Genomic DNA, 922,746 nt, shown 5'->3' on the forward strand with positions numbered 1-922,746 from the left:
TGGAGGGCTTGAAGGCCAGTTATGATGAATCGATTATTTTGCGTGGTATCGATATGGTCGTAAAACCCAATTCTGTTGTGGCACTGTTGGGGCGCAATGGAGTCGGTAAGACTTCGCTGCTCCGTAGCATCATGGGACTGATGCCTAAGACGGAAGGTGATATTACGTTTGAGGGACAGTCGATCCGCTCCTTGCGCTCGGATCAGCGCGCACGCATGGGCTTGGGCTATGTGCCGCAGGGGCGGGACATCTTTCCCAATCTCACCGTGCAGGAAAATTTGGAGGTGAGTATCAGTATCTCTGGCAAGGCCGGGCGCGAGCGTTTGGATGAGGTGTATGAATTGTTTCCAGTGGTCAAAGAGATGCTGGGGCGCAAGGGCGGGGTGCTTTCTGGCGGACAGCAACAACAGCTCGCGATTGGACGTGCCATCCTGACGAATCCGAAACTATTGATTCTGGATGAACCGACTGAAGGGATTCAGCCGTCAATTATCGATCAGATTGAGGATGCTATCCACCTGCTCAAGAAACGGGGCAATTTAAGTATTATTTTAGTCGAACAGTACCTCGATTTCGCTAAAGCTGCCAGTGATGAATTTTACATTCTCGATCGTGGCAACGTGGTTCTTTCGGGCGAGTCCGAAGAACTGACAGCTGATGTGATCGGTAAATACCTGACTGTTTAATTTTCTAATTATCTATGCACCTCACACCCCGAGAACAAGAAAAGCTAATGATCGTCGTGGCGGCGGATCTGGCGCGACGCCGGCAAGCGCGTGGTTTAAAGCTTAATTATCCAGAATCGATCGCAGTCATTACTTACGAGATACTCGAAGGGATACGCGATGGTAAGACGGTCGCAGATCTGATGAGTTACGGCACGACAATTCTTACGCGTGCGGATGTGATGGAAGGCGTGCCTGAAATGATCCATGAAGTTCAGGTCGAAGGCACTTTTCCTGATGGCACTAAACTAGTCACTGTTCACAATCCGATCCGATGATTCCTGGCGAATATAAATACTCCGACCCTGAGGCCTTACTGACTGGTAATGTGGGCCTGAAAACCCTCGCTCTCGAAGTGTCCAATGTGGGGGATCGCCCCGTGCAGATTGGGAGTCATTTTCATTTTTATGAGGTCAATGAATCGCTCGAGTTTGATCGCGAGGCGGCCAAGGGCTTCCGTTTAAACATCGCCGCTGGCACCGCGGTGCGTTTTGAGCCGGGCGATATCCGCGAAGTCGAGTTGGTTGCCCTCGCCGGAGAACGTATTGTTTATGGATTGAATAACAAGGTCGATGCACCGCTCGACGCTTAGCTTTCGCCCTCAATGATCCGTCCTCATTTATTAGTCATCAGTCATTCATTCTTATGAGTCTTGAATTTACCCGCCGCCAATATGCCGAAATGTTTGGTCCTACCGTAGGGGACCAAGTCCGTCTTGCAGATACGGAACTGTTCATCGAAGTTGAAAAGGATTTGATCGCCGAAGCCGGTGGCTATGGCAATGAAGTTAAGTTCGGTGGCGGCAAAGTTATCCGTGACGGCATGGGACAATCGCCGCTGGCCACGGGGGCTGATTGCCTCGACTTAGTGCTGACAAACGCCACCATTGTGGACCCAATCTTGGGAGTGATCAAAGCCGATATCGGCGTCAAAGCAGGTCGCATCGCAGGCATCGGGCATGCGGGCAATCCCCTCATTCAGACTGGTGTGAGCGAGGGCATGGTGATTGGTGCCAGCACTGAGGTGATCGCCGCAGAAGGGCATATCGTGACTGCAGGTGGATTTGATTCACACATTCATTTTATCTGTCCGCAGCAAATCAATGAAGCCTTGACCAGTGGTGTCACCACGATGATCGGCGGTGGCACGGGGCCCGCCACAGGCACCAACGCCACGACTTGCACACCCGGCGCTTGGAATATTCATAAAATGCTAGAGTCCGCCGAAGCCTTTCCGATGAATCTTGGCTTTATGGGGAAGGGCAACGCCTCTAACCACGAAGCCTTACGCGAGCAAGTGCAGGCTGGCGCGATGGGGCTGAAGCTGCACGAAGATTGGGGCACCACTCCGAGCTCGATTGATCATTGTTTGAGCGTTGCCGATGAACTTGATGTGCAAGTGGCGATCCATACCGATACACTCAACGAGTCCGGCTTCGTCGAAACCACCATCGGCGCATTTAAGGATCGTGTCATCCATACCTTCCACTCGGAGGGTGCGGGCGGTGGGCATGCACCGGATATTTTAAAAGTATGTGGCCTGCCTAATGTTTTGCCCTCGTCCACTAATCCGACTCGTCCCTATACCGTCAACACCATCGACGAGCACCTCGACATGCTGATGGTCTGCCACCACCTCGACTCAAAGATTCCCGAGGATGTGGCCTTTGCTGAGTCACGGATTCGCCCGCAGACCATTGCCGCCGAGGATATTTTGCACGATCGCGGCGCCATTTCCATTATGTCCAGTGACAGTCAGGCGATGGGGCGTGTCGGCGAAGTGATCATTCGCACCTGGCAGACCGCGGATAAGATGAAGAAGCAGTTTGGCAAACTAGAGTCCGAGACCCACCCTGCCGCGGACAATTTCCGCGCGTTGCGTTACATCGCTAAATACACCATCAATCCCGCCATCGCTTGTGGTTGTGCGGCCGATGTTGGTAGCTTGGAGGTGGGCAAACTGGCAGACATCGTTCTGTTTAAGCCCGCTTTTTTTGGCGTGAAGCCAGAGCTAGTGCTTAAGGGCGGTTTGATCGCGACAGCAAATATGGGGGACCCCAATGCATCGATTCCCACGCCCCAGCCCATGTATTACCGGCCACAGTTTGCCGCCTTTGGCAAAGCAGTCTCGAGCACTTCCATCACCTTCTTGAGCCAATCGGCGATCGACGCTGGGGTGCCTGATCAGCTCGACTTGAAGAAGCTCGTTCGCCCCGTCGCCAATACGCGTCAGATCTCAAAGCACGACATGGTGCTCAACGATTACTTGCCCGATATCGAAATCGATCCAGAGACCTACACCGTGACGGCAGATGGCGAAGTTTTGAGCTGCGAGCCCGCAAATTTGTTGCCTATGGCCCAGCGCTATTTCTTATTCTAGCCATGCATTTAATTACCCAGGCACTCCCTTCGATCCCCGAGGGTCTAGTCAACGTTCCGCTAGTTGTCGATCGTCATAAATTAGCGCGCCGCCGCTGGCGTGGTGCGGCCGCCGATGGTACTGATTTCGGCTTCGATGTGAACGAATCACTTACGCACGGAGACTGTATTTGGACTACGGATACGGTCGCCTATGTGATCGAGCAAAGCGCGGAGGACTGTTTTCTGATCGCGCTTAAAGAAGCCAAAGAGGCCGCGTGGATTGGCTGGATGATTGGTAACCTACATTTTAAGGCTGCTTTCAGCGAAGAGGGCGTGCTGGTGCAAGACGATTTGGCCGTTGAGCAAATGCTAGAGCGCGAGCATATTCACTATCACCGCGTGCAACGAGTGTTTCAACCCAGCAAACAAGGGGGGCACTCACACGATCATGACCATAGTCACGAGCACGGACATAGTCACGGGCACGGGCATAGCCATTGATGACGTCTAATCATCAAGAACAAGAGTGTTGCGATCGCGCTGCGTGGGTGCCGGCACTTTTACAAGTTTCGGATCCGTTGTTTCCGACCGGGGCCTATGCGCACTCAATGGGGCTGGAGCAGTGGGCGGCGACTTGTCAGTTTAAGAGTGGTGATGACTTGGTGCAGTTTTTTCAGGAGCATGCGGGCCCCGCTTTGGCGCGTTTGGAATTGCCTTATTTACGCTACGTGCGCGACGCAATCGTCGCTGAAGATTGGGCGACTGTCTTGGAATTGGATGCAGAAATTGACGCTTGGAAGTGGGCGAGCGAAATTCGTGAAGCCAGCATCTCACAGGGCCGCGGGCGTTTACGACTTTTAAAGAAACTATGGCAGGCATCACCTGAGATCGAAACCTATTCGGCTGCTTTTGCCACTGGGCGCGCTCGCGGGCATCATCTAGTGGTCGCTGCCTTACAATTCGAACTTTTAAACGTGCCTAATGAGGCAGGGTTAATGACCTATGCGTATCAAAGCCTCGCAAATTTTGTGTCCGCTTCGATTAAGTTGCTACGCATCAGTCCCGAGTCGGCACAGTTGGCACTGGCGGCAGGGCTGGAGCAATTGCCTGACTGGGTGGCAGCCTCTAAGCAAGTCGAACGCGAGGCTGCCGGATGGTTTGCCCCAGCCTTTGACATCGCTTCAGCTCGTCATGCCACCGCTTTTTCCAGACTTTTTATTTCTTAATACGATTTAATATGACAGATTCAAATCCCACACGCCCTGTTCGTATCGGTATTGGTGGCCCTGTTGGCTCCGGTAAGACGATGTTACTCCTACGGCTGATCGAAAAACTGCATCAGCGCTACTCGCTGGTCGCGATTACCAACGATATCTATACTAAAGAAGATGAGCAGTTTTTAGTGGCCAACAGTCCCCTGGAAGCCAGCCGTATTTTGGGGGTGGAGACCGGGGGCTGTCCGCACACTGCGATTCGTGATGACACGAGTATGAATGAGGTCGCGATCGAGAATCTCATCCTGCGGCATCCGGACACCCAAGTTGTGCTGATGGAGAGCGGTGGCGATAATTTGTCGGCAACCTTTTCACCCGATTTGGTCGATGCCTTTATCTATGTGATCGATGTGGCGGAGGGCGATAAGATCCCGCGTAAGGGTGGCCCTGCGATTCGTTATTCCGACCTCATGATCATTAACAAAACAGAGCTCGCACCCTATGTGGGTGCCGACCTTGATGTGATGGCGCGCGATTCAAAAATCCAGCGCGACGAGCGTCCCTTTGTTTTCTGCGACCTGAAGAGTTATCAGGGGTTGGATGCCGTCATTGCCTGGCTGGAGCAAGAGTGCTTTTTTGCCATTAAAGCTTAATGTCGACAACAGTTACAGAGAATGCTTCGACCCGCACAGGTGTGTTGGGAGGCGCGCGTTTGCGGTATACCTGGGCGCCCGAGTTGGGAACACGATTGACGGGGCAATGGGTGCGGCCGCCGCTGCATCTGGCTAAGGCCTATCATGCCGATGATTGGGAGATCAGTATTCTGACCAGCCCCACCGCCGGACTGCTGGATAATGATCAGCTCGAAGTCGAAGTGACAGTGGCGGCTGGTGCCAAGGCTGCTTTAATCAGTCCCGCTGCTTGTCGCGTGCATACCATGCATGCGGGGTATGCTACAGTGCGACAGCACTATACTGTAGAGGCGGGAGCCACGCTTGATGTTTGGCCCGCGCCTTTGATATTACAGAAAGGTGCGGCGCTGCGACAGGTGACGCGACTGGACGTGGCTGCAGATGCGACCGTGCTGCTCTGCGAGGTGGTGACTCCTGGACGTGCCGCCTTTGGCGAAGCCTTCGAGTTTACCGAATGGCGTTCACAATTACGGATTTATCGCGAAGGCAGCTTGCTTGCTTACGAGAATTTCAGTTGTCAACCAGACCGGGGCGACTTATCCGATTGGCAGGCAATGTATCCTAGTGGCAGCTACGCTAGTTTTTATTTTTTAAGTCCGGAAGTCTTGGGCGATGTGGTTCAGACTTTGCATGAGTTAGAGACGCCGGATGCGACCATCGGAGCTAGCCCCTTGCGTGTCGGAGGGCTCGGGATTAAAATTCTTGCTGCAGATGGGATTAGTCTGCGCAAAACAGTTTTCTTGGTTCGAAATCTGCTTATCAAACAAACGCAGCAAAAATTTCCTCACGCGTTATTGCGCGCACAGACTTATTTTAACTAAATACCCACTGACTATGCATTTAACTCAAGGCACACTGGATACATCGACGACTTTATTAACGAGCGCTGGGGGCGCGATTGCGTTGGCGGCGGCGTTTTATGGCGCACGCAAGCAGTTGCCGGCAAAGAAAGTGCCGGCTTTGCTGGGGATGAGTGCTTTCGTCTTTTTGGCGCAGATGGTGAATTGCTCGATCGGATTTGGTTTCTCCGGCCATTTGGTGGGGGCGTCTTTACTCGCTATTTTTTTTGGTCCCTCAGTGACAATGTTGTCGATGGCAGCGATCCTGGCCTTGCAGGTCGGTTTCTTGGGTGATGGCTCCTGGAGCACCTTGGGAGCCAATTTTCTAAATATGGGGGTGGTCGCGCCTTGGGTGGCATATGGCTGTTTCCGTTTACTGCAAGGGCGTCGTGCGCCTCAACTCGATGTCGCTCAGGTGGGCACTTTGGCCTTCGCATCTTTTATCTCTATCATGGCTGCGTCGTTGAGTGTCAGTGTGATGCTGGGCGGTTCAATCGCGCATCTGCTTTTTGCTGGGACTGTTTGGGGCCTGCTAGAGTCTGCGATCGCAGTCGCTGTGTTTGCTCTTTGCGTGCGCAGTCAGAGTCGTAACTATGTTGAGACTGGGCGTTTGGCGCTACGCCCCTTGGTCGCGCTTGCTTGTGTCACGCTATGTTTACTTCCTTTTAGTTCACAGCAGCCGGATGGTTTGGAACACGCGCTCGAAGTGGCTCAACTGTCTGATTAGGTTCAGCTAAAGTAAATGGCCTTGTGTGTTCTCATGCTCGGCGCATGAGTTCCCGGCGGCGGAGCTGCAGCCAGAGGTTCCATGCGTGCTTTTTTAGGATTTCGCGGGCGTTATCGATCTCGGCTTTGCGGGCGGTTAGGTTTTCGTTGGCGATGGTGGATAGGTCGTCGAGATTGTAGAGGTAGACATTTTCAATGTCTTCGACGGCGGGATCGATGTCGCGGGGGAGGGCCAGGTCGATGAGGAAGCAAGGGCGCTCGGGGCGGCGTTTCATGCTCTGCGCAATGATGCTGCGATCCAGTATGGTGCCGGGTGCGGCGGTGGAGCAGATGACAATGTCGAAGTGTTCCAGTTGCGCTTTGAAATCTTCAAAATCAATCGCAGAGCCGCCGAGTTCGTGTGCCAGTTTGTGAGCATTCTCGAAGGTGCGGCTGCTGACTGCGATGTCGTCGGCGCCGCGACTCTTGAGCGCTTGCGCGGTCTTTTCGCCCACTTCACCGCTACCGAGTAGCAGTACGCGGCTTTTGGATAGCTGGCCGAAGATACGGCTGGCTAGATCGACAGCGACGTTGCCGATGCTGATTTGGCCGCGGGTAATGCCGGTCTGCGAGCGGGCGGCTTTGGCGGCTTGAAAGCTCTTTTCAAAGAGGCGGTTGAGCACATTGCCCGTGCACTTGGCGTCGCGTGCTTTGGTGTAGGCCTGCTTGAGTTGGCCGAGGATTTCGGTCTCGCCGACCATTTGCGAGTCGAGGCCGGTGGACACCTCGAGCACGTGTTGCAGCGCTTCGAGGTTATTATGGCTGTAGGCGTATTGCTGGAAGAGTTCGATCGGCACGTTTTGCTTTTCGCAAAACAGTTCACGAATTTCATCCACGCGTTCGATTCGGTCGGCCAGCCCGTAGATTTCGAGGCGATTGCAGGTATTGAGCACTAAGCACTCACGAATACCTTCGTGTGCGTGCAGTCGTTGTTGTAGTTCGAGTGCCTGTGGCTGTGTGAGTGCAAAGCGCTCACGCACATCCAGTGGCGTCGCGTGATGCGAGGTGCCCAGCACAAACAGAGATTGCAATACGTCGCTCATGACCAATACGAAATGTGCTTAACGCTCGACGCGGAGGGGCGCTCCAGTCGCTTGAGGTTCGGAATCGCGGGCAGATTGCACCGGCCAGAGTGAGGCGATTGCTAACACGAAGAGTATGATCGTAGCTATCGCGTGGCGTCGTGTGACGAGTTTCTTTTGAATGCGTAGCACGAAAACGGTGAGATAGCCGAGCCAGATTAGGCAAGTCGCGGTGAGTTTAAATACAGGTACCAGTTCGTGGTTATTGACCCAAAATATGGAGCCAAAGATCAGTGAGGCACTGAGGACAATTACACCAGTGATCAGTAGGCGTTTGGCCATGAGATCCAATTGTTGCACGGAGGGCAGGTATTGGTAGAGGCCTTTGAATTGCTTCTTTTTGAGCCCGTGTTGCTGGATCAGAAACATGATAGATACCAGCGATAGGATGGCGAAAACACCGTAGCTAAAGATGGCGAGTGCGGCGTGGAGTTCGATCCAAGGGTTGCCACCGAAGATGCCGGGCGGGTAGGCGCGATCCCATGCGGGCACTGCAAATACGCCGGCCGCGAGCAGAGCGGCTAGGCCGGCGGTGAAAAAGCCGAGTAGGCGCAAGCGGAAGGCGGGACCGATGATGAAAAAGAGCAAGACCAGCGACCAGGCGATGAATTGCGCCACTTCAAAGATGTTGCCCAGTGGGCAGGCCTTGATTTCGGCGCCACGCAGGTTGAGCCCCAGTGTTTGAATTAGAAAGCCGCCCACCAATAAAGCGAACATGACCGCGCGCGGGTAGACGTGCCGCATCAGCAGAGTGACCAGCCCAAAGGTAAACGCGCCGCCGTAGATGGCGGCGGCCACCGCGAAGGCGTTTTTATCGGTCATGGCGATTTCGTTGAGCATGGTTGTAAGTTAATTCTTAAAGGTTTTGCTCAGGTCGATATAGTTTACTTGGAGCCCCGTCTGCTCCGCGAGCTGTGCCTGGCGTTTGTCGCAAGTAACAAAAGTTGTGATTTTGCTAACTATGGCTGTGGCAACGTGGAGGATGTCGAGCGTACGACAAAAATTTTCAGCAGAATAGCAGCGTGAGAGTTCGAAACTCTCATTCTCAATTAGTAAGGGATCGGGGCGCAACCGTAGCAGTCGGCCATTTGCGATATCTTCGTCTATGTAGAGGAGTGCTTGCTCTAGTTCTTCGGCGTGTATTCGCTTGCGGCCATAAAGTACCCGCAGAGAGTTTCTGAGTTCCATTTCCCCAATAAAGCTGAGTGGAAGTATCGCTTGCGATTGAGCGATCGCGACAGTTTCTCGGCTTCCATTTTCTTTGTTGTAGAGCTTTAAGAGGGAACTGGTATCAAAGTAGTGGCTAATATTCACCGCGTCCTTCACTTACAATGTCGGACCCCATGTTATCCATCGGTCTTGGACGGTCTCCGTAAATGCTCTTGAGCCGTGCCATCAAATCTGGCCATGGCTTTGGCTCTTTCGTTTCTTGGGCGGGTGTGATGTAGGCCACGGTGTCTTCACCCATGACCCAGCGCAGTGACTCGCCCGCGACGACGCGTTCACGCACCTCTCGGGTGTGCTTCTGCAGCTCGCGCGTGTTGATTGATTTCATGGTAGACATTGTGTCTGACATCGGATTTGGGTCAACTTTATTTACTCTTTCGCGCTTTAGAGCGAAGCCTATTGAGAATCAGAGCTTAATTAACGCAGGCGTCATAAATGAAGCCTCTACAGTAGGATTATTATTTTTGTGCCACGTAGGCGGGCGGTGTCGCGTGGGCAGTCTCGTAGGCGCCGTTCTGCCAGTCTTTGACCTTACTTGCTAGGAAATCGATAAATGCGGGCAATTCGTTGAGGCAGGGGATCTGCTCGAACGCTTCGCCGCCGGATTCGAGGAAGCTCTCGCGTCCGCGCATGGCGATTTCCTCCAGTGTTTCGAGGCAGTCAGCGGTGAAGGCCGGACACATTACTTTGACCTTTTTATGGCCGTCTTTCGGTAATTGCTCCAATGCCTTGTCAGTGTAAGGGTGCAGCCAAGGCTCGCGGCCGAGGCGGCTTTGGAAGGTGATCATGTACTTGTCCTTCGGGATCTTGGCGGCTGCGACGAACTTTTCGACAGTCATCGCGCACTGGTGGCGGTAGCAAGTGGCATGCGCCGGGTGGCAGGTATTGCAGCAGTCGTGGGTGGTCAGGCAATGACTGTGGGAAGGGTCACCTTTGACGAGATGACGTTGTGGGATGCCGTGGAAGGAAAAGACCAATTTGTCAAAGTCGCCGTCTTTCAGCGAGGGCATGGCGCGCTCCACCATGGCATCGATGTAGCCCGGCTCTTGGTAGAAGGGCGGCAGCAGTGTCGTTTTCAGGTCAGGCTTCATCTCGCGCGCGGCGTCCATTAGTGCCACCACTGCGGTCTCGTAGCTGGACATCGCATAGTGCGGATACATCGGGATGATGAAGAGGTCGTCGACGCCTTGATCCAGTAGCTCTTTTAGAGCATCGGGCGTCGATGGGTTGCCATAGCGCATGCCGAGGCCGACCGGGATGTCGATTTTTTCGGCGAGGGCGGCCTGTTGCTGGCGCGAGGTGACGATCAGTGGCGAGCCTTCGTCCAGCCAGACTTCAGAATAGGCTTCAGCAGATTCCCGCGGGCGTGTTGGTAGGATGAGGCAGTTGACCAGGAACCAGCGAATGGGGTAGGGGGCATCGAGCACGCGCCCATCCATGAGGAATTCGCGCAGATACTTCCGCACATCGCTGACTTCGGTGGAATCGGGCGAGCCGAGATTGAGGAGAATGACGCCTTGTTTGGACATAGGCTAAGAGAAGGTCGCCTAGCGCCATTTTGTCAAACCGAAGTGAAAAATCACTCAAGTCAGGCAACTTGCGCAAGCGTGCGGATGTCTACCATGCGTACTTTTAAGATGGCGACTGCAGATTCTCCATTGGGTTTGCTTGCTCGGATGGCGACACGCGTGTGATCGCCATGTACGGAGTATGCGCCGGGAGTGATGCTGAGCAGACCCTCCGGATTGATGGTGTCTAGGCTGATGATTCCATAAGATTCGGCTTCTGCGGTGTATTGGAGGTTTATGGCTCCAAACAGTGCATCCAAATCGATGATCTGGGGCGCGCCATCGTCTGTGATGGCGACTTCGATTGTTTCCAGTACTGAGTGGATGGTCTCGTTTTGGTAGGTTTTCATAATTTTGGTAGTTCGGGTGAAGTATGTGCCTAATTTACCATGTGGAACCTGAATCGTAGATGAATGGTGGAGCATTTTTCTAAATTTCCTGCCTCCTCATCACTCTATTCCGCCTGTGTTTTTAGGGGAATGGCTGTTTTAGATAAATTTTAACAGGCTCATTCATCTTTTGTTCATAGTGATTCAGGTAGAGTGGCCCCATGTTCATTAAACGCTATTCAATACACTCCAGGTGCCACGGATTTACCCTCGTCGAAGTCGTCGTCGCCTTGTCGATTATGGCGATCGCGTTGAGCTCGTCTGCGCTTTGTCTGCGAATGGGGATGATTCAATACGACAGCGCTCGATCTGCCAGCTATGCCACGCAGATACTACAAGACGAGGCTGAGAGTCTTAGACTTGAGAACTGGACATTCGTAGAGTCGTTGCCGACTCAGGCCAGTTTCGCGCAGTCCTTAAGCCAGGATTCCAAGTTTAGTTTTTATCGACAAGTCGCTCAGGCGGGGCCGGACGATGAAATCGTGAACGTATGGCTCATTGCCAACTGGACAGGTCTGAAGGGCGAAATGCACGAAATCAAGTTGCTCATGAAATACGCAAAGAACGGAACCTACGATTATCTATATGGCATCAACAGCTAAATACACATTTTATAACCAGCCGGGCGGCATTCGAGGCGCGTCTGGTTTTACCTTGGCCGAATTGCTGGTCTCGATCTCGATTACGCTTTTAGTTTCGACTGCAGTTTTAACTTTCTTTGTCTCCTTTGCAAAAGCGAGTCTCGCGATGTCCAGCTATTCGGAATTCGAACAGGATAACCGGAAGCTGCTGCAATATTTCTCACAGGATGTGAGGGATGCCGAGGCCGTTCTCTGGACGAGTGATCAGTGCTTAACTCTGATTAGCAAAGGCGTTCAGACGAGTTACGTCTACGACGCTTTACTGCAAACGGTTGTTCGAACTACACCGGGCGAGCCTTCACAGGAGATGGCGCAGAACTTATCGACGCTTACATTTTGTGCCTATGATAAGGATGGGGAATCAATACGTATCGCATCGAATACGAGCGCAGCTAATTCGGAGACAAAAATGATACAAGTTATCGGACGCTCAAGCAGGACTCTGAGCTCTGGCGCTAACACTAGTGCCGATCTAATCTCAGCGCGCTATATGATGCGTAATAAAGTGATTTTAACTCCTTAAAAACATGCACACATTTAGAATAAATCGACCCCGCCCATTACGTCAGCAAGGGAGCGCGCTTCTGCTTGCGATGATCTTTTCAAGTATTTTGGCGGTCGTCGCGATTCCGACCTATCTGAAGCTCAGCCAAAACACGGTGGCATTGGCCTATCGGGCGCATTATAATGTGGCCGCCGTGAATTTAGCGGAATCAGGGATCGAGTATGCCGTACACACGATCAGCGAGGTCGTTGCAGGGCGTTCTGATTGGGATGACTGGACAGTTGTTGGGAATGATGCTTCTATCGCGCTCGACTCATATACCTATGTCGGGGATATCACGGGAACACTCTCGATTTACATAATCGGGTATCAGTCCGAAGCACCAGAAGTCCTTTCGAAGGCGACGATTGAGTTTCCAAATCAGGCGGATATCGAAAAATACATGTATGCACAAATTTCGAGTTCGAGCAGTCGAGGTTTGTTTGCCTATGGAATGTTGACCAAGAATTCTATCAATGCGGGTGGAGGAGTTGTGTTTGACAGTTGGATTTCCGGGGCAGATCAGGATTCGAGTGCCGCATTTCAATTCTACGATGCCAGCTTGTCGCGCGACTCCGCCTCGATTGCGACGGCTTCGACTGCCGCAGGTGCCATTGATCTGGGCAGCTCAGATGTGTATGGCACCGCTGCGGTCGGCAGTTCGGAGAATTCAGGATTAACGATGGGATGGGGCGGACATGTAGGGCCGAGAGATGCGAGCCTGTGGCACCCCAGCGATTCTGAGCATCTGGAGTTGAAAGACCCCAAAGGCTGGAAAGTCTCGCTTGAAACCGGAGCTTTGAAGACGGGATTTTCCGCAAGCTTTGAAGACATTACAGCGCCTGACCTGGAACTGACAGATTTACGTTACACGTATCAACTGCCCTACACGGATCGTCAGAAGAAAAGCAACGCATCGTCCACCTGGTATGAAAATGTGTATGTCAATCAGGAGACGATTGGGAGCCCGGGGAGAGCACGGTGCTTGAGCTTGATACACTTGTCGTCAAATCGGATGCAGTTTTGCGAATCGAAGGCGACGTGATGATCCATTTTCCTGCCGAGAACCAAACGAGCATCGAAGTCATTGAGAGCGGTAAGATTAAGCTCGCCCCTGATGCGACTCTCACGATCTATGTCGCAGGTGACACAAAAGTGACTGGAGGTGGTATTTTTAATGAAATTGCGCCCCAGCAATTTCAGATCTGGGGCACTGCGACCAACAGTCAGCGAATTGATTTCCTGAATAATGGGCAGTTTAGCGGCGTGATTTATGCGCCCAATGCCTCTGTGAAAATTAAAGGTGATTCTGATCTGTATGGTTCGATCGTGTGTGCGGATATCACCCTGACTGGCAGCGGATCTTTTCGTTATGATGAGTCACTTGCGAATTATGCCGGAGACACAACTAGTTCAGGACCACCTGAAGTTACTTTCGTTGAAGAGTTGTCAGGTGACGAGCGGGCTCCTTATCTTGCGTATTTTAATCTTTAAGTCGCTTCAACTGTAAGTAGTCCGCACATGATTCGCTACCGTCCCCGCTTTACTATACCATTCATAAGTTGGTTTTCGTTTTTGCTATGCACCTCGTCGCTTCATGGCGTTGAAGAGATTCTGCAATTAGAAGAATATACAGTCTCAGCCAGTGACAATTCTCCCATGCTCCGTAGTGAGAGTGGACTGATCGAATGGTATGAGGGCGAGGCATGGGCCGCCTGGAACCCCGATGACGCGGTGAACTTGTTGGAGTATTTCCCCAATATTACGATCAACGAATTGAACCCCGGCTCTGACGAGTCGTTGATCTCTATTCGTGATAATAGTCAGCTGGCAAATGGTAGAACCTGGGTACTACTCGACGGCTTTCCACTCTCCAATCTGGTGAATGCAGGCGCGCAAGGTGCGTCGCGACTAAACGTTGTGGACCCACAAAGTATATCCAGTGTGGAGGTGCTGTATGGCTCCTATTCCGCGGAGTATGGCGGGTATGCGCTCGGGGGCGTGGTGAGCTACGAAACCAAACCTATTGAAGAGCGCTCTGCTAGATTTGCTGTGCGTTACATGCAACAGGACTTTGATCTATATGGTACGTCCGAAAGTTTATTAGGCTATCGTGCTGAAGTATTGCTGCAGGAGCGTATCGACAAATGGGGCATTGCGATCTCCGCCAGCCGATTTGAAAATGAGGGGCAGCCTGATCGCTACCTCCAAACCACTAATATCCGGACCACTCCGCCGCCGCCAACGTCGACGCTTGTTAAGGGTGCCTATGTGGACAGCGACCCTGAGGGGGAGGCGCGTATGACTTACGGCTCCGCAGGTGTCAGCACCACGATTCAAGATAATTTCGGAATCAAGGCCACTTACGACCTGAGTGCGCACACGACTTTACGATTCACCAGTCGCTATTCTTCCAGAGACACCGATCTCGATGCGGTCGAAAATTACCTTCGTGATGCCAGCGGCGATCCGATCTGGGGCGGCAATGTCACTCAGGATGGCAAAACTGTTATGCTCTCTTCGCGAGCTTTTGGCGAACAGAAGCTTGTGCGTGATGAAATTCTAAACGGTATCGGCGTGCGTGGTGAACTTCCTTCCGATTGGAAGTACGATCTGGTCTTGAGTGCCTTTCATACTTTAGATGAGCGTCGTTTGCGCTCCAATCAAAACTCAGCCGACCCTAGCTACGACGGGAGCGGCAGTGTCACGGAGACACCACACAAATACTGGCTGTACGGTAAAGCCAAAGTCATGCGAGACGACTTTCTCGGGCATGCGTCGCTTGCCTTCCTTGCTGGCTACGAATGGAATCAGGCCGGCTTTGAGGATCGTGAATATGCGTCGACTGATTGGAAGCAGGGGGATCATGCCGCCTTGAGTTCGAAGCGGGGCGGTGAGACTGAACTCCACTCCGCTTTTGGTGAATTAAGCTGGCAGATCGGGCCTTCCTTACAGCTCACCGGAGGACTGCGGGTCGACGATTGGTCTGCCTCGGACGGCTTCAGTGAAAGCCCGTCGGCTCGCAATGATTTCGATGGGCGTTCTGTGACTGAGTGGTCCCCGAAACTTAGCCTCCATATTCAGATTGATGATACAAACTCACTTCAGCTCAATGCCGCCCGGGCCTATCGCTTCCCGCTCGTTCTTGAATTATTTCAAACTACTCGTGATGAACTCACGGATGAAATTATCCTGAGCAACCCCGAGCTCGCACCCGAGCGCAGCGACAGCGTCGAGCTCTCTTGGATACGTGAAATAGAGCATGGGAATGTGCGTGGCACGGTGTTTTACAACGAAGTGTCCGATGCCATCTTATCGCAGTTTATCGAAGCCATGCCGCCTCCACCGGGACCACCTCCACCGGGCGGGGCACCACCTCCGCCGAGTAGCCGCTCCTACAATAATATTGATCGTGTCGAAACGATTGGTGTCGAGCTTTCGATTCAACGCCGTCATCTCTTCATTCGAGAGCTGTCAGGTGCTTTTAGTCTCAGTTATATGGATTCTAAGATCCGTGATTATGCGGCAGATCCCACTGTTGTAGGGAATCGTTATCCCGGGGTGCCCGAATGGCGTGCCAGCGGCAATCTGCGATATCGGATTCACCCATCACTGGAAGCCGCTCTGGGGGCTCGTTATCAGAGCCATGTATTTGAACGGATTGATAACGCTGATACGCGCGATACCATCCAAACCATCTCAGAACAACTCGTATTCGACTTGAGTATGCGCTATCGCATTATGGATGGATTGAATCTCAATGCACGAATCGACAATTTGTTGAATGAAGTCTACTTCACCAATCGCCCCGAACGGCAACGTAGCTTCACAGTAGGCTTGGACTATCGGTTCTGAAAACTCAGCTCGCACGTAATTTTATTTCACGCGTGATTCGAACTTTGGACCGCTCCAATTGATTCATCTCATGTTCATGTTGGATTCGCTATGATTCGCTCTATGTTAAAAGATTTCCTACAACTTTGCTCGATTGCGTGTGCCGTGCCGCTGTTGCTGTGGGGCGAATGGCCGCCGTCGCCTGTCGTCGATACGGGGCAAAACCTTTGCTATGACATCGGCGAGCCGATTCGTGCGCCCCGTGAGGGAGCTGCTTACTTTGGGCAGGATGCGCAGTATCAAGGCGTGCAGCCAAGTTATCGGGATAACGGCGATGGCACGGTCACGGATTTGGTGACGGGGCTGATGTGGTCTCAAGCCACGGATCCGAATAAGCTGAGTTTGGATGAAGCGAAGCAAGTCGCGAAAGATATGACGCTCGGTGGGCATGATGACTGGCGCGTGCCCAATGTGAAGGAGCTGTATAGTCTGATCGATTTTCGGGGTGTGACAGGATTGATGATGCGTGGCGGTATGAGTGAAGTGCCTGCGACATCGATCCCCTATATTAATACGGACTATTTTGAATTTCGTTATGGTGATGTCGCGCAGGGTGAGCGGTTTATTGATGCGCAGTGGTTGAGTGCGACAGTCAACGTAAGCCCGATCTTTGGTCGTCAAGCGGGCTTGTTCGGTGTGAATTTTGCAGATGGGCGGATCAAATGCTACCCGCTCAACGATCCACGACGGGGCAGCGCTAAGAAATTTTACGTGCGCTATGTGCGAGGGCGTGCGGATTATACAAAGAATGATTTTGTTGAGAATGACGACGGCACGGTCACGGATCGTGCCACAGGGTTAACATGGATGCAGGCCGATAGTGGGCGAGGCATGAACTGGGAGGATGCTCTGGAATATGCAGATCGCCTGCAAGCGGGTGGACATTCGGACTGGCGGGTTCCCAACGCGAAGGAGTTACTCTCGATCGTGGACTATCGTCGCTCGCCGGATACTACGAATTCCGCGGCGATTGATCCGATCTTTGAAGTCACTGCCATTCGCAATGAAGCCGGGGAGACGGACTATCCGTTTTTCTGGACGTCGACCACTCATCTGGACGGTCCCAACGCGCGGCAAGCCGTGTATGTTTGTTTCGGTCGCGGTATCGGCCAGATGCATGGGCGCACTCTGGATGTGCATGGCGCAGGCGCGCAGCGCAGCGACCCCAAGCTGGGCACGGGCGGACTGGGGCATGGCCCGGGATGCGCAACGCGTCGAAAATTATCTGCGTTGCGTGCGTGGCGGTGCGGTGTTGCGGGCGAATGCCGTGGAGTCGGCCCGCGATGCCTATCCAAACTTAGTGTCTGCAGATGGCCGTCGCTATCGTCCTGAGCCGATGAGCTTCGAAGAGCCTCCGCTGCGACGATCCGGGGAGCCTGGACGCGAGGGGCCGCACCCGCCCGGACCGGGGCACTCTCAAGGCATGCACCCTGCCCCTATGTTTTAACGATTTGTTTGCTATGTTACAGATTGCCAAATTCTTGAGAGAAGACATTAATGTCGATCGTATGCGTGTATTAGTCATAGAAGACGAAGCGGAGTTGTGCGAAACGATCGTAGAGACCCTGCGTGAAGAAGGCTACGCAGTCGATTCAAGTGCGGACGGCGAAGAGGGCCTCTATAAGGCGCTTCACTGGGACTATGATGCGGTCTTACTCGATATTATGTTGCCTAAGTTGGATGGCTGGCAGGTGTTGCAGGTGATCCGTAAGCACAAACAGGTGCCCGTTATGATGCTGACTGCGCGCGATGGTGTCGAAGACCGCATTAAAGGTCTGGACCATGGTGCGGACGACTACCTGCCCAAGCCTTTTGACCTAGCCGAGATGCTGGCACGCACGCGGGCGATCGCTCGCCGTAGTGTGGGGCAGAGTAGCAGCCAGTTGAAGATTGGAGCGATCTCGATCGACACAGCCGCACGTGAGGTGCGGAAAGAGGGGGAGCTGGTCGAGTTGACGGCTCGTGAGTATGCGCTCGTCGAGCTATTCTTTCGCAAAGTTGGTGAGGTGGTGACGCGCCAGTACATTTACGATCACCTCTTCGATGAGAATGAGGATAGTCTGTCAAATATGCTCGATGTGTATATTTACAAACTACGTCAGAAGCTTGGTAAGGACTTTATACGGACCATGCGTGGACACGGTTATATTGTAAAGAACGAGTCCGCTGCATGATTCTGCATTCCATACGCAGCCGTATTCAGGTCTGGCATACGTTATTATTGTCATTACTCATGTTAGGGCTTTTGACGGCATTTTATGTGCACGAAAAAGAGATTTTCGTGCGAGAATTTGACGCGAACTTGATGCAGTCGATCACTTCGCTGATGCCACGCTATGGCACTGGGGGGCCGGGGAGTAGCATACGACGAGGGCCGCCTCCGGGTGAAAATGGGAGGGACTCCTATGGTCCGGGGCCGCATGGTTATGCGCCCTCTGACGATGATCCGGAAGCACTGTGGGCTTGGCGCGATCGTGCCTCTGAGGGCATCATCGCCCAAGGGTGGTATGTGGTGTCGATGAGCCGGGATGGTTCGATCGTTTATAAGACGCCGAATGCGCCCGAGTCGGTGGAGTATCCAGAGCCGACGACGCGCACTCGTATGCTGAATTCTGCGATCCGTGTGGTGGGGACGAATCGAGAGTGTGTTCACTATGGCCCGCGTCGCGATGTGGTGATTTTGGGAGCTTCTGCGAGTCAGATTGATGAGCGTTTAGCTGTATTGCGCTGGCAGTTGGTGGGTGGTGGTGTGATCGTCGTCGTGCTTGGTTTTGTAATTGGTTGGTTTTTAGTCGGGCGCTCTCTAGAGCCCATCAACTCTGTAACCCGGACGGCTGCGGGGATTTCCCAGGGGGATTTGTCGCAGCGTATTGATGCGAGTGATATGGACTCCGAGCTTGGGCAGATGGTGGCTGTGCTGAATGAGACTTTTGCTAAGTTGGAATCTTCTTTTGATCAACAGGTGCGCTTTACGGCCGATGCCTCGCACGAGTTGCGCACGCCGATTTCGGTGATTTTGGCGAAGTGTCAGTTTGCGCTCATGCGCGAACGTAGTCCTGAGAAATACCGGGAAGCATTGAAGACTTGTGAGGCATCGGCGCAGCATGTTCGCCGCTTGGTGGAGTCCTTGCTGGAGTTGGCACGCATGGATTCGGGCGAGTTTAGGGTGATCCGAAGTCCCGGAGATCTTGCAGCTGTGGCTGAAAGCTGTGTGCAATTACTCAGTGCATTGGCGGAGGAGAAACAGATCGAGCTCGATGTGGACTTGCAGCCTGCAAGAGTGGACATGGACTTTGATCGGATGCATCAGGTCGGGATCAATTTGATCAGTAATGCGATCAAGTATGTGAACGCCGGCGGCTATGTGTATGTCAGGACCTATTCCGAACCTGGAGCTGCGGTGTTTGAGGTTCGTGATACAGGCATGGGCATTCGGCGGGAGAAATTGCCGCACCTGTTTGACCGCTTTTATCGCGTCAGCAAAGAACGCTCGGATGAGCAGAATAGCACTGGGCTCGGGCTTGCGATCACGAAGGCCATAGTCGATGCGCATGGTGCGGAAATTGATGTCGTGAGTGAATGGGGGAATGGCTCGACTTTTACCATCCGCTTTCCGCTGTAAGTTTACGACCCGCTTAGAGCGGTTGCCATGGCGCTTTGGGGCTCAGCCTTAATTCAGAAGTCAGAGGCCGAACAGCATCATCAGGCCGGCGAAGGAGAGCCACATCAATGCGATCGAGATGGAGCGGGCCAGCACGGCAATGCGGATAGCGGTGGCCCATTCACGCACATCGGTGAGTTGCCGTATGAGAATGAGTAGTAGCAGGAAGCTGAGGCCGATGCGGATGGGGTTCAATAGGCCGATGTAGAGTAAGTATTCCAGGCCTGCGCCTATGACTGCCACCGCTAAGCTGAGTGAAGCAATTTGGTAAAATAGGCAGGGGAAACCGCTCAGGCTGAAGGCGATCTGTAGCACAATGCAGGTGAGCACGACTTCCAGTATGAAACCAATCAGTACGTCACGCATGTGGTCGCGTGCTTGATTCCCGTGCCGCGTGTGTGATGCGTGCTCGTAGTTCTCGAGAGCTGCGTCGAGACTGTCATTGATTTCGTTGAAGTTATAGAGCTCGTTGAGTTTCTCTGCGTTATTTTCTTCGACTTGAATGCTTTCCGTTATGGTCATGTCGTTGCGAATGACAGGAATGTCGATTTTCAGCTCAGCGGTGCTTTGGGTGTTGAGTAGACTGGCGGCAGGGGCCTTGAGCTCGACTCCGTTTTCGCTAACTAGTTTGCCGGCCTTGAACTCTAGTTTGCGCTGGTCTGCGTATATGAGGATCGATCGATCTGCGATCTCCATACTAGAGATGGGTTTGCCGATTTCTGCTTCGACTGCTTGGACGCTCATGCCTTTGCTTAATGCGTGTGCGCTGAGGCCGAGTGCTAGACAGTTCAGGCAGATTAAAAAGAAATACTTCATGTAGGTAGCTATGGTTATTTGGGGGGGCAGTGATGATTATTAACCGCTATGTGTCGGGACGCACAATGGCAAATTTCAATCAGGTATGATTAGGTCCGTATGGTGTCGCATCCATAAGCTGAGGTGTTGTTCGATACGTTCGCAGACTTTTTTCGCCGTTGGTTCGAGGCGGGCGGGTGCGGGCTGGCTCAGGAGTGTGCGAGCGGACTGCCGTAAGTCGGCGTGGAGGGTGGGCCACCAGGATTCGCGTACGGGGTAGCCCTCGTCTTTGAGTAGTAGGTAGAGGCTTTTCAGTAGCACGACTTCGGGGGCTTTGTCTTGAGCAAATGCGTCTAAGGCGCGCGCGGTTAATACAAATAATCGCTCAGACTCTGGCATGTGGGAGGCGTTCGCGACGAGCAATTGGCTCAGGCGCGATGCATTGCGCAGGCTGTGGTAGCTTTGTCCGATCTGTTCGCGTCGCTGTGTGAGTTGATACTCCTTTACGAAGCGCATGGTGCCCTGTTGCGAGCTTTCCAGTATGATGGCTGCTTGATCGAAGAGATCCGGGGTGGTGGATGTGTGCTTCTTCTTGGAGAGTCGTTTCAGGCACAGAAAGACCCCGCTCTCCGCAGTCAGTAGATGGAGTTTGAGAAAGGATTCGCCGGAGGGCTCCGTTTTGAGCACCAGAGCTTCTTCATGTTCAGCCATGGTCGACCGGGGCTTGGCCCTTCACCTGTCTGGGGTTTTCGATTTGGACGCTCTCGCCCGTTTTGGGGTTGGGGACCAGTGCGCCGCCGGAGATGATCAGTTTCATGCCGTCGGTAATGCTCATGCTCAGATGGATGACATCTTCTTCCGGTAACATTAGTAGGAAGCCGCTGGTCGGGTTGGGGGTGGTGGGCACGAATATATTGACGATGTGTTCCCCGGTGACTTCCTGGGTTTCACCTCGGGCGGAGCTGGTGAGGAAGCCCAGCACATAGCAACGCTTGCGCGGGTATTCGATTAAGACCACCTCTTGGAAGACGGCTTTTTTCTGCTGCCCGAAAGTGTCGACGATCTGCTTGACCGTACGATAGACTGCATTGATGAAGGGCACCTGATCCAGTAGGCGCTCAAGGCCGCTTAGGATGATGCGCCCGATCACGAAACGAGAGCCGTAGCCCAGCAGGGTGATCAATAAAAACACGACTAGGACCGAGATGGCTTCAAGGCCAAACTCGATGATCGGCTTACTGCGCCACTCTGGATCCAGGTACCAAAAGAAGAAATTACTCGCTGGGGTGCCGAGACGTTCGAGGAGGAAGTTAATGACGATAATCGTGACGCCCAGTGGGAGGACGACGATGATGCCAGTAATAAATGCGTTACGAAGTGAGCGAAGCATGGTGGGTCGGTGGTAAATGGAAGCCTAGTTGCTAGGATTTCGAAGTCAGTGGAGGCCGCAACGTTAAATAGCCGGATTCGCAGACGCTCCATCGGACGTTGACTGACTGGCGGCTCCAGTCTTCTGTGCTGGGGCAAACACTTTTCCGGGAGATAATATGATCAATTTACACGATAACTACGACGGCCTCGTTTTCGATATGGATGGCACGCTGGCGGATACGATGCCTACGCACTTCACCGCCTGGTCGCGCTCGATGGCTATGCACGGCATTGTTTTCCCAGAAGAGCGCTTTTATGCCCTCGGCGGGGTGCCTGCCGGGGTGATTGTCGATATGCTGGCCAAGGAGCAGGGCAAGACAGTGGATGCGGATGCGGTCGCAGAGGCCAAAGAAGAGCTTTTTCTGGAGCTGCTGAAAGACGTGCAGCCGATATTGCCGGTTAAAGCGATCGCGGAGTTTCATCGCGAGCACATCCCCATGGCGATTGCCACTGGCAGCCCGAAGTGGGTGGCGGAGAAGATCCTTAAGGCGCTCGGTATTTACGATTGGTTTGGAGCTGTGGTGGGGGCGGATGATGTGGAGTACCCCAAGCCTGCCCCCGATACCTACCTGAGAGCGGCCGAGTTGATCGGGGTCGATCCGAAGCGGTGCCATGCATTTGAAGACACTGAGTTGGGCATGCAAGCCGCTCGTAATGCGGGCATGACCGTGATCAACATCAATACACTCCTCTAGCTCCGAAAACCCAAGCTTTACATAATTGTCACCGAGCTTAGGCTCACACGTTTTTTACAGACCAGCGGTTTGACTGCTTGGCACTCCGAATAATCCATTTTTTATGAAACAACGCACCATACTGAGGGAAGTTTCCATCAAGGGCAAATCTCTGCATACAGGCGAAGAAGTCAACTTGACGCTCAAACCAGCTCCAGAAAATACTGGCGTGGTCTTTCGCCGGATCGACCTCTTCGGCAAACCGGAACTTAAGCCACTCATTGACCTCGTGGACGATCTTGTGCGCAGCACCACCATCGCGGATGGTCACGCCAAAGTGCACACCATCGAGCATGTGCTCAGCGCGTTAAGCGGTTGTGGTGTCGACAATGTCGTCATCGAGATGGATGCCAGCGAGCCCCCCATTTTAGACGGCTCCGCCAAGCATTTTGTTAACTTGATTCAACAAGCCGAGCCTGTGGAGCAAGACGCGGAGCGCGAATACTTCGTTCTCGAAGAGCCCGTCTCCGTCACTCGTGGTAACTCTTCGATTATCGCCCTCCCGCACAACGGTTTTCGCATCACCTGCACATCGGCCGATGATCGCGGCATCCATACCCAGCACCTGAGTCTGGATATTGATCCGGAGACGTATATTGCACAGGTCGCACCTGCTCGCACATTTACCATCTACGAAGACATCGAGGAACTGCTCAAACTCGGTAAGATCAAGGGCGGCAGCCTCGACAGCGCGATCGTTATTAAGGGCGATAAGATCGTCTCCAAAGAACCGCTCCGCTTTAAGGATGAGTTCGTGCGTCATAAGATGCTTGATATTGTCGGAGATATTACACTGGTCGGGATGCCGATTAAGGCGCATATTGTCGGCGTTCGCCCAGGTCACGCGCTGAATGCCGAGCTCTCTAAGGTTTTACGTAAGAAGTTGCTGGAGAAGATTAAAGGCACCAAACAGCGCAAGGAAGAGCGTAAGAAGAAGCTGGTGTCGGTCGATGCTGCCGAGACGGTCATGGACATCCGCCGGGTGCTCGACATTTTGCCGCACCGCTATCCATTCGTGATGATCGACCGCGTGATCGAGATCGTGAGTGAAGACGAGCTGGTGGCGCTCAAGAACGTCACCATCAACGAGCCCTATTTTCAAGGTCACTATCCCGGTCGTCCTGTGATGCCTGGTGTGCTTCAGATCGAGGCCATGGCGCAAGCTGCGGGGGTGTTGTTACTGCGCAAGCTTCCTGTGGAGCAGAACAAGATCGCCTTCTTCATGAGTGTGGATAAGGTCAAGTTTCGTCAGGCAGTCGAGCCGGGTGATTCGGTCGAGATCCGCGTGAAGCTGGTCAAAATCCGTGGTAACAAGATCGCGACCGCGACGGGGCAATGCACTGTCGGCGGCAAGGTTGTTTCCAGCGCCGAACTGATGTTCATGCTGGCGGACGCAACGGATTAATCCCAACCCATATTCCTATGCCTACGGACATTCATCCGACTGCAATTATCGAGCCTGGTGCCGAGCTGGAAGAGGGCGTCGTCGTTGGCGCTTACGCCTATATCGGCGCTCAGGTGAAAATCGCAAAGGGAACGGTCGTGATGCACCATGCCACAGTTGACGGTGCCACCACTATGGGGGAGGATAACGAAGTGCACCCCTACGCTTATGTTGGCGGGAAAACTCACGACTTAAAATATCGGGGCGGTTGCCCCGGTCTGCGTGTGGGCAACGGTAACGTCTTTCGCGAGTTCACCACCGTGCACTGTGCCACGACCGAAAATACCGAGACCATCGTCGGGGATCACAATCTGATACTTGCTTACAGTCATATCGCGCATGAGTGTATCGTGGGCAATCATCTGGTGATGAGTAGCCACGCAGCCCTCGGAGGGCATGTGCAACTCGGGGATCATGTCAATGTGGGCTGGGGCGCCGGACTGCATCAGTTTTGTCGCGTGGGCGATTACGCCATGGTGGGCGCCGCCTCTAAGGTGGTGCAAGATGTGCCGCCTTATATGATTGCTGACGGTAGCCCTGCGATGGTGCGCACGACGAATAAGGTCGGCCTGGAGCGCGCCGGATTCACGCCCGAAGATATCAATCGGGTGCGGCGCGTATTTAAAATGTTCTATAAAGAAGGTCTCAATCGTCGCCAAGCTGCCGAGAAGCTGAGTGCCGAATTGCCAGCCGATTGCGAGATCGTTCAAACCTTTTTAGCCTTCGTGCAGGGCAGTGAGCGCGGATTATCCTAGCAAGAGTAGTTTGTAGCATGTGAAGATGCGAGGCTTGGCGGTTCTATTTCTAGTGTATTCTGTGCTTGGGGGCCAGGTGCAGGCTGCGATGGATCAGACCGCCTATGTTTGGCAGCGGGCGTGGACGCCTGCGGTCGTTTCTGCGATCAGCGAGCATGCGGAGCTCTTGGATGGGCTGACCGTGCTCTGTGCTGAAATTGAGTTCGACCGTTTGGGGCAGCCCACTGTGGTGCAGATACAGCCGGACTGGGAGTCGTTGCGGGCCGCTAAGTTGCCCGTGACTATCGCGATTCGTGCGGCGACTTATGCCGGCTCTTTCGAAGACGGTCAAACGATGACCCGCTGTTTGCTCGACACCGTTCAGCAGGCTGTCCGAGCTGCGCGTGTGGAAGGCTTGGAGCCTACAGCTGTCGAAATTGATTTTGATTGCGCGACCCGCAACCTGGAGGGCTATGCCAACTGGTTGCACCTCATCCGCGCGCGATTGGATGGTCCCGCGCTCTCGATTACGACCTTGCCCACGTGGATGGGGCGTCCTGCTGCGTTTGCGCAGTTAATCGAGGCCACCGACCACTTCGTCTTACAGGTGCATAGTGTGCAACGGGCGGGACACATCGATACCGATGCGTCTTTGTGTGATCCTCAGCTGGCGCAGGGCTGGGTGCGACAAGCCGCAAAGTTTGAAAAGCCCTATCACGTGGCATTGCCGACCTATGCCTATCGTTTGGGCTATGCGGCTTCCGGTGAACTGGTCGAGGTCGCTGGCGAGAACGCTTCGTCAGTGCAAAATCCTGATTGGAACTATCGTGTGCTACGGGCCGATCCCGTTGAGATGGCGGGCTTGGTGCGTTTACTTGAAGGTGAGCGCCCGGATAATTGCCTGGGAGTGATTTGGTATCGCTTAGCGCTCGGTTGCGAAATGTATAACTGGGACCCGCTCACATGGCGTTCCGTGATGCAAGGAGCGGTTGCTCATCCCGGCTGGCAGGCTCATGCCCGTGTGCAATCCGATGGCCTGCTCGAGATCGAGCTGACTCAAGGCTCCGCGGTGGCAATGGAACCGCCCCGTGCTGTGGAATTGTCCTGGGGCGAGGGCTTTGCAGTGGCTTGGGATGGCCAACGTCACTATGCAGTGCAGAGGCTCTCGGAGCATGCGCTACTTTGGCAGTGGCCGGATACGATGTCGCCTCCGCTCTTGGCGCAAGGCACGCGTTGGACGATCGGTTGGGTGCGCATCCAAGATGCTGCTGACTTAAAAATAACAATTTTAAATAAATATGATTAAGCTAAGTTTTGCGATTTCACTTGGTGGCCTGTTTGGCATGACGCTGCTGCCGCTCGCCCATGCCTGTGGCCCTTGGCTGCCGGATTCATATATTCTGCGCAACGACGATGTCTTTTATGCAGCGCCCAAGCTCGGATTTGGTGTGGAGCTGCGCCACCTGCTGTCGGACACCGTGCCTCACGAGGCGCAGCTTGATAGTGAGCCACTCGGGGGCATGTCGTCGCAGGAGGCCTTGGCGAGCTCCCTGCGTGTGGCGGGAGTGGTCGGGGCGGAGGCAGATGTAGTTTTAGCTGCCTATGCAAATTTTCGCAAGCACTTGAATCGAGCCAAGGATCGCGATGGATCTGCCAAGCGCTATGACTATTCAGTGCAGTCGGATGCCGACAGCGAAGAATTCGAACCGATTGCCTTGGAAATGCTGGAAGTGCCGAGCGCTCTGCCAGACGAATTTCGATGCTACCTGCAAGGTGCGCTCGCGTATTATAGAAACGACCTGGCAGCCGCGTTGGATCATTGGCAGGCAGTGCTCGCCTTGCCCGAAGCGGAGCGGCAGCAGCGTTCCGTTATGGCAGCTTATATGATCGGTCGGGCTTGTCCGGATCGTGCCTTGAGCTATTTCCCCATGGTGCGCGAGTTGGTTGATGCGGGCTTCCCCGATCCCGATGGTTTGGCCGCAGCCAGTTATGGCTGGCAGGCGCGCGTGCATATGGATCAGGGGCAATTTCAAGAGGCGATCGATCTGTATCTACAACAATGGGCTGCCGGTTATTGGAATGCCGAGCAAAGTCTAAAACGCGTCGCCCGGGATGTCTGGAACTATGCCGATAATCAAAAGCTTCAGGATTTGATTCAGAACGACGCGAGTCGTGCCGTGCTGACCGCATACTTACTGGTCCAGCGGGACGATGCAGAGACCGCAGAGTTGCGAGCGCGCTTTTTAGAAGCCTTGCCTGATCTTGAGGCGATCAGCCTGCCCGAGGCGGGGCGTTTTGCGCTGATGGAATATCAACTCAATCATCTCAGTGCGGCTCGCTTATGGATCAGTCATGCGGCGCCTAGCGATGCATTGGCGCTTTGGGTGAAGAGCAAATTACTGTTACGCGCGGGGCGAATTGCTGAAGGGCGCACGCTGATGTTGGCATTGACAGAAACCATGCAATCGCAAGGCGAAGTTTGGCGGCGCCTGAATACCTCACGCGCCTGGGGGGAACTCGGCTTACTGATGCTGCGCGAAGAACGTTTTGTCGAGGCGGCCGATTGTTTTTGGAATGCGCGTAGTTGGGAGGATTGTGCTTACGTGCTGGAGCGTTTGCTGTCGATCGATGAATTAATTTCCTGGGTGGACGCGCATCCTGTCGAAATGGATCTCGAGCTCAGTTATCAGGATGGGGCCTCCCAATCGCTACTGGCACGGCGTTTGATGCGAGAGGGCCGCTTTGATCTAGCTTTGCAATACTTCCAACCCGCAGCGAGAGTGCATGCCGAGGCTTACCTGCAAGCCATGCGTTCTGCCAGCGACGCCAGTCAGGAGGTGCTCGCACGTGCGCAGCACTATTGGGAAGCCGCTTATCTGATGCGGGAATATGGAATGCTACTATTTGCGGCCGAGCTCGCGCCCGATTATGCTTGGACCGAGGGGGCTCTGGAGTGGGGCGATATGGCCCATGCGCGTGAGAAAAGATTGTATAGTATGGATTATCAAATTAACGAGCCAACGGGAAGGGAGTTGGATCGGGCCAATCGAACTCAAATATTACCTGATAAACGTTATCACTATCGATATCGAGCCGTGCGTTTGGCCGAGTTGGGCGCCAGCCTGCTGCCTAACAATCATGAACAAGCCGCCCGCATCTATTGCGTGGCAGGCAGTTGGATCAAATACCGCGACCCCTCCGAGGCCGATCGGCTTTTTAAACTCTTGGTGGTGCGTTGCCCCGATACCGAACTCGGGCAAGCCGCTACTGCAATCAACTGGTTTCCGCATGTCGATGTCGAATCGATTCAACCATTCGCAGATGACGACGAGTCGCTGCTTGAGTCGAGCGGGGTGGCGAGTGATCCGTGTGAAGATCAATAAGTTCTGAAACTTCCCGTCTCGCCAATATGGGGGTGATGTAATTTTTTGATAATTAATACTTGCACGATTGTGCATGTGAGCATTTTTAGGAAGGAGTATGTTTAATATAACTTCAAGAAAGGCATTCTCGTGAATACAGAAAAACTGACAATTGCATTAGATGAATTTGTCCACGTTGGGGGCGCGCTGGTGATCGTGATCGCGGTGGTTTCCATATTAACAGGCTTCATGCGTGAATATATTCCGCAGGATAAGCTACAAAAGAAGCTGACGAAGCATGAGAAATGGGGGCCCATTCTCGGAGCATTTTTAGGAATGCTGACTCCATTCTGTAGCGCCTCGGTGGTGCCGGTGACTATGGGGATGGCCAGTATGGGCGTTTCACTCGGGACTGTGTTGAGTTTTTTAATTTCGGCTCCGCTGTGTAATTTCATTGTCATGGCCATGGTCTATGCGGTTTTCGGGTTTAAGATCACTGCCACATATTTCCTCATCACGTTTACGGCTGCTATCTTTGGAGGATGGTTGATCTCGAAAACGCCATGGAAGAATGAAATCAAGCGAGGTGAAGAATTAGAGGGGAAGAAGGCCGCGGCGCCGAGTTGTTGCTCTGAGCCAGAGCCAGAACCTGCGTGCTGTGGAGCTCCTGTGACTAATTTTAGTGCGATTTCCGAGCCTGAGCCTGCATGTTGTGGCCCCGCGCTGTCGAGCTGCTGCGCGACTTCAGAGCCTACGGCAGAGGCCACAAAGCCGCAGCGAGCGCTGCGCTTCGCACTGGTGCTATTTAAGAAAATTATCCCTTACGTGTTACTCGGGGCATTGATCAGTGGTGTGTCGGCGGCCTATCTTTCCGCCGATATTGTGGAGAAGGTACGTGGGGGGCGATAGTTTGCTTTCGATCATCATTTCAGCGGTGATTGGGGTGCCGGTTTATCTACGCATCGAAATGGCAGTTCCACTGCTCAAGGTTCTGATTGTTAAGGGCATGGGGATCGGCCCCGCCATTGCGCTGATCATTGGTGGCACTGGAGCTAGCTTACCCGAGATCGCGCTGGTATCCTCAGTGCTTAAGCCGAAGGCAGTGATTGCATTTGTCAGTATCGTGCTGACCACTGCCATCCTGGGGGGCATTCTCATTCAATCGATTCTCTAGCAGGTGCTGGAGGCTTTGATATGAAATATCAAGAAAAGCCTAGCATGCATTGGGCGCAACGAATCGCTTCCGCTGTGAGCAAGTGGTGTGCGTATCGCTACCTGTCGGAAGTGATTCTTGCGCTGATTCGTGGGGGTAAACTGTCGGAGCAAATGAAGGCTGGGCGTAATATCGCATTGCTTGGTTTCTTCTGTCCTATTTTCTGGTTTGCCTTGTTTTTAGGTGCCGATAAATCCACTCTAGCGATGCACGCGGCACACTCTGGAATCGTCTTTTCGATCGGAGTGGTCATCATGCTAGCGAGTCTAATTAAACAAAGGTAATCAGCGAATGAATGAACAATACATAGACGCCCTCAAAGCCCTCGCCGAGCCGCATCGACTACGTTTGTTCTGGCTGTTGATACATGTGGATCAGTGCATTACTGTGGCTGAGGCCATGGATGTGACGGGGGACACTCAATACAACGCTTCGCGCAATTTAAAGATCTTGTATAAAGCCGGCTTGTTGACTCAGGAGCGATCCGGCAAGTGGGTGTATTACAAGTTGGCGGAACAGGCTGATGCCCACTGGAGTGCCCTCGTCGATTCCGTGCGTGCCCTGCCCGCAGAGGACTTTGCAGACGTCGCTTCTCGTTGTAAAATACGCTTGGCAATGCGAGTAAATGACGAATGCGTGGTCGGTGCAAATAGTGAGGATTGGTTGAAGCAGGTGGAGTGATGTGTTCACTCGGAGCGGATTTTGATTATCTTGTGACTAAAGTTTGCGGATTTGACTGAGCCCCAGGGCGCTCGGTGATTCATTTTAATATTTCTGTAAGGGTTCTATCGCCAGCCCGTTCACTCCATAGACAATCTATGGCTTCGATACGAAATATTATACACCACGGCTTGCAGGATGAGGACAACCGCTTGTTGATGGCGTCCTCTCCGATTTTTTTGATGCATGTGGCTGCATTTGGTGCCCTGTTTACTGGATTTAGCTGGGTGGCATTACTTGCATTATTCATCACTTATGTCGTGCGTGTCTTTGCGTTGACGGCTGGCTTTCATCGTTATTTTTCGCATCGATCCTTTAAGACCAGTCGTGGCTTCCAGTTTGTCATGGCTTGGGTGGGGACCTCTGCCGCTCAATTGGGGCCGATGTGGTGGGCCGCGAATCATCGTCATCATCATCAGCACTCGGATCAGCAGGAGGATATACATTCTCCAGTGGTAAAGGATGCTTTTTGGGCGCACATTGGCTGGGTGCTATGTCGCGCCTATGGTTCCATTCAGTATGATCGGGTCAAGGATCTGAGTAAATATCCGGAATTACGCTTTATCGACCGCTTCCATGTGCTGCCGGTGTTGTCCTTGATCCTTCTACTCTATACAGTTGGGACTGGTCTGAATATTTACTATCCTGCCTTGGGCACTAGTGGCATGCAGCTAGTCATGTGGGGGTTCTTTCTTAGCACGATACTGGTCTATCATGTAACTTTCTGCGTCAACTCAGTAACCCATATAGTAGGATCGAAGCGATTTAATAATGATGATGAGAGTCGCAATAGTTGGTGGGTTGCTTTGCTCACTTTCGGTGAGGGCTGGCATAATAACCATCACCGTTGGCCGCTGTCGGCAAGGCAGGGCATGTATTGGTGGGAGTTTGATTTGAGCTACCTGCTACTACGTGTCTTGGAAAAGCTCGGTTTAGTTTGGGATATAAAAGTGTATCCAAAGAGTATTTACCGAGAGGCGGCGGCAGCAGCCGTTAAAGAGACTGTGCTATGATGGATTTTTGGATCAGTCTATTTGTGGCGGGGCTTGTGGTGGCTACGGTCGCTTATTGTATCGCGCTGCGCATGCAGCTGATGGCCTTGGTGGATCTAGTTTGGAGCGCAGGCTTAGGCATGGCTGCGGTGGCCTATTTATTCTACTCGGGGCCAGCGACTTTGCGCGCCTATGGGGTGACACTCGTCTTGGTGCTATGGTCGTTTCGATTGAGCTATCATCTATTGACCGATCGTGTGCTCAAGGGAGAAGAGGACGCACGTTATCAGCACTTGGCTGTGTATTGGGGCGCGTCGGCTAAGCGTAATTTTCTCGCTCTGTTCTTATTGCAAGTGTGCTTGGTTGCCTTGTTTTTTTGGCCCGTTTCGATTGCGATGGACGCGGGAGGTGGGCGCTGGCTTTGGAGCGACTGGTTGGCGGTGGTGATTGCTATGATCGCCTTTAGTGGAGAGACGCTCGCGGATCGGCAGTTGGCCCGCTTTCGAGCACGCGTAGATTGCCAAGGACAAGTTTGCCGTGAAGGTTTATGGCGCTATTCCCGGCATCCGAACTATTTTTTTGAATGGCTCCATTGGTGGGCTTATGTGGCCTTCGCGCTGACTTCCACCTGGTGGTGGGCTTTGCTTGGCCCGACAGCGATGTATATTTTCTTACGTTACCTCACCGGAATTCCGCATGCCGAACGTTCTTCATTGAAGAGCCGCGGCGAGGCATACCGGTGCTATCAACAAAGCACGAATACTTTCTTCCCATGGCCACCACACATACCTCAATCCTAAGTCAGAATACCGGAACCAAGGCTTCGTTGCGCTTGATGGAACGCGTTTTCCTGCGTTTATTGCAAGGAGTTCGACAGGGGAGCCTATGCATTGAGTTTCCCAGTGGGAGCAAAGTGGTGCTGGGCGATGAATGCTTGCCGATGGCTCATCTGCAGGTCTTGAAGTCTGAATTTTTTAGGCAGGTGCTCTCCGGTGGCAGCGTTGCACTGGGGGAGGCCTATGTGGATGGCTTATGGACTACCAACGATTTGAGTCAGTTATTGAAACTTTTGGCCCGCAATCAGCGACAGGTCGGGCGTCTGGGGCAGGGCTTTTCCTTGCTCGCGCGGCAATTGAATCATTGGTATCACCTCGCACGTAAGAATACCTTGAAGCAAAGCCGTGAGAATATTCAGGCCCACTACGACCTGAGTAATCAATTTTACGCAAGCTTTCTCGATCCCACGATGACCTATTCCAGTGCTTGCTTTGCCCGCCGATCCGATACTTTGGAGCAAGCGCAGCTGAGTAAGATCGATCGTATGCTGGACCTCGCTGCTGTGGGGGCCGGAGATTCGATTTTGGAAATTGGTTCCGGCTGGGGGGCACTGGCGAAACGTGCGGCTGAGCGTGGTTGTCATGTGACCACAATCACCCTCTCCGAGGAGCAGCTCGCGTATGCGCAACAATTGTTCACAGCGTCAGGGGTTTCGGGGCAGATTGATATACAATTGAAGGATTATCGTAATTTAGTTGGTCAGTTTGATGCGGTGATCTCTTGCGAAATGATCGAGGCCGTCGGAAAGCAGTATTTGCCTAGTTATTTTGAGACCATTCGCGACTGCTTGAAGCCAGGGGCAAAGGCAGTGCTCCAGGCGATTACCATCTCGGATGATCGCTACGCGCAATACTGCCGCAGTTGTGATTGGATTCAAAAACACATTTTCCCTGGAGGGCATTTGCCCTCTCCATCGGCGATACGGGAGCATGTCGAACAGGCAGGGGAGCTACAAATTACACAGATGCATGCCTTTGGTTCTGATTATGCGGAAACCCTGCGGCGTTGGGCGGATGCATTCAATCGGCAACAAGAGACAGTCCGCTTTCTTGGTTTTGATGAGGCCTTTTGCCGTAAGTGGAATTATTATTTCAGTTACTGTGAAGCTGGCTTTGATACTGATTTAATCGATGTGCAGCATGTCGTGATTGAGAAAGTCCAGTCCTGAGCAGTGAAGCGAGCTCGACGATGAAGCGGAGCTAGAATCGGCATATCGCCGCTTTGGCTAAACCACTGGCGGTGTTTCTTTTTTCTGATCTTTATTGATCAGGGTGTGTGGCGAATTCGGTGTGGGGCGTGGATAGATTTGAAGCTTCTTTCGGTAGTAGATTTGGGCGGCTTGCCACAGAATGCGTGGCATAGTATTGAGTGCGGTGTCAAATGGGCGGACCAGGGCGTAGCGCCAAATTGTGGCATTGTTGAGTGTTTTCGCTTTGCCCTGTATGCTGGTTTTTATGATGTATTCATCATTCCGATACAAGTCGACGCCAATGGAAATGCTTTCGCGTTCAATTCGAAAGGTGAAGTGATACTCGCCGTGCTGGTTGTTGAACGGGGAGACGTGGAAGTCTTTGGGGCAGGTCGCTGTCCAGCTATATCTTGATTTTTGGTTGAGCTTTGTGAGTGGATATATGTGTCGATCCCCGAAGGTATTATTAACTTCAGCGACGACCGCTAGCAACTGCTGGTCTTGCATGCGTAGGTGGAAGTTGACTGGATTAAAGGCATAGCCAAAGTATCGCGGCGAGCTAATGAGCAGGGTATGTGTTGCATGCTGGCAGGGGATGTATGCATCCAGTTGTTGCTCGATGCTCTGTGAATTGCCGTTTAAATAATCCCTGTCCCGGATGGTGAGTGGCCGAAATTGATTGTGCCCTAGTAGCGTGGCCTGTTGCGACAGCGTGGGTAGTTCGGCCAGGTTGAAGCAAAAGAATGTTGCAGGGTAGCTGAATGCATGGGGCGTGGGGCCTAGCCGTTGGTGGGTGACTGTCCCGCGAAATAACTGTGAGTGCCGCTTCATAGATGGATACCAAATGCCTGAGCCACTTCGACTGCCGAGGTGACCGCATCCTCGTGAAAGCCGTAGCCAAAGTAGCTGCCGCAGAACCATGTGTGGTCGGCTCCATTCATACTCCGAAGTTTGGCTTGGGTGCCCATGCTTTCAAAGGAGTAGAGCGGGTGCATCAGGGTGGTGCTGTTAATAATTTTGTCTTCAGAGATGGGCTGTGAAGGGTTGAGCGTGACGATGTAATGGCGTTCCGTAGGTAAATTTTGTAGCCGGTTCATGTAATAACTTACAGCAACTGGACGCGTTTCTGCGTCGCCCGCTTCGCGCACAAAATTCCATGAGGACCAAAGCTTCGAGTGACTCGGGAGCTGCTTGGTATCGGTGTGCAGCGTCACTGTATTGGGCTGGTAGCGCCAGGGCCCGAGGTTCGCGATTTCGTGAGAACTTGGATCGCCTAGCAGCCTGAGCGCTTCGTCTGCATGAGCTCCGATCACGAGCTCGTCAAAGTCCAGTTCTTGGCCATCTTGCATCTGTAGCGTGACACCTCTGCCATGGCGCATGATTCGCGTCGGTGCTGCATTCAAATGGGGTGGATTCTTGAAGCTTTGTAACATTGCTCGCACATAGCTGCGTGAGCCCCCCTTTACATAGCGCCATTGTGGTCGGTTGCTGAGTCGTAGCAGGCCATGGTTTTCCAAAAAATGTAAGTATGCCTGGGCAGGGAAGGCCCGCATTTCGGAGATCGGTGAAGACCATATGGCGGCGCCCATGGGGTAGAGATAATTCTCTTGGAAGGCCTTGCCGAAGCCGCGTTCGTCGCAATAAGTCCCCAGTGTTTTACCTGCCAGATAGCCAGAGTTGAGATCGCGGTAACCTATCCTTGCGAAGCGATACAGGTCACCGACTAGAGCGAGGTGCTTGATCTTAAATAAATAGCTGAAGGATGGAAAGAGGCTGCTGACGGAATTGCCCGAATAACCATACTTTGACGCGTGGTCGTAGAAGCTAAAAGTCATCGAACTGTCCTCCAGTTCGATATTTAGCTGCTTGAGTAGCTGTGTGAAATTAGGGTAGTTGCGGTGGTTCATCACAATGAAGCCTGTATCGACTGGCGTGCCAGCATCGGGGCCTTGGGGGACTTGTAAGGTGCGGGTGTGACCACCTACATAGTCGTTCTTCTCGAAGAGGTGAACCTCGTGCTTACGTTGTAAGAGCCATGCCGCGGTGAGTCCGGCGACACCGCAACCTACGACGGCGATACGTTTGCGTTCTGTGGGCATGGAAATGTCTTTCATGTTGTCAGGGTTTAGGGAGAGATCGGCAGATGCTCGGTGAACTTACTTAGATTATCTGTAAGTTTTCCGCCGCTGGTGGGATCCATTTATATGAACATCTTGAGGCTCTCCTGTTATAGCGTGCTCATTTGCACGCTATTGCTCTTCTTCACCGCTTGCGAACACACGCCTATGCACACTCAGACAACACCTAATGCCGCCTTTCAACAGGCGCTCATAGCAACAGATCCAGCGCAGTTTAATCTACCCGCGCCAGGCTCGGATGAAGAAGCTGAAATGTTGAAAGGGATACAGAACCTTTTCATGGATTACAGCCATGCTAATTTATCCGCGAAGGTTGAGCAGGTGTATGCCGAGCGCGTCTATTTCCGCGATGCTTTTAGGCAGTTGCATACCGCTGAGGAAATACGCGAATACTTCCTCGAGGGCTTGGAACCTTTGGAAGGTGCGGAGTTTGTGTTTAATAATGTAGCTCGAACAGGCGGAGATTTTTACCTCGATTGGACCATGCGTCTGGATTTTAAAAAGACACCGACGGGCACTTGGGAGGAATCGATGGGGGTCTCACGTATCCGCTTTGATTCGGCAGGACAGGTGATTTTTCATCAAGACTTTTGGGATCCCACAGACATCGTGTATCAACGTATCCCGATTGCGAAGCAGTTGATTGCATATGTGAAAGGAAAACTATAAGCTCACTTTCTTGATCCACAGAGACGCTACTTTCATTGCAGATTGAGATTAACTCCATTTCGTATGATTTGCTTCGGTGCGCCCGGGCCACCAAAAGGTTCCTTTCTCCAAGCGCATGGCCAAGACCCAGAAGCCGGTGCCATCCCAATAAAGCAATTTTACGCGATCACGCCGGCGGTTCGCGAATAAAAATAGACTCCCGTCCATCGGATTCAGGTCAAGTTGGTGCTTGGCGATTGCATAGAGGCCATTGAAGGCCTTGCGCATATCGGTGGGATCCACGCACAAGTAAATCCTCAGCGAACTCGAAAAGTTAAACATCAAATATCTCCTCTTTGATGGATTTAACCAGAGCGACCAAGGATTGCTCACTCGGCGCTGCGATAATCGCGTATTCCAGAGAGCCGGAGCGCAATGTAATGCTGATTGCCGAGCTGGAACTGCTCAGAGACGAGCTGACACGCACTGGAACAAAAGTCGCATTTTCTGGCTGCAAGCTCGTCGGCTTCGATTTGCGCTGTGACTGACTGCGCCAGGCATACAGCGATTTATAATTGTGCGCGTGTTCACGCGCGTATGCACTTGCGGACAATCCGCTTTGCTTCCAGTGCGCGACGTGCTCGCGGCGTTCGGACTCGTTGAAGCGCCGACGGCGGCTCTGAGCTGTGATTGGGCTTGCTTGGTTTTCTATGCCCGAGAGATTAACCTAAAGTTAAGCTCTCGTATAGTGGGTCAATGTTCGGACGATAACGAGAGTAGGTTGCGGTCAAAACGTCCGATACGAGCCAGCAGCAGCGCGTCACGCTCATCGTTTTTGTTGTCGGTCTGGTAGATCGCCCGGACCTTGCGTGGATTGGCGACGACTACCTTGTGGCCGCGCTGGTTAAACAGACGGCTAATCCATGGCGAATGACAACCGGCCTCCATGATGAGAGTGGCGCCTCGGTTGGCTTTGCTGAAACGGATTAGCTCGGGCTGGTTGTTGAGCAGTGTTGTTCGTTCGATAATCTCGCCCTCTGCGTTTAGAGTGCAAGTTTCGTGGCTCTTGTCGCCTAGGTCGATGCCGATGGTGTGGGTGTTTTTTGCTGTATTCATAGTGGCGTAGTTCTATGCGATTGAGCTCCATTTTTTTGAAGCTTACTCGCTACGCCTTCTCATGCCTACTGGTTGTGTCCTAGTCTTTGAGTGTAATCTGACGGATTAGATCGAGCGGATAAACCTCTGCTGCCTTATTTTTGGTCCCTTTGGGAAAAAGGCTGGCTTTGACGTATCCATCGTAAAACTCAACGATAGAGCCTGCTCCAACCTGATTGGTTTTGCTTCCATCCTTGAAGATGATGGCGCCATTTAATGTGCCAGTTGCATTTGGTGCTTCTCTTTTTTCTATCAATGCGTGGACGATGAATCCTGCTAAGATTGAACAGGCTATGATGATATGTCCTAGGTTTAAATTTTTCATTTTTACTTTCACAACGTCAAGAGGTGGCACGGAGTGAGGCACGAACGGAGTTGTCCACTCTCGTCTGGATGCGTGCTGGGTAACCGGCTCATTGATTAAAGGGTGAAATACGATGAATAACGACATAAACATAGTAATCAAGTCCCAAAGCCAGCCTGATGGAGGCGAAGGCTATAGCGCAGGGCAAGCTGTGCACGGTAACGTGTCTGGTGAAGAAGGCCTGTGCGCGAACATGCGGGGCGACTGTGTGCGGCGTAGCTCGAAGAGCGAAGACGTATGCACAAGTTCCGAGGTCTGCCGACAAGACCGGGCCGCTTGCGGAACCGGACCAAGCCCGACAGGTCAAGTCCGTCTCATGGAGTCTATCCTTGAGCGGGAAAACATGAATAGAGCGTATAAACAGGTGAAGTCGAACAAGGGAGCCGCAGGCGTCGACGGGATGACCGTTGGTCAGCTTCGTGGCTACCTCGACCACCATTGGACAAAGATAGAAGCGTCCTTGCTGGCAGGCTCGTATGAGCCGATGCCAGCGAGGCGCAAGGAGATCGAGAAGCCAGACGGCGGCGTGCGTCTGTTGGGCATTCCGACGGTCCTAGACCGTCTGATCCAGCAAGCCATTGCTCAAGTCTTAGAGAGGGTGTGGGATCATACCTTCTCCGAATCAAGCTATCCCGACTTGTCGGGACCCAAATCGCAGCCAGCGCGAAGCAATCGTGCAGTGCCGTCAACATGTGACGGATGGCCTGCGGTTCTGCGTGGACATCGACCTGTCGAAGTTCTTTGACAGGGTCAACCATGACCGCCTGATGAGTCGATTGGCTCTAAAGGTTCAGGATAAGCGGGTGCTCAAGCTGATTCGCAAATACCTCGAATGCGGGGTGATCGTTGATGGATTGGAAGAGGCAACGGAAGAAGGCACGCCGCAAGGCGGGCCACTCTCTCCGCTGCTCTCCAACATTGTCCTAGACGAACTCGATAAAGAGCTAGAGAAACGCGCTCTAAAGTTCGTTCGTTACGCTGACGACTGTGTCGTCTATGTCGGCAGTAAGCGAGCGGGAGAACGCGTAAAGGGAAGTATCACAAAGTTCATTACGAAGCGCTTGCGCCTCAAAGTGAACGAAGCGAAAAGCTCCGTGGGCCGCCCATGGAAAAGCAAATACCTCGGCTTCAGCCTGACTAGCACTCGGGCACAGCCACGGATCAAACTGCATTGGAAAACGCTGGATCGGTTGAAAGCTAAAATCCGCGAACTGACAGGCCGCCAACGCGGACGTAGTCTCCTAAGCATCATCAAAGAACTCAACGAGTATCTACGGGGATGGTGGGGCTACTTCAGCGTAATGGAAACGCCTTACCAACTCGCACAATTAGCAGGGTGGATTCGGCGCAGACTGCGCAGCTACATCTGGAAGCAATGGAAGAATCGGCGCACCCGCGTCGGCAATCTCATGAAGCTAGGGATTTACGAAGAAACCGCAGTCAAAACAGGCTGCGCCCGAAAGGGAGCTTGGCGTATGTTTTGAATCCCGCCAGAGGGCAATGAACGAGAGTGAATCGGGGAGCCAAGTGAAATGGGTCATGATCGCTTTGCCCAATGATTACTTTACCTCACGCGGACTGGTGATCCCATGGATTTGAACCTGCCTTGAATCAGCCGAACCGCCACTTACGGATCCGTATGAGTGGTGGTGTGGGAGGGCTCCTCAGTGATGGGGAGTCCTATCCCGATATACCCTCGGTCAGTCCCAATGCACTCGACCTGTCCTGTCTCCTCAGTGTTCATTTCTTAGATTTCGTTTGATCGGTTCAGGATGGTTAGAAGTGGGATTCATTCAATATCCTTTTCCACTGATTTATTTCACACGGAGTCACGGAGACACGGAGCTCAAACGCTGTTTTTCTTAGAACCTCCGTGCCTTTGTGCCTCCGTGTGAGACTTTCATTTAATCTCTCTGTATATCGTGGAGTGTGATCGACGGCGCGCTAGCGACGTTGATCAACACGTCTGGTTGGCACCAGATCTGGTTTGTGAATTGTGGATGACAGAGGATTCTGTTTCATTGTGTGAGTTTTATCTCAGTTGGATTGGGATTCCTTTCTCTATTCACGACGGCAGAAGGTGTTGTCGATCAAAGTGAAGCTTCCCTTCATTCTCCAGTAGAGTGTAAATCCTGCGACTCCGCCGAGAAAGGAGATAAACTTGGCTTCTGCCGTGAGTGTCTTCCCTTCTTCCTGACTGAGGAATTCTGCTCCTGGAGACGCCCAGATGAACCAGAACAGGTTGAGAATCGTGATTCCAGATGCGACAAAGAGAAAAAGTGGAAACCACCAAAGGCTAAAAAGTGATCTGATGAAATTCATTTTCTCTGCCAACGTAGAGCTCTGGCGACGGCGCGTTAGCGACGTTGCCCAGAAGCGGCTGGTTCTGAATTCATTATTTTTCTTGGATGAAACGGAGATGATTGCCGTCGGGGTCATTCAAATACATCTCCCGGTTTCCCCAGCTTTGGTCACAAGGCTCCAATCCTACTTCAATTTTATTACTTTGAAACTTTGAAAACAGTGCGTCGACATCTGAAACAGCAAATGCAGTCACACTTCCAGTGACACCATCACCTGAAAAAGACGATAAATGTATCCATATTCCTTCTAATTGTAGCCCAACATAGGTGACTCGTTCGGTTCCTTCGCCCTGACAATAATCCCATTCCTTGGTGAACCCCAAACCTTCACAATAATACTGAAGCGAAACTTCAATATTGGTGGAGTGGATTACTGGTATGACTGCTTTTAGGTTTTTCATTTTTTTCAGAACGGTGAGGACTGGCAACCCAGCCTGTGAATTTAGTAGTTTAAGTGGTTGTCGAATAACCGGCGCGTAAATGGGGTTGACCAGCTCCGTCTTCCATGAGAAGGGGTTAATATTTAATGTGAAAATTTCAATTTTGTTACTCTTTGATGATGTATGTTTGAGAGGATGTCGAGACGGATTCCCTATGTCAGACTTCCATACGCACTCTTTTTTGTGAGCTTACCAGGCTCGGTGCTTGTGGGTGTCCTGTCTCGGAGCTGCTAACTGGTTCTCGCTTTCATTGTAATCGCCATGGTTTGGCTTGAAGCTGGCGAGCTATCGCAGTCATCCGGACGGGACATGGGAATGGTCTCAAAATTCATCTTAAGCGGCGATTGCTCGTTGCTGACTGCTCTTGGTTGGGAAGGGTTCGTATTCGGAGTTCGGATCTTTCCAGAGTGCGAGCATCATCACGGCTAATTTGCGGGCCGTCATGACGACGGCTTTCTTCTTAGCTATCTTTGCTCCGCTGTTCGCTTTACGCTCTCCGGCTTCTTTGAGCGCGCTAGGTGGCCCAAAGTGTCCAAGTGTGTATTGGGCGCAGCTAACGAGTAGTCGTCGCATCATGCGGTTGCCGGCCTTGGTGATGCGCATGGGCTTATCGACGTCGCCGGATTGATCACGCCCAGGGACGAGTCCAAGAAACGGGCCGACGTCTCGCGCTGTCGCAAAGCGGTCTGGCGAGCCGATAATTAAGACAAAGGATAGTGCTGTGATTGGACCGACTCCGGGGATCGTCAATAGCTTCTGAGCCACAGGATAGTCCTCGGCGATCATGGTATCGATGTGTTTGTCTTCGGCTTTAATGAGTTCACTCAGATGGCCGATGCTTTCGATGACCGGTGCGACGAGTGCGTAATCCGCGGCTTCAAGATGCTCCGTGGCCTTACGGGCAAAGGCCTCCGTGCTGCAACCGGATGGTAGGAAGATGCCTAGGCTTTTGAGAGAGCCGCGCACATGGTTGACCAGTTTGACGCGTGCGGTCACCAGGGCATCACGTGCTTCAATGATCTTCAGCGCTCTTTGGTGCGCCTCGCTCTTGTGTTCGATGCCGTAGAGTAGGTTGCGGTCAAAACGTCCGATACGAGCCAACAGCAGCGCGTCACGTTCGTCGTTTTTGTTGTCGGTCTGGTAGATCGCCCGGACCTTGCGTGGATTGGCGACGACTACCTTGTGGCCGCGCTGGTTGAACAGACGGCTAATCCATGGTGAATGGCAACCGGCTTCCATGATGAGAGTGGCGCCTCGGTTGGCTTTGCTGAAACGGATTAGCTCGGGCTGGTTGTTGAGCAGTGTTGTTCGTTCGATAATCTCGCCCTCTGCGTTTAGAGTGCAAGTTTCGTGGCTCTTGTCGCCTAGGTCGATGCCGATGGTGTGGGTGTTTTTTGCTGTATTCATAGTGGCGTAGTTCTATGCGATTGAGCTCCATTTTTCGAGCTTACTCGCTACGCCTTCTCATGCCTACTGGTTGGGTCTGGTTCCGTGTGTGGATTTAATATGTCTGGCTGGCTATCTTATATACAGCGGGTATCAACATGAGAAGTCCAACAGAACTGAAAAGAGATCCCCGAATAGAAGGTGAATAGTCAGATTTAATTCCAGATACGCTGCCACCGCCTTCTAGTTTGTTGTAGTAGTGCTTCGCCGGGTGATCGATCCAAGCTCCGCACCCTGTAAAAACTAGACCCAAAAATATGAATACCAGATTTCCTTTTTCTATTCCTTCAATTGGAATTGGCCCGACGGCGACGAGTCCTGAACCGCCAATAAGCACTAGCGCTTGATACCATGTCTGAGGAATTACATTCATTATATTTACCCAACGTCTAGCATGAGCGATGGCGCGTTAGCGACATTGCTCACTGCGACTGGTTCTGTGTTTGTTTTAAGCTGGATCTGACCAGTTTGATTAAGAGTTTTCTTTCGGGGTTCCCATTCCAGTTTCTGACTAAGTTGAAAATGTGGAAAGTACTCGCGAGGCAGGAAATCAATAAAAGTGGGAAAGTCATCGCGATGATCAGAGTCGATTGATTTGCTTCTTCTCTTAGCGAATGCAGGGCATCTTCTATTATGTATCCGAGGAAGATCGCCATTCCAGTGACAAACAGTGTGTGGAAGATCAGGATATACCTCATTTTTGAATAAGCCTTCTCATGCTTCTCGATGCGCTCGAGCGCCTTTAACTCCTGATCGGTTAGATTCATTTTTTTACAGAACGTGGAGGGGTGGAATAGATGAGCGCCAGCGAAATCTATTGCCCACGCCCGTCTTCCATGAGAAGGGGTTAATGTTTAATGTGAAAATTTCAATTTTGTTACTCTTTGATGATGTATGTTTGAGAGGATGTCGAGACGGATTCCCTATGTCAGACTTCCATACGCACTCTTTTTTGTGAGCTTACCAGGCTCGGTGCTTGTGGGTGTCCTGTCTCGGAGCTGCTAACTGGTTCTCGCTTTCATTGTAATCGCCATGGTTTGGCTTGAAGCTGACGGAGCTCCGCAGTCATCCGGACGGGACATGGGAATGGTCTCAAAATTCATCTTAAGCGGCGATTGCTTGTTGCTGGCTGCTCTTACCTGGGAAGGGTTCGTATTCGGAGTTCGGATCTTTCCAGAGTGCGAGCATCATCACGGCTAATTTGCGGGCAGTCATGACGACGGCTTTCTTCTTCGCTATCTTTGCTCCGCTGTTCGCTTTGCGCTCTCCAGCTTCTTTGAGCGCGCTGGGCGGTCCAAAGTGTCCGAGCGTGTATTGAGCACAGCTGACGAGTAGTCGTCGCATCATGCGGTTGCCGGCTTTGGTGATGCGCATGGGTTTATCTACGTCGCCGGATTGATCACGCCCAGGGACGAGTCCAAGAAACGGGCCGACATCTCGCGCTGTCGCAAAGCGGTCTGGCGAGCCGATAATTAAGACAAAGGAGAGAGCTGTGATTGGGCCGACTCCGGGGATCGTCAATAGCTTCTGAGCCACAGGGTAGTCCTCGGCGATCATGGTATCGATGTGTTTGTCTTCGGATTTAATGAGTTCACTCAGATGGCCGATGCTTTCGATGACCGGTGCGACGAGTGCGTAATCCGCGGCTTCAAGATGCTCCGTGGCCTTACGGGCAAAGGCCTCCGTGCTGCAACCGGATGGTAGGAAGATGCCTAGGCTTTTGAGAGAGCCGCGCACATGGTTGACCAGTTTGACGCGTGCGGTCACCAGGGCATCGCGTGCTTCAATGATCTTCAGCGCTCTTTGGTGCGCCTCGCTCTTGTGTTCGATGCCGTAGAGTAGGTTGCGGTCAAAACGTCCAATGCGAGCCAGCAGCAGCGCGTCACGTTCGTCGTTTTTGTTGTCGGTCTGGTAGATCGCCCGGACCTTGCGTGGATTGGCGACGACTACCTTGTGGCCGCGCTGGTTGAACAGACGGCTAATCCATGGTGAATGGCAACCGGCTTCCATGATGAGAGTGGCGCCTCGGTTGGCTTTGCTGAAACGGATTAGCTCGGGCTGGTTGTTGAGCAGTGTTGTTCGTTCGATAATCTCGCCCTCTGCGTTTAGAGTGCAAGTTTCGTGGCTCTTGTCGCCTAGGTCGATGCCGATGGTGTGGGTGTTTTTTGCTGTATTCATAGTGGCGTAGTTCTATGCGATTCAGCTCCATTTTTGAAGCTTACTCGCTACGCCTTCTCATGCCTACTGGTTATATGAAACTCGCGTCGGATGGCGGGGGTGTTGCTTAGTGGAAATAGCGCGTGGTTGCTTGCTTTGTCAGATTTAATTTGGGGCGGATGATCTGTGAGATCTCGGACTGATTAAGCGCATTTTTAGTATTTAGGCTATTCTTTTTTTTGTTTTTACTTCTGTTTTCTGTCTTTTTTGTCTGTTGGCATAGCGCTGCGGCACCTCGGGCGCAGTGGTCGGAGGTGTGGGTGCTGTTTTTTGTGCGATGCTAGCCATAGTTGAGTTTGGTGGGACTGCCGCGTTGTGGTAGGATCGTTTCGATCACGTAGAGCTCTCCGGTTTTACAGTGCCTGCAGTGCGGCACGTAGTCTTTGGCCGGTGCTTCTAAGCGTTGTAGTAGGCTGCTTAAGCAGTGTGCAAACTGAGCTTGCCTGGCAAACCATTCGCGAATCTTTGGGAGTTGCTTTTTGAGCTGCGCGCCTTGTTGCCACCCGTAAGTTCGTATTTTTCTGAAGTGGGCAGGTAGGACGTGCTGCAGGAATCGTCGGATAAACTCGTCTCCGTCGAGTGTCATGGTCTTTTTCTTCGCCTGATCGCGATAATCTTTGTAGCTGAAGGTGACGGTGTCCTTTTGTATGCTGAGGATGCGTTGCTCGCTGATGGCCACTCGGTGGGTGTAGCGTGCTAGATAGTTGAGGACTTGTTCGGGGCCCGCGAAGGGGCGTTTGGCGTAGACTTGCCAGCGCTTGCGTGCGGCGCGTCGCAGCGTGTCGGGGAAGGCGTCGTTTGCTTGCTGGGAGGGAAAGGTGAGTGTGCCCTTTTGGTAGAGTCGTTCGAGTGCCTGCAATAGCTTGCCGCGGAAGACTTGGCTGAGTGCTTTTACAGGGAATAGGAATTTTTTGGCATGCACGTGCTTGCGTGGGAGCACCCAGTTGCCGTCTGGGTCGACTGCGCCGTTGGGAACGATCATGTGGATGTGCGGATGGAATGGCAGGCACTGCCCCCAGGTGTGTAAGACGGACAGGAAGCCTCCTTGCGCTCCGATATACTTGGGGTCGCGAAAGAAAGTCTGCATGGTTTCGGCGCTGATGGTGAAGAGTAAGCCATACAATCGCTTTTTGTTGTAGGCGAAGACCTCGTTGAGTTCTGAGGCGAAGGTGAAAGCGACATGTAAGTAGCTGACTGGCAGTAGTTTATTCTTTTCTTTTTCGAGCCATTTGTGGGCTTGTTCGGCCTGGCAGACGGGGCAGTGGCGGTTGCGGCAGGATCGATATTTTGTTTCGGTTTTTCCGCAGTGCTCGCACTGTTTGACTTCACCACCGAGGGCTGGGGTGCGGCAGTGCAGTATTGCGTTCACGGCTTTCCATTGCTGCTTGGATAGCTTCCTTTTCGCGGCGACCTTACCAATGAAGCGGTAAAATATTTGACGCATAATCATACACTACGGGTAGTGTATTTATGTTCACTTATCAAGCGTCTAAAAAAGCCCACGTTATGGGCGGGCAGGCAGCAATGGCATTCTTTTTATTTTGTTATTCTTTCCTCTGCGAGCGCAGCGAGTTTCATATAACGTCAAGATGAGGCATCCAGCCCATCGGCAAAAGAAAACACGAGCGCGTCCACTGGATTGCCTCAATCGACTGGTTCACTGCTTACCATTTCGGACGCGCAAGAACTAGTCCTAGCAAAGATGCGACTTAAGAACGTATACCTAAAACATGGAATAGAAGAAGTTAATGATATCATCAAGTCTTGCCCTCTTCTTCGTCGAGTTCGTCTTTGAAGTGTTCGATAAACTCTTTCATTTCATCACTTCCTTTAAAGAATTCTGGACTTTCAAATTCAACGATACTTTTCATGGCTTGCATTCCTTCTAGGTAACGAAGTGCCTCGCCTCTTCCCTTCAACAGTTCTATTGAGGTCTTAATTGATTCTATAAATCTTTCAGTTATTTCTTTCATATTCAATTATTCGATTGGTTTGATAGGTTATCATCTATAGTAACTCCGCCACTCTTTCTGGAAAATTCACGCATTAAGTCGTTAGCGTCTGATTCTGAATATTTAGACTTAGGCATTATCCTTACGGCAAAACCATTATTCTCATCTTTATCAAATCCATGAAATCTAAAACAAACAATCCAATGATTAGGAGAAATAGTGCACAGGAGCATTTGAACATTCCCACCGAAGGGAAGTGGTTTTACTTCCTTAAAGGAATCGAGTATTCTAATCGACTCCAAGAAGGATATTGCGCTTACATTATCGGTGATGTTCCACTCCCGATCAGGGAAAGACTCAAGCTCTTGGGGATCAAGTTTCATATTTATTCAGTGAACGTGAAGCTCTGGCATCCCAGCCTTCGAGCTCAAAAGTTTAAGTGGTTATCGAATATTTTTGGGCGTAAATGGGATTGTCCAGCAGCGTCTGGATATGGATTCGAGCGTGCCCAATGAGGCTGCTCTGGGCAAGTGCTTTATCTTTCCTTGGATCGGTTTGTTTTAAACCACAGATTGCGCAGATGGACACAGATTTCCTTGCTTCTGTTCTTTCATGATCTGTGCTAATCCGTGTCATCTGTGGTTCTTCAATTCTTTCCCATATCGTGGAGGCCAGGCACCCAGCCTGAGGATTTCGGATTGATGAGGGTTATCGGATTTCTAGCGCGTAAAATGGGTTGACCTGTGCCGTCTGGATATGGCCGCAGACCGTGGTGGTGGGGGAGTCCTGAATGGTGATCTTCATCGGGGTCTGTGGCTGTCTTGATTTCTTCTTCGGTTCAATTGCCGACTCGGCTTCGTGCTTCGGGGGATTCTATCTTCTCTTACCCCTTAAAGCTAATCTAATCGGCTTCGGTCCGTCGATTCAATTTTCTTTCCCATATCGTCGAGGTGTCTCGATTCAGTGAAGCGCGGAGCGCGTAACTGAATTGAGACTACCGACTGGTTGGGTCTTGTTCATTTTATGTTAACTTGGAATCTATTTTTAGCCCATGTGGAAAAGTTATTTTCTACTTCTCTTACTTCCTCTGGACTCAAGTCGCCCAAAGGAATCTCTACGATTTGCCATAGGTCGGAAGCTTGATTCTCTTCTCTATTAAAGCAGTAGGCGTAGTCTCCACTGTCGTCTCCAAACATCCATAGGTTCGGCATCCACTTTTGGATTTCATACACTTCATTCAATTTTTTCTGTTCTGTTGTTGGGTAAATTCTTAAAGCAACGCTGTCTGGTTGCCCGAGCGCTCCATCTGCTCCATTTGACCTATTCAAAAACTCTCGATATGCTTCAGGTATTCCACCTGTCTGTTGCTTAAGTTCCTTAATTTCTTTTTCAGAGGCACTTGGGAAGAGCTTGGAAAATGAGGATTCGAGATTCATATTTTTTCACCCAACGTGGAGAGTGCTCACGAAGTGAGGCACGAACGGAGTTGACCACTCGTCTGGTTAAAGCTGATTGGAAGTGGTGGTTTGAGTGGTTGAAATGGAATCCTTCATGAGCGCTTGTGGATTAGTTTTTTACCTTCGATTTTTCTATTCCTTGAATTCTTTAATTCCTTCTCTTCTTTTCCTCTTTTTGCCTCAAGAAATGGATCGGTTGGATTTCAATTATTCCGTCTCTTTAACAGTGTTATATCATTCACTCAGTGAATGATAACTCGGGTTGGTGTTTTGTTTGATTGTGAGGTGTTTTTCGATGGAACCGTTTGATTTGTATGACTGAGGCTTTAGTCCTGTCGGGGGATTGCGGTCGACTGGATAGTCAGTAGGTAAGTCAAAATTATGTGTGATATCAAGATTTTGTTTCCGGCGATTCGTGCACTCAGAGGTGGTTTTTGAATCTGAGTGAATGATAACACTTTTTGATAAATCCCACAGTAACTGTTTGTCTTGATGTATAAGTATCTGTTTTATAGTGATTAGTGGGTTTGTTGTCGAATTTATGGATAGGTATCGACTCCGGCGATTCGTGCACTCAGGTTTTGAGGATTTGTAGTACCATTTCCGCTGCAAGGTCAGTGTTTTAGCGGAATAGAGCGTTTTTTGTCCATGGTTTACTTCGTTTGATGAAATGCAGTGATTTATCGGTCGTTTGCTCGATTTCGATAGTTATGTCTTTGAGTGAATGATAACACTTTTTATGAAAAAGGACTTGCGCTACTCGATCGATTTGTAAGTTGCTGTATGTAGGTGAATTGCGTAAGTTGGGATGCTGTAAGTCGATGTCCCGTTTCCGGCGATTCGTGCACTCAATTAGTTTTCGCTTGCTAGTAAGTGAATATTTGAGCACTAATAAATTTGTTATGAAAACCATACATTTTCCCCGTTGGGCTGAGGTATTGGCCGCGTAAAATGGCTTCGCCTCACCACGTAAAGAGCAGAGCTCGCGTGGCAGGCGGCGGTTATTCTTTTAGGGATGATCGGTTATGTTCTATGTTTACGTGCTGCAGTCTCAACTCGATTAGGGGCTTTATATCGGTTATGCTGGTAATTTGCGTCGCCGTCTATTTGAGCATAATACTGGTGAAGCCAGAGCGACTTCTTTTCGAAGACCTTGAAGCTCATTTATTGTGAGGTGTATTTGATCGAGGAGGACGCAATGGGACGAGAACGCTTTTTGAGGAGTGGAGCGGGCAGGCGTCATATTGATAAACAACTGCGTCGCTATCTTGAGCGACACCCTCGAGCTTGAACCGCGTGAGGCGCAGCCTTTTACGCGGGAGACGACGATGGTTTATTTGCATGTGATGGAGGATCAGAAAGACCAGACGCTTAGCCCTTTGGATGTCTTGTAGACTTCGTGACAAGTTAGAGGTGGCCGATTCCGTGCGTGCAGAGCAGGTGCGGAGACTTGCGATCCCGGGGAATGACTCTGATTCCGTGCGTGCAGAGCAGGTGCGGAGACCTGCGATCCCGGGGAATGACTTTGATTCCGTGCGTGCAGAGCAGGTGCGGAGACCTGCGATCCCGGGGAATGACTTTGATTCGAACAAGTTTGAGCGCAAGCGATCCTGTGGGTGTCGGGATGCAATCCATAGGATCCTAAAACGGCCGTAACGCTTACGGTGGCGTGTTCGAGGTAAGAGTGAGCGCTTTTGCTAGGCTGCGTAAGCGACGGTGGCACCGAGCTCTCCCAGTTATTCAATATTGGACGTTGGATGTTGAACGTTCGACGTCCTCCCTGTCTCGACGTTCTCCCTGTCTTGTGGACTAGGCTTTTGATTGGGGGCTGCGAAGTGGGGCTAGCTTTTGATTTGTTTTGTAATACTATCTGCGAGTTGTTCGAGGCGCTTTGGCTTAGAATGGCTTCGGCCATAGCAGATACAAATAGAGTCCGTATATGCTTAGGAAAATGCAGCCTTCCACGCGTGAGATCGATCGTTGGCTGAAGGCGAATGGTAGCAACAGTATACTCAGCCCCAGCATAAACGCTGCGTCTCTGATGTCGACGTTTCCAACTTCGAACTCTGCCTTAGGCCTCTTTTGCTTTCGCGGCTTTGGCGATTAGGGCGAGCCCTTCTTCCAGGCGGGCACGGGGGCAGCCGAAGTTTAGGCGCAAATGTTGTGGGCCGTCGAAGGGAGTGCCGTCGCTGAGGCCGACGCCGTGCTTTTCAAAGTGTCCGACGGGATTCTTGAGGCCTAGTTTGCTGACGTCAAACCATGCTAAATAAGTGGACTCCATGGGGCGGAAGGTGATCTCTGGCAGTTCGTTTTGAATGAATTGGTAGATCAGATTGTAGTTGCCGCGCAAATACGTGAGCAGCTCTTGGCGCCATGGCTCGCCGTGATTGTAGGCGGCGGTGATGCCGGCGTAGCCGAAGCAGTTGACCTCGGTGATGATGCCGCGAATGGTTTTTTGGAATTGAGCGCGTAGCTTGGGATCTTCGATTACGGAATAGGCGCAGGCGAGCCCGGGCAGATTATAAGTCTTGCTGGGGGCCATCAGGGTGACGGTGCGCTGCGCGACGCGTTCGCTGAGGGTGGCGGTTACAGTGTGCTTGGCGTCTTCGTCGAAGACGAGGTCGCAGTGGATCTCGTCGGAAATTAGAATTAGATCGTGGCGTTCACAGAAATCGGCGACCGCGGTGAGCTCTTCTTTGGTCAATGCGCGGCCGACGGGATTGTGCGGACTGCAGAGCACGAAGATCTTGGTGTTTGGCTGAACCGCCGCTTCCATCGCCTCGATGTCGAGCGTCCATTGGTCGTCGGCATTGAGGCAGAGAGGGACTTTGATCAGTTCGCGGTTTGCGTAGTCGGGCGCAGATAGAAAGGGGGGATAGACCGGTGTGGCGGTCATCACGGAGTCGCCGGGCTCGGTGAAGGCGTGGCAGCACAAGTTAATGGCGGGCACCAGACCGGGCAGGAAATTGAGCCAGCCAGCTTTGGCGCTGTAGCCGTGTTGGTTTTGCAGGTAATTGAGCACCGCTTCGACGGGCGCGTCGTAAGGGATGGTGTAGCCGAAGATACCGTGATCCAGGCGTGCTTGCAGGGCAGTCATGATCTCGGGCGCGGTGGTGAAGTCCATGTCGGCGACCCAGAGCGGTAAGATGTCGCGGCCCTTGTATTTGTCCCATTTGAGGCTGCCGTAGCCAGTGCGATCGGGGCAAGTGTCGAAATTGTAGTTTGCTGTGTTCAAGGTAAGTGGATGCGCCGATGCGCTTATGCGTTTTTGACGAGTTGTGTGAAAGCTTTGAATTGTGGGTGATCGGCACTGCCGAGCAGGCTGTAAAAGATGGTTTCGCTGGGCAGCACGTGGGCCTCCATGGCGAGTAGTTGCTCCAAGACCGGGCCGCGGTCTTCGGGGCGGCGTTCACTGATACAGTCGCTGAGCAGGGTGACGCCGATTTCCTCACCGAGGGCTTGGATCGCACTCTGGTAGACGCAGATGGAAGTCTCGATGCCGGCGATGAGTAAGTGGTCGATTTGATTGGCTTCGATCCAGCGGTGGAGTCCTTCAGCTTCGAGGGCGGAGAAGGCGCTTTTGTTGAAGACGGGTGTGTTGACGTCCCAGATACTGCTGAGGGCTTCGGTGGTGGAGCCTAATTTTTCAGGTAATTGCTCGGTGGCGGCGATGGACACGCCCAGGAGCTCCGCTGCCTTGACGGCGAAGGTGGTGCGCTTCAGGAGGCGTTCGCGGTCGGGCATGGCTTTGAGGAATACATCCTGAAAGTCGATGAGTAGTAGGCCTAGGTGATTACTTGGATCGGACATGAGAATTGGGAATTGGAAATTAGGAAATTGGAATTAGATGGGGTCGGGGAGGCGTTTGCTATGGGCGTAGGCTTTGCGGGCGCGGACTTGGGTGAGTGTTTGGTCGCCGATGGTGTAGGCGGTCAGGTGGCCGCCGTAAACGCAGCCGGTATCGATGCCGATGGAGCCGGGGCGCTCTAACACATTGGGGCGGGGCGTGTGGCCATAAACGACAAAGGGAGAGCCTCGCCAGGTGTCGGCCCAGGGGGGCGCATCGGGGGCGTCGGAGCGTTTGGCGGCGTTGCCTTTTTTATCGATCACTTGGATGGTGGTGATGATTTCGAGTGCTTGTTTTTGCCAAGGTATGTCGGGCAGGAAGCCTCCGTGCACGAAGACTGTCTCGATTTTGGCATCGTAGAGCACATTGGGCATTTCTTCGAGGTAGAGCCAATCGTCTTCGGTGAGTTGCTCGAAGGTGGGGCGGTCGTAGTCTTTAAGCAGGCTGGGCTTGTTGTTGCGCCATGCTTCCAGCAGGCGCAGTTCGTGATTGCCGACGATCGCTTCGACATTGTATTGGCGTGCCAGTTCGATGACACGACGGCTGTCGGGGCCACGGTTCACTAAGTCGCCGACCTGAATCACCCGATCTTTGGGGGTAAGCTCGAGGGCTTCGAGGAGTTCTTCGAATTCATCGGCACAGCCGTGCACATCTCCGATCGCGATTGTTCTTTGCATAGTCAGCTACTGAGCGTTTGAGCCCAATGACTGGGCTGCAAGTATATTCGAACGTTTTCGCAGCTGAGTGGCCTTTAAATTCGGAGGTCGGAGGTCGGAGGACAGAGGTCGGAGAGATCAGAGAAAAGCTGCGGTAAACCTTGTGCTGCTACAGATTCTTATTGTTCGGTAGAGATGTGACGGCAGTCAGGTCCGTAGTCGGTTGGTCTCGATTACGGCTCGACCTTGCTTGCGCAAGTTCGCTACTGATTCATATTCTTCGGTAGAGATGTGACGGCAAGGTCGGTAGTCGGTTAGTCTCGATTACGGCTCGACCTTGCATGCGCAAGTTCGCTACTGATTTTATATTCTTCGGTAGAGATGTGACGGCAGTCAGGTCGGTAGTCGGTTGGTCTCGATTACGTCCTGACCTTGCTTGCGCAAGTTCGCTACTGATTCATATTCTTCGGTAGAGATGTGACGGCAGTCAGGTCGGTAGTCGGTTAGTCTCGATTACGGCTCGACCTTGCTTGCGCAAGTTCGCTACTGATTTATATTCTTTGGTAGGGATGTGACGCCAGTCGGAGCAGTTGTGGATAAGCTCGCTTACGGCTCGATAATGGCCTTGGGTGCTGGCATCTGTTCTCTGCCCTCTGATCTCTGTCCTCAGCTTTTTGCTAGTAGGGCGGAGAAGTTTGCGGTGGCTGTTTGGTAGCTGTCTATTGCGGCTTGGGGTTCGATGGTGCTGCCGGCTTCGGGCTGGCAGAATTGGCTTTCCAGCTGGTGTAGGTTGAGGCCGAGTGTGTGGCTGGCGGCACGCAGTGCGGCGCCGAGCGCGACCGAGCTGCTGACGGCGAGGCGTTGTACTTTGGCCTGAAAAATATCGGCGACGACTTGGGCGATGGCATCGTTTTGGGACGCGCCGCCGGTCAGGTAGATGACTTCGGGCTGTAATTGCATCCAGTCGCTGCGGAGCTTCATGTTAATAAATTGTCCTTCCACGCAAGCGCGGATGGCGGCGTCGGCGTCTTGCCAATTTTCAAAGGCTTCGCTGCCTTTAAGAATGGGGGCTGCTAGATCGATGCGGGGGCTGATCTCGGGGCGAAAGAAGGGCAGCATGACTTGGTCGTCGTTGGCGACGGGAGTTTTGTTGAAAGCTGCGGTGAATTGGTCCCAGTCGTAATTGAATTTGTCTTTGACGGCTTCGCGGGCGAGGGAGCCGTTGACGAAGCACTGCAAGGACATGGAGCCGCCGGCGGGGTTGCCGAAAACGTGGCCGCAGCCTTGCGGGTCGGCGACGACGCCGGGCATGGCGGCGAAAAAGGTGTCGGAAGTGCCCAGCGAGAGGACGACTTTTCCGGGGCGGCTGGCGCCCATGCCGACGAGGCTGCTGGGGTTGTCGCCGGTGAAGAGGGTGATCGGGGTGCCTTGGGCGAAACCGTATTTTTCGACGAAATATTCAGAGATTTGGCCAGCGGTGGTGTTGCCGGGAGCGGCGTCGGGCAGGCGTTTGCCTAGCTCGGGCGCGGTGGCGGCGAGCAGTTCGGGGTCCCAGTCCCAAGTGTGGATGTTGAGTAGATTCATGCCAGCGCCGTCGCCGGTGTCGATGGGGGCGTCGGCTCCGCAGAGCACGGAGCAGAGGAAGGAGCTGACTAGGTGGATGTGGGCGGTTTGTGCGTAGCCGGCGGGATCGTTTTTATAGAAACGGCGAATTTGTGGGCCCGTGAAGCGCTCGATGGGGATGGAGCCGGACTTGGCGCAAACGACTTCGTCGCCCCCGAGGGCAGCGGCGATTTCGCGGCATTCTGCGCCGGTTGAGGTGTCCATCCAGATGGGGGCGGTTCTGCGCGCGAGGCAGGGCTGGATCTGGGCGGAGAGGCTTTCGGAGGCATCTAATGTGTCGATGGCATTGAGCCATTGATCGTTGAGATACACGGAGCCGTGTTGCTGACCTGCGCCGGAGATGGCGGCGATTTTCGCGAGCTCGCATTGGTCTTTGAGTTCTTCGAATAGCAGTTCGAGTGCATCGAGCCACATGCGTGGGTCGGCATGCACTTCGCCGGCGGCACCGTCGGGGATGAACCCGGAGGGGGCGTTGTAATGCGGCAGGCGTTGGCCGAAATTGACGGAGGTTTCGGCGACGATGGTTTGTGTCTCCGTATCGATGACGATGGCGGAGCAGCTTTGGGTGGAAGAATCTAGGCCGAGTGAAAGCATGGCGGGGGCCGCTTCGCGGCAGTGGGGGAGTTGGGAGGGCGTAGGGGCGCGACTTGTCACGCCCGCCGGTCCAAAGTAGCCGACACGACGCGGGCGTCACAAGTGAAGCCCCTACGATAGACTAGATGAATTCGTTTAACAGGTTCTCCAGCATTTCCTGGCGACCGCTGGCTAGGGTGGGCTCGCCGTTGCTGAGGGCGTATTTTTCGAGTTCTTCGAAGCCGACTTCACCGGCTTCGATCTTGGCGCCGATGTCTTTGTCGAAGCTGCCGTAGCGGGCGTCGACGAAGTCTTTGAGGCGGCCATCTTCGCGGATGGCGTGCGCGATTTTGAGCCCCCGGGCAAAGGCGTCCATGCCGCCGATGTGGGCGTGCATGAGATCAATTGGCTCGTGAGACTCGCGGCGGCGTTTGGCATCGAAGTTGAGGCCGCCGGTGGTGAATCCGCCCATTTCGAGCACGACCAGCATGACTTGAGTGGTGAGATAGATGTCGGTGGGGAATTGATCGGTGTCCCAGCCAATCAGTTCGTCGCCGCGGTTGGCATCGATGCTGCCGAGCATGCCAGCGTTGTGGCAGACGGTGAGTTCGTGCTCCATGGTGTGACCTGCGAGGGTGGCGTGGTTGGTCTCGATGTTGAGCTTGAAGCGGTCCATGAGGCCGTATTCGCGCAGGAAGTTGAGACAGGCCGCGGCGTCGGAGTCGTATTGGTGGGTGGAGGGCTCGCGTGGCTTGGGCTCGATGTAGAAGGGGCCGTCGAAGCCGATCTTGTCCGCGTGATCGACTGCCATGTGCAGGAAGGCGGCGAGGTGATCGAGCTCACGCTTCATGTTGGTGTTGAGTAAGGTGGCATAGCCTTCGCGGCCGCCCCAGAAAGTGTATCCGAGCCCGTCGAGTTCTTTGGTGCATTCGAGGGCCTTTTTTACCTGTGCGGCGGCGTAGGCGAATACCTTGGCGTCGGGTGAGGTGGCGCCGCCTTGCGAGTAGCGCGGGTGGGAAAATAGGCAAGCGGTGCCCCAGAGAAGTTGCACGCCGGTTTCCTGTTGCTTGGCTTTGAGTTTGGCGACGACGGCGTCGAGTGCGGCGTTGGAAGCCGCCAGATCGCCGAGTTCGGGCGCGATGTCGCGGTCGTGCCAGCAGTAGAAGTCGATGCCGATTTTTTCGAGGAATTCAAAGAATACGTCGACACGTGCGACGGCGTTTTCGACGGAGTTGGAGCCATCGTCCCAAGGCATTTGGGCGGTGCCTGCGCCGAAGGGGTCGGCGAGCTCGTTGCGCATGACGTGCCAGTAAGGTGCAGCGAAGCGGAGGTGCTCCTTCATGGTCTTCCCCGCGATAATTTCGCTCGGGTTATAGTGCTTGAAGGCCAGCGGGTTTTTAGAGCTCGTGCCCTCGAATTGGATTTTGTCGCAGTTGAAATATTGCATGGTGTATGGAGGTGTAGATTAACGTGTTGAGCTACATACAATAACATGCATGACTCAGCTGGCGAAACCGCAAATTGCGATTATATTCTGTTGATTTGCGCCATGGCTTGTTGTTGGATCATTTGATAATGAATCAACAAATTGCGATCGTGATGTCGGAGGTGTTTTTGCGTCGCTTGACGCCGTCGTTGATGCCGTTTGTGCGTCGGCAACAGGACTTTCGCATCGTCAGTATTCATCGGCCGATTGACGAATTGTTGGATTTGTTACGCAGCTTGCAGCCGGATGGCTTGATCACTGAATGGTTGCCGAAGGTGACGGAGGCGCTTTTGAGCTTGGATGTGCCGACGGTCATCGCAGATACCGATTTCATTTATCCCGGTGTGGTCAGTATTGATGTGGATGACCATGCGGTGGGCGCAGCGGCGGCCGAGGCCTTTCAGCAGGCGGGCTATCGTAGTTTCGCTTGTTTGGGGAATGGCACGCCGTATTCGGGGCAGCGAATCGATGGTTTTGTGCAGTCGGTGAACTCGCCTGTTTCGGTGCACACGGAGACCGCGTTTGAGGATGCGCGTTACAGTGAGCACTTTGTCGCTCCGAATGTCGGGCTCCGGCGCTGGTTGGAGTCCTTACCGAAGCCAGTTGGTATTTTTGCGGTGCATGATCCGCTGGGACGCTTTCTGTGTAGCACTTGTCAGCAATTGGATATTTCAGTGCCAGAGCAGGTGGCTGTGATCGGAGCGAATAATGACGATTTAGTTTGTGGTTTGAGTTACCCGATGTTGTCGAGCGTATCGATCCCCTGGGATGCGATCGGTGCCTTGGTCGGGCAGTCGATGCAGGACCTGTTGGCTCCAGGAGCCTCTTGGCGGGCAAGTACAGAGCCGGTTCTGGTGCCGCCAGGCGGCGTGGTATTGCGGCATTCGGCCAACCACCTGCTGGTGGATGATCCACAATTGCGTCGCGCGATGTCCTACCTGTCGGAGCGCATGCAGGACTCGATCAGCGTGGGCCTAATGTGCGATGAGTTGCGACTCGCGCGCCGTAGTTTGGAACGCAAGTTTAAGGAGTTTTACCGCTGCACGCCCTGGGAGATGCTCTGCCGCTTGCGTGTGGCAAAGGCCAAGCAACTCTTGGCTGAAACGAATCACCCAATTGGTCGAATCTCGGAGCTGTGCGGCTTCAACGATGCCGAACGCATGGCGGTGGTGTTCAGGCGCGTGACCGGTGAGGCGCCTTCGAGTTTTCGCAGGAGTCGCCAGTAGCGGTTTGCTTGGGTTGGAGTCCCGCCTTTAGGCGCTCTCGTATCCAGAGGCTTGCTGATTCAGGCCGCCTGAAGGCGGAACTCCCGCCTATTCTGGCACTTTTACATCGTAGATATAACCGACGCCATGCACGGTGCGGAAGGAGTCGAGGGTCAAGTCGTGGCGCTTGTAGAGCTCGCGGATCTTAACAATGTATTGGTCCAGCGAGCGGCTGCGCACGTCGGCGTGGATGCCCCAGACGGAGTGGATTAAATTTTTACGTGTGAGCACCGCATTTGGATGGTCCGCCAGATAGGCGAAGATGCCTAATTCTTTACGGCCGATACTTTCGGTGGCGCCGTCGGGGAAGGTGACTTCCAACCGCTGCGGGTTGACTTCAGCGCCGCAGAATTCGAATGGTTTGTCGGTGATGGAGGCGTTTTGTGTGATGTTGCCGTCGTTGGTGGTTTCGGCGCGGCGCAGCACTGCGTTGATGCGGGCGATTAGCTCCGGAAAGCCGAAGGGCTTAGTGATGTAATCGTCGCCTCCCATTTCGAGCGCTTTCACCTTTTTGACCTCATCGTTCTCGCCGGTCAGGAAGATCACGGGTGTGGTGTTTCCTGAGTTGCGAAGGTCGCTCATTAGATTGAAGCCAGTGTCGTCGGGCAGATGCACGTCGAGCAAAATTAAGTTCGCGAAGTTGTTTTTCAAGAAGCGCTCTACGTGGGAGGCTTCGTGACATATCTGGCTTAACATGCCGGCGACTTCAAGCTGGGTCGCGATCAGCATAGCGAGATCTTTATCGTCTTCAGCGATAATGATGAGGGGCTTAGGTGTCTGGTTCATCGTATTATGATTGTGCCGCTAGATCGGCGAGCACTTCGCTCGCGTGGGCTTCCGGTTTTACTTTGTGATAGGCTTTCGTGATCATTCCGTTGGTGTTGATCAGAAAGGACATGCGATGGATGCCGTCGTAGATACGGCCCATGAATTTTTTTTCTCCATAGACGCCATAGGCGTGCGCCAGTTCAAGCTCTGTGTCGGCGATCAGGGGGAAGGGGAGGCTATACTTTTCTTGAAATTTATTGTGAGAGCGCTCGTCGTCCTGACTGACTCCGACGACTTTGAGCCCGGCCGCGGCAAATTCACTCCATGCGTCGCGAATCGCGCAGGCCTCTTTGGTGCAGCCCGGAGTGTCGTCTTTCGGGTAGAAATAGAGGAGGCAAGGCTGTTTTAAGTCCTCGAGTGTATATGTTTGTTCGTCTTCCATAAAATGGAAGTTAGGTGCCTTATCTCCGGCTTCGAGTGGTGTTGGTTTGCCCATTGTTCGTGTGAAAAGTTCTCTTCAGAATGTAAAAACTACTCACTTATAGGCCTTTTACAATTACTTATTTGTGTTGTCCAAGCGCAAAGACCTGTGCTTTTGCAAAATTTAATCTTGTGCCTGAATCGTCCTGCCTCAGCTTTTGCGGCTATGGAAAATACGCCATTACTCATGCTCGGTCTGCCTAAGGGCAGCCTACAAGACTCAACTATCAAACTTTTTGGTAAAGCGGGTTTCAATATTTCTGTGAGTTCCCGCTCCTACCGTCCGTCGATTGACGACGAAGAGTTGGACGGCCGCTTCGTGCGCGCCCAAGAAGTGAGCCGTTATGTGGAGCATGGTTATTTTGACTGTGGTCTGACTGGTCAAGACTGGGTTCGGGAGAATGACTCCGATGTGGTCGAAGTGTGCAGTCTGGTTTATAGCCGTGCCTCCAATAAGCGCTCGAAGTGGATCATTGCAGTGCCTGCAGCTTCGCCCGTGCAGACGGTCAAGGACCTGGAAGGAAAGCGTATCGCCACCGAGGTGGTGAATATCACGCGTCAATACCTGAAGGACAACGGCGTGAATGCCGAGGTGGAGTTCTCTTGGGGAGCCACCGAAGTCAAAGTGCCTGATCTTGTCGATGCCATTGTGGATTTGACCGAGACTGGAAACTCGATCCGCGCCAATAATCTACGTATTGTCGACACTCTACTTTATACCAATACTGTTTTGATCGCTAACAAGGCTGCTTGGGAGAACCCAGCGAAGCGTAAGAAGATCGAGAGTATTGCCATGCTGCTGCAAGCCGCATTGGAAGCGAATAGCAAGGTCGGTCTGAAGCTTAACATCGAAAAGTCCAAGCTCAACGATGTGCTGGCCGATCTACCTGCACTGCGCAATCCGACTATAAATCGTCTGACCGACGAGGCATGGGTCGCGATTGATACCATTATTGATGAGAAGGTTGTGCGTGAGATCATCCCTGAGCTGAAGAAGCGTGGCGCCGAAGGTATTATTGAGTATCCGCTCAACAAAGTTGTTTTCTAGTTTGCTTGGGGGCGCGAATCATCGCGCCCCTGAGTTTATTTGCTAATTTTTTATTTCGAATGAGTCCGTCCAACACCAGTCCGCGCAAAGTCCGTATTGCCCTCATTCAAGGGCGTGAGCAGGGCAGTGCTGCGGCCGATCTCGAATATACGATTGCGCGTATCCGTGAGGCGGCTGCAGTCGGGGCACAGATTATCTGCACGCAGGAGTTGTTTAATACACCCTACTTCTGCCGCACTCAGGATACGGCACTCTTCGATCTGGCGGAGCCCATTCCCGGAGCGACAACAGAGGCGCTCGAAGCCGTCGCGGCCGAGCTGGGGGTTGTCATTGTCGCGTCGCTCTTTGAGCGTCGCGCGGCGGGCGTGTATCACAATACGGCGGCGGTGATCGATGCCGATGGTCGCTATCTAGGGAAGTACCGCAAGATGCACATCCCGCAAGATCCGGGGTTTGAGGAGAAGTTCTATTTCACGCCGGGCGACCTTGGCTATAAGGTCTGGGATACCAAATTTGGTAGAATCTCGGTATTGATTTGCTGGGATCAATGGTATCCCGAAGCCGCTCGGATGGCAGCGCTTGCCGGGGCGGAAATTATCTTTTATCCGACCGCAATCGGTTGGCTGCCCGAGGAGAAAGCCGAGCTGGGAGTCGCTCAGCATACTGCCTGGGAAATGGTTCAGCGAGGGCATGCGGTGGCGAATGGTTGCTATGTGGCTGCGGTCAACCGCACAGGAATCGAGGGAGATACCGAGTTCTGGGGGCAAAGTTTTGTCGCCGATTTCTATGGGCAAATCGTCGAGCGCGCACCGGTCGAGAACGAGTATATCTTGATGGCCGATTGTGATTTAAAGGCGCTGGAGGATATGCGTCGCATCTGGCCCTTCTTCCGCGACCGCCGCATCGATAGTTATGCCGACGTTACGAAGCGAATGATCGACGAGTAGCGCTTCGCCGAGCCGCGAGCCCGCTGGGTTTTTATCAGCTGTTTTCTGAATCCGGCTCTGCAAAGAAAAGCAGTTCATTATGAAATCCTGATTCTAGCCAAAAGAGTCACCAGTTCATCTGACGCGGCAGGCTCGCTGGTTTCAAACTCCGACAAATATGGCTTCGGGTAGATAACCAGTCACCGTGAGGTTGGGCACGTTGACGACTTGGCTGAGTTTTAAGTCTAATACCGCGGAGCAAACTAAGAAAGCTTGCTCGGCTGACAGGTTGGCGCGCTTCATTATATAATCGATCGCCCGGCGGACTGCGTCCTGTGCATTCTGTTTTAAGTCGGGACCGCTGCAGACGAAGGCGTGGTAGCGCGAGCCGGCGTAGGCGGCTGGCGATAGGTCCGGCGTGGTGTAGATATAGGGTGCGTCGACTGAAACCTCTTGGTCGATACTGATGCGTAGTTTCACATCCATGGGCGCTTCGAGGCCGTTGATGGAGACCTCGCCGTCGCCTTGCGCGGCATGGGCGTCGCCTGCGCAGAGTTGAGCGCCTTCGACTAATACGGGCAGGTAGAGCGTGCTGCCTGCGGTGAGGTGCTTGACGTCCATGTTGCCGCCATAGGGGCCGGGGGGGCGTGTGCGGTAAGAGCCGGACTCGGCACGTTGCACGCCTAGGATGCCACAAAAGGGGTGTAGTGCGAGTTCGATGCCTGGCATGCTGTGGGTCTTGTCGCCTTCAAGTGTCCAGTGGTGTAGGTAAAAGTCGTCAAAGTCGTCGGGTAGGAAGCATTTCTCGGGATTGATGCTCTGCCAGGCCCAGCCTTTGTGAATGTATTCGAGGATTTCGATCTTTAAGGTGTCGCCGGGCCGAGCGCCTTTGATGGCGACGGGGCCGGTGAGTGCATGGATCAGATCGAAGTTAATTTTAACAAAGTCTTCGAGTGACTGCCCGGGATGCACTTGGCCGTCGCTGGAGTCTTCCATCTCAATGAGAATGCTGTCGCCGGATTCGATTTCAATGCGTGGGGCGATGCTGTTGTCCCAGGCATTATAGGTGATTGATTTGTCTAAGGTATGCATAAAAGTGGTTGTTGGGCGGTGTGGGTGACTGGCAGGTGAGAGCGTGCCGGTGCGTTTTCTGGGAACAGGTGGCAGCTCATTGAGTGCCATTTTCTGTAGGTTCTTTGGCAAATCTGCCGGAAATAAAGCCGGCGAGCACCAGCTGGGCGGGGTGGTAGCACATTAATGGAATTAAGACCGCGGCGGCATCGACTGTGCCGGGCGCGGCGGCCAGGATGGATGTGGTCAATGGTAATCCGGTGGCGAGCGACTTTTGGCTGGCGCAGTAAAATGCGGAGATGCGTTGTGCACGTGTCGGTTTGAGCCATGCTGAGCTCCACCAAACGAGTTGGCTGACTAGTAGTAAGACAAACACGGTGCTGCCGATCACTGCGAGAATTGAGCCACCGCTGAGCCCATCCAGAAAGCCGGAGCGGACGCTTTGGGCAAAGGCGCAGTGAACGATGAAAATAATGATCCAGTTACTCCAGGGCTTAGTGATTTTACAGATGCTAGCGGAGAGGACTGGTAGAGCCTTGCGGAATATTTGCCCTAGAATGAGTGGTAGAATAATGAGTGTGAATAACTTTGTGAATAAGGGAATAAGTGAGATGTTGGCCTCGGTCTCGGTGGCTAGATAGGTGACTGCCACAGTTGGAACTAGTAAGACTGAGAGCAGGTTAGAAAAGACTGTGGCAAAGATGGCATTTGCGGTGTTGCCCCCTGATACTGTGGAAAAGACCACCGCGGAGGATACCGTTGTGGGTAAAATCGCGAGTAGCCAAAAGCCTAAGCGTAGCTCCTCAGGTAAGATTAAGGCGAGCGGAAGCAGTAGTAAGCCGACTACGAGTGGGAATAATAGATAGTTCCACGACAGCACGAATGTGTGCAAACGCTTAGGCTTGTAGCCTGTGGTTAATTCACTGGTGGGCAGCGAGAGTCCTTGGAGTAGGAAAATGAGGCTGACCCCGATTTTAGTGGTCAATTCAGCATGCAGGATGCCTCCCTTGGCGCCAGGCTCTGGGAATAAAATGGCTAGCACCACACCGAGTAAGAGCCAGAGTGTGAATGCGTGCTTTTTTAAGTGTTTTTGCATACTTCGAGTAGGGCTAAGGGCACGCTGGGGTCGACATTATTAAATATGAACTGTATGCCGACAGACCGTTCCGAGTCGATCCATACGGGAACAGATAGCGCGGGGAGGCCGGCCAAACTCGCCGGGGTGGTGAGTTGGAGTGTCTGCTCTCGCAGTTTGGGCGTCGCTTGTTGCACTGGGATCGCAGGGCCGGGGCAGATCGGCATGGCAAGGTAGTCGTGCGTTTTGAAGTAATGTTTAAACCAGTCGCGCACACGCTCGAGTGTGTGCTGGGCTGCGTAAATTTCGGTTTCTGTCCAAGCCTGTCCTCTTAGTATACGCTCTTTCACGACCGGATCATAGTAGGAACCGTATTGTTCCAGCCAATCTTTGTGTAAAGTGTAGGCCTCCTGACTTTGCAGCACATTGAATGCACGCTGGCAAGGTTCCAGTAAGGCTCTTAGACTACGGAGGTCTTCGTTGGTGTGCAACTGCGCCTTTTGGCTGAATTGCAGCAGCGCACGCTGCGTTTCAGGCGCGACTAAGTCTTCCGGAAACAGTGCTGCACCGCGCAAGGGCTGCCATCGAGTGGGGGCGGTCTTTAGTTGAAACCAGGCTGCTAAGACTGTGGCCATTTCCGGTGCCGTGCGAGTGAACCAACCCATCGTGTCAAAACTCGACGCCAGTGGTAGGGCTCCTTGCATGAAGTAGTCGGGTGCCCAGCGTATGCCGTAGACGCCGCACCATGCCGAGGGCAGTCGAATGGAGCCGCCAGTGTCCGTGCCGAATGCGAGTGGTAAGCAGCCCGCCGCAACTGCATGGGCCGATCCGCTACTGGAGCCACCACTGAGACAGTGTTGGATGCGAGGATGGGGGCAGTCCCCATAGTGCGCGTTTTCACCAGAGAGGCCATAGGCGAATTCGTTCATCTGTGTTTTGGCCACGCAGCTGGCGCCTAAACTTTGCATGTGTTGCACGATTTGCGCATCACTGCTAGGGCGGTGCTTCAGTAGAGGCGGGAGAATTGATGAGGCATGTGTCGGATGTCCCCGTGTATCGAATAAATCTTTTACAGCATAGGGCAGCCCTGCTAATGGGGCGGTCTTCTCTATGGCAGATTCTATACTTTCTGGTATTGTGGCGCTGAATACTCTTGTATCGGTTATTCGAATACAATCAGATAGGTTGTTGTGAACTGTCTGTCGCCAGGCTGTCGTGTCGACCTCGCAAAGCGATTGCCATTCGTCTAGATTTAAGGCCTTCATTTATGTTAAGATTGCATGCATGTGACGCGGAGCGAATGCAAATTGAATGCCAATCAGTCATACTGGAGCGAAAAGCTCGCGAAGTCGCTTGTTTGCTCAATATGGTATTCTAAATGCTGTTTGTCGCGATCTATGTATGAACCCATATTGATGCGACTATGCAGATAAGCCGAATTATAACTCCCGATGGACCACGCTATGCAATCCTAAAGCCAGAAGGCTATAGAGTCTGTAGCGGCACGCCGCTATCTGGTTTGGTCGAGACTGATCAAGTCGTCACGAATCCTGACTTGTTGGCGCCAGTTGAGCCGACGACTGTATATGCGATCGGCCTCAATTATCGAGCGCATGCGATTGAAATGGATAAGCCGATCCCCGAGCATCCTGTAGTGACTATGAAAAGTCCCACTGCACTGTTGGCACCTGGCGGACAAATTGTTCTGCCGCGCTATTTGCCGAGCGATTCGGTTGATTACGAATGCGAGCTTGCGATTGTGATCGGTAAGACTTGTAAAAACGCCACTCAGGCGAATGCGTTGGAGCATGTGCTCGGCTATACCGCCGCCAATGATGTAAGCGCGCGCGATTGGCAAAAAATCTACAGCGGTGGTCAGTGGTGTAAGGGCAAGACTTTTGATACCTTTTGCCCATTGGGGCCGGTCTTAGTGACGCCAGATGAGATTGGAGATCCGGATGCGCTGCAGATTCGAACCGAGCTCAACGGCGAGGAAGTGCAGTGCTCGAATACCAGCGATATGATTTTTAGCGTTGCCGATTTAATTGTATTCCTGAGTGGCAGCACCACCTTGGCGCCGGGCACTGTGTGATCTTAACGGGCACGCCCACAGGAGTTGGCGTGGCGCGTAAGCCGCAGCGTTTTCTGCAAGCGGGCGATCAAGTTGTTATCGAAGTTGAAGGGATCGGTCGCCTGGAGAATACGGTGATCGAAGAGGTGACTTAAAGTGCCTTCTAAATACGATTATCTAAAGCTTTCCGAGCTGGGGCAGTATCGGAAGGGCACCTATTTTGGCTTCGCGAATGCCTTTGTCTGGATGATTGGGCTGGGGACGCCGATGGTGCTATTGTGTGAGAAATTGGGAGCAAGCACGACACAGGTGGGCTTGATTTACGCGGCCGTGTTTTTGCTTCTTCCGGTCCAGCTCGCTTCCACCGCCTTGCTGCCCATCCTAGGGTTTCGGCGTCAGATTCTTTGGGCTTGGGGCATTCGTGGCTTCTTTTTGGTTGTACCTGTCACGATTGTATATTGGGCGCCAGAGCAGCCGCCGGATTGGGTGCTGACGCTCTTTATCGCATCCATCTTTGGCTTTTGTTTTTTTCGCGCTATCGGCGCGACTGCTATGCTGCCTTGGATGTTTGATATCTTGCCTGAACGGATACGTGGGCGCTATTTCGCAACGGATGCCCTGGTGGTGGGGTTGGCGGGCGTGCTGACTCTGTTACTCAGTAGTTTATTATTTTATTTACTGAGTCCTTACAATGCGTTTCGAGTGCTGTTCACACTGACATTAATTGCAGCCGTCGTTAGCCTGTGCTTCTTACGTAACTTGCCCGACGGGCGTCGCCCCGTGGTGATTCCACTACGGCACTTTTTTAGCCGTGCGCCGAAGCTATGTTTCAGGCCGAGTCACTACCGGCGCTTCTTGCGCTTGCAGGTGGCGTATGGAGTTGCTGGATACGCTTTTACTCCCTTCTCTGTTTATTATTTGAAGACTGCCTTGGACTATAGCCAGAGCTATATTCTGGCGCTTATGGCGCTCCAGTTTGTGGGTATGTTTGGTGCGGCATTGGTGATTAAAGAGTGGATCGACCGCCTGGGCTCGAAACCATTCTTTGTTTTGTCCAACTTGGCGACCATCTCATTTCAAATTTATTGGCTCTTGATTATACTCTTCCCCGGGCGATTGGAGATGGCCTTGCCGCTGGTCTATTTGTTGGTGGGCTTTGCCGTTTCCAGTTTTCAGACGGCCACCAATAAATACCTCTCGCATGTGTGCCGACCAAGTGAGCGCACCTTGTCGGTCACTTTGTTCAGTGCGGTGGTTGGTTTTATTGGAGGTCTGGCTTCGACAGGATGGGGCATGGTGCTAAAGGATTCTGAGAGTGGCTTGATTGATACCCATCGCTTTTTGATCTACTTTGCTTTGGCGATCGCCTTGCAATTGGTACTGTTGAAGGGCTACATGAAAATTAAAAGTGCGCCGAGTTCTGAAGAAGCAATGCCACGGCAAGGTATGCTGGTGCGACCCTTCCGTTATTTAGTCACTTTTATTAATATGGTGGAGCCCCCCGCACGGCCTAGCTCGGGCCCGAGTAATAAGCCCGAGTAAAAAACTGATGTTTCGCAGCCGTTCCCTGTTTCGGCATGAAGTCTGCACGTTGAGTTTTATGATTCGACACCATCACACATCCGCTGCGCGCTTGTTCGCGCTGACTCTGTCGCTGCCGCTTGCATTCGGCGCTTTAACCAGTGCTTCGGCAGCTGAGGCTGAGGCTAAGTTGCTGATTGAGAATGCAACTATTATTCCTGTCGACGGTAGCGGTCGTTATTATGAGATCGGCTATGTGTTGATCGACGCAGAGGGCAAGATCGCTTCGGTGGGGGCGGGGCAGGCGCCAGATTCAATGAGTGCGGAGCAAGCGATAGATGCCACGGGTAAGATTGTGATGCCAGGCTTTTTGTCGGGGCATAGTCATCTGTATCAAAGCCCATTTCGCGGAATTGGTGCGCATCATAATTTGATGGGCTGGATCTATTGCTATCATCGCACTTATGGTCCGCATTATGATGCTTCGGATTTGTATTGGTTTTCTAAGCACGGCGCGATGGATTATCTAGGGCACGGGATCACTACGATCTATGATTGGACCTTGAACGCAGGGGGTAATACTGTTGACGAGTATGTCGACCTTTACCGTGGGAGTCTCGATTCGGGGGCGCGCATCATCTTCGGCTATGGAGTCGACCTAGATAAGAGCGCTGAAGAGAATCACAGTATGCTGGAACGCTACCTGGAGATTATTAAAGAAGAGGGGATCGATGCTTCGCATCCGCGCGTGCCTGCTGTGTGGATGGCGGGCTTAGGGCTTTTGAATGGGCGCGAGAGCACTTTGATGGAGATGTCGCTGGCCAAGGAATTTGATTTGCCGATTCAAGTGCACTACTTGGAAGATCCCGAGCCAAATTATACCAAGATTCAGCAAGGCCTATTTCCCGTTTATGATGAAGCTGGGATGATGGGGGCGAATTTGAATTTTGCACACTTCATTAATGTGACGGATCCGATTCTGGAACGTACGGGCGAGTCCGGTACCACGATGGTCTGGAACCCGCTTTCGAATGGTCGCTTAGCATCCGGGCTTGCAGATATTCCGCATTACGAAGAGATGGGCATTGAAGTCGGTATGGGGATCGATGGGCAAGCGAGTGCCGATATTTCGGACCCTTTTGAAAATATGCGCATGGGACTCTATGCCACACGCATGAAGTATCAGGATGCGACTATTATGATGCCTATCGATGTGCTGCGCTATCATACCATCGGCACCGCGCGTGTGCTGGGGATTGAGGAGCAAGTCGGTAGTCTCGAAGTGGGCAAGTGGGGCGATTTGATTTTGATTGATCCACGTAGTATGGAAACCAGCCCAGTGATTAATCCGATTGAACACGTTGTGCTCGCCTGCAGTGTGGCGAATTTGGAAACCGTATTCGTTGCGGGGGAAGCCGTGGTGGAACGTGGTGAATTTACCCAAGTCGATTACGAGGAAACCAAGAACGAAGTCACGCGCCGCGTGGCCCTGGTGCAGGCGAAGGTCGATGCCGACCATGCGGCACAAGATCCGAGTGTGATGGATCAAGGCCCCATCTTTCGCGGGTTGACCGAATATAAAGATCAGAAGCACTTCACCGAAGATCACGAGCATCCTACTTACGGAAAGCCGAAGGAAGTCGAGTAGGGAGAGGAGTTGAAAGGGTGTTATTGGTCCTGTCTGAGCTCTTGGCCGGCACGTTCGTCGTCGCTTTAGCGTAGGAGGATGTGCACGACGATTGCTCTGGTCATTACAGATCGAGCCAAATACTTACTGAGGCTGTAGGGGCGCGTGATCAATCCTTTAGACGGGTGCTTGACCTACTAACGCAGCGCATTTTTTTCAGGCACGCCTAATTGTCATTCTTCCTGCTAATTGCTGGCATGATTCGATTATCACCTCATTTTTCGATGCTATTGTTGGGCCTGTGCTCCTGCTGGATGCATTCTGAATTATCAGCAGAAGATCTCGCGACGTCTGCACTGACGCCCGTAACCTTCCAGGCAGATTGGTTCTCCAATGCTCAGTTTGCTGGATTTTTCTGGGCCGACGTGGGCGGTATTTATGCCGAGCACGGATTAGACTTTAGCTTCAGTCCATTTGAGTATGGCACTGATTTTATTGAAGATGTGGGCTCCGGCAAGGTGACCTTCGGCACCGCCGAGGCCTATATTTTGATGGATGCAGTGGCCAACGGCGCGGACTTAGTGGCGTTGGGAGCTGTTCTACGTGAGAGCCCTGCGGGCTATATTTATTTAAAGGAAAGTGGCATCGAAGGCGCCGCCGACTTAAAGGGAAAGCGAGTGGGCATTCATGCCTACACGGATGAGCTGTTTAAGTTCTTCGTCGCCGCCGCCGGCCTACCGGAGGGCTCCGTCGAGCCCGTCAAAGTGCAGCATAAAATCGAAACCTTGTTGGATGGATCGGTGGACCTCCATCAAGGCTATGCGATTGATGAAATGCTGCGATTACAATCCATGACGGATCAGCCCGTGGGGACTCTGTTATTTGAAGACTTGGGCATGCCGATGTATTCGATGGTGATCTACAGTAGCCGCAAATATGTGGAGGCCCATCCTGAAGTCGCAAAGGCCTTTGTCGCGGCCTCGGCTGCTGGCTGGGAGCGTGCCATGAGAGCGCCCGAAATTGCTGCTTTGATAGTGAATGGACCCTATGCCAGTGAGGAAGTTGACGCAGCCATGGTGCCCGTCCAGGCTAAGGCATTAAAGCCATTTGTCATGAAAGAGGGCCATCACACCTTATCGATGACCAAGGCTAAGTGGGCGGCGATGCAAAAAAACTACCTAGAGACAGGTATGATTAAGCAGGCGATCGATTTAGATAAGTTCTTGGAATTTTCCTATTCAGATTTGAAGTGAGATTTACATCTCACTTCGGCTGATTTTTACGAAGGCATCCAGCAAGCGGGCACGCACGTCTGTCATGATGTACGTTGCTTGAGGTTGCTGTGCTCGCTTGGAAACTGTCTCATAAATATGCTAGAATATATTTGTGTGGAGGTGGGGACCTCTCGCCGAGAGGTCCGCTCGCGCATTGAGTCCGAAAATCGTCGGGTCGTGGATGGTTCAGCGCTCCTCCTTGTTGAACGGACGCCATGGCAAGGCAACCCCTACCAATAAAGGCTTTGCTTTAGGTTGCGTACGCTTGTCATGCCCGAAGGGGCTGATGACTCGGCTGACTGATCAAGTGCAGACGTCCGCTGAGCGAACACGCCACGATGCTTCGCCTCTACTCGCTCGGTAAAAACTCTGCGGTCATGACATCTTTCGCTGTGATTGTATCTGCTTCGATGACTTCGAGTTCCACCAATTGATCAATCTGCTTCTGGAAACGTTCGGCTGTGATTTCCAGGTAATCGGCAAAGAAGCCTGCGCTCGGATTGCCGCGGTGTAGCTTTTCGGTGATGATTTGATTACGAGACCAGGCTAAGTATTCAGGCGTCACCTTGGGGTTGATCTTTAACATGATCTCGTGCGCCGGTGTCGGATCGCCTTCGACATATTCGATATAGCCTTTCTTGAGCGCGCGTAGTAGGGCCTTGAGCTCTTCTGGGTGCTCGCGCGCAAAGCGTTTGTTGGTGAAGAGCGAGGTGTAGGCATCGAAGCCCGCGTCCCATACATAAAGATACTTGAGATCGACACCTTGCTGTTCGACGTAAAATGGCTCCGCGATGTAGAAGCCCTGTTGAATGAAACTCGGATCTTGAATTAGGCGCTGGAGTTGAAAGTTTTGCGGGATCACTTCGAGCGTGATATTGTATTGCTTTTGCACATACGGAAGGAAGGGCCATTCCGGGCGAGCCATGATGGTTTTCCCGTCGAGTTCCTTCCATTCAGTGATCGGGTTGCTGGCGTGCAGCATCATGGCGCTAGGATCTTGCTGGAAGACGGCTGCGATGTTGATGAGTGGGGCGCCATTGGCAGTCGCCATGACTACGCTGGTGCTGTCAGCTTGGCCGACTTGAGCGATGTTGGCGCCCACTTTGTTGAGTGAATAGGAGCCCGTGCCTCCTTGAACCAGAGTGACGTCAAGGCCTTCCTCTTCAAAGTAGCCGAGTGCCTTGGCCGTGTAGAGTCCGCCATGTTCAGGTTCGGCCACCCAGTCGAGTTGGATGGAGAGCGGGAATAGGCCATCTTGCGCGCTGCTATCTGCTTTTTCTGAGCATCCCAGATATGCAACAAGTGAGGCCGCGCAGAGGCTAAGGGAGGTAATTAATTGTGTTTTATTCATCATTTGGTTGGAGTGAGATTCAATAAAAAAAGGGCGGACGGAATAATCCGTCCGCCCTGGAGAGTTTAGCTAATGCTCCGTTTAGAACATGTATTTGAACGATACTGTGTAAGTGCGTTCGGGTGCCTTAGTGGTTAGTGTATTCGCCCCGAATGTGGGGTCACTGCCGTAGAAGTAATCTTCGTTGGTCAAGTTATCGATGTTCAAAGCAATTTCCCATTTCTCAGTTGTATACTTAGCGCCTAAGCTAGAGATAAGCGCGGCAGGAAGCTCGATGTTGTGGTCAAAGCTAGAGTAGAATTCTTCCTGCCATGTGACACCGCCGTTGACTTGAAAGCCATTGTGAAAGTCGTAGATGCCGAATAGCTTAACAACTTGTTGCGGTGTGCCTGGATAGACTAGGTCGGTATTCGATGCGGGGACTGGGTCGCCACCGACGACGAGTGCGCCGCCGTAGAGTGCCCAATCTTCTTCAGATGCAGGTCCAGTTCTGTAGCCTAAAGGTGCCATACGACGCACTTCTTGCCATGTGTAAGAGCCGATCAATGTTAGGTGGTCAGTCACTAACCATGTGATTTCGGCTTCGACACCTTCACCTTCGAGTGTGTTTGCGGTGTTTTCACGAGAACTGAATGAACTTTGCTCCCATTCATAGTAAGCCAGTGAAGTGAAGAGCGAGCCTTCAAGGAAGCTTGTTTTGATGCCGACCTCCCAAAGGTTATTTTCTTGGAAGTTTTCAGAGCTTGTGATGACGCCTGCTTGGCTCGGCGCGACCGATGTGCCTTCTTGGTAATTTGCATACAGGAAGACATCATCGATGAGTTCGAAATTAAGACCAACGCTCCAGTTGAAGAAGTCTGTGTCGCCACTGCCTTCTTCGTGGCCGTCTTTAGTCGCTGCCCATTGAGATGCGCTGTAGTAGCTAGGTCCGTCGACTACGGATGGCACGCCGACGTCGTAGTCTGCATATTCGTAGCGTGTCGAGCCTAATAGACTTAGACGATCTTCAAAGAACTTGGATTGGCCGCTTAGGAAAGCTGCCAGTTGTGTCATTTCGGATTCACCGTTAGCGCCAATACCCCAACGTCCCCATTGGTTGTATCCGCCGATTGGTGAGTCACCCCCAGACAGCACAATTGTGTTGGACGAGATGGTGTCTTGCGTGATGTCGCGACGGCTGAAGGGTTCGTCCCAGTAATCAGATAGTTGCATCGCCTCGCTGTAGCGAATGCTGGCACCATAGGTGATTGTAGTGTTCGGGATCAACGCGCGGTCAGTTACAGTGGTTTTTAATTCTACAACATCTTGCTCGGATTCAAATGCATAGCCGTATGACGAATTCTTTTCTGTTTCCATGTGTTCGAACAATCCCTTAACTGTGATTGTGCGATCTGGATCAGAGTCGAATACGATATCGCCGAATAGAACTAAGTCATTCGAGTTTGCGTAGTCACCCGGGTCGGAGAGGACTTCATTACCATCGATTTTTTCAGTGAGTACCTCGCCTCCATTTTGGAAGTAAGCTTGCGTGTAGACATACTTATCCTCAGTGGCATCGTATGTCATGAAGCCAATGAGAGCTGGGTCAATTCTGGCAAGGGCTACATCAGCTGTTATTGCGAGTGCTGTAGTTGAGCTGATCTGGCTGCGATCTACAGTGCCATACCAATCGCTGCTAGTTGCACTGAGTGGTTCACCAATGACATATTCACCGTCATCGATGAGCTCTTGAGTTGGGCGATTCCAACCTACGTTCTCATTCGACTTGTAGTCGAAATATTCACCGCCTAAGAATACAGAAACACCATCTTTAGGGCGGAATTTGATCGCACCATAAACGGATGTGTAGTCGTTGAAAACATCGTCGTAATAGCTTTCACCATCTTGTGTGGTGATGGATATGCGGTAGGCGGCAGGGATGTCGCCGGGGAGTAGGAAGGGGGCGCCATAGTCGGCCGAAAGCGTTTTGCGTCCCCAGTTGTCGAGTTCTAATTCAATGGACCCTTTTTCTTCGTCGAAGAAAGGAGACTTCGGAATCAAATTCACGAAACCACCAATCTTTGTGGTTGTGAAGTCAGCCGGTGCGGGCCCCTTGACTACTTCGATCGCTTCAAGTGAGCCGAAAGAAAGTGGCATCTCATTACGATTGTAGGCGCGCAGCATGCCGTTGATGAATGTGCCGCCCTTGACGCCGCGAATTGTGGGCGCACCCGCAAGCCCGTAGTAGTTGACGGTTTGTGTGCCGGCGCCGATCTTTTCTAGATCGTCCAAATCATTGATGCCGAACTGATCCATCAGTTCTGGCGAGATTAGTGTCACGGATCTAGGCACTTCCAGCACGCTGGTGGCGTCGTTGAACAAGCCTGAAATGGCTCGGTCAGTTGGAAGTACTGTATCGTTGAGTGCGGCTGCACTTTCTTCAGCGATAAACATTTCCAGTTCTGGAAGTTCTTCTGTGTCAGTGCTTTCTTGCGCTTGAAGGCCCGGGTAGGCTATCGGTGTTAGAAACAGCATTGACAGCAATGCTCTATTTTGCGTTATCTTCATGTGTGGTATGGTTGTTCTTGTTTAGTTTGTTGGTAGTCGAATCATCGTCACTCTGAGCAACAGCCATGCCACAATTTGATTTTTCTAATTTGATTGAACATAATTGCTTATTCTGGGTCGAATTATGCGATGTTCTGTTGTGAGGATCGGTTCTGCTTTCCTCTAGGCATTGAGCACAGTGTTGTTTTTCTTTTATGAAAAGAAGTGCTGTTTTTATGGCTCACTTTTCTTTGTGGGATAGTAGTCGGACGGTTGCTTCAAGCCCTTATGAATACTGTCTTCTAGTATTGCTCTTTCTTGTTCTTAGGTGCGTTGGATTTTAAGTGGGCGGAAGTCTAACGTTAGGATATTTGCATTGTAGGCAGTTTCGTTTGTCGGTGCGCCTCTACTTCGCGACACACTTTGGAGGGGGGCTCGGCTTCTGATATGAGAGATCCGCCAGGCCGTAATGCGGGTGAAATTTGTTTATGAATCTTTTTGTGCAAATCATCTGGTTAATGAGCAAAGATGGACACAATTAGATCATTTCGCTCAAAAGTTCATATATTAGTGGTTACTGGATTCAGGTGCCCAACTGCCGTAGCTGCCGGGCTGGTAGTTTTGCAATTTGCCTGGATTGAGTAAGCCCTTGGGGTCGGCGTAGTCTTTGACAGCTAGTTTGTCGTCGAGATCATGAATGTGCATGCCTTGGTCGAGGTAGGGAGTGTGGGCACTGCCGGTGGGGACTCCGATGCTTTGCATAAATTCGCGCATTTCGGTGAAGCGCTCGGGGGTGGTGTAACGGAAGATCGTGAGACAGGCGTAGATCGGTTCGTCTTGGGTGTAGTCACGCAAAATCTCCAAGTGCCACCAGAGCTCGTCGGGGAACTTTTCTTTGATCGCGAGCATCTTCTCTTTGTAGTTTGTGGGATCGAAGCGATTGGCCATATAGGAATAGCTTGGGTCAAATTTGAGGGCCCATAGTGTGGTGTGATTGTAAGTGAAATCCGAATACATGGGCGCTTTGCGCGGTTCATGTGGTTCGATCTCGTGCTGCACGGATAAACCGCGCTCAGCGACCAATGCCTTGAAGGCTTCGGATTGGCTTTCTTCAATTTCGAAAAAGATTAGATGTGAGTCGCTGCGGATCCATTTCTTCAGGCCCTTGAAATAACTGGGGATTGGCCATTCGTGGACGCTGATGAGACGCTTGTTCCAGGTTTTATCATCCGCCATCTCGACGGCAAATTCCATTAACGCCCACCAGTCTTCGCTGGTCACCATGATCTGTCGCCAATCAGCTTTGGGCGCGAGACGTAGGGTGATGCGAGTGGAGATGCCGTTGGTACCATAGGTGTGGTGCACCTTGCGTGTTTCTTCCTCTTCCAGGCGAAATTTTCGAGGTGGGTTTTCTACGGTGAGTAAGTCGACTGCTTTGATGGTGCCAGCTTCTTGTAGGCGTCCCCATGTGACAGATCCGATGCCGCCGGATCCGCCGCCGATATAGCCGCTGAGGGTGGAGCGTACCCATGTGGATGGGTAGCTGCGTAGTTCCCAACCTTCTTTGCGCACGGCGTTTTCGAGTGTTTGGATGCGGACGCCTGCCTGTGCTTCGACCCAGCCGTCACCGATTTCAATGATTTCGTTGAGCCCGTTGATGTCGATCAGCACGCCACCTTCAAAGGGGGTGCATTGACCGTAATTGCCAGTGGCTGCGCCGCGAATCGTGACCGGCACTTCCTCGGCGACACAGGTGGCAATTATTTGCTCCAGTGCTTCTTCGCTTGTGACTTTGACCACAGCGTCGGCTCGCTTGCTGGCGAGTGACTCTTTGAGAAAGGGCGAATACCAGGCGTAGTCGCGTGAGAGCTTGAGCGTGGATGCTTCGCTGGTGATGAGTTTGTCTTCGCCGACGATGTTCGCCAGTTTTGATAGGAAGTTTGCGTTGAGTTCCATTGCTGCCGAAGTGCTGTCGGACGGTTTAATTATTCAATGACCATTGCCTGAACGTCGGCAGGTAGGTATTGGGTTGGTGCTAATTCGTGAGCGTCGACGGCTGTTTCGATGACGCCGACTTCAAGTAAGTTATCGATGAGCCCTTGCACGCGTTTGGGTTGAATCAGGCCGGTTTGGTCCTCGGGTTCATTGCCTTCAACCAGATGATTTTCGAGCATCGCGTTGACGCTATAATTGAGGAATTCTTCGGTCATCTTGGGGTGCAGTTGAGTGATGAGGGCATTCGCCTTTTCCCGAGGGCCTGCCATGTAAGATTTCCAGCCCTTGTTGCTGGCAGCGACGAAAGCTTTTACGATGTCTGGATTCTTCGCGGCGTATCCGCGGCTAGTGAAGATCACTCGATAGGGATCATATCCACTGTCTGCGATGAGGAGTGTCTTCGCGTTGGCACCTTCTTTTTTAATGTAATAGGGCTCGTTGGTGATGAAGCACTGTTGCACGAAATTGACGTCTGCTAAGAAACGGCTCATTCCAAAGTCCAGGGGGACCAGGTTGATGCTGATGTCGAAGCGTTTTTCGAGAAAGCGGATCATGGCAGCGCCTGGTGTGGCCATCACAGTGCGTCCATCCAAGTCTTTGAAGCTATTGATACCGCTCTCTTCGTGAACGAGTAAGGCTTGTGGATCGTGTTGCATGAGTGCGGATACGATCACGAGTGGCAGTTGGTTAGAGGCGTGTACAATAATGTCGTCGGCACGGCCAATTCCAAATTCAACACTTTGGCTGACTACTTTTTGTGTGCCCATCGCGTTGGGGCCGCCTTGCTGAATGGTGACGTCCAGGCCGACTTCTTCGTAGTAACCTTCCACTACAGCCTGGTAAAAGCCGCCATGTTCCGCTTGTGCATACCAGTCCGTTTGCAAGGTGATGGGAATTAATCCGTTTTCAGCAGTTTCTTTCTCTGTGCCACAGCCTGTGAATAAAAGACTGGCCGAGAGCAACGTCGCGAGTGGATACAATAGTTTATTTTTCATGATACGAAGTGTTTGAGATTATGTGTTTTCAACTTTGCGCGCGGAGTCGTGCCAGTCCTTGAGTAGATACCAGTGCAGCCAATTGACGCATCCCACGAAGACGAAGCCTAGCATACAGGCAACTAGTGCGGTGGCGAAGAGCTCCGGGATCTTGAGTTGTGAGTTGTAGAGGATGACCATGTAGCCAATGCCTCCGACGCCCCCTTGTGAGCTGCCGGCAAATAAGTCGCCAGAGATCGCTCCAATGGGAGCGAGGGTGCCTGCGATTTTCATACCAGTTAAAAAGTAGGGCATGGCAAAGGGCACACGTAAGTGTAAGATTTCTTGTGCTTTAGTGGCATTGCTCATCTCGAAGAGATCGAGCAAATTGCGATCGGTAGAGACCAGTCCCATGGTGGTGTTGGCCACTACGGGAAAGAAGCCGATCATGAATGTAATGGCTGTAATACTTGGCAGCCCTTGTCCCATCCACAATACAAAGATCGGCGCGAGTACGACCACGGGTGTCATTTGCAGCACCAATACCCAAGGATAGAGTGCTTTTTTGACCCAGACTGCGGAGGCGAGTAGCATCGAGAGCGCATAGCCGACGGAGACCGCAGCCACGAAGCCGATGAGTGCCGAGAGAGCTGTCTGTCTAGTCGACTGCCAGAGTGCTTCACGTTCGCTCCAAAGAGCCGAAGTAATCTGATGCGGGAAGGGAATGATGATGCGCTGTACGTCGTAGCCTACGGAGCGGCCATATAGATAGCTGATTAAATACCAGATCCCTAGGATTATCGCGCCGGATGTAATGGGAAGTAGTGCGGATTGAATCTTTTTTGAAGTCGTGGCCATGATGTTTTTTAGTGTACGGTTCGGATGGCATTAGAGACCTTCGCCACGTAGTTGAGATAGGCAGGGTCTTCGCGTAGTTCTGCGTTTCTTTCTTTGGGCAAATCGATTTCGATCACCTGAGAGATGCGTCCTGGATTTGCGGAAAGTACGACGACTTTATTGGATAGGAATACCGCTTCAGCGGCTGAGTGTGTGACGAAGAATGCGGTCCATTGGTCACGTGCGTGAATGCGCAGTAAGTCTTCGTTTAGATTGTCGCGCGTCATCTCATCGAGAGCGCCAAATGGTTCGTCGAGCAAGAGCACGCGCGGTGCTAAGGTAAGCGCTCGTGCAATTGAGACACGCATCCGCATGCCGCCGGAGAGCTGCCATGGGAATTTGTCCAGGGCATGTGAGAGATTGACCAGCTCCAGCATCTTGCGTGCAGTCTCTACTCGGCGTTCTGTTGATTCGCCCCGAAGTTTGAGTGGCAATTCTGTATTTTGCTGCACGCGTTTCCAGGGCAAGAGGTTGGCTTCCTGGAAAATGAAGGCCATTTCCTCACGGGCATTTTTAGGATTCATTCCATCGACCACGACTTCGCCTTCGCTGAGGGAGTGGAGGCCGGCAATGATTTTGAGCAAGGTAGATTTGCCGCAACCGCTGGGCCCGACCAAACTAATGAACTCGCCTTTGGATGCTTGAAAATTGATGTCTTCCAATACGGTCGTCTCACCAAACCGCTTGTGGGCTTGGGTCAATTGGACCATTGGAATGTTATTACTTTTGGTAGTCATAGAGAGGACGCGTCATTCACAAGGTTGGAAGTTTGAGCCGCGAGGGGCGCACCGTGTCGTGGTAGACTGTTTGTCGGGCGCGCTTAAATTGGCTTTGATTGAGCAGGCCTAAGCGATCTGCTTTGGTGTTGGGATGGCGTGCGATGAGTGGGAAGGCCGAACTGGCGATGTCGAGGCGCAGTTGATCGCCTGTCGGAATGCAGACTGCGGTGGCATCGAACTTCAGCTTTAACTTGTAAACATCATTGTCGCCGATTGCTATAGGATTGGTTGCTGCGGCGGCCATACAGAGGAAGGTGGCGCTGCCATCGGGGCGTAGCCATGAGAGACGTGCGACGAAGTCGGTGGCCTCGGCGGTTGTGCCGACACTGAGCTCCAGTTCGGCGTGTCCGACGATTGTTTGTTCGCGGGTGAAGGGGGCGCTATCGTAAACGAGGATGTTGTTGCCTTGTTGCTGCGCCTTTAAATCCACGGGGCCCCAGACTGGGATGAAGCCACCAGGGGCGGACACTGGCACTTCAGGGTCGTAGGCGAAATGGTCGGAGGGTGAGTCTGAGGCGGCTTCTGCTAGCAGTTGTCCATCGCCAAAGCTACTATTCGCATTGCCACCTGAGCTTAGGTGGTAGTCGATGCTACTGCTATTCGGCGGCCAGTGAGACGCGGTTTGCCAGCAGTTTTTGCCGAGCACAAAATATTGAACCCCTTGGTGCTTGGCGTCGCCGCGGCCAAGTTGTGCGTTGAAGAATTCGACCAGCATGGCGTCTGTGTTGATGCGTAGAGCGTCACCAAAGTCGCGCCCATTCATCCATCGTTCCCACGGGATGTGTTTCCATGGGCCAAAGAGAAAGAAGTCCTTGGAGCTGTCTTTCCTGCATTGGTAGGCGAGTGTGCTGCCTTCAGAGTAGAAGTCGTAGTAACCGGCTAGATGGAAGACGGCGACTTCTGACTCGGCGAGCGCCTGGGTGCAGTCGAGAGTTTGCCAGTAATCGTCGTTTTCTGTGTGAGCCATCCAATCGACGGCATAGCTAGGGATGTCGTCGGCGCTGAGCGGTTCGGCGCTGGCGAGTGGAAACTGCTGCGTGAGCTCTTTAAAGTTGCTGTAAGACTTTTCCAGTGCAGCTGCGCTCTCCGTCGCTCCGCGGCGCCATGCGTCTTCGCGTAGCATTTGGTTGCCCCAGCTGAGTGTCGTGGCCAGGCGCAGGATGCCGTTTCTGTAGAACCAGCCATTGTAGAGATCGGCGGCAGCCATGTGGGGGGCGATGGCCACCAAGGCCTTCGGCTTATCCTTTAGCACCGCCAGCTGCGTGTATGCCTGATAGGAAAAGCCATACATGCATACCCGGCCGTCGGCGCCGTCTAGTTGAGCGGCCCATTCAATCGTCTCGCGGCCATCGGCTGCTTCGTTGCGAAAGGTGTAGAAGTCGCCTTCGGATTCTCCACGGCCGCGGACGTCTTGAATGACGACAATAAACCCGGCTCGTGCAAAGTATTCAGGTTGTGCATACACAACAGTGGATGCAATCTCGCGTCCGTAGGGCTGACGCATTAACAATACTGGTTGCGCCAGCTCACTGGGGACTCGGTAGATGTCGCTGCTAAGTTGAGTGCCATCGGATAGCACCATACTTACATTGCGCTCCACCGAGACGTCGTAGTCTTGTGAATTCATTTTAAATAGATCGGCCAGGGCCTGCGAATGCAGGCCCTGTGCCGTGGTCGTTATGAAGCTGTGTGCTTCAGGGTAGTTTGCTTACTGACATCGTTATCGGCGGTGCTGCGTTCTGAGCTGGTAGGGAGAAGCCAGCACTGCCAGGCGATTGATGTTTAAACTTCTGCAGTCGCGAGTGGGTTATGTTTGTATGAGGCCATCTTGCCTGGGTTCATTAGACCCTTGGGATCGGCGAGATCTTTCAGCGCTTGCTTTTCCGATAGGTCGGGATGTGCGCCGCCTCCTTCCATCGTGTAGGTGTGTGGATTGGCCACAGCCACACCAATGGATTCACAGAAGGCGATGATTTCGTTGAGTCGTTCTTCAGTTGTGTAGCGAATCAATGGAATGCCCCCGATGGAAACGCCCGGCTTTTCTGTTCTGAATTTTGAATTACCGAGTGTCATTTCAATGTGTATCAATACTTCGTCGCCGTATTTATCTTTCAGCTTCTTGAAGTTGCCATTGAAGTCCTCGCCAAACCCGCACTGCAAATAGGTGATGCTCGGGTCGGCTTTAATCGCCCAGAGTGTGGTATGGTTCCATGTGTAGTCGGTGATAAATGGTGGCTTGGGTGGACTGCCAAATGGCTTGGAGAAAACATGTTCAATGCCCGCTGCCTTGGCCGATGCGATAACTTTTTCCGCGCATGCTTCGTCCACCATGAAGAAGGTGGTGTGCTTGTCCGCAGGTATATGCTTTCTGAGTGGTTTGAAGAAATTGGAGATCGGATTTTCGAATACGGATACCAAGCGCTTCGGAATGCTGTCGTCGCAGGCAACTTCGTAGGACCAGTCGAGCAGTTCCTGCCAGTCGTCGTGCACGAAGATTAGCTGCTCCCATGGGAACGCTTGTGCTAGGCGCATTTCAACTTCGACCATGATGCCAGTGGTGCCATAGGTATGGAGCGCTTTAATGGCATCGCGCTCTTCCAGCTTAATAAACTTTGGCTCGGCCTCCATTGTCATGATTGTGACCGATTTTACATTGTCCTTATAGGCGATGCCGCCGTTCCTGATCGAACCGATACCCCCCGAGCCTCCACAGAGGAAGCCACCGATGGTACTGATGATCCAGGTCGATGGCATGCAGGGCATTTCGTAGCCTTTTTCGCGGGCCGCGATCTCGATCTTGCGAATGGTCGCGCCCACTTCTGCATGCACGACGCCATCTACACTGAAGATGGTATTCATGCCCGAGATGTCGATGACCGCGCCGCCGTAGAGTGGAATTAATTGGCCGTAGTTGCCGGAGCCACCGCCGCGTACGACGAGTGGAATGTTGTGCTCATAGAGGTAGGCGACTGCCTCTTTCAGTTGCTCTTTGCTTTTGACCAGCAAGGCCACTTCAGCTCGCTTGTCTTCAAGCATCTCCTTTAATACGGGGGAATACCAGTAGAAGTCCTTTGAGTATTTTTCGGTCTTTTTGCCGGTAATTACTTGGTCTTCACCTAGAATCGCTTGTAGCGCTTCTAGGTTTTCAGTCGTGACTGAGGTACTGGTTATTGGTGTCGAATCAATTGTCATTCTGTGCTCTTAGCATAATCATTGCCATTCGGGTGCACTGCGCTCGATTTTTTTATATTGTGGTTTTGTCGGATGCGAATCGCTCGGATAAAAATGAATTTCTGCGGTGCGCTGGTATGCACTATGCTAAGCGGTGGCATGCTATCTATTCATCTATTTAATCGATTGCGGCGTGTACGTGCATTCGTTTTTCCACTACTGTTGCCGTCGCTGCTTGTGTTGCTGTTGCCTGTCAGTGTGCAGGCCGCTTATGTTGATAAGGCTGATCTGACTGGTGATTTAATTGTGGAATTAGCCAGTGACCCTGCGCAGGATTTTGTCATACAGCGGGATGCGCTCTATGATATGGGGGTGAAGACTGAAGCTGTTTATATCCCATATTTAAAGAAGACTATTCAATGCACGGTCTTGCCGCTCGCAGCTATACTTGATGCGTATCCAGAGTTTGATGCAGCATTTGCGTATTGTTACGATGGATACATGTCTTATTATACATCTGAGTTTATTGCTGAGTATGATCCTTATGTTGTACTGGACTTAGAGGGGAATGAGCGGGGGGATATGCAACTGGAAGGCACTCCCGATATGGGCCCATTTTATATTACTTTTGCGAAACAGTTGACTGCGGGGTCGGAGGAGATTCTCGACCCTGCAAATAAGCGGCCATTCGGTGTGTATAAGCTCAAACTGGGGAGTCAGGAGAGTTTAGTCGGGCCCTTGTTTGAGGCGCCCTTCGACACGATGGATGCGAACGCGCAAGCGGGTCGTGAGATCTGGATGAATAATTGCATGAGCTGCCATTCCTGGGATCCTGTGGGGCCCGGTGGTAACCTTTCTAATCGAATTGTAAAAATTGTTTCGATGCACGCGAAATATAATAAACAATATTTTCACGACTTTGTGAAAGACCCTCAAGTGACGATGCCAGATTCAAAAATGCCGAAGCATCCCCACTATAGCGATGAAACCATTGAGCAAATCCGCCAATTCCTGACCCATGTTCCCAATTAATAAATTTGAATTTTTCGGTGCCGCGCTTGCGTTGAGCACTTCACTTTTTTGTAGTTGCGCCTCTTCTGAAAAAAGCGCCAACAGCCCCGCAGTTGCTTCGGTCTCTGAATTAACACCGGTACGCGTGCAGTTGGACTGGATTTATAATGCACAGTTTGCAGGCCTGTTTCAGGCGGTCGAGCAGGGGTATTATGCCGATGTTGGCTTCGAGGTCAGTATTCTGCCAGGTGTCGGCGCGGACGAGATTAAGCTGGGCGATACGCGTGAGCCAGTCTTTAGCTTCGGTTCGACCGAGAGCAATGTGCTGATCGGCAAAGTCGCCGAAGGGGCGGATGCGGTTGCGATCGGTGCGATGTTTCAAGATAGTCCGATGGGCTGGATGTATTTGAAAGAGGGACCCATCGAATCCTTTGAGGATTTGGTCAACGTGCGCGTGGGCATTCATGCCGATGGTGCGCGAGTCATCGCTCTGCTGCTGGAGCAGCAAGGGGTGGATGCTAGTGGGCTGGAGACTTTTGCCGCTAGCTATGATCCTCAGCAGCTCTTAGATGGTAAGGCCGATGCGTTGCAATGTTACTATATCGATGAGTTTGTGAAACTGGAGCAAATGGTCGGCGATCGTGCGGGGGTTTTTCTGGCGCGTGACTATGGCTACCGTGCGTATTCGCAAGTGATGTACACCTCCGGACTGACGGCTACGGAGCATCCGCAAGTTGTGGCAGATTTTTTAGCCGCGACCAAGCGCGGATGGGAATATGCCTTCGCGCATCAGGAAGCCACGATTGATTTGATTCTTTCGAAGTATAATCCAAAGCTCGAGCGTGACTATCAGATTCGTTCGCTGGCAAAAGTTGAGGAGTTGATGGTGCCTGAGCCAGGAGCCTTATTCCGTCCGATGGACCCCGAAGTCTTGAAGGCAGGCCAAGCGCACTTGTTGAAATATGATTTGATTCCAGAAGCAGTCGATATCGATGCGCTCTTGGTGCAACAATACCTCCCTTAATGATCCCCAATGACTGAAAGTATTTTAAAAAATGCGCGTATTCCGCGCAGTCTCTCACCTTTTCCTCAAGGAGAAAGTGTACTCGTTGATTGTGATATCCGCATACAGGATGGCTTGATCACAGCTGTCGATCCCGCTGGTTCAGGCCATGCCAGTGAAGCAGCCTCGGTGAATGACTTGCAGGGGCGCATTGTGATGCCCGGCTTCTTGGATGCCCACGTGCATATCGATAAGGCCTTTACCTGGGATCGTGCACCTAATGTGCGTGGCGAGTTCTGGGATGCGATTGAATTGCTCAGCAAGGATAAGGAGAATTGGACAGCCGAAGATCTCTATCGGCGCGGGACTTTTGCGCTTCGTTGTGCTGAGGCGCACGGAAGCGTGGCGCTACGCACCCATGTCGATACGGGGCTGGATTGGGGCGAGGTCAGTCATGATGCCATGCAAACCTTACGCCAAGAATGGGCGGGCCGGATCGATTTACAGACAGTCAGTCTGTGTGGGATCGAGTCATACCTGGAACCTGCCGGTCGGCGCATTGCGGAGTGGACGCTGAAGCATCCGAACGCGCTGCTGGGAGGGATGCCGCAAATGAATCCGGACTTGGATAAACAGTTGCGCTACTTTTTCGATCTCGCAGCCGAGATGGGCGTGGGTGTTGATTTACATGTGGATGAAAATGGCAATGCCGAGGCGGAGTGTTTGCGACATATTGCTCAGATTGTTTTGGAGAAAGAATTTCCACACCCTGTCACTTGTGGCCATGTTTGTAGTTTGGCCGTGCAAGATGCGGAGCGTGCGGCATCCACGATTGATCTGGTGCGGGAAGCCGGAGTGCAGATTATTTCGCTGCCACTGTGTAATTTGTATTTGCAAGGGCGCCCTACGGAGACGGGGCACCGCGGTACGCCGCGCTGGCGCGGCGTGACACTTTTACATGAATTGCATGATGCCGGTGTGACGACGGCTTGCGCTAGCGATAATGTGCGGGACGCCTTTTACGCGTGGGGTGATTTTGATATGTTTGAAGTCTTTACGCAAAGTATTCGTATCGCTCATCTTGATACAAAACCCGCTGCAGCTTGTGCGATGGTGACTTCCGGACCAGCTGCGATTATGGGGCTTTCTCAATACGGTAAAATTGCAGTTGGCATGGATGCCCGAATGGTTGCTTTCGCGGCGAAGAGTTTTAATGAGTTACTCTCGCGCCCCAATCAAACACGCGAGTTGATCGGTTATCATTCAGATGCGAGCAGTGTGCCTGCATACGATGAGCTCTGATGCATTTGGTATACTTTTTATCTTTCGCGGCCTGAATGTGAACTTGGCTTTGATTTTGCTAAGAGGTCTGCATGATACTGATTCGACTATCTAAAATCGCGCTCGTACTCTCGGTTGCGTTCTTCCTATTCCTTGTGGTCCTTAATAATATTACTGACTACGGATCCAACTATCTCTTCGTTGAGAACGTGCTCGGCATGACGACTGTCTTTGAGGGGAATCAACTGATGTGGCGTGCGATTGATTCGCCTGCGATTCATACCATCTTTTATTTCTCAATCATTCTCTGGGAAGCATCTGCAATGGGCCTATGTATCTTTGGCGGCTATCAGTTATTCAAGCGCTTGAAGGGGACTAAGGCCGAATTTGAAGGTGCTAAGCAATTCGCGATCGCGGGTTTGGTTTTGAGCATGTTACAGTGGTTTATCGCATTTATTTCAGTGGGTGGTGAGTGGTTTACCATGTGGCAATCTCCGAGCTGGAATGGGCAGGACGCCGCCTTTCGCATGTTTGCCTGTATCGGCATCGTCATGCTGTTTCTTTATCTGCCCGAGTTCGGGGAAGAGTCAGAAAGCTAGGCACGCGCCATGCATTATCAGGATTGTATTGTTTTTCACGGACCCGAAATGGCTCCGATGCGTTGCGCGTCTTTCCGTGCGGAGGGGGATCGAATCGTTGAGATGGACCTCATTGAGCCGGTGCAGCGCATTGAGCATGGAGCGATTGTGATCATTCCCGGCTTGGTGAATGCGCATACGCACATGGGCGACAGCTTTATTCCAGATGGCGCGACTGGCTTGACCTTGGAAGAGGGCTTCTTTCGGCCAGATGGTTTCAAGTATCGCGAGATTGCGAAGTTGGATCGCGCGTCGCATGTAGACTTTATTAGCGATGCGCTTAGCTACATGGCATGCAGTGGCACGGTGGCGCATTTTGATTTCCGAGAGCAGGGAGCCGAGGGCGCGACACGCTTAAGAGAAGCCAGTGATCGCACGGGTGTGCGTTCAGTCATCCTTGGGCAGTTCGATAGTGTACCTTTTGATCTCGCAGCTTTGACTCGCAATACGGCCGATTTCGATGCTACGGCGATGAATGAGCTACGTGCGCTGTTGGAAGTCGCCGATGGTTTCTCCGAGAGTACCATGAACGACCTGACCGATCCCGCGTGGCAAAGCGTGCGCAATTTAACCCATGCCATGGGCAAAGCGCGTGCGGTGCATTGTTTGGAGAATGAGGGCTACCGTGAGCTTTCATTGCAGCGGACGCAGCGTGGGGATTTGATTCAAGCAATCGAGTTGTATCAACCAGATCTGATTGTGCATCTAACAGTCGCCAATGACGACGAAATACAATTGCTGGCAGATTCTGGAATCACTGCGGTGTTGAACCCACGTGCCAATGCGAACCTTGGGCTGCCGCTACCGCCTGTAGCAAAATTAATGGATGCGGGCGTGAACCTATTGTTAGGCACTGATAATGGCCTACTGAACAGTCCCAGCATGTTGGCTGAACTTGATTTTACCTATAAGCTCGCCAAGAGCCAGTATGGTGATGCGCTGCGCCCCGATCCGGCAGAAATTTTAAAAATGGCCACTTCCAATGTCTCTAAAACACGCTGGGGACAAGAACTGCCGGGCGCACTTGAGCTGGGAAGTGTCGCCAATTTTACGGTCTTAGATTTTAATCAAACGCATCTGCGACGAAGTGCACACCTCGTCGCGTCTGTGCTCACCCGTGTCACTCCCGAAGACGTGCTACAAACTGTGCGCGCCGGGAAAGTGATCTACCAACAGAATTAATATGAAACATTATCTTTATGAAGGAAATGACGACTTCGCCTGGCATGCCAGGCGCTGGCCGCAATTTGATGAATACGCATCACCCGAGCAAACGCTTGTGATACTACCCGTTTACTCGATTGCCGACTGGTGCATGGGGCGTCCCATGGATTCGGAGGAAGTTGTGGGCTCAGTCGTCTTAGACCAGGCACTGGAAGCGACGCGTGAGGAATTGACGGCTTTAGTGCTACCACCGATTCGTTTCACGCCGCGCCAGTCGGTCGGCACGCAATTTCACTTAGACATTGAGCTCGCGCATCAGATGATAATCGAGACGATTCGCTCGGCGGCAGTGCCTGGCTTTAAGCGCTTTGTTTTGTTCAACACCAGTCCATTTCTTGAAGAGTGGATTGATGTAGCCGCGCGTGATCTGCGGGTGGTGCATGATTTGCAGATTTTCTGTGTCAATCTCTCTGGTGTCGGTCTCGACTTCCATCCCATCCGTGGTGGCGATCGCAGTGGTCTCGATTCGATTCTGACTGAAGTGCTCGGCGAGGCGTCTGAGCCAGCCGATGCGCAGCTAGCTCAGACGCTGGACGCGATTCCACGATCCGTGGTGAAAACAAATGATCCATTGGTTGCACATCCCGAAGGTGCTTCGGTGCTTTTGGGAGAAGTGGTTGAATCGACTGCGCGCTTGTTGCGCGAGATCGATACGCACGCGCCCTTGCAAGATTATGCTTTGAATAAGGAGGAAACAGAATGAGTTGGCCCAGTTATAGAAACCGTTATTTGCCTGCGATGACACGTGGGGCAATTGATACATTGCCGAATAAGGACAAAGCCTTTGTGGTCTTGCCAACTGGAGCGATTGAGCAACATGGTCCGCAACTACCTGTAGGTGTGGATGCACTGCTCGGGCAGATTTATTTAGACCGAGCGATGCCACTGCTGGCAGAAGATGCCCCCGTCTATGTGGCTCCGCCTATTCAGGCTGCCAAAAGTAATGAGCATACCGGATATCCAGGCACCTTGATACTGCACCGCGAATCGCTACGACAATTGATTGTGTCTGCGGGGCGTCAGCTTTCGGAGTGGGGATTCAAGCGTATGGGAGTTTTGAATACGCACGGTGGCAATATTTCAGTGATTAAAAGTGCACTGCGTGAGTTGAGTTTAGACTATGGCATGGAAGTGCAAGTGCTCTCCTCTCCCTATGAAATTGACATCTGTGCCCGTGAGCGCGCCTACGGTATACATGCCAATGAGGTCGAGTCTTCGCTGATGTATGCGACCACCCCCGATATGGTGGACCCCGCGTCCGCTACCTGCTGTTGGACGGGCACTCTGGACGATCCTAAGATCTTAAAATCTGAATTCGCCCCCGCAACTTATGCGTGGAAGACTTTAGATATTTCACGTTCCGGAGTGGTGGGCGATGCCACCGTGGCCACCCGCGAGAAGGGCGAGCTCTGGATCTCACGCGCCGCCGAGGCCCTCGCCGCGCGACTCACCGAATTAGTCAGTTAAACTGAAGACCTCATTATAAAACCTATGAAACCTACCATCACACGCACTGCAGTCCTGCTCGCTCTAGCGACAGGATCCATCGTTCACGCCTACCAGGTCCGCTCCGATATGATCCTCACTATGGCGGATGGGCAGGCGACGGTGATTGATGGTTATATGGAAGTCGGCGAAGATGGTCGCATCGTCGCGATCGAGGCGGGTGAGCCACCGGCATCTTCCTCCGAGGAGATCGTCGACGCGCGTGGGCGTATTGTGATGCCCGGTTTTGTTTCGGGGCACAATCACTTGTGGCAAAGTGCCTTTCGTGGACTTGGCGCGGATCAAGAACTCTATGGCTGGCTGAAGAGTCTACATTGGACCTTCGGCCGGCATTTTGAGACCGGCGACATGTATGCCTTTACCTTGCATGGAGCTCTCGATCAGATGGTCAATGGCATCACCACTACGCTGAATCATTCGCAAACAATCGCTCCCAGCTACGAGGATTATATGGAGCAATTTGCGGCAGAGATGGATGCCGGACAGCATTTCATCTACAGCTATGTGCTCGATTCCGATGAGCCCGATGTTGAGGCTCGTAAAGCAAAACTGGTCGATTTGATTGCAGAGACCGAGGCTCTGCTCGACGGGCATCCTTGTCTGGGTTTTGGCTTACATGGAGTGGGCATTTATCGCGGCGCCGATAAAATGAGTGAAGAAGTCTCCGTGGCTAAAGAGTTGGGGCTCGATATGCAGGTTCACTACCTGGAAGAGAAGGCGGAATCACTTAAATCCGGACAATCTAACTTCCAGGCGATGAAAGAGGGGGGTGCCGTCTGGGATGGCCTGGTATATGCTCATTTTATACATGTGACGGATGAGATCCTTAATGTGTCGGCTGCGGCAGGTGCGAAGATGATCTGGAATCCACTTTCGAACGGACGTTTGGCTTCAGGCCTGGCGGATGTTCCACGTTATATAGATCAGGGGTTGCAAGTCGGCCTGGGGGTGGATGGCGCCGCCAGCGCCGACATTGCGGATCCCTTTCAGAATATGCGAATGGGCATGTATGCACTCCGTATGCGTGATTCCGATGCCGGAATCATGAGCTGCTATCAGATCTTAGAGATGCACACCTTAAAGACGGCCGAAGTGCTGGAGGTTGAGGATCAAGTGGGCAGTTTGGCACCGGGGAAGTATGCGGACTTTTTAATCATCGATCCCGTTTCTCCGGTCTTTGACCCATACGCCACTTTAGTTTTTGCCAGTGATGCTTCGAATATTGAGAGCGTTTGGGTGCGCGGAGTGAAGCAAGTGGAAGCCGGTGAAGTCTTAAAACATGATCTGCCCGAATTGCGCAGTGAGGTCGCAGAACGCGTGGCACGTATCGCAGCGGCAGCGAAGAATACCAAGCCTGAAGATCACATGTAGGCGTGAGTGCGTCGCGCCTGCCGATAGCTCCAATCCTTAGGATTGAAGATACGTAGCCTCGGTTCTTTGAACCGGGGAGCGTAGGTCGGACGATCTGTCTCGCGCCTGCCGATAGCTCCAATCCCCAGGATTGAAGATACGTGGCCTAGGTTCTTCGAACCGGGGAGCGTTGGTCGGGCGATCTGTCTTGTGCCTGCCGATAGCTCCAATCCCCAGGATTGAAGATACGTGGCCTAGGTTCTTTGAACCGGGGAGCGTTGGTCGGGCGATCTGTCTTGCGCCTGCCGACAGCTCCAATCCTTAGGATTGAAGATACGTGGCCTCGGTTCTTTGAGCCGGGGAGCAAAAAGCGGTAGTAAAACCCAATGTCGCTTTGCCCTCCAATCTGTTGGTGCGGCACAAGGCCGTGTCCTCTTATGCCTGATTCCTTCTTTACGGCTTTTCGTTTTATGCCTTGTCCGGATGCTCGGGCTGGAGTTCTTTAGACCAGATTTCTTCGCCGATTCGATTGAAGTGACGGACGGTCAGCGCTTGCGTCTTACCGTCGATTTCCATTTCTCCGAAAAACTGGAGGCCTTCGGAAGGTGGCGTGAAGGGGGCCATTCCTTCGGGGATGCCGGTGAATTTGACCTCGGGGCCGAAGGTGCCATCGAGCGGGTTGGGGCCGAAGTTACCTGCATGTAGTGGGCCGCTGACAAATTCCCAGAAGGGTTTAAAGTCTTTGAAGCTGGCCTTGGCGGGATTGTAATAGTGTGACGCGCAGTAGTGAACGTCGGCGGTGATGAAGTGCACGTTGGTGATGTCTTCGCGCGCGATGTTTTGGAACAGGTCGGCCAGTTCCAGTTCGCGGCCGAGGGGGGCGCCGTGATCGCCGTTCGCTCCATTTTCGTAGATTTCTTTGCCCCATTCGGCGACGACCAGTCCGATCGGCATGTCACTACAAATAATCTTCCAAGTCGCCTTGGAGGCTTTGAGCTCGGCTTTGAGCCACTTGAGTTGGTCTGCACCTAGAAAAGCAGTTTCCTCGCTCTGTTGAGTCTGATGATTGTAGCTGTTGGGGCCGCGGTAACTGCGTAGGTCGATCACGAATAGATCTAAGAGTGGGCCGCGGCTAATTTTGCGGTAAATGCGGCCGGGATCCGTGTCGTGAGGACGGATGGGATTGCAGTTGAAGAAGGCGGTCTTGGCATTGTGTGCGAGTTGCTTGACATCCTTTAGCGTATAGCGGTCGTCATCGAGTATTTCTTGCGGATACCAGTTGTTGACGACTTCGTGGTCATCCCACTGCTGGATCATCGGCACTTCGGCTTGTAAGGCTCGTAGGTGATCGTCCTGCAAATTGTAGTAGAAGTTTTGTCGAAAGTCGTCGGTGGATTCTGCGACGCGTGTTTTGGCTTCCATCAGTTGATTGCGCCAGATGCTGCCGTCGTCGAGTGTGACTTCGGAGGACATCGGGTTGTCGGCGTAGATCAAGTCGCCCGAGTTGACGAAAAAGTCCGGCTTGCGTGCGCGAATGGAGGCGAAGGTGAGCATACCTCCGTGGGCGGGATCGATGCCGAAGCCTTGTCCTGCAGTGTCGGCCGACCAGCAGAAGCGCACATCGCAGGCTTCAGTGGGCGCTGTCTTAAATTGTCCACTGCAGTGCTCGCTGCGCAGTTTGGGATCTTTCAACGATTGAAAATGAACGCGGTAGAAGTAACGGGTGTTGGGCAACAAACGCCTGACTAGGGTGTGCGCGTTATAATCCGTTTGTTGGAGTGCGTGCCCCCCTTTGAGTGTTTCAACTTTTGAGAAATCGGGCAGGGTGCTGAGCTCGACCCACATCTGAGCACTCTGATTTGTTTTCGACCAGAGCACGGCACTCGTCGTATCGACATCACCACTGGCGGCTCCGTGCTTGAGTTGCGGTCTCAGTTTTTCCGATCCCAGTATCGCGGGCCCTTGACCGAAGGCGGACCAGGGAGAGAGGGCGATGCTTGCGGACACGCCAATCAGGCTGTTTTTTATGAAATGTCGTCGATTCATGGGCCTTTGGTTTTTGCCTTCTTATTGTAGTAGATGACTGCTTGTGGATTGTCTGAGAGTAGTGAGAATATGAATACGATCGGACAGAGCACGGAGCAGGCGATGATGGCGATCGAGAAGGCGTCGGTTAGCTCGTAGCAGAGTCCGAACAAGTAGGGGCCGAGTGCACTGGTGACGATCATGACGCCCGTGACCCAACCATTGATTGCGCCCAGGTTTTTACGGCCGTAGAAGCGTGCCCATGGCACATTGACTAGAACCCCAAAGGAGCCCCAGGCGCAGCCGCTGCCCACAATGAAGCACCAGCGCCAAAAAGTGTCTGACAAGTGGTAAGCCCCGGCCAGTGAGAGCAGCTGAGCGATCACCATAAAGCTCAGCACATGCTTCATCTTTAAGCGTTCTGCATAGCTGCCGACGAGTATGGTGGTACCAATGTGAAAAAACGAGGAGGGGAGGAAGACGCCCACAGCAGCCTCGCGAGTCATGCCCAGCGAGTCACCAAGCCCAATGATATGGAATGAAATACCAGTGCCGATCAAACCATTCAATGCCAAGCCGGCGACAAAATACCAAAATGTGCTGGTGCGCAGTGCTTCCGGAGCGGTAAATTCTTTGACGATCGGCACTCTGATTTTACTGTCTTTGCGCTTGGAAGTCGACTGCTCCACTTCGACGCCACAGGCCTCTGGGCTGTCGCGAAAGAAGACGTAGGCCATCGTTGTCATGCCAAAGATGAAAATGCAGCCCAAAGTGATCCATGTGCGTTGCCAGCCGAGTGAAATAACAAATCCGTTCAGGAGTAAGGGGGCGGTTGAGAAGCTGAGCGAGAGCATGGTGCCATTGATGGCAGCGGCCCAACCACGCTTACCTTCGAACCATCGAAAGACCATGGAGCGGCAAGTCGTCATTGAGAAACTGACACCCATCAAGCGGATGCCGGCAAACGAAATAAATATCAGGATAAAGGCGTAGGGGACCGAGGTCGTCTCCGCGCTCGGAAACATGGAATAAATTTGCCCGATGTAGCCGGTAAAGAGTAGGATGAGTCCCAGGCCGAAATAACTCAGGCAGCCCATGACTCGTGCGCCTAAGCGATCAATAAAGCGGCCAGCAATGGGCGCACATACGCCTGCAGCGATGGTGCCGAGAGTGTAGGCGAGCGCGAAACTGCTACGCTCAAGGTCCAGTGCGCCGATCATATCGTCGACAAACACACTCATGCCCGGTGGGCTGCCTGGCACGGCAGAAATCATGCCGAGGGTGCCGACGACTAAAATGACCCAGCCGTAATAGCCGGGCCATTTTTTTATATCGAAAGGTCGATTGGGTTTGAAAGGGCGAAAATCCATAACAGCGCTACAGCACGTATTCAGCCGTAATACTGGTTACGGCAATAAATGCATCGCACTCATTACGCCCTGTCTAATGTGCTTCTTTGTTTTAGTGTAATTCGACCGTAACTTGAATTTCGACGGTAGCGTTATTAGGTAGTCCTGCTACGGATACGGCAGCACGTGCGTGCTTGCCCGCTTCGCCGAATACGGCTTCGAATAAATCCGAAGCACCATTGATCACCGATGGGCTCTTGCCGTAAGCGGGAATGGCACTGACATAGCCGCCCACATACAAGAACTGTTTGACTGCATCGAGTGTGCCAGTGATGTCGCGAATGGTTGCGAGCACATTCAAGGCGCACAGCTTCGCGGCGGCATAGCCCTCGTCCAAGTCGCGGGTGTCACCGATTTGGCCCTGCCACTTTTCACCGGTGGAACTAAAACTAATGACTCCAGCGAGAATCAGCATGTTACCCATGCGACGGTGTGTTAGGTAGTTGCCACCCGGTGTGGGTGCGGTGGGGAGAGTGATGCCGAGTTCGGCAAGTTTAGCTTCGGCGCTCATGGTTTGCTTAGCTTTGAGAGACGGTGACGGTGACTAGTTCGATCGGTGCAGCCGCATAGGCCGCTTGAAACGCTTCCAAGCTGGAAGTGGCTTTTTTAGGCACACGACGGTAAGGCACTTTGAATACGACGGTCGGCTCGTCCAGTGGATAGGGGCTCAGTACGTAATGGTTATCGCCCTTTGGAATGAACTCGATTTCGGTCTCGCTGCCATCGCGCCGTGGGTGCGCGTGCTGCAGTTTGCTAGGCTTGGAGAATGCGACACCGACGTGGAGCGAGAAGCTGTCGCAAGCCTGTAGGAATTTAAATCCTGCGAGCAGGCACTCGTCTGTGAGGTAGGGGGCGATGTCGTCTTGTAACATCAGCCGCGCCTTGAGTTCCTCTTGTCGATTAATTTGTCCGTCGATGAATGCCTTGTGAAAGGCGCGATCTTCATCGTTCAATGTGGAGAGGTCTGCCTGAACTGTTAGCAGATTGACCGTGTGCATTGAGATCAAGATGGCCGAATACGGGTCACGCAGTGCGGCGACTTCGGTCGCTTGGCCACGCACACCTAGATAGTCGTGCAGATCAATTTCCTCGAATGCATCATAAGTGCCCACCAGCTCTTCGGAGAAGGCGCTGGGGTTCATCTCATGCGTGAGGAGTGGCAATGCATCGCGGTCATTCCAACTGTCGTCGTGACGTGCGGTGGCATCCAATATGTGGGTGAAAGGCTTAGGCGGTGCGAAGAAATCGTTCTTCCAATGCCGGGCAAATTCACCCGCGAGTGCGGCGTGGTCTGGATGGCTGAGCAAAAGCCAGTCGTTTTCCTGTTCAATGCGAATCATTTTATATATGTGCTCTTGGTCAGTTGTCGTTGTGCGCGATTAGATCTGTCCCTTGGATGCGCGGTTGGCGCTTTGCACGCGCTCTAGGAAATCCTCATAGCGAGGTCCTGGCTCGAGTAAGACGACTCGTTGCAGTAGTGTGACGGCAGGTGAGTAGTCGCGTAGTGAGATCAGCATGCGTGCATGTTGAACCAGTGCGTCGACACGTGTCTCTTCGACCTGTGCGGCTTGCTCATAGGAGAAGGCTGCGTCTTCGATGCGATCGAGTTCGCGTTGCAGGTTACCTAAGGTCAATAGCGCCTGACCGTTCATCGGGTCTTCCGCGACCAGTGCTTCTAGGATTGTGGAAGCCTGTTCGGTTTCACCCAGGCCCATGGCTGCTTGTGCTTGGAGTGTGAGGAAGGTGGATTGTTCTTTCGGACTGAGAGAGTCGAGTCGGCTCTTGGTCTTATCCAAATAGGTGGAGGCCTCGTTCCATAGACGGCGGCTTGCGAAGCTATGTGCGGGACGAATTAGACGTGCGGAACTGAGTGATTCTTGATCGGCGGCGAGGAGGTAATTCTCCAGTGCCATATCGGTCATGCCCTCATTGAGGTAGATATCGCCCAGCAGGCCTAAGGAGGCGCCGTCGGCATTGCCCAAGCGTTTCAGGATCTCAAGGTTGGCGCTGGCCTTGGCCATGTCGTCCTCGCTCAGGAAGGCGTTGGCCTGCCATTTCCAATAGTTTTGGTTTTGGCTGTCTTCCAGAATCATTTCTTCCAGCATGCCGGCAGATTCTTTGTAAAGGTTCAGATCCATTAAGCAGCGGAGCTTGCCTTGTTGCCACTGTAAGCTGTCGGGTGCGAAGAGCAGTGCATTATCGTAAGCAGTCAGTGCGCTCTTAGGCTTCTCTAGATTCAAATAAGCGAGTCCCAGCGGGCCGTAGAGTGCGCCATCGGTGCCACCGAGTTCGAGGCCTTTCAGCAGAAAGGGAACCGCTTCTTCATAGCGACCTTCATTGACCATGACCAATGCCAGGTTTTTGTAGGCGCGATAGAAATTAGGAAACTTGCGGATCGCGGTTTGATAGGAGCGAATCGCATTGGACACTTGGTTTTCTTGAGCGTAGAGATTGCCCAGGGTGTAGTCGAGTGCCGCGCTGGACTCGTTGGTGATTGCGGAGCGCAATTGTTGAATCGCCGCGTTGGCGTTGTTTTGCATCAAGGGCACCAATTGCTTGAAAATCTCTTGCTCGTCGGCAGTGATTTTTGGCGTGATCGATGTGTCGAAGCCGTAGCTGCCGAGGAAGCGATTTTGAAATTCAGGATTGGTCCAGAGATTTTCGCTGAGTGGATAGTCTTGAGCGAGTAAGCCGCTGCTAAAAGGAGCAGCCATACTGGCGAGAATGGTAAGTAAGCGTGTGATTTTCATAAGCGCTCGTGGTTGAACAAAATGGATGATAAGAGTGGTTTAATTGATAGAGAATTTCATGGGCAAAACGAACACGGTGCGTGCAGGTTCGCCGTTCTTAGTCGGTGGCGTGTAGCGGAAGTCTTCGGCGGCTTGAATGGCGGGGCGTTCGAAAGCGCTATGTGTCGATGAAATGACGGATTGCACGTTCACGCGTCCGGTTTCGTCCAAGAGCACTTTCAGGCGAACGACGCCTTCGACCCGCTCACGCAGCAGATTCGGCGGATGCTTGGGGCGTCGGCCTTTCAGCATACGTGGCATCTCGTCGAGATCAGAGATCTCAAAGGTCATGATTTCCGAGGCGGTATCCCCGGCGACATCGAAGCCAGCGACTGAGAACGCGTTGGAGAAGTCATCCCCCATGCCAGGGTTCAGTGCCATTTCCAGTTGTGCGAGATCCAAGGGAGGTGGTGGCTCCGATAGGTCTGGTGGGGGGGCTTCTTCGACCGGCGGTTCTTCCGGTGGTGGCTCCTCCGATGGCGGTGGCGGTGGCGGTGGCGGAGCCACGTCGATCGATCGCAGTGTGACTAGTTCGCGGGTTTGATTGCCGATGAACTGAGTAAAAGGAAAGAGGACGAAGATGCCAATCGTCAGGGCCGCCGCCGCGCTGATCACTCCAAGGCTTCGCGATGAAAACTTAGGTTTATCGGGGGCGGTATCTTCTGGTCTATGCTTCACAAATAGTCTGGGCTGGTGGTTAATGCGCCGTTGAGATGTTAACGACTTGCGCACCTCCGAGCTTAGATTCGTCGATCACGCGCACTAGGCGCTCCGTGCTGACAGCCTTATCCGCTTGTAGGATGACTGGCATCTCGGGGTCATCCCGAGTGAGTCGTTGCACGAGACTGCGGACACCATTGACGCCGATGTCGCGGCCCCCGTAAACAACTTCACCCTTGGGAGTGAGTGCAATGAGAATACTCTGTTTGTCTAGGTCCACCGCGGAGGCGGCTTCCGGTTTATTCACATCGATCCCTGTTTCCTCGACGAAGACAGTGGTGACGATGAAGAAAATCAGTAGGATGAACACCATGTCGATGAGCGGTGAGAGATTGATCTCTTCACTCTCTTCGGCTGGGCTGGAAAAGCGTCGTTGTATCATGATTCTTTATGTGTGCGTTCAAATTTTTGAGCTGTGCGTATTTCGAGCTCTGAGAAAAAGCCTTCCAATCGCTGGCAACGTGTTTTGGCGTGGTGCACCAAGATGTAACCAGGAATGGCGATGATGAGGCCGGTTTGCGTGGTGATGAGCGCTTGCGAGATGCCGCCTGCGACGACGTCTAGCGCGCTGCCGCGACTTGAAGACAGGCCGTTGAAGGTCACGATCATACCGATGACCGTGCCCAGTAGCCCGGTGAGGGGCGCGACTGTGACTAGGATCGATAGGTAGTAGATGCGCCGGCGGGCAGGGTTGATATAAGCGTGTCGTAATTCGTGAACGCGTGAGCGAATCGAATCCATTTGCTTGCTGCCCTCTTGCGCGAATCGAATCGCGGCTCCTAGCATGCCGGTGCCGTCTTCTGGTTTGTCGATCCAGTGGCCCCAGGTGTTTTTGTCGTCCTTATCGAAACCGTATTTACGGAAGAAGAACACGAGTTCAAACCCCGCGAGGTAAATGCATAGTGCGAGCACTGCCAGCGGGAACATGAGCCACCCACCTTGTACCCATATCTCTATGATTGTGGTGATTAGTTCGTGGCTATTCATTATTTTTCGCGGGCGATTTTCAGTCCATTAACAAAGGCAATTGCTTGCTTCTCCATTGTGGCGAGGATGCCATTGGCTCTGCGGGAGAGCACAGCATGTAAGATGAGGGCCGGGATGGCGACGATCAGACCGAACTCGGTGGTGATCAGCGCTTCGGAAATACCTGAAGATAAGTTACGCGCATCGCCGGTGCCGAAGATGGTGATCAATTTGAAAGTGTTGATCATGCCGGTCACCGTGCCGAGCAGGCCCAGGAGTGGGGAGACCGCGGCGGTGGTGGCGACGAAGGAGAGTAGGCGTTGCACGCGAGGTTGAGTCTCGACGACCTTCTCGATGCAGAGCTCTTCCACGAGTGCGACAGACTCACCCGAGTGGCGAACACCGATGCGCAGCATGTCGCCGGCAGGACCTGGTAGGTGGGCGGCGGACTCTGTGGCTTCTTCGTGTTTACCTTCTTTGATTAGGCCCACCAGTTTGGCGACGGCACCCTCATCTGGAGTTTTAATGCCGTATAGTTCGAGTGCCTTAAAGGCTGCAATCACGAGCGATACCAGTGCAAAGCCGAGAATAGGAACGATCCAGACGCCACCCTTTTGAATGTGTTCGATCAGAGTTTCTTTGGTTTGCTCGATTGCGCGTGCATTACCCATCGAAGCATCAATCGGGATCAGGCCCGTGCTGCCGGATGTGGCGGAGGCGACTGCCTCGCTAATGTCGTATTCAGGAATCGGCTCGACCGCTGGGCGAAGTGATTCGCCGCGGATGACCAGACCGCCCCCTTTTTCCGAGGAAAAGTAAGCCAGAGGCCCTGCCAGCAGGAAGGTGCCTTGTGTGTAGCTACCGTCGGGAAGGACTGCGCCGCCTTGAAAGGAGCTGCCGCCGGAGATTTCCTTGGCGCGCTCCAGGCCGAGGCCAATGCCGTTGGCGAGTTGTGTGATGGAAGTCTCGCCGTCTTCAGAAGCTTCCGCACTGTTGAGGATCTCCAAGAGTTTCGGTTCGTAGCTTTCCACTTCGCTGACGTGGATGCGTGCTTGTAGGCCCCGCACGTATTCGTCCAGCAAGTTGCTTGCATACTGGATCTCTTCTTCGCGCCCCTTGATTTGGGAGCGCAGTTGGTCGAGTCGTAAATCGGCGTTGTCCTGCACGGCGCGAGCCGCTGCGGCTTCGCCGCGTAAGGTGCGGACTTCAGCTTCTAGGTTACGTCGCTCTTGAGCGAGTGGTATTTTCTCCTCGCGAATTTCTGCACGTAATTCGGCAAGTTCGCTGAGGGCTGCTTCGAGATCTGCATTGGCAGATTGTTTCACACTATCCAGTGACTGCGCGCTGAGTAACTGTAAGGAGAATAGGCTAATTAATAGGAAGTATAGGCTACGTTTCATGGATCAAAGAATCGTTTGGTAGTAGTAGTTTTCGATTGAGCGTACGTAGCGCTTATTGAATCGAGAGTGGAATCGAGACGTATTTTGCGGGTGTCTCGTTTTTATAGACGGCAATCAGCTCTTTAATATCGGCTGCGGCTTCGGGGGCCGCTTCCCAGGTCCAGCCTTCGGGGCCGGGTTTTCCGTAGCCTGCTGAACTGCCTTCGGCATCGCTATAAACGGCATAGGCTAGGCCGAAATAAAGTGTATCGGTTTCTTTAGTGGCTTCGCCCGAGTCGCGTAACTCTTTACGGTAGGTGACGGATGAATTGAACTTATCCACTTGAGACAGAATGCCGACGACCGATTGCAGGCGGCGTCCGATTCCCGCATTGGAGCTGGTATTTTCTTCGGTCGGCAAGCGACGAATGAGGGGCGCGAGCTCCTCTTGTAGCAATGCGGGCAGGCTAGGCACCCACGCGGTCATCTCGCTCTCATAGCCGGTGAGCACTTCACCTAAGGTGGCGGCGTCGGCATCTAAGCTTTCCTTTTTAAGCGAGAGCTCTGTGCGCTCGTTGGCAGCAGCCTCGGCGGCGTCTTTGCGGGAATCTATGGTCTCTGCCAGCATCTCCTTCTCAGCATTGAGTAGCTCAATGGTATCGGCGATCAGGGCCTTTTCAGTGGCCCATTCTTCGCGTTCTTGAGAGATCAGTGCTTTCACTTTGACCCATTCTTGTAGGACGCCGCGCGTCTCACTCGGAACTGAGCCAGAAGCGGATGTAAATGCAAAAAGGCACGCAAGGGAGGCTGTTGCCACTCCAGCGCACCGCGGTAGTCGAATCGTTTGGTGCATACACGGTGTAATGCACATCTGGTGCCAAATAGGAAAAAAAGAGCTAAATAATTTTCCGATTAGATTGGCTGATTCCTGTTTTACTTTCTTCTAATAGCTTTAAGTGCTTGTCGATTCAGTGCTTGCGAACGTCAGTATTCTACGGGCGCTTGGCTGCAGCGCGACTTAGACGGTCGTTGACCGCGACGCCGATCGCTTGATTGAGGGCGCGCTCGATGTGTAATCTTGTGTACTTGGCTTGGTCCAACTTTTGGATCAGCCCAAATAAATTATGCGCAATTTCTGCAAGTTCGCCGTTTTCTGAAAGCCAAAAAGTGTTGGATGTTTCACTCGCTAGCTTCGAATCGCAGGGCTTGACGGTATAGATCACAGCTTCTGTTTCCTTTACTTGTTGGGCTTTTGTGCCGTGTGCAAATAATGTGATCGGAGTCTTCGGGCTATAGTGCTGGGTCAGCATGCCTGGCGCAGCCTGTGCATTGGTGCTGGGGACTGTAGTTTTATTTGTATCCGAGTTTTGAATACAATTTTGAATGCCTAGGGCTTCTGCTGAAAGCGGGCCTGGGCGTAGGATTTTGGGCGCAGCTGGATCGCGCAGATCCACAATGGTGGATTCCACTCCGTGGTCACAGGCGCCACCGTCTAGCACCGCGAGGATACGATTGCCCAGTGTGGCATCTACGTGCTGGGCGAGTGTCGGGCTGACGTATCCGAAGGGGTTGGCGCTGGGGGCGGCGAGTGGGAATTCGAGCCGTTTTAATAGACTGCGGAATACCGGGTGTGCGGGCACACGCACGGCTGCGCTGGGAAGGCCCGCGGTGACGAGGTCGGAGATGCTGTCCTTTTTGGGGAGTATTAGGGTGAGCGCGCCAGGCCAGAACTGGGCAGCTAGTTTGCGAGCTCGATCGTTGAATTCGACATGAGCCTCTGCATCTTCCAAGGAATGAAAGTGTACGATTAGGGGATCTATTAGGGGCCGCCCTTTCACTTCGAAGATCTTTCGCACGCTGACTTCGTTGAGTGCATTGCCTGCGAGTCCGTAGACCGTCTCCGTTGGGACGCCGACGACTGCTTCGTCGCGTAGCAAATCCGCGCATAGGTCAATATTCGCTTCGGTCGGTGGCAGTATTTTGCAGGCGTGGGTCATTTGGCTGGTGTGCGGCGTATCTGCGGTGGTGTTTGATTACTGTAGGCAGCGCTGAGAGGTCCGCAAGCGGACACGACAGGTAGATATAAAAAATCCTTCACCTAATTAAAGGAGAAGGATTGGAAAGTCCTGTTTCAGCTCAAGGGCTTACTGCATAGTCAGCATGTTACGAGCCTGCTTGATGCGGTTCGTAATGCGACGCTGGTGCTTTGCGGAAAGGCCTGTGTCTTTACGAGGAAGGATCTTACCAGTTTCTGTGACGAAACGGGAAAGTAGCTCCACATCGTTGAACGTGTAGTCCATCGGGTTGCGGGAGCGATTAAGTGTCTTGTTGTCAGTGCTCATGAAGCGACGGAAAGTATGGGGTTCACGCTAGTGTGCAAGTACAATTTTGGCAAAAATTTAAGTGTTGCTCGCTTAAAATTCAGTCAAAAGAAGGTCGAACATCGAAGGTCCAAGTTTGAATGTCGAAATAATGGCTTCTTCAGGGGATTTTCATTGCCTCTCGCCTCTACGGGGCAGACGTCCGCTCAATGTTCAATGTTCAATGTTCAATGTTCAATGTTCAATGTTCAATGTTCACGCGTTATGAGCTTTGATCACCTCTAGGAAGGGGGGTAGCACCGTTTTCAGTTTAGCGGGGCCGATGCCGCGGATCTTGATCGCTTCGCGCTCGCTGCTTGGTTTGAGGTTGGCCAGCTCGACCAACACAAAGTTGGGGAATACGGTATAGGCAGGCTTGCCGTTGGCAGCGGCCATCTCGCTGCGCTTCGCAGCCAGCTTTTGATAGAGTGCGTTGTCTAAAATGCCTTCGGGCGCCTGTCCTTTTTTTAGCTTTTTGGCCGTGGTGACTTTGCCGGCGCTCCCAGCGGTGCGCTCGGGCAGTGCCAGGGCCGGTTGAGCGACGCCGCGCATGACTTGCGAGCCGAGTTCGGTGAGCTTTAAGAGGGGGAAGCCTTCTTCGGTCACGACTTGTACCAGTCCCGCTTGCTCGAAACTTTCGAAGAGTGCATCCACAAAAGCGCTGCCTTCGCGCTTGAGTATGCCATAGGTGGAGAGTGCGTCCAGCCCCGCATCGAGGATGGGGGCCGATTGGCTGCCGAGTAGGCATTGAATGATTTTACGCTTCCCGAAGCGCGGGGTCCATTCGTCGGGAGCGCGACGGCTGCTCATGCGAGCAACGCCACTGAGCGCCATCTTCACCAAGGTCCACTCATCGGCCTTAACCTCGCGATTGGCCAGTTGCTTGCGTTGCCGGCAACCGTCGCAGCGACCGCAGGGCTGGCTGTTGCGTTCGCCAAAGTAGTTGAGAATCCACTGCTGGCGGCAGCCGGAGGCGTAAGCGAAGTCAATGACTGCCTTTAAGCGGGCTTCGTCGCGTTGAGCTTTGATGGCCAGAGCTTGTCCGTCCAGTGGTAGGTCGCGACCGCTTTGGCCAAGTTTGAGAATGCGGGTGCCTTTGAGTCGTCGCCCCGGCACCTCGAAACGTTCGATCCATTTATGGCGTGAGAGTGTGGATATGGCGGTGCTGACAGCCATCGGGTTGACCTTGCGGCCTGTATTTAGACGCTCACAGAGGTCATCGACAGGCAGCCGCACTTCGTGGTTTTCGTCACTTTCGGCGCATAGCATGTCAAATACCCGGGCGATCAGTTCTTTGCCAGGGTTGGCACCTTCGATGAAAAAGTCCTGCACCCGCTTGTCCGCGTAGGAGAAGAGCATTTCGCAGACCGAAGGGGCGCCGTCGCGCCCTGCGCGCCCGCCTTCCTGATAGTAAGCTTCCACACTCCCCGGCATTTCATAGTGGCACACGAAGCGGATATCGGCACGGTCGATTCCCATGCCGAAGGCATTGGTGGCGACGACTACGTTCGACTTGCGCTGCATGAAAATTTCCTGCGCTTGCGTGCGCTCCTTGTCGGACAGCCCGCCGTGGTAGCGAATGACGGAGCCTGCCAATGGCTCAATGGCGGCAGCCACTTTATCGACCGACTTACGTGTGGCGCAATAGATGATGCCAGTCTTATGCTGTTTGATCAGGCGCAGTAGAGCCTCCTGCTTATCGGCGTTGGAGCCGATTTTGCGCACCTTAAAACTTAGGTTCTCACGGGCAAAGCCTGCCACGAATTCCGCAGGTTCACGCATTTCCAGCACCTGCATGATGTCGCCCTGCACATCCGGAGTGGCCGTGGCGGTTAGCGCGATGCAGGGTGGGGAGCCCAGCGCTTTGCGCGCTTCACCCAGTCGCATGTAATCGGGCCGGAAATCGTGCCCCCACTGGGAGAGGCAGTGCGCTTCGTCAATGGCGAACAAGCTGATGGCGTCTTTCGGCAGCGCATTGAGGAAACTTTGCGAGCGAAAACGCTCCGGAGCGACGTAGACCAGCTTGAGCGTGCGTTGGCGGATAGCGTCCAATGTGGCCCGCTGCTCTTCCAGCGTCTGCGAGCTGTTGAGCAGCCCCGCAGGCAGGCCGCGTGCTTGCAGCGCGTCCACTTGATCCTTCATCAATGCAATCAGCGGTGAGACCACCAGTGTCACCCCCGGTAGCAGTAGCGCGGGCAATTGAAAGCAGAGGCTTTTACCGCCCCCCGTCGGCATCACCACTAAAGTATCTTTTTTCTCTAGGTACAGCTTCGATAATCGCTTGCTGCGGCTGCCGAAAGGAGGGCATGCCAAAGTATTCTTGCAGAGCGGATTCAGGAGTCATAATCTATGACTGTGCAAATGTTCATGCGATTGCCAAGCCTAACTCGTGCACTTGGTCGAATGATGGACTTGTTGCTTGCTTAGCCCTTTTCTTCCCGATCGCAGTTCAGCTCTTTTTTTGCAGACATGCCCAGATAAAGAGTTAGGAAGTTTGCAGCACTCAGGACGATGCCGATCGCGTATTGCTGGTAGGCGACTGCCATGCCAATGGCGCCGGTGGCCCAGATACTAGCAGCTGTGGCAGTGCCGCTCACTTCACCATTACCTTTTATGATGGCACCGCCGCCAATAAAGCCGATGCCAGTCATTAAGCCATACATGAGTCGTGCTTGTGGATCGCCTTCAGGTAAGACTGCGCGGCCGACTAGTAAGAAGGCGCAGGCAGAGATCGCGACAATTGGAAAGGTGCGAAGTCCGGCACCGTGCGCTTTCATTTCGCGGTTGAGCCCGATCGGTAAAGCCAATACGTAGGCAATTCCCATTAAACTAACATAGCGAAATAGCTCTTCGAGTGTGATTCCCATTTCCATTTTGGGCAGTATGTATACTTTGAGTTCTTTTTCAAATTCCAGCTGATTCCTTTAGGGGGAGTTCATGCCATTTATATAGTTTTAAGGGCACTTAGGCTTCGTTGTAGAGGTGACCGGGGATGTGCGATATTCGGCAATTGTTTTAAGTTGAGAGCGTTGCAAAGCTTTTTAGCACCGACCTAATTTAATAACCACCTAATTTAATAACCAGGCTATAAGAAATGGGTTGACTTGTGGGAAGTGAGTGTGAATGCTGGGGATAGGGTATGAAGATTCGTCGCACAAAGGTTCATGGTCGGGATGCGGTTTATCATTGCATGACGCGGGTGGTGAATGGGGAGCGCTTGTTCCAGGATCGTGAGAAGGAGATGCTGCGTAAGATGATCTGGCAGGTGGCTGATTTTTGCGGGGTGCAGGTGCTGACTTATTGTGTGATGTCGAATCACTTTCACGTGCTTTTGCGTGTGCCGGATCGTCAGCAGGTGGATGATGCTGAGTTGATGCGCCGCTATCAGGTGCTGTACCCGAAACCTACCAAGTATCAGGCGGCTTCGGTCAAGGTGCTGCGCTCTCAGTTGGAGGCTGACTCTGAGGAGGCGCAGCTGTTGCGCGCGAAACTGTTGGCGCGGATGGGCGATGTCTCTGAATATATGAAGGCGGTGAAGCAGCGTTTTTCAGTCTGGTTTAATCGTAATCATAAGCGCTATGGCACTCTGTGGGCGGACCGTTTTAAGTCGGTCTTGGTCGAGGGGCATGGCAATCCGCTGCAAACGATGGCGGCTTATATTGATCTGAATCCGGTGCGTGCGGGGCTGGTGGAGGATCCTAAGGATTATCGTTTCTGCGGCTACGCGGAGGCGGTGGCGTCGCTTGGCTTAATGAGCTCAGGGGGCACAGAAGACTCCAAGTCGAAGGTGGACGCTCGGATGGGATGTCGAGCTGGTTTGTTACATGTTTGGGGTGACCACTTGTCGTCGGGAGCTGGTTTGGCAGAGGCCTTGATGCAGCATCGTCAGTTGATCTTTGGCAAGCGTGCGGCGGATGCTGACCTGTCTGAGGTGGAGCGTGCGGCTGCTTTGAAGGTGCTAAATGAAGAGGGCGGTCAATTGCCGAAGTCGGTGATGCTGCGCTGCCGGGTGCGTTATTTTACCGACGGTGCCATTCTGGGGTCGGCTGAGTTTGTGCGTGGCTTTACGGGTGCGTGGCAAATGGAGCGTGGGCGCAAGCATCCTCCGAAAGTGAATGCGATGCGTGGTGATTGGGGTGGCTTGGCTGTGATTCAGGGGCTGCGAAGGCAGGTGTTTGGTTGAGGCGGATTTGTCTGGTTGCGGGTGGTTTGATTTTCTTTTGCGTTAGGCTGTGAGCGTGATCGAAAGAAGTAATACGGTCAGTAGTCCCAGCCACGCAGCTTTTAGTATTAAGCTGACAGCATGGCGCAGATCTTTGGCTGTCGGCGCTCGACCTTCGCCGCCGAGCCAGGCTTTGTCGGTGGTGCCTTGCGCATACTGCGTGGGGCCGCCAAGCGAAATCCCGAGCGCGCCAGCGACGGCGCTTTCGGCGTGTGCGGAGTTGGGCGATGGATGTTTGAGCCGATCGCGCCAGCCGACGCGCCAAGCGCCGGCGGCGGAGTGTGCACTGAGCTGCGCCGCGAGGGCAATCACGGGAATCGCTAGGCGCGCAGGCAGGAAATTCAAGACGTCGTCCATGCGCGCGGACACGGTGCCAAGCTTTCGGTATTTCTCGTTACGATAGCCGACCATGGCGTCCAAGGTATTCGTTACGCGGTGCCAGGCCACAGCCAAAGTGCCCCAAAGAATGGGATCGCCCCCGAGCGACGTGGCCAGCAACGCTGCCCATAGATAACAGCACAGCGGCGCCAGGCAGGCATCGACGAAGTTCTCGGCCACGCTCTCGATCGCTGCGCGGGCCACCCCGGCTTCATCCAGCACGCTGACATCACGACCGACAATCATGCCGACGGCTTGCTGGGCGCGCCTCAGCTCCCCCGCCCTCAAAGCTTTTGCGATCGGTGCGGCGTGCGCACAAAGATCCTTGAGCCCTAAGCAGGCATAGATCCAGAGGCTCGCGAGCATGCTTTCGAGCCAAAGCGAAGCACTCACCAAGTGCAGCGAAATCCCGACGAAGCACAGCGGTAGCGCGCAGGCACAAAGGTAGAGTATCAGTCCGCCAAGTCGGTCGGCCCGGCCACGGCGCCTCAAGCAACGCTCCAAATAAGCGATCCAGTGCCCAATCAGGCGCACGGGATGCCAAGCCACGCGCGGATCACCGAGGCATTGATCCATGGCAAAGGCGAGTGCGAGAACGCATGCGGCCACCATCATGGCAGTCCTTTCATGACATGTCTGAGCGCAGCAACGAGGCGTTGATTTTCGGCTTCGAGCCCCACACAAACCCGGATGTGCCCTGCAGGCAGGCCGACAAAGTTACGACAACAACGCGGATGGATTCCCTGCTGTAGTAGCCCCTGCAGGAAGGCGTCGTAGTAATCAGGCTGTCGCAAACAGATCAATCGATAGTTCGTCTGCGATGGATAGACAAAGAGACCCGCAATCTGCGTAAGCTCAGCATCCAAGGCAGCACCCGCCACGCTCAGCCAGCGCTGCGTGTGTTGCACATATTCAGTGCAACGGGGCAACAGCGCTGCACAGGATTCGGCCACAGCGTTGACCGCCCAGGGCTCCCGCTTTACCGATAAGCGGGCGATGGTGTCCGCACTGGACACAAGCGCACCTAAGCGGACACCCGCGAGCGCGTAAAATTTAGTTAAGGAATGAAAGACGATGATGTTGTCGCGCAAACGCTCCGACGACAACAGACTGTAATGCCCCGCGTTCTGGATAAATTGTATAAATGCGTGATCCACCAGAAAGTCGACCTGCGGGAAGGCCGCTGCGAGGCGCAGTAAATCCTCAGCACTCGCCACGTTGCCGTCAGGATTATTGGGGCTGCCAATATAAATAGCGTCCAGCGACTCCAATGCTTGCCGCAAGGACACGCTGTTTATAAACGTATCCAAACTCTGCTTACAATCCCGCAGCAAGGGCACACAGTCCACATCGGCAGCAGTGACTGAGCGCATGTAATCATGAAACGAAGGCAGCACCACTCCCACGCGCCGATAGCCGCGGACCCGTTGCACAAAATACATCAATTCCAAGGAGCCATTGCCAGGAAGCACGCAGTCATTTGGCAGTTGAAAACTTTGCTGATAAAATGCCTTCACGCCCAAGCCCTCGACGGAGGGGTATGGGGCCAATTGATCGATCCAGTCCGGCCATGCCTGTCGTATCAGCTCCGGCACGCCGAAGGGATTCAGGTTCACACTCAGATCCAGCACTTCACGCTCGGGCAGACCATAACGCGCGAACAAGGCACGGGGCGCGCCGCCGTGTTGATGTGAGTCGGTCGACGATTTCATGCGAGCTCGAGTAGTGCGATCAACTGATCCATGTTGAGATTAGCTTCGATGTGCTTGCCGAGCCGATCGTATTGACGTTGTTTGTAGGCGTCAAAGTCCTCAGCGGCGCCCAGTTGATTACCAGTCTCCTCAGTAGCGAATGCAAGCTCAGGTCGCAAACTGGAGAGGTAAGCCTGCCGAAAGGCACCAGAGTCGAAGAGGCCGTGTAAATAACTGCCCCAGAGTTTGCCCTCGTCGAGGTAAATACCTTCAGAGCGCTGCGTGGCATCGGCCCCCGAAGTCAGCGCTTGTATTGCAGGATCTGCGACTGACGCGTCAGGCAGCTTGGTGCGCCCCATGTGGATTTCGTAGCCGAAGACAGGCTGCTGATTGCCCGCCCATATTCCGCGACTGCGCTGTAGTACTTTGTCCGCACTGAGCACGGTGGAAACGGGCAAAAGCCCAAGTCCTTCGCTCACGCCGACAGAGCCTTCCACGCCATCAGGATCTTCGATCGTTTGCCCCATCATTTGATAGCCGCCGCAGAGGCCACCAATACGGCCACCGCTAGCCTGATACTCACGGATGCGTGTTTCCCAACCGCTACGTCGCAGCCAATCGAGATCGGCACGCACGTTCTTCGATCCGGGCAGAATCAATTGATCATAGCCTTGCAGCGAGCGCGGCCGACTGAGGAAATGCAGCGTCACTCCCGGCGTGCACTGCAGCGCCGCGAGGTCGGTGTGGTTGGAAATTCGGGGAAACAGTAAGACCGCGATGTTGACCGTGCCTGCCGGCAAGGCCCCGCCCGGATCCACCACAGTTTCGATGGCCATGCCATCTTCAGAGTCGATGGCGATTTCGCGACCAAAGGGCAGCACGCCCAGCACGGGCAAGCCGGTGCGTTGCTCGATCCAGTCCACCCCATCTTCAAATAAAGAACGATCTCCGCGAAAGCGATTGATAATGATGCCCGCCACCCGCTGACGATCCTCGAAGGGGATCACCTCCAAGCTGCCGACCACTTGTGCAAAGACGCCTCCGCGGTCAATATCCGCGATCAGCACCACCGGCGCATCCACAGCGTGCGCGGGTCGGAAGTTGACGATATCGCGGCTACGCAAATTGACCTCCGCGCAGGACCCCGCCCCCTCCATCACCACCACATCGTGTGCATTGCGCAAGCGCTCCAAAGATTCCATGGCTTTCACAAAGAGCCCGTCCGTTTGCTTATAATAGTCCCTTGCGTGTCGCGAACCAATCACGCGCCCCTGTAAGACCACCTGCGACTGACTATCGCCCGAAGGCTTGAGCAGCACCGGGTTCATATCAACTTCAGGCTCCAAGTGACAGGCTTCAGCTTGCACCACTTGTGCGCGTCCCATCTCCAAACCATCCAAGGTCACGTAGGAGTTGTTCGACATATTTTGCGCCTTATAGGGCGCCACCTTATAGCCGCGCTGCTTCAAGGCGCGGCAGATGCCCGCAACAACAAAGCTCTTACCGACATCCGAGCCAGTGCCCAACAAAGAGAGACATTTCGCTTTTTTCATGATCCCAATACAATTGCAAATAACAGAGTCATTTCCGACAGCACACAGCCCGCGCCCAAGACATCGCCACTGACGCCACCAATCTTCCATTTGCCGAGAAAGCCCACCGCCAAGGTCATGGCGATGCCAGCTCCCCAGAGCGGCACAGCAGCGACGCCTGCGGGCAGGCTCAAAAGTAAACCGACACCAAAAGCCTGCCAAAGATGCCGCCGTGTCGCGCCCTTGACCACCGCCGCGCCGGTGCCCTGGGCGCGTGGATACTCAAAGCAGTGTGCCAGCAGCACGATCCCAAAGCGCGAAACAATAAAGGCCACGGGGATCAAGATAATCGTATCCACATCGACCATACGCTCGAGAGCGGTCCACTCGCCCAGCAGTACCAGCACCAGGGCAATCACACCGAAGGCGCCAATGCGGGAGTCTTTCATAATCTCCAGGCGACGCCTGCGCTCGTGCCCGCCCCAAAATCCATCGGCACAATCCGCCACACCATCCAGGTGCAGGCCACGCGTCAAAGCGATCGAGGCCGCTAAGCCAAGCACCGCCAAAAGACCGCCCCAGTCGGGCGCTACCGCATGTGCCAGCAAGCAAACACCACACACCAAATAGCCCAGCACCGCACCCGCCGCCGGATACCAGGGCAGCCCATCAATAAAATGCCGACTCTCCCGCCCTGGAATGGGCAGAATGCTCAGCAGGCGCAAAGCAGTGATCAGGCCGGGTAGCATCGTGCGTTGACCTCCGGGTTCGTGACTTTGGCCGCAGTGAAGCTAGCCATTTCCGTATACATTTTAATGGCGGCATCGATCAGATGCATCGCCAGCACCGAGCCGGTGCCTTCGCCCAAGCGCAGGTCCAACTGCAGGATGGGCTGCAAGCCCAAACCTTTTACAAAATAGGCGTGACCAGGATCGGCGGATTGATGCGCAAGAAACATGTAATCCGCCACCTCAGGGCAAAGACGACAGGCCACCAAGGCCGCCGCGGACGAAATAATGCCGTCCACCACAATCGGCATCTTATGCTCTGCGGCCCCAAGACAAAGCCCCGTCAAGGCAGCAATCTCCAAGCCGCCCACCGCGGCCAAAGCTGTCAAAGGATGATCCAATGCCGCGCGATTCACTTCCAAGGCTTGTTCGATCAAGGCGATCTTGGCCCGTAGGCCATCTGCATTCTTAAAGCCGGCACCGGGCCCGGTGGCCTCGGGCACCGAGCAAGGCAAGAGCGCCGCGAGTAAGGCGGACGACGGCGTGGTATTGCCGATGCCCATTTCCCCCGTGGCCACCATGGTGACGCCCTCCGCCGCGGCGACTTGCGCGCGCTCGATGCCAACACCCACAGCAGCTTCGCACTCGGCCATAGTCATGGCAGGCCCCTTGCCGATATTCTGAGTGCCCCAGGCAACCTTGCGGTCGAGTAAGCCCTCGGCGTCGCTCATATCCGCCGCGATGCCGACGTCGATGCACTCGACTTCGACCCCGACATGACGACTAAAGACATTGATCCCCGCGCCGCCCGCCAGCATGTTACGCACTATCTGCCCCGTTACCACCTGTTCAGAAAAAGTGAAGCCCGCTTCAACCATCCCATGGTCACCGGCGAATACACAAACTCGCTTCTTCCCCACGCTCGGCCAGCCTTGGCCCGAAGCCAGCACGTAACGCTTCGCGATGTTTTCCAATTGCCCCAGGCTACCCTGCGGCTTGGTCAAATTATCAATATGACTCTGAATGCTCGCCTCTTGCGAGCGATCCACAGGTCGAATCCTGGCAATCGTTTCCTCTAGTGTCATCTTATTGTGATCCTTTCAACTTTATCGGCAAACCACTCACAGTTAAATAAGCTTCATCAGCGATGGCAGCCACACGCTGGTTGAGCCGCCCCGCCACATCACGAAAGCGACGACTCATCGCATGCTCCGGCACGATGCCCATGCCGAGCTCATTACTCACCAGCACCACCTGACACGAGACCTCGCCCAAGGCTTGCAAAAAATCTACGATCACAGGGCAATCTTCATCAAAGTCTGACAAGTGATGCATCAGATTCCCCAACCAGACCGTTAAGCAGTCGACCATCACCACAGTCGTGCCAGCCGGCACTCCGCACAAGGCAGCCGCCAAATCAATCGGTGCCTCGATGGTATCAAAGGCATCGCCCCGCTGCGCACGATGCAGGCGCACCCGCTCGCGCATCTCCTCATCAAAGATCTCCGCGGTCGCGATATAGGCCCGCGGTCCGGGCACAGCGGTGCACAGCGATTCCGCATAGCGGCTCTTCCCACTGCGACAGCCCCCGGTCACAAAAACAACTTTCCCAGCTAACGACATGTGGTTGCCTCCGTTTGTATTCCTTCGATCGATGCCCAGGCTTGCTCGAAGCATTGCAAAGAGCGCTCCCAGCGCGCGCGGTTAAATAATTCCAAGGTCAAGACCCGCCAATCCAATCCCTGCGGCGAGGCATAGAGTTCTAAAATACCGGACAACAAATCCGTAGGCAAGCAATCCAGCGTATGATGGTCGCGCCCCTCACACACACCGTGCAAGTGCAAGACCCCGCAGCGCGGCAACCAGTTCGCCAAGTCCTGTAAGACGTCCTGCCCCGCCATCAGCGCATGCCCAACATCATAACAAATCGACACCCCGGCCGCATCCAAAGCAGCCCGTAAACTGTCATGCGGCAGATCCACATTCTCCACACAAATCCGAGTCGGATCCCCACAAGCCGCACCCAAAGCTTGCAGCGAACGCGTCAACGACGCCAAGGCAGCCGACGACATCTCAGCCGGCGTATCCGAATTAGCATGACACACATACGCCACCGGCGCTAAAGGTGCCAGCACCTCGATCACCTTCACGCAGGCACGCACCGCCTCCTCGCGAATGCGCTCATCCGTCGCAGCCAATTTCACATCTGCCGGCAAGTGCACACTAAAGCTCAGCTGACGATCGGTTCGAATCTTGAGCGCCAAATCAATCCAATCCGGCATCGCCGTCAGAGGCTCGAAAAAAAGCAAAGCAATATCATCCACCCGATCGGCCAAAAAACGTATATTGGGCAAATAATCCTCCGGCAGGATGAAGGAAGTAGTGCCTAGCCGGAATGGATACTCAGCATTCATGATTCGATACCACGCCGGGCCGGAGCCCCCACTTCCATATAATGTTTGACCGGGACGACCTCCGACACCAAATCCGCCCGTTTAATCAAAGCCTCCGGCGCATAACGTCCGGTAAAGACCAACTCCGCTTGCCCCTGATTACGCTCGACCAGCGCCAGCACATCGGCCTCGCTGATCAGTTTATATTTCAAAGCAATCATGATCTCGTCCGCGATGATCATCCGATAAGCCCCGGAGTCCATCACCTCGGCCAGCCTGTTGAGTCCATCTTGCGCCGCTTGGCGATCCGCCGGTTCAGGATCACGACGCAGAAAAAAACCACGTCCAAACTGCTCCACCGTCACTTCAGGAAAGCGCTCCTTCATGATGCGCAACTCACCACTAGGATTATTTTTAATGAACTGCCCAAAGAAAACCATCCAGCCCGCAGCCACGGCGCGTAGCACCAGTCCACTGGCAGCAGTCGTCTTGCCCTTACCGTTCCCCGTATAGATTTGCAGGTAGTGCTGCTTACTTGAAGTCGTTGTCATAAATGTATCAATCCCGCTGCGCTGCCAAAATCAGTAAAGCCGTTGAACACCCCCATGAAGTAGCATATTTAATTTCAATTCACAGCAAAATAAGTTCATATAATCATGATTTACGAGAATCATTCTTAATAATCAAGAATGAAAAAGCAAAACGCACTCTAGGTCTAAGCATTTTCTTCAACACAGGAGCCCAATTCTTGAAAGTGCTCGAAAGTATAAATATTACAAACGTATGAACAAGTGTATGCTCAGCCCCACAGATCCTAATGCACCTGTAGTGCACCACAGTAAGCAAGGCTGTGATGGCGTGAGTGACCACGCCCAAAGCAACACCGATCCGTAGATGATAAGCATGGAGTTATTACATTGAATTCGAGCCCCACTCGAAACCAATAAAAGGCGGCCCTAAAACATCCATAAAATCGATAGCCTTTTTTGTATTGAAAATAACTATACATCTATAAAACCTGAAAACTTGAAGTTTTTGTAAAACATTTATTATCAGCCTCAAGCAGAAGTAACAAATCTGTGTCATTTAGGATTTTTTAAAGACTTGGGTTTGCAAACCCAAACCGATGCCCTTAATTGCCGGCCTATGAAAAGAAGAGCATTTATACAAGCAGGCGCAGCACTTGGAATTGGAGCTGTATTCACTCAATCATCACAGGCACAAGCATTAAAAGTTCGAAAAACAAACCCACAAGTAATGGATACCCGGGGTGATGTAGCAGCAAATGCGGGCTTACCAATCAACTCTAAGAATCAGGGCACACATTATCGCCCGAAATACCGGATGGGGCTTGGAGGGCTTGCTGCTGGCAATGGCTTCAACACAATTTCGAACGATGAAGAAATTCTAAAAATGCTACATGCTGCCTGGGACTCAGGCGTGAGGCACTATGACACTTCCCCCTTCTATGGTTTAAGCCTGAGCGAACGACGCTTTGGCGATTTGCTGCGTAACAAAAAACGAGAAGACTATGTATTATCTTCTAAAGTTGGGCGTATTCTCACACCATCCGCAGAGCCATTACCTAAAAAATGGCACTGGGCCAAGCCATCACCATTCCACTATCACTACGATTATTCAGCCGCAGGCACACGCCGCTCAATTGAAGATAGCTTGCATCGCATCGGAGTCTCGTCACTCGACATCGTCTACATTCACGATCTATCACCGCAGAACAGTGATATGGGCGAAAACTGGACACAATACGTTGATGAAGCTCTCAAAGGCGCAATCCCAGAGCTCACAAAAATGCGAGATGAAGGCATCATCAAAGGCTGGGGCTTTGGCATCAATACACCTGATATTCTGTACAATTACTTGGATCAAATGGATCCCGACATTTGCCTACTAGCGCTCCAGTATTCGATTCTAGACCACCAGCAAGCCCTCGATAAAACCTTCCCTCTTCTCGATGAAAGAGACATTTCCGTGGTTGTCGGAGCCCCACTCAATGGCGGGTTCTTAGCGGGACGAAATCGCTTTAATTATTCCAGCTATATTCCTCAGGAAATGCAGGATAAATACACAAAAATCAGTGCCATCGCTCAACAGCATGGCATCGACATCAAAACAGCCGCACTACAATTTGCCGCAGCTCCTTCAACCGTATCAGCCATCATTCCAGGTGCTCGCACCTCGGAACAACTGGATGAGAATGTTGAATCAATGAAAATTAAGATTCCTGCAGAATTCTGGAGCAAGTTAAAATCTGAAAAGCTTATTATGAGTGACGCACCCACACCAAGCTGAGCCAATCGATTCTATCACTGAAGGGCACTGAATCTACGCGACTCCAATGCCCTTCGGTTGCGCAGCTCAACTCTCATCGGTGCCCGATGTGCTTTATCGAAAAAGATCGCACAACTTGCTCCAAAGGATGAGGCGTGAGGTCCTCACTTAACCTATTGGTTTCGATTATGATTAGTCATTAGGGCATTAAGTAAGAATCTATCTTGTCCTCTGAAGAACTGAGGGCAAAAAGAACCCCTTCATGTATTTATTTTGAGTATTACTACTCAAAATGAATGATTGCTACGGTTGGTCTCATACAAACTTTTGGTGGCCTACTATGCTAAACCACCGTATTCTAATCATTATCGCGTTCATTGCATCTAGCTGTCTCGGCTTTGGTGTTTCTGAAGTTTACGTCGATCAGGCTGCTGATTACAGCCCATCTGCCCCGTCATCGGGAAGCAGCGTCACTTGGCTGGCAGCAACAGATAAAGAAGTCTCAAGTTTAACCTATGGCAGCAACGCTTTCAGTTCGCTACAGGAAGCCATCGATGCAGTCGATCCTGGAGGAACCGTTTACATCGCAGCTGGGAATTACAAAGAAGGTGCCACCCTCGTGATCAGTAAGGATCTAAGCTTACAGGGAGACGGAGCCGAAACGACAATCCTATCCGGAAATTCTGATGGCGACTACGGGGTCGACAGCGGCGAATACAGAGTGCTCGATATTATCGGCAGCGACACGACAGTCTACCTCTACGACCTCGCAGTGAGCGACGGTCAAGGAAATGTGACCGGAGGCAGTTCGTCCTCAAACCACATGGGAGGCGGCATTAACAATGCAGGCATTCTAACACTGGAGCGCTGTATCATCTCTAATAATACAGTGACTGTCGGGGGCGGCATTTATAATAGCGGAACCTTAACTATAACTAACTGCACGCTCAGTCAGAATCGCGGTAGCGGCGGCGCACTTGCGATGGCATCAGGGAGTGCGACCATTACATCCAGCATACTCAGTGATAACTTCAGCTATAATAATGGTGGAGCCATCAGTATGGATGCAAATACCAGCGTAACACTTATAGGAAGTGTCCTCAATTCCAACACCGCCTATTCGGGGGCGGCCATTTATTCCTCCAACAATGCCAGCCTATCCTTAGAAGGCTGCACCCTGATAGACAACGAAGCCGAGAGCGATGGTGGAGCCATCAATACACTCACTAATGGCACGCTCTCGATCATCGACACTGAGATCGAGGGGAACACCAGCACCGCCGGCAATGGAGGTGGGATCGCTATCGGAAAATCGACCCACGTGTCATTGACCGGATCCTCAATTTCCAACAACTACGCCAGTGCCCAGGGAGGCGGCATCTTCAATGCAGGAATTCTAATTGTGGAAGACAGCTCGCTCGCCTCAAATTCTGGATACAGTGGAGGCGGTCTCTATAATGAAACGGACGGCACCTACGGAAATTCCGAGGATGGACAAGCTCAGCTAACACGCTGCCAGATCACACAAAATACATCCCGAGCTCAAAACGGAGGTGGTATTTACAACGCATCCGGCGGGTCTACCGACCTAACAGCAATCCGTGACGAAAACAACGTATTACTCCCCGATGATGGGGCAGTGCTCAACTTGATCGACACCCGTATCGAGCAGAACTCATCGGGAAATCATGGCGGTGGTCTCTATAACCAAGGCACTGCAACGATCGAAAACTGTATTTTCAATGCGAACACCTCGAAATCAGACGGCGCTGCGATCTACAACTACTCCGCCGAATATACCCACTATACCACCGCGATTGGCGATATCCTCGTTAGCCCCGGAGAGGTAGTCATGACGAATACGACTCTCTCGGGCAATCAGGCCACTAATAATTATAATAATCACACTAGAGGTGGCGGGCTCTATAATGAACGGAGTGAAGCCGCAATCTACAACTGCACGATCACCAATAATACGGCCACTTTTGGAGGTGGGATCTACAACGCAAAAACGCTACTACTGGCCAATTCGCTCCTACTGGGTAACTCTGTCACGGGCAGCGCAGGTGGCGTGAACTTATGGGAAGACTCTGCCATCACCAGCGCGGGGGGCAATATTGTCAATACGCCAACCGGCTATTCCGTAGCCGACATCATCGCATCACTAGCAGAGAACGGTGGCGCGACTCAAACGCACGCAATCATTCCGGGTGGTCCGGCTCATAATGCAGGCGATAAAAAAGCGATTCCTTCGGGACTCACGACCGATCAACGTGGTGCGAATCGAATCGGCGACGGCGCTGTAGATGTCGGGGCGTATGAATATTATGATACGCAGCCTCAGCTCATTTCCAGTGTCCCAAGTATAAATTCCTACGAACTGGATTCCGGTAGCACGATTACGCTGACTGCGAATATGAGTTTGTTAGCAGGTTCGGGCGACATCATCGTCCGCAGCGTTGAATCCGGCGACGCGATCCCCTCTTCGTTCACAGTGTCTGGCACCTCTGTAATTATTACGCTCGGTTCGATCGATGAAATTTCTGGAATGAGCCAGGTCTATCTCGAAATACAGGGTAATGCGCTCTACTCAAATGACGGCAATTCTGTGCCCGTTGCCGTAAGCGGCGCATTCACTTACTTCACCAAGCCTGACAAAGTCTATATTGATCAGCTTGCCGATTTCGATCCGAGTTACCCCAGTATAGGAGAGAGTGTAACCTGGACTTCCAAAGACGGCAGTTCCGTTAGCGGCTTAATCTATGGCTTCAATGCCTTTCCATACATGGGGGATGCATTGCATCAGGTGAAAACCGGTGGAAAAATCTATCTCGCCAGCGGCGAATTTGCCACCGGAGCGACATTAGAACTCACTCGATCCGTCAGTATCATTGGCGAGGGCGCGGACGAAACGATACTCACCGGAGAAAACAGCTACCGCATATTTCGGGTATCAGGCAGCACAACCACGATAAAAATGGAAAGCCTCAGCCTACAGAACGGCTCCCCGGGAATCTCTGAAAACCATTATGGTGGGGCCATTCTAAACGAAGGCGGAACGCTCATACTCAAATATCTGAGCTTTGAGAACAACCTAGCTGGCTATGGTGGCGCCATCATGAACACCGCTGGAGTTGTCCAAATCTACAGCTCCGCCTTTTCTCAGAACGAAGCAATCTACGGGGGCGGAGGCATTGCCAACATCAGCTTAAGCGAGTATGCCGAACTGAACCTAGTCAATAGCGCCTTCTCTAACAATATCAGCAACGTATCAGAATATTCCTTAGTCAGTGGAGGCGCTGCCATCTTAAATTTTGAGATATCTCCATCCATGCCGGCAACAATGCAGATCTTCAACTGCACTATTTCAGGTAATCACAGTGTGAAAGGAAATTCCGGCGGTGTATTATCCGAATCGAGCGATGCGATCAGTATCCGAAACAGCATCATTGTCGGAAACAGTAGTGCCGTCAGCAGTGATGACAATGTTGCCCTATTCCCTGAAGTAAGCGACGAGAACAATCTCTTCGAAATCCCCAGTGGCTATGCCCTCTCAGACCTCATCAGTTCATTCGGTGACCACGGCGGAAGCGTTCACAGCTTCGCACTCGTTGCCGGCAGTCCAGCCATCGATGCCGGCATAAATACAGCCTTACCTACAGATAGTGGCGACCTCGACGAGGATGGCGACCTGAGCGAAAGATTACCTATCGACCAATTGGGAATGAGACGCATCAGCAATGGCACAGTCGACCTAGGTGCCTATGAACTGCAACTCACCCCTCCGGTCATCACACTGCTGGGAGACTCCAGTATACAAATCGAAGCTGGCATCGAAACCTTCACCGATCCAGGAGCAAGTGCCCACGATGCTGAAGATGGAGATATCTCCAATAATATTGTCGTGGGTGGAGACAGCGTCGATGCCAACACCCCAGGCGAATACGCGATCACCTACAACGTGATAGACAGTTACGGCTTGGCTGCAGCTGAAGTCATTCGCACGGTGACAGTGGTGGATACCACGGCCCCAGTAATTACATTGAATGGCGCAAGCACCATAATTCATCAAATCAACGGCAGCGCTTACACTGAATTAGGGGCGCAAGTATCCGACGCGGGAGATCCTAATGTGACATTAGTCATCGGGGGAAATGCCGTAAATATCAATGCCGCCGGGAGCTATGTCATCACCTATAACGCAGCTGATGCCTCTGGGAATGTCTCCGCAGAAGTGATACGCACCGTTTACGTAATTAATCCAGACGAGTTCGAAATAAGCGTAGAGCAAATGGTGATCATGGAGGATGGCAGTGTGCAGTTAGCAATCGAGGCCATCCCCGGAGCTCAATACGCCATAGAGTACAGTGAGGACTTGGTCAAATGGACACGCATTCCAGATACAATAACCGCCACTGCCCCCCATCTACAGTGGATCGATCGCGGTTTGCCAGAGACCCCCAGCCATCCATCCACAGTAACCAAGCGATTCTACCGCTTCGTATTAATCAGCGAGTAGGCAAATCTTCAACTCTCCTGTAATCGTTAGTCACGAAAGAGATGGCTCGACGCAATCAGCCTTTAAAATCACCTAGATAAAATAACAATGAAAGTCACAAAGTCCCAATCGCGCGCTCTTAAAAAAACAGCCTTAATTATCGCATTCCTAGGGAGCTCAATAAATGCCAGTAATGCTTCGATGTACTTAGCCATCTCTTATGACGGACTAAATACAATTATCCAAGCGAGTGGCTCATGGGATAGCTTTGAACTCAACACTACTGTCGAAGGTTATGAGAACGGGTTTATGAACCCCCAGCTAATAGAGCATTTTGGCGGTGAATTCGACTGGTCTTCCGGCGGCTTGACTTTAAGCGATGGCAACGCTCTGCCCCAATTCGGATTTACTTTCGATACCAATGGCGATGCCTTTGGGTTCAATCAATACAATGTGGCAGCCCCCGTAGGCTATACCGCCGGCGACAACATCAACGCGACCATCATTGTCGAGGGCGATGTTTTTGGGATTACATCAAACCCAAATCAAGGCGGAACTTATTCGAACGAGAGTAACTCGCTCACTTGGGCAACAGTTCCAGAGCCAAGTAGTTTCGCCATGATCACAGGCCTGGCATCCATTGCTGCGATCGTCCGTCGCCGCAGACATCGCGGATAAAGTGCCCTCTTAAACGTATTCATAATGTTGCGACAAAAATGACTTGAAATTTCCGTGAGATGTATACTCTGAAATTATCGTTAATAATTTTGATAATATGAATAATAAAAATTCCTTAATTGCATTAGCGCTCGGGCTTGCCACCTTTACTACTTCAGCTGATGCTATAGTTAATATTCAGATTCAAGAAATTGGGTCAGATGTCGTAATCACTGGTAGCGGAACAATTAATACAACTGAATTGTCCGCAGCAGCGAGCAATGACATTAAAGGATTGAATCTTGCATTTGGTTTTTTTACCATTGGTGCGTCTGATAATTCATATTTAGTGACTGTTACTGGGCCCGGTGGAGGTGTTTTAGGCACTGATGGATACACACCGGCAACATCGGTTTCGGGAGACGCGATGGGGTTCGGAAGTGGTGGATCTTCAATTGTTGTACCTGTTGGCTATGTTTCGGGTGATCCTTTAAGCGGGTCTGGCATCTGGGCCGGAGAATCGCTGGAAAGTCTTGAGCTGAATGTTGGAAGCTATTCTTGGACTTGGGGCAGCGGAGCAAATGCTGATTCGATGCATGTGACGATTGTTCCTGAACCCTCGTCCGCAGCCTTACTAGTGGGATGCGCTGCCCTCGGGTTCGCGAGTCGGCGTAGAAAGCGTCAATCGTAACTTCTATTTGGCCAAAATTTTAAATTAAGAAGGTTGGATGCGCTGCAAGGTGTATCCAACCTTTTTTTATAACAAGTTGAGCGACCGACACGAACTCTGTCGTTAGCTGTAAGGATTTAGATTTTTTTTGTCAGCAGTATTCTGCAGAGACTTGAGCAAATTCATCCGGGACAATCCCGCCATCCGCAAACTCAGGCCTTGACTATAAACTCAATGCTACAAACAACATTCGAACATTCGAATATTGTTTCATTCGTAGATTATTAATACCTGCATGACATCACCCCACTGAGACAGCGCAAAGCCAGACTTCCCTGACAACTTACAGCAAGCATATGGACCCTTACACCAATCCAGACTCTCAAACAGATCGCACCCAGCAGGCAATGATCACTCGCTTAGAAGAGCGCGGTCAGCATGCTTTCTTTCAAAAGATGATCGACGATTATATTGACTCGATCCCAAGCGATCAGCCTCTGCGCGCATTAGACCTCGGCTGCGGCACGGGTGTAGTGGCAAGGCGCTTAGCGAACGCGCTTCACTCGGACTCCGAGATCCATGGGGCCGACATCAGCGATGTTCTACTGGCCAAGGGGCGGCGACAGGATCTTGCGCAAGGCATTCACTGGGACCACATCCAGCCAGGCGCGTTGCCTTACGAAGAGCGCTCTTTCGATGTCATTGTCATGCACACTTTGCTGAGTCATGTGCCGAATCCACTGTCGTTGCTACAAGAAACCGCGCGCGTGCTGGCGCCGACGGGTCAATTGATCGTCTTTGATGCCGACCACGCAGGAACCACCTACGGCCAAGAAAGCTACGAGGCTATGCGTCGCGTGGATCACCTGCTGACTTCGGCAGTCGCCACACATCCGGACCTCTGCCGGCAGATGCCACGTTATTTAAAAGCAGCCGGACTCAGTTTAAATAGCCATCGTTCCGTCATCCTATCGGAGTGCGGACGTGGCGACTACTGGTTGTCGAGCGTGCGAGGATTTGCCGGTATTCTCCCGGCGCTCAATGTCCTCTCCGAAGAAGAGGGCCAGCAATGGGTCGATGCCATGCATGCGTCCCACGACAACGACACCTTCTTCGCCTCTGGAGCCTTCTTCACCTTTTACGCATCCCACTCATAAGCGCCTATTTGCGTTCTTCTGTTAAGCAACAAAACTCACCATGCCGAATTCAAATGATTCCCGCGCCACCTCCGAACTGTTGAAAGCATTCTCGCACCCGACCCGTTTGGCCATTCTACAAGAATTGGTTTCTGGGCCCAAGTGCGTAACCGACATGGAAGATTTGCTACCCGCGCGTCAGGCTAACATTTCTCAACATCTCTCCGTCCTGCGGCATGCCGAGCTCGTCGATTACGCTCAAGAAGGCACACAACGTTGCTACTACTTAAGCCGCCAAGACTTAGTCCTCGACATGCTCGCCCTCCTCCAGCGTAACGACCCCGTACTGACACGAAGTCCCGCAGAGATTCGCGCAGAGAAAGAACGCCTCGCTATTACTTAAACAAAGCCAACACGAGAACCACGATTGTAGGCTCCAATGGAGACGTTCCGTTATTTTTACAAAAGACTCGTCAACGGCCGAGTCAATCACACCACTCAACAACTCTGGCATTGGACGGGCCCGTTGGCCGTCCTTTTTAAGCGTCCATAAGCGGTTAAAACAAACACGTCAGATCAGTCGCTCATGCTCGGCTGCCGGCAGAGCCGGGAACCGCTTAAGCACGCTTACAAAAGACTCGCCAACGGCCGAGTCAATCACACCCACTCAACAACTCTGGCATCGGACGGGCCCGTTGGCCGTCCTTTTTAAGCATCCATAAGCGGTTAAAAAAATGCCTCAGATCAGTGGCTCATGCTCAGTTGCCGGCAAAGCCGGGAACCGCTTAAGCACGCTTACAAAAGACTCGCCAACGGCCGAGTCAATCAACACCACTAAACAACTCTGCATCGGACGGGCCTGTTGGCCGTCCTTTTTTAGCGTCCATAAGCGGTTAAAAGAAACGTCAGATCAGTAGCTCATGCTCGGATAGCCGGCAGAGCCGGGAACCGCTTAAGCACGCTTACAAAAGACTCGCCAACGGCCGAGTCAATCACACCCACTCAACAACTCTGGCATCGGACGGGCCCGTTGGCCGTCCTTTTTAAGCATCCATAAGCGGTTGAAAAGATACGTCAGATCAGTGCTCATGCTCGGATAGCCGGCAAAGCCGGGAACCGCTTAAGCACGCTTACGGAAGACTCGCCAACGGCCGAGTCAATCAACCCCACTCAACAACTCTGTCTTGGACGGGCCTGTTGGCCGTCCTTTTTTAGCGTCCATAAGCGGTTGAAAAAGATACGTCAGATCAGTGCTCATGCTCGGAAAGCCGGCAGAGCCGGGAACCGCTTAATCACGCTTACGGAAGACTCGCCAACGGCCGAGTCGATCACATCCACTTAACACCCCTGTATTGGACGGGCGCATTGGGCGCCCGCCTTAAGCCTCCAGGCACGGTTAAAAATCATCCGACAACAGGAGGGGCTGACATTTTTTGGCGTTGTGAAATAACGTGAATTATGTGAACTTTTCCGCATGACGGAATTAAACACACAATACTTAGGTCATGAAGGTTATTCCCTTATGGGCGCAACCTTCGAAGTTTACAGAGAATTGGGCGGTGGCCTTAGTGAAGAGATCTATCAAGAAAGTCTCGAACGAGAACTTAGCCTGAGAAATATCCCGTTCGAACCCAAAACAGAATTAGCAGTGTTCTACAAAGGACACAAATTGAAGAAAACCTATATCCCAGATCTCCTAGTTTACGGAGAGATTGTGACAGAGCTCAAAGCAACAAAAGCACTCACTCCCGAACACGAGCAACAGCTCCTCAATTACATGCACATCACGCGTAAAGCAGTGGGCTATTTAATCAATTTTCGTCCGAAAGAATCCGTAGAATGGAAACGCTTCGTTCTAAAAGACTATATTCCGAAGTAACAGCCAATCGTCTAAACGGATAGACAACGGCCGAGTCGATCACACTCACTCAACAACTCTGCATCGGACGGGCCCGTTGGCCGTCCCTTTTAAGCGTTCATAAGCGGTTTAAAAAGACACGTCAGATCAGTGCTCATGCTCGGAAAGCCGGCGGAGCCGGGAACCGCTTAAGCACGCTTACAGAAGACTCGCCAACGGCCGAGTCGATCACACTCACTCCACAACTCTGCATCGGACGGGCCTGTTGGCCGTCCTTTTTAAGCGTCCATAAGCGGTTGAAAAAGAAACGTCAGATCAGTAGCTCATGCTCGGATAGCCGGCAGAGCCGGGAACCGCTTAAGCACGCTTACAAAAGACTCGCCAACGGCCGAGTCAATCACACCCACTCAACAACTCTGGCATTGGACGGGCCCGTTGGCCGTCCTTTTTAAGCATCCATAAGCGGTTGAAAAGATACGTCAGATCAGTGCTCATGCTCGGATAGCCGGCAAAGCCGGGAACCGCTTAAGCACGCTTACGGAAGACTCGCCAACGGCCGAGTCAATCAACCCCACTCAACAACTCTGTCTTGGACGGGCCTGTTGGCCGTCCTTTTTTAGCGTCCATAAGCGGTTGAAAAAGATACGTCAGATCAGTGCTCATGCTCGGATAGCCGGCAAAGCCGGGAACCGCTTAAGCACGCTTACAGAAGACTCGCCAACGGCCGAGTCAATCAACACTCACTCAACAACTCTGCATCGGACGGGCCCGTTGGCCGTCCTTTTTAAGCGTCCATAAGCGGTTTAAAAAATGCCTCAGATCAGTTGGCTCATGCTCAGCTGCCGGCAAAGCCGGGAACCGCTTAAGCACGCTTACAGAAGACTCGCCAACGGCCGAGTCAATCACACCCACTCAACAACCCTGCATCGGACGGGCTCGTTGGTCGTCATTTTTTAAGCGTCCATAAGCGGTTTAAAAAATGCCTCAGCTCAGTCGCTCTCTAGTGCGGTGACCCATGCGTCGACAGCGGCGGGGTTGGAGGCGAAATGGGGATGAAAATAGGAGGCGTGGGTATTGCCTTGCTGTATGCCGACTTGCTCTTGTCGGCGCCCGTGGGCGTCGCTAACCTCGAAGAGTGCGGTCTGCCCAGGATCGGGCACAACTTCGGACCAGTGGAATTCATGTCCCCGTAAGTTGGTGCCGGCGGAGCCGAAGATGCCAGCCTGTAAGCTGCGGGCTTTTGTATAACCGAGCCGTTGACGCTTGTCGCGCATCACACAATCCGCTGCCAGCACACCCGCCATCGGCAAGCGATTACCGTCCGGCAGTTCCAAACTGCGACACAAATACATATAGCCGCCGCATTCCGCGAAGATGGGCCGTCCACTCTCAGCGAAGGCGCGCAAGGCGGCATGCATCGCGATATTAGAACTCAGTTCGGCGCTAAATTGCTCCGGAAATCCACCGCCGATATAGAGCCCGTCCAAATCTTCAGGCAGCGCGGCATCGTTGAGCGGGGAAAACTCCACTAGCTCCACCCCACGTGCACGCAGGGCATCGAGGTTGTCTTCGTAATAAAAATAAAATGCCGCATCCCGCGCGAGGCCCATGCGCAGCTTTACTGGCACAGTGGACCGGGCGACTTCAGCTTGTTTTTTCGTATTGAGGTTTCGACTACATTCCAGCAGTTGATCGATATCGACAGCCGACTCCACTGCCGTCGCGAGCGTCTCAATGCGATCTGCGACACCTGCGTCTTCGGTATCCGCGACAAGTCCGAGATGACGCTCCGGCATATGAAAGGCCTCATCCCGCGGCAAGCACCCCAGCAAGGGTGGCAAGCCCGCCGCGGCCAGCGCTTCACGCAAGATCCGCGCGTGCCCCTCGCTACCGACGCGATTCGCGATGATACCGCACACGCGTAAGTCTTTTTCAAAATGCACATAGCCCGCCACCAAAGCAGCGATCGAGCGCGCCATCGCCCGCGCATCCACCACCAAGACAACCGGCATATCTGTCAACAAGGCAATCTCAGCCGTGCTGCCCTTAAGCTCGGTGGAACTGGCGCCATCGAAGAGCCCCATCACACCCTCGCAGACAGCGACATCAGCTCCTGCGCAAGCGTTTTGAAAAGTTGCAGGAATACTCGCAGGAGGCATCATCCAGGAATCCAGATTACGCGAAATTCGACCGGCGGCATGACGGTGGTGCCCGGCATCAATATAGTCGGGACCGCATTTAAAAGGCTGCACCGTCAGCCCCCGTTGGCGCAGCGCCGCCATCAGGCCCAACGTCAGCGTCGTCTTGCCCGATCCGGACTGGGTGCCTGCGATACAAAAACTATGCCGGGGCTGCCCCATGTTTAAAAAGCCTCCTTTTTTTGATAGCCGCGCTGGGTGACCATGTGACCATGAATCATGCGCGTCTGCTCATTGCCAATGATCAGCATAGTAGTCATCCCAATCTCATCGATCGGCAGATCCTTCAACGGCCCCACCCACTTCCATTGTTTCGGGCGTCCAGCATCACGCACCAATGCGACCGGCACCCCATCCCCGCGATGCTTGGCAAAAGTCGCCAGCACCTCATCCAAGAGCTCACGCCGCTTGCGGCTGCGCGGATTATAGAGCGTGCAGACCAGGCCCGCTTCGGCCACCGCGTTCACACGCTTCTTAATCCACTCACGCGGGGTCAACAGATCGGACAAACTAATCGTGGCAAAGTCATTCATCAAAGGAGCCCCCACCGCGGCCGCAGCCGAGCTGGAAGAGGTCACCCCCGCGATCACTTCCACATCTACCTGCGCCTCGCCCAAGGCTTCGACGCGTTCCAGAATCAAGCCCGCCATGCCATAGATCCCAGAGTCACCCGAGCAAATGAGCGCCACCGACTGCCCCTCCGCAGCCATCCGCACCGCAGCATCGCAACGCTCGATCTCCGAACGCATACCAGTGGAATACACCTGACGCCCCTGCGTGAGCCAACGCACTTGACGGCAATAAGTCGTGTAGCCGACCACTTTATCCGCGCCGCGGATCGCTTGCCGCGCCTCTTCGGTCATGCCCGCACGCGTGCCCGGTCCAAGGCCGATGGCATAAATAATTCCCCGCTGCGGCTTGGCATCGGCCGCAGCAGACAAGGAGCCCACAGTGCCGATCGCCACCGTCACCCCATCGTCTTTTTGCTTCGGCGTGAGTAAACGCCCGCGTCCACAGACCCGCACAGCAGCCTCCGCCACGGAGGGCGTCGCGACATTCTTCGAAACAAAGGCAGACGGATTGGGAACCACTTGTTGTTCCAATTCAGCCGCAGCAAAGAAATGCGTCTCCCAAGCATGCGTCTTGGCCACTTCCAGCAGGCCCACTTCGTCCGCCTTCACATCCACCGAGGCCAGTTGCTGAATCCGCGCCGGATCGATTCCGTAACGCAAACAACCACGGCGAATCGCCGCCTCGATTCGCTCTGCCGAGACGCCACGCTTGCAGCCCACCCCGACCACAAGTGGCAGACGCGAGAGTTGCAAACACGTCCGAGGATCGTCGCCAACGGGCGCATCCAAACAAACCAGCAACTCGGCAGCTTCGGCCGTATCCAAATTTTCATAACAACGCACATGTTCGACGTCCGCGTAGCCCGCCGCCTCCTTGGAACTAAAGCCCAACAGTCCAATACTTTTGCCTTCCAATAAGGCAGCGTTCAAAGCGACAATGCCGTCACGGTTCTCGATGCGCCAGCCCTGTTGCGCAGCCAATTCGTCAAAAGCCAGCAAGCCCTGTGTATCGGTGCCAGTCGAGACCACCGCTTGCGCACCCGTGAGCCGAGCGATGTCGCCCACCAAACGATTGGCACCCCCCAAATGTCCTCCGACTAAACTCTGGGCGAACCCCGCCTTCTCATCCATCACCACCACCGCAGGATCCACTTCCTTCGACTGTAAAAGCTCGGCAATCTTACGCACCACAATGCCCGTCGCCATCACGAAGACATGCGCATCGAAGGCAGACCATTGTGCCGCCACCAGCGCTCCCAAATCCTCCGGTGCGAAGCACTGCACATTTGCGAGCAAGTCCACTGCTGCAGGCGCATGCTTTTCGCTCACGAATGCCGTGGCGTCCAACATATCCGCGAGCCCTTGTGCCCGAGCCACGCCCTCACCAGTCAAGCCATAGACAGCCACCCGGCCGCCAAAGCGGACCAAAGGCTCACACTCCGTGAGCACAGGCTCCGGTTTGACAGCCGCAGGCTTGGTCGAGGCCGCACGATAGCCGTGCGAAAAACTACTATCATAGAGTAAAGAATCGTCCCCCTGTCCGCCGAGCGCATCACCGACCAAAATCAAAGCCTGACGCGTAATCCCGGCAGCACGGACCTTTTCCGCAATATCGCCCAAGCGGCCACGCACAAGCTTCTCGTCAGGCCAACTCGCACGATAAACCACTGCGGCCGCAGTCTCTTTCGTATAGGCCCCCGCCTGCAACAGTTCAGCGACCAGACCCGGCATGTCACTCACACTCAAATACAGCGCTAAACTCGTGCCGTGCTTGGCCAGCCCCGCGATGGCTTCACGTTCCGGCACCGGAGTGCGCCCCGCACGACGACTAATCATCACCGTTTGAGTGATGCCCGGCTGAGTCAGTTCCGCATTTAAGGCCGCCGCCGCCGCAAAGGCAGCACTCACGCCGGGGATGGTTGCATAGTGAATGCCAGCCGCATCCAAGCGGCGCATTTGCTCAGCCGTGGCGCCATAGATGGAAGGGTCGCCAGTGTGGAGCCGTAGCACACGCAAGCCCGCGCGCGCAGCTTTGACTAAGATCTCAGTGGTCGCATCCAGATCCAAGCCCGCGCTGTCGTGACGCACACAAGTCGCCTTAGCATGCGATAGAACTTCCGGGCTGACTAAAGAGCCCGCATACACGATCACATCCGCATCCGCAATCGCGGCGTGCGCACGTACAGTAAGCAGATCAGGAGCGCCGGGGCCGGCGCCAGCAAAAGTAACGATACCTGGTTTCATAAGATTATTTTTTTTGAAAGACAAAGAGATGGATCGGCGTATCCGCCGTCATCAGATAACTGTGGGCCAAAGCTCGCGCGCGATTGATCGAGAGCTCCAGCCACTCGACCCGTTGCTCAGGCGCGACGTGATTCAATTGCTCGATCGTATCCGCCAAAACCGCGGTGGCCACGAGGCGACCGCCAACGGGTAAGGCCTCCAGCGCGGATTCAACAATCGCGCCGATCTCACGTCCACCGCCACCAATAAAGACTGCATTCGGCCGGGGCAATTCGGCGCACACATCCAAAGTGCGCCCACGCACCAGCTGCACATTATTCAAGCCTTGTGCAGCGATGTTGTGTGCCACCATATCCGCACGATCCGCATGTTTTTCAACACTGTAAACTTGCAGCCCCTCGATCAGCCCCGCAGCTTCGATGCCGACCGATCCACTGCCCGCCCCAAGATCCCACAGCACGCCCGGGCGCAGGCGCAACTTAGCCAGCGCCACCGCGCGCACTTCCGGGTGCGTGATCATATTCATCGCATGTTCATAGTCATCGTCCGGCAATCCCAACGAGAGCTCCGCATACGAACTCCCCTCCGAGGCAGATGCATCCGCAGAGGGCAACAGGATCAACATCGACAGCCCCCCACATTGCGCCGAGGCAAGTTGACTCAAAGGGCCACGCTGAATGTTTTCATCGACGCTGCCCAGATTTTCCAACAGCACCGCCGCACGCGTAGCCGCAGCCGGATAATGACGCATCAACTCCGCCGCCATCCATGCCGGCGTGCGTTGCGGATCGCCATACACCACCGCACACTGGCTTTGTAGAATTTTCCGCCAGGGCAAGCGCAGCTCACGACCGTGAATACTAAAGAAATCACAGCCCGCCCAATCGATGCCGACCTTGGCACAGGCCGCCTGCATGGCACTGATCCCAGGCAAGACCACCAGACGCTCAGCCGGCACCCGCTGACGAAAGCGCGCCGCGATGCCGAAAAAAGACGCATCCCCCGAGGCCAAGACCCCCACATGCCGAGTCTGCGAGAGTGCGACCAGAGATTCAATCTCCTGAGCCAGCTTCCCGCTCAGCTTCATCTTCTCTGCCCGCGACTCGGAAAACCAATCCAACAAACGCGCGCCACCGTAGAGCAGATCACAGTCCTCCACCGCCTGTCGAGCGGCCGTCGACAGGTCGGCCACACGCGTGCCGCAACTAATAATTGTTAAGGATCCAGTCATCTCTATCACGCCCTCGCGGCGAGCTCCTGTTTAAATGCAGCTAGCACCTGCTGCTCGGCGAAGAGTTCTAACTCATCTATGCTATACACTTCGGCCGCGGCCGCTGCGGGATCCACTGTGCCGCCTAAAGGCGGGACTCCTAACCTGGAATGCGGTGGCTCAGCGGATTCGGATTCCACCGCGCCGCCTAAATCGAGCACGCGGCGCATCAGTCCTACATTATCCGTATCCATTATTCTTATACGCCGACCACTCAGCGCGGTAAAGTCTGGCCACAATTCGTAGCCCGCGCCCGTGCCGGCGTAGACCAGCCCCGTGCGACTCGGCAAGTCCGCCACCATGCCTGGCAGCGTCGCGACCGTGCCCGTAATCACGGTTTGCTGTGGCGTGCCGGCATCGAAGATAATCGAAGCCGGCGTTTCGGCGGTCATGCCGCATTTTTGTAATTGGCAAAGGACTCTTCTAAGATGTGCGTGGCCATAAAGAGCACCACCGGCAGGTCCATCGAACGCGGATCCAACTCGCCGATCGCTCCACCCGCGCAGCGCGGCGTCATCACGGTAAAGCCACGGTGCACGCAGCGTCGCGTCAGCAAAAGTCCTGTCGCGGTAGTGGCAGCCGACAGACTGCTGACAGCCGCCTGCACTTCAAAGGGCAGAGCGTATTCACTCAAGGTATCCGTCTCTTCACAGAGACGACCGAAGATGCCCGGATCGCCGGCCTTCAGTCGTAGCACACGCTTGCCTTCGCGCGCATAATCCAGCAGCATACGATTGATCTCTGGCTGCTTGACCGCGTGCTTGCCGCAGCGCTTGCCGACATTCACGACCTCGGCGTCCGCGGGCAGTTGCTTTAAAATCTCAGGATCAAACAAAGTATCGTGCAAGCAGACCTCCGCACGCCGCATCGCCTCGACCGCCTCCAGCGTGCACATCCCCAGACGCGGCGCAGCGCCCGCCAGCACCACCTTGGAGACAAAGAGTGTGCGTATGCGCTGCAGCATAGAGTTTCCCACCGCAAAACAAACATAGCCCGCATCCGAACGAAACCAATCCAGCCCCGCGGCAGCCTTATCCGCATCCGACAAGCCCTGACAAAGCACCAACGACAAGCGACCATTCAGCAGCTCGGCCAGCAGCGCGGCACTCAGCCCAGCAGCCCGCGCCACGGTCAGTTTGGGCAAATTTCCTATTATCCGTTCGATTCGCATAGTATCTCCCTTTCTCCTGTCGTATCTAAAACATGAATCTGTAAATGCGCGCCCCCCGCCCAGCGGCTCAACTGCTGTACCGCCTCATCACGCAGCAAACCAATCACTCGCAATTGTTGCTCCGGCGCCAAACGACTCAGCAACTCACGCACACTGCGACAGTCATCAGTCGCCGCAGTCAGATCTTCCGCATAGCCCAAACGCTGCAACAACTCAGCCACCTTCTCCGGCGACTGCTCGACCTTCTTTGCATGCGTATTAGGAATCCCCAGTGCATATTTAGCCAATTTACCGACCATGCAGACCACCCGCACCTCACTCATGTGATATTGCGCGCAGCACTCCAAAGACTCGCGTATAAAATCACCAAAGCGCACGATCGCGGCCTCTTCGGCGTCGGGGTAGCGCGTCTTGAGCCAGCGGTGACTGCGGCCGCCGGTCACCAGAGAAACGGAATCACCGCCCAAGCGATAGACCCCGCGCACCATCAACTCAATGGTCGCAATGTAGGCGGCGTGCGAGCAAGGAATCACCAAGCCCGTCGTGCCGAGCACCGAGAGCCCATTCTCAATGCCCAACTTAGGATTCAAAGTGCGGCGCGCAACCTCCGCCCCCCGCTCGATATTCAGTTCAATCAAGACCTCACGCACAGGGCCCAAATCCAAAGCCGCCAGATTCGTCCACAACATCCGGCGCGGCGTGGGATTAATGGCCACTTTGCCGCGCGGCACATCAAGCCCATCGCGAGACACAAGGCCGACCCCACTGCCGCCACGCAAAATAAAGCGCACGGCGCCCAGCGTTTCAACAAAGTCCTCCGCACGCGCCTCAAAGCTCTGGGAGGGATCCACGGCGAAGTTCACTTGAGAAGTGAGCCGCAAGCCATTGGTCGCATCCACATCTTCACCCGCATCCTTAATGCTCCAAGCCTCGGCACTCGCATCCCCATGCAAACGCGCGCCATCCACATTGATTGCACGCACGACACCATCCGCGAATTGTATTTTCAATTTGGATACATACGGCAGCCCCAAATACGCATGACAGGCCGCTACAGCCGTAGCGGTCAAATACGCCCCCGTGCTAAAGCCACCCCGTAGGGGCTTGGCAGGTTGCGGATGTGTCAAGGTATCGCTCATCGACTAGGCACTCTCCATGATCGCGTGCAGAGCCGTGACCGCCAAAGGACTGCCCCCGCGGCGACCGCTTAAGACGATATGCGGCACATCGGTGCGCATCAGCCACTCCTTCGATTCGATCACATTGACGAAGCCCACCGGCATACCGATAATCAACCGAGGACGCAGCTCGCCCGCCTCGATCATACGGCAAATGCCAGCCAGCGCCAGCGGCGCGTTACCAATCAGAACAATACCATCGTCGATAATCGGACGCCCCACATCGATCGCAGCCAAGGCACGGGTGCAATTACGATCCTTCGCCAATTCCGCCACCTCCGGATCGGCCACATAACAGTGAATACTTTCCCGCGCGTAAGCCGGATGAAACTTCTGCAATTTCGGCACCGAGATGCCCGAACGAATCATATTCGAGTCGCTATAAATCGGACGCCCCTCGCGCAGCGCCTCTAAGCCCACTTCGACCGGGTTGCCGTGAAAGCCCACCTCACCCAAAATCGCAAACTCCGTAGTGGTATGAATCATACGACGCACAACGCGCCAATGCGGCAGCGGCAGACCATGATCCCCCGCCTCCGCTTCGATGCGACGAAAGCTCTCCGCCTCCACTTCAGCCCCCGTCCAGTCCCAAGTAATATTTTCAGCAGAAGTATTCATGATGCAAAAGCGATGTAAGTGCCCACCATGCTGACCGCGATCAACATGCGGACACCCTGGGTGATACCAATGATCCAGAAACCCGTCGTATCCGGAAAGATGCTCAAAGCCGAGGGCAGGTTGCGCCGAATCACCTTAATCGGCAGCGCCAGGCAGTAGCCCGCCAGCAAAGTAAAAAACGCCTGCGTCCCAGTCAGCGTGCCCGCGTCCAAGAGTCCCTTCGTGGCCGACACCGCAGCCGAGGTGCGCGAAAGCTGCGCCACGATGATGCCCATACTTTCCACCGGGAAGATCGAGTCCACCGAGCTCGGCAGCGCAGAAGCCATCCATTTAAAGCCACCGCTCACCTCGATCCAGGTGATCGCGGTATAGACCGGAATCGCCACCGAAAGCACACGCAAGGACATGCGCCACCAGCGCGACCACAGCATATTCCAAAACCCAAGCTTCGCTTGCGGGCGTCCCTCCAGCGGCTCCAAACTGGCCGCATCAAAATCCTGCACTTTCACCAAAAAGCGCGAAGCAATCACCGCCACCAGGAACACCAAGACCGCCAGCGCGATCACAAAGATCACATAGGCCAAGCCCACCGTGCCCAAAGCACTCACCATCAAAGGCGCGAAAAACTTCAAATGCATCAGCGTGGTCGGCAGTGTATTGGCCGCCGCGCCCAGCACCAGCTCACGACGATTGATCACGCCCCCACGATGCGCCGCAGCCAGCATACTGTGGGCCGTCTTGGTCGAGCCAAAGGCCGCCACAAAAGCAGCCGCACATTCCGCTGGAAAATTCCCCAGCGCTAGGATCGGCCGCGCCAGGCGCGCCAGCCCTTTGATACAGCCCGTCACCTCCAGCAACACACCGATCAAGACCCCCAGGCTTAAATAAAGCCCCAACTCAAAGACCGAGGGCACGACCTTATTAAAAAACAGTTCAAAGGTCATGATTCTGTCTCCGTGAAATGAATAAAGATAAATAGGTGTCCGGCATCGCCGCCGCTTGAATCGGATCGGTGGCGACCAATTCATCCGGCGATTCCAGGCGTGAAGCGTAGAGAAACGACTGCGCATCCAGCGCACCATTCACCCGCTCAAACAGCGCCGCCTTCTTGCGCGAAGCTTTCAAAAATACAGCCGTATCCGTGCCGCGCAGAACCGCCTCCTGCTGCGCCGCACTCGCTGTGGCCGGGATGATGGACAGCACTTCCTCGTTTTCCAGCAAAGGCTCACCCGTGCGCGCCGCCGCCGCTTGAAAAGAAGTAATCCCCGGCACCACCTGAATCTTGACCTGCGGATCCAGCTGCAACAACTCACGCCGCAGATAACCAAAAGTGCTATAAATCAAAGGGTCGCCCAGCGTGACATAGACCAAGCGCTTGCCCGCACGTATCCAATCCAGCACTTCACGCGCACGCTGTTGCCACATCTCACTGCGCCCCGCCAAGTCCTTGGACATTGGCGTCACAAAATGCACCCGTTCACCCGCACAGCCGCCCAGCTCGTCGATCACCCGCTCCGACACACTCTCTTTCGTGCGCGGTCCCGCGACATCGATAATCACATCCGCCGCTCGCAGCGCCTCCACCGCCTCCAGCGTTAAATAACGCACCGCCCCCGGGCCGATTCCGACCCCCGTGAGCATGCCAGTCGCAGTCATCGTTTCACTCATAGTGCGTCCTCATCTAATTCAGCCAATTCATCCAGAGCGATTTGCAGGTGCGCCAACCACTGATCCACCAAAGCCGGCATTTCACCCATGCCACGTAAAATGACCGAGCATTCGATGCCAGCCGCTTCCAGTTGCGACTTCCAAGAGTCCGGCTCCTCACCCGCCAAATCATTGCGCGCATGATCCCCCGCCACCGACATGAAAGGCATCAAAGCCGCCCGCTGCACGCCCGCCTGCTGGAGCTGCGCCAATAAATCCTCAAAGGTCGGGTGCCCCTCCACCGTGGCCAGAAAGGCCGTGGCATCCCGCTTTTGAAAGACCGAAGCCGCCGCCAGATAAGTCAGATCCGCCGGATGCTCCCCCGAGCCATGCCCCATCAAGACCAAGGCCTCGTCCTCCGCACGCGACTCCGCCGCTTCTGCTAAAATGAGATCTGCGACATCATACACATCCTCCGCAGAAGCCAACAAAGGCCGTCCAATCGTCACCCGCTCAAAGGCCAGATTCGTCGATTGAAAAGCATCCACCGCGCTCACAATTTCCTCGTATTCCACACCCGCAATCACGTGCAAAGACTGCACCGCAATCTCGCGAATGCCCGCATCATGCATCTGAGCCATCGCCGCGATCGGCGCGTCATGCCGCTCACCCCGCTTCAACAACTTCTTACGAATAAAGTCCGAAGTATAGGCCCAATAGATCGGCGTATCCGGCCAACGCTTGCGCGCCATCGCATCGATCCGCTCAAAAGCCACCTGCGCCTCCGGATAAGAACTACCAAAAGTCACCAACAAAATCCCTCGCTGGGGCGGAGGCGTCGTGGCGGGCGAACGAGCCTCCATGGATACAGCCCATAAACTAGATAGAATTGCTAGTAGAATATTTAATTTTAAGATGCACCTAGATAAGCTCATGTAATTTGATTTACGAGAATCATTCTTATTAATCAAGTAAGAAAATGCAAAAGCGTGCACGGACTCGCTCGGTCTCCTGACTACTCTTTCCAGGTGGATACATCTTTCTTGAGTATATGGGGCAAAGCCCTGAACGTGCAGGCTACGAATCGCGAGTGGATCTCTTACTTGCGTCAACATTTGAGAAACGTGAATACTTTCAGCAAACAAACATCGATTTCGGAGGAGTTGGGCAGCCGAGCGCACGGCAGTGTGGGCACTGAATCAGCCTTTATCGAGGCGGAAGCCTCACCGTATTCGCTCCACTGGGGCTTGCTGGCGGCTGTGTTGTCCAGCTTGTTGTGGGTGATTTCGATCCCGCCCTTTGAGTTTGCGGAGGCCGCATACATCGCCTTTGTGCCGCTATTGCTTTGGCTCTACACACAGCCGAGCCGGCGTTTGTTCTACACTGTCGCGCTTGGCACGGGCTGGGTGAGCTGGTTCGCGATTTTGATTTGGTTGCGGCATGTTACCTGGTTTGGGACGATTGCCTTAAGTGGCGTGTTGGCAGTGATCTTTGTTCTATGGCTGTCCGCCGTACGTAGGCTGCTGCCGCGGCTGGTGGGGGCGAATGTCGTGATGCGAATTTTAGGCTTTGCGGGACTCGCGGGTGCGTGGGTGGTCTTAGAGTGGGCCCGCACATGGCTGCTCTGGGGGTTCCCTTGGGCACCTTTGTCCTTGAGTCAATGGGAGCGTCCGGTGGTTTTGCAGATCGCGGCATGGTCCGGGGCCTATGGCGTTTCCTTTTTGCTGGTATTCTTTAATTTGTGTGTGACGCAAACTTTGCGGCATCGGCTGGTGCGGCGTGAGCGGAAAATGTGGACCGGTTGGTTCAGTCCCGACCTCTATGTCGGTATGAGCGGGCTTGGTTTTTGCATATTTGTATTTTTTACAGTGTTGCCGCGACCCGATTCTGCGCAGCCGATGTTTACGGCGGCGGTGGTGCAGCCGTATATTTTGCCCGAGCTCAAGTGGGATACTGATCGCGAGCTTGAGAATCTCGAAATTTTGGAACGGCAGACGCGCTTTGTTGCCAGTTTGGAGAGTGATGTCGTTCTATGGCCGGAAGCGGCGACACCTTGGCCTGTCATGGGGCACCCGGACATGCAGGTCCGGGTGGAGCGTTTGGTGAACGAAATGGAGAAGCCCATCTTAATGGGCAATCTCGCGGAGGATCGTGTGGCGGAGGAATGGCGCAACGGGGCATTTTTGGTGGAGCCGAAAACCGGTTTGTCGGCGCAATTTTATACGAAGCGCGAACTCGTGCCTTTTGGTGAATACGTGCCCAAGCCTTTTGGATTTATTGAGAAAGTCGTGCCGATCGGTGGTTCATTTGTGGCTGGAGATTCGGTGGGGCTGATTGACCTGACAGTGGGGGAGAACACTTATGAAGTGGGCTCTCTGGTTTGCTACGAGGATGCCTTTCCAGGTTTGGCGCGTGCGAGCGCGCGCGCTGGGGCGGACCTGTTTTTTGTCGCGACCAATAATGCGTGGTATGGCGAAGAGGGCGGGGCGGTGCAGCATGCGGCGCATTCCGTGCTGCGTGCGGTGGAGAATCGACGTCCCGTGATGCGCGCAGGTAATGGCGGCTGGAGTGGTTGGATCGACAGTTATGGCACCGTGCGTGAGGTGTTGGTGGATGAGGCGGGCAGCATCTTTTTTCGAGGCGGTGGCAGTTATAGTGTCTTTCAGTTTGAAGAGTGGACTCGGCAGCAAAGTTACTACACCCGTCATGGTGATTGGTTTGTCGGAGTCGCGGCTGGACTGGCTGCGATGGCCTTGTTGCGGAGCTTTTTCTTGCGGTCCAAATCGCAAACTTGATTGAGTTGTGTATCTTGCGGGGAGATGTCTGAACTCACTTCTACCCACAGTGCAATGTCTCCTTCGCTGACGATTCTGATTTCTGGAGCCACTGGCTTGATCGGAAAGCCCTTATGTGCCGCGCTACAGGCGCGTGGGCACCAGATACGCACGCTCTCGCGCAGCAAGCATGGCGATGTGCAATGGGATGTGGACGCGGGGCGGTTGGATGCCGCGGCTCTCAATGGCGTGGATGCGGTGATTCATCTTGCGGGCGAAAGCGTTGTGCAGCGATGGACCGCAGCCGCTAAAGAGCGCATACTACAGAGTCGTGTCCAGAGCACCCGTTTGCTGGTGGATGCCATTCTACAACAGGCACCTGGCCCTGCATTCATTTCGGCTTCGGGTATCAGCTATTATGGTACCGATCTGGAAGCTTGGGCGGATGAGTCCAGTCCCATGGGGGATGGTTTTTTGGCCGAAGTCACGCAGCAGTGGGAAGCTGCTGCGCGGCCTTTGTCGGAGGCTGGGATACGCACCGCCTTCATGCGCACTGGCATCGTGTTGAGTGGGCAGGGTGGGGCACTGGCTAAAATGCTGACGCCTTTTAGGTTAGGGGTAGGTGGGCGCATCGGCAATGGGCAGCAACAGATGAGCTGGATCAGTTTGCCGGATTTGGTCCAGGCTTACATCTTTGCGGTGGAAAATGAATCGGTTTGCGGCGCGATCAATGCGGTCGCTCCGCTGCCAGTATCGAATGCGGAATTTACAGCAACGCTCGGTACGATTTTAGGGCGGCCGACGGTTTTTCCCGTGCCTGCAGCTATCGTTAAAATGATTTTCGGTGAAATGGGCGAAGAAACCGTGCTCAGTAATTTAGCTGTGCGGCCGCAGCGTCTCACCGAACTCGGTTTTGAGTGGCAACATCCAGAGCTCGAGTCAGCACTTTTAGCGGCGATTCATTAAGCCATTTTCTCACATTTACCTGGTCCCATTTTATCACATGCAAACTACAGACGTTTTAATTATCGGAGCTGGAATTTCCGGCCTGCTGTGCGCGACCGAATTACGAAAGGCAGGTAAGACCGTGTGTGTGCTGGACAAAGGCCGCGGTCTTGGTGGGCGTATGGCGACGCGTCGCATGGCAGGTGCGCGGCTGGATCATGGGGCGCAGTTTTTCACCGTGCGTGATGCGCGGCTGCAAGCCTATGTCGATCAATGGCTCAGTGCGGGGGTGATTCGCGAGTGGTATCGGCAGGTGCCTCAGCAGGCCAGTTCCGATGGCCACCCACGGTATTGTGGGGTAAATGGGATGACGGATGTGCCGAAGTATTTGGCTCGGGACCTGGATGTGCATACCTCGCAGCAAGTGATTGAATTGGTGCGCGATCTCGATCGATGGATTGTTCGCAGCAGTCAAGGAAGCACCTATGTGGCGACGCAGCTCGTGATTACCGCGCCGCTGCCGCAGGCCCTGGCGCTGTTAGACACTGCCGGCGTGGACTTTGCCGGTGCTGCAACAGAGCCGCTGCGAGAGGTGCGTTATCAGCGTGGCTTGGCCACACTGGCGATACTTGATGGCCCCAGCGGCATGGCAGGTGCGGGGGCTGTCAAGATCGAGGATGCACCGCTTTGTTGGATAGCGGATAATCAGCTGAAGGGCATTTCACCCGAGGTCGCCGCTGTGACTATCCATGCCGACGCCGATTTTGCAGAGGCATACTGGGATGCCGAGGATGAAGTGCGTGGTGCCTTGATGTTAAAGGCTGCTGCGCCCTATCTGCACGCTACGGTCGTGGATTTTAGCTGCCACCGTTGGGGGTTTACCCAGCCGCTTAACCCATGGAGTGAGCCATACTTCCAGAATGCTGGCTTACAGTTGACGCTCGCCGGCGACGCCTTCGGAGGCGCGCGTGTGGAAGGGGCCGCGCTATCGGGTATCGAGGCGGCGCATGCTATTTTGAATAAATTTGCGTAGAGCAGTAGACGCTTGCTGGAAAGGGAGTCTTGGACGGAATAAGGGGAAACTCGCTTGCGTCGGTGCGAATAATGGCGCATCTAGCTGACTGCATTTCTTAGCTTATGAAAAAGACACTTTTAATTGTTAGTAATTTCTTATTCTTAGTGATCGCGGTTCTCGCGTCATTGCCTGCGTTTGCGGAGAACGCTCAGGTGTTGCTTTATCTGGCGATTGCGGTGGCGCTGCTGGGCTGTGTGCTTGCTTTGACGCTTCAGCAAACAGCGGTTGCGGAGCCAGTGACTGTGCCTGAAGCTGCACCTGCGCCGGTGGCACCGGAAACACCGCGGCCAGACTTGCAAAAAATCCCCGAGCAGAATGCTGAGGTTCAGGTCGCGCAATTGCTGGGGCTTTTACAGGAAAAAGGACGTTTTCTCGATTTTGTGATGGATGATATCAAGAGCTATCCAGACGCGCAAATTGCGGCGGCGGCTCGTTTTGTGCATCAAGGTTGTCAAACAGTGATGAAGCATAATTTCAGCATCGAGCCGGTCGCGACGACTGCGGAGAATCAGCCCATTACTTTGGAGCCTACTTTCGATCGTAACGAATATCGTCTGACTGGCAAGGTCGAGGGGGAGCCGCCTTATCAGGGAGTGCTCAAGCACAAAGGCTGGAAGACGACCTCTGTTCACTTACCTAAGGTCCTCGGAGAACGGGCTAGCGCCAGTGGCACGCATCTTTTAGTGGCTGCCGAAGTTGAGGTCGGCTAGCCGATGGTGTCTAGCGGATGCGTCGCATCCTGCTTACAATGAAATGAAGGTTTATGATGTCTAAGCAATATAGTCTGGGAATTGATTTAGGGACGAGTAACTCGGCCATGACGGTAGCGCGGCTGGAGGATCAGGCATTGCAGGATCTGTCCATTTTACAAGTGGTGGCTCCACATACGGTGGAAGCACGTCCGGGTCTGGCCTCGAATATATATATTGCCGCGCCGGATGAGTTTCCTGAGGGCGCATTTAATTTGCCGGGCAAGGAGTTGTCTCATGCGCATGTGGTGGGGGCCTTTGCGCGTCAGCACGGGGCTCAGGTGCCTGACCGTTTGGTGAGTTCGGCGAAGTCTTGGCTGTGCAGCACCCAAGTCGATCACCATGAGCCCATCCTGCCGTGGCAATCCAGTAGTGTGGAGGCGAAGCTGTCTCCGATTGAGGCTTCGCGCTTGTATTTGGAATCTCTGGTGTATGGTTTTAAGGCCGCGGCGGAAGCGGCACAGAGCGACTGGGATCTGGAGAATACCAATGTAGTGCTCACTGTGCCGGCTTCGTTTGATGAGGTGGCGCGTTCGCTGACTTATGAAGCGGCGGAAGCGGCTGGCCTGGGAGCGGTCACTTTAATGGAGGAGCCACAAGCCGCCTTTTATGCATGGCTGGCGCAGGCGGGCTCGGATTGGCGCAAGCAAGTGGCGCCCGGAGATATTATTTTGGTCTGTGATGTCGGTGGGGGCACTTCAGATTTTAGTCTGATTTGTGTCTCTGAGGTCGAAGGAAATCTCGAGTTAGAGCGTATCAGCGTGGGGGAGCACTTGTTACTGGGAGGCGATAACCTCGATCTCGCGCTGGCGCATGTGCTGCGCTATCAAATGGAGGGTGAGGGGAAGACGATCGATGATTGGCAGTTTCTCGCATTGGTGCACGCCTGTCGCAGTGCGAAAGAAAGCTTGTTTGAGAATTTGGATTTGACGGAAGTCTCGTTATCCGTGCCTTCGCGCGGCTCGTCTCTGTTTGCGGGCAGTGTGGCGACCAGTTTGAGCCGCGACACACTGAATCAAATCGCGTTAGATGGTTTTTTGCCCTTGATTGATGCCAGTGAGATGCCGGCGGCGCGTGCCTCTGCGGGCTTACAGGAGTTTGGCTTGTCCTATGAAAGTGATCCCGTGCTGAGTAAACACCTGGCACGCTTCCTGACTCGTAGTTTACAGAACGTGCAGGCCAATGCTAGCTTGGCTGGTCAATTTAGCGCCGAGGTGCTTGCCGGCAGTTTCTTAAAGCCGACCGCGGTCTTGTTTAATGGTGGCTTCTTCAATGCGGCCCCCGCTCGTGAGCGTGTCTTGGCATTGCTCAATCAGTGGAGTGGTGCGGATGCGCCCGTGCGTGAGTTGGCTGGAGCGCGTTATGACAAGGCAGTGGCGCATGGTGCTGCGTATTACGGCCTGAACCAGCTCAGTGGCAGCGGTGTGCGGGTGAAGGCTGGCGCCTCGCGCAGTTATTATATCGGCTTGGAAACTGCGGGGCTGGCTATTCCCGGTTTTAAACCACCACTCAAAGCATTGTGCGTGGTGCCTCAGGGCATGGAAGAGGGCAGTGAGCAAATTTTAGATTCGAAAGAGTTCGGCTTGGTGACCGGGGAATCTGTGACGTTCCGCTTCTTTAGCTCTGCCATCCGTTCGGGCGATGCCGTCGGCACTATTTTGCCCGATGCGGAGAAGGAACTGGAAGAAACCCTGGAACTGAAAATGGAACTCACGCCGCTGGAAGGGCATGCGACAGGAGAAGTGGTGCCGGTCAAGCTGCACGCGCGGGTGACCGAAATGGGCACCTTGGATTTATGGATGCAGCACACCCGCTCCGACCACCGCTGGAAGTTGGAATTTGCTGTGCGCACGGATTAATTCGGTTTTATGGCTGCTCGTTATTTTATCGGTATCGACCTGGGCACGAGTAATTGTGCGCTGTCTTACATCGACTCCAAAGACCCGACCGCAGGCACGCAGGTTTTTCAGATCCCGCAGTATGCATCATTAAATACGGTTCGCGAGTCGAGCTCGCTGCCTTCGTTTGGCTATTATTTGAGTGAGGCGGAGCAGTCGGCGTTGGCTGGCGATGCGGTCGGTGAATGGGACTCCGGCCGTGTGGTGGGCTTGTTAGCCCGTGAGTTAGCAGGTTCGGATGCGGCTCGAAGTATTAGTTCCGCCAAATCGTGGTTGTGCCATGCGGGCATTGATCGTGAGCGCAAGCTCTTGCCTTGGAAGAGCGAAGTGATCGCAGAGGATGACAAGTGTTCGCCTGTCGAGGCTTCGGCGGCCTATTTGGATTATTTGCGTTTTGCCTGGGATCAAACCATCGGGCGGGAGGATAAACAGTCGTTGTTTGACCGTCAGGACATCGTGATCACGGTGCCCGCTTCGTTTGATACGGTGGCTCAACGCTTGACCTTGGATGCGGCGCAGCAGGCACGCTATCCACAAAGCACACGCTTACTAGAGGAGCCACAGGCAGCTTTCTATGCCTGGTTGGAAACTCATGGTGATGCTCGTGACTGGGGGCAGACACTGGGGGAGTTGAGTGAACGCCCTAAGGTGGTCTGTGTGTGTGATATCGGCGGTGGCACCTCGGACTTCAGTTTGTTTGAATTGTCCCAGGTTGCTGGCGAGGCATTGCCCCATGTGCGTCGTATTGCCGTCAGTAAGCATATTTTACTCGGTGGCGATAATATCGATCTCGCGCTGGCGCATTTGGCAGAAGCGAAATTGTCGGGGCAGACCGCACTCTCGACTACGGGATGGAGTCAGCTGGTCGCGCAATGTCGGGATTTAAAAGAGCGCGTGCTCTCGACCGAAGGCCCTGAAGAGGAGCCTTTCACGATCGCGCTGGCGGGTGCTGGCGGCAGTCTTTTTGAGTCGGTGCAGACGCTTACTTTGAATCGCGGGGAAATTACCCGCACGGTGCTGGATGGTTTTTTCCCTGTTTGTGATGCCGATGCACAACCTGCGAATGACGCGAGTGGTCTGCGGGAGATCGGCTTGCCCTATGCGCAGGATTCCGCGATTACCCACCACTTAGCAGACTTCATTCGCGGACGTAAGGTGGATGCCTTATTGTTTAACGGAGGCACACTGGCGGCGGCCAGTGTGCGCGTGCGTTTGGCCGATCAGTTGGCTGCTTGGCAAGAGGGGCAGCGTCCTGTCATTTTGGAAAACACCTCGTTGGAGCTGGCCGTCGCGCGTGGGGCGGCCTGGTATCGTGCGAGTCTGTCGCGTGAGCATGTGGCCACGATCGAAGGCGGCTCCGGGCATAGCTTTTACCTTGAAGTGAATTACACGCCGAAGCGTGGAAAGAAAAAACGTAAGCAGTCCGCTGAAACACGATTGGTCTGCGTCCTCGCTCAGGGCAGTCCGTTGGAGACGTCGACGCGTATAACTGCGCTGAACTTGTCGCTCAAGGTGAACATGCCGGTGCAATTTCAGGCCTACACTTCTACCTGTCGTGAGGGCGATCAAGGCGGGGATTTGGTGAGGAAAAATGAGCATGATTTCCACAAGCTGCCAGTGATGCAGACCATGGCTCAACTGCCAGTCGGGGCGCCCCTCCCGGAGGACGGGAACGTGGCGATCGAACTGGAGGCGCATCTGAATAGTCTCGGCTTGTTGCGGGTCAATTGTGTCAGCGTGCGACGAATCCTGGAGGAGAATCGGGTTTGGCGACTGGAATTTAATCTGCGACAGGCCGATGAGCGCGCAGCGGGAGACGCTGCGCCCCAGCAGCCGGACACGGGGCTCAGCTCCGAGGATCTGGAGTCTTCAAAAGCGTTGATAGCGGACACCTTCGGACCTGAGCCGCGGATACCGGCGTCCAAGCTGCTGAAGGAGTTAGAGCGCATCAGTCATTTGAATCGACGCGAGTGGAACGTGCCCTTCATACGTGAATTGTGGCAAACACATGCCAGTTTTTTAACACGACGGGATCGATCGCCCGAGCATGAGCTCGCTTGGCTCAACGCGGCAGGCTTTTTTCTGCGTCCCGGCTACGGGCATGCCCTCGACCCGTATTTTATTCGCACCCTGTGGACGATCTATGAGCTCGATTTAGCCCACGCCAACAACAAGGCCAACCGCGAGCAGTATTTCCTGCTGTGGCGACGCGTGGCCGGGGGCCTGGATGCAGCGCAGCAAGAGGCACTCTACGATGCTTGGCTGGATAAGACACTACAAGACAGCAAGCAATCCTATGAGCCTGCGCGCATGCTCGGCGCATTCGAGCACCTGTCGGCTGAGAAGCGCACGCAGCTCGCGCATCATTTTACCGCCAGTATTGTCCGCCGCAGTGAGACTTTTTGCGATCATTCCATCTGGGCGCTCGGGCGTGTGCTCAATCGCGTGCCGCTTTACGGTGGCGAACACGCGATCCTGCCTGCCAGTGAAGTGTGGCTCGCATTCGAGCAGCTGGAGGCGCTGGATTGGAGCCGCGACAACTTGCGCAATCTGCCGCAACTCTTCGTGCAAGCTGCCCGTATCGTGAATAACCGCGATCACGATGTGGCGGAGGACTTGCGTGAGCGCATCATTGCGAAGGCCACATCATCTGGAGCCAGCACGCAGCAGACAGAGCCCCTGCGAACCTTCACGCCGATCGATGCTAAAGACATCCAGCAGCTCTTCGGGGAATCTTTACCAGTTGGTTTGCAGGTTGAGTCCTGAGATTTCGCAAAGATATTGTATTGAAAGCCATCTCCATTTGGGGTGAAAAAATCTCCTTTCCATCGTCCTGAATATCAGCGACGCTATTCCGTTTATGATTACCACAACCGAAGCCCTTGCCGATGTCGTGCGCCGTGCGCGTGAAGCCGGTGCAGTTGGCGTCGATACCGAATTTATTTGGGATCGCACCTATTATCCGACCTTAGGTTTAGTACAAATTGGCTATCCAGATGGCCATTGTGAGCTAATTGATGCGCCCGCGATCGAGGATTGGTCGCCCTTGGCTGAGCTGATGTCGGACCCCGATACGGTAAAAATTCTGCATGATGCGCAACAAGATCTCAATATACTTTACCGCGCCTGCGGTGGCTTGCCGAAGAATATTTTTGATACCCAGCGCAGTTCGGGCTTTGTGGGGCTGTCGGCGACGATCTCTTTGAGTGAATTGCTAAAGACATTGCTCAAAGTACGCTTGGCAAAGACGGAGACTCGTTCGGATTGGGTGGCACGTCCGTTAACCGATGCACAGATTAAGTATGCTGAAGATGATGTGCGCTATTCGGTCGATTTGATGCTGAAAATTATGGGCAAAGCGGAGGCACTCGGCCGCAAGGAGTGGATTCAAGACGAGATGAAAATCTACGAGGATGTGTCTAATTACAGTGAGCGCGACCCCGATTATGAAATGCCCCGCGTGCGCGGCAGTGGTTCGCTCACGCAGCAGCAGCGCAATGTGCTGCGTGCGCTGGGAGCGTGGCGTGAGTTGAAAGCCCGTCGTCGTAATATTCCGCGAGGCTTTGTGCTTTCGGACGATGCATTGGTGTCACTGGTTAAGCGTCCGCCGAATAGCGCGGAAGATATTCGCCAGATGAAAGGTTTGAGCGAGCGCTCTGCTGAGCGAAATCGCGGGCATATCTGGGAAGCCATCGAACGCGGCCGAAATGGCGATTTGCCGGAATTACCCAATCACAAGCACATTGGGCCATCGCCAGACGACGGCTATGAGGCCCGGGTGGATCTCTCCTTGGCTTCGATTAAGGGCATGTGTCTCGCTGACAAAATTGACCCCGCATTGATTGGCAATCGAGCCGAAGTGACAGCCTTCGTTTTGGAGGTCGAAGGTATCGACCCGAGCCGGCATCGTATGCTGCGTGGTTGGCGTGGTGAATTTTGTGGCAATGCTTTGCTGCGCCTGCTGAAAGGCGAGGGCAGCATCTCGATTGATCCCGAATCGAAGCTGCCGCAGCTGAGTTAGAAGTGTGCTTATAGTTCGAAGCCTTCCTTGGCGATGCAGATGACGAATTCGCCTTTTTGGCTGCCTTTGGCTACGCGGTCGCGCACCTCGGCGGCGGGGCCGGTGTGCACGGTTTCGTGCAGCTTAGTCAGTTCGCGACCGACGCTGATGCAGCGTTGCTCCCCGAGGACGTCGACCAGTTCATTGAGAAATTTCCCGATTCGGTGACAGGACTCGTATACGATGATGGTGTATTCGAAATCGCGTTTGCTGTCGAAGAAGCGTTTGCGGGCAGCACTTTTTGGGGGGAGGAAACCCACGTAGAGGAAGCCATCGCTGGGCAGTCCTGATAGCGCGAGCGCTGTGGTGGCTGCAGTGAGGCCCGGAGCAGCAGTGACTGCCAAGCCACGTTTGCGGCACTCGCGCACGAGCCGAAAGCCAGGGTCGCTGATCGCTGGCATGCCCGCGTCGGAGATGAGCGCGATGTGCTCGCCAGATTCGATTCGATCGGCGAGTTCGCCGGCCATGTGCTTCTCGTTTTCTTCGCGATAGGAGGTCAGTGGGCCGTTTTTTTGGATCTCCAGCTTACTGAGTAGTTTGCCCGTGACACGGGTATCTTCGCAGGCGATGGCATCGACAGTTTTGAGTGTCTCGATGGCGCGTGCAGTCATATCGCCCAAGTTGCCGATTGGTGCGGCGACGAGTGTGAGTTGGCCACTGGGGGAGTTTGTTTTTGTATGTGTCAAAATGTGTCGGCTTCTTGAGATTGGGTATTCAATGAATGCTGCGTTGTAAGTTTATAAATAGGAGACGCTATAATATTTACCAGTAATTAACGGAATTTGCTGAGTGTGTGCTTTATTAATAAGTCTTACATCCCTTATTATTATCTTATCGTTACCCTACTGAGCAAAATCCATTGTCTTGGCTATGGGGCCGCAAATATGCAAGAAGACTTTGAACAAGTATATTTAGATTTACAACGTGAGTGTTTGATTGAAGGCGCGCGTATTGTGTCGATGGGAGCTTGGATCTATGATCTGGACACTGGACGGTTGCATTGGTCGGAAGGGGTGTACGATGTGCATGGGCTGCCTCGTGGGCAGGAGCCTCCCGGTTTTGAAGAGTGTTTGTCGTATTATGTGGAGGCGGATCGAGAGAGGTTGCGTGAGGCATTGGATCGGATTAGGCAGGAAGTCGGCAGTTACGATTTCGAGTGTGAGTTGATTACCAAGGCCGGGGTTCACAAATATGTGAGAGTCATTGGTAAGAGTGGTAGCGCACTGTCTGGTTGTAAGAATTGTTTATTTGGAGTGATTCAAGATATCTCCGAGACCCGGCGTATACGAAATGCGCTGCTTGAGGCGAGAGATCAGGCGAATGCCGCGAATCAGGCAAAGTCTAATTTCCTAGCCACGGTGAGCCATGAGCTACGTACGCCATTGAATCCGATCCTGGGCTTTTCAGATCTGTTGTTGGAAGAGGTGGAGGACGAGGAACAGCTGGAGATGGTGCGGGCGATCAATGATGCGGGGCAGAGTTTGATCGAGACCATTAATCGAATTATCGAGTTTGCAGAATTGAACCCCGAAAAGAAAAAATTGCGCGAGGATCGTTTTGTACTGACGGAATTGGTGAATGAGGTGGTTTTTGAGCTGCAGAAAAATCAGCCCTCTTTTACAGTGGAGATTGAGACCGAGCAGCAAGTCGCTCTGCCCGACGGAGGCGTGGTCGTGGGCGATTATAAAAAGATTAAATGTGTGCTCTTACATCTGTTGGAAAATGCGGCCAAGTTTTCGGGGATGAATTCTGCAAAGCTCCGCAGTGTTGTGAAATCGCTGGATGCGGAACACATCATCTGGCACGTGGATGTGGAAGATGAGGGCGTCGGGATTGATGCAAATATGGTGGATCACGTGTTTGATCCTTTTTTATTGGGCAATTCGACGTTTACCCGGGCTCAAGGGGGCGCGGGCATGGGGCTGGCCATCTGCCGAGGTTATGTCGAGTTGATGGATGGGCAAATTTCGGTGAAAAGGACTGCTGGGGCGGGCGCCACATTTAGCTTTTATATTTGCCTCTCCGTGGCGGGGGCTGCAGCTGCAGGCGTGGGCAAAGATGTCGTGGAGGCCCGCACGGAGGTCGATGATGTCGAAGTGTCTAAGGTGCCTAAGGTCATTGAAGAGGTGCCCGCTGAGGACGAAGAAGTGCCGGAGGTTTCGAAGTCACGCGAGCACATCTCGGTGTTGATGGTGGAAGATAATGTTCCGAACCTTTATTATCAGACTCGTATCCTGAAGCGAATGGGCTATGAGCTGACCACTGCAACGGATGGGCGCGAGGCTCTGGATAAATATAAGCCTGATCTCTACGACGTGGTCTTGCTAGACTTACATATGCCGGGTATTGACGGGATTGATGTGTTGAAGTCGATACGTCAGGGGGAGGCGCGTAGCGGGGCGACACGTGTGCCGGTGATCGTGCTGACTGCCGATTTATTGAAGTCGACACAGGCGGTGTGTCGCGAGCATGGTGCGGATGAGTTCGTATCCAAACCTGTGAATGCGGATGATTTACAGCGCAAAATTACAGATGTGCTGACAATGCGTTGATCTTAGATTGAATTTTGATGATCGCTGGGCACTGTGCGTGATATGGACATTGAAACATTTCCCAATCCGAACCCGGAGCGCAACTACACGATTCAGCATATTCAGGAGGAGTTTACTTCTACCTGCCCGATGACGGGGCACCCGGACTATGCCACTGTCGTGTTTAGCTATGCGCCGGATGAGGTCTGCATCGAGCTTAAGGCGATGAAGCTGTATCTGCACAGTTTTCGCAATAAGGGGATCTTCTTTGAGGCGGCCACCAATCAGATTTTCGAAGACTTATTTGCGGTTTGTAAGCCACGCTGGGCGCGCTTGGAGACCATCTGGCGCGGGCGCGGTGGCATACGCTCCAACGTGGTGGTTGAAGATGCGCAAGAGGGCTATGATGGCCCGACGACTTTTCCCTTTTCGGCCTAGTATGTTGTCAACTGGCCTGAGAGCTTAAGCGACTTCGAAGATGGCTTGGATCTCGACGGTGGTGTCTTTGGGTAAACCTGTGACAGCGACAGCGGCGCGAGTGTGACTCCCGCGCTCGGCGAGTATTTCGACCAGTAGGTCGGAGGCGCCGTTGATGACTGCGGGGCTATCGGCGAAGCCGGGCACGCCGTTGACGAAGCCATTGAGCTGCACGATGCGGGAGACTTTATCGAGGTCGCCTAGATGTGCTTTGGCCACTGCCAGTAAGTTGAGGGCGCAGACGCGGGCGGCTTCTTGACCGTAAGCAATGTCGCGGGTTTCGCCTATCTTACCGGTGTGAGTCATCTCACCATTTACCAGGCAGATGGCTCCGGACAGATAGAGCAGATTGCCGACCCGCATGGCGGGCACGTAACTGCCCGCAGGGGCGGGAGCGGAAGGAAGTTCGATGCCGAGTTCGGCGAGGCGTTGGTCTGTTTGGCTCATCGCGCGAACTTTGAACATCGAACGCTAAACGTCGAACTCAGAATTTCAGAAATGAAACTGTAGGCTGCTATTCGACGTTCAATGTTGGAAGTTCAAGGTTCGATGTTTCCGTAGGGTGTTTCGCCCTCGGTGGCAGCGATGGTGACTGCGCCGACGGTGTCGGAAAATACATTCACACTGGTGCGGCACATGTCGAGTATGCGGTCGGTGAGCCAGACGACGCCGATGGCCTCGACCGGTAGACCGACCGCAGGTAGAATCACCGCGATGGCCACCAGACTTGCGGCAGGGATGCCGGCGACGCCGATGCTGGTCGTCAAGGCGAGGAATACCACCAAGAGTTGGTCGCCAATGCTGAGCGCGACCTGTCCGGTGGAGGCGTAAAGCTGTGCGATGAAGAGCACCACGATGCATTCATACAGCGCGGTGCCGTCCATGTTGACTGTGGCTCCCAACGGTAGGGTGAAGGAGCAGGTCTTTTTGGAGACGCCGGCGCGCTCTTCGACGGTTTCTATCGTCAGTGGCAAGGTGGCCGAGGAGCTGGCAGTTGAAAATGCGGTGAGCAGCACGGGGGCCATCTCTTTGTAATGGGTGACGGGGTTGACCTTGGCTACCAACTTGAGAACCAGTCCAAGGTTAATGAAAAAGTGCAGTGTGAGTGCAAGTAGCACCGTGATGAAGAACCATGCGAGAGTGCCAAATAGGTCGCCGAGGTTGGTTTCAAATATGACAGGCACCACCAGTCCGAATACACCGATCGGGGCGAAACGTATGATGAAATCGGTTAATTGCAGCATGACCTCTTGAGCGCTTTCCCAGAATCTTTGCTGGGTCTCGCGCTGCTCGGGCTTTAGCTTGCCGATGAAAGCACCAAACATGATGGAGAAGGTGATCACGCCGAGCAGTTGGCCGTTGTTAGTGGCGGCGTCGATGATGTTGGACGGAAACATGCGCAGGAAGATGTCAAAGAGGTCGCTGGAACTGCGGCCTTCGACTTTGCTCATTAAGCCCTGGCTTACCGAGGTCTCCGCGCCGGAGCCTAGCATGGCCGCGGCGGTGTCGGCATCGACATTACCTGGCTGGATGATGTTGACCACGATGAGTCCAATGATGACAGCCGCGGCGCCGCTAAAGGTGTAGTAGAGAAAGGTTTTAAAGCCCATGCGCCCGACGCCCTTTTCGGCGCCCAGGTGCATGACGCCACTGATAATAGAGGCGACGATCAGCGGTACGATGACCATCTTCAGCGCGTTCATGAAGAGCTTGCCGATGAATTGGCAAAAATTGATGGCTCCTGCACTGAAGCCTTCGCTGGTGTGGGGAAGGATTAGAGCACCGAAGAGCAGGGTGAGCACTAAGGAGAGGAGGATTTGCCAGTGAAGTTTCCAGCGAATGGGATTAGTTGTCATGATCAATGTGAGACTACAGGTGGAAGGTCTGTAGCATTTCATTGAGACGAACTGCTTGGCCAGAACGAATTTTAAGCAACGGACCGTTTAAATGGCCTGTTGCTGTTGTTCGGTGGCATGATTTTTACGGCGGCACTCGTCTAGAACTGCACGTAGGTCATCCACCCGCATGGGTTTGGTGACGTAGGCATCCATGCCGGCATCGAGGCATTTCTGACGGTCGCCTTGCATGGCGTGGGCAGTCATGGCGGAAATGAATGTGTTTGTCTTACTGGGACCGCAGACGCCCTTGCGGATCAGCCGGGTGGCGGTATAGCCATCCATGACGGGCATCTGGCAATCCATAAAGATAATGTCGAAACATTGCTCCTTGAGCTTTTCGATGGCGATGGCGCCGTTTTCGGCGAAATTTACGCAGCACTGTAGGTTTTCCAGAAAGCGTTGAGCGACGTGTCGATTGACGGCATTGTCTTCGACTACCAGAACTTTAAGCGCGGTTTTATCTTCGGAGTCTGCGCAGCTGTGATCGGTTTCCGTTTCCGACCAGGGAGTGTGCTCATTTTGGCTGGGAGCGGATGGCGTTGAAGTGGCTTCCAGCTCGATGCTCTTGGGGAAGGGGATGGTCACATGGAAGACCGAGCCCACGCCTAGAGTGCTTTGGCAATCGACTTCTCCGCCCATTAAGTTGGCGAGCTTGCGAGAAATCGATAGCCCGAGGCCTGTGCCTCCAAAGTCCCGCGAGGTTGAGCCGTCGGCCTGGACGAATGGCTTGAAGAGGTTGGAGAGGTTGGCAGGATCGATGCCGATGCCGGTATCGCGAATGCTGATACGGATGAGTGCCTCTTCTGCGCTTTCGCGAATGATTTCGCTGCTGAGTGAAACGGTGCCCGCTTTGGTGAATTTGACTGCATTGCTGACCAGGTTGTTGACAATTTGGCGGACACGTACGGCGTCGCCACTCAGTTGGTAAGGCAGCTTGCAATCGCTATGGTTGAGCTGGATGTTTTTACTGCGTGCCCGCTCTTGGTAGAGCATAATGCAGGAGTTGAGCAGCTCCTGTAGATCGAAGCGCTCGTGCTCGATTTCCAGTTTGCCTGCTTCGATTTTAGAAAAATCGAGAATGTCGTTTATAATGCGTAGCAGTGCGTTGACGCTCACTTCGGCGGTCGAGACGAGTTCGTTTTGTTCTTCGTCGAGTTTGGTTTCGGCCAGCAGTGAGAGCATGCCGACGATGCCATTCATCGGGGTGCGAATCTCGTGGCTCATATTGGCCAGGAACTCACTTTTTAGGCGAGTGGCTTGCTCGGCTACGTTACTTGCCTCGATGAGCTTGGCATTGGTGTGCTCCAGCTCGTCGGTCAGGTGTTCCAGTTGATCATTCTTCCACTGTAGTCGCTGCTTATGTTCGTCGGTTTCTTTGAGCTGTTTGTGCAGTAGCGAGTTCTGGACGCGAATCAGTGTGTCGGTGGAGATTAAGCCGCGAAGCTTGTTGTGCGAATCTACGATGATGATGTCGTCGTGGAAGTCTTCTCGCTTACGATTGAAGACTTGCTGCAGGGTTTGGTGCACGTCGGTGTCGTCGCGGACGATGATTGGGTTTTCAACGATGAAGTCGACGATCTGGCGTTGCGCATAGACTGCGTGTCCATAGCGGGCGCTGAGGCACTTGTTGATTTTGACTGCAGAGCAGAGTCCGACGACTGTATCGCCACGTTTCACTGCCAGAAAATCGACCCCCTTTTCGGCGGCGAGTCTACTGGTGGTTTCTAGTGTTTCGTGGTCGGGGACGGAGAGTGAATGTGTGATCAGCTCGTCCAGGTTGATGTCTTCATGTGCAGCCATAGTCGGCTGGACGCTAGCGTCCAGTCGCTGGGGCTAAAAGCTGGAAAAGTGTGCTTTTAGTTAAGTTATCGTGACGAACGTAAAAGAGTTATCAATTTTTGTGGAGCTTAGCAAAAATTGAGCAATTCGCACCAGTCCTGGTAAGTGATCTCCTCGGGGCGAATACTGGGAGAGTAGCCTTTGCTGAGTAAATGTTCAAACCAGGCAGTGATGCCTGGAGTGGCTTCTTTTTTGCATAGGCTGCCGAGTTGTTTGCGTCGGAGCGTAAAGATGCGACGGATGCAGGCCCGAATCTCCTTGGGGAAATGGACGGCGTCTTCTTTTAGGTCCAAGCGCAGCAATACGGAATCGACCTTGGGAGCGGGGTGAAAGCACTGGGCGGAGACCAGATGCCGGCTGTGCATCTTATACGCGGCTTGCAGGAAAATGGAAATTGCGCCGAATGTTTTACTCCCATGGGGCGCCACATAGCGGTCGGCGGCTTCTTTCTGCAGCATCAGCACCATGCGCTGTGGCAGCGGTCCGGAAAGGACGGCGTCCATCCATGGGGTGGACACGGCGTAGGGGAGGTTGGCCACGATCTTATAGCCCGATTCCGCGTGCTCGCTTGGGAGTGCTGCAATGGGATAGTCGAGGCAGTCGCCTTCGATCAATTGTAGCTTGGGCTGTTCGGGGAGAACATTTGTGCGCAAATGTGCCGCCAGAGTTGCGTCGCGTTCTACGGCCCAGAGCGAGGCACCGCTAGCGAGGATCGCGCGGGTGAGTGTGCCCAGGCCAGGGCCGATTTCGACGACGGCGCTGCCGGGGCCGATCTCGGCGAGGTCGATGGATTTGCGCACGATATTGCCGTCCACTAAGAAGTTTTGTCCCAGTTTTTTGTTGGGAAGGTGCTCTAGTTGATGCAGGAGCTCACGAGTGGCTGTAGGACTTAGTGGCATGGCGCTTTGCTTGAACGTGGAACATTGAACGTCCAACGCTGAACGTTGAATAGGTGGGAATGCTTCATGATTCGATGTTGGGAGTTCGATGTTCGATGTTCAATTAAGCGTTGTGGAAGGCTTCGATGAGTTCTTCGGGGTTTTCCGATTTCATCAAGGCTTCGCCGACGAGAATAGCATCGGCACCGCAGGCGCTGGCGCGTTCGGCGTCTTCGAGGTCGAAGATGCCGCTTTCGCTGACTTTGATTATCCCGTCGGGAATCTGAGGGATCAATCGCTCGGATGTGGCCAGATCGGTTTTGAAGCGCTTGAGGTCTCGGTTATTGACGCCGATAATCTTGGGGTCGAACTTGAGCGCTTTCTCCAGCTCGCGTTCTTCGTGGATTTCGTAGAGCGCATCGAGTCCGGCGATACCGGCGGCGTCGCGCAGGGCTTTAATCTCGTCGTTTTCCAGGGCGCGGACGATGATCAAGATGCAACGGGCCCCTGCTTCGGCCGCTTCGGCGACTTGCACGGGGTGCACCATGAAGTCTTTGCGCAGGCAAGGCGTCTTGCGATTGTGGCATTCGAGGAACTCGACGACATCCCAGAGATCTTTCAAGGAACCGCCGAAGTAATCGGTATCGGTGAGGATGGAGAGGCAGTCGGCCTCGGCGTTGATATATTCGCGGGCCTGCTCGACCGCATCGAGTGAGGCGGATGCGATCTCACCGGCGGAGGGCGACTTCCGCTTGATCTCGGCGATCACAGAGAGACGATCTTTACGGGCCAGGGCTTTGAGGAAGCTGCCTCCTTGGGTCTGCATGCGACCGAGACGCTCCAGTTCCTGATCGCGGACGGGGCGTATTTGATTTCGCAGGGAGTGCCGCTTGGCGGCCATGATTTCGGATAATTTGTCCATACTTTATGGGGAAAGTGTCTGCGCTCTGCGTGAAGTTCAAGCCGGAGTTTCATGCATTCGGGCTATTCGCTTGAACTTAGCTGTGGGCAGCATGTATTCTTTGGGAAATATGATTCAACCGTGGATGAGAGCTTTTTGCCTTGCAGGGGTATTTGTCATGGTTGGCTTGGGGGTCTTGTATTTTAAAAGTGCTGCGATCTTTGAAGCGATCGTATTGCCACGCTTGGAGGCGCGTGGCGGGCAGCTGGAGCTGGAATCGCTGCGTCTCAGTTTGTCGGGGGCAGAGTTGCAGGTGACGCACTATCAAGAGGCGAATCTGCGTGTGGAGGGCTTGCGCCTTTTTTGTCCATGGAGCCAAGTTTGGTCGTTAGCCGAGGGCTATGTAGGCAGTGTGTATGTAGATGCTGTGCATATTCGATTGAGTGAGGACACTGCAGTCGAGAAAGCCGGGGGTGGTGACTCGGTGGACCAGGTTGGGGATCGATCGAGTCTCGCGGGGAAGGTCGCAGAGTGGGCGACTTTGATCGATGGCTTGCCTGTTTTAGCGCTGGACGTGACAATCGCGGATTGGATGCTTGTCGCCGGTGGACAGTCGTTGCATGGCGACTTGGAGCTTTCGCTACTGCGCGGAATGGGGGAGGCGACGCATATTGCGGCCCACTTAAAGAGTCGTGGGCTTGAGTTGGACTCGCGCCTCAAGGTGCTGGCTGGGGGCGAGGGTCTCTCGCTGGATTTTACACTCAGTGGGCAGGATTGGGATCATTTTCAGGCAGATTATTTGCAAGCGATCTCGTCGCAGTGGACGCAGGCAGGCGGGGAGCTATATGTCAATTCGATGGGAGATGGCCGTGGTTTTTTGGATGCTTCGGGCTATGCGCGTTGGTTGCGTGTGGCACCGGAGCAGTTGAGCTACAGCGTGCTGGCTGATCTGGGGGCGGTTGAAATCTATGCACCTACGGGGGAGTTAATTTTACAGCAAATGGCTGCGGGCCTGGCTCGTGATCGAGCAGGGCGTGTGCGATCTTACGCCAAGGGGGACATCGATTCGGTTCGAGTGGGGTCTTGGATGGAGACGGGCGGCGAGTGGGCGGTTAGGCAAGACCATGCGGCATTGGCGGGGGAATTACGCATCGGTAAGTCTATTTCACTGTCTGTGGCGCATGAGGATTGGGCCCAGTTGCGTCAAGGAAACGGAAGGGGGCGTTTTTATTTGGAGGCGAGTTCGGTGGATGCTGAACTTTTGCGTGCGTTTGACTTGGCTGGAGTTCCTGATGACTTGACCGTAGACTTAGAGCTGCGTGCGGAGGGCGAAGGAGTGTTTGCTGCGTGGCAGCTTGTGAGTGCGCAAATTGAAGTGGATACGCTGGTCAGGGAGGCCGCGTTGACCACTACCGGCGTTTCGCTTGAAAATGCGCGGGCTCAGGTCGATCTGGAAGTCTCGGATGCCAGGCTACAGAGTGGTTTATTGGAGCTGAATATTGAGCTGCTGGATGTGCTTGGTTTTGGCTTTGATCAATTGAATCTAGAGATGCGGACGGATGAGGATGCCTTGTTGGCCTTGCAGCCAGTGCATGTGGGATTTCTGGGTGGCGAATTGTTTATCGATGCGATGGAAATCGATCCATCAGAGCTGGAGGGGCTCAGTTTTCGTATTGGATTGAAAGAGATCGACCTCGCTCAACTCGCTACTGCTGTGCCTCAGTTTAAGGGAGAGGTCTCGGGGAAGTTATCCGGGCACTTGGTGGGTGTATTTAAAGAGGGACAGCCTGTATTGACAGATGGGCGACTCGATGTCGACCCCGAGCAGGGGGCGCGCTTGCGCTATGATGTGACTGGTTTACTCACGCGGGGCATGGCGGAAGGGAGCCCTTCTTATAAGCAGTATCGCATGGCAGAGCGCGCGTTTGAAGATTTAGCGCTCAAGCGTTTCAGCATCGATGTTTTTCCTGATGATAATCCCACTCGACCATTTCGATTGGAGCTCTTTGGCGAGTCTTTGCAGGGGAACACGATGGTGCCTGTGGATTTTAGTCTGAATGTTAACGTCGATGATACTGCCGGAGTCTTAGAGCTGCTGCGTATGATTCAGCGCGGAGAGCTGGAGTTTTGAATTCGACTGCCTGTCTGTGTGACTGAAAAAACGCGCTGCCAGTCGGAAATCTTTCGATTAGGATTATGGCACAAAAAAGCCGTCCCGGTGGGGGGACGGCTTTTGTTATGAAGCTTGCCGGGACCATCAGGCCTCGGCCTTTTCTAAATTACTTACGCTTTTGCGCTCTTGTAGTTCTCCTCGGCAGCGTTCCAATCGACGACATTCCAGAATGCTTCGATGTATTTTGGACGAAGGTTCTGATACTTGAGGTAGTAGGCGTGCTCCCAAACGTCGAGACCGATGACGGGTTTGCCTTCAACTTCAGCCACACCTGTCATGCAAGGGCAGTCTTGGTTGGGAGTGGAAGTCACTGCGAGTGAACCGTCTGCCTTTACGATGAGCCAAGCCCAACCGGAGCCGAAACGTGTGGCACCAGCTTTTGCAAATGCTTCTTTGAAGGCATCGAAGCCGCCGAGTTCTGCGTCGATGGCTGCAGCGAGTTCACCTACTGGAGCGCCGCCACCGTTGGGGCTGAGGATTTTCCAGAAGAAGCTGTGGTTGGCGTGGCCACCACCGTTGTTGCGTACTGCGCCGCGTTTTTCAGCAGGAACTGCTTCGAGGTTGCCGATGATTTCGCAAAGGCTTTTGTCTTCGAGGCCAGTGCCTTCGAGGGCGGCGTTTAAGTTGGTGACGTAAGCGTTGTGGTGCTTGTCGTGGTGGATTTCCATTGTGCGCGCATCAAAGTGCGGCTCAAGCGCATCATTTGCGTAAGGAAGTGCGGGTAGTTCGTGTGCCATGGTTTTTTTATTATAATTTAGGTTTAGTTTCTTAGAGAGAATGTAAGATGATGTGGAGTGTCCGACTCACTGTCAAATGACTGATTGGAAATTTCTACTGATTGGGCAGCGCTTTTTTGTCGTTGGAGCTGGCATTTGTGATTTTGACGACGACCGCGCTCAGCGCCAGCAGCGCGATGAGGTTGGGGATCGCCATCAAGGCGTTGAATGTGTCGGCCATGAGCCATACAAAGTCGAGCTCCATTAGCACGCCAATGGGCACGGCCACTGTCCATAAAATACGAAAAGGCCAGATTGATTTTTCGCCAAATAAGTAATGTACGCAACGCTCTCCATAGACCGACCAACCGATCAATGTCGTAAAGGCGAAGGTGGCTAAGCTAATTGAAACGATGAGTTGGCCGACTCCTGGGAACGCGGTTTCGAAGGCTGCTGAGGTCAGTGGTGCACCGGACTCGCCGCTGGTCCATACCCCCGTGAGTAGAATCGCAAAGCCAGTCATGCTGCAGATGACGATGGTATCTATGAAGGTGCCGAGCATGGCAATCATGCCTTGTTGGCGGGGGCTATTAGTTTGGGCATGTGCGTGGGCGATCGGAGCGCTACCGAGGCCGGCCTCGTTGGAGAAGACCCCACGCGCGACACCGAAACGAATCGCGGCCATCATTGCTGCGCCCGTAAAGCCACCCGCGGCGGCATGTCCGGTGAAGGCACTTTTTAAGATGAGCCCGATCATCTCGGGCACCTGGGCGATATGGATCACGATGATTGCAATGCCGAGTGCCAGATAGCTGAGTGCCATGATCGGCACGAGCTTGCCTGCTACAGCTGCGACGCGTTTCACTCCACCGAGAATCACAAAGCCAACCAGGCACATCAACACTAGGCCTGTCGCTTCGACAGGTATATTCAGTGAAGTGTAGAGTGCATCGGCGACGGAGTGGCTCTGTACGGTGTTGCCGATGCCAAAGCCCGCAATGGCTCCGAAAAAGCTGAAGGCGACTGCCAGCCAGGTCCATTTCTTGCCAAGTCCATTGCGAATATAATACATGGGGCCACCGACGTAACGGCCGGAGTCTGTTTGTTCGCGGTATTCCACCGCCAGGACGGCTTCGGCGTATTTGGTGGCCATGCCCACCAGCGCTGTCAGCCACATCCAAAACATGGCGCCGGGGCCGCCGAGCGCAATGGCAGTGGCAACTCCCGCTATGTTACCTGTGCCCATGGTCGCCGAGAGCGAGGTCATCAATGCGTTGAAAGGTGAGATTTCGCCCGCACTGGAATGGCTCTGGCGCCCTTTCCAGAGTAGTTTGAAGCTGGCTGCCAGTTTGAGCCAGGGCATGCATCGCAGCCGGATGGTTAAATAGATGCCAGTGCCCAGTATTAGAGTGAGCATGAAGGGCCCCCATACGAGGCCGTTGAGTTTGGAGAGAAGGTCATCGATCATAGGCTTGGTAGGTGGCGTGTTTTCGGAGGGTGAGGGTGTTCGTGCTTGCGTGTGGCGGGGCGACCTTGTGAGTCGCTTGGGCTATTTATTCGGAGTCGAGCGTTTTGCGCTCTTTATTTTCGAGGCGCTTCTTGTCGAAGAAGGCCTTTAAAATTTGGTGGTTCAACTCTTCCAATACGCCGCCGGTGGATTCGAATTTGTGATTACTGCGGGGGAGTGCGCCTAGGTCGGTCGCGCCGCCGACGCAACCCATTTTGGGGTCGGGTAAGCCGTAGTAAACCTTGCCGATGCGGGCGATTACCAGAGCTCCGGAGCACATCGGGCAGGGCTCTTTGGTCACGTAGAGTGTGCATTCGTTGAGTCGCCAGTCGCCCAAGGTGTTGGCTGCTTGGGAGATCGCGAGGATTTCTGCGTGTGCTGTTGGGTCGTTGGCGGTGCGCGATTGGTTATGCGCGGCAGCGATGATGCGTCCGTTGTGTTCGATCACTGCACCGATGGGCACTTCATCTTTTTTCCATGCCTCAATCGCCTCATTGTAGGCGTGGGTCATGTAGTAGCTGGCGTCGCGATTGAGTTCGGATGGATAGATCTTTTCGAAGGGACAGGTCATGTGATGGGACTGGAAGGAGGCGTATTGAAATATAGAGGAAGAGAGATTAGGCTTGAGGGAACTGTGGTATGTGAGAGCATTCTTGACTTTTAGTATAAAGGCGATTGTCTCGCCGCTTTCCTAATTATCTATGGCAAAAGCACAAAGCGAAGAATACGTTGAAGTCGAAGGCAAAATTGTAGCGGTCCTCCCGGGCACTATGTTTCGTGTCGAGCTTGCGAATGGGCACCAGGTGCTCGCTCACATCTCGGGTAAACTTCGCAAGCACTTTATTAAGATCACGACTGGTGATACCGTAAAAATGGAGATGAGCCCTTACGATTTGGATAAGGCGCGCATCGTCTATCGTTTACGTAACGCTCATGTGCAGCGCAATGCGCCTAAGCGAAGTTACGGTCCACGTCGTCGATAGCTCTCTTCCTCCCTATATTCTCGAATCATGAATAAGCTATACGCCTCCATTACTGACACCGTGGGCAGCACGCCTTTGGTAAAAATTAACAACACGACTGCCGGCCTGAACGCTGACATTTATGTGAAATGTGAGTTCTTTAATCCTCTTGCGAGTGTTAAAGATCGTATTGGTAAGGCCATGATCGAAGCTGGCGAGCGCGATGGAAAAATCGGCGAGGGCAGCATTATTATTGAGCCGACTTCAGGTAACACTGGTATCGCATTGGCCTTTGTCTGTGCGGCTAAAGGTTATAAGCTCATTCTTACTATGCCGGAGACGATGTCGGTGGAGCGCCGTGTGCTGCTTCGTATGCTGGGGGCTGAGATTGTTTTGACACCTGGGCCTAAGGGCATGCCGGGGGCGATCGCTCGCGCCGAAGAATTGGTCAAGGAATATGGCGAAAAGGCTTACATGCCGCAACAATTTGAAAATCCTGCCAACCCTGAAGCGCACCGTAAGACGACTGCCGAGGAAATTTGGGCCGCGACTGATGGTAATATCGATGCTTTTGTCGCTGGTGTAGGTACCGGGGGCACTATCACTGGTGTGTCGGAGGTGATTAAGTCTCGCAAGGAACTGCTGACTGTCGCCGTTGAGCCTGTCAACAGCGCGGTTATCTCAGGCGAGGGCCCGGGTCCACACAAGATTCAGGGGATCGGAGCTGGCTTTATTCCAAAGAACTGCAACACCGATATCATCGACGATGTGATCAAAGTTTCGAATGAAGACGCATTTGCCACCGCACAGTCGCTGGCAGAAAAAGATGGTCTTCTGGTCGGTATTTCCACCGGGGCAAATGTTTGGGCGGCGATGGAACTCGCCAAGCGCCCTGAGATGGCTGGTAAGCGGATTGTTACCGTTGCATGCAGCTTTGGCGAGCGCTACCTCTCCACTCCATTGGCAGAGAAAGCCCGTGAAGAGATGGCGGCTGCAACTGCAAGCTAAGCTTTTGTTCGCAACTATAGTTTTACTAAGCCCCGATCCCTAGCGGGTTCGGGGCTTTTTGTGTTTACCTTCTCCTCTATCTACGGTCAGCCTATCGTTTCTTTAAATTCACTCAACCCAGCAAATTATATGTCGGTTACTGCAAAAATCCTTTTCCCCTGCGTCTCTTTAGCGGCGTTCGTATTCACTGCCTGTGGTTCTAAGTCAGAATCCACAGAAAAACCGGAAGCAAGTATTCCAGACGCACCGGATGCGGCCATTCAAACGATTGCAACGGAATTGAGCAACGGCAACGGGGCGATTCTTTGGGAGGCGATGCCTGCCAGCTATCAAAATGACGTCAACACGGTGGCGCAACTGGCGGGCACTAAGGTCGATGCAGAGATCTATAATAAAGGCTTTGCTTTGATTGGTCGCTTGGCAGATGTGGCGAATAAGCAAAAGGAGTTTATCTTAAATACCCAGTTAGGTGGTGAGAAGCCTGCTGAGCAGATCGCAAAAATTGAGGCTGCATGGCCTTCGATTATCGGATTTGTGAAGACCCTTACCGATAGTTCGCTGGCAAGTGCGGAAGGGCTGCAGGCGTTTGATGGTCTGGCGTTTTGCGAGACGACGGTTTCGACCTTGGTCGATTTTTCCCAGGACCTTGCTCAGCTGAGTGATGAGCCCAATCCATTGGATTTCGGCGCGGTGAAATTACTCGCGAGCACGGACACCACGGCATCCTTGGAAATGACCTTGCCTGATGGCACTGTGAATACTGAGGAATTTTCTAAAGTAGAGAACCGTTGGGTGCCGACCGAAATGGCCAGCAGCTGGGCCTCTGATATGGCCAATGCTAAGGCGCAGCTAGAGGCGATTTCGCCCGAAGAGATTGCGAAAAATAAACCTCAAATCATGGGAGCAATCACGATGTTTGAGGGCATTTTAGGGCAAATCGATGCGGCGGAAACTCAAGAGCAATTTGACCAAGCCCTGCAAGGCGCAATGATGCCAATTATGGGGCTCATGATGATGCAAGGTGGCATGGGGGGCGGTAGCGCACCTGCAATGCCAGCCGTGCCGACGCCGGCACCTTAATTGATTTTGCTTAAGCTGAATAAAGCGCTCCCGCTTGCGTTTCTTGCGGCTACATTTCTGCAGCCTTGTGTGGCTGTGCTGGATCATCGTGCACAGTCTTGGAAGCCACAGCAGGCTGTCGGCTCGGCTCAGTTGTCGATTGCAGATATTACGACGATCGTTCTTCCGCCTCAGATGTCGGATGAGCTGCGTGCTTCGGTCGACGATTTATTGGAGCAGTTACAAGTCCACAGTGGAGCTGTGCCCAAGCTCGTGTCTGAAGGGCATCCTAAAAATGCGCTCTATTTCGAGCACGTGCAAGACGGTCGAGAGGGTGGGGCCTTTACCATCCAGCGAGAGCGTACTCGTGTGATCATCCGTAGTGCGGACCAATCAGGTTGGCGTAATGCGCTCTATGCGATTATGAACGACCTGTTGGGCGCGCGCTGGTATTGGTCTGGCGACGTGGGCTTTGAGTTGGTTCCACCTTCACAAGCTCACTTTCCAAATCGATCTTGGCGTGAAGCGCCGGCTTTCGTGCAGCGGCGATTTTATCCAGTGAATACCGATTTTGCCCGGAGGAATCGTCTCAACTCCGTGTATTCCTTCAATCATAACTTAGCTAAGGTTTTTAACCGTGAGTTGTTTGAATCGAAGCCGGAAGTGTTCTCACTGGTCAATGGACGGCGCCGGGCGCCTCTTGGTAGTGGAGCCACCGATCCACAGCCGGATTTTACCCAGCCTGGCGCGGTTGAAGTTGCGGCGCAGGCGGCGTTAAATCATTTTGCCGAACATCCTGATAGTACCAGTTTCTCACTTTCGATTAACGACAATGTGCTTTTCGATACCAGCGAGCGAACGCAGGCGGCTGTCAGTCCGCTGCGTTATTTCAGAGGTCGTCCGGATTATACCAATCTAGTTTTTGGTTTTATGAATCAAGTCGCGGAGCGTGTGTTTGAGGTAGGCGGTGCTTGGCAAACGCCTTCGGGGGAGGACCGCTACCTGACAGCGCTCTCGTATTATTGGACCGAGCCTGCTCCTGCGATTCGTATTCATCCGCGTGTCATGCCGGTACTGACTTCAGATCGTGCGCAGTGGCACGATCCGGACTACCGGCAGCAGGATAAGGATTTGATTCGTGCATGGACCCGCTCCGGGGCCGAGCGGGTCGCGACTTGGGACTATTATTTCGGAGCGCCGTACCCGTATCCTCGTCAGTTTAACCAGTGGATTGCGGAGAGCCTGCGATACATGGCGGATGAGGGAGTTGACGTTTTCTTCTCCCAACTTCCGTCATTCTGGGGGCTGGACGGTGCCAAGGCTTGGCTGGGCTCGGAGTTGCTTTGGGATCCAACTCAAGATGCCGACGCTTTGTTGGATGAATATTACGCTTGCTTTTTTGGAGCGGCATCCGGAGCGATGCGTGCTTTTTATGAGACTGCGGAGGATTACCGGAACCAGCACGAGGGCGCTGCCGACTGGATAAAACTGTATAAGGACGAGTCGAGCATCGCGCTCTTCACTCCCGAGGTTTTGCAGCAAATGCGTGCTTACTTGCAGGTGGCTGCGGATAATGTCGCGGCTGAGCCGGACGCATTACGCTATCAACAACGCGTTGAAGTGGTCTCAGAGGCCTTTCGTTTGACGGAGTTATACGCGAGCTTTGATCAATCGAGAAGAGCGCTGGTCACTGCATGTCTGGATGGTGAGCCTTCTGCTGGGATCCAGATCTTATTGGAAATTTTTAAGGCGGCCGATCAGGCATACCGCAGTTATTTTGAGGGCTATGTCGGTAGTTCTTCGTATGCACCCGAACGCCGTAGCATTGCTCTCGGTCAATCCAATCCTGAACGATTGGCAATGGGTTTGCTACAGGAAGCACCCGGAGCGTTTGAAAGTCTGTCAGAGGACCCGACGCTGAAGCACCGTGACTATCGTGCGCGTGATTTTCTGGGTCCTGCTTTGCCACGAGTCGCTGGTTGGTATCTTGATTATCGCGCCAGCGAACACTTCAAGGTGGAGGCGAGTCAGCATTCCAAGCTGGAGTCTGCGGGGCTGCGTCTGTCAGGCGCAGATATTGTTTCAATCTTCCGCACTTTCCCTGTCGTTGAGCAGGATGCGTATGAATTCCGCTTGACGGGTAATTGGAAGACGAGCCTCGATAATCGTGTGAATGTTCACGTGGCTTGGTTGGATCGTGATGGGCGTAGCCTGGAATCTGAAATGCCGCTGCGCTTGCCGATCGAGCATCGGTCGCAACCGACAACGATTCGTCTGCCCTTTGTGGCTCCGGATAATGCCAGTGATGTTCGCCTTCGCATTGTTATCTCGCGTCAATATCCTGGAGATTTTCTCGACTTGAGTGAGCTCGATTTTGGGCGTGTTGCGCCGAAACCTTAATCGGGTTGTCGTGACTGCGGGCAGGCCGTCATATCGCGTAGTCGAGAATTTTGCTGAATTCTACTTGCCGCCTTGTTTGCGAGAAAGCTATCGTGGCTGGTTAAATCTGTCTCGATGTCTTCGCGTTTATCCAGTCGTGTTTATAATAATGCCGCCCTTGAAGTGTGGTTTGATAATGTGGGCCTGGATTGGGAGCAGTCCTTCTCTAGGGAAGCCTTGCGGCGTGGGCGCGAGATCTATCGCAAGGGGCAAATTTCTGGCGTAGAGTTGGCCAACGACGAGGCGATCGTGCATTGCCAGTTTGCACGTAAAGACACGTGTTATGCGGTCATTGAATGGACGCCTCAGGGGCCGAAGGTTCGCAGTTCCATCGATGATAATGCACTGGGAGATGCAGTGGCAGTTGCTGGACTTTATGAAGTCGAAGAGTTGATCGCGGACGAGATTGACCCACTTCCATATGAGCCAAAGTCAGTCGCAGAGGAGGAAGAGCAGGCTGAAGCAGATGCCACGGAAGTCGTCGTGGAGACGGCACCTGCTCGTCGTTTGACGCCTAAGCTCGAAGGCCTCCCCGCCGGACTCAGGCTGACGGCTTACTGGACCAATGCGGACTTTTCCCATGAGCCAGCATTTCGTAGCGATGAAGTGCCGATGCACTCTGCGGAGCGAGAAGCTCTTGTGCGACTCACTGCGAAGGCTCGCGATGCGGGTTTTCAATTCCGGCGAGAGTCCAACGATTATATCCTTTACGATCCCGAGCGGATTGCGCCATTTTTTAGCCATACACGCAAGCGTTGGGAGGATGTTTTCAACTTCATCGATCTTGATTTAGAAGCGCAGCGAATGGCCGAAGGCGTGCGTGATGTCAAAGTGGTTGGGCGCGTGGAGTCTGCTGGCAAAGAACAAATGCGTGTGGATTGGCGCTTGAAGCTTGGTCGGCATTGGTTGGATCCAGAAGATGCAGAGCGGTTGGCCAAAGCAGGGCGAGGCACCCATGTCGTAAGAGGGCTCGGGTTGGTGCGTATCGGTGAGGAGCAGTCGGCTGCACTAGCGGAGTGGCATGTGGCTGCAGCGGCGAATTTCGAAGAGGCGCAGACCTGGCCGCGCTATATGGTTTTTTCCCTCTTTAGCGAACGCGGCGCAGAACTCGACCTTGAGGAAGAACTGTCCGAGTGGCGTAATCATTTACTCGAGCAAGCTTCCGACGACGAGCTAGCATTACCTGAGTTCTTACGCGATTATCAAGCGCAAGGCGTGCGTTGGATGGCGAAGCTGCGCGAACTTGGCTGTCATGGCTTGTTGGCCGATGAAATGGGGCTTGGTAAGACCTTGCAGGTGTTGACGCTATTACACCATTATCCTTACCATAATAAGGATAGTCTGATAGTATGTCCCGCCAGTGTCGTCCCCGTGTGGGAGAGTGAAGCGCGGCGCTGGTATCCCGAAATTCAAACAGAGATTCTTTCCAGCGGAAACGACTTTTCTCAAAAGAGCCTAGGCGCCCCCCGCCTATGGATCGCGAGCTATACGCAGCTGCGCCGACATAAGCATTTGTTAGACGCCGCCGAATTTGGTTATGCCGTGCTGGACGAAGCACAGCAGATTAAAAACCCCGATGCTAAAGTGACCCAAGCCTGCTGTTCGATTTTGGCCGAATGTCGACTCGCACTGACAGGGACGCCGATTGAAAACCGCTTATTAGACCTCTGGACGCTCTTTCGATTTTTGATGCCAGGCTTGCTCGGCTCGCGGCGCCGCTTCGAGGAAGCACTCGATTCCCCAATTACCAAATTTCGCGAGACCTTTGCCAAGCGTTTACGGCAGCAATTGACCCCATTCATCCTACGCCGTCAAAAAGATAAAGTCGGCAAGGATCTACCGCCCAAGGTCGAGATGGACTTGATTTGTCCTATAACAGCGCTGCAGCGCCAAACCTATGAGAATCTACTCGAGCGTGGTCGAGATGAATTGGGCGACGACTTGCAGTCGGCCATGCAGACACAGTCGATGCATTTCTTCTCTCTGCTCACACGCTTGCGCCAAGCCTGCTGCGATCCCGGCCTCATCCCCGAGGTGCATGCAGACATTCAGCAAAGCGGCAAAATACAAATGCTACTGACGCGTCTGGAAGATGCGCTCAGTGGCGACGGCGCACGCAAGGTCGTAATTTTTAGTCAGTTCGTTAGCCTGCTCAAGCGGCTAAAGCCACTACTGAAAGAGACCTTTCCCAAGGTGGCCCTACTCGAATTGAGCGGGCGCACTAAGAACCGGGCAAAACCAGTTGATACCTTTCAGCAGACACAAGGGCCCGCAGTCATCTTAGTCAGTTTACGAGCCGGGGGCACAGGTATCACCCTACATGCGGCAGATTATGTTTTTTTACTAGATCCATGGTGGAATCCCGCTGTCGAGAGCCAAGCAGTCGATCGCGTGCATCGCATCGGCCAAGATCGCCGCGTATTCGTCTACCGGATGATTACACAAGGCACCATCGAAGAGCGCATACAGCACCTCAAAAAGGAAAAACGCGAACTCTTCGAGAGCACCCTAGGCCATCTAGGCAGCGCCAAAGACCTAGCCGAACATTTCGGCGATCTCGAAGACCTCGCAAAGTTACTTCCATCGTAGCTGATTCTTTCTCTGTAGCAATGCGTATAGCTCAACTCCAACTCTCACTCAATATTAATAACCAGGCTATAAGAAATGAGTTGACTTCGTCGAGAATGTTGATGTTGTTGAAAGTATGAAGGTTCGTCGCACAAAGGTTCATGGTCGCGATGCGGTTTATCATTGCATGACGCGGGTGGTGAATGGGGAGCGCTTGTTCCAGGGGCGTGAGAAGGAGATGCTGCGTAAGATGATCTGGCAGGTGGCTGATTTTTGCGGGGTGCAGGTGCTGACTTATTGTGTGATGTCGAATCACTTTCACGTGCTTTTGCGTGTGCCGGATCGTCAGCAGGTGGATGATGCTGAGTTGATGCGCCGCTATCAGGTGCTGTACCCGAAACCTACCAAGTATCAGGCGGCTTCGGTCAAGGTGCTGCGCTCTCAGTTGGAGGCTGACTCTGAGGAGGCGCAGCTGTTGCGCGCGAAACTGTTGGCGCGGATGGGCGATGTCTCTGAATATATGAAGGCGGTGAAGCAGCGTTTTTCAGTCTGGTTTAATCGTAATCATAAGCGCTATGGCACTCTGTGGGCGGACCGTTTTAAGTCGGTCTTGGTCGAGGGGCATGGCAATCCGCTGCAAACGATGGCGGCTTATATTGATCTGAATCCGGTGCGTGCGGGGCTGGTGGAGGATCCTAAGGATTATCGTTTCTGCGGCTACGCGGAGGCGGTGGCGTCGCTTGGCTTAATGAGCTCAGGGGGCACAGAAGACTCCAAGTCGAAGGTGGACGCTCGGATGGGATGTCGAGCTGGTTTGTTACATGTTTGGGGTGACACTTGTCGTCGGGGGCTGGTTTGGCAGAGGCCTTGATGCAGCATCGTCAGTTGATCTTTGGCAAGCGTGCGGCGGATGCTGACCTGTCTGAGGTGGAGCGTGCGGCTGCTTTGAAGGTGCTAAATGAAGAGGGCGGTCAATTGCCGAAGTCGGTGATGCTGCGCTGCCGGGTGCGTTATTTTACCGACGGTGCCATTCTGGGGTCGGCTGAGTTTGTGCGTGGCTTTACGGGTGCGTGGCAAATGGAGCGTGGGCGAAAGCACCCTCCGAAGGTGAATGCGATGCGTGGTGATTGGGGTGGCTTGGCTGTGATTCAGGGGCTGCGTAGGCAGGTGTTTGGTTGAGGCGGATGTCGGCTATGTGCGTGTCAGGCTCAATCTACTGAGCAGGCTCTTGAGCCTTAGAATATGGCTGATCTTATATGAAAGCATTACGGTCACGCCAATTCGTGGATCTTTGAGGTTATCGCTTCAGAGCTTTGGAATAGCGAACTGCAGGCTTTAGACTAAGCCGAAGTGTCGGCAGCCTTCTAATACACCGCTGGTGGCGGTGTGCTCCGCTAAATATAGCCGTTCTTGTAATGAGCGTTCTGCCAGTGCTACATGCACTTTATCGGCGAGCCCTTCGCTGGCATTTGCCACAATGATGGCACGGAACCCACTGACGAGTGCGGCGTAATCATTTCCTGAGTCGCCTGAGTAGATGACTTCGTCGGGGCGAAAGTCGGCGTGGGTGCTCAACCAGAGTAAGGCGTAGGCTTTAGATACGCCCCGCGGCATGACATCAATCAGCCCGCAATTTAGAAATGGATCGAGGCTTCCCATGCAGTCGTAGGGTAGTTGAGCTTGTTTGAGGCGTTGGCTGATGTTATCGACTAAGCGAGTCACCGTGTCCGCTGCAGATTGATAGCTGATCTTAAAGCGTTGTTGATGGTCGGGCGGTTGCAATTCGAGCCCTTCGATTGTGAATAGAGCTTCTTCGACAGCTTGGCGGTCGACGCCACCGGAACTTTGTTCTAGATGTGCTTCGTAAGCGGTGAATACTTTAAAGCTGTCGCCGATGCGTTTATAAATCGCGCTGCCTACATCGCAGACGATCCATTCGGGAGAGGGGAGGTCGTATTGCTGCATGGCCTCGACGACCGATTCGTAATGCCGTCCGGTGGCAAACACCAGCTTTGCGTTCGAGCTGGAAAGTGCCTGACTGAGCGCTCGTAAGTCGCCGGGGTGCTTCGGGCTATCGGGCAAGGGAATGAGTGTCCCATCGAGATCAGTCGCGAGCACGGTGGGTGCGATTTTGGCTTCGGGGTTGAAATGATTCATCAGGTAGGATTAGCTAGCCTGTGTCTGTGAGGGACGCAAGCGAGTTCATTTCGGCATGCGGTCTGCATATTCTATAGATAGGCAGTTTTATTCAGCAAATCATGCAGAATGCCGGTCACTTTGCCGGCGGATGATTGCAGAATGCAAGGTGCTCTTACTCTCAGAAAGAATTCTACCAATACAATATTATGGTTAAAGAAACAGGAATCCGAATCGCATTGATCAGCCTACATGGTTTGATTCGTGGGGAAGAACTTGAATTGGGGCGTGATGAAGACACGGGCGGGCAGACGCGCTATGTGCTCGAATTAGCCCGTGCGTTGTCAGAACGTGAGGATGTGGATCGGGTGGATTTGATTACCCGTCAGATTATAGATGATAAAGTGTCGGATGATTATGCTAAACTGGAGGAGCCTATCGCAGATAAGGCTTATATCGTGCGTATTCCCTTTGGTCCCAAGCGCTATTTAAGTAAGTCGAAGTTGTGGCCTTACATGGAGATGTTTGTGGATCAATGCCTCAACCACTTTCAGCGGACGCGTACGGTGCCGGATGTGATTCATGGGCACTATGCGGATGCGGGCTATGGCGGAGGACAGTTGGCACGCTTGCTGGGAATTCCATTTGTTTTTACAGGGCATTCGTTAGGACGCGTGAAGCGACAGCGTTTAGAAGAATCTGGTCTGAGTGCGGAGAAAATCGAGTCTCGCTACGCGATCTCCACGCGCATTGAGGCCGAGGAGTTTGCATTGGAGACATGTTCACTTATTTGCACCAGCACGCGGCAGGAGGTGAGAGAACAATACGAGCAATATGAAAACTATATTCCCGAGCGTATGGAAGTGATTCCGCCGGGCGTCGATCTGAGTAACTTTCGTGCGCCACGTGAGGATGATGAGCCCTCGCAGTTGGTCCAGGATGTGCGCCGCTTCTTGTATCAGCCGGATAAGCCTATGTTGGTAGCTATGGCCCGGCCTGATGAGCGTAAAAATCTGGAGATGCTTGTAAAGACCTATGGAGAGTCGCCGCAGTTACAGCGTGAGGCGAACTTGGTGCTGATTATGGGGTCCTCGTGATGATTTGCGGCAGATGCCGCCCGGGCAGCGCACCGTGCTGGGCAATGTGCTGACGCTGATCGATGTGTATGATCTTTACGGCAAGGTTGCCTATCCGAAGCAGCATAAGGCCGACGATGTCGCTACACTTTATCGGGAGATCACTAAATCCCGCGGCGTCTTTGTAAATGCGGCGATGACGGAGCCGTTTGGTCTCACACTGCTTGAGGCGGCGGCGAGTGGTGCACCCATTGTGGCGACTAATGATGGCGGTCCAAACGATATTATAGCGAACTGTAAGAACGGCGCATTGGTCGATCCATTCGATTCGAAATCAATTGAGAAGGCTCTGTTACATGCATTGATCGAGCCCAGCCAATGGGATGAATGGTCACGTGCCGGACTGGAGAATGTGAATAAATTCTACTCTTGGCAGCGACATGTGACTCGCTACTTGCGGGATGTCAAAGAAGTGCTCAAAGACGCCGATACGCCCGCACCGATTGCTCGCGGGCGCAAGAGTCGTCGTTTACCGCAAGTCGATCGTTTGATCATTGCTGATATCGATAATACTTTGACCGGTAACGAAGCAGCGATGGAAGACTTTTTCCGCCTGATCAGTGAGGCGGAAGATAATATTGGTTTTGGTATCGCGACAGGCCGCCGCTATGAGGATGTGATTCCGCTGATGGAGTCGCTAAATATACCTAATCCGGAAATCCTCATTACCTCGGTCGGTACTGAGATTTATTATGGCAAAAATTATACATTGGATACGAGTTGGCGTAAGCACATCAACTTTCGTTGGCAGCCTCAACATATTCATGAAGTTTTGGATCAGGTAGATGGTCTCTACCTGCAGGAAGAAAGTGAGCAATCCACTTTTAAGATCAGCTACAAGGTCGACTTCTCGATCGCCCCCAAGCTGCCGCATATTAAACGCATCCTGCGCGAGCATGGCGTTCGTGCAAAGTGTATCGTGTCCCTGGGCATGTTTTTGGATATCATACCCTGTCGCGCTGGAAGTGGGCTAAGTATTCGTCACATGGCGTTTAAGTGGGGCTTCCCGCTGGAGCACATTTTGGTGGCGGGTGATTCTGGTAATGACGAAGGGATGCTCGCTGGCAACACGCTAGGCGTGGTGGTGGGCAACTATAGCCGTGAGCTTGAAAAGCTACGCAAGTATCCGCGCGTTTATTTTGCCGAGCAACATCATGCCGCGGGTATCATCGAGGGGATCGAGTATTACAATTTCTTTGATCAGATCACGATTCCCAACGAAAAATTGACAGTCAGTGAGGATGCCTGATTTGGATTTAGTTTATGAAGCCTCTCGCACGCTCCGGCGTATACGGCCGCAGATTTTGCAAAAAATCGAGGCTGCTGCCGGCGTAGATGGAAACTGTGCCTTGAATGTAGAGACGATTGACGCCCGCCTGGCCGAGCATTGGCCACGGCTCTTCGAGCTCTTATATCGACTCTACGGACAGCATTACGATTTCTATTATTATCTGGAGCGTATATTACTCACCGCAGTGGACTGCTGGCTTAATCGCCCCGAGGACCTGTGCCAACTCGACATCCGCCGTGAGAATGATCCAAACTGGTATCTCTCTGAGCGCATGGTGGGAGGCTCACTCTACGTTGATTTGTTTAGCGGTGATTTAAACAAGCTGCGGGATAAGATTCCGTATCTAAAAGACCTCGGGCTGACCTATGTGCATCTGATGCCATTGTTTAAGGATCGTGAGGGCAACAGCGACGGTGGCTATGCCATTAGCGATTACCGCAGCGTGAATCCCGAGCTCGGCAGCATGGAAGACTTGCGCGCGCTGGCGCACGATTTTCGCGCTGTCGGCATTTCTTTAGTCATTGATTTTGTGTTTAATCACACCTCCGACGATCATGAATGGGCGGTGCGGGCTCAAGAAGGCGATCGCGAATACATGGATTACTATCACGTCTATCCAGATCGCAGTATACCGGATCAATATGAGCGTAGCCTGCGTGAAATCTTTCCTACGATTCGGCGCGGTAATTTTACCTGGCAGGAAGGCATGCAGAGTTGGGTGTGGACCACATTCAACAGCTTTCAATGGGACCTCAAATATGCCAACCCCGAGGTCTTTCGAGCGATGGCGGAAGAAATGCTCTTTCTCGCAAATACTGGTGTAGAGATACTACGACTCGACGCGGTCGCATTCATTTGGAAACAAATGGGAACCAATTGCGAGAATTTGCCTGAGGCGCATCTATTGATTCAAGCGTTCAATGCCGTATGTCGCATTGCTGCGCCGGGGCTTGCTTTTAAGTCGGAGGCCATCGTGCATCCCGATGAAGTGGTGAAATACATCAGCACCGAAGAGTGCCCGATCTCGTATAATCCCACTTTGATGGCATTGCTTTGGGAGGCGATTGCAACTCGTGAAACCAAGTTACTCAAGCAATCGGTTGGCCATCGTCAGCATCTGCTGCCCGGCACGGTATGGATCAACTATTTGCGCGGGCATGACGACATTGGCTGGTCATTTGACAATGGAGATGCATGGGCTGTCGGCATCAACCCCGACGACCATCGCAACTTCTTGAACAGCTTTTACACGGGGGCCTTTAAAGGCTCCTTTGCGGCTGGAGTGCCCTTTCAGCATAATACCGATACGGGAGATATGCGCGTTTCGGGCACGATGGCTTCGCTCGCGGGGCTGGAGCAGGCACTTGTGACCGGAGAGCCTCAATTGATCGAAATGGCGGTGCGACGCATACGGATGCTTTATGGTGTCTTGAGTAGTATCGGCGGCATACCGCTCATCTTTTTAGGCGAAGAGTGGGGGATGCTCAATGATTACGACTACTTGGCAGATAAAGAGAAAAAGGACGATAGTCGTTGGGTGCATCGGCCCAAGATGGACTGGAGTCTCGTCGGTGAGCTCAAAAAAAGAAATCTGTGCGGGCACGTATTTTCCGAGAGATGCAGGAGTTGTTTGAAACCCGCAAGGCATGCCCGGCCTTCACTGGTAGCCAGATGCGCTTATTAGAGCCAGAGAATGCGCATGTGATCAGTTATTTGCGTTGGAGTGAGGGGCACATACTTGTAGTGATTGCCAATTTCTCCGACGCCGCACAGACTGTTAATATGCGTCGCTTGCGCACTGAGGGGCTCGCTCATTTTTTTAAAGATAAACTAAGCCAGCGGACTCTATCCACCCACGACATCCTAGAGCTCGAGCCCTATGAGCTATTATGGTTGGTTGAGGATTGAGTGATGCGATACCGCCCCGTTCATATTTAACAGAGGTCAGAAGCCAGAGGTCAGAAAACAGAAGGCAGTCACCGTGAATCCGTTCGTTATGAAAATCACGGCATGCGCCATTTGGGCGAGACAGGAAGGGGCATCACTGATTGATGTTCATTTCTATCCTCTGACTTCTCTTTCTTAAAAAGGATCAAGTTTAGAAAGCGTCACATGCTGGGATTAGTGCTTGAGCTATACTTACAAAGTCGAAATATCGGCGTGCAACAGTCCCTATAGTTCAATGGATAGAACAACTGTTTCCTAAATAGTCGATCTGGGTTCGAGTCCCAGTGGGGGCACCATGCTTTGCTCAGTGAGCTAGAGCCATCTATCCTTTGCCCTTTGGACTATTTTTTCGGTAAGATGACGCGGCGGCGGGGGATGACGCGGCGGCGGTTGTCGTCGCTGCTGTTATTACTGCGATTACTTATGTTATTGGTGGTTGGTGGCAGTGTGGGGGGCGTTGCGTTTTTGTTGGGCTGAGTGGTGGAGGCGACTACGGGCAGTGGAGCTTCGCTGACGCTCATGAGTGTCAGGCGCTCGGAGCGTCCGTTCATGTTGACCGTGAGTGTGCGGGAGTCGGCGTCGTAGCCACGTACGCTGATGCCGTCTTCGGCTTGGTTCTCTTGGATCCAATAGCCTTTTTGCTCGGTTTTGTTGAAGACGCTAAACTGATATTTGCCGTTGAATTTGACGACACCGCGAAATTCGATTTCGCGGCTAATGGGGCCATTGGTTTGCACCACGGGCTTGGGCGGTTCTGGCTTTTTCTCACCGTAACCGGGGGGCAGGAAGGGGTTGCTGCTTTCGAGCGTTTCTGCGAACGCGCTTTGTGCGCAGGGAACCGTTAGAACGAGTGTGAGAGTGAGTGCTAGGGGCAGGGCCTTGATTGTAGTCGACTGCCTCGGGTGCAGTGCGTCGCTGCGCGTTGCATCTTTGAAGCCCGGTGTGAGGGCTTCTTTCATTCGTTGAGCTAAATCTGTTAACATTTGCTGTATCGTTGATTAGCGGCGGAGTGAACGGGGGGTGGATTTACCTGACTTCTCTTTTACAGGCTCTTCTTTTTCTTCAAATTTACTGCCTTTGAGGTAAATGTCTGATGTGGTGCTCGTCTCGATGTATTGTTTGATGACTTCGGTTTCAGCAGCTCCTTCGATATAATTTTTCGAGACTTTGTCTGCTTTGTCTGGATTCTCTAAAACGGTCGGACGGATGAAAATGATGATTTCAGTGCGATCGTAGTCATCGGAAGAATTGCCAAATATGCTTTTGAACACGGGCAGGCGACCTATTATTGGGTAGTAGCTGTTGCTGTTCGCCCCTTTGTTTTCTTGTAGGCCACCTAAGACGACGATTTGCCCGTCTTTGACGCTGATGGTAGAGGTGGCTTCGCGCACACCGATGACGGGTTGGTCATTCCCATCGATTGTGACGGTGTCGACGACGTTTTCGACGGTTTGTTCGATGACCATTTGGACCGTGCCGTCGGCGCCGATGAGCGGGGTGACGGTGAGTTTTATGCCGATGTCGCGGTATTCGACCGTGCTGCTGGTGGAGGTGCTGTCGCTGTAATTTGTGCTACCAGTGATGATTGGTTGCGATTTACTAACGTTGATGATGCCTTCCTCGTTGTGACTGACTACGATGCGTGGAGCAGAAAGCACACGTGTGTCACTGTCTCCATTGGTGGGGGCGATTGCAGTGGAGAGTGTGAAGTCTGAAGGATTATCGAGGCTGATCGCTCCACCGGAGAAGCTGAGTCCATCAGCCGTGCCCGCAACAATGGAACTGAATGTTTGAGTTGCACCGTCGTAAGTGAAACCGAGGCTGCTCAAGCCACTGGATTGGTTTTCGCTCAGCGTGACTTGGGTAATCACTGCTTCGATCAGCACTTGTGGCAGTGGGATATCGATTTTCTCGATCAGTTCGCGGAGAGTTTTGAGATCTTGTTGGGTGCCGTAGGCGACTATGGAGTTGGTGCGCTCGTCGGCGGAGAGGCCTACGAAGTTGGAAAATTGTAGTGAGCTGTTGGCTTCGCTGCTGTTACTGGTCACGCTGCTGGGAGTGGGCGCCTGTGGGGTGTTATTATCGTTATTATTGTTGTTACCGTTATTGTTGCGACGGGCGTTGTTGCTTTCGTTTTCGCGGGCAACTTTAGCGTCCTCTTCACGGCCTTCTTCTTGCCCGGAAATGATGTCTTCGATGATGGGGACGACTTCTTCGGCTTTGGCTTGGCGGAGTTGGAAGACTTCGCTGCCAGTTAGAGGCGCGGCATCGACGTCAACGCTCTCAATGACGTCCAAGATGATTTCGAGGTTGCCGGGGTGGGTGATGAGGATCAGTTGGTTGGTGCGCTCGTCGGCGGTGACACTGGTATTGCCTTCGAGGTAGCTGTTGAGGGGGCCTTCGATTAGATTTTCCAATCGATCTTGCATCTCGGAGGCTTGCACATAGTCGAGCTTGATGAATTTGATTTGTTCGCGGACGATTTGCGGTTGGTCGGCTTCGTCGAGAATGTTTTCGATGCGCTGCAAGTTGATGAGAGCGTCGGTAATGAGCAGCGCGTTGGATTTGGGAAAGGGCAGGATGCTGGAGTTTTGTGAGACCAGGTTTTGAACGAGGGGGGCGGCGGCCTCTGTGGCGTTGAGGTAGTCGAGCTTGAAGAGTTTGGCGTAAATTTGTTGACTTGGATCCAGTGCGAGGGTGCTGCCGGCCAGCATCTGTGGGACGTGGGTGTTTACGTTGGTGGCGGGCACGGCTTTCATAAAGCGGCCGCCCATGTCGGTGAGCATTATGCCGTTCAGAGTGAGCAAGCTTTCGATGGCGAGCACAGCTTCCCGTTTAGTCAGTGCGCCGCGGGAGTTGAAGGTGAATTTAGAAACCGGCAGATCCTGACGACGAAGGATGATCTTATCTGTCATCTGCTCCAGTAGGGTGAGCACTTGGTCGGCGGTGTCTTCGACTAGTATGAGCTCTCCGATCATGGCGTCGGGCTCTTTGAGTTCGGGCTCGGCTGGAGTGATTTCGCCAGTAAGCTGGGGCGCTGGGGCGATTCTCTCTTGCGCGAAGGTAAGAGTGGTGAGCGCAATGAGGGCGCTGAGGCTGAGAATGGAAAGACGGATCATTACAGGTTAGGGTCTTTTAAATCGAAAGAGTTGATTTCGTAGCGCACATCGAGTTGTTCGGGATTGCGCTGGTTTTTTTGAATGCGGACGTTCTGTATATTGATGTAGGGGGTCTCTTGCTGGAGCAGTTTGTTGAGCTGGATCAGCTGGGTAATGGAAATATTTTTGAGACGTACGCGGAGGTTGTGGTCGTTAAAAATTTCACCTTCACGGGTGCGGACGGAGTCGATATCGGCCTGTCCGGAGAGTCCGATTTGGCGTGTTAGGCTATCGACTCGGCCGGAGAGCTGGGCTGCTGCGTAGGTTTTTGAGGGGTCGACGCGTTCCAGTGCGGTGGCGAGGCCTTGGGCAAAGAAATCGCTGCGGTCGATCCACTCTTGCTGGGTGGTGAGCTCGATGGTGGAGAGTTTGCGTTGTGCATTCCACTCGGACATGCGCCCGAGCCAATTGTTGCTCCAGATGAAGAGGATGACTAGAATGAAGCTGAGCGAGAGAACTTTCTCACGCAGGCTCATTCGCTTATAGAAGCGTCGGGTGGTGCTTTTGAGTGTGCTCATTCCTCGTCCTCGCTTTCTACTTCTGCTACCGAGGTGTCGGCGCTCACGGCGGCAGGGAGGGGGGCGTGCGGTGGGGGCATGGTGGCCGCCGCAGTCTCCACCTTGGTGGGGGGCGGTTCGCTGTGGGTGTAGTCGAGTGTGACGGTGAAGGTGACTTTAGTCTGCCCTGCGCGCTTGAGTGATTTGGGTGGGGCGACTAGCTCGAAGGTGCCGGACTTGCCTAGGGCTGCGGTGTAGGCGTTGAGTTCGTTGATGGTATTGGCTTTGCCTTCGATGGTGATGCGATTGTTGCCTTCGATGATGGTTTCGTCGTATTCGATGCCCGTATTACCGAGGGCGGCACGAATATTATTGGCGGCTCTCAGGATGGCGATGGGGCGAAGCTCGTTTTGGGCGACTTGTTCCAGCTTATTCATTAGGCTTTGAGTGTCCTCAATGCGGCGCACATTCGTGGCTTGGGCATCGATTTTTGCTTCGCGTGTGCCGAGCCAGAGTTGGCCCATGAAGAGCAGAGCTTCCAGTGAAATGAGAAAGATGGCAAACCAGGCGGCGTAGCCTAAGGTGCGGGTGACCCAGGCCGTGGTGCGGCGGGCATTGCGCTCTACAGTTTTATAAGCCGCGGGACGGATGTCAGCTTGCCAGAGGGTGGTTTCGTCGGGCGTGAGTGGGGACCAGTGGCCGTTGATGGGGCTGTCGCCGACGGTTTCGAATTGAAAGGTGGGGGTGCCGTCATCGGAGAGTTCGACCGGGAGGGGGCGAAGTCGAAGGGATGGATCTGCGGAGCCGGGAGACGTGACTGGCGTCGCGTCGCTACGGTGGCTGCGGATTTGCTGGGGAATGGATTCGCCGCTGGGGAGTTTTAGTGTGGTGTCGTATGCATCGCCCAGCAGTACGATTTCGGTATCGCTGTTCACGCGAGCACCGTAGAGGGTGGCAAAGTCGGGGAGCACCCAAGTGTAGTTTTCCAGTTCGGTGTAGCCTGCGCGTTTGAGGCGGTCGTTGAGCGCGGCGTAGACTAGCAGGCTTTGACCGTCGGGGGCGGTTAAAAAGCCCCAGCGCAGTTGTTCCAGTGGAAAGGGCGCGATGGACTCCATGCTGAGCTCGGCAAAGTCGGCCAGTTCATTGGGGGCGAGTGCGGGAGGCACCTCGACCGACTCGACGAAGAAATACTCCGCAGGCAGCAAGAGCACGTCTGCTTGGGGAGGACTCTCGTTTTCGGGGGCTATGTTGGTCGGATTGCTCACGGCTGGTCTATTCGGGCTCAGAATGAATCGCTTTCTTCACCGATGTCTAGTGCCGAATAGCGCGCTGGCGGACTACTTGGGCGACCTTGGGTGTATTCGGAAACTTGTAGGATGGTAAAAGGATAAGCGATGGCGTCTTGTTCGCTGGTGGCTCCGGTTTTGGGGGCGTCTGAGGAGTCGTCGCCGGGGGCGCTGCCACTGGCTTCAGTTTCAGTGCTGAAATTGGGCTCGACGAGCGCGCTTACGGTAAAGGGGACCTGCCCTCGCCAGAGATTGACAGTGATCCGGAGTAGGCTGACTTCGACGCCGCTGTTTTCGCTGTTGGCGGAGCCGGGTGTTTGTTGCAGGTAGGGCAAGTCGTCCAGCCCGTCGAAGAGGTGGTCTTCATCGTAGCCATCTTGCTGTGCGAGTAGTTCGAGCACGGATTGCGGGCTGCTGTTGAGGTTGGCGGCGCCCGTGTGGAGCACTGAGACCATGCTGTCGAGCTGGGCAAAGAGTTCGTTGGGTTGGCCGTCTTCGTCGAAAAATTCGTCTTCCCAGATCTCTATTAAGCGTAATTCTTCGAGACTTTGTAGCGGCGCGTTGGCTGCTCTGTAGGGAGGATCGCGTCGCAGGTAGTCGTCCGATTCTGCGCCATTCAGTCGGCGACTGTCGTTTTCGTCGATCCAGTCGAGCAGCATACTGCTGAGTTCGCGAGCGGTGCCAAAGTCGAAATCGAAGCTTTCTTCCAGCATGTTGTTGAGCATGTCTTCGCTCATGGTATTGATGGGGAGCTTACCACTTTCGTCTTGAATCTGAATATCGACGCTCCAGCCGTTGGGCACGGTGATGCCGGCATAGTGGATCGGATCGGCCCAACCTTGTTCGGGGGCAAAGAGTTTACCCTCGTCGATCAGGCCCACTTCGTAGACCGTGGCGAGGGCGACCTCCAGCATGCTGTAGGTGAAGGAACGAACATCGGATGGCTCGTTAAAAATGGCGCGGTATTCCAGGTCGTCGATGGCTTCATCGATGAAGCGACTGATGATGAATGAGAGTAGCAGTGTGATCGCTAGTACGGCGATGAGCACGCTTCCTTGCTGGCGCTGGGAGGCGAGGACTCGGCTGCGTCGAGAGTGGGGAGTGGGAAGTGGGGAGTGGGGAGTGGGGTGCTGGCTTGCGAGCGCTGGTGTCGGGATTTGTCGCGCACTTGGGCGCTGGACTGGTGCGAGCGCGCTTGCACGCCACGTTTTTCCCTGCCTCTGCTTGCTGTTTACATTCATCTTTAAAAAAGAAATACACTCCTGGAAGGGACGGGTATCGTGAGTGTGCGCACTTTTGTTTCACCCTCATATTCGAAAGTGAGTTTTATAAAGCGGGGGAGGGTGAATTCTTCGCCGTCTTCGCCTTCTTGGGGCTCGGTTTCGGTTTCCCATTTCTCAAAGCTTTCGTCCCAATAGACGTATTCGAGCTTTGTGATGAGATCGCTGAGGGCGGTGCGGCGTAAGTCGTTGAGGTCTTCGGATTCTTCTTGCAGGGGGCTATACCAAAGTAGGCTGAGGCCTTCGTCTTGTTTGAAATGGAGGTAGGCTTCGATACCTACGATGGGTGCGTTATCGGTTTGGATGAGTAGTGGCGGAGTATCTTTGAGATAAAAGTGGAGGAGTGGGTCTTGGTAATCGGCAAAACCCGGTGGTTGGGCCCAGTCGATGGGGTCTTCGGCGACGTTAAGGAGCCCGCCCCCGCTGTTTTCTTCGGATTCGGTGTCTGTTTCGGTGTCAGAGGGATTCGTCGGGGTGCTGGGATCGTTGGGGGCGTCCGAATCGTCGGAATTGTTGGGGGTGTCGGAATCGTTGGAATTGTTGGGGGCGTCGGCATCGTCGGATTCGCTGCTGAGTGTGATTTCCGCGCCTGCTGCGGTGAGGGTGGCTTGCAAGAATTCGGCGACGCCATCGACGTGGTCTTCAAAAAAGTGCCGGTCTTGTCGCTCCATCCAGACGTCGGTCACGGAGACTAGCAAAGTGGCGGCTGCGGCCAGCAATGCGCCTGCAATGGTCACGGCAAGGATGACTTCAAGCAGGGTGAATGCGGAGGTGGCATTTTCACTGGATGTTGGGCTGTGCGTCTTCATCCTGAAAATTAAAAGCCTCCCCGACTGTCTTGGAGTGCTTCGCGTTTGTCCTGCAGTAATTCGGAGCGTTCGTCGCTTTCCGACCAGGTCGGCCGTAGCAGGTAGAGCATTTCGCTGTAGTCGGCAGGCAAACCTTCGGGGGGCTGGCTGAAGCGAATATTGAACTGCACTTGAAAGAGATCGACTACATTTGTGGGAGTGATTTGTGCCTGCCATGAGGCCTCGCCGCAGTTGAGGGTTTCGTATTCGTCGCCGTCTTCGGCATCTTCGAGGTTGGGCTCGAGGAGTAACTGCATGCGCACTGCGCGTATGTCGGCATTGAGCAGATCGTAATTGGCGGCACTTTCGCGGGCGAGTAAAGCGTTGACGAAGGCTGACATGAGCACGGAGCTGGTCATGGCAAAAATCGCAACAGCGATCAGCACTTCGACTAGTGTGAAGGCGGCGCGCCGTTGGTGCGAGTGGTCTCGGCTACCACGAGACCAAGTGGAGCGTGGGCAGTGAGTTGGGCGATTCTCTGGAGCTGGAGTTCCGCCTTTTGGCGGTCGCGCCTCTATGGCGACTCCTGTGCAGCCGCCTAAAGGTGGGACCTCAACTTTTTGGAGGCTTCGTTTTGCGCTCATGGCTTTCACTTCGGGCTCCTCACTAAGCTGGAAAATGGGTCGAAAATGATGCGCTTAGGACTGCCGAAGCCGCTGTCGATTTCAGCGACAAAGGGGCTGGAGCTGCGATCGGGGGCGAAGCGTACTTCTTTGGTTTCCAGCTGGCTGCGCTCGGCTGCGGGGAAATCGGCCATGCCGCGTGCGGGGGGCACTAAATAAAAGCGTATTTCGGCGCTGCCGTCTTTGAAGGGTGCAGCGAGTGGAAAACTCTCTCCCTGGCTCACGATCAAGGCGCCTGTTTCCTTGTCAAAGCTCAGGCTGGCGACTGTGCGTTCGCTCGCTGCCTGAAAGCGGGCTGAGCGGATGGCGGCGCGCAGTGTGTCTTCAGGATTGTTTTGATCGTCGAAGCTCAGGAAAGTCGTGAAATTCGCAATGATCACGCTTGAGGCAAGCGCAATTAAGGCAAAGACCAGAATGATCTCGAGTAAGCTGAAGCCCGCTCGTGAGCGGTGGCTACTGGCTGCTCCAGTTTCCAATGTCATCCCCGCTCTCTACGCCGTCTGCACCGAGTGACCAGATGTCAAAGCTGCGGCTGCCGCTGACGTTACGACTGCCGGGAAAGCGATATTGGTAAGGTTGTCCCCATGGGTCGATTGGTGTCTCTTTGAGGTAGGGGCCTTTCCAGCGTTGTTCTTTGCCCGCGGGCGCCTTGATCAGAGCGCTGAGTCCTTGTTCCGTAGTTGGGAAATTACCCACGTCCAGTCGGTAGCGGGTGAGGGCCAGTTCGGAGTTACTGGTGACGAATAGGCGCGCCGCTTCTTCCTGATTGTCACCAAAGATGCCTGTCAACTGGTTGAGTGCTACGCTGGCGAGCAGCGCAACCAAGGCGATTGCGATTAGGATTTCGAGCAAGCTGAAGCCGCTGTTTCGGTGGGTGGATTTAAGCAGTCTGGATTGTTTCATTTGTTGAAAATTTATACCATAGTTATCAGTGCATCGCCAGATGGGAAGAATAGTTTCAAAGCTTTCTGTGACAGTTCTGTGACTGTTCGCGGAGGTTTTTGTGTCTTTTAAACTTCAAGTAGCAAAGGGAGGGCGAGAGCGGCCCGGTGCTTCGGCTCGTATGCGGGCGACTTCATCGCGGATCTCGGGGCTGAAGAATTGCTCGCCTTTGGAGACGGCGTCGATGGCCTTTTCCAGTTCATCGAGCCCGGATATTTTATTAATAAATCCGTCGGCATTCCCGTTGACTGCAATTTTGACTGTTTGGTAGGAGGTCTTGCCGGAGAAGATGAGAATTTTTATTTTAGGAAACTTCTGTTTGAGCCGGTGTAAGATTTCGAGGCCGTTGACTTCGGGTAGCTGAATGTCGACGATGACCAGGTCGGGGGCCAGCTCGAGGCATTTTTCAAAGCCTTCACCACCGTCGCCAGTCATGCCGAGCAGTTCCAGTTCGGGGTATGCGGTTGTGATAAATGTAGAAAGTAAATCCCGCAAGATTTCCTCGTCTTCGATAATATAAACGGTTTTCATGCGCGTATTAGGTATATAGGGAGTTGCTTTCAACTGTGTTTTGGGCACTAGTACCTGTCGAGGGTTTTTAGTGGATATTTTGGCTTGGATGAGCGTTGGCGGGCTAGCTGCTTTCGTCTCGAAAAGCTTTCTATTGATTGCCTTATGAATAGATATTACCTAATTTTTACATTATGCCGAATGCCCCTATAATTCCTGCGCCACGAGCCCTTGAAACTGTTGACCGCTTGCGAGCGAATGTCGAACGCACGATTCGTGGTAAGACGGAAGCTGTCGACCGCACGATTATCTGTTTGTTGGCGGGAGGGCATTTATTGATTGAGGATTTACCTGGGCTGGGAAAGACGACTTTGGCCTATTGTTTGGCGCGCTCGATTGATTGTTCATTTTCGCGGATTCAGTTTACCAGCGATATGTTGCCCTCAGATATTATCGGAGTTTCGATCTACGATGAGAAGGCGAAGGATTTTCAGTTTAAGCGAGGTCCGATTTTTGCAAATATCGTACTGGCGGATGAGATCAATCGTACCACTCCCAAGACACAATCGAGCTTACTGGAAGTGATGGGGCGGGGCAAATTATCGGTGGATGGGCAGACCTATACGGTGCCGCCGCCCTTCATGGTGATTGCGACTCAGAACCCGGTCGATTATGAAGGCACCTTCCCGCTGCCGGAGAGTCAAATGGATCGCTTTTTAATGCGGATGGAGATGGGGTATCCTGAGTTTGAATACGAACTGGACATCTTGAAGGGGGGGCATTTGCACTATGACCATTTAGAGGCGGCTCCCGTGGTTTCGCGTGCAGATGTGGTGGAACTGCAGGAGTATACGCGGCGTGTCTTCGTGGAGGACACGGTTGCGGAGTATATTGTGCGTTTGGCTGCCGCGACCCGTGAGCAAGCAGAGTTTCGCAGCGGGGTGAGTCCGCGCGGCACGCTCTCGCTCAAGATCGCGGCGCAGGCCAGTGCGCTGGCGCAGGGGCGTGCTTTTGTGATTCCTGAAGATGTGCAGCGCATGTTGCATCCTGTTTTTGCGCATCGGCTGGCCTTGCGTAAGTCGATGTCGGACCCGATGGAAGAGCGGCGTTCGATTGAAGCTTTGTTAACGCAGATCGCGGCGCGCGTGGCGGAGCCCGTATAGCATAGCTGATGGCTGATTCGCAGATAGAGTTGCGTCGCTGGCATGATTGGACGGACCCCGACTTTTTTATGGAGGGGCGTCAGCAAGAGCGCCGTATTCTACCTCTATTCTTACGGCAGATTTTGCCGAGGCCAGTGCAGCGTACGAAGCTGACGTTTACCGGGTGGATGCTGATCATTGTTGCTTTGGGGATTGGTTCGGCCGCGTATAACACGTCCAGTAATATTCTCTTCATGACACTTTCTTTGCTACTGAGTAGTTTGGTGCTCAGCGGTATTTTGGCTCAGGTCAATTTCCGTAAATTACAATGGAGCTTACAAGCACCTGAGCACTTGCAGGTGGGCGAAGTTGGCATGGCTGAGGTCGTTTTGAAGAACGGGAAGCAGATTTTTCCATCGATGAGTGTGGTCTTTCGCGTCAGTAGCACGGTGGCGCCGGCGGGCGAGTCTCTGTATTTGAAGCATTCCATTGCTGCGGGGAATTCGACCTCGCTGGAGTGGACATTTGTGCCGAAACAACGTGGGGCGTTTTTAGTGCAGCTACATGGGGTGGAGTCATATTTTCCATTCGGATTTTTGCGTAAGGGCGTGGGGGATTTGGTCGAAGAAACGATCTGGGTTTGGCCGACACGTGTGGACTACAGTTTTCATCCAGTGGTGGATGGGCGTCGTTATCAAGCGGGGATCTCGCGTCGGCTCGCTGGAGCTGGAAGCGACTTGCTCAAGGTGCGTCCATACGAGGCTGGTGATCCGCCGCGCTTGATTCATTGGAAGGCGACTGCGCGGATGAATCAATTGATGGTGCGACAACTGGCACAGGAAGGGCAGAGTGGTTTTTACCTGCGGATTGACCGGTTGGGGCGTGATTGGAATGAGGCACAGGTGGAGACTTTATGTTCAGTCGCGTGTGCACTGGCTGAGGATCTTTTTCACGCGGGGCGTTTGGAGACGGTGAGTGTGGAGGACGAATCGATTGCGGTGCGTGGCATGCGTGAGGTGCACGCGTTTTTTGATCTGCTGGCACGCTTGCATCTGAAGCCGGGTGCCTCTTCAGTAAATTCCGAGATGGGCACTGTTGGCCGAAATTGGATCACATTCAGACCGTGCGGGGAGAGCGGAGTGACGATACATGTCAATGGCGAACAAGCAGGTGAGGCTTAGCACGGAGGAGCTACATGAGCTGAAGCAATTAATGGGAGCGCTACTGGCGATGCTCTCCTTTTGGTCCTTGTTTTCTCTGGATGTCGAGAGCATGTCTATGTTGCTACTCGGCGGTGCGGTGGCGCTGGTGGCTTTTTGCTGTCCGCGCTGGGTTGCGCGTATTCCTACGTTGGTATGGCGTTGGGCGGGGCCCGTCATGTTGCTGTTGATCGGCACCGATTTTATTCTGAATATCCCCGAGTTTATTCCACCCCTGGTGCGCATGGTGGTATTGCTGATCATTTATCGGATGTTGGCCCCGCGCAATTTGCGAGAAGACAAGCAAGTGATTTTGCTTTGTCTCTTCTGTGTGGTGATCTCCGGGGTGCTGACTGTTTCTCTCTTGTTCGCAGTGCAGATCTTACTGTTTGCACCTTTAGCGATGGCACTGCTGTTCGTGATTTGTTTGCTTGATCGTGGAAAAGAAGCGAAGCCGCATGTAATCGACTGGGAGCAATTTCAATGGTCTTCGTTCATTCGTAGGGTCTGGCGAGTATTGGACCTACGGATTATCCTGTTGTGTGCGGCTATGTTTGCATTGGTCGTCGCGGTTTCCAGTTTGCTCTTTATTTTGACGCCGCGTTTTGACTTCAATCGGGCGATTCCATTTTTGGAGCTAAGTACTCAGGCGCGCTCCGGCTTCAGTGAGGATGTGAGACTGGGGGATGTGAGTGAGATTCAGGAGGATAACAGTGTGGCGCTTCGCATCGACTTACCAGGGATGGAGGCGGTGAGTGCGGCTCCTTATTGGCGTATGTTGGTGTTGGATAAATATAGCGATGGACGCTTCCGTGTGTCGCACAGCCTGCGTGCCAAGCCATTTCGGATATTTGAAGAGCGGCGGGAATTGAGTTCTACAGCCTTGCCCTTATCGCAGCGTCGTGGGGAGCTGTGGACGTTTTACATGGAAGGCGGGATTAGCCGTTACTTGCCATTGCCAGGAGATTATGGCCTGCTGCGTTTTCAAAAGTTGCAGAATATCGAATGGGTCCCCGAGGTAAAGGTGCTGGGCTTGGATTCGGTTGGGCAAAATGTATTTTCCTATCAGGTCGAGGACTTGAAATTTAATTCACGTTTTGCGGCGGGGGAGCGTGAGCGTGCGATCTTGGATTCGCTACCCTTGGAGGTGGAAAGTCCAGTCGAGGGCGAGGAAGAGAGACTGGCCTATCCGTTGACGACCTTGGAGTTAAGCATGTCTGCTCCATCGAAGGATGTGTTGGGCGTAATCAATCAGGAGATTTCAGGTGGAGCCGAGCTGAATGCGGCTGATTATAGCCGTGCTACGACGAGTTATCTCTGGCAGCATTTCGCATATTCACTGATGCCGGATATTGAGTGGTTTATGGGAAACGATCCGATTGTTTCTTGGTTGGAATCCGGTTCTCAAGGGCATTGCGAGCTGTTTGCGGGCGCTTTTATACTTCTGGCGCGTGAGGCAGGTTTTCCCGCACGAATGGTGGTCGGCTATGCCGGGGGCTCTTGGAATACCTTGGAGGATTATTTTGTGGTTCGGAATCGCGATGCGCATGCCTGGGTGGAAATTTATGATGCTGAAGATCAAAGCTGGCTGCGGGTGGACCCCACGCCTGGCCGTGGATCGAGTGACCCTGAGATGATGGTGCAGGGGAGTATGGCCTTTGATTCCGGTTGGTCCGCCTGGGTAGATAGTTTACGCATTCAATGGTATCGACGAGTCGTGAATTTCGAACAAAAGGATCAAGTCGAGTTGGCGGCGACTTTGAAGGATGTGCTGTTAGATTATTATGTGGCCTTCAAGGAGGGCTTGAGTCGCTGGGGCCTGCGACTTAAGTCGTGGTTGTTGCATCCGTTGAAGCTGGGGAGTCTTCGGCCACTCGCGATGCTTATGGTGGGCATCGTAGTGCTTGGGGCCGTATGGCGCGGTCGCTATTGGCTGCTGGGCCTGCTCTATCGCTTCCTGCGGCGACCTAAAGCGCTCGATCCAGTTCGTCGTCAAGCTGGGCGCTATATGATTCGCTTGAAAGCGAAAGGTATCGAGACGGAAGTGATGGCAGAATTGCAAGCGCTCCGCTTTGGCCCCGAGCAGAGTTTGCGAGTTGCCAAACCGGTATTTATCAGGGCCCGTCGAGCTTTAAAAAGGTGAGGCGATTCTAGCTTGAAGCCTGTGATGCCATACGGATCTGGTGGCTTTGGTCGGAATTGATCGTCAAGTATAGGTGCCAGGTATCTTCGGGGAGGGCATCGGGTATACGCTCGGGCCATTCGACTGCAAAGCACCAAGGCGCTTTTAAAAAGTCCTCAATCATGAGGGCGTCCAACTCTGCTCCAGAATTGAGGCGATACGCATCCAGATGGATGAGTTGTCGCTCGCCTTGGTAGATGGTGTAGAGGTTATAGGTCGGGCTTGTGACGGCTTCCTGAATGCCCCAAGCTCGGGCCAGGCCGCGGACAAAGGTTGTTTTGCCCGCACCGAGATCGCCGTGTAGGGCCAAGACCGAATCCGCTGGCAGTAATGCGGCCAGCTGTCCAGCCAGGGCCTCGGTCTCGGCTGCCGTGTGGGAGCAGATTCCGTGGCGCAATTGTTGCAATATATCGATCATGATCCGCTCAGATGTTCAAAACCTCGAATCCATGGCAAGGCTTCTTTGCTACTCGCGTCGAGATAGCGGGCCTCGCCTATACGGGGCTCTAGTTTGCCGATGCGTGTGAGTGGGGTGTTGGGGAAGCGTTGCTTCCAGTCGGCTTCAAAGGCTGCCTGTGTGGTCCCGCATCGGAGGGTGAGCAGCAGTTCGTAATCTTCGCCATCGCAGAATGCGTGTTCTATGGCCGAGTGGCCGGTCTCTTGGGCGCGGCGAAATGCATCAGAGGCGAGGGGGAGCGCGGGCAGGTCCATGTGTGCGGCACAGTCTCCTGGGAGCAGGGCATTGAGATCTTTGGCGATGCCGTCGGTGATATCCATCATGGCACTACAGACGCCGGATTGCGCGAGCCACTGCCCCTCGGCCAAGCGGGGCTCAAAACTGTAGTGTTTATGATAAATACTGCCTCCCAGGCTGCCAGTTACGTAGATGGCATCGCCCTGTTGGGCGCCACGTCGTAAGAGTGCTGTTTGGCCCCGCATGTGTCCCGTCAGACTGAGTGCGGCGGTGAACTGTCCCGAGGGGAGGGTGCTGATGTCGCCGCCTACTATGGGCACTTGGTAGCGCTCGCAGGTCTGACGGATGCCTTGGATAAATTCGCATAACCAGTCGAGACGCAGATTGGGAGCGCAGAGCAGATTGAGAAGAGCTGGGCCGGGGTGCCCGCCCATTGCGGCGATGTCGCTGAGGTTGCGCTTGATCAATTTGGCACCGGCGGATTGTGCACTGACTGTTGTATCAAAGTGTCGCCCAAAACTGACGCTATCGGTTGTCAATAACTGGCGGTCGATATGCGAGGTGTCGATCACTGCGCAATCATCGCCCATGCCGCATGGGCTCGGCGGTGAAACCTCTGAGCCGAGCCATTCTCCGATGGCAGCGATCAGTTTCACTTCGCCCAGAGAGTGGATGGAGGCGTCGGGCAGGTCGGTGAACATAGTGATGCAGCAGGCGAGACGTTTAGCTCAATTGTAGCAGCACGGGGCAGTGGTCGGAGCCGATGACTTGGTCGAGTATGTCAACATGTGCAATACGTTCACTGAGTGCTTGTGATACGCAGAAGTAGTCAATGCGCCACCCGATGTTTCTTTGGCGTGCGCCTGCGCGGTAAGACCACCAACTGTAGCGTTCCGTTGCATCCGGGTTGATTTGGCGGAAAGTGTCGATAAAGCCGGCTTCAATAATGGCATCGAAGCGTGCGCGCTCTTCGTCGGTGAAACCCGCGTTTTTGCGATTGGTTTTCGGGTTGGCGAGATCGATCTCGGTGTGTGCAACATTGAGATCGCCGCAGAAGATGACCGGCTTGCTTTGTTCTAGATTCTTAAGGTAGGCGAGAAAGTCGACATCCCACTCGCTGGTGCGATAGTCGAGCCGGCGTGGGCGCTTATTTTCGTCGTGGTTCTGTGAATTTGGGGTGTAGACTGTGACCAAGTAGTAATCTTGAAATTCAGCTGTGATGACACGTCCTTCGTTGTCATGTTTCTCGATGCCGAGTCCGTATTGCACCGAGAGTGGTTTCGTTTTCGACAGAATCGCAGTGCCGGAGTAGCCCTTTTTTGTGGCGCAGTTCCAATAGACGTAGGGGTAATCGTCGAAGTTGAAACCATCGACCAGGTCGGCGGAAATTTTAGTTTCCTGGAGGCAGAGCACGTCGGGTTGCTCATTCGCTAGAAAATCGAGAAAGCCTTTTTTGAGAACTGCCCGCAGGCCGTTCACATTCCATGAGAGTAATTTATGGGTTGCCATGATGGGCAGCTTCGACGGCTGCTTGCTGTAGGGCAATCCGGAATCGCGGAAAGTTGTGAAGAATCGAGTCACTCGAGGATTTTTATACGAGTGAGTCTATTGTCTATATTTGAGACTGTTAGAGGAAATGTATTTGAGCCTCTGTTACCGTTGTATTAACGCTAATTTGAATAAGTGAAACACTTAGTGGTCCGGCTCCCAGATACGTATATTTTGAGGTTTTTGATTCGTCCTGTTGTGCTAAATCTATGTTAAAGGGCTCCTGTTCAGTGCTTTAGGATTGAGGCCTATTTTTGAAATAGGGAGTATTGCCTATATGAAAGGGATTCGACTACAACGTTCTACGGGATTCACTCTTACTGAGGTGGTCGTATCTATGGGCATTTTCACTATAGTGATTGCTGGAGGGCTTGCGGGTGTGCGCCGTGGCTTCGATATCCTGCACGACTCGCGTAATTACACTCGTGTCTCTCAAATTCTTCAAAGTGAGGTTGAGACATTGCGGACGCTGTCATGGGTGGAATTAATCGAGTTGCCGGCCGATGTTGAGATTTCGGTGGATACCCAGTTTGATACGAAGGCTTACGATATGTATTCCGTGAGTCGTCTGATTGAGGAGGAGCAGGATGATTTGCGTCGAGTCGTGGTGGGGGTGAGTTACCAAAATGCTCAAGGGCGCGAGGTGACGCTGCAATATGTTACATTCTTTGCCAAGGGTGGGGTGAACGACTATTATTATAGAACCATATGAAGGACTTAGGTATGAATTTAGTAGCTCCTTGCCGTCGTGGTTTTACTTTGGTGGAGCTCATTGTGTCCACTGGCGTGTTCGGAATCGTGATGGCGTCGATCGTAAGTACATTTATCGTATTTGCTACTAGCTCCACCGGAGTGGCTGCCTATACACAAATGAGTCGTGAGAGTCGTAAAGCCCTGGAATACTTTTCGCGTGATATTCGTTCGGCTAGTGATGTGACGACAGCTTCGCAGCATCATTTGATTGTGAAAGTGCCTGAAGATTCGTTTTATAACGGTGGTACGGTGCAGTATGCTTTTGATGAGGACATGGGCATCTTTAGTCGCATTGTTCGGGACAAACTTGGTGTGGTTAGCTCGAACGAGATTTTGCTGGATGGCGTCGAGCAATTTACTTTTGGGTTCTTCGATCCTTTGGGGGAGTCGTTAGAGCACTCGAAGGAATCATTGCTGTTATCTGTTAAGAGTGTGCAGATCGATGCGGAAATGATCCGCCTGGTGTCGCAGGCGCAGGCAACGGATTATATTATTTCTGCCCGGGTTATGATGCGAAATCGTCCAGTCACCAAGTGAGAGCTGTACTATGAACTATTCTATTTCTACCAAGAATCGCTCTCGTGAGCGAGGATCCGCTCTGGTCACTGCAATGATATTCAGTTTTGTGGTTATGACTTTGATGGGGAGTTATCTATATTTGACGACTTCAGAGTATCGGGTATCCACAAGGTCATATCTACTGGGGGCCAGTTTTAATTTAGCTGAAGGAGGGGTGGACCGGGCCTTGCATGCGCTGAGTCAAGCCGATCAATCCGGTTGGCTTTCGGGGACAGACGCGGATGGTCGCCCGTATTGGGCTCAGCGTTTCGGTCCATATGATTTGGAAGGGAATATCGAGGGATACATTAATGTTGTGATTCTCAATCCAAATGGATCTACCCCTGAGATCTTCAGTGAGGGCGAAGCGGCGGGGCATGTCGCGGGTGTGGTCTCTAAACAGGTTCGGGTATCGCTAGCCAGTGGCTTTTATCCATTTATTAATGGTTTTAATTCTAAACAAGGGATTGTATTGAAGGGGAATAACGTGACGTTTGATAGTTACGATTCACGCGATGGCAGTTATGGGTGGAGCAACATCAATTCAGAGATAACTGTGGCGACCACTTCAGTTGAAAGTGATGCGATCGATATAGGGAATGCAGACGTCTATGGCTATGTTGCTACGGGGGGCAGTCAGCCGAATGTTGGCCCTAATGGTTCTATAACCACCTATTACAATCCGGGCGAAGTAGACCTTAGCCGCATCACTACTGATTTTTATGCCGAATTCCCAAGCATCAGTGTGCCTGCGCTTAATTCGCCGGTGAGATCGATGCCAAGTTCAGGGACGATTGCAGGTGGTGATTATGAGCTGAGCTCTTGGTCTATGTCGGGGAGGAGAACCCTTAGGATTGCTGGTGATGCACGTATTGTGGTTACGGGAGATATCAGTATCTCAGGCAAGTCAGGCATCGAGGTCGCCGATGGTGCCACTGTTCAAATTTTTGCGCAAGGCGATATCTCAATTTCTGGAAACGGTATTCTAAATGAAAGCGAGGTCCCGGAGCAGTTGTTGATATTCGGTACAAATACCACCGCGGGTGGGCAGGCTATTTCAATCAGTGGAAACGGTTATCTGGCGGCTGCGATTTATGCGCCGAATGCAATCGTTACCTTGAAAGGAGGAGGTAGTTCTGGGCGCGTCTATGGTGCAGTCGCTGGCTATAGTGCGCAGCTTACTGGTAACAGTCATTTTAGCTATGATGAAGCTTTGGAAGATTATAACATCGGTGGTGGTGTTTTGGAAGTCGCTGAATGGACTGAGCTTTCTGGCGTTGGTTTGACGGCTATGCGTTTGAACATGGATGACTATAATCTATGAGGCTGGAACTCTTGACCTAAAGCAGTTTTTGCTGGGTGGCTTTGCGAAAGCTATACTTTATGAGTCATGATGGCGGGCGGGCGCGGGGCTGCTTCGCATTTTGCTCGGATGGATTTGAGTGCTGCGCGCACAGTTACCGATCGTGCCGTGTAGCTGGTCCTAAAGCAGCGGCCGGTGGCGACGGCGCTGACTCTGTAAACATCGTTTATGCTTCGACTTGGAAGCTTGCGGACTTTCAGGCGAACAGAAGCGATGCGAGGGTTTTTATGAATTAAGGGTTCTAGTTGTTCTGCTGCGAATTCGCGTATGGCAGGTGGTTGTGGGCAGGTGTTGTCTTGGATGTGTAGTTGTGTCTTCATGATTTTTGCTTTTTGAGGATGTGAGATATTCTATATATGTGTGTATGTTTTATTGAACGTTATTCAAATTTTTTGGATACGCAGAGCTTCGGGGCTTTGTTGTCGCAAGAGAATAGACTGTGTCTGTTCCTGCAGCCGAAACTGTGTTCCGCTACTTGAGGCACTTCACTTTTTGGCGGTGGTTCGATTGTTGATTGTGCGAAGTGTTCGCCGCAATCGGGTGTCGACCCCGCCTTTAATTAAGGAAGACGAGTGGGTTCGTTCCACGAACCAAATTGATCGATGTGATCTTCGTTTTCATACCAATGAGCATTTGCTTAAAATGTCGGATGAGTCAAGGAGACTCGAAAAATGACTAGTTTATTAATTGTGACGCACTTGACAAAAAATATTCTTATGAGATGCTCTGTGTTTGATGACACACTTAAGACAGCAACTTTATAAAAAGGGAAGAGGAGCACCTGGTATCTTTCCAGGTCTGCCCGGCCTTGTTGCGGTTTGTGTTTAAGGTGAGTTAGACCTAGCGCATACGTCAGGGTCGGGGAGCTTGATAGAATTCGCAGCACACTTGCTTTATCCTCCAATGGATTAAGACTCTGGCTAGGGAATATCTCGTTTGTCGCAATGGATAATACGTCGATTGTGGCGCTTACTTTCAGCTTTTTTTTAATGTCATGAACCAAAGAAAATTCGGGCGCACCGGATTGTCGGTTTCCGAGCTCTGTCTCGGAGCTTTACAACTCGGATGGCTCAATGATGCCGACGCATCCTTTAATTTACTAGATACCTACCGTGAGCTAGGAGGGAATTTTATTCAAACCTCTACTGTCGCGTCTAATCAAAATGTTGTTACTCAATCGGAGCAGACACTGGGAGCATGGCTGAGCCAGCGTCCAGGTGTGCGTCAGCATTGTGTCCTCTCCACTCGCATGGTTTTTTCGGGACAACTCCAGGCTCCGGGGCAATCGTTGGCGAGGTTGGTGCGTGAGCAGTGCGAGGCATCGCTGCGTCGACTCGGTGTCTCGCATCTCGACCTTTTGGTCTGCGAGTGGGATGATTGTTTTGCGCCTAATACGCGTTGTCTTCGCCCGATGGATGAGCTGTTTGTCGGCTTGGAAAATTTGATACGTGCGGGCATCATTCGCTATGTTGGTGCGGCTGGATTTCCTTCGTGGAGATTTGTCGAGGCGCTGGGGCGCTCGGATCGTTTGCGTGGGTGTCGTTTCGACTCTCTGCAGCAAAAATTCTCTATTCTTGAGCAAGGTAATTTGTATACAGATGTAAGTGCAATTGCTCGTGAGTATAAGGTCGGTTTTTTAGCGGAGTCGCCGCTGGCGGGCGGATTTTTAACTGGAAAATACGGTCGCAGCGAGGGGCTACATGTTTCCGAGCGTGCTAAAAAGCTGGCTTTGCGCTATGCGAATCGACGCGGTTTTTCAGTGATTGCGACACTTGAAGCGATCGGGCGCGAGTTGAACGCAACGCCTGCTCAAGTCGCACTCGCATGGGTGTTGCGTCACGAAATTGTGTCGTCGGCAATCATCGGCTGCAACCATTCGGGCCACGTGCATACATCGGTAGCGGCCACGCAGATTGAGCTCAGCAATGAGCATGTGTGGCGCCTAGAATATGCACTGGCGCCTATTTTTAATAGCGAAAGCTAACTGACTTTAAATCGAAACAAAATGAGTACAAAAAATATCTATCTCTCCAAGGACGATCACACTGTCTTGAACCATTTATTGCGCGGTCTGAGCGCGAAGATTGATACCGTCTTTCGTCTGCGTGCGGAATTGTCGCGTGCCATCGTCTTAGATGCCGATGAGGTGCCTGACGAGGCGATTGGCTTGGGCAGTGATGTCGAGATTGAGGATCTCGACTCCGGTGAACGCGAAGCCTATACATTAACTTTGCCTGCGCAATCTGATTTCGAGCAAGGTAGGCTCTCGATTCTCACTCCGATTGGTGCGGGCTTGCTCGGCTACGAGGAGGGCGATGAGATCGAATGGCCGACGCCTGGTGGCTTGCGTCGCATTCGTGTGTTGCGTGTACGGCGAACGTGTGGTGCTTTGCCGACATGCGAAGGGCTTAGATGAGTGCACGGGTTTTTCAGAGTGCTGGGCGGTACGAGGTTCGGTTTGTCGATCAAGCAAACGGTTGTGAGCGCTTACATACGCATGAATATCCAGTGGTCGCAGCGGTGCTGGGGGAGGCATTACGATGCAGATCGATACTAACACACGCGTGCTCTCGGCCGGTGAAGTGCTTTACCTTGCGCCGCACCAACGTCACGCGGTTTGCGGGTTTGAGCCTGATTTTTGCGGTGTGTATACTCTAGCTTTGTTCGATGCTGATGTCGTTGGAGCGAGTCTGAGGCCTGACTTGGAGAGCGTCGCGAGGTTCATTGATTTGTGCGAATTTCTTTTGGGAGAACGCACGGAGGCGATTAAAGCTTTGCGCTTAGGCGAATGGTTGCTTTCAGTTCGCGAGCCTGTGCGACCGACGCTGACGGATCTACCTGCTGCTACTGCGCCTGACATGGTGCAGCGGGTGAAGACTTTACTGGATGCAGCGCTCGGTGAGCGTGTGCCATTTGACGAGATCGCTCGCAGATGTGGCTGTAGTAAGGAGCATTGTAATCGTCAATTTAAAGCTCAGTACGGCGTGACTATTCAGACCTATCAATTAAATCGTAAGGCAGAGCGTGCGCGTGATCTACTCGCGACTGATCGCCCGTTGAGCGATATTGCTTTGGAAGCTGGATTTTATGATCAAAGCCACCTGAGCCGAGTTTTTAAGAGTATCTTTCAACTGACGCCCGAAGCGTATCGCAGGCAACAGTCTGCATGCGATCAGTCTCATACAAGATAGAGCGTGTGGTCTTTGCTATATTGAGCGTATGAAAATTTCAAAAGAACGACATGCACAACAAATTCGAGATCAGTTTACTAAGCAGGCGGTACCTTTCGCTCAATTAAAGGGGCACACTAATTCGATCCAAAGCTTGATTGAGATGAGTGCTTGCGGTGCTGAGGATCGTGTGTTGGACGTGGCTTGTGGGCCGGGAATGGTTGCGTGCGAATTCGCTCAAGTTGCAGCCGAAGTTTACGGGATTGATTTGACCGATCGAATGATTGAGGCCGCGCGCAAGCGACAGGCGTCGCAGGGGCTTAAAAACTTGTATTGGCAGGTGGGGGCCGCTGAGGATCTGCCTTATGCAGATGCTTCATTCTCTGTTGTGGTGTCGCGTTATACTTTTCATCATTTTATGGATCCTGCTGCGGTCTTGAGTGAGATGTGCCGAGTGTGTCGTCCGGGTGGACGCGTTGTGGTGGCGGATCCTGTTTTGCCAAGTTCTAAGCTTGCCGCTTTTAATGCGATGGAGCGCTTGCGGGATCCTTCACATGTGGCGGCATTGTCTTGCGAAGCCTTCGAACGGATGATTCGAAATGCTGGTTTGAAGCAGGTGAAATTCGCTCAATATGTCGTGGAGGTAGATTTGGAGGCGCAATTGGCAGCTTCGTTTCCAAATCCGGGAGATGCGGATCGAATCCGAGCCTTGTTTGAGCGGGACTTACGCGAGGATCGTATGGGCGTTAACGCGCGGCGCGATGGCGAGGCGATACGCTACGCCTATCCGATTGCGATCTATTCGGGAGTCTGTTAGACTTTCTTTGTATGTCGCGCATCCGTGCTTACGCGCAAAAAAAAACGCCACTCCTTTTGGAGTGGCGTTGATGAAGTTTGTCGCCTCGAAACCGAGCCCGAGGGCTTGTTCGCCTTATTTGTATTCAGCTTCGACTTCTGCGACTGTCTTGGAGACGCGGGAGACGATTTGATAAGGGTCGCCTTGTGAGTTTGGACGACGGTCTTCGAGGTAGCCCTTATAAGCGTCGTCTTTGACGAAGCCGTGTGGCACGCGAATCGAAGCACCGCGGTCAGCCACGCCCCAAGAGAACTTGTCGATCGACTGTGTTTCGTGGAGGCCGGTGAGGCGCATGTGATTGTCGGGACCGTAAGCAGCGATGTGCTCGTCCTTATACTCTTCGAATTTGTCCATGAGCTTGAGGAAGTATTCCTTACCGCCAGTCTCACGCATGTATTCGGTGGAGAAGTTACAGTGCATGCCGGAGCCGTTCCAGTCGCCCTTGAAAGGTTTGCAGTGGTACTCGACGTCCACGCCATATTTTTCGCAGAGGCGTTCAAGGATGTAGCGAGCAACCCAAATCTGGTCACAGGCTTTGTGCGCGCCCTTGCCGAAGATCTGGTATTCCCACTGGCCCTTGGCCACTTCAGCGTTGATACCTTCGTGGTTGATGCCTGCGTCGAGGCAAAGGTCGAGGTGCTCTTCGACGATCGCACGGGCGATGTCACCTACTTGGGCAAATCCAGCGCCGCAGTAGTAAGGACCTTGTGGGCCGGGGTAGCCTTCTGAAGGCCAGCCGAGAGGCTTGCCGTCTTGCATGAGGAAGTATTCTTGCTCAAGGCCGACCCAGAGACCTGGATCTTCCGCGATAGTTGCGCGGTGATTCGTTGGGTGTGGTGTGCCATCAGGAAGCATGACTTCACACATTACGAGAAATGCGTTCTTACGAGTGCTGTCGGGATAAAGCCCAACTGGCTTGAGGATGCAGTCAGAGCTGCTACCTTCGGCTTGTTGCGTGGAACTGCCATCAAAGCCCCAGAGTGGGCAGTCTTCAAGGGACCATGTTTCTACGTCGCCTTCTTTGATGCAGGTCTTGCCGCGGAGATTAGGGACTGGTGTATAACCATCCAGCCAGAGGTATTCGAGTTTGATTTTAGCCATAGCTATTTCTGTATTTTGTCAGGTTGTTGATTGACTGTTGAGTTTCAGCGGGTGGCTGAAAGCAGTCACCCGAGGAAATTATATTTTAGCAAACTTCGTGCCAGTATTTATTTTAGTTTATTTTTTTACGTTCTGGAAATAGAACCTTGCTAGATTTCTGTTGAAATCTTGCCATTGCACAAGAGAAACCCTCAATTTATCAAAAAAAATGGAAGAAGCGAAAAATACAGCCAGAGCCGTGGTCCATATTGGGTATGATGGACGTGTGCATAAAACTTTTAAAGGTCCCCAAGCTCGTGAGCGCTATGAGAATGAGGTGCGCGTGTTGGAGTTTTTGGAAAAGCACGGTTGCAGCTTTGTGCCACGAATCGTCGAAAAAAATGATGCGACGCTTTATCTGGTCACCTCTAATTGTGGTTCGCGGGTGGATCATGTGAGCGATAAAAAGAAGGCGCAGATCTTTCATGAATTGGAGCAATACGGCGTGCGACATGACGATGCGGAGGTGCGTAATATCACTTATAGTGCGCAACTTGGGCGTTTTTGTGTGATTGATTTCGAGTTTGCTACGATCTTGGTTCCCGGCTATCCGCCGTCGCCCAAGATGGAGTCGGTTGCGGATCGCAGCCAATGGAATGCAGGCCAGGAGGATTAGCCGAATGAGTGAAGCTGAGCATAAAGAAGCGGATGCGATTCGCTGGTCTGGACTGACTGATGTCGGACGTTTTCGTAAAAACAACGAAGATGCCTTCTTGGCATTGGCATTGAATGGTGAGGGGGTGCGTCGTTTAGGTAAATACGGCGATGCTGGATTACTTGAAAATGATTATATATTTGCCGTTAGCGATGGTATGGGCGGTGCGAATGCGGGCGAATTTGCCAGTAAGATTGCGGTTGATAAAATTACGAATTTATTACCGCAAACTTTTCGAGCGGCTGCAGGGGGGATTGCGGTCGGCTTTCAAGATTTGCTGGGTGAATTGTTTGATCAAATTCACCGTGAATTGACCCACATGGGCTTTTGTTATGAAGAGCTGCGTGGGATGGGCGCGACCTTAAGTCTTTGTTGGGTGCGCCCTGGTTGGGTTTACTTTGCCCATGTGGGGGACAGTCGCATTTATCACCTTCCCGCATCCGGTGGTATTCGGCAGGTCAGCCACGATCACACCCATGTTGGTTGGTTGCAGCGTGAAGGTAAGTTGCGGGAGATCCAGGCGCGTAACCACCCTGGACGCAACGCACTGCAGCAGGTGCTCGGCGGTAAGAATCAGAACCTCAGCCCGCAGTTTGGGGCGGTTGGTTATGAACCGGGGGACGCCTTTTTGATCTGTTCAGATGGACTGGTGGAGGGGCTTTGGGATAGTGGTATGAAGCGCTTGATTCGTAATCCACCCAAAAATGCAGCAGAAGACGTCGCTCAACGTTTGGTCGCTGAGGCTGTGCAAACTGATGGCAGGGATAATACCACTGCACTTGTTTTTGAGATGTCGTAGTGCGCGGAGGCTTACATCCGTTCCAGCGGCTGAATGCCGAGCAGTTCCAGGCCAGTCTTGAGTACGGTGCGGGTGCGTGCGCACAGAATCAGGCGGCGGGCCTTGACGGCAGCATCGTCGACCATGACCTTGTCGGCGTTGTAGAAGGTGCTGTAGGCGCTGGTCAGCTCATACAAATAGGTGCAGAGGAAGTGCGGGCGCAGGTCGTTGATGGTCAATTCCAGCGCGGTGACAAAGCCCATCAGCTTGCGGGCAAGGCCCATTTCGGCTTCGGTTTCCAGTGGGCTGGCACCTTCGATTGTGGCTTCTGGATCGACGCCGACCTTGCGGAAGATGCTGTTGATGCGTGCCACTGCGTAGAGTAGGTAGGGCGCAGTGTTGCCCTCAAAGCTGAGCAGGCGGTCCCAACTAAAGACGTAGTCTTGGGTGCGGTTGCTGGAGAGGTCGGCGTATTTCATCGCGCCCACTCCGACAGATTCCGCAATCGCGCGGCGCTCGTCTTCGGGCAGGTCGGGATTCTTCTCGCTGACTACGTCGTAGGCGCGGCTGCGTGCTTCGTCCAAAAGTTCTTGTAGTTTGATGGACTCGCCGGACTTGGTTTTGAAGGGCTTTTTGTCGGAGCCCAGAATAGTGCCCCAGAATACGTGGCTCATTTCCGGCAGCGGATAGCCCTTGGCCTTGAACCACTTTTCGGTGGTCAGGAAGAGTTGTTGGAAGTGGTCTTGTTGACGTGCGTCGGTTAGGTAGATGATTTCCTCGGCCTTAAATTCTTCCACCCGGTAGAGCACGGTGGCGAGGTCGGTGGAGGCGTAGTTGGAGGCGCCATCGCTTTTGCGGATGTTGAAGGGGTAGGGGCGCTCGTTGTTGCGGGCGAATTTTTTGACCTCATCGTGCCAGACCACCAGGGCACCGTCGCTTTCCTCTGCGAGGCCGATCTCGGTTAATTCGTCGTAGATGCGGTTCACTTTGTCGCGGTAGAAGGATTCTCCGAGAGTGATATCCACTTCCACCCCCATTTGAGCGAACAGCTTGTCAAAAGCGACTTTGGAGATCTCCACAATCTGCTCCCAGATCGCGGTGTTCTCGGCGTCGCCGTTTTGCAGTAGCACCAGCTCATTGCGGGAGACGTCGCGCAGTTCGGGTTGCTCGGTTTCCAGCGCAGAGCCGTCTTTGTAGAGTTGGTCCAGCGTGACCAGCGCGTTGTCGCCCAGATTACTGAGGTCGATGCCGTCACGTTTGATCTTCATGATCAGTGTGCCAAAATTAGTGCCCCAGTCGCCGATGTGGTTGTCGCGAACTAGATCCGCCCCGCAGAAATCCAGCAGGCGGCTGATGGCCTGGCCAATCACCATCGGGCGCAGGTGGCCGATGTGGGCCTGCTTGGCTGTGTTGGCGCTTGGGTAGTCGATGATGACCTTGCGCCCGTTTTTCAGCTCCTTGGCGCCGCTCTGGTAGTCGGCCTTGGTGGAAAAGGCCAGTTGCCAGTCCCAGATGAACTTGGGGCTGAGTTTGAAATTGATAAAGCCAGGGCCCGCCAGTGAGAGTTCGACCAGTTCCGGATCAAATTGACCCGAGGCCTGAGCGGCTTCGATCAGTTTTTGTCCCAGTTCGCGTGGGTTGGCTTTGTTGCGCTTGGCAAAGCCGAGCACCCCATTGGCCTGATAGTCGCCAAACTTCGGGTCGGCAGGGCGCACGCCCGGTTCGAAGTCGGCATTGAAACCTTCGGTTTCAGACGCGACTTGGCGCAGGATTTGATCGATAGCGTGAGATGGATTGAACCAGACAGACATGGCGTCACAGAAAAGCCGCCCGCAAGGCTGGGGCAAGCCTATCCTTGTTGATTGCTTTTAAACTTAGTGGGAATCGGATCGAGCATGCCGCGACACCGGCGATTGCCTGCGTTCTACAATACGTGGCTTAGCTTAGTCGCGCGGCGGCGAGAGCCGTTGTGAGATTGTTAGATTTGCCGCCGAATCGTCACAAAGACTGGATCGACTTTTTGCAGAAACGACACATCGTGCCGTGTTTTTACCGACTATGGACAGCGAACCAATCGATCCTAATATCCATAAAAACTCTGGCTTTACCCGGGTTTTCAAGGCGTTTTCTTATTCTTTGCAGGGCCTGGCTTCCTCGATGAAGCATGAGGCAGCCTTTCGCCAAGAGGTCTTTCTCGCCGTGGTGCTGATTCCAGCCTCTTTTCTGCTGCAGGTGCCGCTAATGCAGCAACTGATCTTAGTCGCCAGCGTGCTTCTGGTTCTGATTGTCGAGTTGCTGAATTCCGCAGTCGAAGCCGTGGTGGACGACATCTCCTTGCGCAATCGTCCACTGGCCAAGCGGGCCAAAGACATGGGCAGCGCGGCCGTTTTGCTCAGTCTGCTGAATTGTTTCATTTGTTGGGCATCAGTCATTGCTTTGAACTGGGATCGGTATTTCAGTTAAGTAATGCTGCATATCGTCCTGTTTAATCCAGAGATCCCACAAAACACCGGAAACATCGGTCGCCTCTGTGCGATCACAGAAAGTCGGCTGCATTTGATCCATCCGCTCGGCTTCACCATTACGGATAAGCACCTGAAGCGTAGTGGGATGGACTATTGGAAGTCGCTGGATGTCCATCATCATGAGAACTGGGAGGCGTTCGAAGCCAGCCCCGAGGCGCCCAAACGCCTTTGGCTTTTGACGACGAAAGCAGACCACGCGTATTGGGATGTGGAATTCGCCGACGGCGATGGGCTGGTTTTCGGCAATGAGGGGCACGGCGCGCCTGATTGGTTGCATGCGAAGATGGCGGGCCAGCGGCTAACGATCCCGCACAAGAATACAGAAATGCGTTCGCTAAACCTCTCGACATCAGTTGGGATCGTGACTTATGAAGCCTTGCGGCAGTTACGTTAGTGGTGAGTGATTGATGAGCTTTTGCAGCGACACTATGAAAGCGCATGAAAAACCTGACGGGAGTCAGTTGATTGAGCGATTGATCGACTTGCTCATGTGGTTTGCTGTCTTGGTCTTCGGTTATGGTTTCGTTTACCTCTTGATGTTGTATGGCTTCCACTTGCCGCCTATCAGTGATTCAAATCTTGGGGGCATGTTTTGGCAGCAAATGTGGGTGTTGGAGCTCTTATGCCAGTGTATGGCTTTTATTATTAGCAATATTCGCATGGGCGGCCGATGGAGCCGGTGGTCCATTGACAGTGTGGTGGCGAGTTCTGTGTCGTTGGAGTTTTCGAGCTATATGCTTACTCTTCTTTTTTGTGGTGGCCTTTGCCGGTGCCCACTACGTGTATGCTGGGCGCTTTCCCAGTAGCGACAGTGCTTTATTTTATGCGCGTTCGCCTTGGCATTTAATGCAGCAAGCGCTGCACTTCTCACCTTGGGGCACGGGCTTTGCTTTGCTTGCCTTACTGCTATTCTGGCTCGCTTTTTGTTGGGGTATGCCCTGCCTCTTGCGTCGGATCCGTTTTCGCGGGCGTGTGTTGTTGGCGGGAGTGGGGCTCTTGTGCGTGCTCTGGGGGCATCTTCAGTATCCGCCCAATGTTGTGTTAGACATTAAGAATTCGGAGGTAGGACGCCTGCGACTTTCTGGTGACGATCTCAGTGCGCGTAGTGCGACCATTGGTGATTATTTAGAAGGCCTGTTACTGGATCAGTCCGGACCCTTTATTTCTTTGACGCTTCCGTGGATGCGAAAATCTGATAATTTTCAGCAGGTAGATTCAGAGCTGGAACTGAATTGGTCTGAGCGATCGGAGCTGACTGCATATGCAAACGCAAGCAGTTGGGTGGATTCTAGCCCTCCAGGGCCCCAAAAGAATGTGATTCTTATCCTAGTGGAGTCACTGCGCTCGGACGTGATCGGGCGACCTGGGGAGTTGAAAGGTATTATGCCGCATGTGGAGGCGCTGATGCAGACGGGGTGGCTCTTTCGGAATCATTATAGCAGTTCCAGTCATTCCAGTTATGCCGATATTACTGCGATTTCGGGCATCTATCCATTTTGGGGAGAACGCATTCATTTATATCCTGCATCGGTTTCGCATCCGCGGCCGCGCATTTATGATTTATTACACATGATCGGATATCGAACGGCCATTTTTTCCTCACAGAATGAGAATTGGGGAGGGATGCTCCGCTACCTGGAGTCCGAGCATATAGATGTGCTCTACCACGCGGATGACCGCTCTTATGGGAGTGCAGCTCTGGGAAGAAAGCTTTCGTTGAATGCCGGCAAGGGCTTCGATGCCGACACGGTGGAGAGCGCGTTACATTGGATGAGTGAAGAGGATGCGCCTTTTTTTGCCTATTTGAACCTACAGGGGAGCCATTACCCGTATTATTTTCCAGACGGTCTGCCACGTCCCTTCGGTGAGGAAATGGATGTCACAGACTTAAATTTTCTAAACCTCCCACCCGAACTAATACCCGCTATGCGTTTACGCTATCAGGACAGTTTGCACTATTTAGATGAACAAATCGGGCGTTTAGTTGCAGGCCTTCAGGCGGCCGGGAAGTGGGATGACACCTTGCTGATTATCACTGGCGATACCGGGCAAGCCTTCGGAGAGCATGGGGTGACCGGGCATGCAAGAGACTTATATGACGAGGTCGTTCGGACGCCATTGATTATTGCAGGAGTCGATCATGTGGTGAAGTCAAATACGGGAGCGTTATCGCAGCATGCTGATATTGCCCCGACTGTGTTGGACTTATTGGACTTGCCCCGCTACGCAGGTTTTCAGGGGACGAGTCTGTTGCAAGAGCCACGTAGCTGGTTGCCCTTAGTTTGCCAATCACCGGCACTGAAGCAACTTGCCCTCGTGACCGAGCATCATAAATTATTGTATAATTGGGAGACGAAGCAGGCTCGTTTTTACAATTTAGAAGGAGAATCTGGCAAAGTCTATGAGACTTTAGCAGATGCCGAATCGGATTGTGCGCAGAGACTTTTAGCTGTTTTACAAGATTGGGCCTATCAGCAAACGAATTATTATCGTAATCCTGCCCGAGTATTACAATTTTTTGCACCTCAATATTCTAATCTGATCACATGTCCGAAACAGCCACAATAGCCCTAAGTCAATCGATTTGGCGTCGATGCTCTCTGGTCTTGTGGGCATTGCTTTTGCTGGTCGCGGTCTTCACGGTGGGGGACTATGGCCTCTCGTGGGACGAGAATTTCCGTTTTAGAGATGCGGATTCGAAATTGAATTATTACCAAGAGTTGCTGGCCGGAGATTCTCCGAAAGCACCGTCCAGTAGCTATCCTGGTTTATTCGATGTGCCCTTGGCGATTGTGCACGAGCTGATGCCTGACTTGGGGACTCGCAGTCAGAAGGGGCATGTTTGGAGTCTCTGTTTTGGGCTGTTGGGGCTCTTTTCTGTTTGGCGCTTAACGGCATGGATCGGCGGCGAACGAGCAGGCTTTTGGGCGCTGCTCTTTTTGGCGACGCTACCGCGTTACTATGGGCACATGTTTTTTAATCCGAAGGACATACCACTGGCGGGCACTTATGCCTTTGGAGTTTGGGCACTGGTGGCGCTCTTTTCACGGCTACCCAAGCCGCAGTGGAAATGGGTTGTATGGGTGGGAGTCGCTGCGGGCCTTTCGATGTCTACCCGCATTGCAGGCTTTTTGATCCTAGTGTATTTCGGTGGTTTTGTGGGGTTGCATTTATTGTCCGAATGTTTTTTGAAGCGCCTAAGCTGGAGCGAATTGCCACGACGTATGTTGTATTGGGGCTTGCGTGGCGCGCTGGCCGGGGCGATCGGTTTCACAATTCTGTATGTATCCTGGCCCGCACTACACAGCAATCCTTTTGGCGCGGCCGGGGCTTCGGTTGAACAGGTGCAAAATTTTAGTTGGGAGGGCTTGGTCTTGATGGATGGTTTCTTTTGGAAGGCCCAGGATTTACCGATATACTACCTGCCTTTTTGGATCGTGGTCACGACTCCAGCTCACCTGCTTATCTTAATTGCAGGCGGTTGGCTGCTGACTCTTTTTACTTTTATACGCGTACTGCGTCAGGGAGGGGAGGAGGCCACATTGTTTTTTCCGCGTTGGATCATCGTGTGCGCCGGCTTATTTCCACTTGTGTATATCATCTGGAAAGATCCGGTGCTATATGATGGAATGCGTCATATTTTATTTATTATGCCACTTCTGGTGGCGCTGGCTGCAGTCACCTTTGAGGATTCATTACGCTGGTGCGAAGGTAAGCAGTTTCGTTTGCTGGTCTCTATATTACAATTTGTGGGGCTGTGCGCGGTCGCTATAGTTGTGTTGCATATGTGGGCCTTGCATCCATACCAGTATGTTTATTTCAACGTGATCTCCGGTGGCTTGCCAGCTGCGTACAATCAGAATGAGACTGATTACTGGGGCCTCTCTCATAAAGAGGCGGGCGAATGGTTGAATCAGTATATCGTCGAGATAGACCCTGATCGTGATCGTGTCTATCGGGTGCATCAACGTTATTCACGTTGGATGCTGCAAGAGGCATTGGACCCTACTCGCTTCGAGATGTGGCAACCGCGCGAGGGAGCTGACTTTTTTGTTTCTGTGACGCGTTTCAATCTCCATGATAGCTATCCTGAAGCGAAGTTGCTGCATGTGGTCGAGCGCGAGGGGGTGCCCTTATGCTTTATTTATTCTTTTCAATCTGACCCATTATCAGCTGAAAAATGACTGCAGGCGTTCGTAGAGTATTGGTGCATACATCGGTTTTTCCACGTTGGAATGGAGACAGGACGCCGCCTTTTGTGTTCAACCAATGTAAATTATTGGCAGAGCAAGGCTGGGACATTACGGTGATAGCGCCGCATAGTGCGGGTGCGAAGTTTCGCGAGGAGATAGAAGGGATGCGAGTGATTCGTTTTCCTTACTTTTGGCCCTTTAAGTTTGAGCAGCTTTGCTATGATGGTGGCATATTAATTCAGTTACAGCGACGTGCAGTGCTTAAATACATGCTGCCTTGTTTCTTTTTATCGCAAACACTTGCATTGCTCTGGTGCTGCCTGCGGTTTAGGCCTGCGATACTGCACTCGCACTCATTGTTACCGCAGGGCCTGAATGCCGTCTGGTTGGGGAAATTTCTGCGGATTCCGCATATTACAACCAGTCATGGTAATGATGTTTTCGGCTTGTCGCCGGATGGTTGGATGGGGCGAATGAAGCGTTTTGTTTTAAGATCGGCGAATGCAATCACAGTCAATAGCTTAGCGACGAAGCAGGCAGTGCTTGAGCTTGGTGGAGCTGAGAGTAAGATACATTTTATTCCAGCGGTGGCGAATGTGGGGCAGGTCGATTCGACTATAGTTCATACCATTCAAGAAAAATATGGTATGGGGCCTAAAGTTCTATTCGTGGGACGTTTTATTGAGGAAAAAGGAGTCTTAGACCTGCTGCAGGCCTTTGCTCAAATGAAAAAGCAGCTTGCTGATGCACAGTGCATATTCGTGGGAGATGGTGTGTTAGCGACCGAGATGAAGACGATTGCGCTGGATTTGAAAGTTGAGCAGGCTGTGCACTTTGTTGGTTGGCGCCCGGGCAAGGAAATCGCTTCCTGGATGGCTGCGGCTGATGTCTTGGTGGTGCCCAGTAAGCCAGTCGGCACCTGGCAGAAGCTCAAGGTTTGGTTGTGGTCGAAGCCATGGCCGTCGGTACACCTGTGATTGCTTCGCGTATCGGTGGAATACCGGATATGGTCATTGATAAGGAGACGGGGTGCCTTATTTCGGCTGGCGATGTCGACGCGCTTGCTGCTGCGATTCTTGATGTATTTGTTAATTCCGAGAATCATGCACGTATGGCAAACAATGCCCGAACCCGAGTGGAGGCGTATTACTCACCCGATGCCGTCGCACGTCAGACGGAGGAATTGTATCAAAGCTATCTTAAGCAGTAAATGAAGACATCGAAGAAAGTGATGACGCTCATGATTCCCACTATGGATGGTGGCGGGTCGGAGCGAGCAGTGTTACTCCTTGCTAATTTCTGGGCAAGTGAGGGCTGTAATGTGCGCTTGATTCTATTTCGTCGAACGGGTGTGTTGTTGGATTCGTTGCATTCAGATGTTTGCGTGCATTCTTTGGATAGTCGCTTGCCGTGGGTTCAAGTTTGGCGTCTGATTCGACTCCTTAGAGAGCAGCGTTCTGATAACTTATTGTGCGTGCTGAATACGGCCAATACGGTGGGGGTGCTTGCGCAGTTTTTTGGGCGGCTACATACACGCATTATTACGACTGTGCAGAATCATATGGGGGCGAAATATGCACATACGCGCTCTTTGCTGAATCCGTTCAGGAAGTTGGTTCTTGGCTGGGTACTGCGACGGGCGGATCAGGTGGTTGTCGTCTCCAATCAGATCCAAGACTACTTGGTGGATGAATTGCATTTAAACCCTGCAAGCATCGAGGTGATTTATAACCCAGTCGATCTGTCACTGACTAAGCAGGCTTTGGAGCGACCTGAGCATCCATACTTTCAGCAATCTGTAGAGCCAGTATTAATTGCTGCGGGACGTTTGACGCGGCAGAAGAATTTTCAGTTGTTAGTTCGAGCCATGTCTAATTTGTCGGAGAATTTACGACTTATAATATTGGGCGAAGGGGAAGATCGTCCAGAATTAGAGGGCTTGATCCAGCAGTTGAATCTCATTGACCGAGTTTCGCTTCCAGGTTTCAAGGATCAGCCCCTTGCATGGTTCAAATGGGCGGACTGCTATGTCATGTCGTCCGACTGGGAGGGCTTTCCCTTTGTGCTGCTGGAAGCTATGTCTGTGGGGCTGCAAATTGTTTCGACAGATTGCCCCTCTGGCCCTGCGGAGCTTCTGGACCATGGGAGCTATGGGCGCTTGGTGCCGTGTGCAGACGCAGCGAAATTGGCTGATGCTATTCTACTCGCCGTTCGCGAACCAATGGATGCCGATCGACTGCGCGGTCGATCGGCTGAATTTAATATTCAAAAGGTTGCTGAGCATTATGCTATGCTTCTAGCTTGATATCGTTTTTGTATCTGGGCAAACAGCATCGGTTCAAGCCTCCTCCCTACCGCGAGGCTTGGCTTGAGCAAAATATGTGGACAATGAAGCAAGTAGCAGAATACGAATCGTATTACTAGAGATTTCCACTTTTGATGAGGCTTTGAGAATTGTCGTTTAGTTCGCTCGCGAACACCTGTGGCGATCTCTTCTTTACGGTAAGGTATTATGGATTCTTCACCGAATAATCGTAGAGAAAGTGTGATGTCGATCCACGCATAAAATGTTGTATAATAGCATCTTGCATCGGTGGGTAAAGCATAGTTCGACTTTGCGGCTTCCTCTTTTAGCAGTAAATGCCGATTGATATGGCTGACTATTCTTGAAGCATATGTTTTTTCATCAGGTGCTAGCATGTGATTGCTGGCAAAGGCATTCATTCCATGCAGACGGTATTGTCCCAGGGCTTTTGCTGCGGATTGAACGGCACCATAGCGAACGGAGCGGATGGATAAATAGAGGTCGGCTGATATGCGGAATTGTTCTGCAGGGATGGGCATTATTTTCTCTAACGTCTCGCGTGCGAAGGCGTTTCCAGAGGTCGGCATCCAGTTGTAGGTGCCCTTGTCAAGTAATGTGGGTAGTAGGTCACCTGTGGGGAGTTGAGCCGCATCGGCTGGTATTTGTCCTAGGGCCTGGCCTATTTTATTAATGACTTGTAGTGGATATTGTAATTTGGCGGTGCCAGATTGCCAATTCTGAGTAATGTGTTCGACGGCGTCTCGCCGTAAGCAGTCATCCGCATCTAAGAATACGATGAGCTCGCCGTGGCTGGCCGCAAAGCCGTGGTTCATGGCGGCAGCTTGGCCTTGATTTTTTTGTGAAATTAAGCGCACCTGAGGTGCGAATTGCTGGATGATCTCGAGCGATTCGTCGCTTGAACCATCATCGACAACGATGATCTCGTATGCTGGGTGGCTCTGGTCGAGCGCACTTTGTATGCACGCAGTTAGATATTTCGCATAGTTATAATTGTTTATTATAATACTTATACTGCGCGCTGTCTCGAATGAACTCATTTAAATATTTGATCGAAGTCAACTTGCTCCAAAGCATCGAGTTGGGAGTGTCTTGAGGCATTGAGTAGCTTGCGCCCTGAGGCTTCAAAGATACTTCGGCATTGGGCAAATGCCTGCCTTTGTTCTTCGAGTTTTGGAACCGTCCATTTTTCTCCTGGCTTGCGGTAATTCTTGTGGAAGTGATTTTGTTCGCCGGCTGCTTTGAGGACTTTACCCGATTCAGATTCCTCGGTGATGGTTTGCGGTTTGACGTCAAAACTGAAATCTATGCCGATCAAATACACTTCAGTGAAGCCCATCAGATAGGCGAGTTGTATTTGATCGATGCAGATCGAGCAGCCGCCGGAGCGAATGCCCATTTGTAATGATTTTGTAAATCCGGGCTTGGGTTGCGCCTGCAGATGTTTGAAATTCCGGAAATAGTGGTAAACAATCGGGTTTTGGTGTGAACCGAGTTCATTCGCGACAATGCAAGAGTGTAGTGTTTGGCAGTTCTTGCCAAAATCAGCGTTTAGAATTTCCTCCTGATTGTTGCGGGCGACGTGGACGTCATTCACAGAGTAATAATCGGGGCGCCAGTTTGTTTCCGGGAAACAGAGATAGATCTTATTGCACGCGAAGGTTGTGAAGTTCCTTAATCGTTCAAGGTCAGCTGTCTGTAAGCTGGGCCCCATTCCGATGATGACGGCTTTTTGGCCTTGGTGATGGTTGTCGAGCAATTTGAGTCGTTGTAAATTTCGGCTTAGAGGTAAGGTGTTGACTGCGACAAGCCCAGATATTTTGCGTAGGTACTGAGTTTTTCTTTGTAGTATTTGGGTGGGCGCGAAATTCATGGGGCGTAGTATATTGTGAGCTGTTAAGTTGTCTAGCTGAGATTCGGCGTTAGTTGTTGGGCTAGGGCGGCATAGTTTTTTGAGCTTGCCGCAGACTTGAGTCATCAAGGATAGTGATGACTGGGATGAGTCGCTTTTCGTGAGTGTGTTGCAGTATCAGTATTCAATGGTCCAATTTTTTATGTGTTTTATTGGCATAATATGTAAATCAATTCGTGTTACCTGCTTAACTCATCGGTATAGGTATGCATCTGTTGTGTAGCTTGCTTTCTCTAGTAAAGAGATGGTGTATGTGTTTATGGCATTCGCCTACTTTTACCACTTGGGGAAATTATGCGGTTCAGTCGTTACGACTGATTGTGGTGACGCCCTTTCTCTTAAATCGTTTTAATGAAACCGAGATTGCTGCGTGGTACCTCTTTGCCTCGTTGAACTTTTTTGGGACGATTCTTGCGCAGCGTTTCGGCTTAACCTTTTCAAGGATGTTTTCGTTCGCGATGGGGGGAGCTCAAGATTTGTCTCCAGTTCTCACCGGGACTTCAGATCTTGGCGATCAACGCCCTAATTGGTCTGTCTTTGAGCGTGCTTATGGTACCCTTGGTTTCTTGAATTTGCTTCTTGGTTGGTTCAATGTACTCGCTGCTTTGGGAATGGCTTGGTATGGACTGAGTAATATCTTGGAGGGGTATGGTGATAAAGGAGTCATCTGGTGTGCCTTTGCTTTGATGCAGGGAACATCATTGCTATCCTTTATGTTCCAGCACTTCCAGATCGCGCTAATTGGCATGAATTATGTGGCTTTAGTTAATCGCTGGGGCGTTTTCTTTGGTTTGGCTTCTTGTGTTTCAGGAGCCTTATGCTTGTCCGTGGGAGGGGGGCTTTTGCTACTTGTTCTAGCGATGCAATGTATTCTGTTATGTGGAGTTTATATGAATTGGCGTTTGCTGCATCTCGTTGAAGCGGGACGTGTCATTCATTTTCGAAGTTTAAAATTTGACCGTGAAGTATTATATTGGGCATGGCAGCCGATTTGGAAGGGGTTTGTCGGACAGTTTGGCTTGATGGGAAGTGTACAGTTAACGGCTCTGATCTATACCAGTATTGGCAGTAAGCTGGAAGTGGCCTCATTTCTTTTTGCACTTCGTATGATGCAGACGATTACTCAAATTGCGCAGGCTCCATTCAGTTCTGTGCAGCCGCTGATGGCTCGTATGGTGTCTACTAGAGACTTGTCCGCTTTCCGCTTACTTGTCCGTCAACGTATCGTTTATGCGCTTTCACTTACGCTTGCAGGTGTGTTGTCTTGTGCAGTTGCACTTCCTGATATACTTGGTTTGATTGATGCTCAGATTGAATTCATACCAATATCCGCATGGTTGATCTTTGGAGGCTTGTCTATTGTTGTCAGGTTAGATGTTTTGCTTTGTGCTGTGAGTGCTACCGGGAATCAAATTGTTTGTTATTGGGAAATGGCAATCTCTGCGATTCTGAGTGCAGTTTTAATGCTGTGCTTTGGAGACATCTTTGGTATCTATGCACCGATACTTTTTTCGACGATACCCCTGATCCTACTTTTAAACTTTCGACCTTACTATAATGCTAGAGGAATTCTCGGATACGGTGCGCATTCGATTGAATGATTTTTTACAATAAGAACTACAAATAAATAGTATGAAAATAGCAGTACAAGTTCCGATCAAAGCACGATCTAGCACGCGAGTTCCTAATAAGAATTTTCGATCTCTCGCTGGGAAGCCATTTGCTTGTTGGTTGCTAGATGAATTGAATGACAATTGCCCGGACGATTGGGATGTCTTTATTGATAGTGAGAATGTCTCAGCTTATGATTTTTTTAAAGATAGATATCCTTCTCGCTTTCAGTTCCATCAACGAAGTGAGTGGTTTGCCAGTGATGCTGCGAATGGAAATCATTTGATCAGTCAATTTATGACTCTGCATCCTGAGTATGATGTGGTCATACAATTATATGTGACAGCAATTACTCTGACCGGTGAGATTATTCGAGAGTCAGTTGAGGCATTTTTGAGTGCCTTAGATCAGTATGACTCGATGTTTTTGGTGACTGAACAAACTGGGTGGTATTGGTTTCAGGGGAAAGCGATGAACTATGATCCTGGGCGTCCAGATGGATTGCCTCGGTCACAGGATGCGGTGGTCCTTGAGGAGACTACTGGTTTGTATGCAATTACCCGTGATGCTGTGATGCGTACGGGTTGTCGTATTGGGCGTCAACCACTCATGTATCGTGTGCCTCATCAATATGCTTTCGATGTGGACACCATGGAAGATTTTCACGAGGCGCAGCGTTTGTTGGAAAGGGACGGTAAGCATGCGATTGATTGATCGAACTCTTCAATTCGTGCACAATTTGCATTATCTGTCTAAGCATTCGCTCGCAGCAGAATCTGGATCAATTTTAAAAGATGCGGTTTCCTGTGCTCTCCGAACTCAATGTTTAGATCCCGATGAATGGTTTGTTGGTGCTAAAAATAGTTGTCGAGGGGAGCGTATCTTCTTGCTCGGTTGTGGGCCTAGTTTGAATAAAGTCGATTTGTCTCTCTTGCAGGGGCATAAGGTTATGGGGGTCAATGGCGCGGCTCTCATTGATGGGCTTGAGCTTGATTATTTTGTTTCCGTATCCAATTTTTTTTGGAAGAGTCATGTCGAAGAGATTCAGTCTTTGAAGTGTCGCCGTTTTATTCCTTATTTTTTACAACAACAGTTGAAATCTGACGCGCCTACGGTTTGGTTGAATACGGTATCGGATAGCGAATACGCTGCGTTAGATGTTGAAAAACCATGGAAGTTTTCTTTTCAGCCGCAAGAGCATGTATTTCTCGGTGGGACGGTCATCTTTGTGTGTTTGCAAATTTTATATTATCTAGGTTTTGAGGAGGTTGTGATACTTGGCCTTGATCATGATTATGGAATTGATCCTAGTTCGATCCCAGTTGAAGGTACATATGTAAAGAGCGATCAGCTCCACGCGCATTTTACTCCTGGTTATTATGACTCGGGGCAACAAGTGCATATTGATATTCAGGGGATGGAGCGAGCCTATGAGTTATCACGTGCAGCATTTTTTGCAGACGGTCGTCGGATATTGAATGCCTCGCCTGGCACGAAACTTAAAACCTTTGAACAGGTAAATTTTAATTCACTCTTTGAGCTTAGCTAAAACTTACATGCTTTACGGGAAATTAGATACCCCATCCACCTATCTACCTTTACTGGGGCATCCGATTTGGGAAGAAGCTTTGAATGCCCTACGGCAATTGGATGCAGGAAGTCCCTTGGGCATTCAAGAGCTTCGAGGGAAAGATATGTTCATCAATGTGCATACCTATGACACCTTGATAGAGTCGGATTGCCGCTTCGAGGGGCATCGGGACATGATTGACGTGCAATATATAATTCAAGGCGGAGAGTATGTAGATTGGATGCTGAAGTCTGAGCTGCTGCCAGACGGATCATATCAGGAAGCAACTGATTTTCAGTATTATAAGACCCCGACGCGTCGTCTCAGCACACGTGTGCATCTTAGTGCTGGTTATTTTGCGATTTTCTTTCCTGAAGATGGGCATCGACCGCAGCTGAGTGATGGTGTGGCGCCTTCTGTCTTCAAGGCTGTTGTAAAAATTAATCGTATGCTTTTAGATTGAAAGCAGGCTGGTTTGCGCGGTTGAATGTGTTTAATGATTGAGACGTTAACATCGATGCGGACTGCATACATTTCATGACTTACTATAAACACTACCTCAGTACGCACGATGCAGCGCTTAAGAATTTAGAAATTACTAATCGTGGTGGTGATTTGATGGAACAGGATGTCGGTTTTGATCGCCTTTGTGAGGTTTCTGCCAAAATTCGTGAGGGTGGTTTCAAGCAGTATTTAGTCGGTAACGGTGCCAGTGCGGCTTTTGCAGAGCATATGGCATTAGATTGGACCAAGAACGGTGGAGTCCCCTCCCATGCCTTTGCCAATTCGGCTCTGCTGACAGCGATGGGAAATGATCTTGGTTATGAGGAGACTTTCTGCGCGCCCTTGAGTTGGTATGCGAGTAGTGGCGATTTGTTGGTTACGATTAGTAGTTCGGGTGATTCGCCCAATATTATAAGAACGATTGAAACCGCGCGTGCTAAAGGTATGGGGGTGGTCACATTCTCCGGGCTTCGGCCTGACAATGCCTCAAGACGCTTGGGCGATATTAATTTATATATTCCCGCTAAGACATACGGTATTGTCGAGTGTGCACATCAGCTGCTGTTACATGTCTGGTTGGACAAATTTATGGGAGTTGCGGAGTGGAATTGTCGTGGTTTTCAGAATATGCGTCAGTGTAAACTATAATTTAAAATGAGTGTTGAGCTATCAAATGAGGTAAGCCGCGAGCTTTTGCTACTGGCAGAGCAGGCCGCTCGGAAAGCAGGCGCTCTCTTGCGTGGTGCGTACGCATCCGATGCGGGAGTTCAATCGACCGTGGGAAAGGATATCAAAACCGAGGCGGATCAGGCGGCGGAACAGTATATTTTGGATCATTTAAGAGCGAGTGGGTATCGCATTTTATCCGAGGAGAGTGGTTTGTCATCTGAGAGCATCCCAGGCGAGTCTCTGCGGCGGCCTCAGCAAATCATGAGTGCATCCGAGCCTATTTGGATTATCGATCCCTTGGATGGTACCTATAATTTTACCAGGGGTTTTCCTGCATGTTGCGTGTCGATTGCCCTATGGGCTGCGAACCAGCCATTGTTGGGAGTCGTGTATGACTTTACTTCCGAAGCGATGTATTCGGGTATTGTGGGACTAGGGGCGACTTGTAATGGAGTGTCGATCTTTGTTTCTGATACGGATGAGTTGCAACATGCCGCTCTCGCCACGGGCTTTCCGAGTGCACGGGATTTTAGTCATTCCTCTCTGGTGAGCTTTGTGCAGCAGGTTCAGGAGTTCAAAAAAATACGAATGATTGGCTCTGCGGCATTATCGCATGCCTATGTCGCATCGGGCATCCTGGACGCTTACTTTGAAGAAGATATTTGGCTATGGGATGTGGCTGCTGGTCTCGCCTTGGTGAAGGCTGCAGGGGGGGGCTTTTCTATCTCAAATATTAAAGATTCGTGGCAGCTGACAGTGATGGCTAGTAATTTGAAAATACCTTTTTCACTTTAATTGATATGAATATAGCAATGATTCCCGCCCGAATGGGCAGTCAACGATTAGCGAAAAAGAATTTGCGTGAACTGGGAGGCATACCTCTCGTGGTGAGAGCGATCCGTAAATGCCAAGCAGCGAGCTGTTTTGATGAAATATGGCTCAATTCTGAACATCTGGATTTTGCCGACATTGCTGAGGCAGAGGGGGTATTTTTTCATCATCGGCCTGCAGAGCTCGCCAATGATCGAGCGACGAGTGAGGAGTTTGTTGCAGAGTTTCTCGAACAGCATCGGTGCGAAGTACTCTTTCAAGTGCACAGTATTGCACCCTTGCTGACGGTGGAGGATGTCAAACGCTTTGTAGCTCAGATGGAGAATTCGCCTGAGTTGGATTGTCTGATGAGTAGTGAGGAGGTACAAATTGAGTGTGCTTATCAGGGGAAGCCTGTGAATTTTACTTTTGATGAAAAAACAAATTCACAGGACTTGGATCCAGTGCAACGGGTGAGTTGGAGCATAACTGCTTGGCGTCGAGACGCATATTTGAAGGCATTTAAAGCGGGGCAGTGTGCGACTTATTCTGGTGGCGTTGGCTTCTTTCCTATTAGTCGCTTGGCGGCTCATGTCATCAAGACGGAGGCCGATTTGGAGTTTGCTGCAGCGGTGCTGCCCTTGGTACCTGATTGCTGAGTTGTAATTAAATTTTGAATGATGAAATATTGGAAAAATACGGCAACCATTGATCGCTTAGTTCCGGAATTATTGCATACCGTGGGGGCGGCTGAAGCAGAGATTGCAGTGATCGGTAGCCAACCGATTGATGTGAGCAAAATGCCTAAGCTTAAAGGAATTTTTAAGTGTGGAGTGGGGACGGATAATGTTCCCTTTGCTGCGGCGGAAGCGCGGGGTATCGAAATTTGTATGCCATCTGAGCATACGAAGCGCTACATCTTTGAAGAGACTGCAAACTTCGCGGTGTATCTTATTTTTCGTATGCTTTTTAGCGATATCGGGGAGGTGGATGCTTGGGTGAAGCAATCGCGTGGCTTTCTTGGCGATAAGAAGGTGTTGATCATTGGCCAGGGTAACATTGGTTCGCATGTGGTCCGCAAATTGGCACCTTCGGTCGAAGTGCTGACTTTTGATGTTTTGTATAATCAAATGAATGAATTGCACGATCTCGTTCGGCAGGCAGATGTGTTGAGCTTACATATCCCTTTATTGCCTGCGACGAAGGGATTCATTGATGCGGAAAAACTATCGTGGATGCAGGATGGCGCAGCATTAGTGAATACCGCTCGTGGTCCCGTGGTTGATGAGGAGGCTCTTTATCAAGAGATCGAAACTGGACGTTTACGTGCGGCGTTTGATGTGTTTTGGGAAGAACCCTATGCGGGGAAATTGAAAGCATTTCATCCGCATAGATTTTTGATGAGCCCACATGTCTCTAGTAATTGTGAGGATTTTCTCTCCGGGCTCGCCGTGGATTTTCGAGCTTTCGTCAATCGATTTGAGGACTAATTATTATGATAAAGTGTGGTATTATCGGGTTCGGAAAAATGGGCCAAATACGTGCGGAAGCGATTGAGCAGACGCAGTTAGGTGAGGTGCTTGCCGTTTATGATACTCGCGACTTGACGGAGTGTGTATATCCGATTGTGGCGAGTGAAGAAGCACTTCTAAAAGATCCAAATATTGATGCGATTTTTATTTGTACTCCGAATTATCGTATCGTTCCTTTAACTAAGGCTGCGCTGCAGGCAGGCAAACATGTCTTTTCGGAGAAACCGCCCGCGTTTACGGCGGCTGAAGTCGAGTCGGTGCGTCGAGTCGAAGTAGACAGTGGATGTAAATTAGTGTATGGTTTTAATCACCGTCACCATGGGAGTATTCAAAAAATGAAGCAGATCGTCGACAGTGGTTCGATGGGTAAATTATTATGGATGCGGGGGCGCTATGGTAAAGAGGTGGATGCAGCCTACTTTGATGGTTGGCGTGCGGATCCAAATCTTGCAGGTGGCGGCATTATGCTAGACCAAGGCATTCATATGCTGGACCTGTTTCTGCATTTCGGCGGAGAGTTTGATGTGATTCATTCGCTCGTTTCGAGCCTCTTTTGGAAGACGGAAGGTTTAGAAGATAATGTATTTTCAATATTAAAGAATTCTAAAACGGGTGTGTGTGCTTCGCTGCATTCGACTATGACGCAATGGCGCTATCTCTTTTCGCTTGAGATTTTTCTTGAGGGAGGCGCCTTGATCTTGAATGGCTTGAAGACTTCTTCTGGAGTTTACGGAAACGAAGATTTAGCGATTAAATATAACACTGAAAACCCTCAAGGGGGACAGTTTGAGCGTGAGGAGCATATTATCTATCACACAGACCTCTCTTGGCGAGAAGAGGTAACGCATTTCTTTGAGGCCATTTCTAAGGATACACCGATATTGTTAGGAAATTCCGACGATGCATTGCGCTTGATGCGAGCGATGGATCGTATTTATGAAAATCGATAACTTCTTTGTTATCTGCTTTGTTTGAGGCAACGATGGATCAACTCGTGTCTTTTTATATTCATTCTGTCTTTTTCGAACTCTGTTAGGTCGAGTTCGTCGAGAATGTCAAAAGGTGACACATCAAATCCGGCCGAAGTTAAGCGTTCTTCAATATCTGTCCCGTAAACTCGAACATGATCGCCTTGGCCGAAGTGTTTATAGCGCTCCGTTTCGCTACGTATATTAGGATCTTCGTAAGTGGTTTCTCCTATGATCGGCACCTGTATGATGGCTTGTCCTCCAGGGCGGAGAATTCTGTATAGTTCGGACATCGCTGCTTTGTCGTCTTCGATATGCTCCAAAACATTACTACAATAGATCAGATCAAATGCATTATCAGGGAACGACATCTTTGTTATATCTTCTACCTTATCAACATTTGGCATGAACAGATCTGTTGTGAGATAACCTTTAATGTTTGCGGCGCGAAATATAGATTCGAGACCCTTTTCGGGGGCAAAGTGTAAAATATCTAATTGAGTCTCCAGGATTCTATATTTCGCTAAGTATAGGCTGAATAGACGTGTTCTTTCTAATGACTTACAGTGGGGGCAGATTCTCGGACTTTTTTCGAGTTTGGAGTGGCCATCACCAATGTCACGAACGAGAGGTTGCCAGCTAAATACATTTTGTGAACAGGTCGGACAATAGTAGCGTGACTTGGGTATGCCAATTAGTTTTTCCGATAGGAATGCACATTGAGATAATGCTCTTAGGACCTTACGTTGGAATTGGACTGTGTTCATGTTATATATTTTAATCTGCTGCCAATTAGATCCTGCGTGTACCAGGGAGTGTTGATTATACTGCTTTGACCACTGTGGCAATGATCCTAGCTTGATCGGCTTCGCTCAAGTAGGGATGAAACGGTAGGCTAATCACTTCTTGGGCGGCTTGCTCGGTGTGCGGGAAGCTCTTTTTAGCGCAGGGGAGATGGCTGAACACTTCCTGCTGGTGCAGTGGCTTGCGGTAATATACAGCGCTGGGGATGTCGGCAGCTTTGAGGGCTTCGCCTAGGCTGTCACGATTCTTTGGGCGAATTGTGTATTGCGCGTAAATGTGCGTGTTGCCGGGGTGAATTTTGGGCACGGTCACATAATCCTTGAGTGCCTCGGAGTAACGGGCGCCGACCTTTTGGCGCAGGGCGATCTCTGCATCGCGGAAGTTGGCGAATTTCGCCTGAATGATGGCGGCTTGTAGGCTGTCGCAGCGGCCGTTGGTGCCGAGGATATAGTGCGACTCGCGCTCTTTGCAGCCGTGGTTGGTGACGGCGCGCAGGTCTTCGGCGAGTTGATCGTCTGCGGTGAAGACGGCTCCGCCGTCGCCATAGCCACCGAGGGGCTTGGCGGGAAAGAAACTGGTGGTCGCCACATGGCCAAAGGTGCCGGCTTTGCGGGCGTTTTGCTCGGCGCCGAAACTTTGTGCGGCGTCTTCGATGATTTTTAAGCCGTGCTTCTCGGCGATGGTTTCGAGGGCGGTGTAGTCGGGCAGTTGGCCAAAGAGGTCGACAGGGATGATGGCCTTGGTCTTGGGCGTGATGACTTTTTCGACTTCTTTGGGGTCGATGTTGTAAGTGTCGGGTTCGATGTCGGCGAAGACTGGCGTGGCGCCGACCAGTGCGATGGTTTCGGCGGTGCTGATCCAGGTGAATGGAGTGGTGATCACCTCGTCGCCCGGGCCGATGCTGAGTGCGCGCAGGGCGACTTCAAGTGCCATTGTGCCGCTAGCCACGGCAATGCAGTGAAGAGGTTTGGAGTCGCCGAGGAACTTACCCAGAGTGGCTTCGAGTTCGTAAACTTCCGGTCCGTTGATATAGCGGCCGTGTTCAAATACTTGAGCGACGGCAGCGTCTATTTGAGCCGCACTGTGTGCGTGGATGGCTTTGATGTCGATGAATTGCATGATGTTCGAAAATGCGTTTAAAGTGTCTCGGTGATTTTGGGAGTTTTTAGGCTTTGAGATTTACTGTTAAAATTAATCAGTTCACCGATCAGGCCAGTAGAATGAGTTGTACACCGAGGATCACGAGTAAGATGCCGAATTGGAGTAGGGGGCGATGCCCAATGCCATGTCCAAAGATGATTTTTTCGACTGTTAAGCTCGCCAGAATGAGGAAGCCGAGTATGCCGCTGAGCATGCCAAATCCGCCAAAGAAGTGCCCTGGGCGCTTTAGATAACGGGTGAGCACGACCACGGTGATTAAGTCAAGGGCTCCTTTGAATAGGCGTTTCCAGCCGTATTTGGAGACGCCATGGGTGCGACGGTGGTGCTCGACGGGGATCTCGGTGGTGGTGAAGCCTTCGGCTGCGAGCAGCACGGGGATGTAACGGTGGAGCTCGCCGTAGAGTTCGATGCTGTGGATGGCTTCGGCGCGGTAGGCCTTGAAACCGCAGTTGAAGTCGTGGATTTTGACGCCGGAAGTGGCACGAGTGGCGGCGTTGAAAAAGCGGGATGGTAGGGTTTTTCCGAGTGGGTCCTGGCGTAGCTGCTTCCAGCCGGAGACGCAGTCGTAGCCTTCTTCGAGTTTTTCGAGGAAATGGGGAATTTCCGCCGGCTCGTCTTGTAGGTCAGCATCCATGGTGATGATGATATCACCTTGAGCTTTGTCTATGCCGACAGAGAGGGCCGCTGCTTTGCCATGGTTACGTCTGAAGCGCAGAGCGATAATTTGTTCAGGATATGCGAGCTTTAGCTGCTCTATTTGCTCCCAAGATTTGTCGGTGCTGCCATCGTCTACAAAGATTACCTCAAAATCGCCCAGCGAGTTGGTTTCCACTGTGCTGGTGATTTGCTCGAACAGTGGCGTCAGGGTAGCCTCCTCGTTGCAGAGGGGGATGACGATGGAAAGTGCAGGCTTGGTGGGCATAGATGTTCTCGCGGTAGCTTGCCCATGCAAAGCCCTGAGGCAAGCAGAGTTTGACCTGATAAATATTGCCCTTTGTGGGGCGAGGGCTTTGTTTGGGCGGATGCAAGTATCCATTGTCATCCCCATATATAACGAGCGTGAGACCTTACACGAGATTGTCGGGCGCGTGCGGGCCGTCGAGGGAATGGCAGTTAAGGAAATCATTTTAGTCGATGATTGTTCGACTGATGGTACGCGTGCCTTGCTGGAGTCTGACTTTCAGGACCCCATTTTTAAAAAGGCCTATCATCCGGTGAATCAAGGCAAGGGCGCGGCTTTGCGCACAGGCTTTACACTGGCATCGGGTGATATTGTGGCGATTCAGGATGCGGATTTGGAGTATGATCCAGAGGAGCTGCCTGGGTTGATTCGGCCGATCTTACGGGATCAGGCCGACGTGGTCTTTGGCTCTCGCTTCATGGGCGGCGGTGCCCATCGGGTGGTCTTTTATTGGCACATGTTGGGGAATAAATTTCTCACCATGCTGAGTAACATGATGACAAACCTGAACCTGACTGACATGGAGTGCTGCTATAAGATCTTTCGCCGCGAGGTGCTAGATCAGATCACAGTCGAGGAGAATCGCTTCGGGGTGGAGCCGGAACTCACCGCTAAAATTTCGAAGCTCAATGTGCGCATTTATGAAGTGGGCATTTCTTACTACGGTCGCACCTACGATGAAGGTAAGAAGATCGGCTGGCGCGACGGTGTGCGTGCGATCTATGCGATTATGAAATACGGCTTGTTCCGATAGGTAGGGACTCTGTAGCCGCAGGACGCATCGAAGGGTAAATGGGAGTGATTCCTTTTTAGAAGCTACTTGCAAAAAATCGAGGCTTGGGCCTAGTTGATAGTTCGTTCAGCGGTAGAATATTATGAACACACTTGCATTTTTAGAGAATATCAATGGTCCGGAAATGATTATGATCTTTCTCGTTGTTTTGCTTCTTTTTGGAGCGGAGCGCTTGCCAGGGCTATTTAAGTCGTTGGGGCAATCGGTGCGCGAGTTTAAGCGGGCGACTCAGGGCATTGAAGAAGACATTCGTACTGCGATGGACGTTGAGTCTACCTCGGTGTCAGCTCGCCCCGCAGAGAAAGCAGTTGCGCAGGCAGCGCCTCAGGCGACTTCAGTTCCGGAGGTGCCGCAGGTACAGTCGGATTCTGCTGCACAAAGCTCCGAATCTGGCGAGATTAAGAAAGCGGCTTCTGAAACGTCACCGGAGTGAGCGTGTTGTCTTTGTTTGGGAGCCGTCTACACGTCTAAATCCATGAAAAGTTGCTCAATGTTTCGGGTGACTTCTTGCTCGTCTTCTCCGTTCGCTTCGATGGTCAGCGTCGTGCCCATGCTCGCGCAGAGCATTAGAATCGACATGATGTTCTTGATGTTGGCCACTTTGTTGCCGGACTTAATTTGAATCGTGGATTTGGCGTCTTTGCCCAGCTGCACCAATTTTGCTGCTGGACGTAGATGTAGGCCTGCTTCCCATTGAACGATCACCTCGGTCTCTTTCATGCATGGTTGGACTATCCCATGGGTGATTTGTTCAAGTAAATTTGATCCGTTTGCCACTGGCGGCTGTGTGGCATGTTGTTGGGGCGTGCGAGGTCTGGCTGCTCATCGAGGGAGAGTCTTTCTTGGCGGATGCGCGACGAAAGGTTGATTTTTGACTCTTATTGGCTCCAATTATTCCGCATGCGTAAATGGATTTATTTCTTTCGTAGCAGTTTGTTTTGCTTGGCGTGTTTGGGCGGGAGCTCTGTGCCGGCCGCGGATTTAGAGTTGCCGCTGGATTCAAGCGGGATCAATCGGGAGGATCCAAGTTATTTAACCAGTTATGCGTCGATTCTCAAACCCGCGAAAGAGGCGGTGGTGGCGGTGCACTCGGCAAGCATTTTGCGTTATATCCGGCAGAGAGGTATGGACCCTCGGATGGAAATGCTGCGTCGCTACTATGGATTGCCGACGCCGGAGCGGCCGGAGCCTGAAGAGATTGAGCGACGCATCAACGAGGGGGTGGGGTCCGGCGTTGTGATTTCTGCAGATGGCTATATTCTAACGAATAATCACGTCATTACTGCGCGTGATGGAGAGCCGGCTGATGAGCTACTGGTCGAGTTAAATGACGGCCGTGAGTTGACCGCGCAGTTAGTGGGACGTGATCCTCGCAGTGATCTTGCGGTGCTCAAAGTCGATGCCGAGGGGCTGCCATTCCTGCCGATTGCGGATAGTGATCAGCTGGAAGTGGGAGATATTGTCTTTGCGATTGGCAATCCCATGGGAGTGGGGCTTACGATCACGCAAGGTATTGTCTCCGCAACCAAGCGAAGCAATTTATCGATTCTTGGAGAGTCGGGCTACGAGAGTTTTATTCAGACCGATGCACCGATCAACCCTGGCAATTCCGGTGGGGCATTGGTCGATGCCTATGGGCGCTTAGTGGGGATTAATACTGCGATTCTTTCGCGGAGTGGCGGGAGCATTGGCCTGGGGTTTGCCATACCTTCTACCTTTGCGCGTTCGATCGCGCTGGCGCTGGTGCGCGATGGGGAGGTGCGCCGTGGTATGCTCGGGGTGAGCCTGAAGGATGTGGATGCAGATTATGCGGAGGCATTTGAAGTGCCCGAGGGGGCGGGGGTATTGATCCAATCGGTGGTTGAGGGCTTGCCGGCTGCCACGGCGGGGCTTTTGCGTGGCGATGTGATTGTAGGCATCAACGGTGTCGAGGTGCGCTCGATCCAGAAGTTGAGGATTCAAGTGGCAGCGAGTCCACCTGGGGAGTCGGTGCGTGTGCGTTTCCGTCGGGAGGGGAAGATGCGTGAGTTGGAAGTGGTGTTGGGGGACCCTGAGAATCCCTACGGTGCAGATGCGCAAGTTGGAGAGTTGCTTGATGGCGTGACTTTTGCATGGCTCGATGATGCGCTACGGCAGAAGTATGGCCTCGATTGGCGGGTTCAAGGGCTTGTGGCGGTGTCTGTTGAGGCGGATTCGGTGTATGCGGAAGCGATTGAGCCGGGGTTGGTTTTCGTCGAGATCAACGGGGTGGCACCCGAGTCGATTGCCCATGCACGCTCTTTGTTGGAGTCGCGTCGTGTCAGCCGAGTGTATGTGTATTATAAAGGGCGTGTGACCTATCTGGCGATTCGTCCTTAGCTGGATTTACATGCCAGAATGACAGGTGAGAAATGTTCTTTTTAACGATTAATTGACTAATTTTTCGTAAAGCGAGATCCCGCGGGGATTCGGGCTTCTGATGTCTTGACCTTATAGGCGATTATAGAGCATCTTTACTGAGAATTTATACTCATGCAGCAGCATCGCGCTTTAATACTTCGTAGTAATCGTTTTTTAGGTTCAGCTCTTGTCGACAAGGGGCTGGTCGCTTCGGGGGACCTAGAGGAGGCCAATGGCAAGTTTATGGAAGCGATTCAGGCGGCTGATTTGAGGCGCGCATCGATCTTGTCCACGTTATTGTTTGATCTTAAGAAATTGGAAGAATCCAAGCTCCTGGATTACTTGGTGGAAGAGTCGAAGCTGGGATTGATCGATTTGAATTATGTCGAGCTACAGTCTTTACGGCCGATGAAGGTCGACTTGCCACTTTGTTGGGCTTCTTCGACAGTTCCATTTGATTATGTTGAAGGTACTTATATGTTGGCTACTTGTTACTATATGAGTGCCCCTGTCGTGAAATATTGGGAGGAAGCACTCGATGGGCGCGTGATCTGGTATGGCACGTCGATGTCATCGCTCAGTCGCGCGCTGGAGCGTATTGAGGACATACATGAAGCTGAAGATGCCGCGGCCGAAGACGAATCATAATTTTCTACTACCCGACCTAATTTTATATGCCATATAGCGTTTTAATTCTAGATGACGACGCAGACTTCAACAGTCTGTTGACTGATATTTTCGAACAAGCCGATTACATCGTGACTTCAATTACGGACCCTATTGAGGCGGTTGAGGTCTTTCGCGAGACGGAATACGATTTGGTGGTGACCGACCATAAGATGCCCGACATGACTGGTGCGGAGTTCATGAAGGTCATTAAAGAGATCAAGCCGGAAGTGCCGGTGATCATGGTGTCTGGCTATTTGGAGAATGATACTATTCGTGAGCTTATCAGTGAAGGTGTTGGAGGCGTGTTCCTGAAGCCGTTGAATATATTTTCGCTGATGGAGCGGACTGCGGAGTTGATTGAGGAGGCGAAAAAGATCGAAAATACGTCGGCTCATGGCGTTGTTGATGAGGATAGCAGTGATGCGGGTGTAAAGTTTGGGTTTTCTTTTCGCTCTTATCCATGTAAGTCAGGCGCGTCGGCTTCATTTGCGGAGCGCCTACATAGCTTGCGAAACTTTAAGTCCACGCTTTCACTGATCGGTGAGCCTGGAATGCACTATCGCAGTATTTGCGAGGACATACGTGGGTTTTACGAGGGGGATGTGGAGCAGTTTATTTACCTCAGTGCGGGATCTTTCGATCAGGAGCAGGCCTTGTCATTGATTGAGGCAGCCCAGCAGGGCGGGGTCGAGCGTGTGACCTGCGTGTTGTTGGAATTGGAAACAATGAATGCGGAGCAGAAGAAGCTCGCGACGACACTTGCTAAGCACGAGGGCGCTTTTGAGGGGCTCGATGTTGTACTTCGGACAATATTCTGTGTGAGTGGGGATCTGGACTCTCTTTTTGATGAGGGGCTGATTGATGAGAATTTATATATTTTGATGGGAACTGCAGAAGTGCGTGTGCCGCCGTTGCGTGAATGCAATGTCGACGTCGGTGTGATGGCGCAGCAATTGGTGGTTGAAGTCGCCCGTGAAAAATCATTAGCGAGTGTTCCTCGGTTCGAACGTTCGGCTCGCGATCTGTTTCGTCAGCATGTATGGGAGCGAAATTTCGAAGAATTACGCGCAACGGTGCGTAAGATTGTGGATCAGAATCCAGGTGATGTGATCACCCACGCGGCTGTCAAATCTGCACTTCGGCTGACTTCCGGGGCATCGCCTCGCACTCTGTTCGAATCGCACCTTTCCAGTCAGCAGGTCGACTATTTACGTGCGGCGGCCATCCTCTTCGGGGGAGATCGCAGTAAGGCAGCTAGCTTTTTCGACACCGATGTGGTATCGATAGACGCGAAGATTAAATAGCTAGGTCGCTGCTTCTTAGGGAATACACAAAGAATATATAGATATATGGCCGGACGAATATTAGTTTTAGACGACGAAGAAAATTACGCAGAAATGCTGCAGGATCTTCTCCGTGAGAATGATTATCGTGTCGATATGGCTACGCGTCCAGAGCGCGCGATCGCTCAGTTGGAAGAGATCCCCTACGATCTGGTGATTTCCGACTATAAGATGCCGGTGATGGACGGGGCTGACTTTTTGAAAAAGGCGCGAGAGCTCTATCCAAATCTACCGTTCATCTTAGTCTCAGGCTTAATGAATACGCCTGAGCTGGTGAAGGTGGCGAATATGAGTGTGACGCTGGTGATGGAAAAGCCGCTGGATACGGAGAGTTTCTTACAGCATGTGGCGCGCTTTTCTGATCCGATGACGGATCTGGAAAAGGAGCAATGCGTGCAGGAGGGAGAATCGGCGGAGGCCGAGGCGGTCGCGCTCAGTTTTCCTGAAGAACCCCGTTTCTTTAGCGCGAGTAGCTTTTTAGCGAATCGATTTTTGCAAAGTGCATGGGGCATCGCAAAGGAGGGCACAGAGTTATATCTGCTGGAGCCGAAAGGGGGCGATGCGGAGCTTGCGGTTAAAGATCTTTCTCGTTGGCGGGGAAATGGTGATATGCCAGTTGATGTGTTTGACTTGCCTACTTCCAATACGCACGCGATTGCTCAATTGCGTGCGGTGCTTGCCGACTTTGAAAAGAGTCGAGTCGTTGGCGTGCGCTTGAAGTCGGTCGATGACGTAACGCAGGCGCGTAAATTAACAGAAGCGGCTCAGCGTGAAGTGGAAGGTTCGGAGTCTTTGCTCATCGTTTATATTGTAACAGTGGATAGTGATGACACGTCTCGGGCAGCATTTGAGGAACTGGCCGGGGAGACGGGGGTGGTTCTGCCCCCAATTTGTCTACGACCGAGTGATGTGGCGGTTTACGCACGTCGAGTGGCTCGTATCGCAGCCGATCGTTCCGGGCGTAGTCGCTCTAGTGAATTTACAGCTGAGGCGGTGTATGCCTTACTCTCTTTTGAGTGGCCGGGTAACTACAAACAGGTGCAGGAGGTTGTGCATTCTGCGGTTAATTCCAGTGCCGATGAATCGATTACGCACAAAGTGCTGTGTGAGGCGCTTGGTGAGTCGATTGAGCTCGTGTCTCCGGATCGTCGGATCGCTACATTAATGAAAGCGGAGCAATGGCGATACCTGCAGGAGCAGATGGAACAAGGTGGGCTGACGGCCGCAGAGCTCGCTAAGAAGCTAGAGCTGGATTCTTCGGTTCAAACTAGAGATGACCTTAAAAAAATGCCACTGCTCCGTGAGGAGCTGAGCCGTATCTGATTTTCTCCAATGATGTTCTTTTCCTTTCCGATAGACTCTTAAATTATGGCTCTTGCTCGTATCCAAACTGCTATCCTGGAGAATCTTCTCCAGATGGGTCATTTGACCGATGCACAATTTAAGAATATCATCGAGACAGATGAGGAAATGTCAGGTGAGGCGGTCGAAGTCTTACTGGCTACCGATTATAAGATTACGCAACACCAGTTGCTATTTGCGAAAAGCCGCGCTTTCGATCTGACTCCGATCAATATTAAGCGCTGCATGGTCACAGAGACCACTTATTCCAAGCTGGATAAGGACTTTTGTAAGGCGAATAAAGTTTTGCCGCTCGGCTTCGCGGGGGATCATATCATTATCGCACTCAGTAATCCCTTTGATCTGCATGTCACTAGTAAGGTGCATGAGATTTCAGGCATGAAGGTCTCTGTCTTGCTGGGCTTGCAGTCAGAAATCGAAAAGATCGTCGATGATAAGGGCGACCAACATCAGGCAGTCGGTTTTGGTGATGTCGTGGAAGCACTGGGTGCTGACTATGAGAGTGAAGAAGATATTGATGAAGACGATTTTTCGGATGAGGATTCCGCACCCATCATCAAATTGGCCAACCGTATCATCGAGGAAGCTTACTTTTCGGGCGCAAGTGACATCCATATTGAGCCATTTGAGAAAGAAACCCGTGTGCGCGTGCGAGTGGATGGTGTTTTGCTCAATCGTCTGACCATACCGACCGCCGCCTCCGGGGCTTTGTTAGCGCGTCTAAAGGTGATGGCGCAACTCGATATTGCGGAGAAGCGGATGCCGCAAGACGGACGTATTATCTTCAAGCAATACAATAAGCGCGGAGTTGATATTGACCTGCGTGTATCGACGGCTCCGCTGAATCACGGTGAGGGGATCGTCATGCGTATCCTAGATAAGCAAAAGAGCACTTTGCCACTGCCTGCACTTGGTTTTTCTGATCGTAATCTCGGGCTTTATCGTGAGTTGATCCAGCGTCCTTATGGTATGATCTTGCACTGTGGACCTACGGGTTCGGGTAAGTCGATGACTCTGTATTCCGCGCTCAATGAGATTAATAACTCCGATATCTGTATTCGCACGGCGGAGGATCCGATCGAATATACTTTGCCGGGGCTGTTACAGATGCAGATGCAGCGTAAGATTGGGCTGACTTTTGCCTCTGCTCTACGCGCCTTCCTGCGGCAAGACCCTGATGTCATTTTGGTGGGGGAAATCCGTGACCGCGAAACCGCTGGTATCGCGGTCGAAGCTGCGCTCACGGGGCACTTGTTGTTCAGCACTTTACACACCAATGACGCGCCGACTACGGTGTCGCGACTGACTGAAATGGGAATCGAGCCATTCATGATCTCGGCCTCTTTGATTTGTGTCTGTGCTCAGCGTCTGATGCGTCGGGTGTGTAAGTCTTGTAAGAAAAATTATATGCCTGAGGGGAATCAAGCAGAGATCATTCAGCGCGCTCTTAGTTGGACTGGAAAGGTGCCGGGGGTGAATGAGGACGGCTGCCCAGCTTGTGGAGGGAATGGATACAAGGGACGTGTCGGTATTCATGAGCTAATGGCAACCAGTGAGGAGTTGATTAAAGCAATTAACGCGGGTGAAGAAGCCGCCGTGATCAAGCGGATCGCCATGCGCACTGGTATGATGACTCTCCACCAAGACAGCATGCTCAAAGTGAAAGAGGGCCTCACCACCATGGAAGAAGCTCTCGGAACGGTGCCGCCTGACATGGAGGAATACGAAATCGACCATAACGTCTAGTTTTCGTCTAGTTTTGCGAGCCAGAGAGCTCCGCGGCTCAGTTGATTGTTCGCGGATTGCCAGCAGGGGGCGATGACTTTGCTTCGGGACTCATTTGTTCGCGATGGCGATATCTTGGTTGCAAGATTGCTCAGGCTCGGCAGCCTGTGAGGCTTCTCTTTTTTGCAGTTATGGAATGGCAATTTAAAACAATCGCGCGCAAGTCGACTCTCAGTGGCGAGGCCTTTAATCCGGGCGATCGGGTCGTCTGTTTGATTTATAAGGACGATCAGGCCGGGGAGTTAGGGCGAGCAGATCTGTTGCCCGATGAAATTGATCATTTCGATTTGCCCGGCGAGGTGCTGGGACGTTGGACGCGTGTAGTTAAGGAGCCCGACGAAGATGGGGTAAATGCGCGCGAGACCATGGCTTCGGCAGAGGATTTTTTCTTCTCACTTTATGAAAATGATCAGCCTGATGCGCAGGAAGAGTCGGACGCGTTGAAACATTTACTCTCGCTTATGCTGGAGCGTAAGCGTGTATTGCGTGCTCTCGGTGATCGCCAGACTTCTGGGGAGCAACGTTATTTGCACGTGAAGAGTAAGCGTCAGTTGCAGGTGCCGATTGTTGATATTTCCAAGGAACTGATGCTCAAAATAGAAGACACCCTTGGTGACCTTATTCTTTAACTGAACACAATATATGCGCCCAATTGCCCTATTACTTTTTCTCATATTCACTAGTCTTGGACTACTATTCGTCGGCTGTAAGAAGGATGCCGCTGAGAATTTATCTGTGCCTCGTTTAATGTTGGAGACGCGAGGGGTCAACTACGGCTCCATTGTCGGGGATACGGCGGTTTTGCCTGTAAGTGGTATGACGATCAGCATCCAAGGGGAGCCAGTGGTCAGTGAGTTTGACATTCGTAATGTTGAATTGGTCAAGGTGGACCGTGGGCTGGCTTTACTTATCCAGGTCGGGGGGCAAGGCGCGCGTGATTTGTATCGGGCGTCCGTCACAAACATGGGGGCACGTATTGTGCTGACGGTGAATGGCAATGCGATCGGAGCCCGGCGTATTGATGGTGCGATTGCAGATGGCAATTTTTATACCTTCGTCGAAGTGGATGATGAGGAAATCGGACCATTGGTCATTGATTTGAAGCGAAGCCTGATTGAGCTTCAGAAGAGCCAGAGTTGGTAGGCCTGTTTCACAATTCACTGCTCTATCCTATGAAGAGACAACAGATCATTCTGCTGCTGGCTTTGCTGGTGCCTTTATTTGTAAGAGCCAATTTGATTTGGCCGACGCCCAATCCTGCCTTTCAAAATGGGGAGTCCATTGAGGCGTATATACAGCCGACTGTTTCCGGTGTGGCTGAGTCGGGGCTTTTTGGCTGTGTGCGCAATAGTGGCAGTCGTTTTCACGAAGGGCTTGATTTATTTCCCGTTAAACGGGATCGCCGCGGTGAACCGCTTGATGCAGTCTATGCGGTGCTACCTGGCAAGGTCGTGCATGCCAGTCGCGTCGCAGGCTACAGCAGCTATGGGCGCTATGTAGTGATCGAGCATGATCAAGAGGTGCCGAGCTATCATACGTTGTATGCACATTTGGCAAGTGTGGCCGATGGTATCATGCCGGGGGCGCGTGTCGAAGCAGGCAGCGTGCTGGGCATCATGGGGCGCTCGGCGACCTATACGATCCCAACTAGTCGGGCACATGTACACTTCGAGATCGGCTTTCGGCTGACGGATGATTTTCAGTCTTGGTATGATCGTCAAAAGTTCGGCAACAAGAACCGGCATGGCAGCTGGAATGGGATGAATTTGGTGAGCATTGATCCGTTGCGATTTTACCAAGCCATTCGACATGGTGAGGCTAAAAACTTGTATGAGCATTTGCAGCGCCTCCCCGCTGTGGCTCGGATCCGTGTGTATAGCGATCGGGTGCCGAGTTTTGTGAGAGATTACCCCGCGTTGGTGACGAAGCCCTTTGCGGGGCAAGCGGTGGTGGCCTGGGATATCGCATTTACTAAATATGGTGTGCCCAAAGAGTGGACGCCACGCTTTGCGAGTGAGCCATTGCAGGGCAGGCCCGGCGACGTGAAAGTGATCGCGTATAACCCGACCTTATTGGAAGAACAGACGTGTCGGCGTGTGTTGAACGTCGGCGGCAGCGCACCGTCGATCGCCTCCGGAACGATCACTACGATTAAGAAGTTGTTCGGTTTCAAATAAGCACTCGGTCGAAATTACGGCTGATGATTCTACCGAGTGCCTAGGTGCCAGAAATTCAATATTGGGCGTTGAACGTTGGATGTTCGACGTTCGCCCCCTCGGGGACCTCGCTCGCGCGAGTTCTCTACGGGTGATGATTCTACCTAGCGATGCCTAGGTGGCAGAAATTCAACATTGGGCGTTGAACGTTGAACGTTGGATGTTCGACGTTCGCCCCCCGGGGACCTCGCTCGCGCGAGTTCTCTACGGGTGATGATTCTACTTAGCGATGCCTAGGTGCCAGAAATTCAATATTGGGCGTTGAACGTTGGATGTTCGACGTTCCCCGGGGACTATTGTGCGGCCTTTTTGACTGCTTTTTTGGCGGCTTTCTTGGCGGCTCGCGGTGCGAATTCGAAACCTATTTTTCCTGTTTCAAAGTCGAGTGTGAGGTGTGCCTTGAATGCGCGCTTGGTGCGTTTGGAGATGAAGCCGTCAAGTAGGGCTGTCTTGCCTTCGGTGAAAAGTTTTTCGACTTCCTCGGGCTGAAGCTCTTTTTGTAGAATGACTTTGCCCAAGCGGAAACCATCGGGTGAGTCCTTGGTCTTGAGTTCGGGTAGGTGGTAGGCCTTGTCAGTCGCGTAGAGCTTTACCTGTTTGCCATCTTTTAAATTCAAGGTCTTGATGACTTGTTCCTCTTTGAGCTCTTCGGCTGTCAGCGCTTCGTCGCCGTCGAAGACAAACTCAGTCTTCCACTTGCCGATCTTGCCTGTCTTGGAGACGGATTGCGCCAGCTTGAGGGCGGCGCTGAACGGTTTGTTGAAGCGAGATACGAAGCCGTCTACCTCAGGTAAGGCTTTGGTGGTGAAGAGTTCGATGGCTTCTGCCTCGCTGAGTTTGCGGCCTGCGATATGCTTGGATACGCGGAAATCGCACTCTTGTTCGCGGCATTCATAGGTGGCGTCGGTCTGTTTCAGACGTGGCGCACCGCAAGCGGGGCAGGGGCACTCTAAGTCGGGGAACACGCGGTTGACCAAGGTCTGCATGTGTGAGCGTGCCTTTTCAACTACATCCGCAGTGAAGCTGTTGATCTCTTGCATGAAGGCGTCGCGCTTGATCTCGCCTTTTTCCATTTTGTTGAGCTTGGCTTCCCAGTCGCCTGTCATGGAAGGAGAGCTGAGGGCCTTAATGTCCATTTCTTCGCACAGCTCGATCAGGCGTAGGCCTTTACCAGTCACGTTGAGGTCGCGTCCATCGCGGGCGATGTATTTTTGGCGTAGCAGGCCTTCAATGGTGGCTGCGCGAGTGGCGGGAGTGCCGAGGCCGCGCTCGGCCATGGCTTCACGCAGTTCGTCGTCGTCGATCAACTTGCCGGCACCTTCCATTGCAGCCAATAGAGTCGACTCGGTGTAACGCGCGGGGGGATTAGTGGTTTTGTCTTCGACTTCGATTGATTCGGTTTGAGCGCTCTCGCCATCGTTTACGGCGACCAGTTCATCCTTGGTGGTGGCGACTCCGGCTACGCGGCCATATACCGCCAGCCAGCCTGGCTTGGTCAATGTCTTACCATTGGTCAGGAAGGTGTCTTTTTCGGTGCCGTGGTTAATGGTTGTGAGGCGTTTGGTGACCTCAAACTCGGCGTGGGGGAAAAATACCGCGATGAAGCGTTTGACCACCATGTCGTAGAGCTTGGACTCTTGTTCGTTGAGTTTGACGACGCGGCCAGTCGGAATGATCGCAAAGTGATCGGAGACCTTGGCATTATTAAAGATGCGCTTATTGAAATTGATGCGTCCTTCTTCGATTGCGTTGGCCGCCCATTCGGCGACTGGGTGCTTGGAGCCGGCCAGCTCGCGCATGGTTTCCTGCACTTTGCTCATGTAGTCCTCCGGCAGATAGCGTGAGTCTGTCCGGGGGTAGGTCAGCATTTTGTGGCGTTCGTAGAGTGCTTGTGCCAGGCCCAGCGTATTCTTCGCGGTGAAGGGAGCTTCGCGTTGCAACGTGGTGAGATCATAGAGTTGCGGCGCGATCTGCTTGGTGGGCTTTTTCTCTTCGGTCACAATGCCTTCTTTGCCCGCGCAACGTTCGCGGATGGTGGTGGCAGTGGCTTTGTCCCAAATGCGTTCAGCGCGGCCGTGTGGCTGTTCCGGGTTCTTTTTCCAGCCCAGATCGATCCACTTGCCCGGGTAGTTGCCCTGAGCGACGGCGAAATCGGCGTGTACTTCCCAGTAGTCTTCGGGGTTGAAGGCTTGGATCTCGCGCTCGCGCTTGGCGAGAATGGCGAGTGTCGGGGTCTGCACGCGGCCTGCCGCGGTGATGTTGAAGCCGCCGTGGCGAGAGCGGAAGCAGGTCAGGGCGCGGGTTGAATTGAGTCCGACCAGCCAGTCCGATTCGGAACGGCATTTGGCGGCATCGGCCAGGTTGGACATTTGCTCGCCCTCGCGTAGCTGCGCCCAGGCTTCCTGGATCGCACTGGTGGTCATGGATTGCATCCACAAGCGCTTGACCGGCTTGTCGATTTTGCCGATGTCCATAATGTATTGGAAGATGAGCTCACCTTCGCGACCGGCGTCACATGCGTTGACGATGACATCGAATTCTTTTTTCTTGGCCAGTCCGAGCACATGTTTCAGGCGGCCGGCGCTTTGCTCGATCGGTTGTAGTTCGAACTTTTCGGGGATGGCGGGCAGCACGTCAAATTTCCAAGGCAGGTTTTTACCATTGGGGCCCGTCGGCATCTTTAGTTCGACGAGGTGCCCCACGGCTGAGGTAATTGCTGCCTGATCGCTTTCGAAATAGGTCGCATCGCGTGATTTTCCCTTTTTGGTAAATTTACCTAGTTCTTTGCTGAGAGCTTTGGAGAGGTCGGTCGCGACGGAAGGTTTCTCGGCGATGATTAAATATTTCATAAACAATAGATACGTTGAAGTCTCTGCAGATCGCAGAGACTTGCTGTTTTTTCGAGAGAAAGCGGTGATTAAATCTGGCGTCAACCTTCTTTCTGGTTTTTGAGATTCGCTTTTTTCTTAACATCCACCTTTTTTGACCTATGCCTTCACTTCGTAGAATCCGTTTTAAGCTCGCTCGGGCGGCGGATGACTTTGCCCAATTTACAGCCGATGTCATCTATGATCGTCGGCACGGGCGTGCGGCTGAGATCATGGGAACCTTTCTCCATGCGCTCTCTTATTTGTTCAGTGGGATCGTGCAATTACGCTGGTATCTCTACGAGCATCGCATCCTGCGTAACAAGCCGCTCGGCTGTATGGTCGTGGTTGTGGGGAATTTGACTGTGGGGGGCACGGGTAAGACGCCGGTGGTCGAGAAATTTGCCCGTACTTTAAATGAGCGGGGCCGCAAAGTCGCCATCTTGAGTCGGGGATATAAGAGTAAAAAGGAGCCATTGCCTAAAAAACTTTGGCGTAAGTTGACTCATGGTGAGGAAGCGCCGCCGAAGATCGTGAGCGACGGTAAGACCGTGTTACTCGATTCTGAGGTGGCAGGCGATGAGCCGTTTATGTTGGCTAAAAATTTGCCCGGGGTGGTGGTGCTCTGTGATAAGAACCGAGTCAAAGCCGGCTCGTTTGCGATCCGTAAATTTGGCTGCGATACCTTGATTCTCGACGATGGCTTTCAATATCTACCGCTCAAGGGGCGGTTGAACTTGCTGTTGGTGGATAAGACCAACCCTTTTGGTAATCAACACCTCTTGCCGCGTGGCATCTTGCGTGAGCCAATCAAGCATCTGTCCCGCGCCAGTTATATTTTTTTGACCAAGTCCGATGGTGTGCGCGATGAGGCCTTGCTAGAGCTGATTCGTGAGCATAATCCGAAAGCAGAAATTATCGAGTGCGCTCATAAGCCTCAATATCTGCAAGCTGTCGGCAGTACTGAAAAGCTGCCGCTGGATGCGCTGGATGGTGCAAAAATCGGGGCCTTTAGTGGGATCGCATCGCCGGAGAGTTTTGAGAGTATGCTCCGTAAGTTCGGGGCCGAGATCCGTTATAATCAACGTTTTCTCGATCACCACCGTTTTACGCGCTACGAGATCGAGCGCCTTTATCGTAAGGCGGGCATGGCGGATCTCGATATGATCGTCACGACTGAGAAAGACGCCGTGCGGCTGTTTGAAGACATCCCAGCGCCCGTGCCTGTGTATTATTTACGCCTCGAAATCGATATCCTCTCGGGAGAGGAGGACTTTGAGGGCGCCACCGAGCGAATTTGCCGTCCGCGCACCCAGCAGCCCTCGATTACCCGTGCCCCTTGGCCAGAATCCTTGAATGAGGCTTGATCTCGCTAGCGGATTTCGACACTTCTTAATGTTTTCCTCATTTACCTAATTATATAGATATGGCTTCCGATTCCGCCACCGCCGAAAGCAAACTTACTGAGAGCACAGTCGAAGACCTTGAGGTCAAAGACGCTCAAATCATTTTTAACTCTGTCTGGGCGAGCCTTGAAGAGGAAAAGGGGGAAGAGAACCTACGCTTCCCCAAGGAGATCTTTTGGCTCAATGGGGCACCCGGCGCAGGTAAGGGCACCAATACAAATTTCATTATGCAGTATCGCGATCTCACTGCGCCTCCGTTGGTGGTGAGTGGACTGCTCAAAAGCCCTGAAGCGCAGAAGATGAAAGATGCCGGCATGTTGGTCGGTGACCGCGAAGTGATCGAGATTATGCTGCGTAAGCTGCTCGATCCGATTTATAAGACTGGCGCCGTAGTCGATGGTTTTCCCCGCACTAAGGTGCAGGTGGAGTGTGTGAAGCTGCTCTATCAGAAACTGATCGACCTGCGTAACAAGTTTAAGGAGACACTGTTTTCGGAGCATTTTAAGAAGCCTCATTTCCATATCGTGGTGCTCTTTATCGATGAAAAAGAGAGCGTGAAGCGCCAGATCAATCGTGGTTTGGAGGCGCAAGCACACAACGAAGAGGTGATTGAGTCTGGTGTCGGTGAGCTGGAAGAACTGCGTCCGACCGATCTCGACCCTAAGGCCGCGCTCAATCGCTATCGTACATTTAAGGAAAAAACCTACGGTGCTCTGAAAGATCTGCGGGAAATTTTCTTCTACCACTTCATTAATGCCCACGGTTCGCTCGAAGTGGTGCGCCAGCGTATCGACGATGAGCTTCGCTACCAGGGCTCGCTGGAACTCGACGAGAATACGTATGACCGCATCTCCAGCCTGCCGGTTGCGATGTCGATCTCCAAACATGCGCGTCAGGATTTAGTCGACCGTCTCGATGCCTATGTGGAGCGACAAGAGGGGCTATTTATGCAGGTTGTCGAGCTCATTCGGCGGGATTTTATGCCGATCATTGAGCGCCACGCGATCTCTGGCTCGGCCGTCGTGAATACCGAAAGCGGGATTTTGCACAATCCGGATGCGCTTGCCATGTTGATCGATATTTTCTCGGAGCGTGGCTATCATGCCACGGTGGATATTCATCGTGAGGAGATCCCGGATTCAATCGATCCCAAGACCTTTAAGATTAAAACCCGAATCAAGCTGATCTATCGCGTGCGTGTGCAGTTTAAGGGCTCTGAAATTCGTCGCGGTCGCTAGCATAGCATAGGATAGCATTGGATGTGCGTTGATCGTCATTCCAAAGTATTGGTAAATGAGTTGAATCGTGCGATTCGGGTTCGACCTTCTTTAAAAATTGCTCAAGCTGCGCGTTATGGATTCCGAACATGTTGTTTATCGCTTTGAACTGAAAGATCGTGAGATCGAGTTTAATGTGGCGACGCGCCCTGGCCAGGTGGACAAAGACGAGGCGCATCCTGAGTGGGCGCGTCTAGGCTATAAACAATGTAAATGCTGCCCGCTGAAGGAGAGCGAGTGTGCCTACTGTCCCGCGGCGACCCGCATCAACGAAGTGATCGAAGCCTTTGCCGACAGTCAGTCGATCGAGCGTGTTAAAGTCACGGTCACGACTGCTGAACGTAGTTACTTTGATGAATGCGATTTACAAGTCGGCATCAACTCACTGTTGGGACTCATGATGGCGACCAGTGGTTGCCCGGTCTTAAAAGAGCTGGGCGCGATGGCTAGTTTTCATATACCCTTTTGCACGACTCGTCAAACTCTGCACCGGACGGTAGGCTCGTATTTAGTGAAGCAATATTTCAAACAGCGGCGTGGCGAAGAGGCGGACTGGGAGTTTAAGGAGCTCAAGGAACTATACAGCGTGCTCGAAGGCTTGAATCAGGATTTCTCTAAGCGTATACAGTCCTCTGCCACCAGCGATGCGCTGACCAATGCGATTATCATGTTCTTGGCCACCTCGGTGGTCGTGGCCAGTTCCTTGGACGATCAACTGGCCCGGCATGAAGCTTATTTGACCAATTCGCCCAACCTGTAGTGATTGGGACTTGTTGGAGACGATGTGCTTCGCAGAGCGGCGTCTTCCTTTATACTAAAAGACACACCGCGCCTCCCACGAGCAGCGCCGTATCCACCAGCACTCGAAAGGTTTCGATGTCGATCCGCTGGCGCCAGTGCTGCAGTAATCCTAGCAGCGCGAAGCTCAAGGCCAGTCCCTGCCATAAATCGACGCCGCTCAAGATGACCAGTCCCGCGCCGATCCAGGCCAGCGGGCTCAACCAGCGCTCCGCCACCAAGGTCGCGATCGAGTGCACCCGCATCTTCGAGTCGACGTGTTTTTCTTTGGCACCGATGATGAGGCAGTTGAGCAGACAGAGAAAGGCAAATGCCTCGAAGAAGCCCGCCGACACAGGCGTGGGGAGAAAAATAGCGACCCCGCCCGCGTAGATTAATGCCACGCAGATCTCCTTTGGAAAGAAGCGGCGCGAGAGCTTTTGATTCAATAAGGTGTAGATCAAGCAAATGGCTAGCAGTAGAGCGCCGTGTTTCAGCTGCATCCTCGTCAGTTGCGTGGCTAATAGCAGGTCGGCGCCGAGTGCGACAAACCATACGCGCCAGAGTTGCGAGGCATAGCGCTTTGAAAAACGATGTCGGATCGAGAGTAGAGCCGGTGCGTCGCGCGACTTTACATCGTAGAGTCGATCCGCCACATAAGTCAGCCAGACGGAGAGCCCCAGCACTGCATGTGCTGCCCAGCCGATATCAAGATCATGCACACGTTCCAAGGCGATGAGCCACAGCGCAGCGATCAGCGCCGCGTCGAGCGCCAGCACATTCGGGCATTGCCAGGTTTTCGGGTATGGATTCATCTTGGTCAGATTCAGAGTCGTAGAAGAAATGGCGAGTCACCGGGGACGGGGCGAGGCTAAGCGCACAAAGAGCTTGATTTTAACCGGTTCTCCGTAGCCTCGGTTCTTTGAACCGGGGGGCTAGGCGAGGCTCAAGTAAGCTTGCGCGATTCAATATTTGCAATGCGCATCATCCCTCGCACACTCAAGCACCATGCCAGCCGCTCCTGCGCACAGTTCCATCGCGACCAAACCGAAACGCTCGAAGATCGGGCCGCTTGCTTTGGCGCTTTTGATTCAGGCGGGCTTGCTCTTTCTTGCGGTATTTGTCGTGGTGCTGGTGCCCGAGTTTAAGTCCGATCCCGAGTTTGTTGCGCGTAAGAAGATCTATCTCCCGCAAAAAGAACTGGAGCACAAAGTCGCGCTGGCCGAATTTCAAAATGCTGCCAGCTCGCCCATGCAGCTAGAGCGCATCAGCACTCAAGCACTGTTGCCCGATGCCATGCCAGCGCTGCCGCAAATGCCAAAGAGTGACTTTAACCCGATCGAGCGCAACCCTGCCGCCCTCCAGTCCGATTCCCTGTTGGGGCAGTCCGGCGTACTGGGTGCCTTGCAGGGGCTCCAAACTGGCAGTTCCTCCGCTTCACTTTTCGGGATCGAAGACTCGGGGCAGCGCATTCTCATTCTCTTCGACAACAGTGCCAGCGTCTGGAATAAAGCGAGTCAGGCAGGCGTCAGCACGATGCGCTTTGTTCAAGAGCTGTCTACGCTGATTGACGGGCTTAATGCGAATACCCAATTCGCTCTGGTGCCCTTTTCCCGCAGTGTAGGGAGCTTTCGCGACTATATGATCGCCGGCGGTGCGCGTAACAAGCGTGCCGCGAAAGCGTGGATCACTGAGAAAGTGCGCACTCAGTCGCTGATGACTCAGCTGCCCCATGCGGCAGATGGTGTGCAGGGCGCTTTTATGGTGGCTTTTCAAATGGAGCCCGACGTGATTTTTCTCGTTTCCGATGCCGACTTCCAGCGTAATATTCCGAAGCAGGGGGATGTTCCATGGGACGAGCTCGAACGCACCTTGCGTGATTTGACCCGTGAGTATGGCATCGAGCCCCGCATCCATTTTATAGGATTTCAAGTCGAGCCTGAAGCGGCCGCTTCAATGGAAAAAATCACTCGTCGTTATAAGGGGAAATTTCAAAAGTTGTGATCCTTACGTGCGTCTTCCAAGTCTGTGGCGAATTGTTTGACGATGCCGGCCCAGCCTAAGTTTTCGGCGGTGATACGCGCCTGAGCCCGGATGCTTGGCCAGTTGGCTTGGTCTGCGAGTGCGCGGTCGGTGGCTTTTAGAAATGCGGGGCTATCATCGAAGGGGGCGAGGAAGCCGTTGCTGCCGTCTTCAATGTAGCGGCCGGGCGCCGCGTAGTCGTAGGCGAGAGTGACGAGCCCGGAGGCCATTGCTTCGGTCACGACATTGCCGAAGGTCTCGGTCACGCTGGGAAAGACAAAGAGGTCGGCGGAGGCGTAGTGGCGGGCGAGGTCTTCGCCTTTTTGCATGCCGGCAAAAATGAAGTCGGGGTGCGCCTTTTCCAGCTTTGCGCGCTCGGGGCCGTCGCCTACGAACACGCAGGCGGCTGCGGGGTGGCGTCGCTTGATTTGCTGAAAGGCTTGGGCGGCGAGGGGAATGTTTTTCTCTGCGGCCAGGCGGCTGACGAAGAGCGCGACGATGCCGTGCTCGTCCACGCCCCAGCGTTGGCGCAGGGCGGCGTCGCGTTTTGTTGGGTTGAAGAGTTCGGTGTCTACGCCGCGACCGAGCAGGCGAGTGCCCTGGATGCCCATGGCTTTGAGCCGTTCGATGACGTCTTGTGAGGGGGCGAAGGTGCGGCGGGTTTTGTTATGTGTTTTCCGTAGGAAGCCTTGCACCATCTTTTCCAGAATGGGCAGTTTGTAGTGCTTCATGTATTCGTGGAAATTGGTGTGAAAGCCGGAGACGATTGGGATGCCTAGGTCAGCGGCGGCTTTGATGGAGGATTGCCCCAGCGGCCCTTCGGTGCCCGCGTAGATGATGTCGGGCTTTTCCCGGGCCCAGAGTTCGCGCAGCTTGCGACGGCAGGGCAGGCCAAAGCGTAAGCCATCGTAGCCGGGCAGCGGTAGTCCGCTGACGATGGTTTCGTCGTTATAGTGCGCATTTTGGGCCTCTGAGCTCTGGCGGGGGCGCACGATGCTGACGCTGTGGCCCTGTTTGCGCAGTTCGCCACTGATGCGGTGCAAGGTCATAGCGACGCCGTTGACCTCGGGCGGATAGGTTTCGGTGACGATGCAAATTTTCATTTTAAAAGTGATAACATTGTAAACGCGCGCTTCGGGCTCGCGTGGCACCCGTGTGGCTACGTGGTTGCCATGCTCGGATTGAAGCGCAAGTGTTCGATAAGCGCGATCAATAGACAAGTCGAGAAGCGCACGTCACACCAATGAAACAATCATTACATATCATTACAGGACCCACCGCAGTGGGAAAAACGGAATATGCACTCACGTATGCAGTCGCGCATGATGCTGAGATTGTTTCGTGCGATGCCTCACTGGTGTATCAGGGCATGGACATTGGCACTGCCAAGCCGTCTAAGCAAGAGTTGGCGCGGGTGCCACACCATCTGATTGACTTAAATCCAGTTAATGAGCCTTACGATATCGTGGCTTATGTGCGTGATGCGCGGGCGGCTGTTGATGATATCTTTAGCCGCGGCAAATCAGTCGTGGTGACCGGGGGAAGTGGATTTTATTTAAAGAGCTTTTTTGCGCCAGTGATCGATGTCGTGAAAGTCAGCGATACGGTGCGCTCTCAAGTGGCGGACCTGTATGAAGCGCAGGGATTAGCAGGGCTGTTGGCTGAGCTGTGGGCGCGGAGTCCGCAAGGAGTGGGGAATTTAGATGTAAAGAATCCGCGCAGAGTCCTGCGAGCGCTCGAGCGTTGTATCGCCTCAGGCAAAGACCTTCCCACATTGCAGGCGGAGTTTGCTGCACGTCCCGAGCCCTATGGTGATTGTTCTAAGCGCTATATTTTACTTGGGCGCGATAAGGAAAACTTGAAACAGCGGGTCGCGCATCGCGCCGAGTCGATGCTGCAGTATGGACTGATCGAAGAGGTCGAAGGCCTGTTAGCTTTGGGGATTCGTGACAATCCCAGCGCCGCGTCGGCGATCGGCTATCGAGAGACGATTTCCTTTCTTGAGGGCAAGCTACAGCGCGAGGAACTGCTACCAGCGATCGTGCAGAACACTTTGCATCTAGTCAAAAAACAGGGCACTTGGTTTCGTACTCAGATCCCGCGCCCGGACGAAACGGTATTTTTCTGATGGTAGTTGAGTGTTTTAACCGCTGTTTCCATGCGTCGCCTCTGGCATGCAAATACACAGTCCGGGAGATCGAATTACCAGAAAATGGCGCGCCTGGGTCTAAAGAGCTCCGCCACTTCCTCCTTCAATACCGCGACCTTCCCGAAATCCCTTCGGGGAGACACCGCATTGCTTTTTAAACCATGCGGAGAAGTGATAGGCGCTGAGGTAGCCGCAGCGTATACCGACTTCCATGATGGGCAGGCGAGTGCTGCGTAATAATTGCTGGGCCAGCCGCAGTCGGGCTTGGGCTAACATTTGGTAGGGGCTGGTGTTGAATTGCTCCTTGGTTGCCAGCTCCAGTGAGCGCCGTGAGACGCCGACCTGCTGTGCGATGGAGGCCGCGTCCAGTTCGGGCAGGGCGAGATTTTCACGTATATAATTGGCGGCCAATTGACCGATGCGTGCGCGGTTGGACGCGAGTGAGGATTCCCGGGGGATCACTTGGTTTGGGAGCTTTAATTCTAAGTCCAAAGGCGCACTGCCATGCTGCATTGTTGCATGTAAGGCACGGGCTGATTGGTAGCCTGTCTCGCGTATGGGTTGTTTGAAGCTGCTGATGCCGATACCTGCAAAAATGGATTCGGAGGGATCGTTGTCCACGCCCACCACCAGAATGTCTTTGCCGCAACGGAGGCCTTTGTGCCGTGCCAGAGTGATTAACTCGCGCGCACTGAGATCGTTGGAGCAAAAAATGCCGATCAATTCGGGCACATCTTTCAAGGCTTCGACTTGCTCCGGGAGACTGGGGCCGGGTCGCAGGATGTGAAGCTCACTCGCTGTCCGGCTCGCTTTCTTGGCCGCAGATCGAGCCGCGTATTCTGTCAGACCTGCTCGGAAGCCAGCCTCCCGCAGGCGAGTGTAATAGACGCCGTCCGCCCCGAAGAAGGCGAAGCGTTGGGCTCCTTGTGTATGTAGGTGCGCTGCGGCTGCATGGCCAGTCGCGTAGTCGTCGGGGCTGACTGTGGGCACCACTGTTATTTTTGAGAAATTAAACATATTGATCGCTGGCACGCCCGTTGCGAGTAGCCCTTGCACCCAACCGTCGCTGACGAAAGTGCCCAAGGCGCCGGCCAATTGCCCTGATCGTGCCAGCTCCATGAGGCGGGTCTCGAAACCAAAATTGAGGGGCATTAATTGCCAATCCAAGTGTGCTTCGGCGATATAGTCGGAGGCGCCGCTGAAGATTTCAGCAGCATGCCGGAAATTTAGGTCAAATGCGATCGCGACGGTCTGTTCGCCAGTTTTCATATTTAATACGTATATATGTAAATAACTTTACGTAAATACGAAAAGACAGCGGTCAAATATATGGTATACTCTGCCTCAATTATGAAAAAAGCACTCATTACTGGAATCACGGGGCAAGATGGATCTTATCTTGCAGAACTTCTTCTCGAAAAAGGCTACGAGGTGCACGGGATTATTCGCCGTTGCTCGACCTTTAACACGCAGCGCATCGATCACCTTTACACCGATCCTCACATTAACGGCACCAAGATGTTTCTTCACTATGGTGACTTAGCGGACGGTGTCATGCTGATGAAGCTGCTGTATCAAATTCAGCCGGATGAGATTTATCACCTGGGGGCTCAGAGCCATGTGCGAGTCTCGTTTGATGTGCCGGAATACACTGGCGATGTAACAGGTTTGGGCACGCTCCGTTTGTTGGAAGCCATTCGCGAGGTCGGTCTGGATAATAAATGTCGTTTCTATCAGGCCTCCTCTTCCGAGATGTTTGGTATGGTGCAACAAGTGCCTCAGACAGAAAAGACACCTTTCTACCCCCGCTCGCCCTATGGTTGTGCTAAGGTGTATGCCTATTGGCTGACGGTCAATTATCGCGAGTCCTATGGTATGCATGCGACCAACGGCATTTTGTTTAATCACGAGTCGCCGCGCCGTGGAGAAACATTTGTGACACGTAAGATCACACGTGCGGCCACTCGCATCAAGCTGGGCCTACAGGATAAACTCTATCTCGGGAACCTTGATGCGCAACGCGACTGGGGCTACGCGAAAGAGTATGTCGAAGCGATGTGGTTAATGCTGCAACAAGACGAAGGCGACGATTACGTGATGGCGACCAATGAGACCAATTCCGTTAAGGACTTTGTCATTGAGACTTTTAATCTGTTGGATTTGGACTGGGAAAAGTATGTGGATTATGACAAGCGCTATGAGCGGCCGACGGAAGTGGACCTCTTGATTGGCGATCCGGCCAAAGCCAAGAAGCAACTCGGTTGGGAGCCGAAGGTGAAGTTTAAGGACTTGGTGAAAATTATGGTGGATTCCGATCTCGTGCTGGCCAAACAAGAGCTCGCCTATAAGCAAGCGACCAATGGATAAGCAAGATACTATATACGTCGCCGGGCACCGCGGCATGGTGGGGAGCGCAGTGGTGCGCGCCCTGCAGGCCGAAGGCTATGGCTCGATTATGACACGCACCCGTAATGAGTTAAACTTACTCGATCAGTCGGAGGTTCGAGCATTTTTCGAGGCGGAACGCCCGGATGTGGCCGTGATTGCGGCGGCGAGGGTGGGTGGTATACATGCGAATAACACCTATCCCGCCGAGTTTATGTATGAGAATTTGGCAATCGCGCAAAACACCATACACGCCGCCTACCAAGCGGGCGTGCAGCGTTTGCTTTTTCTCGGTAGCACTTGCATCTATCCCAAATTGGCGCAGCAGCCGATTCGTGAGGAATCGCTGTTGTCGGCTGCCTTGGAGCCCACCAATGAAGCCTATGCGATCGCCAAAATCGCTGGCTTGAAGTTGTGTGAGTTCTATCGTCGTCAATACGGGGTCTGCTATCACTCCGCCATGCCGACCAACCTATACGGGCAGGGGGATAACTACCATCCACAGAACTCGCACGTGTTGCCAGCCTTGATCCGCCGCTTTCACGAGGCAAAGCAAAACGCAGCTCCGGAAGTCGCGATCTGGGGCACGGGCACACCACTGCGCGAATTTTTACACGCCGACGATGCCGCGGCAGGTATTTTGCATTTACTGCAACTCGAGAATCCACCGGATTGGGTGAATCTCGGCTGCGGCACAGACATCTCGATCGGCGATCTTGCGCGTTTAGTCATGCGGACCGTCGGCTACGAGGGCACGCTGACCTTCGATACCAGTAAGCCAGACGGCACGCCGAGGAAGCTGACGGATATTTCAAAGATTCAGGAAACCGGGTGGTCGCCAAAGATCGATATCGAGCATGGCGTGGCGATGGCGTATCAGTCCTTTCTGGAAGAGCAAGCCGCGGGCACACTGCGTGAGTAGCGGTCGGGCTGTAGAGGGGCCCTGTTGAGCTCGCATACTCGCAGACAAAAGTTGCCTTGAGGGGATTTATTGTCAGGTTTCCTTAAACGACTTTCGCTGAAGGGAGTCGTGCCCGTTGATACCTGCGCTTCTTCTCGATTATGAAACTTCCTCAATTGCCTCAAGAACTCACTGATTTTCAACCTGAAATAGGACTGATCCTAGGCTCAGGACTTGGCTTTTTTGCGGATGATCGTATTCAGGTCGTGGGCCGCTTGCCGTATGGGGAGATTGAAGGTTTTCCTGTGTCGACAGTTCCGGGCCATGCCGGGCAATTTGTTTATGGCACTCTGGAGGGGAAGCGCGTGATATGCATGCAGGGGCGTTTCCATTTTTACGAAGGCTATAAGATGGCTGAGCTCACTTTGCCGATCCGGCTGATGCACCGCATGGGCGTACATACGCTCTTCGTCACCAATGCGGCCGGCGGAATTCATCCAGACTACGTGCCGGGCGATTTTATGATGCTGAGCGATCATATCAATTTTCTCGGAACCAATCCGCTGATCGGCTGGCAGGGGGACGAAGGTGTGCGTTTTCCGGATATGACTGAGGTCTATAATGGCGCACTACGCACCAAGATCCGCGCGTGGGCGAAGGATCATCAGGTGGATTTAAAAGAGGGCGTTTACCTGGCCACGACCGGGCCGAGCTTTGAAACGCCGGCAGAGATTCGTGCTTTTGCGGCTTTGGGAGCGGATGCAGTCGGCATGTCGACTGTGCCTGAGGCGATCGTGGCGCGCAAGTTTGGCATGCGAGTCCTCGGTATTTCTTGTATCACCAACGCGGCTGCGGGTATTTCTAAAACAGAACTCAGCCATGAAGAGGTTTCCGAAACTGCTGATCGCGTGCGTCCTCAGTTTGCGGAGCTTCTTGCTGCCGGGGTGCAGCTTGCATAAAAATATTATGACCACAGACCTATCCAGTCATCCACTGATTCAACACTATTTAACGATCTTGCGTGATCGTTCGACTTCGGCCTCTGAGTTTCGCCGCTGCTGTAAGGGCATGACCGAAGTGATCATGGTCGAGGCCGCTAAGTTACTCAGCCTGGATCCAGTTAAAGTGCATACTCCCTTGGAGATGACTGAGGGCGCGCACCTGAGCCCCGGGGTGGTTTTTGTGCCGATCTTACGCGCGGGCTTGGGGATGTTGGACCCGGCCATGGGGATTATCCCTGGCTCCAGTGTCGGCTACATCGGCTTGGAACGCGACGAAACCACCGCCGAGGCGAGTTGCTATTATGCCAAAATGCCGGACCTTAGCGCGAGTTCACAGGTCTTTGTCTTAGACCCGATGCTGGCCACGGGAGGTTCGGCGGCGCAATGCGTGGAGCAAATTAAGGCGCATGGCGCCAAGCGGGTGAACATGGTCTGCATCATCGCCGCTCCCGAGGGCATCGCTGCATTTGAGGCGGCACACCCGGATGTGCCAATCGTTGCCGGGAAAATTGATCGTGAGCTCAACGCTCAAAAGTATATCCTGCCAGGGCTCGGAGACTTCGGAGACCGTCTATTCAATACTTGATGGGGCCTCGGCTAGTTCAATTTTTGCCTGGTCCACCGCGGCGCAGATTTCGGATAGTTTATTCTTATTGAACGAGGGTAGATCTTCACTGTTCTGCATGTTGGCGAAGCGTTCGCAGGTGGCATCACCGCGTGCTGAGAACGCTCGCGCCAACACTTTGTCCAGCTTGGCGCGGGCGTCTTTTTTCAAATACCAGATATTCCGGTGCATGCTGCCGACCGCGATGCCATTATCAATCATCGTAGCGAAGGTCTCTTTCGACCTTGCGTCCATGCTTTCCCCCGCTTGCTCGTAAATGTTCAGCGGAAACTGCAATTCACTCGCGATGGCGTAGGCCCGCATGTTCGTGGCTCCATAGCGAGCGCCGAATTCGAAAACTGCAATCGCTGCAAAAACAAGTGCAAGCGGGAGTAGAAGTGATTTAATCTTTTCCATAAGCAGGGGGGTGACTGTAGTTGTATCCTAAAGGATACGCCCTATTCAATGGCACGAATCTGGGTGCTGTCGATCAACTTTTCACCTGCATACATTTTTGTGATCACGACAATCGGGTCGCCCTCCTTGCGCCAACCTTGACGTTTGAGGCGGGCAAAGGCTCTTTGAATGGTCGTTTCGTGATCGTGATCAAATTCCATGAAGAACGGTTCGACCCCGCGCATAATTAGTAACTGCTTGAATAGCACTGGGTTATCGGTGAATGCGTAGATCGGCACATTGGGTCGCAGCGAGGAGAGCTTCTGTGCGAAGATGCCGCGGCGCGTGAATACGACGAGTGAACCTTCGAGATCCGAAGCCAGATAGGCCGCGGAGCGCAGCATTTTTGAGCGAGGAAGGCGCAACACCAAATCTTTGCGCAATACCTGCGTCTCTTCTTCTTCGATGCGTGTCGCGATGCGTTGGATGGTCTCGACGCATTCGACTGGATATTTACCTACAGTGGTTTCACCGGAGAGCATCACGCAGTCGGCTTGCTCGCGGATCGCGTTGGCGATGTCGGTGACTTCTGCACGTGTCGGGATTGGCGATTCAATCATCGATTCCAGCATATGGGTGGCCACGATTACGGGTTTCGTGCCCTGCACACAGCAATTGACTGCGCGTGTTTGGATGATCGGTAGATCTTCAAATGGACACTCGATACCGAGGTCGCCACGGGCGATCATCAGACCGTCGGATGCTTTAATGATGCCTTCCAGGTTGGCGATGGCTTGCTGGTCTTCGATCTTTGCGATGATCTTTGCTTTAGAACCGTGATCTTCCAGATATGTGTGGAACTCTTCCAAGTCCTTCGGTTCGCGCACAAAGGAGAGGGCGAAGAATTCGATCTCTTGTTCGATGCCGACATCGACATCGCCTTGGTCTTTCTTAGTTAAGGCAGGGAGGTTGACTCGCACGCCGGGGAGATTGATATGGCGACGGTTGCCCATTGGACCGGGGATCAGCACTTGGCAACGCACTCGTGAACCTTCGATTCGTAATACTCGCAGGCGGATGAGACCGCTGTCCACTAGTATGGTATCGCCCTCGTTGATGTCTTTGGAAAAGCCCGGGTAGTTGACGTCGACGCGGCGTATACCTTCTTCAGTCATGCCACCGATGCCTTCGCCGTAGGTGAACTCGAAGATCTCGTCTTTTTCCAGTTCAAAGGTTTCGTGCACATCACCTGTCCGAATCTCGGGGCCTTTGACATCCATCATAATGGCGATTTGGCGGCCGGCTTTGTCGCAAACCTTACGTACGCGCTGGATGATTTCACGTGTCCATGCGTGGTCGGCGTGTGCCATGTTGATCCGACAGATGTCGACGCCTGCCTTGACCAGCTTCTCCAGCGTGGCTTCGTCTTGGGTCGCAGGCCCGATGGTGAAAATGATTTTGGTTTTATGTACCTGTTTGTTTCATAATAAAAATTCTTTGGGGCGAATTTTTGGGGCAAATAGTTAAAATCGTTAAATAATGAGTTGTTTAGCAGCAGGTGTGATGCCGCTTTCCGGGTCGATAATGTTTATGGATAGGTTCTTTTCCAAGGGCGCGAATTTATCGCGAACGAGGCGGACATTATTGCAGTCCTTGCTTAGGTGGGCTAGGTACACCTGCTCCAGCATGCTCTGTTTGGAGAGCTCTTCGACCAATTCGAAGCTAGCATGATTGGAAAGATGCCCGTGTCGACCTCGAATACGTTGTTTAGTGGACCAAGGGCGGCGTTCGTCTTGTTCGAGCAGCGCTTCATCGTAGTTGGCTTCGATCACCAGCGTGTGCACGTCGCGGATGTGTGCTTTGACGTGCTCCGGCACGTAGCCGAGGTCGGTGACCCAGGCTAGACTGCGGGGTGGTGAAAACAGGTCGCCAACCTCGCCCCATTTAAAGGTGAAGCCGACGGGGTCGTAGGCGTCGTGGGGCAAAGCGAAGGAGCGCACCTTTAAGTCGCGAAAAGTGAAGTCAGTCCCGGTCTGAAAGACTTGCCAGTTTACCGGCTTGCTGGCTTTGGCCTGTACCGCATCGGCGGTGTCGCGATTCGCAAATACAGGCAAGTCCGCGCGTTTGGCCAGACCACGGATGCCTTGCGCATGGTCGCTGTGTTCGTGAGTCAGGAAGACTGCATCGATGGCGTCGAGTGACTCGCCGACCGCTTCCAGCATGCAGCCGATACGCTTGGCGGAGAAGCCCACGTCGACCAATACCTTGGTGTGGCCAGTTTGTAAAAGTGCGCAGTTGCCACCGCTACTAGAACCTAAAATTTGAAATTCGATGGACATTTTGGGGCAAGTTGGAGGATCTAGAGCTTGGCGGCAAAGACTTTTTACGCGCTTGCGTCTCCTTGCATTCATACTTTAGCTGCCCGCTCGTTTGAATTGAGCCGTGGGCTTGCGCTTTAGCCGTTCTACGACATTTTGATACACAGTAAAGTTAACATCGTTGTCACGATCTTAGTCACATGAAATCCGAATCTAGTTCTACATCACCGAATCAATTGAATGCCACAGCGCCTAAATTGAGCAAGGTTTACGACCGCGACTTCGTCCTGACCGACGAATATCGCGCCGCGCTGCCCGATATGCAAAATGCAGATTCGCAGCATATCTTCGGGGCCAATGTGCCCATTCTGAAGGTCGGGATTTCTAACTTTCGCCTACCGCTCCGCTATATCACATCGAGTTCGGACACGCTGACTTTGGAGACTTCGGTGACAGGCACCGTGTCGCTGGAGGCGAACCAAAAGGGCATCAATATGTCGCGCATCATGCGGGTCTTTTACACTTTTCAGGATCGTATTTTCACGCCCGACCTGTTGAACGAAATTCTATTGCTGTATAAAGAGGAGATCCATGCGCATCGTGCGCAGCTCAAGCTTTCCTTTGAGTATCCCATTCTTAAGCCAAGCCTGCGAAGTGGTTTGGAGGGGTGGCAGTATTATCGCGCGGCCTTTGAAGGGCGCGTGGATGAGCTGAACCGATTCCGCAAATATATTCATTTCGATTTCGTCTATTCGTCGGCTTGTCCTTGTTCCTCAGAGCTGTCGGAGCACGCTCGTATGAGTCGTGATGTCTATAGTATTCCGCACTCGCAGCGCAGCACGGCCCGTGTCAGCGTGGAAGTCGCGGAAGGCGAGCACCTCAGTATCGAACGTCTACAGGAAATTTGCCTGGAAGCCTTGCAGACCGAGACTCAAGTCATGGTTAAGCGGGAAGACGAGCAAGCCTTTGCCGAAATGAATGGTGCCTATACCAAGTTTATTGAAGATGCCGCTCGTCTGCTGCATGAGCAACTCGATAGCGAGCCCAAGATTGTCGATTTCCAAGTCGCCTGCGCTCACCTCGAATCGCTGCATTCGCACGACGCTGTTGCCGTGATCAACAAGGGCGTACCCGGTGGCTTCACGGGGCACTTCGAAGACTTTAAGTCTTTGATTCGCTAGGCACGAGCGCGAAGGTGGACGTTTTCAGAGCTACTTGATCGTAATCTTGGCAGTGCCGGAGCTGCTGGGTTGAAAACGTTCACCGCCCGCTTCGATTTGGATGTTTTCACCCGCGGTGAAGAGAATGTCGACGGCTCCTTCTTTTTCCAATGTTGCAGTTTCGCCGGCGCTCATTGTCTTTCGGTAGAGCTCTTTGTTGTCGGACTGTTGCTTGACGAGCACGTAAACGTTGCCGCTGGCGATCAAAGTGATGCTGTTGCTACTACTGGTCGCTGCCGGATCTGTGTCGACGGGCTGCGTGATTTCAGTTGGCTCGCGGAGGTCCGGATCACTGCCTTCGTCGTTTGCGCTGCCGCTGCCGAGTATGGCCCATATCAGGCCAAATACGACAAAGACCAGTGCCAGTGTGCCGACAAAAATCAGGCCGATCTTCATGTAGAAAGTTTTGTCTGCCTCTTCCGCTTCGCTATCCTCTTCTTCCTGGGCTTCGGGTGCTTCTGCGCGAGGCGAGGTTTTCGGGGCGATGCGACCATAGCGGGGGGCCTCTGCGACTTTGCTGTGGCCGCCATCCTCGTGTTCGGAGGATTCTTCAGCCGCTGCTTTTCTGGCTTCTAATTGGCCAAACCACTCAGCACCGCCTTTTTTGCCCAGTCGCGAGGTGCTCATGTGCTGCGTACTGTAGTCGGCCATGATCTTATCCACGTCCAATCTTAAGTAGCGGGCATAGTTTTTGAGGAATCCACGCTTGTAGATCTCGGGCAGGTCAAAATCCATCTTGTTGGTTTCGATGTAGCCGAGGAAGTCACTGCGGATTTTTGTCGCCTCCGCTGCTTCACGCAGGGAGATGCCCTTGCGTTTACGTGCTTCTTCTAGTCGTTCCCCAATACTTTGCATTGTCGCGCATTATGTGAGGGTCTTCTTTTGTTCCGCAAGTGTGAAATTGGGACTTCGTGACGCTGTTTCAATATATGAAAGCGCCATAGGCGATTTATTCGTCGAAAAAGGAGAGAATGGCTTGCCCCGCATCGTGTTTAGGACAGAGGACAGAGGACAGAGGACAGAGGACAGAGGACAGCTGTGTTAAGCAGTTCGTTATGAATATAGCGGCTTGCACCATTTTGGCGATGGCATCACACACAAGTGGCCTCGGTTCTCTGAACCGGGGAAGGAGTGGCCTCGGTTCTCTGAACCGGGGAGGGACCTATTGTGGGACTTGTTTGGCAGAACCCTTAGAGGCAAAATGATTTTTCGCATCTACGCGAAGGCAGGGACTCGGCGAATAAACCAGTCATTTGCTTGGTTTATTCGCGCTCGGAGAGCACGAATAATAGATCGCCCCATTCGCCATCTTCGCGGCTGTCGACCGTGATCTGCACCTCGGGGCGTTGCGCGGCAAATTGTTCTGCAAAGTGTGTGCGTACTTGTTGCAACTCTTTGGTGAGAATCCCGCTGAGTGCCAGTGAGCCATTGGCTTTGACGCCGTTGATCAGTGGGTCGCAGTGAGGGATGAGCACGTCGGTCTGAATATTGGCCAGCACCAGATCCCCCTGTCGACTTCCAGCAAAGCCTTTCTCCAAGTCGGCGACGGCGAATTCCGGTTTTACCAGGTGCGGGTTCTCTTCCGAGTTGCTGTGGCAGACTGTAATCGCTTCGGGGTCGAAGTCGAAGGCGTAGATTTTTTTGTATCCAAGCGCAGAAGCAGAGAGCGCCAGCACGCCGGAGCCGCAGCCAGCGTCGATGATGTCGTGGCTTTCCAGCGAGTCGGGCTGTGCCTCCAGGTAGTCGAGCAGGCGGCGGGCGCAGAGGCGTGTCGTTTCGTGGGTGCCGGTGCCAAATGCCATGCCAGCATCGAGGTAGACGACGGCGCTGCCTGCGGGGGCGGTGATGTTGTCACGTTCCCACAGTGGAATCCAGTGCAGTTGACGGTCGCTCCACTCTTTGACGAATTCCTTGTAGGCGTTTTGCCAGTCAGCATCAATGATGTCGGTCAATTCAAAGTCTTCGGGCAGATTCTTAAAGTCTTGGCGTAGCTTGACGAGTTCGCTCTCCGCTGTGGCCTGGTCGGGGAAGATGCCAAATAACTCATACGGATCGGTAATCTCTTTCTGCATGATGCCCCAGTAGGGGGACTCGACTTCGCAGAAATAATCTTCGAGAGGGTCGGCCATTTCATCAGGAATGCCTGTGCGGAGTTCAACTTGTTTGCTCATGCTTGCGGTTTTTACTTCCTTTAATCTGTAGTGCAAGCGGCAATATATATGGACTTTAAGACCTGCCTTGAATGCTGAAATGCTCGCCGACTATCAAGAATGTAGGAATCCTTCTTCTTACTCTTTCTCGACAAGACTCACCGAGCCCATGCATATTCTGTACGATAAATTTATATGCGTTTATTCGAAGACTTTATTCCTATCCCTGAAGAGTTGTGGTCGTTTGAGACCGGCGCGCCGCTGCAGCGTTGTGCAATATGCGATTGTGATTTATTGCTTCAAGGAACCAACTACCTGATTGAAAAAGCGTTTAAGGGTAATGAGGTTATATTTGAATATGCAATGTGCACAAAATGTTGTGTCCTGTTGTCGCAAGAACTGTCAGTTCAAAGTAAAAAACTGATTGATCATTATTTCGATGAACATGGAGACCTTGAGCAGCGTCGTTTGAGTTACTTGGGTCAATTTGGAACTAATTATTCTAAGTGGGTGGATCGTTGTATGGTGAAGGGCACACCCCGATCAGAGTGCGGTGAATTTCAAGTATACGCGTGGTGTATCGATAGCGACTTGGTCTTTACTGGCATGCCATACATGTTGAGTGGGGACTGTATTGACGACCTACTTGGTCTACTCTCTGAAGAAACGCTGGGAGTTCTGAGTGATTTTTCCGATAAGGTATTTGGCATCGATTTGCCTCAGGGATTACTGATTATTTAGTCCTTACAGGTAGTCTTACGGGGCCCTCTATTTCCGGTCGCTGCCTAGACTGTGGCGATTTTGCCTTTGCTTAGGCGTGTCACGACGTCGGGCAGTAGCGCGTGCTCGGCGATGTGGACTTTTTTAGTTAAAATGTCCAAGGTGTCGGATTCTTCGATGCGTACTTCCTTCTGGTCAATGATCGGGCCTGCATCGAGTTCGGGAGTGACCCAGTGCACGGTGCAGCCTGTAATTTTGACACCGTGCTGATACGCTTGCTCGATCGCGCTCATGCCTGGGAAGCTGGGCAGTAGGCTTGGGTGCAGGTTGATCACGCGGCCTTCAAAGGCTTCGATGAAGGGGCGCGTAATGATGCGCATGAAGCCGGCGAGTACGATGAGCTTGGGGGAGAAGCTCTGGATGCGCTCAATGTAGGCCTGTTCCGCGGCATCGCTCAGACGGGCTCCCTTGCGGCCGGGATCTAGGTAGATCGCGGGCACTTTGTATTTTTGCCCTAGCGCGAGGATGCCTGCGTCCTCGTGGTCGCTAATGACTGCGGCGATTTTGGCTGCACCCAGTTTCTTTTTGGATTCAGACTTGAGCAGTGCCTCTGCGTTAGTGCCGCGACCGGAGCCGAGAATGACGATTGGATAGGACATTTAGTTCAATTAGGAATTAAGAAATAAGAATTAGGAAATTTACCTGAAGAACTTTTTTGCTTTTTCGACGAAGGATTCGCTGACGGGGTTGGCCGGATCGCCGCAGGCCTCTGCGTATTCTTCGAGTTTAGCGGTTTGTTCGCTGGTCAGCTTGGTGGGCACTTCCACTTGCACGCGGATGAGTAGGTCTCCCTTACGGCCGCGCGTAGTGCTGGGATGCCTTGTTCGCGTAGGCGGAAGGTGGTGCCTGTTTGGGTGCCAGCTGGGATCTTGAGCGAGCCTTTGCCGAAGAGGGTGGGCACGCTGATGGAGCCTCCCAGTGCGGCGAGGGTGAATTTAATCGGCACCTCGCAGAAGAGATCGTTATCGTGACGTTCGAAGAGTTCGTGCTCTTTGACGTGGATGATGATGTAGAGGTCACCTGCTTGGCCGCCCATGTGGCCGGCTTCGCCCTTACCTGCGGAGCGTAGTTTGGAGCCTGTGTGTACGCCGGCAGGGATGCGCACTTTAACGGTGCTGCTGTCCATGACGCGGCCTTCCCCGCGGCAGTTGCTGCAGGGCTTTTCGATGGTTTGTCCCGCGCCTTGGCAGCTGGGGCAAACTTGGCGAAAGCTGATGAATCCGCGGTTGGACGTGACTTGGCCTGCGCCACCGCAGGTGGAGCAAGTGACTTTGCTGGAGCCGGGCTCTGCGCCGGAGCCGCTGCATTTCTTACAGGAAACCGGGCGCCGGTATTTGATTTCTTTTTCTGTGCCTTTGGCTGCTTCTTCCAGCGAGATTTCCAGATCGTAGCGCAGATCGGATCCGTGTTGAGCGCCACCTGCGGATTGACCGCCGCCGCCTCCGAAGAATTCTTCGAAGATGCCGCCGCCGCCTCCACCGCCGCCGCCAAAGGCTTCGCGGAAGATGTCGAAGGGGTCGTGTCCGCCCATGCCGCCACGGCCTGCGCCGGGGTTGCCCATGCCACCTTGTTTGAAGGCGGCGTGTCCGTAGCGATCGTAGGCTGCGCGCTTGTCGGCGTCTTTGGTACGTCGTAGGCTTCGGAAATTTCCTTAAACTTGGCTTCCGCTGCCGCGTCGCCCGGGTTTTTGTCCGGGTGGTATTTGACGGCCTGTTTGCGGTAGGCCTTCTTTAGGTCGGATTCGGAGGCATCTCTGGAGACGCCAAGTAGTTCGTAATAATCGTTCGCCATGTCAGTTGTATTTAGCTGTCTTCTTTTGCGGGGCCGCTGGATACGATTACGTTTGCAGCGCGAATGAGTCGATCGTTGAGGCGGTAGCCTGCACGTACGGTCTGGATGATGTGGTCTTCTTCGACTTCTTCCGAGGGTTGGTGCGCTACGCACTCGTGGAAGTTGGGATCGAAGGTTTCGCCGTCAGGGATTAATTCTTCCAAGCCCTGCTCGGAGAGCGACTTCTTAAGCTGGTCGTCTACCATTTTAAAGCCGAAGGTGACGTCTTTGGCTTCTGGGTGGTTTTCGGCTGCTTGTAGGCCTAGCTTCATGTTGTCGAGCACGGGTAGGAGTGATTCGACTACATTGGCTGCCGCGTTGCGGATGATGTCCTGCTTTTCGCGCGCGATGCGCTTGCGGTAGTTTTCCATGTCCGCGACAGAGCGTAAGTAGCGAGTTTTCATCTCCGCAGCTTCGGCTTGTGCTTTTTCGAGTTCAGTCAGCACTGGCTCGTTGTTTTGCTTTGCCTCGGCTTCAGGTGCTTCCTCGTTCGCGCACTCGGTCGTTTCGACGGTGGGCTCTTCGATTTCTTCAGAGATTTCTTCGTTCTTTTTAGTCATGGTATTTTAAAGTTTAGATCTTTGCGGACAGCGATTTATTCGCTCGGTTTCAAAGTGAGCGCGGCAGTGTGAGGATAAATTATCAGAATTCAAGGGCGCAGTCTCAGTATTGAAACCTCAGTTTAGTGACTGCTTACCGCTTGACTCGCCATCGAAAAAGAGAATTTTTTGTCACATGGCAGAATTAGATGAAAAATGGCCGGAAAATGTAAAAGGTAAGTTCTACGTCGATGAGCAATGCATCGACTGTGATCTTTGCCGTGAAACTGCTCCGGATAACTTTACTCGCGACGAAGATGGGGGTTACTCCTTTGTCTATAAGCAGCCGACTTCGGAAGAAGAGCTGGAGCTCTGCGTGGAGGCTCTTGAGGGCTGTCCTGTGGAGGCCATTGGTGACGATGGCGAGGAGGGGTAGTCTGCTTCTATTTATATAAACCTTCAAAGCCCGCCGCATATGGCGGGTTTTTTATGCTTTAAATATGACTGAAATTTCTGAAGCCCACGCTCGTGAACTCGAGAAACAAGCTGCTCGCAAGGCTGAGCTGGCTGAAATCTGTCGTCAGGATCTGGCTGGCTGTGACCGTATTCTCTTTGAGGCGGGGTGTGGTCACGGACATTGGTTGTCGGACTATGCCGAAGCCAATCCGGATACGGTCTGCGTGGGGATTGATCTCATTTCATGGCGGATTCGTAAGGGCAATGATAAAAAGGCTAAGCGCGGAATTGAGAACCTGCACTTTTATAAGGCAGAATTGGGAGAGTTTCTTGAAGTGTTGCCGAGTTCGATTCGTTTTGAGCGCACTGTCTTGTTGTTTCCTGACCCGTGGCCTAAGGCGAAGCATCATCGCCGTCGTATGGTGCAGCCCGCGTTTCTGGATGAAGTCGCTCGCCGTACAGATCGGGGAGGGGAGTTTTGCTTTCGTTCGGATGACCGACCATACTTTGATTGGGCGGTGGAGCATTTGGACGCGCATCCGGATTGGGAGATTGATGCGTCGGCACGCTGGCCTTATGAAAGCGAGACCTACTTTCAGAGTTTGATGGATGAATATTTCTCTGTCGTGGCGAAGCGGGTGTAGTGGTCGCTATTTTTTTACTGCTGTGTGGGCCTTCGGGGGCGACCTATAATATATCCAATATATCCAAGGCGGCGATGACTGCGAATTGGGTCAGCATGGCGATGCCAAGTAGGGCATACACGAAATACATGAAATAGTCGTTGGCGAAACGGCGCTCGGGGAGCTTGCTGCGGGCTTTTGAGGGCTTCTTGGGCGTGTGACGCTCGGGCTCATTGCCCGTGATTGCGGGGGAACTGCCCTTGCGGTCTCGTAGGTGTGCAAGTCGATCGGTTAAGTTGGTGAGCTCTGCCATGTTGTGTAATTCTGGGTCGAGTTTTGTGTGGCTGGCAAGTTTAGAATATCCGATTCGATTTATGTTGGTTATTAGGTTTGCTAATCGTGGTCATTTTTGGTGAATTCGGGGGTTGACGCGCATAGAATGGGTCTCCATCACATTCGCTTCCCCGTGGACTAACCGCGGTTTTTTATTTCCCTATTCAGTTCTACGTGAACAAGCTACTACCAACAGTCTTTCTTCTCTCTGGAACCGCATCCGTCTTGAATGCAGCGGATGGCGTGAGCCCGTCTCCGTATGAATTGACGGAGTTGTTTGGGCTTCCATTGACGAATACCATTGTGACCACCTGGGTGATTTCGATTCTCTTGATCGTCGGGGTACGTTTGAGTGTCGGCACACCAAAGCTGATCCCTGGTAAAGGGCAGGCGGTAATCGAAAGTTTAATTGATGGTCTGCGTGGCTTGCTTGAGCCGATTGTTGGTAAAAAAGCATTCCCGATGGCTTTCCCGTTGTTGATTGGTTTGTTTCTTTTCATTCTGATACATAATTGGAGTGGATTGATTCCCGGTGTGGGCGTGTTTGGTCATGTGGAGCATGGGCATCTGACGTATTGGATGCGTCCTGCGAACTCCGACTTGAATGCGACTTTGGGCATGGCCCTGATTGCGATGCTGGCATGGTTGGTGATCAGCTTGAAGATTGCGGGCCCTAAATTCTTCATCTGGGAGCTCTTCGGTAATAAGGCGGATAAGAAGGAAACTCCTAAGCCTGTTTATTTGATGCTGATCCCCATCTTCATGATGGTGGGCCTGATTGAAGTGGTTTCGATTGCGTTCCGTCCTGTGTCTTTGTCTTTCCGTCTGTTTGGTAATGTGTTTGGTGGTGAGAATTTGTTGACCAGTATGACTGGTATGGCGCCATACATCGTTCCCATTCCCTTTTATTTCTATGAAGTGCTCGTCGGTGTGGTTCAGGCGTTAATCTTCACTTTGCTGGTGGCTATTTATATTGGCCTAATGACGAATCACGACGAGGAACACGCTCACTAGCTCTACCCACTTTCAGCGTCGGGACTATGTCAAAGAATCGTAGGCGGCGCAGAAAATAACTAAATACAAACTCAACGATAAATATTATGTTCGATATCCTTGCAGAAATTACTGGTAAAATTCACGTAGCAGCCGCAGCCATTGCAGTTCCTCTCGCAATTGGTCTGATTGGCCTCAAGGCTTGTGAATCTGTCGGTCGCAATCCAGAAGCAGCTACTAAGGTGCTTGTTCAGTCGATTATCGCTATGGCTTTCGCCGAAGCGATTGTCTTCTTCGCCATCTTCCTTGGCTAATCTGGTTTTCCAGTCTTTGCCGGCGACCCGCGCAGATGCGGGGCGCCGGCTCTTTCTGACTTTTTCTATTACTTTCCTCTCTATGAAGGCCATATTCATTACTTTGCTACTCGCACTTTCTCTACCGCTCGGTCTTGTTGCCGCTGACGAAGCGCACGCGGCTTCCTCTGTCGAGGGCAAACTCCATGGAGTCGCTGAACAATTGCATGCGGATCTCGCACATGCGGGGGAAAGTATCCACGAGGAAGAGGATAAGCTGACCATGATCACAGAGAAGTTCGGCGTGTCGCTGCCGACTCTGATCGCTCAAATGGTCAATTTTGTGCTTGTCGCCTTTGTTCTCTACAAATTTGCCGTCAAGCCGATCGCTGCCACACTCGATGAGCGTCAGCAAAAGATCGCCGACGGGCTGCAGTATGCCGAGGAGATGAAGACGCAGTTGGCTGAAGCGGAGCGCGAGCGCGCCGAAAAGGTGAAGCAAGCTGCAATCGACGCGCAAGCCATCCTGACTGAAGCACGTGAGCAGTCTAAGGAGATGATCGAGAGCAAAACTCAAGAAGCGGCCGCACAGGCTGAAGCGATGATCCGTAAGGCGAGCGAAGCAACGGAGCTTGAGCGCCAGAAGATGCTTTCCGACGTGCGTCAGGAAGTGGCACGTCTGGTGGTTGCGACTTCTTCCAAAGTGCTTTCCCGTGATCTATCCGATGCGAGAAGCAAACTTTCTCCGATTCCGCAGCCAAAGAATTGGCTAATGCTGGCTAAGCCCCATTTTTGATCCGATGAAACGCGATAAAAAGATCACCAAGTTGGCTAAGAAGCTGGTTGAGTTCTCTAAGGACGACAGGGGTGTTGTCTCCGAAGCTAAAGTCGGCGAGGTTCTCGCTGGACTAAAGCAAGTGGAGCTTCGCAATCCCGTCGCCACGCTTAAGGCTTATTTGGCCTATCTACGTCGCGAAATCGCACTGCAAACAGCTGTGGTATCCACACCGGCTGGATTGAGTGCGGAAGCTCTGCAAGCGATCGAAGCTAAATACTCTGCGATTTACGGACGTCCGATTAGCGCAGTGACTCAACAAGATACTTCTCTAATCGCTGGTGTGCGTGTGCGTGTCGGTGATGATGTTTATGATGCGTCCGTTGCCGGGCGCCTTCAACGCCTCGCTGAGAACGTTCACTAAACGCATTTTATCTTTCACCTTTTTAACCGGCGCTACGAAGCTAAGCCGGATGTATCCTTCAAAATTTCCCTACCTTTCAAACTATGAGCTCTATAGTCGAACAAATCGAAAACGAAATCGCTAGCTTCCAAGCTGGTGCCGTCAAATCCAATACCGGTAAGGTTGTTTCCATCGCCGATGGTGTGGCCAAGCTCTCCGGTCTATCGGGCATCATGTATAACGAAATGATCGATTTCGGTCAGGGCGTTACAGGCCTGGCTTTGAATCTTGAAGAAGACGAAGTCGGTTGCGTGGTCCTGGGGGACTACTCGAAGCTCAAGGAAGGTGACGAAGCGACCACCACTGGCAAACTGCTTTCTGTCCCTGTGGGCATGGGCCTCCTCGGTCGTGTCGTGGATGCGATTGGTAACCCCATCGACGGCAAGGGCCCCATCAACGCGACCGAAACGTATCCAGTCGACCAAGTTGCACCTGGTATCATTCCACGTAAGTCGGTCGACCAACCCATGCAAACTGGCATCATGGCGATTGACTCGATGATCCCCATTGGCCGTGGCCAACGTGAGCTGATCATTGGTGACCGTTCGACTGGTAAGACGACCATCGCGATCGATACCATCATCAATCAATCCAAGATCAATAACCAGCATCGCAACGAGGATGGCAGCTTCCCCGAAGGTTTCCGCCCAGTCTATTCGATTTACGTAGCGGTGGGGCAGAAGAATTCCAATATTGCACGCACGATCTCTGTTCTCGAGAAAGCGGGCGCGATGGAATACACCATCATCGTTTGTGCGTCTGCGGGGGACAATCCTGCCAATCAATACATCGCGCCTTTTGCCGGAGCTTCCATGGGCGAGTTCTTCATGCACAATGGCATGGATGCGCTGATCGTATATGATGACCTTTCCAAGCAAGCGGTTGCGTATCGTCAAATCTCCTTGATCCTGAAGCGCCCCTCTGGTCGTGAAGCCTATCCAGGTGACGTTTTCTACCTCCACTCCCGTCTGCTTGAGCGTTCCGCTCGTGTCAATGAGGACAATGGTAACGGCTCGCTCACCGCGCTGCCAATTATCGAAACGCAAGCAGGCGACGTGTCGGCTTACATTCCTACCAACGTGATCTCCATCACTGATGGTCAGGTCTTCCTTGAAACCGACCTGTTCAATCAAGGGATCCGCCCTGCGGTCTCGGTGGGTCTATCCGTTTCCCGTGTGGGTTCGGCTGCCCAGATTAAAGCAATTAAGAAGGTGGCTGGTAAGGTGAAGTTGCAACTCGCTCAATTCCGTGAGTTGGCGGCCTTCGCTCAGTTTGGTTCCGACCTCGATGCCAAGACCAAAGCTCAGCTTGAGCGTGGTGCCCGTGTCGTGGAGCTCTTTAAGCAAACTGCATTCAACCCTATCTCGGTGGAAGTGCAGTCTTCGCTGATCTGGGCCGTTCAAAATGGTTTCTTCGATAAGATCGATGTCGCTAAGATCGTCACCGCGACTTCGAGCTTGCGCGAATTTCTCGAAACTCGTGGTGCCAAGGTTATGGACACCATCCGTGCCGAGAAAGCGATCAGCGACGAATCAGAAGCTGCCCTCAAGAAGTCTCTCGAAGAGTGGCAAGCCGGTTTCTCCGCTTAAAACTTTCGCTAGAGAGTTCTTAATTCCTAATTCTTAATTCCTGATTAAATAGAATGGCCAATCTTCGCGACATCCGCCGCCGCATCAAGTCGGTTAAAAATACCCGGCAGATCACGCGTGCGATGCAGCTCGTCTCATCTTCCAAGATGAAACGTGCGCAGGACGCCGCCGTAGCGGGCCGTCCTTACGCTCTGCTGCTCGCCGATCTGCTCGACACTGTTGGCGAAAAGCTCGACCTTAGCGGTGCCACGATTTCGCATCCCTTCTTTGAGAAGCGAGAAGTGAAGACACGTGGTATCCTGATCCTCTCGACTGATAAGGGCCTTTGCGGACCTTTGAACACCAATCTTTTTCGTAAGATTACCGATGAGGTCAAAGGCAGTGCTAAATTCGTAACTGTCGGTCGTAAGGCCACACAGTTCGTTTCTCGTTCCAAGCGTGATTTGATTGCTGATTTTAGCATCTCGGATAAGGCCAATTTTCAAGAGTTGCGCCCCATGCTGAAGATGCTGATCGAAGCTTACAAGAGCGGTGAGGTTGATACGATCGAAGTCGCTTACCCGAGCTTTGTAAATGTGCTTGTTCAAGAGCCCATTATTCAATCATTGCTTCCGATTGTTGATCTGCGCGAAGTGCTGGATCAGCTCAAAAAGCGCGTCGCTGGCGAAGAAGAAATTCTTGCTGCACGTGTGGATACACGTGAGATGGTCTTTGAGCCTTCGGCTGAGGAAGTTCTGGCGCAATTGCCCGATCTCTACGTGAAAGTGATTATTCACCAACTCCTGCTCGAAAGCCGTGCCGCCGAATACTCGGCTCGTATGGTTGCGATGAAGGCTGCAACTGATAATGCGTCGAACCTCGTCGACGATCTCACTCTCGACTATAACAAAGCCCGCCAGGCGGCGATTACTCAGGAAATCCTGGAGATCGCTGCAGCCGCTTCCGCCCACTAACCCTCTTCTTCTAATTTAAGTCCCGGCGTATCGTAGAGAGGCCGGACCCTCCCTTTAAAATCATCATGAGCAATAACGGTAAAATCGTCCAAGTCATCGGCGCCGTCGTCGACGCTGCCTTCCCGCTAGACAGCGTCCCTGAAATTTTCGACGCGATCACAATAGCCTACCAAGTTGATGGCGTTGAGAAGAACCTTACACTGGAAGTGCAGCAGCACCTCGGTGAGGGTCTTGTTCGCGCTGTTGCCATGACCTCGACCGACGGCCTAGTCCGCGGCATGGAAGTGGTGGGCACGGGAGCCTCGATCTCCGTCCCTGTCGGCGAAGCGGTCCTCGGCCGTATCTTTAATGTCACAGGTGATACTGTGGATGAAAAAGGCCCTGTTGGCACTGACGAGCGTCGCTCGATCCACCGCCAACCGCCAGCACTTGTTGACCAAGCAACTGATGCCGAGATCCTCGAAACTGGTATCAAGGTGATCGACCTCATTTGCCCCTTCACCAAGGGTGGTAAAGTGGGCGCCTTCGGTGGTGCGGGTGTGGGTAAGACCGTTGTCATCATGGAGCTGATCAACAACATCGCTAAGGCGCACGGTGGTTACTCCGTATTCGCTGGTGTGGGTGAGCGCTCTCGTGAGGGGAATGACCTTTACCACGAAATGTCCGATGCGGGCGTTATCGACCAAGAAAACATTGGTAACTCCAAAGTGGCCCTGGTCTATGGTCAAATGAACGAGCCCCCCGGTGCACGTATGCGTGTCGCCCTGTCCGGTTTGACCATGGCTGAATACTTCCGTGATGAAAAGAACCAAGACGTTCTGCTCTTCGTGGATAACATCTTCCGTTTCTCTCAAGCCGGTGCCGAGGTGTCTGCGCTTCTCGGTCGCTCACCTTCTGCGGTGGGTTACCAGCCAACACTTTCTCAGGAAATGGGTAACCTTCAGGAGCGTATTACCTCCACCAAGAAGGGTTCGATTACCTCTTTCCAAGCCGTTTACGTCCCTGCCGATGACTTGACTGACCCTGCGCCAGCCAACACCTTCGCTCACTTGGACTCCACCATCGTTCTGGAGCGTTCGATCGCTGAGCTCGGTATCTACCCCGCGGTGGACCCCCTTGCTTCGATCTCCAATGCGCTCGATCCCGCCATCGTTGGCGAAGAGCACTACAAGGTGGCTCGCGGTGTGCAAAACGTGCTGCAGCGCTATAAGGACCTGCAAGACATCATCGCGATTCTGGGTCTGGACGAGCTTTCTCCAGAAGACAAGCAAACCGTCTACCGTGCACGTAAGGTTCAAAAGTTCCTTTCACAGCCATTCCACGTTGCGGAAATCTTCACCGGCACACCGGGTGAATACGTTTCGACTGCCGACACCATCAAGGGCTTCCAAATGATCCTCAATGGTGAGTGCGATGACCTCGCCGAGAACGACCTTTACATGAAGGGCGGCATCGAAATGGCAATCGAGGCCAACAAAAAGGGCTAATCAGATTCTTCTGACTTCCGTCCTCTGATCTCTGACTTCTGAACGAAAATGCTTACACTCGAAATAATTACACCCGACGAAAAAGTTCTCAGCACTGAGGCCACCCAAGTCGTTTTGCCGACTGAGTCGGGTGAAGCTGGTATTTTGACTGGCCACATCCCCATGGTGACAAAGATCGTCGCTGGCGAGTTGAAGGTCATCAAAGACAGCGGCACTGAGTTTATCGCAGTAGACCACGGTTTCGCCAAGGTTTTGGGCAACACCATTTCGGTGCTGACTGAAGCTGCAGTTGACGTGCAAGAGATCGATCTCAACGAAGTTGAGTCGGCTCAAGCCCGCGCAGTTGAAGCCTTGCAAAAGGCAGAGGCTGAAGGGGTGGATTACGATCAACTCGAACAAATCGAGAAGAATATCCAATTCCTCATCGCGCAAAAATTGGCCAAAGGCCGTCGTCGCTAGAGCCAATTAGAACATTTCGAAACGCGTCTCTCTCAAAGAGACGCGTTTTTTGTGTACTTTTTTAGCCAGCGGGGGAGGACTGTATACTTTACGATAGAGCCCCATTCATAAAAAAGCTGATAAAATCTGTGGGTGTAGCGGAGCGACGAAGCCGTTTCGAGCGACGCTGGTAGCGCTGCCGCAACACGAACTCTTCATAGCTTTGAATACGGGCGGAGCGAGTGGTGCTGACGCTTTTTTACAGGTTACATAACCATATGCGCGGAAGTGTGATTCTATGCAGGACTATAATTCTGGCATCGCGAATGCTAATTGCTCGGCGGGAGCAGATCAAAATTATGAGTACAATTAGTCCACACATTACTGAATTCGGAACCGTCGATGAAGAAGTCGACGCGGTTTCCATGCATCGCTATTGCCGCTCGAGAAATTACGTCGAGAAGCATGCCTCGGCGATTCAATCCTCTAGCCTACTTGCAGATGCTGGTTTGGATGCGAATTTTCGTGAAAGTATTCAAATAGGCCTTGATACAGTTCGTATGAATACCGTGCCCGCATTACTTGCGATTTTTTCTATGGTGATCCTGGCGCTCATGTACGCGGTTTTTCCATTTTTTGAGAACACGTTGAATCAAATTGCTATTTTAAAAAGTAATCTCGGGCCCGCGTTTGCATTCTTCGGCATGGGACTCACTGTAGGCTTTCTGTCGGAATACATGAAATTACGACGGAGCGCCACGCGCCGTTGGACTCGATCGAACACCGTGAACTTTTTATTTATGTTCATGATGTTTGGTGTCATCGCGACTGCCAAGGATCCTATTTATTACTTGCTGGCCAATATTTATGGAGAAGGCACTTCATTCTCAATAATTCTTCGTAAGGTCATGTTTGATCAATTTGCATGGACTTTGTTTTTGGTCTGTCCGGCACAAACCTTTCTCTTTGCATGGAAAGCGCATGGCTTTTCCGGTAAGAGTTTACGTGCTGAGTGTCCCAGCTTTTCAGAGTTTTTCGCTCTTAAGATTATGCCAGCACTGATCATTAACTGGAGCTACTGGCTACCAGCGAGTGCGATCATTTTTTGTTTTCCTACTGAACTCCAACTGGCTGTATCAATCATGGCAGTCAGTATTTGGATTATCTCACTTAATTGCTTCGCCCCAAGCTATCGTTCGATTCATTTAGCGGGGAAGTAATCAGATGTTTATTATCAATGATGCCTTTCAATCTGGCGTGATTGAGGGGTGCTCGACTGCATCCTCTCGTCGTTATTTCCGTGGCAGAAATTTGGCCGCTTCGAATTCGGGGGATTGGCATTTCCCCCCTGAATTACCCAGCGATCAACCTGATTGGCATGAAATCCTAGAGCATAGCACTTATGCTGGAATTCGGGCTGTGCGGCAAAGTTTACTACCTGCCTGCTTGGTTTGGGGGATTATGGCGCTGGTGGCTCTCGTCTATTATTGGGTGCCGCCTGCTAGCTATTTATTCTATGGTTTAGAGCGTTTGCAGATAAGTCTGGGCCTGTTGTTCCCATTCTTAGGTATGGGCCTTTCTGTGGGGGTACTTGCTGAGTTGGTACGTATGCTGGCTGGTCGCAAGAAGGGCTGGACTAAGGAGAATACACTGAACGCTGGATTCAATTTAATGGTGTTTGGGGTCTTGGGTGTGCTGCAGGCAGGATTCTACCAGCAGCAGGCGCTGTGGTTTGGTGAAGCTCAGGATTTTAGAACTTTGGCTAGCAAGGTCTTACTCGACCAGTTCGGTTGGACTGTCTTCTTTGCGAACCCCTACCAAACCATTCTTTTTATTTGGAAGGAAAACCAGTTCAGGTTTTCTCGCGTCTGGCAGAGCATGCGCCCTCTTAAAACTTTTTGGGGCATGCGAGTGCTCCCGGTGTTGATCACGAACTGGGCTTTCTGGATCCCTATGGTCAGTATCATTTATAGCTTTCCAAGCAGTCTACAGCTTCCCCTCGCTATCTTGGCAATCACGATTTGGGTTATTATACTCACGTTCCTGACGGCCGAAAATAAATAAAACAATCATCTCAACGAACGACAGTTATGGGCAAGCAATCAAACAAACCAACCATTCTCGCTGCGGGCACTTTTGTGGTCGACTATCATAAAACGGTGAAGCACTACCCGAGTGAACGGGCGAGCTCTAAGATTACCGGAGAGGTGATCAGTAACGGAGGTGCTCCTTTTAATCTGCTGGTCGATCTGGCAAAGCTTGGCACCCGTGCTCATTTAAAAGCCGCTGGTCGGATCGCTCAGGATCTGGATGGGAAATTTATAGTCGAGACATGTAATAAGCACGGCATCGACATTTCTCAACTTAGCTACGATCGCAGCGCAGCTACGGGGTATACGGATGTGTTTACTGTGGAAGAATCCGGGCGTCACACCTGTTTTCATTTCGCCGGGGCGGGGGGAACTTTACGCGTCATGATGTTAAACTTGATGCGGCTAAGCCGGATTATTTGTTTCTAGGATCTTTGGGCGCGTTGGGTAAACTAGAGTCAGTGGATCCTAGCACCGGCCGTGCGGAGTCGACTAAGCTTATCCGCGATGCTCGCAAGCGAGGGGTGACGACAATTATCGAATTTGCACCTTTGGATCGTGGGGCCAGTCTCGAAGATTTCACAGACACGCTATCTGAAAGCGACTATGTGATCGTTAATGATCGCGTTGCGGAAACGATCACTCAAACTAGTTTATATTCGGATAGTATCTTTGATCCGGTGCTCGCTCGTAAGGCGGCTCAACAAATTTTAGATACTGGTCTACGGATCGCAGTTATCATTCATTCGGGCGCTGGGGCCGTCTATGTGGGCGCTGATGGTAGCTTCTACAAAACGAATGGCTACTTTTTGCCATGGGAAGAGCGCGCAGGTTCGGCCGGAGTGGATCACGCATTTTGTGCAGGTTTTATCGATGGATTAATGGGAGGCAAAGAAGAGCTGGATTGCCTGCGGCGGGGACTCGCTGTTTCCACTATGTGCCGCAAGGACCTCACGCCTTCCAATAGTATCGAGTTGATGGATACTTGTATGAAGTTCTGTGAATTGTCCCAACAAGTGCATTGATGGATTAAAGTAGACCCATTCGAATATATTTACTTGCTTCACTCGGATGCGGCGTTGAATTACTTCGCCATGAGTATCCCATTCCAAGCTAATCAGAAATTGTTATTTATTGGTGATTCTATCACTGATTGTGGTCGTGGCCGTCCTTTGGGGCAGCGTCGAGCCTCTAGCCTGGGATCAGGCTACGTGAGTTTTGTGGATAGCATTTTAGGTGCGGCGCATCCGGAGTTGCCTGTGCGGGTCTTGAATACTGGCATCAGTGGTAATCGTGTCACGGATTTAGAAGCGCGTTGGCAGACAGATGTGCTCGATTTAGAGCCTAATTGGCTCTCCGTAATGATTGGCATTAACGACGTCTGGCGTCAGTTCGATAGTGAGCTTGGCGCCATGCAAGTGGGGCCCGAGGAATACGAATCGATCTATCGCCGCTTACTGGCGCAGACGCGTCCACAGTTGGATGGTCTGGTTTTGATGACGCCTTATTTTCTAGAAAGCAATTTGGAAGATCCCATGCGTGCTAAAATGGATGTGTATGGTGCGATTACTAAAAAGTTGGCAGCTGAGTTCGATGCTATTTATGTTGATACGCAAGCGGCCTTTGATCGCTATCTAGCCCACCAACCAACACAGTCACTCTGCTCGGATCGTGTGCACCCTAATGGTGTCGGGCACATGATTCTGGCACGTTCGTTTTTACAAGCCGTTGGCGTCAGCTAAGCTGACTATTTCTTCGCTGGGCGTAGCTTGGCGATTTTGGGCAATAGAATTGTAAAGGTGGTGCCTTCGGCGCTGGTCGTGAATTCGATCTCGCCGCGGTGCGCGTTAATGATCGATTTTACGATGGCGGTGCCGAGACCGGTGCCGTCGCTTTTGCCTTGTGTCACAAAAGGTTCAAAAAAGTTGTCGCGAATGTCCACGGGTATGCCGGGACCGTTGTCTGTGAGGATTAAGCGTACGACTTGCTCGTCCTGAGTCGCGGTGACGGTGACTTTTCCGTCGATATCCGCACTGTGAAGTGCTTCGATTGAATTGCTGATTAAGTTTTGTAATACGCGCAGTAACTTGCCTGCGTCGCCTTGCAGGCTCACGCCATTGCCCTCCATTACCAGTTCAATTGTTTGGTCTTTGAAGAAGGGGGTGTTGAGCTCGCGAAAGTGATGAAACAGTTCGTCGATGCTGACCTCGGCGATCTCAATCTGGCTGTCGCCTCGTGCAAAGGCTGCCAAGTCGTTGGCCATGTTGACCATGCGACTGATCTGGGACTCAATGTTTTCACAAATTTTGACAACTTTGGGATCTTCTTTGTAGCGTTGCTCGATAATGGTAGAGCCTAGGCTGATGATCGCAAAGGGGTTTTTGAAGTCGTGCAGTAGCGAGGAGACCATGGTGCCGACCAGTGTGAGCTTTTCGGTGCGCATGACCTCGTCCATATAGTGATCGGTCGTGCTTTTGAGGTGGTGGATCACACTCTCGAGGATGCGGCGAACGGGTTCGGCATCTTCAATGATTTTTTTTACAGTCGCTTCGGGCACGCGTCCGACAATGCACTCGCCCAAGGCGACGGCACCCAGAGCGCGGTGTTCTCCTGTAAACACGCCAACTTCGCCAAAAAAGCTACCTTCTCCAGATTGGCTGACGCTTTGGAGGCTGCCATCCAGTTTCTCTTTGGTGAAAGCGACATTACCGCCAAGAATCAGAAAGAGCGCATCAGGGGCACTATTCTCTGAGAAAATCACTTCGCCGTCAGACAGCGTCAGTATTTCAACCTCGTCGGCAATTGTTGCACGCCGATCTTCTGAAATGGAACAAATAAAAGGGTGATCTTCGAGCCTCATGGTGTCTGGGTTTGTTCAGATGTCTTTTCCATTTGGTCGTGGCGTAGTGTGTAAACTACTATGCTCGATACGACGGCTATGAGCAATAGTAGTATGCCTAGAAAGATGCCTTTTGCTTGGAGTGGGAGTGCCTTTTTCAATATAAATTGTGAAATTAGGCACTTACTGTGAGGTTTCAATATCTGAATTAGGAAAGGCGCATGCGGTAATCTTCATAGCCGAAGCGGCGCACCGTCTTTAGGCCTTCACGCTCGGAATAGAGCGAGATCGCAGGCAGGGGCACTCCGTTAAACGTGCTGTTTTTCACCATGGTGTAGTGGGACATGTCAAGAAAGACCAGCCGCTGCCCGACCTCCAGCGGTTGTGAAAAGGAATAATCGCCGATCACATCGCCGGCCAAGCAAGACATGCCGCCTAATCGGTAGCTGTGGGCATACTCGTTCGCGGCACCTGCGCCTAAAATGCCCGGGCGGTAGGGCATCTCCAACACGTCGGGCATGTGGCAGGTAGCCGAACTGTCGAGGATGGCGATCTGGTGGCCCCCCGCCTCGATCAGGTCCAGCACGGTCACGACTAAGACGCCGGTGTGGAGTGCAACGGCTTCCCCGGGTTCAAGATACACGTCGAGTTGGTAGCGCTCACGGAAATATTTCACTACGCGGATGAGACGCTCGATATCATAACTGGGGCGTGTGATGTGGTGGCCGCCGCCAAAATTGAGCCATTTGAGCCCGGGTATGAGATCGCCAAATTTCGCTTCGAAGGCCTCCGCGGTGTGCTCCAGTGCGTCGGCATCTTGTTCACACAGTGCGTGGAAGTGGAGTCCATCCAGATTGGAGAGTAGGTTCTTGGGGAGCGTTTCGAGCGCGCGATCAAGGGCGGCTCGGGTGGTGCCCAGTCGCGACGAAGGTGCGCAGGGATCGTAGAGCTCAGTCTCCACTTCAGAGTATTCCGGGTTGACGCGTAGACCTAATTCCGGGCGTCGCTGGCCTTCCAGCGCGCTGAGGCCTTTGGCCAGTTGTCCCGCAGAGTTGAAAACCAGGCTGTGAGCGAAGCGGCTGAGCTTTTGAATTTCCTCCGGCTTATAGGCGGCCGAGTAGACATGCACTTCGGGGCCAAAAGATTCCTGCGCAAGTAAGGCTTCATGTAGGCCACTGGAAGTGGTGCCGCTCAAATATTTGCGAATCAGTGGAAAGGTGCTAAAGCAGGCAAAGCCTTTGAGGGCCAGTAGCACCTTGGCGCCGGAGCGCTCAGAGACGGATTGCAGGAGCTGGCAGTTCTTCTCCAGTTGATCCAGATGCACGACATAGCCCGGCGAGGGAGCCTCGTCGAAAGGAATGGAAGCCAGCGCTGCGAGACTGGACTCGCTTAATGGAGGAGTGGGATCTTGAGCCATAGCTTAAGAATCTGAGTGTTTTCGCTCCGATGACCAAGATTTGATTTTGAGATTTTTAGATCGAAGATTATTGATTGCCAAGGATCGATCGTAGCACGGGGTCTTCTCCCCAGGACTTTGCGTGGATGGCAATGCCTTCGGCTTCCATTAGAGGACCATAGACCTGAACTCCCGGCTCGGTGCGTTGGAAGATTTCCCGGATTGCGAGGGGGCTTTCCGGCAACGGGTTCTTGGCGGCAGCGGGATAGATCTGGCGAATCACCTCAGTGAGTTTAGAAGAAGTGGTGCCATAGACTACCTTACGGATGCCTGCCCAGCGTATCGCTCCGCAGCACATAATGCAGGGCTCCGTGCTGGCGTAGAGGGTGCTGGCCGCCAGTGTCGCGCGATCGAATTGTCGCGTGGCCTGACTGATCAGTCCGGTTTCCGCGTGCTGAGTGACGTCTTGCAGGCTGTAGACCGCATTCTCAAATTCAAAGATGATTTCTCCGTCTTTGACGAGTAGTGCACTAAAGGGGTGGTTTCCATGTTCGACCGCACGCTCAGCGAGTGCATAGGCATAGCTCATTAATTCGCGGTCGGCGGTAGTCGTGGCGGGATCGTCTGGTAGAGCCATAATTTGTTTCGCTGGTGTGCCGCCGCTAGCGTCCCTTTCGGAGATGGTTTGGGTGCTTTCACTGTGTCCAATCGTCAGAGCAAGCAGCGTGCTGCTGAGTATCATTAAAATTTTATACATGCGGAGATCCCTAGCAACCGCCATGCCGTATCGCTGGGATGGGCACACTGTCTTGGGTCATGTCATCGCGAACTTAATGCGATGTTTTTAATTTGCATTCGGTGGAGGATGTATTACGCGTGGAGGTCTTAGATATAGGAGAGCTCCAGGCGTGGAGCTGAGATTTGGGTGCGCTCCACCCGTAGATCCTTTGAACCTGATGCGTGTTAACACCGCCGTAGGGATTATCGAGTCGAATGGACCTCTGGGGCTGTTGGGCGGGATTTTTTCGAGGCTGTGTGAGGCGGATCGTGACTCACTTAAATTATGCCAGAAAATTCCATTAACGAAACTACTTCGAGCCATACCTTGTTCCCGAATTCCGAGCGTGTTTATATCACTGGCTCGCGTCCTGACCTGAAGGTGCCCATGCGTGAGATTAAACTCTCGCCGACAATTTTACCGAATGGCGCTGGCGAATTGCCCAACGATCCGGTGCGCGTCTATGACACTGCAGGCCCATGGGGCGACGTCAGCTACCATGGTGATGTGACTCAGGGCCTGCCGCGCATGCGGGAGGCGTGGATTCGGGAGCGTGGCGACGTGGAGGAATATGAGGGCCGCGAGGTGAAACCGCAGGATGATGGCTATCTCTCTGAGGTGCATAAGGCGGGGGCCCGTATGAAGGATGGCCAACGCAAGTTGATCGAGTTCGACAATACGCGCCACCGTCCGATTCGCGCCAAGGCAGGCAAGGTTGTGACTCAACTGCAATATGCACGTGCGGGCATCATCACGCCGGAGATGGAGTTTATCGCGATCCGTGAAAATATGAAACTGCAGGCGGAGAAGCAAGGTGCCGAAATTTCAGCATCTGCGGATCAAAATTCGCTGAATATCCAGCATCGCGGGCAAAGCTTTGGCGCTTCGATTCCCGACGAGATTACGCCGGAGTTCGTGCGCTCCGAAGTGGCCCGCGGCCGCGCGATTATTCCTTGTAATGTGAATCACCCCGAGCTGGAGCCGATGATCATTGGCCGGAATTTCCTGGTAAAAATTAATACCAACATTGGTAACTCCGCTGTGGCTTCGTCGATCGAAGAGGAAGTTGAAAAGATGCGCTGGTCGGTGAAGTGGGGCGGCGATACACTGATGGACCTTTCCACGGGTAAGAACATTCACCAGACGCGGGAATGGATCTTGCGCAATTGCCCGGTGCCAGTCGGCACGGTGCCGATTTATCAAGCGCTGGAAAAGGTCAACGGTAAGGCCGAAGACCTGACTTGGGAAATCTTCCGCGATACTTTGATCGAGCAAGCCGAGCAAGGGGTGGATTACTTTACGATTCACGCGGCCGTGCTGCTTCCGTTTGTGCCGATGACTGCGAAGCGCATGACGGGCATCGTGAGTCGCGGTGGTTCGATCATGGCGAAGTGGTGCCTCTCGCACCATAAAGAAAATTTCCTTTATACTCACTGGGATGATATTTGCGAAATCATGGCCGCCTATGATGTCTCCTTTTCGATCGGCGACGGTTTGCGTCCAGGCTCTATTGCAGATGCCAATGATGAGGCGCAATTTGCCGAACTGAAAACTCAGGGTGAGCTCACCCGGCGCGCTTGGGAATTCGGAGTGCAAGTCATGAACGAAGGTCCCGGGCACGTGCCGATGCACATGATCGAGGAAAACATGAAGAAGCAAATCGAGTGGTGCGATGAAGCACCGTTCTATACACTTGGACCACTCACGACAGATATTGCGCCGGGCTACGACCACATCACCAGCGGCATCGGTGCCGCCATGATTGGTTGGTATGGTTGCGCGATGCTTTGCTACGTGACTCCCAAGGAGCACCTCGGCCTGCCCAACAAGGACGATGTGCGCGAGGGAGTGATCACTTATAAGATCGCCGCGCATGCCGCCGACCTCGGCAAAGGGCATCCGGCCGCGCAATACCGTGACAATGCACTCTCGAAGGCGCGCTTCGAGTTCCGCTGGGAGGATCAGTTTAATCTGTCACTCGATCCGGAAAAAGCGAAGTCCTTCCACGACGAAACTTTGCCCCAAGACTCGGCGAAGACCGCGCACTTCTGCTCGATGTGTGGCCCGAATTTTTGCTCGATGAAAATCACAGAAGATGTGCGCGAGTATGCGGCCAAACTCGGCGTTTCGGAAAAAGAAGCGCTGGAAAAGGGCATGGCAGAAAAGTCGGCTGAGTTTAAAGACAAGGGTGGCGAAGTGTATCTCGCTGGATCGGAAGCATGAAGATCAGCGTAAATGATGAAGCGCGCGAAGTGCCCGAAGGCTTGCCGCTAAAGGCACTGCTCGCGGAGCTCGGGCTTGAGTCGAAGCCCGGGCTTGCGGTGGCGGTCAATCAGTCCGTTGTGCCAGCGGCCGAGCTGGCTGCCTACCAGCTCGCTGCGGAGGATGCCGTGCTGATTATTCAAGCCACCCAGGGGGGCTAATGCTATGCGAGTGATTGCCGTGTCTCCAGAATCTAAATACGCCAACGAGGCAGATGTGATCGTGCGCTTGTTGCAAGCGGGCCTGATGCGTTATCATGTGCGCAAGCCGTCTTGGACGTTGGCGGACTGCGCGGAATTACTCGACGCGGTGCCGGCAGAATGGCATGCTCGGATCTCCCTGCATCAGCATCACGTGCTGGCTGAAAGCTACGCGGTGGGCCTGCATTATAAAGATGGCATGGCAGTCGATCATGCTTTGCTGGGAGGGCGAATTTGTTCGCGTTCCTTGCACCGTCTCGACGAGCTGGAGACGCTGCTGAAGCAAGTGGATTACGCTTTCTTGAGTCCGGTATTTCAGTCCATCACCAAGCATGCTTATGGCCCGTCCTGGATGGAAGCGGATTTAGCCGCGGCGCTGTCAGGCGCTTGCGCTGCAAAGCTCTATGCGTTGGGGGGCATTACCGCGGCGAATGCGGCGCGCGCCATGGCATACGGATTTGAGGGTGTGGTTGTGCACGGCTCGCTGTGGCAAGCGGCCGATCCACTGGAGGCCTTTGCCCACTTTCGAAAGGAGGCCGCATGAATTGGCCGAATTATATGTGCCTGACGATTGACGGTATCGAGCGTTCGCATACAGAGCAGGTGCAGGCCTTGTGCGCCGCGGGCGTCGATTGGGTGCAGCTGCGTTCAAAGGAATTGTCGGATGCGCAGCTCGAACCGATTGCCTTTGAGTGTATGATTCGTTGTCGTGAGATCGGGAGCACTTTCATATTAAATGATCGTTTGGATCTGGCGCTGAAGCTCGGTGCAGATGGGGTGCATCTCGGCAAGTTGGATACACCCTGGGCGGATGCGCGCGCACGAGCAGGGGCAGACTTCTTAATCGGTGGCACCGTAAATTCGGTGGCGGATGCGGAGATGGCGGTTGCTGCGGGCGTGTTGGATTACGTGGGCGTGGGCCCGTTTAAATTTACCCACACTAAAAAGAACCTCGCGCCCGTGCTCACTCCTGCCGATTGGCAGGCCATATTAGCAGTGCTGGGCGAGTTGCCGAGTTATGCGATCGGTGGAATCGAGCCCACTGATATTAAAGAATTATTGGCACTGGGGGTGACTGGTGCCGCGATTTGCTCGGTCTTATACCGTCAGCCGAATGTTTCGGATACCTATGCAATGTTACTGAATCAATTATGAAAACAGAGCCGCTCATTATCGCTGGAAAAACCTTCGAGTCCCGCCTTTTCGTAGGCACGGGGAAATACGCATCCGGTCAGCAGATGCAGGATAGCATTCGCGCCACAGGCAGCCAGTTGGTGACGATGGCGATGCGCCGCGTGCAGACCAAGGGTGGGGGGGACGGCATCATGGAATACATGGAGACCGAGCGGTATAGTTTACTGCCCAATACCTCCGGCGTGCGGGATGCCAAAGAAGCCATTTTTGCGGCGCAATTGGCGCGTGAAGCCTTGGGCACCAATTGGCTGAAATTGGAAATTCATCCCGACCCCAAATATTTAATGCCCGATCCGATTGAGACCGTGAAAGCCGCGGAGCAGTTAGTCAAAGAGGGCTTTATTGTGCTGCCTTATATTCATGCCGATCCGGTGCTATGTAAGCGACTGGAAGAGGTGGGCGTGGCGGCGGTGATGCCGCTGGCGGCTCCGATAGGCACGAATGAAGGGCTCGCGGCGCGGCGTTTTCTGGAGATCATTATCGCGCAAAGCAAGGTGCCCGTGATCATTGATGCCGGGCTCGGCTTACCTTCGCATGCGGCCGATGCCATGGAGATCGGCGCCGATGCGGTGCTGGTCAACACCGCGATCGCTACGGCCCTCGATCCGATTGCCATGGGGGCTGCCTTTAAGATGGCAGTTGAGTGTGGGCGCCTCGGCTATGAAGCGGGGCGTGGACAGCAATCGATCGAAGCTGTCGCCTCATCGCCCTTAACCGCATTTTTAGATGCCGGAGTGTAAATTGCTATGAGTTTTGTGGATGTATTACATCGCCTCTCCTGGGAGGAGACGAAGGCCTCCATTCTCGCGAAGACTGCCGGGGATGTGGAGTCTGCTCTGTCGCGGCCGGTTGGTAAGTTAAGCTTGGAGGATTTCAAGGCTTTGATTGCTCCGGTGGCTCAGGATTACCTGGAGCCACTCGCCGCGCTTAGTCATGCCCGCACGGTTGAAAGATTTGGCTATACTCAGCAGATGTATGCGCCGATTTACCTTTCCAATGTGTGCAGTAATATCTGCACTTACTGTGGCTTCAGCGCGAACAATCGGATTCCACGCAAAATTCTAAATGAGGCCGAGATCCTGCAAGAGTTGCAAGCCGTCAAGGCACTGGGAATGGATCATGTGTTGTTCGTGACCGGAGAGGCGAATCTGCGGGTGGGCATTCCTTATTTGAGTAAAGCCTTTGAGCTGGCCCGGCAGACTTTTTCCAGTATTTCGATGGAGGTGCAGCCGCTCGATCAGGCGGGCTATGAAACTTTGATGGAGGCGGGACTCAGCTCGGTGCTGGTCTATCAGGAAACCTATAATCGCGACTCTTACGCGAAGTATCATCTAAAAGGAATGAAGAGCAATTTCGATTACCGGTTGGAAACTCCCGACCGGCTCGGGCGTGCGGGGATGAAGAAGATCGGGCTTGGTGCTTTGTATGGTTTGGATGACTGGCGCACGGATTCCTTTATGGTGGCGACGCATCTGCGTTATATGGAGCAGACGTATTGGAAAACGCGATACAGTTTATCCTTCCCCCGCATCCGTCCGCATGAAGGCGATTTTCAACCGGTCTCGGTGATGACGGATAAGGATCTGGTGCAATTGATCTGTGCCTATCGTTTACTAAGCTCCGAGGTCGAGCTGTCGATGTCCACACGAGAGAGCCCCGTCTTTCGCGATCATGTGCACAAGCTCGGTATTACCAGTTTAAGTGCCGGATCGAAGACCAACCCTGGAGGCTATGTGGTCGATCCGCAGAGTTTGGAGCAGTTTGAGATATCCGATGAGCGCAGCCCGGCTGAAGTCGCCACGATGCTAAGGGCCGGCGGTTACGAAGTGGTGTGGAAGGATTGGGACTCGACCTATGATGGCTGTGCCTGCGTAGGCGTGTGATCATGGAGCATCAAAAGGTTCGCAACCTGCAGTGAACTGTCTATGCATTCACCTGATACTACTATGAGCGAATTATCCAAAGATGAAATTCTGCGCTATCAGCGTCACTTGACATTGCCCCACTTCGGTGAGGCTGCGCAGTTGCAGCTCAAATCTGCCAAAGTGTTGGTGGTGGGCGCCGGGGGGCTCGGCTGCCCGGTGCTCCAATATCTCGCGGCGGCGGGAGTGGGCACGCTTGGAATTGTGGATGACGATGTCGTGAGCTTGTCCAATCTGCAGCGCCAGATTTTGTTTAACGAGTCCGAGCTCGGCCGGGGCAAGGCGGAGTTGGCCGCGGAAAAATTGCGTGCGATGAACCCGCACATTAACTGTGTGCCGCATGCCACCCGCTTAGGAGTGGACAATGCACTCGATTTGATCGCTCAGTATGATTTCGTGGTGGACGGCAGTGATAACTTTCCGACCCGTTATTTGATAAGCGATGCCTGTGTGCTGGCAAATAAGCCACTGGTCTATGGCGCGCTCTACACCTTTCAGGGGCAGGCGAGTGTTTTCAATTGGCAAGGTGGGCCGACTTATCGCTGCTTATTTCCAGAGCCGCCCCGTCCCGAAGATGCGCCCAACTGTTCCGAGATCGGAGTGGTCGGAGTGTTGCCGGGGATGATTGGGATGATTCAAGCCACTGAGGTGATCAAGTTGATTACAGGAGTCGGTGAACCATTGACGGGGAAGTTGTTAATGTTCGATGCATTGACCATGCGTCAGCAGATCGTGAGTTTCCAGCGAGTGCCTGAGCAGGCTGCGGTGACGGAGCTACGCTTGATCGAATATAGCTGTGGCGTCGCCCAGCAGCAATCAGTGGTCGAAGTGGAGCCGCAGGATTTACAGGCGGACCGCAGCGAGTATCAATTGCTGGACGTGCGGGAGGATTGGGAGCGCGCGATTTGCGCCTTACCCGGGGCGCATTTACCGCTCGGCCTGATCCTGGAGGGCCAGGCCGACTTTGAGGGGATCGGCTTTGATACCAGCAAGCCGACCTATGTGTATTGCAAGGGCGGTGTGCGCAGTTTGAAAGCCGCCGAAGCTATGCAGGCGCATTATGGATTTAAACAATTAAAGAGTCTGCGTGGCGGGATTCTGGGCTGGGCGGCCGCCGTGGACCCTGCAATGCAGACTTATTAGAGAGGCGACCGTATGAATGCACCGCCCTTGGTATTGACGATTTCCGGTTCCGATAGTTCCGGGCATGCGGGCATGCAGACAGACAACCGCGCCATTCATGCGGTGGGTGGCTTTCCCCTAAACGTTTTGACTGCGGTGACCTTGCAAAGCCCAAAAGGCGTGGAAGCGGTGGAGATGATGTCCGCGGATTTTGTGGAAGCACAATTGAGGTCTATGTTAAAAAACTACCGCGTGCGGGCGATTAAAAGTGGCATGTTGGGCAGTGCTGAGATCGTTCATCGGGTGGCGCAAGTTTTGTCAGAGTATCCAGATATTCCCTACGTGCTCGACCCGGTGCTTTGTTCCAGCAGTGGAGCTATGTTGCTGGAGCCTGCAGCTGTGGAGGCCTTACGTTTAAAGCTCATGCCGCGTGCTTGTCTGTCGACTCCCAATCTGGAGGAAGTGGCGATCCTCTCTGGGAAGAGTGAAAACCCTTATCAAGCAGCCGCGGATTTGTCAGTAGCCTGCGGACAGGCTATTTTATTGAAAGGTGGGCATGCGACCGGAGCGGAGTGCGAGGATTGGTTGTATCATCCGGGCGGGCGGCAATACTGTTTTACGGAGGCGCGAGTCCAGACCCGTAACACGCGCGGCACCGGTTGTGCACTCAGTGCATTGATCGCCGCGCATTTGGCATGGGAACCCGATGAATTGGAAGATGGCATTCGTTGGGCGAAAGCACTCTTGAGCGGGGAGCTGCAGGAGCACTCGAAAGAAGGCTGGAAGCGCGCTGGCCCTAGCTTTTATTAGGTCGTGTGCAGGTTTGCTTGCCGACGGAGCTTGGTTGTGATGCCAGCGTGTGTTTACAAGTTTTCGGCTGATGGGACTAATTAGGTTGGGCTGCCCCTAAGGGTTTAATACTCCGTGCAGTGCATCGCTCATTTCTTTGATTCGGTAGGGCTTGGGAACTACTGCTTTGAACGAGGAGTTCTTGTAGTTGGACATGACGTTAGACGTGGTGTAGCCGCTGGATGCGATGGCGATTAGATCGGGATCATACTTGATTAGGATGTTGGCGGCTTCTTCGCCTCCCATGCCGCCAGGAACAGTGAGGTCAAATACGCAAGCGTCGAAGGGGGCTCCTGCTTCTTTGGCTGCTTTATAGGCGGCGATTGCTTCGTCTCCATTTGTGGAATATTCGACTTGGTAGCCTAGTAATGTGAGGATTTCTCCGGCAACCATCATCATGGCTTCCATGTCGTCCATGATCAGGATGCGACCTTTGCCGCGATGGATGGTTTCTTTCGCGGGCTTTTTCGACTCTTTGGTGATGGGCTTTTGAGGGGCTGTGAGCAGATGTGGGCTCTTGGGTAAGTAGACTCGGAAAGTAGAGCCTTTACCGAGAGTTGATTCTGCTGTGATGGTGCCTTTATGTGAGTGAATGATTGAGTAAGAGGAGGCGAGCCCAAGTCCGTTGCCTCGTTCTTTGGTTGTAAAGTAGGGGTCGAAGATTTTTTTGAGGTTTTCGGGGGAGATGCCAGTCCCGTTATCGTTGACTTCGATGCAGACATACTGGCCAGAGTTGAGTGTGGGGACTTCGGCGTGGCGCACATGTAGATTGCGTATGTGGATGTGTATATTACCGCCCTCGGGCATTGCTTGGTCGGCATTGATGATGAGGTTGTTGACGACTTGGCTGATTTGCCCCTTGTCGGCATCCACGGCCCATAGGTCTTCGTCCTTTTCAACACTGCATTTTACGTTGGAGCCGCGCAGGATGAATTGGGCCGATTCTTCAACCATCTCGGATACTGTGGTGACTTCCAGCACGGGTGCGCCGCCTTTGGAGAAGGAGAGTAGTTGCTGCGTGAGTGACTTGGCTTGTAGTGCGGCTTTCTCTGCGGCCACTAGCTTTGTCGAATGCTTATGTCCTTCGTCGAGTTCGATTCGAACCATCGAGATGTTGCCCAATATCGAGGTTAACATGTTGTTGAAATCGTGGGCAATGCCGCCTGCCAATAGGCTGATTGAGTTGAGTTTTTCGGCCTGGAACAACTCGTCTTCTGTCTTTTTTTGCTGGGTGATGTCGCGCAATACGGTGACGCATCCGTGACGGTGGCCTTCATCGTCGAGAATACAACGTGTCTCGGCGGTGACATTGAGGGTCTTGCCATCGGCTCTCTCTAGTTGAATGCCGAGCTTGGAGGGGATTTCCGCAAAGTTCGGGTCCACTAGAGCGGAGGTGGGGTCTTTGATCTTTTTGCCAGTTTTGGGGTGTTTGAGTTTGAGCACATCTTCCAGTGGACGTCCGTTTGCTTCTTTATTGGATACACCGACGAGTCGGGCTGCCTCGTCGTTGAGGCGTTCTACGAGTCCGTGCTGGTCGGTGGCTATGACGGCGTCGGCGATGGAATCGAGGGTGACGGAGAGGCGCTCCTTTTCGCGCTTTAGGGCCTGTTCGGCGTGTCGGCGCTGTGTGATGTCGCGTAGTATGACGAGTAGTGCGCTTTCGCCTTCCCAGATGAGATCGACTGCGGATAGCTCGACTATGCGGGTGAGGTCGTTCTGATCTGGGATTTCAAGCTCGGTGACTTCGCTGGCTTGCACCTCGAAGGGGAAAATTTCTCCGACGAGTTGATTGGGATCGGCTTCAAGTAGGCTACCGGCGGCGGGGTTGAGGAATTTTATCTCATATGCCTGAGTCAGTATGAGCATGGCGTCGGTGTTTGCATCGAATATCCGTCGCAGTAGTGATTCGCGATATTGTATTTCCGCAGTGTGTGCCTCCAAACGATGGAGTAGGTTGGCTCGCTCGATGGCGTATCGTATGGAGCGGCGTAATACTTCGCTGTTTAGCCGATCTTTATTTAGATAGTCCTGTGCGCCGACTTTGAGGGCTTCGAGTGAGAGTTCCTCATCGTCGTCGCCTGTCAGAACGATAATAACCTCGCCAGTGGAGGCGTCCATAATGGAGCTCAGTGTGTGGATTCCCCGGCTGTCGGGTAAGCTTAGGTCGAGTAGGACCAGATCGTAGTGTTGGGCCTTTAGTTGTGTAATACCATCGGCCAGCCGCTTTACGACGGTCATTGTGAAATCCAGTCTCGATAGGTCGAGATACTCTGCAACGAGATCGGCATCTGCTGCATTGTCTTCAAATAGTAGTATTTGGATCGTCTTGGATTCGGCAGTCGGCATGATAAGCGTCGGTTGTATATTTTTGTAGATCTTTGGTCAATCAGCCTCTAAGCCAAGCTTTGAGCGTCCGCTTTATCAAGTGCGACATAAAAAGTGCTGCCTTGTCCATAGTTGGATTCGAACCAAATGAGTCCCCGGTGTTGTTCGGCAATTTTTTTACAGACGGCGAGGCCTATGCCAGAGCCGTCGAATTCGTCGCGAGTATTGAGGCGACGAAAGAGATTGAAGAGCATCTCGTGATGATCTGGGTGAATTCCGATGCCTTGATCTTCGATGCTGATGATCCATTTGCCTGGGGCATCCGCCTGCTCGCCGTCTTTGAAGGTGACACGCACGCGGGGAGGCTTTTCTGGTCGATTGAACTTAATCGCATTGGCAATCAGATTCTGAAATAGGCGGGTGAGGCGCACGCTATCGCCTATCACGATGGGGGCGTGGTCGATGGCGACGGTCACTTCGGCTCGCGTGTCGCGGATGTTGGCTCCCAAGTTGTCGATCGCGTGTGCTAGGATATCATCCAGGGCGAGGGGTTCGAAATCTTTTCCTGATTTATCTAAGCGTGCGTAACTCAGCAGGTCTTCGATCAGTGAGCGCATCCGATCGGCACCATCGCATGCGTATTTGATATAGCGACGAGCCCGGTCGTCCAGTGCTTCTGGAGAGCGTTCTTGCAGGAGACGTAGGTAGCTCGTGATCATGCGCAAAGGCTCGCGCATGTCGTGTGAGGCGATTGAAGCGAAATTCGCGAGCTCGGCATTGGCGCTGCGCACTTCTGCGAGGACTGATTCTGAGCGCTTTTCTACTTCGACGGAGCTTTCTGGAAGTGGCTGTAATAACCCGCACATATGAATCGTGGGTTCACCCGGCAGGCGACAAGGGCGAGCGGAGAGTTTGAAGCCGGAGCTGCGTCCATTCGTGGTTTTTTCGAGGTGCAGACTGAGCTCCAAGGGCTGGTTCGAGTTACGTGCCGTGTCCAGTGCATCCAGAAAATTTTCGTGCTGCGACTCTTCGATCTGCATCAGAAATTCTGTTAGATCCTCGAGCGTGTCTGTGGCTCGTAGGCCAAGTAGCGTCTTACTGTGAGCGTCGCATTCGATACGGTCGTTGCCGTCGAGTTGCCAAAATCCGACACCGCTCACATCGAGTGCATTTTGGAGCGCAATCAATTGGTTGTGAATTTTTGGGAGCGTATCAATTTCCATCGAGGTATGAGTGGTTTCATTAGAAATTATGATAGGAATGCTGTTCGCGGCAACTTATTATACGATGGCATTTGCCTCGATTGAGCTATGATTGGCCGAATTTGCAGCGATTTTGATGATTTGAGTGGTTTGGATTAAGCTCCGCTAACTAAACTGATTAGCCTAATTGATTAGCTTAGCTAAATGAAATAAAAATCTTGATTAGTCGGACTAATTTGAAAGACTGCTCTCAACTTTGGTTAGTATAGAGGGTAGTAGTTGGCTCGAGCGTTTGGTAGGCGCTCGAGCCTTTACGTATAAGGAGGGCTGGATTGGGCTTGATTCATACTTGCTAGCAGTCGTCGAGATACCTTTAGTTATATCTTAATTGCCTCATATTGATCGTTCCCGTTGTGGGATTATCACTCATATATTTCATGCCGAAATCAGTATCAAAAGCGACTTGCCAACTCAAACCATCCACACGCTTAGCGCTTCTGCGCTCGCTGTGGCGTAGTCGTTTAGGCGACCTACGAGAGCAGAGTCTTATTCGGCAAGGGAAAGGTTGGTTCCATATCTCAGGGATGGGGCACGAGGCGCTGGCCGCGATCGCGCTTTCGATGGAGCCGGATGATTATGCGTTTCCTTATTATCGGGATCGTGCTTTTTGCCTTCAACGTGGTATGGCGGATCGCGATATGGCGCTTGCCTTTTACGCAAAGCGGGACTCTTCCAGTGGCGGACGGCAGCTGACGGGGCACTTTAGTGATCGAGCACTTAATATTTGGAGTCATCCATCGCCGGTCGGGGCGCATTTGCTACCGGCTTGTGGGGCGGCTTGGGGGATGCAGTTAGACGGTAAAAATGGCGTCGTCTATGCCTCGCTGGGGGAGGCGTCCGCACGACAAGGCGATTTCTTTGAGGCAGTGTGCTTTGCTAAAGAACGTAAATTACCTGTGGTTTTTGTTGTCGAAGACAATCGCATTGCGATTAGCACCTCCACTACGCGCACGAATCCAATTGCACTTGGTGTATTGAATCCAGATGAGTGGGCACGGGTGGACGGTAGCGATGTCGAAGCTGTTGCGGCGGCGGGACAATCTGCCGTGGCGCACGCACGCGCAGGTCATGGGCCTGCATTTATTTGGTGTGATGTGGAGCGTTTTTCCAATCATTCAAGTGCAGATGATCAGCGAATGTATCGCGGAGCCGATGAGCTCGAGTCGATGCATGAGCGTGACCCGATTGCAGTTTTCCAGCGGCGTATGATTCAGGACGGTCTTTTGACTGAGGCGAGTGCACAGGCTCTGGAGGAGGAGATTCGCGAGGAGATTCGTGCGGCCTATCGTGATGCCGGTGCTCAGCAGGACCCATTGGCGGAAGAGTGTAATTCACACTTAATGGGCGAACTGACCACACCCGATTCTATGCCGGAGCTGGAGCTTGGTCAGTCGTGTCGTATGTTAGACGCGGTTAATCAGACTTTTCATCGTGCGATGGACACGATGCCCGAGCTTGTGTTCTTCGGTGAGGATATAGAGGACCCGAAGGGCGGCGTCTTTAATTTGACAAAAGGGCTGTCTAAGAAAGATCCCTTGAGGGCGGTCAATTCCCCGCTGGCAGAGTCCACGATCATGGGGGTCTCTGTGGGATTAGCTTCGTATGGTAAGCGTCCTTGTTTTGAAATCCAGTTTGTCGATTTTATTTATCCGGGCTGGAATCAATTGGTTTCCAATATGGCGACACTTCGTTGGCGTAGCTTCGGGCATTGGAAATGTCCGCTTGTTATCTACGCACCTTGTGGTGGCTATCTTCCTGGTGGCGCTCTATGGCATAGTCAATCGGGCGAGGGCTCCTTCGCGCGGGTGCCGGGGATTCGAGTGGTCGTGCCTTCCACACCAGCCGACGCTGCAGGCCTTTTCTGGACCGCGCTACATGGTGAGGATCCCACCATCATTTTATTGCCCAAACATTTGATGTGGGCAGAGCAAGCGCTCACAGCCGTGACTCCAGTGCCACTCGGTGTGGCGCGCACTGTGCGTGAAGGTTTACTTGTGACACTGGTGACCTGGGGTAATTGCGTGGAATTAGTCCAAGAGGCCCTCGACTCGATGGACGCGGAACTGGATGTTGAATTGATGGATCTGCGTTCCATTCAACCGTGGGATCGTGAGGCGATTGCTGATTCGATCCATAAGACCGGCCGTTTGATGATCGTTCAGGAAGATAATATTAGTGGCAGTGTCGGGCAAACGATCATCGCTGAGATGTGTGGCCGACATGATGTTCTGAGCCGCCTTAAGAGCCCGCCGGTGATCGTTTCTAAGTCAGACGTGCATATTGGTTTTAATCCTATATACGAATACGCAGCCTTGCCTGACTGCGAACGAATTGTCGCCGCACTTGAGCGACTGCTAGCTTCTACTTTACAATCTGCGCTCGATCAGGTGACGTCCCCAACTCCTGCGAGTGCCCAAATTACGAATACAGCTGCTATGATTACTTCGGAAGAATCTGCTCCCACTACATCCAGCAAAATGATTACAGTGCCGATTTTAGGTGAAGGCATTCGGGTGGCACGCGTCGTTTCTATTCTGAAGCAGAGCGGCGATACGGTGAAAGCAGATGATGCCCTATGTGAGGTTGAAACTGACAAGGCTGTGTTCCCTATCGAATGCGATGAAGATGGTGTGCTCGGTGACTGGCTGATCTCGGAGGAGGATGAAGTTGAAGTCGGGCAGGATCTGGTGCCGCTTCGTATTGCGGGCGGTTCTCATGTCTCTGCTGGTGCGCAGCCTGTAGTGTCGGAGGCGGTCGCATCAAATACCGACAGCTCTGCTGCAATTCCGTACGAAGCGCTGAAGCGAACCGGTGGGCTCTCACAGGAAGCGGTGAAGCAGTTACAAGGCATTGTGCCAGCTACAATTGAAGTGACGTGCCGCTGGGAGACCGTCCGAGACGCCCGTTTGCGTAGTAAGAAGACGCCTGGAGGCACTCTTTCGACCGCAGCTATGTCAGCGTGGGCAGTGATCCAAGCTATGAAGAAGCATGAGCGCTTTGCCTCCGTAATACGCGGTAACGATCTCGTCTATGATCCTGACCGTTTTGACCTTGGAGTTGCGGTCGCATTGCCCGGAGATGCTCTTGAGACTGCTGTAGTTAAGCAGGTGAATTCACTGGAGTGGGATGCCTTTCCAGCCGTATTTAACGAAGCACTACGTCGCACCCGGCATGGTGAAGTGGATTCCAAGAATCGAGTGCCCTTGAGCATTTCAAGTATGGGGGCGTATAACGTGCGTTCGGCGATTCCCATTGTTGTGCCACCCTCACTGGCGACACTTTTTATCGGAGCTCCGTATTTACTGCCGGATCCGAAATCGAAAACTGGGGGGACGATGGAAGTGGCTTCTTTGGTGCTGACTTTTGATCATCGTTGGGTCAATGGTGTTGGCGCAGCGGCATTTCTGTCAGATGTGCGCAAGGGGATCGAACGTTTCGATTTAGTTTAATATCCTTGTTGGAGTCGTTTGAGGTCGGTAAAGGAGGGCTCTGTTGGGCCTTAGCTTACTTTGTCGTACCTAAAACGCTCAATGTTTGTAGTGCGTGCGAAGGTCCTCAGCATCACTGTGACTAATTTGGATACACCTTCCAGTTCTTCCGGAGGCAGTGCGCCGTTGTCTACGATCTGGCTAAAGCATGGTAAGTGTTCGGTTAATTCCTTATTACTCGTGCGTTTAAACCCCATTTTGTATTGAGGAAAGTCGCGGTGCTCGATCGCTTTGCTTGACATGAGAGTCACACCACGATGCCTCGGGTCTTTTGAGATTTTCTTGTAGAGCGCTTTAGTGGCATCTTCCGGGCCCTCAATGATTTGGATGATGTTGTTATCTGAGTGGAGTAAAAGCCCCGTAATGCCGCGTGCTTCATTACGCTTTTGAGATTCCGAAAGTAGTTCTAGTAAAGCACTTTCAGTGAGAGTGGTTTCAGCTGTGCTTATATAGATAATTTGATGGAGTTTTTCTTCCATAACGATCCTGTCATGCGCAAGGATTCGTAAAATAGTGTATAGACTTGCTTTGTCAATTCTTCTGGTAGTGCTTTAACTCGACTCTATTATTAAATGACCCACTTATATTCCTATGACTACCCGCTGTAAGCATTGTGCCACACCTTTCGCTGAAAGTTCAGGTGTTGATGGCTTTTGTTGTGCTGGTTGCCGGCAGGTCTATCAGTTAATTCAGCAGGAGGGGCTCGGAGATTATTATCGCAAACAAGATCGCGTGGCTCAGCCGCTTAAAGATCGTGTGTTAACTGATGTGGACGTTCAGGCGCTCCGTCGTTCCCAGTCGGAGCTTGAATCCAGTGCTGAGTCCGTGCGTGCAGTTTTCGAAGTTGAAGGTATGTCATGCATGGGCTGCGCTTGGTTGATTGAGCGTCTCGCTTGTAATCAGGCTAGTTGTAGCCAAGCAGTTGCTAGTTTGTCGCAACATACACTTACGCTTGAGTGGCGTCGCGCTGATTTCGATCTATCAGCACTCGGCTCTGAGTTGTTTAAATTTGGCTATCGAATGAGCTCCACGCCAATGGCGCCTGCTGCGAGTTCACGTCTGTCACCTTTGGCCTTGCGCTTTTTGCTAACTTTAGTGTTCACCGTAAATGCAGCTATTTTGGCTGCTTACCAACAGTTTGCTACATCCGCGGTAGGCGAGGGGGGCGCTCTGTTGGGCTTACTGAGCTTGATCTGTCTCTGCTTCACTCTACTGCTGGGCGCTGCACCCTTTTTTCTTTCGAGTTATCGGGCGATCCAAATTCGCCGTTGGCATAGTGATTGGGTGCCCGTGGCGATGATTTTGGCGCTGAGCGCACTTGTTGCTTACCAATGCATTTTCTCTGTCCTAGTGCTTAGCCTCGGATGCTTTTGGATCGCTTCATTGGTGTGTGTGCTGATCGGCGCTCGGTGGCTGGGAGCCTTTATTTCAACACGATAACATGCGAGTTCGTTTATCTTACTCATTGCGACTTTTTTCTTTTGTAACAAGCTACTGATATGCTCGAAGGTATTACCGCAGGCTTCATCTTTTCTCTCACGCTTTTTCCTGGCGCGGTGTGGCTGGCCAAAGTGGGTGTGAGTGGAACGAGGAGGCAGGTTGTGGCAGTCGGTGCTGGCTTTTGGCTCTCGCACCTCTTTTGGTTGTTGGTCGCAGTGCCCGGTTTGAGGATGATGTCGGCGCATCTACCGTTTATTCGCTTCGGTATGCATTTGTTTGCTGCCTTTGTGCTCGTATATATGGCGTTCAAATTCTTTCGTTCCAAACGTGTCGAACGAGTCGATGATGCGCCTGTGCTACCAGGGACGTGGGATTTGCTGCACCGGTCCTTCGGTCAATCATTGGCGATGCCAATGCGCTTGCCTGCGGCGATGGCCATCTTACTTGCGACTGGCGCCTATATCAATCATCCTCCCGAGTGGGCTGTCGTGCCCGGTGTCCTATTCGGGGCGTTTATTGGCGTCACGTGGTGGTGGGGGCAGTTTGTCGTCCTATCGGTTTATTTTGCCAAGCGAGTGCCACAGCCCATCACAATCAAGTCGTTAAACAAAATTCGTCCATTCTGTGCCGTGCTCTGCCTTTGCCTATCCGGCATCGTGCTGTATCTTGGCCTGTGAGGGGATCAAGTGCACATCGCGTTGTGGGAAGGGGATGTTGATCTTTGCATCTTTTAATGCACGAAAGACGGCTAGGTTAATTTGGTAGCGCGTTTGGTGGTAGGTTTGGGTGGGCACCCAAACGCGGTAGCCGATGTTGATCGCGGAGTCGCCGAAGTCTTCGATCCCGACGTCGGGCTCGCGCTCGGGCGCGATGCCTTCGATTTCTTTGACGGCTGTGGCGATGCATTGGATCGCTTGTTCGGGATCGGCGCTGTAATCGATGCCCACGACGGCTTCGACTACTTTGAACTCGTAGGAGTTGGTGAAAATTTCGCCTAATACCTTGCGGTTGGGAATGGTGATGCGTTCTTCGTCTTCGTTGATTAACTGGGTGTTGCCGAGGTTGACGCTATCGACGATGCCGCAGAGTCCATTGAGTGTGAGTGTGTCGCCAACGACAAAGGGGCGGGTGATAATCAGCACGACGCCGGCGCCGTAATTGGAAATGGGGCCTTGGACTGCTAGGCTTAAACCGAAGGCGCTGGCACCGATGAGGGCGATCAGGGGGGTGATTTCAATGTTTGCCTTGCTGAGTGCCATGATCAGCGCGAAGGAGATGATGATGACTTTTGTGGCGCCCGCGAAGAAGCGCGCGAGTGTGGGGTCGAGCTCTTTCTTTTCGCAGATTTTAAGGATGAGATTGGCGACGCGTTTCCCGATCCAAATGCCTAGGATGAGAATTAGTACGGCCATGAATAGGCGCATGCCGTTTTCTACAAAGTAGAGGATCAGTTTGTTTTTAAGCTCTTCGAGTTGTTGCAGTTCTTCTTGCATATTCAGATGGAGTCTTCGAGTCCGGACCACCAGTCATCGGAGGTGCGCAGGTTTGCGGGTTGATGTCCGGCGGCTTTTAATTCGCGCAGTGTGAGGGAGCGGTTGCGCTTGGCGAGTCTTTGTCCGGTGGTATCGCAGAGCAGGGGAGTGTGGTAGAACTCGGGGGCTTTTAGGCCGAGGGCCTGGTAGAGCAGCAGCTGTTGGGCGGTGGAGATGAGTAGGTCTTCGCCACGCACGACTTCGCTGATTTGCATGGCGGCATCGTCGACCACCACTGCGAGCTCATAGGCGGGCACGCCGTCCTTTCGCCAGACGAGGAAGTCGCCGAAGTCGCGCAAGCAGGTAAAGGCGCAGGGGCCTAGGCGGCCATCGTCGAACTCGATGCATCGTTCGTCGGGCACGCGAAAGCGCCAATTGGTGTCGCCGGGGCTGTCGGCCGCCTGACCGGTGCCGAGTGGTGGGCGCCAGCTTTCGGGGTAGATGGGCTCGCTGGCCTCTTCTTCGGGGTGGGGGGCTTGTGCGGCGCGGGCGACATCTTTGCGTGATTTATCGCAGGGGTAAATGTAGCCGGCGTCTTTTAAGCGCGCCCATGCTTGCAGGAACAATGTGTGACGCTCGCTCTGGCGGTAGGGGCCGGTGGGGCCGCCCACATCGGGGCCTTCGTCCCAGTCGCAGCCAAACCAGCGCAGGTCTTCGATGGCTCCTTGGGAGAATTCTGGTTTGCAGCGTTGTGGATCCAGATTCTCATCGCGGAAGATGAGTTGACCGCGGGCTTCTCTGGCGCGTTCCATTGCGATCCAAAAGGTGCGTGCATGGCCCAAGTGCAGATAGCCAGTCGGTGTGGGTGCAATGCGTCCTCGGTAGGTCGAACTCATGAGGCAAATGCTAGCGCGGGATGTGTTGTGTTCACAAGCTTAGTGTGTGGGTGGATGTCGTTTTTTTAGGCATTGAGTTAATTTGACCGAACTTAAAATCCGGTGAAACAAGTTGAGCTATTATGCGCTCTGTTTAGTCTTTGGGTCTTTGTGAAGAAATTTCGCTACATACGCATACTGGTTCGGCTGTTGGTTTATGGTTTGATTGGTCTCTGCGCTTTATGGGGCACCAGTATTTGGTGGCTCCCTCGCGCTATGCCCACCTTGCTGCGTTGGGGGGACGTGGAGGTGCGCTCGGTGCAGCGTTTGGAGTCGGGGCGGCTGTTATTTACGGAGCTGGGCTATGCTAGGGATTCGTTTCGCTGCTCGCTGGGGCGCTTGGAGGTGCCTTCGCTGCAGCAATATTTGTGGGAACGCTTGGGCGGAGATTTTTCGTCTGCCTCTTTGTTGGAGGTGGATACTTTGCGGGTTGAGTTGAGCGAGGGCTCATCCGCGGAGCCGGCCGAGTCGGAGCCGGTGGATGTGGTTTCCACGGTGCGGCAAGCGCGTGAGGCCTTGCGGACCTATGGGCAATGGCTGCCTCCGCTGAAGTTGAATGATTTACAGGTCCACGCGTCGGATGGAGCCGCGATATTCGAGCTGCCTAGGTTGACGTTGAGCGATTGGCAACTGGCCGCGGTCGTTGAGTCGGTGCGCTTGCCAGACTTGCTGGATCAGGTGGAGCTGCGGGCTGCGTTGGAGCCGAACGCGGACTGGACGGCACTGGTGACGGCTCCCGCTGCGGGACTAGAGTTGGACTTATCACTGGAGCCTCGTCCGGAAGAGTTGGATGTGAGTTTTGAATTCCGTCGCGCGGGGGAGCGTGCTGTGGGCTTGGTTTCGTTTTCGGAGGGGGAACGGTTGCCGGTGCGGGCAGCACTTCAGTCGGAGCGGTTTGCGATCGATCCTGAATGGTTACCCTCTGCGGTGGCCATGCAATGGCAAGGCGGGGCGCTTACAGGCGTTGATTTTCGTTGGGAAGCCGGGCGATACATGGGCAGGCTACAACTTGAGGGTGTGGTGCAGGCGCGAGATCAGGACTCGATTACAATGACGGGGGGCATGGAGTTTTCGGGTGATTTAGAACGCTTGCGGCTGGAGGTACTGCAACTGGCTGCGGGCTGGGGGCAGTTGCGTTTACGTCAGCCTTTGGAAATGAATCTAGCAGATGGCAGTGTGGCTGAGCGGGCTGAATTTCAGGCCAGTGTCGACTTATCACAGCAGGCCTTCTTGCCTGCAGGCGGCCAGATCGAGGCCAGTCTGAGTGTGGCGCCCTCGTTGAGTGCGGGGCCGAACGTGCTGTTCAATTTAAATGCCAAGGATTTGATTTACGATCGCTATCAGGTGGCACAGGTGGATGTGGCGGGGCGCTGGGAAGGTTCCGTCTTGCGGGTGGATGAGGCCGTGCTGCAGCCCTTGGCGTCGGACGCGGGGGTGGTGGACTTGAGCGGGCAGGCTGACCTGTCCACCCTGTCGCTTGATTTCGAATACAGTGTCGCGCTCGCTTCAGAGTGGCTGAATACGATGGTGGCTCCGCTTGCGCTTTCGGATGGGTTGAAGACCCGTGGGCGGATTGGTGGAGACTGGCAGCGCCCTATGATTGTGGGGGACTTGGAGCCACTTACGGTGGAGTATCCGGGCGTGACGCCCATCAGCTTGTCGGGGAGCTACCAGAGTGAGGGTTGGCAACAATGGACTGTGGCTGGCTCGGCGACAGCCGCGGGTGCGGTGATCGAGGCATCCTTCGTGACTCGGCTTGAGGAGGGACGTGTGTCGCTGGATCTCAGTCGCTTCGTGTGGGTGGACCCCGTGCGTCCGACACTAGAGCTGCAGGCGCCCGCACATTTTAGCTATCGATATTCCGGGGATGCGGATTTCCCAGAATCGCGATTTATAGCTGAGCGCTTTCACTTGCAGGGGCCAGAGTTAGATATCGAAGTTGGCTGGAATCCGGCCACGGGCTTGGAGCTAAGCTTGCGCAATGTTACATTACAACGCTTGGGGCGTTGGGTGGCTCGAGACTTGCCCTCGCTCACCATCGAATCGGTGGAGCTGTCCATTTCTGATTTGCGGCCGCATTTGTTGGGGTCCTTTGGGGTGCACTTGGAAACGCGAGCCGTCGGCGAGGAGCTGCCCCTGCGTGTAGATGTCGAGCTTGAGTTGAGCCCCGAAGGTCTCGTCGCGGATACCGTGCAGTTGCAATTTGCGGAGGCTCCCTTGCTACAAGGTTCGATCCGCGCGCCTGTGCGGTTGCAATTGCCAGTGGCGAGTGAAGCATTTTGGACGGTATTAGATCGCGGAGATTTGGCCGCGAGTTTGACCGGTTCCGTGACGCCCAGCTTTGCAAAATGGTTGTCGCAGCATTTCGGTTTGAAGCTCAGTGAGGCGGCGCTGAACATGCAAGTGGGCGGCCGGATGGAGCAGCCTACGGGGGTGCTGGAAGTTTCGATTGTCAGTTTGGAAACATCGTTGGAGAACGTCCCTGAGATTGATCATATTGAAATTGTGGCGCGGGCTGAAGCTGATCGTGTTCAAGTTGAGCAGTTCAAATTTATCGTGAATCAGAGTGAGGTGACGGGGCGCTTGAGCGTGCCGACCGCGGGGCTGATCACTGCACTCACCGGGAGCTTGGAGGCTCGCAAGGCATGGCTCTCGGCGGGAAGCGGGCGAATCGAGCTGAGGGATTGGCAAGCCGAAAACTGGGTGGATTATTTGCCCCCGATAATGCGGCGTAGCGGACGTGTGAGCGGTTCCTTAGACCTGCAGCCCGATTGGAATTTGACGGGGCGTTTATCCTTTCAAGACTTCGCCCTGCGCCCGACAGAATCATTACCTTCGGTGGATTTGATCCGTGGCGAGCTAGAATTGGCGGAACGTCGCTTTACGGCAAAAGAGGCCTCGGCGCAAGTGGGGGGCAGTCCAGTGAGCTTTACCGGTTGGTTGGATGCAGGCGATCTGGATCGTCCGCTGTGGGAGTTTCACGTGCACGGGCTGAATGTGCCTTTGGTGCGAACCACAGATATGATTTTGCGCAGTGATTTGGATGTGCAGGCCAGCCATACCAATCATGACGAGACCGCGATCGTTCAGGGTAATTTAAACTTACGCTCGAGCACCATGCTGGTGGAATTTGATCCGCTCGCACCGAGCGTGGAAAGTGGGCCGCAGTCAAAGCCTCCCTATTTTTCGATTCGTGAGCCGGCGATTGCAGACTGGCGTTTTGATCTTAAAATTGTCGGAGATTCGTTTATGCGGGTGCGCAGTCCCTATTTTCGCACGCAGTTAACGGCCAATTTTGACTTGGGAGGCACTTTTGCAGAACCCTTATTGATCGGGACGGTGCGGACCGTGGATGGAGAGCTACGCTTTCCCGGTGCCAGAATGCGACTCACTAGCGGCGAAGCTTATATCGAGCCAGGCCAGCCGAATACGGTGCAGTTAAGTTTCAACGGTATTGCGCAAAAAGCCTCGTACATCATTACGATGGATGTGACGCAGACCCTGGAGGATCCACATGTGCAATTTCAATCCACGCCGACACTCTCGAATGCCTCAATCGTGAGACTGCTGACGACTGGTAGCACTTCTGGCGGCGGTGTGGGTTCGGTCGGGCTCTATCTGGGGCAAGGCTTGCTGGGTGCGGGCGGAATGGATGAACAGTTTTCTGATCGTTTGACGGTCGATGTCGGCGAGGAGACCAGCCGTAGCGGTCGCAATACAGTCGGGGTGCGCTATGAGTTGTCGGAAGATGTGTTTCTGGAGGGAGGCTACGATGTGTATGATGCGTATAACCTGGATTTAATTTGGAGTCTATTTAAGCGATGAGGCGGATACTACCGATTGCAATTTTGGCTCTGTTGTGGGGCAGCACTTTAATGGGACAGAGTAATCTCACGGTGTCTGGCTTGGGGTTTTTTCAAGATCGAAGCATGGATGCACGCTTGTCATTCTTGAATAATGTCGAGTCAGATGTGGCGATTGATTTGGATGCCGCCATCTTGGAAGACAGTGCATTCTTATTGTTGGAGCAAATGAAGCGAAAGGGCTATCTAGAGCCCACGATCGAGGGGCGGATGTGTGTGGGGGATACCGAGCGCTCTGTTTATTGGCAGGGAGATTATGCCATTCAACTTGAAGTCGATTTTGTCGCGGAGGCGGTTGAATTTATCATCACACCCGGGGTGTTGTCATACTACGATGCTGTTGTGGTCGATGGAGTGCATGCGATCGAAGCGAAACAAGTGGAGCGCTTTTTTATTCCCGGAGGTGTCTTATTTTCCGGCAAGAAAGCACGAGTTTTCACCTACGAGAATTTTGAGCGTCGGCAGGGGCGCCTGCTGCGAGCTTTGGATGACTTAGGCTATCGTTCCGCGCAAGTAGTGAACCAGCAGATTGACATTGATCCAGTGAGCGGGGCCGTTCAGGTAGAGCTCACGATTGAGCAGGGGCCCTTATATCAAATTGGCGAGTTAGAGATCGTGATTACGCGCGCAGGGGGTGAGCATGAGGTGCGCAAAGAGCCTGCGCAGAGAGTGGTGTTCACCCGCGAATGGGAACAGGCCAAGCGTGCGGCGCTTCGTAACGAAGCTTATCGCGCAGGCTATCCGGATGCGACAGTCAGCAGTGAGATTGTGGCTGATTCCGAAGAGCAGGCAGGTGTGATACTTCGCCATCTGCGCTATCGCGTGGACTACGGGCAGGCCGTCACGCTTCAGCAAATTGAGTTCGACGGTGATACGGCTACAAAACGTTCTGTTTTGAAGCGACAGGTTGAATTAAAGGCAGGCGAGCCGCTGGATTTAATTGCAGTGAGTGAGGCGCGGCGTCAATTGATGGGCTTAGGGATCTTTCAAGAAGTCGGTCTGCAGTTGGAGCCGACTAGCGGCGATGCCCGCTCGGTGGTGTATGCGCTCAGCCCAAGTCAGCGTAAGGAGCTACAGCTGCGAGCAGGTTGGGGTAGTTATGAACAGGCCCGGCTAGGTTTTCGCTGGGAGCACCGCAGCCCCTGGGGGCGCGCGCACCGTTACGAGGTCGAAGTGAAACAGAGCTTCAAATCGACACTCGGCGAGGCCACCTATTCGATTCCCCAGTTTTTAGGGACCGAGTTGACGACGTATCTGAATGCTGAATACAATTATCGGGAAGAGCTCTCTTTTGATCGACGTGCCCAAGGGATGGCCGTTGGCACTTCTATGCAATTGTCGGATACGGGGCTGCGCCTGGCGGTCGAGTATGGTTTTTCGCAAGAGAATGCTGATCGTCTGGATCTAGTTAGTTTTGAATCGGAAGAAGACGCTACAGTGGCGAGTGTGACTTTTAAAGCATCGCTGGACCGGCGTGATGACTTCTTAGCGCCCAGCTCCGGCTATAGCTTATATGCCAGTTTAGAAACTGCGGGACAATGGCTGGGCGGAAGCGTGAACTTTCAAAAGTTAGAGCTGGGGGGCAGCTACCATAGTTCGTTGAGTGAGAGCATACTGTTCCATGCCGGGCTGCAAGGAGGCACGATTTTTACTACCGGCGCGGCCGAGGATAATATTCCATTTAATGAGCGCTTTTTCTCGGGTGGGGAAAATTCCGTGCGTGGTTACGTCGAAGGTGGTGCTTCCCCCAGGGATTCCGGGGGCGATGAAGTGGGCTCAGAGAGTTATCTCTTACTTAATTTAGAGTTGGAACAGCGTATTTACTCTCAGCTTTCGACCGTGTTCTTTTTTGATTCTGTTTTGAATGCCCGCGACGGCTTTTTCGATCGCGAGCGGGAGGTCTTGAGCTCCATCGGCTTTGGACTTCGGTATCAGACTGTGGTGGGGCCCTTGCGCTTGGAGTATGGGCACAATTTGAATCCCAGAGATTCCGATTCGGACGGCGCGCTACATTTTTCGATCGGCTTCCCTTTTTAGCTGTGAGTATTATAAACTGTTGCGAAATGTAGGGGCTTCACTTGTGAAGACCGGCGCACCCAGGCTCGGCGCTCAAGCTCGGCGGGCGTCACGAGTGACGCCCCTACGTCTTCTTTCGCCCTTTTTAGGCGCTTACGCTTTCTCCTTGATCTTCAATGAAATGCAGGCAGTGTTTGCGACTTCCTTTCTGAGTAATTACCGTTTTTCGCGTAAATAGCTCGGATTTATATCGGACCCGGATGCGTTATTATGTTGGCCGGGCATTTCACCCACAGCAAAATAATTATGACGTTTCACGAACTTGGACTCGACGAGTCTATCCTTAAATCTATCGACGAATTCGGCTTTACAGAGCCGACACCTATTCAAGCGGGCGCGATCCCACATATTCTCGAAGGGCGCGATGTAATCGGCTCCGCGCAGACAGGCACAGGTAAAACGGCCGCCTATGCGCTGCCGATTCTGCATCGCCTCGGCGGGCACCGCGAAGGCGCCGCACCGCGTTGCTTGATTTTGGGCCCCACACGTGAGCTGGCGGCACAGGTGGAGGACCAGTTTGATTCGTATGGCAAATACTGTGCGCCTAAGTGCTGCCTGATCCACGGTGGTGTGGGCTATGGTAAGCAAATTGATGAGATCAAGGCGGGCGCCGATGTCGTGATCGCGACGCCCGGGCGTTTGCTGGACCACATTCAGCAAAAGAACTTTGACCTCAAGTCCATCGAAGTCTTGGTGCTGGATGAGGTTGATCGTATGCTCGATATGGGCTTTATCGACGATGTGCAGCGCATCATGAAGCTGTGCAATAAGAACCGGCAAACATTACTCTTTTCGGCAACTGTATCGGAGGATATTAAGCGCTTAGTCGCTAAGGGCTTAAAAGATCCCGTTGACGTGACCATTGGTATTAAGCTCACACCTGCAGAGACGGTGAAGCATGTCATTTATCCGGTGGGAGCCATGCAGAAATTTGACCTGCTGATCGCACTGATCGATCAAATGGAAATCGATAGCATGATCATTTTCTGTCGTATGAAGGTGGGCGCCGACCGCATCACACGCTGGTTGCAAGAGCGTGGCTTGAGTTGCGCGGCGATGCACTCGAATCTGCCGCAAAAGGCGCGCACTAAAGCACTACAGCAGTTTAAGGACGGCAAGATTAAGATTTTGATTGCGACGGATATTGCGTCGCGCGGTCTGGATATCGCCAACGTTACCCACGTTATTAATTACGATGTGCCGGAGCATGCCGAAGATTATGTGCACCGCATCGGCCGCACCGGCCGTGCGCAGCGTGAAGGCGATGCAGCGACGATCGTTGCGCCTGATGAGCAAGCCAAGTTGGACGCAATCGAGAAGTTTATTGATATGCAGATTCCGCAGTTGAAGTTGGAAGGCTTTAACTACTTTCATGAGCCAATCATCCGCACTTCAACGGCTGAAAAGCCACGTCGCCGCAAGCGTAATTCAGGCAGCAGCCGTTTTGGTCGTCGTCGGTAGCCATTAATGAATCTCATCCTCTTTGATACTCCCTTCGAAACCAGGCGGCTGGAGGCTGGTGATCCTCGCGGGCAGCACATCTTTAAAGTCCTGCGTGCCCGTGTGGGCACTAAGGTCTTTGTAGGCTTTATCAATGGTCTGCGTGCTCGAGCCGAGGTGACCTTGGTGGAGTCCGATGGTGCGATCAGTTTGCGTGTGATTGGCACGGAAGCCGCGCCGAAGCCCTTGCCGATTCGTCTCTTACTCGGTTTGCCGCGCCCGCATACCGCCAAGCGTATACTCTTTGAGGCCGCGAGTATGGGGGTGCAGGATTTGCACTTCTTTGAGGCCGAACGTGGTGAGCCTTCATACGCGCAAAGCAGTTTATGGACGAGCGATGAATGGAAAGAGCGCTTGCGCCTCGGCACGGAGCAATCTTTCGGCACGCATGTGCCTGAGATCGGCATGCACACCGATTTGCAGTCCGCGATTTCTTTTTTACAAGGTGAGGGCGCGCACATCGCATTGGATAATTACGAAGCGGCTGGATCTTTGCCACAGCAATTATCCCCGGGCTTGCAAAGCGCCGTAATCGCCTTGGGTCCCGAGCGCGGTTGGTCGCCCAATGAGCGTGATACCTTTCGTAAGAACGGTTGGAAGTTAGCTCATTTAGGGGCACATGTGCTGCGCCTGGAGACGGCTTGCACTGTCGCGGTGGGTGCTATTTCCGCTTGCTTGGATTTTTACGATACGCAGACCTGCACAATTCTTTAAGTGCATCTGTTCGAATGCTTAAAGGTAGTATTTAGTCCGCATTTAGCTGTGTGACGGTATAACCCTTGGCTGTTAAAAGTTTAATCAGGCCATCGCTGCCGGCCATGTGGGCGAGGCCGACTAGAACTAATTCGGTGGGCTCGGTTTCTAACATGGCTTCAATTTGTGGTAACCAGCGGGCGTTGCGGTCCTTGAGCATGGTGTTATAGATTTCTGGATACTGTAGCATGTCATCGACAAAGAGTTGTTCAATTGTATCCAGATTTCCTATGCGCCAGGCTTCGATCATTTGCTCGAAGAGTTCGTTGATGCGTTCTAAGTCCTTTAGACTGTAGAGCACCATTTCGCTTTCGATGCCCTCGCCCATACTAGTGATGAGTTGGAGTTGGAACTCCGTCGTTTCAAGCGATGCGGTCGGCTTCTGATCCACTTTGGCTTGCTGGGCGTAGTGTAGGTCGACACCCGCTTGTGACACGCCCGCTTGCATGAGTTTCTGCACTGTTAGCATCATGACGGCCATGCTCGGCTTCATGCTTTGGATCATTTCAATCGGCATGTTAGCTTGGCGGCATTCTGCGGCTAGGGCGGTGTAGGCTTCATCGCTAAGCACGCTCTTTAGCGTGCGGCCGTCCTGATAGACGCCTGCTGTCATCAGTCGCATGGCAAAGGCTGGATCGTTGAGATCCTCTGGGGGGACTTCAAATACCAGGCTGTCGGCGGCTTTGTAGGCGGAATCGTATTCGACTGGCAGTGGATAGTCGCTAGCTCTGAGTATGTGACACGTGCCGGAGATATAAACGCTGTGTGCGCCCTCGGACACCTGCCACACAGAACTCTGAGCAGAGAGGTTGATGCCCATGATGGCGCAGTAGACGTAGGCGAGGTTTTGTAGAGTCTTCATCGGTTGGAGCGAATGGATCGAGGCAGGGCAGCGAGTGGTCTGCTGTCTAAGTATGCTGTGGTCGCTGTGGTTTTAGCGGCAAATCAGTTCTTTTGCAAATGGGGAACCGATTTGTTCTGTCACTAGGCTGCCCCAGTCTGACTTTTAAAATACTTTTCGTCGGCGAGGCTTTCGATCAAGTGTGACGTGGTGGGGCTATCGTCGCCAAAGCTCTTGAGTTCATCTTGCGTTAGGGTGTCGCGCTCGGTGAGTGACATCGAGTTGCGAATAATACGGACTAGGCTCGAGTAACTCATCTCCGCGCACTGTGCTTCCATGTATTCGATGGCGCTTCGACTTAGCATTCGGGTCATCAAAAAGGGATGAGCTGTGCGTAATGTGGTAAAAATTGATTGGGCGATCAGGCTGACATCTTCTTTGCGTTCGGCCATGGGGGGGATGGCTACGATCTCGCCTAATTTTCGAAAGCTGTTAAGTAAGGTTTTGACTTCATTTTCCAAGTAGCCTTCGGAGTCGTCTACATGCCCTAGGATGAAACATGGGCGGGGCTCTTGTGCACCTTCTTCGTTTAATTGTGTTAGGTGTTCGTTGAGTCGTTCGATGGTGAGTGCGCCTAATTCATAAGACAGACCCAGATAGCAATAGCCTGTTGCAGCTTGGGGGCTCAGCTTACGTTTAATTTCACTGATTTCGACGCGCATGGGATCAGCAATATGCAGAGGGCACAAATCACCGTTAGTGCGGAAGTTAAGCTCGTGCGCAGTGAGTTCAAAGTCGGCTCCATCCTCGCCAGTCAGAAGGACGAACTTGGGTTGCTTGGCTAAGTCCGCAATTTTGACCAAGAGTTGCTGCATTACGTCGCTTTTTGCGGTTAGGTAGCGTGAGAGTGTAATGGGAGCTGAGGTCGGCTTGCGGTGACTGGTCTTCAGGTTTTCAGGTGTTGAAGTGCTTGTCTTCTTGCGAGCGCGTTTCTTCTTTAGATTCAAAGTATCAACTTCGTGCAGCACTTGTTTGAGGCGCACGCCTGATTTTCGTAAGTCGTTTGAAAGAGCAAAATAGTGTTTGGCAGTTCTGGGGCAGTTGGATTGGGTCGAACCTTCGGGCAGGAGCTCAAACGCGATTATGTTTGTTTTTTTTCCTCCGAAGCGGAGTGCATCGAAGGCCATTAAAACTGGTTCTAATTGCAGATCGTAGAAAACCTTATCTGTCTTTTTCAGTTTCGGCAGCGTCGTGATCAGTGCTTCTAAGTCGTTATAGAAATGAAATGCTTGCTGACCACCTGCTAACAAATGCGTTAGTTGCTCGGTGCGCCTAGAGTCTGTTGTCAGAATGTGGATACTCATCTTACATGGGGGTGATGGAGCAAGCAAAGTAAGTGATTATGTGCGCATGTTGCAATAGGTATTGTTTGCCGAGGTAAAATAAGACTTTCCGCTGATTTGTTTTTCTTGATGTCGTTAGTGCGATCTATTGCTGATGGTTACTGAGATCGCGGGCGATGTACTGTTTGTCAGATGTCAAGTATTGAAGCGCTCGCGTTTTCTATTTTTTACTGGAATTTATTAATTTGTTTCTGGCTGAGTAAACTGAGTTCGCTTCATGTAGGCTTCGATGTAGCTGCATTGAGGGATCACTTTGAGCTTTGATGTCTTGGCAAATGCGAGGGCGGCGTCCGCCAATAAAGCGGCTAGGCTTTTCCCTCGGAGCTCCGGTGGGACAAAAGTATGATGCATGGTTATCGTGTGGCCGATGATCTTGTATTCAAGTATAGCTACATGTGGGGCGATTCGAATTTCGAATCGCGAATCATGGGGCTTGTGAATGACTTCGTATGCTTCCATTGTCGTCATAGTCGTGATATCAGTTTTTACTTCAAGCGAGAATGCGATATTACATTCGCAGGTATGCCTATTGATTATCGATGTGATTAGATCTGTTTCTTTCCATTTTGCAATTGAAGCGCAGGGCATAGATTACACGCTTCGAGCTTATGGCATACGGCTCCAAATCTCGCAAGCAAAGGGTGCACTCGAGGACTCCTATACCTCCGGTCACTTGCACGGAGTTGTTGGTGGTGGATCAAGCTCCCTTTTTGAGAAAAGCATTATCTACCTGTAAGCGCTTACGTAAGGAGTTGGACAAAAAGCAAGCATTGCTGGCTCATTTTGAAGATGAAGATCGTGCGGCCTTTCAGCGCTGGCTCAATAGTACCCATGGTGTGCTTTTGACGCAGGTTCGCGAACTACGAGAGGAAGTGTCTGCGCATCAGTTTATTTTGCATCATTTGTCACATTGCGCGTATTACTCATTCGAGGACGTGCCAAAACTCTATCAGGAGCTGTTTCAACTGAAGAAGAAGGGAATGCTTTATAGCTATGTGCCCCCGCAATCGAAGCCTGAGGCTGAAGACGCTGACGAGGAGGATTGGGATGATGTTTTTGATGACGATGAAGATTGGTCGGATGATTTTTACGATCAAAGTTATGGGGAGGCTCGCTCTGAGCAGGGGCAATCCGAGGGGGCGGAACAGGTAGCAAGTGCCCGTAAGGCGGCTAACAATGTCCGTTTGAAATCCTGTTACCGGCAGTTGGCTAAGCGTCTACATCCTGACCATTCGGAGCTTGAAGAAGCCATTCGGGAAAAGCGCTGGCATGAGATTCAGGAAGCCTATCACAATAATGATCTTGAGGGATTATTACGGGTCGAAGCTGTTTGTGATATGGATGATGAGGGGCTGAGCGTGAAGCTCGGCTTAGCTCGCTTGCGAGACCTTGCTGCGTATCAGAAGTCGCATTTGTTGCCTATTCGTGACGCATTACGATCCGCTAAGAAGGATATCGCTTTTGATTTCTCAAATAAAGGTCCGACGTCACAGCTTGAATATGAAATTGCCGGTGGCTTAAAGTTTGAGAGTATTGATTTGAAGGCGACCGTAGCCGATCTTTTACGAGCGGCCAAAGCGATTCGCAACGAAGTGGAGGCAGAGCTGCGCGAGTCTGAAATTCGGGCAGCTCGTGCGGCGCAGCGCCAGCAGAGAAGTAAGACGACACATTCCGGGCCTTCGCACGGAGGTAAGCAAGCGGCGAAGCCCCGCTCGTGCGCTGAGGTTGATGCCGAGCAAATGACCTTTTTTTAAGGATTCGAATCGTTTGTCGCAACAGCGTGGTCTTCCCGACTTGTTGTGTGATTTATGCGATTCGCAGCACTGGGACTTCGCGTTTGAGATCACGATTCATAATGCCCGCGCTCACGAAATGCGCAGTGAACGCAATATCTCAGAGGGCAGGTCACCAATAATAAAGCTGTCCGTAATACTTTGATTGATGCGGCATTACGCCCGAAGACTTAACTGCTGTAGAAGATGTGAAAAAGGTCTAACGTCGCCTCGCTTCCGATGAAAGAAAAGTCTTCGCAATCCGAAGGCTTTAGAGGCGTGAGGCACTGCCTATGCCACACCCAATTGCAGTGGTTTTACTTCCGCTTGAATGCGAGGCAACAAGTCGCGTTCGGCGATCCGTAGATCATAGTTTTTCTGGAGATTCACCCAGAGCTCGCAAGAGGTGCTGAAGTAAGTGGCCAGTCGCAGAGCGGTCTCGGTTGAAATGGGGCGCTTGCCGTTCACGATCTGACTCATCGTCGGCTGGGACATGCCAGAATCCTTCGCAACACGGTAGGGTGTGTTATCTGTTAATTACAGGCTATAGGAATTACATTAGAAGATCTATATCTACGAGGTTATATCAAGTTATACTTTTATTTGAGTATAACTCGGTATATGTCCTTGCTTTTGAGTGAAAGCTATTTAGAGTAGGATATACTATTTTATACTCGATATTGAGTATAAGTTAATAGATCTAAGTAGAACTCATGGATCCGATACGTAACCCTTTCTCTCCTGGCGCTGGTTCGCCACCGCCTGAATTGGTGGGGCGTGGGGCTGTGTTGGAGCAGGTGCGGATCCTGTTGGCACGAGTGAAGCAAGGGAAGTCAGAAAAGAGTCTGTTGCTCACTGGTCTGCGTGGGGTCGGTAAGACGGTCTTGCTGAACAGGATGTGTGATCAGGCTGAGGCGGCGGGTTACCATACTATTTTCATTGAAGCGCATGAGGATAAGTCGCTTCCCGTGTTGCTGGCCCCTCAATTGCGCAACCTTCTTTACAAACTGGACCGCATGGAGGGGGCCAAGCAACAGATCCGTCGTGGCTTGGCGGTGTTGAAGAGTTTCATCAGTAGCGTTAAAGTGACCTTCGACGACATGCCGCTGGGCTTGGACATCGATCCCGAGCAAGGCACTGGGGACACCGGTGATTTGGAGTTGGACTTGCCTGATCTCCTAGCGGTCGTGACACAGGCTGCGGCAGAACGTCAGACCGCAGTGGCTCTACTGATCGATGAGTTGCAGTATTTTTCGGAAAAGGAGTTGAGCGCTTTGATTATGGCGATGCACCGGATGCAGCAGCGGCAATTGCCATTGGTTTTGATTGGCGCGGGCTTGCCGATCCTTCCACGTCTGGCGGGCGATTCTAAATCGTATGCCGAGCGGCTATTCAGTTTTCCACAAATTGGAGCGCTGGAGCCTGCCGATGCCGCCCGTGCCATCGTTGGCCCCGTCGAAACCGAGGGCGCTGCAATTGAACCCGCAGCCGTGGACGCTATTGTCACGATGACTCAAGGCTACCCTTATTTTATTCAGGAGTGGGGCTACCAAGCCTGGAACGGAGCCGAAAGCTCGCCGATCACGGCGTCGGTCATCGAACAAGCCAGTGAGCTGACGCTGGCACGACTCGATCAGAATTTCTTCCACGTCCGCTTTGAGCGCCTCAGCAATGGCGAGAAAGCCTTTCTTCGAGCGATGGCCGAACTTGGTAATGGTCCCTATCGCATCGGCGATATCGCCGAGCAGATGCAGATTACGGTCGGCAGTCTGAGCCCGCGCCGAGCGAAGCTGATTAGAAAAGGGATGATTTATAGCCCCAATTACGGAGAGCTTGCGTTTACTGTGCCGTTATTTGGGGAATTTTTGAAGCGGGTGATGCCAGCCTCGTAATCACTGTAGTTCTACTAATTCGTGGTAGGCATCCCAGACTGCGGTCTTACCGTAATTTCTTTCAAGTCGCCGTATCGTGAAATGGGCATGTGCTATTTGCTGCGTGGCCGTCGATACCGCATCAGCGAGTGCCGCTCGGACTGCGAAGTATCCTGTCTCAACGGCATCGTCACCTTGGTTCTGTGAGCTACCAAATGCGAAGACTTCCATCCAGGCGATTCTGGACTCAAGTTTGTGGATCGATTCAACTTCGCTTCGTGCGACATCCGCGATGGAGCGAAGGATAATAGTCGTGGAAATCGGGAGTTCTACTGCGAGACCCGCAAATCCAAAAGCGCCGCCGATGCCGCCAGAGGTTGCAACTGCGAGTTTGTGGAGGCGGTTTGATCTCTCTGCATGTGGACTATCACGCATGGAGAGCAGGACTGTTTTCATCGAGGCTATCAAGGCCGTCTGAGTGATTGCCCCAATTTTTCCTTGGACTGTGTTTGGCAGCTTCTGAAGAGCCTTTTCTAGCGGTGCTCCGATCAAATTTGTAATTTTGGCTGCCAAGCTGGTGTTCTCCAGTCTATCTTTAGCAAATGTTAGATCGTTATAGTCTTCGGGGCTCATTTCTTCTTTCGGTTGGATTTCGCCAGGATGTGGTTCGGGGATGGTTTGCTTGCTCATGAAATTATCGATTATTCTTGATTAATAAGTAAAATATGAGTTTATTTTTAACCATATCGGGCTGCCGGTTGGTAAGTTTTGACTAGAATCAAAATGACTCCACGCCCAAGGCCCAACATTTATGATGGCACATCTCTTCGAGGTGTGCCATTTTATTTTAAATGTGGTGCCCAAATCAGGATACACTTGCAGGTTTAGATTTAGGAGCAGCTTTTGTAGCATGTCGATGGCGCGAGTTGTTTGATCAATACTCTCCGGATTCCTATCATGCCAAACTTTACAGTTTGTCGGGATTGATTTCAGAAGCTGTTGAAATCGCTGAACTGCAGAAGAATCAGGCTGCTTGGGGGAAGCACTTAATTTGGGTTAAGGCTGAAATTGATGAAAGAGTAAAAACAGGGATCGAGTCGCAATTTTGTTCAGCTAGACATTTGGGAATGCTGAATAAAATCAGTAGTTCGGATACGTCGTCGAAGATTGTTCGTCTGGGGCGTGTTCTAGAATTAGAAGGATTCTCCGAGACGCTTGAAGCCTCGATGCGTGAGGAGTTTAGGCAGCTGGATTTTGATTCAGTGCCATCGAAAAAGAAAAAGGCAGATCAACTCCTTACTACTCTTGGAACATATGCATTTCGTCGAGGGTGCAATTCCAATGATTGTGCTAATATCTCTGACGCATTAGATGGAGATGTGGAAAATGTTAGATCTTGGGTGCTTGGCTCGCTCGAGGGGGATGAATCAGAGTTCGACTGTGTAGTTGTTGTAGATGCTAAAGATGAAAAGACCATCGGGTCTATTCGAGCAGTTTGTGAGAGAGCTGGCATTTGTCGCTCTGTTAGACTTCCTGGCTTACCTGAAGGGAAGTCTCACGTAGTATTTCGGCGTAAAACGATGGGACTTCGAGCTATAGATGCTGCAGAGAAATTACGTGCTGAAATTCGCTCAAATCTAAATATTCTTTCTTTATACCGACAAAGCTCTGGTCCGGTCATTCTTTCAGAGATGTGGATTGTTCAAGAGGATGAAATTGTGCAAGTTCAAGCCTACTCTCCGTCACTGCAAAATCTACACCCACGACGAGACGCGTCTAGATTGTCCGCGAGTGTGGCAGCTGCTCTGGAGCAGCGACTTAGTATGGGCCCGAACCTTGAGTCGGAAGTTCGGTCAGCGTTGGACTTGAATAATCTAGCGTTAAGCATGCATGATCATCGTCTTCGTTTGATTAATATATGGTCAGCCCTTGAATGTCTTGCCTCTTTAGTTGATGGGAAGTCGATTATCGACAGAGTTGTGAGACTCGTTGTCCCGATTTTAACGTGGAGGAAAATAGATAAAGTTGTTCGTTATCTATCGATCAGTATACATTATTGGCTTAAAAATAATCCTACGATTGATCGATCTTCGCTGCCATTCAAGTTGGGCTATAAGGATGCGGTTCATCCAGAGCAGATTTTGAAGTTGATGTGCGAGCCGAAGGATTCGGCTGGAATAGTGAAATTGTTAGAAGTAGTCGCTAAGCATCCTCTCTTACTCTATAGAGTATATGAAGCATGGAAGATCTTCCATAATCCTGTGACGTTGCAGAGGGATCTCGAGCGTTCCAGTAAAAGATTAACTTGGCATTTGTGGAGGATTTACCGAGCAAGGAATTTGCTGGTGCATCAAGGAGTCGAGCACGATTGCCTTCCGCAGTTGTCGAATCATTTGCAGCAGTATTTTTCTTGGACGCTTTCGCGAATTCTTCACGGTTTGACGCTTGGAAGTCAATGGACTGCTAGAGATTCATGGTATTACTGGAAGTCAAAATCCGATCATGTAGTGGAGTCGCTGGGGACAAATCCTAATGGCTTATTGATGCAGGATATGTTTCCTGAGGACTTGTCTCATCCTGAAGCAGAGGTTTGGTCGAATTCCTAGATGTTACACGCCTTAATGCCTGTAGTTTTGGAGGACCGTGCGGTCTCGTTTGAGATCGGGCGCTTGCCGTTCACGATTTGATTCATCGTCGGCTGGAGCACTCATTCAAATGTGAATTAATTTACGGTTGAATTGATTCGTTTTGTTGGCGTCAGAACGTGGTGAGGTTGATCCTTGGGGTTAGTGTCCGATCGCAACAGAAAAGCCTCTGGAATCTAGGGGCTTTGGAGGAGTGAATAAAAAAAAGCCGCAACGGGAAATCCGCTGCGGCTTTGATCGTGATCAACTAAACCATGATCTGAGTGCGTGCTTTATTCTGCCGAGGAGTTCTGGCCTCTCTCTTTCGGGCGTAACGGAGATTTTAGTCTCTGTCTGCTCGACTGTTGGCTGCTCCTCTTCGTAATAAACAGCCTTTTGCTCGGCTTCACGGACGTGGCATTCTTCGATCTCTTGTTTGCTCCATGACCCTGCCCATTTTACCTTATCGTGCTTGATCCAGTAGTGAGATCGGCAGTCGAGACTCCAGCTCCCTATTGATGGATCGAGTGAGATACTCTTTCCGTCGTAGGTCAGTTTCCAGTCAGTTGGTGAGAGCGGTGTGATGACCTCATTGCCGCAACCGCAGCAGCACAAGTGTGCTACGGTTGCGAACTTGATTGAGATATACAATGCGCCTTCCTCTAGTTGATCTGGTAGGTGTTCGACGAACTGGTGGGTGAGCTTATTCACTTTCCAGTGTGTTGAATCCGATTGTATACGAACTATTCAACTCGCTTTTGGAGTCATGGTAGAAGGAGTAATGCTTCTTCCAGCGAATGACTGCCATTGTTGCGTTCAGTGCATTAAGCTCAGCGATTTGGATGTTCGAAGAATACAAGTCCTCCACATTGTCATCGGCAAAGCCGATATGCTTCGAGATGTGATCCCTTGCATCCTTAGTGCTGATTGTCGTTCGCACTGTTCCCATTAGGCGGTTATCTACGAGCTCAACTCCAATTCCGACATCGATGAAAGCTATGTCACGTTCTTCAAGGAAGTTGGTAATGTCTTTCTTGATGCGCCCTTTGTCCATCGACAGGAACACGAAGTCCAGCCCTGCAAGTTCGGCAATATTTTGCTCGTCCATGTAGGCAGGGTGGACGTGGATGCCGCGGTGCATCTTACTGTAGATGCCCTTGAGGTATTCCACTTTCGTCTGTTCCTGATTCAGTTCGTCAATGCTTGGCGCTCCAGGAGCACGGAAGGCATTGTGGGTTTGCATGATGTCGCCGTCGAAGACATGAATCTCGGCAACCGGGGTCTTTGCTATGAAATCAAGTAGGTAGGACCCTGTTCCGCCGAGTCCTACGATACCAATTTTCAAACCCGCGACTTGCTCAGTCGCCGCACTGATACTGGCACGGCTGGAGTTCGTGTCTGGATAAACAAACACAGACTCATCTTCGGTTGTTTCTCGAACCCGAAACGTTTGGGCACTTGCATCTACATCGATTGACTTGGCTGGTGCGGATATCATCTCCACGTAGCGGCTCATCTTGTGATGATAGTCAGCATAGCCCTCAGTTGGTTTGTTTGAGAATGAGCAATTGACGGTTAACTCTCCTGTGAGGCGCTGGGCGTTCGTCGTATGCAAGATTGCAGTGATTTGACTGCCGTCTTTGTTGCATGGAATCGAGCCAGTGAAGTAGGCCACGTGAGTATTGGGGCGCGCAGTTTTGTCGCCGCTCAGAGTCAACTCTGACACCAAGGTGCCTCTCGATACAACACGCTCAGATGTGACGTAAGGCACATTTTCAACGAGTAGATAGTTCGAGGTAATGCGGACTTCATAGCCCTCATCCCTGAGTCGAGATAGGTCGGGATTAAGATTTATTAGTCTGAGTGACATTGAACTCCATCCCTTCTACTATTTTTACTGTATCACCATCGGATAGACTGCCTTCTGGCTTTCTTCGTGGACCTTTACAATAGGTTACTGTGAATACTTGAGTCGCGAAGTTTGGGTTCGGGAATGCAAGTTCGACGATTTCTCGATACGAGAGGCGACATTTTGTAGCGACCTTTGGGCGAGCATTAACGATGATGTTGATCCGCAGAGGGTCGCAATTGCGATCCCGTGTGATCAGCACATTTGATTGGCCGAGGTCAACAGGGTCCTCGTCAGCGATGACGATGTCGTTGGGCGACATTGTATCGATCAGAAGTTCCACATCGTCATCTAAGTCGAAGAGGCGGCGCAGCGATGCACCTGTTTGTTCTCTTCGATTCGTGTATTCGGGGTGGTCATTGACCGTGACCACGTATTTTGCTGGCACGTCATTTACAGGTGGGGAAGCGCGGCAAGGCGGCTCTCCTGTGTAAAAGGAAGATCCCTCAGATAGAGAGATTTCCTCGTCCGCTGCAAACCAAGGATCGTTGGGGGACTGATGGTCGCGGTAGAGACCTGCTTCGTTGGGCAGGTTCGTTTGGTCGAGCAGTAACTGGATACTTGCAGTCTTCTGCGGTGTGATGACGATATTGTCATTTATTGAGGCAATCGTCTTAGCCTCTGTGCTTCTTGTACTTGTCATGATTTAACATATTTTTTATGTTGAACCGGACAGAACTTTCGCTACTACTACTTGCCACCACAGCTGGTTGTTGAGCGTAAATTCTTGATGTCCGGTAGAGGTTCTCAGAGATGAGAACCTCATTTTTTGGATACTAGAGAGACAAATGCCTTTTGGCAAGCGCTAAATATTAATGTGTGTCGTAATTTTTAAGTGCGTATATTTAGGGCTTCAGGTTGTTTTTTACTATATCTAGTGTTTTTTGCTTAAAAAAATGTAATTAAAAATTTTTACTATAATTGAAAAAGTCTCACTTTGGTTGACAAAATTAATTAAATTTGTTTTATTGTGTTGTCGTTAATAACCGTCATCCCCGATGTCTATGAGTTGCTTATATAATCCGTCTCGATTGAAGAATGCTCGATTAATGGCTAAATTGAGCTTAGATGAACTTGCTGGAAAGCTTGGAGAGTTGGGGTTACCTCTGACTAAGCAGGCGTTAAGTAAGTATGAGAATGGGGACTTGAATCCTAGTTCATATATTATTGATGGTGTTGCTAGGATTCTAATGAAACCTGTGACTTATTTCACTAAGGGGGAAGTCTTGGACCTCGGAGATGTAGACTATCGTATTGTGAAATCTAGGTTTAGTAGCAAGGATCGTGCATCGATTCTCGCTCTTGCAGGAGACTATTTTGAAAGATATATGCAGCTTGAAGAGCTGACGGGCTTGAGGATGGCGCACCAGTCTAGGTTGCCGCATCGAATCGCGGTATCGAATGAACTGGATGCTGAAAATGCTGCTTTAAAGATGCGGAGGCATTGGAATTTGGGCGATCGTCCTATTGCTAGTATTGTTAAGCTATTCGAAAACGATGGAATTAAGCTTTATAGGATTCCGAGCCATGAGGGCTTTGATGCTTTTGTCGCAAGCCCTGAAGGGGATTTGGTGATGTGTTTCGCGACGATCCAGCAGCCGGATGACAGTGGTCCTGGAGGGAGGCGACTTGATTTGCCTCGTATGCGTTTTAATTTAGTTCATGAATTGGCGCATGCTATTTTAGATTTCTCACCTGAGATATTAGCTGACGAGAGACAGTTGGAACGGCTATGTCATGTTTTCTCGGGAAACTTTTTAATGCCTTCAACCGCTTTGAAAAGAGCTCTGGGCGAAGAGCGCAGGAGCCGTATGAACATTCGTGAGCTTATTGATGTTAAGCAAGAATATGGAATATCCTTAAAAGCCTTGGGGATGCGTATGTTGCAGTGTGAGTTGCTTACGCAAGCGGCTTATAGGAGTTTTTCTATATTTTATAATATGAAAAAATATGGGCGAACAGTTAACGAACCTGGTCGCTTTATAGGAGATGAAAGACCTAAGCGATTTGATTCTATGATCGGTGACGCCTTATTGAACCAGCAAATCAATTATAATGTAGCATCGGTTTTGACTGAGTCCGACGTGGAAATTGTTAAAGAGAAATATGCTCTTCTTGGCTAAAACATAAGGAGTGTCTGTAATTTTGTATAACTGCTAATTAGCCGATGTCAGTCTTAGTGCTTGGGGAGTCTTCCCTTTGGTCTTTGACGATGGAGATCTCTAGCTTCTGTAAACTAGAAGCTAGATTTCTTTCTTACAAGAAACTCTCTTTAGATGGCTAGGCTTCCTATACATTCTTCAAATTTGAATTGATTGCGTGATGCAATGACATTGCTACTGATGCGTGCCCGACGATTCAGAGCAGCCTTTACGACGCGGGCGTGACAAGTCGCGCCCCTACGAGAGAATTAATCTTTGTTGGGCTGAGCCAGCCTGGCTCCGTCACTACTTTCGATTTGCGAAGGCTTTACCAGCTGCGGGCGGGCGGCGGAGCTAACCCGCCTACGTTGTGAACTCCCCACTTCTTACTCTCCACTTCCTACTGGCGCGCGCAGCGCGCCTAATAGCCGCGAATCGGCGCGAGCCAGCGTTCGGCTTCTTCTAGGTCGAAGCCTTTGCGCTGGGCGTAGTCTTCCATTTGGTCTTTGGCGATGGGGCCGACTTGGAAGTATTTGGCCTCGGGGTGGGCTAAATAGAGTCCGCTGACGGCGCTGCCGGGGGCCATGGCGAAACTGCTGGTCACGGTGGCGCCGGTGTTTTTCTCGGCGTCGAGGAGTTCCCAAATGGTGGCTTTCTCGGTGTGGTCGGGCTGGCTGGGGTAGCCGGCGGCGGGACGGATGCCGCGATACTGTTCTTTGATCAGGGCTTCGTTGTCGAGTGTCTCATCGGCGGCGTAGCCCCAGAGCTCTTTGCGCACGCGCTTGTGCGTGTATTCAGCCAGGGCTTCGGCGAAGCGGTCGCCGAGGGATTTGACCATGATGGAGTTGTAGTCGTCGCCGGCGTCTTTGAATTCTTGAGCAAATGTATCTACTCCTTCAATACAGCAAACGAAGGCGCCGCAGGCGTCGGTGAGGCCGCTGTCCTTGGGCGCGACAAAGTCACTGAGTGCGAAGTAGGGCTTGTCGGTGTTCTTCTTTTTCTGCTGACGCAGGGTGTGGAAGGTGACGAGTGGTTCGCCGCTGGTGGGATCGTAGAGCTCGACGTCGTCGCCGATCGAGTTGGCGGGGAAGAGGCCGACCACACTGCGTGCGCGGAAGCGTTTCTCTTGGATGATTTGTTTCAGCAACTTTTTCGCATCTTCGTAAATGACCTTGGCTTGCTCGCCGTATTTATTGTGTTCGAGAATCTTGGGGAAGACGCCCTTGAGTTCCCAGGTCCAGAAGAGGGGGGAGTAGTCGAAGTGTTCGGCCAGTAGCTCCAGGTCGATGTGGTCATCGACGGTGAGGCCGGGCTTTTGCGGTGCGATGAGGTCTGCTTGTTTCCATTCGGGCGCGCAAGCTTGTTTACGCGCTTCGGCGAGTGGAATGAGGTCGGTGGCCTTTTGGCTGGCTGCGAAGCGCTCGCGTTGCAGCTCGTTTTCAGCTGCGACTTCGGCGGCAAAGGCGTCGCGTGTCTTAGGGGTGAGCAGCTTGTTGCAGATCTCAGTCACCAGCGAGGCGTCGCCGACACGGACGACGGGCTGGTCGTAGTGCGGGGCGATCTTGATCGCGGTGTGGGCCTTGCTAGTGGTCGCGCCGCCGATCAGCAGCGGCTGAGTGAAGCCGCGCTTTTTCATCTCTTTGGCGTTGAAAATCATTTCGTCCAACGAGGGGGTGATGAGACCGGAGAGGCCGATGATATCGGCGCCCCAGGCTTCGGCTTCTTCTAGGATCTTGTCGCAGGAGACCATCACGCCGAGGTCTTTGACTTCGTAGTTATTACAGGCGAGCACCACCGCGACGATATTTTTGCCGATGTCGTGCACGTCGCCCTTAACGGTGGCGATCAGGAATTTACCGGCGGAGGAACTTTCGGTGGCGTTGGCCTTTTCCGCTTCCATGAATGGGAGCAGGTGGGCGACGGCGCGCTTCATCACACGGGCGCTCTTGACCACTTGCGGTAGGAACATGTCGCCATCGCCGAAGAGTTTGCCGACGACTTTCATGCCGTCCATCAGCGGGCCCTCGATGACGTCGAGCGGCTTTTCGTATTTGAGGCGCGCTTCTTCGGTGTCGGCGTCGACGTGGGCGACGATGCCTTTGACCAGTGCGTGTGAGAGGCGCTCTTCGACGCTGCCTTGGCGCCAGTCGTCCTTTAGCTCAGCCGTTTTTTTTTCCGCTGCGGCGGGAATGGCGCCACTGCCGGATTTCAAAAAGGCTTCCAGAATCTCCGGATTCTTTTCCTGAGTGGCGCGTTCGAAGAGTGCGCGCAGCGTGTTCATGCCTTCCAGCATGGCGGCGTTGATGCGCTCCTCCGGGGTGCCTGCGCCGAGCGTGATGGTGCCGGCTTTGATGGCTTCGGCGAAGTCGATCAGTTTCTCGGTGGCTTCGTCGTTGCGATTGAGCAGCACATCTTCGACCAGCACTTTGAACTTCGGGTCGATCTCGTCGTAGGGCATCAGCATGCCGGGATTGACGATGGCCATGTCGAGGCCGGCGGCGATGGCGTGGTGTAGGAAGGCCGCGTGCATGGCTTCGCGCACGGGATTATTACCACGGAAGGAGAAGGAGATATTAGAGAGGCCACCGCTGGTGCGGGCACCGGGGCAGCGTTTTTTAACTTCGCGCACTGCTTCGATGAAGTCGACCGCGTAGTTATTGTGCTCCTCCATGCCGGTGGCGACAGTGAGGATGTTGAGGTCAAAAATGATGTCCTGCGGGTCCATGCCCACCTCTTCAGTCAGGATCTTATAGGAGCGCTCGGCGATGGCGACCTTGTCGTCCTTGGTGGCGGCCTGGCCCTTTTCATCGAAGGCCATCACAATGACCGCCGCGCCGTAGCGCATGACGAGTTTTGCTTGAGCACGAAACTCGTCTTCGCCGCCCTTGAGGCTGATGGAGTTGACGATGCACTTGCCTTGCACGCACTTGAGGCCCGCTTCGATGACCGACCACTTGGAGCTATCGATCATGATGGGCACCTTGCAGATGTCCGGCTCCGAGGCGACCAGGTTGAGGAAGCGCGTCATGCAGGCTTCGCCGTCGAGCATGCCTTCGTCGAAATTGATATCGATGACTTGTGCGCCTTTTTCCACCTGCGAGAGCACGATGGCCAGGGCGCCGTTAAAATCGTCGGCCTTGATTAGCTTCTTGAAACGAGGGGAGCCCGTGACGTTGGAGCGTTCGCCCACATTGATGAAGGGCGTCTCGCCCATGATGATGTTGAGCGCTTCCAGACCACTGAGGCGTTGTGCGGGCACCACAGTTGGAATCGGACGTGGTGCGTATTGGGAAACCTCTTTGACCACGGCGCGGATGTGGTCCGGCGTGGTGCCGCAGCAACCACCGACCAGATTGACCAGGCCCGCCTTGGCAAAGCCGCCGACAGCGCTGCCGGTGTGATCGGGCGTTTCGTCGTAACCCGTGGCGGCCAATGGATTGGGTAGGCCCGCATTGGGGTAAACGTGCACGTAGGTGTCGGCCACCCGTGAGAGCTCTTCTAGGAAGGGCTTCATCAGGTCGGCACCGAGGGCACAGTTGAGCCCCACGCACATTGGCTTGGCGTGGCGGATTGAGTTCCAGCAGGCCTCGACTGTTTGACCCGAGAGCGTGCGGCCCGATTGGTCGGTGATGGTGATTGAAACGATGACCGGGATCTGCGCTTCCAGAGTGTCCTGGAAGTCGGCGATGGCGTGCAGGCAGGCCTTTAGGTTGAGCGTATCAAAAACAGTTTCCGGCAAGAGCAGGTCGACGCCGCCTTCGACCAGCGCTTCGGTTTGCTCGTAGTAAGCCTTGTAAAGTTCGTCGTAGCTCGTGGCGCGAAAGTCGGGGCTATTGACGTCGGGCGACATCGAGCAAGGACGATTGGTGGGGCCGATCGCGCCCGCGACGAAAGTTGGGCGGCCCTCTTTTGCGGAGACCTCATCGGCCACCTTGCGGGCGAGGCGGGCGGACTCGATGTTGATGTCGCGCACGCGGTGCTCAAGGCCGTAGTCGGCCTGTGCGATGGTGGTGCCACTGAAAGTGTTGGTCTCGATGATGTCCGCGCCCGCTTCGAGAAACGCGCGATGGATGTCGGAGATAATGTCCGGGCGAGTGATGGAGAGCAGGTCGTTGTTGCCCTTGAGGTCGCCCTTGACCGCGTCAAAGGAGGCGTCGCGAAAGTCCTTTTCCTCCAGCTTGTGTTGCTGGATCATGGTGCCCATCGCGCCGTCCAAAAAGAGGATGCGCTCCGCAAAAAGGTCGGCGAGGAGCTGACCTTTGGTAGTCAGTGGCTTGGTCTGGTGTGAATTGCTCATCATGTAAATATCAACATATCCTTATATGTTGATGTGTTGTTTGCAAGGGAGGAATTCACTAAATTTTCTAGGTTATGGAATCTGTCCACTGTGTACCTGGAGGGGGAATTGTTAGCTCAAGTCATATTTCTGCCTGTGTGACTCTATCTTGAAACTTTCCAGCAAGTAGTCATTCTCGCGACGTGAGTTACGATGATTTAAGTTTAGACGAGACTGAGGCTTTGGCTTTCCTGCAAAATTTAATGCCTATGGGGTTTGCAGGTGCCGATGTGATGTCCGAGTTGGCTCCTGAAGGTTGGGCGCAGTGTGAATTGGTTCGCGCTTTTCATCCTACCGCAGAGCAGCTGCGTGAGGAAGCAAAGGCATTTTATGAAGAGGATCGGAAGTATCGTGAGCATACGGGTGAGGTCGATGAAGATTTTGAAGCAGAGTGGCCGGAGGTGCCTTTCCCTGGGGTAGGTGAGATTGAGGTCCCTGAGGAGTGTCGCGAGGCGCAGCCAATCGATCCAGATCGGGAATGCAGGGATCTGGTCGGCCGCATTGTATGGGAGGTGCTGGCCGATGATCACTCCGTGATTGCTAATGACGGGCGTCGTATTGATCTCGGGGATTACGATGACGCGAGTGCCGTGCTCAATCTGTTTGATCTAGGAGAGCTTGATTTCGAGCCGGAGATGGAAGATTGGTTGGACATGTGGGATCGTGGACGTTCCGCGCGGTTTAGCGCTGACATGGCTTTCATTGAAGGACGAGCGGATCTTGTCCCCGTCTACGAGCTGATCTTTAGACGGATGCAGGCACTCGATATGGATTGGATCTATCAATTTCCTAAGCTCAGGTTTTTCGGTTTTGAGGTTCCCGAGGCGCCTTTAGAGACAGGTGACAATTTTTCCCCAGTGGAAGCATTTCTCAGTGAATTGGAGCACAAAGAAGCGAAAGAAGAATGTGAGCAAAAACAGGCGAAGCTCGACGCACGAAATGAAGAGCTCGCAGAGCAGGCCGCCAAGGAAGAGCCGCCGCTTATCGTGCAGGCTTACATGAACGTGTTTGGTCGCAGGCCGAGTGGTTGGCCGCCAGCCTGAATGTTGCTTTTTGTTGGAAAGCGCTTTTTGAAGTATTCTGAACTTGCCCCGATGGGACGGCTTCCCCTGGGGAGGCCGTGTGGCAGTTGCTAATTTTTTCGTCTGCGCTTTAGCATCGGAGGAATGCATACGAGACCGCCGAGGATCAGTGCGTAAGAACTGAGCTCTGGCACTGCGCTGACATTATCAAGTCCGCCGGTGCTGCCTTCAAAATGAAAAAACATGCCCTCCCAGTTGGCAGGGTTGGAGGCGTTGAGTGCTACGTTGCTTAGATTTAGGTTGATGTTTTGCAGATTGGCGATGCTCATGTAGGCGCTCTCGGGGGCTAGTGGGTCTTGGAAGGAAACCGAGACACTGCCTGTTCCAGAATTTGCGGTGAAATCGATGTCTAATCGGTAATTGATCCATGCGCCAGTTACGCTGAGCCCACTGAGAGCAGTGCTAGTTTCTGTGCCTAGGTGATCTTTAAAGATTAAGGTATCGTTTTGGCCTTTGCTATAAAGGTTGAAGGCAAGTTCGTTGCTATTGTTTTCAATTATATCATCGTTGTTATAATCGAAGCCGAGTCCGAATTCGCCTCCCCAGTAGGGTGTGTGGAAACTGAAGTCAATGGTCGCATGATCGATCCCGTCAAAGTCTGGCAATGAGTAATTACTATCATTGAGGCGTGAGCCATCGACTCCGACACCAGCTCCGGATTGAGTGAACTGGAGGGCTTTGGACCCATCGGCTGAGGCACCCGCGACGACTTGCACATCGTTGGAAGTGTTGTAGAGTGTGGTTGTCCAGTTGTCTTGTCCGTCGAGGTCGCTTTCAGTCAGTGCTTCAAAGCCGTATATGTTGATGGATGCATTGCTCGTTGTGGCGAGCAGGGTCGATGCAATAGCGAGGGGTAGGATTCTGTTCATGAGTATTCTAATCGTCAGTATGTTGTGAAGGGATTACAAAGTATCACTTTTATACCATGGATCGTGGTTTCGTCTATCCCCTCGACGGAGGGGGGTAGGCGAAGTTGACTCGATTGTGTGGCTGAATGTTAAATGCCTGAGTTCGGCATGTTTGGATGGCCCAAAGTGCAGCGGATAGACGGTTTTCGACACCGATTTTCTTGAAGATAACTTTTAAATAGCCTTTGACTGTATGCAGGCTAATGCTGAGTAAAATTGCGATTTCCTCATTTGATTTTCCTTCAGTCAACCATACGAGAACATCGGCTTCTCTTGGGGTGAAGCCTGCTCGGTTGAGGATTTTGGGGTCGATCTTATGATGAAGTTTCTTGCTGTGTTCATGCGCGAGCAAACGCGCATTGGCGAGTTGACTTTGTGCCAGTGAGAGTAATTCGCGCTCGCGAGAACTGTAGTCGACGTAGCCTTTACGTTCGATGCCTAGGAAGTTGATTTCGTTGTGATTGCCAGGGATCAACACGGCGCAATGGTTCGTTACGCCTAGTGCTTTGAAGACATCCTCGTAAATGTCTAGTTGCTTAAATTGACGCGGGCTAAAGAAATCTGATGTTGTGAAGGGCTTGCCCGCGTTGACTGTCGGGTCCCAACGGAAGAGTGCGTATTGCCCCATTAGTTCGGAGAAAATCGGCATGAGCTCGGCGAAGTTGCTGATGGATTCGCTGAGCTCGATTGACAGGTTTTGGCTGTCGAGTTGCAGGCTGCCGAATGCAATAAATTCTGCGGGAAGCAGCTTGGATAGAAATCGGAAACTACGTGCAGCGTATGTTTCGAGGTGTAGGTTTGGTTTATAAAGTTCGAGGCATGCTTCGTTAAATTCAGAAAGGAACATTGTCTTTGCATTTAGATGATAGGGGCACGTGGGGTATCGTGTATGTGCAAATCATCTTGGCTAATTGAGCCGAAAAGATCAACTGATCACTGCCTGATTATACCTAATTTCATTCTTGTTCCGCATTATGTGGATGGGGGTTGTCGGCTGCTATTTTACTTCGGGCGCTTGTGCCAGGGCGGCGAATTTTGCAAATCCGGCGGCGAGGGCTTGTAAGCTGGCATCGTCGGGAAGTGTGATGCGCAGGCTGGGGCGTCCTTCGGCGTCGCGCTCGGTGCATTGTTCCAGGCCTTCGGTGAATTGACGTTGGAGTGCTGTTTGTTGCTCGCTTGGGTCGGTCTGCGGGGCGGGGAGTGCGTCGTTGAGGAAGGCGAAGACGGCGCTGAATAATTGGCCGCCACTGAGGGCCAGTTGCTCTTTGCGGGCGGCATCCTGTGCCGCTGCTTCTGCGCGTTGGCTTTCATCGATTGGGGCGTCGCCTTCGGCACCGATCAAAATTTCTAAGCGCCGCTTGAGCTCTTCGATGCCGCATTCGAGTGCGACTTCGTTGAGTTCGGAGTCCATGTCGACGGCGGCGGTCGCGAGCTCCTTCTTGGCGGAAAGTGTGGCGAGTAGGTTCTCTTCGATGGTTTCGTCGGTGACGAGTATGTAGACTTGGACGGGCCGTTTTTGTCCCATACGATGTGCACGGGCGATACGTTGCTCCAGAACTGCGGGATTCCAGGGTAAATCGACGTTGATCACGGTGTCGGCCGCTTGCAGGTTGAGGCCTGTCGAGCCGGCATTGGTCATAATGATGAAGCGGCAGTCGGGGTCTGTCTGGAAGGTTTTGACCAATTGTTGGCGCTTCTTCTGTGGCACTTTGCCGTCCAAGCGCACGAAGCCCGCCTTACAGCTTTGAAGTTGCTCTTCGATCAAGTCGAGCATTTGTGTCCACTCGGAAAAGAGCACGACTTTACGGCCCGGTTCGGCGCAGAGTTGTTGTATCAGTTCGCCGAGTTTTTCTAATTTAGAAGAGTAGCCGGGGCGTTGCTTATCGACGAGCGTGGTGCTATCGGCGGTCATGCGGCACATGAGCAGAGCTTTCTGCAGTCGCATAAAGTCCATCTCTGTCAGGTAGCTTTTGCGTGTGATGCTGGCGACTGTTTGCATGTGGTGGGCGTGCAATTCTGCTTGTTCGTCGGTCGGGGGGATACGGATGAACTGTGTCGAGCGCGGTGGGAGCTGGCCGAGCACGGAGTCGCGCGTGCGGCGTAGAATGATAGGCTCTATGTGGGCACGTAGTTCGTCGAGTTTGCGGAAACCAGTTACTTTGCCGTCGGTGTTGACGACACGGTGTTTACTAAAGAAGCGATACGCGGGGCCGAGGCGGCGGTCGTCGATAAACTCGACGACAGAGTAGAGCTCATCCAGACGGTTTTCCATCGGGGTGCCGGAGAGTACTAAGGCGAAGGGGGAGCGCAGACCTTTCACCACGCGGCTGGTTTTTGCTTCCCAATTTTTAATGCGTTGGCCTTCGTCGAGGATGATCAGGTCCCAGTTTTGCGATTCGATATGGAGAATGTCTCGCATGACCTGTTCGTAGTTACAGATCGTGAAGAACCCGCTGTTGGCATATTGTGCTGCCCGTTCCGCGGCAGTGCCTAAAACTTGGGTGGAACCTAGGTCGGAGAATTTGGCGATTTCCGCCTGCCATTGCGCTTTGAGGGAAGCGGGGCAAATGACGAGTACGCGCTCGATGTTGGCTTCCTCTTTGAGCAGCGCGGCGACGCCGATGCCTTGGATGGTTTTGCCCAGCCCCATGTCGTCGGCGAGAATGGCACGGCCAGCGCCTGCGGCAAAGGCGATGCCGTCGAGTTGATAGGGGAGCAGTTCCGCTTTTAACAGACGAGTACGCAGTGGGTGCGCATCGGGGTTTTCACGGATACTGGCTGTTTTCGTTTTTAGGTGGCTACGAATGAGTTGTTCTTCGATCCAGCGTTCTGCATCGGGATAAATGCGCACTGGTTGTTCGGCGGCTTCGAGCTCCCGAACGAGGTCGAGTAGGCGTCGTAGCATTTCCGGTGCGGCTTTGTCTGTGAGTGCATCGTAGGCGCGCAGCTTTGCGAGGAGTCTTTGGGGGAGCTGAGAGTTGGCTGGGCGCAGTAGCCGTGGTGTGAGCTCGTTGCCATAGGTGAGTGCGACGGCAAACTCCTTTTGCACGTGTGGGGTTTCGAGGTCGGCTTTTTTGAACTTTCGTTGAATGTGGGCCTGTAGTTTGATCAGATGCTTACAGGTGCCGAGCAGATTGGTTTTGAAGTCCTGACAGGAACAGTAGGCGTTGTTCGGTTCAAAACTACGCAGGGCGGCGTGGTAGCTTTTGCCAGATTGATAGTTGAGGATGCTGTAGTCGGCCCACGGGGTGCTTGGGTCGTGTGACTCGATCTTCATGCGCTCGTCCTTGGCGCGTTTTTCACGTTGTGTAATGGCGTAGAGGGTGAGTGCTTCGTCGTCGAGCAGCTCCCAGGGCGGTTCTTCACCAGGAGGTATGGAGAGACCCAGTTCCAGTTTGTTGTCCAATACCAAGTGGAGGACAGCAGCGATCAGCGTGTCGGATTGGGGGCAAGGTGTGCAGTCGATTTTGAGCCGCTTGCGCTTATGTTCTGAAAGGCTAATGGTGACGACGGCATTGCGTTTGCCGTTAATCACCTTGAAAAAGCGTACCTGTAAGCGTTTCGCTGTGAGCTTGGCCTGTTGGGGGATCTCGATTTGGTATTGGCGACAGTTGGCCAGCAGCGACTTCGCGTCTGCGCCGAGGAGTTTCTCGACTCGCTTCAGATTGAGCCGGGAGAGATGATCGTGTAAGGTGCGTTGTTTGGCTGGTTTTGTGGCCATGGTTGAATTGAGCTTATTTCTTTAGCGATTTAGAACTTTGTGCCGATGCGTAGTAGCACCGAGCCGTAGATGGAGCGGTTACTCTGGTGCTCGAACTCGTCGCTGCGGACGATATGTGAGAGGCTGATTTCTAATTGTTTATAGCGGGTGGCTAGACCGAAGATGAGTTCGCCGACCCATGGCTCGGAGTCGACCGCCTGGTCCCAATCACGGAATAGGGGGCCGTCGAGCGTGATGTCGTGAAGGACGGCGTAGCCGCGGGCGCCCGCGAAGCCGTAGAAGGAAAAGTTCTCCTTCGCTGAGCGTCCGCCATCGAAGATCGTTTCAGTGAAGCTGCCGAGTTGCACACGTGGGGTGGCGTAGCGGCTTGGTAGTTGGTAACCTGCTCGTAGGAGTGTGCCAATATAGGCATTGGTGCGAAAGTTGCCGAGCGCGCCGCCCCATTCGTAGAAGCCGTCTAATTCGATGGGCCAGTTTTGAGTGTGGTCGAGAAACCGGAGTCGCTGTTTGTGGTCTAAGTGTAGGTTGATGGTGAGCTCGCCCGGGGCTTGAGAGTCCCAGCCTTGGAAGGTTGGGCTGTCCGAGATGTTACTGTGGACCCAGTCCTGAGCTTCTTGGGCGTAGCTGTTTTTCCCTGTGGTGCCGATTGAGAGCGTGGCGGTGCTGGCGGAGTCGCCTGCGGCAGCTTGCAGGGAAAACTCGAGTCCGAGCCAACCGGCGTAGGGACGTTCGCCTCGCGGGGCGGTGGTGGTATTAGGATCTGCGGGGGTAAACATCAGCTGTGTGAGGCCGATCCCGTATTGAAAGGTGACTTCGCCTTCGTCGGGGAAGCGAAAGTCGTTGAGCGTATTGCCGCGCTCAGAGCCAGTGAGTCGGCGAAGGGTCTTTTGCAAAGTGTCGTGCTCCTCCGATTCGGGGGCGAGCTGACGGGCAAAGGCGATGCGCGCGCCATTGGTGTAGCCGTCGTCGGTGCCGGTGAGTAGGTCGTTGTCCCACTGGCCGATGAGTTGCCAGGGGCTATTGGGCTCCGCGCTTAGGAGGCTGCTGGCAATGCTGAACGAGGCGATGAGTAGTGGGTAATGGAGTCTCATATGAGGTTGAGCATTTGGAACTTTCGACAACTGGCAAGGCGTGGTTATTGCCGTTCTCGACAAATCTGGGAATACTTGCAGGCTGCGACGGCATGCCTAGGTTTATATTCAATCGTTTGGGGATAACTATTACCGCTACGGTCACTACGCTGGTGGGGAGTTTTATCTTAGCCGGTCTGGATGCGGCCTGGTGTGTGCTTTGGCCGAGTTTGGCTGCACTGGTAGTCGTATTGGTCTCGCGTAGTGCACTGGTAGGCTTGCTGGTGGGCGCGGTGTGTGGCGCGATTTTACTCTCCGAAGGTTCCATGCTGGGGGCGATCGAGCAGCTGTGCTTGAATCAGTTTGGGCCGATTTTTGGCTCATCGTGGAAATTGAGTGCGATGTTATTTACGCTGATACTGGGGGGCTTTGTGGCCTTGGTTGAGGCGGGTGGCGGTTTGCAGGGCTTAGTCAGGCGCTTGTTAGGCTCGGAGCGGGCTGCGCATCGACGGATGCAAATGACGGTTTTTGGATTTGGGCTGCTGGTGTTTTTCGATGGCTTAGCCAATGTGATGCTGATTGGGCGGCTCCTAAGGTCTGCGGCGGATCGCTGCGGGGTCTCGCGTGAGAAGCTGGCCTATCTGGCCGATACCACCGGTTCGGCGGTGGCATGTCTGGCGTTTATTTCGACCTGGATCGCATTTCAACTTTCGATGATCCGCGAGGGCTTCGCCTTGGCCGGACGGGAAGATGTGAGCGCGTATGGGTATTTTTTTCGATCCTTACCGACGAATTACTATTGCTGGTTTGCGCTGATTTTGGCGCTGGTGTGTGTCTGGAGAGGATTTAATCCCGGGCCGATGGGGGCCGTGGAGCGCACGGCCCGGGAGTCGATGACGTCGGGGGCGGATCGCTCGTCGGAGCTGCACGCGAGTCATTGGGGGCTGGCGATTGTTCCGATTGCCGGGCTGACGTTTTCGATTCCAGTGCTGACGTATGTGATTGGTTCGGAGACTTTGTGGCCGTTTAGTCTGAGCAAGTTTGCGGCGGCCTATGGAAGTGCAGAGCGGTATGTGCCACAGATATTAGTGGCGTCGAGTCTGCTGGCATCATTCGTTGCGGCGGTGACGTATGCGATGGCACTGCGTGCGCGGGCTGAGCAAGACCCGTCGTTGTTACATGGTGTCGCGCCTCGTCGGCGGTCTGCGGAGTCGGCGAGTTGTATTTTTATACAAGGCGTGCGCGAGATTTCGGTGCCTGTATTGATATTGGTGGCAGCATGGATGCTGGGAGCTGCGATTAGTCAGTTGGGCACGGCTACGTGGCTATGTGAATGTCTGCAGGGCTGGCTGCCGTTGGCTCTTTTGCCGGCTGGCACTTTTGTCCTGGGAGCTGCGATTTCATTCTCGACTGGCACTTCGTGGGGGACGATGGGCGTCTTGATGCCGTTGGCGATACCTGTGATTTATTCTTTAACGGCAGGCGAGCTCGATTTGGAACGTGATCGCTTGGTGGTGGCTGCGATTGGAGCGGTGTTTAGTGGGGCGGTTTTTGGGGATCACTGTAGTCCCTTTTCGGATACCACGATTGTGGCTTCGATTGCTGCGGGGGTAGAGCCGGTGAATCATGTGTGGACACAATTACCCTTTGCTTTGATTGCGGGAGCTGTGGCTTTGGTGTGCGGCTTTATTCCTTTGGGCTTCGGTCTGCCAGCGCTTGTTTGCTGCGGGGCGGGCGCGCTGGTGCTTGGCTGTTTGCCTCGTGTTTGGAAAAGATCGTGTATAGGCTGAAACAAATGTGTGACTAAGTTGTCTTCTCGATTGCCCTTACTCTCGAGGGCGGATAACTCCCTATGATACATGCGCGTTGATTCACATATGCACACTCCACTCTGCGGCCATGCCGTGGGTGAACCTATAGAATATGCTGCGATGGCGGCTGAGGTCGGGATTGATATAATCACGATCACTTGTCACATCCCGATGCGTTGGGAGGCTTTTGGGCAAGCAGGTATTCGCATGCACCGTGAGCAACTTGACGATTATGTGAAACTAGTCAAAGACACTGCGGAGCAAGCTAAGTCGTTTGGGGTTGAAGTGCTTTGCGGCATTGAGGCTGAAGTGTATCCAGATGAGGCTGAACTGGAGCCGATGGATGAGATTCTGGCGGCTTATGACTTTGACTTCGTGCTTGGGTCGTTGCATGCGCAATGCCGCAGTTATATTGAATGGCTAGCTAAGAATAAGGTGAAAAGTGATGCGATGAAGATCGATAGTTACTTCCGCCACCTTAAAGATGGTGTGCAGTCGGGGCGTTACGATAGTATGTCGCACCCGGATGTGATACGCACTTACGGCGTGGTCCGACATTTCAATCCTGCGGAGCACGAAGAGGTGATTCGCGAGTTTTTGCAGGCGGTTGTCGACGAAGATATTTGTATGGAGGTGAACACCAGTGGCCTGACCAAGGGGGCCTACGAAGTGCATCCGGATCCATTGATTCTCGATTGGGCGGGTGAGATGGGTGTGAAGCTCACGATCGGCTCCGACTCGCATCGGCCCACATCTGTAGGGCAATATTTCGAGATTATACAGCCTATGCTACGCGAGAAGGGCTTTAAGGATTTACACTATTTCCGTGGTCGCCAGCGGCAACGAATCGACATGCCTGCTGGGAGGAAGTTGAAGACTGGCTCTGTGTCGTGACGCTGCGAGCTGGCTGGGGCGCGTTGCTAGATTTCCTGACAGTCGATGAGTGCGCCAAGGAATACGAGTTCAGTCTCTCCTGTATTGCGGATCGCTTGTGATTCGCCGCTGCGTGTGATTTGCAGGGTGCCGGGAGTGAACGGATGCTCGCTGCCGTTGTCGACGACTATACCAGTGCCGGAGATACAGTAGTAAAAGTCCTCTTCGTCTTGATGCGAGTGCTCGCCGACACTTGCGCCGGGTTCGAGACGGACGACGCCGACGCTCTTGATGGCGCTGCCTGGAAAGAGATCGATGAGCTTGTGGGCGCTTACGCTGCCGTTGCCGCCGCGTACACCTTCGGCGATTTCGGGGATTACATCATGTACGTTCTTAATCATGCGGTGAATCTAATGGTTCTGATTGCTGAATCAAGTCTTTGCTAATCATTCGTCGGATTCAATATGCGCTGAGCGCGTTCGGCGACGGTCTCGCCTTGTTGGGAGAACGGGGCATTGCGCATGGGTTGTTTGTCGCGGTCGCGCTGCCGGGGGCTCTCTTTATCATAGGTATAGATCGTGACTTTGGGGGGGCGGTAGTAATAGCGCGGATTGGTAATCACCGGGTCGGTGTAATAGCGGAGCCCATAGTTTGCGCTGCGCCGCTGGTTTTCGGTTTCTTTGCGTAATTTTTCGGCCTCCAGGCGTGCGGCTGCGGCTTCTTTTTCGGCTTGAGCGACGCGTGCTTCCAGTTCCGCAATTTTTTGTTGGCTACGCAGTTCTTCTAATTCGGTTTGATAGCTGGCCAGGGCAGTGGCGATTTGTTCGGAGACATCCACTGAGGGGTAGCGAATTTGAAAGCTGCGCCAATAGTCCACTCGATCCTTGGCGGGCAGGGCTGTGAAGGCGCGGCTGGTCATTTTTTCACTGCGAATGGCTTCGCCTTCTTGGGTGCGTGCGGCTCGGCGGCGCTCTTGGTCGAGCACCCATTTTTCACGTTCGAGGCGCAGGCGTTCTTGATCGGCCTCAAATTCTGCTTCGCTCATGAGTTCGACCTCGGTGACGAGACCGTGTTTCAGAGTAATTTCCCCTTGGGGATAGAGCAGTAGGGCTTTTTCTCGCAACTCGATCGTCCCGATGGGCTTGCCCAACTTCTCGATGACTTGTTCGGTGCTGTGCCCTGTTTGAATGGGGCTGGCTGTTAAGGATAGGGATAGGCACAGCAGCAGCGGCAGGGCGAGCAATGGGGGAGATTTCATGATGTCATGAATATAGTGGGGCGGTCTTTAAAGGCAAACACACACAGAAGTTCAAAATTTGGTTGAGAATCGGCTGAGGCGCTCCATCTTCTGCGTTTTTACAAATTTAAGACCACTTTATACTATGGAAGACGTCATCATCTTAGGCACCGGCTGCGCCGGACTCACTGCGGCCATTTACACTGGGCGTGCACAGTTGAATCCTCTTGTGCTAGAAGGCGCACAGCCAGGCGGGCAGCTCACCACGACCTCTGAGGTTGAGAATTTTCCTGGTTTTCCAGAGGGCATCGATGGCTACACCATGATGGACAACTTGCGTAAACAAGCGGCACGTTTCGGTGCGCGCTATGAGCACGCTAAAGTGGATAAGATTGAAATCGTCGATGGTGTCAAAAAGCTCTATGCGGGCGATAAGGTGCTGGAAGCCAAGACTGTGATCGTAGCGACAGGCGCACGTCCGCGCCTGCTCGGTATCCCCGGGGAGACCGAGATGTTTGGAGGCAAGGGAGTGACGACATGTGCGACTTGCGATGGCGCTTTCTACCGGGATATGGATGTTGTGGTCGTCGGCGGCGGCGATTCCGCGGCTGAAGAGGCGCTGTTTTTGACTCGTTTTTGCTCTAAGGTGACACTGGTGCACCGTCGCGACGAGTTACGTGCCTCACAGATTATGTCGGACCGTGCGACTTCGCATGATAAGATCGAAATGGCATGGAATTCAGCGCCGACAGAGATTTTAGCGGATGAGAAAGGCTTTACACGTGCGATTCGCGTTAAAGATACCCAGACCGGTGAGGAGCGTGAAATTCCATGTAAGGGGGTTTTTATCGCGATCGGACATATCCCCAATACGGATTTTGTGGAAGGCTTGCTAGAGCGTGATGGTGATGGATATATCGTTCCTGAGCTAGGCAGCCAAGTGAAGACCAAGTATGAAGGCTTCTTTGCCGCGGGCGACTGTGTCGACCATGTGTATCGTCAAGCGATCACGGCTGCTGGAATGGGCTGTCAAGCTGCCATCGAGGCGGAACGCTGGTTAGCGGAACAGGAGTAGAATGGACCTTTCCGACCTCAGGCAGAGTTACACGAAGGGAAGTTTCAGCGAGCGCGATTTGCTGGACTCGCCCTTTGAGCAGTTTGAGAAGTGGTTTCGCGAAGCCGAAAAATGTGACTTGGAGGAGCCCAATGCGATGTGCTTGGCCACGGCGGATGCAAATGGTCTGCCGAGCACGCGGGTGGTCTTGTTGAAGGACTTTTCCGAGAAAGGGCTGACCTTTTACACCAATTATCAGAGTCGAAAGGCCGCGCAGCTGGAAGCCAATCCACAGGCGGCGGCCAACTTTTTGTGGCTACCTTTGCAGCGGCAGGTCAACGTGATCGGGCGGGTTGAGCGTATTTCTAAGGCGGAGTCCCTGAAGTATTTTTTGAGCCGCCCCTTTGGGAGCCAATTGGGCGCATGGGCTTCGCCGCAGAGTCAGGTGATCACTTCGCGCAGTATTTTGGAGCAGAAGTTGGATCAGATGAAACGGAAGTTTGCGGAGGGTAAGGTGCCACTGCCTGATAATTGGGGTGGCTATCGTATCGTGCCCGAGTCCTTTGAGTTCTGGCAGGGGCGTGTGAGTCGTCTGCATGACCGTTTTATCTATAAGCGTGACGAGGCTGGCCAGTGGGTGGCTAAGCGCTTGGCGCCGTAGTTGTCAAATTACCGAACGCACGATGGTGGACGAAAATACAGAGATTGATGTCAAGATGGAGAGCTTGATTGCGCGCGGGCACATCAAGCCAATCTCTGAAGAGTTGAAAAACTGGGCGATTCCAGAGGTTGCCGACTATATTTTACGTCTGGATAAGCCACATCAGATCTTGGTCTATCGTGCGCTCCCGCGTGATCGAGCGGCCGCTGTCTTTGCGTATTTTGAGCCGGAAGATCAGGATGCATTTCTAGAGGCGCTGACAGATGCGGATACGCGGGTGTTGCTGGCCGATTTGAGTCCCGACGATCGCACTGCGATGTTAGAAGAGCTGCCTGCTACGGTGACTCGCCGCTTGATGCAATTGCTCAGTCCAGAAGACTTGGAGGAGTCGCGCCAGCTGTTGGGCTATCCGGAAGAAAGTGTGGGGCGTTTGATGACGCCGGACATATTCGTATCCGCGCGGAGTGGACTTGTGATCATGCGCTGGCTCATATTCGAAAATATGGTCGGGATAGTGAGATCTTTAATATTTTGTATGTCACTGATAGCAACGGACTGTTGATCGACATTGTGCGAATGCGCCGCCTGATCATGGTGCCGCCTACGACGATTATATCGGAGATGCTGAATTATCAGTTCGTGTGCTTATCGGCTTATGACGACCGCGAAGTCGCGGTGGAGCAGATTCAGCGCTATGATGTGAATGCGCTGCCGGTAGTGGACTCCGAGGGGGTGCTGGTCGGTATTGTGACGGTTGACGACATTATGGACGTGGCCGAAGAAGAGGCGACGGAAGACTTCCATAAGGGGGCGGCGGTGACTCCTCTGGAGATGAACTATACCGCGGCTGCACCGGCGGTCTTGTTTAAGAAGCGCATAGGTTGGCTTGTGATTTTGATCTTTGTCAATCTGCTGTCTGCGGCAGTTATTTCGAGCTATCAAGAGTATCTACAGGCTTATGTCGCCTTAGTGTTGTTTATGCCTCTGTTGATTGCCAGTGGAGGAAATACTGGGGCCCAATCCGCCACTCTGATGGTGCGTGCGCTCTCGACGGGCGACTTGAAACTCGACGGGTGGTGGCAGGCTCTGGGCAAAGAGATTTTTGTGGGGCTGATGCTTGGCGCTGCGATGGGCGGGCTTACTTGGTTACTCGGGATTTATCGCAGTGGGATTGATGTCGCTATGGTGGTGGGATTGAGTATGTTGAGCATTGTGGTGGTGGCCAACCTGCTTGGAGTGTTACTTCCATTTACTCTGAGTAAATTCAAACTCGACCCTGCAGTGGCCAGTAGCCCGCTGATTACTTCGGTGATGGATGCGATTGGCCTCAGCATTTACTTTTCGATCGCAGTAGCGATTTTAACATAATTACTTTACAGATTTACGCTATGGCAGAAAATTTCAAATCACTGGGCGTGCGCGCTGATCTCATCCAAGGCCTCGATGGGCTCGGTATTCAAACGCCCACACCTGTGCAAAGCGCAGCAATACCCTTTTTGATTAATGAAGGGAGCGATCTCATCGCACAGGCGCAGACTGGCACAGGGAAAACTGCGGCCTTTGGTGTACCACTTTTGATGAAGGTGGACCCGGCGGTGGATAAGATCCAAGGCTTGATCATAGCGCCCACGCGCGAACTGGCCAAGCAGATCGGCAAAGAGCTTTTTCGTTTTACCAAGTTTTGTGATCCCAAGATTTTCGTCGAGGTGGCCGCAGGCGGTGATAAAATCGAGGAGCAAATCCAGCGCTTAAGTCGTCCGACTCCCATTTTAGTCGCCACTCCTGGCCGCTTAATGGATCTGCTCAAGGCCGGGCTGCAACTGGATGGTGTGCGCTATCTCGTGCTTGATGAGGCAGACGAAATGCTGAGCATGGGCTTTCAGCAAGAGCTGTCCGCCATTTTTAAGGCGACTCCAAATCGGCAAGCGACGTGGCTCTTTTCGGCAACTTTCCAGAAGCGGGTGCAGGGACTGATCGCAGACCACATGTCGGGCAATGCGCATCGCGTGCAAGTGGAGCCCAAGCAAATCGTTAATCGTAATATTGATCATCAGTTTGCGATCTGTGCACGTGAGGAGAAGGATGCCTTTATTATCAATTACCTGAAAGCGCAGGGCAGTGCGCGTGGACTCATTTTTTGCCGTACCCGTGCGGGGGCGATTCGTATGGGGGAAGAGTTGGAAAAGGCCGGCCTCTCGGTTGGTGTGATTCAAGGAGACCTCAGCCAGCGTGATCGTGATAAGGTGATGCGCGCCTTTAAGAAGGAGCGCGTCCAATTCCTGATTGCGACCGATGTGGCAGCCCGCGGCATCGATGTCGAAGGTCTGTCGTTCGTGATCCAACATCAGCTGCCCGATGCGATTCAATACTACACGCATCGCAGCGGACGCACCGCGCGTGCCGGAAAGACCGGCGTTTCTTTAACTCTGATCGAGCCCAGTGAGCGCGGCCAAATCACTAAGCTGGAGCAATCTCTTGGGCTGAACTTTAGTTTGGTCGAGTAGCACTTTGTGTCAGCTGACAGTTTGTCGTTAGCGATTGAAAAGGTTTGCTATCTAGTTGATCTAACGTAGTGTTATGGCGTGATCTTGTTTCTGATATGATGTTCAGGCAGGACGTTTTTATCACGCGTTCTTCGTCTCGTTCCGGTTTTTCGCTGGTCGAGATTGCGGTTGTTGCCGGAATTATTGGTTTGTTAGCTGTAATGGCGATCCCTGCTTTTCAACAGGCTCGCATCAATAGTTATGCCAGTCAGTTGGCGAATGATTTTCGCTCGTTTGCGGGTGCATTTGAAATTTGTGCGCTCGAGCTGGGGAAATGGCCGGCGGATGGAGATGGGAATGGATTACCTGTTGAGGCGGAGCCTTATTTGGAGGGTACTTCCTGGTATCGAGTCCCTCCGAACGCCGGCATTTGGGATTGGAAGTTGAATAGCTCTGGAGTGGTCGCGTCGGTGGGTCTATCCGGTGGTAACGGTGGACTCGATGTCGAAGTGTTCGAAAGATTGGATGAGATTTTGGACGATGGTAATCTGGCCACGGGCGTTTTTCGTCAATCGGGTGAGCGCTACCTGTATGTTTTACAGCAGTAGTTGTGTCGGGCTCCGCGAAATTTTATTGGATATTCACATTTGATTGCATGAGTAAATCGGCCTTGCTCCTAGCTCTGAGGGGCTTTGACTCAAGTGATGGCACGACGCAGTAATCTAGATTTCGAACTGAGCTTTTTCGAGAGCCTGCACCGGCGTATGCCTAAAGATATACAGGTCGCATCGATCCTTGCGCATATTTATACTCAGGTGGGGCGTATCGACGCAGGTTTGAAGATGGACCGAAAGTTGGTTCGTTTAGACCCTGAAGATCCCACCGCACACTATAATTTGGCCTGTAGTCTGAGCCTGAAAGGCCGGAATTCGGAAGCGCTCGAGGTCTTACGTACCGCGATTTCTCTGGGCTACAAAGATTTTCATTGGATGCAGCATGATCCCGACCTCGGTGCACTCCACGAGTATGCTGGATTTAGGTGCTTATTGAGTGATTTGGGGATTGGCTAATCATCGGTGATATTATCTCATAGTCGGGATCATGCACCCGCACCAATCGATCGGTCTTCATAAAAAAACGTTAAGTGGCTTTATTTGGAGTCAAGAGCGCTCGCTCCGCACTTATATGGTCTGGCGTATTATCAGCGTGCTGGCGATTACTCCTTTTCCTGTGTTGTCGCAGCGCATTGTGGACGTTGCGATTCCTGAGAACGATCTTTGGGGGGTTGTTTATTACACCGCTCTATCCTTGGGCCTGCTGGTTGTGCATTTTGTTTCGATGCGAATCGCGGTTAAGAATTTATCCACCCAGTCGCAGGAGATCTTTCGCAAGCTTAGAAGCCGTATCTTCCATAAGCTCAATTTCATGCACTTCGGCTTTTTGGACTCTGTCCAGACCGGGCGCCTGCTCTCGAAATACGCTTTCGATACGAATAATATCGAGGCTACCGTCATTCAGATTGTAACTGGTATCATTCCGGAGTTGTTGCGCTCGCTGCTGCTCATATTGGCACTGACTTTTATCAATGTCTGGCTGCTACTGATCGTGATGGTTAGTATTCCGATTTTTACTTTTGTCAGAATCTATTACTTCAAGCAAATCGAAGCGAACAATCACGAGGTCCGCGTCGCCCGTGAGCGGATGACAGGGCAGGCCAATGAGTTTATTTCTGCCATTAAGTTGGTGCGTGGCTATGGCCAAGAGCAAGAGGCTAAAAAGCAAATGGGTGCGGTCAGCGATGCCTATAGCGAAAAGCGAATTTCCCAAATGCAGCTGAATCAGTCGCTGGGTTATATTTTATTCACTGTCGTCACGAGCTTGTCACTTTTTGCGGTGGCACTCTGTGGTGGGCTGGTGATTCAAGATAAGATGTCGCTCGGGGCGATGGTGGCCTTGGTGGGTGCGCTTCCGGTCTGCTTGGCACCGGTTAATATGATCACTCAGTTCAGTATGCAGTATTTGCTGGGTGCAGAAAGTTATAAGAGTATCAAAGAGTTAATGGACTCCGCCTATGTCGAACAGTGGCAGGGCAAGCGCGTGTTGGAAGCGATGCGGGGCGAAGTTGAATTTCGTAATGTCAGTTTTGCTTACGATAAAGAGAAGGAACATCGCACCATCCGTAACTTTTCGACGGTCATTCGACCAGGCGAGCATGTCGCATTTGTCGGGCCCAGTGGTTCGGGGAAGAGCACTATGGTCAGTTTGATGCTGGGATTCTACGCGCCGATAGATGGTGAGATTTTAGTCGATGGCGTGCCACAGTCGGAGTTGGCCATTCGTGAGTTCCGGCAGGAGTGTGCGATTGTGATGCAGGATAATTTGCTACTGTCCGGCACGATTCTGGATAACATACGCTTCGGTCGGCCTCTGGCGACCGAAGAGGAGGTGCGTGAGGCGGCACAACATGCCAGCGCACTTGAGTTTATCGAAGAATTGCCTGAAGGCTTTCAAACTAAAGTCGGCGAGCGCGGTGTCAGCCTTTCGGGCGGTCAACGGCAACGTATCGCTATTGCGCGTGCCCTGTTGCGCAATCCCAAGATCTTGATTCTGGATGAGGCGACCAGCGCGCTCGATTACGAGAGTGAAAAATCTGTGCAAGCTGCCATCGACTACCTCGCCAAGGGGCGTACCACGATCACCATCGCCCACCGCTTGAGCACGATTCGCAGTGCCGACCGTATCATTGTGCTGCGAGCGGGCGAATGTATTAGCGAAGGAAGTTGGGATGAGCTTGCCGAGCAAGAGGGAGCCTTTAAAGACTTACTCGATGCCCAAAAATAAGTTGAACCACGACACCGCCGTCGTCGAAGTGATTGCCCTGTCGGGTTTTGATAAGGCGCTCGCCTATGCGGTGCCGCCGACTTGTCAAGCGACGCTACAGCTAGGCTCACTGGTGCGCATTCCGCTGCGTCGACGCAGTGAACTCGGCGTCGTTCTACGCTTTGGCACGGATCAAGTCGTGCCCCCGGGCAAGCTTAAGATGCTCTTCGAGGTGGTGCAGCCATACCCCGTGTTGACGCCCGACTTGATGGAACTCTATCGTTGGGCACAGAAATATTATGCAGCCACGCCGGAGGCGATTTTGGAAACCATGATTCCCGCTGCGATTCGTAAGGGTATGAAGCCGAAGACGCGCCGCTATATTTCCAAAGGAAAAGCGCCGACCGTCGAGGAGCTCGAGACGCTGGAAAAACGGGCGCCCAAGCAGGCGGCGATTCTTAAATTTATTCGTCAGCAAGTGAAGCCGCTGCCGCGCGCGGATATACTTAAAGCTATGAAAATCAGCGCCTCGGCTTGTGACAGTCTGGTGGCGAAGGGCTATCTGCACGAGACCGACACCGAGGAGGAGCGGGTTGCCTATGAAGATGAACTGGGCGATCAGGAATCCGTGGTTGTCGAGACGCGACCTGTTTTGACGGAGGAGCAAGATGCCGCGGTGCGAGCGATTCACGATGCCATCACGGCTGACGTATTCAGTGTGCGTCTGTTGCATGGGGTGACGGGCTCGGGCAAAACCGAGGTCTATTTAAATGCGATCGAAAAGATCGTAGCCGAAGGAGGGGGTGTTATATTTCTCGTGCCTGAAGTAGCATTGGCGCCACAAACAGTCGGTCGTGTGCGCGCACGCCTCGAAGCCCGCGGTGTGCATACCGTGGTATGGCACAGCCACCTCTCAGAGGGCGAGCGCTACGATGCTTGGAAGGCGCTGGCCAGTGGCGAGGCTCACGTGGTCGTCGGGGCACGCTCCGCAGTGTTCGCCCCTGTGCAGAACTTAAAGCTCATGATCGTGGATGAAGAGCATGAGCCCTCGTATAAGCAAGAAGAGTCGCCGCGCTATAATGGCCGCGATGTAGCTGTCTTTCGTGCACATTTGAATAAGTCCGTCTGCGTGTTGGGCTCCGCGACGCCTTCGCTGGAGTCGCTCTATAATGTCGAACGCGGCAAATATGCCGTCGACCGCATCTTGAAGCGGGTCGATCATCGTCAGTTGCCTAAAATTCACCTCGTCGATATGCGGCGCGAAGCCTTGCAAGGAAAGGGCGCTTCACCCATTTCCCGTACCTTGGCCAATAAACTCGTCGACCGCTTTGAAAAGAAAGAGCAGAGCATCCTTTTTCTCAATCGTCGTGGTTTTTCCACGAGTATCCTGTGCCCTGATTGCGGCTATGTTGCCTCCTGTAAGCATTGCAGCATCCCTATGACTTTTCACCGCACGGATGGTAAATTGCGTTGTCACCTGTGTGGGGAACAGCGCGAAGCGCCTCTTAAGTGCCCGGAGTGTCAGTCGATTAACATTCGCAAAAAGGGGCTCGGTACTCAGAAGATCGAAGACATCGTGCAAAAAATTCTGCCACGAGCCAAGATCGTGCGAATGGATGCCGATTCCATGTCGAAGAAGAATCTCTATCGTAAGATTCTGAATGACTTCCGTATTGGTAAAATCGACCTATTGGTGGGCACTCAGATGATTGCCAAGGGACTCGACTTTCCCAATGTTACACTCGTCGGTCTGGTGGATGCCGATAAGTCCTTGCATGTGGAAGACTTCCGCGCTGCCGAGCGCACTTTTCAATTAATCGTGCAAGTATCGGGGCGTTCCGGTCGGGGTGACCGTGCGGGCGAGGTGGTGATTCAGACCAGCACCCCCCATGCGCCGCCTATTCAGTTTGCCCGTAAATCGGACTTCGACGGTTTTCAGCTCGAAGAGTTGGAGCAACGTCGCGAGTTTAACTACCCGCCTTTTCGGCATCTGATTCGCCACCTCTTCCGCGGGCGCAATCCCGATAAGGTCAACTTCTACATTGAGCAATGGCTGAAAGTCTTGGATCAAGAAATGGAAGGGCAGTTGGAGGTCCGCGGTCCGGCCCCTGCGCCGATCGAAAAGATACGTGATGAGTATCGCTTTCAATTATGGTATTTCGCCCCGAGCGCGAGTCGTGTGATTGGCAAGCTTGTTGCCTTGCGTCAGCAATTCAAAATGGACAAAGAGGTGATCGATTTAATAGATGTTGATCCGATGAACATGAGTTGAGCTGGCTCAATTTTTTTATCTTAAAAAAATATCTTCTTTTTTGGAACTCTGTGGTGAACCTGCGGACAAAGTATAGCGTAATGCATCGCATTACTTTTTTCATATATAGTTAGGGGTAACTAGTAAGGTATAAACGAACTCCCCACCTCTTGTAAAAGGGGTGGGGTTTTATTTATTTCGCTTCTCGTGAATTTCGTGCAGTCTTTTGCCAAAAACCGGATAGCGGGCGATGATTCGTCGGAAAGCCTCTTTTTTTAACACGAAGCTAGATGTGTCTGTCAGGGCTTTGACAGTCGCGGAGCATGCTCTCCCACTGAAGAGAGCGCCTTCGCCGATGCAAGTGCCTGGCCCGAGCTCGGCCAACTGAGTGGTGCCCTGACTGACACTTACCATGCCTTCTTCGATTAAGAAAAAATATTTACCGTCTGCTCCCTCGCGGATCAGGCTGTTGCCCTTGGCGAAATGTTTCCGCTCCAGCATATGAGCGAGTTCGTTGATCAGTCCACCGCCTGCGCCTGCGAGAAAGGGGGCGTTTTTTAGTAAATTACATTCGATCGAATTTTCGATTTCCTCGGCTTTTCTCGTTTTGTGCAGATTACTTAGACGATAGCGCAATTTTCTAAATTTGGTGGCCAGCTCTTCATACGACTCACGTTTGAGCTGTAAGAGAGCCAGCTCTTCCACCGCAACGACAGTGGCCGCGCGCACTTGACCTTCGAGGAGGGCACCTTCCCCGAAGCATCCGCCGACGCCGAGTTCGGCGATGATCTCCTCTTCTTCGCTGCTGACGCGTACGGTCCCATCCACGATGAGAAAGAGACTGTCGCCAGGCTCCCCTTCGCGAAAAATCGTTTTTCCAGCGGGAAATTTGACCGGCTCCAACGCTGTCGCAAGTTCTGAGATGAGCTGATCGTCGGCTCCTTCCAGAAAGGGGACTTTGAGGACCCGCATGCTTTCGAGCTGCTCTTCGATGCTTTTCTTGCGTCTTGATTCGAATGCGGCGGATAGGATTTTTTTAAGCATGATTCGCAGGGGGTGGTATGTGGGGCAGAGTTAGGTAGAAGCTGGAACCTTTTTCTATCTCGCTTTCGACCCAGATCTTGCCGTCGTGCTTTTCGATGAATTCCTTGCAAAGTAAGAGACCTAAACCGGTGCCTGTTTCTTGGTTCGTGCCCTGCGTGGATTCGTTTTCGTCGATGCGGAATAGCTTGTTGAGTCTGTGCGCGGGGATGCCGACTCCATTATCGCTGACAGATATCAGGATTTCGGACGCTTGGCGCTTGGCCGATAAAGTGACCTGACCGCCCTGATGGGTAAATTTGATGGCGTTCGCGAGTAAATTCCTGAGCACGGTGCTGATCATCTGTTTATCTGCAACTACGATGATTTCTTGGGATATATTTTGGAAGATCGTTATAGATTTTTGCGCTGCGATGGTTTCGAAAAGCTCCGTGTTTTCGCGTATTAAAGCCTGCAGGTCAAAGGCTGCGGGGGAGAAGTTCATGCGCCCTGTATGTGCGCGTGACCATTCTAATAGATTCGTGAGTAGATCCACCGATTGCTTGGAAGATTGTTCAATCATCGTCGCGTACTCATGGATGCCTTCGTAGTCATTGTCGTTGATCTGATCGATTAATAATTCGCTGAATCCTAAAATGCTGTTGAACGGACTCATCAGGTCGTGGGCAATGATGGAGAAGAATTTGTCTTTTTGTGCATTCAGCTCGCGCAGTTGCGTTTCGCTCTCACGTAGCGCATTTTCTGCTTGCTTGCGCTGGGTGATGTCTTTGACCGCCCCATACCATTGATGCTCATTGTTCTGCAAAGAGACGGGAACGGATTCGATGCGAAGCCAGCGCTCTTCGTCGCCGCACTGCATGCGGCCTTCCCAGAGAAATCGTTTTCGCTGGTGGATCGCTTGGTTGTTCATTGCTCGAAATTCTTCTCGATCGTCTACATGCACCTTTGCGTCTACCTGAGCGAGGTCGGTCATCGCTTCTTCGCGGTTGATTTGAAAAATCTCACACCAGCGATCACTGACATACCTGAATTCTGCTGTATTGTCGTCGTTTAAGCCTAGCACATAAATTCCAATGGGGACTTTGGCCACCAATGTCTCAAAGCTTTCTGCGATTTCTTGAGTCGCTTTTTCGGACTTTTTACGACGAGTGATGTCCCTTGAGTTGCCTATAAAGCCAATGGTCTCACCTAGGTTATTAAGCTGAGCCCGAATATACATTTCGACCCATATCAGATGTCCATCCCTGTGAAATTGTTCAACTTCGATTCGGACGGGACTTCCATCTTTAGAGCGTGCTTTTGCTTCACAGTTTTTGAGTGCCGTGGCTAGCAGCACTTGAGAGCTGGGCGCCATCGTCGCTGGCATCGCCTCCACCATCGCCTCTGTGGGTGTGAGGCCACGCAGCCGTTGAATGGATGGGCTGATGTAGCTTAATTGGCCATTCAAGTCCAAGGTCCAGATCACTTCCAGGCTGTTGCTCGTCAGTAACTGATATTGGCGTTGGCTATGGTCGAGGGCTATTTGAAGTGACTCTCGACGCCGGACACTTTCATTGTAGGAGTTTTTTAATGCGTCATGTACACGCCGCAATTCCTCCAACTCCTGGATGAGTGTTTCTTGACTTGGATTCTCGTTAATCAAAACACCTGGAGTATATTCAGGCTATGTGATCGTATCGAGCTCTTTTTCATCAGAGACTGCCATCGCAGACTAACTGGTGATGGCGTCTTGTAGTGTGCGGATTTGCCCATCCTTTAGGCTGTAGATCCACGAGTGGATGTCGATTTTTTGGCCGCGTGCCCAGGCGTCTTGCAGCACGGTGCTGCGACGGAGGTTATTGGCTTGGGCGATTACATTCAGTTCACACATGCGGTCGCTTTTACTCTCGCCAGTGAGCGGTTTTAATTCGTCAACATATAGAGTTTGCACGTCTTGAATGTGGCGCAACCAATTATCGATGAGACCATGTGACTCTTGGCCCATGGCAGCTTTCACACCACCGCAGCCGTAGTGGCCACAGACGATGACATGGCGAACTTTCAGAACATCCACTGCATACTGGAGCACGGACAGCAGATTGAGGTCGGTGTGCACCACTACATTGGCGATATTACGATGTACGAACACCTCGCCAGGCATCAGCCCTGTGATTTGGTTGGCGGGCACGCGGCTATCGGAGCAGCCGATCCAGAGATATTCGGGATTTTGCTGTTTGGAGAGCTTATCAAAAAATTCTGGATCTTCTTTGAGGGTCTTTTGAGCCCAGTCGCGGTTGTTTTCAAGGAGTTTACTGAGAGTTGGCATAGTGTCGGTAGTGATGCGGTGTTAGGTAGTGTCGCGTGCGCAGCGGCGCTAGCGGTTCACCCAAAAAATGCCTTCGAGCAGATTTCGCAAGGTGTATGGTGATTTTGCGCAGCACTTTTTTAGCTGCACAATAGAACCGTTGACTGTGGCGCAGGAGCCTTCGGAGCTACTGCGCGCGGTAGATGCAGATTTCCCGGTCGCCGTAGTAGGCGATGAGGATGGCGTCTTCACTGGCGACGGATTCGAAGAGTTTGAGCATCATTTCCTGTTCGCCGGGCCAGGGGTAGACGAAGAAGACGTCCACTTCATCCAGCCCGATCTCCATTTCTTCGTAACGAGCCGGGCCCGTTTGGTGCCCGAAGCTGTCGTCGGGCACGATGTCCGTGCCGCCTATGTGTTCGTAACTAATATAGCCTTCAGGTATATAGCTGGTATGGATGAATTCGGCACCTGTGTCATGCGCTGCGGCTAAGGATTCTGCGATCTCGACCAGTCCCTCTTCCAGTTCGATGCCAGTGGCTTCGTAGCCCAGTTGGGCGGCCAGGCTGGTGGCGACTCCGAAGCCGCTGCCCCATTCGATGAAACGCTCGCCGGGTGCGAGGCCTTGGTCGCGCACATGTTTGAGGGCGGCATAGACCTGTGCGGGCTCGCTGGCGACGTAGCGTGGATAGCGCTTATTCAGCTTTTGCTCCCAGAATGTATGCCAGCGCTGGTCGGCGTCGTGAATGAGTGCAGCGAAGGGCTCCGGCAGCTCCGGGCTTTCGGCTTCGTAGTCGAGTTGGATTAGATTTTCGATATTAGTTTTTCTATGTCGCGTCGATCTTTTTTGGTGGGGCGGCCACTGCCTTTATGGCTGAAGACCCTGGCATTGGCCCGCTTTTCGCGGGCTTTTTCATGCTCCGACTCTGGGGTTTGGTCGTCGCAATATTCCGCCACCAGAGCGGCGCCGATACGGTTTTCGATCAATCCCACTACATGGAGGGTGCGGGTGAGTGCTTTGGTGCGAGCGACGATGCAATCGCCAATGCGCACTTTGGAGGAGGGCTTGGCGATATTACCGTTGAGGCGCACTGCGGAGCCGCGGCAGGCTTCAGCGGCGTCGCTGCGTGTTTTATACACACGTACTGCCCAAAGCCAGCGGTCGAGGCGTTGTGAAGACGCGGATGCGGAGGGGGTGGGCGAGCTTGGCACGGCGGACAGTGGTTCTAAGACTTTTCAGATTTCGACTGGGCTGCGAGCAGTGCTTTGAGCTGATCTTTCTTCGCGCTGTCGAGTTTGGGCCGGTGTTCGGCGACCGATTCTTCGTGTTGTTTATAGCAGCGGCACATGTCCTGCGCGTCCATGACTTGACGATTAAATTTTCCGCAGAAAATGCATAGTTTTACGTGCAGACGTAGCAAGAAGCGCCGCGTGGGCGAGAGCTTCTCATAGTCTTCTTTGGACAATGCCTGGGATACTTGTTTACAGGTAAACATTTGAAATTAAATTAGTTAGCGTCCTTTCCGGTCCAGTTGGCTTCGAGTAGGACTTTGAGTTGCTCGCGTGCGCGGTGCAGGAGCACCCATAAGTAATTCGGAGTGACGTCCATTGCCTTACAAACTTCTTCAGTTGTTTGGTCTTCGAGCACTCGCAGCACGAAGGCCTGACGTGCAGGATTCTTGACTTGTGTAATGCATTTTTCGAACACGATCCAGAATTCGCTGTTGTCGTAATATTTACGAGGGTTGAACTGCCAAGGATCGGGATTTGTGGTCGCGATCCCACTGTATTTGAACCAGAAACTTTCGAGCAAGGCTTCGTCTTCGGCCTCGATATCGACTTTATTTTCTTTAATCGATTTACGGATCTGATCGACAATCTTATTGCGCATGATACCGCGCAGCCAGAATTTGATATCGCGGCTGCCGTCGAAGCGATCGAGGGCTTTGATGCCCGCGAGCAGGGTGTCTTGCACGCAGTCGGCTGCGGCTTCGGGATTTCTTAAGCGCGACATTGCGAAGCCGTATAAGTAATCACCATAGGCGTCGACCCACTGATCCGGTGGGGTGATGGGAACTGCAGGCTCTGCTTGGTCGGGCACAGTTTGGGAGTCAGCTTTGCTGACAGTTGGGAGTGGAGAGTGGGAAGTTGGGGTAACTTTGAACGTCCAACTTCGAACGTTCAATTCTTAATGCCTGGGCCAGAGGTCAGAAGCCAGAGGTCGGACCTCCTTCAGGCTTTCAGCTGAAACACGATGGAGTGCTTGGCTGCGTCGAGGAGGTTGAGTACTTCTTGCTCGGCTTGGCGCATCGCGGCGCGGTCGACCTCGTTGCGGTCGTCGTAGCCGGCCAGGTGTAGCCAGCCGTGCACCAGGTAGAGACTGAGCTCGCGACTGAACGGCTCGTTTAGCTCGGCTGCACGGCTGCTGGCGTGGTCGACGGAAACGATGATCTCACCGGCCGATTCCATCTCCTCGTTGGCGGGAAAGGTGATGACATCCGTGGGGGTGGGGTCGTCCATGAAGTCGGCGTGGACTTGTGCTATTTCGTCATCGCTCACAAAGGCGATTGAGAGCTCGCCCTCTGTGATGGGGAAGGCTGCCGAGGCGTGGAGCGTTTCGAAGAGTGTACGGGTGGCGGCCTCGGGGGCGGCTAGCGCACTATACTGGTTGTTGATTTCCAGGCTGAGCTTTGGCATCGGTTTTGGCTTCTTGTTGTTTGTTTTGGGCAGCTTCGTTTTCGAGTTCTTTGGCTTTTTCCGCATCGGTCTTCGGGTATTCGATGCGGGCATGGAGCATATTGAGCACGGTGTAGACAAAGCTTTTTCGAATGAGGTGAAGCTCGTGGAAGGTGAGTGGGCAACTATCGAGCTGACCATCTTCGATCCTATCTTTGAATATGCGGTCAATCAACTCTTCAACATTGGGCTGCGTGACTTTTTTCAGGCTACGGCTGGCGGCTTCCACGCTGTCGGCGAAAAAGATGATGGCGCTTTCTTTAAAGGCAGGCTTGGGGCCGTCGTAGCGGTAGGTGCTTTCTTCGACCTTGAATTCATCTTTGCCCTTGGTCTTGGTTCCTTCTGAAAATGGGGGGAGCGTGTTTTTTTGTGTTTCCTTGGCTTTTTCTTTGGCTTGGTGGAAGAAATACTGGATCAAAGTGGTGCCGTGGTGTTGGCGGATGACGTCGATAATCACGCGTGGCAGTTTGTTCTTACGGGCCATTTCGACGCCTTCTTTGACGTGTGCCTTGATCACCAGCGCGCTCATCGAAGGGTTTTTGGCATCGTGTGGGTTGATCCCGTCACGTTGATTTTCGGTGAAGTATTCAGGCTTTACCAGTTTTCCGATGTCATGGAAGAAGCAGCAGACGCGACAGAGCAGGGGGCTGGCACCGATGGCAGCTGCGGCGTTTTCCGAAAGGTTGGCTACCATCAGACTGTGGTGGTAGGTGCCGGGCGCTTCCATTTGCATGCGGCGTAGCAGCGGGTGATTGAAATCGGTCAATTCCAGCAGTGTAATTTCGGTGGTGATTTTAAAGAGTTGCTCGAAAATGGGGAGTAAACCGACGGCAAGGATGCCCGTGAGTAGGCCGACTACGAGTGCGACAAGTGTTTGTTGCCCGACGAGGCTGAAGGAAAAGCCGTTGAGTAGCGCAACGCCGGCACCGGCAATGGCTGCAGTGGCTCCTGCGCACAGGCCCGAGCGCACTAGCTTGGAGCGTTTGCGAATGTTGGTGGATGCGTAAGCGCCTACGACGCCAGACAGGAAGGCGATTAGAATAAATTCGACCGAGTTATTTTGAATAATACCAAAGAGCACGGCGATGATGAGCGCGGTAAGCACAGCAGGTGAGCCACCGACGAGCACGGCTACTATGATCGGGGCCAGTGCATAGGGTGCGATGTAGGGCAGCATGCTGAGCGAGGGGCGGCTGTTAATGAGTGCGCTCTCGCCGATTTCCATGATGATGCGGATGATCAGGAGATTCAGTAATATGCTGACCGCAGTGATCGCGATCGCGCGGTTGCGTTTGCGCAGCTCGCGCAGGCCGCGATTGACGTAGATGTAGACGGCGATCAGCAGCATCGTTGTCAATATGAGGCGTTCGATGAAAAGTGGGTTGAATATGAGTGAGTTGCCATTGCGCTCGAGTTCTACTTTGCGATAGGCGGCGATGCGCTCTAGCTCGGCGGGGGTGATGATCGCGCCTGGCTCGATCAGGGTGTCGCCCTCTTTAAAACTGACGATGATGGGGTCCAGTTGGTCGATCGCTCGTTTGATCGCGCGATTGGTGCCTGTGGCGCTGTAAAGTAAGTTCGGACGCAGGCCGGTGCGGAAAATGTCGAAAAGTATGCGGCCTGTGGAAGCGTCGCGGGAGAGGGCGTCGATTCTGACGCGTAGTGCCACGAGTGCGTCTGGCAATGAGCGGGCATTGGGCAAGTTGTAGTGTCCCTCTTCGTCGACTAATTGAATGACAGTGACATGGGGATCTGCGGAGTCGGAGCGACTGGCGGAGTAGATGCCATCAGTATAGATCGATTTGAGTACGGCGAGGGCATCGTTAAAGAGTAAGGAGCGTTCTTTCGGGGTGGTTTGTGTGGTCAGCTCGACGATAATGCTGGGCTTGATCGTGAGCTCGTTGGCTTCGATCAATTGAAGTGCGGTTTTGAACAGTTCGGTCTTGAGGATCTCTTGACCTTCGGATTCGTGCTCGATCTTGTTTTTGGCGATCGCTGAATTGAGATCATTGATAAATTGACTGAATTTATCGTAGGGCTCGAAAGTACGTTGAAATACCGGGGGCACCTGAGCGCGGGTGGCCGCAGCCGCGGCTTCGGTCAATACGGCGCTCTTATAATCAAACTGAAACTCGGATACGATCCGTGATTGGGCTGCTTGATTGAGGATGATACGTGGGCCTTTGGGCTTTTGTCCCAGGTAGCAAATGGTAATCACCAGTGCCGAGAAGAGCACAAACATACTGATTTCGATCAGTTTGCTGGTTTCAAAGAAATGGGTCGTCGCGGAGTCTTTGCCGCGGCCGGCATCTTTGCGCATTGCGCCGTCCAGAGACTTGCGAGAATTGTTCTTTTTTGAGAAAGAGGCCATAAGTCTGAGTGTGTGAAACGTTAACAGGGTTTAGCCCTGTGCGTAGGCATTGATGATGTCTTGCACGAGCGGGTGTCTTACGACGTCTTGTCCGTCAAAATGGAAGAGGCGGATGGCCTCGATGTTTTTTAGAATTCGAGTAGCTTCTTTCAGGCCAGATTGTTTGCTGCGAGGTAAATCAGTTTGGGTGATGTCGCCGGTAATCACCATGCGGCTGCCGTCGCCCAGGCGTGTGAGGAACATCATCATTTGCTCATGAGTGGTGTTTTGAGCTTCGTCGAGCACGACGAAGGCATTAGCCAAGGTACGTCCGCGCATGTAGGCGAGTGGTGCGATCTCGACGATGCCCCGCTCGACTAGCTGCATGGTTTGCTCTTTGCCGATCATGTCGTTCATGGCGTCGTAGAGCGGGGTGAGGTAGGGCAGCACTTTCTCTTGTAGCTCGCCTGGCAGGAAGCCGAGTGCCTCGCCAGCCTCCACTGCGGGGCGGGTTAAGATGATGCGTTCTGCGCGACCTTCCAGCAGTTCGCGTAGCGCCATCGCCATGGCCAGATAGGTTTTGCCGGTGCCTGCAGGGCCGATTCCGAAGGTGATCGGGTGCGCTGCAATGGCTTGTAGATAGCGCTTTTGGTTGAGTGTCTTGGGGACAATGCTTTGGCGCTTGAGTTTAATAATCAAGGGGTTGCGGTAGATCTCGCGCAGTTCGTCGGCTCGCCCTTCGGCCACGCAGCGGAGCGTGTAAAGAAAGTCGGAACTTCGAATGCGTAGCCCTTGATCGCGGGCGGCGGCGAGCAGCTCAAACAGTGCTTTGACTGCGGCGATGCCCTCGCTACTGCCCTCGACAGTCACCCAATCATCGCGAGTCGCCAGGCTCACTCCCAGGCTTTGTTCGGCTTCTTCAAGATGGCGTCCGTCGTCCGCATAGAGCAGGCTCAGCTGACGGGCGCTGGAAAAGTGGATCGTCTTTGACGGCATAGATGTATATTATTTAGCTTCGATGCAGGCGTGAAGGCGCTGCCACATGGCGTCCATCGAGTCCGGCAGGACGCGAGTGTTGCCGATGACTGGCATGAAGTTTGTGTCACCGTTCCAGCGCGGCACGACATGACAATGCAGGTGGCTGGGGATGCCTGCTCCGGCTGCATCACCAAAATTAAAGCCAGTGTTGAACCCATCCGGGCGTAGTGCGCGGGTGAGCAGGTTCTGAGCTTCTACGATCAGGTCCATCAGCTCGTGTCTTTCTTCGAGCGTCAGGTCCTCCAGCCGTGGAACTTCACGGTAGGGGAGCACCAGTAGGTGCCCTGCATTGTAAGGATAGCGGTTCATCACAATGTAATTATGCTGACCACGCAGCAGAATGTATTCTTTAGCGTCGTCACCCGATTGGGTGATACGGATAAAGGGATTACCGCCTTCGTCCGGGTTTTTGGGCGCGAGGATGTACGGCATGCGCCAATACGCGTGAAGCCGCTCCATAGAAGGGGAAAGCGGCGTGGATGTCTGCTTAGGTGCGGAGTTGTCCATAAATTAGCGGCGCAGATTAGAGGGCTCAATCTGTCGCGTCGATGGTTAATTCTAGGGGTAAAATCCTCTTTTCGGGGTTGCTATGGGAGCGAAGCGTGGCAACTCTTCGCCTCTGATTGACTCCTTTTATTCCGACTGTGACCACCTGATTCTAAGCCTCCGTGACCACGAACACTGAAAATCCTACCTTTAAGAATCTCCTGCCTGAGCAAATCGCGGCTGCCTGCCTGATCGTCGGTTTTGCGTTTTATACAATTTGGGATCAGCTGTTCTGGTGGGCAAATCGCGAAGATTATAGTTTTGGCTATTTGGTACCTTTGTTTTCGGCATATGTGATCTATGATCGTTGGCCGGTGTTGCGTAGTTATTTGTTTTCGGGGCATGCGCCGAGCGAGCCCGCTCCACCTCCGGCAGAGCGCAGTGGATTGGCAGCAGTGCTGGAGTGGATCGCGATTGCCGCTTTTTCAGCCTCCTTGCTTTTGTTTGGCATCGGTGCCCTCTTGCGCGCTGCTACGGGACCGCAAAATCCCGCTTCGCTAGCGATCGCCGCGAGCTTGGGAGGGCTGACACTAAGTAGTGTATTTATTTTTTCCAAGCAACGTGCGGACGGGCAATTAATGCCGCTTAAGCAACGCCTCGCGCTGACGGCGCTATTTATCTTCCCAGCTTTGATCTGGATGATTTCTGCGCCGCTGGTCTCTGTTTTGGAGACTAAGATTCGGGTCTTCTTGCTGACCAAGGTGACGATTATCGTATTTCATTCCTTTGACTTTCTCGGCTTTGAATTGGAGCGCGAAGGCAATGTGCTGATATTACCGGAGGGGCAGGTTGGTGTTGAGGAGGCTTGTTCGGGGATTCGTTCGCTGACTGCCTGTTTGTTTGCGGGGTCCTTTCTGGCTGCTGTGTTCCTCGATCGTTTTTGGAAAAAAATCTTACTGGTTTGTGCGGCCATGATTTTTGCGGTGCTGACTAATTTGATTCGCAGTATTTTTCTTACCTTATGGGCCTATTATAATGGCTCGCAGGCGATCGATGAGCACTGGGTGCTACCGCTGATTGGTGATATAGGCTCTGTTCACGACGTGACGGGCTTTGCCATTCTTGGATTCACCTGTATCGGTCTTATCTGTTTGCTGCCGATTTTTAACTTTAAGTTGAAAGATTTTGAGGACGAGCACGAGGATTGGGATACGCCAGAGAATACAGAAGTTAAAAGTTAGCGTATATGGAAAAGCAACGTATCCTGATGTTGGCACCCGAAGTGGCGCCTTTTAAGAAAGTGGGCGGCCTGGCCGATGTCGTCGGGGCGCTGTCTAAGTCGCTCGCCGCGCGCGGGCATGATGTGCGCATATTGATGCCGCGTTATTCGGAGATGAATGACTTCGATGGAGCGCAAGCTCTGGAGCGTCCACTCATTGTTCGCCTTGGTGGGCACGAAGCTTATGGTCGAATTTGGCAACACACACTGCCTGGCTCGGAAGTGCCCTGCTATTTTATCGAGCATAATCAGTATTTTGGGGCATCCTCTGTGTATGTGGGCCCTTCGGGCAATGAGGATGATAATGGGCAGCGCTTCACTTTTCTCAGTCGAGCGGCCATCGACTTTTGCGAACAAATGGATTGGATTCCAGACGTCGTGCATTGTCATGATTGGCCCTGTGGCTTGACTCCAGTTTATTTGAATACCACCGAGGCGGAGCGCCCGATGGGACGAGCGGCCTCAGTTTTTACGATTCATAATTTAGAGCATCACGGCTGGTTCCATCGCAGTTTGCTGCAGTTTGCGGGTTTGCCCAATTCTGTATTTCGCAGTGACGGATTGGAGTCGATGGGGGAGCTGAATATGCTCAAAGGAGGGCTCTATCATGCGACTAAAATCAGCACAGTGAGCCCCACTTACGCGCGCGAGGTGCAGACTCCCGATGGTGGTTGCGGACTGAATGCCTTGTTACGCTTTCGCTCCTCCGATCTGATCGGAGTGCTCAATGGCGTCGACCTGGACGAGTGGAACCCCGAGACGGACCCGCACATTCCCGCCCATTATTCTGCTCAAGACTTTTCCGGTAAGGCTGAGGTGAAGGCGGCGCTACAAAAAGCTTATGGGCTCGAAGTGGATTCCACGCGGCCGCTTTTTACTGTCGTCTCGCGGCTAGTGAATCAAAAGGGACTGGATCTGCTGGCGGCTTGTTGTGACCGATTAATGTCGGATATGCAGATTCAGATCGCGGTGCTCGGCACGGGGGAGCCTTCGCTGGAATATAGTTTTGATCAACTGACGAAGCGTTATCCCGGGCGCTTTGGCTGTTACCTCGGTTTTAATAACAAGCTTGCGCATCTGACGATTGCAGGAGCGGATTGCTTTGTGATGCCCAGTCGCTTCGAGCCTTGTGGGCTCGGTCAAATGTATGCCATGCGCTATGGTACTGTGCCTGTGGTGCGCGCAACTGGTGGGCTGATCGATACGGTTGAGCAATTTGCCGAGGGGCAAGGGACCGGCACTGGCTTCGTATTTAATCAAGCTACGGTCGACGCGCTTTACTATGCGATCGGCTGGGCATGTGCCACGTATTACGATCGTCCTCAAGAGTTTCGCAACCTGCAGCTAAACGGGATGGCTGGTGACTATAGCTGGGATGCGTCCGCAGTGAAATACGAGTCGATTTACAATTGGGCTGTCAGCACTCGCTTGGCCGCGTTTGCATAAAAAAAGCGCGTAAATTCTAAAATTGTTGGCGTTTTCTTCGTGTCGCGACAAAAGCCCCCGCCGCCAATGAGAGTAGCAGGGCGTACGATTGCGCTTCCGGCACTGCGGATAAGTCTCCGGTAAATAGATGATTGTGGAATTCGCCGCCCCCATCTTTCTCTGCGTCGCCTGCGATAAAGGCCGCCCCGTTGACGCCACCAGCAGTCTGTTGGTAGGATGTGGTGTTAACGGCTAGTAGAGCTCCATTGTGATCCATGCTGGTCATCGCGATCGAAGTGGCTTCTTGGTAATTGATGATCACGTTAGTTAGATCGGTTCCTTCGATATTCATGGTCCCGGATAGATTAATGTCGCTACCTTCGACGTTAATGATGACTGTGGAGTCTGCGGGCGCATTCACTGTTCGATACTTTTGGCCATTCCAATCAGCTTCGCTTACGGTATATACGTAGATGTCGTGTACACCGTTAAAGGTGATGCTGACGTTGCCGTAACCATCGTTTGTTGTGATGGTTCCGGCTGTGTTGGCCAGTTGCGAAAATGCGAGGGATTCCGCCCGTAGACCTGTCAGCATGGAGTCAAATGAGGCTCCGCTGCCACTGGCCACTGCTTGGCCTGTGGCTAAGTCGATGTCGAAAGGACCCGCGTTGGTCGTGACTGTGCCTGTTCCGCTTGAGTAATAGGGCCCTGAAATCGGGGAGCCGTTATACACTTGGATTTCGGCAGTGGAAATGCCGTTCACTAAACTGCCACCGACATAAGCACTTTCTGTTAATACGTAGGCCTTGCCTGTGAAATTGCCCCCAACGATTAGATCGTGCCGGCCAGGGGAATAGGGTAAGTCCGGGGCGACCACGGCATCCGCGACAGTGTAAAGATTGCTCCCGTCGTTGACCGACATGTTACCTGAGGTGAAGTGGCGACCTTCTGTATCGCCACCTGTGCCGAGGAAATTTCCAAAAATCATTACATTGAACTGAGATGAAAGCTCTTCAAAAACAGCGGCACTAGATACCGAAGACAGTGCGATCGCGAGGGATGTAGTGATTGCTTGAGTTGTGTTCATATCGCTAGACGGAGTTACGCACGCTTTGAATATGCCGTGGCAAAGGTGCGCTACGTTGGTGGTTAGGAATTCGGTTGTTGTTCGACTTGGTTAGGCCTTGATTGTTAATTTTTCGTAAATGAGCGAAAAATGCAAGACGTATAATCCAAAATTCCGTACCTACCCCGACTGTCGAATTTAGCTCTTTAAATGCGGGCTCGCGAAGCGATTTCGAGTTGCGGCAGCACTATAACTGTCGCTCGAAATGGCTTCGCCGATCCGGTGCACCCGCAGGTTTTTATCAGCTTTCTTTCTGAATAGGGCTCCTTCCCCCTCGGAGAAAGGCGCAAGTTGGGAGCAGGCCTTAGATGCGGCCTTCTTCGATGTCGTAAACGTCGAACCAGTTGTAGACGATTTTATCTGCGGGCACTACTTCCGCAATGTAGTCTTCCAGGAAGACTTGTAGGTTTGCTGGCATCTCGCTGATTCGTTTATCGCGTAGGCTATTGTTCCACACCACGATCTCTTCTTTACTCAGTGGCTTGCTGTTTTCTTGGATCCAAGCGGCGACTGCGTCATCATCTGCATCGGTCGCGACAAAAGCTTGAAACGCGTCGGCGTCAATTCCTGTGAAATCCAAAAATACTTGGTCCAGAGGGCAATTGTAGTGATACTCGTTGGCTGTGCCGGCAATTACGGCGCGGCATTTGTCGAGCATGCGGGCAGCCACAACGAAGCCGGCCAGTGTTGCGCGGGGGCTGCGTGGATATGATTTGGATAGGTCGAGTGCGTGTGTTAGTTTTGATGTCATGGAGAGTAGAATGCATCAAACTGAAGTTTATTCCAATTCGGTGGCGCAATTTTTTAGATGCTTGGCTACTTTCACCATTGAAGCTGTCCAGATACGAGCTGAGTTGGCTGCCAAATACTCGATCAGTTTTGCGTGTTCATCATCATCTATGTATAGCTTGTGCGTGTTCTCACCGATTCCATGAAACATAAAGATGATCCAGCCGTTCATTTGGATGGCGTGCTCGATCAATTGTTGTAGATCTTCCATCGTTTTGCCGTCTCCACTGAAATGACCTAGGGCAGGGAAGTTCAATGTGCTTGGTTCTACAATCTTTTCATTTCGCGGCCCTCGTCCGGCGACGAACATACGCTTGATGAGGCCATCTAGATCCTTTTCGCGCGGGCCGCGACCAATGGTGGTATGACAGCATGTGTTGCCAAAAGTTCGCTCTGCTTCTCCGTCGACCAGCCTCAGTAAACAGTTGGCTACTCGCATCTCATCCGTCCAGCGCTGAGCGGTATAATCGCAAAGGTCGTAATGCGCTGCCAGCCAGTCGTAATTTGTTGCCGGTTCTCGGCGGCATGGGTGAAATAGGGTGTGGTTGCCCAGTTCATGCCCTAGCTCTGCGACTTGTCTCCATGCATCTGTGTGCTCCGTGAAACCGCTGCTTGCGCAGATGTAAAAGGTCGCGCTCACTCCTTTCGCGGCCAGGAATGGTGCCACTGCTTTATGGTGAATCGGCAGTGCATCGTCATAGCTGAGGGTGACGGCGCACTGCTGGCCTTCAGGCCACGTAAATTGGGGCTGTTGTTTCATCTCGCGAAGTTATTCTGCATAATGCGCCTACCTTTAAGCAAGCGTGTTTCGCTCGATTTAATCGAGTGCGCTTACATCTGAGCAGAGGGCATTGTGCTTAGGTCTTGGTGCTTGTGCGGTCTGCGCTTTGCCCATGCTTTTCCCATTGCGCTTGTGGCCGCGCAGCCCACTCTCTTGAGGATGTTCGACTTTGAGCAAATCTACGCAGCCATCCCCAAATACCTTCCGCTGATTGTCACGACTACCGTTGTCGTTGTCGCACTTCGATTAATTCAATGGCTCTGGTTGGGGCGTAAGTTTGATGCTTTTTCGGACCGTAAGATTATCCCGCAAGTTTTGATGCTTTTGTTTAGTCTGGTGGGGGTCGTGTTTGTCGTCTTATCGCTACCGGTGAGTGATACCTTACGAGCTCAAATACTTAGTTTAATGGGGCTTGTGATGACGGGGGTCATGGCTCTGTCGTCGACGACTTTTGTCGCAAATGCTTTTGCTGGTTCCATGCTGCGCCTCACCCGTAGTTTTCGTGTCGGTGATTATATTAGAATTGGAACGCAAGGGGGGCGAGTGACTGAGCGTGGCATCTTTCATACCGAGATTCAGACGGAAGATCGCGACCTGACGACGTTTCCCAATTTATTTTTAGTGACCAATGCAGTTACCGTGGTGCGCACCTCTGGTACCATAGTATCGGCAACGATTTCATTGGGCTATGACCTGGCGCATGCTCGAGTCGAAGAACTCTTGATTGAGGCTGCTAAGCAGGTTGAGTTGGAAGACCCTTATGTGCATGTGTTGGAACTCGGTGACTTCTCGGTAACTTACAAAGTGTGTGGTTTTCTTTCGGATATTAAGGTGATGTTGACCACACGTTCCCGTTTAAAGAAATCGATCTTAGATACCTTGCACGCTGCTAATATTGAGATCGTTTCGCCCACCTTTATGAATCAGCGTCCACAAAAAGAGGGCGTGGTGTTTATTCCCAGAGCTTGCACGCAGGCCGATTCGGTTTCGCCGGTCGACTTGAAGACTGCTGAAGAGCTCGCCTTTGATAAGGCCGATGATGCTGAGGCAGAAGCATTGATGAATGGTGAACCCATCGGCGAAGACGACGGTGATTCAGTTGCTGGCAAAAGCGCGAAGTAGAGTGCTTATTTAGGTGGTATTCGTTGTTGACGGATGCAATCTGGTGTTAAATATTTAATACCAAGATGTCGACGAAGCAGAAAGACCGTGTATTTTTTGAAGTGCTCGCGAAGCTCAATCGTTACATTGAGGCGAATATCAAGACTGAGGGCTTTTTGCCTTCGGAGAGTAAGATGTGTGAGTTGTTTGAGGTCAGCCGAGTTACTTATCGTTCTGCAGTGGCCGCGTTTCGCACAAATGGATTCATCGTGAGTTACCCCAAGAAAGGGCACTACGTGCTACCACGTCAATATTGGGCGAAGAAGGTCGGGGTGGTTCTCGGGCATGGTAAAGAAAGCCCTTTTATCCAGCTTGGTGAGATACTAGGATCGCTTATTAATAATTTGGAATGCGATGGCATCAACGTGCAGATCATTCAGTCTAGTCTGCCTGAGAATTTAAGGTGGCGCGCGATGGCACACGGTGTGCGAGCCTTAGCTTGGGTCTATCCCAGCGATGAAGTTCGTTCTGTGATCCAGCAAGCTTCCGGCCCCTTGCCGTATTCAGAATTGCTGATTGATACGCAGTATTTATCGTCAGCAATCGGTATTGAGCAGCCCACGCCCGTCATCGCGATCGATGGCGATGATTATAATTCGCGGAAAATACATTTTATCCATGCGCGAGGACATCGGAAAGTCGCCTTCATTAGCTCTACCCAGGCAGAATCTCAACGCTTGAGTCGAATCATTGGTAAACTGGCTCTGGAATTTGAGGGCATGCATATATTTCTTCAGCAGAGTGATTCGCTGCTTGAAATTATCAAGTTAGCTCAACGACAAGCGGTCACTGCAATCGTTGCTACTGGTAACCTCCATGAGCAAGAGCAGTTGATTCGGTCTTTAAACGCTTTGGATGTGGCGGGAAGCCTGGAGGTGTTTCTTCCCAATGAGCATATCTTGAAATATTTTCAGCAGCAATATCCCAGCTTGGGCATATCTGGCTATTCTTTTATCGACTGGAAGCAATTTGGAGAGACTGCAGCGGAGGCGTTGTCTGCCAATATTTTATCAGGCAAGCCGATTCAGTCGCGTTTGGTGCGCTCTTACCACGATTGTATATTGGATTGAAAATAAAAATCATATTTATGAATAGATACCCCCATATCCTACCTCTGCCTATACTCGAACACGGGCAAATTATCTCACCAGACGGCTGTGATCTGCGATCACTCTGCACTGTTAGCAAGGAGGGCATTTAACATGTGCGCTGAACTCACTGCGATTGAATCAATGCCCGATCCATTTGAACTCTCGCGCGAATGGAGAGCTCTCTGGATACAGCCACCGCTGAGGCCGAAAAGTTTACAGACCGGAGAGGTGTTGCCGGAGCGATGTCTCTTTCGCGAGGAATTTTGTCTCTATCAAATTGATCAGCTGACTTTATTTATCAGTGCAGGGTGTGGCTACGAGCTCTATATTAATGGCGTACTGGTTCCGCAGGCTTCTAAAGCCTCTCAGTTTACTTGGAAAAATTACGATGCCATAGATGTGGCTCCGTATCTGAAGTCTGGGCAGAATTGTTTCGCAGTCGTATTGCAGCGAGATCGTCATGAGCCTATGGGCTTGGTTCTCGAATTGCTGAATGCAGAGGGGGAGCTGGTGCTGTGGACGGACGGAGAGTGGCGCACCACCGCGAATGAAATGTTTAATCAGGATTGGCAGTTTGTAGGCTTTAACGATCGCCATTGGGAGCGGGCGATTTCCTGAGATCCATGGTGCCAAATGCTTCGTGTCGTTGGAGAGCCGCCTGTGCACTTAGAATTCGAAGTCGCCGTGGTAGAACATAGTCTTGTTTTAGTATAAGTCCCTATCGACAGCGGCTTTTGCTGACGTTATGGCTGCTACTATGTGTCCTTCTTCTCGCAAGATTTCTAGGTTTTGGCAGCCGGATTTTCCGCTACAACCACGTCGTTGGCCATTCTTTTATGGCTGGATGATCGTAGTATTTGCCACGCTCGGAGTCTCGGCGAGTATGCCGGGGCAGACGGTGGGGGTGAGTGTGTTTACTGCACGTTTAGCAGAGGCCTTAGGATTGAGTGCGATGCAGTTGAGTGTGGCGTATATGCTGGGCACTTTGTTGAGCGCATTTGGGCTCAGTGCGGGTGGCCGCTTTTTCGACCGTTGCGGTGCACGGCGCTCGCTGGTGTATTCTGTGCTGGCTTTGGGCGTGGTGTTGCTGGGCTTGAGTTTTATGGAGCTGTTTTCGCGCTGGTTGAGCTATTTGCCTTTGATGGATGCACGACCTTGGCTGGCACCAGGCCTGGTGCTGGTGGTCGGCTTTGCGCTGTTGCGCTTCACGGGACAAGGAATGGTGACCATGTCTTCACGCGCGATGCTGGGGAAGTGGTTTAATCGGCGGCGTGGGGTCGTGACTGCCTGGAGCGGGGCTGTCGTTTCCTTTGCATTCTCGGGTGCGCCCATGGGCTTCGAATATTTGATTCGGCAACTTGGCTGGCAGGGTGCTTGGCAACTGATGGGCTTAGTTATGATTTGTGTGTTGGCGCTGCTGTTCTGGATTTTTGCCCGGGATAATCCAGAGGAGTGTGGACTTGAAATGGATGGCGATTATGTCGGTAAAGTGCAGCGAGAGAATCTAGATTCTGTCATCTACCGCGATTATACGCTAGCGGAAGCGCGGCGCACCTTTTCCTTTTGGGCGTTCACTGCAATGTTTGGGTTGAACGGCTTAGTGGTCACGGCCTATGCCTTTCATATCATAGCGGTGGGAGAGGAGCTGGGGGTGTCGACCGATTATATCCTAAGGCTGTTTATGCCAGCTGCGATCGTCGCCGTGGTTTCGGGCTTTGCTGTCGCATGGCTCACGGATCAGCCTTTTGTGCGGATCAAGTATCTGCTGTGCGTCATGGCGGTGTCGGCTATGCTTGGTTTTTGTGCGCTGGCAATGGGAGATTATCCGTCGATTAGTTGGCTGCACATCCTGGGGCAAGGTGTTGCGGGCGGGTGTTTTGGGGGCTTGTCTTCGATCGTGTATCCGCGCTTTTTTGGGCGGCAACATTTAGGCGCGATCTCTGGGCTGTTTATGACGGTGATTGTGATGTCAAGTGCGGTGGGGCCGTTTCTGTTTAGCTTGGTGGAGCTGTATCTTGGCGCCTATCGAGCGGGCTTTGCCTTTGCGGCAATCGCGGCGGGCGTGATTGCGGTGGCTGCTTTAGCTGCGGACAATCCACAGCGCCGAAGCAGAACCGACGCGCTTTAGTCGTTAGTAGGAGCGACGCGCTTCAGCCGTCGTTAGTGGGAGTGACGCGCTTCAGCCGTAGTCAGTGGGTCGTTCTTCAAAAGCCATGCCTACGCGGCGACGGCTAAAGCTCGTCGTTCCTGTCGCCTTCTCGTTACGCTTCGTCGCGTAACCATGGGCGGCTGTTGACTTGCTGGATCTTGCCGCGGGAGAGCTCTAGCCACATTTCGAGAGCTTGATTTCGGGTGATGCCACTCATGAAGCGCGGCGCGTCATCCACTTCGTCGAGATTTTCAAAAGTCACAACTCCGCTGGGATAGACCGAAAGCGACCATCCGCTGTGATCGTGTATGAGTGACACATCAGGATGCTCGGCTTCATCCGCATCGCGTGCGTCCAGGCTGTCGAGCAGCTCGCGCATTTTATCGATACTTGGATTCAGCTCAGATATGCCGTCGGCGTCTGTTGTATGATAGAGTTCCATTTGAGTGTATTTGCCTAATAACTACAAATCGAGATAGAGCACTTTGGAGTTTCGGCCATTTTTTGTGTAATCCTCCCGCCGTTCGTCGGGGAGATCAGTCAGGTCGCCTTCGGTGAATGCACAGACCTTGGAAAAGAACTTGTTTGCTTGAGTTGTCATCGCGATCACACGTTTGGCGCCGCGTGCTTTAGCTTCGGCACAGGCAAATTCGACCATCTTACGGCCTACGCCTTTGTTCTGGTAGAAGGGTTGCACATAAACGCTGCCGACTTCGATGACGTCGCCGCCGTCGTAGCTCTTTAAATTGACGCAACCGACGATGCTGCCGTCGATTTCATACACTAGGTAGCTGTGGATGGAGGCTTCGATGGACTCCAGTGAGCGTTCACGTAGGCTTTCGGAGCGGACGCCGTTGCGCGTGATGTTAAAGATCGAGTGCGCGTCGGCTTCGACGGCACGGCGAATGGATTGATACTCGTTGCTGTAAACCATGGTGCCGATGCCCACTTTGTCGAATATCTCGTTGAGCAGCGCGCCGAAGAGGCGGCCGTCGAGGATGTGCGCCCGTGGGGTGCCGGCATTGATGGCCTTGACGGCGTGTTGCACCTTGCTGCGTAGGCGCTCGGGAATTTTCTCGGCAGCGGTTTCGAGTAGCGTTTCGAGATCGGCGACCGGGAGATTCGTCAAGGGCTTCTCGTCGATTTTGAGCCCTTCTTGAGTCGTCATGTAGATCAGCTTCGAGGCACTGAGCTTGGAGGCGAGCTCGGAGGCCAGCAAGTCGGAGTTGATCCGTAGCGGAGTGCCGTCGCGGCTGAAGGCGATCGGGGTGATGACGGGAATCGTGTCGGCATCCAATAGCTTGTTAAATAAGACCACGTCGAGTTTGTCGACCGCGCCGCTGTTAAGTTGGTCGACGCCTTTAACGATGCCAATCTCCTTGCTCCTTACGCCGTTGCAAGTGGCGCAGCGCAAGCCGTTGCGAGTGAGCCCCTGTATGACTTGCAGGCTGACGATGGCGGCGGCTTCAGTCGCGAGCTCCAGTGTGGCGGTGTCGGTCTTGAGCTCGCCATGTGGGTCGCTGATCGCGGTGTGTTTTTGGCTGGCGAGCGCTTTGAGCTGTTCGCCGATGCCATGTACGAGCACCACCTTGATGTTGAGCGAGCGGAGCACTGCGATGTCGAGCAACACATTCTGGAAGTTTTCATGCGCGACTAGACTGCCGTCCAGTGCTAGCACGAAGACGTGATCGCGAAACATGGGTACGTATTTCAGGATTCCACGCAAATCGGTGGGCTTAATGGTGTTCTCGTGAGTATCCGTGGTGTTCATTGAATGGGGGCGATTGTGAGCAAGCTCTATGAGCTTGCAAGGCACATGTTTTGAAGTTGATCGTGTAGGGGCTTCACTAGTGAAGACCGCCGAAGCTCAGAGCCGAACTGCTGCGGTCTTCATCACTGAGGCCCCTACGCATGAGTAAAGACCTCTTAGATCAAATCCCCGTCGCCTTCACAGAACCGCTTGAGAGCTTTTTGGCGTGGTTAGAGTTGGAGCGTGGACTTTCGGCAAATACCTTGTCGGCCTACACGAGAGATCTGGTGCAGTGTGTAGAGTTTTTGGTAGAGGCGGGCGTGGCGGATTGGCAGCAAGTGGCGTCTGCCGATGTGGCGGCATGGACAGCGAGTTTGAGTCGGGCCGGTTTTGCGCGTAGTAGTCAGGCGCGAAAGCTTTCGGCCTTGCGGATGCTGGCGAAGCATCTGGTGCGTGAGAATGTGCGCAAGGATGATGTGACCGAATTGCTTGGCTCGCCTAAGCTCTCGCGTGACTTGCCGGATGTGCTGACGCGGGAGGAAGTCGAGCGCCTGCTGAATGCGCCCTCGGCTGTGAGCCCGCATGGTTTGCGCGACCGTGCGATTTTGGAGCTTTTCTATAGTAGCGGACTGCGTGTTTCCGAGCTGTGTGGGATATTGTTGCAGAGCATTAATTTGGATGAAGGCTATGTGCGGGTGTTTGGTAAAGGCTCCAAGGAGCGCATCGCGCCCATTGGCAGTGCGGCAGTTCAGGCGGTGCGAGACTATTTGGTGGGCGGGCGACCGCACCTAGTAAAAGCGCGCACCGGAAGTGAGGTGTTTCTGAGTCAACAGGGCCGAGCCATTTCGCGAAAAATGGTCTGGGTGTTGGTTAAGGAGCACGCAAAGCGGGCAGGCATTAAGAAGCCGATCAAGCCGCACTTGTTACGGCATTCTTTTGCGACACATTTGCTGGAAGGGGGAGCTGACTTGCGTGTGATTCAAGAAATGCTTGGGCATGCGGATATATCGACCACCCAGATCTACACTTCGGTGCAATCGCAGCGACTGGTCGATGAGCATGCGCTCTATCATCCACGTGCGAAAAAGTAAATCGCTAAGCGGTGCTCACAGCAGGTAGGGGAGGCCGAAGAGGAGGAAAAGGAAAAGAGCTGTGGCGAAGGCGAAGATTAAGAGGCAGCCGATTTTGGCGCGTTGGATTTCGCTCTGTGTTTTGGGCTTGTAGCTGCTCTCTATGTCGAGGGCCGGGGGGGCGAGTTCTGCGTCGTTGGGTTGCCGGGGCTCAGTTGTGGGCTCAGTTGTGGGCTCTGACTGTGTGCTCGTTGTGGCGGGTGGCGGGCTACTTGCTGGTGGGGGCGACTGTTTTTTTGAGGGCTCCGGGCTTGGCTCGCCCTCTGTGGTGGGGCTGAGCTCCGCAATTTTTGCGTTGAGCCAGTCCAGGTGCTTCTGGAGTTGTTCGCGCTGTTGTTTGAGCTCTTCGAGTGTTATGGCCATCGGATTTGCGTCGGACGTTTAGGATGCTCGCCGAGAGCGGGCGGGTCGAACTCTTTTTTAAGCTAAAGCCCATGGGTGGGTCTTGGGGCTGCTACGAGCTATAACAAAAAATCCCGCACCTGATGCAGGTGCGGGATTTTTGAAAATGCTGTGTGTGCGTCTTAAGCGACAGCTTCTTCGACTACATTGATGGTGCGGTGAAGCTTGTCAAAAGCAACACGACCGTCTTTGAGGGCGAAGAGGGTGTGATCGCGGCCCATTCCGACATTTGCGCCGGGGTGGAAGCGTGTGCCACGCTGGCGGATGATGATGTTGCCCGCAACGACGACTTCGCCGCCGAATTTTTTAACGCCGAGGCGCTTTGCGTTGCTGTCGCGACCGTTACGTGAAGTTCCTTGTCCTTTTTTATGTGACATCGTTCAGTATCTCCTGAGTGGTTGAAAATTATCCGTTGATGGATTCGACTTTGATAACAGAAAGGTGCTGACGGTGACCGCGGCGCTTTTTGTAGCCTTGGCGACGCTTCTTTTTGAAGACGACGACCTTCTTGTCCTTTTTGTTTTCGAGAATGGTTACCTTGACGGATGCTCCTTCGATAAGAGGAGCGCCGAAGCGTGCGTCTGCACCTTCACCGATCATGAGGACTTCGTTGATGTCAACAGAGTCGCCTGCTTCCGTTCCTGGGAAGGAGTTTACTTTGAGGACATCGCCTTCTGTTACGGTGAATTGGCGACCTTGTGTTTTGATAGTGGCTTTCATGGGAAAAGGGGCGAGCAAATCGTGCTGGGCTACGAAATCAAGACGTTTTTTCGTCTATTTTAGCAAATCTAGTCGATAATGATCTTGGAGGGGTCGTAATCGACTTGTGGATAGCTCAGTCGCATATCCTCCAAGCAGCTCACAACGATGCGTGCCACGAGTAGGTTGCGCGCCCATTTTTTGTTGGCTGGTATGATAAACCAGGGCGCGTGCGGGGTGCTGGTCTTGGCAAAGACTTCTTCGTAGGCGGCGACGTATTCCCCCCATCTGCTGCGAGCCACGAGATCGGATTGGTCGAATTTCCAGTTTTTGGCTGGAGTGTCGAGGCGCTCTTGCAGGCGTTGCTTTTGGGTGTCGCGATCGATATGGAGAAAGAATTTGAGAATGACGGTATCTTCGTCTGCGAGTAGTTGTTCGAAGTCGTTGATATGGCGGTAGCGCTTTCTCCAGACACTCTCGGGCTTGAGTTTGTTGACGCGCACGGCCAATACGTCTTCGTAGTGGCTACGGTCGAAAATCATAATTTCGCCTTTTGCGGGTGCGCGCTTGTGCACGCGCCATAGATAGTCGTGTGCGAGCTCCCGAGAGGAGGGCTTTTCAAAGCTAGCGACGTGGACGCCCTGCGGATTGACGCCGCGAAATACGTGACGAATGGTGCCGTTCTTGCCACTGGTATCCATTCCCTGGAGCACGAAGAGCAGTTTTTTGCGGCGATCGACGAAGAAGCGTTGCTGTAGCTCAGACAGGCGTAAGTGCAGGGCGCTTAGCTCTTTTTTAGCTTCGCTCTTGCTGCTGGGCAGATCGTTCCATGGATCTGAAGACACTTTTGATATCTCATGGTTTTGAGTTTTGGTGATGCGGTAGGCGTCGAAGTCGCTAAGTTTCATTGTTGGCTAGTGAGTGTTGCTTGGTCGTTAAGGTCAATGGTGGATCATTTGCGTACGTAAACCATTACGATTTCGCCGTCGCGTGAGTAGAGCAGGCCTTTAAACTCACGGCCTGGCTCGCGGTAATAGTTGATAAAGGAATCGTAGAATTCGTCTGGGATATAGGCGGTGATTGTGCCGCCGCTTTCGCCTTGGTAGGCGGTTTCAAGGATGACGGATCGAAAGGTCTCGGGACTCGCGGTGTCGCTGGGGCGCACCGAGGCGATGTGCACGGTGACTTCTGTGTCGAGGTATTGATCGATATCGGCCGTGTAGAATTCGACAGTGAAAGCGGGTGGGGGGGGATCTTCGGTGATGATCATGTGGCTGAAGCCAGCCAAGGTATTGGCAGTGATGCCGGGAATCTGCACCAGCGACTCGATGCTCTGGATGGGGCGGGCAGCCATGATCCGGGCGGCGTAGGCTTTCCCGATGCCGGGTAGTTCCTGAAGTTCTTCACTGGTGGCGGTGTTGATATTAATGCGATCTTTGAGTGGCAGGCCACCCAGACTTGGGCCACTGCCTGCGGAAAACTCGGTGCCTGCATCTGCTTCGCTGCTGCTATGGAGTGCTTCCAGGCCGGACATTTGCATGGAGCCGGTGGCGAGTGCCCAGATGCCATCCTCTTCGCGTTGTGCCTCTCGTTCGTTGTTTTTTAGGCGACTGAGAAAGGTGCGGGGGGTGAGGCCGCCGGGCCAGCGATCTTTGGTGGGCATGCCGTAGAGGCGTGCCAAGCCTGCTCGAATGAGCTCGAGCGAGAGATCCTTATCACCTTTTTGCACCAGTGCGTAATAGCGCTTGTTGCGACTGCTTCCGCGGGCGTCCTCCCATTTGGTGATGACGGTAAATTCGCCCCTCAGGAAATTCTTGGTGAAGGTGCTGGCCAACTTACCAGTCTCGGTCACGGATTCTTCGGGAATGGAAAAGTAGCGAGCTTGCGCGCGCACCCGATCGATATAAGTTTCGGAAGTCTCGGGAGCGTCTACGTAGTAGAGGCGGAAGGTGTATTGCTCATCGCCGTATTTAACTAGAAAACTGTCGCCGTCGTTAAAGGGTGCACTGACGAGCCGGCAGCCCCCCAGCACCTCCCAGGTACCTTCGACTTGATCCGCTGCTCGCGTGGTGAGAACCAGCGAGAAAATACATAGCAGTGTAATGAGCATCCGCATTCAGGGTGTTCTAAAGCGCTGAGGCGGGCTGGCAAGGCTGGGATTGTATCAGTTTTAATTTAGGTGGGCTTGCTATCGATCCGCTCAGGCGACTGTATTTCTATCCTATGTCGAATGAACTCACTTTAATTCAGCTGCGCAGGGCACTGGCTGACATTGCGCCATCTGCTTGCGCTTTTGAGCTGGCACTCGTGGGCGATCATTTGGAGGCACTTTCGGAGGCTGAACGGCTGTGGGTGAACGACTGGGGGGTGCATCGGCAGTGTGAGTTTTCGACGGGGCGCCGTTGTGCGCGAGATGTGCTGTCGGCACTCGAGGTGGACACGGGCGATTTATTGCCGGATGCCGACGGTATTCCGCAATGGCCCGAGGGGGTGGTTGGCTGTATTTCGCACAGTCGGGGGCTTGCGATGGCGATCGCGTCGCGAGGGGGCGCTCCGTTTGTTCTGGGGTTGGACCTTGAAAAGACGAATCGACTGAGTGAGGCCGCCATGAAGAAAGTGGTGCATCCGATGGAGGAGAGTTTTGTGAGCGGTGATCAGGTCAGGGCGAGCGTCCTGTTTAGTTTGAAGGAAGCTTTTTATAAGGCGCAGTTCCCGCATTGGCGCATCCGTGGGAATTTTCAGGATATGGGGCTGGAGGTCGATCTCGCGTCAGGTGTGGCTAAGGTCTCGCAGCTAGATGTACGCTTTGCTCCGGAGTTGAGGCAGCTGCGGTTTAGTTTTCGCTTGGTCGATGACTATGTGGTCAGTCTGTGTTGGAGTTAGAGGTTGGGAGTTGTAGTGGGCGGCACTGTGGCTGGCTTTGGTCACAAAGGAGCGCTTGCGCTTAGCTTGTTTTGCACCAGCTCCCAGATCTCGTCTTGTAGGGACTGGATGCTTTGGCTGCCGTCGAGCACATGGAAGCGTTGAGGTTCGGCGGCGGCGAGTGCTAGGTAGCCTTGGCGGACGGCTTGAAAGAACTCGATGGCTTCTTGCTCCATGCGGTCGAGCTGCCCATCGCTGCGCTTGTGCACCCGAGCGAGGCCGATCTCGGGGGGCAGGTCGATGAGTAGGGTTAGGTCGGGGCGGGTGCTGCCGATCGCGAATTGATTAATGTTATCGACTTTCACGGAATCAATCGCGCGGGCTACGCCTTGGTAGACCGTTGTCGAATCTAGGAAACGATCGCAGAGCACGATTTGGCCGGCGGTGATCGCAGGTGCGATTAGTTGACGTACGTGTTGGGCGCGACTGGCGGCAAATAGTAGCAGTTCCGCCTCGGGCGACATGCCCTCGCCGGCTGCGTCGTGCTGGAGTAGGTGGCGGATCGCTTCGCCGAGTGAGGTGCCGCCGGGCTCACGAGTCTGGACGACTGTGTGGCCTGCTGCGCTGAGGCGTTGCTGCAGCGCGGCGATTTGAGTGGATTTGCCACAGCCTTCGCCGCCTTCGAATGTAATAAATAGCCCCGCCATTTACCAAGTAGCTATAAACTCTGCCAAGTCGTCGAGTGAGGGGCTCACTGCGGTGCGCACGTAGAAGCCGGAAGTGGCGACTGCGACGGTGAGTGCCGCTTCGGGAGATAGCCCGATAAGGCGTGCGGTGACGAAGCCGGAGTTAAAATGGTCGCCGGCGCCAGTGGTGATTTTAGGCTTTTCGCAGTAGGGACCCGCGGCGTAGGCGGTGCCTTCGGCGGTGGCGCAGGCCGCATCGGCGACGGGATGGATGACGACCGTGTCGAGCTTGAGCTTTTCGCGGATGCGAGCGGCCATCGTCTGGAGGTTTTCCGGTGTATTGGGCAGGGGGGAGAAGCCGAGCAGCGCGTCGACTTGTTCTGCCTCGCGTAAGTTGAGGCCGAGGATGACTTTGCCAAAGGCTTCAAACTTAGAAAAGACGCTGAGCACTTCCAGCAGGTCGGCTTCGGAGCGCTTTTCGGGATCGGCGAGGTCGAAGAAAAAGGTGCGTGCTTTATCCTGGGAGCAGGCAGGCAGCACTTTTTCGAGGAAGCTATTGAAGACGTCGGTGAGGAAGGGAATCATCGTCCAGTTGACCATGGCGATTAGGTCGGACTCGTTGAATACCTGAATCAGTTGCGCTTCGCCGGGCAGTTCACACAAGCGTTCGTAGGTGATCTCATCCAGGCTGGCCATTGTGCCGAACATGATCTTGCCGTCGTTAAATTCTGCGGCGTGGGTGACGCCTGGATCGGCGATTGAAATCGCATGGGTCTTTTCGGCGAATTCATGGAAGACGTGGTGGATGGCGTCGCGCCCCAGGGCTCCCAAGTAGCGGACATCGAGGCCGTGTGCGGATTGGGCGTTGGCCATGATGGGGCCGTTGCCGCCGAGTTTTTCCACGATGGGCGCCATTTCGATATTGGCACTTTTACCCGCTGCGGAGCCGATACGATTGGCAAAGTCGGTGATGGTGGGGATGGCTTTAAACTGATCGCCGGGGCCGGAACGTTGATCGACGGGATGCACGATGACGTCGACAAAGCCGTCGATGCCAACGAGCGCTTTTTTTGAATGTGCGAGCGGGCTCTTTTCTTGGAGCTCCTCAAGAGTTTGGGTCTTGTATTCCATAAAGCGTAAGTGGGGATTGAGCGCGATTAGATAAGGAGCGATCTAGCTCGGGGCAAACTATTTTACTCACTATGAGTGAGGCGATTTGCATTATTGTATTTCTGCAATAGAGCCGAAGTCGGCGTCGAAGAGTCGCTTGTAGGTGCGAACTGCGAGACCGTCGGTGAGCCCCGCCGTATAGTCGCAGAGGCGGCGGTAGCGTCCGGCGGCATCGTTTTCGTGTTCTAGCAGCGCTTGCACGGAAGCTGGTAGTAGATTCAGGCCTTTGCTTTCGGGATGTGCACAATGTTCACAGAGTGCTGTGAATAGTTGATCCAATATATAACCACCTTTGAATTCGATCTGTTGTAGCTGAGTGGATTTAAATATGAGGTCGAGCGCGATCGATTTATAGAGTGCGCTTTCGGCTTTGACGGCAGGATCGATCACTAGGTCGAAGGCATGCCGATGGGTGCGCTCGCTGAGGAAGCCTGCGCGCGGACGCAGTGTGCAGGCATGCACAAAGGTGCCGACGCGACTGCCAAAGTAAGGTTCGTAGCCGTTGCTTTTTATTTTTTGGCAAAGCGTTTCCACCAGCTGCGATTGAGTGGCGTCGAGTGTTTGTTTTCCGGCCCATTCAGTTAGGCTGCCGACACTGATGTAACGGGCGTGAATGCCGTCTACGATATCGTGCAAGGAGTAGGCGGTGTCATCAGCCCAGTCCATGATTTGGCATTCGATGCTTTTAAATTGATTGAGTGCTTGGGGCGAGTTGAGCGCGTCGGGGGGCGTTTGTCCATCGAAGATCGCATCGCGCCACTGGGCTTGCTCATCGTAGATGAAGTGGTGCGCGGGTGCTTGGCCCGTTTGTTGGATCCAGTCACTTTGAGTGGCTTTATATTTCATGACTCCATCCAGAAACGCGCGTGTCGGGGCGATGCCTTTTGTGCGTCCCGGGCGTTCGTAGATGAGTTCGGTTAAGATGCGCAGTGTCTGTGCATTGCCTTCGAAGCCGCCGTGGGCGGACATGAGTTGGTTCAGCTTGCGCTCGCCAATGTGTCCAAAAGGCGGGTGCCCGAGGTCGTGTGCGAGGCAGATGGCTTCCGTTAGGTCGGCGTCGATGTGGAACTGTTCGTTGAGTAGGTCCGAGCGGGCGAGTAGATACTCGCAGATGGAGCGCCCCACTTTGGCGACCTCGATTGAGTGAGTCAGGCGCGTGCGGTAAAAATCGTATTCGCCGGATTGGAACACTTGTGTCTTGGACTGTAGTCGACGGAACGGGTAGGAGAAAATGATTCGATCACGCTCGATTTGGAAAGCGCTGCGATAGTCGCCTTCGGGAGAAGCTGTCTCAGGGAAGCGTTCTAGATCAAAGGAGGAATAGAATTTATTCTGCATGCGTTCGGATTTGTTTGTCTTATACAGTGAGCGCTATAGTTGTCTTAGCTCAATGATGAAATACCCCATTCGTTCAGGAATACTCGCAGCTGTGTTTGCGGGATTTGTTATCAACTCGCTATGCTCCCTTGCTTTAGAGGCTCGTATCGGCGAGCGGCGTGAATCCATTGAGAGCAGATTGTTTACCTCCGGCGGAATTGTCTACCGTGACGAGACCATTGAGAGCAGTCGCCGCAAGGGGATGCCATATTTAAAGTACTTTGACTATTTGCCCGGCTCTTCGGATGTGCGGCTGTATTTCAAAACGGCCGACGGGCGCCGCCCAACCTCTTCGGAACTCGACGACAAGCGGATGTCGAACGGGTGGGATTTGCATGTCGTCTATATCAATGGCAAGTCCGCGATTGAAGTGTATAAGCGTAGTGAGGGGATTACCGAGCATGAGTTTAATCATTTAATGGCCTTGCATGCCGGAGGTTCGTTTTGGAAACGGCTAAGTAAGGAGGACAAAGCGGAGGCGGTCAGTGCTTTCGGCTTTGAGATGGTGCGGGACGATGGTCGCGTGCGTGCTAAGAAAATCGGTGGCGACGCAGTGATGTTCGTCGATTCCGAAGTCGACGTCAGACTCGCTGAGTTGAATACCAGTGATCTGCAGGAAAAAGCGCCCGTCAGTGTGGAGGGGTTTTAGGGTAGGTCCTGTCGGGGGCGTGCAGTGGGATGTTTTCTGCAGAATGATCCTGGAGCAGAATGATTTTTCCCTATGTATACTGGGCGTGGCAGAGCTGATTCAGTCTTAGGGCATGAATAGACGTGCAAGCGGATTTCTCTTGTGGCCTCGGTTCTCTGAACCGGGGAGCGGCGGGATTGGTTCCGCTCAAGCGGGATCGCTTCGCGACCACCCTGCGGGTGTCCCATCTCCGCTCCCTTTGGTCGCTCCGTCGAACTTCGTTCTCATCCCTCGCACGCTACGCGTGTTGCTTGTTCGACTGCGTCGAATGGCGGAGAGAGAGGGATTGGTGCCTGCGGCATCGCTGCGCGACCGCCCGTGGCGTCCCATCTCCAGTCGCATTCGCTCCTTCCGTCGAACCCGATGGTTCGCATCTCCGCTCTCTTGCCGCACTTCAGCGACTTCGTCTTGAAATGGCGGAGAGAGAGGGATTCGAACCCCCGGAACCTTTCGGCTCAATAGTTTTCAAGACTACCGCATTCGGCCACTCTGCCATCTCTCCTTTTTGCCAAAGACTGACTTTTAGAGGATGCTCTCGGTTGAGTGCAAGCGGTAATTTGAATTTTAATTAATAAAACAAATTGCGGTCTAAGCTGCGATACTGAATTGCCTCGAGTAGGTGGGCGGTTTCGATGTGTTCACTGCCGGCTAAATCGGCAATGGTACGGGCGACTTTGAGGATGCGATCATAGGCACGCGCGGAGAGGCTGAGTTGTTCCATGGCTTGTTGCAATAAGTCGCCTTGCTCTTTGTTGATGGTGCAATGTTTGCGGATTTGTGAGTGCGACATGCGGGCATTGCAGCGGTCGGAGGCGAGTTGGGTCTCTTTAAATCGTTGATTTTGTATGCTGCGTGCGGCTTCGCAGCGGGCTCGCATGACGGCGGAGCTTTCGCCGGGCTTCGTGTTGCGCAGCTCTTCGATGCGTAGAGAGGGGGCCTCGATGTGGAGATCTATGCGGTCGAGTAGTGGGCCGCTGATCTTGGAGCGATAGCGTTGGATTTGGGGCACGCTGCAGCGACACTCGCGAGAGCTATCGCCGGTGTAACCACATGGGCATGGGTTCATCGCTGCGACTAACATTACGGAGCAGGGGAGGGTAATTTTGCCTGCGCTGCGTGAAATCGTGACTTTGCCGTCTTCGAGTGGCTGACGGAGTACTTCCAGTGCGGAGCGTTTAAATTCGGGCAATTCGTCGAGGAAAAGCACGCCGTTGTGGGCCAGTGAGATTTCGCCGGGGCCGGGGATTGAGCCGCCTCCGAGTAGGCCGACGTCGCTGATGGTGTGGTGCGGTGAGCGGAAGGGGCGTTGAAAGTAGCGATTTTCACTGGAGAGTGTGGTGCCGGCAGCGGACTGAATGCTGAGGATCTCAAGAAATTCATCGATCTGAGGCTGTGGCATGATGGTGGGGATGCGCTTGGCAATCATGCTTTTGCCGGAGCCCGGGCTGCCGATCATGAGCAGATTATGCCCTCCGCTGACGGCGATCTCGACTGCGCGGCGCACTGCATGCTGCCCTTTGACCTCGGAAAAGTCGATACGTTGGCTTTCGGGGGGTGTTTGAAAGAAGCTGCTTTGGTTCGTCGGTAGGGGCTTGATAATGTGCTCGTGGTTGAGGAAGCGCACCGCTTCGTCGAGGCTGCCGACGGGATAGATGGCGACGCCGTCGACCAGGGCGGCTTCGTCCGCCGATTCGGCGGGCACGATCAATCCGCGCTTGCCGAGGCGCTTGGCCAGCATGGCCATGGCCAGGGTGCCTTTGACGGGGCGGGTCTTACCGGAGAGGCTGAGCTCGCCGGCGATGAGGAAATTTTCCAGTTCCGCGTCTTCGCACTTTTTCATGGAGGCGAGGATTGCGAGAGCGATTGGCAGATCGTAGGCGGGCCCTTCTTTGCGTAGCCCTCCCGGAGCTAGGTTGATGGTGGTGCGCGTGGCCGGGGTGCGGAAACCGCTGTTCGCCATCGCGGATAGGACGCGGTCCTGCGATTCTTTGACCGCGGTGTCGGGTAATCCGACCAAAATGAATCGAGGGTCGCCGGCTTCGCCTGTGTTGACTTCGACTTGGACGGGGTGTGCGTCGACACCTACGAGCGCTGCTGACTGTGTGATTCCTAACATTGAGTGATCCCTTTCTGAGTGTGCATAGTGAACGCTTTTACACTAATGTCACTCTTTAAGTCGTCAGAGTATCTGTGCGTGCGAATTAAGGCTCGCCTGTTTAGGGTCGATGGACTTCTACTTCGGGCTATGAAAGTCGGCCTAACAGGAGGGATTGGTTGTGGCAAATCGACTGTAGTGGGGCTTTTCCGCGAGGCGGGCTGGCGTACCATTGAGTCGGACGCCGTTGTGCGTGAGTTGTTGGCAACAGATGCGGAAGTGCAGACGCAGTTACGTGCGCGCTGGGGAGATGCGGTCTTTTCGGAGGGCGCGGTGGATCGTCGGGCAGTGGCCGCCAGGGTTTTTGGTGATGAGGAAGCGCTCAAATGGTTGGAGGCGCTGCTGCATCCCTTGGTTCGAGCCCATTGGCAAACGGCTATAGAGCAGGCGCCTGAGGCATGCTGGTTGGTGGAGATTCCATTGCTATTTGAAAAAAGGCTTGAAACCCTCTTTGATTTAACTGTCTGTGTTGCAAGCCCTCCTGATGTGGTCAAAGACCGAATGGTTGCCAGAGGTTACACAGGGGCGGAGATCGCGCAGCGCCGTGAGCGGCAAATGCCTCTTGAGGAAAAAATGCAACGCGCGGATCATCTTATCTCCAACGCTGGAAGCCTTGAATTTTTGAAACGACAAACCACGAGATTAATAGAGCAGATCGCCACAGCTTAAGAGTGGACTGCTGTGACTCGCTCTTCCCCTCCCGAAAACTACTTACCAAGCGACGCGTTGAGCGTCCCATAGATAAACAGCCATGAGCTTTGACGAAGAAAACAACGACCTCCCCTTGGGAGATACATCCACTGCTGCGGACGCGGCTCCTCGTAAGCGAGCGACTAAAAAAGCGGCTAAGAAAGCTGCCAAGAAGGCCGCTAAAAAGGCAGCGAAGAAGGCGACTAAGAAGCGCGCGGCTAAAAAGAGCACAGCCCGTAAGGCCGTGGATGAAGCGCAGGCTGATATGTTTACCCCGGGGGAAATTACACCTCCGGTAGCTAAGACCGTGAGCGAGACTCCGAAGGCGGACTCGAAGCCCGACTCGAAGCCGGTTGCTAAAGAGGCATCAGAGGTGGCTGCGAAGTCTGCTGTTGAGTCGGCTCCTGCGTCTAAGCCAACTCCTGAGGCCGTTGCCGATGATGAGGTGACTTTTAGTTCCGATATTAAAATCGATCAATTTGAAGAGAAAGATGCACCGGATCCAGCTCATGCGCGTGAGCCACGGGAGAAACGTGAACCACGTGGAGGACGTGCGCCGCGGGAGAAGCGTGATCAGCAGGGCGGTCGCGATCACAAGAATCGTCAGTCGAATTCGCCAGAGTCCCGTGGCACTGATAATGGAGAGGGCACAAAGCAGCCGGCACAGCAGGGGCATTCCGGGCAAGCGCCGCGTCAGCCGCATCCTAATGATCGTCACAAGGGAGGCGCGAAGGGGAACAAGTTTAATAAGAACAATAACAACAAGCGCAATAAGCGTGGTAAAAATCGCTGGGATAAGAATAAGGGGCGTCGTGGCCGCGAAGAAGATACGCCGATCGAGTTTGGCGATTTGCTGGATTGGGAACTTTTGGCCAAGCGCGAAGATATTTTGGCCTTGGCGGATGAGTTGCGTTCCGGGGGCGGCGAGCCGCTCGATTACGTGCGCATCTATAATTTACAACTGCCTGAGCTGCGTGAGGAAGTCGCGGCGCTCGATATTAAGTTTTCGAATGCGCCGAATCGTGACCAGTTGATTAACGCGGTGGTTTCGCATGCCGGGGAGAAAAAGGCGGCGATTTTGACGACTGGCGTTTTGGAGTTGTTGGAAGATGAGGACGGTGGGCTGTTGGTTTACGAGCGTGATAGCTACCGTGTCAAAGCCTTGAGTGCCTATGTGCCGCAGGCTTTTATTGAGCACTATGGCCTTCAGCGGGGGCATATTGTCAAGGCCCAGCTGCAGCCGCATCGTGAGGGTGAGTCTTGCCCGGTCGTTGTGCGCATCGAGGAAGTCATGGGGCGGGACCCCGAGACGCTTAGTGAGATTGTGCCATTTACTGAGCGTGTGCCATACTATCCGACCTCACGTATCCTGATGGAGGCCGATTCGGAGGCGAAGTGGGATAATTTGTCGATGCGGGTCGTGGATTGCCTGACGCCGGTCGGTTTTGGGCAGCGTGGTTTGATTGTTGCGCCGCCGCGCACGGGTAAGACTGTGCTAATGCAGGGGATGGCAAATTCGATTCAGAAGAATTATCCGAATGCTCATTTGATCATCCTTTTGATAGATGAGCGTCCTGAAGAAGTGACAGATTTTCGCCGTCAAGTAAGCGGTGAGGTGATCAGTTCTACTTTTGATGAGGCGGCTGAGAGTCACGTGCATGCGGCTGAAATGGTGATCGAAAAGGCGCGGCGTATGGTCGAAGTGGGGGAGGATGTGATTATTTTGCTCGATTCCATTACACGTTTAGCGCGTGCCTATAACACGACCATGCCGAGTAGCGGCAAGATTCTATCCGGTGGTGTCGAGGCCAACGCCTTGCAGAAACCGAAGCGTTTCTTCGGTTCGGCACGTAATATTGAGGATGGCGGCAGCCTCACGATCATTGCCACTGCACTGGTGGAAACCGGGAGTAAGATGGATGAGGTGATCTTCGAAGAGTTTAAAGGTACGGGCAATATGGAGCTCCATCTGGATCGCGGTCTTTCTGACAAGCGGATCTTCCCAGCGCTGAGTATGGATAAAAGTGGCACCCGAAAGGAAGAGTTGCTCTACCACCCCGACGAAATGCTTAAAATTTATTCATTGCGCAGAGCGATGAAAGGCTTACCTTCCACGGATGCTATGGAAATGCTCATTCAACGCATCAAGAAAACCAATACCAATGCGGAGTTCTTGATGAGTGTTGCGCGTTAATTTTTATGGCTATTTTATCTTTATTTCTCACCATTTAAGTCCCACCCCGACACTTATCTATCTGTGACTTCCGCCGACGAATTTGTTCTCCAGCTATTAATTGATAAAGGCCTGCTCGAAGACAGCGGCATCGAGTCTGCTCGTGCTAAGGTGACCCAAGCCGGTTACGAGGGGAGCGAAGACACCGCGATTCTCGAGGCGCTGGTGGCGGATGATGTGGTCACGCAGATGCAGATCGCAGAAGTGCTTGCGGAAGAATTCAATATGGAGACCGTCGATTTGGCCGATGTTCGGGTCTCCTCTGAGGCATTGGAGGTCGTGCCATTTGAGCTCGCGAATCGGTATAAGGTGATCCCACTTGAGGTGGATGATAGTGAAGTCGAGTTGGCGGTCTTTGACCCGCTGGACATGGATGCGGTGGATAGCATCAGCCATGTCATTAAGCGTTCGGTCATTTGTCGAGTGGCTCCACTCGAAGAGATTGAGAAGGCGATCCATCAGTATTATGAGGGAGCTCGCAGTGAAAAAATGGATGACATTTTTTCCGGCATGGAAGATCCGGATGCCTTGCCCAGTCAGATTGATTTGCCCAGTGCTGAGGATGCGTCAGAGGAAGAGGCGCCGATCATTAAGTATGTGCACATGGTGATTTCTGAAGCGTTGAAACGACGTGCTTCGGATATTCATATGGAGCCCTTGGAAAAACGTTTCCGTGTTCGCTACCGTATCGACGGTGTGTTGCACGAAGTGGAGAATCCACCCAAGCGCCTGCAGCCATCGATTGTTTCACGTATTAAGCTGATGTCCAATGTCAGTATCGCGGAAAAGCGGGTGCCGCAGGACGGGCGTATCAACATTAAGGTGGGGCCCAAGGTGATCGACTTGCGTGTTTCGACTTTGCCCACTGCATTTGGCGAGAGTATCGTAATGCGTATTCTGGATAAGGAGAGTCTCAGTTTGGGACTGCCTCAACTCGGGTTCTTTAGTGATGACCAAGCTGCGTTTGAAAAAATTATTGCACTGCCTGATGGTGTGTTTCTCGTGACGGGGCCTACTGGTTCGGGCAAATCAACTACGTTGTATTCGGCGCTTAACTACATTAATCACCCCGATCGTAAGATCATTACTGTTGAAGATCCGGTTGAGTATGAAATGTCCGGCGTGAATCAAGTGCAGGTGCGTCGTGAAGTGGGGATGAGTTTTTCTGCTGCCTTGCGCTCGATGTTGCGCCAAGCGCCAAACATTATCATGGTGGGGGAAATTCGCGATAAAGAGACGGCGGAAATTGCAGTCAACGCTGCGCTGACCGGGCACATGGTGTTCAGACTTTGCACACAAATGACGCGCCCAGTGCTGTGAGTCGTTTGATTGATATCGGTATTAAGCCATTCTTGGTCGCGGCGGCCGTGCGTGCAGTGCTCGCTCAGCGTCTGGTTCGTAGAAATTGTCCAAATTGTCGAGCCCCATGCGAGCATGATGAAAAATTGCTAAACTCGCTGGGCATACGTTCGGATGAGGCTCTGGATGCGTCCTTCATGAAGGGGGAAGGTTGCTTGAAGTGCAATGGTACTGGCTTCCGCGGGCGGGTCGGCATCTTTGAAATGTTCCGAGTCAATGAAGAGTTGCAGTCTATGATTTACGAAGAGGCGAGTTTGGTGGCACTCCGTGATAAAGCACGCGAGATGGGCATGCGCAACATGCGAGAAGACGGTATTCGCAAGGTGCTGGCCGGAGTGACTGTGCCTAACGAGGTGCTGCATGCCACTGTCTCTGATTCAATTTAGTTGTTTTGTTAACTGCGTTTTAATTTTGAACTGGAACTGATCACGATGACCTACGAAATGAATGACCTGCTGGAACTGATGGTCGATCAGGGCGCATCGGACTTGCACATCCAGGTAAAGCAGCCTCCGACGCTCCGCATTAGTGGAACGATGGTTCCTGTCGAAGGCCCTGCGCTGGATGCGCAGGCATCGGAGGATTTGATGAAGGCCATCACTTCCACTACGAATCAAGAGCAGCTTAAGACGACTGGCGGGGCCGATTTCGGTTTCGCATATCAGGAGAAGGCGCGTTTTCGTGTGAGTGTCATGCGCACCAAAGGCTGCTACGGTATGGTGCTGCGTCAGATTCCGAACGATCTATTCACATTGGAAGAGATCGGGCTACCTGATAAAATTAAGGAGCTGATCAGTCGCCCGCGCGGCTTGATCCTAGTTACCGGCCCCACAGGTTCTGGTAAATCGACTACCTTGGCTTCGATGGTTAATTGGATTAATGAAAACCATGATGGGCACATTATCACCATCGAAGATCCGATCGAGTACTTCCACGATCATAAGAAGTGTATCGTGACTCAGCGCGAAGTCGGAAATGATGTGACTTCCTTTTCGGCTGCGATCCGTGGTGCTTTGCGTCAGGACCCCGATGTCATTCTGGTGGGGGAAATGCGCGATCTAGAGACGATTGAGGCGGCCGTGGGAGCTGCCGAGACAGGACACCTGGTGTTCGCGACTTTACACACGACTGGTGCTGCTCGCACGGTTGACCGAATCGTGGATGCATTTCCTGCGGACATGAAGGATCAGGTGCGCACGCAGTTGGCATCCTCAATTATTGCGGTTATTTCGCAGGTGCTCTGTCGGAAGATAGGTGGTGGACGTATTGCTTCGTTTGAGATTATGGTGACCACCACATCAATCGCTCAGTTGATTCGTGAGAATAAGACTTACCGGATTGCTTCCGACATTCAAACGGGTGCCAGCCGTGGTATGATCAGTCTCGACGCCCACTTGCTCAGTCTGTTTAATCGAAATTTGATTTCCGCCGACGAAGCGCTCGGTAAATCTCAAACCCCAGACTCGATGCGCGAAAAGCTCATCGAAAACGGCGCAGCATTTACAACTTAAACCATTTCTCCAATCCCCAATGTTTGAAGATCACAACGATACAATTTACGAAATAATCAAAGGTGCCGACTTGCTGGATCCGGCGCAGCTGGATGAGCTCAATGAGTCTCACCTTCACACGGGCAAGTCATTGGCAGATGCCGTGATTGATGCGGGTGTGGTGGAGCGAGGGCAAATTTTGTCCGCCGTGGCCGACTACCTGGGATATGACTATTTGGCTACACCGCCTCACGAGGTTCCGGATGAGATTGCCTCAACCGTGCGCGCCAGTGTGGCTCGTATGTATGCCGTCGTACCCTATCAGGTAGATGATATTTCGGTCTCACTGCTCGCAAAGGACCCGTTTAATCCTTCAATTATAGATGACCTTACCTTCACGCTGAATAAGGACATTACCATCGTTGTCTGCGATCCAGAGCATATTGACTCACTGCTGGTCGCGACCTATGGTGAAGAAGATTCGTCGATCGATGATATTTTGGGTGATCTCGGAGATAGTTTTACCGAAGCCCAGGAGGAGCTTTCCGAAGGAGACCTCGCGGACATGGCGAATCAAACGCCAATCATCCGCTTCGTTAATCTGGTGTTGCAACAGGCGATCAAAGATAAGGCATCCGACGTTCACTTTGAGCCTTTTGAGGATCAATTCCGTATTCGTTACCGCATTGACGGCGCGCTGTATGAGATGGCGCCTCCGCCCAGAAATCTGGCTGTGCCAGTGACATCGCGTATTAAAGTGTTGTCCAATATGAACATCTCCGAGACTCGTATCCCGCAGGATGGTCGTATCAAAATGACGATTGCAGGGCGCCCGGTTGATTTACGTGTGTCGACTCTTCCGACTCAATTTGGAGAGTCGGTGGTGTTGCGTGTGCTGGATAAGTCGGTGGTTAACTTGGATCTGGAATCTCTAAGTTTGCCGGACGATATTCTGCAAACGATTCGCGACCTCGTCGATCGTCCCAATGGTATTTTTATTGTGACTGGTCCCACGGGCTCTGGTAAGACCACTACTTTGTATAGTGCCTTGCGCGAGGTGAATAATGTGGAGACCAAAATTCTGACGGCCGAAGATCCCGTTGAATATGAGATCGACGGGATCATGCAGGTGGCAGTGAATCACCAAGTGGGGCTTGATTTCTCTCGTGCGCTACGTGCCTTCTTGCGTCAAGACCCCGATAAAATCATGGTCGGTGAGATTCGTGACTTGGAGACCGCACAGATCGCCGTGCAAGCTTCGCTTACCGGACACGTTGTTTTGAGCACTTTGCACACCAATGATGCGCCTGGTGCGGTGACTCGTCTGATCGACATGGGGCTGGAGCCTTTCCTAATTTCCGCATCACTTGAAGCCATTTTGGCTCAGCGTCTCGTTCGCCGTATTTGCCGCACTTGCCGCACGGCCTACGAGCCTGGTCAGGATTTGATTGAGATGCTGGATGTCGATCCGCTCGAAATCGCTGATAAAGATTTCTATTATGGTGATGGCTGCCCTGAGTGTAGTAATACCGGATACCGCGGCCGTATCGGTTTGTTTGAGATGATCGTTGTCTCCGACAGCATTCGTGAGCTCATTAATAATCGTGCACCTACCTTAACGATTAAGCAAAAAGCTCTGGAACAGGGCATGCGAAGCTTGCGCGATGATGGATTGCGCGCCATTTTTGACGGAAATTCTACGATCGAAGAAGTACTTAAGTATACATAAACCTCCAAACTCCCCATGGCAAAATTCAAATATACGGCGATTGACGCCAACGGAAAGCAAAAGACCGGTACGGTCGATGCGGCTAGTCAGGACGAAGCGAGCTCTAAACTGAGCGCCTCCGGACTGATGCCGACTAAAATTGTGGAAGCTGGTGGCAGTGCGCCTAGCAAAGCCGCATCCAGCAAAGGCAGTAAAAAATCCAAGAAGTCCGGCGGCTTCGGTAAGGTCATTAAGAGCGAAGATCTCACCACGTTTACACGACAGTTAGCGACCTTGTTGGATGCTGGCCTGCCATTGTTGCGTGCACTGGAGGTGATGATTCGCCAAGAGAAGAATGCACGCTTTCAGGCGGTGCTGGAACAGATTGCTGATCAAGTGAAATCAGGTAATTCTTTCTCCGATGGACTTGCGCAGCATCCGAAGATTTTCGACCGCTTATTTGTGAACATGGTGCGCGCAGGTGAAGCAGGGGGCGTGCTTGACGTGGTGCTCGCGCGTCTTGCAGGGTTCATGGAAAAAGCCCTGAAAACCAAGAAAAAGGTGAAGGCCGCGATGGTGTATCCTATCGTGGTGGTGGGGGTTGCGGTTTCGATTGTTGCCCTGTTGATGGTGGTTGTGGTGCCTAAGTTCCAAGCAATTTTCGACGACATGCTCGAGGGAGCCGCGCTTCCTGGCCCAACGCAGCTCGTGGTCGGCATGAGTAATTTCATGCGCGAGAACATTCTGCTGACGATGGGGATTTTAATTGCAGGCTTCTTTGGTCTTAAATTCTTCCTGCGGACTCCAGTGGGTTCGAAAATGTTTAACTGGCTCTCGATCAACACGCCTAAAGTGGGCGATCTTGTGCGCAAAGTGAATATCGCCCGGATCACCCGCACTTTTGGCACACTGTTGTCCAGTGGTGTTCCCATTTTGCAGTCGATCACTATTACCAAGGATATTACCGGTAATAAATTTTACGAAGATGCGCTGACTCGTATGCACGACTGCGTGCGGGATGGTGAGTCGCTGGCGGCTCCGATGGCTCGTGAAAGCGTTTTTCCGAACATGGTTACCAGTATGGTGGATGTGGGGGAAGAAACCGGTGAACTCGCCGAAATGTTAAACCGCGTGGCCGATAATTATGATGAAGACGTCGATAACGCCGTGGCAGGGATCACTTCGATTATCGAGCCGGTCATGATCGTCTTCTTGGCGGTGGTCGTTGGTTTTATCGTGATTGCGCTCTTCCTGCCAATCGTCGAAATCATCAAGCAACTCACTGGTTGATCTCGTTGTTACGATATTTTTCAAAAGCCCGCAGCGCCTTGTGCCTGCGGGCTTTTTGTTTATTTCTTTACCTCTCGCGGGCTGCTCTTTCTTGTACCACTTCTAAGAATATATGATCTATAAGATTGGCCTTTGCGTAGCCTCGAAACTTTGTTTCGGGGGGCGATCGGCATCGCCCCGGTTCCGAGAACCGAGGTTACAAAAGACATATCTATCAGGACCAAACTTTTTTCGAATGGGTATTATACGCCAGGGTTGGCTAGGAAACCGCCATCCACTGTGATCATTTGACCGGTGACAAAGGCAGCTTGTTCGTCGTTGAGCAGCCAATTGACTGAGCCTAGCAGTTCTTCAGCTTCACCGAAGCGTTTAAATCCAGAGTGATTGAGTACATCTTGACCACGTTTGCTGAGGCTGCCGTCCGGGTTCATTAAGATTTTGCGGCTGCGGTCGTTCACAAAGAAGCCTGGCACGATACCATTGACGCGAATACCTGCGGGCGCCAAGTAGGTGGCGAGCCATTCTGTTAAGCGGATGATGCCAGTCTTGGCCGTTGCGTAAGCGCCCACACGTGAAATCGCCTTGTAGCCTGTCATCGAAGAGAAGGTGAGTATGGAGCCGCGCCCGAGTCGTGCTAGGTCGGCACCGAAGACTTGGGTCGGTATCATTGTGCCCATGGTGTTGACTCGAATTACGTTTTCAAATGCGTCGGGATCGAGATTGAAAAAACCGCGTACATCTTCGGGTTTTTCGGGGGACAGTTCGATTGGGTCGTATTGTGTGAGTGTGGTGATCGCGGGCGCTTGATTGCCTCCAGCTCCGTTGATTAGGAACCATGCATCTCCGAGTTGATCTTTGATCGCAATACGGGCGGCATTTAGTTGCTCGATATCGGTTGCGTCGGCGACGAGGGGCAGGGCGGTGCCGCCCGCTTGAGAGATTTCGTGTGCGACGGATTCAAGCGTGTCAAGTGTGCGCCCTAGTAGAGCAACTTTAGTTCCTTGGCGGGCCAGATCCTTGGCGATGGCGGAGCAGAGGAGACCACCGCCTCCGGTGATGATGGCTACTTTGTCTTGGAAGAATGGGTTGCTGATTTGTGTCATAATAATTATAGGCTTTAGCTGAGGTTTAGATAGTTTGCTGCATTCTCGTAGCAGAGGGCGCGAACGAGCTGGCTAAGTGCCGCAAAGTTATTTGGCAAGTGGCCTGCCTCGACTTGTTCACTGATCCATGCGCACAGGACTCGGCGGAAATACTCATGACGCACCATGGACAATAGACTGCGGGAGTCGGTAGTCATGCCGATAAAACTGTGTAAGATTCCGTACCGAGAAAGTTGATACAAGTGCTCGCGTATGCCCAGATCATGGTCATTGAACCACCATGCTGGGCCCAGTTGCACCAGGCCAGCAATGTCATCGCTGGCGTAGGAGCCAGTTAGCGTGGCCAGGGGAGCATAGTCGTTAGGGTTGAGCGGATAGAGAATGGTGCGTGGTAGTTGGCCGTGAGCTTCGACTTGGTCGAGAAAGCGGCATAAACTGGGAATGTCGGTGGTGTTGCCGATACTCGCATAGCCGCCCGCTGGGCCGGCTAATTGACGGAGGCGACTGCTTGTGGCGCGTTGTGCTCCGATGTGGAGTTGTAGTGTCCAACCGCGTCTTGCATAGGCGATTCCTAGTTGCAGTAGCATGCCTGAGCGTAGTGCTTGTTGGGCATTATGTGAGAGAGCTTGGCCCTGTAGGTGTTGATTAAGGAGTTGTTGGGTTGTGCTTGGATTGACTGTTTCGTAATGGAAGTCGTCGAGAGCATGATCGGATAGGCGGCATTTGAGCGCGTCGAAGACATCGAGCCTTTGTTCGATGGCTGCCCAGAAGGTTTCAGCATCCGTTATCTGGCGGGATGTGAGGCTCGCGAGTTGTTGCACCCAATCCAGGTGATGGGCTTGATCGACTGCACAGATGTCGTCTGCTCGCAGTGAGGGAAACACGGCGACGCTGTAGTCTGATTGCGCCAGTTGTTCATGTGCGGATAAGTCGTCCAGCAGGCGATCGGAAGTGCAAACAGTTGTGACGCCCAGGCGATTGAGTAGCCCGCGTGCGGAGTAGCTGGGGCGGGTTAGTTGTTTATTACAGCTAGTCCAGATGGTGTCTGCACTGTGTGGATCGAGTGGGGTCTCAATTTGAAAATATCGTTGGAGTTCGAGCGATGTCCACGCATGCAAGGGACCACCGATTGTTTGCGGCAGCGTTTGCGCCCAGTGGTTGAATTTGATCCGGTCTGAACAATTGCCGGTGATTTCGTATTCGGGCACTCCAGCGATTCGCATCGCCCGGTGTTTATAAGGGTCACTGGATACCCAGAGTTGGGCGATATTATCAAATTGATGATTGTCGGCCAGTGCGCGAGTATCCAAATGATTATGGAAATCAATAATTGGTAAGCCTGCCGCGACTTCATGGAAGAGACGGCGAGCAATTGGTTTATGGAGTAGGCGTTGGTCGTGGTCAGTAGACATTGCGTGTTGAGTGTGGCTTTGCTAATCGATTGCGGCGTTAGCAGTATTGGATGTGATGAGCGTCGAGTATACCTTTCAGGTAGCCGACGGCGAATAAGCGACCGAGCTGAGCATAGCCGTGTGGCGCATTTTCCTCGCCGGCCATTGAGGGAACGTGGTCGACTCGGATCGGGCCGTTGAAGCCGAGGGCATGGTAGTGTGCTAGTATGGCAGCCATATCGGTGGGACCATTGTCGTGAAATGTTTCGGTAAAGTCTTCACGGGTGCCTTCGACATCTCGGAAATGCACGAAAACGATACGTTTGGCAAAGCGCTCTGCCGTGCTAAAGATGTCCTCGCCCATCGCTCGAAAATTGGCTTGGCAGTAGGTGATGCCATGGGCGGGGGAGCTGCTGAGGGACATCGCTTTTTCAAAGGCATCGGCGGAGTTAAATATCCGTCCGACACCGCGTAACGGAGAGAGTGGAGGGTCGTCGGGGTGGAGCCCCATTTGCACACCAGCTGCCTCGGCGATGGGGTGGACAGCTTCGATGAAGTAACGATAATTCTCCCATAATGCGCTCTCTGAAATCTGGAGTTCCGGGGCGATCGGCTTTGTTTCGACTGCGGAGAGTCGGAAGCGGTTGGAGATGGCGCCACCACGGATCGGCACGGCTGGATCCGTGCGAAACCAACCGATGCTGGCCATGAAGTTGTAGCATAGCAGAGGGATTTCGAGTTGTCCCATATTACGCAACATTTGTTGATAACGGGCAATGTCGGCATCACGGCCGGGGAGGCCTAGTTTGATGCGTTGCATGTCGAACTCGTCGCCTTCCAAGCCATAGAGGCGAATGCCTGCGGCTGTGAATCGATCTTTGATGGTGCGAAGTGCGGTCAAATTATCTGGGGCTGCAAGCTTGGTGAGTTCGGGGGCGCATTTGCAGATCGCATGATTGATGCCTATTTGTTTGGCTAGTTGCCATGAGCGGTCTGGTTGGGCAGGAAGAAAATCTGTTAGGATCATGGGGCGGGTGAATTCGTGGAGCTGGTCTGTTGGTGGCTGAGCTTATGTTCTTTTAATTTCGCCATAGTATTTTATCGAGCGGGACTAGTTTCAATATTGCAGGAAGTGAACAGTTCACTAGTGTGGTGATATGGAGCAGGGAGCCGAAGCCCGGGGAGGGCGTGTGAGCATGCGAATGATTGCGGAAAAGGCAGGCGTTTCGCTGGCCACGGTCTCGTATGCCTTGCAGGGGAGTACTAAGGTCTCGACGGCGACACGTCGCTCGATTGAAAGGCTGGCACAAGAGCTCGGCTATGTCTCCAACCCCTTGATACGGCAAGGAATGGTGCAGATTCGCAGTACCAGCGAGCGGCGCGTGCGCTCAAATTTGGCCTATCTCAGCATCGAGCCCATTGGGGAGCTTCTGCATCATCGGCGTCTATTAGGGGCTTGCCGTAAGCAGGCGCAAGTCTTGGGCTACCATATCGAAGCTTTTCAATTTGGTGAGCAGGCTAGTGAGAATCAAAGGCTGGCGCAGATCTTAATCGCACGCGGGGTCAGAGGCTTGTTGCTGGCGCCTTCGGATGATGTGGTGGGTGCATTTGAGTTTCCGTGGGCGGAGTTTGCGAGTTTAGAGTTGGGGTATTCCATGGGGTCATTTCGGCATCATCGTGTTTCCCTGGACTATTGGCAGATATTAACTGAAAGCCTAACACATTTGGCCCAGGCCGGTTATCGTAGGATTGCATTTGTGGGGCAAAAGCACGGTATTCGGCGCACCAATTACCGCTATGAGGCCGCCTATTTGTTGCATCGCAAGGAGCGCAGCTTTGGTTCGATTTTGTTGCCTCATTGGGTGTATGAGCACATGGATCCGTGCAAGTTCGAGTCTTGGCTGGAGCGGGCTCGTCCCGATGTCATTGTCAGTCAGGATAATCATTTGTTTGAATTTTTGAAGTCGTTCAATGGCTCTGGACGTGGGCGGGTGGACTTTTGCTCACTTTTGATTCAAGAGCCGAACTCCGCATTGTCCGGTATGTTGGTGAGTCTGGATTCGACTGCTGAGACTGCGGTCGACTTTCTTGCGCGGCGGGTCGAGTCGGGGGATTGGGGGCTTCCGGCGGCCCCCGTTTGTTTAAGTGTCGCGAGTCGCTGGCAGACCGGTGCCACTCTTTCGCGAGTTATAAGCCCCGGGGCGTGAGCGATGTGAGCACTGTCGCTGACACCGGGCTTCGTGGATCGGTCGACTTTCTTGCTTGAAAGCCGCTGCCAGCGCGACACTTTGAGCTGCTTTCCAAATTTTCCGCTATGTCTGAGATCTCTAAAGCCTACGAACCGAAAGAAGTTGAACAACGCTGGTATGCCAACTGGCTGGAAGCTGGATGCTTTAAAGCAGTGGCGGACGCGGAGCGTGAGCCGTATGCGATCATGATCCCGCCCCCGAATGTGACGGGGATGCTGCACATGGGCCACGTCTTGGACAATACCTTGCAGGACATCTTCGTGCGCCGCGCTCGTCTCGAAGGTAAGGCTGTGCTTTGGCAACCAGGCACTGACCATGCCGGCATCGCCACGCAGACCAAGGTTGAAAAGCAGATTCGTGAGGCCACCGGCCAAACGAAATACGATCTGGGGCGGGAAGCTTTCTTGGATAAAGTCTGGGAGTTTCGTGAGCAGTCGGGCGGTGTCATTTTAAATCAATTACAGAAATTGGGTGCGTCCTGCGACTGGGACCGCACTAGTTTCACGCTCGATGAAGACTACAGTAAGGCCGTTTTGGATGCCTTTGTTAAGTTTTACAAACGCGGCTATATTTATCGTGGCAAGCGCATGGTTAACTGGTGCCCCGCCACCCACACCGCACTCTCGGACGAAGAGGTGAATATGAAGCCGCAGAATGGCTTCTTTTACAAAATGCGCTATGAGTTGGTCGAGGCCGATGGTGAGCGCACGCATTTGGAAATTTCCACCACGCGTCCGGAAACACTGATGGGGGACTCTGCGGTGGCGGTGCATCCTGAGGATGAGCGTTATAAGCATTTGATCGGTAAAACCGTCTGGCGCCCCTTCCCGAAGGCAGAAATTCCGATCATTGGCGACGAGTATGTTGACCGTGAGTTCGGCACCGGTTGCTTGAAGGTGACACCTGCGCACGATAAGAATGACTTCGAGATCGGGCAGCGTCACAATCTTGAAATGATCGAAGTGATCGATGCCCAAGGAAAGCTCAACGAGCTGGCGGGAGAAGAGTTTAACGGAATGGACCGCTTTAAGGCTCGCAAAGTCGCGGCGCAGAAGTTGGAAGACATGGGGCTTTTGATCGAGCGTGAGCCTTATGAAAACACGGTTGGATTCTCTGAACGTGGCGATGTGCCGATCGAGCCGCGTCTTTCGGAGCAGTGGTTCCTCAAGTATCCTAAGGTGGAAGAAGCGAAGCGTGCGGTCGAAAACGGCACCATCAAATTTCACCCGGATCGTTGGAAGAAGACTTACCTACATTGGCTCAATGGCATTCAGGACTGGTGCATCAGCCGCCAACTCTGGTGGGGCCACCGTATCCCGGTCTGGTACAAGAAAGGCTTCGAGCGCACGGAGCTTGATTTTGAAAATCCGGAGCACGTGCACGTATCGGTCGAAGGTCCCGCTGATCCTGAAAACTGGGAGCAGGAAGAGGACGTGCTCGATACCTGGGCTTCCTCATACCTCTGGCCAATGGCCAACCTTGGTTGGCCCGAGCCGACTGCGGAACAGCAAAAGGAACTCGATTTCTGGTACCCGACGTCCACCTTGGTCACCGGCTTCGACATCATTTTCTTCTGGGTGGCCCGCATGATTATGGCTGGCATCGAGCTTTACGGTGAGGATGCCAAGGACTTGTCCGACGAAGAGATCGCCAAGCGTATTCCGTTTAAGAATATCTTTATCCACGGCCTGATCCGTGATGAGAAGGGGCGTAAAATGTCGAAATCGCTCGGCAACTCGCCTGATCCGCTCGACTTGATCGCTAAGTATGGCGCCGACGGCCTACGCTTTGGTATCTGTAATATCGCGCCTTCAGGCTCCGATATTCTCTTCTCGGAAGAGCGCATTCAGATCGGCCGTAACTTCTGTAATAAGCTTTGGAACGCGGTGCGCTTCCGTCAAATGTCAGGCCCGATGGCTGACAATTCTAGCTTCGAAGCCATTATTAGCCGCATCCATTCGGACCTGTTCGACGATTACGATCACTGGATCCTGGGCCGTTTGCAGCAGGTAACTGCCGATGTCGAAAAGTGCTTTGCTAATTATGAAATCTCGCCACTCACACACCAGATTTACGCCTTCTTCTGGGGCGATTTCTGTGATTGGTATGTGGAAGCTTCCAAGGGCAAACTCAAGGGCAGCGAAGAGCTGCGGGATAACTGCCTCGCCATTCAAGACTTGGTCATTCGCCAAGTGCTGCAACTTGCGAACCCGATCATTCCTCACATCACGGAAGAACTCTGGAAGGGCTTGGGCTACGATGAAGTGGTGCCCTATATTCAAAATACTACGCTGACGACGGCGTTGACGCTGGAAGAGCGCGTATCCGTGGATTTCGATTCCATCGAACGTGTGACTCAGCTGCAGGAGCTGATCTCGCAAGCACGTGCGCTTAAGGCGCAATACAACCTGGCTAGCAAGCGCGACGTCGCTGTGTTCTACGGTGCCGAAGGTGCCGCGGCCGCAGTGATCGCAGATAACGCCAGCCTGATTCAAACGCTGGCGGGCTTGGGCACTTTAGATGCGATCGGCGATAAGTCTTCCGACGGCTTGCCTGCGGTGGTGACGCCGCTGGGCTCGCTCTACTTAGATCTGAGCAGCAGTATCGACGTCGAGGCCGAGAAAGCGCGCCTAACTAAGGAGCTGGAGAAGCTTAATAAGTTGGTCGCGGTCGGTGAAAATAAGTTGAAGAACCCGAAGTTTGTTGAAAGCGCCCCCGCGAAAGTGGTCGAAGGGGCTCGTAAGCAACTGGCGGAGACCACCGAAAAGCGCGATGAAACGCTGCGCATTTTGGAGAGCTTGTAGACGCTGAAAACGCTCCTTCAAGAAAATCGTAAAACGCTGGCTTTGGCACTGCCCATGATTGCTGGGCAGCTGAGTCAGATGCTGCTCGGCTTGGCCGATACTATGATGATCGGCCGAGTCGGCACCGTTGAGCTGGCGGCTGTGGCCTTTGTAAATTCGCTTTTCTTTTTGGGCTTCGCGCTCGCGAGTGGTCTCTTTGCGGCGGTTTCGGTGCGGGTTTCACACGCCTTTGGCAGTGCTCGGCCTGAGTCCATCAGCGGCTCGCTGCGGCATGGCTTGTTGCTGTCGCTGCTCTTTGGGCTCTTTCTCTCGCTGGCCTATCTCGGCTTGAGCTTTCGGCTCGACTGGTTCCGGCAGCCGCCTGAAGTCACGGAATTGAGCGGCTCTTACTTTCGCTGGCTGGCGCTTTCCTATCTTCCGATGGTGCCGATGCTGACTTTGAAGAGCTTTTCCGAGGCGCTGAATAAGCCCTGGCCGGTGCTCTGGCTGATGCTGGGCACCGTGGTGCTGAATGTGTGGCTTAACTATCTGCTTATCTTTGGCAATGCCGGCTTGCCCGCCATGGGCTTGGATGGGGCCGGCTGTGCCACCTTCTTGGCGCGCTGCGCCGGCTTTGTGGCAGTATTTGTTTATATTTGTAAATCACCACAGATGCGTCCGCGCTTGCCCGCGCGTTGGTGCGCGCCTATCGATTGGTCGGTCGTCCGTTACCTAGTGAAATTAGGGCTGCCGATCTCCTTGCAAGTTTCTTTGGAGTTTGCGGTGTTTGCCGCCTGTTCACTGCTAATGGGGCAATTTGGCAGCACCACCTTGGCGGCGCATCAGATCGCTTTCACTTGTTCCTCGACTGCGTTTATGCTGCCCTTGGGCTTGTCCATGGCTTTGACCATTCGGGTGGGGCATGCTGTGGGCGCGCAGCAGTGGGTGAGTTGCCGTCGCATGATTTTGGGAGCACTCTTAATGATTACGGGCGCGATGTCGCTGACTGGCGCAGTGTTTGTTGGCTTTGGCAGTGAGCTGGCGGCGAGCTTTACGCTCGATCAAGATGTGGTACGTATGACCGCTGCCTTCTTAGTGGTGGTGGCGATTTATCAAGGTTTTGATGGGATTCAAGTGATTAGTATGTCGGCGCTGCGGGGGATGCATGATGTCTATGTGCCGACTTGGATTAACTTCGGGAATTTCTTTTTGTTCGCGGTGCCACTCGGGATCGTGCTGGCCTTTTTTGTTGGTCTGGGCGGCATCGGGCTGTGGTATGGCGTGGCCACCGGAATGTGTGTGTCGGCGATTGTGCTTACGACACGGCTGCGGCTGATTCTAAGACGGCAGTCGGCGCCAACATCCTAACAGTGGGCCGGTCAAAATATGACCTGTTGGTGCTGCTTGCGTTTTTCACTTAGCTGCACATTTACTCAGTGTGACATCCGCTATGAAAAAGATCCGTATCCACCACATCACAGAATACACGTTTTCGACACCCGTGGAGTTGACGGAACACCGTCTACTGCTGCGCCCACGCGAGGGGCACGATATTCGGATACAATCATCGCGCCTGGATGTGAGCCCGCATGCCCAAACCAAGTGGTACCGCGATATTTACGGAAATTCGGTCGGGCTGTTGTCTTTAAAAGAGCGCGCCGATACACTCCGAATTGAGAGTGAAGTGGTGATTGAGCACTATGCCGAGCGCCCGCTGGACTTTGTGGTGGATCAACGTGCGGTGACCTTTCCATTCCCATTTGAGCCAGAAGATCGCTTGGATCTGTTGCCCTATTGTACGCATAACTGGCCTAACCATACCCAGCAGTTGAAGCAATGGGTTGCTCGCTTTTGGCAGCCGGGGCAATCGATTGAGACCTTTTTGCTGCTAGATCGTATGAATAAGGCCATCGTGTCTGACTTCGGCTACGGCATGCGCGAAGAGCCCGGTGTGCAAAATCCAAATGACACCTTGCGCTTGCGAACGGGGAGTTGCCGTGACTTTGCCGCCTTCTTTATCGAGGCCTGCCGCTATCTGGGGCTTGCCGCGCGCTTTGTGAGCGGGTATCTGCACAATCCTGGTTCCAATCAGCATGGCTCGACGCATGCCTGGTCCGAGGTGTATTTGCCAGGCGCTGGTTGGGTCGGATTTGATAATACCAGCGGCCTGGTTGCTGGCACCGAGCATATTGCCACCGCGGTACATCGCCACCCTGAGGCTGTGCCGCCAGTGGCGGGCTCCTATCTGAGTCAGCAGCCAATTGATTCGAGCCTACGGGTTACAGTTGACGTCTCTCAAATCTAACACAGGGGTTGGAGGGCTATGATCGATTCGTTGGAAGGTTACAGTTATGCTGCATTGGAACAAGTGCTGGCGGATGCCGGGGTCAACCCTGTGCATGCCAAGCCGCTCTTTGGTGCGGTGCAGCGTCGGCTGGTAACTGGTGATTTGAGCGCAGCCGAGGGGATTTTGCCGCCTGTGGCGCGTTGGTTGGATTCGGAGGGCGCGCCCACGCTCTGTCCCACCGAGCAGACGGATTGCACCCCCAGTAGCGATGGTTTTACCGAGAAGTATCTCTTGCGCCTGGCCGATGGTGCCGAGGTGGAAGCAGTCCGTATGGGCTTCCCTGGGCGCTTTACCGCCTGTCTGAGTAGTCAGGTCGGCTGCGCGATGGGCTGCGTGTTTTGTGCCACCGGGCAGATGGGCTTTTCGCGGCATTTGACTGCGGGCGAAATTGTGGCGCAGGCACACCATGTGGAGCGTAGTTTGCGTGCGAGTCATGGGGAGCGCTTGCGTAATATCGTGATGATGGGCATGGGCGAGCCACTGCACAATTTTGAACCATTGATGGAAGCGCTGGGGATTTTAACCGACAACCGCGGCCTCAACATCGGCCCTGCACGTGTGGCCATCAGCACCGTCGGACATATTCCCGGCATTCAAAAGCTAGCTCGCCACCCCAAGCGCTATTCACTCGCAGTGAGCCTGCATGGCGCCAGCGATGAAGAGCGCGGTAAGCTGATCCCTGTGAATAAGAAGTGGCCACTGGCCGACCTGATCGAGGCCTGCCGTGAATATACCCAGATCAAACGGGCGCGGGTGTTCTTTGCGTGGACTTTGATCGGTGGCGTCAATGACACGGCCGATCACGCGCGACGCTTAGCCGAATTGCTGAAGGGCATCGATGCGCATGTAAACTTGATCCCGCTCAACGCGACCGAAGGCTACGAGGGGCAAGCGCCCGCAGAGACGAATGTGCGCGAGTTTCAGCAAATCATCCAAGACTCCGGTCTGCCCAGCACCGTGCGGCAACGCCGCGGCATCGATGTGGCCGCCGGCTGCGGTCAGCTCAAAGCTAAGCGTATAAAAAGGTAGGAGCCCCGCCTGCTCTAAGCGTATGAAAAGGTAGGAGCCCCGCCTTTAGGCGGTCTGAGTGGATATCATCGCTTAAAACCCGCTAAAACACCACGCTGCGAATCGCGAATTTTGGCTTATTTGTTTGGCATCAGAGAGGAATCATAATCGTCTGCCTGCATTATGAGAATGCACCGTATTTTGGCTCATGCAGCGACTGACATCATTAAAAGTGTTTTTCATGAACACAAAGTTTTAGACCGCTGCTTAGCCCAGGCCTTTGAAGCGAACCCGAAGTGGGGGAAGCGCGACCGTAGTTTCATCGCGGAAACATGCTTCGAAGTGGTTCGCTGGCGGCGGGCCTTGAGCTTTTTGGCGGATAGCGAGGATGTTGAGGCATTATGCGCGGCTCAATGGGGCCGCATGGGCTATGAGCTTCCGGATTGGTGGACCTATCATGGTGCCAGTGCCGATGAAATGACGTCGCGTGAGGCGGAGCTGCCACAGCAGGCTCGGGCGATTCGTGAATCGATACCAGATTGGTTGGACGTGCTGGGATCGGAAGAATTGGGCGCCAGTTGGGATTCCGAACTGGCGGCCTTGAACCAGCGCACTCGGGTCTATTTACGCGTCAATACTTTGAAAACCTCACGTCTGGCTGCTCAAGAGTGGCTTGCCAGCCAGAACATTGTGACCGAGGAAGTTTCGCATTTACCCGACGCATTGGCGCTGATGCCGGGCAAAACACTTGCCAAAAAATTTAGAATGGATGGACGCGTGGAGATTCAGGATGGAGGATCTCAGATGATCGCGCCGCTACTTGCGCCGCAAGCGGGGGAGTGCATCATCGATACCTGCGCAGGAGCCGGCGGGAAATCCTTGCACCTCGCTTCGCTCATGCAAAATCAAGGGCGCATTATCGCAATGGATGTGGTGCCGAGGAAATTGCGCGAGTTAGAAAAGCGCGCGCAGAGGGCGCACCCGAAGCACTGCATCGAGACGCATCGCATCGATGCGCAGACGATCGTTCAATATAAAGAAGTGGCGGACCGTCTTCTGATCGACGCACCTTGCTCAGGCCTAGGCACCTTGAAACGACAGCCCGATTTAAAGTGGCGCCTGCAACCAGAAACGATTAATAAAGTGAGAGCCATTCAAGCGGAAATTCTCAGTGACTACTCGAGCATGCTGAAGCCTGGTGGGCGACTTGTTTACGCCACTTGCTCCGTGCTGCCCTCAGAAAACCACGCAAACACCGCACGACTCCTAGAGCAAGCTGGCTTTCGCTTAGTTGAAGAGCACACGATCTCGCCGGCGACTTGTGGCTACGACGGCTTCTATGCGGCTGTGCTGACGAAAATATGATCAGGTTGGGGTCCCGCCTTTAGGCGGCTGCCGAGCAAAAGACCGCCTAAAGGCGGGACTCCAAGCTACGGCTGCGTTTGATTACACATCCCAATCTTCACCATAGCGATCGATCGGGTATTCCAGCCAATGCTGGGCAGCTTCTTCTTTGCTGACGCTTGTTAAGTATTGGGCTGCGCTTGAATAGGGCCAATCTTGCCATTTATTCACATAGCCGTGTTTGACTGGGTTATTGTGAATGTAGTTCAACGTCGCTTGGAAATGTCTCTCTGATTTCATCGCGGTTTCAGCTGAACCGTGAAATACTTTTCGGCCCTGTGTGCCATCTTCTTTGTTCCAGTTAAAAGATGTTCGGCCGTGAAACTTGCCCAATTCGATGCGTAGCTTAGCGATGTCGTATGTTTCCAGTAAGACGTGGTAGTGGTTTGGAAGCACGGCATGAGCAAAGATACTATTGGAAAGCTTCTCCAATTCGAGTAGCAGTGAGTTTTCGAATTCTGAAATTCGTTGAGCATTTTTGCCAATATGTGGTGCATGATCAAAGCATGCCGCCGTCATCATGAATCGTTTTTGGCTTGTTTTCCAGATTGGTGGACGTCGCCAGGATCCTCCGCGAAGTTGACGTTGAGAGAATATGACCTGCCTTTCGGCTTCGGACATTTTTCTCCAGTCATACATGTTTTTTGGTGTATTGGAGGTTCGTTTAGGTTGGAGTCCCGCCTTTAGGCCAATGTCTTTAAGGATTGGTGACTTCTATAGTTTTAACAACTCGTTTTGACTGGGCAACTTTAGTTTTTGGCCAGTCTTTTGTGGGTTGTCGTAGGGTTCTGGGGCAAGTTCTAGGTCTTCGTTTTTTAATAACGGCATCATATATAAGATCATCTAAGAGTCGCTGTATCCACTGAGCCAGCGCTTGCGGGGTGATCAAGTCTGCACCGACTTGCAGTAGCTCGCACAGTGCGGCTGTCTTGTGCAAAACCTTGGCAAAGCTGATGCGCAAGGGCTCAACGCCTGCGGCAGAAGCGACGCTTTGGCGCTGCTTGGCGATCAGCGCGGCCGCTAAGAGCATCGCGAGCACTTCTTGGGCTGCGGTTTGCGGAGTGAGTGCGTCAAGTAGTTCTCCGCGGGCGTGCAGGTGGCTTTTGAGTTCTCGGAAGAATAACTCTTCCTCCCAGCGTGCGGCGTAAAGGGCGATCAGTTCTGTGGCTGGGCTGGTGGTGTCATCGAGCAGACTCGTCCACAAGCGTATTTGAAGACACGAACGGTGACCATTCTGGTCTTCATAGCAGACTCGACCATAGATCTCACGTAGTTCGAGTACCCCCACCTTCTTGCGTGTGGATGGATCAATCGCTTTGACTTCGACTAGCCATGAACCATCCGCGAGTTGCCGCGTGCGCTTGGCTTTGAGATTAGACTTTATCCGAACCAGAACGTAACTGTGTGTGCGCCGGAGCATTGACCAGAGTCCCCAGATCAGCGAAGGATAACCGAACAGTCGGTCGGCTAAAAGCAGACTGCGCTCGGGCAGATCCTGAGCCGCAAACAGTTGCCGCGCGAGTGTCAACTCGCCCTCGCCTTGCCAGCCTAAACGGGTGCCCAAAGGTTGGTGCATACCCAATTCCACCAGGACAACTGCCAGCAAATGCGCGAAAGCAGGTTCACCGCTACCGCGGTTGCAAGCCACTTTTGAAGCCTGTTCATTAATGGTTCCGGTATTACGTAAATTGAAACGAGTCCCGTCGATGGCCACCAACCGATATGCATGATAAAAGGCCTGCACATCTCGCTCACGGTCGGCTAACGGACGTAGCGCGATAGGCAGTATCTCTTCGATCAGCTTCTCGCCAATCGACAAGGCCCGCTGGCTGAGCGCGCTGTCCGAGATGCGCACTCCGGATACCGCCTTGGTATTAGACGAGAAAGTACCCGAACGTGCCAACTCATGGTAGACCCTGGACATCAACCATTCCCAGCCATTTAACTTGGCTTGGCCACCACCGCGAGGACCGTGCTGCGCGAAAATCAGAGCGCAACTCTCACGGCTAAATAGCTCCTCAAAGGCAGCTGGAAAATTAGAAAACAACGGTAAACACAAGGAGGTGGATGCGCTCATTCATACAAAAGAAGCAATCGTCCTAAAAGTACGAGTCTTAAATGATTGCGCTAACTAAAATCCAATCCTTAAAGGCGGGACTCCAACCCGAATCACTGCTAGCCTTTACGGCGCTTTTGCACGGCTTGGGCCAGCTCTTCGAAGATCGCTTCAGTCGCGGGGAAGTCGATGCAGGCGTCGGTGATGCTTTGGCCGTAAGTGTTGTTCCCGTCTGTGGTGTAGTCTTGGCGACCGGCCACTAAGTGGCTCTCTAGCATCACTCCAGCGATACCGGTTTGGCCGGCTGCGATTTGCTCCGCGAGCACGTGGGCGACTTCGCTTTGGCGAGTGTAGTCCTTGTTGCTGTTGCCATGGCTACAGTCGACGATTAAATAAGGAGGCAGGTTGACGGCTGCGAGCTGCTCTAGAATTGGCTCGATCACATGGGCTTCGTAGTTGGGCCCCGTGCGGTTGCCGCCCCGCAAAATTAGGTGTCCATCAGGGTTACCTGTAGTTTGGAAAATGGCGGTCACACCTTGCTTGGTGACAGAGGGGAACCAGTGCGCTTGCCCCGCGGAGCGCACCGCGTCGATTGCGATTTGTACGTTGCCGCTAGTTCCATTCTTGAAGCCAACGGGCATGGAGAGTCCGGATGCGAGCTCGCGGTGGATCTGGCTCTCGGTGGTGCGCGCGCCGATGGCACACCATGCAATCGCGTCGGCTATAAATTGTGGAATGATGGTGTCGAGGAATTCCGCGGCGGTGGGCAGGCCCATTTCGCAGATGTCGACCAGTAGTTTGCGGCCGATGCGCAGGCCTTGGTTGATTTCGAAGCTGCCGTCGAGTTTAGGATCGTTGATCAGTCCCTTCCAGCCCACCACGGTGCGTGGTTTCTCAAAGTAGGTGCGCATGATGATTTGAAGATCATCCTTGTATTTTTCGCGCAGCGGTAACAGGCGCTCGGCATATTCGAGAGCGGCCTTAGTGTCGTGTATGGAGCAGGGGCCGCAGATGACACATAGGCGATCGTCGTCGCCACGTAGGATGGCGCTGCTTTCGTTGCGACCTTGATCGACCACGGCGATGCCGGCTTCGGAGAGCGGTATTTCTTCGACTAAGATGGCTGGTGGCAGCAGTGGGCGTGTGTGTGCGATGCGAGCGTTATCGTGTGGCTTGTTCATGGGAAATTAAATTATTGGGGAATGTTGTCGGACATGCTGGTGATGAATAGCATCAACAGGCTAAAGGCATTGAAGCAGGCGTGGAACCACATGGATACCATTAGATTGCCCGACTTCTCATATACGCGGGCCAGTAAGACGCCGACGATGACGAGTGGTACAAATGACATTAAGTTGGCATGCATCATTGAAAAGACGCAACCGCTGAGAACCTGTGCGGGGACTCGGGTGGTTTGGCTTTTCAGAAAGCGGTAGATGCAGCCACGGAAAATGATTTCTTCGACGATGGGCGCTAACACCACTGCCATGAGGACTAGTAGGCCAATCGCCAGTGGATCACCGCCTTCTTGGAAGAGTGTGATTAACTCTTGTGGGGCAAAGGCCTCGATGACTCCAGCTGCTTCCAAGGCGTTTAGTAGACTGGTCGAAACCAGCGACGCGATCCAAATGACAGGCAAGAACATCAAGAATGCGGGTATTGCCTGGCGGAACGCGGCGAAACATGACAGTTGGACGTTATTGAGTCGGCTCGCGTAGTGCCCGGGGTAAAAGCGGCGGGCGCCGTAGAAGACTGCTAGCATCGGTAGTTGCAGTAGTAATACTGCGAGCACAGCTAACCATGGTGTGAGTTCGAGTGGGGCGTCGTTTTCGCTGGGAGCGGCAAAGAACAACCCGGCTGCGAAGTTTTGCACCAAAAACACTGAGATGATCATCGCGCAGATGAATATGCCGAAGTTGACCCAACCGATGGACCATGCGGGCACGCCCGGCTGATCGATGAGATCACGCGGACGCTGAATATGGCGAAACCACAGTGCGGCGCTGCTGCCGAGAATGCTTAGAATCAGTAAGGACGCGACTATTAGCGGCGCATCGACTTGTGGCTCCGTTGGCATCGTTTAAATAGTGATCGAGGTGCCGTCGAAAACCTGTTGGCCCCCGACGTAGGTTGCTTTGACTACGCCTTTTAAGCTTTTGTCATGCCATGGGCAGTTGCGTGATTTACTGAAGAATTTGTTGGCATCGACAGTCCAGCTCTCATCGGGATCGAAGAGGCAGATGTCCGCCGGAGCACCTACACTCAGCGTGCCGGCGTTGAGTTTGCAAAGTTCTGCGCCTTTATGTGTCATTAGTGCAATCACCTCGCTCAGGCCGAGGCGCTTGCTATGGTAGAGTGTGGTCAAGCAGCTCGCGAGTGAGTTTTCCAAGCCGATGACTCCGAAGGGCGCGTAGTCGAACTCTTGATCTTTTTCGGTCGGGGAGTGGGGCGCGTGATCGGTGGCGATACAGCAGAGTGTGCCATCGATCAGACCTTCGATGAGCGCTTCGCGGTCTGCATCCGTGCGAAGCGGTGGATTCATTTTAAAGACGGTATCGTAGTCGTGTAGATCCGCATCCGTAAATTCAATATGGTGTGGGCTGACTTCGCCGCTGACGGAGACACCGCGATCGATGGCGCGGCGCAGGATGTCGACGGAACTGGCCGAGCTAATGTGCTGCATGTGAATGTGGGTGCCAGTCAGCTCTGCGAGAATGACGTTGCGCGCCACGATGATGTCTTCGGCGGCTTTGGGCCAACCTTGCAGACCGAGTCGGAGCGACCACTCGCCTTCGTTCATCATGGCACCTTCAGTCAGGCTGGCATCCTGGCAGTGATCCATGATGGGGAGGTCAAACATTTTGGCATATTCGACCGCACGGCGCATGATCTCATTGCTTTGCACGCAGCGTCCATCGTCGGTCATGGCGACGACCCCGGCTTTTTTGAGTTGTCCAGTGGGAGCTAATTGCTCGCCCTGCATGCCGACGGTTAAGCAACCTGTTGGATATACGCGGACCACCGCCTCGCGGGCGACTTTATCCATAATGCGTTGAATCGTGCCGGCGTTATCGCAGACCGGGCTGGTGTTGGGCATGCAAACTACTGAAGTGAAACCGCCGGCTGCTGCCGCTTCGGTGCCGCTGCGGATGTCTTCCTTATGCGTCTGCCCGGGGTCGCGGAAATGTACATGAATGTCGACCAAGCCAGGGGCTACGACCAAGCCTTGGGCGTCGATCACTGTGGCTGCAGCTTGTTGTGCCTCGCTGAGGCTGGCGACGATCGTGCCATCGACGGCAAAGACATCACCTGCGGCGTCGCGTTGATTGGCCGGGTCGATGACGCGACCGTTTTGTATCCAAAGAATATTCATCAATTAAGATTTAGGAATTAAGAATTAGGAATTTAATTTGGCAGCTCGATCGCTTGCTTATGATACGCGCAGGAGCAGAGGTGTAGGATCGCCATGCGTACGACGATGCCGTTGGTGACTTGTTGCAGAATTACAGATTGCGAGGAGTCGGCCAGTTCGGAATCGATCTCGACGCCGCGGTTGATGGGGCCCGGGTGCATGATGATGGCGCCAGGTTTCAGCCATTTGGCGCGGTCCTTGTTGAGCCCGAAGGAGCTGGTGTATTCACCGATGGATGGAAAGTGGGTGGCGGTCTGTCGCTCGTGCTGGATACGGAGTAGCATCACCGCATCGGCATCCTCCAATGCGGGTTGTAGCTTGTGGCTGACTGTGACGCCCATGCCCTCAAATGCTTTGGGCACGAGCGTGCTGGGGCCCGCGATGGTGACCTTGGCTCCGAGCTTTTGCAGACAAATGATATTTGAGCGTGCCACGCGGCTGAACAAAATGTCGCCCAAAATCGTGATTTTCTTGCCGTCAAGAGAGCCGAACTTTTCGAGCAGCGTGAATGAGTCGAGCAGTGCTTGCGTGGGGTGGGCGTGGGAGCCGTCGCCTGCGTTGATCACCGGAATGTCGACAACTTTGCTCAGATAGTTCGGCGCGCCAGAAGCGGAGTGGCGCATGATAATAATGTCTGCCTTCAGCGCTTCCATATTGCGTGCAGTGTCGCGTAGAGTTTCGCCCTTTGTTAAGCTGCTGGCAGCCCCTGTCACGGTGATGGTGTCGGCGCTCAGGCGGCTGGCGGCTACCTCGAAGGCGAGTCGCGTGCGGGTGCTGGGCTCTAGGAACAGGTTGACCACTGTGCGCCCGTTCAAGTAGGGCTGCTTCATATTGTCCGCATTCATCGCCTTTTTGAAGGCAGTCGCGGCGGTAAAAATCGTTTCGATCTCAGCACGGGAGAGTGGCTCCACGTCGATCAGATCTTTTCGGTTCCAGGATAGGCTTTGGCTCATGAGTTGTAAATAGTGACTCCGAGGTCGGAAATGTGCGATGTGATCGGCAAAGGGCAACGAGAAATCTGTGCTTTCTAGCTGTGAGAGTAGAATTTCGCGCTGGCTAAGATGTCGAAGGCTTTTTGGCTGTGGTTGAGCAATTTGCCGAGGTCACGTAAGGTGAGTAGGCTGAAAGTCATAGTGGATTCGTTTACTTGGATCAAGAGATCGAGTTGGGGCAGTTTGAGCTCGAAGGCGCTGCCGTCGGGCTCGTAGCTTAGCGCGGTGGCTAGGTCGGGGATGTCTTCTAGTAGGTCGATCTTGTCTTCCACCTGAATCGGGCTGGCAAATTCCACGACTAAATGGTCGCAGTGATGATTGAAGCAGCTGTGCAGTCGCTCATCCGCTGCGATGCCCTCCGTGTGTAGGGCGACGATTTCGGTCGTCATTATATAGTTTTTCGGATCGTCGGGGCATTGGTCGACCTTGATTTGTAGATCGAAGTCGGGTGTCTTGATCCAGGCGAAGCCGTCTTCGCAGCTGTAGTCGAACTCCCTTCGCTTGTAGCCGAAGAGGCCGCGAATGTCGGTGTAGAGCAGGTCTGCGGCGGACTTTACATCGGGATGTCCCGCTTTACGCACAAAGTTCTGCGCGGCATCGCTGTGCGCCTCGGGCACGTGGTGATGCTTTTGGTAGCCGGCGAGTCGACGCACGCGTCCCTCGCTGCAGCCGACGATGCGGCTCTGGCTTGCGGGGACATTGACTGATGGGTTTGTTTTGATTCGGTCACGTTGAACGCCGGATCTAGGGAATTCAATATTTGATATTTCGAGGATAATTGCTCGCGGGCGTAGCGATGTGACACGAGTCACGTCTCGTCGGGCTGGCGCTATATGTCCTTCTCTGGGAAATATGAAAAATCCTGCTTTTCCCCTTTACAAGCGGGGAGGAAAACTATGTCTTCCTCCTCTTTTCCTTATTTCTCATGCAGAAAACACGCAAATCCATCTCAAAACGCTTCAAGAAGACAGGCACCGGTAAGCTCCTGCGTCGTACGCCAGGGCACCGTCACCTTCTTCGTAAGAAAAGTGTCAAGCAACGCCGCCGCGCAGGTAGCAGCAAATTGGTCGCAGCTGGCCAACGCGCTGATCTCATTCGCGGTATGCCTTTCGCATAAGCGGAAGTCGCGACACGTCTATATAACGAAACGTTTTAACAATTATAACTCACGCTAGTCGGGTAACATGAAAATGGGCGACCCGACAGCGACCTAAACGAGAGATACTACAACATGCCTAGAGCCACCAATGGTCCCGCGACGCTTGCTCGTCGCAAAAAAGTTCTGAAAAAAGCCAGAGGCTATTTCGGAAATAAATCACGTCTTTTCCGCTACGCTAAAGACGCCGTCGATCGCGCCGAAGTTTACGCTTACCGCGACCGCCGCAAAAAGAAGACAGAGTTCCGTCAACTCTGGATCGTTCGTATCAACGCGATTTGCCGTAACAATGGCATCAACTACAGCCGTTTCATGAATGGTCTGAAGAAAGCTAATATCGAGATGGACCGCAAGCAGCTCTCTGAGCTCGCGATTCACGATGAAGCAGCTTTCTTGAGCTTGATCGCAAAGGCTAAAGAAGCCCTCGCTGCTTAGTCGATTCGCACTTAGTTACTAATTATTTTCAAAAGGCCGATTCCCACTAGGGAATCGGCCTTTTTTATGTGGTTCGGAGCACGCCACGTTTGAATTCTATTATGCAATGGTCCCGCGATTGCCTACCCTTTGTATGCGTATGCGGGCGTGCCTTTGATGCCCAGTCCGTCGATGACGAATACTTTACCAGCGTCGGGTTCGTCGTAGCCGGCTTTGATCCCTGTGGTGACAAATAGACGGTCCAAGTTCTCGCCACCAAAGGCGCAGGCGGTGGTCTCTATACAGGGCAGGTCTACGCGTTGTAATTCTTTGTCGCGTATCGGATCGAAGCGCACCACACAGCCGCCGTGGCAAAATGCGATCCAGAGCTGACCTTCGGCATCGATAGTCATTCCATCGGGGGAGCTGGCGTAACCATGAGCTGCCGTGTCGATGGCGACTCGGGCATTGGAAAGAGCTCCGCTGTCTCGGTCGTAATCGTAGGCACGTACTTGTTGTGTGGGCGTATCGATGTAATACATGGTCTTCGCGTCAGCGCTCCAACAGATGCCGTTGGAATTAGTCACATCGGAAACTTTGAGTGAGAGGGAACCGTCGCTGTCCAGGCAGTAGAGATTTGCGCTGCCAGTTTCTCTGACCATGCTGATTGTGCCTGCCCAGAAGCGACCTGCCGGGTCACACTTGCCGTCGTTGAACCGATTTTTCCCGCGCAGTTCGGCTTCGGGATCGGCTAGCTGAGTTTTTTGCTGAGTCTCTAGGTTGAAGCGGATGTAGCCAGTGTCACCCGCGTAGATAACTTCGTTTTTTTTGTCAGTTGGCACGACGGTGCCGATACGTTCGCCTATTTCCCAAATGGTTTCTTCGCCATTTGTTGGGTCGAGGCGTACTAGTTTTTTACCATTGATGTCGACGTAGAGGAGTTGGGATCCCCACCAGATCGGGCCCTCGCCCCACGTGGATACAATATTACCTATAGTTTGGATGCTTGGCGTAGTCATGGTTGTTTGATGATTGATTCGTTTGTTCGGGTCAATCAGTAGCTATAAAAATGATCCGCTGTGGTGTCTATTCGGGGAGATAGTCTTCAGGATGCGGTGAGGGGCGGCCTTGGCACTTGTGTCACTTTGCATTTATTTAAGCCGCTTTATGATGCTTCGCTAAGTACGCGTTCTATTTCTTGCAGTAGATTGTTTGGATAGAGGGGCTTGCTGATGTAACCGTTCATGCCCACTTTTATGCAATTTTCTTTTACGTGTTGAGATACGTCCGCGGTGACGGCAATGATGGGGGTTGAACTGTTGGGCGTTTCGCGGCGGATTATTTCGGTGGCTTCGAGTCCGTTGAGGACAGGCATTGCGAGGTCCATCATGATTAAATCATAGCTCTCGCTGTTGCAGAGCTCGACTGCGTATTCTCCGTTTTTAGCTGAGTCAGTGGTGGCCCCAGCTCGTTCGAGTAGGGTTTTTAAAATGAGTAGATTGTCTTGTTTGTCGTCTACGATTAACACGTGACACGCTTTACTGAGTTTACCAAAGTCGCGGTTTTGGCCGTTCTGATTGGGGCGGGGGAATGGGATCTTTTCTGCGACAACTTTCAAGGGGAGCTCGACAGTAAAGCAGCTGCCTTGTTGTACTTGCTTTCGACGTGAATACTGCCGTTGAGTAGTTTGACTAACTTTTGGCAGATTGCCAAGCCGAGACCAGCGCCTTCGTGCTTACGTGTATAGGAACTATCGGCCTGACTGAAAGGTTTGAAGATGTGTTGTAGCACCTCTTCATCGATGCCGATCCCGGTGTCTTTGATTTGGAAGATAAAGCGGTCGGTCGCCTGTGGGCATCGTGAGATGCTAAGGGTGATTGAGCCTTTGCGGGTATATTTGCATGCATTATTGAGCAAATTGTCGAGTATGCGCTGCAGCATCGTTAAGTCAGTCTCTACCAGGAGTTGCTCCTCGATCGCGATGCCTGTGGCGCCATTCTGGAGCTGTAAATCCAGACCGTGGGCGACAAATTTGGCATCGGCGAGCGCTGCCTGACACAGTTCGTAAATGCTGAAAGCTTCTGGACTCGCCTGGACGCTTCCCCGGTCGATACGCATGAAGTCTAAAATGTCGTCGATGAGTTGTAGCTGTCGGTTACCTGCACTGTGGATTGTTCTGAGCTGGCTGTTTTCCGGGTCTTGCGTGATGCTCTCGAGTAGTAGCTCGCTGAAGCCAATAATCGGATTGAGCGGTGTGCGCATCTCGTGGCTCATCACCGCTAGAAACTCGTCCTTTGCATGACTGGCTGCTTCGGCGTCATCTTTGGCGCGTATGAGAGCTTTTTCGGCTTCGCGTCTGCTTGTGATATCTACGTAAGTTCCGAGCACTCCGATGATTTGACCGTCGGAATCCTTTAGTGGAATCTTTGATGTTTCGACCCAAGTTTCTTCACCATTTCGGGTTTGTGGTTCTTGGTAGAGCAGTTTGGCTTGGCCGCTCTCCATCACTTCCCGGTCGTCCATTCGGAAGAGGTTGGCTTGGTGTGCGCCCCAGCTTGCTGCGAAGTCGTCTTTACCTATGAGCTCCTCGGCGCTTGCCATTCCAGCGTCTTCGGCAAATTGCTGATTACACCCCATGTAGATGCTGTCGCGGTTTTTCCAGAATACGCGGGCGGGTATATTGTTCACCACGTTATGCAAGATCTCCTTGGATTCTTTCAGGGCGAGTGCATTTTCTATACGTTCGGTGACATCCATGTGGGTGCCGCTCATGTGGATTGGGCTGCCATTCTTGTCGCGTGCGACGATGGAGCCTCTTGCATGTATCCAGCGCCATTTGCCGTCTTTATGCAATTGGCGAAATTCGGCATCATAGTAATCGGTTTTGCCTTTCAAGTGATCGTTGAGAGCTTTTTCGCAAAATGGCAGGTCGTCGGGGTGTCCTGTTTTGGTCCAAGTGGCTGTGTCTATCGGGCCGAGCTCAGCCAGAGTGTACCCGATGATCTCTACCCAGCGGCTGTTGACGATGGATTCGCCTGTTCGGATGTTCCAGTCCCATGTGCCCGCGTTGGTTCCTTTTAAGATATTACGATTGCGTGTTTGCTCGGCTTCCATTGCTGAGCGGATCGCATACTCGTCGCTCACATCGCGGAAGACGAGGACGACGCCCTGAATCTTGTTTTGTGCGTCTCGAATGGGAGCCGCACTGTCTGCTATTTGACGGACTGTGCCATCTTTGGCGATCAGTGAGGTGTGATTGGCGAGTTCAACTACCGCGCCTGATTCGAGAACTTTTTGGACTGGGTTTTCGACTCTTTCGCCTGTGTTTGCTTTAAAGATATTAAATATGCTAGCCAGCGGTTTGCCGGATGCCTCGCTGAGCGACCAGCCAGTCATTTTCTCCGCGACAGGGTTCATCTGAGAAATGAACCCTGTCGCATCCGTGGATATTATGGCGTCTCCAATAGAATTGAGCGTAATACGTAAGTTCTCTCGCTGCAGTTCGGTGGCCTGGAGTGTTTTGTCTTTACTGCGTTTGACCCAGTAATAGGTAAGGCATGCAAACAGTAGTGCCGTGCTGACTAGATTTCCGATATGAAAAAACTGACTCATCCCACCGTGTTCTGTGTGGTGGATTTTTTCCATGATCAGATATTCCATGAAGGCCGACCCGATCATGCAGATTACTGCGAAAAGTGTCAGTGCTATTAGCAGGCGCTTTTCGTTCTGTTTCATCCGTAGAGCTTAATCATATTGTGGCGTGCTGATTTTGAGGCCTCAATTGTATGAACTTGGAAACCCTCAACGGTCTAAAGTTGCCAACCTTATTCAGTGACGACAATTCTATTTAACAGAAATGAGCTTAGCGATGTCTGAACGAGATCGTCTACCATATTTTATGACTTATGAGCTGGGGGGGATAAGTCACTTGGGCTCTAGTTCAAAGCCGTCTTTGCTGTCTTTGACCACCCAGCCTTGTGCAAGCAGGGTGTCGCGCAGCTCGTCGGCCTGGCCCCAGTCTTTGGCTTGTTTGGCATCCCAGCGGGCCTGCGCGAGAGCGATGATCGCCTCTGGTGCGTCGATTTTCTGAACTTCGACTGTGAACAGTTCCAGGCCGAGCGCGTAGAGCAGACTGCCGAAGGCACGTAATAAAGCGCGGGCGCCCTCGGCGTCGAGGGAGGCGGCCGGGTTGGAGCCGATAACGCCGAAGATGGCGCCGAGGCAGGCTGCGGTATTTAAGTTGTTGCGCAGTGCATCCCATGCCTTGGCCAGGCGGCCAAAGTCCTCGGGTGCGTCGACTGTTACGTATTGGGCGTTGAAGTCGTCTGTCGTCTCGCCGGTTTTGGCCAGCAAGGCTTCTGCAAAGCGTTCGAGTCGTGTCAGTGCGCTTTGCGAGGCATGCAAGCCGTCGAAGGTGAAGTTGAGTTGTTGGCGGTAGCTGCCGGCAATCAGTGTGTAACGCACAATCATCGGGCTGAAGCCTTTCTCGCGCAGGTCGTCGAGCGTGTAGAGATTTCCCAGGCTCTTGGACATCTTGGCCCCTTCCACCATGAGGTGGGCGCTGTGGAACCAGTGGGTGCAGAAGTCGTGTCCGTGCGCGCATTCGGACTGTGCGATCTCGTTTTCGTGGTGGGGGAAGCAGAGATCGATACCGCCGCCATGTAGGTCGATCGTTTCGCCGTCGAAGGCGCTGTCGACCATGGCTGAGCACTCCAGGTGCCATCCGGGGCGGCCTTCGCCCCAGGGGCTGGTCCAATAGTTTTCGCCGTCTTCAGGTTTGCGGGATTTCCAGAGGGCAAAGTCGGTGACTGATTCGCGGTCGTATTCGTCCGCATCGTTGAGTTCCCCCGCGGAGTTTTCAGTCTGCGTCTTGAGCTCACGCTGCTTCAGGCGCGAGAGGCGACCATAGTCCTCAAAGGAACCGACGCGGAAATAGACGGAGCCGTCTTCGGTGGCGTAGGCGTGGCCTTTTTCGATTAGTTTTTCGACCAGTGCAATTTGATGGGGGATATGGGCCACTGCACTCGGCTCGATGCTGGGGGGCAGCATGTTGAGCGCCTCGCAGTCGGCGTGGAACTTGTCGGTCCAATGCGCGGTGAATTCGACCAGGCTCTTACCTTCTTCCTGAGAGCGACGGATTGTTTTATCATCGAGGTCGGTGATGTTGCGCACATGTTTGACGGGTGTGCCATCGACTTCGAGTACGCGACGCAGGGTGTCCTGAATGAGAAATGTGCGGAAATTTCCAATGTGGGCAGGGCCATATACCGTAGGGCCACAGCAATAAAAGCGCAGTGTATCGCCGCTCGCGGGAGCGAGCTTTTGCACAGATCGACTGAGAGTATCGTAGAGTTCGACAGACATTCTGCCATCAATGGCAGAGTGAAAGCGAAAGTGAAGGTGAAAGTGTGCGAGACCTTAGTAGTTTTCTCTGGCTGTGCCGTATTTGCTGTGAGGATGCTTTGAACTGAAGTTCTCGGACATTTTACACTTTCACTCTCACTCGGACTCTTCACTCTATGCGGCATGTCTGACAGTTATAAACTTGAATTGACCCGTCGTCCCCGCCGTATGCGCCGGACGGCTTCGTTGCGTGCTTTGGCATGCGAGACAGAGGTCTTACCTCAGCATTTGATTCAGCCGGTTTTTGTGCTGGAAGGAGATGTGGCTCCTGAGCCCATCGGCTCGATGCCTGGAATTTCGCGCCTTTCGATTAAAGATCTGGTCGCCGAGTGCCGTGAGTTGCACGCGCTAGGTATTTCAGGGGTGGCACTTTTTCCCAAGCTCGATGACAGCTTGAAGTCGGACGATGGGCGCGAAGCTTTGAATCCGAATACGCTCGTGCTGCGGGCGATCCGTGCGATTAAAGCAGCGGTGCCGGAGATTACGGTGATCACTGACCTCGCGCTCGATCCTTACACCGTGCATGGACACGATGGCCTTTGGGATGCAGCCGCGCAGGATTTGGCTAACGACGCTACGGTCGAAGTGCTGGCTGAAATGGCTGTTTTGGCTGCAGAGGCTGGTGTCGATATGGTGGCACCGTCGGATATGATGGACGGGCGTGTGGGGGCGATACGTGTGGCGCTTGATGACAACGGATACGATAAAACTGCAATTATGGCCTATTCGGCTAAGTTTGCCTCGGCATTTTATGGTCCTTTCCGCGATGCGGTGGGCAGCGCGAGCAGTGCTGGCACACATCATCTGGACAAGCGCACTTATCAGCTAAATCCGGCGAATCGGCGCGAGGCATTGGTCGAAGTTGCACTGGACGAGGAAGAGGGCGCGGATGTGCTGATGGTGAAGCCGGCGGGTCCATACCTCGACATCATTCGTGAAGTGCGTGAAGCGACCGAGTTGCCATTGGCAGCGTATCAAGTGTCGGGTGAGTATGCGCAAATTATGGCTGCGGCGGAAAGAGGCTGGCTCGATTTGGAACGCTGCCGTGATGAGTCGTTATTGGCGATTCGTCGAGCCGGTGCAGATATGATTTTGACGTATTTTGCGAAGGCCTATGCGCAAGCTGCGTTGACATAGGCGGGGCTCCATTACTGAGTGTGCTGAGCGGCTAGGCCCTGAAAAATTCCACCAGCCGCTCGGCTGTCAGCTTGCCGATGCCCTCGACTTGCGTGAGTTGGTCGACTTCGGCGGCGCGTAGCTTTTCCAGCGATCCGAAGTGTTGGAGGAGTTGTTGCTTACGTTGGCTGCCCAGGCCCTTAAAGTCGTCGAGAATGGATTCACGCAGCCGCTTGCTGCGCAGCTCGGCGTTGAAGCTGTTGGCGAAGTGGTGTGCCTCGTCGCGAATGTGTTGCAAGAGCCGCAGTGCAGGGTCGTGGTGGGGTATGTTCAGTGGTTCACGACCGTCGCTGAAGATGACGGTTTCGTTGCGCTTGGCCAGACCGATGAGTTCAGGTGGCTCCAGTCCTTGACTTAGGAATGCTTTGAGTGCTGCGGTGACTTGTCCCGCTCCACCGTCGATCACGATGAGATCCGGGAAGGCTTTGCCCTCGTCGTGTAGGCGGCGGTAGCGGCGGCCCACGACCTCTTCCATCGCGCGAAAGTCGTCGTTGCCTACAAAACTTTTGATTTTAAATCGGCGGTAGTTCTTGCGGTCGGGATGTCCGTCTTTGAAGGCCACCATGGACGCCACACAGAAGCTCCCTGAAATATGAGAGATGTCGAAGCACTCCATGCGGCTGGGCTCCCGGGCGATTCCAAGCTTGGCTTGGAGGCGCTTGACGACTTGGCTGTGATTGTGAGTGCCGACTAAGTTGCGCTCAAACTTGCGCGTGCGGTCGGTGGTGCGCTCCAGCGCCTCGATGCGATCACGCAGAGCGGCAGCTTCTTCGTAGCGCCGTGCTTCGGCGGCGGCCATCATTTCAGCCTTGAGCTCGGCCAGCCATTGACGGGCTTTGCCGTCGAGGAATTCACACGCGGCTTCCATGCGTTCGGCGTATTCCTCTGTGGTGATTTCGTTGGCGTGCTCATAGATCTCGGCGCGTGCATCGTCGTAGAGTCGCCAGCGGCCGTCGGCTAGCTGGATGGGCGAGGCGTCGCTGAGTAGTATGCCAAAACGGCGTCGCAACTCCGCGAGCGTCTTACGCAGATGGGACGAATGCGCGAAGGGGCCGTAGTAGCGAGAATTGCTATCGGTTCGGTTACGGGTGAGCCGGAAGCGGGGGAGGTTTTCGCGCGGATCGATGCGCACCAGTAGGAAGCGCTTATCGTCAGTAAAATCAGTGTTGTAGCGCGGTTTGTATTTTTTGATCAGTTGCCCTTCTAACAGCAGGGCCTCCGCTTCGGATTTTACAATGATGATCTCGAAGTCATGAATTAGGTCGAGCATCGCTCTGACCTTGGGCTGTGCCACCATCATCTTACGTGAGGCTTGGAAGTAGGTGCTGACCCTTTTTTTAAGTCCTTGGCCTTGCCCACGTAGATGATTTGCCCGATGCGATCCTTCATCTGGTAGACGCCTGGTTTGTGTGGTAGGCGGCGGACTTTTTCTTTTAATTGGGCTTTGGATCCTTCAGACATAGGAGGAATGATAGATTGCGGTTGCAGTTCAGAGCAAGCTGCGCTCATTGCTAAACCATACTATGTCTAAAATGCCTATTGTCGAAGTAATCAACTTCGGAGACGAACTACTTGTCGGAATCCGGGAAAACTCGCACCTCACCTACTTAGGTGAGCAGCTTGCGCGCTATGGGCTACCCATCCATCGCAGCCGTGTGATTACAGATGAGGCGAGCGAGATCAAGCGGGCCTTCCTCGATGCTTGGCAGCATTCGGATATCGTGATCACTACTGGCGGGCTGGGGCCTACTGCCGATGATATGACGCGTGAGAATATTGCTGAAGCGTTGGGTGCGAAATTGGTGTTCGATGCCGAGATCGAAGCTTTGATATTGGCACGTTTCAAGGTGCTCGGGCGCCGCATGGCTGCCCACCATTTGAAGCAGTGTTACCGCTTTGCTGAGGGGGAAGTGCTGCATAATGAACGCGGAACTGCGCCAGGTTTGGCCTATCGCAGTGAGGGAAAGATTCTGATCATGTTGCCCGGGCCGACTCATGAGTTGACCCCGATGTTTGAGAAGCAGGCCGTTCCAATGCTGCAAGCGATGGGGGTGCTCAGTAATGAGGAAGCGTATGTGCAGCTGCGTACTTGCGGTTCCGGGGAGTCCACGGTGGAAGAGACCATGCAGCCGATCGTGAAGGCACACCCGGAGCTGACTGTCGCTTATTGTGTGCATTATGGTATTGTGGATGTGCGATTGAGCCCGCGTGAGGGGCGTATGTGTATGGATCAACTGAAGGCGATCGCGCATGAAGCACGTGTCCTGTTGGGGGAGGATTTTGTCTGTTTCGGCCACTGTTCGCTGGCAACGGTGGTGTTTCACGAGTTGCGTGCGTTGGATCGCACTTTAGCGATCGCAGAGTCTTGCACGGGAGGGATGCTGTGCGATGCGTTTACCAATCTATCCGGTGCCTCCAAGGTTTTCGTTGGTGGCGTGGTGTGTTATTGTAATGATGTTAAAGTCTCACAGGTCGGTGTGCCAGAATCGATTCTCGAACAGCATGGAGCTGTCAGCCCCGAGTGCGCAGTTGCTATGGCCTCGGGGATCGCGGAGCGTCTCTCATCCGATTACGGCCTAAGTGTGACTGGATTTGCCGGGCCTGATGGTGGTAACGAGCAAAATCCTGTCGGCACCATCCACCTCGGCTACCATTCACCGGTCGGGGTGTGGTGTAAAACTGTGCGCTATACGGGGGGGCGTTTGGATGTTAAAGCTCGTGCGGTGCATGCAGCATTGGATTGGATGCGCCGGAAATTGCGTAAATATAAGGTCGAAGAGTTTCTCTGCTGTGGCGAACGTGATTAGTCGTTGCGTCGCCAAGACGAAGTTCGGATTCAATTTCGCTCTGTTGCGCTTACGTCTTGCGCTCTTTCCGGTGGCTTCTAAGAGTGAGCATTCACATGCCAACTAAGCCATTTACATTTATCTGCGGAGACGACGATTACCTGGTTTCAGAGAAGGGTAAGTCGTGGTTTAATGAGCAGGCCAAAGATTTAATGGATGATCTCTCCAAAGAGATCGTGGATGGGCGTGCGTCGAATGTTTCCGAAGTCGAAGCTGCGATTAATCGTTTTAGCAGTGCGGCGCAGACGCTTTCGCTCTTTGGGGAGCGCAAGGTTGTGTGGCTCAAAGACGTCAATTTTCTCGCAGATAGTCCGACGGGACGGGCGCAGGGTACTCTGGATCTTTTGGACAATTTGAAAGAGGTGCTGGAAGGGCTGGATGCCAAGAGTGTGGGGGTGTTGATCACGGCTCAACCTGTCGATAAGCGGCGTAGCTTCTTTAAGTGGTGCCAGAAGAATTCTGATTTTACGGCGCTTGCCGGGGGGAAAGATTCGGCGCAAACGTGTGCGGCTCTTATTAGTGAGGAGTGCGAAAAGTCTGGAAACACGATGACTCGTGCTGCGATTGATTTATTAATCGGCAAGGTCAACGGGAACACGCGCTTGATTGTCGAGGAGACGCGAAAGTTGCTGACATTTGCCGGGGCCGGGGGCGATCCGATTGACGAGCGCTTGGTGACGGATTTGGTGCCCAATTTTGGGGATGCCGATTTCTTTGAGGCGGCCGATGCATTTTACTCGCTCAAACTGTCGTGGACCTTGGAGGCGCTTCGACGACACTTCTTCACTGTCAGTGAATCTCGTCCATTATTGGGTAGCTTGCAGTCTCGTAATCGCCTATTGATTCAACTCCGTGTATTGTTGGATGCTGGGGCGATTCGACTGGGGGGGCGGGGCATTTCTAAGAATGATCTCGAAGCTGCAGCCCAAACCTATGGGCATCATTTTGGTGCGAGCGAGGAGAAGAGTAATCTGAATGTGTTCTCCCAGAACCCATGGTACCTGGGGCGTTTGGCAGAGACCGCATCAAAGGTGCCGTTGAAGAAGCTAATCGATTTTCAAATTGCATTTACCGAGGCGTTTGAGGCCATCATTGAGCGCCCCAATGAACAAGAAGAGGTCTGCCGGGAATTGGCGGTTCGTTGTTTGAGTTAGGGCCCTGAGGGCTATTGCCTATAAGGCTTGCTGTTGGGCATTTTGCTTAGCAATATCGTTATCACGAATGAGTTCTCAGTGGTTGCAGTCAAAGGCGAATCGGAAGGCAGGATACTTTTACCTGTTTGGTGGTATTTCGGGACTGTGGGTGTATGCGCTGCAGCTGTTGGCTTTGGTTGTTGGCATATTATTCTACGATGGGCCATCTGCGCTTAGTTTATTGCTCTTGCCGTTGGTGCTGGGCTTGGCTGTCCTTGCAGGCTTGCTTTTTCAAATGGCAGGGGTCATCGCCTCAAGTGTTCTTCTATTACTCGTAAGCGGCTACGGGTTCTGTATGGAAATGGGGGTATTTGCCTCCTTGTCGGGCTTAGCAGGGATACTTTTTTTGGGCGGATTTAATGTATTGGTCGCTGTGTTTTCTTTGGGGGCGGCACTTGCCGTCGGTCTTCGTCAGCGAACAGTCGAGGTTTCGGCCCAGCGCCAGAATCTGCTGTATAAGATATTTGATGCATTGCCAATTGGCATTTGGGTGCGTGCGCGCGACGGACGGAGTTTATTTGTCAACGAGCGATGGGCAGAGTTTTCGCCATTGACGACTAAACAAATTTTTAACTCTAGCAGTAAAGAGCCGCCAGTTGATCTCGGGGATGATTGGAATCGGTCTGTGGAAGAGGTCTTGGCCTCCGACGATTCGGCAGTGAGATATCAATCCATAGAACTCACCGATCATCGTGGACAAAAGTTAAGTATGACTTTGTTGACTTTGCGGATGATGGTCGATCAGGAGGATGACTTTGGCACGCTTTCGCTGATGATCGATGAAACCGCCTTGCGCCTTTACGAAGAGAAGATCCGGCAAAGTGAGGCGAATTTGCATCTAGCTTTGAATAATGCCCGCATGGGCTTCTGGGATGAAAATTTGGAAACCAAGCAGGTGAATTGCGATGAAAACTGGTATCGCTTGCTCGGGGCGGAACAAGTCCCAGGAGAATCGCCGCTAAAGCTCTGGGAAGAGCGCTTACACCCGGATGATCGCGCTCACGTCAGTGAATTATATCATGATTATTATCATCATGGTTCAGGCTCATTGCGGGTTGATTATAGAATTCGGAATGATAAACAGCACTATGTCTGGATGCAGGACAGTGTTCGAGTTACCGAATATGATGTGGATGGTTCGCCGCGGCGAGTCATGGGCACCATGCAAGATATCACGGATCAAAAGCAGGCAGAGCTTGAACTGAAGCAAGCAAAGGAGCGTGCCGAGACGGGGAATCGGGCGAAGAGTCAATTCATCGCGACGATTTCGCATGAGATTCGTACACCTTTGAATGCGATTATTGGCCTTTCCAGCTTACTCACAGAAGGCGGGCTCGAAGACGAACAGTTGGATTTGGCTCAGACGATTCATACCAGCGGTAAGGGCTTGCTGTTACTGGTGAATGATATTTTGGACTTTTCAAAAATTGAAGCAGGCCGACTCGACTTGGAGGTGCAGGAGTTCCCCTTGGTTCTTTGTTTTGAAGACTGTGTGAAGTTATTTAAGGGGCGTGCTGCTGAGAAGAATGTAGAAATCACACTCACACTTTCCGATCAGCTCACGGAGTTTGCTGCCGGAGATATGGAGCGCTTGCGGCAGATCGTGCAAAATTTATTGTCAAATGCGCTGAAGTTTACAGATGCGGGAGAAGTCAATGTTTCGGTTCGTCCGGTCAATTTGTCTGAGCTTGATGAAGCTTATCGCCCCGATCCTCTCGAGCCGATAGGTTATTTAGATCAGCCAGATCATGATTATTTGGAAGTTCGGGTCCAAGATACTGGGATCGGTATCCCGCAGGATCGGCAGCATGTTTTGTTTGAGGCATTCAGCCAAGTGGATGCATCCACGACGCGTAAATACGGGGGCACAGGATTAGGCCTGGTTATTTGTAAACGACTCGTCGATGCGATGGGCGGGCGTATCTGGGTCGAAAGCGAAGCGGGCAAAGGGGCGACTTTCGCATTTATCGTTCGCTCTAAGTTAATCGGCGAAAACTATCCGCTTGAAGGACTGACTCGATCACCTTTCGATCCCGTAGAGCGTATCGCCGCGTCGCATCCCTGTGATATCCTCGTGGTCGGGCCTGAAGACGACACGCGCGCTCTGATCGTTTCCTGCCGTCGGCTTGGTTATACGCCACATTCTACTGAGGATTATGATTTAAGTGGATCGTCGTATCGACGTCGCCATTACAATATTATGTTTATCTGGATGGGAGATGAACTGAAGTCGCTTGAAGTCGCTCGTAAGATTTCGTCCACCACTCTGATCTCGAAACCTGAGTCCATCATCGGCTGTGCGCCACAGAATCAAAAAGTATCTAAAGATCGCTGCCGCCTCAGTGGGATGCACGACGTCGTGCAATGCCAGCTGAGGCCGCAGGTGATCAGTGATGTTATTTTGAAGGCTTTGGGTGCGCGCGATTGAAGGCGCTGACCAATGCGTGTAAGCCAGCTAGCTCGATATTTGCATTGATACCACAGCCGAAGCTGACCGTACCATCGTCGTTTTTAATCTGTATATAGGCCGCCGCTTTGGTCTTTGATCCGCCGCCAATCGAATGCTGACGGTAGTCGAGCAGTTTGAAGTCCTTCCAACCCTTGATCTGTAGAGCGTTTACAAAAGCACTGATTGGGCCATTACCTGTGCCAGCGACCAACATGGTTTCTCCTTCGATACAGATTTCTGCTTCCACTTTCACTTCCCCGGTTTTTGCAAAATCCTCGCGTTCGATAGAAAGTAATTCCAATGGAGCACTGAGGTTCACATACTTCTGCATGAAGACCTCGTGAACTTCCTGTGGGGAAAGCTCACGGCTGCCTTGGTCGGCCCGACTATTAATAGTCAAGCCCACGTCGGGGTGCATTGCTTTCGGGAGTTCCAAGCCAAAATCTCGTTCCAAAATATAAGCGACACCACCTTTGCCACTTTGACTGTTGATGCGGATGATTGCTTCGTAATCGCGTCCAATGTCCTCCGGGTCGATCGCCAAGTAGGGGACTTCCCAGCGGATGCCGTCTGTGTCAGTCACCGAGCGCAAGTCCATGCCTTTCTTAATCGCATCTTGGTGTGAACCAGAGAATGCTGTGAAGACGAGGTCGCCGGCATAAGGGTGGCGGTCGTGCACCGTCATGCGAGTGATGCGTTCATAGACGGAGCGGATGTGCTCCAATTGGCTGAAATCGAGCAATGGATCGACACCTTGTGTGTAAAGATTCAGAGCCACAGTAACAATGTCCAGGTTCCCCGTGCGCTCGCCGTTGCCAAACAGCGTGCCTTCGACGCGGTCGGCGCCAGCCAATAAGCCCAATTCGGTTGCTGCGACACCTGTGCCGCGGTCGTTATGCGTATGCAAACTGATGTAGGCCTTGTTGCGCTCTTTTAAATGTCGACAGAACCACTCGATTTGGTCCGCATGTACATTTGGCGTGGCCACTTCCACAGTCGCTGGTAAATTCAGGATGATCTTGTCACGCTCGGTGGGTTGCCATTCTGCCATAACAGCTTCGCAGACTTCCAAAGCGTAATCAACCTCGGTGTCCGAGAAACTCTCGGGAGAATATTGAAAACGGATTTTCGTATCAGGAATCGTTTGAATCAAGCTCTTAACCAAGCGTGTGCCTTCGATGGCGATCGCTTTAATTTCCTCTTTCGATTTATTAAAAGTGATGCGCCGTTGTACTGGCGAAGTTGAGTTATACAAGTGTACGATTGCCTTTGAGACTCCCTGAAGACTCTCGAAGGTTCGGCGAATCAAGTGTTCGCGGGCTTGGACCAATACTTGCAGGGTCACATCTTCAGGAATACGATTTTCGTCCACTAAGCGACGAATGAAGTTGAACTCTGTGTCGCTGGCAGAAGGAAAGCCGACTTCAATTTCTTTAAAGCCGATACCGACTAAAAGCTCAAACATTTCCAGTTTCTCGTCCACATTCATCGGAGTGGCGAGAGCTTGGTTGCCGTCACGCAGATCCACGCTCGCCCAGATCGGCGCGTGGGTAATCGTTCTACTCGGCCATTGACGGTCGGGCAAATCGATTTGTTGAAAAGGGGTGTATTTGGTGATCTTGCCAGTTTGCATGAGGATCCTTGGTAAATGAATACGAATTAAAATGCAGTTTTTCAGAAAAACGGAAGCGCATATCTTGAACGCTTGCCAGATAGGAACTCAAAGTTCCAAGAATTATTTAAGACGGGCATCATGCCCGCAGACGAGTTTTCTAATCCCCCTAGGGGAGTAGCTTCAGGAGCCAGAATCTTTTAATCGTCTTATGCATTTAGTTTGCATCGTCTATCGGCAGTCTGTGGCTGTCAAGTGTTGCTTCCCCATTTATTATTAGGGACAGGCACGAAAAAAATTTACAGGATAGTTGGTTTGTGTTTTTGTTGTTGAATGAGACAGCGGCGCGTTAAGGCGAAATCTAATTGTGATGCGATTTATCACTGCATGACTCGGACGGTCAATGGGGAGAGGCTTTTTAAATCACGTGATAAGGAGGTGCTGCGTAAGATGATTTGGCAGATCGCTGATTTTTCGGGAGTGGAAGTGCTGACTTACTGTGTGATGTCTAACCACTTCCATGTGCTGGTGCGTGTTCCATGCGCGAAAGCGGTGAGTGACCAGGAGTTGATGCGCCGTTTTCGTCTGCTCTACCCGAAGCCTACGAAGTATCAGGAGGCTTCGGCTAAGGTTCTGGAATCTAAGTTGCAGGCGGGCGGTGAGGAGGCTGTGGCGATTCGTGAACGTTTGCTGGTTCGTATGTATGATGTGTCTGAATTTATGAAGACACTGAAACAGCGTTTTTGTGTGTGGTACAATAAATCACATGAACGCTTTGGCACACTTTGGGCGGAGCGTTTTAAATCTGTGCTGGTCGAGGGAAAGGGGAATCCTTTGCAAACAATGGCCGCGTATATTGACTTGAATCCGGTGCGGGCTGGCTTGGTGGAGGATCCGAAGGATTACCGTTTTTGTGGCTACGCGGAAGCGGTGGCGAGGGTGCCTATGGCGGTTCTGGGGCTGCGGGCTGTGTGGGTGGATGTTGTGGCCGGCGCTGGAGCGGAGGATGTGCTCCGGGCACATCGGATGTTGCTATTTGGGAAGGGCGCTTGTCCTGGGAATCAGCCGGGACATGTGATTTCCCGTGAGGAAGCGGCGCATGTGATGGAGGCGGAGGAAGGAGCGTTGCCTACCTCGATTGCTCTGCGCTGTCGGGTTCGTTATTTTACGGATGGGGCGATTTTAGGTTCTGCTGAGTTTATTCGTACTTATGTGGATGCTTGGCAGTTGGAGCGTGGACGTAAGCATCCGCCTAAAGTCAACCCGGTGCGTGGGGGGCAATGGGGAGACTTGGCGGTCATTCAAGCTCTGCGAAGACAGGTCTTTGGCTAAGGCCAGAGGTCAGAAGACAGAAGACAGAGGCCAGAAGACAGAGGTCAGAAGACAGAGGTCAGAAGACAGAGGTCAGAAGACAGAGGTCAGAAGACAGAGGTCAGAAGACAGAGGTCAGAAGACAGAGGTCAGAAGACAGAGGTCAGAAGACAGAGGTCAGAAGACAGAGGACGGAGGACAGAGGTCAGCTCTGAATATCAATATGTTATAGTACTTCCTGTCTCGCCAAAATGGCGCATGTCGTGGTTTTTATAACGAACTGATTAACAGTGACTGGCTTCTGTTTTCTGAGCCCTGACTTCTGAATTAAGGATTTAGGTTTATTCGCGGCCGAAGAGAATGGCTTGCATGTGTTGGGCGATTTTAGGGTTTTCATAAATCGCCTGGATCATGTTGCTGTAGGTTTTGGTGAATGTTTTATCTTTCGCGAGTTCACCGAAGATTGACTTGAGTTTGAGGAAGGCGAGGGGGTCTCGGGCGGTAGCGGTGGCTGCTTTGTGGAGTTCGGATTTCATCTCATCGACGATGTCGAGTGGGACGCCATGCTCGTTAATACCTTTGTCACTGTAATAGCACCAGGCGGCAATGACTAAGGTGGCATATTCGATGCTGCCGCCGCTAGCGAGATTTTCCCGGATGGTCGCAATCAGGAATTTTGGTAATTTTGAGGAGCTTTCGAGGCAAATTCGGGCGAGGTTATCTTTGATGTTGGGATTGCCGAAACGTTCGATGAGGCAGTCTTTATAATCGTCGAGATGGATGCCTTCGACGGGCTCCAATACGGGGGTGACCTCAAAGTCCATAAAGCGGCGTAGATAGGTGGCGAAGAGTGTATCTGCGACGCATCCATCGATAGTCTGATGGCCGTGGAGTGAGCCGAGTATGCCAAGCACGGAATGTCCTGCATTTAATAGGCGGATTTTCATCGTCTCGTAAGGGGTGACGTCGGGGACGAATTGGGCGCCGACGTCTTCCCAAGCGGGACGACCATTGCTGAAGCTGTCTTCGATGACCCATTGGATGAAGGGTTCGCAGGTGACGGGCCATTCATCTTTTAAGCCTAGTTCTGTATCTAAGTATTGAATGTCGGCTGGGGTGGTCACGGGGGTGATGCGGTCGACCATGGCATTGGGGAAGCGCACTTCGCGTTCGATCCATGTGGCTAGTTCGGCATCTTGTTTGTGAGCGAATGCTAGTAAGACTTTACGAGCCATGTTGCCGTTGTGCTGGATGTTGTCGCAGGATTGAATCGTGAATGCGGGGAGTCCGGCCGCGCGACGTAACTTGAGGGCTGCAGTTAGAAAGCCGAAGACTGTTTGTGGTTGATCGGGGTTTAGTATGTCGTGTTTGACGCCGGGGTTCTTGCAGTCAAATTCTCCGGTGGCTGCGTTGAAGTTATAGCCACCTTCGGTGATGGTCAGAGAAACGATTTTTGTGTCGGCATGGGCCATTCGCTGGATGACGGCTGTTGGATCGTCGCAGCCTAGCATGAAGTCTACAATGGAGCCGATCACCCTGTTCTCAATTTTGCCATCAGGATGTTTGACGATGAGTGTGTAGAGGTAGTCTTGTTTGGCTAGGATATCTCCGATCTTACGATCGGCATCTCTTAGGCCGACTCCGCAGATGCCCCATTCGGAGCTGTCTGTTTCATTCATTAAGCGATCCGTGTAGTAGGCTTGGTGTGAGCGGTGAAAACCGCCTACGCCGATGTGGATAATGCCTGCTTTGACTTGGCTGCGATCATAGCGTGGGCAGTCTAATTTTTCGGTAAATAGGGGGAGGTTTTTTTGATTGAGAGCAATGGATTCTTTCATGGGATTTATGGATTGAGGTTTTATTTGAGCAGAGCTTTTTTGCGGCGTAATGCCCAGTAGGCGGCGCCGAAGTAAATGATGGTGCAGAGGAATGCGTAGCGGTAAAAGAGTTCTCGATTGAAGTCATAGGCCTCGAGATCGGGGCTGCGGAACATGGTGGATAGGGCGAGCAGGAGCGTGATGGCCAAGCTGGTGCGAGATAGAAAGTGTAGAGTTTTGGTGAAGCGGGAGGTGTCTGTAATTGGTTGTGGTGCGTCGGCGGCCTGTTGGTCTTGGTAGGCGCTTATTACTTTACTACGTTCGGCATCGGCAGCGACTTGTTCAGGATATTTTTCTGCGGCTCCGTATTTCTTCGCTAAAATTGTGTATAGGATTGCGGTGAAAAACCAGGTGGGGATGAATAGGTAATAAAAGGACATGATATCCAAGGCATTGAGCCCAAATCCGAATATCAGGCCCGCAATCCAAGATGTGACAGCTGGGGTGCTATGTGTCAATTTACGATAGGTTAGCCAGTAGCGGGTGAAGCCGATGCGTGGGAAGATTACGTGTTCGGTAAACACGATGGAGCCGACGGGCACCACTAGTAGGCCTGCGTAGGTCAATAAAGGGAGCATTTTGGTAAATACGAAGGGGAAGCAGGCGACGATTACGGTGACGATACCCACAGCTAATGTCGTTTTTTTACGTGAATGTTTGTGAAAGATTGCCTGCGCGGCCAGCCCTGCGCGATAGAGGTTGGCGTTGGCGGTGGTCCAACCGGCCACGATCACGATGACGAAGCCAGACATACCGAGTGCGTGGTAGGCGACATCGCCGGGGTCAAGTGATGCGATGGAAGATTTTACCATGACGGCAGTGCCTGCGCCCATGATTCCTGCAGAGATCCAGGCGATGTAGTGCCCGAAGAGCATGCCAGAACTGGTGCATAGTCCGTAAATGCTTTTCTTGGCATAGCGCAATAAGGCCATGTCAATGAGGCCGATATGCGTAATGGTATTGGCTGCCCAGGCGAAACCGATGACCTCGACTAGTCCGATTCCAGGTTCTCCAAAGACATTGACTCCTGTCCAGATGGATTGGTCGCCGATTGTTATGAAATCGCTCCAGCTCTGGAGCATGGTATAGCCCAGAACTGACTCGGTGAGACTGGGCATCATGACCAGCGCGCCGCTGGCAAACATGACAAAGAGCCATGGCCCGCACAGTCCTGAAAATTCGGAGACCGCGTTGAAGCCATACATGGCCACGAAGACCACGATGATTCCGACCGCGAGGACAATTGTGACAAAGGCGGCGCTATTGGGATACCAGTTGAGCTGTGCAGGAATGTTGAATAGGAATCGGACCGCGGTCGAGGAGACTGTGATCATGGCGGCCGAGATGACTGTAAATATGATTACGTTCGCCCAGTTATACAGTTTTGTCATCGAGTCGCCCGCGATCTTATGGAGATAAGTATAGAGGCTCAGGCGAGTTTGCACCGCGATTGGTGTGGTGATGAGCGTCCAGCTGAGGATGGCCAGGATGTTTCCGATCAACAGGCCTAGCAGGATATCCATGGTTTTTGCGCCGAGTGCGACAAAGGTGGCGCCGATCACAAACTCAGTTGCAGCGACGTGTTCACCGGCGTAGAGGCCTAGAAAATGCTTCCACCCGTGTAGTTTGTTTTCGGGAATGGGGAGCTGTTCTGCACTGACATTGGCCAGTGCATTGTTGGGAGTGTTTTGACTCATTGGGGTATCTGATTTCCTTACTTAATTAGTTTAAATTGATCTGGTAACACGGGGGTGGCACCTACTTGAGAGCAGACAAAGGAGGCAACTTGATTTGCGAAGATGTTAACCTGATTGAGCGGTAAGCCATGTAGCAGGCTCATGCAGATGGCGGCTGTAAAAGAATCTCCTGCGCCGACGGAGTCGATCATGTCGACGGGGTGGCAAGGGGCATCGTTGATGGCCTCAGCACTGACGAGTAGGCTGCCATGTTCGCCGCGCGTGTAAATAAGCAGGCGTAAGTCGAACTGTGTTTGAAGTTGCTGGAGTTGTTCGTTCACGTTGCCTGTAAGTCCGAAATACTTGGCCAATACTGCGAGCTCCTCATCGCTTAATTTTAAGATATTGGCTAATTGCAAAGAGCGTTCGACCACTTCTTTAGAGTGGAAGGCTTGGCGTAAATTTACATCGAATATTTTAAGTGAGTCCGCAGGCATCGCTGCTAGGAAGTCTTGAATGCTTGCACGACTTTCGGGCGAACGTTGAGCGAGTGAGCCGAAGCAGATGGCATCGGTTTTCGATGCCAATTGTTTGAGTTCGGGCGTGAGTGTTAAATGATCCCAGGCTGCGTTGAGCACGATCTCGTAGTTGGGCTTGCCGACAGGGTCGAAGGTGACCTTGGCTTGCCCCGTGGGGTAGGTCTCGTTTGTTGAGATGTAAGAGGTGTCGACGCCAGCTTTGTCGAGTTCGGTGCGCATGCGATGGCCGAAGTCGTCTTTGCCGATCGAGCTAATGGGGTAGGCCTTTGCGCCGATTTGGCTACAATGCCAGGCAAAGTTGGCAGGTGCTCCGCCGATGCGAGCTCGATGGGGGAATACATCCCAAAGTAACTCTCCAATGCCAGCTACGGTAAAATTTTTATTCATGGGTATCGTGTGGGTGAATTAACAGATGCGCCCTAGGGGCGGTGACTATTTTTAGTTTGTTGAATGTATCTATTTTGTAAATAAACTAAATAACATTTGACTAACTTTGTAATTACATTATAGTTACATTTAAAGATTATGAGTTCAGAAAAGCCGAAGTATTTGCAAGTTTACGATGCGATAAAGTATCAGATCCGCAGTCAGGTCTATCAGGTGGGGGCGCTCTTGCCGCCTGAATCTGAGCTCTGTGAGCAATTTAAGACATCGCGTCCGACGATTGCCAAAGCGCTTAATTTACTGAGTGATGAAGGCATCGTGCGCCGTCGGGCGGGCTTTGGCACCCAGGTGTTGCCGCCGCAGGTGGCTGCGTTGAGGGTAGGGTTATTGGTGCCACAACTTTCTCAGACTGAGATCTTTGAACCGATATGTGCGAGCATCACCGAGTGTGCGCATGAGTCGGGGATGCAAATTATACGCCCTCCCGAGTTGGGACGTGCGCAGGATTTTCGTAAGATGGCTGATTCTTTGGCCAGTCAGTTTATCAGTATGAAGGTCGATGGTGTTTTTTTTACGCCGATCGAGTATATACAGAATCACCAAGACTTTAATTTAGAGATACTTGAGCGTTTGAGTCGTGCGGGGATCTCTGTGGTGTTGTTGGATCGTGATATTTACCCGTGGCCACGCCAGACCCCTTATGATTTGATCGGGATTGATAATATTGAAGCTGGCTTCGTCGTTGCGGGGCATCTGATATCGAATGGTTGTCGACGGATTGGGTTTGTTTCGGAGCCCAATCCGGCGATGACGGTGCAATTACGGCAGATTGGGGTGCGTGAGGCTTTGGTGCAAAACGGCTATCGCACGGAGGACCTGCAGACTGTCAACTTTGAGGCAGAGTATCCTGAAAACGTGATTCAGTCGCTACAGCAGGGCCAAGTCGATGGTGTGGTTTGTGCTAATGATGCAACTGCGGCGCGACTCCTGCGTATATTAGTCGATCGTGGCATACGCATCCCGGGGGAGATCCAGGTTTGCGGTTTTGATGATGTCAAATACGCCTCACTGCTGGCGGTTCCATTGACGAGTTATCAGCAACCGTGCTTTGGGATCGGGAAGGTTGCGGTGAATACGATGATTGCACGTATTGAGCACCCCGATGGGCCGACGCACCGGACGACATTAAAGGGGCGGCTTGTTTTGCGTGAGTCTGCCCCGTGAATCATTCGTTCAGTGGCTGGGCATGGATACGACAAGTCAAGGTATGACTTGAGTCTTGTTTGTCTGGGTTTTTCCCTTCATTTTACATGAAGTGAAACATATGACTACTAACCTAAAAGGCCGTACCATTTTATTGGGAGTCACAGGCTCGATTGCTGCGTTTAAGGCGGCTGATATTACCAGTCGCTTGACAGAAGCGGGGGCTGATGTGTTTCCCATTTTGACCGCGGGGGCATGTAATTTTATCCAGCCACTGACTTTGCAAACGCTTGCGCGTAACCCTGTCGCCTCCGACCTTTGGAATGAGGGGGCCAGTTGGCAACCTGGGCATATCGAGTTGGCGGATCGTGCCGATCTGCTTCTGGTTGCGCCGGCGACGGCACATTGCATTGCACAGTTTGCTCAAGGGCTGGCGCCGGATCTGTTGACTTCGATCCATCTCGCGACACCGGCTCCAGTTATGATCGCACCTGCGATGAACGGTAAGATGCTCGCTCACCCAGCGACTCAGTTTAACATCAATACGTTGCAAGAGCGTGGGTGTCACTTTATCGAACCACAAAGCGGTATGCTGGCTTGTGGCTACGAAGGGCAGGGGAAACTGGCGTCAGTCGAAGAGATCGTCGATGCTGTGATGGCTTTTTTTGATCGAGGTTAGCGTTATCGCATGGAGAACCAACCCAACCCCCCGGAAAGCGTCATAGCTGCTCAGAAAAAAGAGCAGCTTAAGAACCGCGTGCTTAAATCGGGCGAAAGTTTTGGGAACTATCGGGTCGTGAAGTGTATGTGTGCGGGACTCCTCGCACATTATTACCACATGCAGCATATTCGGGATCTTCACGACGTAACGGTTGCGATCTTTCATCATCGTACGGACGGAAATGACAAGTTTCTTAAGCGTTTAGAGGTTTTGCAGAAGACGGTTTCTTCCTTCGATCATGAAGCGATTCCGAAGATTCGGGACTGTAATAAGATCGATGGTCGCATTTGCATCTTTCTGGATCCCGTCAAGGGGCAGACACTGAGTCAGTATTTTGAAGCCCACGGGGTGCCTGGTAAGCAAGGTGTAGGCGTGAAAGCAGCCGTTCGGCTGATTGCTCAATTGCTAGGTGCTCTGGGGTATGCGCATTCACAGGGAGTGGACCATCGCGACCTCGATTCGGATCTCGTATACATTCAAGAAGATGGTAGTATTCGTTTGTTAGGGCTCGGGGTGAAGGCATGTCTGGGAGTGGATTTGTTCGAGTCGATTGTTTCTGCGTCAGTTTCTCCCTTGGTTTCCAGTAAAACTCAGGGGCGTCTGAACTCTTTCGATGTGATGAGTCCCGAATATCGATCCGGGGTGTCGGAGGATTCGCGTGTCGACGTTTATGGTGTCGGCTTTGTGGGCTACTGGTTGTTGACTGGGCGCAAGGCGATACTGTCCAAATACGAACCGCCCACCGCATATGTCGAAGAGCTGTCACCAAATTGGAATGTATTTTTCGAAAACTCGCTCGAACGCGCTCAGGATAAGCGCTATCAATCCTGTAAAGTTGCCTTGCTCGGGCTGAAGGGGACGGAGAAGGAGCCGCAGTCGGAAGGGGCTGGTTTTGTTCAGCGGCAAATTGATTGCATCCCTGTGCCGAGGAAGATCGTCGAACGAGGTGAGCTTGCGGCACGAATTTACCGCCTCTTTATTATCGGTTTGATTGGTCTTACGCTGACGGCGATTTGTGCCTCCTTTTTGAATGTGAGTTATACCGAGGAAGTTGATTATAGCCGTACTGTTGCAGAGCTGGCGGAGGCGAGCGAGAGTCCTTCGCTTGTGTTGAGTGTCAAGCCGCTGGTCGCCAGGGTTGAATTCGTAGGCTACAAACAGCGTTTTTTTGCGAGTCAAGGTGCCCTTCGGCTGAATGTGCAGCCGGGGGATTATAAGTTGCGCATTTCTGCGCCGCATCATATTGAGCAAGTCCTGCGAGTGAGTATTGCTGAGGGCAAGGTCGCTACCGAGCGGGCCCGAGTCGAACTAAAGCCTGCGTGGACGAATATGACGATTCACACGGAGCCGGGGGCTTCGGTGTCTGTGGTCGATGCGCGTGATCATGAGATTGAGTTGGGCGTGGCTGATGAGACTGGTACTTTTTCGCTGAAGAAGGGGATCTTTGCTGGTACTTATCACGTGATCGTTAAGAAGGACGGCTATCAGCCAAAGGTATTGGAAAATCAGTCGATTGAGTTTGGTACACTTTCCGAAATTGATGCGCCACTGTTGCCTTTGCCGGCGACGGTGAATGTCCGCAGTGAACCCGCGGGCGCATCAATTACCATTAACGATGTTGAGTTGGGAAAAACGCCTCTGTCATTACCCGAAGTGATTCCCAATGATCAGTATTTGATATTTGCCCGATTGGATGGATATCGTCCGCTCGGACGTCGTGTCGAAGTGAAGCCAGGGGCAGAAATGTTGATTGATTTTGGTCAGTTAGTGCCACTTTCCGGGGCACTCCGTTTTCGAGTGAGTGTTTCCGGGGAGAGCCCTCCCGAGCCGGACGAAATGAACGAGGAGCTTAAAGTCATTATTGATGATGCGTCCTTTTCTTTGGGAGACCGCGCTCTTAGTTTTGTGCCCGCGGGCGAGCGTCGCATACGGCTGGAGCACCCGCTCTATATTTCACAAGAGGAAACCATAGAGGTGGAAGACGGGCAGGTGTATGATTTAGATTTTATTTTAAATCCGCGCCCGGGTGTGGTGCAGTTGGAAATTCCTGGTAATCTGAAAGCGGAGGTACGCTTGGATGGACACGCAGCTAGTCTTGTGGATGGATCTATTCAGATTCCGGCTAATCGTGAGGTCGAGTTTGAGCTACGCGTGAGAAATCACTTAACCATGCTGCGTACTTTTCAGCTATCGCCAAACGAAACTTTCGTATGGGAGGTGCAACCTGTCGCCATTCCTGGACCGACAGAAGGGCAAAGCTGGACGGTTCCATATTTCCATATTTCATTTGCATGGGTGCCTGCGGGGCAATTTGAGATGGGCAGTCCTTTGCCGGAGCATGCTCGTTTGCCTAATGAGGGGCCGCAAACGAAGGTCCGATTTACACGCGGCTTTTGGGCCGGGGTTTACGAAGTTACTCAAGCCCAGTATTATGAAATTACGGGGCGTAACCCCTCTCAATATAAGAGTGGTGCGCGTCCTGTGGAGAGTGTCAGTTGGGAAGAGGCTCAAATGTTTTGTGAGTTGCTCACCAGTTTTGAGCGCGAAGCAGAGCGACTGCCTGAGGGCTATGTCTACCGCTTGCCGAGTGAGGCCGAGTGGGAGTATGCTGCACGAGCAGGTAGCACAACGCCATTTCACTTCGGCTCAGAGGCCGATGCCACTAAAGGCCAATTTCGAGGCGTTTATCCGCGCGACCGTCAAGATGGATTGCGTGCGCCCGCGGGGCCTGGCACGTCGACTGTAGGCCGCTATCAAGCCAATGCATATGGGCTTTATGATGTGCATGGTAACGTGCGTGAATGGACACTCGATCGCTATAATGGTCGACTTGATGGTGACTCTTTAATCGATCCGCATCCGCGAACAGATGGGGCACGAGTCGTGGTACGTGGTGGTGGATGGGAAGATTCCGCGGCTCGCGTGCGTTCGGCAGTTCGTGAGGAAATTAGCCCAAACGTGAAGAGCGATGCTCTCGGTTTTAGAGTCGTTATCGCACCAGAACTATAGTTTTAGTAGCTTTTCGCTTGCTGTTCTAATTTTAGCTTAGAGCATGTTCGCACATACCCTCAAAACTCCCTAACTAATTTATTCACAAGTAAACTAGAACCTCGACCATTTAGAGCATATAATGGCTTCGGCCGTAGAAAATCCTTCGCCCAATAAACGATTACTGGGATTGCTGTGGCCGCACTGGAAGTCGGTTTCGATCGCCCTGCTTGGTTTGTTTTTGCTGACAGCGGTGAATTTAGCGACACCGATGTTGATCGGGATGGTGTTTAATGAAGTCTTTCCGCAGCGTGACTGGTCATTGCTCTGGTGGGTTTTGGGAGGCTTGCTCGGTTGTTTTTTGCTGCGTAATTTATTTTTTTACCAGAGTAAATTTACCGCGGTTCAGGTGGGGGAGAATGTTTGTTTTTCTCTGCGTAAGCGTTTGTTTGAGCGTATTCAGCAGCTGCAACTGAGTTACACGCGATTACAAAGTCCCGGGCAGATCACTAGCAAAGTGATGAACGATAGTATGCAGATACAGCAGTTCATTGCCGATGTGTTACCCAAGACCTTGCAGGCAGCTTTATTGTTTCTGGGGATTTTAGTCATTACTTATTCCCTGAATTGGCAGTTGGCGCTGGCATCGACTTTTATTCTTCCGGTGCATCTCTATGTGTTCAGCTTTTTTGGTCGACGGATTAAACGCAGCAGTCGTGAGTCACAGGAGCGGATCGATTTTGCGACTGGTAGTATCATTGAAACCTTGCTTGGGGTGGAAGTCGTCAAAGGCTTTACCGGAGAGGAACGAGGAAATCGTGCCTTTAATGCCGCGATGGAAGATTCGCGTGTGAGCCATCTAAATAGTTATCGCTACGTCGTGCTGCAGAAGGTCTGCGCCGATTTGTTGGTAGGATTTGGTATGTTGGCTTTGATCGGGCTTGGTGCCTACCAAGTGATCGGCCGCCCCTCAGAGAGCGCCATGGGGGCGGGCGACTTTATAGCCTTTTTCTGGTACATCCGCTTACTCTATCCCACCGTGATTGATCTGATGAGTAGCGGTGCAAAACTTTCAAAGGTGGGTGCAAGTGTGGATCGTGTCTATGAGCTACTCGATGTCGATGAGGCCGCGACTGAGGGGGAAGGTGTGGCGATGTCCGATATGCGCGGCGACATACGTTTTGATCAAGTCGGTTTTTCCTTTGATGGAAAATCCAATATTTTGGAGAATGTTTCGTTTAAAGTTAAGGCGGGCCAAGTCTGCGCTCTCACGGGGCATTCGGGAGCTGGTAAGTCGACACTCGTTAGCCTGGTGCCCATGTTGCTACGTCCTACGGCCGGTCGTATCGTAATTGACGGCGTCAACACTCGCGATATCTCGACTCGTGATCTGCGCCGAAATATTGGCGTCGTCTTTCAAGAGTGTTTTCTCTTTAAGGCATCGATCCAAGAAAACTTACGCTACGCGAAAGCTCGGGCTAGCGAAAAAGAGATTCGACAGATTTGTGTATTAACCGGAGCCGATAAATTTATCCAGCGCTTGCCTAATGGTTACCATACGGTCGTTGGTGACGGTGGGCTTGCGCTTTCGCGCGGACAAAAGCAGCTGATCACTATCACACGCGCAGTGATTAAGGATCCCAAAATTCTCATACTGGACGAAGCCACCGCATCGCTCGATACAGAGCTTGAAGATGCTGTGATTCCCACCATCTTGAATCTCATGCAAGGGCGCACAACACTGATGATTACCCACAACCCCAAACTATTAAAGCACGCCGATATGGAAATTGAATTGAGTCAAGGTCGCCTGACTTCGCAACGTAGCTTCGCAAAATCCGTTGCCGCATCGGTTCCCGCTGGACGAGCCGCGCTCTCGACGTGGTTACTTATGCTAGGTCTCACATTGGGTGCATTGTTATCGTTGCCAGCTTCGCTGAGTGCACAAGCTGAGACAGTGTTGGAGGAGATCGAGACCCAGCGTATGCGCCTGAGCTACACAGATCCGAAGCGTTGTTTGGATGTGCTTAAAATCTATGGTATCAGTACGGGAATTACTGGCGACGCCATTAAAAAAGCTCAACTTCCTGTCGTTGTGGCGATGCCTTCGACGGCGCAGCATAACACGATTCCGAATACGGATAAGAGCTTCCCGTTGACCGATGCGGACCCGCTCAATGAACTATTGATCTTCTATGATCGTTCGAAGCCTTCGCAGTTGAGTCGTGTGGTCAGGATGATCCGCGAAGAGATCGATGTGCCAGCCCGTCAAATCATGATCGAAGCCATGGTGCTGGAGATCTCGGAGACGGGGCTCGAGCGGCTTGGAGTCGAGTGGAATCTCGCTGGGCCGAGTTCTAATTTGACCGCTCTGCAGATGGGCGATGTGACACCGAATTTGGACAATATCAATGATCAGTTCGTGGTCGGCACCCCTAACATTTTCGGTGAGTTCGATGTCGATATACGTGCACTTATGACTGATGGTGAGGCCGAAGTTCTATCCCGCCCGAGCGTCCTGACTCTTGATAACCGGATGGCCTATATTAACGTCGCTCGCAAGATCCCGATCGCAGAGACTAAGTTTCAAGGGAACAATAATGTTTCAACTGTAAGCTTTAGGAGTGAAACTGTAGGGATTCAGCTCGCCGTGCGCCCCCGAATCAACGAAGAGGGGCAGGAGGTCAGCATGCAGGTAAATGCGACGGTCTCGGCAAAAGTGCCTAATGAGGACGTGGTGGTGCTTGATAGCCAAGGACGTGAAGTCGCTGTCGCGCCCACTATTTCTATACGCGAAGTCAAAACATACGCCCGTATTGCGAATAATACGCCTTTTATTATTGGTGGTTTAATTGCCAAGGATGATTTGCGCATCAAGCGTTCTGTTCCCTTGCTTGGTTCGTTGCCATATATTGGCCGTGCCTTCGGTAGTGAACAAGCAGAGCAACTCAAGCGCGAGGTGATTATTGTGATTACTCCTTATGTCTTGCCTGATGAGATGAATAATCAGACTGAGGCATTGGATAAGATTGTGGGGCGCTTCCTGCCCAAGGGCGAAGACACTTTCGATTCATTTGGTAACGAGCTCTTTCGTGATGCCTATCGAATTCGTGATGAAGATGTCTTCGAATTGAACTTTTTGATCGAGAATGAACACCTGAATGAACTGCAGGCTCAAGCCGAGCGAGCGGTTGATGAGGACTATTCACTTCGTTCCAAATATCCCTTCTCCAGTTTCGCGAATGGCCGCGTGCCTGGTGAGAATATTCTCGTTTACCGTCAGATGTATGAGGTGATCAAGCGGATTAAGATGGATGAACGCGTCGATGCTTTGCGTTCTTTGGTTTTCGAGCCTAAGGCTGGAGCCAGCGAAGGCTTCGAAGTTAATTTCCTTGAGAAGCTATTGATTGAGCGCGCGCAGCAACACGCTGCGGGGCAATCTGTGCAGAGGAGAATTAAATCCATTGATGATGTCTGGGATTATTTTGAGGATAAGGCACTGACTATTACCTACCGTGATTATGGGCAGAGTGAAGATCTCAGTCGTGCGCTGGAGTCGCCGGTGCCTGTTATTGAGATTGTCGATGTGCCAGATCGTGCCGCTTATGAAGATCTCTTCTGGGAATTGAACCAGCCCGATGCAGAGGGGCGTCTGCGTAACAGCATCATACTACATGATGCGGATGACATGCGACGTCTGAAGCGTGCAATTGTCTTGCGCGATACTGTCACACTCAATGCGGTCGACCGCACCTTAACCCTGGATAACTTCTCGGTCGGGCGCTTCCTATTGCTGCCGACTCGCGATATCAGCAAAATCGATCTAGTCGATGGCGAGGTCGCTCGTCTATTTTTCCTGACTGAGCGTTATTATGATGCGTTGCGCCAAGCGCTGCGTGATGCGTCGAGCGAGCTGGAATCTGAGCTCAAGGCTATGGGGATTGAGTAGACAGAAGACAGAGGGCAGAAGACAGAGGACAGAGGCCAGAAGGCAGAGGGCGGAGGTCAGAAATGAATATCAATCAGTTCTGGCACTTCCTGTCTCGCCAAAATGGCGCATGCCGTGCTTTTTATAACTAACTGATTATGTCGTGACTGTCCTCTGTCCTCTGACTTCTGAACTAGTTCTAGGTAAGTGGACACAAAAAAGCCCCAGCGAGCTGGGGCTTTTTATAAAGTTGTCGGAAGCTTTAAGCCTTTGTGACTAAGCCTGCTTTGATCGCCTTAACGGAGACCCACATGCGCTTGACTTCGCCGCTAGGCAGTTTGACGCGGATGCGTTGAACATTTGGACGGAATTTCCGGCGTGTGTTCTTGACTAGTGATGTACCGATACCACCGCTTTTCTTGGTGAGACCTTTACGGATGATACGGCCGCCTTTAGTAGGGCGTTTACCTGTGATTGCGCAAATTCGTGACATAGGAGTTCCTTCGTTGAAAAATTTAAAGGCTGGAAGGTAGGGGGGATCGTGTTCCAAGCAAGCGTTTTCTTTGAAAATTTTTAGCGGCTGATTCTGGGCCTCAATCGACTCGCAGCCCCCATAAAACCTGGAATCGTTGCCCCATATTGGCTGGGTGGATCAATTCCATCAGAGTTTGGCGGTCGTGACTGAAGCTGCCCGCGCTGCCGGAAACGATGGCTTCGGCCGCCCGTTGCGCCCGTTTTACCAAGAAGGATTCCTGGCTTTCCAGCGCGACAGATTGCAGACCTGCGGCTTTCATTTGTGCCACGAGTGGCGTCCAGTTGATGTCGCAAGTGATGTTGCAAGCGCCGGGTGTTTCCAGTAAATCATTACCTTGAGCATGCTGCTTGTAGGTGCGCGCGGTGCCTGAGGGGTGATCCTGTAATAGGGCCGTCCAGGTGCGGCCGTAGTCAAAGAAGAGCAAGAGCCCTTTCCAGTCTTGGGCTAATAGTGCAGCCAGTGCGCTTTCCGCTTCCAAGGGCAGGTCGAGCTCGTAGCCATCCTCGATGTGTGTGGGTAGACGCTGGGCCACCGCGGCGACCGCAGGTGTGAGCTGATCCAGTAGCACTTCTACCAGTGTGCCGTCGCTGTCGAGGCCGACGCCGCGTTCACGCCAAGCTCCGTTGCGGAAGATTAAGCGATGAAAGGGCAAGGCATCTAGCCACTCGTTGGCAAAAATGACGGCTTGGCCTTCGATTTGTATGGCTTCTCCTTGGCGGATGACTCGTTCGGCGCGAAAGGGGTGTTGGGCTAATTGACTCAGTAGTGAGCAGCCCGGTTCGGCGGCGATTTCGACGAATGTGCTTTCAGCAGCGGTGCCTGCGGGGAGTAGGTCGGCGGCGGCAGTGCTCACGAGCGTGGCGAAGACTCGTCCCAGGCTCTCGGCGGTATAAAAATCATGCTGTGGGCTGCGTCCGACTCGTTGCGCTAACTGTGTGTAGTAGCCGTAGTCTTCACTGTAGAGGGCGATTTCTATATAGTCGCGGTAGCTGATTGGTGCGGATTGGCAGCGTGTGCGTAATATGTCTTCAACTGTCGTCTGGGCTTTTTTCATAGGAGGCAGACGGAATCTATGTGGAATCATTCGGACTATGAAACCACTAAATGCAATCGCTGGGGAATTCTTATTTGAGTGCTTAAATGCTTGAGGCATCGTCACACGCGCATACTTAGAGTGAGATGATTTTGGCGATTGAAAGTTCTTGTGACGAGTCGGCACTGGCTCGGTTGGATCCCGCCCGTGGGATAGTGGGCGAGTGGGTGCACAGTCAGATCGATTTGCACAAGGAATATGGCGGAGTGGTGCCGGATCTCGCCAGTCGTGAGCATTTGAAGAATTTTTTTCCGCTGCTTTCTGCCGCTGGCTTAAGCGCGGATCGTGGTGAGATTACGCAGATCGCGGTCACGCACGGGCCGGGGTTGGCTGGTTGCCTGGCCTTGGGCATCGCATTTGCGCGAAGTCTTGCGGTGGCATGGGAGCTGCCAGTGGTCGGAGTGAATCATCTGCGCGGTCATGCCTACTCGCCCTTTATCGCATTGCACGAGCAAGCCCCGGCGGAGTACCCGCAGGCCTTTCAGGCGCTCTTGCCGCACCTTGGGCTCATTGTCTCGGGGGGGAATACTATACTTTTTGAGATTGATACGAATCAACAGCTGACAGTGTTGGCGGAGACTGTGGATGACGCCGCGGGCGAGGCATTGGATAAAGGTGCGAAGCTGCTGGGTTTGCCCTATCCGGGCGGACCTCAAGTGGAGCGATTGGCAGCAGCCGGAAATGCTAAGATATACGATTTCCCCAAAGCAATCGCGCCGCGAAATGAGCGCCGCTTTAGTTTTTCCGGGCTAAAAACCAGCTTGCGCTATCGACTTGAGAAAATGGGCGATGCCGAACTCGAAGCGGCGATGCCGGATATTTGCGCGGGCTACCAAGCTGCGGTGATTGATCAACTCGTGGGGAAAACCAAGCATTTGATTCAGGCCGGTCAGGACCGCAGCCTGGGACTTTCCGGAGGTGTCTCCAATAATAAGGCGCTTCGCGCGGCAGTGGAGCGGCTGGCTAAGCGCTTTCGCTTGTCGTGTCATATTGCGCAGCCCAAGCACACCGGCGATAATGCTGCTATGATTGCATTTGCGGCTTTTGCGGATCCTGCGGGACTGGCGCAGGGGGCGTTTAGCATCGAGCCTGCTTTGCGCTTGGCAGGGCAGTAGGTCGCAGAGTTGTTTATTACGTTTTTTTGACGAAACGGGTCGTTGCCAATGTGTCTGTGGGTGGTTTGATTACGCGGGATGTTCAGACGCTGTGCTATATTTGGTGCGGGGCAGAGTGCTCTCGCGGCGCGCCGCCTCGCCAATCACCATGATCTTGAGACCGTGCTCATTGATGAGGCCGGGCAAGGAGATCGGGCGACTTTTGGAGCCGATGATTTGGCTGAGTTTGATGCTTTTGTTTTCAGTCCCGGCTTCGCGCAGGAGCATCCTTGGCGGGTCTTGGCCGAAGCTTCGGGGCGGCCCTGCTTGAGTGAACTTGCCTTTGCTGCTCGCTACTGGCAAGGCAAGGTCATTGGGGTCACGGGAACCAATGGTAAGACCACGTTGACCGGGCTGATTGATGCCGCGCTTAAAGTCGCGGGAGAGGTGAGTGTCGCTGCAGGGAATATTGGTTATACCTTTTCGGATGCAGTGCTTTCGAGCGCAAATCAGCCTGGTGCGTATGTGGTACTTGAGATTAGTTCGTTTCAGGCGGAACTCGCGGACGGATTGCAGTTAGACGCACTACTCTGGACAAATTTCGCCGAAGATCATTTGGATCGTTACGGGTCGATGATTCAGTATTTTAATGCCAAAGCTCTGCTGTTTGATTGTTTGAAAAAGAATGGGATCTGCGTGGTCGGGAAGCAGGTCGCCCAAACTATGGAGAGCATGCGCAAGGTGTATGACGCTTGCTGTGTGGCCGATGAAGACAGCGCTCTGCTCTTCAAGTTGGATCGGGCCTCCGTATTTCATCGTTATCCGAATTCGGAGAACTTCTCGCTGGCAGCGGAGATGTGGTGGTTGCTAGGTAAGTCGTCAGCTCAGCTGATCGAGGCCGCCAATGCATTTACGCTTGCGCCGCACCGCCTTGCGATGGTGGCGGAGTATGATGGTGTTTACTATTGGGATGACTCCAAAGCCACGAATTTTCATGCGACATTGGCGGGGCTGGAGTCGGTGGGGCCACCTGTGGTGTGGATCGGAGGCGGACGTGCCAAGGGGGGCGATGTTGAAGCTTTTGCGCATGAGTTGTCCAACTATGTGAATGCCGCCGTCGTCTATGGGGAGGTCGCTGAACGATTGGCCCAGGCTTTGCAAGGCTCGCTCGATTCTGTTCACGTGCATCCATGCTTTGCTGACGCCGTCTACGCTGCAGTAGAGCTTGCGAAGGGCATTCCCGAGGCAAATGTCTTGTTGAGTCCCGGCTTCAGTAGTTTCGATCAATTTAGCTCCTATGCCGACCGTGGAAAAAGCTTCACTGACATGGTTTTAAGTTTGAAGAATACACGCAATGCTAGCTAGTATGCTGGATTGCAGGCATTATCTCCATTTTATCATGAAAGTATCTAAAGTTTTCGGTTGTGTTCTCGGTCTTCATTTCGGTGTGATCGCAGTGTTATTGGTTCAGCCCGGTTGCCGTAGTCAGCAACCGCCCACGCGGACTTATACTCAAACATCGACTCAGGTATCGACACCTTCGCGCACTTTAGCTAGCACACCGAGTAGTGGTTCTGAGCGCACCATGGCTTATAATCAGGGGCGCACTATTAAAACCTCTGTGGAAGGTGCATCTCGTCACACTGAAGGATTGATTGTGGCGAAGCGTGTGGACTCTGAGGTTACTGGTTTGGATGCTGCCTTTAACGCTGGCTTTGATGATGGCCGTTATGCCCCCGATAGCTCGGGCAGTGAATTTGGTGAGTTCGATGATATCGCACCGATCGCACCACTCAGCACTGGTGGTCAGACTGTCCAAGTCGCTGGCGATTCTTTTGAGACCTATACTGTGAAAAAGGGCGATAACCTTTGGTCGATCGCCAAGCGTTACAATATCTCACTCAATGAACTTTATGCAGCCAATGGTTTGAATAAAAATTCTATTTTGAAGATCGGTCAGCAAATCCAGATTCCGGTCGAAGGGGGCACTGCGACTGTGAAAACTGTTAGCGCTGACACCTATCAGCCATCCTCTTTCAATCAGGCCAGCACGAGTTACACCGTGAAGCGTGGTGACTCCCTCTCGAAGATTGCTAGCCAACACAACACTTCTGTGCGTGCGATCAAAGCTGCTAACAATATGACTTCAGACCTGATTCGGGTAGGGGATACGCTTATCCTGCCGGTCGAGGGGAGCAGTCGTGCTGCAGCGACGCCTGCCGCACCATCAACTTCCAGTAGCCGCAGCACGCCCGCTGTCACTTACGTGGCCACGACCAACAATGTTGCTGGTGGTCGCACACACACGGTTAAAGCTGGAGAGTATCCCGCGACGATTGCGCGTAAATACGGTATGACCTCCGGCGAACTCTTAGCACTCAATGGCATTACAGACCCCCGCAAGTTGCAAGTTGGTCAAGTGCTTAAAGTCAGTGGATCGGGTTCGGCTAACAATGTGGACTCACGCACAGAGACGGTGGTCGCACCCACCGCTGCTGTGAATACATCTGCATCGGTTACGCGTCCGACAACTGTTTCGACTGTGCCGGCCGCACCGATTACGACATCTTCCTTTCGACCTGCGGCCAGCACGGGCCCAGTGGAGATTACTGTGATCGAAGCCGATCCTCTGGTTGAAGGGGAAGTGACTGATATTCAGTCTGACGATTTGTTCGACGGTGCAGTCGAGATCCCTGTCATCCGCCTGGAAGAGTAATCTTCCTCGCTGACTTCCTGGAGCTGAGAGACTTCTGTATTCATAATGAGCGCCCGTACGGCTTCGCCTAATTCCTCGTGGCGTATCCCGCCGATTGGGCTCTTTATTATCTTTATAGTCGTAGGGCTTACTTTTTTAGGCTTAGTCATACTGTTTAGTGCATCGCAATCGATGCACGATGACCCGACGGTCTTGCTGCGTAAGCAACTCATTTGGTTGGCGCTGGCCACAGTGGCTGGAGGCATTGCGATGATGGTCAATTTGGAGGCCTTGCGGCAGTATGCCTATTTACTCGCAGCTGCTTCGATCATTTTATTGGGGCTGGTGCTCGTGCCCGGTATTGGGGTGGAAGTGAATGGCGCACGTCGTTGGATGGATTTTGGTTTCATGCGCTTGCAGGTATCTGAGATTGGGAAGTTGGGGCTGCTCTTTGCGATGGCGCATTATTTGACCAGCCATCGCCGCGACTTGGGGCACTTCTTGAAGGGCTATGTGTATCCTTGTTGTCTGCTAGGTATTTTTTGTGGTTGTATCATTTTGGAGCCCGACTTTGGCACTGCGTTTCTATGTGGTGCTGTCGGAGGCTGTATGCTCTTTTTGGCAGGCGTGCACCTGAAGTATTTAATTCCAACAGCGGTGCTTGCGTTGACGGGGTTTTCGGTCGCCGTTTACTTAGATCCGGTGCGATTGCAGCGCATTACTTCTTTTTTGGATGTGGAAGGTAATCGCAGCGATAGCGCCTACCAATTGTGGCAAGGTATACTCGCATTTGGTGCGGGAGGGATTCAGGGAGTGGGGCTCGGGGCCGGGCGCCAGCAAATGTCTTTTCTTCCCGAGGCACATACCGATTTCATCTTCGCGATTGTGGGTGAGGAGCTCGGCTTCGTATTTACCGCAGGTGTCGTAGTTCTGTTTATGACGCTTTTCTTTATCGGTATCTTACAGCTCAAGCGTGCGCCCAACTTGTATCAGGACCTACTCGTGATGGGCGCCTTGCTGTTCATTACTTTTCAGGCTTTAATCAATATCGGGGTTGTCACTGGTTGTCTTCCGACTAAGGGTATGTCGCTTCCATTTATCTCTTATGGTGGCTCCAATCTCGTATTTATGTTCGTCCTCACTGGTATTATTCTCAACGGCTTCCGATCCTGGGAGCTGCCAGCACTGCGTAAGCAGCGTGATCTATGAGTAAAATTATTATAGCATGTGGCGGCACGGGGGGGCATCTCGCGCCAGGGATCGCGGTGGCTGAAGTGCTTCAAGAGCGCGGCCATGAGTGTTTGTTGTTGATTAGTCATAAGCAGGTTGATTCCGCGTTGGTGGAAAAATATAGCCACCTCGACTTTATCAAAACGCCCGGCCGTGCTTTTTCCGGTGGGCTAGTGCAGCGGCTCGCTTTTTTGGCGAGTCTGGTTTCCAGTTTTTTTGCCTCACGTCGTATGTTGCGTGAGCGCGATCCGGACCTGGTGCTTCTTTTCGGAGGTTTTCTTTCGTTGGGGCTCGGACTGGCCGCGCAAATTAAGGGGATTCCAGTGGCTTTGCACGAAGCCAATTGTCAACCGGGTAAGGCGGTGCGCCTGATTAAGCATCTGTCGACACGTGTCTACCTGCCCGATGGAGTGCGCCTGCGTGGGGTGCCGCCGGAGTGTATTCGCTATTTCGGTTATCCCGTGCGCAAAGAAATCAAGCATGCGCTCAAAGCCGATGCCTGGAAGCGATTGAAGATTAAAGTGCCGAATAAACTGCTGGTGATTCTCGGCGGTAGCCAGGGGGCCACTGCGCTCAATCATTGGGTGACGCACAATTTCGAGAAATTAGCCAAAGCGGGCATTTCGGTCTATTGCGTTACGGGCCTGGGGAATAGTTCGGCCAGTACCATCCACGAGATCGGCAAGGGCGGCGTCGATGTGACTGCGACCTTGGTGCCGTTTTCCGGCCAGATGGGGGATGTGATTTCAGCGGCCGATTTAGTGGTATCCCGTGCTGGAGCGGGATCGATTGCGGAGATCATTCGTTGTCGCGCGCCCTCGATCCTGATCCCTTATCCTTATGCGGCGGATAACCATCAGCATGCCAATGCTCTGGCCCATGAACAACATGGCGCCGGTGTTCTATTGCCCCAAGATCAGCTCAATGATCTCACGGCGGAAGTCATTGAGCTCATGTTTAACGATTGGCTATTGGGCAAATTTAAGTCCAACCTGGAGCGCTTGGATCGCTTTGAATCCAGTGAGCGCATCGCCGACGATTTGATCGCTTTGTGTGATGCGCGCAGCATCGCCAATGCCCAAAAACTGGAGCGCGTCACGTGATGGACTCGAAGCACGATTATTTATTCATCGGCGCAGGCGGGATGGGTATGGCACCGCTTGCATGCTGGATGTCACAGGCAGGCTATTCCGTATGTGGCTACGACGCGCATCTGCAAGAGCGCGTGCGCCACTGGTTGGTAAACGCGGGCGTGACGCTTGAAGATTTTATTTTTCCCGAGCAGATCACCTGCTTCAGCACTGTCGTGTATTCCAGTGCAGTCAAACAATCGCATCCGCTATTATTGGCCGCTCGCGAAGCCGGCCTGCGCTGTTTGCGGCGCGGTGAAATGCTCGCCGAAGTCGCACGGCACAAGCGCTTTGTCGCGGTTGCCGGAAGTCATGGTAAGACCACAACTTCCGGTATGATTGCACATGGCCTGCGGCGGGCTGGAATTCAGGCAGACTACATTTTGGGTGGACTTTCGGCGGATGCGAGTATGCCTCCGGCTCACTATTGCGCGAGTGACTGGCTGGTGGCCGAAGTGGATGAGAGCGATGGCACCATTGATGGTTTCGCGCCGGCGGTGACTCTGGTGCTGAATGTAGATTGGGACCATGCCGATCGCTATGGTGATGCGGGTAAACTTGACGAGGCCTTTACCGGGCTGCTCAGTCGCACCGCGGAAACGATCTTGCTGCCACAAAACTTGCATTTGCAGCCGAGTGGGGGAGCGGTTGTGCAGCGCTTCGATGGTGCCGCGCAACGAGTGCATTTACAGTCTCCACCGCGGGGACGTTTTAATCAGAGTAATGGCGATGCCGCAGCCGCAGTGTTGGCTCTGTTTGAGCAAAGCTTACCCAGCGATACGCTCTCTTCTTTTCCAGGCATGGCGCGGCGTCAATCGATTCTGCATCGCGACCAGCAACTGACGATCGTCGAAGACTACGCGCATCATCCGACTGAGGTCGACGCATTGATCGAGTGCCTGCGCAGTAATGAGCCAGAAAAGCGATTGGTCGTGGTATTTCAGCCGCATCGCTATTCCAGAACGCGCCAGTTTAAGGCGGCCTTTGCGGAATCACTGCAGGCGGCCGATGCTGTTAACCTTTTGCCCGTCTATGCCGCCCACGAGCCTGTTTTGGCAGGTGGTGAAACTGTGGATTTGGCCAATGCCTTTGTCGGTGACACTCCAACAGTGCTGTCGATGGCATTGGACGGCGTGCAGGCGTTGGCAGCTGCTATCGGAGAGGTTCCCACGCAATTGGCCTTCGTCGGCGCGGGGGATATCGAAGAATTTGCCGGTGCATTTACGAGTTGGATACGGGCGCAAGCGGCATCAGAGCTGCCGCGTACAGATGCCGCGTTTGTGGATTACCTGCGTGCGCGGCTTTCGCCAGATTGTCGTTTAAAATGCCGCGAAGCACTCGCAAACAAAACCACGATTCGCATCGGTGGTGCGGCTCGTTTCTATGCGGAGCCGGCTAATTTGAGTGACTTACGTGTGTTATTGCGCAGTGCTGCGCTTTTTCAGATCAAAACTTTTTGTATTGGTCGTGGTTCGAACTTACTGGTGTCTGATGCCGGGTTCGATGGTTTGGTCATTCGTTTTTCGGCAGCCGCGTGGCGTCGTGTCGAAACTCTGGGGCCAGGGCGTATTTGGGCGGCAGCCGGCGGGCGCTTGAAAGAGATCTGCGGGTTTGCTGCAAAAAACGGCTTGGGCGGTTTTGAGTTTCTAGAAGGCATTCCCGGTGCAGTCGGTGGTGCCTTGCGCATGAATGCGGGAGCCATGGGAAGTTGGATGTTTGATGTCGTCGAGCGTGTGCAGTTCATCGATGAGCAGGGTCAATATCAGGATTTACCTAAGTCCGCCTTTCACTTTGGCTATCGCAAGGTGGAAGAGATCAGTCGTGGAATCGCGCTGGGAGCGGTGCTCTGCAGTGTGGATGCCGATACCGAGGACTCGATTCGCACGCGTATCGACGGCTACTCCAGCTCACGTAAAGAAAGCCAGCCACGTGGTGCCAGTGCGGGCTGTATTTTTAAAAATCCTGAGGGTAATTATGCCGGTAAACTGATCGACGAGCACGGGATCAAGGGGCTGCGAGTCGGTGGGGCCGAAGTCTCCGAAGTGCATGGCAATTTCATCGTCAACCACGGAGGGGCCTCTGCGGAGGATGTGATCGAACTGGTGCGTCAAATCCGTGCAAAGGTAAAAGCACAATCCGGCTATATTTTAGAACCCGAGGTCTTGCTAGTTGGTCAATCTTGGGATGAAGTTTTGAGCGAATGATTCCAAGTCCAACAGTTATCGTCCTCTATGGCGGCGTCGGTTCCGAACGCGAAGTTTCGCTGCGAAGTGGCGAAGCGGTTGCGCAGGCGCTGCGCGCGCGCTTTGCTGTGGAGGCATGGGTGCTGGATCAAGAGTCTCTGCCGGCAGCCTTGCGACCGGATGCGCACATCGTGTTTCCCGCACTGCATGGGAGTTTTGGCGAGGACGGGCAATTGCAAGCCCTGTTGGAATCTGCGGGTATTCACTACTGCGGTAGCGATGCCGCGGCCAGTCGCCTGTGCATGGATAAAGCCGCCACCAAAGCCATCGCACGCGAGCGGCGTATTGCGGTGCCTGAGGCGATGTGTTTCGACGGCGCGCAAGCTCCCTTGGCAGACACCGTGATCGAGCAGCTCGGTGCTTCGCTGGTGATCAAGCCTGCGGATCAGGGCAGTAGCGTCGGTCTTCATTTTACCGAGCACCGTTCGGCGCTCGGCCTCACGCTTTCTGGCATCCGCTCGGGCAATTGGCTGATCGAGCAGCGCATTCGCGGACGCGAACTCACCGTGGGCGTGCTGCACGGAGCAGCCATGGGAATTGTCGAAATCGTTAGTCAGAGTGGGGTGTATGATTATCAGGCGAAGTATACGCCTGGCTCCACGGAGTATCATTTCCCTGCCGATCTCGAGGCTGCGGTGGAGGCCAAGATCAAAGATCATGCCGAGCAACTCTTCGATGCCTGTGGTTGTCGTGACTTTGCCCGAATTGATTTTTTATTGGACGGCGCACGTCCTTACTTTCTAGAGATCAACACCTTGCCTGGGCTAACCGCTACCAGTTTACTCCCCAAGAGCGCTTCTTGTGTCGGTTACGACTTTGAACAACTCGCAGCGGAACTGGTCGCGCCAGCGATTGCACGTTTTCAATCGGGAGGTGAAGTATGATCGGCGATGGCAGGCACAAAGGCAGCACTTCGGCCAGCGGTCAGCAGAGCTGGCGTTCACTCGCCGGGGCGCAACGCAGTACGCGCATAAAGTCGCCGCAGGCCCGTAAGAGGCGTCAAACGCAGCTCTTAAAATTGTTCTCTGCCCTTTTTCTGTTCTTCCTGCTGGTAGGTTTGGTGATGTGGGCGGTCATCGCATTTAAGAATCGCAAAGAGCCAATTCAGATTACCACGCCCTCCAAGCCCGTGGAAAAAGTGCTTTTCGATACCAATGGGGTGCTACCTTCCTCATGGTTGGGCACAGTCATTGAATTGCGACGGGATACCACCATGATGGAGATCGATATCTACACCATGAAGCAGCAACTCGAGGCGCATGGTCAGGTGAAGTCAGCCTCGGTTGAGCGACAGTTTCCCAATGCGCTAAAGATCGAGATCAAAGAGCATGAGCCAGTCATGCGTATGCGGGTCGTCGGCAGTCAAGGCGAGCCTGAGTTACGCATCGTTTCGCGAGACGGCACCATCTACAAGGGAGTCGGATATCCCAAGGCCACGTTGAGTAAGCTACCTTACGTTGTTCCCTATCGACATCCGGAAGGCGGCTTTAAGCCCTTGCGAGGTATTGATAAAGTGGCCGACTTATTAGAAGTGGCGCGTCGCACGCAGCCCAATTTTTATAAGACTTGGCAATTGGTCTCCTTAGAGCACTACTCTGGCGACTCCGAAATGCCAGGCCAAGTGATCGAGGTGCGCACCCCCATGGTGCCCCGGCTAATTTTCGGGTTTAACACTAGCTTCGAACAACAGCTCGACCGACTGTCTGTCATTCTAAATTATGTCCAAAGCCGTGGTAATCCTGGTCTCAAGCGCATTGACCTCTCCCTACAAGGCTCCGCGGCGGTGCAGTTTGTGAGTGGACGTATCAGGACCTTCTAGCATCCATGGCGGGGCAGAGCGGGGCTGATGGTCATGCTCACTGGGAGCTGAAGCTTGCCTCATCTTTGTCGTTCGCGAGTGTCCACGATAGCTGGGTTTGCCAGCTGGCGCCGGCTGCTATTTTGAGGCCTGGCCGTGTTTTAAGTTCTACATTGTAGCTGCCCTGTCCGAACCAGACGCGTGGTTGAGCCCAGGCGCTTGCATCGAGTGTCTGTTCTAGGCTTAGCTTCGACACTAAGTCTAGCGCGGCCCACCAATTTGCAGTCAAGTCGCCCGTCTTGTGATGGCCGAGTCCGCTCCAGAAAGGAAGGCGTTCCACTCCTTGGCTGAGCGGGAAAAACAACACATCGGTCACGGACTCACCGGCGCCGCCTACAGTGTATTCGGGATGGATTTCGACTTTGAATTCACTGTCTGTGCTGCCTACATTCGCGAGTTTGATCGTGTGGTCCAAGGTGGAGCCATTCAGTTTCCATTCTTGCGTGATGTTAAGGCTGCCCACGCTTGCTTGGACGATGAGTTGCTCGTCCTTGAATTCGACGAGTTGCATGGGGGCGTTTTTCAGTTTGCCGTTGAACGTGCTCCAGATCCCGTAGGCAAAGGGGATGCTGGGCAAGTTGGGCATCATGGAGTAGTCCATGTTGATTTGATTGCTGAGTGTATGATTGTCGATGAGCTCCAAGACACGAGCTCCGCGGGCGACATCGATGCTGACGGTGATGTCCTCATTGCTTAGGATGCAGACTGGCTCCTCCATATCAGGGAACTGTACCTGCGCTCCCTTGCCTTGTAAGCGGCGCAGATAGAAGGGGTATTCTTTGGATGTGGATAGGCCGTTGATTTGTTGAACAATCTGTATTTTGAGTTTTTGCAAGGGGGCATTGAGCTGATCGAGCGCAATATCGATGCTGAACTCTTTTTGGCTATCATTGATGGTCATATGGTCGTCGAGAATGACCCCTGCACTTGGCTCGCTGACGATGACACGAATGTCCTTTGCAGTGCTGATTTTTCCATCCAGTTGAAGGGGGAGTTTGAATGAGCTCTGCGCTTGGTTGACGATTTGGCGTTGGGCCGCCGGGCGTAGTGTCCAATCGCTCTGTGACTGAATGATTTGAGCCTTTTCGGAGCCGACGAACTCCAGCGCCTGCTCGGCGCTCAAATAGATGGGCGAAGATCCGTAGGGCGCGGTGATCAGTCCTTCCTTGCTGGGGATCAGTGTCAATTGCTCGCCCAGTAGGGTTGTCAGGGTGACTTCGCTGGCAGCGGTCTTGAAACTGGCTACTTTGTCGGTGGTGCCATCCCAGAGGACGATCGTTTGCATTTCGGACTCACGGTGCTGAAAGCTGTATCCGATCGATGGCATTTCCAATCCTCCCAGTGGCTGTTCATAGACAGCATCGCCCAGAGTGTCCATGAGGGTTTTTACAGCGAAGAAAGCTGGTTTCTTTTGTAGGTCGTAGTCGATTAGCCCGAAGGTATGCTCGGTGAAGTTTAGATCATTGCCTTCGTCGAAGAAGGAGTAAAGGAAGACGCGCTTGAACCCGAGCACGTGGTGGATGATTAAGCCGCGCACCAAGTAGTCGGCTTTGACTAGAGGCGAGATCGGACCGGATGGATTGTTGGCGGGTGCTTCGCTATAGCCGAATTCGGTGGAGATCATCGGTTTGCCCCAGTCGCCGTGCTTTTTCATGACCTCTCGAATCTTGCGCATATTATCATACATGGCTTCCGGTGCGCCCAGCGGGTAGCCTTCGGGCTGTTGGTGGCCGCCGGCGATTTTGCAATAAGAGTGTAGGTCGAGGACGTCGAAATAGTCCTTGCCGCCGAGTTCGTAAAACTTGTCCAGCCACTCGATCGAATGGTCTTCCAGGCCGCTGGAAGGGGCGCAAATTACGGCATCTGGAATTAGCTCATCGCGCTTTTGGCTCACTTTCTTGAGCGAGTCGACATAATGCTGGATCGGTCTTGTCTTTAAGTCGGGCTCATTGCCTGGGCCGGAATAGGCATAGATTCCTAGCTTCCCGCCTGTTTCCATGTTGTTGCCATGTGGGTAGGTGTAGACTCCGATGCCTTTTTGGTAGAATTTCTGCACAATTTTCGGACTGCACTCCCACCAGCGAATTTGTGAGATGCCGGTTTCGGCGAGCAGATCCAAGGCAACGGTTTCATAAGCGACATGATCGCGTTGTTCGTTTTTTTGACGATTACCACCACCGCCCCAGAAGTGATTGATGGCAACCATGTCAGAGAAGGTGTCCATCGCCAGAGGTTGGGGCATTTGGCAGGCTTGTGATTTTACTTTTGGATTTTCGCCGGCATCAAATACGGCATTAACCGCGAAGTAGTAGTTTTGATTGGGCGTGAGTGGGTAGAGCGTAGTCCCGTCTTCCTTGCCGCTGACTTTCTTTAATAATTCGACGCCGGGGTCTCCAGGGGAACTAAAGGAGCTGGAGCTGGTGTAGATTTTCCAGCTTTGTACGTCCGGGGTGAGCTTTTTGAATGCGCTCCAGTCTAGCTTGGCGACACCAGCTTGAATCTTTTCGATCGTGAATTCGACCTCGGGCCGGTCAGTGGCATTTAGGTAGGTCTGTCCTTCCTCGGGTTGGCTGCCCCATACTGCGATTTCTGATATTTGCTGCTGTCGAGCACTTTTGACCCGGGCGATGCGCATTTGCATGTGCTGCGCCAGTACGGGCTCGTCTAGGCGCAGGGGGATTTTGACAAAATTCTTGGATTCGTGGGGCACCGCTGGCATCGCGCTACGTTGGTGTGGAATGTAGTTTATCCCATCCTCACTGAAGAGGATTTCTACAAAATCGGAGTCGCGCGTCTTTTCATGCACCGCCCAGACGTCGACAGCTTGAATCAAATACGGTTGTTCAAAGCTCAGGTTTAAGCTCACCCAGTGTCCGCTATTCCACTTCGTGAAGGCGATGCTTTTCCAGTTGCTACCAGTATTTCCATCGAAGAGCACTTTAGCATTCTCGCCGCCAGTGCGCATCGTTTCATCGTCATTCGCGAACTCACCATCGACCACCCATTGAGCATTCATTTGCGTGGCCAGTGATTGAGGCCATTCGCTGAAGTCCTGAATCTGCTTTTTTTGCCCGACAAGGTTGTTGCTTAGCAAGTAAGTCTCGGTCGAAGCCCATATTGTGCTGCTGCCGATTAAGCTAAACGTGGCCGCTGTCATGGTTCTTTGGAGTGTATTCATAGGTGTACTGTATACTTTGGGGTTAGATTGCACAGAATAAGTGACTGTGGGAAAGGTGGCGGTCACTATGTTCAACGGCTTTCCGGAGGCCTTTCTTTTGGGGCCAATTCCGCGAACTAGAGTATTTAATTGTTAAAAAATAAAAGTCGAAACATAAATGCGTAAGTTACGAAACAAAAGGATTTTTTGTTTCATGAGTCGCTTGCATGTTGGATCTGCGAGGGGGGCTTTCAGATGTTTTATTTTTGCTGATTGCAAGGGTGACTGCTTGCATGGCTATCGCAGATTTGGGAACAAAAAATGCCATCACGATCGTCGCTCGTGATGGCATTGGTTATAAGACCTTGTTGTTTTCGCTTCGCTGCGCTTTCTTGAGAGAGCGAGGCGTGGGCGGTTGGACTTATCGGCGTCGACGTTTGCCAGCCAGTGCCATTGCAACGCCACCGAAGATGAGTGCGCTGATCGATGGTTCGGGCACGGTGTAAGTCAGCTCGCCGGTTAGTTCGGAGAATGTGAATCCGTCTTTAGACCAAATGCCTGAATCTTCCGTGAATCCAGTGACGTCGAAAGTCGTTCCGTAGATTGCGGTACTGGAGGTGACGATTGTCCATGAGTTGCCGTCATTTGAGTCGGCTCCGCTCAGGTCAAAGTTGAAGCTGCCGTCGAATGTCACATCAGTGCTGGCGCCGTTGACTTGATTGTTTTCTCCATTGGCCCCGATTGTGAATTGTAGAGATCCAGTGTCCGTGAGGGTGAATGCGCCACTGTCGATTGTGAGGTCGCCGGACAGGGTGTTGCTGCCGCTAAAATAGAGGTCGGCATTTCCCGTTTTGGTGAGGTCGCCTGTGCCGGATATGGATCCGTTGAATGTTGCGTCTGTAGAAGCTAGGACTGTGAGGTTGTCGTTCAGGGTTAATGCTCCGTTGAGGGTGACACCGCCGCTTTGATTTGTGTTGAGTGTTTTGGTGCCACTGCTTCCTGAGCGGACGGTGATGTCGCTAGTGAATGCGGCAGAAGCGCGAACATTGAGTCTCGCATCGCCGCTGCCACTGGTGTCGCCAAGTAGGACGGTCGTCGAGCCGAGATTTCCATAGGCTTGTAGTGTGCCTTGGTTGATGGTTGTGCCTCCTCTTATTGAGTTTGAAGATCCATACATGGAGACTAGGCCTGAGCCTGATGAGTTGATCACAATGGCGAGTGGATCGGCGGCGCTGTCTTCGATGTTTTGTGAAAAGTTAATTTTCCCGTCTCCTGAATCTAGTGTTAGGGTGGTGGCGCCTGCGGAATCATTGGTTGAAAGACTGCGGACGGTTAGCGTGTTAGTGGAGTTGTTTGTCCAGCTTTGAGAGCCCGTGAGTCGTGTGTTGAGGAAGTTTCCTGTGCCTAGGGTTACATTGCCAGAGCTGGCTCCCAAGCTGATGCCACCTGTGCCGAGGCTTAATGTGGGGCTGCCGCTTTGCACTAGGCGGGTGTGGCTGCTCGTATTAAAGGTGAGCGAGTTGGCTGCAAAGTCTGTATCCACGCTGATGTCGCCTCCGGCGGTGTTGGCGGGGGTGGTGTTGAAGATTAGGTCTTCTCCGCTTGGGGCAGTCGCAGAGACTGCGGTGCCAGCTGCATCAGTGAACCAGCTGGACGCGGTTGATGAGCTGCTGGTGTAGGTGGCATCTCCCCAGTAAAGTTGGGCGGTTCCTGTTAGTGGAAATACAAATGATGCTGAAATGGCGGTTAGTAGTGCTTTGTTGAGGGTGGATGGGTGTTTGTTATCTTTTTTCATATTAGTTGTGTGTTGGTTATGAGGTAATTGAAGTGATTTTTACTATAGTTCCGTAACATGTCAAATGTATAGTTTTTTACATCTATGAGGCGTGCCAGCCTCTGATATTGCACTGTTAGATGTGTTAATGGCCATGCGGGGAGGAGACTCTGTTTTCTCTTTTAGCTTGTTATCTCAGATGTATTGTGAATATGTTACGAAACATATAGATTGCTGCTTGTGTATTCGGCTGTCTATTGGCTTCGCGCGCTTTAGGGCTGTGCGTGGCTTGAGTCTGCAAAACATTAATTATTAACCCCCGCTTCTTATTACTTATGAATCTTCATTATATTGCTGTTTTAGGTCTACTCGCTCTGCTGCCATCGCATGGCTACTCTGCGAAATTGCTGACTGATAATCTTGAAAAAACGGGCGTCGCCTCGTATCCGGGCTCGACTTCTCAAGTTGTTTCAGAGGGGCGTATCCAAACTGGGGCCAGTGCGAAATTTTTAGTCGATGCGACTGTCGGTCAGGGCTTCGGTACTACGGACCCAGACTTGCAGGAGTTTGGCACTCAGAGACTTTTTGATGGTTATAATGAGCGTGTGGGGAATACCGCTGTGTATGGAGCGTGGCATAGTAGCTTGGGTGCAACTGTTCTGATTGATTTGAAGGCGGTCTACGATGTGGCAGCAGTTTCAGCTTCACTGCGCACCAGTGGACGTCGCGGCGCGACGACTTTTATTGCACAAATTAGTCAGGATGGTCAGTCCTTCGAGCCGCTGGGTGTTTGGGATCGTAGCAAGGCGGTTTTGGATTCCAGTGAGGAGGATGCGGGCCGCAATGTTGAGGTGACGATACAAGCAGAGGCGCCTGTGTCGGGGCGCTATTTGAAGGTTTTTCTGAGCCATTGGGATGAGACGCACTCCGACCGTTTGTTGAATCAGTTGGTCATTGGTGAGCTTGCGGTCTGGGGGGACGAGTTGTCTGAATAAGCTTAAAGGCTGTAGTTTGCGTGGGCGCTTGCGTTGAGCTGATCTGCGTTCGATGTGCATTTGAGCATTTATTAATGAATTATTTGAAGGGGGAATTCCGATGACTTGGATTGATTGGTTGATCGCTGTGCTGCCAGTTTGTTTCGTATTGTATATTGCGGTATACAGTCGCAGGTATGTTCGCGGTGTCGTGGATTTCCTGGCTGCAGGGCGTGTTGCGGGACGATATGTGATCACTGCTGGTGACATGACGGCTGCGTTGAGTGTGATTACGTTGGTGGCTTTGGTTGAGTCGAAATACCAGGTCGGGTATGCGCTCACTTTTTGGGAATATCTGATGGTGCCGGTGGGCATTCTCATGGGCTTGACGGGCTATTGTGTGTATCGTTTTCGTGAAACGCGCTCGCTTTCTATGGGCCAATTTCTCGAGATGCGCTACAATCGGCCATTTCGTATTGTCGCGGCGTCTTTACGCACGATTTCAGAAATGATTACGAATGCCATCGGTCCGGCGGTGGCGGCCAATTTCTTCATCTATTACCTAGGACTGCCTCATAGCGTAATGATTATGGGGATCAACCTGCCGACTTTTGCGATCATAGTCACACTGTCGTTGTCGATGTGTATGGTCGTCCTTTGGCCGGGCGGCCGTATTTCCTTGCTCATCACCGATGCTTTTCAAGGGATTATGAGCTATCCGATCTTTGTGATCATCGTCGGATACATTTTGCTCAACTTTGGTTGGTTTGATACGGTTGGGCCGGTTATGATGGATCGTGTGCCAGGGGAGAGTTTTATCAATCCCTTCGATATCGAGGAACTGCGAGATTTTAATATCTTTGCCTTGATGGTTACGGTGCTTGGAAGCGTTTTGAATCGAGCGAGTTGGATCGGCAATGATACGACAAACTGCGGGCGCACGCCACATGAGCAGAAGATGGGGGCGATCGTCGGCACGTTGAGGTCGCTCTACTCGGTCCTGATGCTGCTGTTGGTTGCTGTCATGGTGATTGCCGTCATGACGCATGCGAAATATGCGGATACCAGTCATGCGATTCGGCAGGAGCTATCCGCTCAAGTGGCTTCTGAGGTGGTTGAGGATGTTCAGCAGCAACAGGCGCTTCAATCTGTGATGGCATCGATTCCTGTGCAACGGCATCAGATCGGTGTGGATGCTCCTTTGTCGCAGGAAAATAATATCGATCGGGTCTACATGGATGCTGCCTATGATCGTTTGGGGGGCACACCCGAGGGGAATTTGAAATTTCAAACCTTCAAGACCTTGTATCACCAGATGATGCTGCCTGTGGCACTAAAGAACCTACTGCCGACTGGGTTATTGGGCCTCTTTTGCTTGTTGATGATTATGTTACTGATTTCGACGGATGATTCACGGGTCTTTAATGCCTCATCCACAATTGTGCAGGATATCATTATTCCTTTTCTGAAGGAGCCACTGACGCCAGAGGCGCATGTGCGCTTGCTGCGATTGTCGTCGTTATGCGTGTGTATATTCTTTTTCGTGGTCTCCATCTTCTTTATCCAAATTGATTATATCATCATGTTCACCACGATCATGACGGCCATCTGGCTCGGAGGTGCCGGGCCGATTATGATTTTTGGTTTGTATAGTCGTTTCGGAAACACGGTGGGGGCCTTTAGCTCGCTGGTCTTTGGTTCCGGCCTTTCGATTGCGGGACTTTTCTTGCAACGTAATTGGGCGGATCGTGTGTATCCTTGGTTGGAAAATCATGGCTGGGCAGACTCGGTTGGGTATTATCTACATGCGCTATCTAGTCCATTCAATCCGTATGTAGTGTGGGAAATGGATGCAGTGAAATTTCCGATTAATTCGTATGAACTGTATTTTCTATCGATGGTCGCAGGGGTGTTGGCTTATGTCGTCGGCTCCGCAGCTACGCAGCGTAAACCATACAATTTGGACCGTTTGCTCCACCGTGGTGAATATGATGTCGCACATGAATATAAAGAGCCCTTTAGCTGGTCCTTGGGGAATGTATGTAAGAAGTTGATTGGTATTACGCCGGAATACACCTTGGGAGATCGGGTGATTGCATGGTCTGTTTTTGGCTATGCGATTGTATATCAATTCGGGTTTTGCTTTTTGGGCGTGCTTATTTGGAATTGGATCTCTCCTTGGCCATTGGAGTGGTGGAGTCGCTATTTTTTCATAACGAGTCTATGCGTGACTGGGGTAATTGGAATTATTTCGACGGTCTGGTTTTTGGTCGGTGGCGTCGTGCATTTGAAACAACTGTTTGTTGACTTGGCGGCACGTGTCGATGACCCGCTGGATAATGGCATGGTCGAGGATCATGTCTCACTGTCAGATAAGGCAGCTTTCCAAGCGAAAGGAATTGAGATTAAGGATGAGGACTAAGCTAACATGAAGATTTTGAATCAAGCGGACTGGGTATTTACAGTCAATCAGTTGAACCAGGAGGATGTCGCGCTGGTCGGAAACCAATGCATGTTGGGCAATGGATACATGGGCTATCGCGGCACTTTGGAAGAGTATCGCAGTGAGCAGTTAGTCGCTTGCATGCTGAATGGCGTCTATGATCAGCTGCCTGGAAAGTGGCGCGAGCCTGTGAATGCACCTAATGCTCTGTTCGCTCGTGTCTTGCATGCGGGCGAAGTGGCGCAGCACCGTCAGGACTTGAATCTGCGGCGTGGACGATTGGCTCGTTGGTCGACACGTTCCATGCCTAATGGTGTGGTGCAAATTAAGAGCGAACGCTTTGTTTCACAGAGCAATGTGCATCTGATTTGTATGCGTTATGCGGTATGCCCGAGTCAGTCGGGACAGTTGTTGATTGAGACGGGGATCGATGCGGACGTTTGGGATATAAATGGACCGCACCTTGATGCGCTTCAGATTTATGAAAGCGATGGAGTGCTCTGCACGACGTCCAGGACGCAGGAACTCGGAATCACCGTTGCTGTGTGTGAGACGATTGACTGTGATTATGAGCAAAGCGTTGAGGGTTCAATGCGATACATCACGATCGATGCTGAAGCAAATAAATGGTATTCATTTGATAAATACGTGAGCATTTATACCTCATGTGATTCAGAGACGCCCGCCGAAGATGCATATCGTCATTGCCTGCAGGCTAGGCAAGATGGTTACGAATTGCTTGGTCGTGAGCATGATCAGCACTGGGAAGTCATTTGGAACGATTGCGATGTGGAGATTGACGGCGACGATGCGGCGCAATTTGCGCTGCGCTATAGTCTCTACCATTTACAGTTGGCTGCTCCACGGCATAGTTCAAAAGTCTCGATTCCAGCTCGCGCTTTATCCGGACAAGTTTACAAAGGTGCTGTCTTCTGGGATACGGAAATGTTTATGACACCGGTGTTCACGCTGACGAATCCCGCGGTGGCTCGTAACTTGATTTTATACCGCTATCATAGTTTGCCGGGCGCTTTGGCTAAAGCCAAAGAGTATGGCTACCGAGGAGCCTTTTACGCATGGGAAGGCCAGGAAGAAGGAAAGGAAGCATGTACGCATTTTAACGTCACGGATGTTTTCACTCAGCGGCCGATGCGCACTTACTTTCGTGACAAACAGATACACGTCAGCGCAGATATCGTGTATGCGATCTGGCAGTATGTGCAGATTACCGGCGATTTCACTGTGCTGGCCGATGGGGCGGCTGAGGTCATGGTGGAGTGCACACGCTTTTTCTATTCTTACGCCTACTACAAAGAAGATAAAGATCGCTACGAACTGGTCGATGTGACGGGCCCGGATGAATATCATGAGCGTGTGGCTAACAATGCCTATACCAATCGTATGGTGAAATTTTGTGTTGAAGCAAGCATGCAGGGGCTAGCGAAATTGAAAATCTTGGATATCTGCGCATATGAGCGTTTGCAAGAGCGCCTTCAGTTTGAGTGTGAACTAGAAGCATGGGCGCGTTTTGCCGCAAAATTATATGTGCCCACACCGGATGCGACGAGTGAAGTGATTCCTCAGTTTGATGCTTACGAGAGTTTGGAAGATGTATCGCTCGACGCTTTGAAGCAGCGGGTGCTCGACCCGAATGAATATTGGGGTGGGGGTAATGGGCTCGCGACGACGACCAAAATCCTGAAGCAGGCGGACGTTTTGTTGATGTTACACTTATTCAAACAGGAGTATACACGTGAAGTACTTCGAAAAAATTGGGAATACTACGAGCCTCGTACGGAACACGGCTCTAGTTTGAGTGCCTGTGCTTATGCCATGGTGGCCGCTGAAATCGGTAAGGCCGACTGGGCTTATGACTATTTTATGAAGACGGCGACGGTGGACCTGACGGGCAAGTCGAAATTATATGTGGGCACGCTCTACATCGGTGGCACTCACCCTGCCGCCAATGGCGGTGCATGGCTCTCAGCTGTTTATGGTTTCGCTGGGCTTCGTGTGGAGGGGGACCGTATCACCTGTAAATCGCAATTGCCGAGCAAGTGGAAGTCTCTGCGTTTCCATGTCCAGTGGCAGGGCGCGCGTTACGAGCTGAAAGTTACCCACGACGATGTGGAGATTAAGGAATGCAAGGAACCAATAATTTTATGATAAAGGCGGTTATTTTTGATCTCGATGGAGTCATCGTATCTACGGATGAGTATCACTACTTGGCTTGGAAGCAATTGGCTGATGAGAAAGGCTATTCTTTTACCCGCCAAGATAATGAGCGCTTACGTGGTGTCAGCCGAATGGAGTCACTGGAGCTTATTTTGCGTGATGCGAGTCAGCGCTACAGTCAGGCTGAAAAGTTAGCCATGGCTGAGACTAAGAATGTGATCTATCGGCAATTGCTGTCGAAGCTACAGGCGGATGCTGTCCTGCCCGGCGTGTTGGATTGTCTGGTCGATTTGAAGGCGCGAGGCGTCAAAGTAGCGATTGGGTCATCCAGTAAGAATGCTGCCTATATTTTGCAGGCAATTGGTTTAGATCGGACCTTTGATACGGTCGTGGATGGCACTTGTATCACACGTTCGAAGCCAGACCCTGAAGTCTTTTCTCAGGCCGCTCAGCAGTTGGGCATGGCGCCTGAGTCATGCTTGGTGGTGGAAGATGCGGCAGCTGGAATTGAGGCCGCACTCGCCGCTGGCATGGCGGTGTTGGCGGTTGGCACTGCTGCCGATGATCCACGTGCTCATTTAGCGGTGAGTAATCTTTCGCAGATAACGACGGAGTCGATGTTACAGTTGCAGCTTCCTTCTGTAGCGGCAGATGCTGCGCTTATTCGTAGTAAAATAGTGGATACATATGTTGAAAATATGTTAGCGGAGCTTAGTCTGGAAGAGAAGATTTCACTTTGTCATGCTGGCAGTAAATTTGCGACCAACCCTGTCGCGCGCCTAAATATTCCAGCCTTTGTAATGTCGGACGGACCGCATGGGGTTCGGCATGAAATTAGTTCAACACGTTGGGAGCCTGCGGGCTGGGACAATGATCACTCAACCTACCTGCCCTGTGGGACTGCGCAGGCTTCTACCTGGAATCGCGAACTGATGGCCCGTTGCGGTGCGGTCTTGGGGGCCGAGGCGAGGCACCGGGAGAAGGATGTCATTCTCGGGCCCGGGATTAATTTGATTCGAACTCCGTTGTGTGGACGCAATTTTGAATATTACAGTGAAGATCCCTTTTTGACCGCTGAACTGGTGGTTCCTGCAGTTCGGGCGATACAAGCTCAGGATGTGGCTGCTTGTGTGAAGCACTTCGCGGCGAATAATCAGGAATGGAATCGCTTTGAGACAGACGTCGAAATGGATGAACAGGTCCTGCGGGAATTGTACCTGCCAGGCTTTGAGGCAGCAGTTAAAGAGGCCGGTGTGGCCACGGTGATGGGGGCTTATAACCAGTTTCGTGGACAGTGTTGCTGTCACAACGACTTTCTGGTGAATGGTATTCTTAAAGATGAGTGGGGCTTTCAGGGAGCTTTCATCAGTGACTGGGCGGGAGCCCAGAATACGGAGGAGTCCGTGCGTGGTGGTCTGGACGTTGAAATGGGAACGGATCGGCCCTTTGAAGACTATTACTTGGCCAAGGAGTTTTTGGCAGGCATCCGATCTGGGAAATATGCTGTATCGGAATTGGACGACAAAGTTCGTCGAGTATTGCGGGTCATGTATCTTGTGGGCGCAATGGATCCGAAGCGGAGTCCAGGCGCACGAAATACCAGAGCGCATCAACTGACTGCACTCGAGGCGGCGCGCGAAGCGATCGTATTGCTGAAGAACGAAGCGTCGCTGCTTCCACTGCGTGCTGCATCGATTCGCAAGCTCGCTGTGATCGGTGAGAACGCCGTCGTGAAGCATGCCTCGGGAGGCAATAGCTCTGCGGTGAAGACGCTCTATGAAATTTCGCCTCTTGAAGGTATTCAAAAGCTGTTGGGCGACTCCGTCGAGGTGATGTATGCTCCGGGCTATCCGAGTGAATCGAATGGTTTGGCTCCGATTCCTACGGAACTTTTATACACCGCTGATTCAGGCTCTGGAGTGAAAGGGTGGAAAGCCTTTTATCATAATGGGCGCAGCTTTGAGGGGGTGGCGACTTTTGAATACGCGGAGAATGCGGCTTACGAAAGTTTGCATGATCAATTGCCAGCAGCTGTGCACGCTCAGAATTTCAGTGTGATTTGGGAGACGGAATTGACTGCCCCAGAGCGGGGGATGTATGAATTCGGTTTCATTACTGATGGACTGGTTGAGCTCTTGTTGAATGGGGAAACGGTGTGCCAGACTGATTGTGATGCGCATCGTCATGTGGCAAATCACGAGTTGTTTCTGGAGGCTGGTGAAGTGCTCTCGATTCGTTTATGCTTTGCTATGAGTGATAATGCGACCTACGTGAAATTTGGCTGGCAACGTCCGGTCCTCGCAGGGGTGGATGCGAATGGAAGCTCTGCGCATGACGCAGCCCTGCGTATTGCCAAAGAAGCCGATACGGTGATCTTTGTCGGCGGGCTATCACACATGCAGGATATTGAAGGACGTGACCGCAAGGACATGAAACTGCCCGATGGCCAGGATGCTTTGATTGAGGCACTGTTGAATGTCGTGCCGGATCTGGTGCTTTGCTTCATTAGCGGTTCTGCGCTTGAAATGCCATGGGCTGCGCGTGCGAAGTCGATCCTGTGGACATCGTATGCCGGGATGGAAGGTGGGCACGCTTTTGCGGAAGTGCTCTTCGGTGTCAGCAATCCTAGTGGTAAATTACCCTTCACCTTTCCGAATAATTTGGAAGAGCTGGCAGTGCACCAAGACCCAGAGCGCTATCAAGCCGATTGCAGTCGCTACAGCGAGGGCATGCGGGTGGGCTATCGAGATTATACTAGCCAGGGAAAGCAGGCCCTCTTTGCTTTCGGGCATGGCCTCTCTTACAGCTCTTTCGATTTGAGTGATTTGCAGCAAGAGGCTTTAGAAGGTTCTGATGTAATTCTGCTCAGTGTGAGTGTCGCGAATACGGGGCAGTGTGAGGGCAAGGAAGTGATTCAACTCTACGTCGAAGGCCGTTGCAGACAGCATCCTCCCGGAATGCTAGAGCTAAGAGGCTTTGAGAAAGTAAGCCTTAAGGCCGGTGAAAGTCAGCGTGTCTATTTCCGACTAGCGCCCGCTCAACTCGCGTATTACTCGGTTTCAGAAAGCAAATGGGTCAATCATGATCAAGGCTACCGCGTCTGGATCGGCACCTCATCTCAGTCATTGCCGCTCTCGTGTGAGGTCCAGTCGAAACAAGCTCTTTTGCTATAGCGGCCGCGAATGAATTTCTATCTACCCAAACATCATACCCACACCCCTATGTTAAATAAAGCTCCATTGTCTATCGCTCACACACGCAGTTCCTTTACGCGATCAATATTTGTATTCGGATTTGTGTTACTTTATATGTGCGCTGCTTCGCTAGCGGCTCAATCGTTGTCGATACTGAGTGGAAATCAATTTTCGTCGACTGAAGATTTTCAGAAATATGGTGGCTACGAGTATTATGCTAGTCCCAGAGCTGGGGTGAGTTACGTCTACGGAGATCAGGTGTATACCGGAGGCGATGAGATGACAAACGATGCGTCGAAGACCAAGCTTTCGTCGGGAAAAGTGAGCAGTGTCGATGCTGATCAGATGCTGTATGTGGGGAATACTTCTGGAGTTACCGTATTTACTGTTACCTACGATCTAAGATCTGTGTGCGCAGTGGATCGGGTTGATGTCTGGGCCTTGTGTGGACTCGATACGCAAATTAAGAAGCTTACGTTTTCAATTAGTGAAGATGGATCGAACTATACAAATGTTGGAACGATATTACCAGAGTATCCATCTGGAGACAGCGTGATGCAGATACAGCAGGATTTGAGCACACCGCAACATGGACGCTATGTGAAGATTCTGGTCGAAGAGCAATCTTTGGATTATACCGGAGATTGGTCGTATCGGGTCTCACTCGGTGAGGTTGTGATTCTCGGGTCAACACTCTCTATTGAGCCCGATCCGGAAGACCCTCCCTTAGGGCCTCGGGGAGTCTTAAGTGGTAATGTATTTGCATCTAATGCGGATGCCCAGAGCTATGGAAGTCTCGAGTATTTCAGCAGCCCGCGAACCGGAGTGAGCTATAGTTATGAGGATGCGGTTTATACAGGTGGGGGTGAGCTTGTGCAGGACCCGTATCATGCGATATTAAACTCTGGCTGCGTCGAAAGTACTGATGCATCGGAGATGCTTTACTTGGGGGATACTTCTGGGGTGACTCAAATCGCTGTGGTCTATGATCTGGGAGTCGAGTGTGAGGTGGATACTGTCGATGCTTGGGTCTTTTGCGGTGCGGGCACGCAGATCAAGAAGGTCACCTCGTACATTAGTTCCAATGGTCAGTCCTATGCCTCAATGGATTCATCTATTGTGGCATATCCGAATGGTGATGGCATGGTTCAGGTTTCACAGAGCCCTGATGAGCCAATGACGGGGCGCTATGTCAAAGTGGTCATCGAGGAGCGGTCTCTGGACTATCTTGGAGATTGGTCTTACACCGCTTCGATAGGAGAGATTGTAGTTATCGGTCGCGCGCCAGATGTATATGGGCCAGTTTTTCTTTTGAGTGATAATGCGCTGCGCGCCACGGGTAGCTATAATACCTCGATGTTACAGATCGATACGGGAGCCAGTTATCAATGGATGACCCAGGAACCTTTTGCGACGGATAGTAGTCTGATTGCCAGCGACGAAGACGACGCGAATGACGCTGTGGGGGGACAACCTGATTTGACAGATGGCTCGGATATTCAGACTGATGCTTCAATGGTGTGTAGTAGTGCAACAGGCCTGCCGGGGACGTATGCTGCGGTTCGCTTTGACTTGAAAGACGTTTATGAGATTAGTGAAATTGATGTGTGGACGCTGGCTGATTCCAACAGTTATATGGATGGTTACGAAGTGCTGCTTAGTAACGATGGGAGTCATTACACTTCACTCGGATTTACTGTGAATGCAAACCCGCGCAATTCCGATGCAATTGTCAATACGTGGACAGGAGGGGTGATTGGGCAGAATGCACGCTACGTTAAAATCGTTCTGCATAATGCCAATGATTCACAACAATTGACGGTTGGGGAAATCGCGATTTGGGGCACGCGTCCCTATGATGTTACTTTGCCTGTGAATGCGGTTCCAGAGCAGGTGACTGTTCAGGCCAGCTTGAAAAATTATAGTAAGCTTTTCCTCGATTGGTCGGATTACAACCATGTGGTCAATGATGTGAATCAATATAAAGTTTATATCGAAACGCAGGACTTCAGGACCGTGTCTGGACTGAGCCCCGTTATTGCATTAAGCACTGGCTCTAAAGGACAGATTGGTAAAGTCGCGAGCTACTTTGCATTGGAGCCGGAGACTACCTATTATATTGCCGTTTCGCCAATCTCGATTGGTGGAATTGAGCGAGAGGATGTGACTCCGTTGATTCTCGTCACGCCCGGTGTGATGGATACGACAGGCAAAATGAAGCATTTGTTTAACATTAATGACCCTGCATATGGTGCCGGCCAGTATACACAACATGCCGACGAGTGGAGCAATATGTTGATGAAGGCTGATCTGTTGAAAGAGCTGGAGCATATACAAAAGAACCGCTGGTTTAATCATGATAATGTTGTGATGGATCAATACGGTCGTCGAGATTTTGCATTTCATCTGTTTTATAACGATCCGAGTAAGCTCAGTTTTGATAACAGTTGGGGTGTGTGGTCCTTTTCCAGTTATAATGAGCCGGATCTGGCGAATCGTGATGTTAATGTTGTGAGAGCTACATTAAGTTCCAATTATTCTGCTTTAAAAGCGGCGGACAGTCGAAACATCCTGTTTGAACCGGCTCTCGGAGACACCAATACCGCGGGTTTGAGCTGGTTGGAGGATCTATACAATTCAGATGGGCAAAACGGGGCAGAGCTACGAACTTACTTTGATGTCATGGATGTGCACGCCTATTGTAAGTATGCGGATCCTTATCCCGCTGGCTTGACGCATGGGGTGCCTGAAGCGCTGATTGGGAAGATTGATGCACTGCGGACACTTATGGCCAGTCATGGCGACGGCAATAAGCCTATCGTGTTTACAGAGCTTGGCTGGAGCACGTATACGGGCGGGGCTTATTTGAAAGCCGTAGATAAGCCGACACAGCGCAATTATCTCGTTCGCTCGCATGTTATTTCAGCGGCCAAAGATATTAAAGCCATTTGGTGGCACAATTTTCAAGACAACGGAACGAGTGCGGGGAGTATTGAACATCAGTTTGGAATCATCGACTGGTATGGGAAGCCGAAGCCCGCATATTACGGGTATTATATCATGTCTAAAGTTCTGGCCGAAGCGGTCTATGATGATGTGTTGAATGGGGTCAATCATCCCAATTATGGTTATCAGTTTCGAGACGAGGCCGCAGGTGTGTATATTACCGCATTGTGGGCAGCCGACGAGGTCAATCGCGTCGCCAGCCTTTCTACTTCAGATTCGGGACTCAAAGTTGTAGGTGTCGATGGTAGTTTTACATACGTTCAAGCGCATGCTGGGCTTGCCGACGTCGCTCTTTCAGGGGCGCCTGTTTTTATCTATTCCACGAGCCCCCTGTTCCTCTATGCAGTTAATTAGAGCTATTTTTCGTTGCAGTTATGTAATACTTATCTGAATGTTACGAAAGAAATGTTTCTTTGTTTCATTTTAACTCATTCATGAATATTCGATCCATCGCAAAAGAATCCGGCTTGTCAGTGGCTACTGTCTCGCGAGTGCTGAATAATGAAAGTGGGGTGAGTGATGAGGCACGGCAGAAGGCGTTGAAAGTCATTGAGCGCTCTGGTTACAAGCCGCGGAACTATTCGCAGCGTAGAGGCACACGCATCGCGATTGTCGTCGAAGCGGGCGCGCCTTCCTTCGATAGTTTCTATTCTTTGGTGTTCACTGGCATCTCTCGATACGCGTGGGAGTGTGGATTTGAGGCAACTTTAGTCTATTATTCGCCAGATCATGAAAGAAACTCGGGTGGTGAACTGGTTGATTTGCTACGCAAGAAGCGTTGCAATGGGGCTGTGCTGATCGCGCCCATCAGTGAGAGTGAAGGGCAGAATTTGATCGATGCCCGAATACCCTCGGTGCTTGTGGCTCATCGTTTGAGTTTAGATGGTATCGGCTACATCGATTGTAATAACTTTCAAGGTGCTAGTGACCTGACCGAATACTTACTACATCTGGGGCATCGCAAGATCGGCTATCTGTGTGGCAATCTGGAGAATGGGAACAATAGTGACCGTCTGAATGGGTATCTGAAGGCGATGGAAAGTGTCGGCGTCGAGGTGGATGATGGCTGGATGATTGAACATCATCCGACGGATGTGACCGAACAGGCCGGATACGATCAAGCGCTCTTCTTGTTGGAGCGTTATCCGGATATTACGGCGATTTTTGCCAACAATGACTCGATGGCCTATGGTGCCGTGACCGCGTGTATGGAAACGGGCTTACGGGTTCCAGAAGATATTTCCGTGGTCGGTTATGACGATTATCTATCCAGCCGATACTATAACCCGTCACTCACCACGATGCGGCAGCCATTGATGGAAATGGGAGCGTCTGCAGCCCGATGGGTTGACGAGAAGTTGAAGAATAAAATCAGCGATTTGCCGCATCGCGTTTTCCGCGGTGAGCTAATTGTGCGAAAATCCTGCGCACTCCCTAGGGCTGACTCATAACGATTGCACTGTCTTTGATGCCTCAAACCGGAGGCCTCTTTCTACAAACTTACGCATCTGAACACTGCTCTGGTCATTGGGGGCGGGGAGGACGAAGACCGAAGCTCGGCTTTGATTGTCGAATCTCCAGGTGGACCGATAGACCACACGTGCGGCTTCCTTGCCCTGTTGTGCGAGTTGCACCTTGACCATCTTGTTTTGGTCGGCGAGCTCATCTTGTTTGATGACAACCGTTTCATTCGGAGCGATCGCTTGGATGATCGGTTGATCTCCCAGGGCAAATACGATATCGAGTCCCGAGTAATTGAAAATGCGGCAACTGTTAGTTGGGAAGCTTTCCTGTGAGAAGTCGTGAATGAGAATTTCAAATTGCTCTTTCGACTTTGGTAGAAAAATCATCAGACTGTGTTTCATTGTGGGATCTAATTTAGCGATGCCGTTTGGAAGTGGGCGCTCTTCCGGAGGCAGGGTGAGCGATTCTTTATTTGTATAAAAACGAATGATCGGTACACCCTGGTAGTCAATTGGCATACTGAAGCCACCGCTGTAAGCCTTCAGTTCCTGAACTTCGCCACCATTTATGTAGTAGAGTCCTTTGATTGGATGCTGCCACGCTAAGGTTGTTAGCTCGAGACGTACATCGCTGGGCATTTCCTGCTCGGATGCCGATAGGCTCGCGGCTAAAAGAAGCATGACTGCACAGCGGTGGAGAAGGGTTCTGTAATTACTCATAGCTCATCCTCGCTCAACCATCGGAAAGCGATGATTTGAAATTTACGTCCGAATGCTTGATTGGTTGGATTGGTTAGTGCGTCGCTTTCAGCGATGAATTCATTGAGGGAACCGTCCGATAGGTCGTTTCCGGTGCCAGTCATGTCAGGGAAGCGTTGGACGACAGCTTCGCACCATGCTTCGTCCGATTCGCCAGTGATGCTGTCTGCGCTGCCGTAGGCGCGGATCACGAAAGTGTCTGACCGTGGGCTTAGAATGGGGGCCAAGGGCTGTAATAAATCACCTTGTAGAACGTAGCCGCTGTGACCAGTTGCTTGAGAGTCTGGGTGTTCGTTAGACAGAACGGCATTATAGGTGGAGCCGCTTAGGTTGATGGCCTCGGAGGCTATGCTTGCATGGATGTTTTGATTAATCGTCCGGTCGAGTGCAGCCTGCAGTGTGCCTCGTGTTTGTGCTTCCGCGTTTGTCGCGTTGAGTCGGCGGTTAATGAAGTCTGCTAGGGAGAGGAAGGGGCCGCGGCTTTTGACTTCTTCAACCGTGGCTTCAGCCAGTGCGTCCAATTCGCTGTCGGAGAGCTTGCGGTAGCCTTTGAAGAATGCCTTGAACGCGTCGCTGTCGGCGGCGTTTGCTGAGTAGCCTGATTCGTAGATCGGCAAACTGGTGCGGCTCACGTAAACGCCGTCCGGATCGGTTAGGCTTAGGTCTTGAGCGTCTGTTCCGCTTACATCTATTCGTAGGAAAGGTTGATCCATACTGCTGAACAAGGCTTTCCATGCTTTGACTGAAGTTGAATTGATGTTGAATCCGCCTTGTACGATAATGCGGCCGCCCCAGGCCAGCATGGCGCGCGTATCGTTAAGGTCGAGTAGCTCACTTCGGGTCGAAGCTGAAGGAACGATGACACGGTGGCGCGCATTGTAGGGGCTCTTTTCTCCTGCCACGAGTGCGGACCAGTTTGCATCGCTGATCTTCGGTGATACTGTGGACAGGAAGTATTCGTCAAAGATCTGATCGTTCACCATGTAGGCCGTGTCGAAGAGATTTAGCCCATAGTTGTCTTCGAAGGATGTTTTATAGGTGCTGTCGAGAGGGATGCGTGTGTTGGCATAAGAGTTTCCCACCAGATAACTGGGTTCGAAATTGTAGCGAGATAGGTTTGCGTGCTGAAATTGTCCGATTGAAACTGCAGGGAAGCGGGGCACATCGAATAAGATAATCTGTGACTGTCCCAGGCTACTATCACTGATCGAGGGGCCATTCAGCCCGGTGTATCTGGAGAAATCACCGATGGAAGGTTCTGGGACGGAGCCTGCTGCGAGGTAGCCGTTTTGCTGATCACCGCCACCTTGAAAGGCACCCTGCGCAAAGAGGCCGGGGCCGTCCCAACGTGGTGCCGAGTAGAGTGCGCGCGGATTCGAGTCGATCAGATTGCGCAATCCATTATTTGCTTCGTTGGTTGTGCGGAGGTGAAATAGCCATGTGCCGATGTCCAGGTAGTTGGAGCCGAGTCGCTGGCTAGGCAGGAAGGGAGGAATGGTGCCGTCTTCGAGAGTGCCGGGAGATAGCTCTGCGTCGGGGTGCTCGCTGGCGTAAACGGGGTCTTTCCAGAAACCGCTCGAACTTTGCATGATCAAGTTAGAGTTGTTCTTATTGGTATCAGATGGCGTTTCGTGAATGAGTTGCCAATACGCTCCACTGAGTTGGTCGCCCTTGGAGCCTCCAACAAACCAATCGTCGTTGCGCTCCTTGATTTGGACGCTGTGAACGGTGACTGCCTTATCGGCTACGTATTTGTCCACATACGAACTGTGTGAATACTTGAATGGCCAATCGAAGTAAAAGCCTTCGGAATCTTGCCATCCGTAATCTAATTCATTTTCACGAAAATTGCCGCTTGCATCGGCAGTTGCTGACAGGATGCGAATTTCGCCGGGCATGAATTCGAGGTCTGCTGGTGCCAGCGCTGCCCAGACCCCCTGCGTGTATTGATTGTTACCTTCCCCCTTCATGTAGGCGTTGGCAATATTAATGGTTTCGTTGAATGGCGTGCCGTCGTCGAATTCTCCTGAAATGACTAACTCGGGGGCTGCTTCAAATGAGAACCGATACTGCGGATAGAAGTTGTTTTGGTCGATGTTGGGGTAGGCGCGCTTGAGTTTTACATTGTAGGGGTTCCACATCGCTAACATCGGTTGTAAGTAGAAGCGGAGTTTGTATTTGTCGACACCATCGACTTCTTCGCTTGTAGAGCCTACACGTATGTGAAGTTGGAATCGCTCCAGGATTGGAGTGATCGGACTGTTGGTGTGTTGTTCATCGGGATGATAGTATTTTTGGTAGTTTTTATATGGAAGCGCATCGGGCACTTCGTTTGGCCCTCCGGCGACTGGATAAGCTAGGATGGGCTTGATCGCTCCATCCGTGGCTAAGTCGTCCAACTTGTAGAGATTGTAGTAGCTGTAAAGACTGCCCCAGTTGGGCCCCACGTCGGTCAGCTTATTGATTCTTTGAAGTTCAGGACAGAGATAGAATTCGCTGGGAGGCTCTGCAACTTCGGCGACTGGGAATTCCATGACACCCTGAAATAGCTGATCCTCTTCGCGATCCGTTCTGGTAAAGGATAGGTTTGTCGCTTGCACCCCAAAGAAATGCTCAAATACGGTCGGGCTTTCAAAAGCCATCGTGAGATCTTTTTTGAAACCACCTTTTCGCGTGTCGGTTTGCAAGCTTTGCGAATAGACTGTGAGGTCATGTTTGTAAGCGTTGAATAGACTCGCTTCAGCTTCTGAGCTTAGCTTGAGTAATGCCCGTAGGCTTTCATAGCTGAATGCTTTGTTAAATAACTCCAGTTCGCTCTCGGTCAACTGCCCCCAAGGCCCTCCGAGCTGTTGGATGCCGGGAGTGAGCGCGAGGCTGGAGTCGAGTAGCGTAGTTTTTTGCGCTTCATTTATCAGATTAAAGCTGGGGCCCACAAAATGCTCTATCGACTGGTTTTCATCGCGGAAGGGGTCGCTCACGTTGATCCTCGCCTTCACTCCCTCGTCGCCGACCCACCAGGCATAAGACCCATTCGCTCCGCCAGAGTTCGATGTGATCGATTTCTTTCCGACGATGACTGGCGGTGTGCTGATCGTGGTTTCAGCGGAGAGCATGAGGACCTGTCGATCGCTGGGTATGTTTGGATTCGTAGGATCTATGTTGGCGGGAGAGCTTCCATCTATGCCTGAGGCTAACCAGGCTAGTGGAGGCGGTTTTGCTTCACCGTTAGTGGCTTGATAAGCGCGTCTGAGGGTGTGGTCGCTCCTTGCTGCGGCCGGGGAGGGGTCCTGACTATCCCAGACTCCTGTCCAAGCCCAACAAGGGCTGGTGTCGGAGGTTCCGTAGATATCGGCTCGGGCGGTCACGCGCGTGTCTGGGCCGGCAAAGTTTTGAAGTTCTCCAAGTGCAACTTGTAGACCCAGTAATGCGTTGGTTTGAGCTTTTTGTGTACGGGCCGCGGATTCGGCCGCACGGATATCCACCTGAATCATTGTGCTCAAACTGAGCATCAGCAGGACCACAAAGGACATCAGCGTCAGTGCCAATAGCAGAGCGAATCCTTTCGCTGTTTGGGCAGAGTGGGCGGGGTGCATGGTTTCTCTAAATTAAGTATCTGAAAGGGACTGGAGCGGATGTCGATCTTCTATCTTTGAGGGGGTATAATCACTTCAAAAAGACGATGAACATCTTCGTGGTAGGAGTAGAGCCAGATATTTGCATAAACGAGTATACAGAAATGAGTATGTTGAATTGTTACGTAACATATTTAGTATATTACGTAACTTCAAGCTGAAACTTGATTCGTATGAGTGAATACAGTGTAGAGTCATGCGTTTTCGCTTTATCTACCTGTCAGCGAGTTCAAGTCGACTGCGTAACTTGATGGATTCATCATGCATGTGTGAGCTTGCCGAGGAGGTCTGGGACGTTTTTGCTGGAATGCATGACTCGACGACTTTGCTATAGCTTTCTGCTATATCTATACACTCAGCTCGGCCTTCTGTCTGCAACAGTTGATGTTTATTTTGGCACCGGTGGGGGGCAGGCCCACGGCATCTACCATGCCGTGCTGGATGTCGACAAAGGTAAACTTTCCGAGGCGACTCTAGTCGCAGCGGTGCAGGCGCCTGAGTTTCTGGCCTTCCACCCTGATCGTACGAAACTCTATGCGGTCGCTAAACTTGATGGACAGCCCTCGGTTGTCGCATATGCCATCGCGGCGGATGGTTCGCTCTCTTTACTCAATTCCGAGCCTATCGTGAGTGGCGGTGCCGCGCATATCAGCGTGCATCCGTCCGGTCGTTTTTTGCTGACGGCGCAGTATGGTGCAGGCTCGGTTGAGCTCTTCCCACTGGCTGTGGATGGCCATGTGCAAGCGAGTCGGCAGGTTCTAAAACATGTGGGCGGCTCTGGCGTGGTGGCGAAACGCCAAAATGCACCACATCCGCATTGGACCGGTTTCTCTCCGGATGGACGTTTTGCTTTTGTGCCTGACCTCGGGCTTGATCAGATCGTTATTTATAAGGTTCAAAGCGATGCTGCGTCGATCCAGCAAGTCGGTCATGCGGACTCGATCCCCGGAGGGGGGCCGCGCCATATGAGGTTCTCGGTTGATGGCCAATATATCTTCTTGCTCAATGAGTTGAGCCTGACTGTTTCGACCTTCGCATACGACGCCGCTGCTGGGACTGCTAAGCTGCTGTCGTCTGCGCCGACATTGAGCGACGTGGTGAAGGCCAAAGAGAATTCCAATTCCGGCTCCGAGATTCTGGTGCATCCAAACGGGCAGTTTGTCTATGCTGCCAATCGCGGACACGACAGCGTGACTGCCTTTAAAATCGAGCCCGCCAGCGGGCAGCTGCAGGTCGTTGACGTTGAGCCCATCCGCGGTGCGTGGCCACGCAGTATCAACATAGACTCCAGCGGCCGTTGGCTGCTGGCCGCCGGTGCGCATTCTGGCACAGTGACCGTTTTGGCAGTGGACCCAGACACCGGTGAGCTCAGTTACCGCAGCAAGAGTGTCATCCAGGTGCCAAATGCAATCTGCGTGTTGTTGAATTAATTCAGAAGCCAGAGTGAGCAGTGGAACTACCTGCCTTTTAAAAAGTCACGAGTTTCACGTTTCAGCTTTTTGATTTTGGTCTCATTCTTCTTGAGATCCCGTTTGTACATGATGTCGATGAAGAGCTTGCCCTGGAGGTGGTCGACTTCATGTAAAATGCAGCGCCCTAGTAATCCGTCTGCTTCGATCACGTGTGAGTTGCCTTCAGTGTCTTGAAATTCACAACGCACGCCGATCGGTCGGTCCACTCGACCATTGACGCCTGGGAAGGAGAGGCAGCCTTCCTCGTAAACTTCTTCCGTCGCATCCAGGATCGTGATTTTAGGGTTAGCGATGGCCATGGGCATGATCAGGTCCAGCGGCGGCTGCTTGCCGTCGAAGCTATAGTTAAAAGGAACTTCGGCACCTTCCGGCGGACGCACATCCACCACGCAGAGTTGTAGTGCTTGGTCGATCTGCTGAGCGGCCAGTCCAATACCTTCCTCGTCATACATCGTATCCACCATGTCGTTGGCCAGTTTAGCCAGCTCGGCGTTGAATTCAGTGATCGGTTTGCCGACTTTGCGGAGAATCGGTTCGCCGTATTTGGTGACTCGTAAAATCATGATTGTTTAAATGGTATATTTTTTTCTGAGGTCTTAGTTTATAGGCTAACGCTGTCCAGATGCGCGGGCAGGGAGGGGAGCTGCGTTGCTCATCGTGGTGTTGACGATGACTTCATGTTGGGCGGCGACTGTTTCATAGGCCGATTGTAGCGCTGACCATACTTGAGCGGCTTCGCCCCACACGACCGTGGACATGCTGCCTGTTTCACGTTGGATCCCCGTGGCATCCAGGGCGTCCAGATAGCAATGCACCGCTTCGCGCACTTTGCCGTCGAGTGCGTAAACAGAGATTTGAATCGAAATCAGTGGATCGGTTTTTTCCATCATGTATGGTTTAGGCACCCATTCGCCGCTTGTCACGGCGGAATATACTCTAGGTTCTGGTGCTAGGGCATTGTTTTTAACTGCCAGCAAAAAACGCTAGCCGTCGGCTGTGAATGCGCTACTTGTTCATGCTTAGATACGATGGCTTATAATGTTGCACATTTCCTAGCTCAGCAAGCAGTCGCCCAACCCGAGGCTGCGGCTGTGCGTGCGCCAGTCGGGCATGCTCCCGATGGTACGATTCGCTATGCGGAGCGCAGCTTTGCGGAGTTGGAGGCGGAGGCTGCCTCAACGGCGCATTATTTCGCCGCTGCGGGGATTCGGCGTGGCTCACGGGTGTTACTCATGGTGCGGCCGGGGCTGGATTTGATCCGTATTGTCTTTGCTTTGTTTAAAATGGGCGCGGTGCCGATTGTGATCGACCCTGGTATGGGGCTGAGGAAGTTTCTGCGTTGTGTGCGTCACTCGCAGCCGAGTGCGCTGGTGGGCATCGCGCCGGCGATATGGATCGCGCGATTATTTCGTCCGAGTTTTCGTGGGGTCGGTATTAAGATTGGTGTTGGAGCTGGTTTTGAAAAAGAGATTGGCCGGTTCAAGCGTCAGGGGGCCTTCGAGGTGGTGGATTCCGCGGCCGATGAGTTGGCGGCGATTCTTTTTACATCTGGATCGACCGGGCCCGCGAAAGGGGTCTGTTATGCGCATGGAATGTTTCTGGCGCAAGTGGAGGCGATACGGCGACAATATGGCATTCAGCCGGGCGAGGTGGATCTGCCGATGTTGCCAGTATTTGCATTATTTAATCCTGCGCTGGGTATGTGTACGGTGGTTCCGGACATGAATCCGAGTCGTCCCGCGACAGTGGAACCGGCGCAAATCGTGCGTGCGATCCAGCAGAATTTAGTGACCAACAGCTTTGGCTCGCCGGCCTTGTGGACCAAGATTGCGCGCTATTGTGAGCGCGAGTCCATTACACTGCCAAGTGTGCGGCGTATCCTGATGGCGGGCGCACCTGTGCCGCCCGCACTGATGGCGCAGATGCGGGCGATCATTCCTCAGGGGGAAATTCACACGCCCTATGGCGCAACGGAGGCTTTGCCAGTGAGTTCGATTTCGGCTTCGGAGGTGCTGGAGCAGACTGCGGCGCGCACGCAATTGGGCGAGGGGACTTGCGTGGGGTGTCCTTTGCCGGAGGTTTCGGTGCGGATTATAGAACCTGTGGAGGCTGCGATTGCTGATATCGCAGATGTGCGGGACTTGCCGCAGGGGGCGATAGGTGAAATCATTGCACGGGGGCCGTCAGTGACCCGGGGCTATGATCAATTACCACAAGCGGATGCGAGTTCGAAAATTGCGGATGGTGCGGCGCATTGGCACCGGATGGGGGATATGGGCTGGTTGGATGGCGAGGGGCGTTTGTGGTTCTGTGGCCGTAAGGTGGAGCGCGTGCTGACTGAGACGGGAGCGATGTATACGGATTGTTGTGAGGCCATCTTTAACGCGCACCCGCAGGTGTTTCGTTCGGCATTGATCGATCTTGGGGCGGGCGCCCGGGAATTGTGGTCGAGCCGGAAAAGTCTGCATTTCCCCGGACGGCGGCTGCGCGCGCGCAGTTTGTCAGCTCGCTGGAGCAGCTGGCGCAGAGCCATGCGATGACTCATAAGATTCGGGATTTCTTTTTTGAAGCCAAGTTTCCGGTTGATGTACGGCACAACGCGAAGATTCATCGTTTGTCGCTTGCGCGTAAATTTGCTCTGAAATAATTTCACGCAATGAATGTCTTAGTCACTGGAGGAGGAGGGTTTGTCGGCAGTTATGTGATCGAGCGATTGCTGGCTCGTGGCTATGCTGTGCGTTCCTTCGGGCGTTCGCCGCAAGCAGGATTGGTGGCGAAAGGAGTGGACGTTGTTTGTGGTGATCTAGCGAGTGAAGAGGATGTGCGCGCAGCATGCGTGGGCGTGGATGCGGTCTTTCATGTTGCGGCGAAGGCAGGCGTCTGGGGCAGTTGGGATCGCTTTTATCAGCCGAATGTTGTCGGCACGCGTAACGTGGTGGCAGCTTGTCAGGCCGAAGGCGTGGGGCGTCTCGTTTACACCAGCACGCCGAGTGTGGTATTTAATGGGCAAGCGATTCGAGGCGGTGGGCAAGAGTTGCCCTATGGGCGCAATTGGTTGTGTCACTATGCACATACCAAGGCGATCGCCGAGCAGGAGGCTTTAGCAGCAAACAGTGAATCTTTGCGAGTCGTGGCGCTGCGGCCACATCTCATTTTTGGCCCAGGTGATCCGCACTTGCTACCGCGGGTGATCGAGAGCGTAAAGGCTGGACGTTTAAAGATCGTGGGCGATGGCAATAACCAAGTCGATGTCTCCTATGTCGAAGACGTCGCGGCAGCGCATGTGAATGCGCTGGATGCTTTGTCGCTGGGGCAATGTGCCGGCAAAGCTTACTTTATCTCGCAAGGCACGCCCGTGGCGCTTTGGCCTTGGCTGAATGAGGTGCTCGCGGGGCTCGGACATCCGCCGCTTAGTCAGCGTATTCCTATGCGGCTCGCTTATGCCGCGGGAGCAGTGGCCGAATGTGCCTGGAAATTGTTGGCTAAGCCGGGAGAGCCTCCGATTACACGCTTTGTTGCGGTGGAACTGGCGAAGGATCACTACTTTGACCTCCAGGCCGCTCGACGGGATCTTGCTTTTGAGCCCGCATACGATATGCAAGCGGCTTTAGTTGAGACCATTAAAGACCTTAAAATACGCGGTTTTTGAGTGTTCTTTGCTGTATAAGTATTTGACCCCACGTTTAATTATTCTTGCTGTGGCAAGGTGTCTTTCATCGGTCCTATCATCAGTCTTATCATTATCGTTTTTTTGCTGGTAATTGTCTTTCGGCAGCGGCGACAAATTAAAGAGCTTAATCGTGTCGAAGCACCGGTAGAGGAAACGAAACTGGTCGACGATAAAGTTGAAGCGGACGCGGGGGCCGTCGCGCTTTTTGCCACCCTTTCGCATGAGTTGCGCACGCCGTTAAATGGCTTGTTGGGAATCGTTCAGATGATGAACGAGGAGAAACAGGATGAGGACCTTGAGGCGATTGAGGGGTGTGCGCGGCATATGTTAGCTGTGATTAGCACCTTGGTGAATCACTCGAAAATTAAGTCGGAATGGGCCGATTTGCCAGAGTATCGTGAGTGGGTCAGTCCCTATGAACTTTTCGAGCAAATCGTAGCGCATCTCAGTTTTCGTGCGGGTTTACGGGGACTGAATCTAAAGTTGGAGCATCAGGATAAGACCCTTCGTCTACGTGTCGATTACGACCATTTGCGTAATATTATTGAAAACACGATTTTAGGCTCACTGGAGGCGATTTCGCTGGTGGAAATTCCTGTGGAGAAGAAGACGCTGACCATTAGCTGGGTGGCCAGCGATGGAGAGATGCGTGTTAGCATTTACAATCCCTTGGAAACCTACGCGGAGGATCGCCGGCGGCAGGTCAATACCGCGGGCGGCTTGACGACCGGCGAGCGTTTGCCACGGGTGAAGATGGAGTATGTTTACTGGTCGGTCGCTTCGATGCTGTTAGAGAAATACAATGGCGCACTCTTTTCCAAACCGCACCCTGAACTCGGAGGGGTCACTTCTCTGCTTTCCTTTGAAATGGAGCAGATGCAGGCCTCGCCTACTGAAAAGCTGCCCATCGGCGGTCTAAGTTTGGATGCACAAAAACTTTCCACGAAGTTTGTAAAGCAACTGCCCTTTAAATTATCGATACTCGTGGCTGAGGATGACCCTGTCGCTCGTAGCCTGATGGCGACTGTGCTCAAACACATGGGGCAGGAGAGTCGTTTTGCTACCAATGGGCGCGAGGTGTTGGACCTCGTGAGCCAATCGAAGAGTTACGATTTGATTCTGATGGACATTGATATGCCAATCATGGACGGCTTGAGTGCCGCGATTGCGCTGCGAAATGGCGAAGCCGGTGAATTTGGTACCAAGATCCCGATCGTCGCAGTGACTGCTTTCAATACCTTGTCCGATGAGAGCCGATTCAGAAAAGCGGGCATGAATTATTTCTTGCCTAAGCCAGTTAAAATAAAGCATTTGCGTAATGTATTACTTGAAGTCGTTCGTTCCGAATAGAGTCATTCTATAAAAAAATAGCTGGAATCGGTCTTGATGGATTGCCAGCGCGAAACGGACGCGCCATCTCCTTGAGTATGGAGATCATCTTTTTAGGAACAGGCACCTCGCAGGGGGTGCCTATGATTGCGCAGCCTGAGGGCGAAGGCTGCGATATGAACAACCCGAAGAATTGGCGCACACGTACCTCGATTCATGTAGAGATGGGGGGGCATCACATTCAAGTCGATGCTGCACCAGAGTTTCGTATGCAATGTATCCAGCATGGTTTGGACCAAATCGATACCTTCATCCTCACGCATGGCCACGCAGACCATATTCTCGGTATGGATGATCTGCGCCGTTTCTGTGATCTGAATGGGGGCGAGGCTTTGCCCGTTTATAGTAGTGAGGAGGGCTTGACGCGTATTCAGCAAATTTTCCCTTATGCAATTTTGGATAAGCCGTTGGTGAAGGGCTATCCCGCGTTTAAATTAGCGCGTATGCCTAAAACTTTGGAGTTACCCGGCGGCACTGTGGAGTCCGTGTCTCTGCCACATGGAGCGATCAAAGTGCTGGGGCTCGTCTTCACGGAGGCTGAGACCGGTAAGCAATTTACCTATTTCACTGATTGCAAAGAAGTGGGGGAAGAGGCACGCCTGATCGCTGAGGGCTCGGATGTCGTGATCCTCGATGGCTTGCGCCCGAATCCGCATCCCTCACACATGACGATTGATGAGGCCACTAAGACGGCGCAGGAGATGGATGCCCCGATTTCATTTTTGACCCATATGACTTACATGGTCGACCATGATACGACCGAAGCCTCGCTACCTGAAAATATCCACTTGGCCTACGATGGCCTGCGGGTGAGCTGGTAGCGCGTCCTGCGTTACTTACAGCAGCACTAAATGGTCGCGGTGCACCACGACGTTGTCTTCGAGTTCGGGCAGTTCCGCGCTGAGGCGCTCCATGTCGTAGTTGACTATGCCGTGGGCGATGGTTTTCCCATTGGGCTCGCAGATGTGCACGACATCGCCACTTTCGAAGTTACCTTCACAGGCGACGACGCCTGCGAGTAACAGGCTCTTGCCGCGTTCGACTAGGGCCGAAACTGCGCCTGCGTCTACCGTGATCGAGCCGTGGGTTGCGTCCTGAATCGCGATCCAGCGCTTGTGAGATTTGACCGGAACTTCGCTAGGCACGAAGTAGGTGCCCACGCTTTCGCCGTTTAGAAGTTTGTTGAATAGTTCCGAGTCGCTGCCGCTGCCGATAATGACGCCGCATCCGGCCCGATGTGCGATTTTGGCAGCCGAGAGTTTACTGATCATTCCGCCTACTGATGTGGTATGCTTGGTGCCCTGCGCCATGGCCTCGATCTCGGGGGTGATCGCTTGCACGGTGGGCACGACTTTGCCGCTGCCTTCCATATCAATCAGACCAGGTATATTAGACAGGATGAAGAGCATGTCCGCGTTGGTCACGCTGGCCACCAGGGCGGAAAGTGTGTCGTTGTCGCCGAATTTGATTTCGGCGGCGCTGACAGTGTCGTTTTCGTTGACGATGGGTACCGCGCCGTTGGCCAGTAGGCGCTCGATGGTGTTAAAGACTGCGTTGTGGCGGTGGCGTGCGCGTAAGTCTTCGCGAGTGAGCAATATCTGAGCGACGGTGAGATTATGCGGGTCGAAGCACTTTTGCCAAGTGTTGATCAGGATGCTTTGGCCGACTGCGGCGCATGCCTGTAGCGTCGCCAGGTCTTTGGGGCGCTTCTCCAGTTTCAGTTTTCCCATGCCTAGACCCACCGCGCCAGAGCTGACCAGGATGACTTCGATCCCGCGCTGACGCAAGGTGCTGACCTGCGAGCACAATGTCGTGATGCGAGCCGTATCCAAATTTCCGATACCTGACGTGAGGACGCCGGTGCCGAGTTTGATGACAATACGTTTGGCTTGATTCAGCATTTTCAGAGGACAGAGGACAGAGGACAGAGGACAGAGGACAGGTTGAGTCTGGCTTCTGTTCTCTGACCTCAGGTCTCTGGACTAGACCTTTTTCAGGTCCGCTTCCTTGTGAGCGAGGTGCTGGTTGATTTCGGCGATATAATCGTCGTGCGCCTTTTGCACTTCTTTTTCGTAGCGCTTAAAATCGTCTTCCGGCAAGCCGTCGTCGTTTTTGGCTGTTTTCAACAAGCTGAGAGCATCGCGACGTCCTTGGCGCACGCGCACGCGACCGTCTTCGGCCATGCTGCCCGCGGTCTTGGCGAGTTCTTGTCGGCGTTGACCGGTCAGTTCGGGCACGGGCACGCGGAGGATGCCGCCGTCAATGATCGGGTTTAGGCCGAGATTGGCTTCCTGGATGCCTTTTTCGACGTCTTTGAGCACGCTCTTGTCCCATGGCTGCACCATGATTGTTCGGGCATCAGGAGTGGTGACTGCGGCGACTTCTTTAAGAGTCACCGTGCTGCCGTAGGCGTTGACGCGAACGCCGTCGAGCATCGCGGGCGTGGCCTTGCCAGTGTGCAGGCTACTAAACTCGTGAAGTGTGTGGTCGACCGCCTTCTTCATGTCGGCGTGCATGGATTTGAGGATTTCTTTGGGCATGATATTAAATTATTTAATGTTAGGAAAATTAGGCAGGACTTTAATCGACCAAGGTGCCGATTTCTTCACCCATGACGGCGCGATAGATCGAGCCAGGCTCCCGCATACTGAATACGAGAATAGGAAGCTTGTTTTCCATGCAAAGCGAAAATGCAGTCGAGTCCATAATCTTAAGGCGATCACGGAGAGCATCGATGTAGGGCACATGATCATATTTGACCGCGTCGGCATGCTTTTCGGGGTCTTTGTTGTAGATGCCATCCACTTTGGTGGCTTTCATCAGCATGTTGGCACCTGTTTCGCTGGCGCGGAGTGCAGCAGCGGTGTCAGTTGAAAAGTAGGGGTTGCCGGTGCCGCCAGCAAAGATCACGACGCGTCCGCGCTCCAAGTGGCGAGTGGCACGGCGCAGGATAAATGGCTCGGCCAGCTTGTCCATCGGGATGGCGCTTTGTAGGCGCACGGTGACACCGAGCTTTTCGAGGCAATCCATCAAGGCCAGGCCGTTAATTACAGTGGCCAGCATGCCCATGTAGTCGCCCGTGGTACGATCGACGCCCTTCATCTCGGCGCCGCTGAGCCCGCGGAAGATGTTGCCACCGCCGATTACGAGGCCCACTTGCACCCCGATATCGTAGACTTTTTTCACTTCCTCGCAGATCGCTCTGAGCGTATTTGGGTCGATGGGTTCGCCATCTTCAGTATTGCGGAGCACTTCCCCACTTAACTTGAGGATGATGCGTTTATATTTCGGGTTTGGTTCCGATTGGTCAGATACAGTCATGAAAAAGTTCTTAAACGCTCTTTTACCCACCTCGTCAATCTATGTCTTTATATCAGAGAATCTTTCCTTGAAACTTCTGGTGGCTAGTATTGCGTAGGCGGTTCTATTCTAATCGTTTCGGTTTATAATTTATGCGCCTCTTGCGCTACATCAGCTTTTAAATAACATGGCACTCATCGTTCAGAAATACGGCGGCACCTCGGTCGGAGATGTTGACCGGATCAAAAATGTCGCGCAACGGGTCAAAGAGACTCACGACGCTGGCAACCAAGTGGTGGTGGTCGTTTCCGCACGCTCAGGTGTCACCAATGAGCTGATTGGCCGTGCTAAGGCGCTCAATCCGCATCCCGACGAGCGTGAGATGGACATGCTCTTGACGGTTGGCGAGCAGGAAACCATTGCGCTCACAGCGATGGCGCTACATGCGCTCGGTATACCTGCGGTCTCTCGCACTGGTTCGCAAGCGGGCATCTTGACCGATCCTTCGCATACCCGCGCGCGGATCACCAGTATTTCGGGGGGCGATATTAAGGAGCAGTTGGCTGCTGGCCGAGTTGTCATCCTGGCCGGATTTCAAGGGCAGACTGCAGACGGTCAGATCACCACACTCGGTCGTGGCGGCTCTGATTTGAGCGCGATCGCCATCGCGGCAGCCTTACAGGCTGATCTATGTCAAATTTGCACCGATGTGGATGGCGTATACACGGCTGACCCACGCCTGGTGCCTGATGCGAAGAAGCTGGACGAAATTTCTTACGAGGAAATGCTCGAACTCGCCAGCTCAGGCTCGAAAGTTATGCAAAATCGCGCGGTCGAGTTCGCGCAAAAATTCAATGTCGTTTTTGAAGTTCGTTCCAGTTTTAATAACAACCCCGGTACTATTGTGAAAGAAGAAGTCGCCTCTATGGAAGATGTCGTTGTGAGCGGCGTCGCTCTCGATAAAAACCAAGCCAAGATCGTAGTCAGCGATTTGCCCGACCGTCCCGGCACTGCCGCCAAGCTTTTTCAAGTGCTGGGCTCCGCAGGCATCAGCGTCGATATGATCGTGCAAAATATCGGCCGCGATGGTAAGGCGAATATGACTTTTACCGTGCCACGTGAAGATATCTATCGCGCTGAAAAGGCGGTTAAAGAGTCCTTCCCCGACGAGGCTGCAGGCAAACTTTTTGAAGCCAGCGACATCGCAAAAGTGTCTGTGGTCGGCGTCGGCATGCGCTCGCATTCGGGGGTAGCGGCCACGCTCTTCGATGCCTTGGCCAAAGGGAGTGTCAATATTCAGCTGATTAGCACTTCCGAGATTAAAATATCCGTCGGTATCGATCCTGAAGATGCCGAGGAGGCCACACGCCTCGTCCACGCAGCTTTCGGCTTGGGACAGTAGTCGGAAGCCTGGGGGGTGTGCTGTGGGCATTGCATTGGAGTGAAACACGTTTCGACATTGCTGGCCTCAGCAGCTGCCTTGCCGCGTCATGAAGATCTGAGCGATTGTATCGAGGACATTCAGCAGGCTGAGCAGCGAGGCTATTTTTTGCCCAATGAAGACGAACGAATTCGCGCCATTTATGTGCGCTATCTAGCGGTGCGTACTTCTTTGTTGCAAAGCTTAAGTGATGCGACCGGCGGGCAATGGGCCCATCGTGAAGTTGCTGATTTGCGTGAATTCGCTGTGGCTTATGCGGCCGCGTGCTTGTTAGTGCGTGCGGCTTCTTATTTGGTCGACCTGACTGAGCATGCACCCGTGACTCGGAGGAAATTGGATGAGCCGGAGTCTCGCTTTCAATTACCAGCAAAGAGTTTCACCAAAATTTATAAAAGCCTGACATCGCCCCGTCGTTGGTGGGCATTTTTTGACGCCAGCACTTACTATCGCACGCATCGTGCAGCGATTCACGACTTGCGGGGGGAGTCCGGGATGCGGGCAGTGGTTGACTTATTGCAAGCTGAAGAGGGGCAGGTTCAGATCTGCCGCCAAGATTTACTGAAAAAACGTTTCAGTTATCGCGTACATTCCTTTTTGCGGCGTCGGAATTCTGGCTACCGCAAAGTTATGTTTGGGCTGTTTGAGTTGAGTGGTTCAAGTATTGCAGAGTTAAAGCAACCATTTGTAAAGCCATTGGGGGCTCCCAGGCGTGTCGATGAGAGCATCCGCGGGCGTTTGGAGCGTTTTTTACAGCCAGGAGATGTTTTGATTACACGGCATGATGACGCCTTGAGTAATTTGTTTCTGCCAGGCTACTGGCCGCATGCGGCATTTTATATCGGTAGCGCGGCGCAACGTGATGCGCTTGGAGTGGAGGCCTCTTCAGATGATCCGGAGCTGTGTTTTCTAGAGTCGAAACGAGACGGTGTGCGTTTGCGGCCGATCTCGGATACATTGCAGGTCGACGCCTTGGTTGTATTGCGGCCCTGTTTGAGTTCAGGTGATGTCGCCGATGCAATCACACGCGGGTTGCAACATGCTGGGAAGCTCTACGATTTTATTTTTGATTTTACCAGTTCCGATCGCTTGGCGTGCACGGAGTTGATTTACCGTTCTTATCATGGAGTGGGGCCGATTCAATTTCAGCTGCAGTCCTATGCCGGGCGAAATTGTCTGTCGGCCGAAGAGTTAATGAATCAAGCCGTCGGGGCTGGATATTTTCAGCCAGTTCTCGTCTATGGTGTGCGGGGCAATGAGTGGACGGCAGGAGAGGCAGCCGGTAAAGTTTTGCGGGAAAGTTTCGCATCCACATTTTGAATGGCTAATTGTTGATTGACTCTATTACTGAGCATACAAACTGAATCCTATTATGCAATTTATCAGCACACGTGGCCAAGTGCCCCCCGTTTCTTTTTCCACTGCGGTGGCGCAAGGTCTCGCGCCCGATGGCGGACTGTATCTTCCCGAGCAGCTTCCCGACTTAAAGCCTTACTTGGCTGAGTGGTCGAAGCTTAGCTACGCCGAGCTGTGTGAAGTCTTCTTTGCCATCTTCGCCACCGATATCGAGGCGGACGAATTAAAGAAGATCGTGACCCGCAGCTATACTAAGTTTGACCATGCCGACATCGCGCCTATCGTAAAACTCGACGATGATCGCTATGTGCTGGAGCTATTCCACGGGCCGACTCTCGCCTTTAAAGACTTTGCCCTGCAACTACTGGGCAATCTGTATGAGTCGCAGATCGCTCGCACGGGCAATCGTATCTCTGTGTTGGGAGCCACCTCCGGTGATACGGGGGCAGCCGCGATTCACGGCCTTTTAGGAAAAGAGGGCGTCACTACATTTATTCTCTATCCCGATGGCCGAATTTCGCCTTTGCAAGAGCGTCAAATGACGTGCACCGGGGCTGACAACGTGTTTCCGCTGGCGATCAAAGGTAGCTTCGACGATGCGCAGACCGCGATGAAGACTGTTTTTGAAGACCGCGAATTCGCCGCAGAAGTGGGGCTTTCTGCAGTCAATTCGATTAACCTCGCCCGTATTTTAGCTCAGTGTGTTTACTATCTCTCAGCTTACTTTCGTTTGCCGGAGGATGTGCGTGACGACATCACCTTTGTGGTGCCGACTGGTAATTTTGGCAATGTGCTGGCTGGTTGGCTGGTGCAGCGTATGGGCTTGCCGATCAAAGGCTTTCGTGTCGCAACCAATCAAAACGATATCCTGCATCGACTGTTTGAAAGTGGCACTTATCAGCTCGATGAGGTGGCACCTAGCGTTGCGCCGTCGATGGATATCCAAGTCGCGTCCAACTTCGAGCGCTTTCTTTACTATGCAGAAGGCCAGGATTCGGAGAAGGTGCGTGAGATCATTCAGACCTTTAAGGAGACTGGGAAATACGTCTTTGAAAACTTTGACCGGGCAGGCTTCAGCAGTTCGCGAACCGATGATGCTCAAATTGCCGCAATCATCAAGGATGTGTATGCGAAGTATGGATACGTCGCCGATCCGCACACAGCCTGTGGTTTTTCCGATGGATTTGAAGGCAAGGAGATCATACTTTCCACCGCGCATCCGGCTAAATTTCCCGATACGATTCAGGATGCCATCGGCGAAGACTCCACGCACCCTTCGCTTGAGGAATTAAAGTCGCGCGAGATTGTAAAATACAGTGTCGAGCCGACGCCCGAAGCAATCAAGGCTTTCATGCGTGCAAGGGTGTAGGCGGATGTCAGTCGCTTTGGGTATCCGAGCCTGATGAGGCAATCGCGAGTGGAAATAAGTCGCGGGGGCTAAAGATCTTTGCTACTTTGACTGCTGTTGGTGCGTCTTTAACCATTCTGTCGGCGAGCTGCCGAAGGCGCGTTTAAAGGCTCTGGAAAAATAATAGACTGAATTAAAGCCCAATGCGTCGGCGGTTTCAGAGACGCTTAAGTGATGGTGCTGCAATAAATCGCGCGAGCGGTTGAGTTTTATGTGGTTTTCAAACTCGCGCGGCGCGTGGCCTGTTTCGCGTTTGAAGGCGAAGCGGAAGCGGGAATAACTGCAACCGAGCTGCTGGGCTAAGGCAGTCAGATCGCTACGTTTGTCCAGTTGTTGCAGCATCGCCGCTTTGGCGCGCTGAACAATGGCGGCGTCGCTGTTGTGCGGCTGTGTGAGCTCGGCTTGATCGGCTTTCAAAAAAGCTAAAATGAGTGGTATATGACTGGCTGCGATTTGATCGCGCCCTGCTATTTCCTGATGGGCCCAGTGCAACAGGCGGTCGAAAAGTCCGGTGATCTCTTGTGGGTGTTGTGTCTGTAATACTGCCCGCTTGGATTGGAAAAACTGGTGCATGACGCGGGTAGCATCTGCGCCGCGAAAACCGACCCATGCTTCGCGCCAGCCAGTGTTCGGCGTGGGGTGGTAGCGGTGCCATTCGCCCGGGAAGATCAAGAGGACGCTACCCGCGGAGACCTGCATTTTAGGGATTTTTTCGGATTCGAATATACCGGAGCCTGCTTCGATGAAGACGATCTGAAACTCGTCCAAGCTTCGGCGTCCATCGCTATCGAATAGATAGCTGAGTGGGTGTTCGGCATCGGGGTATTTTGCCTGTGGAGCGATCTGTTGTCGGCCTGTATCTAAGATGCGCCACCCCCAGCCCGATGCTGCGGGGTCGGAGGGGAAATATCGACTGTAGCTTTGCATGAGTGAGGAGAATGGTAGATGGAATTCGTATTTTTACGATGTCAAAAAGTGCAAATAATCTATCAGCCCGTGTATTCACAGAATCGAGAGGATCGGCTATGCTAGGCTTTTCTCTCTAAACTATAGCCCATTCTGATTTATCCTATGTACCAAGAAGCCAAAGAAATGTACGCCTCGATCGGCGTTGATGTTGAACAAGCTCTGACTGCTCTCGCGAGCACTCCGATCTCCTTGCACTGTTGGCAGGGGGACGATGTGGTGGGCTTTGAATCCGGCGCGGGGGCGCTTGGTAGTGGACTGGCAGTGACTGGTAATTACCCTGGCAAGGCGCGTAGCATTGACGAGTTGCGCCAAGACTTGGAGCAAGTCTTGAGTTTATTGCCGGGGAAGCATCGTTTGAACCTACACGCAATCTATGGTGATTTTGGTGGTCAGAAAATCGATCGCGACGCGATTGAGCTGGCGCATTTTCAAACTTGGATCGATTGGGCTCAGGCGCAGGGCATCGGGATGGACTTCAATCCATCTAATTTTTCTCACGCTAAGGCGGACGATGGTTTCACTCTGAGCCACCCGGATGCAGGCATTCGTGATTTTTGGATCGAGCACTGTAAGCGTAGCCGTGCCATCGCTGCGGAAATGGGCAAGCAACTTGGGAGCGCTGCAGTCACAAATGTGTGGGTTCCGGACGGTATGAAAGATTTGCCGGCTGATCGCCAAGGCTTTCGCCAACGTCTATCCGATAGTCTCGATGCGGTTTTCGCGGACAAACTGGATGCTGCTCACAACATCGATGCTGTTGAGTGTAAGCTCTTCGGCATTGGCTCTGAGAGTTTTGTCGTGGGCTCGCACGAATTTTATATGGGCTATGCGCAAAAGCAGCAAACTGCGCTCTGCTTGGATGCCGGCCACTTTCATCCCACCGAAAGTATTGCGGATAAGATCTCATCCGTATTGATGTATGTGCCCGAGCTCTTGTTACATGTCTCGCGCGGTGTGCGTTGGGACAGTGATCATGTGGTGCTCTTTGATGATGCCACGCAGCAGATTATGCAGGAGCTCGTTCGCTGCGATGCGCTGCCACGCACCCATATCGGGCTTGATTTCTTCGATGCCTCGATCAATCGCATCGCAGCTTGGGCGATCGGTACACGCGCGGCGCAAAAGTCGCTATTACTCGCCTTACTCGAGCCGCGCGCTGCATTACTCGAAGCCGAACTTTCCGGTGATTACACCACGCGTTTGGCCCTCTTGGAACAAGCCAAGGCCTTACCATGGTCCGCGGTGTGGGCTGAGTTTTGCCAGCGTAATGATGTGCCAGATGAGCTGGGTTTGCTGGCTAAGGTGAAAGATTATGAGAAAACGGTGTTGTCCGCTAGAAACTAGGCGTGGCCGAAAGCGTCCTTCAGGGTAATTGTATTCGGTGTTTGAGCACCAGTTTGATGAGTTCCGAAGTGCTTTCGATATTGAGCTTTTTCATGATCCGGTAGCGATGGTTTTCGACGGTTCGTGGGCTGAGCTTGAGTGTGTCTGATATGCTTTGGCTGGTGAGTCCTTCGCCGACCCAATAGAGTATTTCCTGTTCGCGGGGGCTGAGGATCTTATGCAGTGCGTTGGGATCGGATGCGATCTTGTAGCGATTTTCACGCACTAGTTTGGTGTAGTAGAGTCCACCTTCGGCTACGGTGAGCATCGCTTCTTGCAGTGTTTCGATCGGCTGTTCTTTTTCTACGTAGCCTTGGAAGCCGATGTCGTGTATTTGAGTCGTCGTTTGCTCATCCATTTGGGAAGTGATGGCCAGTAGGCGGGCTTGTGGATCATGCTTAAGGATTTGCTTGGCGAGCTCCAGTCCGTTGAGTTTCGGTATGACGATGTCCAGCAGCACCAGGTCCGGTTGTAGTTCGAGGTAGCAGGTAAGCCCCATCTCTCCGTCGGTGGCTTGACCCACGAGCGCGAAGTCTTCGCTTTGCTCGATGTGGTTGGCGAGCAGGTTGAGAAACAGCCGGTGGTCTTCGATGAGTAGGGTGCGATAGGCCATGATGAAGCGCTTAGTCTTGGGTATATTGGATCGGGCGGTAGTGTTCGTTACGAGTCGGAAAGAAGGGGGCGTCTGCTTCTGGTGCTGCGACTTTTTCCACGCCTTCCAGTAGGATGGGCAGGCTGCTAACTTGGGGGCTGAAAATGTCGGGTGATGTTGTGGCGACGAGCAGTAGCACCGGTTCGCTGAACATGCCCGACTTTCCAATCGCCGCCAGAGGCTCACCTGCTTGTATCCGCTCTCCCGTTTCAGGGCGGATGCTATTTTGCTGTAGATTGGCGAAGATCAAATAATGTTGTTGGTCGATTTGCAGTAGCAGGTAGTTGCCAGGGCCTGTGTCTGGATGAATCTGTCCCATGGGGAGGTCGGGAATGCTCTCATTGGCTGTGATGACGGTGCCTGTTGCCGGAGCGAGGATGGTGGCGCCAAAGGCTTCAGGGTAGGGACGATTGCGCTCGGAATCATTGAGAAAAGTCCTCGCCGCCGGGCGCATATGCACGCCGAATGCGCGCGGGGATCGGCTGCTGGATTGCAGCATGTTGTTGAGTAGTGAGTAGCCACCATTCATCACGCAGAATTCCTCTGCAAATGGAGCTTTCAGCAGCACCGATTCTTCAAGGCGGGGCTCCCGTTGGGTTAGCAGGAGCTGGTAGCTGAGTAGTGCGGAAATCGCTAGTATAAATAGATTGGAAAGGCGGTCGATACGTGGGCGCAGGGGCAGCAGGATCATTGCAAAGACTGCGGCGAATATCCAATTCGTCTGTATCCACTGGTAGTATTCAGTTTCAGTGTTTTCCAGTTTGATGGCCACTATTTGTAGAGCGAATGCGGTCAGTGCTAAGCAGACCCATTTATTGAAAATGCTTAGCCAATACTTTATTTGTTTCTTTTGGAAGGGAGTTTTTAGGTGCTCCCAATACAGCTGTCCACGTGCTAAAAAGATGGATTGTATGACGAGCATGGTGGGTGTGCCGTAGCGTAGGCATAGTTCCATTAGCTTGGGCAAGGTGGCATCTTCACAGTGTCTCCATAGAATGGAGGCCAAGAGAATATAGATGAAAGCTTTGATCAGAGATTTGTTCATTGGGATGCCTGATTCCAAGTTCTGAGGTAAAAGTAGCAATGCGTGCCCTGTTGGACTTGGCTGGTGATGTGTAAGTTGGACTTGTGCGCTTTGAGAATGTCGTAGCAGATCTGTAGGCCAATGCCGGTTCCGGGCTCACCGTTGACACCTTTGGTGCTTTCGAGTGCCCGTTGTTTACGCAGACGTTGCAGGCGTTCGGGCGTGATGCCGACTCCCCAGTCTTTGACAGATAGTTTTATCCGCTCGGAATCCACCTCGGCACTGATCCGGACACGACTCTCGGGGTGGCTGTATTTTAGGGCGTTGATGGTTAGATTGCGTAGCACAGATGCGATACTTTCGAAGTCAAAACGCGCAAAGGTCTGTGGCGGAATCTCCCAGTCCAAATGAATTGCCTTGGTTTTGGCCAGCATGGTGAGTGCGGGAGTGATGGCGTCTTGCAAGTCGCTCAGCAGGTAGGGTTGGAGCCCGACTGAATGTTTGCCAGTTTGTAATTGTCCCCATAGCAGCAGGCTTTTAGTGAGCTCAGATAGGTGGGCTGCGCTTCCTTCGATATCTTTTGTATATTCTTTGATGAGTGCCGGCTCGAGACTTTGCGGTGAATCTGCGAGCATACGTGCAAGGCTGCTGACGCCGTCGATGGGGGCTTTAATGTCGTGAGCGATAATGCGCAATAGCTCGCTCTTTTGCTGGTCGGAGGCCGCTAACTCGCTGGTGCGGGCGGCGACGTCGTGTTCCAGTTGGTTGTTATACTGTTCCTGTAGCTCTGCCCGTTTCTCTGCTTCAGATAAGGCATTGGCTTGTGCGGCCTCTCTTTGGTCATTGACCATGCGTATGCGCTCACTCAATCCCACGGCCAAGACGCCCATTTCGATGCCAGATGCGTAGAGCCACTGAAGCAGCAGCTCGGATGTGGGGATGCCACCGGTCATTAAAATACTGGTATACTGCCAGGATACGATGAGTAATAAGAATGTGGCTGGTATGAAAAAGTAAGTTTGCGGTACCTTTTTGAATACACCGTATAAAGCAAGTGAGAGGGCGATTAAGTGACTGCAGGCCCAGATGCTGACGATGATGCTAATGATGGAGCGCCCAAATAGTGTGGCTGGACCGAACATGAAGATCGGCGAGGCCAGAACCAGTGCATTGGCGAGATAAAGCACCGGGCGATAGGCGCGCGGGCAGTAGTGCCTAGTCTGTAGAAATTCCAGTGCGAAACGTAGGAAGAGCCCGGCGGTGAGGACCAATAGGCCGCTGTAGAGGAAGAAATTGACCCCCGCGGGCAGCCAGGCTAGCTGGCCCATTTCGATTCGACTCAGCAGTGTGGTATGTAGATTGAAGTGGACAATGTGCAGTGCACAGGCGGCTAATAAGAAAAGTATATAGTAGAGTGTGTCTTGATCCCGCAGGGCTAAGTAGATGCACCCGTTCATTAAAATAAGTCCGGTCAGGAGACCCATGTAGAGGAAGACCACGTTTTGCTCTGTGTGCGCACGTTCTACATAAACTGCGGGGCTCTCCCACATGGTGATGGCCGGGAGTAGCCAATGGTAGTCCCTCAGGTAGAGGAAGTATGTTTTACTTTCATGCGCGGCGAACTCGATCTGAAAGGCATGCGTCGCGAAGGGGAGTCCTTTTTGAGCGGAAGGAATGTTCTCGCCGTTCTGATACATCGTATAGCTGCCGTCCGGGTGGATCTCGTAAAGTTGCGCGATGTCTACCCAACGGTAATCGATTTCCAGAACACGTTCGAGTGGACGGTCTTCATAGTTGCTCAGTGGTAATTGTATCCAGCAACTCACGAAAATATCGGAGGAGGTCCGCGAGGTGTTCGGATTGTAGGCGGTGAAGCGATCTGGCTGTTGAGCGATTTCTAAAATTTCCTCAATATTGCCTAATGTTTGATCTTTTAGGATAGAGATTTGTGCCCCTTCCGTTACCGGCAGTGCTACGGTTCTTTCTTCCGGATATCGAAAAGCCCGTAAGCCGACGATTAAGGTCAGTATAAAAAATAGGAGGAATAGTGTATAGCGGTGGCTTTTTTTCACAGTAAACACGGATGAGCGGCATGGTCAGCTTCACGCTGCTCCCAATAGTAGTGTGCGGAAATGACTCAAAAAGCAACAGTGCGCTCTTTGAGTAATTTTACTCAAACGTACGATTTGCCCCGCATAACTAGTCGAAGCTAGTGTGATAGTATCTACCTACCAGCTATGAGAGATCTCCAATCGTCCCTTCCCTTTAGTCAATTACTACTCCTTGCGTTTTTCACTGCCGTTTTGGCTGTACCGCCCAGCTCCCTGCAGGCGGCGCTGCCGAGTGGCCTGGAAGTGAGTCATGGTGACATTCGCTTGTCCGGGGATGGGGCGCTTTTAAATATTCATCAGCTCACGCCACAGGCGATCGCCAATTGGCAGAGCTTTTCGATCGATGCGAATAGTGTGGTGAATATTCAGCAATTGGACGAAAATTCGGTCCTGTTAAATCGAGTGATGGGGGCCGATCCTTCCAGTCTGATGGGGCAGTTAAGTGCCAATGGACGTGTATATTTGATCAATCCCAATGGTATCGTGGTCGGGCCAGACGCATCGATTAATACTGCCGATTTTATTGCCTCGGCATTGGATCTTTCGGATAGCGATTTTCTGAATGGAGGCGACTTGTCTTTTGTGGGCGAATCCGCTGCCAGTGTGGTGAATTTGGGGCAGATCACCGCAGCCAATGGAGATGTCATACTTATTGCCCACCAAGTGTCTAATGCAGGTGAGCTACATGCACCGAAGGGGATGGTCGGACTGGCTGCAGGGCAAGAGGTCTTACTGATGGCTGAGGGCGATCCGCGTATAATGGTGAAAACTTCGCTTGCAGGACACAGTTCCGAGCTTGGCGTGGATAACAGCGGTGTGATCCAAGCTGCGGAGGCAGAGCTCGTGGCTGCGGGTGGAAATCTGTATGAGTTAGCGATCAATCAGACAGGCTACATTCAGGCGACTGGGGCCGAAGTGCGCAATGGGCGCGTGTTGCTTACCGCTGAGGATGGCGTGATCGCACATAGCGGGCAAATTCTCGCCAATAACGTCGACGGTAGTGGTGGCGAAGTCCTGATTGGGGGGGATTATCGCGGGCAGAATACAGCCATCGCCAATGCGGCGCGGACCGTAGTGACTGAGGAGGCCGTGATCGATGTGAGTGCCAGCAGTGAGCATGCAGATGCGGGGCGTGTGATCGTGTGGGCAGACGAAGCGACTCGCTTCTGGGGGAATATTTATGGCCAAGGAGGGGCGCAAGCTGGTGCGGGTGCCTTTGTGGAAGTGTCTGGTAAGCAGTATTTGGACTTTGCTGGTTTGGTGGATTTGTCCGCTGCAAATGGGGCAGCGGGCAGCTTGTTGCTCGACCCGGCTTCGTTGACTATTCAGCTGGCGGGCGGCGATAGTGCATCTTCATTGGGAGGCGACCCCTATGTATTTGGAGATGAGTTGGATTCGGGGTCGATCTTACAGGTGTCGACGCTGGAGTCGCAACTGGCTCTCAGTGATGTGACCTTGCTGGCCAGTTTGGCTGATGATGGAGCGAGTTCGTCAATCGTGGTCAATGATGCCGTTAGCTGGACCTCGGGGAATCATCTGACATTTGAATCGGCCAATGATATTTGGATCAATGCCGATTTAAATGCTGGCAGTGGTCATGTAGTTTTCGGCTTAGGTTTTGCCTATGATGGCGAAGTGCTCGGCGGGCCTACACTGACGGGTGATTTTATTGTCGATGGCGCGGCGTCGATTGTTGCGGATACGATCACCATCCGCAATAGCACCGTGGATTCCCATGTCGGGAATTCGAATTTTGGGCCAATGGGGGCGATTGACATCAATGGGGCGCTCACGGTGAATACCTTGGATTTTCAGTATCCCAATCGTCTACCAGGTCGAAACGGAGCTGAAGGCGGTATTCGCGGAGGAATCTCAATCGATCATGCAGCCAATCAAATTGGAACGATCACTACCAGTGAGGCGGACGGGATGATTTATGATGATGTGGTGATTGTCGACAGTGCGGGCGGTCTCGTGCTGGATGGGTTTTTTAATGTGACGGGCGGGGATGTGAGGATTTCCACCGTGGGAGATTTAACCTTAAGCGCCGGCACTCAGCTCGCGGTCAATTCAGGTTATCCGGAACTGGATGGAGACGGGATGATTGGGGGGGACCTCTTTCTCGCGGCGCAAGCAGGTGCCTTTATTAATCAGAGTGATGCGAATGCTCTAATGCCAGATGGCATGGGCCGTTTTCTGGTTTATTCAGATAATCCCAGCGACACGGTAAAAGGTGGCCTGCTGGGGGCACCCGTTTATAATAAGACTTTCTCTGCCAACGCGCCGGACTCAATTACCCAGACCGGCAATCGTTTCCTATACAGTCTCGCTCCGACCTTAACTTTGACTGCGAATAACCTCTCCAAAACAGTCGGAGAGGCGAACCCCATTCTTAGTTTCAATGTGTCCGGATTGGTCGCTGGTGATACGGCTGCTGATGTCTTCAGCGGGGCACCAGCTTTGAGCACGAGTGCAGATATTACCAGTGCGATTGGCGAATACTCCATCGATCTCGCAACGGGCACTGTGGTTTTGTCGGATTATGATTATGGCCTGAACTTGGTAGACGGCATTTTATCGGTAGAAGCCGCAGCCTTAGTTGAGCTCTTGATCACAGCAGATGATATGTTTCGTTATTACGGTGATCACAATCCCGACTTCACTGCTAGCTTTGATGGCCTCATCGACGGCGACGATGCCAGCGTAGTGAATGGATTACAGTTTAGCACAAGCGCGGACTTAACTTCCCCCGTAGGTAACTATACCATCACTCCCTTCGGCGCCACGGCAGAGGCTTACAATATTAGCTATGCCAATGGCACATTGACAGTGAACCCACGCCTTTTAACGATCACTGCATTAGACTTGGAGAAAACCTACGGGGATGCCTTACCCGCATTTGCTAGTTCGGTCAGCGGTTTGGCATCTTTTGATGATGAATCCGACCTTGGAAGTATCAGCTATAGCAGCACTGCCAGTTTGACCACCGCAGATGTGGGCGCCTATGCGATCACCCCTTCCGGTGGTAGCAACGCCAATTACAGTATTAGTTATGTGGCGGGCACTGCTACGGTAACTCCGCGCGCTGCCACAATTACTGCGCCCACGCTCAGTCGTGAATATGGTCTAAATAATCCGACTTACAATGCCACAGGCTCGGGCTTCCTCAGTGGCGAATTTAATCGCAGTCTGGTCGAGTATAATGAGATTTCTGTGTTAGCTGGTATCGGTCACTATACTTTGACTCCGTCCGCTTATGTCGACCCCAACTATAGTATCAGCTATGTCGATGGCTCTTTAGAAATTACCAAAGCGCCCCTGACTTTGACGGCGAATAGTTTTAGCCGTGAGTATGGTTTGGAAAATCCGAGCTTTAGCTTCTACGATTCGGAGTATCGCTTGGGGCATAGCAGTTCGGATGTCTTTAGCGATATTCAGCTATCGTCAACGGCTGCGGTGACTTCCTCCGTCGGCACGTATTCGATCGATTTGGACGTCACCCAAACGAATGAGAATTACGATGTGACGCTACAGAGCGGGAAGTTAACGATTACCAAAGCGCCGCTCCTGGTGGCGCCTACATTAGCTACAAAAATCTATGGTGAGGCGAACCCCGACTTTAGTGTGACCGCTTATGGTCTGCGTAATGGAGATACTGCAAATGTTGTGACTTCAGAGCGGTTCCAAGTATTTGCCAATGAATACTCTGAGGTCGGTAGCTACGAATTGAGCTTATTGGCGGCTACTGCTCAGAACTATAGCCTGAGTTTTAATCCGAGTTTTCTGAATATTACACCACGAGAGCTGACTATTACGGCGAACGATGCGACTCGTGAGTATGGCGATGCCAATCCCATCTTTAGTGCAAGTTTTGATGGCTTAGCGAGTTTTGATGATGAGTCGGTCATTTCTAATCTGCGCTTGTCAACCTCGGCTACGCCCGCCTCGAATGCACTCCAGTATGGCATCCATGTGAGCTCCGATTCAAATCGAAATTATCAGATCAGCTACGAGCCAGGATTTCTAACTGTTACGAAGGCACCGTTGGATATTTCATTGAGTTGGGTCAGTCGCCTTTATGGTGATGGTAATGCCTCCGCGCTCTCGGCTGTTGAGATCGAGGAAGCGTATGGTTTTAAATTAGATGACGATCTCAGTGATATACGGCTCAGTGATCTCACGACTACAGCCACACAGTTTTCGGATGTCGGTAACTACCTGGTCAATGGGAGCATCGACTCTGAGAAATATGAAGTCAGAAGTCTAAACCCCGGTTTGCTCACTGTGACGCCACGACCTTTAACTGTTTTGATCGATATGGATGCCAGCGAACGTGTGCGCAGTTATGGTGATGCAGGCCTTGATGTGAGTGATCACTTGATTGTAGCCAACCTGACTGCATGGGACACAGTTGAGACTGTGTTCGAAGTTGAGGATCCGACTCAGACATTCACGCCCATCGGAGAATATAATTTTACGGGCAAGGTGCTGGATTCGAACTATACGTTGAGCAGTTTTGCCAATACCAGCTTTACCATTCAGCAGCTCGCTTTGGATCTGGTTTTTGATGGTGCGACTCGCGTGTATGGTGGCGATGCGATCAACCTGTGGCATTATTTAGAGACCGACGAGCTCTTTGTTGCCGGAGATACGCCCGAGAGCGTTCTGAGCACGCCGACTGCAGATGTTTCTGTTAGCAGTGATGTGGGGGAATACCCCATTTCCGTCGCTAGCATTAATAGCAACTACACTGTAAACTCTATTACGGGTAAGTTCAGTATCACGCCGCGTCCGTTATTTGTCTATTTAAATGAGATCGAGCGCGTGTTTGGTAATGCGAATCCGTCTGGATACGCGAGCTATCGCATCGCCGGAGGCGCGAACGATCTGCTTAGTTTTGATTCGCTCGATAGCGTGTTACAGGTCAATGCACCTGAGGTGACGGCCGATGTCGGGACTTATTCGCTGACACCTACGATGCTTACAGATAACTATGAGCTACTTTCGTTTGAGGGCAGTATGACTATCAACCCACGCCAGATCACATTGCAACTGCCAGATTCCGTGCGACGTGTTTATGGTGATGCTAATCCCACACTCGATCCCATTGAGGTCTTAACTCCCAGTGGATTGGCCAATTCGGGATTAGCAAGTTTCCACACCGTGGCCGATGTGATTCACGCGGATTTACCTGCCATCGATGCGAGTCCGCAGGTTCTCTATTGGAGTGATGTCTTTTCCTTAAATAGTAATTACAATGTTGATTTTTCCGATGAGTTTCAGTTCCGAATTGATCCACGGCCGATCACGTTGGAACTACCATCTTTTACACGATTGTATGGTGATCTCAATCCAGATGTGACTATCGTCGAGCGCAGCTCGACTGGCAATAGCCAAGGCTTGGCATCCTTTGATACCCTAGAGTCTGCTTTTCCTCTGAGCCTGCCAGATGAGTCTGCTAACGTGGGCAGTTACATGGCGAGCGTCAGCAATTCTAATTACGATATCACGAGCTACGGAGGTGAGATTCAAATCGACCCACGGGTGCTCAAGGTCGACGCGATGAATAAAAGCAGCATCTATGGCGAAGATCATGGCTCTTTCTCTGTCACTACCGTCGAGGGTTCGGACGGCTTTGCATGGTTTGATGATTCTCTTGAGCGACGTATCGAAATTTTGCTGCGCAGCGATCTGGATGAAACGACCGAGGTGGGGACTTATCAATTTGTGAATGAGAGTTTTGAGAACTATATCATTGATCTCCGTTATGGTGGCATCTTGACGGTGAATCCACGTCCAGTGACGATACAATTGCCCGGATTCACGCGTGTGTATGGAAGTGAGAATCCCGAGGATTCAATTTTTGCAGTGGCTGATGGTTCTGCGTATGGCCTCGCTTCGTTTGATCGTCTGGAGGATGTCATCTCATTGGGAGTGGAGACGCCAAGCATACAAACGGATGCAGGCACATACGCCTTCGATATCACTAGCGACCCAAATTACAATTTTAGTTATGTCGGAGAGTCGGCGTATACCATCACTCAGCGGTCCTTGTTTTACCGGATCTCAAATGTCCTCAGGTCCTACGGCGATGATGCTGGGCAGTTGCCCTACCAGGAACTCTTTGCCAGCGACAACTCTGGTATCGCTTCTTTTGATACCTTTGAAGAAGTGGTTCATTTTAATGTGCCTGGAGCGGAAGCAAATGTCGGGCGCTACACTGTGACCGCGGATGTGGATGATAATTATCAAATCACACTGTTCGGTCCCACCGAAGGGCAGGCGCCTTATGTGCAGATCGAACCACGCTATCTATGGGTCGATTTGATGGGCTATGATCGCCTATACGGTGACGAAAATCAGCAAGATGGAGTTATTATTACACAAGGAAGCCTACCATCATTCGCGCAGATGAGTGATGTCTTCGAACTCTTTACACCGTCTGTCAATACGCCTGCTGGGGAGTATGTGGTGAGTCGAGTGCTGGATAATCGCAATTATACTGTGACTGTGAACCGTGGGAGCGAGTCGATGATCATCAGCCCGCGCACTCTCACACTGAGCCTGAATAGTCATCCTTTCGGCTACTATGGTGATGAAAACTTTTTCGCAGATTTTGTGATCGGCGGAGATGGCCTCGCGGCACATGATACTTATAGCGATGTGATTTCGGTGCCCTTGTTGGATCAGTTGAATGCGAACTCGGATGTCGGTTATTATCTCTTGGATTCAGTCGAGCTTGATCCCACTCGTTATACCTTGCAGGACTTTAGCGCTTCGGTGTTCACGCTCTTGCCGCGTCAATTACAGCTCAGCATTCAGGATTTGTCTCTGGATTTTGATAGCATCGATGAGTTGATTGCATACTTAAACGATGAATACCTGGTGGTCGCCGCCGATGTGACAGGCCTACCTGCTGGTGAGAGTATTGATGACGCCTTTCCAGTCATACGTTATCAAGTTGTGGACGATGAGCGTGTTCCACAGTTGCCGGTGATACCGACTATGAACAATGTCGTTATCCCCGAGGTGTCTGAACTGGCAGCAGACTCTAGTTTAATCGGGAATGGGCTCACTTTGATCGCTGGCACCAGTGCACCACCATCGACGGGGGTAAGTCGCAGCTCCAGTGCGATTACAGAGGAGGGTGAAATCAACTTGAGTCAATATCTCACAGTTTACGATGGCTATGACACCGAGGAAAATTACGTGCTGACTGCGGTCCATAATGGCAGCATTCAATTGACCGTGCCGAACACCTTGTCCGATACATTAGTACAGTCTTATACGGGGACGAGCATCACTATCAATGGCACAGATTTCTCGCTCACAGATTTGATGGATCTGGCCAATCAGTCGAGCAACCAAGAGCTGACAGTGGTGAGTGGTAATCAGCCAGCGCCGACACTGGATAGTCTTTTTGCCGGAGGCGATTACAGTCTGGGGATTGATATGATGATGGCATTATTCGAGAGTCTTTTTTCGGATGGAGAGCGTCTGACTTTCGAGGAAGGGAGTTTGTTTTATGAAATTACCCGTAGCACCACAGGAAGCTTAGACGACCTTAGCCCATTCTTGATCCAGCGTTGGTTTGAGCGAAATGCCGACAGTCCGGATTTTATGACGATGCTGGCCGAGCCTTTGGCCGTGTATAGCCAGTCATTTTTAGATAAAGATCCTACGACATACAGTGCTGCAGAGCAGCAGTTCGCAGATTTATTAGGCGAGCATTTAGGCGATGCACGCGACGATGTGGCGGCACGTATGGTTGAGAAGCGAGATGCCTGGATCGCAGTCGAGGAGGCGAAAGGATCCAATTTAGCGGACTTGTTTGGTAAGGATGTACCATGGTCAGACTTTATGAGCGAAGCCGCAGGCGAATTTGTAACGGATAATTTAGAAGGTAAAATCGTCGGCACTGCGATTGCGGCCGGAGCCTCCGGAGCGGGCGTTGCCACTGGTGTGGCGGTGTTAACCTCTTTTGTGATGCCCTACGCCTTCGGTAAAGTCGCTGCCGGTGTTGGCACTTCGATCGCTGCGGGAACGTCTTTGGCGGGGGCGAGTGCCGCCGCGCTTGTGGCCGTGCCAGCAGTCATTGTGGCGGGTGCCGTTGTTGGCAGTGTCGCACGTGGAATACAGGTATTCGACAATGCGGATCAAAAAGTCATCTTTGATGGTATTCAGAGTGAAGTCGGGCGAGACATGAATCCCGCAAACTTTGATTTAACAAATAGTGCAGGTGAGGACCATACGCTCAATCAGTCCATCCTGGCTGGGGCGCTGGCGAGTATGCTGTTCGGCGGGTAGCCAGGCAGATTATATATAAAAACTACTACTACCGATATTAGAATGAGCGTTAAAAATACTTCATCTTTCATACATCTGTCATCACGGCTCTTGTTAGCTCCACTCATGATTGCTGCAGCTGCAAATCCGCTGCATGCACAGAACCTGGAGAAGATACAGCCAGAGCCCGTGCCACAATTAGTCGAGCCATTGGTCTCAGACTCGCCAACGCTGGATATTCAGCAGTTAAGAACCGATTTGATTGGCGCGAATCAGGGGGAGCAGATATTACTCCAAGAGCTGAAGCAGTTGATCATTTTAAAGGATCCTGCTCAGTTGGATACTTTGCAATTGCAGCCCGGGCGGACGACTAACTTGGCCGAGTATCCCGAGCTCGACAGCGAGGGCATGAGAGGAGTGATCGAATTATATCTCGGTTTGCCAGTCTCCCAAGAATCGCTGCAGCGCTTACGGTATTCGATCAAATTGATCCTGAGTCAGGACGGCAAACCCTTTTCATCGGTGTATATTCCGCCGCAGGATATTACGGCAGGCGCGGTGCAAATTGTGGTGCGCCCGAGTACAGTCGGTGAGTTGCGAGTCGAGGGGGCGCAGTATTTTTCTGAGGCGAGCTATCTTTCGCGCCTACAATTAAAAGCGGACGGCCAGATTGATCCGAAAACTATACGCACAGGCATCGATCGTATGAATCAAAATTCCTTTCGTTCCGCAGCTGTGCGCGTCGAAAAAGGGGAGGCGCCCGGCACTACGGATGTCGTGCTGCAAGTGCGCGAGCGTAAGCCATATCGTGTGTTTGCCGGATACAATAACACCGGCAGTTTGAGCACCACTGAAGACCGTATGTTTGTCGGCTTCACCTTGGGCAATGTATTTGGCCGCGCGCATCAAATGACCATGCAAGCGACCAGCGATTTGGATATCGAGCACTCCAAGTCAGTGTCGGGAAATTATACTATGGATCTACCCTATAATCACACGGCGACATTTTTCGGAGCTTATTCTGAAATCGTGAGCTTGCCCAGTGGCGGTTTTGATCAGGCGGGCACCAGTTGGCAATTAGGGCTAAATTATCAGATTCCGCTGCCCCCCATCGGACAGGCCTACAGTCATCGTGTGAATCTGGGGCTGGATTATAAATCCAGTGATAACAATCTAGAGCTGAACTTAGCGCCCTTTATCATTCCTATTTATGATAATCTGACGCATGTCGCACAGTTTCGTGCGCAGTATCAGGGCAGCCTGACAGATCGTTTTGGCAGCACCAGTTTTGCAGCCAAATTAACTTATTCGCCCGGTAATTTAGGCTCCAAAAATGAAGACGATGCCTTCGGGCAGTCGCGGGCATTTGCGACCGCTGACTATATCTATACCAATTTGGAATTATCGCGTAGCACTCATTTCACAGGCATCATGGATGGCTGGACATGGTTATTGCGCGGGGAGCTGCAGCTTTCGGACAGCAATCTACTCAGTAGTGAGCAGTTTAGTGCCGGCGGCAGCAATTCCGTGCGTGGTTATGAAGAGAGCGAAGTGGTGGGTGACAATGCCTATTTCATCTCGCAGGAACTACAATTGCCGATCATTCCAACCAAGCTGCGGCTGCCTGGATATGAACGTGATGGAGCGCTGCGCCTCTTTGTGTTCGAGGATTACGCCAAGACCTGGAATACCGATAAGCTGAGCGGGGAAGAGGGCTTTTCTTTACATAGTGTCGGAGCAGGCTTGCGTTATCAAGTGGCGCAGGATTTGACCTTTAACCTGTCCCATGGTTGGCAACTGCGTGACAGCGGTAGCAGCAGCACCGGGGATAACTATCGCAGCCACGTCTCCATTCAGTTCAGCTATTAGTGCTGTGTGTGTGCACTTTAGTTGGCTGTATCCAAGAGCGTCTGCACTGAAGTTAGCGGCCCCGCGAGCGTGAGCTCGTCGCCTACTTGCAGTTGCTCCGCAGCGGAGAAACTAACTTGTAGCTTGCTGCCTCTTCGAATGCCGACGACTTGTATCCCAAAACGCGCAGGCCAGTTTAACTCACTTAAGCTACGGCCTGACCATGGGGAGGATTGGGCAATGACCAATTTAGTTAGAATTGCGCTGCTTAAATTCGCCTCTGCGGGCTCTTCATGTTCGGTTTCCCGCGTGAGCATCGCGAGTGCTTGCTCTAGATTTTCTGCACTGCCGACTAAGTAGAGTTGGTCACCTGTGTAGAGCGACTCGGATGCAGACACTCTATTGAGTGAATAGCCCTGCCGGTCGATTGAAATGACGGTGACGCCGAATCTTTTGCGTAAATTCAGTTCGCCCATGCTTTGGCCGATCACTTGAGCGCGCAATGGCACTTCGACCTCGATGATGTTTAAGCCGAGTTCTTCGCGGACTTTTTTAGACAATTCCGCCACTTTGGAGTCGGGGTTGAGCTCTTCGGCAAATGCGGATTTGATGGAATGCTCGGCATGGCTATGCCAGCGTACCCAATTTCGCCAGCCGTAGTGGAGTGTGATGCCTAAGACCACCAGTAGAATAATCCATTCGCCAGTGTCGATGCTGCCGATTGGTAGCAGGTTGAACAGCCATAAGCTCAGTAGAATGAGGCCTGCCCAGCGCAGTAGGATGTCGATCCGACTCATACTGTCGGTCGATTTCTTGAGCTTGCTAGTCATGTAGTCCGCCAGGATCATGGCTATGGCCGAAATATTGCGATAGAGTGCAATCAGTGGCCCGAAAATTAGTAGTGAAACACCCAACCAATAAAACAGATCGCTCATGGGTAACCAGCCCAGTGTTTCGTCGGCCCAAGCGGTGAATTTCGCTTCCAGAGGACGCGCAAAAAGTAGTACCGCCGTCACCAATAACCACTCTGCGCCGACTTGCCACAGGCGCGGGCGTAGTAGGCGCCATAGGATACTACGATCTGAGGTTCGCATTACCTTGGCCCACGAATTTTGATAACTGGTCAGCCAGGTGCCGATCCATCCAATCCGCGAAGGTCGAAACCACCTCACCCAGGTATCGCTTTTCTTGACTGTCATCGGTGCGAGCAGGGAGGTGACAAATGAGATCCCCACGGCGGCCACTTGCATGGTGTCGTCCAAGATGCCGGATGCGACGCCCAGACCTGCGATGACGAATGAAAATTCACCGATCGGGGTGACACAGAAAGCAGCTTTCATTGCGACCTCTTCATCTTCGCAGACTGAAAGGAAACCTAAAGTTGCGGCGATCGGACGCACTAAAAACGCCAGAGTGACGCCTAAAGCGATGATTCCCAGTGCTTCCGGGAAGCGGGTGACATCGATTGCCATGCCGATCGCGGTGAAGAACAGTGCCACAAATATATCCTTCAGTCCGGAGAAGGAGCGCTCAATGGCTTGCACGCGTTTGGTTTCTGCCAAAATCACGCCACAGAGAAAGGCGCCCAAAGCGATCGAGTAGCCCGCACTGAGTGCAAGCCAAGCCATGGCAAAGAGTAGGCCAGCTACGATTAAGGTCTCTAGCTCGATTCCACCCCGTTTCTCAAAGCGATTTAGCCAGCGTGGTAACACCACGATGCCAGGAAGAATGATGAGTGCAACAAATGCGATTAATAGAGCGACCGTGCCGAATATCTCGCCCATGCCTGCGTTGCCGCTGGCTTGCTCCATCGCCACATAGGAGCCTAGGTAGCCTAGCATGACAATGGCTACGATATCTTCGAGTAGAGTCATCGCCAGTGCCAATTGCCCCGCCCTGCGGTGCATGAGTTGGTTGTCGTAAATGAGCTTACCCACTATGGCCGAGCTGCTGCCCATCAGCATGGCCGCTAGAAATAAGGCCGTGGTCTCATCAAAGCCTAGGAGTAAGGCGCTGCAGCGCGCGAGTGTGAGCGTACCGAGCGCCGTGATCACTGTGGCCAGCATCACTCCGAGCCCCACTTGACGGAGCTTGCGCAGGCGTAAGCCCAAGCCGATGAAGAACATTAAAAAGACCAGTCCCAATTGGGAGAGTAATTGAATGCGCACCACGTCGGTGACGTAGGGGAAGGTGATTTGCGGGGTGCCCACGATGATGCCCGCGGCTAGATAACCAACGATCACCGAGATGCCCAGACGTTTGCAAAGCCATCCGCTCAGGCCCGCTGCTAATAGGACGACTGCCAGGTCCTGGATTAGAAATTCAACTAAATTAACTGTGGAATTCATTATGGAGGAAACGAAGCCTAGTTCAGGTAATCAACGTTTCCCCCATCTCAATTCAGCGCGAAGTTATTTGCAAGCCACGTGTGAAGATGGGTGCTTTTTAGGCTGTGGGCAGTGTGATCTGTGCTCCGATTCTATTTAGTCGGCTAAGCGTAGGCTTTCAGCTTGAATGACGAGTTGGCCGTGGCTGTCGGGCAGTGGATAGATCTGCCCGCGCAGGTAGACCTTTTGTTCGAGGTAGGGGGCCAGATCGTTGATGTAGATTTTTGAGAAGTCCACATAGGCGATCAGTCTGCCTTCCGGTGATTTGAGGCGAATCGGATAGTCGGGGCCCTTGGCGTTGATTTCACGCACCAGTGTGCCCGTGAGTAGACGAGGGGCTTTGGCCGGACCGAGTTCAGGTTTGGCCTCATAGGCCTGCGTTTGGTCGGGAGAGACCATGATGGGATCTGTGATCGCGGGGACGGGGGCAGCTGCCGTGCCAGTGGGAAGTGGAGAGTGAGGCACGGAGCCTGAGTGCCGCTGCGCTGTTGCAGGCTGCCAGGCGACATTTTCGGGGGGCAGGGTATTCGGGTCCAGTTGAGCGATAGGCTGGTCGGGGTTGACTTGTGCGCGTGGCGCTGGGATGGCGACTGGCTCGGGAAAAGCGATCGCTTGGGGTGCCGGTGCTTGGGCCGAGGGGGCTGGCGGCGTGGAGAGCTGTCGCGCTTGGAGATCGAGGGCCGACTGCTGGCTGGCGTCGCTTAGAAAATAGCCGGTGATCTCTTTGCTTAGGCGGACGGTGGCCCATTCCTCTTTGACGCGTACGATCTCATAGCTGTCGCCAGTGGCGATATGAGTGATGCTGGCAGATTCCGAGGTGGGCAGATATTGGACCGGGGTGCCCGGCTGGATTTCGAAGTTTTTGCTCAAGCTAGCCTCGGGCACATAGCCGGTAAAGGGGCTGGGCATGGGCAGTTGTCGCCAGCCCAGATGTGCATTGATCGGTGCGGGCGCTGTGTCGAGCAGCACCTTTTCGCTGGCGGTCACTTTGGCGATCACAGGCGCGTCTGCTTCCGGAGCCAGGTGCAGCAGGATCTCCTTGGCGGCGTGGGAGCTGTGACAAAGCCCGAGGCAGATGAGTAGGCTGTAAAAAAGAATTCTTAGCATGTGTTGCGTTGGGTTCGTTTTTCTGGGTGCGCGACTTGTCATAGCCATCCTGCCGCGGGCGTGACTGCTGGCCTTGCTGGCCTTAGCGGAAGAGGCGCTCGATATCTTTCTTTCCGAGGATCTTGATGCCGCCGCGTGGGATGTTTTTAAGCACGATGCCGCCGATTTGCACGCGGACGAGTTTTTTAACAAAGTAGCGGTTCGCTTCAAAGAGGCGGCGCACTTCGCGTTTTTTGCCGTGGTGGAGGTGCACTTCCAGTCGGCGTAGGTGGCCTTCGCCCATCTGCGGAGCAGGGATGACCTTTTCGGCTTTTAAAAAGTCGCCTTCGTATTCGGTGCCAGCGAGTAGCTTGGGGATGTCGGCTTTGTTAAAGTCGCGATGCAGCACCACCCGGTAGCGCTTTACGATTTCGGTGCTGGGGTGGGTGAGTCGGTGTGCAAGGTCGCCATCGTTGGTGATAACTAATAGGCCCTCACTGTCTTTATCCAAGCGCCCGGCGCAAAATAGGCGTTGGCGCTGTAGATCCGGAGGTAGTAGCTCGAAGACCGTGCGATCCGCATGTGGGTCTGAGTTGGTGCAAAGCACGCCCTTAGGCTTGTTCATGATCAGAGTGATCGGGCGCTCTTCTTTGCGCATGATCGGCTTATTGTTCACGAAGATGGCGGCATCGAGGGTGGCTTTATCGCCCAATTGGGCGATTTTCCCATTTACGCGGACATTGCCTTCTTCGATGAAGCGTTCGGCCTCGCGGCGGGAGCAGAGCCCTGAATTGGCAATGAGCTTTTGGATGCGTTGTGGTTCTTGTTCTGACATTACGCTTACTAGAGTCTTTAAGTTGCGTGGCTGTCAATGTTGCTTGGAGCTAACATTGGGCTTGCGCCAAGTCGGCGAATTGTCGGAAACTTCACTTTACATGAGTGAAACCACAGAGAAAAGAATCGCCCTCGTTACTGGCGCCGGTCGTGGCATCGGGAAAAGCATCGCCGAGTTGCTCGCGAGCAAGGGGCACCACGTAATTTGCATCAGTCGATCAGAGAGCTCTTGCGGTGCGGTGGCCGATGCCATCAACGCAGGTGGAGGCTCCGCGGAGTCGCGCGCGCTGGATGTGGCTGACAAGGCTGCTGTTAAAGAAGCCTGCGAAGCCTTGCTCGAAAAGCACGGTAATATTGATATTCTTGTCAATAACGCGGGCATCACACGCGATGGTTTACTCTTCCGTATGAGTGACGACGATTGGGATGATGTGATCGAAACCAATCTTTCCAGTTGCTTTACCTTTATCAAATATCTCGCTCGTCCGATGACGCGTAAGCGTTGGGGGCGCATCATTAATATGGCGTCCGTGATCGGCCTGACTGGCAATGCGGGCCAAGCGAACTACGCCGCCGCCAAAGCGGGTATGATCGGCTTGACCAAGAGCCTGGCTAAGGAGTTTGCGGCGCGCAATGTGACCGTGAATGCAGTGGCTCCAGGTTTCATCGCGACCGATATGACTGCGGAGCTCAACGAGAAGCAACAAGAGGCGATCGTCGGTATCATTCCCATGAAGCGTATGGGCGAAGCCAAGGACATCGCAGCCACGACTGCCTTCCTCGCATCGGAGGACGCAGGATACATCACCGGACAAGTTTTTACAGTTGACGGTGGTATGGTCATGTGATGCCACATTGACAGCTAGTTTTATTTAACCTAATACACAGAAAATTATGTCAGACCAAACAATCGAACAACGCGTAAAGACAATTATCGTCGATCAGCTTAACGTTAACGAGGAGCAAGTGACTCCAGAAGCATCTTTCTTGGATGATCTTGGTGCCGATTCCCTTGATACTGTTGAACTTATCATGGCTTTCGAAGAAGAATTCAGCGATGAAATCGACGGAGAGATTCCAGAATCGGATGCTGAAAAGCTTCAAACTGTTGGCGACGTGATCAAATATATCACTGAAAAGGCAGGATAAGAAAATTCTACTTTCAAACTTACGATTAAGCCGCTTAAATGCGGCTTAATTTTTATACAGACATCATGAGTGAAGCAATTGAGAAACAACGTGTCGTGATCACAGGTATCGGCACCGTGACAAGTTACGGTGACGGGGTGGAAACTTTCTGGGATAATCTATTGGCCGGCAAGAGTGGCATCGATACGGTGAAATCCTTCGATATTACGGAATATCCTTCGAAGGTGGGTGCCGAGTGTACTGACTTTCAGGCGGGGCAATATATGGACCCCAAGGAGGCACGCCGTAACGATCGCTACACGCAATTTGCGGTGGCTGCTTCACGTTTAGCGCTCAAAGATGCGGGGATCGAGGACACCTCAAAGCTGGATGCCGACCGTTTTGGCGTGTTGATTGGCTCTGGTATCGGAGGGATGTTGACGATTCAGACGCAAAGCCGTCGCCTCTATGAAGGTGGGCCACGTCGTGTTTCGCCATTCATGATTCCTTCACTCATTGCAAATATCGCCAGTGGCGTGGTCGCGATTGAAGTTGGAGCTCGTGGGCCAAACTTCGGTATCGTCAGCGCCTGCGCTTCGGGCACGCACAGTATCGGCGAAGCCTTCCAAAAGCTACGCGATGGTGACAGCGATATTATGTTGGCAGGTGGTAGTGAAGCCGCGGTTACAGAGCTCGGATACGCAGGCTTCTGCTCGATGAAGGCGATGAGCACCAGCTATAATGACAATCCTACGACTGCCAGCCGTCCTTTCGATAAGGGCCGCGATGGCTTTATCATGGGTGAAGGCGCCGGCGTGCTGGTGCTGGAAACGCTGGAACACGCGCAAGCGCGTGGTGCGACAATTTATTGCGAAATCGCTGGTTACAGCGCCACTTGTGATGCGTATCACATCACTTCGCCTGATCCAGAAGGTAAGGCCCTGGGCACTGCGATGCGTAATGTGGTTAAAGAGGCAGGCATTCAGCCTGAAGACGTCAGCTACATCAATGCGCACGGCACTTCGACTCCTTACAATGATAAATTTGAAACCAGTGCCATCAAAAAGGCATTTGGCGAGCATGCCTATAAGCTGTCTGTCTCTTCGACTAAGGGCATGACGGGGCACCTGCTCGGCGCTGCGGGCGGCGTGGAGTCGGCGGTCTGTGCACTTGCGATTCGCGATGGCAAAATCCCCGCGACGATCAATTACAACGAGCCAGATCCGGATTGTGATCTCGATTACGTGCCGAATGAGATGCGTGAGGCCGAAGTCAACGTAGCGATCTGCAATAACCTCGGTTTTGGCGGTCATAATGCGACCTTGCTTTTCAAAAAGCTGGTCTAAGCAACTGGTCTAGCCGGTGGCAATTTCTTCCATTCTCCTAGTCGTATTGGTCGGCTATTTTCTCGGTGCGATCAGCTTCGCGGTGATCGTGGCGCGTGGTCAGGGCGTTGATATTTTCAAAGAGGGTAGCGGCAATCCGGGCGCGACCAATGTAAAGCGCGTGCTCGGTGCGAAGTGGGGTAATACCGTCTTCGCACTCGATGCACTCAAGGGCTTTATCGCCGCTGGCTGGCCACTCCTGGTATATGGAGGAGATAACCGGCTGGCAGTAATCGGCCTGATCGCGGCGATTCTTGGGCATAGCTTTTCCGTCTTTCTCAAGTTTCGCGGCGGCAAGGGCGTGGCGACCACTATTGGGGGTCTGCTAGCCCTGATGTGGGCGGTGCTCTTGATCGGCTTGGTGATCTGGTTGATCGTCTTTTATAGCTCTAAAATGGTGGCGCTGGCTTCGATCTTGTTTGCGCTCAGTTTGCCGGTTTCGGCTTACTTTATCCATGGCACGCAAGATCCACGCTTTTACCTAGGCCTCATTTTGGCAGTCTTGATCGTGGTGCGCCACCGGTCCAATATCGCCCGTATGTTTGGGGGCAAGGAGAACAAGTTTTAGGGCGAAGGTTCCTTGCTCTCTTGGATCAATTCTGCATGAGAGGGTTCAAGCTTTTCAGCCTTTTCTATACTTCTTGAGATCTCTGTAGAAGTTTTCATGACTTCCAAAGCTTAGCAGGTTGATCTCATTAGAATCGAATGTGTAAGAGAGGAGAGTTAGCTGTTTGTTCATCTTGAATTTGTGAACAAGGACTCCTGCTAAATCACCTGCTTTAGCTTCTCCGATATCGGGATCGTTTGTGATATCCAGAACCGCATCATCGAGTTCTTTCTTTTCCTGCTTTTTTAATCTTTTAAGTTTCCGACCAAAAATTGGTGAAAGGTAGATCTTCCTTTTATCCAAAGGTGTATTCCTCCTTGGGGGCATCTTTCATCTCAGCCATTGCTAGCAGTGTTTCCTTGATGAAGCTAAAAGGTAGGTCGGGGTTTTCTTCTGCAGCTTTGCCGATCGTCGCCCAATATTCCAATTGAGAAGTCATCGATCGATGCTCCACCTTTGATCTGGTTTTTGCTTCTTCGGCTAGACGATCGGAAATTCGTATGACTGTACTCATTTTTAGCTGTGTAGCAAAATGTAGCACTTTGTCAATTTTCTTCTACCCTTCGTCTAGTGCTCCTGAACCAGCCTGCGTGCTGTGGCTTGTGGCTGCGTTTGCAAATTAAGTTTCATGAGCAGTGATATTATGAGTGCGCCAACAAGTGCCGCGCCGAATACATAAAGGCTGGTTTGATAGCTTTGCGTGGCTTCGTAGACGCGTGCGTTGACCATCGGGCCGACCAAGCCCGCGCAGGACCATGCGGTGAGGATCATGCCGAGTAGAGTGGGCATGGCTCGTATGCCGAAAAGGTCGCTGATGTAGGTCGGTATGGTTGCAAAGCCACCTCCATAGCAGGAGAGGATGATGAAGGTGATGCCCATGAAGAGAATCGGGAAATGGGTGAGCTTGGCCAAGAGCGGAAAGGCGGCGATTTGTAGCACGAAAAACGCAACAAAGGTATTGGGGCGCCCTATGTAGTCTGATAATGCGGCCCAGCCGATGCGGCCTAGGCCATTGAATAGGGAGATGCCCATCACGAGTAAGCTGGCTTCCGAGTCGGATAGATGGACCATTTCATAGCCCATCTTTTTCGCAGTTGATATGAGCGCAATGCCGCAGGATGCATTGATGAATAACATACTCCAGAGCCCGTAAAATGCGGGGCGTTTCAATGCCTGTGCCACTGTTAATTCCTCGCCTTGCGACTTGGTCTGGGGGGACGTCTCTTTGCTGGGCAGTGTCTGCAAGTCATCGCGCGTAGGTGGGGTGATATAGAGTGCGCTGGGCACCATGATCACGAGATAGATGCCGGCTAAGTAGCTAAAGGCCCGCACGATGGATGCTTTCTGGTAGAGGAGCGTTTTTTGAGGCGCGAGCTCTGGCTCAGGAGTCGCTGCGAGGGCTGCGGCGTCCGGGCTTGTCGCGGTGGCTGTTACGGCATCCGTGGCCTGTTGTTGATACTCGTAGGCACTGATACCCTGTGGCAGGGAGATCTCGGCTTGGACTGGCACGAATTGATCGATCAATTTGGCGCAAACCAGTCCACCAAAGCCGAAGCCCATAATGGCGAGCCCGGTGGCCAAGCCGCGCCGATCGGGGAACCATTTGACCAGTGTGGCAATGGGGGAGATATAGCCCAAGCCGAGCCCGATGCCGCTGACAGCTCCGAAGCTTAAATAGAACAAGGGCAGGCTCTCGACTTGGCAGGCCAGTGCAGAGCCTAGCAGGCCGCCCGAAAAGAAGGCTGCGCTGAGCAGGCCGCCGAAGCGGGCCCCCTTGCGCTGGATGAAGCTTCCGAGGAAGGCGGCCGAGAGGCCCAGGAAGAAGATCGCCAGGCTGAAGGCCAGTGAGGTGTTACTCGAGGACCAACCAAAGGTGTTTTCCAACGGCATTTTCCATACGCTGTAGGCATAAATGGAGCCGATGGATAGGTTGATGCTGCAAGCGGACGCTGCAATGAGCCAACGATTTTTTGTTTTCATTTGTTTGATAGCAGAAGCACACATGCGGATGCATGTGTGCTTACGTGATTATTAGCTGAGTGGACAATCAGTTGATTGCACAGTGCATAGGAACTCAGTCTTTTGACTGCTAGAGCATTTTTTATGCTGATTACCTAGCGACGACACCATACTTGGCAAATATCGCGCGTGTGGACTCGATCTGCTCTACTGTGGGTGTGGGGGTGTTGCCTAGTTTGTAGGGGAGGCCGGCTAACTTGTATTTTTCTTCCCCCATTTTGTGGAAGGGAAGGATTTCGACCCGTTCGACGTTGCCGAGTTGGCTGACGAACTGGGCCAGCCCATCGATGTTTTTCTCGTTGTCGGTGAGGCCGGGCACTAGCACGAAGCGAATCCACACTTTGTTGCCGCGGGCGTCCAGACGCTTGGCAAACTTTAAGGTTTGGTCTACGCAGACTCCGGTCACAATCTTATGTGTCATCGGACTGAAGCTCTTGATGTCGAGCAGCACCAGGTCGGTCTTGTCGAGTAGTGAGTCGCTAGCTTTGTGTCCCACAAAACCAGAGGTGTCTAAGGTAGTGTGGATGCCGGCTTCTTTGGCGAGGGTAAACATGGCTTCGACGAAGTCTGGCTGCATCAAAGGTTCCCCGCCCGATAGTGTGAGTCCCCCCTTGCGGATGAAGGATTTGTATTTCAGTACATCGGCAAAGGCTTCTTCGGCGGTGCGGGTTGTGCCAGCTGGCTTGCCTTGGGCATCCGGATTGTGGCAATACTGGCAGCGCAGTGGGCAGCCATGTAAGAAGAGCACATAGCGCAGGCCAGGCCCGTCGACGGTACCACAGGTTTCGACTGAGTGGATGTAGCCTTCAACACTGCTCGAAACTGCTCCGCGGGGAAGTTTTTCATAGGCGCAGCCTGTAGCTTGGGGAGATTCTTCGAGTAGTGTAGTCATGATGATTTTTAATCGAAACTTCGAACATCGAAGGCCGAACACTGAATTTTTAGATCAGACGACTAGGTCGCCGAGATGCTATTCGATATTCGATGTTGGACGTTCAGTGTTCGGCGTTCATTTAGATGCTATCGTGGAAGGTTCTGGTGATGACGTCCATCTGCTGCTCTTTGGTCAGCTTGATGAAGTTTACGGCGTAGCCAGAGACGCGGACGGTGAGTTGTGGGTATTTTTCCGGATGCTCCATGGCATCGAGCAAAGTCTCCTTTTCGAAGACGTTGACATTGATGTGGTGCCCAGCCGCTTCGAAGTAGCCATCCAGAATGTTCCCTAGGTTGGCCACTTGTTCGGGTGCTGTTTTGCCCAGTGCCTTAGGCACGATGGAGAAGGTGTAGGAGATGCCGTCCTGCGAGTGTTCGTAGGGGAGCTTGGCCACCGAAGCCATCGAGGCGACTGCGCCCTTGCGATCACGACCGTGCATGGGGTTGGCCCCCGGTGCGAAAGGCTCGCCGGCCTTGCGGCCGTCGGGAGTGCTGCCTGTCTTGGTGCCGTAAACCACGTTGGAGGTGATAGTGAGCACCGATTGAGTGGGCACGGAATTGCGGTAAGTGGGCTGTTGCCGCACTTTATCCATGAAGCGCTCGACCAGATCGTTGGCAAAGGCATCCACACGGTCGTCGTTGTTGCCGAAGGCCGGATACTCTCCGATCACTTTGTAGTCCACTGCGAGGCCTTCTTGATTGCGGATGACTTTGACCTTGGCATGTTTCACTGCAGAGAGTGAATCCGCTGCGACCGATAGGCCGGCAATGCCGCAGGCCATGGTGCGCAGGATCACGGGGTCGTGAAGGGCCATCATGATGTTCTCTGCTGAGTATTTATCATGCATGTAGTGGATGATATTCAGCGCTTTGACATAGGTGGCGGCCAGCCAGTCCATGGTCTTGTCGAAGCGTGCCATCAGGTCGTCAAACTCTAGATAGTCGCCGGTGAAAGGATCACTCTCGGGGGCGATTTGCTGACCACTTTTCTCGTCTTTGCCGCCATTGATGGCGTAGAGCATCGCTTTGGCCAGATTGGCGCGAGCGCCGAAGAACTGCATTTGCTTGCCGATCCGCATCGCGGAGACACAGCAAGCGATGCCGTAGTCGTCGCCCCAGTACTGGCGCATCAGATCGTCGTTTTCATACTGAATCGAGCTGGTCTCGATCGATACCTTGGCGCAGAAATCCTTGAAGCCCTGTGGTAAATTTTGCGACCACAGCACGGTGAGATTTGGCTCGGGGGCGGGCCCGAGGTTGTAGAGGGTTTGTAGCACGCGGAAGCTGGACTTGGTCACCAGCGTGCGGCCGTCTTCGCCCATGCCGCCGATGCTTTCGGTCACCCATGTGGGGTCGCCGGAGAAGAGCTCGTCGTAGTCGGTGGTGCGAATGAAGCGCACGATCCGCATCTTCATAACCAAGTGGTCGATGATCTCTTGAGCCTGCTCCTCGTTTAAAGACCTTCAGCGAAGTCGCGTTCGAAGTAGATGTCGAAGAAGGTGGCTGTGCGGCCAAAGGACATTGCGGCACCGTTTTGGTCCTTCACCGCCCCGAGGTAGCCGAAGTAGGTCCATTGCACGGCTTGTTGTCCGTTTTGGGCGGGCAGGGAAATGTCGATGCCATAGGCGGCTGCCATGGTCTTGAGATCTTTGAGCGCTTTGATCTGCTCCTGAGTCTCTTCACGTTCGCGTACCCAGTCTTCGCTGAAGCTTTCGTTTTGGGTGTCTTTGAGCAGGCGTAGCTTATCGGTAATCAAGCGGTCTACGCCATAGAGCGCGACGCGGCGATAGTCGCCGATGATCCGTCCGCGGCCGTAGCCATCGGGCAGGCCAGTCACGATGCCGGCCGAACGTGCCTTACGGATGTCGTCGGTGTAGCAGGCGAACACTCCGTCGTTGTGTGTTTTGCGGTGCTTGGCAAAAATGTCCGCAGTCTCGGGGTCCATTTCGCGGCCGTGTGCCTGCAGCGCTTTCTGGGCGATCCGCACACCGCCATAAGGCAGCATGGCGCGCTTGAGTGGCTTGTCGGTCTGCACGCCCACGATGGTTTCCAGGTCCTGGTTGATGTAGCCGGCGCCATGGGAGGCAACCGTGCCGACTACCTTTGTGTCGGCATCCAACACACCACCTGCGGCGCGCTCCTCTTCGAGTAGCAGCTTGAGCTCGTTCCAAAGTTGCGTGGTTTTTGCGGTCGGCTCTTTCAGAAACGAATAGTCGCCCTGGTAGGGCGTATAGTTCTGCTGAATGAAGTCGCGAACGTCGATCTGGTCTTGCCAGACTCCGTTACGAAAATTGCGCCATGCGGACGCTGCGTTATCCTCTGTGTGGGCGGGGGATGTTGTAGTTTGCATATCTGTATTAGATTAAAGAAGTGTGAGCTAATTTTATTAGCATCTGTGATTAGTAAAATTTATACAGAAGAAGTATGTAAACAGGTCGTCTAATCGAGTATAAAGTGTGCTAATCCTTTTTTAATAAGCCTATCTTATGGTTCCGGTTAGTGATGTCGGGGAGAATGGAGCGCGAGAGGCAGTCGAAACGTTACGTGTAGAGTTCATGTAACTTGACAAATATATCAAATATGGCATATTTGATGGCGTGAGGTGGTCGGTTTTAATTTTGAATGAAACAGTGGAGAAGGAGTTGGAGGCTTTGCCTGTAGATATGCAGGCACGGTTCTCGCGGGTGGTTTCTTTAATTGAAGAATTCGGTTTGCCGCATGTGGGAATGCCTCATCTCAGGCATTTGCAGGATAAGCTATGGGAAATGCGATTGACAGGGCGTGATGGGATTTCTCGTGCGCTCTATGTGACTGCCCGCGGTGAAAAAGTGGTGGTTGTCCGTGTTTTCATTAAGAAAACACGGACAACGCCTCCAAGAGAAATTAGGCTGGCATTAGAGCGAGCGAAAGAAATTGAAGGGGATTAACAATGAAGACAGCAACACAGTTACACAGAAAGTGGATTAAGAACGCAGATTACGCAGAAGCTTTTAATGCGCTTGAAGACGAGTTTTCAGTCGCACGTGCATTAATAGATGCACGCACGAAAGCAAAACTCACTCAATCGGAAGTGGCGGCACGTATGGAGACATCGCAAGCAGCTGTGGCTCGACTGGAGGCTGGGAGGGGGAATCCATCGCTCGCGACTTTGAAGCGTTACGCCAACGCCACGGGCAGTCATCTCAAAATCGCTTTGGAGCCTGTTTGATCCTTGAAAGAGTCGTCAGAAGGCAGATGTCAGAGGCCCAGTCTGAATATCAATAAGTCACAAAAAAAACGCTCACGGTTTCCCGTGAGCGTTTGGTCTAAATAATATGCCCTATGGGCTTAAGACTTGGCTGCTTTGGCGGCTTTGCGGCGCTTGTTTTCGTCGAGCTCGCGTTTGCGCATGCGTAGGAAGTTCGGCGTCGCTTCGACCAGTTCGTCGGGCGCGATGTATTCGATCGCACGTTCCAAGGAGAACTTAACGGGAGGCGCGAGCTGGATGCCCTTGTCGGAGCCGCTGGCACGCATGTTGTCGAGTTGCTTCGCTTTGGCAGGGTTGACGGGCATGTCTTCGACACGTGGATTCTCGCCGACGATCATGCCGCCGTAGACTTCCTCGCCGGGACCGACGAAGAGTTTGCCGCGGTTTTGAATCATATCCAGTGCGTAGGGCATGCTCTTGCCTTGTTCCATGCTCACTAGTGTGCCCGTGAGGCGTGTCACGATTTCACCACAGTGCGGGCGATATTCCAGGAAGGAGTGGCTCATCACGCCATGGCCGGAGGTCATGGTGACGAGGTCGCTTTCGAAACCGATCAGGCCGCGCGTTGGCACTTCGGCTTCCACGGTGACACCGGAATTGTGGTGCTCCATATTGGTGACCTTGCCCTTGCGCTTTGCGAGGTTTTCCATGACGCCACCAAGCTGTTCTTCCGGCACTTCTACCCAGACCTGTTCAAAAGGCTCGCAGCGTTTTCCGTCGATTTCTTTATACAGCACGGTGGGGCGAGAGACGAGCAGCTCGAAACCTTCGCGGCGCATGGTTTCCACTAAGACGGCGATCTGCATGGAGCCGCGGGCATTGACGAGGAAACGTGTGCCATCGTCGGTATCTTCGATGCTGATGGAGATGTTGGATTGAGTCTCGCGGATGAGGCGCTCGCGGATCTGGCGGGAGGTGACCTTCTTGCCATCTTTGCCGGCGAGGGGGCCGTTGTTGACGGAGAACTCCATTTGCACGGTGGCAGGATCGATCTCGACGAAAGGCATTGCCTCGGCGTCTTGTTGCGCAGCGAGTGTGTCGCCAATGTCGACATCGTCGAAGCCGGCCAGACCGACAATGTCTCCAGCCACCGCGTCGGTGACGTCGTCGGTGTTACCCGCGCCGGAGAAGCTCTTCATCTTGGTCACTTTAACGCGTTCGCGTTTGCCGCTTTTACGCAGAGCGAAAATAGTTTGGCCTACTTTGACTTGGCCAGAGAGCACACGGCCGATCGCCATGCGACCGACGTAGTCGTCCCAGTCGATGTTGGACACCAGCATGCGGAAATCACCTTCTTCGATGGTGGGGGCTGGGATGCGCTCTACAATGGTCTCGAAGAGGTCGAGCATGTTTTCGCGTGGGCCGTCGACTTCGCGGTCGGCGAAGCCCATCTTAGCCGAAGCATACAGGAAGGGGGCGTTGAATTGATCTTCGTCCGCATCCAGATCGAGGAAGAGTTCGAGCACTTTGTCATGGACCCAGTCCGGGCGCGAGGAGTCGCGGTCGACTTTGTTGATCACACAAATGGTCTTCAGTCCCTGGTCGAGAGCTTTACGGAGCACCCAGCGAGTTTGCGCTTGCGGGCCACCGACGGCATCAGTCAGCAGTAGCACGCCGTCGACCATTTTCATCACACGCTCCACTTCGGCACCGAAGTCGGCGTGACCCGGAGTGTCGACGATGTTGATGGTGTATTCCTCGTTGTCCTTGGGATTGGTCCATTTTACAGCGAGATTTTTCGCTTTAATGGTAATGCCTTTTTCGCGTTCGAGGTCCATGGAGTCCATCGCGCGCTCTTGCACTTGTTGGTTTTCACGGTAGGTCCCGCTCTGTTGCAGTAGGCAGTCCACCAATGTGGTCTTGCCGTGGTCAACGTGGGCGATGATGGCGATATTGCGGATGTTTTTTGCGTTCATGTGCTTAAGGATGTCTTGATCGTAATCCTAGTCTTAAACCTACTCCAGTTAAGTCCCAGTGATGGGATTGGTTTCAGAGTAAGGATTACGATTCAGATCACCTAGAAATAGAAAACCCGCCGAGAAATTAACGGCGGGGTGGTAGTTAAAGGGCGGCATAGATGTCAGCCTGAGGAGCGAAGTCAATGGAAATAGACGATGCGCCGTACGCTGGGCCTTGGTTCAACGCATCGGTAGTGTACCAGTTTTAGTGATGGTGGTCGCAGGCATCCACTTGGAGCTCGTGCCGAGCTTGGTGCGCAGTTCGTAGGGGAGTTCGCTGCTGGGAGTCTCCATTAGGCGAGCGGCCAGACGGACACTATTAACCAAGCTGGCGGCCGAACTGACGGAGATGACGGCGTCGCTGTAGCCTTCGATCGCTGGAATATTATTTGCGGTGCCATTGATGACATGGATCCCGTCGAGGCTTAGCTGGTAGTAGAGCCCTTTGAGGTGGATCGTGTCGGCATTGGGATTTACGATGCACAGTTGAATCGTAAATTGTAATGCTGCCGTATCCGTTGCGCTTTTGGAGATGCCAACAACATCCACCTGTGGCTGCTCGTAATTGGGGTCCATGCTGGCGCAAGCTCCTAGCAGCAGTGTGGCGATCATCAAGAGTAGCAGTGGTAAGGATTTCATGCTGAAAGGGAAACGATTCGGCATACTGTCGGCGAGCTTTTTACAGTGGCAACTATGTGTCATGGTTCGGATACTACGTATGAAGATTATTCTGTCCTATTTGAGGGCTCTGTTTTAAGAGTCTAGCTATGGACGCTTCCAATCGTTTTTATCAATACACTCCAGCTGCTCATTTTCTTGTCACAGACGAGGATGCCGCAGATTTCTTGCAAAGTCAGTTTAGTAACGAACTGCGCCCTTTCGATACGGGGCAGTGCACCTACGGACTCTGGCTGGATGTGAAGGGCAAGGTGATCGCGGACGGTGTGGTGCTCTGTGAAGGAGAGGAACAGTTCCGTGTGATCAGCGACCGTTGCCCTGGGGAGACGATCATGGCGCATCTGCAACGGCACATTATCGCCGACGACGTGGTGATCGAGCCCTGTGAGCCTGGATTTTGCTTTCAGTTCACTGCCGCCGCTGTCCATGCGCTGGGTTTGGAGCTTCCTGCATGTGGACGATTTGTAGATGTCGAAGGAGGGCGTCTGTATTGCGCGCGAAATCAGCTATATAATATGCTGCTTGAGACCGAAGCGGCTGCGGAGGCCTACCGTGCCCGTTTAATAACTGCGGGTTTTGTGTCGCTTTCCGATACTGAGTATGGGCTGGCGCGTATTGCCGCGGGTATCCCTCAGGTGCCTGATGAGATCGGCTCTGCCGACCTACCGGGAGAGGGGCAGCTGCAGCAGGATGCGATCTCGTTTACTAAAGGTTGCTATCTCGGGCAGGAAGTGGTCGCTCGTATGCATAATCTGGGTAAGCCGCAACGTGGCCTATTCATCGTGCAAGGGCAGGGGGCTGTGCCCGCTACGCCCTGTGCCTTATATAATCGCGATACCAAGCAGGTTGGAGAGCTTCGTACTGCCTACCGCGATGCGAATGCTTGGCGAGGCGTGGCGATTCTCAAAACCCGTTTCGCTGGAGTGGGCGAAAAATTGCTCGCCGATTCTAATGAGTTGACAGTTAGCTCGTTGCTGCGGGAAAGACTTGGGAATGACTGATTTATCCGATGAGAATGAGCGTGAACTGGCGCAGATATTTATCAATTTGGGTGCTTCGGAGAGTCAGGCTCCAGTCATGGCTGCGCAGCTTTTAAAGCGTGCAGGGCAAATTGCGGAAGAGCGTGGAATTTCAAAAGTCGAGGCGACGGAAACCCTATTAAAACAGGTGTTTGCCGCGCGGCAGGGGGCTTGAGTGCGCTCTGACAAAGGATTGAAGCGGCTAGGGGCGCTGAAAACCGCAAATAATAGCGGATTAGAGCGGATTTTAGGTTGACGATTACAAGTGCGCCTTCCCATATTTGCGACGGTCATCAGACCAATCAACCTCAACAAAATTAATATATTCTATGAACAAAGCAGAACTCGTTGCAGAAGTACAAAAATCACTCGGTGCAGACACCTCCAAAGCAGCCGCAGAGCGTGCGATTGAGGCCGTGCTCGAAGGCATCAAAAAGGGTGTTAAAAAGGACAAAAATGTCCAACTGATCGGTTTCGGAACTTTCTCTGTGACAAAGCGCGCAGCTCGTGACGGTATCAACCCACAAACTGGCGAGAAAATCAAAATTAAGGCTTCTAAAGCTGTTAAATTTAAGGCGGGTGCAGGCCTCAAGGCAGTCCTCTAAGGGCGCCTACTGTCGCGATTTCGGCTCTCAACTTCGCGGTTTACCCCTACGCTGAGTTGAGCCTACCAAAAACCGCAGTTTCCATCGGAGACTGCGGTTTTTTTGTCATCTCACGTAAAAAATACGCCTTTGCGGTTGCCAGCCACCGCAAAGCTATCCTTATTGAGACCCTTTTGAGAATCACTATTTACTATTTTTAGGAACAAGATTATGGGCAAAAGCTTATTTGAAAAAGTATGGGACGCGCACGCCGTTCGCCAGTTGGCAAACGGGCAGACGCAATTATTAATCGGTACGCACCTTATTCATGAGGTTACGAGTCCGCAGGCCTTTGGAATGCTCCGTGATCGTGATTTGAAAGTGCAGTACCCGCATCGCACATTTGCGACAGTTGACCACATCGTGCCGACCAATGAGGCTGTCGAACCTTACAGCGATCCGCTTGCTCAGGGAATGATCGAAGAGCTACGTAAGAATTGTGCCGAGAACAATGTAACTTTCTTCGATACAAATACAGGTAAGCAGGGCGTCGTTCACATCGTCGGTCCAGAGCAGGGCATCACGCAACCCGGCACCACGATCGCTTGTGGGGATTCGCATACTGCGACTCACGGGGCTTTTGGTGCGATTGCCTTTGGTATTGGCACCAGCCAGGTGCGCGATGTGCTCGCGACTCAAACCATTGCTCTGAACAAGCTCAAGGTGCGCCGTATCAATGTGAACGGCACATTGCCTCCCGGTGTGTATGCCAAGGATGTGATCTTACATATCATTCGTTTGCTCGGGACTCAAGGTGGCACTGGATTCGCCTATGAGTATGCGGGGACCACTTTCGATAACTTCACGATGGAAGAGCGGATGACTGTCTGCAACATGTCGATCGAGGGCGGTGCCCGTGTCGGCTATGTCAATCCTGACGACACCACTTTCGAGTATTTGAAAGGCCGTCCTTATTCTCCTAAGGGAACGGCTTGGGAGGCTGCGGTTGAGCAATGGAAGTCTTTCGCCTCTGACGATGACTGCACTTTCGATGACGTCGTGGACATCGACGCATCGCAAATTCAGCCGACTGTGACTTGGGGGATTACGCCAGGTCAAGGTGTGGGTATTGAAGAAAATATTCCTACTGTGGCGGATGCGCCGACCCAGTCGGAGCGTGACTCGGTCGCTGAGGCCCTCGAATACATGCAGTTTGAAGGTGGCAGCCCGATCAAGGGCAAGAAGATCGATGTTGCATTCATCGGTTCTTGCACCAACGGCCGCTTGTCTGACTTTCAGGAAGTCGCCAAATACGTCAAGGGCCACAAAGTGGCAGAGGGCGTGCAAGCCATCGTGGTTCCCGGCTCGCAAGTCGTGGCTAAAATCGCTGAAGAGCTTGGCTTGGATAAAATCTATATCGAAGCTGGTTTCGAATGGCGTGCCGCAGGTTGCTCCATGTGCTTGGCGATGAATCCCGACAAGTTGATCGGCGATCAATTGTGTGCGAGTTCCTCCAACCGTAACTTCAAAGGCCGTCAAGGTAGTCCCACGGGACGCACAATGCTCATGAGCCCACTCATGGTCGCCGCCGCTGCAGTGACCGGACAAGTTTCTGATGCCCGTGAGGTCTTCGGATTCGCTTCCGCTAATGCTTAATTCCTAATTATTAATTTCAAATTTATATAGTCATGCCAGCCACACCTATTAAACAAGTCACCGGTAAGGGCGTTTTTGTCCCCGGCGACGATATTGATACCGATCGCATCATTCCTGCACGCTTCATGAAGTGCATCACCTTCGACGGTCTCGGCGATTATCTTTTCTACGACGTTCGTAAGACTGAATCGGGAGAAGATAAAAAGCACAATCTGAATGATCCGCGCTTTGCCGGCGCATCCATCCTAGTCAGCGGCAACAACTTCGGTTGTGGCAGCTCTCGTGAGCACGCGCCGCAGTCTATTTTGCGAGCAGGCTACAGTGCTGTGATCGCAGGCAGTTTTGCGGAGATCTTCTTTGGTAACTCCACGAATCTGGGCGTGGTTTGTGTGATCGCCAGTGACGCCGACCGTGCTAGCATCGCACAAGCAATCGAGGCCAATCCGGAAATCGAGCTTACCATCGACATCGAAGATCACAAAATCTGGTTCGGCGATCAGTCGGTGCCATGCGATATCAAGCCCGGTGCACGTGATAGCTTGCTGAGCGGTAATTATGATCCGCTGGATGAGCTACTTGAAGGGGCGGGGGATGTCGCAAAGACCGCCGGCGCCTTGCCTTATATGCAAGCGTGACATCGGCTGGTAATCTGCTAGCTTGTATGGGTCGTTTTCGACTTATTCACATTAACCACATCAACTATGGACAATAAAATCGTTCTCATCCTACTTGCCATTTTTCTGCCTCCAGTTGCAGTTGCGCTAAAGTCGGGTGCAGGCAAGTCATTGCTGATTAATATTATTCTATGCTTTCTGTTCTACATTCCAGCCGTGATTCACGCGCTGTTAGTTGTACTCTAAACGCAGGAACATCAGTCAATATTTACTGACAAAAGGCGCAGCTTCGGTTGCGCCTTTTTTTATCTGATTAGGTTGGAATCCCGCCATTAGGCGGTTCATCTTCTTTTTTCAGACCGCCTGAAGGCGGGACTCCAACCTTTGCCTCTGATTTTATGGACATCTTTACTCACGCAGGAATTTTTATCTATCCGCTCGCACTTTGTTCCTTGGTGGCGGTTTTCATCACCTTTGAGCGATTGCTCGCTTTACGTCCATCCCGAGTGATGCCCGCTTCGTTAGTGGATGCTTTCGTTTCGGGGAAATTTGACGGAATTGAGTCGAATCAAAATTCCGTGGCCGGGCGCATCGTTCACTTCTATCGTTCGCGTCGTGCCGATGCGGACTCACTCCAAGCTTATGCGCGACTTGAAGTCAGCCGTATGGAACGAGGCGTTTTTTTATTAGAAGTTGTGATCGGTGCTGCGCCTTTGATTGGTCTTTTGGGGACGGTGACCGGCTTGACTCAAGTCTTTAGTGGCTTCTCTGCGGAGACGGGCTTGCCGGACCCAGCTGCCTTTATTCGCGGTATTGCGCTCGCGCTGAATACCACCATTTTGGGCCTTGCCATTGCCATACCAGCCCTGGCGGCCCACGCTTATGTGCTGCGGCGCGTGGAGTTTATGGCTGCACGCATCGGACTCGGTGTGCAGGCTCTGCTTCAATCTGAACAGGACTAGGCGTCTTCGAGTATGGACCCCACATCTGATTTGATTCGTCGCCGCCGGCGACAACCTGTCATCAACATTGTGCCTTTGGTCGATGTATTGACCGTCTTGTTGTTCTTCTTCCTGGTCACGATGCAGTTTAAGCAGGTCAGTTCACTGAATATCACCGTGCCAAAGATTGAGACCGCCGGCGAAAACGAGATCCAAGAGCAAATCGTGATCGCGTTGAGCCCTGAAGGGGAATTTTACTTAAATGACCGGCCGGTTGACAAGCCAGCGCTCGAGGCTGCGATGAAGCTCGCTGGAGAGCTTACGCCTGACATGCCCATCTTACTCGTCGCCGACGAGGAAGTGCCGCTCCGGTATGTGACTGAAGTGATGGATGTCTGTCGCAGTCATCAGCTGAATAAGATTCGCTTGCAGTCGCGATAATCGGGCCGAGCTGCCAGGCTAGTTTGGAGCATCTAAGATTTTCCTGCGCCGATTCGCCAGCGCCCTGGGCCTGTGAGGAATAAGGCTATAAAGACGATCAATAATTCCAATGGCCAGCCTGCTTCTAAGGCGAAATTCTGGTAGCCCGTGACCGCACCGAGCTTGGTCGAGAAGGCCACTGCCATCGTGCCCATCAGCGCGCTGCAGACGATCCGATGGTAACATCCTAGTATGAGTAGGATGCCGCCGCCAAACTCAGCTATGGCTGCTGCGAGACCAAATGCGATGGATATATTGCCAGCTGGCAAAAAGGGGAGGCCGTGCTGAGCCACTTGCTCCCAAGCTGCGGTACCACCCATTAGCTTAGGCAGTCCGTGTAGGATGAACATGCTGCCGATACCGATGCGTAAAACGAAGAGTCCAAGGTTGGTTGAGTAGGCGGGTGCTTTCATTGAGCGAAAAAGACGGTTTTATGGCGGTTTTTCAAGCTAGGAAAGGAGACGCTTGTACATAAAAGAAGCCGTCAATCGGAATTAACGGCTTCTCGAAATCAATATGCTCGAATACTTACGCTTGGCGGCGCTTGAGCGCGACAAAAGAGAGCCCCAGAAGGCCTGCGATCAGTGCGTATATCCCTGGTTCTGGAACAATTGTAAATGTCGCTTGGTAGTTTGAGCCGCCGTTGTTTAGGAAGATATTTCCAGCCGTGTTTGTGCCGTTGGTGTAGCCTTCGAAGTATGCCTGAAATGTATAATCGCCCTCTGCAATCGTGCCTAAACCGTTGTTGGTGACTAAGTCTTGAGTTGAAGAGGAGATGACCCAGTTACGATCATTACCAATTTTGGTAGGTGCTGGAGTTAGCTGTATTTGGTGTATGTTGGTGAAGCCATCAATCGTCCAGAACATGTTCATGTGCGTGATCTCAGAACCATTATCTTCAAAGGTGTTGAGGTCGAAGCCCTGAATTTCGAAGGTCGCAGCATTACTAATATTGCCAAAAGAAGTTAATGTCGAAACGTCGGAAGTATTCCCATCAGCAATGATTGAGGTTGTTCCGAAGAAGCCCGTTGCGGCATTCAGTGAAGTCGCAGCCAACAAGCTGCCTACCAGTAAGTACGTTGTTTTCATATTATGTGTATGGGGTTTGTTATTTAGGTATAAAAGCTATAACCCCCATAATTAACGAATTATTAGCAGTTGGAACGTTTTTTGAATTCAACAGTACAATTGAACTCTTTTATTCTCTTTTACCCAGTACCTAAGCTCTTCACTCTGTGCCGTTCGACACGTTTGCCTTAGCTGGAATGTTGCCTGTGAATTTATCGCTGTAAGAGCTTCAGAAATTCATCGTTGTTTTGAGTCTGCTGGAAGCGGTCGATCATGAGTTCAGCAGCATCTTCAATCTTCTGGCCAGCGAGAGCGCGACGCAAGAATTGAGCGCCTTCAAGGTATTTCCCAGAGAGTAATAGTTCCTCTTTGCGAGTGCCGGAGGCGTTGAGGTTGATTGCTGGCCAGAGTCGGAGTTCCGCGGCTTTGCGATCAAGTACCATTTCCATGTTACCTGTGCCTTTGAATTCTTGGAAGATCAGTTCGTCCATCTTGCTGCCTGTCTCGATTAGAGCAGTGGCAATGATCGTTAGGCTGCCGCCTTCTTCGCAATTGCGGGCAGCTGAGAAGATTTGACGTGGTTTTTCCAAGGCACGTACGTCGAGGCCACCGGTCATAGTGCGACCTCCTTTGCCGGATGCGGCATTGTAGGCACGGGCGAGGCGGGTAATGGAATCGAGTAGGAGGACGACATCCTTGCCGGCTTCGACTAAGCGCTTGGCACGTTCGATGGCCAGTTCAGCGATGCGTAGGTGATTGACCAGTTCTTCGTCGTTGGACGACGCGTATATCTCGGCATTGACGCTGCGCTTGAAGTCGGTGACTTCCTCGGGACGTTCATCCACGAGTAATACCAGACAGTGGCACTCGGGATGATTTTCGATCACACCGTGGGCGATGTCGTGTAAAATGGTGGTTTTACCCGTGCGAGGGGGAGCCACAATGAGTCCACGGGTGCCTTTGCCAATGGGGCAGAAGAGGTCCATGATGCGAGTCGTCACGCGGCCATCTTTGGCTTCGAGGCGGATCTGTTCGTCCGGTGCGATGGAGACGAGTTGTTGGAAGGTGTAGCGACCTTTGCGCTCTTCGAGTAGCGCACCATCCACTTTATCGATGAAGCGCATTTTGGGATTAGGAAAGCGGTCGTTTTGATGCGCCTTGCCTTCGATGAAGCTGCCTTGCTTTAATTTGAAGCGTTTAATCAGCTCGCGTGGGACGAAGGGATCGTTCGGTTTGGTCTTACCATTGCGAGAGGGATCGATCAACTGGCCGGTCTTGTTATCCAGGATCTCCAAGATGCCAGATACCGCGATTTCGTTCTCGCGTGGCTTTTCTTGGGTTTGCTTGGGAGCGGCTTCCTTAGCGGTTGCTGTAGAAGTCGTTGTTTCCGTCGATGAATTGTCTTGGCTCATGTGTCGGCGCGTGGATGCGTGAGTAGATGTATAAAAGGATTGTCCGGCGTGGATGCGGGCGTTTGCGCAAGATCGAGTTCTTGCGCAAAAAGAAGAAAAGGCGTTTCAGCGTAAAGACCGACTACCAGTCGGGATTTGATACGTATAGACGGTGTGGACCACCTTTGACATCGTATGCCGTAACGCGATGGGCTCTTTTAAGGGGGAATCCACACGCGCTGTCAACGACTATAATCTTTGCTGCTTTTTGACAGAGCGGCCCGGTCTGTGCTACTGGTGAGCCTATGACTGTTTGGTTCGCGAATATCTATCATACGGAAATCGCAGGCAATGGGCTGGATCATTGGCTTTATGCCTTGGGAGCTACGGTTGTGCTGTTTTTAGCACTGAAGTTGCTCTTTGCTGTTTTAGAGCGCCGTATCCTCAGCCTGAGTAAAAAAACATCCACAATTGCGGATGATCTGTTGGCTGCTGCATTGGGATCTACTAAAAGCTATATCCTGTTTGTCGCGGCAGTATGGGGGGGCACGCGTTTTCTGGATCTCGGCAGTTGGGATATGCATTTTGATTTTGCCCTGTTGATTGCGGTTGTTTTGCAAGCCGCGATTTGGGGGAATCGCATGGTTTCATGCTACATCACGTATTATACGGATGCGCGGCGTGAGGATAACCCCGGCGCGGTTTCAGTGGTGCAGGGAGTTTCTTTTATTGTGCGCTTGGTCATTTGGTCGGTGGCGTTCTTATTGGTGGTCGATAACTTAGGTTATGATGTAACTGCTTTGGTGGCTGGAATGGGCATTGGTGGTATTGCGGTGGCATTGGCCATTCAGAATATACTTGGAGATCTCTTTGCCTCATTGTCGATTGTGTTGGATAAGCCCTTTGTGATTGGAGATTTTATCATTGTGGGCGAGCTCATGGGCGGGGTGGAGAAAATCGGGCTCAAGACGACTCGGGTGCGTAGCCTCTCGGGCGAACAATTGATTTTCTCCAATTCAGATTTACTGAATAGCCGAATTCGCAATTACAAGCGTATGCAAGAACGCCGTATTCCGTTTGGCTTCGGAGTGACGTATCAGACCACACCGGATCAGTTGGAGGCGATTCCGCCCTTGGTGAAGTCTATCATCAAGGGGGTGGAGGGGCTGCGTTTTGACCGTGCTCATTTCAAAAGCTTTGGCGATAGTTCCTATGATTTCGAGGTGGTTTACTATATTAATTCGCCCGATTTTAATGCTTACATGGATGCGCAACAGACAATCAATTTGGCGCTCTGTCGCGCTTTTGCCGAGCGTGGTATTGAGTTTGCTTATCCGACGCGTACGCTTTATATGCACCGCGCTGGGGATGGGGCTGCGGGCGAGGGAGATTCATAATTTTATGCCGTTAGTTGGTTTGTTGTAGCTCGCTTGAGTTGGCGTGGATCTCTGGCTTGTCGTTGCTGTGGTTGCTATGATTTGCAACTTTCACATGTTTTCGTTGCAATTCACGGCAGCATAAATTTACTCGCCCGCTTCTTATGAAAATACTAATTGCAGACCGCATTTCGCCTATAGGTGTTGATTTGTTCAAAGCCCAACCAGGTTTTGACGTCGTAGAAGCCTATGGTTCCTCACCGGAGCAAATCCTTGAGCTTGCCAAGGACGCCGACGCAATTGCCGTGCGTTCCGATACTCGTATCACTGCCGAGGTGATTGCTGCCGCGCCGAAGCTGAAGGTGGTAGGACGTGCGGGAGTCGGTGTGGATAACATCGATATCGAAGCGGCGACTGACCATGGCGTCATCGTGATGAACACGCCAACGGGGAATACGATTGCCACCGCGGAACTTACTTTCACTCATATGCTCGCGGGTACTCGCCCGATCGTACAAGCATGCGCTGGTATGAAGGCTGGCCGCTGGGATCGTAAGAAGTATACTGGTTCTGAGCTGAATCAAAAAACTCTGGGTGTGCTCGGCATGGGCCGTATCGGGGCTGAAGTGGCTAAGCGCGCCATGGCCTTTCAAATGGATGTGCTCGCGTATGATCCTTATTTGACCGAATCCCGCGCTAAGTCGCTCGGTGTGAAGCAGGCTACCTTAGACGAAGTGATCGAGAATGCGGACTACATTACAGTGCACATGCCGATGACGAAGGATACGAAGCACATGCTGAATGCCGATGCATTCAAGCGTATGAAGGACGGTGTGCGCGTCTTTAATTGTGCTCGTGGGGGTATTATTGAAGAAGCGGCGCTGATTGAGGCACTGAATTCCGGTAAAGTTGCTGCGGCCGGTCTAGATGTTTACGAAGATGAGCCACCAGCAGAAGATAGCCCTCTGCGTGGCATCGAAAATCTTGTTCTTACGCCACACTTGGGGGCTTCTACAGTGGAAGCTCAGGAAAATGTCGGCATCGACGTGGCGAAGCAAATGATCGAAGCACTTACCGGTGGTATGGTTGTGAACGCGCTGAATATGCCATCGGTCGATCCTAAGGTGCTCGAAAAGCTCGGCCCTTATATGACACTTGGCGAAAAAGTCGGCACATTCTCGCAGCAACTCGCCCCTGAAGGTGTTGAGAAAATTACCATTCGTTACTTTGGTAAGATCACCGAGCTTGATACCCTGCCACTGACGAATGCCATTCAGCGTGGCTTTTTACGTGATATTTCCGACAACGTGAATAACGTAAATGCGCCTAAGAAGATTGAGCGCCTCGGGATCGCCTGTGATCAAGTTAAGAGCAGTGATCACGCTGACTTCAACGAATTAATTGAAGTCGAAGTGGCCTGCAAGGGAGGTAAAACGCGCACCATTGGCGGCACATTGGTTGGTAAGAATCAGACTCCACGGATCGTTGAAATCGATTCGCACAGTGTCGAAGTAAGCACCGACGCGACCTTGTTGGTGCTGAAGAATAAGGATGTTCCCGGTATTGTCGGCTTTATCGGTGTCACGCTCGGAGAGGATCAGGTCAATATCGCCAACATGTCGCTGAGTCGCGATAAGGGCGAAGGATTTGCGGTCTCTGTTTTTGAACTCGACAGTGCCCCTTCGGAGACGGCTGCGAAGAAGATTACTGAGCATCCCGCAATCGAAAAATACCGCGTGATCAAGCTCTAGTAGCGATCTGAATGTAACAAATGGGCTCTCCGTCAGGGAGAGCCCTTTTTTTTCTCAATCGAAAATCTTGTCTGCTTGCAACTTGCTCAGACTTCCACAGCTTCATCGCTTCGATATGTCTAAAGATGCTTCCAATTTAAAACCAAAACTCGCCGTGATTGATTACGGTATGGGGAACTTGCGCAGTGTCGTTAGGGCCTGGGAGCATGTGGGGGCCGATGCCTACCTGGTATCAGAGCCGGAACAGATCGGCTCGGCCGATGCACTGATCTTTCCGGGGCAGGGAGCGATCGTCGATACCATGCGTTTACTGCAGGCGACTGGTTTTGACCATGTGATTCGTGATTGGATCGCTGCGGACCGACCTTTTTTCGGTATTTGTCTCGGACTTCAGGCGCTATTTGAGCATTCGGAAGAGGGCGACACCGCTGCTCTAGGTATTTTCAAAGGATCCGTTAAGCGTTTTGTGATCGATCCTGCGCTTAAGATTCCGCATATGGGCTGGAATGCTGTGACCTTCGCGCCCGGGGCCCCGCTAACTGAGGGCCTTGTTTCTGGTCAGGATCAATTTTATTTTGTTCATAGTTATTACATTCAACCGCAAGACCCCAGCATAGCACTCTTTCATTCGGACTACGGAGGACAATTTGTCTCCGGTATCCGCTTTGGCAATTGTTATGCTACTCAATTTCACCCCGAAAAAAGTCAGGCAAAAGGATTGCATCTATATCGAAATTTTTTGAGATCGCTTTAGCGCTCTTAGAGCAACGGTGCTCTGAGATGACTGTTCGATACTTTGAGCTTTCTTAACTGACGCAGTAACACGACCACTACCATGGAAAATACAGGCACTATCCGACTTGGAAACGAAAATTTCGAGTTCCCCATTATTGTGGGAACCGAGGGCGAGAAAGCCCTAGATACACGGACCTTACGCGCGAAGAGTGGTTGTATCACTTTTGACGAAGGCTATGGTAATACCGGTTCCTGCATGAGTGACATCACCTTTATTGATGGTGAAAATGGCATTCTTCGTCACCGTGGGTATCCGATCGAACAACTCGCCGAGAACTCTTCTTTCCTTGAGACCGCTATGTTGGTCATCTACGGAGAGTTGCCTTCGGAGGAGAATCTACGTGCATTCCGTCAGCAAGTGCGCAAGAACTCTTCGATACATACGGGGATGCACAGCCACTTCGATGGTTTCCCGAGTGGTGCACATCCCATGGCTATCCTTTCTTCGATGCTCAACTCGCTGGGGGCATACTATCCAGAGATGTCGTCGAATGATCGTGAGCAAGATTTAGCTCATTTCGATGAAACGGCAGCCCTTCTTATTTCCAAGGTGCGGACCATCGCAGCCATGACTTATCGCATGAAGATGGGGCTGCCATTTGTTTATCCTGCCGACAAACGCTACACAGGTAACTTCCTGCATATGATGTTTTCGGAGCCTTATAACGAATACGTCGACGACCATGGCGCGGGTAAAGCGCTCGACCTATTCTTGATGCTGCATGCAGATCATGAGCAAAACTGTTCCACTTCTACAGTCCGTATGGTTGCTTCTGGCGGGGCTAATTTGTTTGCTTCGGTTTCTGCTGGTGTCTGTGCACTTTGGGGCCCGTCTCATGGTGGCGCGAATATGGCAGTGATCAAGATGCTGGAAGAAATTCATGCAGCAGGGGACGACGGCTCGCGTTTTATCGAAGCCGCGAAGAAGGGGGAAGCCAAGTTGATGGGCTTTGGCCACCGCGTTTATAAGAATTACGATCCACGCGCTAAAATCCTCGGTAAGAGTGCCGAGAGTATTCTTGAAAGTATCGGGATGGAAGATCCGTTGCTCGATATCGCACGCCGACTGGAGCAAGCAGCTCTGGAAGATGATTATTTCATCAGCCGTAAACTCTACCCGAATGTCGATTTTTACAGTGGTCTTATTTTGAAGGCGATTGGTATCCCCGTTGAAATGTTTACTGTGATGTTTGCGATCGGACGTATGCCCGGTTGGATTGCCAACTGGAAGGAGATTGCTGAAAATCCGAAGAGCCGCATTCACCGTCCACGCCAAATTTATACTGGCAGCACCAAGCGCGATTATCTCGCGCTGGATCAACGCTAGTTGGATATAAAATGCCCTCTGGCGTTTCCGCGCAGAGGGCATTCCTTTATCAAACAACAACTTAGTCTAAAAAATCAGGAAGCCACTTGCTCCTGAAAGAATTCTTGCAGAACTTTCATCTTTTCCTGTTCGATGCGTTCTTCTTGCACTTCTTCTTTAGAGCGCTGGCGCTCGTTTTCAGTCATGAGACGACGCATCTTGTGGATGGCAATATTTTGAATCTGTCGCACGCGTTCGCGAGTGACGTCGAAGCGTTCACCGACTTCTTCCAGTGTGAGTGGGCGGTTACCATCCAGTCCGAAGCGTAGCTGGATGATTTCGGCTTCACGTTCTTCAAGCCGGTCGATGACGGACTTGATGTCGTTGCTCATGGATTTTTCCTGTAAATTCTCTAACGGGGTCGCTTCGTTGTCGTCTCCGACTAGTTCACCGAAGGTGGTTTCGCCATCTTCACCTACCGGGGCGTCCAGTGATGCAGGACGAATACTGACTGATTTCAAGTGCGCGACTTTGTTGACCGGCATGTCCATCGCGAACGCGATTTCTTCGTCAGCAGGTTCGCGGTCAAGTTCGTCGGCGAGTTGTGCGGTGACTTTGCGCATTTTGGCGATGCGGTCGACCAGGTGCACCGGCAGGCGAATCGTCTTACTTTGGTTGGCCAGGGCGCGCTTGATCGATTGCTTGATCCACCAAGCGGCATAGGTACTTAGCTTGCCGCCTTTAGAAGGGTCGAAGCGCTCGACGGCTTTGATCAAGCCAATGTTGCCTTCGCTAATTAAGTCGAGGAGTGGTAGGCCGAAATTGTTGTAATCGTAAGCTATTTTAACGACTAGGCGCAGGTTCGCAGAAATCATGTGATCGCGGGCGGCTTTATCGCCTTGTTGGATGCGTGCGGCGAGTTCGATCTCTTCCTCCTTGCTCAGTAAGGGGGTTTTAGAGATCTCCTGCATATAAGTGCGCATGACGTTGCGATCATTTGAGGGGAGTTCGCGGACGTCGGTTACGGCCTCAACTTCGTCTGTGCGAGAGCGGGGGACGTCTGAGAGCCGATTAGCTTGTGAACGTCGATTTCGGGTTCTTTCTGCTGTCTGTGCTATATTCATAAGTCGTTTTCGGTGGTGAATTCCACTGTTTAGATACTTCGACCGCGGATTTATTCCCGAGGTTCCAATACCTATCGCGACTATTTAAGCTGACTTACAAAAAAACACAAAAAGTAGTTAGTTTCTTTGCGATTGTTAATAACTTATTCACAAAACATGCTTTCGGCCAGCGAAACGGCCTTGAGCATACCCTTGGCTTTGTTGATGGTCTCCATAAATTCGCTCTCTGGCACTGAATCGGCCACCAAGCCGGCTCCGGACTGAATGTAAATTTGGCCGTCTTTGATGACTGCGGTGCGGATGCCGATGCAGGAGTCGTGGCTGCCATCGAAGCCAAAATAGCCCAGTGCGCCGCCGTAGACACCACGTTGGCTGTTTTCGAGTTCGGAAATGATCTGGAGTGCCCGCACTTTGGGCGCTCCGCTGAGAGTGCCTGCTGGAAAGGTGGCTCGCATTAAATCGAAGGCTGTGCACTCGGGGCGAATTGTTCCCACAACTTGTGAGACAATGTGCATAACATGTGAATAACGTTCGATAGTCATGTAATCCGGCACCTTGATCGAGCCATATTGGCAGACGCGGCCGATATCGTTACGCGCGAGGTCGACCAGCATTAGGTGTTCGGCCTTTTCCTTCTCGTCGGCCAGCAAATCCTTTTCCAAGGCGAGGTCTTCGGTCTCGGTTTGGCCGCGATGGCGGGTGCCTGCGATGGGGCGGATTTCGACTTGATCCCCTGTCAGGCGAACGTGCACTTCGGGAGAAGCGCCCACGACAGAGAAGTCGGCATCTTCCATTAGAAACATGTAAGGCGAGGGGTTCACCGTACGTAGAGCGCGGTAAAGATCCACTGGTGCGGGTTTGAACTCTTTTACAAAGCGCTGTGAGAGAACTGTTTGTATTACATCTCCAGCGCGGACGTAGTCTTTTACCTGATCGACTGCAGCTTTAAAGCGTTCTTTGGTGAAGTTGCCTGCGGGCACCGTGATCTCGCCCGGGCTCTCGATGGGGCGATGGCTGATCGGTTGTTGGCGTTCCAGCACTTCGTAAATGCGCTGGATCTCGGCCACTGCTTGATCGTAGGCCTGGCTGGAATTGCCGTCTTGGGAATGAGCATTCACGCAGATACGTAAGATCTGTCGTACATGGTCAAATATGAGCACCGAATCGGTGATCATATAGTAAAGGATTGGCATTTCGAGTGGGTTGTCGGAAGGCTTGGGGACTGTGGGCTCGATGCTGTGAATAAACTCGTGTCCGACGAAGCCGACAGCGCCGCCACAAAAGGGGGGCATGTCTGGCATGTCGACTGGTTGGTAGCTCGCCATCTCTGCTTCGATCAGCTTGAGTGGATCGCTGGGAGTCTCGATGGTCTCAGTCTCGCCGCCTTTGTGATGAATCTTGGTTTCTTTTTCGAATACGCGATATACCTTGCGTGGGTTGGCGCCGAGAAAGGAGTAGCGGCTGATGCGTTCGCCCCCGACGATCGACTCGAACAAAAATGCAGGGCCTTCGTTGCGTATTTTGCAGTAGGCACCGAGTGGGGTCTCGCAATCGGCGGTGAGATCCAAGTAGACAGGGATCGTATTACCCTTGGCGGTGAGTTTGGCGAATTCGGATCTGGTGGGCTGGATATTCATAGCTTCTTAAAGTGAGCTTCGGCGGCTTCGAGGGTGGCGTCAATATCGTCGCCGAGCAAAGTGAAGTGTCCCATTTTGCGGCCTGGGCGGGCTTCGCCTTTGTCATAGAGGTGGAGTTTGGCGCGCGGGTCGGCGAGTAGGCCCGCCCAGTCGGGCTCGCCGTCGCTCCATACATCGCCGAGTAGGTTGATCATTACCGTTGGCTTGAGCAGCTCGGTCGAACCAAAGGGGAGGTCAGTTACGGCGCGGATGTGTTGTTCAAATTGGCTGGTGATGCAGCCGTCGATGCTGTAGTGCCCCGAATTGTGCGGGCGGGGGGCCATTTCGTTGATAATGAGGCTGCCATCTTCTTCTAGGAAGAGTTCGACTGCGATCAGCCCGACGACCTCGAGTAGATCGGCGATTTTGCAAGCCAGTTCAGCGCCGGCAGCCTGTGTGGCGTCGGTGATGCGAGCGGGCACGATCGAGGCGTGCAAAATGTGGTGCACATGTATGTTTTCCGCCATCGGGAAGGTGCTGGTGCTGCCGTCGGCCTTGCGGGCACAGACCACAGAGAACTCACCGATATGATGAATCCATTTTTCCACCACCACGCGGGGTGGGTTTTCGAGGAAGTTCCAGAGGTAATCGCAGTCGGCGGCTTCTTCAGGGGCGTTGAGCTTGATCTGCCCCTTGCCGTCGTAACCAAAGGCGGCCGTTTTAATGACGCAGGGGAAGCCGATGGCCTGGATGGCCGTTTTTAGGCTTTCGGCGGAGTCGGCGTATTCAAATGCTACGCAGGGGAGCCCGCTCTCCTTTAAGAAGTCCTTTTCACGCTGACGGTGCTGGCAAATGTGTAAAGCGCGGCTTCCGGGCAGCACAGGCTTGATGGCGCTGAGCATGTCGATCACTTCCGACGGGATGTTTTCAAACTCGAGTGTAATCACGTCCACTCCTTCGGCGAAGCGCTTGAGTGCAGCCTCGTCGGAGTAGTCGGCATTGATCTCTAAGTCGGCGACCATGCCTGCGGGGCAGGGGCCTTTAGGCTCAAAGACGTGAAAGCGATAGCCGAGCGTGCGGCCTGCCAAGATTAGCATGCGCCCAAGTTGTCCGCCGCCGAGTATTCCGATAGTGCTGCCAGGAGTGATCATAGTGTGAGTAAAGGGTGTTTGATTAAGCTTCGGGAAGCTCAGTATTGAGCACGGTCTCAGTCTGCTGCGCGCGGAAGGCCTTGAGGCGCTCGCATACGCCTGTGTCGTTCAAGGAAAGTATCGAGGCGGCCGAGAGGGCGGCATTTTTCGCGCCGGCCACGCCGATCGCGAGCGTCATGACTGGGATGCCGGCGGGCATTTGCACGATCGAGAGCAGCGAGTCCTGGCCGCTCAGCGCTTTCGATTGCACGGGCACGCCCAATACGGGTAAGTGCGTCATCGCAGCGGTCATGCCGGGCAGGTGAGCGGCACCGCCGGCGCCGGCGATAATGATCTGGATGCCGCGGCTTTCCGCCTCTTCCGCGTAGCTATAGAGGAGCTTGGGAGTGCGGTGGGCACTCACGATCTTTGTCTCAAAGGGGATCTCAAGCTGTTTGAGTAAGGCCGCAGCCTCCCCCATCGTGCTCCAATCCGATTGGCTTCCCATAATGATCCCGACGACGGGTTTGACTGCGCTGCTGTTTTCCATCGCAGAACAGAAAGGGATTCGTCGTAGGAATTCAACAATGTATATTCAGCGACTTTGACTTGATGCTTTGAGGCCGCTCATTCGTTGATTACGATCGGGAAACTGCCGAGTGGCGTCTGCACTTTAGTCGGATTTTGAGCTATTAGAAGTTAGGCAGTGGCATTACGTGAACTCGTGTCCATTTTGTCTTCTTCGTCTTGTTCGACTTGGGCCTCACGTTCGGTTAGAAGCATCGATTTCTCGACCAATTCATTTTCACATTGTTCAATAAAGACTTCGCGCTCATGCAGCAAGCGACGAGCTTCCTTGAGTGAGGCTTCCTGAGCTTCTAGTTCACGTTGTAAGGCTTTGAGTGCCTTGGCTTCCTTGCTTAGGTCCTTTTGATCTTCTGTGGCATTACCATTGGTTTCCCGTTGGCTATCCAGCAGGCTTTTATGAGCAAGCAGTAAGGCTTCACGCTCATTTAGTTCGAGCTCATGTGCTTCGCAGCGTTTTTCGCGCTGAGATACCTGATCCTCGCGCACGATAATTTCAGCTTGTAGTTCTAGCAGATGCGCCTCCATTTCTTGCTGCTTGCCAGACTTGGTTTTGACTGAAGGAAATTCGTCTAGTGGGCTGAGTAGTGGCGTCACTTCCGCGCCTTCGCGCCGCGTGGCCGCTGCGATGGCTGTCTTCAAACTCAATTTTCGAGTTGCTTGGCGAACCGGTGGTGGTGCAGGTAGGCGCGGAGGCGCTATTGGCTCCTTTAGTTCTTTCTTTTTTGAGCGTTTGGATTTGGGGAGAGAAAACATCACATAACAGCTAAAGGGGGATCGACTTTGGAATCAACTTTCAAAGCGCATAGGGGTCTTGTTATCAGTGGTTTAAACAATATTCTAACAAGTGATTAGAGTTGTTACTCGATTACATTGAGGAGTATGCCTTATGTGGCAATTGCAAACTAATGATCGAAATTACTTCAGTCTATGTTCTAACTCAGTCGTTTTTATGGAAAATAGCCCTAGTCAGTTCTCTGCTTCACAATCTCATGAACTTATTGAGCGCCTGTTTCGGGCGCCTGTGGAACGGCATGTATTGCCCAATGGACTGACATTGGTCCATCGCCCGGATTTTTCCAGTGAGGTGGTCTCCGTTCAAGTTTGGGTTAAAACCGGGAGCATTCACGAGGATGCCTACATTGGTTCTGGCTTATCTCACTATTTGGAGCACATGCTCTTTAAAGGGACTTCTCGCAGGGACGGAAAATCTATCAGTCGTGAAGTGCATGCAATGGGGGGCTCGATTAATGCATACACCACTTTTGATCGTACAGTCTACTACATTGATGCGCCCTCGACGGCTTTTCAACAGGTAGTGGATGTGCTATCGGATATGGTTCTGCACTCGACTTTGCCAGTGCAAGAAGTGGAGCGCGAGCGTGCCGTGATTTTGCGCGAGATCGATATGGGCTTGGATGATCCAGACCGTCAGCTCAGTCAGGCACTTTTTCGTACTGCCTTTCAGCGGCATCCGTATCGTGAGCCAGTAATCGGCCATCGTGAGTTATACGAGCAGGTGACTTGTGAGGAATTACGCGGCTATTACAATGCCCGCTATGTGCCGAATAATATGGTAGTTACCATCGTGGGCGCAGTGGCACCTGAAGAGTGCCTTGCTGAGGTTGAAAAGCAATTTGGGGCAGTCCCGCGCGGACGACTGGCACCTGTGCGTGTCGAGGAAGAGCCAGTGCAACTGGCCGCTCGTCGCGAGGATATTGTGGGCGAGTATAATATTTTCCGTGGTGGCCTCGGGTTTAAAGTGCCGCACATGAGTCATCCAGATTCGCCATGTCTCGATGCGCTCGCTCATGCGCTGGGTGGTGGAGAGAGCTCACTGCTCTGGGATCGCTTGCGTAATCAGCGGAACCTGGTCAATTACATCGACTGTCGTAATTGGAATCCTGGAGGCAGCGGCCTCTTTTGGATTTCTTACGTCTGCGATGCCTCGAAAAGTGCTGCTGTGGAACAAGCGATTCTTGCTTTATTAGGTGAAGTGGCGGCCCAAGGCCTACCTGAATCAGTGGTGGAAAAGGCCCGGCGACAAGCACTTACGTCTGAGATTAATGGTCGCAAGACTATGAGTGGCCAAGCATCGCGCCTTGGCCTGGGAGAGGTGGTCATCGGTGATATCTATTATGGGCGACGCTATTTGAATAGGCTGCAAGCTGTTCAACCGGTCAATTTACAAGCAGTCGCTCAGCGCTATTTGGTCGATGAGAGTATGTCGGCTGTGACTCTAGGCCCTGCTCCGCAAATTATTGACTCGACCGCTGCACTGGAAGAAAAGCTGGCATTAGAGCCTTTTGAGCTGATCGAGCTCTCGAGTGGCGCGCGCTTACTATTACAGCCTGACAGTCGTTTGCCCAAAGTGCATCTTCGCTGTGTGCTTCAAGCGGGCCCTCTTTATGAGCCCGCTGATCAACGTGGGGTTTCCGCATTACTCGGGGAACTTTTGACCAAGGATACCCTCCACCGCAGCGCTCAAGAGATTGCTGAATTAATCGAGAGCATCGGTGGCAGTTTTACGGCGACCGGTGGTAATAATACGATCAGTCTCGCGCTGGAGGTATTGCCGGCAGATTTGGATGTCGCACTTGAACTACTCAGTGAGGCCTTGACCGCTCCGGTTTTTGACTCGGCGACCTTTGAGACCGAGCGAGACGCACAAGTCGCCAGCCTGCTCGAAGCCGACGATGAAATTCTTGATTTTGGTTTCCGTAAGTTGCGCGAGCGCTTTTTTGCGGAGCACCCCTTCGCTGTGGGCTCTGATGGTCGTGCTGCGGATCTCGTTGCGCTCACTGTCGAAGACATTGCAGTGCACTACCGTGAGCTCGTCCGGGCAGGTAATATTGTTCTTTCGGTAACAGGTGATTTTGACCCAGAGTCTTTAGTTTCACGCTTACAACCTTTGCTTGAAAAGCAACTATCGACCTTAGCTTTTCAGAGAGCCGACTCATCGCTGCCAGTCGTGCCTGTCGCCTACACCGGGCATGAAGTAATGGACCGAGAGCAAGCCGTCGTACTGCAAGCTTATCCCGATGCCGGTGTTCAATCCAGCGACTTCGTTGTCGCCGAAGTGCTTAACGAACTTTTCAGCGGCATGTCCAGTCGTCTGTTTGAGCGTGTGCGCGAAGATCAGGGTATGGCCTATTATGTCGGCACAACACGAGTGATAGGATTACAAACTGGCATGTTTGTTTTTTACGCAGGAACGCACCCCGAGCAAGCTGGTGCCGTAGTCAGTGAAATGAATATTGAGATTGCACGAGTCGCTGCCGGAGAGGTGACGGAAGACGAACTCGCTCGATGCCGTACACGGCTCAAAGCGGCGCGTCCCATGGGCAAGCAAACGATTGGCGCGCGTGCGATGCATGCCGCAATTCAGCTCACTTATGGTTTACCCATTGACGACGATGCAGAACACGCAGCTAAATTAGATCAAGTCGATGCCGCTCAGCTCGCTCGTTTCGCGAAAGAATATTTCTCGGAAGAAAAGCGTGTGCAGTTGATCGTAGGCCCCGCCAGCTAAAATTAAGAATTACTCTAAATTGCCACTAAGGCCTTCTTTTATATAATAACCAGGCTATAAGAAATTGTTTGACTTTGGGTTTTGGGTTGGATTTTTACAGTTTTGATCGAGAAGGTTATGAAACGAATACGTCGAACAAAGGTTCAGGGGAGTGCGGCTAGCTATCATTGTATGACGCGTGTGGTGAATGGTGAGAGGCTCTTGGGGGATCGTGAAAAGGAGGTGCTGCGTAAGATGATTTGGCAGGTGGCGGATTTCTGCGGTGTTCAGGTGCTGACCTACTGTGTGATGTCGAACCACTTTCACGTGCTGCTGCGGGTGCCGGAGCGGCAGAATGTGGACGATGCGGAACTGTTGCGTCGCTATCAGGTGCTGTATCCTAAGCCGACTCAGCATCAGACGGCTTCTGTTAAGGTGCTGCGCTCTCAGTTGGCTGAAGACTCGGAGCAGGCGGATGAGCTCCGCCGTAAGTTATTGGCCCGGATGGGCGATATTTCGGAATACATGAAGGCGGTGAAGCAGCGCTTTTCTGTGTGGTATAACCGTAACCATAATCGCTATGGCACGCTGTGGGCGGACCGTTTTAAATCGGTGCTGGTTGAGGGGAAGGGGAACGCGCTGCAAACGATGGCCGCGTATATTGACTTGAATCCGGTTCGGGCCGGTTTGGCAGAAGATCCGAAGGATTATCGCTTCTGTGGCTATGCGGAGGCGGTCTCGGGTGTGTCAGAGGCGGTTGAGGGCTTGCGTTGTATCTGGGCGGATCATGATTCGAATCCGTTGCGGGCGCATCGTCTTTTGATTTTTGGGAAAGGGAGTGCTGCGAGCTTGAAGGGGGGCGCGGTTATTGAGCGTGACGAGGCTTTGCGAGTTCTGGAACAGGAGGATGGCTTATTGCCGAAGGCGGCGATCTTGCGTTGCCGTGTTCGCTATTTTACGGATGGAGCAATACTGGGCTCCAGCGAGTTTGTGAGGAGTTATACCAAGGCATGGCAAATGGAACGGCAACGACGGCATCCGCCGAAGGTGAATCGATTGAAAGGTGCGGAGTGGGGCGACTTGGCTGTGATCCGAGGCCTGAGGAAAACGGTGTTTAGCTAGTTGGCAGGTGTTGTCGGAGCTTCCTTTAAACGCCGTTGATGATCTCAAGGGTGCCGTGTCCACTGCTGGATTTAGTGATTCGGATCTGTGCGCTTATGCGATGTTTGAGGGCTTCAACGTGGGAGATTATGCCAATGGTGCGGTTGGACATGCGTAGGTTTTCCAAGGCCGCAAGGGCCATGTCTAGGGTGTCGGTGTCGAGCGTGCCGAAACCTTCGTCGATGAAGAGACTTTCGATTTTTGTGTCACTGCCGGCTAGATCGGAGAGTCCTAGTGCGAGGGCTAGACTCACTAGGAAAGACTCGCCGCCGGAGAGGCTGCGAGTGGGGCGGATGGCGTCGGCTTGGTAGCGGTCAACGATCTCTAGGCTGAGTTCGGATTCTTGGGTTTGTTGTATGTAGTAGCGATCGTTGAGTTGCAGTAGGTGCTTGTTGGCTAAATGTAGTAGTTGGGCTAAGGTCAGGCCTTGGGCGAATTTTGAAAATTTGTCGCCGCTGGCGGATCCGATGAGTGCATTGAGCTCGATCCATGGGCGTGCTTCTTTGGAGAGTCTTTCGATCTGAGCGATCAGTTCAGCTTGTGAATTGCGTGCTTTGGCATCTAGTTCCAGTAGGAGTTTGATCTCGCCGAGACGTTTGTTGTGGATGCTTAGGTGTTGCTCGTTAGTGGTTTGCTCTGCTTTTAGGGGTGCTTCGGCTTCGGCGCTGAAGGGTTCCTGTTTGGCGAATTTCTTGAGTTGGTTTTGCGTTTGATCGATGCGACCGAGAAGTTGGTCGTGTTGGCTTTTGAGCCGATCTTTGGTGGCGGAGATCTCTGTTAATTGCGTATCGCTCAGGCGTGCGGCTTTGAGCAACTGGATTGATTTGAACGGCGTGTTGACGAGTCGTGCGTTGAGTGCATGGGTCGTGGTTTGGATGGCCTGGTTTATCTCGGCTAGGTCGTTACGCTTGTGTGAGAGTGATTGCGCGGCTTCTTGAGCCTTGTCGAGTGCGGCTTGGCATTCGCTGCGGCGTTGTGCTTCACTTTCTGGGACAGTGAGTGAGCTGTTCGAAAGCGTTGTTTCTGGATGGGCGTCGAGTTTACTCTGCCATTGTGCGCGTTCTTCGCTGAGGCGTGTGTGTGCTTGCTTGAGTTCTTTGAGGTCGGCGGCGAGTTCTTTGAGCTTGAGGCGCTGTTGTGTTTGTGTGTCGAGTTGTCGCTGGTAAGCTTGTAGTTGGTGTTCGAGCTTTTGCGTATGGGAGCGTGTCTCCGCGGGCGATCTCGCTGGAGGCAGATGTGTGGCTAGCTTTTGATTGAAGGCTGCGAGTTGGGTGTCGATGTCCTCCTGTGTGTTGTTTTGCTCGATCTGCAAGGATTGGTGCTTCGTGCTGTGGTCGACTTTTTTTTGTTCTAAATTGTGTAGTTGAGTGGCGGACACGCGGTCGGCGGCGTCGAGTGTGGCAAAGGCTTCTTTGGCTTCGCATGCTGCGCGGTCGAGTCGCTGCAGTTGTTCGAGCTTGGTGTCGGTCGCACTATGTCGTTCCTGTAGCGATTGTTGCCAACGCGAGAAGGCGTCGTCGTTTTCGAGGGCATCGTGGTAACCGGCGGCCTTGGCCGCGGCGGCAACAGTTGCGGCTTGCTCGTCTAAGTCTTGAGTCGCCTTGGTGATATCTAGCTCGAGCGACTTAAGTTTTTCATCCAAGCGATTGAAAACTTCGACGGCTTGTTTCAGTGCTTTTTCGGCGTCGGCGAGCACTTGTTTTTGAGTCGCGACTGCTAGTTTGTCGTTGTCTTCATTCGATTCCAAATGGTCGACGTAGGGGTGCTCCAGCGAGCCGCAGAGTGGGCAGGCTTGGTCAGGCTTTAGGTCGGCACGGTGCGTTTCCAGCTTAGCGATGAGACGGGCCTGATCGTAGATTTTTTGTTTGTCTTCGAGGATGGTGGTTTCCTTGGCGACGGAGGCTGCGTGAGCGTTGCGTGCTTGTTTGGCGCTGGCGAATTGCTCGAGCAGTGGCGGATGGCGCTCTTTTAGTTTTGTTAGGCGTGCTTGCGCTTTGCTCCAATGACTATGCTGCACACTAAGTGTTTTTGCGGATTCATCGGCCAGTGCATGGGCTTTGGCCATTTGTGTCCATTCATCGACGGATTTGCCTGCAGCTTCTTTAGCGACAGCTTGGGCAGTACTGGCGACTAATTCTCTGGCCTTGCTTAGTATTTGTTGGGCTGCGTTGATTGAGGCTTTTTTTGTGGCCAGTGCTTGTTCGTTGGCCAGTTGATCCTTGGCCAATACGGCAAGTTCAGATTGAGTGCGTTGCAGTGCTTTGTCGGTATGGCGGACTGACTCGCCCAAGGCGCGAAGTTCAGGCAGTTCGACTTCGATATTGCGAGTGGATGCATTGTCTGTGAGCCAGGCGGTGAGTTCTTTTTCGGCAGTCTCGATTTTTAGCTGGGTTGCTGCAACGGTGGTGATTTTATGGCTTTGGGCTTTGAGTGTGGCTTCGACGTATTGCAGGGTGGCGAGGAGCCGCTGCTTGGCTGCGGTTTGTTGCTGTTGGGCGATTTGACTGAGTGCCTCGATTGCTTGTGTCAGTGTGTGGTGTTGGCGTTGTTTGGCTTCGAGTTCGATGAGATCAGCTTGGAAGGGCTGGGTTGCTTCGTGTTGCGTCAGTTGATTGCGAGAGGAGGTGAATGCCTGATCGGCTTCCTGCCATTTGAGTAGGTCTTTATTCGATTGTTCGAGTGTCGCTTGCAGGTTGCGGTAATGTTCGAAGCGTTGCAGCTTGGTGCGAAGGGTTTGCTGCTTTAGATTGAGCGCTTTGACTTCGGTTTCCTTAGTGATTTGCTCCTGCCTAAGGTCGTCGAGTTGCTCTTGGGTTTTGAGTTCGACGCCACTGAGCTTTTGTTGGGCAGCTTGAATGGCGGCGTCGTGGGCACGTTCGGTCTCGTAGGCTTTCTGGCTGATGCGAGAGTAAATTTCAGTGCCCGTGATTTTTTCCAGTAGGTCGCCGCGTTCGTTGTCGCCTGCGTCGAGGAATTCTTTAAAGCGGCCTTGGGCGAGCAGGACGGAGCGCAGGAAGCGGTGGTAATCGAGTCCAGTTAGAGATTCGACCATTTGGTCGGCTTCTTTCAGCTTCTCCGCGATGATTTCGCCTGTGTCGGCCTTAGAGACTTCCCGTTTGGGGCTTTGTAGTTTGCCGTTGGGCTTTTTTCGTGCACGTGCGCGTGTCCATTTTGCGCAGTAACGGCCTTTGTTGCATTCGAATAAAATTTCGGCTGCACATTCGCCGGTGCCGCGTGTCATCATCTCTCCAGGGTTGGCCTCTTTATCATAGCGGGCGGCTTTACCAAAGAGTGCGAGGGTGATGGCGTCGAGGATGGTGCTTTTGCCTGCGCCGGTGGGGCCAGTGATCGAGAAGATCCCTGCTTCGCTGAGCAGGCCATTTTCGAGGTCGATTATGTGTGTGCCTTGCAGCGAGTTGAGGTTCTGAAAGGTGATTTTAAGGATTTTCATTGAGCGTCGTCCTCCTGCACTGCGTGGAGGATGTGGTTGAAGCACTGTTTAAGCGCCTCCGGGCTGAGGTCTCCCTGGTAGCTTTCGATTCGTTTTTCAAAAACAGCGAGCGGTTCCCATTCGCTTATCGCTTTGGTTGTTTGGTCAGGAAGGGCGCTGATTTGTGAGTTGTTGAGCTTGCGGCCTACTTTAAGTACGACGGCATCGTTTGCCGCGGCAGCTGCGCGTATTTGGTCGTTGATCAGAGGGCTGACATCACCTTCGGTTAAAGTGACTTCGATCCACGGAGTGAGCTCGTGAGAGGGGGTGGATAGCTCCTCGATGGCCTGTCTTACGGTGTCGGCACTGCCAGATAGGCGGAGTAGTCGGCGGGCTAGAGGTATGTCGATCGCCTGGTGTGTGAGGCTGTGATCATCGTGAATGGTGAGCAGGCGAATCTCTTTTTCGGAGGACTCTGAGAAGCTGAGCGGAATGGGGCTGCCGGAGTAACGAATGTGTTCGCACGCACCCACCGCTTGTGGGTGGTGTAAGTGACCGAGCGCGATGTAGTCGAAGATGGGTGGAAATTGTTCCGCGCTGATACTGCCTAAGTTGCCGATGTGAACAGAGCGTTCGCTGTCAGAGAGACGACCTCCGACCGCAGTGAGGTGACCTGTGGCGAGCAGCACTTCGTCGTCTTGGCGAGATGTTTGGATCTGTTGTGCGATATTTTGATAGGTCTGTATGATGCCGGCTTTGGTGCGGGCTTCCATCGCATCAAAGCTCTCGCCTTCGATGGCGCGGCGCACGTCACGGTCGCGGAGGAAGGGGATGGCTGCGATGCAGAGGCGTTTACCGTTGCGTTCAAAGCGTAGGATTGCGTCACTTGTTTGATCGGGCATGCCGCCGATGACATGGATGTTTAGATGCGACAGTACCGTGCGTGGGGCATCCAGATGGGGAGCGGAGTCATGGTTTCCTCCGATGATGACCGCCTCGCAGTGCTGCAATGCATGTAATCGTGTAATGAAGTCGAAGTAAAGTTGCTCTGCTGCGCGTGGTGGGTTGGCGGTGTCGAAGATGTCGCCTGCGATGATGAGTAGGTCGATGCTTCGTGTCTCGATTTGCTTGAGTAGAAAGTCGAGAAATGCGCTCTGCTCTTCCAAGCGATCGCGCTCGAAAAAGTTTTGCCCTAGGTGCCAATCGGCTGTGTGCAGGATTTTCATAATGAAATAAAAAAAAAAGCCGCTGAACATTTTGTTCAAGCGGCTTTAAAGTGGTAGGCTGTCGGGGACTCGAACCCCGAACCAATTGATTAAAAGTCAACTGCTCTACCGATTGAGCTAACAACCCCTACACGAAAGCGCGGGATAAAAGTTGTGCGGGGCGCTCTTGTCAAGGGTTGTCATACTATTTTTTATTTTTTTATTTGAACGAACTTTCTTGGAACAAATCTAAGCTTTTAACGATCTACCCTACATGAACACAACTATGAGTGCTAAGACTGAGACGATTCATCCTGATGATTTGCTGATTGAGCGCATCAAGGCAGGCGATATGGCTGCTTATAACGACATGGTCACGCGCTATTACGACCGAATTTTTGCACGTGTTTCGCAATTGCTTAAAAATAAACAAGATGCGGAGGAAGTGACTCAGGATGCATTTATACGCGCGCATCGGGGCTTGGAAAATTTTAGAGGCGATGCTTCTTTTTCGACATGGCTGTATCAAATCGCCACCAATTTGGCGCATAATCGCTATTGGTATTGGTTCCGTCGTAAGCGTGATCAATCGATCTCTTTGGATCAGCCGCTGACAGATGATGGTAGTATGACGTTGGAAAATGTGATGCCTTGTGCCGGGGAAGACCCTTCGGAGGCCGCGGTGACGCAAGAGTTTGTTGACCGCGTGTCTGAATGCATGCAAGGTCTGAACGAGAAGCATAAAGAAGTTTTGATTTTACGAAATGTTAAGAACCTGTCCTACGACGAGATTGCGCAGCAGTTAGAGATCAGTGTGGGCACAGTGAAGAGCAGAATTGCCCGTGCGCGGGACAGTCTGCGCGATCTGATGGGCGACGATTTTGCATGACCGAAGAGAAATTTACAGAGCTGGTAAATCTTTATTTAGATAAAGAGATTTCTGAGCGAGGCCTGGCGGATTTGAAGGCTGAGTTAGCTGTAAATGCTAAGCGCAAGGCGGCGTTTCAGGAGCGTTGTCGTTTGCATCAAGCAATGCGATTGGCACTGCAGCCGCAGGCTGCGAAGCATCGTTCGAGTTCCAGTCGCTCGTCGGGGCGCGCGTCCAGCCGGTCGGGGGCGTCTTTGTCGAGAAGCCGTGAGGCTCGTGCTGGGGGCTTGAGGCATGCTAGCCGGCAGTCATCTTCGCACTCGAGTCACCGGTCGGTTGAGTTTTCGGCCCGAGTCGAGAAAGGCTCAGCGACTGAGAAGGTTCATTTTTCGCGTTGGATCATTGGGACCGGGCTCGCGGCATCCTTTGCTATCGGGGTTACATTGTTGGTGCCTGTTTTTAGAGATAGTACCCATATTGCCTCGCAACCGCCTTTGAAAGGGGTGAATGCGAACGAGCTAGCAGAAGTTGATCCGCTTGATACTATTGGGCGCAGTGAGCTTCGGCGTTTTGCGACGACGCAGGATCAGCGTGCGAGCAATCATCGTGCAAGTATTGCGGCACAGCTTCGTTTGATGGGCTTGCGCCCCGAGCACACTCCTGAAGTAAAGCGATTGCGCCCTGTCAGCTTGGCAGCCGCTCAACGGCCGACGCCGACTCGCAATAGCGCAGAGCTGCTCGCAGGGGTGCAGCAAATGTTGCCGATGCCAACACCGCAGATCTTGCGAGTTGAAGCGGAGTCGACGCAGTATGAGCCTGGCTCACGCTGGCCGAGTGGTTTTCATTCTTCTCTGGCTAGTTTTAAGTAGTCGGGCGGGTGATTTCTTGCTGTAATTCGTGGTATCTGCCTGCTTTCCGCTTGCGTCTACGCGTTGGAATCACAGTTCTGGTAGCTTCTTTTTCTATATTTTTACTATGAAGATTGTACTCGCATACTCTGGTGGTCTCGACACCTCCGTTCTCGTTAGTTGGCTCAAGGAGCACTATAACGCGGAAATTATTACTTTCGCTGCGGATGTCGGCCAAGAAGAGGAGCTCGACGGCCTGGCGGAAAAGGCGAAAGCAACCGGTGCTTCTGCGCACTATACAGTGGATTTGGTCGAAGAGTTTGCGCGTGACTTCATCTTTCCGATGATGCGTGCCAATGCGATTTACGAAGGCCAATACTTGCTCGGCACATCGATTGCGCGTCCGCTGATCGCAAAGGCACACGTTGAGATTGCGGAGCGTGAAGGTGCGGATGCAGTTGCACACGGCGCCACAGGTAAGGGGAATGACCAAGTTCGCTTTGAATTGGGATACGCGGCACTCGCGCCTAAGTTGCAAATTATCTCCCCCTGGCGCATGGAGGTCTTTCGTAAGGCCTTTCCAGGGCGCACGGAAATGATCAACTATTGTCGTGAGAACAATATCGATGTCGAAGCCAGCGCTTCGAAGCCATATTCGATGGATCGTAACTTGCTGCACATTTCTTATGAAGCTGGCATTTTAGAAGACACCTGGTTTGATCCGACGACCGACGACAACAAAGGGATGTACAAGCTGACAACCGCGCCCGAAGATGCGCCGGATGAGCCTGAATACGTCGAGCTTGATTTCGAACGTGGTGACTGTGTCGCTGTGAATGGCGTTGCTATGAATCCAGCTCAGGTTATGAAGCACTTGAACAAGTTGGCTGGTAAGCACGGCGTCGGGCGTGTGGATATCGTCGAGAATCGCTTCGTAGGTATGAAGAGCCGTGGTGTCTACGAGACGCCAGGTGGCACAATCTTGCTGCAAGGTCATCGCAATTTGGAAACAATCACAATGGACCGCGAACTCGCTCACTTGCGGGATGGCTTGATCCCTCGTTATGCTGAGTTGGTCTATAATGGTTTCTGGTATGCGCCCGAGCGCGAAGCGCTGCAGGCTCTGATCGATGACTCGCAAAAAACCGTTACAGGCACAGTGCGCCTTAAGCTTTACAAGGGCAATGTCACGACGGTTGGTCGCAAGTCACCGCTTTCTCTATATGACGAAAACATCGCATCGATGGAAGGCGTCGATAGTGATTACAATCCAGATGATGCCAGTGGTTTCATCCATCTGAACGCGCTTCGTTTACGCCGCCGTGCGATTGCACAGGGCGGGCCTGAAATCGCTTCAGAAAGTAAGCTCTCGCGCGAGTAGAAATTGTTCGCTTAATTATTTCCTTAGCCGAAGTCGAGAGACTTTGGTCTGATATGGTAGCCGAAGTCGCGAGACTTCGGCTATTTGACTCACAGATTTGACTATGAAAGCTGCTAAGATTCTCCTTGGTGTGAACGTGGATCACGTCGCTACCGTCCGTCAGGCCCGTTATCGTGAGCATGCGCTCAGCCATGGTGATGAGGTCGAGCCGGATTGTGTCGAGTTTGCCCTTGCTTGTGAGCGGGCAGGAGCTGACGGCATCACCATGCACTTGCGCGAAGATCGCCGTCACGTGCAGGATGTGGATGTGCAACGCGCGCGCGCCCAAATCGCGACGCGCTTAAATCTGGAAATGGCCTGCACGGCGGAGATGATCGAGTATGCGCTCAAGCTGAAGCCAGATTCGGTATGTCTGGTGCCGGAAAGTCGTGAAGAAGTGACTACAGAAGGCGGTCTGGACATTGTCGGGCAAAAATCACGTGTCGGCGAAGTGGTTGCAGCGATGACTGAGGCCGGGATCGTGACGAGTCTATTTATCGATCCTGATCCGGCGCAGATCGAAGCCTCGGCCGAATTAAAAAGTCCGTGGATCGAGTTGCATACGGGGGCTTATGCGAATGCATACTATCATGCCGGACGTGCTCAGGAACTGGATACACTGCGCGCGGGTGCCGAGCTTGCACACCGCTTAGGGATTACTGTAAATGCCGGGCATGGCATTAATTATACCAATATTTCCGAAGTCATCACGCTACCGCACTTACACGAATTGAATATCGGACACTCGATCGTGAGCCGTGCACTTTTTGTCGGTGTGGAACAAGCGGTGAGTGAGATGAAGGCCTTGCTTGGATAACAGTCTGAAATCTAGTTGTATGCGCATGTGTGTTTATTGGCGCAGTCAGCGATGGAGATGCTTGTAGGTCTGTGTCTACTTTACTACAGGAGAATCGTAAGACACTGGTACTTGCACTTCCGTTGATTGCGGGACAAGTCAGCCAAATGTTATTAGGGTTGACGGATACGCTGATGATCGGGCGCGTCGGTACTGTGGACTTGGCAGCCGCGGCTTTTGCCAATGCACTGCTCTATTTGCCTTTGGCTATTGGTATTGGGCTGGCTATTGCAGTGTCGATTCAGGTGGCTCATTCGCATGGTCGAGAATCCGCTGCCGAAGCGGGGGAGACCTTGCGCAATGGTTTTTTTATGTCGTGTGCGCTCGGGATCATTTTAACGGGACTGATTTTCTTAAGTGTTCCTTTTCTAGGAAAGATGGGGCAACCCTCTGAGGTGATTGCGGTCGTGCCAGCCTATCTTTATTGGCTTGGACTCTCGTTTTTGGCAGTGGTGCCGACGATGGTGATCAAGGGTTTTGCGGAGGCACAGAGTCAGCCGTGGACGGTACTTTGGATTCAGCTCGGGGGGGTGGGATTAAATGTCGTGTTAAATGCGATTTTGATTTTTGGATATCTTGGTTTTCCTGCGATGGGGCTCACGGGGGCAGGCATAGCTACCTGTTTGGCACGCTTTGCGACTTTGGGGGTGTTATGGTATTATTTGATCGGTTCGCGACGCCTAGCAGCTGCCTTGCCCCCTGTATGGTTTCAGCGGCTGGATCGTGTGGAGTGCCGTAAGCTCATCTTGCTGGGGACTCCTGTCGGCGGGCAGTTGCTCATCGAAATGGGCGCCTTTGGCCTCGGCGCGCTTTTGATTGGGCAGTTTGGGGCGGTTCCGCTGGCTGCGCACCAAATCGCGATCACTTGTGCTGCGACCACATTTATGTTGCCGCTGGGGGTGGCGATGGCTGTCACGATTCGAGTGGGGCATGCAATGAGTGCGGGGCAAGTCGAGCGTGCAGGTACGCTTCTATGGGGGGCGCAGTTGATTGGTATGTGTATCATGCTGATTTGTGCGACAGGTTACGTGTTTTTCGGTCGTTCAATCGCTGCGAGTTTTACTACCGACACTGAGGTGATCGCACTGACGGTTTCGATTCTGGTCATTGTGGCGATTTTTCAGCTCTTTGATGGTATTCAGGTGATTAGCGGTGCGGCGCTGCGAGGCATGCGCGATGTAAATTTTCCTACGGTTATTTTGTTCGTTTGCTTTTGGATATTGGCCATCCCTATGGGGGCCAGCTTAGGCTTTGTCGGTGGATTGGGCGTGATTGGAGTCTGGTCAGGCTTAGCTTTTGGTCTCGGGATGGCGGCAGTTGCTTTGAGTCTGCGTGTGTGGTTGAAGTTGAGACATGTCTGATTTTTTCAATCGATTTATAAATTTGAGCTCAATGATGTCAGAGCTAAGATAAAACGTGTATTTTTTAATTTCCTCGCTAGGGTGCGTATTCAAACAGCCGACTAAACCGTTTTTTATCTGCGATTTCAATTAATGACCGTTCAACCACATGCACATCCTGTGCTTACTTGTCGCGAGGCAAAGAACTTTGAGACTGCGCTACTGATAGATGAGTCAGCCGAGTGGACTGCCATGGTGCGGGCGGGGCAGGGGATTGCTCGTTTGCTTGTGGAAGACTACGCAGAGATTCGTCCGGTGCCAGAGCATTTACGGGTTTTAGCCTTGGTTGGCAAGGGGCACAATGGAGGGGATGCGCTACTTGCGTGTGGACAATTACTGGCAGATTATCCGCGTGCTAAGGTCGATGTTATTTTAGCGGCGCATGCTGATCAACTGCGGCCGTTGACTGTCCGGGCGCTGGAGCAAGTAGAAGGCCGGGTTCAAATACATTCGATCTCAGAGCAGAGCGATGTTGTTAAGTTGACGCAAATGCTGATGCGAGTAGGTGGCTATGAGGGCTTTCATATCTGTATCGACGGTCTCTTAGGCATGTCTTTTAAGCCCCCGTTGCGTGAGCCAGTGGCGGCTTTAATTGCAGCCGTCAATGCCTTTGAAGGAATCGACTTACGTGCATCTGTTGACTTGCCGAGTGGGACAGGGGACGAAGTCTGGGAGGGCGCACGTACTTTTGATGCGGACTTTAGTTATGCGACAGGAGTGGTGAAGCAGCCACTCTTTGCGGGCATCGCGGACTGTGGTCGTGTGCGCTATGTAGACCTTGGTTTCTTTGAAACGCCGCAGGGGAAGGAATTGGTGACTGAGCAAGTGGTGCTCACGGATGCAGTGCTCGATCCTGTGCGACGTTTACGTCCTGCGGCCGTGGATAAGCGTTCGTTTGGCCATCTGTTCATTGTTGGTGGCTCGGCTTTTATGCCAGGAGCCTTGCTGATGGCAGTGAAGGCTGCAGTGCGCTCAGGGGTCGGCTTAGTCACTGCATTTGTGCCTGCATCGGTTGCGGGTGCCTTATCCGCTCAAGTGCCTGAAGCGATGTGGATTCCCTGGCCGGAAACTTTTCACGGTATGTTAAATCCGCGTGCCATGTCCTTGTTGCTGAATCGTATTCGTTATGCGACAGCCGTGCTTGTTGGTCCTGGAATGGGGCTGGGGCGCAGCACTGAATTGATCACTCAGCAGATCGTCAAGCGCGTCGATTTACCTATATTGTTGGATGCGGATTCGTTGTGTGTACGGGCGATGGAAGTGGTGCAAAAGCGCCGTGTGGATTACGCGCCAATCGTCATTACCCCGCACATGGGAGAGTTTATGCGGATTGCTAAATTACCAGAACCGAATAATTCACTCGAGGCTATGCTTGGCTTTTCTCAAGTGTATCATGTAGTGACTGTGCTCAAGGGCGCGAATACGCGTATCAGCGATGGGAAGACGGTGATGTATAGCACGCAAGGAGGCCCAGTGCTCTCGCGTGGCGGGAGTGGTGATATGCTCTCTGGTATCATTGGTGGTATGCTGGCGCAAGGCAATGTGGCGGTGCCTTTAGCGGTGGCACGTGGCGTGATGTTGCACGGCTTGGCGGCGCAACGTCTGGCGCGAGCGAAGGGGCAAGTCGCGGTGAACACCACTCAGATACTGGATTACTTACCCGAGGTTTTACGCGGTTGATCTTATGGCAGCGTCATTAAAACCTCGGCAGGCCTTGCTCGTTCTGAACGGTTTACAGCATGTGGGGCCCATTATGCTGCGGCGCTTGTTAGACGCTTTTGATCATGATCCAGTTGCTGTCCTTGAGGGGGATCGCCAAAAGTTAATGCAGGTGAAAGGAGTCGGCGATAAAGCTGCCACTGTGTTGACGCATTGGTCCGAGCATTTCGACTTAGCGAGAGAAGTCAGCCGTATGAAAGCTTCTGGCATACGTTTCCTTGCGCAGACTGATAGTAGTTTTCCTCCTATGCTTAAAGAGATGTATGATCCACCGATTGGTTTGTATTGGAAGGGGGAGTATAATGTTGACCGGCCATGCGTTGCGATCGTTGGAACACGCCGCGCAACACTCTATGGCCTTAATATTGCTAGAAAATTCGCGGCAGAGCTTGCGCGGCTCGGATTTTGTATTGTCAGCGGCATGGCGCGCGGCACCGACACTGCCGCGCATGAAGGCGCCTTGGAAGCAGGAGGTCAAACCGTGGCTGTGCTCGGTTGCGGATTGGATATTGTTTATCCGCCGGAGAATTTGGATCTATATCAGCAAATCGCAGTTCAGGGTGCCGTGGCGAGTGAATTTCCTTTTGGTCGCCGGGCGGACCGACAAACTTTTCCCATGCGTAATCGGGTGGTGGCAGGCATGTGCGAGGCTGTGATCGTGATTGAAAGTGACGTGTCTGGTGGTAGCATGATAACCGCACGTTTTGCCGGGGAGCAAGGCCGGCAGATTATGGCTGTTCCCGGGCGTATTGATCAGGCTAGCAGTGCTGGTTGTCATCAGCTGATTCGCGATGGGGCGACTATGGTGACTTCGGTGGACGACATTTTGGAAGAGTTACGCTATGCACGTCCAGAGCTGCAGCCTGAGGGCGAATTAGTATTCGAAGATACTGGTTCACGGCCGTCTTTGAGTTCTTTAGAGTGTGAGGTGCTTGATTGTTTTACTGGTGGAGAATTGTGTGCGCCTGATCAGATCTCGCAGCAGCTCAACCGTGGGGCGGCAGAAATTTCTGCGACTTTAATGGGGCTAGAAATTAAGCGTTTAATTGTTAAGCGAGCTGACGGGCGTTTTGAGGCGCGCTAGTTAGAGATTGGCGAGTCAATGCTGTTGTGTCTGGGGGCACTGGGCGATGTCGTCGTTCTCTAGCATAATAGATGAATGGGAACGTCCAAGATCGAATGGCTGGACGTCTCGGCTGGTCGCGGCCAAACTACAGCAGGTGACCATGTCATTTTTAGCTCACTTGAATCTTAACGATCTTCATGCGGCCCGCAGTGCCGACTTTGATACAGATCGCTCGTTTCGGGCATTTGAGTGTTTTTGAAATCAAGCTGATCAATTCCTGATTCGCCTTTCCATCGACCGGTGGTGATTTTATGCAGGCCTTCCATGTGCCATCGGCTAGTTGCTCCAGTTCGCTGGTTTTGGAGTTGGGTTTTACTTTGATTTGTAGCGTTTCTTCTTTCATTGGAGCTGCTGGTTCAGGAAAAAAATAGGCACTACGTAATTTTCCTGTAGTGTTTAGTGCTTATATTTATCTGAGGTAGGTTCGGCATGTTATTTGCTTACGTGTAGGTTCTATTCATGTATCTTTTTCTAGTAATTATATGCTTTTATTGCGTTATTTTGCTCGAAATGCGTTGGGCAAACATCTTTTTTACGCAATCTAGCATTCAACATGCTAGGCTTACTTGAATTCATCTACCAAACATTCACGTAATTAATAAATAATGAAGACTATACTCTATCTAGCCAGTGCCATTTGCTTCGCCGTAACAACTGCGGGCGCATCCTCGATTACATCTAGCGTTTTAGTTGAACAGCCTAGCGCAGAGGAGCAAATCCTAGGTCTTAGTGAGGCTGCAACAGGGCGTGACGAGATTGCAGGTGCCGCAGTCATCGCGAAGGAACGACCTGCAGTGAGTGGTTTTGAGCTCAATGTAGATTCAGAATTGGGCAGCTTGGCCCTGTTGGCAGGCTTTGTTGGAATGACTTTTGTGATGATTCGTCGCCGTCAGGCTTCTTGAGTCACGCTGCATTATTTTTCCCAGCGAGCCCAAGTGCCGCTGGGGACTGTGAAGGTGTTTTCTGAACCAGTTAGTAACATCTCGCCGCAGTCGAGTTGGCCATTGCCCAGTAGCTGTTGGATTAAGTTTTTCAGCACGATTGGGGTAAATCCGGGAGTATGACTGGTCAGGTAAACGAAACAGGGCTGGTTGCTCATGACTTTTTGCACCAGCTGGAGTGTCTCCAGTAGCGCGTGCTCGATCTTATATAGCTCGCCGCCTTTGCCACGTCCAAAGGAGGGAGGGTCGAGCAGTATTGCGTCATAGCGGCGGCCACGTTTGATTTCGCGAGTCAGGAATTTATTGACGTCGTCGACAATCCAGCGGATCGGGTGCTCGGCGAGTCCGTTGAGTTTGGCGTTTTCGCGCGCCCAGGCGACCATGCCTTTGGACGCGTCGACGTGGCAGCAGTGCGCTCCGCCTTGTGCCGCTGCTAATGTGGCTCCTCCTGAGTAGGCGAACAGGTTTAGGAAGTTGAGCGGTTCATTGCGGCGCTTACTGGCCTTGCTTATGTGATCTCGAATCCAGTTCCACATGGCGCGAGTTTCGGGAAAGACGCCTAAGTGCCCAAAGTCAGTGGTCGAAAGCTTCATTTTTACGCCATTGACCTGCGCGATCCAAGAGTCTGGCAGCTTGTCCCGTCCGCGCCATTCGAGGCCTTGCTTACGTGTAAAGAAGGCATCGGCTTGTTTCCAAGCTTGTGGCTGACTGGGGTTCCAAACCGCTTGTGCGCAGGGGCGGTTGAGCGTAATTTTGCCAAAGCGTTCTAGTTTGCGTCCGTGGCCGCTGTCGAGGAGTTCGTATTCGTTCATTGATTGCAGTAGGGAGTAGAGAGTGGGGCGTGGAAAGGAAAACTTCTCAATTTCCACAGTATGGGTCTCACTAGGCCATTGCTTGCACGAAGTGTTTGCGGCACATGGCGACGTAGCGTTCGTTGCCGCCGATTTCGACTTGTTCGCCTACCTTGATTGGTTTGCCGGAGGCGTCGGTACGGAGATTCATTGTGGCTTTACGGCCGCAGTGACAAATCGTTTTTAGCTCGGTTAAGTTGTCGGCCCACCCGAGTAGGGCGGCGCTGCCAGGAAAGAGGTTGCCTTGAAAATCAGTGCGCAGGCCATAGCAGAGCACGGGGATCGATAGATCGTCGGCGACTTTGGCCAGTTGCTCGACTTGTGGACGGGTGAGAAATTGCGCTTCGTCGATCAGGACGCAGGCCAGTGAGTCGGCCAAGTGGGCCGTGTGAATAGATGTGAATAAGTCGTCTTCGGGCTGAAAGGGAGTGGCATCTTTGGCGAGTCCGATCCGGGAGGCGATTTTACCGACGCCGGCACGTTGATCGATTAGGGGCGTCAGCAGCAGGGTTTTCATGCCGCGTTCATGATAGTTATGGCTCGATTGCAATAGCACGGTGCTTTTGCCCGCATTCATCGCGGAGTAGTAGAAATAGAGTTTGGCCATGTTTAGAGTTTGAGCAGATGGGCTGCGATCCCATAGCGGAGATTGTAGAAGGAGTGAGTTAAACTGGAGCGGCCAGACACTTCGAGTAGTGTGTCGATGGTAATCAGTGCAGTGGGGATGATGTCGGCGCGCGCGGCGGGCAGGTGAGGGATGCTGAGTCGCTCGTGGAGTGAGAGTGGCGCGAGTCGATTTTTGAGCTGGGTCAGCGTCGTGCGTTCTAAATGGGGTGGGGATTGCTCGATGTCGCAGTCAGTCTGGGCAGCCAATACAGCACGGCTCACGGTATAGGCTCCGCCCGTGGCGATAAGCGGTAGTTCAGTGGGTTGAAAGTCGAAGCCGCTGGTAGTTAGCTGCTCAGTTACATGCCGACGGATCGCTTGCTCGATCTCGGTTGAGAGTGGGGCTTCTTTATCTTGCAAAAATTGCTCGGTCAGTCGCACCGCGCCCAGTTGCAGTGAGATCGCTTGTTGAATTTGGCCGTTCTCGAAGCGAATGAGTTCCAGGCTGCCGCCGCCGATATCGCTTTGGATGAAGCGCGTCAGGCCAGCGATGGCGGGATCGCAGCTGAGGCCCTGACCGATGTAAGTCGCTTCTTCGGGGCCGCTGAGGATGCGTATCTGCAAGCCAGTTGCTTCAAAAACCGCTTGGACGAATTCGTGTCCGTTGATTGCATCGCGCACTGCGCTGGTGGCGACAATCGCGGTCTGGCTGGGATGGTAGTTGTGCGCCATGCGCTGTAGCTCCGCGATCGTCTGGGTGCCGGCTTGCATGGCCTCATCGCTTAAGTGTGGAAGTTCACGACTAATGCCAGCGCTAATGCGAGTCTCGATGGTTTCGCTGAAAAGCGTTTCCAAGCTATGGGGAGCAATTCCCGCTCGCGCGACCAGTAACTTGATGGAGTTACTGCCTACATCGATGACTGCGACTGTGTCTGGCATGCGTCATGGCACAATGCAGATGGGATTTCGTCAAGATTGGATGGGGGAGCAGGACGATCTGATGTGACTGGGGCGGGAACGTTCGAAGTCCGACATCCTACTTCGAGAGGATTCACAGGGGCTGGACTTTCGTTGGATTGTTGTCAGATTCGGAATATGCGATTTTTAACTTTGGTTGTTGTTTCGTTTTTTAGCAGTGCACTGTTGTTTGCATACGAAACTCCATTGCCGTTGGGAGCGTCCGATTTGGCCCCCGACTCGCGCTTGGTAGAATTTAAGCAAGCAGTTGATGTTTTGGATTTGAAGGCTGCTTTTGAAGCCGAAGCATTGGAGCAGTTGGACTTGGACTATGCGGTGGAGATTCCAGACGATTTGGAACTTTTAAAGCGGGAAAATGCTCAATTGAAAATTCGTGTGTCTGAGCTGGAGCGGCGCTTGACAGCGGTGGAAGCCAAGTTGGCAGAGTAACTGTTGCTCAGGGCTTATCCTTGGGGGCGACTTCCTCCGCTGTTCAGTGAATTTCGAATGTGGTGGCCGCTCTGTCACACAAAAAAAGCCCGCGATGACTCGCGGGCTTTTGAAAAATCTGTCTATAGCGACTAGACCAACATCAAGGCGGGGGTTTCCAAGATTTCCTTGAGCGCTTGCAGATACTGTGCGCCGACTGCGCCGTCGATGGTGCGATGGTCGCCTGAGAGGCCAATTTTCATGACTTGGCCGACCACGATCTCGTCCTTGTCGTTGACGACTGGTTTCTTAATCGTTGCGCCGATACTGAGGATGGCCGCGTTGTTGGGATTGATGATGCCGTAGAAATCGGAGATGCCAAACATGCCAAGGTTTGTGACCGTGAGTGTAGAACCGCTCATTTCGTTGGGAGTTAGCTTCTTGTCGCGGGCCTTCTTGATCAGCACTTTGGCTTCGGCTCCGATTTCGCGCAGGCCTTTGGTTTCGGCTGCGCGAATGACTGGAGTGACCAGGCCGTCGTCGATCGCAACGCCAAAGGCGAGGTGCACGTTCGGGTGTTGCTTGATGCTCTCACCCTCCCATGAGCGATTGATGGCGGGCACCCGGCGCACGGCTTCAGCCGCGGCTTTGAGTGTCAAATCGTTGACTGTAAACTTGGTGCCACCGTGCTCCTTGGGGAGATCGGCTAGTTTCGCATTGAGTTCGGCGCGCAGTTTGGCGAGTGGGGCTCCGTCGACTTCGATCTGGAGATAGAAGTGCGGGGCTTGTGTTTTGGAGCCTACCAGTGCCTTCGCGATGCTCTTGCGCATGTTGGATACGGGCAGATCCAAGGCTTCCAGAGTCGCTACAGGAGCGGCGGCAGGGGCTGGTGTGCTGCTGGCCGGGGCGGCTGCTCCGGGTTTCGCATTTTCAACGTCTGCTTTGACGATGCGTCCACCAGGGCCTGTGCCTTGAATGCTTACTAAGTCGATGCCTTTATCAGCAGCGATCTTTTTGGCTAAAGGAGAGGCTTTGATACGTCCATCAGTTGTAGTTGTCGCGGGTGCAGGCGCTGCGGCCGGGCTCGGCTCGGGCTTGGGGGCCGACTCGCTTGGCGCGGGCGTGGATTCTGCGGCGGCTGGTTCTGGTTCGGCGGCCGCTGCAGCCGCGGGTGCGCTATTCTGTGCCGCAGGCGCTTCTTCGCCCTCTTCGCCAATCGCTGCGATGGCATCGCCGACGGCGACCTCTTGGCCCTCAGCGGCGTATTGTTTGATCAGTACGCCGTCGTCGAAGCACTCGACTTCCATGGTTGCTTTGTCAGTCTCGACCTCCGCAATCATGTCGCCGCTGGAAATTGCGTCGCCTTCGTTTTTTAACCATTTGACCAGCGTGCCCACCGTCATGGTGTCGCTGAGTTTGGGCATGTCGATAAGTGTAGCCATAAGAATTAGGAATTATGAATTAGGAGATGAATGCGTTCGTTATGCCATAACTTTCAGTGCGCATTCGATAATGCGCTCTTCGTTAGGGATCTGCCAGTCTTCCAGTTCTTTGGAATAGAAGTTCGGTGCGTCGATCGCGGAAACACGGTGAATCGGGCCGTCCAGATAGTCGAAGGCTTTGAGCTGAATCATGTGGGAGATCTGAGCATCTACGCCGCAGAAAGGCTTGTTCTCTTCTACCAGCATGACGCGGTGTGTTTTCTTGACCGAGTTTAAAATGGTCTCTTCATCCAACGGGCGGATGGAGCGCAGGTCGACGACTTCCACACTGATCTCGTGCTCTTCTTCCAGCGTTTTTGCGGCTTGTAGCGAAAGCATCGCACAGCGGCCGTGTGAGACAATCGTCAGATCACTGCCTTCTTTTAGCACATTGGCGACGCCGAGCTCGACGATGTATTCTTCTTCCGGTACTTCCCACTTTTCTCCGTAGAGCAGGGTGTTTTCCATTACGAAGACCGGGTCGTTATCACGGATGGCGGCTTTCATCAAACCCTTGGCATCGTAAGCGTTTGAAGGGCAGACGACTTTCAGGCCCGGGTGGTTGGCCACCATGTTTTCCGGTGTGTGTGAGTGTGTCGCGCCGACGCTCGTGCCACCATTGGCGGGACCGCGAACGACGATGGGCACATTCATTAAGCCCCCCGACATATAGCGACAGAAGGAGGCATTGTTGAACAGCTGGTCGATCGCGACATAGCTGAAGGACATAAACATCATTTCAACGACAGGGCGGATGCCGAGCATCGAGGCACCAATCGCGAGGCCTGAGAAGGCCGCTTCAGAGATGGGAGTATCGATCAGGCGTTTATCGCCGTGCTTCTCCCATAGGCCTTCAGTTACTTTATAGGCTCCGTTGTATTGAGCGACTTCTTCGCCCATGATGCAGACGTTCTCGTCGCGTTGGATTTCCTCGTCGAGTGCTTGCTTGATTGCTTCGCGGTATGTGATGAGTGGCATGGTTTTTTTCAGAGGCCAGATGACAGAAGTCAGAGGCCAGGTTTCAGTTGACGGTGGTCAGAGACCGAATGTCAGTTAGTTCGTTTTAAATGTAGTGAATGAAGCTATAGTGGATCTGTGAGTTTGCTGATGAAGTGGGCTTCGTAGCGACGTTTCGCCCAAGCTTCGCGCAAATTCATCGGAACAGAACGGGAGGAACGACGAATTTGGCTGGTCAGAGCAAAGGCTTCTTCACGCGGAAAGGATTTACTGACTTCAAAAATCTGCATCGCGAGCGAATAACTTTTCTGGTAAACTGTAAGTTCTTTTGCGTCTTTGATCAGCATTTCGTATTCCTTTCTATTCTGTAAGTCTGTCCTCTGCTTTCTGGTTCCTGTCCTCTGACTTCTGTTCTCTGCAAATCTGCCCCTTCGGGGCTAGTCGTTAAAGAAGTAGGTGCCCTTGAGCTTACCTTCGGTGTCGTTGTCGACTTCCCAGTAGACGTCGGTTTGGATCTCGCTGCGAGGTGCGACGGGGCTTTCATCTGCAAATTTCGCAGAAGCTTCGGCCTCATCTTTCTTCTCTTGGTCGATACGTTTGGCTTCGGCTTCGGTGAGGGTGCCGTCGGCCAGCAATTGTTGTTTGATCACATTGACCGGGTCCTTGGTACGCTTGTATTCCTCAATCTCCTCTTTGGTTCGATATTTCTCGTGGTTCGCGTCCGCCACTGAGTGACCACGATAGCGGTAGGTGCGGATTTCCAGCAGAAAGGGCTTCATTTCTTCACGCGCGCGGACCATTGCACGATTGGCGACTTCACGGACTTCAAATACGTCGTGCCCATTGCATACTTCCCACTCCATGTCGAAGCCGTCGGCACGGTGCGCCAAGTTTTCGGCTGCAGAAGAGCGCTTGAGGCTGGTGCCCATTGAGTAGCCGTTGTTTTCAATGACAAAGACTACCGGAATGTTCCAGAGTGATACCAGATTAAGCGTCTCCATGAAGGAGCCTTGGTTTACGGCTCCGTCGCCCAGGAAGGCGAGTGCGCAGCCCTTGAGGCCTTTATATTTGAGTGCGAAGGCGAGTCCTGCGCCGAGCGGTGTCTGCCCTGCGACAATCCCGTGGCCGCCCCAGTAATTCTTGTCGGGGGCGAAGAAGTGCATCGAGCCACCTTTGCCCTTGGAGCAACCTGTGTGTTTGCCATACATCTCGGCCATACATTCGTTCATCGACATACCGACCGCCAGCGCGTGTCCGTGGTCGCGATAAGCGGTGATGATGTGGTCGTTCTCTTCCATCAGCGAAACGATGCCAGTGGCCACCGCTTCTTGTCCGATATATAGATGCAGGAAGCCGCCAATCTTACCTTGGTTGTAGGCCCGCAGCGAGCGCTCTTCAAAGCGGCGAATGCCGACGATCGTGCTGTAGAGTGCGATCTTTTCTTCTTTGGAAAGTGATTTATTAATCGGAGCCGTCGCGAAGTTCTGTGACTTGGCGGGTGTCTTGGCCACCGATGTGGTTTTCGATGTGGATTTCTTTTTCGTAGTAGCCATAAGCGTAGACTGCTCAAATTCGCACAGACCCGCAGGATGACAAGACTAAAACCTAAAAACTGGGAGATGCTTAGGTATTTAGAGTCGCGAAAAGTTATTCGTGATTCATTATTAGCGTAATGTATTTATCTTGTGGTCTTGGTTCTTTGAGCTGGGGAGAGTTGAGCGTCGGGGGAGCTTGATGAAATTTAAAGGTGTCGTGCGCGTCCGCGAGTGCCGATTCTTCGAGTGCCCGGGGGGAAGGGTGTAGATCTTGTTCAATAAAACTTGAACAAACTGATCTGTGCTGCCAGCTTACGCTTTTTATATACTATCACTTTTTGCTCACACGCTAGATGGCTGCATCTCCAATAGACGACTCTGCTTTATCCGCTTGGGAGGCATCGATGATCGATGTCTTTGTTCGTGCGGCTAGTTTGATTGGCTTGCCGCGTTCGATTGGCGAAATTTATGGTCTGCTCTTTTGTTCGCCGCGGGCGCTCACTTTTGATGAGTTGGTGGAGCGTTTGCAAATTAGTAAAGGGTCGGTCAGCCAGGGAGTGAAGGTCTTGCGTCAGATCGGTGCAGTGAAACTGCACTATGTAGCTGGCAGTCGCCGAGATCATTATCAGCCAGAGCTATCCATGAAGCGTTTGGTGCGTGGGTTTATAAAAGATCAGTTTGAGCCTCACTTGGCTTCCGGTTCCGAGCGTTTGGAGGGGCTTGACTCCTTGATTCAGCAAGAGAGCGATGAAGTCTTGCGCAAGCATGCGTTAAATCGTCTGGGCACCTTGCTTACCTGGCAGCAGCGCACTCGTAAATTGGTGCCGATTGTTATGGCTGTACTCGGTGGTACTAAGTTCTTCGCAAAAGATTCTTCGGATGAAGAGTATGTTATTTAAGGTTAAGGCATGAACTGGAACACTTTGATTTTTTCTCGGCAAAGCTTTTCAAGTGTCAAGACATGCGCCAGCATGGTAATTCATTTTTTCTATCGACCTCGCTAAAGTTTGTGCATTAGTCCGATCTTTTTTTTACGCGCTCTCCCTTAACAGCTTTTCATCTCGTGTTATTTCCTGCTCTATTTTTTCTTCTTCTTGGCTGTCTGAGCTCATGGCTGGTGATTCATATTTGCTTGTATGCCGGCCTAGGGCAGGGCGGTGACAGCCAGCCGCAGCACCACCACACACATACTGGGATTATTCCGCGTATTGGAGGCTTGGGGATCGTGGCGGGCTTCGCGCTTACGTATCTGTTGTGTTTCTTTTATCTAGATCATATGGATAATAAGACACTGGTCCACTACGGTATTTTTGTGGGAGCCGCCGGAGCGTTCTTACTTGGTTTTATTGATGATTTTCGTCCGCTGGGGGCTCGGGTCAAGTTGTTGGCGCAGATCATTATCGCGATGATTGCGCATGAATGTGGACTGTCCATTGATAAGATTGGAATTCCCTTTATGGATGTCGCGTTGCCACTTGGGATATTTAGCATGGCACTTACGGTGGCTTGGATCGTGACTATTATGAATCTGATCAATCTGATCGATGGTCTGGATGGTTTGGCTGGTGGTGTGGGGCTGATGTTGATGGCGCTGCTGGCATTTTTGGCCTATCAATCCGGAGTTACGATTTCTCTGGTGCTCGCGCTGGGCATGATGGGGGCGATTATGGGGTTTCTTTTTCATAACTTCCCGCCGGCCAAAGTTTATATGGGCGATTCCGGTGCCTATTTGATTGGTTTTGTGATCGCCGCACTCTCTTTGGTGAATTCTGAGAAGGGGACCGTCTTAGCGGCTTTGATCGCTCCAGTCTTAGCCCTGGCCTTGCCGATTGCGGATGTCGCTTACGCGATGCTGCGTCGTGGCATTAAAGGTTTGCCAATCTTTCGACCGGATCAGGGGCATATTCATCACCGTTTGATTCGTGCAGGTTTGTCACGTCAGAAAACGGTGGTATTTCTCTATGGGATTTCACTTTTTGCACTGATTGGTGGCTTGCTTGCTTTCTCATACCAGGGGCGCTACTTGCCCATTTTTCTGGGTTTTGCTTTCGCGATTGTGCTGTTCACTTTGAAGGGGCAGAATATCTCGCCTGAAGTGGTGCAACATATTCTGACGGATTCATTTCAGGCGCGGCAGGATACCAAAAATTCACTCTACTTGCGGGATTGGTTTACCGTTGAAGCCGAGCGTGCGGACACCGGGCAGCACTTGTGGGCGGATTATAGGTTTATTTTGAAGAAGATGGGCTTTTGTCGGGCAGAGCTCAGTGTTAAGGGGGCGGTGCGCACCTTTTTTCAGCCAGATACACCGCATGATGAGCCTGAGTTACTTTGGAGCGAAACGCATCAAATTGGTCCCGATGTGTCGCTGACGGTGCATGCGGCGAAAGATAACTTTTCGGAGCGTCAGTTTTCTATTATTTCCGATATCGCAGCTGAGGCGTGGTCCAAAGCTGCCGTTCGTTGGAAAGAGACGAATGATAGTTCGCTGGATTTTGAGGCCAAAGCCAGTGAGGCCTCTAATTATCGCGAGCAAAAAGCTAGAAATCTGTATCGACCGACGTACTAAATTTATGCAAGTTTGCTGGTAGCGTGCCAAGCTACTGTGCGGCCTCGGTTCTTTGAGCTGGGGATCGGATGGAACGGGAAACATCGAATCTTCAACATTGAATGTTGAATGCTACAGTAGTCGGGTTGGCTCTGCCGCCCGATTTCGTATTCAGTATCCATGCCACGATTTCGTTTTTTCGATTTTAGCGTGTAACAGAACTCGATTTACTTATGAAAATTTTAGTCACAGGGGGGTGTGGTTTTATCGGTTCCAATCTGGTTCGTTTATTAGTCAAAGATAAGAACTGTTCAGTCGTGAACCTCGATAAGTTGACGTATGCGGGGAATCTGGAATCTTTAGCGGATTTGGCGGCTCATCCTAGTTATGTCTTGGAACAGGTGGATCTGTGCTCTCATGGATGAGTTTCGGCAGTCGCCGGATTACGAATTTCTGATTAATGATTCCGGAGCCGATGAAAAATCTCAGTCATCAGTCATCAAGAATCGCACAAAAGTTATGAAGAACTCATCACGTTTGTGGCAGACAGGCCCGGCCACGACCTGCGCTATGCCATTGATTCGTCTAAAATTCGTGACGAATTGGGCTGGGCTCCTAAGGAAGATTTCGAATCTGGTTTCCGCAAGACGGTGCAATGGTATTTAGAGCATCGCGAGTGGTGGGAGCATATCCTAAGCGGCGATTATCAGCTCGAACGACTGGGGCAGTCGTAGAGAACGCACGAGGTCGAAGCTTCAATATTGTATTTTTGAATTTGGACCTGGTCGGGTGGCTTGGACGCCCGGTCGATTCTTGGTCTTTCCCGGGCTGGTTCGGTTTGTTCATAAAAACTTGAACTAATCGAGACTTGGTTTCACTGATAGGAACTATTGAGTGCACATGCACCCTTGCATTTCTCGTTTTGTGGTTCGCTGCTTGGTGTGACCAATGGCGGTAGCGTGTTTAGTCTCAGGAGTTGACGGAGCGGTCTCCGTTTGGGGGAAATGTGCAGCTCATTCTTTAATAGGTTTATGCCAAGAAAAAGTTCAGGGATGAAACAGTCATCATCCACAGTTCAACGATCCAAATCCAAGGGTGCGTCGCTGCGGGAGTGGTTGCTTGTTATCAGCGGTGGACTCACGCTTGCGTTCACCGCATGGGGACTCGGAGGCGTAGAAGCTTGGACGTTGCACATATTGTTTGCGGGAGGCGTGCTGACTTTTGCGTTGGCGCTGTGTCCCTTTCCTGAGTGCATTCGCTCTCCTCTTTCTAACCTACACTTCCCACTCAAGTCGTTGCAGCGGCTTGTCCGTTGGCCTTTTTTCTGGTGCAGCTTGCTTTTTCTGCTGTATCTACTCGCGGGCGCGTTGAATCCAGTTGCTGCGGTCATGCGTGATGAGCGTGGCTGGTGGGTGGAAGCAATACCTCCGGTTCTTGCGAAGTGGTTGCCAGGTTCTGTGCGTTCAGATTACCAGCCGATGAATGCCTGGCGAGTGTTGGTTAGTTTTTCGGGGAGCTTTGCTCTGATCTGGGGCCTATGGGCGGGACTCACTCGTCGTTCAAGCACCTTAGCTGTGTTGTGGTGCCTTTTGTTGAGTGGTGCAGGTATGGGGATGGTGGCTATCTTGCAAGATTTGACAGAGTCCAAGGAGGTGCTTTGGACTTTTTCGTCCAGTAATCCTCGTTTTTGGGGCAGCTTTTTCTATCGCAATCAGGCCGCCGCTTTTCTTAATCTGATTCTGGTATTGGCTGCCTTTTTATTCTTTTATCATGCTGTGAAGACACGGGCAAAGGCCCGTTCTGGTGGCCCACATTTTTTGTGTTTTCTTTTATTTGGTCTTAGCGCTGCCTCTGTCGCGATGGCGCTCTCCCGTGGAGGGATTCTTTTTGCAGGCGTGATTAGTCTTAGCTTTTTGGGTTTGCTGCTTATTTTCATGCTGCAGGGGCTGATATATCAAAATGCGACTATCGCGACCTTAATACCGGTTCTGTTACTGACGGCAGCTGCGTTTCTAGCCATTCGGATCATCGACTTGAATGCCATTCAGCAACGCTTTGGCGATATCGAAGCACAGGTTGAATCGCTGGATCAAAACTTACGTACTCTGAGGTACTCGAGCGACATGGGATATGGCGCAAGATCGCTTGGGGCTTGGTTGGGGGCCCGGTTCTTTCCGCTATATCTTTCCCATGTATCAGCGCAATTATCCGGATATTTTTTATCTCAACTGGTTGAAATGGCAGGGGAAGCAAGGACGTCAGGCTTACCATTATGCCCATAATGATCTTGTTCAGTTTGTCGCGGAATACGGGCTTGTCGGGAGTACGTTGATATTTGGTGCGATATTCTTATTAATACTGCAGGCAATTTACCACAGTGGGGAGCAAAGCTTCGCAGTGCTCATTTTATTGGTAGGAACGGGCCAGGCATTCGGACATGCTTTTATTGATTTTATTTTTAACAGCCCTGCCTATTGGATGGCCTTTGTAGGCATACTGGTAGTGGCGACTAAGCTCTTGAGTTTAGAAAGTCGTAGCATCCACCGCAGACGTGTATCTTCTGATTTAAAATAGATGGGGCGCTAAGCTCCAAGTGTAGAGATTCAATAGAGATCACTATTACTGAAAATTATTATAATATGCTTAAAATCGACATCTATTGGGATTTAAGAGCCACCGATCCTGTTCGTCACACCGGAGTCGGGAAGCATGTGATTGAAGTGATTAAAGGTCTTGTGGGGACTGGCTTATTTGATGTGCGAATGCTGATCGCTAAAGACCAAGTTGAAATGTGGGCTCAGCAAGCTGTCGTTTATGATTGGTCGAGACTAAACGTTGTCCATTTACCATACACAAATAAGGGCTATCGTTTTCGAGTGGGGGCAGGCTTACCTTTATTCTTGGATCATATTTGTGAAGAGCGTGATTTGGTCTATTCACCGATGGAAATTGTGCTCTCTTTGAAGCACATACCTTTTATTAATACAATACATGGTATTCCTTGTTTTGAGAGAACAATTCAATCGGACGTTTATAATAGTGGTTTATATCGTAAAGAACGAGTGAAGCAGTCGTGGTTTTTTGCACGCTCACGCCGTCTGTGTCGGGCAAATTTTGTGGTGTCCGATTATTTAAAAGAGAGACTTCGCACTCAGTTTGGCTTTAATTCCAATTGTTTGTATTCGGTTTATAATGGAGCTGAAGATTTTTATTATCGGGGCAGCGAATGTGGAGCTGTAATAGGCGAGTCATCAGAGTCGATACGCTTACTGCAGGTCGGAGGTGCGAATATTTTTGATGGCGCGCCTGCATTACTTCAAGTCGCACGTCAATTGGAGAAAGTCTATCCGCAGGCTAGACTGGAGATCGTCGGAGATCGTCATGAGGCTCCATGGGAGCAACTATTGAGAGCTCAGAGTAATGTTGAGTGGTCTGGATTTTTGAATGGTCCTAGCTTGTTAGAAGCCATGCAGCGGTCAACTGCTTTGCTCTATCTGCCAGCGGTCGAGTCGTTCGGGATTATTGGGGTCGAAGCTATGGCAGCGGGCCTGCCTATTCTTGCGATGAAATCGACAGCGCTTCCTGAGGTCTTGGGAGATGCTGCCTTGTGGGTCAATGGCGAGGATTCTAGGTCCTTAGCAGCGGGTTTAAAAGTAATCGTGGAAGATGATTCTGTGCGCGATCAGTTAATTGCAAGAGGCCGGAAGCGTGCCAATTGTTATCGCTGGTCGAACGTGGTCGAACGTGTGGTTGAAGGCTTCCAGCAAGTCTTAAGCAATTAGCTAAGCCAACCGTGTGGAGCAGGTCTTTATGCGGTCATTAATTATCGATGAGACACTTCGTTTTTTGGCAACCGATTCCCAGCTTTCATCAGGAAGGTTTTCTGGTGGCGTTGGCACAAGCGGATTGGGTGGCTTCAGTTACTTTGAAGTATGAGACCGAGTTACCAGAAAATAGACGTCAATCCGGCTGGCGTGACGGGTTATTTCCCGGAGTTGCATTAGAGCCGATACGAGCAGGTGAATGTCCGAATGAGTCAGCTGCGCATGTGCATTTCTTTACTGGATTTCTGACGCATCGTGAGATTTGGAACTCATTTAAGCGTATTTCTTTACGTGCACCATGCCATTGTTATGCCTTTGCAGAAGCGCCGGAATGTGTGGGTTGGAAGGGGATTCTCCGTAAAGTAAAATACAGAATTAATGCGCGTCGGATTGCACCTCGACTCGATGGTATGTTGGCCCTCGGTCAACTTGGAGTCGATTTTTATCGTGGCATTTTGCCCTCATCGATTGGTGTATACGAGTTCGCTTACTACGACGTTCGTGAATCTGAGATTCATGAATTGGATTTACAGTGTGATGATAGTCAACAATCAGCAAGTCGGCATTACCGTTTCTTGTATGTCGGCCAGTTGATTCATCGCAAAGGAGTGGATCGGCTGTTGCGAGCCTTGGCTTCGGTCTCCCTTGAAGAGTGGACGCTTACTTTGGTGGGGGAAGGATGTGATCAGCAGAGACTACAAGCACTCGCCTCAACATTAGGGATCTCTGATAAAATAGAATGGTGCGGCAGCTTGCCTAGTTCCGAACTCTACGCTTATTATCAACGAGCCGATTGTTTGGTGCTCCCGAGTCGATGGGATGGTTGGGGCATGACAGTTAATGAAGCGCTCCGCTGCGGCTGCGCTGTGTTGGTATCTCCTAGTTGTGGTGCCGCCTCAATCCTTCAGCGGAGCTCACAGCTTCCCGTCGAGGTTGAAAAGTGGCCTGAATTGTTAGAAGCCCATATCTGTGGAGGTACGATTAGCGCTGTAGCACGGGGGGCGAATGTGCAGATTGCAAAGTCACTCAGCGGTGAGGCGGGGGTGGCGCGATTGAAATCGGTGCTTTGTAATTAGTGAAAATATTTGTCTGCATTGAAAGTTATTTGCCTGGTCATCTTGGTGGTGGGCCAGTGCGTGCGTTGGTCAATTTGATCGATCATTTGCATACGACACATGAGTTTTTTATTTTTACAAGAAACCATGATTACTTGGACCACCGCGATTACTCCCAGATTGAGCCGAATGTGTGGCAGCACCAAACGAGGGCCTCTGTCTATTATACGAAAAGTCAGGAGGCGAGTCGCTCATTACTAGAACAAATTAAATGTGTGCAGCCGGATTGGATTTATCTAAACGGTGCGCTGCCGCCACTGACGCGAATGCTGTTGCGCTTACGGCAGACTGATGCCGAAGTCCGACAGGTTCCGATTCTGCTCGCACCACATGGTAATCTCTCAGGCAGTACTTTGGCCCATCACCGCTTACGTAAGCAGGTTTGGTTGCTCTTTGCTCGGTGGCGAAAATTGTATTCAGAGGTAATTTGGCATGCCGCCTCGGTACGTGAGACGGAACAAATTCGCATGGTTTTTGGGCAGCAGGCTCAGATTCGTGAAATTCCCATGGCGCCGAGCTTTGCGGAGAGTGAGCCATTGCTAGCGGCTGCTGAAGTGTCTCCCCTCGGTTCTAAGTCTGAGTCCAGTTCTCGCGCCTCCACGTTTCGACTCGTTTATTTCGGACGCCTTTCCCCCGAAAAGAACCTTCCATTTGCATTTCAATTACTTGCGAAATTTGCTAGGCAGCATCCGCAACAGCAGATCTGCTATGATTTGATTGGTTCGGGCTGCGACGCTTACCTGCAAGAACTTCAGAAATTGGCCACACAGTTACCCACGAACGTGCAGATTCACTTTGTCGGCCAGTTAAGTCCCGATGCACTGGCGTTACGTTTAAGAGGCGGTTTCACTCACTCCGCTCCTCCTTATCACGCGCTTTTGATGCCAAGTTTAACAGAAAACTTTAGCTATACGGTCTTGGAGTCTCTACAAGCTGGCATTCCAGTTTTGATCAGTGATCAAACTCCTTGGCATGAATTGGCTGAGCGCGGGCTTGGTTGGGATCTGAAATTACATGATTTAAATACTTGGTTGTCGGCACTTGAGTTTCTGCAGGCAGAGTCCGAAGTAGAAAGGATTGATCGGAGGCAACGGTGTCGATTGTTTGCTGTTGATTGGATTGCCTCTTATGCAAGTCAGGCATGTAAACTATTTGCATTATGAGTGAGGCTCCTTCCGTTTCAGTGATCATCCCCAATTACAATGGGGCGCGCTTCTTAGGTGAGGCGATCGACAGTGTCTTGTCCCAGCAAGGAGTTGCGGTGGAGGTGATCGTGATCGATGATGGTTCGAGCGACGGTTCGCGTGCGATCATTGAATCGTATGGCGCCCGTATTCGAAGCATTTTTCAGCAGAATCTAGGCGCTTGTGCTGCGAGAAATGCAGGGCTGGAGCTGGCGCAAGGGGATTACGTCAAATTTTTAGATTCTGACGATCGTTTGTCGCCTCACTGTTTGAGTGCTCAAATTGAACAATCTGTGGCGTTGCCCGTCGTTAGCACGGGGGGCAAATCTATCGTTTATGGTGATGGGGCACTCATTGACCAAAATGGTGCTGTGATCACCCCCAGTTATTTTCCGGACATAAACGCCGGGACAGAAGCCACGCTCCCTGAGTTGATCGCTCGCTCGCCGTTGACAAGTATGCCCCTGCATCGTGCATCTTTATTACGGGCAATTGGCGGTTTCGATGTGAGGATACCAGCTGGGCAGGAATATGATCTTCATTTACGCCTGTATTTCTCAGGAGTCACATTTGTTTATCAACCCACGATGTGTTACCAATATCGTCAGCATGATACAGCGGGGCGCATCTCAACCAGTCCGCATCGGCAAGAATCGTTTGAGCGACGATTTGACGCTTATCAGCGACATGTCATCTTGGCGGAGCAATACTATCAGGATGCCTTGCCTGTGGCTGTGTGTGTCGCATTTGCCGACATTTTTTGGGAGACGGGGCGTTTCGCCGTGCGCTGCCAGCAGCTAAGCCTCGCCAATAAATATTTTTCACAGTCAAAAGCACTTTTTACACCTGCGCCAGTTAGAGCCAATCGCCTGTATCGCATCGCATGTCAGTTGTTTGGAGGCGTTTTTACTGAGCAAATTTTGATGAAGGTTCGTCGCATTTGCCGTTGTTTTAATGTTTAATTCAGTGCATCGGCTATTGGATGCCTTGTGTGTTCAGGCACGTCGTCCGTTTTTACGTCATATCGCGACCTTAGTGAGTGGCAGTGCTTTGGCGCAATTGATCGGCTTAGCCTGTGCGCCGGTTCTGACACGCCTATACACGCCGGAAGAGTTTGGTCTATTGGGCGTTTTTATGGCTGTGGTCGCTGTTTCGATTACGATTGCTACACTTCGTTATGATTTAGTGGTCGTATTGCCTAAAGAGGATGCTAGTGCATGGTCGCTATTACGCTTGGTGGGGTGTTGGACACTTCTCGCCGTCTTGGTCGCTTTTGTTGTTCTATTCCCGATACGCAATCGAGTGGCAGAAGCACTGGGGACGGTCGGTTTTGCGCATTATTTTGTATGCTTGCCGTTACTGGTTTTGGTGGGCGGATGGCTGAGCCTCGCTACGCATTGGGCAATCCGAAAAAAAAGCTTTCACGCTTTATCTACTACTTCAGTTGCATCCTCTGTCTTCGGGAATAGCTATAAGATAGGATTTGGCTGGCTCGGGTTTGGTGGAGGTGTGCTAATTGTCGGTAGTTTGATTCAGCAAGTCATGCATTTGCTGGTTTTGGGATTTCAATTGCGCAAAGGTATTCCCAAGGGGGAGTATAATTCTGATGCAGCGTGGAAGCTGGTCAAAGAGCATCGGAGTTTTCCTTATTTTCGTATGCCACAGGATGCGTTGAACGCATTTACCATCCAGCTTCCCAATCTTATATTGGCTGCTTATTATTCGCCCGTAATTGTTGGATTTTATTTATTGGCACAGCGGGTGTTACAGGCGCCGATAGGGGTCGTCCGCGAGTCTGTTCGGAGTGTCATGTATCAGCGAATAGCTGAGGCTTATAATCAAGGAGAAAACCTCTATCTGATTTGTTTGAAAGCGACCTTAAGTATGGCGACGTTGATCATGCCAGTAGTCGTTTTGTTTAGTCTAATCGGGCCGCATCTGTTTCATCTGATATTTGGGGCTGAATGGGAAGTTGCCGGTGTTTATGCGCGATGGTTGATACTGTGGGCAGCCGTTTCTTTCTGCAATGTACCCGCAGTTGTGGCTGTGCCAATTGTTGGCTTGAATCAATTTTTACTGAAGTTCGAAATCATTTCCACCTTAGCGCGATCTGTTGCCTTAATTTTTGCGGTTCGTATGTTTTCTGCAGAGATTGCCATCGCAGTATTAGCTTTGGTGGCTTGCGTGGGGAATATTATGTTAATTCTTATGGTGTTCAGTCGAATTAGACGGGGAGTTGCAGCATGAATTATTTGTCTTTGGTCAATGGTAAAGGTGTTAATTGCGTCGAGTCGATCGGGTCGAAGCATGTGCACTTTAGGCAGGATTATAAGCTGTCTCATTGGCGGGCCATCGATGATCCCACCGCACCAGTCGCGCTATACATCTTAGGGCGTCCGACGATCGAAGTGGCTGACTGGGCTGGATATACATCTGCGCCTAATTATATCACTACATTATTATTAAAACGCTACCAATCGAGCGACTCTTTGGCTGCTTTTGCGGCTAGTTTGAATGGTGCCTATACAATACTGATTGTTTCGCGCCGAGAGAATGTGGTGCACCTGATACTAGATCGAGCTGGGATGTTTCCAGTGTTTGTGCACGCCGCTACTGATGTGAAAAAGGTTCAGTTTGCGACTCAGTCAGGGGTGCTCGCCGGCGCTTTGAATCAAGTTAGTTTGGATCGGGTGTCGGTCGCTGAGTTTTTACGACACGGTAAAGTGCATTCACCGAATACCTATTACAATGAGATTAAGGCACTCCCATCAGCCACCTGTCATTCCTGGTATTTCGAGACAAACCGCTATCATTACTCCGACTATCGTGGCACGGTTCCTGAGTTATTTACAAAGGTTGAGGACGGAGTCGAGGCCATCGCGAAGTCAATTGAGGCAGCCACCCTGCGTCGCACGCAGTCGGCCTATGGGCCGCAAGCGGTGCTTTTGAGTGGTGGCGCAGATTCGCGGGCGATTTTGTGTAATGCGCAAACGCCATTAGCAGCGATCACGCTTTATAATGATCACAATACCGAGACACGTGTCGCTTCTCAAATCGCAGCTGCCTGCCAGGCACGGCATCATCTGATTCGGCGTGATTTTGATCATTACTTAAGCTGTATTCATCAATCAGTGGCCGCATCGGGAGGGATGTCGACATTTACCAATGAGCATTGCTTGCCCGTTCGAAAACATCCCACTGTTCTAGCTTATGATCAATTGCTCAGTGGTTGCTGTTTTGATTATTTTTTTAAGGGAATTTGCTTAAACCTAGAGTTTGCTCGCGTGCTTGGACGTCCTAGCCCACTTTCCAAAATCGCAGCTTATCAGTCGATTTATTACAAAGGGCTGGATTGTCCACTTCAAGCGTCTTATTTCGCAGAAGTTCGTTTACGAGAAGAGCAGCGCTTCGCCGATTTTAGCGATTTGAATGATTTAGAGTGTCGTCGTGTGCTACCTCTATATGCCGAACAGGACGGGATTATGAGACAGTCTTTATCGCGCTTTTTCGACTGGGATCTCGTAGCTGCAGATGCCGCAGTGCTAGATAGTTTTCATCGTATGCCAGCGGCATGGAAGTTGAATGGTTACCGATTTGAACAAGCGATTCGAAGGATTTTACCCAAAAAAATTGCAGATATTCCACATGCGAATAAAGGCGTTCCATTAGGGATGCACCCGCAGCGCTATCTGACCTACTGTATCTTGAGGAAAATTGGGCGTTCATTTCGCCGCAAAACAGTAGGGAATCGCTTAGCCGGAGAAGGCTCGTGGATTGATTTAAATACATATTTTATGCAAAGCGAAATGGTGCATGATTTGTGGAATCGCGTTGAACACGAAGAGCGGTCGATTTTGAGTGACATACTGGGGTATAATCCTTGGTTATCCTCAGTGCCGCAAATACTGCATCAGCCCGGTGGGGCTGAGCTTTTTGCACGTTTGCTTACTTTTGCTGTCTGGCACCGTATGTGGCGCGAAAGTTCGCTGCTGCAATATGCATTCTCTTGAGTCAATGACCGATCTTCAATCGCCCATAATCGTCACTTCATGAATAATCCACAAGTTTCGTCCGCTCATTACGCTTTCAAAGCCTATATGACCGAATGGCGTTGGGCCAGCGTCTGGCGCCAAATCGATTTGAGTCTGAACTATCGTCCACAAAATGTCATGGAAGTGGGTAGCGGACCAGGAGTCTATAAGTGGGTATTGGCCAAAGAAGGCATCCCGGTCACCACAGTCGATATTGCTGAAGATTTGCATCCGGATGTAGTGGGCTCTGTGCTGGATCTCCCTTTTGAGGATAAATGCTTCGACCTCAGCTGTGCCTTTCAAGTGCTGGAGCATTTGCCCTATGCATCTTTTATTCCTGCTATAAAGGAGTTGCGTCGAGTTGCTCGGAAAGCGGTGATTCTTTCCTTGCCCGATGCTGCCGCGGGCTACCCGACGCGTCTTTCAATCCCTGGTAAAGGTATATTCGATTTTATTATTCCCAGGCCCTATTTCAAAAAAGCCCATAGCTTCGATGGACAGCATTATTGGGAGATTAATAAGAAAGAGACACCACTGAAAAAAGTGCTAGCAGACATCCAGTCGGCGGGACTTAACTGTTGTTTCTGCCAACGCTATGCCGCCAACATGTACCACCGTTTTCTGGTGATTGAATGATTAATGCTTTCAGTTTGTTCATTTTTGCTTGAACTTACTGGTTGTGGCTGTCAGTTCACTGCCAGTCGATAAGGTTTTTCCCTTATGGAATTATTACGTAATCAATCGTTTTCAATGCCAGATTTAATCGAGCCCATCCGCTCGACCAAGGGCGGGAGCGTGTAGGCACCTGATATCTCTAAGTTTATGAAAATTTTAGTCACAGGAGGTTCTGGTTTTATCGGATCCAATTTAGTTCGTCTTCTTATAGAAGAGAAAGGTGAATCGGTCATCAATCTCGACAAGTTGACCTATGCCGGGAATGCTGAGTCGCTGGCCGACCTCTCAGGCAATCCGAATTACACTTTCGAGCAAGTGGACCTTTGCGATGCCGTAGCCCTCAGCTCAGTTTTTCATAAGCATCAACCTGACTGTGTCATGCACTTGGCAGCCGAGAGTCACGTTGATCGTTCCATCGACGGCCCGGGCGAATTCATTCAGACCAACATCGTTGGCACCTTTAACCTTCTTCAAGCGAGTCTTGGATATTGGAAATCACTACCGTCTCAGGTTCCAGCTCTCAAGTCTCAACCTGCTAAGGAAAGGTTCCGCTTCCTCCACGTCTCGACCGATGAAGTCTACGGCTCGCTCGCGCCCGATGCGCTCGGTTTTTCTGAAACCACGCCTTACGATCCGCACTCTCCCTATTCCGCGTCAAAGGCCGCGTCCGATCACCTCGCACGTGCTTGGGGCGACACCTACGGCTTGCCGGTGCTGGTCACTAATTGCTCCAATAATTACGGCCCCTTTCAATTTCCCGAGAAACTAATCCCCGTGGTCATTCTAAAATGTTTGCGCGGCGAGCCCATTCCCGTGTATGGCAAGGGCGAAAATATTCGCGATTGGCTGTATGTCAAAGACCACGCCGAAGCACTTTATTCAGTCGTCACTAAAGGTCGAGTCGGAGAGACCTATAACATCGGCGGCAACAATGAACGTCAAAACATCGAGCTGGTTAAAATGATCTGCGGCCTAATGGATGAGCTGGCTGCTCAACCGGTCACTGGGAAACTGAAAACCGAACAACTTAAGGCTGAAAGCCTCATTACTTTTGTGACTGACCGTCCTGGTCACGATATGCGTTACGCTATCGACCCCACTAAAATTCGCGACGAACTCGGATGGGAACCTAAAGAGGATTTTGAATCTGGCTTCCGTAAAACCGTAAAATGGTATCTAGATAATAGAGAGTGGACTGATCGTATTCTTAGTGGTGATTATCAACTGGATCGACTCGGTAATTCGTGACACGGGTATTTAAGATTTGTAGTGTCATAGTGTCCTCGGTCGAGCTTGTCGAAGCCAAGCAAACTGTGGCTAAAGTAAACAGCTACAGTCTTTTTTAATCATTCAACAACATTACTTGCCGCAATCTCTCATTACCACTCGGAGAAGTCTCACTCCGGTTCGACCGGTCATCACTAAAATTGAGGATAAATTTTCTATGAAAGGAATCATACTTGCTGGCGGTGCCGGCTCTCGCCTCCATCCCATCACGCTTGCTGTATCGAAGCAGCTCATGCCGATCTACGACAAGCCGATGATTTACTACCCGCTCTCTGTCCTCATGTTGGCCGGGATTCGTGAGATTCTTATTATTACTACGCCCGAAGATCAGGCTGCATTCAAGCGTCTGCTAGGGGATGGTTCCGAGCTTGGTTGTCGTTTTGATTACACGGTCCAAGAGCAGCCTAATGGACTTGCTCAGGCATTCGTGCTTGGCAAAGAGTTTATCGGCGATGACAAGGTGGCCCTCGTGCTCGGAGATAATATCTTTTATGGGTCTGGTTTTGGTGAACTGGTTCGCAGCCATACAAATCCTGATGGAGCTGTCATTTTTGCTGCTCCAGGACATGACCCAGAGCGCTACGGAGTCGTCGAATTCGACGATGAGAAAAACGCAATTTCGATTGAAGAAAAGCCGAGATTGCCCAAGTCGAACTTTGCGGTTCCTGGTCTGTATTTCTACGATAATGATGTCGTTGAAATTGCTGAAACCATCGAGCCCTCCGCACGCGGCGAATACGAAATTACCACGGTGAACCAAGTTTATCTTGAGCGTAAGAAGCTTAAGGTCGGTGTGTTCAACCGAGGGATTGCTTGGCTCGACACGGGGACCTTTGCGTCGCTTAACGAGGCCTCAACGTTTGTTCGGGTCATTGAAGAGCGTCAAGATACTAAGATCGGTTGTATTGAGGAAGTTGCCTATTACTCAAAATTTATTACAAAGGGACAGCTACTGAAATTGGCAGAGAAGTTCGAAAAGTCGGGTTACGGTGACTACCTTCGACGAGTAGCGAGTCTTTAAAGACGCGATTTATACGTAAATAAAAATTAAACAATTTTAAAACTATGAATATTCTACTGACTGGCTGTGCTGGCTTTATTGGTTCTCATACTCTGGATCGTCTGTTGATTGATGGACACCGTGTTGTGGGGGTGGATAATTTTGACTCATTCTACCCAAGGTCTCTTAAGGAGGCGAACATTGCTAAGCACGTTGAAGATCCAAATTTTGAGTTAGTTGAGGCTGATTTGGCCGAATTAGATACGTATGCGAAAATCAAATGTGTTGCTAACGCTCTAGTTGGGGGGGCGGGCGGCGTATCTAGTTTTGATGCAATCATACACCTTGCCGCTAAGGCTGGTGTACGACCTTCAATAGAAGACCCTGTCGGCTATTTGCGGGCAAATGTTATTGCAACCCAGAATCTGCTCGAATTCGCAAGGACTGAAAACATAAAACAATTTGTTTTCGCTTCATCTTCCTCCGTTTATGGCGTCAATCCTCGTGTACCTTGGACTGAAGCGGATGCTGTCCTCAAGCCGATCAGTCCTTATGCGAGTACGAAAGTTAGCTGCGAATTGTTAGGCCATGTCTATAGTCACCTATATGGGATTCGTGTTCTTGGTTTACGCTTTTTTACAGTTTTTGGGCCACGTCAGAGGCCTGATCTAGCGATTAACAAATTCGTTCGTATGATTGATGCAGGAGAAGCTATTCCTGTTTTTGGAGATGGCTCTACTCGAAGAGATTACACTTTTATCAGTGATATAATATCCGGAATTATTGGTGCTCTCAACTATAACAAGACTGGCTACGAGTTAGTGAATTTGGGTAATGACCAAACTATCACTTTAAGTGAAATGATTGCCACAATTGAGGAGGTAGTCGGGAAAAATGCGATCATTGATCGCAAACCACAGCAACCTGGTGATGTGCCACAGACCTGGGCTGATGTTTCTAAAGCGCAAGAGCTCTTTGGCTATGTTCCAAAGACATCATTTAGTGACGGTACTAAACGATTCTATGATTGGTGGAAGCAATGTCCTAGTTTACCTGTATAGACTGTAATTTGAAACGCTAAAGTGCCTCATCCTTGAGCTAAAAATGGCTACAATAAACACAAACGAAAAGTCTAGTTTGCTCCAGACGATCAAGAAATTATCGGCATTGATAGGTCGAGAATCTAGGCGAACATTTTTGATGCTGATACCTGCGATTCTGTTTAGCTCTGCATTAGAGATGGTGGGCTTAGGGATATTGCCATTGTTTATTGGATCGATAATTAGTCCAGAGATGCTTGGCGAAGTTCCACTCGTTGGTTCTACTATAGCCTCAGCAGTCGAAGGAATGTCAACTAACACATTGGTTATTTGGGGCGGCGGTTTAATTGTTGTTTTCTTCACTTTCAAAGCGGGCTATACAATTACATTGCAGCATTTTCAATTACGCTTTTGTAAACAGTGTCATTTTGACATAGGAGCGAGACTTTTTAAATCTTATCTAAATATTCCTTTAGACTATTTGCTACAGCTTAACTCGTCTCAACTCATACGTAATCTTAATGTAGACGTGGGCTTGATTTCAAATGAGGTGATTCTCTCTCTGACTAGACTAATCACCGCTGGAGTTACAGTAGCGTTCATTCTTTTCAGTCTGATCGTGATCGAACCTGCCGCATCAGTCGCGCTTCTATCGTTTTTAGGAGTGTTTGGTATTTTTTATATTAAGGGATTCGGTGGACGTACGCTTCATTTAGGGCAAGTTTTGGTTGATTCTCGAAAAAGAATGGTGGAAAGTATTCAAGAATCCATTCGATCCGCTAAAGAAACCCGTGTCTCTGGTCTTCAGCAACTGCATGCTGAAGTTTTTGGAGATGCATTGCGGACAACCATTCGTTGCCAGCGGATACAGCAATGGATTAACGCCATTAATACGCCGTTGTTAGAGTTAATGGCCGTATACGGTGCAATGGGTATTTTAGTTTTTTTACTTTGGTGGAGTGATGGAGATCTTACTGCAGCAATTCCGTTTCTTTCTTTTTTGGCTCTTAGCTTAGTAAGAATTAGATCCTACACTGGGGTTGTGCTTCAGTCTTGGAATATGCTTAATTTTCGTCAGTCTTCAGTGGATCACATTTATACTGAAATATTGTCTGCAGAGCGCAGTATGAAAACGGAAGATGGCAGAACTGAGGATTTTGTTTTTGAAGAAGGGATTCATTTAGAACGAGTTACTTACACCCACCCTCAGGCAAAGGTGCCTTCTGTAGTCGAAGCAAATTACTTTATACCGAAAGGTTCATGTGTCGCGTTTGTGGGCCCGACGGGTTCAGGTAAAACAACAATGGTTGACCTAATACTTGGATTAAGAAGACCAGAAGTAGGGGCTATTCGGTTTGATGATCAGGATCTTGCACAGATGAAACCGTTTCAAGGCAAAGTTGGTTATGTGCCTCAAGAGATCATGTTATTTGATACGTCTGTCCGTAATAATGTTGCACTGGGGTGCGAGCAGAGTCCTGAAATAGATCAACGGGTATGGGAAGCATTACAGGTAGCAGATGCGGCCGATTTTGTCCGCGCTAAGCCAGATGGATTGGACACTTTCGTTGGTGAGAATGGCGCGTTGCTTTCTGGAGGACAAAGGCAACGTATTGGTATTGCTCGGGCCGTCTTTACAAATCCAGAAATATTAGTTCTCGATGAGGGCACCTCAGCCTTAGATAGAAATACTGAAGTAAAAATACTCACTAACATATCAAGTTTGAGAAGCTCAATGACAACCCTCATGATTTCTCATCATTTGGATTCTCTGGTCGGTGTTGATTTAGTTGTTTCGATGGACGCAGGGCGTGCTAACCTATCGAAACATGTTTAGAATGAGTTAAAACGAGATTTGATTCTTTTAGCTTTTTTCTAGGAGGTTGATATATCTCAATAATATCCCAATATAAAATATAGTTATTAAATAGTGAAGAACTCAAAAAACACTATCGGTTTTGCTACTGGTTCTGGCCGTTGTGGTACTAATTTTTTGGCTAAACTGTATGACCAGCCTAATTTGGTTAAAGCAAGCCATGAACGCTCGCCGCTCAATGACACTTTTCACCGATATTGTAAGTGGTATGGAGTTGATGTCGATCCGGCGGGGTTCATCGCTCATCGTCAACGTTTCATCGATAATGATTTGTCAACTAACGATTTTTCGTTTGAGGCCAGCCCATTTTTGGCCCTTTCACTTGTTGAACTTGTAGATGCATTTGACTGTCGTATAGTTGTATTGGTTCGTCATCCCTCAAAAGTAGTCAGTAGCTATTTGTCTAAGGACTGGTATTCTGAACGAGAAATTAGGACAAACAGCGACCTTCCTCCTTCATTTCAAAAAAGCCGATATTTTCATCACTTTCTTGGACGTATTAGTCCTGTAGGTAGCGAATTTATAGAGTGGAATGACCTTACGAGAGTAGGTAAATTAGCTTGGTACTGGAAAATGATTAATATTCGCCTACTGGAACAGATCGAAATCCTCGGTGATCGAGTTTCTCTCGTACGTCTCGAAGACTTCGATTTCGACCGTGCATGCGAGACACATCGCTTTTTGGGGCTTCCGGGGGAGCTAGATCAAGCACACTTCAATAGTGTCAATGCTGCAAAACCAAATTCTTTACCTCAAAGTCACCCTGTGGAGGCTTGGACTGACAGAGAGTGGAGTGAGTTTTCGAAGTATGTTACGCCGTTGGCTGGACGCTTGAATTATATCCTTGATAGACCCAAAGCCAGGCAGTCAACTGAAACGCTTAGTAGAGAAAAAACACATAAGGTAAGTGCGCAAAATGAGGTGGTGAATCTAGCTAGCTGGAGGAGCCGTATTCGGGCAGGAATTTCGGTTGCATTGAAGGGGAATCACTCACCTTACCTTAAGAAGCCAGATGATTTGGACCTGCTCCGGAGAATTTGACCTGATTGTCGTTTAATCCTTGTTTATGATCTTTACCAAAATGTATGTCTAAAGCACATGTTCGATTCCTCGTTCCATTGGAACACTGGCCAAGCGATGTCGATCCCAGGAACCCTATTTATTCATGGTCTGGAAATCGCTTTGGTAAATTCAATTGGATCGTTCAGACTTTTCAACGTTTAAGTCATGCTGGTTATCCTTGTGAGATAACTCATGATCTAACTGAAGAGGGCATAGTTATTGCGCATAGAGATGTAATCCCTGTGAACTACTGCCCCGGACCGAATCAACTACTTGTCTGCGTGGTTGCGGATAGACCTCGGCTCCCGTATCCACAATTTAGCATTTTGCAAAATCCTGAACAGGCCCATCATTGGTCTAAAACGATGGTTTGTTCGGTAGATCGCCGTATTTTAGGCAGTGAATCTCATTCTTATATGCGATATTGGCCTCAACCAGATTTGATTCATCGTGATATCTCTAGGGGAGACCTATTCAACCACGTCGCGTTTTTCGGTCTTGGTAGGAACCTTCACCCAGGTCTTGTTGCCCCATCCTTTTTTAATGCGGTTCATTCATTAGGTATGAAATGGTCTGTTGTTGAGGAAAAAAATATTGGAATGATTATTCTAATGTAGATGCAGTTGTGGCTGTTCGTCCGCCAGATGATCCATTTCTAATTGCTAAACCAGCATCTAAACTCGCCAATTCTTGGATTGCTGGTGTTCTTCCAATATTAGGGAATGAGCCAGCTTTTCGAAGCGAAGGTAATATTGGAGTAAACTATCTGGAGGCAGTGGCCCCAGAAGAAGTAATAGTTGAGCTTAAAAAGCTTAAAGGAGATCAGGCATTACGAAATCAAATACTAAATGAAGGTAGGAAAAAAGCGCCTGAGTTTCAGGCTAATTCGGTTGTTCAAAACTGGATTAGCTTGATCGAAGATAAGCTTATACCTCTTCATAGAAACTGGGTGAGTTTTCCGGGGGCTCGACAACGCTTGTTTCTCAAGCATCGCAAGTCATTTTGGCAAGGCCGAGCAATTAAACAAAAGTTGTCTGTGAAGATCGGTCGTAAGTTTGATCATTTTCGTTAGTATGAATTGCTCTAAACCAATTATAAAAGCGATGACAGTCAGTATCATCGTACCTTGCTACAATGTAGCATCTTATTTGGATCGTTTTTTCGAGTCTATTATTGGGCAAACTCATAGGCAGCTTGAAATAATTATTGTTAACGATGGGTCGACCGATGAAACACTTGCAGGCTTGAGGCGTTATGTCCCCAAATTGGAGGAATGTGGTTTTTCCGTTAATTTGATCGACCAACAGAATCGAGGTCTCGCAGGAGCAGTTGATACGGGCCTTAAATATGTTAGCGGCGAGTTTCTAACTTGGCCAGATCCGGACGACTGGCTCACGCCCGATTCGATCGAGCGTAGGGTAGAGCTAATGCGCGAGTTTCCTGATGCAGGTCTTTTACGAACAGCTTCTAAGTTGTTTATCCAGAAATATGACAAGTTGGAGGGGCATATAGGATTGATCGACGGCCCGCCGCGAATCGTGGATAATATCTTTGGCCGTCATTTTCTTGGTAGAACACATTACCATCCGGTATGTCATTTTGTCAGGACAGAGGCGTTTTTGGCCACGACGGGGCGTTCCATTCATGTTGCTCCGGGAGGCAACTCGCAGAATTTGCAGATGTTGCTTCCGCTTTCGGAACGTTATCCAACAATTGAGGCGGGTGATATATGCGCCTTTTACACGGTGCGTGATGACTCGCGTTCACGGCGTGACGTTACGGCGTTACCCAAAATAAAGCGAACTCATATGTTATTGGATAATTTACTTCAGACGATACCTAAGTTATGTGGAAATCATGACCAGTATGGCCGCGTTGCTGAGCAAGCATGGTTGAGGAATCGCGTTTTAATGTTAGCCTTTGAAGGGAATTGCCCCGAAGAGGGGATTCAGGTTTTGGATCGTTGTGGTTTCGGCTCTTTGAGAGCTAGATTGGTCCGCGTGCTTCTGCGTTTGAAGGCGAAGCTTTTTCCTCATAATAATCAAATAACACTTGAAGGGCAGAAGGCGCCTCTTTCTTCCCGTGCCTTTTTGAAGTTGGTCTGGTTTAATCCTGATTCCGTGTCCTTGCCACTTAAAGCTGATGATAAAAACTAATCCTATTGATCGCTTGACCGCTGTCATTGATGGAGGCTACTGCGTAGGTTGTGGTGCCTGCGCTGGAGTCGATCAAAACGTATCTATCGCTTTAAACAAGGATGGTATGTTTCAAGCTAAGCCTAGTTCTAGTTGCTCCGCAACAAGCTCTGCTGCGAACGTGTGCCCCTTCGCCGATGACGTCCCTAACGAAGACTCTTTGGGAAAAGAGCTTTATGGAGATTTCGCCCAGCACAGCCCGATGGCGGGTTATTATCTTTCGACCTTTGCTGGTTGGGTGACGGAAGATGATTATCGAGCGCGTGGTTCTTCAGGCGGGATGGGGGCGTGGATTCTTTCGGAGCTTTTACGACGAGATATGGTAGACTACGTCGTCCATGTCGTAGCGAATCGTGAAGCCAAAGGCGGTGATCAGCTGTTTCACTTCGGTGTTTCCGATAGCCCCGAATCGGTGCGTAGCCATCCGAAGAGTCGCTACTATCCGGTAGAGATGTCGCAAGTTATCCAACGTATTCTACAGCAGCCTGGGCGATATGCTGTGGTAGGTATTCCTTGTTTCCTCAAGGCGATTCGTTTAGCGGCCAAGTCAGAACCCGTAATCGCGGAGCGTGTCAAATACACGGTCGGTTTGGTTTGTGGTCACCTCAAGAGTAGCGGCTTCGCGCAGTTGTTGGCTTGGCAGTGCGGTGTGACTCCTTCCGAGTTAAGCGGTATTGATTTTCGTCGAAAAATTCCCGGCCAAAAAGCTAGCCTTTACGGAATTACTGTAAAAGGAGAGACTACAAATGGACCCATCGAAAAAGAAGCTGCAGTTCGTGATCTATATGGCTGGGATTGGGGGCAGGGCTTCTTTAAATACAAGGCATGCGATTACTGTGACGATGTTTTAGCCGAACTTGCTGATATCACGGTCGGCGATGCGTGGTTGCCGGAATACGAACAGCAAGATCAAGGCACAAACGTGATTGTAGTGCGGCACCCCGAAGTTCTTGAGATATGTCGGGAGGCGGCTGCAGCAGGTCGAATTCATTTGGATGATTTACCTTTAGAGCGGACTATACTTTCACAGGCAGGTGGTTTCCGTCACCGGCGTGAGGGGCTCTCTTATCGACTTTGGAAAGATGAACAGGAGGGGCGTTGGCATCCGCCAAAGCGCGTTGCTGCTAAGGCAGACCATCTCGACACAAAGCGTAAGGCGCTCGATGATGCTCGTGTTGACCTTTACCAGTCAAGTCATCGTGCATTTCGACAGGCTAAGGAGCAGGGACAATTGGATGTTTTTATGGAGGAGATGCAGCCAAAGACGGCTGCTTACAAGCGTCGGTTCTACCGGAAACCTCTTTTCCTGCGGATTAAGATACGTATCCGTTCTATATTAAACCGAGTATTAAAAAAGTAAGTATTATATGAATCGAGATCGTATTCTTCTAGTAGGTCAAGCTTCCCACAAAAACAGAGGGAACGAAGCTATTGTTCGCGGCACGATGCGAATCTTACGTAATGAATTTGGAGCTGATGTTGGGGCTGATATGGGTGTGCGGATTTCCCCTGCAGATTTACAAGCAGAAATGGCTTTGGGGGATCCTGGCGTTCATAGCTTCAGTAATTTCAATCACTCCCACCATTTAAGTAAAAAGTGGTGGGCACTTAAGGCGAATCGCTTTTTAGGCACCAAATTCAAGCCCCATACTTGGGATTTTGGTCCATACTTGGAGCGAGCTCGTATCGCAATGGAAGTTGGTGGAGATTGTTACTCGCTCGACTACGGTCGTCCTGACATACACGTTGAAATTGATCAATTTCTTATGTCGCGCCATGTGCCTACTGTTATTTGGGGCGCCTCTGTCGGCCCTTTCGACCGCGACCGTGCCTACGAACCAATTATTTTGGACCATCTTCGCAAGTTAACAGGGATTTTCGTACGTGAAGATCGAAGTTTGGAATATCTGAACAGTCATGGTCTTAAAGATAATGTTTATCGTATGACAGATCCGGCTTTCGTTATGGAGCCGGAGCAACCATCCGAGGAAAAATTAGGTTTCAAGATGCCCGATGGGGCGATCGGCTTGAATCTTAGTCCGCTAGTGGGCAAGTTTCGCGGTGAAGGCCAGCAAGCTCGAAGCTGGCCAGAGGAATGCGTTGTGCTGGCTAGGGCAGTCGCGAATCTTGGGCGCCCTCTAGTGCTTGTGCCACATGTTGAGAGCCCTGTTGGCAATAATGATTATACCCTCCTAGCGGAAGTGAAAGACGCTCTTAGTGATTTGTCATCCCCTATATTTTTGCTTCCAACTACATTGAATGCTGCGGAGAAGAAATGGGTTCTTTCTCAATGTGAGGTCTTTGCGGGGGCTCGAACGCATGCTACGATCGCGGCACTGTCGATGCAAGTGCCTACCCTCAGCCTTGCTTACAGTATTAAGGCATGGGGGATCAACCAGGATCTTTTCGGTCACACCGATCATGTGCTTCCTGTCAGTGATTTGACGCCAGGGTTACTTGCTGAAAGGCTAAGTGATCTCTTGAACCAAGCAGATGCCGTTCGCGGACAACTTGCTCAGCGATTGCCCGCAATTCGAGAAGATGCACTAGCAGCAGGCGGGATTCTCCGCGGTCTTTGTCGCAAATAGTTGTATCGTAGAAACCTTTATAAATGTCCATTTATAACCAGTCAAAGATACGTTCAGACTATAGACCAGAGATTGATGGTCTGCGTGCGCTCGCAGTACTCGCAGTCATTGTTTTTCACTTGGGGGTCGATCTTTTGGCTGGTGGATTCATGGGGGTTGATGTCTTTTTTGTCATATCTGGCTATCTAATCACCTCCCACATCTACCGAGATATGGAGAAGGGGATTTTTTCCTTTCGGAAATTTTGGCTTAAACGTATCTGCCGTTTATATCCTGCTTTATTTGTAATGGTCATAATAGTGACGTTAGTTGCTTGCTACACCTTAGCACAGCCACAGGACGTTTTTATCAATCATGCTTATGCTACTATATTTTCGTATGAAAATATCTATTTAAAATTCACTCAACGAGGCTATTGGGCGGCCGAGTCAGAAAGTATCTATTTTTTGCATGCTTGGTCCCTTTCGCTAGAAGAGCAGTTTTATCTCATACTGCCCTTAAGCCTATTGCTCTTGCGTCGCTTTACTAAACGCCACGGTTTGGCCATTGGACTAGTTGCTATTCTAAGCCTGGCCCTATGTGTGTGGGGCACATATAGCTATCCAGGCGCTACATTCTATTTGTTACCAACTAGAGTATGGGAATTATTGATTGGTAGTTGGTTGGCGATTCGTCACTTTAAAAGTAAGAGGGGCAGTACAATAACACCGATCAAGAGTAGTATGCTACTCGCTATCGCTTTAATTCTGATAGTCGCCCCTATGTTCTTGGTCAAGAGCTACGCTCATTTTCCAGGAATACTTGCTTTGTTGCCGTGTGTTGGAACGGCAATGATAATTCACTATTCTGGTTCAGGAACAATTACCGATAGATTTTTATCGTTTGGAATTATCAACTATATCGGCCGCATCTCATATTCGCTCTACCTCTGGCATTGGCCTTTCATTGTGGGAACTAGGTATTTGATCGACGCAACATGGTTAGCCATGATTCCAGCTTTAGTGATGAGTGTTCTGAGTTATCATTTCGTTGAGCAGCCCTTCCGAAGGATGCCTCGTAAGAAATCTGCAACTCTAATCCTGTTGTTTTTAGCTATTGTGGTATTCTTATTGGTCGCGGTAATAGCGAACCCGAATCAAAAATTGATTAGACCTTTAGTTCCTAACATTGCAGCACCGGAATCATTTGTCGCGGGACGTGATTTTGATATTTTAGAAGATGTAAAAAAAGGTCAAAATGATTTCCCCATTTATGGAACTGGCAGCGGTAGTCAGCTTGATATTGCATTGCTGGGATCCTCGCACGGATTGGCTTATACCTATCCTCTTTTGGAATTTGCGAACAAGAATAGTTTGAGGGTAGCTTTCTTGGCTACGCAAGGCTCAGGTGTTGCGAGTATCCCTAGCAGTGGTAGTTACGTTGAAATGGTTCAGACCGCTAGAAGTGAATTTTTGCAAAAAAATCCACCTGAAATTATAGTTGTTGCGGGGCGGTGGGAGATTGAAGTAGGGGGAGCTCCATCGAAAGAAGATTTTGTTACTAGATTTCAAACACGCCTACAAAAGCTTTCAAAAAATACTTCAAAAGTCCTGATTCTCTCTCAGGTCCCGAGGATTATGACTAAGAATGAAGATCCTTATTATCGGGAAATACTGTTAGCTCAAATACTGCGACATGGCGAAATGAGTCCGGTTACACCTGCAAAAGGCACCAAGGAAGCCAATGCGATAGTGGCTGCCGCTGTCCAGGAACTGCAACTGGTAGAGCCAAGTAAGTTCTATTTTGTGGATGTTTATGACCTTCTTGTAGGTGGTCAGGGCAGTGTCGCTATCTTGGATGAGGCTGGTAATTTTCTCTACTCTGACGATGATCATTTGAATCGGACAGGCGGGCAACTACTTTTCGATAAGTCCGTAAAGCCTCTGATCAAAGAATGGTTAGTGCCAACTCATTAAAATTAGTTATACCTAATGAAGCTATTTCAGCCAAAGCCGAATCATAGTTGCCCGGTGACTGTGGCTTCGGATGCGAAGATTTCAGCCCCGGTTCCAGTTTATCTCGTGCGATATCGTTATGCGCACCATGCGGGACCTTCGGGGTACGACCGAGTCTGTGATTTTCTGAATGCCGAGCAAGTCGCGCTTTCTGACTCTCTCTATTGGTTGGGGGAAACTTTGCTACGTCCTCCGGCACTGTGGTTTGCAAAAACTTGCGGGATTTTTGAATACTCTCGTTACGATTGGATTATGGAGCAGGCTGTTATACGGCACGCTCATAGAAATCAGCCAGGGGTCTACCACTTTGTTTATGGTGAAAAGAGTTTTGCCCGCTCGGGGGAGGCGCTGGCTAAGAATGGGCATCGTGTCGTTTTGACCATGCATCATCCGGAGGCTCATTTAGAGCAATATTTCCGGGATTTTACACATTTGCAGCACGTTTCTTGTATCTTGACTATGGACCATGATATGGTTCCCGTTTGGAATAAGCATGCAGGGCGAGAGATCGCGCGATGGGTTCCGCATGGGGTTGATTGTGATTACTTCACCCCAATCGAAAAAGGTGTCAGCGACGAGAAGACTATCGTCTTTGCTGGGACTCATGAACGTGATATTGATACCTTACTGAGGACAATCGAACAGCTTTCAATTGATGAGAGCCTTCGATTTAGGCTGCTATCAAAAAATCCCAAATTAAAAGCGCTTGGCGAGAAACACAAGAGAGTTGAGACGATAGACTGGGTTGATGATCCTGCTTATCTAGAGTTTATACAAAACGCTGACTTGTTACTTCTCCCATTAAAAATGAGTACCGTATGCAACGTTGTGCTCGAGGCAATGGCCTGTGGGGTACCCGTCGTGACGACGGTCGGGGGGATTGGCGCCTATCTGGATCATGATTCGGGCCTAATGGTAGAGGCCGAAGACATCGCTGGTTGGTGTGACGCGGTAAACAAACTCCTCGGTGATGCGGATGCGCCACGCAGGGCTCGTGCCCACTCTTTACGTTTTCATTGGGGACAAATTGCAAAAACACAGAGTGAGATTTTTAGGGAGGTAATGAAATGAAGGTTTTAATTGTGTCGACAACACCAGGGTGGGGGGAAGCGAAGTATTGTGGACCCGGCTAGCGACTAAATTGATTGCTAATGGTGATACGGTTGCTGCTTCGCTCTTTAATTTTGGATGGAGTCCTCAGCCTTTGTTGGAGCTAGAAAGTCTAGGCTTGCAAGTTTTTAGACGCCCTGACCAGCGAGGGAAAAGCAGGGTTACGCGATTCTGTTCAAATGTGGCCAGACATTTTCTTGAAGACTGGTTCCTTTATAGAACATACAAAACGGTGAAACCAGATATTGTGTTTTTTAGTAATGGATCCTGTTTTGATTTATCGATTCCCGTATATAGTCGGTTTATCCGTAAGATTAATGTTCCTTTTTTGACTTACCTCGCTCTAAATACGGAACATGAAACGTTGCCTTATCCAAGGATGTTGGATTTGAGGTATGGCTTTCAGTCGGCAGCTTCAGTCATTTTCTCTTCACGTAGAAACTTGGAAACAGCGGAACGCCAAATTGCGGGAAATATTGATAATGCTGTAACCCTGACGAACCCTCCGACCTGCACGGAATATCCCGAATATCCATGGCCGGATCAAAGTATTGTGCGATTCGCTATGGTGGCTCGTCTGAATGCTAAGATAAAAGGGCAACCTCTTGCTTTAGCAGTTTTGGCCGATGAGCGGTGGCGCAAGCGTGAATGGCATCTTGATATTTTTGGGAAGGGTCCTGACGAGCAATACATTCGTGCTTTAGTCGAACATTACGATCTTCAAGATAAGGTCAGTTTTCGAGGTTACGCGACAGATGTTGGGCAAGAGATCTGGGCTGAAAATCATGTTTTGTTGATGCCTTCACTTTACGAAGGCTGTCCAATTTCGTTGTATGATGCAGCCTTATTTGGTCGACCTGCCATCGTTTCAGATGTAGGCGGAAACGCTGAATTTGTTCTAGAGGGAGAAAATGGTTTCGTTGCTGCGGCACCCTCTGTGCCTAGTTTCAGTGATGCACTAGAGCGTGCCTGGAATGCAAAAGGTGAATTGTCGAAAATGGGGCAGGTGGCTCTTGAACGTGCTTCAAGCATAGTGGATATGGCACCCGAGAATATTGTGTACGCGCAGATGCAGGAGATCGTAAAAAATGGTCGTAGGTAGTGGTTTATTGGCTCAGGCGCTTGATTGCTTTGCGATCCGCAACGATGTGCTCATCTTTGCAGCAGGTGTTTCCGATTCAGTCGCCTGTACGCCTGCGGATTGTTCGCGGGAATTGAGGCGTTTGTCTGGCTATCGTAACATTGAATCAAAGTTGGTCTACTTCAGTTCATGTAGCGTGACGGATCCTGAGCATGCGCAAAGCCCCTACGTGTTGCATAAGCAGGCGCAGGAGGCTTTTATTCATGAGAATTTTAAACATTTTCTCATCATCAGACTCCCAACAGTTGTTGGAAGTGGAGGGAATGAACGCAATCTGTTCAACTTCTTTTACCAGCAACTCAATCAAAACCGAGCACTTACTGTCCGTAAAGAGGCGGAGCGCTACCTTTTTGACGTGTCCGATTTAGTAACGGTTGTTAGGCGTCTCCTCGATTTTTCTAATGACCGCGATGTAATCGATGCCTGTTGGGACAATCGCGTGAATATTTTGCAGATAGTCGAATATATGCGGCGAGCTTTGCATTCTGATTCATCGATTCAGGTTATAGATGGTGGGAGTTTTCCAATAGTTGATAATCAACGTTTTATCGATGCGATGGGGGGCGAACTGACTGAAGGGAAGTCAGCTATCTCAATATTAGATAAGTATATAGCTTTGAGGGGAAATCACGAGAAGTCAGGGGAATAAGCAGATATTCTTCAGGCTAGATGTTTTCTTCGTTCTTTCAGGCTATTTAATCTCGTCAGTCTTGTTAACAGATTTCGGGCTAACCGCTACAGCATTGTTTGGTTTTATGAATAAGAATAGTAATTATCGACCAGAAATTGACGGCCTACGTGCATTGGCAGTGTTGCCAGTTGTATTTTTTCATTTTGGCATGGGCTTTTCGGGAGGCTTTACCGGAGTCGATGTTTTTTTTGTGATTTCTGGTTTTTTGATTTGTGGGATCATTCTTCGAGAGTCGGATGAGGGAGGATTTTCAATTCTTCGATTTTATGAGCGCAGGGTTCGACGTATTTTACCTGCTTTTTTTACAGTCATATTTGCTACTTTGGTGCTTGCGGCATTGGTGCTCTATCCCAGTGAATTGGATTTAATGGGGCACCATTTATCGTATATCAGTCTATTTGCGTCTAATATTCAACTAACCGCTTTTGAGGGGGGGTATTGGGGCGCAGATGCGAAGACATTTCCATTATTGCATACATGGTCGTTAGCGGTTGAAGAGCAGTTTTATTTTGTAATGCCATTTATTTTGATGGTGTTACATCGATGCTTCAGAAAGCATCTTTTCGTAGCACTGCTGTTTTTGTTTTTTACTTCGTTAGTATATTGTATTTATGCAACAGAGACTGTTCCCAAACAGGCCTTCTATCTATTGCCATCACGCGGATGGGAAATGCTATTCGGGGGCATGGTTTTTCTTCTTGTTCAGAAGGGGTGCCCTTGGTCGAAGGTTCCATACGTTAGTTCACTATTCGGGCTGCTAGGACTTATTCTTATAATTGTTGGCTATTTCTGCATTACCGAGGATATGGCATTCCCAGGGTATATCGCTTTGCTGCCGACAGTAGGAACTGGATTGTTTATCTACAGCAATTCATGGAATAAAAATTGGACTGGACAGATTCTCGCCTGGTCGCCACTGCAATTTATTGGTAAAATCTCTTACTCGCTTTATTTATGGCATTGGCCGTTAATTGTTTTGCTTAAAGAGCACCGTTATCCTCAGGAGATCGGAATTACGGACCAGTTGTTGCTTCTGCTTATTTCATTTATCCTTTCGGTTCTGACTTGGAAATTTATAGAGCAGCCGCTTCGTCATCCAGCTAAGAATCACTCACGTTTCAAAGCTTTTGTGCCCGCTTGTTTCTTTATCGTTGTTCTGTTTGGGGTTAGCTTAGTTATTCGGAAGTTTGATGGCTTTCCGAGCCGTCTTGCTTTGGTAGGAGGCGAGGCTGTGGCGCACATTAAGATGGAGCAAGAATCATTGGGGGGACAAGCAAACGATACAAAATACACAAAGAATGGTCTTTTTGCTGAGGGAGGCTATCAGGTGAATATTGAGCCCGGGGAAGTTCCAGAACTGGTTGTTCTTGGAGATAGCCATGCTGGAATGTATGCCCCTGTGTTTTCGAAGCTTTCGGCTGAGTATGATGTATCCAGTTCATTTTTTATGTTGAGCGGAGTCCGCCCGCTATTGGATACTACTGCACTGGATAATGATTTAATTTATGGTTATTTGGAGCAATGGCGTCCATCGGCAATCGTTTTCATTATGCGAATGGATAATATGATTGGTCAGATTCTAGCAGATCCAGATTACGCAAAGCGCTGGGAATCTGTATTGCGGCGAACCAGCTTGGCCTGTGACGATTTGTATTTTATACTTCAAACACCTAAATCGCTTGAGCGCAGTTTTAGTGGCTCATTTGATTTTATACAGCTCCGTTTGATACGATTGCTAGTTGGAGATGGGGAACAGTTGCCTCAGCGCGTCGATGAACCCAAAGTGAGTCGCATCTCTCGTTCGCAAACTTTAGCTTGGCTAATAGATTTAGACATATCCAATTTAAAAGTGTTGGACCCTGGTCAGTATCTCCTTGACGGAGGGAAGACTGTAATTCTAGACGACGATGATCGTTTGTTGTATGTGGACGATGATCATGTGAATCGATTCGGCGCGGAGTATGCGTCTCCATTATTTACCAGTATATTTAGAACGATATTGAGCCGCTCGAGCGATTGATGAGCCAGTCTAGGCTTGAAGCTTCATACAGTTTGCGGTCACTCTCGATTGAAAATAATAACAGAGTAGCAGCATAGTTGCAGTTTGTGCTGTGGTTCTGGGAGTATATCATGAGAAGTCAGTTAGTCAGTGTAGTGAATAATGTTTTTCGGCACTAAGTTTTATGGAGGAATGGCCAAGAAGTGGTTTGAGCAGGCAGTAAGCTATCAGGATCTTAAGAATATTAAGCTATCAGAGCATGTTCCCGATCTTCCTTCCGCATGGGAACGTGCTCGTTTTGGTATCTTGGCTTCTCGCGATGAAGGCATGGCTCTCGATATTCTCTAGGAGGTGGCATTGGACCTGTCGTCATCGCTACCGATGTCGTGAGGCATGCAGAGTAGCTTGAAGACGGTAAAAATGGTTTTATTGGCTTCAGATTGTAATGTACACGCACCAGATGTAGCACTTGAACCCGCTTGGGATCGGCGTTCTGAAGCAGGTGCAATGGGGGGAATGGCTGAAGGTCGTGTGCGCCAGCGTTTAAAGGTTTTACTATCAAAAGCACTTAGTGAATTGCTAAGTTGCTGCTTATTATGCTGCATGGTGATATTCTTTGCTACTAATTCTAGTATAATTTGAGAACCCGAAATAACTAATGCATCATCACCTTACTATAAGTATCGCGACTAAAGATCGTTCAGAGGTAGTCGATGCGACGTTACGAAAGCTACATGCATTTGGGCTTTCTAAATGTGCGTTGATTATTTGCGATGATGGCTCGTCTCCACCTTTTGAATCGAGTGCGCTGGAGCTCTTCCCGCAGGCAAAACTGATTCGCAATGACAGTCCCCAGGGGCAGGCCATTGGCCGTAATCAGATTGCTGAAACTTGCGAGACGCCGTATCTGCTGCAGTTGGATGACGACTCGTATCCTGTGGTTGGGGATATTGAGGAACTGCTTGTTTTTGCGGAGTCGAGGAATGATTGGCTTGCGCTTGCGATCCCTTTTGAGGAGCCCGCACGTGGGCGCTCGTTTCCTCATGGTATATCGAAAGGTTCGGCGTGTGAAGTCAGAGCATTTGTAGGCTGTTCCACTTTAATCCATGTCGAGAACTTTCGGAAGGTTGGAGGGTATGCAGATTGGATTGGACGAACTGGCGAAGAAGAGGAGCTTAGTCTTCGTGGCATTGAGCAAGGTCTGTGTTGCTTAATGATCGATGGATTACGTATTCGGCATGAAGTCACCGATGTCGGACGGGACCTTGCTGCGATTCAACGTCGATCAATTACCAATTGGACCCGAATTTGGATACGTTCAGCACCGATCAGCTATTGTATACTTCGTCTCGCTCGTTTGTTTTTTGGCTCTACGTTGCTGGGCTTTAGAAATCGCAAACTACAGCCAATCTTAGCTTATTGGAGAGCTGTTCTGTCGTTGGAAAATTGGAGCGCACGCTCTGTCCTTAAGCTAAAAAGTATTCAAACGTTTAATAAGAAGCCACATGTATTGGATTTCTTTAATTGAGTTGAATGGTCTTCGTGCCTACAGGCATGTCCACCTGTTATGGGCGACGCCTATCGTTGAATGAGTATAACCTATTTCGACGTTCGCCACATGCAATTTCGTGCTTTAAAATGAAAAAAATGTAGTTGCTGAGTTTATTTTTTAGCCGCCTATTGTCGCAGGATTGTTTTCAAGTTCGTGTGCTAAGAATCAGTTAATGAATTTAAGAATATAAAAGTTAATCATGAATGTGTTTCAAAAAATATTAATCGCTCCAAAGTTAGTTGCTTGTTACGCCTATGATGGGTGGCGCTTTATTCGTTATGCTCACCTGTTTGATGATCCCTTTTGCTCTCAATCCTGTGCTCAAGCGCATCTTTACCGTCTCTCTCATTCGCTCGAGAAAGGTTTGGCTTTGCCGCAACCTCGAGTTGGTTTTGGTCGAGAGCTTACTGAGCAAGTTATGAAGGATCTGGAGAAATATTACGCTAAATTTGGTGCTGATTCTTGCACGGCAGATGTCCGGGGCATTTTGGAGAGTTTGCTTGAATCGCACGAGGCTAACGGAATTTCATGGGAAGATATAAGCTCTCGTCTATCCGCATTATCTTATAAGGGCACGGAGCCCAATAATTCAGAGCAAAAAACTGGTTTGGTAGAGAGAACACGCAAAGAAGTGTTGGCGTCACTGCCGGCTAGTCCAGAGCTTTTCTTTAAGCAGAGGCACAGCGTCCGTCAGTTTAGCGGAGTGCAAATCCCACGTCTTGAAATTGAGCGCGCTGTTCAACTTGCTCAACGGGCACCATCTGTATGTAATCGACAAGGAGGACGGTTGCATCTTTATGATGAGCCAACTTTAAAAGAGAAGATTCTTGCGCACCAAGATGGTAACAGAGGCTTTGGAGATCAAGCTGCTGTTATTGTCGCAGTCACTCATGACTTATCAATTTTTTACAAGAATGGCGAACGCAACCAGGCATTTGTTGATGGAGGGATTTTCGCTATGAACTTAACAATGGCTTTGCACGCATTAGGCTATGGTAGTTGCATGTTGAATTGGTCAATGAGCCCTCGTCAGGATGTTGCGATGAGGAAAGACATTGGAATTCCAGAGGGAGAAGTCATAATAGCGTTGATCGCAGTCGGCGGTCTCCGCGAGAAATACACGGTGGCGGCTTCTCCACGCCGTCCAGTCGAGTCGATTGCTTCTTGGAACAAGTAAAAGAGACTCGAGGGCCTCGCTCTCAAACATTTTTGAATCAGGTAAGCTTTATATGAAAGTTGGAATAGTAACGAACTACGAATGGTTGAAGCAGTGGGGCAATTATGGGACATTGTTTCAGAATTATGCTTTGCAGGAAGTCTTACGTGACCTTGGGCATGAAAGTTATTGGATAAGAACGACTAACTCTCGACCTTTTACATTTTCTGAGCGATGCCGCAATCTCGGATTAAAACTGCTGACGAATCCTTCAGAATTACTGAAGCAATTAAAGGGGGAGAAGCATCTGCACGCTGATATTTCTCCAGCAAATCCGAGGATTATTCAGTTTAACGCTGATCATCATCGCTCTTTCGAAGAGTTTATGAGTTCTCACCTAGGCCTTAGCGAACGCGAGTATGGTGGAGAAGAATTGCGTCATAGTCCGCCCGAAGCGGATGCGTTCATCGTGGGTTCAGACAATGTTTGGGCTCAAGTTTCACCAGCTTATTTTCTTCAATTTGGTTCTGCTTCCACAAAACGGATTGCTTATGCGGTTAGTTCCAATTGGGAGACTTTGTCGCCCTATTGGTATGCCCGTGCTCGCAAGGCTATTCGGTCGATCGACCATGTCTCAGTCCGAGAGGACGCTGGTCTGCATGTCTGTAAGAAGCTTGGACGCGGTGACGCGGCTCACGTTCTGGACCCGACATTGTTGGCTCAGCCTGCTTGCTTTCGAAAACTGTTACCTCTGGCGTCTGTCCCAGAGGAAGATCGTGAACCAACACTGCTGGTATATTGGTTGAATGCCTATCAAAATAGTGACTGGCCTCTGCGTGAAATGGAGAGATTAGCCGAGGCAAAAAGCCTTAAGTTGCAGATCATCCCTTTACAGGGGACTGAGTTACTTGCTCCAGAGATTCATACTTACGTACCAAATCCTTCAAGCTGGTTAGATGCTTTTGCCAATGCTGAGTGCGTTTTGACGAATTCCTTTCACGGAACGGCTTTTTCGATTATCTTCAACCGACCATTTGTCGTGCTGCCAAAATCAAAAGATCCTCAGGCACACGGGAGTGAGCGATTCCGTTCTCTTTTGGGCAAACTGGATTTGGAAAGTAGAATTATCCATGACCGCTCGTATAGCTCGTTAACGCGTGTATTAGAGGAACAGATCGATTGGGAGAGTGTAGAGACCAAGCTTGCTTCCGAACGTAGCAAGTCTTTAGACTTTTTAAAGAGAGCTTTGGTCAGTTGAAGTTAAGGTATCGAGTTTGAGCTCACACCGATGAGAAACCAAGTTTCAGAGATAATTGACTCAAATTGTGTCTCGAAGGTTACACGATTCCATTATAAATGATTATAGAATCTTGTGGGCTGATTTTTACTCGAATACCTAATTTAAATCATCTATGAAAATACTGGTTCTTCACAGGCGTATGTCTGGTTATTTTGTTGGATGTTTGAATCGGCTTGTGAATTTGAAAGTGCAGCTTGAGATTGTTGCGTGGCCAAATCAAGCGGATGCTCCTTTCAGTGGAAAGGTCTTAGAGAATTTCCGTAGTGTCAGAAATCGAAATGAGTTTTCAGATTCGGCTCTGCTGCAAATGGCGGAAGAGTATGGTCCTGACATTGTGTTAGTTGCCGGCTGGTCCGATGCTGGTTACGTCAAGGTATGCAGAGCGCTGAAGTCTAAGGGGGTTCTAATCGTTTCAGGTTGTGATACCCAATGGAAAGGTTCTCTTCGTCAGCATATCGCGAGTGCCATTGCTCCTTGGCATGTGCAACAGTTTATCGACGTATTGTGGGTGTCCGGCGAACGGCAGCGTCAACTCGCCGCCAAGCTCGGCTACGCCGGTGATCGCTGCTGGGATGGGTATTATGCGTGTGACTGGAATCTTTTTTCTGCTGAAGCAGAAAAAAGATTCCAGTCACAGAGGCCTGAGAGCTTAGAGCTGAGGCCTGAGGAAACTTCCCCTCAAGTTTCTAGCCTCAAATCTCAGCCCTCAAGCCTCAGCTCTCAAGTCTCAATTAAAAGCTTCGCTTTTGTCGGCCGCTATGCGCCGGTCAAGGGACTTGATACCCTCGCTGAAGCTTATCGGATCTATTCCGCGCAGGTGGAGTCGCCTTGGAAGTTGATTTGTGCGGGCAAAGGGGAGTGTCGGGAGCAGTTAATTGATGCGGGTGCCGAGGATCGGGGCTTTATTCAGCCAGACGATTTGCCCTCGTTGCTGGCTGAAGCATCTGCGTTTATTTTACCGAGCCGCTTCGAGCCCTGGGGCGTTGTGGTGCAGGAGGCAGCTGCGACGGGGCTGCCAGTGATTGTTTCTGATATCTGTGGTGCTGGCGTTCATTTGCTGCGTGATCGCTGGAATGGTCGGAGCTTTGCGGCTGGCGATGCCGCGCATCTAGCTGAGTGCCTGCTGTGGATGCATCAGCAATCTGACGAACAGCTCGCGGAGCTGGGGCGCAATAGTTTTGAGCTTTCCAAACAATATACTCCAGAGCGCTGGGCACGGACGCTAATTGAAGGGCTGAGGGGGCTGAGGGCTGAGGGCTGAGACTTGAGGGGGCTGAGGGCTGAGACTTGAGGGGTGAGATTACTTTTATCTATGAATGAAAGTGAGCGTAAGCAGGCATTACGAATACGAACAAAGCGGTTTGCTGGGCAGGTTGTGCGATTATTTGTGAAGCTGGATCGTCGACGTGAAGAAATTTCAATATTGGGCAAGCAGATGATTCGATCTGGGACTTCGGTGGGTGCCAATTATCGCGAAGCCAGTCGTGCTCGCAGTGATGCTGAGTTTATCGCAAAGATAGAATTATGTGTCCAAGAAGCTGATGAAACTCAGTATTGGCTTGAACTCTTAAACGAAGATTGCGGAATCTCTACTGACTTGACTCAGCCTTTATGGCACGAAGCCGACGAGCTCATTAGTATTTTCATCACCATGTCCAAAAACACAAAAAAACGACGAGCAGAAGAAAAATAGCCTCCCCTTCCGCCCTCAGCTCTCACCCTTCCGCCCTCAGCTCTCACCCTTCCGCCCTCAGCTCTCACCCTTCCGCCCTCAGCTCTCACCCTTCCGCCCTCAGCTCTCTAGTCTCACCTCTCTAAGCATCTTTATGCAGCCCCGATCACATCATCACAGTCCTCCCGCAGCTTGGCAACCGATGAATCGCCCGACGAGTAAGGCGCAGCAGCGCAGTGCGTTTACGCTGAAGAATATTTTTCGAAATGGCCTGTTCATTGCGGTGGTTTTTTTCCTGAATAAATTGGGCCCGCCGGGGTCGTTGCTGGGCTATCTTTGCCTCTTTGTCATGGCGTCGCGAAGCACTGAAGGTGCCATCAAAGCGCTGTCGTTGGGAGCCTTATTTATTGTCGCTAATTCCTACCTGGTTTCGATTAATTTTGTGCATACTTATCTGCGTTTTCCTCTGGTGGCGGTGGCAGGATTACGTATTTTCTGGGATGCATATCGTCGTTCACCGAAAGTATTTTTCCAAGGGCACCTCATTGCACTTTTACTTTTTGGAGGTGTCTCGTTACTGTGTGCTTTTATTAATCAATACTTCTTTATGGTTAGCTTTCTGAAGCTGGGAGTCTTTGTTTATGGCGTTTATGCGATCATGGTGGGCACCGACCTCGGTCGTACTTCGGGGTCTGACTTAACTGTTTGGTTCTGTTCGATGGTCTTGTTTTATATTGCTGGTAATTTATTGGCGTACGCTTTGGGGGTGGGGTACACATTTCGAGGGCGATTAACTGAAGCAGGTGGGTCACTAGGTCTAGCAGGAATGACAAATCACCCGCAGACTCAGGGGCCCTTATCTGCAATTTCTTCGATTTATGCTATTTGTGTATTCTTATATACACCTTACCGGTTGCGTTGGTTGATGGCTTTAGCTGCACCCGTCTTATTGGTGCTTTGTTATTTGAGTGCTGCTCGAACCGGAATTTTTGCTGTGGCCCTAGCAATTTGTTTAATTCTTGGAATTACCATTCTGCTTAGCCAAGGGCGTAAGCGTATACGCTTGAATATTTCAATTCCTCAGCTGATCTTGATGATTTTTGGAGGAACTGTAGGTCTCTTTTTGCTGGAAGTGTTTACAGGTGGCGCTTTGAGTTCAAAATTCAGTGAATTTGCTTTGAAAGCTATTCGCGAAGGCGGAGGGAGCAGTTTTAGTTTTAGTCAGATGTTTGAATCACGGATGCCACTGATTGAACAATCATTGTATGGTTTTCATCAAAGTCCATTGACTGGAATAGGTTTTGGGACTGAATTGGACCCTTTATGGGCTGCAACCGCGACTCTGTTCACTGCGCCAACGGAAAAAGGTTTTTTGCCAACTGCTATATTAGAGGAAACTGGAATATTTGGTACTTTTTGTTTTGTTGTATTTTTGATTTTGTTTTTCAAAAATTATTTGAGTAAGCGCAATGTTGTGGCAATTGGGGTGATGGCATGTTTCTTATTGCTCAATCTCGGGGAGATGATGTTTTTTGCCCTCGGAGGTATGGGGCTGTATTGCTGGTCGATTTTAGGTGCTGCGATTGCGCTGGGTGATCGAGTTGTGGAGCGAGGGTAGAGGGCTGAGGGCTGAGAGCTGAGGGCTGAGGGCTGAGGGCTGAGGGCTGAGGGCTGAGGGCTGAGGGCTGAGGGATACTTTACTTTTTGTTCTACGTTCGTCCTCTTGGTCTTTGAACATTACTTTATTTAGTCTTATTTTTTAGCTCTGATGCGCTTAAAACTTTTTATTACCAACGACGCGTATTTACCTGGCTTTCGCTTTGGGGGACCTGTGCGGTCTTTAGCGAATTTGGTGGATTGGCTGGGGGCGACTTACGAAATCTATATTTTTACTAAGGATCGTGATTTGGGCGATTCCCGAGGCTATCCGGAGATTCCTGCGAATCAGTGGCTGCAGCGTGAAAACGTGCGGGTCTTTTATGCCAGCCCGGAGCAGCATACTGCGCAGCGCGCAGGTATTGAATTGGCCAGTATTCAGCCCGATGTCGTCTACCTCAATGGCCTGTGGGAAGGGATGACGCGTGGTCTTCTAAAGTCTCGCTTACCGAGTGCGCGCTATGTGATCGCCCCGCGCGGGGCACTGGGCGCTGGGGCCTTGGCGATTAAGCCCTGGAAAAAGAAATTGGGACTTTTGCTGATGCGCGGCTCTTTAAAGAATTTGGTCTGGCATGCGACGGCCGACAGTGAAGTTACCGAAGTCCGACAGGTGATTGGACCAGACGAAACGGTGTATCTTGCTTCGAATTTATTGGAGCGTCGAGTGGCAAATGCAGTTGAACTGCTGCCGGCAGAGAGGGCTGCTGGACCGATTCGCTTCGTCTCGTTCTCGCGCTTATCACGTAAGAAGAATTTTGATTATTTGCTGCGTTGCCTGCAGGCGGTGCGGGGGCCGTTTAGCTTGGATATTATTGGGCCTGAAGAGGATCCTGTCTATACGGAGGAACTCAATGACTTGGCAGGTCAATTAGCCACCGATCAGGTGGTCCGCTTTTTGGGTGGAAAGTCGCCTGCCGAGCTACAAGCATTGCTGCCCAGCTACGATTTTTTTGCTTTGCCCACGCAACATGAGAACTTTGGCCATGTCTTTGTTGAGGCTTGGGCTGCGGGGCTCCCAGTCATTATCAGTGATCAAACTCCATGGCGGGATCTGGAATCGAAGGGCATCGGCTGGGATATCGCGTTATCCGATACGCAGCGCTGGAGGAATGTCTTAGAGCATTGCATACAAATTAGTTCGGAGGAGATTCATAAAATGAAATTAAATGCCGCTCAATTTGCTTCCGCGCTGGCTTTGAATCAACCTATAGATAGTTATCAGCGGATATTTGAGGGCTGAGAGGTGAGGGCTGAGGGCTGAGAGGTGAGGGCTGAGGGCTGAGAGGTGAGGGCTGAGGGCTGAGAGGTGAGGGTATCATCAGGAACAAGAAATTTTACTGGAGATTCTAATCATGACTTATCGATCTGTAATTTTATGCAGTCTGTCTTTATTGGCTCTTTGCACTGCATGAGGAGCCCTCACTCATCAGCAAAGGTTTTGAGGATTGGTGGTATAATGCCGTATGTGCGGCTTTTCCGGGGCGTGATATGCGTTTGGTTCCTTCGGGGGCGGTCTATCAGGCGCTTGATTTGAAGTTAGGTCAAATTTCGGTCGATGGGCTAGACTCCACTTATTCGTTCTATCGGGATTTACCTCATATGAGTATACCTACCGGTCGCTATGTCACCCATGCGACTATGTTTAGCATTCTTATGCAGATGCAGCCTCAGCAATTACCGATACAGACTGGAATGACTGCAAATGTTGATTCTGGATTCCTAGACTTAGTGAATGAGGTGGTTTGGAGCGTAGTTCCACCCGTCTCGCCATATCGTGTGCCGATTTCGTCCGGTAGCGAATTCTACAAGGCAGTCAGCGTGCCATTGGACTGATTCAGAATTGTGATGAAAAGCTGAGACTTAAATATGAAATCTCAAGAGTTGAATACGCCAACCTATCAATCCGAGCTCACATTTAAGAATAAGCTCGGGCGCTTACTCTGGGGCATTGTCTATGTCTTTTTGTTTCGTCCGAGTCCGCGCGTGCTGCATGGCTGGCGTTGTTGGTTGCTGAATCGTTTTGGAGCTCGCGTGGCGTCCAGTGCGAAGATCTATCCCTCCGCTCGTATTTGGGCACCTTGGAATCTTGAAATCGGCGAACGTGCGATTTTGGGAGACCGTGTGGATTGTTATAGTGTGGCCCCCATCAGTATTGGAATGGGGGCAGTTGTCAGTCAGGATGCCTGTTTATGTGGGGCAACGCATAATTGCGATAGTGCCGGATTTGAGTTGATTCCCAAGCCGATCCACATCGGCCCGAAAGCGTGGGTGTGTGCACGCGCCTTTGTCACACCCGGCGTGACACTGGCTGAGGGAGCGGTTGCCGGTGCGGCGGCTGTCGTGACGAAGGATGTGACGGAGTGGCAAATTGTGGGCGGTAATCCGGCAAGGCTTATCCGTTCACGTGCACGCTTTTAGACTGATTGTTCTTTGAGTTCGGCTCATGCGGCCATTCACATTTTGTCCTAACTGAATAAAAATAATATATGAAAATTTGTTGTATTGGAGCGGGCTACGTTGGTGGTCCTACGATGGCGATGATTGCGCACAAATGTGCGGATCATACTGTGACTGTGGTTGATTTGAATCAGTCGCGCATTGATGCGTGGAATTCGGATACTTTACCGATCTATGAACCCGGGTTGGATGCGGTGGTTCGGGAGGCTCGTGGAAAAAATTTATTTTTCTCCACGGACGTGGACACTGCGATTCATGAAGCGGAGATGATTTTTATAAGTGTTAATACGCCCACCAAAACTTACGGTGTCGGCGCGGGGCGTGCCGCAGATTTGCGTTTTATCGAAAAGTGTGCACGCAAAATTGCGGAAGTTTCTCAAGGCGACAAAATTGTGGTTGAAAAATCTACTTTGCCGGTGCGCACTGCGGAGTCTGTTAAACGTATCTTGCAAGCCAATTCAAAGGGGCGAAAATTTCAAATTTTGTCCAATCCTGAGTTCTTGGCGGAAGGCACCGCAATTGCCGATCTCCAGAACCCCGACCGCGTATTAATCGGAGGCGAGCAAAGCCCCGATGGCTTGCTCGCTATTCAGAAGTTAGTCGACGTCTATGCCAATTGGGTGCCGCGTGAGCAGATTATAACTACAAATCTATGGTCTTCTGAGTTGTCGAAGTTGACGGCGAATGCTTTTCTCGCGCAGCGTATTTCCTCGATCAATGCGATTTCCGCCTTGTGTGAAGCCACTGAAGCGAATGTGGACGAAGTGGCCACCGCGATTGGCACGGATAGTCGCATCGGACCAAAGTTTCTTAAATCATCGGTTGGTTTTGGTGGGTCTTGCTTTCAGAAAGATATTCTGAATTTGGTTTATCTTTGTCAGCATTTTGGCCTGCCGGAAGTTGCGAATTACTGGGAAGGTGTCATTACGATGAATGACTATCAAAAGCATCGTTTCGCCCGGCGTGTGATTTCAACTCTGTTCAATACCGTTTCGGATAAGCGAATTGCAGTCTTGGGATTTGCTTTTAAGAAGGATACCAATGATACACGGGAATCGGCCGCAATCTATATTTGTGAGGACTTGATTAAAGAGCATGCGAATCTTGCAATTTATGACCCGAAGGTGACTGAGGTGCAAATCCGGCAAGACTTGAATGTTTCGGTTGAGAATCCCCATGTGTCCGTTTGTGAAGATGCGTACACAGCAACTGAAGGAGCGCACGCAGTGTTGATCCTGACTGAATGGGATGAGTTTAAGACATTGGATTATCAGCGGATATACGATCAAATGCAAATGCCTGCGTTTTTGTTTGATGGTCGTAATTTACTTGATTTGGAAGCTCTCAATCGAATTGGTTTTGAAGCGTCGGGCATTGGGCAGGGGTAGATCCTGGCGTGACTATTTATTATCGAATTATTCAACGAAGCGCTTCGTTTGGCGGGAACTAGAAAGTTAAAATTATGCGTATATTAATCACCGGCGGTGCTGGTTTTTTAGGTTCACACCTATGTGAACGTCTTCTAAATGAAGGGAATGAAGTGATCTGCTTGGATAACTTCTTTACTGGACGAAAGTCAAATGTGGCGCATCTACTGCCGAATTCTAATTTTGAATTGATGCGGCACGATGTGATCGATCCGTTTAAGGTAGAAGTGGATCAGATTTATAATTTGGCCTGCCCGGCCTCTCCTGTACATTATCAATATAATCCGATCAAGACCACTAAGACATCGGTGATGGGGGCTATCAATTGTCTCGGTTTGGCTAAGCGTGTGAATGCGCGGGTTTTTCAGGCTTCAACTTCTGAAGTTTATGGCGATCCCGATGTGCATCCTCAGCCAGAGAGCTACTGGGGCCATGTCAATACGATTGGGATTCGCTCTTGCTATGATGAAGGCAAGCGCTGTGCGGAAACCTTGTTCTTCGATTATCACCGTGAGCACCAGGTCGACATTCGGGTTGTGCGTATTTTTAATACTTACGGGCCGCGGATGTTGGCGGATGATGGCCGAGTGGTTTCAAACTTTATTGTGCAAGCTTTGCAGGGCCAAGACATCACCGTCTATGGCGAAGGACAGCAGACTCGCTCCTTTTGCTATGTAGATGATTTGATTGAGGGCTTCGTGCGTTTGATGAATCAGGAGCAGGTCGTCGGGCCAATGAATATTGGGAATCCGAATGAATTCACTATTCTTCAGTTGGCCCAGCGTGTGATTGAGCTGACCGGCAGCCAGTCAAAGATTGTCTACCGCCCAATGCCGCAGGATGATCCGAAGCAACGACAGCCGGATATCCGTCAAGCGCGTGAAGTGCTGGATTGGGAGCCTCAGGTTCAGTTAGATGCAGGCTTGAAGGCTACAATTGATTATTTTGCGCAGCAGCTTTAGTTGCGGCTGGCTAACTGAGCCTTGTGGGGTCTGTTATAAATTCGACTAGCCTTGTGGGGTCTGTCATAAATTCGACTAGCCTTGGGTAGCTAGCAGAGCGATCAAAGTGTGCTTCAGCCATTTGGCGGGCATGTAGGCTTTGGCTTGCGAGTCTGTTAGAATCGCTTAAATAATTTTCGAAGGCGGCGTGGAGTGAATCCACGTCGCCTTCTTTGTATTCCGAGCCTGCGTCCCATTCAGTGAGCAGTTGTCCGAGCTCTCCAGCTAGGCACGAAATCATAGGTAACGCTGCCGCCGCGTACTCGCCAGCCTTATAAGGACAGGCGACTAGGCTCTGTGGTCGGTTCGCCACCAAAGCTAAGTCGGCCGCTGCGAAGCGCTCAGCAATCGCGTCTTTTTGTAAATAACCATGAAAGACGACGCGCGGAAGTTTGAAGTTTGAAGTTTGGGGGGACTGTGGTTTTGGGGCGTAGCTTTGAGGGGGTGTTGGAGTGGTGAGGGCGTTTGCTTGCGCGAGTGTTTTTAGTTTTTCGAGTTGTGGGCCATCACCGACGAGATGAATTTGGACGGGAAAACGCCCTTCGGCTTTCCATTTGGCTGCAACTAGAATGATGGTTTCCAGGTCGTAGCCTGTGCCCATTGCGCCGAGGTAAATCGCCTGCAGCGGCTTCGCCGCTGAGTTTGGGGTGGGGAGTGGGACGTGGGGAGTCTGGGATCTGTCTTCGACGCTGTGGATTGTGGCTTCGCTGCCTCCTTTGCCTAGGCTACGTCGGGCGTGTTGGCGCACGTGCTGCGCTTCCTTCTCGGTGGATAAGCTGACTTTTGATTGCTGACTTCTGTTCTCTGCGCCTAGCTCCCCGTCCTCCGTTTTCCGCTCTGCACTTTCTACTGCGCGCTCCGCGTCGCTACCGTGGTCGTCGAGTTGAATCGGCGTTGTCTGTGGTCCTACGGAGCGATGCGCTTTAGCCGTCGTTTTTTTCGTCGTAGCCGTCGTTTCTTTTGTCTCCGCCGTTGTATTCGATGGCTGAAGCGCATCGCTCCTGTTTTGTTCCATGCATTTAGAGCGTTGAAAGCGCTCCAAGTCGGTGCCGTGGTAGCACAGATGCATCGGCTTGGGGCTCTGCCCCGCGACGCCCGCACAAGTCGCCTGTAATGGCGGATGGCGGATGGCGGATGGCGAATGTAGATATGTCTCTGCGAGATCTAGGTAGCTTTGGCCGACCGCACTAATTTTGTCGGCGCCTTGATAGGCGCGTCGTGCGCTGCGATGCATAGGAGCGAGTAGCCGCGGGCCTAGTGCTTTGCGCAATGATTTGGGCAGAGCTTGGTAAAATGTTTCCGGCCAGGCGTCCATAATGTCCAGTATGACTTCGCAGGGCGAAATCATACTGGAGTGGAGAGTGTGCAGCGGCTTTGCCGCTGAGTTTAGAGTGGGGAGTGGGGAGTGGGAGGAGGGGGCTTCGTTTTGCGAGACTGAGTGCTTGGAGTCTTGATTCGGTTGCTGAAGCTGCACGCTACGATTGAGCCAGTCCCTGATCCGGAAGGCTTGCTCGGCCACGCCGAGTGGGGGCAGTGAGACCACGATGCGGTCCGGAGGCAAGAGTTGTCCGGACTTTAGGGCGCTCATGGCTTCGTGGAAAAAACCTTGAGCGAATTGTCGGTGGTTTTTTAAGCGGGCGAAGCTAATGTTTTTAGTGTAGGGAGGTGTGTCAATTAGGCGGATCGAGAAGCCGTCGGTATCGGGGCAGGGCTTACGTTTGGATTTCGTGAGGTGCGAAAAGTCGGAGGACCACCAAATGACCTGATGACCTAGTGTGGCAAAGGTGCGACAGAGCGCCCAGTAGCGAAGCGGCACATCCGTTTCATTGGGAAGTTGATCGAATGGGTTGACGATCCAGATGCGCATCGGTGCCGGGGTAAGCTCCGAAATCTGTTCGAAGCCAATCGTGTCTTTGGATGAGAGTGCTCGATGGATAGCCACGTTAAAATTCGTAGTGACGAGCTTCCAGCTTGTCGAGAGCGGAGCGATTCAGATGCCAGCTACCAGAACTGAGTGCTACCTGCGTTGCCATTTCATTTTTCCTGTAAAAGCATGAAGCGTGGTTGACTTCAGTGGCTCGCATTTTAGCACTTCCCACTTCCCACTTCCCACTTCCCACTGCGTGCCCGAACGATGCCAAAAAAGTTTTTAATTATTTCTCAAGTCTTTCCGCCGGACCCTGCGGCGGTGGGGCAGTATTTTGATGAGGCGGCCCAAGCCTTGCGTGCGGCAGGTCACGAGGTGACCATTCTGACAGCGAATCGTGGTTATGATGATCCCGAACAGAAGTTTGAAGCTTTTGAGAATCGTTCGGGAGTCGCGGTGCGGCGTTTGCCGGCGTCGTCTTTTGGTAAGGCCAGCATGCCGGTTCGGATTTTCGGACAGTTGTCGTTTTTGTTACAGTGCATTGTGCGTGGGCTTTTTCAGCGTGGCTTGACGGATCTGCTGGTTTCGACTTCCCCTCCGATGTGTGGCATTGTGGCGGTTTTGATTGGCTGGCTGCGCCCATCGGTCAAAGTTCACTATTGGGTGATGGATTTGAATCCCGATCAAGCGGTGGCCTTGGAGGTTTTTCAGCCCAAGCATCCACTGGTTAAGGCGATGGATTGGTTGAATCGCCGTATTTTGAAACGAGCGAGTTCGGTGATCGCTCTGGATCGTTTTATGGCGGCGCGCTTGCGAGTGAAGTTGGAAAGGGAGCGACGTGCTTTAGCCGTCGAACGTTCCCGCATTACAGTGATCCCGCCGTGGCCGATGGGGCAGCATGCTGAAGCGGTGGCGCATGCGGAGAATCCATTTCGTAAAGAGCATGGCTGGGCGGATCGATTTGTAGTGATGTTTAGTGGGAATCACAGTTGGGTGCATCCGCTGGGCACGATTCTGGATGCGGCGGAGCAGTTGGCGGAAGATCCTCGTTTTGTCTTCGTTTTTATCGGTGGCGGAAAAGGGAAAGCCGAAGTGGATGAGCGTATTGAGCGATGGGGACATTTAGAAGCCGGACGCGCCCGACCGGCGGTGGTTTCCCTGCCGTATCAACCTTTGGAAGTGATTCGATATTCTCTCTCGGCTGCAGACCTGCACTTGGTTTCACTGGGGGATCACATGGGCGGGATCGTGCATCCATGTAAGGTTTATGGGGCCTTAGCGATGGCGCGGCCAGTGCTGACTTTAGGTCCGCAGGAAAGTTATTTGAATGATATTTTAAGTGAGGATTGTGTGGGTTGGTCAGTAGCGCATGGTGATGTTGCGGGCGCAGTGCAAGCACTCCAGGCTGCGGCCGACCTGTCGAGTGAGGCACGCAGCGAGATGGGAGCGCGCGCACGTGCTGTGGTGGCTCAGAAATTCAACCGCGAGCAGTTGCTGCAACAGTTTACAGACACCGTGCTCTGGCCAGCAGACAGAGGTCAGAAGGCAGAGGACAGAGGTCAGATATGAATATCAATGAGTTATGGCACTTGTTGTCTCGTTAAAATGGTGCTGGCCGTGATTTATATATGTAACTGATTAAAATAGTGGCTGGCGTCTGTCCTCTGAATTTATCTGCGGTCCTTACAGTCGGTTTTGCATCCACTGTAACATGGCTTTGCCCCATGGGTGATTCTTGGCTAGGCCGATGCCGTGGCCTTCTTTTTCGTAAATGTGTAACTCGGCGGGGATGTTGTTGGCACGGAGTGCCTGGTAAAATAAGATGCTGTTTTCGGGGGGCACGCCGCCATCTTCGTTGGTATGGACCAGGAGTGTGGGGGGCGTTTGATCGCTGACCGCATTTTCTAGGCTGAGCTGCTGAATGAGTTGCGGCTCTGCTTCTGCGCCTAGTAAATTGTTGCGTGAGCCTAAGTGGGCGCAGTCTGCGTTGAGGCTGATAACGGGGTAGATCAGCGCCGCAAAGTTGGGGCGACTGTGTTGTTGGTCGATGGCATCACCGACGATGCCAGCTTCTACTTGTGCCTGTGTGGCGGCAGTGCCGGCCAGGTGTCCGCCCGCGGAGAAGCCCATAATGCCGATTTGGTCGGGTGCAATGAACCATTCGGCTGCATGGTGTCGGAGTGTGCGGATGGCGCGTTGCGCATCGATCAATGGGGCTGGATGACGATAGGGCGCGTAGCGATTTTCCAATACGGCCGCTGCGTGTCCGTGTGAGCTGAGGAAGCGTGCGATCCGGTGCCCTTCTTTGGGCACGGATAGGCCGCCGTAGCCACCGCCGGGGCAAATGATCATTGCCTGGCCACTGCGAAGTTCGGGACTGGGCAAATACATGGTGAGTCGCGGCAAGCCCGGAAGTGCTTCGCCGGCGAGCGGTGTGTTGTGTTCCCATAGGGGGAAGGTGAGGGGAAGTCCGGTGTGTAGGGTATCTGTATTCATAAATATTATCTTTTTTGGTTCCATGCCCTGTCGGCAAAACGTTGTTTTTCACGCTCGATGCGTTCGCTGTTGAAGAGCGGGCGGATGTCTTCCAGCTCGCCGAGCGGGAGTTGGAGCGTCTGTGCTAATTGTGTTTGGAGCCGTGTTTGAAAGTGGGCGAAGTTGAACGCGTCGGGGAGTGTGCTGCGATCAAGGGAGCCTTGGATGAGGAGTCCCTGCCGCGTGCGCTTCATGGCGGCACCAGCGATTTTTTGTCCGTCGGGGCGGAGTACATCATTGGCGGCAGGTGTGACAAAGCATTGAGAGACAGGATCTGTGGACTTGCAGTTTCGGGGACAGGGGGCGAGGCGGCTCTCGATGTCCATTTCCTTGAGAGCAAGTTGGATCGCGTGGTGGACTTTTAGGTAGAGCTCACTGGCGGCGATGGCGGCGCAGGGGAGTGCGCGTTGAATGATGAGCGCGTAGGTCCAATCGTTGCGGTGATCCACGATGCCGCCACCTGTCAATCGCCGCACCAGTTGAATGTTGGGAGCTGTGGCTTGCACGACTTCAGTGTAGCGTTGTGAATAGCCAAAGCTGGCAGCAGGTTCCAGCCAGGCGTAGTGGCGCAAGGCCGCGAGTCCGTTGGGAATGCTTTCTAGCAGCGCGGCGTCGATCGCCATGTTGGTGCTGGCGTCGCCGAAGGCGTTGGGCAGTGCGATGAGCATGGACAGGTCTCGGGCTTAGGCGTTGAGCGGCTCGACGCGCGTGAGCTCTTCGAGTTGTGCTTCGAAATCGACGGGCTTTGTTTTTAGTTTGGAGACGATGGGGTGCAAATTGAGGGTCAAATTGGCGGGGCGTGATTCGTCCTCTCGACAAGCAGATTCCACGGCGTCGAGTGGGAGGCCGAAGTGTTTGAGAATGCGTTGGCCCATTTCAAAGCGACTGAGGGTTTCGCTGCCAGCCCAATGAAAGAGCCCGTGGAGATCGCGGCGTTCGCTGAGTTCGAGTAAGACTTCCGCCACGTTGGAGGCGGAGCAAGGCTGGCGCATTTCGTCGCAGTAGAGTTTCGGGCGCTCGCCGGCTTGGATGGCGGCGATGAGTTTTTCGTGCACGCTGCGTTGGCCGCGTGGACTGTTGCCCATGAGGATGGGGATGCGCAAAACGACGGGGTCCTCAGGGTTGTGCTCCAGAACTTCCCGTTCCGCCATCAGCTTGGTTTGGCCGTAGAGATTCGTGGGGCCCGGCATATCTGTGGAGCGGTAGGGCTCTTCGGCGAGCCCGTCAAAGACCATATCGGTGGAGACATGGAGTAGGCGGGCGCCGAGATGGGTGGAGACTTGCGCCAGTAAGCGTGGCAGGGCGACATTGACCTGTTCGGCGAGGCGCGGAACTGCGTCGACGGATGCTGGGTTGGAAATGGCCGCGCAATTAACGATCACATCGGGCCAGTGTTCGAGGCACAAGGCAGTGAGCGCTTCGGGCTGGGAGGCGTCGAGTTGGATCGAACGTTCGAGGCCCGACGCGAGGGGTGGGTGCTGGTTATAGAGTGCGGTGACGGAGTGACCGCGGCGGACGGCGGCCTGTGCATATGCATGGCCTAGCAGTCCGGAGGCGCCAGTGAGTAGAATCTTCATGGTTTCTTAGAGCGTGTTTTTGTTGCAATCGCTTTCGGGAGAGGCAAGTTCAAAGCGATAATCAATGAAATACGCTGAACTCGCGAATGCTGGTGTGCATGAACAACCGGTCTACCAACCCGGAAAACCTATTGAGTATGTTGCTCAGGAGTTTGGACTCGATCCTGCCCTGATCGCTAAACTCGCCTCTAATGAGAATCCGTTTGGACCCTCGCCCAAAGCTATGGCAGCGGCGCAGACGGCTCTTCGGACCGCCCATCTGTATCCGGATGGCAATTGCTGTCAGCTGCGTGCGGCGATCGCTCAGGCGCGTGGCATCGGCGAAGATGCCCTAATCATTGGAAATGGCTCGAATGAAATCATCGAGTTATTGGGACATGCCTTCTTGCGCCCCGGTGTGGAAGTCGTGATGGGGGATCAGGCCTTTATCGTCTACAAATTGATCACCAAACTGTTTGGTGCGACTCCGGTGGAGGTGCCGATGCAGGATTTTGGGCATGATTTGTCTGCTATGCGGGCGGCGGTCACCGATCAGACGCGCTTAGTCTTCGTGGCCAGTCCTAATAATCCGACGGGCGTGGCGAATACGGAGGCTGATTTGATCGAGTTGACTGAATCCTTGCCCGCGCATGTAATTCTTTGTCTCGACGAAGCTTATGCGGAGTATTTGGAGCGTGCACCGGATCTGCGGGCACAGATGGCGGCGGGATGTAAGGTCTTTTGCATGCGCACCTTTTCTAAAATCTACGGATTGGGCGGGTTGCGAGTGGGCTACGGCTATGGTGCGCCCGAATTGATTCAATTGCTGCAGCGGGTGCGGCAGCCATTTAATGTAAATGCGATCGCGCAGGTGGCCGCAAGCGCGGCCCTCACGGATCATGAGTTTGTGAATAAGTGCCGGACTGCTAATGAGGCGGGGCGGGCACAACTGGTTGCGGGGCTGGAGGCGCTCGGCAATGCGACCGTCGGCGGACAAGCGAACTTTGTGTTGGCCAATGTGGGCGATGGTGGAGCGTTTTTTCAGGCACTCCAGCAGCGTGGCTTGATTGTGCGGCCTCTTGCTCCTTATGGCATGCCGGCATTTGTTCGGATTACGATCGGCACCGAAGCGGAGAACCAGCGGCTTTTGGCGGCGGCCCGTGAGTTGGCACAATCCCAGGGAGTTCCGGATTCGCGATGAGTGACGCTTGGATTCGTTTTGGAATTTCTGTGGCTTCGGTGGGGCTGATGCTCGTGCTGCATGCCTTTTTGGTCATGTGCGAAATTAGCCTAGTGAAGTTTCGCTATCGCAAGCCCAGTGAAGAGCAGTTAGAGGCGCTCATGCAATTGCCCGGGCTGGCTCGTATGATCGACAATAGCGATCAAACGGGGCGGGTGGTGCGCTTTAGTAAGACGCTGTGTACGGTGGCGGTTGGACTGCTGTTGATGCCATTAGTTAGCGATTTTTTCGGGCTCTTCCAGATGGAGGTCGCGCCCGCGCGTTGGATTGTAGTTCTGGTCTCTTTTACCTTGGCCGTGTCGGTGCACTTCTTCTTTGCCGAGATTTTTCCACGCGGGCTTGCGATGCGCGATCCCTCAAAGGCGATCCGTCGCTCATACCGCGTATTACTCGGATTTCAGTTTTTGACTTTTCCGGTCATGCTGTTTTTCCGGATGTTGAAGAAGTCGCTTTATCGTCGTATCGGGGTGGACGTGGAAGACGAGTTGAACCCATTGGATGTGGATGTGCAAATCCGCGCGATGGGGGAGGATAGCAGTCAACTGTCCGGAGTGGTTCGCAAGATCGTGAATCGTACCTTGCAGATGCAAGAGCTGGTGGTGCAGGACATCCTGTTGCCACGTAGTCAGGTGGTGATTTGTGATTTAGACCTGGGAATTAAGGCGAATCTGGAGACCATGAAAGCGGCCGGGCACACACGTTTTCCGCTCTGTCGTGGGGATTTGGATGAGTGCCTCGGGCTCATTCACATTAAGGATATATTTCGCTGGCGCGAGCCTGTGTCAGAGATCGATTTGATGAAGTTGAAACGTAACTTGGCTGTCTTTCCGCTGGAAACTCCTTTGGAAGAGGCGCTTGAGCGAATGTTGCGCGCCAAATTTCACATGGCGTTGGCGGTGGATGAATTTGGTGGGATCGTCGGGGTGATCACCTTGGAAAGCATTTTAGAAGAACTCGTGGGTGAAATTCAGGATGAGTTTGACAGTGAAGAAGAGCAGATTGTGGCGATTGGTGATGGGAAGCGTTTTCGAATTTCCGGTCTGACGCCGATTCATGACATCGAAGAGGAGCTAGAGATCGAAATCGACAACGAAGAAGTGTCCACCTTTGGCGGTTTGATTACCGGAGAGTTGGGGCATATTCCCGAGCGCGGAGAGAGTCTGAGCTGTTACGGCTTGGAGATCACTGTGGATGAGGTCGATGATCGCCGCGTGATTGCCGCCACCGTATCGCTACAGGCGTCCGTTGAGTTGAATCCGTAGTGGATACGTTATTTAGTCGCCTCGGTTCTTTGAACCGGGGAGGCGATTTGCTTGAAGAGAGCTGAAATCTGAGAGCTGAGGATGGGGGCGTTGAACGTTGAACACCCAACATTGAACATCGAATCTTTGAGTGGCAGGTAGTCGGGTTGGCTTTGCCGCCCGATCGTGGCTGCGTCTGGCCTCGATTCGGCTTTTTAGTTACGAATTGGCCGGGAAATCGCTCTTAGCTGCTGAGCTCCTGTAGCGATTGTGAGTTTTCGCGTAGGATGGCGCTGAGTTGGAGCAGCAGACTTTGGCGATCGGGGGTGAAAATGAAACGATCACTGCCGAGCTTGTGGTAGGCTTCAACTAAGAGTTCCATTTGTGGACGACGCATTTCTAAGAGTCTCGAAAGTAAGCGATTCAAGTTTTCAGTATTTCCCAAGGTGAGTTCCGTGCGGATGAGTTCTGAGAGTATTTTTTGATTGGTGGGAGTCTTTTGGTAGGCAACCATCAGGATCTTCCGTGCTTGTTGATGGCGGTCGATTTTTGTAAATCGGCGAGCCACTGCTAGGTAGGTTTGCGGTTGGTTGTTGGACTCATCGATGAAGTCTTGTAGGTAGATCTCGCCCAAGTCGGGGCGATTGATGCCGTAGGAAGCCACTGCGCGTAAGCTGTTGAAGATGGCCCAGCGTGATGTGAGCCAGTCTGGCCGTTCTTTGAGTAGTTCTTCGGAGAACTCCAGCGCGCCGTCGTAGTCTTTGTCGACCAAGTGAGCTTCAATGAGAAGTAGGGCGAAGGCATCGATATTAAATTCGTTTTCCAGAGCTTCCTCGTAAGTGCGGCGAGCTAGGTCCACGTTGCCTGTGTCCGCTGCGAAGTTGGCAAGTGCTTGGAGAGCCGATTCGTCATCACTGAATTGCTGTAGCATACGTTGGGTTTCGCGTTGCTCGCGCTCGCTGTCGTCGGACTTGTTGTAGATGTAGAGCAATTCGAGACGTGGAGCGGCGCTCAATGGATCGCTGACATTGCGCAGGATGGCATAACGGCGCGCTTCGTCAATCTTGCCCAGTTCGCGGTTGTAGCGACTGAGCTGCATCAGCAAGGGCTCTGAATTTGGGAACTTTTGAATCGAATCCTCCATCTTGTCGATTGCGGCTTCTTGGTTGCCTCGGTCCCAACTGATTTGGGAGGAAAGCAGAACCCCTTCCAGTGATTCCAGTAATTTATACTCGCTCAAATAGTCGTCGGCACGGTCGTAATTGCCGCGCAGATAGTTGGCGTTGGCCGCTCCAAAGGCGAGTGTGCGATTGATATCGGTGAGTTCCGGCTCTTTCGGCAGGTATTTATCTGCGAGGCTTTGGATTTCTTCATCCATTTGGTAGCGGAGTAAGACGCGCAGTGTTTGCTTTAGGTAGTCAATGTCATCAATGCCTCCCTGTTCCAAGCCTTTGAGTAGTTGGTCCGCGGCTATATCGTGACGTTTGAGTGCAATTTCATAGAACTCTGCCAAAACGCGCCGGCCTTCCAAGTTGGCGGGCGCTCTTGCAACCCCGAGTCGTAATAGTCGTAGCGCGTCGCGGTAATTGCCCTGTTTAATTTCGTCCAGTCCTTTTTGGATGTGGTAGTTGCCCATCTCGGTGCGGTGTGCATCCAGCCCCAAAGGGAACAGTGTGAGCATTTTCGTATAAGAGACTTCATCAAATTCTTTATTGTATTTGAAGTGGAAGTACAGTGCGCCCGCCATCGCAAACCAACCGACGATGGCTAACAGTAGCAAGGTGCTGAACAAGCGTCCCCAGCGGACGGAGATTTCCATGCGACCGTCGAGGCCTTTGCGTTGCACGACAAATCCCAATAGGATCGGTTTTTCGCGAGTCATCGGGTGGCGGGTGCTGGCTTTTTTGCTCATGTGTAAATTTTATGTTTTATGGGGGGAGGTCTTTCGGTGATTTCTAATGTATTCTGGTGACTTGAGCCAAGCCCAAATAAAGCAGACTTTCGTATTGCAGTTGTTTTTTTTTGTACCTAGGGTTTTTGACTCAGATGTGATTCTCTCTTCAACTCTTTTTGCTTCTCTTGATTTATACTCTACCGAAACTTACTTTTCTGCATATGAAAAATAAACAATTCTGCCTGTTAACGCTAATTTCTTCCGGTCTGCTGATTCAAGCGTCTGTCAGTGCGTCGCCACTCGTTTCGATTGGGGACAATGCAGACATCTTCTTTAATGGTTCTTCCAGTTTGCGTTGGTCTTCCAATATTTTTCGCGATGAGACTGGTGAGGTGGATGATTTGATCTGGACGGTTTCACCAGGCTTTGAGCTGAACGTCGGGCGTGGCGCCTCCAATACTGATTTGAGTATCAGCACCCGCTATGATGTCCTGCGCTATCAGGATATCAGTCGGATGAATGTGGAGCTGTTTCACATCCGGGCGGTTGGCTCCTATCAAGGGAGTCGTCTGGATTTAAATGGATCCGTTGCCTTTGATGAGAATAAGTCCAGCAGTGGTCTGAATAACGTGGCGAATGATTTGATCGAGTATGATACCACATCTGCAGATGTGAATGGGGAATATCGCTTGTCGCCTAAATTTAGTTTTGGTTCGGGCTTCAGTTTCTCCAGCCAAGAATACTCGACTTATACGGAGCGATTTGCGGATCGTGAGAAAGTAACTGTTCCGTTGGATGTGTTTTATGAGCTGACGCCTAAGGTGGATCTGAGTTTTGGCGCTACGTATTCTGTTACAGATGTAGATGCCACGCTGTTGAATCCTAATGGCGATTACACTCAAGAGTCCTTCTTTTATAATTTTGGTGCACGTGGTAATTTGTTGCCGAAGTTGACGGGCTCGTTTAAGGTGGGCTATCGCACCAAAGATACGGACCGTGCGGGGGCGGATGAGGATGGCATGCTCGGATTGAATGCTAGCTTAGTTTGGGCGATGACTCCTAAGTTAACTACAACCTTGGGCTTGTCGCGTGATTTTGGTGTTGGTGGAGAAGGAGGCGCGACTGAGGTCTCTAAGATTAATTTAAGCAGCAGTTATTCCATTAATAGTTATTTTGCGGCCAGTGCTAGCCTAGGATATGCATTGCGGGATTATACCGATTCAAACCAAGAGGATGATCAATACAATGCGGGTCTGCGTCTGTCATATTCGCCCAATCAATATTGGAGCTTTAGCACTGGCTATACTTACTCGGAGAATAGCTCTAATCGCGTGGGCTCTAGTTATGAAGACCATACATTGGATCTGACTGCGACCCTTCGTTACTAATAAATTGAAACCCTTTTCCCTTTTATGGGTCAAAATGCCTCTTGCAGAGGCATTTTTTACTTTATGAAGCAGTTATATTTATTCATCACGCTTAGTTTTTGCTTTATCAGTGCACTTGCGACTGCACAAGACTCCAGTGGTGGGGACGGTGGGGGGGGGAATCGCTCGTCATATGATTCCGGAGCCTCTTCCTCAGCCGGCAGGTCAGGGGTTGGCATAGTGGTTGGTGAGAACTATGTGCTCAAGCCTTCGGACGTCATTTCTGTGTCTGTATATCAGGAGTCGGATCTAGATAAAAGTGTGCGGATCGAGGGGGATGGTTCTGTGGCTCTAGCTTTAATTGGTAAAGTTAAGCTTGCTGGAATGACGGTCGCGGAAGCTCAGTCGCTGGTTACTGATTTGTACAATCGAGACTATCTTGTCGATCCACAGGTGTCGCTTCTGGTTGTGGAGTTTTCACCTAAAATTGTTCATATTTTAGGCTCTGTGAATGGGCCTGGCCAGGTCGCAATCCCTCCGGACCGTGATTTGACTCTCACGGAGGCCATTGCAGCGGTCGGTGGAGTGAGTCGTATTGGAAACCCTAAATCAATCACAATTAAACGTATCGATGAAGATGGTCGTGCGCGCCAAATGGAAGTGAATTTCACTCGGATCATACAGGATCCAAATGCCAAAGATATCATCCTTCAAGAAGGGGATACTATCTGGGTTCCAGAGCGAATTATCTAACACTTTAGATTATAAATATGAAGAACGATTATGTAAGAGGGGGCGCTGACCCCAACTCCGGTGGTTATGGCTATGGTTACGGCGGTGGCTATGGCTATGGCGGTGGTTACGGCTACGGTGGTGGATACGGTGGCGGCTACAGTGAGGGGGGCAGTGGTGGGCCACAGCGCTCTTTCCGGGATTACTTTCTGATGTTTCGTGAGCGTGTCTGGTATTTGATCGTTGCGTTTTTTATCATTTTTTCCGGTTCGATTCTGTATACATTCAATAAAACCAAGATATACACCGCTGTGGCGCAGGTGCAGATGTTTCGTGATGATGCCTCTGCGCTTGGAGCAGGGGTGGAGATGGAGCAAAATCAAATCCATGGTGCGGAGGATTTAAACACGCAGCTCAGCGTGTTTCAGAGTTCTTCCATTATTAAGGGGGTCGAGCAGCGTTTGCAGGATGAAATGCGTGAGCGCTTTATGGCGCCTTATACGGATGCATTGAGTTTGAGTGGTCCTTTGACTCCTCTTGAAATTTTGGGACGTAACCGCAAAGTGATGCCACAGCGTGCGAGCTTGATGATTAATGTCGCCTATTCGCATCCTGATCCAATTGTGGCGGCTGAAGTCGCCAACCTTTTTGCCAAGGAGTTTATCGATTATAATTTGAAATTGAATATCGATGGTTCGATGAAGGCCGTTGAGGATCTTCGCGTGCGTGCCGACCAACAGAAGGAGCGTGTTGAAGAACTCGAGCTTAAGTTGGCCGAGTATCGTGAGAAGAACAATGCAGTGTCTCTTCAGAGTGATGAAAATATTGCTGGGGCGCAGTTAACGCGTTTGAACGAAATTAAGCTGACGAACAAGAATGTGTACGATCAATTGGAGACCAAGTGGAATCTGATTGAGAATTACCGTCGTGAAGGTAAAAATTTGTGGGAATTATCCTTTATTTCGGAGCAGCCACGGGTGTCTAGCCTACTCGAGCAAATTTCGGGGAATCGAATTAGTATTTCCTCTTTGAGCAAGCGCTATCGTGAGAAGCACCCTGCGATGATTCAGCTCCTGCAAAGTATGCAAGAGGCGGAGTCCGAACTTGTAGGTGCCGTTCAAAACTCTGTGGATAAAATCTACGCATCCTATGTAGAAGCCAGAAGTAACTTTGAAATGGCGAGCCAGCGTCTTGCAGAAAAAGAGCGTGAGCTGATTGAATTGAGCAAAACACGTGTGGAGTATAATTCTTTGCTTCGTGACCTGGAAGTGCAGCAGAATTTCTTTCAGGCGCTCAATTCGCGTATGACGACTGAGAAAGCGCAGGTTAATTTAAAGAATCCGAATGCGCGTATTATTGACGAGGCCTTTCCACCGTCTGAAGACAATCCCTCGTCACCTAATGTGACGATGAATCTAGCTGCAGGTTTTTTTGGCGGGATCGCTGTTGGGGTGGGACTAATCTTTGCAGTGGCCTTCTTGGATGATCGTGTGAAGAGTGCATTTGATATCGAAGGCACGATTGGCCTGCCAATGTTGGGAATTGTGCCACGTATTAAAAAATTGGATAGCAATACCAAGGCGCAAGCGGTGGCTTCCAACGTGGACCGACATGTCACTGAAACTTTCCGCTCGATTCATTCTGCACTCAAGTTGAATGAGGAGAGTAAGAATGCTAAGATTATCCTAACCACCAGTACGGTTCCTAGTGAAGGGAAGTCGTTCGTGAGCTCGAACTTGTCACTGACGTTTGCGAATCATGGTGAAAAAACTTTGCTGCTGGATGCTGACTTGCGTCTGCCGAATGTGGCACGTTCGCTTCAATTGGAGAATGATTTCGGTCTATTGGATCATATTGAGAAAGGGGTCGCCTTGGATGAGGTGATCATTAAGGAGGTCTATCCTAACTTGGACGTATTGCCTACGGGGGGTAAGTCCAAGAATCCGACTCAAGTGCTGAATAGTGCTAAGTTTGAAGCAATGTTTGCAGACCTGCGTGATCGTTATGATCGAATTGTGGTGGACTCGCCTCCACTGGCTGCGGTGAGTGACGCATTGAATCTATTGCCCTTGGTGGATGGAATTCTTTACGTGATTAAATTCAACACTGTGAAGCGGAAGACTGCTGTGGTGAATGTGCGCCGTTTGTGGGAGTCAAATACGCCTGTCTTTGGAGCCATCTTGAACAACATTACCAGTTCGCTTTCGAGCTACTATTATTCGAATTACTCGGATAAGGCCTATCAGGATTATTACATCCACCAGGAAGAAGAGCTTGAGGAAGAATTGGCGGGCACAGTTGAGCCTGAGTCCGAATTCGGACCGAAAGCATAGTTCCATTTTATCAGAGTTGTAACAAATACCCCGAAGCCATTCGGGGTATTTTTATGCCCGATGAAGGTGAATGCTTGCTCGGCTGGGATCGGGGACGTTGAAAGCTTGGACAGGTAATCAGAAGGCGGGTGTCCGCACTCAAGGGCATTGTCAGATCAGATATCTGCCTTCTGAACTAATACCCAACATCGAATTTTGAGTGATGCGCGTTCGCGTTCGCTCTGCCGCAGGATCGATTGTATAGGGTGATACGCTAGATGCCGCTTTGAAGCTTATTGAGTAGCGTTGTTTTATTTGCCTAAGACTAAAAAGACCGCGACTGCGAGGGCGATTCGGTACCAGGCGAAGAGGGCGAGGCCGTGTTTACTGAGGTAGGTGACTAGCCATTTAACGGCTAAAGCTGAAGAGATGAATGCAACGAGGCATCCTAGCAATACCGGACCTGTGTCGAGCGCAGCGATCATGTTGGCGCCGTCACTGACTACTTTGTAGCCTGAGGCTGCCGTGAGAGTGATGAGTCCTAATAGAAAGCTAAATTCTGCAGCATGCTTGGGGGAGAGTCCAGCTAAGTAGCCGCCTACGATTGTTGCCATCGAGCGACTGGTGCCGGGCCACATGGCGAGGCATTGGAAGAGCCCGATCATGATTGACTGGCGGATGGTGAGCTGGTGGATGTCGGGTCCGTCGTTGGACTGGATGGCGCCTTTCTGGCCATGATGACGCCATTTTTCGACGATGAGCATAACGATTGCGCCGACGATGAGTGCTCCGGCAACGGCTCTAACGTTGTCCCCGAGTGTGGCTTCAATCCAGTCGTTGAGTAGCAGTCCGATGACAGCCGCAGGTATGAAGGCACAGATTAGGTTTAGGGCGAGCTTACGACCTTGTGGGTCTTTGCCTAGACAGCCTAATAGGATTTTCAGAATTGTTTGCCAGTATAGTATGACGACTGCCGCGATGGCGCCCGCTTGTATGACGATTACGTAGGCGTATGCGGCCTCTCCTATGGTGTAGGGGCGCGGAGCGATCGATTCATCGTCTTGCACCATGATGAAATCGCCATTTTTATTACGTATGGGGGTGTCTGAGTCTAATCCTAGTATTGCATTGGTTAGGATCAGGTGACCTGTGGATGAAATGGGGAGGTATTCGGTAATCCCCTCAACAATGCCTAGAATAATGGCATCGCTGTAGCTTAAGCTAGCTGGATCGGGGCTTTCGTCGTGAGTGCTAGTTTGAGGGACCGTTTGAGCGGCAGTGAGCCAGTTGGAAGCGAGAACTAGGCAAAGAATGAGTTGGCAGATTCGGAAAGTCATGAGTCTTGAGACATAGTGGAAAAGAGTGCTATGGGAAGTCGCAAAAAAGTTAATTTTTAGCTGCACGCTGTATGTGTCGTGTGCTTTAGGCTTGTGCAGACGCTTGGAAAGCTTTGCTTGTAAAAAATCTATATGATGGAAATTGAAGAACTCACGAATTCTCTGCGTGCGGGGCGAGACCTAAGCACTGGCGAAGCGCAGCATTCGGCGTCCTTGTTGGCTTCGTCTGCTGTTGGGCTGTCCGCTAAAGAAAATTTTCTTGTTGCACTGGCTGAGAAGGGCGAGACGGCGGTGGAGGTGGCTGCATTTGCGGCGGCTTTCCGGGAGCTGGCGGTGAATCCGCAAGTGGAGGCATGGTCTGCGGGAGCGATTGATGTCTGTGGCACTGGAGGTGATGGTTCGAATACATTTAATATTTCAACTGCTGTTTCTTTTATTGTGGCAGCAGCCGGTGTGCCTGTTTTTAAGCATGGCAACCGTTCGATTACATCAAAGTGCGGCAGTGCTGATTTGATTGAAGCACTTGGAATACGTCTGGATGCGCCACATGAGGTCATTCGGCGTTCTCTGGATGAATTGAATTTTTGTTTCTTCTTTGCGCCGGCGTTCCATCCTGCCTTTAAGGAAATTATGCCCGTTCGTCAGGCATTGGCTGCGGCGGGCCGACGTTCTATTTTTAATTTGTTAGGCCCCTTAATCAACCCGGGGCGTCCTGCGTATCAATTGATGGGAGTGTATGCGGATCGTTGGGTAGAGCCCATCGCAGATGCATTGGGTGCGATCGGCTTGAAGGCGGGCTTAGTGGCGCATTGCACGCCTGAACCAGGTCTTGCGCTGGATGAACTGAGCTGTGTGGGGCGTAATCATGTGGCCGGTTTTGGGCGGCTGGAGGCGCGACGCGGGGTGTTGTCGCCGGAGGAGGCTGGTTTGACGGAGTGTGATTTGGATTCTTTGCGCGGCGGCGATGTGGAGGCTAATATTCAAACTTTGCATGCGCTCTTCAGTGGGGAGGCGGATGCCGTCCCCTTGGGATTGTTGCACAGTGTATTACTGAATGCGGGTGCTGCACTTTGGCTTGCTGAAAAGGCAGAAGACCTAGCGACTGGAGTTGATCTGGCGCGTGAAGTGGTTGAGTCGGGGCGAGCGGCTGCATGGCTGAAGCAGGCTCAATCCTTTTACTCCACTTTCTAAATTAACTATACTATGACTCAATATTTCGGAACCGACGGAATTCGCGGGCGATTTGGGGACCCGATCATGTGTCCTGATTTTGCTTATCGTTTGGGCTGTGCGCTTGGCGATTATTTAAAGCAGTCTCGGGCGGGGCGGCAGCATTATGTCGTGATTGGACGAGATACACGTTTCAGTGGAACTGCTCTTTGTGATGCTTTAGCGGCTGGTCTTAATCAGCATCAAGTTTATGTGCGTGATGCGGGAGTGGTTCCGACGCCTGCTGTGGCGAAGGCAGTCTTAGATAATCAAGCGGATCTTGGGATTGCCGTGACGGCATCGCATAACCCTGCGTGTGATAATGGCATTAAGTTGTTTGATCATCAGGCGTGTAAATTGGATGATGTGCAAGAATTACAGATTGAGTCCTTGTTTGACGATCAAGCTGCGTCGCCGGCTCACATGCCTCCGCCGGAAACCACACCTTTGGATGCTGCGAGTCATTATGTAAATTATTTGCAATCGCTGATGGAGCCGGAGTGTCTGAGTGATTGGCGCGTCGTGTTGGATTTGGCAAATGGAGCGACTGTGGCCACAACGCCCGCAGTCTTTCAGCGATGGGGGGCGCATTTGCATTTAATCGGGAATCAGCCAGATGGCCTTAATATTAATGATGGGGTGGGAAGTGAATGTCCTGCTCAACTGGCTCGGGCAGTTCTCGCAGCAGCTGCTAATATTGGTATTGCGCACGATGGAGATGGTGACCGTTTGGTCGTGTGTGACGAGACTGGAACGATCGTAGATGGTGATATACTGCTCGCTATTTTAGGGCGTGATGCGATGAAAGCGGGGATGCTTAAGTCGGGCACGCTGGTGGCAACGATTCACAGTAATTTGGGTTTGGATTGCGCGCTGCGAGAGTCCGGCGGGCGCGTCGAGCGTGTGGGCGTGGGGGATCGCAATGTGGCGAGTCGCATGCGAGAGCTGGGGGCCAACCTTGGTGGTGAGTCGTCGGGACATATTATTTTCTCTGATTTCGCGACGACTGGAGATGGGCTTTTGGCTGCGATTAAGGTCGTCGAATTAATGCGTCGAACTGGCAAGACCTTGTCAGAATTGCGTCAAGAGGTGATCCTTTTTCCGCAATGTACGCAAAATTTACGGGTTGCTGAAAAGACTCCATTGGAGGAGCTAAGCGGGCTGCAGGCTGCGATTCGAGAAGTGGAGGCCAGTCTGGGCGAAGACGGACGAGTCCTTGTCCGTTATTCTGGGACGGAGCCAAAATTACGCTTGTTGGTGGAGGGACGCTCCGAAACTGAGGTCGCTGATGCGTTAAAAAGCATTGAAATTGCCGCGCGAGAGGGGCTCTGCGTAATTGATAGTTGACCCTTTACGCCTTAGCACACGTAAATATACCCTTTATACATCATGGAAGAAGTTGCCCTTAAAGATCTCGATACTCGTCTACAAAAGCAGATTGAAAATGCACGTAAAGCGGTTGATAAGAACCCTAGTTACGCCGTCGATATTTTGATCAATATTGTGAGCCGAAATGTGGCCTGCCTAGAGGCTCGTAAGATTTTGCGTCAAGCACAACAGCGAGCGACTAAGGGGAAGACAAAGGGCTTCGGGGGACTGTTATCCAAGGTGACTAGTATTCCTTTTTCAATGGGGAGTGAGTCGAAGATTAAGAAAGATCCTCAAAAGGCAATCGATGCTGCTGAGCAGATTTTGAATTCGAATCCTGACAATGTTACGGGGCATAAGATCTTAGGGGCGGCGGCTGAGGCGCTTGAACTTTATTCGACTGCGGTATTTGCATATGAATCGGTGAGAAAGCTGGAGCCAAATAATTTGGAAAACATTAAGGCTTTAATGTCTGTTCATATTAAAACAGGCAATAGTGAGGAAGCGATTCGGATAGGTGAGGCGGCTTATCGGGCGAATCCATCTGACGATGAAGTGCAGACGCTGATTAAGAAAGCTTCGGTCGAGCAGACTATGGAGAAAGGGAAGTGGGAGGAAGATAAGAGCTTCCGCGATAAGCTTAAGGATGGCGATGAGTCGCAGAAGTTGGAGCAAGCGAGTCGTGCCAAGACGGGGGATGCTGCGCTACTTTCTTTGATTGAAGAAGCCAAGAAGGGAGTTGCTGAGACTCCTGATAATATGAATTTCTATCGCGATATCGCGACGAACTACCGCAAGCTCGGTGATTACGACAGTGCGCTTGAGTGGGTTGCTAAGGCGCGAGAGTTGGAGGCTGGGCGTGCGGACGTGACGCTCGAGCGTTTGGTGGGGACGCTCAAGCGTGAGAAGATGCAGAAAGCAATTGCTGCGGTTGAGGCTCGTTTGGAGTCTAACCCTGAGGATGTTGCGGCCAGAACTGAACTTGAAGAACTCAAGGCAGAGGAGCATGCTTTCCGCCGTGAACAGTGTGAGGATTTGGTTCAGCGCTATCCAAATGAGTATAGCTATCGCTATGAACTTGGTGAGCTCTATTTTGAGGACGGCGAAACAGATCTGGCGATTAAGGAGCTGCAGATGGCTCAGCGTAGTCCCAAGGTGCGTGTGAGTGCGCTGATCCTGTTAGGCAAGGCGTATTTAGTTAAGGGGTTCCATGATTTGGCTGCCGAGCAGTTGACGATTGCGAAGTCTGAAATACCAGGCATGACCGAGCAGAAGAAGGATGTTTTGTATGAGTTGGGTTCTGCTTATGAGCAGCAGGGCGATATGGATCGAGCGATGATGGAGTTTAAGGCGCTCTATGGGGCAGATATCTCTTATCGGGATGTTGCTCAGAAGATCGACGATTTCTACTCCAGTAAGTAGGCGGCTGATCGCCATTGGAATGCGCTCTCGAGTGTTTGCGGTTCTCGCCGTACGCCCTTGAGGTGCGATTGTACCGAACTTTAGGTTGGCGGATTCGCGTCCATGGATCTAGGGGTGGTCAGTGATTATTTGTAAATATCTTTTAATTAAGAGCTTTGAGCGACGTCGCTAAGGCTTTTTACTTGCTCACCCCTTTTAGCTACGCAATCTATCGGTTCGTGGATCGTTCTTCATTCATTCCGAGATTATTACTTACTACAGTGTCTGGTCGCTCTATTCAGTTCGCCTGCTATTTCTCAATGTTCACTACGCAGTATATCTATGCTTAACCCCAAGACTAAAGGCCTGTTTGTCGATATCTCGGAGTTCTCGATTTTAGCCGCGAGAACATCTGGATATAAAATACCGATGGTTATTGAGGAGCTGGCTGAATATCCTTTGAGTTCTGACGATAGTGCAGTCGAGATTCGCAATTTCTTTGAACAGCTTGTTGATTTTAAGGGCGGTGGTTATTTTGTTTCCCGAGCAGGTGTTTATCCTGAAGGGCGATTTGTGCGATATTATGAGGCGGAGTCGACCAATAAGGCTAAGGACCTTGGCTTTCTGTCGGAAGTTTTGAAGTCTGAGTTCAACGTTGATCCTGACCACAACACGGTGGCGATTTTAAATGCGAACGATGGTTCAGACTTTGATCCTGTGAAAAGTTTAAATAAGCGCTTGGTATTCTGTGGCGCGCCTATTCAAGCCTTTCAATCGGAACAAGACCGTTTGCTTGAATGTGGTATCTATCCAGAGCGTTTGGAACTTTCGACTGTGACGACTTTAGGGGGGGTGAGTGACTATGCGCACTTTAACGAAATTAAGTCCCCCATACTTTGTTTTGAGTTAACCTCTCAAAGTGCTAACATTTTTATCATTAACCAAGGCCAGGTTGATGTTGCGCGGCCGGTTCCGTTTGGTCTGGATAGTATTTATCCTTTATTGCAACGAGAACTGGGCCTGAAGGACGAAACTTCTGCTCGAAAGCTCTTTTTTTCAAATACCTTCGATTTTGCGGAAATGGGGCCCAAGTTACTTCGACGTTTGACCAAGGAACTTCAGGCCTCGACGGGTTTTTACGAAGTGCAGACAGGTTTGACGATTGAGAAAGTATTTATCAGCGTGTTGCCGCAAAATTTAGCTTGGGTTTCAAAGACAGTTTCTGATTCGTTGGGACTGGAGATTTTGCAGCCTAACTTGGAGAAGTGGCTTGAAGGACTCAAAGTAAGTTTGGGGGATGAGGTTGAAGTTTCTAATTTAGGTTCACGCTGGATGGGCTTGTTTAGTTTGATGGGCGAGTTTCATTTGAGAGAGGAGGGCGAAGGTGAGTAGGAAGCATAAAGAAGTGCAGCCTTTTTGGCGTCCGAATTTTGTTAATCAGTCTGAGTTGCCTGATATTAAGGTGATTCGAACCGGGTTTATTATTAATTTTGTGGCTGTAACGCTGGCCTTGTGTGTGGCTTTTTTCCTACTACAACGCGAATATCGCGCTTATTCTTTGGGGAATACTGTTGCGCAAATGGAGCAACAGATCCGTGTTGCGGATGCGGATGACCGAGAAAATTTAAAGCTCAGTGAGTCGTTTCGCACGTCCGCGCAATATATTGTAGAAGTGGAGCAGTTCTTTGACTCTCCCTTGCTGGCTCATGAGTTTCTCTATGGCTTGTCCGTGATTAAGCCTGATGACTTGATTTTTAGCACTGTGTCTTTGACCGAATCGATTGTTAAGGTCGATTCCCAAAACGTGGTTGCCTATAATATTGTGATCTCAGGAAATGCTAAAAATTTAACAGTGCTTGATGATTTTAAGAATATCTTAGAAGAGGCAGAGTTATTGGAAATCCCGGGGTTTGATTTGGGGATAGATGAAACTTTGCAAGGGCGTGATGAAAAAACGGGAATTTTTCCTTACCGTATAGCGATCTCCTTGAAGCCCGCGAAAAAAGCCGCGCCGGCTAAGAAAGAAGGAGGGGATGCCTCATGAAGACCGAGAATAAATTTATCCGCATTCTAAAGGATTACCCACTGGCGGTGCTTTGTTTCCTTGTGGTTCTGGTCTGTCTGGCCGCTATCTTTTTACGAGGCGATGCAGCTGTGGAATTGTCGCTTAAAGAGGATGACTTGAATTCCCGTATACGAACGATCGATAAAAACGTTAAAAGTTCGAAAGATTTAGAGTCGCATGTGGAGGAAGTGAAGCTTCTGGTGGACCAGCTGGAGGCCAGGCTCTTTGATCGCGATGAACGGGCTGTGAATATTAATTTCTTTTATGCGCTGGAAGACCGGCTCAATGTGCGCATTTCGAATATTGGGCAGATGCCAACAGGAGATCCAGTTTTTGCAAAGGGCGGGCCTCGTGCGCTTAAGTTACATTCCACCATCGCCTATAATATGTCTTTAAGCGGTTCGTTTGATGAGATTCTGATTTTTATGTCTGAACTCTACCGGGTGGACCGTTTGATACGGGTGGCCGATTTTCAGATCTCAGATTCAAATCGTAATGGAGGCCAAGATACATTGGACGCACGTCTACGCGTGGTCGTCTTGGCTGAGAATGATTAATATTAGCATCTCATGAAGATATCTTTACATACTTTATCGACTTTGCTTTTAGCGCTCTTGTTTACCCAAGAGCTGTGCGCAAAATCCGAAATAAAATTGACCGGTCGAAAAGATTTAGTGCTCAGTTTGGACAGCCGTTTGTTGGTCCTGGAAGAAGCACGATCGCATTTATCAGAGAAAAGCGATTCGTTTCACGAGCTCGTTGCGAGTGTAGATAGCCCTTTTGTATTTGAGCAACCGTTGATTCCAATTATACGCGACGAACAAGGTGAGCCTGTGCCTGTTGAGGAAGTTGTAGTCAATTATGATGATGCTTCTGTGTTGCGTGTCGTGGCTAGGAATTTTTCCAAGCAAGTGCGAGGCACGTTGACGCGTGGCAATAGTGGTTTCTTGCAACTAACAGGTGGCAGTTTAGTTAAGCAGGGCACCAGTTTTCCGGTAAGCTTACCGCAGGCGCAAGGTCAGACCTTTACCGTTACAATTATCGAGATTACTAGCAATAGTTACACCCTGAAATTGGGCGAGGCTACAGAACTGGTGGGCATCAATGCCACTGGCTCCAGCTCTGGTGCTATTAAAATCGATTAGCAGATTAGTCACTTTCTATATTATAAATCATTTATTCACCATATTCTTCGAACCGTCGCCTCTTAACGTCTTATGAAAAAGCATACACTCTATTCCCTATGGCTTCTCGCTCCGATCGCTCTTTGTGCACAGGCAGAGAGTGATACCACCGTTGAAATCGATTTGTCGGATGTGATCGTAGTTGAAGATACCTCGGAGCAAGTCGGTGTAGCTTCCGAGCTTGTTTCACTTCCTGAAGAGAGTGCGAAAGTAGTCGAGATTCCTGAGAATCCGATTGAGGGTGCCAGTTTAGATTTGGAAGCGCCGATCATTCCAGCGGTGACTGAGAGTCTGCCTTCGGATACTGAGATTGTACTCGAAATTCCTGGTAAGGACGCGGTTGCTCCGGGCGAGGCTTCCATGTTAAGTGAGGAAACTATTTCTGTGGATTTTCCAGATGAGGACGTTCGCACGATTCTTCGTAATGTTGCCGAGCTCTTTGAGCTCAATCTGGTGATCCCCGATACCTTGATTGGACGCACTTCTATTAAGTTGCGTAACATTACTTGGCGCCAGGCATTTGAGGTCGTTCTTGAGCCGCTGGGGTATACCTATGTTGAAGATCGTAATATCGTGCGCATTAAGAGTATCGAAGAATTGACTACTGAACCTGTCGATACACATGTATTCATCGCAAATTATGCACGTGCGGATAACCTTTTAAGTTCGATTGCTCCCCTGATTGATAACTCTGCAGGTGGTCGTATTCAAGTCGATGTCCGTAGTAATGCACTCGTGATCACGGAGCGCCCTTCAAGGATGGGCAAGATTCAGGAAATTATAGAGCGCTTGGACCGGGCTACCGACCAGGTGATGATTGAGTCAAAGTTTATTGAAGTCACCAATACGGACACAAAGAATTTAGGTGTGAATTGGGCCTCTCTGAGTGGTTATAGTGCTTCTGCTGGACCTTTCCAGCGTGCATGGACTCGTGAACGCACGAACACAAATACAAGGACTTCGGGCACCGTTGATGATGAAGGCATTAATTCCAGTGACGGGCTTACCTACGAGAATGGAACCACTTTCAGTGATACGCTTGAGAGCTTGGCTTCTACCAGTCGTTTGGACACTGCTGTGTTTTCTGCGGATCAGTTTGAAGTGATTCTAAGTGCTTTGAATACCCAGGATGATATTAAACTGGTTTCTAACCCAACGGTGGTGACCTTGAATAATACACAGGCGAAAATCGCGATAGGTGAACGTTACCCGATCCCTGAGTATACCTTTAACGCGGAGACGGGACAACGTCAGCTGGATCAAATCAATTATGAAGATATCGGTATCAATCTAGATGTGACACCGCAGGTGAATAGCGCTGGATTTATTAACCTTAAAATCATTCCTGAGGTGTCGAGTTCAGATCGCTTTGCACTGATCGAGAATACGGAAATTCCCATCATTGAAAGTCGCCGCACTGAAACGACTATCATGGTCAAGGATGGCTACACTTTAGCGATCGGCGGTTTAGTAGAAGATAGTACTTCCAAACGTGATACTAAAGTTCCGGTCTTAGGGAATTTACCCGGCATCGGGCGTCTCTTCAGCAGTGAGTCTGATGAAATCTCTCAACGAAATTTAATCATCTTCATCACCGCTAAGACACTCAATCCCGATGGCTCGACTTATCGTGATATTATAGATCCACGCGTAATTGATCGTATGGGGATTGTTCCGAGTGAGTTGCCTGGGTATAATTTGAGCGTCGAAGAGAAGAGCTTATTAGATAAGTTGGATGCATACCGAACCCAGGCCGATCAGGAAAAAGCCTTAGAGGCAGCTAGGCAGCAAATTAAAGCTATAGAATACCGTAAGCTGCAGGAGGAGCGTGATACACTCGAAGAGACGCCTACTCAGGCCAGCAAACCACGCAGCTTGCGCTAGTTTACAATTGGATCCTCAGAAAGGTTCACATGACTATTATTAAGAATATGATACGAGTTATCGCAGTGCCATATCGTGGCCTTCTTGGCATGCTGCTCTTAGCTCTGCTGCCATGCTCCGCTTTCGCGCAGAATTATGAGCTTTCTGTGGGGGATGATTATGGGGCGATGGTTGATGAGTATGGGAATCTCTTTGTCTGGGGTGCCATTGAAGGGGGCAGTGGGCAGATTGAACAAATTTTGCCTGCTGAATCTTGGAAGTCGGTGGCTGTTAGTCGAACCTCTGCTGCGGAGGCACATGTACTAGCGATCCGTAGTGATGGTACTTTGTGGGCATGGGGAAGTAACGATCGTGGTCAGCTGGGGGATGGCAGCCAGATTGATCGTGCAGAGCCGGTGCAAATCGGTTCGGCATCGAATTGGAAGCAAGTTGCCGCTGGAGAGGACTTTTCTATGGGGCTACTCGAAAATGGCCTTCTTTATACTTGGGGAGACAATTCTTTCGGGCAGCTGGGGTATGGACCTGTAGCGAATGATGTATCGATCGACATGCAGGATTCACCTAGTCTCCATGTTGGAGGCCTTTATCAAGCCATTTCTGCAGGGAATGTGCACGCACATGCGATTCGTGACGATGGTACTCTATGGGCTTGGGGCAGCGGAGGCCGTGCTACAAATGCAGGTTATGAATTGGGGATTCTTGCGAATGGTCGTGTTCCAGTGGGGCCTGTTTTGCCGACACAAGTCGGTTCGTTAAATGGTTGGACCGCACTTTATAGTGGCTATACCGTCACTTACGCGATTCGGGATTCTGGTTCACAAACTGGACAGCTTTGGGTTTGGGGCAGTGATAGCATCCTCGGGAATGGTTCCTATAACGCGGCGACCCCCGCTCGTGTTGGCAATGGCACTGGTTGGGTCTCGGTCTCTGCGAGTAGCACCCATACGCTTGCTTTAAAATCAGATGGCAGTCTGTGGGGCTGGGGCATGAATAATCCGAACGGTCAACTCGGCTTGCCCCTGTATAACTCTAAAGGAAGTGTTATTTCTGCTAACGTAAAAAAAGATACGCCCACCGCGTTGGAAGCAGACGCTAGCTTTCTAGCGGTCGGTGCCGGAGAAGATTACTCGGCGATTATTCGCAGCGATGGCTTTCTGTTGACGGCGGGGTTGAACACTGCAGGGCAATTGGCCAATGGCTCTAATCTAGGGACTGGGCAGGATTATTTTGAGACGAGTCAATTGGGCATCGCTGATTTGGTGGCGACCTCACTTAGCTTGAGCACGACTTCACCAACGCCAGGCTCGACTGTCACCGCAACTCTCACTTTGACGAATGAGGGGACAGGCTTGATCGATACCGATTTTAACGTGGCTGTGGTTCTGAATACCACGACTGAGTTCGAGCACGGCACCGCGTTGACCTTTTCAGGAGGCTCCAATGAAGTCACCGTAACAGACGATATTGCTTCAGGCGATAGCATTTCTGTCAGCCTTGCGCTCGATATACCTGCGAACGTCAATCAAGGGAATTACTATTTTGTGGCGAAGGCGGATGCTTCGGAGCCCGATCTCGTAGATGAAACCGACGAAGATAATAATACTGTAGCCACGGAGAGTAGTTTTGATTTCTCACCGGATCTAACAGTGCCGAGTGGTGGTTTGCTTGTTGTCAATACACCTGGCGACGGGGTCTACGATCCCAATACTTCGGACACGATTGATATAGAATTAGACATCGAAAATTCTGGTAATGGCACACTACCAGCGGGCACGGAATTTGACCTGCGTCTCTTTCTTACACCTGAGCGCAGTGATGATAATTCAGAGATCATCGAGCTCGAAAGTGAAGAGCCTGTTGCACTGAGCGTAGATTTGTTGCCAGGCCAGGGGATTTCACCAACGCTATCTTTTAGTTATAGCGTGCCGAGAATGCCTGCTGGTTATTTTTATGTCGCGGTTACTTTGGACGTGAATGAAGACGTCACCGAGCAGGAAGAAATTACTGATGATAATGGTCTAGTCACTCAAGTAGACGGTGAGGCGAATAATAGTGCCTATTCTGCGACTCTGATCGAGGTGTCTGGACTGACTATTAAGGAGGCCATCGATCAAGATGGCTCGGCACTTGTTTTCAGCACCTCCGGCGATGGTGAGTGGTTTGGTCAATCCTTTGTCTCGAATGACGGGGTGGATTCGGTGCAAAGCCCTTCCTTGGACGTGGGGGAGAGCGCTACTTTCAGCACCTCATTCTCCACACCTGTGGCGATTACCTTCGACTGGAATTCGCAAACTAGTAGTTCTGAGAATCGTGCCTATTTCCAAGTTGTGAACGGCACAACAGGTGGTACGGATAATGAAATTTCCGGCAACACGGGTGGTTGGATTGATGGCGTGGCCCGTGTGGTGCCTGCCAGTGGGCGAGCCGAATGGGTCTTCGAACAAGGAGTCGAAGCCACCGGCGATGCCGTATATGTGGATAACTTACAATTTGTTGAAATCGATGAGCCAGACTTAGTGATTGATGACATTTATCTGACGGGAGACGATGCGGGCAGCTATACGCTTATGAGCGATCGCCTGGATCTGACTGTGAATAGTCGTAACCAAGGTGTCTCCACGACCCCCAGTGATCAGTATGTAATCTCTATTTATCTGTCGAAAGATTCGATTTTTGATCGCCCTGATAGTGATCCTCTGACCGCGGATGATATTTTAGTTCGCCAAGTGACGGTTACCAAGCCGATTGAGGAAGGTGACCCTGCCGTGAATGCGCTCTCCATTCAACTGGATACAGAGATCGATCCTGGCGCTTATTATGTGATCGGCTACATCGATGACTATACCGATGGCAGTGGTGCTATTTTGCCTGGTGCCAGTGCGGGCTCGGGGCAAGTGGATGAGTTTACTGATCTGGTCGGTTCCGGTGACGCGTTCCCGGGAGAAGATAACAATTTGTTTATCTCCGATAGTGCGATTGTAGAGATTGTCGCCCTTGCCGACTTACAGGTGACTTCCATCTCTTCGACGCCATCATTCTATTACGTGACAGATCCTGCATCGGGCTACGTGAATCCGAATTCGATGTCGCTGAGTTTCACCATCGCGAATGAGGGCCTCGCTGGCGTTTACGAAGACTTTGGTGTGGCGGCATTGTTCTCGAAGGATGAGTCGATCGATCCTGCGACTGATTACTCACTACTCGATTACAGCTATGAAAACAATTTGTCATCGGTCGATGAGTCCGCGAACTCGCGTCAAGTGAATCCCGGCGAAATTGATTTTCGGGATAATCTTGTGAGTGAAGGCTATATCGGGGAGCGCTTATTCCTCGGCGTTTACGTCGACAGCCAAGATAGCATTGCAGAGCTGGATGAGGACAATAACACGTATAAACTCTCTGAGAATAATTTCATCCTGAGTGAGTTAACTATCGTGGATGGCCTTGATTTGAGTGCGACACAGATCTCAGACTTGTCTTTGACTGTGAATAACGACGAAGTTGCGCCGTATAATTCCGATAGTATTCCATGGGTCGGACAGACCAGTGAGACTTTTGACGATGTGGATGCTGTGACCAGCGTGATCATAGGTGACAATGAGACTTCCAGCTTCAGTGTCGATATCAGCCCCAGCACAGGCGTGCGCGTTTCGTTCTGGTGGAAAGTCAGTTCACAAAACGAAGAAGTGGCGGGTTCAATCCAGCGCGACGTGCTGCGTTTTGAGGTGAATGGTGAAACGCTCGATGGCATACCTGATATCTTTGGTAATGAGGGTTCTGTGTGGCAACGAGTTGAGTTGACGCTTCCAGCGGGGGATCAGACTTTAACATGGTCCTATATTAAGGATGATGAAGGTTACGAAGGTGAAGACCGTGGCTGGGTCGATCAGTTGACGATTACGAAGCTGCCTAATTTACAAGTGACCGGTATTACAGTGGATGGTAGCTTAACCTATCAGGCAGGAGATAGCATCAATACATGGTCCATCGAGGTCTTTAATGATGGAGATGCCATCGAGGCAGGTGCCGAGTTTGACGTCGAAGTCCGCCTCTTACCTGAAGCGAATTGGACCAGCACTGGTGCGATTAGCTTGCTCACTTTGAGCGATGCCACTGGCATCGGAGCAGGAGAATCTCGAGTTTATAATCAGAGCACGCACGGTCCGCTCACGCTGCCTCTGATTGCCGATTATGACTCCGAGTATTATTACTTCGCAGCCTATGTAGATTGGTCGGCCGCAGATCCTGACGATGGCCAAATCTCAGAGTCGAACGAGTTCGATAACGCTGTCTCGACGGGCGAAGCCTCCATCCAGCTTGGTCGGCCTGATATCACTGGCAGCGGCTCTAGTGTGAGTGGCTTTGATGCAGCAGGTTATGAGGCCGGGGATGCTGTTAATTTACAGCTTGATTTAGTCAATATTGGTGACGGCATCCTGAGCGCAGGTTCTAGTTTCGATTATGTGCTCTACATCGCTCGTAGTAACGATGATCAGCTCTTTGGTTCCTCTTCCGTTGTGGAGTTAGGTGATGGAACGGTCACGCTGGCTGCAGATGTGGCCAGTGGCGCGGATCTTCCGCAGATCGACTTCTCTGGCACCATGCCCTATGGCCTCGCGGTCGGGAATTATTATCTAGCCGTGCGCATTGATTCGAATAATGACATCGAAGAGCAAGGTTTAGCTTCTGATAGTTCAGGTGTAGATGGTGAAGAGAATAATCTCTTCTATACGGCGGCTGCTTCCTATGTCGTCGATGGCATCAGTTTGCAAGTTGCACTGGACGATGGTCTATCCGCTCTGCCGCTGGGTAGTTTTGAGCAGAGCGAAGATAACGATGCTAATTGGTTTGGTCGTTCTGATGTTGGAAGTGCTGATAGCGCTGACGATCAGACTTTCGAGCAAGCAGAGGGGGCACAAAGCCCGGATCTGCAGCTTGGGGATCAGGCGGCATTTAGCCTGACGGTCACAGATTCCAGCCTAGTGCGCTTTGACTGGGCCGTTTCCAGTGGCAGTGATTTGAATGTGCTCGCAGTTTACGTGAATGGTCAGCCTTATGTATATGAAGATGTGCAATACGCCATTTCTGGAGAGGTCGCGCTCTACGAGGTGGATCCTGCAGTGCTGGTTCCGAGTGGTGGTACCATTGAATGGCGCTATACTAAGGGGGCCGCGACTGTGGGTGACTTTGCTGTGGTCGACAATGTCCGGGTGGAAAACAATAATCAACCCGATCTAGTGGTCACTGCGCTTAATTATACTGCGGGCGAGTATGTGCTCGACTTCGCCGGTATCGCTGGTGCGCCGGAGCAGTTGCTCGGAACAGAGTATCTCGATATTGTAGTTGAGGCGAAGAATCAGGGCTCTGATGTAACAGCAACAGCGTTTACAGTTGCTGACATTGAGGTGCGGTTATCGGTGAATGGAGTCTATGGGGATGAAGACGATATTATCCTGGGGACCTTCAGTGAAGTCGAAGGTGATTTACTTTCTGGCAACTTGATCCGTTTTCTCGGTCCGATACAATTGGGAGATTCGATACCTGCCGGCTCTTATTATTTGATGGCACGTATCGATTCAAATGATGAAGTCGCGGAGTTTAGCGAATTGAATAATGTCGTGATTTCGGACTCGCGTGATGTTGTGATTTCACGTTTGCCTGCCTTGCGGATCGCCAATCCCATGAGCACGTCTCCTGGCACTGATACGGTGTTAGAGATTGTCGATGTGACTAACAATATCTACCATTTGGATCCTGCAGACGGGCTTGGACACATGGCCGTCGATCTAAATGAGGGCTTGCTCTATTATACGGAGGGCGAGCTTCGAATGAAGTTTGATATTCAGAATATCGGTCTTGGTGATGTCAAAAGCTCGGATGAGTGGACGACGCAGATTAATCTGCGCGGTATTAAACGAGAGGATGTGGCTTTGGCGGACGCAAGTTTGACTCCATTTCAGGATTTTGTGGATGCTGTGGAGCCCACTATTACTCTAGGTTCGTTCACTGTTGAGGAATTCATGGCCGGTCGCAGTGAGGCGAACCCCAGTGGAAGTAGCGTCGCGATTGATCTTGAATTGGCGATCCCAAGCGGGGCACGCTTGGTTCAAATTATTGAGGATGGTTACAGTTTTGCGGATTATCTCTGGTTTATCGAAGTCGTTATTGATTCCACCAACGCTCTTGCTCAATCCGAAATTGTGAATGAAGCCACGGGTTCAGTTGCCCCGGTGGAGTATCCATGGTGGATTCTCAATATTCAGGAGATTTTGGATTCTGATTCATATTTAACAGATATGGGTACCAGCGAAGTCGATGGGGCTTTTGGAATTACTAGCGCATTTTTAAGTATGGATGCGACTACATGGGAGCTTCTCTACCCCGGTTATTCGACTGCAGATTCTGAGAATTTGTTGGCGTATGCCTTCAATCGAGACCCATCTACTGGTGATACTGCGGGCAACCAGTTCCCTGGTAGCTATGGTGTGGTTGAAGTTGAGGGAGATGAGTATCTCAGTATCAGCTTTGATATTGTGACACGTGCCACAGACTTAACCTATGTGGTGCAGGCTGCGGACGATGTCGCCTTTACAACAAATCAAGTCGACTTGCTAACCATCAATGTTACGAATTCGAGCGGCTATACGGATCTAACCGGACCCGCATCACTGACAGGTGATGGAGGTCTGATCGATGCTGATAATGTGGTCAGCGTTTTGGATCAAGGCTATGCGGCCAATGTTACCGTTCAGGATGAGCAAACTGTGGGCACGTCACCGACTCGTTTTATTCGAATTATTGTTGGTGGTACTGCAGCAAGTGCCGTCTCCAGTGATTGATTCGAGCCTGAAGAATTGATTTCAAGCGCGACTCTCCTGCGGGAGTCGCGCTTTTTTATTTCTTAAAGACGACGATACGGTTGCTGTTGGTGCCGCGGGTGTTGTTGCGCACGCCCCAGCAGTTGGCGGTCTTGGTAAAGCTCTGGCTGTTGATGAGCGTGTATTCCACTGTCAGGCCCGCAGCTTGGCCCGCGAGTATGATCTGCTCTTCCAGCTTGAGTTTGCCTTTGCGGACTTCGCCCACTTCCAGCGCAATGCGACCTTGGGGCTTGAGCACACGGCTCATTTCTTGCAGCGAGGCGGTCATCTTCTCGGTCCAGTCTTCCAGTTTGCGCAACTGCCATAGTTTGCCGGCTTCGGGCTCGCATTGGCAGAACCAGTTGCGCAGCCAGTTGTCGCCTACGTAATTGACGATATCGAGGAAGGGCGGCGAGGTGACGATCAGTTGTACGGATTCGTCTTTTATCTCTGGAGTGGCATCGGCCGAGCGGCAGAGTAGGGTGGAAGAGGTGGTGTTGTAATCGTCGGGCAATGCGTGGCGCAAGAGGCTCTTGGATTTCTTTAGCATCAGTTCCTTGGTGTTGCGATACGCTGGCTTCTGATTGCGCTTGGCGTTAATCTTACGCTGTGCATTGAGTGTGGTGGCTTGATTGGGGGAAGTGTATAGACTGAGAAAAAGCCCTTGGAGTGACCGGTCAGGCGATTGCACGCCACCATTTGCAGCCATGCATCGATTTCATCGAATGTGCCAGCGCTGTGGCGTGCTTTGAAATAGCTGCGCCAGCCGTAGAGCTCCCGCAGGGTGCGGGCTTCAAAGAAGACGAGTAGTTCTTCGTCTTCGATTTCAGTAGTAGGCAGGCTAATTTGTTCAATCCGGTGGAGGATCTTTTCGAAGCTTTGCTCGCAGAGGCGGGGAGCGGTTAGGATCGTGCTGAGCGGGTTGACGTCGTTGCCGATTACATTGTGCCCGAGGAGTTTGGCTTCGATTAAGGTGGTGCCACGTCCCATGAAGGGGTCGTAGATCAATTGGCCCGGTTTGGCGTAGCGCTCAATGAAATAGGCGGGCAGCTGAGGCTTGTAGCAGGCGCGGTAGGATACTTCGTGGATCGAGTGTCCGTCTCGTTGTTTGGCGGTCCAGAATGCGCCTTGTTTGGTGGGGGCTGTGCGTGGGATGGCTTGAGTCGTTGGCATTCTTCCAACGATGGAAGCTGTTCCCCATAGTACAAGCGTAGAATGTAATTATTATTTTTCCAGTGGTTGAGCGAGTATGAAGGGGCGCACGATCATGGCTTTAAACTGCGTTTTCTCCTTTTGCCAATGTTCGGCATGGAGCTCGCAGGGTTGCACTAAGTCGCCGCATTTGAGCCATTTTTGAACTTGAGCTTGATCGTCCTCGGTAAAGGCGATGCCCGCGATTTTTAAATCCAGGCAAGGGTCCACATAAATCATGTTACCAGCCTCGAAGTGGGGGCGAAGGTAGCTCCAGTCGACCTCCCCCGAATATTTTTCAAGTTTTTCGCTCGGACTGAGTGTGTCTTCGGCTGGGCTGAAATCGTCGTTAAACATTTGTTCTTTAGGTGGATGTGATCTTTGGAGTGCGGCGATTCAGACGCTGCTGCAAATTTATTTGCAAGTTTTTTGAGATTTATTGAACGCGGCGCGGGGTCCTGCGTCTATATCTACATAAATCAGCGTAATTTTTAATTGTTAGTTTGTTGTTTGTTAACAGAACGTCGCCCAAGGGATTGGGCGGCGTTTCTTGTTATATGGCCTTAGGATGCGACCAGTGCGGCGGCACCAATGATGGCCGCGTCTCCCATGGGGAGTGCAGATTCGATGATTTTGATTTTATTTTTGAATGGCGGAATGAGGTGTTTTTCAAACGAGCGCCGTGTGGGCCCGAGTAATATTTCGCCTGCTTGTACGGGGCCGCCGAATAAGAAAAATGCTGCGGGGCTGGTGATGAGCGCAGTCGATGCCAGTGCTTCACCTAGTAGACGTCCGGTGAAATCCATTGTCGCCTGTGCGATGGGGTCGCCCTGGTCGGCGGCATCCGCGATATCTTTGGCAGTGATTTCGCCCAAAGGCTTGTGGTCGAGGGAGGTGTGGCCACCACGTTGAGCGATCATCTCGAAGTAGGTGCGGCGTATACCGGTGGCGGAGCAGTAATTTTCGAGGCTTCCGCGTCGCCCGAAACCACAGTAGCGGCCGTCGGGGATGACGCTGATGTGCCCGAGTTCTCCGGCAAAGCCGTCGTGTCCGTAAACGAGCTGATTGTTGACAAAAATGCCACTACCGAGACCTGTGCCCAGGGTGATCATAATGAAATCACTGTAATCTTTGGCGGCACCAAAGATTTTCTCACCGATCGCGGCCGCATTTGCGTCGTTGGTGAGTCGGATTTGAGGCAAGTCGAGACGTTCTTTCAGGAGGCTGACGAGTGGCGTAATGCCTTTGAAGCGAAGGTTCGGGGGCTCTTCGATACTACCTGTGAGGTAATTTCCATTGGGGGCGCCGATGCCGAGACCCGACCATTCGGGCGAAGTGTTCTCTGCACTTGCCTGCATGACCTCGCGGACAGCTTCGGCGAGTCGGTCTGCATAGACGATGCCGTTCTCATAATCATCTGTGCGGAACTGTATGCGCGTGAGAACGAGCCCGTCTGTTGTGACTGCGCCTACGCAGGTGTTTGTGCCTCCTATATCGACTCCAATGGATAGTTTCATAGAGTGTATTGATTGTTCCACAGCTTGCGCTGTCGAACCTAATTTTTAGTCTGTAAACTCTTAAAGAGGAGTTGCCAGCATCCCTAAGTTCGTTAAATTCAACAATATGCCCCTGAATCAAGTATCTGTATCTATTCTCTTAGGTGAAAAAAGTGCCTCTGTCTTTTGTGTAACTGAAGATGTTACGGTGGATGAGGCGGTCGCTGAAATGAATCGTCGGCGTATCGGCTCGCTTCTAGTGAAGAGGAACGAGAGCGTCTGTGGTATTTTTACTGAGCGTGATGTGTTAACGCGTGTGGTTTCGGCGGGGCGCGATCCTCAGGCGACTCTGGTGCGTGAAGTCATGACCGAGAACTATAAATCAATTGGCCTTGAGACTTCAGTCGAGGATACTATGCAGATTATGACTGATCAACGTGTGCGCCACTTGCCTGTGTTCGATCAGGGCGAATTGGTGGGAATGGTGTCAATCGGCGACGTGACTCGCTGGTTGCTGAAAGTGAATGAGATGGAAGCTGAAAATTTGCGTCGTTACATTTTTTCAGAATATCCAGGTTAGGTTGGTAGTGTTATAGTGATTGTTTAGTAATTTATGAAAATTCAGAAGATCCCGGCAGGTAAATTAATTTTTTCGGAGGGCGATTTGGGCGATGAGGCCTATCGTGTGATTGAAGGCTGCGTTGAAATCTCGATTAAAGAAGATGGTAAGAGGTTGGTGCTCGCGACGTTGGGGGAGGGGGAGATCTTTGGTGAAATGGCCATGGTGGAGAGCCGTCCTCGGTCAGCATCGGCGCGTGCTTTGGAGGCGACGACTCTCAGCGTGATTGCGCGTGATGACTTTGAAATTGCCCTCAGCAACCGTGAAGAGGAGTTGGTGCCTTACCTCGCGACAATCTTTGATCGCTTGCGTGTGACGAATGATCGTCTGTTGGCAGCCTTAGATAAGTTGGATGAACTGGAGCCTACGCGTCCGCATCGTAATCCAGAAATTCTGAGTCCCTCGAAGTCGGCGTTTAAGGTGCAAGTTGAGCCAGATGCCGACGAAATTCGGCTTCAAACGGCACTGCGAGCGAGAGTGGTGGAGCATTACCCCTTTCAGTTTGGCCGACGTGGTGAGCTTGCAGGGGCCGAAGCGGTGATTCCAAACCAATGTTTAGTAGCGGATCGAGCGCCATATCGAGTTTCCCGTAAGCATTGCATTTTGGATAGTAATGCCGACGGGGTATATGTTGAAGATTGTGGCAGCAGTCTGGGCACGATTGTGAATGGGATACGTATCGGAGGGAAAAGCCGTGAAACACGGGTTCGCCTCTCTAGTGGGAAGAATAGTCTGGTGCTGGGCGGAGCTGATAGTCAGGTGCGCTTCGTGCTGACGGTCACCGGCGCGGGTGAAAAGTAGAGTTTGCTGCTATCGGCTTGACTCATTGCCTTTCCTTTCAGGACACTGCGGCTTCACTTTATTTAAACCCTTCAATTCGAGATTATAGATTATGGCAGGCGTCGGCAAATTACTTAAACAAGCGCAAAAAATGCAAAAGCAGATGGAGGCCGTTCAGGCTGAACTCTCAACAACCATTTTGGAGGTTTCCAGTGGTGGAGGCGCGATCAATGTCAAGATTAACGGCCAAGGAGAATTTCAAGGATTCAAAATTGATCCAGAATTTTTAAAAGAAGACGCAGAGTTCGTTGAAGAAACCCTTTTGGCAGCTGTGCAGGAAGCGGCTGCCAAGGCTAAGGAAACCAGTGAAGAGGCCATGGGGGCCATCACTGGTGGTATGGGCGGCTTCCCCGGCTTGATGTAGCTATCTTGGAGGCTTGAAGTTGTTCTTTGGGCCTTTGATTGCTGGTCTCTGTCCACTGATAAATGACACCTGCGTACGATTCGTTGTTGCAACAACTGAAGCGCCTTCCCGGCTTGGGCTATCGCTCTGCGGAGCGTGTGGCCATGCATCTGTTGGTAGAAAAGCCCGATGCGATGGGGGATTTGCTGGACGCGATGGTGGGGGCACGTGATGCGGTCTGCCGCTGTCAAAATTGTGGTAACATGGCAGAAAGTGAGCTCTGCGCTGTTTGCGAGGATACAAATCGTGACGTCAGGACGATTTGCGTGGTGGAACATGTGCCGGATTTGATTGCGATCGAGCGTTCCAGTGCATGGAAGGCGCAGTATCATGTGTTGCATGGTAAGCTCTCGCCCATTCACGGGGTGGGCCCCGAGCAGTTAAACTTACAAAGTCTTCAGGCTCGAATCGAGTCGGGTGATGTTACGGAGCTGGTATTGGCTTTATCGAATGATATCGAGGGGCAGGCTACCTGTCACTACATTCAGGAGGAACTGGTGCAGGAGCGAGCGATCCGGGTCTCCCGCATCGGTTTTGGACTTCCCAGCGGGGAGGGGTGACTTATGCCGACTCGGTTACTTTGCGTAGCGCGCTTGAAGGGCGTCGAACCTATACTTAATTTTAATGATACACTTTACTATTTTTGGCATTCCCGTGCGTATTGAGCCGTGGTTTTGGATCACCATGGCGCTGATCGGGGGCGGGCTGAATGCCGCGAACTCGCTGGATATGCTACTTGTGCTGGTTTTCATTTTCGCAGCATTCCTATCGATTTTGATTCATGAGTTAGGGCATGCGCTGACCATCCGCAAGTTCGGTTTGCCGACTTCGATTACCCTTCAATCTTTTGGAGGTTTTGCCGCCTATCCCGCAGGGCGGCTCAGTCGGCTGCAGTCGTTTGTGGTGACTGCGGCAGGACCAGCTGTGCAGTTTGCTTTAGGTGTGCTCTTAATCTTACTCGCGCGCTACCTTGTGATCCCGGAGGGCTCACTTTTTGGTCCTTTTCTACATGATTTGATTTGGGTGAGCATCGCTTGGTCGATATTGAATTGTCTGCCCATTTACCCGCTGGACGGCGGACAGATGGTGGCGGCAGTGCTTGGGCCTCAGCGGCAGCGCTATGTGCATTTGCTGAGTGTTGTGGTTGCTGTATTGATCGGGCTGGCGGGCTATTTCTTTCTGGGCACGATCTTGTTGTCGGTTTTTATGGGCTTATTTGCGTGGCAAAACTGGCAAGCCTATCAGGCTGTTCGTTAGCCTAGGGCCGTGCCATGAGTAGCTCGAAGAGCGAAGCTCAAGTGTCGTGCAAGGGGCCGTGCCATGCGTAGCTCGAAGAGTGAAGCTCAAGTGTCGTGCAAGGGGCCGTGCCATGCGTAGCTCGAAGAGTGAAGCTCAAGTGTCGTGCAAGGGGCCGTGCCATGCGTAGCTCGAAGAGCGAAGCATGGTGCGGGTAGAGAGAATCGAACTCTCAGCTCAACCTTGGGAAGGTCACGTGTTACCACTACACCATACCCGCATTTCCTATGCTTGTTGCTTCGAATGAATGACAAGCTGGAAGCTCGTCACTACTTTTCTAACCTTTGCCAGAATGGATGAAAAGCTGGAAGCTTGTCACTACTTTTTATCTAGAAAGAGAAGCCAGAAGCCAGAAGCCTCTGACTTCTGACCTCTGAACTAAGGTTTATCGATTTCGGCCGCGGCTGCGATTACTGCGTTGTCCCGCGCCTTTTTGAAAACCGCCTGTGGGGCGGCTGTCGCTTTGGGGCTTGGGATTGCCGCCTGTTCCGCCCTGTGGACGTGCGCTGCGTTGTGCGCCTCCGCTACCACCGCCGCTGCGTGGGCCGCGCTTACCGCCGCCTCCGCTGCGTGGCCCGCGATTGCCTCCACGGCCCCCGCCGCCTCCGCCTTGTTTGGGCTTTTGTGCAGGAGCGCCGCTGGTATGGTGGTGTTCAATCTGTGCAGCGTGATACTCGTGTTGATAAATGGGGACTCTGCGCTTAATCAGTTTCTCGACTTGACGCAAGAGTGCGACTTCGTCCTCGGAACAAAAGGAGAGGGCTTTGCCGCTGGTGCCTGCGCGGGCGGTACGACCTATGCGGTGCACGTAGGCGTCGGACTCCATGGGCAGGTCGAAGTTGATTACGAGCGTGATGTTCTTCACGTCGATTCCGCGCGCGGCGACATCGGTGGCGACAAGCACACGAACTTCGCCCTTCTTATACATGTCGAGGGTCTTTTGTCGGGCGTTTTGAGATTTATTGCCGTGTAAGGAGTCAGCCTCAATCCCGACGCTGCAGAGTTTTTTGGCTAGATTTTTGGCGCCGTGTTTGGTGCGGCTGAAAATGAGGCTCAGCTCGTTGTTGGCTGACTTATGCTGATGTTCTTGAATTAAGTCGAGCAGTAGCGCTTGCTTGTCGGTCTTTTTGACAAAGAGCACATGTTGGTCGATCTTCTCGGCCGTGGTGCCTTGGGGGGCGATACGGATTTCCTGCGGATTATTCAAGAGGCTGTTAGCCAGTTCAGTGATCTCCGGGGCCATCGTCGCCGAGAAGAGCAGGGTGTGGCGTTGCTGTGGGATGGCGGCTGCGATTTTGCGAATGTCGCGAATGAACCCCATATCAAGCATGCGGTCGGCTTCATCGAGGATGAAGGTATCGACTTGTGAGATGTCGACGTGGCCCTGTTGCTTGAGGTCCAGTAGGCGTCCGACCGTGGCCACTAGTACATCGAGCCCTCCGTAGAGTGCTTTAATTTGAGGTTTTTCGGACACGCCGCCAAAGACCATGCCGATTTTGAGTCCGAGGCCTTCGCCATAGGTTTTGAAGCTTTCGGTGACTTGTACCGCCAATTCCCGGGTGGGTGTCAGGATTAGGCAGCGCACGCCACGGCGGAAAGGTTTGCGCGGATTACGAGCAAAGCCGTCGAGCACGGGCAGTGCAAAGGCGGCTGTTTTGCCAGTGCCTGTCTGTGCGCAAGCGAGCAAGTCGTGGCCTTCGAGCAACACCGGGATGGCTTTGGCTTGGATCGGGGAAGGTGTGGTGTAGCCTTTAGCTTTAAGGGCGCGTTGAATCGGATCTGCCAAAGCAAGATCCTGAAATGTAATTTCGGACATAGTATAAAGTGCGCCATTTGAAATATTGCAGGCGCGGGAGCAATCGATGACAGTTGTATTTAGCTTAAATCAACCGCTCATCGATGACGGACCGAAACAAGTTGGCACTGCGCTAGTTTGCGCATCTGCCGGAAAACGCGGGACAAAGACGGCCTTTTAAATAAATGGCAAGCATCATTTTCTTGCTGGATCGAGTCGTTTGTTGGAGTCACGTGTCGTTCGACTGTGATGGCTGTTGAACGCGTTAACATAAGAATGTGTGGAAGATTATTCGCTGTGATCTCATAGCTGTATGAAAATATATGTTAATGAAAAATCCCTTTTCTTCTTTATTTACCTCATTGGTTATTTGCTTATTCGCACAACCGGCGTTAAAGGCTAAAACAATTCTTTCGGACGGTGATTTTGTGGCTGTATGTGGCGACTCTATCACGGAGCAGCGACGCTATTCGGTATACTTGGAACAGTATTTGATGATGTGTCAGCCGCAATTGAACTTGAGTGCGATGCAATTGGGTTGGGGCGGCGAGCGGGCCGATGGTTTTGGTCGCCGTATTGAGAGCCATGTCTTACCTTTCAATCCTAGTGTAGTGACGCTTTGCTATGGCATGAACGATGGCAACTCTTCAGCCATCAGCGATGAGATTCGAACTCGTTACCGCGAATCTTTGACTGATGCTGTGCGTCAACTCAAGGCTGCGAATGTTCGCGTCATCGTGGTGGGCTCGCCGGGAGTGGTGGACCCCGCGACCTATAAAGGTCGTGTTTCGGCTGAGGTGTATAATCACACCTTGGCAGAGTTGGCTGAGATTGCACGCGCTGTGGCGGCTAGTGAAGAGGTGCTCTTTGCAGATGTTTACTCTGTGATGATGGAGTCGATGCTGAAAGCAAAGGAGGCGCTCGGGGAGGACTATCGAATTGCGAATGACGGGATTCATCCAAACCATAACGGCCATCTAGCGATGACTTATGCTTTTCTGAAGGCCCTGGGAGTCGATGGCGACATTGGCACACTTAGGGTGGATTGGGAAAAGCAGCGTGCCTGGGGCTCGGACGCGCATGAAATCTTGAACTTTGAAAATGGTCAGTTGGAGGTTGAGTCCAGCCGCTACCCGTTTTGTTTAGACGGTAGTGCTGATAGCACCGGAAGCTTTGCGATGTCCGCTTTTTTACCCTTTAATCAGGAGCTGAATCGTTATCTACTGATCGTTGAAAACGCACCTGCTGAAGTGCGTGTTACATGGGGGCGAAATAGTCGTATCTATACCTCTAAGCAATTGGCTGACGGCGTGAATCTGGCGGCGGATTTTTCTGAGAGTCCCTTTAAGCAGGCGTATAATCAAGTCACTAAGTCTATTTACGAGCAGCAGAAATTCGAGGTGGACACCGTCAAAGCAGGCATGGGGGCCCTGCAAAAATTATCGAAGCTCTCTGGGGCGGACGCCTATGTCGATGGTCTGCGTGGCTTAGTGGTTTCTCAAGATGCAGCCCTCCGGACTGTTGCACGCTCGCAGCTTCGACCAGTTCGCCATCAGCTGATTCTTGAGACGATCCAGTCCAATTAATCGATCCCTTATTTTTATTTCATATTCGAAACGACTCTCTGACATGACACGTATTTTCATTCACCTTTTATTGCTTACCTTGCTGACTGGACAGATTCAGTCACTCAATGCGGCCCAATCAGCTCAATTGTCGGCCTCTTTCTCCGAGAATGAACGTTGGGCCATCTTTCAAGCTGACGACACTGTTGAATTGATTCTGACCTTGACTGGCAATCGTAGTGAGGAGGATGTGCTACGCTGGGTTGTGACGGACTATCTCGGACAAGAGCGAGATCAGGGGGCCATCAAGGTGCCTGCAGGGGATGGAAAATGGGAAACAAGGATACAAGCCCAAGACTATGGAGCCGGCTACTTTGAAGTTCATTTGGAATTGGAAAAATCTAAAGTAACTGTGCCGCGTGAGGGCACTCGTCGCGCGGGTATCTTGGCCTACGGCGTATTGCCTGATCTGGAAGCCTTACCCTTGGAGCACGTGGATGATTCACGTTTTGGTGCGCAGGGGACCAACTTTTTGCTGACTGAAGATTTGGAAGGCAAGGTGGGGAATCGCAACCCCCTGATGCCGATCTACCCCTTGCTGGGAGCACGTTGGGTGTATCTAAATCGTCATTTAGCATGGCTTTTTCCAGATGGCCCAGACTCTTTCCAAGCTCGTTTGGATCCTGAGGTGTTTTTGCGTAGTTCGCATTATGATGCGGATGCGGGGTGCGCGATCCTAGTCGATATGCATAGCCTTCCTGTCTGGCAGAGAGAGGTGCCACCTGGTGCGAAGACCGATGGTAACAATACGCAGGCTGGCCAGCGATTTCCACCCAGAGATTTTTCTGAATACAAGGATATGATCGCTCAGGTAGTGCGTGAACAGGTGGTTCGCCGCAACACGCTGTTCCCTAATATGGCTCACAATTATTATCAGATCAGTTGGGAGCCGGATTGGCATTGGAAGGGCTCGGATGAAGATTTCGTTGCCATGTATAAAGCGGCTTACGAGGCGGTTCATGAAAATGATCCTGATGGCTTACTGTTGGGGCCTAATTCCGGAGTGTTAAAAACGGGCAATAAACTGCTGCGTCGCCAATTCAAAATAGGACTCGGCAATTATTTAGACGGGGTTTTAATCCATACGTACTACATCTCTCAGCAAGGAAAGCAGGAATTACCAGACGACATGAAGGAGGTGGTTGAGATGACCCGCGAGTATGTCGGCGCCGATGCTAAAATAATCAACACAGAGTGGGGCGTCGGCTGGCGTAAGACACCTGAAGAAGATCCAAATGCGCTACGGGCTGAAACCGCCGAATTTATGCGTGGTCACCTCGTTACGCTGGGGGAAGGGGTGGATGCCACTTTCTTCTTTTATACCGCTGACCATGGGAAGTCAGGCAAGGGCTTACTATATAATCTCAGGCTGGAGACGAATAAATTTGGAGCCACGAAGGTGGCTCCGAAACCAGTTTTCATGGCAGCGGCGACTGCGACACGTATGCTCGAAGGCACCCGCTCACTCGGGCGTATCGACTACCTGGGAGCAGGGGTGTTGGGCTACGCGTTTGACCGTGATGGCGAATATGTGATGTGCCTTTGGTCTGAGGATGGAGAAGCGCGTGATGTCGCCGTCCCCGTTGGAGCGGGCACGCAGCCTATTGGGCTCGATCCGATGGGGAATCCAGAATCCTTAGAACTGGAAGATGGTGTTGTTGAGCTCAGTCTTGATAGCATACCAGTTTGGATACGTGGACTTGATGCTGCGATACTTCCTATGGGGCATGCTGATGGCACGACTATCAAGACGCTACCCGGTGAAGATGTGCGACTGCCAGAGATTGCGGGGCGCGAGATCCGTGCGGCTGCATTTGTCGCGGGGACATGGCGCGTCGAAGGAATGCATGCAGGTGTCATGAGAGTCCCTGAGGATGCTTCGGTTGGGCCAATGTTAGTTAAGCTCGTTGATGCTAAGACGGAGGAACTTCTTCAGACGATCGTCGTGGATGTGAACCCCGTGGTGCAGATGAAACAGCTGAAAGATGTGGCACCCGGGCAACTGGAAGTTCTCCTTAGTAATGCCCGTGCTGAAACGAGTGAGGGGGGGCTTCGTTTATTAACTGGTGAGACTGTCGTTGCAGAAAAGCAAGTTGAGCTGGAGGGGGGGCAAGATCTGAAAGTAGCTTTTCCCGTTCGTAACTTGGATGTCTCTGAAGGGCTTCGTTTGTCTTATCGCGATGCGCGAGGAGCCCTTTGCGAGCTTAGTCTCAGTTCTCCGCGGAAGATTTTGACCGCTCATAGAGCAGTGTCCGCCCTTACCATTGATGGGCAACTCGATGACTGGCTATTAGAGGACTTTCAGCGTTATGAAAACAAAAGGTTCCCAGAACTCGCCGAACGTATGGACCCGCGCGTCGCCGTCCGGTACGATGACAAAAATCTTTATATCGCGGTTCAATTAAATGATGTAGAACATCGCCAGACTGAATCGCCACAGGGGCTTTGGCACGCTGATTCGATCCAGATTGCTCTCGCAGTTGATCCAGATAATCCGGACAGGAAAAATTGGCAAAAGCTGAATATTGGTCGTAATTCCGTTCATGGACACTTGAATGTTTACAGAGACATGGGAGACGCCTTTTCGGCCGGGATCGTGTCTGAGCAGGATCTGTCGCGCGCCATTGTTCGCTCAGGAGATGAAACAGTTTACGAGATTTCCATCCCATGGCAGCATGTGGCTCTAGGCCTTGAGGCTGCGCCAAGTAGAAATTACATGGGCTTCGGCCTGATGATCAATAACATCGACTCTACAGCTGATGGAAAGAAAACACGGCGGCAGTGGATTGATGTGCTGGGAGGAATGAGTTTTTCCAAGCCCGAGGATATGGGACAGCTGGAGTTTAGATAGTCACGTTCCGGGGGAATTGCCCGCAATTTACGAGCAAACGACCTTTAACACGATGTGCCCGAACTCATCGAATTCGGACCAATCAATATCTTCGACGTCCAAGCATCCCAGAGCTTTGAATTTGAGTTCCCGCTTAGTGCGAAGGTCGGTGACCGAAGCCACTTCGACTCCATTATGCGGCACTCTAAGTATTGAAGTGGAGGGCGCAGTCGTGATGTGTAGGTAGGATATGCGCGGGTCTTTTGTGGAGACGGTTACGGAGCCAAAAGAGCCATTGTTCCACCAGCCAGGTTGGAAACCTGAGATCTCACCACCGACGGTGTCGTAAATCGACTCACTGCCCCAGGACATGAAGCGTTGCATGGCATCCATCATCTCCTGATACGCAGGTGGCACTTCGCCTGTGATTAGGGGACCGATGCCCATGACATAATTCCAGATGCCTCTTTGCCCAAGTGAGGAAACCATTTCTTTGACCCAGAAGTGGGGCTCCTTGGGGTAGGGGAGTGCGCTGATCTTATCTTGAAAAGGTGCATTCCTTTGATGCCACCAGCCGTTGCAGGTTGGGATGTCTTCATTGTAGTCGCGCTTGGGAGGCAAGATATGCCCGAATTTAGGATGCGCTTTGATTAAGCCTGACGGACGGTTGTAAGGCGGATCGCATGGCCCCGTTAAGAACTCTGTCGTTCCCATGTCGGTCTCTGAGATATTATGCAGTACTTCATTGTTGATCGTCACAATCAGATGCTGGGACAGCGAGTGAATATAAGCGGGCAGTTTTAGTGTTTCAGGCATCATGCCATCCAGCCAAAAGCCGGCAATCGCATCGCCATGAAGTTGCCAAAGCTCGGTGACGACATCCTCTAGCATTTGCGCGTACGACGCCTTGTCGCGGACGCCTTCGTTCAGCCAAGGGCCTCCTTTGGAATGGATATGATGCATCGGATCTGCACCTGGTAGGTAGAGGATGACTTTGACGTCACATTTTCGTGCCTCTTGTATTAGGGCACCCACGTAATCGACTGAACTGCGGTAGACAAATGCGTCTAAAGCCGTCGGATACATAATGGCAAAGCGGTCGCAGGTATGGAACACTGTATAGATAATGTATTTGGCGCCAGTTTTTGTCGCAGTCTTTACTAAACGTTTGGCCACTTCATCGGGATCGCCAGCGTCCGCTTCCATTGCCTCAATGCTATCATAATACAAAGGCCTGTTGGATTCGTTCGCTCCAGAGTCACCATCCCCAGTGAACATGCCCCAGTGATAAAAAAGGCCGAATCGACTCGGTGCATACCATTCTGCGACGCGTTCGCTGCGTAATTTTAATTCAGGGTCTATGCTAGGCTTTGTCTGCATGTAGGAAGGTCTCATTTTTAGGGCTGAATTAGCGTATAAGTTTCTTTTTCTTTTGGGCGTTCGTTTTCGGCTATCGAGCTGACTTCGTTATCGCAAAACGAATATCATTGGTTGGCAGGACGGGGACCGGGAAATCTTCAATGACGGTGAGTTCTTCTTCGGGGATTTGTTCTACGTGGCCATCCCAGAACGCCGCATTCATGGCGCCAGAATGTACGCCGATGCCGACATTAGCATAATTGTTGCGTACCAGCCAAGTGTTGCCGTCGCAAATACCTATAGTCTGCGCTGGGTTTTCTATGGCGATGTTTTTGTTTGGAACATAAGTCGCGTTCCCTTCTTCGTCGCGATCTACTCTTGAAGTGTATGATGGGCCATAACGACCGTCGTAGGAGTGGTTTTTATCGACGGAATTGATGGCATACTGCATCGGGTATTTGATTCCGTTGACAGTCATCGCAAAGGTGTTGATTTCATTCGATTCGCATTCAAATGGATTTTGTTTTTGCGTGGGGGCAGGGAGGTATTCTCCCCAAATTAAATTGTCGAACCAGTATCCAGCGTGGACCCAGCGCAGCAGATTTCCATTGTTTTCAGTCGAGTGTTGAATCATTGCGAACTGAATTGTGCGCAAATTGGAAAGACATCGCGTCGAATCGGATGTTTTTTTGATTTTACTAATAGTGGGAATTATGAGTGTGACCAGTATGGCTATAATACTGATCGCGGCTAATAATTCGATCAGGGTAAAGCCTTTGCGGATAGAAGCTTGGTACTTATTCACGTATATTGGGGGCACTAGTCGGGGATGACTTACTTGGGGAATGAGTTATAAGTTTTTAGAGGCGATAGGATTCGATGCATTCAGCAATACTTGTTGGCTGAATGGCAGGAGCTTTTGAATTATGTTTAAGGTGTGACGTTATCAATTGAATTTTACTAGACTATCTGTGCTAAACGCGTTTAGTTTTGATGCACAACATGCCTGAATTGACCATACGAGATATTGCGCAACTCGCGAAAGTATCCCCAGCTACAGTGTCGTTAGCTTTGCGTAACAATCCTCGGATATCCGAAGGAACGAGAAAGCGAGTGCAACGAATTGCGATTGATTGTGGGTATCGAGTGAATCCGATGATTTCGTCTTTGATGTCGCATCAACGTGCGACGCGCAAAAAGGTAACTTTCGTTGCTTCGCTTGCATTCATAACACCGACTAGGCTCGGTACTATTACCGAAGCACCCTGGGATGCACCGGCCGATATTTTTCGCAGTGCAAAAGCGCGTGCTGCGGCTTTAGGGTATGCGCTTGAGGAGATCCCGTATCGAGAAGAAGGGATTGGGCCACATCGCTTGGAGCAGATCCTGGCTAGCCGTAATATTTCTGGGTTGATCGTCCATCACCTTAGCGATCTTAGTGAATTATTGGGGATCGATTGGTCTAAGTATTCCCTCGTTTCGGCTGGTAGTGCGACGCATTCTCCCCGCTTGCATCACGTGAGCTCAGACCATTACCAGAATATGGCTTTAGCGATGGAGAAAGTTCGAAGTCTCGGTTATAGAAGACCAGGATTGTGCATACGTCCGTTTTTAGACGAAATGACATCGCATCGCTATGTGGCAGCCTATCTCTTGGCTCAGCAGCGTTTGGATTCGTGTGATCGGATTAGTCCACTGGTTTGCAGTGAATCTGATGAAGCGACTTTTTCTCATTGGATTCGTGATCATAAGCCGGATGTAGTTTTATGTGGAAATTATCGCGTGCAGAGCTGGGTCGAGAGAGCGGGGTTTCGAGTGCCTGCGCAAGTTGGATTTGTTCATCTGGATGTGAGCCCGAGCAAGTCAGATTGTAGTGGCATTCTTCAAAATCGAATGCTAATTGGAGCTACGGCCATAAATGTGGTTGTTGCCGAGAATTTGAGGAATGAAAGGGGGCTTTCTGAGTCCGCAATGGCGACTTTGATTGAGGGGGATTGGGTAGAAGGTCAGACTGTGCGTAATCTGATTTGAGCATCGGTGGTGAAGTCTGTGCGAGTTCATATTTGTTATACGGATTTCGGCTGTGTTAAACGCGTTTAATGTTAAAGTTGTCGTCAATTTTATGTGAAAGCTCATCAATTAGTTTTAGTAAGTTTAGGTTAATTACCTAGCTTCCTCACGTAGCAAAATATTCACCTCCCCAATATACCATATGAATCAAAATCTCTATCCTCGTTTGATCTCTCGATCGTTGACTCGTCGTGCGACTGCTCCCCTGAACCTAGCGGTTTTATCTACAATCTTCGTTTTTACGGCAAGTAATGTGAATGCGGCTGGCCGGAGCTGGGCAAATTCCGGAAGCGACTTTAATACTGACTCTAATTGGGGGGGAGGCTCGGTGCCTACTGACGCTGATTGGGTTTCATTTAATGGGACTCCAGTGTATCAGCCCAATTTAAGTGCATCGGTTGAAACACAAAGTTTAACTTTTAACGGAGCTGGTTATGTTGTGAGTAGTTCTTCTCCTTCCTTTACGTTAAGCACTGGAGGCATTACTAGCAGTGTTGCGGGCACCACTACTATTTCGGCACCGGTGATTTTCGACAAAGATACTGGTAATTATGGAGTCAACCAAGCTACTGGTGGGCTTCTGGATTTAAGCGGAGGAGTTTCAACTACGGACAATGCACGGTTGGTAGAAATTAATAGCGGTGGTCAGCAGGGAACTGTGAGTTTTTCTGGCATGAATACCTATGGTGGGAACACTTGGGTCGGCGCCGGCACAATTGAGGTCTCTGTTCTCGGAAATGCGGGCGCGGCCGGCAATTACGGTACCGGAGATATTTTATTGGGACGGTCTAGTTCTACGGGGACCTTGAATTATATTGGGAGTGGCGAGACCAGCAGTAAAGTGATTGATATGGCGGGTACTGTCGGAGGTGCGAAAATTGATACCACGGGTGCCACTGGAGCATTAATCCTAACTGCAGATATTGTACATTCCAATGTGAATTTGAAAACGCTTACGTTGACAGGGGACACCACTGGGAACGCGCTGCAGGGGGAGGTGACAGACTCAGCTTGGAACAAAGTGACTTCTGTGGTCAAAGATGGCAGTGGTGAATGGACACTCAGCGCGGCGAATACGTATTCCGGTTCGACCACAGTTGAAAATGGCAAGCTGATCGCTGCTCATGAAAATGCTTTAGGTGAGACGTATTCGTCGGGCCAGGGAGCGGATGTCATTGTGAATGGCGGTGAACTGGATTCCACAGTGGCAAATGTCAACATTGGCGGTGCTCTGACGCTAGCAGGAGGACAGTTGACAACTCGTGGTAATGACATCGGTAGCTACACGTTGGGTAACAACGAAAATTTTTCGTTCACTGACGGAACATTATCGGTGACTCTTGCTGCAGCAGGGGGCGCTTCCGATCAAATCATTGGCGGTGGCACGGGCACTTTTACCATTACTGGTGGTATTCTCGATTTGGGGGATACCGTCGTTGATTACGCGATTACCTACTCGATCTTTGCTGGGTTTGATTCGGGTTCGGTTTCTGGCTTAGACATCGTTGGTTATGATACTGATAATTGGATTGCTGCTTTGAATGCGGACGGAGGTAGTGGCGTTCTAAGTTTCTCTGCAATTCCAGAGCCAATGCATTCAAGTGCGATCTTGGCGTTTCTTTCGCTTGCAGCGGTAAGCACCAGAAAGCGTTTCAATCGTCATCGCTAGATCGCTGAAGATAAAATAGCAGAAAGTTTTTTCCCCCTACGGACAGCATCGTATGATTAGATGTGCGTTCGTTGACTCTGGTAGACTGTCCACAGCGAAGTAGCACTTGTCTGTCGGAAAGGGGCCATTGTGCCCAGATGGTTCACACTTAATACACGCTGAATCAGCAGTTTGATACCATCTGTGTATGCTATTAAAATTCACGTTCATTAACGTCCATTAACGGTTCAACTTATTTTTTAGGATAATAATCAATCGACATGCTCATTCAGAAGTATTCCGGAAATCCGATCTTACGGGCGGAACAGGTTCCATACCCAGCAGGCTGCGTTTTTAACGCAGGCGTGACTAAGCTCAATGGTGAATACCTGATGCTTTTTCGTAACGACTACGATTATATCTCAGGTGCGACCTTTGGTGGTACTAACTTAGGCTTGGCCCGTAGCTCGAATGGAGTGGATTGGATCTTCGATCCCGAACCCGCGATCACCGCAGAACAGGCACGCGAAGCATTCCGTCATAGCCATGCCGAACGCTATGGCCTGGAGGAAATTGGGCGAATTTATGATCCCCGCATTAGTGTGATTGACGGGCTGATTTGTGTATGCACCGCAATGGACACCAAGCACGGCGTGATTGGAGCGATGCTGACTACGGAAGATTTTAAATCGTTCGAATTGATGAGCATTTCTACGCCGGATAATCGTAACATGGTGTTGTTTCCGGAGAAGATCAATGATCACTATTACCGCTTAGAGCGTCCTTTTCCAGTGTATGGACGGGGTGGGGGAGAGGCATTCGACATTTGGTCGTCCTGTTCGCCCGATTTGAAATTCTGGGGTGATAGTAGGCTTGTCCTAGGCAGCGAAGAGGTGCCTTACTCCAATTGTAAAATTGGTCCCGCGGCGCCACCAATACGCACTCAGGCAGGTTGGTTGACTACCATTCACGCAGTTTATAAGGATGAGAGTCGACCGCTCAAAGCCTGGGGGGATCAGGTTTGGAATAAGGCTTATTATGCAGGATTGATGCTACTGGATATTAATGATCCACAAAAGGTGATTGGTTTAGCGCGTGAGCCTCTCCTTTCTCCCGATACTTCTTATGAAATCGACGGCTTTCGCGGAGAAGTGATTTTTCCCGGAGGCATGATTTTGGAAGACGATGGAGAGGTCAAAATATACTATGGTGCTGCAGATACCTCTGTCGCGCTTGCGACGGCGCATGTCGATAATCTGCTCGCGCTGTGTAAACCACTGTAAGGGAAATTAGGATACATCTGGGATTTTTCTTTATGTTATTGGAGTCACGTCGATATCCATCCGTTATTCTGCTTGTAGGTTTGCTAGTGCTTAGTGCGAAGCTTCATGCAGAGTTGAGGCTGCCCTCAATCTTCGGTTCACACATGGTCTTGCAGCAGCAAGAGAGCGTTCCCGTTTGGGGATGGGGAGATCGCGGCGAGACCGTGACGGTCTCTTTTGCAGGGCAATCGGTGGATGCCATCGTCGATGTGAATGGCCAGTGGCGAGTTGATTTAGGAATGTTGCCATCATCCGAGCAAGGTCGTCAGTTTACGGTCGTCTCCACTTCAGGGGACGAGGTGAGGTTTGAGGATGTCATTGTTGGCGATGTATGGGTCTGCTCTGGGCAGTCAAATATGGAGTGGCCTTTGAGTAAAACCGCCAATGCAGATCAAGCGATTGCGGCCGCGGATTATCCGCAGATGCGACTCTTCAAGGTACAGAAGCAGGTTGCTTATCAACCGCAGTCAGATTTGCAGGGGGAGTGGGTGGTGTGCTCGCCTGAAACCGTAAAAGGTTTTTCAGCTGTTGCCTATTATTTTGGACGTCATCTTATGGGCGAATTGCAGCGTCCTGTTGGCTTGATTGCAAGTTGCTGGGGAGGGATTGTGGCTGAAGCCTATACGAGCGCTGAAGCTTTAGAACTTCATTTGCCCGAGTTTTCCGAAGAAATTAAAGCGCTGAAGCAGAGTCGATTAGCATCCAGAGTCGCCGCATATGAGCAAGCCATGCGCGAGTATGAGGCTTCTTTTCCCGTGCTTTATGAGCTCGAAGACAATTTTTTAGCTGCGGCTGCATGGGTGCGACCCAATCTAGACGATTCCCATTGGGGCACGATGTTAGTGCCAGGGAATTGGGAACAAAACTTTCCCGGTCTCGATGGTATGGTTTGGTTGCGTAAGACGGTCGATATTCCTGCATCATGGGCAGGTCAGGATTTAATGCTGCATTTAGGTCCTGTCGATGAGGTCGACGTGACTTGGTTTAATGGTCATCGGGTCGGGATGACAGGTAATATTCAAAAGAACGAGGATCCGAATTCTTGGTGGAAGCCACGTGAATATCATGTGGATGCAGAATTTGTAAATGTGGGGGCAAACGTGATTGCGATTAGAGCTATTGACATTGCGGGCGAAGGAGGCCTTTGGGGAGCCACTGCCGATAAGATGTACCTAGCTCCAGTCGATGCATCCGCATCGGATCGTATCTCTCTCGCAGGGGAGTGGAAGATTCAACCTCAATACGTCCTGCCCATTAAGCCCCTCGACGACCCCAGTAATCCTAGGCAGCCGACAGTTTTGTATAATCAGATGCTGGCACCTTTAATTCCGTATGCGATGACTGGAGTGATCTGGTATCAGGGAGAATCCAATGTCGATCGCACTGCGCAGTATCATAAGCTTTTACCAACATTGATTGGAGATTGGCGGCATCGCTGGCAACGTGACTTTCCATTTCTGATTGTTCAACTAGCAAACTTCAACGCACGCAAATCTTGGCCAGTTGAAAGTGCCTGGGCGGAACTACGTGAGGCTCAGAGTATGACTGCGGCAAAGGATCCGAAGACAGGCATCGCGGTGACGATTGATATCGGTGATGCTAAAGACATTCATCCTAAGAATAAGCAAGACGTTGGGAAGCGGCTTGGTTTGGTCGCTGAAGCAATTGCATACGACCGAGACGTAGTGGCAAATGGTCCTACTTTCTCTAAGATGGAAATTGTGGGTGCTGAAGTTATTCTGAGCTTTGATCATGCCGAAGGTGGCTTGTTTTATCATGGATCTCAGCCCGCCGGATTCGCCCTTTGTGGTGAGGATGGGAAATTCGTTTGGGCGGATGTGCAAGTCGATGGCAATCAGGTTCGTTTGAGTGCATCACGTGTGCCTCAGCCAGTCGCAGTTCGCTACGCATGGGCGGATAATCCAGAGGCACCTTTCTACAATCAGGCGGGACTTCCTATGGTTCCGTTTCGCACCGATGGGCCTGTTCAGTAGCGAAGACTTCAGCACACGCTTTCTACTAATTTCTATATCAATCTCAATTTTTAATAATATCATGATGAAATCACCCGCATTTACTGAAAAAGCTCAATCGATGCTCAAGCACCTCTTGGTGGATGATCCTGAGATCGAGCATCGTATTGAAACTGGTATTGAGCAACACCGTAAAGGGTGGGGCGAAATCAAGTTGGTCGACAAGGAGGGGGAACCGGTTGAACACGCGAGTGTTTCAATGCGTCAAATGAAGCATGAGTTTCACTTCGGGTGTAATGCCTTCCTATTGGACCAACTGCCTGAAGCAGAGAAAAACGCGCAGTATCGTGAACTCTTTAGTGATGTTTTCAACCTTGCGGTAGTGCCCTTCTATTGGGCGGACTTAGAGCCTGAAGAAGGGAAGATGCGCTTTGATAAAAATAGTCCTTTCATTTACCGCCGCCCGCCGCCTGACTTGGTCTTGGACTTCTGTGAAGAGAAGGGCATCACGCCTAAAGCGCATCCTTTGCTTTGGCACAATTTTCGTCCGGAGTGGTTGGGGTGCGAGGAGATGGAGATGAGAAGGCACATTCGTCGTCGTTTTCAGGCCATTTCAGAACGCTATGCACATCGTATTAATATATGGGATGTATGTAACGAAGTGCAAACACTCACTCTCAATCAAAAGAGAGCTCATATGCCAGAGAATCATTTGGAGTATGCCTTTGAGCTCGCAGCGAAGTTTTTTCCGAATGGAATTAAGACCTATAACGATGATCGTATCTGGTATCGTTATAGCCGTAGCTATAGTCCTGTTTATCTATTGGTGAAATCTTTGATTGAGCAAGGCTACAAGGTCGACGCGTTGGGGCTTCAGTTGCATATGTTTACCAATGTGCTTTACAATGCTTTTAGATTTTTGAACCAGAAGAATCTTTTAGATAGCTTTGATCTCTATGGTCGTCTCGGAGTTCCGCTCAATATTTCGGAAATCAGCTTGATTAGTAGTAAAGATCTAGGAGATGGCGATGCGTTCCAAGAGATTCTTACAGATAAGCTCTATCGCCTCTGGTTCAGTCATGCTGCGATGAACGGAATTGTCTGGTGGAACATGGTTGATAATACAGCGGCGTATGCACCTCTCGGAGATGAAACTGCAGGAGAAAATGTAGGTCGTGCAGGGCTAGTTAATTATGATATGACTCCCAAGCCCGCCTACAAGGTGCTGAAGCGCTTGATTCAGGAAGAGTGGCAGACGAACCCGAGTTTTGAATACACTGAAGGGGCCGCCAATAAGTTTCGCGGGTTTTATGGAGATTACGAAGTGACTGTGAAAACCGCGCAGGGGACAAGCATACATAAGATTAAGCACTCAAGGAATAATTTGAATGTATTTATGTTGAAGCTCTAGCGGGGTATAGGTGAGTCTGGTATCTGCGGAGAGGTCTAAAGCTCGTCTGCTATGTCCTCGAGTGGGTAGCTCCAGATTTCGCTGAGAGTGGGGTGATACCAGTGCACCTTGAGCAGGTCGTGCACGCGGGCTTTTAATGTGACGGCGATGGCCATGCCGTGAATGAGCTCACCGCCGTCTTTGCTGACGCATTCCGCGCCGAGGACTACGCCGGTATTCTTGTCGGCCAGGACTTTTACGTAGCCGTATTTGGCCTCCATTAGAATGGATTTGCCATGGTCATCGAAGGGGTAGTCGGCGCTTAAATATTCAATGCCTCGCTCTTTGAGTTGGTTTTCGTTTAGGCCGACGCTGCCGATTTGCGGATCGGTAAAGACTACGCCACAGAGGCTGTCGTAATCGACGCGTTCGGCGGCGCGGCCTGTGGCATGTTTGGCTGCTGTTTCGCCCTGCATAATGGCCACGTGCACGATTTCGTGCGGGCCGGCGACATCGCCGCAGGCGTAGACACGCGGGTTGCTGGTTTGCTGCATGGCGTTACAATTGATGTGTCCGCTGTGTAGGGTGCTGATTCCTGCTGCTTTGAGCCCCAGACCATCTGTGGCCGGACGACGTCCTAGAGCGTTGAGGAGATGCGGCGCACGCACGGAGATTGCTTGGCCTTTGTGTTCAAAATTGACTGTGAAGCTGCCGTTTTGATGCTGCACTGATGTGAGCGCGGTGTCTGTGTACAGCTGGATGCCTTCGTCGCGAAAGGCTTGTTCTATTACGCTGGCGGCTTCGGGCGACATTTCTTTGAGGATGTGGGGGCTGCGTTGAATTTGGATGACTTCGCTGCCGATGCGGCGTAGAAATTGTGCTAGTTCGCAGGCTACGATACCGCCACCCAGCACGATAATTTTTTGGGGCAGGAAATCGAGTTCGAGCACATCGTCGCTGGTCCAGTAGGGCACTTCTGCGAGGCCTGGTATCGGGGGGACGGATACGGTTGAGCCAGTCGCAATCATAAAGTGATTGGCGGTCAGGCGGGTGCCGTCGTCGAGTTGAATCGTTTGGGCGTCGATGAATTTTGCGTGATTGCGAAAGAGAGTGAAGCGCTCGCTCTGGAGTTGCTCCTGACGGTATTCGGAAAACTCCTCGATGGTGTCGAGTTTGCGTTGATGGAGCGCGGGCATATCGGCTTTCGCTGTCGGTATCTGGAGGCCGAATTTTTCACCTTGTTGCGCTAGATGTAGCACTTCGGCGGAATAGATTAAAGTTTTCGAAGGCATGCAGCCACGGAGTATGCATAGGCCACCGAGTGTCTCGGCTCCATCGATGATGGCGACGTGCTCGCGTGTTTCACGTGCGGTGCGTGCAGCTGCATAGCCACCGCTGCCTCCGCCGATGACGATATAATCAAAGTGTGTTTGGCTCATTTTTCTTTTTCCGTGTATTGTTGATTAAAGAAGGGGAGGCGTCGTTGGCTTTCAGGTGTCACTAGCTTGGGGCGAGAGGCATCGACTTCATCCACTTTACTACGGCTGATATCGGCCCAACGCAAGGCACTGAAGAAAATAACTAAAAAGCTGAAGAAGACCGCCGGCGACATGAAGGGGGTGTCGCATAGTGCGAGTAGTCCGACGGACCCACAGCCAATGAACAGGTGATTGCTTAAGCGGACATTGCGTGGGCCGCGCAGGTAGCGAATGATAAATGCGGCTAGATAGCTGAAGGTGAGCACTAAGCCAAAGAGGCCGAACTCGGCTAAAAATTGAAGTAAATCGGAGGCGGCACGTTCAGAGCGTTGGCCCAGTAGCATGTCGCTGCTGTAAAAGGGGAGTAGCTTTTCGTAGCTGTCGATTCCCCATCCAAAGATGGGGCTGTCCTTAAACATATCAATGGCAGCAATACGTAATGATGTGGCGTCGGCGTTTAAGGTGTTGTCTTGAAAGCAGCGAAAGATGCCACCTGCGAAACTGAGGCAAGCGGTGAGTCCACTGCAGAGGGCAATGGACTTGTGGTGCGGGTCTTTGGAGTTTGCTATGAATTCGACTGCAACGATGAGTAGCATGGCCGAGAGCGTGAGTAGCAAAATAGCTGCGGGGAGCGGCGCCTGGACGAGGAACCCGGTGGCCCCTAAGAGGGTGCCTCCGGTTAGATACCAGGGACCGTTCGAATTGATGAAGCCTGGATTGTCGTCGTAGCGGGTTGAGAGTAAGGTCATCGCAATGCAGGCACAGCACCAGAGTGAGGCAAAGGCAGCCCAGTGTCCGTCGTAGGGGAAAAAGGCGAAAAAGTCGTTGGCTCCAGTGCCTGTTGTGAAGAGTGGTTTGGTGAGTCCGAGCCCTTTTTGTATGTAGCCGAATACGCCGACGAGAACGGCCCCCAGGCACAGCCAGGGAAAGAGACGTTCGAAAAATGAGCGTGATTTGGGTACTATGTAGAGCGAGGTGAGCATCAGGTAGGTGGCACAGTAGGCAAAAATAGTTAACCAAGCGGAACTGTCGGCGGCTGAGATTGGACGCCACAGCTGGATCGGGTCGATGGTGTGGTAAACCAAGTCGCCAATATGGATCGTACTCATTGGGTTTTGTGTGAGTCCGATTACAAATTGCAGGGCCAATGCCCAGGCTGGTGCGGAGCAGATCCAGAATTTAGGCCACAGTAGATCGACGAAGAAGGGGTGTGTATGCTCGTGTGTCTTTAAGATGACCGGAGTTAGGCAACCTATGATGAGTAGGCTGCCGAGTAGCCAGAAGGAGCGTGGGTCTCCGAGCCAAGCGACCATGCAGGACATGATGAGGACTATGCCGAAGAGTGTTGCTTCAGCGGGTGTGAAACTATCGCGTAGCAGCTTGTCGCGGGGGAGGATGGGGCTTGGATCTTGCAAGGCTAAATGGGCGAGCGATGAATTAAAATGTATGCGACCAGCAGATGGATTCGGCGATCTCATTTGCGCGATCTTGGCCGCATAGGTGCTGGACGATGGCTAATGCAAATTCTGTTGCAGTGCCGGCTCCGCGAGAGGTGATGATTGTGTTATTTGAGACGACGGCTTCTTGGCTGGCTGCGCTGAGCTCGTTCACTGTGCTCGGGTGCGCGGTGTAGGCGATGTTTTGAATCATCCCAGCGTCGAGTAATAGTAAGGGGGCTGCGCAGATGCAGGCGATGAGTTTGCCAGCTTGGTGGTGGCGCTGAAGGCATTCGACGATACGGGAATCGTCACGTAGTTGCATGATGCCGGGGCCGCCGGGCAGGATGATGACGTCATAGTCTTCTGTCGCGGCGTCTGCCAATCGGTGAGTTGCTTGCAGGGTGATGCCGCTACGGCCTCGTAAGAGCAATGAATCGGAGGTGGAGGCCTGAGTGACTTCGACTCCGGCGCGTGACAGTAGGTCGATGGGAGCGACGGCTTCCATTTCTTCGAAGCCAGGGTGTAGGATGATGAGTGCGCGTTGCGTCATTGTAGTTCTCCTTTTATGAATGGGATGGTTATGTTCCAGTAATCGGCTCCAGCCATATCGATTCGACTTCCGTGTCCAGCGTCTTTAACGAATAGCTTGTATTTGGGGCCTGTCAGGGCGCGCCAATTTTTTAGAGCGTGACTGAAAGGAACGATGCGGTCGTTGGTGCCATGTATGATGAGGATCGGGCATTTGAGATGAGGCAGGCGAGCGTAGTTGTCAAATCGGTCCCATGGGAGCAGCTTGACTGAAGTCATAACTCGGAATGTTGATGTAAAAGCGCCATCTAGGATCAGGCCGGCTACGTTGGTGCGTTCGGCCAGCCAGGTGGAGGGGCCGCTGCCGAGCGAGCGGCCGTAGAGTGTGATTTGATCCGGACTATAGCCGAGCGTGCTGGCTACATATTTAAAGCTGGCCTCAATGGCAGCGTAGCATGCTGCTTCGCTGGGCCCGCTGCTGCTGGTGCCGTAGCCAGGGTAGTCGTAGGCGAAAACGGAGATGCCTTGCGCTTGAAATGCTTGCAGAAAGGGACGCGCGGTGCCGATGTCTTCGCCATTGCCGTGGCTGTAGAGCAATATGCGTTCGCTGCCGGGGGATTCCAAGTAGTAGGCCGAAATCGTTTGGCCGTCTTTGGTTTGCAGCTTGAGGATGCTTGCGTCGTCTTGGTAACTGCTAGCCGGTGCGGGAAAGATCAAATCGTTGGCGCGGATGACTGCATAGGCATTGATGCCGGCGTAGACGATACACAGGCTGGCAACTAGGAGGATGGAAACATTGGCAATCATTTGCTTGTGGGGCGCGAATTGAGTCGGCACGCTTCCCTTTTACAATATCGGATCACTCTAGAGATCAAATGCAATTCCCTTATAATGGCTAATTCAGAGACCCCCATATCCTTTTCCCGGCAAGGGCGCGAAATCGCTTCGCCGGTGATCGTTGATTTAATGGCGCGCGCATTGGCGAATCCAGACCTCCTTTCTCTGGCGGCTGGTTTTACTGACAATGCAGTGCTTCCGCGTGAGTTGGTGGGGCGTTTTGCGACAGAGCTGACTGCGTCTACCTCCGCTGATGAACCATTGCAATATGGGCAGAATCAAGGGCGGCAGCGTCTGCGTGAGCTATCTTGTGCCGCGATTGAAGCGCATCCGGGGGAGCGGGCTGGGGTATTTGATCCTGCCGCAATGTTTATTACTAATGGCTCTCAGCAGGCGCTCTACCTTGCTGTACAAGCACTTTGCGATCCGGGGGATATTGTGTTGGTGGAAGATCCGAGCTACTTTGTGTGTTTGGAAATGTTGAAGGGACTGGGCCTGCGTCCGGTGGGGATACCATGCGATGCAGAAGGCGGCATTCTGGTGGATGGGCTGGCGGAGTGTTTGCGGGAACTGGATACGGCTGGAGAGCGGTCTAAGGTGAAGGCCATCTATTTAGTCAGCTATTTTTGTAATCCGAGCAGTCGCTCCCTGGCTGCGGATGAGAAGCGGGCGGTGGCAGATGTCTTGCTGCGGGAGGGCTATCCGATCCCCGTGATCGAAGATGCGGCGTATCGCGATCTATATTTTGATGCCCCGCATCCGGCCGCGTCGATTATCAGTATGCCGGAGTTTGACCCTTTTCCTAAACTGTATTTGGGCACTTATACGAAGCCGTTTGCTACGGGGTTAAAAGTCGGTTACGGTTATTGCACGCATGAGGAGTGGAAGGAGAAGATGCTTTGTATTAAGGGGCATCAGGACTTCGGTTCACCACATTTTGCTCAAGCTATTATTGAGCGTGTGCTCGACGCTGGATTGTATCCTCAGCATCTTGCTGGAATACAGCAGCACTATGCGCGCAAGGCACGCATTCTCGATTCTGCATTGCTTGCAGGTGGTTTGCGTGATGCCGGTTGGCAGTGGGCCGCACCGAAAGGTGGGTTGATTCTCTGGCTGCGTGCGCCTGCGGAGATGGATTTGAGGATGGAGAGTGCGTTTTGCCAGAATTGCATCGAACAGGGCGTGCTCTATGTGCCTGGAGATTTGTGTTTTGCCAGTGGTACACCTTGGAATTGTGCACGCCTCTCCAGTGGTGCTTTGCCTGAAGTTAAATTGCGCGAAGCAGCGGAACGCTTTGTTGCCCAAGCTTTGCGTTCAGTTTAAGCCAGCCTCAGCCAGTCTAAGCGATGGCGGGCCGCGAAGCCAATCCGACTACTTTTTATACTTCAGCGCCGAGGCGATGAAGTTGGCGAAGAGTGGGTGCGCTGCATTGGGCTTGGACTTGAATTCCGGGTGGAATTGAACGGCGACATACCATGGGTGGTCGGGAATCTCGACGATTTCGACGAGGTCGCGCTCTGGATTGACTCCACCGATACGTAAGCCGGCCTCGACTAGTTGGTCGCGATATGCGTTGTTAAATTCGTAACGGTGGCGGTGGCGTTCGTGGATGAGCTTTGCGCCGTAAGCGTGGAAGCTGAAGCTGTCGTCTGCGAGCTCACAGGGGCAAGCGCCTAGGCGCATATTACCGCCTTTGGTTGTGAGGTCTTTTTGATCCTCCATGATGTCGATCACAGGGTGAGTTGATTTTGGATCAAACTCAGTGCTGTTGGCCCCTTCCAGTTTGGCTACGTTACGGGCAAATTCGATGACTGCGATCTGCATGCCTAGGCAGAGCCCAAAGTAGGGAATGTTATTTTCTCGTGCGAACTGGGCTGCTGCAATTTTGCCCTCGGTGCCACGGTCGCCGAAGCCGCCGGGGATGAGGATGCCATCGAGTGTGGAAAGATATTTAGCGGGATCGTTTTCGATGATTTCCGCGTCCAAGCGTACGATGCGCACGTTGGTGTCGTTTGCGATGCCGGCGTGGATAATGGATTCGTAGACAGACTTGTAGGCGTCTTGTAGTTCGATGTATTTGCCGACGACGCCGATTTCAACCTTGTGACTGGGCGCTTTGAGCCGGCGTACGACATCGTGCCAGACCTTCATGTCACTGTCGGGGGCGTCGAGTTTGAGGTGGTCGATGACCAGATCGTCGATTTTCTCAGCTTTGAGCGCTAGGGGGAGTTCGTAAATGGAGGTTTCGACATCCATCTCTTCGATCACCGCCCGCATCGGCACGTTACAGAACAGGGAGAGCTTTTGACGCATTTCATTGGTCATGGGCTCTTCGGTGCGGCACACTAGGATGTCTGCCTGAATGCCGATTTCGCGCAGTTTAGCGACAGATTGTTGACTGGGCTTGGTCTTGAGTTCGCCGGCAGCTTTTAGGTAGGGCAGTAAGGTGCAGTGTAGGAAGAGCACATCATCACGTCCGACTTCGAGTGCGAATTGGCGCATGGCTTCGAGGAAGGGGAGACCTTCGATGTCGCCGATCGTGCCTCCGAGCTCTGTGATGAGCACGTCGACATCGTTACCGCCACCTTGATAGATCCGTTCCTTGATGACGTTGGTGACATGGGGGATCACTTGTACCGTCGCGCCGAGGTAGTCGCCGCGACGTTCCTTGGCGAGGACTGTTTCATAGACCTTGCCTGAGGTTAGATTGTTGAGGCGGGACAGCTCTCCAGATGTGAAGCGCTCGTAGTGCCCCAGGTCGAGGTCGGTCTCCGCGCCATCGTTGAGACATATACCTCGCCATGTTGAAAGGGGCTCATGGTGCCGGGGTCGACGTTTAGGTAAGGATCGAACTTTTGGAGCCTAACTTTTAAGCCGCGCTGTTCGAGTAGGGCGCCCAGTGCTGCGGAGGTGAGTCCTTTGCCTAGCGAGGAGACGACGCCGCCTGTTACGAAAATGTATTTCATGTGTTCGAACTTTGCTGATTTAGATGGTTTTGATAAAATAAATGAAGGATGCGGGATTTGGGACCGCCTTCGCCGACGCATTCAATTCTTTGGCCTTCACGCATGGCAAACATTTTCCAAGCTTTGATTGAAAGAAGTTGTTCGGATTAGTTTAACTGCTACCAGGGTGGCGTCCTGATAAGAATATTTAATTTTAAGGTGGACAGTGGGGCCTTGTCGGTCTTTAGAAGTGCGTGTTGCTGTTTGAGGGGCATTTTTTCAAAGCTTAGCTAATTTATCGATCTATCTTCTCTAATAGATGAGTTGCAATTTGCTCAGTGTTTGAAAAGGCTCCCGATCTCAGTTGCAACATTACCTTTGTTAATAGCTCCCGACATTAATATTATGTGCTCATTATGTAGTTTTATAAAATCCACCATCGGTCGTAAGATCTTGATGGCGTTAACAGGCCTTGTGCTCGTGCTCTTTGTAATGGGGCACATGCTAGGTAATTTACAGATCTTCCTCGGAGCCGAGGTGATCAATGCGTATGCATACAAGTTGCATCACTTGTTGCCAGCCGCCGCACTCTGGGGGATTCGGATCTTCCTGTTGGGCAGCATCGCGGTGCATATCTGGGCGGCGGTGACGCTGACCTTGGATAATCGCAAGGCGCGCCCGGATCGCTACGACGATGACAAGGTGGTGCAAGCCAGCTATTCATCGCGCACCATGCGTATGAGTGGCATTATCCTGCTGGCCTTTATCGTTTTCCACATCGCGCACTTTACTGTCCGCAATGTCCCGAGCATGCAGTATAACGAGCCGGGCGTGATTGAACCTTCGGAAGTGCCGCTAGTGAAGCACGGCGAAGCGGTCACTAAGAATGGCCACGTCGTGATGACTTTTAACGTGAATGACATGATGGTGGCAGGCTTCAAAGTCTGGTGGGTCTCAGCCTTCTACATCATTGCCACTGGCTTGCTTTGCATGCACCTGACTCATGGGGTGAGCAGCATGTTTCAAAGTGTCGGGCTTCGCAACTCACTTTGGCGCAAACGCTTGGACCGCGTCGCATTGGTATATGGTTGGGTCGTTTTTCTTGGCTTTGCGATTATACCAATCGCGACTATGGCGGGTCTGCTTAAGAAGGACCCGACCGGTGGTTTGCCGGTCGCCTCTGCCGCTGCCGAGATCACTGAAACACTTCACAAATAGGAACGCCGAACAATGAATCTCGATTCCAAAATTCCCGAAGGCCCACTCGCACAGAAGTGGACGAGCCACAAGTTTAACATGAAGCTGGTCAATCCGGCCAATCGACGTAAATACAACGTGATTGTAGTCGGTTCCGGTCTCGCTGGTGGCGCTGCGGCTGCCAGTCTCGCTGAGCAGGGCTACAACGTCTCTTGCTTCTGCTATCAGGACAGTCCACGCCGTGCGCACAGTATTGCTGCACAGGGGGGGATTAATGCTTCCAAGAATTATCAGAACGACGGTGACAGTGTGCATCGTCTCTTCTACGACACGGTGAAGGGCGGCGACTACCGCGCTCGTGAGGCCAATGTGTATCGTCTGGCAGAAGTGTCTTCTGACATTATTGACCAGTGCGTCGCCAACGGTGTTCCTTTCGCCCGCGAATATGGTGGATACTTGGCGAATCGCTCTTTCGGTGGTGCGCAAGTGTCCCGCACTTTTTATGCCCGCGGTCAAACGGGGCAGCAGTTGTTACTGGGCGCTTATTCTGCGCTGAGTAAGCAGATCGGCCTCGGCAAGGTGAAGATGTATAATCGCCATGAGATGCTGGATGTGGTCAAGGTCGACGGTCATGCCAAGGGTGTGATTGTGCGCAACATGGTGACGGGCGAAATTTCCCGCCATGCGGGCGATGCCGTTGTCTTGGCAACCGGTGGATATGGTAATGTGTTCTTCCTCTCCACAAATGCTCAGGGCTGTAATGTGACGGCTGCGCATCGCGCCTATCGCCGTGGTGCCGGTATGGCCAACCCATGCTACACGCAAATTCACCCCACCTGTATTCCGGTTCACGGTGATCAGCAGTCGAAGTTGACGCTGATGTCGGAGTCGCTGCGGAATGATGGTCGTGTGTGGGCGCCTAAGGATAAGGAGACTGCCAAGAAGATTCGCGAAGGTAAGCTCGATCCCAACGCTGTGCCTGATGAAGAGCGCGATTACTACCTGGAGCGTAAATACCCAAGCTTCGGTAACCTGGCCCCGCGCGATATTTCCTCGCGTGCTGCCAAGGAGGCTTGCGACGACGGTCGTGGGGTGGCGACTACAGGACTCGGGGTCTTCCTCGACTTCCGCGATGCAATCAAGCGTGATGGCCAAAAGGCGATCGAAGAGCGCTATGGTAATCTCTTTGAAATGTATCAATGCATCACCGGTGATAATCCATACGAAACACCGATGATGATTTTCCCAGCCGTGCACTATACCATGGGCGGGCTTTGGGTCGATTACAATTTGCAGTCCACCATCCCCGGTATGTTTGTCGGCGGTGAGGCTAATTTCTCCGATCACGGAGCCAATCGCCTCGGTGCTTCGGCGCTGATGCAAGGCCTCGCGGATGGTTATTTCGTCTTGCCTTACACGGTTGGCAACTACCTCGGTGAACAAGGTGTGGCCGCTGCGGGTAAGGTAACGACCGATCACCCCGCATTTGCCGAAGTAGAAGCCGATGTGAAGTCGCGCATTGATAAGCTGATGTCGATCGGTGGCACTGAGTCGCCACGTTCTTTCCATAAGCGTCTCGGTAACATTATGTGGGAGAAGTGCGGCATGTCCCGCACCAAGGAGAGTCTGACTGAAGCGATTGAAGAGATTCAAGCCTTACGCAAAGAGTTCTGGTCCAATCTGAAGGTTGTGGGCGATGCCGACAGTCTGAACCCCGAGCTCGAGCGTGCTGGTCGCGTGGCTGATTTTATGGAGTTCGGCGAAATCCTTTGTCGCGATGCACTCATGCGAGAAGAGTCCTGTGGTGGTCACTTCCGCGCAGAGCACCAAACCGACGACGGTGAGGCCAAGCGTGACGACGATAATTTCGCATTCGTAGGAGTGTGGGAGTATAAGGGCGACGATGTTGCCCCAGCCTTGCACAAGGAGCCGCTCGTTTACGAAAACATCAAGCTCGCCACCCGCAGTTACAAGTAATCCAACTCAATACGCACGATGGAAAAAACAATGAATCTCACAATCCGCGTTTGGCGTCAAAAGAACCGCCTCGACGTTGGAAAATTTGCCGAATACAAGCTCGCGGACATTTCTGAGGACTCCTCGTTCCTCGAAATGCTCGACATCCTTTCGGAGCAACTCGTCGCGGATGGCCACGAGCCAGTCGCATTTGACCATGACTGTCGCGAAGGTATTTGCGGTATGTGCTCGATGACGATTAATGGCATCCCGCACGGCCCCGAGAGCGGCACCACGGCCTGTCAGTTGCACATGCGCCACTTTCACGATGGGCAGACGATTACCATCGAGCCATGGCGCGCCAAGCCCTTTCCAGTCATTAAAGACCTGGTGGTTGACCGCACACCCTTGGATAAGATTATTCAGGCAGGTGGCTTTATCACTGCACGTGCTGGGAGCGCTGTGGATGCGAACGCGATGCCGATCGCTAAGGGTATTGCCGACTATGCGATGGATGCTGCGGCCTGTATCGGTTGTGGTGCCTGTGTGGCTGCGTGCCCGAATGCATCGGCGATGTTATTTACCGGTGCCAAGGTTGCTCACATGAACAGCCTGCCGCAAGGTAAGGCGGAAAAAGATCGCCGCACACTCGCGATGGTTTCGACCATGGATGGCGAAGGCTTTGGCGGCTGCACCAATATCGGTGAGTGTGAGGCAGCCTGCCCGAAGAGCATCTCGTTAGATATGATTGCGCAGCTTAACCGTGATTATGCGACGGCTCAATTTAAGAACTTCTTTAAGCCCGTGGCCTAACAAATATTGGTATTAATTTCATCCAAGCGTGCTCTCTTTTCGGGGAGCACGCTTTTTTTATTATAAAAGCGTCATTACTTGTAGCTGATGTTTGGTAAAGATCGGCTAATGTTTGAAAATTAATACAATTTGACTCGATTTAGCTTTATCCTGTGCTAGGGTATTTAGTTCATCTTCACATCTAGATGTGCGAACGCCATCCGTTCGCTTGCAAAATAAACTAACTACACAACAGAACATATGAATATTATGAAAAAGTTCCTCGGAGCTTCTGCACTTGCAGGATTCATTGTCTTGGCCGCATCTCAGCTATCAGCGCAGAGAATCGTGGACGAAGGCAAGAACTTCACAGTGTCGAATTCTCCTGAAACCACCGTTTTCAATCTGAAGACGCCCTCTGACAACCGTCACATTCACGAATACAACAACCCCAAGCCAGCAAAGGCCGCTCCTGCAGCCGCTCCTGCTGCTATGGTTGATTGTGCGCCTGGCATCGTTACTGACTATGTCGATCAGCATCTCGTTCGCCTTGAAAAGTCCGCTCCCGATATGGTGGCGATCAACACTCCTTATAACTACGACTACACCGTAGTCGCTAAGGATAAGGTAAAGAAAGTTGTCGTCGAAGAGCAAATCCCAGCCGGCACTGTATATGTATCCAGCTCACCTGAAGCCGAAGTGAATGGCAGCAGCGTGAAGTGGACACTTTACAATGTTGAAAGCGGTTCTCGCACTCCACTTCAGTTGACTGTAAAACCAACTCAAGTTGCTGACCTCAGCAATTGTGCAACCATCGTTGCTTTCCCTGAAGCTTGCACCACCACACAAGTTGGTGCTCCTGAGCTCGCAATCGTTAAGACGACTCCTAACGAGCAAGTTCTTCTGGGAGCTGGTGTTCCTTGGAACATCACTGTAACCAACGTGGGTAACTTCTGTGCATACGATGTGGTCCTCACGGATACATTGCCTGCTGGCGTTTCTCATGACAGCGGTAACAGCACACTCACAACAAATCTGGGCACACTTGCTCCGGGTGAAAGCCGTGATGTTACAATCAACACTACTGCTGCGGCAACTGGTGAGCATTGCAACACTGCGGTCGCTTCCTCCTCGAATGCCGGTTCTGTTGAAGATGACGCATGTGTCGTTATCGTAGAAGCAGGCATCGATGTTGTTAAGGAAGGCACACCAATGCAATTCGTTGGCAAGAAGGCTTCCTACACCATCACAGCTACTAACACTGGTGATGTGCCTCTTACAGACGTAGTTGTTGTGGACACAGTTCCAGCACAAAACAAGTTGCTCGGCGCACCAGGTGCTCAAGTTAACGGCAACACTGCTACATGGACCACTAGCCTCGGTGCTGGCGAATCCAAGAGCTTCGACGTTACAGTTCTCGGCCTGCAAGAAGGCACTTACTGCAACCAAGTTAGCGCTGCATCGGCTCAATACGGCCTCAGCGGTAGCGACGACGCTTGCACAGAATGGCGCGGCTACCCAGCCTTGCTGATCGAAGTGATCGATACTGAGGATCCACTCCTCGTCGGTGAGCAAACTACATACGTGATCCAAATCACTAACCAAGGCACTGCACAAGACACCAACGTTGGCCTCGAAGTTCAGCTTCCAAGCCAGCTTAAGGTTGTTTCCGCTGCAGGTGACACTCAAGGCACGATCTCTGGCAATAATGTCAGCTTCGCTCCTTATGCTGTCCTGAAGGCTAAGCAAATCATTGAGTTCCGTGTCGTTGCACAAGCTGTCGCCGAAGGTGACGCTCGCTTCAAGGCACAAATGAGCTCGGATCTGCTCAAGACTCCAGTTCCTGAAGAAGAAGCGACTCAAGTCTACTAAGACCTGATTTTTCTGAATCTTTCAGAGGCGTCCGCGAAAGCGGGCGCCTCTTTTTTTTGCAATTTTAACTGACTTCTAGTTCCTGTCATTTAACTTCTTGCTTCAATGGCCCGCCGCAGATCCAGTCAATCTCCCGAGGAGGATTTTCCTATGACGCCGATGATCGACATGGTCTTCTTGTTATTGGTTTTTTTTATGACAGTCAGCACGCTCGCTCAGGCCGATCGTGCTAAGAAGCTCGACTTACCGGAATCCGCGCAGAGCGATGTGCCGGACGTGGAGGATTTGCCCAATCGTGGGACTATTTCGCTCGATGCTGAAGGTGTCATTTACCTCGGCACTCATGCTGTGTCGCTGAGTGATATGCAAAATCAGATGAAGGCATCACTGGCTGCAAATCCAGAGCTGCGCATTCATTTGCGTGCAGATCAAGCGACGCCTTATCACGAAATTAAGAAAGTGCTCAAAGCATGTGCCGAAGTCGGGGCTTACGAGGTTATTTACGCCACATACCAAATGTAGCCATTCGCCACAGCAGATCAAATTACGTTCACTCCATGGCCCAACTAAAAAGGAAAGCAGAAGACAAAGTCGGCGTCGCCATCGCGCCGATGATTGATGTGGTCTTTCTACTTTTAATTTACTTCATGGTTGCTTCGACCATGGAGCAGCAGGAGGCCGATCTCTCGTTTCAGTTGCCAGGCTCAGTGGAGCAGGATGAGCCGCTCGACTTGCCCGATGAGCAAATTATTGAAATTCGTGAAGATGGCCAAGTTGTCGTTAACGATTTCCCTTACGATGCGCCTGAAGCTCCGCGTTATGAAGAACTGGCCGCGATGTTGACGCGCTTTCGTGAAGCGAGCGCCGCAAATAAAGTCGAAGCGATTGTGACTATTTCTCCCGCAGAGAGCGTATCGCATGCTCAGATTGTTAAAGTGATGGATGCTTGTTCGCTGGCAGGCATCGAAGCTGTGAACTTTGCTTTAGGAGACGATAGCTAGCAGGCTACTTGTCTTTGTTGGAGCTAAGTGTTTCGCGCTTATTCGATATTTTGCACTTGCTCGCGGATGCGTTCGAGGGCGTTTTTACCTTCGATCACCATACGAGTGATTTCAATATCGTTTGATTTACTGCCAGTAGTGTTGAACTCGCGGTGAATTTCCTGACAGAGAAAGTCCATTTTTCGACCAGTGGCTTCGTCTGCGTTCAGGAAGCTTAAAAATTGCTCAAAGTGGCAAGCCAGACGCGTGGTCTCTTCGCTGATATCGGAACGATCGGCGAAGATCGCGACTTCTTTGAGTACGCGTTCATCTGAAGGATCGAGCTCCAGTTTTAGTTGTTTTAAGCGCTCCAGTAGAGCATCGCGGTAGCGAAGAGTGCTACCGCTGGCGTTCTTCTCGATTTGCTGGCGAAAATCTTCTAGCTGAGTGATGCGCTCTTTTAAGTCGGCAGCCAGCGCGGCACCTTCTTGTTGGCGCATGGAGTCGATGTCGGCTAGTGCTTTCTGAAATGCTTCTTGAATTGAGTCTTTCAGCTCCTTCCAGTCGGGCAGGCCGCTGCTGTCTTTGACTGAGCGTGCCAGTTCGAGTAGAAAACCACTGTCGGGTGTAAACTCCAAGTCTTGGGATTCGGCAAAGGCACGTAAGCCTTTGAGGCTTTCGGCCATGGCATTGGTATTGAGTGCCAGCGAATCGCTCCCTCCTTGAGTGGATTCCACTTTAATCTGCACGTTGACGCGTCCGCGTTGAAATGCGGCGCTAATCCATTCGTTACAGATCGATTCGTAGCCATTCCATTCGCGAGGGGCGCTGATTTGCACATCCAAGGTCTTACGGTTAACCGAATTAATTTCAATTTGGATACGCACACCGGCGTCCACTGCATCCGCGCAACCGCGCCCAAAACCTGTCATACTTCGCATCCGTGCCAGCATAGAGCGTCTGATCTGAGAGGAAAGATGAAAGTTTGTGCAGACGATGATTTGTCGCCGTTTTATTGAGCTAAAAAAAACGAGTTGAGTCGATTTAAGAGACGTGCCGCCTGCCAAGTTAGTTTTGCACAACAACTCGGAGCTGAAAACCGGGGAACTCGCGCTAGCGAGGTCTGGGCAGCTCGAATGACGGGCTACACAAAGGGCACGTGCTCGAACTTTTCTCCTAGGATTTTACTGGAGTCGGCTTCGAGCCATTTGTCGAGTACACTGCTGTAGACACTGCGGAAATCGGTGCTGTATTGGAGGTCTTTCTTAACGTCGGTCACGAGCTCGGGGGATTCGCCTAAGAGGCCACCGTTGACTCGTGAGCCCATGACGAAGAGTGGCGCTGCGGTGCCATGGTCGGTGCCGCCGCTGCCGTTTTCCGCGGGGCGTCGCCCAAACTCGGAAAAAGTCATGGTGATCACCTGCTCGTCTTTCTTGTGGGCCTTGAGGTCTTTTTGAAACGCGCTCATGGCAGCTGATAGCTCTGTCAGTAGGCGTTCTTGGTTGTTTAATTGGTTGGCATGTGTGTCGTAGCCACTTTGCGAGACGAAGTAGACGCGTGTCTCTAAGTCCGCATGGATCAGGGCGGCGACGCGTTTGAGCGATTGTGCCAGCTTGCTGCCGGGGTAGCTACTTAAGGCTTTGTATTGGGAGATGATCTTCTCGACTCTACGCTCAGTGACGAGGGTATTCATCATGGTGTGCTGTAGGTAGCTGGCATTGCCTTCGATGTGGTCCGCTTGCAGCAGTTTCTCGTAGGCGAGGTCGGCAGGGTCGTTGCCGCGGTCGAAGCGTCCGCGGTGCTTCATGCCGAAGAGTGAGTGGGCTTGCTCGGAGAGGTAGCTTTGAGGGATCATGTCGCCCACGTGGATGGCGGTGGGATCGGCGTTGATATCGTCGGCTTCGGGGCTGCCTGCACAGGCGTTGTCAAAGAAACGGCCGAGCCAGCCTTCGCGTTTAAAGCTGTCGGCGTCGCTGGCGGTCTCCCAGATCTCGGTGGAGCGGAAGTGGCTGCGGTTGGGGTTGGGGTAGCCGACATTTTGCACGATCGAGAGTTTGCCTTCGCCGTAGAGCTGGTGTAGCTCTTTGCAAGCTGGGTGCAGGGCGAGGTCGTCGTTGAGATGGAGTAGGCCGTGTTTGAGCCCAATGGTGGGGCGCAGGTTGTAATAGCGATCGTCGGTGAAGGGGATGACGGTGTTGAGGCCATCGTTGCCACCGGCCAGCTGAATGATGACCAAGATGCTGCGGTCCCGCTCGGGCGCAGGTGTCTGTGCCATGGCGCTGCGGGCCAGAAACGCAGGTGCGGCCCCACTAAATGCCAGGAAGCCGAGGCCGCCGGCTCCACGGATAAATTCGCGACGTGTGAGGGGTAGGTTTTGCATTTAGGAATTAGGAGTTAGAAGTTAGGAATTAGGAGTTAGGAATTGGGAGTTGGGGAAACTGAAAACTCTGAACCCTGTACGAGTTGGGAGCGTTCGCGTCAGCTAGCACAGATTATAGGCGGGAGATTGCAGCAGGGCTATGATGGCATGGCGTACGCGCTGGGCGGCACCTTCGTCTTGGGTGTCCCCTACGATGGAGTGGAGTGCGTCGAGGTAGGTCGCCCGTGAGGGGGCGGTGATAAAATAGGTGGTGAAGTGCTGGGCTAGGTCGTTGGGAGCGAGACTGAGCACTTGTTGCAGGCGCTCTTGAGTGACGAGAAAGTTGCCGCGGCCGGCTTCGCGTGCGTTTTTGAGCGCGAGTTGTTCGTTGGCGTTGAGGTTCTTCTCGTTGAGTTTGGCGAAGAGATAATCGACGAGTTGGCGGCGGGCGCTGATGGTAGTGGAATTGATCCAGTGCTCACCGTAAAGCCAGCCGCGGACGTTGGGTGGGTTGTAAAAGGTCTGTCCCATGGTGGCCATGCTACGCAGGACACGTGCCTCGAAGGGGGCTACGTCGAGTCGCAGATCCTGGCACAGGCCGATGTAAAAATGGATCGGACTTTTGACCATATTGCCCCGGTAGGCGGGATGGAAGAAGAGGCGGCTTTGGAAGAAGGTCTCGATTAAGTAACGTAGGCTGAAGTTATGCTCGGCCCATTGATCTCCCAGCGCCTCGATGTAGGGCTCCGGTACCGGCTTTTCGGTTAGGTAAAACTTAATGAGCTCACGGATCAGGAAAGTGCGAGCCGCTGGTTGTTGAAAGGTGAGGTCGATTACATCGTCGCCGTCCCAGTTGCCTGTTTGCTCGAAGATTGTCTTGTGCGTTTTGTCCTGCAGTTTCTTCTCGAGGTAAAAATGGTAGCGATTTTTTATGCGATAACCGGTGAAGGCGCGGGAGGCTTCTTTGATGTCGGCTTCGCTGTAGTTGCCCTCGCCCAGTGTGAAGAGCTCGAAGAGCTCGCGAGCGAAATTTTCGTTGGGCTTGCGAGCAGTGTTCTGAATGAGGTCCAGGTAGCGGACCATCGCTGGCTCACGACTGACCTTTTTACATAGGTCCGGGTAGTCGCTATGGATGCCCTGGCGCAGTGTTTGCTGCATGGAAAAGAGCAGTGCGGTGTCTTTGACCTTACTCTGTTCGACTACGAAGATGTCTTGTAGGAAAACGACGAACTTTTCTTGCGCACTATACTCGGGCTGGCGGGCTAGATTAAACCAGTCCATCGCGAAGTTGCGAAATAGCTCGCTCTCCTCGCGTTGGAGCTCTTGGCGCAATTGCCGTCTTTCTTCTTCGTCCTCGACATTTTTATAGATATGTCGGTGGCGTTCGTGTGCAGTGGCTTCAAACTCACTGAGCTCGGTTGATTTTTGCATGTCCATGCCTGGCTGGAAGGCTGTGTGCAGATAAGCCTTCGGGGAGTCGCGCAAGGCGGCTGTCACGGCTTCGGGCGTGGCTGAAAATCCGACGCGTCGTAGGAAGTGTTGTGCCTCTTCGATTCGCCAGAAGCTCATTGGGAGGGGCTTCCAGGCATCGGCGACGGCAAAAGTCTGTGGGGTGGGGGCAGTCTGCGACATGGTATGAGGGATAGAGTAAATCGTTGACGCGAAATGGAAAGTTTCAAATTTTTTGAATGGCTATGAAAAACACTGGAAAAGCGTTGAACAAAGCTTCGGTGCGGCTTTCGTAGGGGGAGTATGCTACGCTGCTGTTCTTATAGAATACGTTCCTACTCGTCGATTGCGTTTTCCGCGCTAGCGGCAGTCTTGTTGGCGGCTTGTGGTGGGGCCGACGATTCGCCCGGCCGGTCAGTGCGACCTGAGCCCATTGTGCAGCCGATACCGGTCGATGCGGAGGTGGTTGATTTTTCGGTGGGTGAGTTTGGTGCAAACATTATAGAAACGATCGAGGGGGATGTCGCGACGGTGAATCCTTTGGTCAATGAGTCGGTCGGGGGCTCGCTGGTGATTGGGCGGATCTTGGACAGTCTGGTTACGATGGACCCGAAGACGGGCGAAGTGATTCCAAACCTGGCAAAGTCTTGGGAGATTTCTGAGGATAATTTACAATACACCTTTCACTTGCGCAAGGGAGTGCATTGGAGTGATGGCGAGCCGTTTACCGCAGAGGATGTAGTCTTTACCTGGCAAACCTTCTTTGCCAAACAGTCGGACCCGGAGACGGGGGAGGTGATGACGGGCGAGGATGGGCGGCCACTTTATCGCTACAATTCGCGTTCCACTTTTGGGCAGCAAATTAACGGACAGGAGCCGCAAGTTGAAATGCTTGATGACTTTACTGTGCGCTTTACGACGCCTGAAGTGTATGCGCCCTTTCTGCTCTTTGGGGGCGGAGTCGATATTTTGCCCAAGCATATTTTATACGATGCGTATGAGGACGGCACTCTGATGGATCAATGGAGTTTGCAGACTGCGATTGATGAGCCATGGAAGATTGTCGGGTTGAATATGTTCGTGCTAGAAACGTACCGTCCAGGAGAGCGAATGGTCTTTGCTCGGAATCCGAACTATTGGAAAGTGAATACACAAGGGGAGCGCTTACCTTATGTGGACCGAGTGATTTCCAAAATCGTGCCAGATGGCAATAGTAGTAATGTCGCCTTTGCGCAGGGGCAGACTGATTTCGAGTCCATTGGTCCTGATAATGTGGCTTGGGTGCGGCGCGGCGAAGAGCGCTTTGATTATACCGTGCTGGACATGGGCCCATCGAGTAGCACTAACTTTATTTGGTTTAATCTCAACCCTGGCAAGAATGCGGAGGGCGAACCTTTTGTAGCACCCTACAAGTTTGACTGGTTTTCGGACAAGCGCTTCCGCCAGGCCATTTCGTATGGCATCAATCGCGAGGGCATCATTCGCGGCGTCTTTTTTAACCGTGCCGACATTCTAAATGGCTACGTCTCGCCCAAGCGCAAATTTTGGTATAACGACGAGGTGCGCAAATACCCCTATCAAGTAGAACGCTCGCGGGCGCTCTTTCAAGAAATGGGCTTCGAGTATCGCGGTCAGGAACTGTTTGATGCCGAAGGGCGTCGGGTCGAGTTCACTTTGATCACCAATTCCAACAACGGGCTACGCGTTGAAATGGCGACTGTATTCAAGGAGAATATGGCTGCGATCGGGGTGGACGTGGAGCTGCAGTTCTTGGACTTCAATACCATCGTAACTAAGATCTCCGATGCCTTCGATTACGAGGCCTGCATGTTGGGCCTAGGCGGCGGTGCGCCGGACCCGTATGCAGGCAAAGACATTTTGATGAGCGGTGGCCGCATGCACTTTTGGTACCCTCAACAGCAAAGCCCTGCGACTGAGTGGGAGGCACGGATCGACGAGCTGATGCGTGAGGTCGGCCGCCATACCGAGGTCGAAGTGCGAAAAGAGTATTTCAACGAGGTGCAGGCGATCCTAGCCGAGCAGCAACCCTTTATCTTTCTCGTCAGTGCCAAGGAATATGCGGGCTATCGTAATCGCTGGCGTAATGTCGAGCCGACTCCGCTGGGCGGGGTTACTTGGAATTTGGAATCACTCTGGTCGGAGGTGAGCGAATGATTGCCTTTATCCTACGTCGCTTGTTGACGCTGATCCCATTGCTATTGGGCATCACTTTATTGGTCTTTTTGTTGATGAGCCTTGCACCGGGCGACTTCCTGACGCCGGTCCGAGCGCAGCGCGATGTGCCGGCCGAACTGATCCAAGCGATCCAGACCGAGTTCGGCCTCGATCAGCCATGGTATGTGCAATACTATAAATGGCTGGGCAATGTGCTGCAGGGCAATCTTGGGCATTCATGGGCTTTTAAAGTGCCTGTGGCGGATTTGATCGGTCAGCGTATTTGGGCGACCTTTTTACTCTCGCTCTGCGCTTTCGTCTTTTCGTGGGCGATCGCCATTCCCCTCGGCGTATTGGCTGCGGTCTACAAAGACTCGATCTTCGACCGGGTCTCAGCGGTATTGGCCTATGCCGCACTCTCGATTCCCGAGTTTTTCCTGGCTCTAGGACTGGTTTTCTTTGCTGCGCAGACCGGATGGTTCCCGCTCGGAGGCGCGACCTCGATTGATTATGACTATCTCAGTTTCGGTGGTAAGATGCTTGATCGGGCGCATCATTTAGTCCTGCCCACGCTGGCACTGGGGATCGGCTCGATCGCCAGTATTATGCGTATCATGCGGGCCAACTTCCTCGACAGCATGCGCGCGGGCTTTGTCGCCACCGCGCGGGCGAAGGGCTTGCGTGAGCGGGTCGTGATGTTTAAGCACGTCCTGCGCAATGCCATCAATCCATTGGTGAGCGCTTTTGGCTTCGCTTTTTCTAGCTTATTGAGCGGTGCCTTGATGGTGGAGATCGTTTTACAATATCCCGGCCTTGGTCAGTTGATGTATCAATCGATTCTACGTGAAGACCAATTCGTGGTGCTGGCCTCGGTGATGCTCGGTTGCAGCATGCTGGTGCTGGGCAACTTGCTGGCCGATATTTTACTCGCGTGGTCTGACCCGCGTATACGTTTGGAGCGCAAAAAGTAAGATGCAGTTACTTTGGAAATTATTTAAAGAAGTCTTCCGTCGTCCACTCGGAATCATATCCGCCAGTGTGCTGATTTTGCTCTATGCCGCGGCGATCTTCGCCGATCTACTGGCGCCCTATGCCACCAACGAGCAAGACCTGGAGCGCACATACCATCCTCCCACAGCTATCTTTTTCGGAGAGGGTGGCCTGCGTGTGCAGGCTTACGAACTGGTCGATCCTACCGAGGCACGCTATCAAGCGATCGAGGGGGAGTCTTATCCCTTACAGTTATTTGCGCGTGGTTTTGAATATCGCTTGTTTGGTATCATTCCCACCGATCGACACTTGTTTAAAGTAGCTGACGATGCGGGGCCGGTCTATTTGCTGGGGAGCGATTCCACCGGACGCGACGTCTTTTCGCGCCTCGTCTTCGGCTCGCGGGTCTCGCTCTTCATCGGTCTGCTTGGCATTACTATCACCACCGTGCTCGGCTTTCTGGTGGGGGGGCTCAGCGGCTACTTTGGAGGCCGTGCTGATTTCCTGGCCATGCGCTTTGTTGAGTTTATGATGGCGATGCCGGGCTTGTATCTCTTGCTGGCCTTGCGTTCTGCCCTCGCGCCGCACTTCGCTTCTGATCAAATGTTTTTTGTGATCGTTGTGATCCTCGCGCTGATCGGATGGGCGGGCACCGCACGCATCTTGCGCGGCATGACGCTTTCAATCCGGCAGAACCAATACGTAATGGCGGCCGAAAGTATGGGGCAGTCGCCCTTCGTTATCCTGCGCAAGCATATCTTGCCCAACCTTGTCAGTTATCTGCTGGTGGCGGCGACGCTTTCCATTCCCGGCTATGTGCTCGGCGAGGCCGCGCTGTCTTTTCTCGGGCTTGGCATTCAAGAGCCGTCCGCCTCTTGGGGCTTGATGCTTTCGCAGGCGCAAGATGTGAAAGTGTTTTATCTTAACTTTTGGTGGCTACTGAGCCCAGGCTTCGCCATCTTTGTCACTGTGATCGCCTACAACATGCTCGGCGACGTGCTGCGCGATATTGTGGATCCGAAAATGCAAACCCGGTGAGCAGCCTGCGGCCTGATCACGCCAAGTCCCATTCGATGTTGAACGTTGGACGTTCCTCGCTGTTGCAGGCGGAAACTCCAAATGTCTACTGCGGAAACCGAGGCTGAAGCACTCGGCTACGTAAGATGCGAACATCGAACGCTGAACATTGAATGAAGCTTAGGCGGTAGAACGTAGCGGGGTTCTTTAGACCCCGTTTTGCTTCGCTGAAGCATTCGAGGTTTTTGAGTGTCGGGAGGGCCTAGTCGAGGCGTCCTGATCACGCCAAGTCCCATTCGATGTTGAACGTTGGACGTTCGATGTTGGACGTTCCTCGCTGTTGCAGGCGGAAACTCCAAATGTCCGCTGCGGAAACCGAGGCTGAAGCACTCGGCTACGTAAGATGCGAACATCGAACGCTGAACATTGAATGAAGCTTAGGCGGTAGAACGTAGCGGGGTTCTTTAGACCCCGTTTTGCTTCGCTGAAGCATTCAAGGTTTTTGAGTGTCGGGAGTCTCGGCGAGGCGTCCTGATCGCACCAAGTCCCATTCGATGTTGAACGTTGGACGTTCGATGTTGAACGTTCCTCGCTGTTGCAGGCGGAAACTCCAAATATCTGCTGCGGAAACCGAGGCTGAAGCACTCGGCTACGTAAAATGCGAACATCGAACGCTGAACATTGAATGAAGCTTAGGCGGTAGAACGTAGCGGGGTTCTTTAGACCCCGTTTTGCTTCGCTGAAGCATTCGAGGTTTTTGAGTTCGGGAGTCTCGACGAGGCGTCCTGATCGCACCAAGTCCCATTCGATGTTGAACGTTGGACGTTCGATGTTGAACGTTCCTCGCTGTTGCAGGCGGAAACTCCAAATATCTGCTGCGGAAACCGAGGCTGAAGCACTCGGCTAGGTAAAATGCGACATCGAACGCTGAACATTGAATGAAGCTTAGGCGGTAGAACGTAGCGGGGTTCTTTAGACCCCGTTTTGCTTCGCTGAAGCATTCGAGGTTTTTGAGTGTCGGGAGTCTCGGCGAGGCGTCCTGATCGCACCAAGTCCCATTCGATGTTGAACGTTGGACGTTCGATGTTGGACGTTCTTTGCTGTTGCAGGCGGAAAGTCCAAATGTCTGCTGCGGAAACCGAGGCTGAAGCACTCGGCTACGTAAGACGCGAACATCGAACGCTGAACATTGAATGAAGCTTAGGCGGTAGAACGTAGCGGGGTTCTTTAGACCCCGTTTTGCTTCGCTGAAGCATTCGAGGTTTTTGAGTGTCGGGAGTCTCGACGAGGCGTCCTGATCGCGCCCGGGATGAAAGTCCCATTCGATGTTGAACGTTGGACGTTCGATGTTCAATATTCTTGGTATGACCGATCTGCTCAAAGTCTCCGACCTACGAATCGCTTTTCACTCGCGTGGCGAGACCAACGAAGTGGTGCACGGCATCGACTTTACGGTGCAGGCAGGCGGGCAGACGGTGGCGATCTTAGGCGAGAGCGGTAGCGGCAAGAGTGTTAGCTGCATGGCTTTGACTCAACTTTTACCGACGGCGCCCAGTTGCACGGTGAGCGGGGGGATTTTGTTTAAGGGCCAAGATGTGCTGCAGATGAATGCCGACGCGATTCGTCAGGTGCGTGGCCGGGGGATCGCTTATATTTTCCAAGAAGCTTCTTCTTCGCTGAATCCTGTTTTCACTGTCGGCTATCAAATCGCGGAGGCGGTCAAACTCCATCGTCCAGATCTTGAAGATGTCAAGGGGCGTGTCGTGGAGTTACTAGAGTTGGTTGGGATTCGTGATGCCGCCAAGCGCTACAAGGCGTATCCGCATGAAATGAGCGGCGGCATGCAGCAACGTGTGATGATCGCTATGGCGCTCGCCTGCGAGCCAGATCTATTGGTGGCGGATGAGCCCACCACCGCGCTTGATGTGACGATTCAAGCGCAGATTATGCAGCTGCTACGTGAATTGCGGGCGAAGCTCGGCATGAGTATCATATTGATCACTCACAATTTTGGCATCGTCAAAGGCTTCGCCGACGAAGTGATCGTGATGTATCGTGGTGACATCGTCGAGCAGGGCGCCGTGGATGCGGTCTTGAGCGATCCGCAGCACCCTTATACCAAGGCCTTGATTGCCTGTATCCCGAAGCTTGGACAAAAGCAGCACCGCTTGACCACGATTGAAAAAGAAATGGCGTAGCGCGTGGCGCGCGCAGTGGAGAGTGGAGCCTGCCTTTGTTTGGCTGGAGCGCGTGCAAGTTGGGCAGACCGGCGTCCGCGAGCGGACACGCCACCATGTTCAGCTGTGCGTCACCGGGAGGAATCGTTTTCTACTTGAGGAATTTCCCGATCTCGGGGATCGGTTTGGCGCGCTGGCCGCTCTCTAGGCGCTCGATATACATGTCGGGCTTGAGGTCGTCGGGCTGGTGCTCGTCTTCGAACTCGTCGTCTTCAATGGGGATCAGTTCATCGAAGTAGAGCGAAACGCGGCGTGGTTCGGGATCGAGCACTTCAGCGGGATTGCTGACGCGACCTTTTTTCACCATGATGAAGCGGGCCGGGTTACAGGCCTTTTTATACGAGGTTTCGAAATCTTTGACCCACTTGTTGCCAGCTTCTTCGCGGCGGTTGAGTAAGACGACGTCTGAGAAGTGGATGCAGGCGTCAAACCAGGCCTTGGCGACGGTCTGCTCGGAGAGAAAGTGGCAGTGCACCACCGTGAGCACGCGCGCGATTTGGCAATGATTGTGGTCAGTCCACGCTTTGATGGCTTCCGCACAGTCGGCGGGATCGCTGAGTCCGGGCGCTAAGAAAATGATCTTTTCGGGCGCGGCGGTTATTTTGCCATGGGTGACTTTGCTGTCTTTGAGCTTCCAGCTCACGACATTGACGTTGTCCAGTGCTTCGATCTGCTCGTCGTGCGTGCAGGCCGCTTCGCCTTCGGGGCGGAAGTAGAGCACTTGCTCGCTGTTAGGAATGCCACCTTCGATCAGGTCGAAAATGACTTCGCGGCGCCCTGAGTTCGGGATGCCAAGGACTAAATAAACGAGTGGTGCTGCGTCGGACATATTGCGGGCTGTGGACTTGAGAGCTGAAACCAGAGAGCTGGGACTAGAGGACTTTTATTTGCTTTCGAAATCGAAGCTTTGGCATTGCGCTTTGTGGCGCATCCAGTGGTCGACAAGGACCAGTGCGGCCATCGACTCGACGATTGGTACGGCGCGTGGCACGACGCAGGGGTCGTGGCGACCGCGGCCCATGAGCTCGGTTTCCTTGCCGTCCTTGTCGACGGTGGCCTGCTTTTGAATGAGGGTCGCAGTCGGTTTGAAGGCGATGCGAAAGACGAGTTCTTCGCCATTGCTGATGCCGCCTTGCACACCGCCGGAGCGGTTGGTGGCGGTGCCGACTTTGCCATCTTTATTGATGAAAATATCGTTGTGCTCGGAGCCCTGCATGCGGGAGCCGTCGAAGCCGCTGCCGATTTCGAAGCCCTTAGTTGCGGGGATGGAGAGCATGGCCTTGGCCATGTCAGCTTCGAGCCGGTCAAAGACGGGCACGCCGAGGCCGACGGGTAGGTTGCGGACCCGGCATTCAATGACGCCGCCGACGGAGTCGCCTTCGTTGCGCATGGCTTTGATGCGCTCGACCATTAGTTCGGCTGTCGCGGGGTGAGGGCAGCGCACGGGGCTGGCTTCGACTTCTTCGAGGCTTGGGAAATGATCCAGGGCGGGCATTTCGATGTCGTGCACGCGGGTGATGTAAGCGCGCACTTCGATGTCGCCCGCGAGCTTGAGGATCTTCTTGGCGATGGCCCCCGCGGCCACACGACCGATGGTTTCGCGGGCTGAGGAGCGTCCGCCGCCTTCATGGTTGCGAATGCCAAATTTGGTTTGGTAGGTGAAGTCCGCGTGTGAGGGGCGGAACTTATCCTTCATTTCCGCGTAGGCGGAGGGGCGGTGGTCACCATTGGGCACGTAGATGCCAATCGGAGTGCCCGTTGTTTGACCTTCGTAGATGCCGGATACCATCTCTGCGGTGTCGCTTTCCTTGCGCGGGGTGGTGATTTCACTCTGTCCTGGACGGCGACGATCGAGTTCGAATTGTATTTCTTCGACCGATAGAGGCAGACGCGGCGGGCAGCCGTCGATTACAACGCCGATGCCTCCGCCGTGGCTCTCGCCCCAAGTGGAAATACGAAATAGTGTGCCAAAAGAATTACCCATACGGGGTGCATGCAAAGGCCACAGCCGCCGAAGTCAATCCTGCCGCGCTCGCTGCGACTCGAAAGTGAAAGCAGGCGTGGGCTGACGGCTCTAACTGCGGGACTAATTGCTAGAGTTCGGCCGTGCTCATGTCGCCGCCTGCGGGGTCGACTAGTTTATTGGCAATCGCCCAGCGAGTGAGTGCAGCGACGTCGTGGAGATCGAGTTTCTTCATGATGTTTGTGCGGTGCGTATCTGCGGTGCGCACGCTCATTCCAAGTTTGGCGGCGATCTCTTTGTTGCTGTAACTTTCGGCGATCAGTTGTACGATCTCGCGCTCGCGGGTGGTGAGCGATTCCAGTGAATCATCTTGACCACCGCTGACCATGAGTTCGCGCATCGCATCGACCACGCGTGGGCTGAAGTAGGAGCGCCCGTCGGCCACGAGGTCGATCGCTTTTTCCAACTCAGCGAGGCCCGCATCTTTTTCGATGTAGCCAGTGACGCCGGACTTGAGTAGGCGATTGACCATGGAGTTGGACGAGGCTGCAGAGAATACCAGGATGTTGATCTTGGGGTTTTTCGCTTTCAATCGGCGTAGCACTTCGCTGCCATTTAAATTCGGGAGCATGATGTCGAGGATGACCAAGTCGGGCATATGTTCGAGGCAGAGCTCATAGCCTTCAGCTCCGTCGCCCGATTGCGCTATGATCTCCATGTTTTCATAGCTTTCAACCAGCTGACATATGAGGTCGCGCATGATTGTTTGGTCTTCGATGACGATTACTTTTTTCATTTCAATATTTAGTTCTGCCGCACTGTTTGTGGCGGACTTTGGAGCATCCAATAGCTGAGTCATAGTGATGGAAATATTAAAGTTGAAGGAAATTCACACCAATCGTGGCGGAGAGTGCTCTGCTCGTTGTCGTGAGTTCTATAAAATCATGAAAATGATCAACGTATGTGATTTTGGTAGAACTATTTGGGTGCTTCGTGAAGTGTTTTTTGTCAAGTGGGATAGCTTGGAGGCTTTGATATTTACAAGGCATTCACATTTCGCAGCTAGTTCGGCCCTGTGCTCGTCCCGGAGTGTTTGCTATGATTTGTGGGAGAGGGTGTTGGCAAAAAAAAAAACGGCTTTGCTACATCTAAGTAGCAAAGCCGTTTAAAGACCATAAAATGGCCTCCCGTAGGGGATTGGTGCCGCGAGCGGCATCGCTTCGCGATCAACCTTCCGCCTTCGCTCTTCGAGCTGCGGCCGGGCGGTTGCCCCATCTTCAGTCGCTTCGTTCCTTACGTCGAACCCCTGGGTTCTTCATCCCCTTGTTTGGGTATTTAGATATTAAAAAGCCCCTCGGTAATTAAACCGAAGGGCTTTAAAATGGCCTCCCGTAGGGGATTCGAACCCCTGTTGCCTGGATGAAAACCAGGTGTCCTAGACCGGGCTAGACGAACGGGAGATAAATGATTAAAAAGCCCTTCGGTGATTAAACCGAAGGGCCTAAAAATGGCCTCCCGTAGGGGATTCGAACCCCTGTTGCCTGGATGAAAACCAGGTGTCCTAGACCGGGCTAGACGAACGGGAGGGAGGAGAAGTCACGGAAGCTATGTTTCGAGTTACTCTGTGCAAGCCTTTTTTTGAAAATTTATATTTTTTCTTATTTTGCCGATAAAATCCGTTTGCGCGCAGCGCTTTCGGTACTCATCTAATGGCTATGGCTGATATTAATTTACCGTTTCCAATGCCCAAGCAAGCACTCCAGAAGGTGGAGGGCTTGCCCTATCCGCTGGTGGCGGCAGGAAAAGTGCGCGAAGTTTTCGATATGGGGGACGCGCTGCTCATGGTGGCGACCGACCGTGTGTCGGCCTTTGACGTGGTCATGAATGAAGGCTTGGCCGGTAAGGGCATTTTACTGACACAGATTAGTCTCTATTGGTTCGCGCGGGCTGGGGCGGTGACACCGCATCATTTGGTGGATGACCATGATGCACGCATTGCTGAACTGGGTAAAACATACCCAGAGCTGCAGTACCGTAGTATGATTGTTAAGAAGCTGACGCCGCTGCCGATTGAGGCGGTGGTGCGCGGATATTTGTCGGGTTCGGGGTGGAAGGCCTACCGGGAGTCGGGTAAGCTCTTCGAGTATAGCATGCCAGCGGATTTGCAGGAGAGCAGTCGTTTGCCCAAGCCTGTCTTTACGCCGACTACGAAGGCGGCCAGTGGGCATGACATGCCGATTGATTGTGCGGATGCGGCTAAGCTAATTGGCGAAGATCTCTTCCAGCGTGTGCATGACCTGAGCCTCGCGCTTTATAATATGGGCGTGGAGCGTGCGGACGCGGCGGATATCATACTGGCAGATACGAAGTTTGAGTTCGGAACGGATGCGCAGGGAAAGCTATATCTAATTGATGAAATTCTCACGCCTGACTCCTCGCGCTATTGGCCGAAAGAGGGCTATGCGCCTGGCGGTGCGCAGCCTTCCTACGACAAACAGTTTGTGCGCGATTATTTAGAGTCGCTGGATTGGGACAAGACGCCACCGCCGCCCGCGTTGCCAGAGCGGGTGCTTGCTGGCACCTTGGAGCGCTATATTGAAGCGTATACTAAAATCACAGCCGTTTAGCTTTTTAATGTCGTTTAAGGGGCTCTGGTTAAATTTCTGACTACTGTTTTTTGAATCCTGACTTTTGATTCATGCCTATTTGGTTAATCGAGTTAGTGGGTGCACGCGATTTGGATGCGGCGTTTTTGCTGATCACATTGATGACGGCTCCATGTTGGATTGCGATGATCGTGTTTCCCCAGGCACGTTATGTGCGTCGACTGGCGCAGCCCTGGATTGTGGTGCCACTGTATACTGTGGTGTTGGTGTTGTTAATGTGGAAGTCGTATCAAGCGGCGCTGCTGCCGGAAGTGGTTTCGACTGCGAGCTATGAGGCCGCACGCAGCTTTGCGAAGCATCCGATTGCCTTTCTTGTGCTGTTCTGCAATTTACAGATAATCAATTTGTTTATGGGCGTAATGATATATCAAAAAGCGATGCGCAGTGGTTTTCGTGCGCCAGTGGAGTTGACGCTCTGTTGCTTCCTCGGGGCCCTGGCCTTGATACCGTTTAGTCTACGATTGATGCTTCGGAGGCAGGCGGTATTATGACGGATTTGGAATTGGGAATGACGGATCTGGCCTCACGTTCGCGTGGGGGGCATATTTGGAAGTGGGCGGCTTTGTTGGGCTTAGGGATCGTGCTCTATGTGGCCTGGCGTAATTATCTCTACATTCAGGAAGGGATGTTGGCGCCGAATTTTACCATTATTCACCAAGCCTATGATTTTAACTTGTTTGAGTTGCCGGTAATTTTGTTGGTGGTGGCGGCACTGTGCTTAGGCTTGGCAGTGACATGGACCAGCTCGCGGCGTTCGTTGATTTGGGTGGCTGGACTTTATGCCTTTCTCGGGCTGGATCTTTTCGCCTTACGCTATTATGTGACCTATGTGGAGCCGGAACGCTTAGTGGTGCGGCATGTGCGCTTGGAAACGCCGAAGTTGGATCAATCGGTGCGGATTCTGCATATTGCGGATATTCAAGCTGGTTCTATCGGGGAGTATCAGGAGGCAATTTTTGATCAAATCGAGAGTTTGCAGCCGGATTTAATTATTAATACCGGAGATTTCTTGCAAGTCGTGCCACCGGCTACTTTTGAGAGTGAATGGCCGAAGTTGCATGCCTTGATTAAACGAGTGAATCCGCGCTTGGGCACGTATGCAGTGTTTGGGGATACGGAACGTGAACTGTATCGCTATCAGCCGGAGGCCTTGAAGCCCTTGGTTATGCTTTCTTCACGTGAGCAGCGAATTGGGGTCGGCTCGGGGGTAATTAATTTGCATGGTTTGAGCCTGTATCAGTCTAAGTCGGGCGAGTGGGCGATGCGCTCGGTGGAGCAATGGCTCGAAAAGTCGGACCCTAATGATTTTCGGATATTGTTTGGGCACGCGCCTGACTATGCGCTCTCGGTGGCTGAAGCACCGATTGACTTGTGCCTGGCAGGGCATACGCATGGGGGACAAGTGAAGTTGCCCTTTTATGGGCCCCTGGTGATCGATAGCGAAGTGCCCAAGGAGTGGGCGCAAGGCTTCCGCCGAGTGGGCATTCCTTATTTAAATGTCTCTGCGGGGGCAGGTTCGAACCGTCAACATAGTCTGCCGCCGATACGCTTTAATTGCCCCACCGAAATGACGCTCATCGAATTGGTGCCGATGCGTTCAATCCGTTAAGACTCGTTGGCCCTAAAGGCTCCAGAGGTAGCTTTGTTTTTCTCCGAGTTGCTGGCCGTTGGCATCTTTCAGGCTGAACTTCCAGGCGGCTGGCACGCCACTATCTTCGGGCCAATCTTCACCTGTCAGGCCGACAAAGATCTCTTTGGTAGTGGGGCGTTTGTTAGGCAATGTGAATTCGTGGCTTTGTTTTTCAACCGACTTCTTGGTGTAGAACTCGCCCACAACGACGGTGCCTGCAGGCAGCCGTCGCACATCAGTGTCCAGAATTAAGGTAAAATAGTAACCCGCACGCTCTTGGGGCTGTGTGCGCAGAACCACACGATCCCCGAGGTTTTCTTTGCCCGACATATATTCGCTGATACGCTTAAACGACTCCGTTTCTATGTAGCGGGGCTTGATCTCCTCGATGTTGACAGAGGTGATTGGCTGGCGGGGCGTGGAGGCACAGCCTGCGAAGAGGCTGCAAAGAAGAGCGGTAATGAGAAAGCGCATGTCTTCAGATTCGCGAGCAGGTCTGGCTTGTCAAGCCAGCGCCGTCAGACTCGAGGAGATCGGATGTCTGCCTGGATTGAGGCAGACATCCATCGATTGCGATGCCTCGTTATTAGGCAGTTTAGATGCTCAACGGAGTCCAGGCTGCATTGTTCTGAGAGCTCTGGACGACTGCCTCGATAAAGGCCATGCCGCGAACACCGTCTTGGATGCTAGGATATTCTTTGGCGTAGGCTGGAGCCTCAGCACCAGAGAGCTCTGCTGCGATGTCGGCAGCGAAGTTGCGATAAATATTGGCGAATGCTTCGAGGTAACCTTCCGGATGGCCCGCTGGGGTGCGGCTGTGAGCGGTGGCGCTTTCGCCTAAATAGCCACCACCGGTGCGATAGATTTGGGTGGGCGCATCCAGGTGTTTGACTAGCAGCGTGTTCGGCTCCATTTGATGCCATTCCAGGCCGCCCGTTTCACCGTAGATGCGGATGTTGAGCGCGTTTTCCTCGCCGGCTGAAATCTGTGAGGCGTGCAGGATGCCCTTGGCGCCCCCTTCGAAGCGGAGTAAGATGTTGCCGTCGTCGTCCAATAGGCGTCCATCGACAAAGGCGGTGAGGTCGGCGGCGAGTTCTTTAATTTGTAGGCCGGTAATGAACTCGGCCAGATTCTCGGCGTGGGTGCCGATGTCACCGATACAGCCTGCGGCGCCCGAGCGTTTGGGATCGGTGCGCCATGTGGCTTGCTTTTGACCGTCTTGCTCGATCGGAGTGGCCAGCCAGCCTTGTGGGTATTCGACTACCACCTTGCGCAATTTTCCGAGTTGACCGCTCTGGACCATTTCGCGGGCCTGTTGGACCATGGGGTAGCCTGTATAATTGTGGGTGAGCCCATACTTGAGGCCTGTTCGGGCAACGATTTGGGCCAGTTCTTTGGCTTCCGCCAAGTTGAGTGTGGCTGGCTTGTCGGAGAGCACATGGAAGCCAGCTTCCAAGGCCGCCTTGGCCACGGGGAAGTGCACGTGGTTGGGCGTGACGATGGCGACGAAGTCCATACGCTCGCCTTCGGGCAGTTGTGCCTCGGCGCTCATCATTGTTTCGAAGTCGCTGTAGCAACGCGCCTCTGGTAGGAAAAGTTCTTTGCCCGAGGCGAGTGCGCGTTCGGCGTCGGAGCTGAAGGCGCCGCAGACGAGTTCGATTTGACCATCAATGCCAGCGGCGATGCGGTGGATGGCGCCAATGAAGGCACCTTGGCCGCCACCGACCATGCCCATGCGGATTTTACGATTAAGTGTCATAGTTACTGATTCTTTTTGTCAAAGGCGGCGTCGAAGGCGATGGCATTGGGCTTGAAGTCGAGCTTCTTGACGAAGGCAGCGGCTTCGGTGCCGCCATGGATGCGATCCATGCGGCCGTCTTCCCATTCCACCGAGAGTGGGCCGGCGTAGCCGATGTCGTTGAGCGCAACGATGATGTCTTCAAACTGAATGTCACCGTGACCGAGCGAACGGAAGTCCCAGTGGCGACGTGCATCGGTGAAATCGGTGTGGCCACCGAAGACGCCAACTGTGCCATCGCCGTGGCCCCACCAGGCGTCCTTCATGTGCGCGTGGTAGATGCGGTCAGCAAATTGACGAATGAATTTTACGTAATCCACGCCCTGATAGCCGAGGTGGCTGGGGTCGTAGTTGAAACCAAAGCGCTGGTGCCCATTGACCGCGGCCAGTGCACGTTCGGAGGAGGCGATGTCAAAGGCGATTTCGGTGGGGTGCACTTCGAGTGCGAAATTGACGTCGACCTCTTCGAAAACGTCCAGGATCGGAATCCAGCGCTCGGCGAAGTCTTGGTATCCTTTTTCTAAATACGCCTGCGAGGTGGGCGGGAAGGCATACAGCGCGTGCCAGATGGAGGAGCCCGTGAAGCCATTCACGACCGGGGCGATCACGGATTCGTCCGGGCGAGCGTCAAAGAACTTACGCGCAGCGCGTGCAGTGGCCTTCATTTCTTCGGCCGCACGTTGGCGCACGCCCTCTGGATCGCCGTCGCCCCAGATCTCTGGCGAGAGAATCGCCTGGTGACGTTCGTCGATACGATCGCAGACCGCTTGGCCCACCAAGTGATTGGAGAGGGCGTAGCAGCTCAGGCCGTTGGCTTGTAACTTCTCCCAAATCGAGGCGATGTAGCCGTCTTCTTTCAGGGCACGTGCGACTTCGAAATGGTCGCCCCAGCAGGCGAGTTCCACACCATCGTAGCCCATTTTTTTGACGAGGGGAAGTAGGTCATCCAGCGGCAGGTCAGCCCACTGGCCGGTAAAGAGGGTAACTTTTCGACTCATAGGTGGGCATTATAGCTGAAATGCTGGAATTGACAATGCTCTCAGTCATCCATAATTGTGCAGTATTCGTCACGATATGGATTTAACTGCATTTGCCGACCGCAGACTTTGGGACTTAATCGATCATGTGTCTTTCTGGGTGAAAGACCGTGCGGGCTGCTTTGTGTGGGTGAATCGAAACTTGGCCGAGCAGGCGCAGGCATCGCGCGCGGCTATTATAGGCACGAAAGACAGTGACTGGTTCTTTAACGAGCTCGCCGATGTTTATATGGACGATGATTTTACTGTGCTCAAGACGCAGCAAGCGATTATCAATAAGCCAGAGTTGGTGATGAGTGCTGATGGTGAAGTGGTCTGGCATGCGACCAGCAAATTTCCTTATGTAGACGTGAGTGGAGCGGTGGCGGGCACTTATGGTATGAGCCAGCCAATGGTGGCGCTCGGGGATCTGCCTGCGGAATATGTAGATTTATCTTTAATCGTCAGCTATGCGCGTGAGCATTTGACTGCTGGGGTGACGGTAGAGGCCATGGCGAGGAAGGCGAACATGTCGCTTTCGACTCTAGAACGGACTGTGGCGCGACATCTTAAAATCACGCCTTTGAAATTACTGCAGCGTATGCGGATGCATCGTGCGCGGCATTTACTGACGACTTCGCATCTCAAAGTTGGCGAGATTGCCTTGGACTGTGGCTATGAGAGCTTTTCGTCGTTTTCGCGTGCCTTTAGGCAATCTTATGGATGTGCGCCTGGTCGTTTGCGATCAGCATCTTGGAAACCCGCTTCATGAGCGATCTCTAGAATTTGACAATGACTTAAGTTTTTTTCCGGATTATTTGGTATTAGTGCTAGCAATCATTTGCATTAGACATTTGGTGCATAAGGGTTTTAGGCTGGAAGCCTATTCGAGCGGACTATAATTTTACGTAATGGCAGAGAAGAACTTATATATTGTTGGAATTGGCGCATCTGCCGGGGGCTTGGATGCCATTCAAAAATTATTCGATCATTTCTCTGATGATACGGATCTAGCATTCGTGGTGGTGCAGCATCTATCGCCGGATTTTAAGAGTCTGATGCCGGAGCTGTTGGCAAAGCATACTAATATGCAGATTTTTACCGCGGAGGATAAACAGGAAATCCTGCCGAACTGCATTTATTTAAACCAGCGAAATAAGAATCTGCACGTTAAGGGGAACCGTCTCTACTTACTCGATAAAGGACCGAAGCATAATCTGAACCTGCCGATTGATATCTTTTTTCACACATTGGGCGAAGAACATAAGGAACGTTCCATTGGCGTGATCTTGTCCGGGACTGGTTCAGACGGTTCGCGTGGCATCAAAACCATTAAGGAGGCGGGGGGCACTGTGATCGTGCAAGACCCCAGGTCGGCTCAGTTTGATGGCATGCCGAACTCCGCGATTTCTACCAATTCGGTGGATTTTGTGATGACGCCGGGCGACATTGCCGAAATTCTGAAAAAATTCCCCGGTGAGCGCATCCGCCTCAATGCGGAGCATGAGGATCAGGGTAATAAATCCAATGATATCGTCTACCTACAGATCTTGGAGGAGATCCATAAGGAGAGCGGTATCGACTTTCGCCAATACAAGAGTAACACTTTGCTGCGGCGGCTAGAGAAGCGGATGAATGCTCATAATAGCGTGAATCTCTATGAATACCTGAGTTTTATGAGGTCTCACCGAAAAGAGGTGGACATTTTGAAGCAGGATTTCCTCATCGGAGTCACTCGCTTCTTTCGAGATACAGAGGCTTTTAAGCTGATAAAGCAGAAGGTGATCCCAGATCTGGTTTCTTCGCGGCCGGCGGAGGGGAGTCCGATTCGCATCTGGGTGGCCGGGTGTTCGACTGGCGAAGAGGTCTATTCGCTCGCCATGCTTTTTGATGATTACATTCGTAAGAATCGTCTGAATACCGAGTATAAAATATTTGCGACGGATATTGATGGAAATGCCTTAATTCGGGCGAGCGAGGGGAGTTACCACGTCAATATATCAAATGAAATTTCGAAGGAGTATTTGGAGGAGTATTTCGTCAAACAAGGAGATCGCCTGCAAATCATTAAACGGATTCGTGATCGCATTGTTTTTTCAAAACACAATCTTAGCCAGGATCCTCCTTTTATTTCGATCGACCTAATTAGTTGTCGGAATCTTTTGATCTATCTTAATAATGATCTTCAGGACAAGGTCTTTCAGGATTTCCAATTCTCTCTTAATTATAATGGATATTTATTCTTGGGGAGCAGTGAGTCTTTAGGGGAGCAGTCCAAGTTCTTTGAAGAGGTGGATTCGAAGAATAAGATATTTCGCTCAATCGTGGAAACCAAGCAGGTGCCGAGTCGATTGCGGGATGATGTCTTCCCGAACTCGGTTACGCGTGAGTTAGGGCTACGGGAATCCGCCGATCCTCAATACCGTTACCGGGATAATCCTGATACTGGCTTTTATAAATATCTAAGTAAGCGTTTTAGCCCATCCTCTGTATTCATTGATAAAGAGTATAATATACTATTCATCAAAGGGGACGCTGGTGAACTGTTGCAGCACAGAGAGGGGGCTTTCAAAAATAACCTGTTGGAGATGCTCAGTCCCGAATTGGGGACGATCATAAGAAGTAGCATCCGCAAGGTGATTAAGACGGGGGTCGACGTCCGTATCAATAAGGTGACGACGAAGAAGCACAGCCGCTCGATTTCTTTGGATCTGACCATCAGTAAGGTGAAAGTTCAGGGGCAGATTGCCGAAATCTACCTGATACATTTCAGCGATGAAACTGTCCCGGTCAACGATGTCAGTGTGATTGATAATGTCCCGCTGGATGAAGTGTCACAGCAACGTATCGATGATTTGGAGGCAGAGCTCAGCACGACGAAGGTCGAGTTGCAGAATGTAGTCGAAGAGCTTGAAACGAGTAATGAAGAGCTACAGTCCTCGAACGAGGAATTGATGGCTTCAAATGAAGAATTGCAGAGCACCAACGAAGAACTTCAGTCGGTTAATGAAGAGCTTTACACGGTTAACTCCGAGTTGCAGGAGAAGAACCAGGAGCTGCATGAAATTAATAACGACATGAACAATCTGTTCGAGAGTACTGAGATTGGAACTCTCTTTTTGGATCGTGAGCTCAAAATTCGGAAATATACTAAGCCTTTGACGCATCACTTCTCTTTGACGGATAAAGATATTAGCCGCTCGATTCATGGTTTTTCAAGTTCGTTTGGTGAGCAGGTGAAAAATGCGATACTCGCGCGTTCGGTCGAGGCATTGGATGAGTTGAAAAGCTCCGAAATGGAAGTCGTTGATTCCTCGGATCGGCATTTCTTATGTCGTATCAGCCCTTTCATTACCATTGATAAAATGATCGATGGAGTCGTGATTACATTCATTGATATCACCGAGCTGAAATCAAAGGAAAAAGCACTTTCTGAAAGTCATGAAGAGTTGGCACTCGCACAAGGAATTGCCCAGCTGGGCAGCTGGAGTTTTAACCTCGAGAATGGTGTGATTCTGTGGACGGATGAATTATTTAAAATGTTCGGGCTCGAACCCGGCAGCACGCCGCCGTCTTATGAAGCTCAGGAGGGCTTTTTCAGTAAAGATTCCTGGCTGCGCTTGACCCAGGCGATTGAGCACACACGCGCCACCGGAGAGCCCTATGAAATTGAGCTCGATCTGACCACGGCGAGCGGTGAGGAAGTTTGGATTTGGGCTCGGGGGGCAGTCGAATACGACGCAAATAAGCGAGCGATTTCTTTGCGAGGTGTCGCGCAGAATATCACTGAGAGAGTGAAACTTCGGGATGAACTGATTGCACAAAAGCAGTTCCTGGATCGGGTGAATGAACTATCGCCAGTCGGTATTTTTGTGTCCAATCACAAGGAAGATCGCTATCAGTATTTCAACGATCAGTTTTCCAAGATTCTAGGTTTTACGCCTGAAGAGGTGGAACGTCTTGGGCGTCGACAATTACTCATGTGTGTCCACCCGGATGATCATGAGGCCTATCAGGCGCATTTGGATGAAGTCATTAAGGGTGGACAGCAGTCTCAATACGATTTTAAGTATCATAGGAAAGACGGAGTGACTATCTGGTGTCGCTCTGTAAAGTGCGTCTTTGAAAGAGACAGGGCTGGCAATGTTCTCAGTTATATCGGTGTTATCGCAGACATCACCGATGAGAAAGCTGCTGAAGGTAAGCTCAAGGAGGCCATCAAGGCGGCTGATACGGCCGCGATCTATAAGGATCAATTTCTAGCGAATATGAGCCATGAAATCCGGACGCCGCTCAATGGGATCGTCGGTTTTTCAGAAATTCTGCGCGATGATTCCTTGGAACTGAAAATGAGGCATGAATATCTCGATATCATTCAGAGCTGCTCGGATCAATTGCTCCGTCTTATCGATGATATCATCAACCTCTCTCAGATCGAGGCCGGTGAACTGAAACTGGAGATGAAAGAATGCAAACTCTCCAATGTGATCGATTCTCTGAAAACGACCTTTGATAACCTCAAGCGAAGAAAGAATAAGGAGCAGATCGAGTTCAAAGAAACGGTCTCTCCAGAAGTCAGGGATATCATCATTGAGACGGATGCACATCGCTTGCAACAGGTGTTGATCAATCTTCTGAGCAATGCCTTGAAGTTCTCAGATGAGGGTGTGATCGAGTTTGGATATAGGCAGCTGGGAGACAGTATCGAATTTTTTGTTCAAGATCAGGGGATTGGGATTTCTGAGGATCGAATGGAGGTCATCTTTGAGCGCTTCGAGCACCTGGAAGATATGGTTAAGAATTACGAGGGCACGGGCCTTGGGCTGTCCCTATCCCGTGGAATCGTTCACCTGATGGGAGGCAGCATGCATGTCGAATCGAAACTTGGCGAAGGATCGACCTTTAGTTTTCGCATCCCTTATGAGCAGCCGCTGATCGCTGCTCCTGAGCCAGTCGAGCCAGTGGTTGATGTGGATGAAAAGGCGATTAAAAAGCTGAAACTGCTTGTGGTCGAAGACGACAAGATGAACCAAGCATTCTTTAGTGCATTGTTGAGCCGAATCGGGGTCGATTTCGTGATGGCGAGCGATGGTCAGGAAGCTGTTGAAATGGTGAGGTCTCAAGGCGGCTTCGATGCCATTCTTATGGATATCCGTATGCCAGTGATGAATGGTGAAGAGGCCGCTGCTGAAATTCTGAAACTTGATAGTAATGCCAAAATTATCGCGCAAACGGCGAATGCCATGTGCGATGATGAGACGAAGTATTTGGAGCAAGGCTTTTGTGATTATATCACCAAGCCGATCAATGCGGAAGTGCTGAAGCAAAAGTTATTGGCGTTGCAGAGTCTTTCATCAGGCGCTGGGGCTTAGTCCCCGAGCATTCGCCTATTTAGAATATCAGTCAGTGTTTCGCTTGATCCGTGTTTAGGGCGTCTTCAGCAGTTTGAAGAACTCTAGTTCTGGGGCCGTTTTTCTGCTCGACCTTAAACTGATCACGAAACTACATGAGTCTCACACCCTCTGCCCTGACTACTATGCCCCACGACCCCAAGGATAATGAAGATCTCTCCGGAGTGCTCGAAGCTTCGCCGGCGGAGCAACACTACCGTGTGCAACAAGATGCTGAGCGCGACTCGGATGATCATTCACGTGAGTTCGGCATGCGGCAGAGAGTCGGTTTAGTCGTCGGCCCTCTGGCGTTTTTGATCATGTTGCTGCTACCTACACCAGAGGGTATGTCGTGGGAAGCGCAACGGGTGGCGGCTGTGACACTATTAATGGCAACTTGGTGGATCAGTGAAGCGATTCCAATTCCTGCGACGAGTTTGCTGCCCATTATGTTGTTTCCTTTGTTAGGGGTGATGTCGACGGGACAAGCGACTTCGGGCTATGCCAATCACTTGATCTTCTTATTCATGGGTGGATTCATCATTGCTTTGGCTATGCAGCGTTGGGACTTGCATCGACGTATTGCCCTGCATGTGATCCGAGTGACGGGATTTTCACCGGGACGATTGGTTTTTGGTTTTATGTTAGCGACTGCTTTGCTGTCGGCATTTGTGTCCAATACCGCGACCACTGTGATGATGTTACCGATAGGTATGGCTGTGGTGCAGCAAATGTTTGCTGAGGTGAAGGCCTCGGGGCGTGAAAATCGTGAAGCAGGTATGCGTGCGCTTTCACTTAACTTGATGTTGGGCATTGCCTATGCGGCATCGATTGGTGGCATTGCAACGTTGATAGGAACTCCACCGAATACCGTGTTGGCGAGCTATTTGGCCAAAACCTACGACTACGAGATCACATTTGCCAAATGGTTGATGGTGGGCGTGCCCCTTGTTTGTGTCTTTCTTCCATTAGTCTGGATTTGGCTCACCCGTGTCGCGAATCCGATGCCGGGTGTGGAGATCCCTAATGCGAAGCAGGTGATTGATGCAGAGCTTAAGGAGATGGGGAAGATGCAGGCGGGCGAACGCTGGACCTTGTTTGTCTTTTCTCTGACTTCGTGTGGATGGATTTTTCGTCCTCAGTTGGCAGCTTTATTCCCTGAGCCAGGAATGATTAAAGATGCAAGCATCGCTATCGCGGGGGCGCTGATACTCTTCGTCATTCCTGTGCAATTCAGTAAACGTATCTTTGTGATGGATTGGGAATGGGCGGCGAAATTGCCATGGGGCGTCTTGATTTTGTTTGGAGGCGGCCTCGCCCTGGCGGAGGGCTTTCAGGTCTCGGGCTTGGCTAGTTTTATTGTGGGACAGATTACCATCTTTGAAAACCTTCCGATTTTCGTGGTGGTGCTTTGTGTGACTGCCTTGGTCATTTTCTTGACTGAACTGACTTCGAACACGGCGACTTCTACGATGTTGATGCCTGTGTTGGCTGGCATTGCAATTGGTCTGGGGCAGAGTCCGTTGATTCTCTTGGCACCTGCCGCGCTGGCGGCGTCTTGTGCCTTTATGTTGCCGGTCGCCACGCCTCCGAATGCGATTGTTTTCGGCTCGGGACATGTGACGATCCCGCAGATGGTGCGTTCGGGCTTCGCGCTCAATATCATTGGCATTATTTTGATTCCTCTCTGCCTCTACTTTTTGTTTATACCAGTTTTTGAAATCGTTTTGGGCAACTTACCTGATTGGGCGCAATAGAGCATTTAGGCAAAATACTAGCATTGGCGGGATATTGTTACGCCGTTGGTTGATTGAAGGCATCGGAAAATTTAAGTCGGCGGTTCTTCAGGCGTGCATTTCTTCAGTTTAGACATTCACTCTCTCGCATGGACGAAATTTTACGCACAATCCCACACCGCCCACCGTTTCTCTTTATCGACGAGATCGTCGAAGTTCGCGAGGACGGCGCCACCTGTAAGCGCACCATTCGTATGGAGGAGCCGCAGTTTGAGGGGCACTATCCCGGCAATCCCATTATGCCCGGTGTCTTGCTCTGCGAGGCCTGCTTCCAGACCGGCGCAATTTATCTTGCTAAGCAGATCGAAAAAGAGGGCCGCTCACTCAATGATGTCACACCTGTGCTCTCGCGCATTAGCGATGCGCGTTTCAAGCAAATGGTGAAGCCAGGTGACGAAATCACCATTGAGGTGACGATGGACGAGACCGTGAGCCGTTTCTTCTTTATGAAGGCCAAAGTGCTCAAGGGCGGCAAGCCAGCTATGACCATTAAGTTCGCGCTGGCGATGGTCGAGGGGGAGGGGAAATAATATGAGTTTCTTAAACCTAGAAAATAAACGCTTCCTCGTGATGGGGGTGGCCAATCGTAAGAGCGTCGCGTGGGCGATCACTAAATCGCTGGAAGAGGCGGGCGCTGAGGTCATCCACAGTGTGCGTTCCGAAGCGCGCTTGGAGAGCTTGCAAAAGCTGCTCGGCGATCGGAAGGCCTACATCTGCGATGTGGAATTTCCCGAGCAGATCACCGCGTTAGCCGAACAAGTCGCGGCCGACTACGGCACGCTTGACGGTATCGTGCACTCGATCGCATTTGCCAATTACTCCGAGGGCTTTAAGCCCTTTCACGATACCGTGCGTAAGGATTTCCTGCAAGCCACTGCGATCTCCGCGTTCTCTTTGGTGGAAGTCGCTAGCGCCTTTAAGCCGCACCTCAACAACGATGCTTCTGTGGTGTCGATCGGCATTTCGTCCACCGATGTGACCGCTGAGAATTATGGCTACATGGCTCCGATTAAGGCGGCCCTGGAAACTTCTTCGTATAATTTGGCCAAGTCCTTTGGTGCTGACACGCGGGTGCGCTTCAATACCGTCAACGCGGGCCCGCTCAAGACCAGCGCTTCGGCTGGGATTCCTGGCTATTTGGAGAGCTACCTCTACGCTGAGAAATTGACCTTTCGTAAGCAGAACCTGACCACGCAAGAAGTGGCTAACACTGCGGTCTTTTTACTGAGCCCCGCTTCCAGTGGCATTAATGGGCAAGGCTTGGTGGTGAATGCTGGTATGGATCGCAATTACTTCGATAAAGAAGTGGTGAGTCTAGCGATGCGTCCGGAAAAGAAATGACGTGACTGGCGTCACGTCGCTACGGAATCGTGTGCCGATAATTGGTGTAGCGATGCCGCGCGAGCGGCGTCTTTTGCGGTTGGGTGCGTTCGCTTGGACGTGACTGGCGTTACGTCGCTGCGGAATTTTGGTATTTGTGGTATTAAATTTCTTTTATTAGGTTCTTGACTCAACAACCTAAGTTAAAGAAAACGCATTTACATTTTAATCACACCCGCTTACATGGCGGCTTCATTTATGTCCACACCTGAAAACATCCATACTGAATTTCACCGCATGCTAGGGCGCGACGCCAAGGAGGCGCAGCTGAAGCAGCGCGGGCATGTATTTTGGTTTTACGGGCTGTCTGGCTCGGGCAAGAGCACTTTGGCCAACGCACTGGAGCGCAAACTGGCAGAGCAGGGCTTCATCACCAAAATTTTGGATGGCGATAATATTCGTAGTGGCCTCAACAGTGACCTCGGTTTTTCCGATGCAGATCGCCAGGAAAACATCCGACGCATCGCTGAAGTGACACGTCTTTTCCTGGATGCGGGCATCGTCGTCTTTACCTCTTTTATCACGCCTAAGCGGGAACTGCGCGCTGCTGCCCGTGAGATCGTGGGCGTGGACGATATCACCCCCGTGTATGTTGAAGCCTCCTTCGAGACTTGCGCAGAGCGCGACGTGAAAGGGCTCTATGCCAAAGCTGCCGCGGGCGGAGTTAAAAATTTCACCGGTAAGGATTCCTCTTTTGAAGCGCCTGTAGCGGGTGATCCTGATTGGACGATTACCACCGATAACCAAACCGAAGAGGAGTCGCTGAACCAGCTGCTGGAAAAAGTCCTTCCTCTCATCAAAAACTCTTAATTCCTCTCTCGATCGAGGCACCATTTTCGGGCTACATCCTAATTCCTAATTTTTAATTCTTTTAAGTATGGCTAAAGACTACACAATCACTCACCTCAAACAGCTGGAATCCGAAGCGATCTACATCCTTCGTGAGACTGCTGCTCAGTTTGAGAAACCTGTTCTCCTTTTCTCTGGTGGTAAAGATTCCATCGTGATGGCCTACTTGGCAAAGAAGGCCTTTTGGCCAGCGAAACTTCCGTTTCCACTCTTGCACGTGGACACGGGGCATAACTTTCCTGAAACGATGGACTTCCGTGATAAGTTCGTCGAAGAAATCGGCGCTGAACTACATGTCGCGTCGGTGCAAAAAGCAATCGACGAGGGCAAAGTTGTCGAAGAAACGGGTCCTTACGCCAGCCGCAACGGTCTACAAACTGTCGCCTTGCTCGAAGGCCTGGAAGAAGGTCAATACGATGCCGCACTTGGTGGTGGCCGTCGCGACGAGGAAAAAGCACGCGCCAAGGAGCGCTTCTTCTCGCACCGCGATGCTTTCGGTCAGTGGGACCCTAAGAATCAGCGCCCTGAGCTCTGGAATATTTTCAACGGTCGCAAGCAACACGGCGAGCACTTCCGCGTCTTCCCGCTCTCGAACTGGACGGAGATGGACATCTGGCAATACATCAAGCTGGAAAACATCGAACTGCCTAATCTCTACTTCTCACACGAGCGCGAGTGTTTCGTGCGCAACGGTGTGGTGATGGGAGTGACTGACTTCATGGAGCTGCTCCCTGAAGAGAAGGCCAATGTTAAAAAGATGACTGTGCGCTTCCGCACTATCGGGGATGCGACCTGCACCGGCGCGGCGCTTTCTACCGCGGCGACACTCGACGATATCATCGACGAAGTCGCTGCCGCTCGCCAAACCGAGCGTGGCACACGTGCCGATGACAAACGCTCTGAGACCGCGATGGAAGATCGCAAAAAAGAAGGGTATTTTTAAGCGACGCTTAAGAATACAAAGCGTAGTGGGGTTGCTTTAGCGCCCCATTCAGAATCAGTCATCATTTATCATTCATTACCAATTTCTATCATGAGCGAATCAGAATCATCAGCCGGCTATCTTGACATGGATCTCTTGCGGTTCACCACCGCGGGTTCCGTCGACGACGGCAAAAGTACACTTATCGGACGCCTCCTTTACGACTCCAAGGCGATCTTCGAGGATCAACTCGAAGCCATGGAAAAGAGCTCCAAGTCGCGCGGCGACGAAAACGTCAATCTCGCACTGCTCACCGACGGTCTCCGTTCCGAGCGCGAGCAGGGTATCACCATCGACGTGGCTTACCGCTACTTCGCGACACCCAAGCGCAAGTTCATCATCGCCGACACGCCGGGCCACATCCAATACACCCGTAATATGGTGACGGGTGCGTCCACTGCGAATCTTGCGATTCTTTTGGTGGATGCGCGTAAGGGCGTCATCGAGCAAACTTGTCGTCACGCTTTTATCGCTAACTTGCTACGCATCCAACACATCGTGGTCTGCGTCAACAAGATGGACTTGGTCGACTGGAGCGAGGACACTTACAACGGCATCGTTGAGGACTTTAAGAAGTTTGCTTCCCGCCTCGATAACATCGTGGAGATCACTTTCATTCCTGTCAGCGCATTGCTAGGAGATAACGTCGTCGATAAGTCCGAGAACATGCCTTGGTATCAAGGCCCGTCGATGCTCTACCACTTGGAGACAGTTTACATCGGTGCTGACGAGAATCACGTCGAAGCGCGTATGCCCGTGCAGTGGGTGATTCGCCCGCACTCTGACAAGTGGCACGATTTCCGCGGTTTCGCGGGGCGTATCGCGGGCGGTGTCTTTAAGCCAGGCGATGCTGTCAAAGTCATGCCATCCGGTTTCGAGTCGACCATCAAAGCGATCCACACTATGGATGGCGAATTGGAAGAAGCCTATGCGCCGATGTCTGTAGCCATTACGCTCAACGACGAGATCGATATCTCGCGTGGCGATATGCTAGTGAAGCCTAACAATGCACCCGAGCCACGTCAGGATGTGGACGCGATGATTTGCTGGTTCTCTTCGACTAAGAAGCTCGCGGGGCGCGGTAAGTATATCTTGCGTCACACCACTAAAGAAGTGAAAGCAATCGTGACTGAGGTGAAGTATAAGGTGAACATCAACACCTTGCACAAGGTCGAAGACGATCTCATCTTTAACCACAACGACATCGGTCGTATCTCGCTACGCACTTCCGCACCATTGATCGCTGATAGCTATAAGACCAATCGCATTAGCGGTAGTTTCATTCTCATCGACGAGCAGACCAACGAGACTGTTGCGGCTGGTATGATTATCTAGGCAGAGCTTCAGATCCAAGTATTTATCAAGGTGTCATTCCGTCAGGAGTGGCACCTTTTTTTGTGGCGTGAAGCAGGTGGACAGGCTGGAGACAGGCGGGGCGCCTGTCTTGCGGGCACAAAAAAACCTCACAGAGGTGAGGTTTAAATGGTACCCAGAGTGGGGGTCGAACCCACACTCCCGAAGGAACCAGATTTTGAGTCTAGCGCGTCTGCCAATTCCGCCATCTGGGCACATTTGAAAGGTTGTGAAGAAAACAGCTTGTTCGCTGAATGCAAGTACTCCTTTTCAGATTTATGACGATTTATTTCAAATCATACCGAGATCCGTCCTGCGAAGCCTTCCAGCAAGCTCAGTTCTCTGAACCGGGGGGCGGAGCCAAAGCCCGTATCCTCGGTTCTCTGAACCGGGGGCGGAGTCAAAGCCCGTATCCTCGGTTCTCTGAACCGGGGGCGGAGTCAAAGCTCGTATCCTCGGTTCTCTGAACCGGGGGGGCTTTTTACTGTGCGCTAAAACGAAAAAGCGTGGTGCTCTTGAAAGTTTCTCCTGGCTTTAAGATCGCGTTGCCCATTTCAGGGAAGTGGATCGAATCCGCGTAATCTTGTGTTTCTAAGCACAGTGCGTGCATGGGTTTGTGGTGTGCGCCGCCCTTGCCAATTTCAGGGCCCTCCTCGGAGAGGGATAGGCCAGCGTAGAATTGCACGCCGGGCGCGGTGGTGAGCACTTCCATTATGCGGCCAGAATCGGGCTCGATGACTCGCGCCGCCAGTTTTGCCTGAGCGGTGCGACCTTCATTGAGGAAGAAGTGTATATCCGCATTGCCTACTTCCAATGTCTTCAGTGAGCCGAGTTGCACGGGCTCGCGGTAGTCGTTGTAGCCCGCCACCACAGGATCGCGGCGGCCGATCAGGCTGCAGTTCTCGTCGACTGTAGCCACGCTATCAGCCAAAATTTGCAGCTTGTGATCGAGAATGTCGCCTTCGCCACGCAGATTGAAGTAACTGTGGTTGGTCGGGTTGAAGGGAGTGGTGTGGTCGCTGCTGGCTTCGTAGTGAATCTCCAGCGCGTCATTATCCAGCAGGGCGTAAGTGACTGTGCAGTGCACCTCGCCTGGAAAGCCGTTGTGGCCGTCCGGATCGGTGAGTTGCAGCTGTAGTTTTTGAACGCCAAAGTCTTCGATGATTTCTGCCTTCCACAACATGGTGTGGAAGCCTTCGGGGCCGCTATGCAGATTGCTGATGCCCTCGTAATTGGCTTCCAGCGGGTAGGTCTTACCGTCCAATTCAAAACTCGCACCACCAATGCGGCCGGCCACACGACCACAGATGGAGCCGAAGCAGGGATGCCCCGCAAGATAGTCCTCGAGCGAGTCCTTGCCCAGCACCACGTCGGTGAGTGCTCCTTCGCGGTCGGGCACATTGAGCGATACGAGGATCGCTCCGTAGTTTGTGACTTCCGCGCTCAGGCCGTTCGCGTTCGTGAGGGTGAAGAGGTCGACCGCTTCACCCGAGGGGAGTGTGCCGTAGGGAGTGGAGGTAATACTCATAGGCAAGTAGCAAATTCCGATGCCTAGATTGTGCAATGAAATATGTGGAGCGAGCGGCTGCTTTTCAACGCGAGGTCTTCGGGTGCGTCGGGATGACGCCACTGGCGTGGCATCGCTACAGAGCTGTGTTCGGCGGAGGTCAACGGTTGTAGCGAACTCGCGCGAGCGAGGTCTTCGGTGCCGTCGGGAGGCGCCACTAGCGTGGCATCGCTACAGAGGGTGTTCGGCGGAGGTCAACAGTTGTAGCGAACTCGCGCGAGCGAGGTCTTAGGTGCCGTCGGGAGGCGCCACTAGCGTGGCATCGCTACAGAGCTGTGTGCGGCGGAGGTCAACAGTAGTAGCGAACTCGCGCGAGCGAGGTCTTTGGAGCCGTCGGGATGACGCCACTGGCGTGGCATCGCTACAGAGGAGTGTCCGGAGGAGGTCAACAGTTGTAGCGAACTCGCGCGAGCGAGGTCTTTGGGCCGTCGGGAGACGCCACTAGCGTGGCATCGCTACAGAGGAGTGCTCTGAGCCTAGCGGAACAGAAGCACAGGAATCTTGACCGTGCGGATCATGGAGGTGGTGGTGCTGCCGACGATGAACTGGCGAATGCTGGAGTGTCCGTAGGCGCCCATTACCAATAGGTCGATGTGGTCTTGGGCCACCACATCGCTGATGATGGATTCGGGCTCGCCATCGCGTTGTTCGATGGTCACCTCATAGCCGGCAGCTTTGAGCTTGGCCTCGGCGGCTGCCAAGGAGGCCTCGATCTTGGCATTGCCAGAGCCGACATAGAGGAGATAGGCGTGCATGCCTTTCAGCAGGGGCTCGTTGGCGACATAATCGACCGCTTTTTGTGCACTACTGCCGCCGTCGTAGGCGAGCACGAAGGTGTTCATCTTATCAAACGCTCGCGAGGCCACTAAAACCGGGTGTTGGCAGCTGCGCACCACGCGCTCCAGGTTACTGCCGAGGTGACCTTTTTCAAAGTCGGCATTGTTGCCGCGTTTGCCGATCACGACGAGGTCGGCGTCGCGCTCATACTTCGAGATCTCGTCGCTCAGTTTGCCGTGCCATTGATCGGCTTGAACTTGGGCGACGCCGGCTTGTTTGAGGTGAGTGGTGGCATCTTCCAAGATCGCTTGTCCGCGCTTTTTCGCGATTTTGGCTTTGGCGGCTTCGAGTTCGACTAGTTCATTGAGCAGTGCGCTGCGTGCGCCCAAGCCGATGCAGCCACTGTAGTTCGCGGTGGCTGGTTTCTCGTGGTGCGGGTTCAGCATGTGGATCACGTGGATCGATGCGCTGTTCATTTGGCGTGAAGCCCATGCCGCGTGATCATAAACGCTGTGTGAATACTGGGAACCGTCGGTGCAAGCTAGTATGTTAGGCATAGGGATCAGAAATTAGGAGTTGGGAATTATGAATTAGGAAATGAGACATCCTAGTGGCCGCCTGCCGCATCTTCTGCGCCGGGCTTGTCGTGTGTGGCTATTTTTAGAACGAGTGTTTTGCTGGCTTCGTTCAATCCGACGATCTCTACTTCAGTGCCTTCGCGGCGGAATTTCAAGACAACTCGGTCCAAGGCGCCGACGGCGGATAAATCCCAGAAGTGCGCATGCGTGACGTCGATTGTGACATGCTCCAGCACTTCATGGAAGTCGAAGGCATCGGCGAAGGTATCCGCTGAAACGAAAAAGAGTTGTCCGACGACGGAGTAGGTGCGCTTTTTCTTAGAAACTTCCAGTTCGGAGGAGATCTCGAGGAGTCGCGATACCTTGTAAGCAAAGAATAGCGCGCTGAGAACGACGCCGATACCGACGCCGATCGCCAAGTTGTGGGTCACCACTACGGCCACGACTGTCGAAACCATCACGATGCTGGAGGTGAGGTGATTCTTACGCAGCCCTTTGATGGAGGACCAGTTAAAGGTGCCGAACGAGACCATCAGCATGACCGCTACCAACGCCGCGATCGGAATTTGATTCACCAAATCACCTAGCACAAATATGAGAATCAGCAATACGATCCCAGAGGCCGCGGTCGATAGACGACCACGACCGCCTGATTTGACGTTGATCACGGACTGCCCGATCATAGCGCAACCACCCATGCCACCGAAGAAGCCGGCCACGAGATTGGAAATGCCTTGCCCCTTACATTCGCGATTCTTGTCACTTTCGGTGTCGGTAAAGTCGTCCAAAATGCCCGCAGTCATCAGAGACTCCAGCAGGCCGACCACTGTCATCGGAATTGCGTAGGGCAGAACAATCATGAAGGTTTCCCAGTTCCAAGGCACATCCGGGAAGAGGAAAGACGGCAGGGAACTCGGCAAGTCGCCCATATCGCCGACGGTTTTCAGGCTCGTATCCAGGCCCATTGTGATTGAAACCGTGGTGAGTACGATGATGCAAATTAGTGGAGACGGCACTGCGGTGGTTAAGCGCGGAAAGCCGTAAATGATGACTAAGCCCCCCGCGACCATCGCATACATGATCCAAGTTTGCCCCATCATCTCATTGACTTGGGTGATGAAATAGAGAATCGCGAGTGCATTGACAAAGCCGGTGACCACCGATTTTGAGACGAAGCGCATCAGATCCGCCAATTTAAAGACGCCGCATAATATCTGTAGCACCCCCGTCAACAATGTCGCGGCCAGTAGATATTGCACACCATGGTTGGCGACCAGTGAACCAATTAACAACGCAATCGCGCCAGTTGCTGCGGAAATCATTCCCGGACGACCACCGACAAATGCAATGGTAATCGCGATGCAGAATGACGCGTAGAGTGTGACTTTCGGGTCCACACCCGCGATGATGGCAAATGCGAGGGACTCCGGGATCAGCGCAAGCGCCACCACCGTGCCTGCGATGATGTCGCGGCGCGGATTCGAGAACCACTCTTGGAAATATTTGTTCTGTGTCATTGGTCGTAAAAATAGAAAAGCCAACAGAGGGCTGTTGGCTGGGGAAAGCGAAAGTTTGCCTGTTAAGGCTATAGATCGACGAAAGGGCAAGTCTTTCTTGCGCGGGCGCGCTACGCGCGCAGTGGGAAGTAGGGAGCTTTTTTTTGCGGCGGCTTTGGCGTTGGGCCTGATCTGCCAGCCTTGCTCTGGAGGGACGGATTGGTCGGACTGCCTTTGGGCGAATCATTCTGAAACGCATGCAAGTCTTTGAGGCCCGGCGTCCGCGCGCGGACACGCCATGTCTTTATAGTACCACTTCTAAGAATATATGATCTATAAGCTTGGCCTTTGCGTAGCCTCGAAACTTTGTTTCGGGGAGCGATCGGCATCGCCCCGGTTCCTAGAACCGAGGTTACAAAAGATATATATTAGGACCAAACTTTTTTCGAATTGGTATAAGTAGACACAAAAAATCCCCAATGCTGTTTTACGGCAAATTGGGGGATTAATAAATGGCGGATACGTCTCCGGTCTCCCTGCTACGCCAAAGTTTTCCTCCTTCGCTCCTCGAGCTACGGCGGACGTGCGCTAGCTACGTCGCACACGGAAGGCGGGATTGCTTTGCCATCTTCGCTTCGCTACATCGAACCCGCGGCAGGTTCGACTCCTCGACTTCTCATCGCCCTTTTGGCGACTACGTCTTAAAATGGCGGAGAAGGCGGGATTGGTGGCTGCGCCATCGCTTCGCGATCCTCCTTCGGAGGCCCCTTCTTCAGTCGCTGCGCTTCTTACATCGAACAAGTTCTCATCCCTTATTCCGGCTAAGCCGGATAATTTGTTTTGCGGAGCAAAATGGCGGAGTAGGCGGGATTGAATTACGAACACTTTTGGAATGATTTTCAGCGGCGTCAATGCTGTTTCAGTGTAGTATTCAAGCTAATTCCACTTGTTGTCCTTGTGGGATTGATTTGGGCAGAAGGCGAAGTTTTTGCTGCCTATGGTAATGCGGTTGAGTGTGGGGCAGCTTGTCGAAATTGTTCCAATCGTTCCACTTCCGCTCGATCTGGGCTATCAGGCTATTCTTCTGGTAAGGAAATATGTTCTGAGATTGAGCCTTCATCAAGGCTTCACCCGTAAACCGTGGCATTACAGGTCATTAAGTTTGATATGATAGGCGCGAGTTTTTCTTAAATTATAAGACCTCTGCTTCGATCCCGATACGGGCCAATCAGCTGTAACCGCTTCAACGGGCTATTGATTAACTACCCTTTTATCCTTTTTAAGATCGCCATCGCTACAAAACTCCCAGCGAAACTATGATCTGAGGAGCCGTGTGCGCTAATAGCGCTAGCACGATCTCGACCCCGGATCTTTGAGGGAGTGACTTTTTTGTTTAAATTGATGGGAGAAATGATGCATTTGGTAACAGTGTTACTGTTACGAATGGTCTCTTTGTGAATAGGTGTTCCGTTAGTTCTCAACGGAATATTTTTTAGTGCTTTGCGATGGCTTTATGCGCGATCTGATTCAGGCTACTTCCTTCAATCCATGCGCCAGCGGTTAACATCAAAAGTGGTTCAAGTGGTTCCCCAACTTCGTGAGTTAAGCGAGCGCGTACGAGTAGGTCGATAGCACCTTTTGCGATTCGAGCCGTATTTTGATAGATGCCAGTGATGGGGCCATTTTTATCGCGCACGGCTAGAGAGACGAAGCCGTAGGCTTTATCATCTGTTGATATATAGTCGATCCAAGGATCCCAGTCTGCGATGATGACATCGGGCTCGATTTTCTTTAGCCAATTCGAGAGGCCTTCCGAACTTGGAGTGGCGGCATGCCAAATGTGTTTGTGGGGATATTCCCATGCGAGAAAGGCGGCCGTGTAAGCGCGGAGCATTCGACGTTCCACATCGCTACGAACCAGTAGGCAGGGATTTTTATAACCACGGCTTTGAAGGATTTCCAGCGCTTGGATCATCGCGTTATAGTGACTGGCCTGGGCTCGGTGAAACTTGGGTTCGCGTAGAGAACTTCCGATGGTGACCGCGCTGAGTTTTTTCCAATCTAATTTTGGAGCCTCGATTTCCGCAGCGGCCGGTGGCGTGAGAATGACACCCTGTATATTTCGGGCTTCAAGCATACGGGATATGACTCGAGGCGGCATATCTTTGGTCAGGACAAAATGATCTATGCGCCGACCATGTAATTGAGCACCTTCATTTAAGCCATGGTAGATGTCCGCTTCGAACCCGTGTCCGGAATCGATATGCTGCCAACGCTCCGGCCACCAGATGGCCGCGAATGTTTCCTGGTAGTTGATCGGACGACGGCTGGCAAAGCTAGTCATCAGTTCGCTCACCATTGTATCTGGAGCATAACCCAGCTCTTTGGCGACTTTGAGAATTTTCTTTCGAAGTTCCGGTTTAATGGATGCGTCTTCTTTAAAAGCGCGAGAAACCGTCATTCGAGAAACACCAGCCACTTCAGCGAGGTGGCGAAGAGAAACAGCCTTTTTTTTAGAAGGGGCAGACATGGTGTAGTTGTGTGACAGTAACACTGTCGAGGCAATTCATATTTGGAGGTTTTAATCAAATTGTTTGAATCTGCGTAAACCTCCAGAAAAAAAAGTAATCTGCTAATTCGCTTTGGCAGCTTTCCCCTAAATCATGTCTGAGTTATTATTATTAATGAGAAATTGCTTTGCGTTTTCTCGATTCCTTCCCATCGCGGTATGTATTCTGCTTTCAGCTTTGTCAGTCGGCGGATCGACTCTGGAGATTCGTGCGAGTCGCGATGCATTTATTCGGGCCTCACAGAGTGCTGCCAATACCAGTAATGAATCCAATGGCATTTTCATTGTAGGAGATACCTTAACACCGAATGACTATTTGAGAGGTCTTCTAAGCTTTGATACGCGGCATTCGGCATTAGTGGGAACTCAGATCAATAGTGTTCAGCTTATTCTAACCATTAGCTCAAGAGATTTAAGCAACGGGGGGAGTCTCCATGACTTAATAGACCTGGATCTACATGGGCTGGATGTGGATTATATTGAGTCGGAAGTCGATTGGTATCACCGCAGCAACTCAGATTTATGGCAGAATGGAGGAGGTGATTTCGGTGCCTTATTAGATCGTGTTCAGGCGAACCCGGCGACAGTTGACGAAGAGGACGTGATTGTATTCAGCAGTCCCTATCTAACGGAAGATTTTATAAAATCAATAGGAGGAGACTATGCGCTTTTGCTCAAGCTCCGTATCGAGAATCAATTACGCTCGGTTTTTCGTTTTTGCTCAAGGTCGGCAGCGTATGAATTACAGCCTGTATTACTGGTCGACTACACGCCTAGTGAGATCGTTGTGCCAGTGCCCGGTCACTTGGAGCGTCCGGATAGTGCTAGATATTCACTCATGGCTGGTGGGAGATCAGTCGCTGTTAAGGCCGAGCGTTACAGTTTTGATGTTGCGATGTTCACGATGGGGGATGGGGTAGTGGCAATTGATATCGAATGTGCAAGTGATTTTACGAGTTATACACTGAAGCCGGATCGGTATGGTCTTGAAGTGAGTCGTTCGGGAAATCGGCTTCATTTTCAAATTGAGAGCGCTCGGAACATGGTTTTGCAGATTCCGGGGCGCACACCTCTGGCAATCATCGTAACTCCGTTGGAAAGAGGTTTGCCCGATCCATCGGATCCTGACGTGCGCTACTTTTGGCCTGGCATACAAGACGTGGGGGTGATACGGCCACAAAGCGGTCAAACGATCTATTTTGCGCCCGGAGCTTTAGTTAAAGGACGTATTGAAGCTAAAGGTGTGAGTGACGTCCGGGTTTGTGGGCGTGGTATTCTTGAAACGGCTGGTTATTCGGTGCGTTCTGAAGGGGATGCTGGAATTCTATTTGAAAATAGTGAGAACATCATTGTGGAGGGCATCGGCGTGCGTAGTTTTTACACTTGGTGGCAAACGCTGTATTTGAACTGTCGGAATGTGGAGGTTGCTCACTCGAATATTTTCGGGATTGGGGTGAATACAGATGGCGTCGATATTGATGCGGTTAAAAATTTTGTGGTGCGTGATAGTTTTATTCGAGCGGAGGATGATGGACTAGGCTGGCACTCGCTGAACGCGGCTGTGAACGGAGAGAGGATCACCGAAAATGCGATCGCGAATAACATAATTATTTGGAATACAGGTGCTGGAAACGGTATTCGCATCGGAGCATCCATGGAGGCGCAGTTGTGGCGGAATATTACGATTCGAAATGTCGATATACTTCAGCATGCTGGTGCTGGTATTTATAGCGATTACTCCGATTGGGCGTGGATGGAGAATTTGCGTTTTGAGAATATCGTTATTGAGAAAGCATCCAAGCCAATTGATTTTCATATTGGATCCACCATTTATAGTAATTCAACCGGTTACTTGAATGAGCGTGGTCATATGGATGGGCTAGTGTTCGAAAATGTAAAGATGAACGGTGGAACCATTCGGTTGGCGGGTTACGATGCGACTCACCGAATCAATAACCTTCGGTTCATCAACTGTGTGAATGGAGGCGAGGCGGTTGCGGGCTTATCTGATATCTCGGTTAATGCCTTTGTGACGGATATCGGTTTCAATGAAGATTTGACTCCTTATCCTGTATTGCATCCCGGGAGTCTTGTTGTCGCTGATTTGGAATCGGTGATTGCTGGTGGCGTCCAATATATTGAAGATAATACAGATGCAGTTAAAGGGCGTCGACGTGTCTATATTGCAAATTCAATAGGTGATTCTATCGAGCATCTTTTCTCGGCCGATGAAAGTGGAAGCTATCGCTTGAAACTCAATTTATGGCATAGCCCTGGTTCGGCCCGAATTCATGTTTTTCTGAACGATACTTTGCTTACAACTATAGAATTGTATCAGAGTTTGGAGGCTGAACGGAGTCTGGATCTGGGGAGCCAAAATCTGCATTCCGGCGAGCATTACCGATTGCGAATCGAGATTGATGGGCGACATTCCAGTAGTTCTGGATATGCTGTGCATTTAGATGAATTGAAAGTGCTGAACGCCTTAGAGGCTTGGAGAGATGACTATTTTGAGAGTCGTGCGCATCTCGTTTCTGCGAGGAATGAGATGGATGCGGATGGAGATGGCGCTGCCAATTTATTTGAATATATGCTGGGGACTCACCCGTTGAGATGGGATGACTTTAGTTTACTCAATCAAAAAGTAGAATCCGGTGCGGAGTTCACCTTTGAGCATCCGATTCCGGCTTTGCTGGATTGTTCACTTGAGGTTTCTTCGGATCTTATGGTTTGGGATGTGATCGCCTTAATCCGTCGCGGCGAGAGCGCCTGGGGGCTGGAGGAGGTAGGTGAGAGAACATGGCCGGAGCTTGCTTTGCAAACCGATCTTTTGAGTGCCAACACCCGATTAAAGGTGGGGGTGAGTGTCTTACCAAATTCGTCGGTAGATCAGATTTTCTATCGGGCACGTGTGGCTGAACCGTAATTCTTCGTTGGCTGGGGTCGATATAGTATGACGGAATGCATCCGTGATACTTTCGAATAAAACAATAACTAATCGAAATGACATTTTCTTATCAGTCTGAATCAGGGCGGAAAACGAGTGGCAATAGATTGAAACTATCCGGATTTGCCTCCAGATTGTAAATGATTAGTAGGAGTCGATCATCCTGGTCGACAATGAGTTTTCTGGCGAGGCTTCGCTTCCATTCTCCCTCACGGCTGAGTGAGGCGACCAATATGGGTTGGTAGTGTTTGTCGGGCAGGCTGAACGCTTTGACAGCTGATTGCCCAGGATCGATAGTGAAGTTGGTTTCGTCTAATTTGCACGCTAGGCGTGTGGTGGATAAGTTATAAACCAAAATGCTCCCCAGAGGGATAGTTGCGGGGGAGGTTTCGATGGAGAAAATTTTGTAGCCACCGCTGGCCAAGGGGAAAAAGAATATAGTTAATTCCTTGGTTTTTTGGGGGATTTTTAACCGGCCTAATTCAACACGTGCTTCGGGGGCGGCCATCGCTGTGCCAGCTTTGTAGAAAGTGAGTGTCTCCGGGCCGCGGTAATTCATTACACCTGTTCGCCGGTCATCCAAAAGTTGGAAACTGCGTTCACTTCCTTCTCCGCTCTCCAAGTAGGCGACTTCCGGCGGAATGTAGGTGCTGTTTGCTTGGATCTGGTTTGACGCTTGGTTTTGACTACTGTTTGCGGCCAGCGGGGCATGGTTCGGCCAGAGAAACGCTTGGAATTTCATCTGGACGCTTGGAGCTTTTTCTTGCCCCGGAAGCGAATGGCCCAGTAGAAGTGTGAGGAGAATGAGAATAGAGTGAATCGTTTTCATACGTCGGAGTCTTCGAGCCAGTGGAAATCAAGGATCACAAAGCGACGTCCAAAGCTCAGGTTGGTTTGGGTTAACGGAGCGTAGCCCTGCGCGCTCGCTTCGGCGGCATCATAGGGAGTTTCCGGAGGATTATTCAGGCTATCTACATATTCAGGGATACGCTGAATAATGGCTTCGCAACGTGCGCTGACCGTTTCGCCAGTGATAGGGTTGATGGCTTCACCGTAGGCGCGCACTCGAAAAGTGTCGGAGCGCGCGGAGAGGGTGCTTCCCATGCGAGCGAGTAGATCGGCTTGACTGAGCCAACCGGGGAGGTTTTCTGTGCGCCAGCCGCTTTCGGCCTGAGCTTGCATGCCGGTGATGCCTGTGTTTTGCGCGGCTAGATTTACATTTTGCTGAAGGCCTGAATTGACTCCCGATTTATCCAATGCCGCGGCTAGGGTTCCCTGCAAACGGTAAGCATCCGTATTTTCCGAGTAGGTTCCGTCGGTGTCCGGCATCCGATTGATGAAATGGGCCAGGCTGGCGAAGGGACCTCGCAGTTTGATCTCTTCGACAATGGAATCGGCCAGAGCGTCAATTTGGGCAGGATCGAGAGTTCGATAGCCGATAAAGGTTGCTGTGTCCTGACTATCCGGAGTCACTCCCGGGGGGCCGATTGGAGTGTCGATCCTGAGTATCGGAGACTTCGGATTATCAGGGTCAGCAACGTCGAATGATCCGTCGGCGCGTCTGACATTGCTGTCATAGAACGTCGCAAACATTGCACGCCAAGCTTCGACAGATGTGCTGTTAATATTGAAGGCACCGTTGATTGCGAGATCTGCTGCGGCGACGCGTTCTCCTGATCGAGGCGTGTCATTCTGCACGACTTGAAAGATTCGATTGTTTTCCGGCGTATTTTCGGGAAGGGTTCCGGGAAGTGTGGAGAGGAAATATCGATCCCAGAGGGCCGCATTCAATTTATAGGAGTAGTCATGATGAACCCCTTGGAACTGATATATGGCATCGTAGCTACTTGTGCTCCAGACACGATCGACTTTATTTAGACTTATCGATGGGTCTGCGAGACTATTGCCTACCGCGTAAGCTGGGATGTTGTTGCCAAAGCGCGCATTACGAACTCGAATTTTCAGCCCGTTGGCAAAATACGGATCTGTGTTTGTAGTCAGATCGTTGTAGAGTGGCGCGTGCATAAACTGCCCAATTGAATGCAGGTCAGCGCGATCCGGAGCACGTTGAAACAGAATGGTTCTTTCGGCGTCGCTCTGGCTTTCAGAATAACCGACCGTAACATTATCGTCCAGATCATAAGGCGCGAAACCGACATCAATAAATGTACCACGTCGTTGCATACTTCCGATGAAAGTCGGGTTGAGCGTGGCGGCGTTTTCTACCCAGGTTTTGGGCATCGTAAAGGTCAGAGGGTTCGGCCCGTGAATCAATGCACGGGGATTGTGGTTCGCGAGCCATTTCCGCGTATTCGGTTGGAGGTTGGCGTTTGCTTGGTCCCATACTGGCTCGTTGTCGACGAAAGTATGCAGGATTTTATATGCATAGGCATTGGAGGTATCGATAATGGGCGTGTTCGCGGGTGGAGATGCCTGCATGGTCTCATAATTTCCTTGCCAATCCTGTCCTACTTTTGGGTGGTCGGTCATATAAACGGCGATCTGAATCGGTTCAGCATTCGGGCCGGTGCCTTTTGCGAGTTTGAGTGCGTGCGTGCGGTAAGCGCTGTATTGCCCACCCCAGCGATAGGTCTCTGGGGTCTCCGCCGGAGTGTAATGTGCTCCGATGTCGAAGTGGAAGCCAAAGCCCGGATGGTAGCCTCGGGAGAGCGTGGCACCCGTCGGACTGGGATTCATTCCAAAGGTGTAAGGTGTCTGCGCACTCGCACTGAAAACAATGGCTTCCCCGGGTTCTAATCGCCCGCTCGTGAGGTAGAATGTCGCCGGGTACGGTTGCTCGATTGGGAAGTGAGTATTGTTTCCCTTTATCAGTGACCAACTCCTCCAGAGAGAGATAAAATTTTCAAAGTCGCTTCCGTTCATTAGCGTCCGGCCGAACGTGAGTGTATAGGTCGCACTCTCCAGTGGCGTGTCGTAAGGATTCCACAGGGTTACGGCCGGCAGCATATTAACTCGGATATTACGGTTGCCAGTAGCGTCAGCTGGATCATAGGTCGGAATCCAGTATAATTGGAAACCGGTCACGACCGGATAGACGCCGGCGACTTGAGCACTGGAGGCGTGTATTGGGAGTTCACCGGCAGCATTGGGCTCGGTCCGAATCCACGAGCGAAGCTGTTTCCAATCAGGTCCGCCAGGGTCGGCGGCACTCGCCGAATGGTTGTCCTGAGGCGCGAAAATCAAGCCGGTGGGTTGATTGGAAGTGTCGTAGAGCGCGCTGGTGAGATCCAGTTTGAGGCCTCCCAAGAGCGTGTTGGAAAAAAGTCCGAATCCGTGGAAGGTGAGATCGTGGAAGTGCTTGCGTATACTCTGATTTGCAGCATTCCCCAGTTGCTCCTCCAGAATTTTAAAGGATGAGGACGTGTGTAGCTTTCCTGTCTGTTCCTTGGTCAATTGTGGCAGCCAGTCCAGATTTTGAATTGCGCTCAAACCGAATTTTTGAGCAGAGAGCGTGCTGTTCGCTGTTTGCGGCGGTGGTGCTATATTGACTTTGGCTTTCACTCCTTCGTCGCCCACCCAATAAGCAAAACGGCTCACGGTGTCGAGGTAAGTGTCAATGTCGACTTTTCCGGCTTCTACTTTTGCGCTACCGTTAATGAGTTCGTTGCGCTTCTCTTCAGCAAATACGGAGGCTCCTAAATAGGCATCTGCTACGCCGTAGGTGTGTGAGTCCGGGTATCCGGAAACCAACCACTTGCTGAAGGTCGTTTTGGGGAATCCATTTGAGTCTTTGAATGTCCGCCACACTCCTGTCCAATGCTGGCGGCTTTGTTGTACTCCATCAGTAGTGAGAATTCCAGCTTCAGCGTTGTAATCGTCATTGTCATACGGATCTGTGTCGAGCCGAGAGGCCGTTGCGCTGATTCGTTGGTCTGGGCCCAATTCCTTCTGTATGTCGCCGAATGCAACCTGTAGTCCCAGTAGTGCATTTTGCTGGGCTAGCGTCATCATCTGGTTCAGGTCGGCATTCTTTGTTTCGATCTGACTCATCGTTGTCAGTGAGAGTGATAGCAACACAATGAATGCCATGAGTGTCAGTGCGATGACTAGGGCGAAGCCTCCCTTGTCTTGCGAAGGCATGCAGCTTGATCTTGCATAGGTATTACTATTTTTCGTTTTCTTCATCATCTGAAAGGGGGGGAGTTGGGGTGATGGAAATGATCTTAGTATGGATATGCTGACGAGGAATCAAAAGTGGTCTGATACTGTCACAATGTTGTCGCCATCACCGCTGTTTAATTGTGATGATGGTTCGACTGAGTCATCTCTGAACCGGGCAATAGAGGGCCGGCGATTTCTGTGAGGCAACACACTCGCAAATTATTCGCGCGAGGGCGCTCGCTGCTACTGGCATTGTATAGACAATTTCGGAGTATTGACTAAGGCGTTGTTGGACTCTCGTCGAATTTTGCCGCGTACCGGATCTCATGCGATTGGGCGAGTTGACTCACCAATTATTAGCTTCACTGGTATTCGGTCTGTGACTGGATGGTGCGGCGGACTGTCCGCTTTTTCCCCGTCCAGTAACTCTAACAGGCGCTTGGCAGCCCGGCGCCCGATCAACAATGGGTTTTGAGCGATTGTCGTCAGCCGTGGGCGCACGCTCGAAGCGACTCTGAGGTTTGCAAATCCAACCACCGAGACGTCGTTTGGCACGGACAAATTGAGATCACGTGCTGCGGCAAGCACGTCTAAGGCGACCCAGTCGTTAAAGGCGACGATGGCTGTCGGGCCGTTCTTTTCACTAAGAAGGCGTTTTGCGTGGTTGTAGGCTTCTTTGGTTCCGTAGTGCTCAATATTATACATCCATTGTTCGTGAACGATGAGTCCATGCTTTTGCATCGTACTCCGAAAGCCATCTAACCTCGCTCGGCCCGTACTCGTTTCGAGATGGTAGAGGTTTGCGATGTTTTTATGTCCGAGCTTGATGAGGTGTTCCGTTGCTATCTGGCCGCCTTCGTAATCCTGACTACCTGTGAAGTCATAGTCCTCCACGCCAGCGAAGACCTGATCCACAACGACGATTGGTCGTTGAAAGCTTTTCAATTCTTGTAAGTAGGCGTGAGTTGGCTGATCCGCTGGTGGGAACATCAGGAGTCCGTCGACCCGTCGTTCGGCAAAGGTTCGGAGGACAGTTTCCCCTTCATGAACGCAAAGATCCCAACTGATGACGATCGGGTCGTAACTGGCTTCATAGAGAACCTCAAGCATGCCTTTGAGGATGCTCCCCACGAAGTCATCTTGGAAATCGTTGCACGTGAGTCCGACTGTCATACTGCGTCCACTTTGGATCGCATGGACCAGGCGATTCGGGCGATAGTTCTGCTGTGCTGCGACGTTAAGGATCCGCTGCCGAGTCACCTCGGAAACGCCAGGCTTGCCAGTGAGTGCTTTGGAGGTTGCGCCTACGGATACCCCGCAGATGCGGGCAATTTTAGCTAGGGAAGACATTATAAATCGAAATGAATAGGAGAGGAGGGATATAGAAAATACTTTCTTTGAGTTTTATCATCTTAAGCTTATGAATAAAAAATAGTTATGAATCAAGTTGTATTATTAAAGAAAGTACTTGACCTAAAATAGAGAAAGTATTTTCTCTCGTTCTGTTATTGCTTATCGAAGCTCTGTTTTGAGCTCTATCTTACCTCAGCCTTATGTACCCTATGAATACCCTGAATTCTTCCATTTGTTTCTCTCGTTTCTCGCTAGCCGGGATGATTAGCGTCATTTTTGGCATTTCCGCTCTGCCGTCTTTCGTCCATGCTGAGCTGCTTGATTCCTGGACTCAGTATTCTGGCAGTGTCAGCAGTGGTCTCAATACCGCCAGTCCGGTATTGGGCAATGGGAATGCGGATTCCGAGTCTGCCGACAGTCAGACTATCTACGCCAGTTCGTCCATGTCATACACGCTCGCAGACGTGGGTGACACCGTCACATTGTCAGCTGGAGTCACCTTCACCGGGATGGTTTCTCCGCAGTCGGATCAATTTCGCTTCGGATTCTATGACGTGAACGGGCAGCCTGGTGCCACCGGATGGCTGGGCTATTATGCGACGAATTCGGGCACAAGCACCGGTCCCACCTACAGTCGTTTGTGGGAGCGCGATAATCCGAATACAGGTAGCTTTGGCAGTGGGGCGGGGGCCTCGTTGCTCGCCTGGGTAAACGCTAGTCCATCCAATACCGCTTTTGAGTCCGGCACTTATAGCTTTTCGCTGTCGGCAACTCGAGTTGAATCGGGATTAGACCTTAGTTGGTCGATGATCGGGACTGGCTTAATCTATTCTCTTTCGGGAACGGTTGTGGATACGACGCCTGAAAGTTATGTTTTTGATCGCGTTGGATTCTTCACTGGTGGTGGTTTGAACGCCGATCAAGTAGCTTTTTTAGATGTTGATCTTACTTTTTCTGCCATTCCCGAGCCCGCTTCGACGAATTTCCTTCTAATGATTGCCGCAGGATTATTCACTGTCGGGGCACGTCACCACAAGATGTTTAGCGACGCCTAATGCCGCGCGAGCTTTGCCTTAATCTCATGAACCTTTCTATCATTTCCAGGCGAGCGACTTCTCGGCACGCGTTTACTTTGATTGAACTGCTGACTGTGGTTGCGGTAGTTAGCATCCTTGCGTCACTGGCTCTTGTGGGGATCAGTAGTGTCCGCGATAAAGCGCAGACAGCTCACTGTGGTTCAAACATTCGTCAGATTCAGTCGCTTGCATTACTTTGGGCGCAGGATAACAATGGCTGGGTCCCTCAAGCGATGTGGTTTCTGGAAGATATTAACCAGAAGCGTGTCGGTGCGACTAATCTGCGCTCTGTTGGCTATACGGACAAGCTCGGAAAATGTCCATCGAGTGAGGTTCTCGCTCCGAATTACGGGATCAACAGCAAACTCGTCCAGGGGAGTCCGAGTGGCCAGCAATGGGGCAACAATTACAGCCAGTACTATGAGCACGGTCGTTATAAATACTCGCAGATTCAGGCCTCAGACACAATTGTGTTTGCGGAGACTGAAAAAGTGAAGAACTGGTCTTTCGGCGGTGCCGCAGCATATATGGCAATCAACGTCGACTCGAACAACACTCTTGGTTCCCGTCATAGTGGCAAAGCTTGGGTTGCTTATGCCGACGGGCACATCGAACTTCAGTATCCTGCCGACATTGCCACCGACTTAGTCTGGAACAAGGGGATCAACGAGTAGACCAGACGACTTGAAACCTCTTTGTATCCTTCCATGAACATTCTTTCTACAATTCGTCGTTCGCATCGTCTTAGTTTGGCGATCACTTTCACATTCGTCGCCGTCGCTGGCAGCTTGCAGGCAAAGACGGACCTCTTCCCGGAATTGCTTGCTAAATATAATTTTGAGGGCTTGCCTTCTTGGGTCCCAGGCTGGGGCGCTGGTCATGGAAGCACTTATCAGCCCGCCACGGGTTGGAGAACTCCCTTTCGTGTCGAACTGGATGCGGATGATCCGCACTCTGGAATGCACGCTCTGCGCATTGAACTCAAGGAAGCGTCTGGCAAAGAGAAAATTGTCCATGCTCCTGCAATCAAAGTCGCATCGCCTTCCGGCGATTCTTCTGAGGAGCGGAAGATTTGTATCCATCTCCACGTACGCACCCATGGTCTGGTTGAGAATGGTGTTGGGATTCGCCTGCTTGAGCGTGATGCAGAGAATACAAGCATCCGCCTGCTCGATAACGAAAAGTCACTTGTCCATGTTCCGAATTCTTCTGAATGGGTTGAGCTCAACGCAACGGGCACACTCGACTCCCGTACCGCATCCATAACGCTGATGATTGTCGCCTACCAGTCCGAGGTCCCCGCGACCCTCTGGGTGGATGATATTTCCGTGGAACTTTTGACGACTTCCGAACTTCGCTAAACATACCATGAAATTAAGCTTTTTACTCACCTCATTCCGTCTGGCGACGGCGACTGTATTCTTTGGAATGCCCGGAGCATTCTCGTTTGCAGCGGAGCAATCCGAGGCCCCTACGTTCACTTCTGAAGCCCAGGGGAACATTTTTACGGATATAAATGGAGCGATGACTCTGCATCTGCCGACAAGTATTGTCGGGGGGGAGATTGTCGCGCGTAATGAATTCGGAAATGTTGTCAGCACATTTTCTCTGCCCGAGGAGGCCAACGAAAAATTCTCATTTTCACTGCCGGGCAAGGGCTACTATTCACTCACGGCAGAGCTGAAGCTTGTTGATGGATCCTCAACTCGTGCGGAGACCACGTCGACCGTTGTTGGTCCGCTCATCCCAGACGCGCTTCGCATGCAATCCCGTCTGGGTCTTTGGACTGTGCAGGGCGATCCGGAACTTGTGCTTGCCGCCGGTGCCCGCTGGAACCGGCGCATGATCTCCATTCATACGGTCGGCGAGGAACTGCTTGATGCGGAACCTCCAGAGGCGGAACGGGAACTCTTTCACGATAGTCCGTTCACCCAGGTCGGCGTTATGTCTTTCGGACTTCCGCTTTGGCTGATGGAACCGACGGAAAAGAAAAAGAGCTTTGGAAATCCCCTCACAAAACCAAAGGATTGGGGCCAACTGAAAGAGCTTGTTTCCGCATGGGTGCGTCAGCATGAGAAACATTTCCCCGATTACTTTGAGATCTACAATGAACCTGAATGGCAGTGGGCGGGAGGGACCAACGCCGAACTTGTCCGCGTGCTTGCTACCATCGCAGATGGAATCAAAGAAGTCCGCCCGCAAACGAAGGTTCTGGGTCCCGGTTTTTCCTCTATTCGCATCCAGGACTCTGCTCGGCTCGATCTTGTCACCGCCAACGAGGAGGGCCTCTTCGATCACCTCGATGGGCTTGTCGTGCATGCCTACGTTGACGGCTCTGCGCCTGAAGAAGAATTCATTCAACGTGTCATCGAGTTGCAAGAATTCCTTCGCGAGATCGACCGTCCCGATTTTCCCATTCATCTCACCGAGTTCGGCTGGACCTCGGGTAAAGGCACTTGGCAGAAACCGGTCGACGAACTGACGCAGGCGCGCTATGCCGTACGGTCTCTCACCCTCCTCGCCGCACTCGGGGTTGAAAACGCGACTTTTTTCTGTCTCCACTACAAAGCGGCCCCGAATCCAGGCGAGCGCGGTTTTTCGCTCATCCGCGATGATTCCACCCCAAAGCCTTCCTTCGCTGCTTATGCCAACGTTGCCCGGTGGCTCGCCGGCGTACGTGGTTTAGGTAACTGGTTGCGGCTTACGCCCACGACTCACCTCATCCTCTTTGAGAAAACTGATGATACTTCGGTCGCAGTTGCATGGGACACAGAAACGACGCGAACCATCGGTTTGCCGCTCGTCACTTCCCGTCGCGAGGATATGATGGGGCGCCCCTTGGATGCCGATGCCGACGAACTGGAGGTCTCGCCCAGTCCTATTTTCCTCGAATTCTCAAGTGCCCAATCTCCTGAGATTAAAATGTTGCCCGCTCTGGACGTCATGCGCGGCGGCGATGACACAGTGCTTTCCGGTAGCGATGCATGGATTGCTCCCGCGCCGCTGAAGGTCAGGAATGGACGCCTCGCCGTGCCGGCCACAGCCCAAAATGGTGACTATCTCCTCCTGACTGAAGCGGACGGCGAATGGATCGGGCAACCGATTCGGGTCATTCCTCCGCTTCAGGCAACCGAACCCGTCCTCGAATGGCCCACCGAGGTAAATGCGCCAAGACTGACGACAACGGTCACCTCGCACGCAGACGGGCCCGTGACTACGCGCGTCGCGGTCGCGCTTGAAGACACTCGCGACCGCTTCCTCAATCCTCCGGTGATTCATCCCGGCGACATTCGTCGCCTGAGCGTTCCGCTCGAAGGCCTAGCTCCTGGCAAGCGCTATCGCGGCCAACTCGCTGTAGACACTCGCCATGAAGGCCGCCGTGATGTGGTCACGCGTCCCCTTGACCTGACGCTGCTCGCCGCCTCTCCAGTGGCGCATGGATCAGAGCCCGATTGGGAGCGAATCCCCTCGATTGATTTCACCGACTGGGATCCATTTGGCGGCCCCATTGCCCGTGAGGATTGCTCCGCTACCCTTCAAGCGGCTCACGGCGCAGAGGGGCTTTATCTCCGCGTTGCGGTTCGAGACGACGACCATTTGCAAAATCGCTCCGGCGAAGAGATCTGGTCGCAGGACGCCATACAAATCGGGCTGGATCCTGACTTCGAAAAGAGTTGGGAGGCGAACGATCTCTTTGGGCTTAAAGGGCACCGTGTCTTTGAATACGGAGTTGCTTGGGACGGCACTGATGTCATGACTTGGCGATGGATTTCCTACGTGCCGGAACTCCCTGTGGGCGAGCCCGAACCGCGCATCGATCTGCGTGTGGATCGAGTGGATGATCTCACCATCTATAACATATTATTTCCCTGGTCTACGCTTGGACTTGACAAGCCAATGGCAGCGGGCTCGGCCATGGGCATTTCGCTCTCGCTCGCTGATGCCGATGCCGGAAAAAAAGGCCGTCGCGCACTCCGCCTTTTTGGTGGCATCGCCGAGGGCAAGGATCCGGAAAAATATGGCCCGCTCTGGCTGCGTTAAAATAGCTCCTTTGCTCCAACATTCCTATGGCCTCAGCATGAAGATATTCCAACACAATCCCATCTCTCTCATCTTGCGAACATCCGTCTTCGGATTGTTCATGCCAGAGCGGCTTTCCTTGAGGAAATCCGCCCGACGATTCGTTACGACGGTGTTTATGTTGTGTTTGATGTCCTCTCTCCGGGCGGACATCGCAGATGACATGGTAACAGCTGAAATCTCATGGCGTGCTATGAATTTCCTTCAATCCCATCCACGCTGGGATTCTTCGTTGAAATCCGAGCCTACTTTAGCCACGGTGCTTAAGGCGTTGAACGCTCCAGACCCAGCGGTGCCACCTTTTGCGCAGACCATTACCACTGTCGCTGGCCTTTCCGCGATCTCCTCTGGTGGCATTTATTATCTGAACGGCGATTTCGTTTTGAACGCGCCCCTCAATATTCGATCCAACACGACCGTTTATCTGAGAGGTTCGTTGATGCTCAAAAATCAACCTATGGTTGACGGATGGGCTACGAACGCGGTTGTTGACATTAGCGGCGTCAATATCCGACTTATCGGACTTGGTAATGCTGAAATAATTAGCGATCACACGGCGAGCGGCTTCTGGGTATATGACGCCACCAATGTTCTGATTGAAGGCTTTGATATCGCTTCCACCGAACAGGCCTTCACCGCTCGATGGAACGTGAATAGTGCGGTGTTTCGAAATAATTATTGCCACAAGCTAAGCCACCGGGGCGTACATACCGTGGCTGGCGGGGACTCGGGACACATTGTGATCAAGCACAATTTTATAGATTGGGCCTCCGACGGCTATGACTTTGATTACGTTTCCACCAACAGTATAGCTTTTGAGAACGTGATCGTCGGCACCAGCCGCTGGGTTGGCTACATGGAGGAAGGAACCCAGAGCAGTCGTTCCGTCTGTAATCTTGGCGTCATGGCAAAATGGTTTGGAGAAAGCTATATGATGGGTATCTGTGACAACGGGACCACTCGCCGGACGTTTGAGCTCACCGACCGTCTGACGGAAAATAATTATCTAGTGAAAAACGTGGTCTATGGACCGACCGTTGCCTATACTGGTCGGGCGGACTATTGGGCATTGCCAGGAGGAGGCGACATTGCCGCGGATGCCTTTGGTCCGATCTACATGTGGGGAAATACCGGGTACAACTACGCGAGCCAGACCGGGTACATTGATTATTCTGGGCACCCAAACCTGCAGCCCGGAGTGCCGAAGATTGCGGATCCGAATGCACCGGAAGTCAACGCCTACATACAGCAGACACTCGCGGTGATCGAAGCTGTAGAGGAGACCGTGGGTGTACCCCGAAATCTTTCCGCGGAGGCTGACACTTTTGTGTGGGACGCTGCGCCGACGACGAACTATGGCACGACGACTAGGCTGCTGGTCAAGGATGTCTATGGTCCGGGGTATGATCGGGTGGCGTACCTGAGGTTTCCCCTGGATTCCATGACGTCGCTGGTGAAGACGGCGACTCTTAAGCTAAGAGTGGTTCAGGTTGGCGGGGAGGGTGTGGGTGACCGCACGGTTGAGGTCCGTCAGCTAATCGATGATACGTGGACGGAAAACGGCGTCACTTGGAACAACCGTCCGCTTTCCACCGGCGCGCTGATTGCCACGATCACAGATGCCAGTATCGTTGGGCAGACGTACTCCGTCGACGTGACCGATTACGTGAATGCTCGGTACTTTGCAGGGGAGAAGGTATCTTTCGTCCTTGTCCAACCTGCGTCCATAGGTAAGGGCGCTCACTTCGGCAGCTGGGAAGATCCGGTAGCCGAACCTATCCTAGAACTGCAATAACACCGATTTCTCAATGCGGTGAGCATCCGCCATGCGGCTTGTGCCACTTCCTGCGCTAACTTGTATTTTATGTCCGTTTCAACTCGTCAAGTTCATCTCGATTTTCATACCTCGCCGTTCATCTCCGATGTTGGCACCGAGTTTGATGCGCATGCTTTCGCTGCGACGTTCAAACGCGCTCGGGTCAACAGTGTCACGATTTTCGCCAAATGCCATCATGGTATGTGCTACTACCCGACAAAGACGGGGAAAACACATCCCGCGATTGGCGACCGCGATCTCCTTGGTGAGATGATCGAAGCCCTGCACCGGGAAGACATTCGTTGTCCCGTCTATACCCCGATTGCCTGGGAGGAGAACGTCGCGCATCTTCATCCGGAATGGTTGCAGATGCGCGCTGACGGAACATTTGCTCGTTGCAATAATGTCGACCCCGCCCGTCCACCGCATCCGGGTGGCTGGCTTTTCAACGACTGGGTGAATCCCGACTTTCAGGATTACATCGAAGCACATGTGTGCGAACTGTTTGAGCGCTATGGTTCGCTCGACGGTCTCTTTTTCGATATCTTGTTTTATGATCACCTCGCGCATTATAGCGATGCTTCCCGTGCTTACCGCAGACGTCATGGTTTTGCTGCAGATGACGCAGAGACCTTTAAGCGCTTTGAATCCCACGCGCAGGCTTGTTTCGCAGAGCGATTCAGCAAGCTTGTGAGGGATCTATCGCCGAAGAGCACCATTTTTTACAATACGCCATTCGACGTGTTCGTCGATGGAACGGGTGGACGGCAACGACTGTCACATTGCACGCACATCGAGATCGAGTCGTTGCCGTCTGGTTTCTGGGGCTACCACCATTTTCCCCGACTTGCGCGCGGTGCGGGACGCTGGGGCAAACAATGGATCGGCATGACCGGTCGCTTTCAGCGGATGTGGGGGGACTTCGGCGGCATCAAGCCACAGGCGGCACTCGAATATGAGTGCTTTCGCTCGCAAGCCCTTGGAGGCGGGAATTCGATCGGCGACCAACTCCCTCCGCGCGGTCGTCTCGACGCGGCGGCCTATGATTTAATTGGTGCGGTTTACGCTCAGTGTGAAGCTGCGGATCCTTTCTATCAAGGAAGCAGCGAGATTACGAATCTTGGGGTGATTTCCGCCAATCATCCGAAGAAGGATCTTGCCGAAACCGGCAAATCCGACGAAGGCGCAATTCAGATGTGCGAGGAAGTGCACTATGAAGTTTCTTTGCTCGACGACGCGTCCGATCTCTCAGTGCATAGTGCGCTTATCCTGCCAGACGACGTGGTGGTGACCCCGGTACTCTATAAAAAATTAAAAGCTTTTCACGCCGCAGGTGGACAGTTGGTTCTCTCGTTTCAATCAGGCTGTGACGCCGCGGGCCATTGGGCACTCGATTTTCTTCCACTCACTTTCGAGGGGAAGGTTGAGAAATTCCCAACGTACTGGCGTGCCCGTGAAGCTTTCTGGCTGGAACTCAGTGCGAGTGATCGCGTCGTGTACTCGCAAGGGCTCAACGTGAAGCATGGGAGCGATGTTGAGGTTCTAGTGGATCGCGTACTTCCGTATTTCAAGCGCACCGATCTCACCTTTTCGTCGCATTTTCAGACGCCACCACAGGCCGATTCGGACCGCTTTCCTGCTGTCCTTGCGGGGGAAGGTTTTATCTATTTCGCTGATCCCATCTTCCGTGAATATAGGCAGACGGGCAATCAGGCCGTGCGTGATGTCTGGCGCCGTGTGCTCCGTGATCGCGTTGGTCCGCCGCCCGTCGGCGACGGCTTGCCCACGACGATTCTTTGCGCTGCGCGTCGCCGCGAGCGTGAGCTGCTCATTACACTGCTACACTATATCCCGCTTCGAAAAGCCCTGGAGATTGATGTTTGCGAAGAACGCATAAGTTTTGCCGACGAAGTCCTGCGCCTCCAATCGAGTGCGAAAGAAGTCCGGATCTTTGGTACAGATGAAACCCTTGCGACGACCGAAGACGGCACTGGATGGGTGCTGCCGTCAATTAAAGGACGCCTGTTGCTCGAAGTCCCGGATTACTTCTCAAGTTAATCAGTAGCGTGCGATTTTCAGGATCAGACTGTGACCTGCACTACCCGCGCCAGCTTTAATGAAGAACTCGTTTGCTCCTGCTTTCAGTTGGACCGGAGAAATGCGGCCGCGGATGTGGACCGTCGAATATTATAATGCGCTCGCCGTTGAGCCACAACTGACAGTAGTAATCGACGGTGATGGAAAGGAGGGCCTGACCGCCCGATCCACCATCGAATTCCGTTCGGGCGTAGACGAAGGACGGTTTCTTTTCGCCTATGAGCGTGCGAAAATCCACGAGGTTGCTCTCGGCGGACACAGGTTTCCATGTGAAACGATCTAGACTGAAATTCGCGTCGCCGGGCTCGGGAGCGAACTTTGTAAAGGTATCGGCCCGCGCGTCGATCGGCATCTGCTCTTTTGGGTACGATAATGAAAAAGGTCCCGTCCAGCTCCAGGCGTCCGCTGGCACTGGGACCAAATTGAGATCGCGTAGCACCTCGGGAGTGAACGTGCCTTGTGGACTCGGCTCACGCGTTGCCTGTGTCTCCCCTGCCAGTAGAAGATAGCCAAGGGTTACGGATCCGTTGCGGCTAGGGTCGATTTCGCTTTCTGCGGGCAGGACGACATTCAGCATGTGCTCGCGGGCCGGCAGGTCGACTCCGGCGAGGAGGTAGGAGAAACCATCGCGTGTATTCGCATATACATGACTCGGTACGGAGTCGTCGACATTGACCAAGAATGAGCCATTATCCGTGTCTCTTGCGTAGAACAGGCCAAAGGTTGTCCCACGGACGGGGAGGCGCAGTGCAGTTCCCGGCGCCTCTGCGGTGATTGCGCCTTGGAAGAAACGGCCCCACCAGGCAGAGGGCGGTGCTCCTGTTTTCCAGTCTGGGGTGATATATGCTTGGAGCGGTACCAAGCGTGCATCGAGCAACAGAGGCTTCGTACTGAGGGGGGGCGGTAGAGGAACGAGGGGTGTTGCAGTCGCTCTATCCTTGCTGCGTGCGCGGTTGAGTAGTGGGCGCAAGGTATTGCGCAGTGTTTCCGCGTAGAGCGCGTGCCCCGCACGGTTTGGATGAACGTCATCCGAAAATAACACATTCCAGTCCTCGCCATGTTCGGATAGGTGGGCCTCGACCGCGGCCTGCATGTCCGCTTCCACAAGACCGTAGTGGCGGGCGATTCGGCGATGGCGCTGTAGATTTACGCCCCTGCGGGCGGCTGCTTCCACTATGACAATGGCCGGAGGATGCGGCAGTGATTTGAGTCGAACGACCAATGTTTCCATGTAGAGAATCGCCTGTTCATCGGTGAGGCCGCCGTCATTGACGCAATATTCGATCACAACAAGATCGGGTGCATGTGAGATGATATCGCGGTCGATGCGGAAAATTCCCAGCGAACTGCCGGTGCCGCTCATCCCCGAGTTCACTACACTGATTTCGCTTTTGGGGAATTGCTCGTCCAGCCAGTCGCCGATCCAGCCCGAACTGCTGGCTTGGGTGATTGAGCCACCAATGGCGACATAGCGAAGCGGTTCGCCCTTTGTTGCTCTAGAAAATGCGGCGACAACATCGCTCCCCGGTTCCTGTGAGGCAACGACAGTACAAACACATCCGATCCAGGCGAAAAAAAGTGAGACCCAGTTGCACGAATATATGGGAAAATTATTAATAGAGAAGGGCATAGATAAGTTATATGTTGGCGAAAAGAGATCAGGAAGTAGTCTTCTCTAAAATTATGGCCCCGCAATATGTGTATCGAAGTGACAGTAACATATCGTCCATTGTTGTCTCTGAGCTATTGTGATAATTGAAATCAGAATCACTTCTGATTAGTTTTCATCAAACAGATTTCTCCTTATGTTACTCCACATATCTACTTTAAAAAGAATTTTTATCTGTGCCGTCATGTTGTGTGGCGTTGCATCCAAGTCTGTTGAGGCAGAGACGCTAGTGTTAAGGTCGGTTTCAGATGGCTACATCCGCACGACACAATCAGCCAATTTGGCAAATAACGAAAGGAATCATCTCTTCCTCGTTGGTGATACGGCGCAAGTAGGTGACTATCTCCGGTCGGTGTTGACGTTCGATTTGAACCGACCGGAGCTTGTCGGAGCAAAGATTATCAATGCCGAACTAGTCTTGGAAGTGAGTGATCAGGACAAAGGTGCGGGCAGCAGTTCCTCGACCGTGGAGCAACTCAATCTGCATGCCTTGGACCAAGTTTTTGATGAATCAACAGTAGATTGGATTCGATTTAATCGGGAGAGCAAATGGAACCGTCTCGGCGGCGATTTCGGACCGAGTTTGGCCTTGATCAATGTCAACGCATCCGAGGCTGAATCTGGGCGGATGTTTACTTTGGGTGGAAAGGCGCTTGCTGCCGCTGTTCAAGCGTCCATCGGAGCAAAGGGGGCATGGCTGCTGAAGCTCGCCGAGGAAAATCAGAATCGGAGTATTTTTCGTTTCAAATCCAGCAAGAGTCGATTGGTGATCGATTATGAGCCATCACCGGCAGTGGCGGCGGCAGTCGCGGCTTTACGGGAACCACTGCCGGGACAGCCCGGAATTCCAGTCGAGGGAGTCACCCCGGTGCCCGGGTATCCGGAGGCACCGGAGAGCTCAAATTATTACTTGATCGCTGGTGGGCATTCAGTCGAGGTGAAGTCAGAACCTTATGATTTTGACGTCGTTATGTTCACGATGCGCGATGAGCCTGTTTTGGTCGATGTGATGGTGCAAGGGGACTTTACGGAGTTCAGCGTCAAACCGGACCGTCACAATTTGAAGGCAACTCGGGTGCAGAATGCGATTCGGTTTACATTGGATGAGCCTGTGAAGCTGGTGGTGCAGATTCCCGGGCGGAAGCCGCTGGCGATTATCGCGACGCCTGAAGAAGTGGATGTGCCTTCTCCTGAGGATGCCAATGTCCTTTATTTTAAACCAGGCGTAACTTATGCGGGTGTGATTCGCCCTCAGAGTGGGCAGACGGTTTATTTCGCGCCAGGCGCACTGGTGCGGGGGCGGATCGAAGCCACTGCAGTTCAAAATGTGAAGGTCTTGGGACGTGGAATCTTGGATACTTCCGGATATGCGCTGCGCAATAAGAAGTTACACGGTATTTTGTTTGATCATGCGGAGAATATCAAGGTTGATGGGATCGGTGTCCGCAGTAATGACACTTGGTGGCAAACGCTCTTTTTAAACTCAATCAACGTTGAGGTCTCGCAGATGAATCTCTTTGGTATTGGTGTGAATACCGACGGTGTGGATATCGATGCGGTGAAGAATTTTGTGGTTCGTGACACTTTTATTCGAGCGGAAGATGATGGTCTCGGCTGGCACTCGCTGGATGCTGCGACGAACGGCGAGATTATCACAGAAAACGCCTTGGCAGAAAATGTGGTGATTTGGAATACAGGAGCGGGCAATGGTATTCGGATAGGTGCATCCATGGAAGCTCAGCTTTGGCGTAACATTACAATTCGCAATGTCGATATTTTGCAACATGCTGGTGCTGGGATTTATAGCGATTTCTCGGATTGGGCTTGGATGGACAATTTGCGCTTTGAAAATATTGTGATTGAGAAGCCTTCAAAGCCGATTCGATTTTATATCGATGAAACTCGGTACAGTAACTCAACCGGATATTTGGATGAGCGTGGTCATTTTGACCGATTACTGTTTGAGAATGTCCGGATGAATGGCGGTCAGATTCGATTGAGCGGATATGATGCCACGCATCGCATTAACGGAGTTCGATTCAATAATTGTGTGAATGATGGCATTCCGGTCGATTCGCTTGATCAGATCACGGTCAACGATTTTGTGACAGATATCGATTTTAATAAGCCATTGCCGCCAGAGCTGCCGGTTGCAGAGGGAACTTATGAAGCTGAATACTGTGAATCACGAACGAATGGTGTGCCGCAGTATATAGCCGACATGCCAAATGCGAGTCATGGGCGTATCCGGGTTTTTGAGGCCCGTGGTGCGGGGGATTTCATTGAGCATGACCTCACGGTGCCTTCTGCTGGTGAATATGAATTCGCACTGCTTGTGCGGACATCTCCTGAGGGCGGCCTCGCGGAGCTTAGCATTAATGGAAAAGTGATTGGACCGAAAATCGACCTGTATTCTTCCCGTCCGGACTTTCGAGTCGTGGACTGCGGCGAACTGCAATTCGGTTCGGCTGGCTTGCTGGAACTCCGACTTACATCGACCGGTAAACATGCTCGTAGTCGCGGCTACCGGATGGAACTCGATGTAATCCAACTGAAGGTCAAATAGTTTTTGCCGTTGCACCGTTGGGTGATGTCGTCGTGTGACAGTAACTCTTGGCAATATGTATTCATGCGCTATTTCGGCGCGCACACTTAATATCAATTAATTACCTCAACCCCTTTATGTTAAAAATGCAGAATATGAAATTTCCTAAACTCAGTGCTCGTTCTCGCCACACATGTCTTAGTGTTGTGGCTTTTCTTGCCGGTTTTTGTGTGACTGCTCCATTGTTGGCAGACCGCCTCTCGATTAGCGAATCGCAGTTAGAGGTGAAGCGCTCCGATCAGGTAGAGTTGGGTGAACTCGGTCGAGGCCGCTTGCATTTGAAGCTTGATGATCCTTCCTGGAATGCTGGTTTCCGTTTGTTGCCTCCGGAGGGAGCGACTGCATGGGATTTTTCATCTGCTAAGGCGATTGCTGTCGATGTGGAGAATTTGTCAAAGGATAAGCAGTTGCGGTTGACGATGCACATCTCCAGTGGGGAGAAGGAAGCGAAGGACTATCAAGAGATTAACACCGGCATTGCCTTGAATCCCGGTGAAAAGCAGACGATGCACTTATTCATTCCGCATGCTACCATTTATCGTTCGCCAGAAGGAGTGCCCGGTCCAAAGGTCGTGGACTCGACGGCGATTCATTGGATCGATTTTCAGATGCAGTGGCCGTTTGAGGGCTCTCAGCAGGGTTTACTCGATTGTGAGATTTCGAACATTCGTCTCGTCAGGAGTCCTGATACGCGCCATCAGGTAAATGAGGAAGATTTCATGCCTTTTATCGATGAATACGGCCAATATATTCACGATGATTGGAAGGAGAAAATTCACAGTTCGTCTGATTTGGTGCGTGCATACCAGAACGAACTGGCTGAACTTAAAAAGTCTGAGCGTCCCGCTGAGTGGAATGAATACGGTGGTTGGGCGAATGGGCCAAAGTTGAAAGCTACCGGCTATTTCCGGGTCGAGAAATACCAAGGTAAATGGTGGTTTGTGGATCCGAGTGGTCATCTCTTCTATTCTCAGGGGATTGATGTTTTACGGACACACACTGATGCCACTCCGGTGCGGGATCACGCTGAATGGTTTGACTTTAGCACCAAAGGTCAGCGGGAGCTTCCTTTCACTGATTGGAACCTGCGTAAGAAATACCAGACCGATGATTACAATGCAGCTTTCTTCGATGTCCTCACTCAGCGTTTGGAACATTGGGGAATCAATACGATCGGTAACTGGGGACATGAGGATCTCATGAATATGGGCAAGATGCCGTATACTTTACAATTGACGGACCACGATACGAAGCTGCCTCAGTTAAAGGGGAGTAAGCTGAAGTTTTACGATGTATTTGATCCAAAATACATTGATGCGATGGAGAATTTAATTAAGGCTGCAGGCGAGAAGTCGCCGATTGTTCTTAAGTCTCTGACCGATCCGATGTGCATCGGTTACTTTATCGACAACGAGTTGAACTTTGGTAACCGCGGGCGTCAAATGCTCACGGATGATGTGCTTCGCTGCCCTCCGGGACAAGCTGCCAAGCTTGAGTTGCAGAAAGACCTTAAGTCTAAGTATGGTTCCATCGATGGATTGAATAAGTCGTGGGAAACGAATTACGCTAGCTGGGATGCGTTTCTGGAAAATCGCGAAGTTCCTGAATCGAAAGGATTTCGTGAAGATTCGAATGTATTCTTCCTCAAGGCAGTGGATCAATACTTTCGCCTCAGTCGTGATGCGATTAAGCGGGTGGCACCGCATCGCCTTTATTTAGGTTGCCGTTTCATCGGAACCGACTCCGTGCGTCGTGCGCTCTTTGAAGCGAGTGAAAAATATTCTGATGTTCTTACCGTGAATATCTATGCCCATGGGGTGGCGAATCTTTGGGTTGAGGCTTTTCCGGATATGCCGGTTTTGATCGGAGAGTTTCATTTTGGTATCTATGATCGCGGAATGTTTGCACCCGGACTCGCCCCGGCTGGCCTAACTCAAGAAGAACGGGCCTTCGCCTATGCACGTTTTGTGCAGGGAGCGCTTACTCATCCGAATATTGTCGGCACGCACTGGTTTCAGTTTCGGGATCAACCTCTGACCGGACGTTGGGACGGTGAAGGTTATGCCATCGGTTTTGTGGACGTCGCGGATACACCTTATGAAGAACTCACCCGGACTGCCCGAGAAATAGGGGAGAACATGTATACTTACCGTCAAACTGGAAAGCTTGTGAATTCGATGAAATGAGTCTACTCTCCTGGGGTCTACCCTTTGATTCCTACTCTACATTAAACAGAAGAAGGTTAAATTATGAAATGCCCCGCTCAATTGCATGCTTCGCCTTTAATACGTTTTCGTCGTCGTTCTTCACTGGGGTTTACCCTGATTGAACTGCTCGCTGTGATTGCAGTGGTCGCGATTCTTGCGGCAATTTTAATTCCGACCTTTGGGAGTGTGCGTACAAAAGCGCAGCAAACTCAATGTGCCTTTAATCTGAGACGGATCGGTGAAGCGATTTTATTATACGCGAGTGAAAACAATGGAGAACTTCCTGGGCGGGATGCTGGTTTGTATGGTCAAATCAGTGCCCAGACGATTATGCGAACAAAGATAAACTGACACTAGTCACTTATTTATTGCCATATTTTGAGATTACAAATGGGGAAGGGGATGTTGAAGTCATGGTTTGTCCGGCGAGTGAGGCTGCGTTGGATTCAACGCACGCGAGTTATCTGGCAAACAACGCAGTTTTATTGCACGATGGTCAGACTGGGCGTCCTTTCGGGAAGAGTTACGGGGCAAAAGGTCTTTTGCTGAGTCAACTCGCGAATCCTTCTGATGCGGTCGCCATGTTCGATCTCGATGCGGATATATGGAGAACTCTGGGGAATGCCAGTCCACAGAACACTCCGACCGAACCTGTGCATGGGGCGACACGTAATTTTCTCTATCTTGATGGTCATGTCAGTGCGATGCCTTTAGACTATGACCCGAGGGCGACTGCAGTTCAGTAGTGGGATGCGACGAACCGGCATATTTCTTTAACACTTTTCACATTAGCCTTGGATTTACCTTTGTTGGCGAGTGATTCAATGAGTGAGTTTAGTAGGGCTGAGCAGTCTCATCCCCGCCTGTTTTTTAAAGCAGAGGATTCTCAGATATTTCCCGCACGTGTCGACTCAGACTCGGTGATGGCTGAATTTGCTCGTTATGTGATCGAGGTTGCTGACTCGGTGTTTCCTCAACCGCCACTAAAGCGTGAACTGGAGGGGCGCCGCTTACTGGGGGTGTCCCGTCAGTGCTTACGTCGATTAATGTATTTGAGTATGGCCTACCGACTGACTGGCCGCGATGTCTATGCTAGTCGAGCTGAGTCTGAGATGTTGGCTGTCGCTGGCTTTGAGAATTGGAATCCGGACCACTTTCTAGACGTCGCCGAAATGACGGCAGGTATGGCTATCGGTTATGACTGGTGTTATGACGCGCTGGAAGAAGTGAGCCGAGGTAAGATCCGTGATGCGATTATCCAACTGGGACTAAAAACTTCCGTCGACGAGGATATGTGGTGGTTGAGTTATCCGAATAACTGGAACCAAGTGTGTCATGGAGGATTGGTCCTAGGTGCATTGTCGGTCTTTGAAGATACGCCGGAAATCTCTTCGAAGATCATCTCCCGTGCTTTCCGTAACGTAGATAATGGGCTTGGCATGTATGCTCCCGATGGAGCTTATCCAGAAGGGCCAGGATATTGGGCATACGGGACGAGCTATTCTGTGATGATGATGTCCGCACTCGAAAGTGCCCTGGGTGCTGATTTTGACCTTCCTCGTGCGCCGGGTTTTTCTAGAGTCGGCTGACTATATTCTACATGCGGTTGGCCCGTCTGGATGGTTTTTTAATTACTCCGATTCGGGATCGAATCCGGGGATCCGCCCTGAACTATATTGGTTCGCCCAGAAAGTGAAGCGCTCGGAATTGATTTGGTGGAACGAGTGTAATCTCCGGCAACATAGCGAAGGAAAGCTGAGCGTGTTAGGCGATGATCGTTTGTTGCCTTTATTATTGCTCTGGCGAAAAGCAGATGAACAAAGCACGGAACCATTGGCACTTAGCTGGGCTGGAGATGGGGTGAACCCAGTGTCCTTTCATCGCTCCAGTTGGACGGATCGAAATGCATCATTTGTCGGCTTAAAGGGCGGCTCGCCCGGAGCCAGTCACGGGCACATGGATGTCGGGCAGTTTGTCATGGAATCTGATGGAGTTCGTTGGGCGGTCGACTTGGGCTCGCAATCCTATCATGAATTGGAGTCGGCTGGTTTAGATATCTGGAGCGATGATCGTTGGAAAGTTTTCCGTTTCGGAAATATGAGTCACAGTGTGTTGGTTGTGGACGAGGCGCCTCAAGTAATCAATGGGCAGGCGCCGATCACAAGGCATCAATCGAATGAGACGTTGAAGTATTCGGTCATAGATACGAGCTCGGTGTATGCCGGTCAGCTGAAATCGTCCTCACGTGGCGTCGCTCTTTATGCGAACGGGAGCGTGCAGATCGAGGACCTGATCACAATAGAAGGCCGTGAAACAAAGCTTTGCTGGTCGATGGTGACTTTAGCGGAAATAGAGGTTCTCGATGCCTCTCGGGCTCGGCTGAGTCAGGATGGAGAGGCGCTCATGGTCGAGGTTTTCGCACCGTCCAATGCAGTGCTTGAAGTGGTTTCGATGAAGCCAACGCATGCCTATGATGCGCCGAATCCCGGCGCAAAGCGACTTTGTTTCACGCTAAAGGTGCCTGCTGCGGAAGAGCTCAGGATCGCAGTGTCATTAATCCCCGAAACTGCGTCACCTGTGACGGGCGAGCGTCTGCCGATGTCTGATTGGTAGTGGGGCGAGCCGTCCTGTTTAGAGGATACTGTTTGCTTCAATGACTTTGCTAAACCACTTCGCGCTGAGTTTCGGTGTGCGGGTTTGTGTGGCGTAGTTATTGTAGACAACCCCAACTCGTCGCTGATAGCCATCCATCCATCCATCCATCCATCCATCCATCCATCCATCCATTCGTAGTTATCCATGAAAGACCAAAGGAAATAGCCTGCCACTGGAACGCCATCGGTAATCGCCCGATGTAGCTCTTTGAGGTAGTTGCGGACATAGTCACGTCGATGGAGATCAAGCACTTCACCATCGACCGGTGGAGCATCGTCGTAGCCGGCACCATTCTGCGTAATGACGACTGACGGCACTTCGTAGATCTCGGCTACATGGCGGGCACACCAGTAGATTGCCTGCGGGGCATGGGCTAGCCATTCCGCGTCCGCAGTTGGGTAGGAGGGGGCATCGGTAGGATTTCAAAGGCAGCTTCGTCGTTTGCACGTGCAAACTTCCCGGTGTAGACATTCAGTCCTAGAAAGTCGGTGGGCTGACTGATCAGCTTGAAATCCTCATCTTCATTGAGCTGCATTGTCACCGACGGTTTTGTCGTAGGCTTCGGTATATTGTCCCCGATAAAGTGGTTCCAAAACACGGGAGTTGATTTCGATAAATGCCTGGCGTGCTGCGGCAATATCTTCGGAGGTTTCAGCCCAGGGGATGATTGGGATCGGGTTGTCAGTGATGCCGACACGTGCTCCGTGGCCTCCATATTGCCGCACGGCCCCGACGGCTTCGCCATGCGCGAGTAGGGCGGTGTGATAAGTTTGGTTGACGACTTGCTCCGACTCTTTGGCTCCCGGAGCTTTGGTGCCGTTACCATATCCATCCTGTGTGAAGCAGAAAATCTCGTTGATTGTGATCCAGTTTTTAACGCGATCACCGAGAGATTTGACTAAAGTGTCTGCGTAAGGGCCGAAGGCATCAGCGGTGCGGCGATCCCGCCAGCCTCCGAAGTCTTCTTCTAGGCCTTGCGGTAGATCGCAGTGGAACATCGTGACCCATGGGGGCACACCATGGCGCAGGCAGGCATCAATCAGTCTGTTGTAGAAGTCGATGCTGAGCGGATTTACAGAGCCGCGCCCTTTGGGGAAAATACGTGGCCAGGAAATCGAGAGACGGTAGTTTTTGGCGCCGAGTTTAGCCATTAACTCGAGATCCTTTTCGTATAAATGATAATGGTCGCAGACGACGTTGAGCGTGTCTCCATTCAATACTTTACCGGGGATGCGGGCAAAGGTGTCCCAGACGGAAGGTACCTTGTCGTCTTCGAAGGCAGCCTCCTCAATTCAGGCGAGACAGCTGCGAAGCCCTATTGGAAGTCCTGAGGGGAGGTGAGTGGTCGAACCTCCCCTCAGGATTTACGTCGTGGCTGTAGAGATAAAAAAGGTCTGCCGTTTGACGCCGACAGGCCTTTTGAAAGTGATTGAGTTAGAACTCATTTGCGACGACGTACAACGGCGAGTGAGAGTCCAGCAAGACCCGTCAAGAGTGCAAAGATCGATGGTTCTGGAACCGCAGTGTAGTCGATCGATAGAACGGGCGAGAAATCCGCAGTGACACCGCCACCGATCACTGGCTCGTTGCTAGTTAGGCGGAAAATACTGCGGGTTCCGTCAACTTCGCTTGGATCTATTGCCAGGATGAAGCTAATCGAGCCACCAATCGTATTCGCAATGGCTGTATCTAGGTTGCTTCCCGAGAAGTCCAGGTTAGTTCCTTGTGCATCAGAACCGGGATTTCCTGTTGTGCTGGCAATCAGATTGTCTAGGTCGCCGCCAGCGGTTGTCCATGGACTATTCCATGTGGCTGATTCTGTGAAAGAGGTGTTGGTTTGAAATAGGTTCAGTGTAATGGTTTCATTCGCTGACTTGCCAGCCCCAGTCTCATCACTGTCATTAATTGTAAATGTTAGTGTTGCGCTGTTGATCGTTGCACCAACCAGCTCTGTATAGCTGGATAAATCAAATGTCAGCATTCCACGTAATTCGTCGCCAGCAGTTGCAGTGTCACCGACAAGAATCAAATTTGTAGAATTTTGGGCATTATCGGCATTTGAGCCAGAGCGAATATAGTCGTCGACTGTTGTCCCAATCTCAAGAATATCTGCCGTAGCAGCCAGTGGAATTACTGCCGAAGCGAGCACCAGGACAGTGAGAGTGTGTGTGTGGGATGAGAATTTCATATGTGTATGTTTTTAGAAGTTGATTGTTTTCGGTTAAACATCGCTACCTTCGCAGAAGAAATCATGCGATAACAGATTAATGTGAATGTTACAGTCACACTTTAATTGAGTGGATGGATTTGATTTTGTGACAGTAACGTATGTGCGGAGGTTCAGTCGGCGGGGCAATACAGCCAATTGTCATTCTACGGCTCCCCGAATACTGTCATTTTGATGGGATGAGGAGGCCTCGAACTGAGTGAAACAGTCTTATATGAGCGATACCCACCCCACCCACTACCACAAAGCCAAGCCATGGCAAATTTTAGCTTTCTCAGTTAACGATACCGCAACCAATGCGGGGCTGTGCACTATCGGGACTTTCTTAGTGGTGATGATGACGGATAATCTGGTTTTGTCCGGCTTTGTCGCGGGGATCATTATGATGTTGGTCCGGGTTTTTGATGGTATCACTGATCCGATCATTGGGACTTTAATTGATAATACAGTGACCCGATGGGGGAAGTTTCGTCCTTTTCTCCTCGTGGGCTCGATTATTATTAATATTGGGATTTTTCTTCTCTTTGGTGGCTTTGTTCATTTTGAGAACGAGTTGCTTCAATATGCATGGATTATCGGCAGTTACATTTTTTATATCTTTGGGTATACTTGTCAGACTGCTTGCACGAAGTCGGCTCAGGTGCAGTTGACGAATGATCCAGGGCAACGCTCGACTTTGGGCTTTCTCACTGCGATTATTTCGACTGCTTATTGGTCTCTCTTTCTCGCTTTTGCGGTTAAATACGTGGATAGCTTTGAGGGTGGCTTTTCAAATCCGGATGGCTATCGGGTGATCGCAGTGATCACTGTGGCCGTGAATGCGGTGTTGACTGTTTGTTCCATTCTCGCGCTCAAGGATCACGACCGTCCTGAGTGTTATTCAAAGGAAGTGAAGAAGGAGAAGATCAAAGTCACTGCGATCTTCAGTTTAATTAATGGAAATCGGCCTTTGCAAATGTTGGTGACGGCTGCGGCGACGAACAAACTCGCTAGTAATCTACAGGGGGCGGCAGCCGTGTATTTTTATTTGTATACGGTTCAGAGTCTCGACATGCAGGCTAAAGTTTCGCTCTTGGGATTACCTGCGCTCTTTATGGGAAACACCTTGGGAGTGATCGTGGCGCGGCGTTATGATAAGAAGGTGTCTTTTCTTTTCGGTACTTGGATGGGGCTGATTTTCGGAGTGCTCATTATTGTGGTCCAACCTTTTGCACCTGAGCAGGCGGTGCTCTTTTTGGCACTGATGCTACTGGTGAATGCTGGCACGGGTATCTCATATATGAATATTATACCGATGATTGCCGATGTGGCGGACTATGAGCATTGGAAGAATGGCCGGTTTGCTCCAGGCTTGGTCGGGACGACTTTTAGTTTTGTCGATAAAATGGTCTCGTCGATCTCCGGCTTACTCATCGGTGGCGCGCTCTCTTATATCGGATATACGAAAAACATGCCATGGTCCAGCGAGGCCTATTGGGCCTTTCTCCTTGTCATGTTGGGCGTGCCGATTCTGGGGCATGTTGCGTCCATTATCGCTTATATTTGGTATCCGATCGACAACGCCTTTTACAGGAAGATGTATGATGATCTTCAGCAGAATAAATCAGTTTTATGAAATACAATGCTATCCAACTCAGTTTACTTTTATTGCTCAGTTTTTTTACCGGGACTGGTCTTCAGGCCGCGGATGAACGCACTGCATTTACGCAGTTTTATGACCGTAGCCCGACTAAGTATGCCGGCGATATGCGTCGATTTGACCAAGAGGTGCAGGCGCCCGGTGGCATTGTTGCAGTTGGTAGTTCGAGTATGCGCATGTGGGGGAGTATCCAGCGCGACTTGGCTCCGTTGACAATCATTCGCCGTGGTTTTGGCGGGAGCACTTTTGATGATGTGCTCTACTCGGTCGATACACTGATTCTGAAAAGCCGACCTCGGGCTGTGCTGATCTATGAGGGAGATAACGACCTCGCTCACGGAGCATCGCCACAAGTTGTGGCCGATTGCTTTCAGGCTATCGTTCGTGAAGTGCATGCCGATCAATCGGAGGTGCGCTTCTATGTCATGGCCATTAAACCGAGCCTTGCCCGCAAGAATCTCTGGGGGCGTATGCAAGAAGCGAATGAGTTGCTGAAAGGGATTTGCGAGTCAAACCCCTTGCTGACTTACATCGATAGCTCTTCGGGGATGTTGAATCTCGATGGCACAATACGTCCGGACATTTTCAAGAGGGACAATCTGCACATGAATGACCGAGGCTATGCGGTGTGGGCCGAGACGGTGGCACCTGTCCTAAAATCAAGCGAGTTGGCTTACGAATGAGTGGTGGTCTGCTGTTCATGGATATTTTAAAATGAAACGAATTCTATTCTGCTGCCTCTGTCTGGGAGTTCTGATGAACTCAATGCTTCAGGGCGATATGACCGGCACGACACGGGAGCCGGATTTTCGGGCTATTTATAAAACAGTCAATGGGCGCTCGCTTTGGCTGCACTGTTTTGAGCCACGGAACGCCGCTTCAAGTGAGCGGCCCGCCATCCTCTTGGTACATGGCGGAGGCTGGACGCGTGGCTATCCGGCTATTTTCTTTCCCATGGCGGAGCGACTCAGTGCTATGGGATTTGTGGTGGCTTGTGTTGAATACCGATTACTGGATACCCACCAGCATGGGTCTTCGGTTTTTGATGCAGTGGCGGATGTACAGGATGCCATGTCTTATCTACGGATGGATTCAAAGCGACTGCGGATCGACCCGAATCGGATTGCCATTGCCGGCGCGTCTGCCGGGGGGCATTTGGCGATCGGAACGGCGCTTTTTGAGGATTATCGAGAGGTCACTCGGTCGGCCTCATTTCGACCCGATGCAGTAATACTTTTTAATCCGGTGATCGATACTTCGGAGGCTGGTTATGGTCACGCAAAACTCGGTTCTGACTGGCAGACGCTCTCGCCGCTGCATCGGGTGCACTCAAAGATGCCACCGACCTTACTCTTCCATGGGCAGGCGGATGGGACGGTGCCATTTGCCGGAGCGCGTGCGTTTCAGGCCAGTATGCTGGCGCATGGCAATACTTGTGACTTCTTTCCGAATCAGAATGGCAATCATGGTTACTATCGAAAGAGCCCCGTGTATGAAGAAACTTTGGAGGCAGTGTATGCCTTTGCCCTGCGTCAGGGATTACTCGCAAAGCTCTGAAGCGATGTGCGCTACTGATGGGCTCTCAATTTACAAGGCCTGAACGAGCCACTGAATGCTTTCAAAGTCACTGCTGGCCTGCGGAACAAACAGCCCTTGATGCATGAGGACATCGCCGCTGACCGTGTATGAATCCCCGTCAGCCCGGACGCTGTATTTTATTTCTGAGGACAGGCCTTGTAATTTGAGGCGGCGCGCGGGTGCATTGGGTTCATTCAGCACAGTGACGTGTGTGACGAGGGCCTCGTGCCTGTCTTCGGAGACGATCATCCATGCGGCTTCCTGTGATTCGTAGGGGCTTTTCAAGCGGTAGAGATCGCCAGAGATGAGCAAGGGACGAACCGTTTTGTAGAATTCGATCTGGCTGCAAACCTCGGATTTCTCTGCTTCCGTTAAGGTGCCTAAATCCAGTTCGTAGCCGAAGGCTCCGGTGCAAGCGACATGCCCCCGAGTGCGCAGCGGTGTCGTGCGGCCGACCTGGTGGTTCGGCACTGCCGAGACGTGAGCGGCGATTGTGCTCAAGGGATAGGCTAAGCTGGTGCCGTATTGAATCCGTAGGCGGGAGATCGCATCCGAATTATCACTGGTCCATATTTGAGGCATGTAAGCCAGGATGCCCGGATCAAAGCGCCCGCCCCCTCCCGAACAGCCTTCGAATAGAATGTGGGGGAATTCTTGATTGAACCGGCCCATGATTTCGTAGAGCCCCAAAACGAATCGGTGGGCCGTTTCCTGTTGTTGAGTGGCGTCCAAACGAAGCGAACCCAGCTCAGTTAGATGGCGGTTCATGTCCCATTTGACATAGGTAATCGGGACCTCATAGAGGATTTTGGCGATACGCGCATAGATCGCATCACGAACTTCGCTGCGCGAAAAATCGAGCACCAGCTGGTTTCGGCTTTCGGTTCTGGGGCGATCGGGCACATGGATGCACCAATCCGGATGTGACCGATAGAGTTCGCTGTCGGGCGACACCATTTCGGGTTCAAACCACAGGCCGAATTCAATGCCTTGAGCTTTGACTTTTTGGGCGAGATTCTCGAGTCCATCAGGTAATTTATTGTGATCGACGACCCAATCGCCCAGAGAGGTGCGGTCATCATCCCTGTGGCCAAACCAGCCATCATCCAGGACGAATAATTCGACGCCGAGTTCGGCACCACTGGTTGCGATCGATTCGATTTTATTGGCATCGAAATCAAAATACGTCGCTTCCCAATTGTTGAGCAGAATTGGGCGAGGTTGATCACGCCAGGCGATTGGGAGTAAGTGTTGACGATAAAATCGGTGCATCGCCCGCGACATGCCTCCCAGTCCATCGGCTGCGTATGTCATGACAACTTCTGGTGCTTGGAAAGAACTTCCTGGTTTTAACTGCCATGTGAAATCGAAGGGATTGATGCCTATTTGAGCGCGGACGCATTGAAATTGGTCCTGCTCCACTTGAGCGAGAAAGTTACCGCTGTAGATCAGATTATAAGCGTAGACGGAGCCATCGGTTTCATTGGCTCCCTTTTCGGCAAGTGCGAAAAATGGATTTTGCTGGTGGCTGCTGGTGCCACGTTGACTGGAAATTGCCTGGACACCCGGTCTTAGCGTTGAGAAATGTGCATCCCGCTCACGAATCCAGGCCCCGGATAATTGAACGAATTTGTAGTCGGAAAGCTCCGCGTCGAAATCGACTGAAGCGGAGAGTGCTCGTCGAATTTCCAGGTTTTGGTTTCCCTTGTTGAGAATCCGTGCGGATCGCGTGATGATCGGATGTTTTGGGAAAACAGTATAGTGCAGCTCTACTTGTAACTGAAGCCGTGCATCTTCCAATAAGATTGTCAGCGTTTCGGCATCTTCAACGCACTCCACATAAGTCGATGGCAAGCCTTCCAACTTGGGTTTGCCTTCTGAGATCGTATGTGAGTTGTAGCGGAGCGACAGAATTCGAGAGCCGGTTTCAGGCTGGAAAATTTCGAAAGCAGGCTCTCTGAAATCCGAGTTTCCATAAGTTGGAAATTCTTGGGGAAGTGTATCCAGACTGATGCCATTCGGTGCACCAGCAAGGTTTGGTGTATAGCCGCGCTCTTGAATCGGGACAGAGCTCGGACCGGTACCCGACGTTGAAAGCTGCGGACCCCAGTAAACGTGTTGGAGGAGACCTTGTTTCGATACTTTGAGCGCGTAAGTGGCGTTGCCAGCTTGCAGTGAAAATTGAGATTGCGTGACGTCGTAATGGATGTGCATGGCGGTCGAGTATGAAAGAGGGCGAGTGAAGATAAGCTCTAGGATGTGATTCCTGCGATTGTTTATTTGATTCAAATCCGAAACAGGAGCGAAGTAAAAATATCCCGCCATGTGACAGTAACAAGCCTCTGGCGGTTGTGGATTGGGTTGGTGGAACCTCTAATTGTGACCTTCAGATTGAGTTACTGGTTTCGCCTTCTCGAAGTCTTCCATCCCATTCGCATCTCCCCTAATCACAATGCTTCATTGTATATCTGATTTATGGCGATGAAAATGGATTCAACCACGAGGTTTAGTGCCTCGGCAAATCAAGACTCAATCCTCTCTGTTTATGCTCTCAATTGATTACTTTGTGCTCGCTATTTATCTCGCCGGAATTTTCGGGGTGGGGCTATTTTTGTCGTCTAAAAACAAGAGCTCGGCGGATATGTTTGCCGCCGGCGGGGAGTCCCCTTGGTGGACTTCCGGACTGAGTTCTTTTATGACGATGTTCTCAGCGGGAACTTTTGTTGTCTGGGGAGGGATTGCCTACCAGCACGGGTTAGTCGCAGTCGTCATCAATCTTTGTTATGGTGTGGCTGCGTTGCTGGTAGGTTTTTTCGTCGCGGGGCACTGGAAGCGAATGGGGGTGAAGACACCGGCCGAGTTTATCGAACTGCGTTTCGGCGCTTCTGCGGTGCAGTTTTATACGTGGGCGATGATGATCTTCCGGATTGTTGGAGTGGCGGTGTCGCTCTATTCATTGTCAATCGTCCTGGTGGCGATGATGCCACTGGCGGATGGAAACCCTTTGCAAGATCCGACGACGGGTAATCTCTCACTCATGTGGGCGATCGTTATTTTCGGTGGGATCGTCGTGATTTACACCATGGCCGGTGGACTTTGGGCGGTGCTGATGACGGATGTCTTGCAGTTCATTGTATTGAATTTAGCCGTGCTCTTCATCGTGCCGCTTGCTTTCGGCCAAGTCGGCGGGGTGAGTGCCTTTTTAGAGAAAGCTCCCGAAGGATTTTTTGCCTTAACCAGTGATAAATACACGATGTTCTTTCTCGTTGGTTGGGTGGTGATCCATTTCTTTATGATTGGAGCGGAATGGGCTTTTGCTCAACGCTTTATCTGTGTATCGAGTGAGAAGGATGCGAAGAAGAGCTGTTTTTTGTTTGGAGGACTCTACCTGTGTAGTCCCATACTGTGGCTCCTGCCGCCGATGATCTATCGCACCATGGATCCAAATGCGGATCCGCAGGAGGCTTACATTCTGGCCTGTCGGGCGGTGCTTCCGGCCGGGATGGTGGGACTGATGGTCGCTGCAATGTTTTCCGCGACCGCGAGTATGGTGAGCTCACAGCTCAATGTGTTTGCTGGTGTGCTAACAGATGAAATTTATCGTCGGGTCTTTCGACCGAGTTCGAGCGAGAAGCACCTCGTGAATGTTGGGCGTCTTTTTACCATCGCCTTAGGGGCTGTGCTCATCGCTGTGTCGCTTTTAATTCCCTACTTGGGGGGGGCGGAAAAGGTGGTTGTCGCAATTACCAGTTTGATGGTGGGGCCTTTGCTGGCACCGACGATTTGGGGATTGTTTAGTCGGCGTATCGGGATTCGCGCGATTTGGATGACGGTGGCGATCAGCTTTATTTTAGGGCTGATTCTTAAACTTGGGCTCGGCGCCAATGGTTGGTTGCTTTCGGGATCGACCATCGCGTTGGCTGAATGGATTCAAGCGAATGGCACCACCGTAGATCTCATCATCGGAGTGCTCATTCCTGTTAGTATTTTGACCACTATGCATTACTGGCGTGGGGAAACCTCGATTGGTTGGATTCGTGTGCAGAAGCAGGTCAGTGATGTGATTGCCGCCGGTAAAGTGACCGAGGCCAGCGCCTTGCCCGCCATCATCGTGGGAGGCTGTTTGCTGGTCTGCGCGCTGCTCATGTTTGGGCTCATCCCCTTTAATGAGTCGGGGCATGGAATCCTCGCGGTCTTTGGAGCAGTGCTCCTGTGCATTTCCGGTTCGATCTTTCTCTTTATTAAAACTCAAAAACGACGAACTCTTGAATGATTATTTCTGAACCAACATCGGAGCGTGCGCTCAAAAAAATCCAACTTGAAGCCGACCTCACCATCGTGGGCGGGGGGCTTGCAGGCACCTGTGCGGCGATCACTGCTGCGCGTGAAGGAGTCAAAGTGGTCTTGGTTCAGGACCGACCTGTCTTAGGTGGTAATGCCTCGTCCGAGGTCCGTCTCTGGGCCCTTGGGGCGACTTCACACCAGGGGAATAATAATCGCTGGTCCCGCGAGGGCGGAGTGATCGATGAGATTGCTGTTGAGAATCTGTGGCGCAACCGCGAAGGTAATCCGCTTTATTTTGATTCCTTGCTCTTGGAGAAAGTGAGAGCCGAGCCGAATATTACCTTGTTGCTGAACACCGCGATGGTGGGCTTGGACAAAGATGGTCCGGACCGGATCAAAACGATTCACGCGTTTTGTAGTCAAAACAGCACGCTCTACGATGTGACTTCGCTACTCTTTTGCGACGCATCCGGAGATGGAATTGTTGGCTACTTAGCGGGCGCGGCTTACCGTGTCGGTGCTGAAAAGGCGGATGAGTTTGATGAAGCGTTTGCTCCCGCGGAAAGCTATGGTGAGTTGCTCGGGCACACCATTTATTTTTACGGTAAGGACACGGGCGAACCGGTTAAATATGTGGCTCCGGACTTTGCATTGAAGGACATCAAAGCGATCCCGCGTCATGATCAAATCGAAGTGAAGCAATATGGCTGCGCGCTATGGTGGCTGGAATATGGCGGCCGTATGGATACCGTGCACGACACCGAGGAGATCAAATGGGAACTCTGGAAGGTGGCATACGGCGTATGGGATTACATCAAAAATTCGGGAAAATTTCCAGAAGCGGAGACTCAGACCCTAGAATGGATCGGTACGATCCCTGGAAAGCGGGAAAGCCGTCGCTTTGAAGGCGACCTGATGATGAGCCAATCCGATATCGTGGAGCAAAAGCGTTTTGACGATGCCGTCTCCTTTGGAGGTTGGGCGATTGATTTACACCCGGCAGATGGCCTGTATAGTGCGGATTCCGGTTGTCATCAGTTTCATAGTAAAGGGGTGTATCAGATTCCGTATCGGACGATGTATAGCCGCAATGTGGACAACCTCTTTACTGCAGGGCGTCTAATCTCGTCTTCGCATGTCGCTTTTGGTTCGACTCGTGTGATGATGACCTGTGCTCACAATGCCCAGGCGGTCGGGATGGCGGCGGCGATGTGCCAAGAGGGCGGCTTTAATCCGCGTGACTTGCTCGAGAAGGATCAGATGCAGGCTTTGCAACGTCGCTTGCGGCGTTCGGGACAATATATTCCGCACCTTGAACTGCCTGAAGATCGTGAAGACTTGTTTCACTCCGCGCAGGTGAAGGTGTCCAGCGAGGCTCAGTTAGCAAGTTTTTCACAGTCCAAGCATTTGGCAACGATGGACTGTGCCCGCGCTTTATTGCTACCCGCTCAGCCGGGTGTCTTGCCGGAAATGACTTTTTACTTTAGTTCGAAATCGGATCAGACGCTGGAGGTGCAATTGCGCCGTTCGAGTCTCGCAGGTAATTATACACCAGACGACATTTTGGAAACGCTCTCTCTTTTGATCCCGGAAGGCGAAGCGATGGCAGTGACTGCCAAGTTTAGTGCTAAAATCGCCGAGTTCGAGTATGTTTTTGTCTGTCTAATGGCATGCCCGGGAGTGGAAATTGTTCAATCCGAGATGCATCACACCGGAGTGATGCCTCTCGTGCACACAGCCAATAAAAAAGTGGCTAAGGATGCGGTGCAAAGGCCCCCGGTCGGTGCTGGTTTTAACTGCTTCGAGTTCTGGTTGCCGGAAAGGCGTCCCGTGGGCAAACTTCCTGCGGTGACTTTTAACCCGCCCTTGAGTTGTTTTGGCGCGGACCAATTGCGGAATGACTACGCGCGTCCATTTATTCAATCTAATGCCTGGATGGCCGATCTTAGCGACGAAAAGCCAACACTTGAATTGATCTGGGATGGCCTCAAGAAAGTTCAGAAAGTCGTCATCTTCTTTGATGTCGATTACGATCATGCCATGGAGACGGTCCAGTGGCATCATGCGGAAGATGCCATGCCTTTCTGTGTGAAGCATTATCGTCTGTATGCCGGAGTGGGCCAATTATTGGCCGAGGACTGCGAAAACTATCAAGGGCGTGTTGAGTTGAATCTACGCGAGCCAGTTGAAACGAATCGATTGAAATTAGAGCTCTTGGATACTCATGGAGCCCCTGCCTCGATCTTCTCCATACAAGTGTATTCAGTCTAAATAATTTAATGATGAAATTTCTAAGTATCTTTATTTGCCTCATGAGTATGTGTGGAAGCTTACATGCGAGCCCTCCCGTAGAAATCACTGTGCTTGCCTTAGGTGATTCGATCACCGAAGGCGGCGAGCACTTTGTTTGCTACCGAAAATTTCTTTCGAAGATGCTAAAGGCCCAGAGAATGCCATATACATTTATCGGCCCAAAGAAAGATAGCGATTCGGCACATGCGGGGTATAGCGGCAAAAACACTGCGTATCTTGCTTCAATTATTGAAGATGTTTATCGGCAGTATCCCGCCGATGTCGTCCTGCTGCACTCCGGACATAATAGCTTTAGCAAAGACAAACCAGTGCCGGGTATTCTACGGGATACGGATTCTATTGTGCGTACGATTATACAGATCAATCCAAGAGCGACGATCCTGATCGCTCAAGTGATCACAGCAGGGAAGCTACCGAAATATGATTACATTCCTGAGTTAAATAAAAAGTTGGCCGATTACGTGAAGTATTCGGAATTTGCCGATAATATGGTGCTGGTCGATCAAGATAATGGATTCGATTGGACGACTGACACCGTGGGAGACAAAGTGCATCCTAACGTGAATGGTGCCAAGAAAATGGCTGCCCATTGGCTTGAAGGGATCAAAAATCTCAGTAACTGAGTTGCTGATGTGCGTTTCGAGCGTTTCACAAGCTCTCCATTGTTAGTGAAGTAGACCTTGTCGATATCCTAGATCTGCGGCGATAGTTTCTGCACGAAAACCAAGCATTGGTTTGAAGACTTTGGTGCTCTTGTCTTCGTTTGGGAGTTGGGAGTTTCGTGTGATTTCGTGTCCTGTATGGAAGCTACAGTTTGGCATACACGGGGGTTGTATAAAGCAAGTCGCCTGCGATGTGCAAGAAGATGCCGCCTTAAAGTATTTTATATTACAAAAATACTCTTTATCTATTTCTCGGATTTCCGCACTGCACCATGTTTTTGGGCTCAAACCGTATCTTTAGATTTTTTGCTCGATGGGACGTTGGCTTTTATTGAACGGATGTTGGTCTGCTAGTTTGTCGTTCGATTGTAAACTTTATACGCTTTACGTGCTTTTCTGGTTGTTTTTATAATCATATTTTTGATATCTTACAACTTGATGTTCTTCAATGATAATGAAACTGACGTAGATTTGCTCCAGTATGAGCCGATTGCCGTCTCAGTGATTGCTCTCTTGGATAATGCTGGTAACGAGCCCATCTCGATAGGATTACACGGAGATTGGGGGGCTGGTAAATCGAGTGTATTAGCTATGGTTCAGGCGAACCTAGCATCTAAGAAGAAGACGCTTTGTCTTAAGTTTAATAGTTGGACTTTTCAAGGCTTTGAAGACGCTAAACTGGTGCTGTTAGAGTCTCTGATTAATGGGATCCTTGATGCTCGCCCAAAATCAGTGAAAGTCAAAGAGCAGGCTAAAGGTCTATTGAAGCAGATTAATTGGTTAAAAGTCGCAAAACATGCTGGAGGCTTGGCGTATAATGTGGCTACGGGACTACCATCACCACAGCAAATTGGAGGTTTGTCGAATTTTGCGAAATCACTTTTAGCAAAGGGACACGACGCTATCACGACGACTGATATGGATGCGATTTTGTGCACCGCAAAAGAACTGGTGAGCACTCCCGATCATAGCGCTTCGACAGTCCCAAGCCAAGTCCATGAGTTTAGGCGAGATTTTACGACGCTGCTTGATGAGGCGGGTATTGAGAAGCTGGTTATATTAGTCGATGATCTGGACCGTTGTTTGCCCATCACAATTATCGAAACTTTGGAGGCGATACGGCTTTTTCTTTTTGTTGAGCGCTCTGCTTTCGTGATTGCGGTAGATGAAACTATGGTGGAATACGCCGTGAGGCAGCACTTTCCCGATTTGCCCGGAAGAATCTCGCCGCAGGTTTACTCTCGTAACTATTTGGAAAAGCTCATTCAGGTGCCTTTCCGCATTCCCGCCTTGGGCTCATCCGAAACTCGGACTTATATTACTTTGCTGCTGATCGAGCAGCAATTGAATGCTGAAGAATTTGCGCCATATCTTGAACTTGCCCGCAAGCTATTGATGATGCCTTGGATTTCAAATGGCTTAGACCGGGCAAAAATCGAAGAATCCATTGGGGATGTGCCGTCTAAAATCAATTCGTCATTAACTCTGGCGGCTCAATTAACGCCTCTACTCACAGCGGGAACAAAGGGTAATCCTAGGCAGATCAAGCGTTTTCTTAATACGCTTATATTACGAGAATCAATTGCCGAGGCGCGTGGATTCAATAAGATGATCAAGCGTCCGATTCTTGCCAAGCTAATGCTGCTCGAAAGGTTTGCGCTGGATGAATATGAACAGTTGATTGCGATGATTGCTACATCACGTGATGGTAAACCCGAGCAGATAAAAATGCTGGAAAAGGGTAATACGAAGCGGGGAACTTTGGGTGATTCCGAGCCGGTTGCAAATTGGTCGAAAAACCCTACCGTTCAGCAATGGCTCGACCTTGATCCAAAGCTAGGAGGCATTGATTTACGACCGTATGCATTTGTCACTCGGGATAAGCGGATGTTCTCTGGCGTCAATGGAGGGCTGGGAATACATGAAGCGCTTTATGAGAAGCTAAAGGGGGGCGCCCTGAGTGCGAGTGGTCAAAGAGAGGCCGTTAAGAAGTTGGTCGATGCGGATGCGCGCGCGATTTTTGACACACTGAGAGAAGATGTCCTGAAAGAATCCAGTTTAGCATCTAAGCCTAACGAGATGGAGGGACTTATTTTGTTGGCGGAGAGTCATCCGAACTTGCAATTGCCACTCATTGACATTCTGAAATCGAGAACTCCGTCGGATCTCGGAGCATGGGTTGTCTCTGGCTGGAATAAGGCGTTTTCGTCGGAACCTGCCCAAGCTGCGTTTAAGCGGTTATACAAGACTTGGATGAATCAAACTGAGAACAAAGCACTCAGGAAGAGTGCGACTGCGACGGCTAAAATCAATAAAATCGAGACTTAGTTATGGGTACTTCTGCAGCTTCATCTGGGCCAAAGAATGATTCGCCTCTGATTCCAACTTGGTGTGGCGAATTGCCAGGCATCGATGGGCTCGATCCTATCGATGTGCCAGAAGGTGGTTCCGATGAGCCTAATGGAGAGGGGAAAGCTGAGCTACCTCCAATTTCTTTGCCGCCTGATGCAAAAAGGTTTCGGGCACCTCGCGCGAGTCTCACTTCTTTTTCTCGCACTGGGAATAGCAACACACTCAATCGTGCGTTAAGTGAGTATGTCGGCAGTGCTAGTGGGGGAGCACGCACTGCCGCGCACCGAATGGCAGGGCCTCAGCGCACGGCCAGCAAGATTCTTTCTTTCGCTCAGGCTGTGGCTTCTGTGGGAACGCCTGAAGCACTGAAGCAATTTGGCCTTAAAGACTGCCAAGGAAAACCAGTTGATGAAATACTCCCTTTACTCATCGATGCCCTCTGTCTTGATCCCGGTGGCTCTATTGATGAAGGGATTGCAAGGGATGCTCTGGCGGATGCAATTGCAGATCTTAGCGAGCAAGGTCTGGATATGGCGGATGAGTTTTCTGAGGAACAGCTGCGAGAGCTCTTTATTGGCTTTGTTTCGAATTCGATAAAAGATCGGGTTATCAATGATGTTGGGGTTAACTGTCTTGCCGTACCTGATGATACACTCGCAGTCCAAGGCATTGAAGCAACCCTTTCAGCAGTCATATCCGGCTGTGTCAGGGATGCTGTCGGTGGTCCACTTTCTGATTTTGGCAGTATAGGCAGCCAGCAGCTCACTAAAATCACACATGAGATTTACGAAGCTGCATACCATTTGCTCGGGCAGCTAACAACAGAATAAAATTATGTTCCGCCATCACATTGTCTTTCAAATGAACAATAAGGATCGATTTCAGGTCACCCCAGATGATCCTCATTCGGTAGTATCAAATGTCGATTTATATGATATATTAGGATTACTAAATTTTGGTATCCAGAATACCATAGATGCGGTAAAAGAACTTGCCCTAAGTCCTTCTGAAATTGCCTTTGATTTGCTTCTGCTGGGTACTGCTGTAATGGGAGTGGATACTCGTATCTCTCGCGCTAAGAATGCTCAAGATGGATGGACGCGGGAGATCTTTTTATATTTCCCCGTTAGCGATCCGGGTTTGTGGCAAGCTCAAGCTGGAGCACTGAGTGGAATGCTACATTTCTTGACTGGGGATCGTTGGTGTTTTCAGTTTAGACCTCGTCCGAAGGCCAAACAGATAATCGTCCCTGTTTCAGATAAATTCAACTTGGCTCCTCGTGACTGTGTCTCACTTCTTTCAGGAGGTTTGGATAGTTGTATTGGGGCAATTGACTTGCTCACCAGTGGTCGGGAACCTATTTTTGTGAGTCATTATTCGGATGGAACGACCAGGACATATCAGCGAATTGTATTAGATGCACTGAAGCAAAAATATGGTAAATCTAGCTTTGATTCTTTGCGGGGGAATTTAGGTTTTCCACGAAATATATTGCATAATGGTGGGGATGAGGGGACTCAACGTTCTCGTTCTTTCCTGTTTTTCTCGCTTGCCGCTTACGTTGCTGATGGGAGCAGCGGAGACACCCTGATATATCTTCCTGAGAACGGCTTGATCTCCTTAAATGTCCCTTTGGATTCTCTTCGACTTGGGGCGCTCGGTCCTCGGACCGCTCACCCTTACTATGTCGCTCGCTGGAATGAACTGCTAGGTGCCATCGGCCTCAGCGGAAGATTGCTCAATCCATATGCAACCCAGACAAAAGGGCAGATGATTCGCGATTGTAAAGATCTCCATTACCTTAAAGAGCTGCTACCGCAAACGATGTCTTGCTCGTCTCCGGCTAAAGCTCGTTGGGATAAGCACGCTCCTCGTCACTGTGGTTATTGCATGCCCTGTTTAATCCGCAGAGCTTCTACCCTGTTTGGCTTAGATTATGATGGTGATACTACTGAATATGGGGTTGAGCTAAAAGGGCAGGTGTTAAATAGCAAGAAAGCCGAGGGAGCGCACGTGAGAGCCGCAAAGTCAACAATTGCTAAACTTCAGGCGAATCCAAAATACGCGAGATTAGCTATTTTCAAATCTGGTCCATTGACTGATGTTGGCGACCAACTGGAAGACTATGTTGCAGTCTATCAAAACGGAATGAACGAAATCGCGGAACTTCTCAAAACAACCAATAGTCGTCCCATATGAGCGAACGTCCGATAGCTGTAGACTTTCACTGTCATCTCGACCTCTATCCAGATTTTGAAGAGATCATAGCTGAGTGTGAAAAGCTACGAGTCTTGACGCTAGCTGTGACCACGATTCCCGCAGCGTTTGAGAGGAACCTTCAGCTCACAGAAAATCTTAATTTTGTTCGAGCGGCACTAGGGCTTCATCCGCAATTGGTAGCCGAGCGTGGTCATGAGTTTGAGTTGTTTGAACGGTTGCTTCCCAAAACTCGATTCGTGGGAGAGATTGGCTTGGATGCAAGTCCAAGGCATTATCGTTCTTTTGAGAAACAGCGGGAGATATTCACTCGTATCCTTCAATCGTGTGCTCAAGTCGGTGATAAAGTCTTATCCATACACTCGACCCGAGCCACAAAGCATGTCCTCAATGCTCTGGAGTGCAATCTCAATGGGACTAACGTAGGACCAGTATTGCATTGGTTCACCGGTTCGTTATCTGAGATGAAACGGGGAGTTGAGCTGGGCTGTTATTTCTCTATTAATGGTGAGATGTTGTCTCGCGAGAGGCATGTGAAAATGATACGAGAGATCCCCATTGGTCGCATCTTGACAGAGACTGATGGTCCGTTTGTGGCGACCGCTGGAGACGTTCCCGTGCGTCCGTATCAAGTGGCTTCCACCATCGAAAGATTGGCTGATATTGTAGGGCTTTCAGAAAATGAACTACGCACACAAATATTTCGTAATGCTGAGACCCTCTGGCAATAACTGAATCGACCAAAACGAAGAAACATACTATGGCCAAAAGAAGAACCTCCATCCCTATCAAAATTAGACATATGCTTTTCGACGAAGTTGAGAGTAGGTGCCCTAACCCTAAGTGCATGACGAATGGCATTTCAGAATTGGAGATTCATCATCTTGATGGAGATCCCAGCAATAATGACAATTTAAACCTTCTGGCGATCTGCTCGAACTGCCATACTCGGGCGGAGAAAGGGCTCATTCCTACAGCTGAACTGGATCTATGGAAGCGGATGCTTACCTATGGGTATCACCCTCGGTTGGTGGTGGCAGAAACGAATTCTACAGGGAAGGTCATCAGTGAAGTCAATTTCGGTCAAATGGCTGAGACTATTAATAACACTTATGAATCAAGCAAAGCATCGAAGGGCTCGATAATTCTGCCCGGCAGTATCGGTAGCGACCCAAAGCGATATAATTATTTGGAATACTTGATTGCACGACTTGCCAAGTGGCGTAGTGCGGGGAAGAGCTATGGTCAAAAGCGGCCTGGGGGCGTTCATCCAGGCGTTGTCAGGAAGCAGATACAGGACAAATGGGGAGGCCTGCCGAAGGATTTGCCGCTCGATAATTGGGAGTCGCTAGTGGCTGAACTCAAAGACAAAATTGAATTAACAGCACTCGGGAAAAACAAAATAAAGAAAGGCCAGTCGAACTTCCACTCATACGAAGCGCATGGACGAAAATAATCTTTGTTAAATTTGTGAGGTATTAAAAACAATGAGACTTTCATCCATAAAAATACGAAATTTCCGAAATTTTTCCGATTTTGAGGTGCAGTTAGGGCGATCAGCCGTGATTCTTGGTGAGAATCAGATTGGTAAGACGAACTTGATCCATGCGCTTCGTCTGGTGATGGATCCCTCACTGCCGGATAGTGCCCGTCAGTTGAGGCATGAAGACTTTTGGGATGGTGCCAAACCATTAGACGAAGAATCTCATATTCAAATTTGTGTGGAAATTTCAGATTTCGAAGATGATGAGGACGAGCTTGCGATACTTGCGGAACATCTCGTTGAGCCTACTCCAATGGTAGCTCGACTGACATACGAGTTTGGCCCGATTCCTGACCTCGGGCGTGAGCCTTGCAATGAGGAAGACTTTGAATTTGTAACCTATGGAGGAGATCGTCCTGAGAATCGATTCGGCTATGAACTTCGAAAGCGAATGCCAATCGAAGTGATGAGTGCGCTCAGGGACGCAGAAGGAGATCTCGCGCGGTGGAGTCGCTCACCTTTGAAGCCGCTGCTTGATCAAATGAAGTCTGAATTGGAGCCCAGGGAGTTGGACGATATTGCAGATGCGGTTACCAGTGCGACCGATCGGATTTCAGAACTGGAACCTATTCAAGAACTCAGAATCAAGATCAATAGAACATTGAAACGAATGGCTGGAGCAAATCATGCGACGGAGATGGACCTCGGTTTTTCCGCGACTGACCCAAATAAGCTGCTTCGTTCCTTACGATTGCTTTTCGATGACAAGAAAAGAGACATTTCTGAAGCAAGTTTGGGCACAGCTAACGTATTGTATTTGGCTCTGCGTTCTTTGGATCTGGAGGCGATGGTGGATGCTGGTAATCGCGAACACACATTTTTTAGTATCGAAGAACCTGAAGCTCATTTGCATCCCCATTTACAGAGACTTGTCTATAAAAGCTATTTACGCCCCCGTTCACCAGAGAATGTAAGTGCTCGGGATGATGAAGAGGGTGGGGGAAAAATCGTAAAACGCGTTTCTTATCTGATGACTACTCATTCCGCTGAAATTGCTAGTGTAACGCCGGTCGAGTCGTTGATTTTTCTGCGTAAGAATGCTGAGGGAACTTCTACCATTGGTGTCTCCGGATCATCGATTCCGTTGTCTGTTCGAGAGCGCGATGATATTGAACGCTACTTGGATGTTTCGAGGGCAGAAGGCTTATTCGCGAGAGGTATTTTGCTTGTGGAAGGAGACGCTGAAAAGTTTCTAGTTCCGTTGCTTGCTGCAAGAGCTGGCTATGATCTGGACGCATTGGGAGTGACTGTGTGTTCAGTTGCAGGTACGAACTTTGTGCCTTACGTGAAGTTCTTTGGACCTCACGGGCTCAATATTCCAATGGCTGTGATCACTGATGGGGACCCCTATGGAGACGAAGATTCGTATGGTGACGAAAGGGCAGTGAATCAGATACTCCCCGCACTGTTGGGAGAAGAGGAAACGCCGACGGACTTTGACGAATGTTTAGGGATTTTGGGAGAAAACGGAATTTTCCTTAATGAGTATACCTTTGAAGTCGATCTTTTTGAGGCAGGATACTGCTGGAGTATTTCGAATACGATGAGAGATTTATGCACCGTGAAAGCGGCGGTTAATCGCGCAAGAAAGAGAGCGGAGACGAAAGAAATGACTGACGAAGAGGTTTTTTTGAAAGACGTGGGGTACGTCGGGAAGGGACGCTTTGCCCAGCGTTTGGCTTCGTATATTGCTCATTCAAAAGTGAGATCGTGTCCTAAATACATTCTCGAAGCAATTAGGTATGTCGTTGAATAAAGCTAAATATACCGAGGCAGCAAAGGAGTTTGAGTCGAATCGTCGACAGCTCGCTGCGTATGACTCGAAAGGGCATTGTGTTGTGCTTGCTGGACCTGGAAGCGGGAAAACAAAGGTCTTGACGACCAAGTTGGCTCGAATGCTAGCAGAAGATGTTAAAACGCCGCACGGGATAGCGTGTATCACCTACAGTAATCAATGTGCAAAGGAACTTAAGAAGCGTCTGGGAGCATTATTGGTCGAGCAATCCGCTAGAGTATTTATTGGTACTATGCACTCGTTTTGTTTGCGTGAAGTAATCATGCCTTACGGAAAGCTTGCCGGGTTGCCGTTGCCTCAGCCCTTGAAAGTGGCTTCTGTTAGTAAGCAGCATTCTTACTTTACTGAGGCCTTCTCTAAAATACACCCGGATGAGAATCCTAAGTATCGTAAGACTGCCTTCGACGAATTCAGGCGAATTGTTCTAGATCGAGCGTCGGCTGATTGGATAAATGATGACGGAGTTGCGCCTGTTATTGTGGAATATGAGAGGCTGATGTTTCAAGCTGGCGAGATTGATTTTGATGCAATGAGCCTGTATGGTCTCAGGCTTATCCAAGAGAATGAATGGGTAAGGAAGGCACTCAAAGCCAAATACCCAATTCTAGCCATCGATGAGTATCAAGATCTAGGAGTGCCGTTGCACGATATGGTCAATTATTTGTGTATAGAAGGGGGAATCCGTCTTTTTGCCGTGGGTGATCCAGACCAGTCGATCTATGGTTTTACCGGTGCGCGTCCCGCATTGATGAACGAACTGGCGGATGTGGAGGGTGTTCAAAGGGTTCGGCTTAGGCTCAATTACCGCAGCGGAAAGTCTATCATCAATGCGTCAACTGCGGCTCTGGCAGAAACGCGCGACTTCGAAGCGTCCGACGATAAAGAAGGCGTTGTGATTGATCATAAGTGCATTGGCGGATTGGATGAGCAGATCTCGTTGGCAATTAATAATCTAGTGCCTGAAGCTTTAGCTCGAAGAGAAGGCCGTAGGTTAGGAGATATTGGAGTGCTTTATCTTGATCGACACGGTGGAGCTGCAGTTGCCCATGCTGCTAATCAGGCCGGCGTTGAGTATGTAAGGTTCGATCAGGGAAATCCGTACCCCAGGACACCAGCGACAGGATGGTTGGAAGAGTGTGCCAGTTGGTGTGCAGGGGGGTGGAGGGATGGTGAACCTCCGCTTTCCAACCTCTTGTGGCAGTGGCGGAGTTTTTTTCCGCAAATATCAAAAGAAACTGAGATTAGACAATTACGACGAGGTTTGGTATCTTTTCTTTACTCAAATAGGGGGGCAGATACTCGCTTGAGGGATTGGATTAAAACTTTTGGTGATGCTGGTCTATTCACTATGATTCGTTCTGAGCCAACGATGGCGGATGAGGTTGAGTCAATTCGTGCTCTCTATGAGGTATGTAAAGATGGTCAGCCCTTGGCGGGATACTCGGTTGCAAACTTTGGAGGTCAGCATATTTCAAAGGATCGCTTAAACCTGACGACTATACATAGTTCTAAGGGGTTAGAGTATGATGTCGTGATAATGCTGGGGCTTGAGGCCGGTAGAATTCCGCGGTACAATGCAACGGAGCTTCAAATAAAAGAATCGAGGCGCTTATTCTATGTGGCAATGACGCGAGCGCGGCATGAAGTGCATTTGCTTTGGTCTGGTTGGTATGAAGGTGCTGGAGGCAGGATTTTTCGGAATGGGCGAAGTAGTTTTGTCGACGAAGTGATGAGCGATGTGAAAGATTGAGTTTGTTGAGATTATTTTAGTCGCGCCTTAAAAAGCACTATGCGGCTCAGAGAGCCGAGTAAAATTTGTTTTGGAGGTGTAGGTTGCATGATTGCAAGTTATGCTCGCGCCATAAAATGAGAGCCAAAAGAAGCTCGTTGATCCACTTCTTGAGGTTCCAAGCAGCTGCGGCGAGTCCGAGGTTCAGTTCGGCCCCAAGTGCTCCTTTTAGGAAGCATCGAGCCATTCGGTAGTCACTCTTGAGGTGGCCGATGACCGGCTCGATCACCGCCCGCCGGCCGTTGCGTTTTCGTTGTTTGCGCCGATGATACGCACTGAGCTTTTTGCTAATCTTTTCGGGGATAACCACCTCGGTCCCACTGACGTTTTTACGGCCGCGATAGCCCTTGTCCACTAAGACGCTTTCGAAGGTTTTTCCGGTCATAGACGAGGCCTGTTCGAGAGCAGGTTCCAAGGTGTCTCCGTCGTAGAGATTTTCTTTAAAGCTGACCGCCGAGACGATCACGCCGCTGTCGCGTAGCATCGTCACCGAAGCCTTCCTTCCAAACTCATACTTCTTGTGTGCTTTGCCTTTGGCGATGCACAGAACCTGCGGATCGTGACGGGAATAGACCTTGTTCTTATCGTGGCGCTTCTGCCGGAGCACACGCTTGATCAATGCAAGTTCCTCTGCGTAGAGCAACTCACCGCAAGAGCCGACATTACGCTTAAAGTCACGTAACAAGCGGCCTGCGATCGTTTTGATTTTACGGCGGCACTTCCTGCGCTCCTTCACCAGACGGTTGCTTCGAGTGCGCAAACGCGCCAACAAGGTAGGCACCGTTCGCACATAGCTACGACGCCAGGAGACTTCTTCTGCCTCACCCATACGCCAGAGCTTCTCGATGCAATCCGCATGCAGGCGCGTATCCGTAGGGAACTTAATATTGGCTTCTTGAACCGTCGTGTCAGCCACCAGTTCTTCTTTATTCGCCACTTTATCAGCGTGCAGTTCTACGGTCATTTTGAAGATCTTTTCCACGCTTTCACCGCCAATGCGATTACGGAAGTGAACCAGCTCACTTGGCTCGCACGGCAGCTTCCACTGGAGGTAACGTCCTCCGCAAAAATATTGCATGTAAGGATCGCGTGCCCAGGCCGCGCAGACTCGTTCGTCGGATAGATTCTCCAACTGCCTTAAAAGCAAAAGCCTCGCCATTAAACGTGTCGGCAAAGCCGGACGACCAATCTGGCTGTAATAACTCTCGAAGGCTTCTTCCAGCTCATTCCAAGGCAGCTGATTGGCCAACTTGTAAAGTGGCTGACGTTGATCGAGCAAATGCTCCAAATCGTGTTGGAAAAATTGAGCGGATTCGGCGGAGCGGGTCTTCGGTTTCATTAAAATGACCAGTTTTGTAGCGTTTAAGCGAGTTTACTGGTCGATTCAAACAAATACATCTACCACATCAATTTGATAAACAATTTGATACAACTTTTTAAGGGGCGACTGAATTAGTGTAAGGGGTTCAACTGTAGGAACTGTTCTGCTTCCGGAAATTAGATAAAAGCGTACTCCCTTCACTTATACGATCCGTTCTGTGCTGATGCGCTTTGACGGCCTTTTTATCATTTCGGAATCTCGTCCTCTTGAATAAACAAGTCCAGATGTTTTTAGTGGTTTTGGCGGGTTGGATCTGTCTTCGCTTAAGCTACGCCGAGACAAGTAAACCGAAGCAGCAGAAGGTGATCGAGTATCCTCTGGAGGAGAAATTCCAATTTTGAAACAGCAGTTCGAATCGACGGGTAAGAAGCTCCGATTGGGCAATCATCAAAGCCGTAATCTGGCGAAGCGTGGCAAGGCCATGGCCGAAATCGGGAGGGTTTTGCAGAGTTTCATGAGTGTCGCGGAGTCCGAGTTGAATTACACCTGATATGCTAACTCCAGAGACATGGTTCAAATTTTGGAGCAGTTCTCATACATTATCAATACGGCGGAACATTACCGCGAAGTTCTCGGGGAAGACTCTTCGATGAACCGAAAGGTGGTTCGTGAATTTAGCATCTCAGGCTCCGCCTGAAACTTCAAACATTGGATTTTTGCGGCTTCGCCGCAGACATGTAGAACGTTGATAATGGCAATGATCCCAACTTTTTGCGCTGATGCATTCTACCCCGCAATCTGCGGGGTAGAATTTTTTTTGAGAAATCTCTTTCTTTGGCTATGCGCGTTCATTACGATGTAGTATGCAAGAGCCAAATATTACATTCACCATACAAACCGTCGCCGTCCGTGACATTCTGGCCGACGACTATTTTCAGCACCGGGTGTCCACTCATGACAAGAGTGTGTCGGATCTCCGCGAGAAGATTCGCTCGGGTGTCAGATTCGATAACGTTGACCTATTGGAAAAGCCTGACGGCAAATACCAGATTATCGCTGGTTTTCAGCAGACTATGGCGACCCGTCTTGAGTTGGGCGAGGATGCGACGATCCAAGCCCGAGTCTACTGCGGGCTGAGCAAGGCCGAGGCCATGCGCATTTCGGTCTTGTCCAACAAATTCAATGGCACACCGTTGAATCGGAAAGAGCGTCGTAACGCCGTGCGTTGCTTGCTCCGTGAGGATCCCCATATGACGGATGCCGAAATCCATGATCTGACGGGGGTCTCCCTGCGCACGGTGGCATACCAGCGGGGGCAAGTGCCAGGTGCGGAAACAACTGTCCGGCGCGGTCGGGACGGTAAATTCAAGTCGGCCAAGCCGAAGAAGACAATTGCTGGAAATGAAGTGGCGAAAGTGGAACCACAGCCGATTGAATCCTCGGCTAAAGAGCCTGATCGGCAACTTGTATTCGGTGGCGAGTTTCTCGAACCTAAGGCGCTTGCGCAGGACGAGAATACGCACATATCCTCGGAGAAAATCGAAATTCCGCAGTTGGATAAGGGAGATATTGGATCTGTGCCAGAGCTATCGACGCTGTCAAAAATCTGTCGTATGCAGGCGCGCGAATTGGAGCGGCGTGCAGATTTTATCGAGAAGCTCAATCATAAGTCGTTCTTCACGGAGGCTGAATTGGAACTAATCCGCTATGTGGCGGAGGACGCTGAGGCTCTGGAGTCTGTGGACTCTCCGCATTGGGATGAACGCTCGGAGCAGCTCAAAGCGGTTTGTATCTTCATCAGCGGATTGCTCGCCACTGACAACGAAGAGCTTCAGGTGGTCTCGTGAAATTGCCGATTGGTGAGCGCGCTGAAATCCAAATTCAACCCAAGTGTTATTCTCCTGTTTCAGGGCGGATAATGTTGATTTTGAGAATGCCGCCACGGTTGGGCGACAGATCCGAGGCTTCAATCTCGTTGAGTTCTGCGGCGTGGTGTTGAGTGATTTCGTGGTAGATGCCCACTATCCCGCGCCCTCCAAGTTGAACAGTGGTGAATCCAAAATTGAGGGTGATCCAATCGCCTGCGTCGGACTCAATATAGCTGCTCTCTAGCAGGTAGGCATAAGCGAAGGACTGCCGCTGTTGATTCTTATAGATTAGAGTGAGCATCGGGCTACGTCCGGTGCGGTCGTGGCGTTTTTCTGATTTTATGTGTTCGTTTTCTGTGTTCATAGGTCAATATCGATTGATGTTTTTGGGTTGGTCTCTAAGGAAAGAGAGGGGGCTGCGGATTGTGTGGGCTCAGGTCTAGGTGATTCTGGAGCTGTTCTTTTTGTTGGGGCTGCCAGTGACTTGCCGAAATTATCCAACCACTGATGGGAATAACGTGAGACCTTCTGAATATTGCTCGGATTCTGCCTGCGTAATCTCGCCTGAACATCCCAATCGTAGTCATGTGTTGATTTACGTGAGCAGGAGCGGCTGATAGCCTGTTTTAACTCGCTTATATCATCGGTGAAGATACGGAGTCGCTCCCGGCCACGGCTGCATGAAACGTAAAATTGCTCAAGGCTGGCCGCGGGAAAACTCATGGCAGATTCGGCTATGTAAACATCATCCACGGTGCGTCCTTGGCTCGAATGGGATGTTACGCAGTAACCGTGGTCGATGTGCATGAAGTCCACGGGAAGGATCTTGCCACCTTTTAAGCGAATGTCGCCATTGGCTGCGATCTCTTCGACTTCGTCGATTGTCCCGTTCAGGATCCGACTGCCATCGCGGGCCTTTCCGCTTTTTTTGATTTGGATTTTGTCGCCTCGCATCAGGAAGAGCCCCTTTTCTTCGTAGAGATTGAATTTTTCGGACTTGGTTAAATCCAGAGGAAAGTGCTCGCCCTTGTGGTTCTCGACCCAAACTGTTTTTCCTTCGACTTTGACTACCTTCGCGCGCTTGCCAATGGGTAGTTGTCGGTTGCCCATGTCGGCGTGGGGTTCAACGACTTGTCCGGGCTGGTAATTGAACGCTCGGGACAGTTCGGCGGGATTGTATTGCAGACTTTTTAGTCTCTGATAATCCGTAGATATACCCGTGAGGGTATTTTTCTTAATCATATAGCGCCTGATGTACTTGGTGACTTCCGCCGCCTCGCGATTGGTGGGGGAGACCACCAGTGCCGTGCGCCCTTGGAGCTGGGAGCTTATATATTGGACGGCTAATTCTTTGGGTCGATCCACGTCGGTGATTTCCTGAATGGAGTCCAAGATATCTAGCTTCTCGAACGCTTCGTCGATTTCGCCGTTGGCTAGATGTTTAACTGCATCATTATAAGTAGGGTCTTTTTGGCGGAAGATTTGATCCAATTGCGCGGGGCGCAGGCCACCATGGGTTTCGAGGATTCGGAGTGCATCGCCGCGCTCCACGCCCGAGTGCTGTCCTGTGTCGCCCGTCAGGATGAGGCGGCAGTTTTGTCGCCTTGCGATGCTGGCTAGTTTTGCCATTTGCTTGGAACTGAGAAGGCCGGCTTCGTCGATCCAGAGCACACAGTCTTGCGCCTCTGCCTGTAGGGCTTCGTTGACAAGAAATTGCTGGATCGTTTCAGAACCTTTGAAGCCCTCGCTTCGCAAGACTTCGACAGCACCGTGACTCGGAGCAAATGGTTTTACGGTTTTTCCTGATTGTTCGATGGCTTTGACGATCCGCTGCATCATGGTCGTCTTGCCAGTGCCCGCTTTTCCTCGAATTCCCATTACTTGATCATGTGATGTTAACACATGCCTGTAGGCGAGCGTCTGCTGGTCGGACAGCCCCTGTGCGAGTGACATGTCAGGCTTGTTCGCGAAAGCTTCACACCGCGTCCGTCCTTCGCGGGCGAACTTGATAAAGTAGCGCTCTTCTTCCCGCACCTGTTTGGTGGTGCACCAGGTGCGACCATCTTCGTCGTAGGTGAGCAAATCGGATTCTTTGGAGATTCGCTCGATCGTCTCGAAATGTGCATCGCCGTAGGAGGCCTTTATCGCTTCGGCTATGAGCTGACGTTTGTCCATTACCGATTTCGTTGCGAAGTGCTTGTTCTTTGCGTAATTAAAGCCCTCCTGCGCGAAATGCTGCGAATCGCTTTCGAGGTCGTATTGTCTGATTAAGGACTCCTGAATTCTTGCGCTGTGGTGGCATTTTTGGACGGCTACAAATTCTTCGGGCGTCAGCCGTTTTCGCCAGATTTCCTTTAACTCCAACTCGCTTAATTTTTCGGTATCCTTTTTCAACTTTCGAGTCCGCTTTCCAAGTCGTGCGGCCTGTCTTCCCGATAGCTTTTTACCGAGCAGTTCTTCCTCCCCCTTGCGTGCCCGTTTAATGTCTTGGGAGCGTTGAGAAAATTTATCGATTACCTCACGGGGAATGCCCGCGATTTCCCATCCGTCGCCAGTTTGCTGAATTTGATAGCCAAGCTTTTGCAGGCGGCGAATGAGCCGGTTGTGCATACACTCTTGAAAGTAGTTGGCATCGCGTTTGATGTCGCCGAGTTGAGCCGCTTTCCAGCGCTTTTCAATCGGGTCGAAAGTTACATTAAATACGACCCCGTGACAGTGCAGGTGAGGGTCTGGCAAAACGCGCCCGTCACGCTCGGTCGGGCGGGAATTTTTATGCGTAAATTGTGCGCACAATAAATTGCCCGTCGAACGGTTGATGTCTTTGCCCTTTATGCGTACGCGAGTGAGAGCGTCTTTTTCGATTTGTTTAAGCGTGTCGGCGAAGGCCCCTTCCAGTGCTAGTTGTATGCGATGGTCACCCGTGAGGGCGTGCATTACTGAGACGCTTTTCGGTGGGCCATAACAAAGGTCGTAGCCAACCCGCCGTTTCTTGTTTTTGCGGACTGTCAAAGGCTCTCCTGTGGCGGGATTGATGTGGTCGCAAAGCGCCGCGAAATCCTCCCGCTTGACGATTCCCTTGAGCCCCATCATTTCGGCCACTTTACCGCTCCAGATGCCTGGCTTGTCTTTCGAGCCCGAATAGTAGTCCGCACGGTTACCCGCAAAGTAATATTCCTTTGCAGCCTCTGCGGATTCTATGGGAGTGATGTCGAACATTGGCTTTGCTCTCATTATACTGAAAACGCAGTGAGGAATGCAACTCGTGTGGATGGCCGATATTTAGCGAGTTTCGGCATGCTGTGGTCGGCTTCGCCTCCAATTGGAATAGATTACTTAGACCCCTCCCCTTAAGCTTCGCTAAGGTTGACGGGGTGCATTCCTTAGCCTTCGGCGGGTAAGTTGACGGGGGAAGCCATTTTGGGTTATAATTAAGGCATCACCACTAGATACCATGCCACGCAAACTAGGAATTTTTAAACGCTTTCAGACCGAGATACTGGATCTGCTTTCAGGGGGCATCGGTTACACCGAAATCGCCGCAATCTTGAATGAAAAGCACGGAGTAAAAACCACCAAGCAGAATCTCGAAAAGTCGCATAAACGGCACCTCAAAGAAGAGTCTAAAACGGCACCTAAGAAGGTAAAGAAAAAGACTGATAAAATAAGGGTAATCAAGTCCCCTGAAATACGCCTGAATAACCTGACTGAAGAGGAGCGAGCAAGTCTATGGCAAGGGGCAGGAAATTTGCTGCAAACCTATGCTTACCGTAGGCGTGTAGGAGATATAAAAATGAGCCTTGAGGCTTTACTCGATTGCGAGTGTGCATCGGAACGTTTTTCTGCATCTCAGATGTATCAGATCCGGTCTTGGAGCAAGGTGCTTTTCGCCATCCATCCAGAGACCGCGTTGGCTACTTTCGAAGACTGTTTTAGGCAAGATTTCGAGAAGTATCGAAAGGCTGTGATGAAGTCTCTGGAGGTAGTCAAGGATGAGCAGCTTTATAATGTCCATGAGTCCCTAGAAATACCCTTTTCTGAGGCTGTAAACTACCTGTTTGATTCGGAAACTATAGGCGGCGAAACGATCACTCTTAATGATCAATTCGAAACAGCTGTTCGCGCATTGAGAGCAGGCAAAAGTTTAGACGACATGGATGAGGAAAACAGCTAGCCATCAACCAGTCTTTATCGTCGCGAGCATGCCTTGAACTTAAAATTCATGGCTAAAAAACACCTAACTAAATCAGACTACAAGCGCTGGCAGTTTTGCCCCACATCGGCCTTTCACGGATGGCGAAAGTGCCCCTCTAAAAGTGAGGGCGACGGCTTTCTAAAATACCTAGCGAAGGAGGGCAAGGGTGTCGGTCAACTAGCACAGCGTCTATTCGCCGATGGGCGTTTGATTGATGAATCCAATTCGGAGACTGCAAGCAGTATCACACGGAGTGCTCTGAAGTCTGATTCGATGACTTTGTTTGAGGCCTGTATCATCCACGGTGAATTCCTCTCTCGACCCGACGTTTTGATACGTAAAGGCGATACACTTTACGTGATCGAGGTGAAGAGTAAGATCGGCAAGCTACGCTGGCATCAGGAGGGCAAGATGCTCATTAACATGTATGGTGATGTGCGTGCGGGGTACCGAGAGATTGTTCACGATTTGGCCTTCCAAACTGTGATCCTGCAACGAGCGTTTTCGCAGTATACCGTGGTGCCGTATTTTCTGTTGCCGGAGGAAACAACTCAGGCCTGTGAGGAGGAGGTCGCTATATCAAAAACGACTCTGGAGTCTTGTATGGAGAACTCTGGCGAATGCTCAGTTAAGCAGCGCCGCAAGCACTCGATTCTAAAATTCTTTGATGCTACCGAAGCGATCCATAAAATTGTCGAAGAGGTTTCGCAGTCAATGGATTCAATGGCTGCGGCGTGGCATTCAGGCCAGCGACCAGAACCCACGTTGAAATACCGTTGTCGAAACTGCGACTTTAGGCTCAAGGACGGACGCAACCAGGACGATGGTTTTCATCAATGCTGGGGGGCACTGGCCGACCCCGACCCGCATCTGTTTTCTCTATATCAGCTCTACAGTCTGAAACAGGCCGAAAATAAACAGGCGCTGTTGGCGGATCAAAAAATCACAGAGGGTAAAACATCACTCTTCGATGTTTCCGATACAGAATTGCACGGTGAACATCAGAACCGGCAACGCATCCAGTTGAGGTGTCAGCGCACCGGAAAAGAGTGGATAGATCCGCACTTGGGCGAAGCAATTAACCATCTAGATTGGCCGATTGCCTTCGTGGACTTCGAGACGATTTTGATGACCGTGCCGTGGTATGCGGATACTCGACCAGGACAGGTGCTTCCGTTTCAATTTTCAGCTCATATACTCCACCGCGATGGACACATCGTACACCGCGAATGGCTCAATGTGAGAGATGAAATTCCGACGCTGAAATTCATACGGCAACTCAAGTCTGCCTTAAAAGGTGTGGGCAGTGTTTTGGTCTATACGGATTACGAAAACCGCATTCTAAAGGAGGCATTTGAATTTCTGGGACGGTATGGGCAGGAAGCAAAGGGGGAACGCGCTTGGATCCATGAACTGCTACATTCTGGACGAATCATTGACCAGCATCAATGGGTCTATGATTGGTATTGTCATCCTGACATGAACAGGACGAGTATCAAAGTGGTCCTCCCCGCAGTGTGGCAGAACAATCAAAGCCTTCACTGCCATCCGTATTTTAAGAGATACTATAATTCGAAGGACGGACAAATTGTCGATCCGTACAAAACCCTGCCTGACGCCACGATTGATGGTCAGCCCTTCCCGGTGCGTGAAGGTACAGGTGCCATGCAAGGATACCGTGAATTCATAAAGGGAAAGGGGGCCTGTTGCCCTGAAGCCCGGGAGGCACTCGCTGCTTTGCTCACAAATTATGTCACCCTCGATACGGCAAGTCAGTGGATCATTTTCGAGCATTGGCGATTACGCTTGAACTTAATCTAACTCGAAGGAACAGCGTTTAAGATCGATACTCAATAAAATTGAAGATTTCCGTCAGCGCATTCTTAGCAAGTTCCTAAAATCGTGGTATGCTACGGTCTTTCTCCTCTTAGACTGTGCTAGTTGATTTGGGATCACTAGAAGTCGGTTGACTCAAGCCTGAGTCGCTTCGATGTGAGCACACGTAAAAATGAAGAGGGATGGTAGCGCCCAACTCGTCTCTATCCACCTTGGAACTAAAAAATTAACAGTAAAAATGCTGTTTCTTGAAACAAAAAAATAGATCCAATTATGCCTAAAAAATACACTCCTAACGTATCGCGCCAAGTCGCGCGACAAATTAAACGCAACCGCGCACGCAATATTCCTCGCCTGAACTCTCTTAAAGAGTGCATCGGCTGCATGGTCTGTGGGAAGGATGACATTCCCGGTGAAGATCTGGACGGTCACCACATCGACGAAACTAGAAAATACAATAGTCTGTCGAAGCTGTGCAGTCGGCGTTGGCTGCGTGTTGTAAGCGAAATATTTGGCATTAATAGAGATCAGCCGCACGGCGGAGGACCGATCGAATTCGTGTGTCGTCGCTACCACCATGAGAGACACGAACTCGGCGAGCAGGATGCCATGACCTGCGTCGAGCTCGAAAAGAAAGGTTTTATCGAACCGTGGAAGGCTCCCTCCCGAAAACCTAAAAATAACAAACGTTAAAATTAACCTAAAATATCAAAATTATGAAACAAATCATTCTACACACATTCACCAAAGCTGAAGTTGAGGCACTCGACTTTAAGCGTTTCGACGCGCTTTTCGGACATTGGCCTCAGCTGTGGAACCACGAACTGAGGGATAAATTCGACTCATTGGTTTTTATGGTCGATGGCTATAACGATCGTACTGAGGAAATTTATTGTATTCCCGAAGTGCGTCGATTCTACCGAGAGTTGCACAGACGCTGGCCATGGTGGACGTTTTTCCTCTGTAACGAGAACGCGAGTATGGCGGTTGCCTACCTTTGTCTGATAGATGAAGTCGGCACCTACAAGCGAGATACTAATCCTATGTGTGCGGCCAGCTTCGACCCGCGCCTCATTTTGGAAATTTTGCATCACGATTTCGGGCGCATGAATTATCTTTGGTCAATCGCTAGAATGTCAGATGAGGCCAATGATCAGCGATCCGATGACATTCTCAAACTTTTCAAAGGAGGTGTCAGCCATGAATGACCCACTCATTAATCTTAAATGCTTCGAACCTGCAGGATCAACATTGGACTTTTCTGAGGATGATTTGCTGGGGCATACCCTAGCCATCGGCGGGTCAGGTTCGGGTAAGACCTCACGCTTGATTCACCCGATCATATCGCAATTGGTTCAGGTTGGCGGTGCTAAAGTCGGTATGTGTATATTGGATACGAAGGCTGACGGCTCTATGGAAGCTGCGGTCAGGCGTGCTTGCTTCGAAGCCGAGCGTGAAGACGATTTAGTGGTTATTAATGGCGAGGGAAATGCTCATCTAAATATCTTCAATGATATGGAGAATGGCGGCCTTGAATCGATTGATCGACTGACCTCGCTGCTGGGATCACTCATACCACGCGACGAACGAAACAAGTATTGGGAAAATACCTTTGAGGCATTGATTCGGCAAACTTTGCGGTTAATCCATCTTTCGGAAAATATTCAGTGGGATTACAATACGCTTGTGAAACAATTAATCCGTTATCTTTTGCTTCATCAGCTCAGAGACATTGAGTATGTTAAAGAAATCGACGCGTTGAAAGATCAGCGCGATGATCACGATCCGAGCATCCAGTTGATTGTCGACGAAGTCGTCGCTACTCACAAAATGTGGGACACGCTGGATCACCGAACTCGATCCATACTCCAGAGTATGGCGGCCACACTCGCGGGCCCGATGAACAGCGAGACGGCGTTTCGGTATTTCGATGGAGGCGCTCCCATCGATATATCCACTGCTGTGAATGAACAGAAGATCGTTTTGATCAGCATAGATGGTATCCGACATCCTGAATGTTCACGATTGCTCAGCCGCTTTGCAAAAGGCTTGTTCTATGAAGCGATCTTGGAGCAAGAAACTCACCGGACTGGTGAGCCCATCGCGGGATTAATCCTCGACGACTGGCCGATTTGTGTCACTGCGGGAACTGGCAACCGGTATTCTGATATTGATGCCTTGGCAATGATCCGCTCAAGAGGCGGGTTTGTCGTAGCAGCCACACAGAGTCTCGCGGCCTTGGATGTCTCGATTGGTAAGCCCTCGCGAGATGCCGCCTTGGCCAATTTCGCCAATCTGGTCTTTTTCCGTGGCAGAGACCCCGAGGTTGATGCGATGGCTGCTGCGTATCTGGGGATGAAAACCGAAGTGCTCACTGACACCACGATCTACGAAGGCCAATCTCCCACTATAAGGCGTCATCTACCATCTAAGTTTCTCAGGCAAATCCGAACGCCCGCTGTGCCACCAGGTGCCATTGCACGACTCGCCACTGGTGATGCCTATGCCATCGTTGGATCCAGCATTTACAACGAAGCGCTAAGTCTAGTCCCACTAAAACAGAACCAAAATATCCCATGGTGAGAAGAATTAGGAGAAAGTAATAATCTATATGAAAAATGAAAACATAAGCTTCTGGTGTCTGCTAATACTATGCACTGCGGCATCACTGATACCTGTATATCCTCCGATTCTACTGCTCTGGCTTTGTGTCGCATTGATTTGGTTTCAGCGATATGGGCCATCTTGGTATCTCCATGATTTTGATACTAATGAAGATCATATCTTTATCATAGATCTAGTCATCTGTCTGCCACTAGTCGCGGTCATGATGCTCGGCGTTTTTCTGGAAGAGATTTACAGGAAACCAAAATGAAAGATTTCCCGTTCGGCCTGAGGCAGGCTCAAGCCATCAGCCTTATGTCGCTAAAGAACAACATACAAAACGAATCAAATAACATGAACAAACCATCAAAAAACTATCAGTCCGACGAAGAAACTGCGCACTATGTCGCACTCAATCAGATGAGCGAAGAAGATCTCAAACAAGGAAACCTTGCCTGTACTGACTACCTGATCGAATACCAGCGCGAGCTGGGCATCCCAGAATACGCCCCGCCAAATTCGCTTTCGATAGTTTTGGATTCATTACCCACAATAGGCAGTTCGCCGACGATTAATCAGCAAATGGTTGAGCTTTATCACGCCAGCGGATTGGAAGTCCCCACAGGATTGTTCGATTTGCCACTTTACTGGGCAAAGCCATTTTATGAGCTCATGCGCGAGACGCACTGGCCCGCTTATCAGAATTGCACGATCAAAGATGTGTTTGGATGGAATTTAGTTCTGCGCTTTGGTGGTTACCTGCATATTCAATTTGAGAGCCCACTACCTCACAAGGACTCGCATTGGCCTGAAGTCGGCGAGTTCATCGTTGAATTACACCGTCGTATGGAGCCGGGCCCTCACACCCCTGAAGGCCGGCTTTGTGAATTTTTGGTCTAATTGGTTGAATCAATGCTATGGAGCCCTGTCGAGCAATCGGCGGGGCTCTTTTGTGTCTGCACACCGCAAACATAAAAAGTATGTATCCAAAACTACTTGAAAACGGTGTCCTGCAATATGATTACGAAAATTACCAAGCATGGCCTAACCTTAAGCCGCTCGGCTCAAAACGAATTGGTGGACTCTGGCGGGCCCATTTCCTGCAGGACGCGCTATGCAACGATGATCTAAGCTGCGCGGCGTGGCGCGCGCCGATACCGCCAGTGATTTTAAAGCTTTTGCAACGATTTACCGAGTGTCACGTTGAGTTGGCTGAAATGGCGCAGGCCATGCCTGAATATTTCCTATCCTCGGCGGCAAGGAATCCAGCCATGACCTTGCTGGCCGCGACTTATTGGTGTTATCGGCAAACCCAAAAAAATCCCTCAATTACGGAGCGCATCAGCATGTGGGGGACTCTCGATTTAGATCAGTTGCTTAGCTTTGCTCGCTTTCCGAATTCAAAAAGTTTCATCAAAACTCTTTCTAAGATACCGATCGAGCATGCCTACACCTATCAAATTCAAAGCCTAAGAGAGCTCTGGGCAATTTCCTCGAAACGACGTTTGTTGCAACACTTGCCAACTATCACTGGCGAGAACTTTTGGCTGCTGACTTGTTTTCCACCCATCCTAGACCCTGCGATTCATCGACTTGCCGCAATAGAGCCGCAGTTTGAAGAGTATTCAATTCGGGAGATTGTCAGCGAACTCGCCAACAGGCGCGAAATGGCCTGCCTGCAACACTGGCCATACCGAAATTGTCTCCATTCGTGGCCGCAACTACTGAGGGCGTATAACAAATTTCTACATAAAACGAACCATGTCCTAGAAACCTTTGCTCAGCCACCAATTGATGGCGTTGAAGATGAAGGCTTTGAGATTATGCCGCTTAAAAGTCGCACGGCCTTGCGACGTGAGGCCACGGAAATGTCGAACTGCATTGAATCATTTGCGGTTCAAATAGGGTTATCAGAAAATTACGCATACAAGCTTATACTTCCTGAGCGTGCCACCGTTTTGATCAAGTGTGACCGCAGGCAGTGGCGGATCGAGGAAGCGATGATTGTGGCGAACGCGCGAGCAGTGAGACCCGAAACTATGAAGCTCCTGCGCAATTGGATCCGAAATTACTGCCAAAACTAAAATTTGCGAAAGCAATTATGAAAACAAATACAAAATATCAATACCTCTCCGACGCTTCTATCCGCGTCGACAACCTCACGCTACGGCCCTGGCCTGATTTTACTGTGATCGGCGATAATACCGAAGCAGCCAATCAAATAGTTACTGAGTTGCTAGAATCCAAGGATACCTTCGCCCTATTGTGGCGTGGTAAAATCCCTAATCAAGTCTTACAAATGATACACAAGTATCCGCGCTGCTTGTGGCGCGACATGCTTGAAGTCTCTCAGCTACACCCAGATTATTTCACGCAGTGGAGCCAGCACTGCCCGGCACTGATCGCTTTGATGGCGGTTCACGAGGCTGAACGTCAAACTGATCGCGACCTCGACCGTATCCGTGCGTTTTACCGTGGACGCAATGAGCGTCTAAAGATGCTCGGTCTTCCTGCCACGCGGGAGGTTTTCCGAATTTTGTCCAAGGTACCCGTTGAAGATTGTTATCCGCGCCAACTCGAACAACTTCAAGCGGCCGTTCAAGACAAAGCGCGTCGAAGACTTTTGCGTCATTTGAATACGATTACGACCGAGACCTTGGACACCCTTCAATTGCCACTCGAATATCTGGATACAAATCTCCTCAATCTGCGAATCAACGACATTACGCCGCCACTCGACCTTTCAGTTTCGGCTCTAGTAGAAGAAATTGCGCATTATCGTCATGTCACTCGCAAGCTTCCATACTGGCCATTCCAAGGACAGCAGGTTTCGCTTCGAAAACTGCTTCAAACCAAAGAGTCGTTGGAACTACGTTTAGCTTTGGGCGAAGACTGTAAACGCAAGCGACTCCCCAAGCCGCCACTGGCCACAATAAAATCGAGTAAAGTTGAAATCCAAGCACTGACCTCTGTGCGAGCACTTTGGCGTGAAGGCGATGAAATGGGAAATTGTGTAATGACCTACGCCAAATCGATTCTCTCGGGTATTCATTATGCCTACAAAATGCTGTCACCTCAGCGAGCTACCATTCTTTTAGTTAAACGTGAGGAGAATTGGTACCCTGTAGAGGTTCGCACCTACAAAAACGAGTATGCAGGTGCTAGAGCCGTCGATTTGGTGCACGCATGGACGGGAACTATCCCCACAGAAAAGGAGGTTTCAGATGACTTCCCTTTCTAATGATTTCAAACGTAAGATAATCGCACCAATTGAAGCTTTATTCCAGGAAGCACTCGAAGGAGCTAACCCTCCAATCGTGGCAGGAGGACGGAATTATCAGCCGCCGCCAGCGTTCGACGCTGTGGGGGCGGACTTGCTTGAAGCTGGCTCACCAGATCTAGAATCGCAAGCTGTGCAGTCAAAAAATGGTCAAGTCAATGAGATCGCTCTCGAAGAGGCACTTTATGCAATCAATGGGCTGATTGGCTTACAGTCTGCTAAGCGATCCATCCGTCGTTTGGCAGACTTCGCCCAGATTGAGTCCCAACGTCGTCGTTTGAAATTGCCGCAATCGAGAGTCAGTTTTCATTGCGTCTTTTCAGGGTCACCCGGGACGGGGAAGACCTCGTTCGCTCGATTATTGGGCAAAATCTTGAAAGCTCTGGGACTTCTGGAGAGCGGACATACCGTCGAAGTTGACAAGTCAGGACTCGTCGGCGAGTTCCTTGGGCAAACGCCGATAAAGGTTGAGCGCGTATTCGATGACGCCGACGGTGGCGTGCTCTTTATCGACGAAGCCTATTCGCTGAGCCATGACAAAGAAGATCTCTACGGTCGTGAGGCGATTGACACCATCGTTAAGCTGATGGAGGATCGGCGCGACAGTGTGGTCGTCATTGTCGCTGGCTACTCGCAGGAAATGCGGAACTTCATCGCTTCAAATCCAGGGCTACGTTCCAGATTTAACCGCACTATTCGTTTTGACGATTTTGACGAGATCGAATTACTCGCCATCCAGAAACAGATGCTCCGCAGTTGTGGGTTTGACGCCAGCGACGGCTTCATGCTGCGAAGTGAACTGCTTTGGCAAAAGCTGTATCGAGAGCGTCTGACGGGAGATGCCAACGCCAGAATGGTTCGCAGTGCGCTAGAGATAGTTCTCGAAAATCAGGCGGGACGCTTGATGCGCATGCCCAAGAAAGAACGCCATGAACTCTGCGAACTAGAGCCAGAAGATCTAGACGGCGTAGAATCACAACTGAGGGAGAGCCAACATGACCGAGCGTAGAAAGATCCACCGCAATAGTCAGTCCGATTGGATGGATTCGCTACCACCCATTCTACTGGATCGTATCCGACTCTGTTCCTTTGAACGGCAAGTGCCACCTGAGATTCCACTCATGGTGGCTTTGGCCGCCATCGCAACGAGTGCAGGCCCAGGTATCGAAATCGCTTCTGGAATTCGGCGAACTACCCGAGCCAACCTCTTCGTTCTACTGGGCGTGAGTTCAGGTGTTGGTAAAAGTGAAGTCTTTCGCGACATGCTGGAGCCAGTTCTTTCATTTGAGGCCGCCCTGCACCAATGGTGGGCGGAAATTCCTGCCGTGAAAGCACGCGCAGGCGAAGAGCTACTAAAAGCGCGTGTCTCTGGCATGAGAACCGAAATTCGTAAGCTACATACCGGTCGAGTCATGCAGATCTTCAACATGCTGGAGAAAGCCGAACGCGCTCGCTCAGCCTGCGGCGCTTATCGTGAACCGCCCTGTCTCTTGGCTGACGACTCGACTTCGGAAGCTCTCGCGCAGATCATGTCTAGATCAAAAGAGAGCATCTCAACAGTCTCGGCGGATGCGCGGTATCTGTTGAAGCGACTTGGTACTCCCGATACGAAAGAAGAATCCTTCTTTTTAAAAGGCTACAGCGGAGACCTTGCCCTTACCAATCGCGTCTCCAGAAATTCTGTCAGACTACGTCGACCGTGCCTAACCACGCTCTTGCTGACGCAAGGCGATGCCTACAGGACTTTCGTGCAAAAGGCCGTGCTCAATCGCTCCGGTTTACTCCCTCGTTTCCTGCATGCGCCCATTAAGCAATCCGAAAATCCCCATCCTCCAGTCGATGGCAGGCGAATCGCCAGTATCCGCAGCAGTTACAGTGAAAAGTTAAAGGAAATATTGGAGGCTTATCGTTTTGAAGCCAGCGCAACATTGGTGGAGCCTTCTTCTTCGGCCCAAAACTTCATTTCAAAAATAGAAGAGGAGTGTCGTGAAACTGCGAAAACAGACGAAAGCCTGTATGGCGAAGTTCTTCGACGGCGAGCCGAGCAAACTTGGCGTGTGGGACTCTGCCTCCACCTCGCACGACATGGTAACGCTGCCGCCTTGCATTCGTTAGAGCTGAACGACGCCGAATCGGCGGCTCAAATCATCAAATACATGGAGGGAGCCTTCGATGAAGACCCCACCGTCGAGTGGTTTTACGTAATTCTGTTAAATCGAAGAAACATGCCCATCGGCAGAGCATTAGTCAGTCGCGGGAGTGCAACCTCCACGGTCGTGCACGCCCGTGAGGTTTTCAAGCCCGCCATTCTAGCGAGCGCCACAGGTATCATTTGCATCCACAACCACCCCAGCGGACACACTGCGCCGAGCCGTGCGGATATTCAAGTTACCCGAAAACTACGCGAAGCCGCTCAAATCATCGGTATCGACCTTGTGGATCATATGATCTTAGGCTATAGCACAGATTACTATAGCTTTAGCGAATCGGGATTCATTTAAGAATATACAAAGTGAATTCGGATTTTCCCAAGCTCAGTAGATTAAAGCACAATTCCTTCCCAATCAAAGGCCGACCTAATGGAGGTGGAATCATCGCTAAAATGCGGTGACTCCACCTCAGAATCGTAAATTAGTGCTTTTTTCGAGTTGAAATAAAAAAACACTCAAATCTAAGTTTCTAAAATTTTCGATCTGGGTATAACCTTAATGTGAGGGCTTCGGCATACATTAAGGAGAATCAACGGATAGAGCGTATTGGCCAACTTTTGGCCAAAGCGCTCGTCTTGTCATCCTGCGCACCCCCTGAACTAGTCGCCACTCAGGTTGAAGATTGTTCAAGCCAGACTGCCCCCATCCTGACTCTCTTTGATCAGCACAAGGTCTTGGGTATGTCGGAGATCATGGATCTCGCGGACATGAGTCGTACTACCGCCCATCGTCGCCTCCGTGAACTCGTTAAAGCAGGTAAGCTTATTCCGCAAGGTAAGGGGCGAGCTACGCGGTATCACTTGCCCAAACCCCTGATAACTAAAAAATCGTGAAAAAGTTATCAAAATACAAACAAGCGTTAAGGACAATCGTTCGAGTTATTATCTACTTGCGTGTCAGCACCGAGGATCAGGCGCGTCGTGAGGATAATTCGATGGGAACGCAGGAAGTATTCTGCGAGCGCTTGATTGCACTTAATGAGGGCAAAGGCTGGATGAAAATCAGGGTGATCAAGGATGCCGGTTATTCAGCCAAGAATCTCAAGCGTCCTGGCATTCAACAGATCATCGAAGCAATCAACGCTGACGAGGTGGACGTCGTAGTTATCTACAAGCTGGATCGTTTAACTCGCTCAATGCGTGATCTCTACAAGCTCTGGGAAATTATGGAACTCCATGGAGTCGATTTTGCTTCCGCTACTGAAAGTTTCAACAGCAGTACCCCTGATGGTCGTGCCGCTCTGAATCAACGCATGACTTTCGCTCAGTGGGAGCGAGAGATGACATCTCTGCGTCTAAAGGATAAGTATACAGAGGAGGCTAGAATGGGCCGTTGGCATCGAAGCATGGTTCCATTCGGATATGAGTCTGACACTTCAAATCATACTTTGAACATAAATCCCGCGGAGGCGAAAATTGTAAAGGTCATGTATCAACTGGCTGCCGCTGGTAAGGGGTTGAAAGAGATTGCCGATCACGTCAATGCACTGGGATCCACATCGAAAAAACGCATTTTCAACAAGGGCCGCGACAATGAGCGCGAAGTTGGTGGTCGCAAGTGGACGGTAAAAAGCGTCCGTAATCTAATCGAAAATCTAAAATACAAAGCCGCCACGCGTGACAATGTTGGCAATGAGTACCCCGCGCTTTGGGAGGCTATTGTTACTGATAAGTTGTGGGGACAGGCGAATCGTGCTCTGGAGAATCGACGAGAGCAAGTGGGACGTCCACAAGCATCGCTAAATAAGCACGAACTTGTGCTCAAAGGGCTAATTGGGTGTGGTCACTGTGGCTGCGCATTATCACCCAGAGCAGGAGGACGCAAGTTGCCGGACGGCTCCCAGCGTGCCTATTATTGTTGTCAAAATGTCATCGACTTTGGCAAGAACTCATCGTGTCAGCTACGCAATCTGCCTGGTGCCGATTTTGATCAATTTCTTGTTCGTACTATCGGAGCTTTCGCTCAGCATCCTAAAGTAATCAAAGCCACGCTCCGGGCTGCGCTGGAAGAGAAAAAGAAATCCGTACGTCCGCTGCGCAGTCAACTGCGCGAGGTGACGCAACATCTGACAGAATTGAATCAAGAAATTAAGAACCTGCTGAATTTGGCTCGAAAAGGTCGCGGAGCCTTTTCCAATGAACTCTATTCTGAAGCGGATGAACTCACGGCGGAGAAGCAGGCTGTCACCTCGCAGCGCGAACAGATTAAAGCACAAATCCGCTACAAAGAGCAAATCGTGTCTAACGAAGAAGTTGTCGCGAAAGCGTTGAGCAATTTTTCAAAAGTATTCTACACGTTGACGTTTACTGAACGAGAAGAATTGATTGGTTTGCTTGTCAAGTCACTTAAAGTTTCACGCCTGGATCCAACGAGCAACCAATTGCCATGCCAAGTTAACGCCGAAAATGTGGGGCGTGCGGCCAAATACTATCGAGTTGAGATTGAGTTTTTTATCCAAAGTGTCTTCGGAAGCCTTCCTGAGCAGGCTGGAAACCCCGATTTGGGCTCATCCGGCTACGATCAGGTATCTATACGAACCCGAATGCACTCCACCTTTGTAATTGGTCTGATCGGTCAGGACTGGAAAACAGGAGCCTTCCTCGTGCATCCTTTTCAGTTGGAGAAACAGTCTCAGATGATTTCGCGAAAATTGCCCAATTTCCGGATTCGTCGTAATCGTCACCTCCTCGAAACCGCGATTGACTGGATGTCCATCCTCACCGAGCGTAAATATCTGACCCCTCAAGATATAGCCCAGCAAGTGGAACTGACACCGAGACGTATAAGGCAAATACTCGATCTGACATGCTTACAGGGGGGGATTCAGGAATTTGTTTTGAATCTGCCTCCAAAGAAAGCTTCGAAATTGCTTTCCGAGAGAACTCTCAGGCCACTTTGTCGACTCACACGCGAAGAACAGTGGGCGCGTTTTGAAGTGATTCTGAAGATTCAAGGTTTGGCTTAAATGAGTCTCCTGTAATTAACCTCAAATTTATCAGGGAAGGGTATATCAACTTATATTCGAATCAGGACTGATATGGCTAGCAAGCGTTGTTTCTAGAATCGTACTGCGTTGACGGTGCCTTTTTCGTCTGCCCTAATCTGGTTATAATTAGATTTTTTAGCAACTTTTAGATTATGGACTGGGAAACAGCACTCACTACAATTGTATCCGCTTCAGCTTTTCTAAAAAAGCCGATTGAAAATGCTTTTACAAAGGCGGTTCTTGATGGCTACGGAGCCTTGCGTCGTTATGTTGAGAAGCGCTTCGAGAAGGAATACGACGTGATCGATGCGCTTGGCAAGGTTGAGGCTAAGCCAGAGTCTCAGGCTCGGCAGCAAGTATTGCTAGAAGAGCTTCAGCCTCATGATGTAGCATCTGACCCTGAACTCATTAGCCTTTTGAAGATGCTGGAGAAGCTATTGGAACAAGCTGGAGCGCCGACAGAGCGTCATGTGAATATCACTCAATCAGGATCTCGGAATCGACTTAATTACGCAGAGGGGGATATCAATGTGGTCGAAAATAAGATATTGCGCCCAAATGTGCAGCCAAACGAAACTCATATTACAGAAGATCAAGCCACGCAGATTAATGAGAAGATCGTTGAGATCTCCAAAATCGACGAGAAGGCGGGCAAGGGTAGCTCCTATCAGGAATTGTATGGTGTGATGAGAAAAATGTTTAGGTGCACGAGTTATAAGATGCTTCCTGTCGAAAGGTTTGATGATGTTGTAAATTGGCTGAATCAAGAAGCAGGGAAGCGTACACGGTCACTGCGGCGTTCGAACAATGATGAATGGAGGACACAAAAGTATCGTGTGATTCATGCCGCCAGAAAAACTCTAGAATGGAGTGATTCTGAGGTGAAGGAATTTGCCGCAAACGAGTTTGGCTTGAAAGCAGTACCAAAGTCATTGAAAGAGCTAAAAGAGCGCCAATTAGACAAGCTTGCGGAGAAACTGCGTTACCGCTCACGACGCAAATAGTGAATGGTTGCCCCAGCTAGCTGGTTCCCCTGAAAAAGCAATATGCTACTTCGCAGGCGAGCCAAAGATCCCGTGAAAGGCGGAATTACGAACACTCCGGAACCAATTCTATGTTGATTGCTCGATGCAACTTGTTGGCTTTCAGTGAGTAAGGTTCAATTTGAACCTTTTGGTTCCGATCGTTCGTAATTAGGTGAAAATGGCGGAGAAGGCGGGATTCGAACCCGCGGAACCCTTTTGAGGTTCACTTCTTTAGCAAAGAAGCGCTTTCGGCCACTCAGCCACTTCTCCTTACCAGACCGAGGAGACAATCTCCCCGCTGGCAGAGTTCAACCCTAAATTTCGATAATATTCAATTTTTTATGCGGTCGCGGATTTGGGCTGTCCCTGACGGTCTTTGGCGATCAACATATAGATGCTGGGCAGGAAGAGTAGGGTGAGCACACTACCGATGGCCATGCCGCCTACGACGACGAGTCCAATGGAGTTGCGGGCTTCGGCACCGGCACCTGTCACGAGCACGAGTGGGAAGTGACCGGCCACGGTCGCGACGGAGGTCATCAGCACGGGGCGTAGGCGCACCTTGGCGGCCTCGGTGATGGCTTCGAGTTTGGATTTACCTTCGCGTTGCAATTCGTTGGCAAATTCGACAATCAAAATGCCGTTCTTGGCGACCAGACCAATCAAAGTGACTAGTCCGACTTGTGAGTAAATGTTGAGTGTTGTGGTCATGCCATTGGTCCAGAAGGGCACGCCGGGCGCATTAATCTGCATGGATGTGAAAATCAGCGCACCAAACATAGCTAAGGGTCCTGAGCCTAGTAAGATAATGAAGGGGTCGCGGAAGCTGTTGAATTGAGCGGCCAAGACTAGAAAGATCAATAGTAGTGCGAGTCCGAACGCGGGCAGGAAGGTGTTGCCTTCTTTGCGCAGCTGGCGGGCTTCGCCGGAGTAATCGTAGCGGTAGCCTTCGGGCATGAGTGCGTCGGCTTCTTTTTCCAAGAAGCTGAGTGCTTCGTCCAGTGGGCGTATGGCGATGCCGCTCAGCTTGACAGCGTTGAATTGCTGGAAGCGATTGAGTGAGCGGGGCTGGGCGCTGTAATCCAGATCGGCTACGGTGCTCAGTGGAATGAGTTCTCCTTGGCCGCCGGTGATGTAGATGTCTTGCAATTGGTCGGGGTTGAGGCGGGCCTCGCGTTCGATTTGCGGGATCACCTTATAGCTGCGGCCACCGATATTGAATCGATTCACATAGCCGCCGCCGACCATGGCGCCGAGGTCGGCACCGACCTGCCGTAGGTCGAGCCCCAGCGCGCTGACCATGTCGCGATTCACGGAGAAGCGTGCTTGTGGCTGGTCGATCTTGGTGTCGATGATGGGCGGAAAAGCGAACATGCCGCTCATGGTGGCCTTTTGCTGTAGTTGCTGGGCCACTTCCAGAATCTGTTCGGGCTCTGCGGTGGAGAGCAGCAGGAAGTTCATTGGGAAGTTTTCTGCGCCACCGGGCAGTGGGTCGGGTGTGGTGGCAAAGAGGTTCACGCCGGCGATGCTGCCGAGGCTTTGTTGCACTTCAGGCAAGACTTCGAAGGCGTTGCGCTCACGCTCTGTCCAGGGGGCGAGCACCATGCCGCTGAAACCACCTGCTGGGGTGGTGAGCTGGAAGGAGTGCCGCGTTTCGGGCATCGAAAAGAAGATCTCATTAACGCGCTCGGTGTAGCGCAGGTTTTCATCGATTACCTGATTGGCGGGCGCATCCACGATACCGAAGATGACACCTTGGTCCTCCTTGGGCGCGAGTTCCTTGGAGGAGAATATAAACATCGGCACGCAGAATAGGGTGAGCGCGAGCCAGGCTCCGTAGATGACCCAGCGATTTTGTAGGGAAACGGTCAATACAGCACCATAAACGGAGCGGATGCGTTCAAAGCCGCTGTTGATCAGCTTGGCCAGTCCTTTGTGTTCGCCGGAAGTAATGACCTTCGAGCACAGCATGGGGCTGAGTGTCAGCGCCACCACGGAGGAGACGATCACCGCACCCGATAGTGTGAGTGCGAATTCCTGAAAGAGCGAGCCGGTGAGTCCGCCTTGGAAGGCCACTGGCAGATACACGGCGACCAGAACTAGCGTGGTGGCGATGACGGGGCCGATGAGTTCGCGCACGCCTTGCAGCGCAGCGTTGATCGGGTTCATGCCTTCTTCCAGGTGACGTTCGATGTTTTCCACCACGATGATGGCGTCGTCCACCACGAGCCCGACTGACAGCACTATGGCCAGCAGGGTCAGCAGGTTGATGGTGAAGCCGAATACTTGCATGAGAAAGACGCCTCCGATCAAAGAAATTGGGATGGCCAGCACCGGCACCAGCACCGTGCGTATGCGCCCCATGAAAAGGAAGATGACCACCATCACGATGATCAAAGTCTCTGTCAGGGTCGAGATGACCTCGCTAATCGACTCTTCGATATAAACAGTAGAGTCGTAGCCGATCTTCGCTTCCAGGCCGGTTGGCAATTCCGCGCGGATCGAGTCCAGCTCATTTCTGACTTCACGGATCACGTCGACCGTGTTGGCATTGGGCAGCACTTGGATGCCCATGAAGACTGCTTGTTGGCCGGAAAAGCGAACCTCAGTTTCGTAATCTTCACCGCCCAGTTCGACTTCGGCGATGTCGCGTAAGCGGACGATGTCGGTGCCTTTGTTTAGAATGGTCAGTTGCTCGAAGTCTTCGACTGTATTGAGGTCGGTATCGGTGGTCAGATTGACGCGCACCAGGTTGCCCTTGGTTTGCCCGACTGCCGCGAGATAATTATTGGCGGCGAGTGCGGTGCGCACTTGAGTGGCGGTCACGCCGAGCGCAGCCATGCGCTGCGGATCCAACCAGATGCGCATGGCAAAGGTGCGGCCACCGAGGATTTCGGCTTCTTGCACACCTGTGACGGCGGAGAGTCGCGGTTGCACCACTCGCACCAGGTAGTCGGTGATTTCGTTGGCTTTCAGGATGTTTGATGTGAAGGAGAGGTAGGCTGCCGCGCGCGCACTGTTGGCCGATTCGATGTTAATGATCGGTACCTCCGCTTCTGGAGGAAGATCGCCGCGCACTTGGTCTACCTTGGAACTAACTTCCGCCAAGGCTTTGGTGGAGTCGTAGTTAAGCTCCAAGCGTACTGTAATCGTGGAGAGGCCCTGTGCACTGGAAGAGCTGATGTAGTCGATGCCGTCTGCCGTCGCGATGGCGCGTTCCAAGGGTGTAGTTATGAAGCCGCGCACGAGGTCCGCATCGGCACCTACGTAGACAGTCGATACCGTGATCGACGCGTTCTCGCTCTCCGGGTATTGGCGCACCGTGAGCGTGCTAATCGCCTGCAAGCCTGCGATGATTATAATCAGCGAGACCACCAGCGAGAGCACGGGGCGCTTAATAAAAATGTCTGTAAATGCAGTCTGCATGGCAAAGAAACGTTACGAGTTGTCGACGGCTGGAGCCAGTTGCGCTTGAGGCTCGAGATCGTTGTTGATCGTGATCGCCGCGCCGTTGCGTAGCTTGAAGGCACCCGAAGATACGATGCGTTCATCGGCTGTCACTCCGTCTAGCACACTCACAAAGTCACCGCGTGAGCGGCCGATGCGGATAAACTTCTGTTTGACGATTAAGCGCTCACCGCTGCCGTCTTCATTTTGTTGAGATTCGACTACATAGACAGAGTTGCCATAAGGCGCGTAGAGTATTGCAGTTGACGGAATCAGCAGCACCTCCTCAGTCTGTTCGGAGACCAGTTCGATGTTGACGAAAAGGCCACTGCGCAAGAGCGATTCAGGATTGTCGATGGTGCCTTGGAGCGCCACAGAGCGGGTGCTGGGATCGATCACCGGACTGATCGCTGTAAGCTGGCCGACAAATGTTTGCTCCGGATAGGCATCGCTGGTGACATCCAGCTTCATGCCGGTATTGATTTTAGATAAGGTCTTTTGTGGCAAAGAGAAGTTCACGTATACTTGCTCGTCCGCTTCTAGGCTGACGATGGGCGAGCCCGTTGGCACGTATTGCCCTAAGTTGATTTGGCGAATGCCGACACGGCCATCAAAAGGGGCGACAATTGTCTTACGGTCGATGAGTGCTTTCAGGTTTTGGATTTCCGCTTGTGCACGTTCCATGTCCGCCGCCGCGCGATCGAGGTCGGACTGCGGCACATTGCCGCTCTGGCGTAAACGAGTCGCGCGCTCAAACTCTGTTTGAGTGAGTTGCACGGTGGCTTCAGCCGCGCGTAGCTGTGCTTTCTCCACATCGATATCGAGTTGCACCAGCAGATCGCCCGCTTTCACTTCTTGACCATTCTCGAAATTGATTGAGTCAACGACGCCCGCGCTTTCGGTTTCGATTAAGATGCCACGCACCGGTTCAATCGAGCCGACGGATTTATATCGAGTCTCCCATGTGTCTGTGCGTGGTGTCGTGACTGATACCGTGCTGGGAGGAGGCCCCCCGTTTTTGCCCGCCTCGGCCATCGCACTAAACTGCCCGAGTTTAGTGATGACCAATCCCGCGAGGATTGCGCCGACGCCCACAATGATGGCGATTATAAATATAATTTTCTTACCCATACTCTTAGAAATTTAAATTATCAGGCACTCACGTAGCGGTGCGGGCCTATACAGAATGCAAAATTGGAGAAGACAAACACTTGTTCGAAAATAAATGAAAAAAAGTGAAAAACTCAGTTGACGAGTTCAAAAAAGGCTCCCTTAATCCCGCCTTTCTCAACAGTGGCCGGATAGCTCAGTCGGTAGAGCAGAGGACTGAAAATCCTTGTGTCCCCAGTTCGATTCTGGGTCCGGCCACCATTGAGAGAATATTAAGTCGCCTCGCTTAATTGAGCGGCGACTTTTTAATTTTCAGCTCAAACCTCGTTTGAGTTCCATCTGCTCGGGTGGTGAAATTGGCAGACACGCCAGATTTAGGTTCTGGTGCCGTAAGGCGTGAGGGTTCAAGTCCCTCCCCGAGTAGTTTGATTGAAGCGCTCCGATTCTTTGGAGCGTTTTTTTTTGCACCCAATCCTCGTCGCAATGCTAATTGCGATATACCGGGGGTGCCAGGATGCGGGGGGCTACGATCTGTCTTGTTGCTGGGAATAAAGTGATGGTGTCGGGGTCTAGTCTGCGATAATACTCTATTTGATCTGTTTATAATTATGTTGAAAGTAAATCGTGGTCCTATGTCCGTCGCTGCGCCGAGTTGGCTGGGTGTTTTGGAGGCTAAGCTGCTTGGCGAGCAGGTTCCTATATTATGAATGCGGAGCATACGATCGCGCTGTGGCTTTTGGCCTTGGTCTATATGGGGATCATTTGGTGGAAAGCTCCTAAACAGGTCAGCGCGTCTGGCTTCTTTAAGGGGAAGCATGCAGATGGTAAAGATCCCTCCTTTGGCTTACTGATCGCGAGTGCGGCGATTTCTTGGATCTTTGCTAAATCGATCGTCAACGCGGCCGACCTTTCGCAGGCCTTTGGCTTCTGGGGCGGTGTGGGCTATGGCGTCTATTACTTGAGCTTTGTGGTCGCAGGTATTGCGTTTTATCTGATTCGTACCCGCACTGCCTATACATCTTTGCCTGCTTTTTTACGCGGTAAATATGGCTTAGTAGGCATGCGCCTGTTTTTGTTGGCGGTGGGAATTCGGCTCTATAACGAAATTTGGTCCAACACCAAGGTGGTCGGCAGCTTTTTTGGTCCGGAAGGAGGGAGTCAATATTGGCTGGCGGTGCTGGTTTTTACGGTCTTTACCGTGATCTATACTTGGCGCGGCGGCCTGCGCTCCAGCCTGCTGACCGATGCATTTCAAATGGTGTTCGCTGGGCTGTTACTGGCGATCACGCTCTTTGTGATTTCACCGCCTCTGATTCGGGAATGGCCACCGGCGACACCGGATATGACAGGCTCGGCTTTGACCTTTGCTTTGTTAGCTTTCTTGCAGATCTTTAGCTATCCCTTTCACGATCCGGTCATGACGGATCGCGCCTTTATTACGAGTCCGCGGACGATGTTGAAGGGCTTCATTGCCGCAGGACTGCTGAGTGGCGCTTTTATCGTGTTGTTCAGTTTGGTCGGACTCTACGCTCGTTTGCAAGGAGAGGGCAGTGGGCCCGCCGTTTTGAGTGTTTCGGCTGCGCTGGGCTTGCCGATGTTGCTGATTTTTAATGTGATGATGCTGACCAGTGCGGGCTCCACTTTAGACTCCACTTTTTCCAGTGCGGGCAAGCTCAGTATTTTGGACTGGAAGTCGCGCCAAGCGATCGCGCCGAACAGTGTTCGACGAGCGCGCGGGGTCATCGTAGCGCTGGCGATTTTGGGTAATTTGCCACTACTTACAATTTACATGGGCGATCAAATTGGCCCTGCGGTGATTGCAGCCACGACCATTAGCGGCACCATGGTGATGGGCTTGGCACCGATCATTTTGCTCAGTTTTCTACCTACCAGTGCTTTGAATTTTCATTTAGCCTTTTGGCCGGGCTTGATTCTTGGCGGCCTGCTTGCTTTTACGCCCAGTCTTTTTCCTGCATGGGCGGCGGTGGGCTCTGGTAAATATGCCTTGGCCACGGGTGTGAACCTCTATGGTTTAGGGCTCTGTACTTTTGGCTTTTTTATGGGTAGTTTATATACGTACGCGCAGGGTCGTTGACATGTTGCGAGTTATCAAGGCTACCAGACGTTATTTGTGTTCTTGGTTTTTTCGTTTATGAACTCGTAGTTACGCTCAGTGCAGCCGCGGATTTGATCGGCATTGCTTTGAACGAGCTCTACAACCGTCACGGTATTATTAGCTTTTCGAAGCACAGATGCGGGGCAATAGAGACGTAGCTGAGGACCAATGTTCCAATAGCGACCGAGGTTCACGCCATTTACGTAGAGTGTGCCTTTGGTAAATTTACTCATGTCGATGAAGGTGTCGGCCACCTGATCCAGTTTGAATTCGGCGCGGAAAATACCGCCTGGCATGTTGTCGTTCGGGCTGGCCTTGGCCTTGCTCACGGTCGTGACATCCAAAGGAATTGGAGTGACTTCCCATCCGGTGATGGGCTTGCCATCCAGCAGCACCGGTCCGTAGAGGCCCTTGCGGTCCGACTCCATCGTGATGCTGAAATTGATGTGTCCCATGGCTTCGACCCAGATTTCCAAGGTGCTTTCTTGGCTACGTGTTGGAATCATCATTCGCTTTTGATCGTCTTTGTATTCATCGCGGCGATCGACTGTGCGCACCAATTCGCCATCGACGAAGACGTGTCCATAATCATGGAAAAAAGTGTAAGTGAGTTCGGCTGCTTCGCCGGCCGGTATTTTGGCTCGATAGATCGCCATGCCCTGATTTTGATCGAACGACTCGAAGTAGGGCGGCGTCTCAAAGCTGCCCTTGAGGGATGGGTGACTCAAGGTCTTGACCGGTGCCACATACTCGAGTGTGAACGGTGCAATCTCCATGGTGGGGATCGGTGCGGGAGCGGGGGGAAGTTCATCGTTGTCGATATACTTCATGATGAATTCCCGATATTCGTAATATTCTGGAGTTAAGACCCCTTGCTCCCCTACGGGGGCACCAAAATCGTAACTGGTTATACCGGGCATATAATGATCGGCGCCTTTGTTTGCTTTGCCGTTGCCTCCTGCGGTGAAGCCGAAATTGGTGCCCCCGTGGAATACAAATATGCTAAAAGAGTGGTTGTTTTTCAACAGCCAGGGCAGCTCTCTTTTGATTCTTTTGGACGGTGCCCAGTTACCTTCACCCCAGCGACGCAGCCAGCCTGGATAGCTTTCGGAAGAGAATACGGGGACGCCGGGGTTGATGCGTTTTGCGGTCGCCAAGCCTTTGTCAGAATTCAGGGGGTCCAGTCCTGTCGCGACTCCTGGCAGAGCGACGCCGCGCAGGTGTTCCTCGGTGGTTCCATCCGCAGTAGAAAAGGGTCCGAAGCCCTGTTCGGTCCAGAAATCTTTCAGCCATTGCATGTAGGCGGACTCATGTTTGCGATCGTAACTGCCATACTCATTCTCCAGCTGCGTCAACAGGATGGGGCCGCCATGTTTAAGCAGTAGAGGTTCAAAGATTGGGGCAATGGCTCTGAGGTAACGCTCTTGATGATGCATGAAGTTGGCATCTTCCATGGTGCGCAGTTTGGCATCGGGGTCTTTCAGTAGGTAGGGAGGCAAGCCACCCAGATCCCATTCGCCGCAGACATAAGGGCCCGGGCGGATGAATACCCACATTTCCTCTTCCGCGCAGATACGGATGAATTCGGCGATGTCTCGATTCCCAGTTTTGAAGTCAAAGCTTCCATCGGGCTGCTCAAAGCCGTTCCAAAATGTATAGAGGGAAATGGTATTCAGTCCCATCGCCTTCGCGCACTGAATACGATGTCGCCAGTATTCACGTGGAACCCGCTGCGGATGGATTTCGCCCGCACGAATTTGAAAGGGCTGTCCATCCAGTAGGAACTGTTCTCCGTTGGGCCCGCCAAATGTAAAGCTGTGTGGCTGACCATCAGGCTTAGGTTCCGCGGCGGAAGCGAGGCTTGCAAAACAAGCGATTGAAAGTGCTAGTCTGAGTAATCGGCTAAAGTGGACCATCATTATATTTCTTATTGTAGGAACGTGGGGCTAAGAGCTCGCTTACGCTGCATGAGTCCGCTTTCTGGATCTAGTTTCAAATCATAGCTTGTGCGGTTACGTAACTTTTATGCTTTCTGACGCAATGTTGAATGAGGTTACTCGATGATGAATCATGCTGGCTCACGAGCAAAGGACAGACTCGCTGCACGGTCGTGCGAAGCAGGCTTACCGTTGCCATACAAACAATCGCCGGCGGCCCGGCTAGCTTCAGTGGGATTTTTCTCGATCCCTCGAAGACTGAGCCTTCAGATGCTTTGGAGCTCTAAAGTATCTCCGGCCTTTAAGGGAAAGACGAGTAGGTCGCCTTCGGTGGTGTGGGGATAATTGGACTTGAAGGGGGAGTTTTTAAATGGATTTCTCAGTCGTAAAGTCGAGTCGGTGGTGGCGGTGATGGTTACTTCGATCGTCTTACAATTTTTACGTTTGGCGGAAACAATGAAGCCGCCCTCGGCTCGAAGGTCTTTGAATGAGCTGTCCCTCCAAGAATCGGGCACGGCGGGGAAGATGCGCACTTTATTCCCCCAGCTTTGAAGGAGCATTTCCTGGACGGCATCCATGAAGAGGAAATTGCCTTCGAGAGTGAAGGGGCGGTAGACCAGTTTACTGAGTCCGGATCGGGTTTGGTCACCATTGACATGGAAGCCATTGCGGGTGACAAAGCCGCGCTCAAAATCGGACAGGAGGCGGGCGGCATCATCTGCGAACCCCGCGCGCGCGGCGAGCGAAGCTGCCCAGGTGAAGGAATACCCGGTCCAAGCTCTGCTGCCGTTGTCGATGATCTGACGGACGGTGGCGCGAACTTGTTCCTTTTCTGCCGAGCCTTGATCGATATTAAGAATGCCCAGCGGGTGGATGGCCAGGGCGTGGGAAAAATGGCGATGACTGTGTTTGAATTCGATGCCTTTGGAGATCAGAAGTGCGTTGCTTTCAGCAGACACTTGGAGCGGCGGCATTTGCTGCAGGAGAGCCTCCCATTGGTTGAAGTCATCGGTTTTGTCAAGCTCCTGGGCCATCTCTTTAAGAGCCAGCAGACTCCAAGTGAGAAGCGCCTGATCGAAATTTGAGTTCGGGGTGAGGTATGCGCGCATTCCCCCTCCATTCCATTCCGGACTGGAGGAGGTGATCAGGTAGAGTTTTCCGTTCTTTTCTTTGGTTAAAGCAAGCGTGGATGTCGCGATCTCGGCAAGAAAGGGATAGGCGTTTTGGGAGAGAAAGACGGGATCCTGGCTTGTTTTCCAATACTGATAAAAGGCATGGCCGTTCCAAAGGCCGGCGGTGAGCCCCATCGCGTAAGGCGGCCAACCACCCATTGCCTGGCCCTGCAATGTCATGACGCCAGGGACCATTGCGGTATCGAGTCCGAAGAAGTCTTTACCATACTTGCGGAACTGCGGCAAACGGCTCAGGTAAAAGTTTAAGTAGGACATACCTGATTCCTTGAGACCCGCCGCTTGCCAGGCCACGTAGGTCATCTGGGTGTTCAGATCGTTGTGGTAGTCACCTTTCCATGGCGGAAGTTTGCCCTCATCTGCAGTCCAAATTCCTTGTAGGGGCATGGGGGGCGCATCGGCTCGCGACGCAGATCCATAAAAGTATTTGACCAGGTTGTAATGGGTTTGGAGTCGGGGGGCGGGCAGTTGGACAGTGGACGTGTGGTAAAATGCTTTCCACCATTCAAGGTGGGCGGCATGAAGTTTGTCCCAGCCTGCGGAAAGTGCGGCGAGGGCCTGCGCGCGCGCGAGTTCGGATGGGGTGCCGCCTTGTTCATTGCTTGCGGAGGCAATGGCAACGAGCGTTTGATTTTCGAGAGTTTTCCATTCGACGGCAAAGGCATATACGAGTTTCTCTGCTGTTTCTTGGGTGTACGTGATTCCGTGATCGCTGCGGGAGAAATCGGCGGGAGGATAACCGAGAGAGTCGAGGGAATCGGGGCGAAGGAGCTCAAATGTCGAGCCAGCGGGCACACGTGCAAGGGCAACGGGCGACGCGGCGGAAAAGAACATCTGCACGGCTTGCGTCGTGGTTTGGACCTCTGCTGTGGCAGAGGGGAAATCGAGATGGAAGCGCTTGCTGGTGGTGCCGTCGGGCAGCGAAATGACGAGCCGCCCTCCAGGGATTTTAGTCCATTTGCTTTTGAAGTAAGTGGTGTCGAAATATTTTTTCCACGTTCGGGTGTCCTTGTCTTGAATATTCTGGAGCAAGGTTTCGTAGCTGCGCTTGGGATCGTAAACTTCTGCATTCCCACGTTCGTCCCAGAGGTCACCACGATCGAGAGAAAGACGCAGCTCCGATCCTTCGCCCCAGAGCAGTCCGCCGGTCAGGCCATTGCCCAGTGGCAGTGCATTGTCCCATCGTTTGATGGGGGCGGGTAAGGTCAGGCTGTCCGCAGTGAATGTGTCGTGGGCGCGTTCAGGAGCCGTAATTACTTCGGCGTGCAGCTGTGCCAAGAGTAAGAAACAGACGAGCAGTAGGGGTGGAGTGAAGGATTGAGTCATAGACTGTTGAGTGTGAGGGTGGATTCACCCAGCCCTTTGGCTGTTGCTTTAATGGTGATCTGACCAGCTTGGTCGTCAAAGCTGCGAACAATGGCGAGGCATAGGCCGTTAAACGCAGAGTGCTGATCGCCTTGAAAGGACTCATGGTTGGTCGGATCACCGTTGCCGACGCCAATGATTTCGCCGGGACCTGTGATCTCAAACTGAATCAGATCGCCGGCCTGTGGAATCATAGTGCCTTCACTGTCTTCAATGCGGACGGTAATAAAGCTGAGGTCCTCGCCGTCGGCTTTAATTGTGGTGCGGTCTGCGGAGAGGCTCAGTTGATTGGGCGCGCCGGCGGTCTGCATGCTTTGTTCCGCCCATGGCTTGCCGTCTTTGTAAGCCACGACTTTGAGTTCGCCGGGCTGGTATTTCACCTCGTTCCATTTTAAACGATACTCATACTGTTTCTTGCTGCGGCGTCCCAAGGACTCGCCGTTGAGGAAAAGTTCTGCTTCATCACCCGAGGTGTACACATACACGGGAGTGATTTCACCGATACGATCTGGCCAGGTCCAGTGGGGCAGGATGTGTGCCATAGAATACTCCGGACGCCAATGCGCTTGATAGAGATAGTAGCGATCCTTCGGGAAACCGCACAGATCGACGATGCCGAAGTAGGAACTGCGAGAACTCGCTTTACCGTTATTCAGGCGTTTGTTGGCTTCTTGGGCACGCTTGGCCTCGGCTTCGTTTTTGAAGTTTAAATCCAGTGTCTGATCCCAAGCGAGGAAGGGCGTCGGCTCGCCAATGTAATCAAAGCCAGTCCATACAAACTCACCGGCGAAATTTGGATTTTTCTCTAACAGCTCAAACTGCTTGTCAGGAGTGATCGACCAACCCGGGCCCCAGTAATCGTAGGAGCTGATTTGATTATTTCGAGCGCCGCCTCTGAGCTTTTGAGCGCGGTTCCTTGGCTCTTTGACCGGAAAGTAGTATTCACCGCGCGAGCTAGTCGTGGACGAGGTCTCAGAGCCGTAGATGGCGTAGCCTGGATTCTTTTCGAGGAATATTGGGTAAACGCTTTGGTTGTAGTTGGCGCCGATCACATCGACTGAATCTTTCCAGTCACCCATGATGGGCTTGGACTTGTTTGAACCCACGGTGACGGGACGAGTCGGGTCTTCGCGGTGGACGATCTCTGTCAGCCGTTGTGAGATGCGTTTGCCTTCGTCGCTGTGCAGTTCGAACACCTCATTTCCAGTGCTCCACATGATGACGCTGGGATGATTTCTGTCGCGACGAACCAGTGCAACAAGATCCTTCTCGTGCCATTCTTCAAACAAGGTGTGGTAGCTATTTTCGGTCTTACCTTTGGCCCAACTATCGAAGGCTTCATCGATCACAAGAATACCCATGCGGTCGCACAGTTCCAGTAGCTCGGGTGCCGGCGGGTTATGGCTGGTGCGGATCGCATTCGCACCCATTGCTTGCATGATTTCCAATTGCCGCTCCATGGCACGCGTATGGAACGCGGCACCCAAGGGCCCGAGGTCGTGGTGGAGGCAGACACCTTTCAACTGCACGCGGCGACCATTGAGGTGGAAGCCGTCTTCGGACGTAAATTCAATCGTGCGAATGCCAAAAGTCGTTTCGTAGCTATCCACAAGCTTCCCGTTCTGTAGCACACTGGTGACGATGAGATACAAATTGGGGGATTCCACATCCCAGCGTTTCGGATGGTTCAGTTCTAAAGTGGCTGTGGCGACTTCGGTCGAGTCGGGCGGGATGGAGCTCTTGCCAGTCGTTGTCTCCGCGACTTTGACTCGCTTCGAGCCAGCTTCATACACCTCATGACGAAGCTCGACAGGAGCCGCGCTTTTTTCGCTGTTGCGAACAGTCGTTTCGATGCGGACGGTGGCTGATTTGTCAGAGACCTCGGGTGTGGTCACGTAAGTGCCCCAGTGAGCTACGTGGATCGGGGCTGTTTTTATCAGCGACACTTTACGATAGATGCCTGCGCCCGGATACCAACGGGACATACGGATCTTATTCTCCAAGCGAACGGCTAAGACGTTTTCTTTACCCACTTTTAGGTGCGGTGTCAGGTCGAAACGGAAAGAGCTATAGCCGTAGGGCCATTCACCCACGTATTGACCATTCAAATACACCTTGGAGTGAGACATCGCCCCGTCGAACTCGACGAAGACCTGCTTGCCCGCATCCGACTCGGGGGAGGTAAAGGTTTTGCGATACCAGCCAATGCCAATGTAAGGCAGCTTACCTTCCGCATTGGGCAGATCATCACGAAACGGCCCTTCGATCGCCCAGTCGTGAGGCAGGCGGAGTTCACGCCAGTCCGAATCATCGACCGACACTTTATCGAGACCCGCAGGCTCTTTCAGAAAGGAACCGTAGTTCATCTCACCATAGCGAGCAAAGCGCCAATCCTCATTGAAGGATTCGACGCTACGTGTGGCGGAGGCGGCATCAAGAGCAGTCGTTAGCGCCACAGTGAGAATTATAACTATAGTTCGGGCGAGTCGGGGAGTTTTGCGCCAAGCAAATCGTGGGGATAACATCATGTTTTGTAGTCGGTTATTCTGTTAGAATGCGAGTGAGTCGCTCTATGGGAAGTGGTTCAATTCACAGACGCACTGTTTATTTGATGCCTCGTTTTCAAGTCTTCACATATGGTTTTGTTGATGTGAGCTAGCGAAGCATGGACGTACGTTTTATTGGAAACCACACAGAATTGGCGCGCGATCAAGTTACGTAACTGCGTGCATAGTTGTGAACTAGAGGCTTACGTAACTTTTTTGCATCCTTAATCCTAATTGACGGAGATTTGTAGTGCTTGGAGAATGACATCCGCAATTGAGCATACCGCACCATAAACTAAACCAAATCAAACTCATGAAAAAGAAAACACTCACCTTCGGCTTTATATTCTCCGTTCTTGCTGGATCGGTCTTCGCTGAGCCAGTAACACCAATCACAATAGATGTCATAGTCACTGACTTTAAAACGGAGTCTGAAAATTCAAGTTCAATTGGCGATTTAGCTGGAGGCACTAGCACGACTCAGACTCAGACATACACCTTAAGCAATCTTGATTTTACGTCGATCGGTGGTACTGCAACTGAGACGATTACCTTTACAGTCGATTTAAGTGGCACATCAGGCGGGAGTGCATCCACTGTGGGGTACAAAAGTTGGGGCGATGCTTTTGTGGGTGGTTCAAATACTGAAGTGGGTGAAGTCTTTACGGCTACGCTGGGCACTATCAGCTCTAGCTTCACTGGTGGTAGTCATAGTGTGAACTTTGCAGGTTTTACCAATGCTTTTATAGAGGCAATCGCTGAGGGAGAAGAAGCTACAGTGGCTTATGAGGGAGATTCGGTGACTGTCGTGGGATCAGCTGAGAATGAAGCTAACCAAGCGACTCCACTTTCTTCGTGGATATCAATTGCTCCTACAGTAGGAAGCATGAATATTGGGGGGTATAACCTCCAATTGGTAGCAGTTCCTGAGCCTTCCGCTGCGGCCTTGCTTGCTGGTCTCGCAGGTGCGACCTTCGTCTTTGTGCGCCGTCGTCGCTAAGCGCGTCGTCTAGAGTTTTTCACAATCCCCGGACACAGCCCGACTGTGCCGGGGATTTTTTGATCTGTTTGCTGAGAGTGGGGGATTCAAATTGTATAGGTCTTGCGGCGTGTCTTTTACTCAAGTCTTGGGCATAATCATGAGATTTATTCCAACCCTCTCATGTTAAAGCACTACGTAGCGGGCATTCAATTCGCCTGTGGCGATCTTCAGGTCGATCTCAGTCTAAGACTTTGATATTGTGTCATTCGAGGATTTTTGAATGTTTATTTGCGTTGCGTTGCCAAAGTCGCAGCAGTTGAGCGCGCTCTCTGCACAGATGTCGTTTCCACACCCCAGGGCGCAGGTCACCCAGTTCATTGCCGGGCCGAGCAGTCGGCGGAACAGCAGCCGCGCCTTCATGGAAATACTGGCAGATTTACGCTGTATGGCTGTGCGTTTCTCTGGAGGCTCGTTACGCTTAGAAATCGGAGTGGTCGATTGGAACGTGCTAGACTTAATACGAAAGTAGTTGCGTGCGCCTATTATCGAAGAATATGAAAACGGTAAACTTCAGCCACTCCAGGAGAATCGATCTAATTAAGCTCGGGCTTGCGCTGTGTTGTGCACGGAATGTGCAGCTCGCACGGCTTCGGTGTAGGTGCGGCAACTCCGTTCGTAGGGGACGACATCGCTTGTGCGTTGATACCAGTTTAACAATTGAAATTCTAGAGACTGTTGCACGGCTTGATGTTCCGTTCGGCCGTAGAGATTGTTCAATTCATTTGAGTCGGTCTGTAAGTCGTAAAGTTCGGAGATATCGCCGCGGCGGAATATTAGCTTGTGCGTTTGTGTGCGAATCATGGTCGAGCGCGCAGAGGCTTCGACTACATCCTGTTGGAGGCGTCCTTTGTTTGCATAGATGCCTTCTGGATCAGCGCCGACATCTTGCATGGAGCCTTCAAAGCAATGTGGCTCGTGCGGATCATAACCACCTTCAGCAAAGACGGCTCGATTCGGATCGCCTGCTTGACCTTGTAATTGGTCACACATGGAGATCGCAAACTGTGTGTGTTGCAGTGGAATTTTTGCGAGTTCCAGAGTGGTTGGATGTATGTCGAAACACTCGATCAACTCTTTGACGACATGCCCCTGCACTCCGCCAGGTGTGCGAACGATCATGGGCACGCGAGTGAGGCAATCGTCTAGTGCGCCTTGCCACTTCTCAATCAGGCCATAGTCGCCCGCCCATTCACCGTGATCGGAAAAGAGTATCACGGTGGTGTTTTCGGCATGACCGGTTTCTTCGAGGGCGTTGAGCAAGTTGCCTAGCATGGTATCGACGTAGGAAATCATTCCTAAATAGACGGCGCGGGCTTTGCGGAAGGTTGCGTCGTCAAGTTGATCCCACTGACTGTATTCGCGAAGGAGTCTGTGAAAACAGGGTTTGTTTTCGAGATCAGCTGGCCGCATGGGAGGCAGCTCATCTGGATCATACATATCATACCACGGCTGAGGGCACTCAAAGGGCGGGTGCGGAAAGGCGAGTGCCATGTTGAGCATGAAGGGCGGATCTTCTGGTTTGCGATTGCGTAGGTAGGTGATGGCTCGCTCGGTTAGATTCCAGTCGTGTGTATGCCCGTCGCCGGGGCCGTAGAGGAAGCTCCAGTAGCGAGGGTCCTGCTTGGGGAATATGTCACGACTGCCTTGTGAGCCGAGCTCAGGGAAATGGAGCCCGTTGACGCTCTGTTCGAAGGAGTCTTGAGATAGTAGATCGTTTTTGCCGAACCATTGCACATCGTAGCCGTGTTGTTTGAGGTATTTGAGTGTATTGGGCTCGTCCTTTTGTAGCGGGTGCCAGAGGGTGCGATGACCACGCACGTGTGGATACCAACCTGTCATAAAACTACAACGTGATGGTGTGCAGACTGAGTGCTGAACATGACATTGATCAAAGCGCGTGCCTTCTGCCGCGAGGCGATCCATGTTGGGCGTTTGAGCCATTGGGTGTCCATAGCAACCGAGGAAGTCGGCGCGTAGTTGGTCGGGATTGAAATAGATGAAATTCATCATGTGATGCGGTGACTACATTGATCTAACGGGTGATTTCGTAGATCAGGTTATTGGGTCGATCTGTTGCGATCGTTTCTGCGGTAAATACGATGTCGTTGTTTTCGTTGTATTCAAAAGGGACTACAGCGGTGCGCTTGCCATTTAAATCGATTGCGAAGACTTGTGCGCGGTTGGATTGGTTGGGAATGGTGATCGTGGCGCTGCCTCGTTTGACGAGTTTATCAGAGGTGCCCAAATCGATGATTTGATACATGCCAGCTTCGCCGAATTTCATTCCTTTGTTTAATACATTGGTGAGATGGAAGACGATGAGCCGTTCGGATGTGGCGAGTGGTTGATGATCAATGGAACCGACGAAGACTGTGGTGGGGCCACCTGTGATGTCGCGGACGAAATCTGTATCCAGTGAGGACTCCTGAATGACCATCGCTTTGCTAGGGCGTTTCGACTAGGAAGTTGCCAGCTTTTTCAAGGATTACTTTTGTTTCGTTTGTTTTGACTGCATATTGAACTTGAGGTTGAAGCTCGGTGAAGGGGGCATTTGTGGCGGCACTGTCAGCATCTGTCTCGAAACGAGAGCTGATACGTTTAGTCAGGCCGAGATAGGTGTAGTCCATCTCGAAGTCGGGTGGCGTCTTGCCAAAGTCTGAATGATCGTGTGCATCTCGTTTGTAGACGAGGTCTTCAGCTTTGGGGCTTGAGGCTGGCTGATTGCCGGAAGCATAGGCACGGTCTGAATTGACGACAAAGACCGCTTCGTTTTCCAGGGCGGAGACATCTGCGCGGCGCCAGAGCATCGCGATGATGTATTCATTCAGGAGACCTATGGGGTCCTGTGCGACATCGAAGCCTTCGATGGGCTGTTGTTTGGTGATGCGCTTGCGATAGTGAGCCCAGGAGAAACGGTAAAGCCCATCGTAATCTTGCAGTGCGGAGTAAGTGCCCATGAGCGGGCCAGCTTCGTTGCGAAATTTATTGGGATAGCAGAAGTTATATTCAGTGACTGTGAAGGGTTTGTCCTCGATACGAGTGAGGAACATGCGACGAGGTATGTTGGCGAGGTCTTGGGTCGCACTCTTTTGGGAATTACTGTAGGGGAGCTTCCACGGGCCGTTGGGGAAGCTTGGGTGATCCCAGTAGCCGTGGTTGTCGACGTAGTCGTATTGGGCGCGAATCGGTGTTTGCGCGTAGTGGTATTTCCAGTTGTTCCCGGTGAGGAGTGCTTTGACTCCGAGTTCGTTTTTTAGAAAACGTCGCATCTCGGTATCTGCGGCCATCTGGACTTCGGCGAGGTATTCGTTGATGGCAGCGTTAAGTGCTGCGTCGTTTTGAGTTGGCCGTGGGTTGGTCTGTATCCACTGATTAAATCCTGCATGATAGAGTGCTTTGACTTCTTTATTCGTATTGATGGCGGCCCAGATCGTGTCCTCATTGACTGGGCAAATCGAAAATAGGGCAGGGTCCTCTGCCCAAGTCATGCCAGTGTAGGGATTCTTGTGAGTGAGCAGGTCTCGGGCAAAGCGCTTCCACTCATCCATCGCGTCTGAAGAAATCGGGATGAGGGCTTTAAAGGCGGCGTGGTTATTCGCGACTAGTTTATTTAGTTTTTCGTTACGAATGCGGCGAATAGTGAAGAGGTCGGTCGAGATGTAGAGGCCTTGTTGTTTTAGGGCATAGAATAAGTAATCGAGGCGATCCTGCATGTCTTCCGAAATGATATACTCTGAGGGGTTCCATCCGCCAGCTAGTAGAATATCGTAGTGGTGAATGCGTAGTGAATTGTAGCCCATCTGCCGCAATCGAAGCGCGAGGGCATCGGATTCTTCCTTCGACAAGAAGTTGGCATCAAAATTAAGGTTTGTGCCGAGAAAGCGCACTGGTGTTTGGGGGGCATTGGCGAAAGCAAAGTGTCCCTCTGAGGTAGTGATGACGGGGCCGAATTTGCCAGCAGGGGCGTGGTTCCATGCTGAGAAATCGAGCACACTTTGGGGCTCGATTGTGAGGGGCGTTTCTATTGGAGCCCAGTCGTTGTTTTCACGAACGGTAAAGAACTCTGGTTGTGGTAGTGCGATGGCTGTATTAGTGAGAGTTGCTCCGACGATCATCCAGATGGAGTCGTTGCCCGCGCCAAAAGCGATTTTTTTGATGGGCTTTTTGCGGAGCTCAAAGCGCGATTGATAGAGGCCGATGTTGGCTTCGTTGACTTGCTGGTCCCAGACAATCGCAGCATTTGGAAAGCCTACCGGGTTCCACCAGTTGCCGATGTCCTTGGATGATTGCACGTCAATGGATTGTTCGGTTCCATCTTGATAGGATACTTTGATTTGGCCGACGGTGCCCCATGTATAAGCAGAGGCATGGAGCAAGTAGAGGTAAGCGGGGCTTCCGTAGTTTTGCGGGACAGTGACTTCGCCGAATGTGAGATTAGAACGCTTCGGGTCTTTTGACAGGACGAGCGTGCTGGTTTCAGTTGTGGAAACTTCGAAGCTCAAAGTGCTGGCAATTTCTGATACTGCAGAAAACGCGGAGAGATCCAGTTCGGGGCCTTGATCGGTCCAGCCTCCTTTACCATCGCCGGCTACTTCATCTGCGAAACCACGATTGGCGACAGTCGCCAGTGACAGAGGGCTCACCGAGAGCGATTGGGCAGAGACCTGCGCTCCAAATTCGCTCTGGTGGATGACTCCCTTATGCTGTGAGAAAAAGAAGCGGAAGGAGAAGTTCGGCCCGCCAAACTTACGGCCGTCTACGACCATTATGGTGAAGTTGCCTTTGAAGCTCAAGTTTCCGGCATGGGTGGGGATCTCGACCTTGCGGGCAGACTTGATTAGGAGAGTGGCCTCGCCGCCGAAAGTGATGGGGAGCTCCAGAGGCTCACCGTCGATGGTTAGAATCGTTCCCGCGAATTGCTTGATCGGGAGCAGGCCTTCATAGGCCAGCATGTTGCTTTGGAAGCCTTCTTGGCTTTGCGCGGTCGCGGAGAGTTGAACGCTGGAACTGTCAGTTGTTAGAGCCTCAAGTGTATAGTCAAACAAGTCGGCACCTTCTTTACTTTTAAAGACGCCTTCGAATTGAGTGCCGTCGGCTTGTGCTGGAATGAAGTGGCGAGACTGATTGACGGGTTGCCAACGACTGTTCATGTGCAAGGTTCCCCAGGTGCTGTTGCCGTAGCTGAGGATGCCATTATCTGAGAATGAAATCCCTCCTGATGCAAAGAGAGTCGCTGAGCAGACTAGGGCGAGGAGGTGTAGGCTGCAGTTTTTCAGATTCATTAGCGTATGATAGGGTGTGCGGTATTCGCGCAAGCGCTGCGATCTAGTTACTTGACTGCTTTTAGGCTGTGTAATTTCAGCTTGAGTGGGTTTTTGTGCATGCCTGTGTAGACTCGGAATGCGTCGATATTTGCAGAATTAAATCCAAGATCACCAGCACTGAGGTCGAGGCGGATGGTTTTGGTTTCCCCTGCGGCAAAATCGACGCGATCACTGCCGCAAGTCAGTTTGTTTTTGTAATCTTTGTAGGGGTTGGCCAGATACACAAATACGCGCTCCTGATTGTTGCCTAGATTTGTGATGGTGGCTTCGACATAGCTATAGTCGGAGAGGTCCCAAGTCATTTTATGTCCCGCAAAGAACTCAACGCTGGGCCATTTCGGACTTAACTCGATGTCGAGGATGACGCCATCGGGGGCATTCGATATTTTGGAAAAACGTAGGTCGGTTTTCAGTTTACTGACCTCAGTTAAGTCGAGTAAATTTGCAGAATCGCTGGCTTTCGACGGTGCACTTTTCGGGGGAGGACAGGGCCTTCCATGCGGGCATTCATTTCGAGCGCGGCACCACTCGCTGTGATGCTATGAATCGTGAAGTTGGCTGGGCCTTGAAGTTTATTGGCGAAAATACGTAGGCGATCTAATTGGCGGAGATCGAGCGGATACTCCGCGGGGTTAAATACGATGCTTAGGATGGTGGTGGCGCCTGCGGCAATTTCAGCTTGAACGCCATTACGCTTTTTACTCGCATTGCTATCTCCTTTGTTGCTGATAAAGGCGGCGGTTTTAACCGCGAAGGCACTGTTGTTAGTGAGCTTGATGTCAATCTGTCCGTATTGGGAGAGGTCCCATGCTTTGTCGTCTGTGGTTAAGAAATCGATGCTGGGCCATTTGGGACTGTGTTCAAATGCGACCATAAGTTCACCATTCTCTTTTTGAACTTTCGCGAATCGAAGCGCTGCGGAATCAAAGCTGACTGTGTTTAAGTCAATGAAAGCTCCCGATGCTTGCGGTTGAATGGTGCTGCCAGTGAATATTTCGACTTCTTCGGTATATTCGGCAAAGTATCCCAGCATCTGTGCTTTTAGTTTCGAAACGATTGCTGCGTATTGTGGAGCATTGGCATAGTTAACCGTTTCAAGGGGATCGGTTTCGTAGTCGTAGAGTTCGACCGCTTCGAGTAAGGATTCGTTGTAAGGTAATGTGGTGCGCCAGTCGTTTTTCATCCACATGACTAGTCGGTAGCGATCGTTACGGAGCGCATAACCCATACGAGCGCCTGCTCGAGGATATTGGCTGATGGAGTAGTCTTTGACGGATGCCAATGGATTTTTTAGAACGGGGACGAGGCTTTTACCTTCCAATTTGTATGCGGGTTGTTCCAGCCCTGCGAGTTCGATGAGAGTTGGGAAGATGTCGACCATTTCGGTCATGCTAGAGGTCTTTTGATGTCCTTCATATCCTGGGGCAGTGATGATGAGTGGGGCGAAAGTAGCCTGTTCAAAGTTGCTATGTTTATTCCACATGCCATGATCTCCGAGGTGATAGCCGTGATCGCCCCAAAGCACGACGATGGTATTTTTATCGAGTCCGGTTTCTTCGAGCTTATCGAGGATCTTTCCAATCTGTGCATCGATATATGCCACGCAGGCGTAATAGCCATGAATCAGTTCACGCTGTTTGGCTTCTTCAATCGGTTCATTCCAAGTTCTAGGAATGTCGGTGTAGGATCGAAGCTCGCCAAATTGATGGTAAGCAAAATCGGGGGAGTCTTTGGCGTGGTCTTGGAATTCGGCTAACTCAATTTCGTCGCGTTCAAATAGATCCCAATATTTTTTAGGAGCGACAAAAGGGAGGTGAGGTTTGCAGAGTCCGACTGTGAGGAAAAAAGGTTCACCGGATTGCGCAAATTGATCCAGGTATTGATTGGCCCACACGGCCAGAGCTCCGTCGACATAAGCGTCATCTGGAATATCTAGGCATTCAGTTGACGGCATGGCTTCGTGTTCCTGCATGTAGGCGCCTCGTTCCTTCCAGTGAGTGATGCCAGCTGCTTCCATCTTTTTGAAGACACGTTGTGACTTTTTATTTTGATAGTATCCATTGTCGTGTGCTGGAATGGGGTAGTCCGCATTGAAGGGGAGATTTTTTTTATGGGTAAAGGGGATCGACCATGAATCGGGATGTTCCGCACGCGCTCCGTGCATGACTTTACCGGCACCTGTGGTTGCGTAGCCTGCTTGCTTGAAATGTTGCTGCATGGTCACTGCCTCTGGATTAGAATCTTGAATTTGTGTGCGCAGGTCCCACACCTTGGTGCTGTCAGGGCGAAGGCCAGTGAACATACTCATTCGGGAGGCCGCGCAAATCGCTTGTTGGCAATGGTTGCGAAGCATGACGGTGCCGCTCTCCGCGAGGCGGTCCATATTTGGGGTGGGCACTTCATCTCGGCCATAGGCTCCTATCAGAGGCTTGAGGTCATCGACCGAAAGGAATAATATATTTGGGCGCTCAGCTGCGCTGAGTGCCGTGCTGAACAGTAGGATTCCTGTGGATAACAAGTTCTTTAGATTCATAGGTGGGGGGGATTAATTTAAGGTGACGATGCGACTTTGCGAGCGAGGACACAAGTAATGCCCTGTGAAACATTATCCAATGAAGGGTATTTTCCACATATGATTTGATCACTTTGTTTGATTGATGGATTAATAAACAATAAAACGGCGTGAAATTACATCACGCCGTATTGATAGTTTAAAGAACTCCCGCGCGTGCGTCTATTTGCGACGACGAACCATTACCCAGCTAAATACGAGGGAGGCTGTGAGAAGTGCAAAAGTGTTTGTTTCCGGAATCACAGCTGTGGTAGCTATGGAGAAGTTTGAGATGTCAACTATGGGTTTATGGTCATCGACTCCGAAAGTTTCATTCCAGCCATTGCCACTGAAACGAAAGCTGATTTGGTTGAATGAGCTGATTTGAAGTGGGACAACGTCGCTATTCGCAGAGATGCTGGAGGCGACAATGCTGGGGCTTGTCAGTGTGTTAGTGATCTCTTCTGTAGCAGTGCGTTCGAGCGTGTATACGAAACTGTGTAGGGATGTGCCCATCGAGGTATCTGCATCTGTTCGCCCGATGTTTGTATCGTTAAGCTCTCCAAATGTAATACCATTCATGGTCGTGACTGGGTCGACTCGGACTTCAAAGTAATCGGTTGCATCTCCGAAGCGCACAACAAATTCGCTAGAGGTGTCGGCAATTAGGTCGTTAATTTGGACGTCGAATGTGACACTTATTGTATCGTTTAGGTCTAGTGAATAGGTGGTTGGGAGAGCTGCTGAAACTTGAGTGTTTTTTGAAGAATCTATAGTTAATGTGCCGTCAGTATTACTAATAATAGATGAACTTCCGGTGGGGGTAAAAACGAGGTCGGAGATGGAGGAGACGACCACTTGTGCGTTTGCGGCATACGTAGTGATTATCAGTGCCGCTAGAGTGATGGAGATGTTCTTATTCATTGGTGTGGTGGTTGATTTGTGCGATTGAGATCGCAGTCTGTGTATTTTGTTTAGTGGGTTCATGGCTGGTGCATTGAACAATAAGCAGTGCAGGTGTAGCCTGTTTGCTTCTGTTTTTGGGGCTCTTGTCTCACCTTATACGCTGCATGAAGTCGACCATGTGATCGAGCAAGTCGGGCCATTGAGGTGAAAGGTTCTTTCCATACCATCCATGAGGTGCATTTTCGACTGCGATTGTTTGGATTGGTGCGCCTTTTGAATTTGCAACTTCCTTTAAGTGCTCTAAGTGGTGGAAAGAAATTACTGGATCGATGGTTCCGTGGAGTGCTAACATCGGTGGATCGCTGGCATCAATGTATGTAGTTGGGCTTACTTCTTTTAGTAAATCTTTTTGATGCGGAGTCGCAGTGGCGTAGGTGAGGGGGACGCTGGTCTTGTCGACTAGTTTTTGCCATGAACCAGGTTTGAATTTTAGATGAACGGCGTCGTCGGATTCGAATAGTTTGTCTTCGGTGAAGTCGGAGGGACCATACCAGGAGATGCCACCAGCAGGTTTTATTGAGTAATTTGCTAAAGTTGTAGCGCCCTTGAAGTCAGTAGGTTCGGTGTAATTGAGCATTTGCGCGAGGTGACCACCGGCTGAGAAACCAATGACAATGACTTTGTCAGGATTTACTCGGAGTTCTTCTGCGTTCTTTTTTAGAAAGCGTAGGCCATCCTTTACGTCGATCACGCAGTCACGCATGATGACGGGGTCATTCAAATCCCAGTTTCTGACTAAGCGGTAATTAACCGCGACACAACTGAAGCCGGATTCAGTCGCTCGCTGAAAGAGTTCTAACATTCGTTGATTGGGCTCTTTTATGCCGCCGGACCAGCCACCACCATGGACGAAGTAGAGCACTGGTTGTGCTGTGCTGGGTGTGCTGGATTTTCGGTAGATATCCATGAGTAGTGTGCGTCCGTCTTTTCTTTTATAAACGATATTTCGAAGGACTTCTCCGTTCCATGGCTCGTAGGGGATATCGAGATTATTTGAATATTCCTGATAGGTAACCACGCCGTCTTTGTTCGTATCCAGTGCCGAGAGTTGAGCTGGATCGACTCCGTCTTGAGCTGTTAGTTTCCAGTCGTTGTTAGTATCGGCTTTATTGAACAATGGTCGTGCGCGAATGGACTGGTTGGCGGCGTCATCGTATTCTAGAGCTGCAGCTGAAAGCTTGATTCCAATAATGGTGAGAATGAAAAGTAGGGGCAATTTCATGTTGGTCTGACGGGGAGAGGGCTTAATTCGAAGATTTTGTGTGAGTGTCGTGTTGCTGTGGCTTTGACGATATAGATGCATGATCTTTCACAGTCTTTATGGGTTGGCTCTTCAGTTCAATCGCTAGGCTGTGGAACAATATTCACAGGTAGGTGTGTATAATGTTTCATGGTATTGCGTTTGAATCCTTAATTCTTCTGCTTAATGATTGTTGTTAAGTGTCCTAAGCGAGTTCAGCCGAGGAATTGGCCCTTACATAATAATCCCAACACTTTATTTTTACCCCTTATGTCTCTGCATCGTCACATTACATCTTTGCCCTCGCGTGAGGACGGCTTTGCGCTGGTGATTGCGCTCTCATTGATGGCATTTGTGTTATTATTGCTACTTTCTATTTCGACTCTGGTTTCTGTCGATGCAGCTGTTGCGAAAAGTTCACTATCTCAATTAGCGGCCCAGCAAAATGCGAGACTTGCGAGTTACATGGCACTGGGTGATTTGATGAAGTTCGCGGGGGCGGATCAACGTTCTACCGCTAGGGCTGATATTGTTTCAGATACGGCTCCTTATTGGACTGGGGTTTGGTCGACTGATCCTATGCCAGATGGGAGCGCTTCGGAGGATACTATTGCGGAGATGAAAGAGCGAACGGCACTGAAATGGCTCGTGAGTTTGGCTAACGATGGTGGATCTACATTATTGGATGCTTATGCGAATCCCGACCTCGATACGATTGCTGCTGGTGCAGTTGTTTTAAGTGCCAATGATGAGCACCCTGTCATTTTACCCACCGAACGAATTGCAGGGAAAAACACAGATACTGGAGGTTATGCTTTCTGGGTTTCAGACGAAGGCGTCAAGGCTAGTGTCTCGCTCGATCCTGATAGCTCGAGCAATCGGGACTATAATTTGGATGTGCGTAATCCGAGTGTTATGGAACTTTCCGCGATCAAGGAATTTGGAGATCTGATGGATGCCGATCGACGGGAGCAAGATTTAGAAGCATTGGCACGGTCGCCTAATTTAGCTTCGATTCCTGCTGCATTGAATGTAGATCAAGCGCTCATACAGAAGTATCAACATGATTTAACCAGTGTAGCCTATTCCTTGCCAGTGAATGTGCGTGATGGGGGATTGAAAAAAGATTTGAGTGCGGCATTTAGCGATGCCACGTCATGGAGTCAATTGCTTGCTTATCATGGTGACGATCAAGTGTTTGCGCCTATGGGGGGCACCGCGAATCAAATGGACCCTGGGGGGCCAATGTGGGAACAGTTGCGGTCTTATTATCAGTATCGAGCTGCGGGTGATGGAACCATTCACTCTCAGGAGCAACTAGATGATCAGTCTGGGGTGTATCCAGTGATTACTCATTTTTCGCTGCATCATCATATCATTTTTTATGATGCGGGAGGCGGACATTACCGCCCCCGGCTCTGTATCATGCCGATTTTTGTTTTATGGAATCCATACAACAAGCCAATCGCAGCAGAAAATTACTATTTAAAGATTACGGATAATACAATTGTGAGTAATAAGGATTCGCTGACTATGAATATACAGCCAAGAGTGTTTCTCGATGGCGACGATGGAGCGGCCGATACAACAACATATGTGAGTGGCAACAATACGCTTGGATTTAAGCAAGGCGCCTTGTTTCCTCATACGAGCGAAGCACCGTATCTCTTTCAAATTAATTCAAGTGGTATTGAGCCAGGGCAGGCACTGATATTTAGTGCTGGGGAGAATATTCAGGCCTATCCAGCAGATCCAACTCAACCTGCATTACTGTCTCCAGGCTATGCTGAAGGTTACTACTACTATAAAGATGCGGTGGATACCATGGATATGAATGGTGTGCTCGCTGGAACTGCGGAGATCACCTATTTCGCATTGTATATGAACTCTGCCAATTTCCTGCGAGTTCGTTTGGCGCAAGGCAGTTTAGCAAATGTTGAAAACGAGGTTCTGCTTCAGTTTGTTGGCGGCCAGAATAGTTTTGTTGCAGGTTCTGGCCCCAGCATTCAGGCCCCCGTAAAGTGGGCAGGGAGCGCATCTCAACTCATTTCGGCAGCCGATGCGGACGAAGCATTGATTTCGGGCCATCCAGCGTTGGCGAGTCCACGGGCTTTTCCAGCTTCAGGTGCATATATGCACCTGAAAATGGCGCAGAACTATGCGGAGGTGAATAATAACGATGATCTGACGACTAGTCAGCGAGAAGTGATGCCATATATTAAGTATGTTGCGAATGCGAACCCCCGGGCGCATCGGTCGAGTAAAGGTGTCTTGGAGCAAGCAAACTACGGCAATAACAACGGCTCAGATATGGCCTTTAATCCGACTTACTTTGGCAATAGTGAAATGAATCATGTGACGAATCTGTTACCTGCTAACCATTCTTACTATACTTTCAACTCTGGGCAAATAGAAATTAACTTAGGTTATTCTGATGATCCTAGCAATGTGTATGGCAGTGGGTGGGTGCTCTATGAAATACCAGATGATGAGAGCTCATTTTTATCGATTGCTGATTTATCTGGAGCCAATCTTTCACAGCCCTTTATCAACCCCACCGCATTTTATAAGAACCCTTTAAAGACTTATAATATACAGAATTTGTGGCCGGCCTACAGTATCGGCAATTCGCTACAGGACCCTCGGATTCCTGCTGGAAAAGTTGCCCAGGATACATGGCCGAGTGAGAGCGGTAACACCAGTGGGTATTACCATTACGACACATCGTATTTAATGAATGAGGCCTTATGGGATTGCTATTTCTTTTCTGCTTATGATGTCGCCCCCACTGTCTCGAAAAGCCTGAATTACCGTTATGCAACGACTGATGATTTTGTCTTTAATTTTGATAGCTCGGCATCTGGTGTGATGATTCATGGTGGCTTTAATGTGAACTCGACCTCTGTAGAGGCATGGAAGGTTTTTCTTTCGAGTGTTGCGGGTGTCAGTGTTGAGTATGCGGACGCTACATATGAGGGGCATGATAAAACCGCATTTCTACGGGTCGCCACGCCGATCAATGGGCCGACGCCATCGGCACGGGATCATTTGACGGATGAGGTCTACAATGGCTTTTTAACATTAGAATCCGCTGACATTGAATCACTCGCGGCGGCAATTGTGGATCAGGTTAAAGCGCGCGGCCCATTTGTTTCATTGTCACATTTCATCAATCGGGTTTTGGATGATACAGACTATCGTTCTTCAAAAGAAAGTGCGTATGCTAGTTCCGGAGATTCGGGAAAGCGGGCGATGATGGTCGGTGCCTTGCAAGCTGCGATTGATCTATCTGAAGTGAACGAGCATACCGCCGACGGGGCCCATCGCTTTAATGATTCTAATTATGAGCTGCATGACTATGACTTGAGCCGCTTTTATGGGGAACTGAATGTTGAGGCGAGCCTAGGTGATCGAGCGGCTGCAAACCCAGGATACCTGACACAATTGGACCTACTGGATTCGATCGGGGCATTGATCTCCGTCCGATCAGATACATTCAAGATTTATGCCTATGGAGAGTCATTGAACTCTGTAACCGGGCACATTGATGCCATTGCTCGCTGTGTCGTGACTGTTCAAAGAACTGCTGACTTTGTTGATGATAGTCATGGTAATTTTCCTCATTCCAGTTTGGATACTGTCTCCGCTGTGAATCAAACCTTTGGCAGGGGTTTCCGCATCATCGATTTTCAATGGCTAGATACTTCAATATAATTTTTTGCAGCTTGGGCATCCTTACATTGCTAGCGACTTCGCACATCGCAGTTGGTCAGCGAGACGTTGCGGATGAGGCTGCGCTTGGGCTTGAATTTAAGACCATGGTATTCGCGGCTCAATCACAACGTAGTGCTAGAGCGGCTGAGGACGATGGACCTCTCATTCCTGAGCTTCCAGATCTCTATTATTATGATGGTTCGAACCACATTCTGGTTGAATTTTTAGTTAATCAGATGTCATCCAATTATGTATATAGTGGTGATGAAGCGTTTGATTTTTTTACTCAAGAGGTCAACGCAGAGGGGGAGCTTGAGTATCGGCGTGCGTTTCGTGTGAATGTGAATGGCAGCTGGAGGTCGGCTCTTGTTGTGATGCTGCCAACTACGGATGCCGAGCGTCCATTTAAACTGTTTGCAGTCGATACGTCACCCGAAAATTTGGCGACGGGAACGATCAAAGTTTTTAATCTTTCGAATGAGCCAGTAGTGTTGAATGCAGACGGTGAAATTTATCCATTGTATTCGATGGGGGCAGTGGAGCTCGATATCAGTGGGATCGAGAAAAATAGACTGCCCGTTGCACTTGCATTGAAGGAGGATGAGGGCTTCAAGCTTGTTTACCGTCGCGTGTGGAGTATGCGGTCTAGTGTGCGCGGAATTTATTTTATTTATACACTTAATGATGATCTGCGACACTGGTATATGAGAAACATCATTTTATGATGAATTTTCCTTGTCGTTCAGATCGGGTAAGCTTGCTCCATCGACCCAGTTGCCTTTGACCATTTCGATGAGGTCGCCTTGATCGGATCCCGTGTTTCCTGATCGAACCATCATATTGATCAACTTGAGCGCTCGCTCAAACAGGTTAACGTTATCTCGAAAGTAGCCTGCGATCTCGCCGACCAAGTCAGTATTCCACATGTTAATCGTGGCAAAGGCAAAGTCTTCAGGTATTTTGTATCCCATCGATTGCAACAGGCCTAGTTCCTCGTGGTCATCACCAAGAATGACCTGTGGCTTGTGACGTTCGATCCATGTGCGGATTTTTTTGTCATTAGGCTGAGCCTCTTTGGGGTGTAGATGAAAAGGGATACGGTTTTTCGTGGGCTGAACGTAGTGCTGCCGGCAGAACACAGCGCCGAGGCGTTGGTCCATTGAGTAGGATTGAGGATAGTCCTGTAAGAGTGTGCCGATGCGTTGATAGCCCAGTTGGTTCAGCCGATGCCAGGCGCGCTCGACTCCTTGAAATTCATCGTGCATGACGACGGGGCACTCGGGCTTCCAGCTCGATACGTTCACACTCACGGATGCAAAGCGTTCGTTAATTGTATCGATCGGGTAAGGGGCATCTGCCATGACTGTAAAAACGACACCAGTCACACCTTTAGTTTCCATGCGTTTGATGACTTTCTCCACATTGGGGTATTTGCTTAAATCTTCTGCAATGAGTGTGTAGCCGAGTTTTTGAGCAGTTTCTCGAAAACGACGGTATTCGATTTTGCAGCTTTCTGCGTTGATACCTTTTCCATTATAAACGTAAGCGATATTCATTCCCTCATTCATACGTCGACCATGCCAGCGCCTTTCGATTAAAACCTGCAGCGCTGGGTCGGGGCGATAGCCTAATCGGTCTGCGACGTCTTTAACTTTCTTCTTGGTCGCTTTCGCGGTGCGCGGGTCATCTCTTAGGGCACGTGATACGGTCGCCAGGCTGACGCCTGATTCTTTTGCAATATCGCGGAGGGTAATATGATTCGACATGGTTGACTGCTCTTTTTTGGGGTGAAGCAGGTGGCAAGTCAAGGGCGGTCGATTATTCAATATAGTTCAACGAGCGCAGGAAATGCTTAATATCCTCTATGATTTCTGGCCGATACTCTGGCTTGTTGAAAAAACCATGATCGGCACCTTCGAAGAATTTGATCTCACAGTGATTGCCCGCTGCAATCATTTTTTGTTCAAATGCTTTAGCCATGTGGATTGGTAGGATTTTATCGAGCGTTCCTACCTCGATCAAAGTCGGCGGAAATGTGTCGTCAGCGCTATGGAAAGGAGAGAGCTTTTCCCACTCGGCGATGAAGCGTGTAACATAGCCATGAGCGTAGCCATCAGGTCCCACGTTCAAAACAGGATTTAACAATACGAGGGCCTGTGGACGAGAGCTGATATTGAGGTTCTCTCCTGTTTCTTCTGGTGCGAAGCCAATTGCAGTGCAAGCCGCGACATGTGCACCGGCAGAGCCACCGCCGGCGACAATTCGCTTGGGGTCGATGCCTAATTCTGACGCGTGCTCTCGAATGTATCGTATGGCTGATTTTCCGTCTTTGACACTTTCGACTGGGCTGGTCTCGTGGCTGAGTTTAGGTACGGTATTGGGCAGAAATCGCAACGATTCCTTCTTTAGAGAGTTCCTGAATGAAGGGGTAAAATTGACCCGGTTTACCAAATTTCCAGCCGCCTCCAAAAAAGAAGATAATGACGGGGCGTTGATCATTGGCGCTATGGCCATCGGGATTGGCGATGTGAAGTTCTAGATTGCCGCCTTCGAGGGGTTTAAAATCGGTTTTTGTCAGCCATTGAGCTTGTGAGAATTGGGTGCTAAGTGCGATGGCAACTACTGCGAGGAGGGGGGGCTTTAAGAAGTTCATTGCTGGTATTCAGTCCGTTAAGGATTATTTTCATTATCTGGTCGCAGAGTTAATGGCACAATTCATTTACGATGTAACAATATTCATAGCTTTGTGGATATTGTTACAGGGCCACGGGATTGGATCTGCTGCATAAACGCTTTTGTATGGTGACTACTCAATAATCTAACTGTTCGAGGCCAAGCTGGCTTGATCGACTGTTTCTTTATATTTTAACCACCCCAATCTCAATCAATGATCAATATTTTGGACTATGGAGCCGTCGGGGACGGCAAAACGGATAATACCGCTGCGATTCAGCAAGCACTCGATGCCGCCGGCGAACTTCGTTGTTCGGTGCTGATTCCCGAAGGACGTTATCGAACATCAAGACTGCGAGTGCCTTCGTATTGTGGGATTGTTGGACACCCGTCATGGGGCTTTCGTGATGTTGGTGGTTCGGTGCTTGAGCTAAACGACGCACAAGCGAGTTGCTTGTTAGATGTTTCAGATACTTCTGGAGTCAATCTGGATGGTCTCTCGTTGGAGGGCCATCGGGGCGGGGACGGCGTTCATGGTATTGCATTAGACCAAGAAGACTATGGGGCGAATGGCGCGGAGAACTCACTCACGATTGAGCGTTGCCGTGTGAATGGATTTTCAGGGAATGGTGTTTATTTGCATCGAGCATGGTGTTTCAGCATTCGGCACTGCATGATATCGCACTGCGGCGGGGATGGTGTTTGGTTGCGGGGTTGGGACGGTTTTATTATGGATAATTGGCTCACCGGTAACGAACGCGCAGGCTTTGGAGCCTACGAAGAGAATGCTTCTGTTACTTTTACTGCGAATCGTTTGGAGTGGAATTTTACCGCGGGCATCGAAATCCATGGAGGCGATCACTACAACATAACTGGAAACTTCTTTGATCGTCACGGCGGGCCTGCAATCGAGTTGATGGACAGATCGGGTGTCCCCGCATCACAAATTACAGTTACGGGAAACATCCTGTATCGTAACGGGAAGCCGCAGCGTTGCGGTGATCAGCCGTATGACTCGTCTCATATTCGCTGTATGAACGCTGAAGGCGTTGTCATTAGCAGCAACGTGTGTGAGGTGTCTGAGGACGACCCAAAATCGACTGAGAGTGATGGGAACTCGCCAGAATGGGGGATCGTGATCGGAGGTTTGAATGATGTGATCATTAAGGACAATATCTTACACAAAGGGTTTAAAGATCAACTGATGGTTGATCTCGGAGGGCATAAGGGCACCGTGATTATTAAGGATAATATTGGCAGTGCATTTGTTGAATCTCCAGTATCCGCCACAGCAGTTTTATGATGCCTATCGATAAGTCATTCGGTCAGTTTAATTCATATGATGTCGATGTACACAATCTTCGTGAGCCTCGCTTCGGTGATTTTTAGTCGAAATCAATGGCGTAACGTGCGACACTGATTTTATCTCTTAAGAGGATCCAGTTCGATGTAACACAAAACTGATTCTATTCATGCCTTATTATGTCAATTAAGTCATACCTCTCAATACTGTTAGCAAGCGCTACAATTTACATTCCTCAAATAGCGCTTGAGGCGGCCCAATTAGCGCCTAACGTTCTTTTCATTGCAGTCGACGATTTGAAGCCGATGATCGGAGCGTATGGGGATCGCACGATATTGACTCCCCAGATAGATCGCTTAGCCGCACGAGGGACAACTTTTTTGAACAACCATTGCCAAGTGGCGGTCTGTGGACCTTCACGGGCTAGTTTACTGACAGGATTGCGGCCAGATACGACTCAGGTTTACGATTTGAAAACGAAGATGCGTGATATCCATCCCGACATTCTGACATTGCCACAACATTTTAAAAACAACGGTTATGAAACGGTCGGGATGGGGAAGATATTTGATCCTCGCTGTGTGGATGGTCGTCAGTATCAGGATCGACCATCGTGGTCGGTGCCATTCATGTATCACTACGGTAAGGTCGAGTCAGCGGCAGGGTTCGTTAATACGAAGACGATCGAGTGGTTTCGCTCGCAGAAAGATGCCAATGGTAAAGCAATACCTGAGTGGAATATCAAAGGCATACCGCCCGTTGAGGGAAGTGAAGCGGTGCCGGACAATGCCTACAGCGATGGAGCAATGGCTGAGGCTGCGGTCGAATGGATTGATAAACTTGCTGGAGCTGATAAACCTTATTTCCTCGCCGTGGGGTTTCATAAACCGCACCTGCCTTTTGTTGCTCCAAAAAAGTATTGGGATCTCTATGAGCGGGATCAGTTCAATGTGGCGGCTTATCAAACTGCTCCCGCAGGCACGCCAGAGTTTACCCTGCAACCTGGTTATGAAATTCGTGGGAAATATGACGTGCCGCGTCAGGGGACGTTTCCCGATGATCTGCAGCTAGAACTGATTCATGGCTATCATGCCTGTGTCAGTTACATCGATGCTCAAATCGGTAAATTGCTCGATGCGCTCGAAGCCTCCGGTGAGGCCGATAACACAATTATTGTGCTTTGGGGAGACCATGGCTGGCACTTGGGGGATCATTCAATGTGGTGCAAGCACTCCGTTTACGAACAAGCGACCCGCTCTCCATTGATTCTCGTAGCACCCGAGCAGCAACAGCGAGGCAGCTTTGTGCAATCCCCCACCGAGTTCACTGATCTGTTTCCGACTCTCTGCGACCTGGCCGGCTTGGAACACCCGGAAGTTTTAGAAGGTATCAGCTTGTCATCCTTATTGGACGAGCCTGAGGGCCGAGTGCGCAATGTGGCGATGAGCCAGTATGCTCGGAAGGCTGGGAGGCATGATTTGGTCGGATATAGCTTTAGAAGTCACAGATTTCGTTATACGGAGTGGCGTATTGCTACTGGCCCAGGTAAAAAAGGGGATGGGCCTGTCTATGCGCGCGAACTTTATGATTATGTCTTAGATCCATTAGAAACTAGAAACTTGATCGAAGACCTCAGCAATTCGCGTCAGTTGAAACAGATGGAATTTGAAGCTAAAACGCTCCTTGAAGCTAATGGAATAATGACCGTGCGTTGAGAGTGAATATATTGGGGGCGGGCGATATCAAGGATGATTGATCGATCTGTGGATAAGGTTACATTAATTAGTATTTGTTCTTCGGGGCGGCTATTTCATATGCTTGGGGTAGAAATACTACTTATTGTCTCTATTCCCCGAAAACTTCCCATAGTATGAATAAAAGCGCGCTCACTCTATTTTTCTGTTTTAATACTGGTGTCTATTTAGATGCCATCCCAGTCGTGACTCAAGTGGGAGATTTGGATTTTACCTATTTGAGTGGCAGCTCTGAAAGTAATTTCAGTGCGAGCACGTTAGACATTGTAACGTCCAAAAACTCCTATGTGTATGCCGAGCTTCCAGCGGTTTACTTCATCGAAATTGGCGACACGATGACTGTGAGCTTTAGTTTCGCGCTGGATAATTCCCTCGTAGATACTGAGAGTTCGTTCGATTTTGGTTTTGTTGATAGTGATGGATCAGGGGCTGTTCCGCTCGGTTACGACTATGGCGTTCAGTTGGATCCTGTGACGACAGCAAACGGTATGCAATTTCGAGAAGGAGACGATGGAAATCTTGGTAAATATAGCACCGACGCGGCTTTTGCTACGGATACGCATACCGCGACCTTAGTCGTGGAACGAACTGCTTTGGATACGTATGATTTATCTTTTTCTAGTCCGTCGCTCTCATCGACGACACGAACGGTTCAGAATGATATAATCCCGCTTGGTGCGACTGAATTCGATACGATTTATTTTGCATTTCGTGGAGATGCGTGGAATGAGGATTTTGGAGGTAGCTCTGCGATTATGAGCATCAGTAATTTTTCGATCAATACCACCGCGATCCCTGAGCCCAGGACTTACGCATTCATTTTTGGTAGCTTATGTTTACTTATGTTGGGGAGACGATGTTCTCGTTAAGAACGAGAAGTTTGTTCGGTGTGAAGTTGAGTAGATTGTCCTTATCTTCGGAGTGGTTAACTCAGGGTGGGGGGCGGTGTTACTTAGCAAATTTCTGCCGATAGGTATCGTATTTGACCGATACTACACGCCGGATGCGCCTTGTTTGCCATCCCAGACGTATTTTTATGCAGAATTTAATGAAATCCATATTACAGGCCAGGAAGGCATGGAGTCTGCCAAGATGTTCAACTGGCCGTTGATAAGGTGAGCAAGTCTCGCGCTTTGCGAGACTTGCTTTTCTTTTCGAGACTTTGGGTGGAGTGTTTACATCAAAAGTAGCCTCCGCGGTCATGAATTTCTTCGGCTGTGAGGCCGGCTGCGACCCATTCTTTGATCTCGCCTTCGTTGCGCTCGATTTGTTCGGCACGTTCCAAGACCGCGACTGCGATCTTGCGAGGGATGACGAGGCCGCCGTCGATGTCAGCGAGGAGGATGTCGCCTGGTCTGACGATGACTTCGCCTACAAAAATGGGGACTTGATAGGCGACCACCTTCGTGTGAGAGAGCGCTCCGGAACTGGTGCGATAGCGATACCAGATGGGGAAATTCTGACTAAGGATGTCTTTGGTGTCCCGAATGCCGCCGTCGATGATGGCACCACGGCAGCCACGTTTCATAGAGGCTTGAGTCATGACTCCGCCCCAATGAGAGGGCTGTTCGATGCCATTGGCGTTGGCATTCCAAATGACAACGTGGCCGGGACGAAGGTCGTCGAGCATTTCTACGCGCAGTTCCATTTCGCCACTCATCGTGGGATCTTTGACTGCCTTGACTGTGAAGGCTTCGCCACAGACGACCATTTCATCGCGCAGTGGCATAATGCTGGAAGGCAGGGCTTGGTAGGGCAGGCACATTTCACGTAGGACGTCGTTGACGGCTCCTGTGTAGAGTTTTTCGTAGCGCTCGCAGAGCTCTTCGAGTGGGATGCTGAGCTCTATTTTTTCCACGTTATCGCGGATTTGTTTGAGCTTATCGACTTGCATTTGCTTACTCATAATTTTCTTATTTTTTATATGTAGTTGAATTGTTGTTACAGGCTCATTCCGCCATCGACGTAGATATTTTGGCCGGTGATGTAGGCACCTGCATTGCTGCAGAGCAGAAGTGCGGTAGCGGCGCAATCTTCGGGAGTCCCGATGCGGCCGACCGGGATTTTTCCCAGCACGAATTGCTTATAGTTTTCATCGGCGAGGCGAGGGATGTTGCGGTCTGTTCCGATCACCCCGGGAGCGAGGTTGTTGACAGTGACGCCAGAGGGGCCGAGTTGTTTTGCTAGATTCTGTGCTAAGCTGGTTTGCGCGCATTTCGTTGCGGCGTAGATCAGCATGTCCGGATGCGGTTTGCTCTCTTGTACGCTGCCGACAGTGAGGATGCGCCCCCAGCCACGTTCTACCATGTCTGGGGCTACGCGCTGGATTAGCTCATAGGTGCAGCGTAGGTTGACATTGACCTGCAACTCAAAGTCCTGGCGATTGCCTTCGAGCCATGGTTTGGGCAACTGTACGGAGGCGTTAGTCACAAGGATGTCGAGCTGACCGAAGGCTTCATTGACTTGCGCGTGAAGATAGTCTGCCGCGTCATCGTCAGCCAAATTCTTTAGAACCACGGTGCATTGGACTCCGTGGGCGAGCACTTCGTCGCGGACCTTTTGCACGCGCTCAGAGTCGCTTGTGCCGTGGAGTGCGATGTTGGCTCCCGCCTCGGCCAATGCCAAGGCGATGGCGCGACCAATGCCGCGGGTGGAGCCTGTGACTAAAGCACTGCGTCCACTTAAATCAAATTGCTTGGCGAGTTTCATGTTTGTATTCAATATGTAATGACAGAGCGCTTTGGAGCATTAGCTCCATTGACGATCGTTGGCCCATTCTTTGTCCCACTCGTTGGTCGGGGCCCATGCTTCGGGGAAGTCGGGGTGAAGCTTTTCGGCAATGAGCTCCTCGTTGAGCGCTTCGATCCCTAGGCCGGGAGTCGTTGGTACTTGGATGTATCCGTTGTTGATGAGAGGTTTGGGCAGGCCGAGGGCTAAATCTTCCCACCAGGGGATGTCGACCGAGTGTACTTCCAGCGCGATGAAGTTGCGGGTGGCGGCGGCCACGTGTACTGCGGCCATACAGGCAATGGGGCTTTCCGCCATATGGATCGCCATGGAGACGCCGTAATCCTCGGCCAGATCTCCTATCTTTTTGGTTTCCAAAATACCCCCTGTGGAGAGCACGTCGGGGTGGACGATTGCCAGATTGCCGGACTCGAATAGCGGCATGAAGTTTTCCTTTAAGTAAATGTCTTCACCGGTGCCGATGGGGACAGTGGTGGCGTTCGCAAGACGTGTGTATTGCTCGGTCATTTGCCACGGAATGGGATCTTCCATCCAAGCTAGATTGAATTTCTCCAGGCGCTTGGCCAGCTTAATGCAGTCTTCCAGTGGAATGTGCCCGAGGTGATCGATGGCCAGTGGGATTTCATAGCCAATCTCAGCACGCACATCGGCCATGTATTGTTCCAGATAATCCAAGCCTTTTTCGGTGAGATGAATTCCTGTGAAGGGGTGGGCCGTATTAAACAGATCGTAGGCTTCACCGCGCATCGCGCGTGGATCGATGGAGCCGCCCGGTGTGCTGAAAACCGTTTTCTTGTATTCTTTCATCTTCTCCAGAAAACCAAGTGGTGCGCTTAGGCAACCCGGCTGGTCAATCAGAAGCTCTAGCCCTAGATCCATTTTGAGATAGGTGAAGCCCAGATCCATGCGAGCTCGCAGGGCCTTGCCCATGTCGCGCCCGCCACCTTCGGAGTCGGTGTCGCAATAGATCCGGATTTGATCGCGGTATTTACCTCCTAATAACTGCCAAACGGGGACGCCCCAAGCCTTGCCGGCTAAGTCCCAGCACGCCAGCTCGATGCCACTCACGCCGCCACCCTGACGTGAATGCCCTCCGAATTGTTTGATACGACGGAAGATCTTCTCCACATTGCAGGGATTCTCGCCGATGATCCGGCTCTTCAGCATCGCCGCGTAGGTGCGGCTGGACGCATCGCGCACCTCGCCGTAGCCGACCAAACCTTGGTTGGTGTAAAGCTTGATCAGTGTGCAACGTTTCGGTGCGCCGTCGATGTCGGCAAAGCGCATGTCGGTAATTTTTAAGGTCGAGGGGTCTACCTCGCTCAGGGCTTTGTTGTGATGGGGGTGAGTCATGATTGTTTCCTTTTTCGGATGTTGAATGTGTGGGGCGGAGTCATTAGGTCAAAATAATATTGATAATTTAATTATCAAATGTGATAATTCTTGAATGAGTTCTAAAAATAACCCAGCAGTGTCGAAAGCAATTGCAGTCGTTCAGTATGTGGCCGATAGCAAAGAGCCGGTAAGTGTTAAGGAGCTTTCCTATGCTCTGGAGGTACCACAGGCATCCTGTTACCGGATCGTGCGTACCTTATTAGAGAAGAATTGGCTGCGTCAGGACATGAACGGAGGGCTTAGTATTGCGTTCGGTTTAGCGCATGTGGCCCGTGGTTATTCGGACTTGGAGATGCGTCTCAAAGAGTTGGATGCGCCTGTGAAGCGTTTGGCTAGCGAACTCAATATGTCAGTTAAATTGACATTACGCGAAGGGCATTATGCGACCACGGCCCTGCGTGCGGAGTCGATAAATCCCAATGCGATTACAACGCCCGTTGGTTCGCGTTTCCATCTTGCCGTTGGTTCCGCGGCGGCGGCTTTGCTATCACAGCTGTCTGATCGGGAGATTGAGTTAGGACTTGATTCGGCTCCAAAGGAAGTTTGGCCGCGTCAGACGCGTGAGCATGTATGGGAGCGCGTGCGAGCTTGCCGTGAATACGGTGTGTGCGCTGATTTAGGCTTACAGCATCCAGCGATTTATGCGGCTTCGACGTTGCTGAAGATAACGGACTCGCTGGTAGTCGCATTGACAGCTGTCGGCTGGCAGGATGATTTCGAGGGGGAGAAGCTGCAGGCTGTCTTTGATCGCCTTTTGCGGGCTTCTGATACGATTCCTCAATTGTTGTAATCGCACTGTTCAGGTAGATGCGTTTGATGGCAACCTTCGACTGGAAGATGGAAACTGGTGTAGTTCGAGAGCTGAAAGGCTGTGGTGCTTTTTGCCCAGGGGATGTTTAGTTCGGAGAACAGTAGCTCATTCTGATATGCTTGATGGGTAATGCTTTGAATGTTCTGGATGCTGATGAATTCTTCACCCTCGGGGCTGGGAATTGTTTCCAAATACTGTGTCGGAATTGTATGGATACTGGATGATTCGTGGGCTGCATTGACGCAGAGGGTATGTGCCTTTGCCATTTCCAGAGTGCAGGTTAATATGCTTGAATCGCTGTATCGCTTAAACATCGATTCGCCGATAATGCCGAGCATGTCTTTGAAATTGGCGCATGGTATCTCAGCCTCGATGATACCGTTCCTCAGGAGTTGTGCGCGTTCCATTGACCAGAGAATCGTACCGGATGCGCCAGTGATTTCAATCGTTGGGTTCTCTTTGCTTGGGCAACTGTGACTTGCGTAGAAGTGCATGCGGATTCCGTTAGTTGTTTGAATTCGGATGCAGGCTGTGTCTGGGCTTTCAATTTCGTATGCGCGGTAGAGTTCTGCTTGCACTGTTTGTGGCATCGCCGATTTATGCAGTTTTTCGCCGGCAAAGAAACACATGAGGTTGAGTGGGTGGGCTAGTGCATTGTTAAATGGGGAGTCGAGCACGCATTCACTGGCTAACTGTAATTTGCCTGCCCAATTGTTGCGGCTATAGTAGGACTTGCTGCGGGGCCAAAGCGCGCGTGACTTAATCGAGTGAATTTGACCGATGGCACCGTCGAGTATTGATTGCTTTACCCAGCGTGCTGCCGGATCGTAAACATGTTGGAATCCGACGGCCACGAATTGATCGCTGTTCGCCTCCGCATCGAGCATGGAGTTGACGAGTTGGATGGTCGCAGCAGCGGGTTTTTCGACATAGACATTGGCGCCGGCATTGAGCGCAAGGCGGGTCATTTCGGCATGGTGATGAATGCCTGTGGGGATGAAGCAAAGGTCGATTTTATCTTTAAAGTCAGTGAGCATTCGTGCGAAGTCGTCATAAATTCGGCCGCCCATTGATTCGATCTCGCTGCACTTTTCGGCTTCTTCTGCTTGGTTGATGATTGTGGCTGCTTTGAGTTGGAAAAGGCCTCGCTCGGCGGCCCGCTTTATGAGTTTATAGTGTGCGTTTCCGTAGCCAGATACTCCGACCAGCGCGACTGCCAGTGTGCGGGGCTTTGGGGCTTGTTCTTGTTGAGTCACATCGGCTGTGTTGTGTGTGCCTGGTTGAATGGTGGCCATCATCTATGATTGGTAAGTGTTCTATTGAGTATGATTTCTATACTGTCGTATTTCGGGGTGCTTAGTGGCTTAATAGTGCGTAGCCGGACGCGGGGATCTGGATCTTGCGTATGCCTGCTGGATCTTTGAGGGAGATGTGCCCCATGGTTTCGCCCAGGCAGTTGTGAACTGTTCCTTGGTAAGTGTTTTTCTGGGTCGCCTGCTCCAGATAGAGCTTGGGCTTTTGTGTTGCGTTAATAAGCGTGAGTTTTGGTGTGGATAGTTCGGGGAGTTGAACGACATAGTCGTCTTGGTAGACCGCGACCAAGTGTTCCTCAGCATTCTCCGCGTGGACCGCTGGATAGAGCTTTTGTGGCTGCAGTGGTGTCAGTTCGCCGTGCAGTAGCAGCTCTTTGCGCTCGACCCAGAGTGACATGAAGTTCTTCAGCATGCCTTCATGGGGCGCAGGGGTGACGCCTTTCCGGACGGAGATTTGAGGCACGGAGAACAGGATGGCCCAGAGTTGTTGCGCGGCGCGTTCGACGCTTTCCTCCGGGTGCCACATCACCATGTCGGAGTGCACGGCGGTGTTGCCTGCGAGTAAGCGAAGGTCGATCGTTCGGACCAAATTGCTGAGGGCATCGTTGGGGCAGTCGTGCGCGCGCAGCATGTTGCCATACTTACGCATGGCCGGGCCGATGTAATCCTGGCGGAACTCGATGAGGACGTCAGGCTTGATTGCGCGCAGTTCGGTGATGATGTCCGTGAAGAGCCGATCGGCTGCCGCGGGGACGGCGACCATGTCGGCGGTTTCCTGTGTGCTTTGAACCTCGGCTTCGGCTGTAAAGCGGTCGACAAAGTCCAGTTTGAAGCCATCGATGTTCCAATCGATCAGCGCATCGCGGTAGCAATTGATGAGCATCTGTCTGGCTTCGGCGAAGCGTGGATCGAGGCAGGGGGCCGGTTTGAATGCTTTCGGGAGCACCCGGTCGCTAAAGCGATGCCATGCCTTGCTTTTCTTGCCCACAAATGGCACCGAGAACCAGACCATGTAGCGCATGTCCATTGCCTTGACCTGGGCGACATGCGATTTGAAATCGGGAAACTTGCTGGTCGCAACTTCCCAGTCGCCGCAGTAGTCGTAGCCCTTATTGCTATCATCGGTTTGCCAGCCATCGTCCAGGATCAGGGTTTTGCAGTTGTAGCCCTTCGACCACTTGCAGTTTTCTTCAATTGCCTGATCGCTCAGTTCCTGATGGAAACTATACCAGCTAGAGTAGACCGGGTCATAGGCTGCCGCGGGGACTGGTGCCGGCGTGTAGGCATCCATCTTGGCCCACCAGTCGGCAGTCGAGGCAACTGCTTTGTGGAAGGGGAGTGCGCGTTCGTCGATTCGGATGGTGATGCGGTAGGAATCGATTTCCGGCCATGGGGAATCAAAGAGCACGATCCGGCAGTTGATCGTAGCATCGTCTTCTTCGACCTGCACGCGAATGCCCGTGGGGTTGATGGCGTCTGAAAGTGCGAACGTGTGGCGGTTTTCGCTTTGTGCGGAGAAGAGGCTGTAAACGGGCGCACTGTAGGTTGCATAGTTCTGTATGGTTTGGGTCCATCCTGATGTGAGTGAGCGGTCACTTCCGATGGTTGGATGCCACTTGCCTGCGATGTCGACGAGGGGAACATACCAGTCGATATGCACTGGCCCGGGGCTTTTCTTCGCTTTCAAGTGAATGGTGACGGTATGCTCTGCTAGGCCTTCAACGATGTGTGTTGTCGACACGCTTGAGTCGATCTTCTGCGTGGGGTCCAGGGATCGGATGGATTCAGGGCGGATATAGGGGCGTGAAACTTGCATGGTGGAATTGGGCATATGCTAAATTGTAATTTAGAATGAAGTATTGACTTAGTCAGCATGTGTCTAGATAAAAATCTGAGTTGTAGTGAGTGTGTGCTCACTGATCGCTTGCTTGCCCCTAGTTCTGCAGAATAACCCGAAAGGTCTACCCTATGAAAAAGCTCCCCCCATACTTACCGTTCTTCTTTGCCGCCTTCATTCTGATGCTATGTAATCTAGGGCATTCGAATGAGTTGCTGTTAAATCCGGATTTCGAAGAGGGCATGCTCCACTGGTCCGGAGCTAGTCTGGAAGAGACTGCGGTCTATTCGGGAGTGAATGCGGCCCGATTGGATCAAATGACTTATTGGATAAGTGCTATGCAGCAGGTTGACTGTGAGCCCGGGCAGGTAATTTTCTTTGGTGGCTATGTCAAGTCGGAGGGGCTGGTTCAAGGCAACGCAGGCATTCGCTTGGTTTTCTATGATGCCAATGACCAGTTTATATCCGATATCGATACTGCTCAGGTGACAGGGACGACGGCTTACGCCCTGCTGGAGGCGAGTGAAGGCGAATTAGTGCCTCCCGGTGCGGATTATGCGAAGTTTCAACTTTATGTCAGTCAAAGCGCGACGCCACAGGGTTCCGTATATTTTGATGCGCTCTATTGTGATGTGTTCAGTCATAAGGCACTGGTCGTGAACTCGAACGGTGGCTTTGAAGACGGCTATAATGGTTGGGCGAAAGGAAATGCAAGCTTGGCCACTGGGAGTGATGCCTTTGAAGGTGGCTATGCCTCGTCCATTGAGCATGGCAGCTTCTGGAAGAAGACCTGGTATGAGTTTGCTTGTGATTCGAGTCAGGAATACGCGCTGTCATTTGCTTTCGCGACGGACGCTGCGACTTCGAATGGCAAGGTGGAGATGCGCTATTTCGACAGTAGTGATGCATTGTTGCAAATCGATGAGCTTGTGTCGCTCACGGGTACCAATCCCTATGCGCTTTACTACTTGGATGGGTTGACGCCGCCTGTGAATGTCAGCTATGCGAGGTTTTATTTTGCAACGACTCAGCCGGGGACGGGCACCTCGTATTTAGATGATGTGTTAATTACGACGGATCCATCCGGATTGGTGTCGTCTGATTTGATTGAGCAGGATCTTGTCAACCTGTTGCCGGATTCAGGATTCGAGTTAGGCGTTTCCGATTGGAACGGAGGTGTGCAAGTGGAGTCGGGGACGGTTGGAGCCGGCCAACAGGCAGGGAGATTCAGCGGCAAGTCATTCTTTAAGTCGTATCATCACGATTTAGTGTCGGCGACGGCGGGGAAGGCCTACAGCATTCGCTTTGATGCAGCGATCACAGATGTGGCCGTGAGTCCGAGCGTGTTTTTTGAGTTTATCGCAGCGGATCAAAGCACCGTCTTGCAAGCTGTGGATACACAAACGCATTTTACAGGGACCGCACCGTATCGTAGCTTTGTGAGTCCCTACTATCTCGCCCCGGCGGGGACCAATTACATTAAACTACGTGTCACTTTTCCCAAGGATAACGACGGTGCTTATTTTTACATGGACGATGTCCAGCTTCTGGAGTCTCAGAACCTGCCGGTTCGCTTGGTGCCCACGTATGAGGCGATTAGTGTTTACGCGACTCGTGCGACGCCGGTGACGGATGAGGTGGCGCATGTTTATTATCGTGAAGCAGGCGAGGGGACCTGGCTCGAAGGATTGGAGCTGGTCTATGATGCCTCGCGTTCTGAATACCGCGGGAGTGTGATTGGTTTACAAGAGGGCACCGATTATGAGATTCAGGTGGTTCTTGAGGCAAACGGCAGCGTGCTGGAAGAGGCCGGATCGACGGTCAGCACCTGGCAGGCGGACCCTGTCATTGCGCAGACGATTGCCCTGTCCAGTCTCTATAGCAGTGGGCAGTTGCTCATTGAAAACATGCACGGCGAGCCGGATGGCTGGATTCGGATCACGGGCACGGAAAGTGGTGATGTTGACGGTGGCTATGCGGATGATGTCGCCTTACTGATCCGTAATAGTAGCTATTTGATTTTTGAGGATATCGAGGTCGTCGGCGGGCGTCGTCATGCGGTGGAAGTCACCATGTCGGAGCACATTCGCCTTCTGAACTGTGAGATGTCCGGCTGGGGGCGCATGCCAAATTACACGGACGGTATTTATTTTTACGAAACCGAAGCCGAGCTGAATTCGGGCAATGAAGACTTATCTATTAATAAGGATGCTGGTGTGCATCTGAACGTTTGTTCGCAGGTGACGATCGAGCGTTGCTATATGCATGATCCCAGGCCACGTGCCAACAATTGGGAAGGCAGGAATCATCCGCGCGGGCCGACTGCAGTGCTAGTGCAGAATATTGCCGGGGTGAATGATTTGATCATGAAGGGGAATCACGTCGTGCGCTGGAATGACCTGATTGGCAGTGACGAAATTCGCTGGAACGACGTCATTGAAGGCGAGAATAACAAGTCGGACTTCGGCTCTTTTTATCGGGACTCGGATGTCTATGGCAACATGCTGACTTTCGGCAATGATGATGCGACTGAGATGGATGGTGGGCAGATGAATACCCGCTACTACAACAATCGCCTGGAGAATTGCTATGTCGGTCTGAGTTTGGCGCCATGTCGCGTGGGACCTTCTTACGTTTATAAGAATGTTATGTTTAACCTCGGGGATGATCGGGGTAGCTGTTTCTCGATTGTGAAGCTGGGTGGTGGTGACACGCATTCGAAGGGGAAGAGCTACTTCTTCAATAACACCCTGTATTCGATCGGTAATGGCATCACAGGTGTTGGGTTTGGAAGCGATTCTAATAAGGGGATGTTCCTAGGGATGAGCCGTAATAACATTATCCAATGCTTGTCGACTCGTTTGGATTATAACCGGACAATCAAAGATTCTGAAAAGAATCCATGGAACAGCTTTGATTATGATAACCTCTCCAGTAATGGGCTAGCGGTCGCCAATGTTGAATACGCGGCGGGGCAGGAGCCGAATGGAATCCTGGATAACGCACCGACCTTTGTGAACGCTGCGACAGGTGATTTCCGTTTGCAGGCTGGCTCTGCAGGGATTGACGACGGCCTGGGTATTCTCAACTTTGCGGACCAGTTTGCTGGGGCTGCGCCGGACCAGGGTGCCATCGAGCATGGCGGGAGCTCCTTAATTCCCCCGCGTCCTATCGCAGTCAGTGCCGATCAATATCTAGTCGAGCTCTTGGGGGAGGCGAATGGTGCGACGACGCCGGTGGATGTAATCGTCAGTTCCGGCGCGTTGTCAGGCAGCTTGAGCTACACGGTAAAGATGAACGATAGCGTGAGCTGGTTATCAGTCAGTCCGAGTGTGGGCACTTTGAATGCGAATAGTTCGCAGACGTTCACACTCACGCTTCAGACGGCTGGCCTCAGCGCAGGAGATCGTTTGAAGGCAACTCTATTGGTGAAATTTGAAAATGGATTTTCGATACCGATTACCGTCAACGCAAATATTAACTAGCAGAGTTGTGGATGTTATACGCTTGCGATTGCCCTCTATTATGTCGGCCGATTGCTTGAACTCTGCCTATGGATTCCTTAGCCTCGAAGTATATCCCTTCTATGTGTTATTCTAATTCCAAGTTTCGATCTGGTCTGCATGTGGGGCCTGGATCTTCTCGTCGGCAGTCTGGCTTTGCTCTGGTTCTGGCTCTATCACTGATGGCATTCATTGTCTTGCTTCTATTGACGATGACTACTTATGTGCGTGTTGAAACGACCACTGCATCGTCCCGGGCAAAAACTATGCTGGCTCGGGAGAATGCGAAATTAAGTCTGATGGTCGCGCTCGGGCAGCTGCAGAGAACAGTGGGAGTGGACCAGCGAGTGACTGCGAATGGGGACGTGTTCACTGGTGCTCTTGTCGGGCCGTCGATTCGCTCGCCGCATTGGCTGGGAGCATGGGACAGTTCAATCGAGAACTGGTCGGATCTGAATGCGGAGGAACGTATTGCCCGCGGGCATTGGCTGGTGAGTGGTAATTCGGGACTACTTCCGGGGGATCCTGATTACCGTCAGCCAATGGATGATTTAACTGCAGAGGATCGGGTCGTGCTTGTTGGGGGAGACGGAACCGATGACCTTGATGATGTGCTTGTCGTGAAGGAGTCACTTAATGATGCTTCTGGTAAGATTGCGTATTGGGTCGCCGATGAGAGCATGAAGGCACGGGTAAATCTAATTGATGATTACAGTGACTCTTCGGATCATTACGAGCTCACCAAAAGTTTTCAAGGAGCGCAGCGTTCCGGAATCGAATACATGAATTCGCTTGCATCTTACCCGGTGAATGGCTCCGAGGTTTTGAAATTGTTTGGTTTATCGGAACTTATACAAGCATCCAAAAGCAATGATGCGGTAACTGACGATCGACTGATAAAGAAGTATTATCATGATTTGACAACATGGTCTGAGGGCTTGTTAGTGGATGTAAAGAATGGCGGGCTGAAGCGCGACTTAACACAAGCCTTTGAATACCGACATATCTTTGATGAGTACTTCTTGCCGTATGATGAGAACTCAAACCCGAATGATGCCGCCACCTTGCCACTCGATTACATCGAAAACTTATATTTGATTGAAGAGGACACGATGACGGCCAATGGTTTTGACAGTGGTCTGGGGATTGATCGTGGTGGGCCAAACTGGAGTATACTTAGGTCGTATTATCGTCAGTATAAGCCGATGGGAAATGCTATAGGGAGTCAGTCTGTGGAAGCTCCTGAGGGCGATGAATTGCTTGTAGACCAGCGAATCGATCAGGAGGATTATACGGCGCTGAATGGTGATAGTCCCGGCTATCTGGCACCCTATGTTGATTTTCTTAGTAGTTCGACTGGCTACCCGCACAAAAAGTATATTGGTTTTCGGCATACTGAACCCGCGCATACATTTGCTCCGCTTTTGCGAACAGGAAAGCCCTATCAAGCGGAACCTAATTTCGTGGGTATGCAGGGGAAGAATTTTGTTCGTCCAACCGCAGATAATTATCAAATGCAAAGTATGGTCACGCCGATCCTTGCCCGTATGCAGATGGGGTATGCTTTGAATGATGGGCCCTATGGAGTGGAGCTGGTCATTACACCGGTTTTTGGAATTTATAACCCCTATAATAGTGAGCTTACGGTTAACCGCTTGATTGTGCGCTGGGACCCAAATCCAATCGTGCGCATTACGGTGGATGGAGATACTGTAGAGTTTGGTGTTCGTGAGGTCATGCCGGTTAACGGGCAAGGCATCGTTGATTACTTCTTCAAAGATGATCCGAGTCAGAGTGGAGTGAAGCCAATCACAATTGGCCCTGGTGAGATCAAATACTACGGAATCAACACAAATACGACGGACTATCCTAATGAGCGTAAACTAGCCAATGGGCTCGCAATGTTCTGGGAGGACGCGGATGGCAATGTTTCTCAGGCGCGCAACGATACTGCAGCAGATCGGGTTTATCTGACTCCTTATGTGGCAGGAGGCGGAGGGCTCGTGATCCCGCTGATGCTTTCGAGTCATATAGATGCGGTTCCCAAGCGTGGATCGAATCGTATTGCGAATGTTGATGGACCGGCGCCAATCGAATGGTATCGTGATACGAACTACGGAAATACCCAGCCAACCAAGTTGCCGACTTGGAATTTAACTGAAAACGAGATTTCGATTTTGGAAAGGTTGTCGCCAACGGATGGTGTGACTGAGGCTCCGTCCTTCTCTTTCGAGATGAGCTTGTTGAATGACTTGGGCGCGACTCTGACGGTCGGCTATTATCCTTGGGATATTAAACAGGGGACTGGAAAAATCTTCTCCGATTTTGACGGAGCGGATGCCATTTCAGTGGAGCGTTCCTTTGCGAACTTATCGAGCGCAAGTTATCAGGATGAGCTACTCGCGATCGGATTTTGGTTAAAGACTACCCAGGAGTATGAGGTCCCTTGGCGTAATCTGATCGATTCGAATGTCCGTGCGATCAATGCAAATAGTGAGTGGGATGGATTCTTTGACGATGCCGGATATTCGGTCTTGAGCACGTTTACGACTGAGGACCCGAACGGGACGCGAGGAATCCTGACAGACTCTGACATTCAGGCAGATGCGGATGCGTCGGGATATTGGGGAGATAGTATTGGAGTGGATGGGCAGTCGCGGGTAATTCTCTTCGATCGGCCGAGAACGCCGCTATTGTCACTCGGTAACTTGCAGCATGCGAATCTTGGAAGGTATAACTTCGATCCAAGCTACATGTTGGGGAATTCGTATGCGAATGTTCGTATTCCTTTGCAGCAGACATTAGACGATTCTCATCAAGTCTGGACATATTCCGCCGACGATAGTGTGAGTCCGGTGGAAGAGACTTTTACCTTATTTGATACGTCTTATTTGGTGAATGAGAAGGTCTGGGACCGCTATTTCTTCTCCGGGTTTACGGACTCGATTACTGAGGAGGATTTTGAGGCATTTCTAGCGGGTCAATCCTTGTCAGGTAATCAGCGTTATCAATTCGCGCAAGACTCTGGGGAGCTCAAGTTTAGTGATCTAGTTGATCGAATCGATGACAGTCAGTTGTTTCGTTCGCTCGCTGGCTATCTGAGGGTGAAGGGGGCATTTAATGTGAACTCCGTTTCGGTCAGTGCATGGAAGGCGGTTCTCGCGGGGCTGTCGATCGAGGAGTTTCCCTTGTATGATGGGACGACGACTCGTGCGGATGGTGGGCTTGTTGTTTCGCGATTTACATGGCCCTATTCGGGGAAAGTAAACCTAGGGATGGGTTCATCTCTGGAGAATTTCTGGAAGGGGGTTCGAGAGTTGGAAGAGGAGGAAGTCGAATCTTTGGCGGAAGCGATTGTTGAGCAGGTGAAAGCGCGTGGTCCATTTCTATCGATGGCGGACTTTGTCAACCGCCGTCTATCCGATGATGAGGCTGGTAAGTCCGGTGTCTTGCAAGCGGCGCTCGACGATCCCGATCAAGGTTTGAATACCGCGTCAAAACTGAACGGGCTTTCTGCCGAGTCTTCAAACGCGATTTCCGGTGCCGGGTTCTATGACGTGTTTCCCGATACGAATATGCAAGCCGCTGGTTTTCCCGGCTATGTTTTGCAGGGAGACTTGTTGCAGCGTTTAGCTCCTTTTATGAGCGTGAGAGGTGATACCTTTTTGATTCGTGCCTATGGTGAAAGTAATGACCCTTTGACGGGCGAGCTTGTCTCTGCTGCATACTGTGAGGCAGTTGTGCAGCGGTCGGTGATGCCAGTTGAAGCCGGCGTAGATAATTTAGAGAACGAAATGATCTATCCCACGGGAGACTTTGGGCGTTCATTCAAAATTGTAGCATTCCGTTGGTTAAATGAAGATGAAATATAGGTATTCCGCGTTAACTGTAATCGTCGCGATCATGTTTAGCATGACTTTATGCACGGCGAGTGCCCAGCAGACAAAGCGTTTCAGTCTGCTTAGTTGGAATCAGACCATTCGGGATGTCTTCTATCTCGATGGCGAGGAGCGTATGCCTTTGACGATTCCGAATGGAGCTCCCTCGCCGGTGTATGAACTCAGTGGTGTGGAAGGGCCCTTGATTTTCTATCGCGATGGCGGTCTCGGTCCCGATGGGGCGCTCGTGAATGTTCCGGTTGCACAGGCGACATGGCAGCCGGGGGGGCTCCTCCGTTGCTATTATTTTTTGAGCGTGATGGTGGGGCGGGGCAGTATAATCTGGTAGTCATTGATAATCGTGCCGGGAATTCAGCCCGCGATATTTATCAGCTTTATAATATATCAAGCTATGATATTGCTGTGCAATTTGGTGGGGAACGATTGCGAGTTTCTCCTGGTGAGAATACTATAGTCGATTCTCCTAAGACCGATGACCCTAATTTTGGTGTTATGATGGCGGTTCAATCGAACTTTGGGCACTCTAACGAAGTGAAGTTGGTGTATAAGTCATTCTGGCCGTACCGTCCGGGCCGTAGTGGTCTAGTTTTCATTGCTGATAAGCGCGGCCCTAGGAATCAGTTGCGAGTGAGGCGATTTTATATGGCCACTCTCGGTGAGCAAGTGAATGAACTTTGAAACAGGCGGTGTATGAGTTGCTTGCAGAGAGTCTATGCTTCGGTTTTGTTGGGGTGGATTCTATTGCTTACTTCATTGCCTGTGTTTGGCGTGGAAGTAATTGAGTTGTGGCCTGGTGAAGTTCCTGCTTCAGAGGGCTCCAAAGTAGAGCCAATCTATGACCAAGTCTCTGCGCGGCCCGATTTTATGGTTTTAATCTATCCGGCCTTCCTCAATCAGGGAGAGGGGAATACGCTAAGCGATGAGCTTGTTGTAAATACTGAAACGCCACCTTGTTTTCTGTTTGTGGCTGCCGACGACAAGCATGTTAACAGTAGCTACGTAATGGCCCGCGCTTTAGCTGATCTGGGTGTCCCATATGAGTTGCATGTCTTCTTAGATGGCGGGCATGGCTACGGGATGCGAGATGGGAACCGAGCGGCTGAGACCTGGCCCCGCCTTTGTCTGGATTGGTTGAATGACTTTGCTTTAGGCAAGCGTTAACCCACGCGCCTTATGGCAGGAGGGGGTAGATGCTCAAATTGTCATACTCGCACCAATGGGCGTGGTCCATTTGGCGTAGGCCGATCCATCCTGAGTTTATCCAGGCAGGGCCGTATTCTTTACCGTCGTCGGTGTATTCGAGGGCCAGCGCGTTGTCGACGTAGTAGCGGATGCTGGCGTCTTTCTTGAGGATGCCGATGCGATGGAACTTGTCCGTCGTATCACTGGCAACTGGATCCTCGCCACTCGCGACTAGGTGAAAGCCTTTGTTCTTGCGCAGATTGGAGCCCTTGCGTTCGCCACTCCAGTAGGAGAGGTGGTATCCGTTCAGGTCACCGCTGTGATACTGGACGAAAATGCCGTCGCGCGGTGCGAGGTTTTCGTCAAAGATGGACTCGCCGTGGATGCCTCTGGTGTTGAGGAAAACAATGGCGAGTCCTTGCTGTTTGTTCTTTGGACGGAAATCGAATTCCAGATAGAAGTTATCTGGTATTTCTTTTTCAAGCCATGCCACTAGATGATGGTCCCGTGCGGGCGCTGTATTGATTCCTTTTGTTTCCAGGAGCAGGCGCTTATTCTCGATTCGCATGGAGACGCCGCCTTCGAGTCGCCAGTCCCTCAGGACAGTTTCGGAATCAAAACCAGTTTGATAAACAGGACTGTTCCAGTTGACTTGATCCAAAGCTGGCGTGCTTGTGGATTCATTGGTTCCTTGGAGCATTGATGGAAGCAGTAAGAGCGTCAGTAAAGCTATGCGTGGTGGCATGGTTTTTTAGTAGCTATGCGCGACGGCGGCGTGCGCCGACGAAACACGCCAGCAAAGCGCCAAGTATGAGGGAGTATTGGGAGGATTCTGGTACGACGACGACGACGTCCCCCAGGGTGCTGCCATAGCGGATTTCGTCATAGGTGACTGTTAGTTCTCCGAGATTGCTGTAATTGGCGGATCCGGAGTTGAAATCGAGGTTAAATTCACCGGTTCCCACGCGAATCGACTTTGTCGCGTCAAAAGCAATGGTATCTGTTCCGCTGTTGCTTGTTTCCATTAAAGCATAGGTGGCTAAGTCGATTTCGGACCCGCCGTCGGCCTGCCACAGGTCGTATTGGGTTTCATCGAGTACCCACAGGTTGGCGGTGCCGCCACCGGCGAGTCCAACATTTGTGTATCGAGTGATGAATAGATAGGTCTGGTTGGTGTTAATTGCGTTGCTACCACTGATAGGTCCGTTGGCAGTGTAGGATGCACCTGCTTTCACGCCGGCTTGGCTTGCGCGCTTGGCGGTTGTCAGCATGGAGCTATTGGCATTTCCGGTAAGGTTTGATGAGTCTTGGACTCTAAGGTCGGAAATGCCAGAGTTGGATGAATCTCCTCCCAGGGTAAGTTCACTTGTCGCGATGTTGACCAGCATGCTGCCATAGATATCGCCGGTTGCTGAAGTGTCGAGCGCTACGCTGGAGTAGACATATTCCTTCGTTAGGTCGATTTTGGGAATTACAGATTGCTGTAAGGAGCCGCCGGTTGTGCTGAGATTACTGAAGCTCAGGCCAGTCGCTAGGTAGGTGGAGGCTTGCGTGTTACCACTGCCGGATGTGCCTGTGGCGGTTGCGTAGGAACCTGTTAGGCCGACGGCGCCGCCGCCAACGGCGATTCCATTGATGGCTGTGTCGGATCCGCCATAGTTGAAGCCTTCGTAAACGAGTAAATCTGCGCTTGCAGTCGATGCTGCAAGTGTGAACGCAGAGAGTGCGAGGATGTTTCTGGGGTGTGGGGTCTTAATCATAGTCATAGTAGTTAAGTTTTAGGTTGGATGAGTTGGATAGTATTCAATGTTATGACTTTTTTCTAATTACTGGCTGCTGACAAAGTCAAGGAATTATTTTGCTTGGGATCTTATGTAGATGTCGCGTATTGGCAGCTTGGTGCAGCTTATTTGTGCTTATAAGCTCATTATTGTATTAGTATGCGCTTATTATATGCTGTTTTGTGAAGATTCTTCTTTATCTGATTTACTAGATTGGTCTGTCTATGAATTCGCCGGGTTTATGATAATAGTGATTTTAATTTGTTGACTATGTCAGATGTGAAGTTCTGTTATGTAGCCATGATTCACATGCTTCGAGTTGATGGACTTTGATTGGGGCCTGATCTCGGGACGGCGGAGGTGTTCTCCGGATGTGTCTTTATAACTTTGTTACTTTTTTTGCTGTGGCTCGTTCAACTTGGTTGGTGGAGCTCTGAACCTCAATTTGACTCTAGAATAGAATGCACCTCATTGACTGGCTGATCGTTGTCATTCCTGTTTTCATCATACTGTGTGTGGCGGTCTACTCCAGGAGGTATGTACGCGGGGTCGCGGATTATCTCGCCGCGGGGCGTGTGGCTGGTCGTTATGTCATCTCGGTTGGTGACATGACGAGTTCGCTGAGTGTCATCACCTTGGTTGCGTTGGTTGAGATGAAGTATCAGGTGGGCTACGCGCTTACCTTCTGGGAGTATTTTTTGATTCCAGTTGGTATCATTATGGGGCTTTCGGGATACTGCATTTACCGCTTTCGTGAAACGAAAGCGCTTTCGATTGGGCAGTTTCTTGAGATGCGTTATAGCCGCAGTTTTCGTGTGGTTGCCGCATCGATTCGAACCATGGCTGAAATGTTGACCAATGCCATTGGCCCGGCTGTTGCCGCTAACTTCTTTATCTACTTTTTGGATGTGCCGCATACATTATCAGTTTTCGGTCTCACTTTACCGACCTTTACCGTGGTCGTTGGCGGCTTCCTTTGTATGGCGATTGTGGTGATGTGGCCCGGAGGGCGTATCTCACTGTTGATTACAGATTCTTTTCAGGGGATTATCTCTTATCCCATATTTGTGATCATTGGGTGTTATGTGTTGATTTCATTTTCCTGGAGTGGAGAAATTGCTCCAGTCATGCTGGATCGGGTCGAAGGTGAAAGCTTCCTGAATCCATTCGATGTCTCTAAGCTTCGTGATTTTAATATTTTTGCGCTTTGTGTGCTAGTCATGTCACGCATCCTGAACCGGGCGAGTTGGATCGGTAACGATACTTCCAGTTGTGGACGCAACCCGCACGAGCAGAAGATGGCGGGCATTTTGGGGGCGTGGCGTGAGGGGTTCAGCACGCTCATGTGTTTGCTGATTGCGATTACAATCATCACCGTAATGAGCCATCAGAATCATGCAGACAAAGCGTATGAGATTCGGCAACAACTGTCTGCTAAGGTCGCGAGTGAGGTGGTTACTGATCAGGAAACTCTTGCCAAGGTGAAGGAGAATATCGCGGCCTTGCCGATTACAAAACATGTCATCGGAGAGGATCCACCCTTGTCGCGAGAGGTGAATATCGACACGCCTTTTAAGGAAGCGGCACAGACGGCGCTGGGAACGGATGGTAGCGGAAACTTGATATTCCAGAAGTTTCGCACGCTCTATAATCAAATGATGATGCCGGTGGCTTTGCGGAACATGCTTCCGGTCGGTGTTGCGGGTTTGTTTTGTCTATTGATGGTGATGCTGATGCTGTCGACGGACGATTCACGGATCTTCAACGCGTCGTCGACGATTATTCAGGATATTGTTCAACCGTTTTTGAAGGAACCGCTGTCGCCGGAGCGTCATTTGCTAATGCTCCGCTGCGGCTCGGTTGCAGTCGCCATATTCTTTTTCTTTTGTTCCTTTTTCATGGTCCAGTTGGACTTCATCAACATGTTTATCACGATCATGACCGGCGTCTGGCTTGGTGGAGCCGGTCCGGTGATGGTGTTTGGTTTATATAGCAGATTTGGCACAACCTTTGGTGCTTATTGTGCGCTTTTCTTTGGATCTGGTATCTCGTTGCTATCAATTTTTGTGCAGCGAAACTGGGCAGAGACGATTTACCCATGGTTGAGCCACGTGGGCTGGGCTGAGCCTTTGGGGGTATTTCTCGAAACGGTTTCCAGACCGTTTAATCCCTATATCGTATGGAAGATGGATGCAGTGAAGTTTCCGATTAATTCCTACGAGTGCTATTTTATTGCGATGTGCAGTGGTATTATCGCTTACATTCTTGGTTCATTCATCACCTATAAGAAGCCGTATGACTTGGATCGCCTTCTGCACCGCGGTGCCTATAGTATCGATGATGAGAAGCACATTGGAACCAAGTGGACGCGGAAGAATTTTTTAAGCAAACTTGTAGGGATCAACCCAGATTACACACGTGGGGATAAGTTTATCGCATGGTCCGTTTTCGGATATGCCATCGTGTATAAAATGGGCTTCTGTTTCCTTTTTGTGCTGATTTGGAACTTTATTTCGCCATGGCCGGAGCATTGGTGGGGGCACTATTTCTTTTATACAACGATCGTCATTACCGCTATCCTCGCCGTGATCTCGACCTTCTGGTTTTTAATTGGAGGTGTAATTGATATCCGGCGTTTGTTCCGGGACTTAAATAACCGTGAGAGTGACCCCTTGGATAACGGTCGTGTTGAAGGCGATGTATCACTTGCAGATAAAGCTACGTTTGAGGCGATCAAACGAAAGAAGAAGGAGCAGGGCGAGGTGGAGTAAACTGACCTGTATTTAATAAGGATTGTAAATGATTAGAGGAAATTGAAATTATTATGAATGGTAAACTACTAGGTGTTGTGTTCGGTATGAATATTGGGATTCGTGTATTGTTGTTGTCGATGTGTTCACTTTGTTCGGGTGCATTTGCTGGGAATCTAATACAGAATGGGGACTTCTCCAAACTGGAGAATGGGGAGGCTGCTGCGTGGACTGTGCCAGGTGATGTGCATGCCGCCCTCAGCTATTCGACTGAGGATTCGCCTGAAGGAGTTGCCGGTAGCTTGCAGGTGAAATGCACGCAGGCAGGTAAAGGGCAGGCGCAGATTCTTCAAAAAATCTCCTTACCGAAAGACGGGCTCTATTACTTTGAAGGCTGGGTGAACTCGGCGTTGACGGAGCAGGGCTTTGTGCAGATCAAGCTGTATAAGGACAAGAAAGAGTTTCAGCGGATATCGGTCAAGGAGCGCTCGGATGGTTGGGTAAAAATCAGCCGTGAGTTTGAAACGCTTGGCGCCGATCAAGTCGCAGTTCTGCTGCGTTATAACCAGGCCGAGCGTAACGTTGGCAACACGGTTGGTTTTGCCAATCTCTCCCTTGTGCCCGCCGATGAGCGCGTGCGTGTTGCGCCGACGATTGCTACGCGCGAGGGGGTGCCGACCTTTAACTCGATTGGTGTCTATGTCGATACGGATGGGGATACCAGTCGGTCGACAGAGGCTCACTTGGTCTATCGGAAAAAGGGCACAGAGGCTTGGCGTGAATCGCTTGGTATGGTTTGGCACAATGAGACCAGGCAGTTCCGTGGCAGCCTGTTGAATCTGGATGAGGATACCGGGTATGAGTTCAAGGTCTGGCTGACGGATGCGCTCATGGATTTGGACCGGGAACCGACGATTGCAGAGGTCAAGACCTGGTCGTCGGAGGTGCCGATTGCGAAGACCATCGAGCTCGATGCGGGAACCCTTAGTGAGCCACTTATCGTGCAGGAGGTCGGCACCCCCGACGGCTGGATTCGGATCACCGGATCTTCGGATGGAGAGACGATTTTAGATGTGGATCATAATGGGGATAATGCGATTTTTATCTCGGGCGCACAGTATGTTGTGTTGGATAATCTGATGATTAAGGGAGGGATTAAAGATGCCATCGTGGTCGAGGATTCGTCTGATATACGGATTCGCCGATGCGATATTTCCGGATGGGGACAACCGGGGACCTTGCAGATGCCGGAGGATGATAAGCGAGGGAAAGGCCCTTTCTACGTCGACGAGGAAGGCAAACGAATCAATCTGCAGGCAGGTGTTCGCATTAATCCTAAAGCAGAACGGGTTGTTGTTGAAGACTGCTATATCCATGCGCCGCGCGGGCGTGCTACGTCGTGGTCGCATGGGCACCCTCTGGGCCCGACATCGATCATTATGGCGAACTCCGAGGGGAATCATGTCATTCGGAATAATGAGCTCATTGCCTCGGATCAGCGGCGGTTTAACGACACGATCGAAGCGGCCTGGAACAATAAGGTTAAAGGAGGGCCCTACCGTGATACGGATATTTCGGGGAACATCATGTTCTTCAGTAATGACGACGGGATCGAGCTGGATGGCGGGCAGATGAATGTCCGGATGTTTAACAACTGGATTTCGAGCAGTTTATGTGGCATCAGCACGGCTCCAACCATCTATGGGCCATCTTATCTCTATCGAAATTTGATTGTGCTGGAGGGCGAGGAGCGTGGAAACACAAACTTTGCATTCAAGGTTGGAGGTAACCGTGTTCCGGAGCCTGGCATCAATTACATCTTTCACAATACGGTTTACAGCCAGGGGAAAGCACTTCGTGGCGGCAACTGGGGCAAGGGGCCCACTCCGTTGATGACACGCAATAATCTGATTGCCCTGGGGGATATTCTATACCCGCAGGAAGCCTTGGCTGATTTCGACTATGACATGCTACGCCCGGGCTCGATGGATCCGGAGCGGCCGCAGTGGCAGCAAAATGGCGTAGTCGGTATCGAAAAATTTAAGGACCGTCCCGCAGGTGACTATCGATTGAGCGATGATTCCTTAGCGGTCGATCGTGGTGTCGCCTTGCCGATGATCAACGAAGGTCATACGGGGAGTGCGCCGGATATTGGAGCGATTCCAGCGGGGCAGGGGGCATTGTTTCCGCTGCGTCCATCTGGCATATCGCTATTGCCGATGCTTGGAGAATTGGGGCATTGTGCCGATGGAAGTCACCAGCCGAAGAGAAAGTTCACTGTGTCCGTCCCACCGGAGCTCGGAAAACAGTGGCGAGTGATGACGGATACGGACTGGATTCAAGTCTCTCCCAGTCATGGCCCCTGTGATGGCGCGCCTCATGAGATCGAAGTGGTGATCAAAGAGGGACTGCCGGCAGGCGAGCATTTGGGCGCTATCACGATACGGACGGACGAGGGCTACAATCGGAGTTCCTTCATCCGCGCACGAGTGCAGCCGGATCCGCTCATTACCTTTGAGTCAAATGTGGTGGACCTGGAGCATGAAGGTTTCAAAGCGATTGAGGTGGACGGGGCGCCTACGGCTCAGGTGTTGGAAGCACCTGCGACGCGTGAGGCCGCTGCCGCAGCAGAGATTCAAGTCCCTGTGAATCTAACGACAGCAGGGACCTACTACCTTCATTTATTGGCTTATGTCCCGGGGCCTGATGCATCCCGCCGTGATAGTCTGCAAATTCGTGTCGATGGCGGAGAGCCGACATTCTGGCCATTCAGTATTAATGCGCCATCGATTTGGACATGGCAAACGGCGCTGATTCACAAGGAGCAGTATCCACAAGAATTCGTGTTTTCGGAAGGTCGGCATGTGATCACTATCCTTGGCCGCGAGACTCACACACAGCTTGCAAAGATTGTCGTGAGCAACAGTCCTCTGCCTCCTTTTGAGGCATGGATTCCAGCTTCGGAATAGAAATATTTTTTAATGGAAGTATTCATAATCGTATAAACGAAGAACTGATATGCAGAGCAAGAAACCGAATGTTTTACTGATCAGCAGTGACCAGCAGCACTGGATGGCCATGGGTTACAATAATCCGGAAATTAAGACGCCGAACTTAGACCGTTTAGCGGCCCGGGGGGTGATCTTTGATCGCGCTTACTGTCCGAATCCGACTTGCACACCGACTCGTGCCAGTATCTTAACGGGACAGTTTCCGAGTCAACATGGTGCCTATACCCTGGGCACGAAACTGGACGAGAGCCGTCCGACGATGAATGACGCCTGGCATGCGCTCGGCTATCAGACTGCTTTGGTCGGAAAAGCGCATTTTCAGCCGTTGGCTTCGACGGAAGAATACAGTTCGTTGGAGGCGTATCCGACACTTCAGGATTTGGATTTTTGGCGAAGCTATACCGGGCCGTTTTATGGTTTCGATCACTTCGAGCTCGCGCGCAATCACGTGGATGAGGCGCACGTCGGGCAGCACTATGCCATTTGGATGGAGGAGAAAGGCTTTGCCGATTGGCGCGAATGTTTCCAAAAGCCAACGGGAACGAAGGAGGGGCAGTATGGCCGCTGGAATATCCCGATGGAGTATCACTACAACACATGGATCGCAGAACGAACCAATGCCCTGATTCAGCAATTTGCAGATCAGGATCAGCCGTTCTTCATGTGGTCCAGTTATTTCGATCCGCACCCGCCTTATATCGTTCCGGAACCATGGGCTAGCATGTATGATCCCGCTACGTTGACCTTGCCGGAGACACGTTCCGATTCGCATAGCGCGAATCCGCGTTTCCACCGATTTGCGATCGATGCGGATGCCACTTATGAGGACTATGGGCTGGAAGGAAAGTGGATGCATGGGGTGGAGTGCCACGTGCAGGATGAAGAAAAAACACGTCAGGATTTAGCCATTTATTATGGGATGGTGTCGTGCATGGACCACGCGATCGGGCAAACTCTGGACCTGTTGGATGAGCTTGGCCTGACCGAAAACACCTTGATTGCATTCACGACCGATCACGGGCACTACGTCGGGCATCACGGCTTCATTGCCAAAGGGCCCTTTCATTACGAAGATGGTGTGAAAGTCCCGATGATTGTTTCATGGCCCGGGCATACTCCGGAGGGGCAGCGGAGTGAGGCCTTGCAGTGCCTGGTTGATCTGCCGGTTAGTTTTCTGGCTGCCGCGGGGCTTGATAAGCCCCAGGCGATGACAGGCGTCAATCAATGGCCCGTCTGGCAGGGCGAATCGCCAACTGCCCGCGATCATTGTATTGTGGAAAACAATCACGAGCCTGGCTGTGCAGAGCTCAAGACTTACATTGATGAGCGATACAAGCTGACCGTATATCGTGCTTTTGAAGATGGAGAGCTCTATGACTTAAAAGAAGATCCCGATGAGCTTCATAACCGTTTTAACGATCCTGATTATGTCGTGATTAAAAGTCAGGTATTGCAGCGTTTCATACAGGCGGAAATGGCCAAGGAGGTCTTGCCTATGCCGCGCATTGCACCAGCGTAGTTAAAATGCAACGACCCAATATACTTTTCATTCTGGCCGATGACATGGGAGCCTGGGCGCTGGGCTGCGCCGGAAACCCGGAGGTGCGCACGCCGAATTTGGACCGTATTGCGGCCAGTGGGTTGCGCTTGGAGAATGCGTATTGTGTTTCTCCGGTCTGTTCTCCCGCGCGTGCTTCGCTGCTAACCGGAAAGATTCCATCGCAACATGGCGTGCATGATTGGATACGCCGTGGCAATGCGCCCAGCGAATCGAGCGATGGCGCGGTGATTGATTATCTAGAGGGGCAGGCGACGTATACCGAGATCCTTGAGCGCAATGGTTACTATTGTGGCTTAAGCGGTAAGTGGCATTTGGGGAATGCGCCTCAAGTGCAGAAAGGCCACTCGTTCTGGCGTGTGCATGCACGGGGTGGGGGTCCTTATTACGATGCACCGATGATCCGTGAGGGTGAAGAGTATGTCGAAGCACGCTATGTGACCGACGTCATCACTGAGCATGCCCTTGACTTTCTTGCAGAGCAGCAAGGCCAGGAATCGCCGTTTTACCTCGGGGTGCATTATACCGCGCCGCATAGTCCCTGGGGGAGGGATCAACATCCGGCAGAGTTTTTTGATCCCTATTATAACGATTGTCCCTTCGATTCTGTGCCGGATTTACCGATGCACCCCTGGCAGATCAATACAGCGCCCTATGGCATTACGCCAGAGTCGCGCCGTGAATTGCTCAGTGGTTACTATGCGTCCATTACAGCGATGGATGCCGGGATTGGACGACTGTTGGATGCACTGGAAGCACAGGGGATCTTAGAGGATACCTTGATTGTCTTCACCGGGGATAATGGTATGAATATGGGGCATCATGGTATCTATGGGAAGGGCAATGGAACCTACCCTCAGAACATGTTCGATACCTCGGTAAAAGTGCCCTTCCTCATTGCTCATCCCGGATCGATGCCATCTGGTGTCGTGTCGGATGCCTTGTTTAGTCATTACGATTTCATGCCTAGCTTGCTGGATTATCTCGGGTTGGAGGCGGAGATCCCGCAGCAACTGCCGGGTAAAGTTCAAAGTCGTCTATGGACGGGTGGGGCGACGAGTGTGGATGCGCCTCTGGTCGTTTTTGATGAGTATGGGCCGGCGCGTATGATTCGCAGTCAAGACTGGAAGTATGTGCGCCGCTTTACCGAGCATAGTGATGAGCTGTATGATCTTTCACAGGATCCGGATGAGTCGTGCAATTTGATGGATGCGCCGGAGTATGCTGAACGGGTGAACTCGATGCGGGAGCAATTGGATGCATGGTTTGCCCGATATGTTGAGGCGGGTTGCGATGGTGCCGAGCTCGGCATCACCGGACGTGGGCAGCTCGATCATGCCAGGAAGAAGGATGTCTTTGCGAGCGATTGGCATTACTTGAAAGAGCGTTCGGTAGCGTCGATTCTCGAAGAATCCTGACTCAATGGATGATAGATGCCGTATCGTAAGTGAGGGATTTTGCGCTTGTGGTAGTTAGTTAGTGAACGTATCCAAGATGACTGAGTCAAAACATGGTTGAACCAAATCGAATATCTTTAGTCCGTGATCATATTCTCTCATTACTTGAAGAGGGGAAGATCTCTACGGGTGACCGTATCCCTGCTGCTCGGGAGATTGCGACCGAGCTTAACATTTCGTTTCTGAAGGTTCAGCAGGCAGTCGAGTCGCTGTGTCAAGATGGTGTGATGCACTCAGAGTCTCGTCGAGGCACCTTTGTCTTGCCCGGTTGGGAAACTCGTATTCTCCCTGAGAATGTTTGCGTTTACAATCCAGTCGAGACGATGCCATGGGTGTCGGACATGCTGAAGCTTATTTCGGACTCGATTCCAGGTTTACGGAGTTCGTTTGCCTTTAAGCGAGGAGTGCTTGAGTTGAGAGCAACGAGCCATGTGTTAACTGAGAATGATCAGTATTTGGACCTGTCTGATATATTTAAGGAAGTCTATCCTGATCGGTCTGTGTTTTTTGATAAGCCATTCCGACCTTTCGAGATCGATGGGAAAATGGTTGGAATACCGTTTGCTTTTTCGCCCCGGGTATTGTTCTACAACCCAAAGCTTTTTAAGGAAGCTGGTTGTCCCGAGCCCGGGCAGTCTTGGACTTGGAAAGACTTTCTGACAACTGTTCGGAAGTTGAAGAGAAGGTTGCCGGCCGATTGCGTCATTAATTGGTCGCCAGTGCCGCATGTGTTTATGAACTTTGTCGTTCGCGCTGGAGGTCGTTTGTTTTCTCCTGAGGCGGATGATCCGGTTACCGTGGATAGTGCAAATGTGATCGCCGGCTTAAAGTGCTTCGAGCAGCTGGGAGAGCTCCTCGGGAGCCCGAAGCGGGATGAGGATGAGAATGCTGCTGATTTTTTGAGTGGTCGGGTGGCGATGCGTCTCTGCGGGCGTCACTTTATGGATCAGATCACACGTGCTGGTTTTGAAGACTGGAGCACTGCACCTTTACCCTTGTTGGATCGCGGTGTCGATTGCACCGCGCAGGCGACGGATTTGATCTGCATACGTAAGTCGTGCAATAATTTGGATTTGGCAAAGCGCTACGTGAAGGAAATGCTTTCAGACACGGTACAGGACTATGTCGGTAGTTTGAAATACAACATTCCGATTCGAAAGACTTCTGCATTTCAGAGCTTGGATCTAGATGACGCACGAGATGCATTGTTTGCAATTGAGGTGGCCAAAATTTCGACTGAGTTTAATTTACAACCACCGTATCCAGGGGCATTGATGTTGCAGGGGATCTCGACGCTGTTAAGGCGAGGGGTGAATACTGAAAGTGGTCTACGAGAGCTGGCACAGGTCGCTCGAACAATTCTTGGTATCCAAAGTGGCCTGGATTTGAAGGCATCGCCTAAAACTAAATTCTATGGGAGTTAATCGGCCGGGGGAAGGTCTACTTTCTTGGGCGGGATGCGCTTAAGGGATTTCGACGCGAAAGAAAACTTTCTTGGGGAGGGGCTCAGAACTGTTGCTTGCATACCAGTATTCGTGAAAGTCTCGGCTTAGTTCCATCGTGTTTTTTAAACTGAAAGCGTGTTCGCTGGGGGAGCGCCAGGAATTAGCAGCGAGTGTTTGCGATGCAAGGAATTGAACTGCGTGGCTTGAGGTGCCGCTGCGTAAGATCACATGCACCTTTGTTTCGCTGGCACCGACATCTATGCTCGGACGCGAATTTTGCACTTCATGGATTCGTGGATGTCCGCCTAATCCAAATTCCAATTTGTTGACTCGTCCGTCGCCATCCGGGTCGGCCAAAGCGCCCCAGAGTGTCGCTTCCAGTGCTGCATCACTTAATTCTTCAGATGTGAAATAGACGCGTTGCCAATCTTCGAAACGAACACCCGCCACTCCCTCGGGAGCGACGCGTAGTGCATCGGCGACGACCACGCCATCGACTTCATCCGCTGACAGTGTGACAACACATTCAGCACCGGCCTCTAAGTTAAGAGTGTCTAAGGTATTCCATGTGCCGCCATTCAATTGCTGGTTCACTTGATAGTTCCACGTCGTCACTGAATCGCTTACGGTCACGGGCACTTGGCTGGCTCGATCGGTTCCAGCGGTCCAGCGGAGGCTGATGGTATAGTCGCCGCTCTCTGGCACAGTGTAGGTATAAACAAATGTTTGCGCTTCGCCAGCGACAGGGGCTGCGCCGGAATCTGCTATGGCTAAACCCACTGCCGCAGTGTCGAGGTTACTGGATGTTAATTGATAGCCTGTCACATTGTCGGACTCACTCAAGCCCATGTCGGCCAGTGTCCAGGTGACGGTGCCGATTGTGCGATTGAGCAAGGTCGCACTGCCGCTGGAGCGATCCCAGTTCCGTCCGCTAATCGTCGGGTTTCCGTCAAGCATGCTGATATTTGAAATGGCGAAAGGGCTGCCAACTGGCTGTGCTGCTGCGTCCAATGCTTGAATGGTGACATCGTTGGAGCCGTCGGCTGTGGGGCTGCCATTACAATCAAAGATGTAAAACCGATCTGTATCCGCGACCACTTGGGCAAAGTCCACGGTGAACTGACTATTTAAAGTCGCGGTATCCAAATTATTTATACCAATCGCGACACTCGCATCCGTTGGGAAGGTGTCGCTTGCAGCAATTTTGAGCAGGTCACTGGATGTGACGCCAGAGAGGGTGCCAGTGATCAAGGTGGAATAGCTTTGAGAGCCGACTGAGATTGCTGTGACGACGCCCAATTGATCGTCTGCTGGCTCTGTGGATGTGAAACTCGAGAGAGTGAGTGCTCCGCTTGCAGGCTCTGAGCTGCTGGCTGTCTGCTGATAGCCGTTCCCGTAGTAGCCGCCGGTTTGGCTCTGCTCCGCCCATAGGCCTGTGCTGGTTACCTTCGCAGTATCGCGATCATCCACGACCCATTGCTCCTCGTCCGCGACGACCTCTAGCTTACGGGCGTTGTCGAGTAATTCCAGGCGCTCGCGGGCGGCATCGCCTTCGGGGTCACCTAAGGGGACCACGATCTCTGTGGGTAGATTGCGGCTGTCGCGCAAAACGCCGTCATTATTTAAACGCCATTCGCCGTCAAAGATGGTGCGCGAGCCATCAATGCCGCCGTGGGTGACCGAGCGTGTGAGTCCGGGACGGCCTTCTAATTGTGGACGTATACTCCGGCCTCGGATCGGATGATCACTGGGCAAGGGCACTCCGGCCAAGCTGCAGACGGTCGGGTAGATATCTGTCATATCAACCAGGTCGTCGACCACCGTGCCGCCGGGCGCGATGGAATCGGGCCCCCAAACGATAAAGGGCACATGGCAACCGCCATGGACGGGATTCCATTTGCCATCCGTCACAGTGCCATCGACGGTTTCGCGTTTAACACCATCTTTGAAGCCAGATGTGTGTGATGCTTCGGTGCCGTTGTCGCCTAAGAATAAGATGTAGGTATTGTCTTGGATGCCCAAGCGCTCAACTTCATCGCGTATGCCGCCGACCAGTTTGTCCAAGTAGTGGACCATTGAGTAAATATCTCCAGTAGTGCCAGCCGCAACATCATCGGGCGTGTCGATGATCGGTGTGTGCGGTAGCATCATATTGTGCATAATCAAGACTGGCGGTGCATCCGGCAATGCGGCTGCTTGCAGCTTTTCGAGCACATAGTCGTAAAGGATGTCGGGCCCGAAGTCATTGCTGGTCACCGGGAGTATTGAACCATCCCGGTTTATGAAGGGGTCCCAATAGCGTTCTGTCTTTACATTGTTGTCGCCATCCCAGATCTGCCAGACACACCAGGAGTCAAAACCAGCCGATCGGATATGATCCGGGTAGTGGGAGAGGGTGGCTAATTGCCATTTCCCAGTCGTGCAGGTGTCATAGCCTTGATCACGAAATTGCTGTGCAAAAGTGCCAAATTGGTTTTTGAAGTCCACTTTAACCTTGGAGCCATAGTGCACGGGCAACACGGAGGTGTAACCATGCTCATCCGCGTATAAGCTCGTGTGTAAACTCATGCGTGCGGGGGTGCACACCGGGCTGGTATACATGCGGCTAAAACGCACACCTTCGGCCGCCATTTGGTCGATCCGGGGGTCTCGAAATCTAAGCCACCATAGGCGCCGACGGTCTCATAGCCGAGATCGTCCGCCATAATGATGACGATATTCGGGCGTGTCTCTTCGGCTTGTAGTGGGGGGACCCCGGTCAGGGTATATAAGGCGAGCGCTGCTAGGGAGGCAGCTGCAGTTAATAGATTGTGTTGTCTCATGATGCGGATAATCAGGGGTGGGGCACTAGTCTATCAGATTTCTTCAAACCGCGTGAGTCATCTGCCGATACTTCTAGCGTCACTTGCTGACTTCGGAATGAAATAGATAAATGGGCTAAAAGGTGTTTGGATTCTTGGATTTTTATCGTTGAGGAGAATGTCGAGTCTTTTATGATGTTAAGCTTTAAGCGAGTCGGCTGCCGATAAGTTACCTGCATTATCACAATGGACGTTTTGCGGCGAGCAGCTAAATCATCTTTCAAAGTCTCAAATACTGCTTAGAATATTGGGGATTGCATCGGTATGTGTGTGTCACTTATCGCTATATGACCCAACAAAATTTGTGAGTGCCGTATTGATATGTGTTTAAGCTTTCACTGAGAAAGTCGCAGCGCTCTTATTACTGTTTTTTCGTGAATGGTCAGCAATTAACACCAAAAGCATCGGCAGATGACTACCGCAGTGGGCAGAAGTTTGATACACTTGTGGTCGATTCCAATAATTTTGAATCTCACCTAATGTTGAACCCCAACCAAAACTAAAAAAATATGAAATTATTACCTTCTTTTCTTACTGCAGTTTCAGTTTCGCTACTCAGCGCCACTGCGCATGCGACCACTCTAGCCTCCTGGGACGTCTGGGCGGACAACTCTGGCTCTGAGCTTGACGCAGACTTTACTTTCGCAGGCTTCACTGCTTCGATTGGTTATGATGCTTCGCGAGCGATTACTGGTTTTGGTTCAAACGATGGAACCTTTGGCACTCTTAGTGGTGCGTCTACAGCAAGTAGTGCTCTTCTGGTGCGAGAGGATAATGGCACCAGCCTCACCTTAACACTCACTAACAATACGGTCTCAGCCTATAGTATTGATACTTTGAATTTTGATTTCATTTCAAGGCAAGGTTCAAGTTCTGGTCGAAATGGCTTCACTACATTTGATATTACATACACTTCTGGTGGCTTAGGTGCGGGTGGTACCGCGATTGGTACCCAAGTTGTGCAGACGCCGACTGCTGGTATCACAAATGCTAATTTGCCCGACTACGATTATACGCTATCGGACTACTTGGCAGATACGACCCTCGGAGCAGGAGAGTCCGCGGTGTTCACATTTGATTTTGAAGGAAACCTAGGCCACGATGGTTCTAGTATTTCCAGTTTATTGGACAACGTTGCATTCACTGGCACCGCGATGATCCCGAGCCATCCACTTACGCAATGCTTGCGGGCTTCCTCGCGCTTGGAGCTGTGATGATTCGTCGCCGTCGCTAATTGAGTCGCGACTCCGTTATACTCTTTGCTAAATCCCGCGGTTTCGATGTCGAAGCCGCGGGATTTTTTTGTAATGCACAGCAATCGCAAAGATACGCGGTTGGGGACCTGTGTGCTCTTTAGAATCAGGAAGTGACATCAGAGATATCAGCGGATGACTCCTGTGTTTTGCTAGAACCTGCTATGATGTTGGTTTCTTGAAATGAACACTCGATCTATGGACCCCATTTGCGACTCTACCAACGGCTATTTTGATAGCACTGCCTCTGAATATGTGATTACCGACCTGAAGACACCTCGGGATTGGTATAACTATGCCTGGAATGACTCGATCGTCGGCTTGTTTTCGCAGTGCGGGCGTGGCGAGAGCATCATTCAGGATGAGCGCGGGCAGCGCTTTCATGTGGCCTCCAATCGTATGGTGTATCTGCGCGATCAGGAGAGTGGCGAGTTTTGGAATTTAAATGCACTGCCGGTGCATAGCTCGGAGGGCGCGCAGTGTCGCCATGGTATGGGCTATTCGGAAATTGAAAGCGAAACGCATGGTGTGTCGTCCGTCTTGCGCTGGTTCATCCCTGATGAGGCGCCCTGTGAATGCTGGCAAGTGACACTGACGAATCAGGGCAGCACCTCCCGCACGCTGGATTTGTTTGCCTATATGGGGACGTCCTTTGATGGCGTGCTGCGTCCACAAAGTTATTATGACGGGCATGGCGCTTTTCATCCGGACTTGGATGCGGTCAGCTTGTCTAAATTACATGCCTTTCGAGAAGCCAAGGAGGTGCGGATTTTCCTGACTATGGATCGGACGGTGACGGGTTACGATGTGGCAGAGCGCGGTTTTCTCGGGAGCGGCACAGAGCTGTTTCCTGATGCCGTGGCGCGCGGACAGTGTGGCGGAACGGGCTCGGAAATGGAAAAGAGCTGCTGCGCACTGCAGACAGCAGTGCTCTTGGCGCCCGGCGAGACTGTCACGGTCTGCCTGTTGGCAGGCGGCGTGGTGGACCTCGACGAAGTCGCGGCGCTACGGGAACGCTTTTTATCGCCTGAAAAGATGACACAGGCCTGGCAAACCAGCCGTGACAAGATCCTGGCTTTAGTCGGCGATGGGCGTATCGAAACACCGGATACTGCGTTGAACGCTTTTTTTAACCCCTGGCTCAAGCGGCAGCTCTCGCTCGGCACACGCTGGGCACGCGTCCGTCACAACGGGTTTCGTGATCAGATTCAAGACATCGGCTCGTTGGCGCTGTTTGCACCGGATGAGGCATTCCGGCAGTTGAAGCGGGTGCTTTCGTTTCAATACCCGAATGGCTATGCGCCACGCACTTGGTTGGATGGCAAGATTCTCGATAAGGATTTTTCTGATAATCATGTCTGGATCGCGGCCGCAGTGCATGCGCTGGTGATGGAAAAGGGCACGAGTGATATTCTGGAGACGATGATCCCCTACAACGACGGGAGTGAGGGCAGCTTGTATGAGCACGTGCAGCGCTCGATTGCATTTTATGACAACGATCGTGGACCGCATGGCTTATTAAAGATACGCAGTGGCGATTGGAATGATTGTCTCGATCGTATTGGCCCGCAGGGCAAAGGTGAAAGCGTCTGGCTGAGCATGGCCTGGGTCAGTGCATGTTCGAAATTTGCAGATTTAGCGCGCTTGAGTGGGCGCGTGTCCGATGCCGTGCAGGCGGAAGCCTGGGCCGAGGATATGCGAGAAATCGTCGATCGCAGCGCATGGGATGGTGAGTGGTATCTGCGCGCTTACCATGACGATGGCGAGACGATTGGTTCGGCTCGAAATGATAAAGCCCGCATGTTTTTATTGCCACAGGTCTGGTCTGTCTATGCCGGCGCGGCACGTGGTGAACGGGGCGCCCAGGCAATGGACTCTGCGGATCGCTATTTGAATTCCAAGCTGGGCACGCGCACGATGCTCGATCCCTATGATGGTTGGGACGATCGTATCGGACTGGCGACAGGCAAGACCCCGGGGACGCATGAAAACGGCGGTGTGTATTTGCACGCTTGCACCTTTAAGCTCGCAGCCGATTCACTGCTCAAGCGACACGAGAATGTGGCCTTCGCCTTGAAGACGATTTTGCCATTCACGGATCATTCAGAGCGCAAGCCCTGTGAGCCGTATGTGCTGTGCAATAGTTATTTCGCAATCGATGGCTCTTACCGATATGGCAGCGCAGGCCAAAGCTGGGGGACGGGCGCGGCGGGCTGGTTCTACTATGCGTTCACGCATTTTGTTTTTGGGATACGTCCGCAGTGGGACGGCTTGCTGGTCGACCCTTGCTTGCCGCCCGAATGGAAACAGGCTGCCTTCCATCGTCATTTCCGTGGCACGGATTACGAGTTCAGCTTCGAGCAGCGCAAGCCGTGTGGCAGTGTCCGTCAGATCCTAGTCAATGGCGCAGCGATCGAAGGCACGGTCATTGTGCCTGACGGCAGTGCGCAGGTTGTGGTCGATGTGATCCTGGGCTAGCGCAAAATATTGAGAGACATACAATGATTTATCCAAAACAAACCACGACACGTAGTTTATTTGATCTTAATGGGATCTGGGATTTTTCCCGTGAGCTGGATGCCGGTGATTATACACAGGGCTTTAAAGCTGAAAAACAAGTGGCCGTGCCCAGCAGTTACAATGACCTCTATACCGAGGAGGTCTTTCGCACTTGGGATAAAGGTGTTTGGTATACCCGTAGCTTTACGATGCCTCGCCTGCTACGGGAGGAGCGTATCGTGCTCCGCTTTGCTTCGGCAAGTTACCGGGCGGCGGTGTATCTGAACGGAGTGCGTCTCGGTGACCATGAGACCGGCTATACACCCTTCGAATTCGACATCACGGACTGCGTCAGCTTTGATCAGGAGAATCGCCTCTGCGTGCGCCTCGATAATTTGCTGTCTGCGGAAACCATTCCGATGGGCAACCTGCAGAACCAACCGGAGCCGGGGCAATTTGCGGGGCAATATCCAGACACACCTTTTGACTTTTTTCCCTATGGTGGCATCCAGCGCCCGGTTTCGATCTACACCACCTCGAAGGTAGCATGGCTTGAATCCGTCGTTGTCGAAACTTTGGTCAATGGGGCCGATGCGGAGGTGAAGCTCGCGGGCACTCTGGGCGGCACCGCGGCCAAGGTCGTGATCGAGTGCGAAGAGACGGGGACCCGCACAGAGGCTGAGATCGCGGGAGACCGTTTTTCGGGGGCCTTTGCGGTGAGCGATGCGCGACTCTGGGACGTTAAGCAACCGGAGCTCTACCATGCGCGTATCCAAATTTTGGATGCCAGTGGTGCTTTGCTCGACGAATACACGCAGCGCTTCGGCATTCGCACGGTGGAAGTGACGAAAAACCGTGTCTTGCTCAACGGCAAGCCCGTGTATCTGCAGGGCTTTGGCCGGCATGAGGATTTTCCTGTGATCGGGAAGGGGCTCAATCACAGTGTGAATATCCGGGACCATGAGATCCTACATTGGATCCATGCGAACTCTTATCGCACCACACACTACCCTTATTCAGAAGAGTTGATTCAACTGGCCGACGAGCAAGGGCTATTGATCATCGGGGAGACACCTGCGGTTTCGATCAACTTTGATTATGTGAATCAGAATACATTGAAAAATCACAAACAGGTGTTGGCCGAGCTGATTGAACGGGATCGCAATAACCCATCCGTTATCATGTGGTCTGTGGCCAATGAAGCCACCACCGATCGTGAAGTTGCTGTGTCGTATTTCAAGGAGCTTTCGGAGCTCGCACGTTCGATGGATGCCACGCGTCCGATTACGATGGTGACCTGTAAGGCGGAAAAGGACCTGGTGATGGATTTCTTCGATGTAGTCAGTGTGAACTTGTATCCAGGCTGGTATCACTTGCCGGGCCAAGTGGCTGAAGCGAAGGAGGATCTACGGGACACTCTTGAGAAGATGCACAACGCGTTTCAGAAGCCTATTTTGATCACGGAATTCGGGGCGGATACGATTGCGGGCCTGCACTCGCTGCCAGCCGAGCAATGGAGTGAAGAGTATCAGACCGAGTTAGTAATGGGCTTGATTGAAGTGATGCGCGACCTGGACTACGTCGTTGGTGAGCACCTTTGGAACTTCGCGGACTTCCGCACGGCACAAAACTTTGCGCGAGTCGGCGGCAATAAGAAGGGTGTTTTTACCCGTGAGCGTCAGCCCAAAATGCTCGCACATTTTTTGAAGAAAATGTGGGCGACGCCTCGCTATACCTCTGAGCTAAGCTGCACGGAGGACTGATATTTCGCCCGCCCGTCGCCATTCTCGGTGATGATGACTAATAACCATCACCGCCGTGCATGGGACCGCGGCAGGCGCATGGGTTCATGCGGCGGAGCCAGTCGGTGTCGATATTGACGGGTTGATTGACGAGTGCGCCGTCCTTGACCATGGGGCTCTTGTTGTGTGTCAGGTAGTCGATCAACTTGGCTTTAAGTTCTGCCTGGATGGACGCAAAATCTGCGGAATGCGCCAGGTTTTCCCGATCATCGCTATCCTGGTGGATGTTGAATAGCTGCTCATTGCCGCCGGCGATATAATAGATGAACTTGTAACCGCGGCCGAGAATCATCGCGCTTTCGGGGGTCTCGCCGAAGATGAACTCTCGTTGGCTTGCTTGTAGCAAGGATTGTCCCTCTGTGGTGCGATCTGGAGTTAAGCCCGCCATATTCAGGAATGTGGGGCAGAGGTCGGCCGTGAGCACGGGCGTGTCGGCTTGCGCAGTTTGATATTGCTCCCTGAACTGCGGGGGCAGTCGTAAGATGAAGGGCACGCGGGCGGCTGATTCGAGAAAGTTGTGCTTGGCAAATATACCGTGGTCCCCGAGGCATTCGCCATGGTCGGAGGTGAATGCGATGGCGGTTTGATCGTCGATGCCATGGCTTCGTAGCGAGCCGAATAGGCGTCCCAATTGATAATCGATATGCGACATTTGTCCGTAGTAGCGTCTGCGCGCCTCTGCGATGGCTTCGGGCTGCATATAGTCGTATTTCCCGCCGATGCGCTTGGCTTCGAAGCTGGCTGGATAATCGTTCTCGCGCCAGTTGCCTTCAACGGGGGCGGGGATGGTGAAATTATCATACATCCGATCGTAGGGCGGCGGGGGATCAAATGGACTGTGGGGCGCTTCAAAGATAATGTAGAGAAAGAACGGATTGGCGGGGTCGCGCTGTTCTAGAAAGCGGATGGCCTGATCGATGATCCATGTGGTGTGGTAGTAACGCTGGTCGGTGACAGCTTCGGTGGGGTAGACTTCATTGCCGCCCAGGCCGTGGCCACGAAAGCTACCTCCCTGGCCTTGTTCTTCCAGCCACCATAGATAGTCATCCGGGTGTAGCGTTACATGCTCAAAGCCATGCCGTGCGCGCTGAGGCACGAAGTGCATCTTTCCAATCGCCTTGGTTTGGTAGCCGGCCTCCTTGGTCAGCCGCCCGGGCAGGGTCCGTGAGGGATCGATCTCGGGTGCGGAGTTTGTATCGAAATTCGTAATACAGCGGGTCTGGGAGCCGGTTTTTCCGGTCAGCATGGTGGCCCGCTGAGGCATACAGATGGGGCAGTCCGCATAGCCGTGCCGATAGTTCACCCCCTCGCATGCCAGTTGATTGAGGTGTGGGGTCATCACCGGGTGATGATTCTTGTAGATACCAAGGCAGTCACCGCGCCACTGGTCGGCAACAATGTAGATCATATTGGGCTGTTGGGATGACATAGGCGAATTTCTAATAGTGATGGGAGGACACGGTAGCTGAACCGTGGGCGGCGAGGACTGATAGTTTAAATGAGATTCTCCGACTCCCGGTCGAAGAGTGCCGCGCGTTCTTGATTGAATTTGAGGTGAACGGTTTGCCCGATTTTGAAGGCGTGCTCGGCCTCGACTTTGGCGATGAAGCTATGGCCGGCAAGTGTGTTTAAATACAGATACGTTTCCGCGCCCATGGGCTCGGATACATCGATGATGGCTGCGATGCTATCTTCGCCGATGGTATCGGACACCGTGATATGTTCGGGGCGCACGCCGAATACGGCTGACTTGGTGCCTTGTTTTTGAGCCGCGCTTAGTAGCTGCCCTTTAAGTGCGAGACGGAAGGGCTCTGTCTCGCCTGCTTCTTCGAAGTAGGTTGTGCCGTTTGCTTCGACGCATTTCCCATCAAAGAAATTCATGGGGGGCGAGCCGATGAAGCCGGCGACGAACATGTTTTTCGGGTTGTTGTAGAGCTGAAGCGGCTCGTCGACTTGCATGATGTTGCCGTCTTTCATCACGCAAATACGGTCGCCCATCGTCATCGCTTCCACTTGGTCGTGGGTGACGTAGATCATGGTGGCGTCCAGGCGCGCATGTAGGCGGGAGATTTCGGTGCGCATTTGCACGCGCATTTTGGCGTCAAGGTTGGAGAGGGGCTCGTCGAAGAGAAAGACGTCGGGCTTGCGCACGATGGCGCGGCCGACGGCGACGCGTTGACGTTGTCCGCCGGAGAGTGCCTTGGGCTTGCGGTCGAGCATACTGGTCAGCCCGAGGATATCGGCGGCTTCATCCACACGCCTCTTGATCTCGTCACGCGGCGTCTTGTTCAGCTTCAGGCCGAAGGCCATGTTGTCGAAGAGCGTCATGTGTGGGTAGAGCGCGTAGTTCTGGAAGACCATGGCGATGCCGCGATTCTTGGGCTCGACATCGTTCATGATCTGCTCGCCGATCTTGAGGATGCCGCCGGTGATCTCTTCCAGACCGGCGATCATGCGCAGGGTGGTGGACTTGCCACAGCCCGAGGGGCCGACGAAGACCATGAACTCCTTGTCACGGATTTCCAGATCGATGCCTTTGACGGCACGAAAGCTGTCCTTCTTGCCCGGGCTGTAAGTTTTGTCGAGTTTGCTGAGTGTGACGGTGGCCATGGGATTGGATGACTGATGGGTGATGAATGATGACTAATTGCAGTGGGTGCGGATGGCGTTTTTCAATGCTTCGCCATTTGGAGTTCAAAGTTGGACGTTCGACGTTCAAGGCGAAGCCGCCTAGCCTTTGACGGCTCCGGCGGAGAGGCCTTTGACGAAGAACTTCATTGAGAACAGGAAGATGATCAGCAGTGGCACTGAAGAGATGGCGTAGCCGGCCATGAGTTGCCCGTATTGTTTGACGTATTCACCGTCGAGGCGGAAGAGGCCGACGGGGATGGTGAGCAGCTGGTCGTCGCGCAGCAGCAAGAGCGGCAGGATGGTGTTGTTCCAGGAGCCGAGGAAGTCCATGATGCAGGTGACCGAGATAATCGACGCGGAGAGCGGCAGGATGATGTGGCGGATCTGTTGCAGGTGGCCCGCACCGTCGAGCTGGGCGGACTCGAAGAGCTCTTTCGGGATATCTTCGATGAAGTTGCGCAGGATAAAGACACCCGCCACCTGACCGCCGACGGAGGCCATCAGGACCAGGGCCCAGAGGTTATTGACCAAGCCCATGCGGCGCAAGAGGTCGAAGAGTGTGACCAGCGCGGCCACGGTGCCGGGCAGGAACATGGTGGCCATGACCAGATAGAAGATGATGTTTTTGCCCGGGAAATCATAGCGGGCGATGGCATAAGAACACATCAGCACGATACACAGAGTGATCGAGGTGCCGAGGAAGGAGACGAAGATGGAGTTGCAAATGTAGCCGCTGACCGTGTTCCAGCCGATGGCCCAGTTCTCCCAGTTCCAAGTGGAGAGGGCGTCGAAGAACCAGGGGTTGGCCAGGAACTGTTCGTTGCTCTTAAAGCTGACGACCAGCATCACGTAGAGGGGGAAGAAGGCGAAGGTGAGGATGAAGGCCAGGTAGCCGAGCTTCACCGTTTCACCGATTTTGTTCTGAGTTTGTGGAGTCATTGGGGGAAATCTGTTAAGAGCTTACTTTTCGACCTTCACGTATTTTTGGTAAACGATGGTCAGCAGCAGGATGATGACGAAGAGCACCATGCCCAGCGCGCAGGCGTAGCCGAAGCGACCTTCGGTGAAGGCGGCGCTAAACATATAGAGGCCGGGCACCATGCCCTTGCCGCCGGGACCACCGTCGGGGCCGAGCAGGATGAGGAAGATCTCGTAAGTGGTCAGCGTGCCGATGGTCATGAAGATCAGATTAATCCGCACCTGTGTCATGATCAGAGGCAGCTCGATCTTAAAGATCATACCGAGCGGGCTGACGCCGTCGAGTTGCGCGGCCTCATACACGTCTTCGGAAATGTTTTGTAGGCCGGACAAATAGATCAACACCCCAACAGTGCCCACCCAGGGGAAGCCCCAAAAGAGAATGGCAGGGATGACTAAGTCCTTATTGCCCAGCCAAGCCGGCGAGCCATTGGCAAACTGCCCATTGGGCTGCGTCCAGATATTGCCGAGAAAGATAAAGGCGACGCCAATGCCGATCAGCAGGCCGGCGATGGTTTTGAAGTAAGGGCCGGCAGCGTAATCGTCTTTCTTCAGGCGAATGAGCTCGAAGATTGTTAAGGCCACAAACATGGCCAGCGGCAAGCGCCACAGCTCCTGCCAAAAGACACCAATGCCGCCGAGCAAGAGGAAGGGCCAGGCGATCCATGCGCCCTGCATGCGGCAGGCGCAGGCAAACATCCAAAGGATCACGACAATCGCGGCCAGCAGCACTTTGAAATCTGTAGGGTCTGCCTGAATACCCATAAAGACATTGAAGAGCGGCAAGATCGAGGCGCCAGCCAGCAGCGTGAGATAGTCGCCCCAACGCGAGGCGTTGTGTTGCTTGCGTTTACTGGCGGCAAAAATGAAAGCGCCCAGAATGATCATCCCGCCGATGCCGCCGAAGATGGGCGAGATGATGCCCGCTTGTAGTGGTGCCAGAGACTCGGAGAGACGCGGCATGGCGGTATCCATCCAGTCCAGCAAGTGCATGCCGCCGGTCAGGTTGAGGAAGCGGTTGACCAGACCAAAGTCCGGATCGTAAAAGTTTTTCCAGATCAAGAGAAAGACCATGGCTGGAATGATCATCGGGATGACGAAGCAGACCTGAATCAAGTAGCGCAGCCGATCGTTCTTGACCCGGTTCAAAGCGATGGCGGCGAGGATGCCCGGCCACAGTTTAAACAAATTGGCGACCAGTAGGATGCCGACCAGCTTGAAGGACTGCCAAAACATCGGGTCTGAAAAGGCTTCCTTGAAATTACGCAACCCGATGAACTCCTGCACCGTGGGTGGTTGCCAACGGAAGAAGGACATCAGAAAGACATCGATCTTCGGGTAGTAACTAAAGATCAGCAAAGATAGCGTGGTCGGCAGCACTAACAAATAGAGTGCCACAAAGAGTTTACTTTTTTGAAACAGCTTCGCGCGTATTTTGCCCTTGGAGTGGGCGTCGGGCACAGGAGTCGGGGGAACGTCAGATTGAATAGGCATCTACAGAAAAGGCGCTGTTAAAAGGAAAGTATTAGTAAGATGGATACTCTTTTGCGGGATATAGCTCATGCCACCAGCGTTCGACATGCGCACCTTCGCCTTCAGTTAGGCCGAGATAGAAGAGTGCGCGTTCACGTTGACCCGCAGCTTCGGAGCCGAGTTCGGCACTTAAGCGCTCGACGGATAAAGTGCGGTCGTTGGCGCGGGAATTATCAATGGCATCTTGTTTGGCTTTGATCCAGGCTCTGCGGGTGCCGATATTGGAATTGTCGAGTGCTTCGGACATGCGGGCTTGGAATTCGGTGGCTTCGATGTCGCCGGTCAGATACAGTTTCATATTGAGACCGTATGCGTTGCGGATCGAGGCAGGCGCGTCGCCACGCTGCATGTTGAGAATAAAACTCTTAGGGAAGCCTTGAACGATGGGGATGAATGCTTGCATCGTGGCCGGCGGTTTTGCCCCGACGATCACCGGCAGCCATTCCGCGCGTTGATTAAACGCTTCGTTAATACGGTGCGATGAGATGAACTGGAGAAAGTCGAGTGCCCAATCAAAATTGGGGCTACGCTTGTTAATGGCAAAAGGCACGCCGCCGACGGCGTCGGCTTCGGTCACTCTTTCATCCACCCAATCATCCCAGCGCTCACCGGGGGCTGCAATCGGGCTGGGGGCCACTTCGATCGGGAAGCGATCCTCAGGTTCATCGCGACTGTTGACGCCTTTATAAATGCTGGATGCATCCCAACCGCCTGCGTAGTAGATCGCCGACTGGCCCAGCACAAACCGGCGTCTGGCTTGCTCACGGTCGAGCCCCAGAAAGCCGTTTGGATAGAAGCTGGTGAAGCGTTTGAGTAGTTTGAAATATTCGAGGAATGCCGGTGCGTCGAAATCCCATACGCCTCGTTCGTAGCCTGCGATAAACTCCATGGTATGTAAGTTGCCGCCTAGGTCGAGACTGAGTGCCTCCCAGCTCTTTGAGAGGAATTGCGAGCTGTAGGTGCTTCCGATTTGGTCGGGGCCGTAGCTGCTGGCCGAGATGGGAGTGAGGTAGGGCTCGTCTTTCGCTTTGGCGTATGCTTGCACCGCGTGGCAGTAGAGCATGAATTGTCCAAGCGTTTGAGGAACTTGATCGTTTTGTAGCCATGCCTGCCCAGCGGCTTGGGGGATGAAGCCGTCCGCCTGCTCGGCAGAGCGCCATAGGGGCTGAATCCATTCTTCACTTGGCGTCGCCGTGGCCGCTGCGAGGGCGAAGGACTTTACCTGTGCCAGGATTTCCAAATTATAGAAGACACGGTAGCCGCCCCAAGAGCTGATGGGGATGGTGTAGTAGTCGCTCAGTGAAGTATCGTAGGCACTCTGCATGCCATCGAAATAGGTGTCGCGCCATGGAGAGTTGGCTAAGAATTGCGATAGCTCATCGGGCAGGTCGGGGACTTGATATTCGGGTGCGTTGTATGGATTGGGCTGATCGACGTAGCTGCCCAGGGGAGTGAAGAACTTAGACAAGGCATTGCCTTTAATGGTCGCGGTGTCGCGTTTGACCGCGATGTCCGGCGCGGTCCCGCTGATCATATGAACGTAGATGAACTGGTTATAAAACTGCGAGGGGAGTGCGAGTTGTGCGATCTCGACATTGGCAGCTTTCACTTCGGGACGTGCATTGTAGAGATCGATGGCCCACTGCATACTTTCGCGAAAGCCGGGTTCGAGTTGCCAGTGTGCGATGCGAATGACCCGCTTGCCGGACGCGTCAGCTTCCGCGCTGGTGTTTTCATCGGTGATGAGGTAGAAGCGCACGGCACTGAAAATGAACGCTCCTAGGAGCAGTGCGGCTGCGATCCAATTCAGATTAAAATTTTTAAGAAATCGATTCATCTGTTGTTATGATCGGAGTTATCTGCCCAAGCGAACTTCAGCGAGTTCGGGGATACGGATGTTGGCCTCGGGGTGTTTGTTCGCGATTTCTATAATACGCTTGCGGGCGACGGTGCCGTAAACACTACGCGGGTGCGCTTCGACTAGCTCGGTAAATGTCTCGGCTGCGGCGAGGTCTTGCTTTGCCTTTTGTTGCCAGAGTCCCAGTTGCCAGAGTGAGAGGTCTGTGTCGGAGGCGCGTGGGAAGCCGACGTCCTTTGCTATCGAATAATGCGTGATGGCTTCGTCAATATCATCGAGATAGAATGCATACAGATGGGCGATGTATTGTTCGATCGTGCCTCTCCATGGCGTGTTCGGTTGCGACTGGGTGATTTGTTTTAGAATATGAATCGCCTGCTTGACCTGGCTCTGGTCTAAGCTGCGGGCGAGGGATTGCGCTTGTAGTAAGCTGGCGCGCACCGCCATTTCGGTGCCGGGGAATTCGTCCTGCACACGTTGATAGTAAGACTGCCCTTGTTGGGCGGCCTCTTCGGACTGACTCAATTCAGCGATTCTTCCCAAGTCGAGTAGGGCGCTTGCCGCCAAGGAGTCTTGTGGTGCTTTTTCAACTACAGATTTAAAAAGCACTGTCGCGTCGTCGATTGCTTGCTGGGTTGTGGGCGCCTGATGCCAGGTAGCCAGCGCCAGACTATAGGTGGCGAGTGGCCAATCATTATCGTCTGGGCTGATATGCCGCGAATGTTCGAGTAGAATCGCATACGCCTGGTTGAAGTTAAAGGCCCGGAGCTCACTCAGACCGATTTCGAGCGGATCTGTTGTTGCAGCAGAGCTGGGAGCCTCCGTCTCCGGGCTGCATCCAGTGACTGACAGCAGGACAACTGCGCTGACAATCGAGACACAACGTGCAAGTTTATGGGGTCTTGTCGTGCGCCGCTTGCGTGGGGTGGGTATAGTCAATGCAGAGCTCATTCTCCTAGAGTCGTGACTTGAGCTGCCAAGCGCGAACGTAATCCACTTTAAAGTAGTCGGGCAGGCTGGCACGGTCGACATCTTTAGTGGCCCAGCGGCCCATTTGCAGGTTCAGGATGAGATAACTCGGCACATCAATAATCCGTTCGTTTTCCCATACGCACTTGAGTTGCCCATCGATATACCAACTGAGTTTGCCCGGTTCCCAAAGCAGGCCAAAGGTATGCCAGCCATCCGGAGTGGGGCCGTAATACATGTGGCTGTAGCTCCAGCTTTTGTGGTTTTCGCCATAGCCATCCCAGTGAGTGGCTACGTTATTCCGGCCACGTCCCCATTCGGTCAAATATTCGAGGATGTCGATCTCCATGCCTTGACCGTGTGCATTGGCCGTGGTGCGGCGCTCCCACTTACCCAGTCCGCTTTCTTCGCCACGGTCGGGCATGGTCCAGAATGCGGGCCAAAGGCCGCGCGCCTTGGGCAGCTTCATGCGTGCTTCCATGTAGCCGTAGCATTGGGTCCATTTGTCGTAGGTGGTGACTGCGCCTGAAGAATATTCGCTGGTCGGTAGCTTGGGATCGTCGTGGTGGTGGCCTGTTCTCACTTCTGCTTTGATGACCATCGCGCCATCTTCGATGTAGACATTCTCCGCGGTATTGCGTGCTTCGCCGGGGTGCAGGGCATCGTGGGAGAGCTTGTAGTTCCAGATCTCAGGATTGGGTGCAGTGCCTTCTTCGAAGTCTTCATCGAAGGTGACGACCCAATCACCTTCAACAGGAGGGCGTGTGCCCAGCCATTCGGGTGGAGTGACAGGCGTATCGCGATCCTCGAGGGAGGAGGTCCACGCCGCAGTCGGTGTCGCTTTGGGGCTACCAAATGCGCGGAGGTTCTTGAGCAGGAGTGTGCTGTTTTCTTTAAGATGTGCCTGAAAGACTTGCACACCAGATATCATAGTCGGGTCGAGTGGATACTTGGGGCTCTCTTCCGTGCCGCCGAAGACAAGTTCGAGCGTTTTGGTCTCTCCCGCTTCGAGTGTGATCTTCTCGTTGTTCCAAGGTGTTTTATTCCCGGGAGTCGAGGGGTTGTCCACCCGCATGGTGATGTTGCTGAGCTTGCGATCACTCAGGTTGGTCACGTCGACTTTGATACCGCCGAAGGTTTCCATATTCCAGCCGCCATCAGGGCAGGGGAAGGTCACGTTGGGGTAATGTGTGCTGGAGTCGAAGTGGACCTTGAGAGCCGGACTGCCAGTGTTCTCGTCGATGCTGACAGATGTGTGATTTTGACCGAGCTGTGAGAGGTCTGAATCGGCGCTGATTTTATAGAACACACCGTCGATTGCTGGCACATTAAAATTAGTCGAAGCCGTAGTGCTGCCAGTGGTTTTGGCTACCCCAGTTAGGCTGAGGAGCTGAAGCTGGGGCGCTATGCTGTATTTGTCGGTGGCAAACAGCTTTATCTGAGTGATCTTCGATGGATCGAGCGGAAAGCCTGGAGCATTATTGTTGTTTTGTCCAAAGGTGACGCGCAGGTCTTTTGTCTCGCCTGGTTGCAGGGTAATCTTGCTGGTATTCCATGGCTCGTTTTTCCAATGCCCCGCATTGTCAACACGCAGGGTCATGCGTAACTTTTCGGAGCCTGCGTTATGAAGTTTTGCACTCACACCAGCAAATTTTGAGAGATTCACCGTCTCACCAGCGGCGAGGAAGTTGAGGCCTGGATACTGAGTGTTGGTGACAAATTTGATGTCAACTGCAGGGCTGCCTTGGTGGTTGCCCAGGCTCAATGCCGTTCCATTTTGCTCTACGTGAATATCGCTGATGTCGCTACTGGTCGGGTCGAAGATCGCTTCGCCTTGGATTCTATTAGCGTTACTAGAATTCGTGTTCGCTGTGCTAGCGGACGCATTTCCGCGTTGAACGGGTTGGATCGAGATCAAGCGTAGCTGTGAGCCGGGTTTCGGCTGTAGTGCCATCAATTTGACATTAATGATCTTGGCGGGATTAAAGCCCTCACTGGGGTGACCATACTTGGTGCCGAAAGGAACCGTCATGGTTTGAGTCTTTCCTGGGGCAATCGTAAGTTGGCCGCTGCTCCATGGTTCCTTCTGCCAGTGACCTTCGTTGTCGATACGTAGACCGAGTCGGATCGAAGTGCTGCCAGTGTTTTCAATGACCGCTTCGATTGCCTTGTAAGCGGACATATCCCAGGAACCACTCGGGCTCTGGAAGTTGACGGCCGGATATTTGCCGCCCTCCGGGAATTGCACCGTGAGCCCCTGGCTGTCGGCAGCGATCTGTGGGGCTTCTTCGATTTTTACGCCAGCGACGCCTTGTGCCGGCGTATAGATCGTCACATCGCCGGCGCTAGCGTGGCTCACTGCGGGCATGTTTGCAGGTGTTGGAGTCGCCGGAGCAACTTGTGGCGCGCCTTTGCCCACTCCCTGGATGGACTTGATGAGAATGCTGCCATTCACGGATGGTTTGCTGATGAAGAGCTTTACCGCGCTGATGGCACTGCTATCCAGCGAGTAGCTGGGCTTCCCGAAGGATTGTCCAAACTGCACCGTCAGGCGGGCGGATTCACCCGCTGCGAGCCATACATTATTGGTATTCCATGGTTCGTCTTTCCAGTGGCCCTTATTGTCGACACGCATACTGATGTTGAGTCGTTCGGAGCTGGTGTTGACGATTTCAGCTTCAAGACCTGCATAGGCAGATAGGTTCCAAGCGTCGGCAGGCATCGGGAGGTTGAGTCCTGGATACGAGTTACTGGCTGGGAAGTTGACTTGTAGAGCTTTAGAGTTGTCCACATCGACGATGGACAAGGTCGCCTGATGTTCTGTCTGGAAACTCGATACGTCCGTCGATGCCGGGGCCATGATTGCGTTCGATTCGGGCGAAGTGCTGCCGATCAATGGAGAGGTGATGGCACTGCATAGCGCGAGTAAACGCAGGTTGAGAGCTTGTCTGATGGAGATCATTATTTTACGGGGGAAATTGATTAGAGCGCGAGCGCGGGGGAGGTCGAGACGACGGGAGTCTCGTGTAAGCTAGCGCCATTGGATTGAATGACATCTCGATACCAGTAGGCCGAGTCTTTAAGCGTGCGAACTTGAGTCTCGTAATCGACATGAGTGAGTCCAAATCGGTGCTTGTAGCCTTCGGCCCATTCGAAGTTATCCATGATCGACCATTGGAAATAGCCACGAACATCGACACCATCTTTGATCGCGCGTTCCAGACCGAGCAAGTAGCGTTGCAGGAAGTCGATGCGGTGCGTGTCGTGCACGCGACCATCCAGAGAGACCCAGTCCGGCATGGTGAGCCCATTTTCCGTAATGACGACGGGCAAATTATAGCGATCCGAGAGGTATTTTGTGCCCCAGTAGAGCGCTTCATCAGAGCGCTCCCACAGGAAGTGTGTGTGTGGGCTGCCGACCTTATTCTGAATTAATTCGGGTTTTCCGTCGGGGCCTGCTTGGGTGGCTTTACCGTGGTAGATATTACAGCCATAAAAATCAAGTGGTTGCTTGATGATGTCGAAGTCGGAATCGTTGAACTTTGGCAGGTTTTTTCCGTAAGCTTGGAGCCCTTGCTCGGGGTAGTGCCCTAGGACTGGAGCGTCGCCCCACCAGCGGTTGTTCCAGCAGTTGTCAGCCCAGACGCCATCCATTACCGCATAAGCAGCTTCGATGTCTTCGGGTTTGTCACTAGCGGGGTAATTCACACAACCCACAGGAGCCCAACCAATCAAAGGCTCCTTCTTGGCACGTGCACGTATGGTTTGCACCGCCAGTCCGTGGGCGATGAGGGAATTATGTCCCGCTTTGAGCACTTCACGCAGGCCTAGCTTTAAGCCTGGGGCATGGGTGCCATGCAAGTGGCCCAAGCCGATAAAGCATTGTGGCTCGTTGAGCGTGATCCAATGGCTCACTCGATCGGAGAGTCGATCAACGATGACGGCTGTGTATTCCGCAAACCATTGTGGGCTCTCCGGGTTGAGCCAGCCGCCGCGATTAAACAATTCTGTCGGGTAGTCCCAGTGGAAGAGGGTGACCCATGGGTCGATGCCTGCAGCGAGTAGTTCGTCGATGAGTCGATCATAAAAGCCCAGGCCAGCTTCATTGATCTTGCCCGTGCCATTGGGAATGACGCGTGGCCAAGAGATGGAGAGCCGGTAGGCTTGTAGGCCCACTTGGGTCATTAACTCAACGTCCTCTTTATAGCGATTATAATGGTCGCAGGCAACGTTGCCGGTGTGACCTTCCCACACTTTACCTTTTTGGTGAGAGAGCATATCCCAGACAGACTCTCCTTTGCCATCGGCTTGCCACGCACCTTCGATTTGATAGGAAGCGGCGGCAGCGCCCCAAGTGAAATTTGACGGGAATGATGTACTCATATTAATGTTTCGATTGATCTATAAATTTTGCCACAATGTGTGAATGGGGTGTGGGCTAAGCGAAGGTGATAAGATAGCACTTTTGCGATCAACCTAGTTAGCTGTCTGCTGATTGACTATGTGTCTTATACTGATTAGTTGCCGACCCGTAGGAGGCGTATGCCGTCCGCTATGACATAGCCATCGGTGTCGTCGGTTCTGATCTGGACACTGCCGGTGGTGGCGGCATCGAATTCTTTTTCAGCAAGCAGCACCCATTGGCCGCCATTTTCCTGTTGGTTCACGGTAACAGTGGTGGTGCCATCGCTGCCTGTTAGGTCGATGGGCACATTCGTGGCTCTGTTTGTATAGCTGGTCCAGCGAGCATATACCCAGTAAATTCCAGAGAGGGGGACATCGATTTGATAGTTGAAGGATTTGTTGCCCTTGTCGGTGTTGCCGTCATGTAGATAATTGCTGCCGTAGTAGCCATTGTTAGTGCTGGAGCTGCTCCATGTGCCTGTTTGGCTGACCTGAGTGCTGTCCGAATTATCGATGAACAGCTCATTGATGGTAATGGGAGTGCGTGTGCCCGTCCATGCGCGAACCCAATCGACTTGCATGACTTGATCGTCAATTAGGTCGGTGACGCCGTTATTATCCCATCCGCCGAGCTGCATGGAGAGAATCATGAAGGCAGGCGCGCTTGGGATGCGGGAATTGCTCCATTCAGCGGTCTTTCGGCCATCGATGTAGAATTCGAGTAAGTCGTCTTGCCAGTAGACGCCATAGGTATGAAAGTCATCTGTTGTGGCTGGGTAGGTGATTTTTCCCCAATTGGTGTGTTGATGCTGAGAGCCGTAGCCATCCCAGTGAGTGGCGTGTTGAGTGGTGTCTTCACCCCAAATTCCCAGTGATTCCATGATGTCGATTTCCATGCCGTCGCCGTAGGTGTGGGTGCCGGAACCGTAACTGTCTGAAACGAAGTTTTCTGTCGCGTTGCCAAAGTTGGTGTCGGCGTAGCTGCCCCGACTGACGTGGGCATCCTCGCTTACGTAGTAGGTGACACCATTAATGATTAGTTGTGGTCGATCTGCTTGATTCGCAGCTTCCTTACTGTGGAATTTTACCGACCGGTTGCGCATAAATGTATCCGCCAGAACAATACTGATGATTTTGTCGTCGTCCATTTGCTCGCTAACAAAATCGGTAATGTCCAGCGTGACCTCTTGCCCCACAGTATTGATCTCGCCCCATTTTTGTTCGATCCAGACGGGATCTGCGGCCGGTTTATTATTCCAGGTAAGAGTGGATTCGTCCCAGGAATCATCACGTAGCTTCATGTATACCAGATTGTTGGGGACCGTGCCCTGCGTTTTGATTGCAGATGCCTTTAGCTTGAGCACCGCACTGGTGATTGATCCGGGACTTGCATTGCTAAGGTCGAATTTGAGGTAGGAGCGGTAATAGCCCTCCAGCCATCCGTAATTAGCGCGGTCAGGCATCATCCAGAAGGCGGGCCATAAGCCTTTGATTGCTGGATATTTGATACGCGCCTCAAAATATCCATACTGTTGGCGATACACATCGTAGGTGCTCACCTGACAACCGGAGTTACTATAGCTGCTGCCCCCGATGGTGCCGGAGTCGGTGCTCGCTTTGAGATTCAGATATCCGTCTGCCACGGTTACATTTTTATGGTTGTTGCCGCCGCTGCCAGGCATGCCGGCATAGGTGGTGGCAAAGCGCCATTTGTTTCCGTCTAAAGCCGTGCCATCAAAATTATCTTCAAAGGTGAGTTCCCAATCCCCTTCAATAGATGGGATCGGTTCGAGCGGTTCTGGCGCGGAGACAAAGCGCACCGCATCGGCGATCACGTAGCCATTGGTGAATTCATTGCCGATGCGAACGGTGCCCGAGTTGCCGGCGTCGAAGGGATAAGTGCCCAATAAAACCCACTGCCCGCCATCGGCTTGCTGGTTGACTTCGACATAGTCGACCCCGGAGGAGTGAGTGATATCGATTGGGACGTTGTTTGCGCGATTCGCATGTTCCGACCAGATGGTATAGACTTCGTAGGAGCCGTTGGTTGGTAAAGTGGGTGCAAAGAGCACACTCTTTGTCCCTTTGCTGGAATTACCATCATGCAAATAGTCCGGGCCGTAGCGATCGCTTGAATACGTGCCTGTAGTCCATGTGCCAGTTTTGGTGACGCCACTTGTTGCTGTATTGTCTAGGATGATTTCAGCAGCGACTGTTTCGCAACAAGTGAGTGTCGTCAGTAAAACGCTGAGTGTATAGGGAGAACTTTGTATTCTATTGAGGGGCATAGTAGCTTTAGGGGTTTGGGGTGAAATCGTAGCCTTGAGTTCGTTTTAGGACTACGAGCTGACATCATACAGTAAGATGTCGGTAGAGGGGTAGTCGGTAGCTGCTTGAGAATGTGCTGATCGCTGATTTTTGTTGAGACTTGCTAAAGTGGTACCGCACTGAATTACATGAAAACTCGAGGTGAATGTGTTTTCTGCGGTCAGCAATCGGCACTTGAAACATCGGTTGAAATTAAGTCTTGGAGTATACCGCTCCCTGAAATCGACCTCCTTTTTTGAACGGCATTTGACATCAGGTGTGTATTCTGTGGTATGTTCCCTGTTCCCTGTTCCCTGTTCCCTGTTCCCTGTTCCCTGTTCCCTGTTCCCTGTTCCCTGTTCCCTGTTCCCTGTTCCCTGTTCCCTGTTCCCTGTTCCCTGTTCCCTGTTCCCTGTTCCCTGTATGATGACAACAAGCTCAAGTCTATTTCCTAAAGATTTCATCTGGGGCGCATCGACTTCCTCTTATCAAATAGAGGGGGCGCATGATGCTGATGGCAAAGGGGCGTCCATTTGGGATGCATTTGTGCAACGAGAGGGGCGTATTTGGCGTGGGCAGCATGGCCGAGTCAGTTGCGATCATTATCATCGATTTAAAGAAGACGTGGCGCATATGCGGTTGATGGGGCTTAAGGCTTATCGCTTCTCCATTTCATGGCCGCGTATTTTGCCCCATGGCACTGGCTCTATTAATGCCGCCGGGCTCGCATTTTATGATGCTCTGATTAATGAGTTACTTGAAAATGACATCGAACCTTGGGTGACTCTTTATCATTGGGATTTACCTTATGAGCTCTTCTTAAAAGGAGGTTGGTTGGATCGCAACAGCCCGCAATGGTTTGCTGAGTATACGAAAGTCGTGGTGGATCACTTTTCAGATCGAGTAAAGAACTGGGTGACGATTAATGAACCCCAGTGTTTTATAGGCTTAGGCTATCGAGACGGTTTACATGCGCCGGGTATGACCTTGAGTTTCAAGGAATGTCTGATGGCCGGACATAATGCTCTGCTGGCGCACGGTCGGTCTGTGCAAGTCATTCGTGAACATGCGAAGCAAGACCCGATTATAGGATGGTCGCCATCAGGTTCCGTGTATCAACCGGAAACAGGCAGTAGTCGTGATGACATCAACGCCGCACGGGAAGCCACCAGTGCGATTTATTCTGATAATGTATGGAACACGCGTTGGTGGTCGGATCCTGTCATTCTTGGGCACTATCCCGAAGAGGGCTTGCAGGCCTATCAGAAAGCATTGCCGAAATTTTTGGCATCGGATTTCGAGATTATTCAGCAACCGCTCGACTACTATGCATGCAATATTTTTCAGGCAACGCCAGTGCGTATGAGTGAGGAGGGAGTGCCTGTGGCTGTGCCACTCTCCGATGGCGAAGAAATCTCACTCTATGAATGGACGCAGAAGCCGGATTGCCTCTATTGGGGGCCACGTTTCATCCATGAACTGTATGATCTGCCACTAGTGATTACTGAAAACGGTTGCTCTAATTTGGACCGCGTTAGTATGGATGGCTCGGTGCATGACAGTAATCGCACTGATTATATGATTGGTCACCTGTTGGCCCTGCGAAGGGCCATGGATGAGGGCGTGGATGTCCGTGGTTACTTTCATTGGTCTTTACTTGATAACTTCGAGTGGCAGGAAGGATATAAACATCGTTTTGGATTAATCCATGTGAACTACCAGACCCAAGCCCGAACCTGGAAAGATTCGGCTTATTGCTTACAGAAGATTATCGCTTCGAATGGCAATAGCTTGAAAGAGTATCTGCACTCAGATACGGAGCCCGTTCCCTTTGTAGTGAAAGAGGCGAAGCGTTATATCGATGAGAATATAGCAGAGACTTTTAATGTTAAAACAATTGCGGCACATTTAAATTGTCATCCAGATTTTCTGAGTCGCCGTTTTAAGCAGTTTGTAGGCACGAGCCTGAGTGACTATATCCGGCAGATTCGTTTGGATTATGCGCGTAACTTATTAAGGAATTCAGATGTTCAGATTGGAGATGCCGCGGATCAGGCAGGTTTTTCAGATCGTATCCATTTCAGTAAAGTATTTCGCAAAGAGATGGGGATGACGCCTAGTCAATATAAACAGCAGTTTCGAGTGAAGACGGTGCCGCAGGTGGTGGAGATGGCTAAGAATCCTCGTCTGACTTAGGCTTGTTCAATTAGCGGACATACTGTCGGCCTTGCTCATCGGTGCGGATTCGTTCTCTCATCTCCCGGTCAATGATTCCAAGTGGATTGGGGTCTCGTTCGGAGGGGGGGATATCGACAAGAAAGAGCGTGGTGCGATTGTTGGTGCCGGTTGTTTGAGGAGCTGATCGGACGACTAGCCAGCCTTCGTCCTGATCGTTGGCAGCCACTTTCAGCCAGGTCTTCGAGGAGGCGGGGTAGGGCACGCTACCAGACTCACCTGTGTTGAGCAGTAAGTTGGTCTCCGAAAGCTGCACCGCGAGTTGACGTTTTGAGTAGTTATAAACGCGATAGGTATTTGCTGGGAATTTTTCCAGCGAGTGGTCGAGCACGACTGTTTTATATTCCAAGCTGGAACCTGCTGGGTTGCGGATGAGTAGGATGATGTAGGGGCCACCTTCGGACAGTTTCGCCTGTGCCAATGTGGTTTTGATGGGGGGCAGATTGGGGTCTTGGGGGTTGGGTGTTTCTTTGTAGAAGACAACATTTCCATCTTTGGGTGAGGGATAAAGCCGGGAAAATGAGCCTAGGCTGCTTCTCAGGACGATTGGCTCTTTATCGATATCAAAGAGCACAGTTTCAAATGCTGACATCGAGAGCACCCGGAATTTAGGTATGTCTTGAGGCGTCGTCTGCGCAGTGGCGTCTGATTGCATCAGGCAGAAAAAACTGATGAGAGTCGGAATTAGATGTCGGATGCGGAGAGCCATTGGAGGGATATGATTTTGAATTTGCGGCCGAGCGATTGGTTGATGCTACCGTTTGCTGGAGTCTGATAGGCTTCAAGTGAATCGTCTACGTAATCGGGTAGGCGTTGGACCACGGCCTCGCACCATGCCTGGCCTTCGATTGCCTGAGTTGCCGGATTGACGGTTTCGCCATAGGTTCGAATCGTGAAAGTGTCGGAGCGGGCAGTTAGTCCGGCTCCGATTTTAGCTAGGATGTCTGCTTGGGTGATGTATTTGGGAGCAAAGGCGGAGCGATTGCTGACGGGGCTAGAGGGAACGTCGGCCCCTTCGAGTAGTGCTTTGTCGTAGGCCTTACTATACTGCGAGTTTTGGTTGTGTCTGATGCCGTCGCCTGTGGCGAGTTCGTCTTCTTGCCAGAACGTGTTACTTGCGTCGTTGGCGGCAAAGTTACCCGTTTCCGTGCGATCAATTGCGGCTTGTAGGGGGCCTTTGAAGTTTTCGTGCTCCCAGGATGAATCTGTAGCCAGCGGGTCGTCATCATTTGTATTCGGATTGTCGTAGAGGCGTCGGTTGACGAAGTCGGCGACCGAGACGAATGGGCCACGGTTACGTATTTCGGTGACGATATTACGAGCCAGTTGGGCGATTTGATTTTCATCCAGCGTGCGATATCCCTTCCATGGATCGTTGGGATCATTGTCTCCGTAGGGACGGCTGAAGCGTGGGAAAGCGGCATTTAACTCTGGATTGGTGTTAAGATCCGCGTTTTGGGGAATATAATCCAGTTGGTTCCCCCCGCCGAGGACTGCGCGCCATGCTTGTTCGGATGTGGAGTTGATGTTGAAACCACCTGCCATCAGTAGCGCGGAGGCCGACTGGTCAGGGTCTTGCAGATCGGCGGTGTTGGAGTGTCGCTGGTAACGCGGGTTGGGCAGTGTGTCTGGAACGCTACCAGTAGCCGGTACGGTCGAGAAGTAATATTGATCCCATAGAGTGCGGTTGAGCAGATATGAGATGTCATAGTAGGCATTCATATCTCTTCTTAGCGCATAATTGTTGTCTGTAGTGATCTCGTCAATACGTGTCAGTTGATGGCCGGTGATCTCCGGGTTCTTATTGTGTAGGTGATAATCCGCCAAACTATTGCCAATTGGATACGAGGGATAGCTGCCGAAAAAGGATAGGTTGGCGTGTTGTAGTTGTCCGATCGAGAAGAGGTCCTGATCTTCGTAGGGAAACTCAAAGAGCATCGCATCCACAGCAGAGTTACCGTCGATCGAATCGAATCCGGAGCCTGCGGAAATGCGCTCCGGGGCTGATGACGCGGCGTTGAATTTCTGCCATTTAACGTTTTGTGCGGTCATGCCGGAGGTCGCAATGTAGAGCACGTTGAAATTTTGATCCCGCATGGTCCGACCGGTTCGTGTGGCCCGCATGTTACCTTGTGCAATCCAGCGGGTCGTGAACATGTGTTGATCTTCATTGAATCGAGCGGTGAGACCAGCACCCGAGAACAGCGCATGGCCCAACGCAACATACGCGGGTTCATCCAATGAGTCGTATTCGAGCGGATCTGCCAATTGCAGAATTTGATCCGCTTGGCTATCGGTCCAGTCGATCGACTGGTGTGTGTTATACCAACGTCGATTAAACTTATCGCCAGTCGGGGCACTGCTGGAGGGGTTCTTTAAGCGATCGTGATTGGGGCCAGTAGAGGCTTCCTTAAGTGTCCAGCTCGCGAAGAACACGTTGTCAGCCTCAACCGGTTCGCCCAGATACATGTTCCAGCCGCCGCTGCTGGTTAAGCTGGAACCACTGGTAGCGATAAGTTGGTAGGCGACGTCTTCTTCGCCAGCTTCAATCAGTAATTGTGGTTGGGTGCCACTGCCTGCCTGTTTGAAGGGGACCGTTACGTATGAGTATTTGTTGGGCCCTTGATTTTTAAGTATATTCTTTTGGGTATAACTTTCACCGGAGGCAGAGTCTGGAAGTGAGAAAATTAGGCTTTGCCCTGGAGGGATATCGGGGCAATCCAGTCTGAAACGTATGAACATTTGTTGATTCTGACTATCACCAAGACGCGAGAAATCGAGTTGCTGACTGGCATCAATCATGGCGCCATCCGTCCCTGTGGCTTTTTGTACCTTTACATTGACGTTGTGAGTGGGGTAGCAGCCCACTTCGTAGCTGGACGCTTTGATTGTGAAGTTATATGGATTCCATATAACCACCAGGGGATAAAGCTTGAGGAAGATGTTGTCTCCTGCCTCAGCTTCGTAATTGCCACTCGGCTTGCTGATGCCCATGGAGAAGCCCATCGAATAGTAGGTCAGAATGGGTGCAAGGCCGACGTGGTCCTCAACTCCATTGCTATTGATTGGGATGCGATCCGATTTGTCATGCGCAGGTAGAATTGGGTCGAGCGCGCCAGAGCTTGGCACGCGTGTTTGGTAGTAAGAGCGTAAGTGCCTCCAAGTCGGCATGCCGTAGTCTTCAGAGAAGCCTCCCGTCGCGCCGGAGTGTCGTGGCCAGAGGGTATTGGTGTCGTAGGTGGGGTCACTGGGGGCAGGGCTGTAGCTCCCATCCAAGAGTATGCTGAGGTCGCGTTTGAGACCACCAGCATAGGTGTCCGACAAAACTGAGCGTGAGTGTGGGGTGAGATCGTGGAAGCGATACTTGAGTGCGGCAGCCATCGCATCGGTGTCACTGGAGATGAGTGCGGTATGGGCAGAGGAGATGATTGAGCTGAGGGATTGATCCGGTGTGTAGAGCGTGTCGATCAGCTGGCCGCTGGAAGGCGAGCTTTCGGACCAGTCGTCGTTGTTCGTTGCCATCAGCTCGATGGCTGCACGTTCGGAGTTTGAAAATGCATTACGCTGTTGTTCCAGTTGTTCCGTGGGTGATAAGCTGCTGTCAGTTCCAGCTTGAGGTAAGTTGACGCGGGCTTTCATGCCATCGTCGCTAATCCACCACGCATAGCGGTTACTGGTGCTGCCACTGGATTCGATGTCCACGGTGGGAGCGACGACGTAGTCGACGGGGGTGCTCGAACTATCGAGCGCAGAGTTGACACTGTTGGGGCCGACCAGGAGGCGGGCCGGGTGAGTTGTGCCGGATGCGTCCGTAATCGTGAGTGTGGTGTCGGTTGCAGTCGTCGTTTCGCTTAGGCCTGTTACGGTGCCAGTGGGGGTGGCGCTGACGCTAGGTGTGCTGAGTATGTTCCCTTTGTCGCCGACATTCACTTCGGGGCTGAAGTCTGATTCGCTGCCGCTAACAAGCCAGTTGAGCAAGCGGGCGGGGGAGCCCTTAGAGCTGATAAGAGTGGTGTCAGTAAGGTCTTGGGGAATGTTTTCCGGACTTAAGTCATAGTCCGCTTCCACTGCGCTACCGAAGGCACCAATCCAATGTGAGTTGATAGAGCCGGCTCCATTGATGAGGTCGGCTCGCGCTGTGGTGCGTTGATCAGGGCCGACGTACTTTTGTAGTTGTCCAATGGCTACATCCAGTGCGAGTAAGGCATTCTGCTCTGCCCGCATCTGTTTCATTGCGGTCGAACTCAACTCTGACTCGATTTTTGTGAGTGCGATAATTGATAAAAGTAGCAGCAGTACGAAGGCCATCAATGAAAGTGCAATCACTAAGGCGAATCCATGTTCTTGGTGCTGGCGCCTGCGTGGCACGCCAGCCTGGGTTGGGTATGTGTGTGGTTGGGGCATGTTACTTCGGATAGGATAGCATATCTGTGTCCGCGGTGTTAGGTCTCTGCTGATTGAATAGGTGTTTATTACTGATCTATCTCTAGTGCACGAGTGTGTAGTCGTGAGTGGCTACTACCTGGGGAGTCAGATGCTTGTGAGTCCGTCGGAAATTGATCCATTCAATTTCCTATTCTACGGGCTAGAGTGGAGTTTTCCGTGTGCGCCATACAGTTGGTGTCACGTTGGTGTGTGCGCGGAACCATTTGATGAAGTGTGAGGCGTCGAAGAAGTCCAGGCGGGCCGCGATTTCTTTGACTGAAAGTTGGTTGGCAAGTAGCCAATCCTCGGCGGCTCTGAGTAGTTGTGCTTCGCACCATTTACGAGGTGTGAGCCCGGTTGCTGATTTGAAGATACGATTGATTTGAGCTTTTGATAGCCCGATTGTGGTCTGGAGTTGTGCATAGTCGATCGGCTGGATGCTGGGACGCTGTCCGATGATGGCCATGATCTCTGAGACGCGCGGATCTATGGGGGCTGTGGCTTGTACACCCATGGCTTCACGATTCTTATGCCATTGGTAGAGCCATTCGGAGAAATACTGACTGCGGCGGCAAAGTGTCGCCGGGCTCGATGGGTGCGTCTTCGTCCTATGGATTGCTTCAAAGGCGCAGAGGGCTTCCGCACTCTTGAGCAGTGCTGTGTCCTCCTTTGGGTGGTCCGTGCGCAGTCCTAGCCGTGGCGGGATAAAGTGTAATCCGCGCCAGTTGAGTCGGAAGCGAATCGAGATGAGCTCTGCATCGCGGGAAAAGTGATGCGATCGGGTGGTGAAGGGGTCCATGAATGCCCAGTCTCCTTTGTGCAGATGTCGCGTGCTGTCGGCGGTTGTGAGCTCCACGCTTCCTTTGCGAATATACCAACTTAGGTAGGCGATTCCGGTGTGGTTCTTTTGTAGTCTGTATTCTTCAGGCACTTTCCCGTCGTAGGTGGGGCCGATCTCATAGTGGTAGTCTGTGTTAAACGAAAGAATCATCGTGAGCAAAATATACTATTATATGCATTTCCTGTATATCTTATAATCCTTGTTTGTTTACAGTGTCCAAAGTTATCGTATATACATGGAATCTACTTTCACCCCTTCGCATACGACCCCTGTGGTCGCGACTGTTGATGTTTTAATTATTGGTGGCACTTCGCAAGCAGTGTTGCTGGCATTGTCTTTGAAAAAACAAGGTGCATCTGTGTATTTGGTGGCACCGAGATCTTATTTAGGAGAAGATATTTGTGCGGCGTATCGTTTTTGGCCTGAAGCTGTCGCAGGTAATGCGCTGTCGCAAGAGCTATTTGGTGATCTCGTTGAGCCGCCTACGCCAATGCATGTGAAGCTGACTTTGGAGCAACACTTGATTGATCTTAAAATACCATTCCTGTTGAATTGTTTTCCTGCGGGATTGCTCCGAAATGAGGAGAGTCAAATCTGTGGTGCGGCGATTGCCAATCGTTCCGGGCATCAGGCGATCCAAGCACGCTTGGTGGTGGATGCGACTTTGGAGGCCAGCGTTTTGCGGCTTGCCGGTTGCGAGGCGGTTTATACGCCGACAGGACAACAGGATGTTGAATTTGTGACGGTCTGTGAAGGTGCAGGTGTGTCGGCTGAGGGGGTAAGTTATTAGAGTGCTTACCTGGTTATGAATGCGAGGACTTTACTTTGACAGCGCGTCGCTATCGAGTGGAAGTTGATTTTGGAACCGGCACCGCGAGCGAGCAGGCGCGTGCTTATAGCTCCGCTGTCGATGCGTGCTGGGTGCCGACGGAGTATCGGCATCAGATGGCATTGACGGTGTTGCGTGAGCCTTCAGTGCAAAGCGCGGATGTGCAGAAACTGATGGTGGCGGAGGGATTGTTGGCGTTGACGGAATCGGCCCGCTTAGCCGAGGCTGCGGAAACCGTGTGGCTGAATCCGATTGCAGGCATGTGCGCCGCGGAGGCGATTGCGCCGCAAGTATTTGAGGCCTTGCCAGTCGCATCCTTTGATTCGCTACACGTTTCGTGTGCTGGCGCGCAAGCGCTTGAGTCGGGGGAGGTACGCACCTTGCGCGATGCTTTGCGCCCCGGTGCTGTGACGGCGCAGCAGCTTGCTTTTGACCCGACCTGTTTGCCGGTGCTGGATACTTTTGACGTCGTGGTTGCGGGCGGTGGCACGGGAGGCGCGCCGGCTGCAATTAGCGCGGCGCGAGCAGGTGCGCGCACACTGGTTGTGGAGGTGACTTCAGCTTTGGGAGGAGTGGGCACCATGGGGCAAATCGCCACTTACTGGTGCGGCAACCGGGTGGGTTTTACGGCTGAGATCGATGCCGGCGTGAAGGCATTGGAAACGAAAGAGTATTATCAACGGCAAGAAGGTGTCTGGTCGGTTGCGGCTAAGTGTCAGTGGTATCATAAAACTGGATACGATCTTGGGTGCACGTATTGGCTGAATACACTCTGTGTGGGCACCGTAGTGGAAGGCGATCGAGTCACTGGCTTGATCGTGGCGGGGCCTTATGGCTATGGGCTGGTGCATGCCGGCTGCATTGTCGACAGCACGGGCTGCTCCGATATCCCTGCAGCGGCAGGTGCGCCGACTTGTGTGATCGGCAAGGAGCATGTAGCGGTGCAAGGCACGGGTCTCGCGGGCATGAAGCCGGGGCGGGAGTATCATAATTCGGATCATAACTTTTCGGATGATACCGATGTCACCGATGCGACTGCGTTTTTTGTGAGTTCTAAGCTGAAGTTCAAAGATGATTTTGATTGCGGGGAACTGGTGGACTCGCGTGAACGTCGTCAAATCGTCGGTGATTGCTCGCTCTCGCCGGTAGATATACTGATGAATCGGCGTTCTTCAGAGACGATCTGTGTGGCTACGTCGAACTTCGATTCGCATGGCTTTACCGTCGATCCAGTCTTTATGTTGGTTCCGCCGAATAAGGACCCGCTGTGGGCTGATATACCGTTCGGGTGTTTTTTGCCGCAGGGTTTGGATGGAGTGTTGGTGACCGGCTTAGGCGTGAGTGCGCATCGTGATGCCTTGCCAGTGATTCGGATGCAGGCCGATGTGCAAAACCAAGGCTACGCCGCTGGACTGATCGCGGCTCGCTCGGCGGAGGCTCAGTGCCCCGTGCGTGCGGTTGATCTAGGTGCGGTGCAGCGACATCTGGTGGACATCGGTGGACTGCCCGAACGTGTGTTGACGGATGTGGATAATTTTCCGGTCGATGACGCGACTTTGCAGCATGCCATCGAGCATGACTGGGACACGCTGACAGGCGTCTCGCTGATGTTGAACGAGGGCGCGCGTAGTCTTCGTCTAGTCGGTCAAGCCTACTCGGCTATTCGTGGGCAACGTTCGGCGCAAAGTTTACGCTATGCTCAGGTGCTGGCGCAGCTTGGCGATGCGAGTGCCCAAGCAGAATTAATTGCGGAGATTTCAGACCGTGACTGGGATGATGGCTGGCGATTCCAAGGCATGCACCAATTTGGTAAAAACATGTCGGAGTTGGATTCGCTGCTCGTGTGTCTAGGCTGCTGCGGCGATGCGGAGGCATGGCCTTGTCTGATCGCCAAACTGGAGACCTTGCCCGAGCAGGCGGCGTTTTCACACATCCGAGCTTTGGCCATGTCGATCGAGGCACTCCAGCAGCGTAGCCCGAACGGTCAAGTGGCTCCGATGGTCGCCGAGATCCTGAATCGCAAAGCTTATCGTGGGCATGCGCAGGCTGATTTGCTGGATGTGCAGTCGGCTCTGAGTGATGATATTAATGAAAACAAGGTGCGGGATCATGCCTTGCGCGAGCTACACTTGGCTCGATTGCTTTACCGTTGTGGTGATTACAATGACCTGGGGCGTGATGTGTTGAGAGAATACGCATCTGATTGTCGTGGGCATTTCGCCCGTCACGCGAAGGCGCTGTTGGAGGAGTCATGAAGGTGGTATGATCATAGAATACTTGGCATTGCTTAATAGGAGCTTGAAAAGACGAGGCCTCTTTTATTCACTCACTTGTATATGCTTAAAGTCGTTCAATGCTGGGATGATGGAGTGAATGACGACATTCGCTTGATCGAAATTTTACGTAAACATGGCGCCAAGGCCTCTTTTAATCTGAATCCCGCGACACATGGTGAATTGCGGCAGGGCGCTTACAGTGAGCGTTGGGAGAAACGAATCGAGCGTTTGGCGCGTCATGAGCTGAATGATGTGTATGCGGGCTTCACGATTGCCAATCATTCCATGACGCATCCGTGGCCGACTCAGATCTCCTTAGCCGATTGGCGAACTGAGGTGGTGGATGCGCGAAAGATTTTACAGGACTGGTTTCAGCAGGAGATTCTAGGTTTTGTGTACCCTTACGGTGATTGCGATGCGGCGACTGCGGAGGTCGTGCGGGAGGCGGGGCACCTGTATGCGCGCACAACGAAGAATGCGACGCCTTGTATGCCAGTGGCAGATCCAATGATGTTGCATGCAGATTGCCATTTTCATAACGAGCGTTTTTGGGATTTATATGCTCAGGCAAAGGCTTCCGAGGCGGGCGTCTTTTATTTCTGGGGGCATAGCTTTGAACTCTGCACGGAGGGGGAGTGGGCCGACTTTGATGCCAAGATCGCACGTATTTCGGCGGATGCGGAGGCGCAGTGGGTTGAATTGCCAGACTTATTTGCCTGTGAGTCGTGCTAGGAGGCTGCCAGCTTAACGAGTGACTGGTGGTCGCATGTCATTGACGTTTAAGCAATTTAGGCATTTATTTAGGAGGCATGGCAGGCTTTGACGAAAATATCGTGCGGGAGTATTTTGAGCTGAATGGCTTTTTTGTGCGGCAGTTGCGCAAGTATTTGGTGCAATCGCGCAAGAAGCGGGCAGATGAGGAGATTGATCTTGTTGTGTATAACCCCAATGCACCATTGGATGGTGCGCCGGGCGATTTTCAGCTTTTTTCGGCAGATATGGTAAAGGTTCGGCGGGCGATTGTGGTGGTGAAAGCCTGGCACAGCTCGCGTTTTACGCCTGCGATGCTTAAGAGTAGCTCACGGGTATTTGACTTTTTAAAGAAAGATGTGCTGCGCAATGCGGAGAGTTATTTTCGATTTGATGATTCGGAGGTGGACCCCGAGGTCGTGAGTGCGGGGCAGTTTACCAAGATTCTGGTATTGCCGAGCTTGCCGACGAGTGATCCTTTGCGTTCTGAGAGCATTGAACTGCTGAAGGCTGGTGGCGTGGACGGCATTATTACCTTTAGTACGATTTTGGAGAATTTGCTGCGAAATGTTGAGGTGAACCACAGTTATCAAAAGTCCGATCTTTTGCAGTTAATGCGGATCTTAAAAATATATGATATGGTTAAGGAGCCGCAGCTGAATTTGTTTAATGAGTAGTGGATTGTGACGGATTGACAATTTGAACGTGTCGTGAGTTTGTTTGAATTATGAATATCCATGAAACTGCAATCGTCGATCCATCGGCTGAAGTGGGCGAAGGCACCTCTATTGGTGCAGGTGCTTTGATAGAATCGGGCGTCCGCATCGGGCGTGATTGTAAGATCGCGGCGTATGCGATCATTCGGAAAAATACGATCCTGGGCGATGAGGTGCAGCTGGATTCATTTTGTGTCGTCGGCGGCGAGCCCCAATCTGTTGGTTTTGATCCTTCATTGGAAAGCACCGTGGTAATTGGCAATCGGGTGGTGCTTCGTGAGGGGGTGACGGTCAGTCGTCCGCAGACCGCAGGTGCGCAAACAGTGATCGGTGATGATTGTTTTATTATGGCGAATGCACATGTCGCGCATGACTGTGAGCTGGCGCCAGGTGTGATCATGGTCAATAATGTTATGCTAGCGGGGCACGTTCAGGTTGGTGAAAAGACTGTGATCGGTGGAGGTGCAGGCATTCATCAGTTTTGTCGAATTGGGGCATATTGTATGATTGCCGGAAATGCTTCAATCACCGCAGACGTGCCACCTTATGTGATGGCGGCGGAGCGCAGCGAGGCGCATGGCTTGAATCTGGTGGGCTTGCGGCGTGCAGGATTTGAGCAGCGCGAGATCAAAGATTTGAAGCGTTGCTACCGAGCAGTCTTTTTTGGTGGAGGTAATCTGAAGAAGAAGGCTGCTGAAGCTGCACGCGAAACCGAGTTTGGCACGACGCCAGCCGGGGCTCGTTTCTTAAGTTTCTTCGACTCGGGTAAGCGTGGTTTTATTGTTTCGACCCGTGATTAAACCAGATAGATCTTTACCGCTGGCAATTACATGCGGAGATCCTGCCGGGATCGGTCCTGAAGTCATTGAGGCGGCTCTACAAAGTGACGCTTTACGTGGCGAGGACTGCGTGGTGATTGGACCCGCCAATTGGGGCACCCATTTGGCAGAAGGTCTGGGGCTTCGTTTTGAGGCGGTGGGCCGTGAGGGGGCGTGCACGTATGTGGCTCAGCCAGGTGTGCCAACGATTGAAGGGGCGCGCCTGACACTGGCTGCAATGGAACAAGCGGCGGCGGGTTGCCGTGAGGGGCGTTTTCGTGGGGTGGTGACGGGGCCGGTGAGCAAGCATTGGTTGCAGCAAGCAGGCTTTCAATTTCCAGGGCAGACTGAATTTTTTGCAAATGCTTGGGGCGGTGATCCGACCATGGCCTTTGTGGGGCAAGAGTTGCGGGTGGTGCTGGCGACCTGGCATATCCCGCTGCGAGAGGTTTCGGAGGCTTTGGATGCCGCTTGTCTTGAAAAGGCGGTGCGCCGTGCCTACGCGCTGGCGCAACAGCTTGGATGCGAAGAGCCTCGTATCGGTGTGTGTGGGATTAATCCACATGCAGGTGAGGGAGGCATCTTGGGCAAAGAGGAACTGGAGGTGCTTGATCCGGCCTTGGATCGTATGCGTCTGGCGATGCCGGGGCTTTCCAGGTGTTTGCCGGGGGATACTGTTTTTTATCGGCAGCGGAAAGGCGATTTCGACGTGGTGGTGGCGGCCTATCATGATCAAGCCTTGGCCGCGGTGAAGACGCTGGAATTTGACGCAGCTGTAAATTTGACTCTGGGCTTACCCTATGTGCGCACCAGCCCCGATCATGGCACTGCTTTTGACTTGGCGGGGCAGGGACGCGCGAATCCCGCGAGTTTTGCGGCGGCGCTGGCTGTGGCGCGCGAGTTGACTGGAACCTCTGCTTGACGCGCGGGTTGTTTTGCATACCGCTCTATCTTGCATGGTAGATACTATTGAAGTTCCTGAAGGCGTGCGCCTGGGTAATGAGAAACTGGTTCTGGTGACGGAAGCGGCGGGCGCGAAATTGTGTTCGTTGATTGAGCGCGAGCAAAAGGGCGATTATCTACGTGTCAAAATCACGGGTGGTGGTTGCAATGGCCTTAGCTATAAGATGAAGTTTGTGGCTGAGCCTAAGCGAGGAGATATTCTGGTTCGTTCGTCGGGGGCACAGATTCTGGTGGACACTAAAAGTGCGCTCTATCTGCGCGGCACACATCTCGATTATTCTGATAAAATGGTCGGCGGTGGCTTTAAGTTTAGCAATCCCAACGCTAAATCTAGCTGCAGTTGTGGTGAAAGCTTTAGTATTTAGGGTTGAAACGTAGAGAAGAGGGCATAAAGCTAGTGTTTCTTGAATGGTCAATCAACCAAAACTATGACGGCATAACGCGATGTAAAACGAAGTAGCCACCGCTACGCTTCGCTGATGCTTTGGGCTCTCCTTCGCAGCACTCACTTTCAAGAAGTTAATACTCAGAATCAATTCATGCCAAAATACCCGAACTCACGCGGCAAATATCAAAACCGTAACCGTGGCCCTAAAGGGCTCAGAAGAAACGATCGCATTCGCGCGGCTGAAGTGCGAGTGATTGGTCCCGAAGGCACCAACCTCGGTGTGATGCCTCCTCGTAAAGCGCTGGAACTGGCAAAAAAGGTGGGGCTTGACTTGATTGAAGTCTCCCCGTCAGCGCGTCCTCCAGTGTGTCGTATACTAGACTTTGGTAAATTTCTCTATGAGGAAAGCAAGAAGGCCAAAGATACTAAGCAAGCCAGCACCAAGTTGAAAGAGGTTAAGTTCCGCGTCGGTATTGGTGAGCATGACTTTGTGACGAAGTTGCGTCGTGCTGAAAGTTTCCTCGACCATGGTAATAAGGTTAAGTTGACGCTTCAATTCCGTGGACGTGAGAACGAGCACCGTGAATTAGGTTTCGAACGTGTGAAGTTGGCCGCGCAGGAGCTGGTGGGAGTGGCGACTGCCGACTCGGAGCCAAAGCTTGTGGGGCGTCAAGTTACACAGATTTTGTCGCCGTTGCCGGAGTCGAAACGTGTATTGAAGTTCAATGCGCCTGATCACGAACTCGATGAAAGTGAAGATCACGACGAAGACGACTTTGAGCCAGAAGACGAGGCAGAGGTCGAAGAAGCACAATCTTAGAGCATCGCGAGGGCTTGAGCTATGCGGGTCGGTGCTCTTCAAGCTAGTTATATCCGATTCGCCTCATTTGCTCCGTTCATTGTAATCGCATTGCTGATGACAGTCACTTCGGAGACGGTCGCTCAGCGGTTCGAAATTCAGCACGAAGGTCGCAGCTACATAGATCTCGCTACGGCAGGAGGGCAGCTCGGGATGAAAGCCTACTGGCTTAAAGGGTATAAAACCTTCCGCCTTCGAAGTCAGTGGACGAACATTGATGTCGGGAAGGCAAAGCGAATTCTTTATTTAAATGATCTTCCGATTTATATCGGATTTCCCACGCTTGAGTCGAGTGGTCGCCTTTACATGGCCAAGGCCGACTACCAGCATGTCCTACAGTCGATTCTTACGCCACAGACCTTTGCCGGGAAGCCTGGCTTACGACGCATTGTTATCGATGCGGGGCACGGGGGAAAGGATGTCGGCGCTAAGAATGACGCTTATCGACTCTACGAGAAAACACTAACGCTGGACGTGGCGCGCCGATTGCAATCCTTGTTACTGCGAGCTGGTTACGAGGTCGTCATGACGCGGGATAGCGATGTCTATATTCCGTTGGAGCGTCGCCCGCAGATCGCTAACCGGGAAAACGGTGATCTTTTTATTAGTATTCATTTCAATGCGGCCGCATCATCCACTGCCGAGGGATTTGAGACCTTTGCGTTGACTCCGCAGTATCAGGCGTCGTCGAAATATTCCAAACCCGGGCGTGGCGATAGCACGCGCTATGATGGAAATGAGCAGGACCCTTGGAATGCATTACTTGGCTATCACATCCAGCGCTCGTTGGTGCAAGGCGTCGGAGGGCCCGACCGAGGCTTGAAACGTGCGCGGTTTTTAGTCATCAAACATCTCGAGTGCCCAGGAGTCTTAGTCGAGCTCGGCTTTGTTTCCAATCCGGGCACTGCGCATAAGCTGCGAACCACGGCTTTTCGTCAAACGCTTGCACAAAGTCTCTATGATGGCATTGTCCGCTATGGCAAGCGCCTCCAACGTATCCCTTAGCCTATGTCTTTATTAAAAAAACTTCATTCTTGGTATGTGTGTGTCGGTCGCTCTCTTTGTGTGGGTAACGGAGATTCTGTTTATCCTGAGCGCCGCCGCCACTTGCCGACGACTGCCATTTTTATGGTGCTTTGCCTGCCCAGTCTGCCCGCCCAAACGAATCAAGCTTTGGCAGATTCGATGGTCATCGTGGTCAATCGTAATGATCCTGACTCCCTCGCGATTGGGCAATATTATGCGAGTCAACGTGGGATCCCCGAGTCACGCATCGTTGAGCTGAGTGCACCAACAGAAGAGACGATTAGTTTGACTGAATATGTCGAGACCGTCGCCAACCCCTTGCTCAATGCCTTGCTTGATCATGAATGGGTCAAGGGAGTCAAAGACGGGAGCAAGGATCATTATGGCCGCGAGCGTTTGTCGGTTTCGATCCATGATATATCTTTTGTGGTGCTGATTAAGGGCGTGCCCTTACGTATCGCGAACGATCCTGCGCTACTCGAAGAGGACACGGCCAATTTGCCCAAGCAGTTTCGAGTCAATAACGGTTCAGTTGATGGGGAAGTCGCGTTATTGCTCGCGCCTCCTCGCACTTCGATGACTGCGTTAATGCCCAATCCCTATTTTGGGAAAAGCTCCGTGGCCAAGACTGATGCCAATCGAGTCTTGCGCGTGAGCCGTCTGGATGGGCCGAGCCAGGCAAAGGTGATCAATCTCATTGATCGCACACTTGAAGCCGAGCAGATTGGTTTGATGGGGCGTGCTTATATTGATACGGGGGGCCCTCATGAGAAGGGAGATGCTTGGATCCGCGCTGCAGGTGAAATGGTGGAGTCGGCCTACTTTGATACGGATTTTGAGACTAGTAAACGCGCGATGGACTACAGCGATCGTCTTGATGCGCCCGCGATCTATATGGGCTGGTACCGTACGCATGCTCAAGCTCAATGGCGTGCGCCTAAGTGGCCCGTGCCTGCGGGGGCGATTGGTTTTCATCTACATAGTTTTTCCGGCACATCGGTGCGTGATAGCAAAACATGGTTGGGTGCGTTTATTGCGCAGGGCTATTGTGCGACGGTGGGAAACGTCTATGAACCTTACCTGGAATATACGCATCGTCCACAAGTGCTATTGGCGCATCTCATGGCTGGTGGAAATTTCGGCGAAGCCGTGGCATTAAGTTTGCCAGCCTTGAGCTGGCAAAGTGTTGCGATTGGTGACCCGCTCTATCGTCCATTTAAGGTCAGCCTCGAGGAGCAACTAAAAGAGTCCAAAGATACCACATTCGCTGCCTACGCCAGTATCCGGGAAAGCAATCGACTACTCGCGACGGAGGGCAGCGAAGCCGCCATCGCCTTTGCGCGTTCCAGGTTTGTATCGCAGCCGTCGCTGGCATTAGCCTATCGCTTGGCGCAGCTCTATGCAGCTGCTGGCAAGGAACGAGAGGGCGTGGAGGCGCTCAAAATTATTCGTTATATTACAAAATTCTCGGTCGATGAATTCGTATTGGTGCAAAAAATTGCAAATTTTCTACACAAGCACGATGAAAGCGAATTGGCACTCAGGCTTTATAAGAATATTTTAGAGGAGCGCGATCTCGACAAGCGTCTAAAGATTTCGCTCTACGAAGGTGGTGCTCCCGTGGCTCAAGCTTCAGGAGAGGCAGCCCTATCTTCGCATTGGTTATTAGAGGCCCGTAAGTTAAAGACGCCCCCGAAGCCTTGAATTGTAGTCCGGGCATCGAAACGAGTTCCTCGTTCCGCAACGTGGGGTGGTTTGTATTTCTGTCGCGAAGCAGGAACTGCTTTCGATTGCTGGGCTTTTAACTCATTTTTAATCAGATGTAGGTTGTCTCCGAGCCAAGTTGCGCATTGGATCGGAACTGCAATGCCTCGAAAAATTAGCTTTATCAATTATAAGGGAGGAGTCGGTAAGACTTCTTTGGTCGTGAATATCGCCGCCTCGCTTGCGCAGGCAGGCAAGCGAGTGCTCTTAGTCGATCTCGATGCGCAGTCAAATTCCAGTATTTGGTTGATGCGCTTGGATCGTTGGAATCCGCTGAATACGGCCGATGCGGGGCATCTTTATTCTATTTTTGAACCTGCGGTTTGTCGTTTGCGTGATTGCATTGTTAAAAATGTGGTTCGTGGTAAAGAAGGGGAGGCTTTATTACCAGGATTGGATATTGTACCGACAACGTTTACCTTGGTCGATTTGGAGCATGACTATGAGGCTCCGGATGGGCGGCCTGCCTTTGCGATTTTTCAAGAACAATTGGCCGAGGTGGAGGATGATTATGATTTTATCCTCTTCGATTGTCCTCCAAATGTGCTGTATTCTGCTCAGTGTGGTGTGTTTTGTAGTAGTGAGATCTATGTGCCAGCCAATCCGGATGCTTTGAGCTTGATCGGATTTACCCTTTTGGTGGGGAAGTTGCAGCAGTTTCATCATCTGTGTGCGAGCTTTCGAGTGGCGGGTATGCAACCACAGGCACAGGTGCGTGGAGTTATTTTTAATTCTATTAAAAACAACGTGGATATCGACGTGCCCAAGATGCGTATGCAGTTTCGTATCAATCAATTTAAAAATCAGGGGAGAGTGGCTAAGGATTGTCGTATTTTTGATGCAAATGTGCGCGATGCGATTGTTGTGCGCAGAGCCGTTACTCTGGGCTTGCCGGTAGGCTTGGTCGGTAACGTTAAAAAGGAGGAATCCGTGCGTGATGATTATACGGTCGTCACGCAAGAGTTACTCGACACCGCAGAGACATCGATATAACTGTATTCATAAAAAATGAGCGAAGCACCCATAGAAAAATACTCCGCTGAAGAGTGGAATCACATCCGTAAGCGGTTCTTTAATTCTATCTTGAATGATACCGAAATTGCCAAATTAGGGCAGAATGTCGGTATTTCATGGCCGTTTAAGGGGAAGGGCGAGACTGCTGAAAAATACATCGAGTATGATTTTGAAGAGCTTCAGTCGGTTCCTGGCTTGGTGGGGAAGCAGCGTCGCATACGTATGTTGATGGATATTTTGCGTGAGACGCTTGCCTTCGACGATCCCTTTTCAGATATGGTGGATACGGTTGAAACGGAAAGTGAAGTGGATGATACTTTTGAGCGTATCTTAGCGAAACTAGAAATTCCTCCCAGTTATCCCTGCGAGTTTGTACATTTTGAAGAGGGCACACGAGAGCTGCTCCGGGACGAAGGAGTGAATACCTTGATCGAGGTGATTCACTTTGGGCAAAAGATTGCTCGTAATGTAGTGGTCGGTGGCGATTTAAAGACCTTTCTTAATGGGCTGGCACATAAGGACGAGCTCGGTATTGCCAAGCACCTGCCATATCGTCGTGGCATACGTGGTTTGCACCTGGCTGAAGCGATCGGATTGATCGCTGCGGATTTGCCGGAGGCGGCTCAATTACAGTTGCTTTCGCAGTCAGATACCAGCCTGACGGATGCGGAGCGCGCATTATTGGCAAAGGCGAGCCAGCTAAATGTAGAGGCTACGATTAAGGCAGCTGTCGATCGCGTGGGTAAAGTGGGGGAGTGGTTCACCGCTGAGGCCAGTGATTTGAAGCAGGTTTTTAGTACCGGAGGCTCTCCTGAGCGATATTTTATAATGATTAACAATCCGCGAGTGGAGCGCATGGCCATCGAATTAGCCAAGATGCAACTGGGCATCGTTGATGGTAAGAAAACAGGCTTCCTCGGGAAGCTTTTCGGCCGCTAAACTTGATTTTTCGCCAGCGGTTCTGGGAGCGTCGCGAGCAGGTGCTTGGCGATACGCTGGCTACTACCACGATTGCCCGAGTGCCATTTGAGGCCTGCCTGCTGCATCGCTGCGAGTGCGTGCGCATCCTGTGCTAGTTGAAGTATTTCGTGTATCAGTTCTTCTGAGTTTTCTATTTGCAGTGCGGCGCCCGCGTTTACAAGAGAGCGGGCGACGTCCTTAAAGTTATTCATGTTGGGGCCCATTAATATCGGCACGCCGAGGCCTGCCGCTTCGATTGGCGTCTGTCCTCCTTGATTGGGGGCTAGGCTTTTGCCGATGAAGGCCAGGTCGGCCGCCTGGGTGAGTCGTGTCAGTTCGCCGGTAGTATCCGCTAGGTGAATGCGTAGATCCGTTGGTGTCGCTTGGCCTGAGGAGCGCTGATGCCAAGTCAGTTCTTGGGCTTTTAACAAGCTCACGATTTCTTCTGCACGTTCCGCGTGGCGAGGCACGAGAAGCAAGCGGCAATCGATACCGCTCGCGATCAATGCGCGTTGTGCTTGCAAGAGGATCGCTTCTTCGCCGGGCCATGTGGAGGAGCCTAATAGGACAAAGAGCGGGAGCTCTTGGCTTAGGAAACCTAGGCTTTGACGCAAGGCCTTGCGCTCTTCTGGTGAGTGAGGCTGGCCGATCGAAACGTCGAATTTGATACTGCCGGTAGAACGGATACGCTCTGCTGGGCAGCCCAGCTGCGTGAGTCGTGAGTGATCGAGTTCGCTTGCGGCGTAGATGGCGCTAAATTTTTTGAGCATCCGGCGGGCGAGAGTCGGCAGCTTTTGGTAACGGCGAAAGCTGGTGTCGGAGATACGTGCGTTGACTAAGTAGGCGGGGATTTTACGTTTACGGGCTTGATGCAGATGCTCCGGCCAGAGTTCGCTTTCGGTCAAGACAATGGCACTGGGCTTTACGCGGCTCCACGCCGCGCGCTGAAACAGCCAAAAGTCGAGTGGGAAGATTCCGATGCTCAATACATTGTCACTATAGCGTTTGCGTGCTTCTGCGTAGCCAGTGCTGGTGGTGGTGGTGAGCACGATCTCGATGTGTGAACTTTGTTGTAGTGCGTCGATTAGGGGGCCGATTGCCAAAACTTCACCAACGCTAACTGCTTGTAACCAAATACGTTGCTTCCCTTTGGGGACGGGGGGCAGGCGATGAAAGCGTCCGAATCGGTGTTGGAAACTCTTACGGTAGCCGCCACGTCGCCACATCCGTAGGGCGTAGTAGGGGAGAGCCAGAATGAGCGCAGGTAAATAAAGTAGCCGATAGAACCAAATCATGTCAGCTACGATATGACGCTTCTTCCTATATCATTGAAAGGATAAAAGAACTGCCGCTTCGACTTGCAGATGTAATGGCTCGTGCCAGCTTGGGGCCATGGATCCTTTAACACAAGCGAGTGTCGGTGCAGCGGCTGCAGCCTTGGTCTGTCGTAGAGCCGAAACCAGACAGGCTCTATTGCTGGGGGCATTGGCAGGCGCTGCACCTGATATCGATGTGTTGATTCGCTCGGACTCCGATCCCTTGCTGGCCTTGCAATTTCATCGACATTTTACGCACGCCCTGGTGGTGGCTCCATTGATCGGGCTGATTGTGGCAGCTCTTTTTAAAGGTCTTTTCTTTTGGAAAGACTGGCCTTTCCGGCGTTTGGCATTGTTTACAGTCTTGGGGACGCTGACGCACGGGCTGATTGATGCCTGCACCAGCTATGGCACTTTGCTGTATTGGCCGATCAGTTCGCATCGTGAGTCTTGGGATATTATTTCGATCATCGATCCCATTTTTACTCTGCCATTGTGCCTGTTGCTGGTGCTCTCCTTCGCTTTTCGTCGACCTCGATTGGCACAGATCGGGCTGCTCCTCTGTTTGCTCTATTTCAGCTTGGGAATTTATCAACGCAGTCAGGCTAGTCGGTTTGCCGATCAACTCGCGCAAGCGCGTGGGCATTCACCGCAGGAGCTCACCGTGCGGCCATCGTTTGGGAATATTGTGCTATGGCGCATTGTTTATCGTTCCGGCGAGCGTTACTATGTCGATGCCGTGCGCACTCTTCCATTTACAGCGCCGCGGCATTATCCCGGTAGTTCGGTAGATGTATTCAGCCCTGCGTCGGCGGAGCGTATTTTACCGATGGATAGTGTGCATGCCGGAGATGTGGCACGGTTTCGTTTCTTTTCTCAGGGATACCTCTATCAGTATCCACACCAACCTGATGTCGTTGGTGATTTACGTTATGCCATGTATCCAGACTCCATCGAGCCACTTTGGGGCATCCGACTCGACCCTGCGCAAGGTGAGCAACATGTTCGCTTCGAGCATTTTCGAGATCCATCACAGCGCGCTTTTGAACGACTGTGGTTGATGATTCAGGGCAAAGCAGTGCCTGTGCTGGATTAAAATTTGTAGGCGATACTAACCGTGTGCATGTCGAGTCCCGGATTGGGGGAGTCGGTGTCTGCATTCGAGGTATGCTGGAAGCGGTAGCCCACGGTCCAAGTCTCGTCAAACTGCCAGTTTAAGCCGATGCTACTGGTAAATTGGAAATGTCCACCGATATCATGTAGGTCATAACGATCCTCTGAGTAGAGTGAAGGGCCCGAACTGAGCACCACGCTGATAGGAGAATCGCCGTAGTGTATTTCCGCGACCGGAGCGATGCGGAAATAGACCGCGTTCTTGTCTTCACCACTCAGGCCACCGATGGCGCTTTCAATATCTAGATCCAGGCGGATACGATCACTTAGATCCCAGCTCCAGCCTGTGTTGATCGTTGCAAAGGCTTCGTAACTGACCAGGTCGATTTGAGATTCAGTATCGACGCCGATTCGAAGTCCAGCATTAGAAAAGAAGCAATTCGTTTCGTTTGCTGCGAGAGGGCTGAGGGCCAGAGCAAGTGAGGCGCTAGAGATCTTTAAAAGAGAAACTGCGGCAGTTTTCATAGTAATAGGATTTATAGACTAAATGTAGGTGCATGCTAATTTGAGTTATTGACGCGTCAATATTTCAAGCATCTGATCGCATTTTTATCGAGTCAAAGCCTCTGCGAAGCCCGTTTCTTGGCCTGCCTGGGCGTAGTTTTCGAGGGCGTGTGGAGTTCGGCTTGGGGCTTTGCTGCTCGACGCCCGCACATGCCATTACATTACGCCGTGCCAGGCTTCGTTCGCCGAAACCAGTTTCGGATAAAGCCTGGCGGAGAGGGAGGGATTCGAACCTAGTAGTAACGATTCTTATTTTTCACTGTTTTTCACTAATAGTTACTAATGATAACTTTATGGATTTTTGGTAAGGCATAGGGGTGCAGTGAAATGAGGTGAATTGAAGCGGTTTTGACAAATAATTGGCAAATAATTACGTGGCATAGATTTGATTTGTGGTTTTCCGAAATCACCCAGCCCAATTCAGTAGTCGTCTCTCAATCTCTCTTTTAGGTAAACGGGGATTTTTCTCACTTAGCTGGCTCAATTTGTCATGGGCATCTGAGTGAGAGAGTAGGGCGACACTTACTAACTGGTCAAAGACCCAAAGTATGCCGCAAACTTCCACGCTAGCGCTTTCAGCAGTTCTTCGTAGTTTGCCGTCTCCTGTTAGCAAAGATGCTTCACGTTCTTCAGCTAGCTTTAATACCGAGCGATCTGGCACGCTTAAGCCTGGAAGCTCTAATGATTGCAATCGAAGGTAGTCTAAGGTGCCGATTTCAACGACATGAAGTGCGTCCTGTGCGATCATCGCTTTACAGACTCTCTTTTGCTCGGTTTCGTTGATTTCGTTTAACACGAGTGAAGTCGTGATGACCTCAAGCTCTAGGCGAAAGAAGAGCTCAAAGAGGCCACAATCAATCAGATCGATCATGATGTTAGCATCTTGGACGACGAGCCTCATGCAACAATCAGTGTGTCTTTTAGAAATGCGTCATAAGGCACATTCAGCAGTGAGGCGGCCTTGCTGCCAGTGATGACTTCCTCTGCGTAGCTTCTTAAAGCGAGCTGACGAAACCGCTGCGGGCGCTCGGCCATGGCGTAAGTTCCTGGCTCCTTCTTTTTAAAGCCGCGTTCCCTCAGATTAATGCTAAAATTACGGTGCCGCTCTTCGGATAGAATCTTTAAATCTTTGGCTCGATAGGCGATCGCAGCGATCGACATGCCCCATTCTTCCTTTAGGCTAATTAGCTCTTGAATGGTGAAATGGTGGCGACGTTCACCGAAGTGAGCCTTGAAGGCGTCCGTCGGAAATAGCATGGCCGAAGCGAAACGATTGCACAGTCTTTCGACTTCTTTGGTATCAAATTTTTCTGGTATCTGCAGAAGCAAATGTCCCAACTCGTGCAGGAGGGTAAAGCGCAACCGGCAGGTGTCCTGAATATTGCGGTTCACCAGCATAAAGGGGATATCGTCGGCCCAGGCTGCTAAGCCGTCAAAGCTCTCTGGCGCATCCGCTTCAAGGACTCTAATTCCCCGTTCTTCCAGCATTTCGACCACTTGTGGGATGGGGTTGCCCCCGAGATTCCAAGCATCGCGCAAACGCTCTGCAGCTGCTTCCACATCTGCGAGGGTTTCGATGCGTATCGATTTCAACGGATTTTCAACCTCTATCGAAGCTCCAGCTATGGACTCCAATTCCAAGTAGCGATCCAAGCCCACTTGCGCTTGCTGTAAAACTGAGGTTTCTTCTCGCACTTTGAGTTTCGACTTTCGCTTACGAAACTCAGGCTGAGCGATTTCAGCCCGGATCGGCTCGAATAAGAAATCCAGCCGCACATTGAGCACCGAGGCCAATGCTTGTAACACGGGCATCTCAGGCAGTCCATTGCCTTTGCCTTTCTCCCAGTTGCTTAAGGTTTGGTAGCTCACCGCTTTCTCTAGGCGCTCAGAGAGCGCACGCAGCGACAAGCCCGACATCTTACGTGCCCCTTTCAATCGCTGCGGAAAATGATTCCAAAATTCTGCCTCCATATTGCCCATTTGACAAAATGGACGTATTTTTGTGTTTTTGTCAAGCGACTGTTGTTGGTCCGGCACTTTGTAGTGCTGACCTTACAGCTGTGAGATTCTTTTTTGATCGATCTGTTTAAGCATCAGTCGGCTTGTTTGACCTTCCTCAAGGTCTTTCCCGCTTTGTTCTTCCAAGAGACCCAGCCATTTGCCGTGCGTGCGAGCACGATGGCGGCGGCACCGCTTGGCGATTTAAAAGGATAGTCTTCCGTCAATTCGTAGCTCTCTCCTTTATCAACGAGTATTCCGTTTTCTACTAGCTTGTCGCGCTTTCTTGCGACGGGGTTATCTTTGGCACTATCGACAAAGTCTTTGCGGCAAAGGCTACCAGCCCGCACAACCATTCCATCTGTGGTTAAAACAGCTTTCGCATTCGCAGTAGGTCCTTTCAAAAACCATTCGGTTTCATCCTCTCCTTTTCCCTTTTTTCCCCCGCCCCCAGAAATCAAAGGCTCAAAAATCGGATAGCCGAGGCTCTGCAGGAGTAGGGCGCCGGTCTCGAAGATTTCTTCGACCTCGGCATGGATCGCCTCGGTCACAAAGGGCTCACTGCCGGCATTGCCATTTTCTAACTTGTAACGGTTTGCTTTGCTGGCCTGGGCGATTGCTTGCCACTCCATCCATTTGATGTGTGCCTGGGTGAACGACTGTGTTCTCGACACTAGGATCACGGCCCGCGTCCAAAATTCTTTGTTCGCATCGTGGCTTCTGAGTCGCTGCTTGAGGTCTTCCGTCTGCCCGATGTAGGCCAATGGCTTACTGCTATCGTCCTCGCCGCCGAAGAGGAAGTAGGTGCCCACATACTGCGCTTCTGGACGCTCGAAAAACTGTTTCAAATGCGTGCGCGGCACCGAGATCGCTTGCACTATTCGTGTCGTTAATTCGGCAATCTGAATGCCGGCGGGCGTGCCTTCGGGGAGGAAGACTTGGAGTGTTTTTGGGGTGGGCTTCATTGCGATTTTGTTTATTTTAAATGCATTGTTGTATCTCGCTTAATGAGATTCGCCAGATCAGGTCTGTGTCGCTTGATGACATTATCGAATATTTCTTGGACGAAGTTTGCTACCCAATATTGAGAGTCTGCCTCTGGCGTGAGACCTGCATCCAAATATTCGATGTAGTCACCGGACATCATATAATGTCCCTGAGTGTAGAATAGGTAACCAAGGTGCCAAATGAACATATCTCTCAGATCCGCACCAAGCTGCTCGGCGGCTTCGGCTCTTTTTGGCACATGGACTTCTGGGTCATTTAGCAACACATAGCGGAATAAGTTGTAATGCGTGTGATCGTTACACTTGTCTCGTAATTGCTTATACTCGGCTTCTGAGAAGGCTTCCGATTTGACAGGAGCAGCTTTGGGAGACGCGTAGATATACTTTAACATTGGTCCCAATCTGGGTAGTTGGGCCTTACCCGATAGCCAATTGTGAATTTTTTCGACCAGAATCGACTCTCTTTCGAGGATCTTTTCCATGGTAGACTCTGCATCGAGATACAAATTTGTGTAGATATTAATTACGGAAGAGTCCGAATATTTTCTTAGCAGTGCATAAGCGTCGTTAATTTTTCCCTCTTTGAGGATCGTTTGTATCGACCCAATTGTATTTTGCATCGAGGAAAAAATATAGGAGTCGATATTGCCCGGAGCTCGTGTTCCCGTCGTTGCAAATCCACAAGTCGACTGTGCCAAACTTTGATAAAAGTTGATGTAGGTATCGAACTCTTCAAATGCCTGTGCGTTGTGAGATTCCCCCTCCATCTTTAGCATTTCGACGCTCCGAATGTTTCAGCGAAAGTCGGATTGTTGAAGAATTCGTCATCCTCTGGAATTTTAACATCATCATCTCTGCATAGATAGCCCAGAAAGGTTCCATAGGTTGGATCTTTTCCTAAAGCAACAGGTGTAATCGTATCACTCTTGTAGAATACAGCAGCGCTGGGGTTGATGAAACCAGTGGCTACAAAACAATCCGCAACAAATTCAGAACAAAAATATTCCTCTTTAATGCTAGGATCAGGCGAATACTCCTCTTCAAAGTATTTATTCAACTTTTCATGAATTGAGAGGCGGTGTTCTTCTTCATTGTCCGAGAAGTTACGTATTCCCCTGACGTTGTATTTGGCCGAAAGGACGCGATTTACGAACAGATTTAGATCTTCAACGTGCTGTTCACTCCAAGCATCTGGTTGTCTGAACACCGCAATATATGAGTAACCGGAGAGTATCTCTTCGATGCGTGCCTTCTTAACGCGTCGCCCGACTTCAGCCGCTTCCGCTTCACTAATACAGATCGCTGCATGTGTATACGGAGAACCAGTTTCGGATTCCACTTTATCTGCGCCTTGACCTTCTCCCTGGCAAAGCAAAACATCGCCAGCTCTAAGATCAAAGAGCCCGATTGTCTTTGCTGGATTACTCATTTGAGGTCTCCTTCGGGCAACAGCGGCAGCCCCAGCTCCTTCAAGAAGGCGTTGTGCTTCTTGGTCAATTCGTGGATATCCTTATCGGCATCGACAATCGATTTGTGGGTCTTAGCCAAGTCGATGATCGGCTCGGGTTCGGCGGTGCTGACGTAGCGGGTGATGTTGAGGTTGTAGTCGTTCTCTTTGATCTCATCCATGCTGACGCGGCGGGCGTAGCGTTCGATCGGCTTTTCGGGGCGCTCGATGTAGGTGTTGATGATTTTCTCAATGTCGTCGGGCTCGTCGTTCTCTCCGATGCGAAGGCGATTCTGGCGCTTGTCTTTGGCGTAGTGCTCGCTGGCGTTGATGAAGAGCACGTCGTCGGACTTCTTGCACTTCTTGAGCACTAGGATGCAGACGGGGATGCCGGTGGAGTAGAAGAGGTTGGCGGGCAGGCCGATGACGGTGTCGATGTGGCCGTCGTCGAGTAGCTTCTTGCGGATCTTGGCTTCGACGCCTCCGCGAAAGAGCACGCCGTGTGGTAGGATGATCGCCATGACGCCGTCTTCTTTGAGATAGTTGAACCCGTGCAGGAGGAAGGCGAAGTCGGCGGCTGACTTGGGGGCGACGCCGTGATTTTTGAAGCGAAGATCTTTGGCGGTTTCTTCGCCTGGGCTCCAGCGGAGGCTGAAGGGGGGATTGGCGACGACGGCGTCGAAGACTGGTTTTTTGGCGGGGTTCTCTTCGCGGAAGGCGTCCCACTCGTTGTCGAGTGTGTCGCCGTGGTAGATCTCGAACTCGGCATCTTTCACGCCATGTAGGAGCATGTTCATGCGGGCCAGATTGTAGGTGGTGATGTTCTTTTCCTGCCCGAAGATTTTACCGATGGTGCCACCGGCATCTTGAACTTGTCGGCGGATGTTGAGCAGCAGCGATCCAGAACCGCAGGCGAAATCGAGCACGCGGTCGAGTTTCTCGCGCTTGCCTGTCTTGGGCTCCTGACTGTCGAGGGTGACGATCGACGATAGGATGTTGGAGATCTGTTGCGGCGTATAGAACTCGCCTGCCTTCTTGCCCGAACCGGCCGCGAATTGGCCGATCAAATATTCGTAGGCATCGCCGAGGGTGTCTTTGTCGGTGGAAAATTCGTCCAAGCCTTTGGCGATTTCAGCAATGATCGTGGTCAGCTTCTTGTTGCGTGACGTGTAGTCCTTGCCGAGCTTTTCGGAGCCGAGGTTGATCTCGGAGAAGAGGCCGTTAAAGGTGCTCTCGAAGGATTTATTTTCGATGTATTTGAAGCCCGATTGCAGCGTGTTGAGCAGATCATCGTCCTGCGTGCGCGCCATCTCGGCGATGTGACTCCAGAGGTAAGGGGGCTCGATGACGTAGTGCACCTTGAGGCGCATCTGGTTCTCGAAATCGACGACGTCGTCCGCGTTTGCATCATACCAGATTTGTAGCGGGATGCGTGCGTCGTCCTCCTGTGGCGTCGGGTAGTCGCTGCCCAGCTCGCGTTTCACCGCATGGACATAATTGTCGGAGAGGTAGCGCAGGAAGAGGAAGGAGAGCATGTAGTCGCGGAAGTCATCCGCGCTCATGGCGCCGCGTAGCTGGTCGGCGATATTCCAGAGTGTTTTACCGAGTTCTTTTTGATCTGTCATGAAATTGAGAATTTAAAATTGAGAAGTGAAAAACTATTTTTGAGTTTTCGTATTTTTGACGATCGTCGTGAGGATCGCGGTGATTTGACTAGACTCGTCGAGAAGTTGTTCGAGCTGGTTTTCGGGAATGATGTCGGCCGCGACGAGAAGGCGAAGCCAATATTGAGTTTCGCGGGCCTCTTTTAGAGATATTGAGACTTTTGAGAGAAAGTCGGCTCTGCTTTGTCCTCCTTTAGATTCTTCGAGATTGGCACCTATCGATGTTCCGGAGCGGAGGAGTTGATTCGCTAAAGTTCGAGGGACACCTGGGCTTGTATCAAGCTGTTGGCACAACTTTACAATGCGCACCGCAAATTGAAATGCCCGTTCCGAAATCTCTTGGGGCTTCCGAGCTACTATATCTTTCTCAGTTCTCACTTCTAAATTCTCTATTTTTCAACTTGTTCTCGAGTGCTTTGAGTTCGGCCTCGTCTTCGAGGTCGGCTTGGCGCGCTTCTTCGGCTCTGCGCTGTTGGTCGTATCGTAAATAGAGTTCGGAGGTGCTTTGCTCCATTTGCTTGTGGCTGATGGAGCCGGCATCGGTGAGCAGGGGGAAGCCGTTGGAGCTGATGATCTGGTCGACGTTTTCTTTCCAGAAGTGCATCTGGGTTTCTTTGCGCATCTTGGCGCGCAGTTCGGCCGTTTCGAGGAAGATCACGACTAGGCGATTGAGGGTATCAATCTCGTCTTCGCTCAGGTAGTTCTTGGCGACGACGATGTCGGCCTTGCGCACCTTCGAGTCTTTCCAGGTCAGTAGTCCGAAATGCGAGTCTTCGGGATTCGCACGGGCGGTGACGAGTTCGGCGGCGGTCTTCTGAGTGACTGCGAACAGTAGCAGGTTTTGCACGGTTGCAAAAAACTGCTGGGTGGTGCGGTCGCTCTTGTCGTAGTCCGAGCTGAGGGCGAAGAGGTCGCGCACTTTCTGATAAAAGCGTTTTTCCGAAGCGCGGATATCGCGGATGCGCTCCAGCATCTCGTCGAAATGATCCGGGCGGCCATCGGGATTCTTGAGGCGTTCGTCGTCCATGGCGAAGCCCTTGAGTAAATACTCCTTGAGCACGGTGGACGCCCAGCGGCGGAACTGCACGCCACGCGGCGAGCGCACTCGGTAGCCGACGGCGAGAATAGCGTCTAGGTTGTAGAGGGTTAGTGGACGCTTAACTTCGCGATTTCCTTCTTTTTGAACTACCGAGGATTCCTCGGTAGTTGCTTCCAAAGTAAGTTCTTCATCGGCATAGATGTTCTTGAGATGCAGGCCGATATTGTCCGTGCTGACATCGAAAAGCTCCGCCATCTGCCGCTGAGATAGCCAGACGGTATCCTGATCCGCTCGCAGCTGGATCTGGCTTTTGCCGTCTTCGGTTGTGTAGAGAATTAGCATTAAGTTGCGTCGGTTAGAGGTGTCGCGTTGATTTCTTTTCGTAGAAAAGCCTCCAATTTCGCGCGTTCGGGCAGGGCGACTTTGTAGCTGGAGACGAAGAGATTTTCGTCCATGCCGCCTAGGGCGTATTCGACGAGCGTATGATCTTTATCGGTGCAGAGGAGCAGGCCGACAGGTGGGTTATCGCCTTCGCTCATTTCATGTTTGCGGTAGTAGTTCAGATAAGTGTTGAGCTGGCCTGCGTTGGAATGGGTGAATGGCTCCACCTTGAGCTCGATTAGCACATGGCAGTGCAGCTTCCGGTGGTAGAAGACTAGATCGATAAAGTAATCGCGGGCACCAATACGGATCTTCTTCTGACGATCCTCGAAGCAGAAGCCGCCACCAAGTTCGAGTAGGAAGTCTTGCAGGTGATCGAGCAGGGCGGTCTCCAGATCGTCTTCGCGGAACGCTTCCTTAGGTGTGAGCCCCAGAAATTCAAAGATGTAGGGATTTTTGATGATGTCGGCGGGTTGACTCAGGGTGGTTTCGGCAGCGGTGAGCCGCAGCAGTTTTTCCTTGTCGGTGGAGAGCCCCAGTCGCTCGAAGAGTAGCGAGCCGATCTGGCGTTTGAGTTCGCGCACCGACCATCCGCCTTTTATGCATTCGATTTCGTAGAAGGCGCGTTGCAGCGGATCATCAATGCGGAGCAGTTCGACAAAGTGCGAGAAGCTGAGGCTCTGAAAAAGAGTTTCGACGGGGATGGCGAACTCTGGGCGAGATTCCCCAGACGCTGTCTTGGGGATTCGTAAGTTGCTGCTTTGGAATGATTTTATGAATTCCGCAGGCACTGTCTGCGGAATGTCAGAGATGAGGCTGGGGAATTTCGCAGACAGTGTCTGCGGAATTGAAGGATACGCATGATAAAAGAGGCGACAGGCTTCTAAATTGCGTGTGGCTAGACCCTTGATGGAAAGTTCTTTGGCGATTTGTGGCATCAGCTTTTCGCCATATTCCGCGCGATCTTCTCCGTTCTGCTCGAATTCGACGATGTAGGCTCCCACCAGCCAATTGCGTAAGGTGAGGCCGACATTCGCGGACTGCGCGACGTGGCGCTTTAGCGAGCTATCCAGATCGCGGAGTTCGGTGACGAGCTGTTCGAGGTTCATGCTTGGGGTTCTGAAGGTTAGCGGATCGATTCTAAGACACTGTGAATGCGGTCGGTTTCGTCGTAGCCACAGAAGAGCTCGCATTCGGACTCGCCGATGTGGCGGCTGTAGGCGTCGATGACTTGGGTGTTGCGATCGTAGAGCATGATGGGAGCTAGGCCGGTGTAGGCCTTCTTGAGTTCGTGCCAGCGGAAGCCCCATTTTTCCATCGTTCCGGAGATGTCGCTCTTGGTTTTGATAAGCTGCACTGCCAGCGGGCGCTTTTCATTGACGAAATAATCGACGGTGACGCTTCGATCTTTGGTGATGCTCAGTTTGTGGTGACGCGTTGGCTCTAGCTGCGCGTCTTTGAAAGTTCGCTGCACGAGGTTGTCGGCGATGTTGGCTTCGGCAGGGCGCACCTCATGGAGGATTTCAAGGCGAGCGATGGCGGCGAGCCCTTCGGCAAAGACATGAATGTCGGCTGGCTCCAGTGGGACAGTTAACCAGCGATAGAGCACGCCGTTCTCCTCTTCCATAAAATGTTCAGCCCGGTAGCGCTTGAGGTGGGCACGCATCGCCTCGGTTGCGATATTGTGTCCGCGCGCGGTGAGCCAAGAGAGCGTCTTGCCCTGATCGGTGAGCAGGAAGCCTTTCGGCGTCTTCTGCTTGAGTTCCAGCGTGATTTGCCAGCCGTCCGGATAGGCGCAGGGCATGGTGAACGCGAGGCCGTCTGCTATGGGCTCGATTTCGAGGATGGAGTCCCAAAACGAGTTTAATTCAAGACGGAAGTTGGTTTCTGTTAATAAGCTATCTGCGCTCATGAAAATAAGTCGGTTTCCCACTTCCAGCCAAGATCGATTTTCCACATTTCTGCAGTTTGATTGATAAAGTCGCGGAAATCAGTTGGCGAGAATTCCGGTAATGGTTGATGGGCGCGGTATTTTTTGGCGTTGGTAGTTTCACACTTTCGCGTGCTGTTGGACATGGCTTTTTGCCTTATCCTGCGGCGTATGAGCGACCTAAATAAACAATTAATAACTCTGTTATTTTAATACTGTAAGTTCACCTTCGTTCATTCCGTAGACATTCTTCAAAATATGTTTCAAGCGAGCTACAAAACTAGAACTGAACTTTTCCCGTTCGTTAGGATTCTCTTCAACCCATTGTTTCCATGGATTGAATTTCTTTTTCTCTTTGAGGAAATTTTGAAAGTTATTTTTTTTGTAGAAAGCCTTAAACAGTTCTCTGGGTTTTCGACTCCCTGTATACATTTTGAGCTCAGCTACTAAGTCTAGTGAACTACCGGTGATTGAAAGTTCACGAGTTACATCGCTGCCATCGTTCAAAAAGACTGGACGAGTATATCCGATTGAATTCTTCCAAATTGGATCTGATGGAGGCTTGTTATAAAGGAATTCGAAAATCAACTGATCAGGTGGCAAGTGAGCTGGCAAAATTACAATAGACTTCAAACCTTTTGATTGAGCCTTTGCATCCGCGTCTAAGCAGACAATGCTATGGTCTCTGAATTCTGGAACTCTTCCATGCTTAATTAGTTGAATATAATTAGAGCATCCTAGTGACACATCACAAAAAATGTTTAACAAACGCTTAACGGGGTTTCGAAACATTAGAGTATTGAAAAAATCCAAGCCCTCTTTGTCTTCGAAGTATACGTTAACTTTTGGTGCTTTGATTCCTTTTACTGCTATTGGTTGGATGTTAATATCGGAGTAAATTCTAGGCCAATCCCAGTCATCTCTAATGGCGATACTGCCAAATGTATCTGTTAGGTATACTGTCTTAAATCTAGATCGATTGTGTGGTTTTAGCCCTTCTTCGTGTATTTTCTCAATCAATGTAGTTGAATGAGACGTCATGATGACTTGCAGCTTTAAATCGCGGCATTCTCTGTCTAGTATATCAATTAGCTTCTTTTGAGCTGCGGGAAATAAACCGGCATCAGCCTCATCAATTAGCAGCATGCCTCCTTTGTAGTCATCTCCGTATTCCTCTTTGAGCTTCCGAAACGAGAGCAGAGCTACAATGATTTGCCCAACATTATCTTCTCCGGATGAAACGGAATGGCAGTCGTAATTATCGCCATGAGAGACCGCAGAAGTTACAGTGCCGATTGTCCCTGTTAGATTATTAACCTGTTTGGCTAATAGCTCATTTGTCAGATTAACAAAAGCCTTTCTGTTGTCTGGAAGATCAAAATAAGGGAAGGTTTTTTCCAGATATTTCTCGCGGTTTGCAATTGGGTAGAGCCGCTTTAAGCTCAGGAAAATTACAGGATGAGTGAAATTTCGATCTTTATTAGCACCTTCTTCAGCAGTGCTATTGTTCCTGAATACAGCTCTCGGAGTTTTTCCTGAGCTTGAGTGTCTAGTCGTTATAGTCAGTTCCCCGGTAGCATTGCTAGAAGTATATGCATCATATACTTGAATCCCGACATCCATTGAGCCTGTGACATCAAATTTCGGGGAAACTCTGAAGTGATCGCTAAACTGAGATTTGAAACTCTCATCCATAATTGTTTTGAAGGAAAGTCTTTTATCGGATGTGTAATCTCTATCAAAGCTAAATATCTGCGCGGCTATACCGAGAATAGAAGATTTAGCTGTTCCGTTTTTTCCGCATAATACGGTAATGTCTGTTCCAAATGAAACCTCGACATCTTTAAGGGCTCTAAAGCTTTTTATTGTAATTTTTTTTAAGCGTGTTTTTGCCATAATGATACAATCTTTATATGATTAATGGTTCTCGTAGCATAGCTAATGATTTATCAAAGGAGATCTTTCTAGAAAAAATCAAAACCTCATCGCCAATTTTATTCGAAGTCGAGTGTTGGAGCTTATACGCCCTCTTTTCGAAAGCGTTATATAGGTCTATAATAAACGAGTGGTTGTCATAGGATAGTAGCCATGGGGTGGAAAGGGTTGAGACGTATTCAGACAGTCGCGTGTGGTCGGCGTCTTTGTATGCATTTAGGTAGAGGTTCGAACCCTTCTCGTAGTAGGGAGGATCTAGATACAGAAACGTATCAGCTCTGTATTTTTTGTATTTTTCAACGAGTTTAATTCCGTCCAGTTTGCTGACCTCAATACGACTAGAAAATCTCCCAATTTTTTCAATTTTTTGAATCAAAGCTGCTTTGTTGTATCGTGCATCAATCTTATATTTCCCAGTTTGGTTGACTCCACCAATTATACCGCCGCTGAGGACCCCAGAAACGTTTGTGCGATTTAGAAAGAAAAATGATACCGCCATCTCGAAAGGTGATGCTCCCTCCGGATTTCTGATAATTTCTTTACATTGTTTCCAGATTGATACCGTAACTGGCGTTTCTTTAATCCATTCTATCAACTTGCCTGGTTCGTTAACACAGGTGCACCAAAACGCGTGAACTAGCGGATCTAGATCGTTGATCACTATGCTTTCTGCAAATTCCTCATAGAGCAATCGTAGGGCCAGGCCTGCGCCACCGGCATAGGGCTCAATGTATTTACATCCTAGCATATCGTTTTCAGCGATGAGGCAGGAAACAAATGAAAAGATGCAGTTTTTGCCGCCTGGGTATCTTAAAGGAGAATGCGCAATGCTCATGATTATTTTCTGTGCGAGATAGTCAGGATAGCTCCAAGAATTATCGACATGGCAAGGGCTTGTTCTTCGTTTCGTGAATTTGTGTAATCGTGTGCACCTGTGTGGAAGAGTTTAACGATGTTCGCCTTGCTTACGCTTTGATTGGAGAGAGAAGTTTTAGCATCCTGATTGAGGGGGGCCTTTGCTTGGTCAAAACTATCGGTTAGGTAATCCTTGAGGTCTTTTTTAACTTCTTTCGACGCAGTTTCGGCAAGAAGCCTCAACGACATCCGAAACAATACAACAAAATCCGATGATAGGGCACTCTTGTCCTTGAGATAAAACCCATATAAACTCTCTATGTCTCTGTAGAGATTATTAACGTGACCCGCCTTAAGCGAAAGCTTGCCTCCAAACACTAGCAGACCAGGTTTCTGTGTCCTGCGCGACCTGCTCCCTTTATTGTCATTAGAATTATTCGTATTGGCCGAATTATTCGTATTCGCGGGATCATCCTCATGTGACTCTGGTGGCGCAGATGTTATTGCCGCCTCAACGAATTGCTTTCCTTTCGCGGCAGTATAGACCTCATCAACAGCTTTATTCCGGAGATTCAGAACGGTGGTTTTTAAATTTTCAATGCTACCAAAGGAATGGTGGTCTCCCTTTTTGGATATAGATAGTTTCGATTTGACGTCTTTGTAGCTGAGCAAGCGGTCTAGAGTCGATTTGTTGATTTCCTCTTTATCCGTTTCAGTGAGCAAGCCTCGATGTGACAATAGGTCCAGAGCCTCCAAACCGATGGAAGGCTTACGCTCAAATCTATTAGTCTGTTCGGCATCCCAATTTATTTGGCCTTTTCCTTCCTGCTGGCCGGCGTGGTTGATCGAGATCCAGTGTCGTGCAGCCTCTCTGTTTTCAAAGATCACACAACTAACCTGAGTCGGAACGCTTCCAGACTTCTTAAGAACGGCATCAATTTTCTTCTTAATTTTAGGGTTGGATTCTGCGAGTGATGGGGTTTCTAGAATCTTCAACGCGGTAAGTCTTCGATTACCGTCACCATCTACCAAATTATCCCTGTCCTTAAAAAGTATGGGCCTTGAGCTGGGATTTATTCCGTTCTGATAAATGTCTAGTGCCAGGATTACGATCTTATCCCCTTGATCTTTGATCATCGCATCGATTGCCTCTCGCTGACTATTAACCGGCGGGAAGCGGGGGTTATCTTGGTCTAGCTTAATTCGACTTACTTCAATTGGTTTCTCTTCGTATTTCATTCGTAATTTCTGAGTTTTGATATTTAGCACCCACTATCTCTAATTGCACGGATAAAGCTGCTGCATTAGTCCCTGCTTGTGCGCTTTGAGGGCGGCGATTTGCTTGGTCTGGGCGGCAATGAGAGCGTCGAGGTCGCTGAGGCAGTCGGCGATTTTTTGTTGTTCCTTTGTATTTGTTGGAATCGCGATAGATACACGCTCTAGAACTTCGACAGAGAGCCCCGGTTGCGCTTGTCCTGTAGCAAATTGATTCAGGTTTAGGAATGATAAGGCGTAGAAAAGCCAATCTGAACACACTTCTTTGGTTGGATTGGCAACCACGGCATGTTCTGTGGCGTGAAAGCGTCCTGATGTTAATTGCACGTTGCCACAGAGTGCACCTTGTCGGCCAATTAGAGAATATTTCCCATCGTGCGTGTAAGTTTTAGTGTAACCCCTTAGTCCATTTCCGCCATAGCATGGGTAGAGAGCGTCTTTGGGAGAATTATTGATTTCAGCCGCTCTTACAAATTTCCCTGCTTTCATCTGACATGCTTTGACTAGGGTTGTTGCAGTCCACTCCCCCGCAAATGGCGGAAAGCGCAGTTTGGGCGTAGTTTCGCCTTCGGCGGGGAAGAGTTGCTGGAGGAGGCCTTTTTTGTGGTCTTGGAGGGCGGCGAGCTTGCGGCTGTGCGCGGCGATCAGATCATCTAAGGAGCCGAGGCAGTCGGCGATTTTTTGTTGTTCGGGGAGCGAAGGGAATTGTAGTGGAATTACTGCGAAATCAGGGTAATAAAGTCGTAGTCTGTCTTCTGTCAGTCCCCGCGAATGGGAGGTAAACAGCTGTAGATATTTTCGTGATTTAAAGAGATATCCAAAGAATTCGGTGCAAATCGTTTTTTGGGATGAGAGAACAATATACGCTGGACTGACCAAGCAGTTCTCGGGGGCAAGGCCGAAGGCACCTTGCCACATTCGCATCATATTGTAAGCGATGTCGTTCTTATAAACCCTTTTATTTCCTGCTGAAGCTATGTCATCAAAGTTCCGATCCAGTGAGGAGCGGCGGACCATTCCATCATTCATCGTGACAGAATAGATGGGCAGTTTGGAAACGCCTTTTTCTGTTCGGTTTGCAAATAGCGAACCAGCCTTTTGTTCCTGCCAATCTTCTCCTGTGCTGAACTCTGGAAATCTCAGTTCCGGCACCAGCGCATTCGCTGAACCGACTCGGGAACTGGAACAGCCGTCGCCCTTCGGGCTATGGCGGTCAAGAGCTCCGGCTACTTTGTTGTTCGTGGGCATATTGGAAAGTGTGAAATTGAATGCGGATGCGGTTCATTCCTTCAATCGTTTGAGGCTTGGATCGCTGAGCAGTGTGCGCATTTGAGTAATTGCGATCTCGTTGAGTTTGAGGAGTCGTTCGGAAGCGGGCAGGCCTTGTCTTATAAAAACAGAATTGAGGCTTTCGAGGTTCGTAAGGACGACCAGTTGTTCAAGCGGGGCATGGTCACGAATGTTACCTTTCAATTCGGGGTTTGCTGTGCGCCAGTCCCGGGCAGTTTGACCAAAGAGAGCGACGTTGAGAATGTCGGCTTCCTCGGCGTAAGTTTGGGCGGCTTGCGTTCTGGTCACAGCGCTTGGTATCAGGGTGGCTTTGATCGCATCGGTGTGGATGCGGTAGTTGATCTTGGAGAGCGTGCGCTGGAGGTTCCAGTCGAGCTGGAGACGGTCGTTTTCCTCGTCCTTGAGCCGCTGGAACTCTTTGATGAGGTAAATTTTAAATTCGGCACTGATCCACATGCCGAACTCGAAGGCAATGTCCTTATGGGCGTAGGTGCCACCGTAGCGCCCTGCTTTTGCCTTAAGGCCGATGGCATTGGTTTTGTGAACCCACTCTTTGACGCTAATTTTGTAGCTGTTGAGTCCGGCTTGACTTCTAATTGTGGCGAATTCGCCATAATTAAAATCGGGGTTGTGCACGGACTCCCAAATCCCGAGATACTCGACGGTATTGCGATTTCGGAGCCAGTCTGAAATGAAGAAATCTCCGTCTTTGGCGCGTAGCATATCTGTGAGCGAAATGAAATCGCCTGTGGTTTCGCTTAAAACCGTGATATCGTTTCCTTTGACGGAAAAAGTGGATTTTTTAGTCTTGGGCATTACTTAGGCGGTGAGGATGAGAAGCTGGCCTGAGACTGAATCGACCATTTTGTTAAGCTCAACAAAATGGCTCATAGGACGGTGCCTCCTGGACTGAAGGGTTGTAGTCAGTCTCTGATGTTGAGTGCTTTCCTTTCTCATTTCTAAATTTTAACTTCTAATTTTCATATCCAGAGAGTCCTGAGATTTCTTGCCCTTCGGCGCGTTGATTGAGGAGCGGCACGAGTGCTTTCATCAGTGCGCGTTCGGCTTGGCTGCGGGCTTTCCAGCCGAGTTCGAGGGGAGCCATGAGATCGGTGAGGTGTTCGCCGTCGAAGACGTGGCGGTGAAGGATGGTTTCGACGAAGTCGGTTAGGGCATCGGGTGCGAGGCCGTGTGCGGTGGCGATGTCTTCTAGTTGTTGCGCGGCCTCTGCGGTTTTGAAGGTTTCGTAGCCTTCGAGAATGGCTTCTTTGGTGCGGCCTTGGCCGAGATCGAGCTGGCGGATGTATTTTTCGAGTAGTTCGCGCTGGTCGGCAAACTGGGCATCGGACGCGATGAGGGCGACGAGTTGCTCGCGGGTCATCTTCTGCTTACCAGGTGTCTTTTGGTCGCTCATGGTGACGAGCTCCATGATGTAGTCGTAGTCGATGGTGGCGGAGGCGAAGAGGACGAACTCGAAGTCGAGCTCTTGGACTTCGTCTGAACTGCTGCCGTCGCCTGTCTCACGCTCTTGCTTGAGTTTGCGAGCGGTGTCGATGTAGGCACCTTTGAAGGCGCGGTGGGTATCGGCCGGCAGCGTCGCTTCGATGGCTGCTTTTTGCTCGGGTTCGAGATCGGTGTATTGATCGAGCTGGGTCTTGAGGCGTTGGACCTCCTTAAAGGTTTTGATGAACTGGGCGCGGGCGGCGTCGCCTTTGAGCTGGAGCACATCTTCGGGAGCGTCGGTGAGACCCTGCGAATGCATGAAGTCGTTGAGTTGCTGGACCGCGGCGTCGAGCTTTTCGATGACAGCGGGCGCGGGGTCGACCAGCCAGATTTCCTTGGAGCGGTCTTCGTGTTCGCCAGAGAAGAGTTTGATCGCTTCGTCGACGGCGTCCTGCTGCTGGCGGAAGTCGAAGATGTGGCCGTGCGGCTTGGAGTCGTTGAGAATACGGTTGGTGCGGGAGAAGGCCTGAATGAGGCCGTGGTATTTGAGGTTTTTATCGACGTAGAGCGTATTCAAATACTTGGAGTCGAAGCCAGTGAGGAGCATGTCGACGACGATGGTGATGTCGATCTTGTGCGCCTTGGCTTTGGGATTGGCTTGGCGTAGGTCGGCCAAGGGGAATCGCTGCGCTTTGATGCGGTCCTGCACATCTTGGTAGTAGGTGTCGAATTCGCTGAGGCGATGGTTGGTGCCGTATTGCTCGTTGTAGGCGGTGAGGATGGCTTCGAGTGCCAGCTTCTTTTCGTTGGGCGCGACTTCGTTGTCAGCCTTCTCCTGTGGGAGGTCTTCTTGCAGCTGTTTGACGTCGGGGTTGCCCTCGGCGGGGGGCGAGAAGACGCAGGCGATGTGGAGCGGGCGGAAGTCGGGATCGGCGGCCTGTTTCTCGAGTTGCACGTCGGCAAAGAGCTGGTGGTAGGCGATGGCGTCGTTGATCGAAGCGGTGGCGAGCACGGCGTTGAACTTGCGGGCTGCGGTGGTTTGATCGTGACGCTCAAGGATGGCCTCGATCACGGCGCGTTTGGCGAGGGCTTCACCAGGCTTTGGAGCTGGTTTTCCTTCGACTACTTCAGGCTTGAAGTAGTCGATGTGGAATTTGAGGACGTTTTTGTCCTCGATGGCGTGAGTGATCGTGTATTTGTGCAGCTCCTGTTGAAAGATGTCTGCGGTGGTCTTGTAGCTGGCTTCCTCGCCGTCGATTTGCTTGACGGTGGCGTTTTTCTCAAAGATGGGCGTGCCGGTGAAGCCGAAGAGCTGGGACTTGGGGAAGAAGTCTTTGATCGCCTTGTGGTTGTCCCCAAACTGGGAGCGGTGGCACTCGTCGAAGATGATGGCGAGGCGCTTGTCGGCGACGGGGGCGAGCAGTTCCTTATAGGTCTGTTGCTTGCGCTCCTTGCGGCCGATGTTGCGCTTGCTGCTCTCGTCGAGCGCGAGGCCGAGCTTCTGAATGGTGGTGACGATGACCTTGTCGGCATAGTCGTCGGAAAGTAGGCGGCGGACGAGGGTGTGGGTGTTGGTGTTTTCCTCGACGCAGTTCTCCTGAAATTTGTTGAACTCCTCGCGGGTCTGGCGGTCGAGGTCCTTGCGGTCGACGACGAAGAGACACTTGTCGATGTCGGGGTTGTTCTTGAGGAGGGTGGAAGCTTTGAAAGAGGTGAGCGTCTTGCCCGATCCAGTGGTGTGCCAGATGTAGCCGTTACCGGAGTTCTGGTGGATACAGTCGACGATGTCTTTGACCGCGTAGATCTGATAGGGGCGCATCATTAGCAGCTTTTGCTCACTGGCGACGAGCACCATGTAGCGGCTGATCATGTGGCCGAGCGTGCACTTCGGCAGGAAGGCCTCGGCGAAGCGGTCCAGGTGGGGAATCTTTTTGTTGAGACGGTCGGCGTATTGATAGACGGGGAGGAAGAGTTCCTTGGCGTCGAAAGCGAAGTGGCGGAGGTTGTTGTTGGCGAAGTAGTAGGTATTGGTCCGGTTGCTGACGATGAACAGCTGCATGAACGAGAGCAGTGTGTTGCTGTAGCCGTTGCCAGGGTCGGACTTGTAGTCGACGATTTGCTGCATGGCGCGGCGCGGGCTGATTTCTAGCGTCTTGAGCTCGATCTGTGTGCAGGGGATGCCGTTGATCAGCAGAATGACATCGTAGCGCTGGAAGCTGTAGCGAGTATTGATGCGTAGCTGGCTGACGATCTCGTAGTCGTTTTTGCACCAGTCCTTGATATTGACCAAGGTGAAGTTGAGGGGCGTGCCGTCGTCGCGCTCGAAGCTGTTGATGGAGCGGAGCAGCTCGGCAGACTTGTAGACGTCGGGAGTGGTGATCTGGTCGAGCAGGCGGGCGAATTCGCTATCAGAGAGCTTCACCGCGTTCAGTCGCTCGAATTTTTCGCGGAAGTTGGCTTCCAGCGATTCGAGCTTGGTGATGTCGGGGCGGTTGGTGTATTTGAGGCCGACGAGCTTGGCGATAAACCGATCCTCGATATGCGCCTCATTGATGACTACGTCATGGGACTCTGGTGACGGGTAATTGGCTTTTGAGGCTGTCATCTGCTTGCTCGTGGGGACTGGTTAAGCTGTGTGAATTTTGGTTAGTTGAAGCATCAATCGGTAAAGCTGCCCGATTTGAGGAGGCCTTCAAGAGCAAAGCAGAGCAGGAGAGTGATATTCGGCATTTTAGGCTTTGTTCTTCCGTTGGAACCAGATTTTTGGGCCGACTTGCGACTACACTGAGGGCGCTTTGGGTGCTCAAAACGTCTAGGAAGTGATTATCTGAGAATTTAGGCGTTCGTTGGGCCAATTTTGGGCCTTACGAAATCGTCACGAATCGCCACGAATCGCCACGAATCGCCACGAATCAAACTGATTATTTGTTATGCAAATTTATGACTTGGAATGACTTGTGGGTTTGTGGTTGTTCTTGGGTGCTCGCTCATTTGCTGGCATTTACTCACTGAAATTCGCATCTTCGAACTCACAAACTCACTGTTCAACAATCATGGCAATCATCACTAAAGTAATGGACACTCGCTTCGATATCGAAGCGCTCCCACCGACAGGAAGCTATGTCGCGACCTGCGGTGATATTAACGATCAGTTTGGCGTCCAGCGTCCAAGCTTCGACAATCCGCAGATCAAAGAACTGCGCGACGTCACTCGCTTCCTCTTCGGCTTTCGCGGGGCAGACGAACAGTTCTACCAGATTGAATCCTTCGAGTTCCGAATCTCGGGCAGTCCGAAGGCTAACTTGATGAAGTTCCTCAATGCCTGGCTAGGTAGACCCCCTGAATATGGCTGGGATTATTGTGAGCTAAAGGGGGAGGGCGCTTTAATCACCATCGTTCACAAGCCGAATGCGGATGGCTCACGCATTTTCGCCAACATCGTGGACATCAAGCCAGTTCCCGAGGAACTGCGTTCTCAGATCTTACCGCTTACAGTATTCACCGACTAATTCCATAACCTAACGAAATAAATATGATAACTAAAACAACTACTACCAATAAACTCGTTGATGCGAATGGCCTTCTGGAGGCGCTCTTTGATGAGTCCTCACGTCCTAGCCTCAGGTGGGTTCGCCAGATGCAGAAGATGCGCAAAATACCGTTTGTTAAAATATCACATCTTGTGAGGTTTGACGTCGAGCAAGTCCGTTCAGCACTTGAACAGGACTGCACCGTTCACTCCCGCAAACAGCTCCGTCGTAAGTAATTATAACACATCATTATGAAAGAAAATCACATGGAAATCAACTCCAAATGCTCAAACTTTCGCAATTTCGAGCTGCGTTTCTCCGCATTAAAACAGGAGGCGAAGACTCCCGAATTTAGCTGCAAGCAGTCTTTTTCAAGCTCCTTCGATTGTGGTTCTGCTAAGCTAGAATTGAAGGGCGAGACCGGGACTTATTTGGTGGAAATCTTTGAAATTGTCGCGACGACATCAGGGTTTCAGCCCAGCTTAAATGGGCAGTATGTGGATGCATTATATCGGACAGAATGGTTGATCCATTCAGATGTCGGCATCGTCCGTATTGCACTAAACAAAGATCTGCTGCAGCCAAGGGCTAATCGCAGGCTAAGCGAGTCGTTGTGGAATTATCACGTCTGGGCTGAAACTATGGATGGAACATGTTTCGAAGACTATAAGCTCATGTCCAATCTTCCGTGCTTCGATTCTATAGTGCCTTCAGCCGATGATTTTGAGCGTTTAGTAGACCCTAGTTCAGAGACTGAGATTAATCCATTTCGTGTCTTTGCTGGAGTTGCTGTCTCTGCGTTGCTTGGCCTCGACTGGAGGGAGTATTTTGAACTCAACGTGTCTCGTGAGGGGAAGCCGAATATCCATTTGGCTGATGTTTTCAGCATTGGTTTGTATCCAGTTAAATTAGAGTCTCCCTACTGCAACTAGTCATTCCAGCTTTTCATCAAATGGCTCAAATCGAAACACTGCCTCCCGCTCTCGCGGAAACGCTCAGCCGTTTTCCGAGTCCGGGGGAACGCAATAACTGGTTCTTCGAAGTCGCGGTGCGTGCACGTCAGGTCGCTTCAGAGAAACGAGTGCGGGAGGTTCTGCATCAGGTCGTGGCTCATCAAGGCTGGTCCGATCGCGACTTCTCCAAGGAGATTGATCGTGCCGTTCGCCGTGCTTATGACTCTGATTCACCTGCGCGTAAAACGGGCGCCAGACTTGCGAAGGCAGCGGGGGCGCTTTCTGTTCAGAAGTATCCCCCTTGGCCGAAGCTCGACGAGTCCTTACGTGCCACAATCTTAATCACGCCACCAATCTTCGACCCAGGCGAGACGCTTGATTGGACCACTGCGGATATTGTCGACGCATTGTATCAGTCAGACGACTTACTTTGTCTGGCAAAGGATAATACTTCGGCGGTCACCGCCCCGCGCAATCGGTGGCGAGGGAGGGAGTCACAATATCAATTCCTTGTTGCCAATCCGATGAGGTTCTTGATGGGCCGCACGCAAGAGGGCAAACCATCTTCTCGTTGTCACGGTAATGCGACGCGTAGCCGTATTTTTCAAGTAGTCGAGTTCGACCAAGGCACGCGCGAAGAGCAGGCCGCAATCCTTTCGGCGCTGAACTCCGAGCAGACGCCGCTCGTCCTGGTAGTGTGGTCTGGCTCGAAGTCGCTTCATGGCTGGTTTGACGTCCGCAAGCTCAGTGAAGCTGAGAAATGCGAATTCTTTGCGCAGGCCTGCCGCTATGGAGCGGACCGCACATTATGGGATCAGTCTAAACTCGTTCGCATGCCAGGGGGCACTCGTCAAAGCAACGGGCAGCAGCAGTCCATCCTCTATTTTTGTCCTTAGGCACTAGCCCATGTGCCTCATCCCACATTCAAATGTCTTCAAGTCCTATCAATAATACAGCAGTGGCCAGCACGCCCCGTGAAATTTGGGAGCAATGTCCCGAGCCCGATCCAGCATTTCAAACGAGTATCGAACCGTATGCTCCATTTGCGTCCGACCTCCCAGAGGAAACCTCCACCACGCAGGCAGTCGTGACGGCGAAGCCTAAATCATTCACGGTATTAAGCGCATCGGAGCTGCTAGCACGAGTGCTTCCAGTCATGATCAGTATCCTCGGCAATGGGATCATTGTCATGGGGCAGCTGATCAGCATTCTAGGGCAGGGGGGCACCGGCAAAAGTCGCTTCGTCATGCAGCTCGCCATTTTTCAGGTCCTTGGGCGTGACTTTGTAGGTTTTAAGACGCACCCCAAGCCACTCAAGCACCTGTTTATTGGCACGGAAAACAGCATTCATCGGCAGCAGTCAGAGCTGAGAAAGATGACCGCTGGTTTCACTGACCAAGAGCGCGAGTTACTGGGGCAGTATCTCTTCTTTCATGTCGTCGAAGGCATTGACGATGCCTTTATCAATCTAGGCTCGCCAGAGATCGTTCAAAAGTGGCAACTCACCCTAGAGCAGATTCAGCCCGACTGTGTTTTTGTCGATCCCTTTGGCGAAGTCGTGATAGGCGATATCAACAAAGACGCCGATGTCCGCCATACCCTGCGTGAGCTCACTCGGATCTGTCGCCGTCACAATCATGACACCGCGATTATAGTCGTTCATCACGCACGGACAGGGCGGGGAAATATCGCGCAAGCGGTCGGATACGATCGAGGTAATTTCGGCCTTGGGTCCAAAGCACTCTATTCCGGCGTCCGCTCGCAACTGAACTTAGCCCCAGCCGATCCCGACGATTCTTCCCGTATCGTGCTTTCATGCGGTAAGTCCAATGACACCAAGCCCTTTAAGCCCATGGGGCTCAAGCTCAACGAAACTACGATGACCTACGAGGTCGATTCCATGTTTGATGTCGACGCCTGGCTCGCAGATGTCGAGGGCACACAACGCGGGCAGGCGGCCAGTGTGGCCGATGCCGTCCGTGCCGTTCAGGCCGGGAGCATCCGCTATGCCGATATCGTCAAGGCAGTCGTCGACGATACCGCCTGTTCACCAGCCACGGCCAAGCGCCGCATCAAAGAGGCAGTTCACGGGGGCTATCTAAGAAAACGCACCAACGGTGATTATGTCACCGCTAAGCCCCTTCCCACACCTGCAGCGCATACCGTCTCCCTGCAAAAAGTCTCAAACTCAGTCTCACCCTGATACTCATTGATACCACCTGATACCAGTCTCAAGTCTCACACCCCCTATAGGGGGTGAGACTGAGACTATCCCAACAATACCACTATTATGCTAAAATACAACGATACCCAAATGCTCTCCGTCAAGGAACTCGCTTGGCGTCTCAATCGTCATCCCAACTACGTCTATCGCATGAAGAAGGCCGGCTTCCCCATGCCTGGCTATCGAGCAACCTTGGAAGACGCGCTCAAGTGGCTCGAAGAAAATCCAGGCTGGAGTCGTAAGCTAGACCGCGCTAAGATGAAAGTGGCAAGAACGGTGTCTCACCAACCAAATTAAAGGAATAAAATTGTTCGGGGAGAGTCTGGACTTGAGTAGGCTGTTAAAATTAAATTTCGCTAAAATAATGAAATTTACAGTAGGAAAGCATACATTCGATTCCAAAAAAGAAGCTGAGGAGTATTTCTTGAGGATTCGTGATCAATATAATGACGGACAGTCACTAGAGAATGATGACCTGAAAGAAGTGATAGAACTCTTGGCATTACACCCCAATGCAAAGGACAAGATTGGGCCTGGTGTTAATCGTATTTCAGTCGGGGTAAATGAAAGAGGAAACGGCCGTGAGTTTAAAATTCACCGAGCCGATGGCACAGTAGATAATTTTCGACCTAAAAAGTGCATCACTCAGCCCGTTCATCATTCCAATTTAATGGATGCCTGTAGAGGTCATATTGCTGATCAAATTTCAGCTTTTAGAATATCAGAATTCTCCGCAAATACTTGCCTCCGATGTCCAATCAACGGAGAGCTTTTAACTGAGGGTAACTCGGATGTAGATCACTATCCCATTAGTTTTAAAGAGCTCGTTTTTCGATGGCTTAATTCGATTGATCTAGGAGTTCAGCAAGTAAAAGTTGCTGGGGCATCGCAGCACGAAATTGAAGATGCAAAGCTCAGACAATCATGGATCGATTTCCATCGGAAACAGGCGAGATTGAGGCTAACTTCTTCCACTGGAAATAGATCTCGTCGATGATAGAGTTTTAGTTGGTGGCGTCCAGTAGGCAAAAGTCGCGTGTTTTCTCCAAGCCAGAGAAATGTAATGGTGAGAGGGGGCCATCGGGCTTCAACCAACCCCTGCGCTCGCTCCGCTCGCTTGGGGAACGGATGCGCCCCCGGCCACATCGTCACCGTTTCGACTTCACGATCTCACATCTCCGTCGCGAGCCGAGCTGTCCTCGCATCCTCTGCAACGCCACAACCGCCTGCCCAGGTTCCGCTGCCGGCCATCTCCATTCCGCTGCCGGCTCCGCGACGTTCAACCCTTTGGTCGCCAGCTCCCGCCGGGATTCTCTCTGCTCCGACCGGGCGCTCCACTTCGAATGCCCCGCAGCTCTCGCGTCGCCAATCGAACCCGCGCTGCCACCTCCCACCAACGCCGCCGTTCCCTCCGCGCCGATGGCATCCAGTCGCTTAGGCTCCTTGCGCCACCCGCGCTCCGGTCACTACCCGCAACGAACGCCACCCGCAGACGCTGCCCCTCCGCGCCTCTCCGGTTCCGCTGCACGCTTGCCCTCCGGCCGTCTTCCACTGCGGCGGCCACCATCGGCGCTCAACACCTTCCACGCGGCTACGGCGGACGAGCCCCTGAATCACGCTATCGGCAAAGCCCATAGCGCGCCAGTGGCTCCACCGCCTCCGCTGATCGCGTTCCAGGTGTTTCGCTTCCTCCGATGAAGGCCGCCTCCGTTCCCGCCGACCTGCGGACAAGCGTTCCGCTCCACCTCCGCTTCGCGTAGCGTCACCGACTGCACCATTTGGTTGCAATCCAACTCCCTCCAGCACCAAGCCGCCGCCGAGCGCCTGCTGCGTTCGTGCCTCACTCCGGGGGCGCACGGCTCCCGCAACGAACGCCATCCGCGCCAGGTGGCTCCGATCACTCGTTCCTCGCTCACTACGACACCCCGCGCTCCTCACACTTTCAATCCAGCGTCGCCCCCGTTCGCCAACCCACCACGCTACGCGCCCTCCGCACAGAGCTCGCTACCTCCGTTCTGTTACGCTTCCGCTCTGGTCAACCCTTAGTCGCAAGCTCCTGCGGGATTCCCGACGCTCCGCTACACAGCCCGTCCTCCGCTCCCACAGAGCTACGGGCGCTACGCAAAGCCAGCTCGGATCGAATTTCGATCCTCGTCAACCGTTCAAAGCCCACGGCGGTCGGGGGCCCATGGCTTATGCGCACAATCTCGCCTTATGTCCAACACTGCGTCGTATTCCTAGCAGACGCTTCGCTTGCTGGACATAAGAGAGATTGTGTCGCTCCAGCCCCCCGACCACCGCGGGCAACCAACCCACCGCAACGCCCCTGCATTCGCTCACGCTCATCTCACTCCAGTCGCTTAGGCTCCCTGCGTTCGGGGGCTACAGTCTGTCCCCCGGCCCCCTCCCTAGATGCCCTTGAAATTCAAGCCCACTCGTGGCGATCTAGCACCGTTTACCGCTTCCGTCGCTTCGCGCCTGCGCCGTCACCGATCCTCCAGGCGGCCCCCATTTGAAAGGAGGGGGGCCTTCCCCCCGCCTCCCGGCGCGGTTGGCCCCGCGCTTTCGCTCGCTTCGCGTAGCTCATCGCAGGCGCTATCGCGCCTAGATCCAGCGGCGCCCCAGCGCCGATCAAAAAAAAAGAGCCCATGGCTCGCTCCGCGAGCCCCCCATTTCGCGGGCCCCTATCACGGCGTAGCCTCGCGAAGACGGATAGCCCCCGCGCCGCGCTTACGTGCGTTTTTTACCTGTCCGCTCGGTCCGGCCCCACGCCTATATCGTGAAACCCGATTAAGCGCAGTGAATCCCGCACCTTGTTGATCGGAGCAAGACCAAGCCACAATTGGGCAATGCCTCAGCCTTCAAGTCTCACTTCTCAGGTCTCTAAAACCTCCGTCCTCGCGACCAAGCGAAAGTTCTCCGCCGCACTCTTTGAGCGTGTAGTGGGAAACCTGATACGCGGCGACGATACACATCCAGCCATCGAGAAGGAGGGGATCGGCAAAAGCCAGTTTTACCTCGAACTCACCCGTCGGCCCGAGCTGGCCAATCGCTTCAAAGAAGCACAGATCCAACGGGACCAGGTTCGCAATGCAAAGCGTATCGAATCCGCAGAAGCCGAACTGCATCGGCGTGGCGTCGACGGTTGGGAGGAACCCGTCTTCGACATCAAAGGCAACCATTGCGGTGACAAGCGCCGCTATTCCGATGCCTGTCTGATCTTCATGCTCAAGAGCCTGAAACCCGATGTCTACGCTGATAAACCACAGGCCTTGGTTCAGACCAACGTCAATATTCACACCAAGGATGAAAAGGAAATCCTAGCCGATTGGCGCCAACGCCTGGGAGCCGCGCCGGAGTAGCCCAACTCTGAACTCCTCACTCTCCGCATCCTACTGTGAGCGCAGCGAACCCCAGCCCCTTCGATTTACTCCTCCCGTATCAACGCGATTGGGTGCTGGACGATTCACGCTTCAAGATATGGCTCAAGTCTCGTCAGATCGGTGGCTCCCTAGCCGCATCCTTTGAAGTCGTTGCCGACGCCATCGCCACTGGTTCCGATTGGATCATCCTATCCGCAGGCGAACGCCAAGCCCTGGAGTTCATGGAAAAGGTCCACCGCGTCGGACAAATTTTCTGCGACGGTATCGAGCAAAAGACAGGTAAACCTTACCGCCCCGAAACCAAAGCCTCACAGATCCGCTTTCCCAATGGTGCCCGTATCCTAGCACTGCCGGCCAATGCTTCCACCGCCCGCGGATACTCGGCCAATCTCGTGCTCGATGAATTCGCCTTCCACGAAAATCCCGAAGAGATCTGGCGAGCTGTCTATCCGATCATCACCAACCCACTGCGCGGCGAACTGAAGCTTCGAGTGATCTCCACGCCAGCGGGGATGAACAACAAGTTCTACGAGCTCTGGAACGACGCGCCCGATTTCAAGCGCCACAAGACAAGTGTTTACGATGCCGTCGAACAAGGGCTCGGCCTAAACATTGACGAGCTACGCGATAACCTCGCCGATCCCGACGGCTGGGCCCAAGAGTTTGAGTGTCAATTCATGGAGCACGCCGCCCAAGTCTTCCCGATGGATCTCATCCGCACCGTCGAAGATCCCGCAGCGTCTTTTGGCCCCTATGAAACGCGCACCCCAAATCCTCTTTTTGTTGGTATCGACATCGGCCGCCGCAAAGATCTCACCGTAGCATGGACCTTGGAGCGGGTAGCAGGCATCCTCTGGACCCGTGAAATCCTGATCCTCGAAAACACCCCGTTCCCCGAACAAGAAGCCATCCTCGCCGAACGCGTAGCAGGTGCACGATACATCGCCATCGATTCGACCGGGATGGGAGGCCCCATCTCCGAGCACCTCGCCAAGAGGCTAGGGGACTACAAACTCGAAGCCGTCAACTTCACCAACGACCGCAAGCGCGAGCTATTCAGCCGCGCCAAGAAAGCCTTCCAATCGCAGAAGGTTCGCATCCCAAACGACGCCAAACTCCGCGATGACCTCGCCAGCATCCAACGCATCGTCACCCTGCAGGGCCTAGTGAAATTCATCGCTGGCAGAACCAGAGACGGTCACGCCGACCGAGCCACTGCTTTGGCCTTAGCCATGCACGCCGCCGAAAAGATCCCCGAGGGCATCGGGATTTCAGAGCAGAGCCCGATCAGAGTCGGAGAGAATCGAAGAAGGCATCGTCCTATGAGGACTAGGTTTAGAAAAGCCTTGAATTTATAAAGTGAATTTATTTCCTACTATCATGGCCGGTCATCAAGATCGAGTGATGAATTATAGATTCGTCTTAGAAGCTTTGCCAGAATGTATAAGTTGGGCAAAGTCGAAAGGAGTGTTAGACGACTTCACTAATAGATTTCTATCTTCAGTAATAAAAGATTTAGATGATTTTAGATGTGAGTTTACTTCGCTTCACTTAGACGGTGACCGTGACGTGATTATTTACCGCGTTGATAGAGTAAGAACTCACAATATTAACGGGAAATCCTATTGTGTGAGTAGTAAGTTTGAGTATTCGGCTGGAGATAATTGTCTTCACCGCAGAGAGACGGACTACAGGATTACCGAAATAAAAGCTTTTGGAAGGTTCGGTAGAACACTAACTGGCGATGAGGCTTATAGTATCAGTGAACATCTTCAATTTTAATTCTTTGTGGTGAAACCCAGTTAAATTCCTCCCTTCGCGCTTTGGTATGTCTGCTCAAAACTCCCTGTAATGGGAGTCCAACGCACCATCATCCGCCCGCACGTCCGCGACAACCAACTGTCGCCGATCCCGATCGACTTCGATCCCGAGACGCTCGGCTGGATTCTCGAAGAAGGAGGCCGGGGTAACCTCATGCTCCAGAACGAGCTGTTCAATACCATGGAGGATACATGGGACCGCCTCCGCTCCAACCTGAACAAGATTAAGAAGGCCGTAGCTAAGCTGCCGTTTAATCTGCAGCCATGGACAGAGAAGGGCAAAGAGCCCACTGCATCTGCGCTCGAAAAGGCCGCCTTTGTTGAGCACGTTCTCCACAATCAGAAAGCCGCCACCTGGGAAGGGCAGCACAATTTTCAAGCCACCATCTACGAACTACTCGACGCCGTCGCCCGAGGCGTCTCCGTCCTCGAAATTGATTGGACCATTGAGGACGGCAAATATGTCCCCGCTGGCACCCGCCGCGTTCCGTGGACCTGCCTTGGCTTTGAGCCACCCTCCCATTTTCACAATTCAAAACTCACCCTTCACAATTCCGAAGCGTTAAGATTATTTCCAGATCGAGATCGAAATAATCCCAAACGCTTCGAGTCCTATCCCCACAAATTTCTCGTCGGCGTCTATCGCGCCAAGTCCGGCCACATCGCTGAGACCGCACAGCTTCGTGCGATGGCTCATCTATGGCTAGGCCGCATGCTTGGTTGGGAGTGGATGGCGCATAAAGCTGAACTCTTTGGACTCCCAATTCGTTGGGCGACCTATGATCCCAGCGCCCCGCAAACACAGATCGATCAAGTCTCTGATATGCTGCGCAATATGGGAACGGCCGCATGGGGGGCCTTCCCGCAAGGCACCGAGTTACAAATCCTCAACGGCAGCACGCCAGGCGTGGCCGGTGCATCCGAACCGACCGAGCGGCTCATGTATCTTGCGGACCGTGCTTGTGACCTTCTTTTCCTCGGCCAGACACTGACCACGGAAGAAGGCAATAGTGGTTCCTATGCCCTCGGCAACGTCCACCGCGAAGTGGAGCTCGACCTTTACGAGAACTACGCTGCCTATGTCATCGACGTGATCAACAATCAGCTCATCCCCAGCATCATCGAACTCAACTGGGGCAACTCCGAGGAATTGCCATTCTTAGAGGTCGAACTAAACCGCCCCGAAAAAGACCGTCAACTCGTCGAGCGCGACAAACTTCTCTTTAAAGACATGGGTCTGCCAGTCAGTAAGCAATGGCTCTACGATAGACACAAAGTCCCAGCCCCCGGCCCCGAGGAAGATTTATTTACGGGAGGGGCGATGTCCTCATCGTCCGCCGCGTCTGCCCCGGGATCGCAGGTCTCCGCACCTGCTGCGTCAGCTCGCAGCGGTGCGCTTCAGCAATCGTCAGCCAAAGACCTTCCCACTTTTGAACCTTCTCACATTCACACCTCCGACTGCATTCATGCAGCATCGGAGTCCACGGCCTCCCTAAACGCTCGTCGCCTATCCGCCTACGTCGCATTCATCGACTTGCTCGCTAAAACCGACCTCAGCACTCACGACATCATTTGGTCAGGCGGCGACTGCGCCACCTGTGCCCCCTACAACGGCACCGCTTACGGCTCCGGTTGGACGACCCCGCCACCGATTCATCACAACTGCGATTGTAGTATCAGTGTGCAGCCGAAGTCGGAATAAATTAGCGCACCTATGTTTTATGCGTATTTGGTGTGACTTAAACTGTCCAAACAGATGTTCCCTTTCCCCCTGGAAGGGTTTCCACTTTTTGCCTGCTTTAGGCTTCTGCCCCCTTGTCGAGTTTTCTTCTCTGATAACTATCGCGTTAATTTCATTTTGAAAGAGGCTTTGTATTTTGTGAGCGTCTACGCCGCTTCTTTTTGAAAGTTTAAGGATACATTGTCTGGCTTTACTTATAGCCATCATCTTCTTTTTCTTGTGGCTCAGTCTTTGAGAGTAGCAGAGCGCATGGAAAGTGCCATTTGAACACAAGTTAATCGCTCTCTTAAATTCTTCACATTGTTTTGTGTTTAGTTTGAGGACTTTTTGTATATTCTGAATATCGTCATTCATTTCTTTTGTTGTTGGGAATGATTGTTTTCGGTAAATAGGATGTAGATTATTTTTGAATATTATGAATTCAATGCTAATATCTGTTATCACTCATCCGTCACCGTGTCCTGCATAACCAACGGCAACGCATAGATCATTCATCCGCCATTATTCATCGGCTAAGTGAAACACGATTGAACCCAGTGAAACCACCCCCTCGCCGCACGCATCCCGAGACGCAAATCTCATCGCATGCCCGAAGCCATCAAAGCCGCGCTTTCGACTGAATTAGTCATCAATCATCAGTCATCCGCCATGACTGAAGTTCCTCAAGAACTTCAGTATATGCCCCCAGGCACTCACCGCATCAATGCCTCCCGTGAAGGCAAGCCCGTCGCGCTCGATGTCACAGTCGACGCCGTCACTGCAGAAACGCTCAACACCTTTCTGCAAAATCAGCTAACTAAGTCTACCGAAGGCATCGACGATCGCCCCTTCTTCGACTTTAACCACGAAGACCGCGAGGCCGCTGCATGGCCGACCGAGTTCTACTGGGCAGGCGACGATCCCAAGACCGGCGGTGTCCGCGCCAAGATCGAATGGAGTGGGGCAGGCCAGAGCGCCGTGAAGGAAAAGACCTTCCGCCGTTTTTCTCCGACCTTCATCCCCGACGACCAAGGCAAAGTCATCGGCTCCGAAACCAACATGGGCGGCCTAGTCAACCGCGCTGCCTTCAAATCCATCCAGTCGCTATTTGCCAAAGGCAACCCGGGATCGCAGGTCTCCGAACCTGCCTCATCAGTGTCAGTCTCCATTATGAAAATCACCGCCAAACTCCACGCCCTCAAAATCATCGACTCCGTTGAAGCGTCCGAAGATGTCATGGCACAAGCCATCGAGGACAAATTCACCGAACTGGAAACCGAAAACCGGGAACTGAAAAACCGCATCGAAGATGCCATTAAAGCCCGCGCCACTTCGCAAGTCGAAGCCGCCCTCAAAGCTGGCCGCCTCGCCCCTGCCGATACAGACGCCAAAGCCTTCTGGCAAGAAGCCCTCATTCGCGACGAAGCCAAAGCCGTCAAAGCCCTCGAAGCGCTCCCCATCAATCCCGTCCTCGCCAAAGTCACCGAAGGCGACGACCCCAAGAATGGCCTGCTCGATAAGATGCACCTCCAACAAAAGAAGCTGGCAGAAGTCCGAGCCGCCAATCCTCAAGCCGACTTTCAAACCGTCTTCGCCAAAGCCCAATCCGAATCGCCGGACTTGTTCCGCTAAGCCATCCGCAATCAATCATCATTCATTAGCCATTTATTAATCATGTCCCAGCCCACCCGAACCAACGCAATCCTCCCATTTGTTCCCGCACGCGATCTCCGTGGATTGGAAGGCCAATTTGCTTTCATTGATGCCGATGGAAAGATCGATCACTATCATTACTATTACGGAGGCCCCGCTGCGGGTGTTCCTTTCGGGGTGATTCTTTGTGGCACCGATGTAAATGAAAAATCATCCATCGCGGTTTGCGCGGGCGGCTTTGCTGGAACGCTAAAACTATCATTAGGCGCAGCTGTGGCTGTTGGTGATACACTTGAAGTGATGAATACGGGAAGGGTGCAACCCGATTCAGGTTCAGGGACTCGCACGCTCGTTAGCATCGCCTTGGAAAGTGGCGTCGCCGGTGATCTGATCGAAGCCGTCATCTTCAACCCAGTCGAACTAACTTAACCCAACGAACAACCTACTATGTCCTCCAGTAAATTCCACGTCACCCTGACCAACTTCGCCCGCGGTCTTTCCCAAGACCTACGCTCGTCCTTGGCCGATTTTATTGCGCCTGAAGTCATTGTTCCAGCCGCAACCGGTCAATACAAAGACTTCTCTGATAAGAACGCCTTCCAGATCCTCGACACATCCCGAGCTGTTGGTGGACCTGCCCGTCGTCTCGAATTCGCTGCCACCGATCCCACCTACAATTGCTTGCCTCAGGCCCTCGAAATCCCCATCGACGACCACGAGCGTGACGAAGCAGGGCAGGGCGATCCGCTCCACTTGGAGCAGGCCAAGACGCGCACTCTTGTTTCCTCGGCAGTCGCCTCGCACGAACGCAAGGTGTTCAATGCCGTCGCTGGTTCCATCGCCGCAGTCGGCGGCATCGGTGCATGGAGTGGCGCAGGCAACACGGACGATCCCATTGCCGAGATCGACGCGCAAATCGAAGCCCTAGCCACTGATACCGGCCAAATGCCCAACCGCATCGTCATCGGTCTGCCCGCATGGGCCGCAATCCGTCACAACCCACAAGTGATTGCCCGCTTCCCAGGTGCCGCCTCCGTTGGCGTCACCCGTAACCAGTTCGCATCGCTCCTACTCAACCCCGACCTCGATATTCGCGTCGGCGTGCTCTCTTACGACGAGAACAAGTGGGGCAATGACAAGAGCGCCAAGAACATCGTCGGCAGTGAGCTGTATCTCTTCCACGGCAACAACGCGCCCACGCTCTACGATCCCTGCTTCATGAAGACCTTCCGCACCCGACGCGGCGGAGTCGATGTAGTTCGCACCTACCGTGAAGAGTCCAGCCGCTCTGACGTCCTAGCCGTCGACTGGACCGAAGACATCAAGCTCACCTCCGCAATCTCAGCGAAAAGAATCACCGTCAGCTAAGTCCGGGAACGCAGGTCTCCCGACCTGCCTCATGGGGAGGGCGGATGCGTATCAGCGTCAGCCAAAGCCCCGGGATCGCAACTCTCCCGAGTTGCCCCATCCGCCGCCTTCAAAAAACGTTAACCCAAACAATTCCAGTCTATGAAATCAGCTATCCGTCATCCGCTATTTGTCATCAGCATATTGGCCATGGCCAGCTGCTTCACTGGCTGCGAAACGGTCAAAAGTGCGCTCTACGAGCCCGTGCCCTACGACGAAGTCGCGGCCGAGCAAAACATCACCCTCGAAGAAGCCGCTGCCCTCGGCATCGTCCGTCCCAAAAGTTCGATGGCACCACTGATCGAAGCCGCCACGTCGCTCATTCCAGTCCCTGGAGCCGCGCCACTCACGAGTTTAGTTCTAAACGGAGCACTCGCCATAGGTGCAGTCTGGTTGGGCAAGAAGAAGCACACAGCCGACAAGGTAGCGACTAGCTTGATTCAAGGCATCGACACCTTTCGCGATGTGCTCGACCAGACACCACAAGGTGAGAAGATCGACGCCAGCCTGACGGCCACACTCAAAGAGCACCAAAACGCCCTACAAGTGCAGCGCGAAATTGCAAAGCTACTCGAACGCTACCAGACGCCCACCAAGCAGCCCATCGACCTCGACACTTAATGGAGGGCGATGCTCTGTCATTGCCACCGAGCAGACGCATTGTGCGGAGAAGGGGATGTGGTTGGCAGGGGGGAGGAGCCCTTGGACAACGACAACCTTAAACAATTCCAACGCCTTCTACGGGGCTACGGCCTTCGGCCTATATCGCTGCCGCGATGGGCTTGACTAGATACCCTCCAATCTTCCCACTTTGAAACGCATCTACGAACAGATCATCGACCTAAGGCCCGCTTGGATCGGCACCGCCGGAACCGGCGCCACCGCCATCTTAGACGGTGTCAACGCGGCAGTCGGGATCTTGGTCGGGCTGGCAACGCTGACCTACCTTATCATACGAATTCGCAAGGAGCTGAAGAAGTAGTCTTCGATGTGTGAGACATGTTCTCTTGCTCAATGTGTGTCATCTATACTGCAAAGCGACTAATTGGGTATTCTTCCATGAATTTCTTGATGAATGCCAGTGAAGCCTTCAACTTATTCGGGCAGTAGACGTCACCGTGAAACATCGGATTCCGCACATCGCAAACATGTGCCTTTATGCTCTCGTATTTCTCACGTGAAAGCACGTTCGCACTTCTAAGCTTTTTGATTAAATTGAGCAGGCCACGTTTCGGCGGCTCTGCTTTAAAGCGTAACGAGCATATTTCTGTGATGTGGCGCTCAAAAGCAGTGAAGGCCAGCATGCCAGCTACATCATTTTCTGTTGGCAAGAATTCGAATGCTCGGCTGAGTCGCTGTGCATTATCGTGATTCTTATCTTCGATTAAAAATCGCTCGATTGTCTTTGAGCTGAAGGCATCGGGGGCGATTTCTTGAGCCTTAAGGACTGAATATTGTCTCTTTAAATAAGTATAGCTGATGGCTGCTATTCCAAGGGCGATGCCAGTGGTAGCTAGGAAGTGAATAGCTTTTATCTTGCTCATTTGTTGCTAACTTAAAATTATTCTCTCGTTGTTATCAAGAGTTACATCCTTGTGGCGGGAATTTCCCCGTCCGTAACAAAAGGATAACAATGAACAATGAAGTATACATGATTGGAGCAAACTACGACAAAGGTAATGCTGGCTGGCCTAGCACCACTGGCAACCCTTCTGGCGGAGGGCGCGACAATAACCCTCCAAAGGGTAAGTAGCCTTCGACGGCCATCAGAGAAATCTGGTGGCCGTTTTTCTTTTATCCCCAGCGATGCCACCGTCTTGCATGTCGATTGGTCTGGAGGCGTCGGTTCATTTCGTCGCGTTCCTTAATCAGGAGCTGAGCAGGTCGGCTACTTGTTACGCTGCAGGATGTGATCCAAATATTGATCCAGATCCTTACGCCTGAGAATGATTTGATTCTCTGCCTTGGCGAATTGGATTGTGTGATCGGCAATTCTGTCGCGTAAAAACTGTTCTGAAACTGTCAGATAGATCGCCGCTTCTTTTACCGTCATGAGTGTTGGAGGGGTTCCTCGTATCTCAACCGGATTGGGCTCCTCTTTCTTCGCCGACTTCTTTTTCGCAGCCTGCGGATTCAGTCGTTCCACGCGCGCGAGCTTCACATCAACGGGAGGCAAGCCCAGGCGGACCCGCGTTTTGTTTAGCAAGTAGTAACCACTCAATCCTCTGGCCTGAACAATGAGACCCTTATTAATCCATTCATGGAAGGTGCTCTTAGCTGGCGGAGGATGAAACAGCTTTTCAATATTCTCACGTCTCACGCACAAGTCATCTAGTATCTCTTTTTCTAATTTAGACTTCATTTTCCTATTTCTTGGCCTCCTGACTCTTCAGCACATACCGCCCATCCTTCTTCTCCATGGCTGGTAGCTTCTCGCCCTCGGGCACGATCGCCCAAAACGCATCCGCTTCCTCGACGCTCTTAAGATCCAGATAGTGTTTGCGAATGACGGCTTCAGAGTTGCCGGCCTGCAGTGCGGCATCGCCAATCGAACGGAAGGCGCCGACTGTCATTGAAATGAAGGTGTGGCGTAAGACGTCGTGCCCGAGGGAGAACTCTTGCCGAACTTCTCGGAGGATGCGGTCGACGTTTTTGGGTGGGATCTGGGGATACTGGTCAAGTGGGTATCTTTCGAGCCAAGCGCGTAGGTTGGGCTGGATCTTGATAGTGCGGTGTTCGTTGACCTTTGAGGTTCGGGGCTCGATGCGAATTATGTTGGTGCTGAAATCGATGTCAGAGGATTGAAGCTTGCTGATCTCGCCGTGCTTCCAGTCGGGGCGGACGCCGGCAAAGAGTGCCAGAGCGAAGAAAGGAACTAGGAAGCCCTTGGGCTGCGCTGCCGTATTTTTACGTTCCGGGGGGCCGGTATAGGTCTCCAGGAACTTCATGAGGGCTTTGACCTGATCGGCGGTGAGGGTCTCGGCGGTGGCGCGGCTTTTACTGATCTTGTGCTTCGGGATCTTAACCATGGGATTCTCGGCGAGGTAACCCTTTTCAACGCAGAATAGGCAGAAGGTGTTCAGCAGGCCGCGGCGGTTGTTCCAGGTCTTCAATGACGTGACTCTGGGCGGAGTGCGACGGGAGCGGGGCTGTTGCTTGGGCTTTTCTAAATAGGAGCGGTAAGCATCAATGGAAATAGACGAAACGGGCTGTTCACCGAAGACCATTTTAAACCAATTCATTTCGGAACGGATGGCTTTGAACTGTAAGTCTGATATGAAGCCGCGCACGGCGTCGCGGTCTCGTTGGTCCAGATACTCTTGTGCCGCAGTCTGAGCGTCTTTCTCTCGCTCGGGAGGGCGGAAATTGCGCAAGAAGTAATCGACCGCAAAGGTGAGCGAGTATTCGGAGGCCTGCGCCTTGAGCATACTCATGGCAGCGACGGCGTCGCGGTTCTCCTCGGGGCTGAGAGTCGTCCAGAGAGTGCGGCCCTCGGGCTCATTGTTGAGATGCTTGATCTCGTAGTCCTGCCGAGCGTTCTTAGCTTCCTCGCGGGTCGAGTAGTTTTCGCGGATGCGCTTGCCGTTAAACGTTCCAGACAAGCGGAAAACCTCTGTGCCGCTTGGGTTGGTGAAGGGGGTAATTTTGAACTTATGCTTTGTCATGATTTGCCGATTTGTCATTTCAAATTGGCAAATCCTAGGCAAATGTCGACTATAAGTGGCGGAGAGGGAGGGATTCGAACCCTCGGTGCCGTTTCCAGCACACATCCTTTCCAGGGATGCACAATCGGCCACTCTGTCACCTCTCCTTGGGAAGCTGAGGAGCAAAATCTCCTCAGCTGATAGGTCAATCTATAAATTCATTTATTTACACTCGGTCATTGTGAATGAATTGGGGCGCGTGTCTATGACCTGTGCTACTACTTGTTAAGAATATATATTAGAGTTGATTTTTTGAAATCTGTACTGTGGGTTCGTGGCTCCTGTTTTTTTACAAGAGTGGTAGATTTGTCTGCTGCTAAATCCCCCAAGTAAAATTATCCTGATTTTATGTCAGGTGTTCTATTATCATGCACCCTATTGATTGGCTGATTGCCATTGTTCCTGTAGTTCTTATTATTAGTATCGCGGTTTACTCGAAGAAGTATGTTCGAGGCGTGGTTGATTACTTGGCAGCGGGGCGTGTGGCGGGCCGTTATGTGATCTGTGCGGGCGATTTAACGGCTGGTCTGAGTGTGATCACTTTGGTGGGCTTGGTGGAGTCTAAGTATCAGGTGGGCTATGCGCTGACTTTCTGGGAGTATCTGACCGTGCCCGTTGGGATTGTGATGGGGCTAACTGGCTTTTGTGTGTATCGTTTCCGTGAGACGCGTTCGCTCTCGATTGGTCAGTTTTTGGAGATGCGTTATAATCGACCGTTACGGATTGTGGCGGCGACGATCCGCACTTTGGCCGAGATGGTGACGAATGCAATCGGGCCTGCGGTGGCGGCTAATTTCTTTATTTACTTCCTTGGTTTGCCGCATGAGGTGATGGTGATGGGGGTGGCGCTGCCGACTTTTACCTTGGTGGTCACATCATCGCTGGCTTTGTGTATGCTGATTATTTGGCCGGGCGGGCGTATTTCGTTGCTGATTTCGGATGCGTTCCAGGGCTTGATGAGTTATCCTATTTTCGTGATCATCGCGGGCTATATTTACCTGCACTTTGGCTGGCACGATACGATTGGACCGGTGATGATCGATCGTGTGGATGGAGAGAGTTTTATAAATCCTTTTGATATCGAGAAGCTGCGTGACTTTAATATTTTTGCGCTCTTCGTGACGATTATGGGGAGTATTTTAAATCGAGCGAGCTGGATTGGTAACGATACTTCGACCAGTGGTCGTACGCCGCATGAGCAAAAAATGGCGGGCATTTTGGGCACTTGGCGCTCTTTGTTTGCGGGTTTAATGATGCTTTTGATCGCGGTGATGGTGATCGCGTTGATGACGCACGGGAAGTTTGCGGATGAGGCGCATGAGATTCGCTCTGAATTGACCGAAAAGGTGGCGCTGGAGTCGGTGCCGGATGTGGGAACACGCGCGGATTTGGAGCATAGCTTAGCTCAAGTGCCGGTGCCGCGGCATGAGATCGGGGTGGATGCGCCACTTTCTCAGGATCATAATATCGACACTCCTTATATCGCGGCGGCTCACGATTCGCTGAGTGGCACGCCGGAGGGAAATCAACAGTTTCAGAAGTTCCGCACTTTGTATCATCAGATGATGCTGCCAGTGGCCTTGAAGAATCTGCTGCCGACTGGTCTGATGGGCTTGTTTCTTCTGTTGATGATCATGTTGTTGATCTCTACCGATGATTCGCGTGTGTTTAACGCTTCTTCGACGATCGTGCAGGATTTGATCGTTCCGTTTTTGAAGGAGCCGTTGACGCCCGAGCGGCACCTGCTACTCTTCCGGCTCTGTTCTTTGGGGGTCTGTATTTTCTTTTTCGTGGTCTCGATTTTCTTCGTGCAGATCGATTACATCATCATGTTCACCACCATGATGACGGCTTTATGGCTTGGCGGTGCAGGACCGATCATGATTTTCGGTTTGTATAGTCGTTTTGGCACCACGACGGGGGCCTTTGGAGCGATCATTTTCGGTTCCGGTTTTTCCTTGATGGGCTTATTCCTGCAGCGTAATTGGGCGGAAGTCGTCTACCCATGGATCGAGGATAATGGCTGGAGTCATTCGGTAGGTCATTTCCTGGAGACAGTTTCGAGCCCGTTTAATCCATATGTGGCTTGGGAAATGAGTGCTGTGAAGTTTCCGATCAATTCGTATGAAATGTATTTTATGGCGATGTGCAGTGGGATTGCGGCTTACATCCTGGGATCGTTGATCACGCAGAAAAAGCCCTATAATCTGGATCGTCTGTTGCACCGTGGAGAATATGATGTGGCGAATGAATATAAGGAGCCCTTTAAGTGGAGCTTACACAATGCGTTTAAGAAGTTGATCGGTATCACTCCGGAGTATACCCGGGGCGATAAGATTATTACTTGGTCGGTGTTTGGCTACGCCATCGTTTATAAGTTTGGACTCTGTTTCTTAGGTGTCTTGATTTGGAATATGTTTTCGCCTTGGTCGGATGAGGCCTGGAGCCAGTATTTCTTTATTACCAGTTTGGTGGTCACTGGCATATTGGGCATTGTCTCGACCTTCTGGTTTTTGATCGGGGGTGTGATTGACTTGCGTAAATTGTTTCGGGACCTAGCTAGTCGTGTGGATGACCCGCTCGACAACGGTATGGTTGAGGGGCATGTCTCACTGGCTGATAAGGCTGCGTTTGACGCGAGAGAACATAAATCTGAGGAGGATTAGTTGCTCGATAGGCGGATTTTTCTGCAGAATGATTCTGGAGCAGAATGATTTTTTCTCTATGCATCCTGGGCATGGCAGAGCTGGCACAGCATAGTGCGTAGTGTGTCCGTATATGCCACGGGCTGCTGGTGGACGCCGGTGGTTGAAATGTGAGTGCGGCTAAGCTTGTCGCTAAGAAAATGAGGTATTTTTCTTCACTTGGTCGGTCACTTTGAGCACGGCGACGGCTTGTTCGATGGAAACTGGAAACTTTGCGTTGTTGCGGACCGAATCGTACAGGGCGGGCCAGATGGAGTGGATTTGGGTCGGCTTTTGGGGTGCGACTTTGATATGCTCTTCGACCCATTTGACTGGTTCCAGATCGGCATAGGCATTACTGACTCCGCCATCGAGAGAGGGGGTGCCAGCAAATGCTTCGGTTTTTTGGAATTCTTGATCTGGATCGATATATTTCAAATGGATGTCAGCGCCCTGGCAGGTAAGTGCACCACGTGTGCCAAAGAGAGTGTATTCATTTTGCGGTAGAGCGGCCCCTCCGCTGATTTCCATGTCAATGACGCGGCCACTCTCGCCTTTGAGCACAATCTTGATATGGTCTTCCGCATTACCCAGCGCAGCCACCTTCTTTAGGTCGCTCCAGATCTCCGCGACTTTGTAGTCGAGAAATTGGAGAGCGTGGTCGATAATGTGCGGTCCCCAATTGTTCAATTGGCCACCACCGCATTCGACGATGGTTTGCCAGTCGCTACGGCGCTGGAAACTATGGCGACAAAGCTTGATCTCATACACATCGCCCAATATGCCGGATGCCATGATCTCTTTGATGTGATTAAAGGGGGCTTCGAAGCGGCGGTTCTGACGTGGATAGAGCTTGCCAGGATACTGTTGGCTTAAGGCTAGTATCTTGAGGCCGTCGGTATAGCTTAGGCCAATTGGTTTTTCGAGGAACACGTATTTACCGGCAGAGAGGGCTCTTTCACAATGTGCTACGTGATCCGGGGATCGGGTGGCAATGGAAATGAGTTCAACTTCGGGGTCGTTGAGGAATGCGTCTTCATTCGTGTAGGCTTTTGCGCCATATTTCTCGACGAGAATTTGATTGCGTGCCGGATCTATGTCGATGCCAGAATGTAGTTCAAACTGCTCCGGGTAGAGCCCTAATTCAGCCGCGTGCATATTGAGTCCAGCGCGACCAAGTCCCCAAATTCCGACTTTAATTGTATCCGTCATAGGACACATTGCTGTGACAGGGTTACGAGTGGGTGTAAAGGTTAGAAACGGTATGAGGCAGTTTGCTAACTATTATAAGTGATCTGCTGGGGCCGATTGATTTTTCTTTTAAGTTAAGTAGGTATTCAAGTGCACCTTGTTGCCTTTTACATTCCGTCTTGCGCCTGGTAGGCGCGTTGGCACATTCTTATCTGTTGTCATGCCTGATTCCTCTTCAAAACCTTTATCTCAAGCCACCTGGCTATCCATTGGATTGCTTAGTCTGATTTTTTTCGGCGCATATTTTGTATTGCGGGCTTTACCTGCGGCGCAGTGTGGATTTTTGCACTACGAGGAAATTGTGAATGCAGATGGAGAGATTGAGCTTTGTGCGACCAATCATGCCGGGTTTATTGATTTGACCCGTTTTAGTTATCCAATTGTCGCCGAAGTCAAATCGGATGAGCCACTGGTGCCAGGAGTGAAATCGACAATAGATTTATCTTTAGAGACTGCTGGAGGCACGGGGATCGCACCACATGAGTTGGCAGTGACGCATACTAAGAAAATGCATGTTATGGTGATCGATCCATCTTTGGAAGATTATCATCACGTGCATCCTAGTGCAGATGGCTTGAGTGGAAGTTATCAGTTTGATTTCACGCCTACGCGCACGGGGAAGTATCGCGTCTTTACCGAAATTGTGCCCTTGCGCAGTCGTAGCCAAGCAATTGCGCTGTCTGAGATTGAGGTGCCTGGTGCGGCGCATCGCCCGGAGTTTGTGCGTTCGACGGAGAGTTTAGTGGACGGGGTTCGTTTTGAGTTGTTGGGTGCACCTGAGCGCTTGAAGACTGGGCGTGATTATCGTTTTGAATTAAAGATCGCCGATATCGAGGGGGGCTCGATCGCGCTGGAGACCGTGATGGGGGCGAAGGGGCATATGGTCGCTTTTGATGGCGAGGGGCGGGGCTTTGCTCATATGCATCCGATGGATAGCGTGGCTTCGGCACGCACCGCAGGTTTCGGCGGGACAGAGGCAGCGGGCACTGAACTCGCGTTTTTGTTTAATGTGCCCAACGCTGGGTGGTATCGGCTCTTTGCTCAAATCCAAGTGCAAGGGGAGCCAGTCTTTGGGCGTTTTGATCTCAAAGTGGAATAGATGATGGACGATTTTGATACTTTTAAAGCTTCCCGCGAGAAGATGGACCCGACGACGCGTAAGATGTCGGCGCACCAGTGGCAGCAGGCATATGCGGCTTATCGTACTGCGCGTGGCCGAGTCGCTGCGAGTGGTGTGCAATCCGAGGAGCAGGGGGACAGCAGTTCAAAGAAGAAGCGCCGTCGTTCGAAAGTCGCATCGAATCCGGGGACGGTGCGGGGTGCTCACCTCCCTTCAAATGTGTCTGAACTGGGGGTGCTGCGGCATAAAGTGCGTGAACAATCCGCGTATACGGACCTTCGTTTGATGATTGATATTTTGGCATGGCTAGCGATCGGGGTGGTGATTCTAGCGGGCGTTTTGACCTTGCTCTATTATACCTCGGTGCCAGCGACACTGGCATCTTTGCTGGGCACCACTGTGCAAGTGATTGGAATCGTTGTGGCGCGATGGTTGGTGCAAGTTTTGATCGATATTCCGGATATTGCACTGTATCGTTTACACTTGGGCAAGGGTTTGGGCGATGCGTCACAGCCTTCTCCAGAGCCTGAATCCTGAGGTCAATCTCGCCCCGCCGTATTGAGACTTTTATAATTTACCCCGTTTATTTTGATGCAGTTCGTCGCCACATTTCGCCATATTGACAAAGATTTCGGCTTTGAGGATTTGGAGCATGGCTCGTGGAGTGCAGACTTTGAGGATGAAGAGAGTTTCATTCTGGCTCTGAATCGATTGGCGATCGCCAGTTCGCAGCATTCGCTGGTTGATTTTCCTGAAGTGGAAGTGCTGGCCAAGCATGGGAGAGTGACGGTTCGTGCGATTAACGGTCAGCTGTTTTATACCGATTCTCATTCGCAGAATCGAAAAGATCTGAAGGTGCTGCCTGCGGAAGTTGTTGGCTTGCTGAGAGGTCAGTCCATGGAGGAGGTTTTTCAGACTGCACCCGCTGATGAAGAAGGCTATGTTCGGCCTCAAACAAAACAATATCGCAGTGGTCGTCATCAGTATACTTCAAGCATCGCATTGATATTGATGTGCATCGTGCTGGCAGTTTGCTTCAAGCTTATCTGGCGTGATATTTCGCATCAACCTCGCTTACGGAGTGCGCCGGATTTCGTTCCAAGTTTGAGCACTGAGACAGGTGTGCTGCGCAAATACGCGGATGTTTATGTGAGTGAGTATCGGGAAGGCTCCATGCTCTTTGAGCTGAGTCGAGAAGGAGAATTTACTCGTTATGAGATGTGGCATTCGGAGGAGCAGGGTGGTTTTGTGCTCGTGAATTTGGATTCCTGGCCAGTGCAGGTGGGGCAGCATGAGGGGCAGACTGCGATGCTGGCAAAGGAGGTGTATCTATTACAACCTAAAGGCGACGAGATCATTACTCTGCACGGTATTGATTATAAACGTCACCATGGCTCGCTATCAAGTATTGGCGAGGTGCTGGAGAAGAAGCCTTAGAACTTGATGTAGTATCTAAGATTTTCGCCGCTTAAGCGCAACCTGCCGGTACTGGGGTCGCCGTCGTCGATATGCTCATCGATATCTATAAGGCGAACGGGATCAATGGCGATCGGGGATTGATCGTTGTGGACAATCTCAATGTAGGCGCTTCGGTCACTTGGTTTAGCTTCAGTAGTGTAGATCCAGCGGTAGGTGCCGCCAATCGGTGAAGGGAGCTTCCAAGCCTCACTCATGCGGTCGATCATTCCTTCCGGGTGTGCGCCGGCAGTTGCGTGGGAGCTGGGGTAGGACCCGTAATCGAGCTCAAAAGTGTCGAATTCTTGTTCGTAGAGCCGTAGGTCGTGTTCCAGTGCACCAATACGGACGTTGTCTCGGGAGCGTTGAAATGCAGGTAGGGAAACTGCTGCAAGAAGACCAATAATGCTGGTGCTGATTGCCAATTCGACGAGGGTAAAACCTTGTTTTTTGTGGGTGAGAGGTCCTAACATAGACTCTATATATACATATTTTTTACAATCAGGGAACATTTTTATGCCGATGGGGGCAGTGCATAAGTAAAAGTGCTAGCTATGGTAGCCCAGTAGCTCAATTTTTAATGTAGCAGCTTTCTTTAGCAGCGAGTCTTTATCGAGCATAATCACGCGGTCGACTTCGAGCGCGGCGGTTTGAATGCCTGCTTGGTGCATGACATCGAGAGTGCGTTCCCCAAAGACGGGGACATCGAAACGATAGTCTTGCTGGCGCTTCACTGTTTTCACAAAGATGAGGCCGTCTGTCTTAAAGGCACCAGCACGTTGCAGCATGGGGTCGGTGCCTTCATAAGCTTCGACTGCGAGTACGGTGCCTTTACGCACAACCGCGCCTTGGCCAATGTCGAGCTCGGTAATGCCCTTTGCGATTTGAATACCGTGTTGAATGAATTCCATCGGTGCTTTGAGTTTACCTTCAGTCATCAGCCCTTCGCTGGCGAGCTGATCATCTAGAAAACTGCGGGCATCGAGCATTTGGATATCGATGGCTTCGATCTCGGCGGCAATCGCTCCAAAGATCGTTTCGGCGTTCTTAATTTTTAAGCTATTGAGTATCGCGAGTGCTTTGAGATCGGGGTGTAGGCCATGAAAGAGGCGTTTGGGTGTGATTTGCCCGGCCATGACTGCGTAGTGACAGCCGAGTTTCTTAAGTGACTTGAGTAACTTTCCCAGCTGTCCGACTTTGATTTGTAGGTGTTGCTGGGGCGGGATGGATTCGATTAAGCTGGCCTCGGTTTCGCCTTTAAAAGAAATCAAGCGAAGTGGCAAGCCAGCCGCACGAATACGCTCGGCCATCAGGATGGGGTAGAGTCCTTTGCCTGCAATGAGGCCGATCGGTTGGGCATCAAAGTTGGGGGGCAGATAGCTCGAAATGCTGTTGGGCTTAGTCATTAAATTGATAAGGACGGAGGTCCGCTTGCTTGAAATAGTCAGGACTTACAATGAGGACTGGCACGGGGGGCGCGTCAGCGCGTGCATTGGCTTGAAAGACTACACGCTTGCTGGCATGTTGAGCGGCCTGACACAATTGTGTTTCCGCTGCATCCAGTGACTCGACTGTTGTGGCCTCTGCAATTTGTTGGCGCTCGATGCTCTGCTCACTAATACGCACTGATTTGGGAGCGGAAATGAATTCGCGGGCCTGTTGCTGGGGGTAATAGTAGGTTAAATTGCCCTCGTAGGCGGTGATATGTAGCCCTGTTGTGTCGAGTTGTATCAAGCAGGTGCCTTTGTGTAGGCGTACTTCGCCTTTAGGGAGGTGGATGCGTAACTCTGAGAGGGGCGAGAGTCGATTACTGGCGATGGCTAACTGGCCTTGTGATAATTGTAGACGAAGTTTGGATGTAGACGGTTCGAAGCCTGGACTGAGGTCTTCATTCTTGAAGCTTTGTTGGCTGTATTCGAGGCACTGCAGGGCTGTTTCTTCGTTGAGCGCGATGGCCACGGCATTGGAAAATGTTAGAAACAGTTGTCCGTCTTGCTGCGTTGAGATACGAAGACCTTCGGGTTGCAGCACTTTATGTGGTTTCGTTGCCACCGCTTGGCCCGAGGCATTCGATGCCTGGACTAAGCCGCTACGACTGGTGATGATGGCACTGCCCTCTATCATCGTTTGCGCCGGCAGTGCTGGCACTTTACAGAGGCAGAGTGCGGCGATAACGTATATGAGAGGGCGAGCTCGTTGGCTGGTCTCGCGGGCAAAGGCAAGCAGGCGTCCAGCGGCTGTTGTCGCCGGACGCCCAGAGTTTGCATGCCGTATCCTGCAATTAGTCATGACTAGACGGCCACGATATTGACGATCTTGCCCGGCACGTAGATCTCTTTCTTAATCGTCTTGCCGTCGATGAAGCCCTGCACGCGCTCGTTGGCCTTGGCGGCCGCGATGGCATCGTCCTTGGATACATCGGCGGGCAGTTGTGCGTCGCCCCGATACTTGCCGTTGACTTGGAAGATGATTTTGACGCTGTCCTCGACGAGCTTGCTTTCATCGTATTTCGGCCAGCCGGCTTCGACGATGCTACCTTCGTGCCCGAGGCGTTGCCAGAGTTCTTCGGCGATGTGTGGTGCCAGAGGGGCGAGCAGTTTGATGAAGTCTTCGACTGCTTCGCGAGGCAGGGCCTCCGTCTTGGCGAGTTGATTGATGCAGATCATCATTTGCGAGATCGCCGTGTTGAAGCCTAAGCTGCTGTAGTCTTCGGTGACTTTCTTGATGGTGGCGTGCAATACGCGCTCCGTTTCGGGATCGAGTGCGTCGCTTTGACCGATCTTGAGTTGGAGCTCGCCATCATCGGCTACCACCAGGCGCCATGTCTTGCGCAGGAAGCGGGCGATGCCTTCGATGCCCTTGGTGTTCCAAGGCTTCATCGCTTCAAGAGGACCGAGGAACATCAAGTAAAGACGTAGCGCATCGGCTCCGTAGCTTTCGATGATGGTTTCAGGGTTGACCACATTACCGCGGCTTTTGGACATCTTCTCACCGTCTTCGCCGAGGATAATGCCTTGGTGAAAGAGTTTCTTAAAGGGCTCGGGATCGCTGACAACGCCGATATCGTATAGAATGTGGTGCCAGAAGCGAGCGTAGAGCAGATGGAGCACCGCGTGCTCGGCCCCGCCGATGTAGAGATCCGGGGTGCCCCAATACTTTTCTTTTTCAGGGTCGATTAGAGCCTCGGTGTTTTTCGGGTCGACGTAGCGCA

Annotated in this window: 771 protein-coding genes, 11 tRNA genes, 11 pseudogenes and 1 riboswitch (2 of these 794 running past the window's edge); of the genes and pseudogenes, 445 read left to right on the plus strand and 348 right to left on the minus strand. The window is 51.9% G+C overall.

Annotated features, from left to right (window positions below; genetic code table 11):
* The 9 genes in view from urtE to SH580_RS13820 are tightly spaced (at most 53 nt apart) and all read left to right on the plus strand, a layout consistent with a single transcriptional unit that may run on beyond the window.
* Positions 1 to 686, plus strand: partial view of an urea ABC transporter ATP-binding subunit UrtE gene (gene urtE, locus SH580_RS13780; protein WP_319831429.1) — the 3' portion only. Its footprint begins 46 nt before the window's first position; only the last 686 of its 732 coding nucleotides appear in the window; the start codon falls outside the window, past its left edge; the stop codon is at positions 684 to 686.
* Positions 687 to 700: 14 nt separating this feature from the next.
* Positions 701 to 1,003 carry an urease subunit gamma gene (locus SH580_RS13785; protein ID WP_308948699.1) on the plus strand — a complete coding sequence of 101 codons (303 nt, stop codon included), beginning with the start codon at positions 701 to 703 and terminating at the stop codon, positions 1,001 to 1,003.
* The gene (locus tag SH580_RS13790; RefSeq protein ID WP_319831430.1) at positions 1,000 to 1,317 is read left to right on the plus strand and encodes an urease subunit beta; all 318 of its coding nucleotides are present in this window, start codon (positions 1,000 to 1,002) and stop codon (positions 1,315 to 1,317) included. The genes SH580_RS13785 and SH580_RS13790 overlap by 4 nt, the downstream gene beginning before the upstream one ends.
* 53 nt (positions 1,318 to 1,370) lie before the next feature.
* Positions 1,371 to 3,104: an urease subunit alpha gene (ureC, locus tag SH580_RS13795; RefSeq protein ID WP_319831431.1), complete on the plus strand. Its 1,734-nt coding sequence runs from the start codon at positions 1,371 to 1,373 to the stop codon at positions 3,102 to 3,104.
* A 2-nt stretch (positions 3,105 to 3,106) separates the two neighbouring features.
* Positions 3,107 to 3,586, plus strand: a complete 480-nt coding sequence (locus SH580_RS13800; RefSeq protein WP_319831432.1) for an urease accessory protein UreE — start codon at positions 3,107 to 3,109, stop codon at positions 3,584 to 3,586.
* On the plus strand, positions 3,586 to 4,311 hold the full coding sequence (locus tag SH580_RS13805) for an urease accessory protein UreF (protein WP_319831433.1): 726 nt from the start codon (positions 3,586 to 3,588) through the stop codon (positions 4,309 to 4,311). The genes SH580_RS13800 and SH580_RS13805 overlap by 1 nt, the downstream gene beginning before the upstream one ends.
* 11 nt (positions 4,312 to 4,322) lie before the next feature.
* On the plus strand, positions 4,323 to 4,952 hold the full coding sequence (gene ureG, locus SH580_RS13810; protein ID WP_308948706.1) for an urease accessory protein UreG: 630 nt from the start codon (positions 4,323 to 4,325) through the stop codon (positions 4,950 to 4,952).
* Entirely contained in the window at positions 4,952 to 5,812 is an 861-nt protein-coding gene (locus SH580_RS13815) for an urease accessory protein UreD (protein ID WP_319831434.1), read from the plus strand. Before ureG ends, SH580_RS13815 begins: the two co-directional genes overlap by 1 nt.
* Before the next feature lie 13 nt (positions 5,813 to 5,825).
* Positions 5,826 to 6,557 (plus strand): energy-coupling factor ABC transporter permease, encoded by a 732-nt coding sequence (locus SH580_RS13820; RefSeq protein ID WP_319831435.1) that lies wholly within the window; start codon positions 5,826 to 5,828, stop codon positions 6,555 to 6,557.
* A 31-nt stretch (positions 6,558 to 6,588) separates the two neighbouring features.
* On the opposite strand, the gene hemA is transcribed toward SH580_RS13820, so the two are convergent.
* The 6 genes from hemA to SH580_RS13850 all read right to left on the minus strand — a co-directional run bounded on the left by hemA (position 6,589) and on the right by SH580_RS13850 (position 10,822).
* Complete coding sequence (gene hemA, locus SH580_RS13825) at positions 6,589 to 7,638, minus strand: glutamyl-tRNA reductase (protein ID WP_308948709.1); 1,050 nt, start codon at positions 7,636 to 7,638, stop codon at positions 6,589 to 6,591.
* An 18-nt stretch (positions 7,639 to 7,656) separates the two neighbouring features.
* Positions 7,657 to 8,517 carry a cytochrome C assembly family protein gene (locus SH580_RS13830; protein ID WP_319831436.1) on the minus strand — a complete coding sequence of 287 codons (861 nt, stop codon included), beginning with the start codon at positions 8,515 to 8,517 and terminating at the stop codon, positions 7,657 to 7,659.
* 9 nt (positions 8,518 to 8,526) lie between these two features.
* Complete coding sequence (locus SH580_RS13835; RefSeq protein WP_319831437.1) at positions 8,527 to 8,991, minus strand: type II toxin-antitoxin system VapC family toxin; 465 nt, start codon at positions 8,989 to 8,991, stop codon at positions 8,527 to 8,529.
* Entirely contained in the window at positions 8,981 to 9,232 is a 252-nt protein-coding gene (locus SH580_RS13840; protein WP_308985448.1) for a hypothetical protein, read from the minus strand. The genes SH580_RS13835 and SH580_RS13840 overlap by 11 nt, the downstream gene beginning before the upstream one ends.
* A gap of 130 nt (positions 9,233 to 9,362) precedes the next feature.
* Complete coding sequence (gene hemH, locus SH580_RS13845) at positions 9,363 to 10,433, minus strand: ferrochelatase (protein WP_319831438.1); 1,071 nt, start codon at positions 10,431 to 10,433, stop codon at positions 9,363 to 9,365.
* 59 nt (positions 10,434 to 10,492) lie between these two features.
* On the minus strand, positions 10,493 to 10,822 hold the full coding sequence (locus SH580_RS13850) for a hypothetical protein (protein WP_319831439.1): 330 nt from the start codon (positions 10,820 to 10,822) through the stop codon (positions 10,493 to 10,495).
* Positions 10,823 to 11,022: 200 nt separating this feature from the next.
* Here SH580_RS13850 and SH580_RS13855 point away from each other — a divergent pair, with 200 nt between their 5' ends.
* The 8 genes from SH580_RS13855 to SH580_RS13890 all read left to right on the plus strand — a co-directional run bounded on the left by SH580_RS13855 (position 11,023) and on the right by SH580_RS13890 (position 19,562).
* Positions 11,023 to 11,463, plus strand: coding sequence for a type IV pilus modification PilV family protein (locus SH580_RS13855; RefSeq protein ID WP_319831440.1), 441 nt, complete (start codon positions 11,023 to 11,025; stop codon positions 11,461 to 11,463).
* A complete protein-coding gene (locus tag SH580_RS13860; RefSeq protein ID WP_319831441.1) occupies positions 11,447 to 12,025 on the plus strand; it encodes a PulJ/GspJ family protein in 579 nt (192 codons plus the stop codon). Before SH580_RS13855 ends, SH580_RS13860 begins: the two co-directional genes overlap by 17 nt.
* A 4-nt stretch (positions 12,026 to 12,029) precedes the next feature.
* Positions 12,030 to 13,091, plus strand: coding sequence for a hypothetical protein (locus SH580_RS13865; protein ID WP_319831442.1), 1,062 nt, complete (start codon positions 12,030 to 12,032; stop codon positions 13,089 to 13,091).
* Positions 13,091 to 13,540: a DUF7305 domain-containing protein gene (locus SH580_RS13870; RefSeq protein WP_319831443.1), complete on the plus strand. Its 450-nt coding sequence runs from the start codon at positions 13,091 to 13,093 to the stop codon at positions 13,538 to 13,540. The genes SH580_RS13865 and SH580_RS13870 overlap by 1 nt, the downstream gene beginning before the upstream one ends.
* A 165-nt stretch (positions 13,541 to 13,705) precedes the next feature.
* Complete coding sequence (locus SH580_RS13875; RefSeq protein ID WP_319831444.1) at positions 13,706 to 15,901, plus strand: TonB-dependent receptor; 2,196 nt, start codon at positions 13,706 to 13,708, stop codon at positions 15,899 to 15,901.
* Positions 15,902 to 16,003: 102 nt separating this feature from the next.
* Complete coding sequence (locus SH580_RS13880; RefSeq protein ID WP_319831445.1) at positions 16,004 to 17,272, plus strand: Lcl C-terminal domain-containing protein; 1,269 nt, start codon at positions 16,004 to 16,006, stop codon at positions 17,270 to 17,272.
* 128 nt (positions 17,273 to 17,400) lie between these two features.
* Positions 17,401 to 18,114: a response regulator transcription factor gene (locus SH580_RS13885; RefSeq protein ID WP_319831446.1), complete on the plus strand. Its 714-nt coding sequence runs from the start codon at positions 17,401 to 17,403 to the stop codon at positions 18,112 to 18,114.
* A complete protein-coding gene (locus tag SH580_RS13890; RefSeq protein WP_319831447.1) occupies positions 18,111 to 19,562 on the plus strand; it encodes a sensor histidine kinase in 1,452 nt (483 codons plus the stop codon). The genes SH580_RS13885 and SH580_RS13890 overlap by 4 nt, the downstream gene beginning before the upstream one ends.
* 60 nt (positions 19,563 to 19,622) lie before the next feature.
* Here SH580_RS13890 and SH580_RS13895 read toward each other — a convergent pair whose 3' ends face one another.
* The 3 genes from SH580_RS13895 to SH580_RS13905 all read right to left on the minus strand — a co-directional run bounded on the left by SH580_RS13895 (position 19,623) and on the right by SH580_RS13905 (position 21,786).
* Positions 19,623 to 20,417 carry a hypothetical protein gene (locus SH580_RS13895; protein ID WP_319831448.1) on the minus strand — a complete coding sequence of 265 codons (795 nt, stop codon included), beginning with the start codon at positions 20,415 to 20,417 and terminating at the stop codon, positions 19,623 to 19,625.
* Positions 20,418 to 20,492: 75 nt separating this feature from the next.
* Positions 20,493 to 21,107, minus strand: a complete 615-nt coding sequence (locus SH580_RS13900; protein WP_319831449.1) for a hypothetical protein — start codon at positions 21,105 to 21,107, stop codon at positions 20,493 to 20,495.
* Positions 21,100 to 21,786 carry a DUF502 domain-containing protein gene (locus tag SH580_RS13905; protein ID WP_319831450.1) on the minus strand — a complete coding sequence of 229 codons (687 nt, stop codon included), beginning with the start codon at positions 21,784 to 21,786 and terminating at the stop codon, positions 21,100 to 21,102. Before SH580_RS13905 ends, SH580_RS13900 begins: the two co-directional genes overlap by 8 nt.
* Before the next feature lie 157 nt (positions 21,787 to 21,943).
* Here SH580_RS13905 and SH580_RS13910 point away from each other — a divergent pair, with 157 nt between their 5' ends.
* From SH580_RS13910 to SH580_RS13965, 11 genes and pseudogenes are all read left to right on the plus strand, one after another.
* Positions 21,944 to 22,522 (plus strand): HAD family hydrolase, encoded by a 579-nt coding sequence (locus SH580_RS13910; protein WP_319831451.1) that lies wholly within the window; start codon positions 21,944 to 21,946, stop codon positions 22,520 to 22,522.
* Positions 22,523 to 22,625: 103 nt separating this feature from the next.
* Complete coding sequence (locus SH580_RS13915) at positions 22,626 to 23,966, plus strand: bifunctional UDP-3-O-[3-hydroxymyristoyl] N-acetylglucosamine deacetylase/3-hydroxyacyl-ACP dehydratase (RefSeq protein WP_319831452.1); 1,341 nt, start codon at positions 22,626 to 22,628, stop codon at positions 23,964 to 23,966.
* Between the two features lie 17 nt (positions 23,967 to 23,983).
* A complete protein-coding gene (lpxA, locus tag SH580_RS13920) occupies positions 23,984 to 24,760 on the plus strand; it encodes an acyl-ACP--UDP-N-acetylglucosamine O-acyltransferase (protein WP_319831453.1) in 777 nt (258 codons plus the stop codon).
* A 52-nt stretch (positions 24,761 to 24,812) separates the two neighbouring features.
* Complete coding sequence (locus SH580_RS13925) at positions 24,813 to 26,045, plus strand: DUF3142 domain-containing protein (protein WP_319831454.1); 1,233 nt, start codon at positions 24,813 to 24,815, stop codon at positions 26,043 to 26,045.
* Positions 26,038 to 28,122 carry an ATP-binding protein gene (locus SH580_RS13930; protein WP_319831455.1) on the plus strand — a complete coding sequence of 695 codons (2,085 nt, stop codon included), beginning with the start codon at positions 26,038 to 26,040 and terminating at the stop codon, positions 28,120 to 28,122. Before SH580_RS13925 ends, SH580_RS13930 begins: the two co-directional genes overlap by 8 nt.
* Before the next feature lie 123 nt (positions 28,123 to 28,245).
* Positions 28,246 to 29,275 (plus strand): annotated as a pseudogene (locus SH580_RS13935) (permease).
* Between the two features lie 20 nt (positions 29,276 to 29,295).
* Positions 29,296 to 29,598 (plus strand): hypothetical protein, encoded by a 303-nt coding sequence (locus SH580_RS13945; RefSeq protein WP_319831458.1) that lies wholly within the window; start codon positions 29,296 to 29,298, stop codon positions 29,596 to 29,598.
* Positions 29,599 to 29,605: 7 nt separating this feature from the next.
* Positions 29,606 to 29,995: an ArsR/SmtB family transcription factor gene (locus SH580_RS13950; protein ID WP_319831459.1), complete on the plus strand. Its 390-nt coding sequence runs from the start codon at positions 29,606 to 29,608 to the stop codon at positions 29,993 to 29,995.
* 137 nt (positions 29,996 to 30,132) lie between these two features.
* Positions 30,133 to 31,047, plus strand: coding sequence for an acyl-CoA desaturase (locus SH580_RS13955; RefSeq protein WP_319831460.1), 915 nt, complete (start codon positions 30,133 to 30,135; stop codon positions 31,045 to 31,047).
* Positions 31,044 to 31,826 carry a DUF1295 domain-containing protein gene (locus tag SH580_RS13960; RefSeq protein WP_319831461.1) on the plus strand — a complete coding sequence of 261 codons (783 nt, stop codon included), beginning with the start codon at positions 31,044 to 31,046 and terminating at the stop codon, positions 31,824 to 31,826. Before SH580_RS13955 ends, SH580_RS13960 begins: the two co-directional genes overlap by 4 nt.
* Entirely contained in the window at positions 31,799 to 33,031 is a 1,233-nt protein-coding gene (locus tag SH580_RS13965) for a class I SAM-dependent methyltransferase (RefSeq protein ID WP_319831462.1), read from the plus strand. Before SH580_RS13960 ends, SH580_RS13965 begins: the two co-directional genes overlap by 28 nt.
* A gap of 57 nt (positions 33,032 to 33,088) precedes the next feature.
* Here the strand turns inward: SH580_RS13965 and SH580_RS13970 are convergent, their stop codons facing one another.
* Entirely contained in the window at positions 33,089 to 33,883 is a 795-nt protein-coding gene (locus SH580_RS13970) for a DUF1365 domain-containing protein (RefSeq protein ID WP_319831463.1), read from the minus strand.
* Positions 33,880 to 35,166 (minus strand): NAD(P)/FAD-dependent oxidoreductase, encoded by a 1,287-nt coding sequence (locus SH580_RS13975; protein ID WP_319831464.1) that lies wholly within the window; start codon positions 35,164 to 35,166, stop codon positions 33,880 to 33,882. Before SH580_RS13975 ends, SH580_RS13970 begins: the two co-directional genes overlap by 4 nt.
* A 171-nt stretch (positions 35,167 to 35,337) precedes the next feature.
* Between SH580_RS13975 and SH580_RS13980 the strand changes: the two genes are divergently transcribed.
* Entirely contained in the window at positions 35,338 to 35,859 is a 522-nt protein-coding gene (locus SH580_RS13980; RefSeq protein WP_319831465.1) for a nuclear transport factor 2 family protein, read from the plus strand.
* Positions 35,860 to 35,907: 48 nt separating this feature from the next.
* Here SH580_RS13980 and tnpB read toward each other — a convergent pair whose 3' ends face one another.
* From tnpB to SH580_RS14000, 4 genes are all read right to left on the minus strand, one after another.
* Positions 35,908 to 36,180 carry an IS66 family insertion sequence element accessory protein TnpB gene (gene tnpB / locus SH580_RS13985; protein WP_319831466.1) on the minus strand — a complete coding sequence of 91 codons (273 nt, stop codon included), beginning with the start codon at positions 36,178 to 36,180 and terminating at the stop codon, positions 35,908 to 35,910.
* A complete protein-coding gene (gene tnpA, locus SH580_RS13990) occupies positions 36,173 to 36,550 on the minus strand; it encodes an IS66 family insertion sequence element accessory protein TnpA (RefSeq protein ID WP_319835012.1) in 378 nt (125 codons plus the stop codon). Before tnpA ends, tnpB begins: the two co-directional genes overlap by 8 nt.
* Positions 36,551 to 36,591: 41 nt before the next feature.
* Positions 36,592 to 36,954: an IS110 family transposase gene (locus tag SH580_RS13995; RefSeq protein ID WP_319831467.1), complete on the minus strand. Its 363-nt coding sequence runs from the start codon at positions 36,952 to 36,954 to the stop codon at positions 36,592 to 36,594.
* 79 nt (positions 36,955 to 37,033) lie between these two features.
* Positions 37,034 to 37,318: a hypothetical protein gene (locus SH580_RS14000; RefSeq protein ID WP_319831468.1), complete on the minus strand. Its 285-nt coding sequence runs from the start codon at positions 37,316 to 37,318 to the stop codon at positions 37,034 to 37,036.
* Between the two features lie 112 nt (positions 37,319 to 37,430).
* On the opposite strand from SH580_RS14000, the gene SH580_RS14005 reads away from it, so the two are divergent.
* Together SH580_RS14005 and SH580_RS14010 are read left to right on the plus strand one after the other, a co-directional pair.
* A complete protein-coding gene (locus tag SH580_RS14005) occupies positions 37,431 to 38,102 on the plus strand; it encodes a hypothetical protein (protein WP_319831469.1) in 672 nt (223 codons plus the stop codon).
* Positions 38,074 to 38,841, plus strand: coding sequence for a reverse transcriptase domain-containing protein (locus SH580_RS14010; RefSeq protein ID WP_486599293.1), 768 nt, complete (start codon positions 38,074 to 38,076; stop codon positions 38,839 to 38,841). Before SH580_RS14005 ends, SH580_RS14010 begins: the two co-directional genes overlap by 29 nt.
* A gap of 577 nt (positions 38,842 to 39,418) precedes the next feature.
* Here the strand turns inward: SH580_RS14010 and SH580_RS14015 are convergent.
* The 10 genes from SH580_RS14015 to SH580_RS14060 all read right to left on the minus strand — a co-directional run bounded on the left by SH580_RS14015 (position 39,419) and on the right by SH580_RS14060 (position 47,211).
* Positions 39,419 to 39,679 (minus strand): hypothetical protein, encoded by a 261-nt coding sequence (locus SH580_RS14015; protein ID WP_319831470.1) that lies wholly within the window; start codon positions 39,677 to 39,679, stop codon positions 39,419 to 39,421.
* Between the two features lie 73 nt (positions 39,680 to 39,752).
* Entirely contained in the window at positions 39,753 to 40,121 is a 369-nt protein-coding gene (locus SH580_RS14020) for a bleomycin resistance protein (RefSeq protein ID WP_319831471.1), read from the minus strand.
* Between the two features lie 372 nt (positions 40,122 to 40,493).
* Entirely contained in the window at positions 40,494 to 41,567 is a 1,074-nt protein-coding gene (locus tag SH580_RS14025; RefSeq protein WP_319831472.1) for an IS110 family RNA-guided transposase, read from the minus strand.
* A 94-nt stretch (positions 41,568 to 41,661) separates the two neighbouring features.
* Positions 41,662 to 41,979: a hypothetical protein gene (locus tag SH580_RS14030; RefSeq protein ID WP_319831473.1), complete on the minus strand. Its 318-nt coding sequence runs from the start codon at positions 41,977 to 41,979 to the stop codon at positions 41,662 to 41,664.
* Between the two features lie 49 nt (positions 41,980 to 42,028).
* A complete protein-coding gene (locus SH580_RS14035) occupies positions 42,029 to 42,373 on the minus strand; it encodes a hypothetical protein (RefSeq protein ID WP_319831474.1) in 345 nt (114 codons plus the stop codon).
* A gap of 337 nt (positions 42,374 to 42,710) precedes the next feature.
* Positions 42,711 to 43,784, minus strand: a complete 1,074-nt coding sequence (locus tag SH580_RS14040; RefSeq protein ID WP_319831475.1) for an IS110 family RNA-guided transposase — start codon at positions 43,782 to 43,784, stop codon at positions 42,711 to 42,713.
* A 319-nt stretch (positions 43,785 to 44,103) separates the two neighbouring features.
* Positions 44,104 to 45,267, minus strand: a complete 1,164-nt coding sequence (locus tag SH580_RS14045; RefSeq protein WP_319831476.1) for an IS91 family transposase — start codon at positions 45,265 to 45,267, stop codon at positions 44,104 to 44,106.
* A 313-nt stretch (positions 45,268 to 45,580) separates the two neighbouring features.
* Entirely contained in the window at positions 45,581 to 45,796 is a 216-nt protein-coding gene (locus SH580_RS14050; protein ID WP_319831477.1) for a hypothetical protein, read from the minus strand.
* 2 nt (positions 45,797 to 45,798) lie between these two features.
* Positions 45,799 to 46,158, minus strand: coding sequence for a hypothetical protein (locus tag SH580_RS14055; RefSeq protein ID WP_319831478.1), 360 nt, complete (start codon positions 46,156 to 46,158; stop codon positions 45,799 to 45,801).
* 633 nt (positions 46,159 to 46,791) lie between these two features.
* Positions 46,792 to 47,211 (minus strand): SMI1/KNR4 family protein, encoded by a 420-nt coding sequence (locus SH580_RS14060; protein ID WP_319831479.1) that lies wholly within the window; start codon positions 47,209 to 47,211, stop codon positions 46,792 to 46,794.
* A 1,289-nt stretch (positions 47,212 to 48,500) separates the two neighbouring features.
* On the opposite strand from SH580_RS14060, the gene SH580_RS14065 reads away from it, so the two are divergent.
* Both SH580_RS14065 and SH580_RS14070 read left to right on the plus strand, forming a co-directional pair.
* Positions 48,501 to 48,626, plus strand: a complete 126-nt coding sequence (locus SH580_RS14065; RefSeq protein ID WP_319831480.1) for a hypothetical protein — start codon at positions 48,501 to 48,503, stop codon at positions 48,624 to 48,626.
* Positions 48,616 to 48,888, plus strand: coding sequence for a hypothetical protein (locus tag SH580_RS14070; RefSeq protein ID WP_319831481.1), 273 nt, complete (start codon positions 48,616 to 48,618; stop codon positions 48,886 to 48,888). The genes SH580_RS14065 and SH580_RS14070 overlap by 11 nt, the downstream gene beginning before the upstream one ends.
* Before the next feature lie 415 nt (positions 48,889 to 49,303).
* Here SH580_RS14070 and SH580_RS14075 read toward each other — a convergent pair whose 3' ends face one another.
* From SH580_RS14075 to xylA, 5 genes are all read right to left on the minus strand, one after another.
* A complete protein-coding gene (locus tag SH580_RS14075; RefSeq protein ID WP_319831482.1) occupies positions 49,304 to 50,467 on the minus strand; it encodes a MalY/PatB family protein in 1,164 nt (387 codons plus the stop codon).
* Positions 50,468 to 50,490: 23 nt separating this feature from the next.
* Entirely contained in the window at positions 50,491 to 51,042 is a 552-nt protein-coding gene (locus SH580_RS14080) for an isochorismatase family protein (protein WP_319831483.1), read from the minus strand.
* Positions 51,043 to 51,075: 33 nt separating this feature from the next.
* Positions 51,076 to 51,756, minus strand: coding sequence for a metallophosphoesterase (locus SH580_RS14085; protein WP_319831484.1), 681 nt, complete (start codon positions 51,754 to 51,756; stop codon positions 51,076 to 51,078).
* A 645-nt stretch (positions 51,757 to 52,401) separates the two neighbouring features.
* Positions 52,402 to 53,952, minus strand: a complete 1,551-nt coding sequence (locus SH580_RS14090) for a xylulokinase (RefSeq protein WP_345786229.1) — start codon at positions 53,950 to 53,952, stop codon at positions 52,402 to 52,404.
* A 121-nt stretch (positions 53,953 to 54,073) separates the two neighbouring features.
* Positions 54,074 to 55,378 carry a xylose isomerase gene (gene xylA / locus SH580_RS14095; RefSeq protein WP_319831486.1) on the minus strand — a complete coding sequence of 435 codons (1,305 nt, stop codon included), beginning with the start codon at positions 55,376 to 55,378 and terminating at the stop codon, positions 54,074 to 54,076.
* A gap of 128 nt (positions 55,379 to 55,506) precedes the next feature.
* Between xylA and SH580_RS14100 the strand changes: the two genes are divergently transcribed.
* Positions 55,507 to 56,643 carry a substrate-binding domain-containing protein gene (locus SH580_RS14100; protein WP_319831487.1) on the plus strand — a complete coding sequence of 379 codons (1,137 nt, stop codon included), beginning with the start codon at positions 55,507 to 55,509 and terminating at the stop codon, positions 56,641 to 56,643.
* Positions 56,644 to 56,730: 87 nt separating this feature from the next.
* Here the strand turns inward: SH580_RS14100 and SH580_RS14105 are convergent, their stop codons facing one another.
* On the minus strand, positions 56,731 to 57,468 hold the full coding sequence (locus SH580_RS14105) for a response regulator transcription factor (RefSeq protein ID WP_319831488.1): 738 nt from the start codon (positions 57,466 to 57,468) through the stop codon (positions 56,731 to 56,733).
* Between the two features lie 4 nt (positions 57,469 to 57,472).
* Positions 57,473 to 57,946, minus strand: a complete 474-nt coding sequence (gene bcp / locus SH580_RS14110; RefSeq protein WP_319831489.1) for a thioredoxin-dependent thiol peroxidase — start codon at positions 57,944 to 57,946, stop codon at positions 57,473 to 57,475.
* A 150-nt stretch (positions 57,947 to 58,096) separates the two neighbouring features.
* Between bcp and hisG the strand changes: the two genes are divergently transcribed.
* Both hisG and SH580_RS14120 read left to right on the plus strand, forming a co-directional pair.
* Positions 58,097 to 58,978 (plus strand): ATP phosphoribosyltransferase, encoded by an 882-nt coding sequence (hisG, locus tag SH580_RS14115; RefSeq protein WP_319831490.1) that lies wholly within the window; start codon positions 58,097 to 58,099, stop codon positions 58,976 to 58,978.
* A 59-nt stretch (positions 58,979 to 59,037) separates the two neighbouring features.
* Positions 59,038 to 59,925 (plus strand): carbon-nitrogen hydrolase, encoded by an 888-nt coding sequence (locus tag SH580_RS14120; protein WP_319831491.1) that lies wholly within the window; start codon positions 59,038 to 59,040, stop codon positions 59,923 to 59,925.
* A gap of 141 nt (positions 59,926 to 60,066) precedes the next feature.
* Here the strand turns inward: SH580_RS14120 and SH580_RS14125 are convergent, their stop codons facing one another.
* The 3 genes from SH580_RS14125 to SH580_RS14135 are packed head-to-tail and all read right to left on the minus strand — an operon-like array spanning position 60,067 to position 63,315.
* Positions 60,067 to 61,086, minus strand: a complete 1,020-nt coding sequence (locus SH580_RS14125) for an acetamidase/formamidase family protein (RefSeq protein ID WP_319831492.1) — start codon at positions 61,084 to 61,086, stop codon at positions 60,067 to 60,069.
* On the minus strand, positions 61,073 to 62,071 hold the full coding sequence (locus SH580_RS14130) for a bile acid:sodium symporter family protein (RefSeq protein WP_319831493.1): 999 nt from the start codon (positions 62,069 to 62,071) through the stop codon (positions 61,073 to 61,075). The genes SH580_RS14125 and SH580_RS14130 overlap by 14 nt, the downstream gene beginning before the upstream one ends.
* On the minus strand, positions 62,056 to 63,315 hold the full coding sequence (locus SH580_RS14135) for an amidase (protein WP_319831494.1): 1,260 nt from the start codon (positions 63,313 to 63,315) through the stop codon (positions 62,056 to 62,058). Before SH580_RS14135 ends, SH580_RS14130 begins: the two co-directional genes overlap by 16 nt.
* Positions 63,316 to 63,473: 158 nt before the next feature.
* Between SH580_RS14135 and SH580_RS14140 the strand changes: the two genes are divergently transcribed.
* The 5 genes from SH580_RS14140 (at position 63,474) to SH580_RS14160 (ending at position 68,522) form a co-directional block, all read left to right on the plus strand.
* Positions 63,474 to 64,142, plus strand: coding sequence for a fumarylacetoacetate hydrolase family protein (locus SH580_RS14140; protein ID WP_319831495.1), 669 nt, complete (start codon positions 63,474 to 63,476; stop codon positions 64,140 to 64,142).
* Entirely contained in the window at positions 64,139 to 64,276 is a 138-nt protein-coding gene (locus tag SH580_RS14145) for a fumarylacetoacetate hydrolase family protein (RefSeq protein ID WP_319831496.1), read from the plus strand. Before SH580_RS14140 ends, SH580_RS14145 begins: the two co-directional genes overlap by 4 nt.
* Position 64,277: 1 nt before the next feature.
* Positions 64,278 to 65,663 (plus strand): MFS transporter, encoded by a 1,386-nt coding sequence (locus tag SH580_RS14150; RefSeq protein WP_319831497.1) that lies wholly within the window; start codon positions 64,278 to 64,280, stop codon positions 65,661 to 65,663.
* Between the two features lie 58 nt (positions 65,664 to 65,721).
* A complete protein-coding gene (locus SH580_RS14155) occupies positions 65,722 to 67,290 on the plus strand; it encodes an amidohydrolase family protein (RefSeq protein ID WP_319831498.1) in 1,569 nt (522 codons plus the stop codon).
* 293 nt (positions 67,291 to 67,583) lie between these two features.
* The gene (locus SH580_RS14160; RefSeq protein WP_319831499.1) at positions 67,584 to 68,522 is read left to right on the plus strand and encodes an ABC transporter substrate-binding protein; all 939 of its coding nucleotides are present in this window, start codon (positions 67,584 to 67,586) and stop codon (positions 68,520 to 68,522) included.
* Positions 68,523 to 68,892: 370 nt separating this feature from the next.
* Here the strand turns inward: SH580_RS14160 and SH580_RS14165 are convergent, their stop codons facing one another.
* The 8 genes from SH580_RS14165 to SH580_RS14200 all read right to left on the minus strand — a co-directional run bounded on the left by SH580_RS14165 (position 68,893) and on the right by SH580_RS14200 (position 80,257).
* Positions 68,893 to 69,897, minus strand: coding sequence for an ABC transporter substrate-binding protein (locus SH580_RS14165; RefSeq protein ID WP_319831500.1), 1,005 nt, complete (start codon positions 69,895 to 69,897; stop codon positions 68,893 to 68,895).
* A gap of 78 nt (positions 69,898 to 69,975) precedes the next feature.
* On the minus strand, positions 69,976 to 72,441 hold the full coding sequence (locus SH580_RS14170; protein ID WP_319831501.1) for a TonB-dependent siderophore receptor: 2,466 nt from the start codon (positions 72,439 to 72,441) through the stop codon (positions 69,976 to 69,978).
* 546 nt (positions 72,442 to 72,987) lie between these two features.
* Complete coding sequence (locus SH580_RS14175) at positions 72,988 to 74,376, minus strand: FAD-binding oxidoreductase (RefSeq protein ID WP_319831502.1); 1,389 nt, start codon at positions 74,374 to 74,376, stop codon at positions 72,988 to 72,990.
* Between the two features lie 29 nt (positions 74,377 to 74,405).
* Entirely contained in the window at positions 74,406 to 75,410 is a 1,005-nt protein-coding gene (locus SH580_RS14180; RefSeq protein ID WP_319831503.1) for an ABC transporter substrate-binding protein, read from the minus strand.
* Between the two features lie 18 nt (positions 75,411 to 75,428).
* Positions 75,429 to 76,247: an ABC transporter permease gene (locus tag SH580_RS14185; protein WP_319831504.1), complete on the minus strand. Its 819-nt coding sequence runs from the start codon at positions 76,245 to 76,247 to the stop codon at positions 75,429 to 75,431.
* Between the two features lie 8 nt (positions 76,248 to 76,255).
* Complete coding sequence (locus SH580_RS14190) at positions 76,256 to 76,996, minus strand: ABC transporter ATP-binding protein (RefSeq protein ID WP_319831505.1); 741 nt, start codon at positions 76,994 to 76,996, stop codon at positions 76,256 to 76,258.
* 43 nt (positions 76,997 to 77,039) lie between these two features.
* The gene (locus tag SH580_RS14195) at positions 77,040 to 78,692 is read right to left on the minus strand and encodes a CocE/NonD family hydrolase (RefSeq protein ID WP_319831506.1); all 1,653 of its coding nucleotides are present in this window, start codon (positions 78,690 to 78,692) and stop codon (positions 77,040 to 77,042) included.
* Positions 78,693 to 78,847: 155 nt separating this feature from the next.
* Positions 78,848 to 80,257, minus strand: a complete 1,410-nt coding sequence (locus SH580_RS14200) for an FAD-binding oxidoreductase (RefSeq protein WP_308983907.1) — start codon at positions 80,255 to 80,257, stop codon at positions 78,848 to 78,850.
* A gap of 93 nt (positions 80,258 to 80,350) precedes the next feature.
* Between SH580_RS14200 and SH580_RS14205 the strand changes: the two genes are divergently transcribed.
* The 8 genes from SH580_RS14205 (at position 80,351) to SH580_RS14240 (ending at position 88,270) form a co-directional block, all read left to right on the plus strand.
* A complete protein-coding gene (locus SH580_RS14205; RefSeq protein WP_319831507.1) occupies positions 80,351 to 81,268 on the plus strand; it encodes a c-type cytochrome in 918 nt (305 codons plus the stop codon).
* Complete coding sequence (locus SH580_RS14210) at positions 81,255 to 82,271, plus strand: ABC transporter substrate-binding protein (protein ID WP_308951457.1); 1,017 nt, start codon at positions 81,255 to 81,257, stop codon at positions 82,269 to 82,271. Before SH580_RS14205 ends, SH580_RS14210 begins: the two co-directional genes overlap by 14 nt.
* A gap of 9 nt (positions 82,272 to 82,280) precedes the next feature.
* Complete coding sequence (locus SH580_RS14215; RefSeq protein WP_319831508.1) at positions 82,281 to 83,552, plus strand: cytosine deaminase; 1,272 nt, start codon at positions 82,281 to 82,283, stop codon at positions 83,550 to 83,552.
* A gap of 71 nt (positions 83,553 to 83,623) precedes the next feature.
* Entirely contained in the window at positions 83,624 to 84,130 is a 507-nt protein-coding gene (locus tag SH580_RS14220; protein ID WP_308951461.1) for a DUF2165 family protein, read from the plus strand.
* Positions 84,131 to 84,187: 57 nt separating this feature from the next.
* Positions 84,188 to 85,351, plus strand: a complete 1,164-nt coding sequence (locus SH580_RS14225) for an amidohydrolase family protein (protein ID WP_319831509.1) — start codon at positions 84,188 to 84,190, stop codon at positions 85,349 to 85,351.
* A gap of 1 nt (position 85,352) precedes the next feature.
* Positions 85,353 to 86,096 (plus strand): creatininase family protein, encoded by a 744-nt coding sequence (locus tag SH580_RS14230; RefSeq protein WP_319831510.1) that lies wholly within the window; start codon positions 85,353 to 85,355, stop codon positions 86,094 to 86,096.
* The gene (locus tag SH580_RS14235) at positions 86,093 to 86,860 is read left to right on the plus strand and encodes a creatininase family protein (RefSeq protein ID WP_319831511.1); all 768 of its coding nucleotides are present in this window, start codon (positions 86,093 to 86,095) and stop codon (positions 86,858 to 86,860) included. Before SH580_RS14230 ends, SH580_RS14235 begins: the two co-directional genes overlap by 4 nt.
* 24 nt (positions 86,861 to 86,884) lie before the next feature.
* Positions 86,885 to 88,270, plus strand: coding sequence for an amidohydrolase family protein (locus SH580_RS14240; RefSeq protein WP_319831512.1), 1,386 nt, complete (start codon positions 86,885 to 86,887; stop codon positions 88,268 to 88,270).
* A gap of 447 nt (positions 88,271 to 88,717) precedes the next feature.
* Here the strand turns inward: SH580_RS14240 and SH580_RS14245 are convergent, their stop codons facing one another.
* The 14 genes from SH580_RS14245 to SH580_RS14310 form a co-directional block, all read right to left on the minus strand.
* Positions 88,718 to 90,295, minus strand: a complete 1,578-nt coding sequence (locus SH580_RS14245) for an alkaline phosphatase D family protein (RefSeq protein ID WP_319831513.1) — start codon at positions 90,293 to 90,295, stop codon at positions 88,718 to 88,720.
* Positions 90,292 to 91,644, minus strand: coding sequence for an MFS transporter (locus SH580_RS14250; protein ID WP_319831514.1), 1,353 nt, complete (start codon positions 91,642 to 91,644; stop codon positions 90,292 to 90,294). Before SH580_RS14250 ends, SH580_RS14245 begins: the two co-directional genes overlap by 4 nt.
* A 91-nt stretch (positions 91,645 to 91,735) precedes the next feature.
* Positions 91,736 to 92,194 carry a RidA family protein gene (locus tag SH580_RS14255; RefSeq protein WP_308949628.1) on the minus strand — a complete coding sequence of 153 codons (459 nt, stop codon included), beginning with the start codon at positions 92,192 to 92,194 and terminating at the stop codon, positions 91,736 to 91,738.
* 7 nt (positions 92,195 to 92,201) lie between these two features.
* The gene (locus SH580_RS14260; protein ID WP_319831515.1) at positions 92,202 to 93,023 is read right to left on the minus strand and encodes a DUF3891 family protein; all 822 of its coding nucleotides are present in this window, start codon (positions 93,021 to 93,023) and stop codon (positions 92,202 to 92,204) included.
* 39 nt (positions 93,024 to 93,062) lie between these two features.
* Positions 93,063 to 94,433: a tetratricopeptide repeat protein gene (locus tag SH580_RS14265; RefSeq protein WP_319831516.1), complete on the minus strand. Its 1,371-nt coding sequence runs from the start codon at positions 94,431 to 94,433 to the stop codon at positions 93,063 to 93,065.
* Between the two features lie 39 nt (positions 94,434 to 94,472).
* Positions 94,473 to 95,150 (minus strand): energy transducer TonB, encoded by a 678-nt coding sequence (locus SH580_RS14270; protein ID WP_308949623.1) that lies wholly within the window; start codon positions 95,148 to 95,150, stop codon positions 94,473 to 94,475.
* Between the two features lie 19 nt (positions 95,151 to 95,169).
* Positions 95,170 to 95,574: an ExbD/TolR family protein gene (locus SH580_RS14275; RefSeq protein WP_308949622.1), complete on the minus strand. Its 405-nt coding sequence runs from the start codon at positions 95,572 to 95,574 to the stop codon at positions 95,170 to 95,172.
* Complete coding sequence (locus SH580_RS14280; protein ID WP_308949620.1) at positions 95,571 to 96,179, minus strand: MotA/TolQ/ExbB proton channel family protein; 609 nt, start codon at positions 96,177 to 96,179, stop codon at positions 95,571 to 95,573. The genes SH580_RS14275 and SH580_RS14280 overlap by 4 nt, the downstream gene beginning before the upstream one ends.
* Entirely contained in the window at positions 96,179 to 97,558 is a 1,380-nt protein-coding gene (locus SH580_RS14285) for a MotA/TolQ/ExbB proton channel family protein (RefSeq protein ID WP_319831517.1), read from the minus strand. The genes SH580_RS14280 and SH580_RS14285 overlap by 1 nt, the downstream gene beginning before the upstream one ends.
* A gap of 52 nt (positions 97,559 to 97,610) precedes the next feature.
* On the minus strand, positions 97,611 to 98,390 hold the full coding sequence (locus SH580_RS14290; RefSeq protein WP_319831518.1) for a DUF3450 family protein: 780 nt from the start codon (positions 98,388 to 98,390) through the stop codon (positions 97,611 to 97,613).
* A gap of 139 nt (positions 98,391 to 98,529) precedes the next feature.
* On the minus strand, positions 98,530 to 99,534 hold the full coding sequence (locus tag SH580_RS14295) for an L-threonylcarbamoyladenylate synthase (protein WP_319831519.1): 1,005 nt from the start codon (positions 99,532 to 99,534) through the stop codon (positions 98,530 to 98,532).
* 147 nt (positions 99,535 to 99,681) lie between these two features.
* Positions 99,682 to 99,879, minus strand: a complete 198-nt coding sequence (gene rpsR / locus SH580_RS14300; protein WP_308949616.1) for a 30S ribosomal protein S18 — start codon at positions 99,877 to 99,879, stop codon at positions 99,682 to 99,684.
* Positions 99,880 to 100,113: 234 nt separating this feature from the next.
* Complete coding sequence (locus SH580_RS14305; RefSeq protein WP_319831520.1) at positions 100,114 to 102,210, minus strand: RecQ family ATP-dependent DNA helicase; 2,097 nt, start codon at positions 102,208 to 102,210, stop codon at positions 100,114 to 100,116.
* Positions 102,211 to 102,320: 110 nt separating this feature from the next.
* The gene (locus SH580_RS14310; RefSeq protein ID WP_319831521.1) at positions 102,321 to 102,770 is read right to left on the minus strand and encodes an MgtC/SapB family protein; all 450 of its coding nucleotides are present in this window, start codon (positions 102,768 to 102,770) and stop codon (positions 102,321 to 102,323) included.
* A gap of 266 nt (positions 102,771 to 103,036) precedes the next feature.
* Between SH580_RS14310 and SH580_RS14315 the strand changes: the two genes are divergently transcribed.
* On the plus strand, positions 103,037 to 104,080 hold the full coding sequence (locus tag SH580_RS14315; RefSeq protein WP_319831522.1) for a transposase: 1,044 nt from the start codon (positions 103,037 to 103,039) through the stop codon (positions 104,078 to 104,080).
* Positions 104,081 to 104,122: 42 nt separating this feature from the next.
* Here SH580_RS14315 and cbiB read toward each other — a convergent pair whose 3' ends face one another.
* The 8 genes from cbiB to SH580_RS14355 are packed head-to-tail and all read right to left on the minus strand — an operon-like array spanning position 104,123 to position 111,392.
* On the minus strand, positions 104,123 to 105,112 hold the full coding sequence (gene cbiB / locus SH580_RS14320; protein ID WP_319831523.1) for an adenosylcobinamide-phosphate synthase CbiB: 990 nt from the start codon (positions 105,110 to 105,112) through the stop codon (positions 104,123 to 104,125).
* The gene (locus SH580_RS14325) at positions 105,109 to 106,209 is read right to left on the minus strand and encodes a threonine-phosphate decarboxylase (protein WP_319831524.1); all 1,101 of its coding nucleotides are present in this window, start codon (positions 106,207 to 106,209) and stop codon (positions 105,109 to 105,111) included. The genes cbiB and SH580_RS14325 overlap by 4 nt, the downstream gene beginning before the upstream one ends.
* Positions 106,206 to 107,741, minus strand: coding sequence for a cobyric acid synthase (locus SH580_RS14330; RefSeq protein WP_319831525.1), 1,536 nt, complete (start codon positions 107,739 to 107,741; stop codon positions 106,206 to 106,208). Before SH580_RS14330 ends, SH580_RS14325 begins: the two co-directional genes overlap by 4 nt.
* Entirely contained in the window at positions 107,738 to 108,469 is a 732-nt protein-coding gene (gene cobS / locus SH580_RS14335) for an adenosylcobinamide-GDP ribazoletransferase (protein ID WP_319831526.1), read from the minus strand. The genes SH580_RS14330 and cobS overlap by 4 nt, the downstream gene beginning before the upstream one ends.
* Positions 108,454 to 109,533, minus strand: a complete 1,080-nt coding sequence (cobT, locus tag SH580_RS14340; protein ID WP_319831527.1) for a nicotinate-nucleotide--dimethylbenzimidazole phosphoribosyltransferase — start codon at positions 109,531 to 109,533, stop codon at positions 108,454 to 108,456. Before cobT ends, cobS begins: the two co-directional genes overlap by 16 nt.
* 1 nt (position 109,534) lies before the next feature.
* Positions 109,535 to 110,071, minus strand: a complete 537-nt coding sequence (gene cobU / locus SH580_RS14345) for a bifunctional adenosylcobinamide kinase/adenosylcobinamide-phosphate guanylyltransferase (protein WP_319831528.1) — start codon at positions 110,069 to 110,071, stop codon at positions 109,535 to 109,537.
* Complete coding sequence (gene cbiR, locus SH580_RS14350; RefSeq protein ID WP_319831529.1) at positions 110,062 to 110,862, minus strand: cobamide remodeling phosphodiesterase CbiR; 801 nt, start codon at positions 110,860 to 110,862, stop codon at positions 110,062 to 110,064. The genes cobU and cbiR overlap by 10 nt, the downstream gene beginning before the upstream one ends.
* On the minus strand, positions 110,859 to 111,392 hold the full coding sequence (locus tag SH580_RS14355) for a cob(I)yrinic acid a,c-diamide adenosyltransferase (RefSeq protein ID WP_319831530.1): 534 nt from the start codon (positions 111,390 to 111,392) through the stop codon (positions 110,859 to 110,861). Before SH580_RS14355 ends, cbiR begins: the two co-directional genes overlap by 4 nt.
* A 595-nt stretch (positions 111,393 to 111,987) precedes the next feature.
* Here SH580_RS14355 and SH580_RS14360 point away from each other — a divergent pair.
* The 7 genes from SH580_RS14360 to SH580_RS14390 all read left to right on the plus strand — a co-directional run bounded on the left by SH580_RS14360 (position 111,988) and on the right by SH580_RS14390 (position 121,970).
* The gene (locus SH580_RS14360) at positions 111,988 to 113,151 is read left to right on the plus strand and encodes an aldo/keto reductase (protein WP_319831531.1); all 1,164 of its coding nucleotides are present in this window, start codon (positions 111,988 to 111,990) and stop codon (positions 113,149 to 113,151) included.
* A gap of 271 nt (positions 113,152 to 113,422) precedes the next feature.
* Entirely contained in the window at positions 113,423 to 117,649 is a 4,227-nt protein-coding gene (locus SH580_RS14365; protein ID WP_319831532.1) for an immunoglobulin-like domain-containing protein, read from the plus strand.
* 87 nt (positions 117,650 to 117,736) lie between these two features.
* Positions 117,737 to 118,306, plus strand: coding sequence for a PEP-CTERM sorting domain-containing protein (locus tag SH580_RS14370; RefSeq protein ID WP_319831533.1), 570 nt, complete (start codon positions 117,737 to 117,739; stop codon positions 118,304 to 118,306).
* A gap of 97 nt (positions 118,307 to 118,403) precedes the next feature.
* Positions 118,404 to 118,976, plus strand: a complete 573-nt coding sequence (locus SH580_RS14375) for a PEP-CTERM sorting domain-containing protein (protein WP_319831534.1) — start codon at positions 118,404 to 118,406, stop codon at positions 118,974 to 118,976.
* Between the two features lie 335 nt (positions 118,977 to 119,311).
* Positions 119,312 to 120,112 (plus strand): methyltransferase domain-containing protein, encoded by an 801-nt coding sequence (locus SH580_RS14380; protein WP_319831535.1) that lies wholly within the window; start codon positions 119,312 to 119,314, stop codon positions 120,110 to 120,112.
* A gap of 40 nt (positions 120,113 to 120,152) precedes the next feature.
* The gene (locus SH580_RS14385) at positions 120,153 to 120,494 is read left to right on the plus strand and encodes an ArsR/SmtB family transcription factor (RefSeq protein WP_319831536.1); all 342 of its coding nucleotides are present in this window, start codon (positions 120,153 to 120,155) and stop codon (positions 120,492 to 120,494) included.
* A 1,119-nt stretch (positions 120,495 to 121,613) separates the two neighbouring features.
* Positions 121,614 to 121,970 carry a GxxExxY protein gene (locus SH580_RS14390; protein WP_319831537.1) on the plus strand — a complete coding sequence of 119 codons (357 nt, stop codon included), beginning with the start codon at positions 121,614 to 121,616 and terminating at the stop codon, positions 121,968 to 121,970.
* Between the two features lie 968 nt (positions 121,971 to 122,938).
* Here SH580_RS14390 and SH580_RS14395 read toward each other — a convergent pair.
* From SH580_RS14395 to SH580_RS14440, 10 genes are read right to left on the minus strand one after another with little or no spacing between them, the layout of a single operon-like run.
* The gene (locus tag SH580_RS14395) at positions 122,939 to 124,309 is read right to left on the minus strand and encodes a cobyrinic acid a,c-diamide synthase CobB (RefSeq protein WP_319831538.1); all 1,371 of its coding nucleotides are present in this window, start codon (positions 124,307 to 124,309) and stop codon (positions 122,939 to 122,941) included.
* A 2-nt stretch (positions 124,310 to 124,311) separates the two neighbouring features.
* The gene (cobM, locus tag SH580_RS14400; protein WP_319831539.1) at positions 124,312 to 126,963 is read right to left on the minus strand and encodes a precorrin-4 C(11)-methyltransferase; all 2,652 of its coding nucleotides are present in this window, start codon (positions 126,961 to 126,963) and stop codon (positions 124,312 to 124,314) included.
* 4 nt (positions 126,964 to 126,967) lie between these two features.
* Positions 126,968 to 128,194, minus strand: coding sequence for a precorrin-6y C5,15-methyltransferase (decarboxylating) subunit CbiE (gene cbiE / locus SH580_RS14405; RefSeq protein WP_319831540.1), 1,227 nt, complete (start codon positions 128,192 to 128,194; stop codon positions 126,968 to 126,970).
* A 5-nt stretch (positions 128,195 to 128,199) separates the two neighbouring features.
* Entirely contained in the window at positions 128,200 to 128,625 is a 426-nt protein-coding gene (locus SH580_RS14410; RefSeq protein WP_319831541.1) for a hypothetical protein, read from the minus strand.
* Positions 128,622 to 129,404 carry an SAM-dependent methyltransferase gene (locus SH580_RS14415; RefSeq protein ID WP_319831542.1) on the minus strand — a complete coding sequence of 261 codons (783 nt, stop codon included), beginning with the start codon at positions 129,402 to 129,404 and terminating at the stop codon, positions 128,622 to 128,624. The genes SH580_RS14410 and SH580_RS14415 overlap by 4 nt, the downstream gene beginning before the upstream one ends.
* Positions 129,386 to 130,543, minus strand: a complete 1,158-nt coding sequence (cbiD, locus tag SH580_RS14420) for a cobalt-precorrin-5B (C(1))-methyltransferase CbiD (RefSeq protein WP_319831543.1) — start codon at positions 130,541 to 130,543, stop codon at positions 129,386 to 129,388. The genes SH580_RS14415 and cbiD overlap by 19 nt, the downstream gene beginning before the upstream one ends.
* A gap of 3 nt (positions 130,544 to 130,546) precedes the next feature.
* Entirely contained in the window at positions 130,547 to 131,200 is a 654-nt protein-coding gene (locus SH580_RS14425; protein ID WP_319831544.1) for a precorrin-8X methylmutase, read from the minus strand.
* Positions 131,197 to 132,144 (minus strand): hypothetical protein, encoded by a 948-nt coding sequence (locus SH580_RS14430; protein WP_319831545.1) that lies wholly within the window; start codon positions 132,142 to 132,144, stop codon positions 131,197 to 131,199. The genes SH580_RS14425 and SH580_RS14430 overlap by 4 nt, the downstream gene beginning before the upstream one ends.
* Positions 132,134 to 132,868, minus strand: a complete 735-nt coding sequence (cobI, locus tag SH580_RS14435) for a precorrin-2 C(20)-methyltransferase (RefSeq protein ID WP_319831546.1) — start codon at positions 132,866 to 132,868, stop codon at positions 132,134 to 132,136. Before cobI ends, SH580_RS14430 begins: the two co-directional genes overlap by 11 nt.
* Complete coding sequence (locus SH580_RS14440; RefSeq protein WP_319831547.1) at positions 132,865 to 133,782, minus strand: sirohydrochlorin cobaltochelatase; 918 nt, start codon at positions 133,780 to 133,782, stop codon at positions 132,865 to 132,867. The genes cobI and SH580_RS14440 overlap by 4 nt, the downstream gene beginning before the upstream one ends.
* Positions 133,783 to 133,875: 93 nt before the next feature.
* Here SH580_RS14440 and lnt point away from each other — a divergent pair, with 93 nt between their 5' ends.
* The 7 genes from lnt to SH580_RS14475 all read left to right on the plus strand — a co-directional run bounded on the left by lnt (position 133,876) and on the right by SH580_RS14475 (position 144,309).
* Complete coding sequence (gene lnt / locus SH580_RS14445) at positions 133,876 to 135,642, plus strand: apolipoprotein N-acyltransferase (protein WP_319831548.1); 1,767 nt, start codon at positions 133,876 to 133,878, stop codon at positions 135,640 to 135,642.
* Positions 135,643 to 135,696: 54 nt separating this feature from the next.
* A complete protein-coding gene (locus SH580_RS14450) occupies positions 135,697 to 136,587 on the plus strand; it encodes a TIGR01777 family oxidoreductase (RefSeq protein ID WP_319831549.1) in 891 nt (296 codons plus the stop codon).
* A gap of 37 nt (positions 136,588 to 136,624) precedes the next feature.
* Positions 136,625 to 137,599 (plus strand): NAD(P)/FAD-dependent oxidoreductase, encoded by a 975-nt coding sequence (locus tag SH580_RS14455; RefSeq protein WP_319831550.1) that lies wholly within the window; start codon positions 136,625 to 136,627, stop codon positions 137,597 to 137,599.
* A gap of 104 nt (positions 137,600 to 137,703) precedes the next feature.
* Positions 137,704 to 138,351 (plus strand): DUF2760 domain-containing protein, encoded by a 648-nt coding sequence (locus SH580_RS14460; RefSeq protein WP_319831551.1) that lies wholly within the window; start codon positions 137,704 to 137,706, stop codon positions 138,349 to 138,351.
* Positions 138,352 to 138,404: 53 nt separating this feature from the next.
* Complete coding sequence (locus tag SH580_RS14465) at positions 138,405 to 140,249, plus strand: Hsp70 family protein (protein WP_319831552.1); 1,845 nt, start codon at positions 138,405 to 138,407, stop codon at positions 140,247 to 140,249.
* 9 nt (positions 140,250 to 140,258) lie between these two features.
* A complete protein-coding gene (locus SH580_RS14470; RefSeq protein ID WP_319831553.1) occupies positions 140,259 to 143,054 on the plus strand; it encodes a hsp70 family protein in 2,796 nt (931 codons plus the stop codon).
* A 94-nt stretch (positions 143,055 to 143,148) separates the two neighbouring features.
* Entirely contained in the window at positions 143,149 to 144,309 is a 1,161-nt protein-coding gene (locus tag SH580_RS14475) for a ribonuclease D (RefSeq protein ID WP_319831554.1), read from the plus strand.
* 8 nt (positions 144,310 to 144,317) lie between these two features.
* On the opposite strand, the gene rsmI is transcribed toward SH580_RS14475, so the two are convergent.
* A complete protein-coding gene (rsmI, locus tag SH580_RS14480; protein ID WP_319831555.1) occupies positions 144,318 to 145,034 on the minus strand; it encodes a 16S rRNA (cytidine(1402)-2'-O)-methyltransferase in 717 nt (238 codons plus the stop codon).
* A gap of 198 nt (positions 145,035 to 145,232) precedes the next feature.
* Between rsmI and SH580_RS14485 the strand changes: the two genes are divergently transcribed.
* Positions 145,233 to 146,900, plus strand: coding sequence for a response regulator (locus SH580_RS14485; RefSeq protein WP_319831556.1), 1,668 nt, complete (start codon positions 145,233 to 145,235; stop codon positions 146,898 to 146,900).
* Between the two features lie 42 nt (positions 146,901 to 146,942).
* Positions 146,943 to 147,317, plus strand: coding sequence for a preQ(1) synthase (gene queF / locus SH580_RS14490; protein WP_319831557.1), 375 nt, complete (start codon positions 146,943 to 146,945; stop codon positions 147,315 to 147,317).
* A gap of 24 nt (positions 147,318 to 147,341) precedes the next feature.
* On the opposite strand, the gene SH580_RS14495 is transcribed toward queF, so the two are convergent.
* The 5 genes from SH580_RS14495 to SH580_RS14515 form a co-directional block, all read right to left on the minus strand.
* Positions 147,342 to 147,803 carry a RidA family protein gene (locus SH580_RS14495; RefSeq protein ID WP_319831558.1) on the minus strand — a complete coding sequence of 154 codons (462 nt, stop codon included), beginning with the start codon at positions 147,801 to 147,803 and terminating at the stop codon, positions 147,342 to 147,344.
* Between the two features lie 92 nt (positions 147,804 to 147,895).
* The gene (locus SH580_RS14500; RefSeq protein ID WP_319831559.1) at positions 147,896 to 149,212 is read right to left on the minus strand and encodes a dicarboxylate/amino acid:cation symporter; all 1,317 of its coding nucleotides are present in this window, start codon (positions 149,210 to 149,212) and stop codon (positions 147,896 to 147,898) included.
* Positions 149,213 to 149,299: 87 nt separating this feature from the next.
* On the minus strand, positions 149,300 to 151,054 hold the full coding sequence (locus SH580_RS14505) for an ATP-binding protein (RefSeq protein ID WP_319831560.1): 1,755 nt from the start codon (positions 151,052 to 151,054) through the stop codon (positions 149,300 to 149,302).
* 107 nt (positions 151,055 to 151,161) lie between these two features.
* Positions 151,162 to 151,992 carry a 16S rRNA (adenine(1518)-N(6)/adenine(1519)-N(6))-dimethyltransferase RsmA gene (gene rsmA, locus SH580_RS14510; RefSeq protein WP_319831561.1) on the minus strand — a complete coding sequence of 277 codons (831 nt, stop codon included), beginning with the start codon at positions 151,990 to 151,992 and terminating at the stop codon, positions 151,162 to 151,164.
* Positions 151,993 to 152,095: 103 nt separating this feature from the next.
* Entirely contained in the window at positions 152,096 to 152,893 is a 798-nt protein-coding gene (locus SH580_RS14515; protein WP_319831562.1) for an indole-3-glycerol phosphate synthase TrpC, read from the minus strand.
* A 124-nt stretch (positions 152,894 to 153,017) separates the two neighbouring features.
* On the opposite strand from SH580_RS14515, the gene SH580_RS14520 reads away from it, so the two are divergent.
* Entirely contained in the window at positions 153,018 to 155,003 is a 1,986-nt protein-coding gene (locus SH580_RS14520; protein WP_319831563.1) for an intermembrane phospholipid transport protein YdbH family protein, read from the plus strand.
* 152 nt (positions 155,004 to 155,155) lie between these two features.
* On the opposite strand, the gene SH580_RS14525 is transcribed toward SH580_RS14520, so the two are convergent.
* The 3 genes from SH580_RS14525 to tadA all read right to left on the minus strand — a co-directional run bounded on the left by SH580_RS14525 (position 155,156) and on the right by tadA (position 157,839).
* Positions 155,156 to 155,782, minus strand: a complete 627-nt coding sequence (locus tag SH580_RS14525) for a superoxide dismutase (protein ID WP_319831564.1) — start codon at positions 155,780 to 155,782, stop codon at positions 155,156 to 155,158.
* Positions 155,783 to 155,876: 94 nt separating this feature from the next.
* Positions 155,877 to 157,229 carry an alanine/glycine:cation symporter family protein gene (locus SH580_RS14530; RefSeq protein ID WP_319831565.1) on the minus strand — a complete coding sequence of 451 codons (1,353 nt, stop codon included), beginning with the start codon at positions 157,227 to 157,229 and terminating at the stop codon, positions 155,877 to 155,879.
* An 85-nt stretch (positions 157,230 to 157,314) separates the two neighbouring features.
* Positions 157,315 to 157,839 (minus strand): tRNA adenosine(34) deaminase TadA, encoded by a 525-nt coding sequence (gene tadA, locus SH580_RS14535; RefSeq protein ID WP_319831566.1) that lies wholly within the window; start codon positions 157,837 to 157,839, stop codon positions 157,315 to 157,317.
* A 130-nt stretch (positions 157,840 to 157,969) separates the two neighbouring features.
* On the opposite strand from tadA, the gene infA reads away from it, so the two are divergent.
* From infA to SH580_RS14570, 7 genes are all read left to right on the plus strand, one after another.
* Positions 157,970 to 158,251: a translation initiation factor IF-1 gene (infA, locus tag SH580_RS14540; protein ID WP_345785319.1), complete on the plus strand. Its 282-nt coding sequence runs from the start codon at positions 157,970 to 157,972 to the stop codon at positions 158,249 to 158,251.
* A 27-nt stretch (positions 158,252 to 158,278) separates the two neighbouring features.
* Positions 158,279 to 159,238 (plus strand): cysteine synthase A, encoded by a 960-nt coding sequence (cysK, locus tag SH580_RS14545; protein WP_319831567.1) that lies wholly within the window; start codon positions 158,279 to 158,281, stop codon positions 159,236 to 159,238.
* 129 nt (positions 159,239 to 159,367) lie between these two features.
* Entirely contained in the window at positions 159,368 to 160,318 is a 951-nt protein-coding gene (locus SH580_RS14550; RefSeq protein WP_319831568.1) for a hypothetical protein, read from the plus strand.
* Between the two features lie 6 nt (positions 160,319 to 160,324).
* Positions 160,325 to 162,697: a DUF4838 domain-containing protein gene (locus SH580_RS14555; RefSeq protein ID WP_319831569.1), complete on the plus strand. Its 2,373-nt coding sequence runs from the start codon at positions 160,325 to 160,327 to the stop codon at positions 162,695 to 162,697.
* 114 nt (positions 162,698 to 162,811) lie between these two features.
* Positions 162,812 to 165,325 (plus strand): DEAD/DEAH box helicase, encoded by a 2,514-nt coding sequence (locus SH580_RS14560; RefSeq protein ID WP_319831570.1) that lies wholly within the window; start codon positions 162,812 to 162,814, stop codon positions 165,323 to 165,325.
* Between the two features lie 115 nt (positions 165,326 to 165,440).
* A complete protein-coding gene (locus SH580_RS14565) occupies positions 165,441 to 166,175 on the plus strand; it encodes a transposase (RefSeq protein ID WP_319831571.1) in 735 nt (244 codons plus the stop codon).
* On the plus strand, positions 166,175 to 166,483 hold the full coding sequence (locus SH580_RS14570) for a hypothetical protein (RefSeq protein ID WP_319831572.1): 309 nt from the start codon (positions 166,175 to 166,177) through the stop codon (positions 166,481 to 166,483). The genes SH580_RS14565 and SH580_RS14570 overlap by 1 nt, the downstream gene beginning before the upstream one ends.
* Positions 166,484 to 166,639: 156 nt before the next feature.
* Here the strand turns inward: SH580_RS14570 and SH580_RS14575 are convergent, their stop codons facing one another.
* Positions 166,640 to 167,461, minus strand: a complete 822-nt coding sequence (locus SH580_RS14575; RefSeq protein WP_319831573.1) for an HAD-IIB family hydrolase — start codon at positions 167,459 to 167,461, stop codon at positions 166,640 to 166,642.
* A 188-nt stretch (positions 167,462 to 167,649) separates the two neighbouring features.
* On the opposite strand from SH580_RS14575, the gene SH580_RS22205 reads away from it, so the two are divergent.
* The 4 genes and pseudogenes from SH580_RS22205 to SH580_RS14600 all read left to right on the plus strand — a co-directional run bounded on the left by SH580_RS22205 (position 167,650) and on the right by SH580_RS14600 (position 172,110).
* Positions 167,650 to 168,537: a glycosyltransferase gene (locus SH580_RS22205; protein ID WP_319831574.1), complete on the plus strand. Its 888-nt coding sequence runs from the start codon at positions 167,650 to 167,652 to the stop codon at positions 168,535 to 168,537.
* A gap of 13 nt (positions 168,538 to 168,550) precedes the next feature.
* On the plus strand, positions 168,551 to 169,825 hold the full coding sequence (locus tag SH580_RS22210; protein WP_319831575.1) for an HAD-IIB family hydrolase: 1,275 nt from the start codon (positions 168,551 to 168,553) through the stop codon (positions 169,823 to 169,825).
* Positions 169,818 to 171,775 (plus strand): annotated as a pseudogene (locus tag SH580_RS22215) (amylosucrase). Before SH580_RS22210 ends, SH580_RS22215 begins: the two are co-directional and overlap by 8 nt.
* Before the next feature lie 260 nt (positions 171,776 to 172,035).
* A tRNA-Arg gene (locus SH580_RS14600) sits at positions 172,036 to 172,110 on the plus strand.
* 45 nt (positions 172,111 to 172,155) lie between these two features.
* Here the strand turns inward: SH580_RS14600 and SH580_RS14605 are convergent.
* The 10 genes from SH580_RS14605 to SH580_RS14650 form a co-directional block, all read right to left on the minus strand.
* Positions 172,156 to 172,797, minus strand: a complete 642-nt coding sequence (locus tag SH580_RS14605; protein WP_319831578.1) for a hypothetical protein — start codon at positions 172,795 to 172,797, stop codon at positions 172,156 to 172,158.
* A 15-nt stretch (positions 172,798 to 172,812) separates the two neighbouring features.
* Entirely contained in the window at positions 172,813 to 174,933 is a 2,121-nt protein-coding gene (locus SH580_RS14610) for a secretin GspD/PilQ domain-containing protein (RefSeq protein WP_319831579.1), read from the minus strand.
* Complete coding sequence (locus SH580_RS14615; protein ID WP_319831580.1) at positions 174,933 to 175,490, minus strand: hypothetical protein; 558 nt, start codon at positions 175,488 to 175,490, stop codon at positions 174,933 to 174,935. The genes SH580_RS14610 and SH580_RS14615 overlap by 1 nt, the downstream gene beginning before the upstream one ends.
* Positions 175,487 to 176,734: a PilN family protein gene (locus tag SH580_RS14620; protein ID WP_319831581.1), complete on the minus strand. Its 1,248-nt coding sequence runs from the start codon at positions 176,732 to 176,734 to the stop codon at positions 175,487 to 175,489. The genes SH580_RS14615 and SH580_RS14620 overlap by 4 nt, the downstream gene beginning before the upstream one ends.
* Before the next feature lie 17 nt (positions 176,735 to 176,751).
* The gene (locus SH580_RS14625) at positions 176,752 to 177,996 is read right to left on the minus strand and encodes a type II secretion system minor pseudopilin (RefSeq protein ID WP_319831582.1); all 1,245 of its coding nucleotides are present in this window, start codon (positions 177,994 to 177,996) and stop codon (positions 176,752 to 176,754) included.
* A gap of 2 nt (positions 177,997 to 177,998) precedes the next feature.
* Entirely contained in the window at positions 177,999 to 178,844 is an 846-nt protein-coding gene (locus SH580_RS14630; RefSeq protein ID WP_319831583.1) for a hypothetical protein, read from the minus strand.
* An 8-nt stretch (positions 178,845 to 178,852) separates the two neighbouring features.
* Entirely contained in the window at positions 178,853 to 179,467 is a 615-nt protein-coding gene (locus tag SH580_RS14635) for a PulJ/GspJ family protein (protein WP_319831584.1), read from the minus strand.
* Between the two features lie 5 nt (positions 179,468 to 179,472).
* Complete coding sequence (locus tag SH580_RS14640; RefSeq protein ID WP_319831585.1) at positions 179,473 to 179,988, minus strand: pilus assembly FimT family protein; 516 nt, start codon at positions 179,986 to 179,988, stop codon at positions 179,473 to 179,475.
* Positions 179,960 to 180,409, minus strand: a complete 450-nt coding sequence (gene gspG / locus SH580_RS14645) for a type II secretion system major pseudopilin GspG (RefSeq protein ID WP_319831586.1) — start codon at positions 180,407 to 180,409, stop codon at positions 179,960 to 179,962. Before gspG ends, SH580_RS14640 begins: the two co-directional genes overlap by 29 nt.
* Positions 180,410 to 180,523: 114 nt before the next feature.
* Positions 180,524 to 180,979, minus strand: coding sequence for a response regulator (locus SH580_RS14650; protein WP_319831587.1), 456 nt, complete (start codon positions 180,977 to 180,979; stop codon positions 180,524 to 180,526).
* Positions 180,980 to 181,152: 173 nt separating this feature from the next.
* Here SH580_RS14650 and SH580_RS14655 point away from each other — a divergent pair, with 173 nt between their 5' ends.
* Genes SH580_RS14655 through SH580_RS14665 form a run of 3 tightly spaced genes read left to right on the plus strand, consistent with a single transcriptional unit; the run spans position 181,153 to position 185,442 of the window.
* Positions 181,153 to 182,121 (plus strand): AAA family ATPase, encoded by a 969-nt coding sequence (locus SH580_RS14655; protein WP_319831588.1) that lies wholly within the window; start codon positions 181,153 to 181,155, stop codon positions 182,119 to 182,121.
* A gap of 8 nt (positions 182,122 to 182,129) precedes the next feature.
* A complete protein-coding gene (locus SH580_RS14660; protein WP_319831589.1) occupies positions 182,130 to 183,281 on the plus strand; it encodes a DUF58 domain-containing protein in 1,152 nt (383 codons plus the stop codon).
* Positions 183,256 to 185,442 carry a transglutaminase TgpA family protein gene (locus tag SH580_RS14665; protein WP_319831590.1) on the plus strand — a complete coding sequence of 729 codons (2,187 nt, stop codon included), beginning with the start codon at positions 183,256 to 183,258 and terminating at the stop codon, positions 185,440 to 185,442. The genes SH580_RS14660 and SH580_RS14665 overlap by 26 nt, the downstream gene beginning before the upstream one ends.
* 7 nt (positions 185,443 to 185,449) lie before the next feature.
* On the opposite strand, the gene tsaE is transcribed toward SH580_RS14665, so the two are convergent.
* From tsaE to SH580_RS14680, 3 genes are read right to left on the minus strand one after another with little or no spacing between them, the layout of a single operon-like run.
* Positions 185,450 to 185,899 carry a tRNA (adenosine(37)-N6)-threonylcarbamoyltransferase complex ATPase subunit type 1 TsaE gene (gene tsaE, locus SH580_RS14670; RefSeq protein WP_319831591.1) on the minus strand — a complete coding sequence of 150 codons (450 nt, stop codon included), beginning with the start codon at positions 185,897 to 185,899 and terminating at the stop codon, positions 185,450 to 185,452.
* Positions 185,896 to 186,876: a thiamine-phosphate kinase gene (gene thiL, locus SH580_RS14675; RefSeq protein ID WP_319831592.1), complete on the minus strand. Its 981-nt coding sequence runs from the start codon at positions 186,874 to 186,876 to the stop codon at positions 185,896 to 185,898. Before thiL ends, tsaE begins: the two co-directional genes overlap by 4 nt.
* A 22-nt stretch (positions 186,877 to 186,898) precedes the next feature.
* Positions 186,899 to 187,684 (minus strand): exodeoxyribonuclease III, encoded by a 786-nt coding sequence (locus SH580_RS14680; RefSeq protein ID WP_319831593.1) that lies wholly within the window; start codon positions 187,682 to 187,684, stop codon positions 186,899 to 186,901.
* Positions 187,685 to 188,000: 316 nt separating this feature from the next.
* On the opposite strand from SH580_RS14680, the gene SH580_RS14685 reads away from it, so the two are divergent.
* Genes SH580_RS14685 through SH580_RS14695 form a run of 3 tightly spaced genes read left to right on the plus strand, consistent with a single transcriptional unit; the run spans position 188,001 to position 190,358 of the window.
* Complete coding sequence (locus tag SH580_RS14685) at positions 188,001 to 188,435, plus strand: type IV pilus modification PilV family protein (protein WP_319831594.1); 435 nt, start codon at positions 188,001 to 188,003, stop codon at positions 188,433 to 188,435.
* Positions 188,436 to 188,446: 11 nt separating this feature from the next.
* A complete protein-coding gene (locus tag SH580_RS14690; protein ID WP_319831595.1) occupies positions 188,447 to 189,013 on the plus strand; it encodes a PilW family protein in 567 nt (188 codons plus the stop codon).
* 10 nt (positions 189,014 to 189,023) lie between these two features.
* Positions 189,024 to 190,358: a DUF7305 domain-containing protein gene (locus tag SH580_RS14695; protein WP_319831596.1), complete on the plus strand. Its 1,335-nt coding sequence runs from the start codon at positions 189,024 to 189,026 to the stop codon at positions 190,356 to 190,358.
* A 50-nt stretch (positions 190,359 to 190,408) separates the two neighbouring features.
* Here SH580_RS14695 and SH580_RS14700 read toward each other — a convergent pair whose 3' ends face one another.
* Positions 190,409 to 190,717: a hypothetical protein gene (locus tag SH580_RS14700; RefSeq protein WP_319831597.1), complete on the minus strand. Its 309-nt coding sequence runs from the start codon at positions 190,715 to 190,717 to the stop codon at positions 190,409 to 190,411.
* Positions 190,718 to 191,391: 674 nt separating this feature from the next.
* On the opposite strand from SH580_RS14700, the gene SH580_RS14705 reads away from it, so the two are divergent.
* The 4 genes from SH580_RS14705 to SH580_RS14720 all read left to right on the plus strand — a co-directional run bounded on the left by SH580_RS14705 (position 191,392) and on the right by SH580_RS14720 (position 194,384).
* Positions 191,392 to 192,381, plus strand: a complete 990-nt coding sequence (locus tag SH580_RS14705; RefSeq protein WP_319831598.1) for an aldo/keto reductase — start codon at positions 191,392 to 191,394, stop codon at positions 192,379 to 192,381.
* Positions 192,382 to 192,402: 21 nt separating this feature from the next.
* Positions 192,403 to 192,813 carry a GreA/GreB family elongation factor gene (locus SH580_RS14710; protein WP_319831599.1) on the plus strand — a complete coding sequence of 137 codons (411 nt, stop codon included), beginning with the start codon at positions 192,403 to 192,405 and terminating at the stop codon, positions 192,811 to 192,813.
* A 124-nt stretch (positions 192,814 to 192,937) separates the two neighbouring features.
* On the plus strand, positions 192,938 to 193,588 hold the full coding sequence (locus tag SH580_RS14715) for a helix-turn-helix domain-containing protein (RefSeq protein WP_319831600.1): 651 nt from the start codon (positions 192,938 to 192,940) through the stop codon (positions 193,586 to 193,588).
* 28 nt (positions 193,589 to 193,616) lie between these two features.
* The gene (locus tag SH580_RS14720) at positions 193,617 to 194,384 is read left to right on the plus strand and encodes a class I SAM-dependent methyltransferase (protein ID WP_319831601.1); all 768 of its coding nucleotides are present in this window, start codon (positions 193,617 to 193,619) and stop codon (positions 194,382 to 194,384) included.
* A gap of 114 nt (positions 194,385 to 194,498) precedes the next feature.
* On the opposite strand, the gene SH580_RS14725 is transcribed toward SH580_RS14720, so the two are convergent.
* Positions 194,499 to 195,524, minus strand: a complete 1,026-nt coding sequence (locus tag SH580_RS14725; RefSeq protein ID WP_319831602.1) for a glutamine synthetase beta-grasp domain-containing protein — start codon at positions 195,522 to 195,524, stop codon at positions 194,499 to 194,501.
* Between the two features lie 208 nt (positions 195,525 to 195,732).
* Here SH580_RS14725 and SH580_RS14730 point away from each other — a divergent pair, with 208 nt between their 5' ends.
* Positions 195,733 to 196,179: a protein kinase family protein gene (locus SH580_RS14730; protein ID WP_319831603.1), complete on the plus strand. Its 447-nt coding sequence runs from the start codon at positions 195,733 to 195,735 to the stop codon at positions 196,177 to 196,179.
* Positions 196,180 to 196,183: 4 nt separating this feature from the next.
* Complete coding sequence (locus SH580_RS14735; RefSeq protein WP_319831604.1) at positions 196,184 to 197,017, plus strand: PP2C family protein-serine/threonine phosphatase; 834 nt, start codon at positions 196,184 to 196,186, stop codon at positions 197,015 to 197,017.
* Positions 197,018 to 197,028: 11 nt separating this feature from the next.
* On the opposite strand, the gene argS is transcribed toward SH580_RS14735, so the two are convergent.
* Positions 197,029 to 198,807 (minus strand): arginine--tRNA ligase, encoded by a 1,779-nt coding sequence (argS, locus tag SH580_RS14740; protein WP_319831605.1) that lies wholly within the window; start codon positions 198,805 to 198,807, stop codon positions 197,029 to 197,031.
* A 247-nt stretch (positions 198,808 to 199,054) separates the two neighbouring features.
* On the opposite strand from argS, the gene SH580_RS14745 reads away from it, so the two are divergent.
* From SH580_RS14745 to SH580_RS14775, 7 genes are all read left to right on the plus strand, one after another.
* On the plus strand, positions 199,055 to 199,459 hold the full coding sequence (locus SH580_RS14745) for a diacylglycerol kinase (RefSeq protein ID WP_308947995.1): 405 nt from the start codon (positions 199,055 to 199,057) through the stop codon (positions 199,457 to 199,459).
* A 3-nt stretch (positions 199,460 to 199,462) separates the two neighbouring features.
* Positions 199,463 to 199,915, plus strand: a complete 453-nt coding sequence (locus SH580_RS14750) for a tRNA (cytidine(34)-2'-O)-methyltransferase (protein ID WP_308983803.1) — start codon at positions 199,463 to 199,465, stop codon at positions 199,913 to 199,915.
* Between the two features lie 359 nt (positions 199,916 to 200,274).
* Positions 200,275 to 202,089 (plus strand): sulfatase, encoded by a 1,815-nt coding sequence (locus tag SH580_RS14755; protein ID WP_319831606.1) that lies wholly within the window; start codon positions 200,275 to 200,277, stop codon positions 202,087 to 202,089.
* A complete protein-coding gene (locus tag SH580_RS14760; RefSeq protein WP_319831607.1) occupies positions 202,068 to 203,705 on the plus strand; it encodes an ArnT family glycosyltransferase in 1,638 nt (545 codons plus the stop codon). Before SH580_RS14755 ends, SH580_RS14760 begins: the two co-directional genes overlap by 22 nt.
* Positions 203,702 to 204,691 (plus strand): glycosyltransferase, encoded by a 990-nt coding sequence (locus SH580_RS14765; RefSeq protein WP_319831608.1) that lies wholly within the window; start codon positions 203,702 to 203,704, stop codon positions 204,689 to 204,691. The genes SH580_RS14760 and SH580_RS14765 overlap by 4 nt, the downstream gene beginning before the upstream one ends.
* Positions 204,670 to 204,924 (plus strand): glycosyltransferase, encoded by a 255-nt coding sequence (locus SH580_RS14770; RefSeq protein ID WP_319831609.1) that lies wholly within the window; start codon positions 204,670 to 204,672, stop codon positions 204,922 to 204,924. Before SH580_RS14765 ends, SH580_RS14770 begins: the two co-directional genes overlap by 22 nt.
* Positions 204,925 to 206,019: a glycosyltransferase gene (locus tag SH580_RS14775; protein ID WP_319831610.1), complete on the plus strand. Its 1,095-nt coding sequence runs from the start codon at positions 204,925 to 204,927 to the stop codon at positions 206,017 to 206,019.
* On the opposite strand, the gene SH580_RS14780 is transcribed toward SH580_RS14775, so the two are convergent.
* Positions 205,998 to 207,077 carry a glycosyltransferase family 2 protein gene (locus SH580_RS14780; RefSeq protein ID WP_319831611.1) on the minus strand — a complete coding sequence of 360 codons (1,080 nt, stop codon included), beginning with the start codon at positions 207,075 to 207,077 and terminating at the stop codon, positions 205,998 to 206,000. The genes SH580_RS14775 and SH580_RS14780 overlap by 22 nt on opposite strands.
* Positions 207,074 to 207,910: a 6-hydroxymethylpterin diphosphokinase MptE-like protein gene (locus SH580_RS14785; RefSeq protein ID WP_319831612.1), complete on the minus strand. Its 837-nt coding sequence runs from the start codon at positions 207,908 to 207,910 to the stop codon at positions 207,074 to 207,076. The genes SH580_RS14780 and SH580_RS14785 overlap by 4 nt, the downstream gene beginning before the upstream one ends.
* 290 nt (positions 207,911 to 208,200) lie before the next feature.
* Between SH580_RS14785 and SH580_RS14790 the strand changes: the two genes are divergently transcribed.
* The 9 genes from SH580_RS14790 to SH580_RS14830 all read left to right on the plus strand — a co-directional run bounded on the left by SH580_RS14790 (position 208,201) and on the right by SH580_RS14830 (position 215,595).
* The gene (locus tag SH580_RS14790) at positions 208,201 to 209,550 is read left to right on the plus strand and encodes a polysaccharide biosynthesis protein (RefSeq protein WP_319831613.1); all 1,350 of its coding nucleotides are present in this window, start codon (positions 208,201 to 208,203) and stop codon (positions 209,548 to 209,550) included.
* A gap of 31 nt (positions 209,551 to 209,581) precedes the next feature.
* On the plus strand, positions 209,582 to 210,274 hold the full coding sequence (locus SH580_RS14795) for a cytidylyltransferase domain-containing protein (protein WP_319831614.1): 693 nt from the start codon (positions 209,582 to 209,584) through the stop codon (positions 210,272 to 210,274).
* Between the two features lie 16 nt (positions 210,275 to 210,290).
* Positions 210,291 to 211,109: a motility associated factor glycosyltransferase family protein gene (locus SH580_RS14800; protein ID WP_319831615.1), complete on the plus strand. Its 819-nt coding sequence runs from the start codon at positions 210,291 to 210,293 to the stop codon at positions 211,107 to 211,109.
* A gap of 7 nt (positions 211,110 to 211,116) precedes the next feature.
* Entirely contained in the window at positions 211,117 to 211,593 is a 477-nt protein-coding gene (locus SH580_RS14805; protein WP_319831616.1) for a NanQ anomerase/TabA/YiaL family protein, read from the plus strand.
* Positions 211,594 to 211,667: 74 nt separating this feature from the next.
* A complete protein-coding gene (locus tag SH580_RS14810) occupies positions 211,668 to 212,282 on the plus strand; it encodes an SIS domain-containing protein (RefSeq protein WP_319831617.1) in 615 nt (204 codons plus the stop codon).
* 6 nt (positions 212,283 to 212,288) lie between these two features.
* The gene (locus SH580_RS14815) at positions 212,289 to 213,098 is read left to right on the plus strand and encodes an inositol monophosphatase family protein (protein WP_319831618.1); all 810 of its coding nucleotides are present in this window, start codon (positions 212,289 to 212,291) and stop codon (positions 213,096 to 213,098) included.
* A 5-nt stretch (positions 213,099 to 213,103) separates the two neighbouring features.
* Positions 213,104 to 213,772, plus strand: a complete 669-nt coding sequence (locus tag SH580_RS14820; RefSeq protein ID WP_319831619.1) for an acylneuraminate cytidylyltransferase family protein — start codon at positions 213,104 to 213,106, stop codon at positions 213,770 to 213,772.
* Positions 213,773 to 213,790: 18 nt separating this feature from the next.
* Positions 213,791 to 214,603 (plus strand): NAD(P)-dependent oxidoreductase, encoded by an 813-nt coding sequence (locus SH580_RS14825; protein ID WP_319831620.1) that lies wholly within the window; start codon positions 213,791 to 213,793, stop codon positions 214,601 to 214,603.
* A 5-nt stretch (positions 214,604 to 214,608) separates the two neighbouring features.
* A complete protein-coding gene (locus SH580_RS14830; protein ID WP_319831621.1) occupies positions 214,609 to 215,595 on the plus strand; it encodes a Gfo/Idh/MocA family protein in 987 nt (328 codons plus the stop codon).
* A gap of 8 nt (positions 215,596 to 215,603) precedes the next feature.
* On the opposite strand, the gene SH580_RS14835 is transcribed toward SH580_RS14830, so the two are convergent.
* The 3 genes from SH580_RS14835 to SH580_RS14845 all read right to left on the minus strand — a co-directional run bounded on the left by SH580_RS14835 (position 215,604) and on the right by SH580_RS14845 (position 218,500).
* Complete coding sequence (locus SH580_RS14835; protein ID WP_319831622.1) at positions 215,604 to 216,380, minus strand: methyltransferase domain-containing protein; 777 nt, start codon at positions 216,378 to 216,380, stop codon at positions 215,604 to 215,606.
* A 55-nt stretch (positions 216,381 to 216,435) separates the two neighbouring features.
* The gene (locus SH580_RS14840; protein ID WP_319831623.1) at positions 216,436 to 217,536 is read right to left on the minus strand and encodes a DegT/DnrJ/EryC1/StrS family aminotransferase; all 1,101 of its coding nucleotides are present in this window, start codon (positions 217,534 to 217,536) and stop codon (positions 216,436 to 216,438) included.
* An 88-nt stretch (positions 217,537 to 217,624) separates the two neighbouring features.
* The gene (locus SH580_RS14845; protein WP_319831624.1) at positions 217,625 to 218,500 is read right to left on the minus strand and encodes a glycosyltransferase family 2 protein; all 876 of its coding nucleotides are present in this window, start codon (positions 218,498 to 218,500) and stop codon (positions 217,625 to 217,627) included.
* Between the two features lie 100 nt (positions 218,501 to 218,600).
* Here SH580_RS14845 and SH580_RS14850 point away from each other — a divergent pair, with 100 nt between their 5' ends.
* On the plus strand, positions 218,601 to 219,293 hold the full coding sequence (locus SH580_RS14850; RefSeq protein WP_319831625.1) for a glycosyltransferase family 2 protein: 693 nt from the start codon (positions 218,601 to 218,603) through the stop codon (positions 219,291 to 219,293).
* 121 nt (positions 219,294 to 219,414) lie between these two features.
* Positions 219,415 to 219,765 carry a Sec-independent protein translocase subunit TatA/TatB gene (locus SH580_RS14855; protein ID WP_319831626.1) on the plus strand — a complete coding sequence of 117 codons (351 nt, stop codon included), beginning with the start codon at positions 219,415 to 219,417 and terminating at the stop codon, positions 219,763 to 219,765.
* A gap of 26 nt (positions 219,766 to 219,791) precedes the next feature.
* On the opposite strand, the gene SH580_RS14860 is transcribed toward SH580_RS14855, so the two are convergent.
* Positions 219,792 to 220,052, minus strand: a complete 261-nt coding sequence (locus tag SH580_RS14860; RefSeq protein ID WP_319831627.1) for an HPr family phosphocarrier protein — start codon at positions 220,050 to 220,052, stop codon at positions 219,792 to 219,794.
* Positions 220,053 to 220,232: 180 nt separating this feature from the next.
* Here SH580_RS14860 and SH580_RS14865 point away from each other — a divergent pair, with 180 nt between their 5' ends.
* The 8 genes from SH580_RS14865 to SH580_RS14900 all read left to right on the plus strand — a co-directional run bounded on the left by SH580_RS14865 (position 220,233) and on the right by SH580_RS14900 (position 229,047).
* The gene (locus SH580_RS14865) at positions 220,233 to 221,690 is read left to right on the plus strand and encodes a trypsin-like peptidase domain-containing protein (protein ID WP_319831628.1); all 1,458 of its coding nucleotides are present in this window, start codon (positions 220,233 to 220,235) and stop codon (positions 221,688 to 221,690) included.
* Between the two features lie 153 nt (positions 221,691 to 221,843).
* Positions 221,844 to 222,359: a GspE/PulE family protein gene (locus SH580_RS14870; RefSeq protein WP_319831629.1), complete on the plus strand. Its 516-nt coding sequence runs from the start codon at positions 221,844 to 221,846 to the stop codon at positions 222,357 to 222,359.
* Between the two features lie 26 nt (positions 222,360 to 222,385).
* Positions 222,386 to 223,684 carry a sigma-54-dependent transcriptional regulator gene (locus SH580_RS14875; RefSeq protein WP_319831630.1) on the plus strand — a complete coding sequence of 433 codons (1,299 nt, stop codon included), beginning with the start codon at positions 222,386 to 222,388 and terminating at the stop codon, positions 223,682 to 223,684.
* 45 nt (positions 223,685 to 223,729) lie between these two features.
* Entirely contained in the window at positions 223,730 to 225,046 is a 1,317-nt protein-coding gene (locus tag SH580_RS14880) for a response regulator (protein WP_319831631.1), read from the plus strand.
* Between the two features lie 93 nt (positions 225,047 to 225,139).
* Positions 225,140 to 226,831: a GspE/PulE family protein gene (locus SH580_RS14885; RefSeq protein ID WP_319831632.1), complete on the plus strand. Its 1,692-nt coding sequence runs from the start codon at positions 225,140 to 225,142 to the stop codon at positions 226,829 to 226,831.
* A 170-nt stretch (positions 226,832 to 227,001) separates the two neighbouring features.
* Positions 227,002 to 227,499, plus strand: a complete 498-nt coding sequence (locus SH580_RS14890) for a hypothetical protein (RefSeq protein WP_319831633.1) — start codon at positions 227,002 to 227,004, stop codon at positions 227,497 to 227,499.
* A 13-nt stretch (positions 227,500 to 227,512) separates the two neighbouring features.
* The gene (locus SH580_RS14895; RefSeq protein ID WP_319831634.1) at positions 227,513 to 228,013 is read left to right on the plus strand and encodes a hypothetical protein; all 501 of its coding nucleotides are present in this window, start codon (positions 227,513 to 227,515) and stop codon (positions 228,011 to 228,013) included.
* A 29-nt stretch (positions 228,014 to 228,042) separates the two neighbouring features.
* Positions 228,043 to 229,047 (plus strand): murein hydrolase activator EnvC family protein, encoded by a 1,005-nt coding sequence (locus SH580_RS14900; RefSeq protein WP_319831635.1) that lies wholly within the window; start codon positions 228,043 to 228,045, stop codon positions 229,045 to 229,047.
* A gap of 332 nt (positions 229,048 to 229,379) precedes the next feature.
* Here the strand turns inward: SH580_RS14900 and topB are convergent, their stop codons facing one another.
* On the minus strand, positions 229,380 to 231,935 hold the full coding sequence (gene topB / locus SH580_RS14905) for a DNA topoisomerase III (RefSeq protein ID WP_319831636.1): 2,556 nt from the start codon (positions 231,933 to 231,935) through the stop codon (positions 229,380 to 229,382).
* Between the two features lie 140 nt (positions 231,936 to 232,075).
* Between topB and lpxK the strand changes: the two genes are divergently transcribed.
* The 3 genes from lpxK to SH580_RS14920 all read left to right on the plus strand — a co-directional run bounded on the left by lpxK (position 232,076) and on the right by SH580_RS14920 (position 235,396).
* Positions 232,076 to 233,320, plus strand: coding sequence for a tetraacyldisaccharide 4'-kinase (gene lpxK / locus SH580_RS14910; RefSeq protein WP_319831637.1), 1,245 nt, complete (start codon positions 232,076 to 232,078; stop codon positions 233,318 to 233,320).
* A gap of 59 nt (positions 233,321 to 233,379) precedes the next feature.
* Positions 233,380 to 234,597, plus strand: coding sequence for a nucleoside monophosphate kinase (locus tag SH580_RS14915; protein WP_319831638.1), 1,218 nt, complete (start codon positions 233,380 to 233,382; stop codon positions 234,595 to 234,597).
* Between the two features lie 115 nt (positions 234,598 to 234,712).
* Positions 234,713 to 235,396 carry a DUF6901 family protein gene (locus SH580_RS14920; RefSeq protein ID WP_319831639.1) on the plus strand — a complete coding sequence of 228 codons (684 nt, stop codon included), beginning with the start codon at positions 234,713 to 234,715 and terminating at the stop codon, positions 235,394 to 235,396.
* 49 nt (positions 235,397 to 235,445) lie between these two features.
* On the opposite strand, the gene SH580_RS14925 is transcribed toward SH580_RS14920, so the two are convergent.
* Positions 235,446 to 236,228, minus strand: a complete 783-nt coding sequence (locus SH580_RS14925; RefSeq protein ID WP_319831640.1) for a hypothetical protein — start codon at positions 236,226 to 236,228, stop codon at positions 235,446 to 235,448.
* 193 nt (positions 236,229 to 236,421) lie between these two features.
* Between SH580_RS14925 and SH580_RS14930 the strand changes: the two genes are divergently transcribed.
* Positions 236,422 to 237,417: a vWA domain-containing protein gene (locus SH580_RS14930; protein ID WP_319831641.1), complete on the plus strand. Its 996-nt coding sequence runs from the start codon at positions 236,422 to 236,424 to the stop codon at positions 237,415 to 237,417.
* Here SH580_RS14930 and SH580_RS14935 read toward each other — a convergent pair.
* Positions 237,405 to 238,538, minus strand: a complete 1,134-nt coding sequence (locus SH580_RS14935; protein ID WP_319831642.1) for a glycosyltransferase family 4 protein — start codon at positions 238,536 to 238,538, stop codon at positions 237,405 to 237,407. The two genes, SH580_RS14930 and SH580_RS14935, sit on opposite strands and share 13 nt — an antisense overlap.
* A gap of 140 nt (positions 238,539 to 238,678) precedes the next feature.
* Between SH580_RS14935 and miaA the strand changes: the two genes are divergently transcribed.
* On the plus strand, positions 238,679 to 239,563 hold the full coding sequence (gene miaA / locus SH580_RS14940) for a tRNA (adenosine(37)-N6)-dimethylallyltransferase MiaA (RefSeq protein WP_319831643.1): 885 nt from the start codon (positions 238,679 to 238,681) through the stop codon (positions 239,561 to 239,563).
* Between the two features lie 99 nt (positions 239,564 to 239,662).
* Here miaA and SH580_RS14945 read toward each other — a convergent pair whose 3' ends face one another.
* Positions 239,663 to 240,853, minus strand: a complete 1,191-nt coding sequence (locus tag SH580_RS14945) for a substrate-binding domain-containing protein (protein ID WP_319831644.1) — start codon at positions 240,851 to 240,853, stop codon at positions 239,663 to 239,665.
* A gap of 81 nt (positions 240,854 to 240,934) precedes the next feature.
* On the opposite strand from SH580_RS14945, the gene gmd reads away from it, so the two are divergent.
* From gmd to upp, 4 genes are all read left to right on the plus strand, one after another.
* Positions 240,935 to 241,951, plus strand: a complete 1,017-nt coding sequence (gmd, locus tag SH580_RS14950; RefSeq protein ID WP_319831645.1) for a GDP-mannose 4,6-dehydratase — start codon at positions 240,935 to 240,937, stop codon at positions 241,949 to 241,951.
* Complete coding sequence (locus SH580_RS14955) at positions 241,944 to 242,891, plus strand: GDP-L-fucose synthase family protein (protein WP_319831646.1); 948 nt, start codon at positions 241,944 to 241,946, stop codon at positions 242,889 to 242,891. Before gmd ends, SH580_RS14955 begins: the two co-directional genes overlap by 8 nt.
* A 140-nt stretch (positions 242,892 to 243,031) precedes the next feature.
* Positions 243,032 to 243,829, plus strand: a complete 798-nt coding sequence (locus SH580_RS14960; protein ID WP_319831647.1) for a purine-nucleoside phosphorylase — start codon at positions 243,032 to 243,034, stop codon at positions 243,827 to 243,829.
* Positions 243,830 to 243,836: 7 nt separating this feature from the next.
* Positions 243,837 to 244,457: a uracil phosphoribosyltransferase gene (gene upp / locus SH580_RS14965; protein ID WP_319831648.1), complete on the plus strand. Its 621-nt coding sequence runs from the start codon at positions 243,837 to 243,839 to the stop codon at positions 244,455 to 244,457.
* Here the strand turns inward: upp and SH580_RS14970 are convergent.
* The 3 genes and pseudogenes from SH580_RS14970 to SH580_RS14980 form a co-directional block, all read right to left on the minus strand.
* The gene (locus SH580_RS14970; protein ID WP_319831649.1) at positions 244,443 to 244,892 is read right to left on the minus strand and encodes a hypothetical protein; all 450 of its coding nucleotides are present in this window, start codon (positions 244,890 to 244,892) and stop codon (positions 244,443 to 244,445) included. The genes upp and SH580_RS14970 overlap by 15 nt on opposite strands.
* Positions 244,893 to 244,933: 41 nt before the next feature.
* Positions 244,934 to 246,352, minus strand: a pseudogene (pyk, locus tag SH580_RS14975) (pyruvate kinase); the annotation flags it as partial.
* Positions 246,353 to 246,403: 51 nt separating this feature from the next.
* On the minus strand, positions 246,404 to 247,210 hold the full coding sequence (locus tag SH580_RS14980; protein ID WP_319831650.1) for an MBL fold metallo-hydrolase: 807 nt from the start codon (positions 247,208 to 247,210) through the stop codon (positions 246,404 to 246,406).
* A gap of 179 nt (positions 247,211 to 247,389) precedes the next feature.
* Here SH580_RS14980 and folE2 point away from each other — a divergent pair, with 179 nt between their 5' ends.
* Positions 247,390 to 248,370 (plus strand): GTP cyclohydrolase FolE2, encoded by a 981-nt coding sequence (folE2, locus tag SH580_RS14985; RefSeq protein WP_319831651.1) that lies wholly within the window; start codon positions 247,390 to 247,392, stop codon positions 248,368 to 248,370.
* A 30-nt stretch (positions 248,371 to 248,400) separates the two neighbouring features.
* Here the strand turns inward: folE2 and SH580_RS14990 are convergent, their stop codons facing one another.
* Entirely contained in the window at positions 248,401 to 249,264 is an 864-nt protein-coding gene (locus SH580_RS14990) for a helix-turn-helix domain-containing protein (protein ID WP_319831652.1), read from the minus strand.
* Positions 249,265 to 249,671: 407 nt separating this feature from the next.
* On the minus strand, positions 249,672 to 250,580 hold the full coding sequence (locus SH580_RS14995; protein ID WP_319831653.1) for a 50S ribosomal protein L11 methyltransferase: 909 nt from the start codon (positions 250,578 to 250,580) through the stop codon (positions 249,672 to 249,674).
* Between the two features lie 174 nt (positions 250,581 to 250,754).
* Here SH580_RS14995 and SH580_RS15000 point away from each other — a divergent pair, with 174 nt between their 5' ends.
* Complete coding sequence (locus SH580_RS15000; protein WP_319831654.1) at positions 250,755 to 251,300, plus strand: hypothetical protein; 546 nt, start codon at positions 250,755 to 250,757, stop codon at positions 251,298 to 251,300.
* A 44-nt stretch (positions 251,301 to 251,344) separates the two neighbouring features.
* Here the strand turns inward: SH580_RS15000 and purN are convergent, their stop codons facing one another.
* The 3 genes and pseudogenes from purN to SH580_RS15015 form a co-directional block, all read right to left on the minus strand.
* Positions 251,345 to 251,938 carry a phosphoribosylglycinamide formyltransferase gene (gene purN / locus SH580_RS15005; protein ID WP_319831655.1) on the minus strand — a complete coding sequence of 198 codons (594 nt, stop codon included), beginning with the start codon at positions 251,936 to 251,938 and terminating at the stop codon, positions 251,345 to 251,347.
* A 39-nt stretch (positions 251,939 to 251,977) separates the two neighbouring features.
* Positions 251,978 to 253,130 (minus strand): annotated as a pseudogene (gene dnaJ / locus SH580_RS15010) (molecular chaperone DnaJ).
* An 11-nt stretch (positions 253,131 to 253,141) separates the two neighbouring features.
* Positions 253,142 to 253,729, minus strand: a complete 588-nt coding sequence (locus tag SH580_RS15015) for a nucleotide exchange factor GrpE (protein ID WP_319831656.1) — start codon at positions 253,727 to 253,729, stop codon at positions 253,142 to 253,144.
* A 175-nt stretch (positions 253,730 to 253,904) separates the two neighbouring features.
* Between SH580_RS15015 and SH580_RS15020 the strand changes: the two genes are divergently transcribed.
* Together SH580_RS15020 and trmB are read left to right on the plus strand one after the other, a co-directional pair.
* Positions 253,905 to 254,144 (plus strand): ferredoxin, encoded by a 240-nt coding sequence (locus SH580_RS15020; RefSeq protein ID WP_319831657.1) that lies wholly within the window; start codon positions 253,905 to 253,907, stop codon positions 254,142 to 254,144.
* Between the two features lie 64 nt (positions 254,145 to 254,208).
* On the plus strand, positions 254,209 to 254,808 hold the full coding sequence (gene trmB / locus SH580_RS15025) for a tRNA (guanosine(46)-N7)-methyltransferase TrmB (RefSeq protein WP_319831658.1): 600 nt from the start codon (positions 254,209 to 254,211) through the stop codon (positions 254,806 to 254,808).
* Between the two features lie 43 nt (positions 254,809 to 254,851).
* Here the strand turns inward: trmB and SH580_RS15030 are convergent, their stop codons facing one another.
* Positions 254,852 to 255,100 carry a hypothetical protein gene (locus SH580_RS15030; RefSeq protein ID WP_319831659.1) on the minus strand — a complete coding sequence of 83 codons (249 nt, stop codon included), beginning with the start codon at positions 255,098 to 255,100 and terminating at the stop codon, positions 254,852 to 254,854.
* Between the two features lie 194 nt (positions 255,101 to 255,294).
* Here SH580_RS15030 and SH580_RS15035 point away from each other — a divergent pair, with 194 nt between their 5' ends.
* The 13 genes from SH580_RS15035 to SH580_RS15095 all read left to right on the plus strand — a co-directional run bounded on the left by SH580_RS15035 (position 255,295) and on the right by SH580_RS15095 (position 265,943).
* Complete coding sequence (locus SH580_RS15035; protein WP_319831660.1) at positions 255,295 to 256,134, plus strand: F0F1 ATP synthase subunit A; 840 nt, start codon at positions 255,295 to 255,297, stop codon at positions 256,132 to 256,134.
* Positions 256,135 to 256,220: 86 nt separating this feature from the next.
* Entirely contained in the window at positions 256,221 to 256,427 is a 207-nt protein-coding gene (locus SH580_RS15040; protein WP_308985320.1) for an ATP synthase F0 subunit C, read from the plus strand.
* An 82-nt stretch (positions 256,428 to 256,509) separates the two neighbouring features.
* Complete coding sequence (atpF, locus tag SH580_RS15045) at positions 256,510 to 257,202, plus strand: F0F1 ATP synthase subunit B (protein WP_319831661.1); 693 nt, start codon at positions 256,510 to 256,512, stop codon at positions 257,200 to 257,202.
* Positions 257,203 to 257,206: 4 nt separating this feature from the next.
* Positions 257,207 to 257,605 (plus strand): F0F1 ATP synthase subunit delta, encoded by a 399-nt coding sequence (locus SH580_RS15050; protein ID WP_319831662.1) that lies wholly within the window; start codon positions 257,207 to 257,209, stop codon positions 257,603 to 257,605.
* An 83-nt stretch (positions 257,606 to 257,688) separates the two neighbouring features.
* Complete coding sequence (atpA, locus tag SH580_RS15055; RefSeq protein ID WP_319831663.1) at positions 257,689 to 259,233, plus strand: F0F1 ATP synthase subunit alpha; 1,545 nt, start codon at positions 257,689 to 257,691, stop codon at positions 259,231 to 259,233.
* Positions 259,234 to 259,286: 53 nt separating this feature from the next.
* A complete protein-coding gene (gene atpG / locus SH580_RS15060) occupies positions 259,287 to 260,186 on the plus strand; it encodes an ATP synthase F1 subunit gamma (protein ID WP_319831664.1) in 900 nt (299 codons plus the stop codon).
* A gap of 65 nt (positions 260,187 to 260,251) precedes the next feature.
* Positions 260,252 to 261,673, plus strand: a complete 1,422-nt coding sequence (atpD, locus tag SH580_RS15065) for a F0F1 ATP synthase subunit beta (RefSeq protein WP_319831665.1) — start codon at positions 260,252 to 260,254, stop codon at positions 261,671 to 261,673.
* A gap of 48 nt (positions 261,674 to 261,721) precedes the next feature.
* A complete protein-coding gene (atpC, locus tag SH580_RS15070) occupies positions 261,722 to 262,132 on the plus strand; it encodes an ATP synthase F1 subunit epsilon (protein ID WP_319831666.1) in 411 nt (136 codons plus the stop codon).
* A 338-nt stretch (positions 262,133 to 262,470) separates the two neighbouring features.
* Positions 262,471 to 263,331 (plus strand): hypothetical protein, encoded by an 861-nt coding sequence (locus tag SH580_RS15075; protein ID WP_319831667.1) that lies wholly within the window; start codon positions 262,471 to 262,473, stop codon positions 263,329 to 263,331.
* Between the two features lie 4 nt (positions 263,332 to 263,335).
* Positions 263,336 to 264,175 (plus strand): hypothetical protein, encoded by an 840-nt coding sequence (locus tag SH580_RS15080; protein ID WP_319831668.1) that lies wholly within the window; start codon positions 263,336 to 263,338, stop codon positions 264,173 to 264,175.
* Between the two features lie 26 nt (positions 264,176 to 264,201).
* Positions 264,202 to 264,630, plus strand: a complete 429-nt coding sequence (locus tag SH580_RS15085) for a carbohydrate kinase family protein (RefSeq protein ID WP_319831669.1) — start codon at positions 264,202 to 264,204, stop codon at positions 264,628 to 264,630.
* Positions 264,631 to 264,662: 32 nt separating this feature from the next.
* Positions 264,663 to 265,226, plus strand: coding sequence for a PfkB family carbohydrate kinase (locus SH580_RS15090; RefSeq protein WP_319831670.1), 564 nt, complete (start codon positions 264,663 to 264,665; stop codon positions 265,224 to 265,226).
* Between the two features lie 69 nt (positions 265,227 to 265,295).
* The gene (locus tag SH580_RS15095; protein WP_319831671.1) at positions 265,296 to 265,943 is read left to right on the plus strand and encodes an SGNH/GDSL hydrolase family protein; all 648 of its coding nucleotides are present in this window, start codon (positions 265,296 to 265,298) and stop codon (positions 265,941 to 265,943) included.
* A gap of 5 nt (positions 265,944 to 265,948) precedes the next feature.
* On the opposite strand, the gene SH580_RS15100 is transcribed toward SH580_RS15095, so the two are convergent.
* The 3 genes from SH580_RS15100 to SH580_RS15110 form a co-directional block, all read right to left on the minus strand.
* Positions 265,949 to 267,061, minus strand: coding sequence for a sensor histidine kinase (locus SH580_RS15100; RefSeq protein WP_319831672.1), 1,113 nt, complete (start codon positions 267,059 to 267,061; stop codon positions 265,949 to 265,951).
* Positions 267,062 to 267,248: 187 nt separating this feature from the next.
* Positions 267,249 to 268,457 carry a carboxynorspermidine decarboxylase gene (gene nspC, locus SH580_RS15105; RefSeq protein WP_319831673.1) on the minus strand — a complete coding sequence of 403 codons (1,209 nt, stop codon included), beginning with the start codon at positions 268,455 to 268,457 and terminating at the stop codon, positions 267,249 to 267,251.
* Positions 268,458 to 268,524: 67 nt separating this feature from the next.
* Positions 268,525 to 269,193 (minus strand): nucleoside deaminase, encoded by a 669-nt coding sequence (locus tag SH580_RS15110; RefSeq protein ID WP_319831674.1) that lies wholly within the window; start codon positions 269,191 to 269,193, stop codon positions 268,525 to 268,527.
* 126 nt (positions 269,194 to 269,319) lie between these two features.
* A riboswitch (TPP riboswitch) is annotated at positions 269,320 to 269,434 on the plus strand.
* A 65-nt stretch (positions 269,435 to 269,499) separates the two neighbouring features.
* On the opposite strand from SH580_RS15110, the gene thiC reads away from it, so the two are divergent.
* The 8 genes from thiC to thiD all read left to right on the plus strand — a co-directional run bounded on the left by thiC (position 269,500) and on the right by thiD (position 276,724).
* The gene (gene thiC, locus SH580_RS15115) at positions 269,500 to 271,437 is read left to right on the plus strand and encodes a phosphomethylpyrimidine synthase ThiC (protein ID WP_319831675.1); all 1,938 of its coding nucleotides are present in this window, start codon (positions 269,500 to 269,502) and stop codon (positions 271,435 to 271,437) included.
* Positions 271,434 to 271,637, plus strand: a complete 204-nt coding sequence (gene thiS / locus SH580_RS15120; RefSeq protein WP_319831676.1) for a sulfur carrier protein ThiS — start codon at positions 271,434 to 271,436, stop codon at positions 271,635 to 271,637. Before thiC ends, thiS begins: the two co-directional genes overlap by 4 nt.
* Positions 271,638 to 271,641: 4 nt before the next feature.
* The gene (locus tag SH580_RS15125; protein WP_319831677.1) at positions 271,642 to 272,220 is read left to right on the plus strand and encodes a thiamine phosphate synthase; all 579 of its coding nucleotides are present in this window, start codon (positions 271,642 to 271,644) and stop codon (positions 272,218 to 272,220) included.
* Positions 272,217 to 272,831, plus strand: coding sequence for a thiamine phosphate synthase (gene thiE, locus SH580_RS15130; RefSeq protein ID WP_319831678.1), 615 nt, complete (start codon positions 272,217 to 272,219; stop codon positions 272,829 to 272,831). Before SH580_RS15125 ends, thiE begins: the two co-directional genes overlap by 4 nt.
* The gene (locus SH580_RS15135) at positions 272,828 to 273,610 is read left to right on the plus strand and encodes a thiazole synthase (protein WP_319831679.1); all 783 of its coding nucleotides are present in this window, start codon (positions 272,828 to 272,830) and stop codon (positions 273,608 to 273,610) included. Before thiE ends, SH580_RS15135 begins: the two co-directional genes overlap by 4 nt.
* Positions 273,611 to 273,616: 6 nt before the next feature.
* Positions 273,617 to 274,753, plus strand: a complete 1,137-nt coding sequence (thiH, locus tag SH580_RS15140; protein WP_319831680.1) for a 2-iminoacetate synthase ThiH — start codon at positions 273,617 to 273,619, stop codon at positions 274,751 to 274,753.
* Positions 274,754 to 274,816: 63 nt separating this feature from the next.
* Positions 274,817 to 275,935 (plus strand): molybdopterin-synthase adenylyltransferase MoeB, encoded by a 1,119-nt coding sequence (gene moeB, locus SH580_RS15145; RefSeq protein WP_319831681.1) that lies wholly within the window; start codon positions 274,817 to 274,819, stop codon positions 275,933 to 275,935.
* 12 nt (positions 275,936 to 275,947) lie between these two features.
* Positions 275,948 to 276,724, plus strand: a complete 777-nt coding sequence (gene thiD / locus SH580_RS15150; protein WP_319831682.1) for a bifunctional hydroxymethylpyrimidine kinase/phosphomethylpyrimidine kinase — start codon at positions 275,948 to 275,950, stop codon at positions 276,722 to 276,724.
* Positions 276,725 to 276,820: 96 nt separating this feature from the next.
* Here the strand turns inward: thiD and SH580_RS15155 are convergent, their stop codons facing one another.
* Both SH580_RS15155 and SH580_RS15160 read right to left on the minus strand, forming a co-directional pair.
* A complete protein-coding gene (locus SH580_RS15155) occupies positions 276,821 to 279,109 on the minus strand; it encodes a response regulator (protein WP_319831683.1) in 2,289 nt (762 codons plus the stop codon).
* Positions 279,110 to 279,156: 47 nt separating this feature from the next.
* Positions 279,157 to 280,311: a sensor histidine kinase gene (locus SH580_RS15160; protein ID WP_319831684.1), complete on the minus strand. Its 1,155-nt coding sequence runs from the start codon at positions 280,309 to 280,311 to the stop codon at positions 279,157 to 279,159.
* Positions 280,312 to 280,727: 416 nt separating this feature from the next.
* Here SH580_RS15160 and SH580_RS15165 point away from each other — a divergent pair, with 416 nt between their 5' ends.
* A complete protein-coding gene (locus tag SH580_RS15165) occupies positions 280,728 to 283,799 on the plus strand; it encodes a thiamine pyrophosphate-dependent enzyme (RefSeq protein ID WP_319831685.1) in 3,072 nt (1,023 codons plus the stop codon).
* 50 nt (positions 283,800 to 283,849) lie between these two features.
* Here the strand turns inward: SH580_RS15165 and SH580_RS15170 are convergent, their stop codons facing one another.
* On the minus strand, positions 283,850 to 284,317 hold the full coding sequence (locus tag SH580_RS15170; RefSeq protein WP_319831686.1) for a BLUF domain-containing protein: 468 nt from the start codon (positions 284,315 to 284,317) through the stop codon (positions 283,850 to 283,852).
* A 112-nt stretch (positions 284,318 to 284,429) separates the two neighbouring features.
* Here SH580_RS15170 and SH580_RS15175 point away from each other — a divergent pair, with 112 nt between their 5' ends.
* Positions 284,430 to 285,278, plus strand: a complete 849-nt coding sequence (locus SH580_RS15175) for a heavy metal translocating P-type ATPase metal-binding domain-containing protein (protein ID WP_319831687.1) — start codon at positions 284,430 to 284,432, stop codon at positions 285,276 to 285,278.
* A 59-nt stretch (positions 285,279 to 285,337) separates the two neighbouring features.
* Positions 285,338 to 285,955, plus strand: a complete 618-nt coding sequence (locus SH580_RS15180; RefSeq protein ID WP_319831688.1) for a LysE family transporter — start codon at positions 285,338 to 285,340, stop codon at positions 285,953 to 285,955.
* Here the strand turns inward: SH580_RS15180 and SH580_RS15185 are convergent.
* Both SH580_RS15185 and SH580_RS15190 read right to left on the minus strand, forming a co-directional pair.
* Positions 285,923 to 286,771 carry a mechanosensitive ion channel family protein gene (locus tag SH580_RS15185; protein ID WP_319831689.1) on the minus strand — a complete coding sequence of 283 codons (849 nt, stop codon included), beginning with the start codon at positions 286,769 to 286,771 and terminating at the stop codon, positions 285,923 to 285,925. The two genes, SH580_RS15180 and SH580_RS15185, sit on opposite strands and share 33 nt — an antisense overlap.
* Before the next feature lie 2 nt (positions 286,772 to 286,773).
* Entirely contained in the window at positions 286,774 to 287,646 is an 873-nt protein-coding gene (locus SH580_RS15190; RefSeq protein ID WP_319831690.1) for a glutamate--tRNA ligase family protein, read from the minus strand.
* Between the two features lie 102 nt (positions 287,647 to 287,748).
* On the opposite strand from SH580_RS15190, the gene SH580_RS15195 reads away from it, so the two are divergent.
* The 4 genes from SH580_RS15195 (at position 287,749) to SH580_RS15210 (ending at position 295,838) form a co-directional block, all read left to right on the plus strand.
* Positions 287,749 to 291,510, plus strand: coding sequence for a translocation/assembly module TamB domain-containing protein (locus tag SH580_RS15195; RefSeq protein ID WP_319831691.1), 3,762 nt, complete (start codon positions 287,749 to 287,751; stop codon positions 291,508 to 291,510).
* Positions 291,507 to 293,585 carry a BamA/OMP85 family outer membrane protein gene (locus tag SH580_RS15200; RefSeq protein ID WP_319831692.1) on the plus strand — a complete coding sequence of 693 codons (2,079 nt, stop codon included), beginning with the start codon at positions 291,507 to 291,509 and terminating at the stop codon, positions 293,583 to 293,585. Before SH580_RS15195 ends, SH580_RS15200 begins: the two co-directional genes overlap by 4 nt.
* Positions 293,586 to 293,870: 285 nt before the next feature.
* Positions 293,871 to 295,085 (plus strand): DEAD/DEAH box helicase, encoded by a 1,215-nt coding sequence (locus SH580_RS15205; protein WP_308948005.1) that lies wholly within the window; start codon positions 293,871 to 293,873, stop codon positions 295,083 to 295,085.
* Between the two features lie 6 nt (positions 295,086 to 295,091).
* On the plus strand, positions 295,092 to 295,838 hold the full coding sequence (locus SH580_RS15210; protein WP_319831693.1) for an RsmE family RNA methyltransferase: 747 nt from the start codon (positions 295,092 to 295,094) through the stop codon (positions 295,836 to 295,838).
* Positions 295,839 to 295,869: 31 nt separating this feature from the next.
* Here SH580_RS15210 and SH580_RS15215 read toward each other — a convergent pair whose 3' ends face one another.
* The 3 genes from SH580_RS15215 to SH580_RS15225 all read right to left on the minus strand — a co-directional run bounded on the left by SH580_RS15215 (position 295,870) and on the right by SH580_RS15225 (position 298,580).
* A complete protein-coding gene (locus SH580_RS15215) occupies positions 295,870 to 296,739 on the minus strand; it encodes a TraB/GumN family protein (protein ID WP_319831694.1) in 870 nt (289 codons plus the stop codon).
* Positions 296,740 to 296,861: 122 nt separating this feature from the next.
* Complete coding sequence (locus tag SH580_RS15220; RefSeq protein ID WP_319831695.1) at positions 296,862 to 298,082, minus strand: DNA-binding transcriptional response regulator; 1,221 nt, start codon at positions 298,080 to 298,082, stop codon at positions 296,862 to 296,864.
* A 219-nt stretch (positions 298,083 to 298,301) separates the two neighbouring features.
* Positions 298,302 to 298,580, minus strand: a complete 279-nt coding sequence (locus tag SH580_RS15225; RefSeq protein WP_319831696.1) for a GNAT family N-acetyltransferase — start codon at positions 298,578 to 298,580, stop codon at positions 298,302 to 298,304.
* 251 nt (positions 298,581 to 298,831) lie between these two features.
* Here SH580_RS15225 and SH580_RS15230 point away from each other — a divergent pair, with 251 nt between their 5' ends.
* Entirely contained in the window at positions 298,832 to 299,875 is a 1,044-nt protein-coding gene (locus tag SH580_RS15230; RefSeq protein ID WP_319831697.1) for a J domain-containing protein, read from the plus strand.
* Between the two features lie 309 nt (positions 299,876 to 300,184).
* On the opposite strand, the pseudogene SH580_RS15235 reads toward SH580_RS15230, so the two are convergent.
* Positions 300,185 to 300,403: pseudogene (locus SH580_RS15235) on the minus strand (HigA family addiction module antitoxin); the annotation flags it as partial.
* A 203-nt stretch (positions 300,404 to 300,606) separates the two neighbouring features.
* Here SH580_RS15235 and SH580_RS15240 point away from each other — a divergent pair.
* The gene (locus SH580_RS15240; RefSeq protein WP_319831698.1) at positions 300,607 to 301,785 is read left to right on the plus strand and encodes a DUF8462 domain-containing protein; all 1,179 of its coding nucleotides are present in this window, start codon (positions 300,607 to 300,609) and stop codon (positions 301,783 to 301,785) included.
* Here the strand turns inward: SH580_RS15240 and SH580_RS15245 are convergent, their stop codons facing one another.
* Entirely contained in the window at positions 301,786 to 302,454 is a 669-nt protein-coding gene (locus tag SH580_RS15245) for an EcsC family protein (RefSeq protein ID WP_319831699.1), read from the minus strand.
* Positions 302,455 to 302,615: 161 nt separating this feature from the next.
* Between SH580_RS15245 and SH580_RS15250 the strand changes: the two genes are divergently transcribed.
* A complete protein-coding gene (locus tag SH580_RS15250) occupies positions 302,616 to 304,370 on the plus strand; it encodes a hypothetical protein (RefSeq protein ID WP_319831700.1) in 1,755 nt (584 codons plus the stop codon).
* 282 nt (positions 304,371 to 304,652) lie between these two features.
* Here SH580_RS15250 and SH580_RS15255 read toward each other — a convergent pair whose 3' ends face one another.
* From SH580_RS15255 to SH580_RS15265, 3 genes are read right to left on the minus strand one after another with little or no spacing between them, the layout of a single operon-like run.
* The gene (locus SH580_RS15255) at positions 304,653 to 305,099 is read right to left on the minus strand and encodes a ubiquitination-like system serine protease family protein (RefSeq protein WP_319831701.1); all 447 of its coding nucleotides are present in this window, start codon (positions 305,097 to 305,099) and stop codon (positions 304,653 to 304,655) included.
* Positions 305,092 to 306,258 carry a ThiF family adenylyltransferase gene (locus tag SH580_RS15260; RefSeq protein WP_308951521.1) on the minus strand — a complete coding sequence of 389 codons (1,167 nt, stop codon included), beginning with the start codon at positions 306,256 to 306,258 and terminating at the stop codon, positions 305,092 to 305,094. Before SH580_RS15260 ends, SH580_RS15255 begins: the two co-directional genes overlap by 8 nt.
* On the minus strand, positions 306,233 to 306,940 hold the full coding sequence (locus tag SH580_RS15265) for a multiubiquitin domain-containing protein (RefSeq protein WP_319831702.1): 708 nt from the start codon (positions 306,938 to 306,940) through the stop codon (positions 306,233 to 306,235). Before SH580_RS15265 ends, SH580_RS15260 begins: the two co-directional genes overlap by 26 nt.
* 361 nt (positions 306,941 to 307,301) lie before the next feature.
* Here SH580_RS15265 and SH580_RS15270 point away from each other — a divergent pair, with 361 nt between their 5' ends.
* Positions 307,302 to 308,420 (plus strand): helix-turn-helix domain-containing protein, encoded by a 1,119-nt coding sequence (locus SH580_RS15270; RefSeq protein ID WP_319831703.1) that lies wholly within the window; start codon positions 307,302 to 307,304, stop codon positions 308,418 to 308,420.
* A gap of 439 nt (positions 308,421 to 308,859) precedes the next feature.
* Here SH580_RS15270 and SH580_RS15275 read toward each other — a convergent pair whose 3' ends face one another.
* Complete coding sequence (locus SH580_RS15275; protein ID WP_319831704.1) at positions 308,860 to 312,738, minus strand: methionine synthase; 3,879 nt, start codon at positions 312,736 to 312,738, stop codon at positions 308,860 to 308,862.
* A 179-nt stretch (positions 312,739 to 312,917) separates the two neighbouring features.
* Between SH580_RS15275 and SH580_RS15280 the strand changes: the two genes are divergently transcribed.
* Complete coding sequence (locus tag SH580_RS15280; protein WP_319831705.1) at positions 312,918 to 313,817, plus strand: hypothetical protein; 900 nt, start codon at positions 312,918 to 312,920, stop codon at positions 313,815 to 313,817.
* A gap of 89 nt (positions 313,818 to 313,906) precedes the next feature.
* Here the strand turns inward: SH580_RS15280 and SH580_RS15285 are convergent, their stop codons facing one another.
* The 4 genes from SH580_RS15285 to SH580_RS15300 form a co-directional block, all read right to left on the minus strand.
* A complete protein-coding gene (locus SH580_RS15285) occupies positions 313,907 to 314,725 on the minus strand; it encodes a hypothetical protein (RefSeq protein WP_319831706.1) in 819 nt (272 codons plus the stop codon).
* 73 nt (positions 314,726 to 314,798) lie between these two features.
* A complete protein-coding gene (locus SH580_RS15290) occupies positions 314,799 to 315,611 on the minus strand; it encodes a helix-turn-helix transcriptional regulator (RefSeq protein WP_319831707.1) in 813 nt (270 codons plus the stop codon).
* A 150-nt stretch (positions 315,612 to 315,761) separates the two neighbouring features.
* A complete protein-coding gene (locus tag SH580_RS15295; protein ID WP_319831708.1) occupies positions 315,762 to 318,485 on the minus strand; it encodes a DEAD/DEAH box helicase in 2,724 nt (907 codons plus the stop codon).
* A gap of 29 nt (positions 318,486 to 318,514) precedes the next feature.
* The gene (locus tag SH580_RS15300; RefSeq protein WP_319831709.1) at positions 318,515 to 319,576 is read right to left on the minus strand and encodes a lipid A deacylase LpxR family protein; all 1,062 of its coding nucleotides are present in this window, start codon (positions 319,574 to 319,576) and stop codon (positions 318,515 to 318,517) included.
* Between the two features lie 116 nt (positions 319,577 to 319,692).
* On the opposite strand from SH580_RS15300, the gene SH580_RS15305 reads away from it, so the two are divergent.
* The gene (locus SH580_RS15305; RefSeq protein ID WP_319831710.1) at positions 319,693 to 321,345 is read left to right on the plus strand and encodes a Na+/H+ antiporter NhaC family protein; all 1,653 of its coding nucleotides are present in this window, start codon (positions 319,693 to 319,695) and stop codon (positions 321,343 to 321,345) included.
* Between the two features lie 87 nt (positions 321,346 to 321,432).
* Positions 321,433 to 322,260, plus strand: coding sequence for a histidinol-phosphatase (locus SH580_RS15310; protein WP_319831711.1), 828 nt, complete (start codon positions 321,433 to 321,435; stop codon positions 322,258 to 322,260).
* Positions 322,261 to 322,286: 26 nt separating this feature from the next.
* Here SH580_RS15310 and SH580_RS15315 read toward each other — a convergent pair whose 3' ends face one another.
* Together SH580_RS15315 and SH580_RS15320 are read right to left on the minus strand one after the other, a co-directional pair.
* Entirely contained in the window at positions 322,287 to 322,640 is a 354-nt protein-coding gene (locus SH580_RS15315; protein WP_319831712.1) for a cupin domain-containing protein, read from the minus strand.
* Between the two features lie 41 nt (positions 322,641 to 322,681).
* Complete coding sequence (locus SH580_RS15320) at positions 322,682 to 323,497, minus strand: hypothetical protein (RefSeq protein WP_319831713.1); 816 nt, start codon at positions 323,495 to 323,497, stop codon at positions 322,682 to 322,684.
* A 124-nt stretch (positions 323,498 to 323,621) separates the two neighbouring features.
* Between SH580_RS15320 and trxB the strand changes: the two genes are divergently transcribed.
* The 9 genes from trxB to priA all read left to right on the plus strand — a co-directional run bounded on the left by trxB (position 323,622) and on the right by priA (position 332,766).
* Positions 323,622 to 324,551, plus strand: a complete 930-nt coding sequence (trxB, locus tag SH580_RS15325; RefSeq protein WP_319831714.1) for a thioredoxin-disulfide reductase — start codon at positions 323,622 to 323,624, stop codon at positions 324,549 to 324,551.
* A gap of 1 nt (position 324,552) precedes the next feature.
* Positions 324,553 to 325,191 carry a pyridoxamine 5'-phosphate oxidase gene (pdxH, locus tag SH580_RS15330; protein WP_319831715.1) on the plus strand — a complete coding sequence of 213 codons (639 nt, stop codon included), beginning with the start codon at positions 324,553 to 324,555 and terminating at the stop codon, positions 325,189 to 325,191.
* A 22-nt stretch (positions 325,192 to 325,213) separates the two neighbouring features.
* Positions 325,214 to 325,753, plus strand: coding sequence for a magnesium transporter MgtE N-terminal domain-containing protein (locus SH580_RS15335; protein WP_319831716.1), 540 nt, complete (start codon positions 325,214 to 325,216; stop codon positions 325,751 to 325,753).
* Complete coding sequence (gene mgtE / locus SH580_RS15340; RefSeq protein ID WP_319835014.1) at positions 325,684 to 326,559, plus strand: magnesium transporter; 876 nt, start codon at positions 325,684 to 325,686, stop codon at positions 326,557 to 326,559. Before SH580_RS15335 ends, mgtE begins: the two co-directional genes overlap by 70 nt.
* Before the next feature lie 20 nt (positions 326,560 to 326,579).
* Positions 326,580 to 327,695 carry a DEAD/DEAH box helicase gene (locus SH580_RS15345; RefSeq protein WP_319831717.1) on the plus strand — a complete coding sequence of 372 codons (1,116 nt, stop codon included), beginning with the start codon at positions 326,580 to 326,582 and terminating at the stop codon, positions 327,693 to 327,695.
* Positions 327,696 to 327,790: 95 nt separating this feature from the next.
* Entirely contained in the window at positions 327,791 to 328,282 is a 492-nt protein-coding gene (locus SH580_RS15350) for a type II secretion system protein (RefSeq protein ID WP_319831718.1), read from the plus strand.
* A gap of 96 nt (positions 328,283 to 328,378) precedes the next feature.
* Positions 328,379 to 328,744 (plus strand): tetratricopeptide repeat protein, encoded by a 366-nt coding sequence (locus SH580_RS15355; protein ID WP_319831719.1) that lies wholly within the window; start codon positions 328,379 to 328,381, stop codon positions 328,742 to 328,744.
* A 31-nt stretch (positions 328,745 to 328,775) separates the two neighbouring features.
* Positions 328,776 to 330,515, plus strand: a complete 1,740-nt coding sequence (locus tag SH580_RS15360; protein WP_319831720.1) for an ABC transporter ATP-binding protein — start codon at positions 328,776 to 328,778, stop codon at positions 330,513 to 330,515.
* Entirely contained in the window at positions 330,502 to 332,766 is a 2,265-nt protein-coding gene (gene priA, locus SH580_RS15365) for a replication restart helicase PriA (RefSeq protein ID WP_319831721.1), read from the plus strand. The genes SH580_RS15360 and priA overlap by 14 nt, the downstream gene beginning before the upstream one ends.
* Positions 332,767 to 332,934: 168 nt before the next feature.
* On the opposite strand, the gene SH580_RS15370 is transcribed toward priA, so the two are convergent.
* From SH580_RS15370 to SH580_RS15420, 11 genes are all read right to left on the minus strand, one after another.
* On the minus strand, positions 332,935 to 333,789 hold the full coding sequence (locus SH580_RS15370) for a cyclic nucleotide-binding domain-containing protein (RefSeq protein ID WP_319831722.1): 855 nt from the start codon (positions 333,787 to 333,789) through the stop codon (positions 332,935 to 332,937).
* Entirely contained in the window at positions 333,782 to 335,428 is a 1,647-nt protein-coding gene (locus tag SH580_RS15375; RefSeq protein ID WP_319831723.1) for a sensor histidine kinase, read from the minus strand. The genes SH580_RS15370 and SH580_RS15375 overlap by 8 nt, the downstream gene beginning before the upstream one ends.
* Positions 335,429 to 335,497: 69 nt before the next feature.
* Positions 335,498 to 336,091 carry a carbonate dehydratase gene (gene can, locus SH580_RS15380; RefSeq protein ID WP_319831724.1) on the minus strand — a complete coding sequence of 198 codons (594 nt, stop codon included), beginning with the start codon at positions 336,089 to 336,091 and terminating at the stop codon, positions 335,498 to 335,500.
* Between the two features lie 166 nt (positions 336,092 to 336,257).
* Positions 336,258 to 336,707, minus strand: a complete 450-nt coding sequence (locus SH580_RS15385; protein ID WP_319831725.1) for a class I SAM-dependent methyltransferase — start codon at positions 336,705 to 336,707, stop codon at positions 336,258 to 336,260.
* Positions 336,708 to 336,874: 167 nt separating this feature from the next.
* Positions 336,875 to 337,282, minus strand: coding sequence for an RNA-binding S4 domain-containing protein (locus SH580_RS15390; RefSeq protein ID WP_319831726.1), 408 nt, complete (start codon positions 337,280 to 337,282; stop codon positions 336,875 to 336,877).
* Between the two features lie 14 nt (positions 337,283 to 337,296).
* Positions 337,297 to 337,566, minus strand: coding sequence for a hypothetical protein (locus SH580_RS15395; RefSeq protein WP_319831727.1), 270 nt, complete (start codon positions 337,564 to 337,566; stop codon positions 337,297 to 337,299).
* Positions 337,567 to 337,577: 11 nt separating this feature from the next.
* On the minus strand, positions 337,578 to 338,171 hold the full coding sequence (locus tag SH580_RS15400) for a sigma-70 family RNA polymerase sigma factor (protein WP_319831728.1): 594 nt from the start codon (positions 338,169 to 338,171) through the stop codon (positions 337,578 to 337,580).
* A gap of 131 nt (positions 338,172 to 338,302) precedes the next feature.
* Complete coding sequence (ybeY, locus tag SH580_RS15405) at positions 338,303 to 338,767, minus strand: rRNA maturation RNase YbeY (RefSeq protein ID WP_319831729.1); 465 nt, start codon at positions 338,765 to 338,767, stop codon at positions 338,303 to 338,305.
* Positions 338,730 to 341,177 (minus strand): HD family phosphohydrolase, encoded by a 2,448-nt coding sequence (locus SH580_RS15410; protein ID WP_319831730.1) that lies wholly within the window; start codon positions 341,175 to 341,177, stop codon positions 338,730 to 338,732. Before SH580_RS15410 ends, ybeY begins: the two co-directional genes overlap by 38 nt.
* A 30-nt stretch (positions 341,178 to 341,207) precedes the next feature.
* Positions 341,208 to 342,152 carry a PhoH family protein gene (locus tag SH580_RS15415; protein ID WP_319831731.1) on the minus strand — a complete coding sequence of 315 codons (945 nt, stop codon included), beginning with the start codon at positions 342,150 to 342,152 and terminating at the stop codon, positions 341,208 to 341,210.
* Between the two features lie 9 nt (positions 342,153 to 342,161).
* Positions 342,162 to 342,701 carry an HIT family protein gene (locus SH580_RS15420; protein WP_319831732.1) on the minus strand — a complete coding sequence of 180 codons (540 nt, stop codon included), beginning with the start codon at positions 342,699 to 342,701 and terminating at the stop codon, positions 342,162 to 342,164.
* A 161-nt stretch (positions 342,702 to 342,862) separates the two neighbouring features.
* Between SH580_RS15420 and SH580_RS15425 the strand changes: the two genes are divergently transcribed.
* A complete protein-coding gene (locus SH580_RS15425) occupies positions 342,863 to 343,921 on the plus strand; it encodes an exosortase/archaeosortase family protein (protein WP_319831733.1) in 1,059 nt (352 codons plus the stop codon).
* A 5-nt stretch (positions 343,922 to 343,926) separates the two neighbouring features.
* On the plus strand, positions 343,927 to 345,405 hold the full coding sequence (gene glgA / locus SH580_RS15430) for a glycogen synthase GlgA (RefSeq protein WP_319831734.1): 1,479 nt from the start codon (positions 343,927 to 343,929) through the stop codon (positions 345,403 to 345,405).
* 16 nt (positions 345,406 to 345,421) lie between these two features.
* Here glgA and SH580_RS15435 read toward each other — a convergent pair whose 3' ends face one another.
* From SH580_RS15435 to SH580_RS15445, 3 genes are all read right to left on the minus strand, one after another.
* Positions 345,422 to 346,471, minus strand: a complete 1,050-nt coding sequence (locus SH580_RS15435) for a choice-of-anchor A family protein (RefSeq protein WP_319831735.1) — start codon at positions 346,469 to 346,471, stop codon at positions 345,422 to 345,424.
* Positions 346,472 to 346,814: 343 nt separating this feature from the next.
* On the minus strand, positions 346,815 to 347,261 hold the full coding sequence (locus SH580_RS15440; RefSeq protein WP_319831736.1) for a DUF5069 domain-containing protein: 447 nt from the start codon (positions 347,259 to 347,261) through the stop codon (positions 346,815 to 346,817).
* A 27-nt stretch (positions 347,262 to 347,288) separates the two neighbouring features.
* Entirely contained in the window at positions 347,289 to 348,059 is a 771-nt protein-coding gene (locus SH580_RS15445; RefSeq protein WP_319831737.1) for a polysaccharide deacetylase family protein, read from the minus strand.
* Between the two features lie 180 nt (positions 348,060 to 348,239).
* On the opposite strand from SH580_RS15445, the gene SH580_RS15450 reads away from it, so the two are divergent.
* From SH580_RS15450 to SH580_RS15465, 4 genes are all read left to right on the plus strand, one after another.
* A complete protein-coding gene (locus SH580_RS15450) occupies positions 348,240 to 349,202 on the plus strand; it encodes a mechanosensitive ion channel family protein (protein ID WP_319831738.1) in 963 nt (320 codons plus the stop codon).
* Between the two features lie 65 nt (positions 349,203 to 349,267).
* Positions 349,268 to 350,311 carry a hypothetical protein gene (locus tag SH580_RS15455; RefSeq protein ID WP_319831739.1) on the plus strand — a complete coding sequence of 348 codons (1,044 nt, stop codon included), beginning with the start codon at positions 349,268 to 349,270 and terminating at the stop codon, positions 350,309 to 350,311.
* Positions 350,312 to 350,473: 162 nt separating this feature from the next.
* Positions 350,474 to 350,950 carry a hypothetical protein gene (locus SH580_RS15460; RefSeq protein WP_319831740.1) on the plus strand — a complete coding sequence of 159 codons (477 nt, stop codon included), beginning with the start codon at positions 350,474 to 350,476 and terminating at the stop codon, positions 350,948 to 350,950.
* A 139-nt stretch (positions 350,951 to 351,089) separates the two neighbouring features.
* Positions 351,090 to 352,460: an MFS transporter gene (locus SH580_RS15465; RefSeq protein ID WP_319831741.1), complete on the plus strand. Its 1,371-nt coding sequence runs from the start codon at positions 351,090 to 351,092 to the stop codon at positions 352,458 to 352,460.
* A gap of 133 nt (positions 352,461 to 352,593) precedes the next feature.
* Here SH580_RS15465 and SH580_RS15470 read toward each other — a convergent pair whose 3' ends face one another.
* Positions 352,594 to 352,923 (minus strand): hypothetical protein, encoded by a 330-nt coding sequence (locus SH580_RS15470; protein ID WP_308947836.1) that lies wholly within the window; start codon positions 352,921 to 352,923, stop codon positions 352,594 to 352,596.
* Positions 352,924 to 352,944: 21 nt separating this feature from the next.
* Positions 352,945 to 354,252: an amino-acid N-acetyltransferase gene (argA, locus tag SH580_RS15475; protein ID WP_319831742.1), complete on the minus strand. Its 1,308-nt coding sequence runs from the start codon at positions 354,250 to 354,252 to the stop codon at positions 352,945 to 352,947.
* 140 nt (positions 354,253 to 354,392) lie between these two features.
* On the opposite strand from argA, the gene xerD reads away from it, so the two are divergent.
* Positions 354,393 to 355,322: a site-specific tyrosine recombinase XerD gene (gene xerD / locus SH580_RS15480; RefSeq protein ID WP_319831743.1), complete on the plus strand. Its 930-nt coding sequence runs from the start codon at positions 354,393 to 354,395 to the stop codon at positions 355,320 to 355,322.
* 15 nt (positions 355,323 to 355,337) lie between these two features.
* Here the strand turns inward: xerD and SH580_RS15485 are convergent, their stop codons facing one another.
* From SH580_RS15485 to SH580_RS15505, 5 genes are all read right to left on the minus strand, one after another.
* Positions 355,338 to 355,724: a hypothetical protein gene (locus SH580_RS15485; RefSeq protein ID WP_319831744.1), complete on the minus strand. Its 387-nt coding sequence runs from the start codon at positions 355,722 to 355,724 to the stop codon at positions 355,338 to 355,340.
* Between the two features lie 161 nt (positions 355,725 to 355,885).
* Entirely contained in the window at positions 355,886 to 356,140 is a 255-nt protein-coding gene (gene rpmA, locus SH580_RS15490) for a 50S ribosomal protein L27 (protein ID WP_319831745.1), read from the minus strand.
* A 28-nt stretch (positions 356,141 to 356,168) separates the two neighbouring features.
* Positions 356,169 to 356,483: a 50S ribosomal protein L21 gene (gene rplU, locus SH580_RS15495; RefSeq protein ID WP_319831746.1), complete on the minus strand. Its 315-nt coding sequence runs from the start codon at positions 356,481 to 356,483 to the stop codon at positions 356,169 to 356,171.
* Between the two features lie 68 nt (positions 356,484 to 356,551).
* Positions 356,552 to 357,370: a PPK2 family polyphosphate kinase gene (locus tag SH580_RS15500; protein WP_319831747.1), complete on the minus strand. Its 819-nt coding sequence runs from the start codon at positions 357,368 to 357,370 to the stop codon at positions 356,552 to 356,554.
* Between the two features lie 44 nt (positions 357,371 to 357,414).
* Positions 357,415 to 358,572 carry a helix-hairpin-helix domain-containing protein gene (locus SH580_RS15505; RefSeq protein ID WP_319831748.1) on the minus strand — a complete coding sequence of 386 codons (1,158 nt, stop codon included), beginning with the start codon at positions 358,570 to 358,572 and terminating at the stop codon, positions 357,415 to 357,417.
* A 113-nt stretch (positions 358,573 to 358,685) separates the two neighbouring features.
* Here SH580_RS15505 and SH580_RS15510 point away from each other — a divergent pair, with 113 nt between their 5' ends.
* Entirely contained in the window at positions 358,686 to 359,345 is a 660-nt protein-coding gene (locus SH580_RS15510) for a 4'-phosphopantetheinyl transferase family protein (RefSeq protein ID WP_319831749.1), read from the plus strand.
* A 41-nt stretch (positions 359,346 to 359,386) separates the two neighbouring features.
* On the opposite strand, the gene tmk is transcribed toward SH580_RS15510, so the two are convergent.
* From tmk to dgt, 3 genes are all read right to left on the minus strand, one after another.
* Entirely contained in the window at positions 359,387 to 360,031 is a 645-nt protein-coding gene (gene tmk / locus SH580_RS15515) for a dTMP kinase (protein ID WP_319831750.1), read from the minus strand.
* Positions 360,032 to 361,141: a PfkB family carbohydrate kinase gene (locus SH580_RS15520; protein WP_319831751.1), complete on the minus strand. Its 1,110-nt coding sequence runs from the start codon at positions 361,139 to 361,141 to the stop codon at positions 360,032 to 360,034.
* Between the two features lie 90 nt (positions 361,142 to 361,231).
* Positions 361,232 to 362,518 carry a dGTP triphosphohydrolase gene (dgt, locus tag SH580_RS15525; RefSeq protein ID WP_319831752.1) on the minus strand — a complete coding sequence of 429 codons (1,287 nt, stop codon included), beginning with the start codon at positions 362,516 to 362,518 and terminating at the stop codon, positions 361,232 to 361,234.
* A gap of 52 nt (positions 362,519 to 362,570) precedes the next feature.
* Between dgt and SH580_RS15530 the strand changes: the two genes are divergently transcribed.
* Positions 362,571 to 363,206 carry a hypothetical protein gene (locus tag SH580_RS15530; RefSeq protein WP_319831753.1) on the plus strand — a complete coding sequence of 212 codons (636 nt, stop codon included), beginning with the start codon at positions 362,571 to 362,573 and terminating at the stop codon, positions 363,204 to 363,206.
* Between the two features lie 453 nt (positions 363,207 to 363,659).
* On the opposite strand, the gene SH580_RS15535 is transcribed toward SH580_RS15530, so the two are convergent.
* Positions 363,660 to 363,747, minus strand: a tRNA-Ser gene (locus tag SH580_RS15535).
* 66 nt (positions 363,748 to 363,813) lie between these two features.
* On the minus strand, positions 363,814 to 365,361 hold the full coding sequence (locus tag SH580_RS15540) for a YifB family Mg chelatase-like AAA ATPase (protein WP_319831754.1): 1,548 nt from the start codon (positions 365,359 to 365,361) through the stop codon (positions 363,814 to 363,816).
* A gap of 129 nt (positions 365,362 to 365,490) precedes the next feature.
* Here SH580_RS15540 and coaE point away from each other — a divergent pair, with 129 nt between their 5' ends.
* The 6 genes and pseudogenes from coaE to SH580_RS15570 all read left to right on the plus strand — a co-directional run bounded on the left by coaE (position 365,491) and on the right by SH580_RS15570 (position 374,170).
* Positions 365,491 to 366,069, plus strand: coding sequence for a dephospho-CoA kinase (gene coaE / locus SH580_RS15545; protein ID WP_319831755.1), 579 nt, complete (start codon positions 365,491 to 365,493; stop codon positions 366,067 to 366,069).
* Between the two features lie 82 nt (positions 366,070 to 366,151).
* Positions 366,152 to 368,284, plus strand: coding sequence for a transcription termination factor Rho (gene rho, locus SH580_RS15550; protein ID WP_345786199.1), 2,133 nt, complete (start codon positions 366,152 to 366,154; stop codon positions 368,282 to 368,284).
* Between the two features lie 264 nt (positions 368,285 to 368,548).
* Positions 368,549 to 370,068, plus strand: a pseudogene (locus tag SH580_RS15555) (GspE/PulE family protein).
* Between the two features lie 45 nt (positions 370,069 to 370,113).
* Positions 370,114 to 371,193, plus strand: a complete 1,080-nt coding sequence (locus tag SH580_RS15560; protein WP_319831756.1) for a type IV pilus twitching motility protein PilT — start codon at positions 370,114 to 370,116, stop codon at positions 371,191 to 371,193.
* Between the two features lie 19 nt (positions 371,194 to 371,212).
* On the plus strand, positions 371,213 to 372,901 hold the full coding sequence (locus tag SH580_RS15565; RefSeq protein WP_319831757.1) for a GspE/PulE family protein: 1,689 nt from the start codon (positions 371,213 to 371,215) through the stop codon (positions 372,899 to 372,901).
* A gap of 15 nt (positions 372,902 to 372,916) precedes the next feature.
* On the plus strand, positions 372,917 to 374,170 hold the full coding sequence (locus SH580_RS15570) for a type II secretion system F family protein (RefSeq protein ID WP_319831758.1): 1,254 nt from the start codon (positions 372,917 to 372,919) through the stop codon (positions 374,168 to 374,170).
* A gap of 242 nt (positions 374,171 to 374,412) precedes the next feature.
* Here SH580_RS15570 and SH580_RS15575 read toward each other — a convergent pair whose 3' ends face one another.
* Genes SH580_RS15575 through SH580_RS15585 form a run of 3 tightly spaced genes read right to left on the minus strand, consistent with a single transcriptional unit; the run spans position 374,413 to position 377,691 of the window.
* Positions 374,413 to 375,273 carry an SDR family NAD(P)-dependent oxidoreductase gene (locus tag SH580_RS15575; RefSeq protein ID WP_319831759.1) on the minus strand — a complete coding sequence of 287 codons (861 nt, stop codon included), beginning with the start codon at positions 375,271 to 375,273 and terminating at the stop codon, positions 374,413 to 374,415.
* A 14-nt stretch (positions 375,274 to 375,287) separates the two neighbouring features.
* A complete protein-coding gene (gene uxaC, locus SH580_RS15580) occupies positions 375,288 to 376,685 on the minus strand; it encodes a glucuronate isomerase (RefSeq protein WP_319831760.1) in 1,398 nt (465 codons plus the stop codon).
* A gap of 37 nt (positions 376,686 to 376,722) precedes the next feature.
* Positions 376,723 to 377,691, minus strand: a complete 969-nt coding sequence (locus tag SH580_RS15585; protein ID WP_319831761.1) for a mannonate dehydratase — start codon at positions 377,689 to 377,691, stop codon at positions 376,723 to 376,725.
* 130 nt (positions 377,692 to 377,821) lie between these two features.
* Here SH580_RS15585 and SH580_RS15590 point away from each other — a divergent pair, with 130 nt between their 5' ends.
* The 6 genes from SH580_RS15590 (at position 377,822) to SH580_RS15615 (ending at position 386,416) form a co-directional block, all read left to right on the plus strand.
* Positions 377,822 to 378,871 carry a LacI family DNA-binding transcriptional regulator gene (locus SH580_RS15590; protein ID WP_319831762.1) on the plus strand — a complete coding sequence of 350 codons (1,050 nt, stop codon included), beginning with the start codon at positions 377,822 to 377,824 and terminating at the stop codon, positions 378,869 to 378,871.
* 107 nt (positions 378,872 to 378,978) lie between these two features.
* On the plus strand, positions 378,979 to 381,717 hold the full coding sequence (locus tag SH580_RS15595) for a valine--tRNA ligase (RefSeq protein ID WP_319831763.1): 2,739 nt from the start codon (positions 378,979 to 378,981) through the stop codon (positions 381,715 to 381,717).
* 54 nt (positions 381,718 to 381,771) lie between these two features.
* On the plus strand, positions 381,772 to 383,064 hold the full coding sequence (locus SH580_RS15600; RefSeq protein WP_319831764.1) for an MATE family efflux transporter: 1,293 nt from the start codon (positions 381,772 to 381,774) through the stop codon (positions 383,062 to 383,064).
* 82 nt (positions 383,065 to 383,146) lie between these two features.
* Entirely contained in the window at positions 383,147 to 384,001 is an 855-nt protein-coding gene (locus SH580_RS15605; RefSeq protein ID WP_308948745.1) for a transglutaminase family protein, read from the plus strand.
* An 18-nt stretch (positions 384,002 to 384,019) separates the two neighbouring features.
* On the plus strand, positions 384,020 to 385,072 hold the full coding sequence (gene rlmN / locus SH580_RS15610; protein WP_308948746.1) for a dual-specificity RNA methyltransferase RlmN: 1,053 nt from the start codon (positions 384,020 to 384,022) through the stop codon (positions 385,070 to 385,072).
* A 162-nt stretch (positions 385,073 to 385,234) separates the two neighbouring features.
* Complete coding sequence (locus tag SH580_RS15615) at positions 385,235 to 386,416, plus strand: RsmB/NOP family class I SAM-dependent RNA methyltransferase (RefSeq protein WP_319831765.1); 1,182 nt, start codon at positions 385,235 to 385,237, stop codon at positions 386,414 to 386,416.
* Positions 386,417 to 386,497: 81 nt separating this feature from the next.
* Here SH580_RS15615 and SH580_RS15620 read toward each other — a convergent pair whose 3' ends face one another.
* The 7 genes from SH580_RS15620 to SH580_RS15650 all read right to left on the minus strand — a co-directional run bounded on the left by SH580_RS15620 (position 386,498) and on the right by SH580_RS15650 (position 393,727).
* Complete coding sequence (locus SH580_RS15620) at positions 386,498 to 386,977, minus strand: hypothetical protein (RefSeq protein WP_319831766.1); 480 nt, start codon at positions 386,975 to 386,977, stop codon at positions 386,498 to 386,500.
* A gap of 175 nt (positions 386,978 to 387,152) precedes the next feature.
* On the minus strand, positions 387,153 to 388,532 hold the full coding sequence (locus SH580_RS15625; protein ID WP_319831767.1) for an IS4 family transposase: 1,380 nt from the start codon (positions 388,530 to 388,532) through the stop codon (positions 387,153 to 387,155).
* A gap of 98 nt (positions 388,533 to 388,630) precedes the next feature.
* Complete coding sequence (locus tag SH580_RS15630; protein WP_319831768.1) at positions 388,631 to 389,692, minus strand: 3-deoxy-7-phosphoheptulonate synthase; 1,062 nt, start codon at positions 389,690 to 389,692, stop codon at positions 388,631 to 388,633.
* 11 nt (positions 389,693 to 389,703) lie between these two features.
* Complete coding sequence (locus SH580_RS15635) at positions 389,704 to 390,588, minus strand: CPBP family intramembrane glutamic endopeptidase (RefSeq protein ID WP_319831769.1); 885 nt, start codon at positions 390,586 to 390,588, stop codon at positions 389,704 to 389,706.
* 3 nt (positions 390,589 to 390,591) lie between these two features.
* Positions 390,592 to 391,884, minus strand: a complete 1,293-nt coding sequence (locus SH580_RS15640) for a dihydroorotase (protein ID WP_319831770.1) — start codon at positions 391,882 to 391,884, stop codon at positions 390,592 to 390,594.
* A 32-nt stretch (positions 391,885 to 391,916) separates the two neighbouring features.
* Positions 391,917 to 392,876, minus strand: coding sequence for an aspartate carbamoyltransferase catalytic subunit (locus SH580_RS15645; RefSeq protein ID WP_319831771.1), 960 nt, complete (start codon positions 392,874 to 392,876; stop codon positions 391,917 to 391,919).
* A gap of 74 nt (positions 392,877 to 392,950) precedes the next feature.
* Positions 392,951 to 393,727 carry a hypothetical protein gene (locus SH580_RS15650; RefSeq protein ID WP_319831772.1) on the minus strand — a complete coding sequence of 259 codons (777 nt, stop codon included), beginning with the start codon at positions 393,725 to 393,727 and terminating at the stop codon, positions 392,951 to 392,953.
* 113 nt (positions 393,728 to 393,840) lie between these two features.
* Between SH580_RS15650 and rpmI the strand changes: the two genes are divergently transcribed.
* Together rpmI and rplT are read left to right on the plus strand one after the other, a co-directional pair.
* Positions 393,841 to 394,032 (plus strand): 50S ribosomal protein L35, encoded by a 192-nt coding sequence (gene rpmI / locus SH580_RS15655; RefSeq protein WP_319831773.1) that lies wholly within the window; start codon positions 393,841 to 393,843, stop codon positions 394,030 to 394,032.
* Positions 394,033 to 394,146: 114 nt separating this feature from the next.
* Positions 394,147 to 394,506 carry a 50S ribosomal protein L20 gene (rplT, locus tag SH580_RS15660; RefSeq protein ID WP_319831774.1) on the plus strand — a complete coding sequence of 120 codons (360 nt, stop codon included), beginning with the start codon at positions 394,147 to 394,149 and terminating at the stop codon, positions 394,504 to 394,506.
* 122 nt (positions 394,507 to 394,628) lie between these two features.
* Here the strand turns inward: rplT and SH580_RS15665 are convergent, their stop codons facing one another.
* From SH580_RS15665 to cysS, 4 genes are all read right to left on the minus strand, one after another.
* Complete coding sequence (locus SH580_RS15665; protein ID WP_319831775.1) at positions 394,629 to 395,504, minus strand: SMP-30/gluconolactonase/LRE family protein; 876 nt, start codon at positions 395,502 to 395,504, stop codon at positions 394,629 to 394,631.
* A 146-nt stretch (positions 395,505 to 395,650) separates the two neighbouring features.
* Positions 395,651 to 396,103 (minus strand): response regulator, encoded by a 453-nt coding sequence (locus tag SH580_RS15670; protein ID WP_319831776.1) that lies wholly within the window; start codon positions 396,101 to 396,103, stop codon positions 395,651 to 395,653.
* Positions 396,100 to 398,220 (minus strand): PAS domain-containing sensor histidine kinase, encoded by a 2,121-nt coding sequence (locus SH580_RS15675; protein ID WP_319831777.1) that lies wholly within the window; start codon positions 398,218 to 398,220, stop codon positions 396,100 to 396,102. Before SH580_RS15675 ends, SH580_RS15670 begins: the two co-directional genes overlap by 4 nt.
* A gap of 189 nt (positions 398,221 to 398,409) precedes the next feature.
* Positions 398,410 to 399,849, minus strand: a complete 1,440-nt coding sequence (gene cysS, locus SH580_RS15680) for a cysteine--tRNA ligase (RefSeq protein WP_319831778.1) — start codon at positions 399,847 to 399,849, stop codon at positions 398,410 to 398,412.
* Between the two features lie 162 nt (positions 399,850 to 400,011).
* On the opposite strand from cysS, the gene hemB reads away from it, so the two are divergent.
* A complete protein-coding gene (gene hemB, locus SH580_RS15685) occupies positions 400,012 to 401,025 on the plus strand; it encodes a porphobilinogen synthase (RefSeq protein WP_319831779.1) in 1,014 nt (337 codons plus the stop codon).
* Positions 401,026 to 401,056: 31 nt separating this feature from the next.
* On the opposite strand, the gene SH580_RS15690 is transcribed toward hemB, so the two are convergent.
* On the minus strand, positions 401,057 to 402,364 hold the full coding sequence (locus tag SH580_RS15690) for a helix-hairpin-helix domain-containing protein (protein ID WP_319831780.1): 1,308 nt from the start codon (positions 402,362 to 402,364) through the stop codon (positions 401,057 to 401,059).
* Positions 402,361 to 402,525 carry a hypothetical protein gene (locus SH580_RS15695; protein ID WP_319831781.1) on the minus strand — a complete coding sequence of 55 codons (165 nt, stop codon included), beginning with the start codon at positions 402,523 to 402,525 and terminating at the stop codon, positions 402,361 to 402,363. The genes SH580_RS15690 and SH580_RS15695 overlap by 4 nt, the downstream gene beginning before the upstream one ends.
* A gap of 62 nt (positions 402,526 to 402,587) precedes the next feature.
* Here SH580_RS15695 and SH580_RS15700 point away from each other — a divergent pair, with 62 nt between their 5' ends.
* The 3 genes from SH580_RS15700 to SH580_RS15710 all read left to right on the plus strand — a co-directional run bounded on the left by SH580_RS15700 (position 402,588) and on the right by SH580_RS15710 (position 407,531).
* The gene (locus tag SH580_RS15700) at positions 402,588 to 403,871 is read left to right on the plus strand and encodes a CinA family nicotinamide mononucleotide deamidase-related protein (RefSeq protein WP_319831782.1); all 1,284 of its coding nucleotides are present in this window, start codon (positions 402,588 to 402,590) and stop codon (positions 403,869 to 403,871) included.
* Positions 403,872 to 403,966: 95 nt separating this feature from the next.
* Positions 403,967 to 405,064, plus strand: a complete 1,098-nt coding sequence (holA, locus tag SH580_RS15705; protein WP_319831783.1) for a DNA polymerase III subunit delta — start codon at positions 403,967 to 403,969, stop codon at positions 405,062 to 405,064.
* 67 nt (positions 405,065 to 405,131) lie between these two features.
* Positions 405,132 to 407,531: a PAS domain-containing sensor histidine kinase gene (locus tag SH580_RS15710; protein ID WP_319831784.1), complete on the plus strand. Its 2,400-nt coding sequence runs from the start codon at positions 405,132 to 405,134 to the stop codon at positions 407,529 to 407,531.
* Here SH580_RS15710 and leuA read toward each other — a convergent pair.
* A complete protein-coding gene (gene leuA / locus SH580_RS15715; protein ID WP_319831785.1) occupies positions 407,500 to 409,185 on the minus strand; it encodes a 2-isopropylmalate synthase in 1,686 nt (561 codons plus the stop codon). The two genes, SH580_RS15710 and leuA, sit on opposite strands and share 32 nt — an antisense overlap.
* 312 nt (positions 409,186 to 409,497) lie before the next feature.
* On the opposite strand from leuA, the gene SH580_RS15720 reads away from it, so the two are divergent.
* Complete coding sequence (locus tag SH580_RS15720; protein WP_345786200.1) at positions 409,498 to 410,496, plus strand: transposase; 999 nt, start codon at positions 409,498 to 409,500, stop codon at positions 410,494 to 410,496.
* A 320-nt stretch (positions 410,497 to 410,816) separates the two neighbouring features.
* Here the strand turns inward: SH580_RS15720 and SH580_RS15725 are convergent, their stop codons facing one another.
* From SH580_RS15725 to SH580_RS15735, 3 genes are read right to left on the minus strand one after another with little or no spacing between them, the layout of a single operon-like run.
* On the minus strand, positions 410,817 to 412,313 hold the full coding sequence (locus SH580_RS15725) for a mannitol dehydrogenase family protein (protein WP_319831787.1): 1,497 nt from the start codon (positions 412,311 to 412,313) through the stop codon (positions 410,817 to 410,819).
* A 20-nt stretch (positions 412,314 to 412,333) separates the two neighbouring features.
* Positions 412,334 to 414,049, minus strand: a complete 1,716-nt coding sequence (locus tag SH580_RS15730) for a purine-cytosine permease family protein (RefSeq protein WP_319831788.1) — start codon at positions 414,047 to 414,049, stop codon at positions 412,334 to 412,336.
* A gap of 17 nt (positions 414,050 to 414,066) precedes the next feature.
* Entirely contained in the window at positions 414,067 to 414,954 is an 888-nt protein-coding gene (locus SH580_RS15735) for a carbohydrate kinase family protein (protein WP_319831789.1), read from the minus strand.
* A 138-nt stretch (positions 414,955 to 415,092) separates the two neighbouring features.
* On the opposite strand from SH580_RS15735, the gene SH580_RS15740 reads away from it, so the two are divergent.
* From SH580_RS15740 to SH580_RS15755, 4 genes are all read left to right on the plus strand, one after another.
* On the plus strand, positions 415,093 to 416,175 hold the full coding sequence (locus SH580_RS15740) for a GntR family transcriptional regulator (RefSeq protein WP_319831790.1): 1,083 nt from the start codon (positions 415,093 to 415,095) through the stop codon (positions 416,173 to 416,175).
* Positions 416,176 to 416,275: 100 nt separating this feature from the next.
* A complete protein-coding gene (locus tag SH580_RS15745; RefSeq protein WP_319831791.1) occupies positions 416,276 to 416,833 on the plus strand; it encodes a flavoprotein in 558 nt (185 codons plus the stop codon).
* 9 nt (positions 416,834 to 416,842) lie between these two features.
* A complete protein-coding gene (locus SH580_RS15750; protein WP_319831792.1) occupies positions 416,843 to 419,884 on the plus strand; it encodes an SUMF1/EgtB/PvdO family nonheme iron enzyme in 3,042 nt (1,013 codons plus the stop codon).
* 121 nt (positions 419,885 to 420,005) lie between these two features.
* Positions 420,006 to 423,812 carry a secretin GspD/PilQ domain-containing protein gene (locus tag SH580_RS15755; protein WP_319831793.1) on the plus strand — a complete coding sequence of 1,269 codons (3,807 nt, stop codon included), beginning with the start codon at positions 420,006 to 420,008 and terminating at the stop codon, positions 423,810 to 423,812.
* Between the two features lie 241 nt (positions 423,813 to 424,053).
* Here the strand turns inward: SH580_RS15755 and rpmB are convergent, their stop codons facing one another.
* Positions 424,054 to 424,284 carry a 50S ribosomal protein L28 gene (rpmB, locus tag SH580_RS15760; protein ID WP_319831794.1) on the minus strand — a complete coding sequence of 77 codons (231 nt, stop codon included), beginning with the start codon at positions 424,282 to 424,284 and terminating at the stop codon, positions 424,054 to 424,056.
* 100 nt (positions 424,285 to 424,384) lie between these two features.
* On the minus strand, positions 424,385 to 425,380 hold the full coding sequence (locus SH580_RS15765; protein WP_319831795.1) for an SAM-dependent methyltransferase: 996 nt from the start codon (positions 425,378 to 425,380) through the stop codon (positions 424,385 to 424,387).
* A gap of 125 nt (positions 425,381 to 425,505) precedes the next feature.
* Between SH580_RS15765 and tsaD the strand changes: the two genes are divergently transcribed.
* From tsaD to SH580_RS15805, 8 genes are all read left to right on the plus strand, one after another.
* On the plus strand, positions 425,506 to 426,534 hold the full coding sequence (tsaD, locus tag SH580_RS15770) for a tRNA (adenosine(37)-N6)-threonylcarbamoyltransferase complex transferase subunit TsaD (RefSeq protein WP_319831796.1): 1,029 nt from the start codon (positions 425,506 to 425,508) through the stop codon (positions 426,532 to 426,534).
* Positions 426,535 to 426,612: 78 nt separating this feature from the next.
* Positions 426,613 to 427,878, plus strand: coding sequence for a UDP-N-acetylmuramoyl-L-alanine--D-glutamate ligase (gene murD, locus SH580_RS15775; protein ID WP_319831797.1), 1,266 nt, complete (start codon positions 426,613 to 426,615; stop codon positions 427,876 to 427,878).
* Positions 427,879 to 427,912: 34 nt separating this feature from the next.
* Positions 427,913 to 429,229 (plus strand): LysM peptidoglycan-binding domain-containing protein, encoded by a 1,317-nt coding sequence (locus tag SH580_RS15780; protein ID WP_319831798.1) that lies wholly within the window; start codon positions 427,913 to 427,915, stop codon positions 429,227 to 429,229.
* Positions 429,230 to 429,274: 45 nt separating this feature from the next.
* The gene (ftsW, locus tag SH580_RS15785) at positions 429,275 to 430,417 is read left to right on the plus strand and encodes a putative lipid II flippase FtsW (RefSeq protein WP_319831799.1); all 1,143 of its coding nucleotides are present in this window, start codon (positions 429,275 to 429,277) and stop codon (positions 430,415 to 430,417) included.
* On the plus strand, positions 430,414 to 431,541 hold the full coding sequence (locus SH580_RS15790; RefSeq protein ID WP_319831800.1) for a UDP-N-acetylglucosamine--N-acetylmuramyl-(pentapeptide) pyrophosphoryl-undecaprenol N-acetylglucosamine transferase: 1,128 nt from the start codon (positions 430,414 to 430,416) through the stop codon (positions 431,539 to 431,541). Before ftsW ends, SH580_RS15790 begins: the two co-directional genes overlap by 4 nt.
* Positions 431,541 to 433,772: a UDP-N-acetylmuramate dehydrogenase gene (gene murB / locus SH580_RS15795; RefSeq protein ID WP_319831801.1), complete on the plus strand. Its 2,232-nt coding sequence runs from the start codon at positions 431,541 to 431,543 to the stop codon at positions 433,770 to 433,772. The genes SH580_RS15790 and murB overlap by 1 nt, the downstream gene beginning before the upstream one ends.
* Positions 433,769 to 434,695: a D-alanine--D-alanine ligase family protein gene (locus tag SH580_RS15800; RefSeq protein ID WP_319831802.1), complete on the plus strand. Its 927-nt coding sequence runs from the start codon at positions 433,769 to 433,771 to the stop codon at positions 434,693 to 434,695. The genes murB and SH580_RS15800 overlap by 4 nt, the downstream gene beginning before the upstream one ends.
* On the plus strand, positions 434,692 to 435,630 hold the full coding sequence (locus SH580_RS15805; protein WP_319831803.1) for a cell division protein FtsQ/DivIB: 939 nt from the start codon (positions 434,692 to 434,694) through the stop codon (positions 435,628 to 435,630). Before SH580_RS15800 ends, SH580_RS15805 begins: the two co-directional genes overlap by 4 nt.
* A gap of 37 nt (positions 435,631 to 435,667) precedes the next feature.
* On the opposite strand, the gene SH580_RS15810 is transcribed toward SH580_RS15805, so the two are convergent.
* A complete protein-coding gene (locus SH580_RS15810) occupies positions 435,668 to 438,847 on the minus strand; it encodes a hypothetical protein (RefSeq protein WP_319831804.1) in 3,180 nt (1,059 codons plus the stop codon).
* A gap of 400 nt (positions 438,848 to 439,247) precedes the next feature.
* A complete protein-coding gene (locus SH580_RS15815) occupies positions 439,248 to 440,621 on the minus strand; it encodes a PEP-CTERM sorting domain-containing protein (RefSeq protein ID WP_319831805.1) in 1,374 nt (457 codons plus the stop codon).
* Positions 440,622 to 440,935: 314 nt separating this feature from the next.
* Between SH580_RS15815 and SH580_RS15820 the strand changes: the two genes are divergently transcribed.
* From SH580_RS15820 to SH580_RS15845, 6 genes are all read left to right on the plus strand, one after another.
* Positions 440,936 to 441,595, plus strand: coding sequence for a discoidin domain-containing protein (locus SH580_RS15820; RefSeq protein WP_319831806.1), 660 nt, complete (start codon positions 440,936 to 440,938; stop codon positions 441,593 to 441,595).
* Between the two features lie 100 nt (positions 441,596 to 441,695).
* The gene (locus SH580_RS15825; protein WP_319831807.1) at positions 441,696 to 443,996 is read left to right on the plus strand and encodes a sodium:solute symporter family protein; all 2,301 of its coding nucleotides are present in this window, start codon (positions 441,696 to 441,698) and stop codon (positions 443,994 to 443,996) included.
* 6 nt (positions 443,997 to 444,002) lie between these two features.
* A complete protein-coding gene (locus tag SH580_RS15830) occupies positions 444,003 to 446,183 on the plus strand; it encodes a glycosyl hydrolase family 65 domain-containing protein (RefSeq protein ID WP_319831808.1) in 2,181 nt (726 codons plus the stop codon).
* Complete coding sequence (gene pgmB / locus SH580_RS15835; RefSeq protein WP_319831809.1) at positions 446,180 to 449,365, plus strand: beta-phosphoglucomutase; 3,186 nt, start codon at positions 446,180 to 446,182, stop codon at positions 449,363 to 449,365. Before SH580_RS15830 ends, pgmB begins: the two co-directional genes overlap by 4 nt.
* 48 nt (positions 449,366 to 449,413) lie before the next feature.
* Entirely contained in the window at positions 449,414 to 452,746 is a 3,333-nt protein-coding gene (locus SH580_RS15840; RefSeq protein ID WP_319831810.1) for a hypothetical protein, read from the plus strand.
* An 80-nt stretch (positions 452,747 to 452,826) separates the two neighbouring features.
* Positions 452,827 to 453,843 (plus strand): LacI family DNA-binding transcriptional regulator, encoded by a 1,017-nt coding sequence (locus tag SH580_RS15845; RefSeq protein ID WP_319831811.1) that lies wholly within the window; start codon positions 452,827 to 452,829, stop codon positions 453,841 to 453,843.
* Here SH580_RS15845 and SH580_RS15850 read toward each other — a convergent pair.
* Positions 453,838 to 454,536 (minus strand): hypothetical protein, encoded by a 699-nt coding sequence (locus SH580_RS15850; RefSeq protein WP_319831812.1) that lies wholly within the window; start codon positions 454,534 to 454,536, stop codon positions 453,838 to 453,840. The genes SH580_RS15845 and SH580_RS15850 overlap by 6 nt on opposite strands.
* A gap of 35 nt (positions 454,537 to 454,571) precedes the next feature.
* Positions 454,572 to 458,207: a hypothetical protein gene (locus SH580_RS15855; RefSeq protein WP_319831813.1), complete on the minus strand. Its 3,636-nt coding sequence runs from the start codon at positions 458,205 to 458,207 to the stop codon at positions 454,572 to 454,574.
* A gap of 350 nt (positions 458,208 to 458,557) precedes the next feature.
* Between SH580_RS15855 and SH580_RS15860 the strand changes: the two genes are divergently transcribed.
* Positions 458,558 to 459,676: a lactonase family protein gene (locus SH580_RS15860; RefSeq protein WP_319831814.1), complete on the plus strand. Its 1,119-nt coding sequence runs from the start codon at positions 458,558 to 458,560 to the stop codon at positions 459,674 to 459,676.
* A gap of 26 nt (positions 459,677 to 459,702) precedes the next feature.
* On the opposite strand, the gene def is transcribed toward SH580_RS15860, so the two are convergent.
* Both def and SH580_RS15870 read right to left on the minus strand, forming a co-directional pair.
* Positions 459,703 to 460,281 (minus strand): peptide deformylase, encoded by a 579-nt coding sequence (def, locus tag SH580_RS15865; protein ID WP_319831815.1) that lies wholly within the window; start codon positions 460,279 to 460,281, stop codon positions 459,703 to 459,705.
* Positions 460,282 to 460,326: 45 nt separating this feature from the next.
* The gene (locus SH580_RS15870; RefSeq protein WP_319831816.1) at positions 460,327 to 460,608 is read right to left on the minus strand and encodes a YkoF family thiamine/hydroxymethylpyrimidine-binding protein; all 282 of its coding nucleotides are present in this window, start codon (positions 460,606 to 460,608) and stop codon (positions 460,327 to 460,329) included.
* A gap of 138 nt (positions 460,609 to 460,746) precedes the next feature.
* Here SH580_RS15870 and SH580_RS15875 point away from each other — a divergent pair, with 138 nt between their 5' ends.
* From SH580_RS15875 to SH580_RS15890, 4 genes are all read left to right on the plus strand, one after another.
* Positions 460,747 to 462,258, plus strand: coding sequence for a fatty acid CoA ligase family protein (locus tag SH580_RS15875; RefSeq protein WP_319831817.1), 1,512 nt, complete (start codon positions 460,747 to 460,749; stop codon positions 462,256 to 462,258).
* A 116-nt stretch (positions 462,259 to 462,374) separates the two neighbouring features.
* Positions 462,375 to 463,367, plus strand: coding sequence for an NAD-dependent epimerase/dehydratase family protein (locus SH580_RS15880; protein WP_319831818.1), 993 nt, complete (start codon positions 462,375 to 462,377; stop codon positions 463,365 to 463,367).
* Positions 463,368 to 463,469: 102 nt separating this feature from the next.
* Entirely contained in the window at positions 463,470 to 464,738 is a 1,269-nt protein-coding gene (locus SH580_RS15885; protein WP_319831819.1) for a response regulator, read from the plus strand.
* A 77-nt stretch (positions 464,739 to 464,815) separates the two neighbouring features.
* Positions 464,816 to 465,598: an MBL fold metallo-hydrolase gene (locus SH580_RS15890; RefSeq protein WP_319831820.1), complete on the plus strand. Its 783-nt coding sequence runs from the start codon at positions 464,816 to 464,818 to the stop codon at positions 465,596 to 465,598.
* Positions 465,599 to 465,613: 15 nt separating this feature from the next.
* Here the strand turns inward: SH580_RS15890 and proB are convergent, their stop codons facing one another.
* The 3 genes from proB to pyrH all read right to left on the minus strand — a co-directional run bounded on the left by proB (position 465,614) and on the right by pyrH (position 468,098).
* Positions 465,614 to 466,678 carry a glutamate 5-kinase gene (gene proB, locus SH580_RS15895; RefSeq protein ID WP_319831821.1) on the minus strand — a complete coding sequence of 355 codons (1,065 nt, stop codon included), beginning with the start codon at positions 466,676 to 466,678 and terminating at the stop codon, positions 465,614 to 465,616.
* An 81-nt stretch (positions 466,679 to 466,759) separates the two neighbouring features.
* Complete coding sequence (frr, locus tag SH580_RS15900) at positions 466,760 to 467,317, minus strand: ribosome recycling factor (RefSeq protein ID WP_319831822.1); 558 nt, start codon at positions 467,315 to 467,317, stop codon at positions 466,760 to 466,762.
* A gap of 40 nt (positions 467,318 to 467,357) precedes the next feature.
* Entirely contained in the window at positions 467,358 to 468,098 is a 741-nt protein-coding gene (pyrH, locus tag SH580_RS15905) for a UMP kinase (RefSeq protein ID WP_319831823.1), read from the minus strand.
* A gap of 166 nt (positions 468,099 to 468,264) precedes the next feature.
* Here pyrH and SH580_RS15910 point away from each other — a divergent pair, with 166 nt between their 5' ends.
* Genes SH580_RS15910 through thrC form a run of 3 tightly spaced genes read left to right on the plus strand, consistent with a single transcriptional unit; the run spans position 468,265 to position 472,240 of the window.
* The gene (locus SH580_RS15910) at positions 468,265 to 469,479 is read left to right on the plus strand and encodes an aspartate kinase (protein WP_319831824.1); all 1,215 of its coding nucleotides are present in this window, start codon (positions 468,265 to 468,267) and stop codon (positions 469,477 to 469,479) included.
* A 39-nt stretch (positions 469,480 to 469,518) separates the two neighbouring features.
* Entirely contained in the window at positions 469,519 to 470,835 is a 1,317-nt protein-coding gene (locus tag SH580_RS15915) for a YiiX/YebB-like N1pC/P60 family cysteine hydrolase (RefSeq protein WP_319831825.1), read from the plus strand.
* 52 nt (positions 470,836 to 470,887) lie between these two features.
* The gene (gene thrC, locus SH580_RS15920) at positions 470,888 to 472,240 is read left to right on the plus strand and encodes a threonine synthase (protein WP_319831826.1); all 1,353 of its coding nucleotides are present in this window, start codon (positions 470,888 to 470,890) and stop codon (positions 472,238 to 472,240) included.
* 81 nt (positions 472,241 to 472,321) lie between these two features.
* Here the strand turns inward: thrC and SH580_RS15925 are convergent, their stop codons facing one another.
* On the minus strand, positions 472,322 to 473,206 hold the full coding sequence (locus tag SH580_RS15925; RefSeq protein ID WP_319831827.1) for a helix-turn-helix domain-containing protein: 885 nt from the start codon (positions 473,204 to 473,206) through the stop codon (positions 472,322 to 472,324).
* A gap of 144 nt (positions 473,207 to 473,350) precedes the next feature.
* Between SH580_RS15925 and SH580_RS15930 the strand changes: the two genes are divergently transcribed.
* Positions 473,351 to 474,592 (plus strand): L-rhamnose isomerase, encoded by a 1,242-nt coding sequence (locus SH580_RS15930; protein ID WP_319831828.1) that lies wholly within the window; start codon positions 473,351 to 473,353, stop codon positions 474,590 to 474,592.
* A gap of 19 nt (positions 474,593 to 474,611) precedes the next feature.
* On the opposite strand, the gene SH580_RS15935 is transcribed toward SH580_RS15930, so the two are convergent.
* Genes SH580_RS15935 through SH580_RS15945 form a run of 3 tightly spaced genes read right to left on the minus strand, consistent with a single transcriptional unit; the run spans position 474,612 to position 478,379 of the window.
* Positions 474,612 to 475,244, minus strand: a complete 633-nt coding sequence (locus tag SH580_RS15935) for a response regulator (protein ID WP_319831829.1) — start codon at positions 475,242 to 475,244, stop codon at positions 474,612 to 474,614.
* A gap of 10 nt (positions 475,245 to 475,254) precedes the next feature.
* The gene (locus tag SH580_RS15940) at positions 475,255 to 476,328 is read right to left on the minus strand and encodes a M23 family metallopeptidase (RefSeq protein WP_319831830.1); all 1,074 of its coding nucleotides are present in this window, start codon (positions 476,326 to 476,328) and stop codon (positions 475,255 to 475,257) included.
* The gene (locus SH580_RS15945; RefSeq protein WP_308948145.1) at positions 476,325 to 478,379 is read right to left on the minus strand and encodes a sensor histidine kinase; all 2,055 of its coding nucleotides are present in this window, start codon (positions 478,377 to 478,379) and stop codon (positions 476,325 to 476,327) included. The genes SH580_RS15940 and SH580_RS15945 overlap by 4 nt, the downstream gene beginning before the upstream one ends.
* 165 nt (positions 478,380 to 478,544) lie before the next feature.
* Here SH580_RS15945 and SH580_RS15950 point away from each other — a divergent pair, with 165 nt between their 5' ends.
* Positions 478,545 to 486,725 (plus strand): MBG domain-containing protein, encoded by an 8,181-nt coding sequence (locus tag SH580_RS15950; RefSeq protein ID WP_319831831.1) that lies wholly within the window; start codon positions 478,545 to 478,547, stop codon positions 486,723 to 486,725.
* Positions 486,726 to 486,815: 90 nt separating this feature from the next.
* Positions 486,816 to 488,573 (plus strand): ShlB/FhaC/HecB family hemolysin secretion/activation protein, encoded by a 1,758-nt coding sequence (locus SH580_RS15955; protein WP_319831832.1) that lies wholly within the window; start codon positions 486,816 to 486,818, stop codon positions 488,571 to 488,573.
* Between the two features lie 17 nt (positions 488,574 to 488,590).
* Here SH580_RS15955 and SH580_RS15960 read toward each other — a convergent pair whose 3' ends face one another.
* The 3 genes from SH580_RS15960 to SH580_RS15970 form a co-directional block, all read right to left on the minus strand.
* The gene (locus SH580_RS15960) at positions 488,591 to 490,900 is read right to left on the minus strand and encodes a cation:proton antiporter domain-containing protein (protein ID WP_319831833.1); all 2,310 of its coding nucleotides are present in this window, start codon (positions 490,898 to 490,900) and stop codon (positions 488,591 to 488,593) included.
* 135 nt (positions 490,901 to 491,035) lie between these two features.
* Positions 491,036 to 492,046 (minus strand): hypothetical protein, encoded by a 1,011-nt coding sequence (locus tag SH580_RS15965; protein ID WP_319831834.1) that lies wholly within the window; start codon positions 492,044 to 492,046, stop codon positions 491,036 to 491,038.
* Positions 492,047 to 492,128: 82 nt separating this feature from the next.
* Positions 492,129 to 492,860, minus strand: a complete 732-nt coding sequence (locus SH580_RS15970; protein ID WP_319831835.1) for a pseudouridine synthase — start codon at positions 492,858 to 492,860, stop codon at positions 492,129 to 492,131.
* Between the two features lie 100 nt (positions 492,861 to 492,960).
* Here SH580_RS15970 and fabG point away from each other — a divergent pair, with 100 nt between their 5' ends.
* The 4 genes from fabG to plsY all read left to right on the plus strand — a co-directional run bounded on the left by fabG (position 492,961) and on the right by plsY (position 495,940).
* Complete coding sequence (gene fabG, locus SH580_RS15975; protein ID WP_319831836.1) at positions 492,961 to 493,707, plus strand: 3-oxoacyl-[acyl-carrier-protein] reductase; 747 nt, start codon at positions 492,961 to 492,963, stop codon at positions 493,705 to 493,707.
* Between the two features lie 46 nt (positions 493,708 to 493,753).
* On the plus strand, positions 493,754 to 494,008 hold the full coding sequence (locus SH580_RS15980; RefSeq protein WP_308948153.1) for an acyl carrier protein: 255 nt from the start codon (positions 493,754 to 493,756) through the stop codon (positions 494,006 to 494,008).
* Between the two features lie 65 nt (positions 494,009 to 494,073).
* A complete protein-coding gene (fabF, locus tag SH580_RS15985; RefSeq protein WP_319831837.1) occupies positions 494,074 to 495,333 on the plus strand; it encodes a beta-ketoacyl-ACP synthase II in 1,260 nt (419 codons plus the stop codon).
* Positions 495,334 to 495,349: 16 nt separating this feature from the next.
* Positions 495,350 to 495,940, plus strand: a complete 591-nt coding sequence (gene plsY / locus SH580_RS15990; RefSeq protein WP_308948155.1) for a glycerol-3-phosphate 1-O-acyltransferase PlsY — start codon at positions 495,350 to 495,352, stop codon at positions 495,938 to 495,940.
* A gap of 54 nt (positions 495,941 to 495,994) precedes the next feature.
* Here plsY and SH580_RS15995 read toward each other — a convergent pair whose 3' ends face one another.
* The 5 genes and pseudogenes from SH580_RS15995 to pflB form a co-directional block, all read right to left on the minus strand.
* Positions 495,995 to 496,282, minus strand: coding sequence for a type II toxin-antitoxin system RelE/ParE family toxin (locus tag SH580_RS15995; RefSeq protein WP_319831838.1), 288 nt, complete (start codon positions 496,280 to 496,282; stop codon positions 495,995 to 495,997).
* Entirely contained in the window at positions 496,275 to 496,493 is a 219-nt protein-coding gene (locus SH580_RS16000; RefSeq protein WP_308948157.1) for a ParD-like family protein, read from the minus strand. Before SH580_RS16000 ends, SH580_RS15995 begins: the two co-directional genes overlap by 8 nt.
* 53 nt (positions 496,494 to 496,546) lie before the next feature.
* Positions 496,547 to 497,959, minus strand: coding sequence for an OFA family MFS transporter (locus SH580_RS16005; protein ID WP_319831839.1), 1,413 nt, complete (start codon positions 497,957 to 497,959; stop codon positions 496,547 to 496,549).
* A gap of 130 nt (positions 497,960 to 498,089) precedes the next feature.
* Complete coding sequence (gene pflA / locus SH580_RS16010; protein ID WP_319831840.1) at positions 498,090 to 498,890, minus strand: pyruvate formate-lyase-activating protein; 801 nt, start codon at positions 498,888 to 498,890, stop codon at positions 498,090 to 498,092.
* Positions 498,891 to 499,011: 121 nt separating this feature from the next.
* A pseudogene (pflB, locus tag SH580_RS16020) lies at positions 499,012 to 501,281 on the minus strand (formate C-acetyltransferase).
* A gap of 247 nt (positions 501,282 to 501,528) precedes the next feature.
* Between pflB and SH580_RS16025 the strand changes: the two are divergent.
* Both SH580_RS16025 and SH580_RS16030 read left to right on the plus strand, forming a co-directional pair.
* A complete protein-coding gene (locus tag SH580_RS16025; RefSeq protein WP_345786201.1) occupies positions 501,529 to 501,858 on the plus strand; it encodes a type II toxin-antitoxin system RelE/ParE family toxin in 330 nt (109 codons plus the stop codon).
* Between the two features lie 2 nt (positions 501,859 to 501,860).
* Entirely contained in the window at positions 501,861 to 502,139 is a 279-nt protein-coding gene (locus SH580_RS16030; protein ID WP_308948163.1) for a helix-turn-helix domain-containing protein, read from the plus strand.
* A gap of 119 nt (positions 502,140 to 502,258) precedes the next feature.
* Here the strand turns inward: SH580_RS16030 and typA are convergent, their stop codons facing one another.
* Entirely contained in the window at positions 502,259 to 504,094 is a 1,836-nt protein-coding gene (gene typA, locus SH580_RS16035) for a translational GTPase TypA (protein WP_319831842.1), read from the minus strand.
* Positions 504,095 to 504,316: 222 nt separating this feature from the next.
* Positions 504,317 to 504,775, minus strand: a complete 459-nt coding sequence (locus tag SH580_RS16040; protein ID WP_319831843.1) for an LEA/WHy family protein — start codon at positions 504,773 to 504,775, stop codon at positions 504,317 to 504,319.
* Between the two features lie 128 nt (positions 504,776 to 504,903).
* Here SH580_RS16040 and ygfZ point away from each other — a divergent pair, with 128 nt between their 5' ends.
* The 8 genes from ygfZ (at position 504,904) to SH580_RS16075 (ending at position 510,069) form a co-directional block, all read left to right on the plus strand.
* On the plus strand, positions 504,904 to 505,815 hold the full coding sequence (ygfZ, locus tag SH580_RS16045; RefSeq protein ID WP_319831844.1) for a CAF17-like 4Fe-4S cluster assembly/insertion protein YgfZ: 912 nt from the start codon (positions 504,904 to 504,906) through the stop codon (positions 505,813 to 505,815).
* Positions 505,808 to 506,008, plus strand: a complete 201-nt coding sequence (locus SH580_RS16050) for a hypothetical protein (RefSeq protein WP_319831845.1) — start codon at positions 505,808 to 505,810, stop codon at positions 506,006 to 506,008. Before ygfZ ends, SH580_RS16050 begins: the two co-directional genes overlap by 8 nt.
* Positions 506,009 to 506,162: 154 nt before the next feature.
* Positions 506,163 to 506,438, plus strand: coding sequence for an HU family DNA-binding protein (locus tag SH580_RS16055; RefSeq protein WP_308983583.1), 276 nt, complete (start codon positions 506,163 to 506,165; stop codon positions 506,436 to 506,438).
* Positions 506,439 to 506,648: 210 nt separating this feature from the next.
* The gene (gene leuC / locus SH580_RS16060) at positions 506,649 to 508,073 is read left to right on the plus strand and encodes a 3-isopropylmalate dehydratase large subunit (RefSeq protein WP_319831846.1); all 1,425 of its coding nucleotides are present in this window, start codon (positions 506,649 to 506,651) and stop codon (positions 508,071 to 508,073) included.
* Between the two features lie 32 nt (positions 508,074 to 508,105).
* On the plus strand, positions 508,106 to 508,708 hold the full coding sequence (gene leuD / locus SH580_RS16065) for a 3-isopropylmalate dehydratase small subunit (protein WP_319831847.1): 603 nt from the start codon (positions 508,106 to 508,108) through the stop codon (positions 508,706 to 508,708).
* 66 nt (positions 508,709 to 508,774) lie between these two features.
* On the plus strand, positions 508,775 to 508,933 hold the full coding sequence (locus SH580_RS22065; RefSeq protein ID WP_345786202.1) for a YqaE/Pmp3 family membrane protein: 159 nt from the start codon (positions 508,775 to 508,777) through the stop codon (positions 508,931 to 508,933).
* 152 nt (positions 508,934 to 509,085) lie between these two features.
* Positions 509,086 to 509,649: a MotA/TolQ/ExbB proton channel family protein gene (locus SH580_RS16070; RefSeq protein WP_319831848.1), complete on the plus strand. Its 564-nt coding sequence runs from the start codon at positions 509,086 to 509,088 to the stop codon at positions 509,647 to 509,649.
* Between the two features lie 12 nt (positions 509,650 to 509,661).
* A complete protein-coding gene (locus SH580_RS16075; RefSeq protein ID WP_319831849.1) occupies positions 509,662 to 510,069 on the plus strand; it encodes an ExbD/TolR family protein in 408 nt (135 codons plus the stop codon).
* A 32-nt stretch (positions 510,070 to 510,101) separates the two neighbouring features.
* On the opposite strand, the gene SH580_RS16080 is transcribed toward SH580_RS16075, so the two are convergent.
* From SH580_RS16080 to rho (SH580_RS16090), 3 genes are all read right to left on the minus strand, one after another.
* Positions 510,102 to 510,521: a DoxX family protein gene (locus SH580_RS16080; RefSeq protein WP_319831850.1), complete on the minus strand. Its 420-nt coding sequence runs from the start codon at positions 510,519 to 510,521 to the stop codon at positions 510,102 to 510,104.
* 115 nt (positions 510,522 to 510,636) lie between these two features.
* Positions 510,637 to 511,197 carry a PEP-CTERM sorting domain-containing protein gene (locus tag SH580_RS16085; protein ID WP_319831851.1) on the minus strand — a complete coding sequence of 187 codons (561 nt, stop codon included), beginning with the start codon at positions 511,195 to 511,197 and terminating at the stop codon, positions 510,637 to 510,639.
* A 191-nt stretch (positions 511,198 to 511,388) separates the two neighbouring features.
* Complete coding sequence (rho, locus tag SH580_RS16090; protein ID WP_319831852.1) at positions 511,389 to 512,588, minus strand: transcription termination factor Rho; 1,200 nt, start codon at positions 512,586 to 512,588, stop codon at positions 511,389 to 511,391.
* A 284-nt stretch (positions 512,589 to 512,872) separates the two neighbouring features.
* Between rho (SH580_RS16090) and SH580_RS16095 the strand changes: the two genes are divergently transcribed.
* The 4 genes from SH580_RS16095 to SH580_RS16110 all read left to right on the plus strand — a co-directional run bounded on the left by SH580_RS16095 (position 512,873) and on the right by SH580_RS16110 (position 517,816).
* A complete protein-coding gene (locus tag SH580_RS16095; RefSeq protein ID WP_319831853.1) occupies positions 512,873 to 513,964 on the plus strand; it encodes a mechanosensitive ion channel family protein in 1,092 nt (363 codons plus the stop codon).
* Between the two features lie 143 nt (positions 513,965 to 514,107).
* On the plus strand, positions 514,108 to 515,694 hold the full coding sequence (gene serA, locus SH580_RS16100) for a phosphoglycerate dehydrogenase (protein WP_319831854.1): 1,587 nt from the start codon (positions 514,108 to 514,110) through the stop codon (positions 515,692 to 515,694).
* A 115-nt stretch (positions 515,695 to 515,809) separates the two neighbouring features.
* Positions 515,810 to 516,448, plus strand: coding sequence for an imidazole glycerol phosphate synthase subunit HisH (gene hisH, locus SH580_RS16105; protein ID WP_319831855.1), 639 nt, complete (start codon positions 515,810 to 515,812; stop codon positions 516,446 to 516,448).
* Positions 516,449 to 516,529: 81 nt separating this feature from the next.
* Positions 516,530 to 517,816, plus strand: coding sequence for a citrate synthase (locus SH580_RS16110; protein WP_319831856.1), 1,287 nt, complete (start codon positions 516,530 to 516,532; stop codon positions 517,814 to 517,816).
* Positions 517,817 to 517,890: 74 nt separating this feature from the next.
* On the opposite strand, the gene SH580_RS16115 is transcribed toward SH580_RS16110, so the two are convergent.
* The 5 genes from SH580_RS16115 to SH580_RS16135 form a co-directional block, all read right to left on the minus strand.
* Positions 517,891 to 518,919 (minus strand): sigma-70 family RNA polymerase sigma factor, encoded by a 1,029-nt coding sequence (locus tag SH580_RS16115; protein WP_319831857.1) that lies wholly within the window; start codon positions 518,917 to 518,919, stop codon positions 517,891 to 517,893.
* A 143-nt stretch (positions 518,920 to 519,062) separates the two neighbouring features.
* Positions 519,063 to 520,556 (minus strand): anthranilate synthase component I, encoded by a 1,494-nt coding sequence (gene trpE / locus SH580_RS16120; RefSeq protein ID WP_319831858.1) that lies wholly within the window; start codon positions 520,554 to 520,556, stop codon positions 519,063 to 519,065.
* Positions 520,553 to 521,686 (minus strand): 5-(carboxyamino)imidazole ribonucleotide synthase, encoded by a 1,134-nt coding sequence (locus SH580_RS16125; RefSeq protein ID WP_319831859.1) that lies wholly within the window; start codon positions 521,684 to 521,686, stop codon positions 520,553 to 520,555. The genes trpE and SH580_RS16125 overlap by 4 nt, the downstream gene beginning before the upstream one ends.
* A 22-nt stretch (positions 521,687 to 521,708) precedes the next feature.
* On the minus strand, positions 521,709 to 522,215 hold the full coding sequence (gene purE, locus SH580_RS16130; protein ID WP_319831860.1) for a 5-(carboxyamino)imidazole ribonucleotide mutase: 507 nt from the start codon (positions 522,213 to 522,215) through the stop codon (positions 521,709 to 521,711).
* A 149-nt stretch (positions 522,216 to 522,364) separates the two neighbouring features.
* On the minus strand, positions 522,365 to 522,898 hold the full coding sequence (locus tag SH580_RS16135) for a hypothetical protein (RefSeq protein WP_319831861.1): 534 nt from the start codon (positions 522,896 to 522,898) through the stop codon (positions 522,365 to 522,367).
* A gap of 304 nt (positions 522,899 to 523,202) precedes the next feature.
* Here SH580_RS16135 and SH580_RS16140 point away from each other — a divergent pair, with 304 nt between their 5' ends.
* Together SH580_RS16140 and SH580_RS16145 are read left to right on the plus strand one after the other, a co-directional pair.
* Entirely contained in the window at positions 523,203 to 525,782 is a 2,580-nt protein-coding gene (locus SH580_RS16140; protein ID WP_319831862.1) for a M16 family metallopeptidase, read from the plus strand.
* Between the two features lie 117 nt (positions 525,783 to 525,899).
* The gene (locus SH580_RS16145; RefSeq protein WP_319831863.1) at positions 525,900 to 526,883 is read left to right on the plus strand and encodes a transposase; all 984 of its coding nucleotides are present in this window, start codon (positions 525,900 to 525,902) and stop codon (positions 526,881 to 526,883) included.
* A 25-nt stretch (positions 526,884 to 526,908) separates the two neighbouring features.
* Here the strand turns inward: SH580_RS16145 and SH580_RS16150 are convergent, their stop codons facing one another.
* The 3 genes from SH580_RS16150 to SH580_RS16160 form a co-directional block, all read right to left on the minus strand.
* Positions 526,909 to 530,373: an AAA family ATPase gene (locus tag SH580_RS16150; protein WP_319831864.1), complete on the minus strand. Its 3,465-nt coding sequence runs from the start codon at positions 530,371 to 530,373 to the stop codon at positions 526,909 to 526,911.
* A complete protein-coding gene (locus tag SH580_RS16155) occupies positions 530,370 to 531,578 on the minus strand; it encodes an exonuclease SbcCD subunit D C-terminal domain-containing protein (protein WP_319831865.1) in 1,209 nt (402 codons plus the stop codon). The genes SH580_RS16150 and SH580_RS16155 overlap by 4 nt, the downstream gene beginning before the upstream one ends.
* Before the next feature lie 51 nt (positions 531,579 to 531,629).
* Positions 531,630 to 531,705: transfer RNA gene (locus SH580_RS16160), tRNA-Lys, on the minus strand.
* Between the two features lie 138 nt (positions 531,706 to 531,843).
* Between SH580_RS16160 and SH580_RS16165 the strand changes: the two genes are divergently transcribed.
* The 7 genes from SH580_RS16165 (at position 531,844) to dprA (ending at position 539,752) form a co-directional block, all read left to right on the plus strand.
* Positions 531,844 to 532,446 carry an RNA polymerase sigma factor gene (locus tag SH580_RS16165; RefSeq protein ID WP_319831866.1) on the plus strand — a complete coding sequence of 201 codons (603 nt, stop codon included), beginning with the start codon at positions 531,844 to 531,846 and terminating at the stop codon, positions 532,444 to 532,446.
* Positions 532,443 to 533,294, plus strand: coding sequence for a hypothetical protein (locus SH580_RS16170; RefSeq protein WP_319831867.1), 852 nt, complete (start codon positions 532,443 to 532,445; stop codon positions 533,292 to 533,294). Before SH580_RS16165 ends, SH580_RS16170 begins: the two co-directional genes overlap by 4 nt.
* Before the next feature lie 106 nt (positions 533,295 to 533,400).
* Positions 533,401 to 534,654, plus strand: a complete 1,254-nt coding sequence (locus tag SH580_RS16175) for an argininosuccinate synthase (RefSeq protein WP_319831868.1) — start codon at positions 533,401 to 533,403, stop codon at positions 534,652 to 534,654.
* Between the two features lie 103 nt (positions 534,655 to 534,757).
* Complete coding sequence (locus SH580_RS16180; RefSeq protein ID WP_319831869.1) at positions 534,758 to 535,510, plus strand: pyridoxine 5'-phosphate synthase; 753 nt, start codon at positions 534,758 to 534,760, stop codon at positions 535,508 to 535,510.
* Between the two features lie 71 nt (positions 535,511 to 535,581).
* Positions 535,582 to 536,910 carry an MATE family efflux transporter gene (locus tag SH580_RS16185; protein ID WP_319831870.1) on the plus strand — a complete coding sequence of 443 codons (1,329 nt, stop codon included), beginning with the start codon at positions 535,582 to 535,584 and terminating at the stop codon, positions 536,908 to 536,910.
* Positions 536,911 to 537,069: 159 nt separating this feature from the next.
* On the plus strand, positions 537,070 to 538,629 hold the full coding sequence (locus tag SH580_RS16190) for an NAD(P)H-hydrate dehydratase (protein WP_319831871.1): 1,560 nt from the start codon (positions 537,070 to 537,072) through the stop codon (positions 538,627 to 538,629).
* A 4-nt stretch (positions 538,630 to 538,633) separates the two neighbouring features.
* Positions 538,634 to 539,752 carry a DNA-processing protein DprA gene (gene dprA / locus SH580_RS16195; RefSeq protein WP_319831872.1) on the plus strand — a complete coding sequence of 373 codons (1,119 nt, stop codon included), beginning with the start codon at positions 538,634 to 538,636 and terminating at the stop codon, positions 539,750 to 539,752.
* 151 nt (positions 539,753 to 539,903) lie between these two features.
* Here the strand turns inward: dprA and SH580_RS16200 are convergent, their stop codons facing one another.
* Positions 539,904 to 540,137, minus strand: a complete 234-nt coding sequence (locus SH580_RS16200) for a DUF167 domain-containing protein (RefSeq protein ID WP_319831873.1) — start codon at positions 540,135 to 540,137, stop codon at positions 539,904 to 539,906.
* A gap of 262 nt (positions 540,138 to 540,399) precedes the next feature.
* Here SH580_RS16200 and SH580_RS16205 point away from each other — a divergent pair, with 262 nt between their 5' ends.
* Positions 540,400 to 540,696 carry a hypothetical protein gene (locus SH580_RS16205; protein WP_319831874.1) on the plus strand — a complete coding sequence of 99 codons (297 nt, stop codon included), beginning with the start codon at positions 540,400 to 540,402 and terminating at the stop codon, positions 540,694 to 540,696.
* A gap of 11 nt (positions 540,697 to 540,707) precedes the next feature.
* Here SH580_RS16205 and SH580_RS16210 read toward each other — a convergent pair whose 3' ends face one another.
* The 3 genes from SH580_RS16210 to SH580_RS16220 form a co-directional block, all read right to left on the minus strand.
* Positions 540,708 to 541,547: a class I SAM-dependent methyltransferase gene (locus tag SH580_RS16210; protein ID WP_319831875.1), complete on the minus strand. Its 840-nt coding sequence runs from the start codon at positions 541,545 to 541,547 to the stop codon at positions 540,708 to 540,710.
* A gap of 70 nt (positions 541,548 to 541,617) precedes the next feature.
* Entirely contained in the window at positions 541,618 to 542,193 is a 576-nt protein-coding gene (locus SH580_RS16215; protein WP_319831876.1) for a thymidine kinase, read from the minus strand.
* Between the two features lie 2 nt (positions 542,194 to 542,195).
* A complete protein-coding gene (locus SH580_RS16220) occupies positions 542,196 to 543,131 on the minus strand; it encodes a Ppx/GppA phosphatase family protein (RefSeq protein WP_319831877.1) in 936 nt (311 codons plus the stop codon).
* A gap of 156 nt (positions 543,132 to 543,287) precedes the next feature.
* Between SH580_RS16220 and SH580_RS16225 the strand changes: the two genes are divergently transcribed.
* The gene (locus SH580_RS16225; protein ID WP_319831878.1) at positions 543,288 to 543,599 is read left to right on the plus strand and encodes a hypothetical protein; all 312 of its coding nucleotides are present in this window, start codon (positions 543,288 to 543,290) and stop codon (positions 543,597 to 543,599) included.
* A gap of 131 nt (positions 543,600 to 543,730) precedes the next feature.
* Here SH580_RS16225 and SH580_RS16230 read toward each other — a convergent pair whose 3' ends face one another.
* The 4 genes from SH580_RS16230 to pdhA all read right to left on the minus strand — a co-directional run bounded on the left by SH580_RS16230 (position 543,731) and on the right by pdhA (position 547,569).
* On the minus strand, positions 543,731 to 545,020 hold the full coding sequence (locus tag SH580_RS16230; protein ID WP_319831879.1) for a dihydrolipoamide acetyltransferase family protein: 1,290 nt from the start codon (positions 545,018 to 545,020) through the stop codon (positions 543,731 to 543,733).
* 39 nt (positions 545,021 to 545,059) lie between these two features.
* Positions 545,060 to 546,037: an alpha-ketoacid dehydrogenase subunit beta gene (locus SH580_RS16235; RefSeq protein WP_319831880.1), complete on the minus strand. Its 978-nt coding sequence runs from the start codon at positions 546,035 to 546,037 to the stop codon at positions 545,060 to 545,062.
* A gap of 104 nt (positions 546,038 to 546,141) precedes the next feature.
* Positions 546,142 to 546,363 carry a four helix bundle protein gene (locus SH580_RS16240; protein ID WP_319831881.1) on the minus strand — a complete coding sequence of 74 codons (222 nt, stop codon included), beginning with the start codon at positions 546,361 to 546,363 and terminating at the stop codon, positions 546,142 to 546,144.
* Between the two features lie 90 nt (positions 546,364 to 546,453).
* On the minus strand, positions 546,454 to 547,569 hold the full coding sequence (gene pdhA, locus SH580_RS16245; protein WP_319831882.1) for a pyruvate dehydrogenase (acetyl-transferring) E1 component subunit alpha: 1,116 nt from the start codon (positions 547,567 to 547,569) through the stop codon (positions 546,454 to 546,456).
* Positions 547,570 to 547,904: 335 nt separating this feature from the next.
* Here pdhA and SH580_RS16250 point away from each other — a divergent pair, with 335 nt between their 5' ends.
* The 39 genes and pseudogenes from SH580_RS16250 (at position 547,905) to SH580_RS16440 (ending at position 591,093) form a co-directional block, all read left to right on the plus strand.
* The gene (locus SH580_RS16250; protein ID WP_319831883.1) at positions 547,905 to 548,450 is read left to right on the plus strand and encodes a GbsR/MarR family transcriptional regulator; all 546 of its coding nucleotides are present in this window, start codon (positions 547,905 to 547,907) and stop codon (positions 548,448 to 548,450) included.
* Between the two features lie 218 nt (positions 548,451 to 548,668).
* Positions 548,669 to 550,120, plus strand: a complete 1,452-nt coding sequence (locus tag SH580_RS16255) for an MraY family glycosyltransferase (protein ID WP_319831884.1) — start codon at positions 548,669 to 548,671, stop codon at positions 550,118 to 550,120.
* 212 nt (positions 550,121 to 550,332) lie between these two features.
* Positions 550,333 to 550,515, plus strand: a pseudogene (locus tag SH580_RS22220) (GDP-mannose 4,6-dehydratase); the annotation flags it as partial.
* A gap of 99 nt (positions 550,516 to 550,614) precedes the next feature.
* Positions 550,615 to 550,833 (plus strand): annotated as a pseudogene (locus SH580_RS22225) (GDP-mannose 4,6-dehydratase); the annotation flags it as partial.
* Between the two features lie 297 nt (positions 550,834 to 551,130).
* A complete protein-coding gene (locus SH580_RS16270; RefSeq protein WP_319831886.1) occupies positions 551,131 to 552,381 on the plus strand; it encodes a hypothetical protein in 1,251 nt (416 codons plus the stop codon).
* A 357-nt stretch (positions 552,382 to 552,738) separates the two neighbouring features.
* Positions 552,739 to 553,881 carry a glycosyltransferase gene (locus tag SH580_RS16275; protein WP_319831887.1) on the plus strand — a complete coding sequence of 381 codons (1,143 nt, stop codon included), beginning with the start codon at positions 552,739 to 552,741 and terminating at the stop codon, positions 553,879 to 553,881.
* A gap of 47 nt (positions 553,882 to 553,928) precedes the next feature.
* The gene (locus SH580_RS16280) at positions 553,929 to 554,999 is read left to right on the plus strand and encodes a glycosyltransferase (RefSeq protein ID WP_319831888.1); all 1,071 of its coding nucleotides are present in this window, start codon (positions 553,929 to 553,931) and stop codon (positions 554,997 to 554,999) included.
* A 29-nt stretch (positions 555,000 to 555,028) separates the two neighbouring features.
* Entirely contained in the window at positions 555,029 to 556,201 is a 1,173-nt protein-coding gene (locus tag SH580_RS16285) for a glycosyltransferase (protein WP_319831889.1), read from the plus strand.
* Positions 556,198 to 557,184, plus strand: a complete 987-nt coding sequence (locus SH580_RS16290; protein ID WP_319831890.1) for a glycosyltransferase — start codon at positions 556,198 to 556,200, stop codon at positions 557,182 to 557,184. The genes SH580_RS16285 and SH580_RS16290 overlap by 4 nt, the downstream gene beginning before the upstream one ends.
* 16 nt (positions 557,185 to 557,200) lie before the next feature.
* A complete protein-coding gene (locus tag SH580_RS16295) occupies positions 557,201 to 558,469 on the plus strand; it encodes a lipopolysaccharide biosynthesis protein (RefSeq protein WP_319831891.1) in 1,269 nt (422 codons plus the stop codon).
* A complete protein-coding gene (locus SH580_RS16300) occupies positions 558,466 to 560,232 on the plus strand; it encodes an asparagine synthase-related protein (RefSeq protein WP_319831892.1) in 1,767 nt (588 codons plus the stop codon). Before SH580_RS16295 ends, SH580_RS16300 begins: the two co-directional genes overlap by 4 nt.
* Positions 560,233 to 560,271: 39 nt before the next feature.
* Positions 560,272 to 560,889 carry a class I SAM-dependent methyltransferase gene (locus tag SH580_RS16305; RefSeq protein ID WP_319831893.1) on the plus strand — a complete coding sequence of 206 codons (618 nt, stop codon included), beginning with the start codon at positions 560,272 to 560,274 and terminating at the stop codon, positions 560,887 to 560,889.
* Between the two features lie 186 nt (positions 560,890 to 561,075).
* Positions 561,076 to 562,176, plus strand: coding sequence for a dTDP-glucose 4,6-dehydratase (gene rfbB, locus SH580_RS16310; RefSeq protein WP_319831894.1), 1,101 nt, complete (start codon positions 561,076 to 561,078; stop codon positions 562,174 to 562,176).
* Positions 562,177 to 562,372: 196 nt separating this feature from the next.
* Complete coding sequence (rfbA, locus tag SH580_RS16315; protein WP_319831895.1) at positions 562,373 to 563,236, plus strand: glucose-1-phosphate thymidylyltransferase RfbA; 864 nt, start codon at positions 562,373 to 562,375, stop codon at positions 563,234 to 563,236.
* A 44-nt stretch (positions 563,237 to 563,280) separates the two neighbouring features.
* Positions 563,281 to 564,276, plus strand: coding sequence for a GDP-mannose 4,6-dehydratase (locus tag SH580_RS16320; RefSeq protein WP_319831896.1), 996 nt, complete (start codon positions 563,281 to 563,283; stop codon positions 564,274 to 564,276).
* Positions 564,277 to 564,319: 43 nt separating this feature from the next.
* Positions 564,320 to 566,092: an ABC transporter ATP-binding protein gene (locus SH580_RS16325; RefSeq protein ID WP_319831897.1), complete on the plus strand. Its 1,773-nt coding sequence runs from the start codon at positions 564,320 to 564,322 to the stop codon at positions 566,090 to 566,092.
* A gap of 93 nt (positions 566,093 to 566,185) precedes the next feature.
* Positions 566,186 to 567,172 carry a hypothetical protein gene (locus tag SH580_RS16330; RefSeq protein WP_319831898.1) on the plus strand — a complete coding sequence of 329 codons (987 nt, stop codon included), beginning with the start codon at positions 566,186 to 566,188 and terminating at the stop codon, positions 567,170 to 567,172.
* Positions 567,173 to 567,216: 44 nt separating this feature from the next.
* A complete protein-coding gene (locus tag SH580_RS16335; protein WP_319831899.1) occupies positions 567,217 to 567,810 on the plus strand; it encodes a hypothetical protein in 594 nt (197 codons plus the stop codon).
* Positions 567,811 to 567,818: 8 nt separating this feature from the next.
* Complete coding sequence (locus SH580_RS16340) at positions 567,819 to 568,265, plus strand: hypothetical protein (RefSeq protein ID WP_319831900.1); 447 nt, start codon at positions 567,819 to 567,821, stop codon at positions 568,263 to 568,265.
* 31 nt (positions 568,266 to 568,296) lie between these two features.
* Positions 568,297 to 569,349: a glycosyltransferase family 2 protein gene (locus SH580_RS16345; RefSeq protein WP_319831901.1), complete on the plus strand. Its 1,053-nt coding sequence runs from the start codon at positions 568,297 to 568,299 to the stop codon at positions 569,347 to 569,349.
* Complete coding sequence (locus tag SH580_RS16350) at positions 569,336 to 570,748, plus strand: Coenzyme F420 hydrogenase/dehydrogenase, beta subunit C-terminal domain (RefSeq protein WP_319831902.1); 1,413 nt, start codon at positions 569,336 to 569,338, stop codon at positions 570,746 to 570,748. The genes SH580_RS16345 and SH580_RS16350 overlap by 14 nt, the downstream gene beginning before the upstream one ends.
* 7 nt (positions 570,749 to 570,755) lie before the next feature.
* Positions 570,756 to 571,976, plus strand: a complete 1,221-nt coding sequence (locus tag SH580_RS16355) for a polysaccharide pyruvyl transferase family protein (protein ID WP_319831903.1) — start codon at positions 570,756 to 570,758, stop codon at positions 571,974 to 571,976.
* A 23-nt stretch (positions 571,977 to 571,999) separates the two neighbouring features.
* Positions 572,000 to 573,931, plus strand: a complete 1,932-nt coding sequence (locus tag SH580_RS16360; RefSeq protein WP_319831904.1) for an acyltransferase family protein — start codon at positions 572,000 to 572,002, stop codon at positions 573,929 to 573,931.
* A 15-nt stretch (positions 573,932 to 573,946) separates the two neighbouring features.
* Entirely contained in the window at positions 573,947 to 575,041 is a 1,095-nt protein-coding gene (locus tag SH580_RS16365) for a glycosyltransferase family 4 protein (RefSeq protein WP_319831905.1), read from the plus strand.
* A 271-nt stretch (positions 575,042 to 575,312) separates the two neighbouring features.
* Complete coding sequence (locus tag SH580_RS16370; RefSeq protein WP_319831906.1) at positions 575,313 to 576,182, plus strand: glycosyltransferase family 4 protein; 870 nt, start codon at positions 575,313 to 575,315, stop codon at positions 576,180 to 576,182.
* The gene (locus SH580_RS16375) at positions 576,169 to 576,870 is read left to right on the plus strand and encodes an NAD-dependent epimerase/dehydratase family protein (protein ID WP_319831907.1); all 702 of its coding nucleotides are present in this window, start codon (positions 576,169 to 576,171) and stop codon (positions 576,868 to 576,870) included. The genes SH580_RS16370 and SH580_RS16375 overlap by 14 nt, the downstream gene beginning before the upstream one ends.
* A 61-nt stretch (positions 576,871 to 576,931) precedes the next feature.
* Positions 576,932 to 578,932, plus strand: coding sequence for an acyltransferase family protein (locus SH580_RS16380; protein ID WP_319831908.1), 2,001 nt, complete (start codon positions 576,932 to 576,934; stop codon positions 578,930 to 578,932).
* Positions 578,933 to 579,073: 141 nt separating this feature from the next.
* Complete coding sequence (locus tag SH580_RS16385; RefSeq protein WP_319831909.1) at positions 579,074 to 579,259, plus strand: hypothetical protein; 186 nt, start codon at positions 579,074 to 579,076, stop codon at positions 579,257 to 579,259.
* A 310-nt stretch (positions 579,260 to 579,569) separates the two neighbouring features.
* A complete protein-coding gene (locus SH580_RS16390) occupies positions 579,570 to 580,439 on the plus strand; it encodes a glycosyltransferase family 2 protein (RefSeq protein WP_319831910.1) in 870 nt (289 codons plus the stop codon).
* A 223-nt stretch (positions 580,440 to 580,662) separates the two neighbouring features.
* Entirely contained in the window at positions 580,663 to 581,640 is a 978-nt protein-coding gene (locus SH580_RS16395) for a nitroreductase family protein (RefSeq protein ID WP_319831911.1), read from the plus strand.
* A gap of 52 nt (positions 581,641 to 581,692) precedes the next feature.
* Positions 581,693 to 582,877, plus strand: coding sequence for a polysaccharide pyruvyl transferase family protein (locus SH580_RS16400; protein WP_319831912.1), 1,185 nt, complete (start codon positions 581,693 to 581,695; stop codon positions 582,875 to 582,877).
* 154 nt (positions 582,878 to 583,031) lie between these two features.
* Entirely contained in the window at positions 583,032 to 584,180 is a 1,149-nt protein-coding gene (locus tag SH580_RS16405; RefSeq protein WP_319831913.1) for a glycosyltransferase family 4 protein, read from the plus strand.
* A 51-nt stretch (positions 584,181 to 584,231) separates the two neighbouring features.
* Entirely contained in the window at positions 584,232 to 584,612 is a 381-nt protein-coding gene (locus SH580_RS16410) for a four helix bundle protein (RefSeq protein WP_319831914.1), read from the plus strand.
* Positions 584,613 to 584,793: 181 nt separating this feature from the next.
* Entirely contained in the window at positions 584,794 to 586,209 is a 1,416-nt protein-coding gene (locus SH580_RS16415) for an O-antigen ligase family protein (protein ID WP_319831915.1), read from the plus strand.
* 150 nt (positions 586,210 to 586,359) lie between these two features.
* A complete protein-coding gene (locus SH580_RS16420) occupies positions 586,360 to 587,487 on the plus strand; it encodes a glycosyltransferase (protein WP_319831916.1) in 1,128 nt (375 codons plus the stop codon).
* Between the two features lie 359 nt (positions 587,488 to 587,846).
* On the plus strand, positions 587,847 to 588,080 hold the full coding sequence (locus SH580_RS16425; RefSeq protein ID WP_319831917.1) for a hypothetical protein: 234 nt from the start codon (positions 587,847 to 587,849) through the stop codon (positions 588,078 to 588,080).
* A gap of 33 nt (positions 588,081 to 588,113) precedes the next feature.
* Positions 588,114 to 588,665 carry an LbetaH domain-containing protein gene (locus tag SH580_RS16430; RefSeq protein ID WP_319831918.1) on the plus strand — a complete coding sequence of 184 codons (552 nt, stop codon included), beginning with the start codon at positions 588,114 to 588,116 and terminating at the stop codon, positions 588,663 to 588,665.
* Between the two features lie 68 nt (positions 588,666 to 588,733).
* Positions 588,734 to 590,092 carry a UDP-glucose 6-dehydrogenase gene (locus tag SH580_RS16435; RefSeq protein WP_319831919.1) on the plus strand — a complete coding sequence of 453 codons (1,359 nt, stop codon included), beginning with the start codon at positions 588,734 to 588,736 and terminating at the stop codon, positions 590,090 to 590,092.
* 74 nt (positions 590,093 to 590,166) lie between these two features.
* Positions 590,167 to 591,093 (plus strand): UDP-glucuronic acid decarboxylase family protein, encoded by a 927-nt coding sequence (locus SH580_RS16440; protein WP_319831920.1) that lies wholly within the window; start codon positions 590,167 to 590,169, stop codon positions 591,091 to 591,093.
* Positions 591,094 to 591,103: 10 nt separating this feature from the next.
* Here SH580_RS16440 and SH580_RS16445 read toward each other — a convergent pair whose 3' ends face one another.
* Positions 591,104 to 593,074, minus strand: a complete 1,971-nt coding sequence (locus SH580_RS16445; RefSeq protein WP_319831921.1) for a glycosyltransferase — start codon at positions 593,072 to 593,074, stop codon at positions 591,104 to 591,106.
* Between the two features lie 192 nt (positions 593,075 to 593,266).
* On the opposite strand from SH580_RS16445, the gene SH580_RS16450 reads away from it, so the two are divergent.
* Complete coding sequence (locus tag SH580_RS16450; protein ID WP_319831922.1) at positions 593,267 to 594,568, plus strand: glycosyltransferase family 4 protein; 1,302 nt, start codon at positions 593,267 to 593,269, stop codon at positions 594,566 to 594,568.
* 114 nt (positions 594,569 to 594,682) lie between these two features.
* Here the strand turns inward: SH580_RS16450 and SH580_RS16455 are convergent, their stop codons facing one another.
* The 3 genes from SH580_RS16455 to SH580_RS16465 are packed head-to-tail and all read right to left on the minus strand — an operon-like array spanning position 594,683 to position 597,111.
* The gene (locus SH580_RS16455) at positions 594,683 to 595,495 is read right to left on the minus strand and encodes an alpha/beta hydrolase (protein WP_319831923.1); all 813 of its coding nucleotides are present in this window, start codon (positions 595,493 to 595,495) and stop codon (positions 594,683 to 594,685) included.
* A 5-nt stretch (positions 595,496 to 595,500) separates the two neighbouring features.
* Positions 595,501 to 596,202 carry a lipoate--protein ligase family protein gene (locus SH580_RS16460; protein WP_319831924.1) on the minus strand — a complete coding sequence of 234 codons (702 nt, stop codon included), beginning with the start codon at positions 596,200 to 596,202 and terminating at the stop codon, positions 595,501 to 595,503.
* Positions 596,203 to 596,217: 15 nt separating this feature from the next.
* A complete protein-coding gene (locus tag SH580_RS16465; protein WP_319831925.1) occupies positions 596,218 to 597,111 on the minus strand; it encodes an SDR family oxidoreductase in 894 nt (297 codons plus the stop codon).
* A gap of 64 nt (positions 597,112 to 597,175) precedes the next feature.
* Here SH580_RS16465 and hisC point away from each other — a divergent pair, with 64 nt between their 5' ends.
* Together hisC and SH580_RS16475 are read left to right on the plus strand one after the other, a co-directional pair.
* The gene (gene hisC, locus SH580_RS16470) at positions 597,176 to 598,291 is read left to right on the plus strand and encodes a histidinol-phosphate transaminase (protein ID WP_319831926.1); all 1,116 of its coding nucleotides are present in this window, start codon (positions 597,176 to 597,178) and stop codon (positions 598,289 to 598,291) included.
* A complete protein-coding gene (locus tag SH580_RS16475; protein ID WP_319831927.1) occupies positions 598,288 to 599,592 on the plus strand; it encodes a hemolysin family protein in 1,305 nt (434 codons plus the stop codon). Before hisC ends, SH580_RS16475 begins: the two co-directional genes overlap by 4 nt.
* 223 nt (positions 599,593 to 599,815) lie before the next feature.
* Here SH580_RS16475 and SH580_RS16480 read toward each other — a convergent pair whose 3' ends face one another.
* A complete protein-coding gene (locus tag SH580_RS16480) occupies positions 599,816 to 601,483 on the minus strand; it encodes a tetratricopeptide repeat protein (RefSeq protein ID WP_319831928.1) in 1,668 nt (555 codons plus the stop codon).
* 203 nt (positions 601,484 to 601,686) lie between these two features.
* Here SH580_RS16480 and SH580_RS16485 point away from each other — a divergent pair, with 203 nt between their 5' ends.
* The 3 genes from SH580_RS16485 to SH580_RS16495 all read left to right on the plus strand — a co-directional run bounded on the left by SH580_RS16485 (position 601,687) and on the right by SH580_RS16495 (position 605,897).
* A complete protein-coding gene (locus tag SH580_RS16485; protein ID WP_319831929.1) occupies positions 601,687 to 602,853 on the plus strand; it encodes an outer membrane beta-barrel protein in 1,167 nt (388 codons plus the stop codon).
* A 63-nt stretch (positions 602,854 to 602,916) separates the two neighbouring features.
* Positions 602,917 to 603,585, plus strand: coding sequence for a polysaccharide biosynthesis/export family protein (locus SH580_RS16490; protein ID WP_319831930.1), 669 nt, complete (start codon positions 602,917 to 602,919; stop codon positions 603,583 to 603,585).
* A gap of 17 nt (positions 603,586 to 603,602) precedes the next feature.
* On the plus strand, positions 603,603 to 605,897 hold the full coding sequence (locus SH580_RS16495; protein ID WP_319831931.1) for a GumC family protein: 2,295 nt from the start codon (positions 603,603 to 603,605) through the stop codon (positions 605,895 to 605,897).
* Between the two features lie 290 nt (positions 605,898 to 606,187).
* Here SH580_RS16495 and SH580_RS16500 read toward each other — a convergent pair whose 3' ends face one another.
* Positions 606,188 to 607,213, minus strand: a complete 1,026-nt coding sequence (locus tag SH580_RS16500; RefSeq protein WP_319831932.1) for an undecaprenyl-diphosphate phosphatase — start codon at positions 607,211 to 607,213, stop codon at positions 606,188 to 606,190.
* A gap of 132 nt (positions 607,214 to 607,345) precedes the next feature.
* Between SH580_RS16500 and trpD the strand changes: the two genes are divergently transcribed.
* From trpD to SH580_RS16545, 9 genes are all read left to right on the plus strand, one after another.
* Positions 607,346 to 608,404 (plus strand): anthranilate phosphoribosyltransferase, encoded by a 1,059-nt coding sequence (gene trpD / locus SH580_RS16505; protein WP_319831933.1) that lies wholly within the window; start codon positions 607,346 to 607,348, stop codon positions 608,402 to 608,404.
* Positions 608,405 to 608,416: 12 nt separating this feature from the next.
* The gene (glmM, locus tag SH580_RS16510; RefSeq protein ID WP_319831934.1) at positions 608,417 to 609,769 is read left to right on the plus strand and encodes a phosphoglucosamine mutase; all 1,353 of its coding nucleotides are present in this window, start codon (positions 608,417 to 608,419) and stop codon (positions 609,767 to 609,769) included.
* A 42-nt stretch (positions 609,770 to 609,811) separates the two neighbouring features.
* Positions 609,812 to 611,212 carry a tetratricopeptide repeat protein gene (locus tag SH580_RS16515; protein WP_319831935.1) on the plus strand — a complete coding sequence of 467 codons (1,401 nt, stop codon included), beginning with the start codon at positions 609,812 to 609,814 and terminating at the stop codon, positions 611,210 to 611,212.
* A 321-nt stretch (positions 611,213 to 611,533) separates the two neighbouring features.
* Positions 611,534 to 612,583 (plus strand): hypothetical protein, encoded by a 1,050-nt coding sequence (locus SH580_RS16520; RefSeq protein ID WP_319831936.1) that lies wholly within the window; start codon positions 611,534 to 611,536, stop codon positions 612,581 to 612,583.
* Positions 612,584 to 612,596: 13 nt separating this feature from the next.
* On the plus strand, positions 612,597 to 613,235 hold the full coding sequence (locus SH580_RS16525) for a hypothetical protein (RefSeq protein ID WP_319831937.1): 639 nt from the start codon (positions 612,597 to 612,599) through the stop codon (positions 613,233 to 613,235).
* The gene (locus tag SH580_RS16530; RefSeq protein WP_319831938.1) at positions 613,232 to 613,813 is read left to right on the plus strand and encodes a hypothetical protein; all 582 of its coding nucleotides are present in this window, start codon (positions 613,232 to 613,234) and stop codon (positions 613,811 to 613,813) included. Before SH580_RS16525 ends, SH580_RS16530 begins: the two co-directional genes overlap by 4 nt.
* Before the next feature lie 12 nt (positions 613,814 to 613,825).
* Complete coding sequence (locus tag SH580_RS16535; protein ID WP_319831939.1) at positions 613,826 to 614,401, plus strand: hypothetical protein; 576 nt, start codon at positions 613,826 to 613,828, stop codon at positions 614,399 to 614,401.
* Between the two features lie 72 nt (positions 614,402 to 614,473).
* Positions 614,474 to 616,324 carry a type II secretion system protein GspD gene (locus SH580_RS16540; RefSeq protein ID WP_319831940.1) on the plus strand — a complete coding sequence of 617 codons (1,851 nt, stop codon included), beginning with the start codon at positions 614,474 to 614,476 and terminating at the stop codon, positions 616,322 to 616,324.
* 47 nt (positions 616,325 to 616,371) lie between these two features.
* Entirely contained in the window at positions 616,372 to 623,163 is a 6,792-nt protein-coding gene (locus SH580_RS16545; RefSeq protein WP_319831941.1) for a CARDB domain-containing protein, read from the plus strand.
* 55 nt (positions 623,164 to 623,218) lie between these two features.
* Here the strand turns inward: SH580_RS16545 and SH580_RS16550 are convergent, their stop codons facing one another.
* From SH580_RS16550 to SH580_RS16565, 4 genes are all read right to left on the minus strand, one after another.
* Positions 623,219 to 623,731, minus strand: a complete 513-nt coding sequence (locus tag SH580_RS16550) for a hypothetical protein (protein ID WP_319831942.1) — start codon at positions 623,729 to 623,731, stop codon at positions 623,219 to 623,221.
* The gene (locus tag SH580_RS16555; protein ID WP_319831943.1) at positions 623,731 to 624,354 is read right to left on the minus strand and encodes a DNA methyltransferase; all 624 of its coding nucleotides are present in this window, start codon (positions 624,352 to 624,354) and stop codon (positions 623,731 to 623,733) included. The genes SH580_RS16550 and SH580_RS16555 overlap by 1 nt, the downstream gene beginning before the upstream one ends.
* 51 nt (positions 624,355 to 624,405) lie before the next feature.
* A complete protein-coding gene (locus SH580_RS16560) occupies positions 624,406 to 624,729 on the minus strand; it encodes a DUF2288 domain-containing protein (RefSeq protein WP_319831944.1) in 324 nt (107 codons plus the stop codon).
* A gap of 206 nt (positions 624,730 to 624,935) precedes the next feature.
* Entirely contained in the window at positions 624,936 to 625,889 is a 954-nt protein-coding gene (locus SH580_RS16565) for an ROK family protein (RefSeq protein WP_319831945.1), read from the minus strand.
* 106 nt (positions 625,890 to 625,995) lie between these two features.
* Between SH580_RS16565 and SH580_RS16570 the strand changes: the two genes are divergently transcribed.
* The 5 genes from SH580_RS16570 (at position 625,996) to SH580_RS16590 (ending at position 628,987) form a co-directional block, all read left to right on the plus strand.
* Complete coding sequence (locus SH580_RS16570; protein WP_319831946.1) at positions 625,996 to 626,448, plus strand: CBS domain-containing protein; 453 nt, start codon at positions 625,996 to 625,998, stop codon at positions 626,446 to 626,448.
* A 33-nt stretch (positions 626,449 to 626,481) separates the two neighbouring features.
* Positions 626,482 to 627,288 (plus strand): cyclic nucleotide-binding domain-containing protein, encoded by an 807-nt coding sequence (locus SH580_RS16575; protein WP_319831947.1) that lies wholly within the window; start codon positions 626,482 to 626,484, stop codon positions 627,286 to 627,288.
* 91 nt (positions 627,289 to 627,379) lie between these two features.
* The gene (locus SH580_RS16580) at positions 627,380 to 627,691 is read left to right on the plus strand and encodes a YbaB/EbfC family nucleoid-associated protein (RefSeq protein ID WP_319831948.1); all 312 of its coding nucleotides are present in this window, start codon (positions 627,380 to 627,382) and stop codon (positions 627,689 to 627,691) included.
* A 62-nt stretch (positions 627,692 to 627,753) separates the two neighbouring features.
* The gene (recR, locus tag SH580_RS16585; RefSeq protein ID WP_319831949.1) at positions 627,754 to 628,290 is read left to right on the plus strand and encodes a recombination mediator RecR; all 537 of its coding nucleotides are present in this window, start codon (positions 627,754 to 627,756) and stop codon (positions 628,288 to 628,290) included.
* Positions 628,291 to 628,354: 64 nt separating this feature from the next.
* Entirely contained in the window at positions 628,355 to 628,987 is a 633-nt protein-coding gene (locus SH580_RS16590) for a metalloprotease (protein ID WP_319831950.1), read from the plus strand.
* Positions 628,988 to 629,172: 185 nt separating this feature from the next.
* Here the strand turns inward: SH580_RS16590 and SH580_RS16595 are convergent.
* Positions 629,173 to 629,246, minus strand: a tRNA-Gly gene (locus SH580_RS16595).
* 165 nt (positions 629,247 to 629,411) lie between these two features.
* Entirely contained in the window at positions 629,412 to 630,842 is a 1,431-nt protein-coding gene (locus SH580_RS16600) for a DEAD/DEAH box helicase (protein ID WP_319831951.1), read from the minus strand.
* A 308-nt stretch (positions 630,843 to 631,150) separates the two neighbouring features.
* On the opposite strand from SH580_RS16600, the gene SH580_RS16605 reads away from it, so the two are divergent.
* Both SH580_RS16605 and SH580_RS16610 read left to right on the plus strand, forming a co-directional pair.
* Complete coding sequence (locus tag SH580_RS16605) at positions 631,151 to 632,407, plus strand: SGNH/GDSL hydrolase family protein (protein WP_319831952.1); 1,257 nt, start codon at positions 631,151 to 631,153, stop codon at positions 632,405 to 632,407.
* Between the two features lie 43 nt (positions 632,408 to 632,450).
* The gene (locus SH580_RS16610; protein WP_319831953.1) at positions 632,451 to 635,297 is read left to right on the plus strand and encodes a sugar-binding protein; all 2,847 of its coding nucleotides are present in this window, start codon (positions 632,451 to 632,453) and stop codon (positions 635,295 to 635,297) included.
* A gap of 27 nt (positions 635,298 to 635,324) precedes the next feature.
* On the opposite strand, the gene SH580_RS16615 is transcribed toward SH580_RS16610, so the two are convergent.
* On the minus strand, positions 635,325 to 636,671 hold the full coding sequence (locus SH580_RS16615) for an alpha-L-fucosidase (RefSeq protein ID WP_319831954.1): 1,347 nt from the start codon (positions 636,669 to 636,671) through the stop codon (positions 635,325 to 635,327).
* Positions 636,672 to 636,726: 55 nt separating this feature from the next.
* A complete protein-coding gene (locus tag SH580_RS16620; RefSeq protein ID WP_319831955.1) occupies positions 636,727 to 637,440 on the minus strand; it encodes a prepilin-type N-terminal cleavage/methylation domain-containing protein in 714 nt (237 codons plus the stop codon).
* Positions 637,441 to 637,637: 197 nt separating this feature from the next.
* Between SH580_RS16620 and SH580_RS16625 the strand changes: the two genes are divergently transcribed.
* The 5 genes from SH580_RS16625 (at position 637,638) to SH580_RS16645 (ending at position 645,059) form a co-directional block, all read left to right on the plus strand.
* Positions 637,638 to 638,666: a LacI family DNA-binding transcriptional regulator gene (locus SH580_RS16625; protein WP_319831956.1), complete on the plus strand. Its 1,029-nt coding sequence runs from the start codon at positions 637,638 to 637,640 to the stop codon at positions 638,664 to 638,666.
* Between the two features lie 181 nt (positions 638,667 to 638,847).
* Positions 638,848 to 640,374, plus strand: coding sequence for an autotransporter-associated beta strand repeat-containing protein (locus SH580_RS16630; protein ID WP_319831957.1), 1,527 nt, complete (start codon positions 638,848 to 638,850; stop codon positions 640,372 to 640,374).
* 260 nt (positions 640,375 to 640,634) lie between these two features.
* On the plus strand, positions 640,635 to 641,636 hold the full coding sequence (locus SH580_RS16635; RefSeq protein ID WP_319831958.1) for a glycoside hydrolase family 130 protein: 1,002 nt from the start codon (positions 640,635 to 640,637) through the stop codon (positions 641,634 to 641,636).
* A 143-nt stretch (positions 641,637 to 641,779) separates the two neighbouring features.
* Entirely contained in the window at positions 641,780 to 643,669 is a 1,890-nt protein-coding gene (locus tag SH580_RS16640) for a sialate O-acetylesterase (protein WP_319831959.1), read from the plus strand.
* Positions 643,670 to 643,730: 61 nt separating this feature from the next.
* Positions 643,731 to 645,059, plus strand: a complete 1,329-nt coding sequence (locus SH580_RS16645) for an endo-1,4-beta-xylanase (RefSeq protein WP_319831960.1) — start codon at positions 643,731 to 643,733, stop codon at positions 645,057 to 645,059.
* A 35-nt stretch (positions 645,060 to 645,094) separates the two neighbouring features.
* On the opposite strand, the gene SH580_RS16650 is transcribed toward SH580_RS16645, so the two are convergent.
* From SH580_RS16650 to SH580_RS16665, 4 genes are read right to left on the minus strand one after another with little or no spacing between them, the layout of a single operon-like run.
* Positions 645,095 to 646,477, minus strand: coding sequence for a dihydrolipoyl dehydrogenase family protein (locus SH580_RS16650; RefSeq protein WP_319831961.1), 1,383 nt, complete (start codon positions 646,475 to 646,477; stop codon positions 645,095 to 645,097).
* Entirely contained in the window at positions 646,474 to 647,931 is a 1,458-nt protein-coding gene (locus SH580_RS16655; protein WP_319831962.1) for an O-antigen ligase family protein, read from the minus strand. The genes SH580_RS16650 and SH580_RS16655 overlap by 4 nt, the downstream gene beginning before the upstream one ends.
* A 22-nt stretch (positions 647,932 to 647,953) precedes the next feature.
* Complete coding sequence (locus SH580_RS16660; protein ID WP_319831963.1) at positions 647,954 to 648,505, minus strand: DJ-1 family glyoxalase III; 552 nt, start codon at positions 648,503 to 648,505, stop codon at positions 647,954 to 647,956.
* Entirely contained in the window at positions 648,502 to 649,320 is an 819-nt protein-coding gene (locus SH580_RS16665) for an alpha/beta hydrolase (RefSeq protein ID WP_319831964.1), read from the minus strand. Before SH580_RS16665 ends, SH580_RS16660 begins: the two co-directional genes overlap by 4 nt.
* A gap of 54 nt (positions 649,321 to 649,374) precedes the next feature.
* On the opposite strand from SH580_RS16665, the gene SH580_RS16670 reads away from it, so the two are divergent.
* Complete coding sequence (locus SH580_RS16670) at positions 649,375 to 650,643, plus strand: aminotransferase-like domain-containing protein (RefSeq protein ID WP_319831965.1); 1,269 nt, start codon at positions 649,375 to 649,377, stop codon at positions 650,641 to 650,643.
* 48 nt (positions 650,644 to 650,691) lie between these two features.
* Here SH580_RS16670 and pyrG read toward each other — a convergent pair.
* Positions 650,692 to 652,286 (minus strand): annotated as a pseudogene (gene pyrG, locus SH580_RS16675) (CTP synthase).
* Between the two features lie 384 nt (positions 652,287 to 652,670).
* Here pyrG and SH580_RS16680 point away from each other — a divergent pair.
* The 6 genes from SH580_RS16680 (at position 652,671) to SH580_RS16705 (ending at position 659,083) form a co-directional block, all read left to right on the plus strand.
* Positions 652,671 to 653,483, plus strand: a complete 813-nt coding sequence (locus SH580_RS16680; protein ID WP_319831966.1) for a succinate dehydrogenase cytochrome b subunit — start codon at positions 652,671 to 652,673, stop codon at positions 653,481 to 653,483.
* A 12-nt stretch (positions 653,484 to 653,495) separates the two neighbouring features.
* A complete protein-coding gene (locus tag SH580_RS16685; protein WP_319831967.1) occupies positions 653,496 to 655,439 on the plus strand; it encodes a fumarate reductase/succinate dehydrogenase flavoprotein subunit in 1,944 nt (647 codons plus the stop codon).
* A 30-nt stretch (positions 655,440 to 655,469) separates the two neighbouring features.
* Positions 655,470 to 656,231 (plus strand): succinate dehydrogenase/fumarate reductase iron-sulfur subunit, encoded by a 762-nt coding sequence (locus SH580_RS16690; protein WP_345786230.1) that lies wholly within the window; start codon positions 655,470 to 655,472, stop codon positions 656,229 to 656,231.
* Between the two features lie 249 nt (positions 656,232 to 656,480).
* Positions 656,481 to 658,082: a CLIPPER-2 domain-containing protein gene (locus SH580_RS16695; RefSeq protein ID WP_319831969.1), complete on the plus strand. Its 1,602-nt coding sequence runs from the start codon at positions 656,481 to 656,483 to the stop codon at positions 658,080 to 658,082.
* 105 nt (positions 658,083 to 658,187) lie between these two features.
* Positions 658,188 to 658,604, plus strand: coding sequence for an ExbD/TolR family protein (locus SH580_RS16700; protein WP_319831970.1), 417 nt, complete (start codon positions 658,188 to 658,190; stop codon positions 658,602 to 658,604).
* Between the two features lie 35 nt (positions 658,605 to 658,639).
* Positions 658,640 to 659,083, plus strand: coding sequence for an ExbD/TolR family protein (locus tag SH580_RS16705; RefSeq protein WP_319831971.1), 444 nt, complete (start codon positions 658,640 to 658,642; stop codon positions 659,081 to 659,083).
* Between the two features lie 38 nt (positions 659,084 to 659,121).
* On the opposite strand, the gene SH580_RS16710 is transcribed toward SH580_RS16705, so the two are convergent.
* The 3 genes from SH580_RS16710 to SH580_RS16720 all read right to left on the minus strand — a co-directional run bounded on the left by SH580_RS16710 (position 659,122) and on the right by SH580_RS16720 (position 663,053).
* The gene (locus SH580_RS16710) at positions 659,122 to 660,015 is read right to left on the minus strand and encodes a YicC/YloC family endoribonuclease (protein ID WP_319831972.1); all 894 of its coding nucleotides are present in this window, start codon (positions 660,013 to 660,015) and stop codon (positions 659,122 to 659,124) included.
* Between the two features lie 191 nt (positions 660,016 to 660,206).
* Complete coding sequence (locus SH580_RS16715; RefSeq protein ID WP_319831973.1) at positions 660,207 to 661,442, minus strand: DUF1501 domain-containing protein; 1,236 nt, start codon at positions 661,440 to 661,442, stop codon at positions 660,207 to 660,209.
* Positions 661,443 to 661,544: 102 nt separating this feature from the next.
* Positions 661,545 to 663,053 carry a DUF1800 domain-containing protein gene (locus tag SH580_RS16720; protein ID WP_319831974.1) on the minus strand — a complete coding sequence of 503 codons (1,509 nt, stop codon included), beginning with the start codon at positions 663,051 to 663,053 and terminating at the stop codon, positions 661,545 to 661,547.
* A 252-nt stretch (positions 663,054 to 663,305) separates the two neighbouring features.
* Between SH580_RS16720 and SH580_RS16725 the strand changes: the two genes are divergently transcribed.
* From SH580_RS16725 to SH580_RS16740, 4 genes are all read left to right on the plus strand, one after another.
* Positions 663,306 to 665,045, plus strand: coding sequence for an ABC transporter substrate-binding protein (locus SH580_RS16725; RefSeq protein WP_319831975.1), 1,740 nt, complete (start codon positions 663,306 to 663,308; stop codon positions 665,043 to 665,045).
* Positions 665,042 to 666,016, plus strand: coding sequence for an ABC transporter permease (locus SH580_RS16730; RefSeq protein WP_319831976.1), 975 nt, complete (start codon positions 665,042 to 665,044; stop codon positions 666,014 to 666,016). Before SH580_RS16725 ends, SH580_RS16730 begins: the two co-directional genes overlap by 4 nt.
* Position 666,017: 1 nt before the next feature.
* The gene (locus SH580_RS16735; RefSeq protein WP_308952493.1) at positions 666,018 to 667,073 is read left to right on the plus strand and encodes an ABC transporter permease; all 1,056 of its coding nucleotides are present in this window, start codon (positions 666,018 to 666,020) and stop codon (positions 667,071 to 667,073) included.
* 1,304 nt (positions 667,074 to 668,377) lie between these two features.
* Positions 668,378 to 669,250, plus strand: a complete 873-nt coding sequence (locus tag SH580_RS16740) for an ABC transporter ATP-binding protein (protein ID WP_308952496.1) — start codon at positions 668,378 to 668,380, stop codon at positions 669,248 to 669,250.
* A gap of 130 nt (positions 669,251 to 669,380) precedes the next feature.
* Here the strand turns inward: SH580_RS16740 and SH580_RS16745 are convergent, their stop codons facing one another.
* From SH580_RS16745 to SH580_RS16765, 5 genes are all read right to left on the minus strand, one after another.
* Positions 669,381 to 670,118 carry a GTP-binding protein gene (locus tag SH580_RS16745; protein WP_308952497.1) on the minus strand — a complete coding sequence of 246 codons (738 nt, stop codon included), beginning with the start codon at positions 670,116 to 670,118 and terminating at the stop codon, positions 669,381 to 669,383.
* 54 nt (positions 670,119 to 670,172) lie between these two features.
* Positions 670,173 to 671,273: a chorismate synthase gene (aroC, locus tag SH580_RS16750; protein WP_319831977.1), complete on the minus strand. Its 1,101-nt coding sequence runs from the start codon at positions 671,271 to 671,273 to the stop codon at positions 670,173 to 670,175.
* A gap of 109 nt (positions 671,274 to 671,382) precedes the next feature.
* Positions 671,383 to 672,111 (minus strand): response regulator, encoded by a 729-nt coding sequence (locus SH580_RS16755; protein WP_319831978.1) that lies wholly within the window; start codon positions 672,109 to 672,111, stop codon positions 671,383 to 671,385.
* A gap of 523 nt (positions 672,112 to 672,634) precedes the next feature.
* A tRNA-Glu gene (locus tag SH580_RS16760) sits at positions 672,635 to 672,712 on the minus strand.
* A 48-nt stretch (positions 672,713 to 672,760) separates the two neighbouring features.
* Positions 672,761 to 672,838: transfer RNA gene (locus tag SH580_RS16765), tRNA-Glu, on the minus strand.
* Positions 672,839 to 672,994: 156 nt separating this feature from the next.
* On the opposite strand from SH580_RS16765, the gene SH580_RS16770 reads away from it, so the two are divergent.
* From SH580_RS16770 to SH580_RS16780, 3 genes are all read left to right on the plus strand, one after another.
* Positions 672,995 to 673,879, plus strand: a complete 885-nt coding sequence (locus tag SH580_RS16770) for a phosphoribosylaminoimidazolesuccinocarboxamide synthase (RefSeq protein ID WP_319831979.1) — start codon at positions 672,995 to 672,997, stop codon at positions 673,877 to 673,879.
* Positions 673,880 to 673,950: 71 nt separating this feature from the next.
* Positions 673,951 to 674,409 (plus strand): abscisic acid-deficient protein Aba4 family protein, encoded by a 459-nt coding sequence (locus tag SH580_RS16775; RefSeq protein WP_319831980.1) that lies wholly within the window; start codon positions 673,951 to 673,953, stop codon positions 674,407 to 674,409.
* Positions 674,406 to 675,527, plus strand: a complete 1,122-nt coding sequence (locus tag SH580_RS16780) for a metallophosphoesterase (RefSeq protein ID WP_319831981.1) — start codon at positions 674,406 to 674,408, stop codon at positions 675,525 to 675,527. Before SH580_RS16775 ends, SH580_RS16780 begins: the two co-directional genes overlap by 4 nt.
* 12 nt (positions 675,528 to 675,539) lie before the next feature.
* Here SH580_RS16780 and SH580_RS16785 read toward each other — a convergent pair whose 3' ends face one another.
* The 3 genes from SH580_RS16785 to SH580_RS16795 form a co-directional block, all read right to left on the minus strand.
* Positions 675,540 to 676,022, minus strand: coding sequence for a hypothetical protein (locus SH580_RS16785; RefSeq protein ID WP_319831982.1), 483 nt, complete (start codon positions 676,020 to 676,022; stop codon positions 675,540 to 675,542).
* A gap of 121 nt (positions 676,023 to 676,143) precedes the next feature.
* Positions 676,144 to 677,307: a Gfo/Idh/MocA family protein gene (locus tag SH580_RS16790; protein WP_319831983.1), complete on the minus strand. Its 1,164-nt coding sequence runs from the start codon at positions 677,305 to 677,307 to the stop codon at positions 676,144 to 676,146.
* Between the two features lie 2 nt (positions 677,308 to 677,309).
* On the minus strand, positions 677,310 to 678,344 hold the full coding sequence (locus tag SH580_RS16795) for a sugar phosphate isomerase/epimerase family protein (RefSeq protein WP_319831984.1): 1,035 nt from the start codon (positions 678,342 to 678,344) through the stop codon (positions 677,310 to 677,312).
* Between the two features lie 76 nt (positions 678,345 to 678,420).
* Between SH580_RS16795 and SH580_RS16800 the strand changes: the two genes are divergently transcribed.
* From SH580_RS16800 to SH580_RS16835, 8 genes are all read left to right on the plus strand, one after another.
* On the plus strand, positions 678,421 to 679,134 hold the full coding sequence (locus tag SH580_RS16800) for a helix-turn-helix domain-containing protein (RefSeq protein ID WP_319831985.1): 714 nt from the start codon (positions 678,421 to 678,423) through the stop codon (positions 679,132 to 679,134).
* 139 nt (positions 679,135 to 679,273) lie between these two features.
* On the plus strand, positions 679,274 to 683,734 hold the full coding sequence (locus tag SH580_RS16805) for a chemotaxis protein CheB (RefSeq protein WP_319831986.1): 4,461 nt from the start codon (positions 679,274 to 679,276) through the stop codon (positions 683,732 to 683,734).
* A 134-nt stretch (positions 683,735 to 683,868) separates the two neighbouring features.
* Complete coding sequence (locus SH580_RS16810; protein ID WP_319831987.1) at positions 683,869 to 685,509, plus strand: SLC13 family permease; 1,641 nt, start codon at positions 683,869 to 683,871, stop codon at positions 685,507 to 685,509.
* Between the two features lie 128 nt (positions 685,510 to 685,637).
* Positions 685,638 to 686,078 carry a 3-hydroxyacyl-ACP dehydratase FabZ family protein gene (locus SH580_RS16815; protein ID WP_308951781.1) on the plus strand — a complete coding sequence of 147 codons (441 nt, stop codon included), beginning with the start codon at positions 685,638 to 685,640 and terminating at the stop codon, positions 686,076 to 686,078.
* Position 686,079: 1 nt separating this feature from the next.
* Complete coding sequence (locus SH580_RS16820; protein ID WP_319831988.1) at positions 686,080 to 686,889, plus strand: enoyl-ACP reductase FabI; 810 nt, start codon at positions 686,080 to 686,082, stop codon at positions 686,887 to 686,889.
* Between the two features lie 237 nt (positions 686,890 to 687,126).
* Positions 687,127 to 687,738: an adenylyl-sulfate kinase gene (cysC, locus tag SH580_RS16825; protein ID WP_319831989.1), complete on the plus strand. Its 612-nt coding sequence runs from the start codon at positions 687,127 to 687,129 to the stop codon at positions 687,736 to 687,738.
* A 67-nt stretch (positions 687,739 to 687,805) separates the two neighbouring features.
* A complete protein-coding gene (gene cysD, locus SH580_RS16830; RefSeq protein ID WP_308984090.1) occupies positions 687,806 to 688,720 on the plus strand; it encodes a sulfate adenylyltransferase subunit CysD in 915 nt (304 codons plus the stop codon).
* Between the two features lie 90 nt (positions 688,721 to 688,810).
* Positions 688,811 to 690,094, plus strand: a complete 1,284-nt coding sequence (locus SH580_RS16835; protein WP_308951787.1) for a sulfate adenylyltransferase subunit 1 — start codon at positions 688,811 to 688,813, stop codon at positions 690,092 to 690,094.
* A gap of 148 nt (positions 690,095 to 690,242) precedes the next feature.
* Here SH580_RS16835 and SH580_RS16840 read toward each other — a convergent pair.
* The 6 genes from SH580_RS16840 to SH580_RS16865 form a co-directional block, all read right to left on the minus strand.
* Positions 690,243 to 690,327, minus strand: a tRNA-Leu gene (locus SH580_RS16840).
* Positions 690,328 to 690,593: 266 nt separating this feature from the next.
* Positions 690,594 to 691,640 carry an aldose epimerase family protein gene (locus SH580_RS16845; RefSeq protein WP_319831990.1) on the minus strand — a complete coding sequence of 349 codons (1,047 nt, stop codon included), beginning with the start codon at positions 691,638 to 691,640 and terminating at the stop codon, positions 690,594 to 690,596.
* A gap of 23 nt (positions 691,641 to 691,663) precedes the next feature.
* Positions 691,664 to 691,837, minus strand: a complete 174-nt coding sequence (locus SH580_RS16850) for a hypothetical protein (protein ID WP_319831991.1) — start codon at positions 691,835 to 691,837, stop codon at positions 691,664 to 691,666.
* 318 nt (positions 691,838 to 692,155) lie between these two features.
* Positions 692,156 to 693,013: a universal stress protein gene (locus SH580_RS16855; RefSeq protein ID WP_308951791.1), complete on the minus strand. Its 858-nt coding sequence runs from the start codon at positions 693,011 to 693,013 to the stop codon at positions 692,156 to 692,158.
* Positions 693,014 to 693,063: 50 nt separating this feature from the next.
* Complete coding sequence (locus SH580_RS16860; protein ID WP_308984088.1) at positions 693,064 to 694,551, minus strand: SulP family inorganic anion transporter; 1,488 nt, start codon at positions 694,549 to 694,551, stop codon at positions 693,064 to 693,066.
* Between the two features lie 1,471 nt (positions 694,552 to 696,022).
* Positions 696,023 to 697,060: a LacI family DNA-binding transcriptional regulator gene (locus SH580_RS16865; protein WP_319831992.1), complete on the minus strand. Its 1,038-nt coding sequence runs from the start codon at positions 697,058 to 697,060 to the stop codon at positions 696,023 to 696,025.
* Between the two features lie 133 nt (positions 697,061 to 697,193).
* On the opposite strand from SH580_RS16865, the gene SH580_RS16870 reads away from it, so the two are divergent.
* A complete protein-coding gene (locus tag SH580_RS16870; protein WP_319831993.1) occupies positions 697,194 to 700,025 on the plus strand; it encodes a glycoside hydrolase family protein in 2,832 nt (943 codons plus the stop codon).
* Between the two features lie 91 nt (positions 700,026 to 700,116).
* On the opposite strand, the gene SH580_RS16875 is transcribed toward SH580_RS16870, so the two are convergent.
* From SH580_RS16875 to SH580_RS16885, 3 genes are all read right to left on the minus strand, one after another.
* On the minus strand, positions 700,117 to 700,875 hold the full coding sequence (locus tag SH580_RS16875; RefSeq protein ID WP_319831994.1) for a hypothetical protein: 759 nt from the start codon (positions 700,873 to 700,875) through the stop codon (positions 700,117 to 700,119).
* Entirely contained in the window at positions 700,872 to 704,147 is a 3,276-nt protein-coding gene (locus tag SH580_RS16880; protein ID WP_319831995.1) for a hypothetical protein, read from the minus strand. The genes SH580_RS16875 and SH580_RS16880 overlap by 4 nt, the downstream gene beginning before the upstream one ends.
* A gap of 345 nt (positions 704,148 to 704,492) precedes the next feature.
* The gene (locus SH580_RS16885) at positions 704,493 to 705,518 is read right to left on the minus strand and encodes a LacI family DNA-binding transcriptional regulator (RefSeq protein ID WP_319831996.1); all 1,026 of its coding nucleotides are present in this window, start codon (positions 705,516 to 705,518) and stop codon (positions 704,493 to 704,495) included.
* A 212-nt stretch (positions 705,519 to 705,730) separates the two neighbouring features.
* Here SH580_RS16885 and SH580_RS16890 point away from each other — a divergent pair, with 212 nt between their 5' ends.
* The 6 genes from SH580_RS16890 to SH580_RS16915 all read left to right on the plus strand — a co-directional run bounded on the left by SH580_RS16890 (position 705,731) and on the right by SH580_RS16915 (position 714,551).
* Positions 705,731 to 706,576, plus strand: coding sequence for a hypothetical protein (locus SH580_RS16890; protein ID WP_319831997.1), 846 nt, complete (start codon positions 705,731 to 705,733; stop codon positions 706,574 to 706,576).
* Between the two features lie 26 nt (positions 706,577 to 706,602).
* Positions 706,603 to 707,271 (plus strand): prepilin-type N-terminal cleavage/methylation domain-containing protein, encoded by a 669-nt coding sequence (locus SH580_RS16895; RefSeq protein ID WP_319831998.1) that lies wholly within the window; start codon positions 706,603 to 706,605, stop codon positions 707,269 to 707,271.
* A 33-nt stretch (positions 707,272 to 707,304) separates the two neighbouring features.
* Positions 707,305 to 707,958: a hypothetical protein gene (locus SH580_RS16900; RefSeq protein WP_319831999.1), complete on the plus strand. Its 654-nt coding sequence runs from the start codon at positions 707,305 to 707,307 to the stop codon at positions 707,956 to 707,958.
* Between the two features lie 7 nt (positions 707,959 to 707,965).
* A complete protein-coding gene (locus SH580_RS16905) occupies positions 707,966 to 710,638 on the plus strand; it encodes a sugar-binding protein (protein ID WP_319832000.1) in 2,673 nt (890 codons plus the stop codon).
* Positions 710,639 to 710,870: 232 nt separating this feature from the next.
* Positions 710,871 to 712,472 (plus strand): CBM96 family carbohydrate-binding protein, encoded by a 1,602-nt coding sequence (locus tag SH580_RS16910; protein WP_319832001.1) that lies wholly within the window; start codon positions 710,871 to 710,873, stop codon positions 712,470 to 712,472.
* Positions 712,473 to 712,541: 69 nt separating this feature from the next.
* Positions 712,542 to 714,551 (plus strand): alpha-L-fucosidase, encoded by a 2,010-nt coding sequence (locus SH580_RS16915; protein WP_319832002.1) that lies wholly within the window; start codon positions 712,542 to 712,544, stop codon positions 714,549 to 714,551.
* Between the two features lie 55 nt (positions 714,552 to 714,606).
* Here the strand turns inward: SH580_RS16915 and SH580_RS16920 are convergent, their stop codons facing one another.
* Positions 714,607 to 716,220: an SGNH/GDSL hydrolase family protein gene (locus tag SH580_RS16920; RefSeq protein WP_319832003.1), complete on the minus strand. Its 1,614-nt coding sequence runs from the start codon at positions 716,218 to 716,220 to the stop codon at positions 714,607 to 714,609.
* Between the two features lie 175 nt (positions 716,221 to 716,395).
* Between SH580_RS16920 and SH580_RS16925 the strand changes: the two genes are divergently transcribed.
* The 6 genes from SH580_RS16925 (at position 716,396) to SH580_RS16950 (ending at position 723,684) form a co-directional block, all read left to right on the plus strand.
* Positions 716,396 to 718,825: a glycosyl hydrolase family 28 protein gene (locus tag SH580_RS16925; RefSeq protein ID WP_319832004.1), complete on the plus strand. Its 2,430-nt coding sequence runs from the start codon at positions 716,396 to 716,398 to the stop codon at positions 718,823 to 718,825.
* 134 nt (positions 718,826 to 718,959) lie between these two features.
* The gene (locus SH580_RS16930; protein ID WP_319832005.1) at positions 718,960 to 721,050 is read left to right on the plus strand and encodes a hypothetical protein; all 2,091 of its coding nucleotides are present in this window, start codon (positions 718,960 to 718,962) and stop codon (positions 721,048 to 721,050) included.
* Between the two features lie 63 nt (positions 721,051 to 721,113).
* On the plus strand, positions 721,114 to 721,422 hold the full coding sequence (locus SH580_RS16935) for a type II secretion system protein (protein ID WP_319832006.1): 309 nt from the start codon (positions 721,114 to 721,116) through the stop codon (positions 721,420 to 721,422).
* A 17-nt stretch (positions 721,423 to 721,439) separates the two neighbouring features.
* Positions 721,440 to 721,817, plus strand: a complete 378-nt coding sequence (locus tag SH580_RS16940) for a hypothetical protein (RefSeq protein WP_319832007.1) — start codon at positions 721,440 to 721,442, stop codon at positions 721,815 to 721,817.
* 48 nt (positions 721,818 to 721,865) lie between these two features.
* Positions 721,866 to 722,660: a hypothetical protein gene (locus SH580_RS16945; protein WP_319832008.1), complete on the plus strand. Its 795-nt coding sequence runs from the start codon at positions 721,866 to 721,868 to the stop codon at positions 722,658 to 722,660.
* Positions 722,611 to 723,684, plus strand: coding sequence for a heparinase II/III domain-containing protein (locus SH580_RS16950; RefSeq protein WP_319832009.1), 1,074 nt, complete (start codon positions 722,611 to 722,613; stop codon positions 723,682 to 723,684). Before SH580_RS16945 ends, SH580_RS16950 begins: the two co-directional genes overlap by 50 nt.
* Positions 723,685 to 723,702: 18 nt before the next feature.
* Here the strand turns inward: SH580_RS16950 and SH580_RS22075 are convergent, their stop codons facing one another.
* The 5 genes and pseudogenes from SH580_RS22075 to SH580_RS16965 all read right to left on the minus strand — a co-directional run bounded on the left by SH580_RS22075 (position 723,703) and on the right by SH580_RS16965 (position 724,958).
* Entirely contained in the window at positions 723,703 to 723,858 is a 156-nt protein-coding gene (locus SH580_RS22075) for a family 1 glycosylhydrolase (RefSeq protein WP_345786203.1), read from the minus strand.
* Positions 723,782 to 723,952: a hypothetical protein gene (locus SH580_RS16955; protein WP_319832010.1), complete on the minus strand. Its 171-nt coding sequence runs from the start codon at positions 723,950 to 723,952 to the stop codon at positions 723,782 to 723,784. Before SH580_RS16955 ends, SH580_RS22075 begins: the two co-directional genes overlap by 77 nt.
* Positions 723,900 to 724,082, minus strand: a pseudogene (locus tag SH580_RS22080) (family 1 glycosylhydrolase); the annotation flags it as partial. The pseudogene SH580_RS22080 and the gene SH580_RS16955, both read right to left, overlap by 53 nt.
* Before the next feature lie 17 nt (positions 724,083 to 724,099).
* The gene (locus tag SH580_RS16960) at positions 724,100 to 724,261 is read right to left on the minus strand and encodes a hypothetical protein (RefSeq protein ID WP_319832011.1); all 162 of its coding nucleotides are present in this window, start codon (positions 724,259 to 724,261) and stop codon (positions 724,100 to 724,102) included.
* Entirely contained in the window at positions 724,248 to 724,958 is a 711-nt protein-coding gene (locus SH580_RS16965; protein ID WP_319835018.1) for a glycoside hydrolase family 1 protein, read from the minus strand. The genes SH580_RS16960 and SH580_RS16965 overlap by 14 nt, the downstream gene beginning before the upstream one ends.
* Here SH580_RS16965 and SH580_RS16970 point away from each other — a divergent pair.
* On the plus strand, positions 724,908 to 725,057 hold the full coding sequence (locus SH580_RS16970) for a hypothetical protein (protein WP_319832012.1): 150 nt from the start codon (positions 724,908 to 724,910) through the stop codon (positions 725,055 to 725,057). The genes SH580_RS16965 and SH580_RS16970 overlap by 51 nt on opposite strands.
* Positions 725,058 to 725,167: 110 nt before the next feature.
* Here the strand turns inward: SH580_RS16970 and SH580_RS16975 are convergent, their stop codons facing one another.
* A complete protein-coding gene (locus SH580_RS16975; RefSeq protein WP_319832013.1) occupies positions 725,168 to 725,914 on the minus strand; it encodes a DNRLRE domain-containing protein in 747 nt (248 codons plus the stop codon).
* 253 nt (positions 725,915 to 726,167) lie between these two features.
* Here SH580_RS16975 and SH580_RS16980 point away from each other — a divergent pair, with 253 nt between their 5' ends.
* The 3 genes from SH580_RS16980 to SH580_RS16990 are packed head-to-tail and all read left to right on the plus strand — an operon-like array spanning position 726,168 to position 729,149.
* On the plus strand, positions 726,168 to 727,568 hold the full coding sequence (locus SH580_RS16980) for an MFS transporter (RefSeq protein WP_319832014.1): 1,401 nt from the start codon (positions 726,168 to 726,170) through the stop codon (positions 727,566 to 727,568).
* On the plus strand, positions 727,565 to 728,275 hold the full coding sequence (locus tag SH580_RS16985; protein WP_308984124.1) for a GDSL-type esterase/lipase family protein: 711 nt from the start codon (positions 727,565 to 727,567) through the stop codon (positions 728,273 to 728,275). The genes SH580_RS16980 and SH580_RS16985 overlap by 4 nt, the downstream gene beginning before the upstream one ends.
* Positions 728,276 to 728,306: 31 nt before the next feature.
* Positions 728,307 to 729,149, plus strand: a complete 843-nt coding sequence (locus SH580_RS16990) for an alpha/beta hydrolase (RefSeq protein ID WP_319832015.1) — start codon at positions 728,307 to 728,309, stop codon at positions 729,147 to 729,149.
* A 30-nt stretch (positions 729,150 to 729,179) separates the two neighbouring features.
* On the opposite strand, the gene SH580_RS16995 is transcribed toward SH580_RS16990, so the two are convergent.
* A complete protein-coding gene (locus SH580_RS16995) occupies positions 729,180 to 731,384 on the minus strand; it encodes an alpha-galactosidase (protein WP_319832016.1) in 2,205 nt (734 codons plus the stop codon).
* 331 nt (positions 731,385 to 731,715) lie between these two features.
* Here SH580_RS16995 and SH580_RS17000 point away from each other — a divergent pair, with 331 nt between their 5' ends.
* From SH580_RS17000 to SH580_RS17045, 10 genes are all read left to right on the plus strand, one after another.
* A complete protein-coding gene (locus tag SH580_RS17000) occupies positions 731,716 to 733,443 on the plus strand; it encodes a sodium:solute symporter family protein (RefSeq protein WP_319832017.1) in 1,728 nt (575 codons plus the stop codon).
* Complete coding sequence (locus tag SH580_RS17005; RefSeq protein WP_319832018.1) at positions 733,440 to 735,725, plus strand: FAD-dependent oxidoreductase; 2,286 nt, start codon at positions 733,440 to 733,442, stop codon at positions 735,723 to 735,725. Before SH580_RS17000 ends, SH580_RS17005 begins: the two co-directional genes overlap by 4 nt.
* A gap of 8 nt (positions 735,726 to 735,733) precedes the next feature.
* Positions 735,734 to 736,390: a GDSL-type esterase/lipase family protein gene (locus tag SH580_RS17010; RefSeq protein ID WP_319832019.1), complete on the plus strand. Its 657-nt coding sequence runs from the start codon at positions 735,734 to 735,736 to the stop codon at positions 736,388 to 736,390.
* 459 nt (positions 736,391 to 736,849) lie between these two features.
* Positions 736,850 to 738,757 (plus strand): Qat anti-phage system ATPase QatA, encoded by a 1,908-nt coding sequence (gene qatA / locus SH580_RS17015; protein ID WP_319832020.1) that lies wholly within the window; start codon positions 736,850 to 736,852, stop codon positions 738,755 to 738,757.
* Between the two features lie 2 nt (positions 738,758 to 738,759).
* Complete coding sequence (qatB, locus tag SH580_RS17020) at positions 738,760 to 739,611, plus strand: Qat anti-phage system associated protein QatB (RefSeq protein ID WP_319832021.1); 852 nt, start codon at positions 738,760 to 738,762, stop codon at positions 739,609 to 739,611.
* Between the two features lie 4 nt (positions 739,612 to 739,615).
* The gene (qatC, locus tag SH580_RS17025) at positions 739,616 to 740,980 is read left to right on the plus strand and encodes a Qat anti-phage system QueC-like protein QatC (RefSeq protein WP_319832022.1); all 1,365 of its coding nucleotides are present in this window, start codon (positions 739,616 to 739,618) and stop codon (positions 740,978 to 740,980) included.
* Entirely contained in the window at positions 740,977 to 741,729 is a 753-nt protein-coding gene (gene qatD, locus SH580_RS17030) for a Qat anti-phage system TatD family nuclease QatD (protein ID WP_319832023.1), read from the plus strand. Before qatC ends, qatD begins: the two co-directional genes overlap by 4 nt.
* Positions 741,730 to 741,800: 71 nt before the next feature.
* Positions 741,801 to 742,454, plus strand: a complete 654-nt coding sequence (locus tag SH580_RS17035) for a hypothetical protein (protein ID WP_319832024.1) — start codon at positions 741,801 to 741,803, stop codon at positions 742,452 to 742,454.
* Between the two features lie 31 nt (positions 742,455 to 742,485).
* A complete protein-coding gene (locus SH580_RS17040) occupies positions 742,486 to 744,297 on the plus strand; it encodes an ATP-dependent nuclease (protein WP_319832025.1) in 1,812 nt (603 codons plus the stop codon).
* On the plus strand, positions 744,284 to 746,086 hold the full coding sequence (locus SH580_RS17045; protein ID WP_319832026.1) for an ATP-dependent helicase: 1,803 nt from the start codon (positions 744,284 to 744,286) through the stop codon (positions 746,084 to 746,086). The genes SH580_RS17040 and SH580_RS17045 overlap by 14 nt, the downstream gene beginning before the upstream one ends.
* A gap of 46 nt (positions 746,087 to 746,132) precedes the next feature.
* Here SH580_RS17045 and SH580_RS17050 read toward each other — a convergent pair whose 3' ends face one another.
* Positions 746,133 to 747,464 (minus strand): IS5 family transposase, encoded by a 1,332-nt coding sequence (locus SH580_RS17050; RefSeq protein WP_319832027.1) that lies wholly within the window; start codon positions 747,462 to 747,464, stop codon positions 746,133 to 746,135.
* A 379-nt stretch (positions 747,465 to 747,843) separates the two neighbouring features.
* Between SH580_RS17050 and SH580_RS17055 the strand changes: the two genes are divergently transcribed.
* On the plus strand, positions 747,844 to 747,996 hold the full coding sequence (locus tag SH580_RS17055) for a hypothetical protein (protein WP_319832028.1): 153 nt from the start codon (positions 747,844 to 747,846) through the stop codon (positions 747,994 to 747,996).
* A gap of 313 nt (positions 747,997 to 748,309) precedes the next feature.
* A complete protein-coding gene (locus SH580_RS17060; protein ID WP_319832029.1) occupies positions 748,310 to 749,293 on the plus strand; it encodes a ParB/RepB/Spo0J family partition protein in 984 nt (327 codons plus the stop codon).
* A 46-nt stretch (positions 749,294 to 749,339) separates the two neighbouring features.
* Here the strand turns inward: SH580_RS17060 and SH580_RS17065 are convergent, their stop codons facing one another.
* The gene (locus SH580_RS17065; protein ID WP_319832030.1) at positions 749,340 to 749,678 is read right to left on the minus strand and encodes a hypothetical protein; all 339 of its coding nucleotides are present in this window, start codon (positions 749,676 to 749,678) and stop codon (positions 749,340 to 749,342) included.
* A complete protein-coding gene (mobF, locus tag SH580_RS17070; RefSeq protein ID WP_319832031.1) occupies positions 749,675 to 752,545 on the minus strand; it encodes a MobF family relaxase in 2,871 nt (956 codons plus the stop codon). Before mobF ends, SH580_RS17065 begins: the two co-directional genes overlap by 4 nt.
* A gap of 220 nt (positions 752,546 to 752,765) precedes the next feature.
* On the opposite strand from mobF, the gene SH580_RS17075 reads away from it, so the two are divergent.
* The 13 genes from SH580_RS17075 to SH580_RS17130 all read left to right on the plus strand — a co-directional run bounded on the left by SH580_RS17075 (position 752,766) and on the right by SH580_RS17130 (position 767,426).
* Positions 752,766 to 753,485: a hypothetical protein gene (locus SH580_RS17075; RefSeq protein WP_319832032.1), complete on the plus strand. Its 720-nt coding sequence runs from the start codon at positions 752,766 to 752,768 to the stop codon at positions 753,483 to 753,485.
* Between the two features lie 48 nt (positions 753,486 to 753,533).
* On the plus strand, positions 753,534 to 755,327 hold the full coding sequence (locus SH580_RS17080; protein WP_319832033.1) for a DUF2779 domain-containing protein: 1,794 nt from the start codon (positions 753,534 to 753,536) through the stop codon (positions 755,325 to 755,327).
* Positions 755,328 to 755,615: 288 nt separating this feature from the next.
* Complete coding sequence (locus SH580_RS17085; RefSeq protein ID WP_319832034.1) at positions 755,616 to 756,035, plus strand: hypothetical protein; 420 nt, start codon at positions 755,616 to 755,618, stop codon at positions 756,033 to 756,035.
* A gap of 23 nt (positions 756,036 to 756,058) precedes the next feature.
* The gene (locus tag SH580_RS17090) at positions 756,059 to 756,550 is read left to right on the plus strand and encodes a hypothetical protein (protein ID WP_319832035.1); all 492 of its coding nucleotides are present in this window, start codon (positions 756,059 to 756,061) and stop codon (positions 756,548 to 756,550) included.
* Positions 756,543 to 757,925, plus strand: a complete 1,383-nt coding sequence (locus tag SH580_RS17095; protein WP_319832036.1) for a type IV secretory system conjugative DNA transfer family protein — start codon at positions 756,543 to 756,545, stop codon at positions 757,923 to 757,925. Before SH580_RS17090 ends, SH580_RS17095 begins: the two co-directional genes overlap by 8 nt.
* A gap of 375 nt (positions 757,926 to 758,300) precedes the next feature.
* Positions 758,301 to 758,846 carry a hypothetical protein gene (locus SH580_RS17100; RefSeq protein WP_319832037.1) on the plus strand — a complete coding sequence of 182 codons (546 nt, stop codon included), beginning with the start codon at positions 758,301 to 758,303 and terminating at the stop codon, positions 758,844 to 758,846.
* A gap of 308 nt (positions 758,847 to 759,154) precedes the next feature.
* A complete protein-coding gene (locus tag SH580_RS17105) occupies positions 759,155 to 760,030 on the plus strand; it encodes a hypothetical protein (RefSeq protein WP_319832038.1) in 876 nt (291 codons plus the stop codon).
* Between the two features lie 17 nt (positions 760,031 to 760,047).
* Complete coding sequence (locus SH580_RS17110) at positions 760,048 to 761,187, plus strand: PcfJ domain-containing protein (protein ID WP_319832039.1); 1,140 nt, start codon at positions 760,048 to 760,050, stop codon at positions 761,185 to 761,187.
* Positions 761,171 to 762,235, plus strand: coding sequence for an AAA family ATPase (locus SH580_RS17115; protein ID WP_319832040.1), 1,065 nt, complete (start codon positions 761,171 to 761,173; stop codon positions 762,233 to 762,235). Before SH580_RS17110 ends, SH580_RS17115 begins: the two co-directional genes overlap by 17 nt.
* Positions 762,222 to 763,727 carry a JAB domain-containing protein gene (locus SH580_RS17120; protein WP_319832041.1) on the plus strand — a complete coding sequence of 502 codons (1,506 nt, stop codon included), beginning with the start codon at positions 762,222 to 762,224 and terminating at the stop codon, positions 763,725 to 763,727. The genes SH580_RS17115 and SH580_RS17120 overlap by 14 nt, the downstream gene beginning before the upstream one ends.
* A 209-nt stretch (positions 763,728 to 763,936) precedes the next feature.
* The gene (locus tag SH580_RS22235; protein WP_425607104.1) at positions 763,937 to 764,269 is read left to right on the plus strand and encodes a helix-turn-helix domain-containing protein; all 333 of its coding nucleotides are present in this window, start codon (positions 763,937 to 763,939) and stop codon (positions 764,267 to 764,269) included.
* Positions 764,266 to 766,401 (plus strand): recombinase family protein, encoded by a 2,136-nt coding sequence (locus tag SH580_RS17125; RefSeq protein WP_319832042.1) that lies wholly within the window; start codon positions 764,266 to 764,268, stop codon positions 766,399 to 766,401. The genes SH580_RS22235 and SH580_RS17125 overlap by 4 nt, the downstream gene beginning before the upstream one ends.
* A 173-nt stretch (positions 766,402 to 766,574) precedes the next feature.
* Positions 766,575 to 767,426 (plus strand): Het-E N-terminal domain-containing protein, encoded by an 852-nt coding sequence (locus tag SH580_RS17130; RefSeq protein ID WP_319832043.1) that lies wholly within the window; start codon positions 766,575 to 766,577, stop codon positions 767,424 to 767,426.
* 200 nt (positions 767,427 to 767,626) lie between these two features.
* Here the strand turns inward: SH580_RS17130 and SH580_RS17135 are convergent.
* The 3 genes from SH580_RS17135 to SH580_RS17145 all read right to left on the minus strand — a co-directional run bounded on the left by SH580_RS17135 (position 767,627) and on the right by SH580_RS17145 (position 772,025).
* Positions 767,627 to 767,717 (minus strand) — tRNA-Ser (locus tag SH580_RS17135).
* Positions 767,718 to 767,786: 69 nt separating this feature from the next.
* Entirely contained in the window at positions 767,787 to 770,873 is a 3,087-nt protein-coding gene (locus SH580_RS17140) for an efflux RND transporter permease subunit (RefSeq protein ID WP_319832044.1), read from the minus strand.
* Between the two features lie 12 nt (positions 770,874 to 770,885).
* Entirely contained in the window at positions 770,886 to 772,025 is a 1,140-nt protein-coding gene (locus tag SH580_RS17145; protein ID WP_319832045.1) for an efflux RND transporter periplasmic adaptor subunit, read from the minus strand.
* Positions 772,026 to 772,189: 164 nt separating this feature from the next.
* On the opposite strand from SH580_RS17145, the gene SH580_RS17150 reads away from it, so the two are divergent.
* The 3 genes from SH580_RS17150 (at position 772,190) to SH580_RS17160 (ending at position 774,099) form a co-directional block, all read left to right on the plus strand.
* Positions 772,190 to 772,265: transfer RNA gene (locus SH580_RS17150), tRNA-Phe, on the plus strand.
* A gap of 80 nt (positions 772,266 to 772,345) precedes the next feature.
* Positions 772,346 to 772,427 (plus strand) — tRNA-Leu (locus SH580_RS17155).
* 280 nt (positions 772,428 to 772,707) lie between these two features.
* The gene (locus tag SH580_RS17160; protein ID WP_319832046.1) at positions 772,708 to 774,099 is read left to right on the plus strand and encodes a hypothetical protein; all 1,392 of its coding nucleotides are present in this window, start codon (positions 772,708 to 772,710) and stop codon (positions 774,097 to 774,099) included.
* 20 nt (positions 774,100 to 774,119) lie between these two features.
* On the opposite strand, the gene SH580_RS17165 is transcribed toward SH580_RS17160, so the two are convergent.
* The 3 genes from SH580_RS17165 to galB all read right to left on the minus strand — a co-directional run bounded on the left by SH580_RS17165 (position 774,120) and on the right by galB (position 781,068).
* A complete protein-coding gene (locus SH580_RS17165) occupies positions 774,120 to 776,039 on the minus strand; it encodes a glycoside hydrolase family 35 protein (RefSeq protein WP_319832047.1) in 1,920 nt (639 codons plus the stop codon).
* 284 nt (positions 776,040 to 776,323) lie between these two features.
* The gene (locus SH580_RS17170) at positions 776,324 to 778,573 is read right to left on the minus strand and encodes a glycosyl hydrolase family 95 catalytic domain-containing protein (RefSeq protein WP_319832048.1); all 2,250 of its coding nucleotides are present in this window, start codon (positions 778,571 to 778,573) and stop codon (positions 776,324 to 776,326) included.
* Entirely contained in the window at positions 778,570 to 781,068 is a 2,499-nt protein-coding gene (gene galB, locus SH580_RS17175) for a beta-galactosidase GalB (RefSeq protein WP_319832049.1), read from the minus strand. The genes SH580_RS17170 and galB overlap by 4 nt, the downstream gene beginning before the upstream one ends.
* Before the next feature lie 403 nt (positions 781,069 to 781,471).
* On the opposite strand from galB, the gene SH580_RS17180 reads away from it, so the two are divergent.
* Together SH580_RS17180 and SH580_RS17185 are read left to right on the plus strand one after the other, a co-directional pair.
* A complete protein-coding gene (locus tag SH580_RS17180; RefSeq protein WP_319832050.1) occupies positions 781,472 to 782,158 on the plus strand; it encodes a PEP-CTERM sorting domain-containing protein in 687 nt (228 codons plus the stop codon).
* Positions 782,159 to 782,420: 262 nt separating this feature from the next.
* On the plus strand, positions 782,421 to 782,669 hold the full coding sequence (locus SH580_RS17185; RefSeq protein WP_319832051.1) for a hypothetical protein: 249 nt from the start codon (positions 782,421 to 782,423) through the stop codon (positions 782,667 to 782,669).
* 68 nt (positions 782,670 to 782,737) lie between these two features.
* Here SH580_RS17185 and SH580_RS17190 read toward each other — a convergent pair whose 3' ends face one another.
* From SH580_RS17190 to SH580_RS17220, 7 genes are all read right to left on the minus strand, one after another.
* Positions 782,738 to 784,210 carry a sulfatase family protein gene (locus SH580_RS17190; RefSeq protein WP_319832052.1) on the minus strand — a complete coding sequence of 491 codons (1,473 nt, stop codon included), beginning with the start codon at positions 784,208 to 784,210 and terminating at the stop codon, positions 782,738 to 782,740.
* A 22-nt stretch (positions 784,211 to 784,232) separates the two neighbouring features.
* Positions 784,233 to 784,637 (minus strand): hypothetical protein, encoded by a 405-nt coding sequence (locus SH580_RS17195; protein WP_319832053.1) that lies wholly within the window; start codon positions 784,635 to 784,637, stop codon positions 784,233 to 784,235.
* A gap of 7 nt (positions 784,638 to 784,644) precedes the next feature.
* Positions 784,645 to 787,482, minus strand: a complete 2,838-nt coding sequence (locus SH580_RS17200; RefSeq protein ID WP_319832054.1) for a hypothetical protein — start codon at positions 787,480 to 787,482, stop codon at positions 784,645 to 784,647.
* Positions 787,483 to 787,529: 47 nt separating this feature from the next.
* Positions 787,530 to 787,826, minus strand: a complete 297-nt coding sequence (locus SH580_RS17205) for a hypothetical protein (protein ID WP_319832055.1) — start codon at positions 787,824 to 787,826, stop codon at positions 787,530 to 787,532.
* A 125-nt stretch (positions 787,827 to 787,951) separates the two neighbouring features.
* On the minus strand, positions 787,952 to 790,057 hold the full coding sequence (locus SH580_RS17210) for a sulfatase (RefSeq protein WP_319832056.1): 2,106 nt from the start codon (positions 790,055 to 790,057) through the stop codon (positions 787,952 to 787,954).
* A 201-nt stretch (positions 790,058 to 790,258) separates the two neighbouring features.
* Complete coding sequence (locus tag SH580_RS17215) at positions 790,259 to 790,999, minus strand: hypothetical protein (protein ID WP_319832057.1); 741 nt, start codon at positions 790,997 to 790,999, stop codon at positions 790,259 to 790,261.
* A gap of 130 nt (positions 791,000 to 791,129) precedes the next feature.
* A complete protein-coding gene (locus tag SH580_RS17220; RefSeq protein WP_319832058.1) occupies positions 791,130 to 792,263 on the minus strand; it encodes an alpha/beta fold hydrolase in 1,134 nt (377 codons plus the stop codon).
* Between the two features lie 288 nt (positions 792,264 to 792,551).
* Between SH580_RS17220 and SH580_RS17225 the strand changes: the two genes are divergently transcribed.
* The gene (locus SH580_RS17225) at positions 792,552 to 795,995 is read left to right on the plus strand and encodes a hypothetical protein (RefSeq protein WP_319832059.1); all 3,444 of its coding nucleotides are present in this window, start codon (positions 792,552 to 792,554) and stop codon (positions 795,993 to 795,995) included.
* An 11-nt stretch (positions 795,996 to 796,006) separates the two neighbouring features.
* Positions 796,007 to 796,720 (plus strand): hypothetical protein, encoded by a 714-nt coding sequence (locus SH580_RS17230; protein ID WP_319832060.1) that lies wholly within the window; start codon positions 796,007 to 796,009, stop codon positions 796,718 to 796,720.
* Here the strand turns inward: SH580_RS17230 and SH580_RS17235 are convergent.
* Genes SH580_RS17235 through SH580_RS17245 form a run of 3 tightly spaced genes read right to left on the minus strand, consistent with a single transcriptional unit; the run spans position 796,715 to position 798,648 of the window.
* Positions 796,715 to 797,761, minus strand: a complete 1,047-nt coding sequence (locus SH580_RS17235; protein ID WP_319832061.1) for a LacI family DNA-binding transcriptional regulator — start codon at positions 797,759 to 797,761, stop codon at positions 796,715 to 796,717. The genes SH580_RS17230 and SH580_RS17235 overlap by 6 nt on opposite strands.
* A gap of 52 nt (positions 797,762 to 797,813) precedes the next feature.
* A complete protein-coding gene (locus tag SH580_RS17240; RefSeq protein WP_319832062.1) occupies positions 797,814 to 798,389 on the minus strand; it encodes an alpha/beta hydrolase in 576 nt (191 codons plus the stop codon).
* Positions 798,361 to 798,648, minus strand: a complete 288-nt coding sequence (locus SH580_RS17245; RefSeq protein WP_319832063.1) for a hypothetical protein — start codon at positions 798,646 to 798,648, stop codon at positions 798,361 to 798,363. Before SH580_RS17245 ends, SH580_RS17240 begins: the two co-directional genes overlap by 29 nt.
* 234 nt (positions 798,649 to 798,882) lie before the next feature.
* On the opposite strand from SH580_RS17245, the gene SH580_RS17250 reads away from it, so the two are divergent.
* From SH580_RS17250 to SH580_RS17260, 3 genes are all read left to right on the plus strand, one after another.
* Entirely contained in the window at positions 798,883 to 799,971 is a 1,089-nt protein-coding gene (locus SH580_RS17250; RefSeq protein ID WP_319832064.1) for a right-handed parallel beta-helix repeat-containing protein, read from the plus strand.
* A gap of 179 nt (positions 799,972 to 800,150) precedes the next feature.
* A complete protein-coding gene (locus SH580_RS17255; RefSeq protein ID WP_319832065.1) occupies positions 800,151 to 801,686 on the plus strand; it encodes a sulfatase in 1,536 nt (511 codons plus the stop codon).
* A gap of 155 nt (positions 801,687 to 801,841) precedes the next feature.
* Complete coding sequence (locus SH580_RS17260) at positions 801,842 to 802,594, plus strand: hypothetical protein (protein ID WP_319832066.1); 753 nt, start codon at positions 801,842 to 801,844, stop codon at positions 802,592 to 802,594.
* Positions 802,595 to 802,905: 311 nt separating this feature from the next.
* Here the strand turns inward: SH580_RS17260 and SH580_RS17265 are convergent, their stop codons facing one another.
* The 3 genes from SH580_RS17265 to SH580_RS17275 are packed head-to-tail and all read right to left on the minus strand — an operon-like array spanning position 802,906 to position 805,826.
* Entirely contained in the window at positions 802,906 to 803,631 is a 726-nt protein-coding gene (locus SH580_RS17265; RefSeq protein WP_319832067.1) for an RraA family protein, read from the minus strand.
* Between the two features lie 35 nt (positions 803,632 to 803,666).
* Positions 803,667 to 804,434 (minus strand): SDR family NAD(P)-dependent oxidoreductase, encoded by a 768-nt coding sequence (locus SH580_RS17270; RefSeq protein WP_319832068.1) that lies wholly within the window; start codon positions 804,432 to 804,434, stop codon positions 803,667 to 803,669.
* A 39-nt stretch (positions 804,435 to 804,473) separates the two neighbouring features.
* Complete coding sequence (locus SH580_RS17275; RefSeq protein WP_319832069.1) at positions 804,474 to 805,826, minus strand: mandelate racemase/muconate lactonizing enzyme family protein; 1,353 nt, start codon at positions 805,824 to 805,826, stop codon at positions 804,474 to 804,476.
* 94 nt (positions 805,827 to 805,920) lie between these two features.
* Here SH580_RS17275 and SH580_RS17280 point away from each other — a divergent pair, with 94 nt between their 5' ends.
* Positions 805,921 to 806,658 carry an IclR family transcriptional regulator gene (locus SH580_RS17280; protein WP_319832070.1) on the plus strand — a complete coding sequence of 246 codons (738 nt, stop codon included), beginning with the start codon at positions 805,921 to 805,923 and terminating at the stop codon, positions 806,656 to 806,658.
* On the opposite strand, the gene SH580_RS17285 is transcribed toward SH580_RS17280, so the two are convergent.
* Together SH580_RS17285 and SH580_RS17290 are read right to left on the minus strand one after the other, a co-directional pair.
* Entirely contained in the window at positions 806,646 to 807,977 is a 1,332-nt protein-coding gene (locus SH580_RS17285; RefSeq protein ID WP_319832071.1) for a Gfo/Idh/MocA family protein, read from the minus strand. The two genes, SH580_RS17280 and SH580_RS17285, sit on opposite strands and share 13 nt — an antisense overlap.
* Before the next feature lie 58 nt (positions 807,978 to 808,035).
* The gene (locus tag SH580_RS17290) at positions 808,036 to 809,823 is read right to left on the minus strand and encodes a glycoside hydrolase family 36 protein (RefSeq protein ID WP_319832072.1); all 1,788 of its coding nucleotides are present in this window, start codon (positions 809,821 to 809,823) and stop codon (positions 808,036 to 808,038) included.
* 137 nt (positions 809,824 to 809,960) lie between these two features.
* Between SH580_RS17290 and SH580_RS17295 the strand changes: the two genes are divergently transcribed.
* From SH580_RS17295 to SH580_RS17310, 4 genes are all read left to right on the plus strand, one after another.
* The gene (locus SH580_RS17295; protein ID WP_319832073.1) at positions 809,961 to 813,314 is read left to right on the plus strand and encodes a BACON domain-containing protein; all 3,354 of its coding nucleotides are present in this window, start codon (positions 809,961 to 809,963) and stop codon (positions 813,312 to 813,314) included.
* A gap of 200 nt (positions 813,315 to 813,514) precedes the next feature.
* A complete protein-coding gene (locus SH580_RS17300) occupies positions 813,515 to 817,204 on the plus strand; it encodes a hypothetical protein (RefSeq protein WP_319832074.1) in 3,690 nt (1,229 codons plus the stop codon).
* Positions 817,194 to 817,559, plus strand: a complete 366-nt coding sequence (locus SH580_RS17305) for a hypothetical protein (RefSeq protein ID WP_319832075.1) — start codon at positions 817,194 to 817,196, stop codon at positions 817,557 to 817,559. Before SH580_RS17300 ends, SH580_RS17305 begins: the two co-directional genes overlap by 11 nt.
* Positions 817,560 to 817,921: 362 nt before the next feature.
* Positions 817,922 to 818,392, plus strand: coding sequence for an alpha/beta hydrolase (locus SH580_RS17310; RefSeq protein ID WP_319832076.1), 471 nt, complete (start codon positions 817,922 to 817,924; stop codon positions 818,390 to 818,392).
* 10 nt (positions 818,393 to 818,402) lie between these two features.
* On the opposite strand, the gene SH580_RS17315 is transcribed toward SH580_RS17310, so the two are convergent.
* Together SH580_RS17315 and SH580_RS17320 are read right to left on the minus strand one after the other, a co-directional pair.
* On the minus strand, positions 818,403 to 819,158 hold the full coding sequence (locus SH580_RS17315) for a DUF1961 family protein (RefSeq protein WP_319832077.1): 756 nt from the start codon (positions 819,156 to 819,158) through the stop codon (positions 818,403 to 818,405).
* A gap of 13 nt (positions 819,159 to 819,171) precedes the next feature.
* Positions 819,172 to 820,173 (minus strand): hypothetical protein, encoded by a 1,002-nt coding sequence (locus tag SH580_RS17320; protein ID WP_319832078.1) that lies wholly within the window; start codon positions 820,171 to 820,173, stop codon positions 819,172 to 819,174.
* 482 nt (positions 820,174 to 820,655) lie between these two features.
* Here SH580_RS17320 and SH580_RS17325 point away from each other — a divergent pair, with 482 nt between their 5' ends.
* From SH580_RS17325 to SH580_RS17345, 5 genes are all read left to right on the plus strand, one after another.
* Positions 820,656 to 822,965 (plus strand): sodium:solute symporter family protein, encoded by a 2,310-nt coding sequence (locus SH580_RS17325; protein WP_319832079.1) that lies wholly within the window; start codon positions 820,656 to 820,658, stop codon positions 822,963 to 822,965.
* Positions 822,966 to 823,018: 53 nt separating this feature from the next.
* Complete coding sequence (locus tag SH580_RS17330; protein ID WP_319832080.1) at positions 823,019 to 825,913, plus strand: right-handed parallel beta-helix repeat-containing protein; 2,895 nt, start codon at positions 823,019 to 823,021, stop codon at positions 825,911 to 825,913.
* Positions 825,914 to 825,962: 49 nt separating this feature from the next.
* Positions 825,963 to 827,474 (plus strand): sulfatase family protein, encoded by a 1,512-nt coding sequence (locus tag SH580_RS17335; RefSeq protein ID WP_319832081.1) that lies wholly within the window; start codon positions 825,963 to 825,965, stop codon positions 827,472 to 827,474.
* 5 nt (positions 827,475 to 827,479) lie between these two features.
* Positions 827,480 to 828,931 (plus strand): sulfatase family protein, encoded by a 1,452-nt coding sequence (locus tag SH580_RS17340; protein WP_319832082.1) that lies wholly within the window; start codon positions 827,480 to 827,482, stop codon positions 828,929 to 828,931.
* A gap of 92 nt (positions 828,932 to 829,023) precedes the next feature.
* A complete protein-coding gene (locus SH580_RS17345) occupies positions 829,024 to 830,394 on the plus strand; it encodes an extracellular solute-binding protein (RefSeq protein WP_319832083.1) in 1,371 nt (456 codons plus the stop codon).
* A gap of 39 nt (positions 830,395 to 830,433) precedes the next feature.
* Here the strand turns inward: SH580_RS17345 and SH580_RS17350 are convergent, their stop codons facing one another.
* The gene (locus SH580_RS17350) at positions 830,434 to 833,046 is read right to left on the minus strand and encodes a sulfatase-like hydrolase/transferase (RefSeq protein WP_319832084.1); all 2,613 of its coding nucleotides are present in this window, start codon (positions 833,044 to 833,046) and stop codon (positions 830,434 to 830,436) included.
* A complete protein-coding gene (locus SH580_RS17355; RefSeq protein ID WP_319832085.1) occupies positions 832,980 to 833,237 on the minus strand; it encodes a hypothetical protein in 258 nt (85 codons plus the stop codon). Before SH580_RS17355 ends, SH580_RS17350 begins: the two co-directional genes overlap by 67 nt.
* A 1,219-nt stretch (positions 833,238 to 834,456) precedes the next feature.
* Between SH580_RS17355 and SH580_RS22240 the strand changes: the two genes are divergently transcribed.
* The 3 genes from SH580_RS22240 (at position 834,457) to uidA (ending at position 838,791) form a co-directional block, all read left to right on the plus strand.
* Positions 834,457 to 834,510 carry a hypothetical protein gene (locus tag SH580_RS22240; RefSeq protein WP_425607163.1) on the plus strand — a complete coding sequence of 18 codons (54 nt, stop codon included), beginning with the start codon at positions 834,457 to 834,459 and terminating at the stop codon, positions 834,508 to 834,510.
* A gap of 217 nt (positions 834,511 to 834,727) precedes the next feature.
* The gene (locus tag SH580_RS17365; RefSeq protein WP_319832087.1) at positions 834,728 to 837,007 is read left to right on the plus strand and encodes a GH36-type glycosyl hydrolase domain-containing protein; all 2,280 of its coding nucleotides are present in this window, start codon (positions 834,728 to 834,730) and stop codon (positions 837,005 to 837,007) included.
* A 23-nt stretch (positions 837,008 to 837,030) separates the two neighbouring features.
* A complete protein-coding gene (gene uidA / locus SH580_RS17370; protein WP_319832088.1) occupies positions 837,031 to 838,791 on the plus strand; it encodes a beta-glucuronidase in 1,761 nt (586 codons plus the stop codon).
* 37 nt (positions 838,792 to 838,828) lie between these two features.
* On the opposite strand, the gene SH580_RS17375 is transcribed toward uidA, so the two are convergent.
* From SH580_RS17375 to SH580_RS17415, 9 genes are all read right to left on the minus strand, one after another.
* Positions 838,829 to 840,259, minus strand: coding sequence for a sulfatase-like hydrolase/transferase (locus SH580_RS17375; RefSeq protein WP_319832089.1), 1,431 nt, complete (start codon positions 840,257 to 840,259; stop codon positions 838,829 to 838,831).
* A 65-nt stretch (positions 840,260 to 840,324) separates the two neighbouring features.
* The gene (locus SH580_RS17380; protein ID WP_319832090.1) at positions 840,325 to 841,440 is read right to left on the minus strand and encodes an ABC transporter ATP-binding protein; all 1,116 of its coding nucleotides are present in this window, start codon (positions 841,438 to 841,440) and stop codon (positions 840,325 to 840,327) included.
* A gap of 120 nt (positions 841,441 to 841,560) precedes the next feature.
* Positions 841,561 to 842,400 (minus strand): carbohydrate ABC transporter permease, encoded by an 840-nt coding sequence (locus tag SH580_RS17385; RefSeq protein WP_319832091.1) that lies wholly within the window; start codon positions 842,398 to 842,400, stop codon positions 841,561 to 841,563.
* 21 nt (positions 842,401 to 842,421) lie between these two features.
* On the minus strand, positions 842,422 to 843,933 hold the full coding sequence (locus tag SH580_RS17390) for a carbohydrate ABC transporter permease (protein WP_319832092.1): 1,512 nt from the start codon (positions 843,931 to 843,933) through the stop codon (positions 842,422 to 842,424).
* A gap of 31 nt (positions 843,934 to 843,964) precedes the next feature.
* The gene (locus SH580_RS17395) at positions 843,965 to 845,809 is read right to left on the minus strand and encodes a hypothetical protein (RefSeq protein WP_319832093.1); all 1,845 of its coding nucleotides are present in this window, start codon (positions 845,807 to 845,809) and stop codon (positions 843,965 to 843,967) included.
* A gap of 18 nt (positions 845,810 to 845,827) precedes the next feature.
* Positions 845,828 to 846,769 carry a tetratricopeptide repeat protein gene (locus SH580_RS17400; protein ID WP_319832094.1) on the minus strand — a complete coding sequence of 314 codons (942 nt, stop codon included), beginning with the start codon at positions 846,767 to 846,769 and terminating at the stop codon, positions 845,828 to 845,830.
* A gap of 16 nt (positions 846,770 to 846,785) precedes the next feature.
* The gene (locus tag SH580_RS17405) at positions 846,786 to 849,761 is read right to left on the minus strand and encodes a glycoside hydrolase family 16 protein (RefSeq protein WP_319832095.1); all 2,976 of its coding nucleotides are present in this window, start codon (positions 849,759 to 849,761) and stop codon (positions 846,786 to 846,788) included.
* Positions 849,762 to 849,781: 20 nt separating this feature from the next.
* Positions 849,782 to 851,182: a GH1 family beta-glucosidase gene (locus SH580_RS17410; protein ID WP_319832096.1), complete on the minus strand. Its 1,401-nt coding sequence runs from the start codon at positions 851,180 to 851,182 to the stop codon at positions 849,782 to 849,784.
* A 134-nt stretch (positions 851,183 to 851,316) separates the two neighbouring features.
* Entirely contained in the window at positions 851,317 to 853,491 is a 2,175-nt protein-coding gene (locus SH580_RS17415; protein ID WP_319832097.1) for a golvesin C-terminal-like domain-containing protein, read from the minus strand.
* Between the two features lie 442 nt (positions 853,492 to 853,933).
* Here SH580_RS17415 and SH580_RS17420 point away from each other — a divergent pair, with 442 nt between their 5' ends.
* Positions 853,934 to 855,706 carry a GH1 family beta-glucosidase gene (locus SH580_RS17420; RefSeq protein WP_319832098.1) on the plus strand — a complete coding sequence of 591 codons (1,773 nt, stop codon included), beginning with the start codon at positions 853,934 to 853,936 and terminating at the stop codon, positions 855,704 to 855,706.
* A gap of 10 nt (positions 855,707 to 855,716) precedes the next feature.
* Here the strand turns inward: SH580_RS17420 and SH580_RS17425 are convergent, their stop codons facing one another.
* The 3 genes from SH580_RS17425 to SH580_RS17435 form a co-directional block, all read right to left on the minus strand.
* The gene (locus SH580_RS17425; RefSeq protein WP_319832099.1) at positions 855,717 to 856,454 is read right to left on the minus strand and encodes a hypothetical protein; all 738 of its coding nucleotides are present in this window, start codon (positions 856,452 to 856,454) and stop codon (positions 855,717 to 855,719) included.
* Entirely contained in the window at positions 856,430 to 860,149 is a 3,720-nt protein-coding gene (locus SH580_RS17430) for a hypothetical protein (RefSeq protein WP_319832100.1), read from the minus strand. The genes SH580_RS17425 and SH580_RS17430 overlap by 25 nt, the downstream gene beginning before the upstream one ends.
* 181 nt (positions 860,150 to 860,330) lie before the next feature.
* Positions 860,331 to 861,161, minus strand: a complete 831-nt coding sequence (locus SH580_RS17435) for an AraC family transcriptional regulator (RefSeq protein ID WP_319835019.1) — start codon at positions 861,159 to 861,161, stop codon at positions 860,331 to 860,333.
* Positions 861,162 to 861,246: 85 nt separating this feature from the next.
* Between SH580_RS17435 and SH580_RS17440 the strand changes: the two genes are divergently transcribed.
* The 12 genes from SH580_RS17440 to SH580_RS17495 all read left to right on the plus strand — a co-directional run bounded on the left by SH580_RS17440 (position 861,247) and on the right by SH580_RS17495 (position 873,353).
* Positions 861,247 to 861,801 carry an FAD-dependent oxidoreductase gene (locus SH580_RS17440; protein WP_319832101.1) on the plus strand — a complete coding sequence of 185 codons (555 nt, stop codon included), beginning with the start codon at positions 861,247 to 861,249 and terminating at the stop codon, positions 861,799 to 861,801.
* A 35-nt stretch (positions 861,802 to 861,836) separates the two neighbouring features.
* The gene (locus SH580_RS17445) at positions 861,837 to 864,095 is read left to right on the plus strand and encodes an FAD-dependent oxidoreductase (protein ID WP_319832102.1); all 2,259 of its coding nucleotides are present in this window, start codon (positions 861,837 to 861,839) and stop codon (positions 864,093 to 864,095) included.
* A gap of 81 nt (positions 864,096 to 864,176) precedes the next feature.
* Positions 864,177 to 864,848: a polysaccharide deacetylase family protein gene (locus SH580_RS17450; RefSeq protein WP_319832103.1), complete on the plus strand. Its 672-nt coding sequence runs from the start codon at positions 864,177 to 864,179 to the stop codon at positions 864,846 to 864,848.
* Between the two features lie 77 nt (positions 864,849 to 864,925).
* Positions 864,926 to 865,543, plus strand: a complete 618-nt coding sequence (locus tag SH580_RS17455; protein ID WP_319832104.1) for a hypothetical protein — start codon at positions 864,926 to 864,928, stop codon at positions 865,541 to 865,543.
* A gap of 50 nt (positions 865,544 to 865,593) precedes the next feature.
* On the plus strand, positions 865,594 to 866,382 hold the full coding sequence (gene lpxA, locus SH580_RS17460; RefSeq protein WP_319832105.1) for an acyl-ACP--UDP-N-acetylglucosamine O-acyltransferase: 789 nt from the start codon (positions 865,594 to 865,596) through the stop codon (positions 866,380 to 866,382).
* Positions 866,375 to 867,322, plus strand: coding sequence for a 4-hydroxythreonine-4-phosphate dehydrogenase PdxA (gene pdxA / locus SH580_RS17465; protein ID WP_319832106.1), 948 nt, complete (start codon positions 866,375 to 866,377; stop codon positions 867,320 to 867,322). The genes lpxA (SH580_RS17460) and pdxA overlap by 8 nt, the downstream gene beginning before the upstream one ends.
* A 34-nt stretch (positions 867,323 to 867,356) precedes the next feature.
* On the plus strand, positions 867,357 to 867,728 hold the full coding sequence (locus SH580_RS17470) for a HesB/IscA family protein (RefSeq protein ID WP_319832107.1): 372 nt from the start codon (positions 867,357 to 867,359) through the stop codon (positions 867,726 to 867,728).
* Positions 867,729 to 867,902: 174 nt separating this feature from the next.
* The gene (infC, locus tag SH580_RS17475; protein ID WP_319832108.1) at positions 867,903 to 868,571 is read left to right on the plus strand and encodes a translation initiation factor IF-3; all 669 of its coding nucleotides are present in this window, start codon (positions 867,903 to 867,905) and stop codon (positions 868,569 to 868,571) included.
* Positions 868,572 to 868,667: 96 nt separating this feature from the next.
* The gene (locus SH580_RS17480; RefSeq protein ID WP_319832109.1) at positions 868,668 to 869,615 is read left to right on the plus strand and encodes an N-acetylmuramoyl-L-alanine amidase family protein; all 948 of its coding nucleotides are present in this window, start codon (positions 868,668 to 868,670) and stop codon (positions 869,613 to 869,615) included.
* 3 nt (positions 869,616 to 869,618) lie between these two features.
* Complete coding sequence (locus SH580_RS17485; RefSeq protein WP_319832110.1) at positions 869,619 to 871,340, plus strand: TIGR03790 family protein; 1,722 nt, start codon at positions 869,619 to 869,621, stop codon at positions 871,338 to 871,340.
* Positions 871,341 to 871,502: 162 nt separating this feature from the next.
* Complete coding sequence (locus SH580_RS17490; protein ID WP_319832111.1) at positions 871,503 to 872,393, plus strand: ParA family protein; 891 nt, start codon at positions 871,503 to 871,505, stop codon at positions 872,391 to 872,393.
* 15 nt (positions 872,394 to 872,408) lie between these two features.
* Positions 872,409 to 873,353 carry a hypothetical protein gene (locus tag SH580_RS17495; protein WP_319832112.1) on the plus strand — a complete coding sequence of 315 codons (945 nt, stop codon included), beginning with the start codon at positions 872,409 to 872,411 and terminating at the stop codon, positions 873,351 to 873,353.
* On the opposite strand, the gene SH580_RS17500 is transcribed toward SH580_RS17495, so the two are convergent.
* A complete protein-coding gene (locus tag SH580_RS17500; protein ID WP_319832113.1) occupies positions 873,350 to 874,669 on the minus strand; it encodes a 3-deoxy-D-manno-octulosonic acid transferase in 1,320 nt (439 codons plus the stop codon). The two genes, SH580_RS17495 and SH580_RS17500, sit on opposite strands and share 4 nt — an antisense overlap.
* Positions 874,670 to 874,766: 97 nt before the next feature.
* On the opposite strand from SH580_RS17500, the gene SH580_RS17505 reads away from it, so the two are divergent.
* Positions 874,767 to 875,786 carry a metal-dependent hydrolase gene (locus SH580_RS17505; RefSeq protein ID WP_319832114.1) on the plus strand — a complete coding sequence of 340 codons (1,020 nt, stop codon included), beginning with the start codon at positions 874,767 to 874,769 and terminating at the stop codon, positions 875,784 to 875,786.
* Here the strand turns inward: SH580_RS17505 and SH580_RS17510 are convergent.
* The 18 genes from SH580_RS17510 to SH580_RS17595 form a co-directional block, all read right to left on the minus strand.
* Positions 875,783 to 876,328 carry an acyloxyacyl hydrolase gene (locus SH580_RS17510; protein ID WP_319832115.1) on the minus strand — a complete coding sequence of 182 codons (546 nt, stop codon included), beginning with the start codon at positions 876,326 to 876,328 and terminating at the stop codon, positions 875,783 to 875,785. The genes SH580_RS17505 and SH580_RS17510 overlap by 4 nt on opposite strands.
* 445 nt (positions 876,329 to 876,773) lie before the next feature.
* Positions 876,774 to 877,268, minus strand: a complete 495-nt coding sequence (locus tag SH580_RS17515; protein WP_486599291.1) for a PIN domain-containing protein — start codon at positions 877,266 to 877,268, stop codon at positions 876,774 to 876,776.
* Positions 877,265 to 878,338: a helix-turn-helix domain-containing protein gene (locus SH580_RS17520; protein ID WP_319832117.1), complete on the minus strand. Its 1,074-nt coding sequence runs from the start codon at positions 878,336 to 878,338 to the stop codon at positions 877,265 to 877,267. Before SH580_RS17520 ends, SH580_RS17515 begins: the two co-directional genes overlap by 4 nt.
* 122 nt (positions 878,339 to 878,460) lie before the next feature.
* Positions 878,461 to 879,330 carry a GIY-YIG nuclease family protein gene (locus tag SH580_RS17525; protein WP_319832118.1) on the minus strand — a complete coding sequence of 290 codons (870 nt, stop codon included), beginning with the start codon at positions 879,328 to 879,330 and terminating at the stop codon, positions 878,461 to 878,463.
* 11 nt (positions 879,331 to 879,341) lie between these two features.
* The gene (locus SH580_RS17530) at positions 879,342 to 880,139 is read right to left on the minus strand and encodes a hypothetical protein (RefSeq protein ID WP_319832119.1); all 798 of its coding nucleotides are present in this window, start codon (positions 880,137 to 880,139) and stop codon (positions 879,342 to 879,344) included.
* A 2-nt stretch (positions 880,140 to 880,141) separates the two neighbouring features.
* Complete coding sequence (locus tag SH580_RS17535; protein ID WP_319832120.1) at positions 880,142 to 880,801, minus strand: YiiX/YebB-like N1pC/P60 family cysteine hydrolase; 660 nt, start codon at positions 880,799 to 880,801, stop codon at positions 880,142 to 880,144.
* The gene (locus tag SH580_RS17540; RefSeq protein ID WP_319832121.1) at positions 880,798 to 882,444 is read right to left on the minus strand and encodes a type I restriction-modification system subunit M; all 1,647 of its coding nucleotides are present in this window, start codon (positions 882,442 to 882,444) and stop codon (positions 880,798 to 880,800) included. Before SH580_RS17540 ends, SH580_RS17535 begins: the two co-directional genes overlap by 4 nt.
* A 33-nt stretch (positions 882,445 to 882,477) precedes the next feature.
* Complete coding sequence (locus SH580_RS17545; protein WP_319832122.1) at positions 882,478 to 882,861, minus strand: four helix bundle protein; 384 nt, start codon at positions 882,859 to 882,861, stop codon at positions 882,478 to 882,480.
* Positions 882,851 to 883,864, minus strand: a complete 1,014-nt coding sequence (locus tag SH580_RS17550; protein ID WP_319832123.1) for a virulence RhuM family protein — start codon at positions 883,862 to 883,864, stop codon at positions 882,851 to 882,853. Before SH580_RS17550 ends, SH580_RS17545 begins: the two co-directional genes overlap by 11 nt.
* Complete coding sequence (locus SH580_RS17555; RefSeq protein ID WP_319832124.1) at positions 883,864 to 885,012, minus strand: PDDEXK nuclease domain-containing protein; 1,149 nt, start codon at positions 885,010 to 885,012, stop codon at positions 883,864 to 883,866. The genes SH580_RS17550 and SH580_RS17555 overlap by 1 nt, the downstream gene beginning before the upstream one ends.
* A gap of 17 nt (positions 885,013 to 885,029) precedes the next feature.
* On the minus strand, positions 885,030 to 885,815 hold the full coding sequence (locus SH580_RS17560; protein ID WP_319832125.1) for a DUF1828 domain-containing protein: 786 nt from the start codon (positions 885,813 to 885,815) through the stop codon (positions 885,030 to 885,032).
* Positions 885,812 to 885,979, minus strand: a complete 168-nt coding sequence (locus SH580_RS17565; protein WP_319832126.1) for a hypothetical protein — start codon at positions 885,977 to 885,979, stop codon at positions 885,812 to 885,814. The genes SH580_RS17560 and SH580_RS17565 overlap by 4 nt, the downstream gene beginning before the upstream one ends.
* Positions 885,980 to 886,037: 58 nt before the next feature.
* On the minus strand, positions 886,038 to 887,729 hold the full coding sequence (locus tag SH580_RS17570) for an AAA family ATPase (RefSeq protein WP_319832127.1): 1,692 nt from the start codon (positions 887,727 to 887,729) through the stop codon (positions 886,038 to 886,040).
* 13 nt (positions 887,730 to 887,742) lie between these two features.
* Positions 887,743 to 888,603 (minus strand): DNA adenine methylase, encoded by an 861-nt coding sequence (locus SH580_RS17575; RefSeq protein ID WP_319832128.1) that lies wholly within the window; start codon positions 888,601 to 888,603, stop codon positions 887,743 to 887,745.
* Positions 888,604 to 888,605: 2 nt separating this feature from the next.
* Positions 888,606 to 889,862, minus strand: coding sequence for a hypothetical protein (locus tag SH580_RS17580; RefSeq protein WP_319832129.1), 1,257 nt, complete (start codon positions 889,860 to 889,862; stop codon positions 888,606 to 888,608).
* Positions 889,863 to 889,901: 39 nt separating this feature from the next.
* Positions 889,902 to 891,146 carry a restriction endonuclease subunit S gene (locus tag SH580_RS17585; protein WP_319832130.1) on the minus strand — a complete coding sequence of 415 codons (1,245 nt, stop codon included), beginning with the start codon at positions 891,144 to 891,146 and terminating at the stop codon, positions 889,902 to 889,904.
* 33 nt (positions 891,147 to 891,179) lie between these two features.
* The gene (locus tag SH580_RS17590) at positions 891,180 to 892,004 is read right to left on the minus strand and encodes a KilA-N domain-containing protein (RefSeq protein WP_319832131.1); all 825 of its coding nucleotides are present in this window, start codon (positions 892,002 to 892,004) and stop codon (positions 891,180 to 891,182) included.
* Positions 892,005 to 892,161: 157 nt separating this feature from the next.
* Positions 892,162 to 895,236: a type I restriction endonuclease subunit R gene (locus tag SH580_RS17595; RefSeq protein WP_319832132.1), complete on the minus strand. Its 3,075-nt coding sequence runs from the start codon at positions 895,234 to 895,236 to the stop codon at positions 892,162 to 892,164.
* A 448-nt stretch (positions 895,237 to 895,684) separates the two neighbouring features.
* On the opposite strand from SH580_RS17595, the gene SH580_RS17600 reads away from it, so the two are divergent.
* From SH580_RS17600 to SH580_RS17670, 15 genes are all read left to right on the plus strand, one after another.
* Positions 895,685 to 896,140 carry a hypothetical protein gene (locus SH580_RS17600; protein ID WP_319832133.1) on the plus strand — a complete coding sequence of 152 codons (456 nt, stop codon included), beginning with the start codon at positions 895,685 to 895,687 and terminating at the stop codon, positions 896,138 to 896,140.
* Positions 896,141 to 896,412: 272 nt separating this feature from the next.
* Positions 896,413 to 897,093 (plus strand): hypothetical protein, encoded by a 681-nt coding sequence (locus SH580_RS17605; protein ID WP_319832134.1) that lies wholly within the window; start codon positions 896,413 to 896,415, stop codon positions 897,091 to 897,093.
* A 20-nt stretch (positions 897,094 to 897,113) separates the two neighbouring features.
* On the plus strand, positions 897,114 to 898,010 hold the full coding sequence (locus SH580_RS17610; RefSeq protein WP_319832135.1) for a hypothetical protein: 897 nt from the start codon (positions 897,114 to 897,116) through the stop codon (positions 898,008 to 898,010).
* Positions 898,011 to 898,042: 32 nt separating this feature from the next.
* On the plus strand, positions 898,043 to 899,317 hold the full coding sequence (locus tag SH580_RS17615; protein ID WP_319832136.1) for an AAA family ATPase: 1,275 nt from the start codon (positions 898,043 to 898,045) through the stop codon (positions 899,315 to 899,317).
* 87 nt (positions 899,318 to 899,404) lie between these two features.
* Positions 899,405 to 899,635 carry a hypothetical protein gene (locus SH580_RS17620; RefSeq protein WP_319832137.1) on the plus strand — a complete coding sequence of 77 codons (231 nt, stop codon included), beginning with the start codon at positions 899,405 to 899,407 and terminating at the stop codon, positions 899,633 to 899,635.
* Positions 899,636 to 899,702: 67 nt separating this feature from the next.
* Complete coding sequence (locus SH580_RS17625; RefSeq protein WP_319832138.1) at positions 899,703 to 900,335, plus strand: DCL family protein; 633 nt, start codon at positions 899,703 to 899,705, stop codon at positions 900,333 to 900,335.
* A gap of 785 nt (positions 900,336 to 901,120) precedes the next feature.
* Entirely contained in the window at positions 901,121 to 901,384 is a 264-nt protein-coding gene (locus SH580_RS17630; protein WP_319832139.1) for a hypothetical protein, read from the plus strand.
* A gap of 803 nt (positions 901,385 to 902,187) precedes the next feature.
* Entirely contained in the window at positions 902,188 to 902,700 is a 513-nt protein-coding gene (locus SH580_RS17635) for a hypothetical protein (RefSeq protein WP_319832140.1), read from the plus strand.
* 35 nt (positions 902,701 to 902,735) lie between these two features.
* Positions 902,736 to 904,079 (plus strand): terminase large subunit domain-containing protein, encoded by a 1,344-nt coding sequence (locus SH580_RS17640; RefSeq protein ID WP_319832141.1) that lies wholly within the window; start codon positions 902,736 to 902,738, stop codon positions 904,077 to 904,079.
* Positions 904,080 to 904,572: 493 nt separating this feature from the next.
* On the plus strand, positions 904,573 to 906,243 hold the full coding sequence (locus SH580_RS17645; protein ID WP_319832142.1) for a phage portal protein family protein: 1,671 nt from the start codon (positions 904,573 to 904,575) through the stop codon (positions 906,241 to 906,243).
* A gap of 624 nt (positions 906,244 to 906,867) precedes the next feature.
* Positions 906,868 to 907,893, plus strand: a complete 1,026-nt coding sequence (locus SH580_RS17650; protein WP_319832143.1) for a phage protease — start codon at positions 906,868 to 906,870, stop codon at positions 907,891 to 907,893.
* Positions 907,894 to 907,935: 42 nt separating this feature from the next.
* Positions 907,936 to 908,343: a hypothetical protein gene (locus SH580_RS17655; RefSeq protein WP_319832144.1), complete on the plus strand. Its 408-nt coding sequence runs from the start codon at positions 907,936 to 907,938 to the stop codon at positions 908,341 to 908,343.
* Positions 908,344 to 908,361: 18 nt separating this feature from the next.
* Complete coding sequence (locus SH580_RS17660; RefSeq protein ID WP_319832145.1) at positions 908,362 to 909,282, plus strand: hypothetical protein; 921 nt, start codon at positions 908,362 to 908,364, stop codon at positions 909,280 to 909,282.
* Positions 909,283 to 909,423: 141 nt separating this feature from the next.
* The gene (locus SH580_RS17665) at positions 909,424 to 909,942 is read left to right on the plus strand and encodes a hypothetical protein (protein WP_319832146.1); all 519 of its coding nucleotides are present in this window, start codon (positions 909,424 to 909,426) and stop codon (positions 909,940 to 909,942) included.
* 190 nt (positions 909,943 to 910,132) lie between these two features.
* Positions 910,133 to 910,303 (plus strand): hypothetical protein, encoded by a 171-nt coding sequence (locus SH580_RS17670; protein WP_319832147.1) that lies wholly within the window; start codon positions 910,133 to 910,135, stop codon positions 910,301 to 910,303.
* A 43-nt stretch (positions 910,304 to 910,346) separates the two neighbouring features.
* Here the strand turns inward: SH580_RS17670 and SH580_RS17675 are convergent, their stop codons facing one another.
* From SH580_RS17675 to SH580_RS17690, 4 genes are all read right to left on the minus strand, one after another.
* Entirely contained in the window at positions 910,347 to 910,865 is a 519-nt protein-coding gene (locus SH580_RS17675; RefSeq protein WP_319832148.1) for a hypothetical protein, read from the minus strand.
* Between the two features lie 344 nt (positions 910,866 to 911,209).
* Positions 911,210 to 911,683, minus strand: coding sequence for a helix-turn-helix domain-containing protein (locus SH580_RS17680; RefSeq protein WP_319832149.1), 474 nt, complete (start codon positions 911,681 to 911,683; stop codon positions 911,210 to 911,212).
* 4 nt (positions 911,684 to 911,687) lie between these two features.
* Entirely contained in the window at positions 911,688 to 912,986 is a 1,299-nt protein-coding gene (locus SH580_RS17685) for a tyrosine-type recombinase/integrase (RefSeq protein ID WP_319832150.1), read from the minus strand.
* Between the two features lie 56 nt (positions 912,987 to 913,042).
* Positions 913,043 to 913,132 (minus strand) — tRNA-Ser (locus SH580_RS17690).
* A 261-nt stretch (positions 913,133 to 913,393) separates the two neighbouring features.
* Between SH580_RS17690 and SH580_RS17695 the strand changes: the two genes are divergently transcribed.
* Positions 913,394 to 915,691: a sodium:solute symporter family transporter gene (locus SH580_RS17695; protein WP_319832151.1), complete on the plus strand. Its 2,298-nt coding sequence runs from the start codon at positions 913,394 to 913,396 to the stop codon at positions 915,689 to 915,691.
* Between the two features lie 171 nt (positions 915,692 to 915,862).
* Here the strand turns inward: SH580_RS17695 and SH580_RS17700 are convergent, their stop codons facing one another.
* Positions 915,863 to 916,921, minus strand: coding sequence for a Gfo/Idh/MocA family protein (locus tag SH580_RS17700; RefSeq protein ID WP_319832152.1), 1,059 nt, complete (start codon positions 916,919 to 916,921; stop codon positions 915,863 to 915,865).
* A 199-nt stretch (positions 916,922 to 917,120) separates the two neighbouring features.
* Between SH580_RS17700 and SH580_RS17705 the strand changes: the two genes are divergently transcribed.
* Genes SH580_RS17705 through SH580_RS17715 form a run of 3 tightly spaced genes read left to right on the plus strand, consistent with a single transcriptional unit; the run spans position 917,121 to position 919,517 of the window.
* The gene (locus tag SH580_RS17705; protein ID WP_319832153.1) at positions 917,121 to 918,059 is read left to right on the plus strand and encodes a DUF8832 domain-containing protein; all 939 of its coding nucleotides are present in this window, start codon (positions 917,121 to 917,123) and stop codon (positions 918,057 to 918,059) included.
* Entirely contained in the window at positions 918,060 to 918,617 is a 558-nt protein-coding gene (locus SH580_RS17710) for a hypothetical protein (RefSeq protein ID WP_319832154.1), read from the plus strand.
* A 51-nt stretch (positions 918,618 to 918,668) separates the two neighbouring features.
* Positions 918,669 to 919,517 (plus strand): hypothetical protein, encoded by an 849-nt coding sequence (locus SH580_RS17715; protein WP_319832155.1) that lies wholly within the window; start codon positions 918,669 to 918,671, stop codon positions 919,515 to 919,517.
* On the opposite strand, the gene SH580_RS17720 is transcribed toward SH580_RS17715, so the two are convergent.
* The 4 genes from SH580_RS17720 to leuS form a co-directional block, all read right to left on the minus strand.
* Positions 919,514 to 920,008 carry a type II secretion system protein gene (locus tag SH580_RS17720; RefSeq protein ID WP_319832156.1) on the minus strand — a complete coding sequence of 165 codons (495 nt, stop codon included), beginning with the start codon at positions 920,006 to 920,008 and terminating at the stop codon, positions 919,514 to 919,516. The genes SH580_RS17715 and SH580_RS17720 overlap by 4 nt on opposite strands.
* A 75-nt stretch (positions 920,009 to 920,083) precedes the next feature.
* Complete coding sequence (locus SH580_RS17725; RefSeq protein WP_319832157.1) at positions 920,084 to 920,941, minus strand: LpxI family protein; 858 nt, start codon at positions 920,939 to 920,941, stop codon at positions 920,084 to 920,086.
* Positions 920,934 to 921,824 (minus strand): FecR family protein, encoded by an 891-nt coding sequence (locus SH580_RS17730; RefSeq protein ID WP_319832158.1) that lies wholly within the window; start codon positions 921,822 to 921,824, stop codon positions 920,934 to 920,936. Before SH580_RS17730 ends, SH580_RS17725 begins: the two co-directional genes overlap by 8 nt.
* A 2-nt stretch (positions 921,825 to 921,826) precedes the next feature.
* Positions 921,827 to 922,746, minus strand: the final stretch of a protein-coding gene (leuS, locus tag SH580_RS17735; protein WP_319832159.1) for a leucine--tRNA ligase. Its footprint extends 1,660 nt past the window's final position; the window shows 920 of its 2,580 coding nt (coding positions 1,661-2,580); its start codon lies beyond the right edge, outside the window; the stop codon is at positions 921,827 to 921,829.

The sequence above is a fragment of the Coraliomargarita algicola genome, assembly GCF_033878955.1.
GTDB classification, from domain to species: domain Bacteria; phylum Verrucomicrobiota; class Verrucomicrobiia; order Opitutales; family Coraliomargaritaceae; genus Thalassobacterium; species Thalassobacterium algicola.

Coding starts and splice junctions, on each gene's coding strand:
- SH580_RS13785 (WP_308948699.1), top strand. CDS start 701: ATGCACCTCACACCCCGAGAACAAGAAAAGCTAATGATCGTCGTGGCG.
- SH580_RS13790 (WP_319831430.1), top strand. CDS start 1,000: ATGATTCCTGGCGAATATAAATACTCCGACCCTGAGGCCTTACTGACT.
- ureC (WP_319831431.1), top strand. CDS start 1,371: ATGAGTCTTGAATTTACCCGCCGCCAATATGCCGAAATGTTTGGTCCT.
- SH580_RS13800 (WP_319831432.1), top strand. CDS start 3,107: ATGCATTTAATTACCCAGGCACTCCCTTCGATCCCCGAGGGTCTAGTC.
- SH580_RS13805 (WP_319831433.1), top strand. CDS start 3,586: ATGACGTCTAATCATCAAGAACAAGAGTGTTGCGATCGCGCTGCGTGG.
- ureG (WP_308948706.1), top strand. CDS start 4,323: ATGACAGATTCAAATCCCACACGCCCTGTTCGTATCGGTATTGGTGGC.
- SH580_RS13815 (WP_319831434.1), top strand. CDS start 4,952: ATGTCGACAACAGTTACAGAGAATGCTTCGACCCGCACAGGTGTGTTG.
- SH580_RS13820 (WP_319831435.1), top strand. CDS start 5,826: ATGCATTTAACTCAAGGCACACTGGATACATCGACGACTTTATTAACG.
- hemA (WP_308948709.1), bottom strand. CDS start 7,638: ATGAGCGACGTATTGCAATCTCTGTTTGTGCTGGGCACCTCGCATCAC.
- SH580_RS13830 (WP_319831436.1), bottom strand. CDS start 8,517: ATGCTCAACGAAATCGCCATGACCGATAAAAACGCCTTCGCGGTGGCC.
- SH580_RS13840 (WP_308985448.1), bottom strand. CDS start 9,232: ATGAAATCAATCAACACGCGCGAGCTGCAGAAGCACACCCGAGAGGTG.
- hemH (WP_319831438.1), bottom strand. CDS start 10,433: ATGTCCAAACAAGGCGTCATTCTCCTCAATCTCGGCTCGCCCGATTCC.
- SH580_RS13850 (WP_319831439.1), bottom strand. CDS start 10,822: ATGAAAACCTACCAAAACGAGACCATCCACTCAGTACTGGAAACAATC.
- SH580_RS13855 (WP_319831440.1), top strand. CDS start 11,023: ATGTTCATTAAACGCTATTCAATACACTCCAGGTGCCACGGATTTACC.
- SH580_RS13860 (WP_319831441.1), top strand. CDS start 11,447: ATGGCATCAACAGCTAAATACACATTTTATAACCAGCCGGGCGGCATT.
- SH580_RS13865 (WP_319831442.1), top strand. CDS start 12,030: ATGCACACATTTAGAATAAATCGACCCCGCCCATTACGTCAGCAAGGG.
- SH580_RS13870 (WP_319831443.1), top strand. CDS start 13,091: ATGATCCATTTTCCTGCCGAGAACCAAACGAGCATCGAAGTCATTGAG.
- SH580_RS13875 (WP_319831444.1), top strand. CDS start 13,706: ATGCTCCGTAGTGAGAGTGGACTGATCGAATGGTATGAGGGCGAGGCA.
- SH580_RS13880 (WP_319831445.1), top strand. CDS start 16,004: ATGTTAAAAGATTTCCTACAACTTTGCTCGATTGCGTGTGCCGTGCCG.
- SH580_RS13885 (WP_319831446.1), top strand. CDS start 17,401: ATGTTACAGATTGCCAAATTCTTGAGAGAAGACATTAATGTCGATCGT.
- SH580_RS13890 (WP_319831447.1), top strand. CDS start 18,111: ATGATTCTGCATTCCATACGCAGCCGTATTCAGGTCTGGCATACGTTA.
- SH580_RS13895 (WP_319831448.1), bottom strand. CDS start 20,417: ATGAAGTATTTCTTTTTAATCTGCCTGAACTGTCTAGCACTCGGCCTC.
- SH580_RS13900 (WP_319831449.1), bottom strand. CDS start 21,107: ATGGCTGAACATGAAGAAGCTCTGGTGCTCAAAACGGAGCCCTCCGGC.
- SH580_RS13905 (WP_319831450.1), bottom strand. CDS start 21,786: ATGCTTCGCTCACTTCGTAACGCATTTATTACTGGCATCATCGTCGTC.
- SH580_RS13910 (WP_319831451.1), top strand. CDS start 21,944: ATGATCAATTTACACGATAACTACGACGGCCTCGTTTTCGATATGGAT.
- SH580_RS13915 (WP_319831452.1), top strand. CDS start 22,626: ATGAAACAACGCACCATACTGAGGGAAGTTTCCATCAAGGGCAAATCT.
- lpxA (WP_319831453.1), top strand. CDS start 23,984: ATGCCTACGGACATTCATCCGACTGCAATTATCGAGCCTGGTGCCGAG.
- SH580_RS13930 (WP_319831455.1), top strand. CDS start 26,038: ATGATTAAGCTAAGTTTTGCGATTTCACTTGGTGGCCTGTTTGGCATG.
- SH580_RS13945 (WP_319831458.1), top strand. CDS start 29,296: ATGAAATATCAAGAAAAGCCTAGCATGCATTGGGCGCAACGAATCGCT.
- SH580_RS13950 (WP_319831459.1), top strand. CDS start 29,606: ATGAATGAACAATACATAGACGCCCTCAAAGCCCTCGCCGAGCCGCAT.
- SH580_RS13955 (WP_319831460.1), top strand. CDS start 30,133: ATGGCTTCGATACGAAATATTATACACCACGGCTTGCAGGATGAGGAC.
- SH580_RS13960 (WP_319831461.1), top strand. CDS start 31,044: ATGATGGATTTTTGGATCAGTCTATTTGTGGCGGGGCTTGTGGTGGCT.
- SH580_RS13965 (WP_319831462.1), top strand. CDS start 31,799: ATGGCCACCACACATACCTCAATCCTAAGTCAGAATACCGGAACCAAG.
- SH580_RS13970 (WP_319831463.1), bottom strand. CDS start 33,883: ATGAAGCGGCACTCACAGTTATTTCGCGGGACAGTCACCCACCAACGG.
- SH580_RS13975 (WP_319831464.1), bottom strand. CDS start 35,166: ATGAAAGACATTTCCATGCCCACAGAACGCAAACGTATCGCCGTCGTA.
- SH580_RS13980 (WP_319831465.1), top strand. CDS start 35,338: ATGCACACTCAGACAACACCTAATGCCGCCTTTCAACAGGCGCTCATA.
- tnpB (WP_319831466.1), bottom strand. CDS start 36,180: ATGTTTAACTTTTCGAGTTCGCTGAGGATTTACTTGTGCGTGGATCCC.
- SH580_RS13995 (WP_319831467.1), bottom strand. CDS start 36,954: ATGAATACAGCAAAAAACACCCACACCATCGGCATCGACCTAGGCGAC.
- SH580_RS14000 (WP_319831468.1), bottom strand. CDS start 37,318: ATGAAAAATTTAAACCTAGGACATATCATCATAGCCTGTTCAATCTTA.
- SH580_RS14005 (WP_319831469.1), top strand. CDS start 37,431: ATGAATAACGACATAAACATAGTAATCAAGTCCCAAAGCCAGCCTGAT.
- SH580_RS14015 (WP_319831470.1), bottom strand. CDS start 39,679: ATGAATTTCATCAGATCACTTTTTAGCCTTTGGTGGTTTCCACTTTTT.
- SH580_RS14020 (WP_319831471.1), bottom strand. CDS start 40,121: ATGAAAAACCTAAAAGCAGTCATACCAGTAATCCACTCCACCAATATT.
- SH580_RS14025 (WP_319831472.1), bottom strand. CDS start 41,567: ATGAATACAGCAAAAAACACCCACACCATCGGCATCGACCTAGGCGAC.
- SH580_RS14030 (WP_319831473.1), bottom strand. CDS start 41,979: ATGAATGTAATTCCTCAGACATGGTATCAAGCGCTAGTGCTTATTGGC.
- SH580_RS14035 (WP_319831474.1), bottom strand. CDS start 42,373: ATGAATCTAACCGATCAGGAGTTAAAGGCGCTCGAGCGCATCGAGAAG.
- SH580_RS14040 (WP_319831475.1), bottom strand. CDS start 43,784: ATGAATACAGCAAAAAACACCCACACCATCGGCATCGACCTAGGCGAC.
- SH580_RS14045 (WP_319831476.1), bottom strand. CDS start 45,267: ATGCGTCAAATATTTTACCGCTTCATTGGTAAGGTCGCCGCGAAAAGG.
- SH580_RS14050 (WP_319831477.1), bottom strand. CDS start 45,796: ATGAAAGAAATAACTGAAAGATTTATAGAATCAATTAAGACCTCAATA.
- SH580_RS14055 (WP_319831478.1), bottom strand. CDS start 46,158: ATGAAACTTGATCCCCAAGAGCTTGAGTCTTTCCCTGATCGGGAGTGG.
- SH580_RS14060 (WP_319831479.1), bottom strand. CDS start 47,211: ATGAATCTCGAATCCTCATTTTCCAAGCTCTTCCCAAGTGCCTCTGAA.
- SH580_RS14070 (WP_319831481.1), top strand. CDS start 48,616: ATGTCTTGTAGACTTCGTGACAAGTTAGAGGTGGCCGATTCCGTGCGT.
- SH580_RS14080 (WP_319831483.1), bottom strand. CDS start 51,042: ATGTCCGATCCAAGTAATCACCTAGGCCTACTACTCATCGACTTTCAG.
- SH580_RS14085 (WP_319831484.1), bottom strand. CDS start 51,756: ATGCAAAGAACAATCGCGATCGGAGATGTGCACGGCTGTGCCGATGAA.
- SH580_RS14090 (WP_345786229.1), bottom strand. CDS start 53,952: ATGCTTTCACTCGGCCTAGATTCTTCCACCCAAAGCTGCTCCGCCATC.
- xylA (WP_319831486.1), bottom strand. CDS start 55,378: ATGCAATATTTCAACTGCGACAAAATCCAATTCGAGGGCACGAGCTCT.
- SH580_RS14100 (WP_319831487.1), top strand. CDS start 55,507: ATGAATCAACAAATTGCGATCGTGATGTCGGAGGTGTTTTTGCGTCGC.
- SH580_RS14105 (WP_319831488.1), bottom strand. CDS start 57,468: ATGAACCAGACACCTAAGCCCCTCATCATTATCGCTGAAGACGATAAA.
- bcp (WP_319831489.1), bottom strand. CDS start 57,946: ATGGGCAAACCAACACCACTCGAAGCCGGAGATAAGGCACCTAACTTC.
- hisG (WP_319831490.1), top strand. CDS start 58,097: ATGGAAAATACGCCATTACTCATGCTCGGTCTGCCTAAGGGCAGCCTA.
- SH580_RS14120 (WP_319831491.1), top strand. CDS start 59,038: ATGAGTCCGTCCAACACCAGTCCGCGCAAAGTCCGTATTGCCCTCATT.
- SH580_RS14125 (WP_319831492.1), bottom strand. CDS start 61,086: ATGGCACTCAATGAGCTGCCACCTGTTCCCAGAAAACGCACCGGCACG.
- SH580_RS14130 (WP_319831493.1), bottom strand. CDS start 62,071: ATGCAAAAACACTTAAAAAAGCACGCATTCACACTCTGGCTCTTACTC.
- SH580_RS14135 (WP_319831494.1), bottom strand. CDS start 63,315: ATGAAGGCCTTAAATCTAGACGAATGGCAATCGCTTTGCGAGGTCGAC.
- SH580_RS14140 (WP_319831495.1), top strand. CDS start 63,474: ATGCAGATAAGCCGAATTATAACTCCCGATGGACCACGCTATGCAATC.
- SH580_RS14155 (WP_319831498.1), top strand. CDS start 65,722: ATGATTCGACACCATCACACATCCGCTGCGCGCTTGTTCGCGCTGACT.
- SH580_RS14160 (WP_319831499.1), top strand. CDS start 67,584: ATGCATTCTGAATTATCAGCAGAAGATCTCGCGACGTCTGCACTGACG.
- SH580_RS14165 (WP_319831500.1), bottom strand. CDS start 69,897: ATGATGAATAAAACACAATTAATTACCTCCCTTAGCCTCTGCGCGGCC.
- SH580_RS14170 (WP_319831501.1), bottom strand. CDS start 72,441: ATGAAGATAACGCAAAATAGAGCATTGCTGTCAATGCTGTTTCTAACA.
- SH580_RS14175 (WP_319831502.1), bottom strand. CDS start 74,376: ATGGAACTCAACGCAAACTTCCTATCAAAACTGGCGAACATCGTCGGC.
- SH580_RS14180 (WP_319831503.1), bottom strand. CDS start 75,410: ATGAAAAATAAACTATTGTATCCACTCGCGACGTTGCTCTCGGCCAGT.
- SH580_RS14185 (WP_319831504.1), bottom strand. CDS start 76,247: ATGGCCACGACTTCAAAAAAGATTCAATCCGCACTACTTCCCATTACA.
- SH580_RS14190 (WP_319831505.1), bottom strand. CDS start 76,996: ATGGTCCAATTGACCCAAGCCCACAAGCGGTTTGGTGAGACGACCGTA.
- SH580_RS14195 (WP_319831506.1), bottom strand. CDS start 78,692: ATGAATTCACAAGACTACGACGTCTCGGTGGAGCGCAATGTAAGTATG.
- SH580_RS14200 (WP_308983907.1), bottom strand. CDS start 80,257: ATGACAATTGATTCGACACCAATAACCAGTACCTCAGTCACGACTGAA.
- SH580_RS14205 (WP_319831507.1), top strand. CDS start 80,351: ATGAATTTCTGCGGTGCGCTGGTATGCACTATGCTAAGCGGTGGCATG.
- SH580_RS14210 (WP_308951457.1), top strand. CDS start 81,255: ATGTTCCCAATTAATAAATTTGAATTTTTCGGTGCCGCGCTTGCGTTG.
- SH580_RS14215 (WP_319831508.1), top strand. CDS start 82,281: ATGACTGAAAGTATTTTAAAAAATGCGCGTATTCCGCGCAGTCTCTCA.
- SH580_RS14220 (WP_308951461.1), top strand. CDS start 83,624: ATGATACTGATTCGACTATCTAAAATCGCGCTCGTACTCTCGGTTGCG.
- SH580_RS14225 (WP_319831509.1), top strand. CDS start 84,188: ATGCGTTGCGCGTCTTTCCGTGCGGAGGGGGATCGAATCGTTGAGATG.
- SH580_RS14230 (WP_319831510.1), top strand. CDS start 85,353: ATGAAACATTATCTTTATGAAGGAAATGACGACTTCGCCTGGCATGCC.
- SH580_RS14235 (WP_319831511.1), top strand. CDS start 86,093: ATGAGTTGGCCCAGTTATAGAAACCGTTATTTGCCTGCGATGACACGT.
- SH580_RS14240 (WP_319831512.1), top strand. CDS start 86,885: ATGAAACCTACCATCACACGCACTGCAGTCCTGCTCGCTCTAGCGACA.
- SH580_RS14245 (WP_319831513.1), bottom strand. CDS start 90,295: ATGAATCGACGACATTTCATAAAAAACAGCCTGATTGGCGTGTCCGCA.
- SH580_RS14250 (WP_319831514.1), bottom strand. CDS start 91,644: ATGGATTTTCGCCCTTTCAAACCCAATCGACCTTTCGATATAAAAAAA.
- SH580_RS14255 (WP_308949628.1), bottom strand. CDS start 92,194: ATGAGCGCCGAAGCTAAACTTGCCGAACTCGGCATCACTCTCCCCACC.
- SH580_RS14260 (WP_319831515.1), bottom strand. CDS start 93,023: ATGATTCGCATTGAACAGGAAAACGACTGGCTTTTGCTCAGCCATCCA.
- SH580_RS14265 (WP_319831516.1), bottom strand. CDS start 94,433: ATGAAAATCACACGCTTACTTACCATTCTCGCCAGTATGGCTGCTCCT.
- SH580_RS14275 (WP_308949622.1), bottom strand. CDS start 95,574: ATGATACAACGACGCTTTTCCAGCCCAGCCGAAGAGAGTGAAGAGATC.
- SH580_RS14280 (WP_308949620.1), bottom strand. CDS start 96,179: ATGAATAGCCACGAACTAATCACCACAATCATAGAGATATGGGTACAA.
- SH580_RS14285 (WP_319831517.1), bottom strand. CDS start 97,558: ATGAAACGTAGCCTATACTTCCTATTAATTAGCCTATTCTCCTTACAG.
- SH580_RS14290 (WP_319831518.1), bottom strand. CDS start 98,390: ATGCACCAAACGATTCGACTACCGCGGTGCGCTGGAGTGGCAACAGCC.
- SH580_RS14295 (WP_319831519.1), bottom strand. CDS start 99,534: ATGACCCACGCCTGCAAAATACTGCCACCGACCGAAGCGAATATTGAC.
- rpsR (WP_308949616.1), bottom strand. CDS start 99,879: ATGAGCACTGACAACAAGACACTTAATCGCTCCCGCAACCCGATGGAC.
- SH580_RS14310 (WP_319831521.1), bottom strand. CDS start 102,770: ATGGAAATGGGAATCACACTCGAAGAGCTATTTCGCTATGTTAGTTTA.
- SH580_RS14315 (WP_319831522.1), top strand. CDS start 103,037: ATGAAGATTCGTCGCACAAAGGTTCATGGTCGGGATGCGGTTTATCAT.
- cbiB (WP_319831523.1), bottom strand. CDS start 105,112: ATGATGGTGGCCGCATGCGTTCTCGCACTCGCCTTTGCCATGGATCAA.
- SH580_RS14325 (WP_319831524.1), bottom strand. CDS start 106,209: ATGAAATCGTCGACCGACTCACATCAACACGGCGGCGCGCCCCGTGCC.
- SH580_RS14330 (WP_319831525.1), bottom strand. CDS start 107,741: ATGAAAAAAGCGAAATGTCTCTCTTTGTTGGGCACTGGCTCGGATGTC.
- cobS (WP_319831526.1), bottom strand. CDS start 108,469: ATGCTACCCGGCCTGATCACTGCTTTGCGCCTGCTGAGCATTCTGCCC.
- cobT (WP_319831527.1), bottom strand. CDS start 109,533: ATGACACTAGAGGAAACGATTGCCAGGATTCGACCTGTGGATCGCTCG.
- cobU (WP_319831528.1), bottom strand. CDS start 110,071: ATGTCGTTAGCTGGGAAAGTTGTTTTTGTGACCGGGGGCTGTCGCAGT.
- cbiR (WP_319831529.1), bottom strand. CDS start 110,862: ATGAATGCTGAGTATCCATTCCGGCTAGGCACTACTTCCTTCATCCTG.
- SH580_RS14355 (WP_319831530.1), bottom strand. CDS start 111,392: ATGACAACGACTTCAAGTAAGCAGCACTACCTGCAAATCTATACGGGG.
- SH580_RS14360 (WP_319831531.1), top strand. CDS start 111,988: ATGAAAAGAAGAGCATTTATACAAGCAGGCGCAGCACTTGGAATTGGA.
- SH580_RS14365 (WP_319831532.1), top strand. CDS start 113,423: ATGAATGATTGCTACGGTTGGTCTCATACAAACTTTTGGTGGCCTACT.
- SH580_RS14370 (WP_319831533.1), top strand. CDS start 117,737: ATGAAAGTCACAAAGTCCCAATCGCGCGCTCTTAAAAAAACAGCCTTA.
- SH580_RS14375 (WP_319831534.1), top strand. CDS start 118,404: ATGAATAATAAAAATTCCTTAATTGCATTAGCGCTCGGGCTTGCCACC.
- SH580_RS14380 (WP_319831535.1), top strand. CDS start 119,312: ATGGACCCTTACACCAATCCAGACTCTCAAACAGATCGCACCCAGCAG.
- SH580_RS14385 (WP_319831536.1), top strand. CDS start 120,153: ATGCCGAATTCAAATGATTCCCGCGCCACCTCCGAACTGTTGAAAGCA.
- SH580_RS14390 (WP_319831537.1), top strand. CDS start 121,614: ATGGGCGCAACCTTCGAAGTTTACAGAGAATTGGGCGGTGGCCTTAGT.
- SH580_RS14395 (WP_319831538.1), bottom strand. CDS start 124,309: ATGGGGCAGCCCCGGCATAGTTTTTGTATCGCAGGCACCCAGTCCGGA.
- cobM (WP_319831539.1), bottom strand. CDS start 126,963: ATGAAACCAGGTATCGTTACTTTTGCTGGCGCCGGCCCCGGCGCTCCT.
- cbiE (WP_319831540.1), bottom strand. CDS start 128,194: ATGACTGGATCCTTAACAATTATTAGTTGCGGCACGCGTGTGGCCGAC.
- SH580_RS14410 (WP_319831541.1), bottom strand. CDS start 128,625: ATGACCGCCGAAACGCCGGCTTCGATTATCTTCGATGCCGGCACGCCA.
- SH580_RS14415 (WP_319831542.1), bottom strand. CDS start 129,404: ATGCGAATCGAACGGATAATAGGAAATTTGCCCAAACTGACCGTGGCG.
- cbiD (WP_319831543.1), bottom strand. CDS start 130,543: ATGAGCGATACCTTGACACATCCGCAACCTGCCAAGCCCCTACGGGGT.
- SH580_RS14425 (WP_319831544.1), bottom strand. CDS start 131,200: ATGAATACTTCTGCTGAAAATATTACTTGGGACTGGACGGGGGCTGAA.
- SH580_RS14430 (WP_319831545.1), bottom strand. CDS start 132,144: ATGACCTTTGAACTGTTTTTTAATAAGGTCGTGCCCTCGGTCTTTGAG.
- cobI (WP_319831546.1), bottom strand. CDS start 132,868: ATGAGTGAAACGATGACTGCGACTGGCATGCTCACGGGGGTCGGAATC.
- SH580_RS14440 (WP_319831547.1), bottom strand. CDS start 133,782: ATGAGCTTATCTAGGTGCATCTTAAAATTAAATATTCTACTAGCAATT.
- SH580_RS14450 (WP_319831549.1), top strand. CDS start 135,697: ATGTCTCCTTCGCTGACGATTCTGATTTCTGGAGCCACTGGCTTGATC.
- SH580_RS14455 (WP_319831550.1), top strand. CDS start 136,625: ATGCAAACTACAGACGTTTTAATTATCGGAGCTGGAATTTCCGGCCTG.
- SH580_RS14460 (WP_319831551.1), top strand. CDS start 137,704: ATGAAAAAGACACTTTTAATTGTTAGTAATTTCTTATTCTTAGTGATC.
- SH580_RS14465 (WP_319831552.1), top strand. CDS start 138,405: ATGATGTCTAAGCAATATAGTCTGGGAATTGATTTAGGGACGAGTAAC.
- SH580_RS14470 (WP_319831553.1), top strand. CDS start 140,259: ATGGCTGCTCGTTATTTTATCGGTATCGACCTGGGCACGAGTAATTGT.
- SH580_RS14475 (WP_319831554.1), top strand. CDS start 143,149: ATGATTACCACAACCGAAGCCCTTGCCGATGTCGTGCGCCGTGCGCGT.
- SH580_RS14485 (WP_319831556.1), top strand. CDS start 145,233: ATGCAAGAAGACTTTGAACAAGTATATTTAGATTTACAACGTGAGTGT.
- queF (WP_319831557.1), top strand. CDS start 146,943: ATGGACATTGAAACATTTCCCAATCCGAACCCGGAGCGCAACTACACG.
- SH580_RS14495 (WP_319831558.1), bottom strand. CDS start 147,803: ATGAGCCAAACAGACCAACGCCTCGCCGAACTCGGCATCGAACTTCCT.
- SH580_RS14500 (WP_319831559.1), bottom strand. CDS start 149,212: ATGACAACTAATCCCATTCGCTGGAAACTTCACTGGCAAATCCTCCTC.
- SH580_RS14505 (WP_319831560.1), bottom strand. CDS start 151,054: ATGGCTGCACATGAAGACATCAACCTGGACGAGCTGATCACACATTCA.
- rsmA (WP_319831561.1), bottom strand. CDS start 151,992: ATGCCACTAAGTCCTACAGCCACTCGTGAGCTCCTGCATCAACTAGAG.
- SH580_RS14515 (WP_319831562.1), bottom strand. CDS start 152,893: ATGGACAAATTATCCGAAATCATGGCCGCCAAGCGGCACTCCCTGCGA.
- SH580_RS14520 (WP_319831563.1), top strand. CDS start 153,018: ATGAGAGCTTTTTGCCTTGCAGGGGTATTTGTCATGGTTGGCTTGGGG.
- SH580_RS14525 (WP_319831564.1), bottom strand. CDS start 155,782: ATGGCACACGAACTACCCGCACTTCCTTACGCAAATGATGCGCTTGAG.
- SH580_RS14530 (WP_319831565.1), bottom strand. CDS start 157,229: ATGATCGATGACCTTCTCTCCAAACTCAACGGCCTCGTATGGGGGCCC.
- tadA (WP_319831566.1), bottom strand. CDS start 157,839: ATGACCTGTCCCTTCGAAAAGATCTATCCATCCGAACTCAATCGCGAC.
- infA (WP_345785319.1), top strand. CDS start 157,970: ATGGCAAAAGCACAAAGCGAAGAATACGTTGAAGTCGAAGGCAAAATT.
- cysK (WP_319831567.1), top strand. CDS start 158,279: ATGAATAAGCTATACGCCTCCATTACTGACACCGTGGGCAGCACGCCT.
- SH580_RS14550 (WP_319831568.1), top strand. CDS start 159,368: ATGTCGGTTACTGCAAAAATCCTTTTCCCCTGCGTCTCTTTAGCGGCG.
- SH580_RS14560 (WP_319831570.1), top strand. CDS start 162,812: ATGTCTTCGCGTTTATCCAGTCGTGTTTATAATAATGCCGCCCTTGAA.
- SH580_RS14565 (WP_319831571.1), top strand. CDS start 165,441: ATGAAGGTTCGTCGCACAAAGGTTCATGGTCGCGATGCGGTTTATCAT.
- SH580_RS14570 (WP_319831572.1), top strand. CDS start 166,175: ATGCAGCATCGTCAGTTGATCTTTGGCAAGCGTGCGGCGGATGCTGAC.
- SH580_RS14575 (WP_319831573.1), bottom strand. CDS start 167,461: ATGAATCATTTCAACCCCGAAGCCAAAATCGCACCCACCGTGCTCGCG.
- SH580_RS22205 (WP_319831574.1), top strand. CDS start 167,650: ATGGTTAAAGAAACAGGAATCCGAATCGCATTGATCAGCCTACATGGT.
- SH580_RS22210 (WP_319831575.1), top strand. CDS start 168,551: ATGCCGCCCGGGCAGCGCACCGTGCTGGGCAATGTGCTGACGCTGATC.
- SH580_RS14605 (WP_319831578.1), bottom strand. CDS start 172,797: ATGTTAACAGATTTAGCTCAACGAATGAAAGAAGCCCTCACACCGGGC.
- SH580_RS14610 (WP_319831579.1), bottom strand. CDS start 174,933: ATGATCCGTCTTTCCATTCTCAGCCTCAGCGCCCTCATTGCGCTCACC.
- SH580_RS14615 (WP_319831580.1), bottom strand. CDS start 175,490: ATGAGCACACTCAAAAGCACCACCCGACGCTTCTATAAGCGAATGAGC.
- SH580_RS14625 (WP_319831582.1), bottom strand. CDS start 177,996: ATGAATGTAAACAGCAAGCAGAGGCAGGGAAAAACGTGGCGTGCAAGC.
- SH580_RS14630 (WP_319831583.1), bottom strand. CDS start 178,844: ATGAAGACGCACAGCCCAACATCCAGTGAAAATGCCACCTCCGCATTC.
- SH580_RS14635 (WP_319831584.1), bottom strand. CDS start 179,467: ATGAGCGCAAAACGAAGCCTCCAAAAAGTTGAGGTCCCACCTTTAGGC.
- SH580_RS14640 (WP_319831585.1), bottom strand. CDS start 179,988: ATGACATTGGAAACTGGAGCAGCCAGTAGCCACCGCTCACGAGCGGGC.
- gspG (WP_319831586.1), bottom strand. CDS start 180,409: ATGAAACAATCCAGACTGCTTAAATCCACCCACCGAAACAGCGGCTTC.
- SH580_RS14650 (WP_319831587.1), bottom strand. CDS start 180,979: ATGAAAACCGTTTATATTATCGAAGACGAGGAAATCTTGCGGGATTTA.
- SH580_RS14655 (WP_319831588.1), top strand. CDS start 181,153: ATGCCGAATGCCCCTATAATTCCTGCGCCACGAGCCCTTGAAACTGTT.
- SH580_RS14660 (WP_319831589.1), top strand. CDS start 182,130: ATGGCTGATTCGCAGATAGAGTTGCGTCGCTGGCATGATTGGACGGAC.
- SH580_RS14665 (WP_319831590.1), top strand. CDS start 183,256: ATGGCGAACAAGCAGGTGAGGCTTAGCACGGAGGAGCTACATGAGCTG.
- tsaE (WP_319831591.1), bottom strand. CDS start 185,899: ATGATCGATATATTGCAACAATTGCGCCACGGAATCTGCTCCCACACG.
- thiL (WP_319831592.1), bottom strand. CDS start 186,876: ATGTTCACCGACCTGCCCGACGCCTCCATCCACTCTCTGGGCGAAGTG.
- SH580_RS14680 (WP_319831593.1), bottom strand. CDS start 187,684: ATGGCAACCCATAAATTACTCTCATGGAATGTGAACGGCCTGCGGGCA.
- SH580_RS14685 (WP_319831594.1), top strand. CDS start 188,001: ATGAAAGGGATTCGACTACAACGTTCTACGGGATTCACTCTTACTGAG.
- SH580_RS14690 (WP_319831595.1), top strand. CDS start 188,447: ATGAATTTAGTAGCTCCTTGCCGTCGTGGTTTTACTTTGGTGGAGCTC.
- SH580_RS14695 (WP_319831596.1), top strand. CDS start 189,024: ATGAACTATTCTATTTCTACCAAGAATCGCTCTCGTGAGCGAGGATCC.
- SH580_RS14700 (WP_319831597.1), bottom strand. CDS start 190,717: ATGAAGACACAACTACACATCCAAGACAACACCTGCCCACAACCACCT.
- SH580_RS14705 (WP_319831598.1), top strand. CDS start 191,392: ATGAACCAAAGAAAATTCGGGCGCACCGGATTGTCGGTTTCCGAGCTC.
- SH580_RS14710 (WP_319831599.1), top strand. CDS start 192,403: ATGAGTACAAAAAATATCTATCTCTCCAAGGACGATCACACTGTCTTG.
- SH580_RS14715 (WP_319831600.1), top strand. CDS start 192,938: ATGCAGATCGATACTAACACACGCGTGCTCTCGGCCGGTGAAGTGCTT.
- SH580_RS14720 (WP_319831601.1), top strand. CDS start 193,617: ATGAAAATTTCAAAAGAACGACATGCACAACAAATTCGAGATCAGTTT.
- SH580_RS14725 (WP_319831602.1), bottom strand. CDS start 195,524: ATGGCTAAAATCAAACTCGAATACCTCTGGCTGGATGGTTATACACCA.
- SH580_RS14730 (WP_319831603.1), top strand. CDS start 195,733: ATGGAAGAAGCGAAAAATACAGCCAGAGCCGTGGTCCATATTGGGTAT.
- SH580_RS14735 (WP_319831604.1), top strand. CDS start 196,184: ATGAGTGAAGCTGAGCATAAAGAAGCGGATGCGATTCGCTGGTCTGGA.
- argS (WP_319831605.1), bottom strand. CDS start 198,807: ATGTCTGTCTGGTTCAATCCATCTCACGCTATCGATCAAATCCTGCGC.
- SH580_RS14745 (WP_308947995.1), top strand. CDS start 199,055: ATGGACAGCGAACCAATCGATCCTAATATCCATAAAAACTCTGGCTTT.
- SH580_RS14750 (WP_308983803.1), top strand. CDS start 199,463: ATGCTGCATATCGTCCTGTTTAATCCAGAGATCCCACAAAACACCGGA.
- SH580_RS14760 (WP_319831607.1), top strand. CDS start 202,068: ATGTCCGAAACAGCCACAATAGCCCTAAGTCAATCGATTTGGCGTCGA.
- SH580_RS14765 (WP_319831608.1), top strand. CDS start 203,702: ATGACTGCAGGCGTTCGTAGAGTATTGGTGCATACATCGGTTTTTCCA.
- SH580_RS14770 (WP_319831609.1), top strand. CDS start 204,670: ATGGCCGTCGGTACACCTGTGATTGCTTCGCGTATCGGTGGAATACCG.
- SH580_RS14775 (WP_319831610.1), top strand. CDS start 204,925: ATGAAGACATCGAAGAAAGTGATGACGCTCATGATTCCCACTATGGAT.
- SH580_RS14780 (WP_319831611.1), bottom strand. CDS start 207,077: ATGAGTTCATTCGAGACAGCGCGCAGTATAAGTATTATAATAAACAAT.
- SH580_RS14785 (WP_319831612.1), bottom strand. CDS start 207,910: ATGAATTTCGCGCCCACCCAAATACTACAAAGAAAAACTCAGTACCTA.
- SH580_RS14790 (WP_319831613.1), top strand. CDS start 208,201: ATGTGTTTATGGCATTCGCCTACTTTTACCACTTGGGGAAATTATGCG.
- SH580_RS14795 (WP_319831614.1), top strand. CDS start 209,582: ATGAAAATAGCAGTACAAGTTCCGATCAAAGCACGATCTAGCACGCGA.
- SH580_RS14805 (WP_319831616.1), top strand. CDS start 211,117: ATGCTTTACGGGAAATTAGATACCCCATCCACCTATCTACCTTTACTG.
- SH580_RS14810 (WP_319831617.1), top strand. CDS start 211,668: ATGACTTACTATAAACACTACCTCAGTACGCACGATGCAGCGCTTAAG.
- SH580_RS14815 (WP_319831618.1), top strand. CDS start 212,289: ATGAGTGTTGAGCTATCAAATGAGGTAAGCCGCGAGCTTTTGCTACTG.
- SH580_RS14820 (WP_319831619.1), top strand. CDS start 213,104: ATGAATATAGCAATGATTCCCGCCCGAATGGGCAGTCAACGATTAGCG.
- SH580_RS14825 (WP_319831620.1), top strand. CDS start 213,791: ATGATGAAATATTGGAAAAATACGGCAACCATTGATCGCTTAGTTCCG.
- SH580_RS14830 (WP_319831621.1), top strand. CDS start 214,609: ATGATAAAGTGTGGTATTATCGGGTTCGGAAAAATGGGCCAAATACGT.
- SH580_RS14835 (WP_319831622.1), bottom strand. CDS start 216,380: ATGAACACAGTCCAATTCCAACGTAAGGTCCTAAGAGCATTATCTCAA.
- SH580_RS14840 (WP_319831623.1), bottom strand. CDS start 217,536: ATGCAATTCATCGACATCAAAGCCATCCACGCACACAGTGCGGCTCAA.
- SH580_RS14845 (WP_319831624.1), bottom strand. CDS start 218,500: ATGCCCACCAAGCCTGCACTTTCCATCGTCATCCCCCTCTGCAACGAG.
- SH580_RS14850 (WP_319831625.1), top strand. CDS start 218,601: ATGCAAGTATCCATTGTCATCCCCATATATAACGAGCGTGAGACCTTA.
- SH580_RS14855 (WP_319831626.1), top strand. CDS start 219,415: ATGAACACACTTGCATTTTTAGAGAATATCAATGGTCCGGAAATGATT.
- SH580_RS14860 (WP_319831627.1), bottom strand. CDS start 220,052: ATGAAAGAGACCGAGGTGATCGTTCAATGGGAAGCAGGCCTACATCTA.
- SH580_RS14865 (WP_319831628.1), top strand. CDS start 220,233: ATGCGTAAATGGATTTATTTCTTTCGTAGCAGTTTGTTTTGCTTGGCG.
- SH580_RS14870 (WP_319831629.1), top strand. CDS start 221,844: ATGCAGCAGCATCGCGCTTTAATACTTCGTAGTAATCGTTTTTTAGGT.
- SH580_RS14875 (WP_319831630.1), top strand. CDS start 222,386: ATGCCATATAGCGTTTTAATTCTAGATGACGACGCAGACTTCAACAGT.
- SH580_RS14880 (WP_319831631.1), top strand. CDS start 223,730: ATGGCCGGACGAATATTAGTTTTAGACGACGAAGAAAATTACGCAGAA.
- SH580_RS14885 (WP_319831632.1), top strand. CDS start 225,140: ATGGGTCATTTGACCGATGCACAATTTAAGAATATCATCGAGACAGAT.
- SH580_RS14890 (WP_319831633.1), top strand. CDS start 227,002: ATGGAATGGCAATTTAAAACAATCGCGCGCAAGTCGACTCTCAGTGGC.
- SH580_RS14895 (WP_319831634.1), top strand. CDS start 227,513: ATGCGCCCAATTGCCCTATTACTTTTTCTCATATTCACTAGTCTTGGA.
- SH580_RS14900 (WP_319831635.1), top strand. CDS start 228,043: ATGAAGAGACAACAGATCATTCTGCTGCTGGCTTTGCTGGTGCCTTTA.
- topB (WP_319831636.1), bottom strand. CDS start 231,935: ATGAAATATTTAATCATCGCCGAGAAACCTTCCGTCGCGACCGACCTC.
- lpxK (WP_319831637.1), top strand. CDS start 232,076: ATGCCTTCACTTCGTAGAATCCGTTTTAAGCTCGCTCGGGCGGCGGAT.
- SH580_RS14915 (WP_319831638.1), top strand. CDS start 233,380: ATGGCTTCCGATTCCGCCACCGCCGAAAGCAAACTTACTGAGAGCACA.
- SH580_RS14920 (WP_319831639.1), top strand. CDS start 234,713: ATGGATTCCGAACATGTTGTTTATCGCTTTGAACTGAAAGATCGTGAG.
- SH580_RS14925 (WP_319831640.1), bottom strand. CDS start 236,228: ATGAATCCATACCCGAAAACCTGGCAATGCCCGAATGTGCTGGCGCTC.
- SH580_RS14930 (WP_319831641.1), top strand. CDS start 236,422: ATGCCAGCCGCTCCTGCGCACAGTTCCATCGCGACCAAACCGAAACGC.
- SH580_RS14935 (WP_319831642.1), bottom strand. CDS start 238,538: ATGAAAATTTGCATCGTCACCGAAACCTATCCGCCCGAGGTCAACGGC.
- miaA (WP_319831643.1), top strand. CDS start 238,679: ATGAAACAATCATTACATATCATTACAGGACCCACCGCAGTGGGAAAA.
- SH580_RS14945 (WP_319831644.1), bottom strand. CDS start 240,853: ATGAAAACTGGCGAACAGACCGTCGCGATCGCATTTGACCTAAATTTC.
- gmd (WP_319831645.1), top strand. CDS start 240,935: ATGAAAAAAGCACTCATTACTGGAATCACGGGGCAAGATGGATCTTAT.
- SH580_RS14955 (WP_319831646.1), top strand. CDS start 241,944: ATGGATAAGCAAGATACTATATACGTCGCCGGGCACCGCGGCATGGTG.
- SH580_RS14960 (WP_319831647.1), top strand. CDS start 243,032: ATGAAACTTCCTCAATTGCCTCAAGAACTCACTGATTTTCAACCTGAA.
- upp (WP_319831648.1), top strand. CDS start 243,837: ATGACCACAGACCTATCCAGTCATCCACTGATTCAACACTATTTAACG.
- SH580_RS14970 (WP_319831649.1), bottom strand. CDS start 244,892: ATGGAAAAGATTAAATCACTTCTACTCCCGCTTGCACTTGTTTTTGCA.
- SH580_RS14980 (WP_319831650.1), bottom strand. CDS start 247,210: ATGTCCATCGAATTTCAAATTTTAGGTTCTAGTAGCGGTGGCAACTGC.
- folE2 (WP_319831651.1), top strand. CDS start 247,390: ATGAAATCCGAATCTAGTTCTACATCACCGAATCAATTGAATGCCACA.
- SH580_RS14990 (WP_319831652.1), bottom strand. CDS start 249,264: ATGCAAAGTATTGGGGAACGACTAGAAGAAGCACGTAAACGCAAGGGC.
- SH580_RS14995 (WP_319831653.1), bottom strand. CDS start 250,580: ATGAGCAAACAAGTTGAACTCCGCACAGGCATTCCTGATGAAATGGCC.
- SH580_RS15000 (WP_319831654.1), top strand. CDS start 250,755: ATGCGTTTATTCGAAGACTTTATTCCTATCCCTGAAGAGTTGTGGTCG.
- purN (WP_319831655.1), bottom strand. CDS start 251,938: ATGTCCTATCCAATCGTCATTCTCGGCTCCGGTCGCGGCACTAACGCA.
- SH580_RS15015 (WP_319831656.1), bottom strand. CDS start 253,729: ATGACTAAAAAGAACGAAGAAATCTCTGAAGAAATCGAAGAGCCCACC.
- SH580_RS15020 (WP_319831657.1), top strand. CDS start 253,905: ATGGCAGAATTAGATGAAAAATGGCCGGAAAATGTAAAAGGTAAGTTC.
- trmB (WP_319831658.1), top strand. CDS start 254,209: ATGACTGAAATTTCTGAAGCCCACGCTCGTGAACTCGAGAAACAAGCT.
- SH580_RS15030 (WP_319831659.1), bottom strand. CDS start 255,100: ATGGCAGAGCTCACCAACTTAACCGATCGACTTGCACACCTACGAGAC.
- SH580_RS15040 (WP_308985320.1), top strand. CDS start 256,221: ATGTTCGATATCCTTGCAGAAATTACTGGTAAAATTCACGTAGCAGCC.
- atpF (WP_319831661.1), top strand. CDS start 256,510: ATGAAGGCCATATTCATTACTTTGCTACTCGCACTTTCTCTACCGCTC.
- SH580_RS15050 (WP_319831662.1), top strand. CDS start 257,207: ATGAAACGCGATAAAAAGATCACCAAGTTGGCTAAGAAGCTGGTTGAG.
- atpA (WP_319831663.1), top strand. CDS start 257,689: ATGAGCTCTATAGTCGAACAAATCGAAAACGAAATCGCTAGCTTCCAA.
- atpG (WP_319831664.1), top strand. CDS start 259,287: ATGGCCAATCTTCGCGACATCCGCCGCCGCATCAAGTCGGTTAAAAAT.
- atpD (WP_319831665.1), top strand. CDS start 260,252: ATGAGCAATAACGGTAAAATCGTCCAAGTCATCGGCGCCGTCGTCGAC.
- atpC (WP_319831666.1), top strand. CDS start 261,722: ATGCTTACACTCGAAATAATTACACCCGACGAAAAAGTTCTCAGCACT.
- SH580_RS15075 (WP_319831667.1), top strand. CDS start 262,471: ATGAGTACAATTAGTCCACACATTACTGAATTCGGAACCGTCGATGAA.
- SH580_RS15080 (WP_319831668.1), top strand. CDS start 263,336: ATGTTTATTATCAATGATGCCTTTCAATCTGGCGTGATTGAGGGGTGC.
- SH580_RS15085 (WP_319831669.1), top strand. CDS start 264,202: ATGGGCAAGCAATCAAACAAACCAACCATTCTCGCTGCGGGCACTTTT.
- SH580_RS15095 (WP_319831671.1), top strand. CDS start 265,296: ATGAGTATCCCATTCCAAGCTAATCAGAAATTGTTATTTATTGGTGAT.
- SH580_RS15100 (WP_319831672.1), bottom strand. CDS start 267,061: ATGAGGCTCGAAGATCACCCTTTTATTTGTTCCATTTCAGAAGATCGG.
- nspC (WP_319831673.1), bottom strand. CDS start 268,457: ATGGCTCAAGATCCCACTCCTCCATTAAGCGAGTCCAGTCTCGCAGCG.
- SH580_RS15110 (WP_319831674.1), bottom strand. CDS start 269,193: ATGTATAAAATTTTAATGATACTCAGCAGCACGCTGCTTGCTCTGACG.
- thiC (WP_319831675.1), top strand. CDS start 269,500: ATGCCAGAAAATTCCATTAACGAAACTACTTCGAGCCATACCTTGTTC.
- thiS (WP_319831676.1), top strand. CDS start 271,434: ATGAAGATCAGCGTAAATGATGAAGCGCGCGAAGTGCCCGAAGGCTTG.
- SH580_RS15125 (WP_319831677.1), top strand. CDS start 271,642: ATGCGAGTGATTGCCGTGTCTCCAGAATCTAAATACGCCAACGAGGCA.
- thiE (WP_319831678.1), top strand. CDS start 272,217: ATGAATTGGCCGAATTATATGTGCCTGACGATTGACGGTATCGAGCGT.
- SH580_RS15135 (WP_319831679.1), top strand. CDS start 272,828: ATGAAAACAGAGCCGCTCATTATCGCTGGAAAAACCTTCGAGTCCCGC.
- thiH (WP_319831680.1), top strand. CDS start 273,617: ATGAGTTTTGTGGATGTATTACATCGCCTCTCCTGGGAGGAGACGAAG.
- moeB (WP_319831681.1), top strand. CDS start 274,817: ATGAGCGAATTATCCAAAGATGAAATTCTGCGCTATCAGCGTCACTTG.
- thiD (WP_319831682.1), top strand. CDS start 275,948: ATGAATGCACCGCCCTTGGTATTGACGATTTCCGGTTCCGATAGTTCC.
- SH580_RS15155 (WP_319831683.1), bottom strand. CDS start 279,109: ATGCCGACTGCCGAATCCAAGACGATCCAAATACTACTATTTGAAGAC.
- SH580_RS15160 (WP_319831684.1), bottom strand. CDS start 280,311: ATGGAAATTGATACGCTCCCAAAAATTCACAACCAATTGATTGCGCTC.
- SH580_RS15165 (WP_319831685.1), top strand. CDS start 280,728: ATGCCGAAATCAGTATCAAAAGCGACTTGCCAACTCAAACCATCCACA.
- SH580_RS15170 (WP_319831686.1), bottom strand. CDS start 284,317: ATGGAAGAAAAACTCCATCAAATTATCTATATAAGCACAGCTGAAACC.
- SH580_RS15175 (WP_319831687.1), top strand. CDS start 284,430: ATGACTACCCGCTGTAAGCATTGTGCCACACCTTTCGCTGAAAGTTCA.
- SH580_RS15180 (WP_319831688.1), top strand. CDS start 285,338: ATGCTCGAAGGTATTACCGCAGGCTTCATCTTTTCTCTCACGCTTTTT.
- SH580_RS15185 (WP_319831689.1), bottom strand. CDS start 286,771: ATGCAAGAAGAACTGCAACAACTCGAAGAGCTTAAAAACAAACTGATC.
- SH580_RS15190 (WP_319831690.1), bottom strand. CDS start 287,646: ATGAGTTCGACCTACCGAGGACGCATTGCACCCACACCGACTGGCTAT.
- SH580_RS15200 (WP_319831692.1), top strand. CDS start 291,507: ATGAGGCGGATACTACCGATTGCAATTTTGGCTCTGTTGTGGGGCAGC.
- SH580_RS15205 (WP_308948005.1), top strand. CDS start 293,871: ATGACGTTTCACGAACTTGGACTCGACGAGTCTATCCTTAAATCTATC.
- SH580_RS15210 (WP_319831693.1), top strand. CDS start 295,092: ATGAATCTCATCCTCTTTGATACTCCCTTCGAAACCAGGCGGCTGGAG.
- SH580_RS15215 (WP_319831694.1), bottom strand. CDS start 296,739: ATGAAGACTCTACAAAACCTCGCCTACGTCTACTGCGCCATCATGGGC.
- SH580_RS15220 (WP_319831695.1), bottom strand. CDS start 298,082: ATGAGTATCCACATTCTGACAACAGACTCTAGGCGCACCGAGCAACTA.
- SH580_RS15225 (WP_319831696.1), bottom strand. CDS start 298,580: ATGGAAGCATACGAAGTCATTCACAAGCCCCATGATTCGCGATTCGAA.
- SH580_RS15240 (WP_319831698.1), top strand. CDS start 300,607: ATGGATCCGATACGTAACCCTTTCTCTCCTGGCGCTGGTTCGCCACCG.
- SH580_RS15245 (WP_319831699.1), bottom strand. CDS start 302,454: ATGAGCAAGCAAACCATCCCCGAACCACATCCTGGCGAAATCCAACCG.
- SH580_RS15250 (WP_319831700.1), top strand. CDS start 302,616: ATGTGGTGCCCAAATCAGGATACACTTGCAGGTTTAGATTTAGGAGCA.
- SH580_RS15260 (WP_308951521.1), bottom strand. CDS start 306,258: ATGTCACTCAGACTAATAAATCTTAATCCCGACCTATCTCGACTCAGG.
- SH580_RS15265 (WP_319831702.1), bottom strand. CDS start 306,940: ATGACAAGTACAAGAAGCACAGAGGCTAAGACGATTGCCTCAATAAAT.
- SH580_RS15270 (WP_319831703.1), top strand. CDS start 307,302: ATGAGTTGCTTATATAATCCGTCTCGATTGAAGAATGCTCGATTAATG.
- SH580_RS15275 (WP_319831704.1), bottom strand. CDS start 312,738: ATGATGAGCAATTCACACCAGACCAAGCCACTGACTACCAAAGGTCAG.
- SH580_RS15285 (WP_319831706.1), bottom strand. CDS start 314,725: ATGAACAGAATCCTACCCCTCGCTATTGCATCGACCCTGCTCGCCACA.
- SH580_RS15290 (WP_319831707.1), bottom strand. CDS start 315,611: ATGTTCCTTTCTGAATTTAACGAAGCATGCCTCGAACTTTATAAACCA.
- SH580_RS15295 (WP_319831708.1), bottom strand. CDS start 318,485: ATGGCCACAAAACCAGCCAAACAACGCACCTTACACGATCATCTCTCC.
- SH580_RS15300 (WP_319831709.1), bottom strand. CDS start 319,576: ATGAGACTCCATTACCCACTACTCATCGCCTCGTTCAGCATTGCCAGC.
- SH580_RS15310 (WP_319831711.1), top strand. CDS start 321,433: ATGCACACTCCACTCTGCGGCCATGCCGTGGGTGAACCTATAGAATAT.
- SH580_RS15315 (WP_319831712.1), bottom strand. CDS start 322,640: ATGATTAAGAACGTACATGATGTAATCCCCGAAATCGCCGAAGGTGTA.
- SH580_RS15320 (WP_319831713.1), bottom strand. CDS start 323,497: ATGAAATCTCCCCCATTGCTCGCCCTGCCGCTGCTGCTGTGCCTATCC.
- trxB (WP_319831714.1), top strand. CDS start 323,622: ATGGAAGACGTCATCATCTTAGGCACCGGCTGCGCCGGACTCACTGCG.
- pdxH (WP_319831715.1), top strand. CDS start 324,553: ATGGACCTTTCCGACCTCAGGCAGAGTTACACGAAGGGAAGTTTCAGC.
- SH580_RS15335 (WP_319831716.1), top strand. CDS start 325,214: ATGGTGGACGAAAATACAGAGATTGATGTCAAGATGGAGAGCTTGATT.
- SH580_RS15345 (WP_319831717.1), top strand. CDS start 326,580: ATGGCAGAAAATTTCAAATCACTGGGCGTGCGCGCTGATCTCATCCAA.
- SH580_RS15350 (WP_319831718.1), top strand. CDS start 327,791: ATGATGTTCAGGCAGGACGTTTTTATCACGCGTTCTTCGTCTCGTTCC.
- SH580_RS15355 (WP_319831719.1), top strand. CDS start 328,379: ATGGCACGACGCAGTAATCTAGATTTCGAACTGAGCTTTTTCGAGAGC.
- SH580_RS15360 (WP_319831720.1), top strand. CDS start 328,776: ATGCACCCGCACCAATCGATCGGTCTTCATAAAAAAACGTTAAGTGGC.
- priA (WP_319831721.1), top strand. CDS start 330,502: ATGCCCAAAAATAAGTTGAACCACGACACCGCCGTCGTCGAAGTGATT.
- SH580_RS15370 (WP_319831722.1), bottom strand. CDS start 333,789: ATGCTTAAAAAAATCCTATCCGCCGCATTCGAATCAAGACGCAAGAAA.
- can (WP_319831724.1), bottom strand. CDS start 336,091: ATGCCAACTCTCAGTAAACTCCTTGAAAACAACCGCGACTGGGCTCAA.
- SH580_RS15395 (WP_319831727.1), bottom strand. CDS start 337,566: ATGTTTACCTGTAAACAAGTATCCCAGGCATTGTCCAAAGAAGACTAT.
- ybeY (WP_319831729.1), bottom strand. CDS start 338,767: ATGCCAAAGCTCAGCCTGGAAATCAACAACCAGTATAGTGCGCTAGCC.
- SH580_RS15410 (WP_319831730.1), bottom strand. CDS start 341,177: ATGGCCTCTTTCTCAAAAAAGAACAATTCTCGCAAGTCTCTGGACGGC.
- SH580_RS15415 (WP_319831731.1), bottom strand. CDS start 342,152: ATGCCGTCAAAGACGATCCACTTTTCCAGCGCCCGTCAGCTGAGCCTG.
- SH580_RS15420 (WP_319831732.1), bottom strand. CDS start 342,701: ATGGACAACTCCGCACCTAAGCAGACATCCACGCCGCTTTCCCCTTCT.
- glgA (WP_319831734.1), top strand. CDS start 343,927: ATGGAAAAGCAACGTATCCTGATGTTGGCACCCGAAGTGGCGCCTTTT.
- SH580_RS15435 (WP_319831735.1), bottom strand. CDS start 346,471: ATGAACACAACTCAAGCAATCACTACATCCCTCGCGATCGCACTGTCT.
- SH580_RS15440 (WP_319831736.1), bottom strand. CDS start 347,261: ATGACATCAAAACTAACACACGCACTCGACCTATCCAAATCATATCCA.
- SH580_RS15445 (WP_319831737.1), bottom strand. CDS start 348,059: ATGAAACAACAGCCCCAATTTACGTGGCCTGAAGGCCAGCAGTGCGCC.
- SH580_RS15450 (WP_319831738.1), top strand. CDS start 348,240: ATGTTCGACTTTGAGCAAATCTACGCAGCCATCCCCAAATACCTTCCG.
- SH580_RS15455 (WP_319831739.1), top strand. CDS start 349,268: ATGTCGACGAAGCAGAAAGACCGTGTATTTTTTGAAGTGCTCGCGAAG.
- SH580_RS15460 (WP_319831740.1), top strand. CDS start 350,474: ATGCCCGATCCATTTGAACTCTCGCGCGAATGGAGAGCTCTCTGGATA.
- SH580_RS15465 (WP_319831741.1), top strand. CDS start 351,090: ATGTGTCCTTCTTCTCGCAAGATTTCTAGGTTTTGGCAGCCGGATTTT.
- SH580_RS15470 (WP_308947836.1), bottom strand. CDS start 352,923: ATGGAACTCTATCATACAACAGACGCCGACGGCATATCTGAGCTGAAT.
- argA (WP_319831742.1), bottom strand. CDS start 354,252: ATGAACACCACGGATACTCACGAGAACACCATTAAGCCCACCGATTTG.
- xerD (WP_319831743.1), top strand. CDS start 354,393: ATGAGTAAAGACCTCTTAGATCAAATCCCCGTCGCCTTCACAGAACCG.
- SH580_RS15485 (WP_319831744.1), bottom strand. CDS start 355,724: ATGGCCATAACACTCGAAGAGCTCAAACAACAGCGCGAACAACTCCAG.
- rpmA (WP_319831745.1), bottom strand. CDS start 356,140: ATGTCACATAAAAAAGGACAAGGAACTTCACGTAACGGTCGCGACAGC.
- rplU (WP_319831746.1), bottom strand. CDS start 356,483: ATGAAAGCCACTATCAAAACACAAGGTCGCCAATTCACCGTAACAGAA.
- SH580_RS15500 (WP_319831747.1), bottom strand. CDS start 357,370: ATGAAACTTAGCGACTTCGACGCCTACCGCATCACCAAAACTCAAAAC.
- SH580_RS15505 (WP_319831748.1), bottom strand. CDS start 358,572: ATGCTCATTACACTGCTATGTATTTTCTCGCTGGTTCTCACCACGCGA.
- SH580_RS15510 (WP_319831749.1), top strand. CDS start 358,686: ATGTCGAATGAACTCACTTTAATTCAGCTGCGCAGGGCACTGGCTGAC.
- tmk (WP_319831750.1), bottom strand. CDS start 360,031: ATGGCGGGGCTATTTATTACATTCGAAGGCGGCGAAGGCTGTGGCAAA.
- SH580_RS15520 (WP_319831751.1), bottom strand. CDS start 361,141: ATGGAATACAAGACCCAAACTCTTGAGGAGCTCCAAGAAAAGAGCCCG.
- dgt (WP_319831752.1), bottom strand. CDS start 362,518: ATGCAGAATAAATTCTATTCCTCCTTTGATCTAGAACGCTTCCCTGAG.
- SH580_RS15530 (WP_319831753.1), top strand. CDS start 362,571: ATGATGAAATACCCCATTCGTTCAGGAATACTCGCAGCTGTGTTTGCG.
- SH580_RS15540 (WP_319831754.1), bottom strand. CDS start 365,361: ATGTTAGGAATCACACAGTCAGCAGCGCTCGTAGGTGTCGACGCACAC.
- coaE (WP_319831755.1), top strand. CDS start 365,491: ATGAAAGTCGGCCTAACAGGAGGGATTGGTTGTGGCAAATCGACTGTA.
- rho (WP_345786199.1), top strand. CDS start 366,152: ATGAGCTTTGACGAAGAAAACAACGACCTCCCCTTGGGAGATACATCC.
- SH580_RS15560 (WP_319831756.1), top strand. CDS start 370,114: ATGACCTACGAAATGAATGACCTGCTGGAACTGATGGTCGATCAGGGC.
- SH580_RS15565 (WP_319831757.1), top strand. CDS start 371,213: ATGTTTGAAGATCACAACGATACAATTTACGAAATAATCAAAGGTGCC.
- SH580_RS15570 (WP_319831758.1), top strand. CDS start 372,917: ATGGCAAAATTCAAATATACGGCGATTGACGCCAACGGAAAGCAAAAG.
- SH580_RS15575 (WP_319831759.1), bottom strand. CDS start 375,273: ATGACACAAATCAGCAACCCATTCTTCCAAGACAAAGTAGCCATCATC.
- uxaC (WP_319831760.1), bottom strand. CDS start 376,685: ATGTCTACTGACCACGACCAACGCCTACTCCATAAACCAATTGCTCGC.
- SH580_RS15585 (WP_319831761.1), bottom strand. CDS start 377,691: ATGATCCTAACAGATTTTCTTCCTGCCCAACCAGACCGCTCATGGCAA.
- SH580_RS15590 (WP_319831762.1), top strand. CDS start 377,822: ATGGAGCAGGGAGCCGAAGCCCGGGGAGGGCGTGTGAGCATGCGAATG.
- SH580_RS15595 (WP_319831763.1), top strand. CDS start 378,979: ATGTCTGAGATCTCTAAAGCCTACGAACCGAAAGAAGTTGAACAACGC.
- SH580_RS15600 (WP_319831764.1), top strand. CDS start 381,772: ATGATTGCTGGGCAGCTGAGTCAGATGCTGCTCGGCTTGGCCGATACT.
- SH580_RS15605 (WP_308948745.1), top strand. CDS start 383,147: ATGAAAAAGATCCGTATCCACCACATCACAGAATACACGTTTTCGACA.
- rlmN (WP_308948746.1), top strand. CDS start 384,020: ATGATCGATTCGTTGGAAGGTTACAGTTATGCTGCATTGGAACAAGTG.
- SH580_RS15615 (WP_319831765.1), top strand. CDS start 385,235: ATGAGAATGCACCGTATTTTGGCTCATGCAGCGACTGACATCATTAAA.
- SH580_RS15620 (WP_319831766.1), bottom strand. CDS start 386,977: ATGATGACGGCGGCATGCTTTGATCATGCACCACATATTGGCAAAAAT.
- SH580_RS15625 (WP_319831767.1), bottom strand. CDS start 388,532: ATGAGCGCATCCACCTCCTTGTGTTTACCGTTGTTTTCTAATTTTCCA.
- SH580_RS15630 (WP_319831768.1), bottom strand. CDS start 389,692: ATGAACAAGCCACACGATAACGCTCGCATCGCACACACACGCCCACTG.
- SH580_RS15635 (WP_319831769.1), bottom strand. CDS start 390,588: ATGCCAACGGAGCCACAAGTCGATGCGCCGCTAATAGTCGCGTCCTTA.
- SH580_RS15640 (WP_319831770.1), bottom strand. CDS start 391,884: ATGAATATTCTTTGGATACAAAACGGTCGCGTCATCGACCCGGCCAAT.
- SH580_RS15645 (WP_319831771.1), bottom strand. CDS start 392,876: ATGAGCCAAAGCCTATCCTGGAACCGAAAAGATCTGATCGACGTGGAG.
- rpmI (WP_319831773.1), top strand. CDS start 393,841: ATGCAGAAAACACGCAAATCCATCTCAAAACGCTTCAAGAAGACAGGC.
- rplT (WP_319831774.1), top strand. CDS start 394,147: ATGCCTAGAGCCACCAATGGTCCCGCGACGCTTGCTCGTCGCAAAAAA.
- SH580_RS15665 (WP_319831775.1), bottom strand. CDS start 395,504: ATGACTACGCCAAGCATCCAAACTATAGGTAATATTGTATCCACGTGG.
- SH580_RS15675 (WP_319831777.1), bottom strand. CDS start 398,220: ATGAAACAGAACGAAAAGCGCCTGCTAATAGCACTGACACTTTTCGCA.
- cysS (WP_319831778.1), bottom strand. CDS start 399,849: ATGTCTGTCGAACTCTACGATACTCTCAGTCGATCTGTGCAAAAGCTC.
- hemB (WP_319831779.1), top strand. CDS start 400,012: ATGTCTGACAGTTATAAACTTGAATTGACCCGTCGTCCCCGCCGTATG.
- SH580_RS15690 (WP_319831780.1), bottom strand. CDS start 402,364: ATGATGGTGGCACAGCCCAAGGTCAGAGCGATGCTCGACCTAATTCAT.
- SH580_RS15695 (WP_319831781.1), bottom strand. CDS start 402,525: ATGTCTGAAGGATCCAAAGCCCAATTAAAAGAAAAAGTCCGCCGCCTA.
- SH580_RS15700 (WP_319831782.1), top strand. CDS start 402,588: ATGTCTAAAATGCCTATTGTCGAAGTAATCAACTTCGGAGACGAACTA.
- holA (WP_319831783.1), top strand. CDS start 403,967: ATGCCAACTAAGCCATTTACATTTATCTGCGGAGACGACGATTACCTG.
- SH580_RS15710 (WP_319831784.1), top strand. CDS start 405,132: ATGAGTTCTCAGTGGTTGCAGTCAAAGGCGAATCGGAAGGCAGGATAC.
- leuA (WP_319831785.1), bottom strand. CDS start 409,185: ATGCAAACTGGCAAGATCACCAAATACACCCCTTTTCAACAAATCGAT.
- SH580_RS15720 (WP_345786200.1), top strand. CDS start 409,498: ATGAGACAGCGGCGCGTTAAGGCGAAATCTAATTGTGATGCGATTTAT.
- SH580_RS15725 (WP_319831787.1), bottom strand. CDS start 412,313: ATGAAAGAATCCATTGCTCTCAATCAAAAAAACCTCCCCCTATTTACC.
- SH580_RS15730 (WP_319831788.1), bottom strand. CDS start 414,049: ATGAGTCAAAACACTCCCAACAATGCACTGGCCAATGTCAGTGCAGAA.
- SH580_RS15735 (WP_319831789.1), bottom strand. CDS start 414,954: ATGAATAAAAATTTTACCGTAGCTGGCATTGGAGAGTTACTTTGGGAT.
- SH580_RS15740 (WP_319831790.1), top strand. CDS start 415,093: ATGAGTTCAGAAAAGCCGAAGTATTTGCAAGTTTACGATGCGATAAAG.
- SH580_RS15745 (WP_319831791.1), top strand. CDS start 416,276: ATGACTACTAACCTAAAAGGCCGTACCATTTTATTGGGAGTCACAGGC.
- SH580_RS15750 (WP_319831792.1), top strand. CDS start 416,843: ATGGAGAACCAACCCAACCCCCCGGAAAGCGTCATAGCTGCTCAGAAA.
- SH580_RS15755 (WP_319831793.1), top strand. CDS start 420,006: ATGGCTTCGGCCGTAGAAAATCCTTCGCCCAATAAACGATTACTGGGA.
- rpmB (WP_319831794.1), bottom strand. CDS start 424,284: ATGTCACGAATTTGCGCAATCACAGGTAAACGCCCTACTAAAGGCGGC.
- SH580_RS15765 (WP_319831795.1), bottom strand. CDS start 425,380: ATGAAAAAAGCCCAGACGACAGTTGAAGACATATTACGCACACGCTGC.
- tsaD (WP_319831796.1), top strand. CDS start 425,506: ATGATTTTGGCGATTGAAAGTTCTTGTGACGAGTCGGCACTGGCTCGG.
- murD (WP_319831797.1), top strand. CDS start 426,613: ATGTTCAGACGCTGTGCTATATTTGGTGCGGGGCAGAGTGCTCTCGCG.
- SH580_RS15780 (WP_319831798.1), top strand. CDS start 427,913: ATGAAAGTATCTAAAGTTTTCGGTTGTGTTCTCGGTCTTCATTTCGGT.
- ftsW (WP_319831799.1), top strand. CDS start 429,275: ATGAGCGCCCGTACGGCTTCGCCTAATTCCTCGTGGCGTATCCCGCCG.
- SH580_RS15790 (WP_319831800.1), top strand. CDS start 430,414: ATGAGTAAAATTATTATAGCATGTGGCGGCACGGGGGGGCATCTCGCG.
- murB (WP_319831801.1), top strand. CDS start 431,541: ATGGACTCGAAGCACGATTATTTATTCATCGGCGCAGGCGGGATGGGT.
- SH580_RS15800 (WP_319831802.1), top strand. CDS start 433,769: ATGATTCCAAGTCCAACAGTTATCGTCCTCTATGGCGGCGTCGGTTCC.
- SH580_RS15805 (WP_319831803.1), top strand. CDS start 434,692: ATGATCGGCGATGGCAGGCACAAAGGCAGCACTTCGGCCAGCGGTCAG.
- SH580_RS15810 (WP_319831804.1), bottom strand. CDS start 438,847: ATGAATACACTCCAAAGAACCATGACAGCGGCCACGTTTAGCTTAATC.
- SH580_RS15815 (WP_319831805.1), bottom strand. CDS start 440,621: ATGAAAAAAGATAACAAACACCCATCCACCCTCAACAAAGCACTACTA.
- SH580_RS15820 (WP_319831806.1), top strand. CDS start 440,936: ATGAATCTTCATTATATTGCTGTTTTAGGTCTACTCGCTCTGCTGCCA.
- SH580_RS15825 (WP_319831807.1), top strand. CDS start 441,696: ATGACTTGGATTGATTGGTTGATCGCTGTGCTGCCAGTTTGTTTCGTA.
- SH580_RS15830 (WP_319831808.1), top strand. CDS start 444,003: ATGAAGATTTTGAATCAAGCGGACTGGGTATTTACAGTCAATCAGTTG.
- pgmB (WP_319831809.1), top strand. CDS start 446,180: ATGATAAAGGCGGTTATTTTTGATCTCGATGGAGTCATCGTATCTACG.
- SH580_RS15840 (WP_319831810.1), top strand. CDS start 449,414: ATGTTAAATAAAGCTCCATTGTCTATCGCTCACACACGCAGTTCCTTT.
- SH580_RS15845 (WP_319831811.1), top strand. CDS start 452,827: ATGAATATTCGATCCATCGCAAAAGAATCCGGCTTGTCAGTGGCTACT.
- SH580_RS15850 (WP_319831812.1), bottom strand. CDS start 454,536: ATGCTTCTTTTAGCCGCGAGCCTATCGGCATCCGAGCAGGAAATGCCC.
- SH580_RS15855 (WP_319831813.1), bottom strand. CDS start 458,207: ATGCACCCCGCCCACTCTGCCCAAACAGCGAAAGGATTCGCTCTGCTA.
- SH580_RS15860 (WP_319831814.1), top strand. CDS start 458,558: ATGACTCGACGACTTTGCTATAGCTTTCTGCTATATCTATACACTCAG.
- def (WP_319831815.1), bottom strand. CDS start 460,281: ATGATTTTACGAGTCACCAAATACGGCGAACCGATTCTCCGCAAAGTC.
- SH580_RS15870 (WP_319831816.1), bottom strand. CDS start 460,608: ATGATGGAAAAAACCGATCCACTGATTTCGATTCAAATCTCTGTTTAC.
- SH580_RS15875 (WP_319831817.1), top strand. CDS start 460,747: ATGGCTTATAATGTTGCACATTTCCTAGCTCAGCAAGCAGTCGCCCAA.
- SH580_RS15880 (WP_319831818.1), top strand. CDS start 462,375: ATGAATGTCTTAGTCACTGGAGGAGGAGGGTTTGTCGGCAGTTATGTG.
- SH580_RS15890 (WP_319831820.1), top strand. CDS start 464,816: ATGGAGATCATCTTTTTAGGAACAGGCACCTCGCAGGGGGTGCCTATG.
- proB (WP_319831821.1), bottom strand. CDS start 466,678: ATGCTGAATCAAGCCAAACGTATTGTCATCAAACTCGGCACCGGCGTC.
- frr (WP_319831822.1), bottom strand. CDS start 467,317: ATGCCCAAAGAAATCCTCAAATCCATGCACGCCGACATGAAGAAGGCG.
- pyrH (WP_319831823.1), bottom strand. CDS start 468,098: ATGACTGTATCTGACCAATCGGAACCAAACCCGAAATATAAACGCATC.
- SH580_RS15910 (WP_319831824.1), top strand. CDS start 468,265: ATGGCACTCATCGTTCAGAAATACGGCGGCACCTCGGTCGGAGATGTT.
- thrC (WP_319831826.1), top strand. CDS start 470,888: ATGCAATTTATCAGCACACGTGGCCAAGTGCCCCCCGTTTCTTTTTCC.
- SH580_RS15925 (WP_319831827.1), bottom strand. CDS start 473,206: ATGCAAAGCTACAGTCGATATTTCCCCTCCGACCCCGCAGCATCGGGC.
- SH580_RS15930 (WP_319831828.1), top strand. CDS start 473,351: ATGTACCAAGAAGCCAAAGAAATGTACGCCTCGATCGGCGTTGATGTT.
- SH580_RS15935 (WP_319831829.1), bottom strand. CDS start 475,244: ATGGCCTATCGCACCCTACTCATCGAAGACCACCGGCTGTTTCTCAAC.
- SH580_RS15940 (WP_319831830.1), bottom strand. CDS start 476,328: ATGAACAAATCTCTGATCAAAGCTTTCATCTATATTCTCTTGGCCTCC.
- SH580_RS15950 (WP_319831831.1), top strand. CDS start 478,545: ATGAGAGATCTCCAATCGTCCCTTCCCTTTAGTCAATTACTACTCCTT.
- SH580_RS15960 (WP_319831833.1), bottom strand. CDS start 490,900: ATGAATTCCACAGTTAATTTAGTTGAATTTCTAATCCAGGACCTGGCA.
- SH580_RS15965 (WP_319831834.1), bottom strand. CDS start 492,046: ATGCTAAGAATTCTTTTTTACAGCCTACTCATCTGCCTCGGGCTTTGT.
- SH580_RS15970 (WP_319831835.1), bottom strand. CDS start 492,860: ATGTCAGAACAAGAACCACAACGCATCCAAAAGCTCATTGCCAATTCA.
- fabG (WP_319831836.1), top strand. CDS start 492,961: ATGAGTGAAACCACAGAGAAAAGAATCGCCCTCGTTACTGGCGCCGGT.
- SH580_RS15980 (WP_308948153.1), top strand. CDS start 493,754: ATGTCAGACCAAACAATCGAACAACGCGTAAAGACAATTATCGTCGAT.
- fabF (WP_319831837.1), top strand. CDS start 494,074: ATGAGTGAAGCAATTGAGAAACAACGTGTCGTGATCACAGGTATCGGC.
- SH580_RS16000 (WP_308948157.1), bottom strand. CDS start 496,493: ATGAGTACAGTCATACGAATTTCCGATCGTCTAGCCGAAGAAGCAAAA.
- SH580_RS16005 (WP_319831839.1), bottom strand. CDS start 497,959: ATGAAAACAAAAAATCGTTGGCTCATTGCAGCGTCCGCTTGCAGCATC.
- pflA (WP_319831840.1), bottom strand. CDS start 498,890: ATGACTACACTACTCGAAGAATCTCCCCAAGCTACAGGCTGCGCCTAT.
- SH580_RS16030 (WP_308948163.1), top strand. CDS start 501,861: ATGAAGACAGCAACACAGTTACACAGAAAGTGGATTAAGAACGCAGAT.
- typA (WP_319831842.1), bottom strand. CDS start 504,094: ATGAACGCAAAAAACATCCGCAATATCGCCATCATCGCCCACGTTGAC.
- SH580_RS16040 (WP_319831843.1), bottom strand. CDS start 504,775: ATGAAATCCTTACCACTGCTACTCTTGATGATCGCCACACTGCTGCTA.
- ygfZ (WP_319831844.1), top strand. CDS start 504,904: ATGGACGCTTCCAATCGTTTTTATCAATACACTCCAGCTGCTCATTTT.
- SH580_RS16050 (WP_319831845.1), top strand. CDS start 505,808: ATGACTGATTTATCCGATGAGAATGAGCGTGAACTGGCGCAGATATTT.
- SH580_RS16055 (WP_308983583.1), top strand. CDS start 506,163: ATGAACAAAGCAGAACTCGTTGCAGAAGTACAAAAATCACTCGGTGCA.
- leuC (WP_319831846.1), top strand. CDS start 506,649: ATGGGCAAAAGCTTATTTGAAAAAGTATGGGACGCGCACGCCGTTCGC.
- leuD (WP_319831847.1), top strand. CDS start 508,106: ATGCCAGCCACACCTATTAAACAAGTCACCGGTAAGGGCGTTTTTGTC.
- SH580_RS22065 (WP_345786202.1), top strand. CDS start 508,775: ATGGACAATAAAATCGTTCTCATCCTACTTGCCATTTTTCTGCCTCCA.
- SH580_RS16070 (WP_319831848.1), top strand. CDS start 509,086: ATGGACATCTTTACTCACGCAGGAATTTTTATCTATCCGCTCGCACTT.
- SH580_RS16075 (WP_319831849.1), top strand. CDS start 509,662: ATGGACCCCACATCTGATTTGATTCGTCGCCGCCGGCGACAACCTGTC.
- SH580_RS16080 (WP_319831850.1), bottom strand. CDS start 510,521: ATGAAAGCACCCGCCTACTCAACCAACCTTGGACTCTTCGTTTTACGC.
- SH580_RS16085 (WP_319831851.1), bottom strand. CDS start 511,197: ATGAAAACAACGTACTTACTGGTAGGCAGCTTGTTGGCTGCGACTTCA.
- rho (WP_319831852.1), bottom strand. CDS start 512,588: ATGAGCCAAGACAATTCATCGACGGAAACAACGACTTCTACAGCAACC.
- SH580_RS16095 (WP_319831853.1), top strand. CDS start 512,873: ATGACTGTTTGGTTCGCGAATATCTATCATACGGAAATCGCAGGCAAT.
- serA (WP_319831854.1), top strand. CDS start 514,108: ATGAAAATACTAATTGCAGACCGCATTTCGCCTATAGGTGTTGATTTG.
- hisH (WP_319831855.1), top strand. CDS start 515,810: ATGTCTAAAGATGCTTCCAATTTAAAACCAAAACTCGCCGTGATTGAT.
- SH580_RS16110 (WP_319831856.1), top strand. CDS start 516,530: ATGGAAAATACAGGCACTATCCGACTTGGAAACGAAAATTTCGAGTTC.
- SH580_RS16115 (WP_319831857.1), bottom strand. CDS start 518,919: ATGAATATAGCACAGACAGCAGAAAGAACCCGAAATCGACGTTCACAA.
- trpE (WP_319831858.1), bottom strand. CDS start 520,556: ATGAATATCCAGCCCACCAGATCCGAATTCGCCAAACTCACCGCCAAG.
- SH580_RS16125 (WP_319831859.1), bottom strand. CDS start 521,686: ATGATCACTCCTGGCAGCACTATCGGAATACTCGGCGGCGGACAACTT.
- purE (WP_319831860.1), bottom strand. CDS start 522,215: ATGGAAAACAGCAGCGCAGTCAAACCCGTCGTCGGGATCATTATGGGA.
- SH580_RS16140 (WP_319831862.1), top strand. CDS start 523,203: ATGGAAAATAGCCCTAGTCAGTTCTCTGCTTCACAATCTCATGAACTT.
- SH580_RS16145 (WP_319831863.1), top strand. CDS start 525,900: ATGAAACGAATACGTCGAACAAAGGTTCAGGGGAGTGCGGCTAGCTAT.
- SH580_RS16150 (WP_319831864.1), bottom strand. CDS start 530,373: ATGAAAATCCTTAAAATCACCTTTCAGAACCTCAACTCGCTGCAAGGC.
- SH580_RS16155 (WP_319831865.1), bottom strand. CDS start 531,578: ATGAAAATCCTGCACACAGCCGATTGGCACCTAGGGCAAAACTTTTTC.
- SH580_RS16165 (WP_319831866.1), top strand. CDS start 531,844: ATGAGTGCTAAGACTGAGACGATTCATCCTGATGATTTGCTGATTGAG.
- SH580_RS16170 (WP_319831867.1), top strand. CDS start 532,443: ATGACCGAAGAGAAATTTACAGAGCTGGTAAATCTTTATTTAGATAAA.
- SH580_RS16175 (WP_319831868.1), top strand. CDS start 533,401: ATGAAGATTGTACTCGCATACTCTGGTGGTCTCGACACCTCCGTTCTC.
- SH580_RS16180 (WP_319831869.1), top strand. CDS start 534,758: ATGAAAGCTGCTAAGATTCTCCTTGGTGTGAACGTGGATCACGTCGCT.
- dprA (WP_319831872.1), top strand. CDS start 538,634: ATGGCAGCGTCATTAAAACCTCGGCAGGCCTTGCTCGTTCTGAACGGT.
- SH580_RS16200 (WP_319831873.1), bottom strand. CDS start 540,137: ATGAAAGAAGAAACGCTACAAATCAAAGTAAAACCCAACTCCAAAACC.
- SH580_RS16205 (WP_319831874.1), top strand. CDS start 540,400: ATGAAGACTATACTCTATCTAGCCAGTGCCATTTGCTTCGCCGTAACA.
- SH580_RS16210 (WP_319831875.1), bottom strand. CDS start 541,547: ATGAACGAATACGAACTCCTCGACAGCGGCCACGGACGCAAACTAGAA.
- SH580_RS16215 (WP_319831876.1), bottom strand. CDS start 542,193: ATGGCCAAACTCTATTTCTACTACTCCGCGATGAATGCGGGCAAAAGC.
- SH580_RS16220 (WP_319831877.1), bottom strand. CDS start 543,131: ATGCCAGACACAGTCGCAGTCATCGATGTAGGCAGTAACTCCATCAAG.
- SH580_RS16225 (WP_319831878.1), top strand. CDS start 543,288: ATGCGATTTTTAACTTTGGTTGTTGTTTCGTTTTTTAGCAGTGCACTG.
- SH580_RS16230 (WP_319831879.1), bottom strand. CDS start 545,020: ATGGCTACACTTATCGACATGCCCAAACTCAGCGACACCATGACGGTG.
- SH580_RS16235 (WP_319831880.1), bottom strand. CDS start 546,037: ATGCCACTCATCACATACCGCGAAGCAATCAAGCAAGCACTCGACGAG.
- SH580_RS16240 (WP_319831881.1), bottom strand. CDS start 546,363: ATGCTGATCAAAGACGCAAAAGAACTTACAGTTTACCAGAAAAGTTAT.
- pdhA (WP_319831882.1), bottom strand. CDS start 547,569: ATGGCTACTACGAAAAAGAAATCCACATCGAAAACCACATCGGTGGCC.
- SH580_RS16250 (WP_319831883.1), top strand. CDS start 547,905: ATGGCTGCATCTCCAATAGACGACTCTGCTTTATCCGCTTGGGAGGCA.
- SH580_RS16270 (WP_319831886.1), top strand. CDS start 551,131: ATGCCAAGAAAAAGTTCAGGGATGAAACAGTCATCATCCACAGTTCAA.
- SH580_RS16275 (WP_319831887.1), top strand. CDS start 552,739: ATGCTTAAAATCGACATCTATTGGGATTTAAGAGCCACCGATCCTGTT.
- SH580_RS16280 (WP_319831888.1), top strand. CDS start 553,929: ATGAGACACTTCGTTTTTTGGCAACCGATTCCCAGCTTTCATCAGGAA.
- SH580_RS16290 (WP_319831890.1), top strand. CDS start 556,198: ATGAGTGAGGCTCCTTCCGTTTCAGTGATCATCCCCAATTACAATGGG.
- SH580_RS16300 (WP_319831892.1), top strand. CDS start 558,466: ATGAATTATTTGTCTTTGGTCAATGGTAAAGGTGTTAATTGCGTCGAG.
- SH580_RS16305 (WP_319831893.1), top strand. CDS start 560,272: ATGAATAATCCACAAGTTTCGTCCGCTCATTACGCTTTCAAAGCCTAT.
- rfbB (WP_319831894.1), top strand. CDS start 561,076: ATGAAAATTTTAGTCACAGGAGGTTCTGGTTTTATCGGATCCAATTTA.
- rfbA (WP_319831895.1), top strand. CDS start 562,373: ATGAAAGGAATCATACTTGCTGGCGGTGCCGGCTCTCGCCTCCATCCC.
- SH580_RS16320 (WP_319831896.1), top strand. CDS start 563,281: ATGAATATTCTACTGACTGGCTGTGCTGGCTTTATTGGTTCTCATACT.
- SH580_RS16325 (WP_319831897.1), top strand. CDS start 564,320: ATGGCTACAATAAACACAAACGAAAAGTCTAGTTTGCTCCAGACGATC.
- SH580_RS16335 (WP_319831899.1), top strand. CDS start 567,217: ATGTCTAAAGCACATGTTCGATTCCTCGTTCCATTGGAACACTGGCCA.
- SH580_RS16345 (WP_319831901.1), top strand. CDS start 568,297: ATGACAGTCAGTATCATCGTACCTTGCTACAATGTAGCATCTTATTTG.
- SH580_RS16350 (WP_319831902.1), top strand. CDS start 569,336: ATGATAAAAACTAATCCTATTGATCGCTTGACCGCTGTCATTGATGGA.
- SH580_RS16355 (WP_319831903.1), top strand. CDS start 570,756: ATGAATCGAGATCGTATTCTTCTAGTAGGTCAAGCTTCCCACAAAAAC.
- SH580_RS16360 (WP_319831904.1), top strand. CDS start 572,000: ATGTCCATTTATAACCAGTCAAAGATACGTTCAGACTATAGACCAGAG.
- SH580_RS16365 (WP_319831905.1), top strand. CDS start 573,947: ATGAAGCTATTTCAGCCAAAGCCGAATCATAGTTGCCCGGTGACTGTG.
- SH580_RS16375 (WP_319831907.1), top strand. CDS start 576,169: ATGGTCGTAGGTAGTGGTTTATTGGCTCAGGCGCTTGATTGCTTTGCG.
- SH580_RS16385 (WP_319831909.1), top strand. CDS start 579,074: ATGTTTTTCGGCACTAAGTTTTATGGAGGAATGGCCAAGAAGTGGTTT.
- SH580_RS16390 (WP_319831910.1), top strand. CDS start 579,570: ATGCATCATCACCTTACTATAAGTATCGCGACTAAAGATCGTTCAGAG.
- SH580_RS16395 (WP_319831911.1), top strand. CDS start 580,663: ATGAATGTGTTTCAAAAAATATTAATCGCTCCAAAGTTAGTTGCTTGT.
- SH580_RS16400 (WP_319831912.1), top strand. CDS start 581,693: ATGAAAGTTGGAATAGTAACGAACTACGAATGGTTGAAGCAGTGGGGC.
- SH580_RS16405 (WP_319831913.1), top strand. CDS start 583,032: ATGAAAATACTGGTTCTTCACAGGCGTATGTCTGGTTATTTTGTTGGA.
- SH580_RS16410 (WP_319831914.1), top strand. CDS start 584,232: ATGAATGAAAGTGAGCGTAAGCAGGCATTACGAATACGAACAAAGCGG.
- SH580_RS16415 (WP_319831915.1), top strand. CDS start 584,794: ATGAATCGCCCGACGAGTAAGGCGCAGCAGCGCAGTGCGTTTACGCTG.
- SH580_RS16420 (WP_319831916.1), top strand. CDS start 586,360: ATGCGCTTAAAACTTTTTATTACCAACGACGCGTATTTACCTGGCTTT.
- SH580_RS16425 (WP_319831917.1), top strand. CDS start 587,847: ATGAGTATACCTACCGGTCGCTATGTCACCCATGCGACTATGTTTAGC.
- SH580_RS16430 (WP_319831918.1), top strand. CDS start 588,114: ATGAAATCTCAAGAGTTGAATACGCCAACCTATCAATCCGAGCTCACA.
- SH580_RS16435 (WP_319831919.1), top strand. CDS start 588,734: ATGAAAATTTGTTGTATTGGAGCGGGCTACGTTGGTGGTCCTACGATG.
- SH580_RS16440 (WP_319831920.1), top strand. CDS start 590,167: ATGCGTATATTAATCACCGGCGGTGCTGGTTTTTTAGGTTCACACCTA.
- SH580_RS16450 (WP_319831922.1), top strand. CDS start 593,267: ATGCCAAAAAAGTTTTTAATTATTTCTCAAGTCTTTCCGCCGGACCCT.
- SH580_RS16455 (WP_319831923.1), bottom strand. CDS start 595,495: ATGAATACAGATACCCTACACACCGGACTTCCCCTCACCTTCCCCCTA.
- SH580_RS16460 (WP_319831924.1), bottom strand. CDS start 596,202: ATGCTCATCGCACTGCCCAACGCCTTCGGCGACGCCAGCACCAACATG.
- SH580_RS16465 (WP_319831925.1), bottom strand. CDS start 597,111: ATGAAGATTCTACTCACTGGCGCCTCCGGACTGCTAGGCCATGCATAT.
- hisC (WP_319831926.1), top strand. CDS start 597,176: ATGAAATACGCTGAACTCGCGAATGCTGGTGTGCATGAACAACCGGTC.
- SH580_RS16475 (WP_319831927.1), top strand. CDS start 598,288: ATGAGTGACGCTTGGATTCGTTTTGGAATTTCTGTGGCTTCGGTGGGG.
- SH580_RS16480 (WP_319831928.1), bottom strand. CDS start 601,483: ATGAGCAAAAAAGCCAGCACCCGCCACCCGATGACTCGCGAAAAACCG.
- SH580_RS16485 (WP_319831929.1), top strand. CDS start 601,687: ATGAAAAATAAACAATTCTGCCTGTTAACGCTAATTTCTTCCGGTCTG.
- SH580_RS16490 (WP_319831930.1), top strand. CDS start 602,917: ATGAAGCAGTTATATTTATTCATCACGCTTAGTTTTTGCTTTATCAGT.
- SH580_RS16495 (WP_319831931.1), top strand. CDS start 603,603: ATGAAGAACGATTATGTAAGAGGGGGCGCTGACCCCAACTCCGGTGGT.
- SH580_RS16500 (WP_319831932.1), bottom strand. CDS start 607,213: ATGACTTTCCGAATCTGCCAACTCATTCTTTGCCTAGTTCTCGCTTCC.
- trpD (WP_319831933.1), top strand. CDS start 607,346: ATGATGGAAATTGAAGAACTCACGAATTCTCTGCGTGCGGGGCGAGAC.
- glmM (WP_319831934.1), top strand. CDS start 608,417: ATGACTCAATATTTCGGAACCGACGGAATTCGCGGGCGATTTGGGGAC.
- SH580_RS16515 (WP_319831935.1), top strand. CDS start 609,812: ATGGAAGAAGTTGCCCTTAAAGATCTCGATACTCGTCTACAAAAGCAG.
- SH580_RS16520 (WP_319831936.1), top strand. CDS start 611,534: ATGCTTAACCCCAAGACTAAAGGCCTGTTTGTCGATATCTCGGAGTTC.
- SH580_RS16530 (WP_319831938.1), top strand. CDS start 613,232: ATGAAGACCGAGAATAAATTTATCCGCATTCTAAAGGATTACCCACTG.
- SH580_RS16535 (WP_319831939.1), top strand. CDS start 613,826: ATGAAGATATCTTTACATACTTTATCGACTTTGCTTTTAGCGCTCTTG.
- SH580_RS16540 (WP_319831940.1), top strand. CDS start 614,474: ATGAAAAAGCATACACTCTATTCCCTATGGCTTCTCGCTCCGATCGCT.
- SH580_RS16545 (WP_319831941.1), top strand. CDS start 616,372: ATGATACGAGTTATCGCAGTGCCATATCGTGGCCTTCTTGGCATGCTG.
- SH580_RS16550 (WP_319831942.1), bottom strand. CDS start 623,731: ATGCTAAAGAAATCCAAGAGCCTCTTGCGCCACGCATTGCCCGACGAT.
- SH580_RS16555 (WP_319831943.1), bottom strand. CDS start 624,354: ATGCCAACGACTCAAGCCATCCCACGCACAGCCCCCACCAAACAAGGC.
- SH580_RS16560 (WP_319831944.1), bottom strand. CDS start 624,729: ATGTTTAACGACGATTTCAGCCCAGCCGAAGACACACTCAGTCCGAGC.
- SH580_RS16565 (WP_319831945.1), bottom strand. CDS start 625,889: ATGAAACTATCCATTGGAGTCGATATAGGAGGCACAAACACCTGCGTA.
- SH580_RS16570 (WP_319831946.1), top strand. CDS start 625,996: ATGCCCCTGAATCAAGTATCTGTATCTATTCTCTTAGGTGAAAAAAGT.
- SH580_RS16575 (WP_319831947.1), top strand. CDS start 626,482: ATGAAAATTCAGAAGATCCCGGCAGGTAAATTAATTTTTTCGGAGGGC.
- SH580_RS16580 (WP_319831948.1), top strand. CDS start 627,380: ATGGCAGGCGTCGGCAAATTACTTAAACAAGCGCAAAAAATGCAAAAG.
- recR (WP_319831949.1), top strand. CDS start 627,754: ATGACACCTGCGTACGATTCGTTGTTGCAACAACTGAAGCGCCTTCCC.
- SH580_RS16590 (WP_319831950.1), top strand. CDS start 628,355: ATGATACACTTTACTATTTTTGGCATTCCCGTGCGTATTGAGCCGTGG.
- SH580_RS16600 (WP_319831951.1), bottom strand. CDS start 630,842: ATGTCCGAAATTACATTTCAGGATCTTGCTTTGGCAGATCCGATTCAA.
- SH580_RS16605 (WP_319831952.1), top strand. CDS start 631,151: ATGAAAAATCCCTTTTCTTCTTTATTTACCTCATTGGTTATTTGCTTA.
- SH580_RS16610 (WP_319831953.1), top strand. CDS start 632,451: ATGACACGTATTTTCATTCACCTTTTATTGCTTACCTTGCTGACTGGA.
- SH580_RS16615 (WP_319831954.1), bottom strand. CDS start 636,671: ATGAGACCTTCCTACATGCAGACAAAGCCTAGCATAGACCCTGAATTA.
- SH580_RS16625 (WP_319831956.1), top strand. CDS start 637,638: ATGCCTGAATTGACCATACGAGATATTGCGCAACTCGCGAAAGTATCC.
- SH580_RS16630 (WP_319831957.1), top strand. CDS start 638,848: ATGAATCAAAATCTCTATCCTCGTTTGATCTCTCGATCGTTGACTCGT.
- SH580_RS16635 (WP_319831958.1), top strand. CDS start 640,635: ATGCTCATTCAGAAGTATTCCGGAAATCCGATCTTACGGGCGGAACAG.
- SH580_RS16640 (WP_319831959.1), top strand. CDS start 641,780: ATGGTCTTGCAGCAGCAAGAGAGCGTTCCCGTTTGGGGATGGGGAGAT.
- SH580_RS16645 (WP_319831960.1), top strand. CDS start 643,731: ATGATGAAATCACCCGCATTTACTGAAAAAGCTCAATCGATGCTCAAG.
- SH580_RS16650 (WP_319831961.1), bottom strand. CDS start 646,477: ATGAGCCAAACACACTTTGATTATATCGTCATCGGCGGAGGCAGCGGT.
- SH580_RS16660 (WP_319831963.1), bottom strand. CDS start 648,505: ATGACGCAACGCGCACTCATCATCCTACACCCTGGCTTCGAAGAAATG.
- SH580_RS16670 (WP_319831965.1), top strand. CDS start 649,375: ATGGCTAATTCAGAGACCCCCATATCCTTTTCCCGGCAAGGGCGCGAA.
- SH580_RS16680 (WP_319831966.1), top strand. CDS start 652,671: ATGTGCTCATTATGTAGTTTTATAAAATCCACCATCGGTCGTAAGATC.
- SH580_RS16685 (WP_319831967.1), top strand. CDS start 653,496: ATGAATCTCGATTCCAAAATTCCCGAAGGCCCACTCGCACAGAAGTGG.
- SH580_RS16690 (WP_345786230.1), top strand. CDS start 655,470: ATGAATCTCACAATCCGCGTTTGGCGTCAAAAGAACCGCCTCGACGTT.
- SH580_RS16695 (WP_319831969.1), top strand. CDS start 656,481: ATGAAAAAGTTCCTCGGAGCTTCTGCACTTGCAGGATTCATTGTCTTG.
- SH580_RS16700 (WP_319831970.1), top strand. CDS start 658,188: ATGGCCCGCCGCAGATCCAGTCAATCTCCCGAGGAGGATTTTCCTATG.
- SH580_RS16705 (WP_319831971.1), top strand. CDS start 658,640: ATGGCCCAACTAAAAAGGAAAGCAGAAGACAAAGTCGGCGTCGCCATC.
- SH580_RS16710 (WP_319831972.1), bottom strand. CDS start 660,015: ATGCTGGCACGGATGCGAAGTATGACAGGTTTTGGGCGCGGTTGCGCG.
- SH580_RS16715 (WP_319831973.1), bottom strand. CDS start 661,442: ATGCAAAACCTACCCCTCACACGTCGCGAATTTATCCGTGGAGCCGGC.
- SH580_RS16720 (WP_319831974.1), bottom strand. CDS start 663,053: ATGTCGCAGACTGCCCCCACCCCACAGACTTTTGCCGTCGCCGATGCC.
- SH580_RS16730 (WP_319831976.1), top strand. CDS start 665,042: ATGATTGCCTTTATCCTACGTCGCTTGTTGACGCTGATCCCATTGCTA.
- SH580_RS16735 (WP_308952493.1), top strand. CDS start 666,018: ATGCAGTTACTTTGGAAATTATTTAAAGAAGTCTTCCGTCGTCCACTC.
- SH580_RS16740 (WP_308952496.1), top strand. CDS start 668,378: ATGTTGAACGTTGGACGTTCGATGTTCAATATTCTTGGTATGACCGAT.
- SH580_RS16745 (WP_308952497.1), bottom strand. CDS start 670,118: ATGTCCGACGCAGCACCACTCGTTTATTTAGTCCTTGGCATCCCGAAC.
- aroC (WP_319831977.1), bottom strand. CDS start 671,273: ATGGGTAATTCTTTTGGCACACTATTTCGTATTTCCACTTGGGGCGAG.
- SH580_RS16755 (WP_319831978.1), bottom strand. CDS start 672,111: ATGACTCAGCTATTGGATGCTCCAAAGTCCGCCACAAACAGTGCGGCA.
- SH580_RS16770 (WP_319831979.1), top strand. CDS start 672,995: ATGCCCAAGCAAGCACTCCAGAAGGTGGAGGGCTTGCCCTATCCGCTG.
- SH580_RS16775 (WP_319831980.1), top strand. CDS start 673,951: ATGCCTATTTGGTTAATCGAGTTAGTGGGTGCACGCGATTTGGATGCG.
- SH580_RS16780 (WP_319831981.1), top strand. CDS start 674,406: ATGACGGATTTGGAATTGGGAATGACGGATCTGGCCTCACGTTCGCGT.
- SH580_RS16785 (WP_319831982.1), bottom strand. CDS start 676,022: ATGCGCTTTCTCATTACCGCTCTTCTTTGCAGCCTCTTCGCAGGCTGT.
- SH580_RS16790 (WP_319831983.1), bottom strand. CDS start 677,307: ATGACACTTAATCGTAAAATCCGCATGGGCATGGTCGGTGGCGGCCAA.
- SH580_RS16795 (WP_319831984.1), bottom strand. CDS start 678,344: ATGAGTCGAAAAGTTACCCTCTTTACCGGCCAGTGGGCTGACCTGCCG.
- SH580_RS16800 (WP_319831985.1), top strand. CDS start 678,421: ATGGATTTAACTGCATTTGCCGACCGCAGACTTTGGGACTTAATCGAT.
- SH580_RS16805 (WP_319831986.1), top strand. CDS start 679,274: ATGGCAGAGAAGAACTTATATATTGTTGGAATTGGCGCATCTGCCGGG.
- SH580_RS16810 (WP_319831987.1), top strand. CDS start 683,869: ATGAGTCTCACACCCTCTGCCCTGACTACTATGCCCCACGACCCCAAG.
- SH580_RS16815 (WP_308951781.1), top strand. CDS start 685,638: ATGGACGAAATTTTACGCACAATCCCACACCGCCCACCGTTTCTCTTT.
- SH580_RS16820 (WP_319831988.1), top strand. CDS start 686,080: ATGAGTTTCTTAAACCTAGAAAATAAACGCTTCCTCGTGATGGGGGTG.
- cysC (WP_319831989.1), top strand. CDS start 687,127: ATGTCCACACCTGAAAACATCCATACTGAATTTCACCGCATGCTAGGG.
- cysD (WP_308984090.1), top strand. CDS start 687,806: ATGGCTAAAGACTACACAATCACTCACCTCAAACAGCTGGAATCCGAA.
- SH580_RS16835 (WP_308951787.1), top strand. CDS start 688,811: ATGAGCGAATCAGAATCATCAGCCGGCTATCTTGACATGGATCTCTTG.
- SH580_RS16845 (WP_319831990.1), bottom strand. CDS start 691,640: ATGAGTATTACCTCCACTCCCTACGGCACACTCCCCTCGGGTGAAGCG.
- SH580_RS16855 (WP_308951791.1), bottom strand. CDS start 693,013: ATGCCTAACATACTAGCTTGCACCGACGGTTCCCAGTATTCACACAGC.
- SH580_RS16860 (WP_308984088.1), bottom strand. CDS start 694,551: ATGACACAGAACAAATATTTCCAAGAGTGGTTCTCGAATCCGCGCCGC.
- SH580_RS16865 (WP_319831992.1), bottom strand. CDS start 697,060: ATGTCTGCCCCTTCTAAAAAAAAGGCTGTTTCTCTTCGCCACCTCGCT.
- SH580_RS16870 (WP_319831993.1), top strand. CDS start 697,194: ATGTCTGAGTTATTATTATTAATGAGAAATTGCTTTGCGTTTTCTCGA.
- SH580_RS16875 (WP_319831994.1), bottom strand. CDS start 700,875: ATGAAAACGATTCACTCTATTCTCATTCTCCTCACACTTCTACTGGGC.
- SH580_RS16880 (WP_319831995.1), bottom strand. CDS start 704,147: ATGCCTTCGCAAGACAAGGGAGGCTTCGCCCTAGTCATCGCACTGACA.
- SH580_RS16885 (WP_319831996.1), bottom strand. CDS start 705,518: ATGTCTTCCCTAGCTAAAATTGCCCGCATCTGCGGGGTATCCGTAGGC.
- SH580_RS16890 (WP_319831997.1), top strand. CDS start 705,731: ATGAATACCCTGAATTCTTCCATTTGTTTCTCTCGTTTCTCGCTAGCC.
- SH580_RS16895 (WP_319831998.1), top strand. CDS start 706,603: ATGAACCTTTCTATCATTTCCAGGCGAGCGACTTCTCGGCACGCGTTT.
- SH580_RS16900 (WP_319831999.1), top strand. CDS start 707,305: ATGAACATTCTTTCTACAATTCGTCGTTCGCATCGTCTTAGTTTGGCG.
- SH580_RS16905 (WP_319832000.1), top strand. CDS start 707,966: ATGAAATTAAGCTTTTTACTCACCTCATTCCGTCTGGCGACGGCGACT.
- SH580_RS16910 (WP_319832001.1), top strand. CDS start 710,871: ATGAATTTCCTTCAATCCCATCCACGCTGGGATTCTTCGTTGAAATCC.
- SH580_RS16915 (WP_319832002.1), top strand. CDS start 712,542: ATGTCCGTTTCAACTCGTCAAGTTCATCTCGATTTTCATACCTCGCCG.
- SH580_RS16920 (WP_319832003.1), bottom strand. CDS start 716,220: ATGCCCTTCTCTATTAATAATTTTCCCATATATTCGTGCAACTGGGTC.
- SH580_RS16925 (WP_319832004.1), top strand. CDS start 716,396: ATGTTACTCCACATATCTACTTTAAAAAGAATTTTTATCTGTGCCGTC.
- SH580_RS16930 (WP_319832005.1), top strand. CDS start 718,960: ATGAAATTTCCTAAACTCAGTGCTCGTTCTCGCCACACATGTCTTAGT.
- SH580_RS16935 (WP_319832006.1), top strand. CDS start 721,114: ATGAAATGCCCCGCTCAATTGCATGCTTCGCCTTTAATACGTTTTCGT.
- SH580_RS22075 (WP_345786203.1), bottom strand. CDS start 723,858: ATGGATGGATGGATGGATGGATGGATGGATGGATGGATGGATGGCTAT.
- SH580_RS16955 (WP_319832010.1), bottom strand. CDS start 723,952: ATGTCCGCAACTACCTCAAAGAGCTACATCGGGCGATTACCGATGGCG.
- SH580_RS16960 (WP_319832011.1), bottom strand. CDS start 724,261: ATGCAGCTCAATGAAGATGAGGATTTCAAGCTGATCAGTCAGCCCACC.
- SH580_RS16970 (WP_319832012.1), top strand. CDS start 724,908: ATGGTCGCAGACGACGTTGAGCGTGTCTCCATTCAATACTTTACCGGG.
- SH580_RS16975 (WP_319832013.1), bottom strand. CDS start 725,914: ATGAAATTCTCATCCCACACACACACTCTCACTGTCCTGGTGCTCGCT.
- SH580_RS16980 (WP_319832014.1), top strand. CDS start 726,168: ATGAGCGATACCCACCCCACCCACTACCACAAAGCCAAGCCATGGCAA.
- SH580_RS16985 (WP_308984124.1), top strand. CDS start 727,565: ATGAAATACAATGCTATCCAACTCAGTTTACTTTTATTGCTCAGTTTT.
- SH580_RS16990 (WP_319832015.1), top strand. CDS start 728,307: ATGAAACGAATTCTATTCTGCTGCCTCTGTCTGGGAGTTCTGATGAAC.
- SH580_RS16995 (WP_319832016.1), bottom strand. CDS start 731,384: ATGCACATCCATTACGACGTCACGCAATCTCAATTTTCACTGCAAGCT.
- SH580_RS17000 (WP_319832017.1), top strand. CDS start 731,716: ATGCTCTCAATTGATTACTTTGTGCTCGCTATTTATCTCGCCGGAATT.
- SH580_RS17005 (WP_319832018.1), top strand. CDS start 733,440: ATGATTATTTCTGAACCAACATCGGAGCGTGCGCTCAAAAAAATCCAA.
- SH580_RS17010 (WP_319832019.1), top strand. CDS start 735,734: ATGATGAAATTTCTAAGTATCTTTATTTGCCTCATGAGTATGTGTGGA.
- qatB (WP_319832021.1), top strand. CDS start 738,760: ATGGGTACTTCTGCAGCTTCATCTGGGCCAAAGAATGATTCGCCTCTG.
- qatC (WP_319832022.1), top strand. CDS start 739,616: ATGTTCCGCCATCACATTGTCTTTCAAATGAACAATAAGGATCGATTT.
- qatD (WP_319832023.1), top strand. CDS start 740,977: ATGAGCGAACGTCCGATAGCTGTAGACTTTCACTGTCATCTCGACCTC.
- SH580_RS17035 (WP_319832024.1), top strand. CDS start 741,801: ATGCTTTTCGACGAAGTTGAGAGTAGGTGCCCTAACCCTAAGTGCATG.
- SH580_RS17040 (WP_319832025.1), top strand. CDS start 742,486: ATGAGACTTTCATCCATAAAAATACGAAATTTCCGAAATTTTTCCGAT.
- SH580_RS17045 (WP_319832026.1), top strand. CDS start 744,284: ATGTCGTTGAATAAAGCTAAATATACCGAGGCAGCAAAGGAGTTTGAG.
- SH580_RS17050 (WP_319832027.1), bottom strand. CDS start 747,464: ATGAAACCGAAGACCCGCTCCGCCGAATCCGCTCAATTTTTCCAACAC.
- SH580_RS17060 (WP_319832029.1), top strand. CDS start 748,310: ATGCAAGAGCCAAATATTACATTCACCATACAAACCGTCGCCGTCCGT.
- SH580_RS17065 (WP_319832030.1), bottom strand. CDS start 749,678: ATGAACACAGAAAACGAACACATAAAATCAGAAAAACGCCACGACCGC.
- mobF (WP_319832031.1), bottom strand. CDS start 752,545: ATGAGAGCAAAGCCAATGTTCGACATCACTCCCATAGAATCCGCAGAG.
- SH580_RS17075 (WP_319832032.1), top strand. CDS start 752,766: ATGCCACGCAAACTAGGAATTTTTAAACGCTTTCAGACCGAGATACTG.
- SH580_RS17080 (WP_319832033.1), top strand. CDS start 753,534: ATGGCTAAAAAACACCTAACTAAATCAGACTACAAGCGCTGGCAGTTT.
- SH580_RS17085 (WP_319832034.1), top strand. CDS start 755,616: ATGCCTAAAAAATACACTCCTAACGTATCGCGCCAAGTCGCGCGACAA.
- SH580_RS17090 (WP_319832035.1), top strand. CDS start 756,059: ATGAAACAAATCATTCTACACACATTCACCAAAGCTGAAGTTGAGGCA.
- SH580_RS17095 (WP_319832036.1), top strand. CDS start 756,543: ATGAATGACCCACTCATTAATCTTAAATGCTTCGAACCTGCAGGATCA.
- SH580_RS17100 (WP_319832037.1), top strand. CDS start 758,301: ATGAACAAACCATCAAAAAACTATCAGTCCGACGAAGAAACTGCGCAC.
- SH580_RS17110 (WP_319832039.1), top strand. CDS start 760,048: ATGAAAACAAATACAAAATATCAATACCTCTCCGACGCTTCTATCCGC.
- SH580_RS17115 (WP_319832040.1), top strand. CDS start 761,171: ATGACTTCCCTTTCTAATGATTTCAAACGTAAGATAATCGCACCAATT.
- SH580_RS17120 (WP_319832041.1), top strand. CDS start 762,222: ATGACCGAGCGTAGAAAGATCCACCGCAATAGTCAGTCCGATTGGATG.
- SH580_RS17130 (WP_319832043.1), top strand. CDS start 766,575: ATGGACTGGGAAACAGCACTCACTACAATTGTATCCGCTTCAGCTTTT.
- SH580_RS17140 (WP_319832044.1), bottom strand. CDS start 770,873: ATGCAGACTGCATTTACAGACATTTTTATTAAGCGCCCCGTGCTCTCG.
- SH580_RS17145 (WP_319832045.1), bottom strand. CDS start 772,025: ATGGGTAAGAAAATTATATTTATAATCGCCATCATTGTGGGCGTCGGC.
- SH580_RS17160 (WP_319832046.1), top strand. CDS start 772,708: ATGAATGCGGAGCATACGATCGCGCTGTGGCTTTTGGCCTTGGTCTAT.
- SH580_RS17165 (WP_319832047.1), bottom strand. CDS start 776,039: ATGATGGTCCACTTTAGCCGATTACTCAGACTAGCACTTTCAATCGCT.
- SH580_RS17170 (WP_319832048.1), bottom strand. CDS start 778,573: ATGACTCAATCCTTCACTCCACCCCTACTGCTCGTCTGTTTCTTACTC.
- SH580_RS17180 (WP_319832050.1), top strand. CDS start 781,472: ATGAAAAAGAAAACACTCACCTTCGGCTTTATATTCTCCGTTCTTGCT.
- SH580_RS17185 (WP_319832051.1), top strand. CDS start 782,421: ATGTTTATTTGCGTTGCGTTGCCAAAGTCGCAGCAGTTGAGCGCGCTC.
- SH580_RS17190 (WP_319832052.1), bottom strand. CDS start 784,210: ATGATGAATTTCATCTATTTCAATCCCGACCAACTACGCGCCGACTTC.
- SH580_RS17195 (WP_319832053.1), bottom strand. CDS start 784,637: ATGGTCATTCAGGAGTCCTCACTGGATACAGATTTCGTCCGCGACATC.
- SH580_RS17200 (WP_319832054.1), bottom strand. CDS start 787,482: ATGAATCTGAAAAACTGCAGCCTACACCTCCTCGCCCTAGTCTGCTCA.
- SH580_RS17205 (WP_319832055.1), bottom strand. CDS start 787,826: ATGACTTGGGACCTCTCCGACTATAGCTATGTCGAAGCCACCATCACA.
- SH580_RS17210 (WP_319832056.1), bottom strand. CDS start 790,057: ATGAATCTAAAGAACTTGTTATCCACAGGAATCCTACTGTTCAGCACG.
- SH580_RS17215 (WP_319832057.1), bottom strand. CDS start 790,999: ATGAATAAGAACATCTCCATCACTCTAGCGGCACTGATAATCACTACG.
- SH580_RS17220 (WP_319832058.1), bottom strand. CDS start 792,263: ATGAAATTGCCCCTACTTTTCATTCTCACCATTATTGGAATCAAGCTT.
- SH580_RS17225 (WP_319832059.1), top strand. CDS start 792,552: ATGTCTCTGCATCGTCACATTACATCTTTGCCCTCGCGTGAGGACGGC.
- SH580_RS17235 (WP_319832061.1), bottom strand. CDS start 797,761: ATGTCGAATCATATTACCCTCCGCGATATTGCAAAAGAATCAGGCGTC.
- SH580_RS17245 (WP_319832063.1), bottom strand. CDS start 798,648: ATGAACTTCTTAAAGCCCCCCCTCCTCGCAGTAGTTGCCATCGCACTT.
- SH580_RS17250 (WP_319832064.1), top strand. CDS start 798,883: ATGATCAATATTTTGGACTATGGAGCCGTCGGGGACGGCAAAACGGAT.
- SH580_RS17255 (WP_319832065.1), top strand. CDS start 800,151: ATGTCAATTAAGTCATACCTCTCAATACTGTTAGCAAGCGCTACAATT.
- SH580_RS17260 (WP_319832066.1), top strand. CDS start 801,842: ATGAATAAAAGCGCGCTCACTCTATTTTTCTGTTTTAATACTGGTGTC.
- SH580_RS17265 (WP_319832067.1), bottom strand. CDS start 803,631: ATGAGTAAGCAAATGCAAGTCGATAAGCTCAAACAAATCCGCGATAAC.
- SH580_RS17270 (WP_319832068.1), bottom strand. CDS start 804,434: ATGAAACTCGCCAAGCAATTTGATTTAAGTGGACGCAGTGCTTTAGTC.
- SH580_RS17275 (WP_319832069.1), bottom strand. CDS start 805,826: ATGACTCACCCCCATCACAACAAAGCCCTGAGCGAGGTAGACCCCTCG.
- SH580_RS17280 (WP_319832070.1), top strand. CDS start 805,921: ATGAGTTCTAAAAATAACCCAGCAGTGTCGAAAGCAATTGCAGTCGTT.
- SH580_RS17285 (WP_319832071.1), bottom strand. CDS start 807,977: ATGATGGCCACCATTCAACCAGGCACACACAACACAGCCGATGTGACT.
- SH580_RS17290 (WP_319832072.1), bottom strand. CDS start 809,823: ATGCCCAATTCCACCATGCAAGTTTCACGCCCCTATATCCGCCCTGAA.
- SH580_RS17295 (WP_319832073.1), top strand. CDS start 809,961: ATGAAAAAGCTCCCCCCATACTTACCGTTCTTCTTTGCCGCCTTCATT.
- SH580_RS17300 (WP_319832074.1), top strand. CDS start 813,515: ATGGCATTCATTGTCTTGCTTCTATTGACGATGACTACTTATGTGCGT.
- SH580_RS17305 (WP_319832075.1), top strand. CDS start 817,194: ATGAAATATAGGTATTCCGCGTTAACTGTAATCGTCGCGATCATGTTT.
- SH580_RS17310 (WP_319832076.1), top strand. CDS start 817,922: ATGAGTTGCTTGCAGAGAGTCTATGCTTCGGTTTTGTTGGGGTGGATT.
- SH580_RS17315 (WP_319832077.1), bottom strand. CDS start 819,158: ATGCCACCACGCATAGCTTTACTGACGCTCTTACTGCTTCCATCAATG.
- SH580_RS17320 (WP_319832078.1), bottom strand. CDS start 820,173: ATGATTAAGACCCCACACCCCAGAAACATCCTCGCACTCTCTGCGTTC.
- SH580_RS17325 (WP_319832079.1), top strand. CDS start 820,656: ATGCACCTCATTGACTGGCTGATCGTTGTCATTCCTGTTTTCATCATA.
- SH580_RS17330 (WP_319832080.1), top strand. CDS start 823,019: ATGAATGGTAAACTACTAGGTGTTGTGTTCGGTATGAATATTGGGATT.
- SH580_RS17335 (WP_319832081.1), top strand. CDS start 825,963: ATGCAGAGCAAGAAACCGAATGTTTTACTGATCAGCAGTGACCAGCAG.
- SH580_RS17340 (WP_319832082.1), top strand. CDS start 827,480: ATGCAACGACCCAATATACTTTTCATTCTGGCCGATGACATGGGAGCC.
- SH580_RS17345 (WP_319832083.1), top strand. CDS start 829,024: ATGGTTGAACCAAATCGAATATCTTTAGTCCGTGATCATATTCTCTCA.
- SH580_RS17350 (WP_319832084.1), bottom strand. CDS start 833,046: ATGGCGGCCGAAGGTGTGCGTTTTAGCCGCATGTATACCAGCCCGGTG.
- SH580_RS17355 (WP_319832085.1), bottom strand. CDS start 833,237: ATGAGACAACACAATCTATTAACTGCAGCTGCCTCCCTAGCAGCGCTC.
- SH580_RS17365 (WP_319832087.1), top strand. CDS start 834,728: ATGGACCCCATTTGCGACTCTACCAACGGCTATTTTGATAGCACTGCC.
- uidA (WP_319832088.1), top strand. CDS start 837,031: ATGATTTATCCAAAACAAACCACGACACGTAGTTTATTTGATCTTAAT.
- SH580_RS17375 (WP_319832089.1), bottom strand. CDS start 840,259: ATGTCATCCCAACAGCCCAATATGATCTACATTGTTGCCGACCAGTGG.
- SH580_RS17380 (WP_319832090.1), bottom strand. CDS start 841,440: ATGGCCACCGTCACACTCAGCAAACTCGACAAAACTTACAGCCCGGGC.
- SH580_RS17385 (WP_319832091.1), bottom strand. CDS start 842,400: ATGACTCCACAAACTCAGAACAAAATCGGTGAAACGGTGAAGCTCGGC.
- SH580_RS17390 (WP_319832092.1), bottom strand. CDS start 843,933: ATGCCTATTCAATCTGACGTTCCCCCGACTCCTGTGCCCGACGCCCAC.
- SH580_RS17395 (WP_319832093.1), bottom strand. CDS start 845,809: ATGAATCGATTTCTTAAAAATTTTAATCTGAATTGGATCGCAGCCGCA.
- SH580_RS17405 (WP_319832095.1), bottom strand. CDS start 849,761: ATGATCTCCATCAGACAAGCTCTCAACCTGCGTTTACTCGCGCTATGC.
- SH580_RS17410 (WP_319832096.1), bottom strand. CDS start 851,182: ATGAGTACATCATTCCCGTCAAATTTCACTTGGGGCGCTGCCGCCGCT.
- SH580_RS17415 (WP_319832097.1), bottom strand. CDS start 853,491: ATGCCCCTCAATAGAATACAAAGTTCTCCCTATACACTCAGCGTTTTA.
- SH580_RS17420 (WP_319832098.1), top strand. CDS start 853,934: ATGATGACAACAAGCTCAAGTCTATTTCCTAAAGATTTCATCTGGGGC.
- SH580_RS17425 (WP_319832099.1), bottom strand. CDS start 856,454: ATGGCTCTCCGCATCCGACATCTAATTCCGACTCTCATCAGTTTTTTC.
- SH580_RS17430 (WP_319832100.1), bottom strand. CDS start 860,149: ATGCCCCAACCACACACATACCCAACCCAGGCTGGCGTGCCACGCAGG.
- SH580_RS17435 (WP_319835019.1), bottom strand. CDS start 861,161: ATGATTCTTTCGTTTAACACAGACTACCACTATGAGATCGGCCCCACC.
- SH580_RS17440 (WP_319832101.1), top strand. CDS start 861,247: ATGGAATCTACTTTCACCCCTTCGCATACGACCCCTGTGGTCGCGACT.
- SH580_RS17450 (WP_319832103.1), top strand. CDS start 864,177: ATGCTTAAAGTCGTTCAATGCTGGGATGATGGAGTGAATGACGACATT.
- SH580_RS17455 (WP_319832104.1), top strand. CDS start 864,926: ATGGCAGGCTTTGACGAAAATATCGTGCGGGAGTATTTTGAGCTGAAT.
- lpxA (WP_319832105.1), top strand. CDS start 865,594: ATGAATATCCATGAAACTGCAATCGTCGATCCATCGGCTGAAGTGGGC.
- SH580_RS17470 (WP_319832107.1), top strand. CDS start 867,357: ATGGTAGATACTATTGAAGTTCCTGAAGGCGTGCGCCTGGGTAATGAG.
- infC (WP_319832108.1), top strand. CDS start 867,903: ATGCCAAAATACCCGAACTCACGCGGCAAATATCAAAACCGTAACCGT.
- SH580_RS17480 (WP_319832109.1), top strand. CDS start 868,668: ATGACAGTCACTTCGGAGACGGTCGCTCAGCGGTTCGAAATTCAGCAC.
- SH580_RS17485 (WP_319832110.1), top strand. CDS start 869,619: ATGTCTTTATTAAAAAAACTTCATTCTTGGTATGTGTGTGTCGGTCGC.
- SH580_RS17490 (WP_319832111.1), top strand. CDS start 871,503: ATGCCTCGAAAAATTAGCTTTATCAATTATAAGGGAGGAGTCGGTAAG.
- SH580_RS17495 (WP_319832112.1), top strand. CDS start 872,409: ATGAGCGAAGCACCCATAGAAAAATACTCCGCTGAAGAGTGGAATCAC.
- SH580_RS17500 (WP_319832113.1), bottom strand. CDS start 874,669: ATGATTTGGTTCTATCGGCTACTTTATTTACCTGCGCTCATTCTGGCT.
- SH580_RS17505 (WP_319832114.1), top strand. CDS start 874,767: ATGGATCCTTTAACACAAGCGAGTGTCGGTGCAGCGGCTGCAGCCTTG.
- SH580_RS17510 (WP_319832115.1), bottom strand. CDS start 876,328: ATGAAAACTGCCGCAGTTTCTCTTTTAAAGATCTCTAGCGCCTCACTT.
- SH580_RS17515 (WP_486599291.1), bottom strand. CDS start 877,268: ATGAGGCTCGTCGTCCAAGATGCTAACATCATGATCGATCTGATTGAT.
- SH580_RS17520 (WP_319832117.1), bottom strand. CDS start 878,338: ATGGAGGCAGAATTTTGGAATCATTTTCCGCAGCGATTGAAAGGGGCA.
- SH580_RS17525 (WP_319832118.1), bottom strand. CDS start 879,330: ATGAAGCCCACCCCAAAAACACTCCAAGTCTTCCTCCCCGAAGGCACG.
- SH580_RS17530 (WP_319832119.1), bottom strand. CDS start 880,139: ATGGAGGGGGAATCTCACAACGCACAGGCATTTGAAGAGTTCGATACC.
- SH580_RS17535 (WP_319832120.1), bottom strand. CDS start 880,801: ATGAGTAATCCAGCAAAGACAATCGGGCTCTTTGATCTTAGAGCTGGC.
- SH580_RS17540 (WP_319832121.1), bottom strand. CDS start 882,444: ATGACAGATCAAAAAGAACTCGGTAAAACACTCTGGAATATCGCCGAC.
- SH580_RS17550 (WP_319832123.1), bottom strand. CDS start 883,864: ATGCTAATTCTCTACACAACCGAAGACGGCAAAAGCCAGATCCAGCTG.
- SH580_RS17555 (WP_319832124.1), bottom strand. CDS start 885,012: ATGAACCTCGAACAGCTCGTCACCGAACTCCGCGATCTGGATAGCTCG.
- SH580_RS17560 (WP_319832125.1), bottom strand. CDS start 885,815: ATGAGCGCAGATAGCTTATTAACAGAAACCAACTTCCGTCTTGAATTA.
- SH580_RS17565 (WP_319832126.1), bottom strand. CDS start 885,979: ATGTCCAACAGCACGCGAAAGTGTGAAACTACCAACGCCAAAAAATAC.
- SH580_RS17570 (WP_319832127.1), bottom strand. CDS start 887,729: ATGGCAAAAACACGCTTAAAAAAAATTACAATAAAAAGCTTTAGAGCC.
- SH580_RS17575 (WP_319832128.1), bottom strand. CDS start 888,603: ATGAGCATTGCGCATTCTCCTTTAAGATACCCAGGCGGCAAAAACTGC.
- SH580_RS17580 (WP_319832129.1), bottom strand. CDS start 889,862: ATGAAATACGAAGAGAAACCAATTGAAGTAAGTCGAATTAAGCTAGAC.
- SH580_RS17585 (WP_319832130.1), bottom strand. CDS start 891,146: ATGCCCACGAACAACAAAGTAGCCGGAGCTCTTGACCGCCATAGCCCG.
- SH580_RS17590 (WP_319832131.1), bottom strand. CDS start 892,004: ATGCCCAAGACTAAAAAATCCACTTTTTCCGTCAAAGGAAACGATATC.
- SH580_RS17595 (WP_319832132.1), bottom strand. CDS start 895,236: ATGACAGCCTCAAAAGCCAATTACCCGTCACCAGAGTCCCATGACGTA.
- SH580_RS17600 (WP_319832133.1), top strand. CDS start 895,685: ATGGCAATCATCACTAAAGTAATGGACACTCGCTTCGATATCGAAGCG.
- SH580_RS17605 (WP_319832134.1), top strand. CDS start 896,413: ATGAAAGAAAATCACATGGAAATCAACTCCAAATGCTCAAACTTTCGC.
- SH580_RS17610 (WP_319832135.1), top strand. CDS start 897,114: ATGGCTCAAATCGAAACACTGCCTCCCGCTCTCGCGGAAACGCTCAGC.
- SH580_RS17615 (WP_319832136.1), top strand. CDS start 898,043: ATGTCTTCAAGTCCTATCAATAATACAGCAGTGGCCAGCACGCCCCGT.
- SH580_RS17620 (WP_319832137.1), top strand. CDS start 899,405: ATGCTAAAATACAACGATACCCAAATGCTCTCCGTCAAGGAACTCGCT.
- SH580_RS17625 (WP_319832138.1), top strand. CDS start 899,703: ATGAAATTTACAGTAGGAAAGCATACATTCGATTCCAAAAAAGAAGCT.
- SH580_RS17635 (WP_319832140.1), top strand. CDS start 902,188: ATGCCTCAGCCTTCAAGTCTCACTTCTCAGGTCTCTAAAACCTCCGTC.
- SH580_RS17645 (WP_319832142.1), top strand. CDS start 904,573: ATGGGAGTCCAACGCACCATCATCCGCCCGCACGTCCGCGACAACCAA.
- SH580_RS17650 (WP_319832143.1), top strand. CDS start 906,868: ATGCCCGAAGCCATCAAAGCCGCGCTTTCGACTGAATTAGTCATCAAT.
- SH580_RS17655 (WP_319832144.1), top strand. CDS start 907,936: ATGTCCCAGCCCACCCGAACCAACGCAATCCTCCCATTTGTTCCCGCA.
- SH580_RS17660 (WP_319832145.1), top strand. CDS start 908,362: ATGTCCTCCAGTAAATTCCACGTCACCCTGACCAACTTCGCCCGCGGT.
- SH580_RS17665 (WP_319832146.1), top strand. CDS start 909,424: ATGAAATCAGCTATCCGTCATCCGCTATTTGTCATCAGCATATTGGCC.
- SH580_RS17675 (WP_319832148.1), bottom strand. CDS start 910,865: ATGAGCAAGATAAAAGCTATTCACTTCCTAGCTACCACTGGCATCGCC.
- SH580_RS17680 (WP_319832149.1), bottom strand. CDS start 911,683: ATGAAGTCTAAATTAGAAAAAGAGATACTAGATGACTTGTGCGTGAGA.
- SH580_RS17685 (WP_319832150.1), bottom strand. CDS start 912,986: ATGACAAAGCATAAGTTCAAAATTACCCCCTTCACCAACCCAAGCGGC.
- SH580_RS17695 (WP_319832151.1), top strand. CDS start 913,394: ATGCACCCTATTGATTGGCTGATTGCCATTGTTCCTGTAGTTCTTATT.
- SH580_RS17700 (WP_319832152.1), bottom strand. CDS start 916,921: ATGACGGATACAATTAAAGTCGGAATTTGGGGACTTGGTCGCGCTGGA.
- SH580_RS17705 (WP_319832153.1), top strand. CDS start 917,121: ATGCCTGATTCCTCTTCAAAACCTTTATCTCAAGCCACCTGGCTATCC.
- SH580_RS17710 (WP_319832154.1), top strand. CDS start 918,060: ATGATGGACGATTTTGATACTTTTAAAGCTTCCCGCGAGAAGATGGAC.
- SH580_RS17720 (WP_319832156.1), bottom strand. CDS start 920,008: ATGTTAGGACCTCTCACCCACAAAAAACAAGGTTTTACCCTCGTCGAA.
- SH580_RS17725 (WP_319832157.1), bottom strand. CDS start 920,941: ATGACTAAGCCCAACAGCATTTCGAGCTATCTGCCCCCCAACTTTGAT.
- SH580_RS17730 (WP_319832158.1), bottom strand. CDS start 921,824: ATGACTAATTGCAGGATACGGCATGCAAACTCTGGGCGTCCGGCGACA.